The following is a 922,746-nucleotide window of genomic DNA, read 5'->3' on the forward strand; positions in this document are numbered from 1 at the left end:
TGCTGATCTCCTTTCCGCGCTGCTCGATCATGAAGGCCGAGAGGGCAAACAATCCCAAACAGGCTACGATGATGGCCAGCACGGCAAAGGTGGTGAAGATGTGGCCCATACGTTGCACGTCGTCGTACATGCGGCTGAAGCTTTCGTCGAGAAATGAATAGCGGATGGGTTGATGCGGGACCACACGCTTCCACACGGTTTCGATGGAGGCGAGGGTTGTGGTCACATCTTTAGCATTCAGCTTCACCGAAATGATATTGGGGCTGATCCCCAGCTTTAGTACCAGCGGACTTATATCTGAGCGGAAGCTGTCGAAATTAAAATCCTCCACCACACCAATGATGTTAAAGACTTCATAATTCATCATGCGCTTGCCAATCGGGTCGGTCAGGCCGAGTTCTTTGGCCATTTTCTGATTGATGATAACGGCCGAGGAATCCGAGGCCATGTCGCGGGAGAAGTCGCGGCCGGCGGCGAGCTTTAAGCCCATGGTCTTCACATAGTCGTGATCCACTTGCCAGAACTGGCCACCCACCGATTTGTCGATCTTGTTTCTGCCTTCCAACCAAAACATGTTACCATTCCGTTTTGTACCGTTGATGGGCAGGTAATCGCTGGCGCTGATACTTTTTACATCCGCTAATTGCAGCAGTTCGTCCTTGAGGGTCTGCAATTTATCGCCCAACGTGTTGGTGCCCTGGAGGAGCAACACTTGTTCTTTATCGAAGCCCACGTCCTTGGTGAGTATGTAACGCACTTGCCGGTAGATAACAAACGTAGAGATGATGAGGATGATGGACGTGGTGAATTGGAAGACGACCAACACACTACGCGTCGCTGCATTCTTGCTGCCCCGGCTGAGGTTGCCCTTCAACACCTGGATGGGTTTGAACGACGACAGATAAAACGACGGATACAAACCCGCCAGCAAACCGATCAAGACACAAGACACCAGCATGACCGGCGCCAACCACCACTCACCCCAGGGAAAGGAAAGCGACTTGGAAGCCAGCACATTAAAGTAGGGCAGGAATAACCATGCGAGGAGCAGTCCCAGCGCGAAGGACAGAAAACTGAACAACAGGGATTCAATCAGAAACTGGTTAATGATGTTGCTGCGGAAAGATCCCACGGTTTTGCGCAGCCCCACTTCCTTGGCCCGGTTGGCCGACTTGGCCGTAGACAGGTTGATGAAATTGATACAGGCAATCACAAGTATGAAAGCGGCAATCACTCCAAACAGCCACACGAAACGGATGTCGCCATGCGTTGGCACCGGATCACCAATCCCTGCATTGCGAAGATGAACGTTGGCAATAGGTTGCAATTCATACTGTATGTTTTTGGCCAATTGTTTTGCATCGGAGCGCCCTTGTTCTATCCAAAGGGGCAGCAGGTATTTCTCGGTGACCTTGAGGAGTTTCTCTTCCAATTGTTTTACGTCCGTGCCAGGGCGCAGCAACAAATACGTGGGGTAATTGGTGGCACCCCAATAGTTTTGTTCGCCATTCCAAAACTCGCGTTCTTTCATGGTGATGATGAACTGAAAATTAAAATGTGAGTTGGCCGGAAAATCCGCTATGACGCCACCGATCTTATAAGGTTGTTTTGTGTAATCGTTCACCACCATCAACTGGCCTACCGGATTCTCTCCCGGGAAATATTTGTCAGCCTTGCTTTTGGTGATGACCATCGTGTTGGGTTGATCCAGGCAATGCGCAAGATTGCCGTATACCATCGGCACCTTCAGGATCTCCAGCAACTCCTGGTCGGCAAACACAAACCCCTCCTCGTAGGTATTGTCCATCTGGTCGTCGCGCCGGATTTGGTTGCTTCCTGCACCGAAAAGTTCACCGGAGTTATACCGGCCGGCCTTCTCGATCTCTGGAAAATCGGCCTTGACCGCAGCGGCGAAGGGCGCTTCCATCCAAACACCGCGGTCGGTCTCACCCTTCTCCGTAAACACTTCCACGACCCGATAGATCCGGTTGCCATCGGCGTAGTGAAGGTCATAGCTCAACTCGTCGCGGATAAACAAGGCGATGAGCAAGCAGGCCGCAATGCCGAGTGCAAAGCCGCCGATCTTCACAAAGGAGTACATCTTTTGTTTGGCGAGGTTGCGCCATCCGATCTTGAAATAATTTCTAAACATAGCGTAGTGATTTGTTGACGTTGTCGATTTACGAATGGCAAACGGCCGCACATAGTGCAGTACCTGGTACCAATACTGCAGCTTGGCGCGCGCCGGCGTTGCCTTTCGCAGCATGGTCAGAAATTTCTCGTCCAGGTCGCCTTGCACCTCTTCCGCCAGGTCGTGACGAAGAAAAGCCAGGAGGAAACGCCGGGCGAGGCGGGGTGGTGTGTGTTGTTTATTCTCCATGTATTTTAAAGACCATCATGTCAGCTTGCCTGTTGCAAACCCCGGAAACTGTTTCCACAAAGCGATCCGGAAGTCGCGCGCCGCACTAAGCGTCTTGCGTCCATAGGCGGTGATCGTGTAAATGCGTTTTCGCCGTCCTCCTCTTTCCGCGGTGGACTCTCCCATCTGCGAAGTCAGAAATCCCTTCTCCTCCAAACGCGTCAGCGTCGAATGAACGGCACCGATCGATACCGGCCGCCCGGCTTGCGACTCAAATTCCTCCGCAATGTTGAACGCGTAGGCCTCCGCTCCCAAGATGCCCACCAGGAGCAGGATAACCTCCTCAAATTCTCCCAATCGTGTTTCTATCATGCCTTTATGTTACTAGATTGTAGAGGAAATATAGCCTTTTTTCCAATTTGTTCTACATTTTAGTATAAAATCATTCAAAAAAATGCCTTCCCAAATGGAAAGCACATCCTGAACACCTTCAATACCCACTCCTTATAAAAAGGATACAAAAAAATTATTTTTTCTTTTTACCCTGTTTCGATCTGCCTCCAGAAGACTGATCCCCATCACTCGATCTTCTGGCACCTAGCCCCAACTCCACTTTCTTGTACCGTTCATAATACCCCTGCTCGTCCAACGCCGCCTCCGCATCCTCCACCGCCTTCAGCAGACTGCTCCCATTATTATAAACTTGTTTCGATGCCAGCCGCATGACATACCAAAGCGGCTCCAGCGCTTTCACCATATCCAGGGCTTTCGGGGTCAGATGGAGCATGCGCTTTCGCCCGTCGTCTTTGCCGGGTACGGATTTGACGAGTTTCTTTTTTTCCATCTCCTTCACGAGGGCAATCACCGAAGGATGGGTATAGCCAATTTCATTGGCCAGTTCCAATACGCTAAGCGGCGATCGTTTCGACAGGACATACAATACCGGGAACCACTTGGATTCAAAGTCGATGCCATGCTCATGATAGATGCGTGTCACATCTTTGCGCATGCCTTCGCTAAGGCGCATCAGGCGTGTTGACAAGGCGAGTTCGCCGAGTTCGTTGATGAGGTTGCTCATGGCGTCAATTCGTTGGGATGGGGTGGGCCCTCCAAGGTCAGTTGCATAAACACGAGGTCCAGCCATCGTCCAAATTTGTACGCTACCTGTCGGATGTGGCCTGCATGGACGAAGCCGAGTTGTTCGTGCAGGTGAATGCTGACTGTATTCTCGCCGTCGATGCCGGCCACCAATAAGTGGATGTCCTTTTGTTTGGCGATGTCGATGAGCGCTTCCAGCAATTTGCGCGCGATCCCGCGTTTCCGGAAGCCGGGATGAACGTAGACAGAATGTTCTACGGTGTATTTATAGGCTGGACGCGTTCTGAATTCGCCATAGGAAGCGAAGCCCGCCACCTGGCCGTTCACTTCGGCGATGAGTACGGGGATGTCGTTTTTTATTTTGTCGTCGTACCAGGCCTGGCGCATGGCGAGCGTGTTGGGCTCGTAGTAGTAGACGGCCGCGGTGTTGAGGATGGCCTCATTGAAAATGTCCAGCATGCTTTGCACGTCGGCCGGGGTGGCCGGGCGGAGGAGAAGTTCGGGTGAAGAAGGCATATGTTTTTCCGGTCTGTTCAAATTATGTAGTTGACTACATAAATATACTTTTCAGCCAATTTCCATGCAACGCTTTTTTATTTTTTTGATCGCAGCCAGTAGAGCGGCTTGTCAGGCCTGCGGCATCCGCTTCACGGTAAATGTATTTGTAAATCGTCGGGAGATGCTTAATTTGGACACCATTGACTCATCCTATCCCTAAATGCCATGCTGACCATCGCTCACCCCAAATCAACTTCGTTATCGTTTGTTCTTTCCCGCACGGCGGGGGTTCTGGTTTTATTTTTCGGCATGGTCATGACCGCTCAAGCCCAGCTTTCCAAAACCGAAAAGAAACTCGCCGCCTATGTGGATGCGCACCAGGCCGAGGCGCTGAAACTCCTGGAAGAAGTGGTGAACATCAACAGCGGCACCATGAATTTTGACGGTGTGCGCAAAGTGGGGCAGGTCTTTCGCACCAAATTGGACGCACTCGGATTCAAAACCCAGTGGGTAGACGGAACGCCTTTTAATCGCGCAGGCCACCTGGTGGCCCGCCACACCGGCAAAGGAAAAACCATTCTGCTCATCGGCCATCTCGACACCGTATTTGAATTGTCGAGCCCGTTCCAAAAGTATACGGTGGAGAATGATTCGGTCGTGCATGGCCCCGGCGTGGGCGACATGAAGGGCGGCGACGTGGTGATCATCCAAACCCTGCAAGCCCTGAACGATGCCGGGCTTCTGAAAGACATGAACATCCTGGTGGTGATGACGGGCGATGAAGAAATGAGCGGCGACCCGTTGTCGAAATCAAAGTACGATCTTATTGAGGCCGCCAAGGAAGCCGACATCGCTATCGGCTTCGAAGATGGCGACGGTCTTACGGAGACCGCCAACATTTCGCGCCGCAGCGCCTCGGGCTGGGTCCTCAAAGTGACGGGTGTTCCCTCCCATTCTTCGCAGATCTTTACCGACAAAATCGGTGCCGGCGCCATCTATGAAGCCAGCCGCATCCTCTATAGTTTTTACAACGATCTCTCCAAAGAGCCCGACCTCACCTTCAACCCCGGCGTGATCCTGGGTGGCTCGTCGGTGGAACATGACTTCGACAAGAACGGGGGTTCGGCTTTTGGCAAAGAAAACATCGTGGCCAAGGAGGTCACCGTCACAGGCGATATCCGCGCCATCTCTCCCGAACAACTCAACAAAGCGCAGGAAACCATGAAGGGTATCGTGGCACGCCACCTTCCCCAGACACAAGCTGAGATCACTTTCGACGAAGGCTATCCTCCCCTCGCCCCTTCGCCGGGAAATTATGAACTGTTAAAATATTTTGACCAGGTGAGCAAAGACCTGGGCTATGGGCCCGTCACCGCCAACAAACCCCGCGACGCCGGTGCCGCCGACATCTCGTTCACGTCGGGGTATGTCGACATGGCCATCGATGGACTTGGGTTGGGCAGTGCCGGCGGACACACGATCCATGAGATCGCCGACCCGCGGACGGTGGCCATGCAAAGCAAACGCACGGCCGTGCTTCTCTACCGGCTCACGCAACAGAAGTCCGCTCCGAAGCGTTAGTCCAATCCTATTTCTGTTTTATTATCGGTGGGGAACCTTGAAGTCCCTAACCAATCGCTGTGTTTGTTGTTAGATGGTCTATGACTATCCAAACGCAAATCCTTTGGCTCTTTGTGTTGGCCATCCCTATTGCTTGTGTAGCGTGGACCGTTACCCATGAGGAAGTGTTTCGCGAACCCCGGGAGTACTGCATCCGGAGAAGCAAGGAAGGTCGCTCGCTGGGGGAAAGAAAATTCTTTTACCTTTTCACCTGCGAATATTGTTTCAGTCATTATGTCACCATTGCCTTTCTTTTCCTCACCGACTACACGCTGCTGCTCCAGGATTGGCGCGGCTACCTGTTGGCCGGATTCTCGCTGGTTTGGGTGGCCAACATCTACATGAGTCTCTTCGGATTGATCCGTATGGATATCAAAAAGGAGCGGACGGAGATACAAGCCCTGGAAGAGAAAGTAGAGAAGTAACAAAATGAAAATTCTCACAACACGCCGATACCCCCAGTGTTATTATGCAGATAAAATCGCATTCCCTATTGGCGTCTTTGCCCTTAGCCTTTAAATTTCGGAAAGACTTGTTGCCTATGAAACCTCAGAAACTTTATCTTCTCGCTTGCATCACAGGATTTGTTATAGCATGTTCGCAAAAGAAAGAATCCGCGATCCACATGACTTATCCCGAAACAAAAAAGACGGACACCGTCGACACTTACTTTGGCGAACCCGTGAGCGACCCTTATCGCTGGCTGGAAGACGACACGGCACGAGCGACGGCCGACTGGGTAAAGGATCAAAACAAAATCACATTCGGATACCTTGAACAAATTCCCTATCGCGAAACCATCAAGGAACGTCTGAAACAACTTTATAACTACGAACGCCTCGGCGCGCCTTCGCGGGAGGGCGATTATTATTATTTCTCCAAGAACACCGGCCTCCAAAATCAAAGTGTGGTCTACCGAAAGAAAGAAGAACACGGGACACCCGAAGTATTCCTGGACCCGAACACTTTCTCGCACGATGGCACCACCTCGCTTGCGGGATTGTCGTTCACCAAAGACGGAAGCCTGGCAGCCTATCTCTTGTCTGAAGGTGGTTCGGATTGGCGCAAGGCTATCGTGATCCGCACCCAAGACAAGACGGTGGTGGAAGACACCCTGGTAGATTTGAAATTCACGGGCATCTCCTGGAAGGGAAATGAAGGCTTCTACTATAGCAGCTACGACAAACCTGTGGGCAGTGAGATGTCATCGAAAACACAGCACCATAAATTGTTCTATCACAAGCTGGGAACACCACAGCGCGAGGATGTGCTGATCTTCGGAGGCGAGAAAACACCACGCCGCTATATTTTCGCCGGCCTCACGGAAGACGAACGCTTCCTCGTAGTGAACGCCGCCAACAGCACCACCGGCAACGAATTGTACGTGCAAGACCTGCACAACCCCCACGGCAAATTGGTGGCCCTGGCCGACAACTTCGACAACAATCACAGCGTGGTGGACAACGACGGTTCGCGCCTCATCATCCGCACCAATTTGAAGGCACCCAACAACCGCGTGGTGGAGGTTGACTTTGCCAATCCCACGGCCGCACATTGGAAAGACCTCATTCCGGAAACTGAAAATGTGATACAAGGCGTCAGCATCGCGGGCAAAAAACTTTTTGTCGATTATCTGAAGGATGCCAGCACCCTCATCCGGCAATTCGATTACCACGGCAAACCCGAACGCGACGTTGTGCTGCCGGGCATTGGCACCGCCAGCGGGTTCGATGGAAAAATAAAAGACAGCGATGTGTATTACACGTTCACGTCGTTCACCTATCCCGCAACGGTCTTCAAATTCAATATTGCTTCAGGCGCCTCCACGGTGTACGAAAGACCCAAGGTGGATTTTGACCCCGAGGCCTACGAAACCAAGCAGGTCTTTTACTCCAGCAAGGACGGAACGAAAGTGCCCATGTTCATTGTGTACAAGAAAGGGCTGGTCTTGAATGGCAAGAATCCCACCCTGCTGTATGGGTATGGCGGGTTCGACGTGAGCCTTACGCCAAACTTCAACACGTCGCGTATCGTCTGGCTGGAGAACGGGGGCGTGTTTGCTCAACCTAATCTAAGAGGGGGTGGAGAATATGGAGAGCGATGGCACCTGGCCGGCACCAAGCAAAAAAAGCAAAATGTATTTGACGACTTCATCGCGGCCGCCGAATACCTCTTCAAAGAAAAGTATACGTCCAGCCATTATCTCGCGCTCTCCGGCGGATCGAACGGCGGCTTGCTGGTGGGCGCCACCATGACGCAACGACCCGACCTGGCCAAGGTTGCTCTCCCCGACGTGGGCGTAATGGACATGCTGCGCTACCATGTGTTCACCGCCGGCGCCGGATGGGCGTATGACTATGGCACGGCGCAGGACTCGAAAGAGATGTTCGAATACTTGAAACGCTACTCACCGGTTCACGCCCTCAAGACAGGCACCGCTTACCCGGCAACGCTCGTCACGACAGCGGACCACGATGACCGGGTAGTGCCGGCACACTCGTTCAAATTTGCGGCGACGCTCCAGGCTTCGCAGGCCGGATCCAACCCGGTGTTGATCCGCGTGAACACAAAATCCGGACACGGCGCCTCCAACCTTTCGAAAGCCATCGAGACGGTTGCCGATCAATATACATTTGCCTGGTACAATATGGGCATTGTTCCGGCGGTGGAGAAAAAGCGGATGTAATCCCTATTCGGTGATGTGCTTGATCTTTTCCTCCAGCTTCTTTTCGTCGAACCACGTCTGCCGGTACTCCACCACACCGTCGGCGTCGATGATGTAGCACATGTTGGGCGCCTGACCAAATTCCATCCAGTATTCGTTGTCGGGTTTGTCGATCACAACCGGCACGTGGATCTGGTTTTCTTTGATCCAGGTTTTCGATAACTCCACGCGCTCGCCATATGTTTTTGGCTGTCGTGCCGAAACGCTGTCACGAACATTGTTGGGAGGGATCCAGATGTCGCTGTCCGGCGAGTAGGGGCTCATCATGTCGTTGGGATGGGCGTCGATCGTGTAGACCATCACCACCTCCATATTTTTGCCGATGCGTTCACTGAGCGCATTGATGGAAGGAAGATTCCCCCGGCTGATGTCGCAGGTATAGCTACCGTTGATGATCATGACGGGTTTTCCTTTCTGAAGTTCAGCGTAGAGGTGAAAGGGTTGACCTTCCCCGGAATACAACGTGATGTCGGGCACGGTGTCACCCTGATGATATCCCAACATTTCCCATGCGCCTTCCACCCCTTGCGAAACAGGAAGTTTGGTCTTTGCTCCGTCCGAGGGAATGCGCTCATCGCCGCCGATGCAAGAAGAGACGGCCAGGCATAAGGCATAGGCCCACATTCTGATCTTTCTACTGATGCATCTGGTTTGGGGTAAGCCGGCCGGGAAAGGGTCGGCCTGGGATGGTTGGAGCACGGGTGGATGGGGTTGGATATTTAAATGTGGAAAATACGCCATCGCCATGCCGCAGACTTTATACAGGAGGCCGGAAGGTTTCTCCAGGGGATGTTTTTGTTTTTTCCGTATTACCGTTCATCACCAGGGCTATACGCCATTTTGACACCGGTTAGTTTATCGGACGATCGGAAGCACGGGGAACAACATCGCGGCTGGTAGGGTCATCGTTGTGTATTTGTTAGAAAGTTCGAAATCGATTTAAATTATCGTTGCGTTAAGGCGATGTTATGAATATTCCATCTTTCAGGAACATCCCTTCATCAAGCGGCAAGCCTGGGTTGGACGCGTGGTGAATTCGGTGCTCGTTTTCACGATCGTCCTTGCCAATCTGGCATATGCTTCACCGTAAAAAATTTACAACACACCTGCAAAAAATGATGGTAGAAAGTGAACAACGTTCATTCGGATTTCGTTATCAAAACAGTAACACGGCGATGAAATTCTTAATAATACAATGACCTTAATTTCAACCGCATTTCTTCGTCGCGAAATAACTTTGTGTTATAAAAACGACTTGACATGGGACTGCCCCTACCCCATCAGAAACATATCCAATTTCTATCGTACCTGTACGGTGTGGTCATCGGTACGATGGTCTTTTTTTCCATACTGATTCCCAAGACGCAGGACATCCTGCTGGTCAATAGCACGCACAGCGAGTTCCAGGACAACCTCTTCCGGGTCATCACCTATTTGGGTGACGGTGTTGTCTTTGTGCCGATCATCCTCCTCCTGCTTTTTGTACGCTTTTATGATGCGTTGGCGGCGACTGCGCTGGCCATCGTGTTGGCCATTATCACGTCTGTTTTGAAGCGCTTGATCTATGCCGACGCCGGCAGGCCCATCACCCAGATCGACAATTCCCTGCTCTACTTCGTGCCCGGCGTCGAGGTCCATTCGCATCACTCTTTCCCTTCGGGGCACACGGCCACCATCTTTGGTATTGTGGTTTTCTTTTCGTTGTTGAGCGGCCGCAAAAATGTGTCGGTGTTGTTGCTGGTCATCGGGTTGCTCGTTGGGTATTCGCGGATGTATCTGCTCCAGCATTTCCTGATCGATGTCACCGTGGGAGCGATCCTGGGAACGGTAACGGCGTTACTGATCTATTCCGTCTTTGCCCATCGCAAGTATGCTCCCTGGATGGACCGGAATTTACATATCCGCGTCCGCACCGGCCATCATCATACCTTCAACGAGAAAATGTTCAAACACTAGCGGGAAATCTCCGCCGGCCTTCATCAAAGCGTCTTCGCACGTTTCCAGGGAGGTCCTTTTACGACACCACCTCAGATTTAGGTTGAGGCTTTTGCAGGTGTACGGTCACAAAGGCGCCGGCCAATGCGCTCACGGCATTCAAAGCAAAGAAAATAATGGAAAAGGCCACGGCCTTGTTGGGATCTATGGCGGTGTACCGTGCGGCCGTCAAAAAGATCAGTTCCCGTATGCCGACACCTCCCACCGTGATGGGCACGATGGTGGCCAGGGAAGAAATAAAAAACACGACCATGTATTCGCCTGTTTGAGCCGGGGCTATATCCAACCCGCGAAAAATGATGAGCGCCACCGCGGCTTGCAAAAGTTGAATCAGGATGGCCAATAGATTGCCGGAAATCGTGATCGACGCATACGCCGGGGAGATCCACCGCGTGATGCCATAGAATACCGGGAACACCAAGATCGCCGTGGCCACGGTGAGCCACAGCACCAGGCTGTAGGCATACGTCACCGGGACAAGCAACAACAACACCGCCGACAGAAAAAGTATCGCCACAGCCCCGCTCACCCGATCCCACATCACGGCTTTGAACACATAGCGCCATGAATTACCCAGCGTGTTGCTGATGAGGTAGATCTTATAGCCATCGCCCCCAATGCCGCCCGGCAGAAAGAGATTATAGAACATGCCCTTATAGTAGAGCAACAGATTTTGTAGTGTCGTGAGCTGAATGTTCTCGGCTCGAAAAAACAGGTTCAACCGCAGGGCGCCCGTGATCTTGGAAAGATTGAACAGCAGAAAGGCAACCAGAATGAGCGGCACCGGCACGGCCGCGATCCAAACCCCCAGGGCAGGGAAATCAATGCGAGTAGAAACCAGATAAACTGCCAGGCCTGTGAGCAGGACCTTAATGAGCAGTTTCCAGTTCAAACGCTTCGGATTTGGTGAAAATTTCGCGGATGGTATAGGTTGTTTTGTGCTGCGATTCATAATACACACGCATAATCAACTCGGCGATCAATCCAAACGTCAGGAACTGGATGCCCGCCAAGATGAGGGTGATGCCCAGGATGAGGATGGGCCTTCCCCAAATGTCGTTCCCCAGAATTTTAAGAACAAGCAGGTACAGGCTAATGGCCGAACCCAGCATGAAACATACGATGCCCAGCGGGCCAAAAAAATGGATCGGTCGCCTGAAATACTTTTTAAAGAACACCATGAGGAGCAAATCGCTCATCACCTTAAACGTCCGCCCCAATCCATATTTTGATGTGCCGAATTGGCGGGCGTGATGTTTCACGTCCACATCGACGATCCGGCCTCCTTCCATTACGGCCAGGATGGGGATAAAACGGTGCAATTCGCCATACAAGCCCAGGTGCTTGGCGGTTTCCTTCCGGAAAACTTTCAGCGTGCAGCCGTAGTCGCGGATGGTCACACCGGTCAGATTCCGGATGAGCCGGTTAGCAATCTTGCTGGGAATTTTGCGCAGCAGTGCGCCGTCCTTCCTGTTCTTGCGGTTGCCGGCAACAATGTCCCAATTTTCGGCTTTCAACTTTTCCAGCATGAACGGAATGTCCGTGGGATCGTTTTGCAAATCGCCGTCCATGGTCACAATGTAGTCGCCGGTCGCCGTAGCGATCCCGGATGCCATGGCAGCGGTTTGGCCATAATTGTTGTTCAGGATGACGAGCTTTACACGATGGTCGGCGTGCTGTTTCACTTCGGCCACGGTGCGGTCCGTCGAACCGTCGTCGACCAGGATGATCTCATATTTGTAATGGGTGAGGGCACTGTTGATCGCTTTCAGCAGGGGCTGAATGTTCTCCTCCTCATTGTACAATGTGACTACTACCGATAATTCCATAATCCATGCAAAGGAACTTGATCCCGCCCGTTTTTCAATTAATTCAACGTTACTTTAAATTGAATAAATTCATACTACCATAACCAAATTATAAGGGATTGGTTTTAGTTTTCGGCATGCAAATTGTTCCAAAGCGACCGCTTATTTTCCTCCTGCTGCTCGGCGCATTTCTCTATTTCGCCAACCTGGGCGGCCCTTCCATCTACATTCTCGATGAAGCCAAAAATGCCGGCTGTGCCCGCGAGATGATGGACCGGGGCGACCTCATCGTGCCCACCTTCAACGGTGAACTCCGTACCGACAAGCCACCGCTTCACTATTACTTCATGATGACGTCCTACAACATTTTCGGGGTGTCGGCCTGGGGTGCGCGGTTCTTCTCGGCGATTGCCGGGTTGTTGCTTATCCTGCTGATCTATGTCCAGGTGACCCGCATCGTGAACGAACGCGTGGCGTTTTTTTCGGCACTGGTCATGCTCAGTTCCATCCAACTGACCATTCAATTTCACCTGGCGGTGCCGGACCCCTATCTCATTCTTTGCATCGCCTGGTGCCTGCTTTCTTTCTTCCGGGGCTTTCACGGTCAACCCGGACAACTGTGGTGGATGTATGTGGCGGGCGCCCTTGGCTTTCTCACGAAGGGACCCATTGCCATCGTTATGACCGGAGTTATTGTTGTTGTCTACCTCCTCGTCACCAGGCAATTCACGTTTGCCTCGATAAAACGTTTGAAGCTGTTGCCCGGCGCGTTGCTATTTTGTGCCCTAGCCTTACCGTGGTATGTAGCCGTGGGCAATGCAACACACGGCGAATGGCTGCGTGGTTTTTTTATCGGCCACAACCTGGAGCGATATACCTCCACGATGGAAGGCCACGGCGCCTTTCCGCTGGCGCCCTTTGTGATCCTGTTGGCGGCGGTGTTGCCGTTCTCGGTATTTATTGTGCAGGCCGTGAAGCTGGCCTGGCGTGAGCGAACGGAGAAACCTTTTCTGCTGTTTTGCCTCGTGGTGACACTGGCCTTTGGCGTTTTCTTTTCCTTCTCCCGAACCGTTCTCCCCAGTTACCCCGCGCCGGCCATTCCTTTCCTCGCGATTGTTTTGGGATATTTTTTATACACACTGACCCAGTCGCATCCTTTCTCGAAAACCGGGTTGATCGCAAGTCTATCCGTCCACCTGCTCATCGCCGTGGCGCTCCTGATCGGTGGCATTATTGCACTTCGACAAGAAAAAGAATTGCAAGACTTGCTCCCGGTGGTGTGGATATTTTTACCCTTGCCTGTAGGCGCCCTTTTCGGGTGGTATTTCTATCAACAGGGCAAGATCGGGTCGCTCATCTATAGCTGGTCGGCGGGTTGGATGCTGGTGGTGGTGCTGTTCTTTTATGTGGCCTACCCGGCCATCGACAACAAGAACCCCGTGTCGCGCTCCATGCCTGAATTGGTAGGCACCTACACTGACCGCCAGGTCGTTTCCTTTCATTTATTCAACCCGGCATACGCTTTTAATTTGAAAAAGACCCTCGACATTTATCACACACCCGCAGCACTGGACTCGCTGGCCAAAAGCCCCAACAAGGTCGTGGTCATCACCCGGGCACAGTATTTGGAGGAGTTGCCGAAGGACATTCCTTTAAAAATTATTTACCGCAGTAAAGACCTATTTGAGAGCAGTGAGACCGTATTGATGGTCAACTAAGGCATCCCCGTTTGCTTGTCGCTGGAAAAAGGTATAACTTAATCACTCCTAAGCCTGCTATATTTCCCCAAGGAGGAATGTATTAGGCTTTTTTTATTCGGTCACCACAACAAGGATCTCGCCATGAAAAATGTACTGTTGGTAGACGACGACAAGATCTTCAATTTCATCAACACCCAGATGCTGAAGCAGACCGGTATGGCCAGCGAGATCCACACGGCCCTGAACGGCAAGCAAGCCATCGACTACTTGAACGAGAGCTACCGCGAGACGTCGTCGGTCCCCGACGTGATCTTGCTGGACCTCAATATGCCCATCATGAACGGCTTTGACTTCCTGGAAGCCTTCAGGATCATGAGCCTGCCGGACAAAGAAAAAGAACACGTGAACATCATTGTCGTCACCTCTTCCGACAATCAACAAGATATCGACAAGGCGAGGGTTATGGGTGCCAATCATTATCTGACAAAACCTTTGTCGCCGGAAAGTCTGAAGCACGCGCTGGAATACTCCGAGTAGGAAAAGATCATCACACTTACTAAATTCATTTCAGGCCGGGATATTTTCCGGTCCCCTGCGTGCTTTGTTCAACCCTATTCCCATACATCGTATGAAAGCCCACCGACTGCTCACCTTATTTTTTGTTTGCTCTCTTCAACATACACTATCCCAGGCGTTGTATGAAATACCGGAAAACACAAAGACCCGGTGGAGCAGTTTTGAAAACCCGGCGGCGGAAAAAGGAATGGGTGGACGCGAGAACAAAACGGCCAAGGGTCATGCGTTCGACATGATCGATCCCAAGGGCTCCAAAACCATGCTCGACTTTAAAGGCGCGGGGATCGTTCGCCGCATCTGGCTCACGGTGAACGAGCGCTCGCCCGTGATGCTGCGCGCGTTGCGCCTGGAGATGTATTGGGACAATGCTAAAACACCGGCGGTGTCGGCACCCCTGGGGGATTTCTTCGGCATTGGTTTAGGCCGGAGGACTCCTTTTGAAAGTGAGTTCTTCTCCGACCCGGAGGGCAGGTCTTTCAATTGCAACATTCCCATGCCGTTTAGCACCGCGGCAAGAATTGTGATCATCAACGATTCAACGATTCCCGTTATGCTTTTTTATGATGTCGACTTTACGACGGTGGAGAAACACGATAAGTCCGTGTTTTATTTTCACGCCTATTGGAACCGCGAGAACAAGACGAAGCTGGAGCATGACTTTGTTGTGCTTCCACCCGTGGCGGGCAAAGGAAGATTTCTGGGAATGAATGTTGGCGTTATTGCGGACAGCGTCTACGAAACCAGTTGGTGGGGCGAAGGCGAAGTAAAAGTCTTCCTCGATGGCGATTCGCAGTTCCCCACGCTGACGGGAACCGGCACGGAAGATTACATCGGCACGGCGTGGGGTCAGGGCCAGTATGCCAACCGTTATCAAGGTTGCCCTTTGGCGGATGCGAAGAACAGGCAGTGGAGCTTTTATCGCTATCATGTTCCCGATCCCATTTATTTTCAAACACAATGCAAGGTGACGCTCCAGCAGATCGGCGGCGAGTCCACCGATTTTGTGCGGCGTTTAAAGAAGAAAGGCGCCGTGCTAAAACCGGTGAGCGTGGCCGCTGACAAATTTCACAAGATCCTGGAGATGAATCCTGTTCCCGACCTCATGAGTAATGACTTTCCGCAAGGCTGGACGAACTACTATCGCGAAGACGATGTGTCGGCCACGGCCTATTTCTATCTCGACAAACCGGCAAACGCGCTCCCCGCCATTGCCGGCCTGGAAGCGCGCACCAAAAATTTATTGGTCGTCAAGAAGGATTGATCCTAACGCGGCGTTACCGTTTCCCACGCGGCGCCACGGATCTCTTTTCGCAGCGACATGTCGTTGTCCGGAACGATCACGGCCACCCACGGTGTGTCGGCCGAGGTGATGCGTCCACGCCATTCCAACGACCCTGTAGCGCCCGGCTTCAGGTTGATTTCCTTTGCCGAACCCGGCAAGGTGAGGTTATCCACCCGGATGCTAAACTTGTGTGGACCATTCCCGCGGGCCTTTAGCGTCAGGATCACTTCCCCCTTGGACGTCTTGGACGAGAGTTCCACACTCAACGCATGGGCCGTACGCAAATCCAATTGATAAGAACCGCCCGGCAAAAAAGTTTGCGTTTGCCCGGGGCCGCTGCCCGTGATGGTGTATTTACCCTCCGGCAGGAAAATCCGGAAGTGGCCGGTGGCCCTGTCGGGTAATACGGGAATGACCTGTCCGGTGGTCGACTCTTTGAAGTTGACGGGGCCGTCGGCCTGACCTTCCACCAGCGAGGGGCCGGCGAGGTCTTTGAGCAGCCAAACCCAGCGCGCGACGGGGTGTACCCAGATCTCTTTATACGTCCACGTATTTTGGACGGGCCAATAGGGCGCATCCGCGTCTCCCCGGCTTTGAATGCCCACGGGAAGCCCGCCCACCATGTCGCCCGATGAAGGCGTGTAAATGGGTGCGAAATCGTATCCTTCGCCCCACATGGTGCTTTGTGAAAAAGGATTCCGGCCGATGATCCATTCCAATTGGTGTTGTGATAATTGTGCCGCCGGAAGATCGCCACGCAAATGCGCCGCGCTGGCCAACGCCTGCGCTTGGGGCAGGATGGTGCCGAAATGTCCACGATAGTCCATCCACACCGGGAACAGCCGCAGGTAATGTCCTTTGCCGAGGGGTACGCCGTTGAGCACTTGTTTACGGAAAGATTCCTTGCGGCTTTCGGGCACGTTGATGTATTCATCGTCGGTGTAGACCGAGGCGGGAAGTACGCCATACGGGGCGGTGTACTGGCTGATCGTTTTCAAATACTCCGAGTAGAGCGTTACACTGGCGTACCACTTCATCCAATCGGCATGGTCCGGAAAGGCATCGCACAATGCGGTCAGCGCCAGCGTCGGGCCTTGCTCGCGGCCGCGATGGCAGTAGTGCAGGATGCGTTCCTTGGCGGTGGTAGTGTAGAAGAACCCGGTCATGGGCGTATCCCAATCCGTGCGCTTCCGCTGCTGGGAGTCGGTGATCACCGCCGACAGCTCGGTGGCCTTGTCTGCATATTTTTTGTTACCGGTCGCTTTCCACAAATCGATGGAGGCGATGATGGCCTGGGATGCGAGTTCATGCTGGACATTGTCGGAGTCGAACGATCCTCTCCATATTTCCTTGGAGGGTTTCACGTTGGCCATGCCGGCTACGGCAAAGTTCCAGTCGGCCTCCGCCATCTTCAAGGCAAACTTCGACAGGCGTTCGTCGCTGTCTTTGACGACGCGGGCCGCAATGGCTTCCACGGCAGCAGCCTGGAAATTGGTCATGGGACTGTTGCGGGCGGTGGCGGCAATGTCGTCGAAGTCGCCCATGATGTTGTTGGTGCGTCTGCTGCTGATCGAGCCACCGTTGCGATAGCCGTCGCCGAAACTTGTTTTCGTCACCCAGTCGAGTCCCCATCGTGCTTCTTCCAGCACACGCTCGTATAGATCGGGATGGTCGCCGCGCAATTTCAGTTGTTCGGCGAGGCTGAACAGACCGTAGGTGATCTCGCCTGTATTCTCGATGCCTTGGGTGAGGTCGCCGGCATCGTGCCAGCCGCCGTTGATGATCATGCGTTTGTCGCCATGCACGCATGTCCAATCGCGGTGACAAACCCCGTGGACGCCGGGGATCTCCGCGCCACAGCGTTCGGCGTAGAAAAAGTTGAGGGCTTTCCAGAGGGTTCGCTCATACACGTCGGCGTCGATGCGGAACGGTTGTGAGGTGACCTCGCCGGCTTGAAGGATATAGCTTCCCGGCCGCCGCACTTCCGAGAAATCCATCACCTGGAAGCTGCCGATGTGTGAGCTAACGTTCGCGATCGGTTTTGTCAATACGATCTCGCCATTGGTTTGGTCGATCAATTTAAAATCCGTTGCCTTGATGTTGTTGGCCACCGCGGTTTTCTGCGCGCCGGTCTGATAACCGGTATGGCTATACGAAATTCTTCCCGGCCACACATCCCAGCCTTCGATCTTGTCGGGGTCGACGCGTTCGAGTTCCAGTTGGTCGAAGTAGAATTGGATCGTGTCGGCCTCGTCGGGGGTGTTGCCCGACAGGCCATAGGACATTTCGAAACTGGTGACCTTGTCGCGGGCCACGTTGCCAATCTCCCACACGATGTGATTCCATTCGTGGTTGCGCAGGATGAGCGAGGTTTCGCCTTCCTGGCCAAAGAGCGCCGGCAATTTCTCGACGCCGTCGTTATACAGGCGAAAGTCCAGCGCCGTCGTGTAGAAGCCGGGCAGGTTGGGATAGATCCAGATGGAGATGCGGTTGAACGACGACCAGTCTTCGTCCGGGAAGTGGCGTCTCACCCCAGACCTGCCCCATCCACGACCGCTGGTGGGTGCGGGTCCTTCCAGGCGCGTGGGGGTGGTCATGAGCAGGGATTGGTTTCCGTGGTGCGTGCGTTCTTTCGTGAGTTGGATCGTCGCTGCCGACGCACTGGCATCGACAATCTTGATCACTTTGCGGGCATCCACCACTTCGCCGCCGGCAGTGGTGAAGGAATGCCAGTGTTGGAGGTCTTCCATGTCATCCAGCACACGGCTGTTGAGAACGGTTTTGTTCAGCCAGCGGTAGGACGCCGAGTCTTTGAAGTTGGCCACCATCGGTTCGCGAATAAATTGGAAGGCCAACAACGCGACGGCAGCAAGGAGCAGGGAAATCTTTAGTTTCATGATACGATTGTGATCGAAAATATTAAGGAAGGTAGAAATAGCGGACCTCATGAATCCATAGCGCCTGTGAAAAAAATTTAAGCGGTAGGGATGACGGGTGAATTGCTGATTCCGGGTGTGTGCTTTTGGTGTGCGCGCAGGGACATTCGAATCACAGAACACGGCCGAAGGTTGGCGCAAAAGGAATGCACGGATTTTCTTTGCGTCTCTGCAACGCTGCGGTTAACTTTCCCGCTATGAATGAACTTGAGCACTATATCTCCACCTACTTTGGATTGACGGGGTCGGATATGCAGGAGATTGCTTCGCACTTTTCACAGACGAAGCTGAAGAAGGGGGATTTTTTTCTAAAGCCGGGAGAAGTGTGTCGCACGCTAAGTTTTCAGCGCTCCGGACTGGCGCGGTTTTATATCGATGACGGCGACCAGGAAGTGACGCAATGGATCTCTGGGAAGGATGGCTTTGTGACGGATCTTTCCGGGCTGATCTTCAACCTGCCTTCGCGGTCCCACATTCAGGCGTTGACCGACAGCGATTTCTATACGATCCAGCAACAGGACTATGTGCGGCTTGGCGAGCGTCTTCCCCAATGGCATCATCTCGAAAAGCTATTCATTGCGCGATGCTTTTTGTTTATGGAGCAGCGTATTTTTTCGCTGCTCTCCATGAAGGCGGAGGAGCGTTACCATTGGTTGTTCAACCTAAACCCGGAACTCTTCAACCAGGTGCCGTTGCAATACCTGGCCTCCATGATGGGCATGACGCCCGAAACGCTGAGCCGCATCCGCAAGAAGCAGACATCACTTTCGTGATTTAAGAAACGCTCCGCTTTCTTTGCGAGCCCTGTGTCGTCGCCGTTCAACTTCTACCACGAAGGCGGCCCGCTTTCGCGAAAGCTTCGGCTGGCAAGCGACAACTTCTTGATTTTTGTCAAGCTGGATTTCCGTTCGCGATCAGCATCTTTGTTGCGCGACCCAAAAGTCATCGCTTCATTTTAAACCTCGCACCATGTTCATCGGACACTTCGGATTAGGACTTGCCACCAAAAAGATCGCTCCCAACATTTCACTGGGAACTTCCCTCATGGCCGTACAATTTCTTGACCTGGTATGGCCTACCCTCTTGTTGCTGAACGTTGAACACGTGGTCATTCACCCGGAATTGGGTAGCACCCGTACGCTGGAGTTTAGTGACTACCCGATCACGCATAGCCTGCTGATGGCCATTGGCTGGTCCGTACTTTTTGGCGGCGTATATTGGCTTATCAAAAAAGACCGGCGGAGCGCGCTCATCCTGGGGGTGGCCGTTTTGAGTCATTGGTTGCTGGACTTGGTTGTTCATTTTCATGACCTCCCCTTGTTCCCCTGGGCATCGGTCAAGGTTGGTTTTGGATTGTGGGGTTCGGTGGCGATCACCAACGTTGTTGAGGGCCTGCTTTTTGGAACCGGCGTTTATCTTTACCTGCGTTCCACCATCGCAAAAAATAAAACCGCGCGGATCGTTTTTTGGGTACTCATTGTTTTGCTGCTGTCGGTGCAGGTGTCTGGCCTTGTCGGTCCGCCACCGGAGAACGTGACCGCACTGGCCTGGTCTGCACAATTTCAGTGGCTCTTTGTAGCGCTGGGATATTGGGCGGATCGCCATACAGTACCCCTTCAAAACCGCTAATCGATCATGGAAAAAGACCTCGTCATTCAAACCATCACCACCATCTTCCACGGCGCCGACCAGCACGACTGGCCCGCCGTGCAAAACGCCCTGGCCGACCAGGTCTGGCTAGACTATACTTCCCTCGCCGGTGGACAACCCGCGTTGTTGACCGGCCAACAAATTGCCAACGCGTGGGCTGCATTCCTCCCTGGGTTTGACAAAACCCATCACCAGCTTTCCCACTTTGAAGTTGACCTGGGAGGGTCATTGGCAAAGGTCCGGTTTTCCGGAAAGGCTGATCATTTCATCGGGGCTGCAACCTGGACCGTGGAAGGTTCTTACGATGCCGAGGCCGTTCAGCAAAACGGCCGGTGGCGCGTGACCAAACTGGTCTTGCACCTGGTGGGTCAAAGCGGGGACCTGAGCCTCCCTGCAAAAGCGGGAGATATCATGAAAAACAAAACACCCGCATCCTAAACCTGCCGCCCCGAATACCGGTTCTTTCCATAGGAGATCAAGCCGCTCTTCGTTAACTTCATGGCTGTCGTTATATAAAAAATAAGACCCATGAAAAAAATACCGGCCCTCCTCCTTTCCGTATGTGTATCGACATTCGTTTACGCCCAGGACCCTTCCTCGAAAGAAAGCGGCGTGGCTTCTGAAACGCCCCTTGCGTTTGAGCTTCCCAAACCAAAGGAGCCGCTCTACATTGTCAACGACTCGGCTGTCATCACCCCCGAGCAGTTTAAGGCTATCAACCCTGCGCAGATCCAATCCGTCGCGGTCTGGCGCTATGCCAATGATGTCGTTGGACACCATGACGGAACACAGGCCGGAGTCGTTCTGATTTATCTGAAAGGCTATCGGTCATCTACCGCTAATGCTAGTAGCCTGGCGTCTAACAAGCCGTTGCCGTTTGAGCTTCCAAAAAAGACGGAGCCTCTCTATATCGTCGTCGAGCCTCGCAATATCCACGGCTCGGAAGTCATCACTGCCGATCTATTGAAGGCCATCAACCCCAGCCATATCCAATCTGTTGAAGTTCGACACTTTGACAACACTATCCCTGGGTCACAAAATGACGTTGCGCACCGCGGCGTTGTTCTTATTTATCTGACGGATCGCATGTCATTTGCTGAAGAATTTTCGATCCACAAAAAAAATTCTGTAAAAAACTAAAAGACGTTCACCCCGCTTGGGTTAAAGGCGATTCTGGCATCCATAAGTTTTGTATAATTTAAATGCAGAATCACATTCCCTATGCCCAAACTTATTTCTGCCGGCCGCTTGATGTTTGCCATTGGCATGCTCGGCCTTGCGTTCATTTGCATTCTTGCCCAGGATTTCATCTTCGGTCGTCCACCGGCCTTGCCTGCCGAACTCATCGGCATGGCGCCATTTTTGGGTTATGTTGGGGCGGGCATTGTTGCCGTTTCGGCGCTCGCCATCCTTGTGAATCATAAATATGCTGCGTATGGCGCGCTCGTGATCGGGCTATTGATCCTGATCTCCGCCCTGTTCCGCCAAGTGCCCAGCTTTGCAAGTCAATGGCTTAGCGCATTGAAGTCACTTTTTATGGTTGGTGGCACGATCATCATCGCCGCCACGTACGCTGGTGAACAGCGTGCGCTCAAAACGTTGAGTGAAAAAAACTGGGATGTGCTGATTTATACCGGCTGTGTTTTCCTGGCTTCATTCTTTATTGCCGGTGGCTATTCGCATTTTTTGTATGCCGAATTCGTGATAGGCTTCATTCCGGCCTATATTCCCTTTCACGCATTCTTCACCTACTTCTGCGCCATCTGTCTTTTTGCGGGTGGGATTGGGATACTCATTCCCGGTACGCGGAGATTGGCTGCGCTGCTCTCGGGCATCATGGTCTTTGGATGGTTCCTGCTGTTACACATTCCCCGGTTCTTCGCCAACATGAACGATCCCAGCGATCGCATGGGCCTGTGTGAATCGTTTGCTTTTGCCGGGTTCTTTTTTGCACTCACCGGGATCTCGGAAAGAAAGAAATAAGCCAACCCTTGCCTTAGCACTGTCTTTCGTGAAACCCAAGCTAAAACGACAGTGCAAGGCTGGGTTGCTCAGCGGTAGTAGATCACGTTACACTCCGGGTGGGCTTGTTTGAAGTTCTCGATCGCCCGGCTGGAGACTTTCGTGTTGTAGCACTTCAACGTTTTCAGCGGAAGGGCATCCACCGGATCGAGTTTGCCCACATTGGTGTTGCTGCAGTCAAGCTCGGTCAAGTTCAACAAATTCTTTAAGGGGTCAAGGCGTTTGATCTGTGTGCCGGCGGCATTGAATGTTTTCAGGTTTGTCAACGCCTCCAGGGGTTTGATCTCGGCAATGGGTGTATTCGAAATGTCGAGGTCCTCCAGGTTGGTCAATTGGTTCAGCGTTTCAATCTGTTGCAAAGGACCATTGGTGATGCGCAGGGAGGTCAGCATCTTAAAGTTTGCCAAGGGGGTAACATCACTGATGCCTGTGCCGGAGAAATGCAATTCCTTTGGTCTTACAAATTCACTCAGGGCGGTCAGGTCGCTCACCGGCGCGTCCTTGATGTGCATTTTTTCCCGCTCCACCAACACGTGAAGGTTCTCGCGCGTCGTGGTGGTGTCGGTTCCCATCAAGCCTCTGAACACCGTTTTCCATTCGGGTGTTAAACCTCTCCACCAGCGGTTCAGGTGGATCGTCTTATACACCATGAGACAGCGTGGATTCTTTTCAAAAAATTCCTGCGCGATGATATCGTGTACCATCGTATTGTCGGTGTATAACTTTTCGAGGTTGGTCAAACCAAAAAGCGGATCGATCTTTTCGATCTTGCTTTTGTCGGCTACCAATATTTTCAGCTTCGAAAAATTGCCGATGGGCGAAAGATCCGTCACTTCCGTTTCGCTGATGTCGAGGTAGCGAACCTCCTTGTGATTCTGTAGCGGAGAAAGATCGCGGATGCCGGTGTGCGCGGCGATGATCACTTTGAGCCTTCTCATCTTACGAAGCGGCTCCAGGTCGAGGATCTCCACATTGCCGCGGAAATTTATAGAGTCGACGACGTCCAATTTGGCGAGTTCTTCTTTGGCGGGTGTCGGGCCAAACTTCATCGTCTTGCTCACCACTTCTTTCCACGCACCGGGCAGGGCATCCCACCAGGTCTTGAGATCGTGTGAGTCGAATACGATCAGCACGCGCGGATGGGCGGCAATAAAAGCGTCGGCGGTTTCGCGACGGATGGCCGCATGGTCGGCATAGATCCTTTGGAGATGTGTCGATTTCTGCAGCGGCTGAAGATCGGTCACTTGTGTGGCATTCAACGAAAGCACCTGCAGGGCATCCAGTCCACTCAAGGGAGCAATGTTCTGCAGCGCTGTGCTGTCGACATCCAAATTCACCAACCCCTTCATGTCCTTCAGGGGAGACAGATCTCTGATGGCCGTGCGCGAAAGGTCGAGCGTGGTGAGCTTGGTCAGGGGTTGCAGCGCTGTGAGGTCAGCGATCTTTGTGGTTTCGACGTTCAGGGTGAGCAACTCCGTGTTGTTTTGCAGGAACGTAAAATCGGTCACCGGCGTGTAGCTCAGATCCAACTGTTGCAACAGGGGCATTCTTTCCAACACACTGATGTCGTCAATGAACGTATGACTGGCATTCAGTTTCACCAACCGGTTGGAATATTTCAGGGGTGTCAGGTCATGCACCGTTGTAAAGGACGCGTCCAACTCCTGCAAGTCGGTGAGGGAGCGAATGGGGTTCAGGTCACTGATGGCCGTATGCGAGAGATTCAATTTTTTGAGGTTCGTAAACTCCGTGAGCGGCTCCAGGTTTTGGATGTACGTGTTGTTGCTCAGGTCAAGGCGCTCGATGGCCATGATCTTTTTGATGACGGGGTAGGTGGCACTATCGGACACATTGCCGGCGCGCAAAAGAATTTCCTGCCACTCGTACGACAAGTCGGTCCACCATTGTTCGATGGCTCCTTTCTCGTCGATCAGGTTGGTATAAATACTGACGATGCGGAGGTCGCGGTCTTGCGGATCGTAGTTGATCTCCATATACCGCGGCACGGTGTTGTTCACCGGCAGGCCTTCCGAGTTGGTCCCTTTCAGGTTGCGCCGGAGCGACACCTTATAAAAAGTCTTCCCGTCGGCCATCGTTCCGCTTTTGATGCCTTCGATAATAAACTCAAAGTGGACGTCGGTGAAGAAAAAGTCCACATCTTTCAGGTAGGCCACCACATCTTTGTTGGTGATCGTCTTGCGCTCGGTGTCCAGGTCGTCCTCCACTTGCACTTTGCCGTCGCGGAAAACTTTCGAGTAGCTTTCGCGCACGAGCACTTCCTTGTCGCGGGCGGAAGTGCCGCTGCTGCCCAGGGTGTTTAGCATGTACTCGAGGAACGCCACCATATCGCGCACCTTCTTTTCGTCATCGGCCGCGCTGGAGGGCGCTGCCGCGACGGTCTCCTCGGGTTGGACTGGGGTGGCCGTTTTTTGCACAGGCTTCTGCGTTTGCTTTTGGGGAGCCTGTTTTTTCGGCGCTTGTTTTTGGGTAGTCGTTTTTTTCGCAGGCTTCTTCGTTTTCGATTGCTGCGCAAACGTTCCTGCCGCCAGCAGGCAAAGTAAAAAAAGAAGGGGCCAGCGCGATCTACTTCGTTTCATAGTACAAATACTTTCGTAAGGCGTCCATATCGGCGAGGGTGTTCAACTTGGCCAGGTTGGAGATGAGCCAACCCGTGTTGTAGCCGGGGCGGTTAAATTGCGCCAGCTCGAAATACCAGCCGTCGATCTGGAAGAAATGAAATTTCACGTCGGTCACCGTTTTGAATTTCAAGGTGCCTTTTTTGATCTCGTACAAAAAAAGCGAGAGGTGGTCGGGCTTAAAACTCTTAGCCGCAAATTGGCTGACGCTGTCGCTGTTGAGGAACGCCTTGCGCAGGTTCATAAAATCCAACTCATGACTCAGCGGGTGCAGGAACTTCCCTACCTTCATGGTGTCGCGTGCAAAGTAAGGGACAAACATATCGGCATAAACCCGTTGGATCACCCATTTATAACCGAGGTGGTCTTTTTCCAAAGCCATGAACAACGTGACGGGTTGGTCCTTGCCGTTCTGGGTGAATGTGGTGTGCACTTCCGAAAACCAGTTGCCCCCGTGAAAATCCAGGAGCAGCGATTTATCCAATACATTTTTTGCAAAGTCCGTTTTCACCGCATCCGTCATGCCCTTGTTGCTGGCATCGAAGAGGATGCCAAGGTATTTTTTCCGGAGCTTCGTGCTTCGGTATTGTTTGTCGCCCTCGTAGTAGCGGTTTCCCTTCTCATCCTCCTCGCCGTTGAAGCGCCGGAAGAATTGGTTCACCTGTTTGGAGGAGGCGTAGAGCTTGCTCTCATCCTCCAAGTCGCCCACCATCTGGGCTCGGAGCGACGTGGAGGATGCGAGGAGCAGTATAAAAAATAAAAGACGGCTTAGCTTCATGCACTCGTTTCAGTCACGCGGATATCGCCGAGCATCACATCCCAGAACTCGACGGTCCGGCCTGCGATCTGCGTCTTTTTCCGTTCAACATAGATGGTGATATCTTTCTTGGTGGTGTCCTTGTATTTCATGCCATCGTCGGACGTGCCTTCAAAGCGTTGGTACACGGTCACCACACCCACATACCGGCCATCGGGTTGGCGTTCCAGGTCGCTGATATAGTGAATGTCATACCACTGGATCGTCACACGGTCGTAGTTGAGCGCCATGAGGCGTTCGAAATATTTGCGCACTTTGTAGTAGTTCACCTCTTTGCGGTTCAGGGACGATACGCCCATTTCGCTGCCGGGTGCGAAAAGCTCTTCGGCGCGGTCCATCACCCGGTTCGCTTCCGAGAAGGCCGTTTTTTTGTTGCCGATGATGCTGATGTATTTGCTGAGGTCACGCACTTTCTCCAGGGCCAGCGAGTCGATGGCTTGTTTTCTTTCTTTGCTGATCTCCGCGGTCTGGGCCCATAGCGGGGCCGTGAGGGAAAGACAAAGAAGCAAGAGTGTGCAATATGTATAGCGGTAAGTAGCCATGGTTGTTGTTTTTAAGGGTTGATCAATTTTTTCTTAACTCCACTTCGGTGATCTTACCGGAGCCATCGAATTGCAGGTTGCTGATTTTGTCTGCTTTCTTTTTCTGGTCTTTCAGATAGTTAAGATATTTCTGAATGGTGGTGGGACGGTCATAGTCTTTTTGTCCGTTTTCTTCGCTGATGACGATGAGGAGCGGGGTGTCGGGCGACGAGAACAAACTGAGGGCTTCGTTGATGCTGGCGTTGGCCGAGGTCGGGCTACCCGCGTTGGAGATGGCATCAAAATATTTTGACAGCCGGGCGGCCGGTGCGCTGGAGGCGGCGTTGGCCTGGCGCTCGCGTTCGCGGGCTTCGGCATCGAGTTTGGCCTGGGCTTCGGCTTCTTTCCTTCGTTGTTCTTCTTCCTGTTGTTTACGCAAGGCGGCTTCCTGCTGTTCCATTTTTGCCTTTTCAGCGGCAGCCTGCGCTTCCATAGCCTTCTTTTTACTTTTACAACTCATGGCGCAGCTCATGACCACCATCAGGATCATGATCAGTCGTGACGAATTTCGAATAGCGTTCATTTGTTTGGTTTTAGTTTTTTTAAACGATTCCAGCTTCCAATAGTATATCCACAGGCTCTGTTTTTTGGGGTTTGGATTACACAAAGTGTTGAAAAATTACCACATTTTCATCTTAATTGAGTAAAACCGGCCCCCTGGAGGGCATAGGCACTCCAATTCCATGGCCCGCCTGAAAGCGTTCGGCAAGAGCACAGAAATTATCATGCCACTTCAAGGTTTCCAGGTTGGGTTAGGATGAGGTGGCTCGACCCCGGTTGTTATTTTCCTTTCGACCGCGATTTCCGGGCGACCAATTTCAAAGCATTGGGATAGTCATCATCGAACTTTTTCATAGGACATGCTGCTGGATTGGGTTGCTCCGAGATACATCAAAATGATAAGCCCGTCTGCGGCGGCCGTGCCATCTTGAGTATTCAACATAGGTCAAGCATACCATCCATCGTAAGGTGTACGCGGCCCGCCCGAGGCGAGAGCGTTTCGCATTCCACTAATCGTTTCGTTCTCAAGGTGCTCCCGGGTCGAATATTAAGCCCATAACCCGACAATAACAAGCCACCCTAAACCGTAACGGACTGGTAATACGGACTTGACGCCCATTGAAAACCCACGGGATAATTTTGGTACAAGTCTAATCTAACCCCCTTATTTTCACATGACCAAACTCATTACCAAAATCCTCTGCATGCTGGTAGTAGCATCCTTCACCCTGATGGCCTGCAAGGGTCCCGAAGGCGACGTAGGCCCCGCCGGCACGAACGGCACCAAAGGCGACAAGGGTGACAAAGGCGACACCGGTGACGACGGTGAAAACGCCAACGAGGTTGTCCTGGCAAACCACTCGACCACCACAACCTTCCTGAAAAAATTCCCCGGCTATGAAAGCGTTGACGCATTCTCGCTGATTGGCAGCGCCGACTATCTGCCCGAATCTCCCGCCTATGTATTTGGTGGCGCCGCCGACGGAACCGGCGTATTGAAAACCGCTGATGGCTTTGTGATGGTGGTTAACAACGAAGACAATATTGCCGTATCGCGGATCACGCTCGATAAAACCTTCCGTCCTGTGAAAGGCGAATACATTCTCAACTCCGACGGTGGTATGGCACGTCTTTGCTCGGCCACGCTGGCCACTCCCGAAGAACACGGCTTTGGCCCGCTCTTTCTCACGTGCAGTGAAAACGCCAGCGCACAGATCCACGGACTGGATCCCCTGGTGGTAGTGAACGACCAGGTGAAGACTACGCCCAAATTCCTTCCTGCCCTCGGACGCTGGTACGCAGAAAACGCTGTACCCCTCCCCAAGACAGCCTACACCGGCAAAACGGTGATCATCATTGGCGACGACGACTCGGGCACGTATGGCGGACAAGTAGCGATGTATGTATCATCGACGGTAGGCGACCTGGAAAACGGTAGCGTCTACGTGATGCGTACGGTCGATCAGAACCCCCGCGAAATGGACCTGATGGTAGACACCGAAGTAAATGTTGAATTTGCAAAGATCGACAACCAAAAAGACCTCACCGGCGACGCTACGAACCAGGCCGCTACTGCTTTGAAAGCACTGGCTTTTGGCCGTGTGGAAGACATCGACTATCGCAAAGATGGCGTTGGTCGTGAAGTTTATTTCAATGTCACGGGCCAACCCGGCAATGCCGACCGCACGAAATACGGCCGCACCTACAAACTCGTCCTCGATGCCACCGACCCGCTGAAAGGCAAACTCAAACTTGTACTGGACGGCGACAACCGCGCTGGCAAAGCCGGCACGTATGAAAGCCCTGACAACATCATGGTAACGGAGAACTACGCCTATATCACCGAAGACCCCAACGGTTATGCCGACTTCGATCACGATGCCTACTTGTACCAGTACAACCTCACCACCGGCTCGCTGAGAAAAGTATTCGAACTTGACCACTTCCGTAGCAATACAGAGGCCGAAGCCATCTACGGTGTGGCCGCCATCGGTGGCTGGGAATACGGTGCCATGGTCGACATCTCCGACATCGTGGGCATTCCCAACACTTTCACACTGAACATTCAGGTGCATAGCTGGAAGTCGCCACAGTTTAAAAATGCTGACGGCGGAACACTGGCCACAAACTTCGATGAAGGCAGCCAGATCGTGGTCATTCACGGCTTGCCGCGCTAGTTCCCTCTCCCATTATTCAAGATTCTTTCAACTGCCCGGCGTGTTCCGGGCAGTTTTCATTTTTCTTTATGCTATGAAGATGCAAACCAGATCAATTTTCACGGGGTTGTCCATTGTTTTGTTGCTTGCTGCGTGTACAAAACAGTCGAAAGAGACAACCTCCGGCCCATTGACTGATGTCAACGCCTATTGGCTCGGCCAAGCCGACTCTGTACAAAGCTCGCTGGACAGTCTGTCTCAAAAGGCGGGACGCCACGAAGAAGCTGCCGTCCTGCAAGATTATTTTGCGCGCGCGCGACGCTATTTCAAACACATGGAGTCGTTGACGCAGTTTTATTTCCCGGAAGAGTATGCGCGCATCAACGGCCCGGCCTTGCTACGCATGGAAGAATACGAAGACAAGATCATTATCCCCACGGGCTTCCAGGTGCTGGAAGAAAAAGTGTTTAGCGATTCCTTGGATTATGCCACGGTGCAACACGAAACGAAAGTACTTCAGGTCATCATCCGGAATCTGCAAAATACCATTCACTCCAACACGCTCACGGATGCCAACGTCTTTGAAAGCGCGCGTCTCGAGTTGCTCACCGTCATGGCCATGGGTATATCGGGTTTTGATTCGCCCATCGCCTTTCAGTCAATCGCCGAAGCAAAGGCTTCGCTTCAGGGTGTAGCCGCGCTGACAGATTTCTATGATAGCCGATTGACGGACGAGAATATAAGGACGGCCTGGCACAACCAACTCCAATCCGCGTATGCTTACCTGGACAAGCCCGTTGACTTCAATGCTTTCGACCGCGCGACATTCATTGCAGATCATCTCAATCCGTTGTCAAAGTTATTGCATCAGTATCAACACGCCGCACATGTCCCCAACAACACTTTCCTGACGGCGGTGAACCTGGAGAAGTCTACTTTCTTCGAGCCCGGTGTATTCAACGTCGATCACTTTGCGCCCACGTTCAACCGCGGATTGAAACCGGCGGTAGCTGAACTGGGAAAGGTACTTTTCTTTGACCCTGTTTTGTCGGGCAACAATCACCGGGCCTGCGCTTCGTGTCATGTGCCCTCCAAAGCATTTACCGATGGCAAGGTGAAGAGCGTTGCGTTTGACTTTCAGGGCGCCGTTGCGCGAAATGCGCCCACGCTGATCAACGCCGGCTTCCAGCAATCTCAGTTTTGGGATCAGCGGGTAAGTTTCATTGAAGACCAGGTGAGCAACGTGATCGCGAACCCGATCGAAATGCATGGGCATATGGAAGCCTCGGCATTGAAACTCATGAAGAGCGCTGCGTATCGCGCGATGTTCAAAAATGCCTTTGGGCAAGACACCATCACCAAACGGAACATGCAGACGGCGCTGGCCAGTTATATCCGTTCGCTCTCCGGTTTGAATTCACGGTTTGATCAGTACATGCGGGGCAGCAAATCGAGCCTCTCGCAAAATGAAGTGACTGGTTTTAATTTGTTTATGGGCAAGGCCAAGTGTGGCACCTGTCATTTTGCGCCACTGTTCAACGGCACAGTCCCTCCCCTGTATCGCGAAACCGAGTCGGAAGTGCTGGGGGTACCCGCGCGCCCGGATACCGTTCACGCAAAAGTCGACAGCGACAAAGGGAAACTCGTTACCTACAACAGATCGCTGCATGCGTACGCATTCAAAACGTCTACCGTACGCAATGCAGCGCTCACGGCGCCCTACATGCACAACGGAGTGTTCAAAACTTTGGACGAGGTGATCGACTTTTACAATCGCGGTGGGGGCGCGGGCATCGGCATTGATCTTCCTAACCAAACGTTGCCTCCCGATAAACTTCTGCTGAGTAAAAAACAACAGGCGCAGATCATCGCCTTCCTGGAAAGTCTGACCGACAACTCGGCGCTCGCCAACGTGCCGACATCCTTGCCAGCTTTCAACGATGCCAGGCTCGACAAGCGGAAAATTGGAGGCGAATATTAATTGGCCATAAAGCGGTGAAGGATCTCCTTCACCGCTTCTTTATAAAGTCTCTAGTACGGTCTCTTTGAGTTTTTGCTTCAGCGCCTTGATCTCCTGCTGCAGGTGCAGACGTTGCCGTTCCATTTCTTCCTGGGTAGCCTGCAGCTCTTCCGAGTTTTGACGCATCTCTTCCTCCTGCTGGGCAAGCGAATGTGCACGTTGCTGTGATTCTTCGAGGAGTCGCTTGGTTTCGGTTGATGATTGTTTGTTGTATAGAATGGAGGCGATGCTTTCGGCTACGCGTTCGATGAATTCGATGTGATGATCTTCCAACATCCCAAACGATGCCAGTTCCACCACGCCCATCACTTTCTCGCGTGTTTTCAACGGAACGACGACCACATTGCGGGGTGTGGCTTCACCCAAACCGGAGGTGATCTTTACAAAATCCTTTGGAATATCTTTCAGGTAAATGGTCTGGCCCTCCAACACACATTGGCCCAGCAAGCCCGCATCGCCGTCAATACGTTCTTCGACAAATTTCTTTTTGCCATAAGCATACGTAGCGATGCGCTCGAGGTATAGTGAGCCATCAGCGCCGTTCACCACGTATAACGCGCCCTGATTGGCTTTCAGATAAGTAACGAGAATATGAATGATCCGCTCGCCCATAACCTTGATGTCCTCCGCATCATTCTTGAGGATCTCGTTGAATTGGGCTGCTCCTTCATTGATCCAATTGGCCCGCTTCTGAATGCTTTCAGCGGTCTGCAATTTATCGTGGGCGCTGATCAGCGATTTAGCGAGGACGTCGTCGTTGTATTGTTCGTCGTACTTCAGGTTGCCATTGCCCGCGCCAAGGTGTTCGGCAAATTGCGTAGCGGCCCGGAGGCGGTCGATAAACTGGTTGAAGGCTATCTTGGTTTGACCGATCTCTTCCGAGGTCTTCACCACTAATTTGTCAGGGAAAATGCCGGCGGCTAATTTTTGCACACCGTCCCGGATCTCTTTGATGGCCTTCGTGAGCAAGCCTGCATAGACGATGGCCATCACAAATCCGGCAATGGTCTGAATGATGAAGACCGTCCACAGCAACCATTGCGTGCGGCTGATCTGGGTTTCATTCTGTTCTTTCATGGACGCATGGATCGTTTCGATCTGCGGGCGCATTTTGATAAAGAGATTTTTTATCCGGCCGCGAATGCCCTCGCTTTCGGTCAATCCAATCTGCTTTTCAATTTCCACCACGCGATTGAACTCGTTCCGGTAATTATCCAGGAAGGCAATCAGTTCTTTATTTGCCGTGGCCTCCAGTTGACCCTTGAACGTTTCGAAGCGGGCATTGAACTCCTGCTGATATTTTAAATCCTTCCGCAAGAAGAAATCTTTCTCATGCCGGCGCAACATCAGCATCGACACTTTGTCGAATTCAAATCCCGAATTCTCTACGGCGTGAATGGCCGTGCGCAAAGAACCTTCCAGTCCATAGTCTTTGAACCCGCGTTGTTTCAGGAGGTCCACCAGTTTTTCGAAATTGGTCTGGAGACTGTCGAGGGTCAGGTCGAGGGACACCGTTTGCTGAGCGCCCTTGTCTTTATCCGACTGAACGTCCCGAAGTGTTCCCAGAAGACCCTTTGCAGCATCACGGTTCTCGTTGAAGGTGGTGATGGCCGCCGCTTCCTGTTTTTCGAGAAACGATGGTGACTTGAAGCCTTCGTAGACAAACTCCTTCGTGGCCAGATCCATTGTCTGCAAACGCAGCTTCAGCATGTCTACTTCTTCGTTGACGCTTTTAAAATAGATGATCTTTTCAATGGCGCCCCCGGAGAGCACGATCAAAACCACAGAAAGTAACAAGATCGATCCAAAGGCGGCCAGCAGCTTGATGCGGATGCGAAGCCCGTAGAGAAAAGCTCTCATATAAAAAATAGAGATAGGGATGGTTAAAAATTCAATTTAAGGATTCGGGTTGGGATGAGGGGGGGCGGGGGTGTTAACGTTATATTAAGAGTCAGGAGTCAGTAGCTGGGAGCCAGTAGTCAGTAGCCAGTAGTCAGTAGCCAGTAGCCAGTAGCCAGTAGCCAGTAGCCAGTAGCCAGTAGCCAGCGTGCGGGGGTGGGGTTGGGTGGGAATAAAAAAGGGTTGCCTTTTGGAGGACAACCCTTTCTTTTTTTCCGGATGCTGTTAGTGGCTTGGTGTTGATCCAGAAAACTTGAAGCAACAATTAAATAATGTACCCATAACACTTCGCAAGAAACTGAAAAACAAATCCTTAGCTACAGTTTTTGGTATTTTGTTGCCCTTTTGATAACGCCCTTCCCGGCGGTTGTTGCCTTTTTGATAACGTAAATCCATTGATTTCACACGTCCGGTCAGGTGATCTTTGCATCGAATTTTTTTCTGACCCAATGATAAAAAATATATTCCCACTTGCGGTGCTCGCTTTTATGAGCGTGCAATGTTCGCAGACCGGATCGGCAGAAATTGCCAACACAACTAACGACTCCACCGCTGTGGCGGTTGTAAAACCTGTGGTTGTTACCGAGCCCGTGCCGTTTGATACGGACGATCCTGCTATTTGGATCAATCGTGCCGACACGGCTAAAAGCCTGATCGTCGGTACGAACAAGGATGATAATGGCAGCTTGTATGTGTTTGATCTTGCCGGAAAAATCCTTCCCGAAAAAACGGTCGCACTGAAGCGCCCTAACAATGTGGACATTGAATATGGATTGTCGCTGAAGAACCAGCAGACAGACATCGCCGTGGTTACCGAGCGGTTGACGTATAAGCTACGCATCTTCAGCTTGCCCGACGTGAAACCTGTTGACAATGGCGGGATTGAGGTGTTTCAAGGCGAAACGGGCGACGGCTTCCGCGAGTTGATGGGTATCGCGCTTTATAAAAATCCGGCCGACGGGAAAATCTACGCCATTGTGGGACGAAAGAACGGGCCGCACGAAGGAGGTTATCTCTGGCAATACCAGCTGGAAGACAACGGCCGCGGCCAGGTGAAGGCAACGCTTGTGCGCAAGTTTGGGAAGTACAGTGGCAAAAAGGAAATCGAATCGATTGCGGTGGATGATGAGCTGGGGTATGTCTATTATTCCGACGAAGGCGTTGGTGTTCACAAATATTATGCTGATCCGGCCAGGGGAGATGAGGAACTTGCGCTGTTTGCCACAACCCATTTTGCGGCCGATCACGAGGGCATTTCGATTTACAAAATTAATGATGGAACAGGTTACATCCTGGTTTCCGATCAGGGCGCAAATCATTTCAATGTTTATCCGCGTGAAGGCTCGGCAAAAGGACCTCATGATCATCCGCTTATTAAGATCATTCCGACATCAACCTTGGAAAGCGATGGCTCTGAAGTGACGAGCGTTTCTTTTCCTGGAGAATTCAAGTCAGGATTGTTTGTGGGTATGTCTACGGACAAGACTTTTCAGCTCTATCGCTGGGAGGATTTGGCAGGAAAAGACCTCGCGATTGCGCAGAACGGAATCCGATCGGTAAAAAAATAACGGGATGAAACAAATTGCACTTGTTGTCATTTTTCTGCTGATGTGCTGCTATGCAAAGGCAGCAACGGTCAAAGGAAAATTGCTGGATGAAAATAAAGAGCCGCTGACAGGCGCGATTATTCTATTGGATGCCAGTAAGGGTCTTTATGCCCTTGCCGGACTGGATGGAACGTACATCATCAAAAATGTTCCTGTAGGTACGCACACCATCACCGTTTCGTTCATTGGCTATTTGACACAAGAAAAAACAATTACGATGACAGGCGAATCGGATGCTGCAACGATTGATTTTCAATTGGTGCAGGATTCAAAGGTTCTGAATGAAGTGGTCGTATCCGGAAAAGCCGAAGCGGGCTCAGATGCCGAAGCACGCCTCACGGAGCGAAATGCTTCTCAGGTCGTAAACGTGATGTCGGCAAAAGCAATTTCTATTTTACCCGATCTTTCCGTTGCCAATCTGGTGCAGCGCATGTCAGGCCTGACGGTGCAGCGCAACAGCAATGGCGATCCGCAGTATGTCATTGTGCGCGGCATGGACAAACGCTACAGCTACACGCTGGTAAACGGTTTTAAAATACCAAGCCCGGACAACAAAAACCGTTATCTGCCGCTCGATATTTTTCCTGCGACGTTATTGGAAAGACTGGAAGTATATAAAAGCCTGACGGCCGATATGGAAGGCGACGCCATTGGCGGCGCCGTGAACCTGGTCATGAAGAGCGCGCCCGATCATTTCGAAGTGAAGGCCGATTTCCAAACGGGATATAACTACATCAACACGCTGTACGGATTTGATCATTACAATGCTTCAGGGATTGAGAAAAACTCGCCGCGCCAGCAGTATGGCACGGGTTACGCGGCGCAGCCTGATGACTTCACGCAGAAGAACCTGGAAGTGAAAAACAACAAGCCGATGCCCGACCTGATCGGTTCGCTTTCGATCGGCAACCGTTTTTTCAATAACAAGCTGGGCGTGCTGGTGGGCGGCAGTTTTCAAAATTCATACCGTGCTACCAAGAGCCTTTGGTTTGATTATGATGTTGACCCCTATGGTTCAGATCTTCCCCAGCTGGGTTCGCTGCAAGAGCGGCATTACTCGATCCATCAAATGCGCAGCGCGGGCCACGCGCGGCTGGATTATAAATTCAATGATAGAAATGAAATTAAATTCTATGCCGGGTACTACGCATTAAACAATAACGAAACACGCCAGATCAGGTCAACTTCCCTGAAGCTCGGTTACAATTCACTTCAGGGAGATGCCTCTTTGGGTTACACCACACGCACAAAAACCACCAATCAAGGTATTTTGACGTCGTCGCTGCAAGGCAACCACAAATTACTTGGGCCGTTGGCGCTCTCTTGGTCGGCTGTCTATTCGACCGCATCCAACAATGAGCCTGACAATGCCAAGTTTACGCGCAGCAGCACGATGCAGGATTTTAAAGAAACACCACAAGGAGCGGAAGGGCTTTCACGCCAATGGCTGAACAACAAGGATAACGATCTGACAGGCTACCTGAACTTGACCATGCAGCCCGAATCGTGGGGCAGAAGTCTACTGAAGGCCGGAGGCATGGCACGGCATAAAGACCGCGACGGCAATTACGACATCTACAATTTCATGCCGAAGCCCACCCAGCAATTTCAGGGCACCAACTGGAACACCGTCAGCGATGTTACCTGGTCATTGACCAACCCGCTGGGCGCCACAAGCGATGCCCAGAATTATAAGGCACACGAATATATCAATGCGGCTTATGTGCTGGGGAAGCTGGATGTTGAACGATGGGAGGTGAATGCCGGCGTGCGGGCAGAGCAGACCAACCAGGGATTTACATTAAAAAATCCTGTGCCGGGTGTGATCCGTGACACCAGTGAGCATTACACCGACGTGCTGCCGAGCCTGATGGCGAAATACAAGATCAAACCGGGAATGAACCTGCGGTTCAGCTATTACAAAAGCATTTCGCGCCCCAGCTTTTTTGAAATTGTCCCTTACCTCTATCCGGAAGACGGCTATCCTGAACGCGGAAATCCGAAGCTTCAACGCGTACGGGCACAAAACATTGATCTGCGATTGGAAGTGTTCCCCAATGTAACCGATCAGATTTTAGTAGGTGTATTTTACAAATCCATTACCGACCCCATTGAATATACGGTAACAAAATTCGGCATAGCCAACGAAAATTCCCTGCAGCCCAACAATTTTGGCAACGCGCGGAACATGGGCGCCGAAATTGATTTCATACACTACTTCAACAAGTTCGGCATCCGTGCCAACTACACGTTCACCCACTCGACGATCACCACGACAAAACAACTGCCCGGCCCGGTTGATCCGAACGATTTATCGAAAGGCTATACCACCTATTATGTAAACCAAACGCGCCCCATGCAAGGCCAGGCAAGCCACATTGGCAACGTGTCGTTGCTGTACAAAGACCTCGACAAAGGCTGGGAGTCGCAGCTTTCGCTGGTGTATACCGGTGAAAAACTGGAAGCCATTTCGCCTTATTTAAACAACGACCTATATGGCAAACCGATCGCCATTCTGGATTTCTCATTGGAGAAAAGAGTATCCAGTACCGTCGATGTGTTCATCAAGGCAACCAACCTGCTGAACTCGGCTTATCAAATGTATATCAAGAACCCGGTGTATCAAAAGGACAATGAATATCCCTACCAGAAGGATCCACAGAACAAAACGCTCACCCGTAGAGATGAATACTATCAGTCGTTCCGAGTAGGCGTTCGGATCAATTTCAGCAAGAATAAAAATCAATGAATAAACTTCAAATGAAAAAACAAAACACTATGAAAAAACTAACAAGCAGATTGGCAGTCATCGCCTTTTTGGGCACTGTCGCCCTTCTGGCAAGCTGTAGCAAAGACGATGACAGCAAACCAAGACCGGTGGTCACCACAACGTCATCGGCACTGACGCTTATACAGGACACTACGGGAGTTTTTACCGCGGATGTATCTGCAGCAGCAGGCATTAAGGACATTACCGTTACGATCGATAACGCCACCATCTTAACAGCGGAGATCACCAACAAAGCGGATCTCGTCGGCAAAACGGTAGGCACGGCAAACATTAAGATGACCTCGACGTATACTTTGGGAACTGCCAACATTACGATTACCGTAACGGACAATGCCCAACAATCGTCCACCGCTGCGGTTTCCGTTGATGTTACCGATCATCCTCCCATTGAAATTTCGGGCGCGGTAGGATCAACCGCAACAAAGGAGTACCATATCACGCAGGCAACCACCTGGGGGCCTCACCTCACCTATCACGTAACGGGCAACGTCTTTGTTGAGCCAACCGGATCCCTGACGCTATTGGAAGGAACAACCGTGATTGTGGATGGCCAGTATTCGTTCACCGTGAGAGGAAACTTCTACAGCTACGGCACAGCAACGGATTCCGTGGTGTTCACAGTGCCGGCGCAGCAACGGACGAAAGCCAATATTTTTGCGGGCTTGTGGGGAGGTATTATGTCTTCCAACACCGATGGCACCAATACTTTTGCCGCCGATGAAATGGTGGTGCAATACACGCGCGTTGAATACGCCGGAATGCTCGGCCAAGCCTGGCAGGATATTGTGAAGCTGGGTGAAGTGGCCGATACGAATACGCCCGAATATGCCTTGTTCTTCAACAACCCCAATGGTGTTTGTGTGATTCAGAATTCCACGTTCGCGTATTCAGCGGATGTTGCCGTACAAATCGATCAGGGAAAAATATTGGTCAGCAACAACGCGTTCATCTTAAATGGAAAGGCCGGTGGCGAAGCCATTGATCTCAAGGTGGGCACGTATGGCGATATTGCCTACAATTTGTTCTACAAAGCAGCGACAAACGGCGTGAAGTTTAACGCCAAGGGCGGATCCACTGAACTGCACGTTTACAATAATACAGCGGTTGAATGTGGATGGAGACAAACGTCGCACTCCGATCACGGCGGTTCGTTCAATGTTGAACAAGGAGGTAAAGGCGTGGTGTATAACAACCTCATCGTAAACTCCACGCGCGGTGTTCGCTTCTCTAACGGAAAACTGGCTGATGTGGCGCATTTGTCCAACGGATTTAACTTCCATTATCTCAGTATCACCAGCCCCGTTGGTACCGATAATTTTACTCCTGAATTTTATCCTACCGATGGGTTTACCATCTATGGCAATGGCAAGACCGGTCCTGCCAGCGTAGATTCTACTTTTGAAACAGCACATGATGTTCCTGCTCCCGTGTACACCAATAACGTATTTGATAAAGTTGCAACAATAGCAGCTGGTCACGATCCGTTGTTTGTAAAATTTGCCGTAACCACATTTGACGTGGCGGCGGCGGTTGCAGCGGAAGAACCCGCGAATGAAGGTTTCCCTGCCGCATTTGATTTTCATCTTCAGGCAGGTTCACCGGCATTGACCGGCGCCAACACAAATTTCAGCCCCTATAATGCAGCTTCCCTGACTGCCGGCGGAAAGACATACGCCTCCCCAAAGCCGTCAAGTTATTTTGGGGCATTTGGACCCAAGTAAATTATCTCTTGTAAGCCTATAAACACCAACTTACTCAGAGAAGTATCAGGATAAAAAAGAGGTTGGCTCGCTTTTGAGTCAGCCTCTTTTCTTTTACAAAAAAATCTCCTGGGCGCCGACGCACCGAAAAATTTTCGCTCTTTTCAAAGGCTCAGGATGAAATTGGAGAGGCTGTCACCCTGGTTTAGCTTCAGCTTTTTGCGCAAGCGATACCGGGAGATCCGGAGGCTATCGGGCGAAATGCCCAGAATGGTGGAGATATCTTTGGAGGGCAGGTTCAGGCGGATCAGGGCGGCCAGGCGCGTGTCGGCCGCGGTGATGTCGGAAGAGAGTTTTTGGAGCTGGTCGAAGAAATTTTGGTGTACTTGCTCGAAAATGTGGCGGAAGTCATCCCAATCCTTGTCCTGCACAAAATTGTGGTCGATGAGCTTGATCAGGTTGGTGATCTTTTTGCGCTGGTCTTTGAGATCTTCCTGCAAGGCCTCCTGGAGCTTGGCCTTGATGTCGTCCATCATTTTGTTTTTGCTGATGATGTGCAGCGTGTGAGCGGCCAGCGATTTGGACCGGTTCTCCAGCGCATGCTGAAGCTGGTGTTCGTGCAGGTGGGCATTTTCCAACTCCACGTGCATGAGCTTTTGCTGCGACTCTTTTAATTCCAGTTGTGATTCTTTCAACTCGATCAGTTCCTTGTCCTGCCGGATCTTCAACCGCTGCCGGCTGATGATGGCTGCCGCCAGCAACAACACCAGCCCAATGCCCGACGCCAACGAGATCTTGACCACTGAATTCAACTGGCGGTCGCTCTCCAATGCACTGATCTCGCCATTCTTTCGCTCCAATTCAAAAAACGTTTGCAACAGCCCCAACTGGCGGCGGGTCTCTTCGCCGTAGATCTCTTCATACAAAGTGCGCCCCTTCTCCAGGTTCGCATAGGCCTCCTGATAAAGACCGGCCTGGTTATAGACTTTGCCCAGATCTTTGTAGGCGCTGGTGGCTTGGTATTTGTCATTGAGGCGCAGGGCGAGGTTGAGCGCTCTGGTAGAAAAGCGAATGGCGGGTTCGTTTTCTCCTTTCTTCCGGTGCACATCGGCGAGGTTGTTCAGGTTCACGATCATCGAGAGACTGTCGCGTGTGAGCTCGTTGAGCCCGAGGGACCGGAGAAAATAATAACGGGCCGTGTCGAGCTGATTCAGGTCTTCATAGATGCTGCCGATGTTTTCGAGAATGATGGACGTTCCCCGCACATCGTTGGCATGTTCATAGTACGACAGCGCCTTGTGTTGGAACTCCAGTGCTTCAGGGTACTGTTGTTTTTTTTCGCTGAGCCGGCCGAGGCTGCCATAGGTGTCGGCGATGCCTTTCAGATTTTCTGAATCCTGGTAGAGCTTTAACGCACGGTTGTGTTTTTCGAGCGCCAGGTCGGGTTGGCGGATGGTGTAGTAGACCAACCCCAGCTGGTTCAGGTTCCGGGCCAGCGCCTCCGTATTTCGCGACAATTCGTATAAAGTTTCTGCCTTGAGCAAGTGGTTAAGGGCCTCTTCATAAAACCCCTGGCGATAAAAAATTTCACCCACCAGGTAGTGACCGTAGGCCGTGCCCTCGGTGTAGCCCTGGTCTTGCGCCCGGCGAAGGGCTTCCTGCGCCCTGACAAAAGCGGAATCGGGCCGGGTGAAAAGCATCGCCTCCGCGCGGCGATACGATGCGTCGATGCTTTGGATGGCGGCATCCTGGGCATGAACATGCAGGGTTAGGATGGTCGTCAGGGCGGTGAGGGCGTAGCGTAATTTGCTTTTCACGGTGTCATGCGATGGATGCCGTAAAAATAGAGGGGCAATGTTTTGTCAGGTTTACCGGAATGTTATGACTGTTAATATGGAGGAGATGATCCGGACGACGCAGATTCGACCCTGCGCACCGCGGTCAGAAACGGACACCCGTCATCATAAGTGAACATGCCAGTGGTAAAAATGGCCTTAAATTTTGGTTTCTGAGGGTGGTATGACGTTTGTCAGTACCTCATCCAAGACCTATACTTATGCTAAAAAATTATGCCCTGCTTTTTTTGCGCAACCTGAGGCGCCAGAAATTATTCTCATCCATCAACCTCTTGGGGCTGTCGGTCAGCATGGCCAGTACGTTACTCATCTACTTGTACGTGCGGCAGGAATTTAGCTTTGACAATTTTCATCCACATAGCGAACGCCTGTATCGCGTCAATCAAACCTTTATCTGGGGCGAGAACCGGAACAGCCAGTTTTCGCGAACCGGCCCGGGTGTGGCCCACGCGCTGCTCGAAGAACTTCCCGAAGTGGAAATGACGACGAGTCTGCATACTCCCGGTGATTTCATTATTTCTTATGTGAAGCCGAACAACGAAGTGGTAACCTTTGAAGAGAACAGAATACTGTCGGCCGACACCAATTTTTTCAAGGTCCTCAACTTCCCCCTGTTGCAGGGCGACGCAGCATCGGCTTTCCGCCAAGCCAACACAATGGTGATGACGCGATCGACCGCCGTGAAATATTTTGGCAACGAAAATCCCATCGGAAAAATGGTGCGCCTGGGGGCTCCGAATACCGACGCCCAACAAACCTATGAAGTGACCGGTGTGATGGAAGACACCCCCGAAAATTCAACGATGCAATTCAACGTGTTGTTATCCTCAAAAGGATTTCCGCTGGAGCGGATGGCATGGAGTTGGGTTTGGACACAACTGGAAACTTTTGTGCTGCTGCGACCCGATGCCAACATCGCTGCCGTGCGCGAAAAACTACAGACCATCCCGCGCAAACGCGCCGAAGAATCGATCAAGGCGGCCATGGGCATGACGTATGATGAATACATTGCTTCGGGAAAAAAGTGGGAACTGTTCCTGCAACCGATCAACACGCTTCACTTACCGGAATATCCCGTTGTCGGATCGTTTCCAGACACCGGCAACATCACGGTGATCTATTCTTTTATCGGCGCCGCCATCTTTATCGTGCTATTGTCGTGCGTCAACTTCATGAACCTCTCTACCGCACAATTCACGCGACGCATCAAGGAAGCCAGCATTCGAAAAATATTGGGGCTGAACAAAAAAGACTTGGGCCTCAGCTATTTCTTTGAAGCGCTCATCTTTTGTCTGCTGGCCCTGGTGGTGGCCATCGTCCTCTCGCAACTCTTGCTTCCGGCGTTCAACTTCATCACCGGCAAACATCTTGCACTTTCATTTTTTGGCGACCTCTGGATGTCGGGCGGATTGCTGGCACTCGCGCTCTTCATGGCCTTGATCTCGTCCAGCTATCCGGCGCTGTTCCTCACCACCTTCAATCCCGTGGAGGCCATCAAAGGAAAATCAAGGGTGGGCCGTGAGGGCAAATCGTTCCGCAATGTGCTGGTGGTATTTCAATTCAGCGTCTCTATTATTCTCATCATTTGCACGGCCGTCGTGTTTCAACAACTGAAATATGTATCCGAAAAAGATATTGGCTTTGACCGGGAAAATCTGTTGGTGTTGCACCATGTGGAACACGCGAACAACCGGGTAAACCTGGCGCATGATGCCGAAAGTGTGCCGGGTGCCGTCAGCGCCACCTGGTGTGCATCGGCGCCACCGTATATCTATGGCGGCGACTCGTTTTCGGCCGAAGGACAAACCGATCTGAAGTTTCCGCTGAACTACACCGGTGGCGATGAAAACTACATTCCCACATTGGGCATCAAAGTAAAGTTCGGCCGGAATTTTGACGCAGGGATCCCCGCCGATTCCAACCGCGTGATCCTCAACGAGAGCGCTGTACGCCGGATTGGCTGGACGCTGGATGAATCCGTCATCGGAAAGAAACTCGCCTATCCCAACAGCGGCGTCGACGCGACCTTTGAGGTCATTGGCGTGGTGGCCGACTTCAACTACTGGAGCCTGGATGGTCCCATCGAACCCCTCGGCATCTTCAACATGAAAAACAAAATGATCGAAGACGACGGCAACGATTTCATGGTCCTGAAAATAGCGCCACAAAACAGCGAGGCCTGGCAAGCCACGCTGGCCGGTCTCCAAAAAGTCTGGAAACAACACGCCGGCGACACGCCCTTCCAATATTCGTTTGTCGACAAGAACTTTGCGGAAACTTTTGCTACCCATGAACAATTCGGAAAAGTGCTGCGCGTGATGGCCTCCCTGGCCATTCTGATCGCCAGTCTGGGTTTGTTGGGAATGATCGTCTATTCACTAGAGCAACGCACCAAAGAGATCGGCATCCGCAAAGTGGTAGGCGCTTCCGTATTCAATATCTTGGTGTTGATATCCTCAGGCTATACCAAACTGATCGCCGTTGCTTTCGTGATCGGGGCGCCGGTATCCTATTGGATGATGGGCATTTGGCTGGAGGATTTTGCTTACGCGATCAAACCATCGGTGTGGATCTTCGTTGTGACAGGGGCTAGCACACTTTTACTGGCCATGGCCATTACCGGCTATCATGCTGTGAAAGCTGCGTTAACAAATCCGGTGGATGTGTTGAAAGATGAATAAAGCTTGCCTCACTTAGCCTTTATATTTTAACTTTCATTCACACATCTGAATTCTGCTATTGATGGAAGTAATCGACAAGCTTGCCTGGATTGAATTAAAAGACAAACAGATCCTATCCACCAGGTCTTTTGGCAAAGACAAGTATTATATCCCCGGCGGCAAACGGGAAGCCGGCGAGTCTGACGTGGACGCTTTGTGCAGGGAAATCCGGGAAGAGCTTTCCGTCCAATTGGATGAAGGAAGTATTGATTTCGTGGGTGTGTTCGAGGCGCAGGCGCATGGCAAGCCGGAGGGCACGATCGTGCGGATGACCTGCTATCGCGCGTCTTACTCCGGCACATTGGCGCCGGCAGCGGAAATAGAGGAAATGCGGTGGCTGCGGTTTGGTGATAAGGACAAAGTTGCCCCCGTCGATATTTTGATCTTTGATTTTTTAAAAGAACGGGATTTGATGGCGTGATATGACTACGGCTTATCGGGCGCCAGAGCATCCTTCAAAAAAGAAGAAACCGTATCAGGTTCTGCACCGGGCTCCCGCTTTGCATAGGTGACGGACTTAACGAGTTTCCCATTTCTTTCAAAGGTCTTTTCATATCGTCTGGCCCGTTCGAAATCGCCATCGTAAAAAATTTCTGTCTTTAATCGGCCATTGTCATAATACTCCCTGGCAATACTGTCGGGCTGGTTGTCAAAATAGTATTCCTCGAGTTGAAGCTTTCCGTTTTCGTGATACGTCTTGTGAGCACCAGACAACACCCCTAGGTCGAGGTCCAAACCTTTGGATATCGTCTTCACGATGTTTCCGCTGAGCTGGATAATGTCCAATGGTGTCAGATGGTCTTTATAGGAGAGCTCTTCCCGCAACACGCCGCTGGAATCATACAATCTATTGACGCCGATCAAGTAATCATTCTCGTAGGTCGATTCGCGCGCAAGCACCCCGTTGCGATAGAAGATTTTGAACAAACCATATTTCCGGCCTTCTCTGAAATCATATTCCTTTTCAAGTTTCCCATTGGCAAAGTATCGCCTCGCTTTGCCATGGAACAAGCCATTCTTCATCTCCGTGCTTGCCGAAAGGGTATTATTAGCGCTCCAGACGTTCAAAACGCCATTGCCTTCCACCACAGCATGCTCGTCTAGCTTCTTTCCGGTACTGTCATAACTTGCAACGCTCTGCCACAGCCTGTCATCTTTATAAATAAATATAGCTTCGACTTTTCTGTTTTTATGGTAGAGTCGCTCCTCTCCATCACGCTGGCCGTTCCTATAATTCGCTTCCATAGAAATCATTCCTGTCGAATTGTATAAAGTCGCTTTACCCTCGAGGGCGCCATTTGACCAGTTCTTAACATGAAACAAAATTCCGCGCTCGGTATACGACCTGCTCTCCCCTTGCAAGACACCCTGTTCATAATGTTCTTCTTTCTCAATTTTTCCATTGGGATAATACATCCGCATAAAACCATGCCGTTGCTTAATTTCATTTCCGTTGCTGGCTTTTGTGAGAACATACTCGTACTCGAGAACTTTATATTCCTTGCCTTCCGGGTCGTTTACATACTCCGCTTGGATCTCAACCTTTCCGCCACATGCCGTCAGCAGTACAATCAGGATCAGGGATGGAGCTAACAGGGGTTTCATAAAGGCACCAAAAGTAATGTTATGTAATCTTATGTTTATTTGTACAAAAATCAAACATCGTAGTCCTTTGGGCTACAGCATTGTAGGCATACACGTAATTCGCTGCACCCTACTTTCTCAGGGTATCCGAATGTTCTTCTCACCCGCCTTTAGCTTTTCAATTATCTTTCCGGCGTGCTTCATCAGAGTTTCTTCTCTTGTAACAAAGCTCAGGTATTTCAGGATGTCCTGTTGCCGGGCTGGGGTGAGGGCGTTGAAATCTTTCAGTACTTTGTGTCGCTGCAGCTGCCGGCGGAAAACCGGTGACATGGTGTACTGCTTTTTTATTTTGTGCAGGTCTTGGGTGATCACAAAGTTGGCCGTTTCACCTACGGAAGCATTTGCTCCTTTCAAGGTGGGTGCGTTCACAAAGAGCCGGTAGGGATTGTCCTTCACGGGTACCAATGTTTTGGTGAAAGCAAAGCCGTTGACAGTGCCCTTTACGTGGATTCTCCCCTTGGGGGATTTCATCTTGCGAGTGATGGTATCGGGAACATCGGCGCAGGTGTTGATGCCGGTTTTGTAGAGGGTTGCTTTGAATTTGGGCATAGGTTCTATCAGTTTTCACCGCAAAGTCGCAGAGGCGCAATGTCAACGCAAAGAAATGCAGGGGCTTCGCGACGCTTCACCGATTCGTTGTTCTTGCTATTCCGGCTGCTATCCCTGCGCGTATCATTCCGCCGTAGCCATCGTCATTCAGGAATTGGGTATAAAAGAGGGCTGTTTCGTAATTGTCCCGGGCGAGAATGAATTCTTGCAGGTCTTCGTAGTCTTTGGCGATGTTGAGATAGAGCGAGGGATAGGCGCCTTTCACCTGGACGTCGGGCACACGTTGTGCGTGGTCGAGGGCGGTTTTGTCCCACTGGAGTTTGCCTGATACTCCAGGTTGGTGGCGGGCCACGTAATGGGCAGCGATGAATTTTTCAAGATCGGTGGTGGCCTCATCCCAGGCCTGCCGGAAAATCACTGCGGCAACCTCTCCCCGGCCCTCCCCTTCCAGGGTCATGCCTTGAGCACAGCGTTGGATGGTCTTGTTCTGAGGGTCGTAAAGCATTTGCATTAGGTCTCAAGATACAAATTACCGAATAAGCTTTTGACTGCCGGAACGAGATCCTGACAGCGATCGAGATGCCCGGCAAGCTTCTATTTTTAAAAGCCGACAGAAAAATGGGAATTGAACGGAAAACGAGCGCGAAATGGACACCGATTTTTTCCCTGGCCGCCAAATCTTTGCGTTCATATAAGTCTTAAAGCATAAAACTATGAATGCAAAATTCTCCATTCTTCTATTGATCCTTACACTGTCACTCACCGGCAACGCACAATCGACGAAGACCTATGATCTCCAAAAGCTTCTTAAAGAAAAGCAGCTCACCTTAATTCCTCCAAAACCGTACCCCATCACCGACGGCGACAAAAAGGGCGTAACCCTGGCCGGGGTTGCCTGGTTGAACGGAGTGGACTTTTCAACAGGGACCATTGAAGTCGACCTCCGGGGTCTTGATGTGCTTCAAAGGAGTTTTCTGGGAATCGCATTCCATGCCGTCGACAGCAACACCTATGATATCGTCTATTTCCGGCCGTTTAATTTTCAACATCCGGATCCCATCCGGAAAATTCACGCCGTTCAGTATATGGCCATGCCCGATTTTCCTTGGAATAAACTGAGAGATGAGCACAACGGCGTTTATGAAAAAGGCATCGACCCCGCACCAAAAGCCACGGACTGGTTCCATGCAAAGATCGAAGTGACGGAAGACGAGATCAGGGTATATGTAAATAATGCAGCGACGCCTTCCCTGAAGGTGAAAAAGCTGAATACCCGAAAGAGCGGAAAAATAGGATTGTGGAACGATGCACTGGAGGGCGATTTTGCAAACCTGACCATCCGCACACCTTAGTGCAAAAGATCAAGGAGTTGTGCCGGTCACAGCTCCTTCTTTTTTGTTGCTGCGTTGCAAACCATGGTCATCCCGTCTTCGATGGCTTTTACCACGACGGCGCTTTTATCCGTCAACCCATGCCGTTGTGAAATCCACTGGACCTCGTTATAGGTGAGCCATACCTTTCCATTCTCGTCTTCCCACGCCAGGGCCTTCATCGGGAGGTCGAGTCCCGCGGTTTGTTTGTCCTGCATCAGCACGGTACCTGCTTTGGGGTTTCCAAAAATTATTACTTCTGTCGGCCGAAGTGGAAGGCCGACCTCATCTGCATTCGCGGCGTGATCAATACAAATAAAAACGGTGAGGCCGTGGGATGACACCAGGGCCGCAAGCCGGTCGAGGGTTTCTTTTACTGAAAAGTCACTGAGAATATTTTTTAGACCCGACATTTGCCATTCAATGTTTGATGCGTACCCAAGACATTCTTCACGTCAGCTTTTTACACCTGTGCTTGACTGATCCTTACTCTTTACTGAACTCGACCAGCTTCCATTCTTCATGCGGTTCTTTTGTCAGAAAGACATTAACGGTGATATCTTTTTTATTACCCGTTACGTTGATCTCCAATTGTGCTTCCCCCCTTCCATTAACAATACTTATATTTCCTTTGGGCATCATTCCATAACCCTTGATTCCTCCGGTCTCCTCCAGGATCTCCTCATTGTGCTCTATTTCCTTCACGGCTATTTTGTAAGCGTCGGAATTTTTCAGGGCATTCCCGGCAAATAAAAATGAAAAGACGAAGAAAGCGAGTCCCACGCCTACCAAGGCCAACACCCGCGGAAGCTTCGCCGCCTTATTGGGATTTTTAACAACAACGGTCTTCATGGATTTATCGCCCAATCGCTTTTTTTCCGGACTGACGGCGAGCGCGATAAACTCGACCGGCCACAGGATAAGAAACAGATTGCGGATTGCCAATCTTCCCGGTGAAGGAACTTCCTGAGGATTGTCCGCATCCCTGACCATAATACCCATGATCCATCTACCTGCGCTAATGCCCCGTATAGAATCCTTTGCGAAGTAGAGAAGAAATCCGGGAACTCCGACCAACCACAGGGTGGTCATGAATTTCGAGAAATTGTCGTTGTCCATAAAACCTGGCCCGAGGATCAAGAAAATAAGCGCTACCATTAAAAACGTTATCACGAAATGGTCAATCAAAAAAGCGGCAATTCTCCTTTTCCGGCTGGAGACAGTCAGAACTTGTACGGGTTCGATGTTCATTTTTTCTGGTTTAATTTTATGCTGACATGCAACGGATGCCACAGAGGGCGTTTGGCGTGACCGGCTACTGTCGTGATTCGAAATGTACTGATTTTCCTTTACGGTTGCTATTCTTATTTGTACTCTCATCGGAGCGGAACGGCGCACCCGGTAAATAATTTTATACATCCGAAGGATAGGAATAGACAGCGACCCCTATTATCTTAGATCAATAGCTATCCAAGGCCACCCACCTGCGGGCCGTGGACGCATTCTCCGTTTAGGCAACATTCTAACCCCCAAAAATATGGTCTCCATTTCGGCCGACGAGTTTAGAGCGCTGATGATCGCTGGTGGCATCATCGAAAACAAGAAAGTTAGCGAACCAGTAAACACGATGTTTACAACCTTTGAACGTCCGTTTACCATCAAGAACTGTAAATTGGTGTCGCTTCTTTTTAACGATTGCCCCTTGCATTCCATCGCCATCGAAGGCAACACCCACATCGATATCGTTACACTGGCCGGTGCGCAAACCAATTTCAATTCCTTCACCACAGACGCCTCCCCGGTGATTACAACCCTCAATATTGGCGGCGCGGGTAACGCGCAAACGGTAGCCATTCATTGCAAGGTACGCGACCTCACGTTTGAAGAGTGCTCCATCCGTGCCATCACGACAAACGCCACACAGAAAATGGCTACGCTGTCGTTGAAGCGAAATGTCGATTTCAATACGTTTCACCTGACGGGCCTCTATGGAACGGTTCAACTTGATTTTTCGAGTGGCGCTGAACTTACTTGCAAGGATACCCAGATCACCCACATCAGTGCCATATCGACAATCATTCAAGCCTATCATTTTACCGATCACGAGGGGACGTCATTGAGCTTCGACTCGTTGTCATTCAAGAAGGCCCGCTCCATGGCATTTGTAAATTCATCTTTTTTAAAGATCCGGGTTGAGGGCGATCAAAACCGTTTGTTCCAAAATCTAACGGTTACGTTGACTGGGAATTGATCGCTGTGCGGAAATGCTTTCGTGCATCCATTGATTGGCCTTTCATCACCCGAAGAACGCCTATTGGCCGTGGGGTCATGGGTTGGCTTTTGCCCCCGGGATCTTATCGCCGGCAATGAAAAACCAGGGGATGCCGAATTTTCCTTTCATGCGGTACAGGCTTACCGATTCACCAGGCTCAACGCTGCGATAGAAACGCGAAGATACTTTGGCGTCCTTCTGTTCTTTTTGCCCGCCCCAGGGTTCCAAGGTTAGATAATAGGTTCTGGTCTTCCCACTGCTGACATGTTTCCTCACAATTTTGACGGTGAAAATCTCCGGCGTCGAGGTATCGAGCAAGCCATTCAACGCGACTGCCGTGCCAAAGCTATAGGCCATCAACACAACCACAATGAAGATCGACGTAAAGATCTCGCTGCCTGTTCTAAATTTTAGTTCCGAATTTTTAAAGACAATCAGCACAATGAGGAGGGCCGTGATGGCGCCGGTCAATATCCACGCCTGACGAAAGTCCAGCACGTTAAAATCCATCAGCGTCCTCACCATAACGCTCGCACCGGTAAAAATAATCGCATAAAAAACTGTCGGGTAGGCGGAATTCTTTTTCTCATCCAGTCGTATGAGGCCATTCGAAAGCTTGGACGCGAGCAAGGCGATCATGAACATTGCTATGGCGGCTGTCATGGACCACAAATTGGGCCCTGGCAAAAAGAATGCTACGACAGCTGCAATCCCACCAAAGACATTCACGGTGAGCGCCAGACGGCGTGCCCGTTGCAGCCTTTCCCCGCGCTGTTCCTCCGACCATCCGAACTCCGGATTGGCGAGTATTTCATTTTGCTCTTGTTGGATGGTCACCTCGTCCAGGTTGGGGTACCGCTGACTTAACCAATCGACAATGTCGTCTGTGGATCCAAAATAGGTACTCACCCGGATGCGTTTTTTGTTTTCCGTCGTGGGTTCAATAAAGATGTAGTTTTCATCCACGGAAAACCCGCGGATCTCATCCAGGTTCAAAGCGCGTTTAAAAAATGTACCGGTCGTATAAACCCTGTCCGTCGCAATCACGAAGGTATCTTTTTTAACCTCCCCAATGAAAAAGATCGACACCGCGATGCCCGTCAACGCCCCACCGATCTTAAGCCAATACACTACTTCATCGGGATTCCCTTCGGCTAATACGCTCGCCATAGCCCAACCCAATCCAGCAATGGCCAGAAACAAAAAGATGTAGATAAAAATGGCCCATCCTTTGGCCAGGCGATAGATTCTCATAGGTCTGTGTAACGGAAATAAATGGAACTTATTCGGAGATCAAGATAGTGGAAATAAAAACTTTTCAAAAAGTTCGATGTGTTGATCCGAGACGCGTTGATCATGTCATTTTAAAAATCCAGGAGTGATATACCCTTCGGAACCGGTGTTGTCCCGTTCAAATGACCGTCCGTAAAAACCAATGCATTTTTGTCATCATAAAATATCAACTTTCCTATCGATCCAATAGCCCAACGATCTATGAGCCGAACACTCTGCTTTGCCTTGCTAGTTATTATGGGGTGCCAGTCCACGCCACAGGAGATCACCGTCACCTACCAGGAGTCTGCCGAAGACTTCCCCAACCCCGAGCGCGGATTCTATCACCCCACCAATGCGCTCGCGAGCAAGTTCGAGCCATTGTCGGAAGGCGTTTTGAAAGGCTACCGGTCACCCACACGCAAAGGCAAAGCCGAATACGATGTGGTGAGCACGCTGATCTACCGGGATTTCGTTTTGGACAATTTCACCACCCAGCCCTTAAGCGAGGACTTCCTCACGCAAATAAAAACCGATTTCAGCACAGCGCGCACCGCCGGCGTGAAGCTGATCCCGCGATTCACGTATATCGTCAAAACAAAAAAAGGGAACTGCCCGGATGTTTCCATCTGCCCGCCTTATGGTGACGCACCAAAAAATATCGTACTGGGCCACATCGCCCAACTCAAACCTGTTCTCCATGAGAATGCCGACGTGATCGCCTTTGTGCAAATGGGCTTTATCGGAATCTGGGGAGAAAATTATTACACCGATTATTTCGGCGATGCCTCCAACAACAACCATCAAAAGAAATTGCTCGACGCCAACTGGCAGGACCGCATTGACGTGTTGAAAGCCCTACTCGATGCCACACCCCCCGAGCTCATGGTACAGGTTCGAACACCCCAGATCAAACAACGACAGGTCTATGGCATCCAGGCGCCCGTCACCTCCGAGCCCCTCACAGAAAATGAGGCCTTCAACGGAACCGACAAAGCCCGCATCGGTTTCCACAACGACTGCTTCATCTCCAGCCCCGACGACTATGGAACCTTCGACGACTACGGCAATTCCGCCACACCCCGCAAATCCGAAACCGCGACGCTTCGAAAATATTTTGCCGCCGACAGCCGGTTTGTCGTTGTTGGCGGCGAAACCTGCAGCGACGACTACAGTCCCGAAAATGACTGCGGCCCCGCCGGACATGCAGAACAGGAGATGAAAGACATGCACTACACTTACCTGAACACCAGCTACAACAATGACGTGAACAACGATTGGGTGACGGGTGGATGTATGGAAAGCATTAAGAGAAATCTGGGCTATCGGTTCGTACTAAAAACGGGAGTTTATCCTTCTGCCGTATCGGATTCTTTGAAAGTGAAATTGTCGCTGGAAAATGTCGGCTATGCTTCCCCCGTCAACGCCCGGCCGGTGGAATTGATCCTCAGGAATGTGGATGACAAATCTGTCCACACCTTTACGTTTCGCACGGATATTCGAAAATGGTACAGTGGCAATGTGGCGCTGATCGGAAGCTTTTCGGTTAGTACAATACCTGCGGGCTCATACGAGCTATTGCTGAATTTCCCTGACGCTCATAGCGCGTTAGCAAAGCGCGCGGAGTATTCGATCAGGCTGTCCAATCATGAGGTCTGGGAAGCTGAGACAGGGTTCAACAAGCTCAACTTCAGGATCAAAGTGAAGTAGCCATCCCGTTACTCTCCACTACGCAACGTCTTTGCCGGGCTCGCCTTGGCCGCCCGCCACGTCTGCAACGCCACGGTGAACCAAGCCACCATCAACGCTGCTAAGCCGGCGCTAGCAAAAAACCACCATTGTAAGTTGATCTTATACGCAAACCCATCAAGCCACTGCTTACTGATAACGTAACTAACCGGAAAAGAAATAACAATCGCCACCAGCACCATCCGCGTAAAATCCCGCATCAGCAAAAACACGACGCCAACATTGGTTGCACCGTGAATCTTGCGAATGCCAATCTCCTTAAGCCTGCGCTCTGCCGTGAATGCCGCGAGTCCAAGGAGTCCCAAGCTGGAGATCAGAATCGCCAGGCCGGCAAAATATTTAGAAAGCGTAGCCACGCGTTGTTCAGCAACATACTGTGCCTGATAATCCTGATCAAGAAAACGATAGCTCAGAAGAAAACCAGGGTTGTATTCCTTATGAAATTTCTCAAGACGCGCGATAACGTCTGCCTCCTTGCCGGCCTCCACTTTCATCATCACCATAAACGTTCCGTCGGGAGCGAGGTTAAAAAAGAGCGGTTTCACTTTCTCATGGAACGACCGGAAATGAAAATCTTTTACCACACCTACAATGGTGCGGGGCTTGCCCCAGAGGGTTACCGTCTTGCCGATGGGATCTTGCATGTCCATAGCGGCGATGGCGGCTTCGTTAAAGATGATGTTGGTATCTTCGGTGCCAAAGCGGGGTGAGTAGTAGCGGCCGGCCAGCAATTGCACCTCCAGCATCTCGATCATGCCATAGTTCACTCTCACGTTCTCCATCTCCACCACCAGGTCGGGATCTTTGCCTTCCCATTGCATGGAGCTGGTGCTGCTGCCGGCGCCAAATTCCATCAGGCTATGGCCGATGCTGGAGGCGTCGGTCACACCGGGAAAATTCTTGACCGTGGCGATAACCGTCTCCAGGTTTTGGGTGACCTTGCCCTGTCCCTCGAAGTACAACAAGTGATCCTTGTTATAGCCGAGGTTCTTGGTTTGTGTATACTGCATCTGCTCATACACGACCCACACCGACACGATGAGCACGACGGAACATACAAATTGAAACACCACCAATCCGCGGCGCACCCATAGTTCGCTCCACGATCCATGAAGTTGGCCTTTCAGTATTGCCACGGGGTTGAACCCGGAAAGATACAAGGCGGGATAGCTGCCGGCCACCCATCCTGCAAAAACGGCAAGGCCCGCCAGCGACAACAGCGTGGAGTAGTCGGTAGGTACCGTCAATGTTTTTCCCGTGATGAGATTAAACTGTGGCAACAGCAAAATAACCAGCAGAAACGCACACGCCATCGAGAGCAATGCCATGAGCATGGATTCCCCCAGGTATTGGATGATCAGTGCACGCCGGCTTGCGCCCATGGCCTTCTTCGTTCCGATCTCTTTTATGCGGCGCGATGCACGGGCGGTAGACAAATTCATGAAGTTGATACACGCAATGAGCAAGATAAAAAATGCGATGATCGAAAACATGCGCACATACTCGATCCGACCGCCGGCTTCCACGCCGTTCACGAACCGTCCGTGCAAGTAAAGATGAGCATAGGGAGTGGCAAACACGGTGGTGCCTTTCTCTCCACCATGATCCTTGACAAAGTTGACGATCTTGGCCGAGAATGCCTCCACGGTGGCTCCCTCTCGCAACACCACGAAAGTCGACGGAGCGTTGTTCGTCCACTGCAGGGTCCACGGGTGAGCTTCCTTCATTTCGTCTGTGGTGAGCAAAAAGTCATACTGCTGTGTGGATTGTGCAGGCATTTTTTTGAACACGCCCGACACATTGAATAGCTTTTCATGCTGCCAGGTCACGGTCTTGCCCAGCACATTTTCGGCCGTGCCAAACAAGCGTATCGCCATCTCGTCGGAGAGGACAATTGATTTTTTATCAGTCAGCACTTTGTTCGGATCGCCTTGCAGCAGCGGGAACGAAAAGATCTTAAAATAATCCTTGCCTGCATAAACACCTGTACCCTGCATGTTGTGGTCGTCGACGGAGAGCACGTATTTATCGGTCCAGGATACCGTGGTAGCATACGCCACTTCGGGAAGCTCTTGCGCCATGGTCTCGGCTAGCATTCCGGGTGTGCCGCTCTGTACGGTGATCTGCCCGTTGTCTACCTGACGCTCCATCACCTCCACCAGGCGATCGCCGGCGGCATGCAGATGGTCGACCTTCAATTCGTCGCTCACCCAAAGATAGATCAGTATGGTGCACGCCAACCCTGACGACAATCCGACCAGGTTGATAAAGAAGGAACTCTTGTATTTCAAAAAATTCCGGTAGGTGATGGTGACGTTGTGGCGGAACATAGCGCGGGCATTTTGGTGAACATTGAATTTAAAGGCACGCAGGAACTGCGGCCGCAGATACTTACAAACACTCCATATAAAACTCCACCGGGCCCGACGGGGCGAGAAGACAGACTGTTTTTCAAAAACCTCGATAAGATCGCCTTCGATCTCCTCGAGATAGTCTTCACGGCAAAACCACCGCAGGAATTGTAGTGCTCGTTTCGGAGGTTTCATTTGCTAAAGGATATATCGGGGATCAGGCTATAGATGCTGTTGCGCAGGGCGTATTGGTGATCCAATGCCCGCTTGCCCAGGGCGGTCATGACGTAGTATTTTTTTCTACGGCCTCCCCGATCTTCGGTGATGCCGCCAAAGCGCGACCGCACCAGCCCTTTGTCTTCCATGCGTTTGAGGGCGACGTGCACGGCGCTGATGTTGAGCTTCTTTTTGAGGTGGCCTTCCAGGTTTTCGAGCACGGCCACGCCATAGGCCTCGTCGTGGAGGGCGCCAACCATCAACAAGACCAATTCTTCAAATTCTCCGAGCGATGGAGTTTTCATAGCGATCTATTTACTTAACGAATGTGAAATAAATAGATTATTTTCACTTTTGCTATAGAAATAGATTTAATTTTTTGGCCTGCGGATTGATGCTGGATTCCACGCGGCTGAGCCTGTTCACAGCCGCCAGTGAATCCGGATTCGAACGAAAGGATGATATGATCGTCTTTGCTGCCGCCTAACGCTCTTAAACCTCAACGCTATAGCCCACTTTTACCTTATCCATGACCACGTGCGTGTAAAAGTGTTTTACATTGTTATTATCCATGAGCCATTTCTTGGAGAACGCTTCGTAATGCTGCATGTCTTTGGCATTGACCAGGATCACAAAGTCGTAGGTACCGGTCACGAAATAACATTGCATCACCTCGGGGCATTTGCGCATGGTGGTCTTGAATTTCTCCAGGGCACGCGAGTTGCCATCCTGTAGAACAATATCGACGACACAAGTGATGCCGATGCCTGCCACCTGGGGCGAAACGATGGACACATCCGCTTCAATGACTTTTTCATCGCGAAGCCGCTTCAACCTCCGCTGCACGGCCGACGGGCTCAGGCCCACCGCTTCGCCGAGTTCATCGGCGGTGGTCTTGTTGTTGCGTTGTAACAGTCTTAATAATTTTTTGTCGAACTCGTCCAGGGGTTGCATGTTTTATGCGTTTTGGGATTTAAAATTACCGGAAAAAACTGCTATTCCCTGTTCTTTGCAGAAATTGTGCAGGCAGGCGGTGGCAATTTTGCAGCGTCCTATCAAACATTTTTCCGCTATGAAAAGCACGAACGAAAGTCCTTTCTCCCCCGAAGAGATCACCGCCTTGCGAAACGACACCGAAGGCTGCGGGCAGGTCATCCATCTCAACAACGCCGGTGCGAGCCTGATGCCGCGGGGAGTGACGCAAAGTATCCTGGATCATATCAAGCTCGAGTCACAGATTGGCGGCTATGAAGCTTCTGCGCTGCGGCACGACGCCATCCGGCAATTCTATGATGTGGCGGGCAAGCTGTTCAATGGTAAGCCTGCGAACATCGCCTTTACGGCAAGCGCCACCGACTCCTATACCCGTGCGCTGTCTGCCATCCCCTTCCGCGCGGGTGATATTATTCTGACCGATACCGACGACTTCATCTCCAACCAAATCCAATTCCTGTCCTGTCAAAAAAGGTTTGGCGTTCGCATCGAACACATCCGGAATTCTCCCGGCGGTGGCGTTGACCTTGATGATCTCGATCATAAGTTACACACCCTGCAACCCCGCTTACTGGCCATCACGCACGTCCCCACCAACTCGGGCCTAGTTCAACCGGTGAACGCCATTGGCGAGATCTATGGACGCTATGCGCAACAGCACGGCGACAAAACCTGGTATCTGCTGGACGCCTGCCAATCGGTTGGACAAATGAAACTGGACGTGGAGGTTTTAAAGTGCGACTTCCTGAGCGTAACCGGCCGCAAATTTCTTCGTGGCCCCCGCGGCACAGGATTTCTCTACATTTCCGACAAAGCCTTACAACAAGGACTGGAACCGCTGTTCATTGATATGCGCGGTGCGGAATGGATCGAAAAGGATCGCTACAAACCCCGTGAAGATGCCATGCGCTTCGAAGACTGGGAGTTTGCCTATGCCCTGGTCCTGGGGACTCGGATGGCCATTGAATATTGTCTGCACCTGGGCGAGGAGCGCATCTGGCAACAAGTGAAACTTCTCTCTACTTACATGCGCCAGGAGCTCGCTTCATTGAGCAGCCTTCGGATGCTCGACCGTGGTCCGGAAACCTGCGGATTGGTCACCTTTACCGTGGCCGGTTCCGATCCAAAATACCTCGTGAACGAACTGCTGAAACGAAAGATCAACGTCGTCCCCAGCTTCCGGAATTTTGCCGTCATCGACTTCGACGAGAAAAAGGCAGCGTGGGCCATTCGCGCCTCGCCCCACTATTTCAATACGAAGCTTGAGATCGATACTTTTATTTCCGCACTGAACGAAATAATTTGACCAAACTCGCACGTCAAACACCACACGCACACTCTCACACACCCACACCCAACTCCCACACGCTCTACTGGCTCCTGGCTCCTGTTCCACCATGTTAAAAAAGTACCAGTTTTAACCATCCCCGGTGTAGCCTTCCTGGTTGAATGAGCAGTAATTTGGTCATTCAAAACAACCGCGCAATGAAACCACTCTTCACGCCCGAACAACTGGCCCAATACAACACCGATGGATATATTGTTGTCGAGAACTTCTGCTATCCGCAAGAGATCGACCGGCTCATGACCATCGCCTACGAGGACAAGAACATCCGCTCCAACGCCTGGGATCTTGACGACCAGACGGGTAAAAAGACAAAGCTTTCCCTTTGGTATACGCCGGGCAACAATCCCTTTGGCTATCTCACACGAAGCGAGCGCATGGTACACCGCGTGGCGCAATTGATGGACGGAAACGGGCGCATTTGTCACTATCATTCGAAGCTTATGCAAAAGGAACCTCGCGTGGGCGGTGCGTGGGAATGGCACCAGGACTATGGCTATTGGTATAAGAACCAATTTATGTATCCCGACCAATTGATGAGTGTGATGGTAGCCCTGACGACGGCGAACAAAGGCAACGGCTGTCTGCAGGTGATCAAGGGCTCGCATAAGCTTGGCCGTGTCAATCATGGTTTTGCCGGCGAACAAGTGGGCGCCGATATGGTAATGGTCAACAATGCGCTGAAAACCATGGAGCTGGTCTATTGCGAATTGCATCCCGGCGACGCGCTCTTCTTTCACAGCAACCTGTTGCACCGTTCCGAAGCCAACCTGTCGGAGAATTCGCGGTGGTCGGTGATCTCCTGCTACTCAGCCGAATCCAACCTTGCCTACAACGAGCCGTCTTCGGCGTGGAAAGTTCCCCTGGAGATCGTTCCGGACAATGCCTTGATGGAGTGGGAGACGGAGTCGTTCTCGGAAAAAGATTTCTTGAAAAAAGAAAACGACGAGGCCCTGAAAGAGTCGGGCTGGGAAACCAAATTGTGAGCGAGACCCGGAGGCGCGGGCCTCGGATGGACTAGAGGCTCGCGTGATCAGGATTTTTTTCGGGCCGTTGTTTTTCTTGCCGTGGACTTCTTTGCTGCCGTTTTCTTTGGTGTTCGTTTCTTTTGGATTTGGGCCAATGTCTTTCCTGATTTGGCTGACCGGTCCTTTACGAGAATATCATGCGACGTTGCATATTCGTCCTGGGTCTTCATGAGCAGCCAGGCATTCTCGCCCCGGGCACTGGTTTTTACAAGAGCAAACGCTCCTTTCAATTTTTCGCCAAGCATCACAAACTTTAGCTTGCCGGCGTGGAGTTGGTGTAGCAACGCTTTGTCCTCGTCTTTCTTCGAAGCGAAGGGCCCATCGGCTGCGGCATACTTCCCCTCATCCCAAACCATGACCGTACCGGCACCGTAGTTGCCTTCGGGGATGATTCCTTCAAATGTCCGGTAGTCATAGGGATGATCCTCCACCATCATGGCGAGGCGCTTAACGGATGGGTCCATGGACGGACCTTTCGGGACTGCCCAGCTTTTGAGCACGCCGTCCATCTCCAGGCGGAAGTCGTAATGAAGGTGAGACGCGGCGTGCTTTTGAACGACAAACGTGTGCGCAGCACCGGCAGACTTTCCGCCGGTGGGCTCCGGGGTTTCATTGAAAACTCTTTTCTTCTTGTACGTTGCTAGGCCCATGATCTTTTGATTTAAAAAAAATACTTTAAACCGCGGAGGCGCCAAGAACGCAAAGTTAACTCAAAGCGGTTTAACGCCTGACTGACCTGCAACAAAAGTGTGCCAGTTCTGCACAGCATCCCAACCCTGTTGAGCAAACCAAAATGTGGAGAATCCACATCAACCGATCAACAATATTCCCCAACGCTTTTATGGGTGGCCGGTAGCGCGAATGCCCGCAATGCTTACCTTTGAACGCGTTATTTAAGATCCATGAAAGCATCTGTACTCGTTGTCGACGACGAAGAGAATCTTCGGAAGTTGCTCTCCCGTGTGGTGGAGCTGGAAGGCTATTCGGTTGCACAGGCCGCGTCGGTCAAAGAGGCCCTCAAGGTGCTGCAACACGATTTGTTCCAGGTGGTCATTTCGGATGTAAAACTTCCCGATGGCAACGGCATCGATCTGACAGCCCGGATCAAGAAAGAATATCCCGGTGTGGAAGTTATCGTGCTCACGGCCTACGGCACCATTGAAGACGGTGTGAAAGCGATAAAGAACGGCGCGTTCGATTACCTCACAAAAGGTGATCACCAGGAACGCATCATTCCCTTGTTAAGCAAGGCCGCCGAGAAAGCCCTGCTACAACAAAAAGTGAGTACGCTGGAATCTCTTCTTCAAAAGAAATTTGGATTCAACAATATTCTCGGCGCCAACAAACATTTGAAGGACTGTATTGCCCTCGCTGAAAAAGTCGCTGCCACCGATACCAACGTTTTGCTGTTGGGCGAAACCGGAACGGGGAAAGAGGTATTTGCACAAGCCATTCACTATGAAAGCCCGCGCAGATCACGGTCGTTCGTGGCCTTGAATTGCAGCGCCTTTCCGAAAGACTTGTTGGAAAGTGAATTGTTCGGTCATGCAGAAGGTGCTTTTACCGGCGCGACAAAATCCAAAAAAGGCTATGTCGAAGAAGCGCACGAAGGCACCTTGTTCCTGGATGAGATCGGCGAAATGAACATCGACCTGCAAGCCAAGCTCTTGCGCGTGATCGAGACCGGCGAATACTATCGCGTGGGGGAGAGCAAGCCCCGGAAGGTCAACACCCGTTTCATTGCCGCGACCAACCGAAACCTGGAGAAGGAATCGGATGAAGGACACTTTCGCAAGGATCTGTATTACCGTCTTTCGGTATTCACCATCGCCCTTCCCTCGCTTCGCGAACGGAAAGACGACATCGTGTTGCTGGCCAAATTTTTTATCACCCAATTCTCCATCAAAACCAATAAACGCGAGCCCGCCATGAACGCCGCGTTTCTCAAGGCCCTGGAGCAACACCCCTGGAAAGGAAACATACGCGAACTCAAGAACGTTATCGAGCGCAGCGTGATCCTTGCCGATGATGAACTCACGGAATCGGTGCTCCCTTCCGATTTTGCTATTGACGAAAGCAGCGATTCGCTTGAACTGGCCGTGGCCGAGAAACACCACATCCTAAAAGTACTCCGCCATACACAAGGCAATAAAACGCAGGCCGCAAAACTTTTGGGCATTGCGTTAACCACGTTGTATCAAAAAATAAAAGAGTACAACCTGTAAGCCTTTTATTTAAATCGCCTTTCCGCGACGGCGGCTTTTACCGTTGGATCGAATCGCATGGCCGTGCAGAGACAAAACTTGCGGCCGGTGCGTTTCAGGATGTCATGGTTGACACACAGTTCGCAACCCTTCCAAAATTTTTCGTCGTGCGGCATTTCAGAAAATGCAGTCGGGTAAAAGCCCAGGGCTGTGTTGATCTTCATCACGGCCGCGCTGGTGGTAATGCCCACGACGCTTGCCTCGGGATATTTTTCACGGCACAAATCAAACAATGCTTTTTTAAGCAGCGTGGCCAATCCGTGTTCACGAAATTCCGGGGCAACGATCAGTCCTGAATTGGACACCATGGCGCCATTGTCGAAGTCGTTCATGTAACAAAATCCGGCCCACCGGCCATCACTGTGAAAGGCCATCAAGGCTTTCCCTTCCCGTATATAGTTGGCGATGGTTTCGGGTGAGCGTTTTCCGATGCCCGTGCCCCTTGCCTTTGCACTTTCCTCCATCGTTGCCGCGATGTGCGGGGCCAGGTGGAGATGTTCGGTAGTGGCTTGTTGAATGCTGAAATTTTGATGACTACTGTCTTCGTCCATTTTGGTGTGATCCGGTTATTTGTACGTGTCCTAAGCAACATCCATACCATACGACGCCCTTGCGCTATTTGCCCAGGTCCGGCTTTGGGTGCCCTTTGATTTCCGGAAACACCCTACGGATTCCGTAGGGTACACGCCGAGCACGATTTTATTAAGTAGCTGTAATTGAATCCCTTAACACTTCCGGCATTCGTGTTGCCCAGAGGGGTGTAAATCATTCATAAAATTATATGATAACCGAACGAATAGCCCTGGTAATGCTGGACGGCGAAGTTCCCGAAAGGAAAGACGACCCTCATTACACACGGCAGTTTTACAAATCGATCCAGGCCTTTGCCAACGCTTCGCTGAAGCTGTGCGAAGAAGGTAAGTTCAAAAAGCTCGAACAGTTTTTGAAAGTCGCCTTTCGCCTTTTTAAGGAAGGAAACGAGACTGTGAAAAACGGCATCGTGGACATCTACCTGTACACGCTTTCTCACTCACTCGACCAACAACCCAATGCGCGGAAGTGGATTGAGCCCTTTATGCCGGGTGAGCTGCGGATTACCTATGCGCAGTTGCACCACGCTTCGAGCCTCTAATTTTTGAAATTCTACTATACCAAATCTATAAAACAGTATGCTAACCATCATCTATCTCGCGTCGCTCCTGTTGTGCTTCTGGCTCTTCTTTAAATCAGTGGACTATTTCGAAAAAATATAAAACGCACCACCATGATCATTGCACTCTTCATCGTATCCATAGCCGTGTTTTGCTACCTGCTATATGTCTTGATAAAACCGGAAAAATTTTAAATGCCGAATCGTATGAACACAGAAATCACAGGCATCATCTTCACCTTCCTCATCACGGTGGCCCTGGCCTACCCTTTGGGAAAATACATCGCCAAAGTCTTTGGCGGCGAGCGCACCTTCACCGATTTTATGAATCCGTTGGAGCGCTTTATTTATCGCATTTGTGGAATCGATCCAAAAGAAAGCATGGACTGGAAACAGTTTCTTAAAGCCATGCTGACCATCAACATGGTGTGGCTGTTTTATGCCTTCTTCATGTTGATGTACCAGGACAAGTTGCCGCTCAACCCCGATGGCAATCCCGGGCAAACACCGGATCTGGCCTTCAACACCGCCATCAGCTTTTTGGTGAACTGCAACCTCCAACACTATTCCGGTGAGTCAGGTCTTACGTATCTGACACAATTACTGGTGATCACCTTTCTTCAGTTTGTGAGCGCCGCCACCGGCATCGCCTGCCTGGTGGCCCTGTTCAACGGGCTGAAGCAAAAGACCACAAACAATCTTGGAAACTTCTGGGACATCTTCGTGAAGACGAATACCCGCATCCTGATCCCCCTTTGTATCGTGGTAGCCACATTGCTCGCCTTCAACGGCAGCCCGACAAGCTTCGACGGCAAGGACACCATCACCACAATGCAGGGTGACACCGTGCAGGTTTCGCGCGGACCTGCGGCCGGCATGATCGCCATCAAGCACGTGGGTACCAATGGAGGCGGATGGTTTGGTGCCAATTCGGCTCACCCGCTGGAGAATCCCAACTACTTCACCAACATCCTGGAGATGGTGGCGCAGGTGATCATCCCCGTGGCCATGCTCTTCGCACTGGGCTTTTACATTCGCAGGAAAAAATTTGCTTACGTGATCTTCCTGGTCATGACCGTGGGCATGTTGTGCTTGCTGATCCCGACAGTGATCACGGAGCTGCACGGCAACCCGGCCATCGCGCAAATGGGTGTTTCGCAAAGCACCGGGGCGATGGAAGGAAAAGAGGTTCGATTCGGCCCGGCCGCGTCTGCGTACTGGAGCATAGTAACCACGATCATTTCAACGGGCTCCGTGAACTCGATGCACGACAGTTCGATGCCGCTCTCGGGCATGATGCAATTATTGGGCATGATGGTAAATGGATTTTACGGTGGTTGTGGTGTGGGTATACTCAACTATTACATTTACATCATCATTGCCGTATTCATCTCCGGCCTGATGGTAGGGCGCACACCCGAGTTTATGGGTCACAAAGTGGAAGCACGCGAAGTAAAGATCGCGATGATCGTGACACTGTTTACCGCGCTGATCACAAAAGGATTTACGGCACTAGCCGCCTACATGGTAGCACATCATCCCGACATCGCGTGGGCTGTGAAACCTTCGGGGTGGCTGAACAATCCCAGCTATCACGGCTTCTCGGAAATGTTGTACGAATACACCTCCGCCAATGCCAACAACGGCAGCGGCTTTGAAGGACTGGGCGACAACAATATCTTCTGGAACGTCACCAGCGGCTTTGCATTGATCCTGGGACGTTTCATTCCGATCATCGGTCCCGTGGCCATTGCCGGTTTGCTGGCCAACAAAAAATTCATCCCGGAAAGCGGCGGCACGTTGCCAACCGACTCGCTCACATTCGGTATGATGACCTTTGCGGTGATCATCATTGTAACGGCCTTGTCCTACTTCCCTCCGCTGGCCCTTGGTCCTTTGGCCGAATACTTCTCTCTTTAAATAATTGAGTCATGACTAGAAAACGCAATATAAAATTATTCGAACCTGCATTGGTAAGCTCCGCTTTCAAGCAGTCGTTCGTAAAACTTTCTCCCCGGCTGATGATCAAGAACCCGGTGATGTTCACCGTGGAGCTCGGCACCCTCGTGATGCTGTTCGTCATCGCCAACCAACTCTTTACGGGAGACGCCTCGCAAGGTGCGCTGTGGTACAACGTGGCCGTGTTCATCATTCTTTTCGTCACCCTGCTCTTCGCCAACTTTGCCGAGGGGCTTGCCGAGGCTCGTGGAAAAGCGCAGGCCGAGAGCCTTCGCAAAACCCGGGAAACAACGCAAGCCAAAGTGTTTGCCGAAAACTCCGATCGCATCAAGATGGTACCTTCCTCACAGCTAAAGAAAGGTGACATCTTCATTTGTGAAGCCGGCGATATTATTCCTATGGACGGCGAAATTGTGGAAGGCATCGCCACGGTAGACGAATCGGCTATCACGGGCGAATCTGCTCCTGTCATTCGCGAAGCTGGTGGCGACAAGTCGTCGGTGACCGGTGGAACGAAAGTTCTTTCCGATAGCATCAAAGTGCGCGTGACCACTTCGCAAGGCGAAACCTTTCTGGATAAAATGATCGCGCTCGTAGAGGGCGCCACGCGTCAAAAAACGCCGAATGAAATCGCGTTGACCATTTTGCTCGCAGCGTTCACGATGATCTTCACGATCGTGTGTGTTACCCTGAAGCCTTTTGCCGATTACGCCAACACGCCCATCACGATTGCCGCCTTCATTTCGCTCTTCGTATGCTTGATCCCCACGACCATCGGTGGCCTGCTCTCGGCCATCGGTATTGCCGGCATGGATCGCGCGCTGGGCGCGAACGTGATTGCCAAGAGTGGTAAGGCTGTAGAGACGGCGGGCGATGTGGATGTGCTGCTGCTGGACAAAACAGGAACGATCACCATTGGTAACCGCAAGGCTACCAACTTTCACCCGGGCAAAGGCGTTAACGTCGACAGCCTGATCGAAAGCGCCACACTGGCTTCCCTGTCGGATGAAACGCCGGAAGGAAAATCTATCGTAGAGCTTGCCGCGGCAAAAGGCTACCGGCATCCCGCTACGATGGGAAGCCCCGAAGATCTTTCGTATGGTTTGCCCAATTCGAAGGTGATAAAATTCTCTGCCGATACACGCACCTCGGGCATCGATTTGGATGGTCGCATGATCCGCAAAGGCGCCTATGACGCCATCCGGAAATTGGTGGAGAAAAACGGCAACCGTTTCCCGGAAGAAATAAAAGCTACGGTCGACAAGATCTCTTCCAATGGTGGAACACCCCTGGTTGTTGCCGAGAACCACGTAGCCCTGGGCGCCATCGAATTGCAAGACATCATCAAGCCCGGTATCGCCGAGCGGTTTGAACGTTTGCGCAAGATGGGGGTGAAGACCGTGATGGTGACCGGCGACAATCCGCTCACCGCAAAATACATTGCTGAAAAGGCAGGCGTCGACGATTTCATTGCCGAGGCAAAGCCCGAAGACAAAATGAACTACATCAAAGAAGAGCAGGCCAACGGCAAACTGGTGGCCATGATGGGCGACGGCACCAACGATGCCCCTGCCCTGGCTCAAGCCGACGTGGGCGTGGCCATGAACAGTGGTACGCAAGCCGCCAAAGAAGCCGCCAACATGGTGGACCTGGACAGCGACCCCACGAAGCTGATCGAAGTGGTGGAAATCGGAAAGCAGTTGCTGATCACGCGCGGAACGATCACTACGTTTTCCATTGCCAACGACGTGGCAAAATATTTTGCCATCGTGCCGGCGCTGTTCATTACGTCCATCCCAGCCCTGCAGAGTCTGAACATCATGAACTTGAAAAGCCCGGAGTCGGCCATTCTCTCGGCCATTATCTTCAACGCGCTTATCATTCCCATGCTCATTCCGCTGGCCTTGCGGGGTGTGGCCTATAAACCGATCGGTGCATCGGCACTGCTGAGAAGGAACCTGTTCATCTATGGTTTAGGAGGGATCATAGTCCCCTTCATCGGCATCAAGCTCATCGATGCATTGCTGGGTTTTGTTATCTGATTTTAAAATTCAAATAAAATGAAAACGAATATCATCATATCTCTCAAGCTTACCCTGGTGTTGCTGATCATCACCGCGGGATTATATCCGCTGCTGATGGCGGGCGTTGGCAAGGCTGCGCCGGGTGGTGGAAAAGGTGAAACACTTTCGGTAAACGGCAAGGTAGTAGGCTACGCCCGCGTAGGGCAAAAATTTACGGAAGACAAATACTTCTGGGGAAGACCTTCTGCCGTGGATTATAACGCCGCCGGTTCGGCCGGTAGCAACAAAGGGCCAAGCAACCCGGACTATCTCGCCACGGTGCAAGCGCGCATCGATACATTTCTCGTGCACAACCCTGGTATTATCAAAGAACAGATCCCGGCCGACCTGGTCACTGCATCGGGTAGTGGATTGGATCCGGATATTTCACCCGAGGCGGCCCGAATTCAGATCGCACGGATTGCGCGTGTTCGAAACATCGGCGCGGCTAAGCTGGAAGCCTTAGTGAACGAACACATCGAGGGTCCCTTCCTTGGCATGTTCGGTCCCTCGAAAGTACACGTCCTGAAACTCAACATGGCCTTGGATGAATTGAAATAATATCATCACTTTGTGTGTATGGCAAGGGCGATATTTGTCGCCCCTGCCGCGCATCCCCTTTATCACTTAGAACTACACTATGAAAACTATAATCCTGACGCTCTTATCCCTATCCTTTTCTATTCTTTGTTTTTCCCAGGAGGAAGAAAAACCTTCTCCCTTCACGGTAAGCGGTTATCTGGAAACGTACTATGTCTATGATTTCAATAAACCTGCAGATAACACGCGACCCAGTTTTGTCTATGCCTACAATCGTCACAATGAAGTGAACCTCAACCTCGGGTTCATCAAAGGCTCATACAATACCGACAACGTGCGCGCCAACCTGGCGGTGATGACGGGCACCTATGCCAATGCGAACCTCGCCGCCGAACCGGGTGTATTGAAAAATATCTATGAGGCCAATGCCGGTATAAAACTTTCGGCCCGCAAAAATCTGTGGGTCGACGCGGGTATCTTCGCTTCGCACATCGGTTTTGAGAGCGCCATTGGCAAAGATTGCTGGAACCTGACCCGGAGCATATTGGCCGACAACACACCCTACTATGAAGCAGGAGCCAAAATCTCGTACACCACCGACAATGGCAAATGGTTTTTCTCCGGGCTTGTATTGAACGGCTGGCAACGCATTCAACGGGTTAGCGGCAATTCACTTCCTTCGTTTGGTACCCAGATCACCTTCAAACCTTCTTCCAACGTAACCCTCAATAGCAGCTCGTTTATCGGCACAGACAAACCCGATAGCGCGCGGCAAATGCGTTACTTCCACAACTTCTATGGCACCTTCCAGGTGACGAAGGCCTTTGGTTTGATCGTTGGATTTGACTACGGTGTGGAAGAGAAGAGCCCTGAAAGCAGTTCTACCAATGCATGGTGTTCACCGGTTGTGATTGCCCGGCTTGCGTTGAGCGATAAACTTACGGTGGCCGCACGCGGCGAATACTATAGCGATGGCCATGGCGTGATCATCGCCACGGGTACACCACATGGCTTCAAGACGACCGGCATTTCGGCCAACCTCGACTACCAGATCGTTCCGAATGCGCTGTGGCGGATCGAGGTGCGTCACTTGAATAGCAAGGATGAAGTTTTCACGAGAGAACAGCGCGCCACGAAAAACGATACGTTTATTTCCACGGCATTGGCGATTAGTTTTTAACCCTGCATTCACACCATGAAAAAAACATATACACCCTGGAGATTCTTCCTCACGGCGGCGCGCCTGCACTTTATCGTGCACCACACTACCCGGGGGTTTGATTTGAAGGGCTCACACCCAACCTTTTGAAACAACGAAAAGAGCTGTGCCCCGGCACGGCTTCTTTCTTTAAATATTAAATAGAAAACTGGGGGCTTTCGCGATCTGTGTGGATATTTACCGGAGCGTATATCCGCCAATTCCCTGCACGACGCCGCCCTTAAACGCCTCGTATACCTTTTTACATGGAAGAAAAAGAGAAATCGGTCGAACACTTTCTGAACCTGATCAAAAAATCCAGGCGCGGGAAATTCAAGGTCTACATCGGCATGAGCGCCGGTGTGGGGAAGACGTATCGCATGTTGCAGGAAGCCCACAGCTTGTTAAAGAACGATGTGGATGTGAAGGTAGGCTTCATCGAAACGCACAACCGGAAGGAGACCCACGACCTCATCCCAGGCCTGCCGATGATCGCGCGAAAAAAGGTCTTCTACAAAGGCAAGGAACTTGAGGAGATGGACCTGCAAGCCATTCTCAATATCCACCCGGAAGTGGTCATCGTCGACGAGCTGGCGCACACCAACATCGAAGGCAGCAAAAATGAAAAGCGCTGGCAGGATGTGCTGGAAATATTGGACGCGGGCATCAACGTGATCAGCGCCATGAACATCCAGCATATCGAAAGCCTGAACGAGGAAGTGCAGCAGATCACCGGCATCGAAGTGCGCGAACGCGTACCCGACCGCATCCTGCAACTGGCCGACGAAGTCGTGAACATCGACTTGACAGCCGACGAGCTTATCGTTCGCCTCCGCGAAGGAAAGATCTATCATCCCTCCAAGATCGAGACCGCCTTACGAAATTTCTTCCAGGCGGAGAAGATCCTGCAACTGCGCGAGCTGGCCTTGAAGGAAGTGGCTTCGCAGGTCGAGCGCAAAGTAGATAGCGAGGTTACGGTAGACAAAAGGATCCGGCACGAGCGGTTCCTGGCGTGCATTAGCACCAACCACGATACCGCCCGGATGATCATTCGCAAGACCGCCCGCCTGGCGGGGTACTACAATTCAAAATGGCATGTGCTCTATGTTCAGACGCCGCAGGAAGATTCGAACCGGATCAAGCTCTCCGTGCAACGTCACCTGATCAACAATTTCAAATTGGCTACCGAGCTGGGGGCCGAAGTGATCCAGGTGAAAAGTAATCGCGTACCGGAAGTGATCGCCTCCGTGGCGGAAGAAAAAAAGATCACCACCGTGTGCATCGGCAAGCCTCACTTGCGGCTGTGGCAAGTGATCCTGAAGACCAACGTCTTCAACCAATTGCTGAACAGGCTTTCAGATTCGGACATCGACTTAGTGATACTATCATGAGCATCAAGATCAAAGTGGCGTGGGGCGTTATCTTCCTCTTCCTGGTGATCGTTACGATCGGCGGGTTGGGATTGTATTATCTCGAAGCCCTCTCCAACGACTCGGAAAATATATTGACCGACAACTACGAAACGTTAGAGTACACCAAAAGCATTGTCGAAAATTGCGACAGTCTCAAGATCGATTCCGTCAAGGCCCTGAAAGCCATGGAAGCCAACCTCAAACTGCAAGAGGCCAATGTCACCGAGAAAGGCGAACGCGAACTCACGCTTGCCCTTCGCGTGGCTTTCGAAAGACTGAAGAACACGACGCTGGGCGACAGCAACATCGTGCGCATCCGCAGCATTTGTCTTGCCATTCAGGATATGAATATGAAAGCCATCATCCGGAAGAATGAAGTTACTCAAAAGACGGCCACCAAAGCTTCGACCTACCTGATCATCATCGGGAGCATTTGCACGCTGGCGGCTTTTACGTTTATCATCAATTTCCCAGGCTATATCGCTAACCCCATTGTACAGCTCACGAGTAGTATCAAATCCATCGCGCGCAAGAATTACGAAGAGCGGCTGCACTTCGACCGGAAGGATGAGTTTGAAGAGTTGGCGGAAGCGTTTAACCAGATGGCCGAAAAGCTCGACGAATACGAGCACAGCAACCTGGCCAAAATATTATTTGAGAAAAAGCGCATCGAAACCATCATCAACCGTATGACAGACCCGGTGATCGGGCTTGACGAACATGACAAAGTGATCTTTGCCAATGAACCCGCGTTGAACCTGCTCAATCTTTCTAGCGCCGACGTGATGGATCGCTATGCACCCGACGTGGCGGTAAACAACGACTTGTTCAGAAGCCTGATCCGGCATAACCCGCCGGCGGAAAGCGCGCTGATCAAAGCGGTGGTCGGTGGCAAGGAAAATTATTTTTCAAAAGAATCCATCACCATACACCACACGCCTACAGGCGAAACAGATACGATGAAGATCGGCCAGGTGATTTTGCTAAAGAACATCACCTCCTATAAAGAACTCGATCTGGCCAAGACGAATTTCATCGCCACCATCTCGCACGAACTGAAAACGCCCATCGCCTCGTTGCAGATGTGCACGCGCCTCTTGCAGGACAAACGGGTTGGCACGCTGAACGAAGAACAGCACAATATCATTCATACGCTCGAAGACGAGGTCACCCGTCTGTCAAAGATCACGAACGAATTGCTGGACCTCTCGCAAGTCGAAACCGGCAATATCAAACTCAACATCCGAAAGGCCGACGCCGGGGATATTATCCATCTGGCTGAAGAAGCTGTAAAATTTCAAGCCGAGCGAAAGCATGTGGCCATAACCGTGGAGCCGTTCAACGATATTCCGTCGCTGCAAGCCGATCTGGACAAAACGACTTGGGTGCTGGTGAACTTCCTCACCAACGCCATCCGCTACAGCCCGGAAAATGAAACGGTGACGGTACGGTGTAAATCGGAGAACGGCGCCATCATTTTTTCCGTAGAAGACCACGGTCCTGGAATAGAGGAGAAATACCTGAACAGGATCTTCGAAAAATTCTTCCAGGTGCCCGGCACACCTTCGGGCACCGGCTTGGGACTTGCGATTTCCAAAGAGTTCATCGAAGCGCAAGGTGGGAAGATAAAAGTGGAGAGCCATATCGGAAAGGGAAGCGTATTTTCATTTGAATTGCTAAAATCCTAACGCTTCGTTGGACCCATCGCTGGCATTCAATGCGAAAGGTTCCCCGTTATAAACGGCTTCAAATTATCCAACGGCAAAACGTCAAGCGGCGGACCGTCTTTTTTGATGGTGCCATCCTCCAGAACTAAAACGCGTTTCGACATCTTGATCACTTCATTGAGATCGTGGCTCACCATGAGGGTGGTGAGATGGTATTGACGGTGTAGGTGTAAAATATAGTCTTGCAGTTTTGCTTGCATCGCCATGTCCAGCGCCGACAGAGGTTCGTCCAGCAGCAACAGGTTGGGTTGGCGCACCAATGCGCGCGCCAAGGCTACGCGTTGTTTTTGTCCGCCGGAAAGGCGTGCCGGTTTTTTGTCGCGAAGTTGATCCAGCTCCGTCAACTGCAAAAGCTCTTCTACTCTTGATTTAGGTTGGCCTTTTTGCAGGGCAAATTCCAGGTTGCCTTGCACCGTCATGTTGGGGAAGAGGGAATAGTCCTGGAACACCATGCCGAGGTTCCGGTACTGCGGCTTCAGGTTGATGTGCTTGCTTTTGTCGAACCAGATCTGACGTTCACAGACGATGCGTCCATCATGGGGAGTCAGCAGGCCCGCGAGCATGCGGAGGATGCTGGTTTTGCCGGCGCCCGAAGGTCCATAGAGCGTCACAAAATCGCCGGTCTCGATCTTGACGTCGAGGTTTAGGTTGATCGCACCGCTGGCGCCGTGCAGCTTTCGAGCAATGGCGAGTTCAATCATGATAAGGGTCCACTTTAAATGCCCGGTTGTTTACGAGGTAGACACTGATCAGCACCAGGAAGGAAAACACCAGCAGGATGGAGGCGTACACATTCGCCTGGTGATAGTTCATGGCCTCTACTTCATCGTAGATGGTCACGGAAATCACCCGCGTCTCGTTCGGGATATTTCCTCCCACCATCAAGACCACCCCAAATTCGCCAATGGTATGCGCGAAGGTGAGCATGCAGCCCGTGAGCAGTGCGCCCTTCATGTTGGGGATCAAAACTTTGGTGAGGGTGGTCACCCGGCTTTTGCCTAACGTGTAGGCGGCCTCTTTGAGGGCCACGGGCACTGACCGGAATCCATTTTGAATAGGCTGGATCATGAACGGCAGACTATAAATGACCGACGCCACTACGAGTCCCGGGAAGGTGAACACGAGTCGCAGGTCAAAGTAATTCTCCAGGAACCGGCCAAATGCATTTTGCGGGCTGAACGCCAGCAATAAATAAAATCCCAAAACGGAGGGTGGCAACACCAACGGCAGGCCTACCAACGCATCGATAATTACTTTGCCACGCCAGCGCGCGAAGGCCAGGCCATAAGCTACCGGGACGCTGATCACAAAGAGGATCGCCGTCGACACGATGGCTAATTTTAACGTCAGGTAGAAAGGCGCGAGGTCGAGCATAGCGGCTAGGGCTTGGTGAACCCGAAGTGGCGCAGAATGGCACCGGCCGCGTCGCTCTTCATGTAGTCCAGGAAAGCTTTGGCGTAGTCGTTGCCCTGTGCATGTTTTGTGATGACCGCTCCTTGTTCCAGCGGTTTGTGGCTTTCTTCGGGAATGAGAAAATAGCTTCCCTTTTCTTTTTTCATGTTTGGCGAAAGGGCCAACGACAACGCGACAATGCCCGCATCGGCCGCGCCGCTGGTCACAAATTGGGCGGTCTGTGAAATGTTTTCACCAAACACCAATTTCGATTTCACATGCTCTGTCATTTTGTAGTAGTCCAACGCCTCCTCCGCGCGTTTGCCGTAAGGCGCATGCTGCGGATTCGCTATCGCGATTTTCATAACGACGGGCGACAACAGCCCGTTCATACCTTCTTTTTTCGCATCGATCTTTTTACTCCACAACACGATGCGTCCCTTTCCATAGATATAGATCTCGGAAAGGGTGAGTTGTTTTTCTTTGAGCTGTTGCGGATAGGTAATGTCGGCCGAGAAGAAAATATCGAAGGGCGCGCTGTTGGCAATTTGCTCGAACAATTTTCCCGACGAGCCATAGGTGATGTCTACTGTTCCGGGATGATTTTTTTTAAAGGTCGCGGCCACGGAGTCCAGGGCAAATTTCAGGTCGGAGGCGGCGGCTATCAGGATCTTGGCGGAGGGTTGTGCATACCCTTGGCTGGCGATCATCATGACGAAGCCTACGATACTGAATTTTATCCGGTTCATGTTTCTAAAGATAATCATTGGGCCGCTACTTTCACGCGACGGCATCAGTCCTTGGAAAATACCACTTTTATCGTCGTGAGTTCGCGAATCCAGCGCGCTTGTTTTTTATCCGACGGCACCACCATGCGAAACGGTCCCTCGCCTTTTGCCAGCGGATGGCCGTCCACTTCGTAGGCCAGCAACACCGTTTGGCTGGTGAACTCCGGGTCGATTTCGGGAAGCGAGAAGATCACCTCATAGCCATCAGCAGCTTTCACGAGGACGTATTTGGCCAGGTTCTCGCCGCGCAATTTTGCGCCGAGCGTCACGCCAGCCGAATCCAGCACATCGACCAGGCGCACACCTTTGAACACGTGTTCCTTGCCGTCGCGGTCCTTGCCCTTTACTTCTGCGGTCTTCCATTTCAAGAGATCGTCTTGCGTCAGCGTGCGCGGTTTCAGCACCTCGCCTTCCACGCGGAACGATGGTTTAGGTTGGGCGTGGCCCGCGATCGACGCCAGTACGAGGGCCGCCAGCAAAAAGGGATTGCAAAGTTTCTTGCTCATAGGGTAAAGTTACGGTTTTGCACTTCTTAAAAAACGAGGGTCCGAAAAATCGGGGTTGTTGATAAAGGTCGAATCGGTCAGCATCTGTAAGAAAACCAGGAGGTCGCCCTTCTCGGTTTCCGTCAGCATAAGGCTTTTACCACCCACCGCGTTGGTGGCTTCGGCAATGAAGGGGCTCAGGGTGGCGCTTGGCTGCACGTGTTCGTTGTAGTGATTCAAAACTTCTGTTAACGTGGCAAAGCGGCCGTCGTGCATGTACGGCGCAGTGAGTGTGATGTTCCGCAGCGTGGGCACGCGAAACCGTCCACGATCGATCGCCTGGCCTGTGATGGTTTCACGACCTGCGTCTTTGGGCAACGTATCCAGGCCGTTGTTGTGAAAAAGTTCGATAAAAGTTTTCGGTGTACCATGACAGTGGCCGCAGTTGGCGCCGCGTATACTTCGTTGTGGCGAGGGCGGCGTCATGAAGAGGTCGATGCCGCGCAACTCTTGTGCGGTCGGTTGATATTCTCCGCGCAAGTATTTATCGTAACGCGAACCGGCGGAGATCAGCGTGCGTTCAAATTGTGCCAGGGCTTTCAGCAGGTTTTCGCCGGTGATGTCGCCCGTGCCAAACGCCTGGGCAAATTTTTCACGATACGAAGCATCGGTTTTCAACTTTGCCACCGACGTTTCCAGCGACTGCCCCATCTCGTGCGGGTCGGTTAGCGGCACTACGGCTTGTGCCTCCAATCCGTTTGCCCGTCCGTCCCAGAACAAGTTCCGGACCCACAACAGGTTTGTCAGCGACATCGAGCTGCGTTTGGTCAAGGTGCCGTCAACGCCCACGCTAAAGGCCTTTCCGTCGGTGAACGCTAATTTCTGCTGATGGCAGGTGGCGCAGGTGACCCGGTTGTTGCCCGACAGTTTGGGTTCATAGAACAATAATCTTCCTAACGCAACCCCTTCCCGGGTCATCGGGTTATTCTCCGGAATGGTGAACCGGCCGCCGAAATAGGCTGGATAGTTGAGGATGTAGGGTTGGGGTGCGGGATCGGGCGTTTGAAACGAAAGCAGCATCGTCAACGCCGCCGTGGCGATTGCCAGCATCCCTACCGATGGCCGCTTTCGTTTCATCATTTCCCTTTTTTCTTTTAAAAATTGCGGAAGCTCAGGCTAACAAAATAATTACGGCCCGCTTCCGGAAATCCTTCTACCAGCGCATAGTTGGTGTCAAATATGTTGTTTACGCCACCCTCCAGTTGGAGGTTCTTGATGAGCTTCACCGAAGCCTTTGTGTTCACCAGCGTGTAGCCACCGGCCGATGTTCCATAGCTGGTACTATAGCGCTTGCTGTTGCGTTCGGCACTCGCCAGAATATTTACCCGCGACAAGAAACTGTAGTCTACGAATCCAAAAATTTTGTGATCGGGAACGTTTGTGAAAAATATAGCGGGGTTTGTCTCATTTTTCCGGCGCATATAGGTATAGTTGATACCCAGGTTCAGGCCTTTCGCGAGATTATAGTCAGCGTTGGCCTCATAGCCATAGAACAAAGCATCGCCCGCATTTTGAAGCTGGAAGCGTCCCGGCTGCACGTTGTCCACCTGTTGGATGATGTTGGAGATATCGCTGCGGAAGGCGCTGGCGGTGACGACCAGTTTGGTGAAGAATTTTCCGGTGTAGGTGAGGTCGTAGTTAACGGCCACTTCGGCCGACAGATCCGGGTTGGGAATGGCCTGCCCCATGCGATAGGAATAGCGGTCCTTGATGGTGGCAAAGCGCGTCTTGCGCGACACACTTCCCTTCAGGGTATGGTTTGGGTTGACGTCCCAAAAGATCCCCAGTTGGGCATTCACGGCGTTGTTGTTATTGGACGGAAAATCGGAAATTTCTTTCGTGGTGGCGTTGTAGTCCTGCGCTTTGGAACTGTTGCGGGCGTTGTAGCTGATGCCCGGTACGATGGCCACGGTGGGCATGATTTGGTAGGTATTTTCCAGGCCGATGGAAAGCGTGTTGTCGATGAACGTTCGCTGTGGTTCACCCAGGTTGTTCTCGCGGTGAATGTCCCGCTTATACTGAACACCCAATCTCAACGTGTTTTTGCTGATCACGTGCGATTCCAATTCCGCGCTTCCGCCCACGGTGTAGTCATCGTAGTAGCTTTGAAAGGCGTAGCCTTTGGTCATCGTGGAGTAGGTGGCGTCGTCGTAGCTGAACAGTTCGTTCACAAAGGTGTCGTAGTACCAGCGGGTCTTCAACTTATTTTTTGTGCCGAGCGCGGTGTTGGTAATAAAATACAGGCTTTGTTTATCCCACTTGGGCCACTGCCAGAAACGCGTTTGCATTTTCGGATCGGTGCCGGTGTAGGGTGGTGTTCCTTTCTCCCCGTGTTGGGTGACATAGCCCACCACATATTCGTCGGTGGCGTTGGGGGTGAAGCCTGCTTTCACGCTGAACTTGATGTCGTCGCGATAGGAGTTCCCGCGTTCGCCGCCGTCTTCGTTGGGCATGGCGGTGAAGTCTTTCGAGAGGGGAAAGTAGTTCTGTTTCAATTGCGACAAGCCCAATTGAAAATAGTATTTACCCAGGTTCGAGCCGGCATTCACATTCCACCGGAATCCTTCGCCGCTGAAGGCGCCGACCCGTGCGCCCAGCTCAAATTTTTGCTGCGGCTTGCGCGACACCAGGTTGATGGCGCCGCCCATGGTGTTGGCCCCATATAAGATAGAGGAAAATCCCTTTGAGACATTCACCTGCGCCAAATCTACCGAAGTGAAGCGGCCCATATCCACATAGCCATCGTAAGGAACATACACCGGCACGCCGTCGATGAACACGGGCACCTGGCGCAGGTCGAAGCCGCGTACGTAGACCACCGACTCGTTACGCGGACCCACGTTGGCCAGTGTGACGCCCGACAAGATGTTCAGCGTATTGGAAACATCGGTCCGGTTGAATTTTTCAATTTTCTTGAACGACAGCGCATTGGCGGTGTCGATGGGCGATCCGACCACCAGCACTTCCCCTAACGTGAACACACGGTCGCGTTGGGCGAGGCTGTCGGGCACTTGGGCAAAAACGGCAAAGGATGTGAAGAGCGCAATGGGGAGTAAAAGTCTTTTCATGGTTTCGATTTTTCGATATATACGGTCATATATATCGAAAGATACGCATTTTGCTATGTTCGACGCCGATGGGGCGATCAGATTATGGTGGGAGAATCGTGTACCGGACCAAATTACCGGCTATGCCTGCAAACGGCGGACTTCACCTGACGAAAAAAAGTCAGATGTGTTTCAGAATGGCCACATCTTTTTCGACGATCTTATTCAGTTTGGCTGCCAGGCGCCGGTAGTGGGCGACCACGGTTTTGCCGGCCTTGGTGAGCGAGGCCCCTCCACCTTTTTCGCCACCTTTGCGGGATTCTACGTAAGGGCTTTTGCCACGGGCGTTCAGATCATCGACCATGTCCCAGGCTTTTTTGTAGGACATGCCCATTTGTTTTGCCGCCTTTGCAATGGAGCCTTCCTGTTCGATATGCTCCAATAATTCGGCGGGGCCCGGACCAAAGAATTTTACGCCATCGATCTCAATCCAACAGCGGAAACGTATTTCTTTCTTTTTCATCCTGCAAAATACAAAAACAACGGCAGGAGGGGAATCGCTAGATCTGAAGCATTTTGTCTTCCCCCCTGCGTGAGGGATGGAAGCGGCAGCCCGGAGCAGCGTGGGCTGGTGTGGTGGGGCGAGGACTATAGCGGACAGCCCGACCCGACGAAGGAGGGGCACGCCCAAGTCATCAAGCATGCCACCTCCTTATCGGTGTTGAGCCAACGGATTATGGCTTATTGTATGCCAGTGGCAAACACAACTTGTCGGGCAAGGACCAGATCAACAACTTGAGGTCGACCTTTTTCAGTTGGTCGTCGCCTTCGGTGATCTTGAAGAACTGGTTGACGCCTACGTTTTTGAAAACCTGCACGGTGTTGCTGCCGTGCCATTTAATTTCGATCTCATCGATGCTGGTGGCCTGGCCTACACCGATCTCGCGTCGCAACGGTGAGCAACCGAAGCTGCCTCCGGAATTTACGTCGCGGTACACACTGCGTTTTTTACCGTTCTCGGTGAAAGTGATCTTGATGCTGGTGCCGATGGCCGCGCGGTTGGCTTTGGTGCCTTCCAGTTGCAGGGAGATCCAACGGTTGTTGCTTTGACCTGGGTTGAGGAAGAAAGCATTTTGGTATGCATCGCCGGTAAAGGCGCCGCCCATTTCAATATAGATGTCCTCATCGCCATCGTTGTCCATGTCGGCAAAAGAAACGCCGTGGCCTTTTTGAAGATGGCCTACGCGGGCTGACGCTGTGACATCGGCGAATTTTTCTCCTCCCAGATTCTTAAACATTTTGTTGGGAACAAGGGATTTGTAATCCGGATTGCCCGAGCCCAGGTACATGTCGAGCCAACCGTCGTTGTCGATGTCGCCGAAGTTGGCGCCCATGGCAAAGGTTACCTTGTTCAGGCCGAGGCTGTCGGCCATGTTGGTGAATGTGCCGTTGTGATTATTGTGGTATAACAACATTTTTTGCGGACTGCCCTCGGGGACGTGAAGTTTTTCTGCTGCAGCATAGTAGGCCAACGAATGCCGGAACGTGTAGTCGCAAGCGAAGATGTCGAGCCAGCCGTCGTTGTCGTAGTCGAAGAACCAGGTGGGGAACGTGTTGCCGCGTTCATGATCCAAGCCTGCCACGTGGGTGGCATCTGCAAAGGCGATCTCCTTGCCTTGCTGCGGCCCCATGTTCTTTAGCAGAACGCGTTGGCCGTTCATGGTCGAGAGAAAAAGATCCTTCCATCCGTCGTGATCATAGTCGCCCGAGGTCACGCCTTTCACATACAACTCGATGTCGCACATGGCGGCTCTGGCTACCTCGCGGAATGTACCGTCCTGGTTGTTGATGTACAGCTCGCACGGGTGACCTTTTTCAAATTGCGCGACAGCCGTTTCGTTACCAATGAACAAGTCCACCCAACCATCGTTGTTGAAGTCGTTCCAGGTACCCGTTTGTGTGGGGTGAAACGACAAGAGGCCGGCTTCCGTGGTTACATCGGTGAAGGTGCCGTTGCCATTGTTGCGCAGCAGGGAGTTGGGTTCTTCACCGAATTGTTTTTTCCAGGCGCCGCGCAGCACGAGCACATCTTTGAAGCCGTCGTTGTTGTAGTCGGCTTGTATCATGTTCAAGCCGCCGGTGATGCCCTTGAGGCCCACCTTGTCGGAGAGGTCGGTGAACGTTCCGTCGGCATTGTTCTTGAAATAGTGCATCGCTTCTTCGGTGCCCATGCCGGAGGTGAGCAGGTCGAGATAGCCGTCGTTGTCAAAGTCTTCCACGACGGCTCCGCCGGCCATGTTCTTCACGTCGAGTTTCAGGTCGGCGGCGATGTCGTCGAAGGGTCTTACTTTCACGGTCGTGTCGCCTTCCATATTGGGGATCAGGAATTTTTCCGGCACACCGGATGGGTATTTTCCCAGCGTCATGTAGGCCAGGTTCAATAACCAACGCGACTCCATGTCGTTGGGATGTTTCTCCAGCAGGCGCTGATAAATTTCAATGGCCTTCCGCGAACCCGCGGGGTCGTCGTGGATGCCCATGCCCTTCACGGGCATGATGCACGATTCGGAAGCGTGGTTGGAAATGCAATTCGCTCTTTCGCCTTGACGCAAATAGGCCACGGCCAAATCCTTCCAAGCCAGTTCCACCTGAAGTTCAGGATCGTCATTCACGACGCCTTCGAGCAGTTCGACGGCTTTATCTTCTTCGCCCAACTCCAGATAGATGTTGGCTTTTAAATATTGGCAATAGCGGATTTGACTGGGTGTGCTGTGCGGCAGGGACAGCAGGGAGTCCATATAGGGTAAGCCCGCCGCAGGGTAGAACTGGTTGGCGGGTTTATAAGAGGCTTTGTGCACGCGATCCAGGATGGTCACCATTTCGTCGTGGCACGCATCTTTCTTTGCGCACGACACCACGTTCAGGATCGCCATCACGGAGAGTAGTAATACAGGTAAATTTCGTTTCATAGTTTGGGTTTGTTCCAGGTACGCGAGGGTTAACGATCAAAGGATCACCCGGCTTTCAGGTTCACATCAACCCAAACCAACGTGACAGGAGAAGCCTGTTGTTATGCCGGGGTTGATGGGGGGAAACGCAAAAAGACGGATGGATCTATCCGATCAGGAGAAGCTTGCATGCCCATGCGCCGGGTGTTTTTATCTTAAACAAAAACACGACGCTGTGCACGCCCTTCCTTTTTAGAACGGACAGTTTCTAATTCCACAAAGAGAATTTGTGAAGGTTATCCTCGCTCGGGCGGATGGATGATGGAGGAATAATGATCGGAGGTCGGCAAAATAACGGGTGTGGCTTTCACCACATTGTGTGCCCAACCTGGAGACACGGAGTGAATGGCGAACGTTTGGGCCACATAATCTTTGATGAGCGTGGGCAATATCTTGGAACTGCCATGCTGTGTGTTCGTCGGTTTTCCCGTGAAGGTCTTTACAAAGCTGGCGAGGGTTTCCTGTATGGATTTGCGTTGCTGATCTTTCACACACACCATGAAAAGCGTGTCGCGCGAATAGCGCTGTTTCACCAGGCGGTAAAATTCTCCGCCGCGCTCAAAGGTCCCGTCCACGCGCTCGAAGCGGCTGGCGTCGGCCATATAGGGAATGGCAATGGGAATTTTGATGAGGATGGTTTCGGATGGCGTGTATTCCCCGGCATCCAGCATTTCGATCATGGCCCGTTCGTGCTGGTAGGTAAGCCCCCAAAACAGGCCGTAGTATCCGATCACATGAATGAGGATGAGGATGGAGAATACTATCGAGAAGAGTCTTTTCACGCAGGTCCGGGCAATAGATAATAAAAGTACTGGAAAACGGGAAACATTCAAAACGCCTACCACAAGCGTTGCCCCCCTACCCCCCATCCGCGGGAGTTCGCTGGCCAGAACCGCGAAAAAGGGCTGGTTTAGGTTGAGACTGGGGGTACGTGCTACCCTACCGGTCTTTGATGGTGACGGTCTTCTCCCCGCGCACAGGCACACCTTCGGCCGTAAATCCTTCTGCCACGATGCGATAGCGAGTGGGTAGATCGGCGGCAAAGAACGTGATCGTGGCCTGGTTATGTTCGTCGATAGTCACCAACGGTTTCCAGTAGAGCGTGGCCCTATAGTCTGGAACGCCTTGAACGTCGCCGCCAACGTAATGATCGGGAGCCGTAAAGTTTCGGGGTGAGGCATAGCCGTGTAGATTCAACGTGACCAATTTTTCTTCCTTGTAAAGCGGAGCACGCGTTTTGCCTTTTATCTTATACGTATTGCGCGTATAAATAGCAATCACCCCATTTCCCCCGCGGGCACCATAAGCCGCGCCGTTGCCAAACTTGATGACATCGATGCGGTCTACCTCGTTGGGGTTGAGTTGCGATATCCGGTCGGCCGTGCCCCCACCGCTGGCGTTGACGACAAGACCATCGATGAGCACTACGGGTTCTTTCGCTTCAGGCGATCCTTGCAACGTCGACGTTCCACCAAAAGCAATATACTTCTTGGGATCCCCATCGGGCCCTAGAAAAGCGATGATGTGCAAACCGGGCACCTTGCTTTGCAAGGCCATGAGCATGTCGGTGAGTCCGGTGGATCTGAAAAATTCTCCGTCCACGGAAACATCGGCAAAGCCCAATTTGGTCGGCGCAATGTCGGCGATGCGTGTGCTGGTCACCACCACTTCTTTCAACACCCGCGTTTGTTTGTTCGTGGCGCGATCGCGCAAACGCGTGGCCGTCTCCCGGTAGGCATCAACGCCGAGCGTATCGGACGGTGTAGGCGGCGCGGAAACCACCAACGTGTCCACTATTACTTTTCCCCCGCGGCCTCCTCCGGCTGTTTTCGGATGGACGGAAATTTTCGCGGTGTCGTAGAGCAGTAAGTCCGGTACATAAAAATTTCCAAGTTCGTCGGTCTTGACCGTGAACACGTCTCGGGATGCTTTTTGTGTGAAGACCAGCAAGCCCGCTTCCGCTTTGCCGCGATTCGTGGTGAAGCGTCCTTTTATATCGATGCCATATTGAATGGGATACATGGTCTTTCGTTCGAGCGTATCAGGCATGACCACATCGGGCATGTGGGCCGCCAGAATGGTGGTCTCATTCGTCGCCGGCACGGCCTGGTCCAGGTCGGTGACGGACACCGACAACCCTGTGGCCAGGCGCAGTTCGGATGGCGTGATCCTTAACGTCACCGTGATTTTATCTCGCATATGATACTCGTCCCGATCGGTTTGTATGATCACGTTCGTGGTATCCATCGGCAACTCCGTCTTCGGGTAGTGCACCCATTCCTGCTCGTCGAGGATGCGGATGGGTTTTACAAAAACAAATTGTTTGTCGAAATTCAGCATCCACCGCGTGTAGGCCCGCAGCTGGTAGTTTCCCTTCTTCAACGTGCGTGGAAGTTCGAGTTGGCCGGCACCTCCATCACGCGAAAGCGGAAAGATCCGGGTCATGACACTCTTGCCCGTGGGGTCGACCAGGTCGGTATACAAAACCCGGCTCAGGGAATCGCGCATGGGTGGCGAGTAGTATTGCATGTGCGCACTGAACCACATCGTTTCACCGGGATAATAATACGACCGGTCGGTATGCAAGTAGGGCATCTCGGCGAGCACGGCGAGCCGGCCCACGACGTTAGGCAAGATCTTTTTATAGTGCTCGGTGGTTTTCTCGGGTTTATAATCAGCGGGCAACGTTTGGGCCACACGGGCATTGCTCATCTCGCCCAACACCGTGAGTCTTGATGGGTTCGACACCGTGCCGTCTGCATTAACTTCCAACGATCCGCCCTTCACTTCTATCCAACTCACCGGATAAGGAATGTCGCGATACACTCTGGCCACGGCGGGTTTGTGCGTGTAGTGGATCTCGAGACGGGGCGGCAGTTTCACGATGTACCATCCCGGCGTTTTGCTGGGCTTAACAATGCTGTCGGTCTTGAAAATATTGACCAGCCAATCCACGTTGCCCATAAAGTTTGCATTTCGTGCGTCGGTTGCCTTGGAGTTGTCCAGGAAGAGGTTGAAGTCTTCCTCTCTCGCCTTCCCGGCAACAAGCGACGCCAAGAGATGACGCACCGATCCCTTGTAGACGGCATCGCGATTCTTTTTCCAGCGCTTCATCAGCAACGAGTCCACCGTTTCGATCTCAGTGTAACGCACATAGCCGGCAATGACATACTGTTTGGGACTCACGGCAAAATTCCGGAGGTCGTAGGTGAGCATGTAGCCGAGGTTCAGATTCTCGATCTGGAGAGGGACCGGACAGGAGGCGTTGAGCATGCCGTTCTTCCCTTCGGAAAACTCCAGGTACCAGGGGTTCAATATTTTGGTTTGAGATACCTGACGCCCCGTGCCGAGGAATAATTTTGTGAACTTGGCCAATTGCTTTGGCCACTCCGTGTCTTTTGTTGTGTTCACCTCAACCGCTTTTAGCACGGCAGCCGCTAACGAGAACCGCATATACTGAAGTGCACCTTCGGTCACGTGCACAAAAGTTTGATGGGGCTTGTAGCCTACAAACGACACCACTACCTCATGGTCGCCCGGCTCCAACGGCAGTACGAATTCTCCGTTGACGTCCGTGTAGGTGCCTATCGTGGTTTGGTTGATGTATACACTGGAAAAAGGAAGGGGTTCTTTCGTTTCTCCGTCGATCACCTTCCCGCGGATACCGCTGGTCTGGGCATGTGCAAGGCCAGCAAAAAGGAAGCAGCAGACGGTTCCGAAGAAGACGCGACGCATAGGGTTGAGGGTTATCGGTATGGAAATATACTGAAAATACCGATCGCACCTCACCTTCAAGCGCCGCGACGTTATGTCATCTGCAGGCCGTTGCCTTTAATTCCCTCGCGCCCGGGAGGGTGCGCTTTGACCTGGGATGTTCATGGGTTGTGCGGGTTTTATCTTATCATAGTCCACCACACCCGTTCGTTCCACCCACTGGAAATATTCCACCGACAGTTCGTTGACCACCGCCGGAAATTTCGCGGCCACATCGGTGGTTTCCCCACGGTCGGTTTCCAGGTCGTAGAGTTCCCAGGTGTAGCTGGGAAAAGTAGACACCAGTTTCCATTTTCCTTTGTGAACGGCGCGGTTGCCGGCGCGCTCCCAGAAGAGGGGCTCACCGCGATTCACTTCCGTGGCTTGTCCAAACAAAACCGGCGTCAGGCTTTTGCCGACCAACGCGTTGGATTTTACATTGTGATAGTTGGCGGGATAGGCTGCCTTCGCCAATTCATAAAAGGTTGGCGCGATGTCGATGAGGTGTCCGGTGCCTTTCACCAACGTGCCGGCTTTGATTTTTTTCGGATACCAGGCAATGAACGGCGAGCTGATGCCCCCTTCGTGCATGTTGTTCTTGTAGTGACGCAGCGGTGTGTTGCTGACATTGGCCCAGGGTTGCTCCTGGTAGTCGTATGAACCGGGTGTGCCGATCGGGCCTGAGTTGCGCGTTGGCTTGCGGGCGTTGCTGGCATAACCGCCTTGTGCGCCGTTATCGGAAATGAAAACGATGAGGGTATTGTCGTCTTTTTTCAGTTCCTTCAATTTGTTCAGCAACCGCGCGATGCTTTGGTCTACGCGGTCGAGCATCGCCGCATAAACTTCCATCTTGGCTTTCCAAAGTTGTTTCTGATCGTAGGTAAGATTGTCCCACACGGGCACATCCGGATCGCGGTCGGCCACGCGTTGGCCTGCGGGCAAAATGCCCAGTTCGCGTTGACGCGTGATGCGCTGTTGCCGCAAGGAGTCCCATCCGATGTCATACCGGCCTTTGTACTTCGCGATGTCTTCCGGCAATGCCTGGAGTGGCCAGTGTGGCGCGTTGAAGGCCACGTATAAAAAGAACGGTTTGTTCAGTTTATTTTGTTCGGTTAAAAATTCGAGCGCGTTGTCGGTGATCGTATTGGTGAGGTATTCACCGGGCTTCAACTTTTCCTTCTTATTGTTCTTGACCAACACCACCGGGTCGGCCTTTCCATAGGTGCCAATATCAAAATAGTCACTGGCGCCGGGAATGAATCCGTAGAACTGATCGAAGCCGCGTTGGTTCGGCCACGCCAGGCTGTCCTTGCCCAAATGCGACTTGCCCGACATCAATGTGCTGTAGCCGCTGGCCTTCAGCACTTCCGCCAGGGTGAGCGACTCTTTATTGAGAAAACCCTGATAGGCCGGCAACCCAAGATTCACATCGAAATAACCCATGCCCGCACGGTGAGGGTATTGGCCCGTGAGCAAAGAAGCCCGCGTCGGCGCACAAATGGAGTTGTTATAAAATTCTCGAAAACGAATGCCCTCCGCCGCCAGCTTGTCCAGTGTGGGAGTTTGTATTTCCGATCCGTATGCGCCGATATCGGAATAGCCCATGTCGTCCACCATGATAAGGATCAGGTTGGGCGGTTGGGTTTTCTGTGCGTGTGCAAAAGCGCAGGACAATAGAATGAAAAGGGAGGCGGCAAAGCGTTTGTTCATAGTGGGTTTCAAAAAAGAGCGTTAATGATCAGATATCCTTCGCGCATCGAAAGCCGATGTGCACCATAGACGATTCGGGCGTTGACGATGACCGTCCCGTTACCTGGAAGCCATGACATACCATGGGATCGCACAGGAAAGAACCTCCGCGTGTGACCTTGCGCAGGGCCGGATCCATTTCGGCGTCGCGTCCCTGAGGCTGAATGTCATCGGAGCACCATTGCCAAACGTTGCCCCCCATGTCCGTGAGGCCGATCTTGTTTGCGCCAAATGCGCCTACCGGTGACGTTGTGGCATAGCCGTCTTCCACGGTGTTGTAGGCGGGGAAGCTGCCTTGCCAGGTGTTGGCTTTGTATTTGCCGGCCACCACAAGATCTTGTCCCCAGGTGTATTGCTGCCGCGAGTTCTCACCGTTCTTGGCCGCGTGCTCCCACTCCCATTGGGTGGGGAGCCGTTTGCCTTTCCACCGGGCGTAGGCTACGGCGTCGTTCCAGGAGACCTGTGTCACGGGATGATTGGGTTGTGCCTTGGATTTGTCTCTTCCAAAGGGATAGTGATAGTCGGCGCCATCGATCAGTGTCCAGCCATGGGCAGCGGCATCGAAGACACCGCCATTGCCAAATCGCTGCGCTTCCGTTACGTAGTGCGTGGCCTTCACGAATTCGTCGAACTGCGCAACGGTCACCAGGTTTTTATCCAGCAGGAAAGATTTGATCTTCACTTCTTTGTTGGCTTTGGTGACCGGGTCGGTGGTGTAGAGCGTTCCGCCTTTTACAAGGGCCATATCTTTTGTTTCAAGCCGTGTGAAGGCAAAGAAAAGAACGGAGCCGGCCAGGATTGCCACCGACAAAAGGGCCACGTTTGGCTGCTTATGCTTCTTGAATGAAAGATTCATGCGTGTCTGACTAAGATAATCAATTTTAAGGGTTGTTGCTGGCCGTCTTGGAAGTGCGCCGTGTCTTCATCAGGTTGTCAGCGCCTTCGCACGAAGAAGCCGACAGCGTCTTGAAGGTCGCGCCGGCAAGCGCGCGTTGTGCCTGGAGCGTTTGGTCATCGAACGAGAGAAAGCCCAGTGCGTGGCTGAATTGCTGACCTTGGGTGAGCGCCCAGTGCAGGAAAATTCCCGCGGCCACGTTGGATGAGTTTTTGTTGAACAGGAAGTTTACATTTTCGGTCACAAATTTATCGTTGTTGGTTTTCTCAACATAGGCGATCACTTCGTCCAGCGAGCCATACACTTGTTCTTCTTTGTCGACTTTACCATTCTCGTTCAAATCCAGGGGAATGACCGCCAGGCCTTCCACGACCTTGCGGGTGTTCACATCATAGATGAAGCCGAGGTTGTTGAACGAGATGCCGTTCACATCCGCCTTCACCGCCTTGGCCAGGTCCTGGTCGTCGCCTTTCACGCCGACACCTTGAATGGTCTTGGGGTCGTGATCGAAATGGGCGGCAAACGTTTTTGCAGCGCAGGCAGGTTTTTCGCGTGTGTACAGCGTGATGGGCGAAGGATTTTGTGACGACGCAAAGAACGTTGGCGTTTCCGGGGTGAAGTACAGTTTCCTGAAATCGGCCTCACTAAATCCGCGCGCCTGCAGTTGCGCAAGATCGGCGCGTTTGCTGTTGGCTACCGGCAGTTGTACGTAGCGCGTAAACGCTACACCGCCACGGGTCTCTGTCAGCTCTTTGTCGGTTAATGCGTAGGCAGCAATCGAAAAGTCGATGCTGTCGGCCGGCGCAGAGGGGGCAATGGAGACCTGGATGTTGGGATACACTTTTTTAAATTCCGCTATCCATGTATTGATCAACGGATAGGCCAGGCGCGTGCCGCGAATTTTCACGATGCCGCTTTCTTTTTGTTGCCCAAAGGCAAACGAAATGCTCATGAGGAGCAAGAGCAGGATTCCGTATTTTTTCATATTGACTTTGATTAAGGGTTTATATTTCTTTTGATTGATGTTCATGTTAAGGCTCCGGTACGCATTCATTATTTAAAAGTATAGGCATCTGCCTTTGCTTTGAGTTGCCGCACAATGTCGGGATGTTCGGACGCCACGTCGTGCTGTTCGGCGGGATCGGTTTCCAGGTCGAACAACAAACCCGCTACGGCTGGTGTACCCGTCTTCACACCCGGAAAACGGTTTGCTTTGGGTTGCTCAAACGGTGCCAGGATGGTCACGCCATCGGGAAGCCGCGGATCGACCCAATTTTCATCGGATGGCAACTGCGCCGACTCCGGCGACAATACGTGGAGCTTCCACTTGCCGCTCCGGACGGTTTGCAGTTTGTCGTTGTAAAAAGAGAACAACGCTTCGTGTGGCGATTTTGCAGAAGAGGTGAACAAGCTGAAAATGTCGCGACCATCCAACACATGATCTTTCGGAAGACTCAGCCCCGCTGCTTTCACGAGCGTGGGAAAGAGATCAATCACCCCGGCGGCTTCGGCGCTCACATGTCCCGGCGCAATGTGGCCCTTCCATTTCACCAACAAGGGGACGCGTATGCCTCCCTCCCAGTTCTGCGATTTCATGCCGCGCAGTCCGCCCGTGGAGCCTCCAAACCAGGGGCCGTTGTCGGAGAGAAAGATGACGATCGTGTTTTCTTCCAGGTGCGCTTCCGCGAGCTTCTTCAGGACCTCTCCTACCGACCAATCCAGTTCGCGCATGGCGTCGGCATACACGTCATCTTTGGTTTGCGGTGTATAGAATTCTTCCGAAGGACTCAACGGCTTGTGAGGCATCGCCTGGGGAAGATACAGGAAGAAGGGTTTGTCTTTGTGCTGATCGATGAACGACAAAGCGGCCTGCGTGTAGCGTTTGGTGAGCGTGGTTTGAACGACGGGATATTCGACAACCTTGTCGTTTTCCATGAGCAGCACCGGTCGCATATCGTTGGAGTAGGGAATACCAAAATATTCATCGAAGCCATGCCGCGTGGGAAAGAACCGGGGTTTATGGCCGAGGTGCCATTTGCCGATGATCTTGGTGGCGTATCTCGAGGTCTTGAAGACTTCGCTCAACAACAATTGATCATCGCCAATGCCGATGTCGTCGCCGCCGCGGAAGGTCTGAAAGCTGCTGTTTACTTTCTCAGGATTGGGATTGAGAATAAGGCCGTGACGCAACGGATACCGGCCCGTGAGCAGGGACGCTCGCGTCGGCGCGCAATAAGGCGTGGGTGTATAGAAGTGTGTGAGCTTGGCGCCCTCGGCGGCCAGCTTGTCGATGTTGGGTGTTTGCCATCCCGGGGAGCCAAAGGATGACAAATCACCGTATCCGAGGTCATCGGCCAGGATGAGCACGACGTTGGGACGGCGTGTAGCCCCCACGGATTGGGCTTGGCTGGCGATGCCCGCGGTTTCGAGGACAACGATCAACAGAAAATACAGATGCAATTTCATCAAAAGGCGATTTCAAAATGTGGTGGAGATAGATCAGGATGCGTGTTTGGCGCAGGGAAAGCGTCAACAACAACATCCCGGGGCGGGGGCATGTCGTGGCGCTGCCGAAAGGTTTATCGCAGCGACAATGGATATACGCGTGATGATTTCCACCATGTGAAGGAATGTTGAGTGACAGGCAAACTGCCCGGAAATCGCTCCCGGAGCAGGCGGAGATCAATCTGGTGGCATTGATCTCTACTAATCCTATAGACAAAAATAGCAATGTATTGCCTATAAGCAATAGCCTCGAAAAGGAATTATTTTTTTGGCGCTAGACGGGGATGGCGGGACTCGCTTTTTGGGATGCTGCGCCCGTTCCTTCCGATGCATATTCGAAGCCCCAGTCTTTCAACGCGGTCAGCACCGGGATCAGGGCCTTTCCTTTGGGCGTGAGAAAGTATTCCACATGTGGCGGGATCTCGGCATAGACGACGCGTTCGAGGATACCATCCCGTTCCAGCTCGCGAAGCTGTGTCGTCAGCATTTGGCGGCTGATGTGTTTCAGAATCATGCCCAGCTTTCCGAAGCGGTTAATGTCGTTGTTGATGAGGTGGATGATGAGGATTTTCCATTTCCCCCCGATCACGGCCATGGTTGACACAACCGGGCAGTGTTCAACATCGTCTAAACTTATTTTCATAATGCTTTCATTTTCAGCTTGAGTAAGAAAAAACTGACTACATCCGTTTTTGATACCTACTTACATTTTAAAGACCGAAGCGGTACTCTTGCCTTACAATTTTCACCCAAAAAAAATTCTGTCATGAAAAAATATGTTATCACCGGATCCCTGGGCCACATCAACAAACCGCTTGTCGCCGGATTGATCCAAGCCAAGAAGGACGTAACCGTCATCACCCGCGACGCGGGTAAGGTCAAAGAAATTGAAGCGTTAGGGGCAAAAGCGCTGGTAGGGTCCGTCTCGGACCAGGCTTTTGTCAATCGTGCCTTTCGTGGCGCTGAGGTGGTCTACGCTATGATCCCTCCCCTCTGGCAAACCGACAACTGGCGGCAAGCCCAAGACGAAGTGGGTCATGCGTATGCGGATTCTATCAAAACGAATCGCGTTCCCTTTGTTGTGAATCTCAGCAGCGTTGGCGCACATTTAAGCGAAGGGTGTGGTCCGGTCAATGCGCTGCACGCGTTCGAAGCATCACTCAACCGCATCGACGGTCTGCATGTAAAACATCTGCGACCCGTTTCGTTCTACTACAATCTTTTAAACCAAATCGGCATGATCAAGGCGGCGGGCATTATGGGAAATAACTACGGTGGTCAAAAGATCGCCATGGTCCATACGAATGATATTGCCGAAGTTGCACTGGAAGAGTTGACACAACTTCAGTTCACCGCTCATTCGGTACGCTACATTGTGAGCGATCTGCGTACGGGCGACGAGATCGCGCAGGTGTTGGGGGAAGCCACTGGCAAGAAATTTCCTTGGGTTGTTTTTTCCGACGAAGATCATTTGAAAGGGCTTTTGCAGGCCGGTATTCCGGCTAGCCACGCTATTCCTTTTGTCGAGATGGGCACCGCGCTCCGGACCGGAAGGATGCAGGAAGATTTATTGAAACATCTTCCCGCTCTTGCACCGACCAAACTTGAGCAATTTGCCAAGGAATTCGCGGCCGCCTTTGCGGCCAGCAATTAACAGCCAGCACAAGTCTGCATATTCAAACCGCCTTTCTATTCTCCGGACAAAGAGAAACGAAAGGCGGTCTATCTGCAATCAGTCACTCACTCCTCATTTGCTCCCTTGGCGTTGCTTTCGTTTCGCAATGTGACTGTCGTCTGATGGCATACGCTGCACCAACGGCGGCGGTGTTTTCCCAAGCTTGTTTGTCGCCGCTTCCAGCGCTTTTAGCAAACCGGGCACAACATCATGTTTTTCTTTTAAGACGTTTTGTTGCTCACCCACGTCGGTCCTCAGATTGAAGAGCAGCGTATCGTGAGCATTATCGGCCGTGACGGGTTGGTTTGGAGGGGCTGTCGCCGGAAAAATGATTTTCCAGTCGCCCTTGCGAAACGCTTCGATCTTGCCGTTGTAGTAGTAGATGAACTCGTCGCCTTTGCGTTTGGCCTTACCGGTGAGCACAGCGGAGATGTCTTCGCCGTCGATTGGATTTTTAAATTTGTAATCCGCAGCGCCCGACAATTTTACGAACGTGGGAAAAATATCGAACATAAGCGCCAGGTCATTGTTCTCCGTTCCGGGCTTGATCGTTCCCGGCCAATAGAAAATCGCCGGCACACGCTGACCTCCTTCAAACGTAGTGCCCTTCCCATTGCGCAAAGGTTTGGCCGAGCCGCCCTCTATATCAAAGATCAACCAAGGCCCGTTGTCGCTGGTAAAAACCACGAGGGTGTTCTCCGCTAGGCCGGCCGTGTTCAACGCTTTCACCACCTCCCCTACGCTCCAATCGATCTCCTCGATCACATCCCCATACAATCCGCGCTTCGACTTGCCCTCGAATGCGGGCGAAGCATACAGGGGCACGTGTGGCATCGAGTGTGCCAGGTAGAGAAAGAAAGGACCGTCCTTATGTTTGTTGATGAACTTGACCGACTCCTCGGTATAGGTTTTTGTGGTATAGTGCTGATCGACCGAAAAATTCTCAACCGTGTTGCCGCGCAGGTACACCACACCTTGCATGTCGTTGCTATACGGTATGCCGAAGTATTCGTCGAAGCCTTGTTGCAGCGGCAGGTATTCGCGGTGATGGCCCAGGTGCCACTTACCGATGGCACCCGTGGCATAACCTTGTGTCTTCAATGCTTCCGCGATGGTAACCTCATCCGGCGAAAGCCCGGTGAAGCTTTCGGGAAAGAAAACGTGATCGATCCCCAACCGCTTTGGGTAACGGCCGGTCAGCAAACCGGCACGCGTCGGGCTGCATACCGGCGAGGGCGTGTAGAAGGACGTGAACTTGAGTCCACCCGAAGCCAGCTTGTCGATGTTGGGTGTACGGATGTCGGTGGCGCCATACGGGCCAACGTCATTGTAGCCCATGTCGTCGCAGAGGATGAAGACGAAGTTTGTTTTTTTGGAGGCTGATTTCGGTTGGGCGCCGGTGCTGATCGCATGGGCCAATGACGCCAGCAGTAATGCGCCAATAACTATTTTTCGGGAGCGGGATTTCATTTCTTTTCGGTGGTTTATCAAAGCTACAAAGTAAAACGGTCTTCCTGACCATCAAATTCGTTTACAAAAAATCCATTGCTGGGCCAAAGCGGTTGCACGAGCTGCTTTTCCCAGCCGGCCAGGGCGTACTCCAATTCCTTTACTTTTGCGGGATTCGCGCCGGCCACATTATTGTGCTCGGATTTATCCGTGGCCAGGTTATACAGCGCCGTGATGTTGTCCTTGTTGTTGATCACCAGTTTCCAGTCGCCTTTGCGCACGGCCTTGTTAAATCCGGCGCGCCAGAACAGCGCTTCGTGCGGAGCAGTCGAATCGGCTTGCGTGAGGTAAGGAATGATATTTACGCCGTCATACGCACGACCGGGCGGGAGTTCGGCACGCGCTGCTGCCGCGGACGTAGCAAAGATATCCAGCGACGAAACCGGCTTGTCATAAACCCGGCCCGCGGGCAAGTGGCCTTTCCACCGCACGATAAAAGGAACGTTGATACCTCCCTCGTATAGCGACATTTTTCCGCCTTTCAGCGGCGCATTGTCGGTGGCGCCGGTATAGGTTGCTCCGCCGTTGTCGCTGATGAAAAATATCAATGTATTTTCCTCAAGCCCTGAAGCTTTTATTTTCTTCAGGATCGCACCGATCGCGTTGTCCAGATTTTCGATCATGGCATAGTACACAGCCTTCCGGCGATCGATCCCTTGCGCTTCCAGTTTATCTACATCATTTTTTGGTGCCTGGAAAGGCGTGTGCGGGGCATTGAACGGAACATAGAGAAAAAAGGGATTGTCTTTCTTCTGATCGATGAAGTTTATGGCCTCGCCGGCGATCTTGTAGGTGAGAAATTCTTTCTCGTCCAGGATCTCGTTGTTGCGCCGGATCAATGCATTTCCCACGCGTCCGAACTCCCAAACGTGCGAGTCCATGATGCCGCGATTTCGCACGTTCACGAAGGCGCGGTCCGTCGTATCGGCATACCAGGAAAATGCCTCATAAAATCCATAATGATAATCGAAACCCCGGTTCAGTGGCTGGAAACTTTCGGCGGAACCCAGGTGCCATTTCCCAATGATGCCGGTAGCGTAGCCGTTGTGTTTCAACAAGTCGGCCAGCGTGATCTCTTGCAGCGGCAGCCCTTGTTTCGCGATGCTTTCGGATGTCGGTGTTTTTGTCAGGTCGGCAAACTCGAGTTGCTGCCGGTCGATGAACGTGTTGGCCAGTGCGCGCTCCAGGTAATTGCGCATGTACCGGTTCACGGGCTGCGTCTCATGACCAAAGCGTTGCTGGTAGCGACCGGTCAACAGTCCGGCCCGCGACGGACTGCAAATGGAAGCGGTCACATAACCCTCCGTGAACTTCACTCCCGTCGCCGCCAGGCTGTCGAGGTAAGGTGTCTTCACCGGGGTAGTTCCGTAGAGCGGGAGGTCTGTTTTCCCCAGGTCGTCGGCCACCAAAACGATGATGTTGGGTGGGCGTTCTGCAGCATCGCGAACCACCGGCGCGGATAAAAATTGTTTTTTTTGCTCCATGCCTTTTTCGTCGAAAACAATATCCCAGTCATGCGATGCATAAGGCCTGAGCACAATGGAAAACACGATCGCCAAGGGAACGGCAAGGGCAAGAAAAATGTAGAGTACTCTTTTCCAGCGCGGCGGCGATTGGGTTGTGGTCATAGAAAATTATACGAATACGTTGTGCGTTATGGTTCTCATGGGATCATTTATCTTTTTAACAAGCATCATTCGGCATAGCTGGAGCGCATCTTCACGCCCCAGCGTCCGTTTTCTTTCGTGAGTATGTAGAGCGATTCGTAGACACCCAGTTTGGTGCCATCGGCTTTGTAGCGGCTGAAGCGCGTGTCCACGTGCACTTTGGTGTCGGATGCCTGAACGATATTCCGGTGATCCCAGGCGCTGTGATCCCACCCGCCTTTTTGCAGCGGGACAAACACACTGACCGAATCGCGTAGCCCCGCCTTCTCCAGCACGTTCATTTTGCCGCTGGCCAGCCGGTAGTGTGGAAACTGATACGTGGCTTCCCACGCACTCAAGTTCTTCGCATTGAAAGTGTTCATGTAGTCGTCTAACACCTTATACACTTCCGCTTTCACCTTGGCGTCGATCTCATGCGATCCGCGTTCATTTCCCTCGGCGATCCCGAAAGCCGTGATCGCAACACATCCGAAGAGCACAGCTACATACAGCACATTCTTCTTCATACTTATTTTCCTCCGGTAACCGTAGCCGTTTCGGGCTGTTTCAATTCGACGGTGACTTTATTCAACGTGCCGCTGAAAGCAAACGGGACTTTATAAGTGTCCGACACCGGTGTGAGGTCATCAAAACCCACATTCAATCCTTCATGACCAAAGATGCTGTTGGACGTTTTCTCGATGCGTGCCTCGCCTACCTTTGTGCCGTTCACATACAGCGTGCCCGTGCCTCCCGAGTTTCTCGGGCCGCCGTCGTATTTGAAATCAAATTTCAATTGGGCCTTGCCGGGCGTGATCGCTTTGGCCGACGAGGTGACGTTGAACTTCGTCCATCCTAAATTATAGGTAAAGTTCAGTTTCTGATCCTGCACGTAAAAGCTCGTGCCGTTGTCGCGACCACCGGTCGAGAACAATACACCGTCCGCACCTTTTGCAGGGATCTCCACATCCGCCGTCAGGCTAAACGATTTATTTCTCAGATCGGGCGCCGCCAGTTCAACGATGGTGGACATCCCGGGATAGAACACGATCACATTTCTGCCATCGAAAAGGGTGGGACCGATGATGGGCGTCGTCAAGTCTTTCAAGGGATAGACGTTGTATTTGTACGCCTCCTTGTCAAAGAGTTCCTGCAGCTCCTTCAGTTTTTCGGGATGCTTTGTCGCCAGGTCGGTTCGTTCGTTGAAATCTTCATTGAGGTTATACAACTCCCATTTGTCCTGGTTGAAGTCCTCGCCATCCTTGTGCAGTGCGCCGGCTTTCCAACCGTCTTTGTAAATAGAGCGCGAACCTTTCACTTCATAGTGCTGAACGGTGTGCTGCGAAGGAGCGGTGGCATTGTTGATGCTATAGGCAAGACTGGTACCTTCGATCGGCTCTTGCTTATAGCCGTTGATCGATGCGGGCACTTGCGCGTGGATCAGCTCCAGCGTGGTCGGCAGCACGTCGATGACGTGACCGTATTGATGACGAACACCGCCTTTGTCTTTAATTCCTTTTGGATAGAAAACAATAAGTGGGTTGCGCGTACCGCCTTCCGTGTTGGCATCTTGTTTCCAATAGCGGAAAGGCGTATTAGCGGCCATGGCCCAACCCAGCGGGTAGTTCACTTTAGAAAACTCCGTACCGATCAGATCAATGTTCTGAATATTCTTTTGAAGCACTTGCTCCTGCGTCAGTGACGGATCCGTGTTGTTCACCACGCCCACGAAGGTCCCTTCTTTGCTGGCACCATTGTCGCCCACAGAAACAAAGATGAGGGTGTTGTCGAGCTGACCGGTTTTCTTCAGGTATTTGATAATTCTTCCGATCTCATAGTCTGTCTGCGTGAGGAACCCGGCATACACTTCCATGAAGCGCGCATACAATTTCTTCTCATCCGCTCCGAGCGTGTTCCAATCCTTGATGCCCGGGTTGCGTGGGGGCAGCACGGTGTTCTTTGGCACCACGCCCAACTTGATCTGGTTTGCTAAAACCACCTCCCGGTACTTATCCCAACCGGCATCGAATTTTCCTTTGTAGCGGTCCGACCATTCCTTGGCGACCTGGTGCGGCGCGTGACCCGCTCCCGGCGCGACGTATAAGAAGAACGGCTTATCCGGTGCCGACGATTCCTGTTCGGTAAGATATTGAATGGCCTTATCGGCTAATAGCGTGTTGAGGTGTTTGCCTTTGGTGTCTTCGTACTGCCGGCGTGTATCTTCCCACAGTTGTGGGTGAAATTGATCCTGGCTTCCGCGATATGGAAAGCCGTAGAAATGTTCGAAGCCACGGCCGGTAGGCCAACGGTTGAATGGTCCGGCGGCAGTCAGATCAGCCAGCGGTGTGATGTGCCATTTTCCGAGGGCATAGGTATTGTAGCCATTCTCCTTCAAGAGCTCGGCCACGGTTGCTTTCTCAAACGGCATGCGCGCATCATAGCCGGGTGTGCCCACGGCATTTTCAGGGAACAAACCCATGTGCACGGAATGCGAGTTGCGTCCCGTGAGCAGCGCCGCGCGCGTGGGTGCGCAAATGGCGGTGGTGTGAAAGTTGGTGTAGCGCAGGCCTTGGTTGGCCAGTGAATCGAGGGTCGGGGTTTGGACGAGTCCGCCGAAGGTACTGATGGCGCCGTAGCCGATATCGTCCAGCAGGATCCACACAATGTTGGGTGCTCCTTCGGGGGCCCTCTTCTTTTCGGGCCACCATTGTTGCGTCTCCGCCAAGGTCTTTCCGATCTTTCCCTGGTAGGGTTGCTGCGGGTCCGATTGCGCGCTCAGTAGGGTAGCGCTGGTGGTGACCATCAGCGCGGTGGCAAATATATTTTTCATGGTTATGTTCGTGTGGAAAGGAATTTCTCTAAGGTGTATTGTTCAGAATCCGGTCGGGCTTTCCTGTTTTGACATAACCCACCGGTATGAAATCCATAACGGGCGAAGGAATGGCATAACCTCCGCCCGTCAGGCACTTTTTTTATTTCGACGCCGTGGTCTTTACGGGCACTTTTGGCGGCGGTTGAAGTTTGTAACGCTCCGCGGCATGCTCGATATCGATAAGCGGGTAGATATTATACTTCGCCGCTTCCGCATCAAACAGGTCTTTCAGTTCCTTCAATTTCTCGGGATACTTCTTCGAAAGATCTTTCAATTCGTTAAAGTCCTCGTTCAGATTGTAGAGTTCCCATACTTCTTTTTCAGGGTTATTTTCAATGGCCGGTTTGGCTTCTCCCTTGTAGGTGAACAACTCCAATGAATTAGGATGGTGTGCTGCAGCAGCCTTCCAGCCGTCTTTGTAAATAGCGCGGTTGCCGAAAATGCAATAGTACTGTTGTGTATGACGCGTAGCCGCAGTCTTGTCGTTAAGCGAGAAGGCGAGACTGGTGCCATGAAGTGGATCTTGCTTGATGCCTTGTATGGCTTCCGGTTGCTTGATGCCCGTCAGCTCCAGCGTTGTCGGGAACAAATCGATGAGGTGGGAGTATTGCTCGCGAATGCCGCCTTTTTCCTTTACCCCTTTCGGGTAATATACGATGAGCGGATTGTGTGTTCCTCCTTCGGCATTGGCATCGCTCTTCCACAACCGGAACGGCGTGTTCGTGGCCTGCGCCCAGCCCAGGGGATAGTTGGCTACGCTGGCGACTTCCTTGGTACCGATCTTATCATACTCACCCAGGATAAATTTTTTGTACTCATCGCGCGTGATCGCATCGGCGCCAAAGCGAATGGACTTGGTGGTCACACCGTATTCAAGCCCTTCCTTACTTCCGCCGTTGTCGCCGATCATCACAAACACCGCGGTGTTTTCCAGTTGACCGGAGGTTTTCAAATAGTTGATGAAGCGGCCGATCTCATGATCCGTTTCTTCCAGGAAGCCGGCATACACCTCCATGAAGCGGGCATACAAATGCTTCTCTTCCGCCGGCAGATCTTTCCATGCCTTCAGATAAGGATCGCGAGGGGGCAATTGCGCGTTGGCGGGAATCACACCCAATTTCTTTTGGTTGGCAATCACTTTCTCGCGGTAGACGTCCCATCCTTCGTCGAACTTGCCTTTGTATTTGTCGGACCATACTTTATCTACCTGGTGCGGGGCATGGCCGGCGCCGGTAGCATAATAGATGAAGAACGGTTTTTCCGGCGCCAATTCCTTCTGGCGCTTCACATAACTGATGGCTTTGTCGGCCAGCAATTCATTCAGGTGCCGGCCATCGGGTTTGATGTGTTGGTTGTCTTCGACCAGGTCTGGATTGTACTGGTCGGTTGCGCCGCCGAGGAAGCCGTAGTTATGATCGAAACCTTTGCCGGACGGCCAGCGGAGAAACGGACCCAGGTCGGTCGATTCATCATCGGGCGTCAGGTGCCACTTGCCCAGTTGGTAGGTGCTGTAGCCATTTTCGTGAAGTACTTCAGCAATGGTTCCTTTCTGCGGCAGGATGTGACCGTTGTAGCCGGGATAGTCGGCGGAGAGATAGAAGTGCGGGAACAAGCCCATGCCTACCGAATGGTGATTGCGGCCTGTCAATAGCGCCGAACGCGTGGGTGAGCAAATGCCAGCGGTGTGAAAGTTGGTATAGCGCAGACCTTGGTTGGCCAGTGAATCTAAGTGAGGCGTTTGGATAAGTCCTCCGAAGGCACTGGTGGCTCCATAGCCCACATCATCCAGGATGATCCACACAATGTTGGGCGAGCCGGCGGCGGCCTTTTTCACATACTCGACTTTATATGGCTGCGAGTCCTTTGCCGACTTGCTGATCTTTCCTTTCCAGGCAGCATCCGGATTTTGTTGTCCATAGGCAGACGGCAAAAGGAACGGCGCCGCTACCAAGGCCAGGTACAAAAACTTAAAGTTTCTATACCCGGAACGAAATGGGGTTTTCATTGAAGATTATTTTGGGGTTGATAAGGTTGTACTAGGTCAATTTCAATTCGGAAGACACTGCGATCTTAGAGGTCGTCTCTTCCGTCGTTGCCGGAACAGCGGCATCATCCTCTTTCACCATCGGACCATTCGCCGACAGCTCGCTGCCTTCCTTTTTAGATTTCAGGATCGGCCAGAGAAACTGGGCATACCATTCCTCCTGCTGATAATGCTTGATGCCATAGGCTTTGGGGTATTGACGGGTGATGAGTCCCGTACCGAAGATCACATCCCACAAGAAAAACATGTTGCCAAAGTTTCCCTTGTAATGTCCGATACCGTCGTCGTTGCTGTCGGCATGATGCGCGTGATGCGTGGCCGGCGTGGAGATGGTACGCTCCAACACCCAAGCGACGGGATGAAGCCATTTCTTCTCATAAAAAGGTTTGTCCCAGGGAATGCTGGAGTGCGCCAGCGTAGTGATGATCGACTTGATGCCTTTCACAAATAAAGCTGGATATCCCAATCCCAGGTAAACCAGTGCCGTGGTGAGATACGTTTGCGAAAAGAACATCGTGTAGATCACATTCTGACGGCTGGCCATGGCCATGCCCATATAGGGTGCCGAGTGATGCGTGCGATGAAAGCGCCACAGGAAAGGAACTTCATGGTGCAGCCGGTGATACCAGTATTGTGTCAAATCATCGGCCACACAAAGGATCAGAAAGCCCCACCAGAAGGGCACCCACGTAAACGCATCCTTCAAACCCGGCAGCGCATACGGCAGGAACTTCAATGCGAAATACGTCACCAGTGGCCGCACCACAACGCGCGGTATGGTGTAGCACACGAGGTCGAGGATCTTTTCATTGGTGTTCCAATGCTTCTTGTACAAGCCGAACGAAAATTCGACTATACCCAGGATGAGCATCAACACGGGCAGACCCCACGTGCTGAGGTTTTGAAAAATGGCTTCGATGAATTTGATCATAGGGTTGATTTAGGTTGATAGCACTATTTTGAGACTTGAGCAGCCGGAACCGGCTTCTTCTCCCACGGCCGCTGGCCGGTGAAGTAGAAGGTGAGCAACATGAGCAATACGGGTAAAGCGTAGATGAAAAGGCTCAACAGGATATTTCTGACAATCCGGTTGGCAATGCGGGGTTCCATTTTCATAGGACGATGCGTTTTATTTTGTCGTTTGAACAGAACTTCCCTCGTGACGATTCTTGTTCAGCACGTTCTTTGTCAACCAAAGTCCACCGAACAGGATCAGGAAAGGAACAAGCGTTACGATGATCCCCACGAGGATCTTCCGGGCTAAAAGGGTTATGTCGGAAGCGGTCATACTTTTTTTGTTTGATGTGGCAAGATTAAGCTCCTGCTCACTCCGCCACCAACGGAGGAGCAGGATGTCGTTTTTCACGACGTCTTAATCTTTATCTTCAGTTTCTTTATCCGTCATCAGTATCCGGGATTCTGATGACCTTCCAGTTTAGGATTCAATTCAATTTCTTGCTGCGGCAGAGGATGCAACCGGTGTTTGTCTTGGGCGTTCGGCTTGCCGGCTGCTTGTAGCGTTTTCACGAAGATCGAGTTGCCACCGGCATCTTTCTGACGCACGAGATCAAACCACCGCTGGTATTCGAACACCAATTCCAAACGACGATCCAGGTAAAGTGAATCGCGGAATTGATCACGCGACAGACCCGCGGTGAGGTCATCCAGCCCGGCCCGTTTGCGCACTTTATTCAGCGACGCATAAGCCTTTGCCGTGGGACCGTTCAATTCGTTCTCGGCCTCCGCGTGGATCAGCAACAATTCGGCATAGCGTATAATGGCCACGTTGGCGGCCGACTCGCTGGTGAAGGCCGTCGTACCCGGATCCCATGTTTTATTGAAGTAGGGAATGGAGTCAACCTTGTGCCCGGAGATGGTCGGGTCGTTCAGCCCGCCGTATTTCTTGCCGTTGGTTGGGCTTTTGAAGTTGGTCACGAAGGTTACGTCCCTGCGTTTGTCTTTGGAGGTATACAATTTGAACACGCTGAAAAATTTGTCTTTACCACCGGGTTTCGTGGCATCGTCCACGGTGTAGAACCAGGTTTGATCGGCATAGGAGCCGGCAAGACCGGGAACTTGCGTGCGTATAGACCTGGGGTTTTGGTTGTTCCCTTGTGTGAGAAAGCTGGAACTGGAACCAGACTTGAATTGCGCGGAGAAAATGTGCTCGGAGTTGTTCTTGTACGCAGGCAGAAAAACTTTGGAGTAGTCCGTCTGCAAGGCGTAACCGAATGTGCCCGTGCCACCCTCTGCCGGCGAGAGTGCTTTCTCTGCCGTGGTGACAGCATCCTGGTAGTGTGCTGTTAGGTTCAGCGGCAGGGAAGCTTTGGTCAGATAAACTTTGGCCAGCAAGGCAATGGCGGCGCCCTTTGTGGCACGTCCCACGTCGGGTGCCGCGTAAGAATTTGGCAACGCGTCGGCCGCGTCTTTCAGATCTTGCTCGATCTGATCATACACTTGCGCCGATGGCGTGCGTTCGATGGCATAGTCGGTGGCCGTTACCCCATTCTGCACATGCGTAATGAGCGGCACATCGCCGTATAGGCGAACCAAGTTGAAGTACCACAGGGCCCTGAGAAATTTAGCTTCACCGATAAGGCGGCTTTTCAATGCATCACCCACCGTTGTCATGGCCGGGATATTGTCAATCGCCAGGTTGGCCTTTTTAACGGCGGCATAATGTTGTTGCCACAGCTCATAGACACGGAGATTCGTGGACGTGTGCAGCAAGTTGGCCATGGAACGCACATCGGGGTTTGTAGCACCGGGGCCGGGAAACTCGTCGTCGCACTCGAAGTTGAGGCCGGTATTGAACAATGTGTTATACGGTGTCTGCACCCCGTTGCCCCCTTGGTTTAGGAGGTAGTATACTGCGGTGACCGCATTCACGGCATCGGCCTCCGTTTTGTAAAAATTGTCGGTAGTGACAAATCCTTTCGGATCTTCTTCCAGGAATTTGCTGCAGGAGGTGAGCAATGCAACCAATCCTCCCAGTGCAAAAATATAGTTAAGAGATTTCATATCGTTTCTTGTGGATAATGTCTGGCAATGATTTAGAAGGTAAGGCTGATGCCACCCAGTATGGTTTTTGAGTTAGGATAAACACCGTTGTCGATGCCGCGATTCACGAGCGACTGGCCCGAAAAACTCGCCTCCGGATCGAAGCCGGTGTAGTTGGTCCAGGTGGCAATGTTCTGTGCCGACCCGTAGATCCGCAACCGCTGGATGTGGATGCGCGACGTCCAGGTGGTGGGCAACGTATAGCCTATTGTCAAATTCTTCAATCGCAAATAGGATGCGTCTTCGATAAACCGGTCGGAGATCGTCACGGCAGGATCCTGGTAAGCTTCCTTGACATCGGTGTTCGTATTCGTGGACGTATACCGGTTCAGCATATCAGCCGATCCATTGTAATAGCCGGTTCCCAATTCCAATGTTGCGCGGTTGTTGTTGTACAACTTGCCGCCCAGGTTTGATTGAAAAAATACCGTGAGGTCAAAGTCGCCGAACGAAGTTTTATAACTCGCTGTGTTCGTAAAACCGATGTTGGTGCCCGGTTGATTTTTGATGAGCACGCGGTCATAGGCTTGCGTGATCACACCATCGGGTACGCCGTCAGGCCCACTGATGTCCTTGTACTTCTGACCGCCGGCGGATTTATTGGCTTGGGGTGTGAGCGCGGAAGCACCGGCTTCTTCCGCTTGAATAATGCCGTCGGTCTGGTATACGTAGAAGGAGCCCACCGGAGCGCCTACCTGCAACACGGAGGGCTGGCTGATCGTGGGGATGATACGGTCCACGCCCGGGCCAAGGCTCACAATTTTGTTGACGTTCTTCGAGAAGATCAGGATGCTATTCCATTGAAAATTATTGGTCACGACATTTTGCGTATTCAGCGCAACTTCAATCCCTTTGTTCGACACTTCGCCAATGTTCTGGTAAACCGTCGACTGCTGGCTTGGGTTGGTGTTGGGATCGTAGTACGACAGGCCCGATGTGCCGGGAACAGCCGCATTCAGCAACAAGTCAGTAGTTTTCTTGTTGTAGGCGTCGACGATCACGTTCACCCGGTTATTGAACAAGCCCAGGTCGAAGCCAACGTTGGTCTGGAATGTTTTCTCCCAACCCAGGGAAGGATTGTTCACCGTGATCGGCGCATAGCCTTGCACGGTGGTGTTGGAGAAATTGTAGCGGTTGGGTGCGATCTGTCCCAAGGAAGAATACGGCGGAATGCCTTGGTTACCCGTGGTACCCACGCTGACGCGAAGTTTCAAAAAGCTGATCTGGCGTACGTCCTTGAGGAAATCTTCTTCATTCACATTCCATCCTAAGGCTGCCGAAGGGAAGTAGCCCCACTTGTTTCCGGAACCGAATCGCGAAGAGCCATCGGCACGCAAGGTGGCCGTGAGCAAATATTTTTCGTTGTACACATAATTCACGCGACCCAGGAAAGATGCCAGCTGCCAATTGACCGACGAAGAACTCGGCGTCCGTGCTCCCGTTCCGTTTTGAAGGGCGTTGTAGGTGAGATCATCGAAGGCAAAGACGGCGGCGGAAGCAACTTCGCCTTGCGTCTTTGAGGCTTGGGCAGTAAAGCCTCCCACGACGTTCAGGTTGTGTTTGTCGTTGAATACTTTGCTATAAGTAAGCGTATTCTCGTTCAACCAACTGCTGGTAAATTGCGAACCGATGGTAGCGATACCGCCGGTGCCTACGCCACCAGAGGGATTGCCTTCATAGGTGCTATTGGGCAGGTACCGGTTCTGGCGGTTGTAGACAATATCCGTTCCCAACAAAACTTTCAGCGCCAGGCCGTCGGCAATTTTATATTCACCCGCTACGTTGGCCAGCAAACGCGATGTACGCGATTCGTTGACCTGGTTCAGCAACGAGTTGATGGGATTTTGCAACGGCGAGTCCGTAGATGTATTTTTCACGAAGTTGCCCAGCGTATCATACACCGGGATGGCCGGTGATGTCAGGAGCAGGTTGGGCACTATAGCGTTGGGAGCGACCTTACCATTGGTTTGCGCCGCGGTGACATAGGACGTGATCCTGAATTTCTCGTTGACCTCATGATCAATGCTAAAGCGCATGGCATAGCGTTTGAATCCCGTGTTCCTCAACACGCCGTCCTGGTTAAAGTAGTTGCCGGAAATGGCCAGGGCCGTGCGCTCGGAACCGGTATAGATGGCGAGACTGTGACTTTGCACGGCAGCCTGCGTGAACGCCGCCTTCTGCCAGTCGGTTCCTTCACCGATGGTATCGTATTTGAACGCACCTGCGGCCGGAAGTGTCGGGGCCTTTCCATTGGGTGTATTGACGTACGCTTCCTTGCGCAATTCCCACCATTGCCGGGCATTCAACACCGGCACCGTGCGGATCACCTCCTGCACACCATAATACCCGTCATACACGATAGACGAACGATCGGTCTTGCTTCCCTTCTTGGTCGTGACCATGATGACGCCGTTGGCGCCGCGCGAACCGTAGATGGCCGTGGCCGAAGCATCCTTCAACACTTCGATGTCGGCGATGTCGTTAGGGGTTAAAAAAGAAAGCGGGTTCAGCTTGGGTCCGTCCACCACACCGGCGTCGTTGACGCTATAGTCGTTGTTGATGGGGAAACCGTCAATGACATACAAGGGATCGGATGCTGCCGTGATGGAGTTGTTCCCACGCACCTGCACGCTAACGCCCCCGCCCGGCTGACCGGTGGTTTGGGTTACCGTGACACCGGCCGTAGCACCCTGCAATAAACGCTCAGGCGAACTCACCGGCTGTGCTTTCAACTCCACGGGAACCGAAGCGACCGAGCCGGTAATGTCTTTGCGTCTCAACTCGCCATAGCCCACCACCACCACTTCGTCCAACACGTTGTCGATCTTCAACGTCACATCCAGGGGTTCTTCGGGCAATTCATAGATGTCGACATCTTGCGCTTTGTAGCCGACAAGATTCACCGTAAGCGTAAAGGGAAATTGTTTGGCAGCCTTCAACGAAAACTCGCCGTTGGCATCGGCCAGAACCGAATTCGTAGTACCTTTTATATAGACCGAAGAGCCTGGCAGCGGACCGCCGTCTTCGTCTTTCACACTTCCTTTAATGACTTCCTGGGCCAGGGCCGACCCAAGCGATAGCAACAGAAACGATGTTGCCAGTAAAATTCTCTTCATAAAAATGGATTATAGGGGATGGTTGTTTGATTACATTAGTTGATGGCGACGCCGTCGAACTTTTCCTTGCTGGGTAAAAAACGCTTGGGTTCCGGTTTCAGGAAACCGAAATCGTGCAGCGTATCCTGGCTGTTGTCGAGCACCCATTTGAGAAACTTCAGGGCCTCGGGATTGGAGCCGTTTTTCGCGATCGACAAATGCAGGTATTCTACCGGGATGTTCTTGGGCGCTTCATCTTCAATTTTCTGCAGCACGACGTCCAGGTTGTCGTAGAATTTCTCGTTGTCGGAAACGCGGCCGTTGTTGTCGGCGTCAACCGGCAAGATGACAAGCCCTTCTAGCGGTTTGCGCGATTTCACATCATACAGCAATCCCGGCACACCATAGGACACACCCGTGGAATCTTTTAGCAACGACTTGATCAGATGCTCGTCGGCACCGGCAATAGCACGGCCCTTGATGTTGGCTTGCTGATAACCAAAATAGTGCGCAAAGGTGATGGGTGCTCCTGCTTTTTGAAGACGGGTGTACAAGGTATACGACGCCGGATCCAGTTTGTCATCTTTGCGGCTTGCCGTCACGTCGTTGAAATAGGTTTGGATGATCTTGTCTTTGGTAAGGCCCTTGTCAGCATAGGTTTTGGCAAAACTTGATTTCGCATTGGCCACCGGCAGCAGGGAATAGCGCGCCAGGTAAACAAAGTCGCGGCTATCCTTTATTTTATCGTCGGGCTCGTAGGCTTCGATCAGCAAATCATATTGACTTGGGTCGGTCACGGTGCGGGGCTCAATCTTTATATCTACATCGGGGTTGGCTGTTTTGTAGGCCTCAATCCATTTCTCAACCAACGGATAGGCAAAGCGCACGCCGGTGATCACGATCTTTTTGGATGAGGCCTCTTGTGCAAAAGCACTGCTGATGCCCAGCAACAGGAAATAGAGAATGAATACAGAAATTAAGGATCTCATGGTGGAATGTTTTTAATGTTTGTGAAAAAGATGGGCGGCGACGGAATGCACCCACGCGTAATGAAATACCACCAAGTCTCTCGTTAAGACGGGTGCATCCGAAGCCATGTATGTGATGTTAAATATTCGTGCACCCGAAGACGGATGGCACGCGCGGTATAGGCGTTATACCCTGGAGAAAATCAACAGCAACAACAACAGCTGTTGCCGGTTCCGGTGTGGAATGATGGAAAGCATGGAAACGCCCTACGTGTTTTCATCGCAGTGATTTTATAGTCCCGTAAAAAAAATGTTACCTCAGGATGTCATGGCATGGTCTTGGTGGGGACGGTTGCCGGAAGATCGTCGAGCTCCTGTTCTCTCCCTTCGCTTCTATAAAATCAATCTGGTGGGAATTGATTACGGACAAGTCAATGTTGGTGGGCGTTGAAATGTCTACTTATTCTATAGACAAAGGAATATCAAAAAATATAGAAAACCAAAATATCCCAAAAAATATTTGAGAAGGCCCATTGCAAACGATTCAAAGCCACGGAATCGGCATAGCACAACCAAAAAAAAGTCTAAAAACAAAAAGGCGCAAAGCCTTCAGTAGAGAAAACTTTGCGCCTTTCTTAGCGCCTCCGCGCCTTTGCGGTTCAATAAGAATGCACGCTCCCGTTATCGCAGCGACAACAACTTCTCAATCTTCTTATTAATCTCCGTATTCTGATATACCCCCCTAAACATCTCCGCCCCGGGCCCATAAGAAAACACCGGCACCGCGATCCCCGTATGATCGTTCGTACTAAAATTACCCAACACCGACCCCTCCGAAATATTGCCGTCCAGCAATGACAAACCACCCGTCTCATGATCGGCTGTGATGATGAGCAACGTCTCGTTATTCTGATCCACAAACTTCATCGCCTCTCCCACCGCCTGGTCCAGGTCGAGCACTTCGCGAACCACATACTCCATATTATTATCATGACCACCCCAATCGATCTGCGCTCCTTCGGTCATCATAAAAAACGGCTGGCGTTGACCAGAAAGGTGCGCCAGACTCTTCGTCAGCGAGCGGGAAACAAAATCCTTGCGTCCCTTGATCTTCGAGACCACCGCAGCGTCTTCCAGGATCACAAAACGATTTGATCTCACGGTGTCGATCGACGAAAACGACGTACTCACGGCGTAGTTTTTCGACGCCAGCGCGGTCAACAGGTTTTGATTGTCTTTGCGGCTTTGAAATGCTTTCTCTCCGCCTCCCACGAGAATATCAACATTGCTCGAGGTGAAATCCTGGGCGATCGCTTCGCTTTTGCTGCGTTCGTTTTGATGGGCATAGAACGAAGCGGGTGTTGCGTCGGTAATGTCACCGTTGGAGATGATGGCCACATTGAAATTGTTGCGCTTGCATTTTTCAGCAAGGGTGGTCAGGCTCGCGCCTTTGGGATCCACACCAATGAAGCGATTGTTGGTCTTGGTGCCCGTGGCCATGGCCGTACCTCCTGCAGCGGAGTCGGTGATGTAGTTATCCGCAGAAGTGGTCACGGAGAAGCCGATGTCGGTGAGCTGAAAAATATTGAGCTGACCGTGGTTGCCCGTATAGCCGCTGTACCATTGGGCCAGACCGGTGCCATCGCCAATGATGAGGATGACGTTCTTCGGCGTTTTCTTCCAACGCTTCACGTTATATTGAGGTGTATATACCGTATGCACTTCCGCGTTGCGAAAAGAGTTCTTCGGGAAACGGATCAGGAAATCCGAAACCTCCAGTACGTGATCGGTATTGATGACATCGATTTTCAGATCCATAAATTTGATCCAGGCGTTCACCATATCGGGCGTGCCCCAGAAACGCATCGGCTTGCCCTTGCTGTGGGCATCCTTGATCACGGCATTCAGTTGGTCGCGTTCCAACTGCACGATCACACCTTTTCCATTCCACTTGCTATACGACCCGAAACTTGCACTCACTAGCGCTACACGACGCAATTGCTCTTCGGTATAGGCAACACCGGGCCGGCCATCAAAGTGAATGAATTCCGGGTAGCGCGACCACAATTGTGGTGCGGGCATATCTCCACTCACCGTGATGCGCAATGTGGGGCACCCGATCAGTGAAGGATACATCTTCAAACTATTGACCAGGGCATCCAATGTGGCTGCCCCTTCTGTTTTCAGATCGATCATCAGCGTCAAGAATTTGCCTTGGTCAGCATAGGCATTTCCTTTGTTGCGGGCAATTTTATCTTGCAGCGGTCGCAGATAAAGGGCCTGCAATGTTCTAGTGGTGTCTTGCTCCGCTGCTTCGTGCGCCACCAGCAGCTTGCCATTGTTGAGAAATACATCCGCTTCTATGAAGCCCACTTGCTTGTCGTAGGCGGCAAAAAAAGGAACCGGATTTTTGTAGTCGTTGTGTGAAAAAATGGCCGATGAATTAAATTCTTGTGCCGATGCGTTCACGGCGGCGAAACTTATCGCGCAGATACCTAATAATTGTCTTGTTGTCATTTTACCAGTTGAGTTGTATATAGAACGGCTCCTTTGTAGTCGATCACCTGCACGAGGAATTTCTCGCGGGTGAGGGAAACCAGCATAAAGCCATATTCGGATTTAGAGAATTTACTAATGGGCAGCATACGCGCCGGGGTATGTTCCGAAGCGGCGCCGGAAATAAAATGGTTTAGCCCGTTGGCCGCCACCATGTGTTGCAGGCTATGCTCGTGTCCGGCGAGGAAGGCGTCAACTTTATATTTTTCAAAAATAGGCTCCAACATCCGGCGGATGGCGCGGGTGTCATTGCCTTCGGTGCGGCCGCCGCCGGTGTACATGGGATGATGCCCCACGACAAATTTCCATTTCACATTCGGCGATGCCTTGGCCAGCGTTTGCTCGATCCATTTCACCTGGGCCGTGCTGTCCTGGTCATGCACCTTGTGACCTTTGCCCTTGTAGTAGCTTTTGATGAGCGGCGTGGTATCGATAAAGACAAAAAGCGCTTGCTGGGTCGTGTCGCCGCCAAGGTTGAACACCTCGGTGTAGTAGCGTGCGGGCATACGCCACCGGCGGCTGATCTTCGAATAGGCCACCTCTGCGTCCGGGTTGGAGCCATAGTCGTGGTTGCCCAGCACGGGGTGCCAATCGCGTTGGAGCGAAAAGGCCGTATAAATGTCTTCGAAGGAATATCTCCACAACGGATCAAATTCACTGACCACGCCTTCGGGATAAAAATTGTCGCCGGTAGTGATGACAAAATCCACGTCGGCCGTTTCGGCGGTCTTGCCCATTTGTGCCGCCACCTCCTTTTGATGATCAGCGCCCACGCGGCCCCAGTCGCCCATCAGGATAAAATTGAGGGCTTGCGGGTTCACCTGGACTTGGGCGGGGATTGCCTTGCCGGTTTGGGCCTGCAACGAAAAGACCACGAGGATGGCGCCGGCCAGCAAGACGAGAAATTTCACGGATACGTTTTTCATGTTAAGCATATGTTCCCTTAAAAGTAATCATCCACGATCGACGGATTGTCAACCGTGGATGAAGTTTTACAAAATTCAAAATTTGATATCCGGAAGGTAGCCGGACAGGCTTGACGCGCTATCGATCACGTCAACGCCACCACAAATTTATCCGTTAAATACATCACCACCATCCACAACACAAAACGATAACACCGTAATAACGATAAGGATATTTCATCACCCGACCTTCGTCCCTATGCGAATACGCGTTGTCCTCTTTCTTTGCCTGATCGTTGTGGGCGCTGCCGCCCAACAGCGAAAAACTGAAAATCTGATCGTGATCACCCTCGACGGATTCCGGTGGCAGGAAGTATTTGCCGGCGCCGATTCCACGTTGCTCTTTAGCAATCGATATAGCGACCCTGATTTCAATAGGACGGCATTCTGGGACGACTCCCCTGAAGCGCGCCGGGAGAAATTGATGCCCTTCCTCTGGGAGGTACTGGCCAACCAAGGCCAGCTCTACGGCAACCGCACGTTCGACAATCGTGTGGTTTGCGCCAATCCCTACTCAGCTTCCTATCCAGGCTACAGCGAACTGTTTACCGGCTTTGTGGACAAGTCTCTGATGTCGAACAAAAAGAAGGAAAATCCAAACAGCAATATGCTTGAAGCCGTGCAAGCCCGGCCTGACTTTCGCGACAAGGTTGGTGTTTTTTCAACGTGGGACGCGGTGCCCTATATTTTGCGCACGGACCGGAACCACATCACCACAAATTCGCCTCGCGCTTATTCCCACGGCACCTCCTCCACACGCGACAGCATTACTTTCGCGCAAGCCTTCGACTATCTAAAACGCAACCATCCCAAAGTGCTCTACATCAGCTTCGATGCGACCGATGCCTTTGCACATGGAGGACACTATGATCAATACTTACAGGCCGCTCACCGGATAGACCGGATGATCGCAGCACTTTGGACCTGGACCCGGTCGCAGGAAGACTACCGGGAGAAAACCTCGCTGCTCATCACCACCGACCACGGTCGTGGAAAAAATTCGCGATCATCCTGGGTCAGGCATGGAACCTTTACGCCGGGCTCCGGGCAGACCTGGTTCGCTTTGATGGGACCGGACACACCGCCGCTTGGGGAGCTCAAGACAAAAACGCGTTACTATCAAAAGCAATTGGCGCAAACCATGGCCAATATACTGGGTGTTGATTTCTCGCCGTCCCACCGGGTAGCCCCAGCCATCGCAGGGACCGTCGCTTACCCAGTCTATACAGGAAGATAAGATTGTCTGCCGTCGCAGTGTCCTGCCTCTACTTTGTCCGCAGAAAGCTGTCGACAACCTTTTTGGAAATGTCGATCGCCTCAAAACGCAACGACCTTCCCGCAACATAAAACCTTCCCATGTGGTGCACCTTCAGCACCGTGTCCATCTGCGGTGTGGCCGACGATTCCTCGGGCTCTAGCGAACCACCCGCACCCCCTACAATCAGAAACGTGGTTTGCTGACGCCCATACATTTTCGTGAGGCGCTCATAGTCGTGCGTATGACCGGCAACGACAAAGTCGATAGAAGAAGATTCGATGACCGGTTCGAGCAACCGGCGGATCGTTTCGTCGCCTTGATAGCCGGCCCAGCCTTGAGAATAGGGCGGTTGATGCAGAAAGACAAAATGCCACGTAGCGGTCTTCCACTGTTCCGACTCCAGTTGTTCACGAAACCACTGATATTGGCGGGACGACGACGGGATGTCGATCGGGAACCGTTCGTTTGGATCCAGCGCAATAAAAGCACAGGGGCCATAACGCCAACTGAAATAATTTTGTGGTATCTGGGGAAGATAATGTTTGTATCGTTCGGGTTGAAGGTCATCGTAGTAACCATCATAGTCGTGATTGCCCGGCACCAGGAAATACGGTCTTTCGGCCGATGACGCGCCAAGCACATTGAAGAACATCCGCCACTCTTCCGCCGTCGCACCGTTGCTCACAATATCGCCCGCCCCAACTCCGAAAGCATCGTCGTAGCCGGAGAGGTTGCTCACGTTTTGTCGAAAATTGTCGATGCCGGATTGGCTGTCGGCCCAAACATTAAAGCTGAAGGGGCGATCGGGCGCCGGAGTGCGAAAAGTGAAAACGGAAGATTGCGTCTTCCCGGATGTCAAGGTGTAGGAATAGGCCGTATCGGGCAACAGGTTCGTTAGAACAAATGATACTTTCTTTCCTTTTTGAATCATCGGCTCCTGCCAACGGTCGCCTTTCAACTGCAGACGTAATTCCACCGGTAAATCACCATCCAATTCCAACGATACGGTCATGCGCTGCGGGTCGTTCCATTGCAGCCAGGGACCGGTGAAATAAGGATAGGCACTCAAGGTTTCCTCGGCCGCCCGGAGTGATGCTTCATCTTTTTGCCGGATCGCGTTTTCCATTTTTTCAAACACACCTTCCACCGGAACGGTCAGCAGCCGCACTTTTTCCATCAGACGCTTCCGGCGAATGTGCAGCGCCGATTGCTCGTTGAATATTTTGTATTGTTCGCGCGTGGCAAACGAAACGTGCCGCAAACCGCCAGCCATGGCATTGTTCAGCACGCGGATGGTAAGGGTCAGGCGGCCACTGGTATCGACGGGAAATTCGTTGTTGTGCAACCGCGATAGGGGCTTGTTATTAATATAGAGTTGCGCGCCATCGTCGGCACGGATAGTGAGGACACCGGGTGTGTGTAGGTCGATCATTTTCGAATACCACATCGGTGTGTTGGGCAGCGTCAGGCGGTGAGGGAGATCGACGCGAGTGCCTTCCACTTTTTTGCAAACAGCTTGCAAACCTTCTTTCGGATCGCCCTGCATGTACGTCCAACTGCTGTCGAACGTTTCTGTCGCCGGTAGTGACGGGGCATCCCATTTATTAAACTCCGCGACAAGCTGCAGTCGCCTCACATCGTCGTCGGGTGCGAACAATGCGCTGTAGGATTTATAGGTTACGGGCGCCGCCGTATCGTGCCTGCCACAGGCCATCATCGCCACAGCCAAAAGAAAGATCAATCTTCTCATTTGCCAGGAAGCGCAGGCTTTATCGCCTCGCCGGTTTTCTTTTCATTCTCATAGGTCACCCCCAAAAGCGTAGCGGCTGTCTTCGCTACTTGATTTTGGTAGTATTGACCGGCCTCTTTCATTTCTCCTTTCGCGGGCGTGTCGGGTCCCAACACGGCGAACCATATTTGATCCGACCCTGTGACTTTTGTTCCATGACTACGCCAATTATCCAGCGGCTCGGTGCCACGTCCATGATCGGTGGTGATGATCAGGGTGGTCTTGTCTTTGTAGGCTGCTTGTGATTGAAGCTCGTTCCAAAGCAGTTCTATGAATTTATCGGTTTGATGCGCCGATGTGAGGTAAGCGTCATACTTCCCGCCATGGGCGAAGTCGTCGGTTTCGCCAAACGAGATGAACATGACCCGCGGTTTTTGTTTGGCTATGTATTCCAGGGCGTAGTGATGCGTGAAACCGTCCATCCTGACCTCACTCCAGGGCCGGGGCAATTCGTTTTGCAACACGTTCAAAAATTTCTCTCGCTCCGAAAGATTTGCACCGCTGGCCGGTTCATAACCGGCGTTGACCAGCACACCACTTCGCTTTTCATGAATGATAAAAGGAAAAACATCCCACGAGCCAAAGGCCGCCACTTTCCCCTTGAACGCCGCTTGCTTGTTCAGAAACTCCAACACGGTCACATTTGGATTTTCAAGCTTATCGTTGCTGTGAATGCGCGCGTCGTCTGCAAAGCCGCAGAGGATCTCGTTATAGCCGGGGTAAGAAAACCACATACCGTTGGAACAGTTCACAAGGTTGCCATATTCCCGGTTGCCATACAGCTGACCTTTTTGTGCAATCACCGACCAGAAAAAAGGCATTAGTTTCTGGCGTCGCTCCACCGCCGTTTCGGCCCAGAAATTTTTCTTCAATGCCGTGGTGTCTTCCACATATTTCTTTTCGCCGATCAGGGCTCTGTCGGCGCCATGAAATAATTCCTGCCAACGATAACCGTCGAAGGTGATGATAAAAACATTCTCCGTCTTCATTTTTTGTTGCGCTGTGCCGATCATGGCCGGCAACAGAAGCAGCATGACTACACCACATCTTAAAAGCTTGATCATAGGATAGAAGTTTTCGGTTCGTATAAAAGTAAAAAAAGGGAGAAAGCTACCCGGATGTTCGCGATCTCCCTTGCTCAAACTAATTACGCGCTAATTGAAATCCCACCACACCTTGGTATTCAGGTTGTCGGGACCTTGGCGTGTCACCGCGGCTTCACGACCGGCGGCGTTGAGCGATTGCTCTGCCAAGGGATAGATATAACGGACCGGTATTTTGTTGTTGTTCAGGTTGCTCGCACCGGGAACCAACACCGGCAGGTTTGTTCTGCGCCAGTCGTACCAGGCCTCCAGTCCATTGAACAGAAGGGCAATCCATTTTTGTGTGCCGATCTTCGCGAGCTTTTCGGCTTGCGATCCGGTGTAGGCCACGCCATCTTGTGTGAAATAGTCGGCCGGCACGGTGAGATCTATTCCATATTCAGCCGGGGTGATCGCTTTATAATAATCCATGTTGGCTTGAATGCCCTGTGTATAAAACGTTTCGGCATTGCCGGTGGAGATGAGATTTTTTTCGCGTGCTTCGGCCAAGATAAATTGCAGTTCAGCATACGTCATCAACAATCCGCGGGAGGCATTGGCAACCGGCGCGGGCTTGCCCGCATCATTGCACACCAGGCAAGCGAAGACAAGACCAACACGTGAGACCGCCAGTGGACCGCCGTTGTAGCTCAACGCCTGCGTATCTTCCAGGCCGTTGGGAATTCCTTCGATCTTCGGTGTGCCGGCCGCTACGGATTTTTCCGTGGGACGCGCAAACACTTTTAACCGCGGATCGTTCAGGTTGGTCAACACATCACCAAGCGTTTTGCTAAGCCTGAATTCATCAAACGACCCAACCCGGGAAGTGTACAACGGCCATTGGTTCGGGGAGCTTGCCAGGTAGACCAATGCCGCATTGTCACTGTTGCTTTCAAAAATGGGGTTGGTGGCCGGATCGTCGAGAATCGCTTGCATTTCGGCTTTCACATCTTTTCTATCGGAGATGCGCATGAGATACCGCAGGCGGAGCGAGTTGGCCAGCTTTTTCCATTTGCCAAGTGCGCCACCAAACAACAGGTCGCCCGCCACGGTTTCGTTGCTGGTACCCAGGATCTCGTTCGCTTTTTTCAGATCGGCCAGGATGCCGGCATAGATCGATTCTTGCGTGTCGTAGGTAGTGAGATAAACAGCGTCGGATTTTGCCTGCGTCGCCTGCGAATAAGGAATATCACCGTGCGCGTCGGTAGCCAGCGAAAACATCCACGACTTCATCACCAACGCCACGCCGAGGTAATTGTTCTGAACCGGAACGGTGTTCTCCGCGATGTCGATGATGTTTTTCACATTGCGCATGTTTCCATAGACGCTGTTCCAGACGCTGGTGCGCTCGCCCCAGAGGTAGCGGTCTTCATTCACAAACTGGATCTTGGCCGTGTGTTGCACCACAATGTTGCCGATGCTCCACGCCTCGTTTACCTGGTCATTCAAAGTATTTTTGATGACACCCGACAACAACAGATCGGGTGTGACGACCGTGGGCACGTTGGGGTTGGTGTTGATATCTTCAAAGTCTTTATCGCAAGCTCCTGCCACGAGCATCGCGGCAAAAAGCAAAGTGATCTTTCGTATATTTTTCATGGTCATGATCTTTTAAGTGGTTCGGCAAAATTAAAATTTGAGGCTCACGTTAAAACCGTAGCTTCTCGACGACGGTATAGACATGTATTCGATACCGGGCAGGGCCGTGCCTCCCGAATACGACATCACTTCAGGATCGATGTGCGGCACGTCGGTCCACAACGCGAGATTTCTTCCCACCAGGGCAATGCTCACACTGCGGAAAGGAACCTTACCAAAAAATTTGTCCGGGAAGGTATAGCCAAGCTGTACTTCGCGAAGCTTCACGAAAGAAGCATCATACATCACTCCTTCGGCGATGCTTCTGCCACCCGTCCATGCCGAATGCCATTGGCGCGGCAGCACGCGATGGTCGTTGACCCGGAACGAGCCGTCAGCATTTTGGTTGACACCTTCGCCCACCACATAGGTGCCTGCCGGCGCATTCAGCAATTGAGGGTCGTTTTGTACGGAAGCTTGCGGATAGTAGCCATTCTCACGACCTTGTAAGGTCTCCTGGATGATGCCCCCTTCACGTCCCACGGTTTGTGTCTCGGAATATACCTTACCACCTTGACGAACGTCGAACAGGAAGCCCAGCTTCACGCCTTTGTAGGTAAGGGTGTTGTTGATACCCGCGAGCCAGTCAGGGTTGTAATTTCCAAGTTTGATGCGATCGGTTGTGGCGATGGGACGGCCTTGGCTGTCGTATACCATTTGACCGACGGATTGACCCGATGCGTCGTAATAGGGTTTGGTCGGATCAGTGTTCTGCACGCGGGCAAAACCTATTCCGTACATATCCCCCATGCGCTCGCCAACACGGGCCTCGATGCTCACGCGGCGGCTGGCCATCACAAAATTGTTGAGGCCATCCGACAGGGACAACACCTCACTCCTGTTCTTGGAGAAGTTAACATCAAAGTTCCAGCGCAATCCCCAGGTAGTTTGAATCGGTACGGTGGTCAACATGATCTCAATACCATGGTTCTTGATCTCACCGGCATTGATAGACCGGCTGTTGTAGCCCGTGGTAATCGAGAGCGGAATGTTCAGGATCTGGTTGCGCGTGCGGGATTCGTACATCGTAACGTCCACCCCAAGCCGGTTGCCAAAGAACCGCAGATCAAGTCCGCCTTCATAGGCCGTGCTGATCTCCGGCTTCAGGCTGAAGTTTGCCAACCGGTCGTTCTCACCATACACTTGTGACGAGCCATACGGATCGCTGGGGTTATACGATTGTGTGAACGTAAACGGATCGGTATCATTACCCACCTGGGCAATGCTGGCCCGCACCTTGGCAAACGAAATAGCTTCCGGCAATTGCACCATGTCCGTCACCACCGCGCTGAGGGCTGCGGATGAATAGAAATAGCTGTTGTCTTCGGTGCCGATGCCGAGCGTCTTCAACTCCTGGGGCAACGTCAGTGCACTGGACCAATCGTTGCGTGCGGAAAGGTCGAGGAACAGCATATTCTTGTAGCCCAATTGCACGGAGGCGTACAAACTGTTCACGCGTTTCTTCGTGTCGGTCTGCGTTGTTTGCAACGGTGCGCGGGAGTTGGTGAGGTTGTAGATGCCGGGGATGTTCAGCTGCGGCGCATTGACTTCCAGGAAGTCCGATTTCTGACGCAGTTGGTTCCCACCCACCGATGCCGTCAGGGTGAACACGGAAGGGACGATCTCCTTGTTGAAGGTCAGCAAGAAATCGGAGTTCCGCTCTTCGGTGACGATGTTGTTTTCTCGGTATTGTCCAAACGGAAAACGTTGTGTGCTGAAAGCTCGCCGAAACTGGCGGCGATCATTGGCATAATCGGTAGCCGTCCGCAATTGCAGACTCAGCCACGGTGTGAAATCATATTTCAAACTCAGGTTCCCGATGATGCGATCCACGAACTGACCGTTGGTGTTCTCGTACATCGTGAAGTAGGGATTGTCGTGATAGTTGTAGTTCCAATTAAATTGACGGCGACCTTGCTGGCCATCCATCCAATAGTCCTTCAGCGCTCCAACATCCACGGAGCGGGGTAACCAGCAGTTGAAGAGGTACATGATGTTCTCCGTACCATAGCTGATGGACGGACGGTTGCCGCTTTCACTTTTAATGTAGCTCACAAACGCACGAGCCGAAAACTTCGGGGTCAGGTTGTAGCCGCCACCAAACGATACGGTGTTGCGTTTCAGGTCGGTGTTGGGCACGGTGCCGGTCTCGTTCAGGCCGGTGTAGGAAAGACGAAAGTCGCCGTGCGCATTGCTGCCGACGAGGGCCACGTTGTTGGTGAGTGTTCTTCCCGTTTGAAAAAAGTTCTTCACACCATCCTTGTCGTTCAGCCAGGCGGTGGGTGTGATGACGCTTCCCGCGGGCGCGTTCATGTCGCCACCGCGATACGGGATGGTCTGCCCATTGAGGGTGCGGGGGGAGTTGAATTGTGGATATTGTTGGCCATTAAATGCAGGGCCCCAGCTTTCGTCGGTGCCATCGGTGAGGCCCGCGCCACCACCGTTCACAAACGCGAAGTCGCCGCCGTTACCGTTGCCTTGTCCATACACATTTTGATACTTCGGCAAGCGAAGAACCGATTCGAACGTGGTGTTGGAGTTCACCTCCACGCCGATACCCTTCGTGCCTTTGCCGGATTTGGTTTTGATCACGATCACACCGTTGGCCGCACGGGATCCGTACAACGCCGTAGCCGCGCCGCCCTTCAGCACGGTCATCGATTCGATGTCATCGGAATTGACAAAGCCGGCACCATTGCCAAAGTCTACTTCAAGATTGTTTCGGCCCGAAGCCCCGGTAAATCCGTTGCTGATGGGAACGCCATCCACCACATAGAGCGGCTGGTTCTTGTTGAGGTCTATGGAACGCTCGCCGCGAATGGTTACGCGCGCGGAACCACCAATGCCGGAGTTGCTCCCCACCACGGTGACGCCGGCGATCTTTCCCGCCAGCTGGTTCGAAACGTTTGTCTCGCGCGCTGTGGTGAGGTTCTCGCCGCTCACGCTTTGTACGGCATAACCCAGACTTTTCTTTTCTTTCTGAATACCCAAGGCCGTTACGACTACTTCCGAAAGTTGTTTGGAGTCCGTGGCCAACACAATGTCCACCGTCGTCCGACCTGCGAGCGATGCTTCCTGCGGGAGATAACCCACAAAGGTAAATATCAAGGTAGCGTCTGCGGAGGGAACGTTGATCGTGTAGGCACCGTCGGCGTCGGAGATGGTGCCCAATGTGGAACCTTTCACTACAATGTTCACACCGGGAATTGGCGAGGCATCTTCGCCTGAGGTGACTTTGCCAGATACCGTTACCTGCGCCATGGCAGCAACGGAAACAAGGAGCAGCAGCACGGCTGCCAACGCGGCACGAAACGCCGGATAGGCCAAAGAATTTTTAGTTCTTTGTAGAGTCCTGTTCATATATTCGGGGGGTTAGGGGTTAACTGCTTTAACCGGCGTCAGAAATCTTATCCTCAGATCTGCTCTCCCCCACTTGACGTTCAACACGCTACAGACCAATCCATCGTCACTACAGATTCTCAACGCTGGGCAAAGGTTACCATTCGGCGTCACCCCAGGTTTAGAGGGGCGTTACCTCTCCATTAAAAAATGAAACAGAAGATGAAAATTGAGTGAAGGTTTTGTTCAAACGTCATGACGGAACGACGCTATCGCTTGTCATGCAGGGGGATAGGGCCATCATATTAATTTAACGTGTTGCAACTTCTTTGTCGTTGGCGTCTTTTACACGTTCACTCTATATATACATTGTTTATTCCTTGTATACACGCTGGAAAAGAGGTTTGAGCGAACTTTGCGGCCATAACCCCATAGAAAGATGACCGCCAATCATTCGGCGGATGAAACAAAATAAAAAAGGTATAGTGGGTCTTCCGGTCCGCCCGGATCAGAGCGCGTCTATTAATCTCTCGGCAATGCCAAAGCTGAGCGTCATGCCCGCGCCACCGAGGCCGGTCACGACCGTCACGTTGGGTTGGGGTCTTACGATCAAATGAATGTCGCCCATGAGTTTGGGGTATACCCCGTGCCAGCGTTCCGTGATCTTTATCGCACCGAGGTCGGCAAACGATCTCAGATAGTTCAGGATAAGCTCGTTGATCTCTTCGTCGTCAAAAGGCTCTACGGTGCGGCTGTAGTGATGCGAATCGCCGATGATCAGTTCGCCCGCTTGGTTTTGCGCCAACAGCACATGCACGCCATTGTCTTTATAGGCCTCGGATTCGGCATCATAGCGCGCGTCTACTTTGGGAAGCGACGGGCACTTACCAAAAGCAGCATAGTGCCGCAAGGTAAGCCCTGCGCACAACGTCGGCCCAAGATCAATGGGTTTCTCCGGCACAGCCTTCATCATCTGCAGCTTGCATTTCGATACGGGATGATTGTCGAACACCTCCGGATACAAGGTCTCGAAATCGGCACCGCTGCAAACAAACGCTTTCGACACTTCCCAGGTCTCGCGTGCCGTATGAACGTGGGGCAAAGCAATTTCCCTGACCACCTGTCCATAGCGCAGCACCAAGCCATATTTCTCCTTTAACCACAACGGAATTTTGCGAATGGCTTCGCGGGGATTCACCGTGCCTTCCGTACGGCTCCACAGCCCGCCACGCAACCCTTTTTGTATGACCACGCCCGACTTTTCTTTTACTTGCTCCGGGGAAAGTAACGTGCAATCATAAGAAGCATCCTGATACAGACGCATGAACTCCTGCAACACATCCCACTCGTCATCGTTGTACACCACATGAAGCGAGCCGTTGGGCTTCATCCAAAACCCGGCCTCCCGCGCCACTTCTTGCCAATGATGACGCGCCCGCAAGGCATACTCCAACCCCACGGCGGGCTCCTGGCCTATGGGCCATGACAATCCGAAATTTCGAACCGATGCCCCCACGGCAAATTGGTCGCGTTCGAACAAGACGACGCTGTATCCTTTACGCAAGGCCATGTAGGCGTGTGCCAATCCTGCTATGCCGGCGCCGACGATGGCGATGTCTGCTTTCTTTTCCATTCGTAATGCAGTATATTTTTTTAGATGCAATGCATCATTGCTGTCGCAAGATATCGTGAAAACCTTGTCGCTTGAGAAAGCATCGTTTACGTTATTATTAATTTCTTAACACTAGGTCAACAGGGCCACAACAGTCGCAACCGTTCTTTGTGTGTAGCCGAAAAAATCTTTCCCCACACCCTCATGTCGCCATCTTCCGAGTCGCCCATTACACGTTGGCTGAAACGCGTCAACGGATTTTCGTTTGCGCTCTACGCGACGCTCATGGCCTTTTGCTGCTATACCTGTGTGTATGCTTTTCGCAAAACATTTTCCGTCGCCACGTTCGATGGGCTGGTGTATGCCGGCATCAGCTATAAGGTTTGGTTGGTCACTTTTCAGGTGGTTGGGTATGCGTGCTCTAAATTTGCCGGGATAAAGATCATATCGGAGCTAAAGTCGGCGTCGCGGGCCTCGGGCATTTTGCTCATGGTGAGCATCGCGGGCGTGTCGTGGTTGCTGTTTGCCTGGGTATCCGCGCCCTACAACATCATTTTCCTTTTCACAAACGGATTTCCGTTGGGACTGGTATGGGGCATGGTCTTTGGCTATCTCGAAGGGCGGCGGTTCACGGAAGTGCTGGGCGCCGGACTTTCCGTGAGTTTCATTTTTTCGGCCGGCTTTGCCAAATCGATTGGTGGCTTTATCATTCGCGACTGGAGTGTTTCCGAAACATGGATGCCCTTTGTCACCTGCTGTCTCTTCCTGGTGCCGTTGTTGATTTTCCTGTACTTACTGGACAAACTCCCTCCACCTTCTGCGGAAGACGAACAGTTGCGCACGCGTCGCCAGCCCATGAATGCCGCCGAGCGCTCGCAATTTATCTTCACCTTCTGGCCCGGCATCGTACTGTTCACCCTAAGCTACATGCTGCTCACGGCCTTCCGCGACTTTCGCGACAACTTCTCCGCAGAAGTGTGGCGCGCCCTGGGTCAAGGGAATTCACCCGAGATCTTTACCACGACCGAAGTCCCCGTCTCGATCATCGTGCTCGTCGTGATGGGCAGCATCATGATCATCAAGAGTAACAAGCTTGCGCTGATGGTCAATCACATCATCATCTTTTTTGGCATGGCTCTCATTGGTGTCAGCACGCTGCTCTTCCAGCACCAGTTGATCTCTCCTACCTTGTGGATGATCCTGATCGGGCTTGGATTGTACCTGGGTTATGTTCCGTTCAACAGCATCTTTTTCGATCGGATGCTGGCCACCTTTCAATATGTGGGCACGGTAGGATTCATCATGTATGTAGCCGATTCGTTCGGATACCTCGGCAGTGTGAGCGTGTTGTTCTTCAAGGAATTCGGCTACGCAACGGTAGGATGGCTCGACTTTTTTATTTCGTGTGCCTATATTATCTCGGCGGCGGGCTGTTTGCTTATCGGTGGGTCGATGCTTTATTTTCACCTGAAGCACCGGCAGTGGAAGATGCAAAGCGCTTAGTGTCTGGCCAGCGTTCCGGCAACTTGGGTGTGATTGTAGTATTCAATGATCCGGATGGCTTGTGCTGCATCGGTGGGATCTAATCGGTTTGCCGAAACAAAGTCCGCCAACAGGCTACCGGAAGAGGATAACAAAGAAGGATAAATATCTTTGTTAAACCGATCCAGCTTGGTCAACGCATTTTCCTGTTGCACAAAGTATACATAGTCGTGGGCATCCGCGCCCTTACTGCGCGACTTGATAAACGGCAGGCGACGAACCACATTGACTTTGCCATAGAGCACCACCTCATAAAAATGTTGCGGGGCGCGCGGGTTTTCGTTTTCCTTTAGCGATACAAACTTGCGATTGATGTTTTCGTCGGCATCATAGAAATAGAGCGACAAAATTTTATGCGCGGGCAAGACCAGGCAGCTATCGGCCGTCCTCAGCAACACCAGGTCAAAGCCGGGCTCCATCGCAATCTTGCCGGTGAGCACGTTGCGTGATGCCAACACCACCGAGCCATCGTGCCACTCGAGGTCCCGGGCGGCGAGCGGGGTGGTCAACACCAATAAAACGAAGAATAGCTTTTTCACTTCACGTTACCTTGGGGTAACCTGAAGTTAATATTTTCTTAACACAAGATCAACCGCGCGAGGGCAGAATATTCAACACTTCGGGGATATTTTCGATCAGGTGCGTGTAGAGTTCCTCTTGTAGGGCCTCGCGGGTGAAGGCGCCTGTAGTCACCCCGATAACCATGCCGCATCCGGCAGCATTCCCTTCCTGCAGGTCGGAAGCCGTGTCGCCTACCTTGGCCACGCGGGCGGCATCGGTGACGTGGGTCAGTTGCATGGCCCGGAAGATCAGGTCGGGATAAGGCCGGCCGCGCTCCACTTCGTCGCTGGTGACGCTCCCGTCGATGAGGCCGCGCTCCTCCCATCCCAGTCTATCCAACAACGGGGCGGTGATGGCGCGATCAAACCCGGTGTCTACCACAACCTTCACGTTATTCGCTTTCAACTTGCGGAACGTTTCACTCACGCCCGGTTTCTCGCCTACGGAGGGATCGTTCCGGTAAAAGTCGATCATCGTCTTCACAAACGCGCGGTGGATCTGGTCTATCCAATCGTCGGTGATCTGCAGCGGTCCGGGATAGTTCTTTTCCAGCAGCTGGCGGATAGCCACGGGTTTGGGTATGCCCATCACGGCATTGGCATCTTCCAGGGAGATCGTGACATCGTGGGCCGCCAAGGCTTGCTGCAACACACGGTGAACGTCTTTGTTATCTTTTACAGTGGTGCCTGCCAGATCGAATACAACTAGGTCGATGGTCATAGATTTTGAAATTATCCAGCAAAGTAAGGCCTCAAAAATAGGCGGGAATAGAAATGCATGTGAAGATTTCTTTATGTTTTACTTATACTAAACAAAGTTAACATCGCCCACAGAAGGCCATTGCCCGGGAATTCGGCTTAAAAAAGACCGTCTGAAAAGATAACCTGTCCGTAATATAAATGTATCTATTTTCGGGTGAATCCTCGCCCCCATGGAAACAACGCTCGATCCCGTCGTTGAAGAAGTGCTAGACCTCTATCGCACGTATGGCACCGTCTGCCACCGCGATGCCCTGTCACCGCTGGAACACATGTTGCAAACCGCACAATGCGCCATCGCAGCCGGAGCTTGCAACGAGATGGTGCTCGCGGCATTCTTTCACGACATCGGCCGGCTTTGCGTGATGCCCTGCGATCTCCACGGCCATGGACGAAAAGGCCATGAGAAGATCGGCGCCGATTTTCTTCGACACTGCGGCTTCCCCGAAAGACTGGCGCGATTGGTCGAAGGCCATGTTCAGGCAAACCGATACCTGAGTTTCTCTTGCTGCGAATATTACAACACGCTAAATGAGGCCAACCGGAAAGCGCTGGAATGTCAAGGTGGCCCGATGTCGCGGGGAGAAGCGCGGGCTTTTGAACAGGACCCTTTCTTTCAGCAATATGTTTTACTATGCCGCTGGGACGCACAGGCAACAAATTTGAATATGCCGCTGATCGATTGGGAAGAAATACGGATGCGGATGGAAACGGCACTACTTGACCACGCGCTGGGCCGTCTGTAGTGTATCGGGTCTTCGTCGGTTTTCTTAAGGCGCCGGGATTCCCCACCTTAATTCATAGAAACAAATAATCCATTTCAAATCCTGAAAAGCGAGGACTCAAAAAACGGCCTCCCAGCATCTCTCCGTTGGATTGCGATGAGATCAAAAATTGCCACAGGGAATGCCAAAAATGTCTCAAAATACTGTGGGTCACCCCGGTAATTTTGTAAGTTTAAGTAAACCCATTTCCCATGCACCTCCCCGGGCCGGTAGTATTGATCGACGATGACAAGGACGACCAGGCCATATTGGTGGAAGTGCTGCAACAACTGGGGATCGGCGAAGTCCGGTTGTTTGACAACTGCCCCGACGCGCTTGAATTCCTGAAACATACCCCGGAGAAACCCTTCGTGATCCTTTGTGACATAAACCTTCCCCGCATGAACGGCCTGGAATTCAGAAGGGAGATCAACGAAAGCGAATACCTGCGCCAAAAGAGCATCCCGTTTGTTTTCCTGAGCACATCGGCCATGCCAGAGCAGGTGAATGAGGCCTACACGCTCACCGTCCAGGGTTTCTTTTTAAAACAATTTTCCATGCAGGGAATGCAAGCCACCTTGAATTGCATCATGGAATATTGGTTGGCCTGCGTTCATCCGAATGCTTTGAAATAGACCAGGAGGCCACAAAACCAAAAGCTTTTCCAAATAGACTTTCCGGATCTATTCCATTCGCAGAATCGTTGCCGGATTGAGCTTTGCTGCTTTTATGGCCAGCGCTCCGACCGTGAACCAGGCTACCAGCAAGGTGAGCAGCGCGGCCGTCAAGAAGTACCACGGCTCGAGGGCAATGCGAAACGCAAAGCTGCTGAGCCACTGCGACGCCAGGACATAGCTCAACGGCAGCGCGATGAGAATGGCTGCCGCCACGATTTTGGCAAACTCTCCCGACAGCAAGTACACAATGCCCGCCACCGAAGAACCTAACACTTTTCGGATCCCGATCTCTTTCATGCGGCGTTCGGCTGTGTAGGCGGCCAGGCCAAACAACCCCAGGCAGGAAATCAACATAGCGATGCCGGCAAAATAACGCGACAGCCGGGCCACGCGCTCCTCGGAAGCGTACAGCTTTTGATAGTCATCGTCCATGAAGCGGTAAGTAAAGGGCAAGCCTTCGTTGAAGCTCTGGTAGTACTGCCTGATCTTTTCGAGGGTGACCGGCTCTGTACCGGCCTTGATCTTTACGAGCACTTCCTGGTTGTCGCCCTCCTCCTCGGCCATGCGAAAGAAAAACGGTTTTACTTTTTCATAGAGTGACTCGTAATGAAAATCTTTTACGATGCCGATGATCTGTTTTTTCTTTCCCCACATCACCACTGTCTTGCCCACAGGATCTTTCAGGTTCATGGCCGCGATGGCGGTTTCGTTAAAGATCACGTTGTCCTTATCGGAGCCGGATTGCCGGGAGAACGCGCGGCCTTCTTTCATCTTCAGATCCATCAATTCGATCAGCCCGTAGTCGGCATAGACCGCATCGAATTCGATACCCTGACCGGGTTGCTTTCCTTCCCAGTCAATGCCACCGCCGCCGCCGTTGTTGCCTAGAAAATTTCCACCCATGCTGGAAGCATTCACTACACCGGGAATGCGTTTCACCTCCGTGATAAAAGCATCCATGTGTGCGCGCAGCTTGCCCTCGTTGGTGAAGACGATGATATTGTCTTTGTTATACCCGAGGTTCTTTTTTTGGATGAATTCCATTTGTTTATAAACCACCAGCACCGACACGATGAGCAACAGCGCAATGCCAAACTGAAATACCACCAATCCCTTTCGCACCCATGACTCGCCCGTACTCGCATCCAGTTTGCCCTTCAGCACGGTTGCCGGGCGGAAACCCGAGAGATAGAACGCCGGGTAGCTGCCCGCGAACACGCCCGTGAGCAGCGTAACAGCTACCATCGTCCACACCAGGCCAGCGGTGAAATGCAACGCGAGCCCCTTTCCCGTGATGTCGTTAAACACCGGCAACAACAACAACACCAGGCCCACCGCCAAAACCAGCGACAGCAGCGCCATGCATATGGATTCGCAGAGGTATTGGTATAGCAATGTTTGACGCGCCACGCCGATCGCCTTCTTAATGCCAATTTCTTTCATGCGTCGCGCGGCCTGGGCCGTCGACAAGTTCATGAAGTTGATACAAGCAATGGCAAGAATAAACACCGCGATAATGGAAAACAGCTTCACATATTCGATGCGTCCACCGGAAGGCACACCATTGTCATAAGCGTTGTGCAAATATTTAGAAGAATAGGATTGCAAGAAAATGCGTCCCTCCCATTCCAGCCCTTCACTGCCATGGCGGGCTTTGTATTGGGCTTTGCTATAGTCCTTTATCTTCTCGTTGAATTGGACGATATCCGTCCCAGGTTTTAGGACAACGTAAGTATGCGACGAGTTACTTCCCCAATAGGCAAGACCAAAGCGTTCCCGAAAAGTGTCATAGTAAACCGCATGGGTAAATAAAATGTCAAACTGCCAGGTGGCGTTTTCCGGTGGAGATTGAAAAACACCGGCGATGGTATAGGCTCCGTTCAACTCTACATTCTCACCTTCCCAAGCCACGGTTTTGCCTACTATGTTTTCGGTGGTGTTGAATAATTTGAAGGCCAGCTTGTCGGATATGACAACACCGTATTTATCCTTCAACATGGCTTTCCTGTCGCCCTGCAGCACGGGGTAAGGGAGCACTTCGAAGAAATCTTTGTCAACATATTGCGGCCGCGCTTTCATGCGTTTCTCGCCGACGCTTAAAATGCCCGGATCTCTTGCAATGGTGGCTACGCTATGCTCTACTTCAGGCATATCGTCCAGCAATGCAGCAGCCAACGGCGACGGTGTTTCTTCGCCCGTGCTGACCGTGCCATCGGCATTGGGATAGGTCTTTATCACCTGATACAGGCGGTCGTCGTTGTTGAATATGCGGTCGATGGCCAGTTCATCGCTCACCCAAAGGTAAATGAGCAGTGCGCAAACCATGCCGCTGGAAAGGCCTGTCAGGTTGATGAGGAAGGAGCTTTTGAACCTTCTGAAATTGCGGAAGGACAGGAGGAGATAATGGTGCAACATAGGGATAGGGTCTTATCTGGTCAGAAAGACACCCGGACAAAGCAAAAGGTTGCATCATGAGGATCGCTTTTCCCACCGGTGCGTTGCCTTTCCCTTGGTTTTGGATGGGCCATGCAGGCCTTCGGGGCGTTTTTTTTGTAATTTGTTAACGACGTGCCAATGCGTCGAAAAAAATCTGTCACCTTAAACGTATGCCTCATGATCATTTCGGCCACGATTCACAATCGCCGCGACACCAACGATATCATCGTTCAAACCGACAGCAACCGCAAGACGGTAAACATTCCCGGCAAGGCTGAAGGTTTCGGCTCTTCCATAAATGGAGGTGAATTGCTGCTCCTGGCACTGGCTACCTGTTTTTGCAACGATATATACCGCGAAGGGGCTCGTAAAAATATGGTGATCCAATCAGTCGATGTTACGGTCACCGGAACATTTGCCCGCGAGCACGAGTCCGCTACCGACATCACGTATCAAGTAAACGTGCAGGCGCCCGCACACTCTTCGCAGGAAATAAACGATCTTATCCGCTTCGTTGATTCCATTGCTGAAATACACAACACCTTAAGAAAAGGTGCACAGGTGACGCTGAAGCTGTGAACCATCCCAATCCTCATGCACGAACGAAATGCCGTAAAAAACAAAACGTTCCCAGGCAGAAGATCTTTCTCCCCAGGAACGTTTGTTGCACTTTAAAAATATCCGGACGTTTCGCGCCGGCTAGTTCACCGGGGCTTCTACAGCATCCTTAATGCCTACTGGCCATATGCCGGGGCTCGGTACGCTCACGCCTTTGGTATCTCCGCGCACAGCGTCGTGACCGAAGTAATAAAGCGGCCAGCCTTTGTACGTAAGTTGTTTGGCACCCGATACATCGATGGTACCGAACAGGGTTTTGTCAAGGACAGAGGGTAGACTGGCCAAGGTCTCGGTGTAGATAGGCCAGTTCGCATCGTGGGCACCATCGCCATTCGTGAAATTATTTTTGTTCTTCTTGTCGACCGTAAAGGAATAGATCGCTCTGCCTTCTGCGTCGGTGAAGTAGGTCACGGCACCGTCGCCCAAGGTATAATCACCTTTGTAGTGATTTCCATCGAGTCCGATCAGCTGTGTCTTGCCCAGCATGATCGTGTAGTCGGGCTTGGCGACAAACCACACGCCGCCCACGGCTTCGCCGGTGGTTTGGTTGGCCGGTTCACGCGTTCCGTTCGGTGCATAGTAATACAGTGGCCAGCCTTTGTAGGTGAGCTGTTGTCCGGCGGCGGCGGTGATCGTGGCGAAATCGCTAAGCGTCAAACCGGTGCCTAACATTTCTGCTGTGAGTCCGTCTTGGAAAAAGATTGGCCAAGCGGTGGCGCATCCGCCCGTGCAGGTATTTTGACCGGCTACGTCGGTAGAGAAAAAGTATAGTGCGTTTCCATCGCCGTCGGTCAGGTAGTTACCGAGTGTGGCACTGTTGGAAAGTTTGATCTTTATGGTCGACGAGGGCTGAGCGTCGTCGCTCTTGCTACAACTCGCCGCAGCAAAGATGAGGCACAGCATGCCTAGCCGCGCGAAAGGGCTAAACAGGGTCTTGGATACTTCTGATGTTGATTTCATGGATTGTTTTATTTAATGTGGAACATAGATTAAAAGACTGCTGAACTATAGACAGGAATTTTTTTGGATCATTTTCTTTTCTTCAATTGGAAGGCACGCGTCACGTTGAAACCGAGATGGATGTCGCCGTCAAAGAAATCGCCGTCGGTCTCGGTGATGAAGGCGCGCTCGATCATGCCGCGGGTGTTGGTGAGCACGATCTGGAACACGTGACCACCCGTTTCGATGTCGATGGCAAAACCCAATGCATCTTTATAAGGCGTAGCCGCATCCGGGTTGACACGGTAATAGTATTCCGCATTCAAGGAGACACTGCGCGAAACTTTTATTCTTCCTCCCACCCCAATGGCCACCTGATCGTTGGCACCCGTGTTGTCGGCAACGAAATTTTTATGGACGATGGTGGGCATGAGTTGCAGGGAAAAATTGGATGTGAATTTGCGCGCGATCAGCAACTGACCGGTGTAGGCCAACCGGTCGGAATTCTGAAACCCCTCCGGGGCATCTTCTTTCCGAGGGGAAGTCTGATACGCCGCGCTGCCAAAAGCCGTAACCGTGATCGGCATGCCATTCTGGCTTTGACGAAGCACTTTATATTTCAAGTAACTGTCGATGGTTTTATCGACCGAGTTGCGTCCCACGCCAACGCTGAGGTTGTTGGTAATGCCATACTCCAGCCCAATCCTCACAAACGCATCGTCGAGGCCAAACAACTCATAGGCACCTCCGTTGAGACGGCCGAAACGGTGCGCAAAAATAAACTCCAAGGTTCCAGCGCCTGTGGTCTCCACCGTGTGGCCATTCACCAGACGGCTGCCTTTAAAAGTTTGAGCGATATAGGCCGGGGCCGGTGTGTTTTTCTCCAATTCGCCCAGCAGGTCATCCTGCGCAGAGGCAAAGAGGGGCAATAGAAATAGGATCAACGCAAGGGTGTGGTTTTTCTTCATGGGGAGCGATTACGATTTATTGTTAGGTTTGAATGAAAAATTTAGCGTCACTTCTACTTGCTCGGCGATGTTTTGCCACAGCAACTTGGGGATCTCTATTTTGTAATCTTCCAACTTGACCACAAAGACGGCGTTCATGAGCAGGCCGTCGCCTTGTTTTGTAATGGTGCCCGGTATCTCCACCGTTTGCGTCACGCCGTGTATGGTGAGCTTTCCCTTGGCGACCGCCTTTTGCTCGCCCGTGGTATTGGGGTCGTAGCCCGTGATCTTTCCCTGGAATGTGGAACGCGGATATTTCTCCGTTTCCATATATTTTTCATTGAAGTGTTCTTGCATCAGCGACTTCGCGAATTGAAATTCATTGACCGGCACCACAAAAGCGATGTCGCCGGTACCCGCATCGAACAAGCCTGAAGTCTTCAGGTTGGTAGCCTTGATGTCTTCGATGGTGGCATGCGAATAGAACACTACGGAAGTTTTTTCTGTCGTGAATTTTTGCGCGTGTACCGGTATCCAATACGCGGCGAGTAAAATGATGACGAAACTTTTGTGCATGGTTACTGGGGTTATTTTTTGAACATAAGATTCCCGTGCACCTCTTTTTGAGATGCTGATTACTTCCGCCTCTTGATGATGATTAATTGTCCTTCACACCGTCGTCCACCCAACAAGCGATCTTGTTGATCTGCTCCTGCGTGATCGATCTCCCGTCGGGTGGCATTGCCCTGCTACCCGTGCGCGCTTTGATCAGGCTCGCATTGTTCATCACGCTGCCCAAATCCGATAAGTTAGGGCTTTGTGAACCGCTTACGTGACAACCCGATATCGCGCAGTTTGCTTCCAATATCGGCTTGATGTCGGCGCTCCAACTCACGCCGGTTTGCCCGCGGCCAACGCTGGCGCTAAGCGAAAGGGAGCAGTCTTCCGAATCTTTTACGACAATGGTGTACAAACCGTGTTCCAATCCGGTGAACACATTGTTGTCGCCAAAACTTCCTGTTCCCAATTTATATTGAAACGGACCATGCGAGCCCGTGGCCGTTACCGACAAGGTGCCGTTGCCACTAAGACACTCGTTATCCTCCTGGCCGGTATAGGTTGCGGCCAGATCGCTGGAAGCCACTGTCAACACCGCGGTTGACTCACTTCCGCAGCCGTTTACGTCACTGACACTGAGCGTAAACGAGCCGCCATTCAACTGCGTGAATGTGCCCGTGCTCTGCCATTCGCCATCGTTGATCTTGAATTGATACGGCGGCTTCCCGCCTGTGGCAGAGACGGTGATGTCGCCATCCAGGGTGTTGCAACCCGTGGGGTCCGTTTTGGCATCGATCGCAATGACCGGGTGATTGGTCTCACAATTCACCAAGTCCGCATCCGTGCGATAGGTACATCCGGCAAACGCCAGCAAAAGGAATAGCAAATAAGGATGAGGGTCCTTTCTTAAAATCATAAAACGCAGATTATTTACCAAGCTTATACTTTAATGAGAAAAACACACCGGTGCTCACCAGGTTCACTTTGCCTTCGCCTACGCCAGACATCGGTGCTTTCAGGAAGGGTTCGGCCTGCACAAAAAAATGTTCACCGATACGGCGCTGTACGCCGATGGAGATGTTTAGCATGCTGAACCATTCGTTGTTCTTATGAGAAAAATTTTCTTCGTATTGGTAGTCTTGGTGGTTAGCCCATACGGTATACACATATTTTTCCTTCAGCATGAGATAGGAAGAAGAACCCAACGTCACAAAGAGATTGGTCTTCGACTCCGGGAAAATGTAGTAGGTCACGTTGATGGGAATATCCAACACCCTGCAATCGCCATCGAGCGAGCTGGCTTTGGCCGTCCAGCCCCCAGAGCTGTAGGACTTGTCGGGGTCTTTCGAATCATACAATTTCTTGGAATAAATCGCGCCGGTACTCACGGAAAAATGCCTCGATAAACTATACTCTCCCAACAATCCTATGTTAATCCCCGGTTTGCCTGGCGAGGTATAGTTGATCGAACTAAAGTCGGGCGACACAAGCAACTTAACAAACCATGAATGCGAAGCTGCCTGTTTTTCATTTTTCCAATCCTTTTGAACAGTGCCCGAATCAGTAGCCGCTTGAACCGGCGCGATATTCTTTTCAGCTTGTTGTGTCGAGTCCTTCGCAGCAGGTCCGGCAGGGTCGGCCGGATGTGTGGTCAGGTTCGGCGTTGCTGAAGTTCCTTCATTGCCGCTCGTTTTGCTTTCGCTCGATACGGCAGTGCCCGGGGAGCCATCTTTTTTCGTTTCTTGAATTCCTTCTAAAATAATGGGAGGCGACTGCGGTTTAACCTGCGACTGCGATTGTCCGTCATTCATCAAAATTATCTCCCCATTTGCGGATGACGGCAACCGATCATCGCCTGCTGCCGCAGCCTCTCCCATAATGTTTTGTTCTTTACTAGCGGTTTTATCTGAAGTCAATGTTTTATCTGTATTCTCTTTGTCGCCGGCCACGTTGTTTTCATTCGCGGTGCCCGGTTCCGATTTTATTGTCTGCGTTGCTCCATCCTTTGCCGTGGCTGACCCTGCCGTTTGCAAACCTGCAGATTGTTTTCCCACTCCAGGCACGGCCTGGTGCTGCCCCTGATCAACCGGTGACTTATTCGAAATGTTTTTGTTCGCTTTCTCAGAAATGATCACTCTCGCTTTCATCGATTGCTCATTCGTCGTTGCCGCTTTGCTCGACCCCACGTTATCCGGATCCAAGCCTTCCTTTGCACCACCCGTCGACGAACCATCTTGCCCGGGAGCTGCGGATGTCAATGCATGCTTTGCTGCTCCACTTTTCTTTACCGAGGCCACAGGTCGATTTTTTGCAGCAACCGAAATCTTCTTTTTACCGGTCTGATCTTTTCTCACCGTGGCGGCTTCCGTCTTTGCCGGCTCATCTTTTCGGGAAGCGGAGACATGCTCCTTAACAGACTGATCTTTTCCGGAAGCGGTGACATCCTCAACAGACTGATCTTTTTTTTCTAAAGCAGGAAATTCTTTCTTAAGCGACTGACCTTTTCCGGGAGCGGTCGCCTCTTCCTTAAGGGACTGGTTGTCTTCCGAAGCGGAGGTCATATCCGTCACCGATAGATCTTTCTCCGATACGGAAGCATCTTTCGTCTTCGTTTGATCATTCAACTCCGTCGGCGCAGAGGATTCCAACACCGATGCCGTTTGTGTCTTGTCTTTTCCATTGAATTGCGGCCACAATGTTGAGATGACCAACAGGGCTACTACGGTATACAGTGTCTTGCTTCGCGACAGCGCAGCCTTATCGTCCTGGTCCAGTCGCTTGGCCATATCCTCCCAATCCTTCGGATCAAACTCCGGCTCATTCCGGTCGGCGGCGTCCCGGAAGATTTTGTCGAGCTCGTTATCTGTGACCTTACGCATACCGCTTGATATTATTTTTTTTAAAAGCTGCCTTCAGATGTTCCCGTGCTTTAAACAAGTTGGACTTGGATGTGCCTACGGAGATATCTAGGCGGCTGGCAATCTCTTCGTGCGAATAGCCATCGATGACAAACAGGTTGAAGACAGCGCGGTAGGCCGGTGCCAGTTGCTGGACCATGCCGATGAGTTCTTCGTGTGAAAGGTCGCCGATAGCATCGCTTTCGTGGGAAGGCATCCAGGCAATGGCCTGGTCGCCATCCTCCAATTTATAGTGCTTACTGTTTTTGCGATAATGGTCGATGGCGGAGTTGATCATGATCTTTCGCAACCATGATTTGAAAGAACTCTTCTCGTCGCGGAGCCCAAGCCGGGTGAACACTTTCATAAATCCGTCATTCAAAATTTCCCTCGATTCCTCTCTCGTCTTCGAATAGCGCAAGCACACACTCATCGCATACCCATAGTAATGCTGATAAAGCATCTTCTGAGCTTCCCGGTTGCCACGCATGCAACCATCGATGATGGTGGTTAGCTGTGAAGGATCTTCCAAGGGTTTCTTATTTTGTTTGCCAAGACGGAGCCCCTTTGCAAAAGGTTGCCTGGATTTTGACACTTAATTTGCGTCTCCACGAATTTACGAAAGAACCGCGGGTGTATCGCTAAAAAGGTAACACTCACGCGCCCGATAAACACTTCAATACCAACTGTTGACATGTCACTTTTCCGTTTACAAGCCAAGGGGCTGAACTGGGTTGACGCGGTTTAAAAAATCGCTGGCTTTGGGGTTAGCCCGTGGTTTCCACCGAACGCTCCTTCAACTGTTCGATCTTCATCTTGTCTTTGGGCTTCAATTCGCGCTTTCGCAGAAATGGCATAAAGAGCAGGGCGATAAGGATCGTGACGACACCCTGAACAAGCATGGCGTTGGCCGCCGCGATGTAGTGCGACAGTGCACCCAACAGCAAACTCCCAATCGGCTGCATTCCAAAAAATGCCATGGCATAATAGCTGATCACCCGCCCCCGCATCGCCGGCGTCACCGTGAGTTGGATGAGCGTGTTGCTGATGGTGGTCTGCGACATCATCCCAAACCCGGCGATGACCAGGAAGAACAACGCCACGGGCAAATAGGTCATGTGCGAAAAGGCAAAGAGCCCCACACCAAACAGGATCGTGTTCACAAACAAGATCTTCTTGAGATCGGTGCCGGCTCTCAGCGAGGCCAGGAAAATGGCACCGCCAATCGCACCCAGTCCTACAAAACTATTCAGGTAGCCAAAAGTGGACGCGCTGCCGTGGAATATTTCACGCGCATATACCGGCAGCAGCGTAACATAAGGCAACGCCAACAGGCTGATGAGCGCAAGCATGATCATCACCTTGCCGATGGCCGGCGTGTCGCGCAGATAGATGAACCCATTCTTCATGTCGGCAAACGCAGTGTTCACCCGCTCCGATCGTTTGTAGGGTGGCAGCTTCATGAACAGCAGGGAAGTGATCACCGCCAGGAAGCTGAACGCATTGATGAGAAAACAAACCTGTGCCCCAAATTTCTCCAATACGATCCCCGAAAGGGCCGGGCCGATGAGGCGTGCCAGGTGCACCATAGAGGAATTGAGGGCGATCGCGTTGGGTACATAGTCTTTGTGGTCCACCATATCGTAGACCATCGCCTGCCGCGCCGGCACATCGAATGCATTGATAACACCCAGCACCACGCTCAGCGTAAGGATCTGCCAAACGGCATAGTGCTCCGATAGCACGAGGGCAGTGAGCAACAACGCCTGCACCAAAGACGCCACCTGTGTTAACAGCAGCACCCTGTACCGGTTATACCGATCGGACACCACTCCACCCAAGACCGACAACAGGAACGAAGGAAACTGTGCGGCAAAGACCGCGGCGCCCAGCATAAATGACGAGCCTGTTTTCTCATAGACCAGCCAATAGACTGCCGTTCGTTGCATCCAGGTGCCGATCAACGAAACGGATTGTCCCGAAAAATACAACCGGTAGTTGCGACTTTGAAACGGTTTTAAAATTTGAAGCTTTGCCATGATGCGAGAATGGAATCAGCGTACGCAGATGCGCCGGATCACGACTTAAAAGTACGGGTAAACTCCGAATTCCTTCTCGAATTTAAAATGAGAAGCTGTTTCAGCATGTGAATGCCGGAAGCCGACCATCTAACGGTGTCTCTAGCATCTCCGCATACCATACGGACTTAAAAATTGTTTAAAAAGCGATGACGCCGTATAACACGATATGTCTCTCTGTTCAGGATGAGCTTTCGGCAAATTTCATTTTAGCATTCTGAATTTGCTCCTGTATTTTATGACCACAACTTTTATTGTTATCGGACGATCGATCGGAGAAATAGATCTGCATATCGCCAAGGGTGTCATAGAGTTGGGAAGACTGTGTCGCGACGGGTTGCAACGGAATATCGAATTCCAGATTTCGCATGAAGTAGTCGTCGCGGTGGTCGATGGACCTGGCATTCCAATGATTGATTTGTTTGAGGTGAATGCGCTCGTCTTCCAAAACGATCTCACTGTAATATCCCGGCCGGTAGTCATCTCCGGCGCTGCAATGTTGCGCCTGCAGGGCGATGGTGTCGGCAAGGGCGAGGTATTGCATCACACGGTCGGTATAGAAAACGTCGCGCTTTTCGGTGCCCCATAAAAATCCACCCGGTGGCTTGGTGTGTTGTATGAATTGAATAATTTCAGGTTCGCGGTCACGTTTTTCGCAATACAAACCGGTGTGCTCCAATTTATTTCCGCTTATTTCGAATGTCACTTGCAGATACAGTGCCGGTGAATGCCCTTCCTGCTTTGGCAATTTTTTATCGATGAATAATTTCAATTTCAGAACATCGTAACTCAATGTGATCATTTTGTGAAAAGCATCCGCCGGGTCGCCCGACTGTGCATGATGTTTCATCTCCATGAGTTCGATCGTCGTCAACAACGTTCGTACTTCCTGCAAGGCGCTTAACAGGTCGATGGTTTTTTGTCCGCTCATAAATGCGTCATCCTGTTTCTATTACTCTTCACCGTCAAAACGGGAGCGCAGTTTTTCTTCTTCGAGGTCCAGCAGGTTCTGATGCCTTCTCACAACACTTTCGTCGGTATCATTCCCCTTGTTCAACTCGTCCAATAGAGTTCTTTGTTTTTCCAACAAATTGAGATAGATCTGCCGGTAGTCTTCTTGCTCTGCATTGTCGCAGTGAAATTTGTCGCTTTCGAAGCGGGTCTTCAGATGCTGCAGGTGGCGGTTTGTCTTCAATTTTTCAGCATGGTCCGTATTCAGAATGAGCAGACTTTTCTCGGCCAGCTTTTCGCGTAGGGATTGCTCTTGCAACGGTATGGGCAAAGGATGGTCGGGGTCCTCCATGTTCACCCAACGGATCACCAGCGGCAGCGTCAATCCCTGGATGACGAGGGTGAGCAAAATAACCGTAAAGGTGATGAACAGGATCAGGTTGCGTTGCGGAAACACGGATCCATCGGTCAGATGGATCGGGATGGACAGTGCCGCCGCCAGCGACACCACACCCCGCATGCCGGCCCAGCCCAAAATGAACGGCCCCCGCCAGCCCGGCCGGTTGTCGGCCGTAGCAATATAGCGGCTGATGAAGACCGTGAAAACCGACGCCCCAAACGTGCTGAGCAAACGCGTGATGATGAGCACCACCGAAATGAGCACACCATAACCGATGGCGGCGGCGATACTGGTAGAACCTAACTCGTTAACAATGGTTGGTAACTCGAGTCCGATGAGCATAAAGACCAACCCGTTTAGCGCAAAGCCCAAAGTGGACCAGACGTTACTTCCCCGCAAGCGACTTCGGTAGCTCAGGAACATATGACTTCGCATGGACAGAAACAATCCACCGCTCACGACAGCCAGCACCCCGGAGAAATGAAAAGATTCCGCCGTCACATACATCATGTAGGGCGCGGTGAGGGTCAACACAATGTCGATGTTCACTGTGGTGGGCAACCACCGGTGAATGGCGTAATAGATCAGCGCGATGCCAATGCCGACCAGGATCCCCATCACGATGACAATGACAAAGCTCATGGCCGCCTCATAAAAAATGAAATGCCCCGTATCGACAGCGATCAACGCAAAGCGAAACACGATCAAGCTGGACGCATCGTTCAACAGGCTCTCTCCTTCCACGATAGACGTCACGCGCTGAGGAACTTTCACATATTTTAACACCGACGTGGCCGACACCGCATCGGGTGGCGACACAATGCCGCCCAGCAAGAATCCCAGCGCCAGCGTGAACCCGGGAAGGACAGCGCTCGACACGATCGCCACTACAAACGAAGTGACAATGACGATCAAAAATGCAAAGCTCGACACCACCCGCCGCCAACGCCAAAGTTCTTTCCACGAGGTAGCCCACGCCGCTTCGTACAGGAGCGGGGGCAGGAAAATGACAAAGATCAGTTCGGGATTGATGCTGATGAGGGGAATGCCTGGGATGACGCTCAACAACAGACCGCCGAGCACCAGGACAATGGGATAGGCGATCTTTAATTTTTGCGCCAGCATCACTAGCAGCAAGATGGCCAGGATGAGAAAGAGGTATACAATGAAGGATTCCAGCATGGTCGCGAGGGTTGGAAGGTTAAAGCTATTAAAATTTGAAATCTTCGCGAAACCCTTCGAATCCCTATAAAATCAAAAGAGAGGTCCCCTTGACCCCTCTTTGATAAGTACCGCTAAAAAATGTAATGTTCTAGGATTACACGGCCGTTATTGCATTAGTGTTTTCCTTTTGGGAAATGTTGCGCTTAAAAAATAGTCTTATTGCTTTTGTAAAGCGACAGGGGATTTTACTTCCCTGTCGTCTTTGCCATCACCGCCTCATGATGGGAGTAAAATTTCTTGGTTGGTTAAAGGTTTTGGTTTGGTAGCCCCTCTCTAACACGCTCATCTCTGGTTTGCATCGAACCTGGCTGCCGGTGCTCAAGACGGCCGACGGGTTGATGTCTTCGATTAAGCTTGCTCTTAAAGAACGACTCAAAGATGATACATAACCCCCCCCGAGCACCACTACAATCATCACATTTTCCTACCTGCGTAGGCCTGATTGGATTTTCACCGCCGGAGGCTTCTTTTTGCCTATCATCCCCGTTAACTGCCCATCCCAAACCAGCGAAACATCGCCACAGTGGGGTATCGCTCCTAAAAGCGGCTACTTTCCAGCTAAAATCTTACCTGCTGAAATTTCCCCAGCACGCCCTCATCCCAACGCCTCGCGTTTCCACGACCATTCCTGTAGATACAAGAATGATGATCCCGAGATGCGCTGGTGATAAATCTCCACAGAAATAATAAGCGCCGGCTGCGGTCATGGATTCCGGGCTTCGCGATGATATAAATGTTATTTTAGAGAACAAGTGCCGGATGGCGCTTTCGGGAAAATAGTCATACCTATGAAAATACTTCTCTTCTTTTTTCTGACGTTCATGATCGGCCTGGCGCATGCCCAATCTTTTGACTACGCCCGCATGGCGCCCCATCCCAGGTTATTGTTAAAAAAAGGAGAAACTGAAGAAATACGCAAAAATCTGGAGGCATACGAACCGATGCTCCGGGTGCACCGCTACATCCTGGATGCCTGTGACCAATTTATGATCGCACCGACCGTGGAGCGAAAACTGGAAGGTAAGCGGCTCCTGGGTGTTTCGCGCGCGGCCTTGAAACGCATCTTTTATCTGGCCTACGCCTACCGCATGACCGGCGACAAACGCTACAGCCAACGGGCAGAACAGGAAATGCTGGCCGCCAGCGCCTTCACCGACTGGAACCCGTCGCACTTTCTTGACGTGGGTGAAATGACCATGGCCCTGGCGCTGGGCTACGACTGGCTTTTCGATGTGCTCCAACCCAGTTCAAAGGAAACCATCCGCAAAGCGATCATTGAAAAAGGATTCATGCCTTCAAAAGACGAGCAATACAACTGGTTTCTCAAAGCCGATCACAATTGGAACCAGGTGTGCAATGCCGGCATGGTCTATGGCGCCCTGGCGCTCTACGAAACCGACACGGCACTGGCCACGGAAATGTTGGAACGCTGCATGCAAACCATCGGTCTCTCCATGAAAGCCTACGACCCAGATGGCGCCTACCCGGAGGGTTATAATTACTGGGGCTATGGCACGGGTTTTCAAGTGATGTTAAATGCCGGTTTGGAATCTGCCTTGGGGACCGACAAAGGCTTGTCACAATTGCCGGGCTTTCTGAATTCGGCCAGGTTTATGGAATACATGACGGGCCCCACCGGCGCCAGCTTCAATTTTTCCGACGCACGCGAAAAAGGTCAGGCCGACGCCATGATGTATTGGTTTGCAAAAAAAACCAATGACCCGTCGCTGCTGTGGGTGGAGCAATCCTACTTAAAAAAACAGACCCTGGATTTTGCGGAAGACCGCCTGCTCCCCTGCATGATCATTTTCGGAGCGGGCATAAAGCCCGGCGGTATTGCCCCACCCCAGTCCAAGTTCTGGGTGGGTCATGGAAAAACGCCCGTCGCGCTGGCGCGCACGAACTGGCGCGAAGGCGAAGGACTATACCTGGGCGCCAAAGGCGGCAGCGCATCCACCAATCATGCCCACATGGATGCCGGCTCGTTTGTGTTTGAAGCTGCGGGCGTGCGATGGGCCATGGACCTCGGTATGCAGGAGTATTACTCGCTCGAAAAAGAAAACGTCGATATCTGGAACAAGAGCCAGACCGGACAACGCTGGGAAGTTTTCCGGTACAACAATTTCGCGCACAACACGCTCACCGTAAACGGGAAGCTTCACCGCGTTGAAGGTTTCGCACCGATTGTCAAAACATTTACGGGCGATGATAAACTGGGCGCCGTGATCGACCTGACGGAGATCTTCAAAGACGATCTTAAAGGATCCAGTCGTGAGATCGCCATTATAAAAGAAAAATACCTGCAGGTGAAGGACGAGATCGAAACCACGAACCAGCCGGCGCGTATCCGCTGGACGCTGGTAACGGCGGCTACGCCAAAATTCCTGAATGCAAACACCATCGAATTGTCGGCCGGTGGAAAGCGAGCACTCCTTGTCATCGAGTCGCCCAAACGCGTCGAGTTGAAAACCTGGCCCGCGCAATCCCAGCATGCCTATGACGCTCCGAATCCCGGGATTTCGCTGGTGGGTTTTGAAACAGAATTGAAAGCCAATCAAAAAAGCACGCTGACGGTCAAACTTGTTCCACAGCCTTAAGACCGTGTGTCAGGGGCGGCTGTGCACAACCAGCACTTTCTGCAGGGTGATCTGCTCACGGTCGTTTATGCGAAGGATATACACACCGCCTGGCAGCTGCCTCACATCCATGTTCGGGCCCCTGTCGCTTAACGTAATGGCTACCGGCATTTCCTCACCCACCGTATTGTATAATTTCACGTCCGGTGTTTTGGTTTCGATTTGGATGAACGCATCGGCTGGATTAGGATAGACATTGGGTTTCGTTTTTGCCCCCCGCTCGGTTGCGGTAATGGTTGCCTGGACGATGGAGAGATTGTCCATCAACAAGGCTTGAAAGACCTGCCGTGTATTATCGTCTTGCGCAAAAGCAACCAGGGCGAGTGCAGCAGCATCGTTGAATTGGGAGGCGTCGGGCTGCCACGTGATGTGTAGCATTTTTGTAGCCGGCATTTGGTCCTGATCACCCACGCGGTTTCCGACCACATCAGGCAGCATGGCGCGCACGACATAGTAACTTTCCGTGGAATTGTTCTTCACTACTTTCTCGACAACAGCCACGCGTATCCGGGAGTCGGGTGCGATGGGTTGAAGAACGGTATAATGCACCACCACGTCGACTTCACCACCCGCGTTTTGCTGCGCGGTCACCGCATCGAAACGAACCTTCGAAATCTCGAGTGCATGGTTGTCGAAAGTGGTTTGCGCCGGGGCTTGAAAGGGATTGGCGATGGGTGTTCCATCCAAAACCAGCAGGGGCAGATCATTGGTCACACCATAGTAGGCCGCCCGCGCGTTGTGGACCGAAGGATTTTGTTCATGCAGCGGATCTTCTTCGGAGACTTTCACCGCGTTCAAATGATACTCCAGCCGCACCATGCTGGGCTTCACTTCGTCTGTCCCCGGGATCAACGAAAAGGTATTGAACAAATCGTTTGGAGTCTTGAGCGACACATGGGTGAACCATTCCGCCAGGATAATGCGATCGCGTTCGGTGATGGCGAAGTTATCAAAAGCAAAACCATCGAGCGGCGCCATCAGGTTGGTATTCTGGCTTCCCAAGGCCACGCGAAAACGCATTCGCTTCCGGTTGGCCGGAAGGGCTGGCAAATAGTTGTCCAACGGTACGGCTGCATATCGCCACGCAGCGTCATCCCTCTTGCCGGACCATCCGTATTGATTGAGGACCTGGTTGCCCGGGTTGCCAGGAATCCCGCGGTGGTCGTACCAGCCATGCGTCTCGTCCATAGTGCCGACCGTGACCCACTCGGCATCATCGAAGGCCTTTCCGCTGGAGTCCACTTGAATGACCACGCCGTCGATTTGTTCCTGGAGCAAGCTCCGAAGGTTTAGGCTGAGCACGGGACTTTTCATCTCGTTTAAATCAAGGCAGGGGCTGTGTACCCACGATTTTTCGTTTAGCCCATAATGCAGGTTGGGCGCAGCAGAAGATTGTGTGAACCATGCTTTCCCTGAACCGGAGGCATCACCCTGGAGAACAAAGCCCGACGGAGCATCCCAAGTCCACGAGGACGTCGAAAGGTTTTCGTTTGTACCTTCCAGCCAATTGCCGTTGCCGGTGTCGAAGTTCTCAATATACGGGAGTTGAGACGCGGCTATGACGGGCATCTTGTACACTTCCTTTTCTTTTTCCTGGAAACAGTTGTTGCTGGTCGTCACTTTGAACTTTGCCGTGTGAAGGCCGGACGTGGCGTAGGTGAAATTTGCATTCAATGTTCCGGGTTGATAGCCGGTGCCATCCAAATCCCACAATATATCTTTTACGCTGGTGGTCGTAAGGCCTTGCATGGTTCCCTTAAAAGCCGTGGCTTGATCGACGCATACATTTTCCCATGCGAAGTCGATGACGGGTGCTTCCTTTATGACCACTCCTTTTTCATAAACGCCGGCACACCCAAAGGGGTGATCGGGACCCAATGTGAACTCCGTTTGAAAATTCAATTTTACTGTATAGTATCCGGTGTGTTGAAAAGCATGACGATCCGGAACATTTGGGGGCCATGCCTTGGAGGACTGTGCGGGACTGTCGCCAAACTCCCAGAAATAATTATTGAACTGCCAGGTGTAGGTGCCGGGCGGTGGTGTAGACGCTTGAACAGCGATGGCAAACGGGATCTCTTCTCCCAGACAGCCATCGCTGATACCAAAGGTGATGTCGGGAACCGGAAGGATGGTCAGCTCCGTCTCCAGCTTGGAGCACGTGCCGCCGCCATATTGATAGGTGACACTGGTGGAATAGTCCAGGATCTTAGGATCGAGCAGAACTTTGTTGCCGACAAAACTCAGACCGGACAAACTACCATTCACTTTGTAGTCACCCCCCGCCGGCGTGGCCTTCAGTTCGATGACGGACGTATTGTTACAGATCGTACCTCCATCTACATTGTTCAGCGTACGAAAATTGAATGTGACCGGACTCGTCAGGATCTCAAAGTTAAAAGACAACATAACCACCGTGGTGGCTCCTTCCGCTATGTTGCCCGGTGCCGTGGGGTCATATTGAATAGCGGTCCGTTTGTACGTGGCGGAGAGCATAAATTGACCAAACCCGGCACGCTGACTCAACAGGTATGGATTCATCAGAAAGACGTCAGGCTTCCATTGGAGTCCATTGTCTTCATAAAAGTTGACAGTGGTTCCCGACGGAGCTTCCACCGAGGGAGAAAAGTTGTTCAGCACCTCGTACTTCTCTCCATGGATCTTCGCCGGCCCTACGGCATCGGAAGGGCTGAGAATATTGATAACAAACCACCGGTCGTCGGGGCAATAGGTGGAGGGAAGGATGTTGAAAAAGCTGGCATTGGTGAGCGGCACGGCAATGGCCTTCTGATGTATAAAAATCGTGAACAGCAATATCCACAATAGACCATGGAAACGGGCAGCAGGCACGGGGCAGGGGCTCTTCATGATTGAAATGTTTAGCTGGAATGTCTTCGGAAAATCGCCGCTAGTATAGGTTGAGCCACTGCAATGGGATTGCAGTTTGTCCGTTGCACATTGGTCTCTTTGTAAATCCCTGATAATGAATAGTTTTATTTTGAATGTGGAGACGTTCGCGCTGAGCCGGCCTTTTGCAGGTAAACCATTTCGTCCAACCTAAATCAAACTGGCCGTGTGGCCCTTTCTTGTTAACTTACATCTTCACCCAAAAACCCGACACCGTATGTCAAAAAAGAAACTCCTTCTGTTTGTAGTTCCCTTTCTCTTGTTTGCCTTCCGCCCCGACGCAGACCGGCCGGCAAGGACAGAAGGAAAATGGGTTAGTCTTTTCAACGGCAAAAATCTGACCGGATGGAAGATGAAGATCGTGGGCCATCCCCTGGGGGAAAATTTCGGCAACACGTTCCGGGTGGAGAATGGGATGATCAGCGTTCGCTACGATCAATATAAAAGTTTTGACAACACGTTCGGCGCGCTTTACTACGACAAGAAGCTCACCAACTATCGCCTCAAGGTAGAGTACCGGTTTGTGGGCGAGACAGCCCCCGGCGCACCTTCGTGGGGTTTCCGCGACAGCGGTGTGCAATATCACTGCCAGGCACCCACGACCCTGGGCCTGACACAGCCATTTCCCATCTGTCTGGAGTATAACCTGCATGGTGGAAACGGCAAAGATGATCGCCCAACGGGTGAGCTATGTGCCAACGGCACATACGTGGAGATCAAGGGCAAACGCAACGAATCTTTTTGCACCGAGCCTACGGTGAAACGCACCTTCCACGGCGATCAATGGGTTACCCTGGAAATCGATATACGCGATGGCAAGATCAAACATTTTGTGAATGGTGAAGAGATCCTTCAATTTAAAAACCCGCGTTACGATCCCACCAACGAGATCGCCAAAACCCTGATCAAGGGCACCGACGACAAGGTGAAGGATGGATACATCTCCTTACAATCCAATAGCCATCCCATCGATTTTCGCAAAATCGAATTGATGGAATACTAACGCGAGCGAGCACCCTTCCACGGCATGGCCGAACTTTGATTTAATCCATGGCCAACGATATTTCGTCGCTGCCAACGAAATATCGTTGGCTTTTTTATTGAGACCTTGATTTTTGGTGATTCTGATGCGATTTGGTTTGGGTATTGATTTGTGAGGCATGACGAAAAATCAACGTCATGGTCTTGACCCACATGAGCTACGAACAGATCGCCGGGGTTCTTCGCCGGGAGATTTTACGGGAAATGCCCCGCATCCGCGAGATGCTGGAGGCCACATTCCGCAGGCAGGAACGCGTGCAAAAAAAGCGGCACGTGTTAAAATTGATCAGCCGGAGCCAGCTGGAGATCACCCTCTACATCTGCAATGCCTATAAGCGTCATTTTATTTTAGGAGCCTGGTACCGCGATGCGAAGGGATATTGTTACGCCCACATGGACAACGGGTGGATCACGCTTTATCAAACGCATCTCTTCGAACGGTTTTCGGAGCGCTATCTTCGTCAAAAAAACCAAGACGTGCGTTGCATTGGCCGGCAGTTCTTCTTCGGACGCCCGGGAACCGAATGCGAGCACGTGGACAACAACACGCTCCTGACCCAAATTCCAATCCTCAAACAGACGCCGGGCGGGCTGGTCTTTGGCATAAAGAATTTGAGGAAAGAGCTTACGGTCATGCAGACTTATATTGACTTCGCGTCGATGAGCCGGAAAAGAATGAACGTATGGCGGGAGTGTGAGGTCCGGGAACTGTTGCTTCATCATTTCCGCAGGCTGTTTCCGGAAGGGCTCTCCGGGCTTTACTAGCATTCAACGGGCAGCCTAAACCATTTGCATACCGTTTCAAAAAAACTGAACTTGCTCTCCTACCTAAAATAGACACCCGCATGGAAGGCATGTTAAAACCGGATTCGTTAAAAGGCAAAACCATCATCGTTACGGGTGGCGGCACAGGCCTCGGCAAATCGATGGGCAAGTATTTTCTCGAGCTGGGTGCCAACCTGGTCATTACCAGCCGCAAGCTGGAGGTCCTTCAAAAGACCGCCGACGAACTGATGAAACAAACGGGAGGAAAAGTGCTGGCGGTTTCGTGTGACGTCCGGAAGTATGAAGAGATCGAGAACATGATCCAGCAAACCGAAACCACCTTCGGACAGATCCACGGTATCCTGAACAACGCCGCAGGCAATTTCATCAGTCCTACGGAACGGCTCTCGCATCGCGCCTTCGACATTGTGGTGGACATCGTTTTGAAAGGCACCTACTACACCACGTTGGCGGCGGGCAAACATTGGATCGCCAAAAAACAGCCCGGCACTTTTTTGAACATCGTCACAACCTACGCCTGGACCGGCTCGGGCTATGTGGTGCCTTCTGCGTGCAGCAAGGCGGGCGTGTTGGCGCTCACCCGGTCGCTGGCCGTGGAGTGGGCCAAGTATAAAATCCGGAGCAACGCCATCGCTCCCGGTCCTTTTCCTACTGAAGGCGCCTGGAGCCGGTTGCTCCCTGGCGACCTGGTAAAGAAATTCGATCCCGCCGATCGCATCCCCCTCAAACGCGTGGGCGAACACCAAGAGTTGGCCAACCTGGCGGCTTACCTGATGTCGGACTACTCCGCCTATATAAACGGCGAGGTCATCACCATCGACGGTGGCGAATGGCTACGCAACGGCGGCGAGTTCAGTCACCTGGAATTGATCCCCGATGCCCTGTGGGATATGCTGGAGAAAAGCAGGGGAAAATAAAAACGAGTGATGAACACGCTGGAAGCCCTGCTCAAAAAACGCCTGGACGACCGGACGGAAATGGGGTTGCTAAGAACGCTGCGCTATAACGATCCTAGCCTGATCGATTTTACTTCTAACGACTACCTGGGCCTCGCGCGCTCCATGCCGCTGGCCGAACGGATCCACGAACGCTCCGGACCATCCTCACCCAACGGTGCCACGGGGTCGCGGTTGTTGTCGGGAAACTCGCCGCAACACGAAGCGGTGGAAAAGAAACTAGCCCATCTTTTTAAGAGTGAGTCGGCGCTTTTGTTTGGCTCCGGATACAATGCCAACCTCGCGGTGCTTTCTGCGCTTCCCCAACGTGGCGATACCATATTGTATGATGAATTGTCGCATGCCTCCCTGAAGGACGGTGCACGATTGAGTCTGGCTAAGCGGCTAAATTTCAAACACAATGACCTCCATGACCTGGCCTCAAAACTGAAACATGCGCAGGGCCAGGCCTTCATTGTCGTGGAGTCGATCTATTCGATGGACGGCGATCAGTGCCCACTGGCCGAATTGGTGACACTGGCCGAAAAACATCGTGCGATTGTTGTGCTGGACGAGGCGCATAGCACCGGCGTGGTGGGTTTGGATGGAAGCGGCCTGGCCGTGTCGCTGGGCTTAGAAGAGCGGATCGGGGTGCGCGTCTATACATTCGGAAAGGCCATGGGTTTGCACGGCGCTTGTGTGACCGGGTCGAAAGCACTTATGCAGTATCTCGTGAATTTCAGCAGGCCGTTCATTTACACCACAGCCATGCCGTTTCACCACCTCACAGCGATCGAGTGTGCTTTTGATTATTTGAAGGAAAACATTTCGTTACAGCAGGTCCTTTGCGAAAAAATTTCTCTTTATGTGAATGCCGTGGAAGGTTTGTCGCATCGCACGATCAGTCATAGTGCCATTCAAACTTTGATCGTTCCGGGCAACGACAACATCCGGCGCGTGGCCGGTCACCTGCAAACCAAGGGATATGACGTACGGCCCATCTTGTCGCCCACCGTGCCTGCCGGTACGGAGCGGTTGAGGATTTGTCTTCATACGTACAACACCCGCGAACAGATTCTTGGGCTGGCCGAGGAACTGAGAAAATTATCATCTCCGGAATGAGGAATAACGGTTAACTTGCCGGCATGAACTATTTCGTTACGGGCATTGACACCGACAGCGGAAAGACGCTGGTGTCCGCCCTTCTTTGCGAAGCGCTGGAAGCCGATTACTGGAAACCTGTTCAAGCCGGTTTGCCAAAGGACAGCGAGACGGTGAAAAGCCTTCTGTCCAACAAAAAAACAGTCATTCATCCCGAAACGTATTTGCTGCATACCCCTGCCTCGCCACACGCTGCAGCGCGCATCGATGGCGTTGACATTACACTGGAGCATTTCACGCTACCCGCTACGAACAACCACCTGGTGATTGAAGGTGCCGGAGGGTGCCTGGTGCCCTTGAACGATCGCGATTTTGTGATCGACCTGGCGGCGCGCTTTCAGTCCGAGATCATCCTGGTGGCCGATCTGTATCTCGGCAGTATCAATCACACCCTGTTGACGTGTGAAGCATTGGCCGCAAGGAAGCTTCCGGTAAAAGGCATTATTTTTAATGGCGAATCCAATCCGGAAAGCGAACGCATCATCCTTCACCGCTCCGGTCTACGGTGCCTGCTGCGGATCGCCAAAGAGAACCGTATCGACCAGGCCATGATTTCAAACTATAGCGATCAACTAAGATCAACGCTGCTATGAACGAACTACTGCAATCCGATAAAAATATCATCTGGCATCCCTTCACGCCCTTGCTAGGGGCTAACGATCCGCTGTTGATCACATCCGGGGAAGGCGTTTATTTACATACCCATGATGGCCGCCAGATCATGGACGCGGTGTCGTCGTGGTGGGTGAACATTCATGGGCACTCGAACAAGGAAATTGCTGAAGCGCTGGCGCAGCAGGCCTCGACGCTGGAACATGTGATCTTCGCCGGGTTCACGCATGAGCCTGCCATTACCCTGGCGAAAAATTTGATAAGCATCTTACCTTCCAATCAAGCTAAAATATTCTTTTCAGATAACGGCAGCACGGCGGTTGAGGTGGGTTTGAAAATGGCCTTCCAGTACTGGCATAACCAGAACATCAAAAAAAGAAAAGTGATTGCACTCGATGGTGCCTATCACGGCGACACATTTGGGTCGATGTCGGTGGGTGAAAGAGGTATGTTCACGGATCCTTTTGCGCCTTACTTGTTCGATGTGTCGTTTATTGATTTTCCCACAACCGACAACCAGCAAGCCGTTCTTGCGCAGTTTAAAAACCTGCTGGCTACCGATGAAGTCGGCGCATTTATTTTTGAGCCGTTGGTGCAGGGCGCGGGCGGCATGCGCATGTACTCGCCCGAGTTTTTGGACGTCCTTATCCGTGAAGCACAAGCCCACGATGTCATCTGCATTGCCGACGAGGTGTTTACCGGCTTTGGAAGAACCGGAAAATTATTTGCATCTCATCACCTCCAACATCAACCCGACATTCTCGCCATCTCGAAGGGCATTACCGGGGGTACATTGGCGTTGGGCGTGACGAGTTGTTCACAAAAAATTGTGTCTGCTTTTGCCACCAGTGCATTCGATAAAACATTTTTTCACGGCCATTCCTATACGGCCAATCCGATCGCCTGCGCTGCTGCGAACGCCAGCTTCCGTCTGTTGATGCGGGAATCGTGCCAGGAGCAGATCCGCATGATCGGCAACGAGCATGCTTCGTTCCGCGACAAGGTGAAGGGACATAAAAATGTGAAGGCGGCCCGGTCGCTGGGCACCATCCTCGCCATAGAGTTGAACACGGCCGAAGGAAGTTCGTATGCCAACGCGCTCCGCAAGACCATCTACCCTTACTTTCTGGAAAGAGACATCTTGCTGCGGCCGTTGGGCAATACGATTTATGTTCTGCCTCCGTATGTCATCACGCCACAGGAGCTGCGCTCTATTTATGGCGCGATCGAGTCATTCCTGGAAACCGTTGGCGTATAGCAAGGCCGTGTTACATGGGTGTTATGGTGAGCGCTTTTCCCAGCGCTGAGAAGATCAATATCTTATCCAAATCCAATGGCCTTACCGCTACCCGGCTGCTCTCGATAGGAAGGGGTGAGAGTAATTTTCCCTGGCCGTCGTAGACGAAAGATAATTCTTGCCCTTTGTCGGTAATGGCGATGAAAGACTTGCCGGCACCAAAGTCGAGGTATTGGATCTCGGTCGGATTGTTGGCAATAAAATCGCTTACCACGACCTCCTTCAGATTCTCGTCGAAGACCGTCAGCTGTTTGGTTTCCTGGCGCACGACGAGATAGCCTTTGAAGTTTTCTTCGCGCACCAGCCTGAACTGGGCGTCGACTACATTTTTCAGCAACGTTTCGCGGCTGTGGATCTTGCCATCCATGGTGAACTTGATGCGGAAGCCATCGCGGGAGATCACTACAAAATACGTATTCTCACGGCTGTTGCCCGACTCGAGATAATAGTCGCCTGCGGGGCGCGCGTTGAGATTGAGCGGGAAGCCTTTCAACACTTCGCCACGGCGGTTCATGAGGTAAGCATTTCCATCTTCCTGAACGGCAACGATGTAGTCCTTTCCGCGGATGCGGTGGTGGTTTGCTGCAGAAGAAAGCGATCCTCCGAGGTTCTTCGGCTGCCATCCTTCCAGGTTCTTTCCTTCCTTGTCGAACATCCAGAGGTGGCCAGACTTGCCGCTCACCAGGAAGCGATACTTCTTGCTGTGGTCGTAGTCGACGATGCTCACAAATTCGATGTCGCGCTCCTTGATCTTTACCGGGTAGGGCTGCACGTATTTTCCCAAACGGTCCACGACGTGCAATTCGCCGGGAGTGGCAAAGAAATATTGCAATTTGCCATTGCTGAAAAAGTCGATTTGTTGCACATCTCCAAGAATGGGTCCATCCAGGGGCAGACTCCAAAGCACTTTGCCCGCAGGGGTGACCAGGCTCACGTTGCGTGAGGAATCCTGCACCAGCACTTCACTCTCCCGGCTCACGTGACTTTTTACGACAAAGAATTTTGATACGGCCTGATTGAAATTGGTGATGGACTTGGATGAGGTTTCGGCCTCGGCCGTAGTCGGCGCTTCGGCTTTGCCCGGTTTGCTTCCGGCAGCTTTTTTATAGGACCACGATACGTTAGTGTAGTAACTATCGTTCAAGTGACTGAACTGGATCGCTCCCATCTGCAGCGCGTTTAACAGTGTGCGATTCTCCTGGATAAATGTCTTCCAACGCGGCTGCAGCGAATTCTCCAAAACGCTCCATACGCGGGGCGTGTTGACATAGAGACTTACGTTGGATTCCAACAACGTAGACTCCAGGAATCTGTTCTGCGCCACCGATTTTCCCCAGGTATCTTCACGGTCGATGTCTTCGAGAAAACGCTTGAGCTCTTCCAGGTCTTCGCCGACAAAAATGGCGTTACCCAGCTTGGTATAATAACTGGTGTTAAATCCAGAGACCAATGGCCAGAAGATCTTTTCGGGGAACCGGTACAGAGGAAGTTCACGAATTTCGTAGTCGGAATATTTTTCGTAAAAGACGGTGTCGATGCTGAGCTGTTGCGACAAGGAATTGAATGCTCCGATCCATTCTTCGGATCCTTTCTGCGTGTTGATGATCAAGATCTTGGAAGTGCCCTGCCCCTTGGATTCCATCCAGCAAACGCCCAATTCGCCAGAGAGGTTGCTCCGGAGTTTGTTGGCGTCCACTTTCAACGACCGGGCTATCTGCTGGAGCGTGTCGCGGATGTAGGTATTCTTTTTTGTGAACGCTTCCAGGTCGCGCGTGAAACTTGCGCCGTCGCTGATGCCGTAGCTGGCAAACATGAGGGCACGGTTTGACACATATTGCTTTAGGGTGAACGGCACCGGCGTTTGACTGCTGAAAGACGACAAGATGTAGTTCGGGCGGCTCGCGCTGTCGATGCTAAAGCCGTTTAGCACGAAATCGTCGTTGTCGCTGATCTTCACGTCCAGCATGGCGGAGTGGCCGAATTGCTGCACGAGGGCCGATGGCGTTTCGTTGGTGAAGAGGGAGAACCATTGCGTGAAGTTTTTCAGGTTCAGGTAGATGTTTCCACCGTCGCTTTTTACTTTGGGGAGTTGGTAGACCGTGCCGAGGGTTGTTCTGAAATTTTTGTCGGCGTTGTAGGTCCGGATCACGTCTTCGATCAACATGGGGGCGAAGCTGCTCACCCAGACATGGTTCAGCTTGATCCACGAGAACGTTCTGTTTTTCATGGACAATTCATAGATACGAACCCCACCGTATTCATGTTCGGAGAGATCGATGGTGGCTTTACCTTTTTTTAAAGATTCGAGTGCGATGTTAAATTCCTGCTCCACGGTGGGGGTGGCGGGAATGTAGAACACGAAATCGAAGTCGTCTTTTTTGGTGACGTGGAGCGAGACGAGGGCGCCGGGTGCCATGTGGTTGAGGACGAAGTCGGTCATTTTCCGGAGGGAGTCGGCTTCGGTGGGGAGAACGGCTTTATTGATGATGCTGAGGATGGGCGAGTGTTTGAGTTGGTCGACGCAGGTTTCGCAGGGGCTTCCTTCGTAGACGAGGATGGTTTCGGTGGGGACAAGGTCCCATACGCTGGCAGCGGGTTTTCGCAGGAAGGTGTCGTATAAAAAGTAGCCGCCGGCCAATACCAGGGTTAAACCGATGGTGATGAGTAATGGGAGTCTTTTCACGGGCAGATCATGCGTTTCAAAAGTTGAATATAGGCGTCAAAAAATCAATCGGCAAGGACGCGGGGCAACGGGGTTGGGATGTTGCCTTGTTTATTAAACAGGAATTGGGGGCGTATGGTTATTGTGGGAGGGTGATGTTGCCGGTAAACCCGCCCTACGCCAAGGCTTCGGCGGGTGCCAGAAGAGGTGATTGATTTTGTAAAATGTATATAAAACAAAAAAGCCTTGCTGATGACTCAACAAGGCTTTTTAAGATAAGAGACACGCGACTTATTTACCCGCCGAAGCTTTAGCGTAGGTGGGCTCTCCCGGGTGTTATCCAAGTACCATCAGTCCGACATAGTCGGAGGCTTAACTGCTCTGTTCGGTCCCGATAGCTATCGGGAGGTCCGCCTACGCCAAGGCTTCGGCGGGTGCCGGAAGAGGTGATTGATTTTGTAAAAGGTATATAAAACAAAAAAGCCTTGCTGATGACTCAACAAGGCTTTTTAAAATAAAAGATAGGCAACGACTTACTCTCCCGGGTGTTATCCAAGTACCATCAGCGCTGGCGGGCTTAACTGCTCTGTTCGGAATGGGAAGAGGTGATCCCCGCCGCTATAGTCACCTTAAGATTTGCCTGCTGTAGTCTTTACTACCGCCGGTCTTAATGTTCATAGCTGATTGTTATTCATTACTGAACAACGCTCAAACTTAATATCGTTGACATGTGGCCTGATGAAAGAGCAGTGTAGAAGAGTTAAACGAGCACACAGTGTGCGTCTGAATAAAATTGTATTTTATCTTTTCTGAAGCGTTCGGGTAATTAGTACTGCTCAGCTTTGACATTTCTGCCTTTACACCTGCAGCCTATCAACGTCATAGTCTCTGACGTCCCTTAATGGAAGTCTCATCTTGAGGTGAGTTTCGCGCTTAGATGCTTTCAGCGCTTATCTCGTCCCAACGTAGCTACCCGGCGATGCAGCTGACGCCACAACCGGTACACCAGCGGTTGGTCCAACCCGGTCCTCTCGTACTAAGGTCAGATCCTCTCAAACTTCCTACGCCCATCACAGATAGGGACCGAACTGTCTCACGACGTTCTGAACCCAGCTCGCGTGCCACTTTAATAGGCGAACAGCCTAACCCTTGGGACCTTCTCCAGCCCCAGGATGTGACGAGCCGACATCGAGGTGCCAAACCTCCCCGTCGATGTGAGCTCTTGGGGGAGATCAGCCTGTTATCCCCAGCGTACCTTTTATCCTTTGAGCGATGGCCCTTCCATACAGAACCACCGGATCACTATATCCGTCTTTCGACCCTGCTCGACTTGTCAGTCTCACAGTCAAGCATGCTTATGCTATTGCACTCCACATACGGTTACCAAGCGTATTGAGCATACCTTTGAAAGCCTCCGATACACTTTCGGAGGCGACCACCCCAGTCAAACTACCCACCACGCACTGTCTCCGCAGGTCTTGCGGATTAGACATCAGATAAATAAAGGGTGGTATTTCACCGTTGACTCCCCTATACCTAGCGGCACAGGATCAATGCCTCCCACCTATCCTACACATCATCTACCCAATGTCAATGCGAAGCTATAGTAAAGGTGCATGGGGTCTTTCCGTCCCGTGACGGGTACACGGCATCTTCACCGTGACTACAATTTCACCGAGCTCATGGCTGAGACAGTGCCCAGATCGTTACACCATTCGTGCAGGTCGGAACTTACCCGACAAGGAATTTCGCTACCTTAGGACCGTTATAGTTACGGCCGCCGTTTACTGGGGCTTCAGTTCAACGCTTCGCCTTGCGACTAACGTCCCCCCTTAACCTTCCAGCACCGGGCAGGTGTCAGGCCATATACTTCATCTTACGATTTCGCATAGCCATGTGTTTTTGTTAAACAGTCGCCTGGGCCATTTCTCTGCGACCTTCTTTATTGCTAAAGAGAGGCAACCCTTTTCCCGAAGTTACAGGTTTAATTTGCCTAGTTCCTTAGCCATGACTCACTCGAGCACCTCAGGATTCTCTCCTTGACTACCTGTGTCGGTTTGCGGTACGGGTACCGTATCAATATGCTTAGAAGATTTTCTCGGAAGTCTGCTTACATTCTCTATCCATTCGGCCGGAGCCTCCTGGTACTGTTGGACTTCAGCATTCTCTGCGGATTTGCCTACAGAAAATATACCTACATCTTTTAACGCCCTATTTCGTCAGGGCGCGGAATTGTCACTCCTCCTTCTCTCCATCGCTCAATACGGTAGTATGGGAATATTAACCCATTGGCCATCAGATTCGCCTTTCGGCTATTCCTTAGGTCCCGACTTACCCGCGGATGATTAGCATTGCCGCGGAACCCTTAGTCTATCGGTGGGCAGGTTTCTCGCCTGCCTTATCGTTACTTATGCCTACATTTGCTTTTCTGACCGCTCCACCGTCCATTACCAGACGACTTCGCCGCTGTCAGAATGCTCCCCTACCACTTAGCATTGCTGCTAAATCCTGAGCTTCGGTACTACACTTGATGCCCGATTATTATCGATGCTCTGTCGCTCGACCAGTGAGCTGTTACGCACTCTTTAAATGAATTGCTGCTTCCAAGCAAACATCCTGGCTGTCTAAGCAACTGAACCGCCTTAGTTCAACTTAGTGTAGATTTTGGGACCTTAGCTGCAGGTCTGGGTTCTTTCCCTCTCGGACACGGACCTTAGCACCCATGCCCTCATTGCAGAGTATATTTGTTACCATTCGGAGTTCATCAGGATTTGGTAGGATGTGACTCCCCCTAGTCCTATTGGTAGCTCTACCTGTAACAAACTCAACCTCCACACTGTTCCTAAAAACATTTCGGGGAGTACGAGCTATTTCTCAGTTTGATTAGCCTTTCACCCCTACCCTCAGTTCATCCAAAAACTTTTCAACGTTTACTAGTTCGGACCTCCATCCCGTGTTACCGGAACTTCATCCTGACCAAGGGTAGATCACAAAGTTTCGCGTCTATTCCCACTGACTAAGCGCCCTATTCAGACTCGCTTTCGCTTCGGATCCGCAGCTTCAGCTGCTTAACCTCGCCAGTGACAATAACTCGTAGGCTCATTATGCAAAAGGCACGCCGTCACTGGATCTCCCAGCTCCGACCGCTTGTAAGCGTATGGTTTCAGGTTCTATTTCACCCTCCTATTCGGAGTACTTTTCACCTTTCCTTCACAGTACTGGTTCACTATCGGTCTCTCAGGAGTATTTAGCCTTACCAGATGGTGCTGGCAAATTCAAACGGGGCGTCTCCGACCCCGCCCTACTCAGGATACCACCTCCTTCTAACACCTTGCGCTTACGGGGCTATCACCCGCTATGGCCCGGTTTCCCACCCGGTTCAACTTCATGTTAGTCAGATTATGTGGTCCTATAACCCCGATCCAGCCGTAACTGAATCGGTTTGGGCTCTTACGCGTTCGCTCGCCACTACTTGCGCAATCACTCGATTGTTTTCTTCTCCTCCAGGTACTTAGATGTTTCAGTTCCCTGGGTTTGCTCCATCCCTTACGGGTGGTAATGTGTCTTCAACACACTGGGTTGCCCCATTCGGACATCTACGGATCAATAGCTATTTGCGCTTCCCCGTAGCTTTTCGCAGCTTATCACGTCCTTCTTCGCCTCTGAGAGCCTAGGCATTCCCCATACGCCCTTATTTACTTCTTTCAACGACGTCCTGTCCAATTACTTGGCAGGACTCACCTATGTGCTCGTTTAGTTATATGTATTGTTTGACGAATCACTTCGTCTCCCATACACACTCTTTTACTACTCTTTCATCAGCATGTCAATGAACTCCTTCATCAATCTTATTCCAACCAGGTGGCATCGAGATGGCTTATCTCATACAGCCCGCCCAAAGGGATTGATAACGTGGTAACTTTTTTCAGTCCTTTCGGATCTGTTTACCTTTTCTAACTTTTCAATGTCTGACAAGCGCATCCCGCTAATCAGTTTTTCTTTTTGTCTTTTCTAAACTTCGGCCTCCTTCGCCAAGGCTTCGGCGGCCAAGTGGAGAATATCGGAGTCGAACCGATGACCTCCTGCTTGCAAAGCAGGCGCTCTAGCCAGCTGAGCTAATCCCCCTAATACTTACAAAGTCCTGGGCCTCTCTTCCACCAAACCCATTTTTACCGTGGGCCTGCGTGGACTCGAACCACGGACCTCTACATTATCAGTGTAGCGCTCTAACCACCTGAGCTACAAGCCCGGATTTTGTCCTCTTTACCTAATAAACTCGAATAAATGTAATTGATAGCGAACCCCAATAAGAGTCGTCGGTTTTCATTTCGTTGTGCGCCTTTTGTGATTCGTCTTTAAAGACTCCTCAGGCTAACACAACTCCAGAAAGGAGGTGTTCCAGCCGCACCTTCCGGTACGGCTACCTTGTTACGACTTAGCCCTAATCATCGGTTTAACCCTAAACAGCGCCTTACAGCAACTGCCTTCAGGTCCTCCCGACTCTCATGGCTTGACGGGCGGTGTGTACAAGGTCCGGGAACGTATTCACCGCGCCATTGCTGATGCGCGATTACTAGCGATTCCAACTTCATGCAGGCGAGTTGCAGCCTGCAATCCGAACTGAGACGTACTTTTTGTGATTGGCTTACCATCGCTGGTTTGCAACACTCTGTATACGCCATTGTAGCACGTGTGTAGCCCTGGACGTAAGGGCCATGATGACCTGACGTCGTCCCCTCCTTCCTCTCCGCTTGCGCGGGCAGTCTTTTTAGAGTCCCCAGCTTAACCTGTTGGCAACTAAAAATAGGGGTTGCGCTCGTTGCGGGACTTAACCCAACACCTCACGGCACGAGCTGACGACGGCCATGCAGCACCTTGCTCCTTGTCCTTGCGGAAAAATCCATCTCTGGATCGGTCAAGGGCATTCTAGTCCAGGTAAGGTTCCTCGCGTATCATCGAATTAAACCACATGCTCCACCGCTTGTGCGGACCCCCGTCAATTCCTTTGAGTTTCACCGTTGCCGGCGTACTCCCCAGGTGGATTACTTATCGCTTTCGCTTGGCCGCGTACTGTATATCGCACACAGCGAGTAATCAACGTTTACAGTGTGGACTACCAGGGTATCTAATCCTGTTTGATCCCCACACTTTCGTGCCTCAGCGTCAGTTACAGCCTAGTAAGCTGCCTTCGCTATAGGTGTTCTTGACGATATCTAAGCATTTCACCGCTACACCGTCAATTCCGCCTACCTCATCTGTACTCAAGCTCATCAGTATCAATGGCACCCCTCTAGTTGAGCTAGAGTATTTCACCACTGACTTAATAAGCCGCCTACGCACCCTTTAAACCCAATAAATCCGGACAACGCTTGCCACCTACGTATTACCGCGGCTGCTGGCACGTAGTTAGCCGTGGCTTATTCACCAGGTACCTTCAATTTCCCACGCATGGGACTTTTATCCCCTGGCAAAAGCAGTTTACAACCCAGAAGGCCTTCTTCCTGCACGCGGCATGGCTGGTTCAGACTTCCATCCATTGACCAATATTCCCTACTGCTGCCTCCCGTAGGAGTCTGGCCCGTATCTCAGTGCCAGTGTGGGGGATCAACCTCTCAGTTCCCCTACTGATCATCGTCTTGGTGGGCCGTTACCCCGCCAACTAACTAATCAGACGCATGCCCATCCTTTACCTCCGTAGATTTAATCACAAAATGATGCCACTCCGTGATGTTACGGCGGGTTAATTCGAGTTTCCCCGAGCTATCCGCCTGTAAAGGGTAGGTTGCATACGTGTTACGCACCCGTACGTCACTCTCATATCTATTGCTAAATATTTACCGTTCGACTTGCATGTATTAGGCCTGCCGCTAGCGTTCATCCTGAGCCAGGATCAAACTCTCCATTGTAATAAACTTTCATACCTTCCCAATTGCTCGGTCCAGTATACGTCTCGACTTTCTTCACCCAGATCTCTCCAGATCAAATACTCGTCAGACTACAATAATTGTCTGAATTCCTAGACTCTCATTTATTTTTTCTTATTAAAAGAATTAATCACAAAAACCCCAACCTCGCGGCTGTAGTTTTCATGGGTCCGCTATCAATTATCATCCATTCAAAGAACGTGTTATCCGCCATGGGGCAGATAAGTGGGGTTACATCTCTAATCTCTTATCGAGTACCCTGATTTCACTCTGTTTCGCCCGATCCTTCTGAAAGGGGATGCAAAGGTATCTTTTCACCCCCACCTGCGCAAGGGGTGATCAAAAAAAATTATAGATTTTTCTCTTTCCGGTATACAGTCTGGGTGCGGTCGGGACCCGTAGAAACCAGCGTAATGGGCACCTGGAGCTCGGCTTCCAGGAATTTTATGTAGGTATCGAGCTCGGCCGGCAAATTTTGTTTCGAAACTCCGTTGGAATTCAGATCGGTGCTCCAGCCCTTTAATTCTGTATAAATCGGCGTAATTTTTTCGTTCACCAATTCATACGGCACCATATCGGTGATGGATCCGTCGGCTAACTGGTATTTTGTACACGCTTTTATGGTCGAAAAAATGCTGAGCACGTCGGCTTTCATCATCAAAAGTTGTGTGACACCGTTGATCATGATGGAATATTTGAGCGACGGAATATCAATCCATCCGCAGCGACGAGGTCTTCCCGTGGTGGAACCAAATTCTCTTCCCTCCTTGCGCATCAATTCGCCTTCATCGTCCATGAGTTCCGTGGGGAAAGGTCCGCTTCCCACGCGGGTGCTATACGCCTTAAAAATACCGTATACTTCACCAATGTGTCGCGGGGCAATACCGAGACCGGTACACGCTCCGGCGGTTACGGTGTTTGAGCTTGTTACAAAAGGATAGCTTCCAAAATCGATATCCAACAAAGCACCTTGAGCGCCTTCTGCCAAAATGGTGGCACCGGCCTTTAATTCTTTATTGAGAAAATATTCGCTTTCGATCAGGTTGAATGTCTTCAGCGATTGAATGGCCTCTAAAAACTGTTCCTTCAGTTCATTCCAATTATACTGAATGTCATGATCTTTCAGGATCTTAAAATGGATGTCGGTGAGCTTGTTGAACTTCTCCTGGAATTTATCCGAAAGAATATCGCCCACGCGCAATCCCTGGCGGCCGATCTTGTCCTGGTAGGTGGGGCCAATGCCTTTCAGCGTTGAACCGATCTTATCGTCTCCCTTCGCTTTTTCGTAAGCCTGATCGAGCAGACGGTGCGTGGGCAGGATCAACGTGGCTTTCTTCGAGATGAAGAGGTTGGCGTTTACATTCAGATTATACTTCTGAAGTTTTTCTATTTCTGTCTTAAATACAAAGGGATCCAGCACGACGCCGTTTCCGATGATGTTCTTCGTCTTTTCGCGAAAGATGCCGGAAGGAATTTGATGCAACACATGTTTGATGCCGTCGAACTCCAGCGTATGGCCTGCGTTGGGACCGCCCTGGAATCTTGCCACTACATCGTATTGGGGCGCCAATACATCCACGATCTTTCCCTTGCCTTCGTCACCCCACTGAAGGCCCAATAATACATCTACCTTAGACATCTCCTGATTCTTAAATTTTCTTGGATTACTTAATCACTTCTGCTTCCGTCTGAACGATTTGAAAAATGGCGTTCAGTTTCGTGATCACCAATAATTTCTGGACGCTTTCGGAGGGTTTCATCAAATACACTTCTCCGCCCTTGTTTCTGAACTTGGTGAGAATGGTAATGAGCACCCCAATGCCGCTGCTGTTGATGTAGCGGAGACCCGAGATGTCGACAATGCATGTCAACGCTTTTTGCTGGATCGCATCGGTCACCACTTCGATTACCGAGGCGCCGGTGTCTTCTCCGATGAGATCGCCGGACAGCCTCAGGATGAGGCTATTGTTCTTTATTTCGTGTTTGAAATTCATACTCCATTTAAGTTGTTGTGGGCGGCGGCTTCCCGCTTGTTCTCACAATTCACCCGCGTGCACGAAGCGTACAATATGAGTGAATGGTGCACGACGTTGAAATGCAGGATCTCCTCCACCGTGTTTTGTATGTTCTGGATCCGCGGGTCGCAAAACTCCACGACTTTGTGGCATTCCGTGCAGATGAGGTGGTCGTGTTGCTTGTAGCCGTAGGACTTCTCGTATTGCGCCAGGTTCTTTCCAAACTGGTGTTTGCTCACCAGGTCGCACTCTACCAGCAGGTCCAGCGTGTTGTAGACGGTGGCCCGGCTCACGCGGTAGTTCTTGTTTTTCATGCTGATATACAGGGATTCCACGTCGAAGTGGCCGTCGCGGGAATAGATCTCTTCCAGGATCGCATAGCGTTCCGGGGTCTTGCGCAGCTCCTTATTTTCCAGGTAGGCTGTGAAGATTTTCTTTACCTCGTCGTATATCTTGGTGTTGAGTGCCATTTGAAATAACGGGCAAAGATAGCAGGATAAAATAATTTACAGCCTATTCTTTTGAATCAAATCGGCTCACTTTTACCACGCCCTCTACGTTGCGCAGTTTCTCGATGAGTTGCTCCATATGCCGCGTATCGTTCAAATAAAGCATGATTTCGCCTTCAAAAATACCGGAATCGGTGTGGATAGACATGGAACTCATGTTCACCTTCAGCTCTTCGGAGATGATCTTGGTGACGTCGTTGATGAGGCCGACGCGGTCGGTGCCCAGGATCTTGAGGCCGGTGAGGAACGCCACTTCGTGCTGGGAGGTCCACTTGGCCTTTACCACCCGGTTGCCATGGTGAGAGAGCAATTCGGGGGCATTCGTGCAGTTGGTGCGGTGTATTTTTATGCCTTCATTGACGGTGACAAAACCAAAAACATCGTCGCCGGGGATCGGCGTGCAGCATTTGGCCAGCTTGTAATCCACCACATCCATGTCCTCGCCAATCAGGAGGATATCCTCATAGCGCCCTTTGGCCTGTTTTATTTCCTGCTCGATGGACTTGGCATCGGCCACCTGGGCATTGGGACGGGCCCTTATGGGCGATGCCGGCTTGTTTTCGGCGAATTTCTTGATGTCGGCCGAGGTGATGAAGCCGCGGCCCACTCTATAGTAGAGCTCGAAATTGGCGGGAACCTTGAAATATTCGCGCATTTGTTCCAGCAACTGCTGGGTGGGCTCTTCCTTGAGCTGGCGCAGCTTCCGGGCCAGGATTTCCTTGCCTTCCTCCGCCGATTTCCGTTTGTCTTCCTTCAGCTCGTCCTTGATCCGGGCCTTTGCCTTGGAGCTCACCACAAACCGCAGCCAGTCTTCGTGGGGCTTTTGTTTTTGGGAAGTGAGGATCTCGATCTGGTCGCCGTTCTTCAACACATAGTTGATGGGCACCAGCTTGTTGTTGACCTTGGCACCGATGCATTTGGAGCCCACCTGGGTATGGATCTCGAACGCAAAATCCAGCGCCGTAGCCCCATAGGGCAAGGTTTTGAGTTCTCCTTTCGGGGTAAAAACAAATACTTCTTCGCTAAAGAGATTGCCGCGAAAATCGTCCACGAAGTCCAGGGCCGAGTGGTTGTTCTGTTCCAGCAGGTCGCGGACGCGGGCGAGCCATTTTTCGAGGTTGGATTCGGCGGTGGTGTCACGGTCTTTATACTTCCAGTGGGCAGCATAGCCCTTTTCGGCAATTTCGTCCATGCGCTTGCTACGGATCTGGACCTCCACCCACTGGCCGTTCTTGGCCATTACCGTGGTGTGCAGCGACTCGTAGCCGTTGGATTTGGGCGTGCTGATCCAGTCGCGGAGCCGGTCGGGGTTGGGTGTGTAATAGTCGGTGACAATGGAATATACCTGCCAGCAAAGCGCCTTTTCATACTCCACGGTGGTGTCGAGGATGATGCGGATGGCGAACAGATCGAACACCTCTTCAAACGGGATGTTCTGTTTTCGCATTTTGTTCCAGATAGAATAGATCGATTTGGGGCGGCCTTTGATCTCGTATTCGATCTTGAGCTTGTCCAACTCGTCTTTGATGGGCACCATGAATTGTTTGATGAACTTGGTGCGGACCGCGCGGGTGGCGTCGATGTTTTCGGCGATGCCGTTGTAGACGGGCCGGTCGGTAAACCTCAAATACAGGTCTTCCAGCTCGGTTTTCATGGCATTCAGTCCCAGGCGGTGGGCCAGGGGCGCGTAGAGGTATATGGTTTCGTTGGCGACCTTGAGCTGCTTGTTCCGGGGCATGCTGTCGAGGGTGCGCATGTTATGGAGGCGGTCGGCGAGTTTGATGAGGATCACCCTGACGTCGTCCGACAGGGTGAAGAGCATTTTCCGGAAGTTCTCGGCCTGCTGGGAGGTGCCGTACTCGAACACACCGCGGATCTTGGTGAGGCCGTCGATGATGCGGGTGATCTTTTTGCCAAACATCTTTTCGATGTCGGTCAGCTCGATGTCGGTGTCTTCCACCACGTCGTGCATGAGGGCGGCGATGATGGAAGTGGTTCCCAGGCCGATCTCTTCCACGCAAATTTCGGCCACGGCCAGGGGGTGGAAAATGAAGGGCTCGCCCGACTTGCGTCGCATGTCTTTGTGGGCTTCCAGCGAGATGGTGAAGGCTTTCTTTATCAGCTTGGCATCGCCGTCCTTGAGGATGGGCTTGGCTTTGCGCAGTAATCTCCTGTAACGGTTAATGATCTCTTTCTTCTCCAGTTCGGCGTCTATTACCATTATTTACGGCAGATTTGGTGTGTTTGAGCGGTTTTTGTAAGTCGTTAAAAGTAAAAATGACTTTTTTCTGATAACAAATACAAACTATTTCTTATTTGTGAATATTCCATAAATTTGCGCCCTCCTTTTGCGGATGTGGCGTAATTGGTAGCCGTGCCAGACTTAGGATCTGGTGCCGAAAGGCGTGGGGGTTCGAGTCCCTCCATCCGCACCACTGAACCCTTGATGTTCGTTTCTTTAATCAGCACGGGCGTTGAGGGTTCTTGGTTTATCTGGTAAAACAATAAACAACTTAACTTTGGAAATTACATTAGACAAAAAGAACAACACCGAAGGTTTAATTAAAATTAAATTAACCGAAGGTGATTATCAACCCAACGTTGAAGAAAAAGTAAAAGATTACGCTCGCAAAGCAAACATCAAAGGTTTCCGTCAAGGAAAGGTTCCTACCGGCGTGATCCGGAAAATGTTTGGCAAATCCATCCTCGTGGACGAGATCAATCATCTGCTTTCGCACAAGCTTTCCGACTATATCAAAGAAAATAATCTCAAGATCCTCGGCGAGCCGCTGCCAAACCAGGAAAAGGCGTTGACCATCGACTGGGATGTTCAAAAGAATTTTGAGTTCGAATACCAGATCGGTATGGTGGATGATTTCCCGTACGAACTTTCTTCCAAAGTGAAAGTACCATCGTACCCGATCGAAGTGGACCAAAAGACCATCGACGAAACCGTGAGCGATCTGAAGAAGCGTTTTGGCAAAGTGAACTATCCCGAAGTGAGCGAAGCCGACGACAACTTATTCGGTCCCCTGAAAACTGCTGAAGGTGATTTTGCCCGCGAGCAATCCTTCATCGCCGTTGAGAAAGTAGAGAAGAAAGAGCAGAAGAAATTTATCGGCGCGAAGAAAGGCGATGCCATCGAGTTTGATATCGACAAAGCTTTTGGCGACGACAACCTGAAAGCCCAAGTGCTGGGATTGTCACCCGAAGAAGCAAAAGCGGTGAAAGGAAAATATATTCTTACCGTGGAGACCATCAGCCGCACCGAGCCCGCCGAATTGAACATCGAATTGTTCGACCGCGTGTTTGGAAAAGATGTTGTGACCGACGAGGCAGGATTTATTGCCAAGATCAAGGAAACGATCGGCGAGAACTACAAGCGCGAGTCCGACCACTTCCTGGAGCACCACATCGAAGATCATTTCGTGGCCAACACGTCCATTAACCTACCCGACGATTTCCTGAAAGCCTGGTTGAAATCCAGCAGCCAGGGTCAGGTGACCGACGAGGTGCTGGGCCAGGAATTTGAAGCCTACAAACGCGGTCTGAAGTGGGACCTGGTGAAGAACCGCATCGCCGACGACAACAAGATCACCGTGGAAGCCGACGAGGTTCGCGCCAAAGCCAAAGACCTGATCATCTCGCAGTTTGGCGGCCACGCATTTGCTGAACAGCTCGGCGACAAGCTCGACGCCATTGCCGACAACTATCTGCAGAACGAGAATGGCCAGAACTTCATGAAGCTCTACAACCAACTGCGTTCGGAGAAGATCCTGAAATACATCCGCGAGCACATCACGGTACAAGAGAAGAAAGTGACCGTGGACGAGTTCAAGAAGATCGTCGAAGAACACAAGCACTAAGAAAATGGCACCCGGCTGGTCAGTGTCTGCCGGGGTACAATAAAATAATAAGTTTACACGACTATGGTTTTAAGGCAACTTAAAACCATTTTCTTTTTAAGCGGGTTATAGGGTTGTATTTTAGCATCAGGATGCCTATGATTGTTCTACCGGCGAGCAAGCACGCCGGCATCCTACCTCAAAAAAAATCGTATCATAAACCTCAAATTATGGACTATAACAATGAATTCAGAAAGTATGCTGTTCACCACATGGGCATGAGCGGCAATACGATCGACAGTTACGCACAAAAAATCCAAAACATGACCCAGTACGTCATCGAAGAGCGTCCTGGGAATTTCCGCGCCATCGATGTGTTTACGCGGCTTATCTCTGACCGGATCATCTTTTTAGGCATGGGCATCGACGACCAGATCGCCAACCTTATCACGGCCCAATTGCTGTTTTTGGAGTCGTCGGACCCCAAGAAGGACATTATTATGTACATCAATAGCCCGGGTGGGTCAGTTTATGCCGGTTTGGGCATTTACGACACCATGCAATATGTGAACCCCGACGTAGCCACCATCTGTACGGGTCTGGCTGCCTCCATGGGCGCCGTGTTGCTCACCGCCGGTGCGGCCAAGAAAAGATCGGGTCTGCCCCATTCCCGCATCATGATCCACCAGCCCATGAGCGGCATGCAGGGTCAGGCGTCGGACATGGAAATCAGCCTGAAACAAACGTTGGAGGTGAAAAAAGACCTGTATAACATCATCGCCAAGCACAGCAACCAGAAGTACGAAAAGATCGAAAAAGACTCGGATCGCGACTACTGGATGCGTTCTTCGGAGGCCAAAGAGTACGGCCTGATCGACGAAGTGCTGGAGCGCAAAAAGATCTGATCCTTTTCGCCTCGTATCCGTTTCACACCGATGTGCCAAATATTCGCTACCTTTGTGGTGAGTTTGGCACATCGGTTTTATTTTAAAATCCTTTAAGTTATGGCTGAAGTTACCTGTTCATTTTGCGGCAGAAGCAAGAAAGACGTTGACCTGATGATCTCCGGCATCCATGCGCACATTTGCGACAAGTGCGTCACCCAGGCAAACCAGATCCTGGGCGAGGAAAAGAAAAGCAAGACCGAAGCCGGTTTCTCCCCCAATTTCAAACTCATCAAACCCATGGAAATCAAGAAGTTCCTGGATGAGTACGTGATTGGCCAGGACGAAGCCAAAAAGATCATGTCGGTGGCCGTCTACAACCACTACAAACGGTTGATGCAACGGAAACTGGACAGCGATGTGATGATCGAGAAATCGAACATCATCATGGCCGGCGAAACCGGTACCGGGAAAACCTACCTGGCCCGCACCCTGGCCAAACTGCTGCAAGTGCCCTTCTGTATCGCCGACGCTACCGTATTGACGGAAGCCGGCTATGTGGGCGAAGACGTTGAAAGTATCTTAACCCGTCTGCTCCAGGCGGCTGATTATAATGTGGAAGCGGCCGAACGCGGAATTGTCTATATCGATGAGATCGACAAGATCGCGCGCAAATCGGACAATCCTTCCATCACCCGCGATGTGAGCGGTGAAGGCGTTCAACAAGCTTTGTTGAAATTGCTGGAAGGCACGGCGGTGAACGTTCCCCCTCAAGGCGGACGGAAGCATCCCGATCAGAAAATGATCACCGTGAATACAGAGAACATCCTGTTCATTTGCGGCGGTGCGTTTGAAGGCATCTCGCGCTTCATTGCCAACCGTTTGAATACACGGCCGCTGGGCTTTGTGGCGGGCAGCGACAACGCGCATCCTGGATTAGACAAAGACAACTTGTTGCAGTTCATCACGGCTCAAGATCTGAAGAGTTTTGGTTTGATCCCTGAGTTGATCGGACGCCTTCCCGTAGTTTCCTTCTTGAATCCTTTGGATAGTGAAGCGTTGCGGAAGATCCTGACCGAACCGAAGAACGCTTTGATGAAGCAGTATAAGAAGTTGTTTGATATGGAGAACATCGAGCTGGAGTTCAAAGATGGCGCGATTGATTTCATTGTCGAGAAGGCAATGGAGTTCAAGTTGGGTGCGCGCGGTTTGCGCAGCATCTGCGAAGCGATCATCAACGATGCCATGTTCGAGTTGCCTTCGGAGAAGAATTTGGATCGCCTGGTGATTACACGGGCGTATGCAGAGGAGAAATTTAGCAAGTCGCAATACAGCAAGTTGAAGGTGGCGTAGCAGTCATCTTACCGCATAGAGAGGGAAGCGTGTTTCTTGAAACCAGCTTCCCTTTTTTTTTAAAACCACCACGCATGAGATTCCTTTTGAACACCGCCGTATTCCTGGTGCTGGCCTATCTCCTCGTTGTTTTGTTGGCCTTCTTGTTGCAAAAGAAATTGCTTTTTTATCCCACCAGGCTTCCCTGCGATTTCAAATTCCGCACCGATCGCAGACACGAAGAAGTTTTTCTGAACACATCCGACGGCGAAAAGATCGACGGGCTGTTTTTCTCTGCGCCCAGCGACAAGGTAATATTGTGTTTTCATGGCAATGCAGGAAGCCTCGAAGATTGGCAATTTGTTTGCGACGACTTTGATTCAACGGGCTTTAACTTTTTCGTTGTCGACTACCGTGGCTATGGAAAGAGCACCGGCAACATCTCGGAAGCGGGCTTTTACAAAGATGCACAGGCGGCTTATGACTTCTTGCTGGCCAGAGGCTTCGAGGCCGACCATATCGTGGTGTACGGACGATCGATCGGCTCGGGTGTCGCTGTTCACCTGGCGACCCATCGGCAAATCGCGGCATTGATTTTGGAATCGCCTTATATAAGCGTTGAGAAATTGGCAACGGAAAAATATCGTTATCTTTTTCCAACGCTCTATCTTCGTTATCATTTTGACAACCTAAGCAGGATCAACGCCGTGAAGGCCCCGTTGCTAGTGATCCACGGCCGGCGCGATGACCTCATTCCCTTTCCACATGGTCAGGCGCTGTACGATGCGTTCGACGGTAAGAAGCAATTGATTGCTGTGGACGGTGGTCATCATAACGATTTGAGCAGATCTCCACAGTTCCTTCCGGGGATTCTCAGCTTCCTGCGCGCGAATGTAGCGCGATGACCCGCGTCACAGACGCCATACCACACAAAATTGACTAGGATTTGAAGCGATTTCTAAAAGATTGTTTCACTCCCTGATGAACGCCTGCATAGAAAACCAGGCTCTTGCCCTTTGTCACCTGGATGAAGGACCTTACTTTGGAATGGAGATCGTTTCGAATGATCCACCGATAGGCTGTCCTCTTAACTTTTGGGAAATTTTTCTCCAATTTCTCTTTGATCACCTTGGTAACAATTTCGAAGACGATGAACCCAAACACGATCGATATGATCCATTCCAGTTGGTGAAAGGTCTCTTTGTTAACGATCGTCTTTTTTGCCGTCAGTCCCCACAGATTTTTGATGCTCCGGGTTTCGAAGAAATGGGAGACCAGGCCGGTTGCCGAGACGCCGATGAGGAAGCCGGCGAAATTGCCTGTGAGCTGGTCATACAAGTATCGTAAGACGGTTTTCAGACTGATGTTTTTCATGGGGAATGCGACGTTGAATGCTCATAAAGTAATAGCAATATCACCGTTGAATTACTTTAGATTATTTCAAATTCTTACATGCCTTTGAAAAGAAGAAATGACTGGAGGGGAGGAAGGCCAAGACATCCGGGAGAAATCCGGTGTTTGCTTCTAGTCTGGTATTGCAAGGGACAACTGGTCGCCACCACGCTGGAAAGCGATCGTCTTCAAAAAAAAGAGGACGGGCACTCGGCCCGTCCAGTGAAATATCGTCATTACTTCTCCAACGAATTGTATTCGTTTCTTATCCCTTCACAAATTCTGCATTGGTGTTAATTTCTACTTCATCGCTTACCACGGCTCCAGGCGTAGCGGCACCGATGGCAAAATCAGAGCGCTTTATGATCCCGCTTACTTTGAATCCGGCGATGGTCTTTTTTGTGTAAGGATGGACGGCCGTTCCGTTGAAGGTCACATCCAGTTCGACTTTTTTGGTTACCCCGTGCATCGTCAGGTTGCCTTCCACCTTATATTTTTTGTCGGCTACTTTTTTAAAGGAGGTACTCTTGAAGGTGAGCGTTGAAAATTTCGCTACGTCGAAAAAATCGGGGCTCTTCAGGTGGCCATCGCGCTGGTCGTCGTCGGTATTAATGGAGTTGATGTCGGCGGTCAGTTCGATCACGGCGTTTGAGAAATCGTCCTGCGCCGAGGTGATCTTGGCGTCAAACGATTTGAAATTGCCTTCTACATTCGAGACAAGCAAGTGGGTTACGCTGAATCCCAGTTTAGCATGCGATTTATCCAGTGACCAGGTTTGTCCAAAGGACACCTGAGATGAAAGCGATAGCAAAAGGACGAAAAATGCAATGTTCTTTTTCATAAATACGTTTTGTTTTTTTAGTGGCCCAAAACTATCTACATTTGCTATACATAAGTAACCACTATACTAAAGTATACCGGTATACTTCGGTATAGCAACTGTAAAAAAACAAAGTGCATGGGACGAATATCAGAACTGGAACAGGTAAAAAAATGTTCGACAACGTTTGTGTTAGCGGTGAATGACACCCTGAACGTCATCAACGGCAAATGGAAGTTGCCCATTATCGGATCGCTGCATTTTGGAAAAAAACGGTTTAAAGAGCTTGCCCGGGAGATCCCCAAAATAACGCCCCGCATGCTTTCAAAAGAATTGAAAGACCTCGAGGCTAACGGCGTCGTCACCCGAACCGTACATGGCACGATCCCGGTGACGGTGGAGTATGAATTAACCAGATCGGGCGAATCGTTTAATGAAGTGTTGGATGTGATGGTCAAATGGGGTCTTCAGCACCGAAAAAATTCCATGGGTAAACGTTAAGGCTACTTTGTCACTCCCGACCCTTACTTAAGTAAATTTATATTTTTACGTTTGGAGCGAAATCCCCATTATCTTTTAAGATAATCGGCAAAATCGCGCGAATTGATCTGTGGAATTGAGCATAAAAATACCCACCGCGTAGAAAAAAATGCGCACTGAACACTTTCAGGGATGGGCACCCATCCGCAGCGTTATTGATCCATCATGATGAAACTAGTCCGTGGGAAACAGCGAGACGTAAAGTTGTCGCTGCCAGGCACCCTTGCCTTCAATTTCCTTCATGAAGGGGTTTACAAATTTTGATGTGAACGGAAGGACGCTCTCGATTTCAGAAAACTTCAAGGCCGTGCAATTGATCATATGGCCTGTTGCGTCGAAGGGGGCCAGTAAAAAGAGCAGTTCGTTGTCCAGGATGATCTCTTTGACCACGGTGACCAAAGTTGGGGGATCGAGTCTTGGGGAGGTTATGCCGATCATGGAATTATTTTCCTTGCTGGTGAGAAGGCTTGACAAGACTTCTTTGGGTTCTTCGCAAAATCCGAGGGTTTCGGTCATGGGTGGTAATTAAGAGAAGCACGGCAATTTTAGAAGGATTGGACTTACTACTGTAAAAAATGTGCCAAGTATGCTGTTGCCTTCCGTTGATCCTTCGATAAGGGGGAGTACCGCCTTGTTTTTTCGGGGTTTGGGGCGCTGGGGCAGATGCAGGAATGTGCGGGTAACAGGCGTTAGGATGGTGAAAACGAACCCGTCCCGGTGATCTAAATTTTCCGAAAGATCTTGGCTTCCTCGTCAACCAGTAAAAATTTTTTGTTATTGATGAGGTGATTCATCGTGTCAAAAAAACCGATGATCAAATAGCCGCCCGGGGTTAAGGCATCATAGAACTTATCGAGCAATTTTTTTTTGGCGATCGCATCAAAATAGATCATCACGTTCCTGCAAAATATAATGTTAAAATGCCTTGGCGTCGAATCAGTGATCAGGTTTTGATACCGGAAGACAACGTGTGCTATCAAATCTGGATCCATGGTGGCATACTTTCCATCGGCGGTGAAGTATTTTGAAAAATCCAGATGGCTATTAAACTGCCGATAATTTGCTTCATTCTCAATCATCTTGATCTTATGATATACCCCGCTTCTGGCCTCTTCCAGCGCCGCGGTATTAAAATCGCTCGCCAAGGCTGTGGTCTTCCCTTGCCATCCCGATTCCTTTAAAAGAATTCCAAGCGAATAGACCTCTTCCCCCGTTGAGCACCCGGCATGCCAAACAGAAACCGAGGGCCGCGCCTTAAATTCCTCTGTTAACAAGCCGCTTAGGTTTCTCCAAAGAACAGGGTCACGAAACATGGAGGTCATTCCGACACTGATCTCATTCATAAAACCATGAATGAACCCCGGGTCACGCAAAAATCTTACCCATAGATCATGGATGCTGGACAGATCGAAGAGGCCCATCACGCGGATAATCCTACGCCGCAGGGACTTGCGCTCATAGCAGGTGAAATCGATACCATAGCGCGTGAGAATGCTTTGCACCAACGATTGTATCTCTTCTTCACTTACATTTTCAAGGGGCATACTACATGGCTGCTAAAACAGATACTCTCTCCTTCGCTTCCTTCACAAAAATCACAACCACCTTCGTAACTTTCCCTTCCGGGTTCCGGATCACCGAAAGCGTTGCTTCATAAGACATTTCCCGGCCCGGTGTGACGAGCGGAAGTATGACCGTTGAAAATTCATCCATTAAAGCCTCACCTTGTTTCTTCCCCCAGGCAAAGTGATAATACGGCGAAATGAAATCCAACATCGTTTTATTCTTAAGCTCCAGTCGAGATACCCCGAACAATTTCAAGGCTTTTTCATTGGCGGTCTTGCAGGAAAATTGTTCGTTAAACTCAACGACGGGAAGCGTCAATTTCAAGGCGTGGACCATCCCGTTCAAATCGTTCATCTTCTCTTTCTCTTGCGTGGTGAACTGGGCAAACATCACAATCTTTTTTGGGGCATTCCCCCGGACAACAATCGGGTTGAAGGTTCCTGTCAGCCACAATTCTCTCCCAGACCGGTCTTTCATCTTGAACTCGCCTGAAAACGATTTCCCGAGCCTGAGGCTCTCCCACATCACTTCCACCGTTTGATCATGTCCCATCAAGAGTCCGGAGCTCTTTCCGACGAGCTCGGCCAATTCAAAGCCCATCACTTTCAGAAAAATATCGTTGGCTCCCTTCACGGTTCCCGCAATATCAAACTCGGCGGTTGCTAACGTCATATCAATGGCGTTGACGATACCGGAAAGTTCAGTTTGCTGATGCGTCATTGCCTCCTGGGCCGTGGCCAACTCCGCAAGATTTCGCTTCGTCTCTTCCTCTCTCGATTGCAGCTCCTGAGTAAGCGCATTCGACTCTTGTAAAAGCGCCTGCGTACGCTGAATGCCTTTTATCGAGGCTATTTCAGACGCAATATTTTTACATACGCTCTTTAAAAATTGCACCTGGTGGGGTTTCATCACTTCAAAGAAGGCCAGTTCAATGGCGCCGCAAAAGACATCGTTGACCATCAAGGGCGCGATCACAATGTTCCTAGGCGTCGCGAAGCCAAGGCCTGAAGTAATTTTTATGTAGTCCTTCGGCACATCCGTGATGAAAATGTAATCTTTCTCGAGCATGCACTGCCCCAACAACCCCTGCCCTTCAAAAACTCTTCCTTCTACGAACTTTCGTTTCTCGTATGCATAACACGCCGTTAATTCCAAATATCTTGCGCCTTCTGAATTCTCATATTCAATAAATAATGAACCCTGATTGGCGTTGGTGTATTTCACCAAATGGCTGATGACCTGGTTGCCGAATTCCGCCATTTCCGTCTTACTTCGTAATAGTTCACCAAACCGAGCAAGGCCCTCGCTGATCCACGCACGCTTATCCTCTTCATCTTTTATGCGCAGCATCTCGGCGCGAATGTTTAGCAGGGCTTTTCCGATGGCATCGTTTGCCATGCCATCGCCGGCCAATGTTGTGTTTGATAGATTGGCGATCAACGCTGCCGTGACCTCTAACTTCTTATGCAACAGGTCCTGATTCTGTCGCAAACGCGCGAGATTATTGAACGACCACCGGGAATATTGCTTTTCCTCCTGATTCAATGTCTTGTCGGATCTTACCAATAATTCGAAGACATATCCCACCCCGCTGTTGAGTATGAGCACTACCGATAACAACATCACCATATCGAAGCCCACCGCCACCCAACGATAACTGACAGGGTTCCCAGCCAAACACATCACCCCAGTGCCTGCAAAAGCAGCCAGGAAGAAAATGCAAGCGGCTATTATTCTGCCTTTCATATTTTCGTTGCTGGCACTAATTCAAAGATCTTATTACTCATTTTCCAAATAAACTGTGGATGAGCTCTTCCCCTTTTTTCAAACTGGAAAGTAGTATTGGAAAAAATAATGCTCGACGGATTGTCCTTGTTCACTTCACCGTCCATAAATTTCTGTAAATCCCGGGAGTGTATTTTTGTCAACTGCGGCACATCGCCATAGATCTCAAGACCAAGCGCATTGGATAGCTCGGAGATTACCGAAGCCGACATGATATTGTCCATTTCCAACAGAAAAGCTTCCTTCAGTACCGTATCGTCCACATTCAAACCGACAGCTCTGAATATTTCAAGGGTCTCATCCTGATTAAAAATCAAAAAACTCTTTCCGGATATTTCCCCGATAATCTGGGTGACCAGTATATATAATTCGCCTTGCTCTTCCGACATACACGAAAAATTATCATCGTGGCGAATAAGAATGGATTGAGCACTGCTGATGGTAACCTGTTTATGGATCAGTTTTGAAAAAGATGTTGCAGCTCTTTCAAAACCGGTGTTCATCACATGGATCAAGAAATTCTCACGGTTCCGACTATCCATAGTCTGTCTAGTTTAAGTTGAAATTCTTAGAAGATTTATGCTGCGTGGAGAGGCTAAATATAAAATTCAGCACATACGGTACGTTCAGCACAAGGCACACATTACCACTACCCAGGATCGTAAAGCCACTGATAAACTTTATCCGGTCAACCGGCTTCATCAAGGGTTTCTCGACAATTTCCTTTTGCTGCAGCAGTTTATCTACCACAATGCCTACGGTTCGATTATTAAAATTCACCACCACAATTTCCAGCTTCGTTTCGGGGTGGATATCGTCGAAAGTGGCTTGAAAAACGTTGGCGTTGCCACCTGATTTTTCAGCGGGCTGCTCAAAGACATCATTCAAAAAAACAACGGCAATATTTTTGCCCAAGTGCGTAGCCACCAATCCCCCGCCCGCTTTGTGAATGTCGGTCTTGTAAAGGGAAATAACCGATTCCGTGTAAGCGAGTGGTATGGCATATACTTCATGTTTCAATTCAAACAACAACGACGATTTCACGGCCATGGAAGATGGGAGTGTCAGTTGGATGACGGCTCCTTTTCCATCCGTACTGGCCAGGCGGATGGTTCCTCCGATGGAGTCCAGCGTTTTCTTCACCACGTCCATGCCAACGCCCCGGCCGGAAATGGCCGTTACTTCGTCCATGGTTGAAAATCCAGGTTCGAAGATGAGCATGCTCAAATCGCTATTACCCAGTTTTTCAGCATCTTCGGCTGTAATCAATCCCTTACTGATGGCTTTGGCTTTGATCCTTTGATAATTCAATCCTCTTCCGTCATCGCTAATTTCAATGCGCACGGCATCCGTTTCGCTGCGGGCGCTGAGCGTTATCACGCCGTCTTTTGGCTTGTTCCGTTTCAATCGTTCCTCGGGTTCCTCAATGCCGTGGCCGACACAATTCCGGATCAAGTGAATCAATGAATCGCTGATCACCTGCAACACGTTTCGGTCAATTTCGGTGTCAGTTCCTTCCAGCTTTAACACCACATCCTTACCCTCCACGGAGGCCGCATCCCGCACCACGCGATGGAACTTATTAAAGAGAAATCCAACCTGAACCAGGCGCACATCCATGACCGAATATTGAAGATCCGAACTGATTCTACTCAACCGTGCATATTCATTCGAAGCACGCAAACCGCTTCCTGCCTGCGAGGCGAGTATTCTGTCCTTTTCAATAATTAATTCCCCGACCAGGTTAAGAAGATTGTCAAGCTTGCGAACCGGGACCTGCACCAGGTCGGAAAAAGAAATTTTGCTGTCTGACTCACCTGGAGCCGCTTCGTCCGACAGGAATGAAGCTTCATCACTTTCAGGCGATTCCTGCGTAAACGCATTGTTGGCGTTACCCTCTACATACTGGACTTCGGCTGTGCGCTCTTTTGCGCGTTTGATCAATACTTCTAATTTGGTTTTTATCCCTTTATATTTTACTTCGGTTTTATCTTTAATGCCGTTGATGAGGCCGCCCAGTATGTCTACTGCTTTGTACATCGAGGTAAACAGATTTTCGTCCAATGCAATTCTCCCATCGCGCACTTCGCCAAACAAATCTTCCAAAACATGCGCTATTTCATAGATCCCTGTAAAGCCCATTCCGGAAGCGTTTCCCTTCAAGGTGTGCGTGATGCGGAACAAAGCATGAATTGTATTTTTGTCACTTTTATTTCTCTCCAAGTGAGTCAGCAAACGGTTGATCTCTTCGAAATTATCCATTGCCTCTGCCAGAAAAATCTCTTCGTATTCGTCTTCTTTATTTTTCATGTGCATTGATTTTTCGTTGGACTATAAACAGCTCACTATAAAACCTGGTATCTGTTTCAAACTAACGACCTGCTTCACGGCACCTCTTTCGATGGCCGCCTTGGGCATGCCAAACACCACAGACGACTCCTCATCTTGCGCAATCGTGTAGCCACCTTTTTCCTTTATTTTCAGTAGCCCCATGGTGCCATCCTTTCCCATGCCGGTGAGGACTACGCCGATCGAATGTTTACCATACGTCTCCGCTACTGATTCAAAGAGACAATCCACAGAAGGGTAGTTGAATTCGTTGTATTTCCGGCTCGTGAACGTAACCATCGGGGCTTTGGTGAGGTGATTTTTTTCTATGCGCATATTGGATTCGCCGGGCGCGATATAGATCACTCCACCTTTTACGGCCTCACCCTTGCGGGCCAGGCGAACCGGAAGGGGACTGTTTTCATTTAAGCGTTCCGTGAACGTCTCCAAAAACCGCGTGGGCATATGTTGAACAATGACCACGGGGATCTCTAAATTTTTCGGCAGATTATTGATGATGGCCTCAACGGCCCCCGGGCCACCAGTAGAAGCACCGATCACAATAATTTCATAGTTCAAGGCTTTACCAAAACTATGAACATGGCTATTCGCGTGGGCCTTCTGTTTTTCCCTCAGCAACGTGCAGTCGATCCGGGAGGCTTCTTTGATCAGATCCAATAAACGATAGTCACCCACCCGCAGCTGCTCCATGCCGGTGGGCTTGTCAATAAATTCAAAAGCACCATGCTTCAGTGCATCAAAAATCCGCGAGTCCGTTTTTTCCAGCGAACTCAGCAAAATAATGGGCTTGGGGCTGCTCTCCATAATGGCATTTATCACATACAACCCATCATAGCCAGGCATTACCATATCCGTAACAACAACATCTACCTTTAACTCTAATGCCATTGCAGCCCCTTGCTGCCCATTTGCTGCCACACCCACAAGTTCAATCGATTCATCGCCGTTAAGCATGTCGCCGATGACCTTTCGCATAAATGCCGAGTCATCAATCAGAACGGTTCGAATGCGAGTGACTGCCATGTAGGTTAGGCTTTGTTGATGGCTTCCACCAATTGATCGTTTGTGAAAGGCTTCACGATGTAGGCTTTGGCCCCAAGCCGCAATCCCTCATTTACAACAGACTCCTGGCCCACCGCGCTGATCATCACCACTTTTGATTTTAATCCTTCTTCCTGGTATACTTTTAAGATATCTGTTCCGATCATATCGGGAAGGATGTTATCCAAGGTGATCACATCCGGCTGCAACTCAAAAGCCAGATCAATTGCCTCTTCACCATTCGCAGCCTGCCCCACCACGCTGTACCCTCCCGATTCGAGAGCGTCTTTAATGAGCGTCCTCATGTACAAGGAATCATCAACGATCAATACACTCTTTGTCATGTTTAGTACGATTTTGTTAATAAATTCTACACTGATCATTTCCGGGTATGCGAACGCGCAGCTGTCCCGAACTGCTCCAGAACTTTGCCGTCCTTGAACAATTTCCGCCCACATCCAGGGCAGCAATAAAAATTCTATTTGCGATCAAACGGCTCACCACAGACTCCGAATTTCTCCGGCCGGCTTGCGTATTTACACCAATGACATTGGCGCCCCCAACAACTTTCGCCCGCAGCGAAGCGAGACTATTGCCATGCAGCCTAAACCGACTGAGCAACTCCTCTAGGGCCGCGGAGACACTATAAAACTTCGCGCAGTCGCCTGGCCCCCTCTCATTTTCTGGAAGAAGGATATGCGCACCACCCGACATGCCCGTGACCCGATCCTGAATAAAGAGACCGATGCAAGAACCCAATCCAAAGCAGGTATAGGTTGCCGGGCCTGGCGAAATGGCCACGTCACCAATCGTTAGTGTATACTCCATCATGCTGCCACCGCTGTTTTTTTCAGCGTGTTGGCCAACTCCTGGTCAATCACTTTGAAAATATCGATGAGAATGATCAGGCGATGGCCCGCTTTGATGATGCCTTTTATATAGTTCGTTTCGGCATTGGCATCATTAATAATACCCACTGACTCGTCTAGATCGGAAGCGTTTACCGAAACCGTATTGGGAACCTCATTCACGAGCAGTCCTAATTTCACATCTTCGCTTTCCACCACAAGGGTATACTTATTTCCCTGGTTTTGCACGGTGCTGGAAAGGTTGAACCGATCTTCCAGATCAAAAATCGCGATCACGTTGCCGCGGATATTGGCCACACCTTTCACATACGAAGGGGTTTGCGGCATTCGCGTGATCGTGGGGGTGATCACTACTTCTTTAATTTGATCGATGTGCAGTCCATATTCTTCATTGCCTAATTTGAACACCACGATCTGAAGCGAGCGCTGAGAACCGATTTTTTGTTTTTCTGTATGTATATCTTCCTTCATACGTATTGCTTTGAAACGACATAGGATTTAGCGGAAATGCCGGGCCAGGCGAAAAACCCGGCACCGGACCAACCGTTATTTCTTAAGTTTAAATTGCTGGATGCCGGCCTGAAGTTCAGCGGCAACGGCCGACAGTTCATCACCAGCCTTGGCGATCTCGGTCATGCCGCCACTCATTTGCTGACTGGAAGTGGCCACCTGTTGTGTGCCGGCTGCGGTTTCTTCCGATACCACCACGATCTGTTCGAAATTTTTTACAACGGAACCGATCGATTCCTTCTGCGCCATCGTGGCGGTCTGGATTTCTTTCGAAGCACCAAACGTCTCTTCGCTGGACTTGGCAATTTCCCGGAAAATTACTTCCGCCTCAACACTCGATTTATTTCCTTCCTTCACACTCGCCTCCATGGTTTCAATCGCCTTTCCCGCGGCTTGCGTATCGCGCTGCACATCGCTAATGATCTTTTCGATCTCGACAGCTGACTTCCGCGAATCTTCCGCCAACTTGCGTATCTCTTCCGCCACTACGGCAAAGCCCCTTCCGGCATCACCCGCGCGCGCCGCTTCAATGGCGGCATTCAGGGCGAGCAAATTTGTTTGACTGGCGATGTCGGTGATCACATTCAGCGTCCGGCCAATTTCTTCCGTACGTTTCGTGAGCACACCAATGGATTGGGATGTTTGTGCTGCTGATTCTTTTATGTCGCCCATGTTATTGACCAGCACTTTGACGGTACGCATTCCCTGGTTGGAACCCTCAAGCCCTCGTTCGGCAGCTTTGTTGATCACGTTGGCTTTCTTCTCCATGTCATTCGCGGAAGACATCACGTGATTGATCAGCTTGGACGACTCATCGGTGCGTGAGGCCTGATCTTGTGCGCCTTTCGCCATTTGCGAAATGGCCGAGGCCACTTCGGTGGTATTGCGCTTCATATCATCCGTCTTCTTCTGTAGCAAATCGGAAGATTTGGCGACCACATCCGAGCCTTGACTGATATTGGCCAATACGTTGTTGAGGTTTACCAGCGTTTTATTGACCTCCGCCGTGAGTCCGCTGTTGTCCACGGATGTGTCGCAGCGCAAGCTCAGGTCACCTTTCGCCATCGCCTTAATTACGCGGATCACTTCTGTCATATCCAAAGCGTATTTCACTACCTTGACCGGTTTGCCATCCAAATCCACAATGGGATTGTACGAAGCCTGGAGATAGATCTCATCGCCTTGTCTGTTGACACGCGTGTAGGTTCCCACAAAAAATTCTCCTCTCCCCAGTGCATCCCAAAAATTTTTATACTCCGCGCTCTGTCCATGCTCTGTTGTCACAAACATGCGGTGATGTTTTCCTTTGACATCACTTAAGGAATAGCCAACGGTCTTTAAAAAGTTCTCATTTGCTGTAATGATCGTGCCATCCATGTTGAACTCTATAACCGCATTTGATCTGCCAATTGCCTCCAATTGTCCCTGGAAATCAATATTCTTCAATTTCTGACCGGTGATGTCATTGGCCAGCTTGATCACCTTGACGACGTTTCCCTTTTCGTCTTTTACCGGCGTATAATTCGCTTGTATCCAGACTTCCGAACCGTCCTTTGCTTTACGTTTAAATTCCCCTACCTGCGCATTGCCATTCCTCAAATTCGTCCAGAACTGTTCATACTCGCGAGAACTGGCGTAGGCAGCGTCACAAAAAATACGATGGTGCTTTCCCTCAATTTCCTCCCGTGAGTATTTGAGCGTTCTAAGGAACAGCTCGTTGGCCTTCATTACTGTGCCGTCATTGTTAAATTCGATGTATGCGGTGGATGCGTTGATGGCATTCATTTGCCCTTCCAACTCCTGCTGCTTCACGATTTGCTCGGTAATTACATACCGCACGCCAATATATTTAATGGGTTTCCCGTTGGGTCCCAACACCGGAGCGATTAACGCATCAACCCAATACGGACTTCCATCTTTCTTTCGGTTTTTTATTACGCCTCTGAAAATCTTTCCTTTACCGATCGTAGCCCACAACTCCTTGAAGACCGATTTTGGCATATCCGGGTGCCGGAACATGCTATGCGGCTGCCCGATACATTCTTCGCGGGTGTACTGCGATATTTCGCAAAGCAAATCATTCACGTAGATGATATCGCCTTTCAGATCAGATTCGGAAACCACGCAGGCCACGTTGATCTGATCCATGCGGCTTTTTAACTCACGCTGCAGGTTTTCAATTTCAAGTGTCGAGTTCTTCTGCTGGGTGATATCTTTGATGAAGGCTGTGAATTGAATTTCATCACCTACTTTCGTCTTGCTCAGTGAAAGATTGATCCAGAATCTGGTTCCATCTTTTTTTGTAGCCTCGAGGTCGCGCCCGATACCTACCACTTTGTTAACACCGGTATTTACGTTACTCTCTACATATTGGTCGTGTGCCCCCTGGTGTTCTACCGGAACGATCATTTTCACGTTTTTACCCATCACTTCTTCGCGGCTGAAGCCAAACATCCTCTCCGCCGAATCGTTATAGAAAATGATATTTCTTTGTGCATCGATTTGAACGACAGCATCTACGGCGGCACTGAGCGCTTGCACGTTCCGATCGGCCAGCTGTTGAATTTCCAGCAGGCGCTTTTGAAGATCTTCCACTAAAGAAGCACTTGCTCCGGTTGAAGAACCACCGCTTGCTCCATTTTCCTTTTCCTGGTACAAATTCTTGTTCATTTTCCTCGGTGTTTTAGATTTCGGTTTATTTGCGTTTCCTCGCTCTGGTTGAGTCGCTGTTAGTGTCCGCGCTGGACTGGTTTCTTCGTTTTCGACTTGTTCTGAATCCATGGTCGTCATCATTCGTTTAACTGACGTAGAACTTTCAAAACCGAAGCTCCAAGGCGCAGCATGATCTTCTCTTCTATCCAACTGTGATCCCAGACATCCATCGCTCCGATTTGAATAATCATGTTTTTTGCCTTTCTTTCTTAGTACTACATCATTTATTAAACCACTCCACTTTTTCATAAATGTATTGCGACCTGCGCGGAGAAACATTCCGAAGAATCTTGTATTTTGAATTCAGATGTTCTACGGACGCAAACTCAGTAGTTACACGTACCTAATGCTCTACCGCCTCATTTTTGAGCTGATTCTTTCTATTGATGAGTTTCCCCTTTAAACTATTGGGAATACAAACTTTAAACACGCTACCGAATCCAACTTCAGATTGCACAGAAATGTCCCCGCCCAGTTGCTCAATTCCTTCCTTAGCAATGTAGAGGCCCAACCCTGCGCCCCTCGACTGGCTGGAGGCTTTGTAAAACATGTTGAAGATCTGATCAAAATATTGGCGGGCGATACCGATCCCGTTGTCATGGACTTCAATGGTTACATGCTCCGGCACCATGTTCACCAGGATGTGAAGAAACGGCCGGACCTTGGCTGCATCCGAAAACTGAATAGCATTCCGTATCAGGTTTTCCAGTATGATCTCCAACCGATCCCGGTCGCTATAAAAGGCCGCCCCTCCCCGGATCACTATCTCCACATTCAAGCGATTGAAATTCTCATTATGGCGATGAGCATTGACAACCTTCCAGATCTGTGTATCGAATTCAATCTTTTCGCTGTGGATATTTTTGTACGTAGTTTTTGAGAAACTAATAATGTCGCGGATAATCGCATCGAGGCGTTCGGCGCTCAACTCGATCTTTTCAACGTACTCCATGACAGTCCGGTCGCTGGTGTGCAGTCGGGTCAGATTCACCAGACCCATGATCGACGTAAGAGGCGATCGCAAATCATGCGACGCACTGTAGAGAAACTTTTCCATCTGGCTGTTGATCTTGGCCAGCTGTAGATTCTTTTGTTCCAGGTTCCGCTCAAATTCTACCCGTTCAGAAATATCAAGGGCGGTCCAATGAAGAACCAGTTCTCCTATTTCATTGACCAGCTTCTGGGCATTTAACAATGCCACAATTTTCTTTCCGTTTAGCTTCTTAAAGTTAACGACATACTGCCGGACCTGCTCGCCACCCAACAATTTCCGCTTTATGCGTTGGTAATCATCAACGTTCACAAACAAATCAAAGACTGGAAAGTCTTTTGAGCTGTGGTCATTGCCAAACCCAAAACCATCAAAAAAAAGTCTGTTACCAAAAAGGATCTTGTCACCGGGGGAAGACCAAAAAATGATTTCAAATGTGTTATCAAAAAACAGTTTACCTGGGTTTTCCAATACAGGCGTTTGCCTTTTTGTCCCCCTGTCCACTTTGGATCTATTGATTCCATTTTTTTGATCCATGACGTATCCTCCTCCTTAGTTCACGCCAAGGTTGGAAAAAGGAAGACTTGGCTCAATACATGTTTTTATTGAATTACGATTCGTAGAACTACATAGGGGCAGTAGGCAAAACTACGTACGAATAGACGTGCTTATGTGAGAATATTTATCTGTCGCGCTTTCTTAACCAGTTCAATGGAATTTTTTACTGCAAATTTCTTCATGAGATTTGCCCGATGGGTTTCCACCGTACGGGGACTGATGAATAACTTGTCGGCCATTTGCACACTGGTGAGCCCATCATCAATGAGCTTGACAATTTCTATTTCACGGGCAGTAAGTTTGATATCCTCGTGGCGTTCTTTCTTCTTCACTACGCCCCGTTTGTATTTATTGAGGATTACTTTATGTACTTGTTGGCTAAAGTATGTTTTGCCTTCTAAAATGGTATGAACGGCATATTCCAGTTCCTGCCCGCTTTCATTTTTCACCACATATCCTTTCACTCCATTTTCGATGCAACGGCCTACATAATCTTCATCATCATACATCGAAAGCATCAGTATGTTCGCGTTGGCATCGAATGCCAGGATCTTTTGCGTCACTTCCATGCCGTTCATATCGGGAAGAGAGATATCCAGGATGATCAGATCGGGTTTTAATTCTTCATATAGATCGATAGCCTGACGCCCATTCTCCGCCTCCCCTACAATCGTTATGTCTTTGGACTCTTTTAGCAAATTCTTCACGCCGGCCCGAATCATGGCGTGGTCATCGGCCAACATTATTCTATGTTTTTTCATATCGGTTTAGTTGGGGTGAACAGGTGTTTCGATCATAACAATGGTGCCTCCCTCAGGGCCTGGTTTAACGGAAAGTTTACCTTGCAGAATTTCTGCACGGTCGCGCATATTTACTAATCCACTGTGATTGCGATCATCTTTTGCTGGACAGATGCCTTTTCCATTGTCTTCAATACTGAGGCGAACGGCTTGTGGTCTTTCGCTCAACCGCACGGTAATGGAACTTGCGTGAGCATGCTTGATGGCATTGGTTACCGCTTCCTGCGCTATTCGATACAAATTCACCTTATGGGCCTGTTCCAGCGGCACGGGAACGCCCATAGATTGAAACGAAATGGGGATGTTCACAGTTTCGTTCATTTGTCTGCACATCGATCTCAAACAGGTAGCCAGGTCAAAATCCTTTAGCTTGGAAGGCAAAAGATTCTCGGAGATCCGTATGGATTCCATGATCGCTTCATCCAATAACTGGTATAGATCCTGCGCCGTACGTTTGTCCGTCACCAATACATTCACGTTCATTTTCACAGCATTTAATATCTGACCTAATCCATCGTGCAGGTCTTTGGCGATGCGGCTTCTCTCTTTTTCCTGCCCCTCGATGAGTGCGCTGAGACGCTGTTTTTCAAAGTCTTTTGCCATCTTTTCGTTGGCTCGCTTCTCCGACAAATCCTTAAAGATCATGACCAAACCAATCCGCCTGCCCCGCGCGTCGATAACCGGGCTCAAACTTCCTTCCCCGATGGGGATCCACACATTTTGCCGGGATCCCAGCAGCAAGCCTTCAGGCAGGGCATTGTGCTGAGAAACGATGTCGCATTGAATGGGGTTAACCGGGAATTCACCGGTGGCTTCATTCCGGAGGTGCATAATGTCAGCCACATTCCTTCCAAGGGCATCTGGCAATGCGTAGCCGGTGATGGATTCTGCCTTGGGGTTCAGGTAGGAGATGGTGTACTGGTCGTCTATGATCACAATCGCATCGCTGATCGATTTGACCGTTGCAAAATATTTTTCTTCGCTTTGTCTGAGTTTCGATTCGATCTCGTGTTTATAGAGTGCCATTTCAATTACCGTGAAAATCTCCCGGTCTTCAAAAGGCTTTGTCAGATACCCGTAGGGCTCGGTAATTTTCGCCCGCTGTATAGTGTCCCTATCCGTCAGCGCCGTAATGTAAATAACCGGCAAGTTGAATCTCGATTTTAAGATGGAGGCGGTTTGAATGCCGTCCATTTCTCCATTGAGCATAATGTCCATCAAAACTAAATCCGGGCGGCTATGCTCGGCATACTCAATCGCTGCACTTCCGGAATCAAATTTTTCTAAAACGGTATAACCTTCCCCCTCCAAAGTCGCCTGCAAGTGGTAGGCTACAATAAAAGAATCTTCCACAATCAAGATCCGCGCTTTCGACATACGTGTGTTTATCTGAATAAATTAAACGGTCCTTAAAATGATCAGGCGCTGGTGATTCGATCCTTGGATGAAGCACCTCGCAGCAGTGTGACATGAAATGCCGTTCCTTTGCCCTTCGTGCTTTCCACGGCAATCTCCCCCGCATTTTTTTCAACAAATTCTTTTACGAGACCAAGTCCCAAACCTGTTCCTTTTTCACCTTCCGTTCCCTTGGTGCTCCTAACCTTGCCCATTTGAAAAATATTTTTCAGGTCCGCCGACGAAATGCCTATGCCTGAATCCTGGATAGATAGTCTTACAAATCCATTGTCCATACGGGCGGAAATATCAATTTCACCACCCCGGGGGGTAAATTTAATGGCATTGCTCAGGAGGTTGCGAACGATAAAATCGATCTGATAGCTGTCGGCAAAAACCGGAAGCTCGTCTGGGCCGCTATACGTAACTGCAATTTGCTTTGTGGCACTGCTTTCCCTGGCAAAGGAAACAACGGAATCGATGTTCTTTTTTAAGTCAATGTTCTCTGCCGTTGTGCCATTGCCGTTCATTCGCGACTGCGCCCAGGTAGTGAGATCGTCCATCAAGGCTTTGGTGTCCCGGAATGCGTTGTTGATCTCACTTACCATCTTCTTGATCTCTTCTTTTGATAAGGCGTCAATATTCTTCTCGATCAACATGATGAAACTGTGTAACGTATTCACAGGGCTTCTCAGGTCGTGCGAAACAATGCTGAAAAATTTGTCTTTAACAGAAATGAGCTCCTCCTTCTCCCGGAGCAACTGCTCCAAAACCAACATTGCATTTTTTAATTCGGTTATCTCAAAGGTGTACCCATACCACAGGAAACTCCCATCGTCTTGCGCCTCGATCGTGGCCTGTGTCCTCACCCATTTCGGCTTATCGCCCCGTGTGTTGACACGAAACTCGCTGACATTACCGGATAACGCCCGGGCAGCCTGCTCTACTTCCTTGGTGATTCGTCCAAGATCGTCAGGATGCATGCAATTGAACAACGGCGTCGCATCCTCCGAAACCTGGCTTGGCGACAGGTTGTAAATTTCTTGAATGCCTTTGCTCGCGAACGGAAAATGCGTAGAGCCGTCGGGCCGCATACGGAATTCATAAATAAAGCCAGGAATATTATCAGAGAGCCGTTCAAAACGGTTCAAAATTTTCTTGAGTCGTTGTTCGCTCAGGAGCAGGGCATCTTCAGCTTTTTTCCGCTCGGTGATGTCCATCCCGATTCCGATAAGACACCGCTTTCCCTCGTACGCTATCTTCCAGCCTGTGAAGAAATAGGGAATCTTGATTCCGTTCTTGGTAAGAAGGTCAATTTCAGTTTCTGCCTGACCATGGGTGAAGACAGATTTCACTTTTTCGGCCGCCAATGCCTTCTCTGCTTCATCAAAAAAATCCAGCGGGGTCATTGTGCTTATTTCTTGTCCCGAATATCCAGTCACCGTTTCGTAATTCTTGTTCCATCTCAGATATTTATGGTCTTCATCATAGAGAAAAAACATACCCGGCAAACCATTAATAATAGAATCCGAAAGCTCCCGCTCTTTTATGATTTTCGATTCTGCTTCTTTCTCATCCATCACATCATGGAAAATAAAAAGCCCGGTATCTCCCTTAAAGATCCCCTTGGCATCGATCCAAATTTTTCTATCGGCCAGCGTTGTCATTTCAAACTTGATCTCGACCATGCTTTTCTCCTTATCCAAAACACCAGACACTCCCTCCTTTATTTTCTGCTGAAAGGCTGAACGGTATACAGGGTCGACATAGGTTTTCAGAAAATAGGCTAGCTGCATAACCTGCGGGGTACTGACTTCCATGTCGAGCAATCGAAATAATTCGCTACTCACCGTGAGTTGTAGTGACCGCAAGTCCAATTCGGCGCTCCCCATTTTTCCAAAGTGTAACGTCTCTTTAAATTGCTCGTTGGAGGCCCTCAATTTTCTAATCATGAGCACCGAGTAACTTCCGGCGCTGCCGATGATCAGGAGCGTCAGGAAAATATTGAGGCTGAACAGGTAAACATTGATCTCGCGGGCGGCAGAACCCAACACATCGCTGAATTCCCGCTCCAACGTTGTTAGCTCCAACGTCAAGCGATCGACTTCTTGCATCGTCAATTCCTTTTCTTGTCGCGAGAAACTTCCGGTCGTTATTTTTTGCCTCACCTCTCCCCCCAACAAAACAAGCTTCCCAATTTTGACATCCGCCTGTTTCCAAATCTGAATAGCATGTTTCATAAAGGAAACGTCCTTAAAATTCCGGAACAGCCAGATCATGTTATCCAGGTCATCGACATGGTTTTCACCCAATAGAAAACCATTCTTTATAACGGCTTCTTCACTATGGTTCACCAGGCCAATCCGCGCCGTGCTATCACCCAACGGCACTTTCAATTCCTTCAGGAAAAATTCCCAATATTTTGGGTCTTCGGAACTGATGTACATGATCAAATGCTTCGCACCGTCTTTTTGTCCTTTTGAGTAACGCGATTCTCCGTTGATGTAGGCCCGCACCGCCGAGGTCGTCCTGATGGTGAAATAATCGATCAAAATGAGGAATGCGGATACCAGTATTACAACTAATAGCGATAGGTTAAGCTTATTGATCATCTCTCTTAGACAATTCGTTTAGTTACTGTTTCTGTATTGGGAGCAGTTAAAAATTCGGTCGAAAATCTTATTTGAAAATCGGTTCCATTTTTTCTAAGAACCGAAAACTCCCCTCCCAACTGTTTCACAAAAATGTAGATGAGGGACATCCCGAAGCTACCGGTTTCCCGTGGCGCAACATTCTCCGGCAGCCCAATGCCGTTATCACAGACACTCAATAAAAAATTTCCCTCCTCCTGCAAGAAACGGACAACGATCTTCCCTCTGCTTTCCGGGGGAAAGGCGTGTTTAATGGCGTTTGTGACCAATTCATTCACAATTAAGCCGCAGTACGTGGCCACGTCGGATGGAAGTTGAACTGGCAAAATTTCCTTCTTCGTCTCCACGATCAAGTCCGGTCTATAAAATGAAACCTGGATATCTTTCAGCACTCTGTTCAAAAAGTCATCGATGTTCACCGAATCAAGTTCTTCGGTTTGAAGAAGGCGCTCATGCAGCACGGCGATGGACTTTACCTTTTGACGCAGGCCTTCCAAAAATTCGCGAATGTCGTTTTGTTTAAAGGTGGCCAGCTTCAGATACACAATGCTGGAGATCAGTTGAAGATTGTTCTTGATGCGGTGATGCACTTCCTTTATCAGCGTCTCCTTTTCCTTCAGTGATTGAAGTATTTTCTGTCCCGCTAATTTCTCCTGGGTTTGATCATACACGACAGAAATCCCACTCAACGGATTCCCCTGCTCATCCCGAAAAAATAAGCCCTGCGATTTTATATACCGGACCTCGTGATCCACTGGTCTTATGATCCGGTACTCATCGTAGTAGTGGCTGCCCGGCGACGTCAGCAAGCCCTTGTCTCGTTTCATTTTAGCTTCACGGTCATCGGGGTGAACGATTCCCCAATACTTCTCGCGCGTAAGCACACCTTCCTCGATACCAAATATTTCCCTCAACTTGTCGTCGCATTCCCAGGAGTCGTTCACAAAATCGATTTGCCAAACTCCCAATCGCGCGGCTTTATGGGCAAGCTCCAGTCGTTTCCCCAATTTTTTTGTTTCGGTGATGTCGGTGACCACGGTGAGCGATCGTGTCACCCGGCCTTGCCCGTCATACTCAGCACTGGACGATAAAAGTGTATTTAAAACTCTACCGCTTTTGGTCACAAAATCAAATTCCAAATTGCGCGCCACGCCTGACCGGATAAAATCTACCAACTCCTTAGTCCCTTTTTCCCTTGACTCAGCCGTCATGAATTCCACACTTCGCTTTCCAAGAACCTCCTCCCGGGAATATCCCATTTTTTGCAACCAGAAATCACTTACCCTGCTCAGTTTTCCATCCACTTCAATGGAGTGCATCATTACGGGGGTGTTGTTATACAGGAGTTTGAATCGTTGCTCGCTCCTTCTTATTTCCTCTTCCGCCATTTTGCGGGCCGTGATATCCAGCATGATGCCGCGAAGCAAAATGGGCTTGCCGTCTTTATGAATAACGGTGACCTTGTCCTGAATCCATACCTCACAGCCCTCGCGGGTGATCATGCGATACTCGAAATCATGATCGCGCAATTTCCTTGTGGACAGCTTACAAAAATTAACGGCCCGCTCCCTGTCTTCGGGATGAATTTTATTTGCCCAGAAGTTAGGTTCCGTATGCCAATTGGAAACCGGGTAACCTAATATCTTTTCCGCCTGTTTGCTGACAAACTTAAATTCAAAAGTCTGTGCATCGGCTTCCCAAACAATACCATCTATGGTGCCCACCAATGAATGGAACTTGTCCATTTCGGTGGCCAGTGCTCTAAAATTTCCCTGTGCTATACGTTCAATCTCTTTGCGCTTAAGTTCAGCCAGCTTACGCCCGGTGATGTCATGCATGAATCCAAACCAACAATGCTCTCCATTCTTTTCCTTGTATGCATTCGAGGCGCCGGCTATCCATTTGACAGAGCCATTGGGCATGATCACCCTAAACTCGCTTTCCCAAGGGAGATCATTATGAAATCCATCTCGCATAGCCTGTCTGATTAGCGGTAGATCATCAGGATGAATGATCTCGGTTAACCCCCGTGCTTTTATTTTTTCGGCTGAAATTCCAAACAACGATTCACATCCATTGCTGACAAAAAGAAATTGACCGTTGCTTTCATCCTTGAGCTGGTATTTGAAAATCATTCCCGGCACGTTGTCCGCCAAACGCTGGAACAACTCGTTCGCATCAACGAGTGCTTCTTGTGCCTTTTTCGGCTCCGTTATCTCGTGAAGAATTCCCAAGGCAGTGCCTCCTTTAAAAATACCCAGGGCTTTGATCCAGATCTTCCTGCCGGTTGCCGTGATCATTTCAAACTCCACGTTTACCACCTTTTTCTCAGCGCCAAGGCCGCGCATACCCTCTTCAATTTTTTGCTGCACCTCCGAGCGAAAATCAGGATGGATATACGTCTTTAAAAATTGTTCAATCGGTATCGATTGAGGTTCGTCGACCACCACATCCAATAGCTGAAATAATTCTTTGCTCACCGTCAGAAGAAAAGTTTGCAGATCCAATTCGGCGCTTCCCATTTTTCCGAAAATCAGGGTCTCGCTGTGGTTGGCGCTAGCCTTCTCATTTTTAATCGAAACAGCTTCGCAAACGCTTTCTAAAAAATCGACAAAGCAATCCATGCCGTCAAAGCTGATGGGTTTGCGCAGTACAGCTAGTAAGATCTCTTTGCCTTTGCTCGTACGATGAATTACCGGGCCGAAATTGACGGGCTTTTTGGATGTCGCTGTTTTCGGTCTAGAAAGCGTTTCCGGCCTGATCTTGGAAATATTCAACGCCTTGTCTGAAGTTGACAAGCCCAGCACTCGCTTTGCTTCTTTATTATATTTCAACACACACCCGTTGTCCTGGCGATAGATAATCACCGGCATGGGCAGTTCATCGAAGGCGAAGGAAGGGTCTCTTTTGTGGCCGTTCGGTCTTACAGTCATCACATCAAAAAAAATCAAAATTACATATTGATAATCAAGGATGTAAGGACGTTTATACGTAGGTAGAAGTACTTACTTTAATTGTGATACGAGCCTTATGATAGCGATTACGCACGGCAAAAAATGTCACCGTTGCCGTAGTTCCGACCGTCGTTTGACTGCGGCGTGTGGTCTTTCTAGATGAGATGAGATGGAGTCGGACGCAGAGGGTACGATGAATAAATCGAGAACTCAGTTACACTGGCTAATAGAAACCTTCCTGTTGAATTGTATCTTTAAAACGCAAGCTATCCCAAAATCTGCAATCATCTAGATTAAATTCTTGCCTATTATTAAGATAACCCGTATAGCTTCGGCCTGCTAAGTTGTGAAAACGCAAGATATAAGACATTTTTTCATATGTCTCGGAATTGATATGAATTGCTCCATGGTGGGCGTATATATCCCAGTTTAAAGAATCTTGCGGGTTCGAATCCAATTCGGCAAAATGCACCAAACCATCATACACCCACACTTTTGTAATGGGTTCATAAATCTTCAAAATAACAAAAATAGCGCAATGCCGTTTTTGTGAATCATATAAAATGGTATCAATGTTGACAATTGTATTTTTATCAAAAGCCAGTGCATTATAAGGATCTTCCTTATCCTCAATTATACTTGACAATTTCTTTACAAGAAGAATACTATCGTGTTCATATTGATTCCGATCAACCACTATTTGACAGTGAAATTTACTTTGCGTCTTAAATCGCTCTCTTACTCTTTCATCTTTGTTACAGCTTAGGAGCTGAACGGCAAGCGCGCAACTTACCAGTGTCCATTTATTCCACATTCTCGTTCATTCATCTTGACGTCCTTGATCTCATTTAATTTTCAACCTATTCGACGTATTGTAGATGGGAAGGTTTACTTCCTAATTACCGAATCAAATACCCCGTCATCAGCGCCGCCGCATTCTCAGAAGCAGAACCCGTGTCCAATATTTTTATGATCTCGTCGTAGCCATTCAGAACTTCTTTTCGGCGGGGGGAATCAATGAGAAGTTGTTTGAGTTCGCCAGCAAGATGGTCAACGTTAGCATCGTCCTGGATCATTTCTTTGACCACTTCTCTTCCGGCAATGAGATTGACAAGCGAAATGTAAGGCACCTGAATGACCCACTTGCTGATCTTGTAATTTATCCAACTTGTTTTGTACACGACGATCTGTGGCACTCTAAAAAGCGCTGTCTCGAGTGTAGCGGTTCCTGACGTGACGATAGCTGCCCGGGCATGAGAAAGTAAATCGTATGTCTGTTCCTCCACGTAGCTCACATTTTTTAATTCTGAAAAAGGAGCGTACAGCGTTTTATCCAGATTGGAAACGGCTGCGACAGCAAACTGGTATTCCGGAAACCTGCGCGCAACATCTGCCATAACGGGAACAAGGCGCTCTAGTTCTTGCTTGCGACTGCCAGGAAGCAGTGCAATGATTTCTTTGTTGCCGCTCAAATTCCATTTCGACAAAAACTGATCATCCCGGTGATGGGCCTTGACAGCGTCCAAAACAGGGTTGCCAACGTAGTCTACATCCCATTGAAATTTTTTGAAGAAGTCCTTCTCGAATGGAAGAATTACAAACATCCGGTCGACGTTTTTCTTGAGCTCACGGGCCCTGTATACGCCCCAAGCCCACACTTTAGGCGTGATATAGTAGAAGTTTTTGAATCCATTCTTTTTGCAGAAGGCCGCAATCTGTCGGTTAAAGCCACCGTAGTCGATGAGGATAACCACATCGGGCTTGAAGTCCTTGATGTCGGCGGTGCATTGCTTGATGAATTTTGAGATCCGGTTTAAGTTGAGCACCACTTGGGCGAAACCCATAAAGGCCATCTCTGAATAATGCAGGGTCAACGTTACGCCCGCCTCTTGCATATACTCTCCACCAAAACCCCGGAAGGTAGCCTGGGGATCGCGTTGCCGAAGCGCCTTGACGAGGTTGCCGCCGTGTAAATCACCTGATCGTTCGCCCGCAATGATATAATAGCGCATATGGAATTTACGAGGTAAGGCCGGTAAGGTACGGGCTTTCGGGTTTATTCTCCAAAGTAGTCCACGTAATTGCGGGGCGTTTCATAGAGACGCAGGCTGTGCAGTTTGCCGTGTGGGGTGATGCTCGGGAGGTGTGTATGTAAAATACGCCAGATTTCGATGATGAGATTTTCGCAGCTGGCCAGCTTGCCGGTCATGAAATCGACATCCAGGTTCAGGTTTTTGTGGTCGAGTTTGTCGATCACTTCCTTTCGGATGAGGTTGCTCAGTTGCTTCAGGTCAACGACAAAACCGGTGTCAGGGTCGGGTTGGCCCTTCACGGTGACGATAAGTTCGAAGTTGTGGCCGTGCCAGTTATCGTTTGCGCAGGGCCCAAAGACCTCCACGTTCCGCTCCTGCGACCATTTGGGGTTGTAGAGCTTATGGGCGGCGTTGAAGTGTTCTTTGCGACTGACGTAGACCATTTTGTACGGGATTCTGCTGCAAATATAGGGGGATGGTGAACAGACGCCAAATACGAGATGATACGGGCTTTTAAACAAAGAAGGGCTGCCTTGCGGCAACCCTTCTCGTTTAAAAATATTGTTCTCTACTATTGGAACACTTCGAGCAGATCGAACAGACCCGGTGAAGGGCGAGGTGTAGAAGTATTGGAGTTAACTTCTACCTGAGCGATCAGGAAGCGTTGAGGGATGACAGAGCCGGTGTTGGGTGTAAGACCCAAAACTTCCCAGTTTTGTTTGCCTGAGAAAGAGCCGAAACCTTTTCTGTGGAGGTCAACAAAAACATCCATTGTGGAGAGAAGAGATATGTATTTCTCTTTGGTGATCTCCACGTAAAGAGCATCGGCAGGATCCAAATTGCCGGGGTTTCCTGCTCCACTCGGATCGAAATCCGTCAAATCATAAGCTTGGTAGTGGCCTGCGCCCGTTACATATTCCGGATTCAGGTATCCCCCTCCATCCAGGTAAGCGCGGTAGTCATTCAACACATCCAAGGCTGCGGTAGTGCCGGAAAGACGCAAGGTAGTCTCTGCCAGGATCAGTTGGTTTTCACGATAGGTAACGATAGGGAAAGATGCTCTGTTGGAGAACATACCATCCGGCTCGCCGTCGTCGTAATCATAACCTGAAACGTTCAGATCATAGCCATCTGCCAGGCTTCCATAGAAAATGTAAGTGAAACGATCGGACTCATCGGTCTTCGCATTATTCTTGCTGTAGGCTGCCGCGTTGTTAGTAGGATCGATCATACGGGCTGCGTAAGAATCCGAAGCACCCATGTAACCGGGACGGTCATAAACAAGGAACGAATAGTAGATGTTGAAATCCAGGTTATAAGAGTCACCATGTTTTGCCATCAAGTCATCAGCGCCATCGCTCAATCCGAGTGCTGCTGCATCATGTGCTTTCTGGAAATCGCCTAACTGAAGATAGATCTTTGCTTTCACGGTATTGGCTACGGCAGTCCATTTTGCATCGTCACCGGCAACCGCTGAGTAAAAAATATCACCGTCATACGAAGTTCCGGGAGAAGCACCAGCAATGTTTGCCAACGCCTGATCCAACAAGGTCAACAACGCTGCGTAGATCTCCTTCTGGTCATCGAATTTCGGGTTGGGAAACTCTGTCAAGTTGTTGGCTTGAGAATAAGGAATATCACCGAACAGGGAAGCTGCCGTGATCATCGTGTGGGCTTCCAAGATCTGAGCCAACGCCAATGCGCGTTTGTTGTTCAACGCGGTTGCCTTCTGCTGGGCAATGCGCCAAGGTTTCAAAACGCCGCTATACAGGTTACCCCAAGCATTGTCATAGTCAGGAGCAGTAGACGTGTAGTTGTTCAACGTCACATATTGACGGTCTGTTCCGGTGAATTGGCCAGCCCACATGCCTCCGATGCGTGCCAGTTCGCCTTCCACAAATCCGATGTAAGCCACTTCGGCAGAGTTGATTACCTGGCCCAAAGATGCATCCGTCGGCAATGTAGGATCGTATTCGCTTACGCCATCCGTAAATTTCTCGCAGGAGGTAATTGTCGCACCCACCATCAGGATAAGGGCAACCCTCTTAAATAATTTCGTGTATTTTTTCATAATGAGATTCCTAAAGGTTGATCAATAATTAATCTTGATGGTGAATAAGTAGGAACGGGTGGAGGGGTTGTTAAAGTACTCCAAGCCGCGACCATTCGAAACACCGGTAAGGTTAGTCTCAGGATCGTTACCAATGTATTTCACATCCGGACCAGTGATCCAGAGGTTTCTGCCCGTGAGGGAGAAGTCGATGGAGGTCAACTTGGTTGCTGCTCTGAAACCGGGCGAATTCAGCGAATACGCCAGCGTCACTTCGCGGATGCGGGTGTTGGTTGCTTTCTTGATGAATTGGCTTGCTACAGGACCAAAACCACCACCGGTAGAGGTGTACCAGCCTTGTTCCAGGGCAACGTTGCCAGCACCGTAGTTGGCGAGGCTACCTCTGAAAGTATAAGTACCATCTGCATTAGGAGTATAACGTTGTGCAACGGTCTTGCCAGACGTCAGTGTTCCGTATACCGGGATAGTGGCCGCATCGGCAGCCGATACTGTGGTCTGAACATCGGTGTCGGTAGAGCGACCAAAGTTGTTCATGATACCGTGAGTACCTGCCCAGATGTCGCCACCTTGTGTTCTGTCAACTAATACATACAAAGACAATCCTTTGAAGGAGAATGTGTTTCCGATGCCAGCTTTCCAATCCGGGTTGGGGTTACCAATAACCGATTCGTTGGCGGCCGCTTGAGGATATCCTCTCTCGTCCAGGATAAGATTTCCTTGGGCATCTTTCATCCAATCTACACCCCACAGTACGCCGATAGGTTGTCCTTCAACCGCTCTGGAGGATGTACCTGCAAAACCATTCAAGAACAGCGAAGAAGTTCCGGCAAGGCTGGTAACCTTGTTGCGATACATCGACCACGTGCCATTGATTTGCCAGGTGAAGCCTCCCACCTTAAGAATGGTGGCGGACAGATCAAACTCCAAGCCGTGTGTTTGCAGTGTAGCGGCGTTAGCTGTCTTTTGATTAAAACCTGTAGAAGGTGCAGTCGCTACGGGCAAAATGGCATCTTTTGTTTCGTTCGTAAAGTAAGTGGCACTCAACGAAACGCGATCCTGGAAGAATCTCAAGTCGGTACCAAATTCAAATTCGGTTTTTCTTTCAGGTTTCAGGTAGGCGTTACCCAGGGTCGTGCTTTCAACATAACCACCATTTCCGTAGGCGGAAGAAAGCAATTGCGAACCCCATCCGTCGGCAAATCCACCGGCGGCGTAGTACGTTGCTGTATTATAAGGTGTAGGTTGAACACCCACCTGGCCAAAGCCTGCGCGAAGTTTACCAAAGTTGAGGACACGGGAATCCATCAGCTGTGTGAATTGCCATGCCAATGTTGCTGCGGGATAGAAGAAGGTGCTGCTCACGGCGCGACCAAAGGTCGATGCACTTTCTGCTCTGCCTGTCAAATTCAAGAACAACTGATCCTTGAAAGCTAAATCGATGGTAGAGTAGATCGCTGCTGTGCGTTGCACCTGAAAGCTGTTATACGGGTTCTGCGTGGCAGGACCGGCGTTTGTCAGATCCAACGGAACGTGGCTGCTGAGGATAAAATTCTGGGCATAACCACCGATTCTTTCAAAAGTACGTTGGTTCAAGTTCATACCCACCATAGCGATAAGGTTGAAATCTTTGCTAATGTTGAATTTACCGCGGCCAAAAAGATCGCCGTTGTACTGGGTTTCGCGAATGGTTTGAAGATCCAGTCTACCACCGGGCAGTGAAGCCGAAAGGGGATCGAGGAAGTCGTAGCGACGGTCGGTATAGCTATCAACGCCGGCACGAGCTGTAACATCAAGCCATTTCAATGGCGCAAGGCCCAATTCGAACGAACCCATGAAACGGTCAACATCCGTTGTGCTGATGTTGTGGTTTTGAGACCAGATCGGGTTATCATAGGTAGAGTTGGTCCGGATACCCAGCGGGTTGCGATACGACCGTTGACGATCGGGGAATTTCACACCGTTGGCATCTGTATAGGTACCTTCAAATATCGAGTTGTCGAAGTCAGGAGATGTTCTCAAACCACCCAGGTACAATCCGGAAGTGTTGGAACCCATTTGCGTACGGTTCGATTTGGTCTTTGTGTAACCAAAGTTAGAGCCGATGCGCACTACGCTGTTGAACCGTTTGTTTGTATTTACGCGGAAAGATGTGCGATCGTAGTTGCTGTTTGTCAGGATCACACCGTCTTGCTTCATGTTGTCGATGCTGATGTAGAAGTTATCGTCCTTATCACCACCGTTCAAGGATACACCAAAGTCATTGTAGCTTCCGGTCTTGAAGATCTGATCTTTGTAATCATAGATGTTTTGCGAGTTCTTTCCTCCGTGAGGCGCGGCGGCTGTACCATTGGCGATGTTGTAGATCTTGTTTCCTTTGGCATCCTCAAAATATCCTTGGTAGCCGGCTGCGGCAGGATCGGTGATGTAGGCATCGGCTCCACCTGTACGACCCGGAATATAATCACCCCAGCTCCATCCGCTGGTAGGTGTATTCTGGAATCTCATCAATGAACCGCTACCCCAGTTGTGTGTGAGGTCGTGGGTGATGTAAACCTTGTCTTCGGAACGCGTGTATTTCAATGACACGTTGATCTTTCCTTTTTGGCTGGAACCTTTCTTGGTGGTGATCACCATTACACCGTTGGCGGCGCGAGTTCCCCACAAGGCTGCTGCACTGGCACCTTTGAGAATTTCCACGGACTGAATATCGTCCGGGTTCAAGTCGTTAAGACGGGATTGTTGAACGGTACCGCCCACCATACCATCTGTAGCACTGATACCAGTCGATGAGTTGTAGATCGGCATACCATCCAATACGATGAGGGGTTGGAGGTTACCGGTGATTGTACTTTGACCGCGAATCTGGATGTATGCGCCAGCGCCGGGATCACCACTGTTTTTAACAATGTTAACACCCGATGCCTTGCCGGCCAAACCGGCGATCAGTGTAGATTCACCTGACTTGGTTGCTGCGCTACCCGAGATTTGCGAAGTAGCAGTACCCAGCTCGTCTTTGTTCTGCTCGATACCGAGCGCCGACACCACTACTTCCGAAAGCTGGGTCACGTCAGACTCCATGTTAACGTCAACAGTGGTTCTGGAACCAACCTCAACTTCTTGAGATTTCAAACCAATAAATGAAAAAACAAGTGTTCCTCCTGAAGCGGGGACACTTATAGAATACTGTCCATCAGCATCGGTAACGGATCCCGTTGTCGTGCCCTTTAAGAGGACGTTTACGCCCGGAAGAGGTTTGCCATCTTCTTGTGACAAAAGCCTCCCCGTAACAATTCGCTCCTGCGCCCGCAACTCGCCACTGGCGAGAGCAAACACCGCTGTTAAGCATACAAGTAGAAATTTCCGCATTTTGTTAAGTTTAGGTTAATGAAGTTATTTACCCAACCCCCTGCGGGGGAGTTGAGCGTTCAAACTTATAACAAAATCTTAAATCGTAAAACTAACGTACCTTAGTATGTGGTACTTATTTTCAGTGTTTTGTCCCCACAAACGGGGTACTTTAAGGGCAAACCCCAAATAAAAATGGGCCGGAAATCGATTTAAAACGGGATATTAGGCCCTCCGTTGGCGTTTTTGGCGCCCGGCCCTCACCCTGCTGAATTGGGATAAACGGTTGTTTTTGTACAAGAAATATTGCTTCGTGAACAGAATATTACTTCACAATCCTGAATTCGATCCTTCTGTTTTGCTGTCGTCCCTCCTCCGTCTCGTTTGAGGCCACAGGCTTATCTGGTCCGAAACCTTTCGTAGAAAGGCGTTTTTTGTCGACACCGGATTTGACTAAATAATTATAAACAGAGAGCGCGCGTTTTTCGGAAAGCTGGCGGTTATAGTCCGCAGCGCCGGAGTTGTCCGTGTGGCCGCTGATCTGAACCCGTATGCCGGGGTTCTCATTGAGGAAGCGGACGATCTTTTGCAACTCCGCAGCAGACCTTTGCTGCAGGTCATATTTATCTACATCGAAAAAAATGTTGTTGAGGACGGCCACCGAACCCTCTTTTACTTTCTCGAGATCGATGTTGACGACGATGGGCTGGAAATCCCTGACCTCAGAATAATTAAAATTATAGCTCTTGAAGAGATAGCCCGGCTTGTTGATGTACAGTGCATAGTTTGCTCCCTGCGTGAGCACCATCAGATATTCTCCGTTCACCGAATCGGACTCCACCAGCGATTCGATGGCGTTGCTGCCGATGTTGATCAACTCCACCTTTGCGGCCAGCGGATGTTGGTCGTCCTTGTCGCGGATGATGCCTCGCACATAGTTGCTGCGATACTTCATCTGGTTTTCAGCAGGGATGTCGATCTCGAAGATCTTGCTCCGGGAATGGCCGTTGGGCAGGTCTTCTTCGTGGGCGTAGTATCCTTTCTTGCCATCGGCCGTGATGAACAAGGCGTATTGATCATCGTGGTCGTTCAACGGTGCTCCAAAATTTCTGGGAGCCGACCAGCCTGCAGAATCTTTTTCGACATAAAAAATATCATATCCTCCAAAGCCGGGCAACCCATTGGAGGCAAAGAACAGCGTGCGGTTGTTGGCGTGAATGAAAGGCGACATCTCATCAAATTGAGAGTTCACTCCTTTTCCGGCGTTGACGGCTTTGGTCCACCGTCCGTCTTCTCCTAGGGTAGAGACCCAGATGTCGTTGCGGCCCAGGCCGGCGCGGCGGTCGGAGACAAAGTATAGCGTGCGGCCGTCGGCGGAGAGCGAGGGTTGTGATTCCCAATCGATGCTGTTCACGTTGCGGCCAAGGTTTGTGGGCACTGTCCAGTCGTCGCCGATCTTTCGGCTTTCATACAGGTCGCAGCTGCCGACGCCATCGCGGCCGGCACACGAGGTAAAAATTAGTTTCCGGCCATCGGCAGAGACGGTGCAGGTTCCTTCGTTGAGACGGGTATTGATGTTTTTGGAAATCGACACTGGTGGCGTCCAGCGACCGCGGTCATCCTTTTTGCTCACCATCAGGTCTTCGGTGTCGTTGGGATCGTTGCTTTCGCGACGTGTGAAGATCAATTGCTTTTGGTCCGCCGTTAGCACGGGAAAATATTGGAGCACAAAACAGTTAACGGTATCGCTCAGCGGCCGCTGGTGATACGCCGATGTTTCGTTTTTGTTTTTCAAAGCAAATTCGGCACTCCTGAACAACATCGTGGCCCGGTCGATCCGGGATTTGCTCTGGCTTTCGTTGTTCACAAATGCACTGAGGACCTTCATGGCTTTTTCATAGCTGCCCGTCAGCAAATAGAGCTCACCGAGGTCATACCAGAAAAGTTTTTGCAGGCGCAGGTCGTTGGTGAGGGCAAGGCCTTTCTCATAGATCTCGATGGCCTTGGTGTCTTGCTTCATGTTGGCATAGGTGAGGCCCAGGCGGAAATAAGCTTCCACAAACTTGTCGTCTTTGTCCAGGGCCTGGCTCAGCAGGTTGATGGCCTCTGCGAATTGGCCGCGCACGCGAAAATTATCGGCCTGTACATAGAGTTCGTAGGCCTTCTTTGACTTGGTGGTTAACTGGGGTTGCGAAAACGCTACCGTGCTACACAGCAACAGCAGCACGATGGCGGCGGCATGATTCATGCCTAAAACTAGAAAACAATGTTGGATACGTCAATTTCCGGGGACTCAAATTCCAGCATGGCGTTGATGAGCTTGAAGGTTTCGAATGTCTCGATGTCCTCCACGCGGATTTCTTCTTCGTGGATCACATCGTGCTCCAGCAATTTGGCACGTTGCGTTCCTTTGAGCAGGGCCGACCAGGGCGTGTACCAATGTTTGCCCCGGCGAAACACAATGTTGGCATACGAAGAATCAGTGACCAACCCGCGCTTCACGATCAGGATGTCGTCGCTGGCGTGGCGCAGTTCGTAGAGTTTGTTGATCGTTTTGCGATCGGCATATTTGAATTCGTACGAGATACGGTCGTGTTCGATCACGCGCAGGCTGTTTACGGGCTTGGGCGTGTAGGGCAAGAACTCCACCTCTTTGGATTGTTCGTCATACACAATGCGGCATTTGAACAATCCTTGCACCGGTTTCTCCAGGTGTTTTAGAAATTCCTCCAGGTCGAAATGTTCGAACTCACCACACAGCGTTTTCAGCGAACGGTTCATGCGCTGTTCGTGGTAGAACAGGTTCTGGTATTCGCCGTCCTGCAGCTTTATGGTTTCAAGTAAGAGGGACATATACTTTATCGATCACTTCCTGGTACTCCGATGCCGCCGTGCTTTGGGTGGTGATTCCACCGCCGCTCCGGTAGAAATAGCGGTCGCCTTGCTTTTCGATGAACCGTATCATCACACCACTGTCAAGCCTTTCGCCGTCGAATACGCCAAACACGCCTGTGTAGTATCCCCGCTGTTCTTGCTCCACGTCGCGGATGATCTCTAACGTCTTTGGCTTTGGCGCTCCACTCACCGACCCGGGGGGCAATAACCTTACCAAAATGTCGCCGATGTGGGCGGCATAATCCGCTTCCAGGTCGCCCACCACTTCCGAACTCACTTGCAATAAGGTTTTTGAGGCCGTTTGTATCTCTTCGATGTATCGAAAACGGGACACATGCACGCCGGAGGCCACCTGGCTCAAGTCGTTGCGAATCAGGTCTACAATGGTGACATGTTCAGCAATTTCCTTGGGATCGGCCAGCAATCTTTCGCGTGCCTGGGGCAAGGCGGCGTCCATCGTTCCCTTCATGGGAAAGCTGTAGATCTTTTTGTCTTTTATTTGGACAAAGATCTCGGGCGAAAACACCAGAAACCTGTTGTCAAACAGCAGTTTATAGCGTGCGCGGCTCAGGTAAAAGATGTCGCGCAGGGAGCGATCCGTCTTTACTTCCGTTTTCACGGTAAGGTTGGTCAGGAAAGAATCACCATAGGCCAGGTGGGCATAGACCGCTTCGAATTTGCGCTGATATTCCTGCTGGGGTAAGGGGATTTTTTCCAACGTAACCGAGCCGGTATGCGGCGTATTGTCGGCGTTGGTGATCCCCTGGATCCGGTAGAGCAGCTTCGTGGCGTCTACGTCCTGCAGGCGCATGAGCAACGGCTGTTGCATTTCAAAATCCACCACAAACAAAAAGGGGACCTTCTCCTGTCCCCACCGGTTCATGGTTGCCGCGAACGTTGTGATGTTCATGGAGGGCTTGTGCTAAGGGATGTTCATGTATTTATGAACTTGTAACGACACCTGCCACTGCGGGTTGGCTTTCACATAGTCGATGATGAGGGGAAGCATCTCTTTTTCTTTCGACCACTCGGGCTGCAGATACAGCTGGCAGTCGGGGCGAACCACCGCGGCAAATTCCGCTGCCCAGGCGAAGTCGCTTTTGTTGTAGACGATCACCTTCAACTCGTCGGCCTGGCCAAACACGGAAGGATGGGGTTCCTTGAATTTTTTGGGTGAGAAACACACCCAGTCCCACTGCCCGGTGAGCGGATACACGCCCGACGTTTCGATGTGGGTGCGCATGCCGTTAGCGTTGAGCGCTTGCGTTAACGCCGTGAGATCGTGCATGGCGGGCTCGCCGCCGGTGACCACTACGATTTCTGTACCACTGGCTTTGGCCCGTTCCATCATGGTGTCGACGCTCACGGACGGGTGCGCATTCACATCCCACGATTCCTTGACGTCGCACCACACGCAACCCACGTCGCATCCACCGAGGCGGATGAAATAGGCGGCGCTCCCCTGGTAGAATCCTTCACCCTGGATGGTGTAGAAGTCTTCCATGAGGGGAAGGGTTGTTACCTGATTTTTTTCTTTGATTTCCACAGCCATGATCTTCGCGTGCTTACCAGCAAGTCGTCCGTGTGCTACGGATGGCGCAGCTCGGTGGCGCGCAGGGTGTTCAGCAAGAGCGATACGATGGTCATCGGCCCCACACCACCGGGTACGGGGGTGATGTACGATGCTTTGGGTGCTACGTTTTTAAAATCAACGTCTCCTTTGATGGCCCATCCTTTCGGATATTCGGGGCCCTCCACGCGGGTGGTGCCAATGTCGATGACGATGGCACCTTCCTTCACCATGTCGGCGGTGATCAAGCCGGGTTTGCCAACAGCGGTCAACAAGATGTCGGCAGAACGTGTGTAGCTCGGCAGGTCTTTGGTGAATTTGTGGCAGATCGTTACGGTGGCGCGACCTTGTTCGGTCAACATCATGCTGAGGGGCGCACCGGCAATGCGGCTTGCACCTACTACCACGGCATGTTTCCCTTCCGTGTCTATAGCGTAGCGGCGCAGCAGTTCCATGACACCGTAGGGTGTTGCAGGCAAAAGCAGCGGGCTTTTTGAAATAATGCTTCCGAAGTTATGGTTGGTGAATCCGTCCACATCTTTATCGGAACGGATCTTCTCGGTGATGTTCTCTACAGAAATGTGTGCGGGCAATGGCAACTGCACGATGAAGCCATCCACATCGTCGTCGTTGTTCACATGGTCGATGTGTTTCATGAGGCGTTCTTCGCTGATGGTGTCGGCAAAGCGCATCATCGTGTAGTGGAACCCTACGCTTTTGCAGGCTTTCACTTTATTGTCGACATACGTTTGGCTGGCACCGTCGTCGCCCACCAGAATGATCGCCAGGTGAGGGATTTTTTTGCCAAGCGTTTTGCGCTCAGCCACCTTCGCGGCAATTTCATCCTTGATATCGGACGACACTTTTTTGCCGTCGATGAGTGTGTAAGTGGTGGTTTGCAAGTCCTGCGTCATTCTATCTGATATTCTACTTTTTTACATGTCTACCGACCTGTTGCGCTTACTCTGAACGTCAAAGCCTCAGGCCATTTTTCTGGATCAACTGGATGAAAAGTTTCTCCCCTCTTTCGGTACGTCTGTCGCTTCTTTCAAATCGGTCTAAAAAATACTTAGTCGACGTTTCCATTCGGGCCTCGGATTTCGCGAGCTGAGCATCGAGTTTCGCTGCGCGGGCATCGGCTCTTCGCATACGGGCTTCGAATTCTTCCCGCCATTTCGCCGACCGGGCTTCAAATTCCGCCCCCATTTCGCCACCCGAGAATCGAATTCCGCATCAAATTTCTCCATGCGCCCCTCTTGCTTCTCAAGACGAGCTTCCGCTTTCACCATGCGTTGGATCGTCAGATCCAACCGCTTACCAAATTTTTTCATGTTGCTCTCGAGGCGATCCAGGTGGATCAGCATTTCAGCAATGACTTCATCATAATTTCTCTCCATAACGGTTTAATTTCGTAATACAACGGTTAATTTAATCAATTTTCAGAACCGCCATAAAGGCCTCCTGCGGGATTTCCACGTTGCCTACCTGGCGCATGCGTTTCTTTCCTTTCTTCTGTTTCTCCAGCAGCTTGCGCTTACGGGAGATATCGCCACCGTAGCATTTTGCCAACACGTTCTTGCGGATAGCGCTGATGTTTTCGCGGGCCACAACCTTCTGGCCAATGGCCGCCTGGATGGCGATCTCGAACATCTGGCGTGGGATGAGCTCGCGCAGTTTTTCGCAAAGCTTGCGTCCCCAGTCCTGTGACTTGCCGCGGTGCACGATGGCGCTCAGCGCGTCCACTTTCTCGCCGTTCAGCATGATGTCGAGCTTCACCATGTCGGATTCGCGGAAGCCGATGAGGTGATAGTCGAGGGAAGCATATCCGCGGGAGATGGATTTCAGTTTGTCGAAGAAGTCAAATACAATTTCGGACAGCGGCATTTCAAACGACATCTCCACGCGATCGGTGGTGAGGTAGTTTTGATTGATGATGCTTCCGCGCTTGTCCATGCACAGGCCGATGATGGGCCCGATATATTCTGATTTCGAAATGATCTGCGCTTTGATGTAGGGTTCCTCAATGCTTTTCATCCGTGTAGGATCCGGCATTTCGGAAGGGGCATTGACAAAGATTTGTGTTCCATCCGTCAGAAATGCCTGGAATTGCACCGAGGGCACCGTGGTGATCACGGTCATGTTAAACTCGCGCTCCAAACGTTCCTGGATGATCTCCATGTGGAGCATGCCGAGGAATCCGCAGCGGAAGCCAAAGCCAAGCGCGGCCGACGTCTCCAGTTCCCACACCAGCGACGCGTCGTTGAGCTGCAACTTTTCCATGGATGCACGCAATTCTTCAAATTCTGTCGTGTCCACGGGATAGATACCCGCAAACACCATGGGCTTCACTTTTTCGAATCCTTTCAAGGCCTCGCCGGGATTGAGCACGTTTGTGATCGTGTCGCCGACGTGCACTTCACTGGCCACCTTGATACCGGAAATGAGATAGCCTACGTTGCCCGTGCTGATCTCATTCTTGGGTTGTTTGTCGAGTTTCAGGATACCGATCTCATCGGCACCGTATTCTTTGTCGGCGTTCACAAATTTGATCTTATCACCTTTGCGGATGGTGCCGTTGAATACGCGGAAGTAGATCTCGATGCCACGGAATGAGTTAAACACCGAGTCAAAGATCATGGCCTGCAGGGGTGCCTTGGGATCGCCTTTAGGGGCCTTGATGCGGGTGACTACCGCGCGCAATATTTCTTCGATGCCTTTCCCTTCTTTTGCGCTGGCGCGGATCACATCTTCGCGCTTGCAGCCCACCAGCTCCACAATTTCGTCGGTCACCTCTTCAGGCATGGCATGGGGCAAGTCGATCTTGTTCATGACCGGGATGATCTCCAGGTCGTGTTCCAGCGCGAGATACAGGTTCGATATGGTCTGGGCTTCGATGCCCTGGCTGGCGTCTACAATGAGGAGGGCGCCTTCGCAGGCAGCAATGGAACGCGACACTTCATAAGAAAAATCCACGTGGCCCGGGGTGTCGATCAGGTTGAGCACATAGTTTTTTCCATCCAGGGTATAGTTCATTTGGATGGCGTGGGACTTGATCGTGATCCCCTTTTCTTTTTCCAGGTCCATGTTGTCCAATACCTGGGCTTCCATCTGGCGCTCGTTCAGGGTGCCGGTGAATTCCAGCAGTCGGTCGGCTAGTGTGCTTTTGCCGTGGTCAATGTGTGCGATGATGCAAAAATTGCGGATGTTTTCCATGCTCTCAGTCTCCTAAATCGGGCAAAATTCCCATTTCGCGGGCTATTTCCGCATGGGGGTTTGCTCCTGTCCTTGTTTAAGACTGCAAAAGTAGGAATTACAACGATCAATGAGTAGGGAACCATGAACAATGGAAAAGAAAAGTCCATTGTTCATGGCGGGTTGGTGGTTTATTGTTTTATCACGACACCTTCCTTCATGACGAAGCTCACTTTTTCCATGGTTTTAATGTTTTGGAGCGGGTTTTCGTCGGTGGCCACGATGTCGGCCAATTTGCCCGTTTCGATCGAACCAAACTTGTCAGACATCCCCAGGATGCCGGCAGGAACGATGGTGGCCGACTTGATCGCTTCCATGGGCGGCATGCCCGCTTCGACCATAAAACCGAATTCTTTGGCGTTGTCGCCGTGCGGATATACCCCGGCATCCGTACCGAAGGCTATTTTAACACCGCGTTTGTAGGCTTTTCTAAACGTTTCCTGGATCTGAGGGCCGATTTCCAAGGCTTTGGGCACCACCAACGGGTGGTAATAGCCCGGCACTTTGGCCTGCTCAGCCACAAATTTTCCGGCGGAGATGGTGGGTACGAAGAAGGTCCCTTTTTGCTTCATCAGGTCCATGATCTCTTCGGTCATTTTCGTGCCGTGTTCAATGGTGGTGATTCCCGCGAGCACCGCGCGTTTCATGCCTTCGGCACCGTGTGCGTGGGCTGCGGTGTGCATGCCATATTCTTTTGCCGTTTCGATGATCGCTTTCAATTCCTCGTCAGTGAACTGGGGACCGGAGCCATCCTTGGCGATACTGAGCACGCCCCCGGTGGCGGTTATTTTGATCATATCAGAACCCTCCTTGTAGCGTTGACGCACGGCCTTCCGGGCATCGTCGGGACCGTTGATGACGCCCTCTTTAGGACCTGGATCGCCCATCAGGTCTTTGCGATAGCCGTTCGTGGGATCGGCATGCCCACCCGTGGTGGCAATGGATTTCCCTGCCGAAAAGATGCGCGGCCCTACGGCAATGCCTTGATTGATCGCATTGCGCAGCGCGGTGTTCACGCCCGAGCCACCCAGATCGCGTACGGTGGTGAACCCGGCCATAAGCGTTTTACGGGCATAGGACGCGGCGCGAAAGGCGACGTCGGCGTCGTTAAGTGTGAAGCGCTGGAGGGCCTGGTCTTTGCTGGTCTCGCTTTCGAGATGGACGTGCATGTCGATGAGTCCGGGCATGACGGTCTTCTTGCTAAGGTCGATGAGCACGTCGCTGGTGCCGGGTTTTGAAAACCCTTTTTCGATGGCGGTGATCTTGTTGCCTTCCACCACGATGGTCATCTGGGGCTGGACGTCGTTGGTCTTGCCGTCGATGAGGTTGCCGCAGTGGACGTAGGTTTTCTGCGCATAGCTCACGAGAGAAGCCATGCACAAAAGCAGGAGGTAAATTTTCTTCATACAGTTTTAGGTTAATGAGGGAAAGATAGGCTTGAAAAGAAAAATGACAATTTAATGATGGAGGTATTTCTGCACCAACGATTTCAAACCGCTCATTTCATCGGTGCCCATGGCGCCGGCTTTTACGTGGAGCAGCAGCTCGAACATCACCTGCTGATCGTAGCCCAGGTTGGAAGCGATCTTGGAGCAGAACATGATCTCCTCTTTGTACATGCGCTCGTCGATCTTCATGAGCTGCACCAGCGAGAAAAGATAGTCGAACTTCCGGTCGTCGGAGAGGTCTTCGGGGACGATGAGGTCGTGGCGTTTGTCGAACAGCGGTTTCACCTCGTCGGGGTAAACGTTGTTGGCCCGGCCGATGTTAATGATATAGTTCCGCTCCCGGTCGGCTACGGTGCCGTCTATTTGAGCGAGGCTGATCAGCAATTTCATTTGGGCAAGTGCAGACATGGTAGTTTAGTTAAGGTTAAGGCGTATCAACGGGACAGACGAGGGTAAACTGAACATGATCACTATGAACGTCCAACCTAAGAACTTAATAACAAATAACCAATACCTTTACGCGGCATGAATTTTTTGGCGCACATTTATTTATCGGGAAACAATCCGTCGGTGATGGTGGGCAACTTCATCGGCGATTTTGTGAAGGGCCGGAACCTGCTGGAACAATTTGGTGACGGCATTGCCAAAGGGATCGCCTTGCACCGCGAGATCGATGCCTTCACCGACCGCCACCCCGTGGTGCTGCAAAGCAAAACCCGGCTGCGGCCCAAGTACAGACACTACGCACCGGTGATCGTCGATGTTTTCTATGACCATTTTCTTTCCCGGTACTGGGACCAGTATCACGCACAACCCCTCCCCGACTTCGCCCGCGAGGCCTATCTTTTTTTAGAAAGCCAAAGCGATGTGTTGCCCGAAGGGGTCCGCCATTTGCTGCCACACATGAAACGCGGCAACTGGCTGCTGAACTATGGCAACCTGCAAGGCCTGCAGCGTGCCCTCAGCGGATTGGCCAGCCGAACCCGGCACGACTCGCACATGGAACAGTCGGTCCAGGACTTAGAAAAATCTTATGACGCCTTTAAAGCCGAGTTCGAAACGTTTTTCCCGGACCTCATTGCCATGTCGCGCTCCTTTTTGGACCCGCTACCCGGACCGGTGTTTCCACTCCCTCTATCCAACGGTCAGCATTAATCTTTTACCTTTACACTACAATTTTTTGTATGCACAACGACCCCGAACTCAGCGGCAAATATCTCGGCACCATCTCACAAGACTTTGTGCGGGTAGCCGACACCTTGAAGGAAGCCTCCTACCAGATCAGGACAGCAGGTTTTGAATATCCCATTTTCCCGCTTTGCAAAGAAGAACAACCCATCGGTCAGATGCTGATGGCCCCCGCCGTGAACGGCACCGCCTGGTTTTACTATGCTTCTTTTTTTGACGAATTCCTGCAGCGCGGCCTGATCACCCCCGACAAGGTGGACGACTTTAAGGCCGCCTACAAAGATCCCGATGAGTTTTGCTGTCTTTTCGTGGTCGATCAGCAGTTCACCAACTTCGTCTTCATCCCCTTCCCCGAAGATTGATCACGACCGGAAATGGTCCCAACCCTGGGCCCGCAACGGTACCACTGTACCTCCCTTGGTGATGAGCACGTTCTGATCCTTGCGGTCGTGCACATAGCCGATGAAATGGATGTCGGGATGATTCTTGATCTTCTCCTGGTCGGCTTGCGAGATCGTGAAGAGCAGCTCATAGTCTTCGCCGCCATTCAGCGCGCACGTTACAGGGTCGAGGTTGAATTCGACGGCGGTCTCATACGTAAGATGATCGATGGGAATTTTGTCTTCATAGATCCTGATGCCGACACCCGAGTTTCGCGCGATGTGCAGAAGTTCCGACGCCAACCCGTCGGAAACATCGATCATTGAGGTGGGTTTCACGCCGGCTTCCTCTAAATCGAAAACAATGTCGGTGCGCGCTTCGGGTTTTAATTGCCGGCCGACGAGGTATTCATATTTTTCTATGTTGGGTTCCATGTTGGGGTCGGCGAGAAACACCTGCTTTTCGCGCTCCAGCACCTGGAGTCCCATAAAAGCGGCGCCCAGGTCACCCGTGGCGCAAAGGATATCGTTGACTTGCGCACCACTACGATAGGCGATCTTCTCCCGCCGGGCGCGCCCGATCACGGAAATGGAGATGACCAACCCGGACGTGGATGACGTGGTGTCGCCACCGACAAGATCAACGCCATAATTTTGGCAAGCCGTGCGGATGCCGGCGTATAATGCGTCGATCGCCTCCACGGAAAAGCGGTTGCTCAACGCCAGACTCACCGTGATCTGTTCGGCCTTTCCATTCATCGCCGCAATGTCGGACACATTCACGGCCACGGCTTTGTAGCCCAGGTGATGGATGGGCACATACGACAAATCGAAGTGAATGCCTTCCACCAGCATGTCGGTGGAAACCAGGATACAATCCTGGTCATGACCTTGAATAACGGCCGCATCATCGCCAATGCCGGTGAGGGTTGTGGGGTTGGTGAGGGTGACGTTTTTGTGGATGCGGTCGATCAATCCAAACTCGCCCAGGTTACTTATCTCCGATCTGTTCTCGCTCATACGTTTTTATGACTGTTTAGAGAATGATCGTCTTCGTCGTCCGAAGCAACCATTCATCCTGCAAAAGTAAGATTATCGATGAATATGACAGATTTGAGTCTTATATTCGGTGTACCTATGCACTGGTGAAAACTACGACCCCCATGAAAAAAATTACCGGCCTTCTGCTCATCCTGTTTTTCGTATTGGGCGCTTGCAGCTCGCCGAAGCCGTATTACAAAACCGCCAAGGGAAAGAAAAAGACGAAATACTACAACGACATCCAATTTGGCGGCAAAAGCGCCAGTCAGATGAAGAAACCTTGATGGTTGCCTAGAGGTCTTGGCAGAGCTCGATCAGCACTCCGCCAGTGGTTTTGGGATGGAGGAAGCAGATCATCTTATTGTCGGCCCCTTTTTTAGGCACATCGTTTATGACCTCGAAACCCTTCTTTTTATAATCTTCCATGCTGCTGCGGATATCGCTCACCGCAAACGCGAGATGGTGCACGCCTTCACCCTTTTTTTCGATGAATTTGGCGATGGGCGAATCGTCGCGGGTGGCTTCCAGGAACTCGATTTTCACCCCGCCGATCTCAAAAAACGACGTCCGCACGCCTTCTGAGGCCACTTCCTCGATCTTGTAGTGCTCGCGTCCCAGCAGGGTTTCAAAGACAGAATGTGCATTTTTGAGGCTTTTAACTGCGATTCCGATGTGTTCAAGTTTTTCCATAATTGTTAACTTTGTACCCCAAACAAGAAACTTTTAGGGGAAATCGAAAGTTTAAACTGTGAAACTTTGGCATCTATGATCGAGACACTCAGCGAAATGCACGTAGAAGCGGCCCGCATACAACAAGAAATCAAGGACTACCTGGGCTTGCGCACGTCGGACCTCGTGTTTGAGTACAGCACGGTGGATGGCCACAAAGTGAAACTGGACCTCATCACCATCAACCCGCGCCACAACCAGGCTTTCCTGTTCCACAACGAAACGGGAGCCGACAAAGTGGATGCACTAAAGAAAATGCTGGCCTACGTGCAGCAGTATAAAGAGAAAGAGAATTCCTATACGATACAATGGGTTGCCAAAGGCGACACGGAATTGCACACGTCCTACTTCAAGGCCAGCAATATCCTCGACGCCCTGCAAAAGCTGTACTACGGACGCGATATGAATACGCTTACCGTTTTCAGTGTAGTGCTCAATCCGATTTCATAAAACAAGAACATTCAGACTATGATCAGCGTAACCGATAAAGCAAAAGAACGGATCATCGCCCTCCGCACCGAAGAAGGCAAGCCGGACAACAACAACATTCGCGTGCTCGTGAAAGGCGGTGGTTGCTCGGGACTTATGTATGATCTCAACTTCGACGATGAGATCAAGCCCGCCGACCAGATCTTTGAAGACAAGGGTATCAAAATCCTGGTCGACAAGAAAAGCCTTCTCTATTTGTTGGGCACCACGCTCGACTTTTCGGATGGACTGAACGGAAAGGGTTTCCAATTCATCAATCCCAACGCCACACGCACCTGCGGTTGTGGTGAGAGCTTCGCGGTTTAATCTCAGCGCATATCGATGCGTTGGCACCTCCGGGTTACTCCGGAAGGTTCTTAAACTCACTATATTTTATGAATGGGGCGAAACGCTTCATTTCTGATAGATGGCAATCCGCGACGGGGGTTGCCATTTTTGTTTCAAAGCGCCCTGCACAGATCCCCGATGCGGAAATCAAAATACTTATTGATCAATGGGGTGGTCTTGTCACCAGGAGCAGATCGCCATCCTTCAAAAGAATGTAGCCCTGATCAAAGCAATAGTAATAGCGGCCTTCACTTCCCGATTCGTCGATGTTGGTGAAATAGGTAAAGTCAAAGCCCCGGTGGCGAAGTTTGTTGCCATCGACTCTGGTTTTGCCGGTGTGGTTGAGGTCCTTCAGAATGCGGCGGTTCCGGCGAAGCACGTGGATGACCGAGCGCATGTAGTGGGTTTCGGAGCTGTTGATGCGATTGTTGTAGTTGGCGCGGCAGTGATCGTCACAAAATTTCTTATCGGCCCTTCCCTTAATAAGTGCCCCACATTCCTGGCAAAATTTGTGAACGTGATCTGACATAAAATAACCAACAACTTGATGATCGAATATAACCGAAATTAAACGTTTATCATACGACTAGCTATAATTTCTTGATTGATCTTCGTGAAGCGATCTGGCGGCGGGTAGCCCTGGTGTTGGGTGATCGTTTCCGCCTGATGTTTATCCATTATTATACCAAAACCACCTATGAAAAATCTAAAGAACAGCGTACGGCTTATCGGCCACCTGGGCAAGGACCCCGAGGTGCGTGTCTTCGAAAGCGGCAGCAAGAAGGTGTCCTTCAGCCTGGCCACCAACGACACGTATAAAAACGACAAAGGCGAGAAGGTAGTCGACACCCAGTGGCACAACCTGGTCATGTGGGGCAAGCTGGCCGACATTGCCGAAAAATATTTAAAGAAAGGTAACGAGATCGCCGTGGAGGGCCGCTTGATCCACCGTGAATATGAGGCCAGTGCGGGAGAAAAAAGATATTTCACCGAGATCAATGTCGGCGAGCTATTAATGTTAGGAGCGAGCAAATAAACCAAAATGCCCGTTGAGCGTAAACAAAAGCCTGACGATGTTCGTCAGGCTTTTTATAGTTCTGATTAGTTCTGTTTTTTCACAAAAAAAAGCGCGCCAAGATGCAAACCGAGGTAGCTGTTGGAAACACGCGCCGTAATGCCGGGCTCGATGACCCTGGAGCTTGGGATGAAATTATAGTCGACGGAAAGACTGATCCGGTCAAAAAGGTCGATCCCAATACGCGGACAAAATCCAACTTTCCTTTCGGCCGCCGTGAGGGACGTGCCGCCACTAAACAAATTCGGGTTCCTTTCCCCGGGTTTGTTGTAGCGCACGGGCGATAACGCGCAAAGTCCAAGACCGGCGCCAACGAAAACGCGAGTCTTGCCGGTGCCCAGATAATACTTTCCAGTGAGCATATAGGATCCACGAAATATCTGTTCGTACGATCTGCCGTCGTCGAGTCCAAATTTGGCGAGAACGAGCCACTCGGCCCTTAGACCTACCGTCACAACATCTGTAAGATCGTATGTAGGCTCAACGTAGGTTAACGCACCCGCTCTTCTCCACAAGTTGTTGTGTGGGATGGCGACGCCGCCGCCAAAACCGATTTTAATCCTCTGAGACGTTGTCCGGGTGGTTTGCGCTTGTGTTTTGAACGCAAACACGAGGAACAAGCACGCTAACCATAACTTATTTTTCATAGCAGGTAAAATGGAAAGTCAAGCAATAAAGACAGACGTTTTTAATATTGCAATAGCTGTGCCGTTGTAAATCATACAGGTTCACTTCTCCCCGGGTTTCTTCGCGAATAAGTTGACGCCAATATGAAGGCCGAAGTAGCTATTCTTTGTGCTGCCCTCATAGCCAGGCTTGATGACCGGAGACGAGGGAATAAAATTATAGTCCACCGAAAACACAAAGCGTTCGAATTCAAGGCCTACACGGGGGTAATATCCAAACTTTGTTTCGGCAGCGGTAATGCCATCGCCGCCCATGTCTCCGGCGAGCAACCACAATATGTCAAAACTCGAGCGGGTATGAATGCCAGGAACATAGTAGAAGCCAAGTCCGGCCCCTGCGAAGACCCGGGCTTTCCATTGTTAAGATAGTACTTAATGTTGGCAGTATAAGTTCCGAACAGGGAGGCCCTGTATCGTTCTCCATCGGGCAATCCAATAGTGACGAGGGCCCATTCTGCCCGGATACCCACCCGAAGCGCATTGGAAACGGGATAGGAAGGCTCGAGATACATCAATACACCTGGTCCGGAAGCCGGGCCAGTCGGAATAGCCAGTCCGCCACCGACCCCAAGCCTGAATTTCTCAAACACTTGGGCATGTGCCGCCAGCGCGATGAGGATAGCCAGCGATGCAAGTCCTATTTTCATTTTCATAGCCATAAACGTGTTGCCTGGTTAGTCAGCGTTAGAGACACCATTTCGTGTCAACAGGTTGGAAGGACCTGTCTCAAAGGCAACGTCTATTTAGGTCCACCCCCAATGTTTACCCCAATGTGGATAGCCAGATAGTTGTAATCTATTTTGTCTGACATCGGAAGGACATTGTAGTCGGCCGAGAAGGTGAATTGACCAAGATCAAAGCCTGCACGCGGATAAAATCCAATCGCCAGCCCGAATGAGCTGAAGTTCGTGCTCAGGTTTCCCTGGTTTAGATCCTGTTCGGCTATATAATAAAAACCCAGACCGGCCCCGACGAAGGGGCGGAGATCACCCGACATCAAACGGTTTATATAGTACTGGCCATTGAACGTATAGGACGAGAGAATTGATGGCTTGGTCCTGTCATTGGGAGAAAATCGATTGGGTGGGAAGGCGATCTCCAGGTGAAAGCTCAACACCCAATTATCGTTGATACGACCAGCGGGTTCAAGATAAAAGAGTGGCGCACTTTCGGTACGGGCGCCAAACGGAATATCATAACCTCCACCAATCCCCAGTCTAAATTTCTTGAAATTCTGCGCGGACGCAGCAAAGGACAGCAGAGTGACAAGACAAGCCAGCAAAATTTTGTTGGTCATAATAGTTACATCGGTATAGGAAGGATAAAGATATGAATTTTCACCACAACCGTGTCGTTGATTTTTTAGTAGAACAAATCTCTCCTGCAACGAAACTACCAGTGACAGGCTTATAAAAAAAATCCTATGATGATCCATCGGACTCCACGATCAACGTTCGCTATTATTTTCTTCCACCACCAAAGTTCGCCCCGAGGCGGACACCGAGGTAACTGTTCCTGAAGCTCGCGTCGCTTCCGGAAACCGTGGTCCTGGCGTTTGGAATAAAATTATAATCGATCGAAAGCGTGAAGTGACCCACATCAAAACCGAAACGCGGATAGAATCCAAACTTCGATTGCGCGTCGCTAAGGCTTACCGATTCCGCATGGGTTTGGGGTTGTCCTTGTCCTGTCGGATCAATCCCATCGAGTACAATAACGTCGGTCTTGATAGCCGACAGGTTGTAGAGACCAAGCCCGACACCTAAAAAGGGGCGGAAATTATTTATGCCGAGGTAGTACTGCATGTTCAGCGTGTACGATGCCTGGCTTGACAGATCAAAAGTTTCCATATCGATGGCACTGCCGGAAAGTCCGCTGGCGACCATGGCCCACTCCATCCGCAAGCCCAGCGAGTAGGCATCGCCGAGGCGGCAAGAGGGTTCGAGATAGACGAGGCCTCCTCCCTGAGAGCCACTTCCCGAAGGTCTGGCGTAGCCAACGCCGATGCCTACTCTAAACTTCTTGAAATTCTGGGCGGGTGCTGCCAGGAAGCACGCGAGGGCGAAACACGTAAGTAACAATTTGGTTTTCATAGCCATTAACATTTTTTGGTTTAGTGCTATAAAGAAAAAGCGCCCTACTGCAAATGGATTGCAGTGGGACGCTTTCTGTATTTTTTTAATGCTCCCTATAGGGCAATGTTGTCGGGAGATGATATTTTTTTTGAAGGTGACGGCTGGTTTTTAGCTAATTCGTCGTTGAAGGTTCAGGGCTAAAGCCCTTCCGGGTAGTCTGTATACCCCAGACTAAAGGCTGGGGTGTTGCCATCCAAAGTGCTGATGGTCGGGTTAGTTCGGTCGTTTATAGGAGCGGGTGTCGGAAGCATCCTTTTTTAATTAGTTTTGTTCGCATGAGTTTTTTATACCCTTCTTTTCTGTGGGCGCTGGGCGCACTCTCCATACCCGTTATCATCCATTTATTTAATTTCAGAAGAACCATCCGGGTATATTTTTCGAATACGCGGTTCCTCCGGCAGGTGAAAGAGGTGACCACGGCCAAGCGGCGCCTGAAACACTACCTGGTTCTGGCGGCGCGGTTGCTGTTCTTGTTTTTCCTGGTCATCACGTTTAGCCAGCCGGTTATTCCGGCCCGCGAGCAAGTGGGCACAGGGCAGAACATTTTGCTTTACCTGGACAATTCGCAGAGCATGTCGGCCCTCACCGACGACAAGACACGGGGGCTGGATGCCGGGGTGAGCTTTGCGCGGAGCATCGTGGAGGTGTTTCCGCCTGACACGCGCTACCGGCTGATCACAAACGATTTTTCACCTTTTTCCAATACCTATAAAACCAAGGCTGAAGTGCTGGACCTGCTCACGCAGATCCGTCTTTCGCCCGTGAGCCGTTCCCAGGTCGAAATACAGGAGCGGATTCGCCAGGAAGGCGCCAAGCGCGATCGCGAGATCTTTTGGATCTCCGACTTTCAAAAGTCCACCCTGGGGCAGGTGACGGCCCCCGACAGCACGACGCGCCTGCACCTGGTGCCCATTGGCTATGGCCAGTTGTCGAACGTTTTTATCGATTCGGCTTATCTCGAGAATCCGTTTTCGGCAGGGGGCGGGAAGAACGTGTTGCACGTCAAGATACGCAACGACGGCCGCAAGGACGTGACCCAACTCAACCTGAAGCTGACCCTGAATGGCGTGCAGGCGGGAACCTCGCTGCTGGACATCGCCCAAGGCGGCATTGCCGAGACCACCTTTGACCTTGCCACGGGATTATCGGGGCTGAACGAAGCCCGGCTCACCTTCAACGACTTCCCGGTGAGCTTCGACAATGAATTTTATCTTGCCCTGAACTTCACCGACAAGATCCGGGTGGTGGAGATCAAGAGCAGCCCAGCACCCACGGTGGTTGAAAAAGTGTTTGGCAACAAGGACGTATTCGATTTTGCCTCCTACCCGGTGAACAATTTCAACTACGGGTTGTTGCCCCAGGCCGATCTGGTGGTGGTGAATGGGCTCAACAGCATCGACGCTTCCTTAGGGGGAGCGTTGCGCCGCTATATCCTGGACAACGGCACGTTGCTGCTGGCCCCCGGCACGTCGCCGGACGTGACGAGCCTGAAAAATTTCCTGCAATTGGCCACGTTGAAAGACACCGAGAACAAAGCCACGCTGGAATTGGACCGCCCCGACTTCTCGAATCCCTTTTTTGAAAATGTGTTTGAAGAGCGCTCGGTTTCCCTGGCCATGCCCAAGGCCATCCGCCGGCTGGATTGGGGAGGCGACAACTCGGCATTGCTGAAATTCAAGGACGGCCAGCCCTTTCTTTCGCTTTTCCCGCAGCGCGGCAAGGTCTATGTGCTGGCCAGCGCCCTGGATGCTTCCCAGACCGACTTCTTTAACCACGCCATCTTTGTGCCCGTGATGTATCGCATCGCCGCCAGCGGCAAAAAGAACGACCTGAAACCTTACTACACGCTGCTGGAAGATTTCATCACCCTGCATGTGGACAGCCTGAGGGGCGAGGAGCCCTTGCGGTGGGAGGGCGCCGAGGAGGTGATCCCTGCGCAGCGCACCGTGAACGACGACGTCATTTTCGACATCCCCAAATTCTCGATCAGCCGGGGTTTCTATAAGGTGGTGATGCGCCGCGACACCATTAATCTGCTGGCTTTCAACCTCGACAAGGCCGAATCGCTGATGGACCAATATTCGGGGCCCGAAATGAAGCAGTTGCTGGGCGGTGGCGACAACATCACTATTTTCGAGGTTGGCTCAGCCGACGCTTTCAGCAAAGAAATAAAGGAGCGATATTTGGGCACCCCATTATGGAAATACGCGCTTTTGCTGGCCCTGACCTTCCTTTTGGCGGAGATCCTGTTGATCAGGTTTATGAAGTAGTAACGCTTCTCTTGCGGAGGCAACCCCGTGAAAAATAGTAAGCATGAAGATACTGATACAACACGCTGAAATTCTCGACCCCTCGTCCTCCTTCCATCAAAAAGAAAAAAATGTATTGATCAACAACGGTCGCATCATCGAGATCGGTGATAAGAACTATACGGCCGATAAAGTGATCAAGGCAGAGGGCATGAAACTTTCGGCGGGCTGGTTTGACCTGGGCACCTTTGCCGGCGACCCGGGACTGGAACACAAAGAAGACCTGGAGTCGGTGACGCGCGCCGCGGCGGCCGGCGGATTTACGGGCATCGCCCTGTTGCCCAACACCGTACCATGCGTGCAAACCAAGAACGAGATCAGCTACCTCGTGAAGGGCAACGACAGCCAACTGGTGCAGATCCATCCCCTGGCAGCCGTCACCAAAAACAACAAAGGCGAGGAGTTGACGGAAATGATCGACTTGCACGAAGCGGGTGCAGCCGCCTTCACCGACGGTCTGAAATCCATCTGGCACACCGACATCCTGCTGAAATCGCTGCAATACACCCAGAAATTCAACGGCCTCATCATCGACCATCCCGAAGACATTTGGTTGAACCTGTTTGGCCAGATGCACGAAGGGGTCAACAGCACCATGCTGGGGCTGAAAGGCATGCCGCGCATTGCCGAAGACATTGCCGTGGGTCGCAATCTGGAGCTGCTGGCCTATGCCGGCGGGCGCCTGCACATGGCCAAGATCTCGACTGGCAAATCGGCCGACATGATCCGCGCCGCCAAAAAGAAACTGAACGTCACGTGCGACGTGGCCATCTATCAGCCCCTGCTGGACGACAGCCGCCTGTCGGATTTCGATACCCACTACAAAGTGAACCCACCTCTTCGCGAGAAGGCCGACAACGACGCGCTCATCAAGGCCCTGAAAGACGGCACCATCGACGTGCTTTGCTCGGGCCACACCCCGCACGAAGAGGAAAGCAAAAGCCTGGAATTTGACCTGGCCGATTTTGGTATGATCAACCTGCAGACGTTTGCCATGCACCTGGGTGTGCTGGCCGAACCGGTGGGTTGGGATGCGCTCATCGAAAAAGTGACGGTGAACCCCCGCAAGCTCCTGGGTCTGGAGATCCCAAAAATTGAGGTGGAGGAAAAGGCCAACCTCACGCTCTTCGACCCGGAGCGCACATGGCTCTTCGACGAAAAAGCCAATTTGTCGCGTTCGAAGAACTCGCCCTGGCTCAACCAGCAGATCAAAGGAAAAGCGATCGCGGTCTTCAACAACGGACGGCATAAAATAGAGGACTAAAAACGCAAATGACTTCAAGATTACTCCGCATTTCCGCGCGGTGGGGCGCAGTGGCCGGTGTGCTGGCGTTTATCATGCTGGTGATGATGTATTACATGGGCCGGCACCCGCTGATGATCTCGCCTTTTCTGGATTTCCGGATTTTATTGTTCGGCGTCTTTGTTTACTTTTCATTGAAGGAATTCAGAGACTACGACCAGGGTGGCGTTTTATACTTCTGGCAGGCTTCCCTGGGCGGCACCACCGTCGTCGTGATCATGACCTTGGTCACCTCCGCGTTGCTGCTCATTTTCGGTTCCTGGGAAAAAGGCTTTGTCCCCGGCTACGTCACGGAAATGACGGCCTATTTGAAAGGGTTTCCAAAAGAAGAGATCGACCGCATCGGGAAAAAAATTTATGAAAGTAATTTAAACACACTCCCAACGACTAACATCTGGCAACTGACGCAGACATACATCCTACAGGGATTGATCATCGGCTTTTTTGTTAACATTATCGTATCGGTAATATTGAGACGACAACCTAAAAACCAATCTATATGACTGAAACTACAGAAACCCAGGACCTCACTACGCGATCAACCGGTATCCGTTATGGCGTTATCTACGGTGTGATCGGCATCGTATATTTCCTCATTTTCAATCTTGCCGATCTTGACATGTCGAAGGGCATTGGCAAATACGGAACCTGGCTTATCGGCTTTGTCATTGTCTTTCTGGCGCACAAATATTTCAAGGAAAATGGCAACGGCTTCATGTCGTATGGCCAGGGGGTCGGCATTTCCTTTTGGATCGGTTTGATCTGCTCGGTGCTGTCGTCCGTATTTACGTTCATCTATATTAAATTTGTGGATTCCGGTTTTATCACCAAAATGCGCGAAACCGCCATCGCGGATATGGAAGCCAAAGGCCAATCGGAAGAACAAATTGAAATGGCCATGAAATTTGTTGACATGTTTATGAGCCCCGGCGCCATGCTGGCTTTCGGAATTATTTTTGGAATCATCGGGACGATCATTGTCGGTCTTCTCGTTTCCATCGTCACACAAAAACCGCGGCCTGAACCCGCTATTTAATTTACGAAATGAATCTTGACATCTCAGTTGTTGTTCCCGCAAAGGACGAAGAAGAATCGATACCGGAACTGTGTCAGTGGATAAGCCGTGTGATGGAAGCACACGGCTTTTCCTATGAAGTGATCTTTATCGACGACGGCAGCACGGACAACACCTGGCAGCAGATCACGGCCATCCACGAAGCCAACCCCAACATCAAGGGCATCCGCTTCAACCGGAACTTTGGTAAATCGGCCGCGCTGCAAACGGGCTTCCGCGCCGCGCACGGAAAAGTGGTCATCACGATGGACTCCGACCTGCAGGACAGCCCGGACGAAATCCCCGCGTTATACAAAATGGTTACGGAAGATGGTTTTCAACTCGTGTCGGGCTGGAAGAAAAAACGCCATGACCCGATCTCGAAGACCGTTCCTTCCAAATTTTTCAACTATGTGACCCGCAAACTGTCGGGCATACCCTTGCACGACTTCAATTGCGGACTCAAGGCCTATCAATCGCGCGTGGTGAAGAACATCACCGTGTATGGCGAGATGCACCGCTACATTCCCGTGATCGCCAAGTGGGCAGGCTTCACCAAGATTACCGAGAAGGTGGTGGAACACCGCGAGCGCAAATTTGGCGTGACCAAGTTCGGGTTGGAGCGCTTTATCAACGGGTTTCTCGACCTGATCTCCATCACCTTTGTGAGCCGCTTCCGGCAAAAGCCAATGCACTTCTTCGGCACGTGGGGAACACTGTCGTTCCTGGTGGGCTTTCTGTTTACGTGCAAGCTTTTCTACGATAAGATGGACGCCATCTTTATCTCCCGAATCCCGGTGAAGCGTGACATCACCGCGCAGCCCATTTTCTATTTGGCGTTGGTGGCATTGGTCATTGGCGTGCAGCTTTTTGTGACGGGCTTCCTGGCGGAGATGTTTGCCATGCAGTCGCTTTCCAGACGCGACTACCTGATCATTGAGAAGGTGGGGTTGCCAGAGCCTCAGATGAAGCTCCAGGACTAGCGGATCCCGCTGACCGGTCTGTGCTTCTTCGATTAGTTCTGCTTATTTTGCCGCATGGCGACACCGCGCTACTCCATCATCATTCCCGTTTATAATCGTCCGCAGGAAGTAGACGAGCTTTTGGCCAGTCTCGTGTTGCAGACGGTGAAAGACTTTGAGGTGATCATTGTAGAAGACGGTTCGACCGTGCGCTGTGATAGCGTCGTTGATCTTTACCGCGACAAATTTTCCATTCACTACTTCTTCAAACCCAACTCGGGGCCTGGACCGAGTCGTAATTTTGGCTATGCGCAGGCGCGGGGTGATTTTTTTATCGTCTTCGATTCCGACTGTATCATTCCGCCGGGCTACCTGGCTTCGGTTGAGCGTTCCTTTCAGGAAAACGGGTGGGACGCCTGGGGCGGTCCCGACCGGGCCCATGAGAATTTTACACCGGTGCAGCGCGCGATGGGCTACACGATGGCTTCCGTGCTCACCACGGGGGGGATCCGCGGCGGGAAGCAACAGGCGGCGAGGTTTCAGCCGAGGAGTTTCAACATGGGGATCTCGCGCAACGTGTTCACACAAACCGGGGGATTTAAACTGGACCGTTTTGCGGAAGATATCGAGTTCAGCATTCGCATGCGCACCATGGGCTTCAAGGTGGGACTCATTCCAGAGGCGTTTGTGTATCACAAACGGCGCACCACGTTCCGCCAGTTCTATCAGCAGGTATCCAACTTTGGCAAAGGCCGCATTCAGATTGGCCGGGTACATTCCGGGGCTGTGAAGCTCGCCCATTGGTTCCCGGCACTTTTCTTACTGGGCTCGGTGTCTTTGCTTGTTCTCCCGTTCATCAGCATGGCACTGTTCCGGATCGCCGTTGGCTTTTTCCTGGTCTATTTGCTGGCCATCTTCATCGACTCGTTCCGGCAGGGTAAAGACCTCACCGTAGCCTTCTTGTCGGTGCCTGCCGCACTCCTTCAGCTGTGGGGCTATGGGATCGGTTTTTTGAAAGAAAAGTTTAGAAATCATACACCCGGGTAAACCAATAAATATTGCGATTAGCTTGATTAGACTAAAAAATTAGATATTTTTAGAGAATATTCGCCCAAATCTACGCTAGTCCTTACATGAAGAACATAACCAGAAGTGCCCTCTTTTTCGGGCTATTGTGCCTATCCTCTCCGTTGTTCTCACAGGATTCTAAAGAGCTTGCTCCCGGCTATTATGTGGTGATCAACGCCTACGCGCCGTCGCGCGAGAACGTGGCGCAAAACTATGTCGAGGTCCTGAGAATAAAGGGGACCGATGCGCACTACGGATTCAATTCCGGTCGCGGATTTTTCTTTGTTTACCTGAAATATTTTGAGAGCCTGAGGGAGTCACTGCAATACATGACAAACGTGCGCAACACCCCCGAGTTCAAAGATGCCTGGGTGCGTGTAGTGCCCGGCGATATCACGCCACACAACGCCGCCGTGCCCAACGCACCGGCTCCTGAAATGCCCGCGCCTCCTCAAACGACGGCGGTGGCAACCACATCACAAGCCACGCAAGCCGCGCCCGCAGCAGAGACGACCACAACGACTGAACCCGAGATCACCGACAATCCCGAGATCGTGCAACACAAGGTCATGACCTTGGGCAACACCGAGGTTTTCCTCAGTCTCTATAATGCGCGCAACAATCGCATCGTGAGTGGCGATGTGCAGGTGGTCGACACGGACCGTTCGCGGCTCATCACCAGTGTGAAAGGAAATGAGTACCTGGTGCTGCCCGATCCAAAAAGCAAGTCGGGGCAACTCACGCTGGTGTGCGAAGCTTTCGGTTACCGGAAGATCCAACAGGAGATCAACTATCCGTTGCCCCTGGCCGACACGGTGAAAAACTACATCGAACTGATGGGTACTACGCTGGTGATCGACTTCGACCTGGTGCGCTATCACAAGGGCGACATCGCCACTTTGTATAACGTTTACTTCTACAACGATGCGGCACTGATGCTGCCCGAGTCTAACTATGAGCTCAGCAGTTTGCTGCAGCTCATGGAAGAAAATCCCAAATACAAGATCCGCCTTCACGGCCACAGCAATGGCAACTACCATGGCAAGATCCTGACGGTGGGTCCCGAAAAGAAATTCTTCACACTGGACGGTGCCCACGAAGGTTCGGGCTCGGCCAAAGATCTTTCGTACAAACGCGCCGAGGTCATCAAAGACTACCTGGTCAGCAAAGGCATCGACCCGATGCGCATGGAAATAAAAGCCTGGGGCGGGAAGCGTCCTATCTATGACAAGAACAGCGTGAACGCCAAGAAGAACGTTCGCGTGGAGGTGGAAATGCTGGACGAATAAGAAACTTTTCTCGATTGGAGCCCCGCTAGAAGCCCTGTTAGGGCTTTTGGCATTTATGGACAATTTTTATTTTGAAATGTATTTTATTTGCTCCCCCGAGCCACGCCACTATGACGAAAGTATTGAAGAGCTTTTTCCTGATCATCAACTACAAGACGTTGATCATTACGACCCTATCGGTCATTTCCACGTATGTTTGTTTTCACTATGGGCTCATCGCCAAGTTCCCCGACATGTTGGTGGGCGTGGCCATCGTGTTCCCCGTGGTGTTCTCGATTGGGTCGGCGTATAATCGCAGGGAAGTGGCGCTCCAACGCTTCTCCGATTTCAAAGGTCATGCCATCGCCCTCTACTACGCTTCGCGCGACTGGACTACCGACAAGGACAACGAATTGCCCGAGCAAACCCGCGAGATCGTCACCGAGATGATCCGCCTCATGCGCACCATGTTTACGTCATCGCACCGGCGCGACTGGGAAGAGAACGAGCAGAAGATCTTTCAGTATTTCTCGCGCCTCTCGGCCCTCACCATCTCCTATAAACACTATGGCATCCCCAGCGGCGAGTTTTCGCGGCTGAGCCAATACGTGAGCAAGATGATCATTGCGTTCGACAACCTGAAGATCATTCACGTGTACCGCACGCCCATCACGCTACGGGCCTACAGCAAAGTGTTCATCTATGTCTTCCCGATCATCTACGGTCCTTACTTTGCCAGCACGTTCAAAGATTTTTCCTCATCGCTGGAATATGTCATGCCCGTCCTGTACAGCTTCATCCTGGTGAGCCTCGACAACATCCAGGACCACCTCGAACATCCCTTCGACGAATTGGGCGAAGACGACATCCGCATCGACGAGCGCGAGGTGATCCGTCACATGGAGTGAAAATTCTGCGTACCTTGAAGGTATGAACGACGGCACCTCTCGCGGCCCGGACCCGAAAAAAGCCCGCCTCTATTTCCTGCTGGGATGTACGGGGCTTTTTTGCATGGCGCTGCTGTGGTCGGTAGACCGCTCGCTGGTGGCGATCTCGCTGGGCTTTGCCGCGATATGCTTTCTTCTGGCATTCAATAGCCGGCCTGCGTCAACGACGCGACGCGAGGGCCCGGTCTTTCAAAAACAAAGGGACTATACGCCCGCTACCTTCCTCTCGGTGTTGTTCGGGCGATTGCTGAAAGGACAGCAGACTCCCCATCAACCGGCCAATCCACAGCGCCGAAGCGCAGCGGTGGTGATCATCTTTGTTGTTTTTGTGTTCACCATCATCCTGGTGGTCACCCTGTCGTCCTTGTTTTCGGATGATAGTCCAATGGAGGCGTATGGCTATTTTCAAACGGCCGATAATCAATATTACAATCAGCAATACGATTCAGCGCGGATGAACTACCGGCGGGCGTGGCAAGTGAATCCAAAATATGCGGAGGCGTATCTTGGCTATGGACGAACGCTGTTCATGCAAAGCCAGTCCGACTCGGCCATCATCGTGTTCGATCAGGCGCTGGCCATCGACCCCGATTTAAAAGAAGCTTCCTATGGTAAGGCCGAGGTGTTCGCCGATCAAAAAAAATATGACGAAGCCATCGCCATCCTAAGCCAGCTTGTTGCGGACTATCCGGACTACGAAGATGCCCGGCAGGCGCTGGGGGATTGTTACTATACGCAAAAGAAATTTGACGAAGCGTTGCCGTTCTATGAAAGCGTGTATGCCAATGCAAATTCGCGAAGTCATATCCTTTGTTATATCATGGCCTATATCTACGACACAAAGGGCAACACGCAGAAGGCCATACCGCTCTACCAGGAAGCCCTTCAATACGACAGTACCGTGGTGGACATCTACCATCGTCTCGGCGAACTCCTGCCCGGAGAAGACGGCAACGTCTATCGCACGAAAGCCGTCACACTGAACCGCTGATCATTTATCGAGCACGTCCTGGTATTCCGTCACGCGATCGAACACCGACTTGGCAAAGGGGCAAAGGGGAAATATTTTCAGATTATGCTTACGGGCATGGTCGACAGCCGCGGCGACCAATTGCTTGCCGGCATTCTTCCCGCGCAAGGCGTCAGAGACTTCTGTATGATTGATGATGATGCGGGTGTCACCTGCTTTGGTAAAGATCATTTCGGCCAGGCGCTTGCCGTTTTCCTCTACATAAAAATATCCCCGTGTGCCCGATTCTTCCAATTTTATATCCATGTGTTTATTTTGATTTGTATCGAATTCCCAAAACTGTCATCACGATAAAAAGTGCAGCCACCACCGTCAGGGCCACGCGCAGGGTGTGGGCGTCGGCGATGAAGCCGATCACGGGTGGGCCAATGAGAAATCCGGAGTACCCCACCGTGGTGACCATCGCCAGCGCCACGCTCGAGGGAAGCTCGCGTGTGTTGCCGGCGATGCTGTAGGCGATGGGCACGATGGTGGAAAGGCCCAGGCCTACAAGAAAAAATCCGGCAATGGAAACATAGGGCAAGGGAATCACCAGTGCCAGTGAAAGACCGGCGAAGGCGAGTATGCCGCCGAGGATGATCATCGTTCGATCGCCAAAGGTTGCCCGTGCCCCGTCTCCAAAGAATCGTCCCAAGGTCATGGCCGTGGCAAATGCCGAAAGGGCGATCGGTGCCAGCGCCTTGGTGGAACGCGCGATGTTCTCCATAAAGTTCACGGTCCATTCCGACATGGCCCCCTCTCCCATCATACAACAAAATGCGATGACGCCCACGCTGATCAGGGATGCATTGGGAAGCCGGAACAAGGGTCCATCGGTATGTGCGCCGGGGTCGGGCTTATCGTGTATCAGATTTCTGCTGGCCCAGGCGACCGCCGCGAGCGAAACGCCGGCCACGATCAGGAAATGTGATTCCAGGTCGACCCTGATGTCGGTAAACAACGCAGCTGACCATGCGCCCAACATCATGCCCAGGCTGAAGAAGGCATGGAAAGATGTCATGATGGGGCGTTTGTATTCCCGCTCCACCATCACGGCCTGCGCGTTTATGGCCACGTCGTACATGCCCGTGATCACGCCGATGCAAAAGTAGAGTGCCACCAGCGCGGCAAAATTTGGCATGAGGGGGATCAACGGTACAACGGCGGAATAAAGGATCGCCGTGAGCAACGAGATGCTGCGGCTACCGTTTTTGATAATCACCCACCCGGCAAACGGCATGGCCGCAACGGCTCCGATAGACAAGGAGAACAACACCAAACCAATGTCGCCATTGTCGGCCCCATAAAGTTCCTGTATGCGCGGCAGCCGCGCCACCCAATTGGCCAGGATAAATCCGTTGACAAAGAAAGTTATTTTTACAGCGATTCGATGGCGCAGCACGAAGTTGATGTTTTGATATTTCAGTTACTGCTAAGGTATGATTTTCCCGCAAAGGCTTGGAGTGAAATCTATTTACGGGGAAATGTTTTAGGACGGGCGCTCGCCGAATCGTGCGCGCACCAAGCTTAGCCTACCAAAAATCAGGCTTTTGCGTCACACCGCCCGACTCGCGACAGTCCATGCAGATCGCGGTCGTGGATACATAACCCTCCGGTAAACCCATCCCATAGGGATACACGAGAAGTGTGTTGTCGGATAATGTTCTGACAATCGACATGCGAATGGAATCCGGGGGACAAAAGTAATGGGGATATATGCGAATAGCGTCGGGCAGCTCAGCGTGGCGGATGAAGATCCGCTCCTGCTTCTCTTCCCCCGCACTGAAGAAACCCAGAACGGGTTCCTCCGAATCGCTCGTGCTATGAACGTTGCCCACTACTTGCGACGGCAGGGGATCAAAAAGCCCGCCCAGGCTCTCCGTTGTTTTTCGAAGCTGCGTCCAAAAGACATACGCCTCTTTGGAAATCGCGCGCTGCCGCACCAGTACGCTGTAGCGAACGGAAAGTTGTATGCTACCCGCAGGAAGAACGATCAATGGAAAATTGCGAATGGCATCGGTGGAAAGATTTTCGGATGACGTTACAAAAATACTGGTCGAAGGCTGTGTCGTCCAGCATTGTTCCAGCTGCTCGTCGGGCATTAACGGCCGGGGTTCGTGTCCCTTCATGATATAGCCCGCCGGAACCGGCGCGTGATGTTCGTAGGTTTCAATATAGTCCCAGTAGTAGTATCTGGTTTGACCTGTGGCATCGTGGGCATTCACATAGACGGTCAGGTCCTGATCGCCGGCACGCCAAGCCACACTGTCGATGTCGGGTGTTTTGATCACGGCAACGTAGTCGGAAAAATATTCCTTTCCGCCAGACGTCTTGATGTGGAGGCGGTATGGCTTGGCTGCATTCACGTTCAATCCGGTCGCGGTATAGTAGCCGTCTTGCGTGTCATTCAGGATCAACGACGCTCCGTCCTGCTCCTCCAGGGCTACTGTAGCATTCCGTTCCGGTGGTGGGATGCCTGCGCTGTCCAGGGCTATCGCGTGTGAAAGGCGGACGGCAATAGAAGAAGAGGTGTAGCTTAGAAAACCATCGACCACCAGGATGTCGACATTACGCTTCACGTCCGGCGGCGAATAAGGATCCAGGCACCCGAAAAAAATAAGCGCGGGCAACAGCAAGATCAGATTATGTTTTCTTATTGAGGTCATCTACAGGAGAACACTCACACACCTTGCATCAATGATCAAATTGTTTCACCTGGAATGGATATACCGCCGACCCGGAAAGTCCATCTGCGGTCATGCCACGGATCACGATGTTATAGTCGCCGGCCACATCGGACGTATAAAACTCAAGATGCTGCTTGCCATCTTTGGTCACTACCTGTGGCGCCCAGAACAGCACGTTGCGTTGGTCGGGCCAGCGGCTTTCGCGTTGTTTTGGTGTGTCGTAGGGTGGTGAATAGAATTCGCGTTGAAGTTGCAGTCCTTCATAGTTGACTACAAGGCTGCGCGGATCCAGCACAAAACCGGCCAGGTCGCCGGTGTAGGTGGTGTAGCTCACGAGCCCGGTCATGGAGACGTTACCCAGGTAGTAGCGGTGTGTGAAGACGTCGAGTTTTTTCACTTTTAATGGATCGAATTCCATGATCTTGTCGATGTTGAACACCGGCACGCCGTCGAGCAACACCATCGGGTCTTCGGTGAATACGCTTTTGTGGGCATCGTTGAGGTTCATAAAATGAAAACCATCCCTGCGCTTGCGCACCAACACGCCGGGCACATATTCGCGCATCACCTCCTCCATCACGGTGAAACGGGTGTAGTCGTCGAGGAGGTAGGAGGCGTCGGGTTTGCCATAGAAATTGGAACTGTCTTTCACGGCATTAGCGATAGGCGCACGGTCCTGGTAGAATATATCCTGGACCTGCATGCTCATGTTGCGGGAGAGCAATCGTTTCTCCAGTGCAGACGAAAAAGTGAACGGCGCGAATTTGAGCGGCGCAAATTTATCCGAGAAGGGATTATCAATGGTCATGCGACCAACACTCGTGCTGTCTTTTTCCGTATTGGTTTGAACGATGATCTTTTTGGGGCCGATAAAATCCCTCACTTCATAATACACCTCGCCCTTGTTGTTGCTCACCGATGTGTAGAGCTGAATCTTTCGGCTGGGTGACGATAAGAAAGTAGTGACACCGCGCGCGATGCCCCCCGCCGGATCAAATACATGGCCCGTGATGAGGTGCCCCCGATACTCGGGAACGAACGTGAGCGCCGGCGCTGTGCCCAATACCTCATTCCAATTGAACCGCCGCCAGCCATGGGTGAGCATTAAATTGTCGGCCGCGAGTGCATCGGTGCCTTCCATGTAGTATTCCGGCGATTCCACAGTTCCTTTCAGATCGGAAGAAAGCCAGAGGAAGGGGTAAATGTCTTGTTGGAGTGGCCCTTGCAACGAGTCCGTTTTATATACGGCCACCGAGAGATTCGACGTTACCGGTTGATGTTGCGCATTTTGTGCCGTGAGGTCGACGGAGACTTTGCGCCGGATGCCAAATTGGGCTTGACTTATTTCTGCGCCTAGTGTGAGTTTTTTATCGGGTTGCGTAAAATATAAACGCTCGCATTGCGGGTGGAGATCGCTATCGATCAGCGTAATGTGCGAAATGCCCGGCAGCAGACTCTTCTTGGCGAGGGCGATGGTGGCCTGGCCGTGTTGCAGAAAATTAAGCGATGCCGTGGACACAACGTTGCGAGCGTGGACAAACAAATACACCACCGGTGCCGATGACGCAACACCCTTCTGGATTATTTTTATCGACAACAGGTCGTTGGTGCTGTCCTTCACCTGCAACGCATAGCCGGCTTCCAAGGCTGCGGGAAGCTTTGCGGTGTTCTTTCTCCCCTGATCGTCGGTGATCACTGCGCGGTATTCCATCCCCGGAAGGGGTGTGAAGGAAAAATTCCCAATGCCAAATTTATGAGGCTCAAAACGTGCGACCGTATCGTTCTGCTGATTCAACACGGCGCCTTTGCCCATCATTCCTTTACCGGTTTTATCGGTGATGCGGAAAGCCACCTTGCCTGGAACGCCATTCACCAGGTTGCCACCTTCCGGAAAAAACTGAATGTCGTGCGCAGCGGCTGTGGGTTTATCGAGGTCCAGCTTGCGGAAGGTATTGACGATGGTGATGGGTGTGTGAAAATAAAATTCGGGTGCAAAGTTTTTCATCCAATGGGTGTATACACGCACCACATAATTTCCCGAGGTGATCGATGCGGGCAAAAACACTGATCCATTTCCCACACCGTGCTGCAAGGCCACCTTGGTCTGCACCACGGCCTGCTTGTCTTTGTCGATCACTTCGAGATAAGCCACTTTACTAATGTCCGAAGGCGTGTGCCGCGCACCCTCGACGAGGTAGAGTTTGAACCACATCGTCTCGCCGGTCAGGTAGAGCGATTGGTCCAGGTGGGCATATAGTTTTTCCTGCAGGTGATTGATGCGATAGCGGTCGAATTTCCGTTGGAGCGAATCCAGGCCTGCCTGTTGCGCCGAAGCCATCGATGCCAGCAAGGCCATCGTCGCTGCCAGGGCGAGGCGTGTGTGGAAAAACGAGATGATCTTTTTTACATTCATTAAAGTTGCTGCATTTCTTTGTTACCAAAAATCAGGCTTCTGCGTTACACCGCCCTTGACCCGACAATCCATACAATCAATCGTCGACGATACATAGCCGAGGGTGACCGGAACGCCATAGGGATAGACAAGAAAAGTGTGGTCTGAAAGGGTTTTGACTACCGACATCTCAATGGAATCCAAGGGACAAAAAGGAAGCGGCATCCTCCGGATATTGTCGGGGAGATCGCGGTTTTTGATGAAGATCCTTTGTTGCTTTTCTTCTCCTGCGCTAAAGAAGCCCAATACGGCCTCGTTGGCATTGGTGGCGCTGTGAACATTACCCACCACCTCCGAGGGCATGGGGTCGAACAGCCCACCCAGGCTTTCCGTTGTTTTTTGAAGTTGGGCCCAAAACGTGTAGGCCTCTTTGGAGATCGTGCGTTGGGTCACCAGCAGACTGTAGCGTCTGGAAATTTTGCTGCTGCCGGCGGGTATAACGACCAACGGGAAATCACGGATGAGGTCGACAGAAAGACGTTCCGAAGACGTCACCAGGATGGTCGTCGACGGATTCGTTTTCCAGCAGATGTCCACCCGTTCTTCACTGGGTATGTAGGTGGGCTCTCCGTTTCTCATTTCATAGCCGGCGGGATAGGGTGCGGAATATTCGTAGGTCTCAACATAATTCCAGAGATAGTATTTTGATTTTCCCGTGTCGTCATGGGTATTTGCATACAGCGTGACATCCTTGTCGCTCGGCCGCCAGGTCACGCTATCGATGTCGGGCGTTTTGAGCACATCGACGTAGTCGGAGAAATATTCTTTACCACTATGGGTCTGGATGTGTACACGATATTTTTTTGATGCATCAATGGTCAATCCTGTAGCGGTATAGTTGCCATCGGTGTCACCGGATAGTGTTACAGAACCGCCGTCGCTTTCTTCAAGTCTGACGTTGGCATTTTGCTCGGCGGGAGGAACACTGCTGTCGTCCAGCGCCACCGCATGCGAGAGTCGCACCGACACGGAGGAAGATGTCACGCTCAGAAAACCATCTACCACCAGGAGGTCGACATTGTCGGTCGTGGCCGGCGGTGAATAGGGATCAAGGCAGCTGGAAAACAAAAAGGCAGCCAGCGCGTAGAGTAAGCTATGTTTTTTTGTAAAGGTCATACTTTAAAGTTCAAACCGATCTGCTTCAATAGTCCGTGGCAAAAGTTTCTCCATCCTGGGACCGGTGTGGCGTATCATTATTTTTTCTCGTATCATTCTTCTTTCTTCAGTCTGTTTCATACTCAATCCCAGAAGTCCGGTCGTTTCGTCACGCCGCCCTGCACGCGACAATCCATGCAAATGGGCGAGGCCGTGGTGTAGCCTCCCGCGGTTCCCGGGCCATTGCCTCCCACTGGATAGATTAGAAAACTCTTGTCGGGAAGCGCTTCTACTATCTCGAGCAGCAGCGTATCGATCTCACAACCCGGTGGCTTGGGGGTCACGAGTTGTATTTCGTCCGGCAATTCGTCGTGCTTGATGAAGATCCGTTTTTCCTTCAACTCTCCCACCGCGAAATATCCCAACACGGGCTCTTTGGCATCGCGTACGTTGTGCACATTGCCTACCACCTGCGACGGCATGGGATCAAAAAGACCGCCGATATTTTCAGTGGTGTTTTTCAACTGTTGCCAAAAAGCATAATTCTTTTCCGACACCGCCTTTAACTTCACGAGGATGCTGTAACGGATCGAAAGTTTAATGGAGCGTACCGGCATAAACACCAGCGGATAGTCGAGCATGGCATCGACGCTCAGATTTTTGGTCGAATGCAAAAGAATAGACGTCGCCGGCTTTGTGGCCCAGCAACGATTCACATATTCATCTTCGTGCAATTGCGCGACCTCTTTGTTTCGGATTTGATATCCAGGCGCGTATGCCGACCGGTATTCATACGTCTCAGCATAGTCCCATAGGTAGTAGCGGGCGTTCCCTGTGTCGTCATGCGTGCTGGCGTATACCGTGGTGCCTGCGGCCGTGCCGTGCCAGGTGACGCTATCGATGTCGGGTGTTCGATAGACATTTTCATAGTCCGACAGGTATTCACTGCCTCGTTGGGTCGTGATGTGCAGGCGATAAGTTTTATTGGGATTGATGGTCAGATCGTTTGCGATGTAGGAGCCGGCGATGGTGTCGGCTGTCAACGTGATCGTGGGGCCGTCGCTTTCTTCGATGGTCACTTTAGCATGCTCTTCCGGACTGGGCGTTTCCGTGGAGGCCAGCGCCACGGCGCGCGTCAAATGCACCGATGCCGAGGAGTGTCCCTGATCGAGAAATCCCTCCACCACCAAAATATCAACAGACGTGCTGCCATCCGGCGGCGCATAGGGCTCCAGGCATCCCGACATGATCATTGTCATGCAGGTGTAGTAGAAGAGGCCATATGGTTTGCCGGGGTGCATTTTAGAATTTGAAGTTATACGTCACGGTGGGTATCGGCTGAGCGAACACGGAAAGCTTGTATCCTTTCACCTGGCCATTCTCCGAACGGAAGAACACCGAGTAAGCATTCGCCCGTCCCGTCAGGTTATACACGGCAAACGTCCACGAACTGTGGGCCAGCTTTTTGATCTTGTGGTTGCCTTCGATGTTGATGGAGATGTCGGTGCGGAAATAGTCGGGGATGCGGTATTGGTTTCGGTCGGAGTAGTAAAGCCGGTAATTGCCGCCCAACTCATACTTGGCCAGCGGCAAGGTGATGGGCCGGCCCGTGCTGTAGGTCATGTTGAGCGAAAAATTGAAGCGGCGGCTGAATTTGTAGTTCCCCACAAAGTTCACCGCATGCGGCTTGTCGTAGTTGCTGGGATAATAACTGCCCTTGTTGACAACCTCCGAGGCATAGGGGCTCACCGTTTGCAGGAACGAGCGGGAATAGGTGTAGCTCAACCAGCCGTTCAACTTGCCGGCGGCGCGCTTCAACATAAACTCTACCCCATAGGCCTTGCCGCGCGAATCGACCACATCCGTTTCGATGTGCTTGTTCAACAACAACACGGCGCCGCCTTTAAAGTCGAGTGCATTCTGCGTGGTCTTGTAATAGGCTTCCAACGAAATCTCCAACGAATGCTTGCGGGTGTTCTTATAGAACCCGACCGACACCTGGTCGCCCACTTGTGGTTTGATATAGGCATCGCTGAGCTTCCAAATGTCGGTGGGCGTCATGGCCGTGGTGTTGGATAGCATTTGAATGTATTGCCGCATCCGGTTATAGCTAAACTTCACCGACGCATTTTGAGACAAGCTGTAGCGGATCGAAAACCGCGGCTCTGCCCCGCCGTAGGAAGCGATGGATTTGCCACTGCCATAATACAGGCTGTCCGTGATCGAGGTCTCCGTACGCGGCACACCGTTGGCGTATTGGTATACATTGCGCGGCCCCAGGTATTCATAGAACGAATAGCGAACCCCTCCATAGATGGAGAGCCTGGGAGATACTTCGAAATTGTCGCCGATATACACCGCGTTTTCCTGGCCTTGCTCGTGTTGCAGGGCCATGGTTTTCTGCGTCGACTCCTCGCCTTTCGGTGCAATGTGACCCGGCTGCAACGCATAACGGACCACGCTCACGCCCGCATTTATGGTGTGCTTGGCGTTGAGAAAATAGCTGAAGTCCACTTTGCCATTGATCTGTTGGATGGAGAAATTCATATCGAACGCCTCCACCGGGTTCAGGTCGCTGCTCATGGTGTAGCTGTATTTGCTGATCCCTCCCGTGGCCACGGCATAGAGTCTGTTATTAAAAATATGCTTCCACTTGATCGACGCGTTGCGGTCGCTGTAGGCATAGGAGGTGTCGGTATTCAACTTGAACTTGTCGTGGCTCATGTAGCCCGAAAGGTAAAGGTTGTTCCGGTCGTTGATCTTGTGGCTGACGTTGAGGTTCACATCATAGAACGACGCCTGGCTGTTCTTTAAACGTTCGTTTTTCAATTGACGCAAGATCCAGTCGGAATAGGTTGAGCGGGCGCCGATCAGGAACGAGGTTTTTTCTTTGATCAGGGGCCCCTCGAGTGTTAGCCGCCCGGTGATGGGGCTGATGCCGCCGGAGCCTTGAAATTTCTTCAGGTTACCCTCCCGCGAAGTAACGTCCAACACCGACGACAATCGTCCGCCGTATTCGGCGGTGATGCCGCTTTTGTAGAGCTCCACATTTTTGAGTACATCTGGATTGAAGGTGGAGAAAAATCCAAAAAGGTGCGACGGGTTGTAGACCACGGCATCGTTGAACAGGATCAGGTTTTGATTGGCCGCGCCACCGCGCACGTTCAGTCCCACCGTGCCTTCGCCCACGCTCTGCACACCCGGCAGGGCCAGCACCACCTTCATGATGTCGGTCTCACCCAGGGCCAACGGCATATTTTTCATCGTCTTGATGTCGAGCTTCTCCATCCCCATCTGCATGCCCATCACACGCACGTCCTTGTCGGATTCCACCACCACTTCTTTCAGTGGGGTAACATCCGGATCCAGTTCGATCTCCAGCTTGCCATCGGCATAGAGCATGATCTGGCGCACGGTGCTTTTCATACTGATGCTTTTGATCTTCAGTTCGTGGCGTCCTTTGGGCAAGGTGATGGCGTAGTATCCAAACTGATCGGTGATCACACCGATCAACGGTTTCTCTATATACACTGTGGCTCCTACGAGCGGCTCGCCATTCGTTACATCGCGCACGTGGCCGGCCATGGTGGCATTGCCCTGCAGGTTGCTGGTCTTGGGGCCAATGGCGTAGAGCTTGCTCTCCACCAGTTTCTTCTCCTTTTCCCGTTTTTCGTAAGCCGTGTAGTCAAATCCCGAAGCCAGGGTCTGCTGCGATGGCGCAACACCGGTATCGAAAAAGTCTACCGGCAAGTCGCTCATAATGTCGCGGCCTTCCGTGACAAAGATGTTCCTTTGAGCATCCACGGCGAAGTGCAGTTGCGTGCCGGCCAGCGCCTGTCCCAACACGGCGTTCACGTTTTGATTTTGGACCGACAGGGTGATCTTCAGGCTATCCGTAGTCCGTGGATTATAATAGAAGTGATAATCCGTCTGCGTTTCGATCGCGTCAACGAGTTGTTTGAACGGCGCACCGCTCAGCTCTACTGTGATGAGGCCCCGCTGTTGACCGTTGACAACCTGAATCAGGGTCAGCATGGCTATCCCACAAATAATAAACTTGTAAAGTGTCTTCATGCTCAGTTTTTAGGCGCGTCATAGAACTCTGCCGCCCGCACCACGGCCTTCTCACGATCTTTCTTGAAGCGAATTTTACTTTTGTTGAGAAAAGATTTTACCTCCGATTTCCGGTCCTTCAACACGTCCAGCACCGATCCCTTTTTCTTTACCGGGTAGAACACACCGTCTTTTACAATATAGAGGTGGTTCTTTTCTTCGAAGCGCGCGACGATCACTTGCGACTCTATGGATTCCTGGAGATCTTTTTCGCGCTTCACATATACCTTGGTGGGGCCGTCATACAATCGGTCATAAAACCCGGTGGCGATACCGTTGGTCTTTGTGCCATAGAGGTGCACAAAGGTGTGGCCGGAAACCGAGAAGTGATCCACCTTGTCGGTGATCAGTTGGATCTTCGCACCATTGAACATGTGTTCGGTGACCACCTGGTCGACGCGGATGTCGTATTCCAGGGGAACATTCTCATACAACTCGCCGTCGTAGAGCACGTCGCCCATGAGCCAATCGTCGGAAAAGAAAAAGGGAAACTCGTCGTTTCGCGAAGCATATTCCGTGTATTCTACGCCATTGAAGAGGCGCGCTTGTCCTTGTATGTAGTGTGCGTAAACTTGCTTGGCACGTGTGTCGGCCAGGGCAACAAAAGCGGTGTCAGCCTTAAGCTGTGCCGCGCAGTGTATGCTGCAGAAGAGAGACAGGCCGAAGCCTGCTAGGCATAGGAGACGGGTCATTTTCCAGTAGAGCGTAGGTAACAGGTTTCTAAAAATACTTTTAATACCGAAAAGTACCATACCGTTAAAGTAAATTATACAATCGTTTGAATACACGAGCGGGCGTTAGGGCTGCGACGAACGCCACGATTTACGAGACGAAACCGAAAAGAATTATGAGGTTGGGCCGGGCGGTCAAAGGAGGGGCTCCAGGCGTTACCGTAAAACAAAAACGTCCGGCCCCGTGAGGGACCGAACGTTTTTCATTGCCTTTTCGCAGGGCAGGTTGTGTATTACTTCGCGTAGGCTACGCTGCGCATTTCGCGGATCACGGTCACTTTCACCTGGCCGGGATATTGCATGTCGCGTTCGATCTTTTGCGAGATGTCGAAGCTGAGTTGACCTGCCCGTTCGTCGGTGGCCTTCTCGGCATCCACGATCACGCGGAGCTCACGGCCCGCCTGGATCGCGTAGCACTTGTCTACACCGTCGAAGCTCAGACCCAATTGTTCCAGTTCTTTGAGACGCTTGATGTATTGCTCCATCACCTCGCGACGGGCACCGGGGCGCGCACCGCTGATGGCGTCGCACGATTGCACGATGGGCGAGATGATGTTGGTCATCTCAATTTCGTCGTGGTGGGCACCGATGGCGTTGCAAATGGCGGGGTGCTCTTTGTATTTCTGTGCCAGTTCCATACCCACAATAGCGTGAGGTTTCTCCAACTCTTCGGGCCACACCTTGCCGATGTCGTGTAACAGACCGGCGCGCTTGGCTTGCTTTACGTTCAACCCTAATTCGCTCGCCATGATGGCACACAGGTTGGCCACTTCGCGCGAGTGCTGCAACAAATTTTGTCCATACGACGAGCGGAAGCGCATGCGGCCCACCATCTTCACCAGTTCGGGATGCAACCCGTGAATGCCCAGGTCGATGACGGTGCGTTCACCGATCTCCACGATCTCGTCTTCAATATTTTTGGTGGTCTTGGCCACGATCTCTTCGATGCGCGCGGGGTGGATGCGTCCATCCTGAACCAACCGGTGCAGCGACAACCGGGCGATCTCGCGACGCACGGGATCGAAGCCCGAAATGATGATCGCTTCGGGAGTGTCGTCCACGATGATTTCCACGCCGGTGGCGGCCTCCAGGGCGCGGATGTTGCGTCCTTCGCGACCGATCACTTTTCCTTTGATGTCGTCGCTTTCGATGTTGAAGATCGACACGCAGTTCTCGATGGCATGCTCGGTGGCGGTGCGCTGGATGGTTTCGATCACGATCTTCTTGGCTTCCTTGGTGGCCGACAGCTTGGCTTGTTCCATGATGTCTTTCACATAGCTGGAGGCGCGGGTCTGGGCCTCGTCTTTCAGGCTGGCGATCAGCTGCTCGCGGGCCTCGTCAGCGGTGAGCTTGCTGATGTTTTCCAGCACCTGGATCTTTTGCTGATTGAATTTGTCGAGCTCTTCCTTGCGTTTTTTGGTGTGTTCCAGTTGGGCCGACAGGTCGAGGCGAATGTCGTCTAATTCGCCTTCTTTGCGTTTGAGGTTCTCGATCTCTTTGCTGAGGGTGGCCTCGCGTTGTTTGATCTTTTGCTCGTTGCTAATGATAAGGCTCTTCTTCTTGTTGGCTTCTTCCTCGAATTCGGTCTTCATTTTCAGAAGCTTTTCTTTGGCTTCCAGGATGCGGTCCTTTTTCAGGTTTTCTGCGGCGATTTCGGCTTCCTTGATGATGAGCTTGGCTTTGGCCTCGGCGTTCTCCTCGTTCTTTTGAAGTTTTCTTTTATAGAGGAGAGACCCGATCAACAGACTCAGCAGGATCGTTGCGATCGCGCTGACCACGATAACTATGACGGTCGGTGACATAAAATAGATATGGGTTATATATACACTAACCCCGGATTGCCGCCTTGGCTCAGGAAAGAGAAAGGGAGTGCGAAGAAATCAGAGAATGGATTGGGAGACGAGGTGGTTGATTTGGCTAACTTTCTCAAACACCGTTTGGTCGATCACCTGGTAGGTTTCCTCGGCCGCCATCTTGTCTACCAGGCAGTCGAAGGCCACCATGGCCAACAGATCTTGTTTATCATCTATCCCAAATTGCTCCCGGTAAGTCTTTAATTTTTCATTGATGATCTTGCTGGCCAGTCGAACGCGCTCTTCATCCGTTAGCTTCACCTTCATTGGGTATTCGCGGTCTGCTATCTTGATTTTTATTGAGAGGTCGTCCATGAAATATGCTTACAGGGTTCCTTTTATCTGCTTAAATGGGCGATACACTTGTCGATCTCTCGAATGTATTCGTCCACTTTCTTCTTCAACTCCGAAACACTTCCGTCTTCCGGGTTTAAACTATCCACAATTTTAGTGATTTTCGCTTGATTATGAAAGCCTGCAAGCTGCTCATCGCGGGCGCGAATGGCTCCCTTCAGATCCTGGTTCTCTTTTTTCAGGCTTTTCAGCTCTTCCTTTAGGTTCTTGTGTTCGTTGACGAGCACCAAGATTTTGCGCTCCAACCCGTTGAGGTTGGTTTTTAAGAGTTCCTGATCCATGCGAATTTTTTTTGCCTTCGCCTACGCGTCGGCCGTTAAAACCAATTTATCTGTCGCAGCCCCGATAAAATCCGAGAACCCGTCTTCCCTTCCTTCCGTTCTGCACGCCGGGCCTCCTATCCCACCCTGCTGCCATCCTATAGTCATTACGTTCCAACCCAAGCCAAGGGTTGCCTTATTTCCGGATCACGGCCCCTAATTGCTCCTCGAAGGCCGTCATCAGCGCTGCCATGGTCTGGTCTATCTCTTCGTCTGTCAGGGTCTTCTGCTCATTCAGCAGGGTGAAGCCCAGGGCATACGCTTTCTTTCCTTGCGGGATGTTCTCTCCTTCATACACATCGAACGCAATAATGTTTTTAATCAACCGCTTCTCCGTAGCCATGACCAGGTTGCGTATCTCATCGAAGCTAACCTGCTTGTCGATCACCAACGACAAGTCTCTTCTTACTTCGGGAAATTTCGTCACTTCCTGAATTACTAACTTAGGGTTTGCCGATTGGAAAAGCAAGGACGTATAAAGCTCAGCATAAAATAAATCTTGCTTCATGCCAAAATCTTTCAGCAACGCAGCTTTTACTTTTCCAAGCTTGCCGATTTCCACATTTCCGCGCAACAACCTCACACCGTATTCCAGTACCGGATCAGTAATAGATTCCTGCTTTAGGTTGGGCAGTCCCGATTTTAGCACGATGTGCAGTACGTGTTGCGCCAGGTCGTAGTATGTGGTGGGTTGTGTCTTATGCCGCCAGTTCTCCGTCTCCACGTTGCCGGTCATATACAACGCCAGACGCTCCTCCTCCTTGTAGGCACCGCCCTCTTTGTAATAGATCTTGCCGAACTCGTACACCTTCAGGTCTTTCTGCCGGCGGTTGATGTTATAGGCACAAACTTCCAATCCCGTAAACAGCAGCGTTTGCCGCAAGATGCCTTGCTCTTCGCTCAGCTTATTCAAGATCTCGATGGCTTCACCCTTAAACTTCAGGTTGTGCTTTTGCTGGTAGGCATAGTTGGTCAGCGAGTTGGTCCAAATCTCGTTGAAGCCATTGCCGGTCAGCAACTCGCCCAGGTTCCGCTTGTACTTGTCGATATCCTTTACGGGAAATTCTGCCAGGAAGTCGGTGCGCGCGATGTCGGACAGTTCGATATTGTTGAAGCCGTAGATGCGCAGGATTTCCTCCACCACATCCGCTTCCTGTGTCACGTCCACGCGATACGGAGGAACCGAAACCATGTATCGATCGTCCTTTACATCCATGACACGAATATCGAGCCTGGAGAGAATGCCGTGAACTTCGTTTCGTGGAATGACCTTACCGATCAACCGATTAACATTTTTGTCTTTTACTTCAATGCTCCGGTTTTGAATGGGTGCCGGATAAACATCGGCCACCGGCGATGAGATCTTTCCGCCGCCAAGTTCCTTGATCAACAACGCCGCACGCTTCAACGCATAGACGGTGATGTTCGGATCGGTGCCCCGCTCAAAGCGGAACGATGCATCGGTCTTCAACTGGTGATGTTGTGATGTTTTGCGAACATACACCGGCGAGAAACACGCACTTTCCAGGAAAATATTTTTCGATTGTCCCGTGATGCCCGACTTTGCCCCGCCAAACACACCCGCAATGCACATGCCTTCTTGCTTGCCATTGCAGATCATGAGGTCGGTGTCCAGCAGCGTGCGCTCTTTGTTGTCGAGCGTCACGAATTTGGTGCCGGCGGGCAAGGTCTTCACGATCACTTTGCCTCCCGCGATCTGGTCCGCATCAAAAGCATGCAGCGGCTGCCCCATTTCATGGCAAACAAAGTTGGTGATATCCACCACGTTGTTAATAGGCGTGAGCCCGATGGCGAGCAGGCGGTTCTTTAACCATTCGGGTGATTCTTTTACCATTACACCGGAAAGCGTCACCCCCGAATAGCGCGGGCAAGCCGCGGTATTCTCCACTTCAATCGGAATGACGAGACTCGAATCGTCTGCGGCAAAGCTGTCTACCGACGGCCAGCGGATCTCGCGGCTCAGCGAGGCTTTGATGTCGCGGGCCACACCGATGTGCGATGCCGCATCCGCGCGATTGGGTGTTAACCCGATCTCTATAATGTAGTCTGAAGAAATGTTATAGAAAGAAGCGGCGGGCGTTCCGTTGGGAACATCCGTGTTCAACACAATGATACCGGCATGGCTTTCGCCCAGCCCGATCTCGTCCTCTGCACAGATCATTCCTTCCGACTGTTCACCGCGGATCTTTGCCAGCTTGATCGTGAAGGGTTCCCCCTTCGTTGGGTGTACGGTCGTTCCCGGGAGGGCTACTACCACTTTTTGGCCAGCAGCCACGTTGGGAGCTCCACAAACAATGGGCAAGATCCTGCCGCCACCAACGTCTACCGTGGTCACCGAAAGTTTGTCGGCATTGGGATGCTTGGCACAGGTGAGCACCTGGCCAATGACGAGCCCCTGCAGTCCACCCTTCACGGTTTCATGCACCTCCACGCTCTCTACCTCCAGCCCCGTGTTGGTCAGCACCTTGCCAATGGCATCGGCGGTTTCAGGGATGTCGATATACTCCTTCAGCCAATTGTAAGAAATGGTCATTTGCTATACTGTAAAGGGTGTAAAAATAAGCCCTTTGAAAGGAAGTAAAAATAGTTTCCGTAAAAGAACTGAACCGAAAAGACCCAATCCGCAAACAACACAAGCCGCCCCTGCGACATCTTTGCGTCTTGGAGCCTTTCTTTGTTCGCCGAAGCTTTAGCGAGAGGTGAGACGGCTCAAAATGACTCTCAATGGTAGGTCTTCTCCCCCGCCCGCAAGGCAACCTTCAACAGGTTTTCTGCCGGAGGAAAGGGGCATGAATATTTTTCGATGTATGCGCAGTACGGGTTGTAGGCCTTGTTAAAATCAAGCGTAATGGTATTGCTCCCCGGTGTCTTATTCACATCCAGATAGCGCCCCGCGCCATACGTTTCGGAAGCACTGGTCTCATCCCCAAACGCCAGGAAAAGCTTCCCGCGGAAGGGGCCCATGTCGGTCACTTCCAGGATCAACAGCCGGTTATGGAAACCGTCGAGGTCGAAGTCGGCATAGGCATATTCGATATAGCGCTGCTCGTTGGCGTCGCTGGTGGCGAGCACCACCATCTTTTTACTTTGAATGGGGGTGATGTCGGCGGTGATCTTATATTTTGGATCTACCGGGAAATACTTCAAGCCTTCAAAGGCCTTCCCGTCGGTAACAAAGGGTGATTCGGGCGACGTGCGCATGAAGCGGTCTTTTTCTTCCCGTTCTTTTCTTATTTCATCTACATACGCAGACGAGTCATGGCTTCCCATGAACGAGTACAACACGCTTGCCAACACCACGGCAACGACAAGGAGTAACAGTATGTTTTTTGTTTTCATGGAACCAGGATTTGCCGGCGGAGTTTTCGTTCTTTCTCCTCCCAGGCGCGGACCGAATCTCGCTTGGGCTGCAGCAAGTTAAAGAATAGGGGAATACCATTGTCGGCCAGGTCGCCCGGAGCGTTGGCCAGGATGCACACGGCCAGGTGGTCTTTGGGATTCACCGCCACTTCACTGCGGTAGCCGTTGACATAACCGCCATGGTAGAGCAGCGTATCGTCGGGATAATAGATCACACGCCAGCCCAAACCATAAAACGAATCGCTCAGCCGGTGCATCCGGCCATAGTTACGGTTCTTCGAACGGGCTTTTACTTCCGGGGTATAAAGTTGTTTCAAGGTTGCCGGCGAGATCACGTCGGGCCGGTTGCCCAACAAGGCGATCATCCACTGCGCCATATCGCTGATGCTGGCGTTCACTCCTCCGGCAGGGGCTACGTTATAATAGGTGGACGTGATCGCGGCAGGCACCCATTGATTGCCACGGCGTTTGTGCGGCTTGGCGACGTTGGTGTTTTGCTGTATGCCGGCATAGTCGATAGAGGCCGTGAGCATGTGCAGGGGACCGAACACCCGCTGGCGCATCTCATCTTCATAACTCTTTCCGGTGGCCGATTCGATCACCCTCCCGATCAGGCTATACGCTACGTTCTGATAGCTATACGTTTCTCCCACCGGCGACGACAGGGGAATTCTTTTGAGCCACGACAACATCGAATCCAGCGGCTTACCTTCCTCGACCATGTTGGTGTAGGTGTGATAGGGCAACCCCGTGGTATGCGACAACACATGACGGATGGTGAGCTTCTGGGTTTCTTCCGGCGAGTTCAGGGCGAAATGCGGCAAGCGATCCACGATGCGGTCGTTCCAATGCAGCACACTGTCTTGCACCAGGATGCCGGTGAGGAATGAGGCAAAACATTTGGACACGGAGGCGATGCGAAACAACGTGTTCACGTCCACGAGCTGTGAAGCGTCGGCACTGCGGCGGCCCATGCCTTTCAAGAAAACGATCGTGGAATCCTGTACCACAGCAATGGCAGCACCGGGAGTGCCCGAAGCTTCGGCGAGCACCTTCAGCTGATCGTCATAGTCCTGAAGCACTTCTGCCAGGAAGGGATTGATGGGCTTGGGCTGGGCAGTGGCCTTCTGGGCAGGCTGCTCGGCAGCAGCTTTCTCTTTGGCCACCTGGGCGATCAAAAATGGTATGATGATCAGCAGGGCGCCGATAAAAATATAGTGCTTCAATTTCATCCTGCGGCTCCGGACGGTGGGGTCTCCTCACATCAGTCCTTCATCTGCAAAGCTAAAATATTTCCGGCCCGCCACGATGATATGATCCAGAACTTGTATGTCCAGCAGTTTACCGGCGGCTTTTAGTCTTTGGGTTAGGTCGCGGTCTGCCATGCTGGGCTCCCGGTTTCCCGACGGATGGTTGTGGGCGAGGATCACGCTGCACGCCAGCTCGTCGAGCGCGGCCTTGAAGATGATCTTCGGATCGGCCACTGTACCGGACACACCCCCTTGACTCACCAGGCATTTTTTTATTACCCGGTTGGCACGGTTCAAAAGGATGACCCAAAATTGTTCGTGGGCAGCATCGGAAAGTTCGCCCTGAAGCAGGTCATAGGCCGCCTGGGAACTGGCGATCGTTGGCTTTTCATCGGGGATAAAATCGACACGGCGGCGTCCGAGCTCGAGGGCGGCCATCAGGGTGAGCGCCTTTGCTTCGCCGATGCCGGCAATCTTTGTGAAGTCTTTGACGGTGAGCCCGCCAAAATCGTGAAGGTTGTTATTGACGCTTTTGAGCAACTCCTTGGCCACGTCCATAGCGTTGAGTGTGGTGGTGCCGGTGCACAACAGAATGGCGATCAATTCTGCGTCGCTCAGGGCAGGTCTTCCTTTCTTGAGGAGTTTCTCGCGGGGTTGGTCTTCGGGCGCCCAATCTTTGATGGTGATCTTTTGCTCTCTTGTCTTCATAGCAGCTAACCGGCAGACCAAGATACATTCTCCCGCTCGATTTGAGTCAAAAAAACCACAAAAAAATAAGCCCTGTTGGACAGGGCTTACCAGTATGTATCGTCAAGGATTGACTCCTTTGTTACGCGAGCTTGTTAACGAATTTGGTCAGTTTCGACTTCTGATTGGCAGCTTTTTTCCAATGAATCACGTTTTTCTTTGCCAATTTATCAATCATCGAAGAAACTTCTTTCAAAAGCGCCTCTGCTTCCGTTTTCACGGTGGAGGTTCTCAATTTCTTGATGAAAGTACGGGTAGTCTTATGCTGATAGCGGTTTCTTACACGCTTTACTTCGTTGGCGCGGATTCTTTTTTCTGCTGACTTATGATTTGCCATATGCTTTCTCTAAAAATAAGGACTGCAAAGGTAAGGGATTTGTGGAATTTGCAAAAGGCTGGGTCCGTCAAATCTGTCGTAAAGATAGAAAAATGCCCGCCAATGCTGTTTTTTCGGTGATTTCGACCCCCACCTGGCTCAAAATATTTTTGATCACCCCGGCATCCAGCAGGCTTGCGAAAGCCCTGAGCCATTCAAAAACGCAGAAATCATGATTTATGGAGGCATTCTGAGTGCGTTTTTGCGGCCGTTCGTCCCCCTCGGGAGGCCCTGATTTTTTCCATTTCGGTCAGCCATTGATTAGATTAGTTGTACCAAAGTGTCCCTCGTTTTCCTCTATCTAAAAAACCGTTGATGGTTATGAAGCGGATCGTTCTTTCCACCGCGCTGGCGGCGTGTCTTGTTCTTTTTTCAAACTGGGGTTTCTTTGGGCATGAGCGCATCAACCGCCTGGCCGTTTTCATTCTTCCCCCGGAGATGATCGGATTTTATAAGGCCAACCTGCACTACATTGTCGAAGCGGCTGTGAACCCCGACCGGCGGCGCTATTCCGTGAAAGAAGAGGCGCCACGCCACTACATCGACCTGGATCACTATGGCGACAGCGTCTTTCAGAAGATGCCTCAAAGTTGGAACGCGGCGGTGGCGAAATACTCCGAAGATACGCTGCAGGCCTATGGCATCGTGCCCTGGCATATCAACCGTATGTATCACGCGCTGCGGGAGGCCTTCCAACTGCGTGATCCGGCCCGCATTCTGAAAGTGTCGGCCGAATTGGGGCACTATGTGGCCGATGCGCATGTGCCGCTGCATACCACCGAAAACTACAACGGTCAGCTCACCGGCCAGGAGGGCATCCATGGATTTTGGGAGTCGCGGTTGCCGGAATTATTTTCCGATCGCTACGACTTTTTCGTGGGCAAGGCCGAATACATCTCCAATCCGCAGCAAGCTGCCTGGAAGGCTGTAAAAGAATCTCATCGTCACCTGGGACAGGTGTTGGACGAAGAAAAGAAGCTCTCGGAAAAGATGGGCGACAAAAAATACACGTTCGAAACCAAAGGCCGGCAAACGGCAAAGGTATACGCACCTGCGTTTGCGGCAGCCTATCACCGCGCACTGCAGGGCATGGTCGAGCAACGCATGCGCGAAGCCATTAAAATGGTGGGCGACCTCTGGTTCACCGCCTGGGTGGACGCCGGGCAGCCGGATCTGAAAAGTCTTATCGGCTACACGCCGAGCGAAGCGGAACTGGCTCAGCGCCGTGCGGAATTGGAACGATGGAAAAAACAAACCACCTCATCCAGGCCGCACGAAAATTAGCGGAGCAAGGCGGTAGTGATCTCCTTCCATTCTTCTTTCAAACTTTTTTGACTGGCAGGCCGGTGCGCCAGTCGGTACCAATACAAGGCATTGCCCTGGTCGCCTTCTTTCCGGTGCAGGTAGGCATGCACCCACGAACCTTCATCGGTGTGCACGTCCTGGGCAATATCGTGGGCTTTGTCCCATTGGTTGTTGGCGTCGTACCAGAGCGCTTCTACCAGTTTGTGAAGGCCCGCAGGGGGTGCGTTGTGGTTTAGGGTGGCGTTGAATTCGTCGAACGTCATGATGGGGTTTATCGTGGTTTACTTTGACGGCGCGGCAGCGGGCTTCCCTTCAACGATCGTTTTGAGTGCGGAGAGTTCGTATTCAAACGCCTGGTCCACCTCGGGTTTCATCATGAAGGCGCTCATGAGGCGAATGAGGGGATTCATGCCGTTCTCGAAGGAAAACTCCATGGTCATGCGCGTGCTGTCGCCGGCGGGTGCGAAGGTATAGGTTCCGTAGGCCGTTCCAAAATCAGTAAAATGGATAGCGGTTTTTAATGACTTGCCGGGATCGCTTTCGATGATGTTAAGCGATCCGTCGCCATCGTCGCTGGTCCAGGCATAAGAGGCATTCAATCCTTCGGCGGGCTCGCCAAAAGTGATCTTCATGGTGGGGTCATTTTTTATCCACCACGACCACTCCGGCCACCGGTGTAGGTCGTTCACTTCCGCGAAGACCGCCTCCGGAGTAGCCTTGATGAGCTTTTGGCGCGATAGCGTGGTGGTGTGGGGTTGCATGAAGCCGACGATGATGATCAACACCACCAAAATGCCCACGACAATGAGGATCTTCTTTACCATGACGACTTTTTTATTGCTTCACTGCCGTAGAATCTGCAGGGACGGGTTCCGGCTTGGGCTTTTCCTCCACCAGTTTTTTGAGATCCATCAATCCCTGATCGTATTGATCTTTCATCATGTTCCCCATGAACAGCCACATGGCCTTGGCACCAAAGCCGCCGTTGGCACCGTCATAGGTCCAGGTCACTTTGGTGGCTTCACCTTCGGGTTCCAGGATGAACGCACTGTAGAAAACGCCGTCATAGCCGTCGAATCGCAGCGCGCATTTCACCGATTTGTTTTCTTCTATGCTTTCGATCTCTTGTGAGCCCTTGCCGGTCTTGGGGCCATCCCACATCATCTTGGCTCCAACGGTTCCCTCCTCGCCTTCATAAGTTTGCTTCACCTCCGGATCCATCTTCGACCAAGGCGACCAGGCAGTAAAATTCTTGAACCGGCTCACTTCCGGAAAAACGGATGCGGCGGGTGCGTTGATCACAATGGATTTTTCAATGTGCGCTTGTGAAGGCTGCACGAGTACGGCAATGGTAAAGATGACCACGATGGCCAACACAACGATGCCGATGATTTTGAGCGCTTTCATACGGTTATTTGGGTTTATGGGTTAGTGTTGTTAAGATACCAAATTTATAACTCCCGAAAACGTTGTAAATGTCTCTAAAAATGCAAAAATTAGGCAACACCAAACGTCTGATAAACTATGAACCTGTTCACAGATCCCAATCGCATTCCCGAGAATTATGGGCTGCGCATCGCCGTCGGTTTGATTGCTTATTTTCTTTTGATGAAAGTTATCGGGTTGAGCCATCACGTGGAGCTACGGTTGGTGAATCTGATCATTCTGTCCCTCGGAGTTTACCTGGCCTTGAAGAAATTCAAGAACGAGCATTCCGATCACTTGAACTATTTTCGAGGGCTCATCATGGGCGTGGCCACCGCCGGCATCGGCTCGCTTGGATTTGGCCTCTTTCTTTTTATCTACATGCAATTGGATGGATCCATGATGGAATCTATCGTAAAGAACGAACCCATGGGACGCTACCTCAACCCCTACATGTCGGCGTTCATCGTGGTGTTGGAAGGCTTTTTCTCGGGATTGTTGGTAACGTTCGTGTTGCTGAATTGGGTGAATACGGATCAGGTGAATGAGCCGATTGACAAGAAATCATAAATAAGTCTACCGACCAGCCAAATAAAAAGGCGCCCTCCTTCGCTAAAGCTTCGGCGGGCAAGCAAGGAAAGGCGCAGAGTTTATCTCTGCGCCTTTTTTTAATTACCTGTCATTAAATTATTTTAATTCCAGTTCGATGATCGTGTCGATTTCGTCGAGGTTTGCTTTGGGAACTTTGAGGGTGATGCCGTAGTCGTTCTCTAGAAATTTCACGGGCGTCTTGCCGGCAAAGAGCGTAGCCGATTTTATTTTTTTACCCCAGGAGGGGATGGTGATGGATTCGTCGAACCAGTTGAGGAGGTGGACATACACCTTGTTGCCTTTTTGGGTGGTCACACCCCAATCGCGGGCGGTGAGCGGGCCGCCACGGGTGCCATAGATGGTTTCGCCGTTCACGTTGAGCCATTCGCCCACGCCTTTCAATGACGCGATGTGCTCGGGTTGGATCTTTCCATTGGGCATAGGCCCCACGTTAAGCAAAAAATTCGCACCGTAGCCTGCCGCTTTCACCAGGTATTGCACCAATTCCTTTTTCGATTTGTGATGATCGTCTTTCAGATTGAAGCCCCACGAGTTGTTGATGGTCTCGCAGGTTTCCTTCGGCAATGCGCCCACGGTTTGCTCGCCCGAAAATCCTGTGGTATTGTGACCCGGGAGATCTTTTTCGAACATTTGGAAATCTTCGCCTTCAAAGGGTGTCACGTGGTGGTTGCTGCCCACCAGGGCACCGGGTTGTAGTTTGTGAATGAGCGAGTAGGTCTTTTGCAAACGCCAGTCGGCATTCTTCTTGTCCCACATGCCGTCGAACCAGATGCCGGCCACTTCGCCGTAGCCGGTGAGCAGCTCGGAAAGTTGGGCATCCATGTAGTCGAGATATTTGTTCATGTCGCCGCTCTCGGGCCGGCCGGTCCAGCTTCCGCCGGTGGACCCGCGGGGGAAATAGTCGGGGCTGTGCCAGTCGAGCTGAGAATGGTAGAAGAAAAGTTTGATACCTTCTTTATGGCATTCGTCGGCCAACATCTTCAGCACGTCTTTGCCATAGGGTGTGCGCTTCACGATGTTATAGTCCGACACCTTGCTGTCCCACATGGCAAAGCCGTCGTGGTGTTTGCTGGTGATGGTGATGTATTTCATACCGGCAGCCTTGGCCATCTGCACCCACGCTTTCGGGTCGAAGTCGGTCGGGTTAAAAAAGGTGGGGATCTTTTCGTATATCTTCACGGGAATTTGTTGCTGGTTCATCACCCACTCGCCATCGCCCAGCACACTGTAGACACCCCAGTGGATGAAGAGACCGAATTTGGCATCTTGAAACCATTCGCGGTTTTTCATGTTCTCTGGTGTAGGCTGGTAGGTCTGTGCAAGGGTTGGGATGGTCAGCAATAAGCATGCGAGCAGTGCACATACCGGCCACGGTTTAGGGTTGGTGTGTTGGCGGGACGTTGAAATTCTGGTTGTCTTCATTGAGTTTTAATTAAATTGCGTCATTGAAAAATAAGGATTCGCTATGAGATACAAAAGCATCGGCAAAGAACTGTTTGTCGCCAACCGCAAGCGGCTGCTGAAAGAACTGAAGTCACACAGTGTCGTGGTGGTGAACGCCAACGACATTAATCCAACCAACTCCGACGGCACGATGCGCTTCCGCCAAAACAGCGATCTCTTTTATCTCACCGGGGTTGACCAGGAAGAGACGATCCTGGTTCTTTGCCCGGGCTTCCCCGACAAAAAATTCCGTGAAGTACTTTTCCTCCGCGAAACCAACGAACAGATCGCCACCTGGGAAGGCCACAAGCTCACCAAGGAAGAAGCCCGCAAAGCCACGGGCATCGAAACCGTTCAATGGATCTCGGAGTTTCCCCGGCTCTTTCACACCATGATGGTGATGGGCGATGTGGAACATGTCTACCTCAACACCAACGATCACTACCGCGCTGACGTGGCCATCGAAACGCGCGAGATGCGGTTTGTGAAATCCTGTCAGCAAAAATATCCCCTGCACAAATACGAACGGTTGGCCCCCATCATGCACGGCTTGCGCAGCGTGAAGTCGGCCGCGGAGATTGATTTGCTCCAACGGGCCTGCGACATCACCGAACAAGGTTTCCGGCGCGTGCTTAAGTTTGTGAAGCCCGGCGTAAAAGAATACGAGATCGAAGCCGAGTGGGCACACGAGTTTCTGCGCAACGGATCGCGCGGGTTTGCCTATGAACCCATCATCGCGTCGGGAGCCAATTCGTGCGTGCTCCACTATATTGAAAACGACAAGCCTTGCCAGGACGGCGACATCCTGTTGCTGGACGTGGGCGCTGAATATGCCAACTACAATGCCGACCTTACCCGCGCTATTCCCGTGAGCGGCAAGTTCACCAAGCGCCAGAAGGATGTCTACAAGGCCGTGCTCCGCATCCAGCGCGAGGCCATGAAGATCCTCGCACCGGGTGTGAAATATTACGACTATCACAAGGAGGTCCAGAAGATCACCGAAAGCGAGCTGATCGGTCTGAAGTTGTTCGATAAAAAAGACGTAAAAAATCAACCGGCCGACAGACCTTTGTTTGCCAAATATTTCATGCACGGCACAAGCCACCAATTGGGACTCGACGTACACGACGTGGGTAACATGTATCACGCGATGCAAGTGGGACAAGTGTGGACGGTGGAGCCGGGCATTTATATTCGCGAAGAAGGCCTGGGCATACGCATCGAGAACAACGTGGTGATCCAAAAGCGCGGCGTGCTCGACCTGATGAAGAACATTCCCATCGAGGTGGAAGAGATCGAAGACTTGATGAACGCCTGATCATTGCCTATGCAAAAAAAAATTGCCACGCTCTTATTCCTGATCATTGGTGCGAGCCTCGCCCAGGCGCATGAGTTCTGGCTGCAGCCTGTCAACTTTTTTTTGAAGGCTGGCGAACACCTGGTGGTGAGCTTCAAAGTAGGTGAGAACTTTGCGGGGGAACCGTGGGACCTGACGGCGCACAAGATCGAACGCCTGGACCTGCACCATCTCAACCAATCCAGAAGTGTGAGAGACAGTGTCGCCCCCGGTGTCAAGAACAATCTTTCGCTCCGCATCCGGGAAGAAGGCACGCACTTGCTCGCGATGCAAAGCGACAACACGTTCATCGGGATGGAAGCCGACAAGTTCAACGAATACCTGAAAGAAGACGGCCTGGATGACGTGTATGACCAACGCAAAAAAACCAACACGCTGACTGAATCTTCAAAGGAATATTTTGTGCGCTACACCAAATTGTTGGTGCAGATGGGCCACAAAACCGACAACACCTTTAGCAAGGTCGTCGGCTTTCCGCTGGAGATCGTGCCCGAGCAAAACCCGTATGCCTTGAAGCAGGGAGATGTGATCCGATTCAAAGTATTGTATGACGGCAAGCCCCTGTTTGGTGCGAAGGTGCGCATCTGGAACCGGTTCGATAGCCGCACCACCATTCAAAACATCTACACGGAAAAGAACGGCGTGGTGGAGACGCGCGTCAGCAATCCGGGGATGTGGATGGTGAGCGTGGTGAAGATGGTGCCCAGCAAGCAGGAAGGCGCCGATTGGCAAAGCTATTGGGGTAGTCTGGTGTATGGTGTCCATCAATAAAACTGTATGAGTGAAATACAATCTTCGCAGGCGCCCGAACCGGTGGGTGCCTATCCGCACGCACGCCGCGTGGGCAACTTGTTGTTCCTTTCGGGTGTGGGGCCGCGCAAGCGGGGCGCTTCCGAAATCCCGGGTGTGACGCTGGACGATCAACGCCGCATTGTGCACTACGACATCGAACAACAATGTCATGCGGTGTTTCAAAATGTGCGCTTTATCCTGGAGGATGCCGGCGCGCATTGGGAGGACCTGGTGGATGTAACGGTTTTTCTGACCAACATGAAAAAGGATTTCCCCGTGTTCAATGCGATCTATACGGAATATTTCAAGACCGCTCAACCTTGCCGCACAACGGTTGAGGTGAACGCGCTGCCCACGCCGATCGCCATAGAATTGAAGTGCATTGCCGTGATCCGCTAAGGTCCTTCGTTGTTTATGAAGACTTGTGCTTCCGGTCCGCTAAAACCTTTGCCCGACCGTTTGCCGTGTTAACATTTTTCAAAGCGTCATTCCCTGCTCAACTTCCATCCTAAACCTGAAACATTCTCCCCCGGAATGTTGTATTTTCGCTAGGCCCAAACCTATCGCCGCTGCATGATCCGCATCAATCTCATTTCCGGCCCCCGCAACATTTCCACCGCGCTCATGTACTCCTTCGCGCAACGGAGTGACACCACGGTGTTGGACGAACCCTTCTATGCTTTCTATCTCCACCAAAGCGGTGTATATCATCCCGGGAAGGAAGATGTGTTAAAAACACAACCGCTGGATTACAAGGAAGTATATACCACGCTTTACGGGGAATGGGAGAAGCCCGTGCTCTTCATCAAGAACATGGCCCATCACCTGGAGCTGATGGACGAGGCGTTGCTGGCCGGTCTCACCAATGTGTTCCTCATTCGCAATCCGCGGCAGATCATTGCGAGTTATGCGCAGGTGATCGAGGCCCCCACGCTTCGGGATATCGGCATCGAATACCAGGCATCGTTGTTCAAACGCTTAAAAGCGAGCGGGCAGGATCCGGTGGTGTTGGATTCGGCTGGGGTGGTCGAGCATCCAACGGCCATCCTAAGGCAGCTGTGCGAGCGGGTGGGCCTACCGTTTGAGGCATCCATGCTACAGTGGCCCGCGGGACCCAAGTCTTACGATGGTGTGTGGGCACCACATTGGTATGCCAACGTGCACCGGTCTACCGGCTTCGAGAAGCAGCCGACCAGCAGCCGACCGTTGCCGCCTTCCCTGGAATCACTGAACAACACAGCGCAACGCTACTACGAGATGCTGTTACCATTTTCGTTACAGCCTTGACGTAGAGTGAAAATTAATCTTTAACTTTAGTATCGGAGCCCGTTATCGAACCGATCTGGTTGTGAACTGTTAAGTCCAAAGGAGTAAAAAAAGATGTCTTGACGCATAGACGTTCGCGCACGTTGCGGAACGATAGCGCGCCGGTTAAAATTTGATATGCTACAGAAATACGATGTCCGTAATGCCAACATCATGGTGCATGTTGGCGGCAAGTTATTGCCTCGTCAAGAGGCCAAGGTGTCGGTGTTCGACAGTGTGGTGCAGGGTGGAGATGCCGTGTGGGAAGGACTGCGGGTATACGCGGGGGGCATCTTTTGTCTGGGGCATCACCTGGACCGGCTGCATGCTTCGGCGCACGCGCTGGCCTTCACCGATATTCCATCCAAGGCCGACATCCGGCGTGCGATCTTCGACACGTTGCAAGCCAACGGCATGCGCGACGAGACCCATATCCGCCTCACGTTGACCCGGGGTGAGAAGATAACGTCGGGGATGGACCCGCGGTTGAACACAAAAGGTTCATGCCTTATCGTCCTTGCGGAGTGGAAGCCATTGGTGTATGACAACACTCGGGGTATTCGCGTTATTAGCTCTTCGCAACGCAGAAACAACCCGCAGTTCTTGGATTCTAAGATTCATCATAATAACTTGTTAAACAATATACTCGCTAAGCTTCAAGCCAATGTAGCGGGTGTAGATGCTGCCGTTATGCTGGACCCTCAAGGCTTTGTAGCAGAACTTAACGATACCAATCTTTTTATGATAAAAGATGGAGTAGTATTTACACCGTTCCCCGATGCATGCCTTCACGGTATCACGCGAGGCCTTGTGATAGACATATGCCATTCGATTGCTCTCCCGCTGCAAGAGCGCAACCTCTCCCTTACCGAATTCTATAACGCCGACGAAGTCTTTGCCACCGGCACCATGGGAGAATTGACCCCGGTTACCGAAATGGACGGCCGTGCGATCATCAATCGCGCAGGCCGTAATCTGCTGCCTACCCTCCAGGAGCAGTTACATTTACTCATACCAAAACTATCTGAACCCTTACTATTTTAAACCTATGGCGAAAACAACCAAACAACCCAAATTCAAGTCCTTGGCGGGGGAAACCTGGAAGGAATTGAAACTGAAGAAAGGCACGACCACCAAGCGGTATGCCGTTTCTGACAAAGGACGCATTGTGAGCTTCAAGGAGAAGCTGGATGATGGCTATGCCCTCAAGCCCAGACTCACGCAAGGTTATCCCAGCATCACCATCGGCCGGGAGGAAACACGCCAGAATTACTACATCCATCGTCTGGTGGCGGAATACTTTTGTAAGCAGCCCGGAACACTCTACAATTTCGTTATCCACGTCGACCACAAAAAAGAGAATAACAAATCGGGCAACCTTCGCTGGGTGAAACACGAGGATCAGATCAAACATGCACTAAAAGATCCCAACGTGCTGGTGCGCATGAACCCCGATGAAGGACCCAAACTCACGGCCGACAAAGTGAAGGTCATCAAGCAAGCCCTGTTCAAATCCAAGAAACAGCCTACACTGAAGGCCCTTGCGAAAAAATACAGGGTTTCCGACATGCAAATCCACCGGATCAAAACTGGCGAGAACTGGGGACACGTTAAGGTTTAGTACGCTTAGCTGATTAAAAAAGAAAAAGGCCGGTGCAAACAGAATGCACCGGCCTTTTCATTTATGCGCAGGAGGATCACTCTTCCTGTGTCGGGATGTTCTTATGATAGCCTTGGGCCAAGCGGTTGAAAGGAAGCTGGATGACCAGTTCATTTCCCTCCACATGGGCGTTGATGTTGGTGACGTCGATGAAATAGGGTTGCGGTTGATTGTAGACCGTGTGGGGCAATTGCACTTCTTTTTCGAACGAAACAAAATTGCGGACATAGTATACGGACACCGTGTTGTCGTTCACCTCAAGTTGGATGGTTTCAGGATCAATGCCAGGAACCTTGACACGCATTTCCCTGAATTGATCGTGTTTTTTTATGTTTACCACAGGCTCCGTTCTGCCTCCGTTCAAGGTGTTCATCACGTCTACCGAAGTAAGCAACTCATAATACTGTTCTTTTTTCATATTGTGTTTCTCCTTCCTGATTCCATAAGATCAACCTCTGTACCAGATCAAGAGCTTCCGTCAAAACGTCATGAAACTGAAAGCGTAGTGGCCATTTTGGCTCTTCCGGGGAGGTTTTCGGCTTCCGACCAGCCTAAACCGGCCGGAATAGAGTATTTCCACAGGGCTGTTTGCAAACCTTTCCGGAAAACTTCCCCTTTCCTTGCAGATTGATCTATAAGGACAAACACGATCAGCGTGTGAAACGCTCCTCGGTTGGCAAAAAAAGTGTGTAGAATTTTACACAAGGCTGGGCCTTGGGCTATTGGGTTGGGTTGGTCATTATTCGGTCTTATCCCGGTTCCAGATGTCTACCTCCAGGCGGTAGGTACCGTCGGGCTGCTGGCGCCAGACGTTGCAGTATTTGACCGACGTGGTGAACGTGGAGTCGTTATAGAAGATCTTGAGATGGGTGCGACCGGTTTCATAGATCACTTCCGGCGTGCCGGCAACGGAAATGGTTTCGGTTTCCATCGACAGGGTTTTGCTCGTCTTCATGTCTTCTTTCCAGTATTGCCGGATGTTGTCGCGACCTTTCACAAAATCGTCGCCGTTCGGGCATAGGGTGGCGTTTGTGCCATAGAACAACGCGAGGCTATCGGCATTGGCCGTCAAAAAATAATGGCCCAATTGGGTGTTGTTTTTCTTTACGATGCTTTCCAGTTCGGCAACGGATACTTCTTTGTGGCTGCAGGCGGCGCAGATCCCGGCGATGAGGGCGATGCAAAAGACGGCTTTCATGATGCTGTGTAGGTTTAGGATGCACAAGATAGGGGTTATCGGTTTTAAAAAATATAACCCTTCTTTCGCTACTGACATACCGCTGTCAACCGCGCAGCGCTTCTTTGCTCACTCAACAAAAAATACATCTTCATGGAAAAACTTGATCTGGCAAAGAAGTACCGGGCCTACTACACAGCCAAACCGCATCCCGAACTGGCAACGATCGAGCCGGTCACCTATCTCTCCATCCCCGGCCAGGGCGATCCGTCATCGGAAGCGTTTGGCAAAAAAATCGAAGCGTTGTATGCCGTCGCGTATGGTGTGAAATTTCTCAGCAAGGCAAATCATCGCGACTTTGTGGTGCCGAAGCTGGAAGGATTGTGGTGGTTTGACGAGGAGGCTTTTGGTGACGTATCGTTGGCGGAAGCGCCCTTGAAAATTCCGCGTCACTTGTGGTATTATCGCCTATTGATCCGTATGCCCGATTTTATAACACCCGCGCTGGTGACAGAGGCATCGGCGAAAGCCTTTCAAAAAAGGAAGGTGGTGACGATAAACGAGGTGGGGTTGCACGACATGAAACAGAGAACGGTGGTCCAGATGCTGCACACGGGGTCATTTTCACGCGAGCCCGAGACACTGGAGAGGATGCAGATGTTTATAATGGACCACAAGCTTACCAAAGCCGGTCTGCACCAGGAAGTGTATCTTTCTGACTTCAGAAATACGGCGGAAGTGAAACTTAGAACCATCCTGCGAGAACCCGTGGAAACGACCGACCCAACCTAGCGCCAGTCATGAATTTTTCTTCTTCTTTCGCCGACGACTGGTGTGTGCGGTTGTAATGGTCCGCATAGCTCAGCAGTAGGGTGAAAAAAAGTATAAATGTTGTAAAGACTCCAATCATAAGCGTAGTGGTGGTGTTGTGGATACAAATATGGCTGATCGGGCACGCGTAGACTTGGCGGTATTGAGGCCGGGGGCACGAAGGTAAGATCGGCAGGACTTTTGTGTGTTTTCCAACCAGAAAACCGTTCGTATAACGTTTCTATGATTTAAACTTTGCCACCGTAACTTGCCCCATGCCCATTGAAAATCAAGTCTTTATGATGAAAAATGCCGCCCGGATCCTGATTCTTTTAATCGTTTTGGTCCATGTACGAGATGTTTGGGCCACACATCCCATACCTGAAATTCAGGATACGACAACGGTGCCGAAGGACTGGTTCTTACGCGACCCCGAAACCGACCACGTCCAGGGCCTCAGTGTGGAGAAAGCCTACAACACCCTGTTGCGCGGCCGCCCATCCAAAACCATCGTCGTGGCCGTGATCGATACTGGTATCGACATCAATCATGAAGACCTGAAAGATGTGATCTGGACCAACGCGGGCGAAATCCCGGGAAACGGCATCGACGACGACAAGAATGGCTACATCGACGATGTACATGGCTGGAATTTTATCGGTGGCAAGAATGGCAACGTAGAAAAAGACACCTACGAGGTGACCCGCGAATACGCACGCCTCAAACCCCGCTTCGAGAACGCCGATGAAAATAAGATCGCCAAAAAAGACAAGGCCGACTATGCTCTTTATAAAAAAGTAAAGGCCAAGTATGATCACGACTTCAAATTCAACAAAGACCAGTTCGATCAATACAACCAGCAATATCAGCTCTATATCAATGCCTATGGCACGTTGAGTTTCTGCGACAGCCTGCTGCGCGCACAGGGCGATGGAAAAACGCTCACCAAGATCTCATTGACTGCCATCGCGCCAAAGAATGACACCGTTCGCTTCGCCAAGGAAACGTTGCTTCGCGTGTTGAAGGAAAGCGACGACACCACTTCCGTTACCAACTTTCTGAACGAGTTAGATGAATACCTGAAGCAATTGAAAGAAGGTGTTGATCACTATGGCACCGCGGTTGAATACGGTTACAACATGAACTACAACCCGCGCACCATCGTGGGCGACGACCCCAACAATGTGCATGAAAAATATTATGGCAACAACGATGTCACCGGTCCGTATGCGCGGCATGGCACACACATCGCGGGCGTCATCGGTGCCAATCGCAAAAACAACATCGGGATCAAGGGCATTGCCGACAACGTGCGCATCATGTCGGTGCGGGCGTTGCCCAACGGCGACGAGCGCGACAAGGACATTGCCAACGCCATTCGCTATGCCGTCGACAACGGAGCGCAGGTGGTGAACATGAGTTTCGGGAAGAAGTTTTCGCCGAACAAAGACCTCGTGGATGCGGCTGTCAAATATGCCGAGTCCAAAGGCGTGCTGTTGGTGCATGCCGCCGGCAACGACAACGACAACCTCGATGCGGACCCCGACTTTCCCAACCGCACCTTTCAGAAGGGCGGGCAAACCAAAACCTGGATTGAGGTGGGCGCTTCCTCCTGGGGAGCCAACGAAAACCTGGTGGCCGACTTTTCAAACTATGGCAAAAAAACCGTCGATGTATTTGCCCCCGGCGTGGAGATCTACTCCACCATTCCCGACAACGGCTATGAAGATCTGCAAGGCACCAGCATGGCGTGTCCCACCGTTGTGGGTGTTGCCGCGCTGTTGTTCTCCTACTATCCCGATCTCACGGCCAACCAAGTGAAGACCATCATCGATCAGTCGACGCGCAAGTTCGCCTCGCTAAAAGTCACCCAGCCGGGCACGGCCAACGAGGTGACACTCGACAATTTGAGCATCACCGGTGGCGTCATCAATGCCTACGAGGCCGTGAAGCTTGCCGAATCCATTAAATCGACACCTGCCAACAAATAAAGCGTACACAAAGCGTCCGCTATCGAAACAAGAAACGTGCAAATGCCAAGCATTTGCATTTTTTTTTGCAGGTCTACACCCAAAAATACCGTCATTGACGTGAAGGTTTGTCTTCATATTTACCGACTTGCCTACCGAGTTCGCGTGAAACCCTTCAGCCGTTTCGCCAGGACGGTGTTTCGAGGGTGATAAAATATCCAGCTTTACACGTGTTTCCCACGACGTAGAGGAGAAGTAGCTTTTCTAATGCAAACGCTACTTCCATGAAAGCCTTTATCAAAATTTTCTTTTTCAATTCATTGCTTTTAGCCGCCGTGCTAGGCAACAAATCGACACTCGCCAACGTAGGTTTCTCGATGCCCGATTCTGTGCGCGAGGTAACTTTCCGCTATAAGACCATCCAAGGTCTCATCCTCCTGCCGGTCATCATAAACGACACTGTGAAAGTGAATCTCATCCTAGACACCGGTTGCCGAAACCTGGTGCTATTTGGAAAACGCTTTCAGAAATACTTCGACATCCAGCCGGACCGGGAAGTAAAATTCTCAGGGCTTGGTGCAGGCCATCCGGTGGTGGGTGGCGTTTCATTGAACAACAAAGTGTCGATTCATGCCGTGATCGGCGAGCGCATCCCGGTGGTGGTGGTTCCCCGTCAGAATATTTTTGTAGAATATGACAACGTTCATGGGGTTATTGGTTACGACATCTTCATCAAGTTCGAAGTAGAGCTCAACCCCGAGGAGCATATCATTACCTTCCGGCCCGCTGCCCGCGCCGAGATCCCAGCCGACTATAAGCGGCTCCCCATCCGCGTGGTCGATTCGCGGCCGGTGATCAGTTCGCGCATCTTCTTTACGGGCCAGGAGGGTCAATCGTGCGACCTGATGATCGACACCGGCTCGTCGCTGGGGCTTTTGTTGAAAACTTCCGACCTGACCAAATATCCCTCGGGCTACACGAAAGGCGTTTTGGGACGGGGCCTGAACGGCAACATCGAAGGCACCGAGGCCTACCCGGACCGGTTGCTGGTGGACGCCTTCGAGATCATGACGCCGAAGGCGGGCATTGTCTATTCGCAATGGCACGACTCTGCTTCGGTGGGCATGGAGGTGATGCGGAACTACTCCATCGTGCTCAATTATTGCAAGGCCTACGTCGGGTTCAAAAAACTCCGGATGTAACAACTCATCCCGAGGCTCGTCATTGCGGCCGGATTTACCGTGTTTATTTAAAAATATCGGGTTATTTTTGTCAAAGACACTAACATCCCGGATATGGCCCTAGACGTGCAGACCCCTGTTCCTGTGGTGGATGGCTCCACCATTACCCGCGAAGAATTCTATGCCCAATATTACCGACCTCAAAAACCGGTGGTCTTGCGCGGTCTGTGGAAACAGTACCCGGCATACTCGAAGTGGACCATGGACTTTTTCAAGAAGACGATGGGCAACATCGAGGTGGGTCTTTTCGGCAACCGGCCCGAAGACATTTCCAAAACGCTGCAGGTACCCAACGCGAAGATGCGCTTCGACGAATACCTGAACCTGATCGAACGCGAGCCTACTGACCTGCGCCTGTTTCTCTTTCCCGTTTTCAAATACAAACCCGAGCTGCTAAAAGACTTCGGCTATCCGTCTATTGCCGGTGGCTATATCAAGATCCCGTTCATGTTCTTTGGTCCACCCAAATCCATCGTGCGCATGCACCAGGACATCGACATGAGCAACGTGTTTCTCACCCAGTTTCACGGCCGGAAGCGCGTGATCTTGTTTGCTCCCGATCAATCGACTTTGCTCTACCGCTTGCCTTTCAATGTTCACTCCACCGTAGACGTAGACCACCCGGACTATGATGCCTACCCGGGATTGAATTATGTGAAAGGCCAATCGGTGGTGATCGAGCATGGCGATACGTTGTTCATGCCCAGTGGTTACTGGCATCACATCGAATATCTCGAAGGCGGATTTGGTTTGTCGGTGCGCACGATGGCCTATAGCTGGCAGATGAAAATGCGGGGCGTCTATAACCTCACCATCCAACGGACCACCGACAACATCATGCGCAAGATGAACGACGAGAAGTGGTTTATCTATAAGAAAAAGCTCGCCCATGAGCGGGCAGAAAAAGCCATCCAAAAGCTGGATGGAACTTCATCCATGCCCCGCGCCACGGTGGGGTCATAGGCTTTCGGCTTTCCGTTTCACGTTGTTATGAAACTCCGAAATAGCCTTGGTGTGCAAAGGCGGATAGACACGCGTGTCGCGAAAATTTGAACCGCTTTTGTAATACGTGCGATGGAACACCTCCGTAAAACCTTCTGCTGTTTCTTTTAAGCTGATGTGTTGAGACCCCTCGGAGGCGCCTCCTTTCATATAGCACAACTTCAAGGAATGTTCTTCGTCGTTCACCTCCATCACTTCGTGGGCTACGGCCAGGTTGAACAATCCGCCGAAGAGGCGCAGGTTCAGGATGATGAGCTGGCCTTTTTCCATGCCATCGTAGGGATCGTGCATATATGTTACCCTGTCTTTTTCACGATGGTATTGCAAACCAAAGCTCACCATTTCGCCGCGCCAGGCTTCTTCGGGGCTGATGGTTTTGTAGGTCTCCCAAACTTCTGCCAAACGCCGGTGGATCAAAAATGTTTTGGCGTGCTGATGGTAGGTGGCCAGCCGGGAGGTGTCTGTGCAAACGGGGATGAGCATGGGAAACTGGGCGGTCGTGGTGATGCCCTTATCGGCCAGGAATTTTCTGACTTTTTTTTGTTTGATCTTTTGAAAATCTATGAACGTGGCGGTAGGTGTCATGGGTCGATGCAAAAAACCGGGTGTGGAAATACCGGCGCCGACAAATTACATCTTTTCAAAGTTTGTTTTTGTGTCGTCTTATAAACTGCTTTTTTCAGAGTTTCGGCGGCTTCCTTTCCGGGTTGCCGGACATGGAACTTTTTGGTACGGGGCACGATTTGCGCCCTAGTTCGACACTCACTATCTTCCGCCCCCGGTCGGTGGTGTAACGGATTATGGAAGAACAACTCAGGAAGCTTAAGCGCAATATTCGCTACTATTATATTCTGGGGCTCCGCAAAGCCCGGCCGCTGCTGCACGCCTTGCGCGTGCAATACGAGCGGGTCAGCGAATACTACCGAACCCATCCCCGCGCCCGTAGATGGACCCTTATTTTAGGACCGCCGTTTGGCGCCCTGTTCCTGCTTTTGCTGGTCGTGTGGATCGAAACCCCCAGCAACAAGGAACTTCGTAACATCCAAAACCAACAGGCCTCCGAAGTCTATAGTGCCGACAGCGTCCTGCTGGGACGATACTATATCCAGGACCGGACGGAGGTGAAATACGAAGACATTTCCCCCAGGGTATTCGACGCACTCATCGCCACGGAAGATGTGCGCTTCTATGAGCACGAAGGCGTGGACTTTATCAGTCTGGGTCGCGTGTTAATCAAATCCATTTTGCAACAGGACGAATCTTCGGGCGGCGGCAGCACCATCACGCAACAGCTCTCCAAAAACCTTTATCCGCGAAAGCGCTATTGGATCCTTTCCATGCTGATCAACAAGCTGCGCGAAGCCATTACCGCGCGCCGTTTGGAGGGCATCTACTCCAAGCAGGAGCTCATCACTTTATATCTAAACACCATCCCGTTTGCCGACAACACCTTTGGCATACAGGCGGCCGCGCAACGCTTCTATTCCACCACTGCCAAAAACCTGACGCTCGACCAGGCCGCCGTGCTGGTGGGGATGTTGAAAGCCACCACCTACTACAATCCGCGCACCTACCCCGACCGTGCTTTTAACCGGCGCAACGTGGTATTGAGCCAAATGGTGAAGTACAACTACATTACCGAACGCAAATCCGATTCGCTGCAAGTGCTGCCCATCGAATTGAAGTACAATAAAATCTCGCATCACCAGGGGCTGGCGCCATATTTTCGCGAATACCTGAAAGCCGAATTGCTCACGTGGTGCAGGAACAACACCAAGGAAGACGGTTCCAACTACAATCTCTACACCGACGGTCTGAAGATCTACACCACGATCGACTCGAAGCTGCAGAACTATGCCGAGAAGGCGGTGAGTCAGCAGATGGCCGATGTGCAAAAACAATTCTTTGATCACTGGGGAAAAGAAAAACCCTGGAAGGGCAAAGACGAGGTGGTGACCGAGGCGATCCACCGCTCGTCGCGCTACCGCCAATTGAAGGCGCGCGACCTCTCTGAAAAGGAGATCATGAAGGTCCTGAAAAAGCCGATCCCCATGCGCGTGTTCACCTGGAAAGGCGAAGAGGATGCCGAGATCAGTCCGATCGACTCTATTAAACATCATTTGCAATACCTCAACGCAGGTTTCCTGGCCATGGAACCCGAAACCGGAAAAGTAAAAGCCTGGGTGGGTGGCATTGAACACGACTTCTTTCAATACGACCACGTAAAGGCCTCTACCAAACGGCAAGTCGGTTCCACCTTCAAACCCATCGTCTATGCGATGGCCATCGAAAAAGGCGTGCCGCCATGTGATTTGATTTCGGCTGGTCAGCAGACCTACATCGACAAAGAGGGTGAAAAGTGGACGCCGCGCAACTCTCAAAACGACTACCAGGTGGAATACACCATGCGCGGTGCATTGGCCTATTCCGTGAATACGGTAGCCGTGAAGTTGATCCAGCTTGCCGGTGTCGACAACACCATCGCTTTGGCGCGCAAGATGGGTGTCAACAGCGAGATGCCCGATGTGCCCTCGATCGCGTTGGGGTCTTCTTCCATTTCGTTGATCGAAATGACAGGAGCCTACTCGTGTATTGCCAACGAAGGCGTGGCGAATTTTCCTTATTACATTACCGGCGTGCGCGACCTGGAGGGAAAAGTGTATACTGATTTCAAACCGGAAGGCACTGGCAAGCGGGCCCTGTCGAAAGAGACGGCACAGCTCGTTACCCGCATGATGCAAACGGTGGTGCACGAAGGCACCGCCTCACGGCTGCGCTGGCGTTATGGGATCTACAACGATGTGGCGGGCAAGACCGGAACTACCCAATCCAACGCCGACGGTTGGTTCATTGCCATGACCCCGCACCTGGTGATGGGCACCTGGGTGGGTGCAGACGATCCGCGCATTCGTTTCCGCTATACCGAACTGGGCCAGGGTTCCAATACGGCCCTGCCGATGGTGGGCTACTTTATGAAACAAGTCAACCAGGATCCGTCATTCAAAAAACTTTCCGACGCCAAGTTCAAAACGCTTCCGACGGAGTTGCAACGCGAATTGGATTGCGACTTGTATGAACTGAGCGACACCTTGGTTGCCCAGATCAAACGCAAAGTAATGCAACGCGATTCACTGATTGCCGCCGACACGTCCAAGGCGCCGCCGAATGAAACCTTTCTCGAAACGCTGTATAAGCGCAAGCTGAAAATACAGCGGGCCAGTCAGCCGGACACCACCAACGTAAACCCGTTGAAGGTTCTCGGAGGATAGCGATGTTATGGTTTGAGTTGAGCGGCCTTTGCTTTCTCCTCCGCTTTCTTTTGTTTACGGAAATAGCCTCGCAGCAGGAAGTTATGTTTCAACGCTTCCATGTTGGCATCCAACTTTACCGACGCCGACTCGGCATTTCCCAATGTCACCCTCAGCTTGTTGGCAAAAGCGGTATCGGCCAGTAGCACGCCAATAGCGTTATCGTTGCTGTTGATCTTGGAGATGACCGCCTTCAGGTCTTCCGACATTTGCTTGGAATTCCTTCCGACCTCGGCCACGTTGTTGAGCGCCTTTTCGAAAGTGGCGGCATAGGTTGTATCCTCGATGAGCTTGGTGACCAAACCATCGCCATTCTTGATTTCGCTCAGCATCACTTGCAGGTCCGCCGTGGCGCGGTTAGTATTTTCGCCGGCATTTTTCAAGGACAACACCGCCTGGCGAATGTCGTTCGAAAGCGGGCCCTCCTGGAGCAAGTCGCCGACGATGCCTTCGCCTTTCTTGAGTTTATCCGTGATGGTCTTCAGGTCTTCGGTGAGCGTGCGGGTATTGGCGCCCACATCTTTGGCAATGTTGATGAGCTCCTGCGTATCGGTGGGCGAAAATGAATTGATCGTGTCGTTGTCCTGGATGGCATGATTGGCATTGCCGGGGCGGATGACCACGATCTTGTTGCCCACCAGGCCGTCGGAGCCGATGAAGGCAGTGGCGTCTTTTTTGATGAATTCGTTTTGCTTGTCGCGGAGGGAAAGTGCCACGATGACTTTTCCTTCCGAAATAATCTGCACGTGCTTCACGGTTCCGATCTTCACACCGGAGAGCCACACTTTGTCGCCTTCCTTCAGGCCTTCGATGTTCTTGAAGATGGCCGAGATGGTAAAGGTCTTATTGAAGATGGTGTTTTCACTTCCGATGTAGACCAGGGCGATGATGAACAGCAGAATGCCACCCAACACGAAGGCCCCCAGTTTTATATTTTGTTTCACTTCAGTGGTTTCCATGACAAGACGGTTTAGTAATTAAAGAATGGCTGCAGATCGGGTGCATTTTGTTTTTTTAGTTCTTCGAAGGTTCCTTCCACTTTATTGCGGCCATCGAACAAACCCACAATGCGGTCGGAAGTTTGGCGGGCGCAACTGATGTCGTGGGTGATGATGATGGATGCCGTGTTGTATTTGTCTCTCACATTGAGGATCAATTCATTGATCTCATCCGAGGTACCCGGATCCAGTCCGGCGGTCGGTTCGTCGTAGAGCATGATCTTTGGGTTTAGGATGAGCGTCCGGGCAATGCCGATGCGCTTTTTCATGCCGCCCGAAAGCTCAGCCGGGTTCAGGTCGCGCGCCGATTCCAGTCCCACATCTTGCAACGCCGACAGTACTTTTTCATCCAGTTGTGCCCGATCGTAGATGCCCAGGTTTCGCTTGAGCGGGAACTCCAGGTTCTCGCGCACCGACATGGAATCGTAGAGTGCACTGAGTTGAAAGGAGAATCCGATCTGGAGACGCAATTCATTCAATGCTTTGCTGGAAAGGCGGGGAACGTCGTAGCCCAACACCTTTATCGAACCGGAATCCGGCTTGAGCAAGCCCACCATAATTTTGATGGCCACCGATTTGCCACTGCCCGATTTGCCGAGGATGACGAGATTTTCTCTTTCAAAAAGCTGCAGGTTGAAATCGGTGAGCACGTCGCGGTCGCCAAAACTTTTGTGAACGTGCTGCATCTCGGCTACTACCTTGCGGCGCGTATCGGGCTTAGGATCAAGTACGGTTTCGGTTTGCGGTTTCATTGTGGGCGGAATAAGTTGATGATCTGCAACGAGGCCAGGTCGATCACAAAAATGAAGATCATGGAAACGACCACGGAAATGTTGGCAGCTTTACCCACACCCGTCGTACCTTTTTCGGAGTGATAGCCGGCATAGCAGCCCACGATGCCGATGGCAAAGCCAAAGACTGCCGACTTGACAAGCGATGAAAAGATGTCGAGATACGTGACGACGGCCGACACCTCGTTGAAGTAGAGCGTGAAACTGGTTTTGTTGATGGCGTGTACCATCACAAACGAACCCATCAACGCCGTGATGTCGGCAAAGACCACCAGGAGCGGCAGCATGAGGGTGGTGGCCAACACGCGGCTCACCACCAGGTAGCCATACGGCCGGGTGCCCGAAACCTCCATGGCGTCGATCTGTTCCGACACCTGCATACTGGCCAGCTCGGCGCCGATGTTGGATCCCAGTTTGCCCGCACATATCAGCCCTGTGATGAGCGGCCCGAGGGAGCGCACCACCGCCTGCGACACGAGCGAAGGCAGCCACGACTCCGCACCAAAAGATGCCAGCGACGGCCGCGATTGTTTGGTGAACACGATGCCCGCCAGAAAAGACGTGAACACAATCAGGAACAGCGACCGGTTTCCCAACAAGAAACATTGCCGCAAGGTCTCCTTCACTTCGAACGGCGGATAAAAAGCCTCCTTGAAAAATCTTCTGATAAACCTGAAGACCTCAGCCAATACGATAAGGAATTTCCTGAATTTCATTCACTCTGTGTTACGTGAATGAGACACAGAGAAATAATGTGCCAGAGACTCCAGGAGGTCTGTGGTCCTCTTAAAGCGGCTATTTCATTCGTTCATCGAATATAAACCAGCAATCACTGTGGAGATTGTTCCACACCGCCCTTGGGAGATGACTTCCGCTTTCTCTTCGCCGTGTGTACACGCACCGCGTCATCGATAGAGTGCGAGCCATAGAGATCCTTTTCTTTTTTCGCCAGCGCCGATAGCTCGATGTAAAATTTCTTCAGCACGACCAACTCATCTTCCGTAAGGTCTTCGACGTCTACCAGCCGGTTGCTGGCATTCTCCTGGGAGGCGATCAGCTCGTTGAGCTTCAGTTGTAGTGCCAGGGTGTCGCGGTTTTGCGATTGTTGGATGACGAACACCATGAGAAAGGTGATGATGGTGGTGCCGGTGTTGATGACCAATTGCCAGGTGTCGGAATATTTAAAGATGGGCCCGGTGATGCCCCAAACCACAATGACGCTAAACGCGGTGATAAACGCGGCGGGACGACCGGCAGCATGGGTCACGTATTTTGAGATCTTGTCAAAGATCTTCATCGATTTGGCAGGAGGCTCAGGGATGGTGATTTCTTGCGGCAGTTTTTTGTCGTCGCTGGAAGGCGTTGTTGAGTTCATATGTAGAGTTGTTATTTTCGATTACGGCCAAATTACTCAGCGTTGTCCAGAAATCCTTGCCGGCTTTCCCGTGTGCTAGACCTTCTGTAAAATCCGCATCAATACTTTTTCATCCGGTGTGAGATCCACCAGCCCGTCGCAGGCTTCGATGTCTTCCAACTGGGAGAGATATTTCTGCAGACCGTTTTCTTCATAGAGCGCGATGATCCGCGGGTGTACATAATATTTGCGGCATATGGCGCGGGTGTTGCCCAATTTGGCGCTCACCTCATCCAAAGCCTGCAAGACATTTTTCTTGGTTTCGGCTGGCGTCAGGGCCTCTCCCAACGATTTGAAGGAATTCAACATCGACAACGTTCCGGCCCAGGTGCGAAAATCCTTGGCGGAAAAATCATTGCCGGAGGCCTCCTTAATATAGTTGTTGATCATGCCGGAATCGATGGTACAGCGAACGCCTTCGTCGTTGATGTATTGAAACAACTCTTTCCCGGGAATGTCGCGGCAGGCCTTCACGATGCGGGCCAACCGTTTGCTTTTTAGGGTCACGGTGTGATAAATCCCTTTTTTTCCTTTGAACGAAAATTTGAGCGTGGCTCCGGTTATGTTCACGTGGCCATCCTTGAGGGTGGTCAATCCATAGGACCCATACAACTTTTCATATTCATTATTGCCCACGCGAATAAACGTCCGTTCCATGAGGCTCACCACCGTGGCCAGCACTTTTTCCTTGGTGAGGCTGGAGGCACAGATATCGCGCTCGATGCGTTGACGCAGGGCGGGCAATGTTTTGCCAAATTCATAAAGCCGGTGGAACTTGGTCTGGTTTCGGATGGTGCTCCACTGCGCGTGGTACTTGTATTGCTTCCTGCCGCGCACATCATAGCCCGTGGCCTGGATGTGGCCGTTCTCTTGCGCGCAGATCCATACCCTTGTCCACGCAGGAGGTATCGCCAGTTTGCGAATGCGTTGCAACGTGTCCTTGTCTTTCACAGGACGACCATCTTGCAAGTAACTGAAACATGCTCCCTTCTTTTGTCTCCGGATGCCGGGCATGGCGTCGCCCACGTAGCGCAAGCTGGCTACGGCCGCGGCACGCTTGTGGTCGCGATGAATTTTGATCGACTCGGCGCGGGTGATGGAGATCGGCACAACTTGCATAGGTCAGGCATTGGTGCTACCGGAATGCGCACCCGATACAAGCGCGAAAAGCAACGTGATCGTCAAAATACAGGAGGCGTTCAACAGCGCGATCCAATCGTTGTGAAGACAGGCATATACCATCCGGTGAAAGGTGATGGCAGGAGGTTCGGTGCGGCGTTGTAAACTCTTCACAGCAGGAACGGGCAAAGTCTGGGCAAACCGTATCATGGCCATCTTCGTCGGTTATTTCTTGATGTTTTTCTTGATATGTTTTTGAATGCCCTCCACCTCGCGAATGAAGTTCGACTGCTTCGCGTCGGCATAGGCCCCGTAAGCGTCGATGAGCAAGCCTTTCAGGCCGTCGTTGGTTTCGATAAAGTAGACCACCGCACTGTCTTCCGGATTTGAATAGCCTTCGAACCGGTGAAAATTAACGATGGACACGTCATGGGGCGCGTAAAATTTTTCTTCCTTGTCGTTGGTCAAACCTTCCGACGCCACTTTAAAATTTTCGGTGTATCCGTCCTGGATAGCCTTGTTGGTAATGTCCAACAGCGTCGGCATTTGCAGGGTGGCATTTTGTTCGTCCTTTTTCATAGGGATTCTTGTTTTTGGTGGAGGTCTATAAAAAATCCTGCCAGGAAAAACGTTCGATTTCAACGATGCGTGCGTGGTGGGTGTGGTGGAGTTTCCCCAAAACGCGTCAGACACCATGGGATCTACACACAGGTGGATTATCAAACGAGGATCATAAAAAAAGAAGCCACCCGGAAGGATGACTTCTTGTTTGGCGAAGGGAATATCTTTTCGCTTCTACTCTACTTCTTCCTCCTGCATTTCGGCAGCGAGGTGATTTATTTTTTCCGCCAGCCGTGTCAACTTCACGTCGGTTTGTGCTTCCTCCTCTTTGGTTTCCTCCAACAGTTGGGCGCATTGTGTTTTGCCCAGCACGTTGGCCATGGTGCGGAGGGTTCCATAAGCGGAAATTTCATAGTGCTCAACTTTTTGACCGGCCGCGATAAGGGCGGCGTCGCGAGCGTGGCCTTCGTCATACTCTTCAATGGCTTCCTCTCCTTCTTCCACCAGGCCTTGCATGGCTTCGCACTTTTTGGCCATGGCCTTTTTCTCCAGCAACTCGAAGCATTTCTCGAGCCTCACGATCTGCATCCGGGTCTCGTCCAGGTGCGTGTTGAAGGCCTCCCTCAACTCATCGTTAAATGCTGCCCGGGCCATTTTTGGCAAGGCCTTGGTGAGGTGCTTCTCGGCCCAATAAATGTCTCTCAACTGATCTTCGAAAATGTCTTCCAGGTTTTCTTTGGAAGATTTGATCGCCTTCTTTCTGGCGGGCGCGCGTTTCATGGAAACGGCTGCCTTGGATTTTGTTGTGGTTCTCATGAGCATTTTCTTTTTTGAAGTTTGTGAAAAATGTCTTCACCCCAATAGGATACCCTCTGTCTGCGCAGATTGTTTTGGGATATTCGTTCTTTTCTTGCGTACCCTCTCCACACGTTGAGCAGGATGCCGTGTCGCGGTGCAATTTGAAACCTTCGTTGCCCATCAAACATGCAGCTTGCCGTGCAGGTCTTTGGCGCCTATCGCTTCTTCGCGCCCCATGAGGCGTTGGTTCTGCAACATTTTGTTCTCGTCGCTCACCCAATACTCTACTTCCAGTGGCCGCACTACCAGCAGCGCGATCCCCGGATCCTCCAGGCCACGCGGGAACCACGCCTTAACGTAGGGATTAAAAAGTTCTCTCATCTTGCCTTTGTTCGTACTCAGGTGCGCGGCCCCCGAAATATTGAGGTACGTGCTTTCATTTTCGCACGAGTAGGTCAGTTGAATGGCCGGATGCTTTTTGAGTTGTTCCATCTTTTCCGGATCTGCCGACGTAAAAAACCATAGGTTTCCCGAATCATCCACGTCGACGTGCGACATGGGCCGGAAACGTATTGGTGTTTCCTCGTCTTCCCAGCAGCCCAGCATACCGACGCGGCACTTGCCCACCAGCGCTTTCAATTTTTCGATGTTGCTTTCCATAACACTTGAGGATTATGTTTCTATCTTCCAAACCTGAAATATTCCAAAAACCGGTTAGGTCTTCCTGCCAGGGCATCAGAGATCATCTGCATGCCCATCACGCTAAAGGTGATGCCGTTGCCCCCAAACCCCAACACAAAATAACTTTGCGGAAAATCCGGGTGGCCGCCGATATACGGCAGCGCGTCCTTGGTGACACCGAATGTTCCTGCCCAGCTAAAATCGGGGATGAACGGAACGCCCGGCATTAAGTGGCCAAACTGCTCCACCAATTCACGTTCCTTCTTTTCGATCAGTCGGTCGCGACGCTCCGGATCCTTGAACTGTTCGTCGGCGCCGCCCACCAGGATGCGGTTGTCCGGGGTGCTGCGGACATAGAGGTAGGGATCGTGCGTATTCCAAAGCACGGTGTCGTTCAACAGGGCCGGCAGGGTATCCAATGGCTCGCTGATACAGGCATAGGTGCTGATGAGGTCGGCTACTTTATCTTTTAAGATCTCATGGCTTTCATAGCCTGTGGCATAGATCACGTGCTGCGCGGCAATCACATGATCGCTATCGGTGCCCAGGAAATTTTTGTGTTGATCGAACTTTACCCAGGTCACTTCGGTGTGATCGTAGATTTCCAGGTGCAAATGTTCAACCGCATAGGTCAACAGACCGTGGGCCAGGCTATAACCATCCACGCAGGCCGCGTCGTCGGAGAGAATGGCGCCGCTGCCGTGAATGCCAAAATCTTCTTTCAACTCTTCTTCTGTCACCCACCGCACCTTTATTTTCGCTTCCGCGCGATGCCGGCATTCTTCTGCCAGCCACTTCGCATGTTTCTTTGTATGTGCGATGTAGAGGCTTCTTCGTTTTTCGAAGTCGCAGTCAATGCCCAGCATGTCCACCAAATGTCCCAGCTGTCTGATGGCCGTAATGCCTTGCCGGTAACTCTCTATGGCTACGGCGTCGCCGACTTTTTTCTTGAGGGAATACAGGGGTTCATCGATTTCATATTGCAACAAGGACGTCGTTGCGCTGGTGCTGCCCTGGGATACGTCGCGTTTGTCGATGAGCACGGTCCGGTATCCTTCGCTTGCCACCTGGTAGGCCAGGAGGGCCCCGGTGATGCCGCCGCCCATGACCAGCACATCGCAGAAAATATCTTTTCGCAACGATGGATAGGCATGAAGGATGCCGTTCTTCAATAGCCAGTAGGGCTCCTTCGATCGTAATCTCATCGTTGTTAGGGTTTCAATATCCGTCAACCTGACTATAAGCGAAGCGCGATGTCGAAAGCATCGCGCTTCGCTTTTATATCAATGCACTGTTGCTATTCGCCCAGTTGGCCATTCTTCGCCAGCTTCTTCATCTCTTTGTTGGCATAGATGGCCACTTCCACCCGGCGGTTAGATTGTCGTCCAGCCTCCGTGTCGTTTGAGGCAAGCGGTTGTTTCTCGCCGTATCCCTTCGTGGTGATGCGGCTGGCTTTCACGCCTTGTTGTTCCAGATAGCCTTCCACCGAATTGGCGCGGCGTTCGGAAAGCGTTTGATTGTAGGCATCCTCGCCGGTGTTGTCGGTGTGTCCTTCGATGAGGATGTCGGTGTCTTCATACTTATTGAGCGTTTGGGCAAGGTTGGTCAGGTTTGTTTTCGTCGCCGGTTGCAGGCCAAACGAATTCAACTCAAAGAGCAACCCCGAATCGAAGGTGATGAGAATGCCCTCGCCCACGCGTTCAACGTGTGCGCCTTTCAAGTCATTTCTCAACTCTTCGGCTTGTTTGTCCATGTGCCGGCCGATGAGCGCACCGGCCGTGCCGCCCACCGCGGCACCAATGATGGCGCCTACCACGGTGTTATCCGATTGGTGTCCAATCACACCGCCGATGGCACCTCCCACACCGGCACCGATGGCACCGCCTTTTGTGGTGTTGGACGCCTGACATCCTACCAGCAGCTGTGTCAGCAACACGGCAAGGAACATCATGAAGGCGGCAAAGAATGTTATGATCCTGTTTCTCATAGTCGTACGTTTTGGGCTGATCATTTAGAGTTATCCTTTAGCGCCGCCTCAATCTTATCGCCCCAGCGTTGCACTTCGATTTTCGCGTCGTCGGCTGTGTTGCGGGCGCGTTGTTGGATGTCGTCCCATGCCGTTTCGGAAGCTTTGTCGATCTCATCCAATGATTTTTCGACGCGATCGCGCTGTATCGTCAGGTTATTCTTGGCTTCTTCCAACTGTGTTTTGGAATCGGCCTTGGCTGTTTCGAGCTTTGCGGTGATCTTGTCGAGCCGCCCATTGATGTCATCGCGTATCGATTGAAGATTCTTTGTGATCTCTTCTTTGTCTTTGTTAATATCCTTTTTTACTTCTTCCTGCGCCTGATCCACTTTCTCCTTGGAGGACGGGCTACACTGATAGAAGACTGCCGCGCTACACGCCACGGCGACCATATATGCGATTCGTTTCATTTTGTTTTAGGTTTTGTTGACACAGGGAATCCCTGAACGGTTTCCCCGCCGATTTACATTTAGTTATTTTTTTAAGAGTCGGGTAAAAGGAATCAGAGGGACCGCAGTTCTTTGCGGATCTCTTCTTTCGTTTTACCCAGACGTTTTTGAAGGCGGCCTAGAAATTCGTCCTCCTGACCTTCCGAGAAAGTGAGGTCGTCGTCGGTAAGCGTTCCATATTTTTGTTTTAACTTACCTTTTGCTTCGTTCCAGGATCCTTTTATCATTAGTTTGTTCATGATCTCCGTGGTTTAGTGTGTGACAAAAAGTTTAAAAAAACGGAGTGTCAGGCCTTCACCTTTTCACTCGCCTCGTCGATATTTTGTTTGCCGGCGCGCGCCAACTGATCGATCCTCGAATTGAATTGGCGGCGAATATTTTCCAGGGAAGTATCTACCGTATTCATCAGATCGTCTTTCAGTTTTATGGAACCGTCCACAATTTTCTTTCTGGTGCGTTGACCCGAATCAGGGGCCAATAACATTCCCGCGGCTATCCCCAGTGCTGCGCCTGCGATAAAGCCTCCAATCAAGTTCTTAGGGTCCTTCATAACACGTTTTGTTTATTTGATGGTTTCTGTGATGATGTGTTCAAAACATTTTTCATAAGCTTTAGAAAACATTATGCCAATCGCAATGCAAAGGCATGGAACGGTTCCGCAGGCAGCGAACGGGTAGCGATCTCCACACTTTGACCCGGGAAATCAGCAACGGAGGAATGCGCCTGTCATCGGATCTTCTCAAAGTTCAAAATCGTTGGCGATCCGAGGCCGGGTTCCTGTTTGGCTTTGGAATCCTCAATTTATCCCCCGCAACGGGCATATAATTCCACACTATTTTTCACTGAACGGCCTAAATCAGCAAAATTTCAAGGATTACAGGTTTGGTATAAGAATGTATATCCCCTACCGGAAAACAACCAACACTCAACCCAACCTATACACATTATGACTACTACACCATTGCAAAATACTTCCGCACAAGAAGAGCAAGCAGTGAAGTTCTTCCGCGAGATAAAGAATGATCTGGGCGCGAACTCCACGCAGAAGATCGTGAAACTGGTGCGCGCCGTGCTTTCGCAATTGCGCAAATCCTTGTCGCACGACCAGGCGTCGCTCTTCATCAAAAAGATGCCTAGTATTTTTCAGTTGCTCTTCGTGACCAACTGGCGTTATGAGGAAAAAGCAAACACCATCGAGCACCTCGACGAACTGGTGGAAAGTCTCTATCACCAAGACAAGCAATCTTCCGGAGCCTTGTTCTCGTCGGAAGTTGATGCCTTAAATTCTGTAATCGTGGTGCTGCGGAAGCTGGACAAGTTTTTCGGCATCATCGGTCTAAATGTGTTGCATTATCCCCTGACACAGGAATTAAAACAAGCTGCCGTGGAAGACGCAGCCTAATCTATTCTTCTAATTATTATAACCACTTAAAACGCTAAAACTATGTTACGCTGGACAGTCACCTTTCTCATCATCGCATTGGTAGCCGCCATCTTCGGATTCGGTGGCATCGCAGCCGGTGCTGCGGCCATTGCCAAGGTTTTGTTCTTTATCTTCCTGGTACTCTTCGTACTCTCGCTGGTCTTTGGCGCCAGCATCTTCAAGCGATGACAAAGAACAATTGAAATCCCGGCGCACGTGTGCGCCGGGATTTTCATTTCTATACGATAAGAACACAAATGAAAAACGCTTCCCGCATACAACATCATCCCAACCAGGAAGACAAGACCGGCCGGCCGCGCTATGCCTCGATGACACGCCTCAACTACAGCGTCAATGATAGCCGGGAGGAGGATAATGTGCCCGGTGGGCTGGAAAAGGACCCTGGAGATCGTATATTGCGCAAGCGAAAAACAAAACGCAAACCATAGGCACAACGGTTTCAGCAGCGTTGCGAGTGGAAAAAATAGTTGGTTAAGGATATAGGTCACCGGTTTGTCCACTCCTGAAAATGAAGCTCCGGGTTTAACATTACTTTGAATGCTCACGCAGTGGCCCCTCCGAAAATATATGATCAGGACCCTGAAGATCTTTGGCTGGATCTTCTTGTCGATGATCGCACTGCTCCTGGTCCTGGCCCTGGTCATTCAAATCCCCTACGTTCAACATAAACTCACCGCGAAGGCCGTCGGCTTTCTCAAAGAAAAGATCGGCACGGAAGTGCGGCTTGAGCACATCAGCCTCTCTTTTCCAAAGAAAATCGTATTGGAAGGGCTGTACCTCGAAGATCAATCCACCGACACCTTGCTCTACGCCGGAAGGCTGTCTGTGAACACTAACCTTTGGGCACTCACCCGTCATGAGATCGATTTGAGCGGTGTGGGCCTCGACCATTTTTCCGGTAACATCAAACGCTCGGCCCGCGATAGTGCTTTCAACTTCGATTACATCGTCAAAGCCTTCGCAGGCGATTCTACTCCAACGGCTCCACCGGACACGACGAAAACGCCCTGGAAATTCACCGTAGGCAACCTCGACCTCACCCAAATCCATGTGCGCTACCAGGACGCGTTGGAAGGAAATGACGCCGACGTGACCCTGGCGACCCTCGCTGTAGACATCGACGCGTTTGATCTGGAGGGTCCTGTTTTAAAAATAAATTCGATCGACCTGGAAAACGTGCAGGCCACTATTTTACAGAGCAAGGTAGCTGCACCTCCCCCTGCCCCCTCCTCCAAACCCGAAGGCGCATTCACATTTTCCGTCGAGGACATTACTTTGAAAGACATCGCGGCCGACTACAAGCACTCGGTCACCGGGCAGATGATCCACTTAAACCTGGGTAAACTTTTGTTGGCGATAGAGAAGATGGATCTGGAGAACCAAGACATTGCTATTGACAAACTCTCGCTTTCCGATACGTTCCTCGCCTATCACCAGGCCGCCACCAAAACCTCCGGTAAAACGCCACCCCAATCTGAATCAAGCGACACGACAGCTGCCAAGCCCTGGAAGATGACGTTGGCGAACCTGGAGCTGGTCAACGACAATGTCCAGTATCACAATTTCCGCGAGCCATTCTTAGAAAAGGGGATGGATTTTAATCACTTGTGGGTCACGCGCCTCCATGTCCGTGCCGAAGACCTGAAATATGCCGGCAACACGATTGGCGGCAATCTTCAAAATTTGTCGCTCCAGGAAAAAAGCGGGTTTGGCGTGACCATGTTCAAAACCGTTTTCGCCTTGACGGACCAGTCGCTACGTGTAAAGGATTTCTATTTCCAGTCGACGGAGAGTCAGATAGCCTTGAACGCCCAGGCGCAATTTGCGTCTTTGGCTTCCCTGGACAAAGCCTATCCGGATGCCCGCGTCGACCTCAACCTAAACCACATGACGGTGGCCGTGCAGGACGTACTGTATTTCTATCCTGCCCTACGCGATAGTTTGCCACTGACCCTTCCCCCACACGCCACGGTATCGATAAGCGCCGACGCCAAAGGCCCGGTGAAAGACCTTTCTCTGGAGAAATTCAACGTAGACCTCCTTTCCAACACATCCTTGAAAGCGAGCGGAACCCTGGTAGGGCTTCCCGACATGAAGCACGCCAAGGCGCTGCTGACGTTGCAGGAATTTTACACCACTGCCGCTGACGTACGGACCGTCGTTCCCGACTCGCTGATCCCAAAATCGATCGCGCTGCCGGAATGGATCAGGCTGACCGGGAAATTGAGCGGCACCCTGCAAGCACCCCAGGCCAACGCGTGGCTGACCACTTCGCTGGGGGATGTCAAGCTGGACGGCCGCATGAACCTGGAGAAATCGCAAAAGGAAAATTATTCGGCCCAAGTGCTCGTAAAGGATTTCGAATTGGGCAAACTGCTAAAGCAGGATTCCATGGGCAGGCTGAACATGCAGGCCGGCGTGAAGGGCTCAGGGCTCTCCATCGACGATCTTAACGCACGGCTGGACGTGCACGTCGCCGATTTTAAATATGCCGGCTACACCTATCACGACTTCAAGGTGAACGGCACCATGAAAAAATATTTCTTCTCCGGCACGGCGCAGCTGGAGGACGAGAACCTGGACGTGAGACTAAAAGGCGACCTGGACTATAACCAGGATGTGCCCGAATACAAATTCGTACTCGAATTGAAGAACGCCGACCTCAAAGCCCTGCACCTCGCCGAACGGCCGCTCCGCGCGAGGGGAACGGTGGATGTAGATCTCGCCACCTCCGATTTCAAAGTCATCAACGGCACCCTCGACATCCGCAAAGTGGCCATCTTCAACGGCGAGGCCTTGTATAAAGTAGACTCCCTGCTGTTCGCCTCCATCGATCAACATGGCGAAAGCAAGATCACCATCCGTTCCGACATTCTTTCCGGCGATTTCAAAGGCACCATCAACCTCTACAGTTTGCCGGAAGTTTTGAGGCGACACTTTGATCATTATTTTTCTCTTCAAGACGATGCCTTCAAAAAACCGGCAGCGCCTCAAAATTTCGCGTTCAATTTGGTCATCAAAAATACCGACCTGCTCACGGAGATCATTTTTCCCGAGCTGGAGCCATTTGTCCCTGGAGAGATCGCGGGAGAATTCGACAGTGAGGCCAGCAAGCTGGATTTGCGCGTGGACATTGCCGGGATAAAGTACGACGCCGTTGGCGTTGACTCCCTCACGTTCCTGGCCACGTCCGACAAAAATTCGCTCGACTATGCCTTCGGTTTGAGAAACCTGAAGATCGATACGCTGCACATCTCCGCCATCAAGCTTACCGGCAAGGTGGCCGACGATTCCATTCGCACGAAGTTCACTTTGCTGGATTCATTACAAAAAGAAAAATACGTTTGGGGTGGCGTGTTCAACAGCCTGGAGAACGTGTTCCAGTTTCATTTTCTGAAAGACGAAGTGATCATGAACTATTCACCCTGGGAAACGCCGCGCGACAATGCGCTTCGGTTTACGCGCCAGGGTTTGGTTGCGCGCCATTTTTCGCTGACCAACATCAACGAAAAGATCTCGCTCATCACCCAGAGTGAAAAAGATTCCACGCTGTCGGTTGTATTCAAGAATCTGAACTTGCCGAACCTCACCAATGTGGTGGAAGGCGTGACGCCTGCCGAGGGGTTGATCAATGGAGACTTCAAGCTGGCCGCACAAGGCGCCTTTCAATCAAAGCTCACAATAAAAGATTTCAAACTGTTCAACCAACTGTGGGGCGATTTGGTCTTGGCGGTGGAGCGAAAGGATAAACCCTACGTCATTGACTTCCGGGTCGATGGCGAAAAAGCCGATGTCAAGGTAGCGGGGCATTTCACGCCCGACCAAACGGCACCCGAAATCGATTTGACCAGCCACATCAACATTTCCGACCTGGCGATCGTCGAGCCGCTTTCGGCGGGGCAATTGAAAAAGTCTTCCGGTGGCATCGCGGGCGACATCAAAATAACCGGGCGACCATCGTCACCCGACATTCGCGGCGAAATCGAATTTCACGATGCTTCTTTTGTTCCGTCCTTTGTGAACAGCCGTTTTACCTTGAAGAATGAAACGCTGAAGTTTACCGAAGAGGGTATCACGATCGACAACTTCACGGTGCTGGACGAAAACGGCAACAAAGCCACGTTGAAAGGCATCATCCAAACCAAATCCTACAAAAGTTTCGACCTCAACCTAACCCTGAACGCCAACCATTTTCAGTTGTTGAACACCAGCGAAGATAACAGCGACCTGTTCTATGGGAGAGTGGGCATCGACCTTGAGGCGAAGATCACGGGCAACGCCGATCAACCCAACATACGCGCAAGCGTAGGATTGACAGATAGCAGCAATTTCACCTACATCGTACCGCAATCCGAGAAAGGCGTGCTGGAACAAAAAGGTATTGTCAGGTGGGTGGATAACGACGCCGAGAAAGATCCCTTTCTAAAAAATATCAACCCCAAAGACACCATTAAGTCACGGTTCCGAGGATTGGAGTTGACGGCCAATATTGAGCTGACAGATAAAACCACGTTCAACATCATTATCGACCCGGTGACCGACGACAAACTTTCCGTGAAGGGGAACTCCACGCTCACCCTCGACATCGATCCCACCGGTAACATGCAGCTCACGGGCCGCTACGAAATCACCGACGGCTCATACGATCTCTCGTTCTACAAACTGGTGAAACGCAAATTCAAGATCGAGAAGGGAGGCTCCCTCACCTGGGCCGGCGATCCTTTGGATGCAACGATGGCGATACGCGCCATTTACACCGTGGAAACCTCGCCCGCTGAATTGCTTGCCCAAACGAGCGCCGAGTTGTCGGTGCAAGATCGCAAGCAGCGCATGCCCTTCCTGGTCTATTTACAGTTGAAGGGAAATTTGCTGGCGCCCGAAATCAGTTTCCAGCTCGACATGCCGGAGAACTCGCGCAACGCGGCCGTCTATGCCATCATCAAGGATATCAACACGCGCGAGTCCGACCTCAACAAACAGGTCTTTGCCTTGTTGATCCTCAAGCGCTTCATCACCGACAATCCCTTCGTCGCAGAAGGAAGCTCCGATGTTTCCGCCACCGCGCGAAGAAGTGTGGGCAGGCTTTTAACAGAACAGCTCAACAGGCTTTCAGAAAATATCAAAGGCGTCCAACTGACCTTTGATGTAAAATCGTATGACGATTATTCCACCGGCACGGCACAAGGGCAGACCCAGGTACAACTCGGCGTGTCGAAGAATCTGCTCAACAACCGGCTTGTCGTAAAAGTATCGGGCAACGTGGATGTGGAAGGCGAAGCGTCCAGCCAGGAATCCTTTGCCGACTACATCGGTGACCTCGCGCTCGAATACAAACTCACAGAAGATGGCCGCCTGCGCATCACCGGTTTCCGGAACAGCAACTACGACATGATCGATGGCGAGCTGATCGAAACCGGGGCCGGCCTCATCTACATCAAGGATTATAATACGCTCCGCGAACTGTTCAAGGCCAATGAGAAGGAAAAATAACATCACGCTGTTGTGGTCCTCCCTCTGCTGGCTGGGGCTTTGTTCGACGCTGCTTTTTTCGGGGTGCACGGGCGCAAAATATCTAAAAGATGGAGAGACCTTTTATACGGGCGCCGAGATTGATTTCGACACTCATGGAAGACGTGTCGGGCGCAAAAAAGCATTGCGCAAAGATCTTGACGCCTACATCACACCCAAGCCAAACAACAAGCTCCTCGGCATGCGCCCCGGCGCTTGGTTTTATTACGTGGCCGGCGAGCCCAAAAAGAAAAATGGTTTGCGCGGCTTTATCAAAAATAAATTGGGTCAGCCTCCGGTATTGCTAAAGAATGCTACACCCGAGCGTACGGCCAAGACACTGGCCGGGCAATTGAACAATGAAGGCTATTTTGAATCGACGGTGAAGCCGGAAGTAAAGACGGGAAAAACGGAAAGCAAGGTGATCTATCATGTGAACCTGACGCGACCGTATCGCTTGCGCGAAATCAACTTCCCCGCCGGTCGCGATAGCACTTACGCTGCCATCTTCCGAACGTTGAAGGACGAATCCTTGCTGGCACCGAAACAACGTTACGACTTACAGCGCCTCCAGGCTGAGCAGGAACGCATCGAGAAAGTGCTAAAAGATTTTGGGTTTTATTATTTCGATGATCGTTACCTGATCTTCGAGGCCGACAGCACGGTGGCCGAGCGAAAGGTAGATCTCCGGCTACGGCTGGAGCCCGGCATCCCGGCCAAGGCCCGCAAGATCTATACCTTGAGCGAAGTGAAAGTATTTCCAAACTATGTACTCGCTGAAGACTCTTTGGAAAATGCCTCCGTCGTTACGCACGTCAACGGTGTGACCTATGTAGAAAAGGGAAACACGTTCCGGCCGGAGATCATCACTGACGTGATCAACCTGAAGAAAGGCGACCGCTACAGCCGTGAAGCGCAAGACCTCACCCTAAGCCATCTCATGGGCTTGGGGGTCTTCAAGTTTGTGAACATCAAGTTTACCGACGCGGGGAACGACTCCTCCATGCTGCGCAGCAATATTTTTCTGACCCCGTTAAAGAAAAAATCAGTACGCGGCGAAGTGCAAGGCGTGTCCAAGTCCAACAACTTTGTGGGGCCGGGCGTAACCCTTACGTTTACCAATAGGAATTTCCTGCGCGGTGCTGAATTGTTTCAGCTCAAGCTCAATACGGCTTACGAAGTACAGATCAGCAAGCAACAGCAAAATCCGCTGAATTCGTTCGAGTTCGGCTTTGAGGCCAGCCTTACCATTCCGCGTTTTATTACGCCTATAAAGATCAATTACAACTCCCGGAAATATTTACCAAAGACGATCATCAAGACGGGTTTTAATTTACAGAACCGGGTTGGCTATTACCGCCTCAGTTCGGCGAACGCGGCCTATGGCTATAACTGGCGCGAAACGGTTTCGAGAACGCACGAGCTGTATCCGATCGATCTCAACTTTGTTCGAACGGATAAGCGTTCGCCGGCATTCAACGAACTAGTGGAGCAGAATCCTGTGTTAGCCAACTCTTTTGAAAATCAATTCATTTTGGGTACTCGCTATTCCTATACCATCAATACGCAGCTCAACGAAACGCCGATGCAGAAATATGAGAAGCGTCCGTATCAAACGCACAGTTTTTATTTCAATGGCAACGTGGATGTGGCCGGCAACCTGCTCCACACCTTGCAGGATGCATTCAATGGCGAAAAGACAGGTTCGCTGGAGATCTTCGGCCTGCCGTATTCCCAATATGTGAAGGGCGATATTGACTTCCGGTACTATTGGCAATTCGACGAGCACAACAAGATCGCGTCACGACTCATTCTCGGTGCCGGCTATGCGTTTGGAAACTCTGCCACCCTGCCGTATGTAAAACAATTTGCTATCGGCGGTTCCAATAGCATCCGCGCGTTCCCGGCGCGCTCGGTGGGACCCGGTACATACAATGTGCGCACCGACCCGAATTCAGATGAATTGTATAAGGGAACGTTGTTTGTCGATCAGCGTGGGGATATCAAATTGGAATCCAACGTGGAATACCGCTTCGACATCATCCGTATGTTGAAAGGCGCAGTGTTTGTAGACGCGGGGAATATTTGGCTGTGGAAGGAAGACTCCCTGAGGACCGGCGGAAAGATCAGCAGCGATTTTCTAAAACAACTGGCCGTCGGCACGGGCTTCGGTCTCCGTTTCGATTTCAGCTTTTTTGTGCTTCGGTTTGATACGGCCTTCCCGTTGCGTCAAACGTCGGGTTGGGTAACCGATGAAATCGATTTTGGGAGCAGTTCCTGGCGGGGAAAAAATCTCGTGTTCAATATTGCCATTGGCTATCCGTTCTAGGGCGATTGGTCTGGGATGGACCTCAAGCAACCGGCTCAGTTGGGAAGCCTGAAGGCCACGATGAATGTAGTTCCTTCATCTTGCTTGCTGGTGACCTCTACATCAGCGTTGTGGCTGTTCAAAATATTTTTTGTAGACGTCAGGCCCAGACCCATACCCCCTTGTTTGTCGGTGAAGAACGGGTCGAAAAGTTTTTCAATATCTTCCTGCGGAATGCCCTTCCCATTGTCAACAATGCAAACGGTGATGCGGCTGTCGCTCAGTTGCGTTTCGATGCGCAGCACACCCTTTCCGGGCTTCATGGCCTCCACGGCGTTCACGATGATGTTGAGGAAAGCGATCTTGATCTTTTCCTTGTCCAGCAGCACGCGCGGCAGGGCAGCTGCAAAATTCCGTTCCAGCCGGATCTGGTTCAGGTTCATCCGGTCGATGGCCAGGCCGATCGTATCTTCCAGTATTTCTTCGACGTTCGACAGTTGCAGGTTCAATTCTTTGGGCTTCGAAGAGTTGAGCATTTCACCGATGAGCTGCTCGATGCGGTTGGCGTTTCGCTCGATGATGTCGCTGTACAACTTCACCGTTTCGTTGTTCCGGGGCATTTCGTCTTTCAGCTGCTCCAGCGCCAGGGTTAGGTTGGTCAGCGGATTGCGTACTTCGTGCGCGATCGTGCGTGCGATCTTGCCGGTCATGGAAAGCCGCTCGGCCACCAGCATGTCGCGCTCTGCTTTTTTGCGCATGGTCAGGTCGTGAATGATGCCCTGGTAGCAGCAAAATTCCGAGATCTGGTCGGGAATGAAAACGCAATTCAGCATGGAGATCTTCCTTTCGCGGTCCTTGTTGAGCAGCACTACCTCAAAATCGCGAATCTGTTCCATCGTCTTCAGCGATGAAAAGAAGTATTGGAAGTCTTCATCCTGCTCAAAGATCTGGCTGATGGTTAGCGACAGGGCCTCCTCTTTCGTGTACTTAAAAAATTTGAGGAACGCATCGTTGACGTCCATGAGCTTAAGGTCATTGTTGGCCAAAAAAATAGGGTCGATAGAGCGTTCGAACAATGACCTGTATTTTTTTTCTTTCTCATCCAACTCCCGGATCACTCCCGCCTGGCTCAGCGCATAGCGGATGCTGCGCTCCAGCATGGAGGGGTTCAATTCGGTTTTCACGATATAGTCGGCGGCACCATAGCGCGTGGCATCCAAGTCCACGTTCAGATCTCCCTGGCCGGTCAACAGGATGCAAGGTGTGATGACGCCTTTGTCCTGGGCAAATTTGATGAGATCGAGACCGTTCTCGCTGCCGAGGCGATAGTCGATCAAAAAGATATCATAGTGGCCGCGGACCATTTTGTCCTTTGCCTTTTCGGGCAGGGGCTCCCATTCCACGTCAAAATGGTAGTATTCGCTCTCTGACAAATATTCACGGGCCAACAGCACATCGTCTTCATCATCTTCTATCAGGAGAACTTTTACAGAGGGTGTTTTCTTCATAATTTCTTGGTCTCATGCCCGGGGCAACGCCACGGTACCAAACCAGTAGTTGCCGATCTCACGCGTCACTTCCACCAGTTCATCAAACCGCACCGGTTTGCAGATGAAAGAATTGACCCCGAGGTCATAGGTTTTCACAATGTCTTCTTCGGCCTTGGAGGTAGTGAGTACCACCACCGGAATGCGCCGCAACGACGGATCGTTTTTGATGTAATGCAAGGCCTCACGACCGTCCATCTTCGGCATATTCAGGTCAAGCAAAATGAGGGCCGGTTTGGGAGCTTTTTCCGTAAGAAACCGTCCACGACGATGCAGGTAATCCAGCAGCTCCGTACCGTCCTCCACGAAATGGATGGGATTGAGGAGGTTGTTTTCTTCCAGGGCCTCTTTGATCAGCATTCGGTCGTCGGGATCATCGTCGGCCATGAGAATCGTGGGCATGCTTAGGTTGCGCTTCATATCGGAACGGTTTTATTAACCGGCAGGTAAGATAATTATAAATTCTGATCCCACATTTTCCGCGCTGTGGGCCGTGATAAACCCTTTGTGGTTGTTCACGATCTTCCGGCAGATCGACAACCCGATGCCTGTGCCCTCGTATTCGTTGCGGCCGTGGAGGCGATGGAACAGTGTGAAAATTTTTTCGGTGTATTTTTCATCAAAGCCGATACCGTTGTCTTTGACGGTAATGACCGCATATTCCGGATCGGCCAGCGAAAGGCCAAAACGCGTGTTGAGAAGCGTGCCTTTTTCTTTGTGGCCCCGGATCTCTACCACTGGCTTCTCGCCGGATTTGTGGAATTTTATACCATTGCTGATGATATTTTGAAACAGTCGCTTCATCTGGGTCTTGTCGCCGCGAATAGGGGGCACGATCCCCACACGCACCGCTGCATCTTCGCGGCGAACCTGCGCATCGAGGTCCTCGATGACTTCGCTCAGCACCTGCGCTGTATCCAGCACTTCGGGCACGGCCACTCCGCGCGACACGCGCGAAAAGGAAAGCAAATCTTCGATCAGCGTTTGCATGCGCGCCGCAGCCGATTGCATGCGTTGAATATAATCGACTCCCTGTCCTTCCAGCTTGTTGCCATATTTAGCTGCCAGCCGGTCGCCGAAAGCCCGTATTTTTCGCAGGGGCTCCTGCAAGTCGTGTGAGGCTACGTAGGCAAACTGCTCCAGGTCCTCGTTTGACCGTTGCAACTCTTCCGTATATTTCTCCAGTTGGTTTTCGTAGAGTTTACGGTCTGTAATGTCGATCAACGCACCCAATATAACGCTCGCATCCGACGCCGGTGATGTGGGCTTGGCCGCCAATGACAAATGGCGGAGCATGCCTTGTTCGTCAACCCGGTATTCAATCTCCAACCGCTTTCTGCTCAATTTCACTTCCCGAATAAAATCTTCGACCCGCAAGCGGTCGTCTGCATACACGTTTTCCAGGAACGATTCCCAGGTTGGCGTATACGTTTCGCGCGCTTTGCCAAGCATCGTGTAGAGGCCGTCGGACCATATGAGTTCATCGCTTTTTTCCGTCCATCGCCAACTGCCCATTTTTGCGAGGTGTTCGGCCTCGTTGAGCAGGAGTCCACGCTCTTCCAACAACAGCCTTTGTGATTTTTGTCGCGTGATGTCCGTCACCGTAACCACAAAACCATCATCCACCTTCACGGCTGTGACGTGTACCCAGCTATTGTTCGCTGCGGGCTGAAATTTTTCAAACTGCGCCGGCTGACCGGTTTCCACTACGTTTTTATATATGGTCCACGATTCCTCAAAACGAGTTTTAGGATAAGTCTCGAGCATCCGCTTTCCCATCAACGCATTTCTCTCCAGCCCTAACATTTTCTCGCTGACGGCGTTGGCCAATGTCCATTCAAAATCCTCGATGCTCCCATCCTTCCCACGAATAGCGCGCAGGGCCATGATGCCCGACAACGAATTGTCCAGCACGCTGCGCAATGTTTTTTGGGTGAACTCGCGAATGCCGACTTCCGTGCGCAATTCCTGCAGGTTCATTTTCAATTGCTCTTCGGCGATACGCCGCTTTTCCAACGCGTCGAGTATACGCACAAACAGCACGGTGATGCCGGCCAGCGCCACCAACCCATACCCCAACATGGCCAGCGGTGCCACGGCCTTGATATCGCTCTCACTGGCGATGCGTTTGCGATAGATCCCCAGTTCTACTGTATTGATGCGGTGCACCAAGGCACGGATCTCATTCATATTCTCGCGGCCGTCCAGCAGCAACTGGCTTTCATAGCGGTCCATATACAAAGCGCTGCGCTGTGCGTTAGCGAGGATTTTTTGGATGATGGCAAATTGATAGCTCACCAGTTGACGAAGCGTATCCACCTGTTTGGATTGTGCTTTATTGTCGGATACGAGATTCTCCAACGCCCGCAATTGCAACGGCAGTACCTTCACTGACACACGGTAAGGTTGCAGATAGGCGGTGTCGTGTGTGAGTTGAAAGCCGCGGTGACCGGTTTCGGCGTCCTTGATCGTCGACAGTACCACTTCCAGCGAGCGAAACACGTCGTTGGAATGACGGATCAACCGGACCTCATCGGTATAGCGCTTCAAATTTCTATACGTGATCACGCTGATGACGAGGAGCACCATCACGATCCCGAGAAACAAAATCTTTATGTACTTATTCTTCATCATGTGGTCGCTCGTCTACACTTGTGTACAAATGCCACCGTTCGGTTTTCAACACAAATATCTTTTTTCCTTGAAAATAAGACGATTATGGATGTTTTCCGGTTTTGGCCTGATGTTTTGGGGGTGTTGTACAAACAAATGATTTTTTACCATGAATACGAAATTTAAACTTTTATCCATTTTCTTAATAACCGCTTTTGCCGGCGTCATGTCCATCCATGATGCGAAGGCGCAGATGAACAGCAACGCGAGGTACGGTATCAAAGGTGGTTTCAATGCAAGCAATCTGTACGTAGACGATGTAAATGATGAAAATGCACGCTACGGCTTCAACGTGGGTCTATACGGTCAAATTTTGGCAAGCGAAGCTTTCGCGATCCAGCCCGAATTGTTGTACAGCACGAAAGGCTCGAAGGTAGACTATAGCAACATCGTCAACCAAACCGTTAAGTACAATCTCAACTATCTCGATCTCCCGGTGCTGGCCGTTTTTAAATTGGGCAAAGCTGCCGAAATCCAAGTTGGTCCATACGCCAGCTACCTGCTCAACGCCAACATCAACTACAAAGGCGATTTTGTCAATGGCACCGACGAAATCAACAAAGACAACCTCAAATCATATGACTTTGGGTTGGTCGGTGGTTTCGGTCTGAACTTCGGCGCCGTCCAGGTAGGAGCACGGTACAACTACGGTATGGTGAAGATCGCCGATAGCAACGCAGCCCGGAGAATGCTGGGCGACTCGAAAAACTCATGCGCACAACTCTACCTGGCACTCAATCTGAACAGAGCCAGTCAGTAAAAATAAGGGGTAGGTAAATAGGTAGAGAGGCTGTCGAAAGGCAGCCTCTCTTTTTGTTATTACCCTAGCCATGGATTTTACAATTGACTATGTTGAGCTCCTATAGACTATTAGACTATGCGTTGATGCTATACAATTTCAATTTGTTGTATAAGGTCTTCCGATCGATCTTCAAAAGTTCGGCAGCCTTCGACTTGTTGTAGTTTACTTTTTCCAGGATGTCGATGATGGCCTGGCGTTCGGCCGAACCAGCGATCGATTTTAACAAGCCCACGCTGTCCTCCATCGCAACACCGGGAGCGGGCATGGCGTTGTTGGCTTGGATGATCTCCTGTGGAAGGCTATCCATCTGCACCACATCGCCCATGGTGAGCAACACCGAACGTTTGATGACGTTGTTGAGCTCCCGCAGGTTGCCATGCCAGTAGTAGTTGGTGAGTTGATCAACCACATCCGGCGAGAACGACTGCACATTTTTATGGAGGGCCTGGTTTGATTTTTCCAGGAAATAATTGGCAAAGATGATGATGTCCTCCTTGCGCTCACGCAGCGGGGAAAGCTGGATCTTGAATTCGTTGAGGCGGTGATAAAGATCTTCGCGGAAGCGTCCTTCTTTCACCGATTTGATGAGGTCTTCGTTGGTCGCTGCGAGGATGCGCACGTCGATGGGCGTGTCGCGCGTGGCACCGATGCGTTTTATTCTTCGCTCCTGGATCACGCGCAGCAGCTTCACCTGGTTTTCGTAGGAAAGGTTTCCGACTTCATCGAGGAAGATCGTGCCGCCATCGGCCACTTCGAAGCTTCCTTGTTTGTCGTTCACGGCGCCGGTGAAAGCGCCTTTTACGTGGCCGAACAATTCGCTGCCTGCCAATTCTTTTGGCAGGGCCCCGCAATCAATGGCCACAAAAGGTTTGTCGGAACGCTTGCTGAATTTATGTACGGATTGCGCCACAAATTCTTTTCCCGTGCCGGTCTCACCGTTGATGATGACCGACATATCGGACGGTGCAATGAGTTCGATGTATTTTTGAACGGTTTGCGATTGAATGCTTTTTCCGACGATGAAGAAACTGGAGTTGGCCAGTGATTTGGGTTTGCGTGGATCTTGCGCCGTGTCGTTGCTTTCGCCGTTGACGGTCTTCTTTTCGTTCTTGGCGATGGTCTCGCGAATGGTGACCAGCAACTCATCCGGGTAAAGCGGTTTCGTTACATAATCATTAGCACCATAGCGGAAGGTTTCCACGGCGGTGCGCACGTCGGAGTAGCCGGTGATGATCACCACGGCGACATCCGATTGCAATAGTTTTATTTTCCGGAGCATTTCCACGCCGGTGAGATCGGGCAAGCGATAGTCGCACAGCACCAGGTTGTAGCGCGAGGCCCGCAACAGTTTCAAGCCTTCTTCGCCTTTGTAGGCGGCGTCTACTTCGTAGTTATTCTTCGTCAGAAATTTCGATAATACGAGACAAATGTCTTTGTCGTCGTCTATAATTAGTATTCTGGGCATAGGCAAAAAATAAATACGGGTTTAGAAATAGCGACCGGTTTTCCGGGCCATTAGTTTATAAATTTCAGCTGCTGCAGCGATTCTTCAATGGTCTTTACCGAAAAGGGTTTCGCCATAAAAACGCTGGCCCCTTTTTGTAAGGCTTTCTGCCGTTCGCTGTCATAGGCACTGATCACTACAATTTTTGATGCGTTGTTCGACGCCTGCAAGGCATGAATCAGATCATAGCCTGAGCCGTCGGTTAAATTCAGATCGATAAATAAGATATCATACGAAGAGCCGGCGATTTTTGAAATGGCCTCCGATATGGAAAGGGCGAACGCAGCTTCATACCCTACTTTCTTAAGGTATTGGGTTACCAATAGGCAAATCTCCATTTCGTCGTCGACCACTAGAACCTTTCTCATCCGCCAGACCCTAGTGACCGTGACCGGCTAGCGTTAGGACTCCCCGGCGCTGACGTTTCGGTCTGGGCTGGGTGCTTCTTGCTACTCTCATCTTTTGCACTTCCTCCTTGGTTTTCAAGGGGAAAAATAGTCTAAACAAAACTATGGCAAATCCCATACTGCACAAATAGGTACCACCCATCAGTGCGACAAACTTTAAAAATTCGATCATACGCAAGGATTTTTACGATCCAACTTGTAAAAATCATGCCACCCGCCGGCCAGCCCTGGAGCCTGTTTTATCCCCCCGACAATGGGGAATTATTTCCCCATCTGTGCGAAAAAGCGTCATTTTCGAGCCAAAAAAGCGCCTATGCGCACCTCAAACTCACGATATGCGCTGGCACGAAAATGTACTTTCTCCGGTTGAATCAAAATTTTAACCTTATGAGTAGTCTATTGTATGCCATCGCCGTGATATTGATCATCGCATGGGCCCTTGGCTTTTTTGTGTACAGCGCAGGCGGTCTTATCCATATATTATTGGTCATCGCCATTGTCGCCATCATCTTACGCCTTATTCGCGGAGAGCGGATATAACCCTGTGAAGCCGTCTTGATTCCGGATGGAGTCAAGACAGCTTCTCTTTTCTCCATGAAACCGTTCTTCCGTTCGCGATGGACACGATGGGTGCTACTGCCCGTTCTCCTGCTATCGATCGTGCTCTTCGTCGCCGGCGTGGTGTTGTCGCGTATTGTGAAAGCCAAGGCCATTGCCGCGTTGGAGGAAAAGAACGGTACCCTGGAAGACCTTCACGTCAATTTATTCCAGCGCGCCGTCACCGTTGATGGCCTGGCGTGGACGGCCACCTCACCCGACACGAGTAAAATTCCAAATCACATTGCCGTGAAGCGCTTGCGCATGAGCGGCATTCATGTGCTGGCGTGGCTCATTCATAAAGACATTACGGTAGACAAAATCGAACTCACCGAGGGTGACGCCACCTATAGCGTGGAGAAGGCCGTAAAAAAAGACAGCGCAAGGCGTTCTTCTCTCGATGCCGCACCACCTTCGCCGTTCAAAATGTTCTCCGTCGGGGAACTGGTTTTAAAAAATGTAAAGGCCACCATTCATATCGATTCTCTCCAAACGGTGTCCGGAGATGCCAGCATTACGCTCACCGCCTTGCAATTCGACCCAGCGCAAGGAAAAAGAGATCTGTCAGCCCTGAAAATCAAATCGGTTCAGGCGGATTTTACCTCGGTTCAACTTTCATCAAAATTATACATCACCAAAATTTCGTCGGTACATCTCAACAGTGCAAAAGGCAAGTTGTCGCTCGACTCCATTTCCCTCACTCCAAAGTATGGTCGCTATGCCTTTGCCCGGAAAGTGGGCCGGCAAACGGACCGGTTCACGTTGCGCATCCCGGAAATTGCTTTGGAAGGATTGGTATTCAATCCGCTCAACGACAGCACCGTGGTGTCTTCCGTGCACATTGTATCTGCCCGGCTTCATGTTTTTCGCGATAAACGTTTTCCCTTCGTCAAACATCACAACGTACCGCTGCCGGTGGCCATGATCCGCAAATTTCCCTTTGCCTTGCAGATCGACAGCGTGAAAATATCGAATGCGCGGATTGTCTATGAAGAGTTTCCCGAAAAAGGATTTCACACGGGCCAGGTCGAGTTCGACGATCTCAATGCTACACTCACACATGTCGACAATCGCGACTCGTCCGCGCAGGGGAAAGCGACGCTGGTCGCCTCCGCCAAGCTCATGGGAAAAGGGCTGATCACCTCCACGTTCCTGCTGCCCTATGGAAAACAACAATCCTATCGCGCCGAAGGTCACGTCCGGAATTTACCGCTGCCGGCGTTGAACCGCGCGATGGAAAACATGGCCTTTGTCAACATTGTGTCGGGAAAGCTGAGCGACTTGTATTTCGATTTTTATTATAACGACGATCATTCGAAGGGTTCCATCCTGGTTAACTATGAAAACCTGAAGATCAACGGGCTTACCAAAGAAAAACAATCGCATGCGAGCGAATTCAAAACGTGGCTCATCAACTTGTTTATCAAAAATGATAAGGACAAAACCGTGAGTGAGGCCAAACGATTGGGTGTTATCGATTTTGAACGCGACAAGCGCAAAGCCATCTTCAATCTCTGGTGGAAATCGTTGCTTTCGGGATTAAAGTCCAGCGTGTTGGACGGGCCGGCCAAGAAGGAAAAAGAAACGGGCCGGAAAAAGAAAGATTAAGCGACCCTCCTAAAATAGCGCACCTTCAGGAACATCACCTGGAAAAGCGACACGACTTTTATGACGGCCATCACGAAAACAAAGTATGATCCGCATGATCTCTCGATCGTTGAAAAAATTTAACTCCTGTATATTTTAAGCGAAATGGCTTCGTAGGGTACCTCCACGCGCACATGATTGACAAACAAACCACTTCATTCATGCATCGCCAGAAGGTCCCCTACGAAGCCATATATCTTGTTTAACGAAGGCCGACGGTTTTTAGTGTCCGTCAAGTTGCCTCGTCGCGATCTTTTGCAGAGCCCTGAGCATTTTCTTCGAGGTGATTCACCACTTTGCGTTGCTCTTCCTGGTTGAGGTGAGGCTCGTCCGGATCGTTCTCTGTTTCGGTTACCGGTTCTTTCGACGGCGCCTTGGGTTCGCGCTTGCGTGGGGCACGGACGGCCGCTTGCTTTTTACCGGGCCCGAATGTTTGCGTCTTCTTTTCCATAGCCTTTTCTTTTTTATTGAGACAGAAAGAATTGTGCCATTTGCAGGAATGCCTGGTCATCAAAGATACAAGCTACTTTGCATTTTCGGCATGTGGAATTTCGTGGCCGTCTGCCGCAAGATGGGTGGGCTCTTCCGAGTGCCGGGCCTGTGTGTTGGCCACTACGGTTTCGCCGTGTTTCTCGTCTTTTTCCAATTCCACCAATTGAACTTTCACAGCGTTCTCGTAGGGGACGATCTCACTACCCAATTCCTCTGCATATACAGAGGTGAGCTCGGCACCCAGCAGAAAAATAACCGTTGAATAATACACCCACACCAGGATGACCACCAGGGAACCGGCAGCACCGTAGGCCGAATTAAAAGAGCTGTTTCCTAAATAAAATCCGATAAGAAATTTGCCGATCGAGAACAGGATCGTCGTCACAAAAGACCCTACCCAAACGTCGCGCCACTTTATTTTGGCATCGGGCAAAACCTTGAACAACAACCCAAAGATAAGCGTGATGAATCCCATGGAAATAATAATATTGATGGCCGTCAAAATATAAAGGGTCAGCCCCGCCAAGATCCGCGACAGGAAACCCTGAAAGACCACCAGGGCCGTGTCCACTACAAGCGACACCAACAGGACGAACCCGATGCTGATGACCATGGCCAGCGACAAAAGCCTGTTCAAAATATATTTCACAATGCCCCGTAACGGCTTCGGCTTGATGCCCCATATTTTGTTGAGGCTGGACTGCAACGAGATGAACACCGTGGTGGCGCTGAAAACGAGGGTGATCACCCCGACGGTCTTCGCAAAGAAACTCGTGGCATCGATGGATGCGTTCACCAATATTTTTTCAATCTCGAGCGCGCTGTCGCGACCGATCAGCCGCCCCACCTGGTTGATCAATTCCCGCTGCACCACCTCTTGTTCATAGAACGTCGACCCGATAGCGAGCGAAATGATGAGGATGGCCGGCAACGAAAAGATCGTATAAAACGCAATGGACGATGCATAGCTAAAGGAATCGTCTTCGATAAAATTTTTGACTGTCTTTCTTAAGATGGTCCAGGTTGACGTAAAAAACTTTTTCATATCAACTCACCTACGCACAAGAAGCATTCCCAAAGAACAGTGCCCGCACCGCGCGTGAAAAGGCCAGTATTGTAGAATAACAAGCGGCCGGGTGTGGAGATATTTACCCAACCCTCCTGCCGGCATAACCGATCGATCTTCTTGACCCTGTCTTTTTTATTGGCACGGAAATTACCTTATGCTTAAAAGAAGTTACCGCATGACATTATGAACGCAACCTCACACGCCGCGCCGTTTGTTCAGAAACTTAGCTATACGCTCCTGACGTTGGCGTTGTTGGGTCTCCTGGTCTTCCTGGGAAAAGACATTCTGCTCCCCTTGCTGTTCTCCGTTTTGTTGTCGACACTGTTGTTGCCGGTCACCTCTTTCCTGAGACGAAAGGGACTGCATAACGTTTTGTCCATTCTCCTCCCGGTGCTGCTCTCCTTCTTTGTTATCGCCGGCGTTCTATACGTTTTGTCCAGTCAGGTGGTGAATTTCCTGGACGATATCCCTGCGTTGAAAGACCGGATCAGTGAAGTGAGCACCGGCTTGCAGAAGTGGGTGAATGAAAACACCCACATCACGGTACGCAAACAAAATCAATACATCGCCCAGGCAGCCGAGAACCTGAAGGAACAGGTACCGCAGTTGGTGGGACAGACCTTTATCTCCCTGACGGGCATCCTTAGTTATCTTATTTTTCTTCCGCTCTATACGTTCCTGCTTCTTTATCATAAAAACACCATCAAGACCTTTCTTATCGGCGTCTTTCGCAACGGGTCCGAACAACGGGTCCGCGAGGTGTTGACAGAGTCCACCACCATAGGACAGCATTATGTGTTTGGTTTGCTCATCGAGACGTCCATCGTCTTTGCGCTGAACACGGCAGGCTTTCTCGTGCTTGGCATAAAATACGCCATCTTCCTCGCGCTGCTGGCAGCGTTGCTGAACCTGGTGCCTTACGTCGGCATGATCGTAGCCAATATGTTGTGCATGTTGGTGACTCTCGTCAGCTCCGACAATCTTAGCGATGTGATTTGGGTTGGAGTGGTGTTGGCCGTGGTGCAATTGTTCGACAACAACATCGGCATGCCCATGATCGTGAGCAACAAGGTGCGCATCAACGCCTTGGTTACCATTGTGGGCGTGTTGGTGGGGGGAGCATTGTGCGGGGTGCCCGGCATGTTCCTGGCCATACCTGCGATGGCGGTTTGCAAAGTGATCTTTGATAAAGTGCCCGAGCTCAATCCATGGGGTGTTCTGTTTGGCGACGAAAGCGCAGATCCCGTGCCGCCGCGTCATCCGCGTGTGAGCTTTTCGAAAGTAAAAACCTTTTCGCGACCGCATGCGAAAGCAAAGACGGCGTTGAAGCCGCAAGCTCCCGTGGCGGAACCAGAAGATCTGAAAGATTGAATGGACAACCTAAACCATCCCTCAAAACGTGTTAACCCAAGTCATACATCATAAAACCACAACTATGAAAACAGCGACAAAAGTAATTCTCAGCGTAGCGGCCGCAGCTGCTGCAGGCGCCATGATTGGCATGCTACTCGCCCCAGAAAAAGGAAAAGACTTGCAAGCCAAGATCAGGGACGGTGCTAAAGATTGGCTGGCCGATCTGAGCGCACTCCTGCGGATGGGCAAAGATGTGGCCGAAGAGGCACGGTCGCAAGGCGAAGAAGCCCTGGCGGGATTGAAGAGAAGTACAAAAGCATTGAGCGAAAAAGTGTAAAGGCACCTTATGGAAGAGCCGAAGAAATCCGCGGAGAAAATTGTAGAGGCCGCTGCCGACCTGGTGGAGACCTACCGCAACCTCATTACGGTGCGCGTGGTGGAGCAAACCTCTTTGGGCGCATCCGTCAGCATTGTGGGGATCCTGCTTTTGCTGGTGGCCGGTTTCATTCTGCTCTTTATGGGCGTTGGCCTGGCGTGGTGGGCCGGCGAAACACTCGACAATATGAAGGCCGGCTTCTTCATCGTCGGCGGCTTCTATGCCGTGGTGCTGCTCGTCCTGCTGTTGACCGCGCGCAAGGTCATTTTACCCAACATCCGCAACCTGCTGATCAAAAAGATCTATGAGCAAGATTAGCAACTACACCGAACTGCTGGCCGAACGCCACCGCCTGGAAGCTCTGTTGCGCGAACACAAAGCCACCATTGCCACGGAAGTCGGCGTGATCAAGGAAAAGCTCCATCCCGTTTTTGCTTTGGTTTCCTTCCTGGGCATTTTCCAGCGAAAGCCCAACCAAAGCCTGCTCCAGTTCGGTGCCGACGTGGGGGTGGAGTTGTTGCTCCGTCAAAAGCTCTTGGCAAAGTCGAACTGGGTCACGCGGTTCGTGCTCCCTTTCCTGGCGAAAGGGGCAACGGCCAAAGTGCTGGAGAAAATAAGTGCGAGACCAAAATCAAAACAACTTATTCAAGAAACGGCCGGATGACGGCCATGAAATTGAAACGCTATGAAAGCCATTTGGAAAGGAGCGATCGGGTTCGGCCTGGTGAACATCCCCGTGAAACTCTATAGCGCATCCCAATCCAGCGACCTGGACCTGGACATGCTTGACAAAAAAGACCTGGCCCATATTCGCTTTCACCGGGTGAACGAAGACACCGGAAAAGAGGTCGATTGGAAAAATATCGTGAAGGCCTATAAATACAACGGTGACTATGTCGTGTTGGACGACAAGGATTTTCAACAGGCGAGTCCTGACAAAACGAAGATCATCAACATCGATCATTTCATCGCCGAAGAAGAGGTGGAGAGCCTTTACTTCGAAACGCCGTATTACCTGGAACCTGAAAAATCGGGTGAGAAAGCCTACCTGTTGCTACACGAAGCGTTGGAGAAAAGTGGCAAGGCCGGGGTGGGCAGTTTCGTCCTGCGCAGCAAGGAGCATCTATGCATTTTAAAACCTTACGAAAAAGTTATCCTGCTAAACAAGATCCGGTTTGCTGAAGAAATTCGTGACACCAGCTCGATAAAAGTCCCCAAGGCCACCAAGGTGAAACCCACCGAATTGAAGATGGCCCTTTCCCTGATCGATCAGCTCACTACCAAGTTCAAGATCGATTCGTTTAAAGATACCTATGCCAGCGAATTGCTGAAGCTCATCAAGGCCAAAGCCAAAGGGAAACCCGTGAAACATGCGCCCATGAAAGTGACGCACCGCAAGACCGAAGACCTGATGAGCATGTTGAAAGCCAGCATAAAAAAAGCATCCTAAATGAGCCTGACCACCGCACATCGACGACAGGAACGCGGCGCCTTGCCAAAAAACGTTCGCGCCGTGCGGTCGGCACGCGATAAACTAACGAACTTTCATCATCCCATGCTGGCGCAGATCGGCGATAAGCCGTTTGACGACAACGGCTGGCTGTTTGAAGTGAAGTGGGACGGCTATCGCGCCGTGGCCGAGGTGAACAAGAACGACGTGCGTCTGTATTCGCGGAACGGCCTTTCCTTCCTGGACCTCTATGCACCCGTCGCCCAGGAATTGAAGAAAATAAAAGACGACGTGATGCTCGACGGCGAAATCGTGGTGCTGGACGATCACAGCAAACCCAGTTTTCAAAAATTGCAACACTACGACGAGAATCGCAACCGGCCGCTGGTGTATTACGTTTTTGATTGTCTTCGCTATAAAAACAAAGACCTCACCCATCTTCCCCTTGAGGAGCGCAAGAAGATCCTGGAAAAATTGCTGCCCAAAAGCAACATCATCCGTTATTCCGATCATGTTGAAAATGAAGGCACCGCTTTTTTCCACAAAGTCTCGGAAATGGGACTCGAAGGCATGATCGCCAAAAGGAAGAACAGCACCTATACAGAAGGAAAACGTTCGAATGACTGGCTGAAGATAAAAAATCAAAACACGCAAGAAGCCATCATTGCGGGCTTCACGGAGCCGCGCAACAGCCGCAGTTATTTTGGCGCGCTTATTTTAGGCATGTATGAGAAAGGGCAGTTGAAATACATCGGTCACACCGGAACCGGGTTCACGGAGAAAGTATTGAAAGAGATCCACAACCTCCTGAAACCTCTTGTTCGCGAAACCTCGCCTTTCGAGGAACACGTGCCGGTGAACTCGCCCGTGACCTGGGTTGAGCCCGTGAAAGTGTGCCAGGTAAAATTTACCGAGATCACCGACGACGGCATTTTGCGTCACCCCGTCTTTATGGGGTTGCGCATCGACAAAGCAGCCCGGGATGTCGATCACGTCGACGTGAAGAAACCAAACCCAAAAGCCGTGGATAAAAAAACCAGCCCATCGCAAAAGAACGTCTCCCGAAAGAGCACACCAAAAAAACTTCCCTCCGGCAAGGATGCGACAGCGGAGGAGCCAAAAGACGGTGTCATCAAACGTGTTGACGGCCACGAGCTTCGTCTCACGCATCAAGGCAAAGTGTATTGGCCCAAGCGCGGCATCACTAAAGGGGATGTCATTGCCTATTACGAAACGATCTATCCCTACATCATTCCCTATCTGAAAGACAGACCGGAGTCGTTGAAGCGAAATCCGAATGGCATCGAGAACAAGGGATTTTTCCACAAAGACGCCGGGCAAGCCGCTCCATCGTGGGTGAAGCACATCCCGCTATACTCGGAGAGCTCCAAAAAAGAGGTTGACTACATTCTCTGCAACGACAAGGCTACACTGCTCTATTTAAACAACCTCGGTTGCATCGAGATCAACCCCTGGAATTCGCGGGTGAAAAACCTCGACAAACCGGACTATCTCGTGCTGGACATCGACCCTTCGGAGAAAAATACATTCGATGAAGTGATCGAGGCAGCGCTGGCCATCAAAGAAGTGCTGGATAAGGCTGGAGCCAACGGGTATTGCAAAACTTCGGGGGCTTCGGGATTGCATATCTATGTTCCCCTGCATGCGCAGTATGACTACGATCACGCGCGCGACTTTGCAGAGATCGTTGCCCGGCTTGCAGGAGAGAAACTACCCCGCATCACCACGCTCGAGCGTTCGCTATCAAAAAGAAAAAATCGCATCTACCTCGATTATCTCCAAAACAGCAAGGGCCAGACCTTGGCTTCGGCCTACAGTCTTCGCCCGGTGGAAGACGCCACGGTCTCTACTCCCCTGACCTGGAAAGAAGTGAAGCCGGGATTGCACCCCAGCCAGTTCACCATCACCACCCTTGCCAAGAGACTCACCAAGACCGGTGACCTCTTTGCGGGCGTGCTCAAGGAAAAAACAAATCTCAACGCTTGTCTAAAAAAATTGGGGGCATGAGGCACCACGGCTAACGCTATATTATTATGTCACGCTGGAATTTAACCATCCTCTTGGTCTCCCTCCTTTTATGGGCAGCTTGCAGTTCACAAAAAAAAAGCGCGGGAGGCCGCGGCGCATTACAAAAAAACATCGTCTTCCGACACCCTGGCGGCGCCATATGCCACCAAATCCAGCATGAACTTTAGCAACGTGGTAGGTTGGAAAGATGCGATGCCCATGGCCCCGGCGGGCTTCAACGTAACGATCTATGCCGACGCGTTTCAAAACCCGCGGTGGTTGTACGTCACCCCCAACGGCGATATCCTGGTGGCCGAAAGCAACAGCAATCACCCGCTGCTCGAACGGATCGGCGCGCTCTTTATCGGTGCAACCCGGTCCAACAGCATGAAACACAGTGCCGACCGCATTACCTTGTTGCGCGATGCCAATCACGACGGTGTCCCGGAAGTGCGCGAAACATTCTTGTCCCACCTAAACCAGCCTTTTGGCATGCTGGTGTTGGGAAACTGGTTTTATGTAGCCAACACGGATGGCCTCTGGCGTTTTCCTTACACGCCGGGTCAAACCAAGATTTCCGGAAAAGGAGATAAGATCGTCGACTTGCCCGCCGGCAAACACAACCGTCACTGGACCCGCAACCTCATTGCCAACGCCGAAGGCTCTAAAATATATATCGCCGTAGGTTCCGGCAGCAACGTAGCCGAATACGGCATGGCCAACGAACTTTTACGCGCCGACATCCTGGAGATCAACCCCGATGGGAGCGACCTGAGAGTATATGCCAGCGGACTGCGCAACCCCGTTGGGATGGGATGGGCAGTGGGCACCAAAACCCTGTGGACCGTGGTGAATGAACGCGACGAATTGGGCGATGAACTTGTGCCCGACTATTTCACCCACGTAGAGGAAGAAGGATTCTACGGCTGGCCCTATGTCTATTATGGACAGCACGAAGATCCGCGGGTGAAAGACAAACCCGTGATGGCCAAAGCGGCCATCGTTCCCGACATGAACCTCAATTCCCACACCGCGTCGCTGGGATTGGCGTTTTATACCCAAAAAGCATTTCCTGAAAAGTATCACAACGGTGCCTTTATCGTGCAACACGGATCGTGGAACCGATCCATTCTTTCGGGCTATAAAGTTTTGTTTGTGCCTTTTCAAAACGGCAAGCCGTCCGGTAAGCCCGAAGATTTTCTCACCGGATTCATCGTAAATCTCGAAAAAGAAAAAGTGCACGGCCGGCCGGTGGGGGTTGTAGTGCTCCCCGATGGTTCTTTGCTGATTACCGATGATGTGACCAATACCATTTGGCAGGTGCGTTATGCTGCCAAATAACATTTCAAGTTTTCCCCGATTTTCCCCTTGGAAAGTTGTCGCATAAACGGCGACAACCGTTTGCCCCCATTCTAATTTTAAAAAAAATTCTAGGCTTTTCATCCGTTTGCATACCCCCTGAAAAGCGTTTTAAACAATATTGTTTTAAACATTTGTTTAAATTTAAACAACCGTTTAATTTTGGGTCCGTTATCAAGCATATGACAAGCGACAAAATACTTTCGGCGGCCCGCGAGCTCTTTGAAGAGAAAGGTTTCGACCTGACCAGCGTTCGCGAAATTGCTGCGCGGGCAGGTGTCAATGTGGCATTGATCAATTATCACTTTGGCTCCAAAGAAAATTTGCTCTTCACGACCATGGAGACTTCCATGGATACCACCCGGATGAAACTGAGCGACATCAACTCGTCCAATCAGACACCCGAAGAAAAATTAAAACAAGTCACCGCGTTATACGTAAACAAAATCTTCACGAACTGTAAGTTCTATCACTTCATTCACCGTGAGTTTGCCAACACCACGCGAACGGAACTCGTGGAAGGTTTTACAAAGATCCTGAACCGAAACACCAACGAACTGCGCAAGTTCTTGGAAGACGGCCAAAAGAAAAAAGTGTTTCGTAAAGAAGCAGACCTGGAACTGGTCATGGCTACCATGTCCGGTATCATTTACCAGACCACACACGCCCTTTTCAGCAAACGCTACCGGCGCCCCGACGAAGATGACGACGCCTTCCGGACGCGCATTGAGAAGTACTTGTACGAATTACTCCTTAAATACCTAAAGAAATAGATGTTCAAATTTATGTATAGAAAAATCAGTATCGGATTGGTAAGCCTGCTGGCCGTGTTCCAGTTACAGGCGCAGTCGGTTAAAACCATAACCTTGAAGGAAGCCATTGACCTGGGATACACCAACAGCAAGCAATTGATGGTTTCCAACGCCAAGGTGAAAGAAGCTCAGGCGAAATTGGCGGAAGCAAAAGACCGGGCATTGCCGGATGTAGGTGTGAGCGGAACGTATCTCCACATCAACACACCGAACATTTCGATGTCCAACTCCAGCAGTTCAAATAGCGGTTCCAGTTCGGACTCGCCCCTGGCTGCCTTCTCCAGTTTACATGACATCGGATTAGCGCAGTTAACGGCGTCGATGCCCGTGTTCAACGGCATGAAGATCCGCAACACCAAGATCATGAATGATTATCTGCAACAAGCGGCACAATACGACGCGCAGACTACTAAAAGCCAGGTGGCCATCAACACGATCAAGGCGGTCTATCAATATTATGAGCTGCAACAAAGCCGCCGCACCATTGAAGAAAATTTGAAGCACGAACAGCAACGCGTCACGGAATTTAAAAACCTGGAGTCACAAGGTTTGCTGGCCCGCAACGACCGGTTGAAAGCCGAGTTGCAAGCCAACAACGTAGAGCTCGCGCTCACCGAAGTGAACAACAGCGTGAAAGTGGCGGAGTATAATCTCACGATCCTGCTGGGCCTGCCCGACGATACCGCCATTCAACTGGACACCACTTCGATGTTTGACCTGGCAAAACTCACCACGTGGGAAGAGTCGCTGCAAAACGGTCTGGCGAATCGGACAGAAATAAAATCAACTGATCTCCAAATCAAAGCCAGTGAATCGGGCTATAAAATTGCCAAAGCCGATCGCCTGCCCACCCTTGCGGTGAGTGCGGGTTATGTAAATGCCTACATACCGAATGTACTGACCGTGACCAACGCGGTGAACGGAGGTCTGTCATTGAAATACAGCATCACCGGCGCGATTCACGCCAAGCACTCCATGCACGAAGCCAAAGCGCGTTTCGACCAGGCAACGGCCTACAACCAAATGGCCACCGACCAGGTGAAACTGGATGTGCGCCAAAAATTCCTGAAATCACAGGAGATGCTGGACAAGCTCGTCATCAACGAGCGGGCTATCGAGCAAGCACAGGAAAACTTCCAGATCTCGCAAAACAAATACAAACAAGGCCTGCTCATTCTCTCCGACTATCTCGATGCCGACGTGGCGTTGCTGCGGACCAAGATCGACTACTTTACGACCCGGGCGGAGAGCATGATCGCCTACTATGAACTTCAGGAATCAATGGGAACACTTCAATAAAACAGCATCATCATTAAACGTATGGAAACGAAACCAAAAAAGAATAAAAGATTTGCCATTGTGTTAGGCGTCTTGGTTATTGCCGGAGCTTCCTTCGGTATCACAAAATATATTCACGGACAACACCACGAAGAAACAGACGACGCCCAGGTGGAAGGCGATATCAGCCCCATCATTCCCAAAGTGCCGGGCTACATCGATCGCTTGTTGGTCGACGACAACGTCACCGTGAAAAAGGGCGACACATTGGTGGTCTTGGATGACCGCGACCTGGCGTTGCGCGTACTGCAGGCACAAGCCTCGCTTGACAATGCAAAAGCCAACCTGGATGCTGTGCGGGCAGGCCTTACTACTTCTACCGAAAACGTGCTGACCGCGAAGTCAAACCTCGAAGCATCCGAATCCAGCATTTCCATTGCCGAAGTGCGGGCGCGTCGTGCCGAACAAGATTTTAAACGTTACCAGGAGCTGATCAAATCCAACTCCATCACGCTGCAACAATACGAACAAGCCGAAGCCGACAGAGATGCGGCATTAAAACAACTGGAAGTATCAAAGCGTCAACGCGAAGCTTTGTCGCGCGAGACTTCTTCGCGCAGGGCACAAAGCACCGTGAGCGGTCGCAACATTGCCCTGGCCGAAACCGTAGTGAAAGAACGCGAAGCTGATCTCGAGTTTGCCAAGCTTCAACTTTCGTATGCCTACATCCTGGCGCCCACAGACGGTGTCATCTCCCGCAAGAGTGTTCAACCCGGACAACTTGTTCAAGCCGGCCAATCGCTTTTCGCGCTCGTGACCGCAAAACAAAAATGGGTGATCGCCAACTTCAAGGAAACGCAATTGGAAAAAATGAAACCCGGACAAGTGGTGGAGATTGCTGTAGATGCTTTCCCCCACGAATCGTTCCTGGGCAAAGTGGAGTCGCTTTCGCCGGCCACCGGTGCACGGTTTGCCTTGTTGCCTGCCGACAATGCTTCGGGCAACTTTGTGAAAGTGGTACAACGCGTGCCGGTGAAGATCGTGCTGACCGACGCACCTGAAAAAGCAAGCCTGCTCCGCGCCGGCATGAACGTGATCGTGGACGTACATTTAGACTAATCGAATTCTATGCTTCAGCAAGAATCTTTGGTAGAGTATGGTTGGAAGCGAGTGATCATCACCATCACCGCGGTGATGTGTGCCTTGCTGGAGATCATCGATACCACCATCGTGAACGTGGCGCTCAATGAAATGAAGGGAAACCTGGGCGCCACACTCAACGACGTGAGCTGGGTCATCACGGCCTATGCCATCGCCAACGTGATCATCGTTCCGCTGACCAGTTGGTTGTCGCAACAATTCGGACGCCGCAATTATTTCGCGGCTTCCATCATCATATTCACCATCTCCTCGTTCTTGTGCGGCAACGCCGACAACATTTGGGAGCTGGTGTTCTTCCGCTTCATCCAGGGTTTGGGTGGAGGTGCATTGCTGGTAACTTCGCAAACCATCATTACCGAAGTTTACCCGCCCGAAAAAAGAGGTATGGCCCAGGCATTGTATGGCATGGGTGTGATCGTTGGTCCTACACTGGGTCCTCCTCTGGGCGGTTATATTGTCGATAACTATTCGTGGCCCTACATTTTCTATATCAACATCCCCATTGGCGTGATTGCTACGCTGCTGACGATGTCGTATGTGAAGAGCCCCAACTACGGCGGCAAGAAATCGCTGGCCGATGTGGATTGGCTGGGCATCTTGTTCCTGGTCATGGCCGTGGGCGCACTTCAATTTGTGTTGGAAAAAGGACAAGAGCACGACTGGTTTGAGTATGGCTGGATCGTGGTGTTGTCGGTAGTTGCCTTCCTCGGTGTATACCTGTTCGTCTGGCGAGAGCTCGTCGTGAAAGACCCCGTGGTAGATCTACGGGTGCTGAAAGACAAAAATCTCGCGATCGGCACCGTGCTGTCATTCATCTTGGGTTTCGGGTTATACGGATCTACGTTTGTGATCCCGCTCTTTACCCAGAATGCTTTGGGATGGACGGCTTTGCAATCCGGTTTGATGCTCGTGCCGAGTTCCGTAGCCACCGGTTTGATGATGCCCATTGTAGGGCGTGCCATTCAAAAAGATATTCCGCACAAGTACCTCATCGCGTTGGGCTTCTCCGTATTCTTCGGGTATAGTCTGTGGGCGTATACGATCATCACGCCGTTCACCGGCGAAAGCGATTTCTTTTGGTTGCTGATGACACGCGGGATTGGGTTGGGCTTCTTGTTTGTTCCTACCACGACCCTGGCGCTTTCATCTCTCAAAGGAAAAGAGATTGGACAAGGTGCAGCGTTTACGGGTATGGTACGCCAATTGGGAGGATCGTTTGGCATTGCTTTGATCAGTACTTATATCAGCCGTCAAACTGTGCAGCACCGTGCCAACCTTGTGGCCAACGTGACAGAGTACAGCACAAACGTTCAGCAACGCCTCGCCGGATTGAAGGCAAGCTTCATGGCCAGCGGAAGCGGTGCGGAGCAAGCCAGCTTGCAGGCACATAAGATCATTGACGGCATGGTGACGCGGCAAGCCGCTTTGCTTACCTACATGGATGTGTTCCTGGGCATCGGCGTGTTCTTCCTGATCTGTGTGCCGCTGGTATTGCTGTTAAAGCCGGCGAAGAACAAAGTGGATATGAGCAACGTTGGGCACTAAGCCCTTTCCATATAGTTTACAGGAAGAAGGCGCACGGTACTCCGTGCGCCTTCTTGTTTTAAAAGAACATCATACTTTGGCATGAATGCCTTCCTGAAGTTCTTCCAAAAGTTTTTGATTGAAGGCTTCCAGATCTGCCGGCGAACGGCTGGTAACCAAACCGTTGTCCACGACTACTTCCTTGTCCGTCCAGGTTGCGCCCGCATTGATCAAGTCGGTCTTGATCGATTTGTACGACGTCATCTCACGACCATCCACTACGCCTGCTTCGATAAGGGATTGCGGGCCGTGACAGATGGCGGCCACGGGTTTGCCGGCTTCGAAGAACTCCTGGATGAAACGCACCGCTTCTTTGTTGGTGCGTAGTTTGTCGGGGTTGATCACACCACCGGGCAAGACCAGGCCGTCGTAGTCGTCGGCTTTCGCTTCTGAAATGTGTTTGTCCACCTTCAGGGTGATGCCCCAATCCTTCTCATCCCAACCCCGCACTTCCTTCGGTTGGGGCGACACAATGTGCACCGTCACACCCTTCGCTTCCATCGCTTCCTTCGGGCTTGTCAGTTCGGATTGCTCGAATCCGCTTTCGGTGAGGATCGCCACTTTCAATTTTTTCAGGTCTTCCATGATTGACATTATTTTGGTGATACAGGTACTAACTCCCTAGGCCGCGGACAACATTCATACCACGCTCAAAGTCGTTTTCGCGTGGCCTGTCAGGCCTATCCGCCCGGTAAGAAACCGGGAGGGCTGCAACAGGGTGGGGAAATATTTACCATGAACCGGCGGACGAAAGTTTGATTTAGGTTGATCAAAGCTCCAAAAGGGCCTGCAAGGCATAAATTTCCGGCAAATGAAAACCTGTTGCATGACGATTCCTGTTACCTTTGGTACGTGAAGCTTCTTCTTATCCTCTTTGCGTTCTACTTCTCCATCCTGGCCGGCTACCCGTGCAGCGATGCCGACGAGCGTGCGCAAGAGGGAACGGCCCTTCACCTGCAACACGCACAACCCGGCGCAGACCAATGCTCGCCGTTTTGTATCTGCGCCTGCTGCGCCACCAGCGTGCAACTCACGGCCGACGCCATTCTGTTAACCGTTGCACCCAGCCACAATTCGAAATTCATTACGCCTTACCTGGATAGACACCTCGTCCATAACCAGACGCCCGTCTGGCAGCCACCCCGGCATTCATAATCCATCCTTTTCTGGGCATTCCCGAAACCGCCACGCTGTCTCGCACGGAAGATAGACGGCGTCATCTTTTTTTGTCGCGGACCGGCTATGTGCATGCATGGCCCTTTATCCATATGCTAAAACTATGTTAGATAAGATCATTCATTTTTCCATCCACAACAAGTTCATCGTTGGCCTCTTTGTCGTCGGGCTGATCGCGTGGGGAAGCTATTCGCTCACACAGCTTCCCATCGACGCCGTGCCGGACATCACCAACAATCAAGTGCAGGTGTACACCGTTTCGCCTTCCAATAGTGCGGAAGACATCGAGCGCTTTGTGACCTTCCCGATCGAGCAGAGCATGGCGACCATTCCTGGCAAGGAAGAAATACGGTCAATTTCTCGGTTTGGTCTTTCGGTGGTGACCATTGTTTTCCGAGAGAACATCGATGTGTATTGGGCGCGTCAACAAGTGAACGAACGGCTCAGTGAGGCCTTGACCCAGATCCCTACCGGCATGGGCACGCCCACACTCGCACCTGTAACGACTGGGCTAGGCGAGATTTTCCAGTACATTTTACGACCCGAGCCAGGCTACGACTCCGTTTATTCCGCCATGGAGTTGCGCACGCTGCAGGATTGGATCGTGCGCCGGCAATTGCTGGGCACGGAGGGTGTGGCCGACGTGAGCAGTTTCGGAGGATTTCTGAAACAATATGAAATTACACTCAATCCCGAACGCTTGCGCAGTATGAACATCAGTATGAACGATGTTTTCATCGCCCTCGAAAAGAATAATCAAAACATAGGCGGTGCTTACATCGACAAAAAACCGAATGCCTATTTTATCCGCAGTGAAGGGCTCATCAAAAGCACCGAAGATATCAACAACATCGTTGTGAAGCGAGACATACATGGCATACCGGTACTGATCCGCAATGTAGCCGACGTCCATTTCGGTCACGCCACACGGTATGGCGCGATGACGCGCAACACGGAAGGCGAGGTAGTGGGTGGCTTGGTGCTCATGCTGAAGGGGGCAAACTCCTCGAGCGTCATCGTCAACGTGAAGGAGCGCATCGCCCAGATCCAAAAAAATCTACCTGAAGGTGTCACCATCGAGCCCTTCCTCGATCGCACCAAACTGGTAAACAACGCCATTGGCACGGTGACGAAAAACCTGTCAGAAGGTGCACTCATCGTGATTCTCGTGCTGGTCTTGCTCCTGGGAAATTTGCGGGCGGGCCTCATCGTAGCGTCAGTCATTCCGTTGGCGATGCTATTCACGGTTTCTATGATGAATCTTTTTGGAGTCTCGGGAAATCTCATGAGCCTGGGTGCTATCGACTTTGGATTGATCGTGGATGGGGCGGTCATTATCGTGGAAGCCACCATGCATCACCTGGGCGTCCGCAACCTGGCGCGCAGGCTCACGCAAGAAGAAATGGATATTGAGGTATACCAGTCAGCATCCAAGATCAGGAACAGCGCAGCGTTTGGCGAGATCATCATTCTCATTGTATATCTGCCCATCCTGGCCTTGGTTGGAACTGAGGGAAAAATGTTCAGGCCGATGGCCGAAACGGTTTCATTCGCCATTCTGGGTGCGTTCATTCTTTCGCTAACCTATGTGCCGATGATGAGCGCGCAGTTCCTCAGCAAGAACGTTGCGCCCAAGCGGACCATCTCCGACCGGATTATGAACTTCTTTCATCGCCTCTACGATCCTGCTATTCGTTTTGTCATTCATCAAAAAATGATTGTCGTGGTGGGCGCCGTGTTGCTGTTCCTATTCAGTCTGTTCCTGTTCAATACCTTGGGCGCGGAATTTATTCCCACCTTGGAAGAGGGTGACTTCGCCGTCGAGACGCGCATACTGACGGGCAGCAGTTTATCGAAGTCGATCGAAACTGCCACGCAATCGTCGAAGGTGATCCTGGCAAATTTTCCGGAGGTCAACGAAGTGGTAGCCAAGATCGGGTCATCCGAGATTCCCGTCGATCCGATGCCGGTGGAATCATTTGACTTGATTGTCATTTTGAAAGACAAATCCGAATGGACCAGCGCCGAAAACCGCGAAGCGCTTGCCGAAAAAATGCAAACCACATTGGAACAACATGTGCCGGGTGCTACCTACGGTTTTCAGCAACCCATTCAAATGCGATTCAATGAACTCGCTACTGGCGCACGTCAGGACGTTGTCGTGAAAATTTATGGCGAAGACATGAGCCAACTCTCGGCCTATGCCGAACAAGTGGGTGCCATTGCCGAGAAAGTTAACGGCGCACAAGATGTTTATGTGGAGCGCATGGCCGGTTTGCCCCAGATCGTAGTCCATTTCGATCGCGCCAAACTGGCCCAATTTGGATTGAACGTTGAAGAGGTGAACCGCGTCATCCGCGCGGGTTTTGCCGGTGAGGTTGCCGGGCTTGTGTTCGAGCACGAGCGACGTTTTGATCTGGTGGTGAGGCTCGATCAACAGAATCGTCAAAGCATCGACGACTTGCGAACGCTCTATATTACGGCGACCGACGGACGTCAAGTGCCGCTATCACAACTGGCTTCGATCGAGATGGTGACAGGCCCCAACCAAATCCAGCGCGATGATGCCAAACGACGCATTCTTGTTGGCTTCAACGTGCGTGGACGCGATGTAGAAAGTATCGTCACCGAGATGCAGAAGAAGATCGATCAGCAGGTAAAATTTGCGCCGGGCTATTACGTGACCTATGGCGGGACATTCGAAAACCTGCAACAAGCGCGCACCCGGCTCAGCATCGCCGTGCCGATAGCGCTGGCGTTGATCTTCCTGCTTTTGTATTTCACGTTTCACTCACTTGGCCAAAGCCTCCTCATCCTCACCGCCATCCCGCTGTCGGCCATCGGCGGCATTTTCGCTTTGTGGATCCGGAACATGCCGTTTAGTATTTCCGCAGGCATTGGCTTCATCGCTTTGTTTGGAGTGTCCGTGCTCAACGGCATCGTGTTGCTGGCAGAGTTCAATCATTTGAAAAGCGAGGGCGTCAGCGATCTGAAAGAAATCGTTTTGAAAGGGACCGCGGTGCGCTTGCGCCCGGTCATCATGACGGCGTTGGTAGCGTCGTTGGGATTTTTGCCCATGGCCTTGTCGCAAGGCAGCGGGGCGGAAGTGCAGAAACCTTTGGCCACGGTGGTGATCGGTGGCCTGATCAGCGCCACGTTGCTCACGCTGCTGGTGTTACCGTGTTTGTATATCTATTTGGAAAAAAGAGTAAAAATGAAACCTATCGTCACCATCATTCTCCTCCTGGCGCTGGCATTGCCGGGAGTGTCTGTGGCGCAAACGCCTTCCCCGCTCACGGTGGAGAGCGCTGTTGCGCTGGCGTTGCAACGAAACCCTTCGGTGAAGGCGGCCACTTACGATGTGGAAGCCAGCAAGTACATGAAGCAAACGTCCGGTGAGATTGGGAAGACATCGGTGTTGGCCACGATCGGACAATACAACAGCATCGCGAAAAACGACAACAACATCACCGTCACCCAGACCATTCCTTTCCCCACGGTCTTCGGGGCGAAAAGCGCTTTGGGCAAAGCCCAGGTGGAACGTCGTGAGATCGTGAAGGCCTCTACCGAAAATGAGCTGGCCTACGAAGTGAAGTCCACGTGGTATCAATTGGCCTATTTGAAAAAACTGAATCGCTGGCTCCAGCAACAAGACAGCACGTTCACGGCCTTTGCGAAAGCCGCCGCGGCCAAACAGCGCGTAGGCGAAACCAACCTCCTGGAAAAAACGACAGCCGAGGCCAGCGCGCAACAATTCCACACCACCTTGCGGCAGAACGAAGCCGACATTCTCATTTTTCAAAAGCGCCTGCAGACGTTGTTGTTTGCCGATCAGCCGGTAGACATTCAGTCGGACCCATTGGCTCCACGCGATTTCATCCCCGGCGACAGCGCGAGCGTTGCCATGAACCCAATCCTGCGTCTTTATCGTCAAGACATTGCCGTCACTGAAAAAGAAAAGTCGCTGGAAAAAAATCATCTTCTGCCCGATCTCACCTTCGGCTACTTCAACCAAACCCTGATCAGCACGCCCTTGAATGTGGCGAACACAGAATTGGCCACATCGGCGAATCGCTTTCAGGGTTTTCAAGTAGGGTTGAGCATTCCCCTCTGGTTTCATCCGCAGGCCAGCCGGATCAAGGCTGCGGAGATGACAAGGCTTTCGGCAGAGAGTCGCTATGCGCAAACGAAAAAGAACACAGAAAGCCAGTATGCCATATTGCTACAGGAATGGGAGAAATACCGGTCGTCACTCAACTATTATCAGCAAAGCGCACTCCCGCAGGCAGCGCTCATCCTAAAGCACGCCGACAAAGCGTACCGGAGTGGCGACATCGGTTATGTGGAATATCTGCAGGGACTCAACACCGCCACCGCGCTCCAGGTGGGCTACCTGGAAACGTTAAACAACTACAATCAAAGCGTACTGCGCATCGAATTCATTCAAGGTCAATTGTAATTCTAAAGACATATGTTCAAGATCTCAAATTTTGCAAAATACATCATCCCCGTGGCCGTCCTGGTTGTCGCGTCGGCTTGTCAAAAACCAAAACCGGAAGAGACACCCCAAGTTGAAGAAGCTGCCGTTCATGGCGATGCCGTAGAGTTTACGGCCGATCAATTTGCTACAGCAGGCATTCAATGGGGAAAGATTGAACGGCGGGCGCTTACCGGGGCCGTTACCGTAAATGGTATGTTGGACGTGCCGCCGCAAAATCTCGTAAGCATCTCGGCGCCGTTGGGGGGCTTTTTGAAATCGACCGAACTGTTACAGGGAAAAGCAGTACGCAAGGGTGAAGTGGTGGCCGTCATGGAAAGCACCGAATACATTCAGCTTCAGCAAGACTACCTGGAACAAAAAAGCCAATTGGATTTTTTGCAGGAAGAGTTCAAGCGACAGGAAGAGTTGTCGAAAGAGAATGTGAACGCGACGAAAACGCTGCAGCAATCCAAGGCCGCCTATCTGGGCATGTTGGCGAAAGTGAACGGGCTGCGTGGAAAACTCCAGCTCATCAACATCAACCCGGATCAATTGGAGAAGACGTCCGAGATCCACCAAACCATTCCGCTGTACTCGCCCATCAGTGGTTTTGTCACGGAGGTGAACGCCAACATCGGCATGTACGTCACGCCCACCCACGCTATTTTCAAGATCGTGGACACGCAGCATTTGCATGCCGAGCTCACGGTGTTTGAAAAGGATGTGCTCAAGCTCAAGATCGGGCAAAAGGTAAGGTTCGTGTTGGCCAATGAAAGCCGGGAACGCACGGCCACCATCCACCTCATCGGCCGCGAGATCAGCGAACAGCGCACCGTGCGCGTACACTGTCATCTCGACAACGAGGACACCAACCTGCTGCCCGGCATGTATCTGACCGCCCAGGTGGAAACCGGCAACCATGAGACGCCAACCTTGCCCGATGAAGCCATCGTGGCCTTTGAAGGAAAGAAATATATTTTCACGACACCCGACGGCGCCGGTGAAAACGGTCGCACGTTTAAATTGACCGAAGTAAAAACCGGCGTCCACGAAAACGGGTTTACGGAAGTGATCACTCCGCAAGAATTCTCACCAAACGCAGCTGTTGTCGTAAAAGGCGCGTATGATATCCTGGGCAAACTGAAGAACAGCGAGGAAGGCGAGGAACATTAGCATCGAAAAAAGTCCATTATGAAGTAGTGAAGTTCTAGCGGACTGTATATTTTCGTCCTCCAAATAATTTTAGTTGCGATCATGATGATGGAACAAACCATGCGCTGGTACGGGCCCAACGATCCGGTCAGTCTCGCTGATATTCGTCAAGCCGGGTGCACCGGTGTGGTCACCGCCCTGCATCACATTCCCGTGGGCGAGGTGTGGACCATCGAAGAGATCAACCTCCGCAAAGCCATGATCGAAAAAGCGGGGCTGGGATGGACTGTTGTGGAAAGCCTGCCCGTGCACGAAGACATCAAGCGTCAAACCGGCGACTACCTGCGCTACATCGAACAATATAAAGAGAGTCTTCGCAACGCCGGCCGGTGTGGGTTGAAGGTGATCACGTACAATTTTATGCCCATCCTGGATTGGATGCGCACCGACATTTCGTATACCCTTCCCGATGGGAGCAAAGCCCTCTACTTTGAGCGGGCCGCGTTCATTGCCTTCGATCTCTTTTTGTTAAAGCGACCCGGCGCGGAGAAAGACTACACGGCGGCCGAACAACAATCGGCACGCGAGCGCTTCGACAGCATGAGTGAAGCGGAGCGTCAAAAATTGTTTCGAAATACTTTGTTGGGCCTTCCCGGCAGCGATGTTCCATTCACGCCGCAGGAAATATTGGAGGCGTTGAAAAAATACGAAGGCATCGACGCGTCAAAACTAAAGGAAAATCTTTTCCATTTTCTCCAGAAAATTATCCCCGTTGCGGCGGAGGCCGGTGTGAAAATGGCTATTCATCCCGACGATCCTCCCTACCCCATCCTGGGTTTGCCCCGCATCGTGAGCACGGAAAAGGATGCGACCGAGATCATCCAAGCTGCTCCGTCGCCGGCCAACGGTCTTTGCTTTTGCACCGGTTCCTATGGTGCCCGCGCCGACAACGACTTGCCGGGTATGATCCAACGCTTGGGTGATCACATCCACTTCCTCCACCTGCGCAGCACCCAACGCGATGCGCAGGGAAATTTCTATGAAGCTAACCACCTGGAAGGCGACGCCAACATGCCCGCGGTGGTGCACGAGATCGTTCGCCTGATGCAACGACGCAAAACGTCCATCCCGATGCGACCCGATCATGGTCACCAAATGCTGGACGACCTGAACAAAACGACCTACCCAGGCTATTCGGCCATCGGGCGGCTGAGAGGGCTGGCGGAATTGCGAGGACTGGAGCTCGGTATCCGTCGTTCGATCGAAGGATAAAATGGAAAGGCGACAGCCATCCATCAACTTTTAATTCAATCGTTTGCTTTAGTCGGATTCGGTTTTCAATTTTAGTTCGAAAACCAACTGACGCGTCCATGCAAAAAGATAGTAGTTCTGTGAATGTCAATGCCGCCGGCGTGGCTAAAAATACCTATGATGCCATCGTCATCGGTTCAGGCATCAGTGGTGGATGGGCTGCAAAAGAACTCTGCGAACAAGGGTTGAAAACGCTGGTACTGGAGCGGGGCCGAAATGTAGAGCACCTGAAAGATTATCCTACCGCCACGAAAGCGCCCTGGGAACTTGAACACCGCGGACGAATGCCCCGGAAGTTTCTGGAAGAAAATCCACTCATTAGTAAAGCTGCGGGCTTCGGAGAAGAATCCGCACACTTCTTTATCAAAGACAAGGATCATCCTTACGTACAAGAAAAACCTTTCGATTGGATTCGCGGTTACCAGGTCGGCGGCAAATCGCTCACCTGGGGACGCGCCACACAACGGTGGAGCAATTTTGAATTCACTGCCCCCGACCGCTTTGGCTATGGTTTGGACTGGCCCATCCGTTACAACGATGTGGCGCCATGGTATTCGCATGTTGAAAAATTTATCGGCATCTGCGGAAATAAAGACGGCATCGAAGCCATGCCCGACGGTGAGTTCCTTCCTCCCTTTGAATTCAACTGCATTGAATCCCATCTTCAAAAGAAAATCAAAGAACATTATAAGGATCGCCATCTCGTGCACGCCCGCTGGGCACACCTGACGCAGCCCACAGAACTTCACCTGAAGCAAGGAAGAGGAAAATGCCAGGCGCGCAACATGTGTATGCGAGGTTGTCCTTATGGCGGATATTTCAGTTCGGTGTCGTCCACATTGCCTTGGGCACATAAGACGGGAAATCTCACCGTTCGCCCCTTTTCGGTAGTGCACTCTATTATATACGACGAACAAAAAGGAAAAGCCACCGGTGTGCGCATCATCGACGCGAACACAAACGAGGCCACCGAATATTTTGCCCGCATCATTTTTGTGAACGGCTCGGCGTTGAACAGCACGCTGGTATTGCTCAACTCCAAGAGCAGTCGCTTCCCTAACGGGCTCGGCAATGATAGCGGTGTGCTCGGAAAGTATGTTGCTTTCCATCTCTATCGCGGAAGCGTATCGGCTTCAATCGAAGGTTTTGAAGATCGCTACACGTATGGTCGAAATCCAACGGAACCGATACTGGCCAATTATCGCAACCTGCACAAACAGGACACCGACTACTTTGGTGGCTTCACCACCTTTGTCGGTGCCTATCGGCCCCGGGGCTCCGAAGATGCCAGTGAAACAGAACTGGGTGCTCCGTTTAAAAGTGCACTATCCAAACCCGGAGGCTGGCGCACGTACATGTATATGCAAGGTGAGACCATCCCGAAAGCGTCGAACCATGTGCGGCTCAGTGATACGGAAAAAGATCAGTGGGGCATTCCCCTCCTGGTTACTTCGGTGGGATACGACGACAACGACGAAAAGATGATCAAAGACTTCCTAACTCAAAGCAGCGAGATGCTTGCGAAGGCAGGATGTCTTGACATCAGCCCCTACGACACGCACCAGGCGCCGGGTCTGGACATCCACGAAATGGGTGGTGCCCGCATGGGTCGCGATCCGAAGACCTCGATACTGAACGGATGGAATCAGGTCCACCATTGCAAAAACGTTTTCGTTACCGACGGTGCCTGTATGACCAGTACCGGCAATCAAAGCCCTTCGATTTTATATATGGCGCTGACGGCGCGGGCCGCAAGCCATGCCGTAGAAGAACTGAAACGCAAAAACCTCTGATCATGAACCGAAGAGAAGCTTTGGCCGCAACGGCCCGTGTGTTGGGTGGCAGTATTGTGGGAGCGCAGATCTTTCTGTCATCCTGCAAAACACCGGAGAAAAAACAAGAACCATTTTCCCCCGACGACATTGCGTTCCTCGACGCCGTCGGCGAAGTGATCATTCCCACGACAACGGATTCGCCCGGTGCAAAAGCTGCACGCATTGGGGACTTCATGCGCGTGATCGTTACGGACTGCTACAGCGATGCCGAACACAAAACGTTTATCGATGGCATGGCCACGTTAAAAGCATTAAGCCAAAAGCAATATGACAAGGACTTTGTCAAACTTTCGGGAGAGGAACAAAACACCTTGCTCGCGGCCGTGAACAAAGAAGCAAAAGCCTATGCCAGCACCAAACGGGAGGAAGATCCGGAACATTATTTTACCTTGATAAAACAGCTCACCACGTGGGGATATTTCACCTCTGAACCCGGCGCCACAAAAGCACTGAACTATCTCCCGGTGCCCGGCCGCTTCGAAGGTTGTGTGCCCTATAAAGAGGGGGAAAAAGCGTGGGCGCTTTGAGCATCGCATTCATAAAAAAATCAAACCACCATTTAAATCGCATGCAACGAACAAAAGTAGCCATCCTTGGCGCAGGATTCATCACCGACATTCACGTAGAAAGCTATCACCGCTTCATACCCGAAGCAGAAGTAGTAGCCGTTTATGCCCGCAACAAAGACAAGGCCAAGGCCTTTGCCGAAAAATATCACATCCCCCAATGGTTCGACAATGTAGACGAGCTCCTGCAAAAATCAGGATGCGAAGTGGTCGACATTTGTCTGCCGAACTTTCTCCATGCCGAAACCACATTGAAAGCAGCCAAAGCAGGGAAACACGTCATCATCGAAAAACCGTTGGCCGTTACGCTGGAAGAAGCCGATGCCATGATCGACGCGTGTAAGAAGGCAAACGTGAAGCTGATGTATGCCGAAGAATTATGCTTCGCACCAAAATATGAACGCGTTCGCCACCTGGTGAAAGAAGGTGCCGTGGGCAAAGTCTATATGCTGAAGCAAGCCGAAAAACATTCGGGACCCCATGGTGATTGGTTCTATGACATCAAGCAAGCCGGCGGCGGTGTGCTCATGGACATGGGCTGTCACGCTTTTGGTTGGTTCTTCTGGATGTTGAACAATGCAAAAGTAAAATCCGTATCCGCCAGCATGGCTACCGTGTTGCACGGGGGCCGCACGCAAGGCGAAGACAACTCGGTGGTGATCGTAGAATTTGAAAATGGCGTTACGGCCGTTGCCGAAAACAGCTGGGCGAAGCACGGAGGCATGGACGATAAAAGCGAAGTCTATGGCACCGAAGGCGTGATCTATGCCGACCTCTTCCTTGGCAATGCAGCGTTGGCCTATAGCAAGAACGGCTACGGCTATGCCATGGAGAAAGCCGACACCACTGCCGGCTGGAGCTTTCCGATCTTTGAGGAAGTCTTCAACCAAGGCTATCCGCATGAGCTGAAACATTTCATCGAGTGCGTTCAGCAAAATAAACAACCCCTCGTTACCGGGGAATTGGGTCGCGCCGTGCTGGAAGTCATTTATGCTGCCTACGCTGCCGCCGGGCAAGGCAAAAAGATAAACCTGCCTTTCCATGCCAAGGTGGACAAGCCCATTGATCTGTGGCTAAAACCATAAGTGCCTGCGAGGTCAAATCTTGCCCATAGGTCAAGCCTTCGAAACCAAATACCTTAACCAAATACCCCCATGCGAACCCTTGTACTCCTGTTTTTATTTTCGTTGTCGATCGGCGCACGAGCGCAACAGAAGACCGTTGCCGAACGGTTGGGCTATCCTAAAAACACCAAACTCCTCATCATCCACGCGGATGACCTCGGTGTCTCGCACAGTGAGAACGAAGCTTCTATTCAAGCGTTGGAAAAAGGCGCAGTGAATTCAGGGAGCATCATGGTGCCTTGTCCGTGGTTTCCGGAGATTGCGGCCTATGCAGTCGCCCATCCCAATGCAGACCTTGGCTTGCACCTCACGCTCACGGCCGAGTGGGATCCTTATAAATGGGGGCCGGTTTCGCATCAGCAAACCAAAAGCCTGAACACGCAAAAAGGTTTTCTGCCGGCCTCCGTTGAGGAGCTGGGAAAAATGGCGAGCCTCCAGGATGTGGAACAGGAGTTACGCGCCCAGGTAGAGCGGGCCAAACAATTTGGCGTGGACCCAACACACCTCGACACCCACATGGGCAGTGTGCTGGCCAATTTGGATTTCTTAAAGACCTATATCAAGTTGGGACACGAGTATAAGGTGCCCGTGCTCCTGAATCGCGATATTGTGAATATGTTTGGCGCGGCCAATTTCAATGGCCTGCTCACCGACAAGGATGTTATGCTGGATAAGATCGTGATGGCCATGCCCACCGATTATGCAAAGGGCATGAAAAATTTTTATACCGGAGCGCTCACTTCGCTTCAACCGGGTTTGAACTGTATCCTGTTACACGCGGCCTATGACAATGCCGAGATGAAGGCGGTCACCATCGGGCATCCGGACTTCGGAGCCGCCTGGCGGCAAGCTGACTTTGATTTTTTTAGCAGCGCTGATTGTAAGAAACTGTTAAAGGATAATGCCATTCAGTTGGTGACGTGGAAAGAGATTCGAGATAAACTCCTCCGATAAAAAAAGCCCCGGTCTCCCCGGGGCTTTTTGTTTGATCGAAAAACGCAGACGCAAAGTCAGTACTTGTATTTTTTGCGATAATTCTTCGCCTCACGCGTGATCTTGCCGAATTGTTTATTCAGTCGTTTTTTTTCTTCGGCGTCGATCTCGAAACGGCGTTGCTCTTTTTTCAGCTTCACATAGCTGTCGTAGACTTCGGAAGGAAGACTCCCGTGCTGAAGGGCCGCTATCACCGCGCATCCCAGTTCATCCACATGCTGGCAGTCGTTGAAACGGCATTGTGCCGCGAGTCGTTGGATGACGGGGAAGAGGTCGTCGGACGCGGCATCTTCATCCCCCGTGAGACCAAACTCGCGCATGCCCGGTGTGTCGATGAGCAAGCTGTCTTGTGGGAGACGAAAAAGATCGCGCGTCGTCGTGGTGTGCCTGCCTTTTTTGTTGGCTTCGCTGGTAGACCCGATGGCTTGTGTAACGGAAGTCATCAGCGCGTTGAGGAGTGAGCTTTTCCCTACGCCGCTGGAACCGATCATCACATACGTGCGTCCAGGTTGCAATAGGTTTTGTCTTAGCGCATCCAAGCCCATCCCGGTATAGGTACTGCACACTTGCACTGTGCAAGGGCGTTGCAATTTCTCGACGGCATCAACATACGCAGCCGGGTCGGTCACCAGGTCGGCTTTGTTCAGCACCACGATGGAGGCAATGCCGCAGGCCGTCAACTGCACCAGGTAACGCTCCAGGCGCATGATGTTGAATTCACGGTCGAGGCCCTGCACGATCACAGCGGCATCGATGTTTGTTGCCAGGATCTGCTTTTGGGTGGGGGCACCCGGGTTTCGGCGAGCCAGTGCGTTCTTGCGCGGAAGCACGTCGATGATATAGCCCATGGTGTCGTAGGCCATAAGTGAAACCCAGTCACCGACTTTCGGAAGCTCGGTGTTCTCGGCGCTGTAGAGCAGTTTCCCGGAGAGCTCGGTCTCCAGTTCGCCGTTTTCGGTTTGGGCATAATATTTAAATCCTTTGATGCTGACGATGCGGCCCAGGATGAGGCCATTCATTTCTATAGGTTGTGGATGCGACGAGCGATACGCTTGCCAGCCATACTGATCCAATGATGTCATGGTAAAAAAAAGTTTAGCAGACCATCCTAAACCAAAAGGCAAAGGCGATCTAGCAAATGGAAAATGGAAATAAAAGGGATGTTAGAAATCCGTGCGACAGGCGAAAGACGATCACAAAAATGCGACGGGCCTGTCGTTAGACCACCATTATTCCGGCAGATACGGGGCGATATGTAGAAACCATGATTGTCATAGGCTCATCAAAAATAGGAAAATTTAAACACATCGCCACAGTCCGGAATTGGACGCCGTTGGTCATAAACGGCCGGCGGGTCCCTTAAAATACGGGATTCCATTGGATTAGGATGAGATTCGGGCGTTGGTACGTAAATTGGGTAAAGCCAAGCGCTAACCCAATGCCATGTTAAAAAATTACTTTATCACCTCTTTCCGGAGCCTGCTCAAGAATAAAAACTACAGCCTCATCAACATCGGGGGGCTGACTTTGGGCATCACCTGTGTCTTTTTGATCCTGCAGTATCTTCGCACGGAGCTGGCCTACGACAGGTTCCACACCGGCGCGGAAAATATTTACCGCGTGGTCTGGGAAGGCGGTGATCCACAGACGCGCACTCCCCACCCCATGGCGCAGGCCATGGTGAGCGACTTTCCGGAAGTGGAGAGCGCGGTCAGCCTAACCCCGCTCTGGGGTCCCGGCCTCACCCGGCGGACGTTCTCCTTCCGGAACATGGAAAAAGATATTCAGTACGAGGAAAGAGAAGTACTGGCCGTGGACAGCACGTTCTTCAAAGTATTTTCATTCTCGTTGGTCAAAGGCGATCTCAACAAAGTATTGAAACGAACCGACGGTGTCCTGATCTCCGAATCGGCTGCCAAAAAATATTTCGGCAACGACGATCCCATGGACAAATTGCTGTCGGTAGACGACGACCGAAACACCATCGCGGTGATCGGTGTCTTCAAAGATGTGCCGGTGCTATCGCATTTTCATGCCGACTTCCTGGTGCCGTATGTCCGCGAAAAAGCGGGCAGCGATCCGGACAGTGAATATTATACCTGGAAAGATTTCGGCCACTACAATTACGTCCGCCTGAAGCCTGGAACGGATGCCAAGGCGCTTGAAGCCAAGCTCCTGCCGTGGATAAAAAAATATGAGGACTGGCCGTCCGAAACTTTCCGGTATCTCGAAGAGAATCACTATCGCTTCCGGCTGCAACCCATCACCGACATTCACTTGCGATCAAACCTGCGTTGGGAACTCGAGCCAAACGGCAACATCGAGTATGTGTATATGATGAGCGCTGCGGCCATCCTGATCCTGGTCATTGCCTGTATCAACTTTGTAAACCTCAGCACCGCGCAATCGTCGGGACGGGCCAAGGAGATTGGCATACGCAAATCGCTGGGCGCTTTCCGCGGGCAGCTGATGACGCAATTCACCGGGGAATCCGTGTTGGTGGCACTGGTGGCTACCGTGCTTTCGCTGGTGATCATCGAATTGATATCGCCACTGTTCAGTTTTGCCACCCATCAGCAAATGCACCTTACCGGCTACTCCATCGCAGCGCTCCTAACGCTTGGGCTGGTAGCCGGACTGCTGGCGGGATTCTATCCTTCGGTTTTTCTTTCTGGCGTGAAGCCTGCTTCGGTTTTGAAAGGCAAATTGCTGCAAAGTCCCCGGGGGGCGAGATTGCGAAATGGATTCACCGTGTTTCAGTTTAGCGCTTCCATGATCCTGATCTGTGTGAGCGCCATCATCTATAAACAATTGAACGCCGTGGAGCACCGCTCGCTCGGTTTCAACAAAGAAGCCGTCATCGTGATCCCGATAAAAAATCGCGCTGCCCTTCGCGGCCACCAGGATGAGTTGCACACGGAGCTCGGCAAATTGAAGGGCGTCATGGAAGTGTCGGCAGCCTCCAACATTCCGGGCCGCTCGTTCAACCAGCAAAACGTGCACGCCGTTGCCGATCCGAACCACGATGTCGACATGTCGGAATTTGACGTGAGCTATGACCTGCTGAAAGTGCTCGACATTCCGCTCGCCGACGGCCGCGACTTCCTCCGCGAAAATCCGGCCGACGCCACCGGCTTCCTGCTCAACGAGACCGCCGCCAGAAGCCTCAACCTGGATCAGCCCGTCGGGAAGGAAATTGTGTTGGATCGCGACGGTGATCTGCAAACGGGAAGCATCCTCGGCATCGTAAAAGATTTTCATTATCAATCGCTCCACCAGGCCGTGCAGCCCCTCATTTTCACCGTGCGCAACGCCTACTTCAACTATGTGCTCGTAAAATTAAACACCTCCGATTTCGATGCGACACTAAAGGATGTCACGGCTACCTGGAAAAAGTTCGACAACCGTTTCGGGTTCGAGTTCTCGTTCTTGTCCGACACGCTCAACGAACAATATGCCGAAGAACAAAAGATCTCCAATGTGCTGCTCGTGTTTTCGGTGGTGGCCATTCTTATTGCCTGCTTAGGGTTGCTGGGCATTGCTGCCCTCACCTTCCAGAACCGCACGAAGGAAGTGAGCGTGCGCAAAGTGTTGGGCGCAAGCTTTGCCGACCTGGTGTTCATCCTGTTGAAGGACTTTACCAAGCTCGTATTGTTCGCCGTCTTGCTGGCCACGCCGGTGGCCTGGTGGCTGATGAACGAGTGGTTGCAGAATTTCACTTACCGGGTAGAGGTAAATCCGTTTATCTTCGCCGGCGCCGGGTTGGCCCTCATTGGCCTGGCGTGGGGCACGCTCAGCGCCCTGACGTTGAAAATGGCCCGTGTCAATCCTGCGACCACGCTGAAAAACGAGTAGCCAGTTCCTTCCTGCTTTGCTGTGATCTCCCGGTTTTCCGGAAAGCCGAAAAAGCTTTCGGAATTATCCATAAGTTTGTACACTAATTATTAGTGTTATGAACGACGACCAGTATAGCTCCTATTCTTTCTTGTTGGACCGCACGGCGAAGCGCGTAAAGCAATACGCCCAGCAGCGCTTCACCGAACTGGGGTTCAATGTCACCGTGGATCAATGGATCGTGTTGAAACATCTCTACGAACACGACAGCATGAAACAAAACGAGCTGGCCGAGTTCCTGTTCAAAGACAACCCCACACTCACCCGGATCATCGACCTGCTCTGCGACAAAGGTCTCACCGTGCGCAATGTGCATCCCACGGATCGCCGCAGTTTCATGGTGAGCCTGACCAAGGAAGGCACGAAGAAAGTAGAGCAACTGAGCCCGAAAATAAAAACCATCCGCCTCAAGGCCTGGGAGGGCCTCTCCGAGCGCGACTTCAACCAATTCAAAAGGATCCTGGACACGATCTATAAGAATTTAGGCTAAAAAAGGCCTTTTTCTGAAACTTATTCGTGTAGAAATAGTTGTTATACTAATAGTTATTACACTACATTTACACATATACCAACACAGAACGCTATGATCCAGACAGACATTTGCATTATCGGGGCCGGGCCGGTGGGCCTGTTTGCCGTATTCGAAGCCGGGCTTTTGAAAATGCGTTGTCACCTGATCGATGCGTTGCCGCAGATTGGCGGGCAACTCTCGGAGATCTATCCCAAGAAGCCGATCTATGACATTCCCGGTTTTCCCGAAGTGAACGCTCAAACTCTGGTGGACAACCTCCGCGAGCAGATCGAGCCTTTCAAACCCACGTTCACGCTGGGCGAGCGCGTGGATGGCCTGACGCGAACGGAAGACGGCAGCTTCATCGTCACCACCGTCGACGGCACGCAAGTGAAGAGTAAAGTGGTGGTGATCGCTGCGGGATTGGGGAGCTTCGAACCGCGTAAGCCCGAGTTGCAAAACCTGGAGCGCTTTGAAGGTCGCGGTGTTACCTATATGGTGAAGGACCCTGAAACGTTTCGCCAGCGCAGGCTCGTGATCGCCGGCGGCGGCGACTCGGCCCTCGATTGGACCATTTATCTGTCCTCCATCGCCGAGCGCGTCACCCTGATCCATCGCAACGAATCGTTTCGCGGTGCGCCCGATTCTGCGGAGAAAGTATTGAAGCTTGCCGCCGAAGGTAAGATCGACCTTTTGCTCAGCGCCAACCTGCAATCTGTGAATGGCAACGGCGTTGTGAAGAGCGTGTCGGTGGTGGACAAGCAAAAAGTTGTAAAGGAAATTGAAACCGATTTTCTCATCCCACTCTTTGGCCTGAGCCCCAAGCTGGGACCCATTGCCGACTGGGGACTGAACCTCGACAAGAGCGCCATTGAAGTGAACACGGTGGATTACTCCACCAACGTGGAAGGCATCTTCGCGATTGGCGACATCAACACCTATCCCGGAAAATTGAAGCTCATTCTCTGCGGCTTTCATGAAGCGGCATTGATGGCACAACGTGCATTTGAGTTTGTGTATCCCAGTCAAAAGCTCAGCTTTAAGTACACGACCGTCAACGGTGTGAATGCTTTTTGATCACTGAAATAACCTACGGCCAGACTATGATAACGTTCTCCGTTGAAGACTACACCGGCCAGGTGCAAACCCTGGAACTGCCGGGCGACATCAACCTAAGCCTGATGGAGGTATTGAAGGCTTCCGACTATCCCATCGCCGCCACCTGTGGGGGCATGGCCCTGTGCGCCACGTGTCATCTCGAAGTGGTGTCGGGAGGCGACCGGCTGCCAGCAGCCGGCGATGCTGAACTCGACATGCTGGATACATTGCCCAACGCCACCGCGCAAAGCCGGCTGGCGTGTCAGATCCGGTTGAGCGAAAATCTGCAAGGGGCCCGCTTTGCGCTGAAAGCGCCGGCCTTGGTTTAGGATGAGCACCCTTTTTCAATAGCCATCCCAACGCCGTAGATACCGGTCTGGCGGGTTGCAGGACCAACACGCCGTCGGCTCCTGATCCGATCTTATTTCTTTCTCCACAAACGTTACCGGTAAAATGCCAAAGGGGCATAACACTTGGGATTTGGAAAATTTGTATTTTCATGCGGACCCTAAATCTATTGATCTCCCATGGCTCTTATTCTCCCAAAGCGCAGGCTTTTGGTTAAACTCGTTCTCCTGGTCATCGTTCCTGTTCTGCTACTCCTTTTGTTCGTACTTTTTATCGCGATGTTTCCCGCCTCCACCTCCCTGGTTTGGACTGGGGCTTTAGTGGCGACCTTTGCTTATGCCTTGTTTGCTTTTTTGTTTCTCACGGCATTCACCCGGCGTTTTGAGAAAGTGGAGGAAGTGTCGAAGCTTTTAGCAGAAGGGAAATTGGATGAGCCGTTCCACCAAAATGGCCAGGACGAGTTCATGGCCATCACACAATCTATCCACCTGGCCGGCGAAGGGTTGAAGACCAAAACTGCGTTTGCCAACCACATCGGCGACGGAAATTTGCAAGCCACCTATGAGCCCACGAGCGCCGACGATCAGTTGGGTCTCTCCTTGCTGAAAATAAAAGAGAACCTCCTCGCTGTGAAAGACGAGGACCGGAAACGCAACTGGACCACCGACGGGTTGGCGCGCTTTGTGGAAGTGATGCGCACCGACAAGAGCCTGAGCGAACTCTGCCACGACATCCTCCGGAATCTGGTGGTGTTGTTGCGCGCCAACCAAGGCACCATTTTCATCATCAACACCACCGACATGGGCGACACCCAGCTGAGCATGCAGGCGTGCTATGCCTTCGATCGCCGGAAATATCTCAGCAAAACCATCACGCCGGGCGAAGGGCTTATCGGTCAGGTCTTCCTCGAAAAGCGGACCACGTACCTGAAGAATGTGCCCGACAATTTTGTGCGCATCACCTCCGGTCTCGGCGACGCCAACCCGCGCTTTGTTTTGATCGCTCCGCTGAAAATGAATGAAGACGTTGTCGGCGTTGTGGAGCTCGCTTCGTTCAAGGAATTTGAAAAACACGAGATCGCTTTCGTGGAGAAGATCGGCGAAACCATTGCGCACAACATCATCTCCTTTCGCACGGCCGAACACACGCGTAAACTTTTACAAGATTCGCAGGAACAGACCGAGCATATGCGCGCCCAGGAAGAGGAGTTGCGCCAAAACCAGGAGGAGCTGCAGGCCACCCAGGAGGAGATCAGCCGGAAATACCACGAGTTGTTCCGCCAACTGACCAGCCTAAACCATCAATCCCGCTTCGACCAACTCAAGTCCATCACCTCCACCAAGAAGCGCAACGTAGAGTACTATTTCGACATCATCCGGAACCAGATCATCACCTTCTCGGAAAACAAGATGGTGATCGATGCCATGAAAAGCTTTGGCCATGCATTCGATGCGTTGCCGCCTGAAAATCCGGCGCAGATGAAGGACAGCGTGAGACAATACTACACGAGTGAATTTATGCCGCGCCTGCAGGATAATATTTCACATGTGGAAAAGGTGGAGAACTATTTGCCGCCGGCCGGCATTGCTACCGTGCTGCAATACGTCTTCATCTCAGCCAACCCGCACCCTACGGGCCAAAAATCGTTGATGATCACGTCGCGCGACAACAGCGACTACGGCCGGGTGCATGCCCTCTATCACCCCGTGATGCTCAGCTTCCTGGAGAAGTTTGGCTACTACGACATTTTTCTCGTCGATCCCATCACAGGCAACATTGTGTACAGCGTTTTTAAAGAGGTGGACTTTGGCACCAGCCTGCTCACCGGGCGATACCAGACCACAAACTTCGGACGCGTGGTGAAGGCGGCCATCGAAAGCACGGATAAAAATTTTGTGAAGCTGGTGGACTTCGAGCCTTATGCACCTTCTTACCATGCCCCGGCATCTTTCATTGCTTGTCCGATCTATGACAACGACAAAAAAATAGGCATCCTCGTTTTTCAAATGCCCATCAACAAGATCAATCAAATCTTGACAGGCGACAATCACTGGCGCGAAGACGGCCTCGGCGAAAGCGGCGAGACCTACATGGTGGGTCCCGACCACAAGCTCCGTTCCATTGCCCGCGACCTCATCGAAAACAAACGGCACTACCTGGCCACGCTCAAGGGAAACGGCTACGACGAGAAAGCCCTTCATCAAATCGACCGGATGAACACCAGCATTTTGGTTGAGCAGCTTGACATGGACTCCATTGATCTTGCCCTGAGTGGGCAGACGGGTACAAAAATTGAAAAAAATTCTTCTGGTGAAGAGCTACTCAACGCCTATGCGCCGTTGTCGATCCCGGACGTGCAGTGGGTCATTCTTTCGTCCATGAAAGAAACGGAAGCATCGCAGCGCATCAATGAGCTTCGAAAGCAGGGATAAACTTCAAACAGCGCTCACCGCTGTGCCCAAAGCCTGAAGCAGGGCCAGGGCTTCCTCGAATTTTTCTTTTTGTTTTAAGGGAAAGTGGATGGTCATCCGGCATCGGTCGGCAAATTCCTGTTCTCCCATTTGAACCGTGAGATCTTTTATCAGCCGCATCACTTCGGGAGTTGCTGAATAGTCATATTGTAGTATTACGGTTTCCATGACGTCTTTTTGAATGATCGTGCCGTGTTGTAGGGCATCGTCTGCCGCGGCTTTGTAGGCGGTGATCAATCCGCCCACGCCAAGCTTTATGCCACCAAAATAGCGCACCACCACGATGAGCACGTCAGTCAATCCTTTGGCGCGGATCTGTCCGAGAATGGGATCGCCGGCGGAGTGGTTGGGTTCGCCATCGTCGGCCGCGCGGAAATGTTTTTGGTCAGGGCCCAGCATCCAGGCGTAGCAGTGGTGGCGGGCGTCGAAATATTCTTTGCGCAGGGCTTCCAGTTTCTCCTTGATCTCGCCGGCGGACGTCACCGGGTAGGCGAAGGCCAGGAATTTGCTTCCTTTTTCCTTATAGCTCCCCTGCGCGGGGGTCTGGAGGGTGAGGTACGAATAGACGGGCATGTAACCGGGACGGAGATTTTGCGTCAAAGAAAGAGAATTAAAAATTCCAGGCCAACCCGTGCAACCTTGGTCTGGGAGGATCAGTCTATACGGGTAAGACATCAATATTCAAGAAATATGAAAAAACATGCATTCCTCTTCGCGCTTGCGCTCCTCGTGCTGGCCTCGTGGGCACAAGCCCAGACACGCGAAACCCGCAACGTGAGCACCTTCACCAAGATCGCTTTCCGCGTCCCGGGCAAGCTTTACCTGCGCCAGGGCAGTCCGCAAAAAGTAGAGATCGAAGGCAGGAAAGACGTGCTGGAAGAGATCGAAACCGAAGTGGACGGCAGCAAGCTCGTGATCGGCAAAGAAGGTGAATGGAAGTTTTGGCGCTGGAAGGAAGGCGACGAGGTGAATGTCTACATCACCGTAAAAGATATTGAAGGCATCAGCGTGGCCGGCTCCGGCGATGTGATCGCCGAAACCAAGATCATCGCAGGCGACCTCGACCTCAACGTGAGTGGCTCGGGCAACCTGAAACTGGAAGCCGAAGCCAGCGGCGATATTGAAAGCGACGTGAGCGGCAGCGGCGACATCAACCTGAAAGGCAAATGCCGGAGTTTCAACAGCGACGTGAGCGGCTCCGGAAAAGTGATCCTGGCCATCACGGTCAGCGGCACGGCCGACTTCGGTGTGACGGGCTCGGGCAAGATCGAAGCCACAGGCACCGCCGGCAATGTGAAAACAACGATCAGCGGCTCGGGAAAAGTGCTGGCCGCTAACCTGGAAACCAGCAAATGCGAAGTACGGATCTCCGGCTCGGGTGATGTAGAGATCAACGTGAAAGACGAATTGGACACCAGCATCTCCGGCAGCGGCAGTGTTGGTTACAAGGGAAATCCCAGTCGCGTGAACAGCCATTCCTCTGGCAGCGGACATGTACATAAACTGTGATCCATTCACAGACCACATAAACTAAGCGGGCCAACACCCGCTTTTTTTATGACCGTTTACGGGTATTGCAATCCCGAGGGCAGAATGTTATCTTCATTGACCCTAACCCTCTCTAACATTTATGGAAACCTCATTGCCGCTCCAGCAAAAGGAGCGCATCTTCATGATTGATGCCCTTCGTGGCGTCGCCCTTTGTGGCATATTGATCCTCAACATGCCGTTCTTTGCCCGAGCCTATCAGTTGGATTTCGATTGGCGTGTCCTCCAGGAAACCTCCATGCGCAACATCGCTTCGTGGATGGTTACCGGCTTTGTGCTGGGCGGATCTTTCCGGGCCATGTTCTCGATGTTGTTCGGCGCCGGCGCGCTGCTCATCATTTCGCGATTGGAAAAACAATCCGGTCTCGGTGCAGCCGATGTTTATTACCGGCGGCTTATCTGGTTGCTCGTCTTCGGACTGGTCAACGCCTATGTGCTGTTATGGCCCGGCGACATTCTGTACCACTACGCCATCTGCGGCTTGTTCCTGTTCCCGTTGCGAAAAAGTTCTGTCAAATTGTTGTTGTGCCTTTGCCTTTTCTTCATCTGTGTGAACATGTTCAAGTCTTATCTTAAAAACCAGGAAAACCTGGAGAAGCGCGAAAAAGGATTGGCGGCCATGACACTGGAGACACAAAAGAAAACGCTCACTGAAGAGCAAAAAGGTGATCTTGAAAAATGGAAAGAAACGGTCGAGAAGACCAAAGTGGAGAACGTCAAAAAAGAAGTTGAAAAAGAAAACAAGGCCATGCTGAAATCCTATCCCGAAGTGTGGAAGCATGTGAAGTCGACCAACGCCAAATTTGAATCCACCGCGTTCTATGACAACATTTTTTTCGATGTCATGATCTGTATTTTGTTGGGCATGGCATTGTATAAATTGGGCATCCTCACCGGCGACAAGTCTACAGGGTTTTATGCCGGCATGCTCATTCTCGGCTACGGGTTGGGCATCGGTGAGGGCATCATGTCAGGGATCTATTGGTACAACGCGCAATTGAATTATTATAACTTTATCGAACGTTGGCCCTTTCCCTTCAGTTTATATGATCTTCACCGGGCACTCGTGGCGATCGGGCATATCGGACTGATCAGCCTGCTGTATAAGAGCGGTGTATTTCATGGCTTTCTGAAACTCTACGCCTGTGTCGGGCAGATGGCATTCACCAACTACCTCTCGCAGTCCATTATTTGCACCCTTATTTTTTATGGCTATGGGTTGGGATACTTCGGACATTTTGAGCGGTATGAATTATTTTATTTCATATTCGGGATCTGGGTATTTCAAATTGCTTTCAGCAATATCTGGCTGAAGTACTTTTTATTCGGGCCGCTGGAATGGGTATGGAGAAGTCTCACCTATTGGAAGCGACAGCCCATGCTCAGGACTCGCCAAGTGGAATTGGCATTGGCCTGATTGTAAACTGCCACATCACCCTGGCCAAGGTTTTTATTACCTTGCGATCTGAAAAACGCAAGGGTAATGGAAATTTTGAATACGCACTATGAAACGGCTTTGCAGCTGCTGCTTTCATTTGTGATCGGCGCCGCCATCGGGTTAGAACGGGAGTACAGAAGCAAAGCGGCAGGGTTGCGCACGATGATCATCATATGCCTGGGATCCACGTTGTTCACCCAGGTGTCGATGGCCATCGGCGAAAATTCGCAGGACCGGATCGCATCCAACATCATCACCGGCGTCGGCTTTCTTGGGGCTGGGGTGATCTTTAAAGACGGGTTAACCGTGACCGGGATAACGACGGCCACTACGATCTGGATCTCGGCAGCGTTGGGTATGGCCGTAGGCGCTGGGCAATACTTTATCGCCCTGGTAGGATCGGTGGTGGTGATGATCGTGCTAACGGTTTTCGAAAAAGTTCAAACGGTAGTTGACCGGATTCATCACGCGCGGTCTTACAAAATCGTGTATACCGACGAACGCGATTTCATAGTGGGGTTAGAGTTAGAATTGAAGAAGCTCCGGCTGGGGTTTCAACGAAAGCGCGACTTGAAGGATGAGAAGGGGTTTGTGTTGTTTTATGAGGTGTATGGAAGAGAGAAACTCCTGGATGCGTTCAATACGTATTTGAAACGCGATGAGCGGGTGAAGATGTTTGAGTATTGAACTCTCTTCTTATCGCACCACTCGGAACTGTCAGTTGACAGACTGGCGAAATTCAAGCGGAGAGACGTTGGTTTTGCTCTTAAATAGTTTATTGAATGATTGCGGATATTCAAAGCCCAGCCGATAGGCTATTTCGCTCACCGATAGTGATGTGGTAGAAAGTATTTCCTTTGCCTTGTCGATCACTTTGTCGTGAATGTGTTGTTGCGTGGTTTGGCCGGTGAGATTTTTTAGCAGATCGCTGAGGTAGCCGGGTGATACATTGAGTTGATCTGAAATATATTTCACCGTAGGCAATCCCATCTCCCCCACCTTGTCGCCGTTGAAATACTCCTCCAGGAGAGCTTCCAGTTTTGACAACATATCGTGATTCAGATTTTTGCGTGTAATGAACTGACGATTGTAGAACCGGTTGGCATAGACCAGCAAAAGTTCGATATGCGAAATGATCACGTCCTGGCTGAACCGGTCGATAGCCTGGTGATATTCCTGCTCCACCTCTTTCATGATCCTGATGATCGACTCTTCCTCCTTTGCGGAAAGCAACAAGGCCTCGTGCAACTCATAGGAAAAGAAGCCATACTCTTTGATGGTTTTCATCAGCGGGTAGCCCTGCAGGAAGTCAGGATGGAAGTAGATCAAGTATCCTGACACGGCGATCTCATCTGTATTCGTTATTGACATCACCTGCTTGGGAGCCGTCATCGTCATCACGCCCTCATCAAAATCGTAGTACGTCTGGCCATACTTCATTTTTCCATTAATACCTTTTTTAATGGCGACACAATAAAGATTGATCACAAAATGATCCCATACATCACTCACCGTGAAGCTTACTTTTTCAAAATTTCATGACGCTGACCAGCGGGTGTTCGGGTTTAGGCAAGCCGAATGCGCTGTGCAGGGCTGCCACCGAATCAATTACATGCGGCGATTTGTGTTTGCGTGTCATCCAGTTGTGAATTTAGTGATTGTTTCTTTTCCTTTTCAAAAAAACAGATACCAGGTGAATGCACCCGGTATCTTTTGAACGTTTGTTTGCAATAGCATCGGCGAACGTGACATCCGGGTCTTTATTTGCCCACGACCGCCATGTTGGCGGCATCATAGCGGTCGCCTGTAACCGTGCCCAGTGGAATAATGGACTCCAGTCTCGCCAGGTCTGCTGAGGATAACTTGATCTTTGCTGCTTCGATATTTTGCTCGACGTATTTTATCCGCTTTGTTCCAGGAATGGGCACAAGGCCTTTTGCTACAACCCACGCAATGGCCAGTTGCGAGCTGGTGATGTTCTTTTCGCGCGCCATAGTTTTGATCTCATCCGCCAGTTCGATGTTCTTGTAAAACTGCTCCCCCTGAAATTTCGGAAGCGATCTTCTGAAATCATCCGCGGCAAAATCGTCAGGCGACTTAAGTTCGCCCGTGAGGAAACCTCTTCCCAGCGGGGAATAGGCGATAAACCCGATCCCCAGTTCTTTGAGCGCGTTGAGAACACCTTCTTCTTCCACACTTCTTTCAAACAATGAATACTCGGTTTGAACGGCTGTCAACGGATGAATGCTATGTGCTTTTCTGATGGTGCCGGAACCAACTTCCGACAAACCAATGTAGCGCACTTTGCCCTCCTTCACCAGATCGGCCATGGCGCTTACGGTCTCTTCAATCGGTGTGTTGGGATCGAGGCGGTGGAGATAATAAAGGTCGATATAATCTGTTCCGAGATTTTTCAGGGAACGCTCCGCTGCTTTTTTAACGTACGCTTTTTTGCCATTGTATCCCCAGGTTAACTGTTCCTGGTCGTCAATTTCGTAGCCAAACTTTGTGGCAACAATGTACTTCGCGCGATTGCCCCGGATGGCTTTCGCGACAAGTCTCTCATTGAGCAGCGGTCCGTATAAGTCGGCCGTGTCCAGAAAATTGCCTCCGAGTTCCAGCGATCGGTGGATGGTGGCGATCGATTCGTTTTCGTCTGCTTTACCGTAGATATCTGCACCCGCAATCGTGGTCATTCCCATACAACCGAGGCCAAGCGCAGGAATCACCAATCCCTGGCTGCCTAACTTTACTTTCGTGATGTTTTCCATGAGCTTTGAATTTTGTTCTCTGCAAAGGACCACAAATGGCCGTTTACGGAGTTATCCAAATCCCGTGTCGTTGTATCCAAAAACCGGATATGAAGAGCGTTCCCGTAACGCACGGTCGACTCGTGGAGTGGGTCAGGGCTAAAGCCTTTTTATGTAGAGCTGTGAGACCCCGGCCTAAAGGCCGGGGTTATTGTTAAAGTCCGAAGGATTGGGTTGCTCCCTTTGCATTTCGTTTGCCTTCTTTGCTCACCGAAGCTTTAGCGAAAGCGAGGCTTGCCCGCTGAAGCTTTAGCGAAAGCGGGTTTAACTTTTTTCTTCGTGACGCACCAACCCCAACACGATCCAATACTGCGCCACCATATACGTCAACATGATCCAACTCCCACCATTCGGAACCGGCGTGAGAAACTTATTGATCGCCAAAAGCGAATCCGACAACATAAACAAGAGCGCCCCAAAAAACACCATCCGAAAGCTCATTGCCTCCGTGCGCCCATACCGGAACAGCGCATTCAGCACCATGACGATGAGCACCAACGCATACACCATCACCGGAAACCGCAACGGCCCCAACACCGGATACAACACAATGATCAACCCCGTTCCCGCCAGGACAATGGGAAACGAGGCCCGTATTTTCTGAATGCCCTGCAAAGCATCGCTGGCTGCCACCCACTGATGCTGGCGATACGAAAAAATATAGAAGACATGCGATGCCAGAAAGGCCAGCAACCCAAAAATGAAAAACAACTCGTGACGAGTCTCGAACATCAGCAGCACATCGCCTGCCAGTGAAAAGAAAATAGCCAGCAACACGATCGGCGAACGGTGCGTCGCGCTGATCACGTAGTATAGGCCAAGCGTGATCATGATCAATGGCTTGCATACATAGTGAACTTCCAGCCAACCCATCCACCCCGCCGCCAATTCACCCAGGCAAACGAGCGCAAAGAATATCAATACCGCTTTTTTCATACGCTTACTTTTTTAGTGGACCGTTGAAACAAAAGATACACAAACGCCAACACGGACATCGCGCTGCAAAACGCAAAGGCATGCAGAAAATGGGTGTGGTCATTTCCATACAACCAACCCGAAACCAGCGCCCCGATGCCAATGCCCAGCTCCATAGCGATATACAATGTCGCGATGCCTCTTCCCCGGTGATGCTCATCGCTCAGGTCGGTGGCCCAGGCCAACAACGTGGGCGAGGTGGCACCATAGGCTAGGCCATACAAGATGATGCCCACACTGAGTTGTGTCTGATCGTGCGCAAAAGCGATCACCAACATCGCGATGGCGATCACGAACGTGACGATCAGCAACACCGGTGCCCGCCCATAGCGATCGGACGCCTTGCCTGCCAGCAGGCGCACAAACAAGATAGCCACCGTGAAGTAGGTAAACAACACACCTTTATTGTGCATGCCGACATACGTCCCAAAATCTGGCAACAACGTCAGGATCGCACCATAGGCGCATACACTTAGAAACATGACCACGGCTGGTTTGAGCACGCGGGGTTCGAACAGATCGGACCGTTTCACTTTGAGAAGTCCTATGCCAAAGGGATGTTTTTCATCCAACGTCTCCTTAATCCCCAATACCACCAGCATGGAAATGATCGCGGCACCCGATGAGCAATAGAACATAACATGCAATCCAAAGTGCCTCACGATAGGATCGGCTATCGCAGGCGCCACCGCCGTACCCAGCGAACCTGCCGTAGCCAAGATGCCCATGGCCTCTCCCCGGCGGTTGGCGGGAATGACATCGGAAAGATAAGCCGCCTGTCCTGTTGGTGTGAAGCCCGTTGAGAAACCGTGCATTAATCGGAGCAAGAAAAATCCCATCACCGTGGTGAGCACGGGATAAATGAGACTGCAAACGAAACACACCATCGCCCCGGTCATGATCACCGGCTTGCGGCCAATTCTGTCGGCGAGTTTGCCGCTGAAAGGTCGAGAGAGTAGCGCGGTTACGGTAAACAAAAAAATGATGAGTCCTTTATATTCCGCGCCGCCCAGGCTGGTGAGATACGCCGGGAGTTCGGGAACGATCATGTTGAAGCTGCCAAAGAAAAGCAACGAGCTCAGGCAGAGGAGCCAGAACGGTGTGTTGTAGATTTTTTGAGTGGTCAATTTTTTTATGGAAAAAGAAACGCGTTGCCCCATGGAAAGAGCAACGCGTTTTTTGGATCAGGCTTGCTGTGGCATTTCCTGTGCCCCCAGTAAAAAGGCTTTGATAAAATCGTCGAGGTCGCCGTCGAGCACGGTTTGGGCGTCGTGGCGCTCCACGCCGGTGCGGGCGTCTTTCACGAGCTTGTAGGGATGTAACACGTAGTTACGGATCTGCGAGCCGAAGTCGATCTTCATCTTGCCGGCTTCGATCTTGTCGCGGGCAGCGTTGCGCTTTTCCATTTCGAGCTGATACAATTTCGACTTCAGCATCTGCATGGCGCGCTCGCGGTTGGCGTGCTGAGACCGTTCCACCTGGCACACGATGACGATGCCCGTGGGCTTGTGTGTGAGCTGCACCTTCGTCTCCACCTTGTTCACGTTCTGGCCACCCGCACCACCGGAACGCGATGTTTGTATTTCGATGTCGGCGGGATTGATCTCGATCTCGATCGAGTCGTCTACTTTCGGGTATACGAAGATGGATGCGAACGACGTATGCCGGCGTTGGTTGGAGTCGAACGGTGAGATGCGCACCAGGCGGTGCACGCCGATCTCCGCCTTCAGTTTACCATAGGCAAACGGCCCGTCTATTTCCAGCGTGGCCGATTTGATGCCGGCGACTTCGCCCGATTGATAGTCGATCTGTGTCACTTTGTAGCCGCTCTTCTCGCCCCACATGATGTACATGCGGTTGAGCATGTCGGCCCAGTCGTTGCTTTCGGTGCCACCGGCACCGGGATTTATCTCGATCACGGCACTGAGCTGGTCTTCTTCCTTGCTCAGCATTTTCTTGAACTCCAACTCCTCCACGGCCTTGGCCGTCTTCTCATAGTCGCGGTCCAGTTCTTCTTCACCTACGTCGCCGGCCTGGTAGAATTCATAGAGTACTTCCAGGTCGTCGATACCTTTGGAAAGGTTATCGAAGGCGTCGGTCCACACTTTTTTGGTGCGGATGTTTTTTAGAATGGCTTCGGCTTGTTTGGGATTGTTCCAGAAATCCGCTTGTTGGGTAATGAGCTCCTCGTCTCTTACTTCAACGATCTTACGATCGTAGTCAAAGATACCTCCTCAAGGCGCTAACGCGAACCTTCAAATCTTTCAGTTGATCTGTTGTCATGGTGAATAATAAATTTTGGCCAAAAGTAAGGAATTCCGGCAACAAATCAGGGTCTGTCTAAAACCGGTCGAGATCGTGCTGGTAGAAAGGAGAATCATAGTCGGCCGTGAACAGCCGGTAGCGTCCTCCTATCCGCTGCGATTTTTTCCGGATCAGCATCATGGGCAGCCCCACGGCCACCATGGCGATGGATACGCGGTTTACACTTTGATCGAGGCTGGCACTGTGACCCTGCACCACGACGGTATTGAATTGGTCGATCAAAAAATAGCCGGCGCCCCCGATCACCAGGAAACCGCCCACGCGGTTGGCAAAACTGGAATGTTTGAAATAAATACGATCGATCTTGTGGAAGGGAATGATGTCCTTGTGCGCCATCACCGCGGTATCAAAAAGGTTGTTCACATAACTTACCCGGACGGTCTTGCTGCCTTTCACGCGGAAGGTGATCTCGTCGCCAAAGCCGAGGCGCAGCAACACTTTTTCACCCTTCAGCAGCACCAGTTGCTTCTGAGCATAGCCCGCCGTTGCCAACGCCATCAGCACCGTCAAACACCATAGCACTTTCGTCTTTTTCAACCTGTAGCGATTTCGCTCTAAAAGTAAAAAAAACGGTGAACAATCAAGTCCACCGTTTCAGGTTGAGTTATTCAGGTAAAGAAACAAATTACATTTTTACGACCCATCCGAAGGGGTCAGGAGCGATTCCGCGCTTGATCTCGTCCAGTACAGTATAAATATGAGCGGCAAAATTTTGCTTTGACGCCGCAGGCAACGGGTAATCTATGCCTTCGTGGCCGATGGCCTGGATGGGGGCAATGGTCGCCGCCGTGCCCACGCCAAACGCTTCTTTGACGAGGCCGCTTTTCAAACCATCGATCAATTCTTTCACGCCCACTTTGCGTTCCTCCACTTTCATGCCTTCGCGGCGCGCAATCGCCAGCACACTGTCGCGCGTGATGCCGGCCAGGATGGAGTCGCTCAAGGCGGGTGTCACCAGCGTGTCGCCAAAAACAAACATCACGTTCATGGTGCCCGACTCTTCAATGTAGGCGTGCTCTTTGCCGTCGGTCCACAACAACTGCTGATAGCCTTGGTCCACAGCAAGCTTTGTGGGGTAGATGGCACCACCGTAGTTGCCGCCGGCTTTGGCATAGCCTGTGCCCCCGGCCACGGCGCGGGTATAATGGGTTTCGATCTTGACTTTCACCGGCGCGGAATAATAGGCGCCCACCGGCGAAGCGATGATCATGAAGGTGAAATCCAGCGAGGGACGGATCCCGATAAATTCATCGGCCGAAAAAAGAAAGGGCCGGAGATAGAGTGCGCTTCCAGCTGTCGAGGGGATCCAAGCACGGTCGATCTCCAACAAGGCGCGCATACCCTCCGTAAACAACTCCTCCGGAACCAGCGCCATGCAGAGTCTTTCGGCAGAAAGATTGAGGCGCTTGAAATTGGCCATCGGCCGGAATACCAGCGCTTCACGATCTGTGCCACGATAGGCTTTCAGTCCTTCAAAAATAGATTGTCCGTAGTGCAATGCCGGTGTGGCAGGGCTGATGAGCATGCGGCCATAGGGCACAATGCGTGGGCTACCCCATTCGCCGTTGCGAAAATCGGCCATAAACATATGGTCCGTATAAACCTTCCCGAACGGAAGGTTCGAAAAATCCACCTGGGGAAGCCGCGATTTGGCTACCCGCTCTACCTCAATTTTCAACGTCTCTACCATGGATACCTGAATTAAGGACCCGAAGGTAGAATTATTTTTCAAATTCGACTAACAAATGTTAGTTTTTGGCGATAGATGTCGTTTTTGGGTGCGGTTATTCATCCATTCTGGGCTTCCACGGCGTTTCTTCTGCCTTTAGCTCGTGGGCCATCTTGCGGCTCAACATAAATAAGTAATCCGAAAGGCGATTCAGGTATTGGATCACCAGGGCGTTCACTTCTTCGGTGGCTTGCAACGCTATGGTTAGGCGCTCGGCGCGGCGGCATACCGTGCGCGCCAGGTGGCAAAACGATACGGCTGTATGGCCGCCCGGTAACACAAAGAACCGCATGGGCGGCAAAGCTGCATCCATGGCGTCGATCTCTTTTTCAAGATATTGAATATCGCTTTCGCGGAGGGTAGGAATATTCACTTTGGTGTTGCCCGGCTCGGTGGCCAGCATGGAGCCGATGGTGAACAGGCGGTCTTGTATTTCGACCAGCACGTCTTTTCGTTTTTGATTTACTTCCTGGTCGCGCACCAGCCCGATCCAGGAATTCAATTCATCCACGGTGCCGTAGGTGTCGATCCGCAGGTCGGCTTTGGAAACGCGTTTTCCTCCAAAAAGGGATGTGGTGCCGCGATCTCCGGTTTTCGTGTAGATCTTCATGCACTAAAGGTAGGCGATGCGGGGGAAGGGAGAAAATGTTAGTGTTGTGCGGCCATGGGGCTGCTGCGCGACACGTTATCGTTTGTGCGGTCCCATTCGATCCGACCGTCCCGGAGGCGGATGATGCGGTGGGCGTAGTGCGCGATGTCGTCTTCGTGGGTCACCATGATGATGGTGTTGCCCTTGTCGTGAAGCTCCTGGAAAAGGCCCATGATGTCGTAGGACGTCTTGGAGTCCAGGTTACCGGTGGGCTCATCGGCCAGGATGATGGAGGGGTTGTTCACCAACGCGCGGGCGATGGCTACACGTTGGCGTTGGCCGCCGGAAAGCTCGTTGGGTTTGTGGTGATAGCGGTCGGCGAGGCTCACGCTTTCCAGCGCCGCCATGGCCATTTCGTCGCGGTCGGCCTTGCCATAGCCGGCATAGATGAGGGGAAGCGCCACGTTGTCCAGCGCGCTGGCGCGGGGCAGCAGGTTGAAGGTCTGGAACACAAAGCCGATCTCCTTGTTGCGGACTTCGGCCAGCTCGTTTTCGGTCATTTCGCTCACCAGGTTGCCATTCAGGCTGTAGGCTCCCGTCGTGGGCGAATCCAGACAGCCCACGATGTTCATCAGGGTGGATTTTCCCGAGCCAGAGGGGCCCATAAAAGCCACATATTCGCCCCTGTTGATGGAAATGGAAACTCCCTGAAGGGCCTTCACGATGTTATCGCCCATTCTGTATTCCCTCGTCAGGTCGTGCGTTTCGATGATCTTGTTCATTGCCCAATTAGTTAATGGTGCCTGTCTTTAATTACAGCCCGGTCGTATAAAAGTTTAACGCCCGTCCTTCCTTAAACCCCTTGCCACAGGCGCAGGTTACCGATTTTTTTCGGGAGGCTCAAATTAAAAAACAGGTTCGCTAGCCCGACGCTCCGTTTCGCACAAATGTTACACAAGCTGCGATAACATGGTCGTCTTTTAAGATGCGGGTATGTCCCAGGCCTTTTGTGCGGATCAGCATGGCCGAGGGGTAAAGCTTCATGAGGGTATTGGCGTGCACCATGGGCACTTCGCGGTCTTCTTCGTCGTAGACCAGCAGCAGCTCGATCGGCGTTTTCAATTGGGTAACAAAATGCTGGGCGGTAAACTCGTCGAAGGGCTTTCCGGTGGTCCGGAGGACGAATTGCTTGAAATATTCCCCCGTGGGCTGCGAGCCATTGATGGTGCGCAAATAGGTGTTGATGATCTCGTCGCCCACGGAAGGTGAAGCGATCATCACCAGTTTTTTTATGGGCACGCCGTGCATGGCCGAGAACAACGCCGCCCCGCCGCCAAACGAATGGGCGATCACGGCCACGGGCTCCCCTATTTTGGCATAGACTGTCCGGATGGCGGCTTCAAATTCGTCAAGATTGGTCCTTTTCCCTTCTGAATGGCCATGGGAGGGGCCGTCGAAGGCCACCACTTTATAGCCGGCGGCCAGGAGGGGTTTTACGAAACGGCGGAATTGCGTGGCCCGTCCAGCCCATCCGTGGATGAGCAACACGGGCCGGCCCTCGCCCCACGAATAGCACTGAATCGTCTTGTCTGCGGCCGTTACGGTGAAGCGGGTGGCAAATGTTTCGGCCTTTTTTTCCTTTTCGGGAACGGGGTAGTGCAACGGGGTGAAAAAGATCTTTTCAAAATACCAATGGGCCAACCCGGGCGCATAGGCCTCCAGTTTTGGAAAAAGCCACCGGGCGATTTTCAGGGGCAGGGGATATTGGTCTTTCTTTTTCAAACTTTCAGGATTATGTCCAGTGTGTAAAACTTACACTGAGATGCAATTAATGCATAAAATAACGCTTATCATTATTTTATTTCCATTTATATACAAAATATACCGCTTAACCCCGGAATAGACTGATCTCTTGCTCAAAATCTTCTTGGCCAACGCTATCGCTATGGCGCTCCGGGATGGGCATACGGATATTCCCGGATCTGTCGTCGGTCTACGTGTTGGCTAAAACTGCAGGCTGCAGTTTGGGGATTACCCCGTTGAGGAAAGAAAAATTCTGAGTATATCCCCATAGACCCTGGACGGGTGGGGGTTCAAAGAAATAATTTAAAGCCTCAAACCTTAAAGCGGAAGGTCCCCGTGGAGTGCTCGAACGTGGTGGTATTATATACCCGTTCGCAGAACGTCACCTCATTGTCATAATCGACCAACACCACGGTCGTGCATCGCGTGCCGTAGTTTGGTGTTTTGATGAACATGGACGACAGGGCTTTTTCGCGTTCCAAAGACAAGCCGGTGTCGGGCAGTTTGTCTTCCGGCGCCAGCGTCTGGTCATAGAGCACGTCCAGCAATTGCTCCGGTTGAATGGTGGGTTGGTCCAAAATGCTTTTCAGCTTTTCTTTTCCCCGCACCACTTTCGGCCACGGCGTGTCGAGCAGGTGGTTGCTCAGTCCGTAGAAGCCGGGGATCAATTCTTCGATCACGTGCGTGTAGTTGGAGTAATACCAAAGTTCGTTCAGGCCTCCGACGATAATGTTGAAGCCGTTGTATTCTTTTTCACCGTCTGCGATGGCATGCAGATAGTGTTCGGGGCGGTCGCGGCCCGTCAGGTAGTCCGACACCAGCAGGCCGCGCGAGGGCGCATGCGGGTCGATGTTCTTCGGGTCGCGGTAGTTGGTGAGCAGCGCCAGCTTTCCCTTGGCGGTCATACCCATCCAGGTGCCGCCGGCTACCAGGTCGCGGCCGGCCAGCACCTCCGGTTTGTCCTTCCAGTAATGGGCCGCTTCCGTTTGGCGTTCGTAGAATTCATCGCGGTTGGCCGCAACGATGAGCTTATACGCCGGATGATTTTTGAATGCTAAAAAGATGAGGCACATGGGTGGGAGAATTAGAGGATATGAAACAGTGTGCTGGGATACGAAACATGTTTATCGATCGAAGATCCAAAGAAGAACAACGATCGGTTAAAATAATTCCAATTGATCGGGCAACAGGGTGAACGACCGGCGGTGGTGTGGTGTGATGCCCAGTTGGCGTATGCCGTCGCGATGGGCTTCGGTGGGATAGCCCACGTTGGTATGCCAACTGTAGCCGGGAAAATCTTCTGCCAGGCGCATCATCAGGTCGTCGCGATAGGTCTTGGCCAGGATGGACGCGGCGGCAATCGATAAATACTTTCCATCGCCTTTGATGATGCATTCGAATCGCAGTTCGCCGTAAGGCTTGAAGCGGTTGCCGTCGATGAGCAGCAACTCGGGACGCAGCGTCAGTTTGTCGAGGGCCACGTGCATGGCCTTGAACGACGCGTTCAAGATATTGATGCGGTCTATCTCTACATGATCGATCTCGCCAACGGCCCAGGCCATGGCGTCGCGTTGGATGTCTTCGCGGAGTTTTTCGCGTTCTTCTTTGGTGAGTTGCTTGGAGTCGTTGAGGAGTTTGTGGCGGTATTTCTTGGGAAGGATCACCGCTGCCGCCACCACCGGGCCGGCGAGGCATCCACGCCCGGCCTCGTCACATCCGGCTTCGATCAGATCTTTCGTGAAAGACGACTTGAGCATAGTCACAAACTTAATGCGTAAATGATTTCCTGCAAAAAAGAATTGAATAGCTTTGAGCATCACCGCAAAACCGACGGCGAACCATGTCTCAAAACGAAATAAAAAATCCGTGGACCACGCTTTCCGGCGAAGAGAAATACGAGAACCCGTGGATCAAGGTCACTGAATATCAGGTGTTAAACCCCTCCGGGGGAAAGGGGATCTACGGCAAAGTACATTTCAAGAACAAAGCCATCGGCATTGTGCCTGTCGATGCAGAGGGCAACACTTGGCTGGTCGGTCAATACCGGTATACGCTCAACGCCTTTCATTGGGAGATCCCCGAAGGTGGCAGCCCCTCGCACGAGGAAGCCGCATTTTCGGCCCGCCGCGAGCTGCAGGAAGAGACGGGCCTCACGGCAAAAAAATGGACCGAGCTCACACAGATCCACACGTCCAACTCCGTTACCGACGAAGTGGGCTACATCTTCCTGGCCGAGGACCTCTCGCAAGGCGAATCCGCCCGCGAAGCATCCGAAGCCGACATGAAAGTGTGGAAGCTGCCGTTGTCGGAAGCCGTGGCCATGGTGTTGCGCGGCGAGATCACCGACGCGATCAGCATGACCGGCCTGCTGCTGGTGGCCCGGCTGAAAGGTCGTTAACGTCCATCCAAAAACCTGCTCCGATATCCGGCATGACCCTCAAAACCCACATCAAGGAAAATTTTCACCTCGCCTACCCGGTCATGCTCAGCAACCTGGGTCACGTGCTCATGGGCTTCACCGACAACATCATGGTGGGTCATGTGGGTGCCACTGAGCTGGCCGCCGCCGGATTGGCCACTGTGGCGTTCAACGTGTTGTTGCTCTTTGGCATCGGTGTGTCGTATGCCATCACACCCTTGGTAGCGGAAGCCGATGGGAAGAAGGACGATCGCGGCATTGTTGAAACGATGCGGCATGGACTGGTCATCAATGTGATCAATGCCCTGTTGCTGGCGGGGGTGGTCTATGTGGGCAAGCGTGTGCTGTATCACATCGGCCAACCACAGGAGGTGATCGATAAATCCATTCCCTTCCTGAGCATCATCACGTTCTCGCTCATTCCCGTGCTCGTCTTCCAAACGTTCAAACAATTTGCCGAAGGGTTATCCAATACGCGCGTGGCCATGATCATCATGGTGGGCAGCAACGTGGTGAACGTCTTGCTGAACTATATGCTCATCTACGGCCATGGCGGATTCCCGGCGATGGGACTTGTCGGTTCCGGATGGGCCACGTTTTCGTCGCGCGTGTTCATGGCGTTGGCCATCGCGGGTTATATTTATTTTGCACCGGAATTCCGCCGGTTTCGCGGTGGGTTTGTGCTGGGAAATTATTCGCGTGCGCTGTTCAACAAAATGCTGCACATCGGTGTGCCCAGTGGGGCGCAGTTTATTTTTGAAGTAGCCGCGTTCGATTTTTCATTGGTGATGATGGGATGGCTTGGCACAAAAACACAGGCCGCGCATCAGATCGCTATCAACCTCGCCACCATCAGCTACATGACCACGGCCGGGCTTGCGGCCGCGGCAACCATTCGCGTGAGCTATTTCCTCGGGCGAAACGATGTAAAAAATATGAAGCGGGCGGCCTACACTTTGCTCGGCATGGCGTTGGTGTTCATGTCGGCTTGTGCGCTGATCTTTGTGCTCGGCCGGCACTGGCTTCCCGCGTTGTATGTGAACGATGCCGAAGTGCTCCGCATCGCCGCATCGCTCATGATCATTGCCGGGCTGTTTCAACTTTCCGACGGCACGCAGGTGGTGTGCATCTCGGCGTTGCGCGGGTTGCAGGATGTGAAGATCCCTTCCGTGCTGATTTTTATTGCGTATTGGATCATTGGGTTGCCGCTGGGTTATGGATTGGCATTCAAAGCAGGCTTTGGATCGTTGGGGATCTGGCTGGGGCTTTCCATCGGCCTTACGCTCACCGCACTGGCCATGTTCTTTCGATTGCGCTTGCTCATGAATCGCATCCCACAGGCGGTGGCTGCCGCATGATCGTCGCATAAATCCTGTCTTCCCTGGCAGAGAGGAGAAGCGCACTATTTTTTTTCCTATCTTTTCGAAAAGCAAATTCACATGTCCGGAGCCGCCAAACCTGTCAGCAAATCTCAAACGACCATCACCGAGCTTATGATTCCCTCCTACGCCAACTTTGGAGGGAAAATTCACGGGGGTATTCTCCTGTCGCTGATGGATAAGGTGGCATATGCCTGCTCCAGTAAACACGCGGGCACGTATTGCGTGACGGTGTCGGTGGACCGGGTGGAATTTTTGAAGCCGGTGGAAGTGGGCGAGCTGGTCTCGTTGCATGCGTCGGTGAATTACGTGGGGCGCTCTTCGATGATCGTAGGGATTCGCGTGGAAGCCGAGCACGTGAAGAACAGCACCGTGCGTCACACGAATTCCTGCTACTTCACCATGGTGGCCAAAGACGATCACGACAAACCCGCAGAAGTGCCCAAGCTGATCCTGGAAACGCACAACGACGTGCGCCGCTTTATTGAAGCCATGCACATGAAAGAAATCAAAAGCCGCATCAACGAACAACTCGACGATGTGAAGTCGACCCTGCATGTAAATGAAGCGATGGAGTTGTTAAAGAAAGAGCGTTGCGTGATCGCCTTTAAAGACGACGAATAGCCCGCGTGATCAGAACAGAAGTATGACCATTTTTCTTTTCGTTCAACTGTTCCTCGCTTCAAAACTTACTGAATCGCCTATTCTACAAACCTAGTCATGAAATATTTATTACTCCTGCTGGGGATCCTCCTCTTTCCTCCCGCATTCGCGCAAAATCCACTCATCCTTCCCCAACGCGAACAAGCCAAAGTGATCGACGAGATCCTGGACGACCGGCTACGGACCGTGCTCCCTGCCCTCATGCGCCGGGAAGGCTTTGATATGTGGATCGTGATGTCGCGGGAATATAACGAAGACCCCGTCATCAAAACGCTGCTGCCCGCTACGTGGATGGCCGCCCGGCGCACAACCATGCTGGTGATGTTCGATCGCGGCGAAGGCAAGGAGATGGAATACCTCGCCGTGGCGCGCTATGACGTAGGAAAAGTTTTTAAACGCGCGTGGGATCCCGACCAGCAACCTGACCAATGGGCTCAACTGGCCAGCATCATCCAGGAACGCGATCCCAAAAAGATCGGCATCAACAAAGCGGAACACTACGGCCACGCCGACGGCCTCACCGCCAACGACTACGAATTGCTGCTCAAATCCCTGAACAAAAAATTACACCCGCGCATCGCCTCTGCCGAGCGGCTGGCGGTGAGCTGGCTGGAAACGCGGAGTGAAAAAGAGATGGTGATCTATCCGCAGATCTGCCGGATCGCGCACGAGATCATCGAAGAAGGATTTTCCGATCGCGTCATTCAGCCGGGGGTCACCACCACCGAAGATGTGGTGTGGTGGTATCGCGAAAAAATAAGCGCGCTCAAACTCGACACGTGGTTTCATCCTTCGGTGTCCATTCAGCGCAGCGAACCCGATGCGATCTTCACCAAGCGTTTGCAGCCGCTTGTGATCCAACCCGGCGACCTGCTTCATGTTGACTTTGGCATCACTTATCTGCGTCTGAACACGGACACCCAACAGCATGCCTACATTTTGAAAGCCGGAGAAACCGACGCACCCGATTATTTGAAAAAGGCCTTGCGCCAAGGCAACGCGCTCCAGGACATTCTTACCGGCAACTTTGCCCTGAACAAAACGGGCAACCAGATCCTGGCCGACTCGCGCAGGCAAGCCATCAGCCAGGGGTTGACACCCTCCATCTACACGCACCCCATCGGCTATCACGGTCATGCGGCCGGCACCACCATCGGGCAGTGGGACATGCAGCAGGGAGTGCCGGGATCGGGCGACTATGCCATGCACTACAACACCGCCTACTCCATCGAGCTGAACGTGACCACACACATCGACGAATGGAAAAAAGACATCCAGATCAAACTGGAGGAAGACGGCTTTTTTGATGGTGAAGGCAAGTTCCGGTATATCGACGGACGTCAAAAAGAATTGATCGTTATCCCCCGGCGCAGTACATTCAATGGCGACTAACCTTACCTTTGCAAACAAAGTGGCTCGCAAGCCTTCACGGGAAACGATATGAAAATTCTAAGAGGCATTCACACCGCCTGGGGATCACTGGTGTTTGGCATTCTCTTCCTGGTATTGCTGCCGTTGTTTCTTATCCCCATCGTGTTTCCCAGCCAGTATAAGTTGGTGGGCATTTTGAACCGGTGGTGGGCACGGCTACTGTTCACCTTCATCGGCGTGCCGTTCCGGACGGAATATCGCGCGACGCTGGACCCGAAACGGCAGTACATTTTCTGCTCCAACCACTTCTCTTATCTCGACATCCCCGCCATGGGCCTTGCGCCTCACAATGCCATCTTTGTCGGCAAAAGCGGCATCGAAACGGTTCCGCTTTTCGGGTGGATGTATGGCAAGCTTCACATCACGGTCGACCGTAAAAAGCTGAAAAGCCGCTACACCTCCGTGAAGCGCTCGATGGAAGCCATCGACGAAGGCAAAAACCTCATCATTTTCCCCGAAGGGGGCATTGTGACGAAAAAAGACCCGGTTATGGCCCCCTTCAAAGACGGTGCCTTTCGCGTGGCCATAGAGAAACAAATTCCCATCGTGCCTGTCACCATTCCATATAATTGGATAATTTTGCCGCCGGATGAATTCCTGCTGCGCTGGCATCCGCTGAGCGTGATCTTTCACCAACCGCTGGAAACGACCGGCCTGACGGCAAAGGACATCGATACACTGAAACAGCAGGTATTTACCACCATTGAACAAGAATTGAAACAGCACCTGAAAAAATGAAAATTGATCGTGCCCTGTTAGATAAGATCGCCCACCTCTCGCGCCTGGAATTCGACGAGAAGGACGCCGAGAAAATGATGAAAGACATGACGGCCATCGTGGACTGGGTAGAGCATCTCAAGGAAGTGGACACCGCCGGCGTGGAGCCCCTCACCACCATGAGCCACGAGATCAACGTGTTGCGCGAAGACGAGGTGAAAGAACACCTCAGCCACGAACGCGCCCTGAAAAATGCCCCGAAAAAAGATTCCGACTATTTCCGCGTACCCAAAGTACTGGAGTAAGTTGCCTTGCGTTATAGGCTCGCACGCCTGTACCGGATGTAATGTGTATGATTGAATCTCTGATAGACCCGGCAAGTGGTGAAGCACCTTCCGGGTTTTTATTTTTTATCTTGTAAGTACGTATCGAACAAATTTTAAAATGGATAGGGAACCCCTCAACTTCTGGAAAAACTGGCTGAAAGAATACCGCGTAGTCTGGGCGCTGGCCGGCGGCATTTTTATTTTCTCCCTGCTCTTCCTGTGGTACAGTTGGTATCGTGGTCCCGAGGGCGTCATGCATTGGGAGAAATTGCAGGAACAAAAAGTGGTCGAGACCACGGTGCACAGCTTCCACCTCGGACCGTTCGAGTTGAGCGTGCCCGGCGAAAGCTATGTCATCTTCGAGTACCTCGACGGCAGCGATATTGTTCCCAACACCACGGCCTCTTATCTTTTTTTGATCATTCTCATCGCAGCGGCTGTGCTCATCGTTTCGGTGATCACCACCATCGAGCGATTCTGGTTCTTTATCGGCATGGCCTTGTTCATCGCTTTCATCGCCGGGCTCCGGCTGGAGGTGCTGGGTCTCTTTGGGCGGTATGATAAAATTCCGGTGGCCGTCGTGTTGTTCCTCTACGTGGCGCCGGCGTTCTTTTTCAATCGCATCAAGACGACGATCGCGTTTGTCTATCGGTTGATCTTTTTTACTTCGCTCACGGCCATCCTGGCGCTTGTGATCGTTTTGTTTTCGACGGTTCAGTTTCCGTTCTATCACCTCACGCTCACAGGCTACACGCCGGGGATCATTGTGACGGTGCTGTTCATCATCATTGTTGCCCATGAAGTTTTTGCTTCGCTGGTGTACATCTCCAACCAGGGTACAACGAAAAGCCTGCGTCATTTTTCCATCATCAGCGCGATCTATATGATCAACCTCGTGATCACCGGCATGCACGAGCTGGGTATTGTGCAGTGGAAGTTTCTTTACATCAACCTGTATTTGTTATTGACGGTCTCCGCCGTGCTGGGCGTGTGGGGGTTTCGCAAGCGGGAATCTTTGTATGCCAACATCCTCCCGTTCCATCCGTTTGGAGGTTACTTTTTCCTCGCCCTGGGCGCCATGGCGTTTGCCACAACGGCCCAGCTGCTGGGCAATGCGAACGATCCTGCCCTGAAGGTCATTCGCGATTTCATCATCTTCAGTCATTTGGGATATGGATTGATCTTCTTCATCTACGTTTTTTCGAATTTTGTGCTCATGCTGGCGCGCAATATGGCAGTGTATAAAGTGTTGTATCAACCTACCCGCATGCCCTATTTCACCTATCGCTTTGCGGGCATGATCACGATGCTGGCGTTTGTCTTCTATTCCAACTGGCACGAATATGTGTTTCACGGAACCGGCGGATTTTATAACAGCGCGGGAGATCTCTATACGCTGATGGACAATCCCACCGTTGCGCTCTCGCTCTACGACCAAGGCCGCGCCCAGGCGTTCCAAAACAACCGCTCCAACTATGCCCTGGGCCGTCTCAAGGTGACGAGCTACGATTTTGAAGGCGCGCACCTGAACTATACTTACGCCAACGCCAAGCGCCCCACGCCTTTTTCGCTGGCCAACGCCGGCAATGCTTATGTGCGCGAAGGCAAACCGGAGAGCGCCATCGTCGAGTACCAACATGGCCTCCACGTTTTGCCGGGCAACGGCGCCCTGGAGAACAACCTCGGATACGTCTACGCCAAACTCCATCGCCTTGACTCGTCCGTGTTTTACCTGGAGCGAGCCCGCGGCCACCGCCTGTCGCGCGCCTCGGCCGAAACCAACTTCTTCGCCCTGGCCGCCACCGAACATGTGCCGGTGAAAACCGATTCGGTGTTAAAGCTTTTTGATGCTACCGCCCCCGCAGTCGTGAGCAACGCGTTGGCGCTTTCCACGGCGCAAATGCAGGAGTTCAAAACAGAGGTGGATCCGCTCGCCACAAAACAACTCAACCTGTATTCCGCCACGTTGTTGAACAACTACATTATTAAATATGCCACCAGCGTCGATACGGTTTTCATCAACGAAGCCTATCGCATTGCGAGCGATTCGTTGAACAGCGATTTTAGTGAAGCGCTCAAATCATCGTTGGCGTTTGCCTACTATCACCGGGGCAATGTGTCGAAGGCCTTGGAGATTTTGGCCGAGCAGGTGTATGTGAGCCAACAATACCAGGGAAAATTCAATTATATCATGGGGCTGTGGGCGCTGGAGCAGCAGAACCCGGATTTGGCCAACAGTTATTTTACGTATGCCGATACGTACGAATACAAGGAAGCGCGTTTCTACAGCGCCATTGCCCTCACCGAAGCCCGCCGGATTCCGGAAGCATTAATGGCCTGGGACACGGTGTCGCGCGACCGCGATGTGACACGGCAGGCCATCGCCGTGCAAATAAAAAAGATCCTGACCATGCCGTTGCAGGATGTGCTCAAAGGAAGCGATGCCGAAAAATATCAATACTGCCGCTACCGCATCGGCCTGCGCGATTCCACCGACTTCAACCGGATCGCCAACACGTTCGACAACGCCAACTATAAGGCACAAGCGCTCCTGGATCTGAGCCGCCGCTATTTCGAGGCGGATCGCCTGGCGCCCGCCATCAATCTCTTCAACCGTATTGCGGGACTGGAGCTGACGGATAAAAATCTCTACAACGACGTGCGTCACTTCGAGTTGCTTATGCTGGCCCACCGCAAAGAGGCGCGCATGCTGGCCCGGCAGATCAACAAAGACATCACGTTCGACGACTCACAAAGCCTGGAGAAATTCTTGTACACGGCAGTGGTTGCCGAATCCAATGCAGACTCGGTTACGGCCGAAAAGCAATATGCCCTTCTGGCGACATACAATCCTTATTTTGAGGAGGGCATTCTGGCGGCGGCTGATTTTTATCGCGCCCAGGATATGAATGGATTCCGCGCCTACACCATTTTGGCGGAAGCCTTACAGATCAATGGCAATTCGATACGCCTGTTAAAGGCCTACGCCGCGGAGGCGGCCCGGAAAGGTTTTGATCTCTACGCGGCCAGCGCCGCGCAGCGTTTGGGGGAACAGGAGCAAGCGTTGCGCTGATCAGTGCCCGTGCTCCATTCGCTTAGCCGTAGCGTGAGCTCTCTTTTTGCCGGCGCCTTTCTTTGATTTCAAGGGAGTGCCATTCTTCTGTTTGGCTTCTTTCTCCTCTTGTTTCCACAACTTGACGTTTTCGCGGATCACTTTCCAGTAATCTTTACCATAGTCCACAAAGATCTCGGAACCTGCCGGAATGTCTTTCTTAGATTCGATATAGGCTTTCACGCCGTCGACGGAATATTCTGAGTTGTTGAGCAATCCTTTGATGCGCACCAGGCCGCGGGCGTCGTTGGCATAGCGGGCCAGCGCACTTTTATAGGGCAGGCCATCGATCACGTTGTTGCGGTTGATAAAAAAGATGTAGCCGTTCTTGCCGTCTTCGTCTTTTACTTCCGCCCAGGTGCTGCGGCGGCCTTTGTACTCCACGATGAGCGTGCCTTTGGGGATGAACTTCTTTGTGAACAGACCTTTGCCTGCGTTGGGGATCGTTGACTTCTTAACGTAAAGTTGCTTTTCGAGTAGTGCCATTCAATTCAAAAGGTCCGGGTCGGTTACAAATCTATAAATGGGGCGCAAGATAAAAGAATTTATATGCCAACAAAAATCAATTGTGATGTGCGCATGCCAACGCGTCCGGTGCTTGTCTCAATCGTACACACACGGTCGTTGCTCGGAAAACGTTGAAAAAGGTTCCAGGGCAAGCGGATCACCCTTCAGCAAAGGGCAAGCGTTGCCCTTTGAGACACGACGTTTGACGCCTTTCCGCCGACCATGCAAACGAATGAGGCGTTAAAGCTCAACAAAAACTTAACACAGAAATTGTTTTTTGGTTTATGAAACCCGTCAGGAAAGGAAGGCTTTCACGATCAAACGGACGCTGACAAGGATGACGACCACGCCCACGATGATCATTATTTTTTTGACGGGCAGCTTCCGGGTAAGCTGCGCGGCGATGGGCGCGGCAACGAGCCCGCCGAGAATAAGTCCCACAATAATGTGAATGTATCCCACGCCAATGGTCGCAAAGAACGTGATGGAACTCGCCGACGAGATAAAGAACTCCGCCAGGTTCACCGACCCGATGGTGTAGCGCGGATTTCTGCCCTTGGCAATCAACGTCGACGCCACGATAGGCCCCCAACCACCCCCGCCGATCGAATCCATGAACCCGCCAAACGTAGCCAGCGCGGGAATATTTTTCGTTTTCGTTTTCGGCTGATGCTTGCGTATGGCTTTGCGCACAATGATGACGCCGAGCACCAGCGTATACGTTGCCACAATGGGCTTGAGGATGTAGTTATATTCCTCAAAAGAAGAAAGCAAGTAAGCCCCCGTCACCGCACCGGCAATACCGGGCAGCAACAGGCTCCGGAACAACTTCTTATTCACATTCTGCAACCGCAAATGCGAAAGTCCCGACGCCCCGCTGGTGAAGATCTCCGCCGTGTGCACACTGGCACTCGCCGCTGCCGGCGGCACCCCAAACGACATCAAAAAGGTGGAAGCACTCACCCCATAGGCCATCCCCAACGAACCATCGATCATCTGCGCAATAAATCCTCCCAACACAAAAAGAAAAAACTCCGGCCCCACTCCCGAAAGCCACTCGCTCCCGCGATCCACGATCACATCAAAATAAAACACCGAAGCCAACCCCACCAACACCCCGGCAGCCACCACCAGACCCAACACGGTCCTCCTACTCGTCAAATTTTTTTCCGCTGCCTCCATATCGCTTGTTCTATATTTTCAAGTAATGATTCATTCAGATGGGATCCACCCAACGAGAAAAGATCGCCCTCTAACAGAGCGATCCCATCCCTTGTTGGTGTCCCACCAACAAGTCCTCTCCCTTTGGGACCGACGCCGTTGTTGGCATTCTTCACCAACAACTCATCCCCTTTGGGATTATTTCTTCAACAACCCATCCACCGTAATCGAAAAATAATACAACGCCCCAATCGTAGGCCCCGCCGCATACTGGATATACCGGTTGTTCAGAACGTTCGTTCCACCCAGTTTCAGCGTCGATTTCAATTGTGGCAGTTTATACGACACTTGTGCGTCGAAGGTGTGGTATGCCGGGATGGTACCATTCGCCAGCGGGCTTTGCCACAGGAACGACTGCTGCCATCTGTACACCACGGCAAACCCGAGGTTCTTGGCCACTTCACGATTGCCGAACGTGATGTTGGTTGCCCAATTCGGCGTGTTGAAGCCGGTCACAAACACGTCGGGTTGATTATTTTGAGAGATGTTATTGTAGTTCAGGTTACCCCCTATAGTGTATTTCTTGTAGAAGTTGTAGGTCAGCCCCAGGGACGAACCGTAGTTGTGATACTTCTGCTTTGCGTTGGTATATACACGATAGCGTTTCTGACGCGGGGTCCGGTTGGCCGCCAGCATCGAGATCACCGCATCGTCGGAGCCGACTTGCACCTGCTGGTTGTCGTCTGGATATTTTCCGTCGCTGCTCAGGTAGGGCACAGCCACTTCCACCTGGCCGAGGAAACCGTCGTAGGTATTGGTGTAGGCGTCGATATCGATCACCAGGGTGTTATTGAACAACACGCTCTTGTAGCCCACTTCGAACGAATTGATTTTCTCCGGGCGGGTAGGCGACAGGTTGGTTGCCTCCAGCAAAGCACGGTTCTTCAAGGCAGCGTCGTTCGCGCTCAGGCCCGCTTTCACGTCGGTGTTGACGGCAGCATTAAAGGTGTTGATGGATGCCAGGGTATAGGAATTGTCCAGGTAGTTCAAACCGTCGTTGATGTAAGACAAGCCGCCCACGCGACGAATGTTACCGTTGTTCACAAACGAAAGGGCTTCGAACAGCGAAGGGAAACGGTAGCCGTTCTGGAACGAGGCCCGGAAGTTATGCTTCTCGGCCACGGTGTAGACAGCGGCGATCCGGGGATTGACCTTGGGGCTGAATTCCAGGTTGTGGTCCACACGCAGCGATCCGAAAAGTTTGAGGTGTTCTTTGAAAAGGGTCTTGGTCACTTGTGCAAAGGCACCATACTTTTTGTAATATACGTTGCTGCCATAGCTGCCGTCGGATTCTACTTGAGTGCGTTCAGCGATCGGGCGGGAGAAGTCCACAAAGTTGTTACCGTCCGGAATGACTTCATAGACGCGGAAGTCGGCACCCACCAACAGGTCGAAGATCTTCACCTTTTTGGAAAGATCCCATTGTGCATCGGTGTGATACATGCGGCTGCGTTGCCAGAGCGCCGCGCCACCGGTTGCTGTTCCGGTAGGCACTGAGCTGATGTGATCCCAGTTGTTGATGTTGATGATCTCATTTTTCAACGCGTTGAACTCGGGCGTGCCCGGCTCGACACGGCCGGCATCTGCTGCCGTACGTGCACGGCGCATGGCTTCGGCCAGGTCCGTGCCGCTGTTCAGCTCAGTTTGAAGCGAGCTCTTAAACTTGGTTGTCCAGTCTTTGTTGGAGAGATGCGAGAGGTCCAGATTGTCCGACAAAGGTTTCAAGTTGTAAGAGTCGCCCGTATTTTCGATGGAGACATACGTGCGAATAAAATAGTTGGCGCCCTTCAATTCCAGTTTGTGGTTTTGAACGCGGGCGTTGTTCAATTGGATCTTGTTCCCGCGTTGGAACAAGCCATCCATTTCACCAAAGCGATACGTATACGAGAGTTCGGCGTTGTTGCCAATGCGGTAGTGAAGGGCCGCGTCGATCTTTTTGTTATCCACTTTACCGGGCACCAGGTCCTTTTCCCAATAGCCCGTTCTTCTGACGATGAAGGATTGGTTCGCCGCGCCGTTGTAGTTTATACCGCTTACGGTTACGGCATTGCTGCCGCTGTCGTCGCCGTATTTATTCCACGCATCGTACGCCGGGTGATCCGTCACATTCAATTCGGGATAGTTGGGATTGCCGGTGCTCGGTGTGCTGTTTGGATTTTGGTCGTTCGTGGAACTGCCACGCCAGTCGGTGGCGCGCAGGTAGCTGCCGTTTATTTTAAAGGCCAGTTTGTTGTTGAACGCATGCGCATACCGCACGGCGGTTTCCGACAACAGGCTGGGATCATAATCGATGCCGTCCACGTGGTTCACGCCGGTCTTTTGATAGACGCTCAAACCCTGATAAAGAAAAGGGCTTTTGGTGATGAGGTTAGCCATACCGTTGATGGCGTTCATGCCATACAATGCGGAGGCAGCACCGGGTGTGATCTCCACACTTTCGATATCAAGCTCCGTGGGACCGATGGCATTGCCCAGCGGCACGCCCAAAGTAGCGGATTGCATATCCACACCGTCAACCACCTGCATGAAACGGAAGTTGTTCGGGATGTTGAAGCCCCGTGTGTTGGGCACTTTGAAGGTGAGGCTTGATGTGGTCATTTGAACACCCTTCAAATTTTCGAGCGCGTCGTAGAAGCTGGGCGCGGGCGAGTCTTTGATGGCACGGGTATCCATCTTCTCAATGGCCACGGGCGATTTCAATTGTGATTCCTCCACGCGCGAAGCCGTTACCACCACTTCGGCTCCCAACAAGGCGCTGGGCTCCAGCACCAGGTTCACCGTTTGACCGGGCGACGTCACGGAAACTTCTTGTGTTTTGAAGCCCACGAAAGAAGCGGTCAAGGTTACGGGAAGGGATTTTGTCTTTAAGGTAAAGCCACCTTGAAGATCGGTCACGGTGCCGGTCACGGTACCTTTTATTAAAATATTCACGCCCGCCAGCTCCTCGCCGGTTTCGCCGTCGGTAATTTTTCCGGTAATGATTGCGGGGTCTTGGGCCAGGGCACTTGTCGCTAACAGGAGAAGAAAGAGCAGTCGGTAAACATGATTCATATTAACTCTATCGTTTTGGTGGATTTTACGCAAATGTAACATTAAACACTATTAAATCAATAGACGTAAGCGGATTTATAGGATTAATTCTATTTCCCGTCTTTTTTGCAGACGCAATTCGATGTGATTGGCCAGACTGCCATAGGCATCCTGCCCCCCGGGCCGGTGGCCGACAATAAAATTGGAGTGCGCATGAATGGCGTAGAAATACGGCTGATTATCACGACGATCGATAGCGTATTCCACGCTGGCCACCTCCAACTGCGCGGCGCGCGCAATTTTTTCGATGGCTTTAACGACCGTTAGGGAGGGTTGGAAGGGTTCGTTGTCGGCCGTCCAGAAATCAATGTCGTGGGGAGTGCGATAAAGTTTTACGGCGTATTGAAAATTGCCGTTGATCACCTCGGCACGCACCACGTGGTTGCCCTTGGCGGGAATCCATTCCTGGAGGATCCACGGTTGTTCATCGCGCAAGGCCAGCGTTCCATCTTCCCAGCCGTCTTTCAGATCTTGGGTGGACTTGAGCAGCACGGTTTCCGCACCGTGACCGGCGTTGCCTTTCAGGATGATGGGAAATTTGAATTCGGCCGTGGCGGGTTTCAACTGGCTCGCGTGGGTCACTATTCTGGTCGATGGAAAGTCCAGTCCCAGGCTGCGCAGCAACAAAAGCTGCTGCATTTTGGAACGTTGCAACGCAATGGCTACCGAACCGTTGATGACGGGCACGTGCTGTTGCTCCAGGTGTTTCAAGTAGGGCTGCAGGTTTAGGTTGGCCTGTGATGGCCCCTCCACATAGGAGGGATAGCTCATATCATTATAGACCAGGCTATAGGGCACGTCCGTTTCCGACAAATCAAACCATTGCCGGGCAGGATCGAGCTTTACATACGGCAAGCCCCTTCGCTCCAATTCGCGAAACAGGGGATTGAACCATTCTTCATAACTATAAAAAATTCCGATGGGTTTTTCAACAGTGCTAAACATTAGGGCGACGGTTTAGTGAATAAAAAATTAAAACTTAAAAGCGGCGCGGTCGCGCCATGGTGGTAGGTGGTGTATTAACAACAACAGGGTGTCAGGATCAAGCCCTTGACACGGTGACTCCTATTTTGATTTGGTTTTATACCGACTGACATTCTTTGTCTCTGATTATTTCTAAAACAAACTTTAGTAAAAAGTGAGCGTTGCCCATGTTGCCACCGGCAACGCCCTATCATCAGGCTGCTTTGCGAAAAGCAGGGATCAGTTTCTTATGTTTTTTCGTGCTCACAAACGGAAGCAGGTGCAAATACAAAGGCGTCGAGCTCTTCTCGGTTTTGGGTTGATATTTTCCGACGATCATCGGGATATACATCACGCGACGGCGGCTTGCTTCACCGGTCACCGGCGAGGGTGCCACGCGGTGCCATATTCTTCCGTCGTGGATGACGAGGTCGCCGGCTTTGGCCTCCACCAGCACTTCCTTTTCGTCGGCGTAGTTGTTCACGAAATATTTTTTGCGGAACAACAAGTCCCACAGGCCTTGTTTGTGTGTGCCGGGCAGAATGCGCAGGCCACCTTTTTGCGCGGTGGAGTCATCGAGATAGAAACCGATGTTCAGCATGGGGGCCACTTTCTTGCCGTAGAAAATGTCGCGGGCGCTGTCGGTGTGCCAGCCCATGTGGAAGAAGTTGCTGCCTTCCGTGTTCACATAGTGATTGAACACCACACCGTCTTTTTCCTCCAAGCCCAGGCGCGCGCCCTTGGGCATGAGGGCCTTTAAGGCTTCCAGGTTGGGATGCGCGGCAAACCGGCGCACGGCTTCACTGTGTTGATTGGTGAAGGCAAAACGCTGCACGATTTTCTTTCCATTCTCGTCCACGCCATATTTGATCGGTATGCCATTCACCTTCTCCACGCCGCCGGCCACCCACTGCCGCTGCACTTCTTCCGTGGAGCGAATGATCTCCTGCACGGTGTCCTGTGAAGCATAGTTTTCAAAATGAATAAAGCCGTTCTCCTGGAAGAATTTAATTTGCTCTTGCGTAAGTGCGCCCTGAAATGTGAATTTTTTATACGTTGACATGATGATTTCGAATTTTGGTGGTTAAAAACTTAGACGGATGAATTGAGTTTGTATTTATGAACAGATGAGAAGCCTGGTATGCTTAGCATCGATAAGGATACACGAATAGGGCGCGTTTCATGGCGACAGTGTTTTAAAAAGGTTGATGATGGAATTAAGACGTCGGAATCCAGCGCCGCGATCTACCCGGCGGCCATTTCAAAAAAGAAAAAGGGAAATTCCGGAAGATGGCTCAGCAACAACAGCAGGAACAATACGTGCGTTGCATGGAAGATGACGATGCTGAAGGATGAGGATGCACGTTGTGCGAAAGTTGTGTTGTGTTCATGTTCTTCATTTTATATACCCATATTGTTTTCGGGCAGGATGTAGCACTTATTCCTTTCAGAAAGTTGCTAGAGGTTCACAGAGCCTGTTCTCTCCCCTCTTCTTTATAAATGATCGACTTGGTTTGTTTTAATCTCTACCAAATCGATAGACAAACCTAATCTAAAATACAAAACGATGCAAGTCTTATGAAGGTTTCTTTATTTCCAGATTATTTTTTTCAACCCTGTCCATACACCAGGCGCAGATACCACTTCTGCATCGGCCACAACATTGCCAGGCTGACCACCAGCACGCCAGACAAAAGTTCCGGGCGCTCTATTAAATAAGACACATACGTCACCAACACCAGCATGCGCAGGTATTCCAGGTAATAGATCCACCGGCGTTGCTCCAGCAATGCCCCGCAGTTGACCAGTGTGATCAAAATAAAAAACGCACCCACCACTTTTTCCAACGGTTGCGTCTGTTGATAGAACAGCGTGATCAGGAAAAGCACCGCTACCGCCAACCCCAACTGAATGACCAGGTACACCTTAAACCGCACCAACGCATTGGCCTGGCGCCGGTCTGGGATGAAACGTTCCTCCAACAAAGGCCTGATATTTTGGTCCAACACTTCGGGCCTGCCGAAAACGATCCTCAGTTTGTTGCCGATGCCGCTTACTTGTTTTGTCGCGTAGAGGATCTCTAAAAAATAATGAAAGTGTTGCCAGATAAAACTATAGCTCTTCAGGGGATGCGTGAGGCCATAAACCGGCTGCTCTTCTTCTTTTTGAAAGGTGCCAAACAGTTTGTCCCAAAACACAAACAGGTCGCCGTAGTTTTTATTCAGGTATTTTTCATTGGAAGCGTGGTGCACCCGGTGATGCGAGGGCGTAATAAGAATGTGCTCCAGCCACCCCAGCGAACGGATCAGTTGTGTATGCGTAAAGAAAGAATACGTTCCGTGCACCACCAGGATGGTCATGACCATGGCCGGATGAAATCCGATCAAGGGCAACACCGACCAAAACACGTTGCGCACGATGGATTGCAGCGTGGTGATGCGCGCCGAAACGCTGTAGTTGAATTCCTCGCTATGATGGTGCACGATGTGCGCCGCCCAAAACAAGTTGATCTCGTGGCCCAACCGGTGATACCAATACCACACCAGGTCGGTTGCCAAAATGAGGACGACCCACACGCCCCACGTGTTGGGAATGGACCACAAAGCAAAGTGCTCGTAGATATACGTGAACACGCCATAGAAGCTAGCCGTCAAAAACAGGTTTAGCAACCGCTCGGCAATGCCAATGCTGATGTTGGCAACTGAGCTGTCGAAATTGAAAACCTGCGTCTTCCGTTGCCGGATGGCGGCGACATACTCGAGCCCCAAAAACAAAAAGAATGCGGGGATGGCCAGCGCCGCATAGTTGACAGCCTTATTGTTCCAAAAAAATTCTGACATGCTGATTGAAAAGCTTGGGGTGTTCCATCATGGGCACGTGGCCGCACTGGTCTAAAAAAATCACCTGCGATCGTGGCAGCAGGTCGTGAAACTCCAGTGCCACTTCCGGTGGTGTGATCGTATCCTGCCGTCCCCAGATCAGCAACGTGGGTGTGTTAATCTCGCGCAACATGTCCGCCACATTGTGTCGCTGCGCTGCCCGTGCCAACCCAATAATGCTGAGTGTGCGGGTGCGGTTCTGCACGGTCTCATACACTTCATCCACCAATTGTTTGGTCACCACATCGCGTTTATAAAAAGTGTTCTCCACCCGTTCGCGGATGTAGGCATAGTCTTTCACCCTCGGGAATGTGCCACCAAAAGAATTTTCCGTCAGCCCCGAGCTTCCCGCCAACACCAGCTTCTTCACTTTTTCCGGATGACGCCACGCGTAAAGTAACGCGATGTGCCCTCCCAAAGAGTTTCCCATCAGCGTAACGCGTTCCAATCCCATGGCCTCGATAAAATTCTCCACATAGTCCACGAGACTATCCAGTCGCTCGCGCGTCAGGGGCGTGGAATACAAAGGCAACCTGGGAATGAGCACGCGGTGTGTAGCCGTAAATTCAAACGCCACCTGCCCCCAATTGCTCAGGTTGCCAAACAGCCCATGCAACAAAATAATAGGCTCCCCCTCTCCCACATCGAAAAGCGGCACCTTCGGCAATTCTATCGCGTTCACATTTTCTGTCATCATCACTTTTTCCTTTACAACAATTTTTCGCAAGCCAACCCACACATTTGTCGGTGTCCCACCAACAAATTTTTTCGCAAACCCAGTGCCCCGTTCGTGTCGTTCACCCAACAAGTTCACCGAATCAAAATCACCCCGCCTTTGTTGGTGTTCTTCACCAACAAAATTCCGGAGTCAACCTTATCACTACCGAAACAAGATCGAAACCTGTTGTCTCTTCTCCGCCGCCCGAATCACAAACGCAGAATCCTTCGCCGCCACCGCGACCACCGGAAAAGGCAACGCCGGAAAATTATTCACCACCGCTCCCTCTTCTGCAATCACGATCACCGCGCAAGGCTCTGCCGATGCAATCGCCTCTAACCCTTGGAGACTCTTGTCGTCTTGCCACGCATGGGCTTTCGCGATCCGCAACAACACGACTTTGCTCGTATACAAATCAAACTCCGGCTGATACGGGTCAACGGCCACGCCACAGGCACGGACGTTCTTTTGTTTTTGCTTGCAAAGCGAGACAGCATCAATCGACGCCTCGCCAGCTGCGATATAGACTTGCCTGCTCGAAGAAACGGTGTTCGCCTTGCGGGCGGATGCCGAAGGGGATGGATCGTTTGCTGTTGCCTGTTGACGTTCCTGCGCGAGCGTCAAGCCCGTTGTCAGGAGCATTCCGATAAAAAGAAATCTTTTCCATGCGCTACCCATCATTTTCTTTCTCCTTTCAATTGGTGGCTACGGATGCACCCTTTTAACAGACCTACCACCAATAGTTCTGTCAAGCAGGTGCATTCGCCAGCCATTTGGTTAATTCATTGTGCTCATCCTTGTTTGGGATCTTTTGTCGTGATCCGGTGAGATGAGAAATTCTTTTTGGTTTTGTTTCAGTCAACCGGGAGTCCCGGTTTTAGTCCTTCATGTTATGAGGGATTTTATACTGCAAACAACAACAGAAGAAGGGCCGGTGAGGGCGCATGCGGATGGTGGAGTCCGTCTGGTTTGGTGCGTGCAGTTGAGTTTGTTTCATGTTTTGAAAAATTGGGGTTGACGTTACGCAAGTCTGAAGACCGGTGTAATGTTGGTCCAAGTGAAAACACTTGAACCAGCCCCTTTCATGGGGGTAAAGATATAAAAATTTCTCAAAACAAATAAAGTCTATAGTTTTTATAGACTTTATTTTAATTTTTTCTTTTCACCCTCATTTCCCAGGTCTTCAAACGCACGGCTTTTGATTTTGACTCGTCTGGGTTTTTCTCTATATTAATAAGTACACCAGCATCGATAAATAATGAATCCATTCTCAAAAATTTCCTTGTTGGGGAGATGGAGTATTGCAATTATTTTGATTCTGCTTTTCGCGCAAACGGGCAGGGCACAGTCGTATGACAGCTTGCTCTACTCCAGCGACTCCTCAAAAACGATTAAAGCGACAGTGGTGCGTTACGGGGATCAATTGCTGATCTATAAAACACCACGCCCTTTTGCCTTTGTTACGGGCATTCCGAAAAATATTGTGCTGGCGGGCAAAGAATCTTTTTCAAAAAAAGCGCTTCCCGCCTGGGGGCTCATTATCGGTTCTACGCTGGCGTTGTTGCCGTTTGATCATCAAACGGAAGTGGGTGTGCAGAACGTTTGTCATTCGTGGCACATCAGTCCGGATACGGAATACAAGACGATCGTCGGTTTTAAGCTGGGTTCAAAAGATGTACCAGTCTACCAGCTTCCTCAAAATGTAAACACTACGTTCTACTCCATCGGCGAAGGCTTCACCAGCATTGCGATATGTGGAGGCTTATATGTCTATGGCAAAATAAATCAAGACCGGCGCGCCGTGCAGACCGCTTCACAATTATTGCAGGTGCAATTAACGGTCGGTCTCGTCACCCAAGCCATCAAGCGGATCACCGGCCGGGAAAGTCCTTTTGCTGCCACTTCGCCAACCGGTGTCTGGCGGCCGCTACCCGGGTTCAAGGAGTTCACAAAAAACACACCCCGCTATGACGCCTTCCCTTCCGGACACATGGCCACTATGATGGCCACGGTGACCGTGCTGGCTGAGAACTATCCCGAAAAACGCTGGATCCGTCCCGTGGGCTATACCATCATGGTGCTTGTGGGCGCGGCCATGATGAACAATGGCGTGCATTGGGCCAGCGACTACCCGCTTGCCGTGGGGATAGGATACGTCTGCGGAAAAGCTACCGTGAAAATGAATCGGCTAGTACAGTATAAACCGTCGAGAAGACATTAGTCTGCAGCCTTGATCAACCGAACAAGAAATACGCAACGATCAACGTAACGATGACATTAAAAAGCTGCGCGCCCAGGAAAGCATACATGGGTTTTCGCGAATTGGAATTAAACAAGTCGGAGAATTTTGTTTCCAGTCCGATGCTGGTGAAGGCCAGGACAAACCACAGGGTTTGGATGCTCTTGAGGCCATCTTTTACGGCAGCCACTTTTTCGGGGCTGAGAAAAAATGAAAAGAGCAACGATGCGCCTACAAATCCGATAACAAATTTGGGGAATCTTTCCCAGATCACACCCAGTGTGGGCTTCTGATCTTGTTTGGCATCCGGCCCTTTGCTGGCGTAGGTCCAATACACGCTGATGGCAAACGCGGCAAGGCCCAGCAACACGTTTTGTGAAAACTTGACGATGGTGCTGATCTTCAATGCGGTTTCGCCTACCAACGTGCCCGAAGCCACCACAGCACCCGTCGTGTCGATGCTGCCACCGAGCCAGGCGCCGGTCACTTCCTGGGAGAAGCCATAGTAGCGTGCGATGTAGGGCATCACGATCATCATGGGGATGGCCGTGATGAGTACCAGGGAGATCACATAAGAAAGTTTCTTTGTATCGCCTTTGATGGCACCGGCTGTGGCGATGGCTGCCGATACGCCACAGATGGAAACGGCACTGCTGATCATCATGGACAGCTCGTCGTCGACTTTCAGTTTTTTGCAAAGCCAGAACGCAAAATACCAAACGCTGAGCACCACCACCAACGCCTGCACCAGCCCCAACGAACCGGCCTTTAGAATATCGGAAAAGATCACGCCGGTTCCCAAAAGGACCAGCCCGATCTTGACAAACAACTCGGTTGACAGCGCCTCACGAAACCACTGCGGCAAGTTGATGACGTTGCCCACGAGCAAGCCGATCGCGAGGCTGAAGATCACGGCCTCCAGGTTCAAGTCTTTGACACCCTTGTTACCGGCCAGCATCAATGCTACGACAGTAAGTAAATAGACGATCGGAAAGACCGACGCCGCGCGTTTCACCGATTTATTAGTGAGCCACGCCCCTGCCACTGAAAACACAAACACCAAAACAAATTGCGCCCCGATCTTTCCCAGGTTTTGCGCCGTAAAAACTTTTTCCGACAACTCTTGTGCGTTGTTCCAGGAATAGGCGGGCACAGGAACGGTCAGTCCTGCCAGGAAAAGAATGATGATCACAAAACCGAGCACCACAACGGCCCAGTCTTCATGAAGAATTGCTTTGGTTTGCACGGATGCCATGAGTATTGCGTTTGGTCTGGGCGATGAATGGAGGCGATCTCCATCGTTGCCAGGAGCAATTTAGTATTTCCTTAAAAATATAAGCCGTGCGCTGGAATAAATATACAGGAGGTAAATACCGACAAAGCAGGTGTGATGTGGCTGATCAACGGTGCCCTTCCGGAGCCTGGCCTCGCGACCAGGCTCCATAAAAGGGATTTAACCAGTTTAGGTTAATGAGTGCTTTTATTTCGTATGGAAAACGAAAGGGAGAGGTAATTCAGACTGTACCAGAGTTTGAATCCCTCATCCCTTTACCCTAACTACAACCAGAAAATTGTACGCATATATGGGTTGCCAACCAATTTCATTTTGAGATTCACTTTTCATGGCCAATAGACAAGCACATGCCTCGCAGCATTTCTTAAATTTCCAGCTTCACTTTGGTGGGAAATGATGTCAAAAAAATATTGCTTTCTATCAGCAATGCCTAAAACATATTCATCCTTACTCGTTCGATGTTGCCTTTCTTGCGCGACAACGGGACAAAAGTAAAACGAAAATTTTAAATGTCTATCAAATTGGTAGATTTTTATTTTCTCTCAAAAAAATTTTATCAACGATGCAAAATTATGAAAATGATCCAACGACAATGCGCGAGGAAAAACATTTTCGCGCAATTAACAATAATATAATAGAGCGCCGATGGCATGACCGCGCACCGATCAAAAACAACGCACAAAAAAAATCCCTGCGCACGGTCTCGACCACGCGCAGGGACATTCTCTAAATCGTTTGTTCTACTTATTGCACCGCTTTCCGGATGTAGACGTTACCATATTTGGAATCGAACTCATATTTCGGTCCGGTGCCAGGCTTGGCCACGACATAGGTGTGGAAGTCGCCTTGCTTGAAACCTTCCGAGCCGAACTTGGCGTCGAAGTTGGTGTAGATCTCACCGTAGTTTGTTGTGGCGGCCACCTCACCCGTGGCGCGCTCGGTCAACGCCGCATCCACTCCGCCATAGATGGCGTCTACCGTGAGCGGTCCGGTGAAGTCCTTGATCTCCACCATGCCATAAACGGACTCGACACGGGTCTGGAAATTTCGCGGCACCTTGATTTCCACCACAATATCCATATCCAGTCCATACGACATCCGGTCAAATCCACCCCGGCCATGCTCCTGCTCATACTTGTGCAGTTCTTCTTTGTTCTTGAAAACAATTTTGTTAGCGCCGTCCACGATGGTGATGCGGTGAGGAAGGCTCTTCATGTTCTTGATCTCGTTCCGGATCGAGATCGTGTTTCCGGAAACCGAAGTGAGCAGCTCGAACGCATCGTCGTTCTCTCCGTAGTTGATGCTCACTGTGCCCTGCACGCTGATCTCGTTTTTATCCCAAGTGCTCACGCGCACCATTTCGGGGTAGTCGAAGTGCAGCACCACTTGCTGTCCTGGTTTTGCCTCCACCGTCTTGTTGATGGCGGTTTGCGCGAAGTTTGTTAGCGGCATCACCAGCGCGATCAAAATCCCTAGCCTGTTTCTTTTCATAGCGTTAGATTTTTAGAAGCCGTACTCCCCCGCCCTGCCGCGAGGCAAGCCCATTCGGGGGAGTACAGTTCAAGTTATTTCTTCCGGAGATACACGTTGTTGTGTGTGGAAGACAGGGTAATGTCTACTCCCCCGCCGTTTATTTTGGCCGTCACGGTGTCGCTGCTGTATTTATTGAGACCGCCGGCCGTGGTCGCATCCACCTTGAACTCGGGGTCAACAAAGATTTCCCCGTACACCGTGCTCATTTTCACCGAAGCCTTCACCGTGGTGGGCAGTGCGAGGTCTACGTGGCCATGCACGGATACGATGGAGATAGGATTCTTCAGCGTAGCGCTGAGCGAACCTTCGATGTTGCCATGGACCGTATTGATGGTCATGGGGCCTGTCACGTTGGTCAGGTTGATACCGTTGTGAACCGTGGAGATCTCGATCTCGCCCTCGACGTCTTTGATGTTCACCTCGCTGCCGTGGGGCGAAGTGTGGGTGAAGGAAACCGTTACGCCTTTGGGCACTTTGATGGTGATGTCGGGGCCGTCCATGCGTTTCATTTGCTGTACCTCGATCACACCATTCTTGTCGACCACCGACAGGCCGAGTCCGGTGTTGTCTTCCAATCCCATGGCGTTGATGGCGCGCAGACCCTTGGCACGATCGTCGGCGTCGCGTTTGCCGCTTCGGGAGGTGAAGATGATCTCGTTACCGGAGTATCCTTCAATGTCCACGTTATTCAATTCTTTGATTTCCAACCGGCCAGTACTCTTCGCTATTTTGAATTCCTGTGCCTGGATATACCCCAAGGTTGTTATTACCAGGGCGATCGTTGTCATTATCTTTCTCATTGCAGATGCTTGTTTTCGTTTTGTTTGTTTGTTTCGACTGTATTTAAAGTGCTACTCGATAATAGTGCTGGTGTGGGTGTGACTTACGTATACGTATTTGATTTACTACTATGCTTTCACTTCTTTTTCTTCCTCTAGGAGAGCCTCATCAACCCGATGTGGGCTTCGTCTTTCACTGCGGGCAACACGCCTTCTTCGGTGGTGATGCGTTGCAATTCTTCTGTCACGCCTTTCTCTTTCATTTCCACCATGAGGCGGATCAAAGCGATCTGCACCATGGGATCTTTTTGTGTGCTCAGCGAGGCAACTAACATCTTGCGCACATACGGCTGATGTTGGAATTTGCGCAACGCTTCCAGGGCCGCCATGCGCACGTTCGTGTTCGGATCGTCGTTCATGGCTTTCACCAGGGCATTCACGATCTCGTCGTCGGCCTTGACAACACTTTTGTAGGCTACCGTTGCGCCCTCCACGCGTTTGCTTGCCGAATTTTGATTGTCCAGCATGCCGATCAGCAATTGCTTGGTGCGATCCATCTCCTCTTTCATCTTGGTGATCTCTGCGGCCTGTTGTTGTTGTTTGCTGATCCAGAAGCCGATGCCTCCACCCAAAACCAACAGCAATACCGCGGCGGCCACTCTATAGAGCGCGGGCTGAAAGAACACGGTCTTACCGGTTTTCTGTTTGCCCATCTCTTCCTGCAACATCTTGTCGAAGGCCACCTTCAGGTGATCCGACGGTTCCAGGCGCGCCGCGTTGTTCATGGCCTGGATCACTTCCTTGAGTTGTTCGTAAAGCGTAAAGGCTTCTGCATTGCGAACCAATTCCTGCTCCACGTTCTTTCTCTCCTCGTCGGAAAGTTTTCCGTCGATGTAGTCAATGAGCAGGCTTTCCAATTTTTCCTTTTCCATATCGTCTTGGGGATCGCGGGGATCCGTTCAATTTTTCTCCAGTTCAAAATAATATTCGCGAAGCTTGGCCACGGCGCGGTGCACTTTCACTTTGATGTTGGCCACGGTGGTGTTCATGATCTGCGCCACCTCCTCATACTTCATGTGTTGGAAGCGCGTGAGCACCAACAGCTCGCGTTGTTCGTCGGGCAGCATGGCCATGGAACGGTGGAGCAACTTCTCTTTTTCTTCCCAAGGTTCGTCTTCCGTTTCGGGCATGTTGTCTTTCAGTTTTTCCACGTCTACAAAATCGGAGTACTTGTTTTTATGCGCCTGGTAGTGATCCGAAAAAACATTGCGGGCCACCTGGTAGATCCACGATTGAAACCGGGCTCCTTCTTTATAGCTGCCCCGGTATTTGATGATCCGCAAAAAAACGTTCTGGGTCAGGTCTTCGGCCAGGGCGCGGTCCATCGCCAACCGGGCCAGAAAATTGAAGATGCGCTTGTTATAGCGCTCAAAAAGCGTCGATGCCTGCTGAAGATCACCGTTTTTTACGGCCTCCATGATCATTTCGTCTGTCATCAACTCTGTGCTTTTTGTCAATTTTCGTGTTAGTTACCGGTAGGTTAATAAATGGTTACAACCAGATTTACAGATTTTCGGGCAAATAAAAAAAGCCGCACGGGAGTGGGGCTTTTTTGGCATTTCAGAAGAGATTAATAGCAGCAATAGGCCGACAGCGTCATTTTTTGCCGATTTTTTGAGTCTATCCGCGCCGCAATAATAGCTGCATACAATGAAGGCTAAAAACCTCGCAACGCATGAAAGCCTAAGACTTTGCTACTATGCTTCTAAGGGCCAGCGGTAGGGCGGAATATTTGAACTGATAGCCGGCAGCCAAGAGCCGGGCAGGAACGACACGACGGCTTTTAAGAATCAGCTCCGTCTCCGTACCTATAAAAACAGCGCCAAGTTTCAGCAGCCAAACCGGTGAAGGCAAGCCAAACGGCACTTTACAAACCTCCCGCAACGTGCGCATGAAGTCTGCATTGACCACAGGCGTGGGGGAGGTCACATTGAAGGTGCCTTGCAGTGTTTCGTGATCGTAGAGCCAGTGCATGATGGCGGCTACATCGTCTTCATGGATCCAGGTGATGTATTGATGTCCGTTGCCCTGCTTACCTCCTAAACCAGCACGCACCAGGTTGAGCAGACGAGGAAAAGCGCCATCGCTCATGCCCAACACAATACCCACGCGCAACAGTACCTTTCGTGTAGCCGGTGTGTCTTGTTCCCAGAAGATCTTTTCCCACGCTCGACAAACATCAACCGAAAATCCTTCACCCATCTCGCCGGTGGCTTCATCCATGGGACGATCTTCGGCATGGCGATAGATGGTGGCCGATGCACTCTGGATCCAAACGCGGGGTGGCACAGCGGCCCGGCGGACGGCTTCTCCCAGCACACGCGTGGAATCTAAACGGGAATCGAGTATTTCTTTTTTGTTCTCGGGGGTGTAACGGCAGTTCACATTTTTTCCCGTGAGGTTGATCAGCAAGTCGGCGCCGTCCAGTTCGCGCGCCCATATATCGGCCAGGTGCTTGGCATCCCATACCACGGTTCGGATATTGCCTGCGTCGGGTTGACTTCTCCGGCTTAGGATAACTACTTCTTTTGCTTGTGCACTAAAATAACGGGCCAGAACGGAACCCAAATAACCACTGCCTCCGGCAAGAACTATCTTATTCATATATATTATTATAGAATGATCCAAAGTACCATAACCCGATACAAAACCCAAGTCAGGGACATATACCAAGGCATTTCCAAAAGTTTCACGCGTTGTATATGCGCCAAGAACATCATGCCCACCACGATCATGAACCAGGCCAGGTGGCCTTCAGCAGAATACGTGCCGTGCGTAAATATCAAGCCCGGCAGCAACAACAACGCTCCAACAAAAGATATCGTCATCATATTGCACAAATAGGCCAGTGCTTTGTTCTTATTCGCCAGGATAGCCACGACACTTTGAAACAGAATTTGTCCTCCGCATATGCTCAACTCCCGTGTCAAATGGCTCGCGGGCACGAGTGGGCTTAGCAGTTGCGTGTAGGCATTCAGGATCAGGCTGGTCACTAGCCAGGTGAAGACCAGATAGGCAATACGGTACGGCACATTGAAGATGGGTGCATATGGCAGGTTGATATGATCTCTTAGTGTTTTCATGGCTGTTTCACTTAAAAACTGAGGTGAGGAAGAAATTTGCCTTGGGTTCGTTTGCTGATGACTTCATTCCAGGTGATCAGGTAATAATAGGAGGCCAGCATCCAGGGGACCAGGATCAACAACGCGGGATGGGGCATCTGGCCGGTGTTGCGCGCGACTATATAGAGCACGAGCAGTACGATCCAGGAAAGGACCTGGTGTACAATCTTTAGCCGATAGTGTCTTGTCTTTAAAAGAATCGACGTCAAGGAACCTAACAATTGCCATGGGCCCAATAGGATTTGCGCATAAAGAACGACAAAATACCACTGTTCTCCGTTGTCAAAAAAAAGTATCAGCAACGCCAGCGCGAAAACGAAGAGGAGGGTTTGTATGGCTAAATCGACGTATTTCATAATATTATATGTATTGTATTTTCAGGAATTATTGAAACATTGTTATAAAAAAATTTATTTTTGACAGTATGGATCGGATTTCTCCACCGGGTACTTGTGGTCGAGATCGATGTTGTTGAAGCTGCTCGCACGGCTCCAGCCAAAAAGCCTTTCAAAAAAAGGAAGCAAGCGGTTATCCTTGATCTGATCGCCAAAGTATACTTCGTGTTCCTTCTCTTTTATCCCCATCTCATAAAGCACATGGTCGTGCTCGTGGATGCCGATCGCATTGAAGTACTGTTTCATTCGGAAGTATTCGCACACATTGCCGCTCTCGAGCCTGCCCGCAAAATAAAAAGGCATGAACCATCCGATGACGTAGCAGCTTCCTGAAATTATTTTTCCGACAACATGAAACCGGATCTCGTACCAGCGTGAAGGTTTGATGCCGTACAAGCCCATGATGGCCAGCACTTCCTGGCGATGGTTCCACTCATCGATCTCGATCTGATGGATGGCCGCTTTCTCGGCGTCATTTTTTACAGAGCCCGCGTGGCCATGGTAGGCAAACGCTGCCGCCTTTTCTGCGGAGTATGCCTGGCGGAGGAGATCCGCCAGTGCCGGTTGAAGTTTCATATGCAAAAAGTTTTAATGCTACTTCATCATTTTCAACACCGTATTCCAGAACCAGCTTTCTTCCGACCGGATAAACGTCTCCAAGAGGCCATCGGATTTTTCGGCGAAGTTCTTCAGCTCTTTCACTACTTTTTTGAATTCCTTTGATTCCTCCGAGCCGTCGGTCTGAACATCGTTCACTTCTTTGAGCACTTTCAGAATGGGCTCGAGTTCACGTTTCCTTCTTTCCTTGGCCACCTGCCGTGCCAGCGCCCAGACATTTTTTTCCGACTTGAAAAACTCTTTGCGCTCGCCCGCCACTGATATTCTGGCGATGATACCCCAATCCAGCAACGCGCGGATGTTCATGTTGGCGTTTCCCCGGGAGATCGAGAGGTCTTGCATGATCTCTTCGGTTGAAAGGGCTTTGGGTGATACCATCAGCAAGGCGTGGATCTGGGCCATGGTTTTGTTGAGTCCCCAGCTATACCCGAGATTTCCCCAGGCCTGGATGAGTTCCTCTTTGGCTTCTGTGTATTTCATACGGATAAAGGTATTAAAAGTTTTGGAACTTTCAATAGTTATTGAAAGTTTGGCTTTTTAAGGGTTGTTTGGGTTCTTTTTGTTCTGCCGTTGTGGGCTGAGCGTTTTGTGGGATAGTCGTTTTTTGTGCGTCAATTTTTTGGCACATTTCATAGCCCCGCTCCCGGGCCGCGGGGGCCCCAGAGCGGAGCTATGAAATGCACGAAGAAATCTGCGCTCCAGAACGTACTATCCCACAGAACGTTCAGACCATTCATCTCGAAGTGGAGAAAATCAATTCCAACGAACGCGGATATACTTTTCGTTTTTCTTGAAGTGGGCGGGGATGGATTTTAGGATGGCGTCGCGGAGTTTGGAGAGGAGCATTTCTTTGACGAAGCCCTGGTGTACGGCGAGGCTCACTTCGCGGACGGGTTCGGGGGAGGTGAAGTGTTTGACGTGTTTGCTTTTTACGTTTACGGAGAGCTCGGGGATGAGCGTGTAGCCGTAGTTGTTGTCGACCATCGCTTTGAGGGTTTCGAAGGAACCGCTTTGGTAGTTGAGTTGGTGGTGCACCTTTTTGCCTTTGGCGGAGCACAGATTTTCTACCTGGCCGCGGAAGCAGTGGCCCTCTTCCAGCATCAGCAGGTTGTCGTAGGTGAGCGACTTGAGGTTCACTTTGTCTTGCTGGTAATATTTGAGGCCTTCGGAGGTGTAAAGCAAAATGGGTTCGTAGAAGACGGGGAGTTCGCGGATCTCTTTGTCGTCGAGGGGGGTGACGAGGATGGCGATGTCGAGGCGGTTGGTTTTCAGGAGACGGATGATCTCCTGGGTTTGCAACTCCATGACGGTGAATGACGTGCCGGGATTTTTTTCCAGGAACTCGTTCAGGAAGCGGGGCAACAGGTAGGGGGCCAGCGTGGGGATCACGCCCAACCTGAACTCGCCTTCGATCGAGTCTTTTTCGTTGCGGATAAATTCTTTCAGGTTCTTGATGTCTTGCAGGATCTGGCGCGCGCGCGAAACGATCATCTCGCCGGCGGGCGTCGGCTTCAGGGGCTGGCTCTTGTCGAAGATCTTGACGTCGAGTTCGTCTTCGAGTTTTTTCACCATCATGCTCAGCGTGGGTTGGGTCACGTGGCAGTGTTCGGCAGCCTTCACATGGTTGCGATGGATGTCGAGAGCGATGATGTATTCGAGTTGCTGGAGGTTCATACGATTGCGGCGTATATCGAAAACGTTGTCATAGATAAAATTAATACTACAATAACAAATATCGATATAATTTATAACTCATCCTATCGTATCATTGCGGAAAATTCAATCACTAACAACGTTTAACTCTAGACAAACTTATGACAAAAGGCATTTTATCCATTGGACAACCCTTTCCCGCATTCAAGAAATCCGCTGTAGTTTCCCTCGAAAAGGGAAAAGAATTTTTCGATATCTCCTCCGAAGACCTGTTGAATGAAGAAGGTCGCTGGACGGTGCTTTTCTGGTGGCCCAAGGATTTTACCTTCGTATGTCCTACCGAGATCGCCGAGTTCAACAAAAATTTTGGCGAGTTCCGCGATCGTAACGCCAGCCTCATCGGCGCCTCCACCGATTCTGAATTCGTTCACCTGGCCTGGAGAAAAAATCACGACGATCTCCGCGACCTGAAATTCCCCATGTTGGCCGACACGTCCAAATCATTGGCGGAAGACCTTGGCATCCTGGAACCGAACGAAAAGATCGCCTACCGCGCCACGTTCATCATCGACCCGCAGGGCATCGTGCGTTGGGTAAGCGTTTACGACCTCAACGTAGGCCGCAACGTGAAAGAAGTGATCCGCGTGCTGGACGCGCTCCAAACCGACGAGCTCTGCCCTTGCAACTGGGAAAAAGGAAAAGAAACGTTGAAGGTGTAGTCTCCGTTTAGAGTTTCTTTCTCATTCATTTTCACAGTTATAACGACATCATCATGGAATCAACCGCAACAACGTATTCCGAAAGCACACAGGAGTTCCTGGAATTTCTGAAGCTGGGCAAGGACTACGAAACCCAGGCCCTCGACCTGCTGGAAAATGGCAAGTCGCGCTACCTGGCCGATCTGAAGATCAATTTTAAAAACTCGTTCGAAAGCGAGGTCCTCACGAAGAAGGAGATCGCCGTGTTAGGGGTTGCGCTGTCAGTGAATGCAGGGAATGCTATCCTGCGCACGTTCTTCGCCGTCAACGCCCAGCAAGAGGGCGCTTCGGCCGAAGAGATTGCAGAAGCCGTGGGTTGTGCTTCCTTGTTGAGTGCCAACAACGTGTTTTACCGGTTCCGTCATTTCGTGAACAAGGAAAAATACAACGAGATCCCTGCACGCATCAAGATGAACATCATGGGACGGCCCGTGGGCGGCAAGGAATTTTTCGAGCTGATGAGCCTGGCCGTTAGCGCGGTGAACGGATGCGAAATGTGTGTGAAAGCGCACGAAGCATCGCTCATCGAACTGGGCGCCAAGGAAGAACGGATCTTCGAGGCCGTGCGCCTCGCCTCCGTGATCACCAGCGTGAGCAAAATAGTGTACTGAAGGTTTAGTGATCAGTAAAAAAGGCTGGTGTCTTCCCGACATCAGCTTTTCTTTTTTTTAACCCTCTTAAAAGAGATACTTCCCTCCGATCGGAAATAATCACAAGTCTATTTTGAAGACATCGCCGTCACGGCCGCCAGGAACCAGCCGGAGTGCGGGATCCATTGTTCACTCCACCGCCATTCGTTGCCGTTGTCTTCCATTTTAAAATCGATGCCCGAGCCATCGCCTTTTCCATCCTTTCCGGAGATGCCGTTTGAAATACCTCCGCGCCCGGAACCATGGCCATACATGGCCGCCATGTAGGGGACATTATTTTTGCCATAGCCGTACATCATGCAGATGTTATACGGATTGCTTCCCAACACCCATGATACGAGGTTGGAGGCATACGTGGCAAGTTCGGGCTTCACGCCGAGTGGTCCTTTATCGGGATAGACCAGTCGTCCACCCACCAGCATCGCGGCAGCGAGCGAGCCCAGTCGCGCATCCTCGCCTTGCCACCACCAGCCACTTTCGTTTTCGTGGGGGATGAAGAAGCCGTTCTGCACTTTGCCTTTATACAAGAAACTTTGGCGTGGATATCCGAAGGGATTCGTTACCTCGTGCGTGACCGACAAATTGTAGTCCAACGCTTTCTTTATCGTCGCCAATGCTTTGTTCCGGTCGGCAGCATTGGTCTCTACATCCAGGTAGCGGGCCAATGCGATCACGGGCAGTCCGGCATCGGCGGCGTGCCAGAAGGGACGGTTCGTATCGTTTGCAATGAAGTAGCCTTTCGGGGAAAGGCGTTTGCTCAGGTTGCCGGCGCGCTTGCGGGCTTCCGTTTGATATGCGGTTTTGCCCGTAGCGATCCAGAGTTCCGTGGCGGCCATCAGGGCGCAGTAGTCGTCGATGACATTGTCCTTGCCGTCGTCGGCATAGCGGGTGCTGAACTTTTGAAGGTGAGCAAAGGCACGCTCGGCAGCATCCAGGTATTGTTGTGAGGTGAAGGCGCCGTCGCGATGCCAGCGCGAGATGCGGGCCAATGCAGCTACGGCCATGCCACCACCCTCGCGGTATGCGCACTGATAGTCAGCGGTGGTTTTGCTGTCGGCCAGCAGCCCCACTACCCGGCGCGCATTGGGATCTTTGTCGAAATACGTGAACACCGTCATATAAAAATATCCTTCCGGCGACAGGGACCTCATAATGTAGTCGGCGCCATATAGCGCTTCCGTTGTCAGTGCTTCTTTGGAACCGGTCTGGTCCAGCAGCTCGGGGATCCGGTCCACGGTGTTGATCATCGACCAGTCTACCATTGGTATTTGTTGGGGTGACATAAAATTCGTGTAGGCCAGGTGCGAGAAATATTTGCTCACATCGCCGGACGCATCGGCCCATCCCCCGGAAAGGTCGACGGTCTTGGTGCTGCCATAGAGCACGATGTGTTTGTCTGCCCCGGCTTCCTCGGGAGAGCTCGCGCGTTGATGATAAAAGAAATTGGCGATGGCGGGTAAAGCAATTTTACTCAGTGCTTTCTCGCCGATCGTGAATGCGTAGGATGCATACGGTTTGCCATCGGCTTCCACTTGTAGTTTGTAATATCCCGGTGTGTTAAAATCCGAGAAATCGATGCGGCTGTACCAGATGCCGGGCTGCCAGTCGGTTACTTGTTCGGCCTTTTGCAGTTTGCCGGAATAAACGGGTTTTAATGTCAGGGCACCGATGAGGTTGAACGTCATGTTTTCAGGCAGCGGTTTGTGACTTCTTACGATGGCGCCTTTCGGGGCTTCGGTTGAATAAGCCACTTGATTCGCCAGAACAGTCACCGGTTGCCCGAGGGACTCGTCGAGGTTGTGTTGGGCCTTGTTTTCGATTTCCGATGCCGACCATTTTATAGCGTCGCGAATGAGGATGGCAAAATCGGCGTTGGCACACGTAGTGGAGTCGTGACCGATACCAATATAGAGTGCGCGGTCATAGTCCGGGTTGGTCCAAATGATGGGGTGATCGCCCATGGGTTTGGCGGGCTTATAGGTGGATTCGTCCGCAGTGGCCAGCACATGCACATTAGGGCGTGGGCTTTTGTCGAATTCGTACCATTCGTCGCGGATCGAAAAGGTAGCCGGCAGGTTGCGCGTCACGGGGTGGTTGCGGTCTTCTACCACCACCGTTCCCTGTTGCAGGGGAGGGTGTGGCGAATAGATCACTTGGCCCATGAGTTGTTCAAACCATTGCCAATAGGTTTCGCCGGGCTTCAGAAACCGTGTGCCCGTGAGACCGGCAGCGTGCACCCCAATCCAGCCTTTGCCTTTGGACATGAATTGCTGGATGGCAAACTGCTGGGGTTCGGTCAGATCAAACGGCGCCAGGTGCAGTTGAATAAAGACCTGGTAGCGGGCCAGGTTCTCTTCGGTGATCGCTGCCGCATCGCGCGTGAAGTCGACGTCGAAATTATTTTGTTCCGCTAGTCCTTTAAAGAACGGCTGTGCGGCTTTCACCATTGCGTTGTGGTAGGGGTCGTTGGAGCCCACAACCAGTACTTTAATTTTTGATTGTTCCTGGGCGTTTGTTGGATGAGCTACCAGGAGGGATAGAAGAACCAGGGCTGACCACAACCAGCGGTTACTGCTGATGACGAGAGATAGAGCATGCTTCATAACCAAAGTTATATAGAGGGTGTAAATTTTTCTTTTTTGATTTCCAATGATTTGCATTCAATTTCAATTATTTTGACAAGTGGCAAAAATTGTCACGAAAAACATTCCATTTTTATTGATGCATTGTCTCATGGGACACGTCACACCCACCAGAGCACAACGCACATCAGACACAACGCACACCGCACACACCTGAATCACCCATGGAACATACGACACGAAAATTCCTCATCGCCACCCACGGCCGTTTCGCCACGGGCATAAAGTCTTCGTTGGACATTATTATCGGCGCGACCGACAATGTGTTCTTGATCGAAGCTTATGTAGAAGAAAACAAAGGCATTGAAGGCGATCTTGAAAAGATATTGAAAGACTTGCAGCCCCACGACGAGTTGATCGTATTCACCGATTTGCTTGGCGGCAGCATCACCAACCAAGTCCTGCGCCACACGCAAGGCCACCCGGTTCACGTGGTGTCGGGATTCAACCTAGCGCTGTTGATCGAGGTGCTGATGGCCGATGCAGAGACACCCGCTGCGGAAGTGATCGAGGCGGCCATCGTCAACGCCCGGGAACAGATCGCCTACGTCACCAAACTCATGGCCAACGCTAACGAAGAAGAAGCATCATGATCAAACTCACAAGAATAGACGACCGGCTGGTACACGGACAGGTAGCCTTCACTTGGGTGCCGGCGCTCGGTGTCGATTGCCTGCTGGTGGCCAACGACAAAGTGGCCAAAGACGAATTTCAGAAAATGACGCTGAACCTCGCCAAGCCCGCCAACACAAAACTGGTGATCAAAACGCTGGCCGATGCCATTGTCTTTTTGAATGACGAAAAGAACGGCAAGGCGAATGTGCTCATCCTGATCAACAGCATAAAAGACGCCGCCACGCTGGCCGCCGGTGTACCGGCCATCACCTCCATAAACTTCGGTGGTATCCGCGGCAAGGCCGGCTCCCGGCTGATCTCAAAAGCCATTGCCATCACCGACGACGACGTGCCCGTGCTGCAAGAGATGCTTCAAAAAAACATAGAACTCGAAATACGACAAGTGCCGACGGATAGCAAGCAGAAGGTGGAGAGTCTACTCGATAAATAAATAACAAAAAAAATCACCTCTTAAATATCCCGTCGTGCTCGTCTCCTTCATCCTCATCACGCTCATCGCCATGTTTGGCCATTCCGAAGATTTTCTCGGTACCACGTTGCTCAGCCGGCCACTGGTGTTGGGGCCGCTGGTCGGTTTGGTGTTGGGTGATCTTTCGCAAGGTGTGGTTATCGGGGCCACGCTGGAGCTCATCTTTATGGGCAACATCAAAGTGGGCGCAGCGATTCCGCCCGATGTGATCACGGGCGGTGTGTTGAGTACGGCCTTCGCGATTATATCAGGCAAAGGACCTTCCATTGCCATGGCTTTGGCGGTGCCCATCTCCATACTGGCCGAGATGGCCATCAGCGGGTTGTTTGTGTTCCGGGCCGTATTCAACAAACGCTTTACCGTCTACGCGGAAGAAGGCGATTATCAAAAACTACAACGGCTGCACGTGCTATCGGGGATATTAAAACCATTGCTGATGGGAGTTATCACGTTCACCGCCCTTCTGTTAGGAGCTGATGTGATGAAATCATTTCTCGACAGCATTCCTCCTTGGGTAAACGACGGACTAAAGGTCGCCGCCAACATGCTGCCTGCCCTTGGCTTTGCTTTGTTACTCAACCTGATGTTCAATAAAAAGGTGGCTCCGTATTTCTTCCTCGGATTTGTGCTGACGAGCTATTTGAAGCTTCCGGTCATCGCCATCGGTGCGTTGGGGGTGATCGTCGCGCTCATCATTACCGACATCACCCACAAGTCTGCTCCCACAGACGATGATGCCGACGAAGGCGAAAGTCCCGTTGAGCCTGCGCCTGAACTTCCAAAGAAAACCATACGAAGTTTATTTTTCCGGTCGCTGGCGTTAGAAGCCAATTTCAATTTCGAGACCTGGCAAAACAGTGGGTTTGCTTTTTCCATGATTCCCGTGTTGAAAAAATTATACACCACCAAGCAAAGCATGTCGGCCGCCTTAACGCGTCACCTGCAATTTTTCAACACGAGTCCGTATGGCTCAACATTGATCCTTGGCATCACCGCAGCGATGGAAGCGCGGAAAAGTAAGTCGGAAGATTTTGATGAAGAGTCCATCAACGCCGTGAAGACCGGTCTCATGGGACCGTTGGCCGGCGTGTTCGATTCGTTGTTCTGGGGTACGTTTAAAGTTATCGCTGCCGGCGTGGGCGCCTCGCTGGCCATCAAAGGGAATGTGCTGGGGCCGATCTTGTTTTTGCTGATCTTTAATGTGCCGCATTTAGTGCTGCGCTACCAGCTCACGTTCATCGGCTACAACACCGGCACACGCTTCCTCCAAAACCTGGCCAAGACCAATGTGATGGACAAGCTCACGGTAGGCTCCTCCATCCTCGGACTCATGGTCATCGGCGCGATGACGGCCACGCTGATGAACATTACCACGCCCATCACCTTAGGCAGCGACGACACGGCCACCACCCTGCAATCCATACTGGATCAGATCGTGCCCAACATCATCCCGCTGGGGCTTACCTTTCTCACGTTTTACTTTGTAAAGAAAAACATGAAGCCCACGTGGTTGTTACTCGGTTTGCTGGTCGCTGGATTTTTGGGCAGTATCCTCCACATTCTGGCTTAATCCAATAACTACATGAAAGGCATCGGCGCTTCACCGGGTATCGCAATAGGAAAGGCAGTGGTCGTGGAAAAAAAACAGCCGCGGCTCACCGGTGTGATCCTGCAGGGCGAAAGTGATGTACAACAGGAAGTACAGCGATTCGAACAGGCAGTGACCTCGGCTGTAGCGGAAGTGAAAGCGGTGATCGATACGCTTCCTGCTGACGATGGCTCCACCGAAGTGCTGGAGATCCAGATCGAATTGCTCCAGGACGAACAGATCATCTCCGACGTAGTCGAAAAGATTACTTCGGAACACAGAAACGCCAACGATGCGGTGATGGAAGTGATCGCCGCCGCTGTGACCACCTTGCACAATCTGGACGACGCCTATCTCCGCGAGCGGGCGATGGACGTGGAAGAAGCCGGCAACCGGATTCTGATGGAACTCGATCCCACGCTGAAACCCAGCGATCTTATCGTGGCCGAAAACACCGTGCTTGTCGGTGAAGACATCACCCCAATGGATATCCTTTCCGTGGACATCACCAAAGTGATCGGGCTGGTGACACGAACCGGAGGCAAAACGTCGCATGCCGCTATCGTGGCAAAGGCCAGGGGTATACCGGCGGTAGTGGGATGTGGCGACGCACTCGCATCCGTAAAGAACAACGATATCCTCATTGTCGATGGTGGCGAGGGCGCGTTGGTGGTGAACCCGACGCCCGAAATGCTGCATGAATACACAGCGAAGAAAAAAGAATTCACTAGTCAGGCAAATGCCTTAGGCGCTTTGAAGGACACCGTAGCCGTAACTACCGACGGCGTGCGTGTCAAATTGATGGCCAACATTTCGAATGCTGCAGACCTGGAAGCATCCTTTGCCTTTGGCGCAGAGGGGAGTGGACTGCTTCGCACGGAGCTGCTTTTCATGGGCCGCACGACGCTGCCAAGCGAAGAAGAGCAATTTGAGTTCTATAAAAACGCAGCGCTGCAAGCCAAGCAAAAACCCGTCATCGTGCGAACGCTCGATATCGGTGGCGACAAGCCCCTGCCCTATCTTCATTTGCCCGCTGAACAAAATCCTTTCCTGGGCTATCGCGCCATTCGCATCTGCCTGGACCGGCAAGATATTTTTGTCACGCAACTACGGGCCATTCTTCGCGCCAGTGCGTTCGGCGATCTGAAGATCATGTTCCCCATGATCAGCAACGTTTCTGAAATAGAACAAGCGAAAGCCATCTTAGAGAATGTGAAAGCAGCGCTGCGATCGACGGCCACGCCCTTCAACGCGGCGATCGAGGTGGGCATCATGATCGAAATCCCCTCGGCGGCCGTCATGGCTGATCTCTTGGCGCGCGAGGTTGACTTCTTTAGCATCGGCACAAACGATCTTTGCCAATATACGCTGGCGGTGGACCGGATGAATGAACAGGTGAAACATCTGTACGATCCTTTCAACCCCGGTGTGCTGCGGCTGATCCAAAATGTGATCGAACAAGGAAACAAGCACCATCATCACATGGGCATGTGCGGCGAGATGGCCGGCGATGTAACGGCGACGCTATTGCTTTTGGGGATGGGCTTGAGGGAATTTTCGATGAGTGCAGCGTCGATCCCGTACGTAAAGAACCTGATCCTGAACACCAGCATCACCGCCGCCCAGGAAATATGCCGAAAGGCGATGTCGATGCGCAGCGCTTCCGAGATTACCCAATATCTACAAGCAGTAACGAAACAATGATAACACACGATTACCTGATCACCTCGGCCGAAGGCCTCCATGCCCGCCCGGCGACCAACCTGATCCGGCTGGCCAAAAAATACAAGTCGATCACCAGCCTGAAAAAAGGTGAGAAGACGGTGAAGCTCAATAGCATGTTGAACATCCTGTCGCTGGCGCTAAAGGGTGGCGACACCGTTACGCTGATCGTGGAAGGCGAAGATGAAACCGAGGCCGCCGCCGCGATCGAGACATTTTTTAAAGAGGAGTTGAAGAATTTATAAAGCACTTTTCAAAATTCAGTATCATGAAGATCACGATCACGAAAGACGAACACGAATTTGACGTCACTGCCGCATGGCGCATCATTGCCCAAATGCTGGAGAAGCCTAACGCTGTGATCGGCTTGTCCACCGGGCAAACCACCATCAACATGCACGCCGTGGTCTCGGCCATTCACAAACAATATCCCTTCGATGTGTCGCGCATCACACTTTTCAATGTGGACGAACTCACCAATCTTCCGCGCGAATATGCAGGCAGTTGCTACACCATGATCCTGAATCAACTCGCCGGCCCCCTGGGCATCCCGGACGAAAATTTTATCATGCCCCCTACGATGTCGGATGATTTTGAAGCGGAGGCGCGACTGTTCGAACAACGGCTGGCCGAGCGCGGTGGCGCCGATCTTCAAATGCTGGGCATCGGTGCCAACGGGCATATCGGCATTAATCAGCCGGGCACTCCCTTTGAAAGCGAGACGTGGGTGTCGCCCATGGATCCCGACTTTGAAGCGCGCGTGCGCCGCGAAACCCAAGTGCCGCTCGAAACCGTGTTGGGAGGATTGACCCGTGGCATAAAAAATATTATGTACACGCGTAAACTTATCCTGGTGGCCAAAGGCGCACACAAGGCCGACATTATTGAGCAAGCCATTCTCGGCCCCGTCACAACGGACATACCGGCCTCGGTTGTGCAGCTTCATCCCAACTGCGAGATCCTTTTAGATGCAGCCGCCGGAAAGAAACTGGTCGGAAAATTTAATTCCTAGCGCTTCACCACCACCGGCTGCGCTTTGTCGCCGGGCAAAGGAACGCAAAGCGAAACGTCGGGAGGAACTTTTATCCCTTTCGCAACGGCGGCTTTTGCCTTTGAAGGTTTGCTTCCGATGATCGGATTGCTTTCGAAAAACCCAAAAGGTGCCAACGTGAAGCCCAGGGTATGCGTGTTCATAATGGGCCATTCCTCGGGTCGCACGACGTGGGTGATGCCCAGGTTATACCAGAGCACGACATCTTTACCCACGAGATCTTCCTTGTCGCTTGTCCATTGGGTGATGCCGTCTTTTATGGCTCTTGAGTTAGGATACTCGCCTGCGGGGTGTGCTTCATTTTCCTTGTAGGCTGTCACCCAAACCTGGCGCTCCAGGAAGTCGGCCATCTTTCTTGGGCCCGAGCCGGTTCCTGCATACGGCATGGCGTTGGAGCCTGGCATGATCATGTAACTTTTCATTTGTCCCAACGCGTTCACCGTTTTGGAGTCGGCGATCATCCAGTGACGATTGCTGGACGGGTTCAGGTTGCGTTGGCCTTCTCCTTCGTTCCGGATCAGCGAGGTCTGTTTTGCAAAGGCATTGCCATAGGGATTTGTCTTCGACGGCGGCACGGCCACGGTGTTCATCTCTTCTACCAGGTTCTCGGTTCCGTCGACATCCAGGTCCAGCCGGAATGAAAAGAAGTGCTGGTGATTCACGGCTTCCACGTGGGGCGCGACGAGGGTGCCGTAATAATTTCCATTAAAGGTTTCGTCGGGTCCTCCGGGCAGATCGCTGGTGCGGTTCACGCCCTTGATGCCGACAATGCCCGTGAGCTCTGCTTTGAGATCGATGGTGCCGTCTTCGTGAAAGATCCATTTCAAGCCATAGTCATAGTTCCACACCCGCGTAAAATATTTGACCACGAGATTGCGCGCTTCGTGCGAGAAGCGGCCGTGGCGGGTGATGGGACCTCCGTATTCTTCATACACGGCGATCACGCTGTCGAGCTTCATGGGCTCACCGCGCTCGTCGTGAAAGAAGGTGGACAGGAATTTTGAATTCATCGGAACATCTGCCCCGGCCTTCAGACCATTCATCACTTTGGGATCGCCTTGTCCCATGCGGTAGGCTCCCACGTCGTAGTAGTTCCAGGCAGCGTGGGTCATGTCGGTGGATCCGTAGGGAACATACATCTCCGCTACGGAAGCACGGTAAAGCACCGGCCGGAGTGTGCCGTTGTCGTTGAACTTCGCATCGCGTATCACCAACCCCTCGCGATTGTCGATGCCCACGCGGAACGTCCAACTATTGCTTTTTATCTCGTAGCCTTCGATGGTGAAGCTTGTTCCTTCCGGCTGGCTGATCTGCAGTGGCTTTGTTTTAGGAGCGATCACGGTGTCCACGGCAGGATCGAAATAGCCGATATCTTCCGGTTTGTAATATCCCTTACCACCATCATCCAAAACTTTGAGAACTTTTTGCGTGGTGAGGTCCACATAGGCCACGAGCCCATCGATCAAAAGCTCATGATATTTCTTGTTGATATATTGCGGTGTGCAGATCATTTCACGATGATCGGCCGGCGCCATGCCCATCTCGCCGGCAAACACATAAGAAGTTTTGATGGAGTCGGGATGGATGTTGCGTTTTTTCAATCCCGCCATCCACGTCGCGTCGCTTTTAAGAAGCTTATCTACCAACGTATCGCCTGCCATTCCACCGGCAGTGACACCCGCCATGTATTCGAATGACTTTACTTTTTTTGCCGTGAGATCAACCACCGCTTCGAAGGTCTTGTTGGTGTTCCAATCATACAGCACAGCAAATGCCTGCCGTTGAAAAGCATCGCCGGGTTTGTAGTTTAGCATGTCGGCCTTGGCCGGTTCCTTCAGGTTGATCACAAAGAAACGATAGGTCGTGTCGATTTTCTTTTCTGCGAGCAGCACTTGCTTCACGGTCCTGATCTCGTTTTCGCCGAGGGGATCGAACGGGTGAGGGAGTGGTGCTGCCGTGGATTCCATGGCTTCGGCCTGGGCTTTCTTTCCCGCACAACGGGTCAGTAGAACAAGAATGGAAAGTAGAGGGATCAGGAAGATAAGGCCGTAACGCGTTTTCATAGGTGGGGACAGGATTTTCAGGTTCACATGAATTTAAAGGAATCTTGATGGAAAAACACGTGGGGATACGATGATGGAGGAATAATTTTTATGGCAACGGTTGAAGGGAGGATTGGGGTGGGGTGGGGATTGTGATGTGTGAAAAACACACGGAGGAGTCAGGAGTCAGGAGCCAGAAGCCAGGAGCCAGGAGTTGGTAGTCGGTGTTCATTTTTTTTATCGTGCGGTAGTGACGAATCACACAACCGTTGCTTAGGTCAGGGCTAAAAGATAAAAATCAGCTTATATCTGATCCGGCCAACCATTTTACATACATTTACGTAATTAATAACCGGGGATGAGCAATATTTCGAATGTCTCATTTAAAATAGCGGCGCTATGAAGCCAGGTGATATCCGTCCACCGCGTTGGGCAACGCGACTGCTTCATTGGTATTGCCGGCCCGAGATCGTTGAGGATCTGGAAGGTGATCTCAATGAATATTTTCAGCGGCATGCGGGATCAAAGGGGATACGGAGGGCCAAGCTGATCTACGTCATCGATGTTTTCAAGTTTTTCAGATCGTATACGGTTCGTAAACCAACTTTTGTAGACCTTTTAATTCAGTGGATCATGATCGGCAGCTACATCAAAACCTCTGGCCGTAGTATTGTGCGGCATAAATTATTCTCTGCGATCAATATCGCCGGACTTGCCGTGAGCATGTCGGTGGGGTTGGTGGTGATCGTTTTCATTTCCGACCTGATGTCGTATGACATGTTTCATGAAAGGCGGGATAGGATATACCGCCTGATCACTACGAACGGTACGATGGATTGTGCATCAACCTCCGTGGTCGCCGGAAAAAAGATCGACGAAACCGTATCGGGTATCGAAGCGCTCACCCTTCTTCGCCGCGGGTTTGGTGGTGATGTTACGGTAGGCCAGGCTACTTTGCCCATCGGAGGTTTATGGGCCGACGCATCTTTCTTTGAGGTTTTTACTTTTCCCTTACTCTATGGCGACCCCGCCACGGCCCTGAAAGAGCCCTACTCTTTGGTGTTGACGGAGCAGTCGGCCAAGAAAATATTCGGCGTGACCGATGTGCTGGGCCGATCGGTGAAAATGGATACACTCAATTATGTTATCACCGGTGTGTTGAAAGATATTCCTAAAATGTCGCACCTGCGCTTTGAATCGCTCGCTTCGTTTTCTACCATAGAATTGCAAAAGCCGGATACGGATGGAGGTTTTATGAGCTGGGGCAGCATCTATATGAACTACGTTTACATGGTCCTCCAAAAAGGTACCGACCCCTCCGTTTTGCAAACCAGCCTCGATAAGATAAGCACGGCCGAAAATAAAAATCTGCCCGACTCAAAAATATCCCTTTCGCTTCAGCCTCTTGCTGACATTGCGATCGGAAAAAGCCTGGTTAATCAGATCGGACCGGTCATGAATGCAGCAGCGATATGGACACTGGCCGGACTCGCCGGCGTGGTGATCCTCTCCGCATGCTTCAACTACACAAATCTTTCCGTGGCCCGGGCGTTCAGGCGCTCACGCGAAGTAGGCATTCGCAAAATTATCGGTGCCGGAAAAGGTCATGTAGCAGGACAGTTCCTGATGGAGTCCGTGATCATTTCATTGATGGCCCTGGTGGTCTCATTTCTTTTGTTCTTGTTTTTGCGGACGCAATTCATTTCACTCCATAGTTTTATTGAAAATCTTGCGAACCTAAAGCTTTCACCCGGAATTGTTCTCAGCTTTATTGCATTCGCGATCGCCGTGGGCATCATGGCCGGGATCATTCCTGCGCTGCTATTCTCGCGAATCAACCCCAACAGAGTCTTGAAGGATGCGTCGTCGCTGAAACTCTTCCGCCATGTGAACCTGCGCAAAGGATTGATCGTGGTGCAATACGTTTTTTCGTTGATCTTCATCACGTCAACCCTGGTGGGCTACAAACAGTACAAAAGTTTTCTGGCGTTTGATCTGGGGTTCACCACGGAGAACATTCTGAACATCAACCTCCAGGGAAACAAGGCCGATGTGGTCATAAAAGAATTGAAGGAGATTCCCGAGGTGGAAGCGGCCTCGCAGTCGCTCATCGTCATGAGCCTGGGGCAAATCTATGGCTTGCCCCTGAAGTATGAAAAGACGAACGACTCTGCCAATGTATGGCTGAATATTATCAACGAGCAGTATTTGCCACTTCACCACCACACGCTTCTAGCGGGGAAGAATTTCACGCCAAAACCGGAAGGCGCCGTGGAAAGCGAGACCATTGTGAATGAACGCCTCTTGAAGCGATTCAACATTGCGAACGGCGATCCGACCAAAGCTATTGGCGAGGAAGTGACGATCGGTGGCCATAAATTGACGATCGTGGGTGTGGTAAAGGATTTTCACTACGAGACGGTAGAAGACAGTATCGAACCCATGGCCTTCCGTTATTTTGCAAATACGAACTATGGCTATGTGAACGTAAAAATCAACAACCATGACTTGCTGGCCACACGCGCTCGGATCGAAGCGGCTTGGCGAAAAGTGGACAAGGTTCATCCGCTGGACGCAAAGTTTTATGACGACCAGATCGAGCAGGCCTACGGTGCGTTTTCCATGATGTTGAAGGTGATCGGCTTCCTGGCGTTTCTAGCCGTTTGCATTTCGTCGATGGGCCTGTTTGGAATGGTGGTGTTCACGACCGAGACGCGGCTGAAAGAGATCAGCATACGCAAGGTGTTGGGTGCAAGCGAAAGTAAATTGATCTTCCTGCTCAGCAAAGGATTTATCCTGTTGCTCAGCATCGCTGCCGGCGTTGCCCTTCCCGTCACCTATCTGTTCTTCGACAAGGTGGTGTTAGCCAACTTCGTCTATCACGATCCGATCGGCTGGCCTGAGATGGTGATCGGGTTTCTATCCGTCATGACCATTGCTTTTCTGATGGTCGGCTCACAGACGTTCAAGGTGGCGCGGTCAAATCCTGCCGAGGTGTTGAAGCGGGAGTAAGTCCACTTTTTCAGAAGTCAGTTATCGGTATCAATAGGTTCCGATTTCTACCGGGGCTTCATTGAACACTTCCACCAGCCTGTTCCTCCACTGGTCAAGTTCCCGATCGCGCATGGCGGGCGATTGCCGGGCGGGGCCATAAATGATCTGCGGCCGCAATACATGGAACCCCGTGAACCGCAACATACCCCGGTGGATGGGCTTGAGCATGTTGTGGATATCACCCTGAAGCCCGCCTTTCAAATACGCTTCTTCACGACCACCCGTCGTTAGCGAAAGCAAGGCTTTTTTATTCTTGAATACCCCTTGTTCATAAAGTCTGCCCTCGCCATAGAAACGCCCCATCGCAAAAACACGATCAACCCAACCCTTCAGGATGCCCGGCACGCTGAACCACCAAAGTGGAAATTGCCAGATCATGAGATCGCACCACTCCACTTTCTGTTGCTCGCTCTCGATGTCGGCGGCAAAGCTGCCCGTCGCGGTGGCGTGAAGTTCTTCCAACTGCTGTTTGTAGAATGTCGTATTTTGTAGCTTCGTAAAATTGCCTTGGTCGGATACGGGATTGAAACGCATAGCATAGAGGTTGGAAGTTTTCACTTCATGACCCGCCGCCCGGAGGGTTTCAATTGCCGTCGTAAACATGGCGGCGTTCATACTTTGTGGTTCGGGATGTGCCAGGACGATCAATATGTTCATAATAGTTTCCAGTTTTTTTTAAGGGCCGAACAAAATTATGGCCGTATGGGTTATCCGTGGCAGGGCACAGCCGATTGTGCGGAGCACACAAAAATGTAAGCGTAAAAAAACATGGGAAAACGTAAATCAACCTCTACCAACAATCTCAACCGCGAAACGCTGATCGATTTCTGCGGTATGGTCTACGCTGTCGATATCTTAGGCGGACGATGGAAGCTGCTCATTTTGTACAAACTCGACGGCAGGACCTTGCGTTTTAGTGAGCTGAAGAAGCTCCTGCCGAACGTCTCCGACCGCATGCTCACGCTGCACCTGCAGGAATTGGAAAAGAACGGCCTCGTGATCCGAACCGTCCATGCGGAAGTGCCGGTCAGAGTGGAGTACCGCCTGTCGGAGAGCGCCCGGCAGCTGGCGCCGATCTGGAAACAACTGGAGCACTGGGGCCATGCCCATAGGGAAACCATGGAAAAAGAAGGAAAACTTTCTTTGGCCGTTCAGGCTTAATCTTCACTTAAAAAGTTTTTAGCAGATACTAGATTAACTCCCCCCATTAAAGTCCGGTACCCGGATCTTTCTGATCAAAACCGAAAAAAGTATAAGGAATCTCCGAAATCGTATAAATCCGTTGTCGTCTTTGTGATCAACTTTGTAATGTCATATTAACGAATGCAAAATGAACACAACAACAAAAAAAATCGCTTTAGTAACCGGCGGAAGCCGCGGATTAGGAAAAGACATGGCCCTGAGCCTTGCCCGGAAGGGCAATGACGTGATCGTTACGTACAACTCCAAAAAGGAAGAGGCGCTCCAGGTAGTAGCCGCGATCGAACAGATCGGCCAGCGCGCCGCGGCGTTGCAACTGAGCGCCGGAAACGTGTCAGGCTTCGGGCCTTTTTTTGCAGCCTTACAAACCACTTTGAAAAACACATTTGGCGCAGAGCGTTTTGATTTTTTGATCAACAACGCAGGGCATGGCATCTCGGTACCATCGTTGGCCGCGACCACGGAGGAACAATTTGATGAACTCATGAATGTGCATTTAAAGGGCGTGTTCTTTCTCACCCAAAAAGCCCTGCCCTACCTGAACGATGGAGGTGCAATCGTGAACCTCTCCAGTGGGCTGACGCGTTTCACGCACCCGGGCAGCGGCGCCTACGCCAGCATGAAGTCGGCCGTTGAAACGCTCACCAAGTATATGGCCAAAGAATTGGGCTCGCGCTTCATTCGCGCCAACATCGTGGCACCGGGTGCGATCGCCACAGACTTTAACGGCGGACGCCTGAGAGAAACACCGCAGGTGCAGGAGTTTATAAAATCCATTACCGCGCTTCCGCGGATCGGACAAGCCGATGACATTGGCAGTGTGGTCGCGTTTTTATGTTCAGACGATGCCAAGTGGGTCAACGGACAGCGCATTGAAGTTTCCGGTGGCATGTACCTGTGATTCCCACCTTCTAACCCAAAACACAGAGCAGTATGAAACACAAAGTAGTGGTTATCGGCGCAAGCGGCACCCTCGGCAAAGCCCTGACAAATGCACTGGTGGAAGGTGGTCATGAAGTCGTTCGTGTCTCTCGTTCCGCCGGTGACTACCGGGCAGACATTCAACACAAACAAAGCCTGGACATCTTGTTTAAAGCAATCGGCCCATTCGATGCCGTGGCCAACGCAGCAGGCGATGTGGTGGCCGGACCCCTCGAACAATTGACGGACGAGAACTATGCTTTCGCCCTGGGCAATAAATTGATGGGACAGATCAATGTCGTGCGGGCGGCACTTCCTTATATCGCCGACAAAGGCTCCTTCGCGTTGGTGTCCGGCGTATTGACCGACGAGCCGATACTGGGAGGCACCCTGGGCACGGTGGTGAACGGAGGTGTAGAAGGTTTTGTAAAAGCGGCGGCACACGAGTTGCCGCGCGGCATCCGCATCAATTGCATCAGTCCCACGGTGCTCACGGAGTCTGTGGCCTATCACCCATATTTTCCAGGATTCATTCCGGTGGACGGCTGGAAAGTGGCGAAGGCTTATGAGCGGGCTTTGTTTGGGGTGATCAACGGCCGCATCATCCGGGTATAATGCCGCGACGCATCCGCAATGGTTGGGCGATGCAGCGCCTCGTGACCCAGCTTCGCCCGGTTGACTTTACATTTTTCATATCTTTATCCTGAGCATCATGTCAAACGCATTTGTCGATATCGAAACCATTTCTGATCTGCACAAGCTATACAGTTGCGCCGGACCGAAGCACCCGCTTGTGTCGTTCATTGATTTGAAAGAAATCAGCAGGGACAACTTTCGTGAAGAAGAAACCGCCTACCGGCTTGGGTTTTATGCGGTCTATCTGAAGCAACAGAAGGGCACCATGAAATATGGGAAGTCGCACTATGACTTCGACGAGGGCACCGTCGTGTTTACCGCGCCCGGTCAAGCCATTTCTACTACGCGTCATATTTCATATAATGAAGGTTGGGGTTTGTTTTTTCACGCCGACTTGTTGTATCGAACGGACCTGGGAAGAAAGATCCACCAGTATTCCTTTTTTCACTACGACGTCAACGAAGCGCTGCACATTTCGGATGAGGAAAGGGCGACGCTGCGGGATTGCGCCGAAAAAATTAAAAAGGAATACTCCCAAAACATCGACAAACATTCGCAGGGACTCATTATAAACAACATCGAGCTCCTGCTCAACTACTGCGACCGGTTTTACGATCGGCAATTTATCACCCGCGCAAAAGTGAGCAATGACATCGTGCAGCAGTTCGAGCGATCGTTGGTGGACTATTTCGCCCAGGATTCGCTCATCGAGGCGGGCTTGCCGGATGTAAAGTTTTTTGCATCTCAATTGAATCTGTCGCCCAGCTATTTGTCGGATCTATTAAAAAGGTATACGGGGAAAACTACGCAAGAGCATATTCACTTGCAGTTGGTGGAGAAGGCCAAATCGCTGTTGTGGAGTTCGGATAAATCGATCAGCGAGATTGCTTATGAACTTGGGTTTGAGCATCCTTCTCATTTCACGAAGATCTTTAAGTCTAAGTTGGGGAAGTCGCCAAAGGAGTTCAGGCATTTGAACTAGCCTGCTTTCGCTGAGGCAGCTTCGGCGGGCGCGGCCCTGGTTTTGGTTTTTAATAATCTTTACCGCTCTTTGGAGGTTATCTTCAGCGGGGACAACTATAATCGCCTTCCTGCGTTCAGAGGTGAATGAGTACTGCTGACAAACAGATTAGCGCTGCGGTCGCCCTGGTCGCTTTGATTCACGCCGCCATCCTGATTACCGCGTTGGTTTCTCCTGGCCTTGGCGCGATCGTGTATCTGAATTTAATCGTAAGTGTGTCCCTGCTGTTGTATTGGGTGCAAAAACAGATCCGGATTCAACAACATGTTGTTGAGCTTCGCGAGGTCGTTGCACTAGCCTTTGAAACAGCGGTGGCAGGTTGCTCGATCTATGCATTGACCGGAACGCCGGCAAGGTGGCTTTGGGTCACGCACGTTGTCATTTCTGGAGTCCACTTTCTGGCGGTCCTGGCGTTTTTTATTTTTATGCTCACTTTCAGGATAAAGAAGCTATTCTAGATCAAACGTTTTAAACGCCCGAACTGATCCGCTTCCTTAAAATGTCTCATCCCATTGTACGATATAATGTTCCGCCTGACGGTCATACCGGATCATCATGGCCTTGACAGCATCGGGAACGACGGCCTCCTCGTAATTCTCCCCGGCAAACTGCCGGATGGACGCTAGTTTTTCCCATCGCGTTATGATCAAAAATGCTGTCCCTTCCTTTGTTTCCTGGCTAAGAATGGAGAGCCCTTTAAATCCTGAGATCGTTTTTAATCCGGGGAGCGTTTCCTCTTTGAGATGCTGAATGTAGTGACCCGCCTTTTCCCGATTCGCAATCCCCTTCCAATGTCTCTCCACCATAGTCGTAATGTTATGTTACCCTGTACATTATTTATAGCCAGCAGAAATTAAAATCAATCAAACCGCTACAAGATCATAGCGTTGTTCTTTAAGCCTTTTACCGAATGCCATGGATTCTTTTTCTTCCGTTAATCTAAATCCTTCTCTCTTATAAAGAGACGCCGCGGCGGGCAGTTCATCGGTAGTCCAAAGATAAGAAGACGTGTAGTTACAGGCCCGCAGGAAATCCATATACAGCGACATCATTTTTTTCCCAAGCCCGATTCCCCGGTATTCGGCTTCCAGATAAAAGTAACGGAGTTGCGCCACCCTATTTTCGCGGTGCATGAGCAAAAGAAATCCTACGATGCGATGATCATGTTCCGCAATCCATACCCTGTCTTTGGAGGGATCGTAAGCCTTATGGAATTCATACATCCCCCCGGCTACATAGGACTCAAACGACACGCCGTATCCATATTCATCACCATAAAGTTTACCATGCCGGTAGATGATATAGCCCAGGTCGCCGGGTTGAAGGGTTGTGCGAATCGATACGTCATCTACGTTGATTTTTCCTTTCATAGCGGATCTATTTTGGTGTTAGTATTCTTTTAATTTCAGCCATGCTCACCCGGAGCAGCGTGAGATCTTTTTCCGGGATCTCTTTCAGGATCGACTTCACCTGGTCGTTGGAGGCTTTGTCCAGCCGTTGAAATTCCTTCTTCCCATCGGACGTAAGGTTCAGGAACACCACGCGCGTATCCTGAGAAGAACGTTGGCGGCTTATGAACTTTCTTTTTTCAAATTGTCGCAGCACCCTGCTCAGGTATCCTTTGTCGATGGACAGCGTCTGGATGAGGTCACTGGCGGTTTGATCCTTACCATGATATAACTCATACATGATCCGGCCTTCCGCCAGGGTATAGTTACTGTTCAGAATATGCCGGTCCAGCAATCCAATCACCGAAGTATAGAAACGGTTAAAGGAGCGAAATTCTTCGATGGGTTTGTTATTATTCATGAAACGAAGATATGTTATTTTAGTTGACTTAGTCAACTAAAATTATAAAAAAACATTATCGCATAGTCTGCATGGCAGTACTTAATTTGTCCCGCGGCGCGCCCACCGTTGCAACTCTTTACTTTTAGTATTATTTTTAGTTAACCCCCCAACCCCTATGTGCCGAGGCCTGCTATGGTTGCTGCTGGTTGCGTTGTCACATCAAGCATGGGCGCAACCCTATGACAGTCTCTTGACTGCCCTCCAAAGGTCAAAGACCGACACCTTGACCATTCATCTTTATCACCAGCTTGCCGGAAAAACCACCCCCGAAAATGTGGATCGTGCCCTGGTGTATGAAGACTCGGCTTTGCACATTGCCAAAAGAATAAAGAGTCCCAAACATATTTCCATTACGCTCACCAACATCGGTTCCATCTACCGGAACCGGAGCGAGTATACAAAGGCGTGTTCCTATTTTAAGGAAGCGGTAAATGCCTCACCCCCCTTGTCCCCCTGGCTGGCCGACACCTACCTGGAGGCAGGCATTTCATTGCTTCGCATCACCGAACTCGATTCGGCGATGCAAATTCTCCAGCAAGGCGTTTCTCTTGTTCAGCAACATCCAAATGGCTCTGTCGAAGCCGCGCTTTACAACGCCATGGGAAATGTGAAGCGGGAACAAAATCAGTACAAAGAAGCGAGCGCTTTGTACTTTCAGTCACTGAAGTTGTTCGAGGCGCAAAAAGATCTCAAGGGGCAAACACAGGCGCTCTCCAACATCAGCAACATCCACAACCTGATCGGCGATGTCGACAAGGCTTTGGAGTATGCAAAACAGAGTCTGGAAACGGCAAAGATGGCCGGCATCAAAAGTTCGATCGCCTACTCCTACCGTCTTTTGGGGCGTATTTATCGAAATCAAAAAAAACCTGATGAGGCCCTGAAAGCCTACGATGAGGCCATTCATATGTACACCGAGCTGCAAGCCCGTCGTGAAATCGGCGAGACGGAATTAAGCATCGGAAATATTCAGTATGACAAGGGAAGCTTTCCCGAAGCCATCCTGCATTATAAACACTCGTTGTCCGTAGGAAAATCCCTTTCCGACACCTTCATGACCGCCTTTGCGCATCTCAATACAGCAAACGCTTTGCTGATGACCAAGGACTACCGCCACGCCGAAGCCTACATCGACACGGCCATTGTGCTGGCTGAAAAGAAAAATCTTGTCAACATCCGGATGGATTCCTATGCGCTGCGCAGCGAGATCTACGAAGCCGAGGGAAACTACAAACTGAGCCTGTCCAATTACAGGACATATATCAACATCCGCGACAGCGTGGAACGCGAACAACACCGGCAGGAAGCAAAAGAAATCGAAGCGAAGTTCCAAAGCGAAAAGAAAGATGATGCGATACAATTGTTGAATGCCGAGAATGCGCTGAAAGCCAATCAGCAAAGCTATCTGCTGGTGATCCTTGTGCTGCTCCTGGTGTTGGCGATCATTCTGTACAGCCGTTACCAGGTGAAATTGAAAGCAAACGAAAAACTGAAAGAGCTCGACCTGGTCAAGTCGAAATTCTTCACCAACATTTCGCACGAATTCAGAACACCCCTCAGCCTCATCCTCGGTCCCCTGGAAAAGAAACTCTCCAACGGGGATCATGGCGCGGAAATGGAAAGCTTCAAACTCATGCATCGCAATGCGCGGAGACTGCAGCATCTGATCAACCAGTTGTTGGACTTGTCGCGGCTTGAATCGGGTAACATGGAATTGCATTTGGAAGTGAGCGACCTGGCACAAACCCTCCGGTATATCGGAAGCAGTTTCTCTTCGCTTGCCGAACGGAAGGGCATTTTTTACACTCAGCATATTCCCGAAGTTTTCACGGGTTGTTATGATCGCGACAAGGTTGAAAAAATTGTCAACAACCTGCTCTCGAATGCCTTCAAGTTTACACCCGAAGGCGGTCTGGTGAATTTCAGGGCAGAGGTAATGAATGGCTTGTTGACCATCGAAGTAAAGGACTCCGGCATTGGCATCCCCCAGGATCAGCAAAAAAATATCTTTAACCGCTTCTACCAGGTAGACGATTCCGCGACGCGTTCATCCGAGGGCAGCGGCGTGGGACTGTCGCTCGCCAAAGAATTGGCAGAGTTCCACCGGGGCAAACTTTCAGTAACCAGCAGCGAAGGCATTGGCAGCGTGTTTACGGTCGTTATCCCGGTGACACGCGAAACCTTCGCCGGAGTCCCTGTAAAAGAACCGCTGCTCGTGAACGATCCACCGGCTACATCCGGCGAACTGGCACTTCCTGTGCTCGCTATTCATGGCGATGAATCGAAGCCGTTCGTATTGATTGCAGAAGACAATCCGGATATGCAAAAGTTTGTCGTTGAACTTTTGCAGGATCGCTACCGGACCCTCTCCGTTTTAAATGGTGTTGAAGCTTATGACCGCGCGCAGGCTCTTGTTCCCGACCTGGTGATCAGCGACTGGATGATGCCCGGCATGGATGGGCGCACGCTATGCGAAAAGCTTAAGACGACAGAAGCCACCAGCCATATTCCCGTGCTCATGCTCACAGCACGGGCCGATCAGTCCAGTAAACTGGAAGGCCTGGAAACCGGTGCCGACGATTACCTCATAAAACCTTTCGACACCGGTGAACTTGTGACCCGGATCCATAACCTGATCGAACAACGCAAAAAGCTGCGCCAGCTTTTTAGCCGTGAATTGATCCTGCAGCCAAAACAGATCGCCCTGCCTTCCCGGGATGCCGACTTTCTATTGCGGCTCCACGCGCTGGTGGAAGAAAAATACGAACATCCCGATTTCAGTGTCGAGGAGCTCTGTCTGGAAATCGGCATGAGCCGCATGCAGTTGCATCGCAAGGTTAAAGCCCTGACCGACCAATCCCCTGGCGAGTTTTTAAGAATTTTCAGACTTGAGCGTGCCAAGCAATTGCTTACCGATACCGGATTGCAGGTGAGCGAAGTTTGTCTAAAAGTCGGGTACAACAACCTCTCAAATTTCTCAAAGATCTTCAGGGAGTATGCCGGTGTCACGCCGAGCGAATTTCTGGCAGAGACCAAAAAATGATATTCCGACCCGCAAATCAAATCTGATGCATCGTCGGGCGGGAGTATTTGCATCACGCCCACCATCCGCCTCCCTGACAATCGGGGGGCAGCCCTGTAAAAACTTGTAAATGTTACAAACCCGTCGATCTTCGGTACAATCCCGGTAGCCGCAAAATGTGACAGCATTTTACATTGCCCGCCTAAACACGATAGTTATGGAAGGCTTTAAAAAATTGATCTATGCTGCCATCATATTATTTGTGGTCGTGGCCATGTCCTGTTCAGGCGATTCAGAAGACCAAAACAATCCAACCCCTAACCCTCCACCCCCTCCCGGAGGAGATGTAACCATCACGGACGTGTCAGGAGGTCACATGTTTTGGGGCGATGAGATGGTGATCAGCGGCACGGGGTTCAGCACCGTTAAAGAAGACAATATTGTCAAGTTGACGGGCGTGTTTCCTACCGCCACCTTTTGTAACCTGAACTACACCTCTGCCAGCGGCGGCGTTATTGAAATTGTGAGCGCAACGGCGACGCAGCTGAAGATCAAGATCCCGTTCAAGCAGAACGTTAATGGCGATCCGGTCTGCGGCCCCGAGGAAGCAACGCTCGAAGTTGCCGTTAACGACAAAAAGGCGACGAAGGAGGGATTAAAATTCAACGCACTCCCTTGGATCGGCGACTTTAATTATCACTATGGATGGTTTGATTATCCGTCCGTCACCCGGATCGGCGATTCCGTGATGATCGAGGGCGGCATGATGGGTTTTCGCTCACGCGAATCCGAACTGTGGAATGATATCACACTTTATGTCAATGGCGCACAGACCGCTGCCAAATACCGCACAATCGGACTGGAGTCGGGGTGGGCGTTCTATTTGTCTGCTGAAAAATATGGTGAAATGAATTGCAGCGAGGAACCGAATGGTTGGGCCGCGCGGGAAATGCCGTTCAAATTATCGGTGGGCGGCAAGTCGGTTTCAAGGAATCTCTTCGTTCAATATTTGCCGGAACAATCGGCCTCCTGCGAAGACTGCCCCTCTACAGAATCAGGCTTGAACCCGGTGGATCCCATCTGGAAAATAACAGGCACGAATATCTACTATACCGAACTCCGTTTTTCGCCCGTGGCGCCTTGTGGTGGACCTTCCCAGGGCGTGCTGCTGAACAAGGGCAAGACATTCGACGACGAAGTAACCGCACAGATCCCGCTGTCGATACTTGCACCCGGATGTTCTTATCAGGTTTACCTGGTTGATCCCTGCAATAATTCAAGTCTGATCGGATATTTCACGAGAGGAGTGTAAGGAAGCTCACGCATTCCGCGAAGTCCTTGCCGGATTTGTGAAACAGCTTTGAAGAATACCAGGCTTTGGTTGAGCATTTTACCCGGTGTGTTGAGGGAAGAAAAAGAGATGCGGAAATCAGCTAACTTAGCCGCTGATGCCCTTTAGACCTTTCTCCGAAAAACTGCGATTGATGTGGCTGCACTACCTGGTGTGGGCTTCTATCCTGATGATCAGTTTTTTTTCAATGCTGCAGGCAGATGGCACCGGACGATCGGCGCTTTCGGCCTGTAGCAGTTGTGGTTTTTATGCCCTCATCGTATATGGAAATATCTACTTCCTGTATCCGCGTTTTTATCAAAAGAGAAAATTCATTCCATACTTATTGGGTTCTATCGCGTTGCTGGTCGTAGCAGGGCTGGGCCGCGGCTACGTATCCTTGTATATACGCAATCCCGCTTTCGCCGCCGCACCCCACTGGGTGGATACCTGGACCCACGTTACTTTTTTGCTTTCGGTGACCACGGTCTTTATCCTCAGCTTTATCTTCCGGCTGGCGATGGCCTATTTTACGTTGAAGCAACAGTCGGAAAAGATCGCATGGCAACGAAGCCAGTTCGAGTTGAGGCTCTTAAAGGCTCAGGTGCAACCACACTTTCTTTTCAACACGCTCAACGCTATTTATTATGAGGCGTATATGGAAGCCCCGAAAACCGCCCTCCTCATCGAAAGGCTTTCCGATATCATGCGCTATTTTGTAGATCAGAGCACAAAGGAATATGTTCAATTAGCAACAGAGATCCAATTCCTGGATCATTACATTGCTTTGGAAAAAATGCGAATAAAGCCGGAGCCCGAAATCATATTTCACCGGAGCTTTGACGATCAGCGAAAAATTCCGCCCATGCTGTTGATGACCTTCGTGGAAAATATCTTTAAGCATGGCATCGATAAAATTTCAGGAAACAATACGATACACCTATCGCTGTATGAAGAAGATCATCAGCTTATTTTTCAGACTAAGAATTTCTTGAACAAGCACGCTGATCCACGACAGGAACATGGGCTTGGGTTAAAAAACCTGCGCCAACGACTGACGATCCTGTATGGAAAGGATTTCGACCTGCATACAACGGAAGACAACCAATATTTTATTGCCAACTTAAAATTTCCACTGACATGATGTTACGCTGCATGATCGTCGATGATGAACCCAAAGCAGTTGACTTGTTGGAAGTTCTTATTGGTCAGGCCACCGGCTGGCAACTGGTTGCAAAATGCTACAACGGCCTTGAAGCGATCGCATTTTTAAAGAATGACGAGGTTGACCTGGTGTTCATGGATATTAACATGCCCCTGATCAACGGCATCGAGCTGGCGGCATTGTTATCGCCGGAGAAAGGAATTGTGTTTACGACTGCCCATAGCGAATATGCCGCCGAAAGTTATTCTTATCATACGATTGACTATTTGCTTAAACCCATCACGCTGAAGCGCTTCCTGGCCACCGTGCAGAAAGTAGAAGATCATTTCAAGGCACACCGGACGACCCCGAAAGAAGAAAATGGGACAGCGGCCGACGAGTATTTTTTTGTGAAATCGGGCAAAGAGCATCGAAAGATCTTTTTGAATGATATCCTTTTTTTCGAAAGCCAAAAGGAATACGTACGCGTAGTGACCGCCGCTTTCGACATCCTTACGTACAGGCGTCTCAAAGACATAGAAGCTCAGTTGCCCATGCACTTTACGAGGGTTCATCAATCCTTTATCGTGAATATTCACCATATGATCAAAATTCAAGACAATCATATTCATATCGGCGAAAAAAGGATACCGATCGGAGAAAAATTCCGGGACAGCCTGATGCAGCTCGTTCGCAAACGAACTTTTTAAGAGCACATCCCCGGAATGTGTTGAGGCGAAGTGCCTGTTGGTTGAATGTAAACTTCACGGGTGAAACGGAATTTGCAGATTTGTTGCCAACGCAACGAATCATTAAAAAACCAGTTTCATGAAAAGGATAATACAAAATGGCCTCCTCTGCATCGCGATCGCAGTGACTACCGTACCCGCTCTGGCCCAATCGAACAAGCTTGTCGGTGCTTGGCGTTTGATTGCTGCCGACAAGATCTTGCCGGATGGCACCCGGACGATCGACTATGGACAGGATCCTCATGGCATTGCCATCTTTACCCCAACCGGCAACTATGTAGTGGAGATCTTCCGGAATCAACGTAAGAAATTTGCATCAGACGATCGTACCAAAGCTACACCGGAAGAGTACAAGGAGGCGGTCTTAAGCAGTAGTTGTCACTTCGGCACCTATGCCTTAGACACTGTCAAAAGTACCATCTCCTTTTATATCGACCGCGCGTCCATCCCGAATTTGGATCAAACTTTACAAGTCCGTTCTTTCACGCTCAAAGGTGATACACTAAGCTGGCGGGTGCCGGCCCGGCCCGACGGAACTATCCCTGTATCGGTTTTCAAACGCATACGATAATACCAGACGTCCCCCTAACGTGGTGTCGCAAGAGCAACTGCAACTGTCGATGAATGTTAATCGACACATTTGCATCATTAATCTCATTTCTTGTTGAATATGTAAGGACAGCTGTTACCTGATCGTTTTAGGTGCGATATAGCGACATCTAAACTTCTATTAACTAACCTCCCTATGAAAAGAACCGAATTTTTAAAGCGATTGGGTACAGCTTCTATTATGGTGCCGGTGATCTCTTCGTGTAGCGATGATGCAGTTTTGTCCAGTCCAACCCTTGCCGGGTTCACGCCAACCAGTGGAGTTGAAGGAACCTCGGTGACGATCATCGGTACAAATTTCAGTGCAACAGCAGCGAATAACACCGTTATGTTCAATGGCGTTGTCGCCACAGTAACCTCGGCTTCAGTCACGCAACTAACGGTCGTAGTCCCGGCGAACGCTTCTACCGGTAAAATTTCTGTGACCGTGAATGGAGGAACGGCAACGTCAACGGATGACTTTACGGTTGAGGAAGAAGCTGAGTCACCAACCATTACCTCATTTACGCCTACCAGTGCTGCAGTAGGTTCTTCTATTGTCATTACCGGCACCAACTTTAGCAGCAGTATAACCGGCAACACCGTAACCATCAATGGCACCGTGGCAACCGTCACGGCCGCTACAACGACTCAATTGACAGTAACTGTTCCAACGGGTGCCAGCGGAACAGGTAAAATAACCGTTACTACCAGCGGACTAATGGCCACGTCTTCCGCTGATTTTACGGTAACAACCGCAGGCAGTACCGCCCCTACCATTTCGAGTTTCACCGGCAGTGGTGCCGTGGGAACAGCCATTGTCATTACCGGAACCAACTTCAGCACAACACCGGCCAACAACACCGTAACCATTAATGGGGTAACGGCTGTTGTGACGGCCGCTACGGCTACTCAACTGACGGTCGTCGTTCCCGCAGGCGCAACGTCCGGGCTGATCGCCGTAACCGTAGACGGCGTGACCGTAACATCGTCAGCATCTTTTACGGTTACATCAGCCACCTGTACATCCACCAATTCCGAGACCGAGGGGCCCTTCCCTACTAAAGATCCCTCCTCGTTAGTACGTCAGAATATTGTTGGAGACCGCACGGGTGTTGCCTTTACGATCACCATCACGATACAAAACAAAAACAATGGCTGCAATCCCCTGGAAGACGCTTTGGTTGACATCTGGCATTGCGACAAAGACGGATACTATTCAGAGTATGGCGGAACCTCCATGCAAACGGTTGATTACACAGCGGTTCACTTTCTTCGCGGAAGACAAGCTACCGACAGCAACGGACAGGTAGGTTTTGTTTCCATCTTTCCCGGATGGTATCAAAGCAGGGCCACGCACATTCACGTGCATGTTTACAAGGCCAATGGCACTTCACTTTTGGTGACACAGATCGCCTTCCCGGAAGGATCCAGCAGCGCCGTGGTATTGGTGAATGCGGCTTCTTCCCAGGGATATACCAAGGGCATGAGCGGTTACACCTACAATGCAAGCGATAACGTATTTAGCGATGGTGTTACCAGTGAAATGTCATCGGTCGTAGGCAGCGTAGATGCGGGATATGCATTAACCCATACCATCGTGGTAAGTGCCTGATGAGAGGAATCATAAAACTGGTCTATACGAAGGTTATTGATGCAGGGTCTGCCCAGGCGTGGGACAAGCATGTGTTTGAAGATACACATCGTGAATTTTTCATGCAAGCGCAACAATTCGATCAGCAGGGACGGTATGAAACATACCAGGAGATGCTGACTCACATTCCCAGGGCAGAAAACATGAGTTACCTCGTTAGTACCGCAGCGGCGGGACATTTGAAGCAACTTCATAACAAATTCCCTGACGTATTGAATACGCTTGGGAAAACGTGCGTGCCTTTCAAAAACTTTAAGTTTGAAATTGTACAATCGCATGTCAAAAACAAGGCGCTTCACAAGATCGCTATCCATTTGTATAGCGATCCGCTGCTGTGGATTGATACCATCGACAAGCATCTTATATTTACACCGGAGGAAGGCCACAAAAAACTTATCAGCGGCGAGGAGATAGAAACGCATTCCATTATCCTTCTACCGAATGTCGGGATTGGTTTTTTTAAGATCCTTCCTCCGTAACGCTTTGAATTTTATGTTGAACCAGTCTCCGGAAATACGAATCTACCTTGGCGACAGACGGAGTGCTGAGCGAACTGAAACATACCAGGCATTGTTTACACTTCCCTTTAAAGCCGATGACAATGTATATTCCTTTGAAAGCCTGAATGTGTTTTGCGAGGTCACGCAAAAGCCCGGAGCAATGGCACGTCATACCTGTTCCACGTCGGGAGCACTCTTTGTATTACCCCTGGTTGGAAAAGTGGTCATCCACGATCTGGAAAATGAAACCGTCATTGACGCAGGTCAGTTGCTCCAAACGGGGATCACCCCAGGGCTGCAAATCGAGTTTAAAAACCCGTATCAATCAGAATGGATCAGTTATTTGATATGGGAGATCAAAGCAGAACGGAAGCCGCATACGGCAATTATTGACTTCGACATTGAAGCCGCTGCTGGTGCACTCGTCGATGTGATGAACCAAGCAGATCCATCTATTCCGGTTACGGTGCAGGTGGGTATGTTCAAGGGCCGGCAGGAAGATGTGCTTACGCATCAAACATCGCAACACAAATTTATCTTCGTTATTGAAGGGGCTTTCGAGGTACAGAAACGGCTGCTTCACGCCCGGGATGGGTTGAGTCTTCCCCATTGTCAATCCATGGAATTTGAAGCCCTCTCAAACCAGGCCATAATTCTGATCTTGTCTTTGAGTCAATGAACCTTTTATGCCAGGCTAATGCTCGTTTGCCTACTGACCTTACCGGTCAGGATAGTAGATCGGATCCCTTGGGTCCTGCGGTCACCATTTTCGCTATTATTTGATTAAGTACACATCGTGATTGCGAATGAAGGGACCGCCATGAGAAGAGCTTTCTTGTTTATATTACTGATATCAGCTGGTGCAAACGCACAAAAAGGTCACACAACAAAGTGGTTGCGCGAATTAAAGGAGGCAAAACCCGATACCGCAAAGGTCAATTTATACTACGCCCTTTCAAGGGCGCATTGGGGCGGGAACCTCGACAGTGTCCTGTTGATGGCCACGAAAGGAATCGAACTCGCAGATTCCATTGGGTTTAAAAAAGGAAAGGCGCTCAACTGTCTTTCCATGGGCGCCGGGCTCTCCGGTCAGGGCAACTATCCGGGGGCAATCAAATATTATCTTGAAGCGCTTAAATTAAGTGAGGAGTTGAATCTTGAGGGACTCTCGGGAAATGTGTACGGCAATATTGCGATTGCTTACGTCCAACATGGCAATCTAAAGAAGGCCATTGAATATTTTAACAAGGCATTACGGATTGCGGAAAAGTACGGAGAAGCAGCAACCCGCGAGCCGCTAATCAATTTATCCGACCTTCACACGAAAACTGGGGAATATGCCCTGGCCCGAAAGTATGCCACGCGCGCGTTGGCCATCAGCCGCGCGCAGGGTGACTCTTCAAATTCCGCTATCGCGCTCTTCAACTTGAGTGAGATCTACCGGGCAACAAATCACAGCGATAGCGCCCGGTTGTACCTGCAGGAATCAGCGAGAATTTCAATGCTGATCCATGATCATCATGGTGTTTCCTATTGCCTGAACTCGATGGCCGAGATGATGGTGAACGAGGGCAAATTCAAAGAGGCGATAGTGCTTGCCCATCAAAGTCTAAGTAACCTGGAGCTGATCACAAACCAGGAACTTTCAATGAAGGCATACCACATTCTGTATCAAGGTTACTTTGGCTTGGGTAACTTCAGGAAAGCACTGCACTACAGGGATCAGGAAATCGCCCTGCGCAATAGTATTTTTAATATTGAGAAAGAACGCGAGGCCAACAACCTTTTAAACCAATACAACCTGGAGCGCAAAGAACTTCAAATTCAATTATTGGAAAAAGACAACCGGCTTCAACAGAAGGAAATTGCACGCGGGTCGTTGATTAAAACAATTTACGGTGTAGGCATCATTGCATTAGCGGTGCTGGCGGGGTTCCTTATTTTTTCCAATATCCGGTGGAAAAATTACAACCGGATTGTCAGGGAAAGGAACGCGCTCATCCAGGATCAAAAAAGAACCATCATGGCGCAAAAAAAACACCTTGAATGGCTCAACAATGTAAAAGACAGGATCATCTCCACGATCAGTCATGATTTCAGAAGTCCACTGACTACCCTGCATGGTTTTTTACAACTTCTCAAGCTTAACGCCATAGATGAAGCCGACAAAGCAAGGGCCGTGCAGCAAATGGAACAAAGTGTGTCGGCTACCCTGATGATGATTGAGAATCTGCTGACCTGGGGACGCGATCAGATGAGTGGATTAGCGCTAACTCCGATAAATTTTGACGTAAGTCAACTCGTTGATGAGGGTATACAGTTGGTTGCCCTCCGTGCGGAAAACAAGAAAATAACCATCGTCAATCAAATTGCTGCATTCGCATGGGTTATCGCCGACAGGGACGCCATCAACATTGTGCTTAGAAACCTCGTTACAAACGCTATCAAATTTTCCAAGCCCAACGACTCCATTTATATCGCGATGCATAAGGAGGCCCAACGCGTTATTATTTCCGTGAAGGACACCGGTATAGGCATGTCGCCCGAGCAGCAGAAATCATTGTTTTCCGGATCGGCAAATGCGAGTACGGCTGGAACCGAGAACGAAAAAGGCACAGGACTTGGATTGGCATTGTGCCAGGAACTGATTCAACAACACGGTGGCGAAATTTGGGTTGAAAGTGTGTTGGGTTCCGGGAGCACTTTTTTCTTTAGCATACCCATACGTTAATGGCAGGGTTATTGTACTTTTTGTTCAACCTAATGCAACGACTCCTTAGGACAACCTGAAAATTCCGTAAATTACGCCGATAAAGTGTCATCACACGTTGACGCGCATGCACTTACAAAATCAACTAATCAAAAAGCATACTAAGCTGAATGAAACGCCTTCGCATAACCTTTTTAATACTGACTATTTTAGCGCTCTTGACTGCATTTACGGTTATTGTAGGCCATTGGAATATAGACCCGAACTATTCAATCAAGTTTTCCGGTTCCAAAGCGGAGGGAACATTCTCCGGGCTAAAGGGAACCATTATTTTTGACCCAAGCGATTTAGCTGCATCAAACATGGATGTCTCTGTGGATGCAAACACTATTAAAACGGGGAACGACACCAAAAACAAACATGCACGAGGTGAGAGCTGGCTTGACGTTGCGAAATATCCCATTATCCGGTTTACTTCTTCATCCTTTAGCAAATCGTCCGATAAAATTATTGTTACCGGCACATTAACGCTTCATGGTGTAAAAAAGCAAATTCAAATTCCATTTACTTTTAATAACACGGGCGATAAAAGCACTTTTGTCGGAGATTTTAAAATCAATCGACACGACTATGCTATAGAAGGAAATATGTTTGGCTTTGCCGTTGGCGACGAATTTGATATTACGTTGAGGATACCCGTGTCGAGAAACAAATGACAACGACAAATTTTGGGCAAGGTTTACCCCTTATAGATTTTCAATCAGCGCGCAAAAAAAGTAATGAAATAAAAAAGCCCGCCATCGCTAAAGCTATGGCGGGCGGAGTTGCTACGAAATTTTGATAGACTTGTCCGTAACAAAGAATAGAAGCGATGCAAAAGTTCTATTCCTCACAGTGGTTCCTGTCTATAGGAGACCTTATCCATAATCAGCCATTTTCCATCTAACTTTATCAGGTTAAACCGATCAATGAATCGAAAGGTGGCAAAAGTCAATTGCACGTGGGCTGACCCGGTGTCGCCATCCCAGGTAAATGAAAGAAGTTCGGGCTTGCATTCCTGCAATGTTGCCTGGGCAACCAGGTCTAGGTATTGCGGCAGTGTCCACTGAACCAATTTCCCCTCTATTACTGTCCTGATGTATGCATCGGGGTGAAAGGCACCCCGGAGTCTCTCGATGTCCTTAACCGGACGCCCTTGAAGATAATCGTTAAGCGTAACCTGGATCAAGTGCTTTTCCTCCTCTACTCCTACTTTGCTTGCTACAGTTTCCATAATTTTTTTATATCCGTTTAAGTGTCTTACCTAGCATCGATAAGCTTGATCACGGTCCGCCTACTTGAATATGACATTGAAAAGCAAGCACGCCGCCACCAAAAATGCGACATAGGTAAACGAGAGTAACGGGGTAACTTCAGTTTGGTTTCAGGAACATAACCAGAACTATGACTTTTCAATCGGTCGTTAAGATCCGAGGTTCATCCTGTGAATAAATTTCCGACCTAGCATCGAAGAATGTGGATAGACCACATATTGCTAACGGTTAAAATTTTTTCAACAAGGTGGTGCGGTGGATGGTCACATAAAATTGATGCTGTGAAAACAGCTATAGAAAATGCCTGTTAATAAATGCCCTCCCTGAACCACTCTTTAGATACTTCTCAAACGCAAAGGCCTTGTGCTCCTCCATAAATGCGATATAGGTAATAAGAATAACCGGTAGCCTCAGCTTGGTTGCTGAAACATAACCCGAGTTATGTCTTCCCAAGCGTTCATCAAGATCCGATGTACATCCTGTATACAAGTACCCATCCGAGCATCGAAGAATATAAACAAACCACATCACTACTAACGGCTAAAATTGTACCCAACCAACAACGAATGTCGGGCTTGCCCGACGTAGCCCTTTGATGGACTTTCAACTAGCACGCAAAAAGCTATAAAATGAAAAAGCCCGCCGTCGCTAAAGCTATGGCGGGCGGAGTCGGGGCGACAGGATTCGAACCTACGACCTCCACGTCCCGAACGTGGCGCGCTACCGGGCTGCGCTACGCCCCGAGGGTTGTAAAATTAAGCATTCTTCGAACATTCGAACGAGGGAAAAACAAAAAATGCAGGAAGAATCCTGCATTTTTAGCCATTTCAGGGCCGTATTTTATTTTATTTCGAACTGCGCTACCAATTGGGCCTTCAGTTTTATTTTCCGGAAGGCCGTGGCATCCTGCCCCGCATCATCATTTACGGCGATTTCTCCTGCGGCTTTGTACATCACATTGGAATACACAGGCATAGGCTGAACCGGGTCGTTGTCCCAGTCGCGAACCATGAGGGGCTTGCCGGCTTCGGCGCCGATGGATTTGAGCAAGGTCTGGGCTTTGGCCTGGGCGGCTTGGAGCGCCTTGATCTTTAAATCGAGTTTGAATTTTTCCAGGTCGCTGTGGCTGACGCGGGTCAGGTCAAGTCGCTCTACTTTGACAGGCTCCAGCTTCTCCAGAAATTTTTCGAGCTCGGCGGCGCTGGTCAGTTTCAGTTCGTAGGATTTTTCACGGAACGCGTCCTTGTCCTTGCGGCCAAACTTGCCCAGTTGAGATCCGGCATCGGCCAGGGTGAGGTTCTTGCGGTCAACGCCGGCGGCCTTCAGGGCTTGGATAAAATCCTGGTCGAGTTTCTCCAGTGAAACTTTGTTTCGGTTTTCTTCGAATTCCCGGAGTCTTATGAAAAGAAAGATCTCGTTTGGTTCAATTTCCATTTGGGCCGAGCCGGGCACTTCGATAAAATGTTCACCCTTAAAAACATCCTGGGCAAAGGTGGTAACGGCGGTGAAAAAAAGGATTAAAAAGATTGTCGATCGCATAGCTATATATTTTTTTGTGATTAGACACAAAAGCCTTGCCCAAAGTGGTAAGCTGCCGGAAAAATTAAGGGCGCAAGTGGATAAGGTGTTGAAGGACAGGTCAAAAAAATGTGTTCGGCGTTTCAAATCTTTTAATTTTGAGGGGTTTGTTGCCCGAACGTTTTTACGAGAGACCATGAGAACAATTTTATCGTCAATTATTCTAATTCTTCAATCCCAATTTTTATACGCGCAATATCAAGTCGGCGAACCCGGGAGTTTCGATGAATTCACGGATGTGTTTTCCGGACCAGTTCCCAAATGGCGCCCACAAGGCGACGGGTATGCATTCTTATCAAGCGCCGGCATCGTCATAAAAATTGGTGACTCTACGCAAATTGTCCGAAAGGGACGAAACAATTTTGAATGGTCACATAGCGGAGAGAGCATTGTCTATTCCGCTAAGGACAGTATGGGTACTGTTAAAGTATACCGATACTTTTTAAAAACCGGCGTTAGTGAGCTACTGTCCTTTGAGTCGGATTGGCCTGATTTTTACCCGACTATTTCGCCAAATGATAGTGTAATTACTTACCACAGCGCAAAAGACAGTCCCTTCAAAATCTACTACTGGAAGGGCGGTGTCACCCGCAAAATTGTTGTGCCCAATCCAACAGACTCATACCTTCATCCGCAATGGTCCCCAAAGGGGAACTATCTTTCCTATTTCAAAGAAAACCCAGAGAACGTTTTTTTAGAGGTAATGGAATTTGAATCAAAACGGGTGGTCCTTTCGATTGACGCCAACAAGTTTGATTTCTACGACTGGTCTCCCGATGAAAAGGAAATTCTGGTACGAGAGCACACTAAAACCATCGACAATCGAAATTTCTATGATGGCACACTTGCCAAAATTAACATTGAAACAACGCAAAAGACGACCTTGACGAAAAAGTACACCAACATCTTTAGCGCAAGTTGGTCGAAGGAAACAGATAAGATTATTTTCTCGGCAAATGGAAATGTCTATGTTATTGATTCGAATGGACAAAACCAATACAAAATATCCTCCCATGGCTACTTTCCGGACATCCATCCAAACGGACAAAAAATAATTTTCGTAGGAAAAGGGACAGGCATTCCACTTTACGAAATTGATCTTGATGGAAAGAATTTGAAATTATTGGAGCCGAAGACCTTTGAGGAGGCGCCAAAAGGTTCGAAGATTGTAAGACCAGAATGACAAAAAATGAACCCCGATATGCCATGTGCTATTTATCGATTCACGATATCATTTGGGGATATGTTTGCCGGAAAGATTGTCCTCATGCGGCCAGTTATGGCCGGATGTGGATGGTGATCCGGGTATTCAAATCTTCAGCTTAAGGGTAATTCGTCAAGTAATCCCTGCAGATGGTCAGACTTCCCGCACTCCGACCTGTTTTGGTCGTTCCTTTAAGAAGAATTCGTAACAAAAATCTTAAACAACATGAAAAAGAACATTCTCTTTCCGTGGGTGGACGCCCTGTTGGGTGTCGTCCTATGCTTTGTCTTATTTGGTTTTTCTGCTACGTCGGGAGCACACAATGTCCAGGTTTATCTGGATAGCAAGTTGGTGATTGATCAGTATATCAATCAGAAAGTGGATGCCGCGAAAATAAACCTCGATCTGGCCGAAAATCCCAGCCAGCTCATCGTGAAATACAGCGAATGCGGAAGAACGGTGACCGGTCGAAAAATCACGCTAAAAGACAACGACAACAAGGTGCTGAAGGTGTGGGAATTCGCGGGATCATCAACCGGCGCCCAGGAACCCATGGCGTGCACCGTAAAGGATATTCTGGCCTTAAAACCAAAGAAGAGCAACACCCTGAAACTGTTCTATTCATCGGACGATTTTCCGCAAGGACAGCAATTCGCTTATTTGGTTCTCAGCGGCACAGCGACTACGGCATCAAGATAGTGTGATCGCATTCATTTCATCAGCCCCGAAGATGCCGGGGCTGATGTTTTTTTGCAACTCTATCGCTTGAAAAGGTGATCACCGATGATGCGCTGAACGACCTGTTCACGCAAGGTCCGGCCAATGGGCACCCGGGCATTTTCCAGGATAATTTCATCGCCTTCAATTGCCTTAACGTGTGGCAAGGAGATCAAAAAAGATTTGTGAACTCTTAAAAATTGGTCTTTCGGCATTTGCTCTTCCAGGCTTGCCAAGGTGATATACGTAATTAACTTTCGCTCGCCCGTGTGAATAATGACATAGTTCTGCATGCCTTCAACATAGGATATGTCACGAAAAAAAACCTTTTCAAATTTGCGGTCACAACGAACAAAATAGTAGTCAACTCCTGGCGCACTATTTTGTTCTGCGCGTGCCTTTAATTGAAAATACTCCATGGCTTTTTGAGAAGCTCTCAGGAACCGTTCAAATGTAATCGGCTTAACCAAGTAGTCGATGACATCCAGCGAATAACCTTCAACGGCATGGTCCGAATAGGCCGTCGTGAAAATCGTGATGGGAGGATTTCTGAGTGTCTTCAGAAAATCTATGCCGGTAATTTTCGGCATGTGAATATCCAAATAGATCAGATCTATCTTTTGTTCGTTTATGTAGGGCGCCGCTTTCAAAGCATCTTCACACGAGGCCACGCAACGCAGAAAATCGATCGCCTGAACATGCTCTTCGAGACCTTTTCGGGCAACGGGTTCATCGTCGATAATGAGACAGTTCAGTTTCATGAATTGTTGTTTAAAATTGTCTTGCCAAAGGCATCAACCAATGCGCAGCGAAAGGGTTACTTCGTAGCTATCCGCCCGGTTGTCGATGACCAGGCTATGGCGATCCTTGTACAATAAGTCCAGTCGCCGTTGCACGTTTTTTAATCCAATCCCTGCAGGATGATTCGCCAGCGTTTTATTTTCCTTTGTGTTGAAAATCGAAAGTTTAATCTGGTTATCAAGCTTATCGATCCGGATCCGAATTTCGTTTTTGTTTGGCGTATGCGACACATGCTTAAATGCATTCTCCAGAAAAGGAATGAACAATAGCGGCGAAACAGTGAAGCCCTTCACATCTTCGCCAACCCGAAACTCAATGGCATAGTTTTCATTTTTCCGCATCCGCTGCAAGTCGACATAGTTCTTTAAATAGAGGATCTCCTTCTCGATGGCTATTTCCTTTCCATTGCATTCGTACAACTGATAGCGCAGCATATCTGAAAACGCGGATAGCGTTTCACGGGCGGAAGTATTTTGCTTGTCGATTTGAAAATAAATGGTGTTGATGGAATTGAAGACAAAATGCGGGTTGATTTGAGCCTTCAGGTATTCCAATTCGGACGTCAATTTTTCCACTTCCATTTTCCGGATGAGCTCGCGTTGAAAGTACCATTCTTTGCTCAACTGCAGGGCGACATGGAACGCCAGGTAGAACAGGGCAATCGAGAAATTGTAGTACGTATCATATAAAATGGACCGCTTGCCAATATCGCCCAGGACATAACCCTGTAAATAGACATCGTGTATATTTTTCAACAACACGTATCCTGCCATCGCCACGCCCAGCAGAAAAACATAGGTTGCAATCTTTTTTTTGTTGGGCATATTTTGGGATGAGCACCAGCCAGTTAAAATAGATCAATAGTGCCAGTAGTCCATTGCGGATAATGATCTCCAGCAGAAACTGATCAAAACCTGCCTCCGCGATCAGGTAGTCCCGGGTGTACATATGAAACCCAATGGTGATCACCCAAAAGATCCCATGATCAAGCTTATATTTCCAGAAGCGATTCACGTACTTAAATTAGGAATTTAGACAGACTTAACCCTGTGCCGATCCCGGTAATTTTGTCTGGCAAAGCAATAAGATTGGTGCCCTCACGGACACAACCGTCTTGACTTGCGACCGTAGTTTATGTCGTTAAGTTTCTGTGAAAAAAAATTAATACGCCGTTACACCAATGGTGTTGTGCGGCAGCTTTGAATTTGCTCACTTGCGTGATGAAAAAGATCTTCCTGCTGATCGCCTGCGTATTTTTTGGTGCCGAGGCGTACACACAAACGTATCGACTGATCGCACACCGCGGCGGCGTGGTCGACAGTACGCGTGCAGAAAACAGCTTACCGGCGCTCAAGACCGCCATCAAGCAAGGTTACTGGATGGCCGAGATGGATCTGCGGCTGACCAAAGATGGCGTGTTCATCCTGCATCACGACCGAACGTTCAAGGATCACTTCGGCGTCGACAAACCGGCGACGGCGTTGACCTGGGATGAGATCAGCAAGTTGAGGGACACCCGGAGCGGTAGTCGTTTGATCACGTTTGAAGATGCTCTTCGCACGTGCCGCGGCAAGATGCAAGTGATGATCGACAACAAGATCGCAGGAAATGATACCGTCATGTTCAGCCAGGTGATCCGCCTTCTCAAAAAATACAACTTGCTGGAACAGGCCTTGATGATCGGCACAGATGAGTCCACCCCATATTTCACCGGCAAAATAAAGCTCAGCTGCACCCGGCAGCAACTTGAAGACAACCAGAAAAAACCCGGTTTCAAACCCAGTCATTATTATCTTTTCAGCGACGCCGAGGGCATGACCGCCGAAGATGTAGCATGGGCCGATCGAAAAGGCATCATGGTCGTGGCCGCCATCAATCGCTTTCATTATCGCGATGCAAAAAATCCCGATGAAGCCATTGCCGCCGATGTTGAGACGTTGAAATCGTGGGGCGTTAAATACTTTCAGATCGACTCTGAATTTGCGCGATACTTTCACAAGTAAAACATCCGTGCCAAACGCTTCCGCTTTAATTCTTTCGATTGCATTGATTTTCGCAGAACACCTCACGCTGACGGGCCTAGGGTGTTTGCTTAATCAAGTGTCAGACCTGATGTAGGGTGGTCGCACGAAGCGATGCATTGGTCGAGTTTTAGTCAAGCTGGGTCGATTGCCCTCTCCGCACAATTATTTTGTCCTTACTATAGCACTTATGAAATATAAGAACAGCTTAGCAACGGGCCGAAGTTTTTTACTGGCGGCAACTGTGTTCGCATCCTTTCACTATGCCACGGCACAAAAAGCGGATCTATTGGTCGTCAACAAGATCAAAACCAACGGCAACCTGGAGGGCAACATCGCTTTTGTAAATCTGGCTACGGGCAAGGTGATAAAAACGGTGCCGGTGGGCAAAGAGCCGCACGAAGTGGTGGTATCGGATGATAAAAAATACGCCGCGGTGAGCAACACCGGAAGTTATCAGGAGGCTGGCAACACATTGTCTATTATCGATATTGCTGCACAAAAAGAAATTCACCGCGTCGATCTCGGTCCGCTGTGGAATCCACACGGACTGTGGACCATGAACGGCTTGTTTTATTTCACCGCCGAAAGTTCGCGCGCGATTGGCGCCTACGATCCCACGATCAACAAGATCGTGTGGCTTAACGGCACCGGTCAAGACGGCACGCATACGCTGGCCGCTACGCAGGATGGTAAATATCTCGCCGCTACCAACCGTGGTTCGGGCACGATTTCCATCTTCTATCTACACAAGGAAAAATGGGGAAGCGATAAGAACAATCCGTCCAACGAAGAAGAGAAACCAGATCCCTTAGCTCCCGGTGTATGGCAGGAAACCATTGTACCGGTGGGTCGCAATCCCGAAGGCATTGTCATCAGCCCGGATGAAAAGCAAGTTTATGTTGGATTGAAAAATGGGGAAGGTGTTGCCGTGGTCGACCTGGCCACCAAAACAAAAGTAGACAACTTCAAGGCCGGCGATGCCAAACAGCTTTCGCGTCTCAAATTTTCAAAGGATGGCAAATACCTGCTGGGTACCGACAACTGGCCGGGCGGCGATCTAGTCATCATTGACGTAACGACCAAACAAGTGGTGAAGAAAATTTCTTTGGGCCAGGGCGCCGAAGCCATATTTATCGAGCCCGATGGAAGACACGTGCTGGTGAGCGTTACCGGGAAGGACAATGTTGCCGAGATCGATCTGCAAACCTTTCAAGTGACCCGCACCATCCAAACCGGCCAGGGGCCCGATGGCATGGCGTGGTTGGGTAATTAACATCACGGCAGGTAGACTACCTTTTCTGTTCTACCGCTCCGGAATTTTTTTATCAGCACTTTACCAGGCTGCGGTTCCGTTTCGCGCCCCATCACATCAATCCATCGGAAAGTGTCGGAGGATGTATTAGGGGATTCAGGAATGCCAAGGATTACTTTCGTTTCTTTGAGGATACAGAAACTCCGGTTTATATCGATCTTTAATCCTTTCTCGTAGATATCGCCTTCGCCTCCACCGAACCATTTTTTCCATGCCCAGGCATCGAAAGTCCAGAAGTCGTTGTAGGGTTTGTTGTCGTGGTCGGTAGAGGTCCAATACCAGCCTTGCGCGAAAAGTCCACTGGCGTTGAACACCTGGTAGATGATCTTACTTTCGTCGCCCGCGGGCAGATACCATTCGTCTTTGCCGTTCAGGTGCAGCGTGTCGCAGCGGTATGCTGGGTAGTTACCCGCGCCGAGTGCAGCCACGATCGCTTTTGTATTCTGGTAGCCGTCAGTTTGGGAATAAGCTCCGGTGTTGGTACCGATATGCTGGTTACCCGTGTACTCGGCTCCTCCCCAGGTGGTTTCGTTGGTTTCGGTGTCGATATAATAGACAACGGTATCGGTGTCTATCTGACGAACGCGCTGGGCATGAACAGTGTAGCACAGCAGTATCGCGAAGATGAAAAAGAGGGTTCTCATGGTGGGGGCTACTGGGTCAGGTTATTCCCACTACCAACTTATCGATTAGACGCGACTTTTGCAATCAGCCGACGGGTTGTGCCGATGTTCGGCTCGCTTAGAGATCGGCAGATCATCTACTGCAGCTGGATGGTAAACCAACGAACGTGGACAAAGGCGTCCCACTTGTATTTGTTTTTGATCATGCTCTGCTTCGGTAAAAATAAATGTACTTCTGTCGCTTTGTTTGACCCAATGTACTTTCCCAACAGTCGCTCGCGAACTACAACTTCATTAAAAATTGAACGGTCTTGAATGATCGGTTCGTTTAATTTAATCACGAAATTATCCGACTTGTTCCCGATTCTCACTTTGCGCTGAATGGTCCCTGTCCATTGCAATTCATTTTTTGTTTTGTCGTTTTTGATAGCATAGGTCAAAAGCACTTTCCTTCCCATCGCGATGTTGTTCAATACTCTTTTTTCGACTATCGAGTAGGCTGTAAAACCTAGTCCAGCAGCAAAAATTATTAATAATAGATCCATAGTCGCTACGCTGTCGAAGGTTATTGCCTGTCATACAATATATCAAAATCAAAAAATATATGAACGACCAAAATTGGGTAATTCGAAGTTTCCGCTCTAATCGCACCACCCGAAGGCAAACCCGGCAATAAAGGACCATCACAAGCCGGATTCAGGCCATCCAAAACCATCAAATTCGGGCAAGCGGCAGGATTTTGGATCGAAAACTACTTCCGGTCACCCGGCAGGAAACAACCCATTGTTTGAATTTTACAAGTATTGGATTGATGAAAACAAGGCCCGGAAACGCGTGGCCGCTACCTTTGTTCCATCAAAAGACAAAAAATCAACGCTTATGGAACTTCCGAACAAATATCTTGGCATGTGGGTGACCGGTGACGGCCATATCCGGCAGGAACTTTTGCCTACCGGTAGATACGACGAAGCCCGCGGTCCCAAGAAAAGCGCGTACACGGGACGCTATGAGATCACCGGTGACTATATTTACTACTGGGATGATACGGGCTTTACCGCCGATGGCACTTTCAAAGACATCAACACGTTGCATCATGGTGGGTATATATTCTATCGTGAAAGACAAAGCCCAAACTGAAATTCAAAACCGTACTTCGATCGCGTATGGAAAAGACTGAGACACTCGAAGATTTCTATAAACACAAATTCAACTGGATGCCCGAAAACCTGAGAAAGGACATCGGACATTTCAATGTATTCCGCATGGAAGATTGCGTGGGTCCTAACAAAGAACCCGTGCGTTACAGCCGACGCGATTTCCATAAGGTGGCGCTGATCCGGGGCAAACATGTCTATCATTACGCAGAGAAAAGCCTGGAGGTCTCGGGCACATCGCTGATCTTTTTCAATCCGCATGTTCCGTATACCTTCGAGCAACTGTCCGGTGACCCGACGGGTTACTTTGTCATCTTCAAAGATGGTTTTTTTACCGAACGTCTCCGCGGTGGACTTGGAGAGTTACCCATGTTTCAGCCTGGCAGTAAACCGAGTTATCTCTTAAATAAAGCCCAGGACAAACATGTAAGCCATGTGTTCGAGAAAATGCTGGAAGAAATCAATTCGGACTATGTTTATAAATATGACCTGTTGCATAATTATGTGATGGAGATCATCCACTATGCCTTAAAGATCCAGCCGACGGAGACGTTGTATCAACACACGAATGCCAACGCGCGCATCACGGCAGTTTTTAGTGAACTTCTGGAAAGACAATTCCCCATCGAGTCGCCCACGCAGCGCTTCACCCTTCGTTCGGCGCGGGATTTCGCCGAGCAGCTTGCCGTTCACGTCAATCACCTGAATCGCGCCATACGGCTAACCACCGGCAAAACCACCAGCGACCATATTTCTGAACGGCTGGCCAGTGAAGCTAAAGTGCTACTCAAACACACTCACTGGAACATCGCAGAAATTAGCTACTGCCTGGGCTTTGAGGATCCCGCTCATTTCAACCACTTCTTCAAGAAGCATGCGCAGGTCACTCCGTCTGCCTACAGAATGTAATACGGAAAAGTCAAACATCTCAGCATGCTCACGCTCCGTAGGAAAAAAGGTCGATACGCCATAGATCACATGCCCGGAAAATATGGACAACGGATGGCATACTCCTTTTCTCACGACTTCCTTCCTGAAAGGGTCCTGCTTCATATGCTTTCTTTAGATGTATTCAGGGAAACGGAAGACACTATTTATCTGCTAACCGAAAAGCAGGATAAAGCCATTCTCAACGTTCTGAAAAAACTTCAAGGTGAGCGAAACTCCGGTTACATTTTCTCCGAGCATCTTCAGAAAACGTATCTTATCGAACTCATCCACCTGATCACAAAGATTCATCATAGTGCTCTTCCTTCGCGCTCATCCGTCTAAAGAAGATCACATCACATCCTGTCCCTCTCTTTCATACCCGATATCATTTTTAATTCGCATTATGAAAAAGCCCTACTCAAAAACGGACTTACCGGTTTGGCAAATTCGCAAATACCTGGAGCCCGGCCCTATCGTACTCGTCAGTTCAAGCTGGAAGGGAAAAACCAACATCATGACCATGGGGTGGCATACGGTCATGGAGTTTTCTCCCTCCTTGATCGGGTGCTTTATCACCTCCGGAAATCATTCGTACAAAATGATTGAAAAAAGCGGCGAGTGTGTGATCAACATTCCTACCGTGGATATGATCGACACCATCATCGGTATTGGGAATACTACAGGCCAGCAAATCGATAAATTCAAAAAGTTCAAACTTACGCCAGAAGAATCCCAGACCGTTCATGCGCCGGGCATCAAAGAGTGCTATGCAAATTTTGAATGCCGTGTTGTCGACAAGCATTTATTGCCCAAATACAACTTCTTTATTTTGGAAGTATTGAAAGCGCAGGCGCCGTTGCGTCCCCGCTATCCGAAGACGGTTCATTATCGCGGCGAGGGTGTCTTTATGGTTTCCGGCAGGCACATCGCCTTTCCAGAAAAATTCCTGCCTCAGAATTTATGAGTTTGCCTTGCGAAAAAGAAACTCCTGAAGGCGTTGTTTGAATTTAGCAAGTATTGGTTTGAGGGCAACAAGTTCCCAAGCGCTGCCGGTATATACCTTTGATGCATCAAAAAAATCAATCACAAACAATTTCAAGTATGAAAAAGAAAACATGGTTTGTAACGGGCGCATCAAAAGGTTTAGGTCTCTCGCTTGTTAAAACACTCCTGGCGGAAGATTACCCCGTGGCCGCTACCTCAAGAGCACTCGGTGAACTGCAAACCGCCGTAGGCGCAACGTCCGCGAATTTCTTACCCCTTTCCGTTAATCTCACGGATGAAAAAAGCGTGGCCACGGCCATCGATGAAACCATTAAACGCTTCGGCTCCATCGACGTGGTGGTGAACAACGCGGGCTACGGTCTGGCTGGAGCATTGGAGGAATTGAGTGACGCCGAGGCTCGTGCCAATTTCGACATCAACGTATTCGGTTCCTTGAATGTCATCCGCCAGGTGCTCCCTCATCTTCGTAAGCAGATGTCCGGTCACATTTTTAACATTGCCTCTATCGGAGGCTTCACCGGTGGATTTCCGGGTTTTGGCATCTACTGCGCCACCAAATTTGCCGTGCACGGCTTTTCGGAATCTTTGGCGGAGGAAGTGAAGGCGTTTGGCATCCGCGTAACGGTTGTATCGCCCGGCTATTTCCGCACAAATTTTCTGGATGCTGCTTCGCTGAATGTTCCCAGTCACCCCATTGAAGACTATAAGTCGGTGAGGGAAGTGCAGTCGGTTCACCAAAACAACTACAATGGCAATCAGCCGGGAGATCCGGACAAGGCAAGTGCCGCCCTTATTCAGGTAGCGGAAGGTAAGGATGCATTGCTTCACTTGTTCCTTGGGCCCGATGCTTATGCGTTGGCCGAACAGAAAATGCGCGCCGTACAAAATGATATGGATGCCATCCGGGAAACGGCAACAGCAACTAATATCTAATGGGATGAAACAGGCCACCCGTACGATGGATCTTGTGCGGGTGGCTTTCAACGCGCCACCAACCGGATGAACGCAGGCCGTTTATCGATGCAGTCGACGACTCTTGTGCCGGGAATCCAAAGACCCGTGATCTGGAATGGATGACGTCTGTCGAGTCTGTTGTTTGTGAATAGGCATGGATGATGTTTAACAGAAGCGCGAATAGCAACAGGAGGGTTGCTTTCATTATTCACTGAGGTTTTTATTTCAGGCCTGCTGATGGCCTTCTTTAGTACTTACATTACTTCTTTCTGTTCGCATTCCGTTATTCTGTTGGAAATAAGCGCTTTGTCAGCCGTTGATTTGGCCAGGGCCAGGGCATTTTGAAAATGCGAAATGGCTTTTGTGTTATCAACATCGGTATAAAGCTCTCCCAAAAGCGAATGATATAAATGATTGTCGGTGAGGTTTATCTTTTCCGCTTCTATGATCGCCTCCTTTTTTCCATGTACTTTGGCCAGTGCGTACGTCCGGTTTAACGCTGCAATGGGTGAATATTCGATCAGCAGCAGTTGGTTGTAGAATTGCAGGATACATTCCCATTTTTCGTGGGTGTCGGCTTTCAGGGTGTGCCAGTAGGCGATGCCCGCTTCCAAATGATACTTTGAAACCTTTGTGCCGTGCGAGCCCCGGTTTAAAAAGTATTCTCCCTTGGCAATCAGTTCCTGGTTCCACAAGTCGGTGTCCTGATCTTGATATAAAACGATCTCTCCCCGCGCATTGCGTCTGGAATCAAACCTTGACGATTGAAAACACATGAGCGAAAGTAAAGCATTCGCATCCGGTTTATTCGTTTGTTCATTTTCAACCAACAGATAGGTCAATCGCATCGCTTCAAAGCAAAGATCCTTGCGCAAGGTAACGTCGTGGTTTGAAGAATAGTATCCTTCGTTAAAAAGTAAATACAACGTCATGAGCACAGCCGAGAGCCGGTGGTCTATGTCAACCAACGTTGGCTGTTCGATTTCAATTTTTTCTTCCCGGAGTTTCTCTTTGGCCCGTTGCAGGCGTTTGTAAATAACATGTTTGTTTGTCAGAAAGGCGCTGGCAATTTCATCTACTCCAAATCCGCAAAGCAGATTGAGTGCCAATCCAATTTGCGCTTCCGCCGGATTACAGGGATGGCAAACGACAAATATCATGGCCAGTTGGCTGTCGTTAATATTTTTGAGGGACAGATCAACCTCTATTTCTTCCGAAGTCTCGGCATTGTATTTTATCCCCTTTGAAATGGTTTGAGCAAAAAGGGTATCGCGCTTCAAATAGTCTTTGGTTTTATTTTTTGCAACGGTATAGAGCCACGCCGTTGGGTTTTCGGGCAGACCTTTTAAACCCCACAACTCTGATGCGATCAGAAACGTGTCGCTGACGATGTCTTCTGCAATTTCAATATGCTCAATACCAAATAGTCTGCAGAGTACAGAAACTATTTTTCTGTATTCCGTTCTGAATAAATGGGGTATGAGTTCTGCCTGGTCCATAAAAAAGAAATGCCTTTGTAAAAAGTACAAAGGCATTCAGGATTTTCCAAATGACGTTTAGAGTACGCTGATCTCCCGGATCTCAACATTTCCTCCAATTCTCAAAATAGGGCACCCTTTTGCCAGCTCGGTAGCTTCCTGGATCGAGTCTGCTTTTACGAGGCTATAGCCTACAATAGACTCTTTAATTTCTGTGTAAGGTCCATCGGCGATGACGTTGTTGGCTTTTAAAACCTGGCCCGCGGGAACCAACCGGTTTCCCCGGTCGACTAATTTGTTTTGCGCTGCAATACCCCCGATCCAATCCATCCACCGTTTCGTGGAAGCTTGCATTTCTTCGGGGGAGGCCTTCGGCATGGTGCTGTAGTCGGTTCTGAATACTAATAGGAAATCTTTCATTTGTTCGAAATTTTATGGTTAAAGATGAAGTCTACATTTTTTGGATAGGGCGCACTTCGACATTTGCATTCGATTCTAAAATAGGACAGCTTTTTGCAATTTCAACGGCCTCATGAATATCTTTGGCCCGCACAATGGTGCACCCTCCAACAATCTCTCTTGTCTCTCCAAACGGACCATCCGTTACCGTTTTCTTTGCACCCCAAATCTGTTTGCCGGTTGTTTCAAAGGGTTCGCTGGCTACATGCAGGCCTTTTTGAGAAAGGTCCGTTAACCAATGTATCAACTGCTGTTTCAGCGCTTGCAAGGCTTCAGGAGGTTGGTCTGGCTGGTAGACGTCGCTACCTCTGAATAAGAGCATAAATTTTTCCATGATACTTTAAAATGTTAAGTGTTTTTATAAGCTGTTGACGATTGAGTTTTAAGAATTCGACAAAATTTTTTGGTTTTTTTCACCGACTGAATATCCGCTACGGCATCTTCAAACGCTTTATTTGTGCCGGTCACTACTAAATGAGTCCCTGAACATTTTCCATCCCTCCGGGGTCTTCTTCCACAGCCTCAGAAATTTTCCATTGTCAAACAGCGCATGATGAACATCAAACAGCTGCCAGAACCCTACTTCCGTGACATATTCCACTCCATCCCCAAATACATCAATCGTGATAAATTTTCCATTTCTGACGCCAAACTTGTGATAGCCGATTTTAAAAAACTCAAGCGGCGCGTCCACACCGCAAAGTGCCGGGGTATTTGGCCGCATGATCCAGCAGTCCGTTGTGTAGCGGTCAATAAACAGGGACGAGTCTCCTTTGACAAAGGCCTGGAAATAAATCTCGTTACTCGCTGCGATTGCCTTTTTTGCCTCCTCCAGGTTGGTGCTCGTTGCTTGCTGCGCCTGGCCATTGAAGCACAAAAATGACATCAGGATAATTTGAACTGGTGTAAGAAAAAGTTTTTTCTCCATAGCAAATAGTTTGTTTAAATAGGATACAGGAAAACTTAACCTCCTTTAATGGGCACGTTCATAATGCACAATGACTACGCCCGATTGAAGAACTTTTGCAGACTTCAATTTCAAGGGTTGAGGTGTCAATTTGATCTTGTCGAACAGACGGAAGCTACCGCCGCCGGCAAGAAGAGACTGAATGCAGAAATAATAATCGTCTACCAGCTGCTTTTCGGTGAGGGCTGCTACCAATTCCATGCTCCCAAAAGTCAGTAGCCCTTTTTGACCCTCCTGTTTAAACCGGCTGATCGCTTCAACATCAACTGCTCTCACAATGGTCGAGTTGTTCCAGGTCGTGTTGTTCAAGCCCGATGAATATACCAGCTTGGGAATGTCGGTGAGCGCTTTCGCCATGCTGAGTTGCCACTCGGGCGTATCGTCGCTTTCCAGCCTCGCCGGCCAGAGCTGTTGGAACAATTCAAACGTGTTGCGTCCATAGGCGACGGTTTGTATCTCTGCCAACACATCATGAACAAAGGCAAAATATTCCGGATCTGGCGTGACATACTGGCTATCCGCAAACCCATCCGGGGTGGTGTTGATAAAACTGACAATTTTTCCCATTGGTTTTGAAATTTTAATGGTTTAAAAACCAATGACGACCGGCTTTGAAGGATTCGACAAATTTTAGAAAATATTTTTTTACCCGTTGGATTCTCACCCCGCTTACGGCTCCCCTGACGAGAAATGGGAACTTTACATCGTCGTAGAAGCAACGGTCTTGCATTTTATCGGTCTTTATTCATCCGGTGATTGTCCGCAAGCGAACAATCAAGGTTGTAGTAAATTAGGCTGGCCATTGCCTTGCCGGCAGAATGCCATAAACCTTTAGACACAACATTATGTATACAAGCTATTTCAAGATCGGATGGAGAAATCTCGTCCGGAACAAGGGATACTCTCTTATCAACATCGGTGGCCTGGCATTGGGTATGGCCGTGGCCATGCTCATCAGTCTGTGGATCTATGATGAATTGGCATTCAATAAATATCATCAGCACTACGATCGCATTGCGCGCGTCATGCGAAACCTCAACATGAATGGGGAAACGTTGACCACCACGATCTTGCCGAGTGCGCTTGGCGATGAGCTTAGAACCAAATACGGAAATCAATTTGAACAGGTGGTGATGGCCGCTTTGGGCGGAGACCATATCCTTTCGACCCTCTCTGAAGACGGGCCGGGAGGAGAAACAAAATTATCACTGCACGGCGAGTTCGTGGAAACGGCGGGACCTGAAATGTTCACGTTGAACATGCTTCAGGGTTCCAGGTCCGGATTGAACGACCCGCATTCGATCTTAATTTCACAGTCTGCCGCCAAAGCCCTCTTCGGAAACGACAACCCCATGGGCAAACTCCTGAAGATCGACCATAGCGACCGCATGGACGTGAAGGTTACAGGGGTCTATGAAGACCTCCCCTATAACACCGATTTCAATGAGATGAAATTTTATGCGCCGTTCGAATTGGCGGTCTCGGCCAATGCCTGGATGCAACAGCCAACCTTTACCAACGACTTTCTCAATATTTATGTGACCCTCGGCGACCACACCAGTTTTGAAGCTGCTTCGGATCAGATCAAGGATGCCATCCTGAACAATGTCCGTGAAGACAAAAACTATGTGTCCGTTCATCCACAACTTGCGCTGCATCCGATGAAGGATTGGCACCTGCGCTCGGAATGGAAGAACGGCGTCGTGGCCGGCGGGCATATCCAGACAGTGTGGCTTTTTGGTATTGTGGGGGCTTTCGTGTTGCTGCTGGCCTGCATCAACTTCATGAACCTGAGCACCGCCCGCTCTGAAAAAAGGGCCAAGGAGGTTGGGATCCGGAAAGCTATTGGGTCCGTTCGCGCGCAATTGGTGAATCAGTTTTTCAGCGAGTCTTTCTTAGTGGTCGGTCTTGCTTTTGTGATCGCTGTTGCTGCTGTGTGGACCTCCTTAAACTGGTTCAATGATTTGGCCAGCAAACAAATGGAAATGCCCTGGACGAACGCTTACTTTTGGTTGAGTAGTTTTGCTTTCATTCTGTTCACCGGATTGCTGGCGGGAAGTTATCCGGCGTTTTATCTTTCCTCTTTCAATGCCGTCAGGGTGCTGAAGGGGTCTTTACGCGTTGGCCGGCTTGCCTCCATTCCCCGTAAGGTACTTGTGGTTACACAGTTTACGGTATCGGTCACGTTGATCATCGGGACGATCATTGTCTACCAACAAATTCAGTTTGCCAAAGACCGACCGATCGGGTATAGCCGCGATGGGCTGCTCATGATCCAGATGACCGCGCCCGAATTCCATGGTCAATACGATGTGCTGCTGACAGAATTAAAAAATACCGGCGCCGTGTTAGACATGGCCGAATCGTCGAGCCCGCCGACGGACATCTGGTCCCAAAACGGCGGTTTCAACTGGAATGGAAAGGACCCGGCATTTACACCACAATGGGCAACCCTGACGGTAACACCCGAATATGGAAAGACCATGGGTTGGCAGTTTGTGAGCGGCCGCGATTTTTCGAGAGACATCGCCAGTGATTCAGCGGGTTTTGTGATCAATGAAGCCGCCGCAAAAGTTTTGGGTTTTGAAAATCCCGTGGGTGAAACCATCCAATGGAGTGGCGGATGGCGGAGCAAATTCAACCGCTTTACCGTGATCGGTGTCATTAAAGATATGGTGATGAAATCACCTTATGCCCCATCGGTGCCTTCCGTCTTTTTCTTGAGCAAGTATGGAACAAACTGGATCAACCTCCGGATCAATCCGCAAATCAGTGCGGGCACTGCGCTTCCCAAAATCGAAGCCGTCTTCAAGAAATTAATTCCTTCAGCACCGTTCGATTACAAATTTGCGGACCAGGAATACGCGCTAAAATTTGCAGCGGAAGAACGCGTTGGAAAATTAGCATCCGTTTTTGCCGTGCTGGCCATACTCATCAGTTGCCTGGGGTTATTCGGACTCGCCTCCTTTGTTGCCGAACAACGCACCAAAGAAATTGGCATCCGCAAAGTGGTGGGCGCTTCGGTGTTTAGCCTTTGGAAGATGTTGTCAAGGGATTTTGTTGTGCTGGTGGTCGTCTCCTGTTTCATTGCCATTCCCTTGGCGTATTACTTTTTAGACGCATGGTTAAAAAAATATGAATACCGGACCGACATATCCGGGTGGGTCTTTGTGGTGACCAGCCTGGCTGCACTAGTCATTACTTTATTGACGGTAAGCTATCAGGCCGTGAAAGCGGCCTTGATGAATCCTGTGAAAAGCCTTCGCTCGGAATGAGCCTTCGACTATCGAAAGCTTGAGGTCGAAGTAGAATTTCTACTTCTCCTCAAGTGCATCGGGTTTGTATTTGCTGAATTTTGCGATCCATCCTTCATCGGAGTATAACTCCCCCGCTAGTCCGTCGCTCACGTCCGCCAAGTGATCCAGACCTTCGTTTTCTGCCGAATCTTTCTCAACGATTGCCCACTTGGCGCTGGCTTCAAACATAAATAAACAATGATGCAATTGCGTTTCAATAATGTCAGACACAATTTGGTCCACTACCTTTACCTGATCTGGATTTAACTTTAAAATTTGCTTGTGGAGCAGTTGAGCTTCAGGGGATTTCATTTTTCCGGATTTCGTCATCAGGTATTTCGTAATGACCCTATCCCTTACTTGATGTATGTACTCCTTTCCAAATTCATCCAGTTCGTCCATAATTGATATTGTTACTTATATAATTTGTATTCAGTATGAAGATACCATTACCGTTGTTTGCTCCGTGATGCCCTTTCAAATTTTCTTTAACGAAAAATCCTTCACTTTCCCAGTACCCATAAACATGATCCGGGTACCCACCACCCGGCCGATACCATTTTGATAGTCGCCTTCAAATGCCAGGACATCGTTCACCCGGATGGAGATTTTTTTGTTTTGCACACGGCATTGTACCGTCACCCAATCCGAGAAATCCACCCCAAAGGCCGACAAGTCGTTGGTCTTGCCATCGTGCGACTCATCGGTCTGTAAAAATAATTCGCCTACACATCCTTTTATGCTTAACGGGATAAGGATGGCCCCTGTGTTTCCCAACAACACGATCTGGGTTTTCTGACACACCAACGCGCCTTTTCCGAACGTGTTCTTTAATGCTACATCCATTTGAAAGGCTTTGTCCGGCACGACCTCATCTTTCATCACGCGAAAGAAACTGGTCCACAGTTTTTCCTTTTCAAGATCAATTTGCTGTTCAACAAAAAAATCATCGCTTAACTGCAAAATGCCATCGCGCAAAATTTTGTCTTCCCCGACATACAGGGGAATCGGTTCCCGGTCGATGGTGGCCAGCCAGCCGTTCGATTCGATGAAGACATCGTGTTCTGCCACGATGGTGGCATCCAAAACAAGTTTGGCACTATAGTAGCCGGGCAAATAATAGGTGCTGGTGTACTCGGTCAGATTTTTATCCACCTTAAACCTGCGCATCGGGTCCCAACTTTGTTGGATAAAAACCGAATCGGCATTCGAATCCCTGGCGTTGTAATTAAAGACCACCGTATTGGGCACGGTGTTGGTCACGGGCTGACTGCTGAAAACGATGTTGTCATATTTCAACTGCTTGGGCCGGCTTTGGATCCACCAAAGCAACGCGGCCGCGATGCCAACGGCCACGATTATTCCTACCGCCTTCAGGACGCGTGAACCTATAAACTTTCTTCGCTCCTTCGTGGCCACGCCGTTTATCGTTGCCGTGCCGTTCGACGGCGGGGTGAAGCCATTCGATGTAAACGCCCGCCAGTTTTCGTAACCCACAAACTGGGCCAGTGCGTTTAGCGTGCCGATGTTGGGCGTGCCCTCATAGCGGATCTTTCCCCACAATCTTTTCAGGGTGCTGACGCTCAGCGAGACCTTGGTTTCTTTATAGATCCGTGCACTCAGCGCCTCAAAGTCCTGGTTTTGCCACTCCGTGCCGGGGCCCCAGCCAACCTTTTCTTCAATGCGTTGCCTGCATTTTTCGATCTGCTGCTTTTCGTTATCCATTGATTATCAGTGTACTAAAATATTGAACACGCTTGAACAGACTTGAACAGAACTTGAACACCGGGGATGCGTATCTGCCCATCAAATTCTTAAACATTTTCCAACAAAATTTTAACCCTTATGAAAAAACACGCATTGCTATTCTGTATCCTGCTCACCCCTTTCGTTTTGCTGGCTCAAGATGATAAAGCTGCACGCCCGAGTCCGCCCGCACAAGCATCCGCTACAGTAAACGGCAAAACCATCACGATCGATTACGGACAACCGTCTGTTAAAGGTCGAAAAATTTGGGGAGAATTGGTGCCCTATGGCCAGGTATGGCGTGCGGGCGCCAACGAAACCACCGCTTTTACGCTTTCTGCCGATGCCATGGTGGAAGGTAAAAAACTATCGGCCGGCAAGTACGCATTCTTTATTATCCCCACCGAAAATGAGGCGACGGTTATTTTTAACAAGACCATCAAGTGGGGAGCCTTCAGCTATAAACAGGACGAGGATGTTTTGCGGATCAGTGTGCCGGTAAAAAAGTCAAAAGCGTTTGCCGAAAAATTAACCTACATGGTTTCGCCTAAAGGCGAGGTGTCGCTGGCCTGGGAAAACTCGGTCATTGTCTTTGCTGTGAAGTAATGCTTGTATGCTGGTTTGTGTCACGCTAAGATAACCGCTCATGATGGCTAACTACACACTTCTGGCCGTGCGCAATTTGCTGAAGCAGCGTGGCTATGCGCTGGTCAACATTTTCGGGCTTGCTGTCGGATTGGGGGCTGCGATCTGCATACTGCTCTATGTCAGAGATGAGCTCACGTTCGACCGCATGCATCCCGATGTAGAGCACCTGTATCGCATTGGCTTTTGGCGCGAGGCCCCCAATGGCGAGGCCGGTGGTTCATCCTACTCCCCTGCCGGTTGGGACAACTACATCCAATCCAACTACGAGGGTGTGGGTGCCATCACGAGTTTTATCCGGCGTGGCATGCCCACCAGCATCCACGATGTTCAGCACGACAAGATCGTACTCGCGGAAGACAAGGACATTATCTGGGCCGAGCCTTCCATCACAAACGTATTGTCGATCCCGATCGTGAAGGGGGCGAAAACCAATCCGCTGAAGGAGGTCAATAGCATCATGCTCACAGAAAGCGCGGCACGCGATGTTTTTGGAGAGGACGATCCCATCGGAAAAATTCTGACCGTCTCGAACATGTTTGCCACCAACGGACAAAAGGTGGAGATGCTGGTTACGGCGGTGATAAAGGATTTCCCTTCCAACACGCACATCGACCCAAAATATATTGCCAATATCTTTGCGCTCAAGCCCTTCAACGAAGACCTGGAGAACCGTCTGAACACCAGCATGGGCTACGGCAACACGCAGTTTTGGTCGGAGTCATTCTTTGTGTGCAGCGATCCGGAGAAAATTGGAGTCATCAAGGTCGACCTTCAGAAGCGCGCCAACGAAATTGTCGCAAAGGAAAATCTTCAATTCAAATTCAAGCCGGTGATCCGCAAGATCACGGAGGCGCACTTCGATAAAGAAGTCTATTGGTGGCCGCATAAATCGGTGGACATTAAATACATCTACGTGTTCATGACCATCGCGTTCCTGATCTTGGTGGTGGCGTGCATTAATTACATTAATCTCGCCACCGCTAAATCAACCGCGCGGGCGCGCGAGATTGGCCTGCGCAAAACGTTTGGTGGTGTGAGGGCACAGTTGTTCTTCCAATTCATGATCGAGTCCTTTGTGCTGGTCACGCTCTCCGCGCTGCTGGCCCTTTTGTTCATCCTGCTGTTGATGCCACAGTTCAATATGCTCCTTCGCAAAACATTTTCCTATCTCCACCTTTTCAACACCGAAATGCTGCTGATCATTGGCGGGGTGATTTTGGGGGTTACGTTCCTGGCCGGCAGCTATCCGGCTTTATTTGTATCCGGGTTTCAACCGGCTGCCGTGTTGAAAGGGAAATTCGCTTTCCGGAAAGGCCCGAATATCTTTCGTCAGGTGCTCACCACAATCCAGTTTGGCGTCGCGGTCATTTTATTGAGCTGCACCTTCATCGTGGTGAATCAAATGAACGTGATGCGCAACTCGAAGCTGAACGAGGCCGGAAATCAGATCGTAGGCATACGGTATGGCGGGTTCAGTGGGAGTGCCACCGATGCGCAGTATCAATCCTACAAAAATCTCATCCTGCAAGACCCGCAGATCGATGCCGTTACCCTGGCCAATCACCTGCCCCGGCAGGACAATTTTCCAGCGATGAACATGGAATTTCAATTTCCCGAACTGAGCGACCAAAAGTTTGATTGGTTTCAACTGAATGGCGATTATCATTTTCCCCAAACCTTCAACTTGAAAATCATCGCCGGCAGAACCTTTGACCCGAAAAATATTGCCGACACCACCGCCATACTCTTGAATGAATCGGCTGTACGTTTGTTAAAGACAACACCCGAAGCGATCATCGGCAAGGAAGTTATCCGTCCCGCTATTGCGTCCCAATTTTTTGGTCCGCCCGACACCACACAACCGCCCGTTCACGGCATTGTGATCGGTGTAATGGAAGATTTTCCGTTTCGCTCTGTGAATTATAAAATCGATCCGCTGGGCGTCGCCCCAAAACCTCACGGACAAGACCGCATCATCTATGTGCGGTTGCCCCAAGGGAACACGGAGCAGAAACTGGCCGGCCTGGAGAAAAAGTGGAAACAGGTTTTTCCGAATTATGGGTTCGACTATTGGTTTATCGACGAAGAGTTTGGCCGCATGTATGAGAACGAAGCGCGCGTGGCCGCACTAACCGAAAAGTTTTCTTGGCTGGCCATTTTTGTGGCCTGTGTCGGACTGTATGGACTTGCCGCGTTCATGGCCGAACAACGCACCAAAGAAATCGGCATCCGCAAAACGATGGGTGCCCGCAACGGCCAGATCCTGTTGTTGCTCCTGAAAGTGTTTGGCAGACTATTGCTGATCGCCAGCCTGATGGGTGTGCCAGTGGCCTACCTCCTCTCGCGAAACTGGCTGGAGAGTTTTGTGTACCGAACGCCGCTGTCGGCCACGGTGTTTGGTGGCGCGCTGCTGGCGATTGCCGTCATCACGTTGATCACTGTGGGATATGAAACGCTGAAAGCCGCCGTTGCCAATCCGATCAAAGCTATCCGGCACGAGGGATAATTCAATTTAGGCATACGATCTACTGGACTAGCCAAAACGAGTCGTCAAATCAAAATAAAAAAACGCCGCGGCAGATCGTTACGATCACCGCGGCGTGTGCTTGTATCAAACCAATCTACAGACTAAAGCTTAAATGTTAACTGTGCCATAAATGTGGTGCCCAATTGACTGAATTGCGAACCGTTGTAACCCAAGATCCGGTAGCGCCCGCTGAAGCAGAGAAATCCTTCCAGCAGGTTTTTCTGTTCGGCATCGCTCAAGACCTGTTGTCCTTGGCTGTCCAGTGCGACCAGCTTCCAACTCGGCAGTACGTTGAAGATGTTGTTTACGGTAAACGAAAAATTCAGCGATTGTGTGATGTTGTAACCGATGTTCAGGTCGGTGACCACTGCAGGCGAAAACTCCTGTTTGATGTGCTCCATGATGGCGCCGCCGTTGTCCATGTCTTGAAATTTTGTCGGACCGAACAAAGTGTTGTTCAAAGCAAAACTCCATTTCGACACGTTGTAGTCGCCGCCGAGAATAACTTTGTAGCGCGGGCGTCCTTCGGTGAGCAACGAACGTATTTGCGTGCTCAGGATCGTTGACCCTGCTTCGCTGATGGCCGGCGGATTGTTGGGACTTCCCAGGATCTTGTTGGTCAGGTTCACGTTTCCGGCAAGGTTTATACCCAGCCTACCCGCTCCCAAGCTGATGTTCTTGTAGTTGAGCACAAAGTCCAACCCGTTTGTTCGTGTCTTGATACCGTTGATAAAAAATTGCACGCTTGCCAATCCGCCCTTCTCCAGGATTTGACCGAGCGTGGTGTTGGGATCGTCGGAAGTGATGGACGAACTGTACACGATCCGGTCCGAAATCGTAATGCTATAATAATCCACTGTGATGCTGAGGTTCGGTGTTGGGTTGAGACCAATACCGGCAGTATAGTTGTTGGACTTCTCAGGCTTTAGCAACGGTATGCCCAGGGCAAACGCTTCCTTGCTGCGGTTGTTGAACAAACCTGACAACACGATCGTGCCACCAGCCGACGAGGCTTGCGTGGATTGTGCATAGATCTGGTGCAAGGTGGGAGCCCTGAAGCCGGTGGAAGCCGAGCCACGCAAAATCAATTTGTCTTCCCAGAATTTATAGCGGGTGGTCGCCTTCCACACAAACGCGTTGCCAAAATCGCTGTAGCGTTCGGCGCGGGCCGCACCTTCGAGGAGCCATTTGTCGGTAATGTCCCAGCTCAGGTCGGCATAGGCACCCAGGTTGAAGCGGCTGTTGGTCGTAGCATTTTCTGCGCGGATGCCGGGAAACGAGTTGGCACCTTCGCCTTCATACGAAGCCGCATCGCCGGCAATGATCTTATAGGTTTCGCGCCGCGCTTCGGCGCCTAGCGCTACCGTAAATTTGTCGGCGAAGGTTTTGCTGACGTCTAAGTTGCCCACGATGTGACTGAATTGATAGCCACCCGGTTTAAACGAGGTCGGGCTTGCTTCCTGGAGGGTGTGGTTTACGGTATTGTTCACCGTATACAATTGACTGTTCCCGCCGGTGGTAAAACTCATGTCGTAAGTCCAGCCGTTGTTGCTGTCTCTCATACCCAGCGTAGCGTTGTAGTCGGTGAGATCGCCCTCAAAGGTAGGCATGTAGCCGATGTAGCCCTTGTACAGGGCGATGTCTGCGGGGTCGGTGCTGTTGGTGTAGTCCACACCATTCGGGTCGGGAATATGGAGCAGGCCATAGTCCTTCTTCCAGTAGGGAACCCGGAAGTTGGCGTTGCTGATTACCTTCTTCGACACAAAGGCGGCGTTGCTATAGAGCATACCGGTTTCGCCCAGCGGTATCCCCAGGTTGACCAAAAATTTCGCCGCCGATGTGGTGCCCGTACCATTGATGTTATTACCCGTTGGGTACACCTTAAGATAATTTACAATGGCGGCGTTCGTCGGGTCTGACGTGGGCACGGTCGGATCGCCAAAGGTTGCAATTTCGGTGGGCACATCGATGACACCGGAACGGACAGCGTTGTTGGCTTGGTTGAAAGCGATGGTGTAGTTGATAAATCCATTGCGGGCAAAATTTTTGCCGCTGTTAAACGCCATTCCACATGAACCGCCATCGCCTTTGCTGGTGACACCCGCGTTGACGTTGAGTGTGGAATACTCGAATTTATCTTTCAGGATCACGTTCATGACGCCCGCTATGGCATCGGATCCGTATTGTGCCGACGCACCGTCACGCAAGATCTCAACCCGTTTGATGGCGTCGGTGGGAATACCCGAAAGATCGGCACCGGTTTCGCCGCGGCCGGGAGCAAACTGTACATACAGGAGCGAGCTCAAATTTTTACGCTTACCGTTGATGAGCACCAGCGTGCGGCTCGGACCCAGGTTGCGTATTTCGTAGGGGTCCAACAACGTCGTAGCGTCGTTTACGGGAGTATTCACCGTGTTGAACGAGGGCACCCGGTATTGAAGTGCCTTGTCGAAAGTGAATTGCCCCGTAGAGCTGAGGTCCTTTGCCGTCAGATTGTCGACGGGCAACGGCGTGTCGGTGATCGTTCGTTGCGAACCGCGACCAACCGACACAACGATCTCTTCGAGTTGGCTGGTGGTGGGCACCAGGTTGACATCGACGGTGGACAAATCCGTGACGTTGATCTCCTGTGTTTCAAAACCGATAAAGGAAAACACGAGGATGGTTGTGGACGACGGCGCTTGCAATGAAAATTTTCCGTCTTCAGCGGTGGTCGTTCCAGCGCTGCTGTTTTTTGCTACAACGCTTACACCCGCCAGTGGCGAGGCTGAGGATTGATCGATAACTGTGCCCGTGATGAGTCGTGTTTGTGAAAACACAGGATACTCAAGCACGCACATGAGGACAATAAGGGGGGGTAACAAATGTCTCATTTGCTTTGGGTTTAGGTTTAGGTTATGAGTACTTAACGTTAAGTGAATTTAACAAAGTAACACCTTAACACAAACCTTAGACGCTATGAAATTCGTTGATTTGAAATCACACGATTGCGTCACCGAAGTAAAATCGAAAATTACATTGTAGAGAATGACGTTGAATTTCCTGATGTATAATGATGTAAGTCAAATCGGTGTTGGCACACTCATTCGATAATACATTTTCTATTTAGTCGATAGACTACTTCGATCTACTCTGACCGAAGACTGTTTACGGGGTTGGCCCTTGCTGCTTTGATCGACTGATAACTCACCGTTAACATCGTGATCACGAGCAAGCCCACACCTGCGCCAGCGAAAATCCACCACGCGATGGGTGCATGAAACTGATATTTGCTGAGCCAGCGTTGCATAAAATAATACGCTATCGGCGATGCGATCACAAAAGAGATCATCACCAGGACGACGAAATCGATCGAGAGCATGGTCCACAAACGAAAAACGGTCGCTCCCAAGATCTTTCGGACACCGATCTCTTTTGTGCGCTGTTCCGCCACAAACGATGCCAACGCAAAAATACCGAGACAACTGATCAGCACGGCCAGGGAAGCAAAGAAGCTGGCGAGTTTTCCAACCCGCTCCTCGTTGCCAAATTTCCGCGCGTAATCTTCGTTGACAAACCGGTATTCGAACGGCGTCTCGGGGCTATACTTGCGGTAGACCTCCTCCACTTTGGACAGCGCTTCTTTTGCGTTCTTGCTGCGGTTAAGCTTCATGATAAACACCCCTCCCTCTTCTTTGGAGATATGAAACAACGACGGCCGAGGCGGTTCATACGGTGACTCCACCAACATGTCGGTGATGACCCCGATGATCGTATACGGTCTTTCATTCCAGATCAGCGTCTCACCGACCGGGTTTTTAAAACCCAGGAACTTTGCAGCTGTCTCGTTGATCACAAACGCCAGCGAATCGGTGGCGTGCTCGCGCGAAAAATCGCGGCCTTCTTTGAACGTCCACCCCACGGTTTTTCCAAATTCGTAAGTCACGTAGTTGTTGGGAAAATTTACGGTCTGCTCCGGGTTCTTTCCCTTCCAATCAAAACCTCCGTTCGAAATCCATACCGCCGTGGTGGGACTTCCCGCCTCGGTCATCTCCTCGATGGCGCCCGCGGATTTCAGCTCGTTGCGCACGGCATCGAAATGAATGTGCAGGTCGGGGACCGTCGTGAAAATGTTGATGAGTCCATCGCGATCATATCCGATCGGGCGACTACGGGCAAATTCGATCTGCCGGAAAACAATCACCGTTCCGATGATGAGCACCACCGAAACCGAGAACTGCAGCACGACCAGGATCTTCCGCGGCAGCGATGCAAATCGTCCCGCGCGGAAAGTCCCCTTCAATACTTTCACGGGTTGGAAGGACGACAAGTACAAAGCCGGGTAGCTGCCGGCGATGAATCCGGTGATCAGGCTAAAACCAAGTCCCGCGATCCAAAAGACCGGGCTTACGAAGGGCAACGAAAGCTCCTTGCCGGCCACGCTGTTGAACGCCGGCAACGCGCCATAGACCAGCAGCAACGACACGACGAACGACAGCAAGGTGATGAGAATCGATTCACAAAAAAACTGGCTGATGAGTTGACCGCGGTGCGAGCCAACCGATTTCCGGATGCCCACTTCCTTTGCTCTTTTCTCCGACCGGGCCGTGCTCAGGTTCATAAAATTGATGCAGGCCAGCGTGAGCACAAACGCGCCGATGATTCCGAAAAGCCAAACAAACTGAATGCCCCCTCCTGTAGTGACGCCGTTCTTAAATTCCGAATACAAATGCCACCGGCTCATCGGGTGAAGAAATACCTGTGGGTTGGACTGGCGCTCACGGGCGGAAACCCGGTCGAATTTGACATTGTGAATCTTGTGAGACACGGCATTCAAGTCGGCATGGGGAGCCAGTTCCGCAAACACTTGCGTGAAATTGTTGCCCCAGGGATCGTCCATTTTTTCAGCCCATGGATTGGCGATAAGATATAGTGCCCAGGGCAGAATATATTTTATTTCCTTGAATGAGGAATTCGCAGGAAAATCCTGAAACACACCGGTCACGCGAACATCTTCTTTGTTATCGATGCGCATCAGTTGATTGATAGGATCCGAATCCCCAAAATACTCCCTGGCAATGGATGCTGAAAGCACAATGGAGTGCGGATCTTTTAAGGCATGCTGTGTCCCTTTCAGCATCTTCACCGAAAGCATCTCCAGGATACCCGGTTCGAAAAAATTACCGCGCTTGCTGAATTTCTTATCCCCTGCCGTCAGGATGTGGTTGCTCGTCCAGGAGGATTGCAACACATGCTTGAAGTCGCTTCCAAACCGGCTGCGGATCTCTTCAGCCATCACCGCCGGAAACGACGGCCATGATTCAGTTTCGCCGTTATTCGTCACGTGCTCCATGACCTGGACTATCCTGTCGTAATGATCATGCGTTTGGTCGAAGGTCAACTCGTCATGGACCCAGAGACCGATCAGGATGGTGACGCCCATGCCGGTGGCCAGACCGGCGATATTGATGAAAGCGTATCCTTTATACTTCAAAAGATTGCGGAGCGCAACACGAAAGTAGTTCTTGAGCATGGGACGTGGTTTAGCGTGGCAGAAAGAGTTCTTCTAAACCAATACTCAAAAAGGAGAAATGGTTACAACCAAGTTACGGAATTTCTTTCCCGGGTGTGAATGCCAGGAATTTGTCCTTGTTGGATTTCGCAAACGTCCTGTTCGCATGCGAAAAACGATTCGCATACGAACACGAGCCCGTTAAACCCGCCTCATGAGATTTTCAAAAATTCCTTCCGCTCGAATCCCGATCATTCCGATCTCAAATTTGTAGCCGGATTGCCCAGGGCGACTTTCACGGCCTGGTAACTCACCGTGAGCAGGGCGATGACCACGGCCGCCGATCCGGCAATCAAAAATACATCCCAGGTGATCTCGGTCTTGTAGCTGTAGCCTTCCAGCCAGCGGGTCATCATGTACCAGCCGAGCGGCGAAGCGATGGCGAACGACACCAGCACCATGACGACAAAGCTCCGGGTGAGCAAGCGGAAAATATTGCCGACGGTGGCGCCCAACACGAGGCGAATGCTCACCTCTTTTTTTCGCTGCTCGGCCATGAACGACGATAATGCAAAGAGTCCCAGGCAGGCCACGAGGATAGCGAGCATCGAAAAGCCAGCAAACAGGTTGCCCGTCCGTTCTACGTCTTGATACATCCTTGCGTAGCTTTCGTCCATGAACGTATAGCGAAACGGTTGGTTGGGCATGATCTTGTTCCAGGTCGATTGGATGCTGGCGATCGTCTGCTTCATGTCTCCAGGCTTCACTTTTACGGCAACGATCGAACCGCCGTTGCCAACTACCATCGTAAGTGGTGATATCTTCTCTTTCATGGTTTCAAAATGAAAGTCCTCCACTACCCCGATGATGGTGTACACCCTCCAGTTCTCGATCCTCTGCCCCACGACAGGGGGTTTTAATCCCATGGCCTTGACCATCGCCTGGTTGACGATGATCGACGATGAGTCGGAAGCCAGGCGCGGAATGAAATCTCGTCCTTCAACGATTTTCATACCCAGGGTTTTGATGTAGTCTGTCTCAACATTCCAGCGCTGTGCGCCAATGCTCCGGTCTTGCTTCGACCGGCCTTCTTTGAAGAAGCCATTCTGGTCGCGATTGGTTTCGCTGACAGGCAGGTAGTTTGAACTGGTGACACTCGCTATCGCGGATTGACGGAGCAACTCTTCCTTGAAGGCCTCGCGATGATCGCCCAGGGTGTTGGCGCCCTGGATCATGATCACCTGGTCTTTGTCAAACCCGATCTTGGTATGCAAGATGAAATTCATCTGGCGGTAGATCACAAAGGTGCCGATGATGAGCACGATCGACGTCGTGAATTGAAAAACAACCATAGCGCTACGCAAGGTAGAGTTCTTGCTCCCGCGAGCTACGGCGCCTTTCAATACATCAATGGGCTTGAAGGCCGACAGGTAAAACGAGGGATAGAGACCGGCCAGGACTCCAATACCCAAGGCGGCAGCTATCAAGATCGGGAACATCCACCATGCCGTCCAGGGCATGGTGAGGGTCTTGCCGGCAAATACGCTGAAGAAGGGCAACGCTACCCAAACCAAGACGACCGCCAGGAAGAAGGAGATCAGGCTGTACAGGACAGACTCTGTGAGAAACTGACGCACGAGATTTCCCCGAACCGAGCCCACCACTTTTCGCAAACCCACTTCCTTCGCGCGGTTGGCCGACTTCGCCGTTGACAGATTGATGAAGTTGACGCAGGCCAGCAGGAGAATGAAGCCCGCGATGCCACCAAACAAGAGGATGTACTGCTTATCGCCATGCGGAATAATATCGCCGATGCCGTCGGAGTCTAAATAGATGTCGCCGATAGCTTGGGTCCTGATCTTGTGGTGCTTCAGCACATCCTCGAGACTCGCACTTCCTCCTTCTTTCAGGAATGGGCCGTAGTGATTCTTTATGATCGACTGAAGTTTTTGTTCGAATGCTACAGGATCGGCGTCGGCACGGAGGCGAAGATAGGGATTGTAGTTCCAGCAGCACCAGCTTCCTTGTTCATCTTTCCAGAATTCCTCACCGGTCAGCGTGATCAGAAATTCGTATTGCAGGTGGGAAGTCGGAGGAAAGTTTTCCATTACACCGCCAATCATATACGGACGCTTGGTGTCATCGTTGAAGACGATGGTCTTGCCCACAGGATCCTGGCCGGGGAAATATTTTTCGGCCATCTTTCGCGAAAACACAATGGTGTTCGGTTTGTCCAGTGCGTGGCCGCGATTGCCATAGAGCATCGGTATCTCCAAAATATCCAGAATTTCAGGATCTGCATAGGCAAATCCTTCCTCGTAAGTGTTTTCGGTCTGGTCTTCAGGACGCATCAAGTTACTGCCTGCGTTAAACCATTTGTAAGGTATCAGGCGACCGGCTTTCTCGATTTCCGGAAATTCATTTCGCAAGATGCCAATCAGGGGCGCAGGAAATGACGTCCATTTTCCGCCGTCCGGTCCTTCATAATGATTGTAAAGTCTGTAGGTGCGTGAGCCGTTTGCATAGTATTTATCATAACTCAGCTCGTGGCGAATGTACAGCGCAATGATCATACACGTAGCCAAACCGATGGCGAAGCCGCCGATCTTAATGCCCGTATACATTTTTTGCCGCGACATGGAGCGGAAGGCGATCTTGAAGTAGTTCCTGAACATAGCGTAATGATTTTGAGGTGATGATTTCTTTTTTCGCAACGCAAAAGGCTGAACAAACTGAAGGACGTTCCAAACGAAAAGCAGATCGGCTCTTGTTTTCCCGAGAAGACTCACGCGACGTTCGTACAACTCCGTGAGATCACCCAGCACAGCATCCGACAAGTGATCGTTGCAATAGGAGCGGAACAGCCGCGTGGCCCAGGATGGCGGTTGTGGCGTGTTCATACCGATCCGTCCAACACGATACGAGGAACCTGTCTCCACATGTCGTTGCGGAGTTCGCGCGATTGGCGCAGCGCGCCGACACCGGCGTGGGTCAACGTGTAGAGGCGCTTATCACGCCCGCCACGCGTTTGTGTCGCGCCGCCCATTTTCGATTTCAGAAAGCCCTTGTCTTCCAGCCGCACCAGCGCCTTGTGCACGGAACTGATCATGATCGGCCGGCCCGTCTGTTTTTCCAGCTGATCCACGACCGACAGCCCGTAGGCATCGTCGAACAGGATGCCGACGGCAAGCAATACAAGTTCCTCAAATTCGCCCAGGTAGGTTCCTTTCATCGATTTCTTTCGCCTTTGCCTATAGGGTACTCGAAAAAGCCAAAAGGTTGCATGAAAAGAATGAATATTTTTTTTGGGAGGGCCTACTCCAGCATGCGGCGGAGGTAATTTACCTGCCCGAGGTGGTAATTTAAGTGAGTCAACAACTGCACGAAAAGGTAGCTCTTGGAACGTTTTGCGCCATCGAAAACCAGGGGGTACTCGGCCTCCAACTGTTCTGGAGTGAGGCCGTTCATGGTTTTGTTGATCAGCGGAATAAGTTCTTCCAACTGCGCCACGAGGTCTTCGCGGGGCACGCCTTTTCGGATGAATTCCTGGTCGCGGTCGCGAACGTAGCCGGTTTGGGCGAGAATGGTTCCGAAAAGATAATTCGATCCCCCAATGATATGCAGGGCAAGATTGCCGCTGGAGTTCTTAATGGATCCGTGGGTTTTCCACAAGTTATCATCGCTTTTAAATAACTTGATTTCTTCGATCAGCTTGCGAAGGTCTCTTTCGTAAAAGCTTGCCAATACGTTGCTTAACATAACCATATTGTTTGATGTCTATATAAATTACAAACCAGGTATCACGATAACGCGAAAAGGATAACCCAACGTTAAGTTCGCACTTTCTTAGATAACTATCGTGATCCGGAAGGTCTGCAAGAGATGTGTCCTGATCTGCTATAGGAGCGGTCAGGGTTAAAGCCCGGGTGGGTGGGGTGCGTTAAACCCTGGCCTAAAGGCCAGGGTTATTCAGGTCAGGTCTTAGTTGACGGCAACAAATTTTAAACACACCGGCGCGCCGATTGAGATCTTGATATTCGTGGCGCTGAGCAATCCTGTTTTCTGATCGCGTTTAAAAACGATGATGTTGTCACTGTTTTGATTTCCCACCAACAAAAAATTACCCGTAGGATCAATCGCAAAATTGCGCGGGGTTTTACCTAATGTAGACTGGCGGCCCACTACGGCAAGTCCACCCGATTTGTCGATCGAGCAGGCTACGATCTCATTCTGATCGCCACGCAGGGATCCATACAGGAATTTTCCGTCGGGCGAGATGTGGATGTCCGCGGCATCTATTTTTCCCTGCGCTCCCGAGGCGGGCAATGAAACTGATGCTTTGCTCTTCAGTTGACCATTGGTATAATCAAAGGCCGTGACCGCGCCGGTCATTTCTTGAATGAGGTAAGCCCATTTTCCGTTGGGGTGAAAAACAAAGTGACGCGGTCCGCTTCCGGCGGTGACGCTCGCGAAAGGTTGCGCGGCGGGTGTCAGCGGCTCTGCTTTATTGGCTGTTACTTGATAGATGTTTACTTTGTCTGTGCCGAGGTCGGGGACAAAGAGGTAGCGATCGTCGTTGGACAGCACGGTGGCATGGACGTGGGGTTTCTCCTGGTTGCTTTTCACGCTGCTTCCGGCATGCTTTATAAACTGCGGTTTGTCGCTCAATGAACCATCGGGATTGATCGGCACCGCCGCAAGACTTCCGCCACCATAGTTTCCTACAAATGCTGTTTTATTTTTGCTATCCACAGAAACATAGCAAGGGCCGTTGCCACCGGTGCTGGCGCTGTTGATGAATGTGATCTTTCCACTAGCGGGATCGAACGAAAATGCGTTCACGCTTTCCTTGCCATCGCCCACCTCGCTGACGGCATAGATGTGCTTGCGGTCGGTCGATACCGTCAGGTACGACGGATTTTTTATCGGGGCCGACTCTGCCTTATAGGTCAGTTCGCCGGTCCCGCTATTGAAGCTGTAGACGTACATGCCGTTGCTTTTGCCGGGATTAGTGTAAGTGCCAACAACTAGATTGAACGTTTTTGGAGAGGTTTGTGCATTTCCCGTGAGGAAGAAGCACATCATTAACAGTAGGCTGAGCGTTGTTTTCATATTTTAAGTATTCAATAGGTTTCTAATTTTCACATGCTTGATCCGGCTAACCGGTGCGCCGGTTACTTTACAAATTTTTGCGCAGAGATGCCATTGAGGTCCCACACGATCTTTCCGGCGCGCACAGTCAGTTCCGCCTCAAACTTTTGATGACCTTCGATTTTATTTCCCCCGGCGTCTGTAAATCCAAAATTGCCTTCGCGCAAACTTAGCACCGCTATATCGGCGACCGCTCCCACACTCAGGTTGCCCAGGTCTTCGCGCTTAATGGCCTTGGCCGGTGCCCAGGTGGCACGGCGCAAGACGTCTTCTTTTGTCATTCCCATGGCCATGTATTTGGACATGACATTCAGCAGATCTTTCATTCCCGCATTCATGCTGAAGCGATGAAAGTCTGTGCCAAATGAATTCGGCGCGAGGCCCTGTTGCAAAGCCGGCAAAGCTTCGCTAAACCAAAACCCGGCGCCACCATGCCCCAGGTCAAATAAAATGCCGCGTTGTTGCGCTTCCTTTACAAAGGGTCTGACCCTCCCCTGTTCATCGACCACCGACATTCGTTCGGACACTTTCTCATAGGAATGTGTGATGATGTCGCCCGGTCGCATGTGGTTGAGCTGATCTTCCAGGGAATATTGGGGCAAATGGCATTCCACCAAGAGTGGGACGTTTGCGTTTTCACTGGCGGTGAGGGCGCGATCAAATGGCGACCACTCTTTTCCTTCGTAGTGACCGATCTTCACGCCGACAATGATGTCTGGAAATTTCTGGATCGTCTCCAGGGTCTTATCGGGATCCATGTCGTTGAGATCTTCCTGCGTGGGCTTCCCACTCATCCCAGTCCCGGCAATATTCAGAAAGGCCAGGATCCGGGTTTTAGATCTGTCGATGACGTGATCCTTGAACACCGGAAAATTGCGCCAACCCGAGGTGCCGGCATCCACTACCGTGGTCACGCCGGATTTGGGTGCGAAGTCATCGGGCGAGATGCTCAGGCTGCCGTCGGCAAACGTTTCCGGGTTACCGCCGACAAAAGCATGTGTGTGGATGTCGATCAACCCAGGGCAAACATAAAATCCAGTCGCGTCGATTACTTTCTTGGCGTTTGCCGGTGGGATGTTCGTTGCCACACTAAAAATTTTTCCGTTGGCAATGGCGATGTCCATCACGGCATCGATATTATTTTTTGGGTCGAAGACATGACCGTTTTTTAACAAAAGGTCGATGGCCTGACCTCGAGCCACGGGTGTCCAGAGAAGGAAAAACAGGATCTTGGCGAATGTGATCGCGGTCTTCAATTTTATTTTTGATCTATTTAGCATCCCACACCGGGGCGCTGAGCCCGTTGAGGTCCCACATGATTTTTCCGGCGCGGATGGTCAGCTCGGCTTCCAGCTTTTGTGTCCCTTTCAATTTTGTGCCGCGCACATCCATAAAACCGAAATCTCCTTTTCGCAAAGCAAAGATGGCGATGTCCGCATCGCTCCCGACAGAGAGGTGACCCAGGTCTTTCCGGTTGATCACATTGGCGGGCGACCACGTGGCCCTGAAGATGGCATCTTGAACGGACATGCCCATGTTGATAAATTTTGAGAGGACATTTGCCAGATCTTTCATTCCGCCGTTCATGCTTTGCGTGTGCAGGTCGGTACTGATGATGTCGGGTTTAAATCCTTGTTGCATCGCCGGCACAGCCTGTCGCCAGGAAAACGCACCGCCGCCGTGACCAACATCAAACAGGATCCCTCTTTTTTGTGCTTCGAAGACGAAAGGTTTGACTTTCCCTTGTTCGTCCACTACCGTTTCGCGCTTGTCGGGCCCGTATGAATACGTGTGCGTGAAAATGTCACCGGGCCGTAAGTGTTTCATAAAAAGTGCTTCGATCGAATTGGGTGGGTCGTGCTCGCCAAAATCTACCATCACCGGCACATTGGCGAGTTTGCCTGCCTCCACTGCTTTATCCACTTGCGTGAAATCGCCCCAATAGTGCGCCGACTTTATTCCGACGATCGTCTGTGGAAACAGTTGGCGGATCATGTTTGCCGTCATGACGGGATTCATGTCGTTGACATCCTGCTCTTCCAGGCGGCCCACCATGCCGGTGCCCACGATATTCAAAAAGGCCAGCACACGGGTTTGTGCTTTGTCGATCGTTTGCGTCTTGAACTGTCGAAAATTTCTCCAGCCCGACGAGCCCGCGTCCACAACGGTGGTGACACCCGCACGGAAGGTGAAACCGTCGGGAGCAACACTGGTGGGGCCGTTGGCAATGTAGGCGTCGTCATTTCCCATGTAGACGTGCACGTGCATGTCGATCAAACCGGGTGTCACGAACAAGCCGGTAGCATCAATTACTTTTTTGGCCCGCTTTGCCGGAATATCCGCCGCCACCTCCACGATCTTACCATTAGCGATGGCGACATCCATGCGCGCGTCGATCTTGTTTTTGGGATCGATGACGTGGCCGCCTTTCACAAGCAGATCAAGATCCTGGGCGTGCAGCGCCAGGCTTAGCAGCACCAGCAGACCGGTGGAAATACCATAGAGGATGCTCTTTCGATAAAGCATTTATACTTTTTGATTATGTCGAGACAATACCGCGCTTGCCTACGTGGCCAACGGCGGGCCGCCGGGGATCACTACGCGTCTGCGTTCTGCTTTGTAGGTGGAGCGCTTGGCAGTGAATTTTGCGGTTTGATATTCGCCGAGATAGATAGAACCTGAGAAGGCGTCGCCCGAAATGGTTCCGGAGAACATGTAGGTGATGCCATCGCCGGGCACCCGGAAGCTGCTGCGAAGTTTCACCTGGTCGCCTTCCACCATACCCATCACTTCCTGAACGGAGAAGTCGGACGTATGCGAGCCCTGGATCCAGTTGCCGTCTTGCTCGATGTAGAGTTTGTGCGCGCTTTTGCTGCTAAAGAATTCCACCGTCACATCCCAATGGCCACCGATCTTTGCTCCCGGCGCCGCCAGGGTGGTCACCCGGGGTGGCCGCTTTTGCGAGAGCAGGTTCACAATGCGTTCGGCTACCACTTTATCATTGCCCGGTTGCATTTGACCGGTGGTGATGTTGATGGAAGTCTTGTCTTTTTCACTTCTGCCTCCAATGGCAATTCTCGGTTTGTTCCTGGCAAAGATCTCGGCCACTTCTTCGCCCGTGATGTTGAGCTTGTCGGGATCCCATGAAATGTTCAGGACGGGTGAACGGTTGGAAAGGCCTGTTGGCTCTTCCACGGATGTCTTGATGCCATCGATTTTTGAAACTTGTTTGGCGATATAGTCGGTATACGAGAGCCAGGTTTTCCATTCGGCCTGGTGATCGCGTTTCACCCACGCTTCCACCGCGGCGAGCATGCCCAACATTTCTTCCTTGCCCACTTTGTTGTCGCGGCCGGGGCCGTGGTGGGGTGAGCTTGCCTGCCATGCCGACATCAGCAAGTCCTTGCTGCCAAGCACCAGGCCGGCGCATTGGGGACCACAAATGGCTTTGCCTCCGCTGTAGACCACAACGGTTGCTCCTTGTTTCAAATGCACATTGGGAATGGTCAATATTTCTGCCGCCGCATCCACCAGCACCGGAATGTTCTTGGGCTTGGCTTTCGAAGCGATCACTTCCAGCGACAGGGGCTGGCCGGGCTCGGACTCGTCGCCGCTCATGATATAGATGAGTGCTGTTCGTGGGTTGATGGCGTGCTCCAGCTCTTCGGCCGTATTAACGGTCACGATTTTGACGCCGATGTTTCGAAGGGCGTGATCATATACGTTCCTGGCATAGGCCGGGATGATCACTTCATCTTTCTCGAAGCCCGTCAGATCGGGGATGCGGATCAGCTTCTCCGGGTTGCCACCGGTAACGCAGGCGGCTGTGACGTGTTTCATTCCCGCGGCACATCCCGATGAAACCATTCCCCACTCTGCGCCGGTAACTTCTGCCAGCCGGCGCCCTACACCATAGGCCAGTTCGTCATATTGAACGAAGTGTCCCGATGCCGCCTTCATGGCGGCGACAACTTCGGGCCGCTCCACCGAACCACCGATGATGGTGAAGGTGCCTCTGCAATTGATGATCGGCTCAACGCCGATCGACTCATAGATCGAGGGGCCGAGTTCGAGCGGGCCTGATGCGGGTTGCACATTGTCTGCCGGGTTTGCCGATGCTGCGAGCGGTAAAAAACCTCCGGCAAAAGGTAGGGCAGTTAATTTTTTTACTAAGTCTCTTCGTTTCATGCGCGTTGAAATGGTTAGGGCTTTATTGATATACGGGTAAAGTAATGGTAATTCTTTTGCTGAGCAAGGTTCATTATAGGATGCGCGCCATAAACTTGATGACGTCAATGAAAAGCAAAAGTGATTTGAAGTGTGTGCGTGAAACACACGGGTGTGTGCATCATGTGTGTTTTTTTATTGGGCAATGAAGGATTGGCCGATTGGCTTTTGGACAATTCAGGGGATGACTATGATTATAATTATAGATGTGCCTCTTGAGACCTGATCAATCGTTTTAGATCATCGCGTTGCGCCAGGAATTTTTTACGGACCGATCGGATATTCTGGCAACCCATATCAATCAATCAATCGTTACTATTTACTTGCAATATTGTTTTATCAAAACATCAGAAGTGGAATCGCCTAATTCCATGGCCTTGCGCAAGTCTGAGCAACCCTGAGTTCTATCACCTCTTGCTATTTTTTCCAGTCCACGACTTCTATATCCTTCTGCAAATTTGGGATTGAGCTCGATGGCTTTGTTGAAAGCGCTCATGGCCTCTGTATATTCTTTGCGTTTCGATCTTATTTTACCCAAAACGTTATAAGCATATTCGTTTTTAGCGTCGAGTTCCAGGGATGTTGAACAATCGAGAAGGGCTCCCGTGTAGTCTCCCAACTCGCATTTCGCATCGGCGCGGTTGTTATACGGATATGCGTCCTTGGGGTTTAGCTCGATGGCCTTGCTGCAATCCTGAAGGGCTCCCGTATAGTCCTTGAGCTTTAGCTTTGCATAGCCCAGGTTATTATACACGCCGTCGAGCCTCGGATTGAGATCCAGCGCCTTATGAAAATCTAGTATTGCCCCATCGAAGTCATTCATTTGTAATTTTAAATATCCCCGTCCGCTGTAGGCCTCCACAAGAGATGAATCGAGTTCCAACGCCATGCGGTAGTCTTGAAGGGCTCCCGCATAGTCGTGCAATTTGCCTTTCGCGTGTCCCCGGTTATTATAGGCACTCACATACGCTGGATTCTTTGGTTCGAGTTCGATGGCTTTGTCAAAATCCCGGATCGCGCCGGAATAGTCTTCAAGGTCATCCTTCGCCTTTCCCCGATTGTTATAGGCCATCACATAGCTCGCATCCAGTTCAATGGCTTTGTTGATATCCTGGATAGCTCCCGCAGGGTCTTTGAGCATGATTTTTGTCGCTCCTCGATTGGAATAGCTCTCTGCATTCTTTGAATCCATTTCGATTGCTTTGTCAAAGCTCTGCACGGCACCCGCATAGTCATTCAGCTTGACCATGGTTGCACCGCGGGCGTTGTAAACATCTGAATATTCCGGCCTGAGTTCCATTGCTCTACTGAAATCTTGCAGCGCCCCGGGCCAGTCTTTCATATCATATTTCAATTGTCCCCGTTTGTAATGATACTGTTCATCTTCCGGATCAAGTTCAATGGCCTTATTTTCGTCTTGTAAAGCCCCGCTGTAGTCTTTGAGGTCAGCTTTCGTCAGCGCACGATTATTATAAGCCATCGCACGTTTTGGGTCAAGTTCAATGGCTGTATTCAGATCTCGAAGGGCTCCCTCAAAGTCTTTAAGTTCCCTTTTCTCGGCTCCCCGATTGCTATAAGCCTCTGCGTTCCTGGCGTCAAGCAGTATGGCTTTACTGAAGTCATCGATTGCCCCGACATCGTCTTTAAGGTTTGCCTTTGTCGCGCCCCGGAGACAATAAAGATCCGATTTTTGCAGCTTCAGGTCGATGGCCTTCGTGAGATCCTGCAGCGCCCCGGCATAGTCTTTCAGGAGGTACTTTGCATACCCGCAATCATGATAAGCTTTGGGGTTGTCCGGGCGAATCGCAACGACTTTATTGTAGTCTTGAAGAGCGCCCGTGTAGTCCTTGAGTTCAATCTTTGCCACACCCCGGTTCCTATAGGCAGTCGCGTCCTCTGGGTCGATTTCAATGGCTTTGCCGAGGTCCTCGAGCGATCCTGCATAGTTACCCCGTTTCATCTTCACCAATCCCAAACCATTATAGGCCACTGCACTCTTAGGATTGAGTTCGATGGCCTTATGGAGATCTTGGGTGGCTCCCGGTTCGTCTTTGATGCTGATTTTTGCAGTTCCTCTATTGCTATAGGCCAAGGCATATTTTCGGGTCGATCTTGATGGCCTTCGTGAAGTCTTTGATGGCACCCTCCATATCTTCAAGCGCAAACTTTGCAAGCCCACGCAAATTGTATGCCTGTTCCTGCTTCCTATCAAGACGAATAGCCTGGTCGATATCGAGAAGGCCCCCGGCAAAGTCTTCGATTCCAATCTTCTCAAATGCCCGATTGAAGTATGCCGCATAGGTCGGTCTAAGCTCGATTGCCGTGCTGTAGTCTTGAATGGCTCCCAGGTGGTCCTTTACCTTGCCTTTTGCATCTCCCCGCTCTATGTAAGCCTCTACAAACTTTGGATCAAGTCTTATGGCTCTATTGAAACATAGAATGGCCCCTTTATAATCCTTAAGCTCAGCCTGCTCTACACCTTCGTCATAATGATTTCTTGCGGTTTGCGCTGTGATGGAATGGACACAACCCCAATAGAAGAACAAAAAGAAAGCGACTCGTTTTACCATGGTCATGCCGGTTAGGTCCGTTTTTAGAATTGAAGTGCAGCAATAGCCCGGGCTCCGAGATCTTTCACTAACCTGCACACATTGAGGTGGGGGAAACGCTCAACAACGGAAAGGCTGCCGAACGCCTTTTTCAATCCTGTTGCTCCGAAATCCAGAACTTCCAATCCATCACAACGGAATGCCTGAAGTTCTGATCTCCTGGATCAATACTAATCTACAAAATGAAAATTGCAACTTAAACGCACCTTTGTCAACACTTGCCACATTTTTTTTATGTCCAGTGCCGCCTGGTCTTGCTTACCTGGAATTTCCGCGAGCATGTCATTCACTTTTTAATGCCTCCACCGGATTTTCGCGGGCTACCCGGATGGATTGAAAACCGATGGTGAGCACAGCGATCAATAGGGAGGAAATTCCGGCCGCCAGAATCATCCAAACATCGACTTCAATTCTATAAACAAATTCCTGGAGCCAACGGCGGATGACGTACCAGCCGATGGGAGCGGCCAGGATGAATGCAACACCAACCAGCAATGTAAAATCCTTCAACAAGAGCATCAGAACCTGGGAAACCGATGCACCTAACACTTTGCGGATGCTGATTTCTTTGCCGCGCTGTTCTCCCATGTAGGTGGCCAGTCCAAACAAACCAAGACACGCAATGGCCATCGTGAGCACGGTGAAGATGAGGATGATCTTGCCCATGCGTTGTTCCGACCGGAACATGGCGTCGATATTCTGATCGAGGAATGTGAATTCAAATGGGCTTGAGGAATATTTCCTCCAGATCGCCTCCAACTTATCGATTGCCTTTGATGCATCGCCCGGCGCAATGCGAACGGCAACGGAATGATTAGCCTGTCTGACCATCATGTTGTTTTGTCCTCCGCCCAGCAACATGGCCATGGGTTTGATCGAACTTCTCAAATTTTCAAAATTGAAATCTTTGATCACACCGATCAACTTGAATGGAACGGGCTTCGTCGCATTAAAATTAATCACTGTGTTGCCTTCTACCTGTTCAAATCCCATTTGCTTGTAAGCCGTTTCGTTCAACACAATGGCCATACTGTCGGATGGAAAATCGGCAGAGAAAAACCGGCCGGCAGCCATCGCATATCCCATGGCAGCCAGGTGATCGGCATCGACGGTGACGACGTGGAGATCGATATCCTGTTGCGTACCTCCTTTACGAAAGAGATTGCTGTCGGTGATGCGGGGAGGCAGTCCGCTGGCAAGACTGGTGTTTTTGAATTCGGGATGGAGGGCCAGCTCGTGCTTAAACGCCTCGACCTTGTCCTCAAGAGACCATCCATTGCCTACTTCGATCACATTCGCTTTGTCGAACCCTAAGTTTATCTCCTGCATGTATTTCAGTTGTCGGTGAACCACCAGGCTCCCCAGGATCAGCACCATGGAGATCATAAATTGAAAAACGACCAACGAATTTCTGAGGGAGGAGTTCTTCAAGCCCGCACTAACCTTTCCTTTCAAAACATCCACGGGCCGGAACGCCGTGAGATAAAACGCCGGGTAGCTTCCGGCAATCAACCCGGTGACGATGGTAAAGATCACTAAGGCACCGATCGCCGCGGGCTGCAACAGCGACGTGATCTGGAGATCTTTTCCTGCGAGGTCATTAAAAGGCTCGAGCACCAATCCAATGATCGCCAATGCCAGGAAGGTCGAAATAAAACTATAGAGCATCGACTCTGACAAAAATTGTCCCATCAATCGCGAACGAACGGCGCCGATCGACTTTCTTACGCCAACTTCTTTCGCCCGCGTGGCCGACCGCGCGGTAGACAGGTTCATGAAGTTGATGCAGGCAATCAATAGCAGGAACGCAGCAACAGCTCCGAAAATAAAAATGTATGGCATGCTGCCATGGGGAGTGATCTCGCTATCCAAATCGGATTTCAAATGAATATCCAGCAAAGGCTGAAGAAAGAAACCAAAACTATTTCCCTTGGCTTTGAACGCCTCGGGAGAAAGACCCAGGATGGCTTCAAGCTCCGGGCCCATATTTTTTTCGGTGAGTTTGTCCAATTTCACCTTGCCTTCGGCAGCATCGGTGGGGGAATGGAGTTTGACATAAGTATAGAGACCCGTATTCGACCAATGATCGTTTTGCATGTAGGGCCAGGTCTCGCCCGAAAAAATCATGTCGAACTGGAGGTGTGATTGCGTGGGCAGATCTTTGGCCACGCCGGTGACTTCTGTCGCTACTCTGTCTTCACCTCGAAAAATGATTTTCCCAAGCGGATTCCCATCACCAAAAAAACGCTTTGCCGAAGTTTCTGTAAGCACAACCTTGTTTGTCCCCTTTAACGCCGTCTCTGGATTCCCGGAGAGCAACGGAAAGGAAAAGAATTGAAAGAAGTTGGCGTCGGCTACCAGCGAGCGTGCTTCTATAAACGATTTATCGTTGTAGCGCATCGGCATCGCCCGCCACCATCCAAACCGGGTGGTGGTCTCTACTTCGGGTATTTCCCGGAGCAATGCCCCGGCGATCGGTGGCGAAGAGACCGCGGATTTGAATTCGCTTCCTTCAAATCGTCCGCGGGAGCCGATACGAAAAACGCGGTCGGCATCTTTTTGAAAGCGATCGTAGCTCAGTTCATCAAAAATGTAAAGCATGATGAGCATGCTGGACGCCATGCCCACCGCCAGGCCAAAGACGTTGATGGAGGAATAGGTTTTGTATTTTAAGATATTCCTGACGGCAATCTTGATATAGTTAATGAACATATCCTTGAGGTTTTGATTTCACCAGGTTGGCCCAGATGCCGTTTGAGTATTCAATACGTATGCCAGTTCAAAAGTGCAATGATCTGGCCTATTGGCCATTTTCTTAAACGCCTCGTCCGCCGATGGATTATTTTGTGCGGATGCGGTCATGCAACCACAAGATAGTCACCCGAACCATATCATTGGATCAGATTCTTAAATGCTCCCGGAGCCCGGTAGTTTAGTCCGGCGGTAGTTCCACTGCTGACGTCTACAGTGACGCCGGTGATTTTGCCGGCCAGGTCGGATGATAAGAATACGGCCAGGTTCGCGATGTCGGCCATGAGCGGGAGTTTTTTCAGCATCGTGTCGGCTTCCATGTTACTGAGGACGGTTTTCATTTCCTCGGGAAATTTGTCGCGGGCCTCTTTGAAGACGCGCGAATCGGGCGAGCCTCCGGAACGCATGTTCACCACGCGCACACCATAGGCACCGATCTCTGCGGCCAGGTTGCTGGTGAAGCCCTCCAGTGCGCAACATGCGGGAGCAAAGCCACCGGTGTAAGGATAGACTATGCCACCGGGGGTGGCGGTGAGCGATAAGATCACGCCCGAGCCTTGTTTGATCATCACCTTTGCCGCCGCCGTGGTGGTTAGGAATTGCGTTTGCAACATGAACTTCATCGGGTCCATAAAATCGTTGGCGGTCATGGACACCAGCGGGATGTTTTGCACAACCTTCTCGCCGGTGGCGTTGAAGGATATGTCTACTGTGCCGGCTTGTTGAACAACTTTTGTGATGTGATCGTTGATTGCTTTTTCATCCTGCGCGTCTACTTGAGCAACGTCTGCGCTGCCGCCTGATGCGCGAATTTCGTCTGCTAGTTTTTGGACGGAAGTGATCGTGCGGCCCGTTAAAAATAATTTGGCGCCTGAAGCGGCGAGGGCTTTGGCTACCGCGCCGCCGAGTGAGCCGCCGGCGCCGTAGATGATGGCATTTTTGTTTTGGAGCATGTGGGATTTGTGTTTTCGGGTGATGTCTGTTTACAAACGTAGTATTTAAATTATTTTGGTGGCGGGGTTGACAGCGACATTTGGAGGGATTAAAGCGACAAGAGGAATGTTTTTCTTAAGGAAAGATCTGTCACTAGCAAATGTGGTTCCCTGCGTTCGTGCCAGCATGTGGCGCGTCGATGTGCGCCAGGCCATTGTGAATATCGATGAAGCTTTCCTGTGGCGCTTGGTTTGCGGGCCCCGGGTTTCACCCGGGGTTATGATGGGAAACCCCTACGGGGTTGGGGAGAGAAAATGGTTTCGTCGATGAGCTAAGCTTATGCATTTATAGTACTCTCAATTTACTAAGTCAATTTACTTTAGGATATGTTGCTCGTATGGATTGGTGTTGCCTTCATGAAAAGACTTTGTCGAGAACGTTCTTAAGTTCTGACTGGCGGCACTTCGACTACTCTCGTTTTTATGTGATGAGATTTTCAGGGAGAGCAGAATTTTTTACAAGATAGAGTAGGTCTTATCTTATGTATGCTTTGGGTATGCGATAACCTTGCTTTATATATACTTTCCTGTGTCTTGGGTACGGTTTCGAAACTTAATGTAATGCTTTTTTTGCTTTTTTAGTAGTGGACTTTTGGGGCGATTCGTGAAGTCCGGACGCAAATTTAAACTTATCTTTATAGAGATGCGGAGAAACAAGCAGCGTCACCGTGGAATGACTTCAACGAACAGGGCAAGGATATGATCAATGGCTTAAACGAAAGTTTGTGGAAACAATTCGGAGCCAGTATCGATATGCTAAAAAATGCTATCGCGTTGTGGCCCGAAGAGAAGTGGAATACCGAGAAGAAGTTTTTTTATAACGCCTATCATTGCCTCGTGTTTCTGGAGTACTATCTGAACATTCCCTGGAAAAAGAACTTTTCCCCAGCCCTTCCCTTCACCTCCGCCGACCCCGACAAAATTCCCGCGGAAGCCATAGACGATATGATCCCGGATAGAATTTACAGTAAAGCGGAATTGCTGAGCTACCTGCAGTCGTCCCGCGAAAAATGCCACGCGTTGATCTTGGGGCTGACGGCCGAGAAATTGGTGGAACGATGGGTAGAGGAGGATGGAAACCGGAATTATTCAGTATTTGAACTATTGATCTATAACATGCGGCATGTCCAACATCATGCCGCACAATTGAATTTGTATTTACGCCAGAATATCAATAATGCACCCAGGTGGGTTTCGCGGGCGAAGGATGACCTGTGAGTGATGGAAACGCGAAGTCCGCATGCCGGGAAGCTTTGCTTGGAAGCGTTATGAACGCAAAGTCCCCGAGGCGGGAGGCTTTGCTGAGAATACGTTGTGATAAAAACCGTTGCCTATGCATTTCATCAGTCCTCATGCGCTCACCGACAGCGCTTCATTAAAAAAAGATGGGTTTTCGCTTAAAAGAACAATCGAGTTTTCTTATCTTAGGTTAGCCCATCTACGCGCCTTGTCAGTGAAAAAGTGTACGATCGTTTTGTTGCTTTTGCAGCTTGTTATTGCTGCGCCGGCACAGGAGTACTTCTACAGACCCTACCGGGTAAACGATGGGTTGCCCAGCGACATCGTAAAAAGCTGCACACAAGACTCCCTGGGGTATTTTTGGATTGCCACCGACGAGGGTATCGTCAAATACGACGGCGTTAAATTCACCAGCTATCGCGCCGCCATGCACAGCAACTATGCCAAGGGCTTCCTCACCACCCACAGCGGCCGGTTGTTAGCTTTTGGCGATCGCGACCTGATCGAGATCCAAAACCTGGGCGACACGGTGATCTTCAAAATCCTGTGCCCGGTGGCGAGAGTAGCAAACGACACGACCCTCTCCTATCCTAAGCTGCTCTTTGAAGATGCGCACGGCGACATTTGGATCAGCGAGTCGCAGTCGGTGGTGAGGCTGGGCAACCACAGCCTCAAACGATATACGTTCGACGCCGCCAACCGCTCCCCCCAGTTTTTGCGGTCGTTTTCTTTTTTCGAAGACCAAAAGCATGATCTCTTTATCTCATCCTTTCAGGGAAACCTGTTCCGATACGATGCACAGCGCGACGCGTTTGAGGCGACTGACAAAAAGTTTCCGTATGGCGTAGAGTTTGTCTCGGTGCAGAACAACAAAATCGTCATCGGCTCGGAGGAGGGCTTGTCACAAGCTTCGCTCCTGCGCGATGGTGGAGTCACCGCGCCGACGCTGGTGCTGAAAGTCCCTTTTGTATCTTTCGTGCAGCCCCTGCGAAACCATCACTATTTTGTTGCCACCCGCGGCACCAAACACTATGTCGCCGATTTTGACAAAGGCATATTCACGCCGCTTTCTTATTCCGTCAACAACATCAATCACGTCTACACCAGCCCGGACAGCGACATCTGGATCTCAGGAAACGAGGGGCTTGTGATGATGAAGGAAAATCTGTTTCGCGGAATCGATGACCATGTTGCCGACTTCATCGAGTCTATTGCCGAAGATTCCACCGCGGCAACCTTGTATTATGCCACGCGCAGCACGTTATACGCTTTCGATCGGATCTCAAAAAAGAACAAAGTGTTGCTTGAAATTCCAACAGGCTATTCGCAGTCGCTGATCTTTGCCCCCGAGGGCCTTTGGGTGGCCAACGCTTTCAAAGTGTTCCTGTTCAACAAAGGAAAAATTAAAAAACAATTTGACTTTAGTGCACAAAGCCGTTTTGTGACCGAAATAACCCGCGACTCGAACGGAAACCTCTGGTTGGCGGTTCCGGGCAGTACACAAGCTTATTATGTCGATAAAAATCTGAACCTTCACCAATATAACGTCGCGTTGGGACAGGAGGGCGTGATCCACATCCTTCGCGAGGGCAAGGAGGGTATGTACATTGCGTCGTCCGGAAAAGACAATTACCTGTATTTTAAAGCGAACAGCGACACGGCATTTCACAACATCAGCGTTCCGATGAATCTTGCGGTACATGGCGATTTCAATGTCATGGACCTGGTTGTTGCCAATGACGCGGTTTGGCTGGCAACCACGGAGGGACTGTTAAAATTCCACGATCACCGTTTGGAGCGGGTGAACCTGGGGGAGCGCTCTACAGGCCTGCCGGTGAGCTCCATCCAGGCCTATGCGGGCAACAAACTTTTGATCGCCAATGCGTTGGGAATGACATTGTATGATATCCAAACGGGAGCCACGGATCTGTTCAATGAAAGCTCCGGCTTATTGTCGAACACCATTACACCCCGGGGCATCTTTGTCGATAGCCGCGAAAATGTTTGGGTGTGCACGGCGAAGGGATTGTGCTACAGCACACGGCCGCTGACCGTGCTGAGCAAAACGCCCCAACCCCGGTTCACGCAAGTGCTCGTAAATGGAAAAAAATCTGTTGCGCGCACGAACGATCCGATCGACTACGGCCGTTTCCTCGCCATCGAGGTGTCGAGCATCACGTTTCCGGAAAATGAAGTGACCTTTCAATACCGTTTTCTTCCCGACGATGACTGGCGGGTGACGTCGGAACCAGAACTGCGGTTTTCGGGATTGCCTGCGGGCGATCATACCCTCGAGGTCAGGGCAAAAAAGAATGGCCCGTTCATCTGGAGCGACATCTCCCAACTTCACTTCACCATCGCGAAACCTTTCTGGCAACGGTGGTGGTTTTATGGCCTTTGCTTTATTGGTGTCTTAACCTTGGTTGCCCTCACCTTCATCGCGGTGGATGCGCGCAACAAAAAGAAGAACATCGCCCTGCAAGCGCTCATCGCCGAGCGGACAAACGAATTGCGCATCAGCAATGAAGAACTCGTGCAACTCAACCAGGAAAAAAATAACCTCATCGGCGTGGTAGCGCACGACCTGAGAAGCCCGCTCCGCCAGATGATGGGTTTGCTCACGCTGGTGAAAATGAACGCGAAAATGGACGAGACCTCCGCAACGTACCTGGACTTGGTGGCGAAAAGCGCCCTCCGTCTCGACGACATGATCGTGAAAATCCTCGACGTCGATGCCATCGACGCCCAACAACTCAACGTGAAGATCGAAGCGGTAGACCTCTCGGCCATGTGCAGCGCCGTGGTGGACCGCTTTAGTGTTGACGCCCTGCGGAAACGGATTTCCATCGTGCGAAAGATCGATCCGGGAATTTTTGTCAGGGCCGACAAAGATTACCTGGAACAGGTGATTGAAAATTTATTGTCCAATGCCGTAAAATTCTCACCCTTCGAACGCCAGGTATTTGTCAGCTTGCAGGGTTGGGGTGAGCGCGTCACCTGCGAGATCCGGGATCAAGGTCCCGGGCTCAGTGAAGAAGATAAGAAAAAACTTTTTGGCAAATACCAGAAGCTAAGCGCCCGCCCTACCGACCACGAGCCTTCCACGGGGCTGGGGTTGTCGATCGTTAAGAAATTTGTCTCCGCCATGAATGGGGAAATTGCATGCGTGAGCGAACCGGGGAAAGGAGCATGTTTTTCGATTTCGTTTATGCGGTGGCGGTGAGAAAAACAAGACTCAAATCGGTAGACTTGAGTCTTGCTTTAAAAATTATCAATGTTTGCAAACCTGTTTTTATCTATGACTTCACCAGCTTCAACGACCACTTATTAAGCTTCCCAACATCCTGCCCAACCGTGTCAGAAACTTTCAGCTTCCATGTACCTGACAATTGCTCGCCCTGAAGTGTTCTCAACGCGATGGTATTGTTAAAAGTATAGGTCTTGATCAGGTTATCTGCCGAGCCGCCTGCCTTGCTGTGCAGGGATATGATTGAACCCTTTGGCGATACCAGGTTTACAATAAGATCACCGATATACGTATGCGTAATGTCAATACCCACTTCGACTTCCTTGAGCGTCCCGGCAGTTGACGTTTGAAGACTCCGCTCGACGCCTGTTGGATTATTATCCGGAATCACAATGCCCGGAGCATCTTCCAGGAGCACGGACTGTTCTGCGGATAAATCAAAATGAAGTTTCCAGCCATTCAGAACACCCGTATCCACCAACGCTAAGTCTGCTACTTTTAATGTCCAATCTCCTTGGATTGCTTTGCCTGCCAACGACGCAAGAGATGCAAGGCTCTGAACGTCGTAAATCTTTTTTAGGTTATCAGCACTTCCTCCATTTCGGTTGTGGATGGAAATGACCGTCCCTTGTGGTGATGTTAAAGAAACAACAAGGTCGCCGATATACGTGTGGGTGATATCCAATTCAACTTTTATCGCTGCAATGGTACCTTGCTCATTCACGGCGATCTTATCGGTGATCCCGGCCGGGTTATTGTCGGGGATCGCTTTGCCCGGGGTCGAAGATTTTACGATGGTGTTTCCTGTAACAGGACCGGGCATCGATTGTAGCGCTGCTGCGACCGCACGTCCTGCGTCTACTTTTCCAAAACCAAACCAGGGGCTCCATGTTCCGTCGGGGTGATTTATATTTTTAAAGTCACCTTTGTCAAACGGCGCAACGGGAGAAATATCCCACGACGTGTTGGTGTCGAAGTTCGCGGGCGGAGTTTTGGGATAGCCGGTCATGCTGAGGTCCTTGCTGGCCGTGCGTTGCAAAACGGAAATAACTTCCAATGCGGTGAGGGTTGGGTTGGCCGAGACCACCAGGCCCGCAATTCCGGCAATCAGCGGTGTTGCACTGGAAGTCCCTCCAAATTCATCTTCAAAAAGCGGGCCTTCTCCGGATGTGGTGGTTATCCCCAGTCCGGGAACAGAGAGACGATGATATTCGTGGACATTGTTTGTCGGTGCGCACAACGAGATGCCGGTGCCGTAGTTTGAGTAGTGACTCCGTTGCGCGTTACTGGCCAGCGCTGCGATCTGGATCACGCCCGGAATGCCAACGAGGTTATGTGAAAATGTCTTCGACGTCTTCACACCCACCCAAACGCCGGAGCCATCGGGACGAACTTCAACGCCACTGGTATAGGGGACGTTCTGATTGGAGGTGAAACTGATCGGACAATTTTCATTACCCGAAGCCCACGCAAAAACAATACCCTTGCCGCGGCGTCCTCCCGTGAGGGCGAGGGATTTTATTTTGTTCACCACATTCGATGACCAAGTCTCCACGGGCGACATCCCCCAGGAATTCGACAAGACATCCACTTTGTCACTTATAAAATTAAGGACCGTTATGAATTTATCGTCGCTTATAAACAATCCCTCATCGTCGCTCTCCCACTTGATGGGCAAAAGCCTGCACCCGGGTGCGGCGCCCACGACCAACGAAGCGTCCACTTCCGCTGCCACGACGCCACAACAAGCCGTGCCGTGGTCCGATCCCGTCTGATACATTTTTTGAGGATTAGCGCTGATGGCATCGCGGTGCACCAAGGTGAGGTCAGACATGTATCCCCACGTGGCAAATTTGCCCGGCGAATCAAAATCGGGGTGATCGATCTTGCATCCGTCGTCGGTTATGCCGATCACTACGTCGGCGCTGCCAAAATTCCCCAAAAGATTCCAGGCGTCTTCGCAGTTTGAAGAAGAGCGCTGATCAAACTCCGGACTCACCAGTCGCCGGTGCAAGTGCCATTGTTGATTGTACTTTGCGTCGGTAGGCAAATTGAGCGAGCGCTTCACCCTCCTGTTCAAATCGTGCTCACAGGTGGCAACACTGGTTTCGGTTTCGGTGATGGCCACGACAAGCTTCACCGGGTTCATACCGGTTTGTTCCGTTAGCTGAAACAGAAATTCGGTTTCCGAATATTTCTTCATCAGGATCAGGGCATATTTTGCCATAAACTCGGAAAGCTTTGCATGCGTGGCCGGCTTTTTGAAGGTCACGATGATCCGGTCCGTGATCAGAAATTCAGCATCGCTATCTTCCAGTGTATAGGCATGATGCGTCACCGCTTCCTTCCGCATCTTCTTCATTTCTGAGTCAAGTGCCGCAGGACTCACCGTCACGCGGGTGGAGGAGGGAGAGGTTCTTTCCAATGCCTTCATCTTGTCGGTTCCGATAAGATCCTCGGGAGCCTCCCGCACGACAAACTGATCAGGTTTTTTGCGCAAGAAAACTTTTTTTCCATTCTGATAGGTGTACAACCTCGAGCCGGATTTACTTTTTTTCGTTGCCATAATATTTACAGTTTTAGTTCATATTGTATCTAACGACGATGCCTGTGCTGACATTGGATAGATGTCTCGCAAAGTAGAGTTGAAGATTTGTTTGATGAGCGTGTTCGTGTGCTCAGAAAGGACGTATTGCTTTGGTCGCTATTCTTTCCTGGACCTGGAACGGACCGAGACGAAAAGCCGGTTGGAGACGAGGGGGTCTTTTTCTCCATAGCCATGCGAAGAAGCACCAGAGGGTTTGGTAGTCTTGGTGACTAGCACCACATTCCAATACATAACCAAAAACTAGAAAACGCTGAGGCAGGATTTTGAAAATAGGACAAACTGTTTACGCAGAATAGCTGCGCTTCTGATGAGTGAAGATAGTGAAGTGGCCTTGGATGTCAATTCGTTTTGGTCGAATTATTCCATCGTAACATTTTCTGTTAGCAGAATCCAGGTATGGCTAAAAAGCAAAGTCCCCGAGGCGGGAGACTTCGCTTGGACAATGGGGAAAGTTCACTTGATCGTTAGATAGCTGCTTCGGCTCTTTGCTCCCTCACCGCCACGCGTCTTTGCGCCTGGATGAAGAGGATGAGTGATCCGCCGATCAGCGATGCGATGAGCAAATAGGCCATGCCTAGGATGACCAGGTTCTGCACATCGAGTGCACGAACAAGGGCATAGCTCAGCAAAGACGTTATGATGTAAGTTCCTCCGCCGGTGATGCCGCTGACGATCCCGGCGTTTGTGGTGAAACGTCCGAGCGCGTGGGAATAAAATGTGTTGAAGGTGAAGCCCGAAACAATGTGCAATGCCATAACGAGGGTCATCATGGTGAGCAGGCTGGGGAAATAGTACATGGCGATGATCATGATGATGGACAAGGTGAACAGCAATGGCCCCGCTACAGACATCTTTGAGTACAGGCTCAGCCGCATAGAAGATTTACTCAGCAAGCCACCGATCATCACCGCGAGACCCGACAACAATGAACAGTTGCCCGTGGTCACCGCCGACTGATGAAAGACCTGTTCGATGATAAACGGGCTCGCCATGCTATACAAAATGACCATCGAAAAACACAGACCCAGGATGACCAGACTCAAGCTAAAATCCGCAGTCTCAAGTTTGGAGATGTAGATATTCAGCAAGTGCCGCAGCTTGAAGGGATGGGAAGCCTTGAGCGTCTCGCCGCCATACCGTAGCTCAAGTGCCAAAATGATCAGCGTGGCCGAGCCGAGGAAATAAAAGTTTGACTCCCATCCGAAATAGTGGTGTAGAAAACCGCCGATGAAGGGTGCCGTGATCGGAGCCGTTGCCCAGATGATGGAGAACAGACTGGTGTAGTGTTTTAACCGCTCGCCCGAATACATGTCCATAAAAAACGCCCGCTTGCCCACCACGATCAGCGCTACGGCAAGACCCTGGATCACACGCATCGCGAGCACTAAGGGTAAGCTATGGGAGTTCGCGATCACAAAACAAGACACCGCAAAAACAACAAGAGAAGCGAGGCTGAGCCGGTAACGGCCAAAGCTGTCAAGCAAACTTCCCACAAAAAGCTGACCAACGCCACTGCTCACCACAAAGACGACCAACGACAACTGGATGTCGCCTTGGCTGGTGCCAAAGAATGTTGCCATGGTAGGGAACGAAGGAAGATAAATGTCTGTCGCAAATCCGGATAAGGGAATGAGTGCGAATGCCAGGAGGGTGCTGATCGCTACGTGAGTTTCTTTCAAGGTCTTCATGTTCTGATGCTCCATTAGTTTTGTTCAAGTCTGTTCAGCACCAACACCGCTTTGTCGGATTGGCTCAGGAAATTGCTGTAAAGTTGTTCTGTCGAAGCCACCCGCACTTCGTAGTTGTTGGTCTCCAGGCTTCGCACCAGGTCTTCGGCTACTTCCTGCGGCGAGATCTTTGTGTCGGAGGGAATGTCTTTCGCAAATTCTGTGTCGACCAGTGGAGGCATCAATTCAAAAACTTTCACGTTGCTGTCCTTGGCCAGGCTGAGTCGCAGCGCTTGTGTATACGAATGAAGGGCGGCCTTGCTGGCGCTGTAGGTCGGCAGCGAGAGGCCAGGCGCAAAGGCAACGATGGATGAAACGTTGATCACAGCAGCTTCGGGTTGCTTGTTCAAGAGGGGGAGCAACTTCGTGGTCAGGTTGACGACGGCGAAGTAGTTGGTCTCCATCTCCTCGCGGGCAAAGGTCGCCGCGTTTGGCGACTCGCTAACTTTGTGAAGATAAACGAGTCCGGCATTGTTCATGAGGACATTGAGGTCTGAAAAGTCTTTCTTAATTCTTTCGATCAGTGCGTTGACATCGCCTTCCTTTGTTACATCCGCTACGATGTAATGTACATTGCCCAGTTGTTGCGCGGCCGCTTTCAGCTTTTCTTCGTTTCGGCCGGTGATGATGACGGTGTTGCCCTTTTGCGAAAGCAGTTTGGCGGTTTCAAAGCCAATGCCGGAGCCGCCGCCGGTGATGAGGATGGTGTTTTTCGAGGTTTTCATAGTGGGTTCAATTTTGAGGTTTTATATTTTAGACCGATCGGTCTCTTTTTGTTCAAAAAAAATTAGAAAGATTCAATTTCCTTTTTGAGGACGTCGACAATGGTTTTCATGGGTGCCCGGCTGTTCGTTACGCGGGAGGTGAAGATGGCCCCCTCGATCATGGCGAACATCTTGACGGCGAAAAGGCCGGCATCGATGTTCTTGTTGAATTCGCCGTTGGCTTGTCCCTCTTCCACCAGCTTCGTCATGCGTTGTTGGCTCGTTTTGATCGCCTTCGCCACGCGTTGCTTGAGGTCGGGGTTGGTATCGTCGGCTTCGGTGCCAAAATTCAGCAGTGGACAGCCGCCGGCGTCGCTGGTGGCCAGCCGGTCGCGGTAGTAGTCCAGGAGGGCGAACAGCTTTTCGCGTGCAGTTGCCTTGCCCGAGATGGCGGCGTTGAGTCCGCTGGAGACCTTGCCGGTCAGGTAATCGAAAGCTTCCACACAGATTTCTTCTTTGCTTTCGAAATTGCCATAGATCCCTCCCTTCGCAAGCTTGGTGGCCTCCATCAGGTCGGAAATGGAGGTTCCGGCAACACCCTTTCGGTTAATAATGGTCGCCGATTGCTCGATGATGAATTGCCTGGTTTTCTCGGATTTTGTCATGGCGGTGCAAATTTAAACCGGTCGGTCGATTATTTCGGAACGCGTCTGAAAAAATAAACCGATCGGTCTAAATACGTGGACGCAGGGGATTTGGTTCCCGGAATAGGGAATTTTATTTAATGAGCGATCCAAAAACTGGGGAATGCCCTAAAATGCAAAGTCCCCGAGGCGGGAGACTGGAGTGCTTCCCGGACGGAGGACTTTGCTGGGCTCCTAATCGAGACTATTTCTTCTTCGCGAGCGCTGCGTTGATGGGCGCGCGGTCGAGGTATTGGACCATGATGTCGATCTTGTCGTTAGCGTCGAAGTGCATGTCGTTGTGGATCCACATGGCGAGCTTTTGGTTGTTTTTATATTTAACCTTTACCATGTACCAGCTGAAAAGCCAGACGCCGGCTCTGTCGGGACCGCGTTGTGGTTTATTGACTTCCACGGGCAACCAGATGTCGTTGACAAAACTGATGGAGTCGATCACCTTGCTACGACGGTCTTTCCAGTAGTCATGAATGGCTTGTTTTCCAACGAGGCTGTCGCCGGACGACCAATGATAGCGGGCGTTGTCGGCAAACGTGGCCATCCACGCATCGATGTCGCCGGACGCCAGAGCGTTCATTCCTTTTTTTCCGATCTCAGCATACTTCGCATCGGCAAATTCAATATCCGGAGTCGGCTTGACTTCGGCGACGGGTTCAGCAGGTTTCTCTGCGGGCTTCGTGCAAGCCAGCAGTGTTGTTGCGCACAACAAGGCGATGAAGGGTGCTTTCATGAGGGTTTGGTTTAAGGTAAAATGGTATATAGTTTAAGAAAGAGTGCTCCTGGGGGATGGTATAATAATATACAAAAAAGTTTGGCTTGTTTATAGGATTAGGGAAGTCAATTTCATTTTACGCTGTTGAAAAATTGAAATAAGAGAGTTTAAACTTCGAAAGATTTTGCGAACGAAGAGATTGGGTTCTGGGCGTGGGCTTTTGCGCAGAATAACAACATCAAGGGATCAGAAAAAGTGATCAACCGGGGTTGCAGCTATCGCTCTTTGATAAACTCATTTTTGTTGCTCTCGCGTAGCACATGTGCTGGAGTCATAATAGATAACTCTCATCGCTCGCAACTATGACGGACGTCAATTGAAGAATTTCCCGGAAATCATGTGTTGAGTAGTTCTGTCTAAAAAATCCCTCAGCGTAACTGGACAACTCGGGCTTATTTTTATCACCTAAGAAAACAGTCAAGGTTTTTTCATCATTAACGAGAACTGCATCTAACGACGGCCATTACGTCGAGAGCAAACTCAACACATCGCCCTCGTTCAGAATGTAAATTCCCAAAGCGATCAGCACGAACGGCGTGACGACGTGTCCATACTTGTCGATGGTTTTTGCCATGAGCGGATGCCGCGAAAGATAACGGGCCACCAGACACCAGACCGCCGTCATCATAAAAAAGATGGAGACCACGGTGATCTTTTGAGGCCACGCCAAGGTGGCAAAGAGCGGCACATAAATGCCGACATTATCTCCGCCATTGGCGATGGTGACGCCTGAAACAACCCAGGCATTGCTTCGGTTTCCCTTCTTCTTTGTCGGATGTTCATCTTCGTCCGGCGGCTCCTTGCTGAGAAGGCGAACCACTCCTTTTATGCCCAGATAAACCGGCAACAAGCCCAGCAAGCCGATATACGTTTTCCCGATGACCAGGCCGATCAACGAAAGCACAAGGCTGATCCCAATCAACGCGCCGATGCCGACGAATTGACCCAGGATGATCTCGCGCGGTTTAAAATTCCGGTCGCCAAAGAAAAGCATCAGCAGGAAAATGTCGTCAATATTAGAAGAAACAAAGGCCAAAATGCCCGTGGCGATAACCTCCATAAAAAAGATAAATGCGAAGGTAGCGATAGAAACGGAAACTAAAATGGTGGCCAACAGGGAACAATGTCGGGGGGAGACCGGCGGTGGACTTCAACTCACGTCTTCGTAGCCGCTTTTGATCACGGTAGAAATCATTTTGAATCGTTCCTTTGCGATGATGGCGTTTCGGCTGTGCGCCGGTATGATGATGGAATGTCCTGTTTCGAGTGCAAACGGTTTGCCGTCGATCAAAACTTCGGCGGTTCCTTCAATGATCTGAATGAATGTATCGAACGGTGAGGTTCTCTCCTCGAGCGTTTTCCCCGAATCAAAGGAGACGGCGCTGACATTACCCGTTGTTTTCCGGATGAGGGTTTTGATCACCACCGAATTGGGAACATATTCCAGTACTTCAGAAACATTAAAAATTTTTGATTTTTCAAAATCTAAGGTTTCCACTGTGTGTAAGTTTTGCATGAACGGTTTCTTTTAATAGCATTGCCTGCAAGTCTGTAAAATTGAGGCCCTTGCCATCGATTTGCCTTACAGATGCTGTAAAAGAAGTTACATCATTCACACATTTCCGTTCTTGCTTGTTGCCCATACGACCGTGTTTCTATCACAAGTCTTCCAGGTTAGCCGTGCGCTTTTGCCGGAGTTTTTTAAAGAAGGATGGTGAGAGCCCGGTTATCTTCTTGAATTGGTTTGACAGGTGGGAGACGCTGCTGTAGTGAAGCTTGTATGATATTTCGGAAAGGTTCATCTCATCGTACAACAATAACTCCTTCACCTTTTCAATTTTATGCATAATGATAAAATGCTGAATCGTGATCCCCTTGACCTCCGAAAAAATATTGGACAGGTAGGTGTAATCATAGTCCAATTTTTCGCTGATATAGTCGGAATAATTCACCGTCGGCAACTCGTCAGAATAATGAATCATTTCGATGATGACGGTTTTGATCTTGTCGATAAGGATGCTTTTCTTATCGTCGAGCAATTCAAGGCCCGACCGTCCCAAGGTTTCTTTTAGCAACTGGCGCTGCTCTGAGGTAATCTCCTCAAGGATTTCGACCAACCCTAAGTCCAACGCAGTTTCGTGAAGTCCGAGCTTCTCCAACGCCTCCTTCACGATCATTTTACATCGAAGACTGACCATGTATTTGATGTAAAGTTTCATAGCATCACTGTGTTTATCTCCAGCATAGGAATCGGTTTATGCGAGCGGCATGCCCGTTCCACACGTTCTGGATCATCGGATAGTCCCCCTTCAATAAGATGGTTTAGGTTTTTTGGAGCCAAAGTGTCTGTGAAAATTGAATTTGGCTGGTCAATGGCAACGGTCTGGTCAACATGGTCTCAAAATCAGGCGCCTAAACCAGGTAAAAAGCGGGGGCTATTTTCAAATTTACACAATATACCGCAATCTCAGTTGAGAATGGTGTCATTCTCCAATTTCGTTTGGAATGGGAAATACAGATAAAACAGCAGGAATAGTTGTGCTGCGGCCGTCTTGACCGACAGTTTTGTTGGATCAAAAGTAAAGGGCGGAATTTTGAGTCCCGCCCTTTTGCCAACTACAGCATATACTCTAGAGAGGGTTCGGTTTCTTAAATATTTGGTGAGCTTGAATTTGACGGGCGGGAATTCCAGGGCCAAGCGCAATCGGTTTCGCTCCCCGTACTCCATTCAAGGAAGCAATATGTAAAAGTGAAGTATTAATACTAAAGCGCGTTATACTTAAAAGCCGTTTTGTTACAGATGTTACATATTGATGCTCCCCAACGACTGCATGGTTTCTTCTGTTTAAATCTGCGAATAATACAACTCTTTATGTTTCGCTTGTAACACCAATGAGGTGCCCGATGCTCATCTTGTATACGTTTTTATAGCATTGCCTTTGAACAAATATGGACGAAGGGTTTTATTCAAGAGCAAATGCGGCAAACCAAACATAATACCACAACATATGATTGACGCCGGGCAATACATCGTATCCGAAACGCGCACGTTCGGCATTCAAGACTTTCCTGAAGTTCAACAGGAAATAGCAAGAATCCGGGAAAAGACCTCGGGCATGCCGAGTCCCCATAAAGCGGATATTGTCATTTCTTTTTTAAAAGACCACATGATAAAGTCCGAATGGGTTCTTGCCGATCCGGAACTCGTTGCCCACATCACCTCAAACCACGCGGAAACAAAAAATATTGAACGTCTGTTTGCCGAGTACAAAAAAAATGTCCCGTTTCTTTTTGGGCTGGAGAACTACATCCGAAAAATCTTTTCATCCCCTCAAGATGCAGTAGTCAATCAGTGATCGATATAACAAATCGAAAAGGTTGTGTAATGCTTTCCTGTGTGTAGACCTGGATCTTTGTGGCTTTCCAATGGAAAAATCCACAAAAAAAATGAAGACAAAAATTTTAGCATTTACGCTGACAGGCCTCATGATCGCCGCCAGTTTAACAACGTTCGCGCAGGAAGATAAAAAAGCAAAGGAAGCCAGAAAAGATCTGGCGATTGCAAAAAAGGACCTACGGGAAGCGAAAACGGACTCGGCAGCCGATTATCAAAAGTTCAAAACGGCCTCAGAAACAAAGATCCGGGAGAATCAAATGGAGATCGCTACCCTGAAAGCAAAAAAATCGACCGATACCAAAGAGGTCAAAGACCGCTACGACAAGCGGGTCATCGCTTTGGAACAAAAGAACAACGATCTGAAGAAGAAGATCAAAGATGCGAGTACGGTTAAAACCAGCGCGTGGCCCACTTTCAAACGTGAATTCAATCACGATCTGCAAGAATTGGGACATGCCATAAAAGACATTGGTGTCGACAACACAAAATAGATTAAGTAAAGAAAACTATTTTGAATAAGGGCGGATCACACTCCGCCCTTTTTGTTATGAAAAAAATTACGCCGGTTCATTCCGTCAAAAAATCAGGTTGAACCGCCTCACCTTCGCCAAAGCTTCAGCGTGCAGAGAGGAAGGCGCTAAAGACGCAAAGCCATCGCAAAGAAATGCGGCGCTCTTTGCGTTGGCTTTGCGTCGCTAGCGTCCTCGCGGTTTAATATTTTTTTTGCGCACGCCCCAACCTTCATCAAGCACAAAACCACGTTCTAGCGACTCAAACAAACTATTTACGTTTTGGGAGCCATTTTTCGAAAACCGCCGTTTCCGGTAATGTGTGAATAATGCAACTCTTTTACTTCTTCTTATAGTGTTTCCCAGGATGCAATGACCATCTTTACTGTTTGGTTTGAGTGATTAACCGATTCATCTGAGTTTTGGCACAATGTCCCCTCTGAACGACTCCGTTACTTGCAAGTTCTTGTCTTACGCGCCTGATCACCTTACAATCTTCGCATTAAACTAAAACAACATATGAAAGCAGAAAGCGTAACCAAGGGAGTTATAAATTCCCTTAACCGAATAGTGGAGAGCCTGCGAAAACAGTTCGCCTTTGAATTCAATGCTATACCGCATTTCACCCGTGTAACGGAGAAATTCGATGTGGTACAGAACTATAAAATTCGCGACGGCTTTTAGTAGTATTGACGCGAACAGGTCCAATGGAACCCACCTGTGAAAAATGCAAATCTATTGGTTTTCTTTGTAACGGGTGGGTGGACTTTTATAGTGATCTTTGTCAACGAAAAGGAATCAAAATTTTAATACGCGATGATAGCGAAAAAAAATATGCCCGCTCCCGCCCTGGATTGGGCAGGAAAAAAGGCAAAGTTCAAGTTAAAATATCCCGTCTTGACCGACGCCGATCTGAATTTTGAGGAAGACAAGAAGACGCGGATGCTCGATAAACTTCAGGTTAAATTGGGAAAGACTACGAAAGAACTTCAAGCCATTATAGGAACACTGTAATTGACTTGACAGAAAGGGCACCGTTAGCAATTGGTTAATGGTGCTTTTTTTATTGCCAAGACACAAACTTCAAAATACAATTCTCACCATGAGCTACAAAACCAACACCGATAACCTCTATCCAGAGGGCACCCTGATCACAGCCAAAGCAGACCCCGGACTGAAACTGAAAATCATGCGATACTATCAGCGCATTTATTACTGCGCGGTTGTGGATGCACCAGAGCGGAAACAATTTGCCTATTTCGAAAGAGAACTAATTCCTCCTGCCCTTTAGCACAATATTGAAGCCCGTCATTTGATCACGCTTGATAAAGACTCCCTCAATCTCATCACTATGAACTCAAACCTGCAAAACATTTCCTCTACGCCCAACGAGCCTTGGTTTTCCCATCCTCTTGGAAAGCTAAACATCCCTCATGAGTGGTTGATGAGCGGTGAAAGACGCGAAAAGGGTTTTGCCGGGCCAGACCTGAAACGCAGCGTGCCTGGAAGATCCAGAAAACTCATTCCGGCATCCAAGCCGTTCGACTATGAGCATGGAGAACACCGCGCAAATCGGATCGGAACTGATTGCCTCCAGGAAATACAAAAGATAAAAGAAGCGTCTGAAGAAGATCTCTGCAGCACGCGCCAGGAGTTGTCGAAGGCGTTGGATGAGCTGCGCAGGCGAAACGCAGCATGGATCGAGGCCGAAAAAGAATTGTGTCGCACGAAGATTCTACTGGAACAATACCATTTTCTATCGAATCACGATCTGCAGGAACCGTTGCGAAAACTTCAGATGTTCTCCGACCTGCTGTCAGGCCCCCAAGCCAACCTAAATGACTATGCCCAAAAATATTCCGAAAAGATCAACGCCGCAGCGGCACGGATGTCATTGCTGCTAAAAGATCTCTCGCATTTCTCGCTGGCAAGGAAGACCGATGCGGAAAATTTTGAGACGGTGGACTTGAATAAAGTTGTGAACGAAGTTACCTCGGATTTGGAGACGGTCACCAGAAAAAAGAACGCCACCATCCATAGTTCCCCGCTCCCCGTCATTCAGGGCGATCCCGCGCAGATCAAGCAACTGTTTCAAAACCTTCTCGGCAATGCACTTACGTTCAACCGGGGAAACGCCATCATTGAAATATCCGCTTCGAAAGGGACAGCCTATACATTCCCGAACTGCACCGGGTTGAAAACCGGAACGGCTTACGTTTGCATTCGCATCACCGACAATGGCATTGGGTTCGATCAGAAATACGCAACAAAAATATTTACCCTCTTCCAACGCCTCCGGGAAAAGAAGGGGCTCAAGGGAAGTGGTACGGGATTATCCATATGCAAGCAAATCATTGAAAATCACGACGGCTTGATCTACGCCTATGGAAGGGAAAATGAAGGCGCCACGTTCACGTTGTTTTTTCCCTGCAACCAAAAAAGTTCTTCATCTCTTGCCTCCCGGCTTTGATCCACATCGGTCACGGCATTATTGTAGTTTAAAATGATCAAAAGAATCTTATTCATAGACGACAATGTCGAAGACGGCAGGATATTTCAACAGATCATCCAGGAATTATTTACTGCTATCACGATTGACTTCGCCAGAAGCGGGCCTCAAGCCTTCGCATTGCTCTCAAAAACCAGAGCCGATGTTATTTTCCTCGAATTGATCATGCCGGGCATGGACGGGATCGAATGCCTTACGAAACTGAAAGCAAGCCGGAACGCGAAACAGATTCCCGTTGTCTTGTACACGGCATCTAAAAACGAAATGGATAAAAAGTTAGCGCTAAAACTCGGCGCCTTCGACGTCATATCAAAAACAAGCAACCTCAGCGCGCTGACCGATAAGATAAAAAAGATCCTGTCCCTGCCGCACTACCACTAACACAAGTCGGCCACCTTCACCATTCCGTCAGTTCGTTCCAGGTTCCCGCCAAACCAGTGAGAATCCTTAAATAGTAACGCAGGTCCGACAACCCGAGACACTCTACATACGGTACCAGGCCAAAAGCTGTCGTTTTCACAATAAATGATTGCAAAGGACGCACACACGTGCAAAATTTGTATGAACCCATTCCTGGTTCGGGTGTACCGGCATAGGGGTTCATTACCTTTGGACAGTAAGGCAAGCGAGATGACAATAAACCGTTGCCCGCGACGTTTAGATGGCGGACAAGGAATATGGGAACTGCTACTTGTGGATGTGTGTGACTCGATTGAAGTTCCGTCTGAAAAGAATCGCAAAGCTTTAGAGCATTAGGGGGAGTTGTTACTGGAGGGAGTTCGGTTTGAACCGCATTTGATCCGTATTCGCTATAAACTCAAAAATCCTCCATGATCTCCCGTCACCGTTATGTTCTCTATTTGTTGCTGATGGTCATTCCGCCTACAGCATACGGTCAGGTAAAAAAGAAGATCCGCTCCTACGAAAAAGTGTTCCAGTTCTCACTCTTCCCGGGCATCAGCACCAACGGCATTGAGAGCGGTTCATATTATAATAAATTTTCATTCAATCTTTTTGGAGGACTATCGGCCGGCAACCGGATCTTGGAGCTGGGGTCGCTGGTGAATGTGAATTTAAAGGAGTCGACTGGAATTCAGATTGCGGGGTTGGCCAATATCGTGGGAGCGAATGCGTATGTAAATCTTTCGCAGTCGGAGGAACGGGCGCTGATCAATGCGGAAGACTTCGAAGCCAACACGAAGGGGATACAGTTCTCGGGCATGTTGAACTTTGTGCGAAACAACGCGCAAGGCATTCAGTTCGCCGGGATGCTGAACGTTGTGGGTGGTGATATAAAAGGATTTCAGTTTGCGGGCATCGGCAATAGTGCGGGCAACAATACGGGCGGGACGTCATCGGGGATCCAGATCGCTGGATTTTATAACATTGCCAAAGAAGGGATGGGCGGCTTTCAAATCAGCAGCCTCTTCAACTACACCGACGGCAACTTTGCCGGCTTTCAATTCGGTGCCATCAATAAAGCGCGGGCCATGATGGGAAAGAAATCGACGCCACCCACGCGCGCCCGCAGCCTGCAGATCGGATTACTTAACTCCAGCAAGGCCATGGACGGCTGGCAGATCGGGCTTGTCAACTTTGGTGGTGATATGCGGGGGAAGCAGATCGCGCTCATCAATTTTTTCCACAACTATCCGCTAAAAGAATACACCCGCATGGGCACGCCGATCGGGTTGCTGAACCTTGGATCGTCCGGTTCCTATCTCAGCGTTTCCTACAACGAACTCTTTTCCGCCAATGTTGAATATACCACGGGCAATTGTCTGAACTGCACCTGGACGCAGAGCACTATGCCCTTTGCTGACCGTAATCAAATCTACAATCAAAATGCATTGATCGCCGGCTACGATGCCGCACGAAAAACCTGGGGCTTCGGCTATGGGTTTCAAAAAGTGTTGTATAATAAAAATAGCATGCTGCCGACGGACACAAACAACAAGAAGCGCGTGATTCACTACGGGTTGAAATTCCTTCATCTCAACCGCGACCTCTCATTCGACAAAGCTTTCAATATTTTGACACGGCTCAATTTTGACTACGGGAAGCGCTGGCGCTGGTTGTATGTGTTTGCCGGCGTTTCGGTGAACTATTTTTTGCATGACATCGAAGATTCGGAGGATACGTACAAGATCAACAGCAAAAAATTCGATGCCGGAAAATTATTCGGTCACAAGGCTGAAGTTTGGCCGGGGTATACGTTTGGATTGCAGTTTTGATTGAATACGTCTCCAAACCTATGGGCTCTCACAATGAAAATTCGTACAATGCTCAAAGGCCCACAGGGTATTTCGAGACCGGCTCAAATGCTCCCATGGTTTTATAGCACAATACATCGCCCGCAATTCGTCCGTTGTAAAAGACGTCTTACAATCCAGGTACCTTTCAAGTACTTTGTAGTTAACCGTATAGTACAATTCAGGGTGACGCGTTAGAACCAGGTATAACCTCTGTCGGTCGTAATGTCCGTAATCATATTCCCAGACTAGTTTCTGAACGTAAACCGAATCGACGCGAATGTTTCCTCCGATCAACGCATCGTAGTTTCGTTTTTTCTCCATCGCCTCACGCTTCTCGGAGGGCAATAGGCTATCCAGGCAGGCTTTGTAATCACGGGCAAACACTTCGGAAGTTAAATTTCGAATCATCTTTTTTTCTTCAGACTGGTGCTCCAAGGTTCCCGTGTACCGGCTGAGAAAGTTATGGGTGGTGATCGTTGTTTGCCGGATTCTACCGACGGAATCTTCATATTGCGCTTCCAGTTCGATCCGTGTCGCCTCGTTCCGGAGGAGATGATACCTTTTTTCTTGTCCACGTTTCAGTGTAAATTCATGACTAAGATAGCCAAGAGATTTTACGACAATACTTGCCGGGCCGACCTGCACAATCTCGAAAGCATTTCCCACAACGGGCTTTAGGGGCAACGTTTCGGGATCGCGGGACCAGAAACAAGCGCAGGCCCAGTTGTCATCAGTGACGTACTGCAAGCGAATGGAATCTCCCATCCGCTCGCCAATGATATAATTGTCCGGTTGAAACCAATACGTATCTGCCCCCACAAAATAACGGCTATCAGGATTGGCACATGACCAAAGTGCAAGGACGCCCAGGAAAATAAGAGATCTGCCAATCATTGAAAAACGAATAATCATTCCAACGGAACACCTGCACAAAAGGTTAACGCGTTCCGTTGGAATAACAATCGCACACTATTTGAACTTACTTTCATCCAATCTAAAAAACCGCACCGCATTATTAAACAGAATGTCCCGCTTCTGTTCAAACGATAAATAATTGGCATTCTCGATCATGCCAATCGAAACCTCCGTCAATTTAGGCCACACCAATAGATCCGTTCCATACAGAATGCGCTTTCCAAATCCTGCTTGGACCAGTCGCCGGATGTAGTCGTGAATTTCTTCCTGCGGATAGCTCCAGATAAAACCCGCGAGGTCCACATACACATAGGCATTGGCGCCCATGAGCGCGATCATTTCGTCGATCATGGGATAGCCCGCATGCATCACCCACACTTTCAGTTTCGGATGGCGCGCCAGCATGTCCTCCAACAAGAAGGGATTTCCCAGCGACGCTCTGTATTTTGGTGACGTGAGATTAGCCATGCCGTTACCTCCCGTTCCCATGTGAATGCCCACGGGAATATTCAATTGCTCTGCCGCCGCAAAATATTCATCCAGCGACATATCGCTGGGCGAGATGCCCTGGTATTGCGGAGCCACCTCTCCCATCACTTTATAGAATCCTGATGAAAGCGAATCCTTAAAAGCTTTCGCCGTCATGTCTTTGGGAGAACTGATGCCGATGCCGGGAATCACTCTGCCCGGCGCGGCCTTCTGCCATTTGCGCAAGATCACGGGGTCGCCATAGGCCACGATGGTCATGTTGAGCCGCTTCATCGTAGCGATCACGGCGTCTTGCATTTCCTGGTCGGTCTTTGCTGCCTTGAGCGGCTCGGCACAATCGGTGTTGATAAAAGCCGGCGGCGGCTGACCGGGATCGCCTCCCGGCATACTCTTCAAGAACCAAGGGCACATATCGCCGCCAAACGCAGGGTTCACTTTCATGGCGTGGACGTGTACATCGATGATGGGAAGATGTTTTGGCGCATCCTGAGCAAGTGCGCAAGACAGCGTCAGGAGCAAAAGGGATAGAGGTAAAAACAAGCGTATCATGAATAGAAGTTTTGGGTTGGGAATCTCTCGTCCGGACAGGAGTTCCGGATCATTGTGTCCAATATACACAATTATGCGATGCCGTCAACCAAGAATGCTTTGACGCTGGATTGGTGCTGTGTATACGGTCATTCAGGGATCGCGACGCCAATGATCACGCCAAAGTTGCCGTCGGTTTGGATCCATTTCTCTTCCGGGAGGTAGGTTCTGGAAACAAAGCCATCCAGGTAGAGGGCGTTTTGACAACCCGCTTGTTTGAAGAAATCGGCGAAGTCATAGAAATTTATCGGTTCCTTGGACATGGCAAACAGAAGCTTATGGTCAGGAAGGACACCAACGCCATTTCGTATGTTGAGATTGGATGAGCCTTTTTTGAATATGGGGTGAACCGCACCGTCGATCAGCAGCATCGGCCCCGACTGTGTGGCAAACGCAATCCGGCCGCTGTCCACAAAATTTGTCGTCTGGCAAACGACTGCATTTTTATCCACGGTAATATAGAACACGCCATTGGGCTTCAAATAAAAGTTGCCACTGCCCGATGTGGTGTCCAGTGGCGTCACCGTGGTTTGTTGTTGAATAAAAAGTCCCTGGGGTGAGTTGTCGGCCTTGAACATGCCGCCGTTCATGGCAAAGATGAGCTTATGGTGTTTTTGGTCGAGGTGATCTTTCAGGCGTTGGATGCTTTTGAGAATTTCGCGCTTGTCGTCTTTCCAATAGAACTGAATATCTTGTTCTCTGGGGTCTACAACATAACTAACGATGTTATCCGTCGATGTATCCCGGTGTATAACGGCACCGGTTCCTGCCGCCAGGGAAATCACCAGTATACACCACAGCCCTATTCTCCTATGTTTTTTCATTACTATTCACAACGGCTTGCACGTTGGTATAGCAGTTTACTTAAAATGATTTACAACGCCAAGCCCTCTTTGGCAACGCCCGCTGGATTTGACAATCGTTTATTTTTTGTCGTTAACGCAATCATCAACGCCGTTCCACTAAACCCCAACGCATCGGCTGCACTGAGCACCAGGTTTCCGTGATCAACCACCGGGTTGGCGATGGCACCGGGAATGTGCAGCAAAATAAACCAGAGAAAGATCATGATGCTCAGCAATAGCGCAACTAGTTTTATTTTGATCTTTAAAACGATGGCCACACCCGAGCCAATAAGCGCCGCGCCCGTGACGTAGGTCCAGAAGAAATGGCCGGGGATCCAGCCGGGCACCATCGTCGAAATAAAGTCGACATAAAAAAAATGATCGAAGCCGAACATGATCATGGTGATGGAAAAGAAAATCCGGCCAAAGGGGATCAATTTTTCCGGCAGGGCTAGAAATCCCGGCGTCGTTTGTCCGTCTTCCTGGAGAAATGATCCTGCCACCACAAACGCACCACCACAGAATGCCAGCGTTTTGCCTACATCGCCCCACACCCCCAGGTGCCGGATCAAGTGGGGCTGTATGAATAAAATATAGGGCAGATGCCAGAAAAGAATAACCGCCAGCAATATGCAACCCAAAATCAACGCCACCAGCCTGGCCTTTTTTGAGAACACAATGGCAAGACCCACCGCGATAAAAATAACTCCAGTGATGTAGGCCTCCATTTCAGGGGTGGCCCGCCACGAAGGCCACGGCGGCAGGATGGCCGGTCTGAAATCTGCATAAATGAATTGATTGATGCCGATGGTCATCATTAAAATGCCATAACAGGCCCGTGCGGTTTTGATCAGGGTTTCCATAGATAAAAAGATTTGCTGCGAAGGTGGCCTGTCGTTAAGGAAATGCCCTGTTTTCCGGTTGTACATGTTGGTACAAATCCGTACAAGTTTCAGGACATGGAAATTCAAGCGGCAGGCCTTATTTTTATTCAGGACTTTTGCCCCGCTTATGGTGACCGAAGAAGAATTGATTTCAGAAACAAAAAGCCAGATCGAAAAAAAACTCGGCTGGGGCGATAGCCGCGACTGGACCAACCAGGACTTTCTCGAACTGAGCCAGAAGATCCAGGACGAACTGCAAATCGCGGTGAGCCATGTCACGTTGAAGCGGATCTGGGGAAAGGTCAAGTATACGAGCCTGCCCAATACGTTTACGCTCAACACGCTGGTGCAATTTATCGGCTATGAAAACTGGAGGGACTTTAAAGTAAAAAACGGCGGCACTACCAGCGGGGTAGCCGGATCACCCACCCCAAGCCAGGCACCCCGTTCCAAAGGCAAAAAACCCATGCGTCCGCTGGTGACCTTGGCGATTGGCCTGGTGCTGGGCTATTTCATTTGGTTTGGGACGGGATCGAAAAAGGAGATCGATGCGAACGATTATTCTCTTCAAGTAAAAAAGACGGTCGAGAAAGGCGTCCCCAATTCGGTCATCTTTGACTACGATGCCACCAACGCGCCCGTTGATTCCGTTATCCTGCAACAATCGTGGGACGTGAAACGAAGAACGAAAGTATCGAAAGATGCGCATCAACGCACGTTGATCTATTATTTGCCCGGCTACTTTGAAGCCAAGCTAGTGGTGGACGAAAAGATCGTCAAAGAACAAGGCATTTTGATCGCCTCCGATGGATGGCTCGCCGCCATCGACGCTTCGCCCATGCCAGTGTATTTCAAGAAAGAAGATGTGATGGTGAACGGCCAAATGAGTTTGTCCATCGACAAGCTCCAGCGGCAAAACATACACCTGGCCCCCCAGCCGCCGTTGGTGAGCTATCTGAACGTGCAGGACTTTGGAGCGATCTATTCCGACAATTTTGTCTTTGAAGCATCCCTGAAAAACGACTACAAAGAAGGCGCGGCGATCTGCCAGAAGACAAACATCTATTTGCTCTGCGAGGGAATGGCAGTAGGAATACCGTTGTGCACCAAGGGCTGTGTCTCGGATATGTCGCTGTTCTTTACCGGCTTCGACGCGCCGGGAAAGCAAGTTGATCTGTCGGCCTTCGGTGTTGACTTTGACGAGTTTGTTCGGGTGAGGGTTGAATCCGCGAAGGGGAAAGCGAAAATATTTCTGAATCAGAAATTAGCATTTGAGATAGACCATGACATTGCGAGGTCTAAAATTATTGGGATCGATTTTGTGTTTCAGGGAACGGGGAATGTTGATTATGTTAAGTTGGAGAATGAGACAGTAAAATTTGAGGATGGATTTTGAGAATCAAAAATTCCAAATTTATACTATCAAAAGCCGCTAAAAATGGCACAAAAAAAGCAAAAAGGAATCGCACGCAGAAACCCTGAAGCGATTTGAAAATTTCATTAACCAATGGAGGGCTGGTAAGATCGATCCCTTCAAGGAACAAACCGATCGCGCCCTGGAGGATTTAAGAAAGGCAGGACTCATCAAATAATCACTATTTCGTTTTGACGAAAGAAGACAAGAAGCGGCCTTTACAGCCTCTTTTTTACATACTCACCCGCACTTTATCACGCTTAAAAGAAAAATCGAATACCCGTCTTGACAAATGCCGGGTCGCCGGGGGTAAACGTCAACTCCGAGACACCGGTATTTTCCCCGCGAAGCCGGGTCAGCGTATCGAATTGAGCCTCGTTCCATTCACGATTCAAAATGTTGGTCGCTGAGAGACTCAGTTCATACTTTGATCTCGTATAGGTGATCACCCCATCGAGCAGGAAGTATCCTTTCGCAACAACAGAATTGTTTTCATTTGCCGGTCTGTCAGAAACAAGGCGGTATCGCAAACTTGCGCGCAAGCCATTTCGAAGGGTTGCCGTAACCCCCGCGACACTGGTAAAGGTGGGTGCGAGTGGAATGTAATTTTCACCTTCAGGATCGTCAACCGATCGGCCGTGCGCATAGTTACCGTCAAAGTCGAGAAATAACCAATTCAATGCCTGGTACCGTAGTGAAAGATCAAGCCCATAGCGCTGTGTTTCGCCACTGGGTTCCACGACGGCTTCGTCGCCCACGTATACGAATTCCTGTTGCAAATTCAATTGCCAGATAGCAAAATTCACAAGCAAGCTTTTTGCAGGTTTCGCAAAGAAGCCTATGTCGGTTCCGAATGCTTTTGGAAGAATCTGCTTACCCTCTTGCGCCACCACGACGCGGGCATCGTTGGAATGAAATCCATAGCCGGATTTAATATAGAGTTGGAGTGCAGGCGTTGCATTGTAGAAGAGACTTAACTTGGGACTGATCGCAGTGGCCGTCTGTACTTTTCGCGAATACGAACTATCCAGTTTGTTAGCATATTGGAATGAAAACGCATCCACGCGACCCCCGGCATTCAGGATCAACCTGGACGACAAGCTCACCTTAAAATCCGCGTACGCGCTTCCATTGATCTGGTCAACATCACCCAAAGCTATCGGACTGATGAACGTATAACGGGCTTTTACATGCGAAAGCTCGATATTATCCACATCGTCATAGCGGAAACCCATTCCGAATTCCGATTGCACCGGCATACTTCCAAGATGAAGTTCTTTTTGATAAGATCCATTGTATCCGTAAATCGTCCGGTTTTCCTTTTGTTTGATCTCATCACCGTTTATGGAATCATTCAAAAAATAAGTAAAGTTAGAGTACAGCTCAAAGTTGTAACGGCTCACATAGAATTGATTTTTTAAAAAGGAGCCATCGTCCAAAAATTTGAGGAATGAGAAGTTAGCGTTGCTTCGTCCTGTAAATCCGCCTTCGGTGTTGTCGAGGGCGCCAAAACGTGAAATCAATCCGCTCGAGATGGTCCGTTCCGGAATTTGTCCCGATGCATCCCATTCACTTTTAAAGGTTGACAGCGATGCCGTAAAGAATTCATGATCACCGATTCGGGAGGTAAATTTTCCAAATAAATTAATGCGATTGAAGTTTTGCGGACTCTCAAAGGGTCCGTTGGTAAACTGATATTCCGTAGCGAAATAAGCATGCTGATTCTTTGTTGGATTGTTCAGAACGTTAAACAAGCCCACCGCGCGATACGTATCGAAACGTCCGGCTTCGAATTTCACGCTGCTTTGATCAAGCGCGTTCTTCGTTTGAAAGTTTGCATATCCCGTCGTATTGAAGTCGCCAACACTGGCATAATAAGGTCCTTTATTGAAATTCACATAATCAATGATCTCGGGCGTCAGGAAATGAAGGTCGGCATAGCCCTGACCGTGCGCATGAGAAACCATATTCACCGGCATTCCATCAACCGAAAGGCTTATATCGGTCCCGTGATCAAGATCAAATCCGCGAAGAAAGATCTGCTCGGCTTTCCCGCCACCGGCATGCTGTGCGGTGACAACACCAGGAATCATTCTTAAGATCTCCTGCGATGACTTGACCGGTCGCAGCGCCATATCAATTTTAGAAATCGTCGTCATCGTTTCTTCTGCCGATGCGTTACCGCTTACTACAACCTCGTTCAAACTCAGGGTTGAAGCAGCAAGTTGCACCTTTACCGTGACCGTTTCATTCTCACCAACGCTAACCACGATTTCCTGCGCGCGATAACCGATATACGAAACTCGCACGCGATACGTACCCGGCGCCAGATCGTCGAATTTGAAGTTTCCAAGTTCGTCGGTGATTGAAAGCTCCTGATCAGCACCCAGGACAATCGTTGCACCAGCCAGGGAGTGACCGCTTGTTGAATCCGAAACATGACCTTTCACTAAACTCCCATACCCGAACGTTCCCGTATGAATGCACAACCATAACGATCCGGCTATCAGTATACTTAATGACGCCTTCACGCTACACCACGTTAACTTTGGGCCGGTTTAGAAAATGAACGATCAGGGAAATAATAGCGAGCAAACCAATGCCGTACGCCGCGTTATCGGCAAATTTTTCGATCATCAACGAAATAAAGGCTGACGTTCCTGATACGCGTTCAAAAATCCAGGCAAGGGAAGCAATGACCGCGAACCCTGCACCGCCCATTCTCACACCACTGTAATAAGGCGTACGGCTAAGCAGGATAAGCCACGGCACGGTCATCACAATAACAAAAATTTGCATGAGCTCTATTCCGATGTTGAATCCGAGGATGCTCCATATCATTTGCCCCGTGTCAAGATTTAAGTCTGTAAGGATACTAGCGAAAGCAAGTCCGTGAATCAGGCCAAAGCCCATGGCGATATATATTTCCTTACCCGCAAAGACCGGGCGAAATGCATGGACAGCCGAAATCAGTATTGAAAATGCAATCAGTATCTCCACCGGCTGACTGGGGATATGCATCCAACCCAATGCTCCGACTAACAAGGTGAGTGAATGACCTATCGTAAATGCCGAGACGACCTTGAGCAGGTTAAACAGGCTGTAGCGCAGACCACCATAATTTCCCCACCGCCGAGATTTGACCGTCAAGGGTGCCGACAGAAGTAGTGTCAGCAGAAAAAGCAAGTGATCCGTACCTTCTTTTATGTGTTGCATGCCGAGCCCCAACATGCTGGCGATCCCTTTCCACCAACTACCCGCATCGAGGGTCACCTGCAGTGGAGGAATAGAATTGTTGCTTAGATTCCAACCGATCACGCTCACATCTTTTGTTGTGTCTGCATGGATAATGCCCGCTTCCCAGTCTCTCCTGATTGAAATGAGCGCAACGTGATTCACCACCTGATGCATGACGGCGTCATACTGTAAGGTAAAGGATCGGGTACCTTCGCCGGAATTTGGGAGCAACACAAATTGTACAACAACCTCGTAGTAAGAGATGTTGCTGTCGATGTATCTACCCTTGTCCATGCTCATTTGTTTAATGGCCACCCCCCACGGATGATTTTTATCAACATAGGCGTGAACGTGTTCCAGGAAATAGGCATGGAGTACGGAAGAGAAACGCTCGGTTAGTACGTCCGGTGTCCTCTGTATTTCATCGCCCAACACGAGTGCCAATTCAGGCAAAGGAATATGGGCCTCCAGCACAACCCTGTCCGAGCTCACATCGAGGAGTAATATTGAATTGGGTGACGGATGAGCGTGGACTTTTAAAGGAACAAGCACGCTTATCCCAAAAATCGCTATCAAAAAGGGCAATCGCCAGTTTTTACGCTGGCGATTGCTAAAACATGAATGGGCTCCCATAACCTCGAATGAACGTTGCCTTATTCCTTTATAATCCGATATAGTCACGGTTATGGTCACGCATTACCGTGTGATAGTGAACTTGATTTGAGATCACGACGCCATTTTGACAGATGAATTCAATCCACACACTCGGTCCGTCAATGCGCACGTAATCTGTATTGGATGTGAAAAATGAACTCGCCGTTCCCGAAGTCCCGCTGGTGTTGCTGGAATAGGTGACGTACGTATTGGCCAACTCATTTTGATAGGTGGTGAGATACGTTGCTGCGCTCGTAGGATCGACGTCATTGACCCAGGCGGCGATAGTAACCAATACTTTTGCTTGCGCTGCTGTACTCAAGCTGCTCACCTGTATGCCCTGTTTTGTAGATGGGAAGGTGTTGGTGGTCGAACCCGGCACCATTAAACAATCAGAGAAAGTCGACGAGATCTTTGCAGAAGCAAGCTCACTCGTAGTGAATGCCGCAAGCATCTCACGAACGGCGGCAAGCTCCGAGGTCATGGGACTGCTATAGGTGGTGCCGTTCACGGTGAAGGAACCATTTGGCTCGACCGCCTCATGCATGGGCGTTATGCTGGTGACTTGTCCGTTATCGTAAGTAATGTTTTGAGCGTAGTGATGCCCACCAAATTGGATCATCCACTTGCCCGTCGTGCTCGGTGTCCCTAAAAATGCGATGACATAGTTACCGGCACTATAACCCGACTGCATCGTTCCCAGGTAATCATCGGCGGCACGAATCGTTTGAAACTCCTCATATCCCTCATTGCTGACGGTTCCGGATGCTGCTTCAATCAACGCCAAGGCAGCCGTTTGCTGAGCGGTTGTCAAACTACTAAAAAGCAATCCATTCCGGCAGGACAAGGCACAGGGGAGATTTGACCACCTTTTTGCGTTCGTTAGATTTAACGTTATCACAACAGAAGACTGTTGCGTACTGGTCAACGTACCCAGGAAGGTATTGGCCAGGCAGACCAGTTTTTCAATCTGTGTTGTAGCCGAACCGCAATCGCTGGTTGACGAAGTTGTTGTTACCGTAAAGTCATCTGTCGTCTCAACCGATTGTCCGTCTACAGTTACCGTAATTTTTCCTGTAGTCGCCGCCGTCGGCACAGTAACGACCAATGCTGTCGATGAAGCGCTCGAAATCGTAGCCCCTGTGCCATTGAATGACACGGCATTGTTTGCCAATGTTGAGCTAAAGTTTAAGCCTGTGATGGTGACGGTTGTTCCTGCAGGGCCGCTCGTCGGAGTGAAACTCGTTACGGAAGGCGTCAAGACTTGTTCGTCTTTGTCATTGCATGCCGAAATAATAAATATACTCGGCAGGATAAGCATGACTCCTGCCAGCACAACGTCGGGATTGAATTTTCTTTTCTGTGATCTCATAGGTACATATTTGCATTTGATGTGGCAAAGAAACGGCGGGTAACTTCGGAAATGATGGGCCGCAAGCGGCTTTGCGATCAACGCGATATATTCCGCGAAGATTGAGCATCTGAAACCAGCATCGACAGCCTAATTTTGGGCTCCGGTCGTTTCCGTCCGGAAATTTCAATCGAATGACTTACCCGTTAATCTGGCCCGATGGGTCTCTGTGATATGAATAAAAAACCAGCGCTAATACACATGGTGGCCCATATTCTGGGGGGGCTCGCTTTTCTGACCATCCCCATCCTTCTATCGCCACGCCCGAGTCACATGCCCTTTTTCTCCAGGCCCACATTGCGAGATCTTTTGGCCAATGTGTTGATGCTTGTGATCTTCTATCTCAACTACTATTTCTTCATCCCCAGACTCTACTTCAGGAAAAAGGAAGTGTTGTATTTCACGATCATCGCGCTCGGATTCTTAGCGATTTCCTACGCGCCTTCGCTGATGACCGGATACATACCGTGGAATGCATCGCGTGAACTTCATCCCACGGTATTATCCGGATTGCAGACAAATCCAAGAATGGTAGATGACGCCGCCTATCTGACCCAGGTGAAACACAGCATCTTTTTATACATGGCCGTAGTGTTGTTTTCGATCCTGTTAAGAATTCGGACCAAACTGCTTTCTACAGAAACGATGAAGCATGTCGCTGAATTGGGTATACTGAAAAATCAAATCAATCCTCATTTTCTTTTCAATACACTGAACAACATCTACGCTTACGCGATCAAGGAAGAGGCGCAGATTACGGCCACCAGCGTTCTGAAACTGTCCGGCATGATGCGCTATGTGGTCACCGAAACAGGAAAACAATTTGTCTCGTTGGAAAAAGAAATCATGTATACCGACGATTACATCGATTTGCAAAAAATGCGGCTTACCCGTTCCATGCACTTATCGTATGCTGTGATTGGCCGCGTAGACCAACTAACGATTGCGCCGATCATCCTGATGCCCTTTATCGAGAATGCATTTAAACATGGCGTTAACCCCGATCGGGAATCGTATATTAGCATTAGAATTGAGATAACCGACAACAATCTTGAACTCGTCGTGGAAAATCAAAAAGTAAAGACTTCACCGGAGCAACATACGAAAAGCGGTGTTGGGGTCGAAAATACAAAATCGAGGCTGGAGTTGTTATATCCCAAAAAGCATTCACTTGTCATTCGTGATGACGAAAGCCATCATCGGGTTCGACTAAATTTAATCCTCGCGTGATCTCCGCTATAGCCATCGATGATGAACCCTTACCCTTGGGAATAATCGAAAAGTATTGCCAGGCAACAGATTTCATCTCCCTGGATAAGACCTTCACAAAAACCGGTGACGCAAAAATATATCTGGAAAAATACCCGGTCGACCTGCTCTTCCTTGATATTAATATGCCCGAAATTTCAGGGATCGATTTCTACAAGGGATTGAAACAGGACACCATGGTCATTTTCACAACCGCTCATGTGCAGTATGCTTTTGACGGATTTGAGTTGAGCGCAGTGGATTTTCTACTCAAGCCCTATTCGCTGGAACGATTTTTAGTCGCCGTCAACAAGGCAAAGGAATATCACAGCTTCCTCCACCGAAAAGAATCGACAGAGGAAAAACATATCTTTATTCGTTCAGAACACCATCTGATCAAGTTGCCCATTTCGGACATTCTTTATATCGAAGGACTGGCGGATTATCTTAAGATCCATTTGGAGAATGGAAAAATATTGGTGACCCGGGCGACCATGAAGGGCATCCTTTCAAGACTTTCCGACAAGAAATTCATCCGGGTACACCGGTCGTTTATTGTGCCCTTTCACAGGATACTCTCGGTAAGAAACAAAAACATCATGCTTGCCGGTGACCGGGAAATTCCGATCGGCATTAGCTATGAGGAGGCTTTTCTCAAAGCATTCGGAAAAGGATAGGACCAGCGATCGATTTTCAATCGACCACCACCGAACACATTCATCCGGACGCGAACAGCGCGGACTCCAGGCAACAAGCACAAAGGCCGGCAGACGCTATTTTTTTAATGGCACAATTGTGGAATAGGCTATTTGTCAAAAAAACCTAAATCATGCTCCGAAATTATCTGAAAATCGCCTTCCGGAACCTCCTTCGAAATAGCAGTTATTCCAGCATCAACATCGGGGGACTGGCAGCAGGGATGGCCGTGGCGATGTTGATCGGGCTTTGGGTATACGACGAACTCACGTACAATTCATATCTCCCCGAATACCGGCGCGTGGCACAGGTGTATCAGCGCCAAACCATAAACGGTCAGACCTTCACCCAGGACGCCGTTCCGTTTCCCACAGGCCAAGAACTTCAAAAGGTGTATGGTGGTGACTTCAAATATGTCGTGATGAGTTCCTGGACCAACAGCCATATCCTGAGTCGCGGCGATACCACGATCACGAAAACGGGCAACTTTATGGATGTGGACGCCGCCAAACTCCTCGCATTAAAAATGATTGCCGGCAGCCACGACGGCCTGCGCGATCCCAACTCCATCCTGCTTTCACGATCCACGGCACGTGCGCTTTTTGGCGACCAGGATCCCATCAATGCCTTGATGAAGGTCGACAACAGCCTCGATGTAAAAGTTACCGGCGTATACGAAGACATACCGGCTTCCAATTTTGACGGGCTGACCTTTATTGTCCCCTGGGAGTTGTATACCATCGCGCAGCCATGGGTGAAAAATGTCCGCGACAAATGGGACACGAACTCGTTTCAATGCTTCGTGCAGATCGCCGACCTCGCCGACATGACCAGCCTGAGCAAAAAGATCATCCACGCGAAGTACAATCGCGTAGATCCAGATGATAAAAAATTCAATGCCGAGATCTTTCTTCATCCCATGAAAGACTGGCACCTCCACTCCCAATGGGAAAACGGTGTGGCTACCGGTGGATTGATCGAGTACGTATGGTTGTTTGGCATCATTGGAACGTTCGTGCTGTTACTGGCTTGCATCAACTTTATGAACCTCAGCACAGCGCGCTCGGAGCAACGCGGAAAGGAAGTGGGCATTCGAAAATCGATCGGGTCGTTGCGAAAACAACTGATCACCCAATTCCTGAGCGAATCGTTTTTGGTGGTGGGGCTGGCCTTCCTGCTCACGATCATCATCGTTTCGTTGTGCTTGCCTTCGTTCAACACGTTGGCCGGGAAGCAAATGACACTGCCCTTCAACCACGTGGGTTTTTGGCTCGCCAGTCTTGCCTTCATGCTCATCACCGGCATGCTGGCCGGAAGTTACCCGGCGTTGTACTTGTCTTCTTTTCAACCTGCAAAAGTTTTGAAAGGGGTGATGAAGGCCGGACGTCGGGCCACGTTGCCGCGACGCATCTTGGTGGTGGTTCAATTTACCGTTTCCGTGACCTTGATCATCGGCACGCTGGTGGTGTACCGGCAGATCCAGTTCACGAAAGACCGGCCCGTTGGGTACGATCGCAACGGCTTGGTTATGCTCCAGCAAAAATCCACGCAGTTCAAAGGAAAGTTCGATGTGCTGCGAAATGAATTGAAGGGCTCGGGCGCCGTTCAGGAAGTAGCCCAATCATCCAGTCCGCTCACGCAAGTGTGGTCCAACAACGGCGGGTTTGACTGGGAAGGAAAAGACCCCGGCCTGCAGGCCGGTTTCGCCACCATCTGGTCCACGGCCGAGTATGGCCAGACCGTTGGCTGGAAGATCGTTGACGGTCGCGACTTTTCGCGCGACATCGCATCGGACACGGCCGCCATCATCATCAACCAGGCCGCCGTCAAATTCATGGGCATCGAAGACCCTGTGGGGAAAATTGTGAAGTGGGGCGAAGGTTATCAATACAAGATCATCGGGGTGGTGAGCGACCTGCTCATGGAATCGCCCTTCTTCGATGTGAAGCAAACGATGTATTTCAGGGCAACCGAAAACGACAGCTGGATGATCATGAACCTGAACCCGGCGCTCAGCACCCATGAGGCCCTGACCCGGGCGGAACAGGTCTTCAAACAATACCTCCCGGGCGTTCCGTTCGACTACCAATTCGCCGATGTGGAGCACGCTCAGAAATTTGCAGCCGAACAGCGCATCGGAACCTTGTCGGGTATCTTTGCCGGGTTGGCGGTCTTTATCAGTTGCCTGGGATTGCTGGGACTTGCCTCGTTCGTAGCCGAGCAGCGCACGAAGGAGATCGGCATCCGCAAAGTGTTGGGCGCATCGGTGGCCAGTCTGTGGCAAATGTTGTCGAAAGACTTCGTGATCCTGGTGCTCGCCGCGTGCCTGATCGCGATCCCGCTCTCGTACTACTTCACGCACGACTGGCTGAAAAATTATCCATATCGCACCACGATCTCGTGGTGGATCTATGCAGCTACCGTGGCCGGGGCATTGGCGTTGACAGTGATGATGGTGAGCTTCCAGGCCATCAAAGCGGCGTTGTCCAATCCAGTGAAGTCGCTGCGATCGGAGTGATCGCGTTTCTTCGTGCTTAGTGCTTAAACGCCCTTGTGAATTTTTTTACAGATTCTTCTATAGAATCCAAGGTTTTGCTCTTTTTGCCTTTTATCGCGGCAGCATGTTCATCCGTTAATTTTTTTAACGCTGCTTCCATCTTTATTTTGACTTCCATGTCCATCGCTTGAAAGACTTCGGCAGCAATCTCATCAAAAAGAACACCGAGTTGGTGGTGGCGATGCTTTCCTTTTGAGGTGAGCTTGATGAGGCGGGCTCTTTTGTCATCGGGGTCGATACGTTCGGCGATGAGGCCGGCCTTTAGCATCCGGTTGATGATGTCGATGCCGGTGGTGGGTTCACCTAAAAGGCGAAAACTGACGATATCATTTTTTCGTATTTCTCCGGCGGCGGCGATGGCATCTAAAAAATAATACCACTCCAGTTCCATATCCGAGATCTGGCGCAACGCTGTTTTGAAGTAGGCCTTCACCAGGCTGTTTGCTTTGCCCAGTTGTTTTGCGAGGTTCAGATCGCTCCCCTTTTCGGCCGGGACGTTTTTTTTCTTCTTCACCAAAAAATCCTGGCAAAAATCTTTTACGGTGGCCTTGCCGGCACGTTGGGCGTATTCCTGCCACGCAGAGATCAATTGAACGACGGGTTCCATGCCTTAAAAATAATGAAAACAATATTAATTATAACGAAACCGTTATAATTTTATGACGTTAATAAAGTCCATATGAACAACTACATCGTAATTTTCAGAGAGCCCGATGGCCGAACGGACACGCACACACCGGATGAAATCGCCCGGCACCGGGAGCATTGGGCAGCATGGTGGGGAAAATGGAGCGGCACCGAAAATTTGTCATCCGGGAGTGCGTTGACCTTGGAGGGACGCTTGGTGACCGGCGACGGCTCCAGCATTTCGAACCAGATCCACCGTGTGGGGACAGAAATTGTGGGCGGCTTTTTACTATTGCGGGCCGAATCCCTGGAGGAAGCCACGCATATCGCAGCCTCTTGTCCCATTTTTGAATTCGGCGGGTATGCGGAGGTGAGAGAATTTTTAAAACAATAAGCTGCCGTTATTTAGCAAGCGGCAGGAACGCAGTCAGCGCTTGTTCATCGCTGCCGATGATAGCAAAGATCAATTTGGGGATACGATAGCTGGGCGACTCTTGTAAAACCTGGCTAAAATAATTTGCCACATCGGCCGGTTTGTTTCTGAAGACGCCACATCCCCATGCACCCAGAATCAGCGTATCCATTTGGTTCTTTTCGGCCACAGCAAGAACGTACCGGATCCTTTGCTTCATGACCTTGTCTATTTCCTTTTCAATGCTCTCGTCTATGCTGGTGATCGCGGATTTATTTACGGCGGGCATGGTGATCACGTCGGCCTGAATGACGGCATCCAGGTAGTTTCCGGCGTCGTCCTTAAAGAATGCCACGCCGGGGCTATACAATAGATTGTCGGCATAAAATGCCGGTCGTGCATTTTTGTTCGTCTTATAAAATTCGTCGTGGGCGGTTAGGCTGGCATATAGCGTGCTGGAACGCGCCAGGCTTTCCTCTTGCGCCTGGCTGCCACCCAAAAATCCACCACCGGGATTTTTCGCCGAAGCAAAGTTAAGTAGTCCGATGCGGTTGGCATTTGTTTCGGCTATGCGAATCAAACATGCGATCGTCGATTCCTTCGTTACGGAAACGTTGTACGTCTCCCGACTAGCCTGCGACGTGGCATTCTTCACCAACGCCGCCAACGTATCAGTTTTGTAGAAAATTGTGTTCGCAACGGATTTCCGAACGGTGTCCGCAAGTTCTATGGTATTGCCTTGGCGGTTGATGTAATATCCCTGGTGGAGTTCAAGAATGGTTTGCTCAGCAATTTTCTTTCGCGTTTCTCTCATCTGCGGGTCAGCTTTTCCAAGTAAATAAACGGCGTTTGCAGGTGACTTCCACCGACCCGCTAAAATAATTACAACGTGGCCGCCATCCGGCTCATCACGTTCATCAGTTCCGGAAGCGATGTCTTGTCGGTCAGCTTATTGATCTTCACGCGCACCATATGATTGTTTTTTCGAAAAATGAGCAACTCGAAATTCTCGTTGTCGGTATGCAGCCAGGACTCGTCCCCTATCGTGTCGACCTGTTTCTGACCGGTCATCCCGGTGTTGGATGATAAAATGCCCTGGTAAGCCTGGTGTGCCAGGTCCGGGCTTTTGTATTGCTCGTAGATGTAATAGAGATGGCTGATCTTGTCGGGGCCTGCATTTTCTGTTGCCGTAAACGTGCACTCGAAACGGGAAACGCCGTTGTTCTCTTCTGACGAATGGTCGGTCTCCTTCGCGGGCAGTCCCAGGATGCGTTCGGCGTCGGCCTGGGAAACGCACTCAAAGAAATTTTTCCGCACAGCATTTCTTTCCTCAAACCCAAATAAGGAAAGCATCATCAAAATGAACATGTACTTTGTCATAAGCTGCGTTTCTAGCGTGGTGCCTGAACAATCAAAATAGCCATAACAAAGATAAACTATTCTGTCATCCAGGGAAGGCAAAACCGCCGCACCCGCGAAGGCGGAACACGATAAGGAGTTAGTTGGCGATGGGCGTTTTGTTGTTCGCCACGTCTTTTCTCACTTTGCTGAGAAATTCTGGAGTGATCCCCAAATAGGACGCGATCTGGATGCTTGGGATCCGGTTCGACAGATTCGGATATTGTTCCAGGAAAGCGAGGTATCGCTCTTCGGCCGTAGAGCTGATGTTCTGCAACACGCGGTTCTGCAGCTCGACAAACTTGTTTTCGAAGATCACCTTGAAGTTTCGCACAAACTTGGGATAGTGGCGATACATGTGGATGAGGTCCTGCTTGTCGATCTGAAGAATCCGGGAAGGCTCCATCGATTCGATGAAAAGTTTACTGGGCTTGTCCGAATAGAAACTACCGATGTCGGCAATCCAATCGCTTTCGGCCGCAAATTGGACATTGTGTTCTTTGCCCGCTTTGTCGATGGCGTACATGCGAAAACAGCCTTCGGTCACGAAGGTGTAGTATTGACATACCTGCCCTTCCTGCAAAATAAATTCCTTGCGCTTGACGAGCCGTTCCCTTACCCGCTGAGAAAGCGCGTCCTTTTCTTCTGCGTTCAAGGCCACATAGTTCTCAAAAAATAAAAAAAGCGGGTCCAGTATCACGACAAAAGGGAATTGTTGGGGCTGACAATTACCTCAAATCTTACGAATTATGCAAAAGGCCTTCGCCCTATAAGCATGTCGCTACCCCACCCGACTCCGATCTACTTCACCGCGCTTTCCTGATGCACCACTATGAAATCTATGATTTCATCCAAGGCTTCCACGCTGCGTTTGGAGTGAACGTCTACCAGGGGCCACACGTGATCGGCGCCGTCATACACCTTCAGTTCCGACACCACGCCGGCTTTCTTCAGGGCCTCATACAGAAAAATCGAATCGTCTGTTAACACTTCATGTGCGCCAACCAAAATCAATGTGGGGCTTGTGCCTCTGAAATCACCGTGAACGGGGGAGACCAAGGGATCCTTCAAGTCATGGCCCGCGGTGTACAAACCCGCGGCATATTGCACGAAGTCCTTTGTGATGATGGGATCGAGCTTTTCATTTTTCGCATAGCTGGGATAGACCGTCTCCATGTTCACCCAGGGTGAGATCAGCACGTGGTACAATGCCGGTTGGGCGTTGAGCGATTTCAATTTCAAGGCGGTGCTCATGGCCAGGTTTCCGCCGGCGCTGTCGCCCATGATGCTGAACTGGAAATCGGGAACGGTGCGCACCAATTCCCGGATCACAGCCACGGTCTCGTTCAATGCCGCAGGGAACGGATGCTCCGGCGCGAGTGAATATTCCACCAACAGAATTTTTCGTTCGATCGCCTTTGCGATGTGGCTCACCATGGCCCTATGCGATTCGATCGAACCGTAAATGTATCCGCCGCCGTGAAGAAAAATTACCACCTCGCTCCCACCCGGCTGTTCGGGTGTAAACCAGTAGCCCGATACACCGGCGATGATCTCGCGATGGATGTTTACCCCGGGTTGCACCGGGTAGATATGTCCCAGGGATTCAAATTCCTTGCGTTCGTCTTTCAGAGTTGCCATACGTTTTGCTGTTTAAATCTGAAGCAAAACTGCCGAACAAACCGGACCTGAATCTTAATCTATCTTATGTTTTCAAAATCTTAATCTATGTTAAGGTTCAGGTTTTTCATTTTGACCCGAATATTTCAATTAATGAACAACAACTTTCTTACTAACCAACGCCCCATTTACACGAAGCCTGATCACGTAAAATCCACCCGGCAGATGAGAAAGCGTTATTTTGTTTCGAAGCGGTTGGTCCATTTGGGCGGCACGCAGATCTACCGCATTAAAATTCTTAACGATATCGACCACTTCGAGTGTTGCCTTAGGATCGGCACTTTCGATCGTGAGCATTTCTCGTTCTACCGGATTGGGATATACGCGTAAACTGTTGTCGAGATCGACTTTTACGGCCGCCAACTCGGAATACGTGGATGTTCCGTCATAGTCGGTTTGTTTGATCCTGTAATAGTTGTGGCCATGGTAAGGCGTGTGATCGATCCACGCATAGGATCGCTCCATATTAGTGGTGCCCGCACCTGCCAGGGTATCGAGATCGATGAACTCCGCGGCATCCACCATGCGTTGAATCGTAAAGAAGTGATTGTTTTGCTCAGTGGCGGTAACCCACTTTAAATGGACACTGCCCCCGACCACGGAGGCTTCGAATGAACGAAGTGTTATCGGCAGTACGATCGTTGAAGAAAATATTTTTGCATACGTCCTGTCGCCACTGATGGCATTATCATTATTCGCTGAGCTAATCACAACATAGAAGTTCACATCACCGGTGTAGTTTGAAGGTGTTTCCCAATCGAAGGTCCAGGTTTTGCTGTTTGAAGGTGCCGAAGTACCACCTGGCGAATGACTCATGTACTCGCGGCCGCCGCTTATTTGCAGCGCAGTTTCCGGACTGGTGGCAGTCATGGTGCCGATGCTTGGATCGCCCGGACCGGCGCCTGAAGGCAGGGCCACCACTTCAAAACCATATCTTGTTCTTGTGGGATCGGCAAAAGACAATTGAAGTGTATAGTTTGTGCCGGGAGAGAACTGGCTGAGCGGAACGGTTGAAGTGAGGTTAATATTATTCCAGATGACGCCTGAAGTGGACAATGGAAATGTACTATGACACGCCGTGCAGTTGCCGTTTCCCGGATCATTTGCATTGGCGGCTGGCGGTGCGCTACCGGAATATGTGAACGCTAAATCCGCTATGATCACTCCCGCAACCATAAGGGCTAACAGTAATTTTTCCATTACGAGGGTATCTTTTGGAAATAGTAAGTTAGCCAAAACCCGGCTCCATCGAAACGCCCCGTGTTTAAATTTATGTAAACACGCGGTTATCGTGGATGGATATTGCGCCGAAGGATGTGAGCGGCTGAAAGCGTGTTAAAGTGTCACAACCTTTCCGGTCCGCACGGATTCATCACAGGCGAAGGCAATGCGAAGGCTGTTCACCGCGTCCTGCACGTGGTCGGTGAGGTCGACGTTTTCGTGGATCGCTTTTAGAAAATAGCGTTGCTCGCGGTTGCAAAGCTCCTGGTGGTCTGGTTCATCTTTCAAGTTGATCCATTCGTCGGGCTTTACAAACTGATCGTTCTTGTCCAGGGCCGCATGGTGGTAGCGCAGTGATTCGGTTTTGGTGTGCGACTCCACGGAATCGGATTTTCCGGTACCGCCTGCTTCCTTGGCCACGATCGACACACAACCCTTGGGGCCGATCACGTCTTTTACAAAGAAGGCCGTTTCACTCATCATGGGACCCCAGCCTGCCTCATACCAGCCCACCGACCCGTCTTCGAAACGGATCTGCAACTGTCCATAATTATAGTTACCGGCGGGGATCTCTTCCGTGAGCCGGGCGCCAATAGCGCTTACCTGCACTGGCTTGGAGCGTGTCATCTGGCACATCACATCGATGTAGTGCACGCCGCAATCCACAATGGGACTCAGACTTTCCATCAGGTTTCTGTGGACCGTCCACATGTTGCCATGGCTCTGCTGGTTGAGGTTCATCCGCATGACGAGGGGCTTGCCCAGTCCATGCGCCAGCTGAACAAAACGTTCCCAGGAGGGATGGTGACGCAGAATATAGCCCACCACCAGTTTTTTCTTTGCCTTCTTCGCCGCTTCGGCCACGCGCTCCGCACCGGCCACGGTATCGGCCAGGGGTTTTTCAATGAATACATGACATCCACTCTCCAGCGCCTGGATGGCAAAGCTTTCGTGTGTGTCGGGATAGGTTGAGATGCACACCGCGTCGGGTTTGGTCGCCTGCAGGGCCTCCTTATAGTCGTCATACAAAGCGTAGCCGCCGCCCAGTTTCGCGTTCAGCACCTCCTTACTTTTTCCAGTTGAAACCAGGCCACAGATCTCAACGCCCTTCAGCGTATGATAAGCCTCCGCATGTGAGGCACCCATATTGCCGCAGCCGACAACGAGAACCCGTAACAATTTTGTTTGATCAGCCATAAGGAATGTATTTAACCAACGACAATCTTAAGGGAAAATGCCGTGATATTAAAATAGATCTATTGCGGGGGTTGATTTTTTATTTTTATGGATTCAAATTCCTTGGCTCGTCTTTCAAGATCTTTTTAGAATCTTAAGCTATCTTACCTTCCGGGTTTTCCGTTGAAGGGGTGTGACGAAGATCCTAAAACACTTGCCCAGTCACCCGGATAGATTTCCAGGTTGCAGAAGGCGGTGATCCCTGAGGAAATTTATTTTACCCAAAAAGGAACGTATGGAACAAGTAAACTGGTTCGATCGAAAATTTGATTTCTCCACCACGCAAAACATCATGCCTGCCCTCATCGAAAGGTTGGAGGGAACACCGGTACGGCTGCGGGAAAAGATGCGCCGGATCGATCCGTTGCATTATGTGATCCAGCCCGGCGGAAAATGGTCGATGCTGGAACACATTGGCCACTTGGCCGACCTCGAGCCCTTGTGGCAGGGACGCCTGGACGACATTTTGAAAGGAGAAAAAGAACTGCGTCCCACCGATCTGTCCAACACAAAAACAACCGAGGCCCATCACAACGACAAATCGCTGGCGGCGTTGTTGAATACTTTCGAACAACTAAGACAAAAGACGCTGGCCAGTTTGCGTCTTCTGAAAGACGAGGACGTTTTCAAATCGGCACTCCATCCAAGGTTAAAGACACCGATGCGCACGATGGATCTTTTCACTTTTGTTGCCGAGCATGATGATCACCATTTGGTGAAGATCACGGAGATTGAGCATTCCGGTCTTTAACAAAGTTGATTAGAGACGACTCCCCAACCGGTAGAGCATCACACCCAGTTTACAAAGCCCCCACACGATCAAGACCAGCACCAATGTGATCCCCAGGAACAACAATGTTGGGTAGCTCAGGATTTTGGAGATCGTCAGGATGTTGCTTCGGATGTTCTGGACGGTTTTTACCTGATCTTCGTGAATCTCCGGCGCCGGTGTGTAGTCAAAATTTACTAGCCGCGGCATAAATCCTTTCTTCACGGTTCCTTCCAGGCTAAAGATGTGGATCTCTTCGGCCACGGGCCCTACCATGCGCAGGTCGTGAGCGAGATCATCCCAACTCAACGTGTGCATCGTCGTGTCTACGCCGCCACCCGTGCTGCCCAGGGCCACGTATTTCAATTGAGGTTCTAGTGCATACACTTTGAGAAAGCCGTCGGCATTGCCCATAAAAGAGGTGTAGAGCATGGGAATTTCCTTCTCGGTGGGTACGTCAAGAAATTTCGTCAGACGTTGGAGGGACGTGGTGCCGTTTTCGGTTTCGTCTCTTACAAAGCTGGCGTAGTAGCTCTCTACCGGGTAGCCATCGTTCCGGATCAACTGCAGCAGTTGGTCATAGACGGCGCGACCGTTCTCGATACTCTCGGCGTCGTATAACCTTGCGGGCAGCTTCCGGATCAGGGCCCAGGGACTGGCTTGAAAAAGTTTGAGGTCGTTCATGTCGAGCTCCAGGTCGAGGCCGATGCCTTTGAAGCGGATGCCCTGCTGGTCGGCCCATTGCTTAATCTCTTTGTAGCGGGCGATCGCTTCCCGGCCGTTGCCGCTGTGAAACCAGTAGCCCTTTTCCTCCGGCAACAACAGCCAGGCCACCACGGGAATGTTGGCGTCGTTGAGCCTTTTCAATATTTCGGCGCGCTCCGGCGAAAGATCGAGCATACCCATCCGGATCTCGGCGTGCAACTGCTGCAGGGTTGGGATGAGCGCGGTGTCGGCAAACAGGGCTTTCAGCTCAGGGCCCTTCAGTTCGTTGAAGAATGACAAAATCGGTTTTCCGTTGACAACCTGTGCCAGCGCGCAGGCCAGCACAAACAAGCAAACTTTGTATCTCATAAAATAACGTTTTAACGATCTCGAATATAAGCATTACCCGATTACGGAGCATATGTCGGTTCTCTTGTTTATATTCATACAAGGCATCGAATGCCCTTTCATTTCGCCGCAATCAACCCTGTAGATCGTCGCTTTTACACTGCTCCGGTTGAATACAAAGCCTACATCTTTGTCGTGTACTTGTTCCATGAAAACCTTAAAAAAAATGAAACCCTTCAAAACACGCCTGTTCCTGTTTGTTGCTTGCTGTCTTTTTATTTTCCCCTTCCTCAGCCTCGCCCAAACACCGGCACCAAAGACCTTGAAATCCAGCGGCTATGCTCCCGTGAACGGGTTGAAAATGTATTACGAAATTCACGGCGAAGGCAAGCCCGTGGTGTTGCTGCACGGGGCCTTCATGAACATCCCCATGAATTGGGGTGAGGTGATACCGGAGCTGGCCAAAACGCACCAGGTGATCGCCGTAGAGATGCAGGGCCATGGTCGCACGAACGATGCCAACCGCGACTTCGCCTACCCTCAACTGGCCGATGATGTGGCGGGACTCATGAAATATATCAAGATCGATAGCGCCGACATTATCGGCTATAGTTTAGGCGGCACCGTCGCTTTCGCGTTGGCGATTCGTCACCCGAATATGGTGAACCGGTTGGTGATCATTTCTTCGGTCTTCAAAATGGACGGATGGATAAAATCGGCTCGCGACCTTTTCCCGACATTGAAACCGGAGTTCTTTGACAACACACCGCTTAAAGCAGAATACGACAGGCTCTCGCCCGACAAAAGTCACTGGAGGGAATTTGTCACCAAGTTGCTTAAAGCCGACAACACACCGTTCGACCTGGGGGCCAGCAACATCAAAGCGATCAAATCGCCCATGCTCCTCATCAAAGGCGACAACGACGGCGTGAGCCTCGAACACACGGCGGAAATGTACACCCTGTTCGACGGTGGCGTCTTTGGCGACATCGCGGGAGTGCCTCCATCTCAACTCGCCATACTTCCCGGCATGACGCATGTCACGCTAATGATGCAAACTCAAAAGCTCGTTTCCATCATCGACCCTTACCTTGACAGAACACCAAAGAAAGAACAACCCCATCATTGAGCGATTGGCATTCAATTCCAGGAGAAGGACTCATAATGCACCTGGTGCTGTTCTAGAAAATTCTTGATGTCTGAGTAACAGTGATTGGTGTTGAACTGCGACTGGAGGTGGCGAAGCAACGCGGAAGGGTCGTTCGGACGCAACGCAAACAATGTATAAAGCTTTGCCACTTCCAGCTGCGGAACCGTAAGCGTATATTCATAGTCGCTGTCACCAAAATAGTCCTCCACAGACTTGCCAATATCATATCCGTCCACCACGAGGCCTCCTGCTTCGTTGAAATAGGCTTCTATCGTTACTTTAATATCGGCGCTGGAGAAAGCATAAAGAAGGACGGTTTCCATCACTGCATTTCGGGATAAGTAATCACAAAAGCTACGCGGCGCGTGAACCGTTGCAACAATACGGGCGAACGTGTTGATAAATTTACACAATACGAATGGTGAAATCGCTACCCATCCGCGCGATGATGAGACGAGAAAAATCCACAGTTTGAGGCGCCACCGCCTGGAAAGACTACAGAACGCATTCTCAACAGTCCTTTTGCAGAGAAACCGGATGTCTTTGTTGCTGGCATCCAAATTGTCATGCTCAAGAAAAACCCCTTATGTATGAAAACGCGATATTGGGCAATTGCCTTCACCTGTGTGGTGTTGGCATTTGCGTGTGAAGATAAAGAATCTCATGTCATCGTAGGAAAAGACAAAGACTTTCTGTTTAAAGCAGGCGCGGCCAGCCAGGCCGATTTGATCTATGGACAGTTGGCCGCCGTGAAAGGCGACAATCCACAAGTACGGGCTTTTGGGTTGCAGATGGCCAACGCTCATCAACGCGCGATTGAAGACTTGCGCAACATCGCGCTCTCGGACAACATCCAACTGACTACCGGCATGGACAAGATCCATGAAAAAAGGTTGTCCATTTTGCTGACCTTGGTTGGTGCACCGTTCGATACGGCCTATGTCAGCGCACAGCTAAAAAATCACCAGGAAGCCATTGCGCTTTACCAATCCGAACTGGACAGTGGCAAAGTGGATGCACTGCGGGCGCATGCGTCATCCTATCTGATGTTCATGCAGTCGCAAAAGACCAACGCCGAAAATCTCACGCTGGCCCTAACGGCACGCTCGAATGACTAAGTTGTACTACGGAACGAGATCTACCAGACAATGCTGACCACCGCCTTGCCGGGAATCGTATAGGAGAATTGGCGTTCACCGAGTTTAACGATAAACGTCTGTTGACTGCTGCCACTATTGGAAACGACCAGCACCTTGCTGCCATTCGTATTCAGAAAGGCAACGTTGTCGAGTTGCGTGCCGCTATCAAACGCAGTGGAAGAAACGCGGTGCGCGCCGGGTCGTACAAATTTTGAGAAGTGACCGATGGCATAGTACTCCACATTCTTGGTCACTGTGCCACTGGTTGAATTGATGGTCACCACGCCACGGCAGTTAGCGCAGCCGTTGTTGGTGGGCCCGGAATTTTCGTCGAGTGCCAGGTTCCAGAGCAATGCGTTCTTGGACCAGTTCTTTGTTGTGCCAATAAAAATGTTGGCCATCTGCCATTGCAGGTTGTCGCTGAAGTCGGTGGCCCATCCGCCGCCGGAGATCTCGGTGAAGTAAAGTCCTTTGTTGGGATTAGCGTTGTGCACGAGGCTCATAGCCGAAACGTTACCGGCATAGGCATGAAACGCAGAGCCAGCTACAAACTGCGCGGCACCAGCGTCGTTGACAATGGAAATCGCATAGTCGGTCACGTCCCAGTTGTGATCATACGCAATGATCTTCGTATCCACTCCCGCCGATTGAAAGGCAGGTCCCAGGCTGTTCTTGATGAAATTCAATTGGTCGCTCGCCGGCATGTCCATGCAGGGGTAGCTTGCTGTGGAGTATAACGGCTCATTCTGCGGTGTAACCGCATCGATGGTGATGCCTTCGTTTTTGAAGGCTTGGATATATTTCACAAAGTATTGCGCATAGCTGTCGTAAGCGTCTGTTTTCAGCTTGCCCCCCTTCAAACTGCCGTTGGTCTTCATCCATGCGGGCGGGCTCCAGGGCGAACCCATGATGCTCACCGCCGATTGAACACCGAGGATCTGCTTCAACACGGGCACCACATCTTCCTTGTCTTTGTCGATCGAAAAGTTATCCAACGGATAGTCGGTCTGACCCACGGGCATGTCATCATAAGTATAATCGGACAATGAAAAATCAGACGCTCCAATGGTCATGCGCAGGTAGCTGACGCCGATGCCATCCGTTTCGCTAAAAAGCGTTTTCAGGAGTGAGCTCCGCTGCGAAGCAGACATCTTCTTGTTGATCAGGTAGGCCGACGATCCTGTGAGGGCAGCACCAAATCCTTCCATCTCCTGGAGTTGCACGGTGGTGTCGAGCGTGATGGTGGGTGTGTCTTTCAAGGCGCTTATCGAAATATCGCTTTGCTGCGCGAGCAGACTCGACTGATCGCCCCGCGTGAGCCACACCTGGGCTTTGCCAAGGGCCGCCGGCTGCACGGGCGGGCCGGGCTTCGGGTCGCTGTCTTTTTGGCAACTCACGGTCGTGATGGCCATGACCACCAACGCGTATCCTATTTTTTTTCCAAAGGTTCTGATGGGCGATGTCTCTCTCACGTCTACAAGGTTATCGTTCAAATTTCGTTCTATCGGCTTCGTCTCACCACACAAATGTTCCCACTGCGCCTTTGGACAAGGTCGCTTTAAAGGTCTTTCCATTTGCCTTTACAGCAAAACTTTTTTCTGCGCCGGTATCATTCACGGCGATCAATACTTTTTTTCCATCCGGTGTAACAAAGGCTACATTGGGAACGGCTTGAAGGGAGCTCGATGCAATGCGTACCGAGCCGTCGGGAACAAATTTGGATGCATGGCCGATGATGTAGTAAGAAACATTGCGTTTCACATCGTCGCCCAGGGTGAGCGCTCCCTGGCAAAGCGTGCATCCACCGTCGTCGGTGTGGGGGCCATAGCTGGCGTCGGCGGCCAGGTTCCACTCCAGCACATTCCGGCTCCAGTTGCGCGTCGCGCCGATCACGAGGTGTTTGACGTGCCATTGCAAATCATCAGCAAAACTTCCTTCGCCGGAAGTCCACTGCTCGGTGAAGTAAAGGTTCTTGTCCGGGTGCGCTTCATGCACTTTCGATAAGGCTTCGATTTCACCCAGGTAAAGATGGAAGGCCGATCCGTCGATGAACGGTTTCGCTCCCGGATCGTCCAGTACGGTGATCGGATATTCGGGATGATCGCAGTTGTGATCAAACACCACGATCTTCGTTTGGATCCCTGCAGCCTTGAACGCCGGTCCAAGATTATTTTTCACAAACGCTGCCTGGTCGGCTGCCGTCATGATCATGCTCGGGGTGTTCTTCGGATTCTCGGGTTCGTTCTGCAACGTCACGGCGTCGATGGTGATGCCTTCTTTTTTCATCTCCTGGACATAGTCCACAAAATATTTTGCATAGGCTTCATAATACTCGGGCTTCAGGCTCCCGGCTTTGGCATGCGCATTGGTTTTCATCCACGCCGGTGCCGACCAGGGGCTGCCCATGATCTTGATGCCGGGCTGAAGCGCCACGATCTCTTTCAATACGGGAATGAGATGCTTGCGATCTTCGTCGAGGCTAAATTCCTTTCCCTTGCCGGGCGCGAAGCTGGCATAGGAAAAAACGTGGTCATCCAGATCGGACGCGCCAATGCTGATGCGCAGGTAACTGATGCCGATGCCATCACCGTCGGTGAGAAACAATTCTCTGAGCAAGGCTGCCCGCTTGGCCGAATCCAGCTTGGTGTGGAGCAAGTAGGCACTACCGCCGGTCAGCGAGAACCCAAAACCGTCGATGCTCTGAAACCGCTGGGCAGTGTCGACCGAGATGACCTCGTCGGCGCCTTCGCCATCCGAAAACGACAGTGTAGATTTTGCCAGTTGCGACGAGCGGTCGCCGGTGGTGAGCCAAAATGCCACGTTGCCGCCGTTGGCAGCCGCGGGAGATTCGTTGGCTTTGCGCGAACATGCACTCATGCATGCGATCAGCACAACGGTTATACCATACGCCCAAAGTGATGAGTTCCTGTTGTTAGATTGATTCATACCTGTTTTTAAAAAGCAAGGGGACAACGCATTGCGTCATCCCCCGCCTATTCTCACTTATTGTTTAACGAAACTGTAGTCGGCCGTGGTGTAGTCGTCGGAGACAACAATGTGGGCCTTGTAGGTGCCGGTGGAGGCGATGCCGAAATAATTCGGACCACCGTTGTCCATCGTGCCGGACAGTGCCATGCTGGCGGTACCAAACTGAACATCCCAGGGCGAGTTGAACTTGGAGGCGTAGCCGGCGGTAAGATCACCGGTCACATCGTATATGTAAGGGTGCGTGTAGGTCATCACCAATTCCTGGCGTTGATCCCATCCGCCTCCGTTTTCATCCCAATGGAAAAGCTTCATGTTGTAGTGTTTCCAGTTCAACTGTTTTTCGTCGAAGTCCACGGCGATCTGGTAGGCTTGGTCGTGGTCCACGGTGATGATGCCGTCATCGTCGCCGTCGTATACGGTTCCCGAACCGTCGGCCTTCGAATTCAGTGTATAGGTTTTCGAGGCTTGCAGGGCTACGAACGTTTTGCTTTCGAAGATGTTTCCGTTTTTGGTGAACGTGAGAATGCTCTGTCCATCTTCCAGGAGATAAAGCTCCGTCGGTACGGCCGTACTAATGATCGGGAAGTTGCCCGACACGGCATCGGCCGTCATGTTGGTGGTCTTGCCGATGATGGTCTCCACGATCACTTCGATTTTGGTGAGCGTGTAGGTATAGCCCGCGGCCGTGAGGCTCACGGTAACTTTGTGCAAGCCCGTCGTTCCCGGGATGTCTTCGAACTCCACACCGGTTGCGTTGCCTTCCGATTCCATGATGAGCTTACCGCCCTTGTTGTTTGCCGTGGCCGTGCCTTTTATTCGCTTCAGCAAATAGCCCCAGTCGCCGTTGGCGCGCAAGATAAATCCGGCGCCGTCATACGGTTGATAGAACGTCACTTCTTTTTCCCAAACGCTATTGCCCACATAGGCCAGCGGCACATCGCCACCCCAGCCACCTTCGACTGCATCGCCCACGAGGCTCCAACGATCGATCTTCATCAGCGCATAGGTATTGTTCTTCACGTCGACAGTGATTTGGTATTCGGCGGTATCCGTTGCTGTAATTTCCGTACCGCACGTGAGCTTGCCATCGGCACCGCCCATTTTGCGGGAATGTGCATCGGCCTGGTCGCGGAAGAAAAAGGTTGCGCCTTTGTTGAGGTGCGTGTACAATTCAAATACACCGGTCGGGTTGCCGTCGGCATCTTCCAACGCGCGGAACGGAATGGCCTTCGTCACATCCGAGCCTGCTTCAGAAGCGTCGCCGGTCAGGAAAAGTGTTGTCGGCACGTATTCGGTTGCGAATCGCTTGAACGTGATGTCGCGCGTGTCGACGGTCTTCTTCTCGATCGCCTTGGCGATCACCACCGATTGTAGTTTCACTTCGGCACCTGCAGGGTAGCAAGCTGCCCAGAGGGCATAGTCGATTTGTGCTGCCGTGGGGGCCACCCAGGTGTCCTTGCCGGCGTTGGCCGGGGTGACCGCCAGGATGGGATGGTCATAGTCTGTGCTTCCCGCAGGAACCAACACCAGGCTGTATTGCACAATGAATTGATTGCTGGTGATGGCCGGCTGCCACTCGAAGCGCGTGAGCGCATCGGGTGCATTTTCGTCCAGCGTCACCGTTGTGTTCGCCGCGGGCGCCGTCAGCGCGGGGTTGGAAATTTCCCAGTTGCCCACGGGGTCCATGTTGTCTTTTTCACTACAGGCCCATGCGATCGGAAGCATGAGCAGCAGGTATGCATATATCTTTTTCATCTTTGCTAGCGATTTAAAGCGGTGAGTTTAGTTATAGCCGGGATTTTGACCCAAGTTCACGTTCCGGTTGCGCTCCGATTGCGGGATGGGCAACAACTGTTTTTCCTTGGTCATGTTGTAGACCTTCTGTTGTCCGGTGATGAGATTCATCTCCGCGAGATTGTTCATCACATCAACGGCCACATTGTTACGACGAAGGTCGTCCCAGCGCTGTGCTTCCTGCGTTAGTTCAAGCCGGCGTTCGTTGAGGACCGCCGTCTTCAATTGGGCTGCATCTGCGGCCGGCGTATCGCCCAGACCCGCACGATGACGCACCAGGTTCAACGCTGCTTTCGCACCGCTGATGTCGCCAGTGGCGGCCATCGCTTCGGCTTTCAACAGGATGATATCGGCCAAGCGCACAATGTACTGGCGGTTGGTGCTCGACACGGAGGTCTTCCATTTGTAGGCAAAGGGCACCTGGCCATTCACCGTCACCGACCAAAACTCGTCGGCCCAGGGCGCTTTCTCAAACAGGATGCTGGCCCCTTTGCGTTGCGTATCACCTTCTGCATCGAAGGCGTTGATGAGGTCGTGCGACGGGGTCACAAACTTTCTCCACGTGTCGTTGGTAATGGAAGGCGGGAGCAACAGACCGGGGCCCCAGTTGGCTTCCGTGCCGCCCACGAACTGCACCTCCATGATAGACTCGGCGTTGTTGTAGTGTGCACCATCCCAAAGGTCGCTGTACTTCGTGAGCAACGTGTAGCCTGCGGGGCTGCTGATCACGGCGTTGGCGTACTGGATCACTTTCGCATAGTCGCGATCCGATTTCTGTGCATATACTTTTGCGAGCATCGCGTTGGCTGCACCCTTGGTGGCACGGGCCTTGTTCACATCCGCGGCGTCGTTGTATTTATCGGGAAGGTTGGCTGCGGCAAACTCCAGGTCGGTGATGATCTGTGCATACACCTGGGCTTCGGTACTTTCCGCGATTTGAGTCTCGGAAGGCGAAGTAGATGTCACCGGCTTGGTGATCAGCGGAACGCCGCCCCACATCTTCACCAGTTGGTAATAGTGATAGGCGCGAAGAAAAGAAGCTTCACCCAAGATCTGCGACCGACGGGTTTCCGTCAGCTGGATGTCCTTGATGCCCGGAATTTTATCCAGCACGATATTGGCTTTGAGAATACCGTTATAGATCTGTTCCCAGTTACTCCACAACCGGCTGTTGGTAGGCACCACGTTAAGATCCTCCACAGCAAATATCTCCGCGTTGTCGCCACCGGCATAGTAGTTGTCCGACATCACATCGTTGAAAATAATGTTGTCCCAGATGTAATACTCTTGCTGAAACGAATCGTACACGCCCGTCAATGCCGCTTCTGCATCGGAGGCCGTGAGGTAGGCGTTTGCGCTCGTGTTGGTGGAGATCGGATCCAGGGCCAGGTAGTCATCGCACGAAGGCAACAGGACCACCACGGAAAGAATGAATATAAAATTTATAAATTTTGCTTTCATGACAGGTCTCGGATTAGAATGAAACATTTACACCGAAGATGAGATTGCGCGTTTGCGGGAATGTTCCGTAGTCAATACCCAGCGCGATGTTCTTTGTCTGGTTATTGCTGTCGTTGCCAAAGGCGCTCACTTCAGGATCATAGCCCTTGTAGTTCGTGAAGGTGAACAGGTTCTCGCCCGTTACATATACCTTCAGGTTGCTCATCTTGACTCTCGACAACACGGTGCTCGGCACGTTATAGCTAAGCGTCACGGCCTTCACGCGCATGTAGGAACCGTCTTCCACAAAACGTGTCGACAGTCGCGAGTTGTCGGTGCTGCCCCAGCTTGCCTTCGGAATGTCGGTCACATCGCCAGGTGCACGCCAGCGGTGGGCAACAGCCTGCGACTGATTCTTCGCGTCGGTCATGCCTTCCGTCTCGATGCGGGTGGCGTTCAAAATGTCGTTGCCCTGTGTGCCTTGGAGAAAAATACTCAGTCCAAAGTTTTTATAGCCCAGGGTGTTGGTCATCCCGTAGTAGAAATTCGGATTCGGATTGCCAATGAACGTGCGGTCATCGGCCGAAGGTGTGAACGTGCTTTCACCGTTCTTGTCGATGTAGTACGCGTTACCCGTGGCAGGGTCCACACCGCCAGCAACATAACCATAGAACATCGCCATCGGTTTGCCTTCCACGGTATAGCTACCGTCACCGCGTCCGGCCACGCCGCCGCCGACAATCTGCTGGCCTTGCGTGTAGATCACTTTGTTTCGGTTAAACGAAATGTTGAAATCCGTGTCCCAGGTGAGGTCTCCCACCAGGTTGTGCGATAACACCTGGAACTCGAGGCCTTTGTTCTGAACCTTTCCAACGTTCTGCAATCCGGAATCAAAACCGGTAGATTTCGGCAGGGGCACGTTCAACAACAAGCCCGATGTGTTTTTCAAATACGCATCCGCCGAAAACTGAACGCGTGAATTCAGTATGGAGAAATCCAAACCGAGGTTGGTTTGCTCCGTGCTCTCCCATTTCAAATCGTTGTTCTGGATCGACTCGGGATACGTGCCCGGCTGGATCACGCCACCGATGGGATAGTTTGCACCGCTGGCCACGCGACCGATGTAGGCGTATCCTCCCTGGTCGTTACCCACAACACCCCAGCCCGCGCGCAACTTCAAATCGCTCACGGCCTGAACGCCCTGGAAGAAACTCTCTTCCGAAATTCTCCATCCCACGGAAACCGAAGGGAAGTATCCAAACCGCTTGTTGGGACCAAACGATGACGAACCGTCGGCGCGGAAGTTTGCGGTCAACAAATAACGGCCTGCGTAGTCATAGGTCACGCGACCGATGAACGATGCATTGGATTTCTCGCTCTTATCGTTCGTGGCCTCGGTGATGGTCGATCCCGCGTTGGTGGTGGGCACGCTGGCGCTGGAATAACCGGTCTTCTCGATCTTGTTATTTTCCCACCGGTATTTCTGGATGACCGAACCGACGAGCGCGCTAAAATTATGCTGATCGATGGTCTTCTTGTAACTCAAGGTGTTGTCGATGATGTAGTAGTTGGTCAAGTTCACCTCGTTGCGGCCGATGCCTTTTTTCGCGCGGCCATAGCTGGTCATGAAGGGGTTGAGGAAGTAATCGTTCATGCCCATCTGGTAGTCGGTACCCACGTTGCTGCGGAACTTCAGGTCGGGCAGGAAATTGATCTCGGCATACACGTTGCCCAGCAGGCGTTGGTTTTTGTAGTTGCGATCCGATCCGTCGGTGCCGGCCACCGGGTTCTCCCAGTCCTGGAAGGGGTTTGCACTATACGTACCGTTGGGACGGAAGATGCCGATGTTCGGCGGTGTGGAAAGCATCCCGAGAATAACACCACCGCTGTTCACGTTGAGGTTGTCGCTCACGTCCACGTCGTGGTAGCGCATGTAGTTCAGGTTGGTGCCCACGGTGAGCCAGTCGTTCATTTTTTGTTCGAGGTTCACCTTGAAGTTGTAGCGGTCCATTTCAGAACTGCGCACCGATCCGATCTGCTGCATCCAGCCACCGGAAATGTAGTAGTTCGTTTTGTCTGTTTTTCCGGAGATGCCCAACTGGTAGTTTTGCGAGCGTCCGTTTTGGAAGATCTCGTTTTGCCAATCGGTGTTGGCGGTGTATTGGCTCCAGTCGGTGGTCTGACCAAACTCCGTCATCAGGTCGCGGTATTGCTCGCTGTTCAGCACTTTCAATTTTCTCCAGGCACTCGAAAAACCGGTGTAGGCGTTGAAGTCTACTTTCGGTGTGCCGGTCTTGCCGCGTTTGGTGGTGATGAGCACCACGCCGTTTGCACCCTGCGCACCATAGATGGCGGCAGACGATGCATCTTTCAAAACGGAGATGCTTTCGATATCGGCCGGGTTAAGGGTCCGGGTATCCGAAGAAGGAACGCCATCCACCACATAGAGGGGCTCGTTGTTACCGGAGATCGAAGTCGCCCCGCGCACGCGGATGCTGAATCCGGCTGAGGGCTTACCGCTGGGTACGATCACCTGCACACCGGCAGCCTTGCCTTGGATGAGGTTTCCGAATTGCGTGTTGGGACGCGACGCCATCGCCTTCTGGTCCACAACGCCTACGGCACCCGTGATATCTTTTTTCTCCTGCGTACCATAACCCACCACCACGATCTGTTCCAGGGTGGTCACGTCGTCCTCCATCGATACGTCTACGGTTGTCCGCCCACCAATCAGGGCTTCAACAGGTTTATAACCGATAAAAGAAAACACCAACGTGCCTTCAGTAGCATTGATCGTGTAGTTTCCGTCGGCATCGGTCAAGGATCCTGTCGACGTACCTTTTAGTAGCACACTTACTCCCGGGAGTGGCTCCCCGCCTGTCGAAGTGACTTTGCCGGTCACCACACTTTGCGCCCATGCCGGTATGCTGCACAGCACGAGCAAGGCCATTATTCGTAAAATGATCTTCATAGAGTGAAAAAAAGGTTGCGTTTAGTCTGAATTCAAAATTGGACATGATCGCTAAAAAACACAAACTAACATATTGATCTATAGTATGTTACAGGCTTTGATACGGTTCATGCACAACCTCAATTCGACGCGTGGGGCTCGCTGACGGGGTTTCTGTGGGGACAGGGACAATAAATGTGATACGCCTAAATTGACGCAATCGGTTTCGGGATTGGGTTCCGTAATCGATAGAGAATGAGTGACTTAATTTTTTGGAGGCAGGGGAAGAAATATTTTAATTTTTTTTCGACCGGATCGAAAACGGTTTCTAATGGCTAAAAAGCGCCTTTTTGCAGAATGTCAAACCGTGGGTTCTTCCACTAATAATATAGAATGCCACCCTTCGTGGCGAATTTCACCGTGTTTTCGCTTCTCTTTCATCGCTTTTTTGATCTTGGAGCTATACGACCAACACGTACTTTGACGGATGTGAAGGATCTCCGAAAGCTTGTGCGACGAGATGCTGCCGTTTGTTGAATAGACCAAAAAGATCATGTAGAAAGCCTTGTTGATCGGCAGCCTCGTGTTCTGAAGCAACGTATAGGCTGTCACCGATTCGTCGTATCCGCAACGGGAGCACCGCCGGCTGTAAGGACTCCGGCCTTCGCTGAAATGATGGTGATGACATTTGGTGCAGGCAAAATCCTTTGGCCATTTGATCTCGGCCAGGAAGCGCAAACAACTGGCGTCGTCGGGATACATGGCGCTGAACTCTTCAAAATCTACTTCCTTCGACAGGATGCGCGCTTCGGTCACCACCTCCACGTCGTGTTTCAGTTTTTTATTATCCTGCGTGAGCAGCGCATTCATGGCGGCAATTTCCTCGGCCTGAACCGCCAGCTTCTGATTGGCTTCGGCCAACTGCCGGTTCTGCGCTGCGATGAAATCCGATTTCTGCACCAACTCCCCGGTCTTGATCTTTACCTGCAGCTCCAGTTCTTCATTCAAGGAATCTTTTAGCTTCTGATTTTCCTGCAATTGCTCGATGATGCTCTCTTGTGCCTTCTCCTTTTCCAGTCGCAGCAGCTTGATCTTATCGCTGATGGCAAACGACAAGAACATCATCTCCATGATAAAACTAAAACCCAGGCTGTAGTGCGTCAGCTCACCCAAGGGCAGCCAGTTGATGTCGAGGTATTGAATGAACTTGATGGCGATGCCGAGAAACAAAAACGAGTAGCCTACCACCATAAACCGCGCGGGGCGATATCCTTTTCGCAAAGCATAGATGCCGGCATAGAACGCCGCCAGGAAGGGAATCACTTCTACAAAGCGCAGGTTGAACCAGCGGTCGGACACATAAAAACTAACCACGAGGTACGCGGTGCGCAAGGCCAGCACGCCGCCAAGCACCCAGAGCAGCCGTGGATATTGCTTTCGCAGGTTGAGCAGCGAAGCGGCAAAAAATAAAGCAAACGTCGAGGCAAAATACAGGGCAAACCCGGGCGCATATTGATTCCATTCTGTAGCGTTGGGCCACAAGTATTGAAACGCAATACCGTCGGAACTCATTTCATACAGACCAACGCCCAGCAGGTATAATATATAATAGAGATAGTGACGCTCGTGCACCGCTACAAACATGAGCAGGTTGTAGAAGCAGAACACGAGGATCATGCCGTAGAAAATGCCAAAGAAAAAATATTCGTCCAGGGCATAGTTAAAGAAATATTCCAGGGGCCGCAGCACCACCAGGATGTCGGCGCGTTGTCGCGACTTCACCCTGAAATAGTAGGTGTAGGCGCCGTCGTATTGATCCGGAAGATGGACGATGAAATTCTTGTGCTTCAGGAAGCGGTTGCCAAATGGAAAGTTGTCGCCGAAGGACTCGAGGTGATAGCCGCCCGCAGGTTCGGGCATGTAGAAACTCAATTCGTCAATGGTTTGATCAAAAAATTCGATCTGCCAGTGACGTGCGCTTTTGAGGTTGTGGTCGATCTTGATCCGGTACCAGTAGTACGACGCGCGGTTGTAGTTCTGGGGACTGAAGGTCTTGCTCGGCTTAAACTGGGTTGACCATTGTGCGGAGGCCGCTTCCTCCACCGAGAGCTTGCCGGCAGGATCTTCGAGGTATTCGATCTCGCCAAACGAAAAAATGTACTGATCCACCTCGTCGCGGATCTGGACGGCGTTTTGCGCAAAGGCCGCGCCCATCCCAAGCCAAAGCACAAGGCCCAGGCCGATCCGCACTAATTTTCTCCGATCCTTCCCACGGTTCACGATGCAAAGGTATAAAGCCCGTTTGTAAATGCACGATAAATTTTACGCTAGCCCTCACGCCGGGTGGGTGAGCGGCAGACGACTCGCCAGTGCACATTTTTCAGCGCCAGGAGACGGCTGTTTCACAATTTCTTTTCGAAGCATACGCTGTTCTCCACATTTTCATACTGTCCATAGTTGGGAATGATGGCGTAGCCGTTCTTCTTATACAGTCCGATCGCTTCGGGTTGTTTCTTTCCCGTTTCCAGCACACAGCGCTTGTATTGCATCTCGCGCGCCCACTTTTCCAGTTCCGCCAAAACACCCGATGCCACGCCGGTCCCACGATGACTTGGAGGCACATACATGCGCTTCACCTCCATCGCGTCGGGTAAATATTCTTTGATGGCGCCACAGCCCACGGGCAACTTATCTTCATACGCCACCACCACGTGCTTGATCTGGACGATGGTGTTGAACTGGGCGTAAAAGGAATGATCTTCACCGTCGCGGATGCGAAGGTCAGCATCCAACTCCGTCACTAGTTTTTGGAAGTCCGTGTTGGCCGATGTTGTTCGGATGAAATTCATCGTGAGGGTGCCTGGGGTTGATGTTTTCGAAAATACCAATTTTCGTTTCACGATGGAAACTTGAATTGCGAAATCTTCTTGAATAAAGTACCGATAACCGTTGCGCCCGTAAGAAACGGTCTCACGATTTCACTAGCACCATACCGGCGCCCAGGCGATCGGTGGGTCTTTCCGTAAATCCGAAAGAACGATAAAAGGCTTCCCGTCCTTTGCTGCTGCTCAATCCTATTTGAGAATTCTTTCCGCCTTTTTTTTCGGTGTAGGCCAACAGCGCTTTCACAATCATCTTGCCCACCCCTTGGCGTTGACATTCGGGCACGACGATCACATCGTGAATATTAAAATAGAGCGCATCGTCCCCCACAATCCTACCCATGCCAACGGTGTGGCCCCCTTCATCTTGAATGACCACGCTAAAAAGCGATTTGGAAAGACCCGCTTGGGCCAATGCCTCGTCGAAGGCCGGCCAGGAAACGCGCTGCCGGAGTTCCTGGTATTCGGCAAGGGTAGGATTACGGTGATGGATGATGAAGGACATGGGTAATCTTACGACGCCCGGAAATAAATGTTACGACTTCGGGAATAGTAGGCAAACCAAAATTTGATTAACGACAAATAAAGTATCGTACTCACCACGCCAACCGTTGCCAAAGGCAGTGATCAACAGCCAACTTCTCCCGGTCGTTTTCTCTGCATTTTCTTGATCACTGGCATTCGGCAAGGTTAACGTGATGGAATGGTGAATACAGTTTTACGGTTGCGACTTCCGGAAATAATAAGCAAGACCGAGCGAGAGCGTTCCAAGGGTAGTCGAAAATTCGTCGCTCTTCGAATGTGTGGTGAAGCTTTGGTCATGAACAAATTGCAAACTTCCTATGCTCGCTTCAAATCCCCAACGCGTTGAAGGAAAGTAGAGGAAGGTGGGTTTAATGACAACCCCCATGCTGTAGGATTTATTGGTGTTCTGCTGGTAGAAGTTTGGACCACTGTATTCCGAATCACTCTTCGAGCGGGCGTAGAAAATATTTCCGGTCAAGGCAAACGAAAATTTTTCATTAAAAGGAAAAAAATATCTGCCCAACACCGAGACTGAACCTGTGGCTGTGTGATTTTCTTGGCGATTTGTATCATTCTTGGAATCCGAGCTCGACCGGCCGTATTGAATATTCCCACCCAGGGCAAATCGTTGGCTGGTGAAAAAACCAATGGTAGGAGAAAGTGTATAACTAGTGCCCGTATAGCGTTGACCGTTTGATCCATTGTCATTTCCAGTAGGGGCGCTATGGCTGTAAGCACCGGAAATATTGCCACCCAGAAAAACATCGCCCTTGTTGAATTGGGCCTTTACAAGGATAGGCGCGAACAAAAGAAGAAAAAATATTTTTTTCATAGTGCGTGAAGTATTGTGGTTGATGAAGTGTCGTATAAAGAAGGCAACTGTTTACTTTCTGAAATAGTAAGCAAAACCCAATGTCACCCTGCCCAGGTTAAGTCCGACAGACTGATATTTTGTGTTGTCCGAAAGACCCCTCGAAAAAGAATAGTAGAGGCTCCCCAAACCTCCTTCAACACTCCAGCGGGAAGAAGGGAAATACATAAAAAGCGGCGCCACCGAAAGCCCAAGACCATACGAATTTGAACGAGACGTAGTCGTGAGGTCGGGAACTTCCCGCTTTGTAAGCGAACGTTGATAGGATGCTGCACCCTGCAAAGCAAAAAAGAACTTCTCGGATATGGAGTACAACCTTCTGGCCGTAAGCGATGTAACAAATCCATTGGTGGTATTGATAACACGATGCGGGCCATCACCAAACTGACTGATGTCCTCGCTTCTCGAATAACCCACTTGCAAATCGGCTCCCAAGGCAAGACGTGGATTGATAAAATAACCTACAAACGGCGTGATGTAGAGACCGTTTCCATTGTCGATTCTTGAAAAGGAACCTCCAACGTAGGTGTCACCTTTCTTAAATTGTCCGTGGGACACCAGGGGGATCACACACATGATCCAGAGTAATTTTTTCATAAGGATTGGTTTTAGGAATTAGAAAGAATTCATTTTAAAACGGCGGCGTGAATTTTAGTCAAGCCATGAAACAATAAACAATTTTCGATCCAAATCTCCGGAGCAACGAACCGTTAGAAACAGAATTATTCCGATGAGCAATAGCTTCACAAAAAAATAAAGTGTAGTGCGCACACTAAGCCAACCGTTATGAGGAGCGATGGCAAGGGTCTCAGCGGATCTTCTCCAGGTCATCCATTTTCTCCTGGATCAATTGTTTTTCCGTTTGTGTTTTGGCCAAGGCGTAGGCTTTTTGAAGATGGGTTTTGGCTTTTTGGCTATCGATGTTCTTATAGAGTTCGCCCAGCAATACAAAATAGAAATGGTTGTCGTCCAGTTTCAAGGTTTCGGCTTCCGCCAGGGCGGCCAGTGGTCCTTTCACTTTGAATAACGCGAAGGCGCGATTCAGCGCCACGCTGGGGGAATAGTTAACCTGCAATAAATGGTCATATAAGGTCAGGATCTCCTCCCATTTTTCGGGCGTGTCTGCTTTCACACAATGCCAGTAGGCAATCCGGGCCTCCAGGTGATAGGAGCTCACCTCATGGCCCTGGGCCGAAAGCGCGAGGAAGTAATTTCCCTGGTGGATCAGGGCCTGGTCCCAAAGCTGTTCGTCCTGTTGCTCATACAATACATAGGAGGCCTCACCGGTTTGCCGGGCCGTGAAGCGCGACGCATGAAAACACATGAGGGCCATCAGCGCGTTGGTATGGGGTTGATTGGTGGGTGCGTATTCGGTGAGCATCAGCCCGAGGCGCATGGCCTCCACGCACAGGTCTTTGCGCAGGATCTGGTCTTGCGTTTTTGAGTAATAGCCTTCGGCAAACAACAGGTAAATAATGTGCAGCACGTTGTCGAGGCGGCTGGCGATCTCGGTGACACCGGGCAGCTCCATCGTCACGTTTTCCATGCGCAGCTTTTCTTTGGCGCGGAACAGTCGCTTGTTGATCGTTTCCTTGTTGGACAAAAACGCATCGGCGATTTCGTCGATCCCAAACCCGCAAAGGATGCGCAACGCCAACCCTATCTGCGCCTCGCTGGCGATGGCAGGGTTACAAACAGCGAAGAGCATTTGCAGCTGGCTGTCTTTGATGTTTTCTTTTGAAAAGTCAGGCTCGGTATATTCCTGGTCCTTTTCCTGTGCCACCCACTCCGGGGCCACTTTCTTGTCGAAGATCTTGTTCCTTCGGAAATGGTAGAGCGTTTTATTCTTGGCCACGGTATAGAGCCAGGCCGTTGGATTGGCGGGAACGCCTTTCACACCCCAGGTTTCGGATGCCTGCAGGAAGGTCTCACTCACGATGTCCTCGGCCATTTCGATGTGCTGCAAACCAAAGAGCTTGCTGATCACGGCCACCATCTTGGAGAACTCCTGCTGAAATAAATGCTTTAGCGACTCGAATTCCTGCTCCATGTCCAAAAAAATAAAATATCGTCCAAACAAAAAAGTAAACCCGCCTTGCGCAAAGGCGGGTTTACCATTTCTTATCGATTCACTTATTCGGAGAGTGGCCTGACCTCCACGCTACCCCCCATGTCGATCGCGGGGCACCCGTGAGCCAGGGTGACGGCATCGTCGAGGCTTTCGGCCTTCACGATGATGAAACCGCCAAGCCGTTCGCGGAGCTCGACAAAGGGACCGTCGGTGATGACGCCACCAGGCTTCAGCACTTTGCCTTCCACCGCCAGGCGCGATCCGTGGCTCCCAAATTTTCCTTGTGCCACAATGCCACCCACCCAGGCCTGCCATTTTTCGGTCATCGCCTGCATATCCTTGGGCGACGAGTTGCTGTAGTCGAAGCTGGGTTGTCGGAATAAGAAAATGAAATCTTTCATGGTTAGTTGTCTAAAGGTCGCTGTCTTTTGAAATACTTTTTTGTTACAGGTCTGTTAATGAACCGCGAAGGCGCCAACTTGATAGCCGCCCGCCGTGGTGCGGAACGCAATATTAATGCGATTGTAATCATTAATCGTGTTAACTGCCACCGTTAAATCGATGATTTCGTCTTCCGAAAATTCGCTGCGGACATGCTCATATACCGCGTCGGAAACGTGGCCTTCGGTGACCCTGGTCAACGCCTCAGCCCAGGCCAGCGCGGCGCGTTCGCGGTCGGTGTAGAAAGGGGTTTCGCGCCAGGCCGCGATCATGTGAAGGCGTTGCTCCGTTTCGCCGGCTGCCCGCAAGTCCTTGCTGTGCATGTCCAGGCAAAAAGCACAACCGTTGATCTGCGACACTCTGAAATACATTAAATCCAAGAGGTTTTTCTCGATGGACGATTTTGCCAGGTAGACTCCCAAACCATACATCGCTTTGAAAGCACTTTGTCCTTTTTCTAATGCATTGATTCTCTGTTCCATGTTGTTTTTTTGTTTAAGTGATCTTTGTTAAAGTTTAATTACACCCTAGCAATGACCGGACGGACAGGAATTGGACAGGCTTGATAAATTTTTTTTTAGTTTTTTTTGGGCAGGGGAAATCAGGGCGGATGGCTTAAAACAAAGGGCAATCGCCTGTCAGATCAAAATCGGCGACTTGCTCTCCCCGGCTGTTCGAAACGGTTACAAAGACTCGCTTACTTCGTCGGCATTTTGTTTTGCGCGTCGCTCGTTGTAGAAGGCGTATAGCAAAAAAGAACAAACCCCCACGGGCCGGTACAGGATCGTGGAGAAGTAGACATACCGGGTGGGTATCTGAAATGTGTCTTTGTCTTTTTTTATCACCAAGGCGATAATCACATTCATCAATGTAATCAGCCCATAGATGGAGAGTTCGACGAGGGCTAAGTTCAGGTCAATATCAAACCCAAATCGCCTGATGGCAATTTCTATTACGTAGCTTACGCTAAGCAACACCGCGTATTTACCAAAAAGCTTTATTAATTTCTCATTCATCGTCTTGCAAAAGGCTGGTGGAAAGGAGGTACATAACGCCACCATAAGCCGGGTACACGCAGGCCAGAATGCTTACTGGAATGGCCACTGGATTTCGCCTCATCATGGCATACACTACACCGCCGGCAATCACATTGCCCATATAGGGACTATAGCCATAGTTCACCATTGCCCATCCGAAGTCACTATCGGTGATAAACACCAAGTACGGTATGAGTGTACGAATCACTTCAACGCCAGACAATAACAGTGAAACGCGTATTACTTTCTTGCCCAGCGTACTTACCCGGGAGTTGGCATTTGTTGACGCTGTTTGATCTGTCATAAAGTTAAGATAACGTTTTTTCCACTAATAATAAACCCTCCATACGTTGCGACCTTACAACTCGCTCACACGCCGCTAAATTTATTTTGGCTGTCATACGCCAACCCCAGCCCTACACTGCTCAACTTGTTTTCGTCGGCGATGGCAGCTTGGGGAAAAAGCCTTTTGAACTCCGTCTGCACCAGCGGAACTTCGGTTGACCCACCCGTCAGGATCACCAGGTCGATCGCTTCCGGTTTCACTTGTGCGTCGTGCAGGCACTTCGTGGCCGCAGCCGAAATTTTGCGCACCTCTTCCTGGATGGAGATTTCAAATTGAGATCGGCCAATGTTCACCACAAAATCATCTTCAATAAAATCAAAGAGGGCCTGGTGCTCTTCTTGCGCCGTCAACACGATCTTCGCCCGTTCGGCGGCCGCCAACAAGGCATGACCCGTTTCTTTTTCCAGCACGCGGAGCAGCCTCGCGTACCGGCTTGGGTCGTGCGATTGATGCAGGATCTGGCGGGTTTGCATCAGCGCTTTTGGTGTATAGATGAAATTGACCTTGCTCCATTCGGCCAACTGGTGAAACGGATGTAACGGAACTTCTATATTTTTTTCGCCATACGTAGTGCGATAGCCGATCTCGGGCATGATGCGCGCCAAACTCAGCTCCTTGTCAAAATCATTCCCACCAATGCGCACACCCGTGCTGGCCAATATGTCGGCCGTGCGGTCGGCTTTTCGAATATACCGGTTCGATAATTTGATCACCGTGAAATCGGAAGTGCCCCCTCCCAGGTCAACCACAATGGCCAGTTGCTCGCCTTGAATGTTCACCTCGTGTGCAAACGCGGCGGCGATGGGTTCGAACTGAAACTCCACATGGCGAAAGCCCACTTGCTGTGCAATGGCTTTCAACTCTTCCTGCGCGCGATCGTCGGCGGCGGGGTTGTGGTCCACAAAATGGACGGGGCGGCCCATCACCACATTTTCAACGTCGGTTCCCGCGAAGGTGTCGGTTTTTTCTTTCAGGTTCTTCAAAAACAAACCGATGATGCGGCTAAACTGCATGTGGCGGTTGTTCACGGCGGTGCCCTGTGTCATGAGCGAAGTGCCGAGCACGCGTTTCAGACTTCGCATGAAGCGGCCCTCTTTGCGCTCGAAGAACAGGTTCACGGCCTCGCGGCCGAAGTAGGCGTCGTTGTTGGGTCGCAGAAAAAAGAGCGCGCTGGGAATGGTCACCTGCTCGCCTTCCACCGGGACCAGGCTCACGGTCGTGCCCGTTCCAATGGCCACGCTCGAATTGGACGTTCCGAAGTCGATGCCACAGGAGATGGAGGTCATAGTTGTTTTTGGAAAATGGGCATGCAATTTCGGGTTTGGTTGGGTACTTTCAAAATTGGGGTGGAGGAATCGAGGAGCCAGAAGCCAGGAGCCAGGAGCCAGAAATCCAGGAGCCGTTCGTTGGCATTCAGGTGTGGTGCCCAGTGGGGGTTTGCTGTGGGCTAGTAAAAATTTTCGTTAACTTAGTTAAAACTCCCTCTCATGCAACCTAATCTAACCCTTGCCGCGCCGGTGAGCCAGGCGGAGCGCATTGTAGCGCTCGATATTCTTCGCGGTCTGGCCATACTGGGTATCCTGCTGATGAACATCCCGGGCTTTGCATTTCCGGATGTGGCGGAAGGCGACCCCTCCGTGTTGAATGAATTCGGCACCATCAACTACTACCTCTGGTTTGGGGTGGACTGGATTTTCTCCGGCACCCAGCGCGCGATGTTCTCCATGCTTTTCGGGGCAGGCATTATCCTGTTCATCGGCCGGCAACAAAAGCGCACCCAAGGCCTGCAGCCCGCGGACTATTTCTTCCGTCGCCAGCTTTGGCTCATGGCGTTCTCGTTGGTCGATGTCTATATCCTGCTTTGGAACGGCGACATCCTGCTCGACTATGCTTGCTATGGCATGATGCTGTTTGCCATTCGCGACTGGACACCGCGGGCCCTCATCATCGGTGCCGGCGTTTGTGTGCTGCTGATGCTGGCACGCGAAAATCGCGAGTTATATCTTCTCAAATCCGTGATCAGCAAAGGTGAAGCTGTGGCGGCCCTCGATACCACCCAGGTGAAACTCACCGCCCTGCAAAAAGAGCAACTGGCGGATATGAAAAGCTTTAAGGAACGCATGCCCCACGAGGCCAAGGTGAAACGCATGAACGAGGAAGGAGAGGAAGTGCGTTCCGGTTATGCCGAGGCCTACACCTTCCGCACGCAAAGTTATCTCCACAACCTGGTACAGTATCTATACCTGTCGCTTTGGGACGTGCTCATCTTCTTCATGCTCGGCATGGCTTTCTTCAAGCTCGGCATCCTGACCGGCAACGCACCCCTGAGAGTTTACGCCTGGATGTGCGTGATCGGCTTAAGCCTGGGACTGGGACTCTCGTATTGGCATGTGAAGCTAAAAGTAGATTATCAATTCAATTGGTTTGAATACGTAAAACATGTGCCGTTCCGGTTCTACGAACTCACCCGAACCCCGCGCGCGCTCGGCTTCCTCGGCTTGATCATGTTGCTGTATAAGTCGGGATGGTTCAACGGGTTCTTTGCCATCTTCAGACCTGTCGGACAAATGGCGTTCACCAACTACCTCGGACAATCGTTGATCTGCGGCATCATTTTCAATGGCTATGGCTTTGCGCTTTTTGGAAAACTACAACGCTATGAGATCTATCTGGTCGTTGCTGCCGTGTGGACGTTTCAGATCATCTTCTGTAACATCTGGATGCGTTTCTTTTTATACGGACCGCTCGAATGGGCCTGGAGAAGTCTTACCTATTGGAAAAGACAACCGTTTGTCCGCAGCGAAACACAGCCTTCCGTCGATGTGGTCAACGCTTAATTCGTCTGTAAAAATTGCACCGCCAAATAAAAAAGACATCCACGCAGGTGAATGTCTTTTTATTTTTTCTTTTGACGTAAGTCTTATGCCGGTGTAGAGTCTGCGGGTGGTTCTGGTGTGCCACCGCCGATGTCCCGCACCGCGGGGGGATCGACTTTTTTCTTGAACCACCTGCGGATGCCGGCGAAGGCGCCTACGATGGCGAGGCCGATCAGTTTGATGTTCTTCAAGAGCAGCGCCAGGATCCCAACCTTGGCCAGGACTTTTCCGGCTACCAGACCTCCTATGGTCCAGGCGGCCACTTCATCGAGGTCGGGGTTGAAATCGGAATATTTGTTGCCCTCTCCATAGTTGAACGAGGTAAGGACGGGATCAATATTCTTCTCCACTTCCGGAAGCTCTTCCATGGAGGCGACGGCATTCAGGACCAACACACCTTTTCTTCCCAGGATGCGCACGTTATAGTTTAGGGTGCTCTCTTCAGCATCGCCAAACTTTATTTCTTTGGCCCAGTGCAGCACGTTTTTGCTTTTGTCGTAGTAGGGTTTGGCGGCCCATCCCACGAGGGTAATGGGTTCATAACCTTCTTTCTTGCGTTCCTCGTTGGCTTCGTTTGTTTCGGTTTGAAGTTGTTCCAACAGTTCGTCATAATCGATGTCATCTGCATCGTCGTCTTTCACATAGCCCATCTCCTCATAGGTGATGATGAAAGCCCATGCGCCTTCCGTGATGCCGATGTCCTCAGGCAAGAGCATGCCCAAGGTTCCCGAGCCATCCGGGTTTCCCCATAGGTCGTGGATCACGTATTCGCTCTGCTTGGAGTCGAGGTAGCGGAAACCCGCCGGCACATTCAATGTGCCGATGCCGTTTTCAAATTTGATTTCGCCGTGCTGATAGTTGAAGGTGGCTTCCAGACTATCGATAAAGGTCTGCGTGCTGTCGGCTTCGTTGGCGAAGGCGCTCACGATGAATAAGCACAACGCGAGGGGGAGTAACGTTTTCATAGACAAGGTTTAATCATCTAAGAAAAAGATTCGCCGCGACATTCACGCCGGGTTGTAAGTTTTTTGAATAAAATGAGGAATCCTCCAGGTTCACTGCCCTGGCAAATCCATGAATGAAGGGAGGTGGCTTTATCTTGACACGACCTGGAAAGCCTTCTGGCCCTGCAGCTCCACTTCCCTGATAACACGTGCTTGCTTGAGTTCTTCCAGCATATGGTTGATGGCCGGTTCGTGGTCGGCGCCGAGGTGGGCCAGGATCTGGCCGTGGGTTTTGATGTCGTTGGGAGCCTTGCGGAAATTGGTGATGAAATTCAGGATGTCTATCTTTTTCATGAGTTGCACGTGCATTTCGTTATCCCCCGTCCAATCCATGTGCCATTTGACAGGATGCCTGTAAATCTATCAAAAACAAAGGGAGGTATAGCCCGGCCGTGTTCACATCCGGAAACCACTGTTCGTTGGCGGGCGGTTCTCGGACTCTCCAAAAAAATCTTTACTCCTGTTTTAAGGCCTTGGATGGATTAGAGAGGGCCGATCGAATGGTCTGTACGCTAACTGTCCCCAAGGCGAATAAAAAGATCATGGCCACCGGCAGTATGAAGATCCAGGCACTCAAATCAATCCTAACCGCATAGTTTGATAGCCAGGTTTCCATGGCAAAATACGCCACGGGCAACGCCAGCAATGCCGCAATGAAAATGACCTTGGCGAAATCCTGTGAAAGCAGTGTCACAATTTGCATCACCGATGCGCCCAACACTTTGCGGATGCCGATCTCTTTGGTGCGCTGCACGATCGTGAACGACGAGAGACCAAACAGCCCCAGGCAAGCGATGAATACAGCCAAGGCGGAGAACGTGCCGATCACGGCGCCAAACTGGACATCGGCGCGATACTGTTGATCATATTGATCGTCGAGGAAGAAATAATGGAATAGGTTGTCGGGGTACACGGCATCCCAAACCTGCTTCACTTCGGCGATAGTCTTTGCCGGTTCACTGGTCTTCAGCCGCAGGGCGAAGTAAGCCGCGTAGTTGCCATACGTAAAGATCATAGGAATATGTTCTTCCTTTGGCGAACGCTGGTAATAATTCTTGATCACGCCGATGATCTCGGGCGGCTCGCCCTTCCAACGCGTGCGCCGGGTAATGCGACTGCCGATCGCTTCTTCGGCATTTGAAAATCCAAGCCGTCGCACCGCTTCTTCATTGAGGATGACCTTGTCGAAGTTGGGATCGTCGTTGGTAAAGTTGCGGCCGGCAACCAGCTTCATTCCCATGGCGGCAAGGAAGTCGGCATCGATGTTGTATTGATAGTAATTGTAACTCCCACCCTCCTGCTCATGCCCGATACGCTTTACGTCATTCGTCGTGCTCAACTCGTGTAAGCTCACACCGGGAAGCGATCCTGCCCCGGCCACTTGTTGCACCGAAGGATGACGAAGGAGTTCCGTTTTCAGGGCGCGATACGAAGCCTGATACACCGAATCGGACATCTCACTGTTGGGGCCTCGCACCACCAGCGTTTGCTCGATGTTCATGCCCAGGTCCACCTTTCTCAAATGCGTGATCTGCAGGTATATGGTACACATGCTGGCCAACAAGATCACGGTAGCGCTAAACTGAAACACAACCAAACCCTGTCGCAGCCACTGGCCGTGGGATGAAGAACGGAATTTTCCCTTCAGTACCGTCGACGGATTGAAAGACGACAACACAAAAGCGGGATAGATACCGGATAAAAAAGTGCCGGCAATCCAAAGCGCGGCAAAGATATACCAGAACGTTGCGTCGTGGGCCAGTTCGATCGGAAGGGGTTGACCCGTCAGCTCGCGAAAGATCGGCAAGGCGGTAATAAAAAACACATAGGCCAAGGTCGCAGCCATGCCATTGACAAGAAAAGATTCCGACAGAAACTGAAAGATGAGTTGCGACTTCAGCGAGCCCATCACTTTACGAATACCCACTTCACGCGCGCGCTCCACGGCACGTGTGGTGGAAAGGTTGATGTAGTTCACCCAGGCAATCACGATTATAAAGATGGCAATGAGCAGCAGGAAAGATACTGTACGGGCATTGCCATTTTGCTCGGGCTCAAAGGTCTTATGCGAATACAAGTGAATGTCGGCCATGTGCTCTGCCGCGAGCCGGTCGTAGTTGATCTTTTCCTTCATGGAGAAAGAAAATTCTGTGAGCTTTTTGTTGAACGCCGCCAGATCCGTACCCGGCTTCATGAGCAGATAGGTAAATTCGTTGTTGCCTGCCCAGGAATCTTCCTCATAACCGTACTTCTGCTTCAGGGTGGCGTGCGACAACAGTATACCAAACTTCAAGTGCGTATTCGCCGGCAGATCTTCGATGACAGCCGATACATGATATTTACTCCGGTCGATCACAATTTCTTCGTCCAGGACATTTTCGCGTCCAAAATATTTTCTGGCGATGGATCGGGTGATCACGGTCTGATACGGTGCCGAGAGCGCTTTGCCCGGCTCGCCATGTACAACGTTCAACGCAAACAACGAAAAGGCTGAAGGGTCGGCGAAGTAGATGCCTTCCTCCAGGAATTTTTGATCGCCCACTTTGATATCCTGTAACCCGTCGTTGTGATACATTCTCGCATAGTCAACTACTTCCGGCATTTTCTCCTTCAGTATCGGACCGGTGGGAGCGTAGGTTTCGCAATCGGTCACCACATATTCGGAGCCGTTATAGAGGTCCAGGGTGATCCGGAACATGTTCGACGCGTTCCTGTTGTAGCGCTCGTAACTTCGTTCGAACCGGACGTAGTGGATGATGAAGAGGAAGGCTGCCAGCCCGGCGGCAAGACCAAAGATGTTGATGAAGGAGAAGGCTTTGTTCTTGAGCAGGGAACGGTAGGCGATGCGGAAGTAGTTTCGGATCATGTTCGGAGGGTTAATCCAGTTAGGACGGTAGCCAATATTGGTGCCACGATCTTGTATGAAAAATAGCGCTGAAAAAGGGGATTTCCCTGCATTTAGGCTCCATCCTCGAACAAAGATGTGCGGCGGTGGACGGCGAAGGGAGGGCTTGAACGAATGATGGGTAAAATGAAGAGAGCTAAGGGTTGATTGCGAGATGAGTGGTGGTGAGAGAGTCCGAGCTAAAAAAGGTGTGTGGAAGCTGAATTTGTTGGTGAAGAACACCAAAGACGGGGGGGGGCGACGACCATCAACACTGGCGCGGCGGGTTTTGTGGCTTTTGGGAGTTTGTTGATATTTGTGGGAGTCAGCAACGATATTTATTATGGATGAAATTCAACTTAGTTTAAACCCTAAGGGGCACGGCGCTTTTTTCATTGAGAAAGATGGAGAGCGATTGGCGGAGATGGTCGTGTCGGTGGCCGGGGAAAATCTTACGGTGTATCATACCGAGGTGTCGGAGAAGCTGCGCGGACAGGGGGTGGCGGGCAAGTTATTGAAAGCGATGACTACGTATGTTCGCGAGCATGGATTGAAAGTGATCCCGCTTTGTCCGTATGTCAATGCCGAGTTTCGGCGGCATCCCGATCAGTTTGCTGATATCTGGAACCAGGATTGGCACAACAAGCCGTAGACGGGATGGCCAATCGCCGGCCATCCGCATTCATCAGTCTACAAAGTCCAGTTCTTTACCAAACGTCTCTTTCATTTTCCACAGCGCGAGCAGCGCGACGATCACGGTGCCTCCTCCTACGAGGGCAGCGCTGGTGACCATGGTGTGTCCGGTGCGCAGCCATTCGAAGATCATGGTGAGGGGGACGACCGTTCCGCGTACAAAATTCGGAACGGTGGTGGCTACGGTGGCCCGGATGTTGGTACCAAATTGTTCGGCAGCGATCGTGACAAACAACGCCCAGTAGCCGATGGAAAAACCCAGAAAAACACAGCTACCGTAGAAGAACGACAATGGGAATTTTCCTTGCAGGAGATAACAGGTCATCGCCGTGGTGGTGAGGAAAATAAACAAGAGCACAACCTTCTTACGACTCTTTAACATCTGGCTGATCATGCCGCTGCTCAGGTCACCCAACGACAGGCCTATATAACAAAACATCACGGCCTTCCCTGCCTCCACGGGAACACCCAGCCCGAGGCTGATACCAAATTCGGGAGAGAACGTGACCAGGATGCCGATGACAAACCATATGGGCAAACCAATAAAAATGCAGCGCAGGTAATTGAAGAAGAGTCTCGCATTGGAAAACAATTTCAGAATATTGCCGCGCTCCACGGCCTTATGCTTCACGGCCGCAAACATGCCCGACTCCGCCACGCTGTAGCGCAACAACAACAAAGAGAGTCCAAGGCCACCGCCGATCCAGTAAGCCACCTGCCAATCGGTGAACGCAGCCACAAAATAAGCGAGCACGGCGCCAAACAATCCGACCGAAGCCACCAGCGTGGTGCCATAGCCGCGAATTTGTTTCGGAAGGATCTCCGCCACCAGGGTCACTCCCGCGCCAAGCTCTCCCGCCAGGCCAACGCCGGCAATGAAACGCAGCACGGCATACTGCGTGACATCGGTCACAAATCCGTTGGCCAGGTTTGCTGTGGAGTAGAGCAGGATCGAGCCGAAGAGCACCGAGAGTCTTCCCTTCTTATCACCCAATATGCCCCAAAGGATTCCGCCGGCGAGCAACCCTGCCATCTGAACGTTGATGAGGAATATACCTTGCTTCAAGAGTTGATCGCCCGTCAGGCCCAACGCCTTCAGGCTGGGAATGCGAACGATGCTGAAGAGCAGGAGGTCATAGATGTCTACAAAATAGCCCAGGGCCGCAATGATCACAGGCGCCTGCAGCACTTGCCGCAAGGCCGATTTTTGTTCTTCCATAGGTTCGGGTGAAGACGCGCTCCTCCAATCCTGCATCTTCACACGGTCATGGCCGGGCGAAAATGCAGGAGCGAAGAGAAGACGCGCGGGTTAGAGATTTTTGAAAAGGATTTGAAGCACTTCTTTGCGCAGGGTCTTTCCGGGCTCGGCCGTCAGTTTCCGGCCGCTCAATTTTTCCCACAGCGCCAGTGTAGGTTGGTCGACGGGCTTGTTCAGCTGGGCTTCCCATCCGGGCAAGTAGCCCAGCAAGCCGAGCGTCTGTGCCATTTTAAAATCGGGGTCTGTGGGCTGCAGGTCGCGGTAGTAGATCAACGTGGCATTTTGTTCCAGCAATTTGCTTTGCAGGACTTTCAGATCCACATTTCTCACTTTCACCTGATTGTCGATCGCCAACGCAGAGGCTATCCCCGCCGCTTGGCCGATGGCCATCCAGCAGGGCTCCATGCGCAGCGTGGAAAACCCAATGTGGCTGCCGGAGACGGGTACGGGCAGCAGCAGGTTGTCCACGGTCTTCGGGACCATCACACCATAGGGAACGGTGTAGACCTGCGAGGGGTAGCTGAGAAATCCATCGAGGTGCGGGCGGTTGGGTTCGCGTTTGCGTACGGCGTGGGAGTCGAACGCGTAGTGGCTGGCCGTGATGCTGGCGGCATGCACCACCGGGCGCTGGTCTGGGGTGGACGCAGTGGCATCTTTGGTGGTGAAGAAATATTCGCCTTCAAACCGGCGGCCTTCACGCACATAGACCTGGCGTGGAAAGTTACCATTGTCTTTGTATTCATCTTTTGCAAAACCCCATTCCTTGGCGGCCTTGCGAAAATTTTCCGGAAGCGCTTTATCGTTTTGGGCAAACCAGAACAGACCTTCGATATACGATCTCAGTCGTTGCGCATACGCATCGCGCCACGCCCAACCCGATGTGGGCCAGGGCCAATTTTCTTCGGGAAGATCAGTGGAGATGAAGGCCATGTGCTGATTGTTGCCATCGGCTTTCTCGTTGGGCAAGGCCACCATGTTGGTGATCCGCGCGATGCCCCACCGGTCGCCGGGAATCATCGAGGGATTGCCCTTCGCAATGTGCTTACGGTTTTCTTCCAGCATGGCCTCGGTCACGTCCAACATTTGTACACCGGTGTGTCGGCCGGTCCAAACGTCTTCAATGAGCGAAACATACTCCTCGCGGTTATACTTTGCCGGCTTCTGAATTTCTGTACGATTGGCAGGGTTGTTTGTGAGACACAACCGGTAGTTATACGATTGCACGGCATTGTCGCCTTGAAAGGTTGTACCTTCTCCTTCGGGACCGCCCCAATATTTATAGACGACGCCCGCACCGGTCTCGCCGAATTCATCCTTGCCTTCGCGGCCCAGACGGAAGGGAACTTTTGCTGCAGCACCCAGGTCGCCTTCATAGGTGGCGTCGAGAAAAATTTTGCCTTTGTATTCCTCTGTCTTTCCGTTCTCGCGGTTCAGCACGCGGATGGATTGGATCACATCGTTGTATACCGTTATGTTTTTTTCCAGCACATCAAACTGGCGCATCTTGAGCACGGTGATGTTCTTTTGTTCCGCCAGCATTTGTTCCAGGACGCTTTCGCCTACCGAGGGTTCGAAGTGGAAACCTTCGGAGCAATCTTTCACCTGCTTTGAATTTTCACCATACGTGGTCACGTAATGTTTTTTTACACGCGAAATAAATTCGGCAAACAACCCGGTGGTGGCGCCACGCGTGGCAATGTCTGTGGCGCCAAGTCCGTTGGCGGGAAGACCACCGATGTGGTTGGTGCGCTCCAGGATGACCGAAGTCTTTCCTTGTTTCGCCGCCGCAATGCCCGCCATGATCCCTCCCGGGGTTCCCCCCACGATCACGAGGTCATACTGCCCATAGACCGTAACGGTCACCAAGAGGCATAATGTGATCCATAGAATATTTTTCATTCTTGAAATTAGAATTTAAGATTTTTGACTACTTGGAAGCGCCGGTTTGGGATGGCACAAAGATGACGGCATCGGCCACCACCGTTCCGTCGGCCTGGCGTGTGGAAAGTTCAACGGATGCCGTCGTCCCTTTTGACAAGGCATACGTACCCAGCGATACCCACTCACCCGAGGTCTGTCCTTCCACCACCACATCCGAAGCTTTGATGATAACTTCCTTTTTATTCTTGCCGTCGAACACGGTGACCTTACTCTGCGCGGAAAGGTTTTTCACTTTCGGCATATAGAGAAAGGCGGTGTAGTTACCGTTTTTCGGAATCTCGGGAGTGAAGCGCACGGTGCTCTCGGCGGTCGTAGCCGTTACGTCGGCCTGGAAGAATGAGGGGCCGTAGCCGCCTTTGGCTTCTGTGGTCCAGCTTCCAGTGTGTGTAACATGCTGTGTGTCGTCGTTGTCCACCAGGATGTCCATGATCCGGCCGTCGGCCAGGGGATTGGATTTCAATTGTTGTTGAAGTTTAGCAATGTCGATGTTTTGGATGTCGGTGCGCGCATCGATGGCCATCGCGGCGGCGACGGCAGAAGATTGTCCCAACACCATGAACACGGGCTCCATGCGGATCGAGCCATAGGCAATGTGTGTCGCCGAGAGGCAAACGGGCACAAACAGGTTTCCGCATTGTGCGGCTTTTGGCACGATCGATCCATACGCAATGGGATAGGGACCAAAAACGCCTACCTCAACATTTCCCTCGTTCTTCACCTGGCCGTCTATGATCAGGCGCTGGCAATTGTGCGAGTCCATCCCATAGGCCGCCATGCCCACGCCGTCCTTCACTACCTCCGCGCCCACGCAGTTTGCTTGTCGCATCACATAGGCGCCCACCATGCGACGGGCTTCCCTTACGTAGAGTTGGGGTGACCAGTTGCCGTTGTCGGTGTACTCATCTTTGGGGTAACCGTATTTTAACATTTCATTTTGCAACTCCTTGGGTACACGCGGATCGTGTCCATAAAAATACAACAGGCCCTTCGTGTAGCGCTCGTGATCTTTTATGATGCGTTGGCGCTCGGCATAACTTCCTTCGGGATAGCCGTGGTTCATGCCAATCATGTCTGTCGAAAATCCACCGCGGTTGTTGATATCGGTCTTTTGATGGGGCATGCGACTCATGATAAAGTAGTCATTCAAGGTGCGCTTTTCCGGCGTGGCCTGGAACAAACGAAGCAACAGCTCGTACTGGGTCGAATCGTATCCGGCGGGGCGTGTAATCTTTACCTGGTTGGCGGGATCCGTCGAGAGACAAATGCGATAGTTGTAGGCTTGGACGGATTTGTCGCCCGTGCCGCCGGGGAGCAGCGATGCTTTGCTGATGCCCCAAAGCAACCCGCTTTCGGGCTTGCCGGGAATCTTATACGGATCGATGTGATCGGGAAACTGATGCCCGTGTTGCACCTGAACGCCGTTGATGGTCTCCTGGAAGTCCCTGTTGTCCTCACGACCCACCACATAGTCCACCCCAGCCTTGGCCATGAGGTCGCCTTCATAGCCGCAGTCCATAAACATCTTGGCTTCGACGATGGTGTTGGGTAACGATGGATTGCCGGCGTTCTCCAATACAATCGCCGTGATGCGATTGCCTTGTTTCTTTACTTCCTTCAACTGGCTTTCATAGAGCACGGTGATCGACCCCTGCTTTACATAGTCCTTGAAAATATCTTCTGCCACATGCGGTTCGAAGGTCCACTGTTCAAATTTTCCATAGTGAAGACCCACGCGGCGATAGAAGTCGCGGGCCAGGCCAGTGATAGCATACTTGTTCCCGATGTCGGTATAACCCAGTCCACCCGAACTCATCCCACCCAGGTGTTTCCCCGGTTCGATGAGCAGGGCTTTCTTGCCAAGCTTTTGCGCAGTGTAGGCGGCGATGACACCGGCAGACGTTCCGCCATAAACACAGATGTCTACCTGAATTTTTTTTTGCGCCAGGGCCGGCGTGAGCGTGAGCCATACGCCCACCATCACATACAATAGTCTTTTGATCGCCATGTTATGTTGTTAAAAAGTAAAGTGAAGTAGCTGTAGTGATGAGGCGCGCGTCAGCTCCCTATGCATCAAGCCTCCGCGCGCTGCTCATCTCAACCCAACTAACTATTTTATCTTATCAATATCCTGTGTTCTGATCGGCGGCTGTCAGCGCCTTGTTGTACAACATTTCGGAGTTCGGGATAGGCCAAGACATATGTTTCTCTGCCACGTCGATTCCCTTCACATCCTTGATGCGTTGCTTGGCAATGCCGAGGCGCTTCAGGTCGAGCCAGCGTTTGCCTTCATACATCGTTTCGTAGCCGCGTTCTTCCACCACCTTATCGATAAAGGTGGTAGCGTCGTAATCACTCAGCACCAAGTCAACGGGGGATACTGTGTTGGCATCATAGCCGTAGCCTCTGCGATGTACTTTGTTCAAACTTTCCAATGCCGCCGCGGTAGGGCCTCCATTGGCGCGGCTTTCGGCCTCAGCGTGGAATAACAGCACGTCGGCGTAGCGATACCAGGGGAAATCGTTGCCGGCTCCTCCTAAGCTCGTGGCGATGGGATCTCTGTACTTTCTGAACAAACAAGTATTGGGTCCCAACCCGATGTCGACGTTGTAAAGAATATGCGCTTTCCGAAGGTCGTTCTTACTCCAGTTTTTGATCACGGAGTTGGCCACTGAATCCGTGTACTGCGCATAAACGCCACCGGGGCCATAGTATTTATACTGCGCCGTGGCGCGGTGCGCATAATTGACCAACCCAAATCCTTGCTGGCGAGAATACTTGAAATAGAAGACTTCTTCGGATGTCGTCACCACTTCGGGACCATAGATCTTCTGAAAATCTTCCGATGTAGAAACGGCTACTAAGCCGTATTTACCGGAAGCGATCACTTCAGCGGCCTTATCGCGGGCATTGGCCCAATCACCACGGGTTAAGTACACTTCCGACAGCAATGTTTTCGCGGCCCATTTTGTGGGCTTGCCGGGTTGTGCCGCCACGTCGGGCAGTGTGCTCTCTGCTTCCAAGGCGTCTTTGAGGATCAAGGCATACACATCGTCTACACTGGCGCGCGGTATGTTAGGTTCGAGCATGTTTTCTTCCGTGCGCAGAGGCACGCCATTCCAGTTGCGCACCATGGCAAAGTAAATGAGCGCGCGAAGATATTTCGCTTCGCCAACGATGGGCGCTGCCTGTGCCGCTGTGATCTCTTTACCATTGGGTACATTTTTGATCACGATGTTGGCGTTGCGGATCGATTGATAGAAGTTATCCCAGATGGCGCCCACCCGGGTGATGTTCGTGTTATCCAAACCTTGGTACAAGCTCACCGGCGTTTGACTTCCGCGTGAATTGCCATAGTCGGCCAAGCCTTCCAATTGGGCCGGGTAGTTGGTGCTCAACGCACCGTCTGTACGCATGGGTCCATAAATGGCATTTACGGCAGCGGTAGCTTCGTCTACCGTGTTGTAAAAAACTTCAGCCGACAGAGACTTGGGATGCTCTTCCAGCACATCGCTGCAACCCACAATGAGCGCAGCGGTCAACAGGTATAGAAATATTTTCTTCATGATAAATATCTTTTAATGTTGTTACGATCAGAATCCAAGTCGCAATCCCACCGTCATCGTCTTGGCCGTCGGGTAGCTATAGTGGTCGATGCCAAGCTGGATGGAATTGGCACTGCCATAGGAATTGACTTCGGGATCATACCACGAATAGCCCGTAAGTGTGATCAGGTTCTGGCCGCTGACATAGATCTGCGCTTTCCGCAGCCAATGCAATTCCAGCACCGACACCGGCAGGTTATAACTCAACTGGATGTTCTTGACGCGCAAGTAAGAGCCGTCTTCCACAAAGCGGTTCGACACCTGTGTTTGCGAGGTCCGGCTGATCACGGGATATTTTGCCGTAGGGTTTTCCGGAGTCCAATGGCTTTCATACACGTCGCGGGGCATGTTCAGCGCCTGACCATAGTCGAGGGTTTGGTTGACCGCACTGAGGTTGAAGATGTCGTTGCCTTGTGTGCCTTGAATAAAAATATTCAGCTCAAAGTTCTTGTATGACATCGTGGAATTGAAACCGTATACAAAATTGGGGTTCGGGTTTCCTATGATGCGCTTGTCGCCGATGTCGCGAATTCCGTTGCCGTTGAAATCTTCGTATACGATCCGGCCGGTGTTGTCATATCCTTTTTCCACGTAGCCAAAGAATGATCCGATCGGTTGACCTTCTCTCAGGATATTGATGTTGTCGTTGACCACCGAAATATCGATGGGCGCGCCCAACACATCACTGCCACCATACAATTTCACCACCTTGTTTCTGTTGAATGAAATATTGGCCGAGAGATCCCAACGGAAAGGTCCCTCCAATGCTACACCCCCCAGGGCAAGTTCGATTCCCTTGTTTTGCGTCTTCCCTACGTTTTGAATCGTATAGGAGTACCCCAACGACGATGCGAGCGGCACGGTATTCAGGAGATCACGTGTGTTCTTCACATAAAGGTCAGCCGAAAAGTTGACACGATTCTGGAAGAGACCGAGATCTAATCCGATGTCTGTTTGCGCAGTGGTCTCCCATTTCAAGGGACCCGCCAAACGGTTGGTGGGTGCGTAGTAGGTTGTCAAGGCATCGCCAAAAACGGCCTTACCCGATGCCAATTGATTGAGCGTTGAGTAGGGATCGATCGCGGTGCTACCGGTCTCACCATATCCGCCACGGATCTTAAGGTTGGAGATCACCCGGATGTTCTGCATAAACTCTTCCTCCGACACACGCCAGGCAAGCGATGCAGATGGGAAGCTTCCCCACTTTTGTCCGTCGGTGTAGCGCGAGGAGCCGTCGGCACGGAAGCTCACCGTAGCCAGGTATTTTCCTTTGAATCCATAGTTCACCCGTGCCAGGTAGGATAGCAAAGTCCATTCGGTGAAAGATGAAAAAGGAACACCCTGTGTGGCACCTGCTCCGATGTCGTAGGATTGCTGAACGTCGCTCACGAACCCGCTGGCGGACGTGTTGAGTTGCGTGGACTTGTAATTCTGATAGGTAAATCCAGCCACCGCCGAGATGGAGTGATTGTTAAACTCCTTCACATAACTGATCGTGTTCTCGTTTAGCACGCTGGTGGTTTGCTGTGTATTGATCGTAGCCGAGCCGGTGGAATTCACAAACTTCTTGGTGGTATACAAGTCATTGCGGTCGTCGGTATTTTCAATACCGCCCGAGATCTTGATAGAAAGACCATCCAAAACTTTATACGTGACTGCCCCATTGGCCAGCACTTTATTCGAGCGAATGAAGTCGGATTGCTGCTCGATAAAATTTAACGGGTTGGTGATCACGTTCGAGCCCCAGGAGTAAGCCGTGGAAAGGTTTGTATATGTGCCGTCGGCGTTGTACGGCGAAAAAGTCGGATAGCCCGACAACATCGCCGAGATCAATGAAGCGCCGCGGTTACCCTTGCCTGAGTTTTTACGATCTGAATCGATGCGGCTCAGAATGGTGCTGAGGTCCAACTTGAATTTCTTGCTGATGTCGGTGCTGATGTTGGCGCGAAGCGAGTTGCGCACATAGTCGCTGCCGATAATGATACCGGATTGGTTAAAGTTGCTTCCCGAAATGGAGAACTTTGTGCTCTCGCCACCGCCGTTTACCGTGATGGAATGATTTTGTATGGGCGCTGTGCGCAGGGCTACGTCCTGCCAATCGGTGCCTTTTCCAAAGCTGTTGATCTGGTCTTGGGTGAAGTGCGGGGCCAGGCCATCATTGGCCGCTTGTTCGTTGTAGAACTGTGCATATTCCTGCGCATTCATCATGTCAATTTTCTTGCGGATCTTCTGGAACCCATAGTAACCGTCATAGTCCACCGTGGTCTTGCCGGCCTTGCCACGCTTGGTGGTAATGAGCACCACGCCGTTTGCACCACGCGAACCGTAAATGGCGGTGGCCGATGCGTCCTTCAAAATTTCAATAGACTCGATGTCGGCGTTGTTCAGCAAAGTAGGATTACTGGAATAGGGGAAGCCGTCCACCACGTAAAGCGGTTCGTTGGAGCCCTGTACGGAGTTGGTACCCCGCACGCGCACGCTTATCGGCGCACCAGGCGCGCCCGTGTTTTGCGAAACTTGCACACCGGTAGCGCGGCCCGAAAGCGACTGCATCATGTTGTTCGAGGGATAGGCATTCAGCTCTTCACCTTTCACGGAAGCGAGTGAACCGGTAACATCCGATTTCTTCATTTCACCGTACCCCACCACCACAATTTCCGACAATGACGTAACGTCGGGCATCATCTGCACGCTGAGGTTGGTGCGTTGCCCTACCTGAACTTCCTGTGAAAGGAAACCAATGAAGGTGAACACCAGCACAGAATTCTCATCTGCAACCGACAGCGAAAACTTTCCCTCGGCATCCGAAGTCGTTCCCAGTGTTGTTCCTTTCACGAGAATATTTACGCCGGGTAAAGGTTGGCCTAGGTCGTCGGTGATCGTACCGCTGATCTGCACTTCAAAGGCTTGTTGGTTATCCTGCGGTCCGGGCGCTACGTCCACGGCACCGCGTGGCTGCTTCATGAGCACGATCTGGTTGCCTTCCGATTCAAACCGGATGGCCAGCGGATCCAGGAGTTTTTTCAGCACGTCGGCCAGGCGTTCGTCCGTGAACGTGAGGTTCACTTTTTCGGAAGCGGCGATGATCTGGGGCTGATATAAGAATTTTACGTCGGAGACGCTTTCGATTTTCTGGAGCGCTTCGCGGAGAGAAACGTTCTCCAGGCGAACGGAAACCTTGCGTTCCAGCACTTGTGCATTGCCATCGGCAGCATGGGCCATGCCGAAGAAGGCGATTATACTGAATAGATAAAGACAGGAGACCCTCATAATGAACAATAGCTGTCCATGAACATGACGTTCTTTTTTCATACTTTTGAATGTTTGTCTTGATGTGTTTACGACGGATAGACAATGCCCCTTTTCATCCCTCGGATGAATGTGGCGGCTTTTTGAACCGGTGGTGTTCGAGCACCGCCGGTTTCTTTTTTTGGGGAGTATCTATATTTTCATAGGCGTTTTTTTCTGGTTTAGGATGGGTTAGTATTTTTTAAGGATTGGCACACCCTTTTCCGTAGATCACAATGTGCGAATCGATGATGGCATACGTGGCATTGATGGCTTTACAAATGAGCGACAGCTTGTCGTGCAGGGAAACATCGGTGAGCGACGCGGTGAGGTGGCAATTGGCCAGCACCTGCTCGTCGTAGACGATCTCCACACCGTAGGCATCTTTGATGGCCTGGAAGACCGTGGCCACGGAGGTATCTGTAAATTCAAACTCCTGCTTGGCCACCGGCGTCAGCACGTTGGGGTCTTCCACCAACGACTTGGTCATCTTTTTTTCCTGGCGCGCATACACGACCTGCTGGTTTGGGGTGAGAATAACCCCTTCGACAGTGCCACTGGCCTCTTGTGATTCGTTGGCATTCGAATCCTTTAACACCGACACTTTTCCGGTCTTCACACTCACCCGCACATCGGCCGGGTAGTTTCTCACCGTGAAGCTCGTGCCCAACACGCGGGTGACGATCTCGTCGGTATACACCAGGAAAGGTCTGTCCGGATCTTTTTTTACTTCAAAAAAAGCCTCCCCTACCAGGTCTACTTCGCGCACACCTTTTTTGAAATGCTCCGGATATTGAAGCTGGCTTCCGGGTTGCAGCACGACAATGCTTTGATCGTCCAGTTCGATGGTGATCGGCAGTGACGTGTCGTTCTCTTTCGTTTTGAGGACCACGCCATCACCTTGCGCTATTTTGACATTCGTCATGTGAAAGGTGCGCGACTGGTGCGAGACCCACCATCCCAGTCCAAGGATGATAGCGACCGCGGCCGCTTTGCTGTACCAATGGCTCCACAGGCTTACCGGCTGGGGTGCCGGTTCAGGAACTTGCGCGGTTTGGCGGATGCGTTGCCAGACCTTGTCTTGCAGGTCCTGGGCGGGCAGGAATTGGGGTTCCTCCATCACGGCTTGTATCATGAGCCGCGCTTCTTCGATCTCGTCCATTTGCGCCGGATGCGTGGCGATCCATTCCTTCCAGAACTTGTCCAGGTCCGGACGTGTTCCGGGGGCCGTTACCCAACGAATGAAGTCATCATCACTGGCAAATTCGTCGGCTGTAAATCCTTCGTAGTCTTTCATTTTGATAGAAATCGTTCCCTTTTCAAACGATTTATATACCAAAAGCAACGATTGCAGGATTTAACTCACTTCCCGGTAAAAATAATTTTATGGCCTTGGATGGTCATTAAATGATGGAAAGCCGGGGTGCGGCGTCTGGGCGAGAAGGGGCTTGAAAGGGCTGGGATTTAAAAAAGAAACAGGCAGCAAAGCGAGAGCACATATTTGGCATACTGCTTCATCTGCGCCAGGCCGCGCTGCACGAGGTTGCGCGCCGATTGCTCGTTCACCTGCAAAACCGACCCGATTTCCTCGAACGACAGTTCATCATAGAACCGCAGCACCAGGGCTTCGTATTGGCGCGGTGTCAAATCGTTCAGGAGTTTCTTGAGGCGCTTGAGACGCTGGTTTTGTTTTTCTTCATCGATCAGGTTTTCTTCCAGCGAGGGCGTGGATACCTGCAGGGCATCTTCGATCACAATGCCGTCGGCCGTGAAGAACGAACGCGACGCATCGTTGCGAACCAGTCTGCGACGAATGGAACGATACAAGTAGAAGCGAACGGAAGTGGTCTCAGAAAGATTATCACGGAAGCGCCACAGGTCCACAAACAGATCGTGGATGGCATCTTGCAACGCGGCATCGCCGGCGCCGATCTTTCTTCCGTAGTTGTATAGCAGCTTAAAATATTTTGCGTAGAGCCAGGCAAAAGCCTCTCCGTCACCCGCGCGCATAGCGTCCCATTTCTTCAGCTCCAGATCCATCCGTTGGCCCTTTTGATTGACTTTGAAGCGCTTAAGTAAAGAAATTTATTCTTCACAAACCAACATCATCCTAAATTAAATCGATTGAAATGCTGGCAAATGCATAAAACAAACCCATGCGCCCAATTGAAACAGCCTGTGCCCGCGCACGATTTGCGTCGCAAAAATTCTTTACTGGGCTTCCGCCAAGGCTTTGACCTGCACCAATATCGGGTTCCAGCCCTCGCCATTGTTATAGGTTTCTTTGTAACGACGTTCGCTATCCGCCACGTTCGCGAAGTCGCCTTGGGTCACCGTGAGTAACATTTCATCCTCGTGCGGCTGCAGGGTATAGGTCACGGTGGTATAGTTCGCCGGGATGTCCTCCATCGGCGTGTTGGGGTCGAAGGTTGTATAGGCCAGAAGCCTTGCGTCTTCTTTTTCCACCAGCGTGCCTTTCACCGCTACCAATTCCTTTCCATCGAATACGCCCTTCCAAAGAAAGGGTCCGCCGATCTTCCAATCGGAGTCGATGGTACAACCGAACATATACTGTTCGGTATACTCCGACTTGGTCAGTACATCCCAAACCTTGGTGGCCGAGGCGTGAATGGTGATCGAACTTTTTACTATCAGGGGAGCGCTCATAGGGATCAGATTAAAATGAAAATGGTTTAAGCGTGTTGTCGTTTCAATTTACAACATAACCCTTTAACCTTTCCAGTCGTTTTCTGTTCACCTATAAATTCACACGGTTTGCGGCAAGGTATTTTACCGGTGTGCTTTTCCCAGGAGATTCACTTCCATCCCATTGCCCCACCCCAAACCATGATCGCTGATATTTTTCCGGATGTGGCTTTCATGAATAGTGTAGTCGCCATGCGCCAGCAGGGCAAGGATCTTTCCCGGACGCAGGTGCCAGCTGGCCCAACTCAACGGCGACTCGCCGTACATGTCTTTCGCGGTCTTATCCGCGCCGGCGTCCAGCAACCTTTGGATGACGTCGGCGTCTCCGAATGCCGCAGCGCGGTGCAAGGGTGTCTCCTCTTTCGTCCACACGTCGCGCATGAAGCAACCGGTTTCCACACGAGGTTTTGTGCGACGGTTGGGATCTGCACCGTTGGACAGCAACACCTCGACTACGATGTTGTAGGCCTGACGGTTGGCCTTGCACAACGCGGCGTGCAGCGGTGTCTCGCCAGTATCGGGCAACGGATGGTTTGCATCTGCACCCTGCTCCAATAAAAATTGACAAAGCCTCCAATGACCGTGAAACGCTGCGCCATTCAAATCATAGTTCGCCCCCAGGTCAGACAGGGACGCTCCCTTCGACAGCAAAAATTTTATGGCGCTCACGTCACCGTAGTAGGCACACCAGGCCATGAGCGAAGTGCCACGACTGTCCGCGAACGTAGCGGCGTGATCTTGTGCAACGAAATCGAACACCAAGTCTGTACGACCGTCGGTTATTTTGGTCAGCATGTCCATAGGTAGTTTCGGGTTTGGCCGGAAATAAAATCTACGCTACGAAGATACGCATACGACAAACGCGCCCGCACACCATCGGTCAGGAACACAACGTTGTTTGTGCGGCGCGAGAAAATAAAAAAGCTCCGGACTTTCGTCCGGAGCCGTGGATGAATGTATCATCCAACCTAAACTAATCGCTGAACACCACCATTCAAGATGCATGCCAATTCGTGAATGGCCATATGATATGCGGAATCCCTGTCTTCTATCTCACCCGCTGCACGTCGTCGTGTTCTTTTCGGACGTTCGGAGTCCATGAATGGACACTCGGTCTCTAAAACTTTTTGGTGAATCGCATCATCCCTTGTTTATAAATCATCCTAAACCCGCGATCCCATGAAATCCTCATCGTTTTTGAAGAAACTCACTTTGGTATGCACCGGCCTGCTCATGGCGTTCGCCAGCAGCGCGCAGCCCGGTCCCGTTAAATCCGGTTTTGCCCGCGTGGAGTACATCCTTAGCCAGCTTCCGGAAATCCGTCAAATCGAGTCCACCATGCAGTCGTTACAAAAGCAACTGGAGAATCAAGTCCAAGCCAAGAATGAAGAGCTGAAAAAGAAATACGCCGAGTTTATAAAAATAGGTCCAACGGCTCCCGAGGCCGTTCGCAACAATGCGCAGCGCGAATTGCAACAACTACAGGAAAACCTGGAAATCCTTCAGCAAGACGCACAGACTACGCTGGAAAAGAAACAAACGCAATTGATCGAACCCGTGTATGTAAAGATCGGTAAGACCATCGAGGACGTCGCCAAGGAAAACGGTTTTCAACTCGTTTTCAGTGACCAGACCGGGGGTGGACGTATGTTGCTATATGGCGACCCTTTATTGGATATTTCGGATCTGGTTCTGAAAAAAATGGGCGTTGTCGCCAAGACACCGGGAAATGGAACAGGAAATTGAAAATCGCCGAATAACGGTAACCCTATTGGCCATGTCCATTCAGAACCGGTGTGAATAGCCAACGATCAGCCCGAAGAAGCAATACGTGGCTTGAATGTCGTGAAGATAGCCGTGCAGAAAATTGCGCTCGTCCGGATTGTCGAAGTTCATAAACTGGATGGTGTCGTGGCTGGAGCCCCAGCTGTACCGTGCCGTTCACGGAAAATGGATGTCGAATCCAGGAAGCTCATCGCGGCCGGGTTGTAGTAGACCACGCTGTTGTCATCGGACGCGGCTACCGATGAACCGGAAAGCAAGGCGGCGTGCGTGCCGAACTGTTGGGTCCAGTAGTGTGTGTCTTGCGCCATCCTAAACCAGGAACCACGAGGAGCAAAAAATTCCACAACGCATATAAAATTTCATGGCGTATGCTGATGACGCTTTCAAGGTTCGAAGAGTGTCGTATACGGCTTCAGCGCGTGGTGACTCACCGTAAGTGCCTTCACCACGCCCAGCAACGGGATGAACAGCACCATGCCCGACAATCCCCAAATCATGCCCCCCACGACCACGGCGGTGAAAACGACCATGGAGTTCATTTCCATTTTGCTGCCGATCAGCTTGGGGCGGAGGAAGTTCTCCTGGCTCAGGTTCACGATGTACAACGCTACGGCTATTAGCACAACCGACAAAGCGGAATCCTTTGTCACCCAGGCAAAGAGCAGGATGACTACAAAGGCGATCAAATGGCCGATATAAGGGATCAAGCTCAATACCGCGTAGAACACACTAAAGAAAAACGCATGCCGCACGCCCAGGGCCAGCAGGATAACAAACGTGACCAGTGCGATGACGCCGGTGAGCAACAGCGTTCCCGAAAGATAGCTCTGAATGGAAGTTCGCGAGTTTTTTAGCAACAGCCCCAGGAACTCCAGGTGATCGCGCTCAAACCGGTGCCGGACAAAGCGTTTGATGTTGCCCCGGAACGCCAGCATGAAAAAAAGATAGATCGGCACCAGCAACAACGTGACCAGGTCTTCTCCAATCATGCTTACTTTGCCCGCCAGCCACGGCAAAGCTTTGAGAATGGGATCGCTGGCTGACTTGCCTTCGGCAGATGGGTCGTAAAGTGTCACGCCCGTTGACGTTTGGATCCTGGTCATCAAATCCATGATCTGTTCTTTCATTTTGGAATACAGAACAGGTTCGTGCTCCAATATTCGCACCGCCTCATAGATCAGGTAGACCAGAATAAAGCCGCTCACAAAACAAAAGATCAACACCGAAAACAACGAAGCGGTGGTCCGGCCGATGCGTCGTCTTTCGAGGAAGCAACACAAAGGGTGGAGAATGAAAGAGAACAAGAATGCCCAGGTGAGCGGCACCCACAATCGTTGCCCGATGACCAATAGCGCAATGGTGCCTAAGATGAGCAGCACTCCATACGCGGCCGCTGCGAGATTTTTATTTTCGTTCATGAGAGGGTTTTATGACGTTTACGATTCCAGGGTAAAGTATAACCGATAGATGAAAATGATTTGGTAGACGATCACGATAATGACAAACGCTCCATGAAATCTTTCGTCCCGTATCTTCATGGCCAAGAGGCAACCGATCACATGCAACAAAATGTACGCAAGGTATTCGTTCCCCAAATGGGTCAAGTGGTTGACCCCCTTTAGCAGCGTATCCACAATATCCAACAAAAACGTTAGCCCCAGCGCGCCGAAGAACCACCGGCGACGTGAGTAGAAATAATCCTCATAGCCCGTATAGTCGTTGATCTGATCGGGGAACAATAAGGAGGCACTGACAAAAAAGAATGCCGTGTAAACAATGAGATAGAAGTAGCTGAGAAAATTCCAGTTCGTCAGGGTGTGCAACGAAAACTCCCACCACCAGAAATGCGCGATGAGGAGAAACAAATAAAAGACCCACAACAAGTGGATCCAGTAGGGCTTGTCTTTTCCGGGATGCTCCACAAATTTAACAACGCCTTTCAACAAGTGGGTGATGCTCAACCCGAGGAGGATGCCCATGAGCATCCGGATGTGAAAAAATTTATCCATGCTGATAACAGGTTTAGGGTGGAGAAACAACGATCACCAAGTTAACGAACAATCGCAACTTATGGAATAGTGAATCGGTGAGTTTGATCGTGGGTTAGGAGGAGAGGATGTGGCAAAAGACTTGTCAAGGCTAAGCCCGGTTACCTGTCTGTTTTATAACCCCGGACCGAATGCCGGGGGTTACTCGTCAGTTGACTTGATTGCTCACTCAAAAAAAAATCAGGGCAACAAAAGTCACCCTGATTCAAAACAACACCAAAATTCAGGACAAGGATTTCCAAACAACGCCCGTCTAAAAAGTTCCCAGGATTTCTTCAGTCTGAATTCTGATTCCGAATTCCGACTCCCCAATTCTGGCTCCTGGCTCCTGGATTCTGGCTCCTGATTTCATTTTCCCCAGAACCTATCCTCCTGAAAGATATCCTCCGAATAGATCCTGGCATGCGTGATCTTTCCATTCTCTACCGTGTAGATATCGACGTTTCCCACGTCGAGCACTTTTCCCGTTGGCTGTGCCGCTGTCCAGCGGAGGCGTACGGCCACGGTGTTGCCGTTTGTGCCGCATTGCTCGATCGACGAAAGCCGTAGCGTTCTCTCGGACCATTCGCCCATGATGCGGCCCATTTCCATGACCTCATCAGCGGATTTTTTGGTTCCGGATAGACGGTTGTTGCCGGGTTGCTCCCATTGCACCTGGGGATGCAGCATTGATTTTACTTTTTCGCGATCGTGTTGCTGCACGCCGAAGAGAAATTCGCGAACCACCTGGTCGGGTTGGGGTGGCGTGGCCGGTTGTTGCGCATAGTTCTGAAATGCCACACTGGTCATCAGGAAAACAAAGGTGCTTATCTTTTTCATGGGTCGTTGGGATTAAGCGGTTACTTGTTTCAAGCCTCTGAATTGCAAAATGGCCATGGCCGCTACCCAAAGAGCTACCGCTGCAATGAACGCGTTGCCGATCAACGTGATCGCTACCGGCTGCAGCAACAGCAACAGGATGCTGGCCACTACCCAAAGCGTATCCAACACAATGATGAGCCTGATGCGACTCGTGTTCATCGGGTTTCGGCGGCCTTCAAAAAAAACAAACCCGGCAAAAGCCAACAGGAAGATCCCGGTTTCTAAAAAAGGCGATACGCTTTCGATGCCGAAGAGACCGGCAAAGAAATCAGAAAACAAAACCAGCAGAAGGCCGGTAGCACCGGAGCTTACCGCGTTGATGAGGAGAACATTTCTAAGTGTAAACATAATCGTATTGTTTTTTGGTGATTGAAAAATTATAAGACAAAAGTATAGCGCCACACCAACGCGGCATTTACCTTTAGGCGCCATTCGGTTACCCTTTCGCGCCATACTAAAAAAGGATGAAAGGGATGTTGACCGGGAAGACTACTTTTATAGTATGGAAGCACATCAACGACAATTTATTCTCAGCCTGCTCGGCTATGCGGTGCAGAAAGGTGTATCGCCACAGCCCTTATGCAAGCTGGCGCAAGTGAACCTGGAGGCTCTACAAAAAGGAAAGGCAGATGCCCTGACACCAAAACAAACGAGCGACCTCTGGCTCCACGCCAGCCGGCTTTGTAACGACCCCTTGTTCGGTTTGCATTTTGGCGAATCGCTGCAACTCGCCGCGCTCGGTGTGGTGGGGCAGATCATCCAGGCCAGCAACACCGTGGGCGACGCGTTGACGATCGCCAACTCGCTCAGCTACCTCGTCACAGACCTGTTCACTATGGAGGTGAAGCACGGCCCAAAAACATTTAGCATTCAACTTATACCACGTCCACAGGCCGAGCAAGAATGGCCTTTCCTCTTTACTCAACTGCGCGACATGCTCATGGTTTTCATCATTCACGAATTGGACGGCTTGCTGCTGGTAAAGATCCATCCTACGTCGGTGAAATTTCCCTATCCGAATGGAACCGACCTCACCGAATATGAAAGAGTGTTGCGTTGCAAGCCCTCGCGCAAAGGCGACACCTATGCATTGGAATTTGATAAACGCTATTGGAGTGAACCCATTCTTACGGCGAACTACGAATTGCAAAGTCTTCTCCTCAAGACGGTGAATCGCGGCACGCCGGCATTGAAATCCAAACCAGCCTTACAGAATCGAATTCAGGAATACCTCATGGCCAATGCTTACCTCGGCATTCTTTCGTTGGACGATGTGGCTTCCAATTTCAACGTGAGCACGCGGAGCCTTCAACGAAAATTAAAAGAAGAAAACGTGACCTTCCAGGAACTGGCCGACACCGTGCGGAAGGCGTTGGCACTGGAATATGTAAAGAAGGGCGATCATCCCATCAAGGAAATATCACACATGCTGGGCTATAATGAGTTGAGTGCGTTCTCGCGGGCGTTCAAGCGATGGACGGGCAAAACACCTTCCCACCTGGCGTGAGCGTTACTGATTTTATTATTTATGGGGAACGTGTTGATCGAGGAAGCGCTTGCGGGCAGCGTCCCAGTTTTGCATCACCTTGTCACGGCCTTTGTTCAACTCATCGTTTGTTTTGTTAAAGTCGTTGATGCCTTTGTTCATGGCGTCGAGACTCTTGTTGTAGGCATCCACATCCGCCTGTTTGCGGCTGGAGGCGGGCTTGGCGTCGAAGGCTTTTTTTATTTTTTCAAACTCCTCGCGTTTCAGCATATAGTCGGACAACACAGAGATGCGCGATGATTCATTTTTTTGAAATTCCAGGACCTTGCGGCAGGCGGTGACCAGGGAGGCGTCGCCGTTATACGGTTTCAACGTATCGAGACGGCTCAGGCCTTCTTCCGAATATAGCTTCAATGCATTCTTGCTTTGCTCCATGCCGTTCAAATCTGCTTTGTTCAAGGCATCGATCATGTTGCTTTCCTGCACGCTGCTTTTGAAGCTGATCAGGAAAAGTTGCCGGGCATAGTTGTTGACCCTGCTGGTCTCGTTGAGCTTGCGATCCAACTTCGTGCTCTGGCCTTGGGTGAGCTGCACGTTGTGGCTGGCCGCGAACGTCTGGTATGCCTCGGGCACCTTGTTGTAGGCTTCCTTCAGTTTTTCGTCCACTTTATCCTGTAACAGCAAATAACTTTCCATGGCATCATAGGAGCGCTCGGCCACTTCTTCCATATCGATGATCTTGCTATAGTCTTCGTTGAAAATGGAGAGCAACACCGTCCAATAGTTTACATAAGCATTGCGCAGGGATGCATCGCCTTCAAAAGGTCTGAGCTTGTTGCCTTCGCGGATGGCCAAACGCACGGCGGCAATAAGTTCCTGGCGTCGCTTTTCCATCTTTTTGGCGCGCACCCCGTGGGCTACTTCGCTCATGTAGCTCAAATATTTTAACGACAGGGTTTCTTCCTGACCCGAGAGGAACGTCATATGCTCGACGGCGGTCATGGCCAACGTTTTTCCTGTCCCCAAAAAAAGGGTCAAACCCAGGACTGCGGTAGCTAACATTTTAGTCATCACTATTTTTTGAAGGTAGTTATGTAGTCACAAAGAATATGAAAAGCTTCTTCCAAAGAAATATCCTGCTGCATTTTTTTTATCCAGGCGGCATGCAGGTTCCGCGTGTATTCATCCATCGCGAGGCGCTCCTGCTCGAAGCCGGTGCTGTTCACCGTATAGGGCGCAGGAGCCTCCCGTTCCTTCTCCAAATTTTGGACGATCTGCATGTGCTTATCACGCAGGGTCATGAAGTCGGCCCAAAACAGCGGCACGGGGTCGTCATTCTTTTCCAGTAACTGACCATAGGCCGTTAAGGTTTTGAACGCCTCTACCGTGGCCACGCGTTTCTGGCTTTTGGCTTCCAGGTAGGCGATGGGTAATAACGCCAGGGGCTGGTAGTATGTTTTCTTCTGCACCGAATCCGAAGGCAACGTCTGCGCCTGGTCTTCTTCGCGAAGTCCGAGAACGTCAAGCACATCGGGGAGCGCGATGTCCGGTGTTACGCCCATGCGCTGGGCGGTCTTACCCGTGATGCGATAGATCTTTTCGTGGGTCACCGAAGCATAGCCGTACAGGTTCTTCACGGAGGCAAAATTCGCGGCCGTGCTTTTCGGATCGAGCGAAAATATTTCCTGCGCCGTGGCTTTCCCGTAGGTGCGGCTTCCCACGACGATCGCGCGATGATAATCTTGCAAGGCGGCCGCCAAAAAATCGGATGCCGACGCGCTCAAGGCATTCACCATGAGCACCAGCGGGCCGTCGTAGATCGTGCCGCGGTTCACGTCTTTCACCGACACGATCTCACCGGCGCGGTTCTTCATCACACCAATGGGGCCTGCATCAATAAAGATCCCGGCAAGGGCCACGGCTTCTTCCAGCGATCCACCGCCGTTGAACCGCACATCGAGAATGAGTCCGTTGATGTTTTCTTTTTTGAGTTTGATGATGGCCTTCGCCACATCGTTGGCACACCGCGAACCACCGGCATCGCCCCAGTTGGAATAAAATCCCGGCAGAAAAATATAGCCGATCTTTTTTTCTCCGTCGATCACAAAACTGCGGACCACATTTTCTTCGTCCGATATTTTCTCTTTGCGCAGCGTCACTATTTTTTGTTCGCCGCTCACGTTCTTCAATTCAAAATCCAGGCTCAGGTGGTTGGACTCGTCCATGATGGCCCCGACCTCGTCGAGGTCCATGCCGCTGAGATCGATCCAGTCGCCTCCATCCCAGCGCAGGCGTTGAATGATGTCACCCACAAATACCTGTCCCGATTTCCACGCCGGACCTCCGGGCGCAAGCCGGTCGACGACTGCATCACCCCATTCGTTGTCTTTTAGCGTCACCCCAAAATAAAGCCCTTGCGTGCTCAGCGAGGCCATGAACGTTTCCATGTCTTTGGGCGACATGTAGGCGGTATGTGCATCGGCGCTGCCGGCCATCGCGTGCAGAAACGCAACTCCGACATAATTTTCATAACCCGAAGGATGAAAGAGAATGCGCTTGCCCCGGGCGATGTTGTTTGTCTTCACCTTGCCGCGCACTTCCGGCTCGTGTTTCTTCAAAAATTCCTCGGGCCGTTCGTTGGGGAATTTTGTTTTCATTTCCGCGAGGCGTGCAAGGGTCTCGTACTTGAGTGCCAGGCGCCACCGGACGTTCAGCGCCGTTTCATCTTTTGCCCAGGTGGTATCACTCACGTAATACTCTTTCGTACTGAAATCAAAGGGTCCCTGGGTGTATTGCAGAATGCTGGACGACGACCGGGCGAGACATTTCTTGTAGGTTTGGGCAACCGTGGAGAGGAAGCTCCAATTCTTGCCGTTCAGTTCATCGTCGATCTTGTCGCGGAAGGGTTTGAGGGTTTGGATGTCGGCTTCGGTGAAGAGCATGCGATCCGGATCGAGGTCGTCGAGAAAATTATCGAACACCACGGCAGAGAACGCATCGTTGATCGCGGGAGGACTGAAATGTTTTTGTTGAATAACGTTCTTTAACAGGAACGCTTCGGTCTTGAAATTCGTGGCCGACTGCGCCGTGGCGGTGAGGGCACACATCCATCCCAAGGCCATCGCGCTGGGGCCAAGCACAATTCGGAAGAAATAACGGGACATTGCTGGTCGATTATAAGCTCATGACAGTTCACATACCCGCTACCACGAAGAGAGGTTCGGCCGGGGGATGCTGTGAAAATACAGACGCATTTTTCAAAAACCTAATGAAACCCTGGCGATCCATAAACCCGGATAAATTAACGGTCTTTCCGTGCACCCGTTTGAAACGCAACCGCCCGAACCCGCGCGCATTCTTTCGCAAACGCCGTTCTATTTTAAAAAGTAACTCCTTACTTTCACAGCTTAATTCACCCTTCGCCGCATGACCTCGCCGCCTTTCCGGTCCTTAAAACATGCACACCCGTGGACAGAGATCGTGGCCGGCGCTTCGTCCTTTATGGCCACCGCCTATATCATCGTGGTCAACCCTTCGGTGTTGAGCCAGGCGGGGATGCCGTTTGCCGCCGTGCTCACGGCCACCGTGCTGGTATCTTTTTTTAGCAGCCTGATGATGGGACTCTATGCGCGCAACCCCATATTGGTGGCGCCGGGCATGGGGCTGAATGCGTTCTTCACTTTTTCTGTGGTCATGGGCATGCACGTCGCGTGGCCGGTAGCGTTGGGCGCGGTGTTCTGGGCGGGCGTGATCTTCTTTTTGCTTTCGGTGTTCAATATCCGCACGCATATCGTTAAAGCGATCCCCATGCCGTTGCGCTATGCCATCACGGCCGGGATTGGGTTGTTCATTGCGCTGATCGGGTTTGTGAATGCCGGTTTCATCGTGCATCACCCGGCCACGGTGATCGGTGTGGGCAAGCTCAATCCGTCGTTGCTGGTTTTTCTTTTTGGTGTATTGATCACCGCAGCACTCATCATCCGTCAGGTGAAAGGCGCCGTGCTGTTAGGTATGCTCGCTACCACCCTGGCGGCGTTCACACTGGGGAGATGGTGGGGTGGTCCGGATCCCGTCGTGCATTGGAACGGTCTTTTCTCCGCGCCCGACTTCAGTTTGCTTTTTTCACTCGACCTGGTTCACTCGCTGCAATGGGCATTAGCACCCGTCGTGTTTGCCTTTGTCTTTACGGGCATGTTCGATGGACTTTCCACCTTCGTCGCGCTTTCCGAAGCCGCCCACCTCACCGACGAGAACGGCGAACCGCGAAATATAAAACGTTCGTTGATTACCGACGCGACGTCTACCCTGCTGGCGGGCTTGTTCGGCTCCAGCCCGGGTACGGCCTACATTGAATCGGCCGTGGGCATCGAAGCCGGCGGACGCACAGGATTGACCGCCATCACGGGCGCGCTATTGTTCTTGCCGTTCTTATTTCTGTCGCCATTGCTCACGGCCATTCCCGCGATCGCCACAGCGCCGGCGTTGGTTTTGGTTGGTGCGTACATGATCCGCCCGGTCACAAAAATTCGCTGGCAACATATGGACGAGGCCATCCCCGCGTTTCTCGCCATGGTGCTCATCCCTTTCACCTACTCCATCACGCAAGGCATCATTTGGGGATTTCTCAGTTGGACTGTGTTGAAAGTCAGTCACGGCAAAACAAAAGACGTGCCCCTCGCCCTTTGGATCATCGATGCCTTTGCCCTGGTGGCGCTTACTTTAGAATAAAACATTCACTATGCTCAGAACGATCATTTTCTTTTCCGTTGCCCTTTGTTCCGCGTCATCGCTCTGTGGGCAAGGCATTGTAGAGATCAAGCCCGCCGCACGCATGGACACGGTGATGACCGATATTACCGGCATTCTGGGCGCGTTTCCCGAGGAAGTAAAATTCCTGGCCACACAAATGCAGGACAAAACCGAATTTGTCATTCAGCATTTATCGTTCACGGAAGGAAAGCTCAACGGACAACACGTGGTGCTGGCACAAACGGGCATCGGCAAGGTGAACGCATCGCTCACCACCATTTTGTTGATCGAACATTTTCATCCCAAGGCCATCGTTTTCACCGGCATTGCGGGTGCGATCAATCCCACCCTGGCGCCCGGCGACCTGGTCATCGGCACCACCCTGGCCCACCATGACTATGGCGCGCTCACCCCTGCCGGCATTCAACGCCGCCCTACGCGCGACCCGGCCACCATGCAGGAGAATCCCATCTACTTTCCCTGCGACACCAGCCTGATCAACCTAGCCCAACGGGCTGGAAAGAATTTGACACTGGAAAAGATCAAAAGCCCGCAAGGCCTTCGTTCACCCAAGATCATCAGCGGCGTCATTGTGACCGGCGACGTGTTTGTGTCTTCCGAGAAAGCCACGCAGGAACTTCAAAAGCAAATGCATGCCGAAGCCACGGAAATGGAAGGCGCGGCGGTAGCGCAGGTGAGCTATCAGCAACACACTCCCTTCCTGGTCATCCGGAGTATGAGCGACAACGCCAGCAGCACCGCCCATGCCGATATTGAAACGTTTTACCAGGTCGCCGCCCGCAACTCCGCAAACCTGGTCATGGCCATTATGGCGGCCCAGGGAAAATCGAAAAAGTGATTCATTTCCAAAAAAAATCTATCTTTATCTCTGTTAGCTGCCGCTGACCCCGTAACAGCCGGCAGTTCTGATCACAAAATTTTTTCTTCACTATCGATCGCTATGAAAAAATTATTCTATGCGGGGATGATCCTCCTTGCTGTATTCGAAATCCTGAAAGTTTATTTCATCATGCCCATGCCGGGCAGCCAGGAGATCCAAAGTCTTGACGTTGCCTATTCCCTGCATTCTTACCGCTGGTGGTTCAGGGTTGCTTTTGGCCTGATGATCATTGCGGGGTTCCGGGATGCCTTCCAGGTCAAGCACCGCTGGATACCCGCTGCCGTTGGCGCGTTGGCTATGGTGGTGGTCTATTATTTTAATTTTAAAATGACCGCGGACAGCATTTTCTCACAGCCGGAAAAAGTCACATTTAAATCGCAGGGCGAAAACCAAGTGAACGACAGCAGCCTTGTGATCGCCGTAGAATATAAAGGCATTGCCAAAGCTTATCCCATCCGCTACCTCTCTTACCATCACCAGGTCCAGGACACGATCGGCGGAAAAAATATCATCGTCACCTATTGTAATGTGTGTCGCACGGGTCGCGTGTTCGAGCCCACGGTGAACGGGCAACACGAGAAATTCAGGCTGGTGGGCATGGATCATTTCAATGCGATGTTCGAGGATGCGACTACCAAAAGCTGGTGGCGCCAGGCCACCGGTGAAGCCGTAGCGGGATCGCTGAAAGGACAGTCGCTGCCCGAAGTGGAATCTTTCCAAACCAACCTGCGCAAGTTTTTTGAGTTATATCCAAAAGCCGTGGTCATGCAACTGGATGCCGTGTCGCGCACAAAATATGATTCCACCGGCCGATTCGAGAAGGGCAAAAGCAAAGGCAAGCTCACACGCACCGACAGTCTTTCGTGGAAAGACAAATCGTGGGTGGTGGGCATCCAGGCCGGCAACGCCAGCAAGGCTTACGATTGGATCCAGCTCACCGAGAAACGCATCATCAACGACAATGTGGGTGGCAAGCCGGTGGTGTTGGCCCTTTCTGGCGATGCACAAACCTTCGTGGTATTCGAACGCCCATCCCAAACCGAAGAGTTCACCTTGCGGCAAGACACCCTCTTTGCGGGGGACAAACCCTACGACCTCTCCGGACGCAACCTCTCCACCCCAGACCAGCGCCTGCCCCGCGTGAAAGCCTATCAGGAATTCTGGCACAGCTGGCGCACGTTCCACCCGGACACGGAGAAGTTCGAATAAAAATTAACCGGCGTTTCGAAAATTATCTTCCGATAAATCTACCGGGAAAATTACCCGTGGCCTTTTGATTTTCATAGACGGCCTGACCATTGACCCACACCTTCAGAATGCCGGTGGACAGGGCCATGGGATCGGTCATGGTAGCATTATCTTTCACGGTGGCGGGATCAAACAATACCAGGTCCGCGAAGTTGCCCGGTGCGATCAATCCCCGGTGGTGAAGACCCAGGTGTTCGGCGGTGAGACCAGTCATTTTAAAGATGGCCGTTTCCAGTGGCATGATCTTTTGATCGCGCACATAAGGACCCAGCACGCGTGTGAACGCCCCATGTCCGCGAGGGTGACCATCGGGTGCGCCGTCGGAACAAATGTTGGTATGAGGCCACTGCAGAAAACTCACAATATCTTCTTCTGCCATGGAGTGACCGGCAATACCTGCCGAACCCTTCTTTTCATCGGCTTCGCGAATCAAACGCATCAACGCTTTTGGTGGCGTTTCACGATTCAAGGTCGCGATCTCTGAAACGGTCTTCCCTTCATAGGAACGGTTTGCCGAAAAGTAGAGCATCACAGATTTGGAGGGATCGAATAGTTCTTGCGTGGCGAAGATTGCGCTTTGTTCGTTATCAAAATCTTTCTTGGGGAACAATACGCGCGGCGTGGACATCCACATGGCATAGGGATACACGTCGGCTGTAATATCGACACCTTGTGCACGGGCTTTCTCCAACCGGTTCAGCACATTCGGGGCCGTGCCCCATTTGCTGTGCAGGGCAATTTTTAAATGCGAGATCTGCACGGGCAACTTCGCTTCGCGACCGATGTTGATGATCTCGGTCACCGCCTCTTCCAGGTGAATGTCTTCGCTGCGGATGTGACTGATGTAGCGGCCACCTTTGGAAGCCGCCACCTTGGCCAGTGCAATCACTTCGTCGGTGTTTGAGAAAAACGCAGCTTCGTATTCCAAACCGGTGGCAAGGCCGAGCGAACCTTTGTCCATTTCTTTTTCCAGCAACGCTTTCATCGAATCCACCTCCGCAGTTCGCGCCGCACGGTACAGGCGTTGCTTCATGATGTGTTGCCGCAACGTGGCGTGGCCGGTATAGGTCGCCACGTTCACACTGACCGGAATTTTCTTCATGCTGTTTTTCAAAGAGTCCACCGGGTCTGAGTCGCCGTCTTGCCCAATAACAATGGTGGTGATGCCCTGACTGACAGCAGCCAAAAAGCTGGGTTCCTCTGTCATGCCACGGTCATGGTGACTGTGGCTATCGATGAAGCCGGGTGCCAGCACAGCGCCTTTTCCATCGGTTACTTTCTCGTTCGGGTAAGGCCTCAAGGTTCCGATGTCGCGAATGCGATCGTTCATGATGCGCACCGATGTTTTTTGCGCGGGCAAACCGTTGCCGGCCACCAGGTTGATGTTGGTGATCAACTCGGTCTGCGGCAATCGGATGGGCTTGCCTTCCCAAATATCCCTCACATATTGCCTGGCGGTGTTGCGCGACGAGTTGCTCAGCCAAATGAGCGTCTGGTCTTTGTCGGTGTAGCGTATGATCTGCGTATAGAAACCCACCCAAGAACCGGTGTGCTCCACCCCGGCCCCGCCCTCATCAACAAACCATCCAAAACCATAGCCGGTGGACTTCCCGTTCAAAAGTTTGCCCGGTGTAAAGGCTTCCTTCAGCGTCGATTTTTTTACCAGCTTTTCGGTATACAACGCGCGATCCCATTTCAAAAGGTCTTCCGCCGACGCATAGACATTGCCATCGCCCACAATGCCGTCGAATGCCATCAGGTCATTCAACACGGGTTGGCCGCCGTCATACCGGAAGCCGATCACGCGGGAGGCCGGCGAGGTTTTCATTTTCAGGTGATACACATAACTGTTGGTCATCTTCAACGGCCCGGCGATGCGTTGTTGAAAAAATTTATCGGCCGTCATCCCCGACACTTTTTCGATGACGGAGGCCAGTGTGGTGTAGTTTGTATTGCAGTATTCCCATCGTTCACCCGGTGCAAATAGCAAGGGTGGCTTCTTATACGCCAACAAGTCCAGCATCGAAGCATTGGTCAGTGTATCGAGCAAATTCAAATTGGCGGCGGCTATGTCAAAATATTCGGGAAGGCCCGAGGTTTGGTTCATGAGGTGACGGATCGTGATGCCTGGATAGGGAAAGATGAGAAGGTATTTTTGCACCGGGTCATCGTATTGAAGCTTGCCACCTTCGTGCAGCATCATCGTCATCATCGCATAGAATTGTTTGGAGACGGAGGCCAGATTAAAGGCCGAGGCGGTGGTGAGGGGTACGCGTGTTTTCGGGTCGGCTATGCCAAATGCTTTTTTGTATAAAACCTTTCCCTTTTCCGCCACCAACACCGTGCCGTTGAACATCTCTCTTTCGTTCATCCAATGAAGAACGGAATCGATGTGTGCAATTTTTGCTTGTTGCTGACAAAATGCGCCTGAACAGAGTAGCATGGCGCAGAGCGTGAAGAGGTGGCTTATCCGCATACGATTATCTTGTGGGTTTAGGTCGGTCATTCGGGACCGTAAAGCAAGATAATCTTTCTTCGCGAAAAGGAGGCTGTTATTGCTTCAGGATATAACCGATGCCCCGTACGTTTTCAATCCGCAAGGTGTCATCACTGCGAAGGTATTTCCGGAGTTTGGAAACAAACACGTCCATGCTGCGGGCTACGAAGAACCCGTCGTCTTCCCAAACGGTCTTCAAAAAAACATCGCGCTCGATGACCTTGCCGCCGTGACGAAAGAAGATCTGGAGCACTTTGCACTCTTTGTACGTGAGGCGCGTGGTGACACCGTTGGCGCACAGGGAAAGGTTGTGTACGTCTAACGTGGAACGGCCCGCCTTTAAAACCGGTGTGCGGTCGGCGGTGCCCATGGACCGTTTCAGGATCGCTTCGATGCGGTATTTGAATTCTTCGATGCTGAACGGCTTGCACACATAATCATCGGCGCCCACTTGGAAGCCCCGGATGCGGTCGGCGGTTTGGTTCTTGGCCGTGAGAAAAACAATGGGGACCTGCTGGTTGTATTTGCGGATTTCCAGGGCCAGGTCGAAACCGTCTTTCCGGGGCAACATGATGTCGAGGATGCAGAGGTCGAAGGCGTGGCTGTGGAAAGCGGAGAGTCCCTGCTCGCCGTTGGGACAGAGGCGAACGCTCCAGCCATAACCCTCCAGGGTATCTTTCAAAAGGAAGCCGAGGCTTTCGTCGTCTTCCACCAACAGGATGTCCGGCGTGCCGTTCATGCTCGCGGTAAAAAGATGCGCACGTCCGTGCCCTTGTCGAGTTCGCTGAACAGGCTCACTTCCCCGCGATGCGAGCGGATCACGCTTTTCACAAAGCTCAACCCCAAACCAAAGCCTTTCACGTGGACATCGCCGGAGCGCACGCGGAAAAACTTCTCAAACACTTTTTGCTTCATTTGGGGGGCAATGCCGATGCCGTTGTCGATGATGTCGATGGCAATGCCCTTGCCGCTGTCGCGCGTTTGTACCACGATGTGGGGTGCGTGCGGGGAATATTTCTCGGCATTGTCGATCACGTTGTTGATGGCCTGCGTCAACAGTTCGCGGTCGCCGAGGATCAACGTCGATTCCGCTTCGAACTTCAGGTGCAGTTGTCCCTGGCGCTCCTGGACTTTCAGTTGAAATGCTTCGGCACAATTGGCGATGAGTTGGTGCACGTCTACCCGCTCCAACGCGGGTTGCAAGTGATCTACCGAAGCGCCCAGCAGTACCTGGTCGATCTTCTCGCGCAATTTTTCATTCTCCTTTAGCAGGATGTCGATGTATACTTGCGTGCCGTTTTGTTCGGGCGTTTTATTCTTCAACATTTCGCCCGCGATCTTGATATTCGTTACAGGGGTTTTGAACTCGTGGGTCATGTTGTTGATGAAATCGCTTTTCAGCTCGGCAAACTTGCGTTCCCGCAACAGCGACAGAATGGCGTAGGCAAAGAAGCCCATCATGAGCAACAACATAAAGGTGGAGAAGATCCAGATGTCCAGCTGCGCCGCTACATAGCTTTCTTTTTTGGGAAAGTATACGGCAAAATTCTTTTCCATGGCATTTTGTTGCGCGCTGGCGTGGTCTTCCGGCAACCGGGGTTGCGTAGCCTTCACATAGTTGCCATAGACGAGTGTGTCGTCGTCGGCATTGTATACGCCCAGTTCATAATCGAGGTCGAGGCTGCGCGACAGGAATTCTTTTTTCAGCAAGCGGTCCAGTGCAGCGTCGTTCAACGCGCTTTCCGTGGAAACAAAAAAGAAATTGGACGAAAGCTTCTTCACGTGCGGAGCGGGCGAAACCGAATCGGCTACGTGCATCAAGGCGAGTTGCACGCGGTGATCGAATTGTTGTTCGGCTGCATCGAATGCCCGCTTGAACCAATACACCTGCACCACCAGCAGGCAGGTGAGCACCACGGTGCCCAGTAAAATGATCTTTCCTAAATGCTTGCGTTTCATTGTATAAAAATAAGGCTTTAAACGCGAACCGCCTTTTGTCGCCCGGTTTTTAACACTCCTTTAACACTTCTTTACACTCCTTAACCAAGCCGCTTTATCGCGGTGCGTAGCATTGTAAAAAACTTTACCATGCCCCACGCAAATTTCCGGTTTTCCCAAAACTACAGCTACTTCCTCGCGGCGCTGCTGCTCCTCTTGCTCGGCTTTACCCTCGTGGCCCTGGACCCCGCCGCCAACGGCTTTGGCGTCCTGACCCTCTGGATTGCACCGCCCATTTTATTGGCGGGATTTGCTTTGCCTGTGATCGGCATCCTGGGGGCGGACCATTTCCGCGGGCTGCACCTCGTGCAGGCCTGGAAGACCAACCCAATCCAACACGCCGGCGGCCTCGTCGCTTTCCTGGCGGCGTTCGTCACCTACCTGGTCACCCTGGAACCAACGGCAAGCCTTTGGGATTGTTCGGAATTTATTGCGTCGGCCTACAAGCTGCAGGTGCCCCACACGCCGGGCACCCCGCTTTCGTTGCTCTTCGGCAGGGTGTTTAGCATGCTTTCGTTCGGAAACGTGAAGCTGGTGGCTTGGACCATCAATATGATGAGCGGCTTGTTTTCGGCGCTCGCGGTGTGGGTGATCTATCATATCCTCTGCTACCTCATCCAAACCCTGCGGCCGGCCGATACCCCCAACGCCCTGGTGGCCATCGCGGCCCTGGGTGGCAGCTTGTGCATGGCATTTTCCGATTCGTTCTGGTATTCGGCGGTGGAAGCGGAGACCTATGGCGGGGCGTGTTTTTTCCTGGTGCTTTTGCTTTGGCTTATCCTGAAAGGGAAAGACCAACCGGAATCACAACGGTGGCGCTGGATCATATTGATCGCCTATGTCGCCGGCCTGGCCTATTGCGTCCATCCCATGTGCTTGCTGGTGCTGCCCGTGCTGCCGTTCTCGTGGTATGCCCGTGAACGGCGGCTCACGTTTTGGATGATCCTGGCCACTGTGGGCAGCGGGTTTCTCACCGTGTTCCTCATCAACCGCCTGGTGGCCATCGGGCTCTTTGAGCTGGCGTTCTCGATGGACTTCTTTTTTGTCAACACACTTCACTTTCCGTTTTACTCAGGTGCTTTGGCACTGATCGTGCTGATGATCGCAGTCTTTTATGTTGTACTAAAAAAATATGCCCGTTTGTCAACCTATACCTGGGCTTTCATTTTTCTGTTGGTAGGATTTTCACCGTACGCCTTGCTCTTTATCCGGTCGGGACACAATCCGCCGATCGATGAAACCAATCCTGAAAATTTGTACATGATCAAGGCCTACATGAATCGCGAATCGTATCCTTCCAGTCCGATGTTGTATGGCCCCTATTTCGATGCCGAAGTCGAGGAGTTTACGGTGAAGAGCAAGGCCTATACAAAGGGGCCTACAGCCTATGAACTTTCCGGGCCCCTGATCGAATATGAATACGAGCCGGCGCGACAAACCATTTTGCCCCGGCTCTACAGTCGCGATCCCGATCACATCGAAGCCTATCGCAGTTGGCTGGACCTGAAGCCGGGCGAAAAACCGCGCTTTGTCGACAACCTGAGATTCATGTTCAGCACCCAGCTGGGCCACATGTATCTGCGCTACTTCTTTTTCAATTTTGCAGGACGCGAAAGCGACGTGCAGGGGGCGGACTGGCTCAAGCCCTGGCAAAGTTTGCACGCGGCCGGCGACCATCCCAATCCAGGCAGGAATCAATATTGGTTGTTGCCTTTTGTCGCCGGCGTGTTGGGAATGCTCTTTCAATATCAAAAGGACAGGAAGGGCTTCCTTGCCGTGACCGTATTTTTTCTGCTCACCGGTCTGATCCTCGCGCTTTATCTCAATTCACCTCCTGTTGAACCCCGCGAACGCGACTATATCTACGTGGGGTCGTATATCGCTTTCTGTTTGTGGATTGGGATCGGTTTTTTCCATGCCGCGCATTTCGCCTTGAAAAAAACAAAAAGCCTTGTCTTGTGCGGCGCGCTGTGTGTCCTTGTGCCGGTGTGGATGTTCTATCAGAATTTTGATGACCACAATCGCGCCGGCAGGACTTTCCAGATCGACAGCGCCCGCAATACGCTGAGAAGTTGCGCTCCCAACGCCATTCTCTTTACCGGCGGCGACAACGATACGTTCCCGTTCTGGTACATCCAGGAAGTGGAAGGCTTTCGCACCGACGTGCGTGTGATGGTGCTCAGCTATTTTAATACCGATTGGTATATCCAGCAATTGAAAAGACAATATTATCAATCACCACCCTTTGCCCTTACGTTGGATGAAAAAGCTTACCGTCAATACGGCCCCAACGACGTGCTCTACATCCAGGAAAGCATTAAAGAGGGTATCGACGCAAAAAAATACCTGCAGTTGCTCAACGAAGAGCACAGCGCCCTTCGCGTTTTGACTGCACAAGGCGATGCTTACAATATTGTTCCGTCGCGCACACTGAAGATAAACCTCGAACCACCGGTGTCGCAAAATAAGTTGACCGCCAACGACACGGCCGCACCCAAAGGGCAGATCATGAATCTAAAGCTGACCGAGAACTATTTGCAAAAGAATGCATTGGCGTTAGTAGATCTCATCGTGAGCAATCACGGCGAACGGCCCATCTATTTTAATTTCACCTCCATCAACACCATCGGGCTGGACCTGAAACCCTACGCCGTGCAGGAAGGCACGCTGTACAGGCTTACGCCAACGTCGCATGATGAAAAAAACATTCCCGTCGACAAGGCCCTTACCTACAAGTATCTTGTCGAACAAGCCGACTACGCGAATCTCGCCAGCCCGAATGTTTATTTTAACTATGAGGATTTTCATGCGCGCATGATCGTCCCCATCCGTCAATCCTTCAACGCGCTGGCGGAAGCCTACCTGGAAGAAGGTGAAACGGAAATGGCGGAGAAAGTACTCGTCGAGGCCGTCGAAAAATTATATCCACCGCACCTGCTTCCCTCCTATACCAACCTGCAAGCCGCCGACATGCTCATGGCTCTGGGGAAAGATGAAATGGCGCAACGTCTCACGACGTCTGTTTACGAGTATGCTTCCGATATGGTGTTGCAGGATCGCGAGGCCGGCGTGCCCAGCAGCGACCTGAACCTTTTTCTGATGCAAAAATCAAACGAGCTTTTAAAAGAATGGCAAAAAACAGATGCCGCGTCCGCATTTGATAAATAGGGTTCTTTGCCGCCGGGGGTTTTTACTTAATTTCTATTCGCTAACCCGCTGTCTTGTCACGATATTCTTCCGGGGAGTATTTCTTTTCGGAAGAATTATTATCTTGGTGGAAAGTTATCCCTCATCTTCACCCTAACCCCTGTTACCAACAGATGTGTACTTCCCGACACGTTGTGAGATCCAGCGCGGCGCTTCTGCTTCTCTTTCAACTCCTCATCCTTTTCCCTTGCTTTGCCCAACGCGAATTCGTAGAAGGGTCAATCGTGCTCACTTCCGGTGAAACCGTGAGAGGCTGGATCGACCGGGGCAAGACTAAAAAGAACTATAAGCGCTGTACGTTCAAAAGCGACAAAAAAGGGAAGGCCCGCGATTACTTACCAACCGAGCTTCGCTCTTACAGTTTTGACAATGGCAAGCATTTCATCGCCAAGACCGGCGTCGCCGACAGCAGCAATTATTTTGCGGAAGAAATGCTGAAGAGTACGGTCTCCCTCTACACCAACGGGCGCTACTTCTTCTACTCGAAAGGCGATCAATACGGTTATCTTCCGGAACCCTATAACAAAACATTCTACGACAAAAGAAATGACCGTTACTCCAGACAGATACGACCCTATGTCGACACGTTGATGCGCATCATGAGCGACTGTCAAAGCATGTTGATACCGATTCAAACTTCTGCTTACACACACCGGTCGCTGCATTCCGTATTCCGAAAATACAATACCTGCATCGGCGCTCCGTTGCAAGACTTCGATAAGCAACCTTGGCTGCGGGTCAATTTTAAACTCGGTGCCGGTATGGCCTTCACGAAGTTCACCGTGACGCCCCACGGATTTCCACCCTTTAATGAAGCCGCCGTGGACAAAGCCCAGGCCGCGACCTTTGGCGGAGGCATTTCCCTCTACTCGCCCCGCGTGACCAACCAGCTCAAGCTAACCCTGGAAGGCTGGTATGTTCAAAACAAGTTTCATGGTCGTTCAACCGTGTCGTCCAGCGTGAACACCTATCACTATGAATTTTTTACAAACGTGACCTCCTTCAAAATTCCAATCGGTCTTCAATATAATTTAAGCGATGCGCCCTTCTCGCCCTTTGTTGGCGGTGGTTTTATGGATGAGATCATCAGCGGAACCTCGGGTTCGGCATCACTCGATATTGAAACGGGAAACCTCGTGACGGTGGCGTCTGATCCAGGCGTTGCAGGATTTCGTAAATACATGCTGGGCTTTTGGCTCTCTGCCGGCGTGAGCCAACGAATAAGCGGTCGCCTTGCGGCTGTGCTGATGGCACGCTATGAAAACATGAATGGGTATATCGGAGACGGTCTGAGCACCGATTCCCATGTCAGCGCGCTGTCGGCCGTTGTTGAACTTCAATTCTAAAATTTCGAACGTTATGAAACTGAACTATATTCTTCTTGTTACGGGCCTCCTCTTTGCGTGCACCGATACCAGCGAGGAGCTTGACCAACGCGACTATCCCCGCATTGAAACCTTTGCTCCCCAGATAACCAGTGACGGCGCACACTTTAGCGGAACGTTCCTCGTACCTGGCAAAAACAAAATCACAGACCACGGTTTTATCTGGGATCATGACTTTCCCGATCTTGCCACAGCACCCAAATTTTCCATGGGTCCAACCGAAACCACGGGGCCCTTTGACGCCGATGTGAAATATACGTTTGTAAAAGGACGAGAATATGTCGTCCGCGCCTATGCGATCACGTCGGACTATAAAGTTTTGGGGCAGGCGTTCAGGTTTACGGCGGAGTAGAAAGTAGAAATTTCACCGCGCTACTCATATCGCAACGTCCGCACGGGGTTTGCCCTGGACGCCCGCGCTACCTGGAAGCTAATGGAAAGCAACGCCAACAAAACCGTAAGAGACACGGGCACCAGCGCCATCCACCACGAAAGATCAACTCTGTAGGCATAGCTCTTTAGCCATTGCTGCATCAGTAAATATCCCAGCGGAATCGCGACGAGATTGGCCATGAAGATAAGACGAACATAATCGCGCGTCAGCAACACCATGATCTCCCGGAGTGAAGCACCCAATACTTTTCGAACGCCGATCTCCTTGGTGCGTTGTGTCACCATGAAGGCCGACAATCCAAACAGGCCAAGACACGAAATAAAGATCAGCACTTGTGAGCCGCTCACCAGGGCTGCGTTCATTTTCTGGTCCGATTCATAGAGACGCATCAGGCGCTCGTCCAGGAATTGATAGGTCATGGGTTCGTTGCTCATGACCGCCTTATAGGTTTGTTCGATCCGGCTCACCATTTCTGTAGGATGTTCCCCATCCGTCTTCACATACAAGAAACTGGCGTAGGGTGTGAGGCCCATCACCAACGGCGCCACTTTTTGCTTCAAGGAAAAAAGGTTGACGTCCTTTACCACACCGATCACCTGACCCTTCTTGCCGTAGTTGAAGCCCTCGATCTTTCGGCCAAGTGGTCCTTGCGGGGTCTTATCCCAGCCGTAGGCTTTTACCGCGGCTTCGTTGACGAGGTAAGCGGCTTTGTAGTCGGCTTCATTCGTTGGATCAAAGTTCCTTCCCTGGATCACTTCAAGACCCAACACCCGCAAATAATCTTTATCAAAGTGCAGCCGCGATACCGTGCTGGATTTCATTTCACCGTTGGCCCGTTCCACATAGTGTTCATCCACCATATCGGAATAGCCCGGCACATAATCGCATACGGCTGCCCCGGATACACCCGTGACCACCAGGAGCTTTTCTTTCAACACCAGCAAGTCCTTCATATAAGCATCCGGGATCGTGATGATCATAACATTTTCCTTGCTGAAGCCCAGGTCCTTCTGACTGAGGTAGCGCATTTGCGCACTCACCACCAGGACAGCCACGATCATGATCGCCGAAATGGCAAACTGCGTCATCAAAAGTGTTTTCCTGAAATGCGCTTTTCCCGGACCACCGCTCAACTTGCTTTTCAATATTTGTATGGGATTGATCCACGATAGATAGAACGCCGGATAAAATCCCGAAAGCAACGACAAGACCAGCACCACGCCCGTCGCCGTCATCAAAAACTCCCGTTGACGGAAGATGCTCATGTCGAGTTTGTATTCCATCAGCGTATTGAAGCGAGGGATCAACAGGTAAAAGATCCCCACACCAATTGCCGCCGCGATGAACGTTATCAGGACGGCCTCGATCATGAATTGTTTTTGGATCTGGTGACGCAGGGCACCGATTACTTTTCTCACGCCGATCTCCTTGAAGCGATGGGCCGACGCCGCTATGGCGAGGTTTGTATAGTTTATGCCGGAAGAAAAAAGAAAGAACAGCGCCAACACCGAGAAAGCATACATATACCCGACGCTGCCACCGGGAGAAAGCTCATACATTTTGTCGGAATGATGATGAATGTCCGTCAACGGCTGAAGGAACACCGCCACCTTTGCCCCAAAGGCCTCCGCTACCTTCTTGATGTTTTCGTTGGCGGCGATGAAATCGGTGATTCGCTTTTGCAGTACCTGCGGATCGGTTCCCGGGTTGACACGAATGTAGGTATAGGCGTGCGAGTCATCCCACACATTGTCGTTGCCCCGACCTTGCCAGCCAACCAACGCTTCGGGATGCCAGTGACTGCTGTAGGGTATGTCCTTCACTACGCCGCCCACAGCCAACTCCTGTTTATCGATGCGGATCACGGTTTGCAGCAGGTCGCGCCGTTCCAAATAATCGGGACCAAAGATCTTTGTTGCCAGCGTATGGGATAGTACAACGCGATCCGGCTGACGCAACGCCGCCGCATTGCCGGCGAGGAAACGAAAGGTGATCACCTTGAAGATCGTGGAGTCGGCTATAAAAATGTTTTGCTGATAGAAGGACTTGTCCTGGTAGGTCACCGAAGAATTGCCGGTAGTATACGACCACGTCATGAACCGGGCCATGTCTTTGATCTCGGGAAGAGCTTCTTTCAAGGCCAGACCGATGGCCGGTGGGATGGGTGCAAATTGTGTTTCTTTTGTATCGATCACCGTACTACAACTGATGCGGTACACCGACGATGGATCATCCACATAACGGTCATAAGAAAGTTCCGTATAAACGTAGGCAATCAGCAGCAGGGAACACCCTATTCCAAGCGCCAGACCAAAGGTGTTGACCACGAGGAATTGTTTGTCGCGCTTCATACTTCGGAAAGCGCTTTTCAAATAGTGACCGAAAAGCATCCGGAAAGGTGTTTGCGAAAAGCCATGCTTTCTTCTTCGCAGAATGTAGGGTCTGAAAAAAGAGAACACGTCCAGCACAAATTGAAAGCGCGCCGACCGAACGCCGTAGTCGCGGACGCGTTCATAGAACCGCTCGTGCAGGTCGCCTTGAAGATCGTGAAGCAAATGCGGTGCGCAAAACCATGCAAAGAAGCGATCCGCCCAAACCGGTGGTTTATGTTTCATAGCTTACCTTATATATTTTTGAAAACAACTTTTGGCATCAGGCTCCACAGGGCGTCGCGCTGCGTTTTGCTGCGCAGCAAAGCCTTTTTTCCGGCGGCTGAGATGGTGAAGATGCGCTTGCTTCGTCCGCCCCGTTCCTGGGTGGCACCGCCGAGTTTGGAATCCACGTACCCTTTTTCTTCCAGGCGGTTCAAGGCAGAATGCACCACCGCGAAGATGACGTTGCGCTTGGTGACGCGTTTGATCTCTTTCGCAATGGCAATGCTGTAGGCCTCCTCCTGCAAGATGCCCACCGTGAGCAACACCAGTTCTTCAAATTCGCCGAGGTTTGTTCCTTTCATGAACCGTTATTTGTTCACTAAATGTATAGCTAATAAACGCCAATGTCAACGGTTCTATTTTATTTGTTATTCAAATAATGATGAAATAGTCTCCCCCCGGTAGGCGGGAGACAAAAGAAATCTATTCGTCCCAGCCGCCGCCCAGGGCCTTATACAAGGCGATCAGCGAATGAAACTGTTCCTTGCGCGTATCGGCCAGTGCCAACTCGGCCTCCAGCACACCGCGTTGTGCCGCCACCACCTCGAGGTAGTTGGCATAGCCGGTTTTAAAAAGATCGCGCGAGGTGGCCACTGCATTTTGCAGGACCGCCACCTCTTGTTCCTTCAGGTTGGAGGTGGCCTTCAAATTCTCGATCCGGTTCATGTTGCTCACCACCTCGCTGTAACCATTGAGCACCGTACGGCGATATTGATGAAAGGCCTCATTTTGAAATGCCGTAGCCGCCTTGTAGTCGGCGCGAATGTTATTGCGATCAAACAAGGGTGCCGTTAGCCCGCCCAAAACATTGTACGCAATGGAACCGGGCGTACTAAAAAAGTAGGCCGAACTAAACGACTGCAAGCCCACCGAGGACGTGATGGTGAGCGATGGGAAGAAAGCCGCATAGGCCGCCTTCACATCGGCATGCGAGGCCAGCAACGCCAACTCCGCTTGCTGAATATCGGGACGCCGTCGCAGCATTTGCGCCGGGATGCCGACGGTGACCTCCGAGGGAAGCGCATGTGTCAGTATAGGTTGGCCTCTTTCCACGGGGTTGCCCATGCTTCCACGCAAAACATTGAGCGCGTTTTCGGCGTCTACGATCTCCTGGCGCACGCGGTACTCCAGGCCTTGTGTATTGATCAATTGGGCGGTGAATTGTTGCACCGCCAGTTCGTTGGCGCGGCCGGCCTGCTTCTGAACCAGGATCACTTCCACCGCTTTTTGCTGGAGCCGGATGTTTTCGTGGATGATCTGCAGTTCGTTGTCGAGTGCGAGCAGCTCGTAGTATAACACGGCCACTTCGGCAACCAGCGTGGTCGTGACCCAGTGTTTTCCTTTTTCGCTGGCCAGCAGTCGCGTAAAGGCGGCTTTCTTGCGATGGCGGAGCTTTTTCCAAAGGTCGATCTCCCACGAGCTTTGCAGGCCGGCGTAATATTCCGGGAGGTGTTCGGGCATGCGTTTGTCGTCGGTGATATTGTCGGAAAAATTGGTATCAAAATTTCCCACGCCGTCCATCGTGTGGTCGCCAAACTTGCGTTGACCCCGCGCGACAAAAAGATTCACCGAAGGAAAGAGTGCTCCTTTTCGCAGCAGCACGCCGGCGCGGGTCATCTCGATGCGTTGCAGGGCGATCTGCACGTCGGGATTACTTTCGATAGCTTCGCCGATGAGACGGATCAAATGCGGGTCTCTGAAAAATACATTCCACGGTGTGCGTCCCGAACTGGTCGTATCGGCCACCGCACCAAAGGAATCCGGCACTTTTACCGCCTGAGGAAACATGGGCTTCGTCATTTTGCAACTCGTGCACAGGACCACTACAAAAATAAAAACGCTATACGCCGATCGTTTAAAAGTCATAATCGAATCTCAATTTTAATTCACGATATGTAAATGCTCCCCGAACTTCATCGCGGGCTTGCGGCGTTCGGCCAACTCTGCGAAGATCACATAGAGACCCGGAACGAGAATGACGCCGAATACCGTTCCGATGATCATGCCCCCGGCGGCCGCGGTTCCGATGGAGCGATTGCCCAATGCGCCGGCACCGGTAGCCATACACAACGGTATGAGTCCCGCCACAAAAGCAAACGAAGTCATCAGGATGGGGCGCAACCGGGATGCTGCACCTTCGACGGCGGCTCTCAGCACCGAGAGCCCTTCTTTCTGGCGTTGAATGGCGAACTCTACCACAAGGATGGCATTCTTTCCCAGCAGTCCGATCAACATGACCAGCGCGACCTGTGCATAGATATTGTTCTGCAATCCCGCCACCGTCAGGAAAAAGAATGCGCCGAAAATTCCCGTGGGCAAAGACAAGATCACCGGCAAGGGCAACAAAAAACTTTCGTATTGGGCCGATAGCAATAAGTAGACGAACAACAGGCAGATCATAAAAATGAAGATCGCCTGGTTGCCGGACAGGATCTCCTCGCGCGTCATCCCCGACCACTCGTAGGTGAATCCCCGTGGCAGGGTTTGGCTGGCCACTTGTTTAATGGCTTCGATGGCATCGCCGCTGCTATAGCCGGGCTTTGCCTCGCCGTTGACCATGGCCGCCGTGAACATGTTGTAGCGCGTCAATTGCTCGGGTCCATACACGCGCTCTAAATGGACAAACGCGGAGTAGGGAACCATCTCGCCTTTGTCGTTCTTCACGTGCAACGCCAGGAGATCTTCCGGGTTGGCGCGGTAGTGCGCGTCGGCCTGCACCATCACTTTATACATCTGGCCAAAGCGAATAAAGTTGGTGGCATACAAACTGCCGATGAGGGTTTGCAGGTTACTCATGGCTTTATCGATGGTCACCCCTTTTTGCGCCGCCGTCTCCTGGTCGACGTGGATCATGTATTGCGGGAAGCTGGGATCGAAGCTGGTGAAGGCGTCGCCAATTTCCGGTCGCGCTTTCAGGGACCGGATGAAATCTTCGGTCACCGATGCTGTTCGCTGAAGGTCGCCCGTGCCTGTTCTATCCAGGACGCGAAGCTCGAATCCACTCGCATTGCCAAAGCCCGGCACGGTGGGCGGTGGGAAGAATTGAATGCTGGCATCCGAAATGTTTTTCGTGCGCTCCTCCAACTCCCGGATGATCTCCGGGAGCGACTCCTCGCGCTCATCCCAGGCCTTCAGGTTGATCATGCCCATGCCATACGAAGACCCCGCGCCATCGGTCATCAGGCTAAATCCCGCCAGCGTCGATACCGATTCCACAGAAGACATGCCCTTGGTAGCCGCTTGCACTTCATCCATCACGCGTTCCGTCCGTTCAACGGTTGCGCCAGACGGCGTGGTGATGTTCACATAGATCATGCCCTGATCTTCGGTGGGAATAAAACCGGAAGGCAATATCGTACTGATACCCCAGGTGGCCACGATAAAAAAGAACAACAATCCCATCGTCACGACGCGGCGGCCAGCCAGCGCAGTGATCAGCGACTGATATTTATTCGCCACCGTTCCATAGCCGTTGTTGAATTTTAAAAAGAAACGTTGCAGCAAATTTTTTCCATGGTTGTGCTCATCCGCCTGTTTCAGCATGATCGCACACAGCGCAGGCGTGAGGGTTAGCGCGTTGATCCCCGAGATAACAATGGCGATGGCCAGCGTCAGCGAGAACTGGCGATAAAAAATTCCCACCGGCCCCGACATGAACGCCACCGGCACAAACACGGCCGACATCACCAACGTGATGGCCACAATGGCGCCGCTGATATCTTTCATGGCCGCGACGGCGGCTTGTTTAGGCGGCAAGCCCTCTTCCATCTTCACGTGCACGGCCTCCACCACTACGATGGCGTTGTCTACCACAATGCCGATGGCCAGCACCAGCGCAAACAGCGTCAGCAGGTTAATGGAGAAGCCCAGCATCTGCATAAAAAAGAATGTGCCCACGAGCGACACCGGCACGGCCAACGCGGGGATGAGGGTGGAACGAAAGTCCTGCAAAAAAATAAACACCACCAGCGACACCAACAGGAACGCTTCTATCAATGTGCGCACCACTTCATGGATCGATGCATCCAGGAAGCGCGACACGTCATAGCTGATGGTATATTTCATGCCCGGCGGAAACGAGGCAGCTTGAAGCTCTTCCATCCGCCGCTTCACGTTCGAGATCACTTCGCGCGCGTTCGAGCCGGGGCGTTGCTTCAGCAGGATCGCAGCCGAAGGTTTGCCGTCGAGCTTGGAGAGAATGCCGTAGTCCATGGAGCCAAATTCGATGTCGGCGATGTCTTTCAGTTTCAACATGGCGCCTTCTTCGGTGGCGCGGATCACGATGTTGCCATACTGCACAGGCTCGTTGAACTTGCCGGTGTAGCGCAGCACGTACTGGAGCATTTGTTTGTAGCGGTCAGAGCTTTCACCCGATTTACCTGGAGCGGCCTCCACGTTTTGCGCGCGCAGGGCCTGGACTACTTCATCGGCAGAGACTTCGTAGATGGCCATGCGGTCGGGCTTGAGCCAAATGCGCATGGAATACTCGCGAGCGCCCATGATGTCGGCAAAGCCTACGCCGTCGATGCGTTTTAGTTCGGCGAGCACGTTGATGTCGGCGAAGTTGTAGATGAAGTTTTCATCCACGGTGTTGTCGTCGCTGGTGAGGTTGAGGTAGAGCAGCATGCTGTTCACCTCTTTTTCAACGACCACCCCCGCCTTGATCACTTCCTCCGGCATTTCATCCAACACGGTGGACACGCGGTTCTGTACGTTCACGGCCGCCAGATCGGGATCGGTTCCCACCCGGAAATACACTTGAATGATGCTGGTGCCATCGTTGCTGGACACCGACGTCATGTAGGTCATGCCGGGCACACCGTTCACGGCCCGTTCGATGGGTGTGACCACGGCTTTGGCGCACACTTCGGCATTGGCGCCCACATAGCTGGTGGTGACCGTCACCGCCGGCGGCACGATGTCGGGGAATTGCGTGACGGGTAGCTCAACCCAGGCCAGCACGCCCAGCAGGGTGATGAGCAGGGATATGACCAGTGAAAGCACAGGTCGTTCTATAAAGGTGCGAAACATCTTTAGCGTTTTGTTTTAAAAGGATTGACGAATACAAGAAGGCTCTGCCCTAAATCTTGGCGACGGCCGCGGGCTTTTGTTCCGTGATGAGGATGAGGCTGTCCAGCGGCAGGTAGGCCGGGGTGATGCTCATGCCATTGCGGATGTTCTGGATGCCTTCGTAGACCACCTTATCGCCAGGCTTCAGTCCGGCTTCCACGATGTAGAAATGGGAGAACCGCAGCTTGGGTGTGAAGCTTTGCATCTTCACCATATTCTTGCTGTCGACCACGAACACATAGGTCTTGTCCTGGATCTCCATCGTGGCTTTCTGCGGTACGAAGAGCGCGTTCTGTACGGTGTTGGTCAACCTAACCCTGCCGCTGGCGCCGTGTTTGATGAGTTTTTGCGGGTTGGGGAATTTAGCGCGGAAGGCGATGTTGCCCGTGCTGGCTTCAAACTCACCTTCCATGGTTTCGATCCTTCCTTTGTGGGCATACAAGCTGCCGTCGGCGAGGATCAATTCCACTTCGTCGTTTTCCCTTTTGTGGTTCAGTTTCTTTTTGATGTATTCGAGGTATTCCTTTTCCGACACATTGAAATAAGAATAGAATGCGTCGACATCCGAAACCGTAGTGAGCAGCGATCCTTCGTCGATGAGGCTTCCCATCTTGAACGGCAACCGGTCGATCACACCATCGAAGGGGGCTTTGATCTGTGTGTGCGACAAGCGGATCTCGGCGTTGCTCAGGGATGAGCGGGCCTCTTCAATCTTGGCTCGGACTGCGGCCAGCTTGGCCTGGGCCATTTCGAGCTCGGTCCGGGAGATGATCTCTTTCTCCACCAGCAATTTCACCTGGTGCAGCTCCAGTTCGATGGCCTTGGCATCGGCTTCGATGCTGCGCAGGTTTGCTTTGGCCTGGGTGTATTCGGCTTTATATTCCTGGTCGTTGATGCGGAAGAGCAACTGTCCTTTTTTCACTTCCTGGCCCTCGTCAACATAAATGTAGTCCAGGTAGCCTTGCACGCGGGCGCGGATCTCTACGTTGCGGAAGGCATTGATGTCGGCCACATATTCGCGGTGCAGCACAGTGTCTTTCGCGATCAATCTGGTGACCGGCAATTTTTGGCGTGTGTCTGTTTTGCGTTCCGGACTGCAGGCAGCGATCCCTACACAAAAAAGTAAAATAAAAATCCTGGTGTTTTTCATAAAAGCCCAATCGTATTAATGAAGATAGCCGTGCTCAATTTTTGAGCGCGTTAAAGTGTAATAGGTGTTTCATTCATTCGCGGGAATGAAATGAAGATCATCGTTCCGTAATTGACGCAAGGCGTGGCGCGTCAAGGAAAGGCGAATGACCGGGAACCGCTATTACGAATACTTGGGCGGTGGTGTAGTCTTTTCTAAAGTAGGATCGTTGAGAGCATAAGGAATGCGCGGTGCTTTCTTGCGTTCTGCAAAAGCCGCTACTCTAGAAACCGGGGAAAGGGCGGGTAAGATATAGTGCTCCTTTTCAATGAGGTCGTCTTCATCATCATGCGGATCGGTGTCGGTGTCGTTCACATCAAAGAAGGCTTCCATGATCACTTCCAGCAAGGAAGAATCCGAATGCACCTGCACCTCCGTGCGTCGCGACAATGATTCCTGTACCGTGGGGAAAAAGATCGTATTGAGCAAGCCCAGCAGACACAAATACAACACACCCGCCGATAACATACCGGGGCGTTGTGTGGTGTCTGTCGTTCTGAAAATGTTCATCGATCGTTTAAGCTCTATGGTAAATATATCCTAAAGGAAGCGCTTAATGAAAAATATTACGGATAGTTTTTGGATTTACGGCACGTGAAAATGATGCTAACGTTTGCAATCCGATGTCCGGAGAAAATAAATCTTGCGCTTGGTCATAACGTGTGGATACAGCGGACCGATCATATCCTCTTTTGACGCGCTCATCCTAAATCTTAGTCACAAAAAGATATGGGTGACATCCGTTCATGGCTGTCACGAAAAGAGGACTCCGTATTTATCCGGATCGATAAAAGATTAAAGCCAACCATCGCCCGCGCTATGGAGCATGGGGTTTGTTAAAAGCTTGTCGCGAAAAATTAATTGTACTTGTGTTAAACTATTGATACGACTCCAGGATCCGCTTGCGCTGATTTTCGATCGTATCCTTCATTTTCGCTACCCGGCTTTTCAATCCCGCGATGGTGATCCGAGCGCGGTGCAACTGATCGGTGCGACGGCGCAGGTTGGTTTGGAGATAGCTGATCATGTTCAGCAATTCTGTTTTGCCGAAATCCTCCAGATTTTCTTTTCTGTCTTTCATGGGGAGTCTGGTTTTAAATATTACTTCAACGCATGTATCGAAAAAAAACATTTTTACTTCTTGAACGAAATAACATGGTTCTTAAAGTCAATCTGCAAATGGTAATAGGTCATCAGATCGGAACCCAAAATACCGCCGATGCGTATGCCTTCCTGTTCCATGAAGGGCCTCGAAAACTCGACCATATCACGACTCTTGAAATGATGCGACCTCACCGTTAGCGTGCCAAACTCCAGCACGCAAGGGCTCACGCGATTCGCGGTAGTCGTACCGTTGAGATCGGTGACACACACTTCATCGTACAGTTCATCCTGCCGGGTTTGAAATCCGAAATACTCTGCCTCGCCTTCGTTCAAAAGGGAAACCGACGCGCCGGTATCCACAATGAAATGGGCGGTCTTCCCGTTGAGCTTCGCTTTAATGAGCGGTATACCTCCATGTGTACGAAAGGGCACGTGCGGGGGTTCTTCATTTTCGTACACTGAGCGTACAGGCGAACACGATGAACCCAGTATGAACAGTATAAACAACAACAAGCAAGACACCCTGCATGATCGTTGTTTTCTGCGTTGCCGGTGAATTTTCGCGTACATCATGATTCAAACAAGAAGAGGTTATCCGTATCTACCGGTGCATTTAGACTGTCCGGTCTCATCCGCCTAACAAGGCCCGTAGTCTACTACAAATGCTGGTCCATTTTAGAGAGGTATGATGATAAGACTTCAATGCCCTGCGCGAGGTTGCAATTTCCAGTCATTAAAGTTATCGGCCACCTCAAAAAAATCGAAGTGCATCTTGTAAGGTAGTACCGTCGTTTGTCTAAAAAGTAACGCGGATGAGCCGGAAAATTATGATCTTCGTTCCATGTCGCCCGCCCAAAAACTGAAAGAGCAGGAGAACCTGTTCGACGTCGCCGTCAGCCATTCCCTCGTGCTGCGCAGCCGCCTGGCGTGGCACATCATTTTTTGGGTAAGCTTCCTGCTTTATGAGGGCTTCATTTGGGGTATGGTCGATGGGAAATACACCGAACGGCTGATGATCTCGCTCCTGGAATTGCCCGTGAAGATCATGGCCACCTATTTCACGTTGTATGTCCTCATCGACAAGCTTTTGATCAACCGGCGCTACGGTTCGTTTTTGATCGGACTGATCGCTTCGATGGCCGCTTTCGGACTATTGTTCCGGATCCTGTCCTACTTCGTCGTCTATCCCCTCTATTATCCCGAAGGCAGGTCCATGCCGCTTTTCTTTCTCCCGAAGATCCTCATCTATATCGGCACCATGTACGCGCTGGTGGCCATCGTGGCCTCGTTTCATTTGTTGAAGCATTGGTATAATCACCAGCGCACAGCGCAGGTGCTCGAACAAATGGCGCAGCAGTTGGAAAAGGAAAAGTTGGAGGCCGAGTTGAAGTTGTTGAAGTCGCAGATCAATCCACACTTTTTGTTCAACACGCTCAACAACCTCTACGCCCTCACCTTGAACGACTCGGCGAAAGCGCCAGAAATGGTGCACAAGCTTTCGGAGCTGATGAGCTACATGCTGTACGACAGCAACCAGGCCGAAGTGCCGCTGCTCAAAGAAGTACAGCACCTTCAGAATTATATCGCCCTGGAGACCATGCGCTACACGGAGCGTCTCGACGTGTCGCTGAACCTCTACGACAACCTGGACGACATCGATATTGCTCCCCTCCTCATCCTTCCATTTGTGGAGAACAGTTTCAAACACGGGGTGCACAACCAGATTGCCCAGAGCTGGGTTAGGGTGGATATTCTATTGCAGGAAAATACGCTGGTGGTCAAAGTCGAGAACAGCACCGGCACCATACCCGAAACCCCGTCCACCCATTCCGGCATCGGGTTGCAGAATGTGAAGAAGCGGCTGGCCCTGATCTACCCGGGGCGGCACACGTTGCAGATCCACGCGGAGGCGGAAACGTTTCTCGTGGTGATGAAGATCGAACTTTCGGAAGACCGCGTACGTAAACCAACAGGAGTTAACGCTTATCCCGCATACACATGATCAAGTGCCTCGTTGTCGACGACGAACCCCTGGCCCGCCAGCTGCTCGAATCTTATGTGGCAAGAGTGAACGGCCTCAGCCTCGTGAAAAGCTGCGAGAATGCTATCGAAGCGTTCACGCTGCTACAACAAACCAAAGTGGACCTCATCCTGCTCGACATCCAATTGCCGCAGGTGACGGGCATCGACCTGTTGAAGTCCCTGAAAGACAAACCGCGCGTGATCCTCACCACAGCCTATCGTCAATATGCTTTCGATGCGTATGACCTGGACGTTGTCGATTACCTGTTGAAGCCCATTTCGTTCGACCGCTTCTTGCGCGGCATCAGCAAGGTGTTTGAGCTCAAACAAGTCGCTCCCACCGAGGTGCAAAACGATTCCTCCTTGTTGCGTTCCTACGATGAAGCGTATCTCTATTTCAAGGAAGATCGCGAGATGGTGAAAGTGTATTTGAAAGACATCCTCTACATCGAGAGCCTGCGCGATTATGTGCGGGTGAAGACCGCCACCCGGCAGATCATCACGTATCAAAAAATAAGCTACCTCGAACAAACTTTGCCGGAACGGAAATTCACGCGGATCCACCGTTCCTTCATTGTGCCCATCGACAAGATCTCCTCGTTCACACCAACGGGTGTAAAGATCGGTACAATTGACATTCCCATCGGACGCAATTATAAAAATGAAGCCTTGAGGGCTTTGAACCGCAATAACGTGTTGATGAAACAGGAATAGCGCACTCCGGAAAGGAGCCGCTGATCAGCGCGATGAAACCGAATCGGCTTTCAGGGTATTTTGTGAATCGGAATTGATCTTCTTCAGGTTCTTTTTGATGTTCTCTTTTACGGCCTTGGGCTTATAGCGTTTGGCACCGGGATGGGGACAATCCCAATCTTCCACAGAGACGTCCTGAATGTATTTTACGTTGGGATCGCGCATGCGCTGGCGCTGCAGATCGGCGTCTGCCTCGCGTTCGGCCTTGGCTGAGAGGTATTGGTAAGACGGCCGGTAGCGCTTTTGAAGTTTAGCGGTCTTCACCCGGGGGCAGGGGATTAAACCGCCCTGGCAAGACATCATCGTAACCATCAATGCAAGAACAATTGCGCGCAGGAACATGGCATGTTTCATTTTGGGTTCAATTCGGATTCCTTCAGATCGATACGCCAACTACCAGAGACGGGTCTTTCCCGTGCCCTTAGAAAACAACCTTCTACCTATAAAGGTTTGGGACGGGGATTTATTGTGAATAGAAATTTATTATTTTTTTCCGAATTTCCAGCATGTCGGGAAAGGCCCCTTTGTAAAGGGAAATTACAGGGGATTTACGGCATAATGCCGTAGCCGGATAAGGTCTGCAGGCAACGGTTTCTTGTTCCAACGGGTGTGCATGATCAGGGCGGCACCTAACGCAGTGGCTTGCGGCACAGAGGCGGCAAAGACCTCCACCCCCGGAAACAGGGTCGCCAGCAGGTGCATATAAATACTGTTTTTGCTAAAGCCACCATCGACAAAGATGCGCTTCACCTCTGTTCCCTGCATCACGATCCGGGTCGACATCTGCTGGCGCGCCACGATGTTCATGATCAAGGCATGATAGGCCGTGGCGCTGTCCTCAAAGTCTTTCAGATCGACTTCCTCAAAGGACGAATGTTGCAATGTATCGCGTTGGCTCCGCGCCTCCCATCCCCTGTTTTTCAGCCGGTCGATGATCTCCGGGTCGTGCGCGACGGCCGTGATCCGCTCGATCGGTTCACCATAGTGGTCCGACAAACGCTTGATCTGTTGCTCGTGTTCATACCCGGCAAACAGGCGCGAGGCTTTCACGGGCTGGCCTTGGTAGGTCAGATAGCACAAACCGTCGTGTTGCAATTCGTCGGTCGTGAGGGGAGTGTTGTTGAAGGGGTTCAGGCTGATGCACCATGTGCCGGTGGACAACAGAATGAACGGCTCGTGAAAGTTTTTAAGATAGGGAATCAGTGCCGCCGAGCTGTCGTGGAGACCAATGCCCACAGGAATGGTCTTTTCGTGGTTGCGAATCACGACCACGTCGGTGCTTTTCTTCAACGGTGGAAATTTCGAAGCGATGCCTTCGCGGGTCACCCATTCGTGATACCCGTTCTTCCCGAAGTCCCACAGGTTGGTGTGGCATCCGATGCTGGTGATCTCCGAACACGGTTCGTGCGTGAGAATAAAGCTGAGGTATTGCGGGAGATGCAACGCATATTTCAGGGCTTTGAACTGCGCGGGTCGTTCTTCCTTTAGACGATAAAGTTGCATGCCGGAGTTCAGGCTGCCCAATACGGGAGACGCCGTTTGCGCGGAAAAAACCGTTTCGCCTCCATACGTTTTGTAAAAGCGTTGTTGCAGGGGCTGGGGATATTCTTTCAGATAATTGTACAACGGCAAAAAGGGCTCGAGGCTTTCATCGAGATAAACAAAGCTTGCTCCATAGCCCGAAATGTTGATGGCACGAACGTCGTAACGCTCGTCGCGCATTACTTTTTGATACGCATCCCGCATCCATTTTGTGAGGCCGTGCACGTCTTCGCAGATCATCCCGTCTTCGTCGGTGGTCTCGGGCAGGTGTGTGGTCTCTTCATCCACCAACGCATAGGACTCATCGAATAACAATATCTTTTTATTGGTCTTGCCAATATCGAATACCAAAATGACGGGCAGGGCGTGCATCAAAGTCCGGTGGCAATGGTTTTGAGGCCGCGTTGTTTCACCAGTTGTTCGCGCACTTGCTGGTCGCGGAAAAGTTGGATCGGGTCGAGCGCGCCGCCGGTTCGCAGACGGGCTTCCGCTACTAAAGGTCTGACGTCGGTGCGGAATGCATTTTGCAAGATCTCCTGGGCACGGACAACGTCATTGTTTTGCTGGGCCGATTGCAAGGCGGCGCGATCCACCAACAGCGCCTGGGCGTAGGTGATGAGGATCGCTTCCACCGACTGCAACAAGTCTTCCAACGGGTCCTTCACATTGTGGGAAGCATCGATCATCCAACCCAGGTCGGTCGTGTGGTCCATGCCGCGGGCGTCCATGCCTTCCACCAGCTCGTTGAAGATGAGGAACAGTTGATACGGTTTGATGCTGCCCACAGTGAGATCGTCGTCGCCATATTTGGAGTCGTTGAAGTGGAATCCCCCGAGCTTGCCTTCCATGAGCAACAAGGCCACGATCTGTTCGATGTTGGCGTTGGGCAGGTGATGACCCAGGTCTACCAGTGTATAAGCTTTTGGGCCGAGCTTGGTAGCATATAATAGCGATTGGCCCCAATCGCCGACGGTGGTCGAGTAGAAGTTGGGTTCAAATGCTTTATACTCGACAAACATTTTCCAGGAGGCCGGCAATGCGGCGTATACTTCTTGTAAACTTTCCAACGTGTTCTGGAAGGCCTTCCGGAAATTGAGCTGACCGGGAAAACACGATCCGTCCGACAGCCATACCGTTAGCGACTGCGACCCCAGGGCGATGCCGTGTTCGATCACCTCCAGGTTGTGTTCCACCGCCTGACGGCGCACGGCTTTGTCGACGTGTTGCATGGAGCCGAATTTATAGCTCAGCTTTTGTCCGGGTTGATCCTGGAAGGTATTGGAGTTCATGGCATCGAAACGGATGCCGTGTTGTGCGGCCAATGCCTTTATGACGGCGCCGTTCTTGGGGATGTCCCAGGGAATGTGCAACGAGATCGCGCCGCTGGAACGATTCAACTGATGGAGCAAGCCGATGTCTTCGATCTTTTCTTCGAGGCTTCGTGGTTCGCCACCGCCGGCAAATCGCGCAAAACGAGTACCGCCCGTGCCCAGTGCCCAGCTCGGGATGGCCACCTGGAAATCGGCCAGCTTCTTCACGATGGTTTCGGCATGGGGCAAGTCGGCTGTGAGGGCCGTGAACTTTCTTTTGTGGGCTGCGCTGAAGACCTCGTTGTGTTGATCGATCTTATATTTTTCGAGTTGCATTTCCTTTCATCGTTAAGAAATAAAAAAATATTTTTCCCTTGCTATCGCATGAATCCCGCTGCCACGCCGCCATCGACGTTGAGGGCGTTGCCGGTGGATTTATTGAGCAGGCCGCCCACAAAAGCAAAGCAGGCGTTGGCAATGTCTTCAGGCAATATGATCTCGTTCAAGAGGGTGCGCTTGGCGTAGAATGCAGGAAGTTCCTCCACTTTCACACCGTAGGCTTTCGCACGACCTTCCGCCCAGGCACCGGCCCAGATCTTGCTGTCGGCAATGACGGCATCGGGGTTGATCACGTTGACGCGAATTTTGTCGGCACCCAACTCTGCGGCATTCAACCGGCTCAAGTGTAGTTGTGCGGCCTTCGCCGAACCATAGCCCGCGTTGTTCGGGCCCGACACCAGCGCGTTCTTGCTGACAATGTTCAACACGTCGCCGCCCAACCCTTGTTTGCGCATCACGTTCACGCCGGCTTGGGTGACGAGGAATTGTCCTTTCACTAAGACGTCGTATAACAGATCCCAATCTTTTTCAGTGTGTTCTTCCAGTGGCTTGGAAATGGAAAGACCGGCATTGTTCACAATGATGTCCACTCCACCAAAGGCAAGCGCGGCCGTGTGCATCGACTTCTCCAATTGCGCCGTGTTGGTGACGTCCAGGAGCGTGGGTGCAAAAGCGTCTTTGCCGTATTGCTTGGTGAATTCTTCTTCGGCGGATTTGAGTCTGTCGGGGTCATTGTCGCTGATGATGACACAGGCACCCTCATCGACAAATTTTTTGGCGATGGCTTTGCCAATGCCTCCAGCGCTACCCGTGACCAGCGCTACGCGGCCCGACAAAGCCTTGGGTTTGGGCATGCGTTGCAGCTTGGCTTCTTCCAGCAACCAGTACTCGATGTTGAAAGCTTCCTGCCGCGGCAGCGAGGTGTATTCAGAGACGGCCTCGGCGCCCTTCATCACGTTGATGGCGTTGATATAGAACTCGGCCGCCACGCGGGCAGTTTGCTTGTCTTTGGCAAACGTGAACATGCCCACGCCGGGATAGAGAATGACCACCGGGTTGGGGTCGCGCATGGCGGGGCTATTGGGGTGTTTGCAGGTTTCGTAGTATACTTTATAGAGCTCGCGGTATTTCTCAAAGGCGGGGGTCAGTTTTTCTTTCAGCGCCTTCACATCCGTCAGCGTCTCCTCGGGTTTCAGTTCCAGGACCAGGGGGCTGATCTTGGTGCGGAGAAAGTGATCGGGGCAGCTGGTGCCCATGGGAGCCAGTTTAGGAAGGTCGTTGCTGTTGATGTATTCCAGCACCCGGTCATCGTCGGTAAAATGGCCGATCATGCGGGTGTGGCTGGAGCAGAAACCGCGCAGCAGCGGAGCTAGGGTGGATGCTTGTTGCCGGCGTGCGTCCGGGGCCAGGCTTTTGAGCTTCGGGCCGCCAAAGACGGGGCGCTTCTTCCCGTAGTTTTCTTCCAGGTATTCGGCACAGCGTTCCACCACTTCCAGGGTGTTGACATAGCTTTCGTAGGCCGTGTCTCCCCATGTGAAAAGACCATGCGAACCCAGCATAATGCCGCGGATGCCCGGGTTCTCATCCAGGCACTGGCGCAGTTTCAGCCCCAAATCAAAGCCCGGCCGCTGCCATTCCACCCAGCCGATAGTACCGCTGAACAATTCCTGGGTGATGCGCTTGCCGTCTTTTGCCGCAGCAATGGCGATGGCCGCATCGGGGTGCAGGTGGTCGATGTGTTTGAAGGGCAGGAAACCGTGCAGGGGTGTGTCGATGGAGGGTGCTTTGGAGGCAAGGTCGTAGATGCAATGGTTGAACAACTCTACCATCTCGTCTTCATAGCGGATGCCGCGATAGACGTTGGTGAGGCTGCGAAGACGGTCAACATAGAGGGCGGCCAGGCCGCTGCGTTTCAGGGTGCCGATGTCGCCCCCCGAGCCTTTTACCCACATCACTTCCGTTTCCTTTCCCGTGAGCGGATCTTTGGCCGTGGCCTTACAAGACGTGTTGCCCCCGCCATAGTTGGTGAGCCGAAGATCGGCACCCAACAAATTTGAACGGTAGATGAGCAAACCCACTTCATCGCCGGCCAGCGACTTTGCTTTTTCTTCGTCCCACAAATAACTGACATGCTTGAAGCTCCCGGATGTCAACGCCGCGTTTTTACTTTTTTCTAAAGCCATGCTCTGTAAGGTTTGAAATATTTTTTAAGATCACTCTTTAACAACGATTTATCATTCGTTCCCTCCCGCTCGGATGGCCCACATTGCCCCGGCGCTGATGGAACGTAAAATTCACGCCAAAATACCTGCACGCGCCCGCTTTACTGTCCTGCACCATCATGACGAAATTATGTTGTTCTATTGTTACCTTGTATTTTTAATTTAAAGATTTATTCTCGACTTTTTAGCAACCTTGTCTCCGAAATAAAAACATGAAAGCGCCTTCTTTTTATAGCCATGTGATCATCGACGAATATTCTTCCACGCCGAAATACATTCAATTGGCCAACTCGATCCTGAAGGCCATCCAGGATGACTTCATCAAAAAAAATGATATCCTCCCCTCCATCAACGACCTGAGCTTCGAACTGGAGATCTCGCGCGACACGGCCGAGAAAAGCTATCGCTACCTGAAGAGCATCGGTGTCCTGGGCTCTGTTCCCGGCAAAGGCTATTTCATCAAAAGCACAGACGTGGGGAATACAAAAAAAATATTTTTGCTTTTCAACAAGCTGAGCGAACACAAGAAGATCATCTACGACGCCTTTGCCTCCACGCTCGGCGACCTGGCAACGATCGACTTCTACATCTACAACAATGATTTTGCGTTGTTTAAAAAATTGCTGGCCAACAAAAAAGACGATTATGCCTACTATGTCATCATCGCGCATTTTCTAGAGGGCAACGAACATGCCTACGAGATCATCAATTCCATCCCGAAAGAAAAACTGATCTTGTTAGATAAACTGGTGCCCGGCGTGAAAGATGAATTTGGCGCCGTCTATGAGAATTTTGAAAAAGATATTTACCGGGCACTGGAAGATGCGCTGGAACGGCTCAGCAAATACCACACGATCAAGATCATTTTCCCGGAGTATACCTATCACCCTGAAGAAATCCTGAAAGGCTTTCGTCGCTTTTGCCACCAATATGCTTTTGCCAGCAAGGTGGTCCACAACATTGAAGAAGAGCCCATCGGCAAGGGAGAGGTATACATCAACCTGATGGAGAAGGACCTGGTGATCCTGATCGAAAAAATACTCGCCATGAAGCTCACGGTCGGAGAAGATGTGGGCGTGATCTCCTACAATGAAATCCCGTTGAAGAAATTCATTCTCAACGGCATCACCACCATCTCCACCGACTTTCAACAAATGGGTGAACGCGCGGCGCAACTGATCCTGGAAAACTCCAAAGCGCATATTGAGATCCCCTTCAGCATCACCCTGCGCGCATCCCTTTGATTAAAAAATATTAAACCTTCTTAGGAGGCAGCTCGAACGCTTTTGCGTCATGTTCGAAGTGTCCTTTGTGCGAGCCGTCGCAAAAAGGTTTGTTGGCCGAACGGCCGCAACGGCACAGCGACACGACCGTGCGGCCCTGCAGGCCATACACATTGCCCTGGACGTCAACAATTTCAAAGTCGCCGTCTACTTTTACGGAGCCGTTGCTGTTTATGGTAATTTTGGTGGTTGCCATGATGGGTTTATGGATAAGGGTGCAAAGATAGAATTCCCGCGAACACGCCGAAATGTGTTCACGCTTTCCGTGTTCTTTTTGTCAAGACCTGGATGCGTTCTTCAAATTGGGGTCGCAGCGTGTCGATGAAGGTAGTAGGTTCAGGATGGGCGTTTATGATGCCATACCACTCGCTGGCTTTCAGCGCCTCCAGGGCTTGCACCATTTCGTCGCGTTTTTTCCGGAGATAGGTCACCATGGCATTCGGGTCGACGAGCGTTTGGGGTTTGTACGGCACGTGACTCATGGCATTACCGCTGAGGATGTGTTGGTGCAGGGCGCTAAGTTCCTGCAGATCGCCGGCATCGTACAGGAAATTGAGTTGCGCGGTCATGGTCGTGGCGCGTTCAGAGAGCTCCGGATCGCCATTTACAAATTTATCGGGATGGATGCGTACGACCGCTTCCTTGTATAACCGCTTTAATTCTTCTTCCTCCCTTTCGTCTGCCGGCGACAATTTTTTGGCAGGACCGGTCTTCTTCAATCCCTGGGGTTCTTTATAGTTCTTTCCCTTCTTTTTCTGTTCGCGCCGTTTCTCCTTTTTTTCGTTTTTCAGGCGTTTATACAAGGCGGTCAACTCCTTCAACCGGGCGATCTGAGGCTGCAACGCTACGCGAACGCGCGTCTCAAAGGCATTGATGCGCGCCTCCAGGCCGCCAAGCTCCGCCTCCAAAGCCGCGATCTCGCCTTCGATGGCGCGGATGGTTTCGGCCGATGGATTGGGATGATGCGCGGGATGGGTCATGCGGGAAGCAAAGATACAACCTTTCGAATGGCCTGCACAAAAAACGAAAGGCCGGCGAATGCTACATCCACCGGCCCCGCTACATTGCTAACCCTAGCGCTGTAATATCTTCGGGAAATCTATTCGTATCGCAACGACTTCACGGGATTGGCCCGCGCCGACCGCAAGGTGTGATAGCTGATGGTGATCAACGCAATGACCAACGCGATCGTCCCGCCCAACAGGAACATGAGCGGGTTAATGCTGATGCGATAGGCAAAATTTTGCAGCCATCCATACAACAACCAATACGTCAGCGGACTGGCCACGATGAACGACACCACCACCAGCAGTGTGAAATTCTTTGACAACAGCATCGTGATCTGTGTCTCCGTTGCGCCCAGCACCTTCCGGATACCGATCTCCTTTGTTTTCTTTTCCGTGGTGATCGCCGCCAATCCGAACAATCCCATGCACGAGATCAATATCGCCAGCGACGCCATGATGGCCACGACGGAACTCATTTGCTGGTCGGAGCGGTAGAGATTGGCGAAGTGTTCGTCCAGGAAGGTATATTCAAATGGAAAGCTCGTGATCTGTTTGTCCCACAGATCTTTCACCAGCGCGACCGTTTGCTCCACATGCGCACCACTGATCTTGATCGACATTTCGCTGTAGCCCCAGTCGGGATGCACCACCATGGAGAGCGTGTTGATCTTATGGTGCAGGGAGTTGAAATTAAAATCTTCCACCACACCAATGATGGTGCCCAAAGAATCGTTGTGGTACCAGCCATGGCCCGCCGGCGTGCCTACGGCTTCTTTCAGATTCAGTTCCTTCGCCAACGACTCGTTGATGACAAATGCCTTGCCGGCATCGCCCGCGATTTCCTTGGAAAAACCCCGGCCGTCTTTCAGTTTAATACCATACACTTTCAAGTACTCATAGTCGACATTAACGTTGGAGGGCGTGATGTCCACGATACCGGTATCGGCTTTTACTTTAAATCCCCATTGATGAAAATTATTACCCAGACGCTGCCCGGACGCGGTGACGCCGAGGATGGCAGAATTTTTTTGCAACTCCGTCCTAAGCGTTTCGAATTTCTTGTTCACTTCATTGTTCATGCTCACCAGCATCATCTGATCCTTATCGAATCCGATGTCTTTGTTCTTCATGAAATACAATTGCTGAAGCACCACCAACGTACTCACGATCATGGACAAGGCCAATCCAAACTGCACCACCACAAGACCACTTCTAAAAACGGACTTGCCCTCCACTTTGCTGCCGCCCTTCAACACACGGGAGAGGCTGAACGATGTCATGTAGAATGCCGGGTAGATGCCGGTGATCAGTCCCAAACCCAACGTGATCGCGATCAACACAACCATTTCCATTTCTTCCCCGAACAGCGACCACAAGCTCAGCTGACGGCCGATCAAATCGTTGAGCAGCGGAACAAACAACACGTTGAGCAGCAACGCGAGCACCAGCGCCACCATGGCCAGCAACACCGATTCGAAGATGAATTGCGAGAAGAGCTGAAATTTTTTCGCCCCCACCGTTTTGCGAACCCCGATCTCCTTCCAGCGATGCGAAGCCCGCGCGGTTGTGAGATTCATAAAATTTACACCCGCGATGAGCAGGATAAATACGCCGATGACAAAGAATACGTCGAGGTACTTGCCGTTGAATTTCCGATAGTTGTTATAGTCGTGCTCGATGTCGGTAGAGGCCAGGTGAACATCTTCGAGACGTTGGAGGAAGAGCGTGTAATTTTTTATAGCGTCTTTGTCCATGTGCCGGATGAGGAAGTCGGGGAACTTGGCTTCCAGGGCTTTGATGTTGGTCTGAGGATCGAGAACAAGATAGGTGTTGAGAAAATTGGATCCCCACCGGTTGTTGAACTCGCGATCCTTGCTGAGGTGGAAGGTGATCGACATAAGGGCGTCGAACCGGAGGTGAGAGTTTTCGGGAACATTTTTTAGTACACCGGTGATCTTGAATTCCTGCTCAGCCAGGGTAAGCGTATTACCCATGGCGCTTTCCACCGAAGGAAAGAACTTCAGCGCAGTTTCCTCCGTCACCAGGAGCCCGTTGGGTTCATCCAGGCAGGTGGCCCGGTCGCCGGCCAGCAGGGCATAATCGAAAATATCGAGGAACGTACTGTCAACAGCACGCACATCTTTTACAAGCAATTGGGTCTCCCCTTTTTTGAACACCGTGCTACCCTGGTCGTAGAAGCGCGTATAGCTTTTGATCTCCGGAAAATCGGCCACCATGCTGGGGCCCATGCCGGGCATGGAAAGCGCCACCTTCTGCAGGTTGGTGCCGCTGAAATTCTGTACTTCATCCAACCGGTAGATTATGTTTTTCTTGGCGTGAAAGCCATCAAAGCTTCTTTCATCCTTGATAAAAAGATAGATGACCATGCACGCGGCCAGGCCAATGGCCAGGCTGAAGATATTGATGAAGGCATACAGCGGACTATGCCGGATGTTGCGCAGGGCAACGGAGAGATAATTCTTGATCATGCGGCGAGGGTTATGTTGGGAATACTTTGTAGGAAAGGAATGGTTACAGGAAGTTAAGACTATTTCAGAAGCGTTTTCCTGACGCGGTGCTCGTTTTACAAAAAATTAACATCTCAGCACTGCGTCCTTTTCCACGGTTGGTGTATATTGAATTATGGTAACCCTGCAAGAAGTAGAAGCCTGGGCGCTGGCCCTGCCCGAAGCCGAACAACAGCCTCACTTTGAAAAAGCTTCGTTCCGGGTAAAGAAAAAGATCTTTGCCACGCTGGATACCGCAAAGAAAAAAGCGGTCGTCAAACTGTCGGCCGTCGACCAATCCGTTTTCTCGAAGTATGACCCCGCCGTCATCTATCCCGTGCCTGGGGCATGGGGCAAGCAGGGTTGGACGGCCATCGAACTCACCAAAGTCCGCAAGACGATGTTTAAGGATGCGTTGTATACGTCCTATGCCAACGTTGCGCCTAAAGCGTTGGCCGAACAAGTGAACAAAGGGCGTTCGTTATAGCTATTTTCTAAACGAGGTTCCAACGAATCGGCGTTTAACCGGGTCTATGGTTTTAGTATGAAAAAAATAATCCCCCTCTTGATCCTGCTCACCGGCCTCTTCACGCAATGCGAAGATCACGATGCCACACCGTTGCCAGAAAAAAAGTCGCGCGCCGAGAAGATGTCGTATGGAGAACACTCCTACCGCGTCCTGGGCTACAATGACAAAGGCCAGGTCGAAGCCATCCGGCAGGGATTGATCGACCAGGGTGACTCCACCGAAACGGCTTACGCGGTTGTTTATGACCATCAACAAATAACGAAGATCGTCCGCGACGATCGCTCGGAAATGTTTGAGTTCATCTACAAGGAATCGCTGCTTACAGAGACGCTGGAATACACGGGCGACCGGGTAACCCAAATGCATTTCTTCGACTATGATGACCAGGGCCGCGTGAAGACCTGGATCGTATTGCAGGGTTCGGCAGAAGCGGGATTCACACCGGCGATCAAACGGGGATATGAATACGATGCGCGAGGGAATGCCGTAAAGATGGAGTATTACGAGTATCAGCGCGATGTGCTGGATTTTGTACGCCGCTCGACGACGACGTATGAGAATTTTGACGATAAGAAAAATTCAGCGGTGTTGTTTTTGAATTTTTATCATCCTTATCATGGGCTCTTTCAAAATAATCCGGCTACGTGGCGGGTGAGGAATGAGAATGGGTCGGAAGGAGTAACGCATTATGAATATGTGTACAACGAACAAGGCTATGTGACACACCAGCAGGAGATGTCGGGGGCGTTGGAGGTGAGGTTTTACTTTTCGGAAGATTGATGTTTCACAATTGATGATGGAGGTATCATCGAGGCGATCCCGTCTTGGTCAGGGCTAAAGCCCTTTTTTAAGAGCGTGAACCAACCCCGGCCTAAAGGCCGGGGTTATTAAATTCTTATACCCTACTGAACTTGCGCTGACGCAACGCTCACCTGCCTCGCGACTTGATTCGCCTATCTGTTCTACTTGTAGTATTTATAGAGCTCTTGGTCTTCCCCTCTCCACTGTGCAATTTTTGCCAGCGCGCTAATGAGTGGCTCTTGGAACCATCCTGGCAATCCTTGAAGATACGTTTCACTATAGCCTAATAGTAATGCCATGTGCCAGGGGTTTTTGGTCATGTCGTCTTTGAGCAGGCCATCGTTGATCAGGCCATAGGCTACCCGGAGCGTTTTCTCGAGACCTGAAGCAGGCGTGGTCTTTACCAACAGCACCGATTTTTCATCGCGCGCGTTCAGAAAAAAATGCATATCCTCACGCTGTGCAAGCGCCGATTGCCCTTTGTTGATGATGATTTCGCTTCCGTTGCGACCAATCCTAACCTGGCCCTCCACGACGGTAAATTCTTCCGTAAAGGTTTTGTGATAATGCCATTCATTGCCGCCTCGCGGTTCGAGCTCAACCTGGACTAACTCATAAGCGCCATTCGTTTCGTTCCCTGTTTTCAGGAAAGTGGCGGAATAGTTGCCTGCGGTATTGTAGATCGTCCGCTGCAGGTTCGTTCCAACGCTGTTATCCAAAGGCGGAAGAAATGCTGCAAAAAGCACGATCGACAAGTAGCCGGCCGTGACCAAAAACAAGACACATCCAAAGATGGCATAGAGCCATTTTGCCACTAGCCAGCCCTTCACACGCCAAATTCTAACGATACCCACCGGGTAAAATAGCAGGGACAACAAAAATCTCCATTTTTCCGTTTTTAAGAGCATTTCGGCCTTTTGGGCAGGGTTGCCTGCGGGAACTAACAAGTCTTTCATATGATTTTAAAATTTTATCAAAGGTCTTGGATGCCCGCATGCTCGCGTTAGGATAAACGGATTTTGATTTAGGAAAAATGGATAAAATCGACACCGCCAACTGGAACAATTACTTTAGCAACGCAGAAGTTTCCCTGCTTCACGCCAGCGAAAGATATTCCGAGACGTTATTCTCCTTCAAAGAACCTGGGCTAGCTTCCGGAAAAGTGCACGCCGTGACAACACCCGGTATGGTGCTCACCGAGTTTTGCCTGCAAGCCAATAATCCCTTTCAACTTCTGGACACAGAACCTAAAGAATCTGCCGAGTCTGTGTTTGTTTTAGATGGAGATGTCGAGTCGCACTTTTCATATCTGAACAACCCGGTCTGTTTCAATAGCCAGCATCACAACTTGCAGTACAGCCCCCAGTTTGCGGGCGATCACATTATTCACTCCGGAAATTTTCATGCGCTGACCATCACCTATGATCTTCCTTATCTGAACGATCTTTTGCAGTGCAATGACAACGGATCGCTACAGGCCTTAAGCAAAAACCTCAATAAAAAGGAGAATTTTTTGGCGGCTAACCATTCGGTGGGCTGGGATAGACGAATCACCGAAGTGGTTCAATCGGTCCGGCACTGTCAATTTCAAGGGCCTACACGATACATTTTCCTCGAGAGCAAAATGCTGGAGCTGTTTGTTTTACAAATGGAACATTTGCATTCGCTGCAAACATCGCCGGGGAAGGATGAGTGGAGGAAGGAAGACAGGGAAAAAATGCATGCCGTAAGGGAATATATTGAGCAGGCCTATTTAGAGCCGTTAACCCTGAAAGCGCTGACCCATGCATTCGGTCTCAATGAATTTAAGCTGAAGAAAGGTTATAAGCATTTCTTTAAGACGACGGTCTTCGAACACATCCTCCAGCTTAGAATGCAAAAGGCGCAAGACCTCTTGAACGAACAGCAGATGACGATTTCGGAAGTAGCGCAATTTATAGGGTATGACAATACCGGTAGTTTTTCCTATGAATATAAAAAGCGATTTGGGTATAGCCCGAGTCACGTCAAAAGATCATCGTCTCTCGTTTCGCTCCGCTGATCACTGCCTCGCCTTTGTTGGTGTTCTTCACCAACAAAGTTCGCATAGTGTCATTCTGCCACTTTCCCTCCGTCTCACCCAAATGTGTCGTGTGACACCTCCTCGATAATCCCTCGTCCCTGTCAATTTTCATTAAGCGTCTTCGCCGGGTTTGCCTGCGCGGAGAACAACGCCTGGGTACCTACGATGGCAAGGGCAAATAGAAGGGCTACCACTCCTGTGAGCGGAAATATCCAAATCGGAATTTCGATACGGTAGGAGTAGCGTTGTAAAAATTCATTCAGCATCCACCAAGCCAAAGGACATGACAGCACAAACGCCAACAACACCAACTTTGAAAAATCTTTCGACAATAAAGCCACAATGCTGGATACCGAGGCGCCCAACACTTTGCGAATTCCAATTTCCTTGGTGCGCTGCTCCGCAATGAACGACGCCAGTCCGAAAAGTCCCAGGCCGGTCACGGTGATGGCCAGCAGGGCAAATAAGTTTGCCAGCTTGCCCGTGAGGGTGATGTCGGTAAATTTCTTTTGGAATTCGGCATCCACAAATTTGAACTCGAACGGATAGGCCGGGCTATAATTTTTGAAAACTGCTTCTACACTTTTTAAAGATGCCTCCATGTCTTTCGTTTTGTCGAGCCGCACGGTGACGACGTTGAACCAATTCGGTTGAAATTCGACGAACATCGGGCCAACGCCTTCGTAGGCCGAGCCCATCACCGTGTTCTCCACCACTCCAATCAATTTGCGTTTGCGACCCTGACCCAGGTCGAGTTCCTGTCCGATGGGATCTTTTAGTCCCATCGCGTCCAGCGCGGCGCGATTAATAATGATCGATGCCGTGTCCCCGGGAAAGTCTTCCGAGAAATCGCGGCCCATGAGTACTTTGATGCCCATGGTTTTTGAGAAATCGTATTCGGTGGCGAGGTCGCAGAAAATAAGTTTTTGATCGGGCGATTGTCCGGGCCAGCCCAGGAAGCTCCAGCTATTGGGATTGGTGATCGGAAAATTGGATCTGGTCACGCTCGCCACCACGCCCGATTGCAGGAGCGACTGTTTGAACGGATGATAGCTTTTGGCCAGATCGGCATTCACCTGGAAGGTGATGAGGCTCTCGCGATCATATCCGATGTCGCGTCCCTTCACGTGCTGGATCTGCCGGTACACCACAAGCGTTCCCAGGATCAATAAAATAGAAAATCCAAACTGCAATGTCACCAACACCTTGCGTGGGGTGCCGCTGCTTTTGCCGATCTGCGCTTTGCCTTTCAACACCATGGCCGGTTGAAACGATGAGAGATAAAAAGCCGGGTAGCTTCCGGCGACGATGCCTGTAAAAAAAATGATGGTGCCCGAAAAAATCCAGAACTGCGGCTGATCATAGGCAATGGACAATTCTTTTTGCACTAACCCGTTGTAGGCCGGCAACAACAGTTCGGCCAGCAACACCGAGATCACAAAAGCGATCGAGGCAATGGCAAACGACTCGGCCAAAAATTGAAACACCAGGTCATGACGTCGCGAGCCCACACTTTTGCGAATGCCTACTTCGCGCGCGCGTCGTTCCGAACGGGCCGTCGCCAAATTCATAAAGTTAATACAAGCAATCACGAGGATGAAGATCGCGATCAGCGAAAACATTTGAACATACTCGATGCGCCCGCCTGCCGTTTTGCCATTTTCAAAATGGTCGTACAACCTCCACTCCAACAGCGGAAATAAAAAGAACGTGTGCTTCACGTCGCTCTTCAGGTTCCGATCGCCCAGGTCGCCGACAACTTGCTCCACGTCTGCACGCGATTCAGAATCGCGCAACTCCACATAGACTGGAAAAGAATAATTTCCCCAATTGCTGCGTACGTTGTTCCGGTCGGGCGTGCTGTTCTCATACAATCTCCAGGGCAACAGGCAGTCGAATTGAAGGGAGGAATTTACCGGGATATTACGCATCACGCCGGTCACTTTTTGTTGATACTTATTGTCCACCAACACCAGTTGATTGATGGGATCGGCATCGCCAAAGAGCGCTTTGGCCACGGCCTCCGAGATCACGAGCGAGCCTTCATCCAGCAACACCTTGTCACGGTTACCCTTCAACAGGGGAAATTCAAACATCTTCAAGAATTCGGGCGTCACATGCCGGCCTTGCTTGCGAATGGACTTTTCGCCTACGTTCAGCAAATGATCCGAACCCCAATCGGCCAGCGCGGTGTTGGTCACGCGTGGGTCGGAAGTCTTCATGCCTTCGTAGGCAGCAGCTGGCGCGGCGCCCCAGGTGTGGATGGTGCCATCATAGTTCACATTGGCCATGACCTGGTAGATGCGGTCCGCTTTGGGATGAAAGCGGTCGTAAGAGGTCTCGTCGAATACCCACAGCAGGATGAGGATGACGCTGGTCAGGCCAATGGAGAGGCCGGCAATGTTGATGGCGGCATAGACCTTGTTTTTGCGCAGGCTGCGCAGCGTGACGAGGATGTAGTTTCGGATCATGGCAAGGTAGTTTATATAGCTACTGGCCGGTTTCCAAAAGGTTGCAAGGTTTGCTAAAAAATAGTTTTACTGGTCAAATTCGTCCGCATAGACGACCGTGCCCGTTTCATTTTTCAAGCGCACGAAATCCACGGCCCCCGGCGTGTTGAAGGTAAAAATAAGTACCTCGATCTTCCCAAAGTCGTGCTCATACTTGATGTGTTCTACCGCCACATCATTCAAAAAAATGGTTGCGTTCCGGTTGTGATTTTCGATCCGCAGCGTCTGCCACGCCTTCAGCAAATCCGTTCCCAACGCGGAAAGATCATGGTCGTTGCCTCCTTTGTAAACCTCTCCCATTCCCACACCGAGGTTACTCACGCATCCTTTGATGGTGATGGGCACAAAGCAAATTCCTTCTTCACACACAATCATGATTTCCGCATTCGGGCAAGCCTGGCTCAACAGGCTGTCGCTCCGCATTCGAGTTTCCAGCACAAAGTTGTTGCTGGTCACATTTTCAAAATCGCGGCTATTGTAATAACGGTACATGAAATTTTTCTGGACGTCGACACCGGCCGCCTTCAAATCTTCCTGCGTGGTTTGCAGAAGGCCGTCGCGCTTCAGACGGCTGCGGTCGAGATACAAGGGGTGCGTATCCATGGGATCATAGCGTAAGGAGGCGAACCATCCATCGCTTTTGATGTGCACGCGAGCAGTGGCTACCACCGAATCGTTTACCATGAGACGCGCATGATGGAAGCCTGGGTTGTAGTAGATGGCCGAAAAATGATTTTTCGTTGGATCGATCCGCGTTCTATCGCGCGGGTTCCACGATTGCTGGATAAAAAAGCTGTCGGCCTCGATGTTGCTCACGTCATAATTGAAGATGACGGTGTTGGGCACGCCTTCCGTGACGGTCTTGTCGGCTCGAAATGGAATGGTGGCCGGCAGTTTTAATTTCTTTTTCCCCAGTCCAAATCCCAAGATGGCGATCACGCCGGCGACAACGATGGCCGAGCCGAGCGCCAGGTAGAACCGCACGCTCATTTCCTGTTTCGCCGCCAGCGGTTCGGAAGGGAAAGCGACGATGTTTCCGGCATTTGCTTTTTTGAACGACTGCCAATCGGAAAAATCCAGGGCGCTGGCCAGGGCATCCAGCGTCGTAGGGTGGGGTTCCTGGACGAAGTCGTCTTTCCACACGCGTTTCAGGGTGGAGATGCTGAGCCGCACTTTCGATTTTTGTTCGATGTGATCGGCCAGGTATTCCAGGTCGCGCTGCTTCACCTTGCCGTCGCCGTTGCCCAGCATCAGTTTTTTTTCAACGAGTGTCCGGTAGAGAACAATATAGTCTTTTTCGGAAGCAGACATCTGGTGGTTTTTTTGAATGAACGCGGATTGACTGCCAAAAGATCGCAAATTGATCCCGAATCCTCCACACCAAACCTGGAATATTGCGTTCATACATCAACCTAAAAAAACCATTGCATGAAACTCACTGTTTGCCTGTTCGTCCTGTTGGGATGCCTAACGTCCATCCAAGCCCAGAACATCCCCTACGGCGATAATCCCAAGGCCGGAAAATATGTACAGTCGGGCGACGCCCGGATTTATTATGAGGTCTATGGCGAAGGTCCACCACTTTTGCTGCTGCACGGCGGCTACTATGGCTACATCAGCGAATACGAACAGTATTATCCTGACCTTACTAAAAATTTCAAAGTCATCGCCGTCGCCACCCGCGGCCACGGACGGTCAGAGATCGGTCACACACCCATGACCTACAAATTGTTTGCGCAAGACGCGCTAGCCGTATTGAAAAATGAGAAGATCGACAAAGCCCTCGTTATGGGTTTTAGCGACGGCGCGATCACGGGCAACATCCTGGCAGCCGAATATCCCGAACATGTTGTCAAACTAGTGAGCATGGCCGGCGCGCTGAATACCACCAACTATCGCCCCAATGCTTTAGAATACGTCTGGGCCATGACGGGTAAAAATGAAGAGCAAAACCTTCCCCAATTTTTGAAAGACCGCAAAAAGATCATGCCCGAACCCCAACGGTTCGCCGAATGGGTAGACATGCTGAAGAACGCCTGGCTGGAACCAGTCTGGTTATCGGAAGAAAAAGCCGCGACCATAAAATGCCCGGTCCTCATTGTAGCCGGCGATCGCGACGACTATACGCGCACCGAGGCGTTCGTGGCCATGTACAAGCTTCTTCCCAACGCGCAGTTGCTCATGCTGCCCAACAGCGGCCACGTATCCCTCATCCTAAACCCGGCGATGCTCCGGGATTTCATCATCCCTTTTCTGAAAGCACCCTAACAACGTTCTGCGAACATCCCTGAAAACAGGTATTACCATTTCATTCTAAAAAACATTCCGCATGAAAATTCAGATTCTTTCCACTGGCCTCTTTGTAGCACTGACCATCGCTTCAGCCTTGGGTCAACCTAAAAACATCAAACTCAGCACGTCCGAAAAGGACTACGATATGAAAAACGCCACCCTGGCACCATACGCCGGGGAGGGCCTAAGCGGCGTGCAATTGACCACCCCAAATCAGCGGAGTGGCGCCGCCTGGTTGAAAGGCAAAACGTTCACGGAAGGCGTCATCGAGTTCGACGTCATGGGTGCTAACAACCCCGGCGCCAGTTTTGTGGGCATCGCCTTCCACGCCCAGAACGACAGCACCTACGATTGCATCTATTTCCGTCCTTTTAATTTCGTGGCTCCCAAGCAAGAAAACCGCGACCACATGGTCCAGTACATCAGCATGCCCGAGAACGACTGGTACACATTACGCGAAAAACGCACCGGCGAATTTGAAAAGGAAATAAAAAACGCGCCCAACCCCGACAAATGGTTCCACGCCCGCATCGAGGTGAAGAGCAACACGATCAAAGTGTTTGTCAACGGCGATCCAACGCCAGCCCTGGTGGTAAATAAGCTGAATACGCATCACGGCGGGAAAATAGGGCTGTGGGTAGGATCCAACTCGTTTGGCCGGTTCGCCAATCTGAAATTTTAGGGCGCACATCGCACGCATATTCGAAACGTGATGAGTCAAAAAACTTATCACGTTTTTTATTTTAACCCGGGTAAATACTTATAACGTTCTTTCATCGTTTAAATTTTGACGGTTTTGCTTTGACGCCACCCGCAAAAAAACGAAACTTAAGTACCCAAACACTCCCGTGGAACTGTCACTAGCCATCAGGTTGATTGAAAAAGGAATACCCCCGTCTTCCGACAGCCAGACTTGGATGGACCTCGGTGCGGGGAAAGGCCTTTTCACCAACGCCCTCGCGTCCCTGCTCCCACCCAATAGCACCGTCTATGCCATCGACAAAGATCCCGTGGCCCTGCGAGGCCTGACGCTCAGCAACGCGGTGATCACGCTGAAGAAATTGCAAAAGGATTTTGTCAGCTACGACCTCGACGCCATCGTGGCGAACGGCGTGCTCATGGCCAATGCGCTGCATTATGTGTCAAATAAAATGGTGTTTCTGCGACAATTGAAGAAGCATTTTAGTCCCGGCAGCCGGCTCATCGTGGTGGAATACGACACCGACCGTGCCAATGCCTGGGTACCCTACCCTATCCGTTACACGTCGCTGCAGTCCCTGCTGGAGCAAAGCGGTTTCCGCGCGGTGGCGAAAATGGACGAAACGCCTTCCATCTTCAACAACAACCTGATGTACTCCGCGGTGGCCGTGTACGGCGACGATCGCTAAAATCAAATCTTCACGACGATCTTTCCCACAAACGATCCGCTCTCCATGTGACGGAAGGCTTCTTGCGTTTTTTCGATCGGATAAATCGTATCGATCACAGGCTTCAGTTTGACGCCATCGACGGCACGCACCATATTCTCCAGGCTTTCGCGACTTCCTACCGACAAGCCTTGCACACGAAGACAGGCGTTGACCATTCTGAAAAAATCGATGGGCAACGTTGCGCCCGTGATAAAACCGACCAGCCCCACAAAGCCATGCATGCGCAGCGACCGTAAAGACTTCCCGATAGTTTCTGCGCCACCCACATCCAACGTAGCATCGGCACCTTCGCCACCCGTCAGGCGTAGCACCTCCTCGTCCCACGCGGGATTGGTTTTATAGTTGATCACATCATCGGCACCCAGGGCCTTCAATTTCTCCAGTTTGGCATCGGAGCCCGACGTGGCAATGACGCGCGCGCCCAGCGCCTTGGCAAACTGCAGGGCGAAAATGGAAACGCCACCCGTTCCCTGTGTGAGCACCGTGTGGCCGGCTGTGACCTGGCCTTGCTCGATCAACCCGGTCCATGCCGTGAGCGCCGCGATGGGAAGGGTGGAAGCTTCGACCGTCGTGAGCGAATCGGGGATGCGCACCAACCCATACTCGGGAAAGACGGCGTATTCCGCGAGCGCACCCTGCGTTGCCTGGCCAGCCTGACTTTGCGCCATGGCCACCGTTCGCTTGCCGGCCAGCCATTTCTGGTAATAGTGCACCATCACGCGGTCGCCTTTTTTGAACCGCGTGACCGCACTGCCCACGGTTTCAACGACCCCGGCACCATCCGAAACCGGGATGCGGGGAAGTGCCAACGCGGAATTGTATATCCCTTTGGTGACAGCAAGGTCGATATAGTTCAGGGAGACGGCATCTACTCTGATGAGCACCTCGTCCGGTCCCGGATCCGGTGTCTTGGCTTCTACCAATTGCAGATTTTCGAGACCGAATTTCTTCAGATGAATTGCTTTCATAAAATGTGTTGTTTTATGCAGCAAAACTGAGCCGGCGCCCGTTCATCGGCAAGTATGCACTTTTTGGTAACCTGCGCACCAAAAGGATAGTATTACTGAGTACCAGCGGGAAAAAATTCCAACAATTTTGAAATTTTCCAGGAACAGCCGGGGTTTCGAAAGCATGAAGCCCAACACACTAACCCACAAACATCTCCCAAGCATGAAAACTGAGGTAAAAGAAATGATGATGGAACAGTGTTCCGTAGACTATGCTTTTCAGCGGATCGGCGGCAAATACAAAGGCCGCATCCTTTGGCACCTGAGTCAAAAGACCCGCCGCTACGGAGAGCTTCGAAAAGGCCTCATCGGCATCACACCGAAAATGCTAACGCAGGCTTTGCGCGAGCTCGAAGATGACGGCCTCATCACGCGACACGAATACATCGAGCTCCCGCCACGCGTGGAATATACCCTCACGCCCGACGGACGCGAACTGGTTCCCTTTATTGCGTTGCTCAGTGTGTGGGCAAAAGGTCAGATGCGAAAGCGCGGCGTACCCATCCTCACAAAACACTCGGAGGACATGGACTACTGCGTGTGATCTTGTTTTGATTTCGCCGGGAGGTGCGCAAACACCTCCCGGCGAAAGGATCATTCATATTTCAACGCGTTCACAGGATTCATCCGAGCCGTCTTCAGGCTGTGAAAGGCCACCGTAAAGAAGGAAAAGACCAACGCCATAAGGGCGACGATCACAAACGTGAACACGTTCAGCGACGTTTGATAGGCAAAATTGCCCATCCATTCCTGTATCACGTAGTAAGCCAACGGCACAATGATCACCGCTGCGATGAGGATCAGGTACATCACATCTTTGTATAACAGGAAAATAATGTGCGGCACCGAGGCGCCGTGTACTTTGCGCACACCGATCTCCTTGGTGCGTTGCGTGGCCGTGAAGGCCGACAATCCCAACAATCCCAACAGCGAAATGAACATGCAGATGTACGCCAGGTTGGACAACAACGTGTGCTGGACTTCGTCCTCCTTGTATTGTGCGTTGAAGCGTTCGTCGAGGAAGAAATATTCGTAGGGGTGATTCGGGTCGAATTGTGCCCATTTCTTTTTGATGTAGGCCATGGTCTCGGGCAGGTTCTCGTTCTTCACGCGCAAGTGGAGCCAACCGCCTTCGGTGTCGACCTTTACGATGATCAGCGGCTCTATGGCATTGTGCAGCGAATTGAAATTAAAATCTTTCACCACGCCAATCACGTGGCCATCGGTCTCGCCGTGGAACCATTTCAGCTTTTTGCCGATGGGTCCCTGTTGATTGGTGGAGTCCTTGCCCCAGCCCATCAATTTGACCGCCGCCTCATTGGCAATAAATACATCGCGCACATCCGCCTGGGGCCCGGTCTGAAAATCCCTGCCTTCCACGATGGAGATGCCCATCGTCTTCAGATAGTCTTCGCCTACGAACATGCCCGTGAAGCGTTGTTGTGTCATGCCTTCTTTCGATTCGGCCATCATCACGGAACCGCCGTCTACGTTCATGCCGGGAATGCTATACGATGTGGTCGCGGCGATGATATTCGGGTTTTGAAGAAACTCGTTCTTGATGCCGGTTAGTTGATGCTGCACCAACGTATCGAGAATGGGCAACACCACCACGTTCTCTTTGTTGAATCCCAGTTCGCGCGACCGCATGTAGTCGATCTGATCCTGCATGAAGAGTGTGCACACCACCACAAAGATGGAGATGGCAAACTGCGCGGTGATCAGCACGCGCCGCAGCACATGGCTCGACTTCCGGTTTTTAAAGGCACCTTTCAACGCCATGATCGTGGGAATGCCCGGCAGGTAGAAAGCGGGATACAACCCCGAGATGATCCCGATGCCCAACGCGATGCCTATTGATCCGAACAACAGCAACGGGTTGTTCAGAAAATTTGGCGATAGGCTCTTACCCACCAACGTATTGAACGACGTTCCCTTCAATACAAGAAAAACTAACCCGATGGCCAGTATCAGGGAAAGCATCGACAAGAAAACAGATTCCATCAAAAAGGAAAATACCAGCGCGCGTTTGGACGAGCCCAGTGTCTTTTTCATGGCGATCTCCCCGGCCCGGTTCACCGATTTGGCCGTCGATAAGTTCATGTAGTTGATGCAGGCCAGCACAATGATGAAGATGCCGATGCCGGTGAAAGCATAAAGATAGGCCATGTTGCCATGGGGCTCGTCGCCCTGGAGGGTGGAGTGAAAGTGAATGTCGGCCAACGGTTCGAGAATGGGGGTGTATTTGCCCCCGACCTGGTCGCCGAACGACTTGAAATATTTGGTGTAGATGGCCGGGAACTTGGCCATGAAATCTTTCGGGTTGTAATGGTCGGGCACCAGCAGGTAGGTGTACACATCGGGATTCCAAAATGCTTCCGACTTCACGGAACCATTTTCGATCACCCACTCGCGGTCGATCAATCGCGAGAGCAGGATGTCGAATTTCAAGTGCGTGTTTTCCGGAACGTCTTCGATCACACCGGTCACTTTCCAGGGTGTGTCGCCGATCAGAAGGGTTTTGTCGAGCGGGTTCTCGTCGCCAAAATAGCGCTTGGCCGTCGATTCAGTGACGACCAGCGTCTGCAAATCGCGCAGACACGTCTTCGGATCGCCGGCGATGAATTTGTGCGTGAAGACCTGGAAGTAGGTGGAGTCTGTGCGCACGATATTCTCTTCGTAAAACGCTTTCTCTTCACCGTCTTTGGGTTCGTATTTCACCAGCGTGCGGTCCCAACTGTTGGCGCGCACCACTTCCTGCACTTCGGGAAACTCCGCTTTCAGGATGGCACCCAACTCGCGCGCCGAACGCGAGCTCCGCCCATCCACGCCGGTCGCTTGCAGGTGACCGCCCAGGCGGTAGATGCGCTTGTGGTTGACGTGATACTTATCGTATGAAAGATCGTTTTGCAGGATCAACAATAAAATAATGCTGACGGCAATGCCCAGCGCGAGGCCGAGAATGTTGAGGATGGAGAAGAATTTGTCCTTCAGAAAAACTCTTGCAGAAAACCGGAGTTGATTGCGGATCATATTTTTTTATCAGGTGAGGTTAAAAGGATCATAACATAACATACCTCGCAGGGTTGGGATGGTTACAACGCCGGGATCCGGGAATACCGGCTGGCCACGCGGCCGCCGCCACTGATCTGTGAAGACACCTGCGGGTCGCCTTCATATAAAATGTTGCCGCCACCGATAATTTTTCCCTCCAACGCCTCGCGCACCTGGAGCATCACTTCCCCTCCACCCACAATCAATATGCTGGCCTTTTCCGCCATCAGGTTCAACGCTTCCACCGTGCCTCCGCCACTCACGCGGCCAAAGAGATTTTGCACGCGCGACTTTTCCTCGAATTTTATGCGACCGCCACCGGTAATGCTGGTCTCCAGGTCCTCACCCAGGTTGCCGTCGATGATTTGCACGTTCCCTCCGCCATTTAGGGAAATTTTCCGGAGGACCGGCAATTGGATGCTGATCTCTATACAACCGTCGTCAAAGTTTTTTTCATCCACGTGCACGATGAGGGTCGAGCCGTTGACCGACGTTTTTATTTTGTCGATCCATGCCGCATCGGCTTTGATCGTGATGCCAACAGCCTTCGATTCCCGGATCTGCACCAGGGTCCGGTCGGATGTTTCCAACACGATATTTTCAAACGGTTTGACAGCGCGGGCCTGCTTCACGGGTTGTCCTACAGCTTTTTGAATGCCCTCCGTCAGGTAGAGAAGGGCGATCAGAGCGAGGATTCTGAACAGGGTGGTCATGGGGGTGGTGTTTGTCGCGCGAAGCCGTTCAAGAACAATGCCGGGCCACAAAACCGCGTTTTTCCTTTCCTCATGAGGGTTTCGGGAGTACGCCGCTGGTCAGATTTGAACAGTGGAGTGTACGTTCCCGCCCCTGATCTAACGCACGTCGATGCTGGATTGGGGTGTGATGGGCAGGATCAGATAGAAGGTAGCACCCTTGTTCATCTCGCCGCGGGCATAGATGTAGCCCCCGTGGTTCTCCACGATCTTCCGGGCAATAGCCAACCCGATGCCCGTGCCTTCAAAGTTCCGGCCGTGCAGACGTTGGAAGATGCCAAAGATCTTTTCGCGGTATTCGTTCTCGAACCCGATGCCGTTGTCGCTCACTTCCACGCATGCAAATTGATCCGGGGAAACGCCAAACGTATCTGCCTGCTCACGGGTCACCGGCTTTCGTTCCATGGTGATGACCGGGGGATGAGGGCCCGAGAATTTCAGCGCGTTGCTGATGAGGTTTTGAAATACCTGCCGCATCTGTCCGGGCACGGCATCGATGTAAGGAAGATCGCCGATCCGGACCACCGCCTTCTTGTCGCGAATGGAAACTTCGAGGTCGTCGCAGATCTCCTTCACCAGCGCCTTCAAGTCGGTCGACTCTTTCACGATGCCATTGTTCGACAGTTTGGAGAGCGTCAGCACGTCGTCGATGAGGTACTGCATGCGATTGGAGGCATTGATCATTTTGTCGAAATAGCCGGCTTCGCTCTGTGAGAGTTTGTCGTTGATTTTGGATTGCAACAAATTTCCAAACGCCTGGATCTTGCGCAGTGGTTCCTTCAAGTCATGGGAAGCCACCGAAGCAAATTGCAACAGGTCGAAGTTAGAACGCTCCAGTTGGATGTTGCTTTCCGAGAGCTTTTGAGAGGTGATCTCGAGGTCTTCATAGTTGCGTGCGATGATGTCGGCATCTTTTTTCCGCTTGGTGATATCGGTGTACGTGGTCACCACACCGTCGAGCATTTTCACAACGGTCGTGTCGTACCATTTGTCGGTTGCCTCCTGGTAAAATTCCAATCGCGCAGGTACGCCGGTTTCGACGACGTCCACATACATATCGAAATAGGTCTTGTTCCCGTTGAACATGCGCAACAACTTTTGACCTGCCAAGGCGCCGGGTTTTACATTGAACATTCTCTCTGCCGCTTCGTTCAGCGCCAGGTATTCAAAGTCCACGATCTTTCTTTGCTTGTTGCGAACCGCGCGCTTGGCGGCAATACCGCTGGTGGAACTTTTGAAGATCCCCTGGACGATACTGTCAAGCCGCTTGATCTGCGAAATGTCGATAAAATTGATCACCACGCCATCGATGGTCTTGTCACGCCGCACGTAGGGACTCAGCCGCATGAGATAGAAATGATGATCGGTCGTCTCGATCTCCCGCGTCACCAGCTCGCCGGTGTCGATGACCTTCCGGATGTGAGCGACCATGTCAACGCTTGGGATATTGGTCGTGATGTCTACCAGGGAACGGCCGATGTCGGCATCGATAAAATTGACCATCCGGCGCGAAGACGGGGTGAATTTCCGGATGATCATTTTGCGATCGACCAATATCTGTCCGATGTCGGAGTTGTTGAAATAATTGTTCAGGTCGTCGTTCAATTCATACAGTTCCTGGATCTTCGACTGGTGTTCAGCGCTCACCGTGTGCAGCTCTTCATTCAGCGACTGGAGTTCTTCGTTGGTGCTTTGCAACTCTTCGTTGGTGGAGATCATCTCCTCGTTGTTGGCCTGCATTTCTTCGTTGGCCGTCTCCAATTCTTCGATCACGGCTTGCAGGTTTTCGCGGGTGTCGGTGAGCTCGCGTTCCAGTTCGGTGATGCGTTCCAGGTCGCCAACCATTCCCGGATCGATGGCTTTCATCACCCGGGGTTCTGTATTGTCTTCCTCCAGGATCACCGACAGGAAGGGCTCCTGGAATTCCTTTTGCGTGAGATAGGGCTTCACGATGATATTCACAAAGCGCGGCGACCCTTCGTGATGAACGGCCACGCGCTTCAGCACGCTTTTTTCATTCGACGTCATGGCACGGCGCACGATCACACCCAGGGCCACGGCCAGGTCCGGCGCTACCAGTTTTAGTAAATTGAAATTGAAGGTGTCGTCAGGAAAGTGAAGAAAGGTCTTATAGTTTCCCACGGCTTGCTTCACCTTGAATTCGCGATCGATGACGAGGACCACGATCTTCCGGTCTTCCAGCAGGGTGTCTTTAAAGATCTCGGCCATGTTGGCCACGGGGTTGCGTGCTGCCGGGGTGGAAATAGGAGGAAACACCGTCTTGTCCAGCGGCACCAACATGGTCTCGCCATCGGCCAGGGTCGCCTTGGTAGTACACCGGTAGAGTTTCCATTTCCGGCTCACTTCCAGCAGGACTTCCTTCAACGGCCCGATGTTCTCGCTAGGGCCCAGCATTAAATACCCATCCAGCTTCAGGGCAAAATGAAATTTCTTCAACGCCTTGCGCTGCAACACCGGGTTGATGTAGATGAACATGTTCCGGCAAAGAACGAGGTCGATGTGGCTGAAGGGGTGATCCTTCAAGATGTCGTGGTTGGCAAACACCACATGCTTGCGCAGCTCGGGCGAGACGCGATAGGATTTTCCCTCCTCGATAAAATATTTCTTCAACAACGAAGGCGGCACGTCGCGCGTAATGCTCTCGCCATATACGCCACGCGACGCGGTTTCCAGCGCATCGGCGTCGATGTCGGTAGCGAATATTTTCAGGTTGGAAAACAGCATCCCGGTTTTCTCCATACACTCGCGAAACAGCAACGCCACCGAGTAGGCTTCCTCACCACTGCTACAGGCGGCTACCCAAACTTTTATGGGATCCTCCGGCGACTTCTTCGAAAGAATGTTGGGGATGGCTTGCGTGCGCAAACATTCGAATGCCTCGCCATCGCGAAAAAATTTCGTGACGTTGATCAGGAACTCACGCCCGAGGATTTTTAACTCGTCGTCATTCTCCCGGATATACTGGCGATAGGAGCCCAGGTCAGCCACACCCACTTCCGACATGCGTTTGGCCAGGCGACGGAGCAGCGTGGGGCGCTTGTATTGATTGAAGTCGTGTTTGGTGCTCTTGTGGAGCAGGTCCAGCAATTCGCGTAAACTCTTTTCGTCTTGCCGGTTCATGCTGTGGAAAGATTGCATGAGTGGCTCATCTTTGATGAACTCCAGCATTTCTTCCCCGATCATTTCAGGAGGGAGGATCAAGTCCACATAACCGGTGGCGATGGCACTGTTAGGCATGCCGTCGAAAGCGGCGGTGAGCGGGTCTTGCACGATCACTATTCCCCCATGACGTTTGATGGCCTCGATGCCTTTTGATCCGTCTGTGCCGGTGCCCGAAAGCACGATGCCCACAGCCCGCTCGCCCAGGTCTTCGGCCAGGGAAGTAAAAAAGATATCCACGGCGTTGTTCGGACCGCCTTTCTTTAGTTTCTCTGCCAGGCGAAGCTTTTGGTCGTGGACGGTCATTATTTTCTTGGCAGGGATGACATAGATGCAATCCGGTTCGATCTCGCCACCGTCCTCAGCCTCGCGCACACGCATGGCGGTATGCTTCGACAATAGTTCGGCCATCAGGCTTTTATAGTCGGGCGATAGATGTTGTACCACCACATAAGAAAAGCCTGTATTGGCAGGCAAGTAATCGAACAGGTCATGCAGCGCCTCCATGCCGCCGGCGGAGGCGCCAATGCCGACAATTTTAGGGTCCGGATGTTTTGTTTCCGGGCCCTCCATCATTTTAGCCATATCGGGAGAAGAATTACTCAAAATAAAATTTACATTTGGCTAGGTAAATTTTGTGCCCGTTTTTTATCCCAACCTGCTTTTTGTGAATCCGCTGAAAATACTTTTGGTAGAAGACGATCAGGACGACGTTGAATTAATGGAGGACGTGCTCCGCGAAAAGGGTGTGCCCTTTACCCTGGACGTTGTGAAGCAGGGTGACAAGGTGATTTCTTTTCTCAAAATGGGTAAAAATTTCCCCAACGTTATCCTCCTCGACCTGAACATTCCCAAGCTCCACGGCCGCGACGTGCTGGCCCGACTGAAGGCCGACGACGACCTCCGACACATCCCCGTGGTGATCCTCACCACCTCGTCCACCCCCGCCGAAAAAGAATACTGCCTCAACGCCGGCGCCCATCAATTCCTCACCAAGCCCACCACCGTCGATGGCTTCGATACCAGCATCCGCACGATCCTGTCGGTGGCCACAAAGCCGCTCTGAAGCGCGCCTACTGAATTTAAATAATGCGTATACTTGTAGTACACGCTAATTTCTTTTTTCCCTATGGAAAACTCCGTGATCGTCGCTCGCAACCTGTCGAAAACCTACACTGAGACCGTCCTGAAAAACATCGATCTCACCATCCGGCAAGGGGAGATCATTGGCTACATCGGGCCCAACGGCGCCGGCAAAAGCACGACCATCAAGATCCTGACCGGCATCATTCCCGATTTCGACGGCGAGGTGACGGTGTTGGGGCTGGACATCCGCAAGCAACCCGTGGAGGTGAAGAAACAGATCGGCTACATTCCCGAGAACGCCGCGCTCTACGACACGCTCACGCCGCTGGAGTATTTATATTTCGTTGGGCAGCTTTACAAGATGGACCTGGCCATTGTCGACAAAAAAGCCAAAGAACTGCTGGAGCTTTTCGAACTCAGCGAGCACCTCGACTCGCGCATGACCACGTTCTCCAAAGGCATGCGTCAAAAAGTATTGCTCATCGCCGGCATGATCCACAACCCCGCGCTGCTCTTCCTGGACGAACCGCTGTCGGGGCTGGATGCCAACGCCGTCATCCTGGTGAAGGAAATTCTTTCACAGCTTAAACAGGCGGGCAAAACGATCTTCTACAGTTCGCACCTCATGGATGTGGTCGAAAAAGATTTCCGACCGCATCATCATCATCAACAAAGGCGAGGTGATCGCCAACGGCACGTTTGCCGAGTTGAACGCCCAGGCGACCGGCTCGCTTGAAAAAATATTTACCGACCTGACCGGCAACCGCGAGCACGCCTCTGCCGCCGGCCACTTTATCGATGTATTGAGAAGCTGATCATGGAAAAAGTTCTCCTGACCGTGCTGGACGCCTTCGCCTGGATCTTCCGGTTGCTCGGTGCCGACTATGAGCAAGTGCGGGCCATCGTGGCCATCAAGCTCGTGATGGACAACCGCCGGCAATTGGTCACCTTTCAGAGAAAAGCAAAAGAATCGGGCAACACGTTTTGGCAAACGGTGTTCGTCTACATCATTTTCGGCGTATTTATCGGGTTCCTCCTCAGTGCCATCCCGTCATTCCGCTTTGCCATGACGGTGTTCTTCAGCTACCTCATGGTCATGATCGTGATGACGCTCATCACCGACTTCTCCTCCATCCTGCTCGACACCAGCGACAACACCATCATCCTGCCCCGGCCCGTCGACGGTCGCACGCTCTTTGTGGCGCGCGCCACGCACATCATGCTTTACCTCGGCCAGTTGGCGCTTGGATTATCCATCGTGCCTTGCGTAGTCGTGTTCGTGATGCATGGGTGGGTCGTGCTGCTGGTGTTCTGCGCAGCCATTGTGTTGGCCATTCTCACGGCCGTGTTTGTCACCAACGCCTTCTACCTGCTGGTCATGCAATTTTCCAGCGAAGAAAAGCTGAAGAACATCATCAACTATTTTCAGATCCTTATGGCCGTGGCGGTGATGGGCAGCTACCAGATCCTGCCGCGCATGATGGGAAGACTTACAGGCGATTTTTTCGATTTCACGCTGAGCGCCTGGAGCTTTCTCATTCCACCGCTTTGGATGGCCGGCGCCTTGGAAATGGTGAAGCTCCATCTTTTCGACGGCCTTCACGTGGGGTTGACGGCCTGCGCATTGGTCGTGCCCTTTGCGGGCATGTATGCCGTCAACACTTTTCTCACGCCCATTTTCAACCGGAAGCTCAGCGCACTTAGCGGCGGTGTGGGTGAATCAAAAACAAAAAAAGTGGTCGTTCAAAGCGCAACGCTTCCATCGCGTCGCTGGTTCACGGCCTCGCCTGTGGAGCAGGGCGCTTTCGACGTGATCTCCAAATTGCTCTCGCGCGACAGGAAGATCAAGCTGAAGATCTATCCGGCCTATGGGTATGTGCTCATCCTGGGTTTCATCTTTATTTTCCGCAGCAAAGATTCGCTCGGGTCAACGCTGGCCCATCTCTCGGAATCCAACTATCATTTGGTGCTGATCTACCTCATGTTCATGGTGCAACAGGTGGCGTGTCATGAAATACCCTATTCCGATGACTTCAAGGCAAGCTGGATTTATTTTTCGGCGCCGTTGCAGGCACCGGGCGAGATTTTGAGCGGAACGCTCAAGGCGATTTTTGTGCGGCTGTTTGTTCCGGGCTATGCCGTGATCAGCGTCATCATTCTCTATGTGTGGGGATGGCGCGCGTGGTCCGATTTACTTTTCGGTTTGTTCAACAACATGATCATGGTCCTTTTGCTGGTCACGATCTCCAAACGTTACCTGCCGTTTTCGATGGCCCCCAGCCTGCGCACACAGAGCGGCAACCTGGCGCGCGGCCTTTTGACCGGCCTCATGATCGGGCTGCTGGGCTTGATCCATTACGGGGTTACGTACATGCCGGTGTTGTTGTGGGCGGCCATCCCAGCCCAACTGGTGGTGTTATACTTTGCATACCGCGATTATAAACAAACGTCGTGGGAGCAGCTTACTCTTTGAAGCGGAGCTTGAAGAAAAGAAGGGTGGAAGCCAGCATGAGCGTGCACATGTTGGCAGCGATCACAGGGATGTCGCGTACCAGGATGCCATAGGCCAGCCACAACGCTACGCCCAGGCAAAAAAGTGAAAACATGCCCAAAGACAGGTCTTTTGCCGAACGGCTTTTCCAGGTTTTGATCACCTGGGGAAGAAAGGCTATCGTCGTTAACATTCCTGCAGCAAGTCCAAGAAGTTGTATCGTGTTCATATCGTTTATTTTAGGGCAGACCCATGGTTTCGTTGGCGGGTCGTCCAAGTTATTTAACTCCCAAAGCTACCGAAACGTTGCGGTGATTCGCCTTCCATGTAATTTTATCGACGCTTTAGCCAGGTACAACGATTGCGGAAATTTGAACAGATCGAACGTTGCAGGAGCTGGGTTGGGATGGGCGCCGGCATAGGCCGGGGGTTGATAGCCGGGTTTCGCGCTCCGATCGCTACACGTTGAACGCATTTTGTGTTCCTGTTTACTTCAATAGGTGCAGCAATTATTTTACATTCATCTCGTGATTGTTCGTCAGGCCATCCGGAAAGACGCCGCCGCGCTGGCGGTTTTACTAACGCAACTGGGATACCCATCGCCACAGGAGAACTTGGATTTTGTCCTGGGGAAAATTGAAACGTATAGCGCCGAAACCTACCGGTTGCTCGTCGGCGAAGTAGACGGCGATGTGGTGGGATTTATTTCCCTGCATTGGTTTCAAATCTTTCACTCGCCCGGCAGGATGGGTCGCATCACCGCCTTTTGTGTGCATGAGCGGGTGCGCAGCAAAGGCATCGGTCAATACATACTAACGGAGGCTGAAAAATTTCTGGTTGCCCAGGGATGCACCTCCGTAGAAGTGACCAGCAACCTGCGGCGGCTTCAGACGCATGATTTCTATCTCAAGCACGGCTATGCGGAAACATCGAAGCGGTTTATAAAATCCCTTGTCCCAAAGCAAGGTTAACGGTCTCACCGCCACTCACGCATCAACTTGCCCAGTGTTTTCAATCCCTCCTCGATTTTCGGATTCCACGGCTCGCCATAGCTGATGCGGAAGCAATTTTCGAATCTTCCCTGTGAAGAAAAGATCTGGCCCGGGGCAATGCCGATGTTGTGTTTCAGTGCGCGTTTGTGAAGCTTGTAGGCATTTATTTTTTTATTCATCTCGATCCACAGCGTGAAGCCCCCCTGAGGGCGCGAGATACACGTGTCCTCGGGAAAATATTCGCAGACGGCCTGCACATAACGGAGGGCCTGGGTGTGAAGCGCTTTGCGCAAGTGGCGAAGATGCAACTCGAAACGGCCCTTGCTGAGGAAGTCGGCCACGGCTGCCTGGGCCAGCGTGTTGGTGGAGACGGTGTGCATGCGCTTGAGGCGGATCACTTTGTCTTTGAATTTGCCGGGGATCGTCCAGCCGATGCGGTAGCCCGGGGCCAGCGATTTGGAGAAGGACGCGCAATGCAGCACCAGTCCTTTTTTGTCAAAGCTCTTGCAGGTCTTGGGGCGGGTTTTGCCAAAGTAGAGCTCTCCATAAATATCGTCTTCGATGAGCGGGATCTCTTTTTTGGCCAGCATGTCCACCAACCGTTTCTTGCGGTCGTCGGGCATGCAGCTTCCCAAGGGATTGTTGAAGTTGCTCACCACCAAACAGGCCTTGATGTTGAAGCGCGGGATGGCTTGCTCGAGGTAGTCGATGTCCAAGCCCAACACCGGATCCGTAGGGATCTCCACCACCTTCAATCCATGACTTTGCATCACCTGGAAAATAGCAAAGTAGGTTGGGCTCTCTATCGCGATGGCATCGCCTGGGTTGGTGATGGCCTTGATGCAAAGCGACAAGGCTTCCACGCAACCGGCCGTTACCACGATGTCGTTCTCGCTGGGTGTGCCTCCCCAATTAAATGCTTGTCGCGCAATTTGTTTTCGCAGGGCCACGTTGCCCTGGATGTGTTCGTAGTGCAGGCAACTTGTTTTCGATTCGCGCAGCACGTGGGTCACCGCCTTGTTGAGCTTCGCCGTGGGCAGCAACTCGATGGCCGGTGCCGCCATGGAAAAATTCAGGAGGGTGCGAGAATTGAGGTCGACGTAGACGCTATTGATCATGTCGTCGATGGTGACGGGTAGCGCGTCGTCAGGCGGTTCGCTGGTGCGGGGCAGGTCGAGCACATGCTCGGGTGAATATTTTACATAATAGCCGGATTGGGGCCGCGCTTCCACCAGCCCTTTGCTTTCCAATAAATAGTAGGCCTGGAACGCCGTGCTCAGGCTAATGCCCTGTTCTTTGCTGAGGGCGCGCACCGACAACAGTTTGTCGCCGACCTTCAGCACATTTTTTTCAATAAGCGCTTCAATGCGCTCGGCCACGGCATTGTATTTATGATCCGGCTTTGGCAACACGTCGTTCATGAGCAGTTTCTTTAGTAAGCGAAGGCCATACGAACTGATATGGTCAAAAGTACTAAAACTCCAACTGTTATGAACGAAGGGAGACGGACAAAAGATTTGCGATCCCACAAAAAAAATGGGAATCGCCTACCGTTTTCACGATAAGGATTCCCTCTCCCTGTGTACCTAAAACTAGAGATTCTTAGATTATCGGCCGATGCGTTTAACACCCTTCGAGATCACCCACGAAGGCGTTCCTGTCGAAGCCACGTTGCCTTTGGCCATCATGCTTTCGCGCGATGCTTTGGTGGCTCGCTTGGAAACAACCCAGTGTGCATCCAATGATTTCGCACGGATATGCGATTGGCGCAGGCTGGGGTCGCTCAGGCTTTGCTGATTGGCTACTTTTTGCACGTCCTTCGAGATGGGCCACGCCGGGTCGGTGCCCGTTTGTGCGTTGGCGAAGGAAATACTTGTCACCATGAGGGCCACCAGGGCCATGGTCTTCGTCCACACGTTCAGTCGCTTTTTCATAACGCAGTTTGTTTGCTGTTTTACAAATAAACGGCGCGAGGGCAAAGGCCTGCCTCAGGAAAAGTACCATTTGGGCCCTATGATTTTTACGGAAACGCGTCTCGGGGTTTACCCTGAGTCAGGAAAGGATCTTCATTTCTATGGCCTTGCGGATCAGCTCGGCGGTGTTGTTCACTTTCATTTTCTTCAACATGTTGATGCGGTGCGACTCCACCGTGCGGATGCTGATGCCCAACAGGTCGGCGATCTGTTTGGTACTCTTGCCCTGGGCTACCAACTCCAACACCTCTTTTTCACGGGGTGTGATGTCGCCCACTTCGGGGAGTTCGGGGCGGGCCACGGAATCGGCCAGGATGGACGTGATGAGGGGGCTGAAATATTTGCCGCCGTGAAATACCACCAGGATGGCCTTTTCCAGCTCGGGTCCCTCGATGCTTTTCAGCAGGTAGCCTTCGGCGCCGGTTTTCAGAGCGTTCATGATGTACTCGCGTTCCTCGTGCATGGTCAGCACGATGCATTTGATGGCGGGGTATTGCTTTTTCACTTTCTGCAAAGCCTCCAGGCCATTCATGCCGGGCATGCTGATATCGGTCAGGATCATGTCGGGCGACAGCTCGTCGGTGAGGGTGAGCAGGTCGGTGCCATTTTCGGCTTCACCCACGATTTCGAAGTGCTCGTTTTTAACAAGCATGGATTTGAATCCCGCGCGGATCAGCGGGTGGTCGTCGGCTAGCAGCAATCGGATCTTATTCATACAAGTGAAATCAAGTCTACGAAGGTAGCTAAAGATTAGACAACCGGAATGTGCACTTCCACGACCGTGCCCTCGCCAGGGGAGGAATGGATCTCGGCGCTGCCGTCGAGCAGCTTTGCCCGTTCTTTGATGTTGCGCAGGCCCTGGCCGCCCTGTTGGCCCGCGGCGCGCATGTCAAAGCCTTTGCCGTCGTCTTCCAGCAGCATGTAGACCTCGTCTTCGTTGTCGAGCAGGTGCAGGTTCACGTGGGTGGCCTCGGCGTGTTTCACCACATTGTTGAGGCCTTCCTGGGCGATGCGGAACAGGGCGATGTTCACTTCAAAATTGAGGGAGTGCTCGAACTCTTTGACATAGCGGAAGTCGATGGTGAACGTTGCATATTTTCTCACCGTGTCGCACAGTCCTTTCAAGGCCGCCTCCAGGCCAAAGTCCACGAGCGCCTGCGGCATCACGTTGTAGGAAATGCGCTTCACTTCGGCAATGGTGTCGTTGATGTGGCCTTTGATCTCTTCCTTCCAGACCGTGTTGCCCTCCAGGGCGTCCACACGCATGCGGATGGCGGTGAGCAACTGGCCTACGCCATCGTGCAATTCTTTGATGATGCGTCGGCGCTCGTTCTCCTGGCCTTCCAGCAAGGTGGCGGCGCGTTCGCGGGCGCTTTTCAATTCGCGCTCGTTCATACCGCGCAAGGCGTCGCGCATGTGGATGAGGGCCAGGCCCAAGGTGTCTTTGTCGCTGAGTGTGGTGAACGATGTATTGAAATTTCCAGAGCCGATCTCTTTCGCAAACGTGGTGGTGCGCTCCAGCCCTTCCGTGAGCTGGTAGATCGCGTTCGCCATTTGTCCCATCTCGTCCGACGATGTGATGCGCCGGTTCCCCGAAGGGATCATGCCTTTGGAGAGCGTGACAATGATCTCCCGCAATTGCAGGATGGGTTGCGCGATGGCGTTGGAGACAAAATAAGTGACGACCAGGATAAAGAGCAGGACGATAAGCGTGATCGCGATAAGATAATTGCGCAGCCGTATGATCGGCTCCATGGCCTCGCTCAGGTCGATCTCCGAAATGATGGCCCAGGTGAGTCCCGGCACGTCGGCCACGCGATACACGCTCAGGGCGCGCTCGCCGCGATAGTCCGTCACGATGCCCCGGCCCGACAAATCTTTGAACGAGTTCCGCGCAGCATCGGTCTCCACGCGCACCGATCCGGGCGGCGCATTCAGCAGGAAGCGCGACGTAGAACGCATCACGTAGTCGTCGCCCACGATATAGGACTCGCCGGTGCTGCCCATGCCGGTGGTCTCCAGCAAAATGCGCTGGATCTTTTCGAAGTTCTCCTGCACCAGCACGATGCCCGCCCGTTTCTGGTCTTCCATGATGGGCACATAGTAAAAAAGAAAAGTTTGTTTGTCGCCAATGGCCGGGGAGGCGTCGATGATCCAGAGGCGGTTGGGTTCTTTGGCCACCACGGTTTCGACGCGTTGCATGAGGCCGTCGGGATACATGGCGCTGTCGGTGCTGAAGAGTTGTGTGTGGTCGGCGTCGAAGAGGTGGAGGTTGCGAAAGTTGTAGAGACGGCAGATGTTGTAGAGGTCGGACAGGTCGTGATCGCCTTCGGTTTTTTTCTCCTGGATCAAACGCTGGCGTACGTGCAGGAATTTGTCTTCCAGTGAAAGCGCTTCCAGGTTTTGTTGCGACCGGAAGAAATGGTTCTCGATGAGCTCCTTCTTTAAAATGTTGATGGACGACAACTGGTCGAGCGTGCGTTGAATAAGGATCTCGCCCACCAACACATACACAATGGCCGACAACATGACGATGGCCAGCAAGCCGATGATGGTATGCGAAAAGAACAGTTTCTTGAAAATGTTCAGATTCCTCATTCGCGCGGGGTGAATCGCTTTGCAAAAGAACGGTATCCTTTCCGACAAAAAAAATGTAGCGGCGAAACCTCACCGCTACATTCTTATTCTAAACGTGTTTCACCGTGAATTACTTCACGAGCTCCATGTCTTTGATGCCGTCGAATTTCGGTTGGATCACCCAGTTGCCCGATGCATCGATCATGCCCCAGAGCTCGTCTTTTTTGGCAGCGGCATAGCCGTTCACAAAATCGCGGGAGCCGTCAAACTGGGGTTCGATGACCCACTCGCCCTTGGTGTTGAAGAAGCCGAACTTGCCGTTCTTGCGGCCTTGGGCCAAGCCGTTGGAGAAGTCTCCCCATAAGTCGGTGTCGGGCACCTTGAGCACATTGCCGGAGGTGCTCACGTAGGCCCAGCCGCCGGCATCCTTTACGCGCGCCATGCCGCTTTTGGGATCGAAATCTTTGCCGGTGTCAAACGTCGGCTTTATGACCCAGTCGCCTTTGGTGTTGATGTAGCCCACTTTTTTGTCGGCTGTCTTTGCCCACGCCAGGCCACCCCGGAAGTAGCCCACGCTTTCGAATTGGGGCGCGATGGCGATCTTTCCGTCGGTGCCGAGGAAACCTGCTTTCTTGTCGGCGGTTCTGCAGGGGGCCAATTTTTCGGAGAAGGTCTTCACGTCGGTGATGCTGGCGTCTACCGGTGTTTCTTCACCTTTGGTGTTGAGGATAAAATATTTGTCGCCCACTTTCACGGGCACAAAACCCCCGTTGAAGTCGGTCACGTTATCGTATTTGGCGGGGATGGCCACCTTGCCTTGGGTGTTCAGGAAGCCCCATTTTTCACCGTCCTTGACGGGCACCAGTCCGTCGGCAAAACCTTTGAGGTCGAAGCCAAAGCCGTCTATGAGTTTAAACTTCTTGAGCTCGGTCGGCAGCTTTTCGCCTTTGGTGTTGATGAAAAAATATTGCCGGTTGTCAGTGTCGTAAATGGGTGCCCAGCCATCGGCTGAAAACTGGTAGCATTTTTCATATTGCGCGGGGATGATGAGGTCGCCTTTCAGATCGGCGTATCCCCATTTCTTGCCACCGGCCGGCTTTACTTGTGTGACCAGTGTTTGCGCGAAGGCTGTGACCGACAGGGCGACCGCAACCAAGACACTAAAGAAAGACTTCATTTTCATAAGGGGTAGTTTTTTAAACAATGTACAAATTTTAGGGTAAGCTTTATCGCGAGAGTGTACGGAAATTCATGTTCCGGGGATGAAGATTTTATGAAAATAACGGGGTATCTCCATAAAATTTGCCGGACGCTCAAATGTTGGAGATGAATGTTATCTTGTCGGAACAATGGCTTGTACCGAAATCTTAATTCTTCATGACGCATCGTTTTAGAGTGACCGCCACCTGCCCTCCGTTTTATTGTCCCTGCTCGCCCTCGCGCTTCTGTTGACGCCAGGTTGTTCCACCCGCAAAAGGGAAGCAAAAGAAGAACAGATCCGCATTGAAAGTCCGGCCGAAATCAAGGCTGACTCCAATCTTGTGAACGCCATACAAGGCAATATGGCCCCCGGCCAGATTGCCACAACACCCCAGGAGGTCTTGCTGACCGGGCTCGACCAACACCGATTGGTGACGATCTATAAAGAACGGCGTGCCGTCGCGGCAAAGGGCTACAATAGCGATGATTATCTCTACGGAAAACGCTCGTATGACTATGAAAGCGATCGCGAAGAACATTATATGCCGGGGCTGGATCTGCTCTATGGCTACAACCTGCTGAACATCGCCCACTACGATTTGAAAACAGAGACGTTGAACCCGCTGTTCGAACAACCCGTGCTGATCAAGTCGTTATATTATCCTTCGTTCATCCAGGATTCATTGTACGAGAAACCCATCACGCGGGACTACTATCTCCTTTCTGTGTACGATGCCGACACCAACCAGGACACGCTCATCAATCGCAGGGACCTGCGCCGGTTTTATTACTTCGATGCTACGGGCAAGGAAAAAATTCAACTGCTTCCTTCCGACCATTCGGCGGTGCGTTCGCAATACGATCCGAAAAATGATGTGATGTATATTTTTGCGCGGCAGGATGCCGACCACGATGGTAGTGCCAAATCAAAAGAGCCGTTGCACATTTTTTGGGTTAGCTTGAAGACGCCGCGGGTTGCAAAACGATTATACTGATCTCTCGTTATGAAACACCTTGAACGATTGTCAATCGTCGGACTTATCGCGGGAGTCTATCAAGCTAATGCTACCTCCAATATGAGGCTTGGCGTTCATATCGTCATGATCATCTTACCGGTTTGGTTCCTGCTTATTACTTTCTATTTGCTCATGGGCCCATTTTATCTCAATGCCCTTTCTCCAAATGCCATTTTTAAAAAGTCAACTTATGATCAAATTTCCGCTTGGCGCATGACAGGTGCCTACCTCGCATGTATGACGATTGCTTTCATGCTCCTATCGATGCTTCGCATCTTCTGGCATGAAGGCGGACGTCAGTGGTTACTTGCTAGTGCGCTGGTGGCGCTCTTGATCCTGGTGACGACGACGATTCAGTATTTGCGAAAAAAGGACACATTTTACCTCGGCATCGCCGTCCGGATGGCCTTACTGGTCGTGACTACGTACGTTATCTTGCGAAGATAAATGCGCCAATGCGTCCTTTTGATTTTCCAAAGTTTTTAAATTATTTTCTAACTTAACCCGCTCTTCACAGTTTATTCATCCTGGATCCACAGCAAGGATTTGTGATGGAATGTTCCGATTCATTTACTATTTTTTCGCATGCGTTACGTTTCCGGCATTTTATATTTAGCGGCTACCGATCTCTCCAACTACCTCGGCTGCAAACACCTGTCGCAACTCGATCGCGCCGTCGCCAACAAGGATTTGGCAAAGCCCGATTGGTTCGACCCTGCTTTGGCCGTGTTGGCCAAACGTGGCGAGCAACATGAAGCGGCCTACGTGGAACACCTGCGCCAAAAGGGACTCACCCTCGTTGACCTGAAAAACAAACCGACGGAAGAAACCGTGAAGGCGATGGCCGCGGGTGTGGATGTGATCACGCAAGCGACACTATCGGAAGGCGTCTGGACCGGTAATGCCGATATTCTTTTAAAAATTCCCGGCACCAGCCGGTTTGGCGACTGGTCGTATGAGGTGCAGGACACCAAGCTCTCTCAAAACACCCGCGCCGCCACCATCCTGCAACTGTGTCTCTATACGGACTTGCTAGAGCGGTTGCAGGGTCACACACCGTGGAAAATGTATGTGGTGAAACCCGGAGATGATTTCCCTACCGACGAATTTTTGTTTACCGACTTCCGGGCCTACTATGCGTTGATCCGTAAAAATTTTGAAACGGTCATGCTCGGCCCCGCATTAAACATCTATCCCGATCCCGTAGCGCACTGCGCCATTTGTCGCTGGTGGAAACACTGCGACACCCGCCGCCACGACGACGATCACCTGTCGCTTATCGCCGGCATCCGCACCGCCCACCGCCAGGAGTTGCAGCATCAACAGATCGACACCCTGGAACAATTTGCACAATTGACTCTACCCCTTCCCGAAAAACCAAAGCGCGGAAACGCCGAGGCGTATGTTTCGTTGCACGATCAAGCGCGCATTCAATGGGAAGGACGCGTACAAGACAAACTCCTTTACAAAACACTGGCACCCGAGCCGGGCCGGGGCTTCTTTCGTCTGCCCGAACCCGACAAAGGCGATGTATATTTTGACATTGAAGGCGATCCCTTCTTCGGCAGCGGCGGCCTGGAATATTTGTTGGGCTATGCCTTCCAGGACGACACCGGAACGTTGACCTACCGCGCACATTGGGCGATGGACGTTGTGACCGAGAAGAAGATCTTTGAACAATTCATCGACGTGATCATGGATCGCTGGCGGCGCTATCCCAACTTCTATGTCTATCACTATGGCATTTACGAACCCGGCGCCATGAAACGCCTGGCCAACCGCCACAGCACACGTGCCGACGAAGTAGACCAATTGCTGCGGGCAGAACGGTTTATCGATCTCCACATGGTGATCCGCGAGAGCCTCAAAGCCAGCGTGGAGCACTATTCTCTGAAAGACCTGGAAAAATTCACAATCTATCAACGCCAGATCGAACTACCCACCGCCGGTGCTTGCCGCCGCGCATTGGAACGCGCTCTGGAACTCAACGAAGTGCCCTCGCTTTCAAACGACATCCGGGAAGTGGTGGAGCGCTACAACGAAGACGACTGCCGTGCCACGCAAGCCCTGCACCTGTGGCTCGAAGCACGACGAAGCGAATTGATTGCTTCCGGCATTTCCATCGTCCGTCCCGAATCAAAGACGGGCGAGGCCAGCGATAATGTGCGCGACATCCAGACACGGGCGCTGGCACTTTTCAAAGGCCTAACGGCCAAGCTACCGGAAGACCGCGAAACCTGGACGGACATACACAAAGGGAAATGGCTGCTGGCCCACCTGATCGACTACTTCCGGCGCGAAGACAAAAGCGCGTGGTGGGATTATTTCCGCGTGCACGAAATGGACCGCGAGGCCTTGCTGGAAGAGCGAAAAGGCCTTGCAGGGTTGGAGTATATCGGCCCCGTGATCACACCCGCTAAAACCAAGGTGCCCGTGCACCGCTACAGCTATCCCCCGCAAGAGGTGAGCATGGATGAGGACGACGAGTTGCATGAAGTGAAGGGCGCCAAGATCGGCAGCGTGTATGCCATCCATTTGAGCCGTTACACCATCGACATCAAGAAGACCGCGAAGACTGCCGACCGGCACCCGCAAGCCGTGCACGTGATGGAACGCATCGACCCCGGCGCGCTCGTCACCTCCATTATGGACCTGGCCAACGACATCATCGAAGACGGTCTCGACAACGACTGGCCGCATCGCGCCGCCAAACACCTGCTGTTAAAGAAAAAGCCACGACTGTTAACGCCCATCGACGGACCGCTGCTCTCGCCACAAGAAGATCCGGGGCAAGGGGCCATACGACTGGCGTTGCAATTAGATAAAAGTGTGCTTGCCATCCAGGGACCCCCGGGCACCGGCAAAACCCACACCGGCGCCGACATGATCCTGGCCCTCGTGCGCGCCGGAAAAAAAGTCGGGGTCACGGCCGTGGGACACAAGGTGATCCGCAACTTGCTGGAGAAAGTATTGGAACATGCTGCAAAGCAAAATCTCTCCGTGAGCTGCGTTCACAAAGTGACGGACAAAAGCGAAACCCCTACGGCGGGCATCACCGAGGTAACAAAAACGGAAGAAGCTATTCAAGCCTTAGGCCAGGGAAAAATTGTCGGTGGAACGGCATGGCTATGGGCCGACAAGAAAGCTGCCGGCACATTGGATTATTTATTTGTGGACGAAGCCGGGCAGATGTCACTCAGCCAGGTGTTGGCCGCAACGCCCTCGGCACATAATCTTATTCTGCTTGGCGATCCGCAGCAATTGGAACAACCCCAACGCGGCGCCCACCCTGAAGGCAGCGACGTGGCCGCGCTCACCTACCTGCTGGATGGCCACCAAACCATTCCCGACGACCGCGGTATTTTTCTGGGCATCACACGACGCCTGCATCCCAACCTGTGCACCTTCACCTCCGAACTCTTTTACGAGAGTCGCTTGAAATCGCTCCCCGGGTTGGAGAACCAACAGATCCATGGTCCCGTACCGTTCACGGGTGGCGGACTGTATTATGTCCCCGTCGAGCATGAAGGCTGTCAAAGCCGGTCGGACGAAGAGATCGCAGTCATCACGAACATCGTGGAAACATTAACGAGTCGTGGCGCGACCTGGACCGATGCAGAAGGTGTGGTGTCGCCGCTTACGAAAAATGATATTCTTATCGTCGCGCCTTACAACGCGCAGGTTAGCGGGCTGCGTGAAAAATTACCCGATGTGAGAACGGGTACGGTCGACAAGTTCCAGGGGCAGCAGGCGCCCGTGGTGATCTATTCCATGACCGCGTCGTCGACGGAAGATGCGCCGCGGGGGATGAGCTTTCTTTACAATCCCAATCGCCTCAATGTGGCGACCAGTCGCGCGAAGTGCATTTGCATTTTGGTGGCCTCCCCCCGGTTGCTGGAACCTGAATGTCATACCATCGACCAGATGAAATGGGCCAATGCGTTGTGCCGGTTTGGGGAGATGGCCACGCGGGTGGAGTTGTAGGTCTTTAATCTCTTTTTATTTAATTTTCATTATAAATCATCACCAAAAAAGATCAACACCATGGGCCTCTGGGATAAACTTAAAAATGAACTCATCGACATCATTGAGTGGAAAGACGACACCAACAACACGATGGTGTGGCGTTTTCCGCGCTACCAGGATGAAATCAAGAATGGAGCACAGCTCACCGTGCGCGAGAGCCAGGTGGCGGTGTTTGTAAACGAAGGCCAGATCGCCGATGTGTTCAAGCCCGGCCGATACGAGCTCACCACCCAAAACATGCCCATCCTGACCACGCTGCGCGGATGGAAATATGGCTTCAACAGCCCGTTCAAGGTGGACATCTTCTTTGTGAACACGAAGAACTTTACCGACAACAAGTGGGGCACCAAAAACCCCATCATGTTGCGCGACGCCGAGTTCGGCCCCATCCGCCTGCGGGCTTTTGGCTCGTTTGCCATCAAGGTGACCGACGCCGGAAAATTCATCAAAGAGATCGCCGGCACGCAGGCCCACTTCACCACCGACGAGGTGACGGAGCAACTGCGCAACCTGGTGGTGACACGCTTTTCGGATGCCATCGGCGAAAGCAAAATACCCGTGCTGGATCTGGCCGCGAACTATGATGAACTTTCGAAATTCATCAGCGGCAAGATCAATCCCGAGTTTGGCGAATACGGTTTGGAAGTGACCAAGTTCCTGGTGGAAAACATTTCGCTTCCCACGGAAGTGGAACAAGCCCTGGACAAACGGAGCAGCATGGGCATCTTGGGCAACCTCAACCAATACGCTCAGTTTCAAGCCGCCAATGCCATGGAAGCCGCTGCCAAAAATCCCGGTGGCGATGCCGGCGCAGGCATCGGCATGGGCATGGGCTTTGCCATGGCCCAACAAATGGGACAAGCTTTCAACGCGCAAAATCAACAATCGCCGCAAGGTCCCCCACCCCTTCCGGGTAGCGTTCAATATTTTGTGGCCGTCAATGGCCAGCAGCAAGGCCCGTTCAACCTCGCCGCCCTGCAACAAATGACCCAGCAAGGCTCACTAACCCGCGAGACCCTGGTGTGGAAGCAAGGCATGGCCGGCTGGACAAAAGCAAGCGACGCTCCCGACTTAGGAAGTCTGTTTGGCGCAATTCCCCCGCCGCTACCCCCTCAATAAATAAAAAATATAGTCTCATCCGTTTCCCTGGCGTCCTGTTGGATGACGCCTTGGAGGGCTGAAAATGCGATCACAAAAAATGAGTCTTTTCCATGAGTGATTTTACGGAAGCCACCAAGGCAGTAAGCAACGAGTTGGCCTGTTCAGGGTGCGGTGCCATTTTGAAATTCAAGCCGGGGACACTCAACCTGGTCTGCGAATATTGCGGGGCACAAAACCCCATCACACAACCGGATGTAAAAAATGAAATCGAGGAGATCGGTCTCGACGATTTCCTTGCCCGCAATTTCAACAACGAAGAAAAGATCGAAGTGGCCACCGTGAAATGCGAAAGCTGTGGGGCCACGTCCACCCTGGACCCGAGGATCAGTTCGGATAAATGTCCGTTTTGCGCGGCCACGCTGGTCGTGAAAAGCGGTACCACTTCCACGCTACACAAGCCACAGTATGTGCTGCCGTTCGGGATCGACATCCAGAAGGCGTCTGCCAATTTCAAAAGCTGGATGAACCGGTTGTGGTTTGCACCCAATGATTTGAAAAAGTATGCCGACAGTGCCGATAAACTCAACGGCATGTATCTTCCCTTCTGGACCTTCGACTGCAATACGTCCTCCAGCTATACCGGCCAGCGCGGCGAAGATTATTATGTGAACGAATCCTATACCACCACCGAAAACGGGAAGACCGTGACCCGAACACGGCAGGTAATCAAGACGCGATGGTATCCTGCGTCGGGTAACGTGAGCAACAGCTTCGACGACCTGCTGATCGAAGCCACCCGATCGCTCAACAAAGGCAAGCTTCGGGCGCTCGAGCCTTGGGATCTGAAAAACCTGCTCGCCTACAACGACAAATTTCTTAGTGGTTTTCGCACCGAAACCTATGCGGTCGATGTGAAGCAGGGTTACACGGAAGCCAAGCAACGGATGGAGCCCGAAATACGCTCCACCATTTGCCGCGACATTGGTGGCGACCGGCAGATGATCCATTACGTGAACACCACCTATCGCAATCCAACCTTTAAACACATTTTGTTGCCGGTGTGGATCAGTGCCTATCGTTACAATAACAAAGTATACCAATTCCTGGTGAATGCCCGGACCGGCGAGGTGCAAGGGGAGCGTCCGTATAGCGCCGTGAAAATTGCGTTGGCTGTGATCGGTGGGTTGTTGCTGGCCATCGTTCTTTATAGTCTATTTGGCAAATCACAATAACCTGGCTATTCCAGCGCTTAAAGAAAGAAGACAAACATTATTTCAATATGGGAACCTGGGGACATGGAAATTTCGAGAACGACAGCGCGTTGGACTGGGTCGGCGATTTTGAAGAAAAGCCACACAAAGACTTCCTGGAAAAAAGCATCCGGGCCGTCCTGATCCCCAACTACATCGATGCTCACGATGCCAGCGTTGCCCTGGCCGCGCTGGAAGTTGTGGCCTGGGCAAACGGAAAGCCCGCAAAAGATTTCCCCAACCTGAACATCGGGCTTAAACCCGACGACCTGCGTCCGAAATTTGACAAAGATTTTTATGCTGCCTGCAACAAGGCCGTTGACACGGTGATGCGGCCAACAAACAATGAAATTATGGAACTCTGGGAAGAGTCGGGCGAGCTGGACGAGTGGCGGAAAGTGCTGGAAGATCTAAGAAAAAGAATACAGGAATAGGGTGAGACCGGTCGCGGGTTAGCCTTGGTTTACAAAAAACGACATACCGCGATTCTTTTTTGTAAAGAATAGTGCTACATTTTTTGAGTTTTCCAAAACTATTTTCAATATCGCGTGGCGTCCGGTATAGCGTGTTCCATGAAAAAATAGGATATTACGGTAGTATCGCAAACATTTGTGTTAGAACGCGTGTTCATTTAAGAAATAGCATTATGGAAGGAAAAAAACTAAGCCGGGAAGACCTCATCGAATTAGCCCGAAAAATTATCAACGCCGATACCGAGACGGAAGAAGAGGATGATGAGTTGATCGAGCTTTTTTTGAAGAGCGTTCCTGATCCCAATGCCAGCGACTATTTTTTTGCCGAAGAATACGACGGCCTCACCCCCGAACAAATTGTCGACAAAGCCCTGGCCTACAAGCCTTGACTTTGCTTTCCCGTTAGGGTTAGCCTTTGTCCGCCCGCTTAGCATCGCATACCGCGGACCGATTCCATCCAAAAATCATCGCTTTGTAATCATCTCCTCCTTCGCAGCCCACAGGCCAATGTCCTGCTTGCTGAGCGCAGCCGCCATGAGGTCGGGAAACTTATCGGGCGTGCAGGCAAATACCGGGATGCCGAGAGTGGCCATGTAGGTGGCATTTTGGTGATCATAGCCCGGCGCACCATCGTCGTTCAACGCCAGCAAGACAATGACTTGCACACCGGCCTCGGTTAACGCCTTGGCGCGCTTGCGCATCTCTTCGGGATTTCCCCCTTCATATAAATCGGTGATCAGCACCAGTACCGTATCCGTTGGTCGCTGAATGATCTGCTGACAATACGTGAGCGCGCGATTGATATCCGTGCCTCCACCCAGCTGAACGCCAAAAAGAAGTTCCACCGGGTCGGTAAGTTCTTCGGTGAGGTCGGCCACGTTCGTATCGAACACGACCATTTTGGTTTGGATGGCCGGGATAGACGCCATCACCGCGCCGAAGATGCCGGAGTAGATCACCGACGTACCCATACTGCCGCTCTGATCCAAACAAAGCACCACATCCTTCAACGAACGCCGGCGTTTGCCATAGCCGATGCGCACCTCGGGAACAATAGTTTTATAATCGGGTTGATAATGTTTTAAGTTCTTGAGAATGGTAGCGTGCCAGTTGATCTCGTTGTGACGCGGCCGCCGGTTGCGTGTGGACCGGTTCAGACTGCCCGCTACCGCTTGCTGCATGGGTTGTGCCAGCTTCTTCATGAGCTCCTCCACCACTTTGCGCACGACCTGTCGCGCCGTGTCTTTGGTCTTGGATGGAATGACACGACTCAGGGTCATCAGTGTGGCGACGAGGTGAACATCGGCTTCTACGTTCTCCAGCATTTCTTTTTCGAGCAGCATCGATGTGAGGTCGAGTCGCTTCAGGGCATCTTGTTGCATCACCTTCACCACCGTGTTGGGAAAGTAGGTGCGAATGTCACCCAGCCAGCGGCTCACGTTTGGCGAAGAAGCGCCCAGGCCACCTTTCTTTTCGGCGTCGTATAAAGCTTCCAATGTTTTGTCGATCTGGAGGTCGATGTTCTGTAAAGAATAATCGGTGCCGTCATTCTGACCGCCGCCCAAGATCATGCGCCATTTGCGCAAGTGTTGTTGTTCTTCGTTCGAGTTGAGTTCGCTCATACGATGTTCGCTTCAGGCGTGATGGGTGTTGGCGCACCCGGTTTATTTTTCAATCCCAAAAGTTGCATCACCACCGGCAACGATGCGATGCCGCGTTCGTGATCGACCGCGTCCTCACCTGATGCATTTGCCGTCACATGCCCGCTGCCGGGTCGTTTGGCCTTCTCTCCGATCTTTCGTCGTTCGGCGTGTGTGAATTGGGAAAAGGTTCGTCGCAGGAGGGGAAGGAGCGCAATAAAATCCTCTTCGCGAATGCCCCGCACCCAGTCGTTCACTAGGGTCCAGAGCCGTTCGTCCAGCAACAGGATCGTGCCACTGCCTTTCAAAAATCCTTCCATCCAAGATGCTGCAACGGATGGGGTACCGGCCAATGTCAAGGCAAAATGAAAGCGGTCGGCCAGCACATTTCCCTCCATCACTTTTGCATCGGCCAGCAGCCGGGTGCTGTAGCCGGCGACGAGCGGTGCGGTGTTGACGTTGTCGCAAATGACTCTTAGGGTTTCATGCCACTCCTCGCGTTGCTCGGCTTGGTTCAGGAGGGCGATCGATTCACTGAGTTGATAGAGATGTTCCGTTATCTTTTGCGCGGCGTCGTCATCCACGGCGACACACGCGGGCGGGAGACTTACACAGATGCGGGCGATCATGGAGTTCACGATGCCGAGGAGCATGGTCTCGTCCGTCTGGCGAACGTTGCCATAGCGCGACACCGACACCAGCGAGGGCAGCACTTCTAATAATTGCATCACATCGCCCGTGGCGGCCGCCAGGTTGTTGATGCTATTGATCAGAGTCTCTGCTGCTTCGGGTAAATCGGAAGGGATCACTTTTGCCAACAGGTCACACACCTGCCCCAGGCTGGTGGCCTCTTGTGCTTCGTGGGCAACGTAGTGGATCACGGCCTCTTCCAGGGTGTTGCCCCAGCTGCCTTTTTCTATTATTAATATAGAATACTCCGGTTCCCAACGCAGTTGCCACTGCTCCTTGAAAGTTCCTTTGCCCCGTACGTGGGCTAGATGACCCCACGTCACGCCCAACAATTGGAGGCGGTGTAAAAATATGCTTCGTTCCAGGTGAAGTTCTTCGCGCAGGTCGAGCAGCAGATCTTTGTTGCCGGCTTCGGCGGGCAGGCGCAGTTTTTTCTGCGTCCGTTCCACATCCTGCAACAAGGGCGGCTTGGGGATCTCGGCCGGCACGGCGCCGATGGTGTCACTCACGATCAGCGCGTCGCGGATCAGCTCCAACAAAATGTCGTCGCCGTTGCAAAGTACCGCCAGCGTGGCTTCGTTCAACTCCGCCAACCCCGACTTGCTGATGCCCCGCAGCGACGACAACGCTTCGGCCAAGCGGACGGCCTCGATGATGTGCGCTACCGAAGTATCCATCTCGTGATTTCGAAACACTTGCGCCACTTTTGCCATCCACTGCACGCCGTTGTCGAGCGGATAGTGCCAAAGGTGGCTATACCATCCTGGCGAGTTGATGCCGGCGCCATAGCCGCTGGCGTAGGTGAGGCGATTATAGGTCCACGGGATCCACGTCGTTTCCACTTTCACTTTGGCAAGACCCTTGAGCAGATCGGCATCTTCTTTTGCTTTGGGCATGTCGGTCAACGCCGGGGCATGCCAGGCACCACAAATCACGACGATGTTTGCAAAACCATCTTTCTCCGCCTGGCGGATCATCTTGCGCATGTGCGCCTCGCGAAGTTTCTCGACGACCTCTTTCTTTTCCGGAAGTTCGGAACGCAGGGCGCGCATGGCTTCGTGGACCGCTTCGAAAGTGCCTTGGTGATCCATGCGTTGCTCGAACATATACTCCCACCAACGCTCACCGTCATCGAACCCCGCGGCCACCGCCAGGTATTTTAATGGATCACGATATTCCTCTATGCTCGCTTCGGCATTCGAAAGGGCGGCACTGGTGATGCCGTCATCCTCTTTTTCATCGGTTTCTTTTTTCTCCGTTTCTTTTTTATCCTCGTCTTTATCCAGGGCAAAGCGATGCGACAACGGCAAGTCCATAAATCGAACGGGCACATTTTGTCTGGCGCCATATTGAATGGCCTGCCACTCGGGACTGAATTCTGCAAAAGGATAGAAGACGGCGCGCTGGGGTTTGTCGGGACGATAAGCCAGGATGGCCACCGGCGGTTTCAGTTCGCTGTGGGCTGCCCATCGCAGAAGTTCGTCGCCCTCGGGCGGACCCTCCACGAGAACGATGTCCGGTCGCGACTGTTCCAGGAATGCTTTCACATTCCGCGCCGATCCCGGGCCATGATGCCGTATGCCGAGTACGTGGATGCTCATATGCCCTGGTCGCGGCAGGCTCTGTAAATATCTTTCCACTCGTCGCGGGGCTTCACCACCGTTTCGAGATATTCCTGCCAGATGATCCGGTCTTGCACCGGGTCTTTCACCACCGCGCCGATGATGCCCGCGGCAAGGTCGGCCGCTTTCAGCGAGCCGTCGCCGAAGTAGGTGGCCATGGCCACGCCGCTGTTCACCACCGAAATGGCTTCGGCCGTGCTCAAGGTACCGGAGGGTGTTTTGATTTTTGTCTTACCATCCAACGATACGCCTGAGCGCAATTCCCGGAAAATGGTAACGATGCGTTTTATCTCTGCTACGGCGGGTGGCTCTGCCGGCAGATCCATCGCCTTCTCAAAACTTTGCACGCGCCGGCGCACGATGTCGATCTCTTCTTCGATGCTGTCGGGCAGCGGGAGGATGACGGTGTTGAACCTGCGCTTCAGGGCACCCGACAATTCGTTCACACCTTTGTCGCGGTTGTTGGCAGTAGCGATCACATTGAATCCCTTCACCGCCTGCACTTCCGTGTTCAACTCTGGGACGGGCAATGTTTTTTCCGACAAAATGGTGATGAGCGTGTCCTGCACATCCGACCCGATGCGCGTGAGCTCTTCGATGCGGGCGATCTTGCCGTCTTGCATGGCCTTCATCACGGGCGTTTCCACCAGTGCTTTTTTAGAGGGGCCATCCGCCAACAACAGCGCATAGTTCCATCCATAGCGCACCGCCTCTTCGCTGGTGCCGGCCGTTCCCTGGATCACCATCGTAGAGTCGCCAGAGATTGCCGCCGACAGATGCTCCGACACCCACGACTTGGCCGTGCCCGGCAAACCGTACAGCAACAAGGCCCGGTCCGTGGTGAGCGTCGCCACGGCGATCTCCATCAATCTTTTGTTGCCGATATATTTTGGCGACACCTCGAATCCGTTCTTCAACTTGCCACCAAGCAAGTAGGTCACCACCGATTGGGGTGAGAGCTTCCAGTTGGGCGGTTTGCGATCGGAATCGTTCTTGGCGAGGGCTTCGAGTTCTTCGGCAAATTGGTGCTCGGCGTGTTGGCGTAAGATGCTGCTCATATTTTTTTTGGGTAAATGGCTTTTTGTTTTAACTGGAGAACGATTGGAGAATTTGTTGCTTCAACGTCAACACCCCCGATAGTTCATTCGACTGGTTTCGCCAGTAGGCTTTCTTCTGTTCTTCCGAAGGCATAAAGGATTCAAGATCCTTTAGCATCGCAACGGGAATATTTTTGACGGCGGCGCGATAAAATGTCTTGTTGTAGGCATACACTTCCTGGGAGGTGTAGCTGAGCACGGCTTTGGCCAGGTCATTGCTCCACTCATCGTCGAAGCCGGAGAGCATATTGATCAATTCCTGGGGTCTTTGTTTTATGAACCGCAAGGCATAGCGATCGCGGTCCTTTGCCGGCAGCGATTCGATAAGCGACACCAAAGCACTTTCCAATATTTCGGCGTCGCCATGGTCCATCAACGCCTGGGTCCAGGTGGTATCGCGAAATTTTACGGCCGCTATGGCTATTGCCGGAACATAGAGGGCGGTCTTTTTTTCTTTTTGAAACAGTTTTATGATCGCTTCCGGTGTTTCCTTCAAATGATCGTTCCAAAACGACGGAGGCACGGATGCGATCAACTGGATGAGAATGTACTGCGCATCGCTCACGTTCTTGTCGCTGCTCAGCTTTTCGATACCGCTTTTAAAGATCTCCTCGGGGAAGGCAATCTTTTCATTTACTTCGATCGTCGTTTTGGCCAACATGCCCAATAACGCTTTCGAATTTTTCACGTTCACGGCTTCTTTTAGGATCGTCTTGTAGCCTTGTACCGGTTGTGACGTGGGGATACGTTTTATGAGGTCCAGTATGGCGTTGTTCACCTTCGTTCCTTTCTCCTTCAACCCTTCCAACCAGGCGAGGTCGTGTTCCGACGGGCCCGTGTTCAAAATTTCCAGGAAGGAAACTTTTTCATTGGCACCTTCGGCGTTCCACGAGCTTTGCAGCAGTTCAAGGGCGGCGGCAGGTTGTTGCATACGAAGCGACTTGAGCAGTTCCTTCCGCTCTTCTGCCCGGCCGGTCTGCCACACCGTTTGAATGTCTGCTTCCGGCGCCGAGAAATTCCATTGCGGGTTTAAACGACCCAGCCATTCACCCCTTTTTCCACACACCGACTGGATGAGGGACCGCAGTTCTTTTTTTTGAATGCTGATGTCGAGTAAAGCCGGCGCCCATTCCGGTTCAGCGCATTTATGGGCGCGGTCACATTGCGTAAGCCAAAGTTTTAGCAGGGCGTAGTGTTCTTCAGAAAGGATCGTTCGCAACACCGTGGTGGAATCCGTGTGACAATACGGTTTTATCTCCGCTTCCGCTGCCGACAAGACCGCCGACCGGAGATCGAGGGGAACACAACCGGACTGCCGGTATTGATACACCAAACTCCCAAAACGAAGAAAATCCTCTTCGGCATCCGGCGTATCGCTCACGTCGACTTGTTCTGTAATGGCCGCCGGCAGATCGTTTGCGCGAAGGGGCAGCTTGGTGGTGCCCAGCATGGCGTTGTTCACTATGGTTTCCCAGGCCTTCATGCAAAAAATGTGTAACGGTTGTTTACCCAAACCCCGAGCGGTTCAAAATCCTGGTGCTTGCCCATGGCAAACATTTTCAACGGCGCGCCGCCACTCAAGGCCATCAGTTGCCAACCTTGCTGGAACGTAGCCGGGATAAAAACACCGTTGCCTTCTTCGTCTTTCAACATCCATCGATCGCCATCCTTGAAAGGGATCACGTTTTCAACTACCACCGGCACGCTATCCAGCAGTGGATTCACACGAAGTATTTCGGAGGCCACTTGCTCCACGGCATTCCAGTTCTTGAGGCCATCGATGGAGTTATTCGGTTGGCCGCTATAATATTGTTTGATCAGGGCGCGCAAAGGATAGGCGCCTTTAAAAAAACTCACTTCGGCATCGATCCACGATCCGGCCATGAGGTTCATTTCGGGAAATTGTCCTTTGGCGTAAAACTGGAGGATCAGCGCATAGCGTCGCGATGAACGTCCGAACAGCCAGTTGCGCTCCACGGTGATCGCGTCTTCGCGCGTCGTGCGCTTGGCCAGCACAAACCATTCATCGCGCAGGCCGGCTTCGGCGCGCACGTCGTCCAGACTTTGGGTGAACCCTACCTGGGTTCGCAGTTCCACTTGCAACGCGGGCGACAAGGTTTCGAGGCGGGGAAATCCCTCAAGCACGAGATAGATGCGCAGGAGTTGGTCGAGGAATGCGGTTTGCCATCCGTCCTGAAAAAAATTGATGTCGCGCAGCGTGCGCACCATCGCCGCCAGTCCGGGGGCTTGTGCGTCGACCATGCGTCGCGTCATGGTTTCGAAGTAGGCCGGATCTTTGCCAGGGATGGAAACCAGTCCGTTGCGCACAATGTCTTTGATCCATAGCCGTAGTTCGCCCATGCCTTCTTCCACGCGCTTTGTGCGCGTCTCCTGGCGTTTGGCCTGCGCGGCGGGATCGGCTTTCTTTTCTTTTTCTTTTTTTTCGGATTTCTGCTCTTCCCGCTCGTTGCGCTTATCAAGCCAGGCGGTGACCCAATCGGGTTCTGTCGCGGCCTTGAATAATTTCTTGTCGCGTGCATAGAGCAATAGCAACCCCAGTCCATGTTTGCAGGGAAACTTTCGGCTGGGACAAGAACATTTAAATGCAATGTTCACCAGGTCGATCTGGGTTTGATAGGGAAGCTTGCCGCTCCCCTGGCACTCGCCCCACAACGCGCGGTCACTCTCTTCGCGCTTGCCCCACTTCGACGGATTGGCTAATTCCTTTCCCGACTTCTTGGAGGCGTCGTCGGGAGCCATGGACAGGATTTGATCTTCGGAAAAATGCATAGACTATAACGCACCAATCGTTAGGCGGGTCCAATATAGCAACCTTCTTTAAAAAACCTCAGCCTTAGAAGGGGATGGATCTTAATTATTAGGAGATGCGGGACTATTAACTTTGCGCAGGTTGCGCGTCTTGAATTCCTGCCAATACTGCGTGCCCAGGACGATATCCATTTTCATCATTTGGTGGTAGATGAAGATCGCATTCACAAAACATTCCTCCTTTTCGTAGGCATCGGCGAGCTGCAGATAGTGTTGCAAGGAGGGGTCGAAGGCGAGTACCATTTTCACTTCCTCAATGGCCGGTCGCTTGGTCAAGATCCGCAGACCGTACGTATCGTTGCTGGCGCGCTTGCGCGATGGGGTCGACGAGGAAATGATGAGGTTTCGCTCATTGAAGTTGTCGAAACGAAAATCCACAATGGTGTCGGTGACTTGACGCGAAATAAAAACTTCGTCGCCATAGACGTTCATGAAATGGACGCGGATGGGAAGTTTAGTGGCCGAGGGCACCCCGGCGCAGGTCCAATAGATGGCAAAGCTGTCGGGATAGATGTTGGAAACGGCTGGCTGCCAGAAACGGACGGGTTGAGGTCTTTTCTGAAAAGAGAAGAAAGGCACTGCAAAGCACAGGAAAAGAAGATACCGCGTCATACCAGTCAATATAGCTTCATTCTTTGAAAAAAAGAAAAACCATGAAGCCGCCAAGCGTCATGATTAGGATGGATGAAATGCATTTTTGCCGTGACAGCCCAAAGATTTGTGCCGATCACTCTCAAACGCCGGAGGTGACATGAAAAAAAATGGATGAATGAAGAGGGGGCGACGGAAAAAAGGGAGGCGATACCCGGTTTCGAATGGCCTGATGTTTGTCAAGACACCTGCCTTGACTCGGAAGGTTGGGTTAGCGTGGGCTAAAAACGAAAAAGGCTGCCGTTTCGGGCAGCCTTTTTTCCAGCTATCGGATTATTTCTTCTTTGCTGCTTTTTTAGCAGTTTTCTTTGCTGCTTTCTTAGCAGTTTTCTTTGCTGCCTTCTTCGCAGTCTTCTTTGCTGCTTTCTTAGCAGACTTCTTCGCTGTTTTTGCCATAGCGTTTTTTATTTAAGTGAAACAAATCTATCCATCGTATGATGAACTTTCAAGTGCGAATATAAAGCAGGATTACTGGAATACAAAATCTATGTAATGTTCTCAGCATTAAAGCAGTGGATGCTAAAGCTCGGGATGAACATGCCACTCGTAAATTAAAGACCTTTGCATAGCTCCATAATGCGTCATTTGTCATAAATTCATCTCCTGTTTTACAAACTTTGACTCCATCGCTATGACGCTTACGGGAAAACAACTCATCGGATATACTGCCGCGGCCTCGGGCACAAAAACATTCAGCAACGACGACGTCGATGTAAGGTTCTTTGAAGCCACCGCCGCCGAAGTGGACCAAGCTGCCCGCTTGGCAACGGAAGCGTTCGCCCGCTATCGCCAACTGACGGGTGCAGCGAGAGCCGCGTTCCTTGAACGCATTGCCCATGAACTATCGTTAGTCCGCGCACCGCTCAATGAAATGGCCCAACGCGAAACAGGTCTGCCCAGTGCGCGTCTCGATGGCGAGATCACGCGCACCATCAACCAGATAAAACTCTTTGCTGCGCTCATCACGGAAGGTTCGTGGGTGCGCGCCATGATCGACCCAGCCCAACCCGACCGCCAGCCGCTTCCCAAAGCCGACATCCGGCAAATGCAGATCCCCCTCGGTGCGATCGGCGTGTTTGGCGCCAGCAATTTTCCATTTGCGTTTTCGGTTGCCGGTGGCGACACGATCTCCGCGCTCGCCGCGGGTTGTTGTGTCGTCTATAAATCTCACCCCGGTCATCCGGCCACATCGGAAATGACCGGCGACGCCATCGTGCGCGCAGCGCGTGCCACCAACATGCCCGAAGGCGTCTTCTCCTTGTTGCAAGGCGCCGGTCATGAAAGTGGCGTGCAACTGGTGACGCATCCTTTGATCAAAGCCGTCGGGTTCACCGGCTCACTCGCCGGCGGGCGCGCGCTCTTCAACGCCGCCGCCCAACGCGAAGAGCCCATCCCCGTCTATGCAGAGATGGGCAGCGTGAACCCCGTCATCCTCTTGCCCGGCATCCTCGCCGAAAAAAGCGCTGACCTCGCCAAGACGCTGGCCGCATCCAACACGTTGGGCACCGGACAATTTTGCACCAACCCCGGCGTCTTTCTCGCCCTCGATTCAAACGAGACCACTTCATTTCTGCAAACGTACGCCAGCACCATCGCTGCCACACCGGGCGACGGCATGTTGACGGAACCCATCTGCAAGTCGTATGCAAAAGGAATCACCCGTCTTTCCAATCATCCCGAAGTGAAAGCCATGGCCACCGGACTGACCACCGAAAAAAAACGCAGCGGCATTCCGAATGCGTTCAAGACCACCGTGTCGGCATTTTTAAAAGATGCGTCGCTGCAGGAGGAAGTGTTCGGACCGTCGGCGCTTCACGTCGTGGCCGGCTCCCGGGAAGAGTTGATCGACGCCATTCGCCAGATGCACGGACAGCTCACACTTTCGGTGTGGGGTACGGCCCAAGATTTGGTGGAATACAGTGATATCTTCACACAGCTGGAACTGAAAGGCGGCCGCATCATTTGCAACGGCGTGCCTACCGGAGTGGAAGTGACCCACGCCATGATGCACGGCGGCCCCTACCCCGCCACGACCGACAGCAAGTATACCTCCGTGGGTACGCAAGCCATCTACCGGTTCACACGGCCCGTCTGCTACCAGAACTATCCACAACATCTTTTGCCCGCACCGCTGCGCAACGAAAATCCGCTCAACGTGTGGCGATCGGTAAACGGTCAGCCGCAACAGGGACCTTTAACCACAGCCTAATCTCAATTCCGTCTATTCATGATTCGATCCATTCGCTTTTTTATTTTGTTTGCGCTAACCGCCGGCGTGCTCTCCTGCCGCAAGCCTCAGCCCGTCGAAACAAAAATAGAAGCCGCGCCTGTCTATACGATCGGTACGTATGGCTATGATGCATCCTTCCTGCGCGAACACACCAACCAGGTGGTCGAACTTTCGAACGAAGACCACAGCGCCAAGATCCTGCTGTCGGCCGAATACCAGGGACGCGTGATGACCAGTACGGCAAAAGGCGATTCGGGGGTCAGTTTCGGATGGATCAACTACAAACTCCTGGGATCTGGAAAAAAAATAAAACAATTCAACCCGGTGGGCGGTGAAGAACGGTTCTGGCTCGGACCCGAAGGCGGACAATATGCGCTTTACTTTAAAAAAGGCGATTCATTCGACCTCGATCACTGGCAAGTGCCGGCCATCCTGGACACGCTGCCCTATGAAGTGTCGCAGGCCTCCCCCACGCAAGCCCTGTTCACCGCCAAAGCTTCGCTCACCAACTACAGCGGCACACCCTTCTCCATCGGCATCGAACGCCGGGTGAACTTGCTGGATAAACAAACCATTGCCTCCAAATTGAACGTGACCCTTCCCGAAAGCCTTTCGCTGGTGGGCTATGAAACGGAAAACAAAATACAGAACCTGGGCAAGGAAGATTGGAAAAAAGAAAAGGGCTTGTTGTCGATCTGGCTGCTGGGCATGATGACACCGTCGGATCAAACCACGGTGATGATCCCCTTTCATCCAAAGCCCAACAGCCGGCAGCTTATCACCGACAATTATTTTGGCGCCATCCCACCCGAAAGACTTCGGGTGACCGACAGTGTGCTGTATTTCCGGTGCGACGGCAAGCTGCGCAGCAAGATCGGTTTGTCGCCCCGCATCGCCAAGACCATCGCCGCCAGCTACGACTTCCGTCAAAATGTGCTCACGCTCATCCTATTCCCCGTCGACAACACCGGTCGCTATGTGAACTCCACCTGGAAGTTGCAAGACCAACCCTACCAGGGCGACGTAGTGAACGCCTACAACGACGGGCCCCAAGCCGACGGCACACAGATGGGTCCTTTTTATGAAATTGAATCGTCATCGACCGCCAACGAATTGAAAGCCGGCCAATCCCAAACTTACCGCCAGATGACCTGCCACTTCCAGGGCGACTACGAAACGCTGCACACCCTGATGCAAAGCCTGACCGGCATCGACATGAACACACTTAAAAACTAAACCCCTCTACCATAGCCATGCACCTCTACAAAACAAAACAAGGCGTCCTAGTTCGACAAGAACAAAACCATTTCCTGCTCAACGAAGATTGGGACACGCTGGTGAACCAACGCTATCTCCATGCGCACCTGGAGGAGAGCATCAGCAGGGCCACGCCTTTTAAAGAAGCCATTGATGTATTTTTAGCCCACCACCTGTTAGCTCCCATCGGCAAACAAGAAGTGTGGGCCGCGGGCGTGACGTATCTGCGCAGTCGCGATGCCCGCATGGAGGAATCGAAAGAAAGTGGTGGCGCCGATTTTTATCAATTGGTGTATGAAGCCGACCGCCCCGAAATATTTTTCAAGGCCACGCCGCATCGCGTGGTGGGTCACGGACATCGCGTCAACATCCGCAGGGATTCCACCTGGAACGTGCCCGAGCCGGAGCTCACGCTGTTCATCAACGCCTATGGCGAAATACAAGGCTACACCGTGGGCAACGACATGAGTTCGCGCAGCATCGAAGGTGAAAACCCGTTGTATCTGCCCCAGGCAAAAGTATACGACAAGAGCTGCGCCATCGGTCCGGGTCTTTATGTTCCTGCGGCGCCCATTTCGTCCGAAACCAAGATCAGCATCGTCATCCGCCGCGGACAAAAAGAAATGTATGCGGCGTCCATCCAGTTGAACCGCATGAAGCGTACACTGCCCGAGCTGGCCGAATATCTTTACAGGGGATGCTCCTTTCCACACGGCTGCTATCTCATGACGGGCACGGGTCTGGTTCCCGGTTCAGATTTCACGCTGCTTAAAAACGACGAGGTGAGCATCACGATTGAAGGGATCGGCACCCTGGTGAACACGGTATCGGAGTTGTGACATTGAACGCAGGAACAGACTTGATCCTGCGTCTGTTCCCGCGATCGGCCTCCGGGTGTCATTACAGATTTGTTTGCCTTCAATTTGTTTTGGGAAACGTGGCGCTTACCATAACCCGGCATTCATTATTAAACGTGAAAATTTTCTATCCCAGTATCATAGTTCTCGCGGCACGGTCGCGATCAGTTGAAGTGAAACGCATATGGTATACCATGTCTTAAATGGCGACGCCCTGGTCCCCGGTTTTAAGGCCACAGGCTTGCCCGGCGAAATCATCGTGGCGCGCGAATGTCTTATTGAAGGCGACCTGAAAGGCGAAACGCTTCCCGAGTTCCTGGAGAACCGGGCCCGGTTTGTCGAAGACGAGTTCAACGAGGAACGCGTTCGCTATTACGACAATGTTGCGCCTGAATTTGAAAAACTGCTTAGTGCCGAACCCGGATCGGAGTTCAATCTGTGGTTCGGGTATGATCTTTTTTGCAGGGCGAATATGTGGTTTGTGCTCTCGCTGCTGTCGCACCTGGAGGGCGACAAAGAAGTGAACGTGGTCTATCCATCCTTTCGCGAGAAACACGACATCTGGTTGGAATTTGGACGCGCTACTTCCGAACAATTGATGGAAGCGTTTGACAACCGGGTCAACTTCGCCCAACGCGACTTCCGGCTGGCCAATGATCTGTGGACAGCATATAAACAGTCTGACCTGGGGCGTTTGCATGACCTCTCCATTTTTCAGTCGCCATGCTTTCCCTATTTGCAGGAAGTTTGCCAGGCACACATCGACCGGTTCCCTTACAAAGGAAAGAAGGGACGGCCGGAACGGGTGATAGAGGAAATATTAAAAAAGAATGCACGCGATTTTAAAACCGTCTTCAAGGAATTTTCAGCCCGTGAAGGGATCTATGGGTTCGGCGATACGCAGGTGAGAAAAATCTATGACAAGGTGATGAAGGAAAGAAACCCCTAGGATTTAATTCTTTCAAACAAAAAATCTCGTGATGGTCTTTGCGTTTCACGACCTAGGTGATTTCACTCAGGTGTACGATTCATCGCCTTCACTACTTCCACAATGGAGCGGTCGTTGATCATCACATCGGTTAACACGGCATTGCCCGCACCAATCCGCACCACACCATAGGCTACCTGCGTCGAGTCGCGCTGTGCTTCCCAATAGGCCTTCTCTGCTTCGGAGGCTTTGGATTCTTCCAGGTAAAACCGGTCAAAGGGAAGTTCGAACCCTACCGGAGATGATGAGCCAGAATCTACGTAGGACACTTTTGTATGTAGATAAGCTCCCTCGGCGGGAGGCGTAGTCGAAATGGAGGTCGGCATGGCAAATCCGGCGGAGTCCTGCGTGAACGTCACATACACCTCTTCATTGTACCGCCACGGGTGGTCGCCTGGGGGGTCGATCCGATTGGCTTCAAACGACAACGTGATGTATTTCCCGCGGAACGGATCGGACGGATCGATGGGTTGTGTTTTGAATTTGTAGACCGTGCCGCTCGTAACAACGCTTTCGCTGTCGTAGATCATTTTACCGGGCACAACCCATTGCGCCACGCACATGAAGACAAACAAGATGATGGCAAATGTTTTCATGCGCCTTGCTTACGTTTTTTTATCATATAAATATTCGCTGCAAAAAATCCCACGCCCACACCGATGAAGAGCAGGCCGCGCAGCACAAAGCTGAAATTGGTATCGAAAAACCGACAGGCGATGAGCCCGGTGATGATGAGCAAGCCATAGTTCAATATGCCAAGATGATTCTTGCGCGCGCCGTCGCGGATGGTATACACCGCAAAAACAAGCACCACGAGATTGACCAGGAGTTGCGCTGCGCCGGGCGTCTTTATTCCCAGGAAAAAGAGCGCGATAAAAACGAGGAACGCATAAGCCTTGAGATTGATGGCCGCCGCCGACTTCGTGCGCAGCACTACAAACAGCATGGCGATCGCCATTAGCGTAACGGCACCTGCCACCGATGTCTCCACATCGCCGGCTAGCGCATGGAGTGTCGAGTTATCATAGATATCTTCCCAATACCATTCGAAGCTCAGGATGAGCAATGAGCCCATGATGCCCAGGCTTCCCACCACCAGGAAGGCGTTGGTCAACACGCGTTGTGTTTCAAAAAGCTTGATCTCGCTGAGAAGAATAAAAAGACTGAACAGGCTCATATAAGCCATCATCAGAAGCTGGTCCGACCCCTGGAACGTTCCCAGGCACACGGTGAGGGAGAGCACCAGCAACCAGGAGATAAAATAGTAGAAATTGTTTTTGATGCCCGGCAGGATAAACTCGGTGTAACAAAACGGGAGCACCAGCATCAACATCGGCCCATACTTCCAGGGAACACGCGACCCTTCCATGAAGTTGTAACTGAAATATCCCACCTCGCAAGCATACCAGGTTACACCCACGATATACAGCATCGCTGTAACAGACGAGCGCAGCACATAAATGCACGGCAGCGTGAGCAACATCCACGCCATCAGAAAGCGACCAAAGTTGCCTTCAATATTGTATACCTGGCCCACGATGGAGATACTCAAGGCGATGGCAAAACACAAAAATGCGCCACATCCTTCACGCCACGCGCGGCTTTGTATGTTCTTGAGAACGATGTAGCCCGCAATTCCCTGGCCTACCAGCAAGGGCAATAACCCGATGCCGAGCTTCATCGCTTTCGGCAGTTCGTCCCAATTGTGGGCCACGATGAGGACGATCCCCATGCCGATGAGCAAGCCGCCAAGGATACCAAAGACCACGAGGAGTCGGTTCGTCGTTGGATTAGGCTGGTTTTCGTAGTGAGCAGCGATGCGCTGCGCCGTCTCTTCGCTGATAACGTTGGCCCGGACAAGCTCCGGGAGTTCTTTCAAGATCTGTTTGCTCATGCGGGTCGCCGGTGTCGTGGAGATGACCGGGATGGGAAGGTACTCATTTTTTAAAAATAAAAAAGCTGCCCGCGTGTTTGCGGGCAGCTCCATTTTTTTTCCAGCCGTTGTTGTTACTTCGCCAGGGTGTAGGCCATCACACCGTTGGCAAAGAATGTGGGCACATACAGTGTGTTTGTCTTTGCATCGAACTCGATGTCGGCGGCGTTCCATTTTTGCTCGCGGGTATCGAGAAGTTTTTTCACTTCGCCTTTTGCGTTTACAAAATCCACTTCACCGTTCCAGCTCGACACGAGGTATTCGTCTTTGCCCACCGGCACTACACCATCGGCACCTTCGGCGGTGGTGGTGTATTTGGTAAATTTTTTGTCGGCCGTGAGTTTATAATTGACGCCCGTGGCAAAATCCACCACATAGAGATCGTTGCCTTGTGCGAGCAAGCCGTTCACACCTTTCAATTCGGTGCTTTCGAAATAGACTTCGGCTTTGCCGTCTTTGATGCGGTGGATCTTGTTGGTGCCGGTGTCGGAAACATAGACGTTGCCTTGTTTATCTACCGTGATGTCGTTCAGGAATTTGGCGTCGGGGATTTCCACGAAGCTCGTGATCTTTCCAGTGCCGATGTCGATGATGGCCACGCGGCTGATGTCGGCGACGTACAAATTATTTTTGAACTGGCCCATACCTTTGGGAGCGTCCAATCCTTTTACCCAGGCCGCAGAAATGATCTTGCCGGCGGGCGATACTTTGGCGATGGAGCCAACACCGTCTTTGCCATCGGGTTTGCCGTCGATGCAGGCCACGTAGAGCACATTATTTTTTGCATCAAACAATACCGACTCGGGCACACGAAGCAGGGTGTCGGTTTTCCACTTCAAGGTGAGGGTCTGTGCGGACGCTGCCAGCGCGAAGAGCGACAGCATGAGGGTAAGCATTCTTTTCATAGCCGTATTTATTTTTTTTGGGTTGAGACAAAGTAACGCATTATGTCCGGGGAAGTTCCTTCCCTTTGAAGAAATTCCAGGACCGGCAGATCAGCTCAGGGCCATCACGATAAAAACGATGTTGGCCAGCAGGTAAGCGCCCACCACAATTTTGGCTCCTTGCCGGTTCACGGTCAAGGCCAGTGCCTCGTTGCCGCGATCGACCAGCTTCAACGAGATGGCCGACACAATAAGTGTCATCAAAATGGCGACAAACGTGAGCGCGTGCAACGTATCCACTAAGGTAAACGACGAAGACTCCGGCAAAAGGGAATCGATGATATACTTGTTACCCACCGCAGCAAACAAACCACCGACCGGCAACCCAAAGCGGGGTTCCAACTCGGAAGGATGCGGCGTGAAGCTGACGATGGAAATGAGAAACGCAATGTACATGCCGATAAAGATCTTCATGAACAACCCCCAGGCATCGCGCTCGATCTCCATCTCGATGTTGAACGACGAGAACACCTGCGACGTGCTGGACGGGTCGCCGAAGCCGGTCTCGTATGTATTTTCCTCGCGGCTTACTTTGAAGTTGGTGATGGTCCACCCGTCGATGGCGTCGTCGTGGTCGAATTGGCTGCCTTTTACGTCGGGTTCGAAGATGAGCTTGGTTTTATCAAAGAGCGTGTTCTCGATTTGCACCCGCAGATGCTGCGAATCGAAAGGGAAGTCGCGCACGTCCCATTTCTCTTTCATGGTGCATTTCATCTTCATGATGTCCCATGCTTTATCACCGAGGCTATCGGGGATGAGCTCGGGCGGCTCGATGGATTTGGCGTTGGGGATGTCCAGTTGTTTGGAGAAATCGAATTTGGAGTTGCCATAAACAAACCAAAGCCAGAACCGGACGGTGTATTCCTTGTCGTGAAAGTTGATGTCGTGAACGCTGATCACATAGCTCCCGACCTTCACCGTGTCGGGCGGCGCCTCCGCGGTGTTTTGCGCGGGAGCCAGGAAGGGTAGAAAAGAAAAGAGGAGAACTGTATAAAGCTTTTTCATGTGCTTTTGAGTCGCCTCAAAATTAATTTTTTTGTGTTGATTATCACCATCCTTTTGGGAAGACAACAACTTTGGGGGCTACCGGCCAGGGATTGGAGTGGAAAGCCCGGAGTGCGGTGGGGAAAGGGAGTGTGATTTGTTGGTGAGACACTAACAAATATTTTAATCGGGGTTGGAATGGAGGAGACAAGGGGTTGGGCGGACTTGGAACGGAAAGCCCGGCCCGAGGCCTCCGAGGGGGCCGCCAAAACTTTTTTTTTCCGGGAACCCCGCTTTTAATGGCCTTCCTAAAACTGGGCTTTTTGTACTATTTTCGTGCTCGATAAAACCAACACCTTTATGTACGAATTTTTGCTCAAAGCACACTCCGGTCTTCGCTATCTCGTATTGCTCGGGTTAGTCGTGGTTGTGATAAAGTCATTGATGGGGATGTTGAACAAACAGCCCTACTCCAGCCTCGACAACAAGCTGGGCTTGTTCACTTTTATCTTTACGCACACCCAATTGCTGCTGGGGCTGCTGTTATATTTTACGAGCCCGTTCGTGCAGTTCGGCGACCACACGATGAGCGACAAGACGACACGCTACTGGACCGTTGAACATATTGTGGGTATGCTGGTGGCCGTGGTGTTGATCACCCTGGCCCGCTCCACGTCAAAACGTATGACCATCGACGCCGACAAACACAAGCGCATGTTCATCTTCAACTTTGTGGCCCTGGTAGTGATCATTGCCATGATCGCGATCAGCGGACGCAAAATCGTCTGATCCCTTCTTTCATTATTTTTCTGTTACTTTTTACGGATGGTGCAGCCCACAGGTCGCACCTCCGTGGTGGCAGGCTTCTGGTTGCTCAAGAGGCTGTTGATCGCATCCTTGAGATAGGCATTCCGCACGTCGGCCTCCACCTGGGCATTGTCGTCGATGGCGCCGGAGTAGAGCACGGTGAATTTGCCGCCGCTGTTCTTTAACACAAATACTTGTGGACTTTTCGTAGCGCCCAGCGACTGCATCAAGCTTTGATCCTTGTCTGCCAGGTAAGGTGCAGACACACCCCACTTCTGAGCCGCCTTCGTCATGTTCTCGGCCGACTCGGGTGCGTCCACGCTGGCGTTCACCAGCAGCACGGGCACGTTGGCCGGCTGTTCTTTTGCAAGCTTATTGATGCGCGCGCGGTAATACTCATCGTAGGCACAGGCGTTCGTAGTGAAGATCACCACGACCCCTGCGCTGGAGGAATAGTTGGCCAGCGACACCTTGCTGCCGTCCACCACGTTGGTGAGGGAAAAGTCAGCTACCTGTTGAGCCCGGATGGCGGGGAAGACGCCGAACATGGCCACCAGGAAAAGAACGGTTCTCATATTTTTTTGGATTGGTTGAAAACAACTACAAAGTTGGGGTACACGCTATAGTGTAAAGGTATCATGGATACCCTATCCTTAACAATTATTCTGCCATGAATCTCGCCCTCCATTTCCTCGCGAAACGGGCTAATTAGGAGGTTTTCGGAGAAAACCAGGTCCTTTTTGCCGTAGACTTTCAGCAGGGCTTCCTTGGCACACCAGTAGATGCAATGCTTGGTCAGGCTGGTGCCGGCGTCGTGCAATTCTTCGGGGGCAAACACCCGTGGGGCGATGCGAAACAATTTGTCTTTGGGCTGTTCGAGGTCGATGCCGACGGCTTGGTTCAGGTCGAGCAGGGCGCCGACATAAGGATACGAGTGGCTCAGCGACAGGTGATGATCGTATCCCTCGGGGTAGGGCTTGCCAAACTCGTCTTTGGTGATGCCTTGAAAGGAAAGGCCCATTTTCTCCATGATCGTCTTCACCAGGGCACGTCCTGCCAGGTATTCCAGGCGTTTGTTGGGGTGCACCAGGGTGTCGGGCACGGTTTCGTAGGGGAGAACGCGGGCAGCCAGCTCACTTTCGGTCTCTGAAATTCGCCACAAGGCCCATGCGCGGCCGGGTTCCTGAACTATTTTTTCTAAGGGCATGCGGAATAACTTTTCGAAAGTTAGAACTTTCGGAAAGTTAATCGACGTAGGTTGAAGGTAGAAGTTCAAAAACTGCACACGCTCACGGGCCACTCGGACTGCGTCTATACGCTGGCCCGCTCGGACGACAGTCACCATTTTTTCTCCGCCGCCGGCGACGGCATGGTGGCGCGCTGGGACCTCCGCTCACCCGAAACCGGCGAGCTCATTGCCCGGCTGCCCAACTCCATCTATGCTTTGCATCATCATCGCCTCCTTGATCTTTTGGTGGTGGGTCATAACTATGATGGCATTCACTTGTTAGACTGGCAGAATAAAAAGGAGATCGGGTCGTTACAACTTACGAAGGCCGCCATCTTCGACCTGCAAAGCTTGGGTGAAGATGTGCTGGTCGCAGCAGGCGATGGCAGCCTTACGAAGGTGGCCTTGCCTTCGCTCACGGTGAAAGACCAGGTGCAGGCGTCGGCACAAAGCGCGCGCACCATTGCCGTGAACGAAGCGCGTAACGAAGTGGCGGTCGGCTACAGCGACAACAGCATCCGCATCTTCGATGGCGACCTGCGATTGAAGCAGGAGTGGGTGGCACATGCCAACTCCGTGTTCACGTTACGGTATAGTCCCGATGGCCAGTACCTCATCAGCGGCTCGCGCGATGCGCGCTTCAAAGTGTGGGATGTCTTGGGCGGATACCGGTTGGCAGGCGAAGTGGTGGCCCACCTCTTTGCGATAAATCATATCGATTTTAGCCCGGATGGCAAACATTTCGTAACTTGTAGCATGGATAAATCCATTAAGGTGTGGGATTGGGAGGCGTTGAAGTTGTTAAAAGTAATCGACCGGGCCCGCCATGCAGGGCATGGAACTTCTGTCAATAAACTACTGTGGACAAATTATCATCAGCAATTGATCAGTGCCAGCGACGACCGGAGCATCTCTGTCTGGAACATACATTTTGAAAAACAACCTTTATGAGAATAACACCCCTGGACATACGGCAGAAGACCTTTGAGAAGAATTTCAGAGGTTACGAAAAAGATGAGGTGAACGCATTCCTCCTTTCGCTTTCCCAAGAGTGGGAAAGAATTGTCGACGAGAACAAGGAGCTGCGCATCAAGCTCGAGTCCACGGAGCGCGAAGTGACCAAGCTGCGCGAAGTGGAAAGCTCGCTCTACAAAACCCTGAAGACGGCCGAAGACACGGGCGCTAACGTGATCGAGCAAGCCCGCATGGCGGCCGACCTCCACCTGAAAGAATCGCAGATGCGCGCCGACGGCATGCTGAACGAAGCCAAGGTCAAAGCCCGCAATACCATTGAAGACTCCGACATGCGCGCCAAAGAAATACTGGCCGAAATGGAAGACCGCCTGAAACTGTTGGTGGAAAATTACAAGCAGATGGAAGCCACGCGCGACGACCTGCTCACCAACATCCGCCACATTGCCAACGACGCCCTCGATCGCGTGGAGCGCTCGAAGATGACCATCAAAGAATTCGATCCCGACAAACATCTGTCCATGGCGAAGCGCGAAGCCAAGCGTGTAGCCTTCCCCAACCATGTTGAAATAGAGAAACCCTTCCGGTCGGCCGAATTGCGGCCCGAACCGGTGGTGATCGAAAAAGAAGTTGTGCTGGAACAACAAACCACCACCATCCGGGTAGAGGCGCCGGTGAAAAAAATACAGAAATCATTTTTTGACGAGATCGGATGACCGGAATCATTTCCCTGGAAGGCCTGCAGTTCCATGCCTTCCACGGCGTCTATCCGCACGAACGCGAATCCGGCAACTGGTTTGAGGTGGACGTTTCTGTGGAAACCGATTTCTCTAAAGGTGCCGCCGAAGATGAGCTGGAAGGCACCGTGAACTACGAGACCATTTTCCAGATCGTGAAAGCCGAGATGCAGCTGCCTTCAAAGCTGCTGGAGACCGTGGCCGAGAAGATCGTGAACGATATCCTGACCCAACTGCCCACCACACTTTCCGTGAGACTCAAAATATCCAAACTCAACCCACCCATTGGAGGCAAATGCACCAAGGCCAGCGTTCAGTTGGAAAAAAGACGGTAGTTATTTTCCGGCCGGCTGATCTTCTTTCGAGGGGTCCACAAACACGAACCCGCGCGCCTCGTCGCCCTCAAAAAAATCGACTTCTTTGCCGATGATATACATGGTGTGTCGTTTGTCGATGTACACCGGGATGTCGTTGATGACGTAGGCGATATCGGTATCCTTCTTTTTGTCGAACCCGATGAGCAAGGAAACGCCGCAGCCACCACCCTTCACCCCCACACGCAAGCCATAGCCGGCGGGAATGTTCTTGGTTTGCATGATCTGGCGTATCTCTTCCGCCGCCCGGGGTGACAAGGTTACGGGTTGAAGGCTTTCAAACATCTGTTGTAGAAAGTAATTTAGCGCTCAAAATTATTTAATTTCAAACACAAATAGCTGTAAATAAATTCTATGGATCCGCTGGTAATGTTCATCATGGTTTTGGTTCCCGCCGCCCTCGTGTTGTATGGGGCCTTTTTGCTGGTACGCACCTTTATTCAGAAAGAAATCGATCTGAAAAAGCTGGAAGTGCGCAGCCGCAGTATCGAAACCGTGTTGCCCAACCGCCTGCAGGCCTATGAGCGCATGGCCCTGTTCCTGGAACGCATGGCCCCCCAAAACCTGCTGGTGCGACTCAGCACCTCGGGAATGGCCTCGCGCGAGTTCCACCAACTACTGTTGGCTGAGATTCGTAACGAGTATAACCATAATGTCTCACAACAAGTGTATATTAGTGAAGGCGTCTGGGAAATGATCAAAAACGCCAAAGAAGATCTCATCGTTTCCATCAACGACGCCGCCAGCGAAATGACCATGGATAGCACCAGCCTGGACCTTTCGAAAAAGATATTTGAGAAATCGATCACCAAGTCCGTTGACCCGCTGGCACACGCACTGCTGGAGCTGAAGAAAGAAATCCAGCAAACTTTCTGAGGGAATTAATCCCCGGCAGGTTTCGTTTTCTAGGCACCCTCTCGCATTGGAGCATATAACTTTTGCCGATGAAAAATCGCTTTTTCGAGTTGGCTACGCGCCAAGCGGCCCGTCTTTTGGGCAAACCGGGCCGTATGAAGACCTTGCTACTGCAATTCGCAGGGAAGATCAACACCGTGAAATGGGGTGATGTGCGGATCCAAACCTTCCGCGAAAAATTCTTAGTGCTGGGCCGTCTCTTACGCGCCTATGTGGTAGGGGAGTATCGTGAGATCCCCTGGAAAACCATGCTCACCCTGGTGGCCGCCCTCCTCTATTTTGTGAACCCCCTCGATCTTATTCCAGATGTGATCCCCGTCACCGGATTGACCGACGACTTTGCCGTGCTGGTGTGGGTGTACAACGCCATGCGCCTGGAGATCGATAAATTCCTCGCTTGGGAAAAAGCGCGGGAAGTCAGCCTATGAAAACCGCATTGATTGCCGGAAGCACCGGATTGATTGGCAGCCAACTGTTGTCGCTGCTGTTGAAAAACCCCGAGTATGTTAAAGTGATCGCGCTCACCCGCGTGGACCTGGCGCCTCATCCTAAGCTAACCCAGATCAAGGTCGAGTTCGGCAGCCTCGGTGAAAACTCTTCCGCCCTCAAGGCCGACGATGTATACTGCTGCCTGGGTACCACCATGGCGAAGGCGGGTTCCAAGGAGAATTTCTACCAGGTGGATTTCTATTATCCTTTTTTGCTGGCAAAGACATCCCGGTCTGTGGGGGCAAAGAAATTTATGCTGGTCTCGGCTTTGGGTGCTAACAAAAGTTCTTCCATCTATTACAACCAGGTGAAGGGCGAAATTGAAGAGGCCATCTCCAGCGTGGCCTTTGATGCCGTTCACATTTTCAGACCCTCGTTGCTCCTGGGCCCGCGCACCGAAAAACGTTCGGCGGAAGATGCGGCCAAATTTTTTTACAAGGCTCTGGGATTTCTGATCCCCAAAAAATATAAGGCCATCCAGTCCGCAAAAGTGGCGCGCGCCATGCAGCACTTTGCAGCAGAAGATAAAAAAGGTATTTTCATCCACGAATCCGCAGACCTGCAACGCTTCTGACGCAGGCGAACGGATCACACCGGTTAACCTTTTTATTTTCGTATGATCGCAGTCATTCAACGCGTCTCGTCCGCGTCTGTCACCATTGAGCAGGTTGTTAAAGCTTCCATCGGCACGGGCCTTTTGGTTTTGGTAGGAATAGAAGACGCCGACAACGCCGAGGATATCGAGTGGCTGGCGGCGAAGATCGTGAACCTGCGCATTTTTGAAGACGACCAGGGCGTGATGAACGTGAGCGTGAAAGATGCCGGCGGCGACATGATCGTGGTGAGCCAGTTCACCCTGCACGCCAGCACCAAAAAGGGCAACCGACCATCCTATATCAAAGCGGCCAAACCGGAGGTAGCGATACCGTTGTACCACCAGTTTGTGCAAGCCGTGGAAACGCAGCTCGCCAAAGCCGTGCAGACGGGTGAATTTGGCGCCGACATGAAAGTGGCCCTCCTCAACGACGGCCCCGTGACCATCATCATCGACACAAAAAACAAGACATGACCTCCCTGGAATGCATTCAAGCCGACATCACCACCCTGGAGGTGGATGCCATCGTGAATGCAGCCAACACGAGCTTGCTGGGCGGGGGCGGTGTGGACGGTGCCATCCATCGCAAAGCAGGTCCTCAACTGTTGGAAGAATGCCGCGCCGTACGCAATCGCCAGGGAGGATGTCCCACGGGTGAAGCGGTGATCACCGGCGCAGGAAGGTTGCCCGCAAAATTTGTTATCCATGCCGTCGGACCGGTGTGGCGCGGAACCCATCCAAAAACGGAAGAGTTGCTCGCCAGCGCCTATCGCCATAGCCTGGAATTGGCCGCGGCCAACCATGTGAAGTCTATCGCCTTTCCCAATATCAGCACGGGGATCTATGGCTTTCCAAAACCGCGGGCAGCAGAGATCGCCATCGCGGAAGTGACCCGTTTTTTGGAGACGAATTCCTCCATCCAACAAGTGCTCTTCGTATGTTTTGATGAAGAGAATTTTGATATTTACAAAGCGATGCTGGGCCAGGCCTGAAGACGCACCGCTGTGATCTTTTTGTTTCATCCTCACCATCTCCCTATGCGACGCCTGACACTTCTCCTTGTTATGTTCGTTTCCTTCTCATCGTTTGCCCAAAACAAATATGGCTTGAAGGCCACCACGCTGGCCGCATACAAAGAGACCGTGAAGGCCAACCCGGAAAAAGAATTGATCAATCTCGAAAAATTTGTGCCCGGTCTTGTGCTGGACATACGCTATGCGACCACCAATAATTTTACGGGCGAAAAGATCTACAACCTCGCCCGTGCCTATGCCCGCAAGCCCGTAGCCGAATCGCTGAAAAAAATCCAGGCCGATCTGAAGAAACAAGGATTGGGTATAAAGATCTTCGACGCCTACAGGCCCTACAAAGCCACGGTAAAATTTTACGAAGTCTATCACGACACCACCTACGTGGCCTCCCCCTATCGCGGCTCGCGGCACAACCGCGGCTGTGCGCTCGACCTGACGGTGATCAATTTAAAAACCGGTGAAGAATTAAAGATGCCCACGGGGTTTGACTCTTTCAAAAAAGAAGCCTGGCCTACCTCGCCGGTGAGCGATCCCGAAATTCTGAAAAACAGAACGCTGCTCATCAACGCCATGGAAAAACACGGCTTCAAAGTGAACGGCTCAGAGTGGTGGCACTATGATTTTATCGGCTGGAAAAAATACGAAGTGCTCGACATCGATTATGAAGAGCTGGAGGGGATCTAATCGTACTTAAAAATATCTCTGCAAAGGAGTCCGGGACCGGTTATGGCAATGCTTTGAGAAACGCGATGCTCAGGGGAATCTGTTCCTCTGACCGAGACGATTCGTCTTCAATAAAGAAATGCTTGATGCCATTCTTTTTTGCTTCCTTCATGATCTCGGCAATTCCCACATCACCCATTCCCAACACCACGTTCGACTCCACATCGGCATGACCGTTGTCGCTGTTGGGCGTGCCCGGCTTGCGGTCCTTTAAATGGAGCATCACAAAACGAGTAGGATATTTCTTCAACAACGCCACGGGATCTTGCCCGGGTTGCTTCACCCAAAACACATCCATTTGGAAATGCACAAATCGGGAATCGAATTTATCGACCATAGTATCGAACAGCGTACCATTTTGATAGGGCTTAAACTCGAAGCCGTGTGGATGATAGCAGAGCAATAGACCGCTCTGTGCCATCACCCGGCCGGCGTTGTTAAAGACTGCCGCCGCCCTGTCTACATCGGCTATGTTAAAGGAATCTTCTTTGTGGGGGATCCAAAAACAAACGACATAACGCGCACCAAAAGCACGGGCCTCGTCGGCTACCGTTTGGGGAAATTTTTCGAGCCGGTCGAAGTCTGTGCCATAGCTCACCACGTTGAGATCGTTCTGCGCCAACAGCTTCATGAAGTCGGGGAAGGCCAGGCCATAGGTGCCCCCGATCTCGATTTCTTTGATGCCCATGTCCTTTACCTTCGCCATGGTGCCGGGCACATCTTTGGCAAACTGGTCTCTCAGGCTGTACAGCTCCAGTCCGATTTCCTGGGCCGTGGCCCGGATACTGATAAAACTTGTGCAGGCGAGTATGAGAAATGTAATCTTGCTGAAACGGCCAAGGGTCATACTTTCGGATATTATTGAGCGATGAAGATAAAAAATATGCCCGAACAAACAATTTTTTTACAATCACTGAGTTCAGGCCCGGCCATAAAAAAAGGGTAAGGCCCTTTGCCCTACCCTATTTTATGCTTTGCAAACCAATGCGATGCGGATTTATTTCTGTACCAGGATGGGCGTATTGGCCACCAGGGTGATGAGGTCTTCATCCACCACATTCTTCTTTTCATCGGCCACCACCAGGAAGTTGTCATAAAGCTGGTCCAGCTCCGATTTGTTGGGTTGATAACCCAGCAATTCCAGACGGTGCTTCAGGGCCGCCCGGCCGCTGCGCGCGGTCAGGATGATCGAAGACGAAGGCACACCCACATCCGACGGGTTAATGATCTCATAATTTTCCGAATTTTTCAGGAAGCCGTCCTGGTGAATGCCCGACGAGTGTGCGAAGGCATTGGCGCCTACGATGGCCTTGTTGGGTTGCACCGGCATGCGCATCATCTCCGAAACCAGTGTACTCAATTCATACAGCATGGTGGATTTGATGCCCGTGGTGAGGTCAAGGTCCTTATGCGTTTGCAGGATCATGGCCACTTCTTCCAGCGACGTGTTACCGGCGCGTTCGCCGATGCCGTTGATCGTGACTTCCGCCTGGCGTGCACCGTTCATCAGACCGGCAATGGTATTGGCCGTTGCCAGACCCAAGTCGTTGTGACAATGCACGGAGATGATCGCCTTGTCGATATTCTTAACATTATCGAAAAGATACTTGATGCGTTTGCCATACAGGTGGGGCAGGCAATAGCCAGTGGTGTCCGGAATGTTGACAACATCTGCACCCGCGGCGATCACCGCTTCCACCAATTGCGCGAGGAAGGCCAGGTCGGCGCGACCGGCATCTTCGGCAAAGAATTCCACTTCATAGCCCTTGGCTTTGGCATATTGCACCGCCCAGGCACCTTGCTCCATCACTTTTTCGCGCGTGCTGTTGAACTTGTGCTTGATGTGAATGTCGGACGAACCGATGCCTGTGTGGATGCGGCCGCGTTTGGCGTGGTGCAGGGCTTCGGCAGCAACGTCAATATCTTCCTTGCGGGCGCGCGTGAGGGCACAAACGCTTACGTGCTTCACCGCCTTGGATATTTCTACCACCGAAAGAAAATCGCCGGGACTGGAGATGGGAAAGCCCGCCTCAATCACGTCGACTCCAAGCTCCTCGAGCTTTCGTGCCACCACGATCTTTTCATCGGTTGACAATTGACAGCCCGGCACTTGCTCTCCATCGCGGAGGGTAGTATCGAAGATTTGAATTTTGTTGCTCATACTTTTTTATTTTATGGTTGGCCCGTCAACAACGGACCGGGGGTTTTATTATGCGTTTGCTTTTTGATCGACCGAGACCAGCATCCGGATCTGGTTGCACACCACGTTGCCCATCACTTCGGTGCCCAATATTTTTTCATGGGGCGTGTTGGCGTCGGCAATGTCGCGGGTGCGGTAACCTTCTTTCAGCGTTTGCTCCACGGCTTTGATCACCGTGTCGGCTTCTTCTTTCAATCCGAAAGAGATATCCAATAACAATGCAGCCGAAAGAATGGAGGCCAACGGGTTGGCTATCCCTTTTCCGGTGATGTCGTGCGCACTGCCGTGGATGGGTTCGTACAAGCCTACGGTATCGCCTACCGATGCAGAGGCCAGCATGCCCATAGACCCGGCAATTTGTGAAGCCTCGTCGGTGAGGATGTCGCCGAAAAGATTTCCGGTCACCACCACGTCGAAGCTCTTCGGGTTTTGGATGAGCTTCATGGCCGCAGCGTCTACGAACATGTGCTCTACCTTGACATCCGGATATTGCTTCGCCACTTCCTGTACTACCTCTCTCCACAGGCGCGAGCTTTCCAGCACGTTGGCCTTGTCTACGGAAGTAAGTTTCTTGCTGCGGGTTTGCGCCGCTTTGAAAGCTTTGTGCGCGATGCGTTCTACTTCATAGCGGGAGTAGATCATCGTGTCGTAGGCGGTGTCGTTGTTGTCTTTGCGGCCGCGTTCGCCGAAATACACATCGCCGGTCAGTTCGCGGAAGAAAAGAATGTCGGCGCCTTTCAGGATCTCGGGTTTGATGCTGGAAGCTTCCAGCAATTCATCAAAAAGTTTTATGGGGCGCAGGTTGGCATAGAGGCCCAGTTCCTTGCGCATCTTCAGCAGGCCTTGCTCGGGGCGGATCTTTGCCGAAGGGTCGTTGTCATATTTGGGGTGACCTACTGCACCAAACAATATGGCGTCGCAGTTCTTCAACTTCGTCAGTGTTTCGTCGGGCAGCGGGTTGCCGGTGGCTTCGATGGCTTCGTGGCCGATGAGGGCCTCGTCGAAAATAAAATCATGTCCGAAGCAATCAGCGATTTGTTCCAGCACTTTTTTGCCGCTTTCGGTTACTTCTTTGCCGATGCCGTCGCCGGGAAGTATGGTAATTTTTTTCTTCATCTTTTTAATGTACTAATTCAAAATGACGGATCTCATCGCGCAAGCTCAACAGGTAGTCGATGTCGTCGTAGCCGTTGGCGAGGCATGTTTTTTTGTAAGCGTTGATGTCGAACGATTCGGACGAGCCGTCTTCCAGCGTAACTTTTTGTTGCGGCAGGTCTACCGTGATCGTAGTCGCGGGATTTTTTTCGATGGCGGCGAAGATCTTCTTTAAGAACTCATCCGAAACCTGCACGGGCAACAGCGCATTGTTCAGGGCGTTGTTCTTGAAGATGTCGGCAAAGAAGCTGGAGATCACGACTCGGAATCCATAGTCATAGATAGACCATGCGGCGTGCTCGCGGCTGCTGCCACAACCGAAGTTTTTGCCGGCGACCAAGATTTTGCCGGTATACGTTCCGTTGTTCAGGATGAAATCCGCTTTCGGTGTGTTGTCGCTGTTGTAGCGCCAGTCGCGGAAGAGGTTTTCGCCAAAGCCTTCGCGCGTGGTGGCTTTCAGAAAGCGCGCGGGAATGATCTGGTCCGTATCAATATTTTCGATCGGCAGGGGCACTGCCGGACTTTTCAATGTGGTGAATTTTTCTTTCGACATACGATTTCTCTTTCCTTAATTTTTTTGATTACACCAGGCTGCGCACATCCGTTACTTTACCCGTGATGGCGGCGGCCGCGGCACTGAGCGGGCTGGCCAGGAAGGTGCGTGACTTCGGCCCCTGGCGTCCTTCAAAATTCCGGTTCGATGTGCTGATGCAATATTTGCCGGCGGGGATCTTGTCTTCATTCATCCCCAAACATGCCGAGCAGCCGGGTTGACGCAATTGGAATCCTGCGGCTTCAAAAATTTTATCGAGTCCTTCCTCGCGCGCCTGATTTTCTACTTGCTTCGATCCAGGCACCACCCAAACTTCTACATTCTCGGCTTTCTTCTTGCCCTCCACCATCTTGGCCACCAGGCGCAGGTCTTCGATGCGCGCGTTGGTACAGCTTCCGATAAAAACATAATCCACGGACTTGCCTAAGATGGCTGAACCCGGTTCGAGGCCCATGTATTCAAGCGACTTGGTGAACGACGTTTGTTCGCTGATGTCTTTCAACTCATTCACCGTAGGAATGCGGTCTGTCACTTTGATGCCCATGCCGGGGTTGGTGCCGTAGGTGATCATCGGTGCTATGTCGGCTGCGTCGTAAGACAACTCCAGGTCGTAGTGGGCGTTGTCGTCGGATTTCAATTGTCTCCATTGTTCCACCAGGCGATCGAACGTCTCGCCTTGAGGTGCGAATTTTCTTCCCTTGATATAATCGAACGTGATTTGGTCGGGTGCGATCAGGCCGCCGCGTGCGCCCATCTCGATGCTCATGTTGCAAATGGTCATGCGCGCCTCCATGGACAGACTGCGAATGGCATCGCCGGCATATTCCACAAAATATCCCGTGGCCCCGCTGGCCGAAAGCTTTGCGATGATGTACAGGATAATATCTTTTGCTACTACGCCTTTGCTCAACTTGCCGTTGATCTCGATCTTCATGGTCTTGGGGCGATACTGCAGCACGCATTGTGTGCCGAGCACTTGCTCCACTTCGCTGGTGCCGATACCAAACGCAATATTTCCAAACGCACCGTGCGTCGAGGTGTGACTGTCGCCACAGACGATGGTCATGCCGGGCAACGTCAACCCCAGTTCGGGGCCGATGATGTGCACGATGCCCTGGTAGGGATGACCCAGGTCATAAAGTTCCACGCCAAATTCGGCGCAGTTTTTCCGGAGGGTTTCCACCTGGTGGCGCGACAACGCTTCCTTGATGGGGAGGTGTTGGTTTAGGGTGGGCACGTTGTGATCGGCCGTGGCCGTGGTGCGCGCTGGGTTGAATACTTTCACGCCTCTTTTGCGGAGGCCGTCAAATGCTTGCGGGCTGGTGACTTCGTGAATGAAATGACGGTCGATGTACAGGGCATCGGGATGGCCTTCGCTGCTCTTCACCACGTGGGCATCCCAGATCTTGTCGAATAATGTTTTTTGTTGTGGCATCATGTCTGGTCGGTGAGCTTTTTGTAACAAGTGTTAGTTTGCTCTACGCTGGTTAAAATGAAACCGCCCCGTCCTGATTTTTTTCGGGACGGGGCGGAATATAAAGTCGTTATGTTATGGATCGATCTCCGGAGAGATTTTAGCCTTCTTTTTTAAAAAATTATTGCGAGAGGATTTGGATTCACGAAGATGAGGAAAGTTACGGCCTACATCAACGAATTGTTAAAAAATTTTTATCCGCGCTAACAAGTGTATGGTAGCGAAAAAGCCTTCACACGTTTGAAATTTAAAGGATTTGCCGTTCAAAAATATCCGGCGCGTGCCAAGCTTTTTTGGCATTAAACATCCATGGCGTCGTACACGATCACCTTCTCCCAAAGGTGCGAGCAGTTCTCGATAAATTTCAAGTGGATGGGATGCGTTTGGTAGGTGGCTTGCCCTGCGAGATCGTCGAAAAGCATGAGCTCGGAGGCACTGTAGCTGTTGTCTACTACGTCGCGTTTTTCCGTGCTGGCCGGTACGCCGATGTGAAGCTTTTTAATGGTCTCGATCTTTTCGAGCGTGCGCAGTCCTTCGAGGAGTTTTTGCAGGTCTTCTTTCGAGTCGCGGTTCTTCAGCCAGAAGAACACGTGGTGGGCCAGTTGTTTTTTATCTTTCTTGGTTTCCATAGTTGTGGTCGATGCAGAAGCGGCGCCGGCGGTTAATACGGCAGCGCTGGCCAGAAAGGTACGACGGTTTTGTTTTTCCATAGCTAGAGTTTTGAGGGAAGTAAGATAGGCAATAATAGAAAATTCTTTCTCTGATTCGAGAGGCTTCACTGATTTTCTTTCTGTAGATTCAAACCTTACGCTAACTATAAAACAAAAAAACTTTTGTGATTATGAATAAAACCAGTAAACATGTTGTACGCCTCCTGATGTTGTTGGCGATTGTTTTTCTCGCAAATTGTGCAGGAAAAGACGGTGATCCAGGACCTGCCGGTAAAGATGGTTCGAACGGGGTCGATGGCAAGGATGGAACCAATGGGACGAACGGGACCAATGGAACAGATGGAACCAACGGGCCATCTACATTTATTACAACCGCAGGGGGTATTAAAGGAACAGTTTCCGGGAATCGAAGAGACGGAACGGCCTTTTCGGAGGCTTTCAACTATAATCTCGCCACTGAAAAAGGAGGCGTGGTCAAAGTCCCGCAAACCGGTATTTCCCTAATCGAATTTACACGGTATGGTGAACCCGGTGCAGACCGACACATGACCATGGTATTGAAGTATGAAAAGAACTCAATCTCCGTACTGCGCGAAAACCTACGCGCTTTTCTGGCTTATCCCGATATGTGGTTTTCTTTCTCAAAAGAATTACCGGGTAATTCATTGTTCTCGTTTTCATCCTATGCCAACTTTAACGATATCACTGCCTATTGGCCGATTAGTCCCGCCGAAAACGATGCGAAGTATCATTTCGAATTTGAATTTGACGCTTTCACCGGTCGCGTGTTGCCAACCACTGCGGCTAACACCGTTGCAGAATATGCATTCAACATAAGAGGTGGCGCCTTCGCCTACTATCAATATGGCGAAAATGGCGGCGCTTTCGATAAGATAAAGAACGCCGATGGAACTGAATCGACTTCAACCCTTTATGATGAACTTGTTCTGAACGAAGATGACAAGCTGATTTTTAAACGCTCAGGGGTAGACCTCTCCAGTACTGAGTTTATTCCTGCCGATAAATTAGATATCTCAAACTACTCTTTTGACACCACGACCGGCGCTTTAAAATTTGATTTCGTGCTTCAAGTTGCAGGCGTTACGCGATTTAATGCAACGCTTCATCCTTATACCGTTACAGGTCAGGTGGATGTTATCATCTACAGTAATTTTGGTTCCCGAGAAAGAAACTAACTCACCAGGAGGTCTTCGGACCTCCTTTTTTTTCATTCGTCAAATTTGCTGTTCTTCGGTTCGTTCGCGTCCGGTTACTTTAAATCGTTATCTCGATCCTATTTCCATCCGGATCCAACACCACGCTTTCGTAGTAACCATCGCCCGTGATACGTGGTTCTCCTACAATCCTGTAGCCGTCTTCTCGCAATTGTTCCGTCAGCGTGTCGACCGTTGCTTTGTCGCCCACCGCGATGGCCAAGTGCGTCAGCCCCAGGGTTTCTTCCTCCAGAGCATGTGGGGGAATGCCCATTTTTTGCATGATCTCAATCCGGCTTCCTTCTGAGAAAGAAAGAAAATAGGATTGGAAATGCTTTTTGGCGTTGGTGTATTTTTCGCCAGCCTTCGCTTTGAAATAATGCTCGTAGAAAACTTTCAGCTTTTCAATGTCTGTGGTGTAGAGCGCGATGTGGTCGATTTTCATAGGAGAAAAGGTTAAACCGCCTCACCTTCGCTAAAGCTTCGGCGAGCAAAGAAAGTTTTATTTCAGGCAGGCCTGCTTTCGTTAAAGCTTCTGCAGGTAAACGGGTAACGGCACGCCGGTTTTTAATGCGGGGTCGGGTTGGGGTGAGTGGCGGGTGATCTCCAGGGGAACTACGCCGGCCCACACATCCAGGGTATAATCCTCATCGTCGTCTTTCGGAGGGCCAGTACGCACTTTGGCGGAGGCCTCTTCGATTTTGAACGAGAGCAACATGGTAGCTTTCCATTCGCCGGCGGTGGGTTTGCGCACGTCGTTCCAACGGCCGGGCTGCATTTTGTTGGTGAAGACTTCGAGGGCGGTGTATAGCTCGTTTTCGTCTTCCACTTTTTCGGGTGTGCTGAAGACCACCACGGAGCGATAGTTCACCGAATGATGGAAGGCCGAACGGGCCAACACCAGGCCGTCCATGATGGTGGCACTGATGGACACCGGCGGTTTTTTCTCGGCCAGTTCGCGCATGTAGAAACTTCCCACGGAGCCGTGCAGGTAGAGCTTGTCGCCGATGCGGCAAAATCCGGTGGGGATTTGAAAGGCCTGGTTGTCGCGTGTATAGGCCAGGTTGCAAAACAGGGCCTCGTCGAGAATGGCATAGACAGCGTCTTTGTCGTACACGCCGCGTTTGGGCAGGCGTGTGATCTCAGTCTTGTCGGTGATGGGAAATTGTGCCATGGGTTTTTATTTTCGGGGGATCATGAAGCAATGTTCGAAGCGTTGCATGCCAATCTTTGGATAATACTCCTGGGCTGCAGGGGCCGCCAGCAAAATGAGCGCTGTGTTTTCGCCGGATACTTTGTGGGTTTCATCGATCAATCGCTTGCCGATGCCTTGTTTTTGAAAGGCCTCGTCCACGGCGAGGTCGGAGAGGTAGCAACAAAAGGAAAAATCGGTTAACGCGCGCGAAACACCCACCAGCGTATCGCCGCTCCACGCGGTGACGAGCACGTTGCCGTGATCGAGCATGCTTTGAATGCGCTGCCGGCTGTCGACCGGTCGTCGTTCCGCCAGGGTCGAGCGCTTCAACAGATCGATGAATGCCTCTGCGGTGAGCTTGATGTTGCTGCGGTAGGTGATCTCCGGTTGTGACATGATATTCTTTGATCTTCTTTTTTTGATGTCGTCTTACTTTTCAATCTTCAACACGATCTTCCCAAACTGATGGCCCGCTTCCATGTAGCGCATCGCTTCTTCGGTTTGCTCCAAGGGGAAGGTTTTGTCGATGATCGGTTTCATGCCGCGGCTTTCGAGAAAGTCGAGCATGGAAAGAAATTCGTCGCGGGTGCCCATGGTGGTGCCGTGAATGGAAATTTGTTTCCAGTAAAGTTGTCGCGTGGCAATCTCCGAGATGTTGCCGCCGGTGCGGCCGTAGTTCACGATGCGGCCACCGGGCAAGGCCAGCGTGATGTATTTTGAAAATTGATCGCCACCGGCGCCATCGATGATGATGTCAAATCCACCACCGCTTTCTTTCAATGCTTTCTCTGCCCAGTCCGGGTCTTTGTAGTTAAAACCTCCCAATGCGCCCAGCGCTTTTGCTTTTGCCAGCTTTTCTTCCGAGCTGGAGGTCACGTACACACGCCCTTGGTAAGCCACGGCAAATTGCAGCAACCAAAGTGCAGCGCCTCCGCCGATACCGGTGATCAACACTTTCTCTTTGCTGCGCAACCGGGCCTTCGAAAATAAAGCGCGATAGGCCGTGAGCGCCGCCAATGGCACCGCCGCCGACTCGGCCATCGTGAGATGCTCGGGTCTTTCGAAGATGTATTTTTTTGAGATGACGATGTAGTCGCTAAACGTGCCGTTGTCGGGATAGCCCAGGATCTTAAATGAATTTCCCTGCACGATGGGATTGGTTCCCCACTCCAGGCTGGGGTTGATGATTACCTCCATGCCAATGAACAAGGGATCTACATCCTCTCCCACTTCTTCGATCACGCCGCTGCCATCGGAACCCAGAATGTTTCCATCCGGTGGCAAGCCGTCTTTCTCACGCCACACCCAAATGTCGAGGTGATTTAGCGCAGCGTATTTTAATCGTACCAGCACCTGGTCTTTTACAGGTCGGAATTTTTTGATGTTCTGCACCACCAGCGGGTGGTCTTTGCCTTTGAAGAAAACTGCTCTCATAGAAAAAAACGAAAATCGTACGGTAAGCCCACACGTTTTGTGGACGGCGATCGGTAAAGGCTATTGAAAGTCCTCCCCCAGCGGAAATGCCGGGGGAGGGTGATGTAGAGGGTTATCGCGCCGCGGGGATGATGTAGTTCCAGCCGTGCACATCCGGCTCAAAACCCAGGCGAATGTTGTTTAGTTTTTCCTTGGCGCGTTGCTGGAACGAGTTGGACGTTACCGTAGGTACCGTGTAGTCGACACCGTGAATGTTGATGGCCGCAATGGGCGACACAACGGCTGCGGTACCCGCTCCAAAGGCTTCCGTGAGCGTGCCCTTCTTGAAGGCTTCTTCGATCTCGGCTACACTCACGCGGCGTTCTTCCACCGTCATGCCCAGCGACGGCGCGAGCTTGATGATGGTGTCGCGCGTCACACCGTCCAGCAAGGCCGTGGTGAGCTTGGGGGTGATCACTTTTCCGTCGATCACGAACATCACGTTCATCACGCCGGCTTCGTCGATGTATTTATGTTCTTTTGCGTCGGTCCACAATACCTGGTCAAAACCTTCCTGGCGGGCCACTTGCGTGGGATAGAAGGCGCCGCCATAGTTGCCGGCGCATTTTGCAAAGCCGGTTCCACCTTCTGCGGCGCGCACAAAAGTTTCTTCCACTTTCAACCGTGTGGGTTTGCTGAAGTAAGCACCGGCGGGGCTGGTCAATACAAAAAATTTGAAATGGTCGGCGATCTTCACACCGAGCCGCGGCTCGTAGGCGAACACCACGGGGCGGATGTAGAGCGACGCGCCTTCGCTGGTAGGGATCCAACTTTCGTCGGTTTCCACGATGGCGTGCAGGCTTTGGATGAACAGTTCTTCCGGGATCTCGGGCATGCACATGCGTGCCAGGGACTTATTGAGACGCTCGCTGTGTTTTTGCGGACGGAAAATACAGATGTCGCCGTTTTTATTGCGGAAGGCTTTCATGCCTTCAAAGACGGACTGGCCATAGTGCAGGGAAAGCATGGCCGGTGACATCATAATATCACCGAAAGGTAGAATCGAAGGCTCCTGCCATTTGCCGTTCACATAGTCAACCATGAGCATGTGATCGGAAATGTATTTCCCGAACTCCAGGTTGTTAAAATCAACTTCACTGATTCTCGATTTGGCAATGCGCTTCGTGGCAATGGCTGGGATGGATGTCGTGGTCATAGCAAATGGTATTAAGGAGTGAATTTCATCATTATTTTTACATAATTCCGTTCTCGGTCAATATTTTATCGGTTTCTGCCCCGGAATGCGGGTTTTTTAAAGAAATCGCTTTCCTCGCAAACGTCTTCTGCCTTATGCCGGTTGGGCTTTTTTTAGCTTTTCCGACACTTTTTCCAGCACCTCAAAAGCCAGGTCCATGTCGGCCAATTCCGTCAGCCAATTGGAGACTGCCGCTCTGATCGCCCAGGTCCCGTGCAACTGGGTGGGCGTGAAGAACACGCGTCCATCATCGCGCACGGCCTCCAGGAATTTGCGGATGGTTTCGGCTGAGAGGTCGTCTTGCTTCAGGGTGAAACAAACCACGTTCATGCGCACCGGCGCCAGCAACACAAAATCTTCCGAAGCTTTCAAAAGCTCTCCAAAATGATGGGCCGCCGCGCAGTTCCGCTCCACGATTTCGCGGTAGCCTTCTTTGCCATAGGCCATCAACGAGAACCACGATGGTAACGCGCGGAAGCGGCGCGAATTTTCGGGCGTGTAATGAAAAAAATCCGGGCTTTGCTCGGGATCGCCCAGGTAGGCGGCGCTGTTTTGAAAAACGCTAAGCTGTAAACCTTTGTGCCGCGTAAATTGCATCGCCGCATCGTAGGGCACGTTCAGCCATTTGTGTGCATCGATGGTAATGCTGTCGGCGGCGTTGATGCCCTCTAACAGATGCGCGTACTTTTCCGAGCATGCCGCAAATCCACCAAAGGCAGCGTCAACATGCAACCAGAAGTTGTATTTCTTTTTCAGCTTGGCCACCGCGACGAGATCATCAAAGTCCACCGTGTTCACCGTGCCGGCATTGGCCACCACAATGACGGGGCCGGCCTGCTGGATCAATTGTTTTTCCAGGGCGGCGATGTCTACGGCTTCGCGCTCGGGAAGGGTGGCGATGCGTATCACCGACTTTCTTCCCACACCAAGCATCGACAAGGATTTAAATATACTGGCGTGTGGCGTTCCGCTGAGCACCGTCACCGGTTCGGCGCCGGTCAGACCGTCATGGCTAAAATCTTTGCCTTGTTGTAGTCCTACCCATTGCCGGGCGAGTGCCAGGTTCGTGAAGTTCGAGATCGTGGCGCCCGTCACGAACGAACCGAAATAGACTTCGTCAAGACCAAACAGTTGCTTGAAAAAATGGATGGTCTGGCGCTCCAACTGCGGGGCGATGGAATCGTTGCTGCCGCAGGCGTTCTGGTCGTAGGCGCTCACCAGCCAATCGCCGGCCACGGAGGCGGGTGTGGAGCCGCCGGTCACAAAACCAAAGTATCGCGGCCCGGCGCTGTTCGCGATCTGACCGGCAAAGTTTTTCGCGAAATGATCCAATGTCGCCATGGCACCGATACCTTTTTCCGGAAGGGTTTCCATCGCGATGTTGGCAACGAATCTTCCCGGTGCCAGCGTGTCTTGTTGACGGAAATATTCTCCCGCCACCTTTTGAGTTTGGCTGAGTAGTTCCTGCAGGTTCTCGCGGTCTTTTTTTAGTAAAGGGTGCATGGCTATTTTTTTAGGGTAGAAATAATTTCAGAGATGCGCACCAGGTGATGGTCGTCGTGTTCGGCATCGAAGAAGGCCAGGTCCACGGGGGTCATGGTCACTTTGAGCCGGGGATGAACGGAGGTTCTACTCAGTTCATCATCTGCCAGCAACCGGTAGCGCGCGATATTCATTTTCCGGCGTTCGTAAAAAAAATCGATGACCTTTTGCACCGGCCATGCATTATAATCCTGCTTCAATCCAAATACGGCCGGCGACATCACGGGCAGTTGATTCACAATTTCATCGATGCGTTTCAATGCTACTTCATCTACCTCGCCCAGGTGCGCGATGTTTTCCTTCACCGACCACTTCATGTCCAGTTTGTTGGAAAGGATCTCATCCGGGAGGCCTTTCGTTTTCATTTCCATCCGCGCCACGGTACCTTCCAGCCGGTCGAGTTGAAAAGGAAGCAGTCCCCCGGCCAGGCCAAAGGGAAATGTGCGCGTGAGCCATTCTGATTTTTTCATGATGAAATTCATTTACGGGAGAGAAATACTTTTGAATGACGCGCCTGTAAAATTCAGGCGATCGTGTTTTCCACCACCAGTGCCTGGGGGATATGATGCACCGGGAAGTTTACCGAGCGCGCAATAAAGCACATACTGTGGGCTTCTTCATGCAGCGCGTTGGCTTTGTCGATCATGGATTTTTCCTTTACGGTCACCGTGGGCCGCAGCGTTACTTCTATGAATTGTCCACTGCCATTTTCATTTTCCGTCATGGTGCCCGCCGCGTTATCGGTATATTCCATCACCACCACACCATTCACAGCACACAAATGCAAGTACCACAGCATATGACAGCTCGACAACGAAGCCACCAACAATTCCTCCGGGTTATAGCGCGTCTTGTCGCCTCTGAACTTCGGGTCCGACGATGCGGGAATCTCCGGTTTGCCCGCGACGGCCAGGAGGTGGCTGCGCTCATAGGCCTTGTACTCGGAGGTGCCCGTGCCTTTGTTGCCCGTCCAGTGAAGGGTTGTTTTGTAGTGGTGGGTGGTCATGCAGTCAGGTTAGTTTCTTTTTGTAGAGTAGATCGGTTTGCAAATCGGTTCCCAGTAAAAACGGATGCGCGCTGAATTTTTCAAAACCCCATTTTTCATAAAAAGCAATCGCGCGCGGGTTGAATTCCCACACACCCAGCCAGAGGGTATCGTAGCCTTTTTCTTTTGCCAGATCGATGCAGGCTTGCATCAGGGTTTTGCCCACACTCTTTCCGAGGAAGTCGCGATCGGAGTAGATGCGCTCCAGTTCGATGCTCACCGTGTCGGGGGGTGCGTCGGGGTTGAGTTGTGTCCGCAGCTTCGCATAGCCGGCCACCGTATCGCCGGCGTGAGCGATCAGAAAGATAGCATGAGGATCTTCAAGTTCCTGTCTGAGTTGTTCGGTCGTAAAATTTTTGTCGACATACTGCTTCACGTCGGCTTCGTTGTTCGTGGGTGCAAACGTTTCGTAGAAGGTCTTCCATCCCAGTTCTGCTAAAAGGGTGGCATCGCCCAGATGGGCGTTTCGGATCGTGACGGCAGCGTTCATGATTTTTTCCATCGAATTTACGGTTCAGGATTCTTCGGTCAACAACAGTTGCATTTTTATGTTGCTTCGTTTGTACGGACCATCCACAGGGATCTCTTCAAAACCCAGTTTCCGGTAAAGTTCAATCGCCGCGGTGAGGATCGTATTGGAATACAAGATGATCTTTCGCGCACCCAGTGAGCGCGCCCTTTCGCGGGCCGCTTCGGCCAACGCTCTGCCCAAACCCAAACCCCTGTGGTTGGTGTCCACCGCCATTTTCGTAAACTCATACACTCCGGACTCGACAAATTTCAACGCCGCTGTTCCCACCACCTGGCCTTCGTATACCGCCATGAGGATCTCGCCTCCCTTGCCCAGGATGTGCAGGTCGGGATGTTGCAACACGGCTTCGTCGATGGGCTCCATCCAAAAATATTTTTCGATCCATTCGCGGTTCAGCGCTTCAAAAGCGGGCTGGTGTTCCGGCCGGTAGGTTTCGATGGCAAGCGTTACATTCTCCATGGGTTGCGTGTTTGTTGATAGTCCAAAAAACTTCCGTCTACAATAAACAACTTCACGCCTTCGCGCGACGAAGACCGGTGCAGGCTCACGTTGTCGGACACCTGATAGCTCATGCCGGCCGACAACCGGAACGTGCGTCCATCCGAAAGCTCGGATTCCATTTCGCCTTCCAGGCAAAACAGGATGTGTCCTGTCTTGCACCAATGGTCGGCTTTGTAGTTTTTAGAATACTCCACCAGTCGCACGCGAAACGTTCCAAATTGCAACGTCCGCCACAAGGCCACGCCCGACTCGCCACGGTGTTCGGTTGTGGGCACGGCGTCCCACTGTGTGGTATGAAATAATATCGGATTCATTTTTCTTTAGCGGGTGAATTGGGCTTTCCAAAGATCGCGAAGCTGGTACCCCTTGTTCACGATGTAGATGCCTGCCACCGTGATCAGAATGGCCATACCGATCTTGACGTTCAACTTCTCATCCAAAAACAACCAGCCGAGCAACACCGCCACCACGGGGTTGACATACGCATAGAGCGACACGATGGTCATGGGCAGGTTGCGCAGGGCGTAGGAGAAACAGGCATAGGCCACGATCGATCCGAAAATGATCAGATAGATGAGCGAATACACCGCCTCGGTCGACCACGATATCGTGCTCAGATCGTCAAACAAAAGTGAAGCAGGCACGAGCCACAGACCACCAAAGAGCATCTGCAGGGCAGCGTTGAGAAAGAGGTTGCCCACGGTGCCGCGCTTCTTCAGCCACACGGCGCCACCGGCCCAACTCACCACGGCCACGAAGATGGCAAAGATGCCGATCTGGTATTCAAGTCGCGAGAACTCTTGCACATGTTCTCCAAAGATCATGACAATGCCCACCAGGCCTACGAGCACGCCCAGAATGATCGGCACCGTTGGTTTCTCTTCGCGGTTAATAGTAAGGTTGATCAGGATCACCATCACGGGCATGAGCGAGCAGAGAATTGCCGCCACACCGCTGGGGATGAGCACTTCTGCCCACGCCACCAAGCCGTTGCCCAGCGAGATCATGAAGAATCCGGCCACGGCCTGGCGCTTCAACTGTTCGAGCGACGGCCAGCTTTCCTTCATCACAAAAAGCATAAATCCTCCCAGCAGGAGGCCGGCCGAGATCTGGCGCAGCACTACAAACAGGAAGGCCGGAAAATGAACAACCGCCACGCGCAACGCCAGGTAGGTCGTTCCCCAGATGATGCAGATAGCACCCAGTGCGATGTAAGCCAGTAGATCTTTTTTCAAGCAATGATCGGGTTAAAAAGGTGAATGAGGTTGGGTGTTGAATACGGGTTTACGCCGCATTCAAAACTTCCTATAAATACGCAAAAAAAACAGTTTCAGTTTCGAGAATTTTGACCAGATCAGTTTATCAATGATGTTTTAGGAAGGAGCCCTTCATTTATAAACGATCTCTCCCCCTTGCCGGATGAATTTTATGGTCTTGGGCAGATCATATGTACCTTCTTCCTGGATGTCATCAATCATTTCTACGTAGGAAAATCCGGGGTAAGATGCTGGGTTCTCCGTGAAGTCCTCCATGAGATCGCTGTCGGCCAAGTTCGGCTTCAAGATTCCGTTCTTATCCCTGACACCACCGTGCGAATGAAAAAGATACTCAACCGTTGCCCGGCCCGCGATCTCAAACCAATGACCACCTTCTATCATTGTTTTGGCGCTTAAATCGCCACCCACTTTTAGGGCACAGTCTCCGAGCGAATCTCCCAACACAATATTGTTGACGTTCAGATGGCCCGTGATGAAAATACTTGATAATGTGATGAAGTTCTGACAGGCCACGTTTCCTAAAACGATGAGCAGCGAAGTGTCCACCTTCACACCATCCTGGATGAGCCCGGCAACGGCTAAATCTCCGTCGACAATGACAACGTCTTTCCCGACATTCAAATCCGTTAATTCCGTATCGCCCGTGTAGACGATTATTTTCCCGGCAACATCGTGAAACGCTTTTAGCTCTTTAATGATCTCATCGCGAAATACAGGCGCTTTTGAGGTCACCCATGCGATCGCCTCGCTCGCGGTAAACGCTTTCATCATAGCCTCTTTCATTTTTGTTTAAAATCTGCTGACTGAATTTATGAAGATCAGATGAACTACAACCAGCCCGACTCGGCGAGTCATGGTTTGCATGCATCACACGTTGTCTGGGTGAATCACTTCGGACCAGGTCTTGCCGTCGAAGGTCAGGATGTTGGCGGAGCCGATGGCCCACAGCATGCCGTCCTTCGCATGCAGCCGGTGCACGGTGAAGGGCTTGCCCAGGCCGGGGTCGACGCGCTGGATCGAGCCGTTCACGATGCGCGCCAGCACATTGTTGCCGGCCAGATAGATCTGGCCATTGAACTCCTCAATACTGTACCAGTTGTCGACAAAGGCGGGGTCGCTCAAGCGCTCCCAGTGGTTGAATCGCCCGTGTAGCACGACGCCGTCGTTGCCGCAGATCCAAACGTTGTCGGGCCCGAGGCAGCGAACAGCGCCTAGGTGTGCCGTTGTATGTCCGTCGTCCCGGTGCCAGGTCTTGCCATCGTGCAGATAGATCTCCCCTTTCCAGCCGACGGCGTAAACGTGCTGCTGGTCGGTGCCATCGATGTCGAAGAACCCGGTGCCCGTGTCGCGCGTCAGGATATCATCCGCGATCGAGGTCCAACCTGTCGCCGTCTGCTTGTAGACCTGTCGTCCATAGCCGCAGACGTACAACTCGCCGCCGATGTTCTTGATTGCCTCGACATAACCGTAGGGTTTGCTGACCTCGAGCCCTGCGCCCGGGATCTGGTCGATGTTCGGCGCACCGCCGGCGATCTCGGCAACCTGGCCGTTTTTGCCGAGCACCCACCATGCACGGTAGTTGCGCGCAGGGTCGCTCTTGACGGTGATCGACTTGCACTGAAACTTCAAGTCCAGGCTGCCCCATTGACCGCCGGCGTAGCTGAACAGCCGACAGAAAGGCGCCCTGGCATCCATCATGTCGGGGAAGGTGAGCAAGCCCAGCGCGCCCCGGCGCGATGAGTAGCCGGTGAGGAAAGTGACTGCGGGTGATGTCATGGTTCGATCTTATCTTCTCAGCAATTCCATTTTTTTGCAAACTATCCAAAACAACGTTGGTCCCCTCCCTTTTTCTCCGTGAATGGCAACGCGCTGTTCGATCCGCATTTCGACCAACCCAGTATTTGTTCTGCACAACGGCCAGGTTCATCATCGAGTGGCCGTTGTCGTGTGGTTTATGCCATCCTGTTCTTGGGAGTTCTAAAAATCCAACGCCTTTCTTTACAACTTGTATGGCAATCTCAAAAATGAGACTTTAAGCCGACATAAGAAACATTGAACAGTACAAATGATCTATAGGTTATAATACTAATCCAGAAACCGGGCCGACAATTTCCTCACCAAATTTTCTATCTTTATAAAGGAAGCGTATCATCGCCCAGCAAAGTATGCGCTATAACCTCTCCGTTTCCGCAGCACGATCTGCCTTCTTTGTTGTTGCCTGTCTAACCACTGCAGCCTTTGGCCAGCCCCCGGCCACGCTGCGACTGAAACCCGGTGAGAACATCCGCACCACTTCCTGGCGCGACAGTGTATATCGATTTTCCTCGTACCAGGAAGGTCAGGTGATCTTCATTTCGGGACCTTCACCAAAATATAAGATGAACTACAACGTGCTGTCCGGCGACATGGAATTCATCAGTCCGAAGGGCGACACCATGGTGTTGAAGAAAACGCCGGAGGTAAAACTGGTCATGGTTGGAGGGCACGTATTTTTTTTGGAGCCTGCTCAGGGGTATATCGAAATACTGATTCAGCAACAACTGGCATTGGGCGTGCAAAAAGAATTTGTGATCGCCCGCAAGGATGTTGAAGTGAGCAATGGATACAGCACGTCATCCAATAATACCGGGGCCGTTGTTGCCTATCGCGGCAACTCGCGGTCCGTCACCAGCAATGCCGACTTGTTGGTACGAATCAACAACACCTATTTTTTTATCGATCAAAAGAACGAAGCGCATCCCGCCACCAAAGCCTCGCTGATGAAATTGTTTCCTGACGATCGCGATAAGCTGAAAACCTATCTGAAGGAACAACATACGGATTTCAAACAGAAAGATGACCTGGCGAGGTTGTTGGCTTTTTGCAATGGACTGGCACCGGGGAAGTAGCAACAGAAAGTCAGTCGGACATTGTGGCTTCATTTCATTTCGCGATGAATCTCAAATTTGAAAATAAACGACAGTTGATACTGGTCCGCGACCCGGTGATATCCATAGCGTTGAGGGGCTTCCTGAAGGAACCCCATAAAAAAATAACAGGCTACACAGGGCGTGCCCTACATAGCCTGTTTCATTTGTGATATTCGTTCTCGTTTGTTATTTCCGTACGCTATTTCTGCACCACTATTTTCTTCGCTTTTGTGCCGATATCGCTAACGATTTTAATGATGTACACACCATTGGCAGACGCCGGCATTTCGATGGGCAAGCTTTGAACCTCATCGGTGCAAGCTACCGATTGCGATACCGTTTCATTTCCAAGTTGGTCGATGATCTGTATCCTGACCGTCGATGACGTCAAATTGGTCCATCGAAGTGTAAACGATCCAGCACTAGGATTGGGGTACACGGAAATATCTTCCTCATCATCTGCCAAAGCGTCGACGCGGTATTCCTGCGTGTTAAATCCGCATGAGCAGGTCCCCAAGGTGGCTCCGCGGCGAAAAAAATAGGGCAGGGCACGTTTATCGAGACAAAACGTATTAGAACATGGACGCCCGGACGCCAAACATACCAGGATCTTTTGCTGCTGGTCTCCGCATCGAACGTCGATGACTTTTACCGTGACCGAAGCGGTTACCTCACAGAACCCGATCATGTCCGTGACCTTTACTGAGTAAGAATACGTTCCGGGCGTAGCAGGACTTACGGTAAGGGATCTGGTGGTCTCCCCGGTCGACCAGGAATAACGATAAGTATTACCAGGATAAGGCTCTCCGCCAGACGCCCGGGCGGTGAAGGTAAGTGACGAGGGGCCGTATCCCGTATAGATCGTATTGGGTTTGCCTCCAGGAATGACTGCATACTGATTGCCAATGGCTACTGTCATTTTTCTCTGAACGATTATGATGCTCTCCTGCGTGAAGACTTTTCCGGAAGAAGAAATTATCGTCCACGTAACCTTGCTTCTGCCGGGTCTGAAAAATCCACTGGCCTGGGTGCCTGTTCCTGAGCGGGTAGTGGCTCCTGAAATGGTGTAGGTAATTTTCGGTGTGCCGCACGGATCGGTGACAAACAAGGGCAGAAGTCCATACTGGTTTGTCGGACTGAAGCAAAACAATTGCAGCGGCGTGACAAATAATATCGCGTCTGTACAATTTACCGTGCCCCTCACCGTAAGGGTTTGGGTCACCGCGCCAGCGGAGGTAAGATTGACCTCACCTTCATAAACACCAAAAGGATTATCGGCCTTCAGACGGATAAAGATGATTCGCGAAGTAACCACACCCGACGACGGGCTTAACGATAAACTTGACGTGAAGCCGCTACTAGCACTGAAAGAGATTTCGTAGCCGCCGGGTGCTGTGACGATGGCATTGTCCGCCAGGTAAGCACCGCTTACGCTAAAACTCTGCGAAGCTGATGCGGTTCCCAGGATTGTGGCGAAGGACGTGAACATCGGCTTGCTTATTTTCCGAATCCGGTTGTTAACAGCGTCGGCTACATAAACGTTACCCGATGCATCTACGGCTACGCCTACCGGATATCTAAATTGTGCGAACGTGCTTGCGCCATCCGCATCACCTTCAACACCGCTTCCTGCCACTGTGGTTACCATACCGGTAGGATCAATCTTGCGGATACGAAGATTTCCTTGATCCGCCACATATATATTTCCCGAAGCCACGGCCACGCCCCATGGATAACTAAACTGGGCGGACGTGCCAGGACCATCCTGATATCCGTCTGTGCTACCGGCCAGCGTTGTTACCATTCCGGTGGCACTTATCTTACGAATGCGGTGATTGCCAAAATCTCCGACATAAACATTGGCCGATTCATCAACCGCTACTCCGCGAGGAAAACTTACCTGGGCCGATGCCGCCGGGCCGTCGGTATTTCCGGGTATGCCATTACCCACTAACGTGCTGACCAAGCCACTGGGGTCAATTTTAAGAATCCGGTTATTACCCTGATCAGCCACATATAAATTTCCCGAAGGATCGGCAGCGATACCCAAAGGCAAATCGAATCCGGCCGACGCACCGACAAAGGTGGTCACAAAACCCCCGGGCGTAATTTTACGAATGCAGCTATTCCCAGTATCGATCACGTACATATTCCCCGAAGCATCGAAACACAGGCTAGTCGGAAAAAGAAACTGAGCCGTCGTGCCCATCCCATCGACATGACCTTCAACACTGCCCGCAAAGGTGGTGACCACTCCCTCGGGCGTGATTTTACGAATCCGGCTATTCCCCGTATCGGCTACATAGACGTTGCCGTTGGCATCAACGGCCAAACCCTGTGGATTGAAAAGTTGCGCACTCGTACCGGTGCCATCGGCAGATCCCGGTGCACCACCTGCAAAGGTGGTGACCATGACAGGATCGATCGTTACGACGGGTGTATTTTCAACTTCCCTGATCTCAAGTGAAAATTTCAGAATATTCGTTGCGGAGCCTTTACTATTATTCATACCCAGCCCGAGGTATTCTTTTGAGCTGGTGTTAAAGATTGCGGCCGAGGTACGCCCGGCGCCGGGGAAAACAATTTTATTTATCTGGAAATCGGTTGGCGAATGGTACGCTAAAAAATTCTGATGGTAATTCCCTGCATCATCGAGACCTAAACCCATGTAGCCCTTATCTCTGATTCCGACAGCGCCGTATCGGGCGCCACCTGCTGCGAGCGTGACTTTCTGCGTCCAGGATTCCTGGGCCATTACGCCGCTGACGACCATTGTCAGCAGTGTGAGAACCAACCGAATTTTTGTGTCCATGTTGTGGGGGATTTAAGGTGACATATCTATCGAAGTTTTAATAACTGTTTATCGATGTACGGATGCTGTGTACGGTGCTGTTGCTTTGACTGATCGCGCGTATCCGGGAAGTAAATCGCTGACGGCATTTTCCCCAATCGATGTTCACACAATTGCCAGCTTTTTTTGATCCCTGTAATACGGGACAGTAGGCGGAGGATTTTTGTGCCTACATAACAAATGTATATAAAGAGACTACCAACTCCTATGAACTTCGTCAAAGCTTGAGCTAACATCCGTCATGCCGGTAGAAGACACACACCTTCTTCGCGCAAATGGAATCCGGCACAGGAATTGATAGACGATTAACCCTGGTAAAGCGAGCCTATTTCATCTTTGTTTCAAAGTGCTGATGTATTATATCCTGGAGAAGTTGAACCTTGACGGGTATCACGAGAATGCAGCGAACCTCTACCGCGTGTCGCTACATCAAAGCGTCGGATAACGCATTTCCCTGGGCTGCAGCAAGACTGCGCCTAGCGAATGAGTTGTAAAACAACTGTCGAAATAAGAAAATGCAATACAACGCAAACAGAACTTTCTATAAATACCAAAAAAAACAGTTTCAAGAATACGGATCTCAAACAAAGAGATGATCTTTTTAAACCGCTGATTTTTTGCAATACCCTAGAGAACAATAAATAAAATTTCAGAACAAAAATTTTTTACAATTTTCAGCGTTTGGAGTTAACCGGGAATTATCCCGTTGAGGCTATCCGTAATTATCCGGTAAAATTAATCCATTGCACAGAACATATTAACAACTAACTTTACCCCAAAATTTTTTCTGATATCTGTTATGAAAACCATCCCCCTGTTACTCCTCCTCTTTGTCGTTTTTTCATCCTGCGAAAACCACGAAACGGCTGAATTACCCGAAAATGCTTCCGTTAAAGTGCTTTCCATCGATTTGCCGACCAAAACGGTTTCGCTGATCGCCACCCAGCCCACCGACGGTATTGAAGGTACCTGGTCTGTTGTCTCGCAAAATCAGGACCCTGGATCGTTCTCCAGCCTTTCAGATCCGTTGGCGAATTTTACAGGCAACGTCGCGGAGCATTATGTACTCCGGTGGACATTGTCGAATGGCCCCTCGGAAATCTCCGCCGATGTTGAGTTTACGATCGGTGAAGGCTTTGCGATTTATGAATTGGTTGACGCCCATGTGCCCTTGTCCGATATGGTAAAGTTTGTTCCTATGGAGCAATTGGTGCACTGGGGCTTTTCAGGTAAAGATTTGTACGAGGCCGGTGCACCCATTCACGATCTCCTCATTTCCGGCGTGCCGGCCCATGATCTCCTGGTTCTCGGCATAGCGCCGTACACACTTTTTCAAGCCGGCGCCTCGGTGGCAGACATCCTGGAATACGACCGGGCCAACATCAAGGTGTTGATGCAAGCCGGCCTGACCCTGGAACAATTGTCCGACGGTGGTGCGCTGGTGAATGAGCTCAGAGGATTGGGCATATCCGACAGTCAACTGCAGGTTATCAACGCGATCGGATCGCTGACGGATATTGATGGAAACACTTATGCCTGGGTGAAGATCGGCAAGCAGCGATGGATGGCCGAAAATCTCAAGACCACAAAGTATGCCGATGGCACGCCCTTACCCGAATTGTCGATCGGCGATTCTCACCTGTCGCTCTTTGGAAAAATGTATACCGTCGGTGGTGCAGGCCGGGGCGATGTGAGCAGCACAAATCCAAGTGGTGTACGGGGCGTATGCCCCAATGGCTGGCATTTGCCGAGTGAGGCGGAGTTCCAAGAAATGCTCCAGACGTTGCACGACAACCTTCCCGTGAAATTGAAAACGAAAGCCGGCGACCCCGACGACCTGTGGGACCCCGGTCCCTTGCCCGGAAATGATTTGAGTGCTTTCAATGCAAAACCGGGTGGCCAGGGTACATGGAATAGCAGCAACACGCTGGAGTGGGATCAGGTTTACTCAGCGGCAAATTTTTGGATGGCCGATCCGCAAATGGGCGTGGGCGATGGCCACTATGCCCCGGGCGTCTGCACCATTCCTAACGATACCGATTATGTATTCCTATACGGAACAACCCGCTCCACGGCAAGCGTTCGCTGCGTGAAGGACTAGGTCGACGGTCGCAAAGGACGCATGGGCGATTGAACGCATGACTTCATTTTGATTCAAGTTTCAGAAAGGTGCTTTGTGTATACAAAGCACCTTTCCTTCTTTTGGGATTACACCTTGGTGTATTTGAACGCCGCAGAATCCAACTTTTTTACGATCTTTAACATCTCCCAGTTAAACCCCATCCTATGTTAAAGAACCTCATCCTCATCGCCTGGCGCAACATCCGTAAGGACAAAACCTACAGCGCCATCAATATTCTGGGGCTCACGATCGGCATCACCTGCAGTATGTTCCTGCTGATGTATATACTGGATGAGTTGAGCTTCGACCGGTATCACGCCAACGCAACGAACATCTACCGCGTAGTATCCAACATCAAAGAGCCCGACAACGCGTTTACCTGGGCCGTGGCGCAACAACCTTTAGCACCGGAGCTGCGCGATAACTATCCCGAAGTAAAAAATGCCGTACGCTTCGATGGGCTCGGGCCAAAACCGATGTTCAAAAACGGTGACAAGTCGTTCTATGAAAACAACTTCTACCTGGCCGACTCCACTGTGTTTGACATGTTCACCTACCCCTTCATCGCCGGCGACCCCAACACGGCCCTGGACCAGCCCTTCTCCATCGTGCTGACCGAAAAACTTGCCATAAAATACTTCGGAACCGACAATGCCATAGGGCAAACGCTGGTGAACCAGAACAACGAAACGTTCAAAGTAACGGGCGTGATGAAAGATGTTCCCCTGAACTCGCATTTTATTTTCGACGCGCTCGTCTCGGCGAACACGCGAAAAGAAAACACCTCTTGGGGAAACTTTGGCGTGTTCACCTACATTCAATTACCCGAAGGCTATGACATCGACAAGATGTACGCCAGCCTCAACAAGATCTTAAAAGAAAAAGTCGACATCATCTTCACGCAATACAACATCAGCGTCAAGTACGAATTGCAGCCCATCACCGACATTCATCTTCATTCCAAGATCCAGGACGAGGCCGAGGGCGGCGGCGATATTTCGTACATCTACATCTTCTCGGCCGTAGCCGCATTCATGCTCATCATTGCCTCCATCAACTATATGAACCTGGCCACGGCACGTTCCGCCAGTCGTGCAAAAGAAGTGGGCATCCGGAAAGTGATGGGGTCTATGCGCCGGCAACTCATTGCGCAGTTCATCACCGAGTCGGTGGTAATCACGCTTCTTGCCTTGGTCGCCAGCCTGATATTGATCTATGCTTTGCTGCCGCTCTTCAATGAGCTCTCCAATAAACAACTTCCGTTCAGTTATATTTTACAGGCCCCCGTACTGTTGAGTTTGATCGGCATCGTGCTGGTGATTGGAATTATCGGAGGTAGTTATCCTGCGTTGTATCTATCGGGGTTCAATCCGGTTAGTGTTCTCAAGGGCAAGCTCTCGGCCAAAGGTGGCAACGCCGTTTTCAGGAAAGTATTGGTGATCGCACAATTTGCGATATCCATCTTCATGCTCATCTCCACGCTCATTGTGTTCGACCAATTGCAATACCTGCGCAGCAAGGACCTCGGCTTTACAAAAGAACGCGTGATCCGCATGCAGCTTGCCACCGACGACCAGATTCTACACGTGCCCGCCATCGAGGAACGCATGCGCCAGACCAAAGGCGTGGCGGCAGTTGCTTCCTCCAATTCATCGCCCGGGTTTGGCATCGGCAAATTGCTGATACAGGTGGAAGACAACGAAGGAAAACTGTCGGAACGTGGCGTGGATTTGTTTTCGGTCGACTATGACTTTGTGAAGACCTTAGGGATGACCATTTTGCATGGCCGCGATTTTTCGCGCGATGTATCATCGGATACATTGTATGGAGCGCTCGTAAACGAGGCTATGGTGAGGAGGATGTCATGGAAAGATCCCATTGGCAAAAAGTTCGTGTTCAAAGGTAATGGGCCTAACGGAACCGACATCGAGAAAAAAGTGATTGGCGTGGTGAAAGACTACCATCAGAATTCTCTGTATGACGCCATCGAACCCCTCATGATCAATCTCGATCCAAAAAACAGCTTCCTCTTTATCAAGACCGAACCCGGCGACGTTCGCGAATCACTGGCCGCTGTTGAAAAAACCTGGAAAGAATTGTACCCCAACTATCCATTCGATTACCAATTTCTCGACCAGGATTTCAATTCCCAATACAAGTCCGACGAAAAACGAAGCCAGATCTTCACGGCATTCTCGGGACTTACTATCCTCATTGCTTGCCTTGGCTTGTTGGGGCTAGCAGCCTTCACCACCGAACAACGCACCAAGGAAATTGGCGTGCGAAAAGTTATTGGCGCAAGCATCAGCGGCCTGGTCCTGCTGGTGGCACGGGAATTCTTTGTGCTGGTCGGTATCGGCACGCTAGTGTCATATCCACTCGCGTGGTATTTTACGAGCACGTGGCTGCAAAGCTTTGCCTACAAAATCGAACTGAGTAACGAATGGCTGACGTTCGTACTATCGGCGTTACTGGCGGGTGTGATCACGTTGCTCACCGTAGGGTATCACGTCATGCGGGCTGCTTCGGCAAACCCGGTGAAGGCTTTGCGGGATGAATAATGAACGTCACAAGGCGAACGATTGAGTTGGCTTAGTTTCATAAGCCAAGAGGCGGTCCGATCCCCCGGCCGCCTCTTCTTTTTACCCGTCCAGCGAACCCGTTGTGGTCGCTCATCCTAACCCTACATTCAGCATTTTTCGGATGACAAAAGGATCTCACCACTCGTCCGAGTGAGACGGCCCGATAGGATTTCTTTCTCTATCTTAGCGCGCTTTAAAAACCAATACCAAATGATCAACAGACTGCTTTATCCTTTTTGCCTGGTGATGGCCATCGCCCTGGTTTCCTGTGGGACACCCGAGCGGAAACCGGCCGGCGCCATCGTTCAATCCGAAAAACAAAAGTTCATGGTCGATACCATCACGTCCGCCACCGACACCGCAGTGGGCGCGCTCAAAAATCCCTGGGGCATGGCCTTCCTGCCCGACGGCCGCCTGCTGGTGACTGAACGCGAGGGCAATATCCGTATCGTAAAAGACGGCAAGCTTTTAAAAGAAAAAATTGAAGGCGTTCCACCAGTCTATGCCCACGGTCAGGGCGGCTTGCTCGATATCCAGCTTCACCCCGACTTTGACAAGAACGGTTGGATCTATCTCAGCTATGCAAAACAAGTGGCCGACAGCGGCGGCACCGTGATCGCACGTGCCAAGCTGGAAGGCAACAAACTCACCAACCTGGAAGAATTATTTCAGGCCTTGCCCCTCACCTCGTCTGAAGTTCACTTTGGCTCGCGCATTGCTTTCGATGGCAAAGGCTATATGTTTTTCACCTGTGGCGAACGTGGCAAAAAAGAAAACGCACAAGACCTCAGCAACCACCTCGGCAAAGTATTGCGCCTCCACGACGACGGCAAAGTGCCCAGCGACAACCCGTTTGTGAGCACGATCGGCGCCCGTTCGGAGATCTGGTCATATGGCCACCGAAGTCTTCAAGGCCTGTACTACGATAAAGAAACCGGAACACTGTGGGAACACGAGCACGGCCCGCGCGGCGGCGACGAGTTGAATATCGTAGAGAAGGGAAAGAACTACGGCTGGCCGGTGATCACCTACGGCATCAACTACGACAGCACCATCATTACCGACCTGAAAGAAAAAGAAGGCATGGAACAACCCGTACGCTACTGGGTACCTTCCATTGCTCCCTGTGGTTTGACGATGGTGACTTCCGATAAATATCCCCACTGGAAAGGCAACCTGCTCGTAGGCGCCCTGGCACACCAACTGGTTGCCCGCGTAGAAATTGCCGATAAAAAATTTGTGAAGGAAGAACGCTTGCTCGAAAAGATCGGCCGCGTCCGTTGCGTAACCCAAAGCCCCGACGGCTACCTCTACATCGCGATGGAAAACCCCGGCAAGATCGTACGCCTGGTTCCTATGGAGTAATGCTTTTGCGTCAACCTTAACTGCTCGCCGAAGCTTCAGCGAGGGAGGGCTTTTAGCGCCTTCCTATACCCGCTGAAGCTTTGGCAAAAGCGGGGCGGTGAAAAAACGCAAGGCGCTATTTTTTTACCACCGTAAATTCCACCCGCCGGTTATTCGCCCGACCCGGATCGGTATCGTTCGTATCGATAGGTTTCTCCTCCCCATATCCATGGGCCGTCAACCGGAAACTGTCGATGCCCTGGCTGATGACATAATCTACCACTGCCTGCGAACGCCCTTGCGAAAGGTTCAGGTTGTAGTCGTCCGAGCCTTTGCTATCGGTATGCCCGGAGATTTCAATTTCCACGGAAGCATTTTGCTTTAAGAAATCCACCACCTTATTCAATTCCGGATAGGATTCTTTCTTGAGCGTGGTCTTGTCAAAGTCGAAGTAAATATTTTTCAACCGCACGGTCACCCCCACTTCAATAGGTTGCAGGTAAATGTCACGCGAAAAAGGTGAGTGCCCGTCATCATCGGCCTCCACGCTATCGACAGCATTCAGATAGCCGTTGGCAGAAGCCGTGATCATATACCATCCCAGTTTAGGGATCTCCTTTTCAAAGCGCCCGTCCGTTGCCGCCAGTTTGAAGGCCGACTTCCGGTCGCCTTTCACCACCACGTCCAGGTTGGCCGTGATGAGTTTCTCAGTTTTCTTGTCATAGACATTTCCTGTGATCAACAATTTCTTGGCCACGGGGCGGAGCAACACTTCCATGTAGATGGTGGTGTCGCTGTTCAGCACCGGAAGCTTGAAGCTTTGATCGTTCGGCAAAAATCCTTCGAGGGTCGTCGCCACGGAATAGGTGAGTACTTCGGGCATTTTCGTTTCGAATTTTCCCGTGGCGTTCGATTTCAATTTCACAGGCTCTTTATCTTTCACACGCACCTCCACATTGGCCTGCAGTGCGTCTTTTGTTTTTTCGTTATAGACCATGCCCACCAGGTTGATCTTAAACGTTTTGGGCACCAACGCATAGAGGTCAAGTTGTGCGCCATCCAGGGCCTTGTTGGCGCGGCTGGTGAAAATGTTGCCGGCATTGTCGATGGTGAAGTAATAGTCGAGCGCGCTCGTGTTGATGGGCTTGCCCATGTTCACGGGCTCTCCCCAGTTTGCCCAGGTGTCGTCTACGCGCGGCGATTGGTAAATATCCACTCCCCCTTGGCGTCCGGGCGCCTGGCGGGCACTGGCAAAATAAAGCGACTTCTGATCAGGACTGATAAACGGGCCGACGTCGTCGGTGCTGGTGCTCAACTTCAGTTTTGCGGGTTTGGAAAAGGAACCGTCGGGCTGCTGATGGCTGGCATAAAGGTCGCTGTTCGGACTGTTGTCTATCTCGCTAAAATACATGATGATGTGCTTGCCGTCGGCCGACATCGATGCGCCGTAGAAGCGGCCTTTGTTCATGTTCTTAAAATCTTTTACATCCAGTTCACGCAGCGAGCCGCCGTTCACGACGGAAAATCCTTTCTCGCCCTTTGTCCGGCCACCTTTAACGAACAGGCTGCCATCCGGGAATACGGTGAACACCTGGTTGGAGCGGTGCAGGTTGAAGGGTGACGACAAGTGTTGAGCCAAACTCCATGCACCGTTGGCGTCCTTCTTCGACATCCAGATGTCCTGCGTGTCTTCCTTGCCAAAGGTGTTGTCGGGGTGGTTTTGAACAAAGAAATAAAGTGTGTTGCCATCGGGTGAGATCACGGGCGCGGCCTCGTGCCGGAAGGTGTTCACATTCTTGTCCATCTTGACAAGTTCGTAGCGCGTGGAAAATTGTTGAGCGTGGAGGGTAAGGCTTGCGACAACTAAAACAAGCGGTAAAGCTATTCTCATGCGTGCGTATTTGAAGATACCAAGGTAAAGATATTCAGCGAATTTAAGGAATAGGATGCATGCGCCAGCGCCTAACGGCGGGAAAGAACGCCCGGTTCAAAGGCATGTAGGGTTTGGAAGCGAAATAAAGGAAAAGCTACACGCCCAAATCGGCGCCGTCGGCAATGATCAGCAGCAGTTCTTTTACCTCTTCTGCCTTCGCATGTTCGCCCATTTTATCAAACGACATGATGAGGTTCCGAAATACCCGCCGAATGATCTCCAGGCTTGTGCAGGGCTCGAAGAACGACTCCTGGTGTGGCAGGTGCAGCTCGTTGATATAGTTTTCGATGTCTTGCTTCGAAAAGATCAGACCCTTGTTGAAGGCGTTGATATAAAACTGGGTATGCTTGGGATCTTTGTAGGTGAGCACGAATAAATTGGGAAGGTTCACGCCATGCACGGGCAGCTTCAGCTTCTGCGCCACCAACATGTAGAGGATGCAAAGGGTGATGGGATTGCCCTTGCGGGTTTCCAGCACCACGTTGATCATGGAGTTGCCGGGCGAATGAAAATTCTTGGTGTTGGCGCCGAATTTCAATTTGTTAAACAACACGCTGTTGATCACCTTCACCTGGTCGAAGGGATAGAGGTCGGGCTTAAATTCAAGCCACGTTTCGTAATACAATTGTTCGAGATCCTGCCGGAGTTTGATGAGCTCGATGTCCGGGTACTGGTATGTAGCGACCAGCCACATGCCGGTGAGCAGATCCTGTTCGGGGCTTTCATACCATTCGTGGATGCGTTCCTTCAGCAACTCATATTGCAGGGTGTGGATCAGCTCTTCGATGCGCCGTTGCACCATCGGGTTGAAGTTGCTTTCCCATTCTTCTTCCAGGAAAGGAATGATGGTGGTGCCCAGCGACAGTATCTTTTCCTCGACGTGGCTAACGATCTTTGCATCTTCGTCGTCCAACAGCGAAACCAAGGCTTTCAATTCAGCATCATTCATAGGCTTCAAAAAATAATGTTACGATTCCCCACAGCCGCATCCCGGAAGGCAACCTAAAAACAGCACAAGCGGGCATTCGGTTTTCGGCAACTTCTGAAAAACTTCAGACGCTTCCAAACGAAAACCCGGCGTCCTCTTCAAAAATTCAATTCCTTCATCGAAAAATAACTATTGCCTAAACCTCGGTTCAGGTTTGAATGACACCCGCGTTAAATTTCTCCACGACACCGTGATTGGCTGCCTCTATGCCCATGGAGATAATTTTGCGCGTTTCAAGCGGGTCGATCACACCATCCACCCACAACCGCGAAGCAGCATAGTAGGGGCTGAGCTGATCGTTATAGCGGTCTATGATCTCTTTCAGCAATTTATCTTCTTCCTCTTTTGTGATTTGCTGTCCCTGGGCCTTCAACGTATTCACCCGTATTTGCAACAGTGTTTTGGCGGCGGCCGCTCCGCTCATCACGGCGATCTGCGCCGTGGGCCAGGCAAAAATGAGTCTCGGATCATAGGCCTTTCCACACATGGCATAGTTGCCCGCGCCATACGAATTGCCGGTGATGATGGTGAACTTAGGCACGGTACTGTTGGCCATGGCATTAACCATTTTAGCGCCGTCTTTAATGATACCACCGTGCTCTGCCTTGCTGCCCACCATGAACCCGCTGACGTCCTGTAAAAAAAGCAAGGGAATTTTCCGTTGGTTGCAGTTCATGATAAAGCGCGCGGCTTTGTCGGCAGAGTCGGAATAGATGACCCCGCCCATTTGCATCTCCCCTTTTTTTGTCTTCACCACTTTGCGTTGGTTGGCCACGATGCCCACCGACCAACCTTCCATGCGGGCAGTACCACAAACCAAGGTCTTGCCATAAGAAGCTTTGTATTCTAAAAAATCAGAATCGTCTACCAATCGTCTAATGATGTCCAGGACATCGTATGGCTTCGCGCGATCGGCGGGCAGGAGGCCGTAGAGCTCTTCCGGTTTTTCTTTTGGCGGCTTTGTGTCGGCGCGATCAAAGCCTGCCTTTTCGGCGGCGCCCATTTTATCGAACAAGGAACGGATGTAGTCGAGGCAGGCCTGGTCGTTGGGGAATTTGTTGTCGGTGACGCCGGAGATCTCGCAATGTGTGGTGGCGCCTCCCAAGGTTTCGTTGTCGATATCTTCGCCAATGGCGGCTTTCACCAAATAGGACCCGGCCAGGAAGATGGAGCCGGTCTTGTCCACGATCATGGCTTCGTCGGACATGATGGGCAAATAGGCGCCACCCGCCACACAACTTCCCATGATCGCCGCGATCTGCACGATGCCCATCGACGACATCTTGGCATTGTTTCTAAACTGTCGTCCGAAATGTTCCTTGTCGGGAAATATTTCATCCTGCATGGGCAGGAACACACCGGCGCTGTCCACCAGGTAGATCACGGGTAGGCGATTTTCCATCGCGACCTCCTGTGCGCGGAGATTCTTTTTGGCGGTGATGGGAAACCAGGCCCCCGCTTTCACGGTGGCATCGTTCGCCACAATAACGCACTGCCTACCGGCCACGTAGCCGATGCCTGTTACCACGCCGCCCGAAGGACAGCCGCCTTGCTCTTTGTACATGCCCTCGGCGGTGAACAGGCCGATCTCCAGGAAGCGGGAATTTTTATCGACCAGGTATTCAATACGCTCCCGGGCCGTGAGCTTTCCCTTCTGATGTTGTTCATCGATCTTCTTCTCACCCCCGCCCAGCTTTATTTTCTTTTCCTTGTGGTGAAGCTGCGTGACCAGCTGTTTGAATTGATCTTCGTTTTTGTTGAATTCCAAATCGGGTTGCATACGTTGGCGGATTATCGGTTGGCCCCTAAAGATTGGAATATTGGGGATGAACTCCAAGGTTGTTGCAACGTGTTTCATGCATCGCTTCTGGCTTAGGTTGGCCGGGTCCGACGCCTCTCCCTGATCGTGGCTTGGGGCACCCCAGCCACCTGGGCGCAAGACTATTTGGAAAGAAAAAGGCCCCGGAGAAATTCTCCGGGGCCTCTGGTTTTTCCTATTTCTTGGATTCCTGTTTTTTCAGATCCCGTTCGATCTTCTTCTGACTTTTGCCCAAAGGACCCAGGAAGTGTTTTGGATTTTTATCGAAGTGTTTGGCCAGCGCGTCAAGATCCTGCAGCAGCTTGTTGAGGTTTACATACAGCGTATCCTCCGTCAAAAGCTTGCTGGCCGTGTTGTCGCCTTTGTTGAGGCGCGCTAAAGTTTCATTCAGCTTGGTGAGGCTCACATTGGCGCGATTAAGGGTGCCGTTGATCTGGATCATCTTTAAGGAGTCCGACAACGTTTTGAAATTGGCCAGCGTGGGTTTGAGTTGGTCCAGTGTGCCGTTGAGGTTGCTGGCCACGGATTTTACGCTGGCACTCAATTCGCCGATGTTGGTGTTGGCGGTAATGAGCGTGCGGTTGAGCAGCCCGGGGGTCGACTGCAGGCGGATGAACATGGTATCCAGGCGATTGGTATTGCGGGCCAGGTTTGCCAGTACCACGTTCAGGTTGGTGAGCGTGGTTTGCATGGTGGTGGCCACCGGCGCGGCAAAGTCAAGAATGCCTTTGGACAAGCCGGATTTGATGGTGTCCTTGGGGTTGAGTTTGCGTGTGCCGGGCTTCACGTCGAGATAGATGAAGCGGCCACCCAACAGTTCGCCATCCAGTATGGCGAGTGTGGAGTCGGTGAGCAGGATCTCCGAATCGATGTCGAGCTGCACCACCACCCGGTTCTTTTGTTGCTGGATCTGGATGTCGCTTACCCGCCCAACCGCATAGCCGTTGAGGTATACCTGGTTGGATTCCGTGAGCTTGTCTACATTTTGGTAGACGACAAAGAATTTATGCGTGGTCGAGAAAAAATCGATGCCCTTCAAAAATTGAAAACCGACGTAGAGCAGACTTATAGACACGACCATGAAGAGGCCGACTTTGAATTCTTTGGATAGTTTCATGCAGTAGAATTTCTATGGGGGATAGATCCAACAGTTGTTTTCGATCTCAATTTATGGATTCTACCTCACTTTTGTATTCTTTGAAGGCGCGGTATATGCCCGAGGCGATCAGTTCCTGGCCTTCTTCGCCCGAAAGAAACTTTTCTTCCGTGCTGTTGGTCAAAAAACCGGTCTCCACCAGCACGCTGGGCATGGTGGTTTGCCACAACACCACAAACCCTGCCTGCTTCACACCCCGGCTCACGCGGCCAGCCTTGGTCTTGAATTGTGATTCTATTTTTGATGCAAAGCGAAGGCTGTTCTCCTGGTAAGCACTTTGGGTGAGGGTGAAAAGAATGTAGGACTCCGGGGTGTTGTTGAAGCCCTCGTAGCGTTCCTCATAGTTTTCGTCCATCAGGATCACGGAGTTTTCGCGTTTGGCGATCTCCAGGTTGCCTTCATCTTTGTGAAGCCCCATCACAAACGTTTCGGTGCCAAACGCTTTGGCGTTTGGGTTGGCATTGGCGTGGATACAAATAAAGAGGTCGGCCTTGTTTTTATTGGCGATGGCGGCGCGCTCATCCAAGGCCAGGTAGCGGTCGTCTTTGCGGGTGTAGATGACCTTTACACCGGGCATATTTTTTTCGATATACTCGCCCAGCTTGAGGGCGATCTTGAGGGCGAGATTCTTTTCTTTAAGGATCTTGCCATGTGTGCCTTCGTCATGGCCGCCATGGCCGGCGTCGATCACCACCACATCCACTTTGGATTCGCGGGGCGGAAAGGTGCTCGAAGAGTTTAGCAAGGTTATTGCTATCAGAAGGGCTGTCAATCCTATATTCCTCACGGGCCGTACGATGTTCAAAGTATTTGCAATAACTTTAGGCAAAATTGTGAATTTTTCACTGAAAGGTAAAGAACGATCCCCCAACTCAGCACGTGTGCGGTATTTTATAGTCATCATTTTCACGTTTTATATCGTTCAGGCCGCCATGGCCCAGGTGGAACCCCACGTCAAACCGCCGGGAGGGCTGCTTCCCTACAAGACCGATTCACTGAAGACCACCCCTCCCTCCCCCGATTCGCTTGCCCTCCCCCCCACGGATTCGCTCCGGGCCAAGGCCGACACGGTCAAGGCCAAGCCACCAAAAGGTGACATCGAGACTACTATCAACTATTCGGCCAGAGACTCCATCCGGGCGCAGGTCGACGGCAAAATGATCTGGCTCTATGGCGATGCGAAGATCGTTTATGGCGAGATCGAACTGGAAGCCGACGAGATCGTGATCGACTACGGCAACAACACCCTCACCGCCCATGGCACCCGCGATTCATTGGGCAACCGGGTGGGGTACCCGATCTTCAAGAACGGCCAGGAGCTATACGAAACCAAGGACATCATCTATAATTTCAAGACCAAGCGCGCCCGCATCAGCGAAGTGGTGACCCAGCAGGGAGACGCCTACATCGGCGGCGATGTGGTCTATAAGAATGAAAAAGGCGAACTGCTGAGCCGCCGCAACAGCTACACCACCTGTAACCTGGAGCACCCGCACTTCCGCATCCGTGCCTCCAAGACCAAAGCCATCCCCAACGACAAGATCGTGGCCGGTCCTTTTTATATGGAGTTCAATGACATCCCGTTACCCATCGGCTTCCTGTTCGGTATGTTCCCTTCACCGCGGCGCAGTGCGTCGGGCATTATTGTGCCGAGCTACGGCGAGGAAAAACGACGGGGCTTCAACCTCCGGGGTGGGGGTTATTTCTTCGACATCAGCGAGTATATAAAACTGGCGCTGACGGCCGATATCTATTCGAAAGGGGGGCATGCGCTCTATGCCAACTCCTCCTATATCAAGCGCTATCACTATAATGGCACGTTAAATTTTGCCTATTCCAAGAACCCGGACAACGACCAGAAGATCGAAACCCAAACGTTCACCAAAGATTTCCGGCTCACCTGGAGTCACTCACCCCAATCCAAAGGTACGGGTCGTTTTTCAGCGTCTGTGAATGCGGCTACGGCCACGTTTAACCAGAATAACTTCTTGTCGTACGGTACGCAGGGGAACCTCTACAACAACTCGAGCCTGAACAACATCACCGCCAAGTTGAGCTCGAACGTTTCTTACAGCAAGCGCTTTTCCGGCACACCGCTTTCGCTCGGTATAAACCTGAACCACAACCAGGATCTGAAAACCAAGCAGGTTGACCTGTTGCTGCCCAGCCTGAGCTTGAACATGACCAACATCTATCCGTTCCTAAGCAAAAAAGGAAAGACCGGTCCATTGGACAATTTCTCCATTGGCTATGCCATGGCGGCTCAAAACCGGGTGACCAACAACCTGGGCAGACTCACGCTCGAAGCACAACATGATAGTATTGCACCGTTCACAGGCAGCAACTTCGGTACGTTCTTCGCCAATGGTAAGAAGGGGATGCGCCACACCATTCCGGCGACATTCTCATTTAAAGCCTTGCGTCATTTCACGGTCTCGCCTTCCGTGAACTACGAAATGAAATGGTACGATGAACGGCAGACATGGGATTATGACCCGATCAATCAAGTGGTCAAAAAGGTTGGCACAGAAAAAGGCTTTCAAAACATATCCAATTATTCCCTCAGCATGGGTATGACCACGCGATTGTATGGTATGTATTTCATGAAGAACAAATTGAAAAAAGTGAAGGCCATCCGGCACATCGTCAATCCATCCATATCCTATAGCTTCGCGCCCAATTACTATAAAAATAAGCAATACTTCGACGAGGTTTATGACTCGCTACATCAGAAAACCGTCTACCAGGATCGTTTCTCGGGATCGGTTTACGGGGGCTCCAACCCCGGAAGAAGCAGCGCCATCGGTTTTGGTATTGGTAACAACGTAGAAATGAAAGTGCAGGGTCCGCAGGATTCTGTGGCCCGCAAGGTGATGCTGCTGAACAACTTCTCCATCAACAGCAGCTACAACTTTTTGGCCGACTCCTTCAAGCTGGCGCCATTTTCCATGGCGGCCAACACCAACATTCTGAACAACCTGTTAAACGTCAACGTATCGGCTACCCTGGATCCATACCGCATCGAACGCATCGTGGAAGAAGACGGCACCTATCATGAAAGGCGCCACGACGATTATGCCTGGAAAAGCGGATCGATTGGAAGGATCTCGAGCGCCACACTGGCCATGAGCACCAACCTAAACCCAAAGGCGCGCAGCAAAGAAACAAGCAGTCGCGAAAAGATTGGGAAGTCGGACCTGCCCGAGACCGAGAAGCAATTCCTCATGCAAAACCCCGATGCCTACGTCGACTTCGAAATCCCATGGAGCATGAACTTAAGTTATAACCTCAGTTATTCAAACCCGGTAAAAACATCGCAGTCCGTGAAGTCCACCATCAACCAAACGGTAACCATGAACGGCGATTTGTCGCTGTCGGAGAAATGGAAAATTACCTATAGCTCGGGCTTCGACATCAAGGCAGGCCAACTCACGATGACCAACCTCGGCATCGCCCGCGACCTTCACTGCTGGACCATGCGTTTAAACTGGACACCCTTTGGATACTTCCAGCAATTCAACTTTACGATCAACGTGAAGTCGTCGATGTTGCAGGATTTGAAGCTGGAGCGGAGGAAGCCGTATTTCGATAATTTGTGATGGTCAGGAGTCAGAATCCAGGAGCCAGAAATTCAGGAGCCAGAATCCAGGAGCCAGTAGTCCCTATCCAGTAACCGAAATCCAGAAACCAGGAGTCAGTACCAGTAGTCATTATTTGGTAGCTAGAATGCTGAAGGATCGAGGTAGGATCCGGGGTTCGGATGTCTACTTGAGCCAGCCTTCTACTTCTTCCATCGTTGGGTTTTGGACGTTCTCCAGCTTCATTTTCTTTCTTAGGCCGCAGACGTCGTTGAAGAGCTTGGAGGCTTTCATTTCTTTCAGTTGCGTGAGCGATGTGATGCCTAATTTTTGAAGGATGGGAACAAGCTCCTTGCGTACGCCCAGGGTTTCAAAATCTTTTTCGGTCAGCTGCGCCACGGGGGTCTCGGGCTTCATCTGGGGGAAGAAGAGAACATCCTGGATGGACGGGGAGTTGGTCATGATCATGGAGAGACGGTCGATGCCGATGCCCAGGCCGGCCGTTGGAGGCATGCCAAATTCGAGGGCGCGAAGGAAATCTTCGTCCAGGGTCATCGCTTCTTCGTCGCCGCGTTTGCCGAGCTCGAGTTGTTCTTCGAAGCGGTTGCGTTGATCGATGGGGTCGTTCAGCTCGCTGAAGGAGTTGGCGATTTCTTTGCTGTTGCAGATGGCCTCGAAACGCTCCACCAGTCCCGGCTTGCTGCGATGCTTTTTCGCCAGGGGCGACATCTCGATCGGGTAGTCGGTGATGAACGTGGGTTGGATCAGGTTGGGCTCGCACTTCTCGCCAAAGATCTGGTCGATGAGCTTGCCTTTCGCCATGGTGTTGTCAATAGGCACGTGAAGTTTGCGGCAGGTGTCGCGCAGTTCTTCTTCGTTCATGGCCGAGATGTCGATGCCCGTGAAATGCTGGATCGCTTCAAACATGGTGTAGCGTTGCCAGGGGCGTTTGAAATCAATGACATTTTTGCCCACGGTCACTTCCGTTTTTCCATGAAGATCCAAGGCTACTTTTTCGATCATCTCCTCCACGAGGTCCATCATCCAATAGTAATCCTTGTAGGCTACATACAGCTCGATCTGCGTAAACTCCGGGTTGTGAAAGCGCGACATGCCTTCGTTGCGGAAGTCTTTTGAGAATTCGTATACGCCGTTAAATCCACCGACGATGAGTCGCTTCAAGTAAAGTTCGTTGGCAATGCGCAAGTACAGCGTCATATCCAGCGTGTTGTGGTGGGTTTTGAAAGGGCGCGCGGCTGCACCACCATAAAGCGGCTGGAGAATGGGAGTCTCCACTTCCAGGTAGGCTTTGGCATTGAGGTATTGACGCATGGAATTGACCAACTGCGTGCGCTTGATGAAGGCATCGCGTACTTCAGGATTCACAATGAGATCCACATAGCGCATGCGGTAGCGCTGCTCCGGATCCGTGAAAGCGTCGTGCTTGGTGACGTTGCCTTGCTCGTCCGTTGTTTCCTTCACCACGGGCAAGGGACGCAGCGACTTAGACAACACCGTGAGGCTGGTCACGTGTATGGAGATCTCGCCGGTTTGTGTGGTGAATCCAAACCCCTTCACGCCAATGATGTCGCCGATGTCCAGCAGTTTTTTAAATACAGTATTGTACAGGGTTTTGTCTTCCGTAGGGCTAATGTCGTCGCGGCGGATGTAGATCTGGATGCGGCCGGTTTCGTCCTGCAATTCGGCAAACGAAGCATTGCCCATAATGCGGCGGCTCATAATGCGGCCGGCGATGGAGATGTCGCGGTAGTCGCTCTTATGACGTTCGTAGTTCTCCAGGATCTCCCGGGCGGACGCATTCACATCATAAAGTTCGGCCGGGTAGGGGTTGATCCCCAGCTTCTCGAATTCCTCCAGGCTTTTCCGGCGGATGATCTCCTGTTCGCTCAATTGCATGACAAAAATTTTGGGCAAAAATACGCGAATTAGGGAGAGGTAAAAATCTCCAGGCGATATTGGCCGGTCCGGGACCGATCTTTTGAACGAAAACTACCGCGCGTTCCGGCGGCGCTTCAGCTCGGAGCGAATGAGCATGAGCTCCCGGCTGCTTTGGCCGGCCACAGACGTGTTTTCTGCCGCCCGCCGTAATAAGTATGGCATCACCGAACGCACGGGTCCATAGGGCACGTATTTGGCCACATTGTAGCCCGCTTTGGCGAGGTTGAAGGAGATGTTGTCGCTCATGCCATAGAGTTGCGCAAACCAGACGTGTGGGTCATTGTTGGCCATGCCTTCTTCGGCCATCAGCGTGGTGAGGTAGCGGTTGCTGTATTCATTGTGCGACCCACACATGATGCTGATGTAGGTGCGGTGCGTGACACAAAACACGAGCGCATCGTTGAACGCTTTGTCGGTTGCCGCCTGGTCGGGTTGGATGGGGCTGGGATGGCCCGAGGCCTCGGCACGGGCCCGTTCCTTTTCCATATAGGCACCCCGCACCAGTTTGGCCCCTAAGCGATAGTGATGGCGTAGGGCATTTTCGTAGGCGTCTTGCAAATTTTGAAAAGACGCTGTGCGATAGAGCTGATAGGTGTTGAAAACGATGGCCTTCTCCCGGTTGTATTTTTCCATCATCTCATAGGCCAATTGGTCGACCGTGTCCTGGATCCAGGTCTCTTCGGCATCGACCAGCACGGGCACGCCGTAGGCATGGGCCAGCCGGCAAATATTGTCCACCCGGTGCCGGACCAATTCGAAGGACTTGTGTTCTTCGGGGGTGAGGATCAGTTTTTTCTGTACTTTCTCCAACACGTCGGTGGCGGCCAGGCCGGTCACTTTAAAGACGGAAAAAGGGATGTTCTTGCTTTGATGCGCCTTTTCGATCGTGCGCAGGGTTTCCTCCATGACACGGTCAAACCCCGCTTCCGTTTTTTCCCCTTCCACAGAATAATCCAGAATGGTCTTGACGCCAAACCGCGCCAGGGTCGTCGATGCGGCTTCGGTTTCTTCGATGTTTTCTCCTCCACAAAAATGATCGAAAGCCGTTGCCCGGATCAATCCTTCCACCGGCAGGCGAAGCTTTAGCGCGAGCCTTACCGACCCCGTGGCAAGGGCCGACATCCACGGGTGGTTTACCAATGAGAAAATAAAGCTGGCTTTTTTAATGGCCGCGTCGGACTTGTATTGGAAGGCGACGGCGGTGTCTTCAAATGAAACGTTGGTCTCTGGTTTCATAACGAAAAAATGTCGGGCAAATATAGGAGTTATCCTCACCGCCGGTAACAGCCGAAATTTTGTTTGCCGGGATTTTAATAACTTTCGATCAAAAGATTCATAAAAGCCTGATGCTGCCCGATAACATTCTGTTTTCTTCCGATCCCGCCAACGATTTAAGGCCTTTCCTGCAGAAAAAAAATTATAGCCAGATCGGCGTGCTGGTCGATGAAAACACCCAACAGCACAGTTACCCGCTCATCCGCGAAGGCCTTCCTCCGCATTTTGTGATCCCGGTAAAAAGCGGCGAGGAACAAAAGAACCTCACCACCTGCGCCACCATTTGGCAGGCCATGACCGACCGCGCGATGGATCGCCATGCGTGCCTGATCGTCCTGGGGGGAGGCGTGCTGGGCGACATGGGTGGCTTTTGTGCGGCTACCTATAAACGGGGCATCGATTTCATACTGATCCCCACCACCCTGCTGGCGCAGGCCGATGCCAGCATCGGCGGAAAACTGGGCATCGATTTCAATCACTACAAAAATCACATCGGCGTTTTCCAACAGCCGACGCTCACCCTGCTCTATGCCGGCTTCTTAAAAACGCTTCCCTACGCCGAGTTGCGTTCCGGGTTTGCCGAGGTGATCAAACACACCCTCATCGCCGACAAGGCCATGTGGGAAGTGATCGCGAAGAAACCTTTGGAAACGCAGGACTGGGATGCGCTCATCCGCCACTCCGTTGCCTTCAAGGCGCGCATCACACAAGAAGACCCAAAAGAAAAAGGATTGCGCAAAATTCTGAATGCCGGCCACACCATCGGCCATGCGTTGGAAACCTATCTGCTAGGCGCCGACCGTCGCGTGCTGCACGGTGAAGCGGTCGCCGTCGGGCTCATCACCGAAGCTTACATTGGCCGGCAGCGAAACCTGATCGGCGAAGAAGACTTCAAACGCCTTTGCGCTTTTCTGCTAAAGATCTATGGAAAAGTAAATTTCGGGGAAGAAGAAAGAGAAGCGATCGCCGCAGTGGCGCTGCAAGACAAGAAAAATAAAGGAAATACAATTCTAAGCGTCCTGCCCGATGGGATCGGCAGCGCCAAGTGGGACTATGAAATCAGTCTTGATGAGGTAAAAGGGGCTCTGTCATTTTACCGTTCACTTCAGATGTAATAGGCTGTCTCTTCAGCGACAACTTTTTTACCCGATTTCAGGGAGCCTTTTAAAGTCCGTGCTCCTTTGGCAACAACCATTTTGGTTTTCTCTTTTCTGTCGCCGGTCAACAACCAGGCGGCCAGTAATGCGCTTGAGGCGATGCCTACACCCAATGCGATTTTTCCTGTAGTACTCATATAAGCCGTAACTTAAATTCTTTCGTAAATGTTTCGGGCAATGAAAATAAATCTTCGACAAACTGTATTTTGCCGGACAATTTTTTCCCCTTGAGCACAAGCATCAAACTCAAACGAACGTCTGTTCTCCGCGGCACGGCCCAATGGCTCCCCGCATCCAAAAGCATCAGCAACCGTGCCCTCATCATCAACGCGCTGGCCGGCGGCGCCTCCGAGCTTCATAATCTCTCCGACGCCAACGACACCCAATTGATGTTACGGTTGGTGAACTCTACTGATCCCATCATCGACGTAGAAGATGCCGGCACGACGATGCGATTTTTGACCGCCTATTTTTCCGTCACGCGGCAACAAAAAACCCTGACGGGCACATCGCGAATGAAGGAGCGCCCCATCGCGTTGTTGGTAGATGCTTTGCGCACGCTGGGGGTGGAGATCGACTACCTGGAAAAAGAAGGATATCCGCCGCATCGTATAAAATCGTTCGCCGGCCAGAAGGTGCAAACCATCAGCATCCGCGGCGACGTGAGCAGCCAGTACATTTCCGCGCTCATGATGATCGCCCCAACCCTCCCCCAGGGATTGACCCTGGAGCTGACGGGCAAGATCGGAAGCCGCCCCTATATCGAAATGACGGCTGCGCTGATGAAGCATTTCGGGGCGCAATGCACACTCCTCGAAAACAAAGTGATCGTACCACACCAGACCTACAAACCTGCCGCCTTCACGGTGGAGTCCGACTGGTCTGCCGCCAGCTACTGGTTTTCCTTTGCCGCACTGGCCGATCAGGCCGAGATCCTCCTTCCCCGCCTTTCCCTGGATTCGTTGCAAGGCGACAGCAAGATTGTCGACATCATGAAGGTGCTGGGGGTGAATGCCGTCCTGGAAAAAGGCTTGTTGAAGCTCACCAAAACCGATCACAAAAAAGAACTGCATTGGGACTTCACCCATTGTCCGGACCTGGCCCAAACGGTAGCTGTGATCTGTGCGGTGAAAAATGTGACCGGATATTTTACCGGCCTGGAGAGTCTTCGCATAAAAGAGACCGACCGCATCGCGGCCCTTCAAAACGAGCTACGGAAAATCGGTGCGGACCTTATTGAAATAGATTCAGAACACTGGACCTTGAAGCCTTCCGCAGCCTTGCCGGATTCGGCCTATTTCAATACCTATAAGGACCACCGGATGGCCATGGCTTTTGCGCCGCTGGCTACACGCATGGACGTGGAGATTGAAAAGCCGGAAGTTACCCGCAAGTCGTATCCCAACTTCTGGAAAGACATCCTTTCTTTTGGCATTCCGGCTACGTAAGTCTGAGGGAATTGAAGTAGGCCGGGGCCTTGAGCAGCCGGCTGCCATACCACGAGAACATTTCTCCATCCACCAAAAGAATTTTGGACAAGGGACAAAGTTGTTGCAGTTCCGCTTTGTGCTTGTCCTGAAACGGGTAGGGTTCGGACGAGAGAAAAATAAGATCCGGTTTCCATTCCTGGATTTGTTGTGACGATAACTCCGGGTACCGCGGCACGTGAGCAGCAACGTTATTCAATCCAATGGTGGTGAGCATCTCGTGTATAAAGGTACCCGAACCGGCGGCCATCCAGGGCTTTTTCCAGATGAGGTAGAGCACCGAGAGACCCTCGTGTTTTTTTATTTGGGCGAACGCCTCGCGTATGCCGTCCACGATACGGCCCGCCGCAAGGCTGGCATCGGTCATTTGCCCTACTCCGGCAATCATCCCGAAGGCGTCTTGCAGTGTAACAATGTCGCTGATCCAGACCGGATAGCGGGCCTCTAATGCCTCTATGCCTTCTTTATAGTTCTCTTCTTTATTACCGATGATCAGATCGGGCCGGAGGTTGTGGATGGCCTCAAAATCGAAATGCTTCGTGCCGCCTACCACGGCTTTCGCTTTGCGCCAGGCTGGGGGATGGATGCAAAATTTAGTGATGCCGATCACCTGTTGGTCCAAGCCCAGGTCGGCCAGGAGTTCGGTTTGCGACGGTACAAGGGAAATGATCCGTTTTGGAGGAAAAGGAAGGGTGATGTTTTTGCCGCGTTGATCGGTGTGAGATGGGTCGTGCATCCTTCAAAGTAAAGAAAAAGGAAGGGCACAAAAGGGAAGGATAAAAAAAACGTACAGAGCGCGCAAAGAAAAGACCCTCTCTTGTAAAAACTCTGCGGCCCCGTACGTATATCTTTCAGTACCTCGTTTGGTACTATGTTTCAAAAGTATCTTAAAAAACGCACAGAGCGCATAGAGAAAAGACCCTCTCTATAAAAACTCTATGACCCCGTGCGTAAGTCTTCATTCAACCTCAATGGACTGTTGCAGTTGGTTGGGTATGCGGATCATGAACGTGGTTCCTTCTCCTTTTTTCGATCTCACCTCGATCGAACCCTTCAACCGATCTATTGTATCTTTTACAATAAACAATCCAAGTCCCGTTCCCTGCGATTGATCTGTTGCCCGAAAGAACAGATCAAAAATTTTCTCCTTATACTCAGGGTCAATTCCTATGCCATTATCTTCAATGCGAATGTCGCAAAATTCATGGTCGACATGCGTTGCAATTTTGATGAATGGATTTTGTTTTTGCAAGTCCTGGTACTTAATCGCGTTGGAAAAAATGTTAGTTATAACCGTTTTCACCCGTATCAGGTCTGAATACCATTCCACGCCATCGTCTTCGGCTTGCAGTAAAACCTTTACCCGGTTGCCGTTGTGGAGATTTTTCAGGTTCTCCAGTTCGTCTGCGAGCAATTCTGCCAAATTTATTTTTTCCCGTTGCAACGCCAGTTTCTCGTTGCGGAAAAAATTGTTCATCTCTTCAAGGTACGAATCCAATTTCAACAGGCTCTTTTTGATCAGGCCGATGTATTGGTCTTTCTCTTCTGCCGGCGCATTCTCTGCGATACTCACCAAGCCCAGGGCCGACATCAAAGGGGCTTTCAAATCGTGTGTGGTCTTGTAAATTACCTGGTCCAGGTGTTGATTGGAGCGCAGTAATTCCTCTTCCTTATGTTTTTGATCCGTAATGTTGTGCAGTTTCAGCACCAATCCCTGCACCTTAAAGTGGTCCAGTAAATTGGATACGTGCACATCAAAATAGATCTTCTGGTCTCGTTGTACGGTCAGCTCCACTTCGTCTACTACGGAATGGGGCGTTTCGTTGAGGCAAGCTTTCCAGCTCTCCTCTTTGTCGCGGGTGACGTAATCAAAAATATTACGACCCAACAACGAAACCGGCGCGACGTCAAAGATCTTATGAACGGACGAAGAAATGTAGCGAATTCTAAATTCTTTGTCTGTTACGATGATGATGTCATCCGAATTTTCAACTACTTCCTGGAACATCCCCTCATTCTCCATACTCAATTCCTGTGATACCCAGTAGAAAACTCAAATGGTTTTCTCTATATCAAAATCGCCATACTACTCAACTGTGTAGAAACTTTCAGGCTTGACGCTCCAATCACTCCTTGGTTGAGCTCAAACTTCAGTTTTCCTTCGATCACTTTGAAGTTAATACAGCTTCCTTTTTGGCCCATCCCATTACCATCGGTGATGGTCAACACGGATTTGCCCGTTGTGCTTGTCTTTATGTTCTCGAACTCTTTGTTCTTCGACTTTCCAACATATACCACCTGGCATGAGCCGGCTTCGTCGGCAGAAGCAAGGTTCTTGATCACATATTTTTTTACTCCCTTAGGCTTACCGTCGTACCATGTTTTGAGGGTGTTGAAGACGTTTTCGTCTCCGATCACACCTACTACAAACTCGCCGGCTTCGCTTTCATTTGGCCACTGTACATACTTAATAAAGTTGTACAACATGGCAGCGTGAATTTCATGTGTGGGCCTTTCTTGCGCCACGACAGTGCCCACGGCGATGGCCATGAGTGCTGTCAAAAAGAGGTTTTTCATAGATTAAAAAATTAATTGGGCTTTTGCTAATCTACTACTTAATCTGGAAAAAACCCCAGGGTGTAACCCCCGAGGCTTCCAAACAACCCATTAAATCAATATCGCCATAGACGAAAGCGCACCGGATACCTTCAAGTTAGAAGCTTCGATCGCTTTTTGGTTGAGCTCGAACTTCAGTTTGTTGTCTACCATCTTGAAGTTGATGCCGCTGCCTTTTTCACCTAATCCGTTCTTATCTGTAATCACCAAAGTGCCTTTACCTTTCACTTTGTTGTTTGCTGCTTCAAATTCGCCGCTTTTAGACTTGTCGATGAACAACACGTGGCAGTCGGTAACTTCAGAAGCGTTAGCGAACTTCTTGATCACATACGTCTTCGTGCCGCGGGGTTTACCGCCATACCATCCGTTGAGCGTGTTGTAGATGTCTGCATTGCCTACTACACCGATCACAAATTCACCAGATCCGGCGTGGTCGGGCCACTGCACATATTTGGTAAAATTGAAAACCATCATGGAGTAAACTTCCTCTACCGATCTTTCTTGTGCGTAGGTGCTGCCGCTTATCAGGAGGGCTGCCACCGCGAGAGCTTTAAACATTTTCATAATACTTGGTTTGTTTGATGATACAAAAATAGGCTCCCCCAATAATGTGGAGGAGCCTATTCAAGGGTTAACCTTATCGATGTAAGGTTTTTACCAATGATTACTTAATGTAGCGGAAGTCATGGCCCGGCTTGAGCTGCAGGAGGAATTCGTAGATCAGGTTAATAACGCTTTCCACGTCGTCTTTATGTACCATTTCCACGGTTGTATGCATGTATTTGAGCGGCAACGATATCAGTGCGGAGGCTACTCCTTCCGCCGAATAGGCAAAAGAATCGGTATCCGTACCGGTAGAACGGGAGACCGCCTGGCGTTGGAATGGTATTTTTCGTTTTTGAGCGGTCTCTATGACCATTTTAAGGACATTATTCTGCACGGCAGGGCCATAGCATACCACCGGTCCGTTGCCACATTTCAGGTTTCCGCTCTCTTTTTTATTGTACATGGGCGATTGCGTATCGTGCGTCACGTCTGTACAGATCGCGACGTCGGGTTTGATGCGGCGGGAGATCATTTCGGCCCCCCGGAGGCCGATTTCTTCCTGTACGGCGTTTACTATATAGAGGGCAAAAGGTAATTTTTTCTTGTTTTCATGCAGTCTGCGGGCTACTTCCGCGACCATGAAGCCGCCCATGCGGTTATCCAGCGCGCGACCGACCAGCCAATGTTTGTTCATTTCCATCAGTTCGTCCTCGAATGTGATCACGCAGCCCACGTGCACGCCCATGGCTTCCACTTCTTTTTTGGATTCGGCTCCCACGTCAATAAAGATATTCTTCAAGGTGGGGGTTTCTTCCTTGCCGGCGTCACGCACGTGAATGGCCGGCCAGCCAAATACGCCTTTCACGATGCCGTTTTCCGTTTGGATGTTCACCCGCTTGGAAGGGGCGATCTGGTGGTCAGAGCCACCGTTGCGGCGTACGTAGATGTAGCCGTCTTCGGTAATGTAGTTAACAAACCAGGAGATCTCGTCAGCATGGGCTTCGATCACCACCTTGTAGGCAGCTTTCGGGTTGACAACCCCTACTACGGTTCCGTATACGTCCACGATATGGTCGCTGATGTAAGGCTTCAGGTAGTCCAACCAGATCTGCTGGCCGGGCGATTCAAAGCCGGTGGGAGATGCGTTGTTGAGATACTCGTAGAGGAATTGTTTGCTCTTCTTATCCATAGTCTTATTTCAATTGGTAAGCGTATAGGGTTTTATAGTAGATCTATAACGGAATATTTCCGTGTTTTTTCTTTGGCAATTTAGCCACTTTATTTTCCAGCATGCCAAACGCACGGATGAGTTTCTCGCGGGTTTGGTCGGGATAGATCACCTCGTCGATATAGCCGCGGTGTGCCGCGCGGTAGGGGTTGGCAAACTTGTGGGTGTATTCATCCACTTTTTCGTTCAGCTTGGCTTCCGGGTTGTCCGATTCGGAGATCTCTTTCTTAAAGATGATTTCGGCCGCTCCCTTCGCGCCCATCACGGCGATCTCGGCCGTGGGCCAGGCATAGTTCAGGTCGGCGCCGATGTGCTTGGAGTTCATCACATCATAGGCACCGCCATAAGCTTTACGGGTAATGACCGTTACGCGCGGCACCGTGGCCTCCGAGAAGGCAAACAGCAACTTCGCGCCGTTGGTGATGATGGCGTTCCATTCCTGGTCGGTGCCGGGCAAAAATCCAGGCACATCCTCGAAGACGAGCAAGGGTATATTAAAACAATCGCAGAAGCGCACAAACCGGGCGCCTTTGACACTGGAGTCTATATCCAGGACACCCGCCAGGGAAGCGGGTTGATTGCCCACCACCCCGATGCTCCGACCGGCCAGCCTTGCAAAACCCACCACAATGTTTTCGGCAAAGTTTTTATGCACCTCGAAAAAGCTGTCGTTGTCCACCACGCCGCTAATGACCTCGCGCATGTCGTAGGGTTGGTTTGGGTTGGCCGGGATGATGTTGTTCAGCGCCGGGCGTCGCTCATCGCCCGCAGTATAGGGCAGCCGGGGGGTGTCATCTTCGCAGTTCTGGGGTATGAAGCTCAGGATCTTTTTGATCTGGCTGATGCATTCCACTTCATTGGCGCAGGCAAAGTGCGTCACCCCGCTCTTGGTGCTGTGGGTGGTGGCCCCGCCTAATTCCTCGGCCGTCACATTTTCGTGCGTCACGGTCTTCACCACGTTGGGGCCGGTGACAAACATGAACGACGTGTTTTCCACCATAAAAATGAAATCGGTAATGGCGGGAGAATATACGGCTCCCCCCGCGCAAGGTCCCATGATGGCCGAGATCTGTGGGATCACCCCGGAGGCTAATGTATTCCTGTAAAAAATATCAGCATAGCCACCCAGTGACACCACACCCTCTTGTATGCGGGCGCCACCGGAGTCGTTGAGGCCAATGAGCGGTGCGCCGTTTTGCATGGCCAGGTCCATGATCTTCACGATCTTCTCGGCGTGGGTTTCCGAAAGGGAGCCCCCAAACACGGTAAAATCCTGGGAGAAAATATAGACCAGCCGTCCGTTCACCGTTCCGTAGCCGGTGATGACACCGTCGCCCAGATAGTATTCTTTGTCCAGGCCGAAGTCTTTGCTACGATGCATGACAAACTTGCCCAGCTCTTCAAAAGAACCTTCGTCCATCAGGAGATTGACGCGTTCGCGGGCGGTTAGTTTTCCCTTGGCGTGTTGTTGTTCGATACGCTTTTCTCCACCCCCGAGCAGGGCTTCCTGGTTCTTGCGTTCGAGTTCGTTGAATTTTTCCTGGAGGACATTATCCTTGATGGTTCGCTTGGCCATAGCATCCGCTGATTAAAAGTTTAAATATAGTCCGAATTGGGATTTTTTTGCTTTGGGGAAGACGTTTTACGCAGGGGAACCGGCGCTTGACTGGGTTTCTAAAATTCGTATCTTCACGCGCCCTCCTGACACCTATGGAAAGCAAGATCGCCATCATTGATATGGGAACGAACACGTTCCATCTGCTCATTGCGGAAGCCGATGAGCGGGGCTATCATATCACGTATCGCGAGCGGTTGGCGGTGAAGATCGGAAAAGGGGGTATCAACCAAGGGGTCATTACAGAGGAAGGCATCCAGCGGGCTCTGCTGGCCATGCAGAGCTTCAAGAACACGATCGACCAGCAAAGCATCAAGAAAGTCTATGCCTTTGGCACCAGCGCTTTGCGCAACGCTACCAACGGCGACGAGGTAGTGCAACGGATCAAGGCGGTGACGGGCATCGATTCGAACATCATTTCCGGCGACCTGGAAGCGGACTACATCTACATGGGCGTGAAGTCGGCCATGGACATTGACAAAGAGAAATCACTCATCATCGATATTGGCGGCGGCAGCGTAGAGTTTATCCTCGGCAACAACGACCGCATCTTCTGGAAGCGCAGTTTTGAAATTGGAGCGCAACGCCTGCTGGAACAATTTCAAAAGAACGACCCCATCACCAAAGACGAGATCGAACGCCTCGACCGTTACTTTGAAAAAGAACTTCAGCCGTTATTGAAAGAGCTGAAAATCCACCAACCGCACGTGCTCATCGGATCGTCCGGCACCTTCGACACGCTGAGCGACATCTTCTGCATCCAACACGACATCCATAAAAGCCCCGAAGAGATCGAAACGCCTTTGACGTTGCAGGGCTTCTATGATATCTACGACGAGCTGCTTCACAAGAATCGCGAGCAGCGCATGCAAATTCCCGGCATGATCGATATGCGCGTTGATATGATCGTGGTGGCGTGTTGTCTGATCCGTTATCTGCTATCCGTGCACACATTCAATCGCATTCGCGTTTCTACTTATGCTTTGAAAGAAGGGGTGTTGGCTACGCTGATTAATGAGGTGATGGCTTCTAAAAGTATAACCGTTTAATCTTCCGCTGTTGATACTACGGCGGTCGTAAACAACGTTGTTTTCAGGCTCCCTATCTATCCCATGAGAAAATTTGCAATTCTGATCGTTTGGCTTGCTGCCTGTCATTCTTCCGAAAGGAAAATCACCGCCCCCGACTACACTGCAAAAATCAGAAATCTCCTAATAACTGAATTTGATCTAAAGGACTATGACTATTCTGATCTTGATTCAACTTTGAAGTATGGGAATTTACCTGAGAAGGAGATTATTCTACATCCTGGGAACTACAAACTCAGGCTGATTGAGGTGTACACTAATACATATGACCCCTTTGTCGTCAAGGTATTGAATACCAACGATAGCTTACTTTTCTTATTCACTTTCACGGATGAATTGCATTATAGGGATAATGATTTTCATGCAAGCTTTTGGGGACGGGAAACCATAAAACGAGAGCAACCATCTGAAAATTGGACACCACCCCCATACAAAAAGAACTTAGAGAGTAATTTAAATGCGCTGATCATAAAACTGGGATATCAGAGAGATCGGCGGGCCATTGAACAATTACTGGGAGCAATTTTTAACGACTTGCTACACATGAAGCCTTTCAACGAGTACGAGATGCGAAATTACAATTCCATTTTGTCTAAAGTCAAAACCAACGATCCGGTGATCAAGCAAAGCTTGCAGGAATACGTTGATCTCGAAAAGAATTACAACGGGCAGTTCTGTGTGCTTACAAAAGATGGTCTTTTTGGATTTTGGCTATTCGATCTTGAGGAGAATAATGAGGATTTTAGGGTAAAAGTCCATTTTATCGGCGACCTCCTCTACTCTACGTTTTATATGTGACGATCGTTATTCTCCGCCCTCCGACTATAGCACGCCGCATATTATTTCTCAAGGATATGACCGGCTGAAGAATATGGAATCAAATCATAGAATTAGCCAATGCCGTTAGACTCTTCGACACTTTTATTAATCGTTTTTCCAATTCCGTATTGTTGATGTCGTAGCGCAAAGTGCTGTTCTCTGTCACGATGAAACTAAAGCCCGCACCTTTTTTGTAAAGGCCCTCACGCTCGCAAATGATCATGACGGATTTGCCTTGTGTGGCTTTGATGATGTCGTCAAGCGCGCTGCTCTTTCCATCGGCCAGGTAGATGACCTGGCTTTCGCCGATGTCGGTGATCTCGTTGGCTTGGGTCACCTTGAGGGTATGGCCGTTCAGGTTCTTCCCATTTTGTTTTTGCAACTCTTCATAGACTTTCGATTTGCCATAGACCGTCACCTGCAGTTCGCCGTTGAGGTTGGGCCAGGATGAATACTTGGCGATGTTCACCACAAAGAGGGCATACACCTGATAGTTGGTCGTTTGGCTCCACGCCGTTGTGGCGAGGCCGAAGACGAGGAGAAGGGTATATATTCGGGAGGGTCTCATGGCTATTTTTTGAAATTGATCTGGTAAGAAATTTTCACAACATATTCGCGGCTGCGCCCGGAGATGGGAGCATAGCCACCGTTGTAGGCTTCGGGAATGGCAGGGCGTGCATTGCCGATGTCATAGGCGCCGGCGCCCAAGTTAAATCCAGGAAGAATATTCCGGTAGTTAAAGAAGGCGTTCACCAACATATAAGGGTCCAGGGTCGTTAATGCCGGATTGCCATCGTCATCTAACATCGTGTAGGCATATCGCTTGCTGGCGTAGATGAACGTCGGGTTGAAGCTCAGCCTCGATGTGAGGTAGAAGTTGGTGTTGAGGGTGATCTTACTTTTCGAAAACCCAACGTATTGGGATTGCCCGGGCACGGAATAAGTGGCCACGGTATTGTCTTTCAGGGCCGTGCTATAGGAATAGGTCAGGTTTGCATACCAGGTTTTTTTGCGGATGCTATAAACCGCTTCCAATCCACGGCTTCCACTCTTTTTCGAGTTCTCATACCATTCCTCGAATGTACCGTCCTCGTCGTTTCCTTGCGAGCCATAGACGAGCACATTTTTCGTCGTGATGTTAAAGGCGTTGACGGCCAGCAACATTTCGGGGGTGAACTGGTAGCCCAGCTCCACTTCAAACACGTTTGATTTTTCCGGTTTCACCTGACCGTTCAAGGCGATGTTGATGTTCTGCAGCGAGGGTGCGCGGAAGGCCTGGCTAAACAACACTTTGAAGTGGAAGTTCTCGATCTTCTTGGTCAATGCGATACGGGGCACGAAGGCTGCGCCATAGCGATTATTCTTCTCATAGCGGAACCCCAGCGTGGCATTGGCCAACCTATGTTTAAAAAGGCCTTGGGCGAAGAAAGCAAAGTTGTTCAGCTTGAGCGTTTGGTCACCTTGAAACAAACCGCCATTCAGCAGATCCTTGCCTTCGTCCTGAAAATAGACCCCGCCGAACGTGACGCTGGCTTTGCGCGAAAAGTCGTAGATCGCGTCAACTTGTGCCAGGGCGCGCGTAGCCCTGACGTTGAATGATTTTTCTTCCGTTTCCCGGTTCCCATAGGTCCAGGGAACCTGGTTATAGTATTTCAGTTGCGGTGTAATGAGCAGCTTGCTGCTGGCTTTCCAGGCATAGCGCAGGTCGGCAAAGAAGTTTTTGTTCGAGACAAACGTTGTGGGGTCCGACGTTTCGAACTCGTCGTACATGGTGCGGAACGAGAGGCTTTTGTATTTCAATCCCAAGTTCAGGTTCGTGGGGTCGGCGCGGGTCACTTTGGAGAGATCCTGTACGCCGTAATCTTGTAAGAGATCCTGGTGTTGGCGTTGGTCGCTCACGATGCCGTTTCCTTTGAAAGCATTGAAGTCCCACGAAAAGGTGTCGGTCTTTCGGGAGGCCATCACCCCGCCGTTGGTCCGGCCTACGGCATTGGCATGAAACCCGCCGGTGCCGTATACCGCCACGCCGTTGAGGCTATCGGCCGCTTTGGTGATGATGTTGATCACGCCGTATTCCGCAGACCCGCCATAAATGGCTGACCCAGGCCCGCGGATGATCTCGATGCGTTCCACCGCGTCGACCGGGAAGCGGTTGCCGATGGCTACGGTTTGATAAAGCAATTCATTGAACGGCTGGCCGTCCATCATCACCAGCACTTTTCCCTCGTTGGCCCAGCTTCCCCGCAAGCCAATGCCCATCACAAACTGAAGGTCCTGCTGCACATCGAAGCCCGGCACCAGGCGCAACACGTCGATCATGTCGCGGGCGCCGCTGTTTTGAATTTCTTCAGCGGAAATGACCGTGATGATCCCAGGGGTTTCGCGCGTGGTCAGCCCGTTCTTGGACGATACGGCCACGTTCTTATTGAGGATTTTTTGAAGATCGCTTTCCGCCGTGAAGGCGTTGAGGTTTAGCAGCGAATCGAGGTCTTGTGAAAAAGCGGTGAGTGACGATAGGAGAAAGCCTGCCAACCAGGCACAGCGGTATTTTTTTAGCATAGGCTAATAATGTTTGAGGTCATAGGTTGAGCCTTGCGGGGCATACGGTCGAAAGCGTGGAGAAAGAATTATACCAAAAAATGAAAGTGATTCAGCGTTAAAAAAATCAGGCTTCACAGGGCCATTGGTATCCCAAATTAAGATATTTTTTTTAGAGTTGGAAGGGTCACCGGTTTGGCCGTCTAGGCACGGTGCTTTTCGTTCTTATCTTTGCCCCATGACAGATCCCATCTACGCCTACGATTCACTGAAAGATTTCGCCCTGAACATCTTCAAGAAGATCGGTTGCCCCGACGACCAGGCCGTGCTCGCCACGGATGTTTTGCTGCGTGCCGATTTGCGGGGCATCGACTCGCATGGCATTGCGCGTTTGTCGGGTTATGTGAGGCTCTGGGATAAGAAGCGCGTGAATGCCGCGCCGAATGTGCGGGTGGTCCATGAGTCGCCTAGTACGGCCGTGGTGGATGGGGATGGCGGTTTGGGGCTGGTGGTGGCGCCCAAGGCCATGGAAATTGCCATCCGCAAAGCACAAATCGCGGGCACCGGTTGGGTAGCCGTGAAAAACTCCAATCATTTTGGCATTGCAGGTTATCATGCCATGATGGCGCTGGAACACGACATGATCGGTATGGCCATGACCAATGCCAGCCCGCTGGTAGCCCCCACGTTTTCCGTTGAAAGATTATTGGGAACAAACCCCATCGCCGTGGCTATCCCCGCCGATAACCAGCCGGCTTTTGTGGCTGACTTTGCGACGACTACAGCCGCCAATGGCAAGCTGGAAATTCTGCAACGTAAAAATCAAGCGGCGCCTGTGGGTTGGGTGCAAACTAAATCGGGGGCTTCTTCTACCGATCCGAATGAAGCCAAAAGTGGTGGCGCTTTGATACCACTAGGGAGCGACCGCGAGCATGGCAGTCACAAAGGATTTTGTCTTGGTGCTTGGGTGGACATTTTTTCGGCGGTGTTATCGGGTGCTAACTATGGCCCCTGGGTGCCGCCGTTCGTGGCCTTTTTGGAGCCGCCTTCGGATCCAGTGGGTGAAGGTATCGGTCATTTCTTTGGCGCGATGCGCGTGGATGCTTTCCGGCCGGCGCAGGAATTCAAATCGCATATGGACAATTGGATCACGCGCTTCCGCTCGGCCAAAACCATCGAAGGACAGGAACGCGTTATTATTCCCGGTGATCCCGAACGGGAGATGCACGCTCAACGCATGGCACACGGCATCCCTTTGAATCCAAAAGTTGCCGAAGATCTGAAGGAGCTTGGTAAAAAATTCGGTGTAAATTTTTAGAATCCAGCCGTTATGCCCACGCGCAAAACCAGCGGGCTATTGTACGGGGAGAAGTCTGTCGAGCTGGTCGGCTCGCGATAGCTAAAATTATACAAGGCCATCGCATAAAATCCCGCGTGACGGCCGATCGGCTGAAACAAACCACCACCCGCCATAAAGCTATTGAAGCCCCTGCGGACGGTCTCGTTTTGCGAGATGGGATACTCGTAGTTCAAATATTCATACTCGGTGTGCAGGAAGAACGGCCCATAGAAATTATAGCGCAGAAAAGGGCTGATGCCGTAGTCGTTCGTGGAGATGTTGAAAGCGGATTGCTTGTATTTGGTGTAGCGATATTGCACTTGTGCACCGGCAGCAAGCTTGGGGGTGATCTTATAGCCGATCAACGGCGAAATGGAAACGTAACTGTAATAGCTTGAGAAGCTCAATCCAAATCCGCCGCCCGTGAAAATCCGTTCGCGTATCGAAGGCTTTTCACTCATTTCTTCGTCGCCCCATTGAGCAAATGCCACGGTTCCCATCAGGATGAGGGAAGCGGCCAGCATAATCTTTTTCATACCACTTAGTCTTTTTCCGCTACGATGAAGATGTCTTCACTTTCTTTTTTCATCAAGTATTTCTCGCGGGCGAATTTTTCCAGTGACTCCCGGTCGCCGAAAACTTCGTCGCGATCCTTTTCCACTTCCTTTATTTTTTCTTCGTAATACTCCTTTTCATTTTCCAGTGATCGCAGTTTCGAACTCAACTGATAGCGGGCGATCATGTTGTTCGAATCCAGGGCGATCATCCAAAGCACGAAGAAGGCGATCGATAAAAAATAAAAATTCCGGAACGGTTTGGGCAGTTTCTTGAACATATAGCTTAAAAAGTGATACTAAGATAGAGAATAAATCAACGTCAAAAAACAAGCCTCGCTTCCCTCCGGTCGCTAAGGATTGGAAACGAAAAAAGCCAGGACATGTTGCCTGGCTTTTCTATTATTCATTCCGATAAGGACTACATGTTCTTGCCGGGGAAATAGCCGATCTCGCCCAACTCTTCCTCGATGCGGATCAGTTGGTTGTATTTCGCCATCCGGTCGGAACGGGAAGCCGAACCCGTCTTGATCTGACCGGTGTTCAGGGCCACGGCCAGGTCGGCGATGGTGCTGTCTTCGGTTTCACCCGAACGGTGTGACATCACGCTCTTGTAGCCATTGCGTTTTGCCAGGTTCACGGCGGCGATGGTTTCGGTCAGGGAACCGATCTGGTTCACCTTGATAAGGATGGCGTTGGCAATGCCATCGTCGATGCCCTTCTGGAGGCGTTTCACGTTGGTTACGAACAGATCGTCGCCCACGAGTTGTACTTTGTCGCCGATGCTTTCGGTGAGGGCTTTCCAGCCTGCCCAATCGTCTTCGGCCATGCCGTCTTCCAAAGAGATGATGGGGTATTTCTTAGCCCAGTTGGTCCAGTATGCTGCCATTTCTGCGGGCTTCAGTTTCTGACCGGAAGACTTTTTGAAGTGGTATACTTTTGCTTTGGGATCGTAGAATTCAGATGCGGCAGGGTCAAGGGCGATGAACATATCGGAACCGGGTTTGAAGCCGGCTTTCTCGATGGCTTTCAACACCACTTCGATAGCTTCCTCGTTGGATTTGAGGTTCGGTGCAAAACCGCCTTCATCCCCTACGTTGGTAGAAAGACCTTTATCGTGCAATACTTTTTTCAGCGTATGGAACACTTCGGCACCCATGCGAAGGGCTTCCGAGAATGATGCTGCGCCTACGGGCATGACCATGAACTCCTGGAAGTCGATGGCGTTGTCGGCGTGGCTACCACCGTTCAGGATGTTCATCATCGGCACGGGCAGCGTATTCGCGCTCACACCACCGATGTAACGGTACAGGGGCATGCCGGCTTCCATGGCAGCGGCTTTAGCAATAGCCAAAGACGTTCCAAGGATAGCGTTAGCACCCAGCTTGCCTTTGTTGGGCGTGCCATCCAGATCGATCATGATCTGGTCGACCAGGTTTTGTTCGAAAACATCAAAGCCCACCACTTCGGCAGCGATCTTGGTGTTCACGTTGTCCACGGCCTTCAACACGCCTTTTCCCATGAATTTCTTTTTATCACCATCACGGAGTTCTACGGCTTCGTGTGATCCGGTGGAAGCACCGGAGGGCACAGCGGCGCGTCCAAATGCGCCGGACTCAGTTACTACATCAACTTCAACTGTGGGGTTGCCGCGGCTGTCGAGAATTTGCCGGGCATGAATGCTTTCGATTAAGCTCATAGTGATTTTAGATTTATGGATTGGATGATAGTTGTTCGGGTTATGCGGTGATGGGTTCGGCGATTTCCGCCTGGATCATTTCGATGAACTCGTCGAAGAGGTAGCGCGAGTCGTGCGGCCCGGGGGAGGCTTCGGGGTGGTATTGCACCGAGAACGCTTTCCGGTCTTTCAGGCGGATGCCCATGATGGTGTTGTCGTTCAGGTGGACGTGGGTGACCTCTACGTTTGCATTCTTCTCGATATCTTTTTCGTTCACGGAGAAACCGTGATTCTGAGAGGTCATTTCACCTTTGCCCGTAATCAGGTTTTTCACGGGGTGGTTCAATCCGCGGTGACCGTGGTGCATTTTGTACGTAGAAATTCCGGAGGCCAGCGCCAGGAGTTGGTGGCCGAGGCAAATGCCGAAAAGAGGCTTGCCGGAATCCAATGCTTGCTTCACCGTTTCAATGGCGTAGGCCATCACTGAAGGGTCGCCAGGGCCGTTGGAGATAAAATAGCCGTGGGGATTCCAGGCCTTCATTTCCGAGAAGGCGGTTTTGGCAGGGAACACTTTGCAATACACGCCGCGGCTGGCCAGGTTGGTCACTATGCTTTGTTTGATGCCCAGGTCGAGCACAGCCACTTTGATGGGGGCATTGACATCGCCCACGGTATACGCTTCCTTGGTCGTTACCACCGAGGAAAGTTCAAGCCCATTCATGGAGGGCACTTTCTTTATTTCTGCTTTCAGCTGCTCTGGGGTGAGCTCGGATGAGATGATGGCGTTCATCGCGCCTTTACTGCGAATGTAGCGCACCAGCATCCGGGTGTCGATGTTGGCGATGCCCACCACGTTGCGGCTTTCCAGGTATTGCTGCAGGCTGCCGGTGGCCGACTTGCGGCTGAATTCGTGGGCAAATTCGTTGACCACCAACCCGGCAATCATGGGGCGACTCGACTCTTGTTCCGCGTCAAAAGCACCATAGTTACCAATGTGGGCATTGGTGTTGACGATGATCTGTCCGTAATAAGAAGGATCTGTGTAGATCTCCTGGTACCCGGTCATCCCGGTATTGAAGCATATTTCACCACCCGAGGTGCCGATTTTACCGATGGCCGTTCCCTCCACGAGGAGGCCGTCTTCAAGAAGGAGGTAAGCTTTTTTCTGCATAGCGTTCGCAAAAATACGTTAGTAATTCCGGGATTAACACGCCCGGGCGTAGGTTTTTACCAGCGGCCAGGGCATAAAAAAAGGGATCAAACGATTGTTCGATCCCTTTCCGTATGAATGGCGTTCTGTCACTATTCTTTTTCTTTTTTAGTGGAAGCTTTCTTGGGCTTCTTTTCTGCCTTTTCAGCTTTGGCTTCGGCTGCGGGAGCAGCTTCGGTTGCGCCTTCGGCACCTTCGGTTTTCTTCGCACCGCGGCTTCTTCTGGTCTTGGCTTTCTTAGCCACGCCTTCCTTGCTGTAGAGCGTGTTGAAATCCACGAGTTCGATGAGACACATTTCGGCGTTATCGCCTACGCGCACATCACCCAATTTGATGATGCGGGTATATCCACCCGGACGATCGGCAATCTTCGATGCTACTTCACCAAACAGGGTCTTCACAGACTCCTTGTTTTGGAGGTAGGAGAACACCGTTCTTCTGGAGTGCGTGGTATCGTCCTTCGACTTGGTCAGCAAAGGCTCAACATATTTTCTCAACGCTTTGGCTTTGGCTACCGTGGTCGTGATTCTTTTGTTCAGAATCAGCGAAGAAGCCATGTTCGAAAGCAACGCTTGTCTGTGCGCTGTTTTTCTACCTAAGTGATTTACCTTCTTACCGTGTCTCATGATTTCCTAGTCTTCATCAAGTTTATACTTGGAGAGATCCATACCGAAGGTGAGGTTCTTCTCCGCTACCAATTGTTCCAATTCTGCCAGCGACTTCTTACCGAAGTTTCTGAATTTCATCATGTCCGAGATCTCCAGTTGAACGAGGTCGCCCAGTGATTTCACATCGGCTGCTTTCAAGCAGTTGTAGGCGCGTACGGACAGATCGAGATCGTGCAATGCGGTCTTCAACAGTTTGCGCATATGCAACATTTCTTCGTCTACCTGCTCTACTTCTGCGTCTTTGCCGGTTTCGAGTTCCATCGACTTGTCGGAGAACAGGGCAAAGTGCTTGATGAGGATGTGTGCGGCACCTTCCAACGCCTTCTCAGGGTGGATAGATCCGTCGGTTTCGATGTCTACTACCAACTTTTCGTAGTCGGTCTTTTGCTCTACGCGGGTGTTTTCTACGCTGTATTTCACGTTCTTGATAGGCGTGAAGATGGCGTCGATCGGAATGAATCCGAATACTTGTTCCGTAGGCTTATTTTCTTCAGCCGGGAGGTAGCCTCTTCCCTTCTCGATCGTGAGTTCGATCTCGAAGTGAGCGGTTTCGTCCAGGTTGCAAATGACGTGTTCGGGGTTAAGAATTTCGAAAGCAGACGTAAACTTGGCGATGTCGCCAGCTTTGAATTGCTTTTGTTTCTTAATGTTTACTGTGATTTTGTTATCGAAGTTATCCGATACTTTTCTGAACCGAACCATTTTCAGGTTGAGGATGATTTCGGCAACATCCTCCACAACTCCTTCGATGGTCGAAAACTCATGAAGTACACCGGGAACCTTGATTCCGGTGATCGCATAACCTTCCAGGGAGGACAACAGGATTCTTCTCAGCGCGTTGCCGATGGTCACCCCATATCCTTTTTCCAGAGGCTTGAATGTGAAGAGACCGTGAAAATCATCGGACTTTTCCATCGCAACCTTCTCTGGCATTTGAAATGCTAATATTGACATAGTGATGTTGTTAACAGTTAAAATTACTTCGAGTACAATTCAACGATCAGCTGCTCGTTGATGTTTTCGGGAATATCAACGCGCGGTGGCAGGTTGATGATCTTTCCTGTCATTTCGCTGTTGTCCCACTCCAACCAGTTGTACTTCTTGGCTCCTTGGAGGGAGAGGCTGTTGGTGATGACTTCTAATGATTTGGAACGTTCGCGAACTTCCACCAGGTCACCAGGCTTCAGTGTGAAAGAACCGATATTTACTACATCGCCGTTCACCAGGATGTGTTTGTGCAATACCAATTGACGAGCCGCGCGGCGTGTGGGCGCGATGCCCAAGCGGTACACGGTGTTGTCGAGCCGTGACTCCAGCAATTGCAAGAGCACTTCGCCGGTTACGCCCTTCTTGCGGGATGCGGTGTCGAACAATTTTGCGAATTGTCTTTCCAGCAAACCGTAGATGTATTTGGCCTTTTGCTTTTCAGCAAGCTGCGTAGCGTATTCCGATTGCTTGCGCTTCTTGCCACGGCCGTGTTGACCCGGAGCATAGTTCTTCTTCTGAAGCGCCTTGTTATCACCTAAAATAGGCTCGTTGAAACGTCTTGAGATTCTGACTTTAGGGCCTGTGTATCTTGCCATGGTAAAACCTAAATATAATATTCTTTAATTAAACTCTTCTTTTCTTCGGAGGGCGGCAGCCGTTGTGCGGCAGCGGCGTAACGTCGCGGATGGCGGTTACTTCAATGCCCGATCCTTGGATGGTGCGGATAGCCGATTCACGTCCGGCGCCGGGGCCTTTCACGAATACTTCTACCTTTCTCAATCCCTGTTCGAAAGCTTTGGTAGCGCAATCCTGAGCAGCCACCTGTGCGGCATAGGGAGTGTTCTTCTTCGAACCCTTGAAGCCCATCTTTCCGGCCGATGCCCAGGAAATTACTTGTCCTGTGGTGTTGGTCATCGAAATGATGATGTTGTTGAACGTGGCACGGATGTGTGCATGCCCTACGGCTTCCACGTTCACTACGCGCTTCTTCGCTTTATCTTTTCTCTTTTCAGCTGTCGCCATTATTGAAAAGTTTATCTATTAACCTTTAGTTGCTTTCTTCTTGTTCGCTACCGTCTTACGCTTACCCTTACGAGTGCGGGCGTTGTTCTTGGTAGTTTGTCCACGAACGGGCAAGCCCTTTCTGTGGCGCAATCCTCTGTAGCATCCGATGTCCATGAGGCGTTTGATGCTCAACTGGATCTCGGACTTCAGGGCGCCTTCAATTCTGAATTTCTCAGCAATGATCGCGCGGACTGCGTTTGACTCTTCGTCATTCCATTCCTTAACTTTCTTGTCGATGCTTACACCGGCCTCCGTCAGGATCTTCTGGGCTGACCTACGGCCAATACCAAAGATGTACGTGAGACTGATTTCGCCTCGCTTGTTATCGGGAATATCTACACCTGCTATACGTGCCATAGTATGTTAACCTTGTCTTTGTTTAAACCTAGGATTCTTTTTGTTAATCACATACAGTTTGCCCTTGCGTCTGATGATCTTGCAATCAGCGCTGCGTTTCTTTATGGATGCTTTAACTTTCATGTTCGTTGTTACTTGTATCTAAATACAATTCTACCTTTTGTTAAATCGTAAGGCGACATTTCCAATCTTACTCTGTCGCCGGGCAAAATGCGGATGTAGTGCATTCTCATCTTGCCTGAAATATGTGCCAGCACTTCATGTCCGTTTTCCAACTGTACGCGAAACATCGCATTGGATAACGCTTCTGAAATTGTTCCGTCCTGTTCTATTGACTTTTGTTTCGCCACTTATATGGATAGTTTTCTTCAATATACTCGTGCGTCGTCAATATCACTGTTTCGTCCTCGGTCACGGCCACCGTATGTTCAAAATGTGCGCTGGGCATGTGGTCTGCGGTTCGCACCGTCCAACCGTCGTTATCCTGCACGACATTCTTTGTTCCCCGGTTTATCATCGGCTCGATGGCGAATACCATTCCGGCAATGATCTTGACTCCTTTGCCCCGCTTTCCATAGTTGGGCACTTCCGGATCTTCGTGAAGCTTGCGCCCCACGCCGTGTCCCACCAGTTCGCGAACCACACCGTATCCGAAGCTCTCTACGTAGCTCTGGATCGCATAGCTCACATCCCCGATCCGGTTTCCTGCTTTTGCTTGTGCGATGCCCCGGTAAAGGGACTCGTACGTGCGATTCAGGAGGAGCAATGTCTCCGGTCCTACACCTTCCAGTGGATAAGTGTATGCCGAATCACTGTGAAAATCTTTATATAAAACACCACAATCTATCGAGATGATGTCCGTCTCTTTCACTTCGTAGTTGCCCGGAAATCCGTGGACCACTACGTCGTTTACCGAGATGCAGAGTGATGAGGGAAATCCGTTGTAGTGTTTGAACGACGGTATTCCACCATTATCCCTGATATACTCTTCCGCCAGCTTGTCCAGATCCTTCGTTTTCACACCAGGCTTTACTTTCCTGGCGATCTCTCCGTGGGCCTTCCCCAGAATCTGGGCGCCCTCTTTCATGATCTGTAACTCGTCTGCCGTTTTTAAGTTAATCATTCAGCCTTTAAGCCGCAGCAAATTGAGAACGTCCTTTCACTCTGCCCGACTTCATCATCCCTTCGTAGTGTCTCATGAGCAAGTAGCTTTCGATTTGCTGGAGGGTATCCAATACCACCCCAACCAAGATCAGAAGCGACGTGCCACCAAAGAACTGCGCGAAGTTCTGTCCTACTCCAAGTTTTACTGCGAATGCGGGAAGCACGGCAATAGCACACAGGAATAAAGCTCCGGGCAATGTGATTCTTGATAAAACAGTGTCTATAAACTCAGCGGTTTGTTTGCCGGGTTTTACTCCGGGCACAAAGCCACCGTTGCGTTTCAAGTTGTCAGCAATGTCGTTCGAGTTGATCGTGATCGCCGTATAGAAGAACGTGAAGATCAAGATCATGGACGCGAACAGCAAGCTGTACTGCCATGAATACGGATCCGAAAACGTAGACCCGATGTAGGCGCCGATCTCGCTGTCTCTCCACATGCCCGCGATGAGGGCCGGGAAGAACATCAAGGCTTGCGCGAAGATGATGGGCATTACCCCTGCGGAGTTCAACTTCAACGGAATGAAGTCGCGCTTGCCGCCGTAGAGTTTGTTGCCGATCACTTGCTTGGCATATTGGATCGGGATGCGGCGTGTCGCTTGCGTCAGGGCAATAACGGCTACCACGATTCCGAACAGTACAAACAATTCAATGATAAAAGCGAATGCCTTTCCAGGGAACTTGTCGCTGATCTCGGCCATCAATGCCAGGGGCAAACGAGACACGATACCGATCATGATCAGCATGGAGATACCGTTACCGATACCTTTGTCGGTGATCCTTTCACCCAACCACATACAGAACATTGTTCCGGCGATGAGGATGGCTACCGAGGTCACGTAGAAGAACGGTCCGGGGTTCATGATCACCGAAGGATCGATAGCACCTTTCAGGTAGCTATAACCTTGGAAGATCGTGATGAAGATCGTCAACACGCGAGTGTATTGATTCAAACGCTTCCGACCTGAGTCGCCTTCTTTCTGCAGCTTCTGGAAATAGGGTACAGCAAATGAAAGGAGCTGTACGATAATCGAAGCCGAGATGTACGGCATGATGCCCAATGCGAAAATCGACGCGTTGTTAAAGGCACCACCCGAGAAGGTGTTGATAAAGCCGAGAATACCACTGCTGTTGCGGTTCACATCCAACCGGTTAGGGTCGATGCCGGGCAATACAATATAAGATCCGAGCCTGAAAATGACCAGGAATCCCATGGTATTGAGAATCCTGACGCGCAGGTCTTCTATTGAGAAGATATTCTTTATGGTTTGAATGAAACGCTTCATTACTTCACGGTTGTGGCTGTTCCACCTACTTTTTCAATCGCTTGTGTTGCGCTAGCAGAGAAGGCATGTGCCTCGACGCTAACCTTCGCTTTCAATTCACCTCTTCCTAAAACTTTCACTTTGTCGTTCTTGCCTACTACACCATTTTCAATCAGCACTTGAAGGCTGAGGGTTGTAGATTTTACTTTTTCAGCAAGACCTTCCAAAGCATCAAGGTTCACTGCCTTGAAATATTCTTTGTTGTTGTTCTTAAAACCGAACTTCGGTACGCGACGCTGCAAAGGCATCTGACCCCCTTCGAAGCCAGACTTCTTGGCGTTACCCGAACGGGACTGCGCACCTTTGTGACCGCGTCCTGCCGTGCTTCCACCCGAGCCCTGACCGCGGCCAAGTCTCTTGTTTGTTTTTGTTGAACCTTCAGCAGGTTTTAATGTATGCAGCTTCATCTTACAGTTCTTTTACAGTAATCAAATGATTTACTTTTGAAATCATACCGGCAATCTGCGGAGTCAGCTCCACTTCAACCGTTCTGTTTATTTTACCGAGGCCCAATGCTTGGATCGTGCGGATCTGCGTTTCAGGTCTCTTGATGGTGCTTCTTTTCTGCGTGATCTGTACTTTCGCCATGTCTCTTAGCCGTTAAATACTTTCGACAATGATACTCCTCTGTTCTTTGCTACGGTGAAGGCGTCGCGCATGCTGGTCAATGCCTTGAAGGTAGCTTTCACCACGTTGTGGGGGTTTGACGAGCCTTTGGATTTTGCCAACACGTTGTGTACACCGGCACTTTCCAATACGGCGCGCATAGCACCACCGGCGATAACACCCGTACCGGGCGAAGCGGGCTTCAGCAATACGAATCCACCGCCAAATTTTCCAACAGACTCATGCGGCACAGTGCCTTTGATGATCGGCACTTTCACCAGGTGCTTCTTCGCATCGTCGATGCCTTTGGTGATGGCGTCTGTTACTTCGTTGGCTTTGCCCAATCCGTAACCTACCACTCCGTTTCCATCGCCTACTACGACAATGGCTGCGAAGCTGAAACGACGACCACCTTTCACCACCTTGGCTACACGCTCGATGGCTACTACTCTTTCCTTAAGATCGATTTCGCTGGCTTTTACTGTGCTTATGTTGCTTACTGACATATTTCAGTTTCTTAGAATTTTAAACCACCTTCTCTGGCACCTTCAGCCAAAGCTTTGATATTTCCATGGTAGAGGTAACCATTGCGATCGAAGACGATGCTCTGAATGCCGGAGGCCAAAGCTTTTTCTGCGATCTTTTTGCCTACATTCTTCGAGTTCTCCACGTTTAGCTTTGCCTTTTCGCCAAGCTCTGCGGTGGAAGCAGAAACTACTGTGGTGCCTTTCAGATCGTCGATGATCTGAACGAACAAGCCTTTGTTGCTTCTGAACACGGACAAACGAGGTCTGTCTGTAGTGCCGGTTACTCTCTTACGGACACCTAACTTGATCCGCTCTCTTCTTTCTATATTCTTGCCTGCCATAGTCTCTGTTTTCTATGATGCTTGTTCTTTGTCTACCGATTACTTAGCAGCAGCCTTACCAGCTTTTCTGCGTACATACTCACCTGTGAAGCGAATACCTTTGCCTTTGTAAGGCTCGATCTTGCGGAGCGACTTCAACTTGGCGGCTACTTGTCCGAGGAGTTGTTTGTCGATGCCTTCCAGGATGATGGTCGGGTTCTGACCTTTTTCTTGTACGGCCTGAACTTTGATTTCAGAAGGAACAGCCAGGAACACGTTGTGCGAATAGCCTAAGCTAAGTTCGAGCACGTTGGACTGTGCGTTGGCTTTGTAACCCACACCCACCAGTTCAAGCTGGTGTTTGTAGCCTTTGGAAACGCCTTCCACCATGTTGGCGATCAATGCGCGGTACAGACCGTGCATAGCCTTGTGACGTTTTTGATCTGTAGGACGTTCTAATTCTACAATGCCGTTCTCAAACTTGACCGTAAAGTCAGGGTCGATGGCCTGGTAGAGTTCGCCTTTGGGTCCTTTCACGGTCACTTTGTTGTTCTCTTTCGAGAAGTTGAAAGTTACTCCGGAGGGAATGCTTATCGGTTGCTTACCTATTCGTGACATGTTGCTTCTCTATTAATACACGTAACACAATACTTCACCACCTACGTTGAGGGTGCGTGCTTCCTTGTCGGTGATCACCCCTTTGGATGTCGACAGGATGGCAACGCCCAGGCCGTTCATTACGCGCGGCATGGAACCGGTGTTGGCATACTGGCGCAAACCAGGTGTGCTGATTCTTTCCAAGGTAGTTATAGCTGACTCCTTCGTTTCAGGATTGTACTTCAAGGCGATCTTGATAATGCCTTGGCTATGTTCACCGTCCTGGAACTTGTAGTTCAGGATAAACCCTTTGTCAAAAAGAACCTTCGTAATCTCCTTTTTGAGATTGGAAGCGGGGATTTCAACCACCTTATGGTTGGCCCTAATGGCATTCCGCAACCGGGTTAAGTAATCTGCTATCGGATCAGTCATTTTATTTATCCTTTTCCTAATTCTATTAAATAAGCAAGCCCGCGTTTCTTAAAACCGGGCTGCAAAGATATCGAACAATTTCAATAATCCAAACTGTCATCGGGTTTCTCCTTGCGGAGACCTGGATACTCAGCAACCAATATGTAGTGTGTGTCGTGTGGGAAATTACCAGCTCGCCTTGGTGACGCCGGGTATCTTTCCTGCAGAAGCCATTTCACGGAATACGTTACGGCAAACGCCGAACTTACCCATATATCCTTTGGGACGGCCCGTGAGCTTGCAACGGTTCTTCAACCGAACCGGGGAAGCGTTGCGGGGCAATTTGTCCAGGGCCGCATAGTCGCCGGCCTCTTTTAAGGCTTTCCGTTTTGCTGCGTAGGTCGCTACCAGCTTCTCACGTTTTGTCTGCCTTGCTATTACTGATGTTTTAGCCATGCTGTTTCTTAATTTTTATTCGCAAAAGGCATCCCGAAGGCTTTCAGGAGCTCGTAGCTTTCTTCGTCTGTTTGGGCAGTGGTCACGAACGTGATATCCATACCGCTGATCTTGTTCACCTTGTCGATGGAGATCTCGGGGAAGATAATCTGTTCTTTCACACCCATGGTATAGTTTCCACGGCCGTCAAATCCTTTGGCGGAAATGCCGCGGAAGTCACGTACCCGGGGAAGGGCGATGCTCATGAGGCGATCCAGGAATTCGTACATCTTGTCGCCGCGCAGGGTCACCCGCACACCGATCGGCATGTTCTCTCTCAACTTGAAGTTGGAGATGGCTTTCTTCGACTTGGTCGATACCGCCTTCTGGCCGCTGATGCTGGTAATTTCTTCCAACGCCACGTCGATCAGTTTCTTGTCGGATACCGCCACGCCCATACCCTTGTTGATGCAGATCTTCTCGATCTTGGGAACTTGCATCACTGACTTGTACTCAAATTTCTGCTTTAAAGCAGGGACAATCTCAGTCAGGTATTTGTCCTTTAATCTTGGAGCTGACATTATTTAATAATTTCTCCGGTTTTCTTAGAATATCTTTGAAGCTTTCCTTTGCTGTCGAGCTTGCGGCCTACGCGGGTGGTCTTGCCCGTGGCAGGATCAACCAGTTGCAGGTTGCTGATGTGCACTCCGGCTTCAGTTTTCTTGATGCCGCCTTCGGGCTTGCCGGCAGAAGGTTTCGTGTGTTTGGTCACGATGTTGATGCCTTCAACGATGGCTCTGCTTTTTTCACGTACTACCTCGAGTACTTTTCCCGTCTTGCCACGATCGTCGCCAGCCAACACCTTCACGGTGTCGCCTTTGCGGATGTGCAATTTGGCTTTTGCGTTCTTCTTCTCCATGGCTTAGATTACTTCAGGGGCCAGTGATACAATTTTCATGAACTGCTTTTCTCTGAGCTCGCGTGCCACGGGGCCGAAAATACGGGTTCCACGGGGTTCGTCCTGAGCGTTCAAAAGAACGGCAGCGTTATCTTCAAAACGGATGTAGGATCCGTCTTTTCTTCTTACTTCTTTCGTCGTTCTAACCACGACAGCTTTAGACACAGTGCCTTTTTTAACCTGGCTGCTGGGCATCGCGGACTTCACAGTCACTACGATTTTATCGCCTACGGAAGCATAGCGTCTTTTGGTTCCGCCGAGTACGTGCATACACAGTACTTCTTTGGCGCCGCTATTGTCTGCTACGGTAAGTCTTGATTCGGTGCTTATCATAATTACTTCGCTTTTTCAACTACTTCTACTAATCTCCAACGCTTGTCCTTGCTCAACGGACGGGTTTCCATGATGCGTACGGTATCGCCGATACCTGCAGTGTTGGCCTCGTCGTGCGCCTTGAACTTGGTCGTACGGTTCACAAACTTTCCGTAGATGGGGTGCTTTACCTTTCTGTCTACGGCTACGGTGATGGTCTTTTGCATTTTATTGCTAACCACTTTGCCCACCCGTTCTTTTCTGTCGTTCCTTTCCATAGGAATTATTTTTGAAGTTCTTTAGCTCTCAATTCTGTTTGCAATCTGGCTACCAGCTTACGAGACTCCCGGAGTTTCATGGGATTTTCGATGGCTGTCACTTGATGCGCAAACTGCATCTTGCGGAGCGCTTCTTTCTCGGCGCCGATCTTCTCTTGCAGCTCGGCTACGGTCAATGCTTTGATATCTGAATTTTTCATGCCTTAGTCGCTTCTACGTAGTCGTGCTTAATCGTAAACTTCGTTTTCATCGGCAACTTGCCTTCTGCTAAGCGCATGGCTTCTTTTGCGGTTGCAATGTCCACGCCACCTGCTTCGAACAGGATGGTTCCGGGTTTGATCACGGCCACCCAGTATTCAGGAGCACCTTTACCTTTACCCATCCGCACTTCAGCAGGCTTGCGGGTAATCGGTTTGTCGGGGAAAATGCGAATCCATACCTGACCTTCACGCTTCATAGCGCGGGTTACTGCAATACGTGCAGCTTCCAATTGGCGGGCAGTGATCCATCCACCTTCCAGGGCTTTCAATCCAAATGAACCAAATGCGATAGAGTGACCTCTGGTGGCCATTCCTTTCACACGGCCCTTTTGCATTTTTCTGAATTTCGTTCGTTTCGGCTGTAACATTGTTACCTATTCTTTATAGTTGCTTCGAAATAATTATCCGTTTCTTCTCGGTCCGCCGCCACGGTTGTCGCCGCCGCGTCGCTGTCCTCCACCTTCACCACCGCGACGATCGCCGCCCGGTCTTCCACCACCTTCTCTTCTGCGTCCGCCTCTCTCGTTGCCGCCGCGCTCATTGCCACCTTTTTGTCCGGGGCCTTGTTGTGCGTTGCTCACCACGCCTACGTTCGGGGAAAGATCACGTTTGCCGTAGATCTCGCCTTTGAAGATCCATACTTTGATACCGATCTTGCCGTATACGGTTTGCGACTCGGAGATCGCATAGTCGATGTCGGCGCGAAGGGTGTGCAGGGGCACCCGTCCTTCTTTGTATTGCTCTGTTCTCGCCATTTCGGCGCCGGCCAAACGGCCCGAGCATTTGATCTTGATGCCTTCCGCTCCCACGCGCATAGCCGAAGCGATTGCTTGCTTCATGGCACGCTTGTAAGAGATACGAGCCTCAATTTGCTGTGCGATTGATTCGCCCACCAGCTTCGAGTCCAGTTCAGGACGCTTGATCTCAAAGATATTGATTTGAACATCCTTGTTGGTGAGTTTCTTCAACTCTTCCTTGATCTTGTCGACCTCGTTTCCACCTTTACCGATCACCACGCCGGGACGGGCAGTGTGAATGGTCAGCGTGATGCGCTTCAGGGTTCTTTCGATCACCACTTTCGCGATACCACCTTTGGGGATACGTGCCTCTACGTATTTTCTGATTTTCTGGTCTTCAACCAGTTTATCGGAGAAGGTTTTGCCACCATACCAGTTGGAATCCCAGCCGCGTACGATGCCCAATCTAAAACCTACAGGATTAATTTTTTGTCCCATTATTATTCCTTCGTTTCTTTTTCAGTCGATGTTACTTCAGCGCCTGCTTTTTTCAAGCTGGCTACTACGAGTGTCACGTGGTTTGAACGTTTTCTCACCCGGTGTGCTCTTCCTTGGGGAGCGGGTCTCAGTCTTTTCAGAATGCGGCCACCATCCACAAAAATTTCTTTCACGTACAGGTCGGCATCTTCCAGTTTCACATCCGTGTGTTTTGCTTCCCAGCCGGAGATGGCGGAGAGGAGCAATTTCTCCAGTTTAGGAGCGCCCACTTTGGGCTCATACTTCAGGATGTTCAGGGCCTTGTTCACCCGTTCGCCACGGATCAGGTCCGCTACAAGACGCATCTTGCGGGGCGATGTGGGAACGTTTTTCAACTTGGCTACCGAAGGGCCGGTCTTTGCCGCCTCTTTTCTGGCGTCACGCTTTTCGCGTTTCAGCACAGACTTCTTTGTCTTTTTCGCTACAGCTTCCATGATTACTTAGCGTTATCTTTCTTAGTACCAGAGTGTCCACGGAAGGTGCGGGTAGGAGCGAACTCGCCGAGTTTGTGGCCTACCATGTTTTCCGTAACATATACCGGAATGAATTTATTTCCATTGTGAACAGCAAACGTATGACCGATCATCTCGGGTATTACGGTTGATCTTCTTGACCAGGTCTTGATAACAGATTTCTTACCTGATTTTTCAGTGGCTTCAACTTTCTTCACGAGACGGAAGTCACTGTATGGTCCTTTTTTAATCGAGCGTCCCATTATTTTTTCCTCTTAGCAATGATTAGGCGATCAGAATATTTCTTCGGGTGACGGGTCTTCTTGCCTTTCGCATAAAGTCCGTTGCGTGATCTCGGATGTCCTCCGGATGCGCGTCCTTCACCACCACCCATCGGGTGATCGACAGGGTTCATGGCCACGGCACGGGTGCGGGGGCGAATGCCTCTCCAGCGTGAGCGACCAGCCTTACCCACACTTTCGTTCATGTGGTCAGGGTTCGATGTTGCGCCTACCGTTGCCATGCACACGTCAAGTACGCTGCGCATTTCGCCAGAAGGCATTTTCAAAGTAGCCATACCGTTTTCGCGGGCCAGGAGTTGCACAAAGCATCCTGCGCTGCGGGCGATAGCGCCACCTTTTCCGGGTTTCATTTCCACGTTGTGTACCACGGTACCTACGGGGATCTTCGCCAGGGGAAGAGCGTTTCCAATTTCAGGTGCTACGTCCGGACCGGAAACCACTACCTGGTCTACCTTCAATCCGTTGGGAGCAATGATATAGGTCTTCGAACCGTCGGCATAGAATAGCAGGGCTATACGGGCAGAACGGGTAGGATCGTATTCAATAGACTTTACAGTTGCCGGGATGCCTGTCTTGTTGCGTTTGAAGTCGATCTCTCTCAACTTCTGCTTGTGACCGCCACCAATGTAGCGCATGGTCATCTTTCCTTGCTTGTTCCGTCCACCGGTTTTCTTGATGGTGGTCAACAAGGATTTCTCCGGGATGTTGGTCGTAATATCGTCGAAGGAAGGGGCGAGTCTATGTCGCGTTCCTGCTGTGATCGGTTTTAATTTCTTCAGCGCCATTGCTCAAAAATTAGACGTTGCTATAAAAGTCAATTACTTCGCCTGCGGCCAGGGTAACGATGGCCTTCTTGTAGCTGGGCTTGCGGCCTGCCAATACACCGGCCTTTGTGTAACGGGTCTTTTTCTTACCCATCACGACCATGGTGTTTACGCTTGCTACGTTTACGGCGTATTGTTTTTCTACGGCCTTCTTGATCTCCACCTTGTTCGCATCAAATGCGACGATGAAACCGTATTTTCCCTTCTCATTCAGAGCAGAGACCTTTTCCGTTACTAGGGGTTTCTTCAGGGTGCTCATTATGCTTTATTTAAAAGGTTTTCAATCTTGCTGATCGAGCTCTCCACGAAGATCACGCTGTCGGCGTTCATCACATCGTATGTATTGATTTGATCGGCAGTAGTAATTTTTGCGTTCTGGATGTTTCTTCCGGACAACACAACATTCTTGTTGGCTTCGGGCAGAACGAGGAGCGTTTTCTTTTCGCCCAGCGAAAGGGCTTTCAGAAGCGCTGTGAATTGCTTGGTCTTGGGAGTTTCGAAGGTGAAGTCTTCCAAAATAGCAATCGAGTTATCTTTTGCTTTGTAAGTCAGGGCAGACTTACGGGCGAGGTCTTTCACTTTCTTGTTCAACTTGAACGAGTAGTCACGGGGTTGAGGACCGAATACGCGTCCACCACCTTTGAACTGAGGGTTCTTGATGTTACCCGCACGGGCTCCACCAGTTCCTTTTTGCTTCTTCAGTTTCTTGGAAGAACCTGAGATCTCGTTACGTTGCTTGGCCTTGTGTGTACCTTGGCGTTGATTGGCCAGGTAGCTCTTTACGTCCAAATAGATCGCGTGGTCGTTGGGCTCGATGCCAAACACCAGGTCCGACAGACTTACGGTCTTGCTGGATTTTTCGCCGCTGGATTTGAATACGGTTACTTCCATTATTTCTGAAGGATTACGGTTGAATTTTTAGGTCCCGGGAGGGAACCGCTAATAACGATGAGGTTTTGCTCAGGCATGATCTTCACAACCTTCAGGTTGGTGATCGTCACGCGGTCGGTACCCATGCGGCCGGCAAGACGCTTGCCTTTGGGCACGCGGGACGCGAACGACGCGTTACCCATGGAACCGGGAGCGCGAAGACGGTTATGCTGACCGTGCGTTTGACCACCCACACCGGCAAAGTTGTGACGCTTCACAACGCCCTGGAAACCTTTACCCTTGGAAGTACCAACGGCATCGATAAAATCGCCTTCAACAAAAACGTCCTGGATGCGGATCTCTTTTCCGAGTTCTACCATTCCATCGAATTCCGTACTGAAGTCGCGGAACTCTACGATGTCTTTCTTGGGGGTGGTGTTAGCTTTCTTGAAGTGTCCAATAGCCGCTTTCGGGGTATGTTTCTCCTTCTTCTCACCAAATGCTAATTGTACAGCACGGTATCCGTCTGTCTCTTCGTTTTTCACTTGCGTCACGACGCAAGGACCGGCTTCGATAACCGTGCAAGCGATGTTTACGCCATCGGCGCCAAACACACTCGTCATTCCTATTTTCTTTCCTATAATTCCAGGCATGGCTGAACCTATTTATGCTGTTTTTCAGGACTTCCTGCACTCTTTCTGCAAAAAGGACTGCAAAGATAGGAACTAAAGTGTCGTTAGCAAATCTGGGTTTCAATATTTTTAGGGAAATGGCGCTGTTTACCAAGCTTTTCGGCGTAATCGCCTAAAATCGCGTATCATTGCGCCCATCCGAAACGGTTGATATGCACTGGATTCACCGAAAAAGCTGGATTATCCTACCCCTGCTGCTGGTTTTACTCTTCATAGTAAACCTGGGCATGGGCAGCGTCCGCATCCCTCCCGGCACCATTTTGAGCATCCTTTCCGGCAGTGAAACCGCCAACCCCATATGGCACGACATCGTTTGGGAGTTTCGGATGACCAAGGCCCTGACCTGCATTTTGGCGGGAGGCGCCCTTTCCATTGCCGGTCTTCAAATGCAAACCCTTTTTCGCAACGCCCTGGCCGGACCGGATGTGCTCGGCCTCAGTTCGGGCGCAAGCCTGGCCGTGTCGCTGGTATTTATGAGCCAGGCCGCCGGATTGGAAATACTTTCGACGCCTAGCCCCTGGGCCATTGCCGGGGCCGCCAGCCTGGGATGCTGCGGGGTGTTTCTCGTTGTTATTGTTATCGCCCAGCGACTCCGGGACAATACTTCCTTATTAATAATAGGACTCATGATGGGGGCAACCACCTCCAGCCTGGTGAGCGTGCTCCAATTTCTCAGCAAACCCGAACAACAGCAGTCCTACATGCTCTGGACCTTTGGCAGCCTGGGGCGGCTCAATTGGACGGAGATAAAGGTGCTGACCTCCATCTTGGTGACGAGCGGGCTAGTGGCCCTTTTTTCAACAAAAGCGCTGAACGGATGGCTCCTGGGGGACAATTATGCGCAAAGTATTGGCATTCATTTAAACCGCTCGAGATTGGTCATCCTTCTCACCACCAGTCTTTTAACGGGGGGTGTAACGGCCTTTTGCGGACCCATCGCCTTTGTGGGGCTGGCGGTTCCACACCTGACCAAGCTGATGATCAAGACCCACAATCACAAAATACTGATCCCGGCCGTGAGCGTCGGTGGCGGGGTGTTGATGCTTTTTTGTGATATCGTGACGCAGCTTCCGGGGAGCGCCTATGTGCTTCCCATCAACGCCATCACCGCTATGGTGGGCGCTCCGGTGGTGATCTGGATTATTTTGCGGGCAAAACGGCTTTCGGTGTGATCTTATAATAATGTGTCAATGACCCCTAAAACCGCCCTCGTTTCGCTTCATCAATTATCGGTCGGCTATGCATTGCCCGGGGGCCGGAATATTCTTTTTGAGAACCTGGGACTTTCACTGAATGCCGGGGAGCTTACGTGTTTTATGGGTCCTAACGGCGTCGGCAAATCTACTTTGATCCGGACGTTGGCGGGATTGCAGAAACCGTTGTCGGGCGACGTTCACTATGGCGCCGTCTCGTCTCACACGCCTGCGGGTCCACTACCCCACCAGGTATCGGTGGTGTTGACCGACCGGATCGCGACGGTGCAGATGGATGTGCGGGAGTTGGTTTCGTTTGGACGCTATCCGTATATGGGGTGGGGCATAACGCTAAGTAAGGACGATCAGCAAAAGGTCAGCGATGCGTTAGCGGAAGTTCACATTCAACACCTGGCCGATAAAAAATTGTATGAGCTCAGCGACGGCCAGCAGCAAATGGTCATGATCGCCCGGGCGCTGGCGCAGGATACACCCGTTATTCTTCTCGATGAGCCCACGGCCCACCTCGATCTGAACAACCGTGTAGAGGTGATGAACCTGCTGCGACGCCTTGCGCGAAAGTTGAACAAGGCCATCCTGATCGCAACCCATGAACTGGACCTTGCCCTTCAAACCGCGGACCTCATCTGGCTGGCAGGACGGGGCAAAACGCTGGTGACCGGAATTCCCGAGGACCTGGTTTTGTCCGGTGCATTTGATGAAGTATTTCAATTCAAAGGATACGATCTGAAAACCGGCAAGGTCTCGCATGAGGCCTATCGCGATAAAATGATCTCGCTTCACGGCGATGGCCATGCTTATCTCTGGACCCGGAATGCGTTGGAGCGAAATGGTTTTAGCGTGACCTTTCCAGGACCCTCCCATCCGCATATCGATGTGGTGGAAAAGGATGGTCATCTCCAATGGATCATCAATCAAAAAACATCGTTCGATACGCTTCAATCCTTGCTGACGCATTTCATATAATACCGGTCAAAGTAACGTATGTAAGAATTTCAATGTCGTCCGGACCGGCATCAAACGTTTGCAAAAGGCCATGCGCCATTTCCGTGCCTCTCGGTGCATCGCAAATTCCATTTCGTTTCGCTACGTTTGATATTGTACCAACTATCTAGTTCAAAATCACCATGATAAAACCTTCCGAACTTTTCCCCTACGCGTTCGATGAGAAATACAGCAAGCCCGTTGCTTATTTTTCGATGGAGTTTGCTGTCGATCAACCCTTGAAAATCTATAGCGGCGGCCTCGGTTTCCTGGCCGGATCGCACCTGCGCAGCGCTTATGAGCTGAAGCAAAACCTGATCGGTATCGGCATCCTTTGGAAGAAGGGCTACTATGACCAGGAACGCAACCAGGACCAGACCTTGAAAGTGAGCTTCCGCGATAAAGACTATTCTTTTCTCACGGATACCAATATTGTTTTTCCGATCACGATCCACGGCTCAAAAGTTTATGTAAAAGCCTACCTGCTCAAGCCGGAGGTGTTTCATTCTGCACCGCTGTTCCTATTGAGCACCGACATTCCCGAGAACGACTATCTCGCGCAAACCATCAGCCACCGTCTTTACGATCCGAATGAAACGACGCGTATAGCACAGTCGATTCTGCTGGGCATTGGCGGGGCGACCTTACTGGATGTACTCGGTCGCCAGACGGATATCTATCACATGAATGAAGGCCACGCGTTGCCCATGTGTTTTTACTTGCTGCACAAATACAAAAAGCTTGAGGAAGTGCAGAAGCGCGTTGCCTTCACGACGCACACACCCGAGAAGGCGGGCAACGAGGAACACAGCATGCCGTTGTTGCACAGCATGAGCTTCTTCAACGGTCTTACGCAAGACGAGGTGAATGACTATGTCTATCCGGAAAACGGCGTATTGAATTATACCCTCACCGCCCTTCGCCTGGCCAAACGCGCCAACGGTGTGTCGCAGCTTCATGGTGAAGTGTCGCGCAAAATGTGGGGCGACTATAAAGGCATTTGCGAGATCACGGCCATTACCAATGCGCAAAACAAAACCTATTGGAGCGATCCCGATCTCGACCAGGCACTGACGCGAAATGACGACCAGGCGCTCATCGCCCGGAAAAAAGAGTTGAAGAAAAAATTGTTTCGCGTGGTGGCGAACCAAACCGGAAAGCTCTTCGACGAAAACGTGCTCACCATCGTGTGGGCCCGCCGCTTTGCGGGATACAAGCGCGCCAACTTGTTGCTGGCCGACTACAATCGCTTTTTGAAGATCGCCAACAACACCGAGTATCCGGTGCAAATCATCTGGGCCGGTAAGCCGTATCCGGAAGATTTTGCCGCCATCAATATTTTCAACGAGATCTATTGGAAGACAAAAGATTTGCCTAACTGTACCGTTGTGACCGGGTATGAGCTCTGGCTCTCGGGGCACTTGAAGAAGGGCTCGGACATCTGGTTGAACAATCCCCGCTTATATCATGAGGCTTCCGGAACATCGGGCATGACGGCGGCGATGAACGCATCGGTAAACCTTTCGATTCCCGACGGCTGGGTACCCGAATTCTCACAGCATGGCAAGAACGCTTTCATTATCGAAACGGCTAACGACTTGCTGACGCCGGAGTCGAAAGATAAAATCGAAGGGCAGAATCTGTTGAATGTGTTGGAGAAAGAGATCATCCCCACGTATTATAAAAATCCCCAAGCGTGGCAAAGCATCGTGAAAGCGAGCATGACGGATGTGCTGCCGTTCTTTGATGCCGGACGGATGGCCGATCAATATTATAAGGAGTTGTATAATTTCTAAGCCGGCTTCCGGAGAAGAAAGAGATTATCATGAAAAAGACCTTGCTGTTGATACGGCAAGGTCTTTTTTTATTTTGTTTATGATCGGGACCGTTACAATTTCACTATCGGAGGAAGGTATTTGGCAATGAGGTCTTCGTAATACGGCTTCAATTCTTTTACGTTGGGAGGAACGGGATTTTTCGAATACAGATCGTAGGGATTGAATTTCTTTACCCATTCAAACATTTCGCGGTCGTGATTGTCCATCAGATGTTCGTAGGCATGTTCCCGGTGCTGAGCATAGAAGGAGTGATAGCGGATCATGTAGAGCGCGGGGTCCGGCAGATAATCTTTTGTGATCTGATACAAGTACTCGTCGTGTCCCCATGACATGGTGACATTGCGAAGGCCGCAACCTTCGCTATAAATACCAAGCTTCGTGTTGTATTTCTCGTTGGTATAGTCCGGGTTCAAGCTGAAAAATTCAGGATAAACAATTTTGTCGGAAAATTTGCAGCCTACGGGGAACGTATCGCCCACTACAGCCCATTGGGGTTCGCCAAAAAGGCAAAGCACTTTGCCCATGTCGTGGATGAAGCCGGTGAGCACAAACCAATCGGGGTGACCATCGCGACGGATGGCTTCGGCGGTTTGCAGCAAGTGTTGAAGTTGGTCCAGTTCGATATCGGGATCTGAATCGTCTACCAGCGTGTTGAGGAACTCCATCGCTTTCCATACCGGCATTTCCTTGCGGTCGAACTTGAGGAACTCGGCCCTTTTTTCCTGGACAAAATCATAGCTCTGATACGTATGGTTGAGGCGATAGAACTCGCGTACCGTATCGCGCGCAGGGTCGACGTAGTTACGATATTCTTCTTTTGCCTTAGCCGGCATGTCGGGTTCAGGGTAGCGTTTCAAAACATCGTCTTCCCACTGTTCGATGTTGTGCAGGGGATTGATCTCACTTTCGGAAAAAGAACGTGCGTCTCTCATAATACCTCGTTTTATTATTACTAAACAAATCTACAAAATCGTCACAAGAAAATCTCTACCGTTTGCAGGATTACCAAAATCCAATATACAAGGCTGCCAGGATGCCCATAATGAGCACGGACCCCACAACAAAACCCGGTGAACTGCGAAACATGGACGTATCGATTTGAATGACGCGTGGTTGGTCCTTGCTTTTACGATCGAGCAGGCTTAGGATGATCATTAAAAGGATCAAAAAGACAAACACGATGGTCATGCGATCTAAAAAAGGATAGTCCGGGAACGATCCCATTGTCCAGACGGGAAGAAATTTGAGAATGGTTGATAGCGGGATCGTCAGTGAAGCGGCCGCCAGTGCAGCCGTGGACGTCGCCCGTTTCCAGAAAAAGCCCATCAGAAAAATGGCGAGAACGCCCGGAGAAATAAAACCGACGTATTCCTGGATGAATTGATACGCTTGGTCCAACGAGCTAAGCAAAGGTGCCACAAGCGCAGCCAGCACCATGGCAACCACGACCGTGACTCTTCCCGAAATCACCAGGTTCCGCTCGCTGATCTGCCGGTTGAAAAATTTCTTATAGATGTCCATCGAGAAGATGGTTGCAATGCTGTTCGCTTTGCCCGCCAGAGAGGCTACCACCGCAGCCGTCAATGCCGCAAAGGCAAGTCCTTTTAAACCTGCAGGCAAAAGATTCATAAGTGTCGGGTATGCGTGATCAGGCTTCACCACGCCGGCCGCATCGACCATTTCCGTTTGAAACATTCCCTGCTGATACAAAACAAATGCAGCGATGCCGGGGATGACGGCGATGACCGGTACCAGCAATTTCAAAAATGCGGCAAACAGAATTCCACTGCGCGCCGTTTTCAAATCCGCACCCAGTGCGCGTTGAATGATGTATTGATTACATCCCCAATAGTTGAGGTTGTTGATCCACATCCCACCGATCAACACCGAGAGACCCGGAAGATCTTTGTAATACGGGTGCGTGTTGTTGAAGATCATGTGAAAATGAGAAGGAGCCTTTTCGCGCAGTATTTGAAAGCCCCGCCAGATATTTTCCCCGCCTGGTTCGTTTGCTGAGACCATGTTCAGCGCGAGATAGGTAGTGACCAATCCGCCAAGCAACAACACGGCCACCTGGACCACATCCGTGTAGCCGATCACCTTCATCCCTCCCAAGGTCACGATCACCGAAAAGAAAGCCAACCCGGCAATGCACCATCCGAAATCAATACCCGATATGGAATTGATGGCGAGCGCACCCAGATAGAGTATCGAGGTTAGATTCACAAACACATACACTAGCAACCAGAACACGGCCATGATCGTGCTCACCGTATCGTTGTAGCGCTGCGAGAGAAATTGCGGCATGGTGTAGATCTTGTTCTTCAGATACACCGGAATAAAAAAAACCGCCACGATCACGAGCGTTGCCGCGGCCATCCATTCATAGGTGGAGATGGCCAGGCCCAGCGCAAAGCCGGAGCCCGACATGCCTATGAAATGCTCCGCAGAAATATTGGAGGCGATCAGCGATGCACCAATGGCCCACCAGGTGAGTGATCCTTCGGCCAGAAAAAAATCTTTCGCATCGGTGCTCTTTGATTTTTTGCGATAATAGATCCACAGGCCGTATACCGACACCGTAATAAAGTAAACCAGGAACACAACGTAGTCGACAAAATGAAGATGGTTCATGGACAAAGGGCCTGGGGATGGAGCAGACCAGAGTCAATATACACAGATATTCCATATCCGCTAACGATTGAAAAATGGTTCACGCTATTTTTTTGTCGCGGTGTCCCACAACGCGTTTGACATTAACACATTCAATTATAGGATAGGTAGATCGAAAAAAGATCATCGTCTGACGGGAACGTTCCCGCCGTTTCTATTCGGGAGAATTATTGTTATCTTCCATGAACATCCTTCTGACCACGCGATACATAAATCAAAAAAAATGAAAGCCTGGGGTATCATCGTCCTGAGTATGATTTTTCTTTTGGCTTGCACCGATCGAAGACCGGAGATCGAAAGGGCTATGAAGAAGTATGACCGACTCATCCTCCGCGTCGACGCCGATTCCATTGCTGATTGCTTTACACTAAACGGCAAATTAGGCGCCGTTTCAGGCCGGGATTCCATTCGCGCTTTTTTGAAGACATTCGGCGACGTTAATGTGCTTCAACAACAGTCGTCGACAACCTCCATTGTTATAAAGAATGACAGCGCCCGGCAAGAAGGGACCTACTTTCAGAAAGTTATTGTCAAGGGAGACACGATCGTGGCAACGGGACACTACACGGCATCGTGGGTTTGGGATGGCGTCCAAGGTTGGCTTTTAAAAAACATGATCACCGTTCCGGACAAAAAATAATCCCCGGAATGCACACCGAAAATTTCAGCCCTATTTCAATTCGGCCTTGGCAAAAACGACCGTATATTTCTCGCACCACACATGCACGTAGCCGTAGGCCGCCAAATCGGCATTTTTCGGAATAGCATAGACTTGTTTTCCCGCGGTCGATTTCAAATTCCCTAAACGAATGTATTCGCCGGCATCTACATCCTTGCTCAGGTATATTTTAAGATCCGGTCCGCTTTCTGACATGTAGGGATCTAAAACCACCGCACTATTGCCGTTGATCGTATAAATGGAAGCTGTGCCGGAGGCAGTATGGTTGATGCCTTCCAGCGTCCCTTTCTTTATGAGCATTGCGGTGGATGTATCAAAATCATCATCCACCACGACGTTGGGCGTTACGGCCTCTGGCTGGCAACACGCTAACGCAAAAAACATCCAGCAAAAGTATTTTTTCATATCGTATATTTTTAAAGGGAATAGGCTACTCCGATGCTGACTAAAAGCGATTTATTCCTGAAGCGGTCGTTGGCCTCGGGGTATTGTTGCACCTTGGTTTCGGTGGTGTATTCGGTGAATAGAAATTGTGTACCTAGCTTGGCCGACCACCTTTCGCGAACACGGTATTTAAAATACAACTCTGAATTCAGGCTTCCCCGGTCGTTGTCGCTCACCAGAAGAATGTTAAAAGGCGTTGGCGTAGCCGAAGTATTTTTGCCGCTGGCGCCATTCATAAAATTGCCCTGTTGCCGCCCACCAAAAGAAAATCCCAAGAGATCAATATTAAAGCCGACGGAGATACTTTCGCTCAACCGGTAATCGATGTTCAACATGACGTTCACCATATTCACCTGTGAAGTTTTCACAAGCAAACTGTCGATGTTGGCCACAATGTTCTCTTTGAAAAGGATGAGTGGGCTGGTGCTTTCGGACGTGAGGCTGGCGGGTGCCGTAATGTAATAGAGATTCTTTCCCAGAAAAGACGTGGCGCGCCCTCCCAAGCCAATGCCGATACGTTTCTTCGCACCAATACGCCAATTCCTGAAATAGGAAACAGATACGCTACCGCGATAGCTGCCGGCGGCAACACCAAGCTCAGCAAAATTTTGCCCACCTGGAGAGGGCAAGACTTGTCCTTGCGCCATAAATGAGAACGCAAAGAGTAAAACAAAAACGTGCGTTTTTTTCATGACCGGGTTCTTTCATCAAATGTGAAAAAACCACGGGATATGGATTGTCAGCTTGCCGACGAACGTGCTGTTTCCAGAAAATCGCTTCGAATATGGCTAATTCGAGTGATCAAGAAGATTGCCGGCGCCCACCGTCAAGGCAGAAGGCTGAAAAAGTTTCACTTCAACGTCCGCATTCTGCAACAACACCACGTCGCTGGTGTCGCCCAACACCTCGTCGATGAGGCCGAAGGCTTTTGCTTCGGGGGCGTTCAGAAACTTGTCGCGTAAAAAATATTCTTCGATTTCTTTCCAGGTGTGCCCGGAGTGTTTTCCCATGAGGTGGAACAGTTGGGTTTGAAGGCGCTCCTGTTCGCGCGTGGCGATGCGCACGTCCTCGGTGTATCCTTGCGCGCCGCCGCCGGTAGGATGCATGTGGATGGTGGCATGGGGCAGGGCCAACCGTTTCCCCTTGGCGCCCGACGCCAACAGGGCTGTGCCCATGCTGGCCGAAACCCCTACCGCAACCGTGGAAACCGGCGCCTGGATCATCTGCATCGCGTCGTAGATGGCCAACCCTGCATATACACTCCCTCCCGGACTATTTATATAGAGACTGATCTGGCTTTTCTGGTCGATGCTGTTCAGATACAACAGCTGGGCCACGATGACGTTGGCCACGGCGTCGTTTATTCCCGTCCCCAGGAACACAATTCGTTCTTTGAGCAAGAGGCTGTAGATGTCATAGACTCGCTCGCCTCTTCCGCTGTTGTCGATCACCATCGGTATCATAGTCATGGGGTCAGGATTTAAAAAGTTGAAGAATCTGTTTTTGAAAATCCGCTTTCGCGGGATGGGTGAACAGGTGTTTATGGATGGTTTCCATTTTACGCTTGACGGTCTTGCGTTGTCGGAGCGCAAGCACGTCGTATATTTTTCGCAACCCGTAAACATTCCACCGCAGAGCCGGTTCGGTGATCAGTCTCGCTTGAAACACAAGTGACTCGGCCGGCGCCTGGGTTTTCAGAATGTGCTTTTCTGCCAAGCGAATGTCATTCAAGGAAGTCCTCATACGAAATGGATTTATTTTTTACTTCATCCCTGACTTTCTCGAGACATTTATATTTCTGTACCGTGGCGGAATGCACAGATCCGAATCCCAGCTTTTGTGCCAACGCCTGGAGCGGCATCTTTTCATAATAGAAGGCCTGTAAAATATCGAGGCATTTTTTTCCAGTCCTCTCCAGCATCTGTAGCAACGTCGATGTATCTACAGTTGGGTAGTAATCCTCCGGTATCGCAATAGACGCTTCCATAGCATCCAGCGAAATGTGCCGACCCGATGTTTTGAATCGCTTCAACCAAAGATGTTTGGCGATGCCCAGCACGTAGGCCTCGGGCGAAGATTGAATATTAAAATGCTCCTCCGCATGCTTCTCATGAAAAATGACCAGGGCATCGTGAAAAATGTCCTTGGCGTCTTCGAACGAGCCGTTCATTTTGCTGACAAACCGGGCCACACCCGGGAAGGCGCTTTCATAGAGCGCCTCGAAGTCCATCGCTTCCCTACACAGGGTGGCGACAGGAATTGCCAATGCTTCCATAAAACCGTGTTTATTATATGTGCTCTAATAAAGGAATTTATCACCGCTTCCGGATGAATATTTTTTCAGAAGCTTTGAATGGGCTTTGATTCAGGCTTGCCGACACGAGACAAAATGCGGACCCGACTGACGGCGGGGCTCACCCTTATAGGCACGCTTGGCACCCGAAAAGGTTTCATGGCTGAAATGGATATTTCCCCCTTGCCCTGAATACGCCGTGGAGAGGGTTTAGCGGCGAGGCACTTCTGATCCTTCGACTGGAGGAAATTTACTTTGCCGATTCAGCCTTCTCGATGCGCAACCCCACGGCCGTGATGCCCTGAAGCGTGTCCATGCGCATAAATTGCTCGAACGTCACGGAGTACTTGCCCGGCGACTTAAATTGATAGTCCTTCAACATGAGGAACTGGTGATCATACAAGTCGCCGATACCGCTTTTGCCAAAAGGCTTGCCGGTCTTGGCATCAAACAAAAATTCACCCACCAGGTTCTTTTGTAATTCGCGTCCGGTAGAATCCTGGAGATAATAGGTATAGAAAAGCCGTGCGTAGGGATACGACACGGTGTTCCGGATGTTGCCGTAGAGATTATACTTTTGTTGAACGTTGGTGATCTCAAACTCGAACTTCGGTTTTTCTTTCACCATCCAAACACGTTCGTTGAAGTCCGTATTATCTTCATACACCCGCTGGCTATCGCCACACGCCACCAGCAACGCTGCCAGGACGCATGCTGCAAAAACTACTCTCATGACGGATTGCCGGGTTGATTACCATCGGGTTGATTGCCTGGCCGCGGGGGACGATTGCCCCGATCGCGATTACCGCCTCTATTGTCGCCGCCACCGCGCGGATTATCGCCGCCGCGTTGGCCCTCGCCGGTGTTGCCTCCACGCTGTCCACGGGGATGATTTCTTCCGCGATTACGGTGACCCCCTCCTTCTCCCCCTCCTTGCTTAGGACGTCCACCTTCAGGATTTCCTCCACCCTGGTTCTGGGGCCGCTGGCCTTGCGGGTTTCCTCCACCCGAATTTTGTGGACGCGGGCCACCTTGTTGTTGATTACCTCCGCGTGGTCCGCCGGCATTGGCTTGCGGAGCGCTACCCTCGGGAGCGTTGCCACCACCGCCTCTTTTCTTTTTGCGTTTCTTGGACGACGACTTGCCTTTGAATTTCTGATCCATCCGCGCCAGGTCACTGTTCAACGTGGCTACAGGAATTTTTTCTGCCACTACATCCTGATCCAGGTTGGCCGGTTTTTTTCCTTCGCGGTTCATGCTCAGAATCTGGTTCACGCGCTCGATGTTGAGCGGGTACCAGGTGTTCTCTTCCGTGAAGCCGAACCACATGATCTTTCTGAAAATGTCTGTCTTTTGCAGCGTGGCTTCTCCCTTTTCAGTGAGCAGCGGGCCTTCTATTTTCGGGATGTCTTCGAGGGCATCCATGTAGGTCTCCAACTCGTAGTTGAGGCAACACTTCAATCTTCCGCATTGACCCGAAAGCTTGCTGGGGTTGAGCGAAAGATTCTGATAACGCGCCGCACTGGTCGCCACGTTCTTGAAATCACTGAGCCAGGTGGAGCAGCACAATTCTCTTCCGCACACGCCAATGCCACCCAATCGTCCGGCTTCCTGGCGGAGGCTGATCTGCCGCATTTCCACGCGGATCTTAAATTCGCCGGCCAGTATTTTAATGAGCTCGCGGAAATCCACGCGATCGTCGGCAGAGTAAAAGAAGGTGGCTTTGATGTTGTCGGCCTGGTATTCGATGTCGGACAGCTTCATGTCCAGCTTCAGGTCGCGGATGATCTCCCGGGTGCGGTAGAGCGTGGGGAGCTCGCGTTTTTTTACTTCCTCAAATTTCTCGAGGTCTTTCTGGTGGGCGAGGCGATAGATCTTTTTGATCTCGCCATCGTTGGCCACTTTTTTCTTTTGCATTTGCAGCCGCACCAATTCACCCTGCATCGACACGTAGCCGATATGGTGACCGTTGGGCACCTCCACCACCACGGCATCGCCGGTGGTGAGTTGAAGTTTTTCTGTATTGCGATGAAATTCCTTGCGACCGTTTTTGAAGCGTACTTCAACGATGTTAAATCTATCTTCCGTCGGCATGTCCATGTTCGACAGCCAATCGAATACGTTCATCTTGTTGCATCCACCGGTGCCACAGGCGCCGTTGTTTTTGCAGCCAGTCACGGTTCCACCTTTTGTTGTTCCACACGAGCATCCCATGACGTTATCCTTTATAGTTCATTAAGTCCTGTCCAATGTCCTTGCGGTAATAGAGTCCGTCCCACTCAATGTGGGCGGCAGTTTGATAGGCCTGGTCGCGCGCTTCGGTGAGCGAGTTTCCTTTGCCCGACACGGCCAGCACACGGCCGCCGTCTGTCAATATCCCTTCGCCATGTTTCTTTGTTCCCGCATGAAACACGAGCGCCTTTCCATCTTTTTCTAGACCGCGGATCACTTTTCCTTTTTCATAATCCCCGGGGTAACCACCCGAAACCAACGCTATGGTTACTGCGTGATGGTCGTCGATCTCGATCTGCTTGCCTTTCATTTCGCCCTTGGCAGACGCCACCAGCAATTCCACCAGGTCGCTCTTGATCCGTGGCATGACGGCCTGGGTCTCCGGGTCGCCCATGCGGGCGTTGTATTCAATCACGAAGGGATTGCCCCCCACGTTCATGATGCCGACAAAAATAAAGCCTTTATAGTCGATGCCCTCGTGTATGAGGCCGGCGATGGTGGGCTTTACCACTTCTTCTTCGATCCTTTTCATGAAGGCCGCGTCGGCAAATACGACGGGCGAAACAGCGCCCATCCCCCCGGTGTTGGGGCCCAGGTCGCCCTCGCCGATGCGTTTATAGTCTTTTGCTTCCGGCAGGATCACATAGTCCTTGCCGTCGGTGAGCACAAAAACGGAAAGCTCGATGCCGTTGAGAAATTCTTCGATGAGCACCTTGGCGCTGGCCTGGCCGAACCGCTTGTTGATGAGCATTTCCTTCACCACGGCCTTGGCTTCGCCCTGGCTGAGGCTGATGATCACGCCTTTGCCGGCGGCCAGCCCGTCGGCCTTGAGCACGATGGGGGGCTTGCAACTGGAGATATAGTCAAAGGCTTGGTCAAGGTCGGAGGCCGAAAAGGTTCTTGCTTTGGCGGTAGGGATGTTGTGGCGGAGCATGAACCGCTTGGAGAAGTCCTTGCTGCCTTCCAGTTGGGCGCCCTGGGTGTCGGGGCCAACCATTAAGATCGAGCGGAGGCTGGGATCGTTCTGGAAATAGTCACGGATGCCTTTCACGAGGGGGCCTTCGGGGCCAACCACTACCAGTTGCACGTTGTTGGCCGTGCAAAATTTGCCCAGCGAGGCAAAATCGTCTACATCGATGGCTACATTCTCAGCAATGGAGGCTGTGCCCGCATTTCCGGGGGCTACGAAAATCTTTTCGCAAAGGGGACTTTGCCGGATTTTCCAAGCCAGCGCATGTTCGCGACCACCATTACCAATCACCAATATATTCATGGATTCAATTTCGGTTGAATCCCAAAGATAGCCGCGAAATCTTTGAAATAAAAAATCAATAAAAAACCTTCCGGCGTTGATTCCGGAAGGTCAGTATATGTGGGAAGAGCTTAATTGGCGTACTCCGACATGAACTTGATGCGCATCATCCGCACCTCCTCCTCCGAGTAGTCGGCCATGGAGCCGTCGTTGAGGGCTTCGGAGAGGCTGTCGGTTTCGGCGTTCATGAAATAATCGTGGATGTCGTCCTGCTTGTGCGCGTCGATCACCTGGTCTATATAATAGGTCAGGTTGAGCTTCGTACCCGAGTAGCAAATGTTCTCGATCTCGGTCAGCAACTCCTCAAAAGAGATCCGTGCCTTTTCGGCGATCTCCTCCAGGTCTACCTTGCGGTCGATCTGTTGGATGATGAGGATCTTTGTTTTTGACTTATTGACCGACGATTTGATGACCACTTCGTTGGCCGTCTCGATCTCGTTTTCGTCTACGTACTTCTGGATCACCTCCAGGAACTCAGCTCCGAACTTGTTCACCTTGCCCATGCCCACGCCGTTCACCTGGGCGAGGTCGTCCTTGGTGGTGGGATAGGTCGTGGCCATTTCTTCGAGCGACGGGTCCTGGAAGATCACGTATGGCGGAAGGCTCTTTTCCTTTGCCATTTTCTTACGCAAGGTCTTCAGGATCTCGAACAGCTTCACGTCATACGCTTTGGTATTGACGGGCTTGTCGTTCGATTCTTCTTCTTCGTCTACCTCCGTCGTGAAGTCGTGGTCGCGGGCCAGCTCAATGGCATGCGGTTTCTTCAAAAATTTCTCGCCTCTCTCGGAGATCTTCAGCGCACCAATATTGTCGATGTCTTTTTCGAGGTATTGATAGATCAGCGTTTGGCGGATGACCGACTTCCAATAGTCGGCGTCCTCTTCGGCGCCCTTGCCATAAACGGCCAGGTCGAAGTGTCCATAGCTTTTCACGTATTCGTCTTCCACACCGCGGATCACGTTCACGAGGTGGTTCAGGCCGAAGCGTTCGTTGGTTTGCTTCACGGTTTGCAGCACGAGCTTCACGGCTTCCGTGCCATCGAAGCGTTCGCGGGGATGTACGCAGTTGTCGCACATGCCGCAATTCTCTTGTGTATATTCTTCGCCGAAATAGTGCAGCAATTGTCTTCTGCGGCACACTGGTGACTCGGCGTAGTATTCCATCTCCTGCAACAAGATGCGCGCATTCTCGCGCTCTTGTACGGGCTTGTCTTTGTTGAACTTTTCGAGCTTGTTCAGATCGTTATGGCTGTAGAACATTAAACAAAGTCCTTCCAATCCATCGCGTCCGCCGCGGCCGGTTTCCTGATAGTATCCTTCCAACGACTTGGGAACATCGTAGTGCACGACAAACCGAACATCGGGTTTGTCGATACCCATGCCAAAGGCGATGGTGGCCACGATGATGTCTACTTCTTCGTTCAGGAAGTCGTCCTGGTTCTTCATACGCACGTCGGGATCGAGACCGGCGTGATAGGGAGCGGCTTTGAAGCCGTTCACATTCAACAGCTGGGCGATCTCTTCCACTTTCTTGCGGCTGAGGCAATAGATCACGCCGGACTTGCCTTTGTGATCTTTCAGGAATTTGATGAGTTGCTTCTTTGTCTCTTTCTTGGGACGAACTTCGTAGTACAGGTTCTTGCGGTTAAAAGAAGAGATGAACACATCGGCTTCTTCCATCTGCAGGTTCTTCTGAATGTCCAACTGAACCTTTGGCGTCGCGGTCGCGGTGAGTGCGATCACGGGCATGTCGCCGAGGTTTTGGATCATGGTTTTGATCTTCCGGTATTCCGGGCGGAAGTCGTGTCCCCATTCCGAAATACAGTGGGCTTCATCGATCGCGACAAAAGCGACGTTGACCTTCTTGAGAAAGTCGATGGTCTCTTCTTTGTTGAGCGACTCGGGTGCTACATAGAGTAGCTTCACCACGCCGTTCATACAATCCTTCTTCAGTCGGGTGATCTCGCCTTTGCTGAGGGTGGAGTTTAGGAAGCGTGCGTTGACACCGTACGCGTTCATTTGATCGACCTGGTTTTTCATCAACGCGATGAGCGGTGAGATCACAATGGCCAATCCTTCTCTGAGCATGGCGGGAAGCTGGTAACACAGTGATTTACCAGCGCCGGTGGGCATAATTACGAATGTATTCTTTCCATCCAGCAAATTCCGAATGATCGTCTCTTGATTTCCGCGGAACTGGCTGTAACCGAATATTTCTTTTAATCTCTCTTTGAGTGCATCTTTCTCTTCGACCAACATCATACTATCTTGATAAGAACCTAAAATTGTATCTTTGTCCATGTAGACAAAGCTAACTTTGAAAAGGAATTGAATTTAGTAAAAAATATCAAAAAAATTGCACGAGATGTATTAATAAATGAATCTCTGGCAATCCAACAACTCACCAATTTTATCGACGACAATTTTGAAGCCTGCGTGAAAGAAATTTATTCCGCAAAAGGCCGTGTTGTCATTACAGGCGTTGGCAAAAGCGCCATTGTAGCCAATAAAATTGTTGCCACGCTAAACTCTACGGGAACCCCTGCGCTCTTCATGCACGCAGCTGATGCGATACATGGCGATCTTGGAATGATACAATCGGAAGACATTGTGATCTGTATCTCTAAAAGCGGCAACACGCCGGAGATCAAAGTGCTGGTCCCGTTACTCAAACGTAGAGGATCAAAGCTTGTTGCCTTGGTGAGCAATGTAAATTCATATCTTGGTCAACAAGCCGATTTCATTTTAAATGCAACGATTGCAGAAGAAGCTTGTCCCAACAATCTCGCACCGACCACGAGCACCACAGCCCACATGGCGTTGGGTGATGCGCTTGCCATTTGTCTCCTTGATCTTCGTAATTTTACGAGCCGCGATTTTGCCGAATACCATCCCGGTGGTTCGCTGGGCAAACAATTGTATTTGAAAGTATCCGATATCTATCTTCATAACGAGCTACCGCTCGTGGGCCCCGACGCGCCGCTGAAGGACGTAATCATCGAAATTTCGTCCAAAAGACTTGGTTGCACGGCCGTTGTGGACAACGACAAAAATTTGCTGGGCATCATCACGGATGGCGATTTGCGACGGATGCTGGAGAAAAGCACCAGCCTGCAAGACGTTAAGGCCCGTGACATTATGACACGCTCACCTAAAAAAATTGAAAAAGATGAATTTGCGGCCAAAGCCTTACATGACATGCAGGAAGCCGGCATCACACAGTTGGTGGTCATGGACGGCGAAAAAATAGCCGGATTTGTTCATTTACACGATCTTTTAAAAGAAGGAATTGTGTAAAATACATGAAAAGACTTTCAAAAGATTCTGCGACTAGCGTTTTTTGCAAAACCTATTACATCTCATTAACTAAATGAACCATAACTTATTCGTAGTGCTGATGGCCGGCGGCGTGGGCGTACGCTTCTGGCCTTACAGCCGAAATTCCAAACCCAAGCAATTTCTGGATGTATTAGGCACAGGGAAGACCCTTCTTCAATCTACTTTCGACCGCTTTGTTCCACTCTGTCCGATAGAGAATATCTACGTTGTCACGCATGAAGAACATGCCGCATTGGTGCGGGAGCAACTCCCGCAATTAAGCGACGACCAAATCCTGGCCGAGCCCATGCGCAAGAACACCGCCCCTTGCATTGCCTATGCCAGCTATAAGATCGCGTTAAAGAACGAAAATGCCGTGATCGTGGTAACGCCCTCCGATCACCTGATCATGATGGAGGAAGTGTTCCAGGATGTCATCAAAAAAGCTGCCGATATGGCCCAGGGCCAGGACAAGCTCATGACGCTGGGCATCACCCCCACCCGCCCGGAGACCGGCTATGGCTATATTCAATATCACACCGAAAAGAGCTTCGCCAAAAAAGTGAAGACCTTCACGGAGAAGCCGGAATTGTCGCTGGCCAAAAAATTCCTGGAGAGCGGCGACTTCGTATGGAACTCGGGCGTGTTCATCTGGGGCGCCAAGGCCATCACCACCGCCTTCCACCAATACCTTCCCGAAATGGCCGAAGTGTTTGACGAGATCCGCCCGAAGTTGGGCACACCGGAAGAAAAGGAAGCCATCCTGGGCGCGTATTCCCAATGTAAAAACGTGTCTATCGACTACGGCATCATGGAGAAGGCCAAGAACGTATACGTATGCCTGGGCAACTTCACATGGTCCGACTTAGGGTCGTGGGCTTCCATCCACGAGATCTCGGCGAAGGACGAAAACAACAACGTCATCAACGCCAACGCGCATACCTACGACACCCGCAACTGTATCATCAAAGGATCGCCCGACAAGCTCATCGTTGTGCAGGGCCTCAACGGCTACCTGATCGGTGAATTCGGGAATGTGATCATTGTGGTGGAGAAAGATAAGGAAGAGCAGTTCCGGAAGTTCGTCAACGACATCAAGGCGAAACCAAACGCGCAGGATTACATTTAAATCTGAGTACATCCAACGTCGGCCTACCTCATAGGCTAGCCTGGGGTGGAGGACTTACGGTAGTCGCCCATCCCAGGCTTACGGATATTCAATCGATCTCTCTATTTTTTATCGGGCCTGATGCGCGCGTCGCGATTCACGATTTCCCATGCCGTGTAGAAAATACATTGCACGCGTTTCGTGAGGAGATCGAACTCGATCTTGTCCACGTCGTCGCTGGGCTGGTGATAATCTTCGTGGATGCCATCGAAGTAGAAGATCACCGGGATGTTATTCTTGGCAAAGTTCCAATGATCGGAGCGGTAGTAGAGCCGGTCGGGGTGGTTCACGTCGTTGTAGGTGTAGTCGAATACCAGGTTGAGATATGCCTTATTGGTCGCTTCGCTCAGTGTATTGAGTTCGGTGGAGAGTTTATCGGCGCCGATCACATAGAGGTAGGGCGGACTGTTCTTATGTTGGGGATCTTTCCGGCCGATCATGTCAATGTTGAGATCGACTACTGTATTGGCGAGGGGAAACACCGGGTGTTGCGTGTAGTAGTCCGATCCGAATAATCCTTTTTCTTCCCCGGTCACGGTCATGAACAAAATGCTGCGGCGCGGGCCGTGGCCTTCCTTCTTTGCTTCCGAAAAAATTCTGGCCAGTTCCATCACGGCTACGGTTCCCGAGCCATCGTCGTCAGCACCGTTGTTGATGCGGTCGCCGGTACCTGTCGTTTTCACACCCACGTGGTCGAAGTGGGCGGTGATCACCACGACTTCTTCTTTTTTGTCGGTGCCTTCCAGATAGCCCAGCACATTTTCGGTTTTCACCGTTTCGATGTCGGTGGAAACTTTAAAGGTGATCTCGGAGGGCTTGATCTTTTTGATGGCGTTCTTCTCGGGCGCGGCGGCAGCAGCCTTCTTAAGCTTCTCTATCGTCAAGCCAAACAGCTTGTCGACGATCTGGGGTGATACAATGAACAGCCCAACCCTGGGGTTTTCTTCCGATGCCGGCTTGGAAAGCGTGAGGCTTCCTTTGCTGAAATTTTTGAACTGGTTTGACAGGGTCGCGAAATCCTCTTTCGTCTTGGTGTTGCTGACTAGGATCACTTTGGCGCCCTTGGCCCGCGCCAGGGACACTCCCCGGTTGCCGGTGAGCCATTCGTTTTCGGTGAGCAAGAGCACGGCCTTGTCCTTCACGTCTACCTGGTTGAAGTCGGCCTCCGTGGCATTGCCCACAAACACCAACGGCAGCGTCACTTCACCGCCACTGTTGCCCAAGCCATAGTGCGCGATATCTTTAAAATTGTCGTACCGGTCTTTGCCGATCTTGATATAGGTCTCACCGGGTGTGGTGGCATAGAGGCTGATGGGTTGCTGATAGCCTCCATTTACCGGGCCCGCCAGGCCAATGTCTTCAAAGTGTGCCTGGATGAAGGCGGCGGCCATCTTCTGACCCCGCTTTCCGGTTTCCCGGCCTTCCATGAAGTCGGAGGCCAGGATGGTCAGGTTTTCCTTGAGGGCTGCCGTGCTGATGGCATTCCCAAACTTCTGAGCAACCGAATCCTGCGCCGACACCCGGAATGTGCCGGCAATCAATGCAAAACCTAACAAGAGCTTGAATTTCCTCTTCATTACTATAGTCTTTTGTAAACAGGGGGTCAAGATGCGTCCGTTTGGGGAAACCGGCAAATGGCATTATGGGAATGGTGCCACCACAAACCTTTGCTACGGCCGGGGTAGGAATCTTTTTTTCCAGATAGAAAAGCCGCTGTTAATTGTGTAATTACTGAATTACCTTTGTGCTCAAATTGTTATTGGTATTCCTGTATAAAACTCATTAACCTATTGAAAATCATAGTTCCATGAAAATAGACTCACTGTATACAGAAAAATTTGAAAGCCGGCACATTGGGCCCGACACGCGCCAGGTGGAAGAGATGTTAAAGGTGATCAAGGCACCTTCCATCGACGCCCTGATCGACCAAACCATTCCCGCAGGCATCCGATTGAAAAAACCGTTGTCGCTGGCGCCGGCCAAGTCTGAATACCAGTTTTTGCAGGAGTTCAAAGCCATAGCTTCCAAAAACAAAGTCTATAAATCCTATATCGGCATGGGGTATTACAATACCATCACGCCGGGCGTTATCCTGCGCAACATCCTTGAAAATCCGGGATGGTATACCGCCTACACGCCCTACCAGGCAGAGATTGCCCAAGGCCGGTTGGAGGCGCTGATCAACTATCAAACCATGATCATCGACCTGACGGGCATGCAGATCGCCAATGCCTCGCTGCTCGACGAAGGCACCGCCGCAGCCGAAGCCATGCACCTCATGCTGGCATCGCGCAAAGCATCGCGTAAAAATGCGAACCGCTTCTTTGTTGACCAGCACACCTTCCCCCAAACCATCGATGTGTTGAGAACTCGCGCTACGCCCATCGGCGTGGAGTTGGTTGTGGGTGATGTGAATACGCTGGACATCTCCGACCCTTCCCTGTTTGCTGTCTATATTCAAAACCCGGCCGACAACGGCGCGGTGAAAGATTACACCGCCTTCATTCAATCGGCTCACGAAAAAGAGATCTTTGTCGTGGTCGGTTCCGATCTCATGAGCTTGCTGCTGATGAAATCGCCCGGCGAAATGGGTGCCGATGTCGTGGTGGGTTCCAGCCAACGGTTTGGCGTACCCATGGGATTTGGTGGTCCGCACGCCGCCTTCTTTGCTACCAAAGACGAATTCAAACGGCAGATGCCCGGTCGCATCATCGGCGCTTCCATCGACGCTTCGGGGAATCCCGGCTACCGCATGGCACTGCAAACCCGCGAGCAACACATTCGCCGCGAAAAGGCAACGTCCAATATTTGTACCGCACAAGTGCTCTTGTCGGTCATGGCCGGTATGTATGCCGTGTATCACGGACCCGACGGCTTGCGCAAGATCGCTTCCCGCATTCATGGTCTGACCAAATCCCTTGACACCGGCTTGAAAGCGCTGGGCGTCAAACAGGAAAATGAACATTTCTTCGATACGTTAAAGGTCGCCGTAGCCGATGCCAAAGCTGTGAAGCAGGAAGCCGAGAAGCGCGGTGTCAACTTCCGCTACTTCGCCGACAACCACGTGGGCATTTCCTTTGACGAAACCTCGGTGGCCGCCGATGTCCATACCATTTTGGAGATCTTCGCCTCAGCCCAATCCAAGAAGACCTCGGTCGTCTCGGTGAATGGCCAGGAGATGAGCTGGCCCACATCGTTGGTGCGGAAGTCGGCTTATCTTACCCACCCGGTGTTTAACATGCACCACTCCGAACACGAAATGCTGCGCTACATCAAGCGCCTTGAAAATAAAGATCTCTCTATGGTGCACTCCATGATCTCTTTGGGATCGTGCACCATGAAGCTGAACGCTACGGCGGAGATGATCCCCGTAACCTGGCCTGAACTGGGCAACATCCATCCCTTCGCACCGGCCGACCAAACCCTGGGCTACCAGGAAATGATCGGCAGCCTCGAAGATTCATTGAAAGAGATCACGGGCTTCACGGGTGTTTCGCTCCAACCCAACAGCGGCGCGCAAGGCGAATATGCTGGGTTGATGGTGATCCGCGCCTATCACGTAGACCGCGGCGAAGGACATCGCAACATTTCACTGATCCCTGCATCCGCGCACGGCACCAACCCTGCCAGCGCCGTGATGGCGGGTATGGAGGTCGTTGTGGTGAAGTCGGACGAAGAAGGAAAAATTGATGTCGCCGATCTGAAAGCAAAGGCTGCTCAATATAAAGACAAGCTGTCGTGTCTCATGGTAACCTATCCGTCGACACACGGTGTGTTTGAAGAGGCCATTACGGAGATCTGTGAAACCATTCACCAACATGGCGGACTGGTCTACATGGACGGTGCCAACATGAATGCGCAAGTTGGTCTCACCTCGCCGGCCAATATCGGCGCCGACGTTTGTCACTTGAACCTGCACAAAACATTCTGTATCCCGCACGGTGGCGGTGGTCCTGGCATGGGTCCCATCTGTTGCAACGACAAGCTGAAACCTTATCTGCCCGGCCACGCCGTGGTGAAGACCGGAGGCGAAAAAGCAATTCACGCAGTTTCCGCCGCACCCTGGGGCAGTGCTAGCATTCTCACGATCTCCTATGCGTACATCGCCATGATGGGTGCAGAAGGACTGACGAACGCTACGAAATACGCCATCCTCAACGCCAACTATATCAAGGCCCGCCTGGAAAGCGAATACAAGATCTTGTATACCGGCACCAACGGCCGTTGCGCGCACGAGATGATCGTTGATTGCCGCGACTTCAAAAAAGCCGGCATCGAAGTAGAGGACATTGCCAAGCGTCTGATGGACTATGGTTTCCACGCTCCCACCGTGTCTTTCCCGGTAGCCGGAACGTTGATGATCGAGCCCACAGAAAGCGAACCGAAAGAAGAGCTGGATCGCTTTGTGGATGCGCTCATCCAAATCCGCAAAGAGATCCGCGAGGTGGAAGAAGGCAAAGCCGACAAAGACAATAACGTGTTGAAGCACGCGCCGCATACCGCAGCCGTTATCACGGCCGACGAGTGGACCCGTCCTTACAGCCGTCAAAAAGCCGCCTACCCGCTGCCGTATGTGAAAGATGCGAAGTTCTGGCCCAGCGTGAGCCGCGTAGACAATGCCTATGGCGATCGCAACCTCGTTTGCAGCTGTCTGCCGATGGAAGAATACGAAAAGAAAGAAGAGACTGTGGGCGCCTAAGCCTGAACGGAATAAAAATAAAAAAGCCGGTTGAATATCAAGCGGCTTTTTTATTTTCTGATCGTCTGATCATTTCGACGACACTTCTCCGGCCATCCGCTTCTGCATTTCGCGTTCCTTTCTCACCAGCTCCTCCTGCGTGGCCTGCAGCTCTTCCATGTTCTGCCGCATCTCCTCTTCGCGTTGGCGCATTTGTTCTTCGTTGATGTGGGCCTGCTCCAACAGGTTTTTCATCTTGAAGGTGGTTTGCGAATTCAGGATGGCCGAGGCCAGGAACTCGCCGGCTTTTTTCAGAAACAAGATGTGATGTTCCTCGAAGTCGCTGAACGCGGCCATCTCCAGAATGGCTACCGTCGTGATGTCATATTTCAAGGGCACAATGACCAGGTGGCGTGGTGTGGCGTCGCCGAGGCCCGATGTGATGGTGGTGTAGCCCAACGGGATGTCTTTCAGCTGAATAGTATCGCCTTCGAGGAAGGCTTGACCGACAAGACCGTTGCCAATGTCGACTCTTTTCTCCATCCATTTCTTTTTGTCGAAAGCAAAACAGGCTTTCAATTCCAGGTAGGTGTCGCCTTCTTCGCCTTCCAGCACGAACAGGCTACCCTGTTGCGCGTTGAGGTATTTCACTAAATAAGACACACATTTGTCGGCCAGCAGGGTGTTGTCGTGCTGGTTGTTGCGCACCAGTTCGGAAAAGCTGGCGAGGCCTTCGTTCATCCAGTTGCGCTTGTCGTCTTCCTGCTTTAATTTTTTCAATTGCTCCCGCATCTGTAAGAGATTCCCGGCGAGCGTGTCCGCGTTCAGGGCGCTGTTCTTTTCATTTAGACCCTCCCAGTTCACGTCGTAGTTTCCATTGGTCATGCTTTTGATGAACTCGGAAGCCATGCGCACGTTGCGGATAGACGCATCGTTGATGGCCTGGGCGGATGAGTCGTCTTTTTCACCGGAGTTGAAAACATAGTTCCGGTTGTTTTCTTCGACCTCCAGCAACAAAGCGTGACGCGCCTCGCGTTCTTTCCTGACACGTTTCACAAAGAGTACGAGTATGGGCAACGCCAGGATGACAATGGAGAGCTGCAGCCCCAGGTTGCTACGCATGGCCGCATCGTAGTTGGAGATGGCTTTTTGATTAAGATCATTTTCAAAGGCGAGCAAGGGCTTGGAAACTTCGTCGTATTTTTTCCATACGCCGTATCCCCGGTCTTCGCTCAGCATCGCCACAAAGGTGCGCATGCTGTCGATGCGGGCGTTCTCCACCATTTGCTTGCTGAACGTGATGTAGTTGTCGACCTCTCGCTTCACTTCATCCAGTTTACCGGCGTCGTTGTATTCTTGTTTTTTCAAAAGTGAATCCAGTTGCCGGAAGATACCCGGACTGGTCGTGACCGCCTCGTTAAACGGACGCAGCATGGCTTGATCCTTGGTCAGGCCAAAACCGCGCACACCAAGGTCGAGACCGTGCATGACACTGCTGAGGATCTGCTGTGTACGCTGGGTCACCAGCACAGTTTCTTTTTGCTGGGCGATGTTTTGTTGAATGATGTTGTTGTTGTGGAAGGCGAGGATTGTGCTGGCCGCCAGGGCCACCCCGATGATGAGGATAATCCAGTTGTCGGTAAAAAATTTTTTCATGGTTTAGGATGCAACGGCAATTGCGAAGAAAAAATATAAAAACCTGCGCAGGCGAACAACGAATCGGCTAAATAAATGTTTATCACACACTTCAAATTGCATTCCCCGGTTGTTGACAAAAAAGTTTAAACACCCCGAATGCAGTTGCATGGGGTTGGATTTTAGTTGCAGAACAAACTAAAATGCCGGACACCGGGGGACGAACGGGGATCAGCCAAAGCGTATCTTTAGCACTATCTTCACTAACGCGTTCACCCTATGCGCTATACCCTTCTTGGATTTCTCTTGCTTGGAGCGTTTTCGAACCGTGCGCAATTCGGCAATCCCAACCTGCAAAGTATGGTGGATGCAGAGCGGGCCTTTATCGCCATGGCCAAAGAACAAAATACGCGGGATGCTTTCTTATTCTTTCTCAGCGACGACGCCGTGACCGCCGGACCTGAGGGGCCGCGCACCGGAAAAGAAACCATCCGGACCCAGCCGGTTTCCGAAGGATGGCTGCATTGGGAGGTGGCTTACTGCGACATCGCGGCTTCCGGGGATATGGGGTATAACACCGGGCCTTGGGAATTTCGTGCACAGAAAACCGATGACAAACCGGTGGCGTATGGTGAGTTCCATTCCATATGGAAGAAGCAAGCGGACGGTTCCTGGAAAAATATTCTGGACATTGGCGTGCGGCATGGCGCGCCCATGGAAAGACAAAGCCTGACTACGTCTCAAATGCCCCTGACGGTTAGCAAACATTCATCTGTTTCGATTCTTGATTTGGATAAAAAATTTATAACCGCCTATGAGAAAAAAGGTGATGCAGCCTACAATACGTTTGCATCAAAAGAGATCCGCTTTGCACGTGAAGGGGAGTTGCCGATTGTTTCGAAAGAAAATTGGGGCGCATATTTAAAGAAAAGTTCATTCAAGATGAGCGATGTGAAGGTGATGGGGGGTGGTGTGGCTGGATCGAACGATTTGGGGTATGCGTATGGTAGCGGTGACGTTGGGGTGGTGGTGGAAGGTAAGGAGGTGGTTAGGAAAGGGACTTATTTGCGGGTTTGGAAGAAGGAGGATGATAAGGTATGGAGGATTGTGTTGGATGTGGTGGCGTGTCATTGAGAAAGGGAGTGTTTAGGTTTCGAGAATCTGGAGATGAAAGGGGTGTCGATGGAGGCAGGTGAGCGAAAATGTTGTTGGTGGGATGACACGAATAAAGTAGCAAGGGAACTCAAATAATGGGAGCGGTGGCTGAAAAATTTTGGGATATGAAGAACACCAACAACGGCAGGGGTTGGCCATAAACAACGGGATGGGTATCTGAAAACTGTGGGGGCGATAGGTAGCAACTAAAAGGTTAATCGGTGCGGGAACAAGCGCATCACCACAGCATCAACCACAGTCGGCATGAAATAAAAAATGGATAACCTTCTTGGGGTTATCCATTCTATTTTTGGGGGTGCGTTATTTTAATTCAATCCGTATTTATCCATCAGGTATACTAATGCGGTCATGGAGGCGGCACCTAGTTCGAGTTCACGGCGGCTCACTTTGTCGATGGTGTCTTCCTGGGTGTGGTGGTAGTCGAAGTAGCGTTGGGAGTCGGGGAGGAATTCGAGGACGGGGACGCCCATAGGTTGAAGCGGGCTGATGTCGGCGCCGCCTCCTTCCTGTGAGAAGTCGGTGAGGCCGTAGGGTTCGAGCAGGGGTTTCCAGCTTCGGATCTTGGCTTTTACGGGGTCTGTTGCTGTCATGGTGAAACCCCGGGGCGTGAAGCCTCCGCGGTCTGACTCGATGGCGGCAATGTGTTTTTCTTTTTTGAGGCCTGCTTGCTTAGCATATTCTATGCCGCCGCGCAAACCGTTCTCTTCGTTCATGAACATCACGGCGCGGATGGTGCGTTTGGGTTTGATGCCGAGAATTTTGAAGAGGCGGAGCACTTCCATGGCTTGCACACAGCCTGCGCCATCGTCGTGAGCGCCTTGGGCAAGATCCCAGGAATCCAGGTGGCCGCCTACTACGATGATCTCTTCAGGGTATTCGGAACCTTTGATCTCGCCGATCACATTAAAAGAAGGCGCATCCGGAAGGGTTTCGCAATGCGTCTCGAAATAAAATTGTACATCCTTCTCTTCCTTTAGCAACTTGCTGAGGCGATCGGCGTGGTTGGTGCTGATGGCAATGGCCGGAAGCTTCGGGATGTTTGGCGCATAGCGCAGGCCGCCGGTGTGCGGATAGTCTTCCGGGTTCAAGCCCATCGACCGCACAATGACGCCGATTGCTCCATATTTTGCAGCTTCCGATGGTCCATAGCCACGCTGCTCAACGGCACCGCCATACGCTGCAAAGGCATCGACCGACTTCACGTCCATGGGGCGGTTGAAGAATACGATCTTTCCTTTCAGGTATCGCTCACCCAGTTGTTTCAGTTCATCAAAGCTTTTCACCTCTACCACCGTTCCGGAAACGCCGGCAGGTCCGGTGCCTACCGAACTGCCTAAAGCACACACGTTTACTTCGATAGGACCCGATTTTTTGGTGTTCAGGATCCGGCCGATCTCTTTTTGGCCACGGACCCAATGGGGCACCATCACGGGCTGGAGCCACACAGAGTCGGACACACTTTCCAGTTCATGACGGCTCCATTCCACTCCGGCCGCGGCGCCCGGCGAGCCGCTCAGGCGTGCGCCTACTTCCGTGGTGAGATAGTGTAGCCAGGCATAACTCTTGCCGTCTACCAAAGCCTTGTCGAAAATTTGTTTGATGGCGGATTCATCTTGGGTTTGTCCCTGCGCCATCAGGGTAATGAGCGTAAAAACGAATAGCAGGTTTCTTTTCATGCGGATGTTTCTTGGAGCGAAGATATTATAATTTATCAGTTGATGACTTGTGCGGTCTTCAGAATATACATGTGATGGTCGGGGTCCTTGTCGTTTAGCATCAACGTGCCTTCCATGACGATGGGTTTAGTAGAGAATTTTATTTTTTCTGCCGACTCCACTTCCACCACTGTTTCCGGACCTGCGGCGCCACAAAAATAACAGAGACTGAACGGCAATGCCGACAGCATGAACTTGGATTGGCTGCCCACTTCAGCCAACGGAATGATGTAGCCTTTTATCCGGATTTTCTTTCCCTGGAAGGTCTTCAAATGCTTGCTGAAAAGCGGCACCTCCACGTCGAAGCCGTTCGCATCCTTTTTGGTCTGATAGCCAACCTCGGCCAGCGTGTTCCAGAAATTGTCCTGGGCGATGGCCACACCGGTGACGGTCATAAAAAGAAGAACAAGGAATTTCATGCCGTTCAAAATAAGGTCAACGCCCTGATTTATAAAAACCAGCCGCCACCGGAGAACGAATTAGTTTTCACAATCGTTTGAAATTAAAGCTGAATAGGAGAATTTTGACCCGACCCCTCTTCTGCTTTGTAACAAAACCCGTGTGGTATGGCATTTCTTTTTGATTCTTTTGAAGGCTGGAAAACCTATAGCGACACCCAAAAAATGTCGCTGGTAGACGTGGTCCTGGAGTATGAGGCCACCCAAAAAAGCCACACGCCCGACGACACAAAGAAAGGCTTGTTAAGGGCGTGGGAAGTCATGAAAGATGCTGTGCATACCGGCCTGGAGGAAGATATGACCTCGCGGTCGGGCATGATCAATAACGGCGCAAAGAAAGTATACCGCTATCCCAAAGCTGTGTTGTCCAAGGAATTTCAACAGCTTATCGCGCGGGCGCTGGCGGCAAAAGAAGTAAACTCGTGCATGGGGCGTGTCGTGGCGGCTCCCACGGCCGGCGCCAGCGGCATCATGCCGGGTGTGCTCTACACCTTGCAGGAGATCCATCAAATTCCCGATGAGAAAATTATTGAGGCCATGCTCATCGCGGCAGGCATCGCCCTGATCATGGAACAAAAAGCTTCCATTGCCGGAGCTGTCGGAGGATGTCAGGCCGAAACGGGCACCGCCGCCGCTATGGGTGCGGGTGCCATTGTGTATTGTCTCGATGGAAATACCGACCAGATCTTTACCGGCGTAGCCATCACGGTGCAGTGCATGTTAGGATTGGTGTGCGACCCGGTGGCGGGACTTGTCGAGATCCCGTGCGTGGTGCGCAACGCCAGCGCTGCTGCTATCGCCAACAGTTCGGCACAGATCGCACTGGCCGATGTGAGCAGTGTTATCCCGGTGGATGAAGTGATCGAAGCAATGGGTGAAATTGGTGCCAGCATGGAAACGCGCTACAAAGAAACAGCCCTGGGCGGACTGGCCGCCACAAAGACCGGACAAGCTATCGCACGAAAAGTGTTGATACGAGACATCGAAATCCTTCCCGACGAACAGATTCCATCATGAGGTATCCGATCGGGTCTTTAATGGATTCAATCAGGTCGTGCACTTTGTCGCCAAAGAAATAGATGGCGATGCTGAAGATCACCGACCACAGTGCAGCGCTCACAAACATGTAGACAATGATCTTTTCCTTTGGACTCCCCGAGCTCACGGCCAGCAACGTTCCGCCGATCGGTGTCAGAATGATCGGCGTCAATGCCGCCACGCCAAACAATCCATATTTTTTCCAGATGCCGGCAAACTTCCGGTTGCTGGTGGAGAATTTCTTCCGTTTCGCAAAAAGCTTCTTGAATACTTTTTCCCTCAGCCAATTGCCAAAATAGGTAATGACCAACACCATGGTCATCATGCCGGCCACGGTCGATAAAATAGTGGTAACAATATTGAGGCGCACGCCATATCCGCCAAGAGGACCGAGGATAAATTTTAGCATGCTGGCAAAGTAAACCGGTATGGCCTTCAGTATCTCATCCCACATAGCGCGCGTAGCTGTAGATTTCTGGTATCGTCTCGATCATAGTTTCTCGCCAAAGCTCAAGTCGCCGGCATCGCCCAAACCCGGCACGATATAGAACCGGTCGTTCAGGTTGTCGTCGACGGCGCATGTCCAGAGGGAATGGGGGATGTCAACATTTTCGTTAACAAACTGTATTCCTTCCGGCACACTCACCAGCGAGGCTACGTAAAGATGGGAAGGTTTTCCGTTCTTCGCCAAAGCATTTACCGATTGCACGATCGATTTTCCCGTGGCCAGCATGGGATCCACCAGGATCACCTCGCGTTGCGCCAGCGATGGGGTGGCCAGGTATTCCAGGTTGATCACAATTTCCGTGTGCCCTTCCTGGCGGTAGGCGCCAATGAAGCCAGCGTCGGACTGATCAAAGAAATCGAGAAAGCCCTGAAAGTAAGGCAGGCCCGCCCGCATGATGGCAATTATCACCGGGGGCTCGGGCATCAGGTTCACGACCGAGGTGCCCAACGGCGTTTCTATGGGTGTGTTGCGATAATGCATGTGGCGCGAGATCTCATAGGCCATGATCTGACCCAGCCGGTGGGCATTCTTGCGAAAGCGGAGCCGGTCTTTCTGAACCTGCCGGTCACGCAGCTCGGCCACGAAATGATTGGCGATGGAATTGTGTTCACTTAAATTAAAAAGCATAAGGCTCCTTTTTTCTAACGAAAATTTAGAATAAAGTTGCGTTACTAACTAATCCTCCTCCGTAGCCCCTCACGCGCCTATGAAGCTCCTGAAACAACTTTGCGAAATACATGCACCTTCCGGAAATGAAGTCGGCATGACGAAGTTTTTATTGTCTTATATCGCAAAAGAAAAAAAGAAGTGGAAGGTGAAGCCCGAAGTCTTCTCGGGCGATGAATTTCAGGATTGCATCCTGCTCAAGTTCGGCGAACCCCGCACAGCCATCTTCGCACACATCGACAGCATCGGCTTCACCGTGCGCTATTTCAACCAACTCCTGCCCATTGGCAGTCCGGATGCAGAGATGGGCACGCGGTTAGTGGGAGAAGATTCGCATGGCCCCATCGAATGTGAACTGGAATTTGACAAAGACAATCATGCCTTTTATAAATTCGGAAGACAGATCGACCGGGGCACGGACCTCACCTACAAAATCAATTTCCGTGAGACAAAGGAGTTTATTCAATCGCCCTATCTCGACAACCGGCTTGGTGTGTACAACGCATTAAAGGTTGCCGAGACATTAAAGGATGGTGTGATCGTCTTCAGTTGTTGGGAAGAACACGGTGGCGGCTCGGTGCCTTACCTGGCAAAATTCATGTACGAGAACTGGAATGTGAGCCAGGCCCTGGTGAGCGACATCACCTGGGTATCCGATGGTGTGGAACACGGCAAGGGCGTGGCCATCTCGATGCGCGACCGCAACCTCCCCCGCCGCAGTTTTGTGGACCGCATCATCGCCATCGCCAAAAAAAGAAAAATAGATCACCAACTGGAGGTAGAAGGCATGGGCTCCAGCGATGGACGCGAACTTCAAACCTCACCGTACCCCATCGATTGGTGTTTTGTAGGCGCACCCGAGAAAGACGCCCACTCGCCTCATGAAAAAGTGCACAAACACGACATCGATACCATGATCAAATTGTATACGGTATTAATGAAAGATTTGTAACTTTATTTTCGTCAGGGAGAGACCCAGCTCATGACGTTGTCTAATGATAAAGCATACTGCTATGATGTTGCGCATAAGTCTATTGGTATTTGTTCTCCTCGGGGCCGACGAATCTTTCCAACTGAAACTGTCACGCGCCGCCATTGCGATCACACGCGATGCGGTCGAATACGACCCCACCTATTTCAGCATACCTTATCCCAACGGTGATGTGCCGGCCAACAAGGGTGTCTGCACCGACGTGGTGATCCGTGCCTATCGCAAGCTGGGCATCGATCTGCAAAAAGAAGTTCACCTCGACATGAAGGACAACTTCAAACTTTACCCCCAACGCTGGGGGCTGAAACACACCGACACCAACATCGACCACCGCCGGGTGCCAAACCTCATGACATTTTTTAAGCGTCACGGTGAGGAACTAAAAAAATCCAAAGACCCAAAAGACTATGAAGCGGGTGACATCGTGACCTGGGATCTCGGCGGAGGACTGGGCCACATCGGCATCGTCACCACGCAGCGCTCCGGGGATCGTTTGCGTCCCCTCATGGCACACAACATTGGGAGAGGACAAGAGCTGTCGGATTGTCTTTTCGATTACGTCATCACTGGCCACTATCGCTACCGGCCCGGAGAAGTTGCTCACTAAATATTTTCTCTGACACCGTGGCAGCATTCGCATGCGTCACCGGTGTGTGTTCGTTCACCACGTCGTATCGATTTGTCCGCTAAGCAACCCCTGGCCACGCACATGCAACACGTTGATTTTTTTATGCTTTGCCGGACGCTCAAAATCAGCTATTCAAAAATGTATTCTCTTCAAATTCTAAGATTCTGTTATTTTTGCAGTCCCTTAGCGGGGAAGTCATTATGCAGATCAAGGATTTAGAGTTCAAGCCGTTCATCAGCAAAGCAAAAATTCAGTACCAGGTGAAAGCCCTGGCGGAGACCATCAATGCGGACTATGCAGGGAAAACACCCGTATTCCTGCCCATTCTCAACGGTTCGTTCATCTTTGCATCAGACCTCATTAAACAAATCGAAGTGCCCTGCAAGGTTTCTTTTGTGAAGATCTCTTCCTACGTAGGCACCGCCAGCTCGGGGCAGATGAAGACCCTGATCGGCCTGGAAGAAAGTTTATTTAACCAGGATATTATTATTGTAGAAGATATTGTAGACACCGGCCTCACGTTGCAAAAGATCGTAGAGGAATTGAAAAGCCTGGGCACAAAATCCGTGGAAGTGGTGGCCCTCCTGCGCAAGCAACCGGCCCGTGAAAAAATGATTGACGTGAAATACGTTGGCTTCGAGATCGAGAACGAGTTCGTGCTGGGCTATGGGCTCGACTACGACGGACTCGGCCGCAACCTCAAGGACGTATACAAGGCCGGTTAAATTTCATATTCGCCCATGCGTAAATCGAACTTTCATTCCTTATCTTCGTCAGCTTGATACAACCCAAGCGGCCCATTTTACAACGTAAACCGACAACGCTCACATGATCAACCTTATTCTCTTTGGCCCCCCCGGCGCAGGTAAAGGCACACAAAGTGCTAAAATCATTGAAAAATATTCGCTCATGCACATCTCTACGGGCGACCTTTTCCGCAAACACCTCAAAGAAGGAACACCCCTCGGCAAACTTGCCCAGGATTATATGTCGAAAGGAAATCTCGTGCCCGATCAATTGGTGATCGACATGGTAGACGATAAAATAAAGAGCAGTGGTCAGATCGCCGGCATCATCTTCGACGGCTTCCCCCGCACCACACCCCAGGCCGAAGCACTCGACAAATTGCTGGCCTCGAAGGGCGCCCCTATCAAAGTGCTCATCGAACTGGTTGTTCCTGAAGAAGAATTGAAGAAGCGACTGGCCGAACGCGCCGTAAAAGAAAACCGTCCCGACGATGCCAAGCCCGAAGTGATCGCAAACCGGATCAGCGTCTACAAAGCAGAGACCGTTTCGGTTGCCGACTACTATAAAAAGCTGGGCAAGTATTCATCCATCGTAGGCGTTGGTGACATTGAAAATATTTTTTCAAACCTTTGCCGCGAGATCGATAAAAGCCTGCTGCTCTAGAGCAAAGGTCTTGTATAAAAAAACTCATTAACCGCCATCTCCGTGTCCTCACCAAACTTTATTGACTACGTAAAATTTTGTTCCCGCTCGGGTCACGGAGGTGCGGGGTATTTGCATTTTCATCGCGAGAAATTTATTCAACACGGCGGTCCCGATGGCGGCAACGGGGGCCGTGGGGGTCACGTGATCCTGCGTGGCAACGCCCAGCATTGGACACTCCTCCACTTGAAGTATCGGAAGCACGTGATCGCCACCAACGGCAACCGCGGCGAAGAACAGGACCGGACCGGCCACGACGGCGAAGACGAGATCCTGGACGTGCCCCTGGGCACCGTGGCCAAGCGCGCCGACACCGAGGAGATCCTTTTCGAGATCACCGAAGACGGCAAAGAATACATCCTCACACCCGGTGGTCGCGGCGGCAAAGGCAACGCCTTTTTTGCAACCTCCACCAACCAGGCCCCCCAACACGCCCAACCCGGCGAGCCCGGCAAAGAGGAGTGGATTGTTTTGGAATTGAAACTACTGGCCGACGTCGGTTTAGTGGGGTTCCCCAATGCAGGGAAATCTACCCTGCTCTCGGTGGTGTCGGCAGCCAAACCGAAGATCGGCGACTATCCCTTCACCACCCTCACCCCAAACCTGGGCGTGGTGTCCTATCGCGACGCACACTCTTTTGTCATGGCCGACATTCCCGGCATCATTGAAGGCGCGGCCGAAGGAAAAGGGCTGGGTATCCGTTTCCTCCGCCACATCGAACGAAATTCTTTACTGCTGTTCATGATCCCCGCCGACGCCAAAGACATCGGGGTGGAATACGATATTTTATTGAACGAGCTGCGCAAATACAATCCCGAGCTTTTGGACAAAAAGCGGCTTTTGGCCATTTCCAAGGCCGATATGCTGGACGACGAATTGAAAGAAGCCATCAAAAAAGAGCTCCCAACCGAACTGCCCTCCGTGTTTATCTCCTCCATAACCTCGCAAGGAATCACCGAATTGAAGGATCTGATCTGGAAAAACCTGCATTAACCGCCCTCCAGGTGTCAAAGGCTAAAAATGTCAGATTGGCATAAAATGCCTTTGGCAAAATTGTTGACATTTGCCCCTTGTTAATTTTCCAATCCGATATGTCTATGGAAAACCACGCAAATGAAAACGAAATGAGCAAAAACGAAGAAATGATCTCTGAAAATAACGAGGCAGCAGAAAATGTGTCAGCCCAGCAGGAAACCCCTGTGGCGGAAAACGGCACCAAAGAAGGTGCTTCCGCGGAAAATGTGGTGGTAGACCCCGCCATCAAGCTGCAGCAGGAATTGGATGAGCAAAAAGATAAATACATCCGTCTCTACTCCGAATTCGACAACTTCCGTCGCCGCACGGCCAAGGAAAAGCTCGAACTCATCCAGTCTGCCAACGAACAATTGCTGAACAAGCTTCTCCCCGTAGCCGACGATTTTGATCGCGCCGAAAAATCGTTCAAAGACAAGAACGATAAAGAACTGGAGGGCTTTTTCCTTATCGCCAATAAATTCAGAAAGACCCTGGAGCAATCCGGTGTGAAGGTGATGGAGATCAACGCCCAGACCGAGTTCAACCCCGACCTTCACGAAGCCATCACCCAGATCCCCGTGCCCGACGCAGCCCAGAAAGGAAAAATCGTGGACGTGGTCGAGAAAGGTTATCTATTAAATGACAAAGTAATACGATTTGCCAAGGTGGTTGTCGGAAGTTAATTCCCCACCGGCGATCCACTTCAATATTTAACTGCATGTCAACGAAAAGAGACTACTACGAAATCCTGGGGGTCAGCAAAACTGCCTCTGCCGACGAGATCAAGAAGGCCTATCGCAAGGTGGCCATCCAATTCCATCCGGATAAAAATCCGGACAACAAGGAGGCGGAGGAACAATTCAAGGAAGCAGCCGAGGCCTACGAGGTGTTGAGCGATGCCGACAAGCGCGCGAAATACGACCGCTTCGGCCATGCCCGTCCCGGCAACGGTGGCTTTGGAGGTCATGAAATGAACATGGAGGACATCTTCAGCCAGTTTGGTGACATCTTTGGTGGCGGCGGAGGAGGAAGTCCTTTTGAAAGTTTCTTTGGTGGTTCCAGCCGTGGTGGCGGACGACGCCAGCGGAAGGGCTCAAACCTGCGGATCAAACTGAAGCTCACGCTGGAGGAAGTGGCCCACGGTGTAGAGAAAAAGATCAAGGTAAACCGCTTGATCCGTGCAGAAGGCGTAACCTTCAAGACCTGCACGACCTGCCAGGGCTCCGGCCAGGTCCGCAAGGTGGTGAACACCATGCTGGGTCAAATGGTATCGGCCAGCACCTGCCCCACCTGTGACGGCTCGGGACAAGTGATCGAAAAAAGACCTGCCGGCGTGGATAGCTCCGGTCTGGTTTCCAAAGAAGAGATCCTCAGCGTAAAAATACCGGCCGGTGTAGCCGATGGCATGCAACTCTCCATGTCGGGCAAAGGCAACGAGGCCCCTGGGGGCGGCATAGCCGGCGACCTGCTCATCCTTATCGAAGAACAGGAAGACAAGGCCCTGAAGCGCGATGGCAACAACCTCGTGTACGACCTTTATATCAGTTTTATCGACGCGGCTATCGGTACAAGCATCGAAGTGCCGTCGGTTAGCGGGAAGGTGAAGATCAAGATCGACCCCGGCACCCAGAGCGGAAAGATCCTCCGGTTGCGTGGAAAAGGCCTAAAAGACGTGAATGGCTATGAAACCGGCGACCAACTGATCTATGTGAATGTATGGACGCCCAAAAAGCTGACATCAGAAGAAAGGGCCAAATTGGAGAGTTTGAGGACCTCACATAACTTCGAACCACAACCCGATGCGAACGAAAAAGGCTTTTTTGAGCGAATGAAGGAGTTTTTCAATTAACATTGACACAACCTCTTCTTAACAGACCCCGTTTAACTAATCTTAGACGGGGTTTTTTTTATACTATTTCAACTATAAACTTACACGCCGTAACCTGCAGAGGGTTAGGCCGTAAATACAGTTCATGCACAGAAAGATTTGGTTAACATGTTGCGGAATTGCACTTGTGGGGGTGACAGTGGGTCAGATTAAGAAGCAGTTCACGGTGGAAGACTCCCAATCGTGCGAAAATATCAGGCTTTCCTTGAAAGCCAATAGTGGCAATTGCTATATCAAACCCTCCCATAACCCCGAAATTCTCAACGTTTTCAGCAATCAGACCGAACAGACCTATGCCCACAACTTCCGGAAGGAAATAAAGGGCAAAACCTGCGAAGTCCTCCTCAATCTCGAAGAAGTACAAACCGAAGGCCTCAGTCAGACCATTTCAGCCCGTTTTTTTGGCGCCTCCGACGCTCCCGTCAACGACAAGATCTGGAAAATGTACCTCACGGACGCCAAGCCCTATTTCCTGGAACTGAACTATGGCGTGGGCAATGCCAATGTGGACCTTTCCGGCCTGGCCATCAAAAAACTGAAGATCAACACCGGTAGCGCCGACGTTAATGTGAACTATAATTCGGCTCTTGAAAACCAGATCGACATGGATACTTTCTTTGTGAAAGTGGATCTGGGTTCGATCAATGTAAAGAACATCAACTTGTCGCGCACGCGCTTTGTGATGGCCGACGTAGGGTTCGGCAACATGACGCTGGATTTCAGCAACAAGCCGCTCGTCAGCAATAAAGTGAAGGGCAGTGTGGGTGCCGGAAATCTGCTCATCGTCCTTCCCAATGACCACCTCACGCCCGTACTGGTGAAGATCAAAGATTCCTGGCTTTGCAGCGTGAAGCTCCCGGGCGATTTGAAAAAGATCGGCGAAAACATGTATGCCAACGCCGCCTACACGAAAGACGCCAAGAACTCACTCACCTTCGACCTGGATGTTTCCATGGGCAACATCACTTTCCAAGAAGGAGTAGCCTCACGCTAACCCGGGCCGCATTTCTTTCCATTCAACATTTTATTGATTTTACGCATGCGCACATGCCGTCACGTAGGGCATGTTGCTCACGATCTTCCAATCCTCATCTTCTTGTATGAACTGCAGAAACACGTGCATGATCGTTTGACGGCCGTGTAAGGTGTACTGCGCCATCGCCGTGGGGCCCATCACGTGGATAGACAAGTCTTCGATCTTGTAGTCATCCCCACCCGCTTTGCCGCTGCGGATCAGGTCGAGGTAGCTTGTCTTGGAAAGAAAGGTGGACAATTGATGGGGTACGCTTTTGTTTACGATCACTTTGAACTCCGGATGGAGAAGTGAATCGATCGTTTCAATTGATCGTTGCGCAAGGGCTGAGACGTAGCTTTCAATAAGGGCGTTGATCATGGTTTCCATATTTTTTATACAAAGGAAACCGATAGGATCCGGCTGTCATTTGACGATCGTCACAAAAGCAAATCGTGTCACTGGTCAATCTGAAATACGAGCCCTGATCCTGCTCAGCGTTTCGCGCGCCACGCCGAGATAAGTCGCCAGGTATTGCAGGGGCACCCGGCGCACCAATTCGGGATGATGCTCCACCACAAATTGATAACGCTCCGTAGGCGAGTATAAAGTAAACAACCCTGCATAAGCATTTTGGCGGATCATCATTTGTTCCACGATAGCCCTTCCGATAGATTCAAACACAGGTGCGCGTTTATACAACGCCAACATCTTTTCACGGTCGCCATACACGATGCGCGTCTCTTCCAATGTTTCTAATGTATGCTTTGACGGTTGCTGGAGCGTAAGGCTTTCAAAATCGCTGGCAAACTCATTCTCGAAATAGAAATGATTGCAGATCTCCTGGCCATTCTTTAGTGCATAAGAGCGCACGGCGCCCGTTTCAATAAAATATAATCCGCGACAAACCTGCCCCGCCGACAGGCACACGGTTTTCGCGGGGAAGTTTTTTTCCGTAAGGCACGATGTGAAGGTGAGCCACTCTTCCTGGGTGATGGGGCGGATGGCCGAAAGCAATTTATGTAGCGCGTGAAACATGTGGTTCCTGTTCTGCTTTACCATGGAAAAATCGGCAAAGCCAAATCCTTTGTTAAAGAGAATACATTTATTCTGTAATTTCCAGTGTTAATCGGATACTAATTCCAAAAACCTAACAACAGTGGAGGCCGCATTAATCGCTCAACACGTTACCAAGCGCTATACCAACCACGTAGCCCTGGACCAGGTAAGCCTGACCATTCCGCAACAAACCATCTTTGGTTTGCTGGGACCCAATGGCGCCGGGAAGACCACCCTTATCCGCATCATCAATCAGATCATCAACGCCGACAGCGGCGAGATCTCCATTTTTGGAGACCCCCTGCAGCCCAAACACATCGGCACTATCGGCTATTTGCCGGAGGAGCGCGGGTTGTACAAGAAACTGAAAGTGGGCGAGCAACTGGTATACCTCGCGCAACTCAAAGGACTGTCGCGCAAGGATGCTTCCGAAAAAAGCAAAGCCTGGATGCGGAAATTCGAGATCACCGATTGGTGGAACAAGAAGGTGGAGGACCTCAGCAAGGGCATGGCGCAAAAAGTGCAGTTCATCAGCACGGTGATGCACGAACCCAGGCTGATCATTTTAGATGAACCCTTCTCCGGCTTCGACCCGGTGAACGCGCAGTTGATCACCCAAGAGATCCTGGAGCTGAAAGCAAAAGGCTGCACCATCATTTTCTCCACCCACCGCATGGAGACCGTAGAAGATCTTTGTGACCACATCGCGCTCATCAACAAATCCAAAAAGATCCTGGAGGGCTCCAAGAAGCAAGTGAAGGATACGTATCGCACCAACACGTTTGTGGTGGAACATAAGGGCACCTTCAATCTTTCCAGCGATGGGTATGAATTGGTGGAGCAAAAAAATATAGAAGACACCTTCTTCCGATCGGTCATACGATCAAGACATGTTACTTCGCCCAATCAACTGATCCGCGATCTGACCAACGTTACCGAAGTGCACAGCTTTATTGAAAAAATACCGACCATGAGCGAGATCTTCATTACCCTGGTGAAAGGAGGCAGCGATGAATAAGATATTTTTAATTATCCAGCGCGAATTTCTGAACCGCGTTCAGAAAAAATCCTTTCTCATCGCCACCATTGTGTTGCCCTTGATCTTCCCGGCCATCATGGCGGTGCTGGTGTATTTCTCGATTCAGCAAAAGAAAAATGCCACGCGACAGACCATTCAATACGTGGATGAAAGCGGTTTCTTTGTGCCCGACACGTCGAAATTTGTTTTCAAAAAATTGGCCATCGATGTGAGAGCGGCGAAGGAGGCCTTTCAATCGTCAGACGACTATGGATTGCTTTACATTCCCAAGCTTGAATTGTCGCACCCCAACGGAGTGACACTCTACACCAAGATCAATCCCAGCCCCAACGATATCGGCAACCTGGAAGGCATGCTCGAAAACCAGATCCGGGAATTGAAAATGCAGAAGTTCAATGTCGATCAAAAAGTTTTGGACAGCCTCAAGACCGATGTGCCCATTGAAAATTTGAATGTGGCCGATGCGGGGCAAGAGAAAAAATCCAACTCCAACATACTGTTGGGTGTGGGGGTGGCCGCAGGCATTCTCATGTATATGTTCATCTTCATCTACGGTGCGCAAATCATGCAGGGGATCATCGAAGAAAAAACCAGCAAGGTGGTGGAAGTGATCGTGTCGTCGGTGCGGCCGTTTCAATTGATGATGGGCAAGATCATCGGGCTGGCGTCGGTTGGGTTGCTGCAGTTCCTCATTTGGATCGTGCTCATCACCACGCTTTCGTCGGTTGTGCTGGCCTATTTTGGTGTGCAGATGCCGCAGCAGCAAATGATGCAGGAGGTGGCGCAAAACAATCCGAACATGCAAGGCCCCGAATCGGTGGAGATCTTGAAGATGCTAAGTCAGATTCCTTTCGGGTATGTGATCTTCAACTTCTTGTTTTATTTCCTGGGTGGATATTTATTGTACGGCGCCTTGTTTGCCGCCGTGGGTTCTGCGGTGGATAGTCCCGCCGAAGCACAACAATTCATGTTCCCGATCACCATTCCCTTGCTGATCTCCTACTTTGGTTTGTTCACCTTTATTATGAACGACCCCCACAGCACGGTGAGCGTCTGGCTCTCCATCATCCCCTTCACTTCGCCCATTGCCATGATGGGACGCATCGCCTTTGGCGTGCCCGCCTGGCAGCTGGCGCTCTCTATGGTTTCCCTGATCTTAGGATTTATGCTCACCACCTGGGTGGCGGGGCGGATCTACCGCGTGGGCATTCTCATGCATGGCACCAAGATCAACTACAAGGTGATGGCCAAGTGGTTTATGATGAAGGGATAAGCGCGTCGGCGGTCAGCGATATTTAAATAAAAAACCGGGTGAAGCGTCATCCGGTTTTTTATTTATCTTTCAAATCGCAATGAGTAAAAAAAGTACGATTCCGTCGCTGGACTTCTACCAGAACAACTCCAATATCAAGTGGGTGGTGCTGGTGGCCTCTGTGCTGATCAGCATCGGTTCGATCTACTACACCAACATTTTGGTGGACCAGCTGAAAGATCGCGAACGCCAGCAGGTGCAACTCTATGCCAAAGCCATCGAATACACCGCCAACGACGAGGGCACGGGCGACGTGAACTTCATCGCCCAGGAGATCCTGTTCCAAAATAATTCCATTCCCATCATCCAGGTGAGCGACAGCAACAAAGTGCTTTCCTCGCGCAACGTGGACGTGGACGACACGTGGTCGGAGAAAAAAAGGAATGCCTTTTTAAAAAAGGAAATGCAGATCATGCGCGAAACCTATGAGCCCATCAAGGTGACGTTGCGCGATCCGCAAACCGGCGAGGTCTTTGGCACACAATTCATTTATTATAAAAATTCTTTTTTGCTAAAACAGCTTATCGCCTACCCCTACATACAGCTTTCGGTCATTGCCATTTTTGGGTTTATTGCCTACCTGGCCTTTAACTATTCCAAAGCAGCGGAGCAAAACCGCGTATGGGTGGGACTGGCAAAGGAAACCGCCCACCAATTGGGCACGCCCCTGTCGTCGTTGATGGCCTGGGTGGAGGTGTTGCGCGACGACCCGGATATGAAACACAAGGGGACGGTGGAGGAACTGGAGAAGGACATTCAGAAGCTCCGGATCGTGACCGAGCGCTTCTCCAGCATTGGCTCCATCCCAACCCTGAAAAAAGAGAACATTGTGTCGCTCATCAACAATGTGGTCAACTATCTCCGGCCACGGGTGTCGTCGCGGGTGCGGATGGAGGTGTTCACGCTTTCGGAGAATATCTTTGCCAATGTCCACGCCCCGCTTTTCGAGTGGGTGATTGAAAACCTGTCCAAGAACGCGGTCGATGCCATGGGCAACAGCGGGCTCATCGCCATCAAGGTGCTGCGGGGCAACGAGGGCAAGATCTTTATCGACATTTCGGATACCGGCAAGGGCATTCCCCGTTCCAAGATCGACCAGGTGTTCCGGCCGGGGTTCACTACTAAGAAAAGAGGTTGGGGGTTAGGCCTCACGCTGGCCAAACGGATCATCGAAACTTACCACGATGGCAAAATTTTCGTGAAGTCGTCGGAAGAAAACCTGGGTACAACTTTCAGGATTGTGCTGAACGCGGCTTGAGGGCCAAATCACGGTTTTTAGGTGTGTGTGCGCGGGTATTCGCACACGTAAACAACTGTCAATAATTCGTATTTGAGCCTTTGTTCTTCATCCATAAACGGCTACTTTTGCGGTCAATTTCAGACCTTAATTTTCAAAAACCAGATAAAGCATGGCAAATATTGGTAAGATCACCCAGGTAATCGGTCCTGTAGTCGATGTGGCCTTCGATGGCGAAGGGGCTAAACTTCCGAATATCCTTGATTCTCTTGTTGTTACAAAAGCAGACGGCACCGTGGTGGTGTTGGAGTGCCAACAACACCTTGGCGAAGACCGCGTACGCACCATTTCGATGGAAGGTACCGAAGGTCTTGTGCGGGGAATGAAGGTGACCGATAACGGTACTCCCATCCAAATGCCCATTGGCGAAGATATTAAAGGCCGCCTTTTCAACGTGATTGGCCACGCCATCGATGGTATCAAGCAACCCAAAGGCGACAAATCGCTGCCGATCCACCGTGCGGCGCCCGCTTTCGAAGACCTTTCCACGTCGACCGAAGTGCTCTTTACCGGTATTAAAGTTATTGACCTTATCGAGCCCTACGCCAAGGGTGGTAAGATCGGGTTGTTCGGTGGTGCTGGTGTAGGCAAGACCGTATTGATCCAGGAGCTTATCAACAACATTGCGAAAGCCTATTCCGGTCTTTCCGTGTTTGCAGGTGTGGGCGAAAGAACCCGCGAAGGAAACGACCTTCTCCGCGAAATGATCGAAGCCGGCATCGTGGACTATGGCGAAGAATTTATGAAATCGCTGCACGCCGGCGGATGGGATCTGTCGAAAGTGAGCGAAGAAAAACTGAAAGACTCCAAGGCAACCTTCGTGTTCGGACAAATGAACGAACCTCCCGGAGCCCGTGCCCGCGTAGCCCTGTCAGGCTTGACGGTAGCCGAATATTTCCGAGACGGCGATGGACAAGGCAAAGGCCGCGACATCCTCTTCTTCGTAGACAACATCTTCCGTTTCACACAAGCAGGTTCTGAAGTATCGGCCCTCCTCGGCCGGATGCCTTCTGCCGTAGGATACCAACCCACACTGGCCACCGAAATGGGTGCCATGCAGGAACGCATCACCTCAACGAAAAACGGTTCCATCACATCGGTACAGGCCGTATACGTACCTGCCGATGACTTGACCGACCCTGCTCCTGCTACAACATTCGCGCACTTGGATGCCACCACCGTATTGTCGCGGAAGATCTCCGAGTTGGGTATCTACCCGGCCGTGGATCCTTTGGATTCTACGTCGCGCATTCTCCGTCCCGAGATCGTGGGTGAAGAGCACTACAACTGTGCCCAGCGTGTGAAGAGCATCCTCCAGCGCTACAAAGAATTGCAAGACATCATCGCCATCCTCGGTATGGACGAATTGTCGGACGAAGACAAACTGGTCGTAACCCGTGCTCGTCGCGTGCAGCGCTTCTTGTCGCAGCCCTTCCACGTGGCCGAAGCCTTCACCGGTTTGAAAGGCGTGTTGGTAGACATCAAGGATACCATCAAAGGATTCAACGCTATCATGGATGGCGAATACGATCACTTGCCTGAAATGGCCTTCAACCTGGTTGGAAGCATCGAGCAAGCCGAAGAGAAAGGCCAGAAGATGATGGCCGAAGCCAAAGGATAATTCATTATAAACAACGGTGGAGGTTTAGCGCCTCCACCCTGTTTTCATATTTTATATCGACACATGCATCTTGAAATATTAACCCCCGAAAAAAAGGTTTTTGAAGGCGACGTAACTTCGGCCACCTTTCCCGGCGCCGACGGATCGTTCCAGGTGCTCGATCACCATGCTCCCCTTATCAGCTTGCTGAAAGAAGGCGTGGTGGAATACAAAGGCAAGGAAGGCGCCAAGCATGTTACCGTCACCGGTGGCGTGGTGGAAGTGCTGAAAAACAAAGTGATCCTTTTGGCAACCGGCGTGATCGGTTGATCTGAGATAATTTTTCTTATAAAAAAAGCCCTGGGTTAACCGGGGCTTTTGCTTTTATAGGTCTTTTGTCACGAAGGCTTGTTCTTTTTCCGATTGAAAATGCGATTGAACGACCGCTTCTCGAACTCCCAGAAGAAGTTGAATTGTCCGAATAAAAATCCATAGGCCAGCAGCACGACATTATACAGCGGGAGAATGAAGATGTAGTACAGCACCGATGCCAAGGTGGAGTTGCCCTCGTCGCCAGCCAGAAAATTCAGGATGGGCTTCTTGATGAAAAGGACCGTGAACCCAGTGCACGCAAAAACCACAAGAACCATCACCACTTGCAAAGCGCTGCCCAGCTTCCAGCGCTGCTTTAACCGTTCCATCCACGAGGCTTGTTCCATAGGCTACGTTTCATCAAATTTTACAAAATATTTCCATATACCCATAACGGGAACAGGCGCTTCCAGGGTTATGGGTTCTTTCTTCACCGGGTGAATGAATGACAGGCGTCGCGCATGGAGATAGATGCTGCCGTCTTCGTTGGCGGTATCGTCACCATACTTCACATCGCCTTTGATGGGGCAGCCCATGCTGGCCAATTGGGCGCGGATCTGGTGCGAGCGCCCGGTCACGGGGTTGACTTGCAGCAGCCAATGCCCTTCGGCCGAACCGAGAACTTTGTAGCTAAGCTCAGAACGCAGGGCGTTGCCGGTTTCTTTTTTGTATACCGTGGTTTTGTTTTTCTTTTCGTCTTTCTGGAGCCAATGGATGAGCGTGCCTTCGGGTTGAGGAGGCTTTGACCGGACGATCGCCCAATAGGTCTTCACCGTTTCTTTTTCGCGAAAGAGCGCGTTCATGCGCTCCAACGCCTTGGATGTACGCGCCAGCACCACCACACCGCTTACGGGGCGATCCAGGCGATGCACGACACCCAGGAAAACTTCACCGGGCTTGCGATATTTTTCTTTGATGTATTGCTTCCCCAACTCCACCAAGGGCACATCTCCCGTAGAATCGCCCTGCACAAGGATGCCGGGTGATTTGTTGACGACCAATAAATGGTTGTCTTCGAAGATGACGGTGAAGGGAACTGGGGGTTTTGTCATGGGGAAATTCAGAAATCAAACTTGCGAAATGTTGCGGGATTTAAAAAGGGGCAGATTGTCGCAAACGACTGGCGTCCTGCTTTTTGAAATTTTCGTATATTCGGATGTTATCAGGTTATGAAAACACTGCACTCAAATCCCTCCAAAATTTTGACCCTCGAAGAGTTTCTTCAGCTAGAAGAAACGAACACCCCTTGTGAGCTAATTAATGGAGAGTTGATTATGAGTCCTACACCCACATTCGAACACCAAACCATATTGGGCCGTCTTCATGTATTGTTTTTCCACGCTGCAGAATCTACAGGTGGCAATGCATGCTTGTCGCCATTTGATTTGCACATCGATGAACGCAATGTGTTTCAGCCTGACCTCATGTACCTATCCCCCGCAAAAAAAACGTTCATCACACCTCGTGGCATTAAAGGACCGCCCGACATTGCGGTAGAAATTCTTTCACCTTCCAATAGGCATACCGATATCAGTGACAAGAAAGAAGGCTACTTACGATTAGGTGTGTCCGAGTATTGGATTGTTGATCCTCCCCGCAAAAACATTACAATCTTCACTCCCGCTTCCGGAGAAGAAATACCGTTACGCGTGTTTGCCGGAAATGATGAAGTGACTTCCACGGTCTTTCCTACATTGAGGTTCAAGGCCGACACGATTTTTCCTGCTTAGTTACTTTTCTTGCACGATCAGTGCGACATTTTCGACTTCATAACAGGACAAAATCAATCCTTGAACTCCGACGTGAAGTGAAACTGAATATCTGGAAAATTATCCTGCACCATCTGCAACCACGCGCGCGACTCGGCCATAAACACAAGCTTGTCGTCTTTATCACGGGCGATATGGCGTTGTTTTGAATCGATGAACTCGGCCAGTTTCTTCGGATCGTGACTGCTGATCCAACAGGCCTTGTAAATATTTTGAGGAACAAATTGTGCTGTGGCGTTGTATTCGTTCTTCAAACGGAACTGGATCACTTCAAATTGGAGTGCACCGACAACGCCTACTACTTTCTTCTTGCCCAACTCATAGGTGAACAGCTGTGCCACACCTTCCTCCATCAATTGCAACAATCCTTTTTCGAGCTGCTTGGTTTTCATGGCGTCCATGTTCACCACTTCCTTGAAAATCTCTGGAGAGAAACTGGGGATGCCGGTGTATAGCGTTTTTTCGCCTTCGGTAAGCGTGTCGCCAATCTTGAGATTTCCCGTATCAAAAATACCGACAATGTCGCCGGGCCATGCTTCGTCTACGGTTTCACGATCCTGGGCCATAAACGCGGTGGCGTTGGAGAAGCGCAGGTTCTTTTCCTGGCGAACGTGATAATAATTGTTGCCGCGTTCGAACTTTCCAGAGCAAATGCGCAGGAAGGCAATGCGGTTGCGATGTTTGGGATCCATGTTGGCGTGGATCTTGAAAATAAAACCGCTGAACTTGTTTTCATCCGGCTCTATGACGCGCAAAGTCGTTTCCCGCGGAATCGGCGGCGGCGCGATGCGAATGAACGTGTCCAACAATTCCTTTACACCAAAATTATTTACAGCGCTACCAAAGAAAACCGGGGCTACTTTTCCGGCTAGGTATTCTGTGGGATCAAAATCCGGGTAAACGCCTTCGATCAACTCTACATCTGCACGCAGCTGGCGGGCATTGGTCTCACCAACATAACCATCCAACTTCGGATCCGAAATGTCGCTCGCTTCAATGCGATCTTCCTCTACCTTCGTTTTACTGGGTGTGAAAAGCGTCAGACTTTTGTCGTATAGATTATAAACGCCCTTGAAGGTTTTTCCCATGCTAATGGGCCAACTCAGGGGACGCACTTTGATGTTGAGTTTCTCTTCCACCTCGTCCAGCAACTCAAAAGGGTCGCGGCCTTCGCGGTCGAGTTTGTTGATGAAACAGATCACGGGTGTATTGCGCATGCGGCACACTTCCATGAGCTTTTCGGTTTGGATCTCCACGCCCTTCACGCAGTCGATCACGAGGATCACGCTATCCACCGCCGTCAGGGTGCGGTAGGTATCTTCGGCAAAGTCCTGGTGACCGGGTGTATCCAGCAGGTTGATCTTGACGTCGCGATAGTTAAAGCCCATTACCGAGGTGGCCACGGAGATACCCCGTTGCTTTTCAATTTCCATCCAGTCGGAACGGGCGTGGTCTTTGATTTTGCTGGACTTCACGGCCCCGGCTTTCTGGATGGCGCCGCCAAAGAGAAGGAGTTTCTCGGTGAGGGTGGTTTTTCCGGCATCGGGGTGACTGATAATTCCGAAAGTTCTGCGTTTTTCTATCTCTTGTTCCAGGCTCATAATCAATACGAAGCCGCAAAAGTAATCAAAAGTTCGTATCCCGGGGACCCGATCCGGATAAAGCCCGGCAGGCGGCACGTCGCCCCAGACATTGCTGTGGTACCCTTCGGCCCTGACCTTCCGGGCCCACATCCCCCAGCTTTCAAGCCATTCCAACCTCAACCTTAATTTATTGGAATGGCTTTTAATCCTGAAAAACGATAACCAACTTAGCCTCCCTTCTGCAAAAGGCAGAAGAATCACTCAACCAACCCTAAGTAATAATGCAATACAGAAGATTCGGTAGAACCAATTGGAACGTCAGCGAGATTGGCTACGGCATGTGGGGCCTGGCCGGCTGGACGGGTTCCGAGCAGGCAGAAGTGGAGCGGGCGCTGGACCGTTCCGTGGAACTGGGCTGCAATTTTTTTGACACCGCCTGGGGCTATGGCGCCGGCAAGAGCGAGCAGATCCTCGGAGGCCTCATCAAGCGTCACGGATCGAAACGGATCTATTTCGCCACCAAAATTCCACCGAAAAACTTCAAATGGCCATCCCAAGCCAGCTTCACGCTGGAAGAATGCTTCCCCGCATCACACATCATTGCCTACACCGAGAAGAGTCTCAAGAACCTGAACGTGGAGTGCATCGACCTCCAGCAATTCCACGTGTGGGAGGACAGTTGGGCCGACCACGACGAGTGGAAAAAAGCCGTCGACACCCTGAAGCGCCAGGGCAAGATCCTGCACATGGGCGTCAGCGTGAACCGCTGGGAACCCAACAACGTGTTGAATACGCTAAAGACCAATCTCATCGACGCCGTGCAGGTGATCTATAACATCTTCGACCAGGCTCCCGAAGACCTCCTTTTCCCCCTTTGCCGCAAGCTCGACGTCGGCGTCATCGCCCGCGTTCCCTTTGATGAAGGCACACTGACGGGCACGCTCACCAAAGAAACGGTGTTTCCTAAAGACGACTGGCGCTCGACCTATTTTGTGCCCGAAAATCTGAACTCCAGCGTAGACCACGCCGAAGCCTTGAAGCCGCTCATCCCGCCCGGCATGACCATGCCCGAAATGGCGCTCCGGTTCATCCTGGAAAATGACGACGTACACACCATCATCCCGGGCATGCGAAAGCTCCGGAACGTGGACGCGAACATGGCTTCCAGCGATGGCAAAAAACTGCAAGAGTCGCTGCGTATAGCCCTGAAGGATCATCGTTGGGACCGCACGCCGACGGAATGGTCGCAGTAGCTGAAAGTGTCGTGTCAGGTGCCGGTTGAAAACCCCTCAATTATGGCCTGGATGGCCCAAAATGCAGGGAATTTTACTGTCATTGTGTCACGGAAACCCCCTGAAATCCCCCTTGGCACAGCGCTTGAAGAGAGGGATTCTACAAACTTTTAGCAAACTTAAAACACTGAACATATCATGGGAAAAATTATCGGTATAGACTTAGGAACTACCAACTCGTGCGTGGCCGTCATGGAAGGCAACGAGCCGGTGGTGATTGCCAACAGTGAGGGTCGCAGAACGACGCCTTCCATTGTGGCATTTTTAGATAATGGAAAGGGAGAGCGCAAAGTGGGCGACCCGGCAAAACGCCAGGCCATCACCAACCCCAAAAACACGGTCTCTTCCATCAAACGCTTCATGGGTAAAAAATTCGATGAAGTAAGCGAAGAAAAGAAAATCGTTTCCTACCAGATCGAATCCGGCAACAACAACACCGTGCGCGTGCGCATTGGCGACCGCCTTTTCACGCCTCAAGAAATCTCTGCAATGATCCTTCAGAAAATGAAGAGCACGGCAGAAGATTACCTGGGCACTACGGTAACCGAAGCCGTCATCACCGTGCCGGCATACTTTAACGATGCCGAACGTCAGGCTACGAAAGAAGCCGGACAGATCGCCGGCCTCGATGTGAAACGCATCATCAACGAACCCACCGCTGCCGCCCTCGCCTATGGCCTGGACAAGAAGCACAGTGACATGAAGATCGCTGTATACGACTTAGGTGGTGGTACATTCGATATCTCTGTTCTTGAATTGGGTGACGGCGTGTTTGAAGTAAAGTCCACCAACGGTGATGTGCACCTCGGTGGTGACGACTTCGACATGCGCATCATGAACTGGCTGGCCGACGAATTCCAAAAAGAAGAGAACGTCGACCTGCGCAAAGATCCCATGGCGTTGCAACGTCTGAAAGAAGCTGCTGAAAAAGCCAAGATCGAGTTGTCGAGCTCCATGGAAACCGAAGTGAACTTGCCGTACGTAACCTCAGTAGACGGCGTGCCCAAGCACTTGGTAAAGAAACTGAGCCGCGCAAAATTTGAACAACTGGTGGATGACCTGGTGCGCAGAACACTTGAACCTTGCCGCAAGGCCGTTCAGGATGCCGGCATCAACGTAGGCCAGATCGACGAAGTTATTCTCGTGGGTGGTTCTACCCGTATCCCCCGCATCGTGGAAGAAGTGGAAAAATTCTTTGGCAAGAAACCTTCCAAGGGTGTGAACCCGGATGAAGTAGTGGCTGTAGGTGCTGCGATCCAGGGCGGTGTGTTGACCGGTGAAGTGAAAGACGTGTTGCTCCTGGATGTTACTCCGCTCTCGCTGGGTATCGAAACCATGGGTGGTGTGTTCACCAAGCTGATCGAATCCAACACGACGATCCCTTCCAAGAAATCGGAAGTGTTCTCGACGGCATCCGACAGCCAGCCTTCCGTGGAGATCCACGTGTTGCAAGGCGAGCGCCCCATGGCGAAGGACAACCGGACCATCGGCCGCTTCCACCTCGACGGTATTCCGCCCGCACCCCGCGGCATCCCTCAAATCGAAGTAACGTTCGACATTGATGCCAACGGCATCCTCCACGTGTCGGCAAAAGATAAAGGAACAGGTAAGGAACAAAAGATCAGAATTGAAGCTTCTTCCGGATTGACGGACGCCGAAATCCAAAAGATGAAGCAGGAAGCTCAGGCCAACGCCGACGCCGACAAGAAGGTGAAGGAAACGGTAGAGAAAATCAACCAGGCCGATTCGCTGATCTTCCAAACCGAAAAACAATTGAAAGAATTCGGCGACAAGCTTTCCGAAGGCAACAAGAGCGCCATCAACAGCGCACTTGAAAAACTGAGAGAAGCACACAAGAGCCAGGACGGTGCTCAGATCGACACCGCTGTGGCGAACCTGAACAACGCATGGTCTGCAGCCTCTACGGAGATGTACAATGCCACGAACAATAGTGGTGCTGCAGGCGGCAATGCTGGTGCTAATGCAAACGCCGGTGGTTCAGCTTCCGATGGCAACAACGTGTCGGATGTTGAATACGAAGAAGTGAACGACAACAAGAAGTAATTTTTTCGATTGATAGTTTAATGGTTCAAGTTGGAGCCCTCCGGAAACGGAGGGCTCTTTTTTTGTTCCTATTTCAGGTATGTCTCAAACCATTTCCAATAGCGATCATAACGATCTTTCAAATAGCTGGGCACTCTCAACCCGTGGTGTTGCTTGGGATAGATGATCAGCTGGGTAGGCACATTCAATGAACGCAACGCCTGGTACATCTGTTCGCTGCCGGCTGCCGGCACGTTGAAATCGCTTTCTCCCACCATATAGAGCGTGGGCGTTTTGATCTTTTCGGCATTCCAGAAGGGATACGACACCTTCGTCCATTTCTCCATGTTTTTCCAAGGTACCCCTAATTCCATTTCATATTGTTGCACATATTGATCCGTGCCATACATCGAGGTTTGCAACGCACTGCCCGCACCGCTGGCCGCGGCCTTGAAGCGGGAGTCTGTTGCCGTCGTGTAGTCGGTGAGAATGCCGCCATAGCTCCAGCCGCCGATAGCAAGTTTGTCGGGGTCCGCATCGCCCGACTTTACGAGATAGTCCACACCGGCTAACAGATCGGCCACTTCTTTATTTCCCCAATCCCCAAAAATAGCACGCGAGAATGCATAGCCTTTGCCGTTGCTTCCGCGATAGTTGATGTTGGCTACGGCATAACCCTTTGCCGCGAGCACCTGATTTGTCATATCGAACTCATATTCGTCTTGCGCCACGGGGCCACCGTGGATCCACAACAGCAAGGGCAACTTCTGTCCTTTGGGTTTTCCATAGGGACGGAACAAAATTCCACCCACTTCCATGCCTTCCTTGTTTTTGAAGGTGAAGCCCTCGGCGGTGGCAAAGTGATGGGTCTTTACAAACGCTTCATTGTGATTGGTCAATGCTTTGAACGCGCCGTTCTCCAGCAGGTAAAGTTCCGGTGGACTCGCGGGCTCACTCATCAAGACCACCGACTTCGTGTCGGTGAAAGGAAGCACATCGGTGACGCTGTGTTGACCGGAGGTGCGCTTCGTATATTTTTTTGTGGCAACATCAAATTCCATCACATAACGCTCGCGGTCGTCTTCGATCAATGCGAAAATAGAATGACCGTTCTTAGACCATTGGGGATTGTTCACCGGACGGTCCAACGTCTTCGACAACAATATGGGCTCGCCACCGCCAACCGGAACGATCGCCAAGTGCGCTTCATCATAGGTGTCCCATTCGGGGGAGATCGATCGCAGATAAGCAATGTATTTTCCATCGGGACTCCACGCCGGCTTTTTATCGTAGTCTACCCAAGTGGTGAGCTGTCGCGGTTTTGCATGTGCCTTAGCCTCCACGATCCAGATGTCGGAGTTGAGGTTGCGGTCCGGGTCTTCCGTTCGGTTGCTGGTGTAGGCGATGTATTTGCTGTCGGGCGACCACACGGCATCCGACTGATCGAACTTACCCGACGTTAACGAATCGAGTTTCTTTGTAGCGACATCATACACATAGAGGTGTGTGTGAAGATGCTCGAGATAACCTCCTGGATCTTCCTTGAAATGATAGCGGTCGATCACGATCGGTTTGGCCGGCTTATCTTTCACGGTGTCTGCCTTTTCTTCGTCCTGGATGAGAAAGAGAATTTTTTTTCCGTCCGGGCTCCATTCATAATCCGAAATGCTGGCTTTGAATTTGGTTTGTTGGTGAGCTTCACCTCCCCGGCGGTCCATCAACCAAAGCTGGCTTTTGTCTTTTGCTTTTTCGCGACCGGAAAGAAAGCTGATCCACCGGCCGTCGGGACTAAACCGGGGACTGCTTTCGCCCTCTTCGGTGTAGGTGAGTTGTATGGCCCCGCTGCCATCGGTGGCCACCATCCAGATATTATTGTCGTTGGTGTCGCGGGCTGAATCGGGTGTCGATACGGTGTAGGCCACCCATTTGCCATCGGGTGAGAGATGAGGGTCCTTGACGGCTTTGACGTGATAGACATCGGACGGGTGCAAGAGCCGTTGTGCTGAACCCATGATCGACAGGGATAGCAGAAAGATGAGGGATAAGGACTTCATGTATGCAAAGGAGGTTTAGGATGCTGAAAGTTAATTTTTTTCATCATCCCAGGCCAACCACTCAACACCTTCTCATAAAAAATCCCTTCGAACGTCTTTCGAAGGGATTTTCATGCATAGAAAAACTAGTATAGAAAAAATGGTTATTACATTACTCCGACCGCAGTGATTTTACGGGGTTCACGACGGCTGCTTTGAACGAACGGTACCCCACCGTGGCCATGGCGATGATCAGCGTAGTGACGAGGCCAATCAAAAATATTCCGGGACCGATCGTGATCTTGTAGGCGAATTCATCTAAAAACATGTTCATGACCCACCAGGCCATCGGCGCCGCGATCAGGAAGCCGAGACCGATGAGCTTCAGGAACTCGCGCGAAAACATAATCACGATACTTTCCACCGAAGCGCCCATCACTTTGCGGACGCCGATCTCTTTGGTCTTTTGGTTTGCCATGAACGTTACCAGGCCGAACAATCCGAGGCAGCCGATGAAAATAGCGATGGATGAGAAGACACTCAACAGCACCGATATTCTTCGCTCGCCTTCATAAAATTCCTCGATTTGTTGATCCAGAAATTCATAGCTGAAAATATAGTCGGGGTATGCCCGCTCCCACACCGGTTTCAGGTGCGCTAAAACATCCTGCACGGCACCGGCCTTCACTTGCAACGCTAAATATCTGTATTCCGAAACCTGGTTCATCAGGACCAACGGTTCGATGGCACTGCGCAGCGATACCGTGTGAAAATCTTTCACCACACCCACCACAGGGAGTGTTTTACCCCGCATCTTCAAAATCTTTCCTTCGATTTCAGCGGCATTAGCAAAGCCCACGGTGTGGGCAAGCTTTTCATTCACAACAAATCCCGTGGCCGTGTCGAGGTCTTGCAAATTTTTTCCTGCGATGAATTGCAAACCGAATAGCGATGCATAATTGCCGTCGATCTGTTTCACTTGCGTGGCGAAATTCTCATCGCCACCTTCTACTTTCAAATTGGTACCGGACACGTGGCCGGAAGAAGGAGGATCGCTGTTCAAGCTCACGGCTTGCACACCGCTCATCACGGCCACTTCTTCGCGAAGCGTACGGAGCTTGCTCACTCCATCCATTGCGCGAACAGAAACGCGCTCGGGGACGGGTACCACAAGGATGGCATCTTTCCGAAAGCCGAGATCTTTTTTCTGAAAATAATTCATCTGGTCGATCACGACGATGGTGCCGATGATAAAAAATTGAGAGATCATGAACTGCGCCACTACCAATCCCCTGCGCAGGTTATAGCCGGACGAATTTTTATTGCTGATCAGATTCTTCAATGCCAACGCCGGCTGAAAGCCCGATACGACAAAGGCCGGGTACAATCCCGCCATGAGCGCCACGGTGGCAGAAACCAAAATGATGAAACCCCACAACTGGAGATCGGAACCAAAATTCAACGACAAATGTAGATCGAGGAAAGGGTTGAGGAACGTGAGCGCCAGTTGTGACAACGCAATGGCAATGAGCAATGAGATCAGCGTGATCAAACCGGTCTCGCCCAAGAACTGCCGGATCAATTGACTCTTGGTGCTGCCCAACGATTTGCGTATACCTACCTCTTTCGAACGCTTGATGGCCTCAGCGGTAGCGAGGTTCACAAAGTTGATACAAGCTGTAATGATGAGGATGAATCCGATCACGCTAAAGGCCATCAACATGCCGCGCTCCACGGTGTTGTAGCTGAACGTCTCATAGCGCGTGTCGAAATGAAGATCGCTCAACGGTTCTAAGGCGAACTGTGTGTTATCCGGGTCATCTTTGCCGATGTATTTTTCAGCAAACGCCGGCAGACGGCTTGCTATTTTCGACGGTGTTTCGCCTTCCTTCAATAAAATATAACATTGCTGGTCACTCCAGATGCTGTTCCAGCCCGATTGTTCACGGTCTTTTTTTACGGTGATGTAGGAGAGCATCACATCAAAAGGAAAATCGGTATTGCCGGGATAGTCTTCGGCCACCGCCGCGACTTTATATTCGATGTTTTCAAATTTCAACACTTCACCGATGGCATCTTCTTTGCCGAAATATTTTAATGCCGAACGCTTCGAGATCACAGCGCTGTTCGGTTCGGCCAGTCCTTTCTGGGCGTCTCCGATCAACACGGGCCGGTCGAACATCTGGAAAAACCCAGGTTCGATGATCACCACGCCGCTTCGTTCTTCGTATTTCTTTGGTTCACCCTTCTGTTGCGGTATGGTGATCAACGCGCCCGCACGATACTCCCCGAACATGACGTTCTCAACTTCGGGAAAATCCGTGCGGAATGCATCCGGCAAAACCGTGGGCACGCCCGACGTATATTGCTTGCCATCGTTGCCGTCTGACTCGCTCACGACACGATAAATGCGATCGCGCTTGGCATGAAAGTTATCATAGCTGGACAAGTGCCTCACCAGGAGAAAAAGCACCAAACTGCACGTGATCCCCATGGCCAATCCCGAAATGTTGATGAGGGTGCTGCCCTTGCCCCGGAGCAGGTTTCGGATGGCCGTTTTAAAATAGTTTTTCAGCATAAATTTTTCTCTGGAAATGTTGGAACAACTCAAGACGAGTGCCAGGGTAAAAAAGGCTTAGGATGGGCTCTAATTTAGGTGTTGAACCGCTTAGGTTGTACACAAACGACCCATTTCGTCCGCTATCGAACAGTGTTTTCGAAATTATTCCTGCCCGTTCTACGTTAATGACACTGAATCCTTATTTTTGAGCCATGCTTCAGCAGATCTTGGTCGGTTCGATTTTTTTGGGCGCCGTGGTTTACGTCGGAAGGCTTATCTATAAAAGCTTTCAAGTGAAGTCGGGGTGTGCCACGGGTTGTGGGAAATGTGGCGCCGTGGATTTTGAAAAGATCGAAGCACAGATCAAAAAAGAAGGGCTGTAAAAATTGCGATAGACGACCCGTTAAGCAAAAATCTTTGTTCCCTCCGTACAGTTCTTACAAATCTCAATCTCACTTCTCGAATGCAGCAGCGACGACCGGAAGGCGTTGTATTTTTCGCTATTCCAGATGTCGCGGAACGAGTCTTTCTTCAGGTCGCCCAGCACAAAGTGGGCATCCTTATCGAAGCAGCAGGGCACTACCTTGCCGTCCCAGGTAATGACACAGCTGTGCCACATTTTCCAGCACTCATTGAGCATCTTATTCTTGAGCGCATAGGAACCGTCGCTCATCTTGCGATAGCGTGAGTATTGGTCTTGCTCGGGAATGAGCGGCGAGCCTTGTTTGTAGTTATAGATCTGCGCCGTTTTCAACACCACTTGGTCGACGCCAAGCTTTTCGGCCAGGGCGTATACTTCCGGGATCTGGTGTTCATTGGGTTTTACGACCAGGAATTGAAAGATGACATGGGGGGTCCGGGATTTCAATTCCTTTTTCCAGCGCAAAATGTTTTGTGCGCCTTCCAGCACTTTGTCTAACGAGCCGCCTACGCGGTAATTTTGATAGGTGTCCTGCGAGGTGCCATCGATGGAGATGATGAGCCGGTCAAGGGAAGACTGCACCGTGGCCTTGGCCATATCGTCTTTTAAATAATGTGCATTGGTCGACGTGGCCGTATAGATCCCCTTGCGGGACGCATAGTTCACCATGTCGAGGAACTGCGGATGCAAAAATGGCTCGCCCTGAAAATAGAACGTGAGGTAACTGAGGGTAGGCGCCAATTGATCGATCACGTTGCGAAACAATTCTTCCTGCAACATGCCCGTGGGGCGTGTGAACGAACGCAGACCGCTGGGGCACTCGGGGCAACGCAGGTTGCACGATGTGGTGGGCTCGAACGAGAGGCTGATGGGCAGGCCTTGGATGGAAGGCTTCCCGGTGAAGGTCGAGGTGTGAAAGCTGGTATAGATGCGCGCCGCATTCAGCGCCCGGCCGAACGAGCTTTTGGCCATCATATTCACGCTATCGCGGAAATTAACCTTCATGCACCCTGCGTTGATTCGGCAGCAAGGTAAGGATAAATTGCCGCCCCTGCCCATTCCCCACCCGGTGTAAGCGTGCCTTTCTTCAGGATCTCTTCCGTCTGAGCCTATCAAAAAGTTCAGGCAGGTTTATATCTTGCAAAGGTTTATTTCACAGCTCATGAAAAAATGTATTGGGGCCTGCATCCTGTTTTTCGCCTTCATGGGCGCCTATGCCCAAGCGTTATCCGACCGCGCCACGATCTCCGTGATCACCTGCGGACCTTTCCAGGGAGAATTGTATTCGGCCTTCGGACACAACGCCATTCGCGTGTATGACCCCGACCAGAACATCGACGCCGTCTTCAACTATGGCGTATTCGACTTCGACCAACCCCATTTCTACCTCAACTTCGCCCGCGGCTATCTCTTTTACAAGCTGGCCGCCTATGACTACCGGCGTTTTCAATCGTCCTACATCTACTACAACCGTTTCCTTCACGCCCAGGAACTGAATCTCACTCCCGAGCAGAAACAGAAATTGTTCGACTACCTGATGTGGAATCGGAAACCCGAAAACGAAACTTACCGCTACGACTATTTCTACAACAACTGCGCAACCAAGATCCGCGATGTAGTCGTAACCGCCCTCGGCAAGGACGTTACATTCGATGGCTCCTATATCAAAACCGATTACACCATCCGCCAACTCACCGACCTCTACCTGGGCCATCAGCCTTGGGGCGATCTCGGCATTGACATCTGCCTGGGTCTTCCCATGGATAAAAAGGCCTCGCCTTATGAATACATGTTCCTGCCCGACTACATCGAGTCGGGATTTGATCACGCGACCATACAACAAAACGGCACTACGGTTCCCCTGGTAAAAGCCAAGGTCAACGTATACGACGCGCGCCCCGAAGAAATACCGGGCGGCTTGCCACATCCCCTCTACGTGTTTGGAACGCTTGCCTTACTCTGCATCGCGATCACCGCATGGGATTTCAAAAGAGGAAAACCGTCCACTTGGCTGGACGGCACACTCCTCACCGTGACAGGTCTTTTGGGGTTCCTCCTTTTCTTTTTATGGTTCTTCACCGACCATCAGGCGGCAGCAAAAAATTTCAACTTGCTTTGGGCACTACCCTCCAATCTGGTCGCAGCCATTGCGCTCTTCCGCCGGCCGATGTGGCTGAAGAAATATTTTCTCGGCTTGGCTATACTCAGCGCGCTGCTGTTGCTTACCTGGCCCATATTGCCTCAACAACTTCATACATCGCTGATCCCGATCGTCATCGCTATTCTGATACGCGCGTTCACACAATACAAGCTTTGGAAAAAATAAACCCCGGGGTTCGCCCAGGGTCTTTGATAAAGGATCTCGTTCGTGTGGCTCAAATTTCAGAACCATCATGCTTAAAGATGGATCGGGCGATTCGCCGTAGCCGCAAGACACGCTTCTTTCACGGCTTCCATATAGGTCGGGTGAGCATGCGACATTCTTGAAACGTCCTCCGCAGATGCGCGGAACTCCATCGCCGTAACACCGGCGGCGATCATATCGGCAGCCCGCGCGCCGATGATGTGAACGCCAAGGATCTCGTCGGTTTGTTTATCGGCGAGGATCTTTACAAAACCATCGGTGTCCATGCTGGCGCGTGCTCTTCCCAAGGCTTTGTAAGGGAAGTTGCCCACCTTATAGGCCTTGCCATCGGTTTTCAATTGTTCTTCGGTATAGCCTACGCTGGCCACTTCCGGCCAGGTGTATACCACGCCGGGAATGAGCAGGTAATGCACGTGAGGCTTTTGTCCCGCAAATTGTTCTGCTACAAACGTCCCCTCCTCCTCGGCTTTGTGCGCGAGCATGGCGCCACGCACCACATCCCCGATTGCATAGATATTGTCGACCTTGGTTTTCAAATGCTCGTCTACCGGAATTTGACCTTTCACGGTTTCGATACCAACCTTATCCAACCCAAGTCCGTCGGTGTAGGGTCTTCTGCCGATGCTCACCAAACAGTAGTCGCCTTTCAGTTCGATGGTTTTTCCGTCTTTGGCCTCGGCTTTCACCACCACTTCATTGCCTGTGTTCTGGACCGACGTCACTTTGTGACCGAGGAAAAAATCCATGCCCAGTTTCTTGGTCACTTTCAAAAGCTCTTTGCCCAATGAACCGTCCATCGTGGGGATAAGACTGTCGAGGAACTCGACTACCGTTACTTTGGATCCCAAACGCGCGTACACTGAGCCAAGCTCCATGCCGATCACGCCGCCACCAATGACAATGAAATGCTTCGGTACTTCCTTCAGTTCCAGTGCTTCCGTGCTGGAGATGATCCTCTTTTTGTCGAATGGCGCAAAGGGAAGGGGTGTAGGCTTGGAGCCGGTGGCGATGATCACGCGCTCGGTCGTGATGGTCGTTTCCTTGCCGTCTTTTGCCGTTACCTTGATCGTATTTTTATCGACAAACGATCCTACGCCGGTCAGTACGTCGATCTTATTTTTCTTCATCAGGAAAGCGATGCCGTCTACGTTGGCCTTCACCACGCCGCTTTTCCGTTTGATCATTTGGGTGATGTTCACCTTCGGTGCAGGAATGTCGATCCCATGCTCGGCAAAATGTTCCTTGGCGGTGATGAAATGCTCTGAAGAATCCAGCAAAGCTTTGGAGGGAATACAGCCTACGTTGAGGCAGGTGCCGCCCAGGGTATCGTATTTTTCGATGATGGCGGTTTTAAAACCGAGTTGTGCACAACGAATGGCTGCTACGTAACCACCAGGTCCCGAGCCAATAACTGCGACATTGTATTGCATAAGATCTTAATTGTTATTTTCTAAAAGTTTATAAACGATGCGAATCGATGCTCCTACGGTGGCAACATTATTATATGGCGTGTCCTTTTTTGTGCCCATATAGCCAACGCCGGGTATCAAATAGACGGGAAAATTGTCCTCGTCGTATGCCGTCACAACATAACTGAACCGAGCCTGAAAATTAACGGAAAATCTCGAGTTCCCTATTGGCAGCCGGTAGCCGGGCTGTACTTCAAGGGCAACCAAACGGCTGGACTGCTCCAGCGTCCTGAACGTATCGCCGTAATAATTTCCCTCATCGCGGAACCGAACCTTGAACCGCTCGGTAAAGTCCGAATACACGACATCGGCCAGGAGATAAAATTGTCTGAATGGCCCGGGATGTTTGAGGATCATTCCGCCAGCACCCAGGCGAAGGTAGTGCCCTTGGTTGAAATAGGTAGAATTTTGGTAGAGCGTATCCTTTTTCACATTGGCAAACCCCACGGCCATATCAATCATGATGCCGTTTTTCGACGTGTAGATCAGTGAAGGTTCCAGCACATAGCCGCTGTTGTAAAAAATCGGCATGGTCTTCAATACGTCGAATCCTACGGAAAGTCCAGCAGGCGATTGACCAAGTGCCGTGTGGCTAACGATCGCCAACATCACGATAACGGATAGGTGTCTAGTCATTGATATAAACGGTTATTTGACTAGAACTCGAGGACTGCAATGCGACATTTGAAAACGTTGTGGGCTTGCCCACCTGGCAATTGTCGACATCCAAATAAAAACCACACTCCTTCGACTGCAGTTTGGGGGTTAATTCATACTGAATGCTAAGCGTATCCCTTCGGGTGTCATTTTGAAATATCAGAATTGTCTTGTTCTGCTTTCTGGTCAGGGGTAGCCCTGCATGGAGGTCGTAGATTGGAATTTCCTTCCCGGGTTGTTCGCCATCCATTCCATATACCGATGTGTACTGGCGATCGTTGGCGAAATAGACAAAGGCCACAAACGGGTCCTCCGAAAAGCACGAGCGCCTGCACCCGGAAAAAGTAAGCAGGTATGACAAAAAAACAACACTCAGTAAGATACTGACGATCCTCATTCTCATACCTGCTTCTTATCTGATAGACAACTTAAATCAATTAAACACCGAGGATCAATCTTCCCGGGTCTTCCATCATCTCCTTCACCCGCACCAGGAAGCTCACCGACTCGCGACCGTCTACAATGCGGTGGTCATACGATAAGGCTACATACATGATCGGGCGGATCACGATCTCACCGTTCTTCACCACCGGGCGCTCCACGATGTTGTGCATACCTAAGATCGCCGATTGCGGCGGGTTCAGGATGGGCGTTGAAAGCATAGAGCCAAACACACCGCCGTTGGTGATCGAGAAGGTTCCCCCCGTCATTTCCTCGATGGAAAGTTTTCCGTCACGGCCTTTCGTGGCCAGGCGCACCACTTCGCTCTCGATCTGGTTGAAGCTAAGGGCTTCCGCATTGCGGATCACCGGCACCACCAAACCTCTCGGCGTAGACACCGCGATGGATACATCGCAGTAGTCATGATAAATGATCTCGTCGCCGTTGATCGACGCGTTCACTGCGGGGAACTCTTTCAAGGCGGCACACACGGCCTTGGTGAAGAAGGACATGAAGCCCAGGCCGACACCATATTTTTCCTTGAATTGATCTTTGTACTTCGAACGCAAGTCCATGACCGGCTTCATGTCCACCTCGTTGAACGTGGTCAGCATGGCGGTTTCATTTTTCACCGATACCAATCGCTTGGCGATGGTCTTGCGCAGTGATGTCATTTTTTCGTTGCGCACATTGCGTCCTCCACCGGAAGCAATCACCGGCGGGGCCAATGGCGCTTTGGTCTCTGCGGGCTTTCCTGCCGTGGCCGCAGGGGCCTGGGCTTTCTGAGCATTTTGCGCGTCGGTCTGTGTGATTCTTCCGCCTACACCGGTTCCGGAAACCTGGTTGGCTGGAATACCTTTTTCATCCAGGATCTTTGCCGCCGTGGGCGAAGGATGACCGGCAGCATACGTTTTGTCGCCCGCTACCGCAGCAGTAGCCACGGCAGGTTGTGTTGCTGCTGCCCCATTCGAAGCGGCTGCACCGTCGGTGATCTCAATTCTGCAAATGAGACCGCCTATGGGGAGCGTTGTCTTTTCCTTGGCTACGATGCGCAGGATGCCCGTGGCTTCAGCAGGCAATTCAAAAGTGGCTTTGTCGGATTCCACTTCGGCAATGACTTCGTCCAACTTCACCAGGTCGCCGTCTTTTTTCAGCCAGGTCGAAATGGTCACCTCCGTGATGGACTCGCCCACGGTGGGCACTTTCATTTCTTTCACACCGCCGGCTTTCTTGGGTTCGGCTGGTGCCTGGGCTGCAGGCGCTGCTGCCGGTGGGGCCGCAGGTTGTGCTGGTGCAGGACTTGCTGCCGTGGCGCCCGAAGGTTCCACTTCGCAGAGGAGGCCGCCGATGGGAACCGTCTCGCCTTGTTGTTTGATGATCTTCAATACCCCGGCACTGGGCGCCGTGAGCTCGAAGGTTGCTTTATCCGACTCCAGTTCGGCAATCACTTCATCCAACTTCACCACATCGCCGTCTTTTTTAAGCCAGTTCGCGATGGTCACTTCCGTGATGGACTCGCCGACTGTGGGCACTTTTATTTGAATAGCCATTCCCTTTTGATTTTTTTATTTGAACGATATGTTTTTTTGACGGCCAAGGCCGTGACATGTTTCTGGTTTAGATCTCGAATGCTTTGTTCGCCAATTTCTCTTGTTCCACTTTATGAACTTTAGAGAAACCGGTTGCCGGCGATGCGCTGGCCTTGCGCGATACCACTTCAAACTCCTGCTTCGGCATCATCCGGAGGATGAACGAATAGGCACCCATGTTGGCAGGTTCTTCCTGTGCCCATACCACCTTGGCGTCCTTGTATTTCTTCAGGACAGCTTTCAGTTGTTTCTCAGGGAAAGGATACAGTTGCTCGATGCGCACGATGGCCGTGTCTTTTGCTTTGCGCTTCTGCTGTACTTCGGCCAGGTCATAATAGAGCTTGCCCGAGCAAAGAATAACGCGCTTCACATCTTTCGCCGGTACGCCCGTAGGATCATCCAGCACTTCACTGAAGCTGCCCGACGTGAATTCCTTCATCGGTGAAATAACGGCGGGATGTCTCAACAACGACTTGGGTGAGAACACTACGCAGGGTTTACGGAATTGCCACGTCACTTGTCTTCTCAGCAAGTGGAAGAAGTTCGACGGCGTGGTAGGATTCGACACGATCATGTTGTACTCCGCGGCCAACTGCAGGAACCGCTCCGGGCGACAGCTGGAGTGCTCAGGTCCCTGACCTTCGTAGCCGTGCGGCAGCAACATCACGAGACCGTTCATCCGTTGCCACTTCGATTCGGCAGAAGAAAGGAACTGATCGATGATCACTTGCGCACCGTTCACGAAGTCACCAAATTGTGCTTCCCATAACACCAATGCACTGGGTGAAGACATGGCATAACCATACTCAAATCCCAACACACCAAATTCAGACAACAACGAGTTGTAGATCTTGAATTTCGTCTGGGTCTTGTCGATGTTGTCGAGGCCGCAATACGGCTCGTTTGTATTCGCGTCGAAGAAATAGGCGTGACGGTGCGAGAACGTGCCGCGGCGAACATCCTGACCCGACATACGCACCGGCGTCTTCTCGGTCAGCAACGAGCCGTAGGCTAACAATTCTGCTTCAGCCCAGCCCAGCACTTTCGTTTCAAAGAAAGCCGCCTGACGGTCCTTCAACAGTTTTTCGATTTGTTTCAACGGCTTGAAGCCTTCGGGGATCGTCGCCAGCGCTTTGCCAACTTTCTCGATCACACTTTCCTTAACACCGGTTTCGGGGGATTTATCAAAATCTTCCGGGGTTGCCCAACGCATTTGTTCCCACTCCGCTTCGATCTTCTGAGGCTTGTAGGGAAGCGGCTTCTGTTTCACTTCATTCAACCGGTCTTGCAACTGGTTTCTGAAATTCTTGTCCATCTCATCCGCCAACGCCGCATCCACATCGCCACGCTCTACCAATTTCTTTACGTAGATCTCGCGGGGATTCTCGTGCTTGGCGATGATGTTGTATAATTTCGGTTGCGTGAACTTGGGCTCATCGCTCTCGTTGTGACCGTGACGACGGTAGCACAACAAGTCAATAAAAATATCTTGTCCGAATTTCTGACGGTATTCCACCGCGAGTTTCGCTGCAAAGCTCACCGCTTCTGCATCGTCACCATTCACGTGCAGCACGGGGGCGTCTACGATCTTGGCCAGGTCTGTACAGTAAATGCTGGTACGGGCATCGTCATAGTCGGTCGTGAAACCAACTTGGTTGTTGATCACGAAGTGGATCGTTCCACCGGTGGTGTAGCCGGGCAAGCCCGACATTTGCAACAGCTCGTACACAATGCCTTGTCCGGCCACGGCGGCGTCGCCGTGGATGAGGATGGCCATGCCTTTGGAAAGGTCTCCTTTGTATTCGTCGTCGATCTGGCCACGGGTGTAGCCAATCACCAACGGGTCAACCGCTTCCAGGTGGGAAGGGTTGGGTGTTAATTTCAGATAGATCTTCTTGCCGGAAGGCGTGTTGATGTGGCTTGAATAGCCCAGGTGATATTTGACGTCGCCGTCGCCCATGGTTTGCTCGGGGCTGACGTTGCCTTCAAACTCGGTGAAGATCTGTTCGTAGGTTTTGCCGAGGATGTTCGACAACACGTTCAGACGGCCGCGGTGGGCCATGCCGATCACCACTTCCTTCACATCCAGCTCTGCCGCTTTGTTGATGATGGTTTGCAGGGCGGGGATGGTGTTTTCGCCACCTTCCAGGGAGAAGCGTTTTTGTCCCAGGAATTTCGTGTGCAAGAAGTTTTCGAACACCACCGCTTCATTGAGCTTGGTGAGGATACTTTTCTTTTCGTCGATGCTGGGATTATAGGTGTAGTATTGTTGTTCGCATTTCTGGAAGAACCACGAGCGCACTTCGTCGTTGCGGATGAAGTTGTATTCAAAACCGATCGGGCCGAGGTATACGGCCTTCAGTTTTTCGATGATCTTGCGCAGGGTGGCGCGGCCCATGCCGATTTCGGCGCCCACGTCAAACTCGGTGTCCAGGTCGGCATCGGTGAGGCCCACGTTGGTGTGGTCGAAGTTCACCTGGTGGTTTCTGCGTTCGCGAACGGGGTTGGTTTTGGATTTCAGGTGACCGAACGAGCGGTACACGAAGATCAGGTTTCGTACCTGCGTTTCCTTTAAGGAGAGGGAATCGTCGCCTCCTTTGGGACCGTGGCCGTTTTCGCCATAGCGCTGATTGGAGAAGTCGTATCCCTCAAAAAACTTCTGCCAGGTTAAATCGACGCTGCTAGGGTCCTTTTTGTAATTTTGGTAGAGTTGGTCCAGATAACCAACGTCTGCATTGCTGATGTATGAATAATTATCCATGATTATTTTTGAAAGCCAACAAATGTAGAGAAGTGCCATAAGATTAAAAAATTGAATAATCGCGTAAACGAATACTTAACTATTTTCCTTCCTTTCAACCCCATTAGGCGCCGATCATTGCCAAAACGGAAAAAAAACTTAACTTTGCGGTCTTTAAAAAAAATACAGGACGAGTTCCACTATTTTAAACTGACACAGTAATGGTTAAAATCAGATTGGCCCGCAGAGGCCGCAAGAAACTGGCGATGTACGATGTAGTCGTAGCCGATGCCAGAGCACCACGCGATGGTCGCTTCATTGAAAAGATCGGGACTTACAATCCCCTCACCACTCCCGCTTCCATTGACCTGAATGATGAAAAAGCATTCAAATGGTTGATGAATGGCGCTCAGCCTTCCGACACGGTGAAAGCCATGCTTTCCTACCGTGGCATCATGCTGAAAAAACACCTCCAAATCGGTGTCATCAAAGGTGCGATCACCCAAGAGCAAGCCGATGCGAAATTGGCCGACTGGCTGAAGAGCAAGGAAGCTAAGATCGAAGCCAAGAGAACTAAAGTTTCCGCTTCCAAGGAAGAAAGTGCGAAAGCCCGCAAGGCTGCCGAAACCAAGATCCGCGAAGCCCGCGCTGAAGCGATCCGCCAAAAGGCGAAGGTTGCCGAAGAAGCTGCTGCTGCCGCCGCCGCACAACCTGCTGCTGCCGCTGCCGAAAACGAAGCTCCGGCCGCAGAAGCTACCGAACAAGCTTAATTTTAAATTGATCATTCCAAATGCCAATGTGTTCCCACGCATTGGCATTTTTATTTCCCCACCATGGACATCGAAGAATGCTTTAAGATCGGCTTCATCCTGAAACCCCACGGCCTGAAAGGCGAGGTGACGGTTTCGCTGGACGACGAAGCTCCCGAAAATCTCGCGGAGCTGAAAGCCCTCTTTGTGGAGAAGGACAACCGCCTGGTACCCTATTTTGTACAAACCGCCTCGGTGCACCAGGCAAAGGCCCTTATCAAATTCGAGGACGTCGACACGGTGGAGGAGGCTGGCAAAATTGCCAAACGCGCGCTCTATGTTCAAAAGTCGCTGCGCCCGAAGTCGGCGCGGGGTGAGTTTTATAGCGACGAGATCATTGGCTTTGAGGTTTGGGATGAAGAAACCGGCTTGCTGGGCAAGGTCGCCGAAGTGCAGCCGGGTGCCAATCCGCTTATCGTGGTCGATCGGGAACTGGGCGAGGTGCTGATTCCTGTGAACGGTCCCTTCATCGCGAGCATTAACAAGGGCAAAAAGCGCATCACCGTGAATCTTCCGGAAGGATTTTTGGATATTTGACCATGCACATCGACATCCTCACGTGTCTTCCCAAGCTCATTGAAAGCCCGTTCTCGGACTCGATCCTGAAACGCGCCCAGGCCAAGGGGTTGGTCACGGTCAACATCATCGACCTGCGCCAATACGCTACCAACAAACACCGGACAACCGACGACTACGCGTTTGGCGGCGGTGCCGGCATGGTGATGATGATCGAACCCATCGACAACTGCCTGACCGAACTCAAGTCCCAACGAACCTACGACGACATTATTTATATGAGCCCCGACGGCCAGCGCCTGTCGCAGCCCCTGGCCAATGAACTGAGCCTGAAAAAGAACCTCATTTTGCTCTGTGGTCATTATAAGGGGGTGGACGAGCGGGTGCGGGAACACCTGATCACCCGCGAGATCAGCATTGGCGACTACGTTCTTTCCGGCGGCGAGCTGGCCGCGGCCGTGGTGGCCGATGCGGTGGTCCGGCTCATCCCCGGCGTGTTGTCGGACGAGACCTCGGCGCTGAGCGATTCCTTCCAGGACAACCTGATTGCGCCCCCGGTCTATACCCGGCCGGCAGAGTACAAAGGCTGGAAGGTCCCGGACGTGCTTTTGTCGGGACACCAGGCCCGGATCGAGGAGTGGCGGCACGACCAGGCCCTGGAGCGGACGCAAAAAAGACGGCCAGAATTGCTTCAAAAGCCTTAAAATCCATTTTTTACAAACATTCTATATCCCAGTTTCCTAAGTTTCAATTCTTTCCCTACATTTGCAGTCCATTTTCAAAACCATCGTGTTATGGCAGATCTGATTAAACTCGTCGAGCAAGAATTTGCGAAAGTCCGTGAGACACAACCCAGCTTCAAGCCTGGTGATACTGTGAACGTTCACGTAAAAATAAAAGAAGGTAACAAGGAGCGCATCCAGCAGTTCCAGGGCACGGTGATCCAACGCCGCGGCACCAACAGCAACGGCGAGACATTCACCGTTCGCAAGATCTCCAACGGTGTAGGCGTGGAGCGTATCTTCCCCATCGTTTCTCCCTCTATCGACAAGATCGAAGTATTGAAAGAAGGTAAAGTACGTCGTGCAAAACTGTACTACCTGAAAGGCAAGCAAGGCAAGGCTGCCCGCATCAAAGAGAAGATCTAATACATCCGAAAATAGTAAGAAGCCATTCCCATCCGGAGTGGCTTTTTTTGTTTTACGGGTTTATCCTGAGGGGCTGCTGAACACGTTTGAAATGGGCCAAAAACCCCCAAATCAGCTCAAATTAGCATCCTATTAAATAATTAATAACTTTGTCCCCTCGCATAAAAAACCAACTATGGCTAGAAACATCGCTGACCTACTCGGTAAGGACGCAGACTACCTGCTGAAACACCAAAGTAAAACCATCTCTAAGGATCAACTCCAGGTTCCCAGCCCGGATTTCGTTGACAAAGTCTTTGCTCAATCCAACCGCAGCATCCCCGTGTTGCGCAACTTACAAGCATTATACGGAACCGGCCGTTTGGCCAACACAGGCTTCGTTTCCATTCTTCCTATCGACCAGGGCATCGAACACAGCGCGGGTGCGTCTTTCGCGAAGAATCCCATTTATTTCGATCCTGAAAATATTGTGAAGCTCGCCATCGAAGGCGGCTGCAACGGTGTGGCCACTACGTTTGGCGCACTGGCCATGGTGGCTAGAAAATATGCCCATAAGATTCCTTTGATCGTGAAGATCAACCATAACGAATTGCTCACTTACCCCAACAAGGCCGACCAGATCATGTTCGGTTCCATTGAGGACGCCTGGAACATGGGCGCTGCGGCGGTAGGAGCCACGATCTACTTCGGCTCTGATAATGCTACCCGCCAGATCATTGAAGTGTCTAAAGCTTTTGAGCGCGCTCACCAGCTTGGTATGGCCACTATTCTCTGGTGCTACACCCGTAACAACGCCTTCAAAAAAGACGGTGTTGACTATCACGTATCGGCCGACCTTACCGGCCAGGCCAACCACCTTGGCGTGACCATCCAGGCCGACATCATCAAGCAAAAGCTTGCGGAAACCAACGGCGGCTACAAAATGCTGAACACCGGCGGAAGCAGCTATGGCAAACTGGACGAAAGAATCTATACGGAGCTCACATCCGATCACCCGATCGACCTGTGCCGCTACCAAGTGTTAAATTGCTACAACGGCCGCGCCGGCTTGATCAGCTCCGGTGGCGAGTCCAAGGGGGCAAGCGATCTGGCCGATGCTGTGCGCACGGCCGTGATCAACAAGCGTGCCGGTGGCACCGGGTTGATCTCGGGTCGCAAGGCTTTCCAACGCCCCATGAAAGAAGGCGTGGAGATCCTGAACGCCATCCAGGATATTTACCTCGATAAATCGATCGATTTAGCTTAACGAAATTGTAATTTCAGCCGATGAACCTCACCCGTTCATCGGCTTTCTTTTTTACTAAATTTTTTAACTATGTCTTGGTTCAAACGCAGCGATAAAGGAATACTCACTCCCACCGAATCCAAACGCGAAGTGCCCGACGGCCTCTGGTTCAAGTCGCCCGCCGGCAAAATTGTTCACACGCGCGAGTTGAAGAACAACGCCTATGTGGTGCCCGATGAAGACTTTCACGTGCGCATTGGCTCGGAAGAATATTTCGAAGTGCTGTTTGACGAAGGCAAATACACCGAGTTGGACCCCACCATGGAGTCGGCCGACCCGTTGAAATTCAAAGACACCAAGCCGTATCCGAAGCGCATCAAAGAAAGCCAGGAGAAGTCCCAGCTGAAAGATGCCGTGCGCACGGCCTATGGCAAAATGAATGGCATCGACATCACCATCGGCTGCATGGACTTCAGTTTCATCGGCGGTTCGATGGGTTCGGTTGTGGGCGAGAAAATTGCCCGGGCGATGGACCACAGCCTTCAAACAAAAAAACCGTTCCTCATGATCTCCCGCTCCGGCGGCGCGCGCATGATGGAAGCCGGACTTTCACTGATGCAAATGGCGAAGACATCGGCCAAGATCGCTTTGCTGGATGCTGCCAAAATTCCTTATATCTCCCTGCTGACCGACCCCACTACGGGCGGTGTAACGGCATCGTATGCCATGCTGGGCGATTTCAATATTGCCGAACCCGGCGCGCTCATCGGCTTTGCCGGTCCCCGCGTGATCCGTGAAACCATTGGCAAGGACCTTCCGAAAGGTTTTCAAAGCGCAGAGTTTGTGTTGGAACATGGCTTTCTCGATTTCATCATCGACCGGCGCAACATGAAAAACCGCCTCTCTACGTTGCTGCGCATGCTGCAGAACTAGGCGTCCGCAGACGAACGGTTTTATCCCCTTCCGTACACCCCTTCTTTTTTCGCACGCGGATTTGTTTCTGCATGGGCTTATTTCCTTGTCTAAGGATGTGGCACATGGATTGACCTTGGTGGTACTTGTAAACTTCTCGCTATGATCAAGAACTACATCAAGGTCGCCCTCCGCAGCCTTATCAAACAAAAAGTGTACACGCTCATCAATGTCCTGGGGCTTTCCGTGGGCATCGCGAGCTGTCTTCTCATCACCATGTTTGTGATCGAGGAGTTTTCGTACGACAAATTTTTGACGGATGCCGATCGCATCTACAAGGTCGTACTGGAGCGAAAGTATCCCAATCACTCCACCAACTATGCTTTCATCCCCCATTCTTATTCCGACGTGATGTCGCGCGACTTTGCAGAAGTGGAAGACGTGGTAAAAGTGAGCGGCCCCATCAACAACGTCGTGGTGAATTATACCGACCGCAAAAACGAAGTGAAGCAGTTTGAAGAAAACTTCGTCATGGCTGCCGACTCCAACTTCTTTTCTTTTTTCAGTTTGAAGCTGGTCAAAGGCGATCCAAAAACGGTGTTGACTAAGCTGAACGACATCGTGCTAACACAAGAGACCGCCAACCGCTACTTTGGCCAGGACGACCCCCTGGGAAAAACACTAAAGATCTTCAATCAGGATTTCAATGTCACCGGCATTTGCGAAAACCTGCCGGACAATTCACATTTAAAATTTGATTTCTTATCGAAGTGGAATGATCAGTTCTTTGGCGGCCCAAAGGTGAACTTCATCACTTTCTCGGCACATACCTATATAAAACTCAAACCCGGCGCCAACGCTGCCGCACTGGAAGCAAAATTTCCCAAGATGGTGGACACCTATGCGTCGGCGCAGATCGAACAAGATCTTGGAAAATCATGGGCTGACTACAAGCGCGAGGGCAACGGCTACCGCTACTTCCTTCAACCCCTCACGTCCATTCACCTCGACCCGACAAACCTGGAAGGATCCATGCGCCCAGGGGGAAACCGCAATTATGTGTACTTCCTCATCTGCATCGCCTCGCTCATCCTGGCGATCGCATGCATCAACTTTATGAACCTGGCCACGGCGCGTTCGGCCGAGCGGGCGCGTGAAGTGGGCGTGCGCAAGACAATGGGTTCGTTGAAAGGCCAGCTGGTTTATCAGTTCCTGGTGGAGTCTGTCCTGCTAAGTTTGTTTGCGACGGTGTTGGCGATAGGCTTGGCTCAGCTCGCTCTGCCTTACTTCAATGCCTTGGCGGGAAAACATCTCTCCCTTCCGTTTACACCTGGTATATTGGGGGGCCTATTACTTATCTCGGTGGTGGTAGGTTTTATGGCCGGCAGTTATCCAGCCTTCGCGTTGTCGTCGATCAATCCTATTGTGGTGATGAAAGGTCATTTTGCCAGCCAGGCAAAGGGTTCGTGGTTGAGAAACGGGTTGGTTGTTCTTCAGTTCTTCATTTCCATCGTGCTCATCGTAGGTACCCTCACGGTGGTGAAGCAGATGAACTATATGGAAAACAAATCGCTCGGTTATGACAAAGAGCAAGTGCTGGTCATCGATCGCGCGTTTGCGCTGAACAATAAGGCGCAGACCTTCATCGAAGAGATGAAGCGCGTCCCGGGTGTGGTGAGTGCCGGGGGCACCTTCTCGCTCCTGGGCCGGCAGGGTGATTTCTTCGGGGCACAATTCACGCCCGAAGGCTCGTCGGAAATCCTCACCACAAAAAGCATGGGTATCGACGATGACTTTGCGCAAACCATCGGCTTTGAGTTTGTAGCAGGCCGGGGATATTCTAAAGAAACCAATGACTCTCTTTCTATCATCTTAAATGAAACGGCCGTCAAAACCATGGGACTCTCCGACCCCGTGGGTAAAAAGTTGAAGCAGATCTTGCGCCGTCCGGAAGGAAATGCAGAAGTTGTCTTTACGATCATTGGTGTCATCAAGGATTTCAATTTTCAATCCCTGCGCGATCCTATCACGCCCCTCACGATTCAGAGCGTCGAGAGCTTTGGCGGTGGCGCGGGCTATGTGACGGTACGGCTCAACCAAAGAGATGCCCGTAGCATCGTGAGCGCCGCGGAAGAAAAATGGAAAACCTTGGCGCCGGATCAGCCCTTTAAGTATTTATTCCTCGATCAAAATCTTCATGCTCAATACGCAGCAGAGCAACAGGCCGGCAACGTCTTTGCAGTTTTCTCCGGGTTGGCCATTGTGATTGCTTGTGTGGGATTGTTTGGGTTGGCGGCCTATACCGCGAACTTGCGGACGAAGGAGATTGGTGTACGCAAGGTGATGGGCGCTTCTGTTTTTAGTGTCGTGATCTTGTTGTCGAAAGAGTTTACGAAACTGATTGTGGTGGCCTTCGTGTTGTCGGTGCCATTTTCGTGGTTTATTATGGATCGGTGGCTTGAGGGATTTGCGTTCCGCGTGGATATGGGTGTCGGGGTGTTTTTGCTGGCGGGGGGTATAGCGTTGTTGATCTCATGGATCACGGTGAGCTATCAGTCGATCCGGGCGGCGATTGTTAATCCTATAAAATCTCTTCGAAGCGAATGAGAAAAGGTCAGGGCTAAAGCCCTTTCGATATAAGATGTCAATAACCCTGGCCTAAAGGCCGGGGTTATTTTTTTAGTGATCATCGGAATATCCTTAGCGCCTTTTGTGTTCGCCGAGGCTTTACCGAAGATGAGGCGCTTAAACCTTATGTCCTAGCGACGCAACGTTGCGCTATATTCTTTCACCGTGTCGATGTAGCATTTCACTTTGTCAACTTCGGTGTCGGGATATAAACCGTGACCAAGGTTAGCGATGTGCTTGTGGGGGCCGAAGGCGTTGAGCATTTTTTTGGTTTCGCGTCGCACGTCGTCGAGGGAGCCGTAGAGCGCGCAGGGGTCGAGGTTGCCTTGCAGCACTTTGTTGGGGAGCAGGGCGCGCGATTCGGCGATGCCCATGTTCCAGTCTAACCCTACGACGTCGCAGTTGATGGTGTTCATTTCGGCGCGGGCGAAGAAGGCTCCCTTGGCGAAGACAATTTTGGGAACGTCGTTTCCAAGGGCGTCACAGATTTTTGAGATGTATTTCAGGGAAAATTCAGCGTATTGATCCGGCGATAATATTCCTGCCCAGGAGTCAAAGATCTGTACGATGTCGGCGCCGGCTTTGATCTGGGCCTTCAGGTAGTGGATGGTGCTTTGGGCGATCATGTCCAGCAGGCGGTGTGAGAACGCGGGCTGGGTATAGAGCATTTTTTTTGCCTGGCTAAATGTTTTGCTGCCTTTGCCTTCGATCATATAGGAGAAGATCGTCCACGGAGCACCGGCAAATCCAATCAGCGGCACTTTGCCTTGAAGCTCTTTTTTGGTGAGACGGATAGCGTCCAACACGTACTGGAGTTCTTCGGCTTGCGCGATGTGCAGCGATGCGAGATCGGCTTCCGAGGTGATTCTTTTCGGAAAGACAGGGCCTTTGTTCTCCTCCATTTCATAGTTGAGGCCCATAGCCTCGGGGATGACAAGGATGTCGGAAAAAATGATGGCTGCGTCTACACCGAGGATATCCACGGGCTGTATGGTCACCTCCGTGGCCAGCTCGGGGGTTTTTACAAGGGTTTTAAAGTCTTTCGCGGTTTCCCTTACTTTTCTGTATTCCGGGAGGATGCGGCCGGCCTGGCGCATCAGCCAGATGGGGGTACGGTCGGTGGCAAGTCCTTTGGCGGCAGAAATCAATCTATCATTCATGGGCAGCAGTATAAGGCGGCAAATCTAGCCCACAAAGGGGAGAGTTTACCCTGAAACAACAGAATTTTGTTCGGCAAAAAAAGGCTTTAGATCTACCAGCCTCGGTCGTGCGCACTTAGTTTATCCATCCCGGCGGCATGACGTTCGTGCGGCCGACTTGGTTCTCGCAATTAACACAGGTTTCCGCAATCTGATAGGGATTGAATGGCCTGCGGACGAGCAGCACATCGACATTGCGATCAACATAAAAATATCGCTGCACAACGCTGTTCGCCATAAAATAGCCGAGCACTTGTTCCGTCGGATCGCTGACGTTGAACACATTGCCCTGGATGGTAGCGGGAGATTTATCAAACACACCGCCGGTGTTGTTGAGTTGATCATAAACAGCAGACCAGAATTTGAAGGCCCCCTCGGAGAGGGATTGTTGCTTCACCATGATGTAATACGGATCCTTCGAATCGTAGGGCACATCCGTGATGTGTTGTCTTCTCAAGCGTTTGCCATTGCTCAGGTAATCGGACGTAACAGAAAAACATCCGTCGCAAAATGTGATCCTCCAACAGGGATTGCAGCAGGGATAAGCAAGCCTGCCTCCACCGGGAAGCGCCACGATCTTGCAATAGGGCAGTGTTTCGTAATGCTGCCAGTTCCACCAATAATAATTGTTTGTCTCCGGCGCATCGCTGGTCTCAAGATAGATCGAAAATTTACCCGGCACGTCCGGAGAAGGAAGCGGTTTGAATTCTGCAAACAACGTATCAATTGCCGGCACCGGCGCCATCAGTTCAGGGCGGGATTCATAGCGCGTACCATTTTCCAGCACAATCGTTACATGATAGCTTCTGCCCGGTACACCCTTCGTATCGTCCGCTGTTTTGTAGGTGCCATAGGTAGTTGGCGTCATCTCTTCTTCATACCCTGTATCATCCTGGAGAAACACGCGGGCGTTGTTGGGATAGAGATATGATTTCTGTTTGATATCGGAATAGGGTGGAGTGTAGTTCACGCTGATGAAATGCGGTCCCGGACCATCGGTGATTGCACCACTCACCACCAGCTGCTTTTCTATGACCCGGCGTTCCGGTTCAAAGGGGGTAACACAATTGTTCAGCACCAGCAGAAAGAGGCCGGAAGAAATGGTGATGAACCTTGTCTTTATCTTGGAGATCGTCAGCCTCATAATCAGAACTTAAAATTGTAGGTGATCGATGGTATGATCGTCGCGAAAATCGAAAGCTTATAGGCATCCGACGAAACGATGGCCGATTGTATGCCGTTGGTCTTCGTGAAAATAGAATACGCATTCTTGCGGGCGTACACATTGTAAAGGCTAAACACCCAACTTCCATGGAAGCGTTTGTTTGCCGCGCGCATCGGATCGATGGTCATGGAGAGATCAAGCCGGTGATAGTTCGGTATGACATCCTGGTTGCGATCTATAAAATTGGACACTTGCAGGAAGCCCATGTAATAGCGATTGTAGGCATACGTTGTCGGCCGGCCGGAACTGAACGTGAAATTCGCAGCATAGGTGATCCCTTTTTTATTCGGGCTGTAGTTCAATACCAAATTCAAACTGTGCGGGCGGTTGTAGTTGGCCGGATACCACTTCCCGTTGTTCACTTGTTCGTCGGGGTTTGTGGATTGGATCAGAATCATCGTTTGAGAATAGGTGTAGTTCAGCCACCCCGTGAGCCGGCCCACATTTTTCTTTAATTGAAACTCCAATCCATAGGCTTTGCCTTTTCCTTGCAGGATGACGGTTTCAGGCAACGGCGTCAGCAACAGATCGGCGCCGCCTTTGTAGTCGCTGATGTTTTGAATGTTTTTGGTGTATACTTCTATGGACGCTTCGTATTTGTTTTGAGAAAAATTACGGAAGTATCCCACTGAAAATTGATCGGAGATGATGGGCTTGATATAGGTGTTGCTGAGCTGCCAACGGTCTGTGGGTAGCGATGCCGTTGTGTTTGTGACGCGTTGCAAGTATTGACGCAGGCGGCTATAGCCGAGCTTTATCGAAGATTTTGCTCCCAAACGCAAATTGAATGCGAGCCGTGGTTCAAGGCCGCCATAGCTGGCGATGTGTGCATGTTTGGCGTATTGAATCGTGTCCGTTATATATTTTATGTCGCGCTCGCTTCCCGGCGCATAGGCATACACCGTGGAAGGTCCCGTATTGAAGTAATAAGAATAGCGAAGGCCCGCCTGCATGGTGAGCCATCGTTGCAGGCGCACTTCGTCCGATCCAAACACCGCCATCTCCGTGCCCTGCTCGGATTGCAGCGCAGGCAGGGATAGATCCGTTTCTTCGGATAACGGGATCAGCATTCCGGGGTTGACTTTATATTGCGCCAATTCAATTCCTCCGATGGCCTGATGGGCATTCTTTTGCCACGACAAATCGGACTTCACGGCTTTGTAGGTGATGTCCGATTTAAAATCATAATCATTCGGAACCTCATGACTGGATATAACGGAATTGTACTTGCTGTAGACCAAAGCTGATTTCAAGGACAGGTTGGAAGCAAATTTATGTATCCATCCTAAGGTGGCTGTGTTACTTTTCCAGCGGTAGTCGGTGGCGGGCGGGATATTTCCCGTGGAGATCGAGTCGGAAGGAAGCTTGAATACATCGGTGGAGTTGTAGGCCGTTAAATAGATCCGGTCATCGCCCTTCAAGTATTCCATCCGCCCGGTGATGTCATAGAAATTAGCTTTTGTGTTCCGCAGGCTTGAACTCTTCAGGACCTTAAAAAGATAATCAGAAAACGAAAAGCGCGTACCGATAATGAGCGACAGCCGATCTTTGATGATCGGTGTCTCAAACAAAAAACGGTTGGCCACCAGCCCGATGCCACCCTGGAAACTTCGCTTCGTGGAGGGGCTTCGCACACTGATGTCTAAAACGGACGACGCGCGTCCACCGAACTGGGCCGGGACGCCGCCGCGATACAATGAAATGTCTTTGGCCATGTCGGGGTTGAACACCGAGAACATGCCCATTAAATGTGAAGGATTGAAGATGGGCATGCCATCCAGCAAGATCAGGTTTTGGTCGGAGTTACCCCCGCGAACGTTTATCCCCGAGGTTCCCTCTCCCACCGTGGTGACGCCGGGCAACAGCAACATACTTTTAATGATATCGACTTCCCCGATAAACGCCGGCATCTTTGACAGCGTCTTCATGGTCAACGTGCTCACGCCCATCTCCACACTGGCCACGTTGTGATCCTCGGCTTGTGCGTTCACCACCATTTCATCCAATTGTGTGACGTCCTCTTCCATGACGACATCGAAACGCTGGGATTGATGCAGGGTGAGCTTGACGCGAACAGTTTTATAGCCCGTGAATGAAAACTTTGTCCAATAGGTACCGGAGGGCACAGAAATGGAATACTTTCCAAGGGAGTCAGACACGGTGCCAATATTCAATTGCTCCAGGTATACCGTTACACCGGGCATGGGTTTGTCGCGTTCTGAAATGGTTCCTTTCAGTACCGGGCCTTGAGCGAAGCCCTGCCATTGAACGGCAAGCATGAAGAAAGCCAAACAAAACTTCCAAGGGGAGCTATCGGCTACATAAAACGGTATTCTCATAACCTAAAGGGAGAATGTCAACGCGAAGGATTAAAAAAGGCTGCCCTTGAAGAGCAGCCTTTTTTCAATTTTTATGCTAGCGAATTAGTCCATGTGAACGGTCGTCTTACCCGTGTTTTTACTCACGTTGCCGGTTGCGTTCACAAAATAGAAGTACACATCGTAGTCATCATTGGAGATAAACTTACTGAAAGTTGTTCCTGATGATCCTTCGCTTACGCTGAAGCTTCCAACTTCGCTGGGCTCCTCGCCACTCCAGTCAAATCCAGCATTTACTACGACACCCTTGATGGTAGTCGTGGCTTGTGCGGGAGGGGTGCTACCGGCCGGCACAGCGGCAAAGTAGATTGTTCCGGAAGTTGAGCCTCCAGGATCGCTTGGTCCTGTGCTTGTCGTGGCCGACCACTTGATGTCATTTCCATAATCGTAAGGAGCTCCCAGGGTGATTACCGGTACAGCGGGTTCTCCAAGATCGGCGAGGATGTCGAAAGAAGTACCGGCAAATGCATTGCCAGCCAAATCGGCACCGCCCGTTACATCAATAGTCAAATCGCCGTGCGTAACTTCAGTACCGTCATCCGAATCTTTGTATGTGTAGACATAGTTTGCCGATTTTCCATTGGGAGAAAGGGTCATCTCTGCTTCGTCTACGGCATCCAAATTCTGACCGGACACAGAGATCAACAGGGGCTCTCCGGGATCCAGCGCTTCCTGGAAGTTAAGCGTGATGCTCACGTATTGGTCGCGACCGATACGGCTTCCTGCTGCTGCGTTTGCCAGATTCGCGATGATCGGATCGCCGTCCACCTGAGGCTCGGTGTTATCAACTTCGATCGTCGTCGTCTTCGGTGCTTTTTGAGCCAAACCAGCCGTCGGGCCTGTGCCACCATTTACAGCACCGGCCACGGTAATGGACACGGGTCCGGTATAACCGGCGCCAGCGGTATAGATCGCATAGAATTTAGTACCGGAATCATCGTCAGGATCTGCTACTACAGGGCTCAACGTACCCACGCTTCCCGGAGCCAGCACAGCCGTAGGAGCCGTACCGATTTCCGACGCATAGGTAATGTTCAGCGTATCTTTCGCAGCAGCCATCAACGGAGTGCCTACGCGCAAAGCGAACTTCGGCGAGGGATAGAACCCGTTGATGTCGTCATGACAATACAGCAATGTTTGCGCCGGGTAAAAAATACCGCTTTGATACAAACCACTGTTTACGACCGACGTGGAGAACACGATTGTTCCGTTCGTCAGGAGCAGGTCCGATTCGATGTTTAAGAGATCATCATCCTCTACTGTAGGATTTCCCACCCCTGTAAGGATGGCAGAAAGTTGGATGGACAAAGACCCTGTCGGGTTAGCGCCACCGGTTGATGTTAACGATGAACCGGGGAATGTTGCGACTTTAGCACGTGTATCTACCAGGAACTCGCCGGCATTGTTCGGGTCGGGCTTTTGATAGTGTGCATACACCTGGATCTCTTGCAGCGACGTAGGGTCTTCGGAAAGGTATTCAACATCCATTACGAAGGTTTCGTTGCCGACGATCTTATTCTGGAAGAACGTATTGGAGCAGCCGTTGTCGTTCAGTGCATCGAACGAGTCTCCGCGGAGTGCCAGGATCGACCCTTTGGTTTGTTCCTTCAGGCGAAACGGATCCAGAGAGTCATCCGCGCATGCCGCCAAACACGCGATGCCGATGAACAGCGATAATTTATTTATAGTTGATTTCATAGTTCGGTTCGTTTATTTAAGGTCATCGGGATTTTTGTCCCAGAAAACTTTCACTGATCCATCTGTTTTCTGCGTTACCGAACCGTTGAGGTTGGCATAGATTGCAGGATATATAAGCGACATCGCAAACTTTCCACCGTTGAGGGCCAGCATGGGCTGAATGTTCTTCGGCGAGCTCGTTCTGCGATAGAGGTTATAGGCCTCGATACCGTTTCCAAAGAGCGCGAGATAGTACTCCTTCATCACCACATCGAGTTTATCGGACGATGCGTCATAGAGGTTACCCACAAAAATGGTGTAGCTCAAGGTTGGCGTTACCAATGATTCGGGAACGGTTTGACCCAGGGAAGCTCCCATAGCCTTCACACGATTGATCGACTTGGTGATACCTTGGATCATATGTTCCTTAGCGTCATCGGGCGTGCCGATACCCAGACGAAGGGCTGCTTCAGCTTTTATGAAATCGATGTGGAAGGACATGACAATCGGTTCGATTCCCTTTCCATTTCCACCCATGCCTTGTACTACGGGTTGTGTAAATTCAGCGCCAACACCGTCGCCCGGCAGGTCATCGTCGGGATTCGATGTATAGTTTATGTTGGTGTCTACCAATCCACCGGCGGGGTATACGCCCACTACGGTCTTCACTGTTCCATCGGGAGGCGTTCCACTGGCATCGCCATGATCGCGTCCGAAGAAGCCGGGCTCAAATACGCAGAAAGGTGTTTCGGATCCATAGTGAAGGGGCTTGGGATTCAACACGCAAGGAACAGATTCTCCATCGATCGACAGCGCTTCATCAATCGATCCAACCTGGCGGAAGAAATAATATCTCCAGCGGGGGTCTTCAATTCCTTTTCCGTCGTAAGCTTCCTTCAGATAGTAGTTTCCGACATAACCTGTGCCGTTACCTTCGGCCGGCGTATAGAACTGACGATACTGAGGATGGCGGGAACGGGCAGGAATGTCTGCTGTTCCGTATTTGTAGGTGAATTCTTCAGCATCCGTATCGATGAGATCGTCGTCTGCCAACAAGGCTGCGATCGCAGTTGTCGCTTCTGCTTTGCGGGCAGGATCGGTAGAAATGTTCATCCAGGCTTTCAGTTTTAATGAATTGGCCAGTGTGATCCATTTGTCTGTGTCGCCGCCGTAATAGATATCCCTGTCCAGGCCGTGACCACTTGCTGCCAAATCTGTTTGGGCTTCATCCAGGAGCGCGATAGCTTCTGAATAGATCTGCGATCCGGGGTCTGCTTTCGGGTTAAATACGCCGGTAGTTCCCTGCAGCGCTTCGGTCTTCGGAACATCGCCAAAGACATCCACAAGCGTTATGTAGATGTAGGCTTTCAGGACCTTGGCGGAACCCGAATGCACTACAAAGTTCCCATCTTTTGCCATGGGAAGCAGGGTTTCGATGTTAATCAAAACATCTTGGTAAGCACGCGTCCACATCTGATCGAAATTCTGAGAGATCAGTGCTCTTTCATAGGTAGAACCACTGATCATCGCCATCATCCGCACCACCTGGTTAACGCCTACGTTCGTTCCCGTAACACCCGAAATATCATTACCGGATACCAGGGAATAGAACGCCGCGAAATCCAATTGGATCTTATTCATCAACAGATCGACGTTGGCCTGGCTGGTTGACGCCTCATTCGGGTTATCCAGATCTCTGTCCATGTTACAAGACATGGCGAACAGGACCAGGGTTAGAGTGAAAATTTTATATATCTTTTTCATTGTCGTCGCTTATAAAGTTATCCGAAGGTTAACACCATAACGTCTGGCCGAAGGACCTCCCAGGAAGTCGAAGCCTGCACCATTGCCCACACCAAAAGCCGTTCTGTCGAAGTCAGCTCTGGAGTATTTCGGTGCATTGATCGCACGGAACCAGAGGTTGCTGCCCAGGAAGGAAATGTTGATTCCCCGTACGCCCAACTTCGTGGTGACGGACGAAGGAAGCGAGTAGCCTAATTTAACTTCTCTCAAGCGTATGCGCGTCGCATCAAAAACACCTCTGTCGTTGGCTGATCCACCGATGATGGAGTTTCCAAAGAACATACCGGAAGTGGTTACCGGAAGATCGTTAGGCGTTCCGTCCGACTGCTTCACGCCGGGAAGAATGAGGGGAAGACCGGGATTGAAGGCCTCCAGATCTTTGGCCACACCGCGACCCACCATGGTAGCGGCGGTGTAGGAATAAACCTGACCACCGTTCACATAATCCCACTGGAATCCAAAGTTGATGCCTTTGTAATTCATGTCACTGATCAACGATCCCAACCATTTCGGGTTCGGGTTGGCAATGACCTTAATGTCATTGGAGATTACCCAGTTGCCGTTTTCGTCAACGAGGTACTCACCTTTGTCATTTCTCACCGTATAGTTACCCTGGATTACGTTGAAAGGTTGTCCTTCAATGGCGAAGTTACCCAGGTTGGTAAAGCCACCGATGAGGATTTCTTTTGATCCTTCAGGCAAGCTCTCCACTTTGGAAATGTTCTTGGTGTAGTTCACACGAACATCCCAATGGAAATCTCCTTTGCGGAAAGGGCTGATCGTCAAACCGAGTTCAACACCCTTGTTGCGGATAGAGCCCGCGTTGATCAACGTGGTTTGATAACCGGTTGAAGGGTCGAGCGAGCGATTCAGGATCTGATCTTTTGCTTGTCTGTTATAATAAGAGAGATCGACCTTTGCCAGGTTGTCCAGCAATTGGGCTTCCAATCCGAATTCAATTTCCGTCAGCAATTCAGGCTTCAGGTTCTTGTTGGCCAGAACCGTAGGAATTCCTTGCGTAGAAACTACGCCCTGAACGTCTTGGGAAGCCTGGGCGTTGATGGCCAGGTAGGGGCGTGTGTTATACGGTTCGGGGAAGTTTGCCGAAGTACCGTAGGCGGCTCTTAATTTCAGGAATTCCAAAACTCCGGAAGCGAAGTCGGGGAAGGCCGTCGTAGGGATGAACGACAAGCTGGCACCGGGATAGAACAAAGAGCGGTTTGCTTTTTCAAGCGTGGTCGACCAATCGTTCCGGCCGGTCAGGTTCACATACAAAAAGTCTTTGTAACCCAAGCCCATGTCGAAGTAGGCACCGGCCCAGGTTCTGCGCATGGTGCGGTTCAGGTTATTACCTCTGAAGTCGCGTGACGTCGTGTTGGAGAAGTTACGGTGCTCGATCAAGCCATACACCACTTGTCCGGAGCTTTCCAAACCGGACTGGTCGTTGGTATCGGTACGTGCGTTGAAACCTACCACACCGGTCAAATCAAGATCGGTGGCGATCTCTTTGTTGAGGCTCAACATGAAGGTGTGATCCACGATCGTATTGAGGAAGTTGACCGAACGATAGAGACCATTTGACAAAAGTTGTGCTTCGGTAGGATAACCCACCGAACCCTTGTTCAGCCAATAGGTCTGTTTTTCGGAGTATGTATCCAAGCCCAAACGGTAGCTTGCTTTCAACCAGCTGGCGAGCTCATAGTTCAAGCTCACATTGGCAAAGAAGCGGTTTGTCTTCGAAGTTTGCTGCGCGTTAGACAGCAACCAGCGGGGGTTGGTAACGTCGTTACCGTTGCGATAGTAAACACTGGCGTGTGTTATGGGGTTCTCATAGGGCCAGTTCATCAGGTCGATGTTGCGTGGCACATAGAACAAGTTTGCAAACACGGAAGGTCCACCGGTGGAGTTACTACCTGTGCCGGCTCCGGTCGGAGGGCTCTTGATCTCGGTCCGCACAAAATTGAATGTGCTGGTGATCGAGAGTTTTTTGGTCAGGTTTGCTGTTCCGCCCAGCGCAAGGTTATCGCGCTTCATGTTGTTGTTCTGGATATAACCGCTTTCATCCAAGTGGCTATAGTTCAGGTTCAGGCTGGAGTTTTCACCTTTGAAACCCAGGTTCAACGACGTGTTCGACGATGATCCTTTCTTGAAGAAATCTTTCACGTTGTTGGGCGCCGGCTTGGGAACATAGCCCGTGGCATCGGCAAATTCCGGATGATCCGGGAAAAGTGCGCGGTGTTCGTAATAAGGGTGTTTTCCTACGGCTACGTTGTTGGAAAACAAGCTTCCCCAGTTACTAAAGAATTCACCATAGTCACCATCGAAACCGTTGGCCCATTTATTTTGATACTCCGGCAAAATGGCCTGGATCACAAAATAAGATTGGCTCACACTGGCTTCAAATTTTTGTTGCTGCTTGCTGCTGGCACCCGACTTGGTCGTTACCAGGATCACACCGTTCCGTCCCAGCGAACCATACAAGGTTGTGGCGCTCAAACCTCTCAGGATGTTGATGCTGGCGATGTTGTTCGGATCGATGTCGATGAAGCGTGAAGGAGCAATGTTACCGTCGCGGAAGTCGGTGTTGGAATCGTTGGTCGATGTGTTGATCGGAATACCGTCAACCACCCACAGGGGTTGTGTATTTCCGTTCACCGAGCTGATACCGCGGATGTTGATCTTGGAACCGGAACCGGCCATACCCGAAGAGTTCAGGATCTGGAGACCGGGGGTTCTTCCTTGCAACGCCCGCCCTACATCGGTCTCAGGCTTGTTGGCAAGGTCTGCCGAAGAGATGGTCGTCGACGCATACCCCAGGGCTTTGCGTTCGCGCTCGATACCCTGAGCGGTAACCACGACTTCGGAAAGTTGCTTGACATCTAAAGTAAGTTGAACATCTAAAGTTGTTCTGTCGCCGATAGGCACTTCTTGGGTGAGGAGACCGATAAAGGAAAACACCAGGCTGGCATCTCCGGAAGGGATTGTCAATTTATAGTTACCGTCGGTATCGGTAACCGTTCCATTTGTGGTTCCTTTGACCACCACGTTTACACCGGGGAGGGCCGAGCCGTCTTCAGAGGACGAGACCCTACCGGTGATCGTCCGCTCCTGCGCAAGAGAAAACAGCGCAAAAGCTAACGCGCACCACGTTAGTAGATACTTCTTCATAGGTTTAGGTTTAGGTTATTGTATAATATCCGGACCCAATTTAAGGTAGTAAACCACAAAAGGAAATACCGCAACTTGTTTTTTTTGCGCTATTTTCAATCGCCACGGGTAAATCATACCTTATATTACGGTATTCGCAATTTTATCAGGAAGACAGAAATCCATGTAAAAAGGGACTGCCGTTAGCCGACAGCCCCTTTATTATATAGACAATGGATGAATCTCGGGGGAGATTTATAACCCCATCGGATTCTTAACCGGAGCGCTTTCGTCGGAAGGCGGGTTGTAGGTTAATTCGTTATCCGGCACATCCCAGTAATCCAGGTAGCTGTAGTTAATGGTCGCATTGGTGCTCACTACACCGGTATTGTCCACCACCACGGCACCGGTCCTTCCTCCACCGGCGCTGATATCTTTGGTGACACCCCAGCGTCTGGCATCATAAAAAGAAAGGCCTCTGAATGCCATCACGATTCTTCGCTCACGGCGAAGTTCTTCCTTCGCACCGTCGAATGTCAGGCCTGTTCCCGCCACGGCGGCCAGTCCCGCTCCTTGCTCGGTGCGGATCTTATCGATCAAAGCCAGACCACCTTCCGTGTCCGATGTATTGATTTTCGCTTCGGCACTCATCAAAAGATTCTCCTCATAGGTAGAGGCCAGGTACAATTCATATTCACCCGTTTCGCGGCTGCTCATGATGATCGTTCCAGCGATGCCATCGCCTCCATTTAACATCTGAAAGCGGGTGTTGAACACATTTCCGCGCGATGACTCGCCTCTCCAAGGCGCAGCCAGCTGTTCAAAGTTATTGGCCAATCGCTTGTCGCCCGGTTTGAATTCCTGGATCAGGCGCTCGCTGATCTTATAGGTGATCCCGCTTCCCGGATTGCCTGTCGATTTAGGCGCTATGGCTCCGCTGGTAGCCGAAATGAAATCGCCATTATCATTTGAGCGTCCCGTAAACACCATGTCGCCGGCCGCCAGACCATTGTTTGTCAATGTGATGATGTCCTGCCATTGCGCCGAAGTCATATCGGCCACCGGCGTGTTCACTAAAATATTCCGCGCTTTCATGGTGTTGATGCCTCGCGTCCACATCGCAGGCGTCGGCACACCACCTTTTCCAACCTGGTTAAAGCTCGGAATCAATTCGCCCACCACCGCGCGATACGTATCGTCGTCGCTCAAGCCGGCAAGTTGTGCGGCGGCCAAGTCAAAATTTGAATTAGATTCCGCGATGATGGCTTCCTTGGTAACATAGTTGCCGTTTGACTTGTTGACTTCGTTGTTGATCAATCCCGCATAGTACGTAGAGCCGATCCTCGAATAGGCATAACCTTTCCACCAGTAGGCCCATGCCTTAACAACACTTTTCTTCGTTTCGACGGGATCCGTAAATTCTACGCTTTCCACCAACGCCAACACATTGTTCATGGCGTTGTTCATGGCATACATATAAGCCCATTCGTAGAACAACGTGTTTTGTCCAGCGTTGGCGTTGACATTGATCAGGCGGATCAGTCCCAATTGTGTGTTGGGCGAATTGGGATTCAGGACCTTTGTGCCATTGTCCAGGATAACATACTGCGGGCAACCGATCTGGTTTCCATAAATGTTAGCGGCTTCTTCGCCAATGACGTCGCCCATCAATTCGTGAAATCCCATGGCACCGGTCCAGAAATAACCGGGAACACCATCATAGTATTTCAACTCTTTGAATCCGTTGACATAAACGCCACCCTGCGCCAGGGAAACTATGCCCGACTCGCTCGAGGCACTTCCCAATCCCGGCTGGTTCGGGTTCTGAATATCCAGATCGTCTTTGCAGGAAACCGATGTTCCGACAAGCGAAATAGTGAGTATGTATATAAATATCTTTTTCATACGATTTTTCATGGTTTAAAATCCAAAATTCAAACCTACCTGATACGATTTGTAGTTCGGCATCGTGTTGTGATCCACGCCGCGGTCGAACGCTGAGTTGGCTGTTCCGGAGCTCACCTCCGGATCCATGCCCGTGTAGTTCGTGAAGGTTAACAGGTTGCGGCCCGTAAGCATCAGTTGAAGCTTGCGCATGGAGTTGATGTGAAGCACTTTGTTGAGATCGATACCCACGGAAACGTTTCTCAGGCGAACAAACGAAGCATCTTCATAGAAATAATCTTTTGTTCCGTTGGCCTGACCTTGCGCATAAACACCGCGGTAGAATGCCGTATATGCTCCGGTCTCACCGTTGATCGTGATCGGTTTTTCGTAGTCGCTGTGGATACCATCGCGATACATCCACTCCTTGGTTTGGTTATACAAGTGACTTCCCTGAACCCAATCGAATTGAAAGACGAACGTGAGGAAATTCTTGTAGGTCATGTTGTTGATGAACGATATGTTGAATTTCGGATTGGGATCGCCAAAGCTATACAGCTTGCTGGAAAACACGGGCTGTTTGGTTGCCGTGTTCACCACAAAGCCGTTGCTGGCCACCGTATAGTTCGCTTGCTGTGCCTCGGGGATAAAATACGAACCATCGGGTGCCTTGTCGTCCACGTGATGCAGGGCGACGCGTCCGTACAACTGGCCGATCTTTTCACCGGGCTTCAACACATAGTTCGTGCTGCCGGCGCTCGACAACACCACGATCTCCTGGCCGTTGGTCGCCGTGATCTCGGAAGTCTGTTTGCTGAAATTCGTAGTCAGGTTCCAGGTCAAACTGCTGTTTTGGAAAATGGCAAAGTTCAATGCTGCTTGAAATCCTTTCGACTCTATCGAGAAAGCGTTATCCCTCAACGTTCCCAAACCAGCAGAAGGAGCAACGTTCACATCGTAGATGGCGTTGTTGGTACTTCTTTTCCAATAGGACATCGACACGCCGATATCGTTGAACCAGTTTGTTCCTTGCAATACCGTTACCCCAAAGTCGGTTCCGATCTCAAGTTCTTTGGACACCTCCACGTTCAAGTCAGGATTCGGTTGGGCCGACGGAATGTAGAAGGAGTTGGAAGTACCCAGGCTCTTGGTGCCCAGCGTAGGGTAACGATCGAACGGCTTTGGCTGAATACCGGCTTCGCCATACGCCGCGCGAATCTTGAAGTCGGGAATAGCACCGGCCAAGGCTCCGTCTTTCCAGAAATTAAGCGACGACAATCTGAAATAGGCATCGCCCCGGGGGAACGTGAAAGGTTTGGAACCTCTTCCGAAAGAAGAAGAATAGTCGCTTCTGAAACCACCCGACACACCGGCGACCTCGCCAAACTCAACGCGCTGGTTGACCAGGTATCCGTAGGTAAAGAAGGGCTCGGTATAATCACCACCGTAATACACAGGGTCGGTCTTGGAACGGGTCACGATGTCGGCGGCAGGAACCACAAACGTGGTGGCCTGGCTGGCTGTGAACGGGCTGTAGGTGGGAAGACCCAGTCCATAGCTCAGGTATTGTTTGTTGTTGGTCTTCCGCACATCATACGCCACCTGCGTCACGGTTTTGATGGGAAGGTTCGAGTTGAAATCTTCCTTGAAGTCGAACGAGATGATGGCCGTTCCCAGGAAGTTTTGAAATGTTTTGTTGAAGAAGTAGTCATCGATCTCCCCCTTCGCGTCCGGCGCAAAGTTTGAGACCCACGATTGTGTAGCCGTCGCGTTGTTGTTGGCCGTTTGGTTGGCGTAAACAGTGCGCTGTTCCTGGTGTTGGTAGTTCAACCCGTATTTCAGATCCAACTCTACAAATTTGGGCAACTTGTAGTTCAGGTTGAAATTCTGAAAGAAATCCTCCTTGTTGTCCTTCACGTTGGTGTTGCGCTGATAGTAGAGCGGGTTAAAGTGGTTCACACCCACCGCATCGCCGAAATAGGCGCCCACATCACCGTCGGTGTCCAACTGCTCGAAGTTGGCAAACGGCCGCGCGTTGTTGATGCTGTAGATGATACTTCTGTCCTGCGTCTTGATCGTGTTCTTCGTGTAGGCCAGCATGGTGATGCTGCGGAACGTCAACCCCTTCGCGATCTCCGTGCCGAAATTGGCTGAAAAGTTCGTGCGCGACACGCCGCCGTTCTCGATGATGTTGCTTTCCTGTTTGTTGTTGGATACCGTAAAATGGAAATCGGTTTTCTCTTTGCCACCTGATACGGTTACGCTGTTGTTGTACGTATTGGCGGGTTTGAAGAAGAACGCAAAGTGATCATAGTATTGCAGGTTCTTGTCGTACGGCTTGTTCAAGACACTGGTCGTGCTCAACGGGTTGTATTGCACGTTCTCGCTATAGACCAACGTTGTAGGATCCAGCGTCAGCGGTTTGCCGGAAGTACCGATGACATTGTTTTCGCCATCGGTAACAAAGGCATGATAATGTGCCTTGTGAAGATTGCCGATGTTCAGGTAGGTGTTGTTGGCCACGCTGCTGGAGAAATCCACGTGCACCTTCCCATCTTTTCCTTTCTTGGTGAACATCTGGATAACACCGTTGGCGCCTTGTGCACCGTAGATGGTCGCAGAAGCTGCACCCTGCACAACCTCCACGTGATCGATGGCATTCAAGTCGATGGTGTTGAGGGCAGTGGCCCCCACCTGTACGCCGTCCACGAGATAGATCGGCGACGTGCCGCGGTTAATGGTGTTGATACCTCGCAAAACAATGTTTGTTTCGGCTCCAGGTGTACCGTTGGTACTGCTGATTTGCGCACCGGCAATTTTGCCCACCAGCGCCTGATCAATCGAAGCGGTGGGTGCCGCCGGAAAATCCTTCGACCCCACCGATTCAACGGCAATCGCCAGTTTCCGCTTGTCGGTGGCCACGCCGACACCGGTGACAACCACTTCAGAAAGCTGGGTGACGTCGGACGAAAGCTGAATGTCAACGGTGTTTTGCTCGCCGACGGGTACCTCAGCCGTCGTTAAGCCGATAAATGAAAAGACCAGGACGGCATTGTTACCCGAGACGGTCACGGTGTACATACCCTCCGCGTTGGTTACCGATCCATTGACGGTTCCCTTCACAATCACATTCACTCCAGGTAAGGTAGAGCCGTCTTCGGCGGAGGTCACCTTCCCTGAGACAGTTCGCTCCTGCGCCATCGCTGACAGCGCAAAAACTAACGCGTAGCACGTTAGTAGAATTTTCTTCATAGGTTTTCGGTTTAGGTTAATTATGGTACCCAATTTAGGGGAGCATTTGGCAAAAGAAAATACCATACCTTGTCCGAAACACTTCGTTTTTATTAATAGGACGGTAAAAAATGAAGCAGAAAATTCTGAATACGATTGAAATTCTTCAGACAACGTTTGTTTTTTACCCTATCCATCAAAAAAAATTTAAAAAATATTTTTTCGCTTTTGATCTAAAACGAAACGCATCGGACCATTTTCAACGAAAGGGATAACCTTTTAAGGATTTGGACTGGTAGCCCAGGGGGTATGAAGAAGTAGAATAGGGACAAAAAAAGCTCCCGGAAAAAAATTCCGGGAGCTTCTAGATTCTAATGAACTGCTGCTTAGTTCTTCACCAAAAGAGAATTGGTTGCCACTTCAGAAGAAGGCATAGGCCATACATAGTTCGGGTCCGAAGGATTCACAGCGGGGATCGTCGACTTGCCCGGGATGGGCAGATCAAGACGCATGCAGTCGGAAGAACGGAGACCCTCGCCGAGGAACTCTGCACGTCTTTCTTTCAACAATGCAGCAATCATCGCATCCGCATCGGCGAAAGTAGCATAGGCTGCTCCTTTGGAGCGTGTCCGTACGGCATTCAAGAGATCCAGCGCATGAGGGTCTACGGAGCTCGTAGAACGAACGATGGCTTCCGACAAATTCAGCAACACCTCAGCATAACGCATAGCCGGTGAGCTATCGGTATACGGCGATGCCGATGAGTACTTGGTGAGATAATAGGCGGAGTCAGTTTTTGCACCGGCTGCGTTCTTAATGATCACCTTGGTCGTCAATTTTCTTCTGTCGTCGGCTACAGCAAGCGTGGCGGTATCGCCAAGAATACCTTTGCGGTTCAGATAGTACTCGCCGTTACCCGTGTTGGTGCTGGGCGTGCCGGCCGAAGCGGGCAGGTAATAGTAGCCCAATTGGTTTTGTGTACCGGGAGGGTCCAGCGTGCTGAAAGGGAATGAAAGCAGGCTTTCGTTCGTATTGTACGGTGCAGTGAAGACGGACGCAAAAGTTGTCGCGAGTTGGTTCTCCACACCGGTGGCAGCTTTGAAAGGAGCGGCAGCCGGAACGATCTTGTTCGCTTCGGTGATCACGTCGGCCCAGCGTTGCATGGCCAAATACACTCTGGTCTTGAAAGCGATGGCCACATTGCGGTGACCGCGGTTTGCGGCAGCAGGCACCAGCGGCAATTTTTGCTCAGCAAAATCGAGGTCGGCCAATATTTGTGTATAGACCTCCGCTACGGTTGCTCTGGCCAGTGCGTTGTTGTCAAAACCTCTCTCGGCGATCAGGCGCAAAGGCACTCCGAGATTGGAGCCGTTGCCTTCCACATAAGGACGGGCGTACAGCTGGAGCAAGTAGTAGTAGGACATGCCGCGCAACAACCGGGCTTCACCGCGGTATTGGTCAGCGGTGGTCGTAGCAAACGTGGCAGGGAAAGCAGGGGGAACAAATTTATCTGCGTTGGCGTCAAGACCATCCAGGAAAACGTTCACCTGGTTGATGGCTTGATACGCAGCCTTCCACAAGTTGTTCACTTCGTTGGTCGACTCCACCAGCGTGTGGTTCCAGGTTTGCAGACCCGTAACACCATTGGTGAGGCGGTTGATAAATTCCTCGCCGCGGATATCGCTATAGACCAGGTAGCGGCTGCCCATAAAGTCGCCGGCTTTCACTGCATCGTATAAGCCATTCACTTGTTGCTCCACACGCGTGGGGGTATCAAATACCACCGACGAAGGGAAGCTTGTCGCCGAATTAAGATTCAGCTTATCCGTCTCGCAGGAGAACACGCCTCCCAGCATCACGGTGCAGAAAATAAATATCGATAGTTTATTCTTTTTCATGATCATCAAAAATTTGGGATTAGAAACCAATGTTCAGACCAACGGTAAACGTACGCGCTTGTCCAACCGAGTTGCGATCAATACCAGGGGTAAGATTGCTGTTACCGTTTGTGGAGATCTCCGGATCGCTGCCTTTGTATTTCGTCACCAAGAAAGAGTTTTGCACTTGTGCATAGATCCTTGCGTTGGTCATTTTAAGCTTGCTGATCAGATCCTTGTTCAGGGTGTAGCCCAACGAAATGTTCCGCACTCTCAGGAAGTCGCCTTTCTCTACGTTTTCAGAGATCGGGAAAGAAGAACCGTTCGAAACGTTGTCGGTATACACTACACGGGGGATGGTTCCGTTGGTGTGTTCGGGCGTCCAGCGATCCAATACATCGGTGCTGTTGTTCCAGAAGCGCATGTCTCTCAAGCCAGCCTTGGTTCCGTTGTAGATGTAGTTGCCACCCGAGAACTGTACGAATACACCCAGGTCGAAGCTCTTATACTTAAAGGTGTTGTCGAAACCGCCATACCAGGTGGGCAAGGTGGGACCGTATGTCCGTCCGTCGGTGATGGCCGAAGGTGCACTGGTGGGCGTTCCGTCAGCAACTTTTGTCCAGCGTGAGGCGGAGGGAGCAGCGTGGTTGTATTGTACGCGCGTGCCGTCGGCCTTCACAAAGATGCGCTGGCCGTTTTCGGGGTTAACACCTTCCGTGGGCACGGCCAGGATAGAACCTACGGGCTGACCTACTTGCGTGATGTTGGCCGATTCAAGTCCACCCGTTGCCGAGATGATCTTGGATTGATCCGAATCCAACGACGTTACTTTGTTTTTCAGCGTGGTGAAGTTGGCGTTGATCGTCCAGGTGAAATCGCCGCGTTGAAGCGCCGTTGCTTTCAGGCTGACCTCAATACCCTTGTTTACCATCGATCCGATGTTGGCGAGCAATTGATTCTGGTTTGCCACGGTCGGGTTGGGGATACCCTTTGAAGGCGATTGATTCACCGCCAGGATCATACCATCGATCTTGTTATTGTAATACACGAATTCACCCTGGATACGATCCTGGAACAATCCGAAATTGAAACCGATGTCGGTCTTTTTGCTGGTTTCCCACGAAAGCGTTTTCGCACCTACCTGGTTATAGTTGATCGTATAAGCTGATCCGTACAGACCCGAGCTATACAAATCCTGCCATGCAAAATCGTCGATACCCTGGTTGTTACCCACCAAACCGTAGCTGGCCTTGATCTTAAAGAAATTCAAAGTGCTGGAGAACGAAGCATTCTTCCAGAACTCTTCTTCGGAGACGTTATAACCGAGGGAACCACCATAGAAGTTACCATACTTATTGCCGGGAGCAAATGCAGAGTAGCCATCACGACGGAAGTTGAACGTAGCAAAGTATTTCTTTTTGAAATCGTAGTTCACCCGACCGAAGTACGAGAGCAGGAAGTTCTCGGACGCGAAGTTGTTGGTGGGGATGATGTTGGCGAAGTTGCCCTGGAACGTGTCGAAATAAATATCCGACGACGTGGTCCGGTTGGTACCCCAACGATCGACGCTGGTGTACTGCTCTTCACCGCCGACCAGGAACGAGAAGTAATGCGCATCATTCAGATCGAAATCATATTGCGCCGTGTTCTGCCAATCCCAGCGCTTGTTGGTGCGCATGGTATTCGTTACCGAACCTTTGGGAGTGAAGCCGTCGCCGTTCAGGGGCGATTGATAGCTCTTGTCCTCGATGGTGAAGTTGTTGATGCTATACGTCGTTTTCAGCGTAAGACCTTTCACCACTTCCAAACTACCGTACACGCTTCCGTTGATCTGGTTGTTGGTTGATGTAAAGTAGTCGTTGTTCAGAATGATCACGGGGTTATAGAAACCGGATTGTTCCGTGTTGCTCATCTTGCCGATGTTACCACCGTCGGTGCTATAGGATCCGTCGAGGTTATAGGCGCCTACGTTTGGAGCCGTCACCAGGGGAAGACGTCCAAGACCGCCGGTGTTGAATGCCTGACCGGGGATAGAACCCGTGTTGGGGGCAGCGTTCGCTGCATTGGTATAGGCGAAATTTGTTCCGATGTGTACGCGTTGGCCGATCTTTTGATCGACGTTCACACGGCCTACAATTCTATCGAACGTGTTGTTTTTCAACATCCCTTCTTGCTTGGTGTAGCCCAACGACATGAAGTAGGTCGTGTTATCGGTTCCACCGGAGAAGTTCAGGTTGTGCGAGTGCGAGAAGCCGGTTCTGTAAACGGCCTTGTACCAATCGGTGTCGATCATGTTGCCGTTGGCGTCGTTGGTGGGGAAGAACGCTGCCGCTTGACCGTTGTTGGCACGGGCTTCGTTCTTGATGTCCATATACTGCTGGGCGTTCAATAACTTGAACAAACGAACCGGTTCGGTCCATCCCACCCAGCCGTCGTAGTTAACCTTCGACTTGCCTTTCACACCGCGCTTGGTCGTGATCAGCAATACGCCGGCGCTCGCGCGCGATCCGTAGATGGCGCTGGCCGATGCATCTTTCAATACTTCGATGCTTTCGATGTCGCCGGGGTTGATGTTTCCCAGGGGGTTGTTGGCCGCCGAGTTGGTAGAAGCCGATCCCATGGAGTTATCGACCGTGAACGTGGGCACACCGTCAATGACCACCAGCGGGTAAGAGCTGAGGTTGATGGAGTTCACGCCGCGGATGCGGATGACAGGGGCATTGTTCAACACACCGTTGGGCGTCGTGATGTTGACGCCGGCAGCGCGGCCTTGCAGGGCCTGATCAAAGCTTTGTACGGGATTCAAAGCTACGTCCGCTCCCTTGATGGAGGCGATGGAACCGGTAATGTCCTTCCGGCTTTGTGTACCGTAGCCTACAACCACCACTTCGCTGAGTTGCGAAATGTCCATGGGCAATGCGATGTCGACAACGCTTCGGTTTCCGACTTCGACCTCTTTGGTCTCCAGACCGATGAACGTGAACACCAACGTGCTTCCCTCCGGAACTGCGAGAGAGAAGTTACCATTGGCATCCGTGGAGGTTCCGTTCGTGGTACCCTTGATAACAACGTTAACTCCTGGCAACGTACTCCCGTCCTCGACGGAAGTGACTCGACCTGTTACCGTTCGCTCTTGTGCCCACACCGTTGTGACGAGGGCACACGCGAAGATTAAATGTAAAATCTTCCTCATAAATGATTTAGGTTAATGAAATTATTCGGGCGCAAAATAGGGTATTTAATGCCAATACAAAATCCCCCAGAAGTAGTGGTGGGTGGTTTTTAATATTGTTTCCAATACACTTATCAGAATTTTATTCTGATTTACGTGCAAATCTTCATGATTTTCCGAATAAAAAAAGGCGCTCCCTCGGGCGCCCATTCTTGAAATTGTTGGCTTTCTGCGGCAAAAAAACGTTTCAAACGGTACCGGTAGACGACAAGCGTCCAGGAATCGCTATTTCATGATAAATTTTTAACTTTTTTTTATTGAATTATATCAGTAAAACCAGCCGCCAGATCGCACCAAAAAAAACTTAAAAAAAACTTAAAAAATACCCCAAACAAAAAAGGCATCCCGTCTGGAATGCCTTTTTGAATGCTGTAAAGCCGGTTGACTTATGCTTGTGCGATCGGCTCTACCGATACATAAGATTTGTCTTCTCTTTTCTTTTTGAAAACTACCACACCGTTGGTGAGGGCGAACAAGGTGTGATCCTTGCCGATGCCCACGTTCTTGCCGGGGTGGTGCTTGGTGCCGCGCTGGCGAACGATGATGTTGCCGGCGATTACTTTCTGGCCACCGAACACCTTAATGCCAAGGCGTTTGCTTTCCGATTCGCGGCCGTTCTTTACTTTACCTTCACCTTTTTTGTGTGCCATGGTGGGTTATGCGTTTATTCGTTAATGGATAATTTACTGTGCGGAGGGCCGGATTAGCCGATGCTCTCGATCTGCACTTTGGTGTACTGCTGGCGATGGCCGTTTTTCACGACATAGCCTTTGCGTCTCTTTTTCTTGAAGACAATAACTTTATTGCCTTTTACATGCTCCAGTATCTTTCCTGATACGGTAGCGCCATTCACAGTAGGGGCGCCAATATTGATCTGTCCACCGTCGTCGATGAGAAGGACTTTATCGAAGCGCACGGCTGTGCCTGCTTCGCCTTCCATCTTGGGGGCATAGATATATTGATCTTTAGCCACTTTGAACTGTTTACCGGCAATGTCTACTATTGCGTACATAGCTTTTTGAAAAATTGGACTGCAAAGGTAGAAAAAGAATCCACAAATTAGAACCGGGGTTTCAATTATTTTGGGAAGAAGGCCCCTCCAGGCCCTAAAAATTTTTTTTTCAAAATTCACCCCCCATGTTTAGCTACTAAAACGCCCTAACGCCGGCCGATTAAAGAACTATTTTACAGTAACTTATCTATCCACAAAGCTTCAACAAGTTATCCACAATCGTTGTTTTTAGGCCGTATTCGCTGTTTTGATTTTTAGAACCAATCTACGTTCATTTGTACACTTGACGCTGACCTGGGGCAGGCATTCAACTTCCTCTTCAAAGCAAACAAGATTTTACTGGAGAAATGAACGGGTGTTAGCTTTGGCTGGTGCCCTTTCGATATTTTGGATTAACCCCTAAAAACCCGAGAGACATGAGCCACGGAACCCTCGAAGAACCCATACTAAAAGAGAACAAGGATCGCTTTGTTCTTTTTCCCATCCGCCAACACGAAATCTGGAAATTCTATAAACAGGCGGAAGCTAGCTTCTGGACAGCCGAAGAAATCGATTTGAGCCAGGACCTGACCGATTGGGTAGGGCTCAATGACGGCGAACGTCACTTCATTACCCACGTGCTGGCCTTCTTTGCCGCCAGCGACGGTATCGTGAACGAAAACCTGGCCGAGCACTTCATCTCCGAAGTGCAATACACCGAAGCCAAGTTCTTCTATGGCTTCCAGATCACCATCGAAAACATCCACTCCGAGACCTACTCGCTGCTGATCGATACGTATGTAAAAGACCCCAAAGAAAAGGACAAGCTTTTCCACGCCGTCGAGACCATGGATTGCGTGAAAAAGAAAGCGGACTGGGCGCTGCGTTGGATCGACAAGGGCTCGTTCGCCGAACGCCTCGTTGCCTTTGCCGCGGTGGAAGGCATTTTCTTCTCCGGCTCATTCTGCTCCATCTTCTGGCTGAAGAAACGCGGCCTCATGCCCGGCCTCAGCTTCTCCAACGAGTTGATCTCGCGCGACGAAGGCCTGCACTGCGACTTTGCTTGCCATCTCTACACACAGCACCTCGTGAACAAGCTGCCCGAGCAAACCGTGATCGACATTATTAAGGATGCCGTGGAGATCGAAAAAGAATTTGTAACCGATGCCCTGCCCGTAAACCTTATCGGTATGAACGCTGTTCAAATGAGACAGTATATCGAGTTTGTGGCGGACCGGCTGCTGAATGAATTGGTTGGCAAAAAAGTCTATAATGCTACCAATCCGTTCGATTTCATGGAGATGATTTCGCTAAGAGGTAAAACGAATTTCTTCGAGAAACGTGTAGCCGAGTATCAGAAGGCTGGAGTGATGAAGAGCACGGAAAAAGAAACCACTCCTAAGTTTTCACTGAACGAAGATTTTTAATATATTCAATCACTTTTTAAACTTTCTCTCACAACAACCCTAATCCCTCAAGATGCTTGTACTAAAACGTGACGGACACAGAGAATCAGTCAAATTTGATAAAATCACCGCACGAATTGAAAAACTCTGTTATGGTTTAGATCCCAAGTTCGTCAACCCTGTAGAATTGGCCATGAAGGTGATCAATGGCCTCTATGATGGTGTCTCTACGCAGGAGCTGGATAATCTTGCCGCGGAAATCGCAGCAACGATGACTACCCGGCATCCTGATTTCGCAAAGCTGGCGGCGCGCATCGCCGTTTCCAACCTGCACAAAGTGACCAGCAAGTCGTTCTCGAACACGATGAAACGGCTGTATACATATGTTGACCCCAAGACCGGCGAAAACGCTCCGCTCATTTCCAAGGAAACCTGGAAAGTCATTAAAGAGCACGCCGCCGAACTGGACGAAGCTATTCTATACGACCGCGACTTCGCTTACGACTATTTCGGCTTCAAAACACTGGAGCGCTCTTACCTGATGAAGGTAGACGGCAAAGTGATCGAACGTCCGCAGCATTTGCTCATGCGTGTAGCCGTTGGTATCCACGGTGAAGATATTCCCGCGGCCATCGAGACCTACAACCTGCTCTCGGAAAAATGGTTTACTCACGCTACGCCTACCCTGTTCAACGCCGGCACACCGAAACCTCAATTGTCGTCGTGCTTCCTGTTGACCATGAAGGACGACAGCATCGACGGCATCTATGATACCCTGAAACAGTGCGCAAAAATTTCGCAATCCGCCGGTGGTATCGGTCTTAGCATTCACAACGTGCGTGCAAAAGGATCGTACATCAAAGGAACGGGTGGAACCTCCAACGGTATCGTGCCCATGTTGCGCAACTTCGACATGACCGCACGTTATGTTGACCAAGGTGGTGGCAAGCGCAAAGGCAGCTTCGCGATCTACCTGGAACCGTGGCATGCCGACATCTTCGATTTCCTCGATCTGAAGAAAAACCACGGCAAAGAAGAGATGCGCGCACGCGACCTGTTCTTCGCCGTTTGGATCCCCGATCTGTTCATGCAGCGCGTGGAGAACAACGAAATGTGGTCGCTGTTCTGTCCCAACGAAGCCCCCGGCCTGGCCGAAGTATATGGCGAAGAGTTTGAACGCCTCTACGAGAAATACGAAAAAGAAAGCAAGTTCCGTCGCCAGGTGAAGGCACAAGACCTGTGGTTCGAGATCCTCGAGTCGCAGATCGAAACCGGAACGCCTTATATTCTCTATAAGGACGCCGCCAACAAGAAATCGAATCAAAAGAACCTGGGCACCATCAAATCCAGCAACTTGTGCACCGAGATCATCGAGTATACATCGCCCGACGAAGTGGCGGTTTGTAACCTCGCGTCTCTCGCCCTGCCCAAGTTCATCACGGAAGATGGTCAGTTCGATCATCAGAAATTATACGAGATCACCAAGGTGGCTACCCGCAACCTGAACAAGGTGATCGACATCAACTATTACCCCGTCATTGAAGCGCGCAATTCCAACATGCGTCACCGCCCCATTGGGTTGGGTGTGCAGGGATTGGCCGATGTGTTCATCCTGCTCCGCATGCCGTTCGATTCGGACGAAGCCCGCAGACTGAATGAAGATATTTTTGAGACCATCTATTTCGGTGCTATGGAAGCATCGATGGAGTTGTCCAAACAACACGGCCCCTACGAAACCTTCAAAGGCTCGCCGGTGTCGAAAGGCATCTTCCAATTCGATATGTGGGGTGTAACGCCCAAGAGCAATCGCTGGGATTGGGAACGCCTGAAACGCGACGTGAAGCAAAACGGCGTGCGCAACTCCTTGTTGCTCGCCCCGATGCCTACGGCCTCCACATCACAGATCCTCGGCAACAACGAGTGCTTCGAACCTTACACCTCGAACATCTATACCCGCAGAACCTTGTCTGGTGAATTCATCATTGCCAACAAGCACCTGATGAAAGACCTGATGAATCTCGGTCTGTGGAGCGAGAACATGCGTCAGAAACTTATTGCCGCTAACGGTTCGGTGCAAAATATTCCTGAGATCCCTCAAAACATCAAAGACATCTACAGAACGGTGTGGGAGATCTCGCAAAAGTCGATCATCGATATGTCGGCCGACCGCGGCGCATTTATCTGCCAGTCGCAAAGCCTGAACATTCACATCACCAACCCGAATTTCGGCAAGCTCACTTCCATGCACTTCTACGCTTGGAAGAAAGGTTTGAAGACCGGTATGTACTACCTGCGCTCTACGGCTGCCGCCGACGCGATCAAGTTCACGCTCGACAAAGCCACCGTACAAGAGCCCAGCCTGCAACAAGAAGTCGCAGTTCCTGCCGAGGTCGTTGTGGCAGAGCCCATGCTGGCACAGACCGTAGTAGCCGATGCGCATCAGCAAACCATCCGCTACGAATCGCAAGCCGACTACGATCAGAAGCGCGCCGACATGGCCTGCTCGCTCGATAACCCGGATGCCTGCGAAGCTTGTGGTAGCTAAGTCATCACCCAAATCATAAAAAAAGAAGCGGCTGTCTCCAAAAGGACAGCCGCTTCTTTTTTTGATTATCGGTCCGTGCTTGGTGTTGTTACGTCGCGCGTTTAAAATTTGTCTGCGCTTGCCGATTCATACGACATGCGATACCGTTCCGGGATGGCGTTGCCCAGCATGGCGCCTACGGGAACGGAGGGATAGATCTCCTCTAAGGTGCGCACCTCATTCATAAACACACGACGGCTGATCTGGTGGCGATTTAATTTTTGTGGCTTATCGATGCCCGACGCGCCCATGAGCTCGACAAAGCTCTCGATCGTGTTCTTGTGAAAATTAGCGACGCGCACTTTTTTGTCTTCGATCACCAGGCCTTTCACGAGGTCGGGATCTTGTGTGGCCACCCCCGTGGGGCAGCTGTTCTTGTTGCATTCCAGCGCCTGTATACAACCAATCGCCATCATCATCGCGCGGGCGCTGTTGCACATGTCGGCACCCAGGGCCAGCGCACGCAGCAATTGAAAGCCGGTGAGAATTTTTCCCGACGCGCCGATCTTGATGTGTTGCCGGATGTTGAATCCTCTCAGCATGTTGTCCACGAACGCAAGGCCGTCCAGCAGGGGCATGCCCACGAAATTGGAGAACTCCGGGGGAGCGGCGCCGGTGCCTCCTTCGCCACCATCGACGGTGATGAAGTCGGGGTAGGTGTCGAGTTCCACCATGGCTTTGCAGGCGGAGATGAATTCACTTTTCTTTCCCACACACAATTTGAATCCTACCGGTTTGCCACCGGAAAGCGTGCGCAGTTGTTTGATGAAGAGCACCATTTCCTTTGGGGTGGAGAAGGCGCTATGAAACGGTGGTGAGAACACGGTAGTGCCGGCTTTCACCAAACGAATAGCGGCAACTTCCGGTGTGTTTTTCTTCGCAGGCAAAATGCCGCCGTGACCCGGCTTGGCGCCTTGCGACAATTTGATCTCGATCATTTTTACTTCGGGGCGTGTCGCGTTTTTGCGAAAGGCTTCGGGCGAAAACCGTCCTTCTTCGTCGCGTGCACCAAAATAGCCCGTTCCAATTTGCCAGATGATGTCGCCACCTTGTTTGAGGTGATATGGGCTCAGACCGCCTTCGCCGGTGTTGTGGGCAAAGCCGCCGATCTTGGCGCCGGCATTCAACGATTCGATCGCGTTGCTGCTGAGCGAGCCAAAACTCATGGCCGATATGTTCAGGATGCTGGCACTGTAGGGCTGTGTACAATCTTTGTTGCCTACCTGCACACGCGGATGATGGTCGATGGCGTGAAAATCCAGCGGCACGATGGAATGACTCATCCACTCATAGCCTTCGGCGTACACGTTCAGTTGCGTCCCGAAGGGCGTGGTGTCCACCTGCTTTTTGGCCCGCTGATAGATCACGGAGCGGTCGTTGCGATTGATGGGCGAGCCATCGGTATCGGACTCCACGAAGTATTGCTGGATCTTGGGACGCAGGTCTTCGAACACGTAGCGCAGCCGGCCCATCAATGGAAAGTTGCGTTTGATGGACTGTTTGGTCTGGATCATGTCGTGATAACCCATAAAAATAAAAGGCCCCACCAGAAATAACGCGAAGAGCGCGTCGATCCAGAAAAAGGCCCACACGAAAATAAGCAGCACGACGATGGTGCTGACAATGACAAAATTTCTTCTCATAATGCTTACGGGACGATCGTCAAATATACTAAAATCAATTTGCGGAAGAACGGGGGTGAAGAATGCATAATCGTCGTTTGCGGACTACCTTGTATTACTAATTCCTTGCTATGAACGAAGTACCCCACCTCATGGAACACATCGATTTCGACACCACCTTCCTGGTGTTCGACCTGCTTGCCGTTTTCATGTTTGCGGCATCCGGGGCCTTGACGGCCATTCGCAAAAAATATGATTTCATCGGCGTGTTCATGCTGTCGTTTGTGTCGGGTTTGGGTGGGGGTTTGATCCGGGATGCGATCTTTATCCAGGCCGGCCCGCCCAAGGCGGTGACCGATTCCAAATACTTGTTGGTGATCCTGGGGGCGTTCGTGCTTTCCCTGATCTTTCATGGCAGCATGCACCGGTTGAAGCGCACGGTCATCCTGGTGGACGCCCTGGGGCTGGGTGCCTATGGTGTGGTGGGAGCCGAAGCGGCCTTGCAGGAAGGGCTGGTGCCCCTGGCGGCCGTTCTGGTGGGCATTTTCAATGCCTGTGGCGCGGGACTGATCCGCGACGTGCTGATCCGCGAAGAGCCGATCATCTTTAAGCCAGGACAATTCTACGCCGCAGCGGCTATTCTGGGGTGCGGTATTTTTGTGGGAATGGTGGAGTTGGGACATGCCGATCACACCCTGGCCGCCATCCTGGCCACGCTCACCGTATTTTTGATGCGCATCCTCTCCATCTATTTCGATTGGCAAACGCGGCCCGTGCTGGATGAGGATGACCGTTCATAAAGGCCCCTTTTATCTTTGCCCGTCAAAGGCTTTCTTTGTGACGAACCAATCCAACTACGCTACCTTATGAGTCTTCCCAAGAAAATTGCGCTGGGTTTTCTGGCCCTGCTGGTCATCATCCAACTCTTCCGGCCCTCCAAGAATATTTCCAACGAGATCATTACCGCCAACGACATCTCAAAAAAATACGAGCTCCCTCAAAACGTCCACCAGATCCTCATCAAAAAATGCTACGACTGTCATAGCAACAATACCATCTACCCCTGGTATTACAACATTCAGCCGGTGGCCTGGTGGATCGCCCACCATGTAAAAGACGGCAAGCGTCACCTGGATTTCTCGAGCTTCAAAACTTACCCCGAGAAAAAAGCCAACCATAAAATGGAAGAGTTGTCGGAAGCCATAAACGAAGGCTGGATGCCGTTGGACTCTTATCTGTGGATCCACAAAGAAGCCACCGTCACCGCCTCCGACCGCGAGGCCATCAACGCCTGGATCAAAAGCCTGCCCATTGTTTTCGAAAAACACGAAGAAGGAGAGCAACACTGATTACCGGCAAGCAAACTAGTTATACGTGATCAGGGATGGCGCGCGTACAAAGCTACCGCTATACTTGATGCGGAGGTTGCTGGTCACGCTGATCTTGAATGCGCTCACATTTTGAATGGTGCGCGGATAGTAGAACAATTTGAGTTCTATCGTACCAAACACAAGGTTTTCGTTCCGTGTCCGCACGCCCGTGCCCAGGGCAAAATAGGGTTTGTCGTAAAATATAAATTTATCCTTGCCATTGATCTCCGCCACGTCAATAAACACGATCGGCGCAAACCGGAAACCCAACAATTTCCAGGGTGTGTAGAGCACCATCTGGTAGCGTCCGTGCAGCCGCTTGGTGCCCAGCACACTATCGGCCCGGAAGCCTTCCAGTCCGTAGGTGCCGTTGATGTCCAGCAAAATATTGGTGCGCTGATTGAAAACGTAAGTGAAGTCAATATCGGTTTCGTGCCGGATCATAAACCGATTGTGATATTTCAGTTTGGAAAACAACTGTCCCGAAACCAGGATGGTGGCGTCCTCAAATCGGCCGCGATACCGGTAGGCTCCCACCCGCAGGGAGGTGGTGTAAAAATTTCCTCCCTTGTGAAAGAACGATTTGTCAAGGTCAAAGCCCGCGTAGGGCCGGCTCAGTCCCAGCAGACTTTCCCAACCGAGAAGAAAGGACACCGTGTGACCATAGGGCACGTCTTCCGTACGACCAAAGCCATATACGTATCGTGTTTTGTAGAAATCCTGCCGGAAGAACGTGAATGAGCCCAGCACATATCGGCGATTGTTATAGATGGGGTTGTTGATTTCGTACTCCTGTATCGGCTTTTCGACGAACCGCTGGTTAAAAAACCGCGCGCTCAAAAAATGGCGCCCCCGGTCGCCCGTGTTTTTCTTTGCACCGACGTTATAGCCGAGCCACACATCGGAAATGTTGTATTGATAGCCTAAAAAAGAGGAGTCCGGGGTTGAATAAAAATTCTGCGACCAGTTTTTGCTAAACTCCAACCCACCGGCCATACGCGAATAGGGTGAGACCAGGGGCCGGTCGAGCCGGAAATACCACGCATTCTCCTCGGCCTCGCCATAGCTGCTTCCGGAGTTGAGTTGCGTGTAGCCAACCGTGGCGTTGACCAGGCTCCCGCCTACACTGCTTTTGCGATAGTAAAGGCTATAGCCAAAACGCGGATAGCGCGGGTAGTCGTAGAGCCCGTCGAACTGTGTGCGCTGGCCTGCGCCCAAAACGTTGACGTCGTATACGTGGAAGCTGAATTTGTTGGGGCCCCGGGGACTGAAACTTCCGCCAATGCTAAAAACGTCGCGCGTCACCACCAACACATCCACCGAATCGTCGGAGCCCGTGATGGGCATCACCTGGATGCGGGCCTCCAGCATGAAGTCCTGGTCGCGGAGAAAGCGTTCGTTGTCGGCGAGCTTATAGGGATTGAGCGGTTTTTTTTCGTAGAAGAAGAGGTGCTGACGGATCATCCACTCCTTTGAATTTTTGTGCAGCGCATTGGCGGCCTTGGCCGCGAAATTTTTGATGGTGCGCGTCGTATCGGTAATCGTCTTGTCGAACCCGATGTGATTTACCCGGATCTTGCGGATGATCTTTCCCTCGTAGGGAAGAAAGGGATCTTCGCTTCGGGTATCGATCGGGTCGTCTTGCAGGGATTTGCGTGTAACGCTCTTGAGGATCTCTTTCGAGAGCCGCGTATCTTTCACCGCATCGATGATGTTGCGGGTGGTGTCTTTTTTTGTTTTATCCTTCTCCGGTTTTTCCTGGGCAAGCGCGACGGTCAGCATGCTGATGCAGAAAATTGCGCTGAGGAATAAACATTTTTGCCAAACCATTGTGACCGTTGAGCGCCTTAAGTTATCATACCTGCACCACAAACAAAAAACCCGGGCATACCGGGTTCTGTTATAAAAATATTGTCTTTTTAGGGCTTATGCCAATGCCTCAACAGCTTGAATTTCGCCGGGCATCATGCGGGTGAAAAGGTTTTCGATGCCGGCCTTCAGCGTGATCATCGATGAAGGGCATCCACTGCAGGATCCCTGCAATTTCACTTTCACAATGCCGTCTTTGAAGGAGTGATACGTGATGGCGCCACCGTCCTGCTCCACGGCCGGGCGGATATATTCTTCCAGGATGGTCTTTATCTTCCGGATCGTATCGGTCTCTTCTTCCTCCACGGCAGTGTCGGCTTCGCTCACGTCGAGGATGAACTTGCCGTCTTCCAGGAATTTTTTGATGTGTTCTTTAAGGGTGCTTTGGATCTCCAGCCATTCCACGTCTTCGGTTTTGGTGACCGTCACGAAATTGCTCGCGAAAAATACGCGGCCCACGAACGGGTAAGCAAAAAGTTCGATCGCCAGGGGCGAAATGGAAGCCGTTTCCGCATCGGGAAAATCGAAGCTCATGCCCTCGGGGACGAGCATCTCGTTGACCACGAATTTCAGGGAATTGGGGTTGGGATTCGATTCCAGGTAGATATGGACATTTTTGGGGACGGCCTGCAGCATATTTTCAGATTTAATACTCCAACAAAATTAAGCAATTTAAGTTCACCCCGAAACGGGTAAAAAGGGCCTGAAACAGGCCATTAGGCAGGATCTGGTTCCTCATTTTCCAAAGCATTTTCCCATTTGCTGACCACGGCCGTGGCAATGCTGTTGCCGATCACATTCGTGGCACTCCGGCCCATGTCGAGCAAGGGGTCGATGCCCAGCAGCAGGGCCAGGCCGGCCTCGGGTATGTCGAAGGTGGCCAGCGTTCCTGCAATGACCACCAGGGAGGCGCGTGGCACGCCCGCAATGCCCTTGCTGGTCACCATCAGCACCAGCAGCATGCTCAGCTGTGTGCCCAGGGGAAGGTGGATGCCATAGGACTGGGCGATGAAGAGCGACGCAAAGGTCATGTACATCATGCTGCCGTCCAGGTTGAACGAATATCCGAGGGGAAGCACAAAGCTTACGATCTTGCTCTTGCAACCAAATTTCTCCAGCTCTTCCATGGTCTTGGGAAATGCTGCCTCGCTGCTGGAGGTACTAAAGGCCAACAGCACCGGTTCCTTGATCCGCTTGACGAGACGGAGCACCCGCTTGCCGATGATGAGCAAACCGGCCAGGATGAGGAGTGTCCAGAGCAACGCGAGTCCGAAATAAAATTCACTCATGAAAATCGAATACGTCTTCAAAACGCTCAATCCCTGTTTGGCGATCACGGCCGTCATGGCCCCGAACACGGCCAGCGGCGCGAAGTTCATGACGTAGTTGGTCACTTTCAGAATAACATGTCCCGCCGCATCGAAGAACGTGATGACGACCTTGCCCTGTTCGCCAACGGCCGCGGTGGCAATACCAAAGAAGACTGCGAACACCACGATCTGGAGGATCTCATTTTTTGCCATGGCATCGATCACCGAGCTGGGGAACGTGTGATATAAGAAATCTCGCAACGTAAATCCGTTGCGGGTGATCACGGTTTCGTCGGTGTCGGGCAGTGGCAACTTCATGGCTATTCCCGGTTCGAAAATGTTCACGAGGAGTAAACCGAGCAACAGGCTCAACAGCGATGCGCTTATAAACCACAGTAAAGTTTTTCCGCCAATTCTTCCCACAGACGTGATGTCGCCCAGCTTGGCCACGCCAACCACCAGCGTGCAAAGTACCAGGGGCGCTACGATCATTTTGATAAGCCGGAGAAAAATATCGGGGAGCAAGGCGAAGGGCTCGACTTTTTTATCGCGTGCCTGCAGCACTTCGCTGCGGTTCTTGGTGAGGGCTTCCTTCTCGGCGGTCAACCGCGGAATGGCGTTGCTGTCGGCTGCGTGTAGGGCATGCTGGGTGGCTTCCAGTTTGACCTCGATCTCCTGGAGCTTGGCATTCTCTACTTCGATATAAATTTTATTGAGGGTAAATCCCAGCCCTATACCCAACACCATGGCAAGGACGATGAAGGTAGCGAGCCTGTTTTTCTTGGGGGGGTTGATGTCAGCCATAGCCACGGGATACAAAGTTTTTTAATTGGGCGGCAATATAACGGAAAAGCCTGTAGTCTGAGGTATTCTGTCGCGTTCGACCAAAAAACTGTCAGGCTCCCTGTCCGCTTTTAGCCTGTGAACGCAAGGGTCCGATGCAACGGCCACATGGTCGTGCGATAAAAATCGTTCATTCCGTGATACTTTTTGATCACGGCACTCGGGAAGCCGATACGCTGGCAGGAAGCTTCGTATATTCGTTACGATGCGCCCCCTAAACCTATTCCTGCTGTGCAGCCTGGCACTGCATCCCTGTATCCTTTATGGTCAGGCTGATACGATAGCCCGGTCAAAAAAAATTCGCATTACCCCCCTCCCGGTCATTTATTACTCACCCGAAACGCGTCTCGGATTTGGTGCCCTGGTGGCCGCAAATTTTGAAACCACAAAGCATCCGGACACCCTCACGAAAAGCTCCTATGCTCAAACCTATTTCCTGTACACGGTCAATCGTCAATACGATTGGGGTACCTCCACACGCATCTACATGCCGGAAAATAAATTCGTTTTCTATGGCAAGTTCAATTACACGTTCTTCCCGGAATACTATTACGGCATCGCTACCGAAGATCCCCTATCGAAAAAGGATACGATTCAATACAATCGCATCGGCGCCGATGTACGGCTATACAAAAAACTAAAGCGTCACTACTTTATCGGCGCGGCCACACGCTTCAACCGCATCGCGAATGTGGATGGCGGAACGACAGGTCATTTTGTGGAGGACAAACCGTTAGGTTATGAAGGCTATTGGCTCTGGGGATTTGCACCCGCGTTTGCCATTGAAACGCGCGACAATTTTGTATATCCCCGCAAGGGATTTTTCCTGGAAGTGTTGTATTATCTCTATCCTTCGTGGAGCGGAGAAAGTTACCGCCTTCAGAACTTCAAGCTCGACATCCGGAAATATTTTCCCGTGCACTGGATCAGTCCCATCGACGCCCTCGCCTTTCAATTCCTGGCCAACGTGAATACGGGCAGCGTGCCGTTCAAAGACCTGGCCGACATTGGAGGTTCCTATACGATGCGCGGTTATTATACCGGCTTTTATCGCTACGCCAATCTCTATGCTTTTCAGGGTGAATATCGCACCAACGTGTGGAAGCGACTGGGTTTCACGGTATGGCTGGGCGGCGCGCTGACACCGGAGAAGTGGTATACGTTCTTCGACCATTCGTTCAAGTTCAACGCCGGGGTTGGCTTGCGCATCATGATCAATCGAAAAGACCGTCTGAATGTTCGCGTCGACCAGGGTTTTGGCAACCAGGGGCAAAGCGGTTTCTACCTCGATATTGCCGAGGCCTATTAACGATGTCTTGAAAGATGCGGATTATTTTGTCGTCTTGTCGCGCAAAAGAAAATCGGCCAGCACCAAAGCTGCCATCGCTTCCACGATGGGGACGGCGCGCGGCACAACGCAAGGATCGTGTCGTCCTTTTCCACTCACAGTGGTTTCGTTGCCATGCTTGTCTACGGTCGATTGATCCTGCATGATGGTGGCGACGGGCTTGAAGGCTACGTTGAAATAAATATCCTCGCCGTTGCTGATGCCACCTTGAACCCCGCCGGAGAAATTTGTTTTTGTACGAATGCGTCCTTCATCGTTATAAAACTCGTCGTTGTGTTGCGAGCCTCTCAGTTTCACGCCTTCAAAGCCGCTGCCGTATTCAAATCCTTTCACGGCGTTGATTCCGAGCATGGCCTTGCCCAACTCTGCATGCAGCTTGTCGAACACGGGCTCGCCCAACCCTACGGGTGTATTTTTGATGACACACGTCACGACGCCGCCGATGGTGTCGCGGTCAAGCCGCACCTGGTCGATGAGGGCGATCATCCTTTCGGCCGTGGACGGGTCAGGGCATCGCACGATGTTGTCTTCGGTTTTCGACAAGTCGAGTGTGGTGTAGTGTGGCGCCGCGAGATCGCCGACTTGCGACACAAAGGCGTTGATCTCTACGTTATGTTTTTTTAACAACAGCTTGGCAATGGCACCTGCTGCTACACGGGCCGCCGTTTCGCGCGCCGAACTCCGGCCGCCGCCGCGATAGTCGCGCACGCCGTATTTGGCTTCGTAGGTGTAGTCGGCATGGGATGGGCGGAACGTTTCGGCAATGTGGCTGTAGTCCTTGCTGCGTTGGTCCTGGTTTTCGATCACTAGCGCGATGGGTGTGCCGGTAGATTGTCCCTCAAAGACGCCGGAGAGGATCTTGAAGACATCGTCCTCCTTGCGTTGTGTGGTGATCTTGCTTTGGCCGGGCTTCCGGCGATCCAATTCTGATTGAATGAATGCTTCGTCGATCGCTAATCCGGGCGGGCAGCCATCGATGACCACGCCGATGGCCGGGCCATGCGATTCGCCAAAGGTTGATATTTTAAAAAGGGTTCCGTATACGTTGCTCATGCTTGATTTTCTCCGGACTGAATTTTAGACGGCTGGCTTTTTGAACACAAGATAGGCGGAAGCGCCTAACATCGCCAAAATAAAAAAGTTGAAGGCCCACTTCTGCCATCGCGTGTCGGCCATGGTCCTGAGCGCGTTGTCGGCGGTCTCGATCTTGTTATAAAAATTTCCCATGTCGCTGGACTGAATGGCTTCGTTCTTTTTGCTTTCACCGGCCACCGTCACCATGAGTTTCGATTTCAGGGTGTCGTATTTTTTCAGCTTGGGATTGAAATACACCCACTGAAAATAGTCCTTCAGTTTAAATTGTCCCGGTTCTTTCGGGATCATAAAATAACTGAACGACTTGGTGCCCGTGATGCGATTGTTTTGACGCGTGATGTCCTGACGCACGTTGGGCTCGTAGAACTCGAACTTGTCGTCGCTTTTTGTTTTGGGTTTATCGATGGCCGAGATGTTGCCTTCGCCATAGACGTTGAAGTTATAGCCGGCACTCTGGCCCGTCTCCAGGTCGGTGTGGCGGATGCGTTCGTCGAGGCGATAGTCGCCCACGGCCACTTCGTCTTTGAGCGGGTGTGGCGGCAGTTCTTTTACGATCACGCGCTTGGGCTTCGTGAAAAACTTTTTGAAATCCTCTTTCCGGTTCTGTCCAAAAAAAGAAGGGTTCTTGGCGACTTTGTATTTGATCATCTCCAATCCTACGCTGGGGAAGTTGATCGGCTCGGCGTTGAGGGGAAAGTAGACAGCTTCGTATACTTTATACTGCATATAGTCGCGCCCGTTAATCTTCACGTTTTCGCCTTCGATGTTTTCGATGTTGAAGTTCTCTTCCCAGCAGTTGGTGGGTTTGATCTTTTTTAGAATGTCTACCAGCTGGCGACCCGGATCATAGAATTGCAGGGGCGCCCGGTTTTCTTGTGAAACAAAAAATGAAAGCGTCGTGGTAAAACCTTCGCCCACATACACCTCGTCTTTGCTGGTGGTGAGCGCCAGGAAGGCATCCTCTTTAATATCGACAAACTCCGTGTCGCCGCTGCCAAAGAAGTCGTCGCCAGGACGGTCGAAGAAGCTGCGGAAGGGATCGTTTTGTTGCTGTTGCTGCAACGGCGGCCCTACGCGTACTTTTTTGCCCGGAACGTTTATGGGCTTACCGTTCACTTTCAGGGTAAACGAAGGAATGGTGAAGGTGCCCTGTTTAGTAGGTGCATAGGTCATGATCACGCTTTGCGAAGCAGACACCTGCCCGTTCACAATGCTGGTCGTGGATTGAGTGGATTGTCCACGCTTGCGGAAGCCTTCGATCTCGGGAAAGTTGTCATAGTTTTTCAGCGGCTCGTTTTGGGCCGTGATGGTGATGGTCCACGTCTGGTTCTCACCGATCTCGTCCGGACCCAGCGTGATCTGGACGCCTTGGGCGAAGGCCGTTCCCGGCAGGAGTCCGGCCAGGAAGACGAATAGAGAAAGACGTATGAAAGGCATCCACCGCATAGTTTGTACTAGAAAGTCAATATGGGTCAAAGTTAAGGTTAAACGCAAAAACCGGTACGAAAATTAAGCCGCAATCGTTGATTTTTGGCTAAAAAAAGGCCCTTTCAACTGAATATTAACCCATCGCTCTAAGGAAACCGGAAACTTAATGTGGGCTACTTTGGAATTTTTGGACAATTTTCTAAATTAACACTCGTTAGGATTCTAAATTTTTTAAACTATTCAGATTTTTGCCATGCTGAACTATGTTAAAACTGTGCTCACCAAAGTGAGTTTTAGCGCGCTTCTCTTTGAAAAAGAGCTTCGCAAAGCCATCAACCTCTTGATCGGCGAAGAAGTAAACGAACTCAAAAACTGGTGCTACACCAGGTTTGGGACAGAACACGAAGAAATACTCAATCGGTGCTTCGTGGTTGCTTAGACACAAGACTAAAATGACTTTCAAAGCCCTTCATGATGAAGGGCTTTTTTTATTCCCTCTCCCGATCCCCGCGACGAACATTTTCATCCTCCACAAATAGAATATTGCGCTGCAAGCCTTTCAACTTTGTGCGCTGCACGGCCGACTTGGGGAATAATTTTTTGAAAACATCTTCTGTGATCTCGCGCCAATCCTGACGCGTCATGTTTTCCAGTTCGGGTGGCGGATTGAAGCGCTGCTCCTGGTGAGGTTTGGCAAAGCTGTTCCAGGGGCAAACTTCCTGGCAGATGTCGCAGCCGAAGATCCAGTTGTCGAACTTTCCTTTCACAGACGCCGGGATCTCCTCTTTCAACTCGATGGTGAAATAGGAAATGCATTTGCTGCCGTCCACCACATAGGGCTCGCTGATGGCGTCGGTGGGGCAGGCGTCCATGCAGGCGGTGCAGGTGCCGCAGTAGTCTTTCATGCCTTCGTCGTGGTCGAGCTCCAGGTCGATGATCAACTCGGCGAGGAAAAAGAAGCTGCCCTGGCTGCGGTTCAGGAGAAGGCTGTTCTTGCCGATCCAACCCAACCCACTCCGTTTGGCCCAGGCGCGTTCCATCACCGGCGCCGAGTCCACAAAAGCACGGCCGTGAACCTCTCCGATCTCTTCCTGAATTTTGTCGAGGAAGATCTTTAGTTTATCCTTGACCACTGTGTGATAGTCTTCGCCATAGGCATAGCGCGCGATCTTCAGATCGCTTTTGCCTTCCAGGGGTTTTTGAGGTGCGTAGTTGTAGATCAAACTCACGACCGACTTTGCGCCGGGCACCAACAAGGTGGGATCGAGTCGCTTGTCGAAGTGGTTTTCGAGGTAGCCCATCTTGCCTTGGTAGCCGCGCTTCAGCCACTCTTCGAGACGCGGGGCTTCGTCTTTTAAAAATTCCGCTTTCGAAATACCACAAAATGAGAACCCCAGCGATGCTGCTGTTGCTTTTACGAATGCTGTGTGGTGCGCGGTCATCTTCACGTTTCAAAATTAGGAATTTTCAACGGGTGTTGATGTGCCGCTTAGACATTGCGTCTGCGAAGTGACGTGGGGGTTAGCGGCAGTCAGGGCTAAAGCCCTTTATCGACAAGGGCATTGGTCCCCGGGCTAAAGCCCGGGGTTATTCAATAAATCAATCATCAAAAAATATCCAATTGATCAAAATCGATCAGCAAATAACCATTTCATTCAAAATCGATTAGCCTTTCATTCAAATCAATCAAAAAAATAACCTCAGGCTTTGGCCTGAGGTTTAAGGTGCTTATTCAATAAAGGGCTTTAGCCCCGAACATCCCGTGGGGTACACGCTATTTTCTTACCAGAGTTTTTCCGGATAAGTGCCGTAGGCGACCTGGACTTTGAGCTTTTGGGATACTTCTTCTTTGTCTTCTTTGTAAGTAACGCCGAACCAATTATCGCTGCCCGAAAGTACGCGGACCTTTCCGATGCCTTCTTTGATCATTTCGTTTACGATCAGCGGGATGTAGAATTCCGATTTGATGTTGCCTTCGTTGTTTTTCAGGAACTCGTTAAAGAGTTTTTGAGCGAAGTCGAAGACGTTGGGTTGAAAGCCCCAGAAGTTCATGGAGGTGGGCACATCAGGGCTGAGCTCGCGGTCGCCATCTTTTTCTTTGGAGATGATCTTACCGTTTTCTTTTACAATGGTGACGCGCTCCACCACGGTTTTCAAAAAGCCGTCGGCATCGCGCTCGCCACAGCCGCGCGACACGCTGCCGTGTTCGGAGAGCACCTTGCTGAGGGTATAGCCCACCATGGCGTGTTCGCCGGAAGTTTCACCGGCAAAAAAATTGGCGATTGACTCAAAGGATTCTTTGCCATAGAAATCGTCGGCGTTGATGGCCACAAAGGGCTCGCGGATCACGTCGCGGGCGCACAGCAATGCGTGGCCGGTTCCCCAGGGTTTTACCCGTTCGGGGTTCTGAAATTGGGGTGGCACCATCTTGTCGAGGGACTGGATCACAAATTCGACCTCCACTTTTCCCTGGAGCTTGGGCAGAAACTTTTCCTTTACGACGTCGAGTATTTCTTCGCGAACAATAAAGACTATCTTCGTGAAACCGGCCCTTACGGCATCAAAAAGGGAATAATCCATAATGGTTTCGCCATGAGGCCCAAAGCCGTCTATTTGTTTGATACCTCCATAGCGGCTTCCGATGCCGGCCGCCAGGACCAATAAAGCGAGTTTTTTTTGTGGATTATTTGGTGTGTCCATTGTGTTTTAGTTTATTTCAGAATTATAATTTGGAGTGTTTGCGCAAACATCGCTGATTTTTGTCGTTTTTTGAAGTGACCTGAACGGCCCGGAAAAGTGGTGGGGATAACGTGTGAGAATGCTACGCATGCCTTTTATACGCCGCAAAAATATAGTTTTAACCCGATAGTGATGCTGTAAAGAGGAATGACTCTTCAGAATAAAAAAGTAAAAAAGCCTAAAATACCTTAAACCAAACCAATGAGTACACAGAAGTCCTACGCCCTCCCCATGATCATCATCGGGATCCTATTTTTCGTTTTTGGATTTGTTACCTGGGTGAACGGCACCCTGATCACCTACCTGAAAATTGCCTGCGAACTCGATACGGACCTGCAGTCGTTCCTGGTAACGACGGCATTCTTCATCGCCTATTTCGTGATGGGGATTCCTTCTTCCTGGGTGCTGAATGTTACGGGCTACAAAAAAGGGATGGCCTTGGGGCTTCTCATCATGGCGATCGGCGCCATCGTTTTTGTGCCTGCCGCGCAAGCGAGAAATTTTAACATGTTCCTGGGCGGTCTGTTTGTCATCGGAACAGGTTTGGCATTGCTTCAGACGGCTTCAAACCCTTATGTCTCCATTATCGGCCCCATCGAGAGCGCTGCCAAACGGATCAGCATCATGGGCATTTGTAATAAATCTGCCGGCATCATCGCTAGTCTTATTTTTAGCGAAATCGCCCTCAGCAATGTAGACGTATTGGTAGCGGGTTTGAAATCGATGGACCCTGTTGCCAAGGACGTTGAACTGGATCAACTGGCTAGCCGGGTGATCGTGCCGTATATCATCATCGCCTGTGTACTGGCCGTCCTGGCGGTCGCCACCTTGTTCTCCGGTCTCCCCGATATCAAAGAAGAAGACGAACCTACCGAGGGCGCTTCTACCGCGGCTTCATCCAAAACCAGCGTTTTCCAGTTTCCTCACCTCATCCTGGGTTTGATCACCATGTTCCTGTATGTAGGCTGCGAAGTGATGGCGGGTGACACCATCATCAGCTACGGCAAGTCGTTGAACATTGAACTTTCCACGGCGCGTTATTTTACGATCGGTACCCTCACGTTCATGTTGTTGGGTTATGTGGTCGGTATTTTCGCCATCCCAAAATATTTGTCTCAATCCAAAGCTCTCGCCATTTGCGCGGTGCTGGGTGTGATCTTCACGACACTTGCGGTGCTCACACCGGGTATGGTTTCGGTGGGTTGTATTGCGGCCCTGGGACTTGCCAACTCGATCATGTGGCCCGCCATTTTTCCTCTGGCCATTGATGGGGTAGGAAAATTTATCCGCACAGCATCTGCACTTTTGGTGATGTCTATCGTGGGTGGCGCGGTGTTGCCCCTGGTCTATGGCAAACTGCTGCAGTCGTGGGGAAATCAGAACGCCTACATTATGATGTTGCCGTGCTATCTGTTCATCCTCTACTTTGCTACAAAGGGTTATAAGGCGGGAAAAGCCTGAATCTAACCTCATCTATAAACTTGAAATCCCTCCTTTCCCGGAGGGATTTTTTTATTTCAATTTTTTTTAAAGTTTTTGTCCATGTCCTGGATTTTGGTCCGTCATAGGGTAAATTATGTTCAACCAAACCTTTTAACACAATGGAAAAGTACATGTTCATTTTTATTGGTGGCGATATTAGTCACCTGTCGCCCGAAGCGCAGCAAGCACATATGGGAAAGTGGTTCGAGTGGGTGAAGAAACTCCAGGACCAGAAGCGGTACGCGAGTGGTGAAGCGTTATTGCCGGAAGGAAAACTTATCACGGGACCAAAGAAGACCGTAACGGATGGGCCATTTGCCGAGAGTAAAGAAGTAGTAGGTGGCTACTTTGTGGTGCTGGCAAAAGACATGAAGGAAGCGGTGGAGATGGCGAAAGAGTGTCCGGACTATGTGTTGGGCGGCGTTGTGGAAGTGCGGCCGGTGATGAAGTTTGATATGTAGGCTGAAAGAAGAATTTTTCACCGCCTCACCTTTGCTAAAAGTTTCGGCGGGCAGGCAAAGAAATGCTGTGCCCGCTGAAGCTTTAGCAAAAGCGGCGGTTCAACCTTTGATTTCTGCGCGTTACCTTTATGAAATGCACCCCAACCCAGAACGACAGGTCCATGAACTGGTTGACCACCTTTTCCGCCACGAAGCGGGAAAGATGGCCTCGGTGCTAACGCGCCTGTTGGGATTTGGCGCCCTGGAATTGGCGGAAGACATTGTACAAGACACGCTGTTGAAGGCAATGTCGGTATGGAAGATCAAAGGCATTCCCGAAAATCCATCGGCATGGCTTTATACCGTTGCCAAGCGCAAGGCCATCGACACCCTGCGACAGCAACATTTACATAGTCAGCATCACTCCGAGATCAGCGATGCTTTAAAATCGGAGTGGACATTGGCGCCCACCGTCAACCAATTGTTCCTCGACAACGAGATCGAAGACAGTCAGCTGCGCATGATGTTTGCGTGTTGCCATCCCTCCATTCCCTACGAGGCGCAATTGGCCCTCACCTTGAAAACACTTTGCGGGTTGAGCATCGCCGAAATTGCCAACAGCTTTCTCACCAGCGAAGACACCATTTCCAAGCGACTCTATCGCGCACGGGAAAAGATCCGCGAAGAGAAGATCAGTTTGGAGGCTCCCATTCCTGCGAAGTTACCGGGACGGTTGAATGCGGTGCTACATTGCCTTTATCTTTTGTTTAATGAAGGCTATAACTCTTCGCATGCCGACCAACTCATCCGCCACGATCTTTGCTCGGAGGCGATGCGGCTTTGTTTGTTGTTGATCGGCAACCCGGTGACCAACGCGCCCGATGCCAATGCATTGCTGGCGCTCATGTGTTTCCAAGCATCGAGGGCTGAGGCACGGTTGGGCGACGATGGAAGCATTGTGCTCCTGAAAGATCAGGATCGCTCGCGCTGGAGTCAGCCGCTGATCGAGAAGGGGAAATACTTTCTCGAGCAGGCAGCCGCGGGCGATGAGATCACCGACTACCACATCGAGGCCGCCATCGCCGGGTGTCATGCACGGGCATCTTCTTTTGAAAAGACAAATTGGGGCGACATCGAGAATTTGTACACCATTTTATCGGACATGAAGAACAGTCCGGTGATTTCGTTGAACCGGGCCATTGCCATTCGCTATCATGTGTCGGCGGAAGCGGGGCTGAAGGCATTGCTGGCCATCGAAGGATTGCAACAACATTATCTGTACCACGCCGCCTTGGGTGATGTGTATGTCGATGTCGGTGATTTGGCTGCCGCAAGGGCCAGCTACGAGCGCGCCTTGTACCTCACCTCGTCTATCGCGGAAAAGAAATTGCTGCAGTTCAAGATGGATCGGCTCGCCTAATCTTTCAAGAGGCGGTCGATGGCGCGACGCACGGTGGCTTCGCGTTGTTGGAAATCGCCGCTCACGGTGATGTAGGGAATGTTGCGCTGTTCCAGGGCTTCTTTGAAAATGCTTGTCATCTCTTGTCGCTTGTGCCCCAGGTCGCGCAAGCCATCTTCGATCCAGGGCACGTCGATGTCCATGAGAAAATAGAGATCGTATTTTACGTTGGCCTCCAATGCATATAGCACTTCAGGCACTGCGTTTAGATAATATTTGGAGTAGATCTGTGTGGTGATCGCATCCGTGTCGCAGAACAAAAGCTTGTTGGCTGTTTTCAATTTTTCTTCTATGCGCTGTGCGTGGGCATTCCCGATCGTGATGATGTCTTCTACCGTAAAATCATTTGTGATCAACAGCTCGCGCGCCACTTCAGGGACAAATTCTGTATGATAGTGCTCCGCCATGCGAATGGCCAGCGTCGACTTGCCGGTGCTCTCCGCTCCGTAGAAACATATTTTTTTTACAAAATACGGACGGACCACCACCGGTATGCGATCCCAATATTGAAAAGGATGGTTTCGGATCTTCGTTGCCGACACGGGCACGATGGTGCGATCCGGATCAAACGCTATATGCTCCGCCTGCAGGTGGCGTGCAAAAGGTTCGCCATAAGGTTCGGAGCTGAATACCACAGCGATCGGCGGATAGGTGCGTTTCATCACGGGCGCCCACAGGGCCGTGCGCTCCTCCAACGCCAGCGACTCGTTGTCGAAGTCGTCTTTGATCTTGGCGATCTTGATCTTGGGATCGGTGAAAACGGATTTGATCCAGTCCAGGCGAAGATCGGGATCGATCGCATCGTGGTCTGTGTAGCTCATGGAAACGATCAGCTCATCACAACGCCCGGCGGCAAAGTTGATGAGCGCGATGTGCCCATGGTGCAGGGGCATAAATTTTCCGATGACCAGGCCGCGTTTCATCTAGGCTGCGCTTTGTTTCCACAACTTATATTCCCGTATCCAGTTCCACAAGCCGAAACTGGCCATGACGGTGAACACAGCGTACATCATGCTGTAGAACATGATGTCTTTTATAAAATATAAGTATGTGGCGAGTACGTCCACGATGATCCAGATGATCCAGCATTCCACTTTCTTCTGGATCATAAAAAAGGTGGTCACGATGCTCATGACGAGAATAAAAGAATCGGCATAGGGAAATGCGCTGGGCAACGCAAAGATCATAGGCACCCACTCATGAAGCCGGCTGGCCATGGCGCCTATTGCCACCGTGCCCGTTACACCGATCAGACACACGATGATGAATTGTTTTCTTTCCAGGAAGCTCACGCGCAACTCCAGCTTTTTGTCTTCTTCGCCCGGCTTGGGATTCGCCCATCGCCACCAGCCCAAAATGTTGGTCACAAAAAAGAAGATCTGCAGAAACATGTCGGGGTAAAGCTGGACCTGGAAGTATAGAAAAAACGAAAGGGTCACGTTGATAATGCCGGCCGGCCAGCTCAAGATATTAGCTTTCGCAGAGAGCCACACGGCCACGAGTCCTGAGATTACCCCGAAAAGTTCCAGGTAGCTTAGAGGATAGCCGAGGATCTCAAAAAAAATATTGTGGATATCGAAGAAGTGCATGGGGATCGGAAGTTAGGAGCCAGGAGCCAGAATCCAGGAGCCAGGAGTTGGGAGCCAATATTCAGAATTTAGAACTCAGCGTCCAAGGGTTATAGTTTGATGCAGATGTTTTTTACTTCAAGGAAAAATTTGAGGGCGTGCCAGCCTCCTTCGCGGCCCACGCCGGATTGTTTCATGCCACCGAAGGGGGTGCGGAGGTCGCGGAAGAGCCAGCAGTTCACCCAGAGGATGCCGCTCTTCACGGCAGCGGAGACGCGGTGGGCGCGTTTCAGATTTTCGGTCCACAAGGTCGCGGAAAGACCATAGGGTGTACTGTTGGCGAGGGCTATCGCTTCGGCTTCGGTGTCGAAGGGCATGATGGTGACGACGGGGCCGAAGATCTCCTCCTGGTTGGTGCGGCAGTGTTCGTTCAGACCCGTGATGATAGTGGGTTCGATGAAGTAGCCCTCGGCACAGCGACCGGTTGGTTTCACTTCGTTGCCACCGGTTAATATTTTTCCGCCCTCCTGTTTTGCCAGTTGAATGTAGGACATCACTTTTTGTTTGTGCGCCGCCGAGACCAATGCACCAAGATTGGTTTCGTTCAACAGGGGATCACCCAAGACCAGCGCCTTTGCTTTCTTCACGAAGGCATCGACAAATTTTTCATAGAGCGGGCGCTCCACGAAAATGCGCGAACCACAGAGACAGATCTCCCCCTGGTTGGCGAACGAGGACTGGATGGAGGTGGTGACGGCATTCTCAAAATCACAATCGGCAAAAATGATGTTTGGATTTTTTCCGCCAAGTTCCAGCGAAAGCTTTTTAAACATCGGTGCTGCCGTGGCCGCGATCTTCTTTCCGGTGACCGTGCCTCCGGTGAAAGAGATGGCTGCCACACCCGGATGCTCCGCGATGGCCTGGCCTGCTTTGGCGCCCAGGCCGTGCACAATGTTGAGAACTCCTTTTGGCAGACCGGCTTCCACACACAATTTCGAAAACAAAAATGCTGTCATCGGTGTGAGCTCTGAGGGCTTGCCTACTACAGTGCAGCCCGCGGCCAATGCGGGCGCGATCTTCCAGGTGAACAAATACAAGGGGAGATTCCAGGGCGAGATGCAACCTGCCACGCCAATCGGCGCATGCGTGGTATAATTGATCGCCTCTGTATCGGTGATGTGTGTTTCGGTCGATGTGTGCAAAATGGCAGTGGCAAAGAAACGGATGTTTGCTGAAGCGCGGGGAATGTCTAACCTGCGGGCCAGACTCACAGGCTTGCCGTTGTCGATGCTTTCGGCCAATGCGAGTTTGTCGAGGTCGCGGTCGATGAGGTCGGCCAGTTTTTGCAGGATGTTCGATCGCTCTTGCGCGGGGAGCGTTGACCAGGTGACAAATGCGCGTGTGGCGGCGTCAACGGCTTTGTTTACATCGCGCTCATCCGAGTCCGGGATGAGGCTGTAGACTTTCCCGATGGATGGATCATAGTTGTCGAGGTATTGGTCACTGCAGGGCGCCTCGAATGCGCCGTCGATATAGTTCAGGATCTTTTCCATAATTATAGGCTTCCGGTTCTGCCGCCGTCAACGGGTACGTTGATGCCATTGATGTAGCCTGCTGCGGGTGTGGCGAGGAAGGCGATGGCGTTGGCAATTTCATGCGGGTCGGAAATTCTCCCGGCAGGCACTTCGGCGGCCATCTCCTGTTTCACGGCTTCGTAGGTTTTCCCGGTTCTCTCTGCCTTGGTTCTTATGATCGATTCGAGACGCGACGTCATGGACGCGCCGGGGAGCACGTTGTTTACGGTGATGCCAAAGGGGGCCAGCTCCACCGACAACGTTTTAGACCAGTTGGCTACCGCACCGCGCACGGTGTTGGAAACGCCCAATCCACGGATCGGAATTTTTACAGAGGTAGAGATCACGTTGATGATCCTGCCATAGGATGCTTGTTTCATGCCGGGCACAACGATCTTCACCAAAATGTGATTGCAAAGCAAATGGCTTGAAAAAGCCTTCACAAAATCGTCGGGTTCGGCTTGCAACGCATCGCCTGCGGGGGGACCTCCGGTATTGTTCACCAGGATGTGGACCGTGTTTTTAACGCCATAGGCTTCCGCCTTTTTTTTCAGGTCGTCAGGGAAAGAAAAATCGGCAACGATATAGTCATGCTGTTGCCCCCTGCTGGCGGGGAGTTGACCCAATACTTCTTTTAATGTTTCTTCGTTGCGCGCCACCAGCGTGATGCTGGCCCCCAACAAGGCCAATTCGATGGCCGCTGCTTTTCCTATGCCCTGCGTACTGCCGCACACCATGGCCCGTTTGCCTTTTAGATCGAGATTCATTTCAAGTTGTCGAGTGGATGAAAATTCTTAGTAATTTTAATGAATAAAGGGCAGGTCTGAAAACTGTTTTTTTCATCGCCTTGTTTCTTAACTAAACAAACCCGAAGCTATGTCCGTTCGCAGACCGTTCAACCTCAAAGCATGGATCGACTCCAACCGCGACCTGCTGAAACCTCCTGTAGGAAACAAAAATCTCTATGCCGACGCCGGCGACTATATCGTGATGATCGTAGGCGGACCCAACGCCCGCAAAGATTTTCACTTTAACGAAACAGAGGAACTTTTCTACCAACTGGAAGGCGACATCAAAGTGACCATCCAGGAAGATGGCAAGGCCGTGGAGATCCCCATCAAAGAAGGCGAAATGTTCTTGCTGCCTTCGCGTGTACCCCATCAACCTGCGCGCCCTGCCGGCAGCATTGGGCTGGTCATTGAAGTGAAACGCGAAGACCCCAGTACGCTGGATGGCCTGCAATGGTATTGTGAAAACTGCAACAACCTGCTCCACGAATACCGCTTTCACCTCGACAACATCGAAAAAGATTTTCTTCCCCGCTTCCGCGAATTTTATGCCTCCAAGGATTTGCTCACTTGCAAACGCTGTGGCACGGTAATGGAAGCCGACCCCCGCTTCGTCTAATGACTTTCGAAAACACACATCATTTTGCCAAGGCTATGGATCGCCAGGACCCGCTGCGGTCGTTCCGGTCCAAGTTCCACATTCCCACGGTACATGGGAAGACCGCGCTGTATTTTACAGGCAATTCTTTGGGTCTTCAACCCAAGACCACGAAACGATTCCTACTGGAGGAGCTGGAAGACTGGGCCGCACTAGGAGTGGAAGGACATGTGCACGCGCGTCGTCCCTGGATGTATTATCATAAGCTCACCAAAAAAGCGCTCGCATCGGTAGTGGGCGCAAAGCCGTCGGAAGTGGTGGCCATGAATCAGCTCACGGTGAATCTGCACCTCATGCTGATCTCGTTCTACACGCCCACGCCCCAACGCTACAAGATCCTGACCGAGAGCGGCGCGTTTTCTTCCGACCAATACGCTTTCGAATCGCAGCTCAAATTTCACGGACTCGATCCGGATAAAGCACTGGTGGAATTGAAACCCCGCGAAGGCGAATACACCTTGCGCACCGACGACATCCTCGCGGCCATAGAAACACATCGCGACGAACTGGCGCTGGTCATCTTCGGTGGCGTGCAATATTATACGGGGCAATTTTTTGACATCCCGCGCATCACACAGGCAGGTAAGCGGGCCGGCGCTTGTGTGGGATTTGATCTGGCGCATGCTGTCGGCAACGTTCCGTTGTCGCTACACAAACACGATGTCGATTTTGCTGTGTGGTGCAGCTACAAATATTTGAACTCCGGTCCGGGTGCGATTGCGGGGGCATTCATACACGAGCGCCACTCAAAAAAATTCACCGGCCCGCGTCTTGCCGGGTGGTGGGGCCAGGTGGAGAAAGAACGGTTCCAGATGTTGAAGGGCTTTAAGCCGATGGAAGGCATCGATGGCTGGCAACTCTCCAATGTTCCCATTTTTCAAAGCGCAGCGCATCTGGCCGCATTGGAAATTTTCCAGGATGCCGGCATGAAAGCTGTGCGCGCAAAAAGCATTTTGCTGACCGGGTATCTGGAATTCCTGTTGAAGGAAATGGATGCCGGTGAAAAATATTTCACCCTCCTCACCCCTTCATCACCCGACGAACGCGGTGCACAACTTTCGTTGCTGATGAAGAAGGACGGCAAAAAAATATTCAAGGCCCTCACGAAAGCTGGTGCGATCGTAGACTGGCGCGAACCCGATGTGATCCGGCTCGCACCTGCACCGTTATACAACTCGTTTGAGGACGTGTTCCAATTAGGACTCCTGTTCAAGAAAGCACTGAAGTGAAAAAAAACCAACACATTGCCATCGCCGGTGCAGGCCTTGTGGGCTCGCTGCTGGCCATCTATCTCGCCAAGCGTGGCTATCGCGTGGAAGTTTTTGAACGCCGGCCCGACCTGCGGTCGCAGGTTTTGGATGGAGGGCGTTCCATCAATCTCGCGCTGAGCAACCGCGGCATTCGTGCGCTGGAAGAAGTAGGGCTGGCCGAGCAGCTTCGCGCCACGGCGATCCCCATGCACGGCCGCGCCATGCACAACCTGAAAGGCGAGATCACCAAACAGCCCTATGGCAAGGAAGGGCAATTCATCAACTCCATTTCACGCAGCGGGCTAAATGCGGTGTTGATGGATCGCGCCGAAGCCCTTGGCGTGCGCTTTCACTTTAACCAACGCGTCGCGCAAGTTAATCTCGATACAACCACGTTAACGCTGCAGCAGAACGGCACCGAAAAAACATTGACGTTCGACCGCATCATCGGCGCCGACGGCGCGTTCTCATCCATACGGCTCGCCATGCAGTTCACGGACCGCTTTGATCTCTCGCAAGACTACATCGAACACGGTTATAAAGAGCTGCACATTCCGGCCGGCGCTGGAGGCACTTTCCAACTGGAAAAAAATGCGCTGCACATTTGGCCGCGCGAAAGCTTTATGATGATCGCCCTGCCGAATCCGGACGGCAGCTTCACGTGCACCTTGTTCTTTCCTTTTGAAGGCGCCACATCGTTTGCCGCGCTGAAAACGGCGGACGAGATCAATACATTTTTTAAGACTACTTTTCCCGATGCCGTGGCGCTCATGCCCGATCTGCTGAGCGACTACCGGGAACACCCCACCGGATCGTTGGTCACCATAAAATGTTTTCCCTGGGTAAAAAACAAAACGCTGGTCATTGGCGACGCTGCCCATGCCATCGTTCCCTTCTATGGGCAAGGCATGAATGCCGGGTTTGAAGATTGCCACATCCTCAATCAACTGCTCGATCAATATCAGGACGATTGGGACCGCGCGTTACCGGCTTTTCAATCGCAACGAAAAAAAGATACCGACGCCATTGCCAAATTGGCGTTGGACAATTTTATCGAGATGCGCGATCTTGTGGCCGATGCCGATTTTCTTTTGCGGAAAAAGATCGAGGCCCGTCTGCACGAGCTCTATCCCACCCAATGGATCCCGCAATACTCCATGGTCACTTTTCATGAAAATATTCCCTACAGCCAGGCCTACGCCCTGGGGCAAAAACAAAAACGGATCATGGACGAGGTGATGCAGCGGCCCGATATTGCCACTACTTGGCAGACTTTAGATTTTGAACGGCTTGTTCGTCGAATTCAGGAAGCTTGATGTGGTATTTGTATTGCTCAAAACGGTCCAGCACATCTTTCACATAATTCACCGGTTCCTCACACTTGCAATAGCCGGCGTTGGCCACGGGGTCGCGGTAATATTTCGGTTCCGATTTCTTTAACAGGAAGTACTCCACGTTGTCGTCCCATTTGTTCGGATCCTTTTGGTATTTGCGACAAAGTTTACGCGCATCGATGATGTGGGCGAGACCGGCGTTGTAGGAAGCCAGCACAAATTTCAGACGCTCGTTGGGATCGGAAATGCTTTTCATCCAATACTTGTCGAGGTACTTTAGATAGTTCACGCCCGCATGAATATTCTGTTGGGGATCGTTCAGGTCCCGGGCGCCAAAACGTTTCGCGGTGGCGGGCATCAATTGCATGAGCCCCTTGGCACCGGCCCACGATTCGTTGTGCAACGTGAACTTCGATTCCTGATAGACTACGGATGCCAACAGGCGCCAGTCCCAACCTAAACTGGCAGCGCCCTCCTTGATCAACTCGTCGTAGGGAGAAAGTTTATTGCCTCCCAGCGAGGAGTAGTCGCTGTTCATGCGCACCAGGGAAGTGCGCGGGCTTTTGAAATAGCGGTTGTAGATCACCATGAAGGTCGATTCCCTTTTGATCTTCACCAACCATTCATCGATCACCTTCACCAACTCCGGCGAATTGAGGCGTACCGCCCATGCAATTTGCTGGGGCACGCTCAACACGGTGTTCACGTCGATGTTGGGATAGTATGCTGCGTTCACGCGGGCCATCGTGTGGTCGGCCAACGTGTAGTCGATCTCGCCCAAAGCCACCTTGCGAATGAGCGATTCACTTTCGGCAATCAGCGTATCTTCTTTAATAATGATGTCACCACCGAGTTCTTCCGACAAATTCTTCAACCGCATCTCATAGCTCGTGCCCTGAATGACGTGCACTTCTTTTCCGATGAGATCGGCGGGGTTGCGCAGCATGTTTTCTTCCAGTGCATCGGGTGTGAGTTTGCGCCAATTGCTGGGTTTGCGTTGCACGAGCACTTGATAGGTGTTGAAATGCGGACGCGTGAACGTTACAAGTTTGCGCCGGGCTTTGTTAATGGTGAGCGGAAAGGCAATGATGTCGCCTTCGCCTTCGTTCAGTTGCCGAATGGCCGGCTCCACACCGGATGTCACTTTTATTTTTAACGCAACGTCGAGATGTTTTGCCAAAAGTTGCAGCAATTCATACTCATAGCCCATCGGGTGACCTTTGTAAATAAAATAACTGATGGAATTGTTGTCGACCAGTGCGTTGAGGTAGCCTCTTTTTTTGATGGCTGCCAGGTCGATGTTGACTTGGGGCTTGGAGAAAAAATCAACTTTCTTTTCCTGGTGACAGGAGAAGCAAATCAGCACAAGCAACAAGATGACGCGGAAAATCCGATCGGGCCGACTCATAGAACCTCGAAGATACTGCTTTTTCCGACGGAATAAAAGGAGCTCCCCGAACACTGGTTAGTTGCGGTGCCGTGAGCACCGCAAAACCTTCTAAAATACGCTGGAAACCTCTATCGGGAAGTCGGTGATGAGAATGTCGATGTAATTTTTTTTTACGTAATCCCTGTAAAATTTCGCCGGATGCAGGGCGCCATTGTTCCTTGTGTATTCACTGACATCCATCATTAAAGGGATGTGCAGGTTGCGAAGCTTTGCCTTAAGCTCCAGCGTTGTGGTGCTGGTGACATAGGCCACAAGGTTTGCGGGAGGGATAGAAAGCGCAGCAATGGCTTCCCAATCTTTGTCATCTTTCACCAAACAAGAGATGCGAATGTCGTGCGAAGCATCGTATACTTTTTTTGTGTTGATGGGATTGAACGTGAGCACAACGCATTTGTTCAACAGCGATGCTTCTTTGACTTTGTTCACCGCCTCTGCCCAAACATCGGTCTTGATGTCCAGCATCATAATGATATCCGCTTGCCGGGCATAGCGCAACATGTCGTCGAATGTGAGCAGGTGTTGGTCGGTCACCTGGCCTTTTGCATCCTTCAAAAAAAGCGTGCTCAAATATTCATCGGTCAATTCTGCAATTTTGCCGGTGCCCGTCGTGGTGCGGTCTACCGTTTCATCATGCAGTATGTAAAGTTTGCCGCTGGCACTTTTGCGGAGGTCCAACTCCAGGATCACCGGTGTGATCTGGCTATGACTTTCCGTGTGCTTAAACAGGGGCAATGAATTTTCAGGGAAGGCGTCGTAAAATCCGCCGCGGTGGCCGCAGATCCAAAATCTTTTCGCATCGGTTCTCCATTGCGCCATGCCGGTGAGGCAAGTCAGTGTGAGCATGATGGTGCAAACAATTCTCATCCGTTGCAATTTTATAAATAAAAAAAGGAAGCACCCCGATGTGCGAGGTGCTTCCTTTCTTATAACGTTTTGATTAATTAAAGATATAGCGGATACCCACCTGAGCTTGCCACACGTTGTCCAGTGTCACGCTCTTGATGAAGGAATCTTTGATCAGGATCGGCTCTCCGTTAACCGTTTGTGTTCCCAATTTGTACACGGGAGTGCCATCCGGGTTGATGTGATCAACCGAAACAGGCGTTGCCGTTGTGGTGGCATAGCCCAATCCCCATTTGTTGTTCAACAAGTTGCCTACGTTAAGAATATCCAGACGCAGCTGAAGCGTATTTTTCTTTTCGGCGGCACCAACCTTGATGTAGAACTCCTGGACCACCGTGAAATCGAAGCGGGTCAACCAAGGATATACGGCAGCGTTTCTTTCTGCATATTGACCGCGACGGGTTTTGAGGTATTTGTTTCCATCGATATAAACGTCGTAAGCGGCTTGTTGATCAGCTTCGGTGAACGTCTTGGTGATCGAGTTGCCGCCCGCATCCTTGTAGGTTGTGGAGAAAGGTGCGAAGGAAAGATCCGTTCCCTTGTTGGCAACATAGAGCAGGTCGTTTGTGGTCTGACCATCGCCGTTGAGTTCGCTGCCGTAGGTATAAGAGATCTTACCTGGGTTACCGGTGGCCGAGTTTCCACCGCTATACGATACCATACCTAAAGAGAACATGGTCGAGCCACCGAACTTCTCGCCATAGTTGAGGCGATAGTTGGCAAAGCCCACGATGCGATGACGCAGGTCGTTGTTGGCATAGGCTGCACCAATATAGTTCTGACCACCCACAGACGGTGTGTTGGCTTCTACCGTGCTGCTTACCGACTGCATGTCTTTTGCTTGTCCATACGTGTAGGCCAGCATACCGCCAAATCCTTTTGTGGCCGGTTTTTCAAGTTTCGCCGTGACGGTGTAGGAGTATCCTATTTTGGTGTTCTTCAAAACGAATACGTTCGTCACTTGTGTATTGTAGAAACGTGCGGGGTTCACAGCACCACCCGACAATCCGGAGGCAGGGAAACGGCCGCGTGTATCGGGACCTGCAAAATTGCGATCCGGACCTTTCAAGTTGGCGTCGATGTAGCGCAGACCTTGGAGTTGTTTGTTATAGATGTATTCCAAGGTTCCGATCAGGCCCCAGGGCAGTTTCTGATCGACGGCTACGTTGGTCTTCCACACCATGGGGTACTTCAGATTCGGGTCGGTGGCGTTCACCACATACGGCGGCAGCGTGGTGATGTCGGTGCTGGTGGGAATGAATTGGCTGGGATCCAAGCGGAAAGGATATGCCGTGGTTCCTTGCACGTTGATCACGGCGGTGTTCACACCGTTGTTACCCAACTGGTTCGACACCAATACCTGGGGAATGCGCGATACGAAGATACCGGTACCACCACGGATCTGTGTGGTCTTCTCACCCGACACATCATAGTTGAAGCCGATGCGGGGCGACAACAGCAAGCGTGTTTTCGGGAATGCACCTGTGTTCACTTTGTAGTCGTTGCCGTCCTCGTCTTTAAAGGTAAGACCTGCTACTACGGGGTTATAAAAATCCGTTGCCGTGCCATTGTCATACTTGAACACATCGCCGCGGATACCGCCGGTGATCTTCAGGTTTTGCGTGGCTTGCCATTCGTCCTGCAGATAGAAAGAGTAAGTCGATACTTTCAGTGTCTGCAGCGGTTCGGCACCGCCGGGCAACAAAGAGTAACGCAGGTTGTAGCGGGCGACCGTAACGGGCGACACGGGATTTGTAGGGTCGGCCAGGAAAGCATTGGCTGCCGTTTTGAAGTCGGCGATGGAGTTGTAAACATAAACACCGTTGGATGACGGGAAGAATACGTTGTTGGACTTATAGAATTCGTAGGCAAGACCCAATGTCAAGGTGTGTTTTCCGGCGAAGTAGGTCAGGTTGTCCGTAATGTTCAGGGTAGAGTAGTTCAACTTGTTGTCAGGCGTGAAAGGATCGAAACCCACCGAGGTGTAGGTGCTTCCACCGGCTGCGTTCAAAATGTCGATGGTAGGGAACATCGAAGTTTTGTAGCGGCGGTCTTCAATTTGTTTGTTGAAGGTAGCCACCAGGTTGTTGGCAAACTTGCTGGCGAATGTAGAGTTCAACTCGGCTGCAAACGAGCGGGTGTTGTCCTTAATGATATAGCCTGTGTTCTCCGGTGAAACGGCGGTCGCCTGGTTGGTGCGGTTACCGTTACCGGCGGTGTTACTGCTGTTGCTGTTGCTGATGATCTGATCGGATTCCGAATCGTGGTGCGAGTAGCGGACGGCCAGCTTGTGATGATTGTTGATGTTGTAGTCCAACCGCAGGAGGCCTTTTGTACTCTTGATGTCGTTGTTGAAGTTGTCGACGGCACCCAGGTCGAAGCCGAACTTGTCTTGCATGAACTGCTTCAGGTCTAACATGTCGGACTCCGTTACACGCGACACGTTACCGGTTGCGCCGGATTTGGCCGTTACCCAATCCAACGCAGGTGTGCTGCTTTTGAATTGCTCCATGTTGGCAAAGAAGAACAGTTTGTTTTTGATGATCGGCCCGCCGATGCGGAAGCCCACAGTGCTTTCTTTCAGGCTCACAGGAGGAAGGTCTTTGCCGTCAGCTTTCTTGCCGGTCATGTCTTTCTTACTGTTGCGGAAGAGGTAGTAGACTGATCCGGTGATGTCGTTTGTACCGGAGCGCGTTACGGCGTTGATGCCTGCACCGGCAAAACCGGATTGACGCACGTCGAAAGGTGCAACGTTCAACTGCACTTCGTCAAGCGCGTCCAACGATACGGCCGTTGTTCCAGTGCGGCCGCCGGCTTGTGCCGAGTTGCCCAAACCAAAACCGTTGTTGAAAACCGATCCGTCAATAGTAAAGTTGTTGAAGCGGCTGTCCTGGCCGGCAAAAGAGCGGCCGTTACCATAAGCGTTGTATTTCACGATGTCGTTCACGTTACGACCGATGGTCGGCACGCTGTTCAAGTTCTCGCGGTTGAACGATGCAGCGGCACCGGTGCGGTCGGAGCTGAAGATGTCGTTGCGTCCAGCCGAAACCACCACTTCTTCGAGTTGGGTGCTTTCATCAACCAGCTTCACGTTCACATCGGCAGACGTACCCAGGTTGAGGTAAATGTCGTTGACGCTTTGTTCTTTGTAACCCACGAAGGTGAATTTCACGGTGTAAGGACCACCCACACGCATACCTGGTAGGGTATAGCGGCCATCCGCTAAAGTAGTTGTTCCATACGACGTTCCGGAAGGTGTGTGCACGGCGATCACCGTAGCGCCTGGCAGGGCTCCCCCGTTGCCATCGGTCACGATACCGGCAATAGAAGAGGTCGTCACCTGCGCCCATGCGCCCAGAGATCCGAGCAGCAAGGCCATTAACAGTAAAGATTTTCTCATACGTTTGATTAAGATTTAGAATTAGTTAGAGCGTGACAAAAGTACCCGAATGGTCACACTTAACCTTTAAAGCACTTTTAATTCTTTCCACAAAATGTTTACAATCATTTAACACTGGCTCATGTTCCACTCATAAAATTTAAGCTAATTATTTGATAAAGAATATTTTATTTGCCCACCGGATTCATTAAACCTAAACCTCATTATGCTGAAATCTTTCGTCCTAACGTTTTTTCTTACATCGATTGCGATAGTCACCTGGGGTCAACCCGACCTGTCTTACTACCTTCCCGAAGGGGTAACTTATGACCCGGCTATCCCCACCCCCAAGGCCATCATCGGGCATGAAGTGGGCGAATGGCACGTCACCCATGACCGGCTTGTCAATTATATGTATGCACTCGACAGAGCGTCGGACCGCGTGAGCCTGGAAGTGACGGGCTACACCTATGAAGGCCGACCCCTGCTGCTGCTCACCATCACCTCGCCAAAGAATCATGAAAAACTGGAGGCCATCCGAACCCAGCACCTCCAATTGACGGACCCTTCCAAGTCGGCCTCACTCGACACGAAGAGCATGCCCATTGTTTTTTATATCGGCTTTAGCATCCACGGCAACGAGGCCAGCGGTGTGAATGCCGGCCTGCTGGCGGCCTATCATTTTGCAGCCGCCCAAGGCAAGGAGATCGAAAGCTATCTCGACAACACCATCATCCTGTTCGACCCCAGCTACAACCCCGACGGCATGCAACGCTTTAGCAGTTGGGTGAACTCGCGCAAAAGCCAGGTTACCTCCACCGATCCTTCGGACACCGAACACAACGAGGCCTGGCCCGGCGGACGTTTCAACCACTATTGGTTCGACCTGAACCGCGACTGGCTCGTGGCCCAACATCCCGAATCACAAGCGCGCGTGAAAAGCTTCCAGCGATGGAAACCCAACGTGCTCACCGACCACCACGAGATGGGCACCAACGCCACGTTCTTTTTTCAACCCGGCGTTCCCTCCCGCGTGCATCCCCTGACCCCCGACAAGAATTTTGAGCTGACCAAACGCATGGGTGAGTTTCACGCCAAAGCATTGGACCAGATCGGCTCCTTCTATTATACACAGGAAGGCTACGATGACTTTTATTATGGCAAAGGCTCGACTTTCCCCGATGTGCAAGGCGCCATTGGCATCCTTTTCGAACAAGCCAGTTCGCGCGGCCATGCACAAGAGAGCATCAACGGTGTGCTCACCTTTCCCTTCACGGTGCGCAACCAGTTCACAACGGCGCTCAGCTCCCTGAAAGCCGTGAACGCCATGCGCGAAGACCTGCTCAACTATCAACGTCAGTTTTTTAAAGATGCTGTTGCCGACGCTGCCAAAGACCCGGTGAAAGCCTACTTGTTCGGCGCCCCCAAAGATCCCGTGCGTGCTTTCTACCTGGCGGAGATCATCGCCCGGCAAAATGTAGACATCTATAAAGCATCTGCCACACAGACGATCAATGGCAAAAATTATGAAGCGGCCTCCAGTTATGTGGTGCCATTGAACCAGTCGCAATACAAACTCATCAAGGGTATGTTTGAAAAACGGACGCAATTCAAAGACAGTTTGTTTTATGACATCTCCAGCTGGACGTTGCCCTTGGCGTTTGGGTTGGACTATGAAGAATTGAAAAGCGCGCCGGCATTGGGTGAAAAAGTAACGCAACCCAAGCTCCCCGCCGGAAAACGCATTGGCGGCAAAAGTGAATACGCCTATGTGTTTGAATCGAACGGTTACTACGCGCCACGCGCCATCTATCGCATCCTCAACCGCGGTCTGCGACTGAAGGTGGCCAGCAGCGCATTTTACCATAGCGATGGACGGAAGTTTGAAGCCGGCGCCTTGTTGCTGGAGGTCGGCAGCCAGGAGAAGAGCGCCGATCAGATCGAGTACATCGTTAATGAGATCGTAGAGAAAGATGGCATCGATGTGTATGCTTTCAATAGCGGGCTGGACTATCGCGGTGTGAGCTTAGGCAGCGGTTCGTTCCTCCCCATCAAGAAGCCCGTCATTGCCATGTTGGTAGGCGATGGCGTGAGCGCGACCGATGCCGGCGAGGTGTGGCATATGTTGGACACACGCTTCCAGATACCGGTAACACTCATTCCTGTGAATGTCTTTGACCGGGCGTCGCTGAGCAAATACAACACCATCATCCTGCCCCCGACCGTGTCGACACCCTCCATCAGCGAAGCCACGAAAGAGCGACTGAAGACCTGGACGCAAAACGGTGGTGTCATCATTGGCCTGGAAAACGCCGTGGGCTGGCTCACCAACATGGGCTTGGGCCGGTTCGATATGAAGAAGGAGGAAGAAAAGAAGGACGCCCCTGTCAAGGCCCGTCCCTATGGCGACATCGATGAATATACCGGTGCCCAGGAAACCAGTGGTGCCATCTTCGAGGCCACGGTGGATCTTACCCATCCCCTGCTGTATGGTTATACCAATCCGCGCATGGCCATTTTCAAATCCAACAATTTGTTTATGGAAAAAGCTAAGAACGCGTATGGCAATCCCGTTGTGTTTACCGCTTCGCCGTTGCTGAGCGGTTATATCTCGAAGCCGAATTATGCAAAGGTGAAAGAAAGTGCGATGGCCGGCGTTACCGCTATGGGGCAAGGACGTGTGATCGGGTTTACGGATAACTTGTGTTTTCGCGCCTTTTGGCTGGGGTCGAACAAGATGCTGATGAATGCCATTTATTATGGACCTTTGATTAGTAGTACGTCGTCGCGATAGGAGTGTAAATTTTTTACGGGATTCTATATTTCAACTCAGGCTATGAAAAGAATATTTTTTGTTTTATTTCTGATATCAGCTGTCATGGTTCAAGCGCAATCGTACAAAGTTATGACCTACAACATCCGGCTCGATACGCCGGTTGACAGTGTGAACCAATGGCCCAAGCGGACGGGCAAAGTATATGCGCTCATAAAAAAATACGACCCCGACCTGCTGGGCGTGCAAGAGGCTATACACCATCAACTCATGGGCATCGTCGATAATCTTACCGCGTATGCTTATGTCGGCGTAGGTCGCGACGACGGAAAAACGAAGGGCGAATATTCGGCCTTGCTCTACAAGAAAGATAAGTTCGATGTGATCGATCAGAACACGTTCTGGCTTTCCGAGACCCCCGACGTTCCGGGGAGCAAAAGTTGGGATGCGGCCATCACGCGTGTGGCCAGCTGGGCCATTCTTAAAGACAAAAAGACCAAAGCCGAGTTTCTGGTCATCAACACGCACTTCGACCACATGGGCAAAGAAGCGCGGAAGAACAGTGCCGCCTTGTTAAAACAAAAAGCCGTGACGCTCAACAAAAAGAAACTCCCCGTCATCATCACCGGCGACTTCAACTGCACCCGCGAAGAAGCACCCTACAGCGAAATGATGAACCCCAAAGGCCTCAGCGTCGTCGACGCCGCACCGAAAGAACCGCCGGGAACTTTCTGCGGCTTCAAAGTGGGGGCTATGACTTGCCGGCCTATCGACTATATCTTCTATACGCTGCCGTGGAAGGCCTCTGATTATACGGTGATCGAAGACAATGATGGAACCTATTATCCTTCGGATCACCTTCCGGTGATCGTGACGTTGAAGTTGAAGTGATATAAGACAAACCAAGGTGGGGCCTCCAGCATCTGAGATGAAGATCTTCTGAGGGAGGCCCCACCAAGTTTATTCGTTTGTAATGGTGATTATTTGTCTTTAAGCCGGTGTTCTCGGATATAGGAGTGGGCGGATATTCATATTCCAATATGGAATATTCATGAACTAACCTTCATTCAATTCAGCTTCGAAAAATACCTCCTCGCTTCCCGCATCACGGCGGGGGCCAAAATAAATGCAGAGATCATCGTGGGGATCGCCATCAGCGCAAACGCGATATCGATCAGGTTCAACACCACCTCCAGCGACACAACCGATCCGAGCACGATCGTAAAAATGTAGACGTAATCGTACCACTGGCTTTTGTTTTCACCCACCATGAAAGCCAGGGCTTTTCTTCCGTAGTAGCTGTACGCAAACATCGCGCTGATCGCAAACACGGAAGCGCAAATGAGCAACACCACATCGCCGCCAAAGGGCATCGCCTTTCGATATGCAATGGACGTCAGCGTGATGCCGCTGGCACCGGCGGTTTTCCAAACGCCCGTGGTGAGGATGGCCATGGCGGTGAGTGTACAGGAAATGATCGTGTCGATGACCGGGCTCAACATGGAAAGCAATCCTTCGCGAATCGGTTCCACGCTTTTGGAAGCACCCATGGCCATCGGGGCGGTGCCAATGCCGGCTTCGTTGCTGAACGTGGCGCGGCGCACGCCAAGCATGATCATGCCGCCCAGTGTGCCGCCCAGGAATGGGTCGCCGTGAAAATGTTCTGCTGCAAAGGCGTCGGTGAAGATCAATCCAAAATAGTAAGGCACTTCTTTCACGTTCACGCTGAGGATGATCACCACCGAAATAAAATGCAACCCGATCATCCAAGGCACGAGGTTGCCCGCCCACGTGCCGATGCGCTGGATGCCGCCGATGATGACTACGGCCACCAGCGCTGCCGCGGCAATGCCCAGGATCAACTTTTGCACGCTGATCGTGACCATACCCATCGACACAAAAGATTCCTCCAGGCCCACCAACGGCAAGCCAATATCCACCAACGCTTGCGTGAGTTGGTTGGCGGAGAAGATCGGCAAAGCGCCCATCATGCAGCACACGCAAAACAGAAAAGCCAGCGGCATATATTTTTTTGGCAGCGCCTCGCGGATAACATACATCGGGCCACCTTGCAATTCGCCGTTGGAATCCTTTCCGCGATAGAGACTCGCCAACGTGCTGGTGAAAAAATTTGTCGACATGCCCACGACCGACGTCACCCACATCCAAAACAACGCACCGGGTCCACCCAACGCGATGGCCGCTGCCACTCCGGACAAATTGCCCATGCCTACCGTTGATGCCAGCGCGGTGCACAAGGCTTTGTAGGCACTGATTTGTCCCGGCCCGCTTTCATTGCCATCTTTTCCGGCGAGCAACCTCAGGGCGTGAAGAAAATAGCCGTATTGAATAAAACGCGAGTAAAGCAAAAAGAACAATCCGCCGCCGATGATCAGGAAAAGCACGGGCCACCAGATGTAGCCTGCCGCGGTTGAAAGCATGATGTTGACGGGTTGCAAAAGTTTCAGATTTATTTTCTACGCTGAATGAATAAAACAAAATTCCGCTTATTCCCTAGGGTTTTGCCAAGAATAATAATTTTTTTTGAGAATGGGTTACTTGTATATTCCGTCTCTTATGAAGTACTTGAAAAATTAAATTTTCACCCTACCGGCATGTAAGCAACCACGTTTAGCCCAGATTCAAAAAAGGAGTCCACGTCTTTATTTTCAAACCAAACAAACCATTTAAACCATTTTATCTATGCTTGGAGCATTGAGTTTTATCGGCATGTTGCTGATCCCGGCAATATTGATCGGCTATGTCTTTCGCAATCGGTTCACGATCGGACCGCTCACCCTTCTAAAAGATTTCAAAACCACGATGATTTTGTTGGTGGTGGCGGTTGTTCTGGCGATGAGCAACTCGTTGTTTTTCTATTCCCGTTTCGGGCACCAATATTATTTGGTGTATCCCACGGGCGGATGGAACACGGTGTCGTCGTCGGGCATTAAGTTCCGTTGGTTTGCCACCATCCAGGAATGGCAAAAAGAGATCGACATCAAAGTAGTAGGCGAGGGCGACCCGACGGAAGGCATCGAAGGTGTGATCACCGACAAAGTAACGTTCGAGCTACCCAACAGCCGCGGTGAAGAAAAGACGCAAGTCATTCCCGGCATCGCCATCACTTTTATCGATCGCGTGGGTGCGGCTGTGCAGATCTCGGTGCGTATGAAAGTGCCGGAAGATCCCGAGAGATTCCGCGCATTGGCGGAATCGTTTCGTAATCCGGCCAACCTGATCAACAACACGCTGATCCCCACCATCAAGGAACAGATCAGCAATACCGGCTACATGTTTGCCGCGCAGGATTATATTTCTGGTGCCGCCACCGATTTCCGCCAGGCTATCGACGACCAGCTGAAATATGGCGGGTACTCCACGGAGCGCCGCGAGTTTTATGACACCATCTATTCGACCATCCAGGATGGCGGTCCGCGCACGATCAAGGAGATCAACACGCGCTATCGCATCATCAAGAAGACCGACAAAGATGGCAAGCTCATCCGCATTCCGCATGAGATCACCAAGAACAGCATCGCGGTAACGCAAGTGATCGTGGACGAAGTGTTTCCCGAGCCCGCCTTCAAAAAGCGCCTCGAAGCCCAGCGCGACATCTCAGCGCAAAAGCGCATCGAAATGGAAAAGATCGAAACCGCACGCGCCGAGCAGCAACGCATCATCGCCGAAGGTGAACGCGACAAAGCCAAAGAGCGTGTAGACCAGGAGAAAGAGCAAGTGAAACAACTCATCGCCATCGAAACGCAGTTGAAACAGGAGAACACGCGCAAACAATTGGCCGAGATCGCCCTGCAGACCGCGCGCCTCGAATCGGAACAAAATCTGGTTCGCGAACGTGCACAGTCGGAAGCCAACCGCTTGAAGGTGGCCGCAGGTCTTACGCCGCAAGAGCGCGCACAAATCCAAAAAGAGATCGCCATCGGTGTGGCCGAGAAACTTGGTGCGATGCAGTTTCCGCAAGTGTACATCGAAGGCGGTGGCAAAGATGGCAAGAGCAACCTCGGCTTGATCGAGGCGTTGCTGGGCGCGGAGATGGCGAAGTCTATGATCCCGGCGTTGAAGGATAAGTAGTGTGACAATAAAAATAAAAAACGAGAGGCTGCCTTAACAGGGCAGTCTCTTTTTTTTGGATGGAAGTGACCCGCTGTGCCTTACTTCTTCCGATTTGCCAGGTACACCCCACCCACTATGGCAGCCATCCCGATGAAGTGTCCTGCCTGAAGTTGCTCACCATCCAGCAAGCCCCACATCACGATCACGATGGGCATCAGGTAGGTGACGGAGCTGGCGAACATCGGCGTGCTGATCTTCACGAGCTGATTGAACAAGATCGTCGCCACCGCGGTGCTCATCAATCCTAGCAACGCAATAAATCCCAACGCGCGCCAGGCGCCCTCCACAACCTCCAGCTTATGCGGCACGTCGGTGAACGCAATGAGGTAGATGAATGCCAACGGCCCCACCAACATCAACGACACGCTGGTGATGGTGAGCGAGCCCAGGTCGGGGATTTTGAATTTGATGAGGTTGAGGTTCGACCCGTAAAAGAAACAGGCCAACACAATCAACAACGCAAATGCGTTGAAGCCCGTGATGCTTCCTCCCGATCGCGACAGGCTCAGCATCACCGTTCCGGCAAATCCCAACAAGATGCCCACAATGGCCAGCGGTTTGAAGCGCAGTCGAAACACGACGGCACCGATGAGCATGGTGAAGATGGGCGTGAGCGTGTTGAGGATCCCGGCGATGGAACTGGGCATTCGCGTTTGTGCTGTGGCAAACAGAAACGCGGGGATAAAGACACCCATCATGCCCGAGGCAAAAAGTTTCCAGTAGTCGTCGCGTTTTAGTTCGCGCACTTTGACGATCGCCATCGGCAGCAAGAACAGCGATGCGAACGCCACGCGGAGCGATCCCACTTCGTCGGGTGCAAAAGCTTTGAGCCCTTGTTTGATGAGAATGAAGGATGTGCCCCAAATGAGCGAGAGGATGCCTAATAATAAAAAGGCCTTTGAGCGCGGATTGTTATTCATGGAAATGGTGGATCAAAAAAAATACGAGAGCAACTGTGGATCGTCTTCACCCAAAAGTGGCGGGTTCCGGTTCCCCGTCAAACCTGATTCTTGCTTTGTTAGGCCGTGACCAGCGAAGTGGAATAGGCTTCGATCACCTCATCCAAAATGGCCATCACTTCGGCTTCTGTTTCCACTTCCACGAGACGCGTGCGAAAAGGTTTGAAATCCGGTACGCCTTTGAAATAGTTTGAATAGTGGCGGCGCATTTCGAAGATGCCCAACCGGTCGCCTTTCCAGCGCACGGAAAATTCCAGGTGTTTTTTGGTGGCCCGTACACGCTCGGCCATGCCGGGAGCGCTCAGGGTTTCGCCGGTTTTGAAAAAATGTTTGATCTCGTTGAAGATCCAGGGATAGCCAATGGCGGCGCGGCCGATCATGATGCCGTCTACGCCAAACCGGTTGCGATATTCCAGGGCTTTTTGTGGCGTGTCCACGTCGCCGTTGCCAAAGATGGGGATGTGCATGCGCGGGTTGTTCTTGATCTCGGCGATCAAAGTCCAGTCCGCTTCGCCTTTGTACATCTGCACGCGCGTGCGGCCGTGGATGGTGAGGGCTTTGATGCCGATATCCTGGAGCCGTTCGGCTACTTCTACGATGTTCTTGGTTTTATCATCCCAGCCCAACCGGGTTTTCACGGTCACGGGCAGGTGGGTGCATTTCACGATCTCGGCCGTCATTTGCACCATCTTGGGGATGTCCTGGAGCAAGGCGGCCCCGGCACCGCGGCAAGCCACGGCTTTCACGGGACAGCCGTAGTTGATGTCGATCAGGTCGGGGTTGGCGGCCGTGGCGATCTCGGCCGAGCCCACCATGTTGCCGATGTCGCCGCCAAAGAGCTGGATGCCGATGGGACGTTCGTATTCAAAAATGTCGAGTTTCTGGCGGCTTTTGGCCGCATCGCGGATGAGGCCTTCCGACGAGATAAATTCCGTATACATCAGGTCGGCCCCTCCTTCCTTGCACACAGCACGGAACGGCGGGTCGCTCACATCCTCCATGGGCGCCAGCAAAAGGGGGAATTCGCCCAATTCTATTTGACCTATTTTTACCATCTTTGGCGCAAAGATAATCAGGAAATATTCAATGTTCGATCCCCGCCTGCTGGTTTCCAATCGCCCTCCTTTTCTGTCATTGTGTCTGGTTATGGCTACGGTTTTTATCGGGTTTGCCGTGGTAGGCCCGCTGCTGGGTCTTGCCGTGGCATCATCTTTCTATGATGGCAACCTGGCAACGGACCTTCTCGACGGTGCCGGCCAGCCGGGCTATTTCACGGCGGTGATGGTGGTGCAGGGCATTGCCACCTTCGTGGGATTGATGGTGTTTCCGGTCCTTCACATCACGCAACTGGAACATAAACCATTGCAACCTTTTTTCCCTGTTCAACCTAAACTGGGGCAAGTGCTGTTGGGTGTCACGTTGTTGGGGTTGGCCTTCGTCATCGCGATGTCGCCGGTGGTGGAGTGGAACAGCCAGATCCATTTTCCTGCTGCCTTGAAAGCGTTTGAAGCCTGGGCGCGTGAAAAAGAAGAGATGGCCGCCAAGCTTACCGAGACGCTCACGCAGTTCGAGTCTGCCGGACAAATGCTGATCGCCTTGCTGGTCATCGCCATCTTGCCCGCCATCGGCGAGGAGCTGGTGTTCCGGGGCATGATCCAGCGGGAATTTTGGCGCGCCACCAAGAATGTTCATGTCGCCATCTGGACGTCGGCCTTTCTGTTCAGCGCCATTCACCTGCAGTTCTTTGGTTTCATCCCGCGGCTGCTGCTGGGGGCACTGTTTGGCTATCTCTATTACTGGTCCAATAATTTGCTGGTCCCCATGTTCGCCCATTTTTTCAACAACGGTTTTGCCGTAGTGGCCATGTACCTCAACCAGCAGAACGTGACCGACCTCAATGTGGAAGACAATACTTCGGCGCCCTGGCCTTATGTGGCAATCGCCCTCGCGGCCACCGTGGGATTGCTTTATTTTGTATGGAAACACTATCGCGAAAATCCCCCTGCCGTCGAAGATTTTCATTCGCCTTCAGCCCTGCCCGATGGAGACCTTTAGTTTAACGTTTGTAAATTGCACATTTGCCATATTTCGCTAACCGACTTCGTATCGTGACCAACTCGCTCTCCAAATACAGTAACCTTACCCAACGCATCATCGCGGGCCTGTTGGGCTCGGCCGGCATCATCGCAGCGATCTGCTTTAGTCCATGGACCTATTGCCTGGTGTTTTTTATCATCTGCCTGTTCTCGCTGCTGGAGTTCTACAAACTGGCCGGACTCGATGGCGTGGTCCCTCAAAAGGTGTTTGGCACCTTCTGCGGGGTAGCCATTTACATGCTTTCCTTTTTTATCGAAAAGGGCGACATCTCCTACCGGTATTATTTTCTGATCTTCCCGATCGTGTCGTGTGTATACATGATCAAGCTCTATAAAAAATTCGAGCGCAAGCCGTTCACCAATATTGCCTTCACTTTTCTCGGCATTTTTTATGTAGGCGTACCGTTCGCATTGCTCAACGTGGCGGTGTTTGTGGATGGTGCCTACAATTATGAGATCATCTTTGGCTGTCTCTTCATCTTGTGGGCCAGCGACACGGGGGCCTATTTTGCAGGAACATTTTTTGGCAAGCGAAAACTTTTCGAGCGCATCTCGCCAAAGAAATCGTGGGAAGGTTTTTTTGGTGGCGCTTTGCTGGCGCTGGCGTTTGTGTTTGGTATCGCCCACTACTTTCATACGCTTACGCAAATGCAGTGGGTCATCGTGGGGTTGATCATTATTATCGGCGGGACGTTCGGCGACCTGGTAGAGTCGTTGCTGAAACGCAGCATCGAGATCAAAGACTCCGGCGACAGCATCCCGGGACACGGCGGCTTCCTCGACCGCTTTGATGGGTTGTATATTTGTGCACCGTTCATTGTGGCCTATCTGGAGATCGTGCGGGCGTAGAACGTTGTCTTTATTCGCGAGCGATCCTTTCACGCCATCGCAGGATCTTTCCTATTCGGCTTCTAAATTCATTTCGCGTCGCAGGATCATTCTATTTCCTGCGCAACGCGCTCCCGCCCACTCTGACGATTATTTCGACACGCTTTCTTTTACCATAGGGTGAAAGGTTTTGATGGTTTTTTGTCGTAATATTTCCTCATTAAATCCTTCGCTCATGGAGAATGCGTTCTTTGTCAACAAGACTCCTTTTATAAAAGGCCGTCTTGCTCTCGCCCTATCCGTTGCTTTGCTCTTTTCAATCGTTGCCGTATACCAGCTTTCCACGCAAGTGTCGCCCTGGACGACGCTTCATGCGAAGGCACCACTCGTGCTGTTGCTGGAAATGCTCCCCGTATGGCTCATCCTTTTTCTGTTGTTTGCCACCAGCAAGCATTTCTACGACCGACGCCAGCAACAGGAAACTGAAACCAAAGATCACTTCGTAAAAAATGTTTCGGACATCATCCAAAAGATCAAATCCGGAGAATATAATGCTGACCGCGATGTGACGGGCGAACTCCTGCTGGACACTTCCCTCAGCGAGATCTACAAGAAATTCAAGACCGATGCCGACAACGAACGCCACCGCAGCTGGGGCAATGAGGGGCTGGCCAGGTTTCGTGAGATCATGGGTTCCCACACGGAAATAAAAGCCCTGACCGATGCGTTCATCGCGCAGCTCATTCAATATGTCGACGCCAACCAAGGCGGCGTATTCATTCTGAACGCCGATCGCCACCTGGAGCTCTCCGCCTGCTATGCATTCGAACGAAAAAAATATTTGACAAAAACCGTTCTCCCCGGCGAAGGTTTGGTGGGCCAATGCTTCCTGGAAGGACATTCCATTTATCTCACCAAGGTGCCCGACGATTACATCAACATCACCTCCGGCCTGGGCGCCGCCAATCCACAGTGCATTCTCCTGGTGCCCCTGAAAGTGAAAGAAGAAACGTTGGGCGTGATCGAATTGGCTGCGTTCAAGCCCTTCAAAAAATATAAACTCGACCTCATCGAAAAAGCCGCCGAAGCCCTGGCGCAAAGCATCTCTACCGTGCGCGTGAGCGAAGACACCAAAAAATTGCTCGACAAATCCCTGAGCCGCGAGCGCGAAATGAAAGACCAGGAAGAGCGCATGCGTCAGAACATGGAGGAGCTTTATGTTACCCAGGAAGACATGCGCAAGGTGAACCTGGAAATGGAAGAGCTTTTCAAAGCCATCAACACGCTCACCGCCACGGCCGAGCTGAACCTCCAGGGCAACCTCATCAAGTTGAACGACCGTCTCCTCCAAACCCTGCGTTTCACCGCGCAGGATCTCTATGGAAAGTCGTTCGACAGCCTGCTCACACCCGACGACCAGAATGTCCAAACGTTTGCCAATGCCTGGCGGGCGGTACAGGGTGGAAATTCCGCCGAGCACGTGTTCACCTTCCACGATTCGCAAAAGAATCAACATTGGTTGCGCACCGGCTTCTACCCGCTGCAGGGCAACGCCGGTGTTGAGCGCATCCTGGTTTTTATCAACGACATCACCGAGATCAAGAACAAGGAGACCGAACTCGACAAGCTGAACGTTGCCATGGACGCCACGCGCAAAATGCTGATCCGCATCCTCAACGAGATCCCGCTCAAGGTCTTCCTCAAACAATACAATGGAAAATTCTTTGTGGTCAACGACGCCGTGTCGCGCTTTCACGGATTCGATTCCCCCGAAGGACTCATCGGCAAATCGGACTTCGATTTTTACAGTGCCAAAGATGCCTCCGACTGGCTGGAGGCCGAGCACCAGATCATCGCCACCGGGCGAACCGAATACATTCACCCCGATGGCGGAAAAATATTGCACACCATAAAGATGCCCTTCCACATCGATCCGTTAAATGAGATGGGAATCCTCGGCCTCCAGGCCGATGTGACCGAGTTGGAGACCCTGCGAAAAGAGAAAACGGACCGTGCATGAGAAAAGAAGCTGTAAACAAAATTTTCCACCACCGTTCCGGCCATCGGCAGAACAAAAATTCAATCCTTCAACGGATCACAAAATCTTGTAGCCCGCGGGTAGTTCCGGGACAAAACAAGCCTTGGTTTTTCCATCAAAAAGTCGGGGAAGAAATGAATTTAATTAACTTTGCAACCGTTTTCGGAAATGAATTTGATCTCCCCGTTCATCGTTCAGAAAAAAGACAAAACTCCGCACCAAAAAATAATCTAACTTCTCTATCGTAAACGCTCACCCCATTTTTTATGGCATACATTGAACCGGCCCCGCTGAAAGACAAAGAGAATCCTTTTGAAGCCATGATGTCCAGATTCCAGGTAGCATCGCAGCTCCTGGGTCTCGAAGAAGAGATCTATAACGTATTGAAAAATCCGGCCCGGCAGGTGATCGTCTCCCTGCCCGTGACCATGGACGACGGCACGATAAAAGTATTCGAAGGCTACCGCGTCATCCATTCCACCATCTTGGGCCCCTCCAAGGGTGGCATCCGGTTCGACCCCGCAGTGAACCTCGACGAGGTGAAGGCCCTGGCCGCATGGATGACCTGGAAGTGCGCCGTAGTGGACATCCCTTATGGCGGTGCCAAAGGCGGCGTGACTTGCAACCCGCGCGAGATGTCGGCCGGCGAAATCGAGCGCCTCATGCGCGCCTACACCCAGGCAATGGCCAGCGTGTTTGGCCCCGACAAAGACATTCCCGCACCCGACATGGGTACCGGCCCCCGTGAAATGGCCTGGTTGATGGACCAATATTCCCGTATCCAGGGCATGACCACCCACGCGGTAGTAACGGGCAAGCCGCTGGTAATGGGCGGGTCGCTAGGACGCACGGAAGCCACCGGCCGCGGTGTGATGGTTTCGGCCATGGCGGCCATGGAGAAAATGAAGATCAACCCCTACAAAGCTACTTGCGCCGTGCAGGGCTTTGGCAACGTGGGCTCGTGGGCCGCACGCCTGCTACACGAACGCGGTCTGCTGGTGCAGTCGGTGAGCGACCTCTCCGGTGCTTACTACAACGCCAATGGCATCGACATCATGAAGGCCATCGAATACCGCGACAATAAAAAAGGCTCGCTCGATGGTTTTGAAGGCGCCGAAAAGATCAGCAACAACGACCTGCTCACCTTGCCGGTCGACCTGCTGGTGCCCGCCGCCACCGAAGACGTGATCACCAGCTCTAACGCTCCCAATATCAAAGCAAAACTGATCGTGGAAGGCGCCAACGGCCCCACGTCGTCGCGCGCCGACAGCATCATCAATGAAAAAGGCATTGTGGTGGTGCCCGACATTCTCGCCAACGCCGGCGGGGTAACGGTTTCCTATTTCGAATGGGTGCAAAACCGCCTCGGCTACAAGTGGACGGCCGACCGCGTGAACCGCCGCTCGGACCGGATCATGAAAGATGCCTTCACCAATGTTTACAAAACCGCCCAGGATTACAAGGTGCCCCTGCGCATCGCGGCCTATATGGTGGCCATCGACAAAGTGTCGAAAACATACAAGTTCCGCGGCGGCTACTAGTTGGTGCGATTCCCAATTTAGCCTTAACTTTACGAGCAAGCTTTTAACAGGCTTGCTCATTTTTTTAAAGATCATTTAACCAGACCGATCATGACGATACACCGCGAAGGCCGTACTTTACTTTTTGTCCTCTTGTTGATTCTTTTCGCCCTGAATTGGGCAGTGGCCTACTACATGCCCGGCAACGCGGCGGTGCAAAACACAGTGATCGGCGTCAGCATTATCTTCTATCTCATCATCCTTCAGTTCTTCCGCATCCCCCTCTTCAAGGTACAGCAGAACGAAAACCAAGTGCTGGCACCGGCCGACGGCAAAGTGGTGGTGATCGAAGAGACCGAGGAGACCGAATATCTGAAAGGCAGGAGAAAGCAGGTGTCCATTTTCATGTCGCCGGTGAACGTGCACATCAATCGCATGCCCGTGGGCGGCATCATCAGCTATTTTGCCTACCATCCCGGCAAATACCTCGTGGCCTGGCACCCCAAATCCAGCACGGAAAACGAACGGACCACCGTGGTAGTGAAAATGAAAGACGGCGTGGAGATCCTCTTCCGCCAGATCGCCGGCGCACTCGCCCGCCGCATCAAGTGGTATGTGAAACAAGATCAGCAGCTGCAGCAGGGCGACGAATTCGGGTTCATCAAATTCGGCTCCCGCGTCGACATTTATCTTCCGTTGGACGCAAAGGTCACGGTGAAGATCGGCGATGTTACAAAGGGTGGCAAGACGGTGCTGGCCGAGCTAAAATAATTTCGCTTCCCGGACTATTCGCACCGATGTAAGATGTGAGCATTTACTACACGGAACCTGTACAATTTCAGGTGTATTTTTACCGTTGTATCGATGCATTGCAGACCCTTGATTTCCCCAAAGTAGCTCGTAGAAATTTAAGTGATGGCCTAACACTCGTTTATCCTTTTATTCTCGCTACTTTTAAAACTCCATTGTTCTGTTATTCATCCGCAAAGACTCAAGACAAAAGATCCATAACAACACATGAGAACTGCCAACAGCATCAGATTTTCATCTAACCGGGCCGATTTTTTCTCCACCCTGAACCGCCGCGTAAACGACTATTTCAAAAGCAATAACATTAGCCGTTATGCCAATGCGGAAATGAAAGTGAAGACGGTTTTCATGTATGCGCTCTATTTTGTTCCCTACGTTCTGTTACTTACCGGTACCGTTGTCAACGGCTGGGGTATGTGGGGGTTGGCCGCCATCATGGGTTTTGGCATCGCGGGCATCGGCCTGTCGGTTATGCACGATGCGAACCACGGCGCCTATTCCAACAAGGGGTGGGTGAACAACCTGATGGGCTATTCGCTGAATGTGATCGGCGCCGGCGCCTTTAACTGGAAAGTGCAACACAACGTGCTGCACCATACCTATACGAACATTCACGATGTGGACGAAGACATCAGCCCGCGCGGCATTCTCCGCATGACGCCGCACAGCGCCTATAAAGCCATCCACAAGTTCCAATACCTCTATGCCTGGTTCTTCTATGGATTGATGACCATCGTTTGGGTATTCCATAAAGACTTCGCCCGCCTCACCCGTTATCAAAAAGACGGTATGGTGAAAAAACAGAAGGCCAATGTAGTGGCCGAGTGGGTCATCCTGGTCGCGACGAAAACGATCTACTTCGTTTATATCCTGGTCATTCCCATGGTGGTGATGGACATCACCTGGTGGCAGTGGCTGATCGGCTTCACCACCGCACATTACATCGCAGGCTTCATCCTGGCCGTTATCTTCCAGCCGGCTCACGTGATCGACGGATCGGAATTTCCGCTGCCCGATGATGAAGGCAACATGGAGAACTCCTGGGCTATACACCAATTGCATACCACCACGAATTTTGCCAACAAGAATCGTCTTCTATCCTGGTATGTAGGTGGTTTGAATTTCCAGGTGGAGCATCACCTGTTCCCGAATGTTTGCCATGTTCACTACCGGCATATCTCTAAGATCGTAAAGGCAACTGCCGAGGAGTTTGGACTGCCTTACAAAGCAGAGCCAACGTTTCGGGGAGCGTTGTTGGGTCATGCTAAATTGCTGAAGGACTTGGGTAAGCGTCCGGTACCCGCAGCGGAACCGGCGTTTGCGATTGCGAATGCGCAATAAGAAAATTGGAAATCAAAAATTAAAGTGTTGCCATAGGGCTTTTTGAAACTAATCCATTCGTCGTGCCCAAAACGTCGAATGAAGAACAAAAACTTAAAGCTGATTTCATCACGTCATCGTCGCAAAACCATTCTGCCGCTATTCATTTTGTAATCGATTAAGTCTTTCTTCGTAAGCCTTTACGTGATGCGGAAATTCGTCTTCGTAAAATGGATAAGCGATCCCGAAAATCGTCAGCTCAGACGGATAGGTGTTGGTCGCAAATACATCACCATCAAGTCCCCTTATTTCATTCCCTTTATCGTCCGCTACTTTTAAATTCGGTATTGCACAACAAATCATTTTATCATCAGCATAGTCCGTAAAGGTTATTTTATTTGTTTCACAGTAAGATTTGAAAAAATCGTAGGGAGTCGCGATGTCGATAAAGCTAATTTCTCCAAAGACAACACCCATAGGCGGGTCACCGTATTCAAGTTTGGTCGTCCCAATTTTCTTGTCGTCCAGTAATATATTGTAAATTTTGTCCATGCAATTTTAAATAATTACAAATCTGAAGATTCAATCATATTTTAGAGTTATCTCCACTTTTCTTAATTCCCAGCAACCTAAACAGTCAGCTTTCGCGAGTGAAGCATTCATGATGATTATCAAAAGAAAGTTAGATGCTCTCATGTTGTTCGTGGAATTAGTGATAAACCTTTGATCTCAGTTTTGCCCACAATAAAGTCAAAAGTCTTACTGCACCTCTGAAAATTAAATAGACCACAAAGCTCGCTACAAGAATTACGATCACTAAAATTGCCCATGTGACTGCAGGGGGATAAATTGTCGTGTGCCAACCGGGAAGAATTGAAAATGCGGCGTCGCTTGTTCCAAGTTTCACCGCCACATATCCAGCAAGAATTGTTAATAGTCCTGCCAACGCCAGCAATACGATTTTCTCTCCTTTACTCATCTGTCCTATCTCTGTTGTTCCTTGGGCGGTGGCTACGTCCGACAGTGCGCCATCAACGATCGGTTATCACAACTTCTTGTAAGGGGGCACTAATCGCTCTCAGCCATTTTATTAACCTTCGGTTGAATGATCCAAATACCAATCGGGTAAAACCAAATCATAAAAAATTCTCCTACGAAGTCCGAAAACGTAGTTTCCCGCTGAAGCTCAACTGTCTTAAATGTCTTGGCTACAAAATAATTACAGTAAAAAATACAGAACATTACAAAAAAATGCAAAGGAAAAATAATCCCTATCATACTTCCTATGAGCCCAATATTGGGTTTGCCGCCGTTCTCGATCATGACAGGCAAAGCGCTCATCATCATCGAAATACCGACGGAGAACAATAGCAGGTAAACAATTGGAATAAAAAAGAAGATTTTAAACTTTGTCGTTTTCATTTTAACGCCAGCAGGAACCTTATCCTGAAGTCCCATAGCAATCGACCAAATCCAACCAAAAAGTGTTCCCATGAATAGGATCATCAGCACAGGAATGAATTTAAAGAAATTAAATATTTCAGATGGATCGGGAGGTTGCGTTCCACCAGCAATACTCGCAAACATTGTCCCCATCATAACAAATTGAAAAATCATCGGTATCCCAAAGGTCAGCAAGAACAAATGCCAATGTTTTGCTTTTAAAAATGTCTGTGTAATTGTCATGTGTTATCTTGATTGGTCTATTACAAAATTCCTACGCGCCCGGTGTTATGCATTGCTTTTCATATTGCAAACCCAATTTTGAAGAGAACTACTTTCTTCTTTCTCAGTTTGTCCTTCAATGCTTTGTACTCGGCTTGGACAGCATCCCACTTACGCTCTCTCATAAGTTTGCCTGCCTCGACTAAAAAATCATTCTTCAATTTCTCCAGGTCGGCCTGCTTGTATTCCTGAGAATAGCTTATCATCCAGTATTCGTCCGCGCTGTCACTTTGGCCATTTCCAAAGGCGATTGTCGCCAGTGGCCTGGTTTGAAGTAAATCAATCTCGGTTTTGTTCAACTCTGTAATTACCGTAGGGTAAATGCCATTCCAGTAATACCCCTCCTTTTCATCTGCAACATCGCAATTATTACAGACCGTATAGGAAACTACTTTGGCTTCTTTGATTTCTTTCTTTGGAATCCTCATGCTCTCGTCAGCAGCATCAAAGTGAAACTCACATTTTTCCCTCCCGTAGTTTGTCGTTGGGAATTTAAGTTGTCTTATGTTTTTAAAAACATATAAAGTGTCGGACCGGATGATTTTGTTTAAGTAGTCAAGGAACGAAATGTCCTGAAATTGAAATTTCGTTTCGTAACTTCCGGCGTACACAAACCCCCTTATTTTTTGCCCACTCGTTAATTGAATGTCGACGTCATACTTAACGCAATTTCCAGCGTCGGAAAATGCTTTTTCAAAAAGCCCAAATGTTAATAGTAAAATTATATACGAGTGTCTCATAACGTCACCAAAGAATAACAGCACCACTAAATATTTACTTACCGACTCATAATGTGCAATCACTTATAATGTACAATGCTCATTACCTCAGCATTTCTCGAGTCCGGAATGATCTCAAATCCTCCGCCGGCGTCGTAACGCTTCGGTAGCGAACCTGATATAAACCAATAGTCATCTATTTTATGAACTCCGTAAGGTCTTTCACTCAAAATTTGCTCTTTTCCATATATCTCAAACAATATGGGTTCGACAATTTTTACCGCGGTCTCACCTGTAGTTATTAGAATCCTGGTCTGATGAACCTTTGCCCGAGACGTTTTGCTCGTGTCCATCACGACCTCTTTAACTCTTTTTTCCGCAAACTCAACTGGAAGACCAACCCGCCATGGAGCTTTGTGATAATTGACGGTCGCTGTAAGTCCAAGAGCAAAGATTAGCCCGAAAATATATAGTTTATAGTTCACTTTCATTTCTTGCGCTATAGCATCCTCCGTTTTTCAATTCTACTTGTTGCCCTCACGCAAGTCTTTCGAGTCGCCCATCCGTAATTTCAAATTTATCAAGGTCAAACTTCTGCAGTAGGTCCCATTTATCTTTCCCTTTAATTTTCTTTATGGGCTTTATCCGGTGACCGTGGCAATAGGTCTCCAAAAGAACAATTTGTCCGGCGACACTTCTACCTTCCACAATTTCGAAGTCCGAATTTGGAAATTTCTTGGTGGGGTAAAAATCCTGTCCTCCGAAGCTTAGAATTCTATCAGCCTCGATTTGAAATAAATAGTACACACCTTCATCCTCCTCTTCCGCCAGTTCATAATACTCAGTTGCCTTCACTTGGACGGACGTCACCAGGTTTTTCTCCTTAAGGCTTTCAATGCCCTTCAATTCCTTGTCGAAAGGCAACCTACTTTCGAAGTAGCTCCAGAGCCCAATGGCTATGAAGATAAAAACCGCTATAACCACCACCAACCAAAGCGCACGGTCAACATACATGCTCGCAACTGTTCCCGTGACTAAGCAAGCGATTGTCCAGAGGATTATAAATCTCGTCAGGCGAGATTTTCTCCTGGCAATGTCCTTTATGTTCTTGTTAAGCGCCTTGATTTCTCGCTCGCTTAATTGTCTCTCAACTATCAAAGCTCAATTTTTTTAAGCACGATATCATATACATCTATTGATCGCTGTTGGGTTAGTCCACTTGCTTTTCAATCTTGCTACGTGTCCATTGTGCGCCAATAGCGTCTCGCTCTGCAGCCTCTCCATAGTCAAGATTAAATACCTCATTGAGAGTCTTGTCACGCAGAATCATTTGCTCCAGTGCCACAATCTTTATGTCTTCTGGCATCTGGTCGCCTGTGAGAAATTGCCAGTCTCCGTCAGTGTCGTGAACTACCCGAAGAATAGGTTTTCGAAGCTCCAGCCATTGTCTTGTCGTGAAAGTTGCTAAGTTCTTCGCCTCTCTAAATTTGAAATCAATGTTTCTGTCCAGCAAAGGCTGTCTGTGAACAAATTCCGTTTCAAAGCCAGCGTCCCAAGGCAAGCGATCCGATCTGTCTGTCCAAACTAATTGTAAAGCCGGGAATGTTCTATGGTCATTATACCAAAGCCCATATCCAAAGTGATCTTTTAAATATCCTTCGTGAACGTTAATGAATTGAGCCCTACCGTTATCAAAAAAATCATCGTAGTCAAGTGAGGTCTGAATGATATCGCCAGACTTAACTTTGTCGCCTGCTATATTGAGAATGGTCCCTAGCGTCTCTGTTTTGAAGCCAAAAGAAATTATCTCGGGGTGTCTAAAGGTTTTCCAAAGCCCAATGGTGTAGGCAAACGAAGGCAAATAGTCGGTCGCGTGAAATAGTGCTACATACCAACCATATTTTTCAACAATCTCCTTAATTGATTTCTCAGCTTCTTTATCGTGTTGTTTGTGTTCTTCCTTTGTCATGTTAGACCAAACGTAATCTTTAAAACTAAACTACAGACTTAAACTGAGTTGAGCTCTTTGTTAGCGAGTCCCTCATGCGCTATAGCTTTAACAAATCAACCTCCCTCCAAACTGTCCTTTTGCCCTTTTGCTCATTGTCAATGTTTGTCATCTGTAAAAGATAATTACCGAATGTGTCCGGCATATACTTATCAAGATGTCTCCTGGTCATTTCTTTTTTTACTTCCTTATAAGTCCGGCCGTCTTTTATAAATGTCATAAACTCCTTTATCAATTTCACATCGCCCCTGGTCTTTAGTTTTAAATCCATATTATAGATTGACTTAATTGGGGGAATTTGATAGTAGTCCAGGTCTGCCAGCCAATCTGGATTTTTCCTTAGTGTCTGATTTAAAATCTTCAGTTTCTCTTTGCCCAACGGTTTGACAAAAAAATCACTGCACGAATCGTGCCCGAGCGCTTTTTTGAAGTTGCTATTCAGAAGTCGTTTAGAAACGACAAATTTGTCGGGCCACTCGTCTCCAATTTTTCTATCCTCCTCATCAACGATGTCAAGTTCGTCATAGTAACGTGTAATAATCTTCTCTACTCTATGAATTCCTTTTGAATAAGAAGTTACCCAGTCTCCTATTTTGATCCTTTTCATCACTTTTTTTAAAACGTGGCTGCTAGCAATTGTCTAAACTTACATGTTCATTTCAAATACATATGTTTTTTTGCTGGTCTAGTTGCGTTAGCCAATATCCACGAAATTTCACGGATCTCAAAATTGTTTATTCGCATTACAATTCGAATTCACATCATCGCTGAACAAAAAACGCATAGTCAATGCCGGGCGTGTAACTTTGAGGATTAGTTAGCCGTAATGTCTAGAACCAGAGCCCAATGGAAAGAGATAAAATCAAACAATTCTATTCCCACGAAATCGAAAAATCCCGATTGGAGCTTGAGGCCTTTAAACTCGAGGGGCTCAGAACCAAGGAAATCATAAGCAGATTTCTGTCAAAAGACAAAATGCGCATTGCCGACATCGGGGGAGGTGCCGGCTACTATGCCTTTTGGCTCCAGGAAAAAGGACATGAAGTCAGCTTGGTAGATCTATCTCCAAAGAATATCGAATTGGTCAACCAGCATTCCAGAAATACGGGCATACAACTCACGCGTTCCGAACTCGGCGATGCCACGGATTTGAATTTCGAAAACGAACAATTTGACTTAGTCCTTTTGTTAGGACCGCTTTATCATTTGACCGACAAAAAAGAACGGGTTAAAGCACTATCCGAAGCAAAGCGAATCCTTAAACCTGGCGGCGTCCTTTTGGCAGCCGTCATTTCAAGATATGCCTCTTTGCTTGACGGGTTTAGGAGAGATTTAATTACCAATGATCATTTTGAAAAAATGCTCATCGACGATTTAAAAACGGGTATTCATTTAAACGAAACAGATAATTTAGAATACTTCACCACAGCCTTTCTTCACACGCCGTCAGAAATAAAAAGCGAGATCATGGAAAGTGGACTGAAGTTTGAAAACCTGGTGGCCATTGAGAGTTTTGGATGGTTCATAGACGATATAAAAACAAAATCCAAAGACTCAACTTACATGAACAAATTGCAAAAGATCTTAAACCTGGTAGAAACCAATGAAGATATCATGGCGATAAGTCCCCACATCATGGCCATCGCACGCAACGAATAAGGAATAAAGTATTTCAGGACGGACGGCGGACCGTTAGGTCTTCCCTACAAAAACCTCAACCCAATCTTCCCACCCAACCACATCTTCATGTTCATGCCGTTGTTGTAGGTGTGATCATAAAAAATGTTTGGCGTATAATCCGTAAACAACTCAGGATAGTTCGAATATTTTGTATCGGTCACATAACCGTTCAGCGTCACGCCCACCACTAAGGCGATCCTCCGCACAGGTTCCATCTCCACACCGACAAAAACCTTGTTGATCATGTTCACCCCCTCGATCGTGTTGCCTTTCAACACTTGATTCGATGTGAGGTCCACGTTCAGACTCAACCAACGGTTCAGCCGGGGCGCGGTGCCCACGCCATAGCCAAACGTCCACGTGGTTTCTTCGCTTTTAAACGTGTTGGGCTTTGCACCAGCCGTGAAGATGTTGTAGAACTGACGCACGCCCGTGCGAAAGGCTACGTTAGTATAAAAAATCTCGTCGGCCGAGAACTCGATCTTGTGATAGCCTTTCAACACGAAGCTGAACAACCCGATAGGCACCCCGTGAATGGTGTCCGAGATATTGACCAAACCAATTTGTGCTCCCTTGACGCGGGTAGCATAATTCAACAACCCCGACACTTGCGCGCCCTCCACCGTGGAACCGGCCACATTGAGAAGACCCGCTACTTGCGCTCCCTTGGAGTCACGCGCCGCAAAATTCAAAAGGCCCGCAAGCTGCGCGCCATTCATTTTACCACCTGAAAAATTCAACAATCCAGCAACTTGCGCTGGCCCGGCATCGTGGGTGGAAAAATTAAAAAGTCCGGCTAAGTGCGGACCTTTCTGTTCTCCTATTGTCATGTTCCCTAACCCTGCCAGGTGCCAGCCATACGATTGTCGATGGGTGTAGTTGAACAACCCTGCGGCCGAAAACTTCCCCGACGAATTGTTGTCGGCATTGATGAGCCCGGCAAACTGGACGCCGGCCACCGAATCTTTCACCGCGTTGATCAATCCCGCCATTTGGACCCCCTTCACGCGCCCACCGACAGCGTTCAGCGCGCCGGCGAGTTGCCAGCCTTTTACATCGCCGCGGTCTATATTGAAGATCCCCCCTAACTCAAACTTGTTCACCCCCTTGGCAATACCCCCAAAAATGTTGTAGGAATAGTCGTTCACCACGCTGGCGCTCAGCTTGTGGTTGGTTCCCACAAAAGGCACGAGCGAAAATTGCTGTTTGCGATACAGCGTGTCGCTCACGTTGGCGGTGTTGATGGACTGCATGATCTTGGTCTCCCAAAACCGCTTGAGTTTTCCTTTCACGCTGTCGGCCAGTGTCCGCATCTTTTGTTTGTCGATGTGAAGGGGAATCTTCAACAGGCCGTTCTTGTCGGTCACGGCCACCAGGGTGTCGGTGTAGTTGGCTTTGTTTACGGCCAGGATCAGGTTGGGCGAGGGCTTGTCGATCTTGATCTCGAAATAACCATACGAGTCGGTGATCGTCGAGTTGAGCGAAACCGGGTCATACACGCTCACATTCTTCAGGCGCTGGCCCGTGGCCTCGTCCATTACATAGCCGGTATAGAAACGTGCGTCTTTGTTGGACGAACTGGTGGCGGCCTTGGTGAGGATGATATACTTGTTCCGGGCCTTGTATTGGATGGTCCCCTGAAAGATCTTATCCAATACCTCACGCACCGTTGTGGTCGTGAAACTCATCGTGATGAGCCGGTTCGAATTGATCAGTGCGGAGTTGTAGGAAAACGTGAAGCCGCCTTCGCGTGCGATTTTTCGCAGCGCCATGTCGAGGGGCTCTTGATTAAACGAGACGGTGATGGTCCTTTCCAACAGGGCCCGCGATCCTTGCGCGCGCATCAACAGGGGCATCGACAAAAGGAAGAGTACGGCGATGCATGTCGTTCCTTTCAAAAAATGCTTACGGATTCGCACAACCAGATCCCTCCAAAATGATTTGTCCACCCGCCTCTTTTGCCGTCAGGCCCAACGTCTCGGTAATCACATCCACGATCGCATCCAGGTTCTCGTTGTTGAAAGAAACGGTGAGTCTGCAATTTTTTATATTCTCGCCCAGCACGATCTTCCGGTCATACACGCCGTTCAACGCCATGGCTACCGTAGCCAGGTCGGTGTCGCTGAAGCTGAAGAATTTCGTTTTATAGGAAAGTACGTTATCTTCGGGTTGATCGATGGTGAACTTTTTGGTCCGCTTATTATAGACGCCTTTGCCGTTGGCGCGCAGATAAACGCCCGAATCTTTATCGGTATAGAACATCACTTCACCCTCCTCTACCACCACCTCCACAATTTCAGAATCCGGGTAGGCTTTCACGTTAAAGGCCGTGCCGATGTCGCGGACGTAGACGTCGGCGATCTGTACCACAAAGGTTTTATCGTCTTCGTGGTGGATGTTGAAGTAGGCCTCGCCCTTGAGCTTCACGGTGTGGGTCTTCTTTTTCTTATCGTAAGCGTAAGTGAGCTTCGTTTCGCGGTTCAGGAACACATCGCTGCCATCGGGCAACGTGTCGGATGTGGTCGACCGGTTGGTGGCCACCTCCACGGGTGGGGTAGTGCTCGGGGTGAGGAAGGTATAAGCAAACCATCCCACGCCCAATACGACGAGTATGCTGGCGGCCACGCGCCAATATACGGCCATGCTGGAGCGGCTGCGGAGAGGAACAACGTTGTCCTTGGCCGGGTGCTTCATGGAATGTTTCAGCTTATTCCATGCGGCATCCGTGTCAAACGCCTGGTATTCCTTCACTGTGGCAGCTTTCTGGAAAATAGTTTTGAGTTGGTCGAAGTAGCGTTGATTGCTTTCGTCTGCTTTGGCCCACGACTCCACAAAGGCAATTTCCTCTGCGCCGGCCTCTCCCGCCAGGTATTTTCCAATCAGGTCATCAATATCGTTGAGGTTAGTATTCAAGTCTTTAGTTTAAAAATCCGTTCATCAGCACGATCAGCAGGGGAAGATAGTCCTTCAGTTGGTCGCGCATGATCTTCAATGCTTTTCCCATTTGATTTTCCACCGTTTTGATGGAAATATTCAGTTGCTCGGCGATCTCCGAGTATTTCAATTCTTCGAAGCGGCTCAATTTGAACACCAGCCGGCATTGTTCCGGCAGTTTGTCCATGGCCTTATATATTTTGGTTTCCAGTTCCGACGCCATCACCGTGCGGGTAACCGATTCCACGCTCCGCTCGGCCACGGCCATTTCCATGGTCACGTGTTGCTGCTTGATCTTTTCGTGTTTCAGTACGTTGAGGCTGGCGTTGCGCACCATGGCGTAGAGATAAGGTTTCACGCCGGTGTGGATGGAGAGATTATCGCGTTTTTCCCAGACGTTGAGAAAGGTGGATTGAACAATTTCCTCGGCTTCGTCGCGGTCCTGGACGAAGGTGTATGCGTAGTTGCAGAGGGGTTGGTAGTAGGTTCGGAATAGCATCTCAAAGGCAGTTATATCTCCTGATTTCAGCGTTGTTATAAGCTGGTCTACCGATATCTCCACTGCGTTTGGTTATGTTATCAGCGAAATTTACGGCTTTGCGGCTTCGGGGTTATGACAATTGGGAAAAGATTTACCCCTATGACTGAAAAAAGATTTTCACCCGAAGCCCAAAACAAGCCAAAATCGCCATTCTGAACCGCCGTTTTAGGGCTCTTCCCCCACCCAAAAGAGCTGCTGGGAGCGAATACTGACCAACCCAGGCCGGTGGTTTACCAGGAGTTCATTTTCCACCGTCAGTCCCTGCAGGTCAAGCACCTGGGACGGCATGCTTTTACGGAAATGCAGACGGACGCCGTCAGGGTACCATTTCTCAAACTGACCTGACGGAATGGCCGACCATTTCAGGTTTTCCTGGAGGATGCATACCTGGAGACGGGGAGAAAATTTTGCGGCCTCCTCAAATGCCTCGTCTGCCGTGGATAAAATATTGACCGCGGTTTGGCCCTGGTCGCTGAGCAACGAAAGTCCTTTAGTTAAAAAAGATTCTCCCCTCAGCAATTCCGCTATCGTTACCGGGGCTTGTCCGGAGAGAATTTGTGCAGCGTGTTGCGCTTGCCCGGGCATCGACAGTGCGACGTCGATTTTTATGCCCCATTCCTGCACGTGCTCCAGGGCATTTTCGGCCACCAAAACCAGGGGCGCCCATTCCAACAACGGTGCGGCAAGGGCGAAGGGCAACGCATCCAACACAAACAATGCGGGCTCCTGCCCTTCTTTTACAAAATGATGCGACGACATGGCAATGTGTGGGCCAGATTTGTTTTTATATACGATTCTCTTCCTAACTTCATGGCGGCAATTGACCCCCAGGGCGATTCCGCGCACAGCAATTTAATTAAATTGCAACCCTAAATTTCAATATGCTCTCATCTGCCGACAGCTATAAAGTTTTTCAACGCAGCATAGACGATTATCACGTGGCCGACAACGTGGACACACTGTCAAAAAACCCCTATCCCGCCAGCAGTTTCGAAGCTTTGCTGTATGCTAAAAACTGGATCGACACGGTGCAATGGCACCTGGAAGACATCATTCGCCTTCCGGATATCAATCCCGTGGAAGGCATCGCCATCAAGCGGCGCATCGACAAATCAAACCAGGACCGCACCGACCTTGTGGAAAAGATCGACGACTATTTCCTGGAACAGTTCCGGAATGTAACGCCCGCCCCACAGGCCCGCATCAATTCCGAAACACCGGCCTGGTTGCTCGACCGCATGAGCATCCTCATGCTGAAGATCTATCACATGAGAGAACAAACCGAGCGGAAAGACGCCACACCGGAGCACATTGGCAAAACCAAGACCAAGCTCAACGTGTTATTAGAACAACAACACGACATGGCCCTGGCGTTCGACGAAATGATGGAAGACATCGGCTCGGGCAAACGCCGTTTCAAAGTCTATCGCCAAATGAAAATGTATAACGATGCATCGCTCAACCCGATGTTGTATGCCAATAAGAATGTTTCTTAGCGAACTAATGTTTTACAACTAACCGATATTACATTCCGGACGTGGCCTTAAAAAAGATACTGATTTTGAGATTTTCCGCCATGGGCGATGTGGTGCTGCTGGTACCCGTGGTACGCGCGCTGGTGGAAACCTATCCCGACGTGGAAGTGACGGTGGTGACACGCCCCAAATTTGCGTCGTTCTTCACCGACATCGAACGCGTGGTGCCCTTCCCCGCCGATGTGGACTATACCTACACCGGCATCTTCGGCATGCGCGAGTTGTTCAAGAAATTGTTGCGCAAGGGAAATTATGAAGTGGTGATGGACATGCACGATCACATCCGCACCATGATGCTGCGCAGCCTGTTCAAGATCTTCGGCATGCCCGTGGTCGTCTTTGAAAAAGGGCGAAGCGAAAAACACACGTTCACGCAAAAAGAAAACAAACGCACCACACCGCTTCCCCACACCGTGGAGCGCTACCGGAAGGCTTTTGAAAAGGCCGGCTATCCGTTCACGATCGGCTCGCCGCCCTACATGGTGCTGAAAGATTCTACCCGCGAGCAAACCAAAGAATGGCTCGCCAAAAACAATCTCGTCAAAAAAGAAAAATGGATTGGCATCGCACCGTTTGCCATGCACACGTCCAAAATATGGCCGCTGCAGAACTACGCCGGCGTCATGGAAAAGCTGATCGCGAAAGAACCCGTTAAGTTTTTCCTGTTTGGCGGGGGAGAAAAGGAGATTGCTTTTTTTGAATCCTTACAAAAGCAATTTCCCGACCAGGTGGTTATTGTGGCGGGACAATTAAAGCTCAAACAAGAGCTCGCGCTGATGCAGCAATTGGATGGCATGCTCTGCGTCGATTCATCCAACATGCATTTGGCTGCCCTGATGGGCGTGCCCCTGCTCTCGGTTTGGGGTGGAACATTCCCCGACGTCGGGTTCGGTCCTTTCCGCAAAGGCGAGGAAAGTATCCTGCAGATCAGCCGCGAAGAGCTTCCGTGTCGTCCGTGCTCGGTCTATGGAAAAGAAAAATGCCTGCGCGGCGACTTCGCCTGTCTCACCCGCATCACACCCGACATGGTGGTGGCCCGATTGGAGGAACTGAAGTGAAACCCATCCTCGAAACCCCGCGACTGGTGCTCCGCGAATTTACGGAAGCCGACGCTGCGGACATGTTCGATCTCAACAACGATCCCCTCGTGATCCGCTACACCGGCGACCCGCCCTTCGCCTCGGTGGAAGCAACAAAAATTTTCATCCGACAATACGCGCACTACAAAACTGCCGGCTATGGGCGATGGACTACCTTGCTCAAAGACCCCCAAAACCGGCATCCACTGACCTACCTTGGCTGGTGTGGATTGAGTTATAACGTGGCGACTGACGAAACCGATCTCGGCTTTCGTTTTGCGCGGAAGTATTGGAACAACGGCTTTGCCACCGAAGCAGCCCGCGCCTGTCTGGACTTTGGTTTTGATACGCTGCGCTTAAAAAAGATCATCGGCCGGGCCATGAAAGAAAATACCGCGTCCATCCACGTGCTGGAAAAGATCGGCATGACCTTCGAAAAAGAATTTGAAGCGCACGGTGCATCCTGCGTGAAATATTATCGTACACATCCCCTACATGAAGACTATCGACACCGTGATCTTTGACCTGGGCGGCGTGCTCATCGACTGGAACCCACGCTACCTCTACCGCAAGATTTTCAAAACTGAAGAAGAAATTTCCTGGTTCCTCGACAACGTGTGCACCGGCGAGTGGAACGACAAACAAGACGGCGGCCGCTCCTTCGAAGAAGCCACGGCCGAACTGGTGGCGCTGCACCCCACGCTCACCGAGCCCATCAACGCCTGGTATGGACGCTGGCAGGAAACGATCCAGGGGTCGCTGCCGGGGACCGTGGAGATCCTGAAAGAAATAAAAGGGGCATCGCGTCACCGTCTGTATGCGCTCACCAATTGGTCGGCCGACACCTTTCCCTGGGCGCTGGACAATTTCGAGTTTCTCCATTGGTTTGAAGGCATCGTCGTGTCGGGGGTTGAAAAAACGCGCAAGCCGTTTCCGGATTTCTATCAGATCCTTTTCGAGCGCTATGGCATAGACCCCACCCGTGCCGTGTTCATCGACGACAATGTCAAGAACATCATCGCCGGAAATGCCTTGGGTTTGCACACGGTCCATTTTCAATCGCCTGAACAATTGCGAAGGGAATTGCTGGCGTTGGGCATTCTTTGAGTTGAGGCTGATCTGAACGTGTCAATCCAGCGGCTTAGGGCCTTTGCTTTTTACGCTGTCACGTTTCACGCTATCGATTTTAAGCGTATTGGCTTTAAGCGTGTTGAATTTCACAGGAGTTGAATCTTTGACCTTCGGAGGGCGATACGACGCATCGTGATTTTTTGGACCTTTAATAATTTCAAATATCCCTTTGCCGGATTTGCTGGAAAAGAATGTAACACCCTGCGGGCCTTCGAGACCAGCCTCAAAGCGGCCGAGGATGTCGAGGGACGGCGGGGGAGCATAAGCGCCCAGCCCTTTTAATTTTGCACTGTTTTCCTTTGCCACCTCCACGTCGTGTGATTCAACTGCATCGCCCTCCAGAAGTTTTGTTTTGAACGCTTCTTCCGTGTCAAACGGAAATACTTTCACCTCTCTCAATATCCTGACCTTTGGGATGAGCGCTATTTTCAGATGGTTGTGAATGCCGGCGTAATACACGAACACAAAGGGCTTATAGTTGACGTGCGAGAAATAAAGACTGTCGCCGCTGGACAGCAGGAGAGAAAAGATCCCATTATCGGCCGTGATCGTTCCATATCGCTTTGTCGATACGTGAACATCCGAAATCGGAAGCTGATAAATCGAATCAATCACTACGCCATAGACCCGCAAGCTGGTGCCTTCATTGGCTTGCGAAAACGCGCTCAGGTAAGACAAGAGCAAACATCCCAAAGCCAGTTTTTTCATAACGGACAGCGGTTTAGGAATAGGATGCTGGCGGTTGCCAAAAAGTTCTAAGGGCACCATACCTCGGGCTCGTTCCGAGGGGAATTCTAAAAAAGTCTTCGAAAAAAAAGCGTTGTCGATTCAGTCTATCAACAACACCCTGCGATGGCTTATTTTTTGAAATTCAGAACGCACTTTTCGATGATGTCGCAGCATTCATGGATCTGCTCTTCGGTGATCACCAACGGAGGGGCCAGGCGAATAATATTGCCGTGGGTGGGCTTCGCCAGTAAACCGTTTTTCATCAGGTCTACACAAAGATCCCAGGCAGTGTCGCTTTCAGGTGTGTCGTTGATGACGATGGCATTCAATAAACCTTTACCTCTCACCTTCGTGATGAGGGTTGTTTTCTTCAGAAGTTCCGTGAGGCGGTTGCGGAAGATCACGCCGAGTTTCCGGGCGTTCTCTGCCAGCTTCTCATCCTTCACCACCTGCAAGGCTTCCATGCACACCACAGCGGCCAGCGGATTGCCGCCAAACGTGGAACCATGTTCGCCGGGTTTGATCACCAGCATGATGTGGTCATCCGCCAGCACCAAAGAGATCGGCAGGACGCCGCCGGACAACGCTTTGCCCAGGATGAGCAAGTCGGGGCGCACGCCCTCGTGGTCGGAGGCCAGCATTTCGCCGGTGCGTGCGATGCCGGTTTGGATCTCGTCCATCATCAGCAGCACGTTGTTTTTGCGGCAAAGGGTTTCGGCCGTTTTCAGATAGCCTTCGGTTGGAATATAAACGCCGGCTTCGCCTTGGATGGGTTCGATCCAAAGGGCGCACACGTTGGGGTTGGCCAACGCCTTTTCCAAAGCGGCGGTATCGTCATACGCTATCACTTCAAAACCGGGCATGAACGGCCCAAAGCCGTCGCGTGCCGAGGCCTCGGAAGAAGCCGAGATGATCGTGGTCGTGCGACCATGAAAGTTTTGCTTCACGGCAATGATCACGGCCTGATCGGCAGGGATGCCTTTTTTCGTATAGCCCCATTTGCGGGCCAGCTTGATGGCGGTTTCGTTGGCTTCGGCGCCGCTGTTCATGAACAGGGCCTTGTCGTAGCCAAACGTCTCGCAAACATATTTCTCGGCCATGCCGAGCTTGTCGTTGTGGAAAGCACGCGAGGTCAACGTCAACTCGCGGGCCTGGCCGATCAGCGCGTCGATGATGCGCGGATGGCAGTGGCCCTGGTTCACGGCGCTGTAGGCAGAAAGAAAATCGTAATAGCGCTTTCCTTCCACGTCCCATAAGAACACACCTTCGCCTTTGCTGAGGACCACCGGCAGCGGATGATAGTTGTGCGCTCCATATTGGTCTTCCAGTACAATAGCCTCCTGGCTTGAGTTGATCGTTTCCACCATAAAATCCTGTTTAATAAGCACTTTCGCACTCATCACAAATCTATCAAATCGCGACCGGAAACCCTACATTTTCACCCCATCCAAAGTCAAAGAAAAGTAGCCGAACCAGCTTTCGTTAGGGCTACCGGGCTATTATTTGGGAAGGGCTTTGTTCCAGCAAGCGAATAATTCCAACGGGGAGTTGACCTATGGGGTTACCTGGCATGAATTGAGTTCTGCGCCATTATGGTTTATTTATTTATCGCGCTCACGCTTTCCTCGTAAAGGTCCATGATGAGGAATCCGTTTTCATCGCGATCGGCAAGGCGCCGCTTCATTTTTTCGATTTTGGCAATAAAATTCGGATAGTTCCAGAAATCCTCTTTCAAATTTCTCAAGGTGAGCCGGCGAATGGAGGACGTCAGGCTCGTGCTATAGAAGATTTCATCACCGCTAACGAATACGGAGGAATAGAGGATCAGGCCACCGGCTTCTTCGATTTTATAAAAATCCTCCTGGGCATTCAATTCTTTTCCTCCTGGATAAAATCGGTATACGCGACCGCATTCAGAGAATCCATAAATGGATCCCGGGGCAAATTTGAATGTGGAATCCGGAGTCACGATCTTCAGCGTGAGGGTGAAGTCGGCGGGGAAAGTGAAACCCAATTTATAGTCTTTGGCGGCGGTGTTTATTTTATAGGATAGATGATCATTTATGAAATCATCCTGGGTGATAAAAACGCCCGCGATGCAGGGGTCTGTTTTTTGAGCATGCGCTGAAAGGATGCATAAAAAAAAGGCCACTACGCCGCTACCAACGTGTCGAAGAAAGCGGCCCAGTGACATTGCAGGATGGACGATCGGTGAGATCATTTTCCCTTCTTTTCGATGAGATCATTTGTCTTTCTTTTTTGAAGCTACTTCCTTTGCTCCCTTCATCAGCTTCGCTTCAATTTTCACCAGCACTTTGTCTGCTGTCATTTCCTGACCCAGTATTTTCGGCGTGTCGATTTTGTAGTCCGCCAGCGTGACATTGAATTGACTCTGAAGCTTGACGCCATCTCCATCCACCACAACCGTTCCCTTTTCAGTTACATCCTTTTCGACGCCATGGATCTTTAATTTGCCCTTTGCTGTGACCGGATAAGACCCCGGTTTATCATAATCAACTTTGCCTTGAATTTTTCCCTTGAACCCAGCCTTGGTATATTTTTCCGTTTCCAAATATTTCTTCTGGGCATCTCTGCCCATTTTCCCGTTTTTAAACTCGAAGTCTTTCATCGCCATATCAAAACTCACTTCATCACTCGAAGGATTCAACTCCACGTTAACCTTATCGTTCTTCGCATCAACATCGGCCACCGGCGCCTTTGCGAAGAATGAAACAAATCCCTTGTTGGTGGTGTACTGCTTTTGTGCAACTCCAGGTAGCACCAACAACATGGCGGCAACCATTGTAAATAGCGTTTTCATGACCGTATTATTTTATTATCGACGCCAAGAAATATGCCATAATGTTCTTTGGGTATTCGTTTTGTATCGGTCGTCATGGACGAACGGTGTGGGGACTTACTTCTACAAATCGTATGAAATGGGGAAAAGCTTTCGACCTGATTCAGACCCTCATGCATCATCCCTTCTGCCGCCAATTGGTCAAAAGTGGAATATTGTCACAAGTAATCAACTAACTGCCCGATATTTTAAGGGTGCTGTTCCGGGCGGGACGTTTGGCGGCGGTGGCGTATTGAACGATTTGATGGCAATTTTGGGTTTCATCCTCAAAAGAAAGGAGGGTGGCTACCGCGAGAAAAAGCGCGATTGTTTGGCCTCCGTCCAATCCTGAATATCTTTACGGCACATGGAAATTATCGCATTATTAGTGGGCATTGGCGGAGGGGCTGTCGCATCGTGGCTTATTTTAAAATATAAATACGCCGCCGAAGCGCAGGCGCACACTTCCGTGGTCCTGGTGGAACAAGAAAAGAACAAGGCCCTCCAAAACCAGGTGGCCGAATTGCGGCTGGAGATCGACCGGGAACGACGCAAAGCGCTGGAGGTGAGCCAGGCGCTCGCCAGCGTGGAAGCCGACTACCGCAACCTCCAGGAAAAGCTGCAGGACCAGAAAAAGGAAGTGGAATTGCTGAACGAGAAATTTTCCATCCAGTTCAAGAACCTCGCCAACGAGATCTTCGAAGACAAAAGCAAAAAATTCACCGATCAGAACAAGTCCAACATCTTCGACCTGCTGAAACCCCTGGGCGAGAAGATCGTGCAATTCGAGAAGAAAGTCGAAGAAACCCATCGCGACACCATCACGCGCAATTCGGCCCTCCGGGAGCAACTGGAAAATTTGCAAAGGCTGAACGTCCAAATGACACGCGAAGCCGAAAACCTGACCCGGGCCCTGCGTGGCGACACCAAAGCCCAAGGCGCCTGGGGTGAATTCATATTGGAAAGCATCCTCGAAAAGTCGGGCTTAGAAAGAGACCGCGAATATTTCGTACAGGAATCGTTCACCACGGCCGAAGGCCGGCTCCGCCCCGACGTAGTGATCCGGCTGCCCGAAGGAAAGCACGTCATCGTCGACTCGAAAGTGAGCCTTACCGCCTACAACAATTTTGTGAATGCCGAGGCAGACCAGGACAAAGTGGTGTATCTGAAAAGTCACCTCATCTCCATCCGCCAGCACATGAAATTGCTGGGCGACAAAAATTATCAACGCAACATCACCGACAACAGCCCCGACTTTGTGATCATGTTCATCCCGATTGAACCGGCCTATATCCTGGCCATCCAAAGCGAAAAGACGTTGTATGAGGAAGCATTAGAAAGGAGGATCGTTTTTGTGAGCCCGACGTTGCTCATCCCGTCGTTGCAATTGATCAAGAACACGTGGAAACAGGAGTATCAAAACCGGAACACCGCCGAGATCGTGCGGCAGGCTACCGGGCTTTATGAAAAGTTCAAGGGCTTCACCGAAGACCTGATCGAGATCGGCAGCTCCCTGCGAAAAACGCAGCTGAGTTATGAGAACGCCATGAGCAAGCTCACCTCCGGCACGGGCAACCTGGTGCGCCGCGTGGAAGAATTTAAAAAGCTCGGCATCTCGCCCACCAAAAATGTGGACCAGCGCCTCATCGACCGCGCCACCGACCAGGGTGATCTTTTTGACAAATAAGACGTCTGAAAAAGACATTCTTTTTCCCTTCAAAGCAAAAATTTTAAAAATTATTTTCTCATCGATACATAATTTTGGATTATGAAAATCACGGCTGACAATAAATTAAAAAAACTGATCGTCGTTGGCGACCGGGTGCTGATCAAGCCCGGTAAACAATCGGACAAGACGGCGAGTGGATTATACTTACCGCCCGGCGTACAGGAAAAAGAAAAAATTCAAAGCGGCTACGTCATCAAGGTTGGTCCAGGCTATCCGTTGCCTCTGCCGGCAGACGAAGACGACGTTTGGAAAGGAAAAGAAGATTCCGTAAAATATTTGCCGCTGCAAGCGCAGGAAGGCGACCTCGCCATCTTTTTGCAGAAGGGCGCCATCGAAGTGATCTATGAAGAAGAAAAATATTTCATTGTGCCTCAGGCCTCTATCTTAATGCTGGAGCGGGAAGAGGATTTGTAAGGGTGATTTCTTAATTTTAGCGATGAACTCATCTCAATTCAACCGGTTGTATCCCAATGGCGTTTCGGACAATGAATTATTTATCGTTTGCCAAACGTATCCGGAATTGACGATCGAGCGGGACGTTAGCGGGAAAATTGTTGTGATGTCACCCGTTGGAGATGATTTGAATCACAAGCATCTGATCCTTTCCGGATTATTTTACTACTGGACGTCAGCACATGAGCACTTGGGGCTCGGCTTCGATTCCACATCCGGCTTCATGTTACCCGACGGATCGATGCGCTCGCCCGATCTCGCATGGGTACGAAAAGAACGATGGGAAAAACTAACCGAACATGACCGGGCAAGATTTACGCACATCTGTCCAGATTTTGTAGTTGAGTTGCACTCCCCGACAGAGGCTTTGCGAACACTGCAAAGCAAAATGCAAGCATGGATGGATAACGGTTGCCAACTGGGCTGGCTCATCGATCCGAAAAGCGAAAAAGCATACGTGTACACCCCGGGCCACGCACCGGAAGAAATAACTGGTTTTCATCACAAGCTCTCCGGCGGCACCTTGCTCCCGGGATTTGAACTCGATCTTTTAAAATTGAAATAATGGCAGGGCTTTCTTTTGATGTATTGCGCGCAGGAAGGAAATATCGCCTCATCAACTTTGGCGAGAAGAGCGAATTCATCATCGAAAAGATCCTGGTAGACGGCGATTTTAAAGTGAAAGACCTCGTCACCCTGGAACGTTATCACCTCAAAGACCTTTTTGCCTACGGGCGGGGGAAAGATTTTTTATTGGAAGAGATCTAGAGGGGCGATAACCCCAGCCTACAAGGCCGGGGTTTGATACTTTACGCTAGATGATTTCAAAAAATTCCGGCTCAAATACGCGCCGCCGCTTCCTGCACACCGACCGGATCCTTTTGCTTCGTTTTTAGTTTCACGCCAAACAAAAGCCGCATCAAATTAAACGGCCGGATACACAACAGATAAAACGCCACACAACTCGTCAGCGTCAGCAAACTCACCGCCCAGAATTTTGCCGTGATGCTCCACGACAGTTGGTCGATATAATATCCCAGGAAAATAATAACCGTTTGGTGCAAAATGTAGAACGGGTAAAGCCCTTCATTGATCCGGCTCAGCCAGGGATGCTGACGATTCAGATAGTGTTGCCCAAAGGCAATAACGGTGATCACCCAAAACCAGCTTAAAAAGATGGCGCTCACATCAAAAGCCGTTTCCACGGTATCGCTACTCCACGGCAGCTGTATGATATCGTTCAGGTGAAAATAAAAACCATAGAACGGGATAAGAATAAAGAGCGACGCCACCAACAAATGTTTCCGGCTCTGGCCGATGGCCTCCCACAACAACGGGTTCGAATAACACAGCATCCCAAAAACAAAGAAGCAAAAGTAGAACGTGAAGAACGCCCAGTCGCCCGCGAGCGCGTGAGTTTCTTCGGGGAAAAAAGGCCGCAACACGATTTGCGTGATCAGAATAAACACTGCAGGCAGCAACAGCAATCCCGCGGGACTTCCCAGCCATCGCAGTGCGCCGGCTTTGAAGGCAGCCGATTTCGGCGAGCGGAGATAGATCAGGATGGGGATCGCGATGAGCGAGTACACCAGCAAGTAGGCCACAAACCACAGGTGGTGCCAGCTGAAGCTCCCTTTGGGATAGGGAACGAAATCGAAAACGGTTTTGTAAAATTCACCATAGCTGGCATAGTTCGCGATGCGTTCATAGTAGATCTGCGGCGGCACGATCGCGAACATGCCAAAGATGAGGGGGATCAAAAGTCGTTTCACGCGCTCGCCGGCAAACTGCGAAGGGGTGCGCTTGCCCAATGCCATGTAGGTGCCTGCGCCGGAAATAAAAAGCAGCAGGGGCATCCGCCAAAAATGCAAAATGACCATCCAATAGCGGAAGCTGTCGCTGGTCTCGGCATTTTTAATATGCCAACCCCACGTATTGAACAGCATGCCGGTGTGATAGAACAAAAGAATGATGATGGCGATGAGCCGGAGCCAGTCCAGGTCGTAGCGGCGCTCGGAAGTAATTTTGATTTCCATGGTTGATTTTTTTTTCTTCAAAAATGCAGCGAACAGACGCCGGGGCACGACCTATTCTATAACGTGGACGTTCGACTTTATAAAAAAGTATGCGAAATCTGCCCGCCAGGCCGGTTTCCGGGCCGGATATCAAGTCCTTTTCTGGCGCTGACGAAATTTCACGACTTTAGCAGCAAATTGTGATCGTATGAAATTGCTGCTGTTGACAGCCTGTTTGCTTTTCTGTATTGAAGGCTTTTCCCAGGATAAGAAAAATGTACCCACCGACTTTCTAACCCCTGACTTTCACAAAGGACGCCGGGAAAAATTACGCGAAACGCTGCCGCCCAACTCCGTGGCCGTCTTCTTTGCCAACCCCGTGCGCAACCGCTCAAACGATGTCGACTTTGTATACCATCAAGATCCCGATTTCTACTACCTCACGGGCTATAAGGAAACCGACGCTGTCTTGCTCATCTTCAAAGACAAACAAACCGCCGCCAACGGCACGGTCTATTCCGAGATCATTTTCGTGCGGCCCCGGAACGTAAATGAAGAACTGTGGAACGGCGGCCGCCTGGGCAAGGATGGTGTGCGAAGCGCCCTGGGGCTCAACCAGGCGTTTAACAACGCCGACTTCAAAAAATATAACGTCGACTTCTCGAAGTTTGCCAGCATTCTTTTCTACGATTTCACCAACGACGTGCGCGACGATCCCAGCGACTCGACCGACCTGTACAGCCTCATCGAACAATTCAAGGTGAAGGTGAACTATCCTTCAAAATCGGCGGGGCTGAATGTTAAACCCGAACAAAAGAAAAACAATCTGAACACCTCCGACCTCGACAACCTCATGTCGGGCTTGCGCGGCGTGAAAACGAAAGAGGAGTTGGAGTTGATCCGCAAGGCCGTCACCATTTCATGCACAGCGCAGCGCGAGGTGATGAAGGCGATCAAACCGGGCATGTCCGAACGCGAGATCCAGGGAATTCACGAATACGTTTTCAAAAAATATCAAGCCGAGGATGTAGGCTATCCTTCTATTGTGGGTGCGGGAAACAACGGGTGCATTTTGCATTACGAAGACAATTATAAACCCCTCATCACCAGTTCAGAAATGATCCTGATGGACCTCGGCGCCGAATACCGTGGCTACACCGCCGACATCACACGCACCATACCCGTGTCGGGAAAATTCTCGCCCGAGCAAAAGCTGATCTATGAACTGGTGTTGAAGGCACAGGAAGAAGCCATCAAAATATGCAAGCCCGGCATTGCCTTCCAGGACTTGACCTTGGTTACGCAAGCGGTGATCAACAAAGGCTTGAAAGACCTGGGCATCCTGAAAAGTGAAACCGAACGCCACACCTATTACCCTCACGGTTGCTGCCACCACATCGGCCTGGATGTTCACGACAAAGGGGCGCGGTTCAAGCTGTTGGAAAATATGGTGATCACCATCGAGCCGGGCATCTACATTCCCGAAAACTCACCCTGCGACAAACGCTGGTGGGGCATCGCCGTGCGCATTGAAGACGACTTCCTGATCACCCCCACCGGCGTGGACCAACTGTCGAAACTGGCGCCCCGCACGGTGGACGACATCGAAGGATTGATGAAAGAGCCCAGCGCTCTCGATGATTTTGTGCTGCCGGAACTGCATTGAGATTTTTGCTTAAAAAAGAAAAAAGTGTCCCCCGAAAGGCGGACACTTTTTTTATGCTCGGAATTTCTTGACCGCGGATCGCTTAGAAGCGCTCCAGGTTTGAAAAGAAGAAGCTGCTTTCGATAGCCGCGTTCTCGTCGCTGTCGGAACCGTGGATGGCGTTGGCTTCGATGGATTTGGCAAACAGGTTGCGGATGGTGCCCGGCTCGGCCTTCTTGGGGTCGGTGGCACCGATGAGCTTGCGGAAATCTTCCACGGCGTTGTCCTTCTCCAGGATCATCGGAATGATGGCGCCCGACGACATGTAGGTGCAAAGTTCTTTGAAAAAGGAGCGCTGGCTGTGCACGGCATAGAACTCGCCGGCGCGTTCTTCGCTCAGTTGGGTCTTTTTCACGGCCACAATGCGGAAGCCTGCTTCCTCAATCATCTTCATAATTGCTCCTGAGTTGGCTGCGCTAACGGCGTCAGGTTTGATCATCGTAAAAGTTCTGTTTCCTGCCATAATATGGTGTTTTATCTGATTTGGTTACGGATATCCGGGTTTTGGAGTATTTCCCCTAAACGGCCGCAAAAATAGTGGATTAGTTTATAGTGCAAATGGGGCCGGCCGTAGTTTTTATACTTTAACTGGTCGTATAGTCCTGAACTATTGATTCTTGCGCATTGACTATGCACTAAAATTCCCCATTTTTGCCACTTGCTTTCGAGAAGCCCATGCAAAATCTTAAGGCCTTTAAAGACCAATTGAGCCAACCCCGGAAGGTGGTCATTTTGACCCATTTCAAGCCCGATGCCGATGCGTTGGGTTCGTCGCTGGGATTGGCCCGATACCTGAAGAAAAAAGGCCACGCAGTGACCGTGATCACCCCCAGCGACTACCCCGATTTTATCGCCTGGATGCCTGGAAATGAAGAAGTGGTGATCTTCCAAAAAGACAAGCCGGAACGCTGCGCCAAACTGGTCGCGGAGGCCGAAGTGATCTTTTGCCTGGATTTTTCAAGCCTGAACCGTATCAACGAGCTGGGCGGCATGGTCCGGGAGGCCGGCGCCAAAAAAGTGCTGATCGACCACCACCTGGAACCAGAACATTTTGCCGATTTCGAGCAGTGGGACGGCACCGCCGCCTCTACCGCCGAACTGGTGTACCAACTGATCGTGGAACTGGACGACCAAGCCCTAGTGGACGGTCCCATGGCCGACTGCCTGTATGCCGGCATCATGACCGACACCGGTGGATTTCGACACTCCAACACCAACCACAAGGTGTTCCAGATCGCGTCGGACCTGGTGGCACGGGGTGCAAATCCCTACAAGGTGTCGAAGCTCATTTATGAAACCAACAGCCTGGAAAGGCTGCGACTGATGGGCTATGTGCTGTGGGAAAAACTACAGGTTTTACCCGAATACAAAACAGCCTACATCGCTTTGACAGCCGATGAACTGAAGCGCTTCGGTTCGCAGACCGGCGACACGGAGGGGCTGGTGAACTTTGGCCTTTCCATAAAGGGCATCAAGCTGTCGGTGATTATTTCCGATCGCAGGGAAAACATAAAACTCTCCTTGCGTTCGCTGGGGGATTTTTCGGTGAACGAAATGGCCCGCGCCCACTTTCAGGGCGGCGGCCACCGCAACGCTGCCGGGGGACAGACCAACCTGACCCTGGAACAAACCGTGAAGAAATTTCTCGACCTGCTGCCGCAATACAAAGACCAGCTTTTGGCCGATTAATTTATTTAAAACGATTACAACTTTTTAAAACCATAAACTGTCTAACCAAAATTAAATCATGAATAGAATTTCAATTGTGCTGCTCGGATTGACGTTGCTGTGCGTAGCGTGTAGTAAACAAACCGAAAAAGTAACGCCAAACGGCCTCAAATTCAGCGTCATCAAAGCCGGCACCGGCATCCTCCCCAAAAAGGAAGATATCCTGGTATTTGACTATGTGCTGAAAGACTCCAAGGACTCCACCTGGAACAGCACCCACGAAGACGGTATGCCTTCGGCAGTGATGATCGCCGACAGCACGGCGCTGGCTACTGAGAACGGCATGGTACAGATGTTCCGCATGCTTTCCAAAGGCGACAGCGTGGTCATGACCATGCCCGTTGCCAAATTCTTCAAAGACGTGATCGGCCAGCCCATCCCGCCGAAAATCGATACCACCGTCAGCATCTCGTACTTCATCCAGGTGAAAGACATCATGCGCATGGAGGCATTCCGTGAGTATCAAGCCAAGCTCATGGAAGAGAAAAAGAAAACACAACCCGCCAAAGACGCCGCCCTCATCGCCAAATATTTGGAAAAGAACAACATCAAAGCCGAACAAGACAGCAGCGGTCTGCGCTATGTGTTGCACTCGAACGGCGGCGGTGCCAAGCCTTCGGTTGAAAATTGCGTGGAAGTGAAATACAAAGGCAAGCTTTTAAAAGACGGCCGTGTGTTTGACCAGGCCGAGAAGATCGCTTTCCCCCTCGGTGGTGTGATCGAAGGCTGGAAGCTGGGGATCCCCAAGCTGGGCATCGGCGACTCAGCTACCTTCTACATTCCTTCGGGATTGGCGTATGGTCCTCAGGGTTATCCGGGCGCCATTCCTCCCGATGCTATCCTGATCTTTGACGTACAACTTCTCCAGGTGGCTGCACAATTCGATCAGGCCACGAGAAGCTGTAAATAGTAACAGTAACTAAATGAATAAAACCATATGAAGAAGAACATGAAACGTGTCGGATGGGTGGCGTTAGTTTTGGCTGGTATATCCCTTGGGCTATACTCCTGTATTGGTTCAGGCGACAATTATGACTCCGGTCAGCAATTGGCTACTGACGTTGCTGCGATCGACAATTTCCTGGATGGCAACGGCCTGAGCGCTATAAAGGACGCGACAGGAATTCGTATGGTCATCACTAAACTCGGTAACGGCCTGCCAGCCTTAGGATCGGATTCGGTTGACGTGGACTATGTGGGAACGCTTTTCTCCACCGGCGCACAATTCGATGCCGGCAATACGAAAGGTATTGTTTCTAATTATATCGATGGCTGGAAGGTAGCGCTCACTACGCTTCCCTCCGGATCGGAAGCAACGATCTATATACCGTCAATCTATGGCTACGGTAACGTTGATAAGGCGTCGATCCCCGCGAATTCCATCCTGGTGTTCAACATCAAATTCAATCGGGTGTTGATCACCCAAAGCCAGATCGCCCAATTCAAAAAAGATACCACGGCCATCACTACGTATCTGCAGGGTAAAAACATAACACCCGTTATTGACGCCACCGGCTTGCGCTATGTGGTCACAGAACAGGGTGCCGGCCAGATCCCCGGTTGGTACGATCGCGTAAAGATCAAATACGACGTCAAGGTGCTCACGGACGATACCCGCGCCGTTGCCAGCGTAGACCAAACTACAGATGATGCGGCTGTTCGGGTGATCGATAACATTCACGCCCTTCGCATCGGTCTGCAGCGCATACACGTGGGCAGCAAAATCACGATCTACGCTCCCTCGGGTTATGCGTATGGACCGGCTGGAGCTTCCGCAGGCGGAGGCATCGCGGTGCCGGCCAACACTCCGGTAATTCTTGAGGTAGAGCTACAGGGTATTGTATCGCAATGAAACTTTGCTTCGCCACAAACAACGCCCACAAACTAAGTGAGGTACGTCATGTGGCCGGCCCACACATCGAGATCTTAAGTTTACAGGAGATCAATTGTTTTGAAGAGTTGCCCGAGACGCGTAATACGCTCGAGGGCAACTCCCTTCAAAAAGCAGAATACGTTCACACCCACTACAACATCCCCTGCTTCGCCGACGACACCGGTCTGGAAGTGGCGGCCCTTCAGGGCAGGCCTGGCGTGGACTCGGCGCATTACGCCGGCCCCCAACGCAGCAGCGACGACAACATCGCCCTTTTGCTAAAGAATCTGCAAGGCCAGTCAAACCGCTCGGCACAATTCCGCACCATCATCACCCTGATCGGCCTGACACCGGAACCCATTTTTTTTGAAGGCATCGTGAAAGGCACCATCACCGCCACACCACGAGGCACTGCCGGCTTTGGCTACGACCCGGTCTTTGTTCCCGAAGGATACACCGCCACGTTTGCCGAGATGACCATGGACGCCAAGAACCAGCTGAGCCATCGCGCCCGGGCGTTGAAAAAACTGGAAGACTACCTGAAAAATCATTTCCCCTCCCGGTGAAGTTCTTCGTAGATTTGCCGCATCTGAACCTATATGCGTCAACCCTACACCATTGGCATCACCGGCGGAAGCGGCTCGGGCAAGACCTACTTCATCGAACAGCTCGCTTCGCATTTTCAGCCCCATGAGATCTGCCTCATCTCCCAGGATCATTACTACAAACCGATAGAGACCCAGGTCATCGACGAGAAGGGCATCCAGAACTTCGATCTTCCCGAAGCCATCGAGCGCGAGCAACTGCACGCCGACATCCTGAAGCTGAAGCGCGGTGAACCGCTGTTGAAAAAAGAATACATGTTCAACAAAATAGACAGCCAGCCCAAAATGCTGGAGTTCAAACCGGCGCCCATCCTCATCATCGAGGGACTCTTTGTGCAATATTATCCCGAGATCGAAAAAGAGCTGGACCTGAAGATTTTTATCGAAGCCAAAGACTACCTCAAGCTAAGCCGCCGCATTCGCCGCGACAACGAAGAACGCGGCTACGATCTCGACGATGTGTTGTACCGCTATCAGCATCATGTGATGCCGGTATACGAATCGTTGATCAAGCCACTAAAACACCACGCCGATTTTATCATTCCCAACAACCGGCACTTCGAACGCGCCCTGCATGTGATGGTGGCTGCGCTGAAGGCTCACTTATAAGACGACTGTCAACAAAAAAAGAAGGGTCCCGGACGATTTTTCCGGGACCCTTCTTCTATATGTTCTATTTATAGCTTAAGCTGTAACAGGCTTGCTTTGTGCAGGCTTGGGTTCCTGCAGCTTGGTGTCGTCTTTCGAGAAGTCAACCAGTACAGGTGTACCGATACACAACGATGCATAGGTACCGATCAATACACCGATGAGCATAGCGAACGTGAATCCTTTGATGGTCTCACCACCGAAGAAGAAGAGGATCACGATCACGAAGATTGTCGACATACCGGTGATCAACGTCCGGCTCAATGTATCGTTCAAGGCTTCGTTCACCACAGAAGCGATCGTTTGCCCGCTTTTCTTTGCGTTAAGGAACTCGCGCACGCGGTCGAATACCACCACGCTGTCGTTGATGGAATACCCGATTACCGTAAGGATAGCGGCCACAAACGACTGGTCGATCTCGAGCGAGAAAGGCATCACATCCTCCAGGATCACGAACAGCGAGAGTACCATCAACACGGTGTGGAACAGACTCACTACGGTTCCCAAGGCAAACTGCCATTTCCGGAAACGGATCAGGATATACAAGAACATCAGCGCTACGGCCACAACCAGCGACCAGATGGCCGATATTTTGATGTCGTTCGCAATGGTAGGACCGACTTTATAGGAGCTGAGAACGCTCGATGTGTTGCCCTGGAATTTGCTGAGACCTTCGTTGAGTTTGTGCTCGGCTTGTGCGGTAGCTTCATCCGAATCGTCGTCGATGAGATAGCTGGTGGTGATCTTAAATTTCGTGGTACCGCCAAACGTCTTCACTTCGGGCGCGCTTTCAAAAGGAGTCGCGAGGCTTTCACGGATGGACTGCGCGGTGAGCGGCTTCTGGAATTCCACAACATAGGTGCGACCACCTTTGAAGTCAACGCCATAGTTGAATCCTTTGTAGGCCAACATCGCCATACCAATCACGATAATCGAGCCCGACACCGTATAGTAGATTCTCCGGTTGCCTACGAAATTGATATTGATGGAACGGAATAAGTTTTTGGACCAGCCTTGCGAGAAGCTGATCTTCTTTCCTTTGCGCAGGTAGAATTCAAAAATCACGCGGGTGAAAAATACCGACGTAAAGAACGAGCAGATGATACCGATGATGAGCGTTACGGCGAAACCGTAGATCAATCCGGAGCCAAACACCAACAACACGAACCCTTTGATGAGGGTGGTCACGTTGGAGTCGAAGATGGCCGAGAACGCACCTTTGTAACCGTTGCGCACCGACGCCTCAAGACTTTTACCGGCGTTGATATCTTCTTTCACACGTTCGTTGATCAGCACGTTCGCGTCCACCGCAATCGCCAACGACAACAGGATACCGGCGATACCAGGCAGGGTCAGCGCAGAGCCGAACGATGCGAGGATACCCATCAGGAAGATCAGGTTGAGGATTACGGCCAAATCGGCTACCCATCCCGAAACGCTGTACACCACAAACATGAACACGATGATGATGAAGAAGCCCACCACAATGGAGATGATACCGTTGCGGATAGACTCCTGACCCAACGTGGGGCCTACGCTGGCTTCTTCCACGATCTTGGTAGGAGCGGGCAGCGAGCCGGCCTTCAATACGTTGGCAAGGTCTTTCGCTTCTTCCACCGTGAAGTTTCCGGAGATCTGTGAGTTACCGTTGGGGATCTCACCGTTCACGCTGGGGGCAGAGTACACCACGTTATCGAGCATGATGGCGATTCTTCCTTTCGGGCTTTTGCTGGAGGCTTCGGCCGTCCATTTTGCCCAGGTGTGCGTTCCGGCAGCATTCATGTTCATGCTCACGGCCTGGCGTGCAAATTCATCAAGATCGTTGCGGGCATCCGTGATCACTTCGCCGGTCAACCGGGCTTTGCCGTTGCGGCCGATGTCGAGGAAGTAAAGTTCCAGGGCTTCTTCGCCGGTCAGGTCTTTTTCGGGTTTGTTTGCCCAGAAAACACCTACGGTGCGGGGCAGTTGAAGCTTGATGTCGGCGCGACGGAAAATGGAGTTGATCTTCGACGTGTCCTTCACCGCATAGCGGAACGCACCGGGAGGTGTGCTCAATGCAAAGATGGGCGATACGTTAACGTTCTGGAGCGAATCGAGACCCTTGCTAACCTCTGCTGCTTTTGCAGAATCCGACTGCACCTTGGTGCTGTCGCCACCCAGGAGGGCAGAGAGGTTCTCATCTTTTTTCGATGCGTCTGCGGTGGTGACGGCGGGTGTTGCTGCTTTTTGTTCTTTTACCAGGATGTCGTTGATGGCCATCAACGAAGTGTTGAGCGTGCTGGGATCAACAACGTCCCAAAACTCGAGGCGAGCCACACCTTGCAGGAGCTTGCGCACCCGTTGCGGGTTGTCGGCCCCGGGAATTTCCACCTGGATCTGGCCACTGCCGGGCAAGCGTTGCACGTTGGGCTGGCTGGTACCAAACTGATCGAGACGGTTGCGGATGATGGTGAAGGAACGCTCGATGGCACTTTCAATTTCTTTGTTGATCACGTCTTCCACTTTGCTGTCATCGTCGGTGATGGCGATGCGACCCTTGGTGATGGAGTTGGCAAAAATGGTGGAGAGCTTCTTATCCGGATTGTCATCGCGATAGATGCGGAAGAACAAGTCGGCGAAATTCTTATGCGTTGCTTTCTGTTGGATGTTGGCTTTTTTCAGCGCGCTGAGGAACGAAGAGTCCTGACTGTTGGCGCTGAGTCCTTTGATGATGTCGACGGGAGAAACCTCCAACGTCACGTGCATACCCCCTTGAAGGTCGAGGCCGAGGCTGAGCTCGTTGTCCTTTACTTCTTTATAGGTGTATTTGGCACCCAACAGGTTGTATACCGGCTGATTCCAGATGGAATCCAGGTACGCTTGTTTTTTGTTGAGATCGCCCTTGGAGTAGGTGATGGCGTCTTGCTGCACCTTTCGCCCCACGAACGTGAACGACAGGTAGTAGAAACACAGCGCTGTGATCACTACCGTTAAAGCGATTACTAAACCTTTGTTTTGCATATGATAATTTAAAAGAATTACGAAATGAATAAAGTGTGCAAACAGGAGCAAGGTATGCGTCCTGTGACGAGGCTACTTAAAGTGAGCGCGGATGGATTAGGGCGCGTTGGGAGATATGAACGATCCCAGCAGCGTGGAAAAGATTTTCTTTAAAGGTGACGCAACGGGAATGTGGCGCTCTTCGTGGTGATCTTCGGCGAGAAGAATTTCAAAAAGAAAGAACACATCCGTGTTCAGTTGCACGTGGGCCGACGGCAGGCTGCTGGTGGGCAGGGAGAAATAGGCCTGGTCGTCGTCGGAGTGATTTTCTTTTTGCTCCGTTTTGATATCCTTTTTTGAAAGCCTGGAGTGGCCTGCTGTTTGGAAATAGAAGAGCTGGAAGAACACGACGGCCATGGCGGCGATGATGCCGAGGACCAGGGTCGATATGCGTGTTTCGTTTCTCTTCATAGTTGATAGGAAGGGGTACAAAAGTAGAAAATTGGTGGGTAAATACAAGGGTTGGGTGCCCTCCTTCGCTAAAGCTTCGGCGGGCAAGCAAAGGAACGTATTTGGCGAGAGGAGGCAAAGGCGACTTCGGCGGGGTGAGGGGGAGGCCCGCCTTCGCCAAGGCTTCGGCGGGTGCCAGAAGAGGTGATTGATTTTGTAAAATGTATATAAAACAAAAAAGCCTTGCTGATGACTCAACAAGGCTTTTTAAGATAAGAGACACGCGACTTATTTACCCGCCGAAGCTTTAGCGTAGGTGGGCTCTCCCGGGTGTTATCCAAGTACCATCAGTCCGACATAGTCGGAGGCTTAACTGCTCTGTTCGGTCCCGATAGCTATCGGGAGGCCCGCCTACGCCAAGGCTTCGGCGGGTGCCAGAAGACGTGATTGATTTTGCAAAAGGTATATAAAACAAAAAAGCCTTGCTGATTGCTCAACAAGGCTTTTTAAAATAAAAGATAGGCAACGACTTACTCTCCCGGGTGTTATCCAAGTACCATCAGCGCTGGCGGGCTTAACTGCTCTGTTCGGAATGGGAAGAGGTGATCCCCGCCGCTATAGTCACCTTAAGATTTGCCTGCTGTAGTCTTTACTACCGCCGGTCTTAATGTTCATAGCTGATTGTTATTCATTACTGAACAACGCTCAAACTTAATATCGTTGACATGTGGCCTGATGAAAGAGCAGTGTAGAAGAGTTAAACGAGCACACAGTGTGCGTCTGAATAAAATTGTATTTTATCTTTTCTGAAGCGTTCGGGTAATTAGTACTGCTCAGCTTTGACATTTCTGCCTTTACACCTGCAGCCTATCAACGTCATAGTCTCTGACGTCCCTTAATGGAAGTCTCATCTTGAGGTGAGTTTCGCGCTTAGATGCTTTCAGCGCTTATCTCGTCCCAACGTAGCTACCCGGCGATGCAGCTGACGCCACAACCGGTACACCAGCGGTTGGTCCAACCCGGTCCTCTCGTACTAAGGTCAGATCCTCTCAAACTTCCTACGCCCATCACAGATAGGGACCGAACTGTCTCACGACGTTCTGAACCCAGCTCGCGTGCCACTTTAATAGGCGAACAGCCTAACCCTTGGGACCTTCTCCAGCCCCAGGATGTGACGAGCCGACATCGAGGTGCCAAACCTCCCCGTCGATGTGAGCTCTTGGGGGAGATCAGCCTGTTATCCCCAGCGTACCTTTTATCCTTTGAGCGATGGCCCTTCCATACAGAACCACCGGATCACTATATCCGTCTTTCGACCCTGCTCGACTTGTCAGTCTCACAGTCAAGCATGCTTATGCTATTGCACTCCACATACGGTTACCAAGCGTATTGAGCATACCTTTGAAAGCCTCCGATACACTTTCGGAGGCGACCACCCCAGTCAAACTACCCACCACGCACTGTCTCCGCAGGTCTTGCGGATTAGACATCAGATAAATAAAGGGTGGTATTTCACCGTTGACTCCCCTATACCTAGCGGCACAGGATCAATGCCTCCCACCTATCCTACACATCATCTACCCAATGTCAATGCGAAGCTATAGTAAAGGTGCATGGGGTCTTTCCGTCCCGTGACGGGTACACGGCATCTTCACCGTGACTACAATTTCACCGAGCTCATGGCTGAGACAGTGCCCAGATCGTTACACCATTCGTGCAGGTCGGAACTTACCCGACAAGGAATTTCGCTACCTTAGGACCGTTATAGTTACGGCCGCCGTTTACTGGGGCTTCAGTTCAACGCTTCGCCTTGCGACTAACGTCCCCCCTTAACCTTCCAGCACCGGGCAGGTGTCAGGCCATATACTTCATCTTACGATTTCGCATAGCCATGTGTTTTTGTTAAACAGTCGCCTGGGCCATTTCTCTGCGACCTTCTTTATTGCTAAAGAGAGGCAACCCTTTTCCCGAAGTTACAGGTTTAATTTGCCTAGTTCCTTAGCCATGACTCACTCGAGCACCTCAGGATTCTCTCCTTGACTACCTGTGTCGGTTTGCGGTACGGGTACCGTATCAATATGCTTAGAAGATTTTCTCGGAAGTCTGCTTACATTCTCTATCCATTCGGCCGGAGCCTCCTGGTACTGTTGGACTTCAGCATTCTCTGCGGATTTGCCTACAGAAAATATACCTACATCTTTTAACGCCCTATTTCGTCAGGGCGCGGAATTGTCACTCCTCCTTCTCTCCATCGCTCAATACGGTAGTATGGGAATATTAACCCATTGGCCATCAGATTCGCCTTTCGGCTATTCCTTAGGTCCCGACTTACCCGCGGATGATTAGCATTGCCGCGGAACCCTTAGTCTATCGGTGGGCAGGTTTCTCGCCTGCCTTATCGTTACTTATGCCTACATTTGCTTTTCTGACCGCTCCACCGTCCATTACCAGACGACTTCGCCGCTGTCAGAATGCTCCCCTACCACTTAGCATTGCTGCTAAATCCTGAGCTTCGGTACTACACTTGATGCCCGATTATTATCGATGCTCTGTCGCTCGACCAGTGAGCTGTTACGCACTCTTTAAATGAATTGCTGCTTCCAAGCAAACATCCTGGCTGTCTAAGCAACTGAACCGCCTTAGTTCAACTTAGTGTAGATTTTGGGACCTTAGCTGCAGGTCTGGGTTCTTTCCCTCTCGGACACGGACCTTAGCACCCATGCCCTCATTGCAGAGTATATTTGTTACCATTCGGAGTTCATCAGGATTTGGTAGGATGTGACTCCCCCTAGTCCTATTGGTAGCTCTACCTGTAACAAACTCAACCTCCACACTGTTCCTAAAAACATTTCGGGGAGTACGAGCTATTTCTCAGTTTGATTAGCCTTTCACCCCTACCCTCAGTTCATCCAAAAACTTTTCAACGTTTACTAGTTCGGACCTCCATCCCGTGTTACCGGAACTTCATCCTGACCAAGGGTAGATCACAAAGTTTCGCGTCTATTCCCACTGACTAAGCGCCCTATTCAGACTCGCTTTCGCTTCGGATCCGCAGCTTCAGCTGCTTAACCTCGCCAGTGACAATAACTCGTAGGCTCATTATGCAAAAGGCACGCCGTCACTGGATCTCCCAGCTCCGACCGCTTGTAAGCGTATGGTTTCAGGTTCTATTTCACCCTCCTATTCGGAGTACTTTTCACCTTTCCTTCACAGTACTGGTTCACTATCGGTCTCTCAGGAGTATTTAGCCTTACCAGATGGTGCTGGCAAATTCAAACGGGGCGTCTCCGACCCCGCCCTACTCAGGATACCACCTCCTTCTAACACCTTGCGCTTACGGGGCTATCACCCGCTATGGCCCGGTTTCCCACCCGGTTCAACTTCATGTTAGTCAGATTATGTGGTCCTATAACCCCGATCCAGCCGTAACTGAATCGGTTTGGGCTCTTACGCGTTCGCTCGCCACTACTTGCGCAATCACTCGATTGTTTTCTTCTCCTCCAGGTACTTAGATGTTTCAGTTCCCTGGGTTTGCTCCATCCCTTACGGGTGGTAATGTGTCTTCAACACACTGGGTTGCCCCATTCGGACATCTACGGATCAATAGCTATTTGCGCTTCCCCGTAGCTTTTCGCAGCTTATCACGTCCTTCTTCGCCTCTGAGAGCCTAGGCATTCCCCATACGCCCTTATTTACTTCTTTCAACGACGTCCTGTCCAATTACTTGGCAGGACTCACCTATGTGCTCGTTTAGTTATATGTATTGTTTGACGAATCACTTCGTCTCCCATACACACTCTTTTACTACTCTTTCATCAGCATGTCAATGAACTCCTTCATCAATCTTATTCCAACCAGGTGGCATCGAGATGGCTTATCTCATACAGCCCGCCCAAAGGGATTGATAACGTGGTAACTTTTTTCAGTCCTTTCGGATCTGTTTACCTTTTCTAACTTTTCAATTTTCTGACAAGCGCATCCCGCTAATCAGTTTTTCTTTTTGTCTTTACTAAACTTCGGCCTCCTTCGCCAAGGCTTCGGCGGCCAAGTGGAGAATATCGGAGTCGAACCGATGACCTCCTGCTTGCAAAGCAGGCGCTCTAGCCAGCTGAGCTAATCCCCCTGATTCATTACAAAGTCCTGGGCCCTTCCACCAAACCCATTTTTACCGTGGGCCTGCGTGGACTCGAACCACGGACCTCTACATTATCAGTGTAGCGCTCTAACCACCTGAGCTACAAGCCCGGATTTTGTCCTCTTTACCTAATAAACTCGAATAAATGTAATTGATAGCGAACCCGAATAAGAGTCGTCGGTTTTCATTTCGTTGTGCGCCTTTTGTGATTCGTCTTTAAAGACTCCTCAGGCTAACACAACTCCAGAAAGGAGGTGTTCCAGCCGCACCTTCCGGTACGGCTACCTTGTTACGACTTAGCCCTAATCATCGGTTTAACCCTAAACAGCGCCTTACAGCAACTGCCTTCAGGTCCTCCCGACTCTCATGGCTTGACGGGCGGTGTGTACAAGGTCCGGGAACGTATTCACCGCGCCATTGCTGATGCGCGATTACTAGCGATTCCAACTTCATGCAGGCGAGTTGCAGCCTGCAATCCGAACTGAGACGTACTTTTTGTGATTGGCTTACCATCGCTGGTTTGCAACACTCTGTATACGCCATTGTAGCACGTGTGTAGCCCTGGACGTAAGGGCCATGATGACCTGACGTCGTCCCCTCCTTCCTCTCCGCTTGCGCGGGCAGTCTTTTTAGAGTCCCCAGCTTAACCTGTTGGCAACTAAAAATAGGGGTTGCGCTCGTTGCGGGACTTAACCCAACACCTCACGGCACGAGCTGACGACGGCCATGCAGCACCTTGCTCCTTGTCCTTGCGGAAAAATCCATCTCTGGATCGGTCAAGGGCATTCTAGTCCAGGTAAGGTTCCTCGCGTATCATCGAATTAAACCACATGCTCCACCGCTTGTGCGGACCCCCGTCAATTCCTTTGAGTTTCACCGTTGCCGGCGTACTCCCCAGGTGGATTACTTATCGCTTTCGCTTGGCCGCGTACTGTATATCGCACACAGCGAGTAATCAACGTTTACAGTGTGGACTACCAGGGTATCTAATCCTGTTTGATCCCCACACTTTCGTGCCTCAGCGTCAGTTACAGCCTAGTAAGCTGCCTTCGCTATAGGTGTTCTTGACGATATCTAAGCATTTCACCGCTACACCGTCAATTCCGCCTACCTCATCTGTACTCAAGCTCATCAGTATCAATGGCACCCCTCTAGTTGAGCTAGAGTATTTCACCACTGACTTAATAAGCCGCCTACGCACCCTTTAAACCCAATAAATCCGGACAACGCTTGCCACCTACGTATTACCGCGGCTGCTGGCACGTAGTTAGCCGTGGCTTATTCACCAGGTACCTTCAATTTCCCACGCATGGGACTTTTATCCCCTGGCAAAAGCAGTTTACAACCCAGAAGGCCTTCTTCCTGCACGCGGCATGGCTGGTTCAGACTTCCATCCATTGACCAATATTCCCTACTGCTGCCTCCCGTAGGAGTCTGGCCCGTATCTCAGTGCCAGTGTGGGGGATCAACCTCTCAGTTCCCCTACTGATCATCGTCTTGGTGGGCCGTTACCCCGCCAACTAACTAATCAGACGCATGCCCATCCTTTACCTCCGTAGATTTAATCACAAAATGATGCCACTCCGTGATGTTACGGCGGGTTAATTCGAGTTTCCCCGAGCTATCCGCCTGTAAAGGGTAGGTTGCATACGTGTTACGCACCCGTACGTCACTCTCATATCTATTGCTAAATATTTACCGTTCGACTTGCATGTATTAGGCCTGCCGCTAGCGTTCATCCTGAGCCAGGATCAAACTCTCCATTGTAATAAACTTTCATACCTTCCCAATTGCTCGGTCCAGTATACGTCTCGACTTTCTTCACCCAGATCTCTCCAGATCAAATACTCGTCAGACTACAATAATTGTCTGAATTCCTAGACTCTCATTTATTTTTTCTTATTAAAAGAATTAATCACAAAAACCCCAACCTCGCGGCTGTAGTTTTCATGGGTCCGCTATCAATTATCATCCATTCAAAGAACGTGTTTTATCCGCCGAGGCGAATAACGTGTGGTCTCTCAACCCGTTCTGAAAACCCTTCCGATTTTCAGCCCTTATTTTCAATTTGGGAGTGCAAAGGTACTTGGTTTGTTTTCACTTCCAAAAAATATTTCAACTTTTTTTATTTCCCCTGCCCTGCTAGCAAAAGGGTCCCAAATGTACTTCCTGTTCGATAAACTGCAAAAAATCTTCAGGAATTAGTTATCCACATCGCCCCATAAAACGGCCTTTCAGCGCAAAGTGCACTGATTATAAAGCGTTTAGACGACAGCCTAATTTTTTGGTTTTTTATACAGCGGAACCGTGCTGCAGGGCTCGCCAAACATGATGCTGGCGGCATAAGGTCTTAAATTATTTGTGGCCTCCACATAAATAGCCACCGGGACGTCCACTTTGCTGCATCCTTTCACTACCACCTTGGCATTTTGGAACGTTGTCCAGTCTACTTTTTCGAGCGATTTTTTGAAAATGGCGGTCTCCAATTCTTCCAACGTTCCAAAAACAACCTGCTTTGCGTAGGGCTGCAAGGCAATAGACACCAGCATAAAGGCCCAGGTGGGCACGATCGCATCGGCTGTGCAGGTAATGGCCACGTACTTATCCTGGTAGGCAGTCCAATCGTGCTGACGGATGAAATCGCGAAAATCTTTTTCCTTCAGGATCAATTCCTGGTAGAGCTGGCCTTTTATATCCAGCACCACGCGCTCGCCGGGTTGATAATAGTGTTCCAGGTCGAAGGTGACCAGTGCACTGTTGGCTACTTTATTGACGATTTGATCCTGTGTTTCTTCCATGATGCTCCTAGAACAAAAATGTTATGCCAATTTGTTCGGCACGGGTTGATTTAGGGTGGACGGCTTCTTTACCATGAATTCCTTCAAGTAAAAAGGCTCGAAGTGCACCAGGTCCTCTACCTCGTTTCTCAAAAGTTTTTGACTGGCCAGTGCCCCCAGGCTCACCGCCGAGGGCGTGACATCCGGAACAAACAAAGCAGCCGGGTGACGGATCACCTCGCGACATTTTGCCGCACCATTGCCAAAAAACAAAATGGGCCCTTCGTTTAACTCGGTTACAAAACTCTGCTCGTCGATGATCTTTGCTTCCACGGGTTGCAACGCTGTGCTCTGTGCATCAAAGAGCTGGCAGTACACTTCCATCCGCCGTGCGTCGATCATGGGGCAGAGACGGGCGCCGGTGATGTTGGTCTTGTTCATCTGCGCCGCCAAAATTTCCAACGTGCCCACGGCCACCAGCGGCACCGACAACGCATAACATAATCCCTTTGCTGTGGAAGCGCCGATCCGAAGTCCCGTGTAGGACCCGGGACCGGACGAGACCGCCACCCCTTTTATATCGCTGACCTTCACGTCGGCCCAACGCACTACCTCGTCGATCAGCACGGCCAGCTTTGACGCGTGCGATTGTTCGCGGTGCACTTCGGCAGTGGCCAGCAACACTTCGTTTTCATGGAGCGCTACGGAGCAAACCGTGGTGGACGTTTCAAGGCTTAGGAGCAAGGACATCGGTTGAGGAGAGCGTTTTGTGATAGGTCCCGGCATCGTTCAAGATCTTGCGGGCTTCCAATATGGTTTTATCGCGGTGAATGGTGACGGCGGCCTGGCCTTCGTTGAGGCCGTAGTGGAAACCGATCTGCTCTTCGAGCATCTCCACGATCTCGCCCTTGAAGCGCGTGAGATCCGTGGCCTTGAGGGCTTCCACTTTATTTTTTAATCCGGAAAGCTGACTTTCCATCTCCGTGTAGTACCGTTCTTCTTTCGCCACCTCGATCAACTGGTTTGTATTTTTCTCCAGGACCGTGGCGTATGTAAATTTTTCTGCCTTTAAAAACTCCAGGAATTTTTCGTAGTCCTTGTCGGTGAGGTGGAACGATTGCAGGGATGGCGGTGCGGGATTCTCTGCGCAGTACCGGGTGGCATATTCAAAGACGAGTCCGTCGCTTGCCATGGACGCTGCCACCACGCTGAGGAATTCATCTTGCGTGACGACGTCGGGATCCAGTCCGCCGCCGTCGTATACTTTGCGGCCGTGGAGTGTTTTGAATTCCGATTTTAGTGAGTCGGCCATTTTCACCACAGTGCCGTCTTCTTTGCGGTGCGTATAGTCGAGGGCCTGGATGCAGCGGCCGCTGGGGATGTAGTATTTCGCGGTGGTCACTTTCAACTGCGAGTTGTAGGCCAATGGCCTCGTGGTTTGCACCAATCCCTTGCCGAATGTTTTTCTGCCGATGAGCACGGCGCGGTCATAGTCTTGTAAAGCTCCTGCCACGATCTCGGAGGCACTCGCACTGCCATCGTTCACCAGCACGGCCAGCGGGATCTCCGTGTCCACGGCATTGTTCAGCGTTTTATATTGCTTGTTCCATTCTTCCACTTTTCCCTTGGTGGAAACCACCTCTTGTCCTTTCGGAACAAAAAGGCTTACGATGTTCACCGCTTCGTGGAGAAGGCCCCCGGGATTGTCGCGCAGGTCGAGGATGATCTTGGTCGCCCCTTGTCGCTTCAGCGCCACCAGGGCATCGGACACTTCGCGGCCGGCGCCGGTGGTGAAGTCATCCAGTTTGATATAGCCTACGGTGGGCTCGATCATGCCGAAGTAGGCGAGATTGGCCAGCGTGATTTTTTCGCGGGTGATCTTGAATGTGATGGGATCTTTTTGACCGTAGCGCTTCACTTTCAATTCTACTTCCGTCCGGGGTTGGCCTTTTAGCAAAGCGCTGACATCGCTTGTCACTTTTCCCTGCAGACTTTTCCCGTCGATGGAGATCAGTTCGTCGCCCACTTTGATGCCGGCCTTGTTGGCGGGGAAATTTTTGTAGGGATGGGTGACGATCGTTTTTTTATCGATGACGCCGATGAGGGCGCCGATGCCGCCGTATTGGCCTGTGGTGGAGATGCGGAAGGATTCCAGTTCGTCTTCGGCGATGTAGTCGGTGTAGGGATCGAGCGACGTGAGCATGCCGTCGATGCCTTTGCGGATGAGTTTCTGGGGTTCTACCTCATCGACATAGTAGGCGTTCACCTCTTTGAAGAGCGTGGCGAAAATGTCGAGGCTTTTGGCGATGTCGAAATATTTTTCGGCGGGCTTGCGGAAGGCCACCAACAGTGTGACGGAGATCACCAACAGAAAGGGCCACTTAATTCTTCTCCACATAGTCGAAACGTTTTATCGTTTTTACCAATCGTTCCTGGATCTGCGCCGACGGCAGAATGTCTTTCACACTATAAATATACGCAATGAGTAATTTGTTCTGTGCAGGAAAGCGTTCCTTATTCAGGCGGTAGGCTTCGCGGATGCGGCGCTTGATCAGGTTGCGGTCGACAGCCCTTTTGAAGTTTCGTTTTGATACGGAGACCAGGACCTGGTGGCTGGATGGTGCCGGGTCGGGATGCGGCATGAAAAACACCTTGAAGGGAAAGAAATAAAAAGAGGAACCCTTGTCGAAGAGTTCCTGTATGTGTTTTTCTTTTGAAAGACGTTCGTTCTTGCCGAATGTATACCTCCCCATGAGCTGAAATTAATCAATCTCCGTGGGGACGCGTGAGCCGAAAAGCAATTATTTATGCTTTACGGTCTTCTCGCTGGAAACAGTCAACTTCTTACGGCCGTTCTTTCTGCGGTTCGCCAGCACTCTGCGGCCATTGGCCGTTGCCATTCTCTCACGGAAGCCGTGCTTGTTCTTTCTCTTTCTGCGGGAAGGTTGAAATGTACGTTTCATCGCGGTATTTGTTAACCTCTAAAAATAAAGGGCTGCAAAGATGACCAGGATTTTCTGGATTTACAAGATTACCCTGAGTTTTGTGCCCTCTTTGCAATTTATGTTCTGAAAATCAATGCTTTATATAAAATCCGGGGCTACGCCAGATCGGTCAGCACCTTGCGGGCTTGCTCGGTTTGGAGGCGCGGTCCGAACTGCGACACCACCTTGGACGAGGCCAGGGACGCCAATTTGCCCGCCTCAGCAAAGCTGTGGCCGTGGGTGATGGCATACATGAAGGCTCCCGCAAACATATCGCCGGCGCCATTGGTGTCGACCGCTTTTACGGTGTAGGGCTCTATGTTAATAAAGGTGTCGCCGTCGTAGATGAGGGCGCCGTTGGCGCCGAGGGTGATGGCGAAGCGCTTGGCCACCTTTTTCAGCTCCTCGCGGGCTTCGTCGATGGAATTGGTGCCGGTGAAGATCATGGCTTCTTCGTCGTTGCAGAACAGGAGGTCGACGCTGGCGCCTACTACCTGCTTCATCTGGTCTCCAAAATATTTTACCATGCTCGGGTCCGAGAACGTGAGCGCCACACCTACTTTATGTTTTTCGGCGATCTTTTTGGTTTCCAACATGGCCTGGAGTCCATCGGGACTGGGCACGAGGTAGCCCTCCATATATATATACGTGGAATTCTTTATCGCTTCTTCGTCGAGGTGGGCGGGGGAGAACAATGCGTTTACGCCCAGGAACGTGTTCATGGTGCGGCCCGCATCCGGTGTGGTCATGACCAGGCACCGGCCGGTGTGGCCTTCGGGAAGGGTTTCGTATTTAAGGCTGGTGCCGATACCGTTGCGGGTGGCGTCTTCGAGGAAGAATTTTCCGAGATCATCTTTGGCCACTAAACAGGAATAAAAGCTCTTGCCACCGAATTGGTTGATGGCCGCTACCGTGTTGCCGGCAGAGCCGCCACCGGAGAGCTTGCTTTTTTTCATATCGATGGCCTTCATCAACTCCGATTGACGCTTTTCATCGACGAGGGTCATGAGACCTTTTTCGATGCCGTTGATCTGGAAGAAGGTGTCGTCTACTTCGGTGACTATGTCTACGATGGCGTTGCCGATGGCGTATACGTCGTATTTTTTCATGAGGGATGTTGGATTTTGGTGCAATGATAAGAAAAAGGGATTGGTTCGCCGAAGGGGTGGTGTGAGATGGGGAGTGGTAACGTGGTAGATGCATGTTTTTTTTAAAGCATAGTCCCGGAGGCGGGAGACTATGCTTGGACATGGTGGGGGAAGATGATGATGAGGGGGTGGGGAGGGGCTGGATCGTGGGGGGTGTGGAACGGTGTTGGTGAGTGGAGCCAGAAATCTTTGTTGGTGGGACACCAACAAAGGGGTGGATGGGTTGGCCGTGAGTGGGGGGAATATTAAATGAGGGTGGGACATGAATGGTTTGATCGTGGTGGGTGGGAAATGGCATTAAGTGTGGGACCAGAAAATTTGTTGGTGAAGAACACCACCAGGACGGGAGACATCAAGGAGGATGACGGGGCGAAGTCCACCGAGGGCAGGGACTACATGAATGAGGGCGAATGATGTGCGGGGGATCGGCCAAGGATAGGAGTGGAAAGCCCGAAGTGCGTTGGGTTGGGGTGTTGGGCGGACTTGGAACGGATAGCCTGACCCGAGGTACGAGGGGGGCCGCCAGATGTGCTCGTTAGGTATCACTCATTTTTTTCCCGGGATCATTGTGTCGCCGCTGGTTTTGTTGGTGAAGAACACCAACAAAGGCGGTAGACAAGAAAGGGGATTGGTCGCCGCTGAGTGAAGCACTAACAAGGGCGTTATTTGCCGCAAGCATAGTCTCCTGTCTCGGGGACTATACTTGCCTCATTTCCGCCCGATATTCAAAGTCATCTTATACTTCCGCGCCCGGTCCGGATAGTCCGTAATAATCCCGTCGACGCCCATACCCTTCAGAGAAAGCATATCCGAAACCTCATTAACCGTCCAGGGGATGACGCGGATTTTTTCCTGGTGGAGATAGTGTACTTTTTCTTTGTTGATCAACTTAAAATACGGGCTGTAGACGGAGGGTTTGAAGCCAAGGTCCTTCAGGTTCGCGTCGATGGACTTGGTGTTCTCGACGAGGGCGGCGAGACGGATGTCGGGATATTTTTTGTGCCAGTATTGGAGGACGCGAAAGTCGAAAGATTGGATGACGAGACGGTCCATGGGGATGTATTCGTTGACTAGGTTGTAGACCAGGTCGGAATATTCTTCGATGGTGGGTTGAAATTTCTTTTCGTCTTGTGGGGAGCTTTTGATCTCGATGTTGTAGTCAACTTCGTAGGAGTTCAGGTTTTTGATTTGCGTTTCCACCGCGGCGATCACGTCGCCGAGCAGGGGTTTCGCCACGCGCATTTTTTGTTGCTCGGGAAATTTTTCGTTGCCCTTGGAGCCACAGTCGAAGAGTTTCACTTCGTCGTAGGTCATCTGGTAGATGTTGTACTTCTTCTCGTTCTTTTCGGCGATGGGAATGCCGGTGGAGTCGAGGCAGATGGCGGCCGACATCCACGGTTCGTGTGACACGACCACTTGTTTATCTTTTGTGATGACCACGTCAAGCTCGAGCGTGGTGACACCGGTGTCGAGCGCGGCCAGAAATGCGGGTATGGTATTTTCAGGACGCAGGCCCCGCGCGCCGCGATGGCCTTGCACATCGAACTTGGGGATGTATTGTGATGAGGCTGCCATGAAGATCAAACTGAAGACAAAAAGATAAGGGTACCGGAATCGCATGAAACAAAGATAGGTGCGCCGGTCAAACGGCACAAGTCTCTTGGGAAGAGCGGTCGGCATGCTTCGATGTGTTGCCTCTCAATTCCGTTGGATTCGCATCATGGCGCCGCGCGGACGATTGCCCATAGGATTGAGGTGCTTGTTGAGCGTGTACACAAACGTGAGCATATAGTATCGTCCCAGCGAATTGGTGACCTGGCGCTGAAAGTAGTTGACATCGGCGGTTTGAGACACACCGATGCTCTTGTCCAGCACATTGTTGACGGTAAATTTCAACTCACCGCTTTTGTTCTTCAACAAGAAACGCGACACGGAGAAATTGAGCAACGGTATCGCCTGCTTGTAGTCGGTGGAGATGCTTTGGTAGACGAGATAGTCGAATGTTCCGTTGAGGGAAAAGTTTTTGAGGAACGTGAGGTTGGTTTCGGCTGAGTAGGTCTTGTTGAAGAACAACTGGTCGGCCTGCGTGTTGAATTCGTAGTGGGTGGACTGCCGGCTGAGGTTGGCGCTGAGGTCGATGTCGAAGATCTCGTTGTAGCGGAAATTATAACGCAACGTGCCGCCCACCGTATTTTGGGCGATGTTGCTTTCGGCGTCGTTCACGACGTTCACCCCGTTTTGCCGCGTGGCCGTGGCCGTGATGCCGAAGCGGCTTTTCAACTTCGAAATGGGAAAGCTGTAGGTGGCGTTGCCGGTGACGCGCGTGTTTTGATCGACGTTGACGGGCCGTGAAACGCGAACTTGTTGTTCCGTGAAAGTTTGCGAGGTGGTGATGGCGTTGCGCGTGTAGGTGGCGTCAATGAACGCAAAGAAGCTGGAGAAGTTTGTGGGGTTGAACAGCGTGAAGTTCAGCCTCCAGTCGTGGGCATAGGCTGGCCGCAGGTCGGGGTTGCCTGTGCTGAGGTTGAGCGGGTCGCTGTTGTCGATGACAGGTTGCAGTTGCTGGAGCGTGGGTTCTTGTACCGAGGTTTCATAGTCCAGGCGGAAGTGTTTGCTGGAAGAGAAGTCGTAGTTGAAGCGGGCCACGGGCAAAATGTTCTGATACGATTTATTGATGGTGGTGTTGAGCAGCTTCAGGTCGCCGTTCAAATAGGTTTGTTGTATGCCTGTGCCAACGGTGATGTTATATTTTGTTTTGTTGACCCTGAAGTTGAGCCCGCCCCGGTGGTATTGATAGTCGCTGCTGTATTGATTGCTGAGGGGAACGTTTAGTGTGGACTCATCGCCGTTGAGATCATAGACCCGGCGATCGACGTCGTTCATGTTGCGCCGGTAGGCGTAGTTGGCTTCGAGATACATACGATGGCCCAACGGCTCGGTGTAGGAGAAGTTAGCGCCGTACGAATTGTTCTTGGTGTCTTGCACGTTGCTTTGCAGCAGGTGGGTGACTTGCGTAGTGTCGCCATAGAACGTGTTGGTGGCATCTTGCGCACCATCCCGGTCGGTGTCGGTGATGCCCAGCGTGACCGTGGTGGAAAGCGTTCTGCCTTTTTTGGCAAACCGGTGCCGCCAGAGCAGCGACGTGTTCAGGGTGGTGGTGCTGCCGGACGAAGAGGTTTGGCGTTGGCTTTCGTTGGCGGTAGTGCCGTCGGCGTTCAGGTTTTGGCTGGTGCTGCTCTCGTGCGCGTCGGTTTCGTTGTAGGTTAGGGTGGTTGTCCAACGCAGGGAATTCAGCGAGTCGATCTTGTGGTCCAGCACGGTGTTGAGGCGATGGTTTTGGTTGGTGTTGTGTTGCCGGCTCACCTGGTTGAACGTGAGATCGCCCGTGGGAAAATAGTTGGTGCGGTCGGTCGTTTGAAGCAGGTTGTGGTCGAGCGCGTTGTAGAAATAGCTGCTGTTCAACTCCGTCTTTTTGTTGAAGGTGTGGTTGAAATTGAGTCCGCCGCCATAGTTGCTCATGATCCCGCTGTTGCGCCCGCCAAAATTAAGGGGCACGGCACCCTGGTTGTTGCCGTCTATCTGGATGCGCACTGGCCCGCCACCTCCCATTTGCCGAGATGCGCCGGTGAAGGTCATGTAGTCGTCGATGGAAAAACCTTGTTCGTTCACGTTGTTGGCCATGCCGAGGAAGGAAAATTGCTGGCCTTTTTTGAAGCGATTAAGATTGGCTTTGGCCGCATAGCGGTCGTTGGTGCCCACCCCCGCCGAAGCATTGCCGAAGGCGCCGTTGCGTTTCTCTTCTTTCAATTCGAGGTTGATCGTTTTTTCGCGCTGACCGTCGTCGATGCCGGAGAAGGCGGCCTGGTCGGATTTCTTGTCGTAGAGTTGCACTTTTTTGACGGCATCGGCGGGCAGGTTTCGGGTGGCCAGCTTGGGGTCGGTGCCGAAGAAGGGCTTGCCGTCTACCATGACACGCTGCACTTGTTCGCCCTGGGCGCGGATGGTGCCGTCGGCGTCTACTTCAACGCCGGGCAATTTTTTCAAGAGGTCCTCCACCACCGCGTTTTGTTTCACGGTTTTGAATGCTTCGGCATTGAATTCGATGGTGTCATGCTTCACCGTGACGGGCGCGCGATCGCCCTCTACCGTAACGGCCGCCAGCATGCTCGACTGCGGTTTCATGCGAATGACGCCCAGGTCGATCTCCACTTGATCGGGGGTGGGCTGAATAAATTTCGTATACGGCGCAAGACCGACAAAGGTCACTTTGAAAAGATAGTTTTGTCGCGCGATGTTTCGTATTTCGAAGACGCCGTCGGCATTGCTCAAGCCATAGTTGAGCAGCGACGAGTCTTTGGGATTCAGGATCATGATCGTGGCCGAAGGCAACGCCACGCGCGCCGTGTCCTGGAGCTGACCCTTGATGGTTATTTTTTGCGCTGTAGCGACAACGCTGGCTAGAAAAAATAAAGTCAGTAAAAAATTCCTTTGCATAAGCGTGCTCGTCGTCAAATTAGTGTGTAACGGAGAACTAAAATCAGTTTCGGATCATCACCCCACCGCCACCGTTGGCACGCATGCGCTCCATTTGTTCCTCCATCATTTTGGAAAATGCCTTTTGCGTGATGCGTTGTCCGGAGGAAGGAATTTTCATCTCTCCCTTTTTCAGCGGGCGGCCTTCGATCTTGATGGCCGTGATGACGCGCTCACCTTCATTGATATCGATCTGCAGGATCGTGCCGGGCAACGAGTTAAAGTTCTCGGGGCCCATCGATGGGCGCAGTTGGTCGGTGTACCACGCGACCACATTTTGCTTGCGCTCCTCGTTTCGGAAAGTCGCTTGTTTGCACGTGTAGCCTTGAATGGTTTTCGACTCGTTGCCAAACTTCCAGGCTGTTACTTTCAATGTGTCTTCGATGAGGTAGCGTTTGCCCATAAATTCCTGCGACACCAGGTGCCGGCCTGACGCGGGATGCACGTAGGTCTCGGCGTTCGGACGGGCAAAGCGCATGACCGGGACGTTGTCGCCGGCAAATTCTTCCTCGTCTTCCTCCAACGGTCTGTAGAGCGACTCGGAAGGATTGAAGAAAAGCTGGTCTTTGAAGATGTTGAATTCCGGCATCGTATTCTTCATTTCCTGGCGATCGGCCGGCAGGCGGCGGTGCATGTTGACTTTTACTTCATAGGTGATGACGCCCTCGGGCACTTGTTCCAAAACGATGCCGGAGGCCGCAAACATGGTGAGCACTCCCAACAGCAATAGTATCCGTTTCATAATATTTTGTTTTGTTTGTGTCTTTCTATGCCTGTAAAAGTACAGGGCGCCTTTTTCGAAAGCGGTTAATGAAGCTGAATGGAATGTTAATTAAGGTTAAAAGGCGTTCGGGGCATTCGTGAACTGTGTTACCTTTGTTTTGCATGAAGAAAAGAAAGGATGTTCTCCCGCTTGCCCTCATGGCCAGCAGCATCGCGCTGATGGTGGTGCTGCAAGGTTTGTGGCTGCGGAGCTCGTATGAGAAGGCCTATCTTGACTTCCGGCGCGAAACGAACTACATTTTCCGGAACACCCTCTTCATCATGCGCGATTCGCTGATGGCCAAGCGCATCCAACCGATCGGTTCCATCGCCGATACGGCTACGCTGGCAGTGGGTGGACGCTTGGATATCAACGGGCATTTTCCGGATACGCCCGACACGGCGATGGCCCGAAAGATGCGCGTGCTAGGGAAAGGAACGGACCTGCAGATCATTGTCACTTCCGATGCTCCTCCTGATTCTATTCGGGACTATGTATCGCCACTCACGGCCAAGATCCAGAAAACACCGGGTCGTCACAATTATTTCATACGCTTCGGGCAGGATACACTAAACCTCGATAGCATTGCTTCTCGTTACACCGTCGCGCTATCCAAAGCGGGAATAGCGGTACCCTTCCAGGTAAGATTCGTCGCCACCCAACGTCCCTCCCTGTTTCCCTTGGACGACCGGCTGGGAGGACGAAAAAATGATGACGATGATAACAACTATCGCCGATCGCGTTTTCTACGCGACACGCTGGTGTCGGATTTCATTCATGTCAATCCAACGGATCGCTACGCGGCTTCTTTTCCCAACATATCGAGGGTTTTGCTCGCTCAGATCACACCGCAGATCCTGTTCTCGGTCTTCCTGACGGGCATGACCTGCCTGGCTTTTTTTGTCATGTATCGCAGCATGCGCTCGCAACGGCAGTTGGTACATTTGAAGAACGACTTCATCAGCAACATGACGCACGAGTTGAAAACCCCAGTGGCCACGGTGAGCGTGGCGTTGGAGGCCGTGAAGAATTTCCAGGCAAAAAATAATCCACAACTCACGGCCGAGTATCTCGACATCGCGCAAAGCGAACTGAATCGTTTGAGCAGCATGACCGACAAGATCATGGAGAACTCCATCCTGGAGAGCGAGGGCGCGCAATTGCCGCGGACTGCTTTCGATTTTGACGAAATGCTGCAACAAGTGTTGGCTTCCATGAAACCGGTTTTTGAAAGACGGAGCGCTACGGTTCGGTATAGTAAAGACGGCACCGATTTTATTTTAGATGGCGTCGCGGTAAACCTGTCATATATGGTCTACAATTTCCTGGACAACGCGTTGAAGTACAGTCCGCAGAAGCCGAATATTGAAGTGACGTTAAAAAGAAATGAGGCTTCCCTGGTGCTGATGGTTCGCGACGAAGGCGTGGGTATCGACCCGGGTTATCAGAAAAAAATATTTGAAAAATTCTTCCGCGTGCCCACCGGCAACGTGCACAACACAAAAGGATATGGACTTGGCTTGAGCTATGTAGCCAACGTTGTGAAAAGCCATCACGGGAATATCGAAGTAGAAAGTGAGCCGGGAAAAGGCAGCACGTTCAAAGTGACGCTGCCAAGAAGCTAACTTCAGGATCATGCTGCGTTATCCATCTACACCACGCCATTGAATTATGAAAAAAACAAAAATTCTATACGTTGAAGACGAGCCTTTCCTGGGACGCATTGTGAAGGAGAGCCTGGAGAGCCGGGATTTTGAAGTGGCCATGATCACGGATGGAAACGACGCGGCAGCAGCCTTCAAAGAATTACTTCCCGATATTTGCGTGCTCGACATCATGCTGCCTTCGAAAGACGGATACGCCATCGCCAAAGAGATCCGGCAGATCGCGGCAGGGATGCCGATCATTTTTGTGACGGCCAAAGTTCAAACCGAAGACCTGCTGAGAGGCTTTGAGGTGGGTGGTAATGATTATTTGCGAAAGCCTTTTAGCATGGAGGAGCTTATTGTGCGGATCAACAACCTGCTTCAACTTACCCGGGTTCAAAAAAATGGATCGTCCTCGCAAGAGGTCGTCGCTATCGGGCAATATCATTTTATTCCGTTGCGCTATGAACTTCGCCTGGGCGATCGCACGCGGCAACTCTCCCATCGCGAATCCACTTTGCTTCAGGCGTTAATAGATAACAAAAATGCCACAGCACTCCGGAAAGACATTCTATTGAAACTTTGGGGTGACGATTCCTTCTTCAATTCGAGAAACCTCGATGTGTACATCACAAAATTGCGCGACTATTTGAAAGAAGATCCTTCCATCAAGATCATCACCATCAAAGGGATCGGCTATCACTTTTCGGTAGGCTGACCTTGGGGAGCCACTTCCAGCTTGTAACCAATGCCGTGAATGGTTTGAATGCTCACCGCCGGATCGTCCTTAAATATTTTGCGCAGCCTTGAAATGAAAACGTCCATGCTGCGGCCCACGAAATATCCTTCGTCTTCCCAAATGGCTTTTTGGATGATGTCGCGCTCGATCACTTTGTTTTGATGAAGACAAAACAAGCGCAACAGCTTTGCTTCTTTGCGGGTGAGCTCCACGGCCAGATCATCCTTGACGATCTTCTGTTGATTGAAATGAAACGTGAACCGGGCCAACGGGTAAGTGAATTGTTCGTCGGCTTTGGTGGGGGTGTGGTATACGCGCTTCAGGATCGCTTCGATGCGCAATAAAAATTCCTCGAGGCTGAACGGCTTGGTGATGTAGTCATCCGCCCCAATCCGGAAACCTTGTATACGGTCTTCTTTCACGTTTCGCGCCGTGAGGAATACAATGGGGATTTGTTGATTGAGCTTCCGGATGTCGGTGGCCAGGGTGAAGCCATCCTTCTTGGGGAGCATGACGTCGATCACGCAAAGATCAAAGGCCTCTTTCATGAATGCGCTCAGTGCGGTTTGCCCGTCGGCGAGGGGACGCACGTTGTAGCCTGCCATTTCGAGATTGTCTTGCAGCATGAAGCGCATGTTTTCGTCGTCTTCCACCAATAGGATCTTGAGGCTCATCGGTCAACAGGTTTCAAAATACAATTCGAAACGACTTCCTTGGTGCGGCTCGCTGGTCAGCGAGATCTTTCCCTGGTGGGCTTGCACTATTTTTTGAACATAGGTTAAGCCCAGTCCATAGCCCCGCACGTTGTGCACGTTGCCTGTGCCTGCGCGATAGAATTTGTCGAAAATATAGCGCTGCACATCGCGGCGGATGCCAATGCCTTTGTCGGCAATGGCGATGAGAATACCACTGAGGGTGTTGGTGGTGGTGATCACGATGTCGGGCTTGTCAGGTGAATACTTGTCGGCATTATCCAACAAGCTGTAAAAAATATTGGCCAAATGAAACGCATCGGCAAGCACGACGGGCTTGGCAGCCTCCAAACGACAATTCAATTGGCCGTGGCGGTGTTGGATGCGCAATTGAAAATTCCGGATCACTTCTTCTACCAGAGCGTGCACATCCACTTCGGTTTTGATGAGGGAGATCTGACCCTTCTCGAAAAGCGCAGCCTGGAGCACCTGTTCCACCTGGAATTTCAGACGCCGGTTTTCTTCATAGATGATGTTGGCGTAATGAAGTGATTTCTGTTCGTCCATTCTTCCCGCCCCCGTTCGCAGCACCTCGCTGGCAATAGAGATGTTGGCGATGGGAGTTTGCAGCTCATGCGTAATGTTGTTCATGAGATCGGTTTTGATCTCTGAAAGTTTCTTCTGCTTCATCAAATCGATCACCAGAAATGCAAAAAGCGACAGCACGACCAGGAACACAATGGCCGACAGGATCCAAAATTTCATACCACTCACAATGTCGGCTCGTTTTCCGGGAAAGGTGATCATAAAATCCATGGGCGTCGAGGCGGGCAGGGCGCGCGATCCGCAGGTAGCATTATTTTTTGAGGTCGCACCGTCGGAATAGTAATTTCCCAGCACAATGCTTCCCGGTTGCATCCCATAGATCGTCAACTCAAAGGGGAGGTTAACCTCGTGACGGACAAAGTTTTTGCGAAGCAGTGAATCCAGAACGTGGTAGGAGAGCGCATGTTTAAAATCAACATAGTAAGCATTGGTCGCTTTCTTTAGGATGGGCTTGATCACTGAGGTGGAGTCGCCTTCGGCTTTCAGCAAGTCGTCGGTCAGGGCGCGGATGGCCACGTTCACTTTGTTGTCAAACTGTTGTTCCTCCACGGCGTAGGCGCTTCTAAACCAAATGGTCTGCAACACCAGCAGCCCGCCGATGGCGAGTACCGCGCCCGCGAGGATGGCGCTGAACATTCTTCGTTTTTTCATAAAGAAATCGTTGTCCCCTAAAGGTAACACCTAAAGCTGCGGCGCTTTAAAATTTTACAAATCATTAACATCTTTTTACATCGCTTTTACGAACCCCCAGGACCGCTGCGCTAGGTTTGTCTGACACTTTAACCGCATCGATCATGAAATCCTATCGCAACAGCAACGTTATTCTCGCCTGTTTTGTCATCCTCGCCCTGAGCAGTTTCACGGCCGGGCCCGGCAAATCTGAATTTCTAATGGTCGACACCAAGCAAAGCACCGTGGCCTGGACGGGCTACTATGCTTTCAATTTCAACGAACACACCGGCACCATTCGCCTGACCAAAGGCGAGATCGAAGTGGCCGACAACCGCATCACCGGTGGGTTCTTCGAGCTCGACATGAACAGCATCGAAGACGTTGACATGCGCGGAGAGAGCAGCGCCAAAGACCTGGAAGACCATTTGAAGAGCGACGACTTTTTCTCCGTCGCCCAATATCCCTCCGCCCGGTTCACGATCACCAAAACCAAGGAACTAAAGGACGGACCCAATTTTCCCAACTATGAGATCACCGGCACGCTCACATTAAAGGGCATCACCAACACCCTCACCTTCCCTGCAACCGTCGAGCTCAAAGACGGCCAGTTGCAGGCCACCGCGAAACTCAAATTCGACCGCACGCGATGGAATGTTCGCTACAACTCCGGAAAAATTTTCTCCTCCATCGGCGACGGAGCGATTTCCGATGCCATCGCGTTGGAGATCCACTTGAAGGCAAATGGGTGTTGATCCTTCAAATCCAAAAACGATCCGCTATGAAGAACTTACTTTTCCTGGCATGCTTCCTCCTGCATGGCCACATCACACTGGGACAAACGCCAACCCTCTATATCAGCAAAGATCAAGGTGAAAACTGGGAACCTGCAAGCGATGGATTTCCCGCGGGCGGTACCGTGAATGCCTGGACGACATTTGGCAATACATTGGTAGCCGGCACCCGAGCACACGGGATCTATTTGAGCGACCGAAGCCTGAAGTGGTATCGCAGTCCCGACTTCCCAAAAGAAACACAAGTAAATGCGTTGCTGAATTATGCGAACAAACTCCTGCTGGCCGGCACCAGTGGAAAAGGGATTTTTCTTTCGGTTGATGGTGGAGAGCATTGGCATGCCTCTTCATCGGGATTGACCAACGTGACGGTGAGATGCTTTTATGCCGCGAGAAGCATGTTACTGGCGGGTACCGATCATGGTCTGTTTGCTTCATGGGACGAAGCGCGTTCGTGGAAACTGGTGAAGGGTGATTTGCAGATCAATAACATTGTGTCGAATGGAGATCGCATCTATGCGGCCACTCAGCTCGGGCTGATGTTTTCCGCTGATGATGGTGGCTCATGGTCATTCGTTTATGCTGATGATGCTATTTCCAAACTCTGGGTGGATCGCGATGAGATCCTTATGATGGATTTTATGGGGCATACCATTCATTCGATTGATCAGGGTCTCACCTGGCTGCGGTCGGATGTCTATTTGCCGGATAGTTTTACGTTTCGGCTTACGCCGGGGAGTGCTAAATTTTTTGTTGCCGCGTGGCAGGGAAGGTTTAAGATGTTGTCGGGGAAGATGTCGTTTGGGATCCGGTGTTATGGGTTGCCGGGAGATTTGCCGGTTACATTGTTGTTGAATACTTCTTTTGGGATTTTGGCGAGTGGGGGTGGGGATGGGTGCTAGAGCACATAGGTAGTGCGTTGGCCATGGGATTGGATTTGTCGGCGGAACGCCAACAAACGTGGTGGCGGGACATAGAATTTGTTGGTGTGGAGACAGCAACAACAAAGGCAGGGGCAGTAAGCTGGATTTGTTGGTGAAGAACACCAACAAAGGCGGTAGGTGGATCTGTTGGTGAAGAACACCACCAAAGGCGTGGAACACTATCAAAGGTATTACGCAATCGCGTGTCGAATGTCCTTACCGAGTTTCGGTGTTGGTTCGGGTTTGGGTTCGAGGGTGGTTATTCTTTGTAGAATGGCCGAGAGCATCAATCCAAATAATACAAAGGCCACAAATAAAATAAACCCGGGTTGCAAGGTTGTTTCGTTTGTGGAGATGCTGGCGAGTGAATCTGTTTTCGTGTTGAGGTGAGAGAGCTGACTGTCGAGGATGCCTTTGAAGCCGATGTACGCCATAAAGATAGCCACCACGTTGACATCGGCCATACTCCATTTACCGGATTTGAAAGCAAAATAGTGAATGATCTTGTTGCTCCTCCACCGTTCAGTGCCCAGCAAGTAAAGTTTGGTGGAGATGAGTTTTGCGATGGGAAATACGACGCTGAACAATAGGATGAGTACGCCCACGATCGCGGAGTCATATTTGCCGGTCTCGATCAGGATGCGCACCACGTCGACAATGCTTTTGCTTTGAAAAAAGATCACTTGGTCGTGAAACGTGATGCGCTCGCCGATCAACAGAAAGCTCAGCTCTTTGATGCGCGCGTCGATCTCGATCATGGGCGATGTGAGCCCCACAAACAACACGATCAACGCCAACAACACCGACATCACAAAGAAAGGTGTGTGCACTTGCCGCTGGTTGCGCAGTACCCACCACATCATTAAGAAGAAAATCATAATGCCCAACACCACATAGGTAAAGAAGTACGTTCGCGACTGCAAATCGTCCAGTTTTTGTTCGCAGTTTTTGTTGAAGGAAGCCAGGTCGGTAGCACCATATTTATTCAAAATATCTTCTGCTCGATTCACGTCGGCGGCGCTGTCGTAGGTGATCGTGCCGAACTCTTCGAGCTTGCTTTGGACGAGCGCTTTTAATTTTTCTTTATTCTTGGGTTTCTCGATTTCACTCAAGATCGTTTCGGCAAATTGTGGCACTTTGGCGTGAAGCTTCTCTTCGTTTACGAGGGCTTTCACGGCAAATTTCTTCAGTTTTCCGCCGATTGTTTTTTGCTTTCGATCGATCATGCTGTCCGCCCGGTTGATGACCGCGTGGAGTGCAACGGCGATCTCCGCCTTGGCGGCTGCACGCTGGGGCTTTGTGAATTCAAAGTCGTCGATGCGATGGGTGACGACGCGTACGATGTGATCGCGCCAGGCGTTGACCGACAACAATCCGTAGGTGATGTTGTTGAGAATGCTGTAGTCTTTTTTTATTTCCGCACGCTGCGCCGAGAATTCGTGCACTTTATAACCGCTCACGATGGCAATGGCCAATAATATCCCACTGAGAAAAATTAAGATCGTGCGTTGTAGAGATATCATAGCCTTGAGGGTTGGATGACTGATGGAATACAATCCATATGCCCCATCCATTCCCTGCGAATTCGGTTGAATTCAGGCGATTCGCATGTGTGCCTCGATCCGGCTGGGGAATTTTATACCCAAAGGGTGCGACTTAATACGGCGATGGGCTCACGCTGGTCCAGCCTCCGTCCACCACCAGCGTTTGCCCCGTCACGTGGCCGGCTTGCGGCGAGATCAAAAACAGCGCGGCATGCGCGATGTCTTCGGTGGTGGCGGGTTTTCCCATGGGGGTGATCCGCGACCAGGTGGCTTCATAGTCGGGATCGTTCAGCGTGCGCTCGGTGGCCGTGGCACCCGGCGCGATGGCATTCACTGTGATTTGATGCGGTGATAGTTCGAGCACCAACGTCTTGGCTAACATTTCCAGCGCAGCTTTGCTCATGCCATAAGCCGCCAAGTTTTTGTGCGCCTGGTGACCCGTCACCGACGACATGAACAGCACCCGTCCACCCGAACCCTGCTCTTTCATTTGCCGCGTGGCGGCCTGCGCCAGAAAGAAGCTGCCGCCCAGGTTTACGTTCATTACTTTATTGAAATCGGCGGGCTTGTATTCAAAGAAATCACCAAACAACGTGATGCCTGCATTGGCCACGGCGATGTCGAGCTTGCCGAATTGCTTTACGGCCTCGTCCACCATTTCCTGGATGAAGGCTGGGTTGGAAGCGTCGCCTCCAAACGGGATACACACGCCATGTTCCTTCCGGACGGCGGCCGCCGCATCTTCCGCGAGCGATGTTTCAATGTCGTTCAACACCACGCTCGCGCCTTGTGCGGCCAGTTGCTGGCAGATCGCCAACCCGATGCCTTGCCCGGCGCCCGTGACAATGGCTACCTGATTTTGAAAAGTTTTCATGTATGCTCGGCGTTTGAATGAAGAAGTGTCGGGAACATGGCCTGTCAGAAAAGATCCACGGCGCTCAATGCGAGTCGCGTGTCACTTCGCTGCCGGAGCCGCCCACCAGATAGTCCATGTCGGCGCCGAGGTGCGCTTGCTGCACGTGTTTCTGATAGAGGCTCACATAGCCGCGATCATATTTTTTGTGAATGGGCTTCCACGCTTTTTTGCGTCGCGCCAGTTCTTCGTCCGAAACTTCCAGGATGAGCGAGCGGTTGGCCACATCCAGGCTGATGACGTCGCCGTTCTGGATGACGGCAAAATTTCCGCCGAGTGCTGCCTCAGGCGATGCGTGTAGGATCACCGTTCCGAAGCCCGTGCCGCTCATGCGTCCATCCGAGATCCGCACCATGTCGTGGATGCCTTTGGCCAGGATCTTTTTGGGCATCGCCATATTGCCCACCTCGGGCATGCCGGGGTAGCCGATGGGGCCCACGTTCTTCAGCACCAATACACTGTTTTCGTCCAGGGCCAGCGCAGGATCGTCGATGCGATTTTTATAGTCTTCGATATCCTCAAACACCACGGCCTTGCCTTTGTGCTTGAGCAAGTGCGGACTGGCGGCCGAGGGCTTAATCACCGCACCGTTCTCACAGAGATTGCCTCGCAATATGGCCACACCCGACAATGGATTGAAAGGTTTTTCTACCGTGGCGATCACTTCGCGGTTGTAGGTTTCGGCGGTGTTGTAATTTTCTTTGATGGTTCTGCCGTTCACCGTCATGCAGCCGCCGTGCAGATAGCCGTCCAGTTCTTTCATCACCGGTGGCAATCCCCCCGCGTAGTAAAGATCTTCCATAAAATATTTTCCGGAAGGCTGCAGGTTCACGATGAAGGGCACGTTGCTGGAGAGCTTGTCGAAATCCTGTAGCTCCAACGGCACGCCCATCCGGCCGGCGATGGCCAGCAAGTGGATAATAAAATTGGTGGAGCCGCCAATGGCCGCGTTGGTGATGATCGCATTCTCAAACGCTTCGCGCGTCAGGATGTCGGACATCCGTAAATTTTCTTTCACCATTTCCACGATGCGCACACCCGACATTTGTGCCAGCACCTTGCGGCGCGAATCGGCAGCGGGGATCGCGGCGTTGCCCGGCAATGAAAGTCCAAGCGATTCGACCATGCAGGCCATCGTCGAAGCCGTTCCCATCACGGCGCAATGTCCGCGGCTGCGGCACATGCAGGCTTCGGCCACGGTGAGGTCTTCTTGTGTCATTTCGCCGGCGCGCACGGCGTCGTTGAAGCGCCACACGTCGCTGGTGCTGATGTCGCGGCCTTGAAATTTTCCCGTGAGCATCGGACCTCCGGAAACCACCAGCGTAGGAATGTTCACGCTCGCAGCGCCCATCACTAGCGAAGGCGTTGTTTTGTCGCAGCCGCAAAGCAGCACCACGCCGTCGACCGGGTTGGCGCGGATAGATTCTTCCACATCCATGCTGGCCAGGTTGCGGTATAGCATGGCCGTTGGCTTGATCAGCGTTTCGCCCAGCGACATCACGGGAAACTCCACAGGGAAACCGCCGGCTTCGGAGATGCCGCGCTTCACCGATTCGGCCAGTTCGCGGAAGTGGGCGTTGCAGGGCGTGAGCTCCGACCACGTGTTGCAAATCCCAATGACGGGCTTACCCCTGAATTCATAGTCCGGTATACCCTGATTTTTCATCCAGGCGCGGTAAATGAATCCGTCTTTTCCGGTCTTGCCAAACCAGCCTTGGCTGCGAAGTTTATCTTTCATGGTGGTGTGATGGTTGTAAGCTTAAAGATGTCAAATTTTTTAATGCGAAAGCGCACCTCCTATGCGTATGGCGTTGTGCACGGCGACAGCGGCAAAAAAAAATCAAAAGTCGTTGTCTCTATAGGTACGCATCATTTGCGAATAGCTCTGCTTCTTACCAAACGCCGTAATGACCGTGACGATGCGGCGCGTTTTGGTGCCTGCGGTCTTGGCGCCTTCGATCCACTTGCTGAAATATTGTTGGTGCGATTTGGGGAGCGATTTAAAAAACTTCATGGCCTCCGGATCTTCTGCCAGACATGCCATGAGGTCGCGCGACAGCTGCAACTGGCGCTCATCCACCTCCAGCGTCACCTTTAATTTATCGCCGTGCCCCTTGCCGATGGCTTTGCGCATGGTTTGGTTTAAGGGCATAATGAAATCGCCATCGCCCATCGGCAACAGCGCCACTTTTTCGAAGGCATATTCATCCAAAGTTCCCTTCACCCGGAACGACACCTTCTGGCCAGGTTTGAGCTTGGCGGCCTGGGCTGCCGTGATCTCAATATAAGACCACCCGGTCTTCTCCCCTTTCTTATCGAACTTTTGAATGACGGTCGAATACTTTACGGCCATGGCAACGCTTGTGTTAGCAAATCAAGTTTACAAGATTTTAGCTGGGCCGCCAGCATTTCTTGCCTCAAAAAATGCATCCAGGGCCTGTTTTCGAAATATTATCGCAAAAAATAAACTTTATTCGATTATTAATGTTGTATATACAATAATTGATTGTACCTTTAACTCTATGTCATTGGAACAAGATATCAAACAGGAGAAATTCCAGAACGAATACGAGAAGATGGTGGTGAACATCTTGTACACCAGCAGCTGGCTCTATAATATCAATTCGTCCCGGTTCAAGCAGCACGGCATCACCCCCGAACAATTTAACGTATTGCGCATTTTAAGAGGAAGCAATCCCAAACCGATGATGCTGGCCGACATTACCTGCCGCATGATCGATAAAAACAGCAACGCTACCCGCCTGGTAGAAAAGCTGCGTCAAAAAGGATTATTGCGCCGGGAGATCTGCGAAAACAATCGCCGCCAGGTGGATATTTCGATCACCGAAAAAGGCCTTGAAGTACTCAAAAGGATCGACCGTGAAACAGAAACTTGGCTGGAGCCTTTCAAAGTGTTGACCAAGCCCGAAGCGCAGGAATTGAACCGCATGCTCGACCGGTTGAGGGAGTAGATCTTCAGGAAAATTGGCCTTTTGCGGCCATTTTCAACCCATTCAAATTAGCTCAGAAAAGCGCCAAAACGACCCCGATAAAGCCGTTTTTGAATAATTTTGACTTAATACTTGTAAATACAACTGTTGTATGAACCTTTATTGCTCATTTCGCGTATAATTACACAGGAATGGATAGGAAACGACAACACCCATCCACCGGAGAACTTAAACTTTGTAACCATAAAATCACGCTATATGAAAACCGAAATCCATAATGCCAACACCCGCGGACACGCCAATCACGGCTGGCTTGATTCGCATCACTCTTTCAGCTTTGCCAACTACTATAATCCCGAACGCATACACTTTGGTGTCTTGCGGGTATTGAACGACGATATCGTGAAAGGAGGCAACGGCTTTGGTGCCCATCCTCACGACAACATGGAGATTGTTTCCATTCCCCTGAAAGGTGCGCTGGAGCACAAGGACAACACGGGCCGTCACGAGATCATCAAAACCAACGATGTGCAGATCATGAGCGCAGGTTCAGGCATCACACACTCGGAGTACAACGCTTCGAAAACCGACGCGGTAAACTTCCTGCAGATCTGGGTGTTCCCCAAGGTGAAAAACATTGCCCCGCGCTACGAACAAAAGACGTTTGATCCCACCGCACGGGAAAACAAATTCCAGGTGGTGGTTTCGCCCGAACAAACCGGCGACGGCGTCTACATCAATCAAGACGCGTGGTTCTCGCTGGGCACGTTGAAAAAAGATTTCACAACGTCCTACGACATCAAGCGTCAAGGCAATGGGGTCTATGTTTTTGTTCTCTCCGGTGAAGTTACCGTGAACGGACAAAAGCTGAACACCCGCGATGGCCTCGGCGTATCCGAAACCGAATCGCTTTCCATCACGGCCAACACCGACGCAGAAGTGCTGCTGATCGATGTGCCCATGATGTGAGCTTGAAAAACACAAAAATTGAAGAAAGAGAGCTTCAAAAAAGGTCATGAAAAACAGAACCGTATCCCGGATATTATATGCACAACAGGTCGACATGGGCGGCATGCCCATCCGTCAACCGTTCCCCACACAACACGTGGAGCAGATCGATCCTTTCCTGTTGTTGCATCATGCCGATATTAAAGTGCCGGAGCACCTGGATCCCGACGACGCCGGTGTGGGCCCTCACCCCCACCGTGGTTTTTCGCCGGTCACGTTCATCTTCAAAGGTGGCGTGCACCATCGCGATAGCCGCGGCAACGACAACGTTGTGTATGCCGGTGGCGCACAGTGGATGAACGCCGGTATGGGTGCCGTGCACAGCGAACGCCCTCCACACGACATTCATGAGATCGGCGGCCGCCAGGAGATCATCCAGTTGTGGATCAACTCGCCGGCGCGGCATAAAATGGATCAGCCCGCCTACTATTCGGCGAAAAAAGAAGAAGTGCCCACCTATCGCACCGACGATGGAAAAGTTACCGTGAATGTCTTTTCCGGAAATCTATTGGGCGTGAAAGGGCCCATTCCTTCGAATACCGAGGTGAATGCCTCCACGCTCGAAGTAAAAAAAGGTGGAAAGATATCGATCGCGTTGCCGGCAAATCACAGCGCCTTCTTATACTTGCTGGACGGAAAACTTACCCTGGAAGGCTTCGGCCTCGTGGAAGGACTCAACGCCGTGATGCTGAACAGCGACGGCGAGGGCGTCACCCTCGAAGGTTTGGAAGATACGCGCGTGTTGCTGATGAGCGGTGAGCCCCTGGATGAAAAAGTGGTGTCGTATGGTCCGTTTGTGATGAACACCCAAACGGAAATCATGGAAGCGATGCGCGACTATCAAAAAGGAAAAATGGGTATCTTGATCGAAGAGTAACCGCCCGCGCTGTCGAAGGCATAGGGTGGAATAACCAACAAAATTATGCAAGCGACGACGCTTACGTTTGGAAAAGCATTGAAGGCCGGTGGTATCGCCGGCCTTTTGGCCGCCGGTATCAATAACATCTGGAGCCTTTTGGCAGAAGCGATGGGCAGTGTGGCGCCACCGGGCTTTCCCTTTGCTGTGACGGTGTCGTCCGTATTTCCCTTGTTGGTGGGGGCCATGCTGTATTTTATGTTGGTGCGATTCTTTCCAAAAGGTGCATTGCTCTATACCGCCGTGGCGGTACTCTTTTTACTCCTCAGTTTATATCCCACGCTCTACTATGCCGGCCCCGACGGCATGGCGCCGACCAAAGGCTTTACCTTGCTGACGTTGCCCATGCACCTGATTGCCGGAAGCCTTGGCATCTGGGGCATACCTAAATTTTCGAGATAGATTGTCGTACGAAAACTTTGCGGAAACCGTAACTTGCCCTCCACAACGGGAGGTGATCTCATGCAAAAGTCACATCAAATTGAACATCCCATATCGGACCTGATCCGCAACCGGAAAAGCCCGCGTGCTTTCTCGCAAGCGCCGATCGAAGCCGACAAGATCCGTTCGCTGTTCGAGGCCACCCGCTGGGCGCCCTCCAGCACGAACGAACAACCCTGGGTCTATATTTATGCCACACGCGACCAAACGGAGCTGTGGGACAAACTTTTCACCTGTCTCAACGACAGTAATAAGATCTGGGCGAAAGATGCGCCCTTGCTGATCCTGAGCCTGGCGCGCAAAAATTTTACGCGCTTCCCCGGTGCCAACGCACATGCCATGTATGACCTGGGCGGAGCGAATTCGTTTCTTTCCCTGCAGGCCGTAGAACTGGGGTTGCAGGTGCGCCAGATGGCAGGTTTCCAGTATCAGAAAACCATCGAGCAGCTAAACATTCCCGACACCTATGAAGTGGGCGTGTTCATTGCCGTGGGCTATGCCGGCAACCCGGACGCACTTCCCGAAAACCTGAAGCTTCGCGAACTGGCCCCGCGCGAAAGAATTCTTCAGCATGAATTTGTGATGAACCATACGTTCTGATGATTGCAGATAACGGCACCGTTGTAGCCTCTATTGGCCGCGACCACTACAAAACCGAACTTACCGCCAGTACGCACACGTTGCTGGCCGACGAACCCACTGGCAACGGCGGCACCGACTCCGGCCCCATGCCCGGCGATTTTATGCGCATGGCCCTCGCCTCGTGCACGGCCATCACGCTGCGGATGTATGCCGACCGGAAAAAACTGGATGTCGAGCGCATCGATGTCAAGGTGAACAGCGAGCGCACGGAGTACAAAACCATCTTCAAATGCGAAATCACGATCGCCGGAAACATCACCGACGAACAACGCGCGCGCTTGGAAGAAATCGCACATAAATGCCCCGTGCATAATGTGTTATCGCACCCGATCGAGGTCGATACCTGGATTGTGCATTGAGCCTCTTTTTTTTGAATCAACATGAAAGACATCACGAAGAAATATACCAATGGCGAAGTGACCATCGTGTGGAAACCGAACCTGTGTATTCATTCCGGCATTTGCTTTCGGGGGTTGAGCGAGGTGTTCGATCCGCGAAAGCGTCCGTGGATCACGCCGGATCAGGCGACGAGCGATAAAATAGTAGAGCAGATCAAGAAGTGTCCTTCCGGGGCGTTGAGTTATTTCATGAACGACGAAGGTTAAAGCAAACGCTTTGAACCGCAGCGGCGCAAAGAAAAGAATTCAAGTCCAATCTCCGAAAAAAGAGAAAATGCAATCATGCTAGCGGCAACGTGAAAGTAATTTCAGTGCCGTGACCGGGATGGCTGTCGATGGTGAGGGTGCCGCCGTTGCGGTGAATAAATTCCTTGCAAAGCAAAAGGCCAAGGCCAGTACCCTTCTCTTGTTGTGTGCCGATCTTTGTGAAATATTCCTGCGACGACAGGATCATCTCCTTCTCCTCTTGCGTCATGCCGATGCCAAAGTCTTTGATGCGCACGTGACATTCGTTGTGGTGTTCACTGGCCGACACCAGCACTTTGCCATCGGTTTTCGAAAACTTGATGGCGTTGTGGATGAGGTTGCGCAGGATGAGTTGTACCTGATCGGGGTCGGCCATGACCATGACAGGCGTCCGGGTGGTGTTCTCAATAATGATGTGCTTTCGCTGCGCCAGATCCTCCATGAGGCGGCAGGCTTCTTCCATCACGCTCTTGATCTCGAATTTCTTTTGATCGGTCCGGAGGCCTTCCATTTGACTTAACGACCAGTTGAGCAAATTCTCCAGTGTGCGCTGGGTGACGTTGAGGTTGGATTTCAGCTTGTCGGAGATGGCCAGGAACTCTTCCGGTTGCATGATCTTGTTGGTGACCAGTTCCAGCAGCGACTGCAGGTTAGCGATGGGTCCGCGCAGGTCGTGGCTAATCACGGAAAATAATTTCGACTTCAGGTGGTTCAATTCCTGGAGGCTTTCGGCTTGTGCCTGGATCTCTTCTTTTTGTTGTTCGATCGCCCTGTTTTTGATCGACAGCGCATCGTTGGCTTTCTTTTGGTGCGCGCGGAGCCTCCACAGCACAAAGATGAGTGCCGTCAGCGAGAAGACGCCCACCGATAGGAACCAGGTCACCAGCGTGTGATTGCGTACCTGTTGTTGTTTGAGCTCATTTTCGTTTTCGAGCATGAAGATCGTGTCCGCTTTCTTGTCCGACTCATACAGCGACTGCATTTCCTGCACATGGCCACTGCGTTGCTGCTCGTAGAGGCTATCCCTGTAGAAGGCAGCCTTGCGCAAATTGTCCACCGCCAACAGGGGCTTGCCTTGCGCAGTATAGATCTCCGACAACAGGTTGTGCATGCGGATGAGCGAGAGCAGGTTGCCGATGCCGGCGTTCATGGGGATGCCCAGTTCCAGGAAATGGATGGCACTATCATAGTGGTGCAGGTAAAACGAATTTTGTGCAGCCTGATACATGGACACGGCCAACGCACGACGGTTGCCTACGAGGCTGTCGAGGTGCATGGACTTTCGGTTGAAAATCCGGCTTTGCTTGTAGTCCTTCAAAGAGAAATAGATCCGCGCTTTGCGGCCATAGAGCACGCTGATGTCGACCGTGTCTTTTGATGGTTCAAATATTTCCAATGCTTTGTTGGCGTATTGTAAAGCCGAGTCGTACCGCTGTTGCGCCAGCAACAACATGGACCGTTCGCGATAGGAGTCTGCCAGCAAGTAATTGCTGTTGTGATCGCGGGCCAACTGTGCGGCGCGGTCGAGATACATTTTTGACTCGTCGTAATTTTGGAGATCAATGAACGTTCTGGATAGGGAAACCAGGCTTTCGCCCCATTCACGGATGTAGGATGAATTCTCGAATACTTTCAGGGCCTTGAAGCCAAACTCGGCGCTGAGGCGGTAGCTGGCTTTCGCCCAATGCGCTTTTGAGAGAAGATAATAACTCCGGCCTTCGTAGTAGCGGTTCTTGAGGCGAAGGGCCTCGCGGAGGGCCGCGTTGGTGCGGCGGATAGAAGAATCGGGTTCGGAAAGGTAGTTGCGTCCAGCCGAAACCAATCTGCGGTCCAACATGATACTATCCTCCAGCCGGGATCCCGGTTGTCCAAAACAAACGGCCACGGTCAACACCATTGACAGCGTCAAGAGAAGGTTTTTTATCATGTCGGCTCCAAAACGTTCAAATACTGATTAATCCGGTATACTTACAAGCAAATACAACTCAAAAAAGCATGTAAGAAATACGGCAAATCGAAATGCATTTTCCTGGAAAAACAATACGCCGGAGGCCCCTGTTTGGAAAGAACGGGCCGGTCAAAGCAAACCTTGGTCGGTTTCATACTAACGTCACCTGTTCTTTCTAACTTAAGTACCTCAAACCTCACCTCCCTTGGTAAAAACATTCCTCAGCGTGCTTTTGTTAGTCCTCACCCATTGGGCGAGCAGCCAAAGCCTTTTGCTGAAGGGTACTGTGCGGGGCGATGAAGATGGCAGGCTTCCACAGGCTTACATTTTGCTTTTACCGGATTCCATTCAGCACACTTCCGACGGCAGCGGCCAGTTCACTTTCCGCACCACCTCAGGCCAAAAAACGGTGCAGATCTCGTTCGTGGGATATGAAAGTTTTCAACGGTCGTTTTATCTCCGGAAGGACAGCACGTTTTCCATTACCTTAAAAACGAAAGTGGACCACCTCCACGAAGTGGTGGTCGTCGGCGAGCGCAATACGCAGGAAGACATCTTCAACGACAACCAAACCAGCCGCCACGTGTTGACGCGCGACGACCTCAATGCCATTCCCGTTTTGGGTGGTGAAGCTGATGTGATCAAAACGCTCCAACTTTTGCCCGGCGTAGTACGCGGTGTCGACGGCAGTTCGGACCTGTTTGTGCGCGGCGGCGCGGCCGACCAAAACCTGGTGTTGCTGGACGAGGCGCCCATCTATAACACCAGCCATTTGTTCGGCTTCCTCTCGGTATTTAATCCCGACGTGCTGGATCACGTGGAAGCGCTCAACGGCGGGTTTCCCGCGCAATACGGCGGCCGGCTCTCGTCTATATTAAATGTGCAGACGCGTTCCCTCATCCCGGAAAAGACCGGCGTGTCGGGCGATGTGGGCATTCTCGCCTCGCGTTTGTTTGTCGAGCAGCCCATTGTGAAAAAAAAACTCAGTTTCTGGGTGGCGGGACGGCGGACGTATATCGACAAGGTTGTGCGGCTCACCGGCGAGCGGTTGCCTTATTTCTTTTATGATCTGAATGGAAAGATCTTGTGGAAGCCCACTGCCAAAGACAACGTAGCGTTCAGCTATTATCATGGCGAAGACCTGCTCGACTATTTCCGCGATCGCAACGGCGACGGCCGTGGCTACACGACCACGTTCGGTTCAGGCAACAGCAGCCAGTCGCTGCATTGGAATCACGTGAACGGACACTGGCAAACCGATGCGACGTTGCTGCGCACGCAATACAACTATCATGTCACCAATATTTTTGAAGACAACCAACTGGTGGCCTTCTCCGACATTGAAGATTACGGTGCCCGCATCATGCTCTCGAACGACACCGTGGGCAAGACCGGCGCCTTCAAGGCCGGCGCCGAATGGACACACCACAACGTGAGCCCGAATGTGATCAACACCGCCGGCAGCCTCTCGTCGTTTCTGGAGAGCAGCGCTTCGCGCGGCCGGATCACCAACGAGATGGCGCTGCACGCGCAGTATGAGTGGTCGCCTGCTCCGGGTTGGCGATTGAATGCCGGCGTTCGTGGCTCGGCGGCCGTCGTGACCAACAAGACCTATATTTTTCCCGAGCCGCGCGTGTCTGCGCGTTACGCCCTCAGCGAAAACCAGGCGCTCAAGCTCAGCTACTCGCGCATGGCGCAGTACATGCATCGCATCTCCAACTCCGCCATTTCATCCCCCACCGACATCTGGTATCCGGTGACCGACACCATCAAGCCGCAGACGTCGCACCAGGTGGCGTTGGCGTGGCAGCGCAACCTGACGGAGCGAAAGCTGTTCGTCAGCGTGGAGGGATATTATAAATCCATGCGCAACCTGATCGGCTATGAAGAAGGCACCAATCTTTTTTTGAACGCCGACTTTCAATCCAAGCTCATCCAAGGCCGGGGACGTTCCTATGGCCTCGAGTTTTTGGTGCGCAAAGATGCGGGTAAGCTAACGGGGTGGATAAGCTACACCCTGTCGTGGTCGTGGCGACAGTTCGACCAGATCAACGGCGGCGAATGGTTCCATGCGCGTTATGACCGGCGGCACAACGGGGCGATCGTGGCGCAATATGCGTTCAACAAACGCTGGGCCGTGTCGGTGGTGTGGGAATTCATTTCGGGGGCGCGGTTCACGCCCATCATCGGTCAGTATGCTGTGATGGCGCCTACCCTTACCGGGGTGGACTTGGTTCCGCTGTATACGGGGGTGAACCAGGTGAAGCTGGCGGATACCCACCGGCTGGACGTCGGTATCAAATACAGAAGTCGTCCGGACAAGAAATTTCAGTGGCATTGGTTTGCCGGGGTGTATAACGCCTACAACCGGGCCAATCCCATCGGCATGACCATCGTGCAAAATGAAACGGACGGTTCGCTGCACTACGAACAGCCGGGGTTGTTCGGGTTGATTCCTTTTATCAGTTACGGGTTTAAATTTTAAAAGCATCCTAAAAAAATGAAACCGGTTCGAATGCTTTTGCCGCTCATCCTCCTCCTGCCCTTGGTTTGGGTTGCCGGATGTTTGCCGGACCCGCTCGCGGTAACGGGCTTGCCGGCGCTGAAACCACAAATTGTGGTGTCGAGCCAAATCATCCCCGACCAATCCCTGGTGATCCTGCTGACAAAAACCTTCGGCGCGCTGGACGCCAGCGAAGACAGCGACCCCGAAGCTTTACTCGAACAAATTGCCGTGAGCGATGCCACCGTTACGGTTACCGGACCGGACGGAACGTATACGCTGCGATCGGTTGGTCTGGGTCTTTATGGCGGAATCGTTATTCCGTTTGAAGAAGGAAAGTCCTATGAACTTCACGTGACCAGCGAGGCCTTGGGTGAGGTGAGCGCCGTGACCACCGTGAAGCGCAAGGTGCGCTTCGAAAGCATTTCGGCCAATCTCTATTTTAATGGTTTTGACGATACGCTGGCGCAGGTGACCTACAGCCTCCGGGATTCGGCGGAACGGAATTGGTATATGCTGAACACACAGCCCATCCGGTTGGGCGAATGGCAGGACAACCTGCTAAATCCCCGTTCCTTCACCCGGCTGCTGGACGATACGACCTTTAACGGCACGGTGTTCACGGAGACTTTTCGCGGATTTCGCGACGACTACCGAACAGGCGATACACTCGCCGTTTCGTTGGCCAATATCAGCGAAGATTATTATAACTTCATAAAGCTGAGGCTCGACAATCGCTACAGTTTTACGGAATTTCTCAGCGAGCCCGTGAATTATCCGTCGAACGTGCAAGGGGGGAAGGGATTTTTCAATTTGTATGTGCCGGACGTCCGGTTCTTTATTCTACAATGACCCCGGTCGGGCCTGCGGTCATAAAAAGGAAAATAAACCCTAGCCCTCATGAAAAGAATTTACGCATTCCTCGTCTTTCTTCTTCCGGTCCTGGCGGTATGTGCACAAACCTATCCACCCGATTTTGCACAAGTGCTCGTAGCCAACAACATCAGCAATCCCACGGCCATGGCGTTCGCCCCGGATGGCCGCATCTTTGTGGCCCAGCAATCGGGCGCGCTTCGAGTTATTAAAAACGGGGCCTTACTGACAACACCCTTTATTACCCTCAGTGTTAACGATGATGGCGAACGAGGACTCATCGGGGTTACGCTGGACCCGGACTTTGCCACGAATCACTATCTCTATCTCTATCACACCACCACGGAGGGCGGCATACACAATCGCATCACCCGCATCACCGGCAATGGCGATGTGGCACTGGCCGGCAGCGGTTCCCTTGTGATCGATCTTGATCCCTTGAGCTCGGCCACCAATCACAACGGTGGCGCTATGCATTTCGGCAAAGACGGAAAGTTGTATGTAGCCATTGGCGAAAATGCCAATGGCACAAATGCGCAAAGTTTAGAAACTTATCACGGCAAACTTTTGCGTCTCAACAAAGACGGCAGCGCACCGGCCGACAACCCGTTCCCCACAGGATCTGAGCACAAAAAAAGAATCTGGGCCTATGGTTTGCGTAATCCGTTCACTTTTTCGGTGCACCCCGAAACCGGGCGCATCCTCGTGAACGATGTTGGGCAAGGTACCTGGGAGGAGATCAACGACGCGACGACCGGCGGCAAGAACTTCGGATGGCCTACTGCCGAAGGTACCAGCGCGAACGCGGCGTTCACCAATCCGATCTTTGTCTATTCGCACAGCGGCGGCGATATCAATGGTTGTGCGATTACAGGAGGAACATTTTTTAGTCCAGCTACCACGAACTATCCACCCGAATATGTAGGGCAGTATTTCCTCCAGGATCTGTGTGGCAACTGGATTAGCTCGATCACGTTGGGTGGCACCGTGAGTCGCACAACGTTTGCCACGGGTGTTGCCGGCAGCGGTGTGGCCATCACTACGGGAAACGATGGCAACCTGTATTTTCTGAGCCGTTCGAACGGAGCTTTGTATAAGATCATCTACAATAAAACCACCATACCTTTTATTACTACCCAACCCGCATCAGCTACCATACCCATAGGGCAATCGGTCACGTTCAGTGTCAAGGCGCTGGGCAGTACGCCGTTCACCTATCAATGGCAAAAGGATGGCGCGGACATTCCCGGTGCCAAAAGCGCAACCTATACCATCACGAATGCCGTCGAAACCAACAGCGGGAAATATCGCGTGATCGTTTCGAACAGCGCGGGCAGTACACCCAGCAACGAAGCTACGCTGACGGTGACCACCAACAAAATTCCTGTCGCTACGATCGCCACGCCTGCCGAGGGAACCACCTATGCTGCCGGAACCACACTACACTTCACGGGCACCGGCAGCGATCCGGAAGACGGTGCATTGGCGGCCAGCGCTTTTAGCTGGTCCATCGATTTTCATCACGACACGCACAAGCACGACCAGCCCGATGTGACCGGCGTGAAGAGTGGTTCCTTTGAAATTCCCAATGAAGGAGAGACCTCTGCCAACGTGTGGTATCGCATCATTCTCACGGTGACCGATTCCGAAGGACTAAAAGGCAAAGACTCTGTCGACGTCTACCCGCGTAAAACAACACTCGCCTTTGAAACCACGCCCCCTGGACTCGACATCACGTTGGATGGACAACCGCTGACCACTCCCGCCAGCGTCGAAAGTGTAGAGGGCATCCAGAGAACCGTCGGCGTTCCTTCGCCGCAGAACGTCGATCATGTGATCTACAGTTTTGCCGCCTGGTCCAACAGCGGAACTCAAACACAAACGTTCACCACGCCGACAGATAATGTTACGTTGACCGCGCAGTTCACGTTTGTAGTGGGAACGGAA

General features: G+C 51.2%; 813 protein-coding genes, 6 tRNA genes, 6 rRNA genes and 1 riboswitch (2 of these 826 cut by a window edge). Of the genes, 320 read left to right on the forward strand and 505 right to left on the reverse strand.

Features of this window, described 5'->3' with window-relative positions; genetic code table 11:
• The 4 genes from D4L85_RS03015 to D4L85_RS03030 all read right to left on the reverse strand — a co-directional run.
• Nucleotides 1–2,380, reverse strand: partial view of an ABC transporter permease gene (locus D4L85_RS03015; protein WP_228450752.1) — the 5' portion only. The gene continues 275 nt to the left of window position 1, outside the view; the window shows 2,380 of its 2,655 coding nt (coding positions 1–2,380); the start codon lies at nt 2,378–2,380; its stop codon lies off the left edge, out of view.
• A gap of 15 nt (nt 2,381–2,395) precedes the next feature.
• Complete coding sequence (locus D4L85_RS03020; RefSeq protein ID WP_119752933.1) at nt 2,396–2,731, reverse strand: PadR family transcriptional regulator; 336 nt, start codon at nt 2,729–2,731, stop codon at nt 2,396–2,398.
• A 154-nt stretch (nt 2,732–2,885) separates the two neighbouring features.
• A complete protein-coding gene (locus tag D4L85_RS03025; protein ID WP_119752934.1) occupies nt 2,886–3,437 on the reverse strand; it encodes a MarR family winged helix-turn-helix transcriptional regulator in 552 nt (183 codons plus the stop codon).
• Nucleotides 3,434–3,973, reverse strand: coding sequence for a GNAT family N-acetyltransferase (locus D4L85_RS03030; protein ID WP_119752935.1), 540 nt, complete (start codon nt 3,971–3,973; stop codon nt 3,434–3,436). Before D4L85_RS03030 ends, D4L85_RS03025 begins: the two co-directional genes overlap by 4 nt.
• 207 nt (nt 3,974–4,180) lie before the next feature.
• Between D4L85_RS03030 and D4L85_RS03035 the strand changes: the two genes are divergently transcribed.
• The 3 genes from D4L85_RS03035 (at nt 4,181) to D4L85_RS03045 (ending at nt 8,261) form a co-directional block, all read left to right on the forward strand.
• Nucleotides 4,181–5,536, forward strand: coding sequence for a M20/M25/M40 family metallo-hydrolase (locus D4L85_RS03035; protein ID WP_228450753.1), 1,356 nt, complete (start codon nt 4,181–4,183; stop codon nt 5,534–5,536).
• Between the two features lie 80 nt (nt 5,537–5,616).
• Nucleotides 5,617–6,000 carry a hypothetical protein gene (locus D4L85_RS03040; RefSeq protein WP_119752936.1) on the forward strand — a complete coding sequence of 128 codons (384 nt, stop codon included), beginning with the start codon at nt 5,617–5,619 and terminating at the stop codon, nt 5,998–6,000.
• Nucleotides 6,001–6,200: 200 nt separating this feature from the next.
• Nucleotides 6,201–8,261, forward strand: a complete 2,061-nt coding sequence (locus D4L85_RS03045) for a prolyl oligopeptidase family serine peptidase (RefSeq protein ID WP_228450754.1) — start codon at nt 6,201–6,203, stop codon at nt 8,259–8,261.
• 3 nt (nt 8,262–8,264) lie between these two features.
• Here the strand turns inward: D4L85_RS03045 and D4L85_RS03050 are convergent, their stop codons facing one another.
• A complete protein-coding gene (locus tag D4L85_RS03050; RefSeq protein ID WP_160143510.1) occupies nt 8,265–8,999 on the reverse strand; it encodes a TlpA family protein disulfide reductase in 735 nt (244 codons plus the stop codon).
• A gap of 561 nt (nt 9,000–9,560) precedes the next feature.
• On the opposite strand from D4L85_RS03050, the gene D4L85_RS03055 reads away from it, so the two are divergent.
• A complete protein-coding gene (locus D4L85_RS03055; protein ID WP_119752939.1) occupies nt 9,561–10,256 on the forward strand; it encodes a phosphatase PAP2 family protein in 696 nt (231 codons plus the stop codon).
• Between the two features lie 58 nt (nt 10,257–10,314).
• On the opposite strand, the gene D4L85_RS03060 is transcribed toward D4L85_RS03055, so the two are convergent.
• Together D4L85_RS03060 and D4L85_RS03065 are read right to left on the reverse strand one after the other, a co-directional pair.
• Nucleotides 10,315–11,187 (reverse strand): lysylphosphatidylglycerol synthase transmembrane domain-containing protein, encoded by an 873-nt coding sequence (locus tag D4L85_RS03060; protein WP_160143511.1) that lies wholly within the window; start codon nt 11,185–11,187, stop codon nt 10,315–10,317.
• The gene (locus tag D4L85_RS03065) at nt 11,165–12,124 is read right to left on the reverse strand and encodes a glycosyltransferase family 2 protein (RefSeq protein WP_119752941.1); all 960 of its coding nucleotides are present in this window, start codon (nt 12,122–12,124) and stop codon (nt 11,165–11,167) included. The genes D4L85_RS03060 and D4L85_RS03065 overlap by 23 nt, the downstream gene beginning before the upstream one ends.
• Nucleotides 12,125–12,240: 116 nt before the next feature.
• Between D4L85_RS03065 and D4L85_RS03070 the strand changes: the two genes are divergently transcribed.
• The 3 genes from D4L85_RS03070 to D4L85_RS03080 all read left to right on the forward strand — a co-directional run bounded on the left by D4L85_RS03070 (nt 12,241) and on the right by D4L85_RS03080 (nt 15,640).
• Complete coding sequence (locus tag D4L85_RS03070) at nt 12,241–13,821, forward strand: ArnT family glycosyltransferase (RefSeq protein ID WP_119752942.1); 1,581 nt, start codon at nt 12,241–12,243, stop codon at nt 13,819–13,821.
• A gap of 123 nt (nt 13,822–13,944) precedes the next feature.
• Nucleotides 13,945–14,340 carry a response regulator gene (locus D4L85_RS03075; RefSeq protein WP_119752943.1) on the forward strand — a complete coding sequence of 132 codons (396 nt, stop codon included), beginning with the start codon at nt 13,945–13,947 and terminating at the stop codon, nt 14,338–14,340.
• A 91-nt stretch (nt 14,341–14,431) separates the two neighbouring features.
• Nucleotides 14,432–15,640 carry a glycoside hydrolase family 172 protein gene (locus D4L85_RS03080; RefSeq protein WP_119752944.1) on the forward strand — a complete coding sequence of 403 codons (1,209 nt, stop codon included), beginning with the start codon at nt 14,432–14,434 and terminating at the stop codon, nt 15,638–15,640.
• A gap of 2 nt (nt 15,641–15,642) precedes the next feature.
• Here D4L85_RS03080 and D4L85_RS03085 read toward each other — a convergent pair whose 3' ends face one another.
• Entirely contained in the window at nt 15,643–18,558 is a 2,916-nt protein-coding gene (locus D4L85_RS03085; RefSeq protein ID WP_160143512.1) for a glycoside hydrolase family 9 protein, read from the reverse strand.
• Nucleotides 18,559–18,794: 236 nt separating this feature from the next.
• On the opposite strand from D4L85_RS03085, the gene D4L85_RS03090 reads away from it, so the two are divergent.
• The 5 genes from D4L85_RS03090 (at nt 18,795) to D4L85_RS03110 (ending at nt 22,230) form a co-directional block, all read left to right on the forward strand.
• A complete protein-coding gene (locus D4L85_RS03090) occupies nt 18,795–19,370 on the forward strand; it encodes a Crp/Fnr family transcriptional regulator (protein ID WP_119752946.1) in 576 nt (191 codons plus the stop codon).
• 196 nt (nt 19,371–19,566) lie between these two features.
• Nucleotides 19,567–20,226 carry a metal-dependent hydrolase gene (locus D4L85_RS03095; protein WP_119752947.1) on the forward strand — a complete coding sequence of 220 codons (660 nt, stop codon included), beginning with the start codon at nt 19,567–19,569 and terminating at the stop codon, nt 20,224–20,226.
• 6 nt (nt 20,227–20,232) lie between these two features.
• Nucleotides 20,233–20,685, forward strand: a complete 453-nt coding sequence (locus D4L85_RS03100; RefSeq protein ID WP_119752948.1) for a nuclear transport factor 2 family protein — start codon at nt 20,233–20,235, stop codon at nt 20,683–20,685.
• Nucleotides 20,686–20,775: 90 nt separating this feature from the next.
• A complete protein-coding gene (locus tag D4L85_RS03105; RefSeq protein WP_119752949.1) occupies nt 20,776–21,387 on the forward strand; it encodes a hypothetical protein in 612 nt (203 codons plus the stop codon).
• Nucleotides 21,388–21,468: 81 nt separating this feature from the next.
• Nucleotides 21,469–22,230: a DoxX family protein gene (locus D4L85_RS03110; RefSeq protein ID WP_119752950.1), complete on the forward strand. Its 762-nt coding sequence runs from the start codon at nt 21,469–21,471 to the stop codon at nt 22,228–22,230.
• Between the two features lie 68 nt (nt 22,231–22,298).
• Here the strand turns inward: D4L85_RS03110 and D4L85_RS03115 are convergent, their stop codons facing one another.
• From D4L85_RS03115 to D4L85_RS03130, 4 genes are read right to left on the reverse strand one after another with little or no spacing between them, the layout of a single operon-like run.
• Nucleotides 22,299–24,866 carry a leucine-rich repeat domain-containing protein gene (locus tag D4L85_RS03115; RefSeq protein WP_119752951.1) on the reverse strand — a complete coding sequence of 856 codons (2,568 nt, stop codon included), beginning with the start codon at nt 24,864–24,866 and terminating at the stop codon, nt 22,299–22,301.
• A complete protein-coding gene (locus D4L85_RS03120; protein ID WP_119752952.1) occupies nt 24,853–25,683 on the reverse strand; it encodes a hypothetical protein in 831 nt (276 codons plus the stop codon). The genes D4L85_RS03115 and D4L85_RS03120 overlap by 14 nt, the downstream gene beginning before the upstream one ends.
• Nucleotides 25,680–26,264, reverse strand: coding sequence for a hypothetical protein (locus D4L85_RS03125; RefSeq protein ID WP_228450755.1), 585 nt, complete (start codon nt 26,262–26,264; stop codon nt 25,680–25,682). Before D4L85_RS03125 ends, D4L85_RS03120 begins: the two co-directional genes overlap by 4 nt.
• Nucleotides 26,265–26,286: 22 nt before the next feature.
• Nucleotides 26,287–26,826 carry a nucleoid-structuring protein H-NS gene (locus D4L85_RS03130; RefSeq protein WP_119758635.1) on the reverse strand — a complete coding sequence of 180 codons (540 nt, stop codon included), beginning with the start codon at nt 26,824–26,826 and terminating at the stop codon, nt 26,287–26,289.
• A 652-nt stretch (nt 26,827–27,478) separates the two neighbouring features.
• Here D4L85_RS03130 and D4L85_RS03135 point away from each other — a divergent pair.
• Nucleotides 27,479–28,981 (forward strand): PhoX family protein, encoded by a 1,503-nt coding sequence (locus tag D4L85_RS03135; protein ID WP_119752953.1) that lies wholly within the window; start codon nt 27,479–27,481, stop codon nt 28,979–28,981.
• A 79-nt stretch (nt 28,982–29,060) separates the two neighbouring features.
• Entirely contained in the window at nt 29,061–30,941 is a 1,881-nt protein-coding gene (locus D4L85_RS03140) for a cytochrome-c peroxidase (protein ID WP_160143513.1), read from the forward strand.
• Nucleotides 30,942–30,980: 39 nt separating this feature from the next.
• Here D4L85_RS03140 and D4L85_RS03145 read toward each other — a convergent pair whose 3' ends face one another.
• A complete protein-coding gene (locus D4L85_RS03145; protein ID WP_119752955.1) occupies nt 30,981–32,840 on the reverse strand; it encodes a GAF domain-containing protein in 1,860 nt (619 codons plus the stop codon).
• A gap of 488 nt (nt 32,841–33,328) precedes the next feature.
• Between D4L85_RS03145 and D4L85_RS03155 the strand changes: the two genes are divergently transcribed.
• Genes D4L85_RS03155 through D4L85_RS03165 form a run of 3 tightly spaced genes read left to right on the forward strand, consistent with a single transcriptional unit; the run spans nt 33,329 to nt 38,998 of the window.
• The gene (locus tag D4L85_RS03155; RefSeq protein ID WP_228450756.1) at nt 33,329–34,447 is read left to right on the forward strand and encodes a phytase; all 1,119 of its coding nucleotides are present in this window, start codon (nt 33,329–33,331) and stop codon (nt 34,445–34,447) included.
• A 4-nt stretch (nt 34,448–34,451) separates the two neighbouring features.
• Entirely contained in the window at nt 34,452–37,235 is a 2,784-nt protein-coding gene (locus D4L85_RS03160; RefSeq protein ID WP_119752957.1) for a TonB-dependent receptor, read from the forward strand.
• A 29-nt stretch (nt 37,236–37,264) separates the two neighbouring features.
• A complete protein-coding gene (locus tag D4L85_RS03165) occupies nt 37,265–38,998 on the forward strand; it encodes a hypothetical protein (protein WP_160143514.1) in 1,734 nt (577 codons plus the stop codon).
• Nucleotides 38,999–39,141: 143 nt separating this feature from the next.
• Here D4L85_RS03165 and D4L85_RS03170 read toward each other — a convergent pair whose 3' ends face one another.
• On the reverse strand, nt 39,142–40,794 hold the full coding sequence (locus D4L85_RS03170; RefSeq protein WP_119752959.1) for a tetratricopeptide repeat protein: 1,653 nt from the start codon (nt 40,792–40,794) through the stop codon (nt 39,142–39,144).
• Nucleotides 40,795–41,033: 239 nt separating this feature from the next.
• Between D4L85_RS03170 and D4L85_RS03175 the strand changes: the two genes are divergently transcribed.
• The gene (locus tag D4L85_RS03175) at nt 41,034–43,514 is read left to right on the forward strand and encodes an ABC transporter permease (RefSeq protein WP_119752960.1); all 2,481 of its coding nucleotides are present in this window, start codon (nt 41,034–41,036) and stop codon (nt 43,512–43,514) included.
• A gap of 61 nt (nt 43,515–43,575) precedes the next feature.
• Nucleotides 43,576–43,974: an NUDIX hydrolase gene (locus tag D4L85_RS03180; RefSeq protein WP_119752961.1), complete on the forward strand. Its 399-nt coding sequence runs from the start codon at nt 43,576–43,578 to the stop codon at nt 43,972–43,974.
• A gap of 5 nt (nt 43,975–43,979) precedes the next feature.
• On the opposite strand, the gene D4L85_RS03185 is transcribed toward D4L85_RS03180, so the two are convergent.
• The 3 genes from D4L85_RS03185 to D4L85_RS03195 all read right to left on the reverse strand — a co-directional run bounded on the left by D4L85_RS03185 (nt 43,980) and on the right by D4L85_RS03195 (nt 46,257).
• Nucleotides 43,980–45,212 (reverse strand): toxin-antitoxin system YwqK family antitoxin, encoded by a 1,233-nt coding sequence (locus D4L85_RS03185; protein ID WP_160143515.1) that lies wholly within the window; start codon nt 45,210–45,212, stop codon nt 43,980–43,982.
• 63 nt (nt 45,213–45,275) lie between these two features.
• Complete coding sequence (locus D4L85_RS03190) at nt 45,276–45,746, reverse strand: DUF1905 domain-containing protein (protein ID WP_119752963.1); 471 nt, start codon at nt 45,744–45,746, stop codon at nt 45,276–45,278.
• Nucleotides 45,747–45,822: 76 nt separating this feature from the next.
• Nucleotides 45,823–46,257 carry an rRNA adenine methyltransferase gene (locus D4L85_RS03195; RefSeq protein ID WP_228450757.1) on the reverse strand — a complete coding sequence of 145 codons (435 nt, stop codon included), beginning with the start codon at nt 46,255–46,257 and terminating at the stop codon, nt 45,823–45,825.
• Nucleotides 46,258–46,459: 202 nt separating this feature from the next.
• Between D4L85_RS03195 and D4L85_RS03200 the strand changes: the two genes are divergently transcribed.
• Nucleotides 46,460–47,098, forward strand: a complete 639-nt coding sequence (locus tag D4L85_RS03200) for a hypothetical protein (RefSeq protein ID WP_119752965.1) — start codon at nt 46,460–46,462, stop codon at nt 47,096–47,098.
• Nucleotides 47,099–47,124: 26 nt separating this feature from the next.
• Here the strand turns inward: D4L85_RS03200 and D4L85_RS03205 are convergent, their stop codons facing one another.
• Nucleotides 47,125–47,529: a DUF302 domain-containing protein gene (locus D4L85_RS03205; protein WP_119752966.1), complete on the reverse strand. Its 405-nt coding sequence runs from the start codon at nt 47,527–47,529 to the stop codon at nt 47,125–47,127.
• Nucleotides 47,530–47,602: 73 nt separating this feature from the next.
• Nucleotides 47,603–48,367 (reverse strand): RDD family protein, encoded by a 765-nt coding sequence (locus tag D4L85_RS03210; protein ID WP_119758637.1) that lies wholly within the window; start codon nt 48,365–48,367, stop codon nt 47,603–47,605.
• 286 nt (nt 48,368–48,653) lie between these two features.
• Between D4L85_RS03210 and D4L85_RS03215 the strand changes: the two genes are divergently transcribed.
• Nucleotides 48,654–49,367 (forward strand): hypothetical protein, encoded by a 714-nt coding sequence (locus D4L85_RS03215; protein WP_119752967.1) that lies wholly within the window; start codon nt 48,654–48,656, stop codon nt 49,365–49,367.
• A gap of 75 nt (nt 49,368–49,442) precedes the next feature.
• Here the strand turns inward: D4L85_RS03215 and D4L85_RS03220 are convergent, their stop codons facing one another.
• Nucleotides 49,443–50,642, reverse strand: coding sequence for a YdbT family protein (locus D4L85_RS03220; RefSeq protein WP_119752968.1), 1,200 nt, complete (start codon nt 50,640–50,642; stop codon nt 49,443–49,445).
• Nucleotides 50,643–50,882: 240 nt separating this feature from the next.
• Here D4L85_RS03220 and D4L85_RS03225 point away from each other — a divergent pair, with 240 nt between their 5' ends.
• The gene (locus D4L85_RS03225; RefSeq protein WP_119752969.1) at nt 50,883–52,370 is read left to right on the forward strand and encodes a DUF4832 domain-containing protein; all 1,488 of its coding nucleotides are present in this window, start codon (nt 50,883–50,885) and stop codon (nt 52,368–52,370) included.
• An 8-nt stretch (nt 52,371–52,378) separates the two neighbouring features.
• On the opposite strand, the gene D4L85_RS03230 is transcribed toward D4L85_RS03225, so the two are convergent.
• The 3 genes from D4L85_RS03230 to D4L85_RS03245 all read right to left on the reverse strand — a co-directional run bounded on the left by D4L85_RS03230 (nt 52,379) and on the right by D4L85_RS03245 (nt 55,930).
• The gene (locus D4L85_RS03230; protein ID WP_228450758.1) at nt 52,379–54,955 is read right to left on the reverse strand and encodes an ABC transporter permease; all 2,577 of its coding nucleotides are present in this window, start codon (nt 54,953–54,955) and stop codon (nt 52,379–52,381) included.
• Nucleotides 54,952–55,281, reverse strand: a complete 330-nt coding sequence (locus D4L85_RS03240) for a PadR family transcriptional regulator (RefSeq protein WP_119752972.1) — start codon at nt 55,279–55,281, stop codon at nt 54,952–54,954. The genes D4L85_RS03230 and D4L85_RS03240 overlap by 4 nt, the downstream gene beginning before the upstream one ends.
• A 187-nt stretch (nt 55,282–55,468) precedes the next feature.
• Entirely contained in the window at nt 55,469–55,930 is a 462-nt protein-coding gene (locus D4L85_RS03245) for an Lrp/AsnC family transcriptional regulator (RefSeq protein WP_119752973.1), read from the reverse strand.
• A 118-nt stretch (nt 55,931–56,048) separates the two neighbouring features.
• Between D4L85_RS03245 and D4L85_RS03250 the strand changes: the two genes are divergently transcribed.
• Both D4L85_RS03250 and D4L85_RS03255 read left to right on the forward strand, forming a co-directional pair.
• Nucleotides 56,049–57,275 (forward strand): aminotransferase class V-fold PLP-dependent enzyme, encoded by a 1,227-nt coding sequence (locus D4L85_RS03250; RefSeq protein WP_119758638.1) that lies wholly within the window; start codon nt 56,049–56,051, stop codon nt 57,273–57,275.
• A 179-nt stretch (nt 57,276–57,454) separates the two neighbouring features.
• Nucleotides 57,455–58,300, forward strand: coding sequence for a phytanoyl-CoA dioxygenase family protein (locus D4L85_RS03255; RefSeq protein ID WP_119758639.1), 846 nt, complete (start codon nt 57,455–57,457; stop codon nt 58,298–58,300).
• 47 nt (nt 58,301–58,347) lie between these two features.
• Here the strand turns inward: D4L85_RS03255 and D4L85_RS03260 are convergent, their stop codons facing one another.
• Nucleotides 58,348–58,992: a DNA polymerase ligase N-terminal domain-containing protein gene (locus tag D4L85_RS03260; RefSeq protein ID WP_119752974.1), complete on the reverse strand. Its 645-nt coding sequence runs from the start codon at nt 58,990–58,992 to the stop codon at nt 58,348–58,350.
• A gap of 252 nt (nt 58,993–59,244) precedes the next feature.
• On the opposite strand from D4L85_RS03260, the gene D4L85_RS03265 reads away from it, so the two are divergent.
• A complete protein-coding gene (locus D4L85_RS03265; RefSeq protein ID WP_119752975.1) occupies nt 59,245–60,567 on the forward strand; it encodes a sigma-54-dependent transcriptional regulator in 1,323 nt (440 codons plus the stop codon).
• Nucleotides 60,568–60,572: 5 nt separating this feature from the next.
• On the opposite strand, the gene D4L85_RS03270 is transcribed toward D4L85_RS03265, so the two are convergent.
• Nucleotides 60,573–61,157 carry a GNAT family N-acetyltransferase gene (locus D4L85_RS03270; RefSeq protein WP_228450759.1) on the reverse strand — a complete coding sequence of 195 codons (585 nt, stop codon included), beginning with the start codon at nt 61,155–61,157 and terminating at the stop codon, nt 60,573–60,575.
• Nucleotides 61,158–61,387: 230 nt separating this feature from the next.
• Between D4L85_RS03270 and D4L85_RS03275 the strand changes: the two genes are divergently transcribed.
• The 8 genes from D4L85_RS03275 to D4L85_RS03310 all read left to right on the forward strand — a co-directional run bounded on the left by D4L85_RS03275 (nt 61,388) and on the right by D4L85_RS03310 (nt 70,616).
• Nucleotides 61,388–61,738 (forward strand): DUF7674 family protein, encoded by a 351-nt coding sequence (locus D4L85_RS03275; protein WP_160143516.1) that lies wholly within the window; start codon nt 61,388–61,390, stop codon nt 61,736–61,738.
• Between the two features lie 132 nt (nt 61,739–61,870).
• Nucleotides 61,871–61,951: a K(+)-transporting ATPase subunit F gene (kdpF, locus tag D4L85_RS03280; RefSeq protein ID WP_162500957.1), complete on the forward strand. Its 81-nt coding sequence runs from the start codon at nt 61,871–61,873 to the stop codon at nt 61,949–61,951.
• Nucleotides 61,952–61,963: 12 nt separating this feature from the next.
• Nucleotides 61,964–63,676: a potassium-transporting ATPase subunit KdpA gene (kdpA, locus tag D4L85_RS03285; protein WP_119752977.1), complete on the forward strand. Its 1,713-nt coding sequence runs from the start codon at nt 61,964–61,966 to the stop codon at nt 63,674–63,676.
• Between the two features lie 11 nt (nt 63,677–63,687).
• Nucleotides 63,688–65,757, forward strand: coding sequence for a potassium-transporting ATPase subunit KdpB (kdpB, locus tag D4L85_RS03290; RefSeq protein ID WP_119752978.1), 2,070 nt, complete (start codon nt 63,688–63,690; stop codon nt 65,755–65,757).
• An 18-nt stretch (nt 65,758–65,775) separates the two neighbouring features.
• The gene (locus D4L85_RS03295; protein ID WP_119752979.1) at nt 65,776–66,339 is read left to right on the forward strand and encodes a K(+)-transporting ATPase subunit C; all 564 of its coding nucleotides are present in this window, start codon (nt 65,776–65,778) and stop codon (nt 66,337–66,339) included.
• Between the two features lie 79 nt (nt 66,340–66,418).
• Nucleotides 66,419–67,498 (forward strand): porin, encoded by a 1,080-nt coding sequence (locus D4L85_RS03300; protein ID WP_119752980.1) that lies wholly within the window; start codon nt 66,419–66,421, stop codon nt 67,496–67,498.
• A gap of 284 nt (nt 67,499–67,782) precedes the next feature.
• Complete coding sequence (locus D4L85_RS03305; RefSeq protein WP_119752981.1) at nt 67,783–68,907, forward strand: sensor protein KdpD; 1,125 nt, start codon at nt 67,783–67,785, stop codon at nt 68,905–68,907.
• The gene (locus tag D4L85_RS03310) at nt 68,904–70,616 is read left to right on the forward strand and encodes an ATP-binding protein (protein WP_119752982.1); all 1,713 of its coding nucleotides are present in this window, start codon (nt 68,904–68,906) and stop codon (nt 70,614–70,616) included. Before D4L85_RS03305 ends, D4L85_RS03310 begins: the two co-directional genes overlap by 4 nt.
• 26 nt (nt 70,617–70,642) lie before the next feature.
• Here D4L85_RS03310 and D4L85_RS03315 read toward each other — a convergent pair whose 3' ends face one another.
• The 15 genes from D4L85_RS03315 to D4L85_RS03385 all read right to left on the reverse strand — a co-directional run bounded on the left by D4L85_RS03315 (nt 70,643) and on the right by D4L85_RS03385 (nt 88,980).
• Nucleotides 70,643–71,356: an ABC transporter ATP-binding protein gene (locus D4L85_RS03315; protein WP_119752983.1), complete on the reverse strand. Its 714-nt coding sequence runs from the start codon at nt 71,354–71,356 to the stop codon at nt 70,643–70,645.
• A complete protein-coding gene (gene modB, locus D4L85_RS03320; protein WP_119752984.1) occupies nt 71,349–72,029 on the reverse strand; it encodes a molybdate ABC transporter permease subunit in 681 nt (226 codons plus the stop codon). Before modB ends, D4L85_RS03315 begins: the two co-directional genes overlap by 8 nt.
• 5 nt (nt 72,030–72,034) lie before the next feature.
• Entirely contained in the window at nt 72,035–72,796 is a 762-nt protein-coding gene (gene modA, locus D4L85_RS03325) for a molybdate ABC transporter substrate-binding protein (protein ID WP_228450760.1), read from the reverse strand.
• 44 nt (nt 72,797–72,840) lie between these two features.
• Nucleotides 72,841–73,341, reverse strand: a complete 501-nt coding sequence (locus tag D4L85_RS03330; RefSeq protein ID WP_119752985.1) for a molybdopterin-dependent oxidoreductase — start codon at nt 73,339–73,341, stop codon at nt 72,841–72,843.
• Nucleotides 73,342–73,350: 9 nt separating this feature from the next.
• Nucleotides 73,351–74,460, reverse strand: coding sequence for a cytochrome-c peroxidase (locus D4L85_RS03335; protein WP_119752986.1), 1,110 nt, complete (start codon nt 74,458–74,460; stop codon nt 73,351–73,353).
• Between the two features lie 14 nt (nt 74,461–74,474).
• Nucleotides 74,475–76,448, reverse strand: coding sequence for a TonB-dependent receptor plug domain-containing protein (locus D4L85_RS03340; RefSeq protein ID WP_119752987.1), 1,974 nt, complete (start codon nt 76,446–76,448; stop codon nt 74,475–74,477).
• Nucleotides 76,449–76,608: 160 nt separating this feature from the next.
• The gene (locus D4L85_RS03345; protein WP_073137116.1) at nt 76,609–76,950 is read right to left on the reverse strand and encodes a winged helix-turn-helix domain-containing protein; all 342 of its coding nucleotides are present in this window, start codon (nt 76,948–76,950) and stop codon (nt 76,609–76,611) included.
• Between the two features lie 211 nt (nt 76,951–77,161).
• On the reverse strand, nt 77,162–79,396 hold the full coding sequence (locus D4L85_RS03350; protein ID WP_228450761.1) for an FG-GAP-like repeat-containing protein: 2,235 nt from the start codon (nt 79,394–79,396) through the stop codon (nt 77,162–77,164).
• Nucleotides 79,397–79,671: 275 nt separating this feature from the next.
• Nucleotides 79,672–80,217, reverse strand: coding sequence for a hypothetical protein (locus D4L85_RS03355; protein ID WP_119752989.1), 546 nt, complete (start codon nt 80,215–80,217; stop codon nt 79,672–79,674).
• A 157-nt stretch (nt 80,218–80,374) separates the two neighbouring features.
• Nucleotides 80,375–83,170, reverse strand: coding sequence for a carboxypeptidase-like regulatory domain-containing protein (locus tag D4L85_RS03360; protein WP_119752990.1), 2,796 nt, complete (start codon nt 83,168–83,170; stop codon nt 80,375–80,377).
• A 96-nt stretch (nt 83,171–83,266) separates the two neighbouring features.
• Nucleotides 83,267–84,898, reverse strand: coding sequence for an arylsulfatase (locus D4L85_RS03365; protein ID WP_119752991.1), 1,632 nt, complete (start codon nt 84,896–84,898; stop codon nt 83,267–83,269).
• Nucleotides 84,899–84,926: 28 nt separating this feature from the next.
• A complete protein-coding gene (locus D4L85_RS03370) occupies nt 84,927–85,793 on the reverse strand; it encodes a formylglycine-generating enzyme family protein (protein WP_119752992.1) in 867 nt (288 codons plus the stop codon).
• Nucleotides 85,794–85,818: 25 nt separating this feature from the next.
• Nucleotides 85,819–86,817: a type 2 periplasmic-binding domain-containing protein gene (locus D4L85_RS03375; protein WP_160143517.1), complete on the reverse strand. Its 999-nt coding sequence runs from the start codon at nt 86,815–86,817 to the stop codon at nt 85,819–85,821.
• Nucleotides 86,818–86,885: 68 nt separating this feature from the next.
• Nucleotides 86,886–88,298, reverse strand: a complete 1,413-nt coding sequence (locus tag D4L85_RS03380; protein ID WP_119752994.1) for a sulfatase family protein — start codon at nt 88,296–88,298, stop codon at nt 86,886–86,888.
• A gap of 313 nt (nt 88,299–88,611) precedes the next feature.
• Nucleotides 88,612–88,980, reverse strand: a complete 369-nt coding sequence (locus D4L85_RS03385) for a winged helix-turn-helix transcriptional regulator (RefSeq protein ID WP_119752995.1) — start codon at nt 88,978–88,980, stop codon at nt 88,612–88,614.
• A gap of 18 nt (nt 88,981–88,998) precedes the next feature.
• Between D4L85_RS03385 and D4L85_RS03390 the strand changes: the two genes are divergently transcribed.
• Nucleotides 88,999–89,991, forward strand: a complete 993-nt coding sequence (locus D4L85_RS03390; RefSeq protein WP_228450762.1) for an NmrA family NAD(P)-binding protein — start codon at nt 88,999–89,001, stop codon at nt 89,989–89,991.
• A 93-nt stretch (nt 89,992–90,084) separates the two neighbouring features.
• Here the strand turns inward: D4L85_RS03390 and D4L85_RS03395 are convergent, their stop codons facing one another.
• The 13 genes from D4L85_RS03395 to D4L85_RS03455 all read right to left on the reverse strand — a co-directional run bounded on the left by D4L85_RS03395 (nt 90,085) and on the right by D4L85_RS03455 (nt 108,688).
• Nucleotides 90,085–91,482 (reverse strand): sulfatase family protein, encoded by a 1,398-nt coding sequence (locus tag D4L85_RS03395; protein ID WP_119752997.1) that lies wholly within the window; start codon nt 91,480–91,482, stop codon nt 90,085–90,087.
• A gap of 23 nt (nt 91,483–91,505) precedes the next feature.
• Nucleotides 91,506–93,149, reverse strand: coding sequence for a sulfatase-like hydrolase/transferase (locus tag D4L85_RS03400; protein ID WP_119752998.1), 1,644 nt, complete (start codon nt 93,147–93,149; stop codon nt 91,506–91,508).
• A 65-nt stretch (nt 93,150–93,214) separates the two neighbouring features.
• Nucleotides 93,215–93,694, reverse strand: a complete 480-nt coding sequence (locus D4L85_RS03405; RefSeq protein ID WP_119752999.1) for a hypothetical protein — start codon at nt 93,692–93,694, stop codon at nt 93,215–93,217.
• 2 nt (nt 93,695–93,696) lie between these two features.
• Nucleotides 93,697–95,997 (reverse strand): arylsulfatase, encoded by a 2,301-nt coding sequence (locus D4L85_RS03410; protein WP_119753000.1) that lies wholly within the window; start codon nt 95,995–95,997, stop codon nt 93,697–93,699.
• A gap of 142 nt (nt 95,998–96,139) precedes the next feature.
• Nucleotides 96,140–98,044 (reverse strand): arylsulfatase, encoded by a 1,905-nt coding sequence (locus tag D4L85_RS03415; protein ID WP_119753001.1) that lies wholly within the window; start codon nt 98,042–98,044, stop codon nt 96,140–96,142.
• A gap of 31 nt (nt 98,045–98,075) precedes the next feature.
• Nucleotides 98,076–99,014: a sterol desaturase family protein gene (locus D4L85_RS03420; protein WP_119753002.1), complete on the reverse strand. Its 939-nt coding sequence runs from the start codon at nt 99,012–99,014 to the stop codon at nt 98,076–98,078.
• A 23-nt stretch (nt 99,015–99,037) separates the two neighbouring features.
• A complete protein-coding gene (locus D4L85_RS34630; RefSeq protein WP_174236144.1) occupies nt 99,038–99,199 on the reverse strand; it encodes a hypothetical protein in 162 nt (53 codons plus the stop codon).
• Between the two features lie 13 nt (nt 99,200–99,212).
• Nucleotides 99,213–99,449 (reverse strand): hypothetical protein, encoded by a 237-nt coding sequence (locus D4L85_RS03425; protein ID WP_119753003.1) that lies wholly within the window; start codon nt 99,447–99,449, stop codon nt 99,213–99,215.
• Nucleotides 99,450–99,487: 38 nt separating this feature from the next.
• Nucleotides 99,488–101,104, reverse strand: a complete 1,617-nt coding sequence (locus D4L85_RS03430) for a RagB/SusD family nutrient uptake outer membrane protein (RefSeq protein WP_119753004.1) — start codon at nt 101,102–101,104, stop codon at nt 99,488–99,490.
• 32 nt (nt 101,105–101,136) lie between these two features.
• The gene (locus D4L85_RS03435) at nt 101,137–104,259 is read right to left on the reverse strand and encodes a SusC/RagA family TonB-linked outer membrane protein (RefSeq protein WP_119753005.1); all 3,123 of its coding nucleotides are present in this window, start codon (nt 104,257–104,259) and stop codon (nt 101,137–101,139) included.
• A 35-nt stretch (nt 104,260–104,294) separates the two neighbouring features.
• Nucleotides 104,295–105,227 (reverse strand): hypothetical protein, encoded by a 933-nt coding sequence (locus D4L85_RS03440; RefSeq protein ID WP_119753006.1) that lies wholly within the window; start codon nt 105,225–105,227, stop codon nt 104,295–104,297.
• 660 nt (nt 105,228–105,887) lie between these two features.
• Entirely contained in the window at nt 105,888–107,723 is a 1,836-nt protein-coding gene (locus D4L85_RS03450) for an alkaline phosphatase (protein ID WP_119753008.1), read from the reverse strand.
• Complete coding sequence (locus D4L85_RS03455) at nt 107,720–108,688, reverse strand: purple acid phosphatase family protein (protein ID WP_160143518.1); 969 nt, start codon at nt 108,686–108,688, stop codon at nt 107,720–107,722. The genes D4L85_RS03450 and D4L85_RS03455 overlap by 4 nt, the downstream gene beginning before the upstream one ends.
• Nucleotides 108,689–108,926: 238 nt before the next feature.
• Between D4L85_RS03455 and D4L85_RS03460 the strand changes: the two genes are divergently transcribed.
• Nucleotides 108,927–109,964 carry an alkaline phosphatase family protein gene (locus tag D4L85_RS03460; protein WP_119753010.1) on the forward strand — a complete coding sequence of 346 codons (1,038 nt, stop codon included), beginning with the start codon at nt 108,927–108,929 and terminating at the stop codon, nt 109,962–109,964.
• Nucleotides 109,965–109,992: 28 nt separating this feature from the next.
• On the opposite strand, the gene D4L85_RS03465 is transcribed toward D4L85_RS03460, so the two are convergent.
• The 5 genes from D4L85_RS03465 to D4L85_RS03485 all read right to left on the reverse strand — a co-directional run bounded on the left by D4L85_RS03465 (nt 109,993) and on the right by D4L85_RS03485 (nt 119,466).
• Nucleotides 109,993–111,735 (reverse strand): metallophosphoesterase family protein, encoded by a 1,743-nt coding sequence (locus tag D4L85_RS03465; protein ID WP_119753011.1) that lies wholly within the window; start codon nt 111,733–111,735, stop codon nt 109,993–109,995.
• Entirely contained in the window at nt 111,732–112,838 is a 1,107-nt protein-coding gene (locus D4L85_RS03470) for a sulfatase-like hydrolase/transferase (RefSeq protein ID WP_119753012.1), read from the reverse strand. The genes D4L85_RS03465 and D4L85_RS03470 overlap by 4 nt, the downstream gene beginning before the upstream one ends.
• Before the next feature lie 90 nt (nt 112,839–112,928).
• Complete coding sequence (locus D4L85_RS03475; protein WP_119758643.1) at nt 112,929–114,455, reverse strand: SusD/RagB family nutrient-binding outer membrane lipoprotein; 1,527 nt, start codon at nt 114,453–114,455, stop codon at nt 112,929–112,931.
• A gap of 30 nt (nt 114,456–114,485) precedes the next feature.
• Complete coding sequence (locus D4L85_RS03480; protein ID WP_119753013.1) at nt 114,486–117,854, reverse strand: SusC/RagA family TonB-linked outer membrane protein; 3,369 nt, start codon at nt 117,852–117,854, stop codon at nt 114,486–114,488.
• Between the two features lie 487 nt (nt 117,855–118,341).
• Complete coding sequence (locus D4L85_RS03485; protein WP_119753014.1) at nt 118,342–119,466, reverse strand: TIGR03364 family FAD-dependent oxidoreductase; 1,125 nt, start codon at nt 119,464–119,466, stop codon at nt 118,342–118,344.
• Nucleotides 119,467–119,649: 183 nt separating this feature from the next.
• Between D4L85_RS03485 and D4L85_RS03490 the strand changes: the two genes are divergently transcribed.
• Nucleotides 119,650–120,948 (forward strand): DUF5690 family protein, encoded by a 1,299-nt coding sequence (locus D4L85_RS03490; RefSeq protein WP_228450763.1) that lies wholly within the window; start codon nt 119,650–119,652, stop codon nt 120,946–120,948.
• On the opposite strand, the gene D4L85_RS03495 is transcribed toward D4L85_RS03490, so the two are convergent.
• Both D4L85_RS03495 and D4L85_RS03500 read right to left on the reverse strand, forming a co-directional pair.
• The gene (locus D4L85_RS03495) at nt 120,945–121,526 is read right to left on the reverse strand and encodes a hypothetical protein (protein ID WP_160143519.1); all 582 of its coding nucleotides are present in this window, start codon (nt 121,524–121,526) and stop codon (nt 120,945–120,947) included. The two genes, D4L85_RS03490 and D4L85_RS03495, sit on opposite strands and share 4 nt — an antisense overlap.
• A 49-nt stretch (nt 121,527–121,575) precedes the next feature.
• Nucleotides 121,576–122,268, reverse strand: a complete 693-nt coding sequence (locus D4L85_RS03500; RefSeq protein ID WP_119753016.1) for an HAD family hydrolase — start codon at nt 122,266–122,268, stop codon at nt 121,576–121,578.
• A gap of 211 nt (nt 122,269–122,479) precedes the next feature.
• Here D4L85_RS03500 and D4L85_RS03505 point away from each other — a divergent pair, with 211 nt between their 5' ends.
• Both D4L85_RS03505 and D4L85_RS03510 read left to right on the forward strand, forming a co-directional pair.
• Nucleotides 122,480–123,052: an HD domain-containing protein gene (locus D4L85_RS03505; protein ID WP_119753017.1), complete on the forward strand. Its 573-nt coding sequence runs from the start codon at nt 122,480–122,482 to the stop codon at nt 123,050–123,052.
• A 230-nt stretch (nt 123,053–123,282) separates the two neighbouring features.
• Nucleotides 123,283–123,705 carry a response regulator gene (locus D4L85_RS03510; RefSeq protein WP_119753018.1) on the forward strand — a complete coding sequence of 141 codons (423 nt, stop codon included), beginning with the start codon at nt 123,283–123,285 and terminating at the stop codon, nt 123,703–123,705.
• 48 nt (nt 123,706–123,753) lie between these two features.
• Here the strand turns inward: D4L85_RS03510 and D4L85_RS03515 are convergent, their stop codons facing one another.
• Nucleotides 123,754–126,162 (reverse strand): ABC transporter permease, encoded by a 2,409-nt coding sequence (locus D4L85_RS03515; protein WP_119753019.1) that lies wholly within the window; start codon nt 126,160–126,162, stop codon nt 123,754–123,756.
• Between the two features lie 198 nt (nt 126,163–126,360).
• Here D4L85_RS03515 and D4L85_RS03520 point away from each other — a divergent pair, with 198 nt between their 5' ends.
• Nucleotides 126,361–126,762, forward strand: a complete 402-nt coding sequence (locus D4L85_RS03520; RefSeq protein WP_119758645.1) for an OsmC family protein — start codon at nt 126,361–126,363, stop codon at nt 126,760–126,762.
• Nucleotides 126,763–126,882: 120 nt separating this feature from the next.
• Here the strand turns inward: D4L85_RS03520 and D4L85_RS03525 are convergent, their stop codons facing one another.
• The 9 genes from D4L85_RS03525 to D4L85_RS03565 all read right to left on the reverse strand — a co-directional run bounded on the left by D4L85_RS03525 (nt 126,883) and on the right by D4L85_RS03565 (nt 136,753).
• A complete protein-coding gene (locus D4L85_RS03525) occupies nt 126,883–127,761 on the reverse strand; it encodes a hypothetical protein (RefSeq protein WP_119753020.1) in 879 nt (292 codons plus the stop codon).
• A gap of 68 nt (nt 127,762–127,829) precedes the next feature.
• Entirely contained in the window at nt 127,830–128,708 is an 879-nt protein-coding gene (locus tag D4L85_RS03530; RefSeq protein ID WP_119753021.1) for a DUF5777 family beta-barrel protein, read from the reverse strand.
• A gap of 9 nt (nt 128,709–128,717) precedes the next feature.
• On the reverse strand, nt 128,718–129,263 hold the full coding sequence (locus tag D4L85_RS03535; RefSeq protein ID WP_119753022.1) for a YceI family protein: 546 nt from the start codon (nt 129,261–129,263) through the stop codon (nt 128,718–128,720).
• 82 nt (nt 129,264–129,345) lie between these two features.
• A complete protein-coding gene (locus tag D4L85_RS03540) occupies nt 129,346–130,161 on the reverse strand; it encodes a c-type cytochrome (RefSeq protein ID WP_119753023.1) in 816 nt (271 codons plus the stop codon).
• A 10-nt stretch (nt 130,162–130,171) separates the two neighbouring features.
• Entirely contained in the window at nt 130,172–132,124 is a 1,953-nt protein-coding gene (locus D4L85_RS03545; RefSeq protein WP_119753024.1) for a porin family protein, read from the reverse strand.
• Entirely contained in the window at nt 132,117–132,674 is a 558-nt protein-coding gene (locus D4L85_RS03550; protein WP_073137196.1) for an RNA polymerase sigma factor, read from the reverse strand. The genes D4L85_RS03545 and D4L85_RS03550 overlap by 8 nt, the downstream gene beginning before the upstream one ends.
• 235 nt (nt 132,675–132,909) lie before the next feature.
• Nucleotides 132,910–134,181, reverse strand: a complete 1,272-nt coding sequence (locus D4L85_RS03555; protein WP_119753025.1) for an MFS transporter — start codon at nt 134,179–134,181, stop codon at nt 132,910–132,912.
• A 220-nt stretch (nt 134,182–134,401) separates the two neighbouring features.
• A complete protein-coding gene (locus D4L85_RS03560; protein WP_119753026.1) occupies nt 134,402–135,151 on the reverse strand; it encodes a hypothetical protein in 750 nt (249 codons plus the stop codon).
• A gap of 21 nt (nt 135,152–135,172) precedes the next feature.
• On the reverse strand, nt 135,173–136,753 hold the full coding sequence (locus tag D4L85_RS03565; RefSeq protein WP_119753027.1) for a Na+/H+ antiporter: 1,581 nt from the start codon (nt 136,751–136,753) through the stop codon (nt 135,173–135,175).
• Nucleotides 136,754–137,583: 830 nt separating this feature from the next.
• Between D4L85_RS03565 and D4L85_RS03570 the strand changes: the two genes are divergently transcribed.
• Nucleotides 137,584–139,392, forward strand: coding sequence for a heparinase II/III domain-containing protein (locus D4L85_RS03570; protein ID WP_119753028.1), 1,809 nt, complete (start codon nt 137,584–137,586; stop codon nt 139,390–139,392).
• Between the two features lie 9 nt (nt 139,393–139,401).
• Here D4L85_RS03570 and D4L85_RS03575 read toward each other — a convergent pair whose 3' ends face one another.
• Complete coding sequence (locus tag D4L85_RS03575) at nt 139,402–142,299, reverse strand: T9SS type A sorting domain-containing protein (protein ID WP_119753029.1); 2,898 nt, start codon at nt 142,297–142,299, stop codon at nt 139,402–139,404.
• Nucleotides 142,300–142,555: 256 nt separating this feature from the next.
• On the opposite strand from D4L85_RS03575, the gene D4L85_RS03580 reads away from it, so the two are divergent.
• From D4L85_RS03580 to bioA, 6 genes are all read left to right on the forward strand, one after another.
• On the forward strand, nt 142,556–143,341 hold the full coding sequence (locus tag D4L85_RS03580; protein ID WP_119753030.1) for a 3-keto-disaccharide hydrolase: 786 nt from the start codon (nt 142,556–142,558) through the stop codon (nt 143,339–143,341).
• Nucleotides 143,342–143,517: 176 nt separating this feature from the next.
• Nucleotides 143,518–144,144: a hypothetical protein gene (locus tag D4L85_RS03585; protein WP_119753031.1), complete on the forward strand. Its 627-nt coding sequence runs from the start codon at nt 143,518–143,520 to the stop codon at nt 144,142–144,144.
• An 80-nt stretch (nt 144,145–144,224) separates the two neighbouring features.
• Complete coding sequence (locus D4L85_RS03590) at nt 144,225–145,082, forward strand: SDR family oxidoreductase (protein ID WP_228450764.1); 858 nt, start codon at nt 144,225–144,227, stop codon at nt 145,080–145,082.
• A gap of 9 nt (nt 145,083–145,091) precedes the next feature.
• Entirely contained in the window at nt 145,092–146,222 is a 1,131-nt protein-coding gene (locus D4L85_RS03595) for an aminotransferase class I/II-fold pyridoxal phosphate-dependent enzyme (RefSeq protein ID WP_119753032.1), read from the forward strand.
• 23 nt (nt 146,223–146,245) lie between these two features.
• Nucleotides 146,246–146,854, forward strand: coding sequence for a dethiobiotin synthase (gene bioD / locus D4L85_RS03600; protein ID WP_119753033.1), 609 nt, complete (start codon nt 146,246–146,248; stop codon nt 146,852–146,854).
• Nucleotides 146,851–148,131, forward strand: a complete 1,281-nt coding sequence (bioA, locus tag D4L85_RS03605; protein WP_119753034.1) for an adenosylmethionine--8-amino-7-oxononanoate transaminase — start codon at nt 146,851–146,853, stop codon at nt 148,129–148,131. Before bioD ends, bioA begins: the two co-directional genes overlap by 4 nt.
• 10 nt (nt 148,132–148,141) lie before the next feature.
• On the opposite strand, the gene D4L85_RS03610 is transcribed toward bioA, so the two are convergent.
• From D4L85_RS03610 to D4L85_RS03655, 10 genes are all read right to left on the reverse strand, one after another.
• On the reverse strand, nt 148,142–150,853 hold the full coding sequence (locus tag D4L85_RS03610) for a hypothetical protein (protein ID WP_119753035.1): 2,712 nt from the start codon (nt 150,851–150,853) through the stop codon (nt 148,142–148,144).
• A 499-nt stretch (nt 150,854–151,352) separates the two neighbouring features.
• Nucleotides 151,353–151,464, reverse strand: a 5S ribosomal RNA gene (gene rrf, locus D4L85_RS03615).
• 174 nt (nt 151,465–151,638) lie between these two features.
• Nucleotides 151,639–154,537 (reverse strand): 23S ribosomal RNA (locus D4L85_RS03620).
• Nucleotides 154,538–154,883: 346 nt separating this feature from the next.
• A tRNA-Ala gene (locus D4L85_RS03625) sits at nt 154,884–154,957 on the reverse strand.
• Nucleotides 154,958–155,007: 50 nt separating this feature from the next.
• Nucleotides 155,008–155,081, reverse strand: a tRNA-Ile gene (locus D4L85_RS03630).
• 137 nt (nt 155,082–155,218) lie between these two features.
• A 16S ribosomal RNA gene (locus D4L85_RS03635) occupies nt 155,219–156,738 on the reverse strand.
• Together the 16S, 23S and 5S rRNA genes with 2 tRNA genes alongside form the textbook arrangement of a ribosomal RNA operon.
• Before the next feature lie 367 nt (nt 156,739–157,105).
• Nucleotides 157,106–158,395, reverse strand: a complete 1,290-nt coding sequence (locus D4L85_RS03640) for an adenylosuccinate synthase (protein ID WP_119753036.1) — start codon at nt 158,393–158,395, stop codon at nt 157,106–157,108.
• A 25-nt stretch (nt 158,396–158,420) separates the two neighbouring features.
• Nucleotides 158,421–158,750, reverse strand: coding sequence for an STAS domain-containing protein (locus D4L85_RS03645; protein WP_119753037.1), 330 nt, complete (start codon nt 158,748–158,750; stop codon nt 158,421–158,423).
• Complete coding sequence (locus D4L85_RS03650; RefSeq protein WP_119753038.1) at nt 158,747–159,241, reverse strand: Fur family transcriptional regulator; 495 nt, start codon at nt 159,239–159,241, stop codon at nt 158,747–158,749. Before D4L85_RS03650 ends, D4L85_RS03645 begins: the two co-directional genes overlap by 4 nt.
• A gap of 43 nt (nt 159,242–159,284) precedes the next feature.
• Nucleotides 159,285–161,504, reverse strand: coding sequence for a RelA/SpoT family protein (locus D4L85_RS03655; RefSeq protein WP_119753039.1), 2,220 nt, complete (start codon nt 161,502–161,504; stop codon nt 159,285–159,287).
• A gap of 126 nt (nt 161,505–161,630) precedes the next feature.
• On the opposite strand from D4L85_RS03655, the gene D4L85_RS03660 reads away from it, so the two are divergent.
• The 5 genes from D4L85_RS03660 to D4L85_RS03680 all read left to right on the forward strand — a co-directional run bounded on the left by D4L85_RS03660 (nt 161,631) and on the right by D4L85_RS03680 (nt 166,246).
• A tRNA-Leu gene (locus tag D4L85_RS03660) sits at nt 161,631–161,715 on the forward strand.
• Between the two features lie 84 nt (nt 161,716–161,799).
• Complete coding sequence (locus D4L85_RS03665; RefSeq protein WP_119753040.1) at nt 161,800–163,146, forward strand: trigger factor; 1,347 nt, start codon at nt 161,800–161,802, stop codon at nt 163,144–163,146.
• 209 nt (nt 163,147–163,355) lie between these two features.
• Nucleotides 163,356–164,030, forward strand: coding sequence for a ClpP family protease (locus D4L85_RS03670; protein WP_119758648.1), 675 nt, complete (start codon nt 163,356–163,358; stop codon nt 164,028–164,030).
• Nucleotides 164,031–164,129: 99 nt separating this feature from the next.
• Nucleotides 164,130–165,362: an ATP-dependent Clp protease ATP-binding subunit ClpX gene (gene clpX, locus D4L85_RS03675; protein WP_073142419.1), complete on the forward strand. Its 1,233-nt coding sequence runs from the start codon at nt 164,130–164,132 to the stop codon at nt 165,360–165,362.
• A gap of 74 nt (nt 165,363–165,436) precedes the next feature.
• A complete protein-coding gene (locus tag D4L85_RS03680; protein WP_119753041.1) occupies nt 165,437–166,246 on the forward strand; it encodes an alpha/beta hydrolase in 810 nt (269 codons plus the stop codon).
• A gap of 34 nt (nt 166,247–166,280) precedes the next feature.
• On the opposite strand, the gene D4L85_RS03685 is transcribed toward D4L85_RS03680, so the two are convergent.
• Nucleotides 166,281–166,715, reverse strand: coding sequence for a hypothetical protein (locus D4L85_RS03685; protein ID WP_119753042.1), 435 nt, complete (start codon nt 166,713–166,715; stop codon nt 166,281–166,283).
• Nucleotides 166,716–166,998: 283 nt separating this feature from the next.
• Nucleotides 166,999–167,574 (reverse strand): YceI family protein, encoded by a 576-nt coding sequence (locus tag D4L85_RS03690; RefSeq protein ID WP_119753043.1) that lies wholly within the window; start codon nt 167,572–167,574, stop codon nt 166,999–167,001.
• A 117-nt stretch (nt 167,575–167,691) separates the two neighbouring features.
• Between D4L85_RS03690 and D4L85_RS03695 the strand changes: the two genes are divergently transcribed.
• Nucleotides 167,692–168,054: a winged helix-turn-helix transcriptional regulator gene (locus D4L85_RS03695; RefSeq protein ID WP_119753044.1), complete on the forward strand. Its 363-nt coding sequence runs from the start codon at nt 167,692–167,694 to the stop codon at nt 168,052–168,054.
• A 213-nt stretch (nt 168,055–168,267) separates the two neighbouring features.
• Here the strand turns inward: D4L85_RS03695 and D4L85_RS03700 are convergent, their stop codons facing one another.
• The 29 genes from D4L85_RS03700 to D4L85_RS03840 form a co-directional block, all read right to left on the reverse strand.
• On the reverse strand, nt 168,268–168,609 hold the full coding sequence (locus tag D4L85_RS03700; protein WP_119753045.1) for a hypothetical protein: 342 nt from the start codon (nt 168,607–168,609) through the stop codon (nt 168,268–168,270).
• 206 nt (nt 168,610–168,815) lie between these two features.
• Complete coding sequence (locus D4L85_RS03705) at nt 168,816–169,637, reverse strand: CheR family methyltransferase (protein ID WP_119753046.1); 822 nt, start codon at nt 169,635–169,637, stop codon at nt 168,816–168,818.
• A 1-nt stretch (nt 169,638) separates the two neighbouring features.
• Entirely contained in the window at nt 169,639–171,405 is a 1,767-nt protein-coding gene (locus D4L85_RS03710) for a PAS domain S-box protein (protein ID WP_119753047.1), read from the reverse strand.
• Nucleotides 171,402–171,986, reverse strand: coding sequence for a chemotaxis protein CheC (locus tag D4L85_RS03715; RefSeq protein WP_119753048.1), 585 nt, complete (start codon nt 171,984–171,986; stop codon nt 171,402–171,404). The genes D4L85_RS03710 and D4L85_RS03715 overlap by 4 nt, the downstream gene beginning before the upstream one ends.
• Nucleotides 171,987–171,993: 7 nt before the next feature.
• Nucleotides 171,994–173,754: a chemotaxis protein CheA gene (locus tag D4L85_RS03720; protein WP_160143520.1), complete on the reverse strand. Its 1,761-nt coding sequence runs from the start codon at nt 173,752–173,754 to the stop codon at nt 171,994–171,996.
• A gap of 21 nt (nt 173,755–173,775) precedes the next feature.
• The gene (cheB, locus tag D4L85_RS03725) at nt 173,776–174,816 is read right to left on the reverse strand and encodes a chemotaxis-specific protein-glutamate methyltransferase CheB (RefSeq protein ID WP_119753050.1); all 1,041 of its coding nucleotides are present in this window, start codon (nt 174,814–174,816) and stop codon (nt 173,776–173,778) included.
• A gap of 5 nt (nt 174,817–174,821) precedes the next feature.
• Nucleotides 174,822–175,178 (reverse strand): response regulator, encoded by a 357-nt coding sequence (locus tag D4L85_RS03730; protein ID WP_119753051.1) that lies wholly within the window; start codon nt 175,176–175,178, stop codon nt 174,822–174,824.
• Nucleotides 175,179–175,194: 16 nt separating this feature from the next.
• Nucleotides 175,195–175,665 (reverse strand): chemotaxis protein CheD, encoded by a 471-nt coding sequence (locus D4L85_RS03735; protein ID WP_119753052.1) that lies wholly within the window; start codon nt 175,663–175,665, stop codon nt 175,195–175,197.
• Complete coding sequence (locus tag D4L85_RS03740; RefSeq protein WP_119753053.1) at nt 175,662–176,174, reverse strand: chemotaxis protein CheW; 513 nt, start codon at nt 176,172–176,174, stop codon at nt 175,662–175,664. Before D4L85_RS03740 ends, D4L85_RS03735 begins: the two co-directional genes overlap by 4 nt.
• 75 nt (nt 176,175–176,249) lie before the next feature.
• Nucleotides 176,250–178,883 carry a PAS domain S-box protein gene (locus tag D4L85_RS03745; protein ID WP_160143521.1) on the reverse strand — a complete coding sequence of 878 codons (2,634 nt, stop codon included), beginning with the start codon at nt 178,881–178,883 and terminating at the stop codon, nt 176,250–176,252.
• Nucleotides 178,884–179,268: 385 nt separating this feature from the next.
• The gene (locus D4L85_RS03750; protein ID WP_160143522.1) at nt 179,269–180,228 is read right to left on the reverse strand and encodes a sensor histidine kinase; all 960 of its coding nucleotides are present in this window, start codon (nt 180,226–180,228) and stop codon (nt 179,269–179,271) included.
• A 356-nt stretch (nt 180,229–180,584) separates the two neighbouring features.
• A complete protein-coding gene (locus D4L85_RS03755) occupies nt 180,585–181,235 on the reverse strand; it encodes a response regulator transcription factor (RefSeq protein ID WP_119753056.1) in 651 nt (216 codons plus the stop codon).
• A gap of 6 nt (nt 181,236–181,241) precedes the next feature.
• The gene (locus D4L85_RS03760; RefSeq protein WP_119753057.1) at nt 181,242–182,651 is read right to left on the reverse strand and encodes a response regulator; all 1,410 of its coding nucleotides are present in this window, start codon (nt 182,649–182,651) and stop codon (nt 181,242–181,244) included.
• 41 nt (nt 182,652–182,692) lie between these two features.
• Nucleotides 182,693–185,281: a sensor histidine kinase gene (locus D4L85_RS03765; RefSeq protein ID WP_119753058.1), complete on the reverse strand. Its 2,589-nt coding sequence runs from the start codon at nt 185,279–185,281 to the stop codon at nt 182,693–182,695.
• A 5-nt stretch (nt 185,282–185,286) separates the two neighbouring features.
• On the reverse strand, nt 185,287–188,253 hold the full coding sequence (locus D4L85_RS03770) for a PAS domain-containing protein (RefSeq protein WP_119753059.1): 2,967 nt from the start codon (nt 188,251–188,253) through the stop codon (nt 185,287–185,289).
• Between the two features lie 244 nt (nt 188,254–188,497).
• A complete protein-coding gene (locus tag D4L85_RS03775) occupies nt 188,498–189,088 on the reverse strand; it encodes a hypothetical protein (RefSeq protein ID WP_119753060.1) in 591 nt (196 codons plus the stop codon).
• Between the two features lie 85 nt (nt 189,089–189,173).
• Entirely contained in the window at nt 189,174–190,286 is a 1,113-nt protein-coding gene (lpxB, locus tag D4L85_RS03780; RefSeq protein ID WP_119753061.1) for a lipid-A-disaccharide synthase, read from the reverse strand.
• A gap of 44 nt (nt 190,287–190,330) precedes the next feature.
• Nucleotides 190,331–190,750 carry a 6-pyruvoyl trahydropterin synthase family protein gene (locus D4L85_RS03785; protein ID WP_119753062.1) on the reverse strand — a complete coding sequence of 140 codons (420 nt, stop codon included), beginning with the start codon at nt 190,748–190,750 and terminating at the stop codon, nt 190,331–190,333.
• A gap of 128 nt (nt 190,751–190,878) precedes the next feature.
• Nucleotides 190,879–192,378 (reverse strand): SusD/RagB family nutrient-binding outer membrane lipoprotein, encoded by a 1,500-nt coding sequence (locus D4L85_RS03790; RefSeq protein ID WP_119753063.1) that lies wholly within the window; start codon nt 192,376–192,378, stop codon nt 190,879–190,881.
• A 21-nt stretch (nt 192,379–192,399) separates the two neighbouring features.
• On the reverse strand, nt 192,400–195,744 hold the full coding sequence (locus tag D4L85_RS03795; protein WP_119753064.1) for a SusC/RagA family TonB-linked outer membrane protein: 3,345 nt from the start codon (nt 195,742–195,744) through the stop codon (nt 192,400–192,402).
• A gap of 304 nt (nt 195,745–196,048) precedes the next feature.
• Nucleotides 196,049–197,971 (reverse strand): OmpA family protein, encoded by a 1,923-nt coding sequence (locus tag D4L85_RS03800; RefSeq protein WP_119753065.1) that lies wholly within the window; start codon nt 197,969–197,971, stop codon nt 196,049–196,051.
• 8 nt (nt 197,972–197,979) lie between these two features.
• Nucleotides 197,980–198,576, reverse strand: coding sequence for an aminotransferase class IV (locus tag D4L85_RS03805; RefSeq protein WP_119753066.1), 597 nt, complete (start codon nt 198,574–198,576; stop codon nt 197,980–197,982).
• Nucleotides 198,560–199,528, reverse strand: coding sequence for an aminodeoxychorismate synthase component I (locus D4L85_RS03810; protein ID WP_119753067.1), 969 nt, complete (start codon nt 199,526–199,528; stop codon nt 198,560–198,562). The genes D4L85_RS03805 and D4L85_RS03810 overlap by 17 nt, the downstream gene beginning before the upstream one ends.
• 12 nt (nt 199,529–199,540) lie before the next feature.
• Nucleotides 199,541–200,170: a 7-carboxy-7-deazaguanine synthase QueE gene (locus tag D4L85_RS03815; protein WP_119753068.1), complete on the reverse strand. Its 630-nt coding sequence runs from the start codon at nt 200,168–200,170 to the stop codon at nt 199,541–199,543.
• A 35-nt stretch (nt 200,171–200,205) separates the two neighbouring features.
• A complete protein-coding gene (locus tag D4L85_RS03820; protein ID WP_119753069.1) occupies nt 200,206–201,102 on the reverse strand; it encodes a bifunctional 5,10-methylenetetrahydrofolate dehydrogenase/5,10-methenyltetrahydrofolate cyclohydrolase in 897 nt (298 codons plus the stop codon).
• A gap of 144 nt (nt 201,103–201,246) precedes the next feature.
• Complete coding sequence (locus D4L85_RS03825) at nt 201,247–201,585, reverse strand: hypothetical protein (protein ID WP_119753070.1); 339 nt, start codon at nt 201,583–201,585, stop codon at nt 201,247–201,249.
• 31 nt (nt 201,586–201,616) lie between these two features.
• Nucleotides 201,617–203,401: a translation elongation factor 4 gene (gene lepA, locus D4L85_RS03830; protein ID WP_119753071.1), complete on the reverse strand. Its 1,785-nt coding sequence runs from the start codon at nt 203,399–203,401 to the stop codon at nt 201,617–201,619.
• Between the two features lie 170 nt (nt 203,402–203,571).
• Nucleotides 203,572–204,846, reverse strand: a complete 1,275-nt coding sequence (locus D4L85_RS03835; RefSeq protein ID WP_119753072.1) for a metal-dependent hydrolase family protein — start codon at nt 204,844–204,846, stop codon at nt 203,572–203,574.
• A gap of 51 nt (nt 204,847–204,897) precedes the next feature.
• A complete protein-coding gene (locus D4L85_RS03840; RefSeq protein ID WP_160143524.1) occupies nt 204,898–205,296 on the reverse strand; it encodes a tellurite resistance TerB family protein in 399 nt (132 codons plus the stop codon).
• Nucleotides 205,297–205,413: 117 nt separating this feature from the next.
• Here D4L85_RS03840 and D4L85_RS03845 point away from each other — a divergent pair, with 117 nt between their 5' ends.
• Entirely contained in the window at nt 205,414–206,043 is a 630-nt protein-coding gene (locus D4L85_RS03845; protein ID WP_119753074.1) for an acyl carrier protein phosphodiesterase, read from the forward strand.
• A 29-nt stretch (nt 206,044–206,072) separates the two neighbouring features.
• Entirely contained in the window at nt 206,073–206,438 is a 366-nt protein-coding gene (locus tag D4L85_RS03850) for a hypothetical protein (RefSeq protein ID WP_119753075.1), read from the forward strand.
• On the opposite strand, the gene thiL is transcribed toward D4L85_RS03850, so the two are convergent.
• Nucleotides 206,439–207,476 (reverse strand): thiamine-phosphate kinase, encoded by a 1,038-nt coding sequence (thiL, locus tag D4L85_RS03855; RefSeq protein ID WP_119753076.1) that lies wholly within the window; start codon nt 207,474–207,476, stop codon nt 206,439–206,441.
• A 143-nt stretch (nt 207,477–207,619) separates the two neighbouring features.
• Between thiL and D4L85_RS34315 the strand changes: the two genes are divergently transcribed.
• Entirely contained in the window at nt 207,620–207,781 is a 162-nt protein-coding gene (locus D4L85_RS34315) for a hypothetical protein (RefSeq protein ID WP_160143525.1), read from the forward strand.
• A gap of 7 nt (nt 207,782–207,788) precedes the next feature.
• Here the strand turns inward: D4L85_RS34315 and mce are convergent, their stop codons facing one another.
• Entirely contained in the window at nt 207,789–208,187 is a 399-nt protein-coding gene (gene mce, locus D4L85_RS03865) for a methylmalonyl-CoA epimerase (protein ID WP_119753078.1), read from the reverse strand.
• A 75-nt stretch (nt 208,188–208,262) separates the two neighbouring features.
• On the opposite strand from mce, the gene D4L85_RS03870 reads away from it, so the two are divergent.
• Together D4L85_RS03870 and D4L85_RS03875 are read left to right on the forward strand one after the other, a co-directional pair.
• Nucleotides 208,263–208,676 carry a hypothetical protein gene (locus tag D4L85_RS03870; protein WP_228450765.1) on the forward strand — a complete coding sequence of 138 codons (414 nt, stop codon included), beginning with the start codon at nt 208,263–208,265 and terminating at the stop codon, nt 208,674–208,676.
• A gap of 18 nt (nt 208,677–208,694) precedes the next feature.
• A complete protein-coding gene (locus tag D4L85_RS03875) occupies nt 208,695–209,021 on the forward strand; it encodes a HesB/IscA family protein (protein ID WP_073142351.1) in 327 nt (108 codons plus the stop codon).
• Nucleotides 209,022–209,205: 184 nt separating this feature from the next.
• Here D4L85_RS03875 and D4L85_RS03880 read toward each other — a convergent pair whose 3' ends face one another.
• On the reverse strand, nt 209,206–209,571 hold the full coding sequence (locus D4L85_RS03880; protein ID WP_119753079.1) for a hypothetical protein: 366 nt from the start codon (nt 209,569–209,571) through the stop codon (nt 209,206–209,208).
• 168 nt (nt 209,572–209,739) lie between these two features.
• Between D4L85_RS03880 and D4L85_RS03885 the strand changes: the two genes are divergently transcribed.
• Nucleotides 209,740–210,078: a single-stranded DNA-binding protein gene (locus tag D4L85_RS03885; RefSeq protein WP_119753080.1), complete on the forward strand. Its 339-nt coding sequence runs from the start codon at nt 209,740–209,742 to the stop codon at nt 210,076–210,078.
• 65 nt (nt 210,079–210,143) lie between these two features.
• Here D4L85_RS03885 and D4L85_RS03890 read toward each other — a convergent pair whose 3' ends face one another.
• The 4 genes from D4L85_RS03890 to D4L85_RS03905 all read right to left on the reverse strand — a co-directional run bounded on the left by D4L85_RS03890 (nt 210,144) and on the right by D4L85_RS03905 (nt 212,896).
• Entirely contained in the window at nt 210,144–210,764 is a 621-nt protein-coding gene (locus D4L85_RS03890; RefSeq protein ID WP_119753081.1) for a hypothetical protein, read from the reverse strand.
• Nucleotides 210,765–210,845: 81 nt separating this feature from the next.
• Nucleotides 210,846–211,079, reverse strand: a complete 234-nt coding sequence (locus tag D4L85_RS03895; protein ID WP_160143526.1) for a hypothetical protein — start codon at nt 211,077–211,079, stop codon at nt 210,846–210,848.
• 463 nt (nt 211,080–211,542) lie between these two features.
• Complete coding sequence (locus tag D4L85_RS03900; protein WP_160143527.1) at nt 211,543–212,100, reverse strand: outer membrane beta-barrel protein; 558 nt, start codon at nt 212,098–212,100, stop codon at nt 211,543–211,545.
• A 163-nt stretch (nt 212,101–212,263) separates the two neighbouring features.
• Nucleotides 212,264–212,896, reverse strand: a complete 633-nt coding sequence (locus tag D4L85_RS03905; protein ID WP_160143528.1) for an outer membrane beta-barrel protein — start codon at nt 212,894–212,896, stop codon at nt 212,264–212,266.
• A 317-nt stretch (nt 212,897–213,213) separates the two neighbouring features.
• Here D4L85_RS03905 and D4L85_RS03910 point away from each other — a divergent pair, with 317 nt between their 5' ends.
• The 9 genes from D4L85_RS03910 to D4L85_RS03950 all read left to right on the forward strand — a co-directional run bounded on the left by D4L85_RS03910 (nt 213,214) and on the right by D4L85_RS03950 (nt 222,840).
• Nucleotides 213,214–215,208 carry a BatA domain-containing protein gene (locus D4L85_RS03910; protein ID WP_119753085.1) on the forward strand — a complete coding sequence of 665 codons (1,995 nt, stop codon included), beginning with the start codon at nt 213,214–213,216 and terminating at the stop codon, nt 215,206–215,208.
• A gap of 43 nt (nt 215,209–215,251) precedes the next feature.
• Nucleotides 215,252–216,511, forward strand: a complete 1,260-nt coding sequence (locus D4L85_RS03915; protein ID WP_119753086.1) for a dihydroorotase — start codon at nt 215,252–215,254, stop codon at nt 216,509–216,511.
• Between the two features lie 8 nt (nt 216,512–216,519).
• Nucleotides 216,520–217,053 carry a DUF4199 domain-containing protein gene (locus D4L85_RS03920; RefSeq protein ID WP_119753087.1) on the forward strand — a complete coding sequence of 178 codons (534 nt, stop codon included), beginning with the start codon at nt 216,520–216,522 and terminating at the stop codon, nt 217,051–217,053.
• The gene (locus D4L85_RS03925; RefSeq protein WP_119753088.1) at nt 217,050–217,586 is read left to right on the forward strand and encodes a DUF4199 domain-containing protein; all 537 of its coding nucleotides are present in this window, start codon (nt 217,050–217,052) and stop codon (nt 217,584–217,586) included. Before D4L85_RS03920 ends, D4L85_RS03925 begins: the two co-directional genes overlap by 4 nt.
• 8 nt (nt 217,587–217,594) lie before the next feature.
• A complete protein-coding gene (locus tag D4L85_RS03930; RefSeq protein ID WP_119753089.1) occupies nt 217,595–218,587 on the forward strand; it encodes a glycosyltransferase family 2 protein in 993 nt (330 codons plus the stop codon).
• A gap of 54 nt (nt 218,588–218,641) precedes the next feature.
• Entirely contained in the window at nt 218,642–219,613 is a 972-nt protein-coding gene (locus D4L85_RS03935; RefSeq protein WP_119753090.1) for a glycosyltransferase family 2 protein, read from the forward strand.
• 86 nt (nt 219,614–219,699) lie between these two features.
• Nucleotides 219,700–220,923, forward strand: coding sequence for an OmpA family protein (locus D4L85_RS03940; RefSeq protein WP_119753091.1), 1,224 nt, complete (start codon nt 219,700–219,702; stop codon nt 220,921–220,923).
• A 110-nt stretch (nt 220,924–221,033) separates the two neighbouring features.
• Nucleotides 221,034–221,810, forward strand: coding sequence for a hypothetical protein (locus D4L85_RS03945; protein ID WP_119753092.1), 777 nt, complete (start codon nt 221,034–221,036; stop codon nt 221,808–221,810).
• 22 nt (nt 221,811–221,832) lie between these two features.
• The gene (locus D4L85_RS03950; protein ID WP_119753093.1) at nt 221,833–222,840 is read left to right on the forward strand and encodes a tetratricopeptide repeat protein; all 1,008 of its coding nucleotides are present in this window, start codon (nt 221,833–221,835) and stop codon (nt 222,838–222,840) included.
• On the opposite strand, the gene D4L85_RS03955 is transcribed toward D4L85_RS03950, so the two are convergent.
• The 16 genes from D4L85_RS03955 to rpsT all read right to left on the reverse strand — a co-directional run bounded on the left by D4L85_RS03955 (nt 222,841) and on the right by rpsT (nt 242,178).
• The gene (locus D4L85_RS03955) at nt 222,841–223,125 is read right to left on the reverse strand and encodes a GNAT family N-acetyltransferase (protein WP_119753094.1); all 285 of its coding nucleotides are present in this window, start codon (nt 223,123–223,125) and stop codon (nt 222,841–222,843) included.
• 4 nt (nt 223,126–223,129) lie between these two features.
• On the reverse strand, nt 223,130–224,260 hold the full coding sequence (locus D4L85_RS03960) for an MFS transporter (RefSeq protein ID WP_160143529.1): 1,131 nt from the start codon (nt 224,258–224,260) through the stop codon (nt 223,130–223,132).
• A gap of 130 nt (nt 224,261–224,390) precedes the next feature.
• Nucleotides 224,391–225,524: a DUF4249 domain-containing protein gene (locus D4L85_RS03965; protein WP_119753096.1), complete on the reverse strand. Its 1,134-nt coding sequence runs from the start codon at nt 225,522–225,524 to the stop codon at nt 224,391–224,393.
• 28 nt (nt 225,525–225,552) lie between these two features.
• Nucleotides 225,553–227,958 (reverse strand): hypothetical protein, encoded by a 2,406-nt coding sequence (locus D4L85_RS03970; RefSeq protein WP_119753097.1) that lies wholly within the window; start codon nt 227,956–227,958, stop codon nt 225,553–225,555.
• Between the two features lie 21 nt (nt 227,959–227,979).
• Entirely contained in the window at nt 227,980–229,113 is a 1,134-nt protein-coding gene (locus tag D4L85_RS03975) for a DUF4249 domain-containing protein (protein WP_119753098.1), read from the reverse strand.
• A gap of 122 nt (nt 229,114–229,235) precedes the next feature.
• Complete coding sequence (locus D4L85_RS03980; protein WP_119753099.1) at nt 229,236–230,393, reverse strand: DUF4249 domain-containing protein; 1,158 nt, start codon at nt 230,391–230,393, stop codon at nt 229,236–229,238.
• A 1-nt stretch (nt 230,394) separates the two neighbouring features.
• Nucleotides 230,395–233,166, reverse strand: coding sequence for a TonB-dependent receptor (locus tag D4L85_RS03985; RefSeq protein WP_119753100.1), 2,772 nt, complete (start codon nt 233,164–233,166; stop codon nt 230,395–230,397).
• Between the two features lie 2 nt (nt 233,167–233,168).
• Nucleotides 233,169–233,897 (reverse strand): hypothetical protein, encoded by a 729-nt coding sequence (locus D4L85_RS03990; protein ID WP_119753101.1) that lies wholly within the window; start codon nt 233,895–233,897, stop codon nt 233,169–233,171.
• Between the two features lie 272 nt (nt 233,898–234,169).
• The gene (rny, locus tag D4L85_RS03995) at nt 234,170–235,738 is read right to left on the reverse strand and encodes a ribonuclease Y (protein WP_119753102.1); all 1,569 of its coding nucleotides are present in this window, start codon (nt 235,736–235,738) and stop codon (nt 234,170–234,172) included.
• A 78-nt stretch (nt 235,739–235,816) separates the two neighbouring features.
• Nucleotides 235,817–236,104 carry a cell division protein ZapA gene (locus tag D4L85_RS04000; protein WP_073142311.1) on the reverse strand — a complete coding sequence of 96 codons (288 nt, stop codon included), beginning with the start codon at nt 236,102–236,104 and terminating at the stop codon, nt 235,817–235,819.
• A gap of 23 nt (nt 236,105–236,127) precedes the next feature.
• The gene (locus D4L85_RS04005; RefSeq protein WP_073142505.1) at nt 236,128–236,424 is read right to left on the reverse strand and encodes a hypothetical protein; all 297 of its coding nucleotides are present in this window, start codon (nt 236,422–236,424) and stop codon (nt 236,128–236,130) included.
• 175 nt (nt 236,425–236,599) lie between these two features.
• A complete protein-coding gene (pheT, locus tag D4L85_RS04010; RefSeq protein ID WP_119753103.1) occupies nt 236,600–239,017 on the reverse strand; it encodes a phenylalanine--tRNA ligase subunit beta in 2,418 nt (805 codons plus the stop codon).
• 188 nt (nt 239,018–239,205) lie between these two features.
• A complete protein-coding gene (locus D4L85_RS04015; protein WP_119753104.1) occupies nt 239,206–239,823 on the reverse strand; it encodes a DUF1684 domain-containing protein in 618 nt (205 codons plus the stop codon).
• On the reverse strand, nt 239,820–241,076 hold the full coding sequence (locus D4L85_RS04020; RefSeq protein ID WP_119753105.1) for a serine hydrolase domain-containing protein: 1,257 nt from the start codon (nt 241,074–241,076) through the stop codon (nt 239,820–239,822). Before D4L85_RS04020 ends, D4L85_RS04015 begins: the two co-directional genes overlap by 4 nt.
• Nucleotides 241,077–241,103: 27 nt before the next feature.
• Nucleotides 241,104–241,802, reverse strand: coding sequence for a RadC family protein (gene radC, locus D4L85_RS04025; RefSeq protein WP_119753106.1), 699 nt, complete (start codon nt 241,800–241,802; stop codon nt 241,104–241,106).
• Between the two features lie 121 nt (nt 241,803–241,923).
• The gene (gene rpsT / locus D4L85_RS04030) at nt 241,924–242,178 is read right to left on the reverse strand and encodes a 30S ribosomal protein S20 (RefSeq protein ID WP_119753107.1); all 255 of its coding nucleotides are present in this window, start codon (nt 242,176–242,178) and stop codon (nt 241,924–241,926) included.
• A 360-nt stretch (nt 242,179–242,538) separates the two neighbouring features.
• Between rpsT and D4L85_RS04040 the strand changes: the two genes are divergently transcribed.
• A complete protein-coding gene (locus tag D4L85_RS04040) occupies nt 242,539–243,501 on the forward strand; it encodes a zinc dependent phospholipase C family protein (protein WP_228450766.1) in 963 nt (320 codons plus the stop codon).
• Here the strand turns inward: D4L85_RS04040 and D4L85_RS04045 are convergent.
• Genes D4L85_RS04045 through D4L85_RS04055 form a run of 3 tightly spaced genes read right to left on the reverse strand, consistent with a single transcriptional unit; the run spans nt 243,498 to nt 244,929 of the window.
• Complete coding sequence (locus D4L85_RS04045; RefSeq protein ID WP_119753110.1) at nt 243,498–243,785, reverse strand: hypothetical protein; 288 nt, start codon at nt 243,783–243,785, stop codon at nt 243,498–243,500. The genes D4L85_RS04040 and D4L85_RS04045 overlap by 4 nt on opposite strands.
• 18 nt (nt 243,786–243,803) lie before the next feature.
• Nucleotides 243,804–244,346, reverse strand: a complete 543-nt coding sequence (locus D4L85_RS04050) for an SRPBCC family protein (protein WP_119753111.1) — start codon at nt 244,344–244,346, stop codon at nt 243,804–243,806.
• A 10-nt stretch (nt 244,347–244,356) separates the two neighbouring features.
• Nucleotides 244,357–244,929 carry an SRPBCC family protein gene (locus tag D4L85_RS04055; protein ID WP_119753112.1) on the reverse strand — a complete coding sequence of 191 codons (573 nt, stop codon included), beginning with the start codon at nt 244,927–244,929 and terminating at the stop codon, nt 244,357–244,359.
• A 117-nt stretch (nt 244,930–245,046) separates the two neighbouring features.
• Here D4L85_RS04055 and D4L85_RS04060 point away from each other — a divergent pair, with 117 nt between their 5' ends.
• Complete coding sequence (locus tag D4L85_RS04060) at nt 245,047–245,517, forward strand: DUF4199 domain-containing protein (RefSeq protein ID WP_119753113.1); 471 nt, start codon at nt 245,047–245,049, stop codon at nt 245,515–245,517.
• A 117-nt stretch (nt 245,518–245,634) separates the two neighbouring features.
• Here the strand turns inward: D4L85_RS04060 and D4L85_RS04065 are convergent, their stop codons facing one another.
• A complete protein-coding gene (locus tag D4L85_RS04065) occupies nt 245,635–246,981 on the reverse strand; it encodes an alpha-L-fucosidase (protein WP_119753114.1) in 1,347 nt (448 codons plus the stop codon).
• Between the two features lie 43 nt (nt 246,982–247,024).
• On the opposite strand from D4L85_RS04065, the gene D4L85_RS04070 reads away from it, so the two are divergent.
• The 6 genes from D4L85_RS04070 (at nt 247,025) to D4L85_RS04095 (ending at nt 252,077) form a co-directional block, all read left to right on the forward strand.
• Entirely contained in the window at nt 247,025–248,320 is a 1,296-nt protein-coding gene (locus D4L85_RS04070) for an aminopeptidase P family protein (RefSeq protein ID WP_119753115.1), read from the forward strand.
• 9 nt (nt 248,321–248,329) lie between these two features.
• Nucleotides 248,330–249,130 (forward strand): DUF4198 domain-containing protein, encoded by an 801-nt coding sequence (locus D4L85_RS04075; RefSeq protein ID WP_119753116.1) that lies wholly within the window; start codon nt 248,330–248,332, stop codon nt 249,128–249,130.
• 6 nt (nt 249,131–249,136) lie between these two features.
• Nucleotides 249,137–249,550: a RidA family protein gene (locus tag D4L85_RS04080; protein ID WP_119753117.1), complete on the forward strand. Its 414-nt coding sequence runs from the start codon at nt 249,137–249,139 to the stop codon at nt 249,548–249,550.
• A gap of 174 nt (nt 249,551–249,724) precedes the next feature.
• On the forward strand, nt 249,725–250,438 hold the full coding sequence (locus tag D4L85_RS04085; RefSeq protein ID WP_119753118.1) for a sulfotransferase-like domain-containing protein: 714 nt from the start codon (nt 249,725–249,727) through the stop codon (nt 250,436–250,438).
• 156 nt (nt 250,439–250,594) lie between these two features.
• Complete coding sequence (locus tag D4L85_RS04090; RefSeq protein WP_119753119.1) at nt 250,595–251,500, forward strand: aminotransferase class IV; 906 nt, start codon at nt 250,595–250,597, stop codon at nt 251,498–251,500.
• Between the two features lie 4 nt (nt 251,501–251,504).
• Complete coding sequence (locus tag D4L85_RS04095) at nt 251,505–252,077, forward strand: NUMOD4 domain-containing protein (protein ID WP_073142279.1); 573 nt, start codon at nt 251,505–251,507, stop codon at nt 252,075–252,077.
• 76 nt (nt 252,078–252,153) lie between these two features.
• Here D4L85_RS04095 and D4L85_RS04100 read toward each other — a convergent pair whose 3' ends face one another.
• The gene (locus D4L85_RS04100) at nt 252,154–252,534 is read right to left on the reverse strand and encodes an Hsp20/alpha crystallin family protein (RefSeq protein WP_119753120.1); all 381 of its coding nucleotides are present in this window, start codon (nt 252,532–252,534) and stop codon (nt 252,154–252,156) included.
• 321 nt (nt 252,535–252,855) lie between these two features.
• Complete coding sequence (locus D4L85_RS04105; RefSeq protein WP_119753121.1) at nt 252,856–253,314, reverse strand: YybH family protein; 459 nt, start codon at nt 253,312–253,314, stop codon at nt 252,856–252,858.
• A gap of 132 nt (nt 253,315–253,446) precedes the next feature.
• Between D4L85_RS04105 and D4L85_RS04110 the strand changes: the two genes are divergently transcribed.
• The 4 genes from D4L85_RS04110 to D4L85_RS04125 all read left to right on the forward strand — a co-directional run bounded on the left by D4L85_RS04110 (nt 253,447) and on the right by D4L85_RS04125 (nt 258,277).
• Nucleotides 253,447–254,085: a GyrI-like domain-containing protein gene (locus D4L85_RS04110; protein WP_119753122.1), complete on the forward strand. Its 639-nt coding sequence runs from the start codon at nt 253,447–253,449 to the stop codon at nt 254,083–254,085.
• A 317-nt stretch (nt 254,086–254,402) separates the two neighbouring features.
• Nucleotides 254,403–256,094, forward strand: a complete 1,692-nt coding sequence (locus D4L85_RS04115; RefSeq protein ID WP_228450767.1) for a S8 family peptidase — start codon at nt 254,403–254,405, stop codon at nt 256,092–256,094.
• 263 nt (nt 256,095–256,357) lie between these two features.
• Nucleotides 256,358–257,275 carry an aspartyl protease family protein gene (locus tag D4L85_RS04120; protein WP_119753123.1) on the forward strand — a complete coding sequence of 306 codons (918 nt, stop codon included), beginning with the start codon at nt 256,358–256,360 and terminating at the stop codon, nt 257,273–257,275.
• 93 nt (nt 257,276–257,368) lie between these two features.
• Complete coding sequence (locus D4L85_RS04125) at nt 257,369–258,277, forward strand: cupin-like domain-containing protein (RefSeq protein ID WP_119753124.1); 909 nt, start codon at nt 257,369–257,371, stop codon at nt 258,275–258,277.
• Here the strand turns inward: D4L85_RS04125 and D4L85_RS04130 are convergent.
• Nucleotides 258,272–258,901: a hypothetical protein gene (locus D4L85_RS04130; RefSeq protein WP_119753125.1), complete on the reverse strand. Its 630-nt coding sequence runs from the start codon at nt 258,899–258,901 to the stop codon at nt 258,272–258,274. The genes D4L85_RS04125 and D4L85_RS04130 overlap by 6 nt on opposite strands.
• A 215-nt stretch (nt 258,902–259,116) precedes the next feature.
• On the opposite strand from D4L85_RS04130, the gene D4L85_RS04135 reads away from it, so the two are divergent.
• The gene (locus D4L85_RS04135) at nt 259,117–261,585 is read left to right on the forward strand and encodes a penicillin-binding protein 1A (RefSeq protein WP_119753126.1); all 2,469 of its coding nucleotides are present in this window, start codon (nt 259,117–259,119) and stop codon (nt 261,583–261,585) included.
• A 5-nt stretch (nt 261,586–261,590) separates the two neighbouring features.
• On the opposite strand, the gene D4L85_RS04140 is transcribed toward D4L85_RS04135, so the two are convergent.
• The 14 genes from D4L85_RS04140 to D4L85_RS04205 form a co-directional block, all read right to left on the reverse strand.
• Nucleotides 261,591–262,583: an MlaD family protein gene (locus D4L85_RS04140; RefSeq protein ID WP_119753127.1), complete on the reverse strand. Its 993-nt coding sequence runs from the start codon at nt 262,581–262,583 to the stop codon at nt 261,591–261,593.
• 11 nt (nt 262,584–262,594) lie between these two features.
• Nucleotides 262,595–263,374, reverse strand: coding sequence for an ABC transporter ATP-binding protein (locus D4L85_RS04145; RefSeq protein ID WP_119753128.1), 780 nt, complete (start codon nt 263,372–263,374; stop codon nt 262,595–262,597).
• Nucleotides 263,371–264,129 carry an MlaE family ABC transporter permease gene (locus tag D4L85_RS04150; RefSeq protein ID WP_119753129.1) on the reverse strand — a complete coding sequence of 253 codons (759 nt, stop codon included), beginning with the start codon at nt 264,127–264,129 and terminating at the stop codon, nt 263,371–263,373. The genes D4L85_RS04145 and D4L85_RS04150 overlap by 4 nt, the downstream gene beginning before the upstream one ends.
• A gap of 113 nt (nt 264,130–264,242) precedes the next feature.
• Nucleotides 264,243–264,788, reverse strand: coding sequence for a low affinity iron permease family protein (locus D4L85_RS04155; RefSeq protein ID WP_228450768.1), 546 nt, complete (start codon nt 264,786–264,788; stop codon nt 264,243–264,245).
• A 75-nt stretch (nt 264,789–264,863) separates the two neighbouring features.
• Entirely contained in the window at nt 264,864–265,946 is a 1,083-nt protein-coding gene (locus tag D4L85_RS04160; protein ID WP_119753130.1) for a DNA topoisomerase IB, read from the reverse strand.
• A gap of 3 nt (nt 265,947–265,949) precedes the next feature.
• Entirely contained in the window at nt 265,950–266,162 is a 213-nt protein-coding gene (locus D4L85_RS04165; RefSeq protein WP_119753131.1) for a hypothetical protein, read from the reverse strand.
• A gap of 9 nt (nt 266,163–266,171) precedes the next feature.
• A complete protein-coding gene (locus D4L85_RS34660; RefSeq protein ID WP_185154864.1) occupies nt 266,172–266,525 on the reverse strand; it encodes a hypothetical protein in 354 nt (117 codons plus the stop codon).
• A gap of 216 nt (nt 266,526–266,741) precedes the next feature.
• Nucleotides 266,742–267,323, reverse strand: coding sequence for a YciE/YciF ferroxidase family protein (locus tag D4L85_RS04175; protein WP_228450769.1), 582 nt, complete (start codon nt 267,321–267,323; stop codon nt 266,742–266,744).
• Between the two features lie 162 nt (nt 267,324–267,485).
• Entirely contained in the window at nt 267,486–267,965 is a 480-nt protein-coding gene (locus D4L85_RS04180; protein ID WP_119753133.1) for a pyridoxamine 5'-phosphate oxidase family protein, read from the reverse strand.
• Nucleotides 267,966–267,985: 20 nt separating this feature from the next.
• Entirely contained in the window at nt 267,986–269,191 is a 1,206-nt protein-coding gene (locus D4L85_RS04185) for an NAD(P)/FAD-dependent oxidoreductase (RefSeq protein ID WP_119753134.1), read from the reverse strand.
• 92 nt (nt 269,192–269,283) lie between these two features.
• Complete coding sequence (locus D4L85_RS04190; RefSeq protein ID WP_472266243.1) at nt 269,284–269,937, reverse strand: YiaD family glycine zipper/OmpA-like lipoprotein; 654 nt, start codon at nt 269,935–269,937, stop codon at nt 269,284–269,286.
• A 56-nt stretch (nt 269,938–269,993) separates the two neighbouring features.
• A complete protein-coding gene (locus tag D4L85_RS04195; protein WP_119753135.1) occupies nt 269,994–270,422 on the reverse strand; it encodes a sll1863 family stress response protein in 429 nt (142 codons plus the stop codon).
• A gap of 92 nt (nt 270,423–270,514) precedes the next feature.
• Nucleotides 270,515–270,700: a CsbD family protein gene (locus tag D4L85_RS04200; RefSeq protein ID WP_119753136.1), complete on the reverse strand. Its 186-nt coding sequence runs from the start codon at nt 270,698–270,700 to the stop codon at nt 270,515–270,517.
• Nucleotides 270,701–270,747: 47 nt separating this feature from the next.
• Complete coding sequence (locus D4L85_RS04205) at nt 270,748–271,011, reverse strand: YtxH domain-containing protein (RefSeq protein ID WP_119753137.1); 264 nt, start codon at nt 271,009–271,011, stop codon at nt 270,748–270,750.
• A gap of 396 nt (nt 271,012–271,407) precedes the next feature.
• Here D4L85_RS04205 and D4L85_RS04210 point away from each other — a divergent pair, with 396 nt between their 5' ends.
• From D4L85_RS04210 to tamL, 5 genes are all read left to right on the forward strand, one after another.
• Entirely contained in the window at nt 271,408–271,863 is a 456-nt protein-coding gene (locus tag D4L85_RS04210) for a DUF2267 domain-containing protein (RefSeq protein WP_160143530.1), read from the forward strand.
• 42 nt (nt 271,864–271,905) lie between these two features.
• Nucleotides 271,906–272,073, forward strand: a complete 168-nt coding sequence (locus D4L85_RS04215) for a DUF1328 domain-containing protein (protein ID WP_119753139.1) — start codon at nt 271,906–271,908, stop codon at nt 272,071–272,073.
• Between the two features lie 68 nt (nt 272,074–272,141).
• The gene (locus D4L85_RS04220; protein WP_119753140.1) at nt 272,142–272,333 is read left to right on the forward strand and encodes a hypothetical protein; all 192 of its coding nucleotides are present in this window, start codon (nt 272,142–272,144) and stop codon (nt 272,331–272,333) included.
• A 139-nt stretch (nt 272,334–272,472) separates the two neighbouring features.
• Nucleotides 272,473–277,395: a translocation/assembly module TamB domain-containing protein gene (locus D4L85_RS04225; protein WP_160143531.1), complete on the forward strand. Its 4,923-nt coding sequence runs from the start codon at nt 272,473–272,475 to the stop codon at nt 277,393–277,395.
• Nucleotides 277,379–279,742, forward strand: coding sequence for a translocation and assembly module lipoprotein TamL (gene tamL / locus D4L85_RS04230; protein WP_119753142.1), 2,364 nt, complete (start codon nt 277,379–277,381; stop codon nt 279,740–279,742). Before D4L85_RS04225 ends, tamL begins: the two co-directional genes overlap by 17 nt.
• Before the next feature lie 35 nt (nt 279,743–279,777).
• Here the strand turns inward: tamL and D4L85_RS04235 are convergent, their stop codons facing one another.
• Genes D4L85_RS04235 through D4L85_RS04245 form a run of 3 tightly spaced genes read right to left on the reverse strand, consistent with a single transcriptional unit; the run spans nt 279,778 to nt 283,902 of the window.
• Entirely contained in the window at nt 279,778–281,229 is a 1,452-nt protein-coding gene (locus D4L85_RS04235) for a hybrid sensor histidine kinase/response regulator (protein WP_119753143.1), read from the reverse strand.
• Between the two features lie 12 nt (nt 281,230–281,241).
• Nucleotides 281,242–281,688 carry a response regulator gene (locus tag D4L85_RS04240; RefSeq protein ID WP_119753144.1) on the reverse strand — a complete coding sequence of 149 codons (447 nt, stop codon included), beginning with the start codon at nt 281,686–281,688 and terminating at the stop codon, nt 281,242–281,244.
• Nucleotides 281,689–281,703: 15 nt separating this feature from the next.
• On the reverse strand, nt 281,704–283,902 hold the full coding sequence (locus D4L85_RS04245) for a CHASE3 domain-containing protein (protein WP_119753145.1): 2,199 nt from the start codon (nt 283,900–283,902) through the stop codon (nt 281,704–281,706).
• Between the two features lie 148 nt (nt 283,903–284,050).
• On the opposite strand from D4L85_RS04245, the gene D4L85_RS04250 reads away from it, so the two are divergent.
• A complete protein-coding gene (locus tag D4L85_RS04250) occupies nt 284,051–284,701 on the forward strand; it encodes a porin family protein (protein WP_119753146.1) in 651 nt (216 codons plus the stop codon).
• A gap of 115 nt (nt 284,702–284,816) precedes the next feature.
• Here D4L85_RS04250 and D4L85_RS04255 read toward each other — a convergent pair whose 3' ends face one another.
• Both D4L85_RS04255 and D4L85_RS04260 read right to left on the reverse strand, forming a co-directional pair.
• Entirely contained in the window at nt 284,817–286,208 is a 1,392-nt protein-coding gene (locus D4L85_RS04255) for a sigma-54-dependent transcriptional regulator (RefSeq protein WP_119753147.1), read from the reverse strand.
• A gap of 50 nt (nt 286,209–286,258) precedes the next feature.
• Entirely contained in the window at nt 286,259–286,615 is a 357-nt protein-coding gene (locus D4L85_RS04260; protein WP_119753148.1) for a response regulator transcription factor, read from the reverse strand.
• Between the two features lie 426 nt (nt 286,616–287,041).
• On the opposite strand from D4L85_RS04260, the gene D4L85_RS04270 reads away from it, so the two are divergent.
• Both D4L85_RS04270 and D4L85_RS04275 read left to right on the forward strand, forming a co-directional pair.
• A complete protein-coding gene (locus D4L85_RS04270; RefSeq protein WP_119758652.1) occupies nt 287,042–287,194 on the forward strand; it encodes a lmo0937 family membrane protein in 153 nt (50 codons plus the stop codon).
• A 54-nt stretch (nt 287,195–287,248) separates the two neighbouring features.
• Nucleotides 287,249–288,859: an AsmA family protein gene (locus tag D4L85_RS04275; protein ID WP_119753150.1), complete on the forward strand. Its 1,611-nt coding sequence runs from the start codon at nt 287,249–287,251 to the stop codon at nt 288,857–288,859.
• A 271-nt stretch (nt 288,860–289,130) separates the two neighbouring features.
• On the opposite strand, the gene D4L85_RS04280 is transcribed toward D4L85_RS04275, so the two are convergent.
• Entirely contained in the window at nt 289,131–289,349 is a 219-nt protein-coding gene (locus D4L85_RS04280; protein WP_119753151.1) for a hypothetical protein, read from the reverse strand.
• Between the two features lie 72 nt (nt 289,350–289,421).
• Nucleotides 289,422–290,435 carry a YihY/virulence factor BrkB family protein gene (locus tag D4L85_RS04285; RefSeq protein WP_119753152.1) on the reverse strand — a complete coding sequence of 338 codons (1,014 nt, stop codon included), beginning with the start codon at nt 290,433–290,435 and terminating at the stop codon, nt 289,422–289,424.
• A gap of 207 nt (nt 290,436–290,642) precedes the next feature.
• Between D4L85_RS04285 and D4L85_RS04290 the strand changes: the two genes are divergently transcribed.
• The 11 genes from D4L85_RS04290 to D4L85_RS04340 all read left to right on the forward strand — a co-directional run bounded on the left by D4L85_RS04290 (nt 290,643) and on the right by D4L85_RS04340 (nt 301,821).
• Complete coding sequence (locus tag D4L85_RS04290) at nt 290,643–291,830, forward strand: AI-2E family transporter (RefSeq protein ID WP_119753153.1); 1,188 nt, start codon at nt 290,643–290,645, stop codon at nt 291,828–291,830.
• A gap of 64 nt (nt 291,831–291,894) precedes the next feature.
• Complete coding sequence (locus tag D4L85_RS04295; RefSeq protein WP_119753154.1) at nt 291,895–292,149, forward strand: YtxH domain-containing protein; 255 nt, start codon at nt 291,895–291,897, stop codon at nt 292,147–292,149.
• Nucleotides 292,150–292,158: 9 nt separating this feature from the next.
• A complete protein-coding gene (locus D4L85_RS04300) occupies nt 292,159–292,506 on the forward strand; it encodes a hypothetical protein (RefSeq protein WP_119753155.1) in 348 nt (115 codons plus the stop codon).
• A complete protein-coding gene (locus D4L85_RS04305; protein ID WP_119753156.1) occupies nt 292,493–292,852 on the forward strand; it encodes a hypothetical protein in 360 nt (119 codons plus the stop codon). Before D4L85_RS04300 ends, D4L85_RS04305 begins: the two co-directional genes overlap by 14 nt.
• Nucleotides 292,853–292,873: 21 nt before the next feature.
• Complete coding sequence (ku, locus tag D4L85_RS04310; RefSeq protein ID WP_119753157.1) at nt 292,874–293,638, forward strand: non-homologous end joining protein Ku; 765 nt, start codon at nt 292,874–292,876, stop codon at nt 293,636–293,638.
• Nucleotides 293,639–295,666, forward strand: coding sequence for a DNA ligase D (gene ligD / locus D4L85_RS04315; RefSeq protein ID WP_228450770.1), 2,028 nt, complete (start codon nt 293,639–293,641; stop codon nt 295,664–295,666). It abuts the gene before it with no gap.
• 177 nt (nt 295,667–295,843) lie between these two features.
• Nucleotides 295,844–297,007: a PQQ-dependent sugar dehydrogenase gene (locus D4L85_RS04320; protein ID WP_119753158.1), complete on the forward strand. Its 1,164-nt coding sequence runs from the start codon at nt 295,844–295,846 to the stop codon at nt 297,005–297,007.
• Nucleotides 297,008–297,207: 200 nt separating this feature from the next.
• Nucleotides 297,208–297,798: a TetR family transcriptional regulator gene (locus tag D4L85_RS04325; protein WP_119753159.1), complete on the forward strand. Its 591-nt coding sequence runs from the start codon at nt 297,208–297,210 to the stop codon at nt 297,796–297,798.
• Nucleotides 297,799–297,810: 12 nt separating this feature from the next.
• On the forward strand, nt 297,811–299,136 hold the full coding sequence (locus D4L85_RS04330) for a TolC family protein (protein WP_160143532.1): 1,326 nt from the start codon (nt 297,811–297,813) through the stop codon (nt 299,134–299,136).
• A gap of 21 nt (nt 299,137–299,157) precedes the next feature.
• A complete protein-coding gene (locus D4L85_RS04335; RefSeq protein ID WP_119753161.1) occupies nt 299,158–300,234 on the forward strand; it encodes an HlyD family secretion protein in 1,077 nt (358 codons plus the stop codon).
• 9 nt (nt 300,235–300,243) lie between these two features.
• Nucleotides 300,244–301,821, forward strand: a complete 1,578-nt coding sequence (locus tag D4L85_RS04340) for a DHA2 family efflux MFS transporter permease subunit (RefSeq protein WP_119753162.1) — start codon at nt 300,244–300,246, stop codon at nt 301,819–301,821.
• A gap of 69 nt (nt 301,822–301,890) precedes the next feature.
• Here D4L85_RS04340 and D4L85_RS04345 read toward each other — a convergent pair whose 3' ends face one another.
• The gene (locus D4L85_RS04345; protein WP_119753163.1) at nt 301,891–302,445 is read right to left on the reverse strand and encodes a type 1 glutamine amidotransferase domain-containing protein; all 555 of its coding nucleotides are present in this window, start codon (nt 302,443–302,445) and stop codon (nt 301,891–301,893) included.
• A 267-nt stretch (nt 302,446–302,712) separates the two neighbouring features.
• On the opposite strand from D4L85_RS04345, the gene D4L85_RS04350 reads away from it, so the two are divergent.
• The 8 genes from D4L85_RS04350 to D4L85_RS04385 all read left to right on the forward strand — a co-directional run bounded on the left by D4L85_RS04350 (nt 302,713) and on the right by D4L85_RS04385 (nt 314,458).
• On the forward strand, nt 302,713–303,015 hold the full coding sequence (locus D4L85_RS04350) for a DUF6660 family protein (protein WP_160143533.1): 303 nt from the start codon (nt 302,713–302,715) through the stop codon (nt 303,013–303,015).
• 124 nt (nt 303,016–303,139) lie between these two features.
• Entirely contained in the window at nt 303,140–307,495 is a 4,356-nt protein-coding gene (locus D4L85_RS04355; RefSeq protein ID WP_119753165.1) for a CusA/CzcA family heavy metal efflux RND transporter, read from the forward strand.
• Nucleotides 307,496–307,507: 12 nt separating this feature from the next.
• Complete coding sequence (locus D4L85_RS04360) at nt 307,508–308,689, forward strand: efflux RND transporter periplasmic adaptor subunit (RefSeq protein ID WP_119753166.1); 1,182 nt, start codon at nt 307,508–307,510, stop codon at nt 308,687–308,689.
• Nucleotides 308,690–308,770: 81 nt separating this feature from the next.
• Nucleotides 308,771–309,940, forward strand: coding sequence for a mannonate dehydratase (uxuA, locus tag D4L85_RS04365; RefSeq protein ID WP_228450771.1), 1,170 nt, complete (start codon nt 308,771–308,773; stop codon nt 309,938–309,940).
• Nucleotides 309,941–310,038: 98 nt separating this feature from the next.
• Nucleotides 310,039–311,772 carry a GMC oxidoreductase gene (locus D4L85_RS04370; RefSeq protein ID WP_119753168.1) on the forward strand — a complete coding sequence of 578 codons (1,734 nt, stop codon included), beginning with the start codon at nt 310,039–310,041 and terminating at the stop codon, nt 311,770–311,772.
• Between the two features lie 2 nt (nt 311,773–311,774).
• Nucleotides 311,775–312,341, forward strand: a complete 567-nt coding sequence (locus tag D4L85_RS04375; RefSeq protein WP_119753169.1) for a gluconate 2-dehydrogenase subunit 3 family protein — start codon at nt 311,775–311,777, stop codon at nt 312,339–312,341.
• Between the two features lie 41 nt (nt 312,342–312,382).
• Nucleotides 312,383–313,465 carry a Gfo/Idh/MocA family protein gene (locus tag D4L85_RS04380; protein WP_119753170.1) on the forward strand — a complete coding sequence of 361 codons (1,083 nt, stop codon included), beginning with the start codon at nt 312,383–312,385 and terminating at the stop codon, nt 313,463–313,465.
• A 69-nt stretch (nt 313,466–313,534) separates the two neighbouring features.
• The gene (locus D4L85_RS04385; RefSeq protein ID WP_119753171.1) at nt 313,535–314,458 is read left to right on the forward strand and encodes a polysaccharide deacetylase family protein; all 924 of its coding nucleotides are present in this window, start codon (nt 313,535–313,537) and stop codon (nt 314,456–314,458) included.
• Nucleotides 314,459–314,514: 56 nt separating this feature from the next.
• Here D4L85_RS04385 and rsgA read toward each other — a convergent pair whose 3' ends face one another.
• Complete coding sequence (gene rsgA, locus D4L85_RS04390) at nt 314,515–315,579, reverse strand: ribosome small subunit-dependent GTPase A (RefSeq protein ID WP_119753172.1); 1,065 nt, start codon at nt 315,577–315,579, stop codon at nt 314,515–314,517.
• Nucleotides 315,580–315,940: 361 nt separating this feature from the next.
• Between rsgA and D4L85_RS04395 the strand changes: the two genes are divergently transcribed.
• The 5 genes from D4L85_RS04395 (at nt 315,941) to D4L85_RS04415 (ending at nt 322,780) form a co-directional block, all read left to right on the forward strand.
• Entirely contained in the window at nt 315,941–318,352 is a 2,412-nt protein-coding gene (locus D4L85_RS04395; protein WP_119753173.1) for an ABC transporter permease, read from the forward strand.
• A gap of 97 nt (nt 318,353–318,449) precedes the next feature.
• Entirely contained in the window at nt 318,450–318,881 is a 432-nt protein-coding gene (locus D4L85_RS04400) for a MarR family winged helix-turn-helix transcriptional regulator (RefSeq protein WP_119753174.1), read from the forward strand.
• A 93-nt stretch (nt 318,882–318,974) separates the two neighbouring features.
• On the forward strand, nt 318,975–319,979 hold the full coding sequence (locus D4L85_RS04405; protein WP_119753175.1) for an NAD(P)/FAD-dependent oxidoreductase: 1,005 nt from the start codon (nt 318,975–318,977) through the stop codon (nt 319,977–319,979).
• Nucleotides 319,980–320,005: 26 nt separating this feature from the next.
• Nucleotides 320,006–320,329, forward strand: a complete 324-nt coding sequence (locus D4L85_RS04410; RefSeq protein ID WP_119753176.1) for a 2Fe-2S iron-sulfur cluster-binding protein — start codon at nt 320,006–320,008, stop codon at nt 320,327–320,329.
• A gap of 228 nt (nt 320,330–320,557) precedes the next feature.
• On the forward strand, nt 320,558–322,780 hold the full coding sequence (locus D4L85_RS04415) for a GAF domain-containing protein (protein ID WP_160143534.1): 2,223 nt from the start codon (nt 320,558–320,560) through the stop codon (nt 322,778–322,780).
• Nucleotides 322,781–322,783: 3 nt separating this feature from the next.
• Here D4L85_RS04415 and D4L85_RS04420 read toward each other — a convergent pair whose 3' ends face one another.
• Nucleotides 322,784–323,392: an IMPACT family protein gene (locus D4L85_RS04420; protein WP_119758654.1), complete on the reverse strand. Its 609-nt coding sequence runs from the start codon at nt 323,390–323,392 to the stop codon at nt 322,784–322,786.
• Between the two features lie 117 nt (nt 323,393–323,509).
• Between D4L85_RS04420 and D4L85_RS04425 the strand changes: the two genes are divergently transcribed.
• The 3 genes from D4L85_RS04425 (at nt 323,510) to D4L85_RS04435 (ending at nt 326,492) form a co-directional block, all read left to right on the forward strand.
• Nucleotides 323,510–324,328, forward strand: a complete 819-nt coding sequence (locus D4L85_RS04425; RefSeq protein ID WP_119753178.1) for a head GIN domain-containing protein — start codon at nt 323,510–323,512, stop codon at nt 324,326–324,328.
• Between the two features lie 121 nt (nt 324,329–324,449).
• On the forward strand, nt 324,450–325,784 hold the full coding sequence (locus tag D4L85_RS04430) for a DUF418 domain-containing protein (RefSeq protein WP_119753179.1): 1,335 nt from the start codon (nt 324,450–324,452) through the stop codon (nt 325,782–325,784).
• A 66-nt stretch (nt 325,785–325,850) separates the two neighbouring features.
• Nucleotides 325,851–326,492, forward strand: a complete 642-nt coding sequence (locus tag D4L85_RS04435; protein WP_119753180.1) for an MgtC/SapB family protein — start codon at nt 325,851–325,853, stop codon at nt 326,490–326,492.
• Nucleotides 326,493–326,522: 30 nt separating this feature from the next.
• On the opposite strand, the gene D4L85_RS04440 is transcribed toward D4L85_RS04435, so the two are convergent.
• The 12 genes from D4L85_RS04440 to D4L85_RS04495 all read right to left on the reverse strand — a co-directional run bounded on the left by D4L85_RS04440 (nt 326,523) and on the right by D4L85_RS04495 (nt 337,793).
• Nucleotides 326,523–327,317, reverse strand: coding sequence for a helix-turn-helix domain-containing protein (locus tag D4L85_RS04440; RefSeq protein WP_335621958.1), 795 nt, complete (start codon nt 327,315–327,317; stop codon nt 326,523–326,525).
• Between the two features lie 248 nt (nt 327,318–327,565).
• Nucleotides 327,566–328,576 carry an aldo/keto reductase gene (locus D4L85_RS04445; RefSeq protein WP_119753181.1) on the reverse strand — a complete coding sequence of 337 codons (1,011 nt, stop codon included), beginning with the start codon at nt 328,574–328,576 and terminating at the stop codon, nt 327,566–327,568.
• 303 nt (nt 328,577–328,879) lie between these two features.
• Nucleotides 328,880–329,551 (reverse strand): lysoplasmalogenase, encoded by a 672-nt coding sequence (locus D4L85_RS04450; RefSeq protein WP_119753182.1) that lies wholly within the window; start codon nt 329,549–329,551, stop codon nt 328,880–328,882.
• Nucleotides 329,548–330,717, reverse strand: a complete 1,170-nt coding sequence (locus D4L85_RS04455) for an MFS transporter (protein WP_228450772.1) — start codon at nt 330,715–330,717, stop codon at nt 329,548–329,550. Before D4L85_RS04455 ends, D4L85_RS04450 begins: the two co-directional genes overlap by 4 nt.
• A gap of 57 nt (nt 330,718–330,774) precedes the next feature.
• A protein-coding gene (gene prfB / locus D4L85_RS04460; RefSeq protein ID WP_119753184.1) for a peptide chain release factor 2 occupies nt 330,775–331,873 on the reverse strand; the annotation gives its coding sequence in 2 pieces (ribosomal slippage) (nt 330,775–331,812 and nt 331,814–331,873; 1,098 coding nt in all).
• Nucleotides 331,874–331,930: 57 nt separating this feature from the next.
• Complete coding sequence (locus D4L85_RS04465) at nt 331,931–332,452, reverse strand: hypothetical protein (RefSeq protein ID WP_119753185.1); 522 nt, start codon at nt 332,450–332,452, stop codon at nt 331,931–331,933.
• Between the two features lie 88 nt (nt 332,453–332,540).
• Nucleotides 332,541–333,605, reverse strand: a complete 1,065-nt coding sequence (locus D4L85_RS04470; protein ID WP_119753186.1) for a branched-chain amino acid aminotransferase — start codon at nt 333,603–333,605, stop codon at nt 332,541–332,543.
• Between the two features lie 94 nt (nt 333,606–333,699).
• Nucleotides 333,700–334,254 carry a cob(I)yrinic acid a,c-diamide adenosyltransferase gene (locus D4L85_RS04475; RefSeq protein WP_119753187.1) on the reverse strand — a complete coding sequence of 185 codons (555 nt, stop codon included), beginning with the start codon at nt 334,252–334,254 and terminating at the stop codon, nt 333,700–333,702.
• A 38-nt stretch (nt 334,255–334,292) separates the two neighbouring features.
• The gene (locus D4L85_RS04480) at nt 334,293–335,015 is read right to left on the reverse strand and encodes an ABC transporter ATP-binding protein (RefSeq protein ID WP_119753188.1); all 723 of its coding nucleotides are present in this window, start codon (nt 335,013–335,015) and stop codon (nt 334,293–334,295) included.
• Nucleotides 335,016–335,154: 139 nt separating this feature from the next.
• Nucleotides 335,155–336,015 carry an alpha/beta hydrolase gene (locus D4L85_RS04485; RefSeq protein WP_119753189.1) on the reverse strand — a complete coding sequence of 287 codons (861 nt, stop codon included), beginning with the start codon at nt 336,013–336,015 and terminating at the stop codon, nt 335,155–335,157.
• Nucleotides 336,016–336,347: 332 nt separating this feature from the next.
• On the reverse strand, nt 336,348–337,109 hold the full coding sequence (locus D4L85_RS04490; protein WP_119753190.1) for an NRDE family protein: 762 nt from the start codon (nt 337,107–337,109) through the stop codon (nt 336,348–336,350).
• A gap of 87 nt (nt 337,110–337,196) precedes the next feature.
• The gene (locus tag D4L85_RS04495) at nt 337,197–337,793 is read right to left on the reverse strand and encodes a ribonuclease HII (protein WP_119758655.1); all 597 of its coding nucleotides are present in this window, start codon (nt 337,791–337,793) and stop codon (nt 337,197–337,199) included.
• Nucleotides 337,794–337,876: 83 nt separating this feature from the next.
• Between D4L85_RS04495 and D4L85_RS04500 the strand changes: the two genes are divergently transcribed.
• From D4L85_RS04500 to D4L85_RS04530, 7 genes are all read left to right on the forward strand, one after another.
• Nucleotides 337,877–338,434: an NUDIX domain-containing protein gene (locus tag D4L85_RS04500; protein ID WP_119753191.1), complete on the forward strand. Its 558-nt coding sequence runs from the start codon at nt 337,877–337,879 to the stop codon at nt 338,432–338,434.
• A 32-nt stretch (nt 338,435–338,466) separates the two neighbouring features.
• Nucleotides 338,467–339,813 (forward strand): MATE family efflux transporter, encoded by a 1,347-nt coding sequence (locus tag D4L85_RS04505; protein WP_119753192.1) that lies wholly within the window; start codon nt 338,467–338,469, stop codon nt 339,811–339,813.
• 81 nt (nt 339,814–339,894) lie between these two features.
• Nucleotides 339,895–340,458: an acyl-CoA thioesterase gene (locus tag D4L85_RS04510; protein ID WP_119753193.1), complete on the forward strand. Its 564-nt coding sequence runs from the start codon at nt 339,895–339,897 to the stop codon at nt 340,456–340,458.
• A gap of 96 nt (nt 340,459–340,554) precedes the next feature.
• Nucleotides 340,555–341,889, forward strand: a complete 1,335-nt coding sequence (locus D4L85_RS04515) for a M24 family metallopeptidase (RefSeq protein ID WP_119753194.1) — start codon at nt 340,555–340,557, stop codon at nt 341,887–341,889.
• Between the two features lie 48 nt (nt 341,890–341,937).
• Entirely contained in the window at nt 341,938–342,666 is a 729-nt protein-coding gene (locus D4L85_RS04520; protein WP_119753195.1) for a lysophospholipid acyltransferase family protein, read from the forward strand.
• Entirely contained in the window at nt 342,663–342,950 is a 288-nt protein-coding gene (gene gatC, locus D4L85_RS04525) for an Asp-tRNA(Asn)/Glu-tRNA(Gln) amidotransferase subunit GatC (RefSeq protein WP_119753196.1), read from the forward strand. Before D4L85_RS04520 ends, gatC begins: the two co-directional genes overlap by 4 nt.
• Nucleotides 342,951–343,089: 139 nt before the next feature.
• Nucleotides 343,090–346,044, forward strand: a complete 2,955-nt coding sequence (locus tag D4L85_RS04530) for a hypothetical protein (RefSeq protein ID WP_119753197.1) — start codon at nt 343,090–343,092, stop codon at nt 346,042–346,044.
• On the opposite strand, the gene D4L85_RS04535 is transcribed toward D4L85_RS04530, so the two are convergent.
• The 8 genes from D4L85_RS04535 to D4L85_RS04570 form a co-directional block, all read right to left on the reverse strand.
• Nucleotides 346,045–346,569, reverse strand: a complete 525-nt coding sequence (locus D4L85_RS04535) for an SET domain-containing protein (protein ID WP_119753198.1) — start codon at nt 346,567–346,569, stop codon at nt 346,045–346,047.
• 315 nt (nt 346,570–346,884) lie between these two features.
• Entirely contained in the window at nt 346,885–347,772 is an 888-nt protein-coding gene (locus D4L85_RS04540) for a sulfite exporter TauE/SafE family protein (protein WP_119753199.1), read from the reverse strand.
• Nucleotides 347,773–347,949: 177 nt separating this feature from the next.
• A complete protein-coding gene (locus D4L85_RS04545; protein WP_119753200.1) occupies nt 347,950–350,862 on the reverse strand; it encodes a TonB-dependent receptor in 2,913 nt (970 codons plus the stop codon).
• A gap of 75 nt (nt 350,863–350,937) precedes the next feature.
• The gene (locus tag D4L85_RS04550; RefSeq protein WP_119753201.1) at nt 350,938–351,846 is read right to left on the reverse strand and encodes an ATP-grasp domain-containing protein; all 909 of its coding nucleotides are present in this window, start codon (nt 351,844–351,846) and stop codon (nt 350,938–350,940) included.
• A 232-nt stretch (nt 351,847–352,078) separates the two neighbouring features.
• Nucleotides 352,079–352,927, reverse strand: coding sequence for a phytanoyl-CoA dioxygenase family protein (locus tag D4L85_RS04555; protein WP_174236145.1), 849 nt, complete (start codon nt 352,925–352,927; stop codon nt 352,079–352,081).
• Between the two features lie 335 nt (nt 352,928–353,262).
• Nucleotides 353,263–353,367, reverse strand: a riboswitch (SAM riboswitch).
• A gap of 107 nt (nt 353,368–353,474) precedes the next feature.
• Nucleotides 353,475–354,704 (reverse strand): sterol desaturase family protein, encoded by a 1,230-nt coding sequence (locus D4L85_RS04560; RefSeq protein WP_119753203.1) that lies wholly within the window; start codon nt 354,702–354,704, stop codon nt 353,475–353,477.
• Nucleotides 354,679–355,440, reverse strand: a complete 762-nt coding sequence (locus tag D4L85_RS04565; protein ID WP_228450773.1) for an alpha/beta fold hydrolase — start codon at nt 355,438–355,440, stop codon at nt 354,679–354,681. The genes D4L85_RS04560 and D4L85_RS04565 overlap by 26 nt, the downstream gene beginning before the upstream one ends.
• A gap of 183 nt (nt 355,441–355,623) precedes the next feature.
• Nucleotides 355,624–356,142, reverse strand: a complete 519-nt coding sequence (locus D4L85_RS04570; protein WP_160143535.1) for a hypothetical protein — start codon at nt 356,140–356,142, stop codon at nt 355,624–355,626.
• Nucleotides 356,143–356,773: 631 nt separating this feature from the next.
• Here D4L85_RS04570 and D4L85_RS04575 point away from each other — a divergent pair.
• Nucleotides 356,774–357,682, forward strand: coding sequence for a phosphatase PAP2 family protein (locus D4L85_RS04575; RefSeq protein ID WP_160143536.1), 909 nt, complete (start codon nt 356,774–356,776; stop codon nt 357,680–357,682).
• 13 nt (nt 357,683–357,695) lie between these two features.
• On the opposite strand, the gene D4L85_RS04580 is transcribed toward D4L85_RS04575, so the two are convergent.
• The 11 genes from D4L85_RS04580 to D4L85_RS04630 all read right to left on the reverse strand — a co-directional run bounded on the left by D4L85_RS04580 (nt 357,696) and on the right by D4L85_RS04630 (nt 367,175).
• A complete protein-coding gene (locus D4L85_RS04580; RefSeq protein ID WP_119753206.1) occupies nt 357,696–358,955 on the reverse strand; it encodes a YeiH family protein in 1,260 nt (419 codons plus the stop codon).
• 783 nt (nt 358,956–359,738) lie between these two features.
• Complete coding sequence (locus D4L85_RS04585) at nt 359,739–360,485, reverse strand: hypothetical protein (protein WP_160143537.1); 747 nt, start codon at nt 360,483–360,485, stop codon at nt 359,739–359,741.
• Between the two features lie 74 nt (nt 360,486–360,559).
• Nucleotides 360,560–361,327, reverse strand: a complete 768-nt coding sequence (locus tag D4L85_RS04590) for a DUF4097 family beta strand repeat-containing protein (protein ID WP_160143538.1) — start codon at nt 361,325–361,327, stop codon at nt 360,560–360,562.
• A gap of 134 nt (nt 361,328–361,461) precedes the next feature.
• Nucleotides 361,462–362,238 carry a HEAT repeat domain-containing protein gene (locus tag D4L85_RS04595; RefSeq protein ID WP_119753209.1) on the reverse strand — a complete coding sequence of 259 codons (777 nt, stop codon included), beginning with the start codon at nt 362,236–362,238 and terminating at the stop codon, nt 361,462–361,464.
• A 27-nt stretch (nt 362,239–362,265) separates the two neighbouring features.
• Complete coding sequence (locus D4L85_RS04600) at nt 362,266–362,802, reverse strand: RNA polymerase sigma factor (RefSeq protein WP_119758657.1); 537 nt, start codon at nt 362,800–362,802, stop codon at nt 362,266–362,268.
• Between the two features lie 247 nt (nt 362,803–363,049).
• Complete coding sequence (locus D4L85_RS04605; protein WP_228450774.1) at nt 363,050–363,970, reverse strand: TIGR01777 family oxidoreductase; 921 nt, start codon at nt 363,968–363,970, stop codon at nt 363,050–363,052.
• Nucleotides 363,971–363,978: 8 nt separating this feature from the next.
• Nucleotides 363,979–364,449, reverse strand: a complete 471-nt coding sequence (locus D4L85_RS04610) for a hypothetical protein (RefSeq protein ID WP_119753210.1) — start codon at nt 364,447–364,449, stop codon at nt 363,979–363,981.
• 11 nt (nt 364,450–364,460) lie between these two features.
• Nucleotides 364,461–364,844, reverse strand: coding sequence for a hypothetical protein (locus D4L85_RS04615; RefSeq protein WP_119753211.1), 384 nt, complete (start codon nt 364,842–364,844; stop codon nt 364,461–364,463).
• 54 nt (nt 364,845–364,898) lie between these two features.
• Entirely contained in the window at nt 364,899–365,459 is a 561-nt protein-coding gene (locus tag D4L85_RS04620; RefSeq protein ID WP_119753212.1) for a ferritin-like domain-containing protein, read from the reverse strand.
• An 18-nt stretch (nt 365,460–365,477) separates the two neighbouring features.
• On the reverse strand, nt 365,478–365,981 hold the full coding sequence (locus D4L85_RS04625) for a GbsR/MarR family transcriptional regulator (protein ID WP_073142100.1): 504 nt from the start codon (nt 365,979–365,981) through the stop codon (nt 365,478–365,480).
• A 273-nt stretch (nt 365,982–366,254) separates the two neighbouring features.
• Nucleotides 366,255–367,175, reverse strand: coding sequence for a hydrogen peroxide-inducible genes activator (locus tag D4L85_RS04630; RefSeq protein WP_073142098.1), 921 nt, complete (start codon nt 367,173–367,175; stop codon nt 366,255–366,257).
• 140 nt (nt 367,176–367,315) lie between these two features.
• Between D4L85_RS04630 and D4L85_RS04635 the strand changes: the two genes are divergently transcribed.
• On the forward strand, nt 367,316–367,873 hold the full coding sequence (locus D4L85_RS04635) for a peroxiredoxin (protein WP_119753213.1): 558 nt from the start codon (nt 367,316–367,318) through the stop codon (nt 367,871–367,873).
• Between the two features lie 53 nt (nt 367,874–367,926).
• A complete protein-coding gene (locus D4L85_RS04640) occupies nt 367,927–368,523 on the forward strand; it encodes a carboxymuconolactone decarboxylase family protein (RefSeq protein WP_119753214.1) in 597 nt (198 codons plus the stop codon).
• 107 nt (nt 368,524–368,630) lie between these two features.
• Here the strand turns inward: D4L85_RS04640 and D4L85_RS04645 are convergent, their stop codons facing one another.
• Nucleotides 368,631–371,165 (reverse strand): ThuA domain-containing protein, encoded by a 2,535-nt coding sequence (locus D4L85_RS04645; RefSeq protein WP_160143539.1) that lies wholly within the window; start codon nt 371,163–371,165, stop codon nt 368,631–368,633.
• 203 nt (nt 371,166–371,368) lie between these two features.
• On the opposite strand from D4L85_RS04645, the gene D4L85_RS04650 reads away from it, so the two are divergent.
• From D4L85_RS04650 to D4L85_RS04675, 6 genes are read left to right on the forward strand one after another with little or no spacing between them, the layout of a single operon-like run.
• Nucleotides 371,369–371,797, forward strand: coding sequence for a PTS sugar transporter subunit IIA (locus D4L85_RS04650; RefSeq protein WP_119753216.1), 429 nt, complete (start codon nt 371,369–371,371; stop codon nt 371,795–371,797).
• Complete coding sequence (locus tag D4L85_RS04655; RefSeq protein WP_119753217.1) at nt 371,794–372,270, forward strand: PTS sugar transporter subunit IIB; 477 nt, start codon at nt 371,794–371,796, stop codon at nt 372,268–372,270. Before D4L85_RS04650 ends, D4L85_RS04655 begins: the two co-directional genes overlap by 4 nt.
• 34 nt (nt 372,271–372,304) lie before the next feature.
• Nucleotides 372,305–373,879 carry a PTS system mannose/fructose/sorbose family transporter subunit IID gene (locus tag D4L85_RS34695; RefSeq protein ID WP_119753218.1) on the forward strand — a complete coding sequence of 525 codons (1,575 nt, stop codon included), beginning with the start codon at nt 372,305–372,307 and terminating at the stop codon, nt 373,877–373,879.
• Between the two features lie 12 nt (nt 373,880–373,891).
• On the forward strand, nt 373,892–375,601 hold the full coding sequence (gene ptsP / locus D4L85_RS04665; protein WP_119753219.1) for a phosphoenolpyruvate--protein phosphotransferase: 1,710 nt from the start codon (nt 373,892–373,894) through the stop codon (nt 375,599–375,601).
• Nucleotides 375,598–375,864 (forward strand): HPr family phosphocarrier protein, encoded by a 267-nt coding sequence (locus D4L85_RS04670; RefSeq protein ID WP_119753220.1) that lies wholly within the window; start codon nt 375,598–375,600, stop codon nt 375,862–375,864. Before ptsP ends, D4L85_RS04670 begins: the two co-directional genes overlap by 4 nt.
• Before the next feature lie 23 nt (nt 375,865–375,887).
• On the forward strand, nt 375,888–376,631 hold the full coding sequence (locus tag D4L85_RS04675) for a 6-phosphogluconolactonase (RefSeq protein WP_119753221.1): 744 nt from the start codon (nt 375,888–375,890) through the stop codon (nt 376,629–376,631).
• Here D4L85_RS04675 and D4L85_RS04680 read toward each other — a convergent pair.
• On the reverse strand, nt 376,628–378,733 hold the full coding sequence (locus D4L85_RS04680) for a copper amine oxidase (RefSeq protein ID WP_119753222.1): 2,106 nt from the start codon (nt 378,731–378,733) through the stop codon (nt 376,628–376,630). The two genes, D4L85_RS04675 and D4L85_RS04680, sit on opposite strands and share 4 nt — an antisense overlap.
• A 378-nt stretch (nt 378,734–379,111) precedes the next feature.
• Here D4L85_RS04680 and D4L85_RS04685 point away from each other — a divergent pair, with 378 nt between their 5' ends.
• Nucleotides 379,112–381,724: an ABC transporter permease gene (locus tag D4L85_RS04685; RefSeq protein ID WP_228450775.1), complete on the forward strand. Its 2,613-nt coding sequence runs from the start codon at nt 379,112–379,114 to the stop codon at nt 381,722–381,724.
• Between the two features lie 30 nt (nt 381,725–381,754).
• Here the strand turns inward: D4L85_RS04685 and D4L85_RS04690 are convergent, their stop codons facing one another.
• Nucleotides 381,755–382,423 (reverse strand): NAD(P)H-dependent oxidoreductase, encoded by a 669-nt coding sequence (locus tag D4L85_RS04690; protein WP_119753224.1) that lies wholly within the window; start codon nt 382,421–382,423, stop codon nt 381,755–381,757.
• A gap of 111 nt (nt 382,424–382,534) precedes the next feature.
• On the opposite strand from D4L85_RS04690, the gene D4L85_RS04695 reads away from it, so the two are divergent.
• The 5 genes from D4L85_RS04695 to D4L85_RS04715 all read left to right on the forward strand — a co-directional run bounded on the left by D4L85_RS04695 (nt 382,535) and on the right by D4L85_RS04715 (nt 386,002).
• On the forward strand, nt 382,535–382,927 hold the full coding sequence (locus tag D4L85_RS04695; protein WP_119753225.1) for a winged helix-turn-helix transcriptional regulator: 393 nt from the start codon (nt 382,535–382,537) through the stop codon (nt 382,925–382,927).
• Between the two features lie 169 nt (nt 382,928–383,096).
• Nucleotides 383,097–383,867 carry an SDR family NAD(P)-dependent oxidoreductase gene (locus tag D4L85_RS04700; protein ID WP_119753226.1) on the forward strand — a complete coding sequence of 257 codons (771 nt, stop codon included), beginning with the start codon at nt 383,097–383,099 and terminating at the stop codon, nt 383,865–383,867.
• A gap of 32 nt (nt 383,868–383,899) precedes the next feature.
• Entirely contained in the window at nt 383,900–384,502 is a 603-nt protein-coding gene (locus D4L85_RS04705; protein ID WP_119753227.1) for a short chain dehydrogenase, read from the forward strand.
• A 97-nt stretch (nt 384,503–384,599) separates the two neighbouring features.
• Nucleotides 384,600–385,505, forward strand: a complete 906-nt coding sequence (locus D4L85_RS04710; RefSeq protein WP_119753228.1) for a helix-turn-helix domain-containing protein — start codon at nt 384,600–384,602, stop codon at nt 385,503–385,505.
• A gap of 125 nt (nt 385,506–385,630) precedes the next feature.
• A complete protein-coding gene (locus tag D4L85_RS04715) occupies nt 385,631–386,002 on the forward strand; it encodes a hypothetical protein (protein WP_119753229.1) in 372 nt (123 codons plus the stop codon).
• A gap of 36 nt (nt 386,003–386,038) precedes the next feature.
• On the opposite strand, the gene D4L85_RS04720 is transcribed toward D4L85_RS04715, so the two are convergent.
• The 3 genes from D4L85_RS04720 to D4L85_RS04730 are packed head-to-tail and all read right to left on the reverse strand — an operon-like array spanning nt 386,039 to nt 387,353.
• The gene (locus D4L85_RS04720) at nt 386,039–386,350 is read right to left on the reverse strand and encodes a hypothetical protein (protein ID WP_119753230.1); all 312 of its coding nucleotides are present in this window, start codon (nt 386,348–386,350) and stop codon (nt 386,039–386,041) included.
• A 57-nt stretch (nt 386,351–386,407) separates the two neighbouring features.
• On the reverse strand, nt 386,408–386,914 hold the full coding sequence (locus D4L85_RS04725) for a GNAT family N-acetyltransferase (protein ID WP_119753231.1): 507 nt from the start codon (nt 386,912–386,914) through the stop codon (nt 386,408–386,410).
• Between the two features lie 7 nt (nt 386,915–386,921).
• The gene (locus D4L85_RS04730) at nt 386,922–387,353 is read right to left on the reverse strand and encodes a MarR family winged helix-turn-helix transcriptional regulator (RefSeq protein WP_119753232.1); all 432 of its coding nucleotides are present in this window, start codon (nt 387,351–387,353) and stop codon (nt 386,922–386,924) included.
• A 265-nt stretch (nt 387,354–387,618) separates the two neighbouring features.
• Between D4L85_RS04730 and D4L85_RS04735 the strand changes: the two genes are divergently transcribed.
• From D4L85_RS04735 to D4L85_RS04780, 10 genes are all read left to right on the forward strand, one after another.
• Nucleotides 387,619–390,438: a tetratricopeptide repeat protein gene (locus D4L85_RS04735; protein ID WP_160143540.1), complete on the forward strand. Its 2,820-nt coding sequence runs from the start codon at nt 387,619–387,621 to the stop codon at nt 390,436–390,438.
• Nucleotides 390,439–390,634: 196 nt separating this feature from the next.
• The gene (locus D4L85_RS04740) at nt 390,635–391,729 is read left to right on the forward strand and encodes a hypothetical protein (RefSeq protein ID WP_119753234.1); all 1,095 of its coding nucleotides are present in this window, start codon (nt 390,635–390,637) and stop codon (nt 391,727–391,729) included.
• Nucleotides 391,730–391,865: 136 nt separating this feature from the next.
• Complete coding sequence (locus tag D4L85_RS04745; protein ID WP_119753235.1) at nt 391,866–392,891, forward strand: sensor histidine kinase; 1,026 nt, start codon at nt 391,866–391,868, stop codon at nt 392,889–392,891.
• Nucleotides 392,888–393,601, forward strand: a complete 714-nt coding sequence (locus D4L85_RS04750; protein WP_119753236.1) for a LytR/AlgR family response regulator transcription factor — start codon at nt 392,888–392,890, stop codon at nt 393,599–393,601. The genes D4L85_RS04745 and D4L85_RS04750 overlap by 4 nt, the downstream gene beginning before the upstream one ends.
• Nucleotides 393,602–393,719: 118 nt before the next feature.
• Nucleotides 393,720–394,211 (forward strand): lipocalin-like domain-containing protein, encoded by a 492-nt coding sequence (locus D4L85_RS04755; RefSeq protein ID WP_119753237.1) that lies wholly within the window; start codon nt 393,720–393,722, stop codon nt 394,209–394,211.
• Nucleotides 394,212–394,385: 174 nt separating this feature from the next.
• Complete coding sequence (locus D4L85_RS35045; protein WP_119753238.1) at nt 394,386–395,843, forward strand: IPT/TIG domain-containing protein; 1,458 nt, start codon at nt 394,386–394,388, stop codon at nt 395,841–395,843.
• Nucleotides 395,843–396,361, forward strand: coding sequence for a hypothetical protein (locus D4L85_RS04765; protein WP_119753239.1), 519 nt, complete (start codon nt 395,843–395,845; stop codon nt 396,359–396,361). Before D4L85_RS35045 ends, D4L85_RS04765 begins: the two co-directional genes overlap by 1 nt.
• A 13-nt stretch (nt 396,362–396,374) precedes the next feature.
• Nucleotides 396,375–397,061, forward strand: coding sequence for a pirin family protein (locus D4L85_RS04770; RefSeq protein WP_119753240.1), 687 nt, complete (start codon nt 396,375–396,377; stop codon nt 397,059–397,061).
• A 216-nt stretch (nt 397,062–397,277) separates the two neighbouring features.
• Entirely contained in the window at nt 397,278–399,113 is a 1,836-nt protein-coding gene (locus D4L85_RS04775) for a tetratricopeptide repeat-containing sensor histidine kinase (RefSeq protein WP_160143541.1), read from the forward strand.
• A 149-nt stretch (nt 399,114–399,262) separates the two neighbouring features.
• Entirely contained in the window at nt 399,263–399,808 is a 546-nt protein-coding gene (locus D4L85_RS04780) for a YceI family protein (protein ID WP_119753242.1), read from the forward strand.
• Nucleotides 399,809–399,981: 173 nt separating this feature from the next.
• Here the strand turns inward: D4L85_RS04780 and D4L85_RS04785 are convergent, their stop codons facing one another.
• The 4 genes from D4L85_RS04785 to D4L85_RS04800 form a co-directional block, all read right to left on the reverse strand.
• Nucleotides 399,982–400,365, reverse strand: a complete 384-nt coding sequence (locus tag D4L85_RS04785) for a nuclear transport factor 2 family protein (protein ID WP_119753243.1) — start codon at nt 400,363–400,365, stop codon at nt 399,982–399,984.
• A gap of 331 nt (nt 400,366–400,696) precedes the next feature.
• On the reverse strand, nt 400,697–400,933 hold the full coding sequence (locus D4L85_RS35085) for a GIY-YIG nuclease family protein (RefSeq protein ID WP_119753244.1): 237 nt from the start codon (nt 400,931–400,933) through the stop codon (nt 400,697–400,699).
• 141 nt (nt 400,934–401,074) lie between these two features.
• A tRNA-Pro gene (locus D4L85_RS04795) sits at nt 401,075–401,148 on the reverse strand.
• A 97-nt stretch (nt 401,149–401,245) separates the two neighbouring features.
• Nucleotides 401,246–401,944 carry an SIMPL domain-containing protein gene (locus D4L85_RS04800; protein WP_160143542.1) on the reverse strand — a complete coding sequence of 233 codons (699 nt, stop codon included), beginning with the start codon at nt 401,942–401,944 and terminating at the stop codon, nt 401,246–401,248.
• Nucleotides 401,945–401,960: 16 nt separating this feature from the next.
• Between D4L85_RS04800 and D4L85_RS04805 the strand changes: the two genes are divergently transcribed.
• Both D4L85_RS04805 and D4L85_RS04810 read left to right on the forward strand, forming a co-directional pair.
• A complete protein-coding gene (locus tag D4L85_RS04805; protein ID WP_160143543.1) occupies nt 401,961–403,166 on the forward strand; it encodes a TolB family protein in 1,206 nt (401 codons plus the stop codon).
• Nucleotides 403,167–403,412: 246 nt separating this feature from the next.
• On the forward strand, nt 403,413–403,886 hold the full coding sequence (locus D4L85_RS04810) for a hypothetical protein (RefSeq protein ID WP_119753247.1): 474 nt from the start codon (nt 403,413–403,415) through the stop codon (nt 403,884–403,886).
• Between the two features lie 59 nt (nt 403,887–403,945).
• On the opposite strand, the gene D4L85_RS04815 is transcribed toward D4L85_RS04810, so the two are convergent.
• Together D4L85_RS04815 and D4L85_RS04820 are read right to left on the reverse strand one after the other, a co-directional pair.
• The gene (locus D4L85_RS04815) at nt 403,946–404,665 is read right to left on the reverse strand and encodes a LytR/AlgR family response regulator transcription factor (protein WP_119753248.1); all 720 of its coding nucleotides are present in this window, start codon (nt 404,663–404,665) and stop codon (nt 403,946–403,948) included.
• A gap of 33 nt (nt 404,666–404,698) precedes the next feature.
• Nucleotides 404,699–405,529: a sensor histidine kinase gene (locus D4L85_RS04820; protein ID WP_119753249.1), complete on the reverse strand. Its 831-nt coding sequence runs from the start codon at nt 405,527–405,529 to the stop codon at nt 404,699–404,701.
• A 396-nt stretch (nt 405,530–405,925) separates the two neighbouring features.
• Here D4L85_RS04820 and D4L85_RS04825 point away from each other — a divergent pair, with 396 nt between their 5' ends.
• Both D4L85_RS04825 and D4L85_RS04830 read left to right on the forward strand, forming a co-directional pair.
• A complete protein-coding gene (locus D4L85_RS04825; RefSeq protein WP_119753250.1) occupies nt 405,926–406,708 on the forward strand; it encodes a glycerophosphodiester phosphodiesterase in 783 nt (260 codons plus the stop codon).
• 208 nt (nt 406,709–406,916) lie between these two features.
• Nucleotides 406,917–408,002 carry a YncE family protein gene (locus tag D4L85_RS04830; RefSeq protein WP_119753251.1) on the forward strand — a complete coding sequence of 362 codons (1,086 nt, stop codon included), beginning with the start codon at nt 406,917–406,919 and terminating at the stop codon, nt 408,000–408,002.
• 2 nt (nt 408,003–408,004) lie between these two features.
• On the opposite strand, the gene D4L85_RS04835 is transcribed toward D4L85_RS04830, so the two are convergent.
• Nucleotides 408,005–408,685: a hypothetical protein gene (locus tag D4L85_RS04835; RefSeq protein ID WP_119753252.1), complete on the reverse strand. Its 681-nt coding sequence runs from the start codon at nt 408,683–408,685 to the stop codon at nt 408,005–408,007.
• Between the two features lie 116 nt (nt 408,686–408,801).
• Nucleotides 408,802–409,209 (reverse strand): hypothetical protein, encoded by a 408-nt coding sequence (locus D4L85_RS04840; protein ID WP_119753253.1) that lies wholly within the window; start codon nt 409,207–409,209, stop codon nt 408,802–408,804.
• A 334-nt stretch (nt 409,210–409,543) separates the two neighbouring features.
• Between D4L85_RS04840 and D4L85_RS04845 the strand changes: the two genes are divergently transcribed.
• The 5 genes from D4L85_RS04845 to D4L85_RS04860 all read left to right on the forward strand — a co-directional run bounded on the left by D4L85_RS04845 (nt 409,544) and on the right by D4L85_RS04860 (nt 412,686).
• Nucleotides 409,544–409,801 carry an Atu4866 domain-containing protein gene (locus D4L85_RS04845; RefSeq protein ID WP_119758659.1) on the forward strand — a complete coding sequence of 86 codons (258 nt, stop codon included), beginning with the start codon at nt 409,544–409,546 and terminating at the stop codon, nt 409,799–409,801.
• Nucleotides 409,802–409,827: 26 nt separating this feature from the next.
• Complete coding sequence (locus tag D4L85_RS04850; protein ID WP_119753254.1) at nt 409,828–410,727, forward strand: helix-turn-helix domain-containing protein; 900 nt, start codon at nt 409,828–409,830, stop codon at nt 410,725–410,727.
• Between the two features lie 144 nt (nt 410,728–410,871).
• Complete coding sequence (locus tag D4L85_RS34325; protein ID WP_160143544.1) at nt 410,872–411,090, forward strand: hypothetical protein; 219 nt, start codon at nt 410,872–410,874, stop codon at nt 411,088–411,090.
• A 61-nt stretch (nt 411,091–411,151) separates the two neighbouring features.
• The gene (locus tag D4L85_RS04855) at nt 411,152–411,712 is read left to right on the forward strand and encodes a flavin reductase family protein (protein ID WP_119753255.1); all 561 of its coding nucleotides are present in this window, start codon (nt 411,152–411,154) and stop codon (nt 411,710–411,712) included.
• A 137-nt stretch (nt 411,713–411,849) separates the two neighbouring features.
• The gene (locus tag D4L85_RS04860; protein ID WP_228450776.1) at nt 411,850–412,686 is read left to right on the forward strand and encodes an SDR family oxidoreductase; all 837 of its coding nucleotides are present in this window, start codon (nt 411,850–411,852) and stop codon (nt 412,684–412,686) included.
• Here the strand turns inward: D4L85_RS04860 and D4L85_RS34330 are convergent.
• The 6 genes from D4L85_RS34330 to D4L85_RS04885 all read right to left on the reverse strand — a co-directional run bounded on the left by D4L85_RS34330 (nt 412,676) and on the right by D4L85_RS04885 (nt 416,178).
• The gene (locus tag D4L85_RS34330; protein WP_160143545.1) at nt 412,676–412,912 is read right to left on the reverse strand and encodes a hypothetical protein; all 237 of its coding nucleotides are present in this window, start codon (nt 412,910–412,912) and stop codon (nt 412,676–412,678) included. The genes D4L85_RS04860 and D4L85_RS34330 overlap by 11 nt on opposite strands.
• 49 nt (nt 412,913–412,961) lie before the next feature.
• Nucleotides 412,962–414,206, reverse strand: coding sequence for an RNA polymerase sigma factor (locus D4L85_RS04865; RefSeq protein WP_119753257.1), 1,245 nt, complete (start codon nt 414,204–414,206; stop codon nt 412,962–412,964).
• A gap of 57 nt (nt 414,207–414,263) precedes the next feature.
• Complete coding sequence (locus D4L85_RS04870) at nt 414,264–414,605, reverse strand: YciI family protein (RefSeq protein WP_119753258.1); 342 nt, start codon at nt 414,603–414,605, stop codon at nt 414,264–414,266.
• Nucleotides 414,606–414,636: 31 nt separating this feature from the next.
• Nucleotides 414,637–414,978, reverse strand: coding sequence for a YciI family protein (locus tag D4L85_RS04875; protein ID WP_119753259.1), 342 nt, complete (start codon nt 414,976–414,978; stop codon nt 414,637–414,639).
• Nucleotides 414,979–415,095: 117 nt separating this feature from the next.
• A complete protein-coding gene (locus tag D4L85_RS04880) occupies nt 415,096–415,572 on the reverse strand; it encodes a YybH family protein (protein WP_119753260.1) in 477 nt (158 codons plus the stop codon).
• Between the two features lie 45 nt (nt 415,573–415,617).
• The gene (locus D4L85_RS04885; RefSeq protein ID WP_119753261.1) at nt 415,618–416,178 is read right to left on the reverse strand and encodes a dihydrofolate reductase family protein; all 561 of its coding nucleotides are present in this window, start codon (nt 416,176–416,178) and stop codon (nt 415,618–415,620) included.
• Between the two features lie 278 nt (nt 416,179–416,456).
• Here D4L85_RS04885 and D4L85_RS04890 point away from each other — a divergent pair, with 278 nt between their 5' ends.
• Nucleotides 416,457–418,886, forward strand: a complete 2,430-nt coding sequence (locus D4L85_RS04890) for an ABC transporter permease (RefSeq protein ID WP_119753262.1) — start codon at nt 416,457–416,459, stop codon at nt 418,884–418,886.
• A gap of 39 nt (nt 418,887–418,925) precedes the next feature.
• Here the strand turns inward: D4L85_RS04890 and D4L85_RS04895 are convergent, their stop codons facing one another.
• Nucleotides 418,926–419,309: a hypothetical protein gene (locus tag D4L85_RS04895; protein ID WP_119753263.1), complete on the reverse strand. Its 384-nt coding sequence runs from the start codon at nt 419,307–419,309 to the stop codon at nt 418,926–418,928.
• A gap of 75 nt (nt 419,310–419,384) precedes the next feature.
• Entirely contained in the window at nt 419,385–420,632 is a 1,248-nt protein-coding gene (locus tag D4L85_RS04900; protein WP_119753264.1) for a hypothetical protein, read from the reverse strand.
• Nucleotides 420,633–420,752: 120 nt separating this feature from the next.
• Here D4L85_RS04900 and D4L85_RS04905 point away from each other — a divergent pair, with 120 nt between their 5' ends.
• Both D4L85_RS04905 and D4L85_RS04910 read left to right on the forward strand, forming a co-directional pair.
• Nucleotides 420,753–421,259 (forward strand): DUF2911 domain-containing protein, encoded by a 507-nt coding sequence (locus D4L85_RS04905; RefSeq protein ID WP_119753265.1) that lies wholly within the window; start codon nt 420,753–420,755, stop codon nt 421,257–421,259.
• Between the two features lie 40 nt (nt 421,260–421,299).
• Nucleotides 421,300–423,807 carry an ABC transporter permease gene (locus D4L85_RS04910; RefSeq protein ID WP_119753266.1) on the forward strand — a complete coding sequence of 836 codons (2,508 nt, stop codon included), beginning with the start codon at nt 421,300–421,302 and terminating at the stop codon, nt 423,805–423,807.
• Between the two features lie 122 nt (nt 423,808–423,929).
• On the opposite strand, the gene D4L85_RS04915 is transcribed toward D4L85_RS04910, so the two are convergent.
• The 13 genes from D4L85_RS04915 to D4L85_RS04975 all read right to left on the reverse strand — a co-directional run bounded on the left by D4L85_RS04915 (nt 423,930) and on the right by D4L85_RS04975 (nt 445,010).
• Nucleotides 423,930–426,701, reverse strand: coding sequence for a TonB-dependent receptor (locus D4L85_RS04915; RefSeq protein WP_119753267.1), 2,772 nt, complete (start codon nt 426,699–426,701; stop codon nt 423,930–423,932).
• 254 nt (nt 426,702–426,955) lie between these two features.
• Nucleotides 426,956–429,340: an ABC transporter permease gene (locus tag D4L85_RS04920; RefSeq protein ID WP_119753268.1), complete on the reverse strand. Its 2,385-nt coding sequence runs from the start codon at nt 429,338–429,340 to the stop codon at nt 426,956–426,958.
• A 230-nt stretch (nt 429,341–429,570) separates the two neighbouring features.
• Entirely contained in the window at nt 429,571–432,219 is a 2,649-nt protein-coding gene (locus tag D4L85_RS04925) for an ABC transporter permease (protein WP_119753269.1), read from the reverse strand.
• The gene (locus tag D4L85_RS04930; RefSeq protein ID WP_119753270.1) at nt 432,216–432,551 is read right to left on the reverse strand and encodes a PadR family transcriptional regulator; all 336 of its coding nucleotides are present in this window, start codon (nt 432,549–432,551) and stop codon (nt 432,216–432,218) included. Before D4L85_RS04930 ends, D4L85_RS04925 begins: the two co-directional genes overlap by 4 nt.
• Nucleotides 432,552–432,634: 83 nt before the next feature.
• Entirely contained in the window at nt 432,635–433,078 is a 444-nt protein-coding gene (locus D4L85_RS04935) for a DinB family protein (RefSeq protein WP_160143546.1), read from the reverse strand.
• A gap of 222 nt (nt 433,079–433,300) precedes the next feature.
• Complete coding sequence (locus tag D4L85_RS04940) at nt 433,301–434,431, reverse strand: lactonase family protein (RefSeq protein ID WP_119753272.1); 1,131 nt, start codon at nt 434,429–434,431, stop codon at nt 433,301–433,303.
• A 62-nt stretch (nt 434,432–434,493) separates the two neighbouring features.
• Nucleotides 434,494–435,726, reverse strand: coding sequence for an amidohydrolase/deacetylase family metallohydrolase (locus D4L85_RS04945; RefSeq protein WP_228450777.1), 1,233 nt, complete (start codon nt 435,724–435,726; stop codon nt 434,494–434,496).
• A 13-nt stretch (nt 435,727–435,739) separates the two neighbouring features.
• On the reverse strand, nt 435,740–436,996 hold the full coding sequence (locus D4L85_RS04950; protein WP_119753274.1) for an amidohydrolase/deacetylase family metallohydrolase: 1,257 nt from the start codon (nt 436,994–436,996) through the stop codon (nt 435,740–435,742).
• A 39-nt stretch (nt 436,997–437,035) separates the two neighbouring features.
• Nucleotides 437,036–438,658 (reverse strand): aminotransferase class V-fold PLP-dependent enzyme, encoded by a 1,623-nt coding sequence (locus D4L85_RS04955; protein WP_119753275.1) that lies wholly within the window; start codon nt 438,656–438,658, stop codon nt 437,036–437,038.
• Nucleotides 438,659–439,016: 358 nt separating this feature from the next.
• Nucleotides 439,017–440,789 carry a tetratricopeptide repeat protein gene (locus D4L85_RS04960; protein WP_119753276.1) on the reverse strand — a complete coding sequence of 591 codons (1,773 nt, stop codon included), beginning with the start codon at nt 440,787–440,789 and terminating at the stop codon, nt 439,017–439,019.
• The gene (locus D4L85_RS04965) at nt 440,779–441,267 is read right to left on the reverse strand and encodes a tetratricopeptide repeat protein (protein ID WP_160143547.1); all 489 of its coding nucleotides are present in this window, start codon (nt 441,265–441,267) and stop codon (nt 440,779–440,781) included. Before D4L85_RS04965 ends, D4L85_RS04960 begins: the two co-directional genes overlap by 11 nt.
• A gap of 321 nt (nt 441,268–441,588) precedes the next feature.
• Nucleotides 441,589–444,018 (reverse strand): ABC transporter permease, encoded by a 2,430-nt coding sequence (locus D4L85_RS04970; protein WP_119753277.1) that lies wholly within the window; start codon nt 444,016–444,018, stop codon nt 441,589–441,591.
• Between the two features lie 179 nt (nt 444,019–444,197).
• On the reverse strand, nt 444,198–445,010 hold the full coding sequence (locus D4L85_RS04975; protein ID WP_119753278.1) for an SDR family NAD(P)-dependent oxidoreductase: 813 nt from the start codon (nt 445,008–445,010) through the stop codon (nt 444,198–444,200).
• Between the two features lie 738 nt (nt 445,011–445,748).
• Between D4L85_RS04975 and D4L85_RS04980 the strand changes: the two genes are divergently transcribed.
• Nucleotides 445,749–446,267 (forward strand): DinB family protein, encoded by a 519-nt coding sequence (locus D4L85_RS04980; RefSeq protein WP_119753279.1) that lies wholly within the window; start codon nt 445,749–445,751, stop codon nt 446,265–446,267.
• 235 nt (nt 446,268–446,502) lie between these two features.
• Nucleotides 446,503–449,511, forward strand: coding sequence for a sensor histidine kinase (locus tag D4L85_RS04985; protein ID WP_160143548.1), 3,009 nt, complete (start codon nt 446,503–446,505; stop codon nt 449,509–449,511).
• 73 nt (nt 449,512–449,584) lie between these two features.
• On the opposite strand, the gene D4L85_RS04990 is transcribed toward D4L85_RS04985, so the two are convergent.
• The 8 genes from D4L85_RS04990 to D4L85_RS05025 all read right to left on the reverse strand — a co-directional run bounded on the left by D4L85_RS04990 (nt 449,585) and on the right by D4L85_RS05025 (nt 458,266).
• Nucleotides 449,585–452,101 carry a proprotein convertase P-domain-containing protein gene (locus D4L85_RS04990; RefSeq protein ID WP_119753281.1) on the reverse strand — a complete coding sequence of 839 codons (2,517 nt, stop codon included), beginning with the start codon at nt 452,099–452,101 and terminating at the stop codon, nt 449,585–449,587.
• A 506-nt stretch (nt 452,102–452,607) separates the two neighbouring features.
• Nucleotides 452,608–453,846 (reverse strand): MFS transporter, encoded by a 1,239-nt coding sequence (locus tag D4L85_RS04995; RefSeq protein WP_119753282.1) that lies wholly within the window; start codon nt 453,844–453,846, stop codon nt 452,608–452,610.
• Complete coding sequence (locus D4L85_RS05000; RefSeq protein WP_119753283.1) at nt 453,846–454,595, reverse strand: SDR family oxidoreductase; 750 nt, start codon at nt 454,593–454,595, stop codon at nt 453,846–453,848. The genes D4L85_RS04995 and D4L85_RS05000 overlap by 1 nt, the downstream gene beginning before the upstream one ends.
• 62 nt (nt 454,596–454,657) lie before the next feature.
• Nucleotides 454,658–455,239, reverse strand: a complete 582-nt coding sequence (locus tag D4L85_RS05005) for a TetR/AcrR family transcriptional regulator (protein ID WP_119753284.1) — start codon at nt 455,237–455,239, stop codon at nt 454,658–454,660.
• A 223-nt stretch (nt 455,240–455,462) separates the two neighbouring features.
• Nucleotides 455,463–456,005, reverse strand: coding sequence for a nuclear transport factor 2 family protein (locus tag D4L85_RS05010; RefSeq protein ID WP_119753285.1), 543 nt, complete (start codon nt 456,003–456,005; stop codon nt 455,463–455,465).
• 505 nt (nt 456,006–456,510) lie between these two features.
• Nucleotides 456,511–457,107, reverse strand: a complete 597-nt coding sequence (locus D4L85_RS05015; RefSeq protein ID WP_119753286.1) for a cadmium resistance transporter — start codon at nt 457,105–457,107, stop codon at nt 456,511–456,513.
• A gap of 90 nt (nt 457,108–457,197) precedes the next feature.
• On the reverse strand, nt 457,198–457,563 hold the full coding sequence (locus D4L85_RS05020) for a cupin domain-containing protein (RefSeq protein ID WP_174236146.1): 366 nt from the start codon (nt 457,561–457,563) through the stop codon (nt 457,198–457,200).
• Nucleotides 457,564–457,705: 142 nt separating this feature from the next.
• The gene (locus tag D4L85_RS05025) at nt 457,706–458,266 is read right to left on the reverse strand and encodes a helix-turn-helix domain-containing protein (protein WP_119753287.1); all 561 of its coding nucleotides are present in this window, start codon (nt 458,264–458,266) and stop codon (nt 457,706–457,708) included.
• A 789-nt stretch (nt 458,267–459,055) separates the two neighbouring features.
• On the opposite strand from D4L85_RS05025, the gene D4L85_RS05035 reads away from it, so the two are divergent.
• From D4L85_RS05035 to D4L85_RS05070, 8 genes are all read left to right on the forward strand, one after another.
• On the forward strand, nt 459,056–459,403 hold the full coding sequence (locus D4L85_RS05035; protein WP_160143549.1) for a hypothetical protein: 348 nt from the start codon (nt 459,056–459,058) through the stop codon (nt 459,401–459,403).
• Nucleotides 459,404–459,494: 91 nt separating this feature from the next.
• The gene (locus tag D4L85_RS05040; RefSeq protein ID WP_160143550.1) at nt 459,495–459,935 is read left to right on the forward strand and encodes a sll1863 family stress response protein; all 441 of its coding nucleotides are present in this window, start codon (nt 459,495–459,497) and stop codon (nt 459,933–459,935) included.
• Nucleotides 459,936–460,472: 537 nt separating this feature from the next.
• Complete coding sequence (locus D4L85_RS34335) at nt 460,473–460,637, forward strand: hypothetical protein (protein ID WP_160143551.1); 165 nt, start codon at nt 460,473–460,475, stop codon at nt 460,635–460,637.
• Nucleotides 460,638–460,769: 132 nt separating this feature from the next.
• Entirely contained in the window at nt 460,770–460,967 is a 198-nt protein-coding gene (locus D4L85_RS05050) for a hypothetical protein (protein WP_228450778.1), read from the forward strand.
• 88 nt (nt 460,968–461,055) lie between these two features.
• Nucleotides 461,056–461,244, forward strand: coding sequence for a hypothetical protein (locus D4L85_RS05055; protein ID WP_119758663.1), 189 nt, complete (start codon nt 461,056–461,058; stop codon nt 461,242–461,244).
• A 60-nt stretch (nt 461,245–461,304) separates the two neighbouring features.
• Nucleotides 461,305–462,423: a sensor histidine kinase gene (locus tag D4L85_RS05060; RefSeq protein WP_160143552.1), complete on the forward strand. Its 1,119-nt coding sequence runs from the start codon at nt 461,305–461,307 to the stop codon at nt 462,421–462,423.
• A gap of 33 nt (nt 462,424–462,456) precedes the next feature.
• Entirely contained in the window at nt 462,457–462,843 is a 387-nt protein-coding gene (locus tag D4L85_RS05065; protein WP_119753293.1) for a response regulator, read from the forward strand.
• 449 nt (nt 462,844–463,292) lie between these two features.
• Entirely contained in the window at nt 463,293–464,696 is a 1,404-nt protein-coding gene (locus tag D4L85_RS05070; RefSeq protein WP_119753294.1) for a hypothetical protein, read from the forward strand.
• Nucleotides 464,697–464,714: 18 nt separating this feature from the next.
• On the opposite strand, the gene D4L85_RS05075 is transcribed toward D4L85_RS05070, so the two are convergent.
• From D4L85_RS05075 to D4L85_RS05090, 4 genes are all read right to left on the reverse strand, one after another.
• Nucleotides 464,715–465,611, reverse strand: a complete 897-nt coding sequence (locus D4L85_RS05075) for a hypothetical protein (protein WP_160143553.1) — start codon at nt 465,609–465,611, stop codon at nt 464,715–464,717.
• 75 nt (nt 465,612–465,686) lie between these two features.
• The gene (locus D4L85_RS05080) at nt 465,687–466,670 is read right to left on the reverse strand and encodes an amidohydrolase family protein (protein ID WP_119753296.1); all 984 of its coding nucleotides are present in this window, start codon (nt 466,668–466,670) and stop codon (nt 465,687–465,689) included.
• A 128-nt stretch (nt 466,671–466,798) separates the two neighbouring features.
• Nucleotides 466,799–467,533 (reverse strand): phosphodiester glycosidase family protein, encoded by a 735-nt coding sequence (locus tag D4L85_RS05085; RefSeq protein ID WP_119753297.1) that lies wholly within the window; start codon nt 467,531–467,533, stop codon nt 466,799–466,801.
• A gap of 50 nt (nt 467,534–467,583) precedes the next feature.
• A complete protein-coding gene (locus D4L85_RS05090; RefSeq protein WP_119753298.1) occupies nt 467,584–468,417 on the reverse strand; it encodes a DoxX family protein in 834 nt (277 codons plus the stop codon).
• 148 nt (nt 468,418–468,565) lie between these two features.
• Here D4L85_RS05090 and D4L85_RS05095 point away from each other — a divergent pair, with 148 nt between their 5' ends.
• Nucleotides 468,566–469,834 (forward strand): hypothetical protein, encoded by a 1,269-nt coding sequence (locus tag D4L85_RS05095; protein ID WP_119753299.1) that lies wholly within the window; start codon nt 468,566–468,568, stop codon nt 469,832–469,834.
• A 278-nt stretch (nt 469,835–470,112) separates the two neighbouring features.
• Here the strand turns inward: D4L85_RS05095 and D4L85_RS05100 are convergent, their stop codons facing one another.
• The 3 genes from D4L85_RS05100 to D4L85_RS05110 are packed head-to-tail and all read right to left on the reverse strand — an operon-like array spanning nt 470,113 to nt 475,115.
• Nucleotides 470,113–472,383, reverse strand: coding sequence for a TonB-dependent receptor (locus D4L85_RS05100; protein ID WP_119753300.1), 2,271 nt, complete (start codon nt 472,381–472,383; stop codon nt 470,113–470,115).
• A gap of 1 nt (nt 472,384) precedes the next feature.
• Nucleotides 472,385–473,722, reverse strand: coding sequence for a HupE/UreJ family protein (locus tag D4L85_RS05105; protein WP_119753301.1), 1,338 nt, complete (start codon nt 473,720–473,722; stop codon nt 472,385–472,387).
• 28 nt (nt 473,723–473,750) lie between these two features.
• Entirely contained in the window at nt 473,751–475,115 is a 1,365-nt protein-coding gene (locus D4L85_RS05110) for a DUF3500 domain-containing protein (RefSeq protein WP_228450779.1), read from the reverse strand.
• A gap of 240 nt (nt 475,116–475,355) precedes the next feature.
• Here D4L85_RS05110 and D4L85_RS05115 point away from each other — a divergent pair, with 240 nt between their 5' ends.
• The 3 genes from D4L85_RS05115 (at nt 475,356) to D4L85_RS05125 (ending at nt 479,616) form a co-directional block, all read left to right on the forward strand.
• Nucleotides 475,356–476,384 carry a sensor histidine kinase gene (locus tag D4L85_RS05115; protein ID WP_160143554.1) on the forward strand — a complete coding sequence of 343 codons (1,029 nt, stop codon included), beginning with the start codon at nt 475,356–475,358 and terminating at the stop codon, nt 476,382–476,384.
• A complete protein-coding gene (locus D4L85_RS05120; RefSeq protein WP_119753303.1) occupies nt 476,381–477,079 on the forward strand; it encodes a LytR/AlgR family response regulator transcription factor in 699 nt (232 codons plus the stop codon). Before D4L85_RS05115 ends, D4L85_RS05120 begins: the two co-directional genes overlap by 4 nt.
• A gap of 152 nt (nt 477,080–477,231) precedes the next feature.
• A complete protein-coding gene (locus D4L85_RS05125) occupies nt 477,232–479,616 on the forward strand; it encodes an ABC transporter permease (RefSeq protein WP_119753304.1) in 2,385 nt (794 codons plus the stop codon).
• 16 nt (nt 479,617–479,632) lie between these two features.
• Here the strand turns inward: D4L85_RS05125 and D4L85_RS05130 are convergent, their stop codons facing one another.
• Complete coding sequence (locus D4L85_RS05130; RefSeq protein ID WP_119753305.1) at nt 479,633–480,262, reverse strand: MarR family winged helix-turn-helix transcriptional regulator; 630 nt, start codon at nt 480,260–480,262, stop codon at nt 479,633–479,635.
• Nucleotides 480,263–480,334: 72 nt separating this feature from the next.
• On the opposite strand from D4L85_RS05130, the gene D4L85_RS05135 reads away from it, so the two are divergent.
• Nucleotides 480,335–480,676 carry a YciI family protein gene (locus D4L85_RS05135; protein WP_119753306.1) on the forward strand — a complete coding sequence of 114 codons (342 nt, stop codon included), beginning with the start codon at nt 480,335–480,337 and terminating at the stop codon, nt 480,674–480,676.
• Nucleotides 480,677–480,683: 7 nt separating this feature from the next.
• Here the strand turns inward: D4L85_RS05135 and D4L85_RS05140 are convergent, their stop codons facing one another.
• The 6 genes from D4L85_RS05140 to D4L85_RS05165 form a co-directional block, all read right to left on the reverse strand.
• Entirely contained in the window at nt 480,684–481,508 is an 825-nt protein-coding gene (locus tag D4L85_RS05140) for a TIGR02452 family protein (protein WP_119753307.1), read from the reverse strand.
• Nucleotides 481,509–481,576: 68 nt separating this feature from the next.
• Nucleotides 481,577–482,074, reverse strand: a complete 498-nt coding sequence (locus D4L85_RS05145; protein WP_119753308.1) for a hypothetical protein — start codon at nt 482,072–482,074, stop codon at nt 481,577–481,579.
• 118 nt (nt 482,075–482,192) lie between these two features.
• Nucleotides 482,193–482,753: a Crp/Fnr family transcriptional regulator gene (locus tag D4L85_RS05150; protein WP_228450935.1), complete on the reverse strand. Its 561-nt coding sequence runs from the start codon at nt 482,751–482,753 to the stop codon at nt 482,193–482,195.
• Between the two features lie 140 nt (nt 482,754–482,893).
• Nucleotides 482,894–483,733 (reverse strand): alpha/beta hydrolase, encoded by an 840-nt coding sequence (locus D4L85_RS05155; protein WP_119753310.1) that lies wholly within the window; start codon nt 483,731–483,733, stop codon nt 482,894–482,896.
• 129 nt (nt 483,734–483,862) lie between these two features.
• Complete coding sequence (locus tag D4L85_RS05160; RefSeq protein ID WP_119753311.1) at nt 483,863–484,972, reverse strand: choice-of-anchor V domain-containing protein; 1,110 nt, start codon at nt 484,970–484,972, stop codon at nt 483,863–483,865.
• A 135-nt stretch (nt 484,973–485,107) separates the two neighbouring features.
• A complete protein-coding gene (locus D4L85_RS05165; RefSeq protein ID WP_418219875.1) occupies nt 485,108–486,139 on the reverse strand; it encodes a Gfo/Idh/MocA family protein in 1,032 nt (343 codons plus the stop codon).
• Nucleotides 486,140–486,464: 325 nt separating this feature from the next.
• Here D4L85_RS05165 and D4L85_RS05170 point away from each other — a divergent pair, with 325 nt between their 5' ends.
• The gene (locus D4L85_RS05170) at nt 486,465–486,980 is read left to right on the forward strand and encodes a DinB family protein (protein ID WP_119753313.1); all 516 of its coding nucleotides are present in this window, start codon (nt 486,465–486,467) and stop codon (nt 486,978–486,980) included.
• 9 nt (nt 486,981–486,989) lie between these two features.
• Here the strand turns inward: D4L85_RS05170 and D4L85_RS05175 are convergent, their stop codons facing one another.
• The gene (locus D4L85_RS05175) at nt 486,990–488,072 is read right to left on the reverse strand and encodes a hypothetical protein (protein WP_119753314.1); all 1,083 of its coding nucleotides are present in this window, start codon (nt 488,070–488,072) and stop codon (nt 486,990–486,992) included.
• 205 nt (nt 488,073–488,277) lie between these two features.
• On the opposite strand from D4L85_RS05175, the gene D4L85_RS05180 reads away from it, so the two are divergent.
• Nucleotides 488,278–489,180, forward strand: coding sequence for an alpha/beta fold hydrolase (locus D4L85_RS05180; RefSeq protein ID WP_119758665.1), 903 nt, complete (start codon nt 488,278–488,280; stop codon nt 489,178–489,180).
• A gap of 11 nt (nt 489,181–489,191) precedes the next feature.
• Here D4L85_RS05180 and D4L85_RS05185 read toward each other — a convergent pair whose 3' ends face one another.
• The gene (locus D4L85_RS05185) at nt 489,192–489,524 is read right to left on the reverse strand and encodes a hypothetical protein (RefSeq protein WP_119753315.1); all 333 of its coding nucleotides are present in this window, start codon (nt 489,522–489,524) and stop codon (nt 489,192–489,194) included.
• Nucleotides 489,525–489,791: 267 nt separating this feature from the next.
• Here D4L85_RS05185 and D4L85_RS05190 point away from each other — a divergent pair, with 267 nt between their 5' ends.
• Nucleotides 489,792–490,319, forward strand: a complete 528-nt coding sequence (locus D4L85_RS05190) for a DUF4142 domain-containing protein (protein WP_160143555.1) — start codon at nt 489,792–489,794, stop codon at nt 490,317–490,319.
• A gap of 20 nt (nt 490,320–490,339) precedes the next feature.
• On the opposite strand, the gene D4L85_RS05195 is transcribed toward D4L85_RS05190, so the two are convergent.
• From D4L85_RS05195 to D4L85_RS05265, 16 genes are all read right to left on the reverse strand, one after another.
• Complete coding sequence (locus D4L85_RS05195) at nt 490,340–491,812, reverse strand: glycoside hydrolase family 30 protein (protein ID WP_228450780.1); 1,473 nt, start codon at nt 491,810–491,812, stop codon at nt 490,340–490,342.
• A gap of 43 nt (nt 491,813–491,855) precedes the next feature.
• On the reverse strand, nt 491,856–493,286 hold the full coding sequence (locus tag D4L85_RS05200) for a glycoside hydrolase family 30 protein (protein WP_119753317.1): 1,431 nt from the start codon (nt 493,284–493,286) through the stop codon (nt 491,856–491,858).
• A 57-nt stretch (nt 493,287–493,343) separates the two neighbouring features.
• Nucleotides 493,344–495,083 carry a hypothetical protein gene (locus D4L85_RS05205; RefSeq protein ID WP_119753318.1) on the reverse strand — a complete coding sequence of 580 codons (1,740 nt, stop codon included), beginning with the start codon at nt 495,081–495,083 and terminating at the stop codon, nt 493,344–493,346.
• Between the two features lie 27 nt (nt 495,084–495,110).
• A complete protein-coding gene (locus tag D4L85_RS05210; RefSeq protein WP_119753319.1) occupies nt 495,111–496,583 on the reverse strand; it encodes a RagB/SusD family nutrient uptake outer membrane protein in 1,473 nt (490 codons plus the stop codon).
• Nucleotides 496,584–496,596: 13 nt separating this feature from the next.
• Nucleotides 496,597–499,533, reverse strand: a complete 2,937-nt coding sequence (locus D4L85_RS05215; RefSeq protein WP_119753320.1) for a SusC/RagA family TonB-linked outer membrane protein — start codon at nt 499,531–499,533, stop codon at nt 496,597–496,599.
• 339 nt (nt 499,534–499,872) lie between these two features.
• The gene (locus D4L85_RS05220) at nt 499,873–501,792 is read right to left on the reverse strand and encodes a 7TM diverse intracellular signaling domain-containing protein (RefSeq protein ID WP_228450781.1); all 1,920 of its coding nucleotides are present in this window, start codon (nt 501,790–501,792) and stop codon (nt 499,873–499,875) included.
• Nucleotides 501,793–501,914: 122 nt separating this feature from the next.
• Nucleotides 501,915–502,361, reverse strand: a complete 447-nt coding sequence (locus D4L85_RS05225) for a GNAT family N-acetyltransferase (RefSeq protein ID WP_119753321.1) — start codon at nt 502,359–502,361, stop codon at nt 501,915–501,917.
• A 121-nt stretch (nt 502,362–502,482) separates the two neighbouring features.
• On the reverse strand, nt 502,483–502,899 hold the full coding sequence (locus D4L85_RS05230) for a GNAT family N-acetyltransferase (RefSeq protein WP_119753322.1): 417 nt from the start codon (nt 502,897–502,899) through the stop codon (nt 502,483–502,485).
• A 213-nt stretch (nt 502,900–503,112) separates the two neighbouring features.
• Nucleotides 503,113–503,751 (reverse strand): autotransporter outer membrane beta-barrel domain-containing protein, encoded by a 639-nt coding sequence (locus D4L85_RS05235; protein ID WP_119753323.1) that lies wholly within the window; start codon nt 503,749–503,751, stop codon nt 503,113–503,115.
• A gap of 51 nt (nt 503,752–503,802) precedes the next feature.
• Nucleotides 503,803–504,387, reverse strand: coding sequence for a porin family protein (locus D4L85_RS05240; protein ID WP_119753324.1), 585 nt, complete (start codon nt 504,385–504,387; stop codon nt 503,803–503,805).
• A 211-nt stretch (nt 504,388–504,598) separates the two neighbouring features.
• Entirely contained in the window at nt 504,599–505,840 is a 1,242-nt protein-coding gene (locus D4L85_RS05245) for an RNA polymerase sigma factor (RefSeq protein ID WP_119753325.1), read from the reverse strand.
• Between the two features lie 83 nt (nt 505,841–505,923).
• The gene (locus D4L85_RS05250) at nt 505,924–506,262 is read right to left on the reverse strand and encodes a YciI family protein (RefSeq protein ID WP_119753326.1); all 339 of its coding nucleotides are present in this window, start codon (nt 506,260–506,262) and stop codon (nt 505,924–505,926) included.
• A 54-nt stretch (nt 506,263–506,316) separates the two neighbouring features.
• On the reverse strand, nt 506,317–506,784 hold the full coding sequence (locus tag D4L85_RS05255; protein WP_119753327.1) for a carboxymuconolactone decarboxylase family protein: 468 nt from the start codon (nt 506,782–506,784) through the stop codon (nt 506,317–506,319).
• Nucleotides 506,785–506,985: 201 nt separating this feature from the next.
• Nucleotides 506,986–507,318 carry a hypothetical protein gene (locus tag D4L85_RS05260; protein WP_119753328.1) on the reverse strand — a complete coding sequence of 111 codons (333 nt, stop codon included), beginning with the start codon at nt 507,316–507,318 and terminating at the stop codon, nt 506,986–506,988.
• The gene (locus tag D4L85_RS34340) at nt 507,311–507,643 is read right to left on the reverse strand and encodes a hypothetical protein (RefSeq protein WP_160143556.1); all 333 of its coding nucleotides are present in this window, start codon (nt 507,641–507,643) and stop codon (nt 507,311–507,313) included. Before D4L85_RS34340 ends, D4L85_RS05260 begins: the two co-directional genes overlap by 8 nt.
• Nucleotides 507,644–507,708: 65 nt before the next feature.
• The gene (locus D4L85_RS05265; RefSeq protein ID WP_119753329.1) at nt 507,709–508,971 is read right to left on the reverse strand and encodes an Hsp70 family protein; all 1,263 of its coding nucleotides are present in this window, start codon (nt 508,969–508,971) and stop codon (nt 507,709–507,711) included.
• A 201-nt stretch (nt 508,972–509,172) separates the two neighbouring features.
• Here D4L85_RS05265 and D4L85_RS05270 point away from each other — a divergent pair, with 201 nt between their 5' ends.
• Nucleotides 509,173–510,522: a DUF418 domain-containing protein gene (locus tag D4L85_RS05270; RefSeq protein WP_119753330.1), complete on the forward strand. Its 1,350-nt coding sequence runs from the start codon at nt 509,173–509,175 to the stop codon at nt 510,520–510,522.
• Nucleotides 510,523–510,605: 83 nt separating this feature from the next.
• On the opposite strand, the gene D4L85_RS05275 is transcribed toward D4L85_RS05270, so the two are convergent.
• The 3 genes from D4L85_RS05275 to D4L85_RS05285 all read right to left on the reverse strand — a co-directional run bounded on the left by D4L85_RS05275 (nt 510,606) and on the right by D4L85_RS05285 (nt 514,431).
• Nucleotides 510,606–511,526, reverse strand: a complete 921-nt coding sequence (locus tag D4L85_RS05275) for a DUF2167 domain-containing protein (RefSeq protein ID WP_119753331.1) — start codon at nt 511,524–511,526, stop codon at nt 510,606–510,608.
• 129 nt (nt 511,527–511,655) lie between these two features.
• On the reverse strand, nt 511,656–511,859 hold the full coding sequence (locus tag D4L85_RS05280) for a hypothetical protein (protein ID WP_160143557.1): 204 nt from the start codon (nt 511,857–511,859) through the stop codon (nt 511,656–511,658).
• A gap of 160 nt (nt 511,860–512,019) precedes the next feature.
• The gene (locus tag D4L85_RS05285; protein WP_119753333.1) at nt 512,020–514,431 is read right to left on the reverse strand and encodes an ABC transporter permease; all 2,412 of its coding nucleotides are present in this window, start codon (nt 514,429–514,431) and stop codon (nt 512,020–512,022) included.
• 361 nt (nt 514,432–514,792) lie between these two features.
• Here D4L85_RS05285 and D4L85_RS05290 point away from each other — a divergent pair, with 361 nt between their 5' ends.
• A complete protein-coding gene (locus D4L85_RS05290) occupies nt 514,793–515,101 on the forward strand; it encodes a GNAT family N-acetyltransferase (RefSeq protein WP_119753334.1) in 309 nt (102 codons plus the stop codon).
• A gap of 33 nt (nt 515,102–515,134) precedes the next feature.
• Here the strand turns inward: D4L85_RS05290 and D4L85_RS05295 are convergent, their stop codons facing one another.
• From D4L85_RS05295 to D4L85_RS05335, 9 genes are all read right to left on the reverse strand, one after another.
• A complete protein-coding gene (locus tag D4L85_RS05295; RefSeq protein ID WP_119758668.1) occupies nt 515,135–516,361 on the reverse strand; it encodes an MFS transporter in 1,227 nt (408 codons plus the stop codon).
• A 90-nt stretch (nt 516,362–516,451) separates the two neighbouring features.
• Entirely contained in the window at nt 516,452–518,299 is a 1,848-nt protein-coding gene (locus tag D4L85_RS05300) for an FAD-dependent oxidoreductase (RefSeq protein ID WP_119753335.1), read from the reverse strand.
• A 28-nt stretch (nt 518,300–518,327) separates the two neighbouring features.
• Nucleotides 518,328–520,346: an FAD-dependent oxidoreductase gene (locus D4L85_RS05305; protein WP_119753336.1), complete on the reverse strand. Its 2,019-nt coding sequence runs from the start codon at nt 520,344–520,346 to the stop codon at nt 518,328–518,330.
• Between the two features lie 115 nt (nt 520,347–520,461).
• On the reverse strand, nt 520,462–521,904 hold the full coding sequence (locus D4L85_RS05310; protein ID WP_119753337.1) for a RagB/SusD family nutrient uptake outer membrane protein: 1,443 nt from the start codon (nt 521,902–521,904) through the stop codon (nt 520,462–520,464).
• 27 nt (nt 521,905–521,931) lie between these two features.
• The gene (locus D4L85_RS05315) at nt 521,932–525,255 is read right to left on the reverse strand and encodes a TonB-dependent receptor (RefSeq protein WP_228450782.1); all 3,324 of its coding nucleotides are present in this window, start codon (nt 525,253–525,255) and stop codon (nt 521,932–521,934) included.
• 178 nt (nt 525,256–525,433) lie between these two features.
• The gene (locus D4L85_RS05320) at nt 525,434–526,528 is read right to left on the reverse strand and encodes a FecR family protein (RefSeq protein ID WP_160143558.1); all 1,095 of its coding nucleotides are present in this window, start codon (nt 526,526–526,528) and stop codon (nt 525,434–525,436) included.
• 167 nt (nt 526,529–526,695) lie between these two features.
• Nucleotides 526,696–527,271, reverse strand: a complete 576-nt coding sequence (locus tag D4L85_RS05325; RefSeq protein ID WP_119753340.1) for an RNA polymerase sigma factor — start codon at nt 527,269–527,271, stop codon at nt 526,696–526,698.
• Between the two features lie 171 nt (nt 527,272–527,442).
• On the reverse strand, nt 527,443–527,898 hold the full coding sequence (locus D4L85_RS05330; RefSeq protein ID WP_119753341.1) for an SRPBCC domain-containing protein: 456 nt from the start codon (nt 527,896–527,898) through the stop codon (nt 527,443–527,445).
• Between the two features lie 123 nt (nt 527,899–528,021).
• Nucleotides 528,022–528,738, reverse strand: coding sequence for an ankyrin repeat domain-containing protein (locus tag D4L85_RS05335; RefSeq protein ID WP_119753342.1), 717 nt, complete (start codon nt 528,736–528,738; stop codon nt 528,022–528,024).
• A gap of 378 nt (nt 528,739–529,116) precedes the next feature.
• Between D4L85_RS05335 and D4L85_RS05340 the strand changes: the two genes are divergently transcribed.
• Nucleotides 529,117–529,683: an OmpH/Skp family outer membrane protein gene (locus tag D4L85_RS05340; RefSeq protein WP_119753343.1), complete on the forward strand. Its 567-nt coding sequence runs from the start codon at nt 529,117–529,119 to the stop codon at nt 529,681–529,683.
• A 422-nt stretch (nt 529,684–530,105) separates the two neighbouring features.
• Here D4L85_RS05340 and D4L85_RS05350 read toward each other — a convergent pair whose 3' ends face one another.
• The 4 genes from D4L85_RS05350 to D4L85_RS05365 all read right to left on the reverse strand — a co-directional run bounded on the left by D4L85_RS05350 (nt 530,106) and on the right by D4L85_RS05365 (nt 532,979).
• Nucleotides 530,106–531,140: an AI-2E family transporter gene (locus D4L85_RS05350; protein WP_119753345.1), complete on the reverse strand. Its 1,035-nt coding sequence runs from the start codon at nt 531,138–531,140 to the stop codon at nt 530,106–530,108.
• Nucleotides 531,141–531,158: 18 nt separating this feature from the next.
• Complete coding sequence (locus tag D4L85_RS05355; protein ID WP_119753346.1) at nt 531,159–531,731, reverse strand: hypothetical protein; 573 nt, start codon at nt 531,729–531,731, stop codon at nt 531,159–531,161.
• Nucleotides 531,732–532,118: 387 nt separating this feature from the next.
• Nucleotides 532,119–532,589: a nuclear transport factor 2 family protein gene (locus D4L85_RS05360; RefSeq protein WP_228450783.1), complete on the reverse strand. Its 471-nt coding sequence runs from the start codon at nt 532,587–532,589 to the stop codon at nt 532,119–532,121.
• Nucleotides 532,590–532,601: 12 nt separating this feature from the next.
• Nucleotides 532,602–532,979 (reverse strand): hypothetical protein, encoded by a 378-nt coding sequence (locus tag D4L85_RS05365; RefSeq protein ID WP_119753347.1) that lies wholly within the window; start codon nt 532,977–532,979, stop codon nt 532,602–532,604.
• Between the two features lie 154 nt (nt 532,980–533,133).
• Between D4L85_RS05365 and D4L85_RS05370 the strand changes: the two genes are divergently transcribed.
• Nucleotides 533,134–534,138, forward strand: a complete 1,005-nt coding sequence (locus D4L85_RS05370; protein WP_119753348.1) for an AraC family transcriptional regulator — start codon at nt 533,134–533,136, stop codon at nt 534,136–534,138.
• Between the two features lie 15 nt (nt 534,139–534,153).
• On the opposite strand, the gene D4L85_RS05375 is transcribed toward D4L85_RS05370, so the two are convergent.
• Both D4L85_RS05375 and D4L85_RS05380 read right to left on the reverse strand, forming a co-directional pair.
• Complete coding sequence (locus tag D4L85_RS05375; protein ID WP_160143559.1) at nt 534,154–535,119, reverse strand: LIC11966 family surface protein; 966 nt, start codon at nt 535,117–535,119, stop codon at nt 534,154–534,156.
• Between the two features lie 71 nt (nt 535,120–535,190).
• A complete protein-coding gene (locus D4L85_RS05380; RefSeq protein ID WP_119753350.1) occupies nt 535,191–537,281 on the reverse strand; it encodes a carboxy terminal-processing peptidase in 2,091 nt (696 codons plus the stop codon).
• Nucleotides 537,282–537,543: 262 nt separating this feature from the next.
• On the opposite strand from D4L85_RS05380, the gene D4L85_RS05385 reads away from it, so the two are divergent.
• From D4L85_RS05385 to D4L85_RS05395, 3 genes are all read left to right on the forward strand, one after another.
• Nucleotides 537,544–538,845 carry an NCS2 family permease gene (locus tag D4L85_RS05385; RefSeq protein ID WP_119753351.1) on the forward strand — a complete coding sequence of 434 codons (1,302 nt, stop codon included), beginning with the start codon at nt 537,544–537,546 and terminating at the stop codon, nt 538,843–538,845.
• 10 nt (nt 538,846–538,855) lie between these two features.
• Nucleotides 538,856–539,725, forward strand: a complete 870-nt coding sequence (locus tag D4L85_RS05390) for a 5'-methylthioadenosine/adenosylhomocysteine nucleosidase (protein ID WP_228450784.1) — start codon at nt 538,856–538,858, stop codon at nt 539,723–539,725.
• Nucleotides 539,726–539,827: 102 nt separating this feature from the next.
• Nucleotides 539,828–540,976, forward strand: coding sequence for a DUF3179 domain-containing (seleno)protein (locus D4L85_RS05395; RefSeq protein ID WP_119753352.1), 1,149 nt, complete (start codon nt 539,828–539,830; stop codon nt 540,974–540,976).
• A 22-nt stretch (nt 540,977–540,998) separates the two neighbouring features.
• Here the strand turns inward: D4L85_RS05395 and D4L85_RS05400 are convergent, their stop codons facing one another.
• The 3 genes from D4L85_RS05400 to D4L85_RS05410 all read right to left on the reverse strand — a co-directional run bounded on the left by D4L85_RS05400 (nt 540,999) and on the right by D4L85_RS05410 (nt 545,471).
• Complete coding sequence (locus D4L85_RS05400; RefSeq protein WP_119758671.1) at nt 540,999–543,491, reverse strand: serine hydrolase; 2,493 nt, start codon at nt 543,489–543,491, stop codon at nt 540,999–541,001.
• Between the two features lie 76 nt (nt 543,492–543,567).
• Nucleotides 543,568–544,251: a response regulator transcription factor gene (locus D4L85_RS05405; RefSeq protein ID WP_119753353.1), complete on the reverse strand. Its 684-nt coding sequence runs from the start codon at nt 544,249–544,251 to the stop codon at nt 543,568–543,570.
• Nucleotides 544,248–545,471 carry a sensor histidine kinase gene (locus D4L85_RS05410; protein WP_119753354.1) on the reverse strand — a complete coding sequence of 408 codons (1,224 nt, stop codon included), beginning with the start codon at nt 545,469–545,471 and terminating at the stop codon, nt 544,248–544,250. The genes D4L85_RS05405 and D4L85_RS05410 overlap by 4 nt, the downstream gene beginning before the upstream one ends.
• 129 nt (nt 545,472–545,600) lie before the next feature.
• On the opposite strand from D4L85_RS05410, the gene D4L85_RS05415 reads away from it, so the two are divergent.
• The 3 genes from D4L85_RS05415 to D4L85_RS05425 all read left to right on the forward strand — a co-directional run bounded on the left by D4L85_RS05415 (nt 545,601) and on the right by D4L85_RS05425 (nt 550,454).
• Entirely contained in the window at nt 545,601–548,678 is a 3,078-nt protein-coding gene (locus D4L85_RS05415; protein WP_119753355.1) for a glycosyltransferase family 117 protein, read from the forward strand.
• Between the two features lie 152 nt (nt 548,679–548,830).
• A complete protein-coding gene (locus tag D4L85_RS05420) occupies nt 548,831–550,063 on the forward strand; it encodes a hypothetical protein (protein WP_160143560.1) in 1,233 nt (410 codons plus the stop codon).
• A gap of 13 nt (nt 550,064–550,076) precedes the next feature.
• Entirely contained in the window at nt 550,077–550,454 is a 378-nt protein-coding gene (locus tag D4L85_RS05425; protein ID WP_119753357.1) for a hypothetical protein, read from the forward strand.
• Between the two features lie 20 nt (nt 550,455–550,474).
• Here D4L85_RS05425 and D4L85_RS05430 read toward each other — a convergent pair whose 3' ends face one another.
• The 8 genes from D4L85_RS05430 to D4L85_RS05465 all read right to left on the reverse strand — a co-directional run bounded on the left by D4L85_RS05430 (nt 550,475) and on the right by D4L85_RS05465 (nt 560,945).
• Nucleotides 550,475–553,111 carry an FtsX-like permease family protein gene (locus D4L85_RS05430; RefSeq protein ID WP_119753358.1) on the reverse strand — a complete coding sequence of 879 codons (2,637 nt, stop codon included), beginning with the start codon at nt 553,109–553,111 and terminating at the stop codon, nt 550,475–550,477.
• Nucleotides 553,112–553,119: 8 nt separating this feature from the next.
• Nucleotides 553,120–553,452 (reverse strand): PadR family transcriptional regulator, encoded by a 333-nt coding sequence (locus D4L85_RS05435; RefSeq protein WP_119753359.1) that lies wholly within the window; start codon nt 553,450–553,452, stop codon nt 553,120–553,122.
• 121 nt (nt 553,453–553,573) lie between these two features.
• Nucleotides 553,574–555,016, reverse strand: coding sequence for a TolC family protein (locus D4L85_RS05440; RefSeq protein WP_119753360.1), 1,443 nt, complete (start codon nt 555,014–555,016; stop codon nt 553,574–553,576).
• A gap of 15 nt (nt 555,017–555,031) precedes the next feature.
• Nucleotides 555,032–558,181: an efflux RND transporter permease subunit gene (locus tag D4L85_RS05445; protein WP_119753361.1), complete on the reverse strand. Its 3,150-nt coding sequence runs from the start codon at nt 558,179–558,181 to the stop codon at nt 555,032–555,034.
• Between the two features lie 49 nt (nt 558,182–558,230).
• Nucleotides 558,231–559,370, reverse strand: a complete 1,140-nt coding sequence (locus D4L85_RS05450; RefSeq protein ID WP_119753362.1) for an efflux RND transporter periplasmic adaptor subunit — start codon at nt 559,368–559,370, stop codon at nt 558,231–558,233.
• Between the two features lie 162 nt (nt 559,371–559,532).
• Nucleotides 559,533–559,919: a hypothetical protein gene (locus D4L85_RS05455; protein WP_119753363.1), complete on the reverse strand. Its 387-nt coding sequence runs from the start codon at nt 559,917–559,919 to the stop codon at nt 559,533–559,535.
• Nucleotides 559,920–560,286: 367 nt separating this feature from the next.
• Complete coding sequence (locus tag D4L85_RS05460; RefSeq protein WP_160143561.1) at nt 560,287–560,490, reverse strand: hypothetical protein; 204 nt, start codon at nt 560,488–560,490, stop codon at nt 560,287–560,289.
• Nucleotides 560,491–560,543: 53 nt separating this feature from the next.
• Nucleotides 560,544–560,945 carry a retropepsin-like aspartic protease family protein gene (locus tag D4L85_RS05465; protein WP_160143562.1) on the reverse strand — a complete coding sequence of 134 codons (402 nt, stop codon included), beginning with the start codon at nt 560,943–560,945 and terminating at the stop codon, nt 560,544–560,546.
• 409 nt (nt 560,946–561,354) lie between these two features.
• Between D4L85_RS05465 and D4L85_RS05470 the strand changes: the two genes are divergently transcribed.
• Together D4L85_RS05470 and D4L85_RS05475 are read left to right on the forward strand one after the other, a co-directional pair.
• Nucleotides 561,355–562,515 carry a sensor histidine kinase gene (locus tag D4L85_RS05470; protein ID WP_119753366.1) on the forward strand — a complete coding sequence of 387 codons (1,161 nt, stop codon included), beginning with the start codon at nt 561,355–561,357 and terminating at the stop codon, nt 562,513–562,515.
• Nucleotides 562,512–563,249, forward strand: coding sequence for a LytR/AlgR family response regulator transcription factor (locus D4L85_RS05475; RefSeq protein ID WP_119753367.1), 738 nt, complete (start codon nt 562,512–562,514; stop codon nt 563,247–563,249). The genes D4L85_RS05470 and D4L85_RS05475 overlap by 4 nt, the downstream gene beginning before the upstream one ends.
• A gap of 24 nt (nt 563,250–563,273) precedes the next feature.
• On the opposite strand, the gene D4L85_RS05480 is transcribed toward D4L85_RS05475, so the two are convergent.
• From D4L85_RS05480 to D4L85_RS05495, 4 genes are all read right to left on the reverse strand, one after another.
• On the reverse strand, nt 563,274–563,552 hold the full coding sequence (locus D4L85_RS05480; RefSeq protein ID WP_160143563.1) for a hypothetical protein: 279 nt from the start codon (nt 563,550–563,552) through the stop codon (nt 563,274–563,276).
• 273 nt (nt 563,553–563,825) lie between these two features.
• On the reverse strand, nt 563,826–565,202 hold the full coding sequence (locus D4L85_RS05485; RefSeq protein ID WP_119753369.1) for an FGGY-family carbohydrate kinase: 1,377 nt from the start codon (nt 565,200–565,202) through the stop codon (nt 563,826–563,828).
• A complete protein-coding gene (locus D4L85_RS05490; RefSeq protein ID WP_119753370.1) occupies nt 565,202–566,476 on the reverse strand; it encodes a sugar isomerase in 1,275 nt (424 codons plus the stop codon). The genes D4L85_RS05485 and D4L85_RS05490 overlap by 1 nt, the downstream gene beginning before the upstream one ends.
• 41 nt (nt 566,477–566,517) lie before the next feature.
• Complete coding sequence (locus D4L85_RS05495) at nt 566,518–568,662, reverse strand: bifunctional aldolase/short-chain dehydrogenase (protein WP_119753371.1); 2,145 nt, start codon at nt 568,660–568,662, stop codon at nt 566,518–566,520.
• Nucleotides 568,663–568,913: 251 nt separating this feature from the next.
• Here D4L85_RS05495 and D4L85_RS05500 point away from each other — a divergent pair, with 251 nt between their 5' ends.
• Nucleotides 568,914–569,945, forward strand: a complete 1,032-nt coding sequence (locus D4L85_RS05500; RefSeq protein ID WP_119753372.1) for a GntR family transcriptional regulator — start codon at nt 568,914–568,916, stop codon at nt 569,943–569,945.
• Between the two features lie 10 nt (nt 569,946–569,955).
• Here the strand turns inward: D4L85_RS05500 and D4L85_RS05505 are convergent, their stop codons facing one another.
• The 3 genes from D4L85_RS05505 to D4L85_RS05515 all read right to left on the reverse strand — a co-directional run bounded on the left by D4L85_RS05505 (nt 569,956) and on the right by D4L85_RS05515 (nt 573,480).
• A complete protein-coding gene (locus D4L85_RS05505) occupies nt 569,956–570,180 on the reverse strand; it encodes a CDGSH iron-sulfur domain-containing protein (protein WP_119753373.1) in 225 nt (74 codons plus the stop codon).
• A gap of 58 nt (nt 570,181–570,238) precedes the next feature.
• On the reverse strand, nt 570,239–570,964 hold the full coding sequence (locus tag D4L85_RS05510; RefSeq protein ID WP_119753374.1) for a hypothetical protein: 726 nt from the start codon (nt 570,962–570,964) through the stop codon (nt 570,239–570,241).
• A gap of 119 nt (nt 570,965–571,083) precedes the next feature.
• Nucleotides 571,084–573,480, reverse strand: coding sequence for an ABC transporter permease (locus D4L85_RS05515; RefSeq protein ID WP_119753375.1), 2,397 nt, complete (start codon nt 573,478–573,480; stop codon nt 571,084–571,086).
• A 154-nt stretch (nt 573,481–573,634) separates the two neighbouring features.
• Here D4L85_RS05515 and D4L85_RS05520 point away from each other — a divergent pair, with 154 nt between their 5' ends.
• Nucleotides 573,635–573,985, forward strand: a complete 351-nt coding sequence (locus D4L85_RS05520) for an MmcQ/YjbR family DNA-binding protein (protein ID WP_119753376.1) — start codon at nt 573,635–573,637, stop codon at nt 573,983–573,985.
• Nucleotides 573,986–574,042: 57 nt separating this feature from the next.
• Nucleotides 574,043–574,807 carry a hypothetical protein gene (locus tag D4L85_RS05525; RefSeq protein ID WP_119753377.1) on the forward strand — a complete coding sequence of 255 codons (765 nt, stop codon included), beginning with the start codon at nt 574,043–574,045 and terminating at the stop codon, nt 574,805–574,807.
• Between the two features lie 182 nt (nt 574,808–574,989).
• Here D4L85_RS05525 and D4L85_RS05530 read toward each other — a convergent pair whose 3' ends face one another.
• Entirely contained in the window at nt 574,990–575,784 is a 795-nt protein-coding gene (locus D4L85_RS05530; protein WP_119753378.1) for a cupin domain-containing protein, read from the reverse strand.
• 77 nt (nt 575,785–575,861) lie between these two features.
• Between D4L85_RS05530 and D4L85_RS05535 the strand changes: the two genes are divergently transcribed.
• Nucleotides 575,862–576,869, forward strand: a complete 1,008-nt coding sequence (locus D4L85_RS05535) for a helix-turn-helix transcriptional regulator (protein ID WP_119753379.1) — start codon at nt 575,862–575,864, stop codon at nt 576,867–576,869.
• 122 nt (nt 576,870–576,991) lie between these two features.
• On the opposite strand, the gene D4L85_RS05540 is transcribed toward D4L85_RS05535, so the two are convergent.
• Entirely contained in the window at nt 576,992–579,361 is a 2,370-nt protein-coding gene (locus tag D4L85_RS05540; protein ID WP_119753380.1) for an ABC transporter permease, read from the reverse strand.
• A 66-nt stretch (nt 579,362–579,427) separates the two neighbouring features.
• The gene (locus D4L85_RS05545) at nt 579,428–580,711 is read right to left on the reverse strand and encodes a hypothetical protein (protein WP_160143564.1); all 1,284 of its coding nucleotides are present in this window, start codon (nt 580,709–580,711) and stop codon (nt 579,428–579,430) included.
• A gap of 117 nt (nt 580,712–580,828) precedes the next feature.
• On the opposite strand from D4L85_RS05545, the gene D4L85_RS05550 reads away from it, so the two are divergent.
• The 3 genes from D4L85_RS05550 to D4L85_RS05560 all read left to right on the forward strand — a co-directional run bounded on the left by D4L85_RS05550 (nt 580,829) and on the right by D4L85_RS05560 (nt 583,080).
• Nucleotides 580,829–581,668 (forward strand): alpha/beta fold hydrolase, encoded by an 840-nt coding sequence (locus tag D4L85_RS05550; RefSeq protein WP_119753382.1) that lies wholly within the window; start codon nt 580,829–580,831, stop codon nt 581,666–581,668.
• A 61-nt stretch (nt 581,669–581,729) separates the two neighbouring features.
• The gene (locus D4L85_RS05555; RefSeq protein ID WP_119753383.1) at nt 581,730–582,374 is read left to right on the forward strand and encodes a 3-keto-alpha-glucoside-1,2-lyase-like domain-containing protein; all 645 of its coding nucleotides are present in this window, start codon (nt 581,730–581,732) and stop codon (nt 582,372–582,374) included.
• A gap of 166 nt (nt 582,375–582,540) precedes the next feature.
• Nucleotides 582,541–583,080: a methyltransferase domain-containing protein gene (locus tag D4L85_RS05560; protein ID WP_119753384.1), complete on the forward strand. Its 540-nt coding sequence runs from the start codon at nt 582,541–582,543 to the stop codon at nt 583,078–583,080.
• A gap of 2 nt (nt 583,081–583,082) precedes the next feature.
• Here the strand turns inward: D4L85_RS05560 and D4L85_RS05565 are convergent, their stop codons facing one another.
• A complete protein-coding gene (locus tag D4L85_RS05565; protein WP_119753385.1) occupies nt 583,083–584,090 on the reverse strand; it encodes a zinc-dependent alcohol dehydrogenase family protein in 1,008 nt (335 codons plus the stop codon).
• Nucleotides 584,091–584,292: 202 nt separating this feature from the next.
• On the opposite strand from D4L85_RS05565, the gene D4L85_RS05570 reads away from it, so the two are divergent.
• Complete coding sequence (locus D4L85_RS05570) at nt 584,293–584,673, forward strand: winged helix-turn-helix transcriptional regulator (protein ID WP_119758672.1); 381 nt, start codon at nt 584,293–584,295, stop codon at nt 584,671–584,673.
• A gap of 50 nt (nt 584,674–584,723) precedes the next feature.
• Here D4L85_RS05570 and D4L85_RS05575 read toward each other — a convergent pair whose 3' ends face one another.
• The 3 genes from D4L85_RS05575 to D4L85_RS05585 all read right to left on the reverse strand — a co-directional run bounded on the left by D4L85_RS05575 (nt 584,724) and on the right by D4L85_RS05585 (nt 591,700).
• Nucleotides 584,724–587,162 carry an ABC transporter permease gene (locus D4L85_RS05575; RefSeq protein ID WP_119753386.1) on the reverse strand — a complete coding sequence of 813 codons (2,439 nt, stop codon included), beginning with the start codon at nt 587,160–587,162 and terminating at the stop codon, nt 584,724–584,726.
• 62 nt (nt 587,163–587,224) lie between these two features.
• A complete protein-coding gene (locus D4L85_RS05580) occupies nt 587,225–587,896 on the reverse strand; it encodes a GIN domain-containing protein (RefSeq protein WP_119753387.1) in 672 nt (223 codons plus the stop codon).
• A gap of 138 nt (nt 587,897–588,034) precedes the next feature.
• Nucleotides 588,035–591,700, reverse strand: coding sequence for a chemotaxis protein CheB (locus D4L85_RS05585; RefSeq protein WP_119753388.1), 3,666 nt, complete (start codon nt 591,698–591,700; stop codon nt 588,035–588,037).
• A 52-nt stretch (nt 591,701–591,752) separates the two neighbouring features.
• Here D4L85_RS05585 and D4L85_RS05590 point away from each other — a divergent pair, with 52 nt between their 5' ends.
• The 3 genes from D4L85_RS05590 to D4L85_RS05600 all read left to right on the forward strand — a co-directional run bounded on the left by D4L85_RS05590 (nt 591,753) and on the right by D4L85_RS05600 (nt 594,674).
• The gene (locus D4L85_RS05590) at nt 591,753–592,181 is read left to right on the forward strand and encodes a response regulator (protein ID WP_119753389.1); all 429 of its coding nucleotides are present in this window, start codon (nt 591,753–591,755) and stop codon (nt 592,179–592,181) included.
• Between the two features lie 63 nt (nt 592,182–592,244).
• Complete coding sequence (locus tag D4L85_RS05595) at nt 592,245–592,937, forward strand: ABC transporter ATP-binding protein (protein ID WP_228450785.1); 693 nt, start codon at nt 592,245–592,247, stop codon at nt 592,935–592,937.
• 81 nt (nt 592,938–593,018) lie between these two features.
• Nucleotides 593,019–594,674 (forward strand): hypothetical protein, encoded by a 1,656-nt coding sequence (locus D4L85_RS05600; protein WP_119753390.1) that lies wholly within the window; start codon nt 593,019–593,021, stop codon nt 594,672–594,674.
• On the opposite strand, the gene D4L85_RS05605 is transcribed toward D4L85_RS05600, so the two are convergent.
• Nucleotides 594,664–594,921, reverse strand: coding sequence for a SemiSWEET transporter (locus tag D4L85_RS05605; RefSeq protein ID WP_119753391.1), 258 nt, complete (start codon nt 594,919–594,921; stop codon nt 594,664–594,666). The two genes, D4L85_RS05600 and D4L85_RS05605, sit on opposite strands and share 11 nt — an antisense overlap.
• A gap of 271 nt (nt 594,922–595,192) precedes the next feature.
• Here D4L85_RS05605 and D4L85_RS05610 point away from each other — a divergent pair, with 271 nt between their 5' ends.
• The gene (locus D4L85_RS05610) at nt 595,193–595,663 is read left to right on the forward strand and encodes a GNAT family N-acetyltransferase (protein WP_119753392.1); all 471 of its coding nucleotides are present in this window, start codon (nt 595,193–595,195) and stop codon (nt 595,661–595,663) included.
• Between the two features lie 5 nt (nt 595,664–595,668).
• Here the strand turns inward: D4L85_RS05610 and D4L85_RS05615 are convergent, their stop codons facing one another.
• From D4L85_RS05615 to D4L85_RS05635, 5 genes are all read right to left on the reverse strand, one after another.
• Nucleotides 595,669–597,105 (reverse strand): aminotransferase-like domain-containing protein, encoded by a 1,437-nt coding sequence (locus tag D4L85_RS05615; RefSeq protein ID WP_119753393.1) that lies wholly within the window; start codon nt 597,103–597,105, stop codon nt 595,669–595,671.
• 186 nt (nt 597,106–597,291) lie between these two features.
• A complete protein-coding gene (locus D4L85_RS05620) occupies nt 597,292–597,618 on the reverse strand; it encodes a hypothetical protein (protein WP_119753394.1) in 327 nt (108 codons plus the stop codon).
• 118 nt (nt 597,619–597,736) lie between these two features.
• A complete protein-coding gene (locus D4L85_RS05625; RefSeq protein ID WP_119753395.1) occupies nt 597,737–598,372 on the reverse strand; it encodes a response regulator in 636 nt (211 codons plus the stop codon).
• A 35-nt stretch (nt 598,373–598,407) separates the two neighbouring features.
• Nucleotides 598,408–600,255, reverse strand: a complete 1,848-nt coding sequence (locus tag D4L85_RS05630; RefSeq protein WP_119753396.1) for a sensor histidine kinase — start codon at nt 600,253–600,255, stop codon at nt 598,408–598,410.
• Nucleotides 600,256–600,364: 109 nt separating this feature from the next.
• Nucleotides 600,365–601,417 (reverse strand): WG repeat-containing protein, encoded by a 1,053-nt coding sequence (locus D4L85_RS05635; protein WP_119753397.1) that lies wholly within the window; start codon nt 601,415–601,417, stop codon nt 600,365–600,367.
• A 238-nt stretch (nt 601,418–601,655) separates the two neighbouring features.
• Between D4L85_RS05635 and D4L85_RS05640 the strand changes: the two genes are divergently transcribed.
• The 7 genes from D4L85_RS05640 to D4L85_RS05670 all read left to right on the forward strand — a co-directional run bounded on the left by D4L85_RS05640 (nt 601,656) and on the right by D4L85_RS05670 (nt 609,689).
• Nucleotides 601,656–602,429, forward strand: a complete 774-nt coding sequence (locus D4L85_RS05640) for a hypothetical protein (RefSeq protein WP_119753398.1) — start codon at nt 601,656–601,658, stop codon at nt 602,427–602,429.
• Between the two features lie 9 nt (nt 602,430–602,438).
• Nucleotides 602,439–602,897, forward strand: a complete 459-nt coding sequence (locus D4L85_RS05645) for a hypothetical protein (RefSeq protein ID WP_119753399.1) — start codon at nt 602,439–602,441, stop codon at nt 602,895–602,897.
• Between the two features lie 138 nt (nt 602,898–603,035).
• On the forward strand, nt 603,036–606,434 hold the full coding sequence (locus D4L85_RS05650; protein WP_119753400.1) for a TM0106 family RecB-like putative nuclease: 3,399 nt from the start codon (nt 603,036–603,038) through the stop codon (nt 606,432–606,434).
• Between the two features lie 60 nt (nt 606,435–606,494).
• On the forward strand, nt 606,495–607,595 hold the full coding sequence (locus D4L85_RS05655) for an SPFH domain-containing protein (RefSeq protein WP_119753401.1): 1,101 nt from the start codon (nt 606,495–606,497) through the stop codon (nt 607,593–607,595).
• A gap of 92 nt (nt 607,596–607,687) precedes the next feature.
• Nucleotides 607,688–608,809, forward strand: a complete 1,122-nt coding sequence (locus tag D4L85_RS05660; protein WP_119753402.1) for a TFIIB-type zinc ribbon-containing protein — start codon at nt 607,688–607,690, stop codon at nt 608,807–608,809.
• Nucleotides 608,810–608,856: 47 nt separating this feature from the next.
• Nucleotides 608,857–609,261, forward strand: coding sequence for a DUF4259 domain-containing protein (locus D4L85_RS05665; RefSeq protein ID WP_119753403.1), 405 nt, complete (start codon nt 608,857–608,859; stop codon nt 609,259–609,261).
• A gap of 212 nt (nt 609,262–609,473) precedes the next feature.
• Nucleotides 609,474–609,689 (forward strand): bacteriocin immunity protein, encoded by a 216-nt coding sequence (locus tag D4L85_RS05670; RefSeq protein WP_073141748.1) that lies wholly within the window; start codon nt 609,474–609,476, stop codon nt 609,687–609,689.
• 75 nt (nt 609,690–609,764) lie between these two features.
• On the opposite strand, the gene D4L85_RS05675 is transcribed toward D4L85_RS05670, so the two are convergent.
• The 6 genes from D4L85_RS05675 to D4L85_RS05700 form a co-directional block, all read right to left on the reverse strand.
• A complete protein-coding gene (locus D4L85_RS05675) occupies nt 609,765–610,922 on the reverse strand; it encodes a VWA domain-containing protein (protein WP_119753404.1) in 1,158 nt (385 codons plus the stop codon).
• Nucleotides 610,919–613,231 (reverse strand): DUF5682 family protein, encoded by a 2,313-nt coding sequence (locus D4L85_RS05680; protein ID WP_119753405.1) that lies wholly within the window; start codon nt 613,229–613,231, stop codon nt 610,919–610,921. Before D4L85_RS05680 ends, D4L85_RS05675 begins: the two co-directional genes overlap by 4 nt.
• Nucleotides 613,228–614,310, reverse strand: coding sequence for an ATP-binding protein (locus tag D4L85_RS05685; protein ID WP_119753406.1), 1,083 nt, complete (start codon nt 614,308–614,310; stop codon nt 613,228–613,230). Before D4L85_RS05685 ends, D4L85_RS05680 begins: the two co-directional genes overlap by 4 nt.
• 28 nt (nt 614,311–614,338) lie before the next feature.
• Nucleotides 614,339–615,832: a DUF5691 domain-containing protein gene (locus D4L85_RS05690; RefSeq protein ID WP_119753407.1), complete on the reverse strand. Its 1,494-nt coding sequence runs from the start codon at nt 615,830–615,832 to the stop codon at nt 614,339–614,341.
• Nucleotides 615,829–617,139, reverse strand: a complete 1,311-nt coding sequence (locus tag D4L85_RS05695) for an SWIM zinc finger family protein (protein ID WP_119753408.1) — start codon at nt 617,137–617,139, stop codon at nt 615,829–615,831. The genes D4L85_RS05690 and D4L85_RS05695 overlap by 4 nt, the downstream gene beginning before the upstream one ends.
• Nucleotides 617,140–617,220: 81 nt before the next feature.
• Entirely contained in the window at nt 617,221–617,790 is a 570-nt protein-coding gene (locus tag D4L85_RS05700; RefSeq protein ID WP_119753409.1) for a hypothetical protein, read from the reverse strand.
• Nucleotides 617,791–617,947: 157 nt separating this feature from the next.
• On the opposite strand from D4L85_RS05700, the gene D4L85_RS34610 reads away from it, so the two are divergent.
• From D4L85_RS34610 to D4L85_RS05720, 5 genes are all read left to right on the forward strand, one after another.
• Nucleotides 617,948–618,241 carry a hypothetical protein gene (locus D4L85_RS34610; protein WP_162500953.1) on the forward strand — a complete coding sequence of 98 codons (294 nt, stop codon included), beginning with the start codon at nt 617,948–617,950 and terminating at the stop codon, nt 618,239–618,241.
• A gap of 219 nt (nt 618,242–618,460) precedes the next feature.
• Nucleotides 618,461–620,038, forward strand: a complete 1,578-nt coding sequence (locus tag D4L85_RS05705) for an aldehyde dehydrogenase (NADP(+)) (RefSeq protein ID WP_119753410.1) — start codon at nt 618,461–618,463, stop codon at nt 620,036–620,038.
• 18 nt (nt 620,039–620,056) lie between these two features.
• Entirely contained in the window at nt 620,057–621,295 is a 1,239-nt protein-coding gene (locus D4L85_RS05710; protein ID WP_119753411.1) for a DUF6786 family protein, read from the forward strand.
• A 17-nt stretch (nt 621,296–621,312) separates the two neighbouring features.
• Entirely contained in the window at nt 621,313–622,155 is an 843-nt protein-coding gene (locus D4L85_RS05715) for a fumarylacetoacetate hydrolase family protein (protein WP_119753412.1), read from the forward strand.
• Between the two features lie 202 nt (nt 622,156–622,357).
• Nucleotides 622,358–623,122: a DUF1835 domain-containing protein gene (locus tag D4L85_RS05720; RefSeq protein WP_119753413.1), complete on the forward strand. Its 765-nt coding sequence runs from the start codon at nt 622,358–622,360 to the stop codon at nt 623,120–623,122.
• A 62-nt stretch (nt 623,123–623,184) separates the two neighbouring features.
• On the opposite strand, the gene D4L85_RS05725 is transcribed toward D4L85_RS05720, so the two are convergent.
• The 4 genes from D4L85_RS05725 to D4L85_RS05740 all read right to left on the reverse strand — a co-directional run bounded on the left by D4L85_RS05725 (nt 623,185) and on the right by D4L85_RS05740 (nt 627,043).
• Nucleotides 623,185–623,757 carry a GDYXXLXY domain-containing protein gene (locus tag D4L85_RS05725; protein ID WP_119753414.1) on the reverse strand — a complete coding sequence of 191 codons (573 nt, stop codon included), beginning with the start codon at nt 623,755–623,757 and terminating at the stop codon, nt 623,185–623,187.
• The gene (locus D4L85_RS05730; protein WP_160143565.1) at nt 623,754–625,148 is read right to left on the reverse strand and encodes a DUF2157 domain-containing protein; all 1,395 of its coding nucleotides are present in this window, start codon (nt 625,146–625,148) and stop codon (nt 623,754–623,756) included. Before D4L85_RS05730 ends, D4L85_RS05725 begins: the two co-directional genes overlap by 4 nt.
• A gap of 20 nt (nt 625,149–625,168) precedes the next feature.
• A complete protein-coding gene (locus D4L85_RS05735; protein ID WP_119753416.1) occupies nt 625,169–625,999 on the reverse strand; it encodes an SMP-30/gluconolactonase/LRE family protein in 831 nt (276 codons plus the stop codon).
• Between the two features lie 90 nt (nt 626,000–626,089).
• The gene (locus tag D4L85_RS05740) at nt 626,090–627,043 is read right to left on the reverse strand and encodes a ligand-gated ion channel (RefSeq protein WP_119753417.1); all 954 of its coding nucleotides are present in this window, start codon (nt 627,041–627,043) and stop codon (nt 626,090–626,092) included.
• A 339-nt stretch (nt 627,044–627,382) separates the two neighbouring features.
• On the opposite strand from D4L85_RS05740, the gene D4L85_RS05745 reads away from it, so the two are divergent.
• Entirely contained in the window at nt 627,383–627,811 is a 429-nt protein-coding gene (locus D4L85_RS05745) for a cytochrome B (protein WP_119753418.1), read from the forward strand.
• A 23-nt stretch (nt 627,812–627,834) separates the two neighbouring features.
• Here the strand turns inward: D4L85_RS05745 and D4L85_RS05750 are convergent, their stop codons facing one another.
• A complete protein-coding gene (locus tag D4L85_RS05750) occupies nt 627,835–628,404 on the reverse strand; it encodes a redoxin family protein (RefSeq protein ID WP_119753419.1) in 570 nt (189 codons plus the stop codon).
• The gene (locus D4L85_RS05755) at nt 628,401–629,036 is read right to left on the reverse strand and encodes a 4'-phosphopantetheinyl transferase family protein (protein WP_160143566.1); all 636 of its coding nucleotides are present in this window, start codon (nt 629,034–629,036) and stop codon (nt 628,401–628,403) included. The genes D4L85_RS05750 and D4L85_RS05755 overlap by 4 nt, the downstream gene beginning before the upstream one ends.
• 51 nt (nt 629,037–629,087) lie before the next feature.
• Between D4L85_RS05755 and D4L85_RS05760 the strand changes: the two genes are divergently transcribed.
• The 3 genes from D4L85_RS05760 to folB are packed head-to-tail and all read left to right on the forward strand — an operon-like array spanning nt 629,088 to nt 631,101.
• Nucleotides 629,088–630,008 (forward strand): WD40 repeat domain-containing protein, encoded by a 921-nt coding sequence (locus D4L85_RS05760; protein WP_119753421.1) that lies wholly within the window; start codon nt 629,088–629,090, stop codon nt 630,006–630,008.
• Nucleotides 630,005–630,745: a DivIVA domain-containing protein gene (locus D4L85_RS05765; protein ID WP_119753422.1), complete on the forward strand. Its 741-nt coding sequence runs from the start codon at nt 630,005–630,007 to the stop codon at nt 630,743–630,745. Before D4L85_RS05760 ends, D4L85_RS05765 begins: the two co-directional genes overlap by 4 nt.
• Nucleotides 630,742–631,101: a dihydroneopterin aldolase gene (gene folB / locus D4L85_RS05770; RefSeq protein ID WP_073141711.1), complete on the forward strand. Its 360-nt coding sequence runs from the start codon at nt 630,742–630,744 to the stop codon at nt 631,099–631,101. Before D4L85_RS05765 ends, folB begins: the two co-directional genes overlap by 4 nt.
• On the opposite strand, the gene D4L85_RS05775 is transcribed toward folB, so the two are convergent.
• Nucleotides 631,102–631,425 carry a HesB/IscA family protein gene (locus tag D4L85_RS05775; protein WP_119753423.1) on the reverse strand — a complete coding sequence of 108 codons (324 nt, stop codon included), beginning with the start codon at nt 631,423–631,425 and terminating at the stop codon, nt 631,102–631,104.
• Nucleotides 631,426–631,494: 69 nt separating this feature from the next.
• On the opposite strand from D4L85_RS05775, the gene D4L85_RS05780 reads away from it, so the two are divergent.
• The 6 genes from D4L85_RS05780 to D4L85_RS05805 all read left to right on the forward strand — a co-directional run bounded on the left by D4L85_RS05780 (nt 631,495) and on the right by D4L85_RS05805 (nt 634,854).
• A complete protein-coding gene (locus D4L85_RS05780; RefSeq protein ID WP_073141707.1) occupies nt 631,495–632,016 on the forward strand; it encodes a DUF7935 family protein in 522 nt (173 codons plus the stop codon).
• 134 nt (nt 632,017–632,150) lie between these two features.
• Entirely contained in the window at nt 632,151–632,483 is a 333-nt protein-coding gene (locus D4L85_RS05785) for a YkvA family protein (protein ID WP_160143567.1), read from the forward strand.
• Nucleotides 632,480–633,118: an NAD-dependent epimerase/dehydratase family protein gene (locus D4L85_RS05790; RefSeq protein WP_119753425.1), complete on the forward strand. Its 639-nt coding sequence runs from the start codon at nt 632,480–632,482 to the stop codon at nt 633,116–633,118. The genes D4L85_RS05785 and D4L85_RS05790 overlap by 4 nt, the downstream gene beginning before the upstream one ends.
• Before the next feature lie 42 nt (nt 633,119–633,160).
• Nucleotides 633,161–633,613: a D-aminoacyl-tRNA deacylase gene (dtd, locus tag D4L85_RS05795; protein ID WP_119753426.1), complete on the forward strand. Its 453-nt coding sequence runs from the start codon at nt 633,161–633,163 to the stop codon at nt 633,611–633,613.
• Entirely contained in the window at nt 633,610–634,131 is a 522-nt protein-coding gene (locus tag D4L85_RS05800) for an O-acetyl-ADP-ribose deacetylase (protein WP_119753427.1), read from the forward strand. The genes dtd and D4L85_RS05800 overlap by 4 nt, the downstream gene beginning before the upstream one ends.
• 45 nt (nt 634,132–634,176) lie before the next feature.
• A complete protein-coding gene (locus D4L85_RS05805; RefSeq protein ID WP_119753428.1) occupies nt 634,177–634,854 on the forward strand; it encodes a M15 family metallopeptidase in 678 nt (225 codons plus the stop codon).
• 40 nt (nt 634,855–634,894) lie between these two features.
• Here D4L85_RS05805 and D4L85_RS05810 read toward each other — a convergent pair whose 3' ends face one another.
• From D4L85_RS05810 to D4L85_RS05835, 6 genes are all read right to left on the reverse strand, one after another.
• Nucleotides 634,895–635,740: a sugar phosphate isomerase/epimerase family protein gene (locus D4L85_RS05810; protein WP_119753429.1), complete on the reverse strand. Its 846-nt coding sequence runs from the start codon at nt 635,738–635,740 to the stop codon at nt 634,895–634,897.
• A gap of 150 nt (nt 635,741–635,890) precedes the next feature.
• Nucleotides 635,891–637,054, reverse strand: coding sequence for a 2-isopropylmalate synthase (locus tag D4L85_RS05815; protein WP_119753430.1), 1,164 nt, complete (start codon nt 637,052–637,054; stop codon nt 635,891–635,893).
• Nucleotides 637,055–637,102: 48 nt separating this feature from the next.
• The gene (leuB, locus tag D4L85_RS05820; RefSeq protein WP_119753431.1) at nt 637,103–638,209 is read right to left on the reverse strand and encodes a 3-isopropylmalate dehydrogenase; all 1,107 of its coding nucleotides are present in this window, start codon (nt 638,207–638,209) and stop codon (nt 637,103–637,105) included.
• Nucleotides 638,210–638,213: 4 nt separating this feature from the next.
• The gene (leuD, locus tag D4L85_RS05825) at nt 638,214–638,801 is read right to left on the reverse strand and encodes a 3-isopropylmalate dehydratase small subunit (RefSeq protein WP_119753432.1); all 588 of its coding nucleotides are present in this window, start codon (nt 638,799–638,801) and stop codon (nt 638,214–638,216) included.
• Between the two features lie 28 nt (nt 638,802–638,829).
• The gene (gene leuC, locus D4L85_RS05830; RefSeq protein ID WP_119758673.1) at nt 638,830–640,236 is read right to left on the reverse strand and encodes a 3-isopropylmalate dehydratase large subunit; all 1,407 of its coding nucleotides are present in this window, start codon (nt 640,234–640,236) and stop codon (nt 638,830–638,832) included.
• 338 nt (nt 640,237–640,574) lie between these two features.
• On the reverse strand, nt 640,575–640,985 hold the full coding sequence (locus tag D4L85_RS05835; RefSeq protein ID WP_119753433.1) for a Dabb family protein: 411 nt from the start codon (nt 640,983–640,985) through the stop codon (nt 640,575–640,577).
• Nucleotides 640,986–641,116: 131 nt separating this feature from the next.
• Here D4L85_RS05835 and D4L85_RS05840 point away from each other — a divergent pair, with 131 nt between their 5' ends.
• Nucleotides 641,117–642,142 carry a hypothetical protein gene (locus D4L85_RS05840; protein ID WP_119753434.1) on the forward strand — a complete coding sequence of 342 codons (1,026 nt, stop codon included), beginning with the start codon at nt 641,117–641,119 and terminating at the stop codon, nt 642,140–642,142.
• Nucleotides 642,143–642,221: 79 nt separating this feature from the next.
• Here the strand turns inward: D4L85_RS05840 and D4L85_RS05845 are convergent, their stop codons facing one another.
• The 14 genes from D4L85_RS05845 to D4L85_RS05910 form a co-directional block, all read right to left on the reverse strand.
• Entirely contained in the window at nt 642,222–642,605 is a 384-nt protein-coding gene (locus tag D4L85_RS05845; RefSeq protein ID WP_119753435.1) for a VOC family protein, read from the reverse strand.
• An 81-nt stretch (nt 642,606–642,686) separates the two neighbouring features.
• Nucleotides 642,687–643,334 carry a pyridoxamine 5'-phosphate oxidase family protein gene (locus D4L85_RS05850; RefSeq protein ID WP_119753436.1) on the reverse strand — a complete coding sequence of 216 codons (648 nt, stop codon included), beginning with the start codon at nt 643,332–643,334 and terminating at the stop codon, nt 642,687–642,689.
• A 6-nt stretch (nt 643,335–643,340) separates the two neighbouring features.
• Nucleotides 643,341–643,751 (reverse strand): GNAT family N-acetyltransferase, encoded by a 411-nt coding sequence (locus D4L85_RS05855; protein WP_119753437.1) that lies wholly within the window; start codon nt 643,749–643,751, stop codon nt 643,341–643,343.
• Between the two features lie 33 nt (nt 643,752–643,784).
• The gene (locus tag D4L85_RS05860; protein ID WP_119753438.1) at nt 643,785–644,789 is read right to left on the reverse strand and encodes a zinc-binding dehydrogenase; all 1,005 of its coding nucleotides are present in this window, start codon (nt 644,787–644,789) and stop codon (nt 643,785–643,787) included.
• 112 nt (nt 644,790–644,901) lie between these two features.
• Complete coding sequence (locus D4L85_RS05865; protein ID WP_119753439.1) at nt 644,902–645,984, reverse strand: branched-chain amino acid aminotransferase; 1,083 nt, start codon at nt 645,982–645,984, stop codon at nt 644,902–644,904.
• Between the two features lie 132 nt (nt 645,985–646,116).
• Complete coding sequence (locus tag D4L85_RS05870; protein WP_119753440.1) at nt 646,117–647,526, reverse strand: pyridoxal phosphate-dependent decarboxylase family protein; 1,410 nt, start codon at nt 647,524–647,526, stop codon at nt 646,117–646,119.
• Between the two features lie 2 nt (nt 647,527–647,528).
• Entirely contained in the window at nt 647,529–648,035 is a 507-nt protein-coding gene (locus tag D4L85_RS05875; protein ID WP_160143568.1) for a DinB family protein, read from the reverse strand.
• A gap of 53 nt (nt 648,036–648,088) precedes the next feature.
• Nucleotides 648,089–648,571, reverse strand: coding sequence for an OsmC family protein (locus D4L85_RS05880; RefSeq protein WP_119753442.1), 483 nt, complete (start codon nt 648,569–648,571; stop codon nt 648,089–648,091).
• Between the two features lie 4 nt (nt 648,572–648,575).
• On the reverse strand, nt 648,576–649,112 hold the full coding sequence (locus D4L85_RS05885) for a GNAT family N-acetyltransferase (protein WP_119753443.1): 537 nt from the start codon (nt 649,110–649,112) through the stop codon (nt 648,576–648,578).
• 12 nt (nt 649,113–649,124) lie between these two features.
• A complete protein-coding gene (locus D4L85_RS05890) occupies nt 649,125–649,601 on the reverse strand; it encodes a GNAT family N-acetyltransferase (protein ID WP_119753444.1) in 477 nt (158 codons plus the stop codon).
• Complete coding sequence (locus D4L85_RS05895; protein WP_119753445.1) at nt 649,589–649,957, reverse strand: DHCW motif cupin fold protein; 369 nt, start codon at nt 649,955–649,957, stop codon at nt 649,589–649,591. The genes D4L85_RS05890 and D4L85_RS05895 overlap by 13 nt, the downstream gene beginning before the upstream one ends.
• Nucleotides 649,958–649,963: 6 nt before the next feature.
• Nucleotides 649,964–650,878: an EamA family transporter gene (locus D4L85_RS05900; protein WP_119753446.1), complete on the reverse strand. Its 915-nt coding sequence runs from the start codon at nt 650,876–650,878 to the stop codon at nt 649,964–649,966.
• Nucleotides 650,879–651,031: 153 nt separating this feature from the next.
• Nucleotides 651,032–651,703 carry a hypothetical protein gene (locus D4L85_RS05905; protein ID WP_119753447.1) on the reverse strand — a complete coding sequence of 224 codons (672 nt, stop codon included), beginning with the start codon at nt 651,701–651,703 and terminating at the stop codon, nt 651,032–651,034.
• An 84-nt stretch (nt 651,704–651,787) separates the two neighbouring features.
• Nucleotides 651,788–652,696: a WD40/YVTN/BNR-like repeat-containing protein gene (locus D4L85_RS05910; protein WP_119753448.1), complete on the reverse strand. Its 909-nt coding sequence runs from the start codon at nt 652,694–652,696 to the stop codon at nt 651,788–651,790.
• 389 nt (nt 652,697–653,085) lie between these two features.
• Here D4L85_RS05910 and D4L85_RS05915 point away from each other — a divergent pair, with 389 nt between their 5' ends.
• Nucleotides 653,086–653,808, forward strand: coding sequence for a hypothetical protein (locus D4L85_RS05915; RefSeq protein ID WP_119753449.1), 723 nt, complete (start codon nt 653,086–653,088; stop codon nt 653,806–653,808).
• 220 nt (nt 653,809–654,028) lie between these two features.
• Here D4L85_RS05915 and D4L85_RS05920 read toward each other — a convergent pair whose 3' ends face one another.
• Nucleotides 654,029–656,641 carry an NHL domain-containing protein gene (locus D4L85_RS05920; protein WP_119753450.1) on the reverse strand — a complete coding sequence of 871 codons (2,613 nt, stop codon included), beginning with the start codon at nt 656,639–656,641 and terminating at the stop codon, nt 654,029–654,031.
• Nucleotides 656,642–657,479: 838 nt separating this feature from the next.
• Between D4L85_RS05920 and D4L85_RS05925 the strand changes: the two genes are divergently transcribed.
• From D4L85_RS05925 to D4L85_RS05935, 3 genes are all read left to right on the forward strand, one after another.
• The gene (locus D4L85_RS05925) at nt 657,480–658,781 is read left to right on the forward strand and encodes an FISUMP domain-containing protein (protein WP_119753451.1); all 1,302 of its coding nucleotides are present in this window, start codon (nt 657,480–657,482) and stop codon (nt 658,779–658,781) included.
• Between the two features lie 185 nt (nt 658,782–658,966).
• Nucleotides 658,967–661,363, forward strand: coding sequence for an ABC transporter permease (locus D4L85_RS05930; protein ID WP_119753452.1), 2,397 nt, complete (start codon nt 658,967–658,969; stop codon nt 661,361–661,363).
• Between the two features lie 231 nt (nt 661,364–661,594).
• Nucleotides 661,595–662,749 (forward strand): PQQ-dependent sugar dehydrogenase, encoded by a 1,155-nt coding sequence (locus D4L85_RS05935; protein WP_228450787.1) that lies wholly within the window; start codon nt 661,595–661,597, stop codon nt 662,747–662,749.
• 115 nt (nt 662,750–662,864) lie between these two features.
• Here the strand turns inward: D4L85_RS05935 and D4L85_RS05940 are convergent, their stop codons facing one another.
• From D4L85_RS05940 to D4L85_RS05960, 5 genes are all read right to left on the reverse strand, one after another.
• Complete coding sequence (locus D4L85_RS05940; RefSeq protein WP_119753453.1) at nt 662,865–664,619, reverse strand: OmpA family protein; 1,755 nt, start codon at nt 664,617–664,619, stop codon at nt 662,865–662,867.
• A 136-nt stretch (nt 664,620–664,755) separates the two neighbouring features.
• Nucleotides 664,756–665,610: a transglutaminase-like domain-containing protein gene (locus D4L85_RS05945; protein WP_119753454.1), complete on the reverse strand. Its 855-nt coding sequence runs from the start codon at nt 665,608–665,610 to the stop codon at nt 664,756–664,758.
• Between the two features lie 187 nt (nt 665,611–665,797).
• Nucleotides 665,798–667,429 carry an acyl-CoA carboxylase subunit beta gene (locus D4L85_RS05950; RefSeq protein ID WP_119753455.1) on the reverse strand — a complete coding sequence of 544 codons (1,632 nt, stop codon included), beginning with the start codon at nt 667,427–667,429 and terminating at the stop codon, nt 665,798–665,800.
• 214 nt (nt 667,430–667,643) lie between these two features.
• Nucleotides 667,644–668,585 (reverse strand): MlaD family protein, encoded by a 942-nt coding sequence (locus tag D4L85_RS05955; protein WP_119753456.1) that lies wholly within the window; start codon nt 668,583–668,585, stop codon nt 667,644–667,646.
• A gap of 46 nt (nt 668,586–668,631) precedes the next feature.
• Nucleotides 668,632–669,369: an N-acetylmuramoyl-L-alanine amidase family protein gene (locus D4L85_RS05960; RefSeq protein WP_228450788.1), complete on the reverse strand. Its 738-nt coding sequence runs from the start codon at nt 669,367–669,369 to the stop codon at nt 668,632–668,634.
• Between the two features lie 136 nt (nt 669,370–669,505).
• Here D4L85_RS05960 and D4L85_RS05965 point away from each other — a divergent pair, with 136 nt between their 5' ends.
• Entirely contained in the window at nt 669,506–672,223 is a 2,718-nt protein-coding gene (locus D4L85_RS05965) for a putative LPS assembly protein LptD (protein ID WP_160143569.1), read from the forward strand.
• A 165-nt stretch (nt 672,224–672,388) separates the two neighbouring features.
• Here the strand turns inward: D4L85_RS05965 and lysS are convergent, their stop codons facing one another.
• Together lysS and D4L85_RS05975 are read right to left on the reverse strand one after the other, a co-directional pair.
• Nucleotides 672,389–674,119 carry a lysine--tRNA ligase gene (gene lysS, locus D4L85_RS05970; RefSeq protein WP_119753458.1) on the reverse strand — a complete coding sequence of 577 codons (1,731 nt, stop codon included), beginning with the start codon at nt 674,117–674,119 and terminating at the stop codon, nt 672,389–672,391.
• 93 nt (nt 674,120–674,212) lie between these two features.
• On the reverse strand, nt 674,213–675,397 hold the full coding sequence (locus D4L85_RS05975) for a proline dehydrogenase family protein (RefSeq protein WP_119753459.1): 1,185 nt from the start codon (nt 675,395–675,397) through the stop codon (nt 674,213–674,215).
• Nucleotides 675,398–675,507: 110 nt separating this feature from the next.
• Between D4L85_RS05975 and aroB the strand changes: the two genes are divergently transcribed.
• The gene (gene aroB / locus D4L85_RS05980; RefSeq protein ID WP_119753460.1) at nt 675,508–676,551 is read left to right on the forward strand and encodes a 3-dehydroquinate synthase; all 1,044 of its coding nucleotides are present in this window, start codon (nt 675,508–675,510) and stop codon (nt 676,549–676,551) included.
• Here the strand turns inward: aroB and D4L85_RS05985 are convergent.
• On the reverse strand, nt 676,542–676,730 hold the full coding sequence (locus D4L85_RS05985; protein WP_119753461.1) for a hypothetical protein: 189 nt from the start codon (nt 676,728–676,730) through the stop codon (nt 676,542–676,544). The two genes, aroB and D4L85_RS05985, sit on opposite strands and share 10 nt — an antisense overlap.
• 90 nt (nt 676,731–676,820) lie before the next feature.
• Here D4L85_RS05985 and D4L85_RS05990 point away from each other — a divergent pair, with 90 nt between their 5' ends.
• A complete protein-coding gene (locus D4L85_RS05990; protein ID WP_119758675.1) occupies nt 676,821–678,041 on the forward strand; it encodes a 3-phosphoshikimate 1-carboxyvinyltransferase in 1,221 nt (406 codons plus the stop codon).
• On the opposite strand, the gene D4L85_RS05995 is transcribed toward D4L85_RS05990, so the two are convergent.
• From D4L85_RS05995 to D4L85_RS06020, 6 genes are all read right to left on the reverse strand, one after another.
• Nucleotides 678,034–678,816, reverse strand: a complete 783-nt coding sequence (locus D4L85_RS05995; RefSeq protein WP_119753462.1) for an ABC transporter substrate-binding protein — start codon at nt 678,814–678,816, stop codon at nt 678,034–678,036. The genes D4L85_RS05990 and D4L85_RS05995 overlap by 8 nt on opposite strands.
• A 222-nt stretch (nt 678,817–679,038) precedes the next feature.
• Nucleotides 679,039–680,103 carry a PAS domain-containing sensor histidine kinase gene (locus tag D4L85_RS06000; RefSeq protein ID WP_119753463.1) on the reverse strand — a complete coding sequence of 355 codons (1,065 nt, stop codon included), beginning with the start codon at nt 680,101–680,103 and terminating at the stop codon, nt 679,039–679,041.
• 44 nt (nt 680,104–680,147) lie between these two features.
• Nucleotides 680,148–680,657, reverse strand: coding sequence for a YfiR family protein (locus tag D4L85_RS06005; protein ID WP_119753464.1), 510 nt, complete (start codon nt 680,655–680,657; stop codon nt 680,148–680,150).
• Nucleotides 680,658–680,747: 90 nt separating this feature from the next.
• Nucleotides 680,748–681,260, reverse strand: coding sequence for a YfiR family protein (locus D4L85_RS06010; protein ID WP_228450789.1), 513 nt, complete (start codon nt 681,258–681,260; stop codon nt 680,748–680,750).
• Between the two features lie 100 nt (nt 681,261–681,360).
• Complete coding sequence (locus D4L85_RS06015) at nt 681,361–682,431, reverse strand: M42 family metallopeptidase (protein WP_119753465.1); 1,071 nt, start codon at nt 682,429–682,431, stop codon at nt 681,361–681,363.
• Between the two features lie 43 nt (nt 682,432–682,474).
• Nucleotides 682,475–684,046, reverse strand: coding sequence for an acyl-CoA carboxylase subunit beta (locus D4L85_RS06020; protein WP_119753466.1), 1,572 nt, complete (start codon nt 684,044–684,046; stop codon nt 682,475–682,477).
• 134 nt (nt 684,047–684,180) lie between these two features.
• Here D4L85_RS06020 and D4L85_RS06025 point away from each other — a divergent pair, with 134 nt between their 5' ends.
• Both D4L85_RS06025 and D4L85_RS06030 read left to right on the forward strand, forming a co-directional pair.
• Nucleotides 684,181–685,134, forward strand: a complete 954-nt coding sequence (locus D4L85_RS06025; RefSeq protein WP_119753467.1) for a Ppx/GppA phosphatase family protein — start codon at nt 684,181–684,183, stop codon at nt 685,132–685,134.
• Between the two features lie 63 nt (nt 685,135–685,197).
• Nucleotides 685,198–685,971, forward strand: coding sequence for a hypothetical protein (locus tag D4L85_RS06030; protein ID WP_119753468.1), 774 nt, complete (start codon nt 685,198–685,200; stop codon nt 685,969–685,971).
• Nucleotides 685,972–686,050: 79 nt separating this feature from the next.
• Here the strand turns inward: D4L85_RS06030 and D4L85_RS06035 are convergent, their stop codons facing one another.
• Nucleotides 686,051–686,560 (reverse strand): YfiR family protein, encoded by a 510-nt coding sequence (locus tag D4L85_RS06035; RefSeq protein ID WP_119753469.1) that lies wholly within the window; start codon nt 686,558–686,560, stop codon nt 686,051–686,053.
• Nucleotides 686,561–686,562: 2 nt separating this feature from the next.
• Complete coding sequence (locus D4L85_RS35020; RefSeq protein ID WP_119753470.1) at nt 686,563–688,551, reverse strand: TonB-dependent receptor plug domain-containing protein; 1,989 nt, start codon at nt 688,549–688,551, stop codon at nt 686,563–686,565.
• Nucleotides 688,552–688,768: 217 nt separating this feature from the next.
• Here D4L85_RS35020 and D4L85_RS06045 point away from each other — a divergent pair, with 217 nt between their 5' ends.
• The gene (locus D4L85_RS06045) at nt 688,769–689,848 is read left to right on the forward strand and encodes an Ldh family oxidoreductase (protein ID WP_119753471.1); all 1,080 of its coding nucleotides are present in this window, start codon (nt 688,769–688,771) and stop codon (nt 689,846–689,848) included.
• On the opposite strand, the gene D4L85_RS06050 is transcribed toward D4L85_RS06045, so the two are convergent.
• The 33 genes from D4L85_RS06050 to rplC form a co-directional block, all read right to left on the reverse strand.
• Nucleotides 689,845–690,405, reverse strand: a complete 561-nt coding sequence (locus D4L85_RS06050; protein WP_119753472.1) for a hypothetical protein — start codon at nt 690,403–690,405, stop codon at nt 689,845–689,847. The genes D4L85_RS06045 and D4L85_RS06050 overlap by 4 nt on opposite strands.
• A gap of 5 nt (nt 690,406–690,410) precedes the next feature.
• Nucleotides 690,411–690,704: a septum formation initiator family protein gene (locus D4L85_RS06055; RefSeq protein ID WP_119753473.1), complete on the reverse strand. Its 294-nt coding sequence runs from the start codon at nt 690,702–690,704 to the stop codon at nt 690,411–690,413.
• Nucleotides 690,705–690,844: 140 nt separating this feature from the next.
• Nucleotides 690,845–692,122 carry a phosphopyruvate hydratase gene (gene eno, locus D4L85_RS06060; RefSeq protein ID WP_073141623.1) on the reverse strand — a complete coding sequence of 426 codons (1,278 nt, stop codon included), beginning with the start codon at nt 692,120–692,122 and terminating at the stop codon, nt 690,845–690,847.
• 40 nt (nt 692,123–692,162) lie between these two features.
• Nucleotides 692,163–693,272, reverse strand: coding sequence for a glutamine-hydrolyzing carbamoyl-phosphate synthase small subunit (gene carA, locus D4L85_RS06065; protein WP_119753474.1), 1,110 nt, complete (start codon nt 693,270–693,272; stop codon nt 692,163–692,165).
• A gap of 131 nt (nt 693,273–693,403) precedes the next feature.
• The gene (gene rplQ, locus D4L85_RS06070; RefSeq protein WP_073141619.1) at nt 693,404–693,937 is read right to left on the reverse strand and encodes a 50S ribosomal protein L17; all 534 of its coding nucleotides are present in this window, start codon (nt 693,935–693,937) and stop codon (nt 693,404–693,406) included.
• A 6-nt stretch (nt 693,938–693,943) separates the two neighbouring features.
• Nucleotides 693,944–694,933, reverse strand: a complete 990-nt coding sequence (locus D4L85_RS06075) for a DNA-directed RNA polymerase subunit alpha (protein ID WP_073141617.1) — start codon at nt 694,931–694,933, stop codon at nt 693,944–693,946.
• A 23-nt stretch (nt 694,934–694,956) separates the two neighbouring features.
• Nucleotides 694,957–695,562, reverse strand: coding sequence for a 30S ribosomal protein S4 (gene rpsD, locus D4L85_RS06080; RefSeq protein WP_073141615.1), 606 nt, complete (start codon nt 695,560–695,562; stop codon nt 694,957–694,959).
• A gap of 28 nt (nt 695,563–695,590) precedes the next feature.
• A complete protein-coding gene (gene rpsK / locus D4L85_RS06085) occupies nt 695,591–695,989 on the reverse strand; it encodes a 30S ribosomal protein S11 (RefSeq protein ID WP_119753475.1) in 399 nt (132 codons plus the stop codon).
• Nucleotides 695,990–696,007: 18 nt separating this feature from the next.
• Nucleotides 696,008–696,388 carry a 30S ribosomal protein S13 gene (gene rpsM, locus D4L85_RS06090; RefSeq protein ID WP_073141611.1) on the reverse strand — a complete coding sequence of 127 codons (381 nt, stop codon included), beginning with the start codon at nt 696,386–696,388 and terminating at the stop codon, nt 696,008–696,010.
• Between the two features lie 6 nt (nt 696,389–696,394).
• A complete protein-coding gene (gene ykgO, locus D4L85_RS06095) occupies nt 696,395–696,511 on the reverse strand; it encodes a type B 50S ribosomal protein L36 (RefSeq protein ID WP_073141609.1) in 117 nt (38 codons plus the stop codon).
• Between the two features lie 8 nt (nt 696,512–696,519).
• Nucleotides 696,520–696,738, reverse strand: coding sequence for a translation initiation factor IF-1 (infA, locus tag D4L85_RS06100; RefSeq protein ID WP_073141607.1), 219 nt, complete (start codon nt 696,736–696,738; stop codon nt 696,520–696,522).
• The gene (gene map / locus D4L85_RS06105) at nt 696,717–697,511 is read right to left on the reverse strand and encodes a type I methionyl aminopeptidase (RefSeq protein ID WP_119753476.1); all 795 of its coding nucleotides are present in this window, start codon (nt 697,509–697,511) and stop codon (nt 696,717–696,719) included. Before map ends, infA begins: the two co-directional genes overlap by 22 nt.
• 7 nt (nt 697,512–697,518) lie before the next feature.
• Entirely contained in the window at nt 697,519–698,835 is a 1,317-nt protein-coding gene (gene secY, locus D4L85_RS06110; protein WP_119753477.1) for a preprotein translocase subunit SecY, read from the reverse strand.
• Nucleotides 698,835–699,281 (reverse strand): 50S ribosomal protein L15, encoded by a 447-nt coding sequence (gene rplO / locus D4L85_RS06115; RefSeq protein ID WP_119753478.1) that lies wholly within the window; start codon nt 699,279–699,281, stop codon nt 698,835–698,837. Before rplO ends, secY begins: the two co-directional genes overlap by 1 nt.
• A 1-nt stretch (nt 699,282) precedes the next feature.
• Entirely contained in the window at nt 699,283–699,462 is a 180-nt protein-coding gene (rpmD, locus tag D4L85_RS06120) for a 50S ribosomal protein L30 (protein WP_073141599.1), read from the reverse strand.
• Nucleotides 699,463–699,467: 5 nt separating this feature from the next.
• The gene (gene rpsE / locus D4L85_RS06125; protein WP_073141597.1) at nt 699,468–699,986 is read right to left on the reverse strand and encodes a 30S ribosomal protein S5; all 519 of its coding nucleotides are present in this window, start codon (nt 699,984–699,986) and stop codon (nt 699,468–699,470) included.
• Nucleotides 699,987–699,997: 11 nt separating this feature from the next.
• Entirely contained in the window at nt 699,998–700,348 is a 351-nt protein-coding gene (gene rplR / locus D4L85_RS06130; protein ID WP_119753479.1) for a 50S ribosomal protein L18, read from the reverse strand.
• A 39-nt stretch (nt 700,349–700,387) separates the two neighbouring features.
• A complete protein-coding gene (gene rplF / locus D4L85_RS06135; protein ID WP_119753480.1) occupies nt 700,388–700,945 on the reverse strand; it encodes a 50S ribosomal protein L6 in 558 nt (185 codons plus the stop codon).
• Nucleotides 700,946–700,957: 12 nt separating this feature from the next.
• Complete coding sequence (rpsH, locus tag D4L85_RS06140; protein ID WP_073141591.1) at nt 700,958–701,356, reverse strand: 30S ribosomal protein S8; 399 nt, start codon at nt 701,354–701,356, stop codon at nt 700,958–700,960.
• Between the two features lie 165 nt (nt 701,357–701,521).
• Nucleotides 701,522–701,791 (reverse strand): 30S ribosomal protein S14, encoded by a 270-nt coding sequence (rpsN, locus tag D4L85_RS06145; protein WP_073141589.1) that lies wholly within the window; start codon nt 701,789–701,791, stop codon nt 701,522–701,524.
• 8 nt (nt 701,792–701,799) lie between these two features.
• Entirely contained in the window at nt 701,800–702,351 is a 552-nt protein-coding gene (gene rplE, locus D4L85_RS06150; RefSeq protein ID WP_073141587.1) for a 50S ribosomal protein L5, read from the reverse strand.
• Nucleotides 702,351–702,689 (reverse strand): 50S ribosomal protein L24, encoded by a 339-nt coding sequence (rplX, locus tag D4L85_RS06155; RefSeq protein WP_119753481.1) that lies wholly within the window; start codon nt 702,687–702,689, stop codon nt 702,351–702,353. Before rplX ends, rplE begins: the two co-directional genes overlap by 1 nt.
• Nucleotides 702,690–702,692: 3 nt before the next feature.
• Nucleotides 702,693–703,061 carry a 50S ribosomal protein L14 gene (gene rplN, locus D4L85_RS06160; RefSeq protein WP_073141584.1) on the reverse strand — a complete coding sequence of 123 codons (369 nt, stop codon included), beginning with the start codon at nt 703,059–703,061 and terminating at the stop codon, nt 702,693–702,695.
• Between the two features lie 2 nt (nt 703,062–703,063).
• Nucleotides 703,064–703,318, reverse strand: coding sequence for a 30S ribosomal protein S17 (gene rpsQ / locus D4L85_RS06165; protein WP_073141582.1), 255 nt, complete (start codon nt 703,316–703,318; stop codon nt 703,064–703,066).
• Nucleotides 703,319–703,323: 5 nt separating this feature from the next.
• Nucleotides 703,324–703,518, reverse strand: a complete 195-nt coding sequence (gene rpmC, locus D4L85_RS06170; protein WP_119753482.1) for a 50S ribosomal protein L29 — start codon at nt 703,516–703,518, stop codon at nt 703,324–703,326.
• A complete protein-coding gene (gene rplP / locus D4L85_RS06175; protein WP_119753483.1) occupies nt 703,515–703,946 on the reverse strand; it encodes a 50S ribosomal protein L16 in 432 nt (143 codons plus the stop codon). Before rplP ends, rpmC begins: the two co-directional genes overlap by 4 nt.
• A gap of 33 nt (nt 703,947–703,979) precedes the next feature.
• Nucleotides 703,980–704,813 (reverse strand): 30S ribosomal protein S3, encoded by an 834-nt coding sequence (gene rpsC / locus D4L85_RS06180; protein ID WP_119753484.1) that lies wholly within the window; start codon nt 704,811–704,813, stop codon nt 703,980–703,982.
• A 2-nt stretch (nt 704,814–704,815) separates the two neighbouring features.
• Complete coding sequence (gene rplV, locus D4L85_RS06185; protein WP_119753485.1) at nt 704,816–705,286, reverse strand: 50S ribosomal protein L22; 471 nt, start codon at nt 705,284–705,286, stop codon at nt 704,816–704,818.
• A 2-nt stretch (nt 705,287–705,288) separates the two neighbouring features.
• Nucleotides 705,289–705,567, reverse strand: a complete 279-nt coding sequence (gene rpsS, locus D4L85_RS06190) for a 30S ribosomal protein S19 (RefSeq protein ID WP_073141573.1) — start codon at nt 705,565–705,567, stop codon at nt 705,289–705,291.
• A complete protein-coding gene (rplB, locus tag D4L85_RS06195; RefSeq protein ID WP_073141572.1) occupies nt 705,567–706,391 on the reverse strand; it encodes a 50S ribosomal protein L2 in 825 nt (274 codons plus the stop codon). Before rplB ends, rpsS begins: the two co-directional genes overlap by 1 nt.
• A 10-nt stretch (nt 706,392–706,401) precedes the next feature.
• Entirely contained in the window at nt 706,402–706,689 is a 288-nt protein-coding gene (gene rplW, locus D4L85_RS06200; RefSeq protein WP_073141570.1) for a 50S ribosomal protein L23, read from the reverse strand.
• Nucleotides 706,689–707,321, reverse strand: a complete 633-nt coding sequence (gene rplD, locus D4L85_RS06205; protein WP_073141568.1) for a 50S ribosomal protein L4 — start codon at nt 707,319–707,321, stop codon at nt 706,689–706,691. The genes rplW and rplD overlap by 1 nt, the downstream gene beginning before the upstream one ends.
• Entirely contained in the window at nt 707,321–707,953 is a 633-nt protein-coding gene (gene rplC / locus D4L85_RS06210; protein ID WP_073141566.1) for a 50S ribosomal protein L3, read from the reverse strand. The genes rplD and rplC overlap by 1 nt, the downstream gene beginning before the upstream one ends.
• Nucleotides 707,954–708,144: 191 nt before the next feature.
• On the opposite strand from rplC, the gene D4L85_RS06215 reads away from it, so the two are divergent.
• From D4L85_RS06215 to glgP, 3 genes are all read left to right on the forward strand, one after another.
• Nucleotides 708,145–709,164 (forward strand): FecCD family ABC transporter permease, encoded by a 1,020-nt coding sequence (locus tag D4L85_RS06215; RefSeq protein WP_119753486.1) that lies wholly within the window; start codon nt 708,145–708,147, stop codon nt 709,162–709,164.
• An 18-nt stretch (nt 709,165–709,182) separates the two neighbouring features.
• Nucleotides 709,183–710,172, forward strand: a complete 990-nt coding sequence (locus D4L85_RS06220) for an ABC transporter ATP-binding protein (RefSeq protein ID WP_119753487.1) — start codon at nt 709,183–709,185, stop codon at nt 710,170–710,172.
• 161 nt (nt 710,173–710,333) lie between these two features.
• Nucleotides 710,334–711,986: an alpha-glucan family phosphorylase gene (gene glgP / locus D4L85_RS06225; RefSeq protein ID WP_119753488.1), complete on the forward strand. Its 1,653-nt coding sequence runs from the start codon at nt 710,334–710,336 to the stop codon at nt 711,984–711,986.
• Nucleotides 711,987–712,078: 92 nt separating this feature from the next.
• Here glgP and D4L85_RS06230 read toward each other — a convergent pair whose 3' ends face one another.
• Nucleotides 712,079–712,960, reverse strand: coding sequence for an inositol oxygenase family protein (locus D4L85_RS06230; RefSeq protein WP_119753489.1), 882 nt, complete (start codon nt 712,958–712,960; stop codon nt 712,079–712,081).
• Between the two features lie 70 nt (nt 712,961–713,030).
• Entirely contained in the window at nt 713,031–714,662 is a 1,632-nt protein-coding gene (locus D4L85_RS06235) for a sodium/sugar symporter (RefSeq protein WP_119753490.1), read from the reverse strand.
• Between the two features lie 262 nt (nt 714,663–714,924).
• On the opposite strand from D4L85_RS06235, the gene D4L85_RS06240 reads away from it, so the two are divergent.
• On the forward strand, nt 714,925–715,341 hold the full coding sequence (locus D4L85_RS06240) for a nuclear transport factor 2 family protein (protein WP_119753491.1): 417 nt from the start codon (nt 714,925–714,927) through the stop codon (nt 715,339–715,341).
• 30 nt (nt 715,342–715,371) lie between these two features.
• Here D4L85_RS06240 and D4L85_RS06245 read toward each other — a convergent pair whose 3' ends face one another.
• From D4L85_RS06245 to recQ, 9 genes are all read right to left on the reverse strand, one after another.
• Complete coding sequence (locus D4L85_RS06245) at nt 715,372–715,785, reverse strand: DM13 domain-containing protein (protein ID WP_119753492.1); 414 nt, start codon at nt 715,783–715,785, stop codon at nt 715,372–715,374.
• 11 nt (nt 715,786–715,796) lie between these two features.
• Nucleotides 715,797–716,516, reverse strand: coding sequence for a hypothetical protein (locus D4L85_RS06250; protein ID WP_119753493.1), 720 nt, complete (start codon nt 716,514–716,516; stop codon nt 715,797–715,799).
• A gap of 96 nt (nt 716,517–716,612) precedes the next feature.
• Nucleotides 716,613–717,293 carry a ClpP family protease gene (locus tag D4L85_RS06255; RefSeq protein ID WP_119753494.1) on the reverse strand — a complete coding sequence of 227 codons (681 nt, stop codon included), beginning with the start codon at nt 717,291–717,293 and terminating at the stop codon, nt 716,613–716,615.
• Nucleotides 717,294–717,297: 4 nt separating this feature from the next.
• Nucleotides 717,298–717,567 carry a hypothetical protein gene (locus D4L85_RS06260; protein WP_160143570.1) on the reverse strand — a complete coding sequence of 90 codons (270 nt, stop codon included), beginning with the start codon at nt 717,565–717,567 and terminating at the stop codon, nt 717,298–717,300.
• Nucleotides 717,548–718,099 (reverse strand): RNA polymerase sigma factor, encoded by a 552-nt coding sequence (locus tag D4L85_RS06265; RefSeq protein WP_119753496.1) that lies wholly within the window; start codon nt 718,097–718,099, stop codon nt 717,548–717,550. The genes D4L85_RS06260 and D4L85_RS06265 overlap by 20 nt, the downstream gene beginning before the upstream one ends.
• Nucleotides 718,100–718,367: 268 nt before the next feature.
• The gene (locus tag D4L85_RS06270) at nt 718,368–718,850 is read right to left on the reverse strand and encodes a gliding motility lipoprotein GldH (RefSeq protein ID WP_119753497.1); all 483 of its coding nucleotides are present in this window, start codon (nt 718,848–718,850) and stop codon (nt 718,368–718,370) included.
• Nucleotides 718,847–720,295, reverse strand: coding sequence for a PSP1 domain-containing protein (locus D4L85_RS06275; RefSeq protein WP_418219858.1), 1,449 nt, complete (start codon nt 720,293–720,295; stop codon nt 718,847–718,849). The genes D4L85_RS06270 and D4L85_RS06275 overlap by 4 nt, the downstream gene beginning before the upstream one ends.
• A 40-nt stretch (nt 720,296–720,335) precedes the next feature.
• The gene (gene purD, locus D4L85_RS06280) at nt 720,336–721,622 is read right to left on the reverse strand and encodes a phosphoribosylamine--glycine ligase (RefSeq protein WP_119753499.1); all 1,287 of its coding nucleotides are present in this window, start codon (nt 721,620–721,622) and stop codon (nt 720,336–720,338) included.
• A gap of 110 nt (nt 721,623–721,732) precedes the next feature.
• Nucleotides 721,733–723,919: a DNA helicase RecQ gene (gene recQ / locus D4L85_RS06285; protein ID WP_119753500.1), complete on the reverse strand. Its 2,187-nt coding sequence runs from the start codon at nt 723,917–723,919 to the stop codon at nt 721,733–721,735.
• A 69-nt stretch (nt 723,920–723,988) separates the two neighbouring features.
• On the opposite strand from recQ, the gene D4L85_RS06290 reads away from it, so the two are divergent.
• Nucleotides 723,989–724,957 carry a KpsF/GutQ family sugar-phosphate isomerase gene (locus D4L85_RS06290; RefSeq protein ID WP_119753501.1) on the forward strand — a complete coding sequence of 323 codons (969 nt, stop codon included), beginning with the start codon at nt 723,989–723,991 and terminating at the stop codon, nt 724,955–724,957.
• Between the two features lie 73 nt (nt 724,958–725,030).
• A complete protein-coding gene (locus D4L85_RS06295; protein ID WP_119753502.1) occupies nt 725,031–726,107 on the forward strand; it encodes a mannose-1-phosphate guanylyltransferase in 1,077 nt (358 codons plus the stop codon).
• 101 nt (nt 726,108–726,208) lie between these two features.
• Here D4L85_RS06295 and D4L85_RS06300 read toward each other — a convergent pair whose 3' ends face one another.
• Complete coding sequence (locus tag D4L85_RS06300; RefSeq protein WP_119753503.1) at nt 726,209–727,723, reverse strand: M28 family peptidase; 1,515 nt, start codon at nt 727,721–727,723, stop codon at nt 726,209–726,211.
• A 230-nt stretch (nt 727,724–727,953) separates the two neighbouring features.
• Between D4L85_RS06300 and gcvP the strand changes: the two genes are divergently transcribed.
• Nucleotides 727,954–730,845 carry an aminomethyl-transferring glycine dehydrogenase gene (gene gcvP / locus D4L85_RS06305; RefSeq protein ID WP_119753504.1) on the forward strand — a complete coding sequence of 964 codons (2,892 nt, stop codon included), beginning with the start codon at nt 727,954–727,956 and terminating at the stop codon, nt 730,843–730,845.
• A 69-nt stretch (nt 730,846–730,914) separates the two neighbouring features.
• Here the strand turns inward: gcvP and D4L85_RS06310 are convergent, their stop codons facing one another.
• A complete protein-coding gene (locus D4L85_RS06310; protein WP_119753505.1) occupies nt 730,915–732,480 on the reverse strand; it encodes a GAF domain-containing protein in 1,566 nt (521 codons plus the stop codon).
• 258 nt (nt 732,481–732,738) lie between these two features.
• Between D4L85_RS06310 and D4L85_RS06315 the strand changes: the two genes are divergently transcribed.
• The gene (locus D4L85_RS06315; RefSeq protein ID WP_119753506.1) at nt 732,739–733,593 is read left to right on the forward strand and encodes a nuclear transport factor 2 family protein; all 855 of its coding nucleotides are present in this window, start codon (nt 732,739–732,741) and stop codon (nt 733,591–733,593) included.
• Nucleotides 733,594–733,940: 347 nt separating this feature from the next.
• On the opposite strand, the gene D4L85_RS06320 is transcribed toward D4L85_RS06315, so the two are convergent.
• Together D4L85_RS06320 and D4L85_RS06325 are read right to left on the reverse strand one after the other, a co-directional pair.
• Nucleotides 733,941–735,311, reverse strand: a complete 1,371-nt coding sequence (locus D4L85_RS06320) for a M20/M25/M40 family metallo-hydrolase (protein WP_119753507.1) — start codon at nt 735,309–735,311, stop codon at nt 733,941–733,943.
• A 35-nt stretch (nt 735,312–735,346) separates the two neighbouring features.
• Nucleotides 735,347–735,769 (reverse strand): DUF3299 domain-containing protein, encoded by a 423-nt coding sequence (locus tag D4L85_RS06325; protein WP_119753508.1) that lies wholly within the window; start codon nt 735,767–735,769, stop codon nt 735,347–735,349.
• Between the two features lie 147 nt (nt 735,770–735,916).
• Between D4L85_RS06325 and sdaAA the strand changes: the two genes are divergently transcribed.
• The gene (sdaAA, locus tag D4L85_RS06330) at nt 735,917–736,825 is read left to right on the forward strand and encodes an L-serine ammonia-lyase, iron-sulfur-dependent, subunit alpha (protein WP_119753509.1); all 909 of its coding nucleotides are present in this window, start codon (nt 735,917–735,919) and stop codon (nt 736,823–736,825) included.
• Here the strand turns inward: sdaAA and D4L85_RS06335 are convergent.
• Together D4L85_RS06335 and upp are read right to left on the reverse strand one after the other, a co-directional pair.
• On the reverse strand, nt 736,761–737,255 hold the full coding sequence (locus D4L85_RS06335; RefSeq protein WP_119753510.1) for a hypothetical protein: 495 nt from the start codon (nt 737,253–737,255) through the stop codon (nt 736,761–736,763). The genes sdaAA and D4L85_RS06335 overlap by 65 nt on opposite strands.
• A gap of 81 nt (nt 737,256–737,336) precedes the next feature.
• Nucleotides 737,337–737,981 carry a uracil phosphoribosyltransferase gene (upp, locus tag D4L85_RS06340; protein WP_119753511.1) on the reverse strand — a complete coding sequence of 215 codons (645 nt, stop codon included), beginning with the start codon at nt 737,979–737,981 and terminating at the stop codon, nt 737,337–737,339.
• 79 nt (nt 737,982–738,060) lie between these two features.
• On the opposite strand from upp, the gene D4L85_RS06345 reads away from it, so the two are divergent.
• The 8 genes from D4L85_RS06345 (at nt 738,061) to D4L85_RS06380 (ending at nt 744,984) form a co-directional block, all read left to right on the forward strand.
• Entirely contained in the window at nt 738,061–738,972 is a 912-nt protein-coding gene (locus D4L85_RS06345; protein WP_119753512.1) for a M20/M25/M40 family metallo-hydrolase, read from the forward strand.
• A 61-nt stretch (nt 738,973–739,033) separates the two neighbouring features.
• Nucleotides 739,034–739,618 (forward strand): DUF1287 domain-containing protein, encoded by a 585-nt coding sequence (locus tag D4L85_RS06350; RefSeq protein WP_119753513.1) that lies wholly within the window; start codon nt 739,034–739,036, stop codon nt 739,616–739,618.
• Between the two features lie 221 nt (nt 739,619–739,839).
• On the forward strand, nt 739,840–740,364 hold the full coding sequence (gene hpt / locus D4L85_RS06355) for a hypoxanthine phosphoribosyltransferase (RefSeq protein ID WP_119753514.1): 525 nt from the start codon (nt 739,840–739,842) through the stop codon (nt 740,362–740,364).
• 103 nt (nt 740,365–740,467) lie between these two features.
• Entirely contained in the window at nt 740,468–741,049 is a 582-nt protein-coding gene (locus D4L85_RS06360) for an adenylate kinase (RefSeq protein ID WP_119753515.1), read from the forward strand.
• 42 nt (nt 741,050–741,091) lie between these two features.
• Nucleotides 741,092–742,081 carry a GTPase ObgE gene (gene obgE, locus D4L85_RS06365; RefSeq protein WP_119753516.1) on the forward strand — a complete coding sequence of 330 codons (990 nt, stop codon included), beginning with the start codon at nt 741,092–741,094 and terminating at the stop codon, nt 742,079–742,081.
• A gap of 104 nt (nt 742,082–742,185) precedes the next feature.
• Nucleotides 742,186–742,785: a nucleotide exchange factor GrpE gene (locus tag D4L85_RS06370; protein ID WP_228450790.1), complete on the forward strand. Its 600-nt coding sequence runs from the start codon at nt 742,186–742,188 to the stop codon at nt 742,783–742,785.
• A 35-nt stretch (nt 742,786–742,820) separates the two neighbouring features.
• Nucleotides 742,821–743,951 carry a molecular chaperone DnaJ gene (gene dnaJ, locus D4L85_RS06375; RefSeq protein ID WP_119753518.1) on the forward strand — a complete coding sequence of 377 codons (1,131 nt, stop codon included), beginning with the start codon at nt 742,821–742,823 and terminating at the stop codon, nt 743,949–743,951.
• Between the two features lie 124 nt (nt 743,952–744,075).
• The gene (locus tag D4L85_RS06380; RefSeq protein ID WP_160143571.1) at nt 744,076–744,984 is read left to right on the forward strand and encodes a hypothetical protein; all 909 of its coding nucleotides are present in this window, start codon (nt 744,076–744,078) and stop codon (nt 744,982–744,984) included.
• A gap of 39 nt (nt 744,985–745,023) precedes the next feature.
• Here D4L85_RS06380 and D4L85_RS06385 read toward each other — a convergent pair whose 3' ends face one another.
• Complete coding sequence (locus D4L85_RS06385) at nt 745,024–745,392, reverse strand: nuclear transport factor 2 family protein (protein ID WP_119753520.1); 369 nt, start codon at nt 745,390–745,392, stop codon at nt 745,024–745,026.
• A gap of 75 nt (nt 745,393–745,467) precedes the next feature.
• Nucleotides 745,468–746,040, reverse strand: coding sequence for a Crp/Fnr family transcriptional regulator (locus D4L85_RS06390; RefSeq protein WP_160143572.1), 573 nt, complete (start codon nt 746,038–746,040; stop codon nt 745,468–745,470).
• A 121-nt stretch (nt 746,041–746,161) separates the two neighbouring features.
• On the opposite strand from D4L85_RS06390, the gene D4L85_RS06395 reads away from it, so the two are divergent.
• The 5 genes from D4L85_RS06395 to atpC all read left to right on the forward strand — a co-directional run bounded on the left by D4L85_RS06395 (nt 746,162) and on the right by atpC (nt 751,639).
• Nucleotides 746,162–747,079: an ABC transporter ATP-binding protein gene (locus D4L85_RS06395; protein ID WP_119753522.1), complete on the forward strand. Its 918-nt coding sequence runs from the start codon at nt 746,162–746,164 to the stop codon at nt 747,077–747,079.
• On the forward strand, nt 747,072–748,373 hold the full coding sequence (locus tag D4L85_RS06400; protein ID WP_119753523.1) for an ABC transporter permease: 1,302 nt from the start codon (nt 747,072–747,074) through the stop codon (nt 748,371–748,373). Before D4L85_RS06395 ends, D4L85_RS06400 begins: the two co-directional genes overlap by 8 nt.
• Nucleotides 748,374–748,452: 79 nt before the next feature.
• A complete protein-coding gene (locus D4L85_RS06405; RefSeq protein ID WP_119753524.1) occupies nt 748,453–749,670 on the forward strand; it encodes a sensor histidine kinase in 1,218 nt (405 codons plus the stop codon).
• A gap of 151 nt (nt 749,671–749,821) precedes the next feature.
• Nucleotides 749,822–751,330: a F0F1 ATP synthase subunit beta gene (atpD, locus tag D4L85_RS06410; protein ID WP_119753525.1), complete on the forward strand. Its 1,509-nt coding sequence runs from the start codon at nt 749,822–749,824 to the stop codon at nt 751,328–751,330.
• Nucleotides 751,331–751,393: 63 nt separating this feature from the next.
• Nucleotides 751,394–751,639 (forward strand): ATP synthase F1 subunit epsilon, encoded by a 246-nt coding sequence (gene atpC, locus D4L85_RS06415; protein ID WP_073141489.1) that lies wholly within the window; start codon nt 751,394–751,396, stop codon nt 751,637–751,639.
• A 68-nt stretch (nt 751,640–751,707) separates the two neighbouring features.
• Here atpC and D4L85_RS06420 read toward each other — a convergent pair whose 3' ends face one another.
• Both D4L85_RS06420 and D4L85_RS06425 read right to left on the reverse strand, forming a co-directional pair.
• Nucleotides 751,708–752,028: a DUF6787 family protein gene (locus D4L85_RS06420; protein ID WP_119753526.1), complete on the reverse strand. Its 321-nt coding sequence runs from the start codon at nt 752,026–752,028 to the stop codon at nt 751,708–751,710.
• Between the two features lie 3 nt (nt 752,029–752,031).
• Nucleotides 752,032–752,733, reverse strand: coding sequence for an RluA family pseudouridine synthase (locus D4L85_RS06425; RefSeq protein WP_119753527.1), 702 nt, complete (start codon nt 752,731–752,733; stop codon nt 752,032–752,034).
• A gap of 117 nt (nt 752,734–752,850) precedes the next feature.
• Between D4L85_RS06425 and D4L85_RS06430 the strand changes: the two genes are divergently transcribed.
• A complete protein-coding gene (locus tag D4L85_RS06430) occupies nt 752,851–753,411 on the forward strand; it encodes a Uma2 family endonuclease (protein WP_119753528.1) in 561 nt (186 codons plus the stop codon).
• A 53-nt stretch (nt 753,412–753,464) separates the two neighbouring features.
• Here D4L85_RS06430 and D4L85_RS06435 read toward each other — a convergent pair whose 3' ends face one another.
• The gene (locus tag D4L85_RS06435) at nt 753,465–755,051 is read right to left on the reverse strand and encodes a peptide chain release factor 3 (protein WP_119753529.1); all 1,587 of its coding nucleotides are present in this window, start codon (nt 755,049–755,051) and stop codon (nt 753,465–753,467) included.
• A 263-nt stretch (nt 755,052–755,314) separates the two neighbouring features.
• Between D4L85_RS06435 and D4L85_RS06440 the strand changes: the two genes are divergently transcribed.
• Both D4L85_RS06440 and dnaK read left to right on the forward strand, forming a co-directional pair.
• Complete coding sequence (locus tag D4L85_RS06440) at nt 755,315–756,286, forward strand: aldo/keto reductase (RefSeq protein WP_119753530.1); 972 nt, start codon at nt 755,315–755,317, stop codon at nt 756,284–756,286.
• Nucleotides 756,287–756,463: 177 nt separating this feature from the next.
• The gene (dnaK, locus tag D4L85_RS06445) at nt 756,464–758,389 is read left to right on the forward strand and encodes a molecular chaperone DnaK (RefSeq protein ID WP_119753531.1); all 1,926 of its coding nucleotides are present in this window, start codon (nt 756,464–756,466) and stop codon (nt 758,387–758,389) included.
• A gap of 68 nt (nt 758,390–758,457) precedes the next feature.
• Here the strand turns inward: dnaK and D4L85_RS06450 are convergent, their stop codons facing one another.
• A complete protein-coding gene (locus tag D4L85_RS06450; protein ID WP_119753532.1) occupies nt 758,458–760,422 on the reverse strand; it encodes a S9 family peptidase in 1,965 nt (654 codons plus the stop codon).
• 151 nt (nt 760,423–760,573) lie between these two features.
• Complete coding sequence (locus D4L85_RS06455) at nt 760,574–762,979, reverse strand: ABC transporter permease (protein WP_119753533.1); 2,406 nt, start codon at nt 762,977–762,979, stop codon at nt 760,574–760,576.
• 194 nt (nt 762,980–763,173) lie between these two features.
• Here D4L85_RS06455 and D4L85_RS06460 point away from each other — a divergent pair, with 194 nt between their 5' ends.
• A complete protein-coding gene (locus D4L85_RS06460) occupies nt 763,174–763,344 on the forward strand; it encodes a FeoB-associated Cys-rich membrane protein (protein WP_119753534.1) in 171 nt (56 codons plus the stop codon).
• Between the two features lie 20 nt (nt 763,345–763,364).
• Here D4L85_RS06460 and D4L85_RS06465 read toward each other — a convergent pair whose 3' ends face one another.
• Entirely contained in the window at nt 763,365–764,387 is a 1,023-nt protein-coding gene (locus tag D4L85_RS06465; RefSeq protein WP_119753535.1) for a radical SAM/SPASM domain-containing protein, read from the reverse strand.
• Nucleotides 764,388–764,544: 157 nt separating this feature from the next.
• Here D4L85_RS06465 and D4L85_RS06470 point away from each other — a divergent pair, with 157 nt between their 5' ends.
• A complete protein-coding gene (locus D4L85_RS06470; protein ID WP_119753536.1) occupies nt 764,545–765,708 on the forward strand; it encodes an Lnb N-terminal periplasmic domain-containing protein in 1,164 nt (387 codons plus the stop codon).
• A 71-nt stretch (nt 765,709–765,779) separates the two neighbouring features.
• Here D4L85_RS06470 and lpdA read toward each other — a convergent pair whose 3' ends face one another.
• From lpdA to D4L85_RS06495, 5 genes are all read right to left on the reverse strand, one after another.
• Nucleotides 765,780–767,177 carry a dihydrolipoyl dehydrogenase gene (gene lpdA / locus D4L85_RS06475; protein ID WP_119753537.1) on the reverse strand — a complete coding sequence of 466 codons (1,398 nt, stop codon included), beginning with the start codon at nt 767,175–767,177 and terminating at the stop codon, nt 765,780–765,782.
• 6 nt (nt 767,178–767,183) lie between these two features.
• Nucleotides 767,184–767,852, reverse strand: coding sequence for a hypothetical protein (locus D4L85_RS06480; protein ID WP_160143573.1), 669 nt, complete (start codon nt 767,850–767,852; stop codon nt 767,184–767,186).
• Nucleotides 767,845–768,276 (reverse strand): DUF6452 family protein, encoded by a 432-nt coding sequence (locus D4L85_RS35090; protein ID WP_119753539.1) that lies wholly within the window; start codon nt 768,274–768,276, stop codon nt 767,845–767,847. The genes D4L85_RS06480 and D4L85_RS35090 overlap by 8 nt, the downstream gene beginning before the upstream one ends.
• Nucleotides 768,277–768,310: 34 nt before the next feature.
• The gene (odhB, locus tag D4L85_RS06490; protein WP_119753540.1) at nt 768,311–769,864 is read right to left on the reverse strand and encodes a 2-oxoglutarate dehydrogenase complex dihydrolipoyllysine-residue succinyltransferase; all 1,554 of its coding nucleotides are present in this window, start codon (nt 769,862–769,864) and stop codon (nt 768,311–768,313) included.
• 67 nt (nt 769,865–769,931) lie between these two features.
• Nucleotides 769,932–772,664, reverse strand: coding sequence for a 2-oxoglutarate dehydrogenase E1 component (locus tag D4L85_RS06495; RefSeq protein WP_119753541.1), 2,733 nt, complete (start codon nt 772,662–772,664; stop codon nt 769,932–769,934).
• Nucleotides 772,665–772,864: 200 nt separating this feature from the next.
• Between D4L85_RS06495 and D4L85_RS06500 the strand changes: the two genes are divergently transcribed.
• From D4L85_RS06500 to D4L85_RS06530, 7 genes are all read left to right on the forward strand, one after another.
• A complete protein-coding gene (locus D4L85_RS06500) occupies nt 772,865–773,413 on the forward strand; it encodes a 30S ribosomal protein S16 (protein ID WP_119753542.1) in 549 nt (182 codons plus the stop codon).
• 63 nt (nt 773,414–773,476) lie between these two features.
• A complete protein-coding gene (gene rimM, locus D4L85_RS06505; protein ID WP_119753543.1) occupies nt 773,477–773,989 on the forward strand; it encodes a ribosome maturation factor RimM in 513 nt (170 codons plus the stop codon).
• 2 nt (nt 773,990–773,991) lie between these two features.
• The gene (gene trmD / locus D4L85_RS06510; protein WP_119753544.1) at nt 773,992–774,672 is read left to right on the forward strand and encodes a tRNA (guanosine(37)-N1)-methyltransferase TrmD; all 681 of its coding nucleotides are present in this window, start codon (nt 773,992–773,994) and stop codon (nt 774,670–774,672) included.
• A gap of 90 nt (nt 774,673–774,762) precedes the next feature.
• On the forward strand, nt 774,763–775,116 hold the full coding sequence (gene rplS, locus D4L85_RS06515; protein WP_119753545.1) for a 50S ribosomal protein L19: 354 nt from the start codon (nt 774,763–774,765) through the stop codon (nt 775,114–775,116).
• A 175-nt stretch (nt 775,117–775,291) separates the two neighbouring features.
• Nucleotides 775,292–776,362 (forward strand): class I fructose-bisphosphate aldolase, encoded by a 1,071-nt coding sequence (locus D4L85_RS06520; RefSeq protein ID WP_073141449.1) that lies wholly within the window; start codon nt 775,292–775,294, stop codon nt 776,360–776,362.
• Nucleotides 776,363–776,431: 69 nt separating this feature from the next.
• Nucleotides 776,432–777,274 (forward strand): acetyl-CoA carboxylase, carboxyltransferase subunit beta, encoded by an 843-nt coding sequence (accD, locus tag D4L85_RS06525; protein WP_119753546.1) that lies wholly within the window; start codon nt 776,432–776,434, stop codon nt 777,272–777,274.
• Nucleotides 777,275–777,415: 141 nt separating this feature from the next.
• Complete coding sequence (locus tag D4L85_RS06530) at nt 777,416–779,860, forward strand: ABC transporter permease (protein WP_119753547.1); 2,445 nt, start codon at nt 777,416–777,418, stop codon at nt 779,858–779,860.
• Nucleotides 779,861–780,012: 152 nt separating this feature from the next.
• On the opposite strand, the gene hemE is transcribed toward D4L85_RS06530, so the two are convergent.
• The 12 genes from hemE to rplU all read right to left on the reverse strand — a co-directional run bounded on the left by hemE (nt 780,013) and on the right by rplU (nt 802,546).
• Nucleotides 780,013–781,041: a uroporphyrinogen decarboxylase gene (hemE, locus tag D4L85_RS06535; protein ID WP_418219859.1), complete on the reverse strand. Its 1,029-nt coding sequence runs from the start codon at nt 781,039–781,041 to the stop codon at nt 780,013–780,015.
• Between the two features lie 115 nt (nt 781,042–781,156).
• On the reverse strand, nt 781,157–782,224 hold the full coding sequence (locus D4L85_RS06540) for a DUF4249 domain-containing protein (protein WP_119753549.1): 1,068 nt from the start codon (nt 782,222–782,224) through the stop codon (nt 781,157–781,159).
• Between the two features lie 2 nt (nt 782,225–782,226).
• Nucleotides 782,227–784,644, reverse strand: a complete 2,418-nt coding sequence (locus D4L85_RS06545) for a TonB-dependent receptor (RefSeq protein WP_119753550.1) — start codon at nt 784,642–784,644, stop codon at nt 782,227–782,229.
• A gap of 84 nt (nt 784,645–784,728) precedes the next feature.
• Complete coding sequence (locus tag D4L85_RS06550; RefSeq protein ID WP_119753551.1) at nt 784,729–786,381, reverse strand: hypothetical protein; 1,653 nt, start codon at nt 786,379–786,381, stop codon at nt 784,729–784,731.
• Between the two features lie 12 nt (nt 786,382–786,393).
• The gene (locus D4L85_RS06555; RefSeq protein WP_119753552.1) at nt 786,394–788,124 is read right to left on the reverse strand and encodes a SusD/RagB family nutrient-binding outer membrane lipoprotein; all 1,731 of its coding nucleotides are present in this window, start codon (nt 788,122–788,124) and stop codon (nt 786,394–786,396) included.
• A gap of 9 nt (nt 788,125–788,133) precedes the next feature.
• Nucleotides 788,134–791,331 carry a SusC/RagA family TonB-linked outer membrane protein gene (locus D4L85_RS06560; protein ID WP_119753553.1) on the reverse strand — a complete coding sequence of 1,066 codons (3,198 nt, stop codon included), beginning with the start codon at nt 791,329–791,331 and terminating at the stop codon, nt 788,134–788,136.
• A gap of 234 nt (nt 791,332–791,565) precedes the next feature.
• Complete coding sequence (locus tag D4L85_RS06565) at nt 791,566–793,215, reverse strand: RagB/SusD family nutrient uptake outer membrane protein (protein WP_119753554.1); 1,650 nt, start codon at nt 793,213–793,215, stop codon at nt 791,566–791,568.
• Nucleotides 793,216–793,230: 15 nt separating this feature from the next.
• Nucleotides 793,231–796,446 carry a SusC/RagA family TonB-linked outer membrane protein gene (locus D4L85_RS06570; RefSeq protein WP_119753555.1) on the reverse strand — a complete coding sequence of 1,072 codons (3,216 nt, stop codon included), beginning with the start codon at nt 796,444–796,446 and terminating at the stop codon, nt 793,231–793,233.
• Nucleotides 796,447–796,811: 365 nt separating this feature from the next.
• Entirely contained in the window at nt 796,812–798,323 is a 1,512-nt protein-coding gene (locus D4L85_RS06575) for a RagB/SusD family nutrient uptake outer membrane protein (RefSeq protein ID WP_119758677.1), read from the reverse strand.
• A 19-nt stretch (nt 798,324–798,342) separates the two neighbouring features.
• A complete protein-coding gene (locus D4L85_RS06580) occupies nt 798,343–801,495 on the reverse strand; it encodes a SusC/RagA family TonB-linked outer membrane protein (protein WP_119753556.1) in 3,153 nt (1,050 codons plus the stop codon).
• A gap of 425 nt (nt 801,496–801,920) precedes the next feature.
• Entirely contained in the window at nt 801,921–802,184 is a 264-nt protein-coding gene (gene rpmA / locus D4L85_RS06585) for a 50S ribosomal protein L27 (RefSeq protein ID WP_119753557.1), read from the reverse strand.
• A gap of 53 nt (nt 802,185–802,237) precedes the next feature.
• On the reverse strand, nt 802,238–802,546 hold the full coding sequence (gene rplU / locus D4L85_RS06590; RefSeq protein ID WP_073141423.1) for a 50S ribosomal protein L21: 309 nt from the start codon (nt 802,544–802,546) through the stop codon (nt 802,238–802,240).
• 416 nt (nt 802,547–802,962) lie between these two features.
• On the opposite strand from rplU, the gene D4L85_RS06595 reads away from it, so the two are divergent.
• Both D4L85_RS06595 and D4L85_RS06600 read left to right on the forward strand, forming a co-directional pair.
• The gene (locus D4L85_RS06595) at nt 802,963–803,952 is read left to right on the forward strand and encodes a ribonucleotide-diphosphate reductase subunit beta (RefSeq protein ID WP_119753558.1); all 990 of its coding nucleotides are present in this window, start codon (nt 802,963–802,965) and stop codon (nt 803,950–803,952) included.
• 52 nt (nt 803,953–804,004) lie between these two features.
• On the forward strand, nt 804,005–806,476 hold the full coding sequence (locus tag D4L85_RS06600; RefSeq protein ID WP_119753559.1) for a ribonucleoside-diphosphate reductase subunit alpha: 2,472 nt from the start codon (nt 804,005–804,007) through the stop codon (nt 806,474–806,476).
• A gap of 101 nt (nt 806,477–806,577) precedes the next feature.
• On the opposite strand, the gene D4L85_RS06605 is transcribed toward D4L85_RS06600, so the two are convergent.
• Nucleotides 806,578–808,158, reverse strand: coding sequence for an FMN-binding glutamate synthase family protein (locus tag D4L85_RS06605; protein WP_119753560.1), 1,581 nt, complete (start codon nt 808,156–808,158; stop codon nt 806,578–806,580).
• A 110-nt stretch (nt 808,159–808,268) separates the two neighbouring features.
• Here D4L85_RS06605 and D4L85_RS06610 point away from each other — a divergent pair, with 110 nt between their 5' ends.
• Nucleotides 808,269–808,937 (forward strand): trimeric intracellular cation channel family protein, encoded by a 669-nt coding sequence (locus tag D4L85_RS06610; RefSeq protein WP_119753561.1) that lies wholly within the window; start codon nt 808,269–808,271, stop codon nt 808,935–808,937.
• Between the two features lie 66 nt (nt 808,938–809,003).
• Nucleotides 809,004–809,486, forward strand: coding sequence for a heme-binding domain-containing protein (locus D4L85_RS06615; protein WP_119753562.1), 483 nt, complete (start codon nt 809,004–809,006; stop codon nt 809,484–809,486).
• Between the two features lie 15 nt (nt 809,487–809,501).
• Here the strand turns inward: D4L85_RS06615 and D4L85_RS06620 are convergent, their stop codons facing one another.
• The 3 genes from D4L85_RS06620 to D4L85_RS06630 form a co-directional block, all read right to left on the reverse strand.
• Nucleotides 809,502–811,289 (reverse strand): BamA/TamA family outer membrane protein, encoded by a 1,788-nt coding sequence (locus tag D4L85_RS06620; RefSeq protein WP_119753563.1) that lies wholly within the window; start codon nt 811,287–811,289, stop codon nt 809,502–809,504.
• A 144-nt stretch (nt 811,290–811,433) separates the two neighbouring features.
• Nucleotides 811,434–812,012, reverse strand: a complete 579-nt coding sequence (locus D4L85_RS06625) for a NifU family protein (RefSeq protein ID WP_119753564.1) — start codon at nt 812,010–812,012, stop codon at nt 811,434–811,436.
• 80 nt (nt 812,013–812,092) lie between these two features.
• Entirely contained in the window at nt 812,093–813,490 is a 1,398-nt protein-coding gene (locus D4L85_RS06630) for a dicarboxylate/amino acid:cation symporter (RefSeq protein ID WP_119753565.1), read from the reverse strand.
• 244 nt (nt 813,491–813,734) lie between these two features.
• On the opposite strand from D4L85_RS06630, the gene D4L85_RS06635 reads away from it, so the two are divergent.
• On the forward strand, nt 813,735–814,838 hold the full coding sequence (locus D4L85_RS06635; RefSeq protein WP_119753566.1) for a BamA/TamA family outer membrane protein: 1,104 nt from the start codon (nt 813,735–813,737) through the stop codon (nt 814,836–814,838).
• Nucleotides 814,839–814,859: 21 nt separating this feature from the next.
• Here D4L85_RS06635 and aroC read toward each other — a convergent pair whose 3' ends face one another.
• Nucleotides 814,860–815,930 (reverse strand): chorismate synthase, encoded by a 1,071-nt coding sequence (gene aroC / locus D4L85_RS06640; RefSeq protein WP_119753567.1) that lies wholly within the window; start codon nt 815,928–815,930, stop codon nt 814,860–814,862.
• A 24-nt stretch (nt 815,931–815,954) separates the two neighbouring features.
• Entirely contained in the window at nt 815,955–817,409 is a 1,455-nt protein-coding gene (locus D4L85_RS06645) for a BatD family protein (protein ID WP_228450791.1), read from the reverse strand.
• A gap of 244 nt (nt 817,410–817,653) precedes the next feature.
• Between D4L85_RS06645 and D4L85_RS06650 the strand changes: the two genes are divergently transcribed.
• Nucleotides 817,654–817,839, forward strand: a complete 186-nt coding sequence (locus D4L85_RS06650; protein ID WP_073141404.1) for a hypothetical protein — start codon at nt 817,654–817,656, stop codon at nt 817,837–817,839.
• A 49-nt stretch (nt 817,840–817,888) separates the two neighbouring features.
• Here the strand turns inward: D4L85_RS06650 and queG are convergent, their stop codons facing one another.
• Nucleotides 817,889–818,842, reverse strand: a complete 954-nt coding sequence (gene queG / locus D4L85_RS06655; protein WP_119753569.1) for a tRNA epoxyqueuosine(34) reductase QueG — start codon at nt 818,840–818,842, stop codon at nt 817,889–817,891.
• Between the two features lie 340 nt (nt 818,843–819,182).
• Nucleotides 819,183–820,100 carry a nucleotidyltransferase family protein gene (locus D4L85_RS06660; protein WP_119753570.1) on the reverse strand — a complete coding sequence of 306 codons (918 nt, stop codon included), beginning with the start codon at nt 820,098–820,100 and terminating at the stop codon, nt 819,183–819,185.
• Nucleotides 820,101–820,340: 240 nt separating this feature from the next.
• Between D4L85_RS06660 and D4L85_RS06665 the strand changes: the two genes are divergently transcribed.
• From D4L85_RS06665 to D4L85_RS06675, 3 genes are all read left to right on the forward strand, one after another.
• On the forward strand, nt 820,341–821,600 hold the full coding sequence (locus D4L85_RS06665; protein ID WP_119753571.1) for a sugar MFS transporter: 1,260 nt from the start codon (nt 820,341–820,343) through the stop codon (nt 821,598–821,600).
• Nucleotides 821,601–821,740: 140 nt separating this feature from the next.
• On the forward strand, nt 821,741–822,082 hold the full coding sequence (locus D4L85_RS06670) for a YciI family protein (protein ID WP_119753572.1): 342 nt from the start codon (nt 821,741–821,743) through the stop codon (nt 822,080–822,082).
• Nucleotides 822,083–822,215: 133 nt separating this feature from the next.
• On the forward strand, nt 822,216–823,481 hold the full coding sequence (locus D4L85_RS06675; RefSeq protein WP_119753573.1) for an RNA polymerase sigma factor: 1,266 nt from the start codon (nt 822,216–822,218) through the stop codon (nt 823,479–823,481).
• On the opposite strand, the gene D4L85_RS06680 is transcribed toward D4L85_RS06675, so the two are convergent.
• From D4L85_RS06680 to D4L85_RS06695, 4 genes are all read right to left on the reverse strand, one after another.
• Nucleotides 823,478–824,443 carry an AAA family ATPase gene (locus D4L85_RS06680; RefSeq protein WP_119753574.1) on the reverse strand — a complete coding sequence of 322 codons (966 nt, stop codon included), beginning with the start codon at nt 824,441–824,443 and terminating at the stop codon, nt 823,478–823,480. The genes D4L85_RS06675 and D4L85_RS06680 overlap by 4 nt on opposite strands.
• On the reverse strand, nt 824,444–825,109 hold the full coding sequence (gene pnuC, locus D4L85_RS06685) for a nicotinamide riboside transporter PnuC (protein ID WP_119753575.1): 666 nt from the start codon (nt 825,107–825,109) through the stop codon (nt 824,444–824,446).
• A gap of 89 nt (nt 825,110–825,198) precedes the next feature.
• Nucleotides 825,199–826,641: an aldehyde dehydrogenase gene (locus tag D4L85_RS06690; RefSeq protein ID WP_119753576.1), complete on the reverse strand. Its 1,443-nt coding sequence runs from the start codon at nt 826,639–826,641 to the stop codon at nt 825,199–825,201.
• Nucleotides 826,642–826,643: 2 nt separating this feature from the next.
• The gene (locus D4L85_RS06695) at nt 826,644–827,429 is read right to left on the reverse strand and encodes an SDR family oxidoreductase (protein WP_119753577.1); all 786 of its coding nucleotides are present in this window, start codon (nt 827,427–827,429) and stop codon (nt 826,644–826,646) included.
• A 109-nt stretch (nt 827,430–827,538) separates the two neighbouring features.
• Between D4L85_RS06695 and D4L85_RS06700 the strand changes: the two genes are divergently transcribed.
• Genes D4L85_RS06700 through D4L85_RS06710 form a run of 3 tightly spaced genes read left to right on the forward strand, consistent with a single transcriptional unit; the run spans nt 827,539 to nt 830,674 of the window.
• A complete protein-coding gene (locus tag D4L85_RS06700) occupies nt 827,539–828,069 on the forward strand; it encodes a 3-hydroxyanthranilate 3,4-dioxygenase (protein ID WP_119753578.1) in 531 nt (176 codons plus the stop codon).
• Complete coding sequence (gene kynU, locus D4L85_RS06705) at nt 828,069–829,337, forward strand: kynureninase (RefSeq protein WP_119753579.1); 1,269 nt, start codon at nt 828,069–828,071, stop codon at nt 829,335–829,337. The genes D4L85_RS06700 and kynU overlap by 1 nt, the downstream gene beginning before the upstream one ends.
• Nucleotides 829,334–830,674 (forward strand): FAD-dependent oxidoreductase, encoded by a 1,341-nt coding sequence (locus tag D4L85_RS06710; protein WP_119753580.1) that lies wholly within the window; start codon nt 829,334–829,336, stop codon nt 830,672–830,674. The genes kynU and D4L85_RS06710 overlap by 4 nt, the downstream gene beginning before the upstream one ends.
• Here the strand turns inward: D4L85_RS06710 and D4L85_RS06715 are convergent.
• The 3 genes from D4L85_RS06715 to D4L85_RS06725 all read right to left on the reverse strand — a co-directional run bounded on the left by D4L85_RS06715 (nt 830,619) and on the right by D4L85_RS06725 (nt 836,445).
• Nucleotides 830,619–832,100, reverse strand: a complete 1,482-nt coding sequence (locus D4L85_RS06715; RefSeq protein ID WP_119753581.1) for an MltF family protein — start codon at nt 832,098–832,100, stop codon at nt 830,619–830,621. The genes D4L85_RS06710 and D4L85_RS06715 overlap by 56 nt on opposite strands.
• Nucleotides 832,101–832,190: 90 nt before the next feature.
• Nucleotides 832,191–833,006: a glycerophosphodiester phosphodiesterase family protein gene (locus D4L85_RS06720; protein WP_119753582.1), complete on the reverse strand. Its 816-nt coding sequence runs from the start codon at nt 833,004–833,006 to the stop codon at nt 832,191–832,193.
• A gap of 73 nt (nt 833,007–833,079) precedes the next feature.
• Nucleotides 833,080–836,445, reverse strand: coding sequence for a TonB-dependent receptor (locus tag D4L85_RS06725; RefSeq protein ID WP_119753583.1), 3,366 nt, complete (start codon nt 836,443–836,445; stop codon nt 833,080–833,082).
• 205 nt (nt 836,446–836,650) lie between these two features.
• Between D4L85_RS06725 and D4L85_RS06730 the strand changes: the two genes are divergently transcribed.
• Together D4L85_RS06730 and D4L85_RS06735 are read left to right on the forward strand one after the other, a co-directional pair.
• A complete protein-coding gene (locus D4L85_RS06730) occupies nt 836,651–839,218 on the forward strand; it encodes a M14 family metallopeptidase (RefSeq protein ID WP_119753584.1) in 2,568 nt (855 codons plus the stop codon).
• A gap of 111 nt (nt 839,219–839,329) precedes the next feature.
• Nucleotides 839,330–840,088, forward strand: a complete 759-nt coding sequence (locus D4L85_RS06735; protein ID WP_160143574.1) for an endonuclease/exonuclease/phosphatase family protein — start codon at nt 839,330–839,332, stop codon at nt 840,086–840,088.
• Between the two features lie 176 nt (nt 840,089–840,264).
• Here D4L85_RS06735 and D4L85_RS06740 read toward each other — a convergent pair whose 3' ends face one another.
• Nucleotides 840,265–841,638, reverse strand: a complete 1,374-nt coding sequence (locus D4L85_RS06740) for an alanine/glycine:cation symporter family protein (protein ID WP_119758678.1) — start codon at nt 841,636–841,638, stop codon at nt 840,265–840,267.
• A gap of 262 nt (nt 841,639–841,900) precedes the next feature.
• Between D4L85_RS06740 and D4L85_RS06745 the strand changes: the two genes are divergently transcribed.
• Complete coding sequence (locus D4L85_RS06745) at nt 841,901–843,289, forward strand: SPFH domain-containing protein (protein ID WP_119753586.1); 1,389 nt, start codon at nt 841,901–841,903, stop codon at nt 843,287–843,289.
• 80 nt (nt 843,290–843,369) lie between these two features.
• Here D4L85_RS06745 and D4L85_RS06750 read toward each other — a convergent pair whose 3' ends face one another.
• Together D4L85_RS06750 and dusB are read right to left on the reverse strand one after the other, a co-directional pair.
• A complete protein-coding gene (locus tag D4L85_RS06750; RefSeq protein WP_119753587.1) occupies nt 843,370–844,251 on the reverse strand; it encodes a DMT family transporter in 882 nt (293 codons plus the stop codon).
• Nucleotides 844,252–844,349: 98 nt separating this feature from the next.
• Entirely contained in the window at nt 844,350–845,345 is a 996-nt protein-coding gene (dusB, locus tag D4L85_RS06755) for a tRNA dihydrouridine synthase DusB (RefSeq protein ID WP_119753588.1), read from the reverse strand.
• Between the two features lie 91 nt (nt 845,346–845,436).
• On the opposite strand from dusB, the gene D4L85_RS06760 reads away from it, so the two are divergent.
• The 7 genes from D4L85_RS06760 to D4L85_RS06785 all read left to right on the forward strand — a co-directional run bounded on the left by D4L85_RS06760 (nt 845,437) and on the right by D4L85_RS06785 (nt 852,923).
• Nucleotides 845,437–846,345 carry a CPBP family intramembrane glutamic endopeptidase gene (locus D4L85_RS06760; protein ID WP_160143575.1) on the forward strand — a complete coding sequence of 303 codons (909 nt, stop codon included), beginning with the start codon at nt 845,437–845,439 and terminating at the stop codon, nt 846,343–846,345.
• 53 nt (nt 846,346–846,398) lie between these two features.
• Nucleotides 846,399–847,235 (forward strand): phosphatidate cytidylyltransferase, encoded by an 837-nt coding sequence (locus D4L85_RS06765; RefSeq protein WP_119753590.1) that lies wholly within the window; start codon nt 846,399–846,401, stop codon nt 847,233–847,235.
• Nucleotides 847,236–847,449: 214 nt separating this feature from the next.
• The gene (locus tag D4L85_RS06770) at nt 847,450–849,234 is read left to right on the forward strand and encodes a PAS domain-containing protein (protein WP_160143576.1); all 1,785 of its coding nucleotides are present in this window, start codon (nt 847,450–847,452) and stop codon (nt 849,232–849,234) included.
• Nucleotides 849,231–849,500 carry a hypothetical protein gene (locus tag D4L85_RS34345; protein WP_160143577.1) on the forward strand — a complete coding sequence of 90 codons (270 nt, stop codon included), beginning with the start codon at nt 849,231–849,233 and terminating at the stop codon, nt 849,498–849,500. The genes D4L85_RS06770 and D4L85_RS34345 overlap by 4 nt, the downstream gene beginning before the upstream one ends.
• Before the next feature lie 18 nt (nt 849,501–849,518).
• Nucleotides 849,519–850,793 (forward strand): Glu/Leu/Phe/Val family dehydrogenase, encoded by a 1,275-nt coding sequence (locus tag D4L85_RS06775; RefSeq protein WP_073141354.1) that lies wholly within the window; start codon nt 849,519–849,521, stop codon nt 850,791–850,793.
• 90 nt (nt 850,794–850,883) lie between these two features.
• Entirely contained in the window at nt 850,884–851,543 is a 660-nt protein-coding gene (locus D4L85_RS06780) for a phosphatidylserine decarboxylase family protein (protein WP_119753592.1), read from the forward strand.
• Nucleotides 851,544–851,789: 246 nt separating this feature from the next.
• Nucleotides 851,790–852,923 carry a fatty acid desaturase family protein gene (locus D4L85_RS06785; protein WP_119753593.1) on the forward strand — a complete coding sequence of 378 codons (1,134 nt, stop codon included), beginning with the start codon at nt 851,790–851,792 and terminating at the stop codon, nt 852,921–852,923.
• Nucleotides 852,924–853,061: 138 nt separating this feature from the next.
• On the opposite strand, the gene D4L85_RS06790 is transcribed toward D4L85_RS06785, so the two are convergent.
• The 8 genes from D4L85_RS06790 to D4L85_RS06820 all read right to left on the reverse strand — a co-directional run bounded on the left by D4L85_RS06790 (nt 853,062) and on the right by D4L85_RS06820 (nt 857,961).
• The gene (locus tag D4L85_RS06790; protein ID WP_119753594.1) at nt 853,062–853,454 is read right to left on the reverse strand and encodes a hypothetical protein; all 393 of its coding nucleotides are present in this window, start codon (nt 853,452–853,454) and stop codon (nt 853,062–853,064) included.
• 157 nt (nt 853,455–853,611) lie between these two features.
• A complete protein-coding gene (locus tag D4L85_RS34350; RefSeq protein ID WP_160143578.1) occupies nt 853,612–853,881 on the reverse strand; it encodes a hypothetical protein in 270 nt (89 codons plus the stop codon).
• An 89-nt stretch (nt 853,882–853,970) separates the two neighbouring features.
• Nucleotides 853,971–854,588, reverse strand: a complete 618-nt coding sequence (locus D4L85_RS06795; protein ID WP_119753595.1) for a hypothetical protein — start codon at nt 854,586–854,588, stop codon at nt 853,971–853,973.
• Nucleotides 854,589–854,647: 59 nt separating this feature from the next.
• Nucleotides 854,648–855,367 (reverse strand): hypothetical protein, encoded by a 720-nt coding sequence (locus D4L85_RS06800; protein WP_119753596.1) that lies wholly within the window; start codon nt 855,365–855,367, stop codon nt 854,648–854,650.
• A 59-nt stretch (nt 855,368–855,426) separates the two neighbouring features.
• On the reverse strand, nt 855,427–855,837 hold the full coding sequence (locus D4L85_RS06805) for an NTF2 fold immunity protein (protein WP_119753597.1): 411 nt from the start codon (nt 855,835–855,837) through the stop codon (nt 855,427–855,429).
• 46 nt (nt 855,838–855,883) lie between these two features.
• Nucleotides 855,884–856,504 (reverse strand): hypothetical protein, encoded by a 621-nt coding sequence (locus tag D4L85_RS06810; RefSeq protein WP_119753598.1) that lies wholly within the window; start codon nt 856,502–856,504, stop codon nt 855,884–855,886.
• A 52-nt stretch (nt 856,505–856,556) separates the two neighbouring features.
• Entirely contained in the window at nt 856,557–857,315 is a 759-nt protein-coding gene (locus D4L85_RS06815; RefSeq protein ID WP_119753599.1) for a DUF4262 domain-containing protein, read from the reverse strand.
• Nucleotides 857,316–857,394: 79 nt separating this feature from the next.
• Nucleotides 857,395–857,961: a hypothetical protein gene (locus D4L85_RS06820; protein ID WP_119753600.1), complete on the reverse strand. Its 567-nt coding sequence runs from the start codon at nt 857,959–857,961 to the stop codon at nt 857,395–857,397.
• A gap of 239 nt (nt 857,962–858,200) precedes the next feature.
• On the opposite strand from D4L85_RS06820, the gene D4L85_RS06825 reads away from it, so the two are divergent.
• A complete protein-coding gene (locus D4L85_RS06825; protein ID WP_119753601.1) occupies nt 858,201–859,013 on the forward strand; it encodes a class I SAM-dependent methyltransferase in 813 nt (270 codons plus the stop codon).
• 44 nt (nt 859,014–859,057) lie between these two features.
• On the opposite strand, the gene D4L85_RS06830 is transcribed toward D4L85_RS06825, so the two are convergent.
• From D4L85_RS06830 to D4L85_RS06845, 4 genes are all read right to left on the reverse strand, one after another.
• Complete coding sequence (locus tag D4L85_RS06830) at nt 859,058–860,932, reverse strand: STN and carboxypeptidase regulatory-like domain-containing protein (protein ID WP_160143579.1); 1,875 nt, start codon at nt 860,930–860,932, stop codon at nt 859,058–859,060.
• Between the two features lie 7 nt (nt 860,933–860,939).
• On the reverse strand, nt 860,940–861,947 hold the full coding sequence (locus tag D4L85_RS06835) for a FecR domain-containing protein (RefSeq protein ID WP_119753604.1): 1,008 nt from the start codon (nt 861,945–861,947) through the stop codon (nt 860,940–860,942).
• A gap of 4 nt (nt 861,948–861,951) precedes the next feature.
• Nucleotides 861,952–862,467, reverse strand: coding sequence for an RNA polymerase sigma-70 factor (locus D4L85_RS06840; protein WP_236849098.1), 516 nt, complete (start codon nt 862,465–862,467; stop codon nt 861,952–861,954).
• A gap of 207 nt (nt 862,468–862,674) precedes the next feature.
• Nucleotides 862,675–863,268 carry a hypothetical protein gene (locus D4L85_RS06845; RefSeq protein ID WP_119753607.1) on the reverse strand — a complete coding sequence of 198 codons (594 nt, stop codon included), beginning with the start codon at nt 863,266–863,268 and terminating at the stop codon, nt 862,675–862,677.
• Nucleotides 863,269–863,390: 122 nt separating this feature from the next.
• Between D4L85_RS06845 and D4L85_RS06850 the strand changes: the two genes are divergently transcribed.
• The 4 genes from D4L85_RS06850 (at nt 863,391) to D4L85_RS06865 (ending at nt 866,230) form a co-directional block, all read left to right on the forward strand.
• Nucleotides 863,391–864,005, forward strand: coding sequence for a DUF4254 domain-containing protein (locus D4L85_RS06850; protein WP_119753609.1), 615 nt, complete (start codon nt 863,391–863,393; stop codon nt 864,003–864,005).
• Between the two features lie 65 nt (nt 864,006–864,070).
• Nucleotides 864,071–865,102: a glycosyltransferase family 9 protein gene (locus D4L85_RS06855; protein ID WP_228450792.1), complete on the forward strand. Its 1,032-nt coding sequence runs from the start codon at nt 864,071–864,073 to the stop codon at nt 865,100–865,102.
• Nucleotides 865,099–865,647, forward strand: coding sequence for a GNAT family N-acetyltransferase (locus D4L85_RS06860; RefSeq protein ID WP_119753610.1), 549 nt, complete (start codon nt 865,099–865,101; stop codon nt 865,645–865,647). Before D4L85_RS06855 ends, D4L85_RS06860 begins: the two co-directional genes overlap by 4 nt.
• The gene (locus D4L85_RS06865) at nt 865,619–866,230 is read left to right on the forward strand and encodes an HAD family hydrolase (RefSeq protein WP_174236147.1); all 612 of its coding nucleotides are present in this window, start codon (nt 865,619–865,621) and stop codon (nt 866,228–866,230) included. Before D4L85_RS06860 ends, D4L85_RS06865 begins: the two co-directional genes overlap by 29 nt.
• A gap of 21 nt (nt 866,231–866,251) precedes the next feature.
• Here D4L85_RS06865 and D4L85_RS06870 read toward each other — a convergent pair whose 3' ends face one another.
• From D4L85_RS06870 to D4L85_RS06885, 4 genes are all read right to left on the reverse strand, one after another.
• Nucleotides 866,252–866,962: a hypothetical protein gene (locus D4L85_RS06870; RefSeq protein ID WP_160143580.1), complete on the reverse strand. Its 711-nt coding sequence runs from the start codon at nt 866,960–866,962 to the stop codon at nt 866,252–866,254.
• Between the two features lie 149 nt (nt 866,963–867,111).
• On the reverse strand, nt 867,112–868,350 hold the full coding sequence (gene rocD / locus D4L85_RS06875; protein WP_119758681.1) for an ornithine--oxo-acid transaminase: 1,239 nt from the start codon (nt 868,348–868,350) through the stop codon (nt 867,112–867,114).
• 230 nt (nt 868,351–868,580) lie between these two features.
• The gene (locus D4L85_RS06880) at nt 868,581–869,204 is read right to left on the reverse strand and encodes a hypothetical protein (protein WP_160143581.1); all 624 of its coding nucleotides are present in this window, start codon (nt 869,202–869,204) and stop codon (nt 868,581–868,583) included.
• Between the two features lie 21 nt (nt 869,205–869,225).
• The gene (locus D4L85_RS06885) at nt 869,226–869,804 is read right to left on the reverse strand and encodes a YceI family protein (protein WP_119753614.1); all 579 of its coding nucleotides are present in this window, start codon (nt 869,802–869,804) and stop codon (nt 869,226–869,228) included.
• On the opposite strand from D4L85_RS06885, the gene D4L85_RS06890 reads away from it, so the two are divergent.
• The 5 genes from D4L85_RS06890 (at nt 869,803) to D4L85_RS06910 (ending at nt 872,772) form a co-directional block, all read left to right on the forward strand.
• The gene (locus D4L85_RS06890) at nt 869,803–870,174 is read left to right on the forward strand and encodes a hypothetical protein (RefSeq protein ID WP_119753615.1); all 372 of its coding nucleotides are present in this window, start codon (nt 869,803–869,805) and stop codon (nt 870,172–870,174) included. The two genes, D4L85_RS06885 and D4L85_RS06890, sit on opposite strands and share 2 nt — an antisense overlap.
• A 15-nt stretch (nt 870,175–870,189) precedes the next feature.
• Complete coding sequence (locus D4L85_RS06895) at nt 870,190–871,509, forward strand: DNA recombination protein RmuC (protein WP_119753617.1); 1,320 nt, start codon at nt 870,190–870,192, stop codon at nt 871,507–871,509.
• 81 nt (nt 871,510–871,590) lie between these two features.
• On the forward strand, nt 871,591–871,965 hold the full coding sequence (locus tag D4L85_RS06900) for a co-chaperone GroES (RefSeq protein WP_073141309.1): 375 nt from the start codon (nt 871,591–871,593) through the stop codon (nt 871,963–871,965).
• Between the two features lie 22 nt (nt 871,966–871,987).
• Complete coding sequence (locus D4L85_RS06905) at nt 871,988–872,569, forward strand: Uma2 family endonuclease (RefSeq protein ID WP_119753619.1); 582 nt, start codon at nt 871,988–871,990, stop codon at nt 872,567–872,569.
• A complete protein-coding gene (locus tag D4L85_RS06910; protein WP_119753620.1) occupies nt 872,569–872,772 on the forward strand; it encodes a hypothetical protein in 204 nt (67 codons plus the stop codon). Before D4L85_RS06905 ends, D4L85_RS06910 begins: the two co-directional genes overlap by 1 nt.
• Before the next feature lie 71 nt (nt 872,773–872,843).
• Here D4L85_RS06910 and D4L85_RS06915 read toward each other — a convergent pair whose 3' ends face one another.
• Complete coding sequence (locus tag D4L85_RS06915) at nt 872,844–874,040, reverse strand: acyltransferase family protein (protein ID WP_119753622.1); 1,197 nt, start codon at nt 874,038–874,040, stop codon at nt 872,844–872,846.
• 187 nt (nt 874,041–874,227) lie between these two features.
• On the opposite strand from D4L85_RS06915, the gene D4L85_RS06920 reads away from it, so the two are divergent.
• Nucleotides 874,228–875,685 carry an aminopeptidase P family protein gene (locus D4L85_RS06920; protein ID WP_119753623.1) on the forward strand — a complete coding sequence of 486 codons (1,458 nt, stop codon included), beginning with the start codon at nt 874,228–874,230 and terminating at the stop codon, nt 875,683–875,685.
• Between the two features lie 82 nt (nt 875,686–875,767).
• Here D4L85_RS06920 and D4L85_RS06925 read toward each other — a convergent pair whose 3' ends face one another.
• Complete coding sequence (locus D4L85_RS06925) at nt 875,768–876,187, reverse strand: nucleoside-diphosphate kinase (RefSeq protein ID WP_119753625.1); 420 nt, start codon at nt 876,185–876,187, stop codon at nt 875,768–875,770.
• Between the two features lie 188 nt (nt 876,188–876,375).
• Here D4L85_RS06925 and D4L85_RS06930 point away from each other — a divergent pair, with 188 nt between their 5' ends.
• The 5 genes from D4L85_RS06930 to D4L85_RS06950 are packed head-to-tail and all read left to right on the forward strand — an operon-like array spanning nt 876,376 to nt 880,539.
• Nucleotides 876,376–877,413 (forward strand): DHH family phosphoesterase, encoded by a 1,038-nt coding sequence (locus D4L85_RS06930; RefSeq protein WP_335621959.1) that lies wholly within the window; start codon nt 876,376–876,378, stop codon nt 877,411–877,413.
• Nucleotides 877,414–877,471: 58 nt separating this feature from the next.
• Nucleotides 877,472–878,362 (forward strand): FKBP-type peptidyl-prolyl cis-trans isomerase, encoded by an 891-nt coding sequence (locus D4L85_RS06935; protein ID WP_119753628.1) that lies wholly within the window; start codon nt 877,472–877,474, stop codon nt 878,360–878,362.
• A gap of 27 nt (nt 878,363–878,389) precedes the next feature.
• Nucleotides 878,390–879,304, forward strand: coding sequence for an FKBP-type peptidyl-prolyl cis-trans isomerase (locus D4L85_RS06940; RefSeq protein WP_119753630.1), 915 nt, complete (start codon nt 878,390–878,392; stop codon nt 879,302–879,304).
• Entirely contained in the window at nt 879,301–879,891 is a 591-nt protein-coding gene (rdgB, locus tag D4L85_RS06945; RefSeq protein WP_119753631.1) for an RdgB/HAM1 family non-canonical purine NTP pyrophosphatase, read from the forward strand. The genes D4L85_RS06940 and rdgB overlap by 4 nt, the downstream gene beginning before the upstream one ends.
• A gap of 33 nt (nt 879,892–879,924) precedes the next feature.
• A complete protein-coding gene (locus tag D4L85_RS06950) occupies nt 879,925–880,539 on the forward strand; it encodes a uridine kinase family protein (protein ID WP_119753633.1) in 615 nt (204 codons plus the stop codon).
• 75 nt (nt 880,540–880,614) lie between these two features.
• On the opposite strand, the gene secDF is transcribed toward D4L85_RS06950, so the two are convergent.
• The 16 genes from secDF to D4L85_RS07030 all read right to left on the reverse strand — a co-directional run bounded on the left by secDF (nt 880,615) and on the right by D4L85_RS07030 (nt 900,326).
• Complete coding sequence (secDF, locus tag D4L85_RS06955) at nt 880,615–883,578, reverse strand: protein translocase subunit SecDF (RefSeq protein WP_119753635.1); 2,964 nt, start codon at nt 883,576–883,578, stop codon at nt 880,615–880,617.
• Nucleotides 883,579–883,674: 96 nt separating this feature from the next.
• Nucleotides 883,675–884,028: a hypothetical protein gene (locus tag D4L85_RS06960; protein ID WP_119753636.1), complete on the reverse strand. Its 354-nt coding sequence runs from the start codon at nt 884,026–884,028 to the stop codon at nt 883,675–883,677.
• 496 nt (nt 884,029–884,524) lie between these two features.
• A 5S ribosomal RNA gene (rrf, locus tag D4L85_RS06965) occupies nt 884,525–884,636 on the reverse strand.
• Between the two features lie 174 nt (nt 884,637–884,810).
• Nucleotides 884,811–887,709, reverse strand: a 23S ribosomal RNA gene (locus D4L85_RS06970).
• Nucleotides 887,710–888,056: 347 nt separating this feature from the next.
• Nucleotides 888,057–888,130 (reverse strand) — tRNA-Ala (locus tag D4L85_RS06975).
• A gap of 48 nt (nt 888,131–888,178) precedes the next feature.
• Nucleotides 888,179–888,252: transfer RNA gene (locus tag D4L85_RS06980), tRNA-Ile, on the reverse strand.
• Nucleotides 888,253–888,389: 137 nt separating this feature from the next.
• Nucleotides 888,390–889,909 (reverse strand): 16S ribosomal RNA (locus D4L85_RS06985).
• Nucleotides 889,910–890,418: 509 nt separating this feature from the next.
• Nucleotides 890,419–890,940: a DUF2480 family protein gene (locus D4L85_RS06990; RefSeq protein ID WP_119753638.1), complete on the reverse strand. Its 522-nt coding sequence runs from the start codon at nt 890,938–890,940 to the stop codon at nt 890,419–890,421.
• Nucleotides 890,941–890,961: 21 nt separating this feature from the next.
• Nucleotides 890,962–891,669, reverse strand: coding sequence for a tRNA (adenosine(37)-N6)-threonylcarbamoyltransferase complex dimerization subunit type 1 TsaB (gene tsaB, locus D4L85_RS06995; RefSeq protein ID WP_119753640.1), 708 nt, complete (start codon nt 891,667–891,669; stop codon nt 890,962–890,964).
• A complete protein-coding gene (locus D4L85_RS07000; RefSeq protein ID WP_119753642.1) occupies nt 891,647–893,317 on the reverse strand; it encodes a S41 family peptidase in 1,671 nt (556 codons plus the stop codon). Before D4L85_RS07000 ends, tsaB begins: the two co-directional genes overlap by 23 nt.
• The gene (gene rnpA, locus D4L85_RS07005) at nt 893,301–893,672 is read right to left on the reverse strand and encodes a ribonuclease P protein component (protein WP_119753643.1); all 372 of its coding nucleotides are present in this window, start codon (nt 893,670–893,672) and stop codon (nt 893,301–893,303) included. The genes D4L85_RS07000 and rnpA overlap by 17 nt, the downstream gene beginning before the upstream one ends.
• Before the next feature lie 48 nt (nt 893,673–893,720).
• The gene (gene rpmH, locus D4L85_RS07010; protein WP_073142521.1) at nt 893,721–893,882 is read right to left on the reverse strand and encodes a 50S ribosomal protein L34; all 162 of its coding nucleotides are present in this window, start codon (nt 893,880–893,882) and stop codon (nt 893,721–893,723) included.
• A gap of 137 nt (nt 893,883–894,019) precedes the next feature.
• The gene (locus D4L85_RS07015) at nt 894,020–895,012 is read right to left on the reverse strand and encodes an adenosine kinase (RefSeq protein WP_119753645.1); all 993 of its coding nucleotides are present in this window, start codon (nt 895,010–895,012) and stop codon (nt 894,020–894,022) included.
• A 747-nt stretch (nt 895,013–895,759) separates the two neighbouring features.
• A complete protein-coding gene (locus D4L85_RS07020; RefSeq protein ID WP_228450793.1) occupies nt 895,760–896,731 on the reverse strand; it encodes a glycerophosphodiester phosphodiesterase in 972 nt (323 codons plus the stop codon).
• 18 nt (nt 896,732–896,749) lie between these two features.
• Nucleotides 896,750–899,545 carry an outer membrane beta-barrel family protein gene (locus D4L85_RS07025; protein WP_119753646.1) on the reverse strand — a complete coding sequence of 932 codons (2,796 nt, stop codon included), beginning with the start codon at nt 899,543–899,545 and terminating at the stop codon, nt 896,750–896,752.
• A 43-nt stretch (nt 899,546–899,588) separates the two neighbouring features.
• Nucleotides 899,589–900,326, reverse strand: a complete 738-nt coding sequence (locus tag D4L85_RS07030) for a GLPGLI family protein (protein WP_119753648.1) — start codon at nt 900,324–900,326, stop codon at nt 899,589–899,591.
• A gap of 143 nt (nt 900,327–900,469) precedes the next feature.
• On the opposite strand from D4L85_RS07030, the gene D4L85_RS07035 reads away from it, so the two are divergent.
• The gene (locus D4L85_RS07035; protein ID WP_119753649.1) at nt 900,470–901,972 is read left to right on the forward strand and encodes a sensor histidine kinase; all 1,503 of its coding nucleotides are present in this window, start codon (nt 900,470–900,472) and stop codon (nt 901,970–901,972) included.
• Nucleotides 901,973–902,018: 46 nt separating this feature from the next.
• The gene (locus D4L85_RS07040) at nt 902,019–902,711 is read left to right on the forward strand and encodes a response regulator transcription factor (protein WP_119753650.1); all 693 of its coding nucleotides are present in this window, start codon (nt 902,019–902,021) and stop codon (nt 902,709–902,711) included.
• Here D4L85_RS07040 and D4L85_RS07045 read toward each other — a convergent pair.
• Nucleotides 902,693–903,406, reverse strand: coding sequence for a response regulator transcription factor (locus D4L85_RS07045; protein ID WP_119753651.1), 714 nt, complete (start codon nt 903,404–903,406; stop codon nt 902,693–902,695). The two genes, D4L85_RS07040 and D4L85_RS07045, sit on opposite strands and share 19 nt — an antisense overlap.
• Before the next feature lie 3 nt (nt 903,407–903,409).
• Nucleotides 903,410–904,681, reverse strand: a complete 1,272-nt coding sequence (locus D4L85_RS07050) for a sensor histidine kinase (RefSeq protein ID WP_119753653.1) — start codon at nt 904,679–904,681, stop codon at nt 903,410–903,412.
• A 143-nt stretch (nt 904,682–904,824) separates the two neighbouring features.
• Between D4L85_RS07050 and D4L85_RS07055 the strand changes: the two genes are divergently transcribed.
• Together D4L85_RS07055 and D4L85_RS07060 are read left to right on the forward strand one after the other, a co-directional pair.
• Entirely contained in the window at nt 904,825–905,454 is a 630-nt protein-coding gene (locus D4L85_RS07055; protein WP_119753655.1) for a YceI family protein, read from the forward strand.
• A 26-nt stretch (nt 905,455–905,480) separates the two neighbouring features.
• Nucleotides 905,481–906,395, forward strand: a complete 915-nt coding sequence (locus tag D4L85_RS07060) for a WD40/YVTN/BNR-like repeat-containing protein (RefSeq protein WP_160143582.1) — start codon at nt 905,481–905,483, stop codon at nt 906,393–906,395.
• A gap of 212 nt (nt 906,396–906,607) precedes the next feature.
• Here the strand turns inward: D4L85_RS07060 and D4L85_RS07065 are convergent, their stop codons facing one another.
• The 4 genes from D4L85_RS07065 to D4L85_RS07080 all read right to left on the reverse strand — a co-directional run bounded on the left by D4L85_RS07065 (nt 906,608) and on the right by D4L85_RS07080 (nt 911,226).
• The gene (locus tag D4L85_RS07065; RefSeq protein ID WP_160143583.1) at nt 906,608–907,939 is read right to left on the reverse strand and encodes a paraquat-inducible protein A; all 1,332 of its coding nucleotides are present in this window, start codon (nt 907,937–907,939) and stop codon (nt 906,608–906,610) included.
• A gap of 133 nt (nt 907,940–908,072) precedes the next feature.
• Nucleotides 908,073–908,834 carry an SDR family NAD(P)-dependent oxidoreductase gene (locus D4L85_RS07070; RefSeq protein WP_119753659.1) on the reverse strand — a complete coding sequence of 254 codons (762 nt, stop codon included), beginning with the start codon at nt 908,832–908,834 and terminating at the stop codon, nt 908,073–908,075.
• A gap of 64 nt (nt 908,835–908,898) precedes the next feature.
• The gene (locus tag D4L85_RS07075) at nt 908,899–910,611 is read right to left on the reverse strand and encodes an IlvD/Edd family dehydratase (protein WP_119753661.1); all 1,713 of its coding nucleotides are present in this window, start codon (nt 910,609–910,611) and stop codon (nt 908,899–908,901) included.
• 102 nt (nt 910,612–910,713) lie between these two features.
• Nucleotides 910,714–911,226, reverse strand: a complete 513-nt coding sequence (locus D4L85_RS07080) for a YdeI/OmpD-associated family protein (protein ID WP_119753662.1) — start codon at nt 911,224–911,226, stop codon at nt 910,714–910,716.
• Between the two features lie 169 nt (nt 911,227–911,395).
• Here D4L85_RS07080 and D4L85_RS07085 point away from each other — a divergent pair, with 169 nt between their 5' ends.
• From D4L85_RS07085 to D4L85_RS07115, 7 genes are all read left to right on the forward strand, one after another.
• On the forward strand, nt 911,396–911,845 hold the full coding sequence (locus D4L85_RS07085; RefSeq protein ID WP_119753664.1) for a MarR family winged helix-turn-helix transcriptional regulator: 450 nt from the start codon (nt 911,396–911,398) through the stop codon (nt 911,843–911,845).
• Nucleotides 911,846–912,082: 237 nt separating this feature from the next.
• A complete protein-coding gene (locus D4L85_RS07090) occupies nt 912,083–912,793 on the forward strand; it encodes a pirin family protein (protein WP_119758683.1) in 711 nt (236 codons plus the stop codon).
• Nucleotides 912,794–912,839: 46 nt separating this feature from the next.
• Nucleotides 912,840–913,709: a pirin family protein gene (locus tag D4L85_RS07095; protein WP_119753665.1), complete on the forward strand. Its 870-nt coding sequence runs from the start codon at nt 912,840–912,842 to the stop codon at nt 913,707–913,709.
• 45 nt (nt 913,710–913,754) lie between these two features.
• The gene (locus D4L85_RS07100) at nt 913,755–914,150 is read left to right on the forward strand and encodes a DUF6069 family protein (RefSeq protein ID WP_119753667.1); all 396 of its coding nucleotides are present in this window, start codon (nt 913,755–913,757) and stop codon (nt 914,148–914,150) included.
• Between the two features lie 60 nt (nt 914,151–914,210).
• Nucleotides 914,211–914,789 (forward strand): nitroreductase family protein, encoded by a 579-nt coding sequence (locus D4L85_RS07105; RefSeq protein WP_073142554.1) that lies wholly within the window; start codon nt 914,211–914,213, stop codon nt 914,787–914,789.
• Complete coding sequence (locus D4L85_RS07110) at nt 914,789–915,190, forward strand: OsmC family protein (protein ID WP_119753669.1); 402 nt, start codon at nt 914,789–914,791, stop codon at nt 915,188–915,190. Before D4L85_RS07105 ends, D4L85_RS07110 begins: the two co-directional genes overlap by 1 nt.
• 21 nt (nt 915,191–915,211) lie before the next feature.
• Nucleotides 915,212–915,436, forward strand: a complete 225-nt coding sequence (locus D4L85_RS07115; protein WP_119753671.1) for a (4Fe-4S)-binding protein — start codon at nt 915,212–915,214, stop codon at nt 915,434–915,436.
• A 73-nt stretch (nt 915,437–915,509) separates the two neighbouring features.
• Here D4L85_RS07115 and D4L85_RS07120 read toward each other — a convergent pair whose 3' ends face one another.
• Nucleotides 915,510–917,402, reverse strand: coding sequence for a sensor histidine kinase (locus D4L85_RS07120; RefSeq protein ID WP_119753673.1), 1,893 nt, complete (start codon nt 917,400–917,402; stop codon nt 915,510–915,512).
• Between the two features lie 226 nt (nt 917,403–917,628).
• On the opposite strand from D4L85_RS07120, the gene D4L85_RS07125 reads away from it, so the two are divergent.
• The 3 genes in view from D4L85_RS07125 to D4L85_RS07135 are tightly spaced (at most 48 nt apart) and all read left to right on the forward strand, a layout consistent with a single transcriptional unit that may run on beyond the window.
• The gene (locus tag D4L85_RS07125) at nt 917,629–919,908 is read left to right on the forward strand and encodes a TonB-dependent receptor (protein ID WP_119753675.1); all 2,280 of its coding nucleotides are present in this window, start codon (nt 917,629–917,631) and stop codon (nt 919,906–919,908) included.
• A gap of 15 nt (nt 919,909–919,923) precedes the next feature.
• Nucleotides 919,924–920,778: a DUF4249 domain-containing protein gene (locus tag D4L85_RS07130; protein WP_119753677.1), complete on the forward strand. Its 855-nt coding sequence runs from the start codon at nt 919,924–919,926 to the stop codon at nt 920,776–920,778.
• Nucleotides 920,779–920,826: 48 nt separating this feature from the next.
• Nucleotides 920,827–922,746: the 5' portion of a PQQ-dependent sugar dehydrogenase gene (locus D4L85_RS07135; protein ID WP_119753679.1), read on the forward strand. 270 nt of this gene lie beyond the right edge of the window; only the first 1,920 of its 2,190 coding nucleotides appear in the window; its start codon is at nt 920,827–920,829; its stop codon lies beyond the right edge, outside the window.

The organism is Chryseolinea soli, assembly GCF_003589925.1.
Classification (GTDB): Bacteria; Bacteroidota; Bacteroidia; order Cytophagales; family Cyclobacteriaceae; genus Chryseolinea; species Chryseolinea soli.

Excerpts from the sequence above, each read along its gene's own strand:
- D4L85_RS03310 (WP_119752982.1), top strand. The coding sequence starts at position 68,904 with ATGAGCATCAAGATCAAAGTGGCGTGGGGCGTTATCTTCCTCTTCCTG.
- D4L85_RS03800 (WP_119753065.1), bottom strand. The coding sequence starts at position 197,971 with ATGAATCATGCCGCCGCCATCGTGCTGCTGTTGCTGTGTAGCACGGTA.
- D4L85_RS04920 (WP_119753268.1), bottom strand. The coding sequence starts at position 429,340 with ATGCTCAAGAACTACTTTCGTGTTGCGCTCCGCAATCTTTTGAAGTAT.
- D4L85_RS03575 (WP_119753029.1), bottom strand. The coding sequence starts at position 142,299 with ATGAAGAGCCCCTGCCCCGTGCCTGCTGCCCGTTTCCATGGTCTATTG.
- D4L85_RS04280 (WP_119753151.1), bottom strand. The coding sequence starts at position 289,349 with ATGGAAAAGAAGACGCAAACATTCGGGCCCGGTAAAAAGCAAGCGGCC.
- gcvP (WP_119753504.1), top strand. The coding sequence starts at position 727,954 with ATGAAAATAGACTCACTGTATACAGAAAAATTTGAAAGCCGGCACATT.
- D4L85_RS04005 (WP_073142505.1), bottom strand. The coding sequence starts at position 236,424 with ATGGATCAGGAACTCTTAAAAACCAACCTCAACGGGTTGGAGCGCAAA.
- D4L85_RS04560 (WP_119753203.1), bottom strand. The coding sequence starts at position 354,704 with ATGTCAGAATTTTTTTGGAACAATAAGGCTGTCAACTATGCGGCGCTG.
- D4L85_RS34630 (WP_174236144.1), bottom strand. The coding sequence starts at position 99,199 with ATGAAAATGGAACCCCGCATTGCCAACCGGATTGTCAGAAATATCCTG.
- rdgB (WP_119753631.1), top strand. The coding sequence starts at position 879,301 with ATGAAACTTTGCTTCGCCACAAACAACGCCCACAAACTAAGTGAGGTA.
- rplR (WP_119753479.1), bottom strand. The coding sequence starts at position 700,348 with ATGGCAGGCAAGAATATAGAAAGAAGAGAGCGGATCAAGTTAGGTGTC.
- D4L85_RS04955 (WP_119753275.1), bottom strand. The coding sequence starts at position 438,658 with ATGAAACGAAGAGACTTAGTAAAAAAATTAACTGCCCTACCTTTTGCC.
- D4L85_RS07045 (WP_119753651.1), bottom strand. The coding sequence starts at position 903,406 with ATGAGCCTCAAGATCCTATTGGTGGAAGACGACGAAAACATGCGCTTC.
- D4L85_RS04050 (WP_119753111.1), bottom strand. The coding sequence starts at position 244,346 with ATGGTAAAGAAGATCCTCATTGTCGTGGGCATTTTGGTGGTGTTGATC.
- D4L85_RS03035 (WP_228450753.1), top strand. The coding sequence starts at position 4,181 with ATGCTGACCATCGCTCACCCCAAATCAACTTCGTTATCGTTTGTTCTT.
- D4L85_RS05225 (WP_119753321.1), bottom strand. The coding sequence starts at position 502,361 with ATGAATTTCATCCGAACAACATCGGCCAACACGGACTTCCAAAAACTA.
- D4L85_RS03595 (WP_119753032.1), top strand. The coding sequence starts at position 145,092 with ATGAACACGCTGGAAGCCCTGCTCAAAAAACGCCTGGACGACCGGACG.
- D4L85_RS06215 (WP_119753486.1), top strand. The coding sequence starts at position 708,145 with ATGCACTGGATTCACCGAAAAAGCTGGATTATCCTACCCCTGCTGCTG.
- D4L85_RS06620 (WP_119753563.1), bottom strand. The coding sequence starts at position 811,289 with ATGCTGACCGTCGCGCTTGCCCAGGAAAAACCGGAGAAGGATAAAACA.
- D4L85_RS03775 (WP_119753060.1), bottom strand. The coding sequence starts at position 189,088 with ATGTGGAATAAATGGACACTGGTAAGTTGCGCGCTTGCCGTTCAGCTC.
- D4L85_RS06320 (WP_119753507.1), bottom strand. The coding sequence starts at position 735,311 with ATGAAAAGAAACCTGCTATTCGTTTTTACGCTCATTACCCTGATGGCG.
- D4L85_RS05525 (WP_119753377.1), top strand. The coding sequence starts at position 574,043 with ATGAAAAAAATAATCCCCCTCTTGATCCTGCTCACCGGCCTCTTCACG.
- dusB (WP_119753588.1), bottom strand. The coding sequence starts at position 845,345 with ATGGTAAAAATAGGTCAAATAGAATTGGGCGAATTCCCCCTTTTGCTG.
- D4L85_RS06325 (WP_119753508.1), bottom strand. The coding sequence starts at position 735,769 with ATGAAATTCCTTGTTCTTCTTTTTATGACCGTCACCGGTGTGGCCATC.
- rpsD (WP_073141615.1), bottom strand. The coding sequence starts at position 695,562 with ATGGCAAGATACACAGGCCCTAAAGTCAGAATCTCAAGACGTTTCAAC.
- D4L85_RS03255 (WP_119758639.1), top strand. The coding sequence starts at position 57,455 with ATGAAACCACTCTTCACGCCCGAACAACTGGCCCAATACAACACCGAT.
- D4L85_RS05815 (WP_119753430.1), bottom strand. The coding sequence starts at position 637,054 with ATGAGCAACAAAATTCAAATCTTCGATACTACCCTCCGCGATGGAGAG.
- D4L85_RS04115 (WP_228450767.1), top strand. The coding sequence starts at position 254,403 with ATGATGAAAAATGCCGCCCGGATCCTGATTCTTTTAATCGTTTTGGTC.
- D4L85_RS06675 (WP_119753573.1), top strand. The coding sequence starts at position 822,216 with ATGCACCCCAACCCAGAACGACAGGTCCATGAACTGGTTGACCACCTT.
- D4L85_RS05790 (WP_119753425.1), top strand. The coding sequence starts at position 632,480 with ATGAAAACCGCATTGATTGCCGGAAGCACCGGATTGATTGGCAGCCAA.
- map (WP_119753476.1), bottom strand. The coding sequence starts at position 697,511 with ATGATTAACTTAAAAACGGCAGACGAGTTACAGATCATGAAAGAGGGC.
- D4L85_RS05440 (WP_119753360.1), bottom strand. The coding sequence starts at position 555,016 with ATGACTTTTAAACGATCGGCGTATAGCGTTTTTATTTTTGTAGTGGTC.
- D4L85_RS03190 (WP_119752963.1), bottom strand. The coding sequence starts at position 45,746 with ATGCCCAAATTCAAAGCAACCCTCTACAAAACCGGCATCAACACCTGC.
- D4L85_RS04545 (WP_119753200.1), bottom strand. The coding sequence starts at position 350,862 with ATGAATCATGTTTACCGACTGCTCTTTCTTCTCCTGTTAGCGACAAGT.
- D4L85_RS04100 (WP_119753120.1), bottom strand. The coding sequence starts at position 252,534 with ATGAAAAAAGAACAGTATTATGAGTTGCTTACTTCGGTAGACGTGATG.
- D4L85_RS05210 (WP_119753319.1), bottom strand. The coding sequence starts at position 496,583 with ATGAAAGCAAAATTTATAAATTTTATATTCATTCTTTCCGTGGTGGTC.
- D4L85_RS03890 (WP_119753081.1), bottom strand. The coding sequence starts at position 210,764 with ATGAAAAATAAGTTATGGTTAGCGTGCTTGTTCCTCGTGTTTGCGTTC.
- D4L85_RS07070 (WP_119753659.1), bottom strand. The coding sequence starts at position 908,834 with ATGAAAACTTTTCAAAATCAGGTAGCCATTGTCACGGGCGCCGGGCAA.
- hemE (WP_418219859.1), bottom strand. The coding sequence starts at position 781,041 with ATGAATGATAGATTGATTTCTGCCGCCAAAGGACTTGCCACCGACCGT.
- D4L85_RS06790 (WP_119753594.1), bottom strand. The coding sequence starts at position 853,454 with ATGGACAAAATTTACAATATATTACTGGACGACAAGAAAATTGGGACG.
- D4L85_RS04245 (WP_119753145.1), bottom strand. The coding sequence starts at position 283,902 with ATGATGAAGAATAAGTACATAAAGATTTTGTTTCTCGGGATCGTGATG.
- D4L85_RS03095 (WP_119752947.1), top strand. The coding sequence starts at position 19,567 with ATGTTCATCGGACACTTCGGATTAGGACTTGCCACCAAAAAGATCGCT.
- rplQ (WP_073141619.1), bottom strand. The coding sequence starts at position 693,937 with ATGAGACACGGTAAGAAGGTAAATCACTTAGGTAGAAAAACAGCGCAC.
- D4L85_RS06695 (WP_119753577.1), bottom strand. The coding sequence starts at position 827,429 with ATGAATCTCGATCTAAAAGGCAAACGGGCCATGGTGTGCGGCAGTACG.
- D4L85_RS04160 (WP_119753130.1), bottom strand. The coding sequence starts at position 265,946 with ATGCAAGTTGTGCCGATCTCCATCACCCGCGCCGAGTCGATCAAAATT.
- D4L85_RS06650 (WP_073141404.1), top strand. The coding sequence starts at position 817,654 with ATGCTGAACTATGTTAAAACTGTGCTCACCAAAGTGAGTTTTAGCGCG.
- gatC (WP_119753196.1), top strand. The coding sequence starts at position 342,663 with ATGAAAATTGATCGTGCCCTGTTAGATAAGATCGCCCACCTCTCGCGC.
- D4L85_RS04200 (WP_119753136.1), bottom strand. The coding sequence starts at position 270,700 with ATGAACAAACTAATGATAAAAGGATCCTGGAACGAAGCAAAAGGTAAG.
- D4L85_RS03085 (WP_160143512.1), bottom strand. The coding sequence starts at position 18,558 with ATGAAACTAAAGATTTCCCTGCTCCTTGCTGCCGTCGCGTTGTTGGCC.
- D4L85_RS04105 (WP_119753121.1), bottom strand. The coding sequence starts at position 253,314 with ATGAAAGCCGTCTTTTGCATCGCCCTCATCGCCGGGATCTGCGCCGCC.
- D4L85_RS04835 (WP_119753252.1), bottom strand. The coding sequence starts at position 408,685 with ATGAGAACCCTCTTTTTCATCTTCGCGATACTGCTGTGCTACACTGTT.
- rplP (WP_119753483.1), bottom strand. The coding sequence starts at position 703,946 with ATGTTACAGCCGAAACGAACGAAATTCAGAAAAATGCAAAAGGGCCGT.
- D4L85_RS03435 (WP_119753005.1), bottom strand. The coding sequence starts at position 104,259 with ATGAAGAGAATTTTACTGGCAACATCGTTTCTGTTGCTATCGCTTGGG.
- D4L85_RS05275 (WP_119753331.1), bottom strand. The coding sequence starts at position 511,526 with ATGAAAACGTTACTCCCCCTCGCGTTGTGCTTATTCATCGTGAGCGCC.
- D4L85_RS03380 (WP_119752994.1), bottom strand. The coding sequence starts at position 88,298 with ATGAAATTGCATCTGTATTTTCTGTTGATCGTTGTCCTCGAAACCGCG.
- D4L85_RS05085 (WP_119753297.1), bottom strand. The coding sequence starts at position 467,533 with ATGAAAAAACATAGGAGAATAGGGCTGTGGTGTATACTGGTGATTTCC.
- D4L85_RS06255 (WP_119753494.1), bottom strand. The coding sequence starts at position 717,293 with ATGACTATGATACCGATGGTGATCGACAACAGCGGAAGAGGCGAGCGA.
- D4L85_RS05735 (WP_119753416.1), bottom strand. The coding sequence starts at position 625,999 with ATGAAAAGAATGCTTACCCTCATGCTGTCGCTCTTCGCGCTGGCAGCG.
- D4L85_RS06460 (WP_119753534.1), top strand. The coding sequence starts at position 763,174 with ATGCTTCAGCAGATCTTGGTCGGTTCGATTTTTTTGGGCGCCGTGGTT.
- D4L85_RS05740 (WP_119753417.1), bottom strand. The coding sequence starts at position 627,043 with ATGAAAAAGCTTTATACAGTTCTCCTCTTTTCTTTTCTACCCTTCCTG.
- D4L85_RS03070 (WP_119752942.1), top strand. The coding sequence starts at position 12,241 with ATGCAAATTGTTCCAAAGCGACCGCTTATTTTCCTCCTGCTGCTCGGC.
- D4L85_RS34330 (WP_160143545.1), bottom strand. The coding sequence starts at position 412,912 with ATGAAAGCAACCCTCCTGTTGCTATTCGCGCTTCTGTTAAACATCATC.
- D4L85_RS06335 (WP_119753510.1), bottom strand. The coding sequence starts at position 737,255 with ATGCTAAAATTTATCCTCGGTCCTCTTGGCGGATATGGCGTGCGCCTC.
- D4L85_RS04260 (WP_119753148.1), bottom strand. The coding sequence starts at position 286,615 with ATGAGAAAGGTTCTAGTGGTCGACGACGAAATGGAGATTTGCCTATTG.
- D4L85_RS06425 (WP_119753527.1), bottom strand. The coding sequence starts at position 752,733 with ATGACAAAACCCCCAGTTCCCTTCACCGTCATCTTCGAAGACAACCAT.
- D4L85_RS05550 (WP_119753382.1), top strand. The coding sequence starts at position 580,829 with ATGAAACTCACTGTTTGCCTGTTCGTCCTGTTGGGATGCCTAACGTCC.
- D4L85_RS03125 (WP_228450755.1), bottom strand. The coding sequence starts at position 26,264 with ATGGCTACTTACCGCTATACATATTGCACACTCTTGCTTCTTTGTCTT.
- D4L85_RS05750 (WP_119753419.1), bottom strand. The coding sequence starts at position 628,404 with ATGAGAACCGTTCTTTTCCTGGTGGCCATGTTCGGCGTCTTCCCCGCC.
- D4L85_RS03940 (WP_119753091.1), top strand. The coding sequence starts at position 219,700 with ATGAAGAACATAACCAGAAGTGCCCTCTTTTTCGGGCTATTGTGCCTA.
- D4L85_RS04935 (WP_160143546.1), bottom strand. The coding sequence starts at position 433,078 with ATGTTAAGCAACGTATTGGCAAGCTTTTACGAAAGAGACCTTCGCAAG.
- rpmH (WP_073142521.1), bottom strand. The coding sequence starts at position 893,882 with ATGAAACGTACATTTCAACCTTCCCGCAGAAAGAGAAAGAACAAGCAC.
- D4L85_RS04600 (WP_119758657.1), bottom strand. The coding sequence starts at position 362,802 with ATGACAGACGAAATGATCATGGAGGCCGTAAAAAACGGTGATCTTCAG.
- D4L85_RS03020 (WP_119752933.1), bottom strand. The coding sequence starts at position 2,731 with ATGATAGAAACACGATTGGGAGAATTTGAGGAGGTTATCCTGCTCCTG.
- rplF (WP_119753480.1), bottom strand. The coding sequence starts at position 700,945 with ATGTCACGAATAGGTAAGCAACCGATAAGCATTCCCTCCGGAGTAACT.
- D4L85_RS03260 (WP_119752974.1), bottom strand. The coding sequence starts at position 58,992 with ATGGGCCTAGCAACGTACAAGAAGAAAAGAGTTTTCAATGAAACCCCG.
- D4L85_RS06075 (WP_073141617.1), bottom strand. The coding sequence starts at position 694,933 with ATGTCAATATTAGCATTTCAAATGCCAGAGAAGGTTGCGATGGAAAAG.
- D4L85_RS07015 (WP_119753645.1), bottom strand. The coding sequence starts at position 895,012 with ATGAAAAAATACGACGTATACGCCATCGGCAACGCCATCGTAGACATA.
- D4L85_RS05425 (WP_119753357.1), top strand. The coding sequence starts at position 550,077 with ATGAAACTGAACTATATTCTTCTTGTTACGGGCCTCCTCTTTGCGTGC.
- D4L85_RS03905 (WP_160143528.1), bottom strand. The coding sequence starts at position 212,896 with ATGAAAACCAAATTGTTACTTACGTGTTTCGCCCTCGCGTGCTTCCTG.
- D4L85_RS05635 (WP_119753397.1), bottom strand. The coding sequence starts at position 601,417 with ATGAAAATGAAGTCTTTCTTTAGTGTCTTGGTTGCGGTCGCCCTGTCG.
- D4L85_RS03910 (WP_119753085.1), top strand. The coding sequence starts at position 213,214 with ATGAGTTTTTTATACCCTTCTTTTCTGTGGGCGCTGGGCGCACTCTCC.
- D4L85_RS06310 (WP_119753505.1), bottom strand. The coding sequence starts at position 732,480 with ATGAAAAAATTTTTTACCGACAACTGGATTATCCTCATCATCGGGGTG.
- D4L85_RS05695 (WP_119753408.1), bottom strand. The coding sequence starts at position 617,139 with ATGCATTTTTCCGAAGATCAAATCCTGTCCATGGCTCCCGACGACGCC.
- D4L85_RS05095 (WP_119753299.1), top strand. The coding sequence starts at position 468,566 with ATGGTGACCGAAGAAGAATTGATTTCAGAAACAAAAAGCCAGATCGAA.
- D4L85_RS04830 (WP_119753251.1), top strand. The coding sequence starts at position 406,917 with ATGAAATATAAGAACAGCTTAGCAACGGGCCGAAGTTTTTTACTGGCG.
- rpsN (WP_073141589.1), bottom strand. The coding sequence starts at position 701,791 with ATGGCTAAAACATCAGTAATAGCAAGGCAGACAAAACGTGAGAAGCTG.
- D4L85_RS04475 (WP_119753187.1), bottom strand. The coding sequence starts at position 334,254 with ATGAAGATCTACACGAAAACCGGAGATCGCGGCACCACATCCCTTTTT.
- D4L85_RS06435 (WP_119753529.1), bottom strand. The coding sequence starts at position 755,051 with ATGAGCCTGGAACAAGAGATAGAAAAACGCAGAACTTTCGGAATTATC.
- D4L85_RS03585 (WP_119753031.1), top strand. The coding sequence starts at position 143,518 with ATGGTCTTGACCCACATGAGCTACGAACAGATCGCCGGGGTTCTTCGC.
- D4L85_RS06780 (WP_119753592.1), top strand. The coding sequence starts at position 850,884 with ATGACGATACACCGCGAAGGCCGTACTTTACTTTTTGTCCTCTTGTTG.
- D4L85_RS04990 (WP_119753281.1), bottom strand. The coding sequence starts at position 452,101 with ATGGCAACGAAAAAAAGTAAATCCGGCTCGAGGTTGTACACCTATCAG.
- secDF (WP_119753635.1), bottom strand. The coding sequence starts at position 883,578 with ATGCAAAACAAAGGTTTAGTAATCGCTTTAACGGTAGTGATCACAGCG.
- trmD (WP_119753544.1), top strand. The coding sequence starts at position 773,992 with ATGCACATCGACATCCTCACGTGTCTTCCCAAGCTCATTGAAAGCCCG.
- D4L85_RS07050 (WP_119753653.1), bottom strand. The coding sequence starts at position 904,681 with ATGAAAAAACGAAGAATGTTCAGCGCCATCCTCGCGGGCGCGGTACTC.
- D4L85_RS07060 (WP_160143582.1), top strand. The coding sequence starts at position 905,481 with ATGAAGAACTTACTTTTCCTGGCATGCTTCCTCCTGCATGGCCACATC.
- D4L85_RS05350 (WP_119753345.1), bottom strand. The coding sequence starts at position 531,140 with ATGAACGAAAATAAAAATCTCGCAGCGGCCGCGTATGGAGTGCTGCTC.
- ku (WP_119753157.1), top strand. The coding sequence starts at position 292,874 with ATGAAAGCCATTTGGAAAGGAGCGATCGGGTTCGGCCTGGTGAACATC.
- D4L85_RS03415 (WP_119753001.1), bottom strand. The coding sequence starts at position 98,044 with ATGAAAACCCCATTTCGTTCCGGGTATAGAAACTTTAAGTTTTTGTAC.
- D4L85_RS04215 (WP_119753139.1), top strand. The coding sequence starts at position 271,906 with ATGTTACGCTGGACAGTCACCTTTCTCATCATCGCATTGGTAGCCGCC.
- D4L85_RS03955 (WP_119753094.1), bottom strand. The coding sequence starts at position 223,125 with ATGGATATAAAATTGGAAGAATCGGGCACACGGGGATATTTTTATGTA.
- D4L85_RS05215 (WP_119753320.1), bottom strand. The coding sequence starts at position 499,533 with ATGAAGATCATTTTACGAATAATGGCCTTGCTCGTGCTGTGCAGCATA.
- tsaB (WP_119753640.1), bottom strand. The coding sequence starts at position 891,669 with ATGTCCTTGCTCCTAAGCCTTGAAACGTCCACCACGGTTTGCTCCGTA.
- D4L85_RS06905 (WP_119753619.1), top strand. The coding sequence starts at position 871,988 with ATGAACTCATCTCAATTCAACCGGTTGTATCCCAATGGCGTTTCGGAC.
- D4L85_RS04210 (WP_160143530.1), top strand. The coding sequence starts at position 271,408 with ATGACTACTACACCATTGCAAAATACTTCCGCACAAGAAGAGCAAGCA.
- D4L85_RS04255 (WP_119753147.1), bottom strand. The coding sequence starts at position 286,208 with ATGCCCAGAATACTAATTATAGACGACGACAAAGACATTTGTCTCGTA.
- D4L85_RS04305 (WP_119753156.1), top strand. The coding sequence starts at position 292,493 with ATGAGCAAGATTAGCAACTACACCGAACTGCTGGCCGAACGCCACCGC.
- D4L85_RS06845 (WP_119753607.1), bottom strand. The coding sequence starts at position 863,268 with ATGTCGTCGCATCATTTTGTAAAAGAAGGGCAGGAGCCCGCATTGTTT.
- D4L85_RS03965 (WP_119753096.1), bottom strand. The coding sequence starts at position 225,524 with ATGACCTCAATAAGAAAACATAATCTGATCTTGCTGTTGCCCGCGCTT.
- D4L85_RS04405 (WP_119753175.1), top strand. The coding sequence starts at position 318,975 with ATGATCCAGACAGACATTTGCATTATCGGGGCCGGGCCGGTGGGCCTG.
- queG (WP_119753569.1), bottom strand. The coding sequence starts at position 818,842 with ATGACCGCGCACCACACAGCATTCGTAAAAGCAACAGCAGCATCGCTG.
- D4L85_RS03545 (WP_119753024.1), bottom strand. The coding sequence starts at position 132,124 with ATGCGTAAGGTCACAGATAACGAGCTCGACAAAATCTTCCGGGACGCC.
- rplO (WP_119753478.1), bottom strand. The coding sequence starts at position 699,281 with ATGAAGCTGCATACATTAAAACCTGCTGAAGGTTCAACAAAAACAAAC.
- D4L85_RS06595 (WP_119753558.1), top strand. The coding sequence starts at position 802,963 with ATGAGCCACGGAACCCTCGAAGAACCCATACTAAAAGAGAACAAGGAT.
- D4L85_RS06240 (WP_119753491.1), top strand. The coding sequence starts at position 714,925 with ATGAAAGCCTGGGGTATCATCGTCCTGAGTATGATTTTTCTTTTGGCT.
- modB (WP_119752984.1), bottom strand. The coding sequence starts at position 72,029 with ATGCTCGACCTCGCGCCTTTCTACCTGACGTTAAAATTAGCCATCGTG.
- D4L85_RS05470 (WP_119753366.1), top strand. The coding sequence starts at position 561,355 with ATGTCGCCCGCCCAAAAACTGAAAGAGCAGGAGAACCTGTTCGACGTC.
- D4L85_RS06500 (WP_119753542.1), top strand. The coding sequence starts at position 772,865 with ATGGTTAAAATCAGATTGGCCCGCAGAGGCCGCAAGAAACTGGCGATG.
- D4L85_RS06745 (WP_119753586.1), top strand. The coding sequence starts at position 841,901 with ATGCTTGGAGCATTGAGTTTTATCGGCATGTTGCTGATCCCGGCAATA.
- D4L85_RS05985 (WP_119753461.1), bottom strand. The coding sequence starts at position 676,730 with ATGAGTACTACAGGAAAAATCGCATTGGGTGTAGGCATCGCCTCAAGC.
- D4L85_RS07030 (WP_119753648.1), bottom strand. The coding sequence starts at position 900,326 with ATGAAACGGATACTATTGCTGTTGGGAGTGCTCACCATGTTTGCGGCC.
- D4L85_RS05015 (WP_119753286.1), bottom strand. The coding sequence starts at position 457,107 with ATGGAGGTTATCGCCACGGGCATTTTGGCCTTTGTTTCTTCTAATATT.
- D4L85_RS03465 (WP_119753011.1), bottom strand. The coding sequence starts at position 111,735 with ATGAGAAGATTGATCTTTCTTTTGGCTGTGGCGATGATGGCCTGTGGC.
- D4L85_RS05115 (WP_160143554.1), top strand. The coding sequence starts at position 475,356 with ATGGTGGCCCATATTCTGGGGGGGCTCGCTTTTCTGACCATCCCCATC.
- D4L85_RS04755 (WP_119753237.1), top strand. The coding sequence starts at position 393,720 with ATGAAAAGGATAATACAAAATGGCCTCCTCTGCATCGCGATCGCAGTG.
- D4L85_RS03430 (WP_119753004.1), bottom strand. The coding sequence starts at position 101,104 with ATGAAATCTCTTAACTATATTTTTGCACTGGGAGGATTGGTTGCATTG.
- D4L85_RS04705 (WP_119753227.1), top strand. The coding sequence starts at position 383,900 with ATGAAACACAAAGTAGTGGTTATCGGCGCAAGCGGCACCCTCGGCAAA.
- D4L85_RS06010 (WP_228450789.1), bottom strand. The coding sequence starts at position 681,260 with ATGAAAATGTTTAAAGCTCTCGCGGTGGCAGCCCTCCTGATAAGCGGC.
- D4L85_RS05910 (WP_119753448.1), bottom strand. The coding sequence starts at position 652,696 with ATGACATCACCCGCAGTCACTTTCCTCACCGGCTACTCATCGCGCCGG.
- D4L85_RS06390 (WP_160143572.1), bottom strand. The coding sequence starts at position 746,040 with ATGTTTCACGCGCTACATAAATTGCTTTCGGCCATCCGCCCCATCACC.
- D4L85_RS05645 (WP_119753399.1), top strand. The coding sequence starts at position 602,439 with ATGAAACACCTTGAACGATTGTCAATCGTCGGACTTATCGCGGGAGTC.
- D4L85_RS05625 (WP_119753395.1), bottom strand. The coding sequence starts at position 598,372 with ATGAATAAGATCCGATTGCTGCTAGCCGACGACCACCCGCTGATCCGC.
- D4L85_RS05715 (WP_119753412.1), top strand. The coding sequence starts at position 621,313 with ATGCACCTCTACAAAACAAAACAAGGCGTCCTAGTTCGACAAGAACAA.
- D4L85_RS05690 (WP_119753407.1), bottom strand. The coding sequence starts at position 615,832 with ATGAAGGCCTGGGAAACCATAGTGAACAACGCCATGCTGGGCACCACC.
- D4L85_RS05430 (WP_119753358.1), bottom strand. The coding sequence starts at position 553,111 with ATGAAACATAAACCACCGGTTTGGGCGGATCGCTTCTTTGCATGGTTT.
- D4L85_RS05170 (WP_119753313.1), top strand. The coding sequence starts at position 486,465 with ATGGAACAAGTAAACTGGTTCGATCGAAAATTTGATTTCTCCACCACG.
- D4L85_RS03970 (WP_119753097.1), bottom strand. The coding sequence starts at position 227,958 with ATGAATGTAAAAAAGATCATCTCGTTTTTCCACACACGCCTCGCCCTG.
- D4L85_RS04140 (WP_119753127.1), bottom strand. The coding sequence starts at position 262,583 with ATGGAAACCACTGAAGTGAAACAAAATATAAAACTGGGGGCCTTCGTG.
- D4L85_RS05515 (WP_119753375.1), bottom strand. The coding sequence starts at position 573,480 with ATGATCAAGAATTATCTCTCCGTTGCCCTGCGCAACATCCGGCATAGT.
- D4L85_RS04610 (WP_119753210.1), bottom strand. The coding sequence starts at position 364,449 with ATGAAAACACTAAGAGATCATATCAACCTGCCATATGCACCCATCTTC.
- D4L85_RS05850 (WP_119753436.1), bottom strand. The coding sequence starts at position 643,334 with ATGGCACAATTTCCCATCACCGACAAGACTGAGATCACACGCCTGCCC.
- D4L85_RS03790 (WP_119753063.1), bottom strand. The coding sequence starts at position 192,378 with ATGAAAAAATACACGAAATTATTTAAGAGGGTTGCCCTTATCCTGATG.
- D4L85_RS05025 (WP_119753287.1), bottom strand. The coding sequence starts at position 458,266 with ATGAAACTTTACATCAAATACATGGTCAGTCTTCGATGTAAAATGATC.
- D4L85_RS05895 (WP_119753445.1), bottom strand. The coding sequence starts at position 649,957 with ATGAATCCGATATTATTTCATACCACACAGTGGGACGCCGTGCCCACA.
- recQ (WP_119753500.1), bottom strand. The coding sequence starts at position 723,919 with ATGTTGGTCGAAGAGAAAGATGCACTCAAAGAGAGATTAAAAGAAATA.
- D4L85_RS05445 (WP_119753361.1), bottom strand. The coding sequence starts at position 558,181 with ATGTTTCGCACCTTTATAGAACGACCTGTGCTTTCACTGGTCATATCC.
- D4L85_RS05050 (WP_228450778.1), top strand. The coding sequence starts at position 460,770 with ATGATAGCGAAAAAAAATATGCCCGCTCCCGCCCTGGATTGGGCAGGA.
- D4L85_RS03330 (WP_119752985.1), bottom strand. The coding sequence starts at position 73,341 with ATGAGCAAGAAACTTTGCAATCCCTTTTTGCTGGCGGCCCTCGTACTG.
- D4L85_RS03795 (WP_119753064.1), bottom strand. The coding sequence starts at position 195,744 with ATGCGGAAATTTCTACTTGTATGCTTAACAGCGGTGTTTGCTCTCGCC.
- D4L85_RS04565 (WP_228450773.1), bottom strand. The coding sequence starts at position 355,440 with ATGATGACAGAAAATGTGAACGCGATAGAATTGCCGAAGGTGCCGCTT.
- D4L85_RS06820 (WP_119753600.1), bottom strand. The coding sequence starts at position 857,961 with ATGAAAAGGATCAAAATAGGAGACTGGGTAACTTCTTATTCAAAAGGA.
- D4L85_RS06735 (WP_160143574.1), top strand. The coding sequence starts at position 839,330 with ATGACCTACAACATCCGGCTCGATACGCCGGTTGACAGTGTGAACCAA.
- D4L85_RS04095 (WP_073142279.1), top strand. The coding sequence starts at position 251,505 with ATGGCGAAAACAACCAAACAACCCAAATTCAAGTCCTTGGCGGGGGAA.
- D4L85_RS04375 (WP_119753169.1), top strand. The coding sequence starts at position 311,775 with ATGAACCGAAGAGAAGCTTTGGCCGCAACGGCCCGTGTGTTGGGTGGC.
- D4L85_RS04000 (WP_073142311.1), bottom strand. The coding sequence starts at position 236,104 with ATGGACGACCTCTCAATAAAAATCAAGATAGCAGACCGCGAATACCCA.
- D4L85_RS04585 (WP_160143537.1), bottom strand. The coding sequence starts at position 360,485 with ATGAAAAGAAACAGGCTAGGGATTTTGATCGCGCTGGTGATGCCGCTA.
- D4L85_RS03295 (WP_119752979.1), top strand. The coding sequence starts at position 65,776 with ATGAAAACGAATATCATCATATCTCTCAAGCTTACCCTGGTGTTGCTG.
- D4L85_RS06000 (WP_119753463.1), bottom strand. The coding sequence starts at position 680,103 with ATGGAGAATGAGGGGATGTTCCAGGAAGTAGTTGAAAATTCGGATGAC.
- D4L85_RS05840 (WP_119753434.1), top strand. The coding sequence starts at position 641,117 with ATGAATAAAACCAGTAAACATGTTGTACGCCTCCTGATGTTGTTGGCG.
- D4L85_RS05135 (WP_119753306.1), top strand. The coding sequence starts at position 480,335 with ATGAACAACTACATCGTAATTTTCAGAGAGCCCGATGGCCGAACGGAC.
- D4L85_RS06025 (WP_119753467.1), top strand. The coding sequence starts at position 684,181 with ATGGAAAGCAAGATCGCCATCATTGATATGGGAACGAACACGTTCCAT.
- D4L85_RS05250 (WP_119753326.1), bottom strand. The coding sequence starts at position 506,262 with ATGAAAGATTTCATTTTCTTATTCCGACAACCCAGCTTCGACTACAGC.
- D4L85_RS05390 (WP_228450784.1), top strand. The coding sequence starts at position 538,856 with ATGCTCAGAACGATCATTTTCTTTTCCGTTGCCCTTTGTTCCGCGTCA.
- D4L85_RS04995 (WP_119753282.1), bottom strand. The coding sequence starts at position 453,846 with ATGGAGCATCAGAACATGAAGACCTTGAAAGAAACTCACGTAGCGATC.
- D4L85_RS07025 (WP_119753646.1), bottom strand. The coding sequence starts at position 899,545 with ATGCAAAGGAATTTTTTACTGACTTTATTTTTTCTAGCCAGCGTTGTC.
- D4L85_RS04145 (WP_119753128.1), bottom strand. The coding sequence starts at position 263,374 with ATGAAACCGCAAACCGAAACCGTACTTGATCCTAAGCCCGATACGCGC.
- D4L85_RS05065 (WP_119753293.1), top strand. The coding sequence starts at position 462,457 with ATGATCAAAAGAATCTTATTCATAGACGACAATGTCGAAGACGGCAGG.
- D4L85_RS06250 (WP_119753493.1), bottom strand. The coding sequence starts at position 716,516 with ATGAAAAAAACGCACGTTTTTGTTTTACTCTTTGCGTTCTCATTTATG.
- D4L85_RS04905 (WP_119753265.1), top strand. The coding sequence starts at position 420,753 with ATGAAAAAACACGCATTGCTATTCTGTATCCTGCTCACCCCTTTCGTT.
- D4L85_RS05040 (WP_160143550.1), top strand. The coding sequence starts at position 459,495 with ATGAAGACAAAAATTTTAGCATTTACGCTGACAGGCCTCATGATCGCC.
- D4L85_RS03785 (WP_119753062.1), bottom strand. The coding sequence starts at position 190,750 with ATGGTCTACGTCAGTCGCAAAGAACACTTCAACGCCGCCCATAAGCTC.
- D4L85_RS04615 (WP_119753211.1), bottom strand. The coding sequence starts at position 364,844 with ATGAAATACGTCGATTTAGCCATACAAACCCTCCTCTTCGTTTTCGCG.
- clpX (WP_073142419.1), top strand. The coding sequence starts at position 164,130 with ATGGCTGAAGTTACCTGTTCATTTTGCGGCAGAAGCAAGAAAGACGTT.
- D4L85_RS04880 (WP_119753260.1), bottom strand. The coding sequence starts at position 415,572 with ATGGAGAAAAAACTTTTTCTTACACCAGTTCAAATTATCCTGATGTCA.
- D4L85_RS04715 (WP_119753229.1), top strand. The coding sequence starts at position 385,631 with ATGAGTACTGCTGACAAACAGATTAGCGCTGCGGTCGCCCTGGTCGCT.
- D4L85_RS03840 (WP_160143524.1), bottom strand. The coding sequence starts at position 205,296 with ATGTCTGCACTTGCCCAAATGAAATTGCTGATCAGCCTCGCTCAAATA.
- D4L85_RS06550 (WP_119753551.1), bottom strand. The coding sequence starts at position 786,381 with ATGAAATCAACTATAAATAAATTATCGCTGTTCATCGGCATCGCGTGT.
- D4L85_RS05320 (WP_160143558.1), bottom strand. The coding sequence starts at position 526,528 with ATGAAAGACTACGAAGGATTTACAGCCGACGAATTTGCCAGTGATGAT.
- D4L85_RS05180 (WP_119758665.1), top strand. The coding sequence starts at position 488,278 with ATGAAACCCTTCAAAACACGCCTGTTCCTGTTTGTTGCTTGCTGTCTT.
- D4L85_RS04780 (WP_119753242.1), top strand. The coding sequence starts at position 399,263 with ATGAAACGCCTTCGCATAACCTTTTTAATACTGACTATTTTAGCGCTC.
- D4L85_RS07020 (WP_228450793.1), bottom strand. The coding sequence starts at position 896,731 with ATGCCGACCGCTCTTCCCAAGAGACTTGTGCCGTTTGACCGGCGCACC.
- D4L85_RS04915 (WP_119753267.1), bottom strand. The coding sequence starts at position 426,701 with ATGAGACATTTGTTACCCCCCCTTATTGTCCTCATGTGCGTGCTTGAG.
- D4L85_RS04505 (WP_119753192.1), top strand. The coding sequence starts at position 338,467 with ATGACCCTCAAAACCCACATCAAGGAAAATTTTCACCTCGCCTACCCG.
- rpmC (WP_119753482.1), bottom strand. The coding sequence starts at position 703,518 with ATGAAAAATTCAGATATCAAAGCATTGACCGTAGCCGAGCTGCAAGAG.
- D4L85_RS05700 (WP_119753409.1), bottom strand. The coding sequence starts at position 617,790 with ATGACGCGGTATCTTCTTTTCCTGTGCTTTGCAGTGCCTTTCTTCTCT.
- D4L85_RS05800 (WP_119753427.1), top strand. The coding sequence starts at position 633,610 with ATGACCTCCCTGGAATGCATTCAAGCCGACATCACCACCCTGGAGGTG.
- D4L85_RS06910 (WP_119753620.1), top strand. The coding sequence starts at position 872,569 with ATGGCAGGGCTTTCTTTTGATGTATTGCGCGCAGGAAGGAAATATCGC.
- D4L85_RS05565 (WP_119753385.1), bottom strand. The coding sequence starts at position 584,090 with ATGAAAGCAATTCATCTGAAGAAATTCGGTCTCGAAAATCTGCAATTG.
- D4L85_RS05555 (WP_119753383.1), top strand. The coding sequence starts at position 581,730 with ATGAAAATTCAGATTCTTTCCACTGGCCTCTTTGTAGCACTGACCATC.
- D4L85_RS04930 (WP_119753270.1), bottom strand. The coding sequence starts at position 432,551 with ATGAAAGGAACCTACCTGGGCGAATTTGAGGAACTTGTATTGCTTGCC.
- D4L85_RS06950 (WP_119753633.1), top strand. The coding sequence starts at position 879,925 with ATGCGTCAACCCTACACCATTGGCATCACCGGCGGAAGCGGCTCGGGC.
- D4L85_RS04445 (WP_119753181.1), bottom strand. The coding sequence starts at position 328,576 with ATGGAAAACATCACGAAAGTAAAGTTAGGCAGCCAGGGATTGGTGATT.
- D4L85_RS05385 (WP_119753351.1), top strand. The coding sequence starts at position 537,544 with ATGACCTCGCCGCCTTTCCGGTCCTTAAAACATGCACACCCGTGGACA.
- D4L85_RS04765 (WP_119753239.1), top strand. The coding sequence starts at position 395,843 with ATGAGAGGAATCATAAAACTGGTCTATACGAAGGTTATTGATGCAGGG.
- D4L85_RS05855 (WP_119753437.1), bottom strand. The coding sequence starts at position 643,751 with ATGTCACAACCGGAGATCACCTACCGCAGCAACATCAAGCTCACCGCA.
- D4L85_RS04900 (WP_119753264.1), bottom strand. The coding sequence starts at position 420,632 with ATGGATAACGAAAAGCAGCAGATCGAAAAATGCAGGCAACGCATTGAA.
- aroB (WP_119753460.1), top strand. The coding sequence starts at position 675,508 with ATGCTGCCCGATAACATTCTGTTTTCTTCCGATCCCGCCAACGATTTA.
- D4L85_RS05490 (WP_119753370.1), bottom strand. The coding sequence starts at position 566,476 with ATGCAACTCGAAAAATATAAGATCGATCAACACAACGAGGTCTTCAGC.
- D4L85_RS03485 (WP_119753014.1), bottom strand. The coding sequence starts at position 119,466 with ATGGAAAAGAAAGCAGACATCGCCATCGTCGGCGCCGGCATAGCAGGA.
- D4L85_RS05230 (WP_119753322.1), bottom strand. The coding sequence starts at position 502,899 with ATGTCCTTCATCATCCATCACCGTAATCCTACCCTTGCCGAATACCAG.
- D4L85_RS05175 (WP_119753314.1), bottom strand. The coding sequence starts at position 488,072 with ATGAGATACAAAGTTTGCTTGTTTGTGCTGGCCTGCGCGCTGGCACAG.
- D4L85_RS06665 (WP_119753571.1), top strand. The coding sequence starts at position 820,341 with ATGAGTACACAGAAGTCCTACGCCCTCCCCATGATCATCATCGGGATC.
- D4L85_RS03640 (WP_119753036.1), bottom strand. The coding sequence starts at position 158,395 with ATGTCTAAGGTAGATGTATTATTGGGCCTTCAGTGGGGTGACGAAGGC.
- D4L85_RS03815 (WP_119753068.1), bottom strand. The coding sequence starts at position 200,170 with ATGGCTGTGGAAATCAAAGAAAAAAATCAGGTAACAACCCTTCCCCTC.
- D4L85_RS04620 (WP_119753212.1), bottom strand. The coding sequence starts at position 365,459 with ATGAAACTTCAACCGGCACTGGCGGATCTCCTCCGCCAGGCATACTCC.
- D4L85_RS03720 (WP_160143520.1), bottom strand. The coding sequence starts at position 173,754 with ATGAAAAATAAAGAAGACGAATACGAAGAGATTTTTCTGGCAGAGGCA.
- D4L85_RS04155 (WP_228450768.1), bottom strand. The coding sequence starts at position 264,788 with ATGAACTCAACAACGCCTTCCAGCGACGACAAAAAACTGCCGCAAGAA.
- D4L85_RS06800 (WP_119753596.1), bottom strand. The coding sequence starts at position 855,367 with ATGAGACACTCGTATATAATTTTACTATTAACATTTGGGCTTTTTGAA.
- D4L85_RS06265 (WP_119753496.1), bottom strand. The coding sequence starts at position 718,099 with ATGGAAGCATTGGCAATTCCTGTCGCCACCCTGTGTAGGGAAGCGATG.
- D4L85_RS05860 (WP_119753438.1), bottom strand. The coding sequence starts at position 644,789 with ATGAGAGCAGTTTTCTTCAAAGGCAAAGACCACCCGCTGGTGGTGCAG.
- D4L85_RS06245 (WP_119753492.1), bottom strand. The coding sequence starts at position 715,785 with ATGAAAAAATACTTTTGCTGGATGTTTTTTGCGTTAGCGTGTTGCCAG.
- D4L85_RS06785 (WP_119753593.1), top strand. The coding sequence starts at position 851,790 with ATGAGAACTGCCAACAGCATCAGATTTTCATCTAACCGGGCCGATTTT.
- rplV (WP_119753485.1), bottom strand. The coding sequence starts at position 705,286 with ATGGAAGCTGTAGCGAAAAAGACAAAGAAGTCTGTGCTGAAACGCGAA.
- D4L85_RS06750 (WP_119753587.1), bottom strand. The coding sequence starts at position 844,251 with ATGAATAACAATCCGCGCTCAAAGGCCTTTTTATTATTAGGCATCCTC.
- D4L85_RS04385 (WP_119753171.1), top strand. The coding sequence starts at position 313,535 with ATGCGAACCCTTGTACTCCTGTTTTTATTTTCGTTGTCGATCGGCGCA.
- rplW (WP_073141570.1), bottom strand. The coding sequence starts at position 706,689 with ATGAGCACCCTGAAGAAACCCCTAGTAACGGAAAAGGTCTCTGCTCTG.
- D4L85_RS06680 (WP_119753574.1), bottom strand. The coding sequence starts at position 824,443 with ATGAAACGCGGCCTGGTCATCGGAAAATTTATGCCCCTGCACCATGGG.
- D4L85_RS03025 (WP_119752934.1), bottom strand. The coding sequence starts at position 3,437 with ATGAGCAACCTCATCAACGAACTCGGCGAACTCGCCTTGTCAACACGC.
- D4L85_RS04430 (WP_119753179.1), top strand. The coding sequence starts at position 324,450 with ATGGAAACCTCATTGCCGCTCCAGCAAAAGGAGCGCATCTTCATGATT.
- rplS (WP_119753545.1), top strand. The coding sequence starts at position 774,763 with ATGGCAGATCTGATTAAACTCGTCGAGCAAGAATTTGCGAAAGTCCGT.
- D4L85_RS06470 (WP_119753536.1), top strand. The coding sequence starts at position 764,545 with ATGAAAAAATGTATTGGGGCCTGCATCCTGTTTTTCGCCTTCATGGGC.
- D4L85_RS03885 (WP_119753080.1), top strand. The coding sequence starts at position 209,740 with ATGAAAAATCTAAAGAACAGCGTACGGCTTATCGGCCACCTGGGCAAG.
- D4L85_RS05510 (WP_119753374.1), bottom strand. The coding sequence starts at position 570,964 with ATGACCCATCCCGCGCATCATCCCAATCCATCGGCCGAAACCATCCGC.
- D4L85_RS05380 (WP_119753350.1), bottom strand. The coding sequence starts at position 537,281 with ATGTCCCGTTATTTCTTCCGAATTGTGCTTGGCCCCAGCGCGATGGCC.
- D4L85_RS06035 (WP_119753469.1), bottom strand. The coding sequence starts at position 686,560 with ATGAGACCCTCCCGAATATATACCCTTCTCCTCGTCTTCGGCCTCGCC.
- D4L85_RS03270 (WP_228450759.1), bottom strand. The coding sequence starts at position 61,157 with ATGGACGAAGACAGTAGTCATCAAAATTTCAGCATTCAACAAGCCACT.
- D4L85_RS03130 (WP_119758635.1), bottom strand. The coding sequence starts at position 26,826 with ATGAACGCTATTCGAAATTCGTCACGACTGATCATGATCCTGATGGTG.
- D4L85_RS06725 (WP_119753583.1), bottom strand. The coding sequence starts at position 836,445 with ATGAGAAAATCTTTACTGTTAATGGCCTTGCTGCTCGGATCTCTGGGC.
- D4L85_RS04815 (WP_119753248.1), bottom strand. The coding sequence starts at position 404,665 with ATGAAACTGAACTGTCTCATTATCGACGATGAACCCGTTGCCCGAAAA.
- D4L85_RS03530 (WP_119753021.1), bottom strand. The coding sequence starts at position 128,708 with ATGAAGAAAAACCACACCCTTGCGTTGATCCTATTTCTATTGCCCCTC.
- D4L85_RS06370 (WP_228450790.1), top strand. The coding sequence starts at position 742,186 with ATGGAAAACCACGCAAATGAAAACGAAATGAGCAAAAACGAAGAAATG.
- D4L85_RS06670 (WP_119753572.1), top strand. The coding sequence starts at position 821,741 with ATGGAAAAGTACATGTTCATTTTTATTGGTGGCGATATTAGTCACCTG.
- D4L85_RS05810 (WP_119753429.1), bottom strand. The coding sequence starts at position 635,740 with ATGACCCTTGGCCGTTTCAGCAAGATTACATTTCTCATACTCGCCTGC.
- D4L85_RS35045 (WP_119753238.1), top strand. The coding sequence starts at position 394,386 with ATGAAAAGAACCGAATTTTTAAAGCGATTGGGTACAGCTTCTATTATG.
- D4L85_RS05340 (WP_119753343.1), top strand. The coding sequence starts at position 529,117 with ATGAAATCCTCATCGTTTTTGAAGAAACTCACTTTGGTATGCACCGGC.
- D4L85_RS05395 (WP_119753352.1), top strand. The coding sequence starts at position 539,828 with ATGAAAAAATTATTCTATGCGGGGATGATCCTCCTTGCTGTATTCGAA.
- D4L85_RS05310 (WP_119753337.1), bottom strand. The coding sequence starts at position 521,904 with ATGAAGAAAATATTTCTATACCTGTTGACCGCTGCGCTCATTGTGGGT.
- D4L85_RS03555 (WP_119753025.1), bottom strand. The coding sequence starts at position 134,181 with ATGGCAAAGCTTCAAATTTTAAAACCGTTTCAAAGTCGCAACTACCGG.
- D4L85_RS03850 (WP_119753075.1), top strand. The coding sequence starts at position 206,073 with ATGCACAACGACCCCGAACTCAGCGGCAAATATCTCGGCACCATCTCA.
- D4L85_RS05300 (WP_119753335.1), bottom strand. The coding sequence starts at position 518,299 with ATGAAAAATATTCTATGGATCACATTATGCCTCTTGGTGACCGTTACG.
- carA (WP_119753474.1), bottom strand. The coding sequence starts at position 693,272 with ATGCAGAAAAAAGCTTACCTCCTTCTTGAAGACGGCCTCCTCGTGGAG.
- D4L85_RS04695 (WP_119753225.1), top strand. The coding sequence starts at position 382,535 with ATGGGAAAACGTAAATCAACCTCTACCAACAATCTCAACCGCGAAACG.
- D4L85_RS06440 (WP_119753530.1), top strand. The coding sequence starts at position 755,315 with ATGCAATACAGAAGATTCGGTAGAACCAATTGGAACGTCAGCGAGATT.
- D4L85_RS06580 (WP_119753556.1), bottom strand. The coding sequence starts at position 801,495 with ATGAGGAAGATTTTACATTTAATCTTCGCGTGTGCCCTCGTCACAACG.
- D4L85_RS07000 (WP_119753642.1), bottom strand. The coding sequence starts at position 893,317 with ATGTGGAGAAGAATTAAGTGGCCCTTTCTGTTGGTGATCTCCGTCACA.
- D4L85_RS06450 (WP_119753532.1), bottom strand. The coding sequence starts at position 760,422 with ATGAAGTCCTTATCCCTCATCTTTCTGCTATCCCTGTCGATCATGGGT.
- D4L85_RS03950 (WP_119753093.1), top strand. The coding sequence starts at position 221,833 with ATGAACGACGGCACCTCTCGCGGCCCGGACCCGAAAAAAGCCCGCCTC.
- D4L85_RS03975 (WP_119753098.1), bottom strand. The coding sequence starts at position 229,113 with ATGACCTTTACAAAAAAACATAGCTTACTCTACGCGCTGGCTGCCTTT.
- D4L85_RS05105 (WP_119753301.1), bottom strand. The coding sequence starts at position 473,722 with ATGGGAGCCCATTCATGTTTTAGCAATCGCCAGCGTAAAAACTGGCGA.
- D4L85_RS04125 (WP_119753124.1), top strand. The coding sequence starts at position 257,369 with ATGGCCCTAGACGTGCAGACCCCTGTTCCTGTGGTGGATGGCTCCACC.
- D4L85_RS06345 (WP_119753512.1), top strand. The coding sequence starts at position 738,061 with ATGAAGCTCCTGAAACAACTTTGCGAAATACATGCACCTTCCGGAAAT.
- D4L85_RS06465 (WP_119753535.1), bottom strand. The coding sequence starts at position 764,387 with ATGAAGGTTAATTTCCGCGATAGCGTGAATATGATGGCCAAAAGCTCG.
- D4L85_RS05020 (WP_174236146.1), bottom strand. The coding sequence starts at position 457,563 with ATGCAAAACTTACACACAGTGGAAACCTTAGATTTTGAAAAATCAAAA.
- D4L85_RS05405 (WP_119753353.1), bottom strand. The coding sequence starts at position 544,251 with ATGAACGGCACGCCGGACATCCTGTTGGTGGAAGACGACGAAAGCCTC.
- D4L85_RS06260 (WP_160143570.1), bottom strand. The coding sequence starts at position 717,567 with ATGAGGACTTCCTTGAATGACATTCGCTTGGCAGAAAAGCACATTCTG.
- dtd (WP_119753426.1), top strand. The coding sequence starts at position 633,161 with ATGATCGCAGTCATTCAACGCGTCTCGTCCGCGTCTGTCACCATTGAG.
- D4L85_RS04395 (WP_119753173.1), top strand. The coding sequence starts at position 315,941 with ATGTTAAAAAATTACTTTATCACCTCTTTCCGGAGCCTGCTCAAGAAT.
- D4L85_RS05890 (WP_119753444.1), bottom strand. The coding sequence starts at position 649,601 with ATGGAGAATGTAACGCTTGCCATCGAAACCTACCGGCCGGAACACCAG.
- D4L85_RS04970 (WP_119753277.1), bottom strand. The coding sequence starts at position 444,018 with ATGTTCATTAACTATATCAAGATTGCCGTCAGGAATATCTTAAAATAC.
- kdpA (WP_119752977.1), top strand. The coding sequence starts at position 61,964 with ATGAACACAGAAATCACAGGCATCATCTTCACCTTCCTCATCACGGTG.
- D4L85_RS03900 (WP_160143527.1), bottom strand. The coding sequence starts at position 212,100 with ATGACCAACAAAATTTTGCTGGCTTGTCTTGTCACTCTGCTGTCCTTT.
- D4L85_RS05580 (WP_119753387.1), bottom strand. The coding sequence starts at position 587,896 with ATGACCACCCTGTTCAGAATCCTCGCTCTGATCGCCCTTCTCTACCTG.
- D4L85_RS03275 (WP_160143516.1), top strand. The coding sequence starts at position 61,388 with ATGATAACCGAACGAATAGCCCTGGTAATGCTGGACGGCGAAGTTCCC.
- D4L85_RS04345 (WP_119753163.1), bottom strand. The coding sequence starts at position 302,445 with ATGGAAGACCTGAAAAAATTGAAAGTGGCGATCCTCACCGAAAGCGGA.
- D4L85_RS05705 (WP_119753410.1), top strand. The coding sequence starts at position 618,461 with ATGACGCTTACGGGAAAACAACTCATCGGATATACTGCCGCGGCCTCG.
- rocD (WP_119758681.1), bottom strand. The coding sequence starts at position 868,350 with ATGGTGGAAACGATCAACTCAAGCCAGGAGGCTATTGTACTGGAAGAC.
- D4L85_RS06935 (WP_119753628.1), top strand. The coding sequence starts at position 877,472 with ATGAATAGAATTTCAATTGTGCTGCTCGGATTGACGTTGCTGTGCGTA.
- D4L85_RS03945 (WP_119753092.1), top strand. The coding sequence starts at position 221,034 with ATGACGAAAGTATTGAAGAGCTTTTTCCTGATCATCAACTACAAGACG.
- D4L85_RS03985 (WP_119753100.1), bottom strand. The coding sequence starts at position 233,166 with ATGAAGACACTTTACAAGTTTATTATTTGTGGGATAGCCATGCTGACC.
- D4L85_RS04080 (WP_119753117.1), top strand. The coding sequence starts at position 249,137 with ATGAGTGAAATACAATCTTCGCAGGCGCCCGAACCGGTGGGTGCCTAT.
- D4L85_RS06235 (WP_119753490.1), bottom strand. The coding sequence starts at position 714,662 with ATGAACCATCTTCATTTTGTCGACTACGTTGTGTTCCTGGTTTACTTT.
- D4L85_RS03670 (WP_119758648.1), top strand. The coding sequence starts at position 163,356 with ATGGACTATAACAATGAATTCAGAAAGTATGCTGTTCACCACATGGGC.
- D4L85_RS04685 (WP_228450775.1), top strand. The coding sequence starts at position 379,112 with ATGAAGCCAGGTGATATCCGTCCACCGCGTTGGGCAACGCGACTGCTT.
- D4L85_RS04165 (WP_119753131.1), bottom strand. The coding sequence starts at position 266,162 with ATGGCCATGATACGGTTTGCCCAGACTTTGCCCGTTCCTGCTGTGAAG.
- cheB (WP_119753050.1), bottom strand. The coding sequence starts at position 174,816 with ATGGCAGTCACTCGCATTCGAACCGTTCTGATTGATGACTCGGCATTT.
- D4L85_RS06545 (WP_119753550.1), bottom strand. The coding sequence starts at position 784,644 with ATGAGAATACCGTTTTATGTAGCCGATAGCTCCCCTTGGAAGTTTTGT.
- D4L85_RS03760 (WP_119753057.1), bottom strand. The coding sequence starts at position 182,651 with ATGTCGAAAGCGCGGATCTTGATTGTGGAAGATTCTTTTATTGTAGCC.
- leuD (WP_119753432.1), bottom strand. The coding sequence starts at position 638,801 with ATGTCGAAAGAAAAATTCACCACATTGAAAAGTCCGGCAGTGCCCCTG.
- D4L85_RS06605 (WP_119753560.1), bottom strand. The coding sequence starts at position 808,158 with ATGAGAAGAAATTTTGTCATTGTCAGCACCATCGTCGTGCTGCTTATT.
- D4L85_RS03535 (WP_119753022.1), bottom strand. The coding sequence starts at position 129,263 with ATGCACAAAAGTTTCGTCATCATTTTACTCGCCGCGTATTGGATACCG.
- uxuA (WP_228450771.1), top strand. The coding sequence starts at position 308,771 with ATGATGATGGAACAAACCATGCGCTGGTACGGGCCCAACGATCCGGTC.
- D4L85_RS03135 (WP_119752953.1), top strand. The coding sequence starts at position 27,479 with ATGACCAAACTCATTACCAAAATCCTCTGCATGCTGGTAGTAGCATCC.
- D4L85_RS06385 (WP_119753520.1), bottom strand. The coding sequence starts at position 745,392 with ATGGAAACCATGATCAACGCCCTTATTGAAAGCTACGTCTCAGCCCTT.
- D4L85_RS05110 (WP_228450779.1), bottom strand. The coding sequence starts at position 475,115 with ATGAGATCACAGAAAAGAAAATTCAATCCCGACGTTGTGCTGGCAGGA.
- D4L85_RS06805 (WP_119753597.1), bottom strand. The coding sequence starts at position 855,837 with ATGAAAGTGAACTATAAACTATATATTTTCGGGCTAATCTTTGCTCTT.
- D4L85_RS04510 (WP_119753193.1), top strand. The coding sequence starts at position 339,895 with ATGTCCGGAGCCGCCAAACCTGTCAGCAAATCTCAAACGACCATCACC.
- D4L85_RS05130 (WP_119753305.1), bottom strand. The coding sequence starts at position 480,262 with ATGGAACCCGTCGTTCAATTGATCTCTGCGTGGCAGGAATACGCCCAA.
- D4L85_RS03825 (WP_119753070.1), bottom strand. The coding sequence starts at position 201,585 with ATGGAGAGAAATTATGATGAAGTCATTGCTGAAATGCTGATCCACCTG.
- D4L85_RS05070 (WP_119753294.1), top strand. The coding sequence starts at position 463,293 with ATGATCTCCCGTCACCGTTATGTTCTCTATTTGTTGCTGATGGTCATT.
- D4L85_RS05710 (WP_119753411.1), top strand. The coding sequence starts at position 620,057 with ATGATTCGATCCATTCGCTTTTTTATTTTGTTTGCGCTAACCGCCGGC.
- D4L85_RS03765 (WP_119753058.1), bottom strand. The coding sequence starts at position 185,281 with ATGATCAATAAGCTTAACCTATCGCTATTAGTTGTAATACTGGTATCC.
- D4L85_RS04225 (WP_160143531.1), top strand. The coding sequence starts at position 272,473 with ATGATCAGGACCCTGAAGATCTTTGGCTGGATCTTCTTGTCGATGATC.
- D4L85_RS05680 (WP_119753405.1), bottom strand. The coding sequence starts at position 613,231 with ATGAGCATCCACGTACTCGGCATACGGCATCATGGCCCGGGATCGGCG.
- D4L85_RS04040 (WP_228450766.1), top strand. The coding sequence starts at position 242,539 with ATGAAGCGGATCGTTCTTTCCACCGCGCTGGCGGCGTGTCTTGTTCTT.
- rpsE (WP_073141597.1), bottom strand. The coding sequence starts at position 699,986 with ATGTCAGTAAGCAACATAAGCACAGTAAAAGCCAGCGAAATCGATCTT.
- D4L85_RS05355 (WP_119753346.1), bottom strand. The coding sequence starts at position 531,731 with ATGGATAAATTTTTTCACATCCGGATGCTCATGGGCATCCTCCTCGGG.
- D4L85_RS03845 (WP_119753074.1), top strand. The coding sequence starts at position 205,414 with ATGAATTTTTTGGCGCACATTTATTTATCGGGAAACAATCCGTCGGTG.
- D4L85_RS03105 (WP_119752949.1), top strand. The coding sequence starts at position 20,776 with ATGAAAAAAATACCGGCCCTCCTCCTTTCCGTATGTGTATCGACATTC.
- rsgA (WP_119753172.1), bottom strand. The coding sequence starts at position 315,579 with ATGACATCATTGGATCAGTATGGCTGGCAAGCGTATCGCTCGTCGCAT.
- kynU (WP_119753579.1), top strand. The coding sequence starts at position 828,069 with ATGACTTTCGAAAACACACATCATTTTGCCAAGGCTATGGATCGCCAG.
- D4L85_RS05955 (WP_119753456.1), bottom strand. The coding sequence starts at position 668,585 with ATGAAACTATCCAAAGAATTCAAAGTCGGCCTCTTCATGGTCGTGTCT.
- D4L85_RS05865 (WP_119753439.1), bottom strand. The coding sequence starts at position 645,984 with ATGACCACGACATCCATCCCAGCCATTGCCACGAAGCGCATTGCCAAA.
- D4L85_RS07040 (WP_119753650.1), top strand. The coding sequence starts at position 902,019 with ATGAAAAAAACAAAAATTCTATACGTTGAAGACGAGCCTTTCCTGGGA.
- D4L85_RS06600 (WP_119753559.1), top strand. The coding sequence starts at position 804,005 with ATGCTTGTACTAAAACGTGACGGACACAGAGAATCAGTCAAATTTGAT.
- D4L85_RS07065 (WP_160143583.1), bottom strand. The coding sequence starts at position 907,939 with ATGATATCTCTACAACGCACGATCTTAATTTTTCTCAGTGGGATATTA.
- D4L85_RS04530 (WP_119753197.1), top strand. The coding sequence starts at position 343,090 with ATGGATAGGGAACCCCTCAACTTCTGGAAAAACTGGCTGAAAGAATAC.
- D4L85_RS04515 (WP_119753194.1), top strand. The coding sequence starts at position 340,555 with ATGAAATATTTATTACTCCTGCTGGGGATCCTCCTCTTTCCTCCCGCA.
- D4L85_RS05880 (WP_119753442.1), bottom strand. The coding sequence starts at position 648,571 with ATGACCACCCACCACTACAAAACAACCCTTCACTGGACGGGCAACAAA.
- D4L85_RS03455 (WP_160143518.1), bottom strand. The coding sequence starts at position 108,688 with ATGAAAAACGTATCCGTGAAATTTCTCGTCTTGCTGGCCGGCGCCATC.
- D4L85_RS03225 (WP_119752969.1), top strand. The coding sequence starts at position 50,883 with ATGAGCCGAACACTCTGCTTTGCCTTGCTAGTTATTATGGGGTGCCAG.
- D4L85_RS07100 (WP_119753667.1), top strand. The coding sequence starts at position 913,755 with ATGCAAGCGACGACGCTTACGTTTGGAAAAGCATTGAAGGCCGGTGGT.
- D4L85_RS06430 (WP_119753528.1), top strand. The coding sequence starts at position 752,851 with ATGAAAACACTGCACTCAAATCCCTCCAAAATTTTGACCCTCGAAGAG.
- folB (WP_073141711.1), top strand. The coding sequence starts at position 630,742 with ATGACCGGAATCATTTCCCTGGAAGGCCTGCAGTTCCATGCCTTCCAC.
- D4L85_RS05595 (WP_228450785.1), top strand. The coding sequence starts at position 592,245 with ATGGAAAACTCCGTGATCGTCGCTCGCAACCTGTCGAAAACCTACACT.
- D4L85_RS04785 (WP_119753243.1), bottom strand. The coding sequence starts at position 400,365 with ATGGAAACTGTAGCAAGCAAAGTAGGAGTAGAGGAGGAAAAGCACTTG.
- D4L85_RS03990 (WP_119753101.1), bottom strand. The coding sequence starts at position 233,897 with ATGACCCGTCTCCTATGCCTAGCAGGCTTCGGCCTGTCTCTCTTCTGC.
- D4L85_RS04800 (WP_160143542.1), bottom strand. The coding sequence starts at position 401,944 with ATGCGATCGACAATCTTTTTAATCCTTTTTTTCACCGCCGTTACCACC.
- D4L85_RS05325 (WP_119753340.1), bottom strand. The coding sequence starts at position 527,271 with ATGGATCTGGAGCTGAAGAAATGGGACGCTATGCGCGCGGGTGACGGA.
- D4L85_RS05460 (WP_160143561.1), bottom strand. The coding sequence starts at position 560,490 with ATGAAAGACAGAAAAGAAAATCTGGAGGATTTCGGCAAAACAGAATTG.
- D4L85_RS06495 (WP_119753541.1), bottom strand. The coding sequence starts at position 772,664 with ATGGATAATTATTCATACATCAGCAATGCAGACGTTGGTTATCTGGAC.
- D4L85_RS05035 (WP_160143549.1), top strand. The coding sequence starts at position 459,056 with ATGATTGACGCCGGGCAATACATCGTATCCGAAACGCGCACGTTCGGC.
- D4L85_RS05060 (WP_160143552.1), top strand. The coding sequence starts at position 461,305 with ATGAACTCAAACCTGCAAAACATTTCCTCTACGCCCAACGAGCCTTGG.
- D4L85_RS03365 (WP_119752991.1), bottom strand. The coding sequence starts at position 84,898 with ATGAACAAACGCTTTGCCGCCTCCCTTTTCATTCTATTGTCCTGCGCT.
- D4L85_RS05935 (WP_228450787.1), top strand. The coding sequence starts at position 661,595 with ATGATCAACAGACTGCTTTATCCTTTTTGCCTGGTGATGGCCATCGCC.
- accD (WP_119753546.1), top strand. The coding sequence starts at position 776,432 with ATGTCTTGGTTCAAACGCAGCGATAAAGGAATACTCACTCCCACCGAA.
- D4L85_RS34315 (WP_160143525.1), top strand. The coding sequence starts at position 207,620 with ATGAAAAAAATTACCGGCCTTCTGCTCATCCTGTTTTTCGTATTGGGC.
- D4L85_RS04540 (WP_119753199.1), bottom strand. The coding sequence starts at position 347,772 with ATGGAGGCAGCGGAAAAAAATTTGACGAGTAGGAGGACCGTGTTGGGT.
- D4L85_RS06615 (WP_119753562.1), top strand. The coding sequence starts at position 809,004 with ATGAGTCTTCCCAAGAAAATTGCGCTGGGTTTTCTGGCCCTGCTGGTC.
- D4L85_RS03480 (WP_119753013.1), bottom strand. The coding sequence starts at position 117,854 with ATGAACAGGACTCTACAAAGAACTAAAAATTCTTTGGCCTATCCGGCG.
- rpsC (WP_119753484.1), bottom strand. The coding sequence starts at position 704,813 with ATGGGACAAAAAATTAATCCTGTAGGTTTTAGATTGGGCATCGTACGC.
- glgP (WP_119753488.1), top strand. The coding sequence starts at position 710,334 with ATGATAAAACCTTCCGAACTTTTCCCCTACGCGTTCGATGAGAAATAC.
- odhB (WP_119753540.1), bottom strand. The coding sequence starts at position 769,864 with ATGGCTATTCAAATAAAAGTGCCCACAGTCGGCGAGTCCATCACGGAA.
- D4L85_RS04340 (WP_119753162.1), top strand. The coding sequence starts at position 300,244 with ATGCTTCAGCAAGAATCTTTGGTAGAGTATGGTTGGAAGCGAGTGATC.
- D4L85_RS06825 (WP_119753601.1), top strand. The coding sequence starts at position 858,201 with ATGGAAAGAGATAAAATCAAACAATTCTATTCCCACGAAATCGAAAAA.
- D4L85_RS05185 (WP_119753315.1), bottom strand. The coding sequence starts at position 489,524 with ATGGAAACCGTCCTTCTTTATGCTTTCTCCAGCGCCGATATTAAAGTA.
- D4L85_RS04480 (WP_119753188.1), bottom strand. The coding sequence starts at position 335,015 with ATGAACAAGATCATCGAAACGCACGACCTGACGAGGGAATACAGAATG.
- D4L85_RS04965 (WP_160143547.1), bottom strand. The coding sequence starts at position 441,267 with ATGGTAAAACGAGTCGCTTTCTTTTTGTTCTTCTATTGGGGTTGTGTC.
- D4L85_RS34325 (WP_160143544.1), top strand. The coding sequence starts at position 410,872 with ATGCTTTCTTTAGATGTATTCAGGGAAACGGAAGACACTATTTATCTG.
- D4L85_RS03045 (WP_228450754.1), top strand. The coding sequence starts at position 6,201 with ATGACTTATCCCGAAACAAAAAAGACGGACACCGTCGACACTTACTTT.
- D4L85_RS03915 (WP_119753086.1), top strand. The coding sequence starts at position 215,252 with ATGAAGATACTGATACAACACGCTGAAATTCTCGACCCCTCGTCCTCC.
- D4L85_RS04240 (WP_119753144.1), bottom strand. The coding sequence starts at position 281,688 with ATGAAGCGCAACCTAAGCATGCCCACGATTCTCATGGCCGACGATGAT.
- D4L85_RS04400 (WP_119753174.1), top strand. The coding sequence starts at position 318,450 with ATGAACGACGACCAGTATAGCTCCTATTCTTTCTTGTTGGACCGCACG.
- D4L85_RS03065 (WP_119752941.1), bottom strand. The coding sequence starts at position 12,124 with ATGGAATTATCGGTAGTAGTCACATTGTACAATGAGGAGGAGAACATT.
- D4L85_RS05500 (WP_119753372.1), top strand. The coding sequence starts at position 568,914 with ATGAAAGCGCCTTCTTTTTATAGCCATGTGATCATCGACGAATATTCT.
- D4L85_RS04940 (WP_119753272.1), bottom strand. The coding sequence starts at position 434,431 with ATGAAAACAACGCTCAGCCTACTGTTAATGATGTGCTTCTTCCTCACG.
- D4L85_RS05620 (WP_119753394.1), bottom strand. The coding sequence starts at position 597,618 with ATGAAAAAGCGACTGAACGTGTGGACGAAGACCATGGCCCTGGTGGCC.
- D4L85_RS03155 (WP_228450756.1), top strand. The coding sequence starts at position 33,329 with ATGATAAAAAATATATTCCCACTTGCGGTGCTCGCTTTTATGAGCGTG.
- rpmD (WP_073141599.1), bottom strand. The coding sequence starts at position 699,462 with ATGGCGAAAGTACAGATCACGCAGAAAAGAAGCACCATCAAGAGACCT.
- D4L85_RS04220 (WP_119753140.1), top strand. The coding sequence starts at position 272,142 with ATGAAAAACGCTTCCCGCATACAACATCATCCCAACCAGGAAGACAAG.
- lpxB (WP_119753061.1), bottom strand. The coding sequence starts at position 190,286 with ATGCGCTATTATATCATTGCGGGCGAACGATCAGGTGATTTACACGGC.
- D4L85_RS05530 (WP_119753378.1), bottom strand. The coding sequence starts at position 575,784 with ATGAAAGACTTGTTAGTTCCCGCAGGCAACCCTGCCCAAAAGGCCGAA.
- D4L85_RS34350 (WP_160143578.1), bottom strand. The coding sequence starts at position 853,881 with ATGAGTAAAGGAGAGAAAATCGTATTGCTGGCGTTGGCAGGACTATTA.
- D4L85_RS03120 (WP_119752952.1), bottom strand. The coding sequence starts at position 25,683 with ATGAAGCTAAGCCGTCTTTTATTTTTTATACTGCTCCTCGCATCCTCC.
- D4L85_RS03305 (WP_119752981.1), top strand. The coding sequence starts at position 67,783 with ATGGAAGAAAAAGAGAAATCGGTCGAACACTTTCTGAACCTGATCAAA.
- D4L85_RS04855 (WP_119753255.1), top strand. The coding sequence starts at position 411,152 with ATGAAAAAGCCCTACTCAAAAACGGACTTACCGGTTTGGCAAATTCGC.
- D4L85_RS06220 (WP_119753487.1), top strand. The coding sequence starts at position 709,183 with ATGACCCCTAAAACCGCCCTCGTTTCGCTTCATCAATTATCGGTCGGC.
- D4L85_RS06940 (WP_119753630.1), top strand. The coding sequence starts at position 878,390 with ATGAAGAAGAACATGAAACGTGTCGGATGGGTGGCGTTAGTTTTGGCT.
- D4L85_RS05885 (WP_119753443.1), bottom strand. The coding sequence starts at position 649,112 with ATGGAAAAAATCATGAACGCTGCCGTCACGATCCGAAACGCCCATCTG.
- D4L85_RS05665 (WP_119753403.1), top strand. The coding sequence starts at position 608,857 with ATGGGAACCTGGGGACATGGAAATTTCGAGAACGACAGCGCGTTGGAC.
- D4L85_RS06900 (WP_073141309.1), top strand. The coding sequence starts at position 871,591 with ATGAAAATCACGGCTGACAATAAATTAAAAAAACTGATCGTCGTTGGC.
- D4L85_RS05420 (WP_160143560.1), top strand. The coding sequence starts at position 548,831 with ATGTGTACTTCCCGACACGTTGTGAGATCCAGCGCGGCGCTTCTGCTT.
- D4L85_RS04675 (WP_119753221.1), top strand. The coding sequence starts at position 375,888 with ATGAAGATCACGATCACGAAAGACGAACACGAATTTGACGTCACTGCC.
- atpC (WP_073141489.1), top strand. The coding sequence starts at position 751,394 with ATGCATCTTGAAATATTAACCCCCGAAAAAAAGGTTTTTGAAGGCGAC.
- D4L85_RS05845 (WP_119753435.1), bottom strand. The coding sequence starts at position 642,605 with ATGAAAATCGACCACATCGCGCTCTACACCACAGACATTGAAAAGCTG.
- D4L85_RS05805 (WP_119753428.1), top strand. The coding sequence starts at position 634,177 with ATGCGACGCCTGACACTTCTCCTTGTTATGTTCGTTTCCTTCTCATCG.
- pnuC (WP_119753575.1), bottom strand. The coding sequence starts at position 825,109 with ATGCACTTCTTCGATATCCACAATATTTTTTTTGAGATCCTCGGCTAT.
- D4L85_RS05485 (WP_119753369.1), bottom strand. The coding sequence starts at position 565,202 with ATGCACGCCCTGCCCGTCATTTTGGTATTCGATATTGGCAAGACCAAT.
- D4L85_RS04355 (WP_119753165.1), top strand. The coding sequence starts at position 303,140 with ATGTTAGATAAGATCATTCATTTTTCCATCCACAACAAGTTCATCGTT.
- D4L85_RS03875 (WP_073142351.1), top strand. The coding sequence starts at position 208,695 with ATGATCAGCGTAACCGATAAAGCAAAAGAACGGATCATCGCCCTCCGC.
- D4L85_RS05925 (WP_119753451.1), top strand. The coding sequence starts at position 657,480 with ATGAAAACCATCCCCCTGTTACTCCTCCTCTTTGTCGTTTTTTCATCC.
- D4L85_RS06850 (WP_119753609.1), top strand. The coding sequence starts at position 863,391 with ATGCTCTCATCTGCCGACAGCTATAAAGTTTTTCAACGCAGCATAGAC.
- D4L85_RS05995 (WP_119753462.1), bottom strand. The coding sequence starts at position 678,816 with ATGCACGACCCATCTCACACCGATCAACGCGGCAAAAACATCACCCTT.
- pheT (WP_119753103.1), bottom strand. The coding sequence starts at position 239,017 with ATGACCATTTCTTACAATTGGCTGAAGGAGTATATCGACATCCCTGAA.
- D4L85_RS03110 (WP_119752950.1), top strand. The coding sequence starts at position 21,469 with ATGCCCAAACTTATTTCTGCCGGCCGCTTGATGTTTGCCATTGGCATG.
- D4L85_RS03920 (WP_119753087.1), top strand. The coding sequence starts at position 216,520 with ATGACTTCAAGATTACTCCGCATTTCCGCGCGGTGGGGCGCAGTGGCC.
- D4L85_RS06270 (WP_119753497.1), bottom strand. The coding sequence starts at position 718,850 with ATGAGAGTAGTTTTTGCAGCATGCGTCCTGGCAGCGTTGCTGGTGGCG.
- D4L85_RS03205 (WP_119752966.1), bottom strand. The coding sequence starts at position 47,529 with ATGTCGGGTCTAAAAAATATTCTCAGTGACTTTTCAGTAAAAGAAACC.
- D4L85_RS05075 (WP_160143553.1), bottom strand. The coding sequence starts at position 465,611 with ATGATTGGCAGATCTCTTATTTTCCTGGGCGTCCTTGCACTTTGGTCA.
- rplC (WP_073141566.1), bottom strand. The coding sequence starts at position 707,953 with ATGCCTGGAATTATAGGAAAGAAAATAGGAATGACGAGTGTGTTTGGC.
- D4L85_RS06690 (WP_119753576.1), bottom strand. The coding sequence starts at position 826,641 with ATGGAAAAGATCCTGAACTATATCGACGGCGCATTCGAGGCGCCCTGC.
- D4L85_RS05650 (WP_119753400.1), top strand. The coding sequence starts at position 603,036 with ATGCGTTACGTTTCCGGCATTTTATATTTAGCGGCTACCGATCTCTCC.
- D4L85_RS03140 (WP_160143513.1), top strand. The coding sequence starts at position 29,061 with ATGCAAACCAGATCAATTTTCACGGGGTTGTCCATTGTTTTGTTGCTT.
- D4L85_RS04075 (WP_119753116.1), top strand. The coding sequence starts at position 248,330 with ATGCAAAAAAAAATTGCCACGCTCTTATTCCTGATCATTGGTGCGAGC.
- D4L85_RS07120 (WP_119753673.1), bottom strand. The coding sequence starts at position 917,402 with ATGATAAAAAACCTTCTCTTGACGCTGTCAATGGTGTTGACCGTGGCC.
- D4L85_RS04655 (WP_119753217.1), top strand. The coding sequence starts at position 371,794 with ATGATCAAACTCACAAGAATAGACGACCGGCTGGTACACGGACAGGTA.
- D4L85_RS06420 (WP_119753526.1), bottom strand. The coding sequence starts at position 752,028 with ATGGAACAAGCCTCGTGGATGGAACGGTTAAAGCAGCGCTGGAAGCTG.
- D4L85_RS03245 (WP_119752973.1), bottom strand. The coding sequence starts at position 55,930 with ATGCAACCCCTGGACGAGTTCGACAAAAAATTATTAAGACTGTTACAA.
- D4L85_RS04555 (WP_174236145.1), bottom strand. The coding sequence starts at position 352,927 with ATGTCAACGTATAAAAAATTCACATTTCAGGGCGCACTTACGCAAGAG.
- D4L85_RS35085 (WP_119753244.1), bottom strand. The coding sequence starts at position 400,933 with ATGTGGTTTGTTTATATTCTTCGATGCTCGGATGGGTACTTGTATACA.
- D4L85_RS05720 (WP_119753413.1), top strand. The coding sequence starts at position 622,358 with ATGGTATACCATGTCTTAAATGGCGACGCCCTGGTCCCCGGTTTTAAG.
- D4L85_RS04535 (WP_119753198.1), bottom strand. The coding sequence starts at position 346,569 with ATGGCACTACTCGAAAAGCAACTTTACGTTAAGAAGTCAACGATCCCC.
- D4L85_RS03210 (WP_119758637.1), bottom strand. The coding sequence starts at position 48,367 with ATGAACATCGAACCCGTACAAGTTCTGACTGTCTCCAGCCGGAAAAGG.
- D4L85_RS05570 (WP_119758672.1), top strand. The coding sequence starts at position 584,293 with ATGAAAACTGAGGTAAAAGAAATGATGATGGAACAGTGTTCCGTAGAC.
- atpD (WP_119753525.1), top strand. The coding sequence starts at position 749,822 with ATGGCAAATATTGGTAAGATCACCCAGGTAATCGGTCCTGTAGTCGAT.
- D4L85_RS04450 (WP_119753182.1), bottom strand. The coding sequence starts at position 329,551 with ATGAAAAAAGCGGTATTGATATTCTTTGCGCTCGTTTGCCTGGGTGAA.
- D4L85_RS06625 (WP_119753564.1), bottom strand. The coding sequence starts at position 812,012 with ATGCTGCAGGCCGTCCCCAAAAATGTCCATATCTACCTGGAATCGAAT.
- D4L85_RS06555 (WP_119753552.1), bottom strand. The coding sequence starts at position 788,124 with ATGAAAAAGATATATAAAATTTTCACTCTAACCCTGGTCCTGTTCGCC.
- D4L85_RS06960 (WP_119753636.1), bottom strand. The coding sequence starts at position 884,028 with ATGAAGAGAAACGAAACACGCATATCGACCCTGGTCCTCGGCATCATC.
- D4L85_RS04290 (WP_119753153.1), top strand. The coding sequence starts at position 290,643 with ATGAACGCAACCTCACACGCCGCGCCGTTTGTTCAGAAACTTAGCTAT.
- D4L85_RS04110 (WP_119753122.1), top strand. The coding sequence starts at position 253,447 with ATGGAAAAACTTGATCTGGCAAAGAAGTACCGGGCCTACTACACAGCC.
- D4L85_RS05145 (WP_119753308.1), bottom strand. The coding sequence starts at position 482,074 with ATGACAAAGTACATGTTCATTTTGATGATGCTTTCCTTATTTGGGTTT.
- D4L85_RS04275 (WP_119753150.1), top strand. The coding sequence starts at position 287,249 with ATGAAACCGTTCTTCCGTTCGCGATGGACACGATGGGTGCTACTGCCC.
- D4L85_RS03580 (WP_119753030.1), top strand. The coding sequence starts at position 142,556 with ATGTCAAAAAAGAAACTCCTTCTGTTTGTAGTTCCCTTTCTCTTGTTT.
- D4L85_RS04845 (WP_119758659.1), top strand. The coding sequence starts at position 409,544 with ATGGAACTTCCGAACAAATATCTTGGCATGTGGGTGACCGGTGACGGC.
- D4L85_RS03695 (WP_119753044.1), top strand. The coding sequence starts at position 167,692 with ATGGGACGAATATCAGAACTGGAACAGGTAAAAAAATGTTCGACAACG.
- D4L85_RS03880 (WP_119753079.1), bottom strand. The coding sequence starts at position 209,571 with ATGTCAGATCACGTTCACAAATTTTGCCAGGAATGTGGGGCACTTATT.
- D4L85_RS06740 (WP_119758678.1), bottom strand. The coding sequence starts at position 841,638 with ATGCTTTCAACCGCGGCAGGCTACATCTGGTGGCCCGTGCTTTTCCTG.
- D4L85_RS06455 (WP_119753533.1), bottom strand. The coding sequence starts at position 762,979 with ATGCTGAAAAACTATTTTAAAACGGCCATCCGAAACCTGCTCCGGGGC.
- D4L85_RS04635 (WP_119753213.1), top strand. The coding sequence starts at position 367,316 with ATGACAAAAGGCATTTTATCCATTGGACAACCCTTTCCCGCATTCAAG.
- D4L85_RS05730 (WP_160143565.1), bottom strand. The coding sequence starts at position 625,148 with ATGGAGCTGCCCGCAAACACGCGGGCAGCTTTTTTATTTTTAAAAAAT.
- D4L85_RS03805 (WP_119753066.1), bottom strand. The coding sequence starts at position 198,576 with ATGTCCCTCTTACTTGAAACCATAAAGCTGCAGGACGGCGAATACCAG.
- D4L85_RS04020 (WP_119753105.1), bottom strand. The coding sequence starts at position 241,076 with ATGAAATTGAAGCACTATATTTTTATCGGCGCCCTGCTGATCATCATA.
- dnaJ (WP_119753518.1), top strand. The coding sequence starts at position 742,821 with ATGTCAACGAAAAGAGACTACTACGAAATCCTGGGGGTCAGCAAAACT.
- D4L85_RS05200 (WP_119753317.1), bottom strand. The coding sequence starts at position 493,286 with ATGAATCAATCTAACAACAGGAACTCATCACTTTGGGCGTATGGTATA.
- D4L85_RS03350 (WP_228450761.1), bottom strand. The coding sequence starts at position 79,396 with ATGAAACGAAATTTACCTGTATTACTACTCTCCGTGATGGCGATCCTG.
- D4L85_RS04825 (WP_119753250.1), top strand. The coding sequence starts at position 405,926 with ATGAAAAAGATCTTCCTGCTGATCGCCTGCGTATTTTTTGGTGCCGAG.
- D4L85_RS05670 (WP_073141748.1), top strand. The coding sequence starts at position 609,474 with ATGGAAGGAAAAAAACTAAGCCGGGAAGACCTCATCGAATTAGCCCGA.
- D4L85_RS05685 (WP_119753406.1), bottom strand. The coding sequence starts at position 614,310 with ATGAGCAGCATCTTACGCCAACACGCCGAGCACCAATTTGCCGAAGAA.
- D4L85_RS05125 (WP_119753304.1), top strand. The coding sequence starts at position 477,232 with ATGCTCCGAAATTATCTGAAAATCGCCTTCCGGAACCTCCTTCGAAAT.
- D4L85_RS03055 (WP_119752939.1), top strand. The coding sequence starts at position 9,561 with ATGGGACTGCCCCTACCCCATCAGAAACATATCCAATTTCTATCGTAC.
- D4L85_RS04670 (WP_119753220.1), top strand. The coding sequence starts at position 375,598 with ATGATAACACACGATTACCTGATCACCTCGGCCGAAGGCCTCCATGCC.
- D4L85_RS03220 (WP_119752968.1), bottom strand. The coding sequence starts at position 50,642 with ATGAGAATCTATCGCCTGGCCAAAGGATGGGCCATTTTTATCTACATC.
- D4L85_RS05240 (WP_119753324.1), bottom strand. The coding sequence starts at position 504,387 with ATGAAAAAATTACTCTGGATCATGTGTGTGATCCCCCTGGTGTCCCAC.
- D4L85_RS03115 (WP_119752951.1), bottom strand. The coding sequence starts at position 24,866 with ATGAAACGAAGTAGATCGCGCTGGCCCCTTCTTTTTTTACTTTGCCTG.
- D4L85_RS04700 (WP_119753226.1), top strand. The coding sequence starts at position 383,097 with ATGAACACAACAACAAAAAAAATCGCTTTAGTAACCGGCGGAAGCCGC.
- D4L85_RS04150 (WP_119753129.1), bottom strand. The coding sequence starts at position 264,129 with ATGAAATTCAGGAAATTCCTTATCGTATTGGCTGAGGTCTTCAGGTTT.
- mce (WP_119753078.1), bottom strand. The coding sequence starts at position 208,187 with ATGGAAAAACTTGAACACATCGGAATCGCAGTTAAAAGCCTCAAAAAT.
- D4L85_RS04300 (WP_119753155.1), top strand. The coding sequence starts at position 292,159 with ATGGAAGAGCCGAAGAAATCCGCGGAGAAAATTGTAGAGGCCGCTGCC.
- D4L85_RS03645 (WP_119753037.1), bottom strand. The coding sequence starts at position 158,750 with ATGAATTTCAAACACGAAATAAAGAACAATAGCCTCATCCTGAGGCTG.
- D4L85_RS05655 (WP_119753401.1), top strand. The coding sequence starts at position 606,495 with ATGGGCCTCTGGGATAAACTTAAAAATGAACTCATCGACATCATTGAG.
- D4L85_RS06990 (WP_119753638.1), bottom strand. The coding sequence starts at position 890,940 with ATGGAAGAAACACAGGATCAAATCGTCAATAAAGTAGCCAACAGTGCA.
- D4L85_RS04870 (WP_119753258.1), bottom strand. The coding sequence starts at position 414,605 with ATGAAAGATTTCCTATTAGTATTCAGAACCGACTACAGCACCATGCCG.
- leuC (WP_119758673.1), bottom strand. The coding sequence starts at position 640,236 with ATGCCACAACAAAAAACATTATTCGACAAGATCTGGGATGCCCACGTG.
- D4L85_RS04910 (WP_119753266.1), top strand. The coding sequence starts at position 421,300 with ATGATGGCTAACTACACACTTCTGGCCGTGCGCAATTTGCTGAAGCAG.
- D4L85_RS04235 (WP_119753143.1), bottom strand. The coding sequence starts at position 281,229 with ATGAAGAAAACACCCTCTGTAAAAGTTCTCCTGATAGAAGATGATGAA.
- D4L85_RS03980 (WP_119753099.1), bottom strand. The coding sequence starts at position 230,393 with ATGCACCCCGGCAAACCATATGGCCTCTTCTACTACACCTGCATGACA.
- D4L85_RS05280 (WP_160143557.1), bottom strand. The coding sequence starts at position 511,859 with ATGAAAAAGATAGACATCCTGAATTTCATCACCAATTTCCGCAAGGCT.
- D4L85_RS05540 (WP_119753380.1), bottom strand. The coding sequence starts at position 579,361 with ATGATCCGAAACTACATCCTCGTCACGCTGCGCAGCCTGCGCAAAAAC.
- D4L85_RS07110 (WP_119753669.1), top strand. The coding sequence starts at position 914,789 with ATGATTGCAGATAACGGCACCGTTGTAGCCTCTATTGGCCGCGACCAC.
- D4L85_RS04580 (WP_119753206.1), bottom strand. The coding sequence starts at position 358,955 with ATGGCATCCGTGCAAACCAAAGCAATTCTTCATGAAGACTGGGCCGTT.
- D4L85_RS04950 (WP_119753274.1), bottom strand. The coding sequence starts at position 436,996 with ATGCTTTATCGAAAGAGCATCCTCTATGGTATTTCCACCGGTCTGCTG.
- D4L85_RS34345 (WP_160143577.1), top strand. The coding sequence starts at position 849,231 with ATGAGAAAAGAAGCTGTAAACAAAATTTTCCACCACCGTTCCGGCCAT.
- D4L85_RS06540 (WP_119753549.1), bottom strand. The coding sequence starts at position 782,224 with ATGAGGCTGACGATCTCCAAGATAAAGACAAGGTTCATCACCATTTCT.
- D4L85_RS06880 (WP_160143581.1), bottom strand. The coding sequence starts at position 869,204 with ATGATCTCACCGATCGTCCATCCTGCAATGTCACTGGGCCGCTTTCTT.
- D4L85_RS04720 (WP_119753230.1), bottom strand. The coding sequence starts at position 386,350 with ATGGTGGAGAGACATTGGAAGGGGATTGCGAATCGGGAAAAGGCGGGT.
- D4L85_RS04270 (WP_119758652.1), top strand. The coding sequence starts at position 287,042 with ATGAGTAGTCTATTGTATGCCATCGCCGTGATATTGATCATCGCATGG.
- D4L85_RS04500 (WP_119753191.1), top strand. The coding sequence starts at position 337,877 with ATGTCTCAAAACGAAATAAAAAATCCGTGGACCACGCTTTCCGGCGAA.
- D4L85_RS05545 (WP_160143564.1), bottom strand. The coding sequence starts at position 580,711 with ATGTCTGCTTCCGAAAAAGACTATATTGTTCTCTACCGGACACTCGTT.
- rpsS (WP_073141573.1), bottom strand. The coding sequence starts at position 705,567 with ATGGGACGCTCGATTAAAAAAGGACCATACAGTGACTTCCGTCTCGTG.
- D4L85_RS04425 (WP_119753178.1), top strand. The coding sequence starts at position 323,510 with ATGAAAAAACATGCATTCCTCTTCGCGCTTGCGCTCCTCGTGCTGGCC.
- D4L85_RS04015 (WP_119753104.1), bottom strand. The coding sequence starts at position 239,823 with ATGAAAACAAAAAACATACTGTTACTCCTTGTCGTTGCCGTGGTGTTG.
- D4L85_RS04195 (WP_119753135.1), bottom strand. The coding sequence starts at position 270,422 with ATGAAACGAATCGCATATATGGTCGCCGTGGCGTGTAGCGCGGCAGTC.
- D4L85_RS04625 (WP_073142100.1), bottom strand. The coding sequence starts at position 365,981 with ATGAAATACACAGAAGCCAAAGAGGAACTCATCCAGGCCTGGGGAAAT.
- purD (WP_119753499.1), bottom strand. The coding sequence starts at position 721,622 with ATGAATATATTGGTGATTGGTAATGGTGGTCGCGAACATGCGCTGGCT.
- D4L85_RS05905 (WP_119753447.1), bottom strand. The coding sequence starts at position 651,703 with ATGAAAGAGGCTATGATGAAAGCGTTTACCGCGAGCGAGGCGATCGCA.
- D4L85_RS05305 (WP_119753336.1), bottom strand. The coding sequence starts at position 520,346 with ATGGCGATCAAAAGACTATTGTATGTGATGGTGGGCGTATGGCTCACG.
- D4L85_RS04680 (WP_119753222.1), bottom strand. The coding sequence starts at position 378,733 with ATGAAAACGCGTTACGGCCTTATCTTCCTGATCCCTCTACTTTCCATT.
- D4L85_RS05165 (WP_418219875.1), bottom strand. The coding sequence starts at position 486,139 with ATGGGTGCCTCACATGCGGAGGCTTATCATACGCTGAAGGGCGTTGAG.
- D4L85_RS03160 (WP_119752957.1), top strand. The coding sequence starts at position 34,452 with ATGAAACAAATTGCACTTGTTGTCATTTTTCTGCTGATGTGCTGCTAT.
- D4L85_RS03565 (WP_119753027.1), bottom strand. The coding sequence starts at position 136,753 with ATGCTGGAATCCTTCATTGTATACCTCTTTCTCATCCTGGCCATCTTG.
- D4L85_RS03180 (WP_119752961.1), top strand. The coding sequence starts at position 43,576 with ATGGAAGTAATCGACAAGCTTGCCTGGATTGAATTAAAAGACAAACAG.
- D4L85_RS04045 (WP_119753110.1), bottom strand. The coding sequence starts at position 243,785 with ATGACGTTCGACGAATTCAACGCCACCCTAAACCACAACGCACCCCCT.
- D4L85_RS06575 (WP_119758677.1), bottom strand. The coding sequence starts at position 798,323 with ATGAAAAAGAATAAACTATCGATATTTATTTTCTGCACCGTGATGCTG.
- D4L85_RS06055 (WP_119753473.1), bottom strand. The coding sequence starts at position 690,704 with ATGTTCAAGAAACTGCCCAAACCGTTCCGGAATTTTTATTTTTTATCG.
- D4L85_RS04420 (WP_119758654.1), bottom strand. The coding sequence starts at position 323,392 with ATGCCCGTCTATTCGTACCTCACCCTCCAGACCCCCGCGCAGGGGAGC.
- D4L85_RS03075 (WP_119752943.1), top strand. The coding sequence starts at position 13,945 with ATGAAAAATGTACTGTTGGTAGACGACGACAAGATCTTCAATTTCATC.
- D4L85_RS05360 (WP_228450783.1), bottom strand. The coding sequence starts at position 532,589 with ATGAAAAAGATAAGCACCTTTGTTTTCCTGATGACCAGTGTGGCATTT.
- D4L85_RS05600 (WP_119753390.1), top strand. The coding sequence starts at position 593,019 with ATGGAAAAAGTTCTCCTGACCGTGCTGGACGCCTTCGCCTGGATCTTC.
- D4L85_RS06770 (WP_160143576.1), top strand. The coding sequence starts at position 847,450 with ATGGAGAATGCGTTCTTTGTCAACAAGACTCCTTTTATAAAAGGCCGT.
- D4L85_RS05450 (WP_119753362.1), bottom strand. The coding sequence starts at position 559,370 with ATGAAAAACACCAGGATTTTTATTTTACTTTTTTGTGTAGGGATCGCT.
- D4L85_RS05615 (WP_119753393.1), bottom strand. The coding sequence starts at position 597,105 with ATGAACGACGTGTTGCCAAAGCCGGATCATAAATACAATGCCGTGGCC.
- modA (WP_228450760.1), bottom strand. The coding sequence starts at position 72,796 with ATGAACCGGATAAAATTCAGTATCGTAGGCTTCGTCATGATGATCGCC.
- D4L85_RS03335 (WP_119752986.1), bottom strand. The coding sequence starts at position 74,460 with ATGATGAAACGAAAGCGGCCATCGGTAGGGATGCTGGCAATCGCCACG.
- D4L85_RS06635 (WP_119753566.1), top strand. The coding sequence starts at position 813,735 with ATGCGCCCCCTAAACCTATTCCTGCTGTGCAGCCTGGCACTGCATCCC.
- D4L85_RS06570 (WP_119753555.1), bottom strand. The coding sequence starts at position 796,446 with ATGAAGAAAATTCTACTAACGTGCTACGCGTTAGTTTTTGCGCTGTCA.
- D4L85_RS04820 (WP_119753249.1), bottom strand. The coding sequence starts at position 405,529 with ATGCCCAACAAAAAAAAGATTGCAACCTATGTTTTTCTGCTGGGCGTG.
- D4L85_RS05315 (WP_228450782.1), bottom strand. The coding sequence starts at position 525,255 with ATGAAAAAAGAACGTCATGTTCATGGACAGCTATTGTTCATTATGAGG.
- rpmA (WP_119753557.1), bottom strand. The coding sequence starts at position 802,184 with ATGGCACACAAAAAAGGTGAAGGTAAAGTAAAGAACGGCCGCGAATCG.
- D4L85_RS03700 (WP_119753045.1), bottom strand. The coding sequence starts at position 168,609 with ATGACCGAAACCCTCGGATTTTGCGAAGAACCCAAAGAAGTCTTGTCA.
- D4L85_RS05415 (WP_119753355.1), top strand. The coding sequence starts at position 545,601 with ATGCCCCACGCAAATTTCCGGTTTTCCCAAAACTACAGCTACTTCCTC.
- D4L85_RS03315 (WP_119752983.1), bottom strand. The coding sequence starts at position 71,356 with ATGATTGAACTCGCCATTGCTCGAAAGCTGCACGGCGCCAGCGGTGCG.
- D4L85_RS05945 (WP_119753454.1), bottom strand. The coding sequence starts at position 665,610 with ATGAATGATGCTGAATTGAAAGCCTTGGTTTCGCTGTTGGACGACGAA.
- D4L85_RS04320 (WP_119753158.1), top strand. The coding sequence starts at position 295,844 with ATGAACTTTAGCAACGTGGTAGGTTGGAAAGATGCGATGCCCATGGCC.
- D4L85_RS04325 (WP_119753159.1), top strand. The coding sequence starts at position 297,208 with ATGACAAGCGACAAAATACTTTCGGCGGCCCGCGAGCTCTTTGAAGAG.
- D4L85_RS04605 (WP_228450774.1), bottom strand. The coding sequence starts at position 363,970 with ATGAATAAGATAGTTCTTGCCGGAGGCAGTGGTTATTTGGGTTCCGTT.
- D4L85_RS05400 (WP_119758671.1), bottom strand. The coding sequence starts at position 543,491 with ATGCGGATAAGCCACCTCTTCACGCTCTGCGCCATGCTACTCTGTTCA.
- D4L85_RS06915 (WP_119753622.1), bottom strand. The coding sequence starts at position 874,040 with ATGGAAATCAAAATTACTTCCGAGCGCCGCTACGACCTGGACTGGCTC.
- D4L85_RS03705 (WP_119753046.1), bottom strand. The coding sequence starts at position 169,637 with ATGCCCCTTGAAAATGTAAGTGAAGAAGAGATACAATCGTTGGTGCAA.
- D4L85_RS07105 (WP_073142554.1), top strand. The coding sequence starts at position 914,211 with ATGCAAAAGTCACATCAAATTGAACATCCCATATCGGACCTGATCCGC.
- D4L85_RS03685 (WP_119753042.1), bottom strand. The coding sequence starts at position 166,715 with ATGAAAAACATCAGTCTGAAAACCGTCTTACGATACTTGTATGACCAG.
- D4L85_RS05055 (WP_119758663.1), top strand. The coding sequence starts at position 461,056 with ATGAGCTACAAAACCAACACCGATAACCTCTATCCAGAGGGCACCCTG.
- D4L85_RS07085 (WP_119753664.1), top strand. The coding sequence starts at position 911,396 with ATGTCATTGGAACAAGATATCAAACAGGAGAAATTCCAGAACGAATAC.
- rpsT (WP_119753107.1), bottom strand. The coding sequence starts at position 242,178 with ATGGCAAATCATAAGTCAGCAGAAAAAAGAATCCGCGCCAACGAAGTA.
- D4L85_RS06295 (WP_119753502.1), top strand. The coding sequence starts at position 725,031 with ATGAACCATAACTTATTCGTAGTGCTGATGGCCGGCGGCGTGGGCGTA.
- D4L85_RS04120 (WP_119753123.1), top strand. The coding sequence starts at position 256,358 with ATGAAAGCCTTTATCAAAATTTTCTTTTTCAATTCATTGCTTTTAGCC.
- ykgO (WP_073141609.1), bottom strand. The coding sequence starts at position 696,511 with ATGAAAGTTAAAGCATCCATAAAGAAACGCAGCGCTGATTGCAAGATC.
- D4L85_RS06005 (WP_119753464.1), bottom strand. The coding sequence starts at position 680,657 with ATGAAAAACCTCTTTTTGACAGCACTCATGGCCATCGCCGTGGGCACT.
- D4L85_RS05080 (WP_119753296.1), bottom strand. The coding sequence starts at position 466,670 with ATGATACGCTTGTTTTTACCTCTATCCCTTTTGCTCCTGACGCTGTCT.
- D4L85_RS06720 (WP_119753582.1), bottom strand. The coding sequence starts at position 833,006 with ATGAGAATTGTTTGCACCATCATGCTCACACTGACTTGCCTCACCGGC.
- D4L85_RS05930 (WP_119753452.1), top strand. The coding sequence starts at position 658,967 with ATGTTAAAGAACCTCATCCTCATCGCCTGGCGCAACATCCGTAAGGAC.
- D4L85_RS05575 (WP_119753386.1), bottom strand. The coding sequence starts at position 587,162 with ATGATCCGCAATCAACTCCGGTTTTCTGCAAGAGTTTTTCTGAAGGAC.
- tamL (WP_119753142.1), top strand. The coding sequence starts at position 277,379 with ATGAGAAGGAAAAATAACATCACGCTGTTGTGGTCCTCCCTCTGCTGG.
- D4L85_RS05330 (WP_119753341.1), bottom strand. The coding sequence starts at position 527,898 with ATGAGCGCTCCCCTGATAGTAAAAAGTTCGATCACCATTCACGCCTCG.
- D4L85_RS07095 (WP_119753665.1), top strand. The coding sequence starts at position 912,840 with ATGAAAAACAGAACCGTATCCCGGATATTATATGCACAACAGGTCGAC.
- D4L85_RS06700 (WP_119753578.1), top strand. The coding sequence starts at position 827,539 with ATGTCCGTTCGCAGACCGTTCAACCTCAAAGCATGGATCGACTCCAAC.
- kdpF (WP_162500957.1), top strand. The coding sequence starts at position 61,871 with ATGATCATTGCACTCTTCATCGTATCCATAGCCGTGTTTTGCTACCTG.
- D4L85_RS03730 (WP_119753051.1), bottom strand. The coding sequence starts at position 175,178 with ATGACAAAGAGTGTATTGATCGTTGATGATTCCTTGTACATGAGGACG.
- D4L85_RS05010 (WP_119753285.1), bottom strand. The coding sequence starts at position 456,005 with ATGAAAGCACCCTTCATCGCCTTGTTGTGCGCAACAACACTGCTGGCT.
- D4L85_RS06815 (WP_119753599.1), bottom strand. The coding sequence starts at position 857,315 with ATGACAAAGGAAGAACACAAACAACACGATAAAGAAGCTGAGAAATCA.
- D4L85_RS05775 (WP_119753423.1), bottom strand. The coding sequence starts at position 631,425 with ATGTTTGAAAGCCTTCAACCCGTAACCTTGTCACCCCGGGCGGCGGAA.
- D4L85_RS06840 (WP_236849098.1), bottom strand. The coding sequence starts at position 862,467 with ATGCTATTCCGAACCTACTACCAACCCCTCTGCAACTACGCATACACC.
- D4L85_RS06565 (WP_119753554.1), bottom strand. The coding sequence starts at position 793,215 with ATGAAAAAGATATTTATATACATACTCACTATTTCGCTTGTCGGAACA.
- D4L85_RS06610 (WP_119753561.1), top strand. The coding sequence starts at position 808,269 with ATGAACGAAGTACCCCACCTCATGGAACACATCGATTTCGACACCACC.
- D4L85_RS03410 (WP_119753000.1), bottom strand. The coding sequence starts at position 95,997 with ATGAAAAATATATTTGCCACCGCGCTGATGGTCACCACCAGCGCTACC.
- D4L85_RS05365 (WP_119753347.1), bottom strand. The coding sequence starts at position 532,979 with ATGTTTACACTTAGAAATGTTCTCCTCATCAACGCGGTAAGCTCCGGT.
- D4L85_RS04650 (WP_119753216.1), top strand. The coding sequence starts at position 371,369 with ATGGAACATACGACACGAAAATTCCTCATCGCCACCCACGGCCGTTTC.
- D4L85_RS05940 (WP_119753453.1), bottom strand. The coding sequence starts at position 664,619 with ATGAGAATAGCTTTACCGCTTGTTTTAGTTGTCGCAAGCCTTACCCTC.
- D4L85_RS06045 (WP_119753471.1), top strand. The coding sequence starts at position 688,769 with ATGACAGATCCCATCTACGCCTACGATTCACTGAAAGATTTCGCCCTG.
- D4L85_RS03650 (WP_119753038.1), bottom strand. The coding sequence starts at position 159,241 with ATGGCACTCAACACCAAGATATACGACGAGGTAAAGAAAATCTTCACA.
- D4L85_RS03040 (WP_119752936.1), top strand. The coding sequence starts at position 5,617 with ATGACTATCCAAACGCAAATCCTTTGGCTCTTTGTGTTGGCCATCCCT.
- D4L85_RS03195 (WP_228450757.1), bottom strand. The coding sequence starts at position 46,257 with ATGCAAATGCTTTACGACCCTCAGAACAAGACCATCCAACGCTGTGCT.
- D4L85_RS03510 (WP_119753018.1), top strand. The coding sequence starts at position 123,283 with ATGCACCTCCCCGGGCCGGTAGTATTGATCGACGATGACAAGGACGAC.
- D4L85_RS04090 (WP_119753119.1), top strand. The coding sequence starts at position 250,595 with ATGCTACAGAAATACGATGTCCGTAATGCCAACATCATGGTGCATGTT.
- D4L85_RS04570 (WP_160143535.1), bottom strand. The coding sequence starts at position 356,142 with ATGATGGGTAGCGCATGGAAAAGATTTCTTTTTATCGGAATGCTCCTG.
- bioD (WP_119753033.1), top strand. The coding sequence starts at position 146,246 with ATGAACTATTTCGTTACGGGCATTGACACCGACAGCGGAAAGACGCTG.
- D4L85_RS07130 (WP_119753677.1), top strand. The coding sequence starts at position 919,924 with ATGAAACCGGTTCGAATGCTTTTGCCGCTCATCCTCCTCCTGCCCTTG.
- D4L85_RS05090 (WP_119753298.1), bottom strand. The coding sequence starts at position 468,417 with ATGGAAACCCTGATCAAAACCGCACGGGCCTGTTATGGCATTTTAATG.
- D4L85_RS05140 (WP_119753307.1), bottom strand. The coding sequence starts at position 481,508 with ATGAGAGAAACGCGAAAGAAAATTGCTGAGCAAACCATTCTTGAACTC.
- D4L85_RS06795 (WP_119753595.1), bottom strand. The coding sequence starts at position 854,588 with ATGACAATTACACAGACATTTTTAAAAGCAAAACATTGGCATTTGTTC.
- D4L85_RS34610 (WP_162500953.1), top strand. The coding sequence starts at position 617,948 with ATGAAGAGGGGGCGACGGAAAAAAGGGAGGCGATACCCGGTTTCGAAT.
- D4L85_RS05630 (WP_119753396.1), bottom strand. The coding sequence starts at position 600,255 with ATGAGGAATCTGAACATTTTCAAGAAACTGTTCTTTTCGCATACCATC.
- D4L85_RS03090 (WP_119752946.1), top strand. The coding sequence starts at position 18,795 with ATGAATGAACTTGAGCACTATATCTCCACCTACTTTGGATTGACGGGG.
- D4L85_RS04490 (WP_119753190.1), bottom strand. The coding sequence starts at position 337,109 with ATGTGCCTCATCTTTTTAGCATTCAAAAATCATCCGGCGTATAAGCTC.
- D4L85_RS04710 (WP_119753228.1), top strand. The coding sequence starts at position 384,600 with ATGTCAAACGCATTTGTCGATATCGAAACCATTTCTGATCTGCACAAG.
- D4L85_RS06480 (WP_160143573.1), bottom strand. The coding sequence starts at position 767,852 with ATGACTAGACACCTATCCGTTATCGTGATGTTGGCGATCGTTAGCCAC.
- D4L85_RS03755 (WP_119753056.1), bottom strand. The coding sequence starts at position 181,235 with ATGAAAAAACATAGAATAATGTTGGCCGATGACCACGCCATGATTCGG.
- D4L85_RS03080 (WP_119752944.1), top strand. The coding sequence starts at position 14,432 with ATGAAAGCCCACCGACTGCTCACCTTATTTTTTGTTTGCTCTCTTCAA.
- D4L85_RS04370 (WP_119753168.1), top strand. The coding sequence starts at position 310,039 with ATGCAAAAAGATAGTAGTTCTGTGAATGTCAATGCCGCCGGCGTGGCT.
- D4L85_RS34335 (WP_160143551.1), top strand. The coding sequence starts at position 460,473 with ATGAAAGCAGAAAGCGTAACCAAGGGAGTTATAAATTCCCTTAACCGA.
- D4L85_RS06730 (WP_119753584.1), top strand. The coding sequence starts at position 836,651 with ATGCTGAAATCTTTCGTCCTAACGTTTTTTCTTACATCGATTGCGATA.
- D4L85_RS34660 (WP_185154864.1), bottom strand. The coding sequence starts at position 266,525 with ATGAAAAAGGACGAACAAAATGCCACCCTGCAAATGCCGACGCTGTTG.
- D4L85_RS04640 (WP_119753214.1), top strand. The coding sequence starts at position 367,927 with ATGGAATCAACCGCAACAACGTATTCCGAAAGCACACAGGAGTTCCTG.
- D4L85_RS03215 (WP_119752967.1), top strand. The coding sequence starts at position 48,654 with ATGGTCTCCATTTCGGCCGACGAGTTTAGAGCGCTGATGATCGCTGGT.
- D4L85_RS05870 (WP_119753440.1), bottom strand. The coding sequence starts at position 647,526 with ATGCACCCTTTACTAAAAAAAGACCGCGAGAACCTGCAGGAACTACTC.
- D4L85_RS04070 (WP_119753115.1), top strand. The coding sequence starts at position 247,025 with ATGAGATACAAAAGCATCGGCAAAGAACTGTTTGTCGCCAACCGCAAG.
- D4L85_RS04435 (WP_119753180.1), top strand. The coding sequence starts at position 325,851 with ATGGAAATTTTGAATACGCACTATGAAACGGCTTTGCAGCTGCTGCTT.
- D4L85_RS05475 (WP_119753367.1), top strand. The coding sequence starts at position 562,512 with ATGATCAAGTGCCTCGTTGTCGACGACGAACCCCTGGCCCGCCAGCTG.
- D4L85_RS03030 (WP_119752935.1), bottom strand. The coding sequence starts at position 3,973 with ATGCCTTCTTCACCCGAACTTCTCCTCCGCCCGGCCACCCCGGCCGAC.
- D4L85_RS04250 (WP_119753146.1), top strand. The coding sequence starts at position 284,051 with ATGAATACGAAATTTAAACTTTTATCCATTTTCTTAATAACCGCTTTT.
- D4L85_RS06890 (WP_119753615.1), top strand. The coding sequence starts at position 869,803 with ATGACCGTATTATTTTATTATCGACGCCAAGAAATATGCCATAATGTT.
- D4L85_RS04895 (WP_119753263.1), bottom strand. The coding sequence starts at position 419,309 with ATGGACGAACTGGATGAATTTGGAAAGGAGTACATACATCAAGTAAGG.
- D4L85_RS03930 (WP_119753089.1), top strand. The coding sequence starts at position 217,595 with ATGAATCTTGACATCTCAGTTGTTGTTCCCGCAAAGGACGAAGAAGAA.
- D4L85_RS04630 (WP_073142098.1), bottom strand. The coding sequence starts at position 367,175 with ATGAACCTCCAGCAACTCGAATACATCATCGCTCTCGACATCCATCGC.
- D4L85_RS03250 (WP_119758638.1), top strand. The coding sequence starts at position 56,049 with ATGAAAAGCACGAACGAAAGTCCTTTCTCCCCCGAAGAGATCACCGCC.
- D4L85_RS06925 (WP_119753625.1), bottom strand. The coding sequence starts at position 876,187 with ATGGCAGGAAACAGAACTTTTACGATGATCAAACCTGACGCCGTTAGC.
- D4L85_RS04750 (WP_119753236.1), top strand. The coding sequence starts at position 392,888 with ATGATGTTACGCTGCATGATCGTCGATGATGAACCCAAAGCAGTTGAC.
- D4L85_RS04975 (WP_119753278.1), bottom strand. The coding sequence starts at position 445,010 with ATGCTCCAAAACAAAAATGCCATCATCTACGGCGCCGGCGGCTCACTC.
- D4L85_RS03525 (WP_119753020.1), bottom strand. The coding sequence starts at position 127,761 with ATGAAATCAACATCAGAAGTATCCAAGACCCTGTTTAGCCCTTTCGCG.
- D4L85_RS05285 (WP_119753333.1), bottom strand. The coding sequence starts at position 514,431 with ATGATCCGAAACTACTTCCGCATCGCCTACCGTTCCCTGCTCAAGAAC.
- D4L85_RS06350 (WP_119753513.1), top strand. The coding sequence starts at position 739,034 with ATGATGTTGCGCATAAGTCTATTGGTATTTGTTCTCCTCGGGGCCGAC.
- D4L85_RS03200 (WP_119752965.1), top strand. The coding sequence starts at position 46,460 with ATGAATGCAAAATTCTCCATTCTTCTATTGATCCTTACACTGTCACTC.
- ligD (WP_228450770.1), top strand. The coding sequence starts at position 293,639 with ATGAGCCTGACCACCGCACATCGACGACAGGAACGCGGCGCCTTGCCA.
- D4L85_RS03690 (WP_119753043.1), bottom strand. The coding sequence starts at position 167,574 with ATGAAAAAGAACATTGCATTTTTCGTCCTTTTGCTATCGCTTTCATCT.
- D4L85_RS04730 (WP_119753232.1), bottom strand. The coding sequence starts at position 387,353 with ATGAATAATAACAAACCCATCGAAGAATTTCGCTCCTTTAACCGTTTC.
- D4L85_RS06300 (WP_119753503.1), bottom strand. The coding sequence starts at position 727,723 with ATGAAGAGGAAATTCAAGCTCTTGTTAGGTTTTGCATTGATTGCCGGC.
- D4L85_RS03935 (WP_119753090.1), top strand. The coding sequence starts at position 218,642 with ATGGCGACACCGCGCTACTCCATCATCATTCCCGTTTATAATCGTCCG.
- D4L85_RS05295 (WP_119758668.1), bottom strand. The coding sequence starts at position 516,361 with ATGGAAGAACAAAAATCGGCCTTGCGGCAAGTGCTGCAGGCGCCTGTG.
- D4L85_RS03925 (WP_119753088.1), top strand. The coding sequence starts at position 217,050 with ATGACTGAAACTACAGAAACCCAGGACCTCACTACGCGATCAACCGGT.
- D4L85_RS04890 (WP_119753262.1), top strand. The coding sequence starts at position 416,457 with ATGTATACAAGCTATTTCAAGATCGGATGGAGAAATCTCGTCCGGAAC.
- D4L85_RS05605 (WP_119753391.1), bottom strand. The coding sequence starts at position 594,921 with ATGAACACGATACAACTTCTTGGACTTGCTGCAGGAATGTTAACGACG.
- D4L85_RS03100 (WP_119752948.1), top strand. The coding sequence starts at position 20,233 with ATGGAAAAAGACCTCGTCATTCAAACCATCACCACCATCTTCCACGGC.
- D4L85_RS05920 (WP_119753450.1), bottom strand. The coding sequence starts at position 656,641 with ATGGACACAAAAATTCGGTTGGTTCTCACACTGCTGACAATGGTCGTC.
- D4L85_RS06870 (WP_160143580.1), bottom strand. The coding sequence starts at position 866,962 with ATGAAAAAACTGGCTTTGGGATGTTTGCTCTTGTCTTACCTGAGCGCG.
- lpdA (WP_119753537.1), bottom strand. The coding sequence starts at position 767,177 with ATGCAATACAATGTCGCAGTTATTGGCTCGGGACCTGGTGGTTACGTA.
- D4L85_RS05745 (WP_119753418.1), top strand. The coding sequence starts at position 627,383 with ATGTACGAATTTTTGCTCAAAGCACACTCCGGTCTTCGCTATCTCGTA.
- D4L85_RS03240 (WP_119752972.1), bottom strand. The coding sequence starts at position 55,281 with ATGAAAACTCCATCGCTCGGAGAATTTGAAGAATTGGTCTTGTTGATG.
- D4L85_RS05000 (WP_119753283.1), bottom strand. The coding sequence starts at position 454,595 with ATGAAAACCTCGAAAAACACCATCCTCATCACCGGCGGCGGCTCCGGC.
- D4L85_RS04055 (WP_119753112.1), bottom strand. The coding sequence starts at position 244,929 with ATGAAAGCGCTCAAAATCATCGGCATCGTTGTGTTGGCCATCGTGGTC.
- D4L85_RS06530 (WP_119753547.1), top strand. The coding sequence starts at position 777,416 with ATGATCAAGAACTACATCAAGGTCGCCCTCCGCAGCCTTATCAAACAA.
- D4L85_RS04520 (WP_119753195.1), top strand. The coding sequence starts at position 341,938 with ATGAAAATTCTAAGAGGCATTCACACCGCCTGGGGATCACTGGTGTTT.
- D4L85_RS06560 (WP_119753553.1), bottom strand. The coding sequence starts at position 791,331 with ATGAAGAAGTATCTACTAACGTGGTGCGCGTTAGCTTTTGCGCTGTTT.
- D4L85_RS07080 (WP_119753662.1), bottom strand. The coding sequence starts at position 911,226 with ATGGCCGTAAAGTATTCGACCGTCATTCAAAAGTTCGATAAGAAAGGG.
- D4L85_RS04860 (WP_228450776.1), top strand. The coding sequence starts at position 411,850 with ATGAAAAAGAAAACATGGTTTGTAACGGGCGCATCAAAAGGTTTAGGT.
- D4L85_RS03165 (WP_160143514.1), top strand. The coding sequence starts at position 37,265 with ATGAAAAAACTAACAAGCAGATTGGCAGTCATCGCCTTTTTGGGCACT.
- rpsH (WP_073141591.1), bottom strand. The coding sequence starts at position 701,356 with ATGACTGATCCGATAGCAGATTACTTAACCCGGTTGCGGAATGCCATT.
- rpsQ (WP_073141582.1), bottom strand. The coding sequence starts at position 703,318 with ATGGAAAGGAACGACAGAAAAGAACGGGTGGGCAAAGTGGTTAGCAAT.
- D4L85_RS34340 (WP_160143556.1), bottom strand. The coding sequence starts at position 507,643 with ATGACAGATCAAACAGCGTCAACAAATGCCAACTCCCGGGTAAGTACG.
- ptsP (WP_119753219.1), top strand. The coding sequence starts at position 373,892 with ATGAAAGGCATCGGCGCTTCACCGGGTATCGCAATAGGAAAGGCAGTG.
- D4L85_RS03515 (WP_119753019.1), bottom strand. The coding sequence starts at position 126,162 with ATGTTGCACCATTATCTCCTCCTGTCCTTCCGCAATTTCAGAAGGTTC.
- D4L85_RS03395 (WP_119752997.1), bottom strand. The coding sequence starts at position 91,482 with ATGAAATCCCGCTCCCGAAAAATAGTTATTGGCGCATTACTGCTGGCG.
- D4L85_RS07090 (WP_119758683.1), top strand. The coding sequence starts at position 912,083 with ATGAAAACCGAAATCCATAATGCCAACACCCGCGGACACGCCAATCAC.
- D4L85_RS04135 (WP_119753126.1), top strand. The coding sequence starts at position 259,117 with ATGGAAGAACAACTCAGGAAGCTTAAGCGCAATATTCGCTACTATTAT.
- rplE (WP_073141587.1), bottom strand. The coding sequence starts at position 702,351 with ATGTCAGCTCCAAGATTAAAGGACAAATACCTGACTGAGATTGTCCCT.
- D4L85_RS03680 (WP_119753041.1), top strand. The coding sequence starts at position 165,437 with ATGAGATTCCTTTTGAACACCGCCGTATTCCTGGTGCTGGCCTATCTC.
- D4L85_RS03810 (WP_119753067.1), bottom strand. The coding sequence starts at position 199,528 with ATGAACATCACAACGTTCGCGGCAACCATGAACCGGTGGGGACAGGAG.
- D4L85_RS04590 (WP_160143538.1), bottom strand. The coding sequence starts at position 361,327 with ATGAGAAAGATAATGACAACGATCGCCCTGGTAATAACAACCTTGGGG.
- D4L85_RS03145 (WP_119752955.1), bottom strand. The coding sequence starts at position 32,840 with ATGAGAGCTTTTCTCTACGGGCTTCGCATCCGCATCAAGCTGCTGGCC.
- D4L85_RS04840 (WP_119753253.1), bottom strand. The coding sequence starts at position 409,209 with ATGGATCTATTATTAATAATTTTTGCTGCTGGACTAGGTTTTACAGCC.
- D4L85_RS03420 (WP_119753002.1), bottom strand. The coding sequence starts at position 99,014 with ATGATCAAATTCATCGAAGCCATTTTTCAAAACCTCAGCACGTGGGGT.
- D4L85_RS03370 (WP_119752992.1), bottom strand. The coding sequence starts at position 85,793 with ATGAATCTTTCATTCAAGAAGCATAAGCAGCCAAACGTGGCCCTTTTG.
- D4L85_RS05675 (WP_119753404.1), bottom strand. The coding sequence starts at position 610,922 with ATGAGCGAACTCAACTCGAACGAAGAACAACAACACTTGCGCAAATGG.
- D4L85_RS04470 (WP_119753186.1), bottom strand. The coding sequence starts at position 333,605 with ATGGTAGAGACGTTGAAAATTGAGGTAGAGCGGGTAGCCAAATCGCGG.
- D4L85_RS05505 (WP_119753373.1), bottom strand. The coding sequence starts at position 570,180 with ATGGCAACCACCAAAATTACCATAAACAGCAACGGCTCCGTAAAAGTA.
- D4L85_RS03540 (WP_119753023.1), bottom strand. The coding sequence starts at position 130,161 with ATGATTTTAAGAAAGGACCCTCATCCTTATTTGCTATTCCTTTTGCTG.
- D4L85_RS04060 (WP_119753113.1), top strand. The coding sequence starts at position 245,047 with ATGAACCTGTTCACAGATCCCAATCGCATTCCCGAGAATTATGGGCTG.
- rnpA (WP_119753643.1), bottom strand. The coding sequence starts at position 893,672 with ATGGGGAGGTATACATTCGGCAAGAACGAACGTCTTTCAAAAGAAAAA.
- D4L85_RS04190 (WP_472266243.1), bottom strand. The coding sequence starts at position 269,937 with ATGATGTTCCTTGCCGTGTTGCTGACACAGCTGCTGGTAGGATGTCAG.
- D4L85_RS04495 (WP_119758655.1), bottom strand. The coding sequence starts at position 337,793 with ATGCTCAAGTCGTCTTTCACGAAAGATCTGATCGAAGCCGGATGTGAC.
- D4L85_RS03460 (WP_119753010.1), top strand. The coding sequence starts at position 108,927 with ATGCGAATACGCGTTGTCCTCTTTCTTTGCCTGATCGTTGTGGGCGCT.
- D4L85_RS03735 (WP_119753052.1), bottom strand. The coding sequence starts at position 175,665 with ATGATGGAGTATACACTAACGATTGGTGACGTGGCCATTTCGCCAGGC.
- D4L85_RS04740 (WP_119753234.1), top strand. The coding sequence starts at position 390,635 with ATGGAAGGCTTTAAAAAATTGATCTATGCTGCCATCATATTATTTGTG.
- D4L85_RS03360 (WP_119752990.1), bottom strand. The coding sequence starts at position 83,170 with ATGCGTCGCGTCTTCTTCGGAACCGTCTGCTGCTTCCTTTTTGCTGGC.
- D4L85_RS06230 (WP_119753489.1), bottom strand. The coding sequence starts at position 712,960 with ATGAGAGACGCACGTTCTTTTTCCGAAAGTGAGATCAATCCCCTGCAC.
- D4L85_RS06715 (WP_119753581.1), bottom strand. The coding sequence starts at position 832,100 with ATGAGTCGGCCCGATCGGATTTTCCGCGTCATCTTGTTGCTTGTGCTG.
- rplX (WP_119753481.1), bottom strand. The coding sequence starts at position 702,689 with ATGGAGAAGAAGAACGCAAAAGCCAAATTGCACATCCGCAAAGGCGAC.
- D4L85_RS04875 (WP_119753259.1), bottom strand. The coding sequence starts at position 414,978 with ATGGAAAAATTTATGCTCTTATTCAGAGGTAGCGACGTCTACCAGCCA.
- D4L85_RS06775 (WP_073141354.1), top strand. The coding sequence starts at position 849,519 with ATGGCATACATTGAACCGGCCCCGCTGAAAGACAAAGAGAATCCTTTT.
- rplN (WP_073141584.1), bottom strand. The coding sequence starts at position 703,061 with ATGATAAGCACCGAATCAAGACTTACCGTAGCAGACAATAGCGGCGCC.
- D4L85_RS05255 (WP_119753327.1), bottom strand. The coding sequence starts at position 506,784 with ATGGAACAGAGAATCAATGCATTAGAAAAAGGACAAAGTGCTTTCAAA.
- D4L85_RS04335 (WP_119753161.1), top strand. The coding sequence starts at position 299,158 with ATGGAAACGAAACCAAAAAAGAATAAAAGATTTGCCATTGTGTTAGGC.
- D4L85_RS03385 (WP_119752995.1), bottom strand. The coding sequence starts at position 88,980 with ATGAAAATAAGTTTAGACGATGTTGAACACTGCCCGGTTGTGTCAACC.
- D4L85_RS07035 (WP_119753649.1), top strand. The coding sequence starts at position 900,470 with ATGAAGAAAAGAAAGGATGTTCTCCCGCTTGCCCTCATGGCCAGCAGC.
- D4L85_RS04185 (WP_119753134.1), bottom strand. The coding sequence starts at position 269,191 with ATGAGATTACGATCGAAGGAGCCCTACTGGCTATTGAAGAACGGCATC.
- D4L85_RS05780 (WP_073141707.1), top strand. The coding sequence starts at position 631,495 with ATGGATCCGCTGGTAATGTTCATCATGGTTTTGGTTCCCGCCGCCCTC.
- D4L85_RS05410 (WP_119753354.1), bottom strand. The coding sequence starts at position 545,471 with ATGAAACGCAAGCATTTAGGAAAGATCATTTTACTGGGCACCGTGGTG.
- rpsM (WP_073141611.1), bottom strand. The coding sequence starts at position 696,388 with ATGGCACGTATAGCAGGTGTAGATATTCCCGATAACAAGCGAGGCGAA.
- D4L85_RS05455 (WP_119753363.1), bottom strand. The coding sequence starts at position 559,919 with ATGAACATTTTCAGAACGACAGACACCACACAACGCCCCGGTATGTTA.
- D4L85_RS03770 (WP_119753059.1), bottom strand. The coding sequence starts at position 188,253 with ATGACTGTAAGACCGAACGGCCACAAAAGAGACCCTTCCTTCGCCTTC.
- D4L85_RS04690 (WP_119753224.1), bottom strand. The coding sequence starts at position 382,423 with ATGAACATATTGATCGTCCTGGCACATCCCGAACCACAAAGTATGAAC.
- D4L85_RS35090 (WP_119753539.1), bottom strand. The coding sequence starts at position 768,276 with ATGAGAATGAGGATCGTCAGTATCTTACTGAGTGTTGTTTTTTTGTCA.
- D4L85_RS04205 (WP_119753137.1), bottom strand. The coding sequence starts at position 271,011 with ATGAAGGACCCTAAGAACTTGATTGGAGGCTTTATCGCAGGCGCAGCA.
- D4L85_RS03400 (WP_119752998.1), bottom strand. The coding sequence starts at position 93,149 with ATGACCACAACCCAATCGCCGCCGCGCTGGAAAAGAGTACTCTACATT.
- D4L85_RS05260 (WP_119753328.1), bottom strand. The coding sequence starts at position 507,318 with ATGAATGAGAAATTAATAAAGCTTTTTGGTAAATACGCGGTGTTGCTT.
- D4L85_RS03265 (WP_119752975.1), top strand. The coding sequence starts at position 59,245 with ATGAAAGCATCTGTACTCGTTGTCGACGACGAAGAGAATCTTCGGAAG.
- D4L85_RS05660 (WP_119753402.1), top strand. The coding sequence starts at position 607,688 with ATGAGTGATTTTACGGAAGCCACCAAGGCAGTAAGCAACGAGTTGGCC.
- D4L85_RS03835 (WP_119753072.1), bottom strand. The coding sequence starts at position 204,846 with ATGAAGAAAATTTACCTCCTGCTTTTGTGCATGGCTTCTCTCGTGAGC.
- D4L85_RS05950 (WP_119753455.1), bottom strand. The coding sequence starts at position 667,429 with ATGCAACCCGATTTGGAATTCAACAAAAACGAAGATCAATTCAAACAG.
- D4L85_RS06520 (WP_073141449.1), top strand. The coding sequence starts at position 775,292 with ATGGCTAGAAACATCGCTGACCTACTCGGTAAGGACGCAGACTACCTG.
- lepA (WP_119753071.1), bottom strand. The coding sequence starts at position 203,401 with ATGGAAAACATCCGCAATTTTTGCATCATCGCACACATTGACCACGGC.
- D4L85_RS05270 (WP_119753330.1), top strand. The coding sequence starts at position 509,173 with ATGCAACCTAATCTAACCCTTGCCGCGCCGGTGAGCCAGGCGGAGCGC.
- D4L85_RS03820 (WP_119753069.1), bottom strand. The coding sequence starts at position 201,102 with ATGACGCAGGACTTGCAAACCACCACTTACACACTCATCGACGGCAAA.
- D4L85_RS03715 (WP_119753048.1), bottom strand. The coding sequence starts at position 171,986 with ATGGATAGTCGGAACCGTGAGAATTTCTTGATCCATGTGATGAACACC.
- D4L85_RS04850 (WP_119753254.1), top strand. The coding sequence starts at position 409,828 with ATGGAAAAGACTGAGACACTCGAAGATTTCTATAAACACAAATTCAAC.
- D4L85_RS04925 (WP_119753269.1), bottom strand. The coding sequence starts at position 432,219 with ATGAACACGCCACAACCGCCATCCTGGGCCACGCGGCTGTTCCGCTCC.
- D4L85_RS06865 (WP_174236147.1), top strand. The coding sequence starts at position 865,619 with ATGAAGACTATCGACACCGTGATCTTTGACCTGGGCGGCGTGCTCATC.
- kdpB (WP_119752978.1), top strand. The coding sequence starts at position 63,688 with ATGACTAGAAAACGCAATATAAAATTATTCGAACCTGCATTGGTAAGC.
- D4L85_RS05975 (WP_119753459.1), bottom strand. The coding sequence starts at position 675,397 with ATGAAACCAGAGACCAACGTTTCATTTGAAGACACCGCCGTCGCCTTC.
- D4L85_RS04330 (WP_160143532.1), top strand. The coding sequence starts at position 297,811 with ATGTATAGAAAAATCAGTATCGGATTGGTAAGCCTGCTGGCCGTGTTC.
- rplB (WP_073141572.1), bottom strand. The coding sequence starts at position 706,391 with ATGGCGCTGAAGAAATTAAAACCGATCACAGCAGGAACGCGACATAGA.
- D4L85_RS03520 (WP_119758645.1), top strand. The coding sequence starts at position 126,361 with ATGATCATTTCGGCCACGATTCACAATCGCCGCGACACCAACGATATC.
- D4L85_RS04980 (WP_119753279.1), top strand. The coding sequence starts at position 445,749 with ATGATCAATGGCTTAAACGAAAGTTTGTGGAAACAATTCGGAGCCAGT.
- D4L85_RS05835 (WP_119753433.1), bottom strand. The coding sequence starts at position 640,985 with ATGGAAAAACAAAACCGTCGTACCTTTCTGGCCAGCGCTGCCGTATTA.
- rimM (WP_119753543.1), top strand. The coding sequence starts at position 773,477 with ATGGACATCGAAGAATGCTTTAAGATCGGCTTCATCCTGAAACCCCAC.
- D4L85_RS06630 (WP_119753565.1), bottom strand. The coding sequence starts at position 813,490 with ATGGCTGACATCAACCCCCCCAAGAAAAACAGGCTCGCTACCTTCATC.
- dnaK (WP_119753531.1), top strand. The coding sequence starts at position 756,464 with ATGGGAAAAATTATCGGTATAGACTTAGGAACTACCAACTCGTGCGTG.
- D4L85_RS03745 (WP_160143521.1), bottom strand. The coding sequence starts at position 178,883 with ATGAACAAGAATTTGTACCAGGAAAAGGAAAATGGAGCAAGCGGTGGT.
- lysS (WP_119753458.1), bottom strand. The coding sequence starts at position 674,119 with ATGCAATTGAGCGAACAGGAGATCATCCGCCGGAAAAGCCTGGAGGAA.
- D4L85_RS03740 (WP_119753053.1), bottom strand. The coding sequence starts at position 176,174 with ATGAAGGAAGATATACATACAGAAAAACAAAAAATCGGTTCTCAGCGC.
- D4L85_RS03470 (WP_119753012.1), bottom strand. The coding sequence starts at position 112,838 with ATGATCAAGCTTTTAAGATGTGGTGTAGTCATGCTGCTTCTGTTGCCG.
- D4L85_RS07075 (WP_119753661.1), bottom strand. The coding sequence starts at position 910,611 with ATGAAAGATAAACTTCGCAGCCAAGGCTGGTTTGGCAAGACCGGAAAA.
- D4L85_RS05205 (WP_119753318.1), bottom strand. The coding sequence starts at position 495,083 with ATGAAAAAGATATATGCATACCTGCTGCTCATGCTTCCGATCGCATGG.
- D4L85_RS07055 (WP_119753655.1), top strand. The coding sequence starts at position 904,825 with ATGAAATCCTATCGCAACAGCAACGTTATTCTCGCCTGTTTTGTCATC.
- D4L85_RS05370 (WP_119753348.1), top strand. The coding sequence starts at position 533,134 with ATGGAAGCACATCAACGACAATTTATTCTCAGCCTGCTCGGCTATGCG.
- D4L85_RS05235 (WP_119753323.1), bottom strand. The coding sequence starts at position 503,751 with ATGAAAAAAATATTTTTTCTTCTTTTGTTCGCGCCTATCCTTGTAAAG.
- D4L85_RS04645 (WP_160143539.1), bottom strand. The coding sequence starts at position 371,165 with ATGAAGCATGCTCTATCTCTCGTCATCAGCAGTAACCGCTGGTTGTGG.
- D4L85_RS06405 (WP_119753524.1), top strand. The coding sequence starts at position 748,453 with ATGAGTAAAAAAAGTACGATTCCGTCGCTGGACTTCTACCAGAACAAC.
- D4L85_RS03570 (WP_119753028.1), top strand. The coding sequence starts at position 137,584 with ATGAAAATACTTCTCTTCTTTTTTCTGACGTTCATGATCGGCCTGGCG.
- D4L85_RS06400 (WP_119753523.1), top strand. The coding sequence starts at position 747,072 with ATGAATAAGATATTTTTAATTATCCAGCGCGAATTTCTGAACCGCGTT.
- D4L85_RS06030 (WP_119753468.1), top strand. The coding sequence starts at position 685,198 with ATGAGAAAATTTGCAATTCTGATCGTTTGGCTTGCTGCCTGTCATTCT.
- D4L85_RS04865 (WP_119753257.1), bottom strand. The coding sequence starts at position 414,206 with ATGGACCAGGCAGAACTCATACCCCATTTATTCAGAACGGAATACAGA.
- D4L85_RS04810 (WP_119753247.1), top strand. The coding sequence starts at position 403,413 with ATGAAAAAGAACATTCTCTTTCCGTGGGTGGACGCCCTGTTGGGTGTC.
- D4L85_RS03450 (WP_119753008.1), bottom strand. The coding sequence starts at position 107,723 with ATGACAACAAGACAATTATTAGGTATCTGCGCGATAAGTTTCGCCGCC.
- D4L85_RS06920 (WP_119753623.1), top strand. The coding sequence starts at position 874,228 with ATGAAATTGCTGCTGTTGACAGCCTGTTTGCTTTTCTGTATTGAAGGC.
- D4L85_RS05765 (WP_119753422.1), top strand. The coding sequence starts at position 630,005 with ATGAGAATAACACCCCTGGACATACGGCAGAAGACCTTTGAGAAGAAT.
- D4L85_RS04725 (WP_119753231.1), bottom strand. The coding sequence starts at position 386,914 with ATGAAAGGAAAAATCAACGTAGATGACGTATCGATTCGCACAACCCTT.
- D4L85_RS03505 (WP_119753017.1), top strand. The coding sequence starts at position 122,480 with ATGGAAACAACGCTCGATCCCGTCGTTGAAGAAGTGCTAGACCTCTAT.
- D4L85_RS05495 (WP_119753371.1), bottom strand. The coding sequence starts at position 568,662 with ATGGCTTTAGAAAAAAGTAAAAACGCGGCGTTGACATCCGGGAGCTTC.
- D4L85_RS06895 (WP_119753617.1), top strand. The coding sequence starts at position 870,190 with ATGGAAATTATCGCATTATTAGTGGGCATTGGCGGAGGGGCTGTCGCA.
- D4L85_RS35020 (WP_119753470.1), bottom strand. The coding sequence starts at position 688,551 with ATGCTAAAAAAATACCGCTGTGCCTGGTTGGCAGGCTTTCTCCTATCG.
- D4L85_RS06050 (WP_119753472.1), bottom strand. The coding sequence starts at position 690,405 with ATGAAAAAGATTATGCTGGCCGCTTCCCTCATCCTGATGGGAACCGTG.
- D4L85_RS04175 (WP_228450769.1), bottom strand. The coding sequence starts at position 267,323 with ATGAGAACCACAACAAAATCCAAGGCAGCCGTTTCCATGAAACGCGCG.
- D4L85_RS05245 (WP_119753325.1), bottom strand. The coding sequence starts at position 505,840 with ATGGAGCAGGAATTCGAGTCGCTAAAGCATTTATTTCAGCAGGAGTTC.
- D4L85_RS05755 (WP_160143566.1), bottom strand. The coding sequence starts at position 629,036 with ATGCCCTTAGAAAAAATAGTTCAGGAACCCGGCCGCGCATGGGCCTTG.
- D4L85_RS06380 (WP_160143571.1), top strand. The coding sequence starts at position 744,076 with ATGCACAGAAAGATTTGGTTAACATGTTGCGGAATTGCACTTGTGGGG.
- D4L85_RS06760 (WP_160143575.1), top strand. The coding sequence starts at position 845,437 with ATGGCTACGGTTTTTATCGGGTTTGCCGTGGTAGGCCCGCTGCTGGGT.
- D4L85_RS06885 (WP_119753614.1), bottom strand. The coding sequence starts at position 869,804 with ATGAAAACGCTATTTACAATGGTTGCCGCCATGTTGTTGGTGCTACCT.
- D4L85_RS03345 (WP_073137116.1), bottom strand. The coding sequence starts at position 76,950 with ATGAAAAAGAAAGAAATACGTTTCCGCTGTTGGATTGAGATCGATGGC.
- thiL (WP_119753076.1), bottom strand. The coding sequence starts at position 207,476 with ATGAGCGAGAACAGATCGGAGATAAGTAACCTGGGCGAGTTTGGATTG.
- bioA (WP_119753034.1), top strand. The coding sequence starts at position 146,851 with ATGAACGAACTACTGCAATCCGATAAAAATATCATCTGGCATCCCTTC.
- D4L85_RS04770 (WP_119753240.1), top strand. The coding sequence starts at position 396,375 with ATGTTGAACCAGTCTCCGGAAATACGAATCTACCTTGGCGACAGACGG.
- D4L85_RS04595 (WP_119753209.1), bottom strand. The coding sequence starts at position 362,238 with ATGGAAAAGGAAAAATTGGAAAGCCTGCTCATTGACTACATCGACGGA.
- rplD (WP_073141568.1), bottom strand. The coding sequence starts at position 707,321 with ATGGAAGTAACCGTATTCAAATCCAGCGGCGAAAAATCCAGCAAGACC.
- eno (WP_073141623.1), bottom strand. The coding sequence starts at position 692,122 with ATGAGCTTAATCGAAAGCATTCATGCCCGGCAAATTCTCGACAGCCGC.
- D4L85_RS03405 (WP_119752999.1), bottom strand. The coding sequence starts at position 93,694 with ATGAAGAAGAATGTGCTGTATGTAGCTGTGCTCTTCGGATGTGTTGCG.
- D4L85_RS05375 (WP_160143559.1), bottom strand. The coding sequence starts at position 535,119 with ATGACCGCCGTCGAGCATATGACGTTCCTCTCGGGTCAGGAAGAAACC.
- secY (WP_119753477.1), bottom strand. The coding sequence starts at position 698,835 with ATGAAGCGTTTCATTCAAACCATAAAGAATATCTTCTCAATAGAAGAC.
- rny (WP_119753102.1), bottom strand. The coding sequence starts at position 235,738 with ATGTCACCGACCGTCATAGTTATCGTGGTCAGCGCGATCGCAACGATC.
- D4L85_RS03375 (WP_160143517.1), bottom strand. The coding sequence starts at position 86,817 with ATGAAAAAATACGGAATCCTGCTCTTGCTCCTCATGAGCATTTCGTTT.
- D4L85_RS03440 (WP_119753006.1), bottom strand. The coding sequence starts at position 105,227 with ATGAGATCCTTAATTTCTGTATTCATTCTCTATTTCCTGTTGCTGGGC.
- D4L85_RS03230 (WP_228450758.1), bottom strand. The coding sequence starts at position 54,955 with ATGAAACCTCCGAAACGAGCACTACAATTCCTGCGGTGGTTTTGCCGT.
- D4L85_RS03590 (WP_228450764.1), top strand. The coding sequence starts at position 144,225 with ATGGAAGGCATGTTAAAACCGGATTCGTTAAAAGGCAAAACCATCATC.
- D4L85_RS04360 (WP_119753166.1), top strand. The coding sequence starts at position 307,508 with ATGTTCAAGATCTCAAATTTTGCAAAATACATCATCCCCGTGGCCGTC.
- D4L85_RS05155 (WP_119753310.1), bottom strand. The coding sequence starts at position 483,733 with ATGGCAACTCTGAAAGACGAACGCAAGGAATTTGAATCCCTGGGACAT.
- D4L85_RS03490 (WP_228450763.1), top strand. The coding sequence starts at position 119,650 with ATGTCGCCATCTTCCGAGTCGCCCATTACACGTTGGCTGAAACGCGTC.
- D4L85_RS04285 (WP_119753152.1), bottom strand. The coding sequence starts at position 290,435 with ATGAAAAAGTTTTTTACGTCAACCTGGACCATCTTAAGAAAGACAGTC.
- D4L85_RS05585 (WP_119753388.1), bottom strand. The coding sequence starts at position 591,700 with ATGGCTAAAATGATGGAGGGCCCGGAAACAAAACATCCGGACCCTAAA.
- D4L85_RS05785 (WP_160143567.1), top strand. The coding sequence starts at position 632,151 with ATGAAGACCTTGCTACTGCAATTCGCAGGGAAGATCAACACCGTGAAA.
- upp (WP_119753511.1), bottom strand. The coding sequence starts at position 737,981 with ATGCTTTTTAATTTAAGTGAACACAATTCCATCGCCAATCATTTCGTG.
- D4L85_RS04180 (WP_119753133.1), bottom strand. The coding sequence starts at position 267,965 with ATGGAAAGCAACATCGAAAAATTGAAAGCGCTGGTGGGCAAGTGCCGC.
- D4L85_RS04085 (WP_119753118.1), top strand. The coding sequence starts at position 249,725 with ATGATCCGCATCAATCTCATTTCCGGCCCCCGCAACATTTCCACCGCG.
- D4L85_RS05535 (WP_119753379.1), top strand. The coding sequence starts at position 575,862 with ATGGATAAAATCGACACCGCCAACTGGAACAATTACTTTAGCAACGCA.
- D4L85_RS04380 (WP_119753170.1), top strand. The coding sequence starts at position 312,383 with ATGCAACGAACAAAAGTAGCCATCCTTGGCGCAGGATTCATCACCGAC.
- D4L85_RS04745 (WP_119753235.1), top strand. The coding sequence starts at position 391,866 with ATGCCCTTTAGACCTTTCTCCGAAAAACTGCGATTGATGTGGCTGCAC.
- D4L85_RS06360 (WP_119753515.1), top strand. The coding sequence starts at position 740,468 with ATGATCAACCTTATTCTCTTTGGCCCCCCCGGCGCAGGTAAAGGCACA.
- D4L85_RS05335 (WP_119753342.1), bottom strand. The coding sequence starts at position 528,738 with ATGGACATGCTGACCAAAATAACCGACGGTCGTACAGACTTGGTGTTC.
- D4L85_RS03500 (WP_119753016.1), bottom strand. The coding sequence starts at position 122,268 with ATGACCATCGACCTAGTTGTATTCGATCTGGCAGGCACCACTGTAAAA.
- D4L85_RS06020 (WP_119753466.1), bottom strand. The coding sequence starts at position 684,046 with ATGGCCAAGCGAACCATCAAGGATAATGTCCTCCAGGAAAAATTCAAC.
- D4L85_RS05265 (WP_119753329.1), bottom strand. The coding sequence starts at position 508,971 with ATGACCTCCATCTCCTGTGGCATCGACTTCGGAACGTCCAATTCGAGC.
- leuB (WP_119753431.1), bottom strand. The coding sequence starts at position 638,209 with ATGAAGAAAAAAATTACCATACTTCCCGGCGACGGCATCGGCAAAGAA.
- D4L85_RS05435 (WP_119753359.1), bottom strand. The coding sequence starts at position 553,452 with ATGAAAGGAACAAACCTCGGCGAATTTGAAGAACTGGTGTTGCTCACG.
- D4L85_RS04295 (WP_119753154.1), top strand. The coding sequence starts at position 291,895 with ATGAAAACAGCGACAAAAGTAATTCTCAGCGTAGCGGCCGCAGCTGCT.
- D4L85_RS04065 (WP_119753114.1), bottom strand. The coding sequence starts at position 246,981 with ATGAAGACAACCAGAATTTCAACGTCCCGCCAACACACCAACCCTAAA.
- D4L85_RS06015 (WP_119753465.1), bottom strand. The coding sequence starts at position 682,431 with ATGGATAAGAAGAGCAAACAATTCCTCTACGAGTATCTCAACAACGCA.
- D4L85_RS05190 (WP_160143555.1), top strand. The coding sequence starts at position 489,792 with ATGAAAACGCGATATTGGGCAATTGCCTTCACCTGTGTGGTGTTGGCA.
- D4L85_RS04885 (WP_119753261.1), bottom strand. The coding sequence starts at position 416,178 with ATGGGAAAAATTGTCAGTTTTATCAACACCACCCCGGATGGGTTTGCG.
- D4L85_RS04550 (WP_119753201.1), bottom strand. The coding sequence starts at position 351,846 with ATGTTTAGCACTGTTGAAAAACCCATCGGAATTTTTTATAGTTATGAA.
- D4L85_RS05520 (WP_119753376.1), top strand. The coding sequence starts at position 573,635 with ATGGTAACCCTGCAAGAAGTAGAAGCCTGGGCGCTGGCCCTGCCCGAA.
- rpsK (WP_119753475.1), bottom strand. The coding sequence starts at position 695,989 with ATGGCGACAGCTGAAAAGAGAAAAGATAAAGCGAAGAAGCGCGTAGTG.
- rplU (WP_073141423.1), bottom strand. The coding sequence starts at position 802,546 with ATGTACGCAATAGTAGACATTGCCGGTAAACAGTTCAAAGTGGCTAAA.
- D4L85_RS05725 (WP_119753414.1), bottom strand. The coding sequence starts at position 623,757 with ATGAAAACATTTGCCATCATCTTGTTTGTCTTCATGTGCGTGGCGCAA.
- D4L85_RS03870 (WP_228450765.1), top strand. The coding sequence starts at position 208,263 with ATGATCGAGACACTCAGCGAAATGCACGTAGAAGCGGCCCGCATACAA.
- hpt (WP_119753514.1), top strand. The coding sequence starts at position 739,840 with ATGCAGATCAAGGATTTAGAGTTCAAGCCGTTCATCAGCAAAGCAAAA.
- D4L85_RS05875 (WP_160143568.1), bottom strand. The coding sequence starts at position 648,035 with ATGAAAAAATCAGAATGGCTCACGCGCACATTTCCCTTTGGCCTGGCC.
- D4L85_RS05160 (WP_119753311.1), bottom strand. The coding sequence starts at position 484,972 with ATGGAAAAATTACTGTTAGCCCTTATGGTTGCGGGAGTGATCATAGCG.
- aroC (WP_119753567.1), bottom strand. The coding sequence starts at position 815,930 with ATGAGCAACGTATACGGAACCCTTTTTAAAATATCAACCTTTGGCGAA.
- D4L85_RS05915 (WP_119753449.1), top strand. The coding sequence starts at position 653,086 with ATGCGCTATAACCTCTCCGTTTCCGCAGCACGATCTGCCTTCTTTGTT.
- D4L85_RS03340 (WP_119752987.1), bottom strand. The coding sequence starts at position 76,448 with ATGAAAAGACTTTTACTCCCCATTGCGCTCTTCACATCCTTTGCCGTT.
- D4L85_RS05005 (WP_119753284.1), bottom strand. The coding sequence starts at position 455,239 with ATGACAAAATCCGAGAAAACCAGGCAATTCATCATCGAGCAATCGGCG.
- D4L85_RS03710 (WP_119753047.1), bottom strand. The coding sequence starts at position 171,405 with ATGAAAGGCAGAATAATAGCCGCTTGCATTTTCTTCCTGGCTGCTTTT.
- D4L85_RS03300 (WP_119752980.1), top strand. The coding sequence starts at position 66,419 with ATGAAAACTATAATCCTGACGCTCTTATCCCTATCCTTTTCTATTCTT.
- D4L85_RS03475 (WP_119758643.1), bottom strand. The coding sequence starts at position 114,455 with ATGAAAAATATACGAAAGATCACTTTGCTTTTTGCCGCGATGCTCGTG.
- D4L85_RS04130 (WP_119753125.1), bottom strand. The coding sequence starts at position 258,901 with ATGACACCTACCGCCACGTTCATAGATTTTCAAAAGATCAAACAAAAA.
- D4L85_RS07115 (WP_119753671.1), top strand. The coding sequence starts at position 915,212 with ATGAAAGACATCACGAAGAAATATACCAATGGCGAAGTGACCATCGTG.
- D4L85_RS03175 (WP_119752960.1), top strand. The coding sequence starts at position 41,034 with ATGCTAAAAAATTATGCCCTGCTTTTTTTGCGCAACCTGAGGCGCCAG.
- D4L85_RS05290 (WP_119753334.1), top strand. The coding sequence starts at position 514,793 with ATGGATGAAATTCAACTTAGTTTAAACCCTAAGGGGCACGGCGCTTTT.
- D4L85_RS04410 (WP_119753176.1), top strand. The coding sequence starts at position 320,006 with ATGATAACGTTCTCCGTTGAAGACTACACCGGCCAGGTGCAAACCCTG.
- D4L85_RS06645 (WP_228450791.1), bottom strand. The coding sequence starts at position 817,409 with ATGCCTTTCATACGTCTTTCTCTATTCGTCTTCCTGGCCGGACTCCTG.
- sdaAA (WP_119753509.1), top strand. The coding sequence starts at position 735,917 with ATGGCATTTCTTTTTGATTCTTTTGAAGGCTGGAAAACCTATAGCGAC.
- radC (WP_119753106.1), bottom strand. The coding sequence starts at position 241,802 with ATGAAGACAAGAGAGCAAAAGATCACCATCAAAGATTGGGCGCCCGAA.
- D4L85_RS03560 (WP_119753026.1), bottom strand. The coding sequence starts at position 135,151 with ATGAGCGGACAAAAAACCATCGACCTGTTAAGCGCCTTGCAGGAAGTA.
- D4L85_RS06315 (WP_119753506.1), top strand. The coding sequence starts at position 732,739 with ATGCGCTATACCCTTCTTGGATTTCTCTTGCTTGGAGCGTTTTCGAAC.
- D4L85_RS06660 (WP_119753570.1), bottom strand. The coding sequence starts at position 820,100 with ATGGACACACCAAATAATCCACAAAAAAAACTCGCTTTATTGGTCCTG.